This window comes from Streptomyces achromogenes, from assembly GCF_030816715.1.
Classification (GTDB): domain Bacteria; phylum Actinomycetota; class Actinomycetes; order Streptomycetales; family Streptomycetaceae; genus Streptomyces; species Streptomyces achromogenes_A.
This window is the reverse complement of record NZ_JAUSYH010000001.1, coordinates 1,029,816-1,943,995: the sequence shown is the minus strand read 5'-3', so window position 1 is coordinate 1,943,995 and position 914,180 is coordinate 1,029,816. Positions and strand designations below refer to the sequence as shown.

At 72.1% G+C, this 914,180-nt stretch carries 825 protein-coding genes, 7 tRNA genes, 3 rRNA genes, 24 pseudogenes and 3 riboswitches (2 of these 862 cut by a window edge); of the genes and pseudogenes, 463 read left to right on the top strand and 396 right to left on the bottom strand.

What is annotated here, in order from left to right:
• From QF032_RS08810 to QF032_RS08760, 11 genes are all read left to right on the top strand, one after another.
• Positions 1-43, top strand: the 3' portion of a protein-coding gene (locus tag QF032_RS08810) for an MFS transporter (protein ID WP_307049991.1). Its footprint begins 1,217 nt before the window's first position; 43 of the gene's 1,260 nt are visible here — the last part of the coding sequence; the start codon falls outside the window, past its left edge; it ends in the stop codon at positions 41-43.
• Between the two features lie 9 nt (positions 44-52).
• Positions 53-1,414 carry a Pup--protein ligase gene (gene pafA, locus QF032_RS08805; RefSeq protein WP_057579606.1) on the top strand — a complete coding sequence of 454 codons (1,362 nt, stop codon included), beginning with the start codon at positions 53-55 and terminating at the stop codon, positions 1,412-1,414.
• A gap of 136 nt (positions 1,415-1,550) precedes the next feature.
• Positions 1,551-2,555: an FKBP-type peptidyl-prolyl cis-trans isomerase gene (locus QF032_RS08800; protein WP_307041332.1), complete on the top strand. Its 1,005-nt coding sequence runs from the start codon at positions 1,551-1,553 to the stop codon at positions 2,553-2,555.
• 68 nt (positions 2,556-2,623) lie between these two features.
• Positions 2,624-2,995 (top strand): FKBP-type peptidyl-prolyl cis-trans isomerase, encoded by a 372-nt coding sequence (locus QF032_RS08795; protein ID WP_020128331.1) that lies wholly within the window; start codon positions 2,624-2,626, stop codon positions 2,993-2,995.
• 155 nt (positions 2,996-3,150) lie between these two features.
• Positions 3,151-4,128 carry a helix-turn-helix transcriptional regulator gene (locus QF032_RS08790; RefSeq protein WP_306953777.1) on the top strand — a complete coding sequence of 326 codons (978 nt, stop codon included), beginning with the start codon at positions 3,151-3,153 and terminating at the stop codon, positions 4,126-4,128.
• A gap of 18 nt (positions 4,129-4,146) precedes the next feature.
• Positions 4,147-5,220 (top strand): helix-turn-helix transcriptional regulator, encoded by a 1,074-nt coding sequence (locus QF032_RS08785; protein WP_306953778.1) that lies wholly within the window; start codon positions 4,147-4,149, stop codon positions 5,218-5,220.
• Positions 5,217-5,507, top strand: coding sequence for a hypothetical protein (locus QF032_RS08780; RefSeq protein ID WP_307041330.1), 291 nt, complete (start codon positions 5,217-5,219; stop codon positions 5,505-5,507). The genes QF032_RS08785 and QF032_RS08780 overlap by 4 nt, the downstream gene beginning before the upstream one ends.
• Before the next feature lie 20 nt (positions 5,508-5,527).
• Positions 5,528-5,722, top strand: a complete 195-nt coding sequence (locus QF032_RS08775) for a hypothetical protein (RefSeq protein ID WP_307041328.1) — start codon at positions 5,528-5,530, stop codon at positions 5,720-5,722.
• A gap of 302 nt (positions 5,723-6,024) precedes the next feature.
• A complete protein-coding gene (gene tatA / locus QF032_RS08770) occupies positions 6,025-6,312 on the top strand; it encodes a Sec-independent protein translocase subunit TatA (protein WP_057579596.1) in 288 nt (95 codons plus the stop codon).
• Positions 6,313-6,359: 47 nt separating this feature from the next.
• Complete coding sequence (gene tatC, locus QF032_RS08765) at positions 6,360-7,304, top strand: twin-arginine translocase subunit TatC (protein ID WP_306953784.1); 945 nt, start codon at positions 6,360-6,362, stop codon at positions 7,302-7,304.
• A 261-nt stretch (positions 7,305-7,565) separates the two neighbouring features.
• Positions 7,566-10,418 (top strand): DEAD/DEAH box helicase, encoded by a 2,853-nt coding sequence (locus QF032_RS08760; protein ID WP_306953785.1) that lies wholly within the window; start codon positions 7,566-7,568, stop codon positions 10,416-10,418.
• A 238-nt stretch (positions 10,419-10,656) separates the two neighbouring features.
• On the opposite strand, the gene atzF is transcribed toward QF032_RS08760, so the two are convergent.
• From atzF to QF032_RS08740, 4 genes are read right to left on the bottom strand one after another with little or no spacing between them, the layout of a single operon-like run.
• Positions 10,657-12,309, bottom strand: a complete 1,653-nt coding sequence (gene atzF, locus QF032_RS08755; protein ID WP_307041326.1) for an allophanate hydrolase — start codon at positions 12,307-12,309, stop codon at positions 10,657-10,659.
• 9 nt (positions 12,310-12,318) lie between these two features.
• A complete protein-coding gene (locus QF032_RS08750) occupies positions 12,319-15,825 on the bottom strand; it encodes a 5-oxoprolinase/urea amidolyase family protein (RefSeq protein ID WP_307041324.1) in 3,507 nt (1,168 codons plus the stop codon).
• The gene (locus QF032_RS08745; protein ID WP_306953789.1) at positions 15,822-16,424 is read right to left on the bottom strand and encodes an urea amidolyase associated protein UAAP2; all 603 of its coding nucleotides are present in this window, start codon (positions 16,422-16,424) and stop codon (positions 15,822-15,824) included. Before QF032_RS08745 ends, QF032_RS08750 begins: the two co-directional genes overlap by 4 nt.
• Positions 16,421-17,248, bottom strand: a complete 828-nt coding sequence (locus QF032_RS08740) for an urea amidolyase associated protein UAAP1 (RefSeq protein WP_307041322.1) — start codon at positions 17,246-17,248, stop codon at positions 16,421-16,423. The genes QF032_RS08745 and QF032_RS08740 overlap by 4 nt, the downstream gene beginning before the upstream one ends.
• 174 nt (positions 17,249-17,422) lie before the next feature.
• On the opposite strand from QF032_RS08740, the gene QF032_RS08735 reads away from it, so the two are divergent.
• The 6 genes from QF032_RS08735 to QF032_RS08710 all read left to right on the top strand — a co-directional run bounded on the left by QF032_RS08735 (position 17,423) and on the right by QF032_RS08710 (position 23,139).
• On the top strand, positions 17,423-18,049 hold the full coding sequence (locus QF032_RS08735; protein ID WP_306953794.1) for a TetR/AcrR family transcriptional regulator: 627 nt from the start codon (positions 17,423-17,425) through the stop codon (positions 18,047-18,049).
• A 458-nt stretch (positions 18,050-18,507) separates the two neighbouring features.
• Positions 18,508-20,127 (top strand): sensor histidine kinase, encoded by a 1,620-nt coding sequence (locus QF032_RS08730; RefSeq protein WP_307041320.1) that lies wholly within the window; start codon positions 18,508-18,510, stop codon positions 20,125-20,127.
• Positions 20,124-20,531 carry a roadblock/LC7 domain-containing protein gene (locus tag QF032_RS08725; protein WP_306953797.1) on the top strand — a complete coding sequence of 136 codons (408 nt, stop codon included), beginning with the start codon at positions 20,124-20,126 and terminating at the stop codon, positions 20,529-20,531. Before QF032_RS08730 ends, QF032_RS08725 begins: the two co-directional genes overlap by 4 nt.
• Complete coding sequence (locus QF032_RS08720; protein ID WP_307041318.1) at positions 20,528-20,950, top strand: DUF742 domain-containing protein; 423 nt, start codon at positions 20,528-20,530, stop codon at positions 20,948-20,950. Before QF032_RS08725 ends, QF032_RS08720 begins: the two co-directional genes overlap by 4 nt.
• Positions 20,931-21,551, top strand: a complete 621-nt coding sequence (locus QF032_RS08715; RefSeq protein WP_107444888.1) for a GTP-binding protein — start codon at positions 20,931-20,933, stop codon at positions 21,549-21,551. The genes QF032_RS08720 and QF032_RS08715 overlap by 20 nt, the downstream gene beginning before the upstream one ends.
• A 58-nt stretch (positions 21,552-21,609) precedes the next feature.
• Positions 21,610-23,139 carry a cytochrome P450 gene (locus tag QF032_RS08710; protein WP_373430309.1) on the top strand — a complete coding sequence of 510 codons (1,530 nt, stop codon included), beginning with the start codon at positions 21,610-21,612 and terminating at the stop codon, positions 23,137-23,139.
• Positions 23,140-23,158: 19 nt separating this feature from the next.
• Here QF032_RS08710 and QF032_RS08705 read toward each other — a convergent pair whose 3' ends face one another.
• Positions 23,159-24,133, bottom strand: a complete 975-nt coding sequence (locus tag QF032_RS08705) for an RluA family pseudouridine synthase (protein WP_307041316.1) — start codon at positions 24,131-24,133, stop codon at positions 23,159-23,161.
• 113 nt (positions 24,134-24,246) lie between these two features.
• Between QF032_RS08705 and QF032_RS08700 the strand changes: the two genes are divergently transcribed.
• Positions 24,247-24,828, top strand: a complete 582-nt coding sequence (locus QF032_RS08700) for a GNAT family N-acetyltransferase (RefSeq protein ID WP_307055633.1) — start codon at positions 24,247-24,249, stop codon at positions 24,826-24,828.
• A 36-nt stretch (positions 24,829-24,864) separates the two neighbouring features.
• Here the strand turns inward: QF032_RS08700 and QF032_RS08695 are convergent, their stop codons facing one another.
• A complete protein-coding gene (locus tag QF032_RS08695) occupies positions 24,865-26,496 on the bottom strand; it encodes an amino acid permease (protein WP_373430308.1) in 1,632 nt (543 codons plus the stop codon).
• A gap of 231 nt (positions 26,497-26,727) precedes the next feature.
• Between QF032_RS08695 and QF032_RS08690 the strand changes: the two genes are divergently transcribed.
• The 3 genes from QF032_RS08690 (at position 26,728) to QF032_RS08680 (ending at position 29,330) form a co-directional block, all read left to right on the top strand.
• Positions 26,728-27,348 (top strand): PadR family transcriptional regulator, encoded by a 621-nt coding sequence (locus tag QF032_RS08690; protein ID WP_307055630.1) that lies wholly within the window; start codon positions 26,728-26,730, stop codon positions 27,346-27,348.
• Positions 27,349-27,528: 180 nt separating this feature from the next.
• Entirely contained in the window at positions 27,529-28,557 is a 1,029-nt protein-coding gene (locus QF032_RS08685) for an ATP-binding cassette domain-containing protein (RefSeq protein ID WP_307041309.1), read from the top strand.
• On the top strand, positions 28,554-29,330 hold the full coding sequence (locus QF032_RS08680; RefSeq protein ID WP_306953804.1) for an ABC transporter permease: 777 nt from the start codon (positions 28,554-28,556) through the stop codon (positions 29,328-29,330). The genes QF032_RS08685 and QF032_RS08680 overlap by 4 nt, the downstream gene beginning before the upstream one ends.
• Before the next feature lie 158 nt (positions 29,331-29,488).
• On the opposite strand, the gene QF032_RS08675 is transcribed toward QF032_RS08680, so the two are convergent.
• Together QF032_RS08675 and QF032_RS08670 are read right to left on the bottom strand one after the other, a co-directional pair.
• Complete coding sequence (locus QF032_RS08675) at positions 29,489-30,334, bottom strand: siderophore-interacting protein (RefSeq protein ID WP_307041308.1); 846 nt, start codon at positions 30,332-30,334, stop codon at positions 29,489-29,491.
• 149 nt (positions 30,335-30,483) lie between these two features.
• The gene (locus QF032_RS08670) at positions 30,484-31,425 is read right to left on the bottom strand and encodes a 5'-3' exonuclease (protein WP_307041306.1); all 942 of its coding nucleotides are present in this window, start codon (positions 31,423-31,425) and stop codon (positions 30,484-30,486) included.
• A 660-nt stretch (positions 31,426-32,085) separates the two neighbouring features.
• Between QF032_RS08670 and QF032_RS08665 the strand changes: the two genes are divergently transcribed.
• Both QF032_RS08665 and QF032_RS08660 read left to right on the top strand, forming a co-directional pair.
• Positions 32,086-32,682 (top strand): helix-turn-helix domain-containing protein, encoded by a 597-nt coding sequence (locus QF032_RS08665; protein ID WP_306953807.1) that lies wholly within the window; start codon positions 32,086-32,088, stop codon positions 32,680-32,682.
• Positions 32,682-33,398 carry a helical backbone metal receptor gene (locus QF032_RS08660; RefSeq protein WP_307041304.1) on the top strand — a complete coding sequence of 239 codons (717 nt, stop codon included), beginning with the start codon at positions 32,682-32,684 and terminating at the stop codon, positions 33,396-33,398. The genes QF032_RS08665 and QF032_RS08660 overlap by 1 nt, the downstream gene beginning before the upstream one ends.
• Here QF032_RS08660 and QF032_RS08655 read toward each other — a convergent pair.
• Positions 33,310-34,476, bottom strand: coding sequence for a TDT family transporter (locus QF032_RS08655; RefSeq protein WP_307041302.1), 1,167 nt, complete (start codon positions 34,474-34,476; stop codon positions 33,310-33,312). The genes QF032_RS08660 and QF032_RS08655 overlap by 89 nt on opposite strands.
• Before the next feature lie 70 nt (positions 34,477-34,546).
• On the opposite strand from QF032_RS08655, the gene QF032_RS08650 reads away from it, so the two are divergent.
• Positions 34,547-35,506 carry a LysR family transcriptional regulator gene (locus tag QF032_RS08650; protein ID WP_307041300.1) on the top strand — a complete coding sequence of 320 codons (960 nt, stop codon included), beginning with the start codon at positions 34,547-34,549 and terminating at the stop codon, positions 35,504-35,506.
• 180 nt (positions 35,507-35,686) lie between these two features.
• Here QF032_RS08650 and QF032_RS08645 read toward each other — a convergent pair whose 3' ends face one another.
• Together QF032_RS08645 and QF032_RS08640 are read right to left on the bottom strand one after the other, a co-directional pair.
• Entirely contained in the window at positions 35,687-36,430 is a 744-nt protein-coding gene (locus QF032_RS08645) for a gamma-glutamyl-gamma-aminobutyrate hydrolase family protein (RefSeq protein ID WP_307055627.1), read from the bottom strand.
• Between the two features lie 62 nt (positions 36,431-36,492).
• Positions 36,493-37,227 (bottom strand): FadR/GntR family transcriptional regulator, encoded by a 735-nt coding sequence (locus QF032_RS08640; RefSeq protein WP_307055625.1) that lies wholly within the window; start codon positions 37,225-37,227, stop codon positions 36,493-36,495.
• A gap of 105 nt (positions 37,228-37,332) precedes the next feature.
• Between QF032_RS08640 and QF032_RS08635 the strand changes: the two genes are divergently transcribed.
• From QF032_RS08635 to QF032_RS08625, 3 genes are read left to right on the top strand one after another with little or no spacing between them, the layout of a single operon-like run.
• Positions 37,333-38,703 (top strand): glutamine synthetase family protein, encoded by a 1,371-nt coding sequence (locus QF032_RS08635; RefSeq protein ID WP_307041295.1) that lies wholly within the window; start codon positions 37,333-37,335, stop codon positions 38,701-38,703.
• 11 nt (positions 38,704-38,714) lie between these two features.
• A complete protein-coding gene (locus tag QF032_RS08630; RefSeq protein ID WP_307055623.1) occupies positions 38,715-40,118 on the top strand; it encodes an aldehyde dehydrogenase family protein in 1,404 nt (467 codons plus the stop codon).
• A 14-nt stretch (positions 40,119-40,132) separates the two neighbouring features.
• On the top strand, positions 40,133-40,915 hold the full coding sequence (locus QF032_RS08625; RefSeq protein WP_307049987.1) for a 3-oxoacyl-ACP reductase: 783 nt from the start codon (positions 40,133-40,135) through the stop codon (positions 40,913-40,915).
• A 23-nt stretch (positions 40,916-40,938) separates the two neighbouring features.
• Here the strand turns inward: QF032_RS08625 and QF032_RS08620 are convergent, their stop codons facing one another.
• Entirely contained in the window at positions 40,939-42,141 is a 1,203-nt protein-coding gene (locus tag QF032_RS08620) for an amino acid deaminase/aldolase (protein WP_307041291.1), read from the bottom strand.
• Between the two features lie 1,712 nt (positions 42,142-43,853).
• On the opposite strand from QF032_RS08620, the gene QF032_RS08615 reads away from it, so the two are divergent.
• Together QF032_RS08615 and mycP are read left to right on the top strand one after the other, a co-directional pair.
• A complete protein-coding gene (locus QF032_RS08615; protein WP_307060189.1) occupies positions 43,854-44,657 on the top strand; it encodes a hypothetical protein in 804 nt (267 codons plus the stop codon).
• A complete protein-coding gene (gene mycP / locus QF032_RS08610) occupies positions 44,654-45,850 on the top strand; it encodes a type VII secretion-associated serine protease mycosin (protein ID WP_307041288.1) in 1,197 nt (398 codons plus the stop codon). The genes QF032_RS08615 and mycP overlap by 4 nt, the downstream gene beginning before the upstream one ends.
• Here mycP and QF032_RS08605 read toward each other — a convergent pair.
• Positions 45,847-46,869: a serine hydrolase gene (locus QF032_RS08605; protein ID WP_307055621.1), complete on the bottom strand. Its 1,023-nt coding sequence runs from the start codon at positions 46,867-46,869 to the stop codon at positions 45,847-45,849. The genes mycP and QF032_RS08605 overlap by 4 nt on opposite strands.
• 150 nt (positions 46,870-47,019) lie before the next feature.
• Between QF032_RS08605 and QF032_RS08600 the strand changes: the two genes are divergently transcribed.
• Positions 47,020-47,751, top strand: coding sequence for an SseB family protein (locus QF032_RS08600; protein WP_306953822.1), 732 nt, complete (start codon positions 47,020-47,022; stop codon positions 47,749-47,751).
• 56 nt (positions 47,752-47,807) lie between these two features.
• Here the strand turns inward: QF032_RS08600 and QF032_RS08595 are convergent, their stop codons facing one another.
• Positions 47,808-48,176, bottom strand: a complete 369-nt coding sequence (locus tag QF032_RS08595; protein WP_107444907.1) for a DUF1844 domain-containing protein — start codon at positions 48,174-48,176, stop codon at positions 47,808-47,810.
• 384 nt (positions 48,177-48,560) lie between these two features.
• On the opposite strand from QF032_RS08595, the gene infC reads away from it, so the two are divergent.
• The 9 genes from infC (at position 48,561) to QF032_RS08550 (ending at position 58,300) form a co-directional block, all read left to right on the top strand.
• Complete coding sequence (gene infC / locus QF032_RS08590) at positions 48,561-49,268, top strand: translation initiation factor IF-3 (protein WP_306956170.1); 708 nt, start codon at positions 48,561-48,563, stop codon at positions 49,266-49,268.
• Positions 49,269-49,375: 107 nt separating this feature from the next.
• Positions 49,376-49,570, top strand: a complete 195-nt coding sequence (gene rpmI / locus QF032_RS08585; RefSeq protein WP_003977225.1) for a 50S ribosomal protein L35 — start codon at positions 49,376-49,378, stop codon at positions 49,568-49,570.
• Positions 49,571-49,666: 96 nt separating this feature from the next.
• On the top strand, positions 49,667-50,050 hold the full coding sequence (gene rplT / locus QF032_RS08580) for a 50S ribosomal protein L20 (RefSeq protein ID WP_057580434.1): 384 nt from the start codon (positions 49,667-49,669) through the stop codon (positions 50,048-50,050).
• A 189-nt stretch (positions 50,051-50,239) separates the two neighbouring features.
• Positions 50,240-51,100 carry a TrmH family RNA methyltransferase gene (locus QF032_RS08575; protein WP_307055618.1) on the top strand — a complete coding sequence of 287 codons (861 nt, stop codon included), beginning with the start codon at positions 50,240-50,242 and terminating at the stop codon, positions 51,098-51,100.
• 47 nt (positions 51,101-51,147) lie between these two features.
• Positions 51,148-52,263 carry a sensor histidine kinase gene (locus QF032_RS08570; protein WP_307055616.1) on the top strand — a complete coding sequence of 372 codons (1,116 nt, stop codon included), beginning with the start codon at positions 51,148-51,150 and terminating at the stop codon, positions 52,261-52,263.
• 177 nt (positions 52,264-52,440) lie between these two features.
• Entirely contained in the window at positions 52,441-53,562 is a 1,122-nt protein-coding gene (gene pheS, locus QF032_RS08565) for a phenylalanine--tRNA ligase subunit alpha (RefSeq protein ID WP_306953827.1), read from the top strand.
• The gene (gene pheT / locus QF032_RS08560; protein ID WP_307055614.1) at positions 53,562-56,084 is read left to right on the top strand and encodes a phenylalanine--tRNA ligase subunit beta; all 2,523 of its coding nucleotides are present in this window, start codon (positions 53,562-53,564) and stop codon (positions 56,082-56,084) included. Before pheS ends, pheT begins: the two co-directional genes overlap by 1 nt.
• A gap of 270 nt (positions 56,085-56,354) precedes the next feature.
• Positions 56,355-57,695: a transcriptional regulator gene (locus QF032_RS08555; RefSeq protein ID WP_307041276.1), complete on the top strand. Its 1,341-nt coding sequence runs from the start codon at positions 56,355-56,357 to the stop codon at positions 57,693-57,695.
• Positions 57,696-57,769: 74 nt separating this feature from the next.
• A complete protein-coding gene (locus tag QF032_RS08550; RefSeq protein ID WP_306953832.1) occupies positions 57,770-58,300 on the top strand; it encodes an NUDIX hydrolase in 531 nt (176 codons plus the stop codon).
• A 136-nt stretch (positions 58,301-58,436) separates the two neighbouring features.
• Here the strand turns inward: QF032_RS08550 and QF032_RS08545 are convergent, their stop codons facing one another.
• Positions 58,437-59,294 (bottom strand): 3-hydroxybutyryl-CoA dehydrogenase, encoded by an 858-nt coding sequence (locus QF032_RS08545; RefSeq protein WP_057580428.1) that lies wholly within the window; start codon positions 59,292-59,294, stop codon positions 58,437-58,439.
• Positions 59,295-59,475: 181 nt separating this feature from the next.
• Here QF032_RS08545 and QF032_RS08540 point away from each other — a divergent pair, with 181 nt between their 5' ends.
• On the top strand, positions 59,476-60,699 hold the full coding sequence (locus tag QF032_RS08540) for a glycoside hydrolase family 10 protein (RefSeq protein ID WP_307041271.1): 1,224 nt from the start codon (positions 59,476-59,478) through the stop codon (positions 60,697-60,699).
• 28 nt (positions 60,700-60,727) lie between these two features.
• Here QF032_RS08540 and QF032_RS08535 read toward each other — a convergent pair whose 3' ends face one another.
• Positions 60,728-60,931 (bottom strand): DUF1918 domain-containing protein, encoded by a 204-nt coding sequence (locus QF032_RS08535; protein ID WP_057580426.1) that lies wholly within the window; start codon positions 60,929-60,931, stop codon positions 60,728-60,730.
• 46 nt (positions 60,932-60,977) lie between these two features.
• A complete protein-coding gene (locus QF032_RS08530; protein ID WP_307055612.1) occupies positions 60,978-61,895 on the bottom strand; it encodes a DMT family transporter in 918 nt (305 codons plus the stop codon).
• On the opposite strand from QF032_RS08530, the gene QF032_RS08525 reads away from it, so the two are divergent.
• The 9 genes from QF032_RS08525 (at position 61,894) to QF032_RS08485 (ending at position 72,395) form a co-directional block, all read left to right on the top strand.
• Positions 61,894-63,381, top strand: a complete 1,488-nt coding sequence (locus tag QF032_RS08525) for an aminotransferase-like domain-containing protein (RefSeq protein WP_307041267.1) — start codon at positions 61,894-61,896, stop codon at positions 63,379-63,381. The two genes, QF032_RS08530 and QF032_RS08525, sit on opposite strands and share 2 nt — an antisense overlap.
• 42 nt (positions 63,382-63,423) lie before the next feature.
• A complete protein-coding gene (locus tag QF032_RS08520; protein WP_307060187.1) occupies positions 63,424-63,912 on the top strand; it encodes a GNAT family N-acetyltransferase in 489 nt (162 codons plus the stop codon).
• 116 nt (positions 63,913-64,028) lie between these two features.
• Complete coding sequence (locus QF032_RS08515; protein WP_306953840.1) at positions 64,029-64,622, top strand: histidine phosphatase family protein; 594 nt, start codon at positions 64,029-64,031, stop codon at positions 64,620-64,622.
• Between the two features lie 196 nt (positions 64,623-64,818).
• The gene (locus QF032_RS08510) at positions 64,819-67,326 is read left to right on the top strand and encodes an alpha-L-arabinofuranosidase C-terminal domain-containing protein (RefSeq protein ID WP_307055610.1); all 2,508 of its coding nucleotides are present in this window, start codon (positions 64,819-64,821) and stop codon (positions 67,324-67,326) included.
• A gap of 241 nt (positions 67,327-67,567) precedes the next feature.
• Complete coding sequence (gene argC / locus QF032_RS08505) at positions 67,568-68,596, top strand: N-acetyl-gamma-glutamyl-phosphate reductase (protein ID WP_306953842.1); 1,029 nt, start codon at positions 67,568-67,570, stop codon at positions 68,594-68,596.
• Positions 68,593-69,744 carry a bifunctional glutamate N-acetyltransferase/amino-acid acetyltransferase ArgJ gene (gene argJ / locus QF032_RS08500; protein ID WP_307041260.1) on the top strand — a complete coding sequence of 384 codons (1,152 nt, stop codon included), beginning with the start codon at positions 68,593-68,595 and terminating at the stop codon, positions 69,742-69,744. The genes argC and argJ overlap by 4 nt, the downstream gene beginning before the upstream one ends.
• The gene (gene argB / locus QF032_RS08495) at positions 69,741-70,646 is read left to right on the top strand and encodes an acetylglutamate kinase (RefSeq protein WP_306953844.1); all 906 of its coding nucleotides are present in this window, start codon (positions 69,741-69,743) and stop codon (positions 70,644-70,646) included. Before argJ ends, argB begins: the two co-directional genes overlap by 4 nt.
• Positions 70,643-71,842: an acetylornithine transaminase gene (locus tag QF032_RS08490; RefSeq protein WP_307041258.1), complete on the top strand. Its 1,200-nt coding sequence runs from the start codon at positions 70,643-70,645 to the stop codon at positions 71,840-71,842. Before argB ends, QF032_RS08490 begins: the two co-directional genes overlap by 4 nt.
• A 7-nt stretch (positions 71,843-71,849) precedes the next feature.
• Positions 71,850-72,395, top strand: coding sequence for an arginine repressor (locus QF032_RS08485; protein ID WP_306953846.1), 546 nt, complete (start codon positions 71,850-71,852; stop codon positions 72,393-72,395).
• Positions 72,396-72,584: 189 nt separating this feature from the next.
• On the opposite strand, the gene QF032_RS08480 is transcribed toward QF032_RS08485, so the two are convergent.
• The 7 genes and pseudogenes from QF032_RS08480 to QF032_RS08455 all read right to left on the bottom strand — a co-directional run bounded on the left by QF032_RS08480 (position 72,585) and on the right by QF032_RS08455 (position 78,523).
• The gene (locus QF032_RS08480; protein WP_306953848.1) at positions 72,585-73,385 is read right to left on the bottom strand and encodes an FAD:protein FMN transferase; all 801 of its coding nucleotides are present in this window, start codon (positions 73,383-73,385) and stop codon (positions 72,585-72,587) included.
• Entirely contained in the window at positions 73,378-74,088 is a 711-nt protein-coding gene (locus QF032_RS40875; RefSeq protein WP_444875860.1) for an FMN-binding protein, read from the bottom strand. Before QF032_RS40875 ends, QF032_RS08480 begins: the two co-directional genes overlap by 8 nt.
• Positions 74,086-74,319: pseudogene (locus tag QF032_RS40870) on the bottom strand (FMN-binding protein); the annotation flags it as partial. The gene QF032_RS40875 and the pseudogene QF032_RS40870, both read right to left, overlap by 3 nt.
• A 242-nt stretch (positions 74,320-74,561) precedes the next feature.
• On the bottom strand, positions 74,562-75,944 hold the full coding sequence (locus QF032_RS08470; protein ID WP_266723678.1) for a ferredoxin reductase family protein: 1,383 nt from the start codon (positions 75,942-75,944) through the stop codon (positions 74,562-74,564).
• 142 nt (positions 75,945-76,086) lie between these two features.
• A complete protein-coding gene (locus QF032_RS08465; protein ID WP_307055606.1) occupies positions 76,087-76,824 on the bottom strand; it encodes a L,D-transpeptidase family protein in 738 nt (245 codons plus the stop codon).
• Positions 76,825-76,881: 57 nt separating this feature from the next.
• Complete coding sequence (locus QF032_RS08460; RefSeq protein ID WP_307041252.1) at positions 76,882-77,481, bottom strand: pyridoxamine 5'-phosphate oxidase family protein; 600 nt, start codon at positions 77,479-77,481, stop codon at positions 76,882-76,884.
• Positions 77,482-77,644: 163 nt separating this feature from the next.
• On the bottom strand, positions 77,645-78,523 hold the full coding sequence (locus QF032_RS08455; RefSeq protein ID WP_307055604.1) for a hypothetical protein: 879 nt from the start codon (positions 78,521-78,523) through the stop codon (positions 77,645-77,647).
• 211 nt (positions 78,524-78,734) lie between these two features.
• Between QF032_RS08455 and argH the strand changes: the two genes are divergently transcribed.
• From argH to QF032_RS08435, 4 genes are all read left to right on the top strand, one after another.
• Positions 78,735-80,162 carry an argininosuccinate lyase gene (gene argH / locus QF032_RS08450; RefSeq protein WP_307055602.1) on the top strand — a complete coding sequence of 476 codons (1,428 nt, stop codon included), beginning with the start codon at positions 78,735-78,737 and terminating at the stop codon, positions 80,160-80,162.
• 194 nt (positions 80,163-80,356) lie between these two features.
• Complete coding sequence (locus tag QF032_RS08445) at positions 80,357-81,328, top strand: aldo/keto reductase (RefSeq protein WP_307055600.1); 972 nt, start codon at positions 80,357-80,359, stop codon at positions 81,326-81,328.
• A 159-nt stretch (positions 81,329-81,487) separates the two neighbouring features.
• Positions 81,488-82,030: a TetR/AcrR family transcriptional regulator gene (locus QF032_RS08440; RefSeq protein ID WP_306953857.1), complete on the top strand. Its 543-nt coding sequence runs from the start codon at positions 81,488-81,490 to the stop codon at positions 82,028-82,030.
• A gap of 184 nt (positions 82,031-82,214) precedes the next feature.
• Complete coding sequence (locus tag QF032_RS08435; RefSeq protein ID WP_307041244.1) at positions 82,215-83,738, top strand: MFS transporter; 1,524 nt, start codon at positions 82,215-82,217, stop codon at positions 83,736-83,738.
• A gap of 52 nt (positions 83,739-83,790) precedes the next feature.
• Here the strand turns inward: QF032_RS08435 and QF032_RS08430 are convergent, their stop codons facing one another.
• A complete protein-coding gene (locus tag QF032_RS08430; protein WP_306956171.1) occupies positions 83,791-84,462 on the bottom strand; it encodes a lysophospholipid acyltransferase family protein in 672 nt (223 codons plus the stop codon).
• Positions 84,463-84,953: 491 nt separating this feature from the next.
• Between QF032_RS08430 and QF032_RS08425 the strand changes: the two genes are divergently transcribed.
• The 3 genes from QF032_RS08425 to QF032_RS08415 all read left to right on the top strand — a co-directional run bounded on the left by QF032_RS08425 (position 84,954) and on the right by QF032_RS08415 (position 87,258).
• Positions 84,954-86,132, top strand: coding sequence for a glycerophosphodiester phosphodiesterase (locus QF032_RS08425; protein ID WP_307041242.1), 1,179 nt, complete (start codon positions 84,954-84,956; stop codon positions 86,130-86,132).
• Positions 86,133-86,199: 67 nt separating this feature from the next.
• On the top strand, positions 86,200-86,715 hold the full coding sequence (locus QF032_RS08420) for an RNA polymerase sigma factor (RefSeq protein WP_307055598.1): 516 nt from the start codon (positions 86,200-86,202) through the stop codon (positions 86,713-86,715).
• Between the two features lie 45 nt (positions 86,716-86,760).
• Positions 86,761-87,258: a GNAT family N-acetyltransferase gene (locus tag QF032_RS08415; protein WP_306956172.1), complete on the top strand. Its 498-nt coding sequence runs from the start codon at positions 86,761-86,763 to the stop codon at positions 87,256-87,258.
• Here the strand turns inward: QF032_RS08415 and QF032_RS08410 are convergent.
• From QF032_RS08410 to QF032_RS08400, 3 genes are read right to left on the bottom strand one after another with little or no spacing between them, the layout of a single operon-like run.
• Entirely contained in the window at positions 87,248-87,664 is a 417-nt protein-coding gene (locus QF032_RS08410) for a hypothetical protein (protein ID WP_307041239.1), read from the bottom strand. The genes QF032_RS08415 and QF032_RS08410 overlap by 11 nt on opposite strands.
• A gap of 1 nt (position 87,665) precedes the next feature.
• Positions 87,666-88,025: a hypothetical protein gene (locus QF032_RS08405; RefSeq protein ID WP_307041237.1), complete on the bottom strand. Its 360-nt coding sequence runs from the start codon at positions 88,023-88,025 to the stop codon at positions 87,666-87,668.
• Between the two features lie 9 nt (positions 88,026-88,034).
• Complete coding sequence (locus tag QF032_RS08400) at positions 88,035-88,262, bottom strand: hypothetical protein (protein ID WP_307055596.1); 228 nt, start codon at positions 88,260-88,262, stop codon at positions 88,035-88,037.
• Positions 88,263-88,619: 357 nt separating this feature from the next.
• On the opposite strand from QF032_RS08400, the gene QF032_RS08395 reads away from it, so the two are divergent.
• The 8 genes from QF032_RS08395 (at position 88,620) to QF032_RS08360 (ending at position 100,321) form a co-directional block, all read left to right on the top strand.
• On the top strand, positions 88,620-89,678 hold the full coding sequence (locus tag QF032_RS08395; protein WP_307055594.1) for a methionine ABC transporter ATP-binding protein: 1,059 nt from the start codon (positions 88,620-88,622) through the stop codon (positions 89,676-89,678).
• Entirely contained in the window at positions 89,675-90,412 is a 738-nt protein-coding gene (locus tag QF032_RS08390; protein WP_306953866.1) for a methionine ABC transporter permease, read from the top strand. The genes QF032_RS08395 and QF032_RS08390 overlap by 4 nt, the downstream gene beginning before the upstream one ends.
• Before the next feature lie 77 nt (positions 90,413-90,489).
• Complete coding sequence (locus QF032_RS08385; protein WP_307055591.1) at positions 90,490-91,323, top strand: MetQ/NlpA family ABC transporter substrate-binding protein; 834 nt, start codon at positions 90,490-90,492, stop codon at positions 91,321-91,323.
• A gap of 156 nt (positions 91,324-91,479) precedes the next feature.
• Complete coding sequence (locus QF032_RS08380) at positions 91,480-92,118, top strand: GNAT family N-acetyltransferase (protein ID WP_307055589.1); 639 nt, start codon at positions 91,480-91,482, stop codon at positions 92,116-92,118.
• 95 nt (positions 92,119-92,213) lie between these two features.
• Positions 92,214-93,428: a precorrin-6y C5,15-methyltransferase (decarboxylating) subunit CbiE gene (gene cbiE / locus QF032_RS08375; protein WP_306953869.1), complete on the top strand. Its 1,215-nt coding sequence runs from the start codon at positions 92,214-92,216 to the stop codon at positions 93,426-93,428.
• A gap of 365 nt (positions 93,429-93,793) precedes the next feature.
• Entirely contained in the window at positions 93,794-98,047 is a 4,254-nt protein-coding gene (cobT, locus tag QF032_RS08370) for a nicotinate-nucleotide--dimethylbenzimidazole phosphoribosyltransferase (protein WP_307055587.1), read from the top strand.
• A 158-nt stretch (positions 98,048-98,205) separates the two neighbouring features.
• Entirely contained in the window at positions 98,206-99,438 is a 1,233-nt protein-coding gene (gene cobA / locus QF032_RS08365) for a uroporphyrinogen-III C-methyltransferase (protein WP_307041225.1), read from the top strand.
• Positions 99,439-99,502: 64 nt separating this feature from the next.
• Positions 99,503-100,321 (top strand): TrmH family RNA methyltransferase, encoded by an 819-nt coding sequence (locus tag QF032_RS08360; protein WP_306953872.1) that lies wholly within the window; start codon positions 99,503-99,505, stop codon positions 100,319-100,321.
• A gap of 433 nt (positions 100,322-100,754) precedes the next feature.
• On the opposite strand, the gene QF032_RS08355 is transcribed toward QF032_RS08360, so the two are convergent.
• Positions 100,755-102,122 (bottom strand): serine/threonine-protein kinase, encoded by a 1,368-nt coding sequence (locus tag QF032_RS08355; RefSeq protein WP_307060186.1) that lies wholly within the window; start codon positions 102,120-102,122, stop codon positions 100,755-100,757.
• A 589-nt stretch (positions 102,123-102,711) separates the two neighbouring features.
• On the opposite strand from QF032_RS08355, the gene QF032_RS08350 reads away from it, so the two are divergent.
• From QF032_RS08350 to QF032_RS08340, 3 genes are all read left to right on the top strand, one after another.
• Positions 102,712-102,906 (top strand): hypothetical protein, encoded by a 195-nt coding sequence (locus tag QF032_RS08350; RefSeq protein WP_057580393.1) that lies wholly within the window; start codon positions 102,712-102,714, stop codon positions 102,904-102,906.
• A gap of 252 nt (positions 102,907-103,158) precedes the next feature.
• On the top strand, positions 103,159-104,094 hold the full coding sequence (locus QF032_RS08345) for a phosphotransferase family protein (RefSeq protein WP_307041223.1): 936 nt from the start codon (positions 103,159-103,161) through the stop codon (positions 104,092-104,094).
• Positions 104,095-104,174: 80 nt separating this feature from the next.
• Complete coding sequence (locus tag QF032_RS08340; RefSeq protein ID WP_307041221.1) at positions 104,175-104,474, top strand: TFIIB-type zinc ribbon-containing protein; 300 nt, start codon at positions 104,175-104,177, stop codon at positions 104,472-104,474.
• 54 nt (positions 104,475-104,528) lie between these two features.
• On the opposite strand, the gene QF032_RS08335 is transcribed toward QF032_RS08340, so the two are convergent.
• The 5 genes from QF032_RS08335 to QF032_RS08315 form a co-directional block, all read right to left on the bottom strand.
• Positions 104,529-104,600: transfer RNA gene (locus QF032_RS08335), tRNA-Val, on the bottom strand.
• A gap of 33 nt (positions 104,601-104,633) precedes the next feature.
• A tRNA-Val gene (locus tag QF032_RS08330) sits at positions 104,634-104,705 on the bottom strand.
• A gap of 26 nt (positions 104,706-104,731) precedes the next feature.
• Positions 104,732-104,803 (bottom strand) — tRNA-Val (locus tag QF032_RS08325).
• Between the two features lies 1 nt (position 104,804).
• A tRNA-Cys gene (locus QF032_RS08320) sits at positions 104,805-104,878 on the bottom strand.
• 38 nt (positions 104,879-104,916) lie between these two features.
• Positions 104,917-104,989 (bottom strand) — tRNA-Gly (locus QF032_RS08315).
• 191 nt (positions 104,990-105,180) lie between these two features.
• Here QF032_RS08315 and QF032_RS08310 point away from each other — a divergent pair.
• The 3 genes from QF032_RS08310 to QF032_RS08300 all read left to right on the top strand — a co-directional run bounded on the left by QF032_RS08310 (position 105,181) and on the right by QF032_RS08300 (position 107,981).
• Complete coding sequence (locus QF032_RS08310; RefSeq protein ID WP_307055585.1) at positions 105,181-106,251, top strand: chorismate-binding protein; 1,071 nt, start codon at positions 105,181-105,183, stop codon at positions 106,249-106,251.
• Positions 106,248-107,069: an aminotransferase class IV gene (locus QF032_RS08305; RefSeq protein ID WP_307055583.1), complete on the top strand. Its 822-nt coding sequence runs from the start codon at positions 106,248-106,250 to the stop codon at positions 107,067-107,069. The genes QF032_RS08310 and QF032_RS08305 overlap by 4 nt, the downstream gene beginning before the upstream one ends.
• Positions 107,070-107,156: 87 nt before the next feature.
• Positions 107,157-107,981, top strand: coding sequence for a GNAT family N-acetyltransferase (locus QF032_RS08300; RefSeq protein WP_307041216.1), 825 nt, complete (start codon positions 107,157-107,159; stop codon positions 107,979-107,981).
• Positions 107,982-108,102: 121 nt separating this feature from the next.
• Here the strand turns inward: QF032_RS08300 and QF032_RS08295 are convergent, their stop codons facing one another.
• Positions 108,103-108,666 (bottom strand): DsbA family protein, encoded by a 564-nt coding sequence (locus QF032_RS08295; RefSeq protein ID WP_307055581.1) that lies wholly within the window; start codon positions 108,664-108,666, stop codon positions 108,103-108,105.
• 285 nt (positions 108,667-108,951) lie between these two features.
• Here QF032_RS08295 and QF032_RS08290 point away from each other — a divergent pair, with 285 nt between their 5' ends.
• The gene (locus QF032_RS08290; protein WP_307055579.1) at positions 108,952-109,410 is read left to right on the top strand and encodes a hypothetical protein; all 459 of its coding nucleotides are present in this window, start codon (positions 108,952-108,954) and stop codon (positions 109,408-109,410) included.
• Between the two features lie 241 nt (positions 109,411-109,651).
• On the top strand, positions 109,652-109,804 hold the full coding sequence (locus tag QF032_RS08285) for a hypothetical protein (protein WP_173877776.1): 153 nt from the start codon (positions 109,652-109,654) through the stop codon (positions 109,802-109,804).
• 95 nt (positions 109,805-109,899) lie between these two features.
• Here QF032_RS08285 and QF032_RS08280 read toward each other — a convergent pair whose 3' ends face one another.
• Positions 109,900-110,460, bottom strand: coding sequence for a CGNR zinc finger domain-containing protein (locus tag QF032_RS08280; RefSeq protein WP_306953878.1), 561 nt, complete (start codon positions 110,458-110,460; stop codon positions 109,900-109,902).
• 381 nt (positions 110,461-110,841) lie between these two features.
• Complete coding sequence (locus tag QF032_RS08275; protein ID WP_004002642.1) at positions 110,842-111,255, bottom strand: SsgA family sporulation/cell division regulator; 414 nt, start codon at positions 111,253-111,255, stop codon at positions 110,842-110,844.
• Positions 111,256-111,446: 191 nt separating this feature from the next.
• Between QF032_RS08275 and QF032_RS08270 the strand changes: the two genes are divergently transcribed.
• The 7 genes from QF032_RS08270 to QF032_RS08240 all read left to right on the top strand — a co-directional run bounded on the left by QF032_RS08270 (position 111,447) and on the right by QF032_RS08240 (position 119,795).
• The gene (locus QF032_RS08270; RefSeq protein WP_307041210.1) at positions 111,447-111,908 is read left to right on the top strand and encodes a TIGR02611 family protein; all 462 of its coding nucleotides are present in this window, start codon (positions 111,447-111,449) and stop codon (positions 111,906-111,908) included.
• Positions 111,909-112,037: 129 nt separating this feature from the next.
• A tRNA-Val gene (locus tag QF032_RS08265) sits at positions 112,038-112,109 on the top strand.
• Positions 112,110-113,218: 1,109 nt separating this feature from the next.
• Positions 113,219-114,511, top strand: coding sequence for an ABC transporter substrate-binding protein (locus tag QF032_RS08260; RefSeq protein WP_307041208.1), 1,293 nt, complete (start codon positions 113,219-113,221; stop codon positions 114,509-114,511).
• Between the two features lie 14 nt (positions 114,512-114,525).
• Positions 114,526-115,482: a carbohydrate ABC transporter permease gene (locus QF032_RS08255; RefSeq protein WP_107444956.1), complete on the top strand. Its 957-nt coding sequence runs from the start codon at positions 114,526-114,528 to the stop codon at positions 115,480-115,482.
• Positions 115,479-116,354, top strand: a complete 876-nt coding sequence (locus QF032_RS08250) for a carbohydrate ABC transporter permease (protein ID WP_307041205.1) — start codon at positions 115,479-115,481, stop codon at positions 116,352-116,354. Before QF032_RS08255 ends, QF032_RS08250 begins: the two co-directional genes overlap by 4 nt.
• A gap of 10 nt (positions 116,355-116,364) precedes the next feature.
• A complete protein-coding gene (locus tag QF032_RS08245) occupies positions 116,365-116,964 on the top strand; it encodes a hypothetical protein (protein ID WP_307041203.1) in 600 nt (199 codons plus the stop codon).
• A 95-nt stretch (positions 116,965-117,059) separates the two neighbouring features.
• Entirely contained in the window at positions 117,060-119,795 is a 2,736-nt protein-coding gene (locus QF032_RS08240) for an exo-rhamnogalacturonan lyase family protein (protein ID WP_307041201.1), read from the top strand.
• A 64-nt stretch (positions 119,796-119,859) separates the two neighbouring features.
• On the opposite strand, the gene QF032_RS08235 is transcribed toward QF032_RS08240, so the two are convergent.
• A complete protein-coding gene (locus QF032_RS08235; RefSeq protein ID WP_307055577.1) occupies positions 119,860-122,277 on the bottom strand; it encodes an SCO7613 C-terminal domain-containing membrane protein in 2,418 nt (805 codons plus the stop codon).
• 67 nt (positions 122,278-122,344) lie between these two features.
• On the opposite strand from QF032_RS08235, the gene QF032_RS08230 reads away from it, so the two are divergent.
• Positions 122,345-122,791 (top strand): SRPBCC family protein, encoded by a 447-nt coding sequence (locus QF032_RS08230; RefSeq protein WP_306953888.1) that lies wholly within the window; start codon positions 122,345-122,347, stop codon positions 122,789-122,791.
• 39 nt (positions 122,792-122,830) lie between these two features.
• Positions 122,831-122,902 (top strand) — tRNA-Val (locus QF032_RS08225).
• A 94-nt stretch (positions 122,903-122,996) separates the two neighbouring features.
• Here QF032_RS08225 and QF032_RS08220 read toward each other — a convergent pair.
• A complete protein-coding gene (locus tag QF032_RS08220) occupies positions 122,997-123,722 on the bottom strand; it encodes a 3'-5' exonuclease (RefSeq protein WP_307041195.1) in 726 nt (241 codons plus the stop codon).
• Positions 123,723-123,890: 168 nt separating this feature from the next.
• On the opposite strand from QF032_RS08220, the gene QF032_RS08215 reads away from it, so the two are divergent.
• The 3 genes from QF032_RS08215 (at position 123,891) to thrS (ending at position 127,762) form a co-directional block, all read left to right on the top strand.
• Complete coding sequence (locus QF032_RS08215; protein ID WP_307041193.1) at positions 123,891-124,457, top strand: DUF4365 domain-containing protein; 567 nt, start codon at positions 123,891-123,893, stop codon at positions 124,455-124,457.
• A complete protein-coding gene (locus QF032_RS08210) occupies positions 124,454-125,668 on the top strand; it encodes a hypothetical protein (RefSeq protein WP_307055575.1) in 1,215 nt (404 codons plus the stop codon). The genes QF032_RS08215 and QF032_RS08210 overlap by 4 nt, the downstream gene beginning before the upstream one ends.
• A gap of 117 nt (positions 125,669-125,785) precedes the next feature.
• Positions 125,786-127,762 (top strand): threonine--tRNA ligase, encoded by a 1,977-nt coding sequence (gene thrS, locus QF032_RS08205; protein WP_307041191.1) that lies wholly within the window; start codon positions 125,786-125,788, stop codon positions 127,760-127,762.
• Positions 127,763-127,790: 28 nt separating this feature from the next.
• Here thrS and QF032_RS08200 read toward each other — a convergent pair whose 3' ends face one another.
• On the bottom strand, positions 127,791-128,483 hold the full coding sequence (locus QF032_RS08200; RefSeq protein WP_307041189.1) for an ion channel: 693 nt from the start codon (positions 128,481-128,483) through the stop codon (positions 127,791-127,793).
• 67 nt (positions 128,484-128,550) lie between these two features.
• On the opposite strand from QF032_RS08200, the gene QF032_RS08195 reads away from it, so the two are divergent.
• Complete coding sequence (locus QF032_RS08195) at positions 128,551-129,111, top strand: HIT family protein (protein WP_307041187.1); 561 nt, start codon at positions 128,551-128,553, stop codon at positions 129,109-129,111.
• A gap of 131 nt (positions 129,112-129,242) precedes the next feature.
• Here the strand turns inward: QF032_RS08195 and QF032_RS08190 are convergent, their stop codons facing one another.
• Together QF032_RS08190 and QF032_RS08185 are read right to left on the bottom strand one after the other, a co-directional pair.
• On the bottom strand, positions 129,243-130,904 hold the full coding sequence (locus QF032_RS08190; protein ID WP_306953896.1) for a hypothetical protein: 1,662 nt from the start codon (positions 130,902-130,904) through the stop codon (positions 129,243-129,245).
• Between the two features lie 197 nt (positions 130,905-131,101).
• On the bottom strand, positions 131,102-133,297 hold the full coding sequence (locus tag QF032_RS08185; protein WP_306953897.1) for an elongation factor G-like protein EF-G2: 2,196 nt from the start codon (positions 133,295-133,297) through the stop codon (positions 131,102-131,104).
• Between the two features lie 223 nt (positions 133,298-133,520).
• On the opposite strand from QF032_RS08185, the gene pgsA reads away from it, so the two are divergent.
• The 15 genes from pgsA (at position 133,521) to QF032_RS08110 (ending at position 148,881) form a co-directional block, all read left to right on the top strand.
• Complete coding sequence (pgsA, locus tag QF032_RS08180; protein WP_307049979.1) at positions 133,521-134,294, top strand: phosphatidylinositol phosphate synthase; 774 nt, start codon at positions 133,521-133,523, stop codon at positions 134,292-134,294.
• Positions 134,291-135,223 (top strand): phosphatidylinositol mannoside acyltransferase, encoded by a 933-nt coding sequence (locus QF032_RS08175; protein WP_307041185.1) that lies wholly within the window; start codon positions 134,291-134,293, stop codon positions 135,221-135,223. The genes pgsA and QF032_RS08175 overlap by 4 nt, the downstream gene beginning before the upstream one ends.
• Complete coding sequence (locus QF032_RS08170) at positions 135,220-136,389, top strand: glycosyltransferase family 4 protein (RefSeq protein WP_307041183.1); 1,170 nt, start codon at positions 135,220-135,222, stop codon at positions 136,387-136,389. Before QF032_RS08175 ends, QF032_RS08170 begins: the two co-directional genes overlap by 4 nt.
• A 42-nt stretch (positions 136,390-136,431) precedes the next feature.
• Complete coding sequence (locus QF032_RS08165) at positions 136,432-136,974, top strand: hypothetical protein (protein WP_307041180.1); 543 nt, start codon at positions 136,432-136,434, stop codon at positions 136,972-136,974.
• 170 nt (positions 136,975-137,144) lie between these two features.
• A complete protein-coding gene (gene pdxS, locus QF032_RS08160; protein WP_057580365.1) occupies positions 137,145-138,056 on the top strand; it encodes a pyridoxal 5'-phosphate synthase lyase subunit PdxS in 912 nt (303 codons plus the stop codon).
• A gap of 6 nt (positions 138,057-138,062) precedes the next feature.
• Positions 138,063-138,674 (top strand): pyridoxal 5'-phosphate synthase glutaminase subunit PdxT, encoded by a 612-nt coding sequence (gene pdxT / locus QF032_RS08155; RefSeq protein ID WP_307041178.1) that lies wholly within the window; start codon positions 138,063-138,065, stop codon positions 138,672-138,674.
• A 74-nt stretch (positions 138,675-138,748) separates the two neighbouring features.
• The gene (locus QF032_RS08150) at positions 138,749-139,501 is read left to right on the top strand and encodes a YebC/PmpR family DNA-binding transcriptional regulator (protein WP_107444974.1); all 753 of its coding nucleotides are present in this window, start codon (positions 138,749-138,751) and stop codon (positions 139,499-139,501) included.
• Between the two features lie 173 nt (positions 139,502-139,674).
• A complete protein-coding gene (ruvC, locus tag QF032_RS08145) occupies positions 139,675-140,241 on the top strand; it encodes a crossover junction endodeoxyribonuclease RuvC (protein ID WP_307041175.1) in 567 nt (188 codons plus the stop codon).
• Positions 140,238-140,843: a Holliday junction branch migration protein RuvA gene (gene ruvA / locus QF032_RS08140; protein WP_057580362.1), complete on the top strand. Its 606-nt coding sequence runs from the start codon at positions 140,238-140,240 to the stop codon at positions 140,841-140,843. Before ruvC ends, ruvA begins: the two co-directional genes overlap by 4 nt.
• A gap of 9 nt (positions 140,844-140,852) precedes the next feature.
• Positions 140,853-141,926: a Holliday junction branch migration DNA helicase RuvB gene (gene ruvB / locus QF032_RS08135; RefSeq protein WP_307041173.1), complete on the top strand. Its 1,074-nt coding sequence runs from the start codon at positions 140,853-140,855 to the stop codon at positions 141,924-141,926.
• 175 nt (positions 141,927-142,101) lie between these two features.
• Positions 142,102-142,608 carry a preprotein translocase subunit YajC gene (gene yajC, locus QF032_RS08130; protein WP_307041171.1) on the top strand — a complete coding sequence of 169 codons (507 nt, stop codon included), beginning with the start codon at positions 142,102-142,104 and terminating at the stop codon, positions 142,606-142,608.
• 133 nt (positions 142,609-142,741) lie between these two features.
• Positions 142,742-144,517: a protein translocase subunit SecD gene (gene secD / locus QF032_RS08125; RefSeq protein WP_307055573.1), complete on the top strand. Its 1,776-nt coding sequence runs from the start codon at positions 142,742-142,744 to the stop codon at positions 144,515-144,517.
• Positions 144,518-144,520: 3 nt separating this feature from the next.
• Entirely contained in the window at positions 144,521-145,639 is a 1,119-nt protein-coding gene (secF, locus tag QF032_RS08120) for a protein translocase subunit SecF (protein ID WP_307041167.1), read from the top strand.
• Positions 145,636-146,175 (top strand): adenine phosphoribosyltransferase, encoded by a 540-nt coding sequence (locus QF032_RS08115; RefSeq protein ID WP_307041164.1) that lies wholly within the window; start codon positions 145,636-145,638, stop codon positions 146,173-146,175. Before secF ends, QF032_RS08115 begins: the two co-directional genes overlap by 4 nt.
• 180 nt (positions 146,176-146,355) lie before the next feature.
• Entirely contained in the window at positions 146,356-148,881 is a 2,526-nt protein-coding gene (locus QF032_RS08110; protein WP_307041162.1) for a RelA/SpoT family protein, read from the top strand.
• Between the two features lie 112 nt (positions 148,882-148,993).
• Here the strand turns inward: QF032_RS08110 and QF032_RS08105 are convergent, their stop codons facing one another.
• Together QF032_RS08105 and QF032_RS08100 are read right to left on the bottom strand one after the other, a co-directional pair.
• On the bottom strand, positions 148,994-150,223 hold the full coding sequence (locus QF032_RS08105; protein WP_307055571.1) for a DUF349 domain-containing protein: 1,230 nt from the start codon (positions 150,221-150,223) through the stop codon (positions 148,994-148,996).
• 155 nt (positions 150,224-150,378) lie between these two features.
• On the bottom strand, positions 150,379-151,200 hold the full coding sequence (locus tag QF032_RS08100; protein WP_307041159.1) for a peptidylprolyl isomerase: 822 nt from the start codon (positions 151,198-151,200) through the stop codon (positions 150,379-150,381).
• 180 nt (positions 151,201-151,380) lie between these two features.
• Between QF032_RS08100 and QF032_RS08095 the strand changes: the two genes are divergently transcribed.
• The 18 genes from QF032_RS08095 (at position 151,381) to nusB (ending at position 170,059) form a co-directional block, all read left to right on the top strand.
• Positions 151,381-152,097: an MBL fold metallo-hydrolase gene (locus QF032_RS08095; protein ID WP_307055568.1), complete on the top strand. Its 717-nt coding sequence runs from the start codon at positions 151,381-151,383 to the stop codon at positions 152,095-152,097.
• Positions 152,098-152,109: 12 nt separating this feature from the next.
• The gene (gene hisS / locus QF032_RS08090; protein WP_307055566.1) at positions 152,110-153,372 is read left to right on the top strand and encodes a histidine--tRNA ligase; all 1,263 of its coding nucleotides are present in this window, start codon (positions 152,110-152,112) and stop codon (positions 153,370-153,372) included.
• 351 nt (positions 153,373-153,723) lie between these two features.
• A complete protein-coding gene (locus tag QF032_RS08085) occupies positions 153,724-154,383 on the top strand; it encodes a vitamin K epoxide reductase family protein (protein ID WP_307041155.1) in 660 nt (219 codons plus the stop codon).
• 60 nt (positions 154,384-154,443) lie between these two features.
• The gene (locus QF032_RS08080) at positions 154,444-155,799 is read left to right on the top strand and encodes a replication-associated recombination protein A (RefSeq protein ID WP_306953926.1); all 1,356 of its coding nucleotides are present in this window, start codon (positions 154,444-154,446) and stop codon (positions 155,797-155,799) included.
• A 299-nt stretch (positions 155,800-156,098) separates the two neighbouring features.
• Positions 156,099-156,713, top strand: coding sequence for a 30S ribosomal protein S4 (rpsD, locus tag QF032_RS08075; protein ID WP_007491489.1), 615 nt, complete (start codon positions 156,099-156,101; stop codon positions 156,711-156,713).
• A 185-nt stretch (positions 156,714-156,898) separates the two neighbouring features.
• A complete protein-coding gene (locus QF032_RS08070; protein WP_306953927.1) occupies positions 156,899-157,339 on the top strand; it encodes a DUF948 domain-containing protein in 441 nt (146 codons plus the stop codon).
• Positions 157,340-157,347: 8 nt separating this feature from the next.
• Positions 157,348-157,728, top strand: coding sequence for a hypothetical protein (locus tag QF032_RS08065; protein ID WP_307041153.1), 381 nt, complete (start codon positions 157,348-157,350; stop codon positions 157,726-157,728).
• Complete coding sequence (alaS, locus tag QF032_RS08060) at positions 157,728-160,400, top strand: alanine--tRNA ligase (protein ID WP_307055564.1); 2,673 nt, start codon at positions 157,728-157,730, stop codon at positions 160,398-160,400. The genes QF032_RS08065 and alaS overlap by 1 nt, the downstream gene beginning before the upstream one ends.
• 8 nt (positions 160,401-160,408) lie before the next feature.
• On the top strand, positions 160,409-160,873 hold the full coding sequence (ruvX, locus tag QF032_RS08055; RefSeq protein ID WP_307049977.1) for a Holliday junction resolvase RuvX: 465 nt from the start codon (positions 160,409-160,411) through the stop codon (positions 160,871-160,873).
• 123 nt (positions 160,874-160,996) lie between these two features.
• Positions 160,997-162,805 carry an endolytic transglycosylase MltG gene (mltG, locus tag QF032_RS08050; RefSeq protein WP_307041151.1) on the top strand — a complete coding sequence of 603 codons (1,809 nt, stop codon included), beginning with the start codon at positions 160,997-160,999 and terminating at the stop codon, positions 162,803-162,805.
• Complete coding sequence (locus QF032_RS08045) at positions 162,786-163,637, top strand: shikimate dehydrogenase (RefSeq protein WP_307041149.1); 852 nt, start codon at positions 162,786-162,788, stop codon at positions 163,635-163,637. The genes mltG (QF032_RS08050) and QF032_RS08045 overlap by 20 nt, the downstream gene beginning before the upstream one ends.
• Positions 163,638-163,902: 265 nt before the next feature.
• Positions 163,903-165,087 carry a chorismate synthase gene (gene aroC, locus QF032_RS08040; protein ID WP_306953937.1) on the top strand — a complete coding sequence of 395 codons (1,185 nt, stop codon included), beginning with the start codon at positions 163,903-163,905 and terminating at the stop codon, positions 165,085-165,087.
• Positions 165,084-165,599, top strand: coding sequence for a shikimate kinase (locus tag QF032_RS08035; RefSeq protein ID WP_307041147.1), 516 nt, complete (start codon positions 165,084-165,086; stop codon positions 165,597-165,599). The genes aroC and QF032_RS08035 overlap by 4 nt, the downstream gene beginning before the upstream one ends.
• Positions 165,596-166,690: a 3-dehydroquinate synthase gene (gene aroB / locus QF032_RS08030; protein WP_307041146.1), complete on the top strand. Its 1,095-nt coding sequence runs from the start codon at positions 165,596-165,598 to the stop codon at positions 166,688-166,690. Before QF032_RS08035 ends, aroB begins: the two co-directional genes overlap by 4 nt.
• 222 nt (positions 166,691-166,912) lie before the next feature.
• Positions 166,913-167,812, top strand: coding sequence for a Pro-rich N-terminal domain-containing protein (locus tag QF032_RS08025; RefSeq protein WP_307041144.1), 900 nt, complete (start codon positions 166,913-166,915; stop codon positions 167,810-167,812).
• 90 nt (positions 167,813-167,902) lie between these two features.
• Positions 167,903-169,009: an aminopeptidase P family protein gene (locus QF032_RS08020; RefSeq protein ID WP_306953945.1), complete on the top strand. Its 1,107-nt coding sequence runs from the start codon at positions 167,903-167,905 to the stop codon at positions 169,007-169,009.
• A gap of 46 nt (positions 169,010-169,055) precedes the next feature.
• Positions 169,056-169,622 carry an elongation factor P gene (gene efp, locus QF032_RS08015; protein ID WP_020117452.1) on the top strand — a complete coding sequence of 189 codons (567 nt, stop codon included), beginning with the start codon at positions 169,056-169,058 and terminating at the stop codon, positions 169,620-169,622.
• Positions 169,623-169,624: 2 nt separating this feature from the next.
• Entirely contained in the window at positions 169,625-170,059 is a 435-nt protein-coding gene (gene nusB, locus QF032_RS08010; RefSeq protein WP_307041141.1) for a transcription antitermination factor NusB, read from the top strand.
• 228 nt (positions 170,060-170,287) lie between these two features.
• On the opposite strand, the gene bldD is transcribed toward nusB, so the two are convergent.
• Positions 170,288-170,788 carry a transcriptional regulator BldD gene (gene bldD, locus QF032_RS08005; protein ID WP_107444999.1) on the bottom strand — a complete coding sequence of 167 codons (501 nt, stop codon included), beginning with the start codon at positions 170,786-170,788 and terminating at the stop codon, positions 170,288-170,290.
• 240 nt (positions 170,789-171,028) lie between these two features.
• Here bldD and pyrR point away from each other — a divergent pair, with 240 nt between their 5' ends.
• The 14 genes from pyrR to QF032_RS07935 all read left to right on the top strand — a co-directional run bounded on the left by pyrR (position 171,029) and on the right by QF032_RS07935 (position 187,989).
• A complete protein-coding gene (gene pyrR, locus QF032_RS08000) occupies positions 171,029-171,613 on the top strand; it encodes a bifunctional pyr operon transcriptional regulator/uracil phosphoribosyltransferase PyrR (protein WP_306953951.1) in 585 nt (194 codons plus the stop codon).
• A 99-nt stretch (positions 171,614-171,712) separates the two neighbouring features.
• A complete protein-coding gene (locus QF032_RS07995) occupies positions 171,713-172,693 on the top strand; it encodes an aspartate carbamoyltransferase catalytic subunit (protein ID WP_107445001.1) in 981 nt (326 codons plus the stop codon).
• A 4-nt stretch (positions 172,694-172,697) separates the two neighbouring features.
• On the top strand, positions 172,698-173,984 hold the full coding sequence (locus QF032_RS07990) for a dihydroorotase (RefSeq protein ID WP_306953953.1): 1,287 nt from the start codon (positions 172,698-172,700) through the stop codon (positions 173,982-173,984).
• The gene (locus tag QF032_RS07985) at positions 173,981-174,598 is read left to right on the top strand and encodes a PH-like domain-containing protein (protein ID WP_307055562.1); all 618 of its coding nucleotides are present in this window, start codon (positions 173,981-173,983) and stop codon (positions 174,596-174,598) included. The genes QF032_RS07990 and QF032_RS07985 overlap by 4 nt, the downstream gene beginning before the upstream one ends.
• Entirely contained in the window at positions 174,595-175,737 is a 1,143-nt protein-coding gene (gene carA / locus QF032_RS07980; RefSeq protein WP_306953955.1) for a glutamine-hydrolyzing carbamoyl-phosphate synthase small subunit, read from the top strand. Before QF032_RS07985 ends, carA begins: the two co-directional genes overlap by 4 nt.
• Entirely contained in the window at positions 175,730-179,038 is a 3,309-nt protein-coding gene (gene carB / locus QF032_RS07975; RefSeq protein WP_306953957.1) for a carbamoyl-phosphate synthase large subunit, read from the top strand. Before carA ends, carB begins: the two co-directional genes overlap by 8 nt.
• 126 nt (positions 179,039-179,164) lie before the next feature.
• On the top strand, positions 179,165-180,271 hold the full coding sequence (locus QF032_RS07970; RefSeq protein ID WP_307055560.1) for a quinone-dependent dihydroorotate dehydrogenase: 1,107 nt from the start codon (positions 179,165-179,167) through the stop codon (positions 180,269-180,271).
• On the top strand, positions 180,268-181,110 hold the full coding sequence (gene pyrF, locus QF032_RS07965; RefSeq protein WP_307041134.1) for an orotidine-5'-phosphate decarboxylase: 843 nt from the start codon (positions 180,268-180,270) through the stop codon (positions 181,108-181,110). The genes QF032_RS07970 and pyrF overlap by 4 nt, the downstream gene beginning before the upstream one ends.
• 301 nt (positions 181,111-181,411) lie before the next feature.
• The gene (locus tag QF032_RS07960; protein WP_003977346.1) at positions 181,412-181,735 is read left to right on the top strand and encodes an integration host factor; all 324 of its coding nucleotides are present in this window, start codon (positions 181,412-181,414) and stop codon (positions 181,733-181,735) included.
• 60 nt (positions 181,736-181,795) lie between these two features.
• The gene (gene gmk / locus QF032_RS07955) at positions 181,796-182,389 is read left to right on the top strand and encodes a guanylate kinase (protein WP_307041132.1); all 594 of its coding nucleotides are present in this window, start codon (positions 181,796-181,798) and stop codon (positions 182,387-182,389) included.
• A 52-nt stretch (positions 182,390-182,441) separates the two neighbouring features.
• Positions 182,442-182,714 carry a DNA-directed RNA polymerase subunit omega gene (rpoZ, locus tag QF032_RS07950; RefSeq protein ID WP_003988945.1) on the top strand — a complete coding sequence of 91 codons (273 nt, stop codon included), beginning with the start codon at positions 182,442-182,444 and terminating at the stop codon, positions 182,712-182,714.
• A 122-nt stretch (positions 182,715-182,836) separates the two neighbouring features.
• Positions 182,837-184,039 (top strand): bifunctional phosphopantothenoylcysteine decarboxylase/phosphopantothenate--cysteine ligase CoaBC, encoded by a 1,203-nt coding sequence (coaBC, locus tag QF032_RS07945; protein WP_307041130.1) that lies wholly within the window; start codon positions 182,837-182,839, stop codon positions 184,037-184,039.
• Between the two features lie 239 nt (positions 184,040-184,278).
• Positions 184,279-185,502 carry a methionine adenosyltransferase gene (gene metK / locus QF032_RS07940; RefSeq protein ID WP_307041129.1) on the top strand — a complete coding sequence of 408 codons (1,224 nt, stop codon included), beginning with the start codon at positions 184,279-184,281 and terminating at the stop codon, positions 185,500-185,502.
• Between the two features lie 297 nt (positions 185,503-185,799).
• Positions 185,800-187,989, top strand: coding sequence for a primosomal protein N' (locus QF032_RS07935; protein WP_307055558.1), 2,190 nt, complete (start codon positions 185,800-185,802; stop codon positions 187,987-187,989).
• Positions 187,990-188,346: 357 nt separating this feature from the next.
• Here QF032_RS07935 and QF032_RS07930 read toward each other — a convergent pair whose 3' ends face one another.
• The gene (locus QF032_RS07930; RefSeq protein WP_307041125.1) at positions 188,347-188,895 is read right to left on the bottom strand and encodes a hypothetical protein; all 549 of its coding nucleotides are present in this window, start codon (positions 188,893-188,895) and stop codon (positions 188,347-188,349) included.
• Between the two features lie 220 nt (positions 188,896-189,115).
• Here QF032_RS07930 and fmt point away from each other — a divergent pair, with 220 nt between their 5' ends.
• A complete protein-coding gene (gene fmt / locus QF032_RS07925) occupies positions 189,116-190,048 on the top strand; it encodes a methionyl-tRNA formyltransferase (protein WP_307041123.1) in 933 nt (310 codons plus the stop codon).
• Between the two features lie 186 nt (positions 190,049-190,234).
• Complete coding sequence (locus QF032_RS07920; RefSeq protein ID WP_306953969.1) at positions 190,235-191,662, top strand: RsmB/NOP family class I SAM-dependent RNA methyltransferase; 1,428 nt, start codon at positions 190,235-190,237, stop codon at positions 191,660-191,662.
• Between the two features lie 201 nt (positions 191,663-191,863).
• On the opposite strand, the gene argG is transcribed toward QF032_RS07920, so the two are convergent.
• Together argG and QF032_RS07910 are read right to left on the bottom strand one after the other, a co-directional pair.
• Positions 191,864-193,318: an argininosuccinate synthase gene (gene argG, locus QF032_RS07915; RefSeq protein ID WP_307041121.1), complete on the bottom strand. Its 1,455-nt coding sequence runs from the start codon at positions 193,316-193,318 to the stop codon at positions 191,864-191,866.
• A 27-nt stretch (positions 193,319-193,345) separates the two neighbouring features.
• Entirely contained in the window at positions 193,346-195,508 is a 2,163-nt protein-coding gene (locus QF032_RS07910) for an MMPL family transporter (protein ID WP_307055555.1), read from the bottom strand.
• A 161-nt stretch (positions 195,509-195,669) separates the two neighbouring features.
• Between QF032_RS07910 and rpe the strand changes: the two genes are divergently transcribed.
• The 6 genes from rpe (at position 195,670) to QF032_RS07880 (ending at position 201,762) form a co-directional block, all read left to right on the top strand.
• A complete protein-coding gene (rpe, locus tag QF032_RS07905; protein ID WP_307041117.1) occupies positions 195,670-196,356 on the top strand; it encodes a ribulose-phosphate 3-epimerase in 687 nt (228 codons plus the stop codon).
• 90 nt (positions 196,357-196,446) lie between these two features.
• On the top strand, positions 196,447-197,490 hold the full coding sequence (locus QF032_RS07900) for a sugar-binding transcriptional regulator (protein ID WP_306953974.1): 1,044 nt from the start codon (positions 196,447-196,449) through the stop codon (positions 197,488-197,490).
• Positions 197,491-197,597: 107 nt separating this feature from the next.
• Positions 197,598-197,903: a barstar family protein gene (locus tag QF032_RS07895; RefSeq protein ID WP_307041115.1), complete on the top strand. Its 306-nt coding sequence runs from the start codon at positions 197,598-197,600 to the stop codon at positions 197,901-197,903.
• Positions 197,904-198,034: 131 nt separating this feature from the next.
• Positions 198,035-199,474 (top strand): GuaB1 family IMP dehydrogenase-related protein, encoded by a 1,440-nt coding sequence (locus QF032_RS07890; RefSeq protein ID WP_306956176.1) that lies wholly within the window; start codon positions 198,035-198,037, stop codon positions 199,472-199,474.
• A gap of 349 nt (positions 199,475-199,823) precedes the next feature.
• Complete coding sequence (locus QF032_RS07885; protein WP_307055552.1) at positions 199,824-201,299, top strand: amino acid permease; 1,476 nt, start codon at positions 199,824-199,826, stop codon at positions 201,297-201,299.
• Positions 201,300-201,309: 10 nt separating this feature from the next.
• The gene (locus QF032_RS07880; RefSeq protein WP_020128883.1) at positions 201,310-201,762 is read left to right on the top strand and encodes an Lrp/AsnC family transcriptional regulator; all 453 of its coding nucleotides are present in this window, start codon (positions 201,310-201,312) and stop codon (positions 201,760-201,762) included.
• Positions 201,763-201,793: 31 nt separating this feature from the next.
• Here the strand turns inward: QF032_RS07880 and QF032_RS07875 are convergent, their stop codons facing one another.
• Entirely contained in the window at positions 201,794-202,534 is a 741-nt protein-coding gene (locus QF032_RS07875; protein ID WP_306953978.1) for a GntR family transcriptional regulator, read from the bottom strand.
• A gap of 221 nt (positions 202,535-202,755) precedes the next feature.
• Here QF032_RS07875 and QF032_RS07870 point away from each other — a divergent pair, with 221 nt between their 5' ends.
• The 8 genes from QF032_RS07870 (at position 202,756) to QF032_RS07835 (ending at position 212,355) form a co-directional block, all read left to right on the top strand.
• Positions 202,756-203,913: an ABC transporter substrate-binding protein gene (locus QF032_RS07870; RefSeq protein ID WP_307041110.1), complete on the top strand. Its 1,158-nt coding sequence runs from the start codon at positions 202,756-202,758 to the stop codon at positions 203,911-203,913.
• Positions 203,910-204,806: an ABC transporter permease gene (locus tag QF032_RS07865; protein WP_306953980.1), complete on the top strand. Its 897-nt coding sequence runs from the start codon at positions 203,910-203,912 to the stop codon at positions 204,804-204,806. Before QF032_RS07870 ends, QF032_RS07865 begins: the two co-directional genes overlap by 4 nt.
• Positions 204,794-205,606: an ABC transporter permease gene (locus QF032_RS07860; protein WP_307055550.1), complete on the top strand. Its 813-nt coding sequence runs from the start codon at positions 204,794-204,796 to the stop codon at positions 205,604-205,606. The genes QF032_RS07865 and QF032_RS07860 overlap by 13 nt, the downstream gene beginning before the upstream one ends.
• A gap of 4 nt (positions 205,607-205,610) precedes the next feature.
• The gene (locus tag QF032_RS07855; RefSeq protein ID WP_307055549.1) at positions 205,611-206,690 is read left to right on the top strand and encodes an ABC transporter ATP-binding protein; all 1,080 of its coding nucleotides are present in this window, start codon (positions 205,611-205,613) and stop codon (positions 206,688-206,690) included.
• Positions 206,691-206,712: 22 nt separating this feature from the next.
• Entirely contained in the window at positions 206,713-208,215 is a 1,503-nt protein-coding gene (locus tag QF032_RS07850) for an HAD-IA family hydrolase (RefSeq protein ID WP_307055547.1), read from the top strand.
• A gap of 106 nt (positions 208,216-208,321) precedes the next feature.
• Complete coding sequence (locus QF032_RS07845) at positions 208,322-209,602, top strand: MFS transporter (RefSeq protein ID WP_307055545.1); 1,281 nt, start codon at positions 208,322-208,324, stop codon at positions 209,600-209,602.
• A 196-nt stretch (positions 209,603-209,798) separates the two neighbouring features.
• Positions 209,799-210,587 carry a carbon-nitrogen hydrolase family protein gene (locus QF032_RS07840; protein WP_307055543.1) on the top strand — a complete coding sequence of 263 codons (789 nt, stop codon included), beginning with the start codon at positions 209,799-209,801 and terminating at the stop codon, positions 210,585-210,587.
• A 70-nt stretch (positions 210,588-210,657) separates the two neighbouring features.
• Positions 210,658-212,355 carry a flavin monoamine oxidase family protein gene (locus tag QF032_RS07835; RefSeq protein ID WP_306953989.1) on the top strand — a complete coding sequence of 566 codons (1,698 nt, stop codon included), beginning with the start codon at positions 210,658-210,660 and terminating at the stop codon, positions 212,353-212,355.
• Between the two features lie 65 nt (positions 212,356-212,420).
• Here QF032_RS07835 and QF032_RS07830 read toward each other — a convergent pair whose 3' ends face one another.
• Positions 212,421-213,134, bottom strand: coding sequence for a DUF5995 family protein (locus QF032_RS07830; protein WP_307055541.1), 714 nt, complete (start codon positions 213,132-213,134; stop codon positions 212,421-212,423).
• 143 nt (positions 213,135-213,277) lie between these two features.
• Between QF032_RS07830 and QF032_RS07825 the strand changes: the two genes are divergently transcribed.
• Positions 213,278-214,399, top strand: coding sequence for a glycoside hydrolase family 6 protein (locus QF032_RS07825; RefSeq protein ID WP_307060184.1), 1,122 nt, complete (start codon positions 213,278-213,280; stop codon positions 214,397-214,399).
• Here the strand turns inward: QF032_RS07825 and QF032_RS07820 are convergent.
• Positions 214,378-215,019 (bottom strand): annotated as a pseudogene (locus tag QF032_RS07820) (uracil-xanthine permease family protein); the annotation flags it as partial. The gene QF032_RS07825 and the pseudogene QF032_RS07820 sit on opposite strands and share 22 nt — an antisense overlap.
• Before the next feature lies 1 nt (position 215,020).
• Between QF032_RS07820 and QF032_RS07815 the strand changes: the two are divergent.
• Positions 215,021-215,128: pseudogene (locus QF032_RS07815) on the top strand (acyl-CoA thioesterase); the annotation flags it as partial.
• On the opposite strand, the gene QF032_RS07810 reads toward QF032_RS07815, so the two are convergent.
• Entirely contained in the window at positions 215,088-216,308 is a 1,221-nt protein-coding gene (locus tag QF032_RS07810) for an MFS transporter (RefSeq protein WP_307055539.1), read from the bottom strand. The pseudogene QF032_RS07815 and the gene QF032_RS07810 overlap by 41 nt on opposite strands.
• Before the next feature lie 135 nt (positions 216,309-216,443).
• Between QF032_RS07810 and QF032_RS07805 the strand changes: the two are divergent.
• Positions 216,444-217,821: pseudogene (locus QF032_RS07805) on the top strand (ROK family transcriptional regulator).
• Here the strand turns inward: QF032_RS07805 and QF032_RS07800 are convergent.
• Together QF032_RS07800 and QF032_RS07795 are read right to left on the bottom strand one after the other, a co-directional pair.
• The gene (locus QF032_RS07800) at positions 217,753-218,496 is read right to left on the bottom strand and encodes an SDR family oxidoreductase (protein WP_307055537.1); all 744 of its coding nucleotides are present in this window, start codon (positions 218,494-218,496) and stop codon (positions 217,753-217,755) included. The pseudogene QF032_RS07805 and the gene QF032_RS07800 sit on opposite strands and share 69 nt — an antisense overlap.
• A 114-nt stretch (positions 218,497-218,610) precedes the next feature.
• Positions 218,611-219,516 (bottom strand): RNA polymerase sigma-70 factor, encoded by a 906-nt coding sequence (locus QF032_RS07795; RefSeq protein WP_307055534.1) that lies wholly within the window; start codon positions 219,514-219,516, stop codon positions 218,611-218,613.
• A 234-nt stretch (positions 219,517-219,750) separates the two neighbouring features.
• Positions 219,751-219,881, top strand: a riboswitch (FMN riboswitch).
• 145 nt (positions 219,882-220,026) lie between these two features.
• Between QF032_RS07795 and QF032_RS07790 the strand changes: the two genes are divergently transcribed.
• The 9 genes from QF032_RS07790 (at position 220,027) to QF032_RS07750 (ending at position 227,373) form a co-directional block, all read left to right on the top strand.
• Entirely contained in the window at positions 220,027-220,635 is a 609-nt protein-coding gene (locus QF032_RS07790; protein WP_307041085.1) for a riboflavin synthase, read from the top strand.
• Positions 220,632-221,273: a nicotinamide riboside transporter PnuC gene (gene pnuC / locus QF032_RS07785; RefSeq protein ID WP_107445034.1), complete on the top strand. Its 642-nt coding sequence runs from the start codon at positions 220,632-220,634 to the stop codon at positions 221,271-221,273. The genes QF032_RS07790 and pnuC overlap by 4 nt, the downstream gene beginning before the upstream one ends.
• Positions 221,270-222,559, top strand: coding sequence for a bifunctional 3,4-dihydroxy-2-butanone-4-phosphate synthase/GTP cyclohydrolase II (locus QF032_RS07780; RefSeq protein ID WP_306954000.1), 1,290 nt, complete (start codon positions 221,270-221,272; stop codon positions 222,557-222,559). Before pnuC ends, QF032_RS07780 begins: the two co-directional genes overlap by 4 nt.
• A 30-nt stretch (positions 222,560-222,589) precedes the next feature.
• Positions 222,590-223,075, top strand: coding sequence for a 6,7-dimethyl-8-ribityllumazine synthase (gene ribH / locus QF032_RS07775; protein WP_057583696.1), 486 nt, complete (start codon positions 222,590-222,592; stop codon positions 223,073-223,075).
• Positions 223,076-223,109: 34 nt separating this feature from the next.
• Entirely contained in the window at positions 223,110-223,382 is a 273-nt protein-coding gene (locus QF032_RS07770; protein ID WP_057583788.1) for a phosphoribosyl-ATP diphosphatase, read from the top strand.
• 55 nt (positions 223,383-223,437) lie between these two features.
• Positions 223,438-224,286: an ATP phosphoribosyltransferase gene (gene hisG, locus QF032_RS07765; protein WP_306954001.1), complete on the top strand. Its 849-nt coding sequence runs from the start codon at positions 223,438-223,440 to the stop codon at positions 224,284-224,286.
• Between the two features lie 14 nt (positions 224,287-224,300).
• Positions 224,301-224,768, top strand: a complete 468-nt coding sequence (locus QF032_RS07760) for a PH domain-containing protein (protein ID WP_307041081.1) — start codon at positions 224,301-224,303, stop codon at positions 224,766-224,768.
• Positions 224,769-224,974: 206 nt separating this feature from the next.
• Positions 224,975-226,291 carry a hemolysin family protein gene (locus QF032_RS07755; RefSeq protein ID WP_307055532.1) on the top strand — a complete coding sequence of 439 codons (1,317 nt, stop codon included), beginning with the start codon at positions 224,975-224,977 and terminating at the stop codon, positions 226,289-226,291.
• Entirely contained in the window at positions 226,288-227,373 is a 1,086-nt protein-coding gene (locus QF032_RS07750; RefSeq protein WP_307041080.1) for a hemolysin family protein, read from the top strand. Before QF032_RS07755 ends, QF032_RS07750 begins: the two co-directional genes overlap by 4 nt.
• Before the next feature lie 364 nt (positions 227,374-227,737).
• Here the strand turns inward: QF032_RS07750 and QF032_RS07745 are convergent, their stop codons facing one another.
• Together QF032_RS07745 and QF032_RS07740 are read right to left on the bottom strand one after the other, a co-directional pair.
• The gene (locus tag QF032_RS07745) at positions 227,738-229,606 is read right to left on the bottom strand and encodes an AAA family ATPase (RefSeq protein ID WP_306954005.1); all 1,869 of its coding nucleotides are present in this window, start codon (positions 229,604-229,606) and stop codon (positions 227,738-227,740) included.
• A gap of 439 nt (positions 229,607-230,045) precedes the next feature.
• Positions 230,046-230,666, bottom strand: coding sequence for a uridine kinase family protein (locus tag QF032_RS07740; protein WP_373430464.1), 621 nt, complete (start codon positions 230,664-230,666; stop codon positions 230,046-230,048).
• 317 nt (positions 230,667-230,983) lie between these two features.
• Here QF032_RS07740 and QF032_RS07735 point away from each other — a divergent pair, with 317 nt between their 5' ends.
• The 3 genes from QF032_RS07735 (at position 230,984) to QF032_RS07725 (ending at position 233,323) form a co-directional block, all read left to right on the top strand.
• Positions 230,984-232,357, top strand: coding sequence for a peptidase C39 family protein (locus QF032_RS07735; protein WP_307060181.1), 1,374 nt, complete (start codon positions 230,984-230,986; stop codon positions 232,355-232,357).
• 91 nt (positions 232,358-232,448) lie between these two features.
• On the top strand, positions 232,449-232,589 hold the full coding sequence (locus tag QF032_RS07730; RefSeq protein WP_107445042.1) for an SCO1431 family membrane protein: 141 nt from the start codon (positions 232,449-232,451) through the stop codon (positions 232,587-232,589).
• A gap of 74 nt (positions 232,590-232,663) precedes the next feature.
• Entirely contained in the window at positions 232,664-233,323 is a 660-nt protein-coding gene (locus QF032_RS07725) for a TetR/AcrR family transcriptional regulator (protein WP_307041072.1), read from the top strand.
• Between the two features lie 61 nt (positions 233,324-233,384).
• Here the strand turns inward: QF032_RS07725 and QF032_RS07720 are convergent, their stop codons facing one another.
• Positions 233,385-233,582: a hypothetical protein gene (locus tag QF032_RS07720; protein ID WP_373430306.1), complete on the bottom strand. Its 198-nt coding sequence runs from the start codon at positions 233,580-233,582 to the stop codon at positions 233,385-233,387.
• Positions 233,583-233,888: 306 nt separating this feature from the next.
• Positions 233,889-234,359, bottom strand: coding sequence for a hypothetical protein (locus QF032_RS07715; RefSeq protein WP_307041068.1), 471 nt, complete (start codon positions 234,357-234,359; stop codon positions 233,889-233,891).
• A 275-nt stretch (positions 234,360-234,634) separates the two neighbouring features.
• On the opposite strand from QF032_RS07715, the gene QF032_RS07710 reads away from it, so the two are divergent.
• From QF032_RS07710 to fxsA, 4 genes are all read left to right on the top strand, one after another.
• On the top strand, positions 234,635-235,075 hold the full coding sequence (locus tag QF032_RS07710) for an Lrp/AsnC family transcriptional regulator (protein ID WP_057583720.1): 441 nt from the start codon (positions 234,635-234,637) through the stop codon (positions 235,073-235,075).
• Between the two features lie 47 nt (positions 235,076-235,122).
• Complete coding sequence (locus QF032_RS07705; RefSeq protein ID WP_307055528.1) at positions 235,123-236,739, top strand: amidohydrolase; 1,617 nt, start codon at positions 235,123-235,125, stop codon at positions 236,737-236,739.
• A gap of 587 nt (positions 236,740-237,326) precedes the next feature.
• Complete coding sequence (locus tag QF032_RS07700; protein WP_307055526.1) at positions 237,327-238,163, top strand: polyprenol monophosphomannose synthase; 837 nt, start codon at positions 237,327-237,329, stop codon at positions 238,161-238,163.
• 46 nt (positions 238,164-238,209) lie between these two features.
• Positions 238,210-238,743, top strand: coding sequence for an FxsA family membrane protein (fxsA, locus tag QF032_RS07695; RefSeq protein ID WP_307055525.1), 534 nt, complete (start codon positions 238,210-238,212; stop codon positions 238,741-238,743).
• A gap of 156 nt (positions 238,744-238,899) precedes the next feature.
• Here the strand turns inward: fxsA and QF032_RS07690 are convergent, their stop codons facing one another.
• The 4 genes from QF032_RS07690 to yczE all read right to left on the bottom strand — a co-directional run bounded on the left by QF032_RS07690 (position 238,900) and on the right by yczE (position 242,408).
• A complete protein-coding gene (locus QF032_RS07690) occupies positions 238,900-239,274 on the bottom strand; it encodes an RNA polymerase-binding protein RbpA (protein WP_020128921.1) in 375 nt (124 codons plus the stop codon).
• Between the two features lie 278 nt (positions 239,275-239,552).
• Positions 239,553-240,899, bottom strand: a complete 1,347-nt coding sequence (locus tag QF032_RS07685; protein ID WP_307041059.1) for an MFS transporter — start codon at positions 240,897-240,899, stop codon at positions 239,553-239,555.
• Positions 240,900-240,951: 52 nt separating this feature from the next.
• Complete coding sequence (locus QF032_RS07680) at positions 240,952-241,719, bottom strand: glycerophosphodiester phosphodiesterase (protein ID WP_307041057.1); 768 nt, start codon at positions 241,717-241,719, stop codon at positions 240,952-240,954.
• Positions 241,716-242,408, bottom strand: a complete 693-nt coding sequence (gene yczE / locus QF032_RS07675; RefSeq protein WP_307041054.1) for a membrane protein YczE — start codon at positions 242,406-242,408, stop codon at positions 241,716-241,718. Before yczE ends, QF032_RS07680 begins: the two co-directional genes overlap by 4 nt.
• Before the next feature lie 99 nt (positions 242,409-242,507).
• On the opposite strand from yczE, the gene QF032_RS07670 reads away from it, so the two are divergent.
• Entirely contained in the window at positions 242,508-244,004 is a 1,497-nt protein-coding gene (locus tag QF032_RS07670; protein ID WP_307055523.1) for an SCO1417 family MocR-like transcription factor, read from the top strand.
• Positions 244,005-244,208: 204 nt separating this feature from the next.
• On the opposite strand, the gene QF032_RS07665 is transcribed toward QF032_RS07670, so the two are convergent.
• Both QF032_RS07665 and QF032_RS07660 read right to left on the bottom strand, forming a co-directional pair.
• Positions 244,209-245,906, bottom strand: a complete 1,698-nt coding sequence (locus QF032_RS07665; protein ID WP_307055521.1) for an ATP-binding cassette domain-containing protein — start codon at positions 245,904-245,906, stop codon at positions 244,209-244,211.
• 40 nt (positions 245,907-245,946) lie between these two features.
• Positions 245,947-246,141, bottom strand: coding sequence for a hypothetical protein (locus tag QF032_RS07660; protein WP_057583729.1), 195 nt, complete (start codon positions 246,139-246,141; stop codon positions 245,947-245,949).
• Between the two features lie 263 nt (positions 246,142-246,404).
• Here QF032_RS07660 and QF032_RS07655 point away from each other — a divergent pair, with 263 nt between their 5' ends.
• Positions 246,405-246,797, top strand: a complete 393-nt coding sequence (locus QF032_RS07655) for an ankyrin repeat domain-containing protein (protein WP_306954023.1) — start codon at positions 246,405-246,407, stop codon at positions 246,795-246,797.
• 323 nt (positions 246,798-247,120) lie between these two features.
• Positions 247,121-248,542, top strand: a complete 1,422-nt coding sequence (locus tag QF032_RS07650; protein WP_307055519.1) for a HEAT repeat domain-containing protein — start codon at positions 247,121-247,123, stop codon at positions 248,540-248,542.
• A gap of 401 nt (positions 248,543-248,943) precedes the next feature.
• Here the strand turns inward: QF032_RS07650 and QF032_RS07645 are convergent, their stop codons facing one another.
• The 5 genes from QF032_RS07645 to QF032_RS07625 are packed head-to-tail and all read right to left on the bottom strand — an operon-like array spanning position 248,944 to position 253,370.
• Positions 248,944-249,813: a 5-oxoprolinase subunit C family protein gene (locus QF032_RS07645; RefSeq protein ID WP_307055518.1), complete on the bottom strand. Its 870-nt coding sequence runs from the start codon at positions 249,811-249,813 to the stop codon at positions 248,944-248,946.
• On the bottom strand, positions 249,810-250,427 hold the full coding sequence (locus QF032_RS07640; RefSeq protein ID WP_307060179.1) for a 5-oxoprolinase subunit B family protein: 618 nt from the start codon (positions 250,425-250,427) through the stop codon (positions 249,810-249,812). Before QF032_RS07640 ends, QF032_RS07645 begins: the two co-directional genes overlap by 4 nt.
• A 2-nt stretch (positions 250,428-250,429) precedes the next feature.
• Positions 250,430-251,197: a LamB/YcsF family protein gene (locus QF032_RS07635; protein WP_307041044.1), complete on the bottom strand. Its 768-nt coding sequence runs from the start codon at positions 251,195-251,197 to the stop codon at positions 250,430-250,432.
• Between the two features lie 20 nt (positions 251,198-251,217).
• Positions 251,218-252,072 carry a putative hydro-lyase gene (locus tag QF032_RS07630; RefSeq protein WP_307055516.1) on the bottom strand — a complete coding sequence of 285 codons (855 nt, stop codon included), beginning with the start codon at positions 252,070-252,072 and terminating at the stop codon, positions 251,218-251,220.
• Positions 252,069-253,370 carry an MFS transporter gene (locus tag QF032_RS07625; RefSeq protein ID WP_307041041.1) on the bottom strand — a complete coding sequence of 434 codons (1,302 nt, stop codon included), beginning with the start codon at positions 253,368-253,370 and terminating at the stop codon, positions 252,069-252,071. Before QF032_RS07625 ends, QF032_RS07630 begins: the two co-directional genes overlap by 4 nt.
• Positions 253,371-253,541: 171 nt before the next feature.
• Between QF032_RS07625 and QF032_RS07620 the strand changes: the two genes are divergently transcribed.
• The 4 genes from QF032_RS07620 to QF032_RS07605 all read left to right on the top strand — a co-directional run bounded on the left by QF032_RS07620 (position 253,542) and on the right by QF032_RS07605 (position 261,538).
• A complete protein-coding gene (locus QF032_RS07620; protein WP_307041040.1) occupies positions 253,542-254,270 on the top strand; it encodes a GntR family transcriptional regulator in 729 nt (242 codons plus the stop codon).
• Positions 254,271-254,328: 58 nt separating this feature from the next.
• Complete coding sequence (locus QF032_RS07615; protein WP_307055514.1) at positions 254,329-255,855, top strand: hypothetical protein; 1,527 nt, start codon at positions 254,329-254,331, stop codon at positions 255,853-255,855.
• A gap of 82 nt (positions 255,856-255,937) precedes the next feature.
• The gene (locus QF032_RS07610) at positions 255,938-256,816 is read left to right on the top strand and encodes a hypothetical protein (protein WP_307041038.1); all 879 of its coding nucleotides are present in this window, start codon (positions 255,938-255,940) and stop codon (positions 256,814-256,816) included.
• A gap of 81 nt (positions 256,817-256,897) precedes the next feature.
• Positions 256,898-261,538, top strand: coding sequence for a hypothetical protein (locus QF032_RS07605; RefSeq protein WP_307055513.1), 4,641 nt, complete (start codon positions 256,898-256,900; stop codon positions 261,536-261,538).
• 60 nt (positions 261,539-261,598) lie between these two features.
• Here the strand turns inward: QF032_RS07605 and QF032_RS07600 are convergent, their stop codons facing one another.
• Positions 261,599-262,198, bottom strand: coding sequence for a hypothetical protein (locus QF032_RS07600; protein ID WP_307041037.1), 600 nt, complete (start codon positions 262,196-262,198; stop codon positions 261,599-261,601).
• 420 nt (positions 262,199-262,618) lie between these two features.
• On the opposite strand from QF032_RS07600, the gene QF032_RS07595 reads away from it, so the two are divergent.
• From QF032_RS07595 to QF032_RS07580, 4 genes are all read left to right on the top strand, one after another.
• Entirely contained in the window at positions 262,619-265,480 is a 2,862-nt protein-coding gene (locus tag QF032_RS07595; protein ID WP_307049969.1) for a sensor histidine kinase, read from the top strand.
• Positions 265,477-265,908 carry a roadblock/LC7 domain-containing protein gene (locus QF032_RS07590; RefSeq protein ID WP_306954038.1) on the top strand — a complete coding sequence of 144 codons (432 nt, stop codon included), beginning with the start codon at positions 265,477-265,479 and terminating at the stop codon, positions 265,906-265,908. The genes QF032_RS07595 and QF032_RS07590 overlap by 4 nt, the downstream gene beginning before the upstream one ends.
• Positions 265,909-265,917: 9 nt before the next feature.
• The gene (locus QF032_RS07585; protein ID WP_307041036.1) at positions 265,918-266,313 is read left to right on the top strand and encodes a DUF742 domain-containing protein; all 396 of its coding nucleotides are present in this window, start codon (positions 265,918-265,920) and stop codon (positions 266,311-266,313) included.
• Positions 266,314-266,421: 108 nt separating this feature from the next.
• Complete coding sequence (locus tag QF032_RS07580; protein ID WP_306954040.1) at positions 266,422-267,027, top strand: GTP-binding protein; 606 nt, start codon at positions 266,422-266,424, stop codon at positions 267,025-267,027.
• A gap of 27 nt (positions 267,028-267,054) precedes the next feature.
• Here QF032_RS07580 and QF032_RS07575 read toward each other — a convergent pair whose 3' ends face one another.
• Positions 267,055-268,245 (bottom strand): lipid-transfer protein, encoded by a 1,191-nt coding sequence (locus QF032_RS07575; protein WP_307055511.1) that lies wholly within the window; start codon positions 268,243-268,245, stop codon positions 267,055-267,057.
• A complete protein-coding gene (locus QF032_RS07570) occupies positions 268,242-268,667 on the bottom strand; it encodes a Zn-ribbon domain-containing OB-fold protein (protein ID WP_307049967.1) in 426 nt (141 codons plus the stop codon). The genes QF032_RS07575 and QF032_RS07570 overlap by 4 nt, the downstream gene beginning before the upstream one ends.
• Before the next feature lie 205 nt (positions 268,668-268,872).
• On the opposite strand from QF032_RS07570, the gene QF032_RS07565 reads away from it, so the two are divergent.
• Positions 268,873-269,409 (top strand): NUDIX domain-containing protein, encoded by a 537-nt coding sequence (locus tag QF032_RS07565; RefSeq protein WP_307055509.1) that lies wholly within the window; start codon positions 268,873-268,875, stop codon positions 269,407-269,409.
• 18 nt (positions 269,410-269,427) lie between these two features.
• Here QF032_RS07565 and QF032_RS07560 read toward each other — a convergent pair whose 3' ends face one another.
• Positions 269,428-271,788: a TIM-barrel domain-containing protein gene (locus tag QF032_RS07560; RefSeq protein WP_307055508.1), complete on the bottom strand. Its 2,361-nt coding sequence runs from the start codon at positions 271,786-271,788 to the stop codon at positions 269,428-269,430.
• A gap of 214 nt (positions 271,789-272,002) precedes the next feature.
• Here QF032_RS07560 and QF032_RS07555 point away from each other — a divergent pair, with 214 nt between their 5' ends.
• Together QF032_RS07555 and QF032_RS07550 are read left to right on the top strand one after the other, a co-directional pair.
• Positions 272,003-273,970 (top strand): acetoacetate--CoA ligase, encoded by a 1,968-nt coding sequence (locus QF032_RS07555; RefSeq protein WP_307041030.1) that lies wholly within the window; start codon positions 272,003-272,005, stop codon positions 273,968-273,970.
• 229 nt (positions 273,971-274,199) lie between these two features.
• Entirely contained in the window at positions 274,200-275,093 is an 894-nt protein-coding gene (locus QF032_RS07550; RefSeq protein WP_307041028.1) for a hypothetical protein, read from the top strand.
• Between the two features lie 92 nt (positions 275,094-275,185).
• Here QF032_RS07550 and ptsP read toward each other — a convergent pair whose 3' ends face one another.
• Both ptsP and QF032_RS07540 read right to left on the bottom strand, forming a co-directional pair.
• Positions 275,186-276,856, bottom strand: a complete 1,671-nt coding sequence (gene ptsP, locus QF032_RS07545) for a phosphoenolpyruvate--protein phosphotransferase (protein ID WP_307041026.1) — start codon at positions 276,854-276,856, stop codon at positions 275,186-275,188.
• Between the two features lie 79 nt (positions 276,857-276,935).
• Positions 276,936-277,385, bottom strand: coding sequence for a PTS sugar transporter subunit IIA (locus tag QF032_RS07540; RefSeq protein ID WP_307055506.1), 450 nt, complete (start codon positions 277,383-277,385; stop codon positions 276,936-276,938).
• 562 nt (positions 277,386-277,947) lie between these two features.
• On the opposite strand from QF032_RS07540, the gene QF032_RS07535 reads away from it, so the two are divergent.
• The 13 genes from QF032_RS07535 (at position 277,948) to QF032_RS07475 (ending at position 293,342) form a co-directional block, all read left to right on the top strand.
• Positions 277,948-279,473, top strand: a 16S ribosomal RNA gene (locus QF032_RS07535).
• Positions 279,474-279,787: 314 nt separating this feature from the next.
• Positions 279,788-282,909: ribosomal RNA gene (locus tag QF032_RS07530) — 23S ribosomal RNA — on the top strand.
• 90 nt (positions 282,910-282,999) lie between these two features.
• Positions 283,000-283,116: ribosomal RNA gene (gene rrf, locus QF032_RS07525) — 5S ribosomal RNA — on the top strand.
• Together the 16S, 23S and 5S rRNA genes form the textbook arrangement of a ribosomal RNA operon.
• A 109-nt stretch (positions 283,117-283,225) precedes the next feature.
• Positions 283,226-283,834: a CDP-alcohol phosphatidyltransferase family protein gene (locus QF032_RS07520; RefSeq protein WP_306954051.1), complete on the top strand. Its 609-nt coding sequence runs from the start codon at positions 283,226-283,228 to the stop codon at positions 283,832-283,834.
• A 109-nt stretch (positions 283,835-283,943) separates the two neighbouring features.
• Positions 283,944-286,439 carry a mannose-1-phosphate guanyltransferase gene (locus QF032_RS07515; RefSeq protein ID WP_306954052.1) on the top strand — a complete coding sequence of 832 codons (2,496 nt, stop codon included), beginning with the start codon at positions 283,944-283,946 and terminating at the stop codon, positions 286,437-286,439.
• 166 nt (positions 286,440-286,605) lie between these two features.
• Complete coding sequence (locus QF032_RS07510) at positions 286,606-287,442, top strand: DUF881 domain-containing protein (RefSeq protein ID WP_307049965.1); 837 nt, start codon at positions 286,606-286,608, stop codon at positions 287,440-287,442.
• The gene (locus QF032_RS07505; protein ID WP_030798533.1) at positions 287,439-287,771 is read left to right on the top strand and encodes a small basic family protein; all 333 of its coding nucleotides are present in this window, start codon (positions 287,439-287,441) and stop codon (positions 287,769-287,771) included. Before QF032_RS07510 ends, QF032_RS07505 begins: the two co-directional genes overlap by 4 nt.
• 5 nt (positions 287,772-287,776) lie before the next feature.
• A complete protein-coding gene (locus QF032_RS07500; RefSeq protein WP_307049963.1) occupies positions 287,777-288,610 on the top strand; it encodes a DUF881 domain-containing protein in 834 nt (277 codons plus the stop codon).
• 82 nt (positions 288,611-288,692) lie between these two features.
• A complete protein-coding gene (locus tag QF032_RS07495) occupies positions 288,693-289,577 on the top strand; it encodes an FHA domain-containing protein (protein ID WP_307049961.1) in 885 nt (294 codons plus the stop codon).
• 42 nt (positions 289,578-289,619) lie between these two features.
• Positions 289,620-290,357 (top strand): transcriptional regulator FtsR, encoded by a 738-nt coding sequence (gene ftsR / locus QF032_RS07490; RefSeq protein ID WP_307055504.1) that lies wholly within the window; start codon positions 289,620-289,622, stop codon positions 290,355-290,357.
• Positions 290,358-290,440: 83 nt separating this feature from the next.
• Entirely contained in the window at positions 290,441-290,914 is a 474-nt protein-coding gene (locus QF032_RS07485; protein WP_004934251.1) for a bifunctional nuclease family protein, read from the top strand.
• Positions 290,915-291,162: 248 nt separating this feature from the next.
• Complete coding sequence (locus tag QF032_RS07480; protein ID WP_307055502.1) at positions 291,163-291,846, top strand: MerR family transcriptional regulator; 684 nt, start codon at positions 291,163-291,165, stop codon at positions 291,844-291,846.
• 68 nt (positions 291,847-291,914) lie between these two features.
• Entirely contained in the window at positions 291,915-293,342 is a 1,428-nt protein-coding gene (locus tag QF032_RS07475) for a DNA polymerase IV (protein ID WP_307055499.1), read from the top strand.
• 36 nt (positions 293,343-293,378) lie between these two features.
• On the opposite strand, the gene QF032_RS07470 is transcribed toward QF032_RS07475, so the two are convergent.
• Positions 293,379-293,750: a PRC-barrel domain-containing protein gene (locus QF032_RS07470; RefSeq protein ID WP_173985704.1), complete on the bottom strand. Its 372-nt coding sequence runs from the start codon at positions 293,748-293,750 to the stop codon at positions 293,379-293,381.
• A 110-nt stretch (positions 293,751-293,860) separates the two neighbouring features.
• Positions 293,861-293,956, top strand: a riboswitch (glycine riboswitch).
• Between the two features lie 182 nt (positions 293,957-294,138).
• On the opposite strand from QF032_RS07470, the gene gcvP reads away from it, so the two are divergent.
• A complete protein-coding gene (gcvP, locus tag QF032_RS07465; RefSeq protein WP_307055497.1) occupies positions 294,139-297,024 on the top strand; it encodes an aminomethyl-transferring glycine dehydrogenase in 2,886 nt (961 codons plus the stop codon).
• Between the two features lie 50 nt (positions 297,025-297,074).
• On the opposite strand, the gene QF032_RS07460 is transcribed toward gcvP, so the two are convergent.
• Both QF032_RS07460 and QF032_RS07455 read right to left on the bottom strand, forming a co-directional pair.
• On the bottom strand, positions 297,075-297,494 hold the full coding sequence (locus QF032_RS07460) for a TOBE domain-containing protein (RefSeq protein WP_306954063.1): 420 nt from the start codon (positions 297,492-297,494) through the stop codon (positions 297,075-297,077).
• A gap of 63 nt (positions 297,495-297,557) precedes the next feature.
• A complete protein-coding gene (locus QF032_RS07455; RefSeq protein WP_306954064.1) occupies positions 297,558-297,953 on the bottom strand; it encodes a TOBE domain-containing protein in 396 nt (131 codons plus the stop codon).
• Positions 297,954-298,394: 441 nt separating this feature from the next.
• Between QF032_RS07455 and QF032_RS07450 the strand changes: the two genes are divergently transcribed.
• The 4 genes from QF032_RS07450 (at position 298,395) to QF032_RS07435 (ending at position 302,694) form a co-directional block, all read left to right on the top strand.
• Positions 298,395-299,690, top strand: a complete 1,296-nt coding sequence (locus QF032_RS07450) for an extracellular solute-binding protein (protein ID WP_306954066.1) — start codon at positions 298,395-298,397, stop codon at positions 299,688-299,690.
• 6 nt (positions 299,691-299,696) lie between these two features.
• Positions 299,697-300,695 (top strand): carbohydrate ABC transporter permease, encoded by a 999-nt coding sequence (locus tag QF032_RS07445; RefSeq protein WP_307041016.1) that lies wholly within the window; start codon positions 299,697-299,699, stop codon positions 300,693-300,695.
• A gap of 107 nt (positions 300,696-300,802) precedes the next feature.
• Positions 300,803-301,567: a carbohydrate ABC transporter permease gene (locus QF032_RS07440; RefSeq protein WP_307049959.1), complete on the top strand. Its 765-nt coding sequence runs from the start codon at positions 300,803-300,805 to the stop codon at positions 301,565-301,567.
• Positions 301,568-301,623: 56 nt separating this feature from the next.
• Entirely contained in the window at positions 301,624-302,694 is a 1,071-nt protein-coding gene (locus QF032_RS07435; protein ID WP_306954071.1) for an endo-1,4-beta-xylanase, read from the top strand.
• On the opposite strand, the gene QF032_RS07430 is transcribed toward QF032_RS07435, so the two are convergent.
• The 3 genes from QF032_RS07430 to QF032_RS07420 all read right to left on the bottom strand — a co-directional run bounded on the left by QF032_RS07430 (position 302,691) and on the right by QF032_RS07420 (position 305,147).
• Positions 302,691-303,782 carry a LacI family DNA-binding transcriptional regulator gene (locus QF032_RS07430; protein ID WP_307055495.1) on the bottom strand — a complete coding sequence of 364 codons (1,092 nt, stop codon included), beginning with the start codon at positions 303,780-303,782 and terminating at the stop codon, positions 302,691-302,693. The genes QF032_RS07435 and QF032_RS07430 overlap by 4 nt on opposite strands.
• Positions 303,783-304,037: 255 nt before the next feature.
• Complete coding sequence (locus QF032_RS07425; RefSeq protein ID WP_055632223.1) at positions 304,038-304,226, bottom strand: DUF5999 family protein; 189 nt, start codon at positions 304,224-304,226, stop codon at positions 304,038-304,040.
• 330 nt (positions 304,227-304,556) lie between these two features.
• The gene (locus QF032_RS07420; protein WP_307055493.1) at positions 304,557-305,147 is read right to left on the bottom strand and encodes a hypothetical protein; all 591 of its coding nucleotides are present in this window, start codon (positions 305,145-305,147) and stop codon (positions 304,557-304,559) included.
• 574 nt (positions 305,148-305,721) lie between these two features.
• Between QF032_RS07420 and QF032_RS07415 the strand changes: the two genes are divergently transcribed.
• Positions 305,722-307,242, top strand: a complete 1,521-nt coding sequence (locus QF032_RS07415) for a glutamate--cysteine ligase (RefSeq protein WP_307041009.1) — start codon at positions 305,722-305,724, stop codon at positions 307,240-307,242.
• Positions 307,243-307,754: 512 nt separating this feature from the next.
• Positions 307,755-308,558, top strand: coding sequence for a CPBP family intramembrane glutamic endopeptidase (locus QF032_RS07410; protein ID WP_307055491.1), 804 nt, complete (start codon positions 307,755-307,757; stop codon positions 308,556-308,558).
• Positions 308,559-308,567: 9 nt separating this feature from the next.
• Here QF032_RS07410 and QF032_RS07405 read toward each other — a convergent pair whose 3' ends face one another.
• Entirely contained in the window at positions 308,568-309,377 is an 810-nt protein-coding gene (locus QF032_RS07405) for a PhzF family phenazine biosynthesis protein (RefSeq protein ID WP_307055489.1), read from the bottom strand.
• Positions 309,378-309,913: 536 nt separating this feature from the next.
• Between QF032_RS07405 and QF032_RS07400 the strand changes: the two genes are divergently transcribed.
• From QF032_RS07400 to QF032_RS07365, 8 genes are all read left to right on the top strand, one after another.
• The gene (locus QF032_RS07400; protein ID WP_307049957.1) at positions 309,914-312,631 is read left to right on the top strand and encodes a helix-turn-helix transcriptional regulator; all 2,718 of its coding nucleotides are present in this window, start codon (positions 309,914-309,916) and stop codon (positions 312,629-312,631) included.
• Positions 312,632-312,739: 108 nt separating this feature from the next.
• Complete coding sequence (locus QF032_RS07395) at positions 312,740-314,368, top strand: MFS transporter (protein ID WP_307060177.1); 1,629 nt, start codon at positions 312,740-312,742, stop codon at positions 314,366-314,368.
• A gap of 64 nt (positions 314,369-314,432) precedes the next feature.
• Complete coding sequence (locus QF032_RS07390; RefSeq protein WP_307055487.1) at positions 314,433-314,954, top strand: hypothetical protein; 522 nt, start codon at positions 314,433-314,435, stop codon at positions 314,952-314,954.
• 190 nt (positions 314,955-315,144) lie between these two features.
• Positions 315,145-315,342 carry a hypothetical protein gene (locus QF032_RS07385; RefSeq protein ID WP_057580603.1) on the top strand — a complete coding sequence of 66 codons (198 nt, stop codon included), beginning with the start codon at positions 315,145-315,147 and terminating at the stop codon, positions 315,340-315,342.
• Between the two features lie 43 nt (positions 315,343-315,385).
• Positions 315,386-316,099, top strand: a complete 714-nt coding sequence (locus QF032_RS07380; protein WP_307041001.1) for an HdeD family acid-resistance protein — start codon at positions 315,386-315,388, stop codon at positions 316,097-316,099.
• A gap of 136 nt (positions 316,100-316,235) precedes the next feature.
• Positions 316,236-316,667, top strand: coding sequence for an SHOCT domain-containing protein (locus tag QF032_RS07375; protein ID WP_307040999.1), 432 nt, complete (start codon positions 316,236-316,238; stop codon positions 316,665-316,667).
• Between the two features lie 42 nt (positions 316,668-316,709).
• The gene (locus tag QF032_RS07370) at positions 316,710-317,138 is read left to right on the top strand and encodes a DUF7144 family membrane protein (RefSeq protein ID WP_307040997.1); all 429 of its coding nucleotides are present in this window, start codon (positions 316,710-316,712) and stop codon (positions 317,136-317,138) included.
• Between the two features lie 41 nt (positions 317,139-317,179).
• Positions 317,180-318,019, top strand: coding sequence for a class II glutamine amidotransferase (locus tag QF032_RS07365; protein WP_307040996.1), 840 nt, complete (start codon positions 317,180-317,182; stop codon positions 318,017-318,019).
• 77 nt (positions 318,020-318,096) lie between these two features.
• Here QF032_RS07365 and QF032_RS07360 read toward each other — a convergent pair whose 3' ends face one another.
• Positions 318,097-318,999, bottom strand: coding sequence for an SDR family NAD(P)-dependent oxidoreductase (locus tag QF032_RS07360; protein WP_307055484.1), 903 nt, complete (start codon positions 318,997-318,999; stop codon positions 318,097-318,099).
• A gap of 109 nt (positions 319,000-319,108) precedes the next feature.
• Between QF032_RS07360 and QF032_RS07355 the strand changes: the two genes are divergently transcribed.
• Complete coding sequence (locus tag QF032_RS07355) at positions 319,109-319,747, top strand: PadR family transcriptional regulator (RefSeq protein ID WP_307040991.1); 639 nt, start codon at positions 319,109-319,111, stop codon at positions 319,745-319,747.
• A 188-nt stretch (positions 319,748-319,935) separates the two neighbouring features.
• Here the strand turns inward: QF032_RS07355 and QF032_RS07350 are convergent, their stop codons facing one another.
• Positions 319,936-320,364, bottom strand: coding sequence for a type II toxin-antitoxin system Rv0910 family toxin (locus QF032_RS07350; protein ID WP_306954088.1), 429 nt, complete (start codon positions 320,362-320,364; stop codon positions 319,936-319,938).
• 304 nt (positions 320,365-320,668) lie between these two features.
• Here QF032_RS07350 and QF032_RS07345 point away from each other — a divergent pair, with 304 nt between their 5' ends.
• The 3 genes from QF032_RS07345 (at position 320,669) to QF032_RS07335 (ending at position 324,000) form a co-directional block, all read left to right on the top strand.
• Positions 320,669-321,358 carry a Clp protease N-terminal domain-containing protein gene (locus QF032_RS07345; protein ID WP_373430305.1) on the top strand — a complete coding sequence of 230 codons (690 nt, stop codon included), beginning with the start codon at positions 320,669-320,671 and terminating at the stop codon, positions 321,356-321,358.
• A gap of 431 nt (positions 321,359-321,789) precedes the next feature.
• The gene (locus QF032_RS07340) at positions 321,790-322,788 is read left to right on the top strand and encodes an EamA family transporter (RefSeq protein WP_307055482.1); all 999 of its coding nucleotides are present in this window, start codon (positions 321,790-321,792) and stop codon (positions 322,786-322,788) included.
• Between the two features lie 204 nt (positions 322,789-322,992).
• Entirely contained in the window at positions 322,993-324,000 is a 1,008-nt protein-coding gene (locus tag QF032_RS07335; protein WP_307060175.1) for a DMT family transporter, read from the top strand.
• A 21-nt stretch (positions 324,001-324,021) separates the two neighbouring features.
• On the opposite strand, the gene QF032_RS07330 is transcribed toward QF032_RS07335, so the two are convergent.
• Together QF032_RS07330 and QF032_RS07325 are read right to left on the bottom strand one after the other, a co-directional pair.
• Entirely contained in the window at positions 324,022-324,651 is a 630-nt protein-coding gene (locus QF032_RS07330; RefSeq protein ID WP_307040987.1) for an FMN-binding negative transcriptional regulator, read from the bottom strand.
• Complete coding sequence (locus QF032_RS07325) at positions 324,651-325,334, bottom strand: pyridoxamine 5'-phosphate oxidase family protein (protein ID WP_306954092.1); 684 nt, start codon at positions 325,332-325,334, stop codon at positions 324,651-324,653. Before QF032_RS07325 ends, QF032_RS07330 begins: the two co-directional genes overlap by 1 nt.
• Before the next feature lie 35 nt (positions 325,335-325,369).
• Between QF032_RS07325 and QF032_RS07320 the strand changes: the two genes are divergently transcribed.
• A complete protein-coding gene (locus tag QF032_RS07320; RefSeq protein ID WP_307055481.1) occupies positions 325,370-326,701 on the top strand; it encodes an aminotransferase class I/II-fold pyridoxal phosphate-dependent enzyme in 1,332 nt (443 codons plus the stop codon).
• A gap of 166 nt (positions 326,702-326,867) precedes the next feature.
• Here the strand turns inward: QF032_RS07320 and QF032_RS07315 are convergent, their stop codons facing one another.
• Positions 326,868-327,908: a DMT family transporter gene (locus QF032_RS07315; RefSeq protein WP_307040983.1), complete on the bottom strand. Its 1,041-nt coding sequence runs from the start codon at positions 327,906-327,908 to the stop codon at positions 326,868-326,870.
• Between the two features lie 38 nt (positions 327,909-327,946).
• On the opposite strand from QF032_RS07315, the gene QF032_RS07310 reads away from it, so the two are divergent.
• A complete protein-coding gene (locus QF032_RS07310; RefSeq protein ID WP_307040980.1) occupies positions 327,947-328,849 on the top strand; it encodes a LysR family transcriptional regulator in 903 nt (300 codons plus the stop codon).
• 61 nt (positions 328,850-328,910) lie between these two features.
• Here QF032_RS07310 and QF032_RS07305 read toward each other — a convergent pair whose 3' ends face one another.
• Positions 328,911-329,378: a pyridoxamine 5'-phosphate oxidase family protein gene (locus QF032_RS07305; protein ID WP_307040978.1), complete on the bottom strand. Its 468-nt coding sequence runs from the start codon at positions 329,376-329,378 to the stop codon at positions 328,911-328,913.
• 136 nt (positions 329,379-329,514) lie between these two features.
• Between QF032_RS07305 and QF032_RS07300 the strand changes: the two genes are divergently transcribed.
• On the top strand, positions 329,515-330,177 hold the full coding sequence (locus tag QF032_RS07300) for a cysteine hydrolase (RefSeq protein ID WP_307055480.1): 663 nt from the start codon (positions 329,515-329,517) through the stop codon (positions 330,175-330,177).
• Here the strand turns inward: QF032_RS07300 and QF032_RS07295 are convergent.
• On the bottom strand, positions 330,164-330,673 hold the full coding sequence (locus tag QF032_RS07295) for a Rieske (2Fe-2S) protein (protein WP_306954099.1): 510 nt from the start codon (positions 330,671-330,673) through the stop codon (positions 330,164-330,166). The genes QF032_RS07300 and QF032_RS07295 overlap by 14 nt on opposite strands.
• A 191-nt stretch (positions 330,674-330,864) precedes the next feature.
• On the opposite strand from QF032_RS07295, the gene QF032_RS07290 reads away from it, so the two are divergent.
• The 7 genes from QF032_RS07290 (at position 330,865) to QF032_RS07260 (ending at position 337,072) form a co-directional block, all read left to right on the top strand.
• Positions 330,865-331,620 carry a HipA family kinase gene (locus tag QF032_RS07290; RefSeq protein ID WP_307055477.1) on the top strand — a complete coding sequence of 252 codons (756 nt, stop codon included), beginning with the start codon at positions 330,865-330,867 and terminating at the stop codon, positions 331,618-331,620.
• A complete protein-coding gene (locus tag QF032_RS07285) occupies positions 331,617-332,033 on the top strand; it encodes a DUF3037 domain-containing protein (protein ID WP_307040970.1) in 417 nt (138 codons plus the stop codon). Before QF032_RS07290 ends, QF032_RS07285 begins: the two co-directional genes overlap by 4 nt.
• Positions 332,034-332,188: 155 nt before the next feature.
• A complete protein-coding gene (gene fabG / locus QF032_RS07280) occupies positions 332,189-332,950 on the top strand; it encodes a 3-oxoacyl-ACP reductase FabG (RefSeq protein ID WP_307040968.1) in 762 nt (253 codons plus the stop codon).
• A gap of 31 nt (positions 332,951-332,981) precedes the next feature.
• The gene (locus QF032_RS07275; protein ID WP_306954104.1) at positions 332,982-333,743 is read left to right on the top strand and encodes an SDR family oxidoreductase; all 762 of its coding nucleotides are present in this window, start codon (positions 332,982-332,984) and stop codon (positions 333,741-333,743) included.
• A gap of 266 nt (positions 333,744-334,009) precedes the next feature.
• Entirely contained in the window at positions 334,010-335,560 is a 1,551-nt protein-coding gene (locus QF032_RS07270) for an ABC transporter substrate-binding protein (protein WP_307040966.1), read from the top strand.
• A 149-nt stretch (positions 335,561-335,709) separates the two neighbouring features.
• Entirely contained in the window at positions 335,710-336,393 is a 684-nt protein-coding gene (locus tag QF032_RS07265) for a uracil-DNA glycosylase (RefSeq protein WP_307040964.1), read from the top strand.
• Positions 336,394-336,589: 196 nt separating this feature from the next.
• Positions 336,590-337,072, top strand: coding sequence for a hypothetical protein (locus QF032_RS07260; protein ID WP_307055475.1), 483 nt, complete (start codon positions 336,590-336,592; stop codon positions 337,070-337,072).
• Between the two features lie 76 nt (positions 337,073-337,148).
• Here the strand turns inward: QF032_RS07260 and QF032_RS07255 are convergent, their stop codons facing one another.
• Both QF032_RS07255 and QF032_RS07250 read right to left on the bottom strand, forming a co-directional pair.
• Positions 337,149-337,616 (bottom strand): hypothetical protein, encoded by a 468-nt coding sequence (locus QF032_RS07255; protein WP_307055474.1) that lies wholly within the window; start codon positions 337,614-337,616, stop codon positions 337,149-337,151.
• Positions 337,617-337,727: 111 nt separating this feature from the next.
• A complete protein-coding gene (locus tag QF032_RS07250; RefSeq protein ID WP_306954111.1) occupies positions 337,728-338,240 on the bottom strand; it encodes a DinB family protein in 513 nt (170 codons plus the stop codon).
• Between the two features lie 222 nt (positions 338,241-338,462).
• Between QF032_RS07250 and QF032_RS07245 the strand changes: the two genes are divergently transcribed.
• Entirely contained in the window at positions 338,463-339,374 is a 912-nt protein-coding gene (locus QF032_RS07245; protein WP_307055472.1) for a Gfo/Idh/MocA family protein, read from the top strand.
• Here QF032_RS07245 and lnt (QF032_RS07240) read toward each other — a convergent pair.
• Both lnt (QF032_RS07240) and QF032_RS07235 read right to left on the bottom strand, forming a co-directional pair.
• Positions 339,292-340,863, bottom strand: coding sequence for an apolipoprotein N-acyltransferase (gene lnt, locus QF032_RS07240; RefSeq protein WP_307040957.1), 1,572 nt, complete (start codon positions 340,861-340,863; stop codon positions 339,292-339,294). The genes QF032_RS07245 and lnt (QF032_RS07240) overlap by 83 nt on opposite strands.
• A gap of 162 nt (positions 340,864-341,025) precedes the next feature.
• The gene (locus QF032_RS07235) at positions 341,026-341,493 is read right to left on the bottom strand and encodes a nuclear transport factor 2 family protein (protein WP_307040955.1); all 468 of its coding nucleotides are present in this window, start codon (positions 341,491-341,493) and stop codon (positions 341,026-341,028) included.
• Positions 341,494-341,604: 111 nt separating this feature from the next.
• Between QF032_RS07235 and QF032_RS40575 the strand changes: the two are divergent.
• Positions 341,605-341,804, top strand: a pseudogene (locus tag QF032_RS40575) (DUF4291 family protein); the annotation flags it as partial.
• A gap of 71 nt (positions 341,805-341,875) precedes the next feature.
• On the opposite strand, the gene QF032_RS07225 reads toward QF032_RS40575, so the two are convergent.
• Positions 341,876-342,502, bottom strand: coding sequence for a hypothetical protein (locus tag QF032_RS07225; protein WP_307040953.1), 627 nt, complete (start codon positions 342,500-342,502; stop codon positions 341,876-341,878).
• Positions 342,503-342,587: 85 nt separating this feature from the next.
• On the opposite strand from QF032_RS07225, the gene QF032_RS07220 reads away from it, so the two are divergent.
• Positions 342,588-342,896 carry a hypothetical protein gene (locus QF032_RS07220; protein WP_307040951.1) on the top strand — a complete coding sequence of 103 codons (309 nt, stop codon included), beginning with the start codon at positions 342,588-342,590 and terminating at the stop codon, positions 342,894-342,896.
• A gap of 257 nt (positions 342,897-343,153) precedes the next feature.
• Here QF032_RS07220 and QF032_RS07215 read toward each other — a convergent pair whose 3' ends face one another.
• Complete coding sequence (locus QF032_RS07215) at positions 343,154-343,747, bottom strand: DUF4291 domain-containing protein (RefSeq protein ID WP_307040949.1); 594 nt, start codon at positions 343,745-343,747, stop codon at positions 343,154-343,156.
• Positions 343,748-344,027: 280 nt separating this feature from the next.
• Positions 344,028-344,522: pseudogene (locus QF032_RS07210) on the bottom strand (TerD family protein); the annotation flags it as partial.
• Between the two features lie 445 nt (positions 344,523-344,967).
• Here QF032_RS07210 and QF032_RS07205 point away from each other — a divergent pair.
• Both QF032_RS07205 and QF032_RS07200 read left to right on the top strand, forming a co-directional pair.
• Entirely contained in the window at positions 344,968-345,615 is a 648-nt protein-coding gene (locus QF032_RS07205; protein ID WP_307040947.1) for a dihydrofolate reductase family protein, read from the top strand.
• Positions 345,616-345,837: 222 nt separating this feature from the next.
• The gene (locus QF032_RS07200) at positions 345,838-346,794 is read left to right on the top strand and encodes a DUF5829 family protein (RefSeq protein ID WP_307049951.1); all 957 of its coding nucleotides are present in this window, start codon (positions 345,838-345,840) and stop codon (positions 346,792-346,794) included.
• A 134-nt stretch (positions 346,795-346,928) separates the two neighbouring features.
• On the opposite strand, the gene QF032_RS07195 is transcribed toward QF032_RS07200, so the two are convergent.
• From QF032_RS07195 to QF032_RS07185, 3 genes are all read right to left on the bottom strand, one after another.
• Positions 346,929-347,333 carry an Imm32 family immunity protein gene (locus QF032_RS07195; protein ID WP_307040945.1) on the bottom strand — a complete coding sequence of 135 codons (405 nt, stop codon included), beginning with the start codon at positions 347,331-347,333 and terminating at the stop codon, positions 346,929-346,931.
• A gap of 50 nt (positions 347,334-347,383) precedes the next feature.
• Positions 347,384-347,563 (bottom strand): hypothetical protein, encoded by a 180-nt coding sequence (locus QF032_RS07190; RefSeq protein WP_306954120.1) that lies wholly within the window; start codon positions 347,561-347,563, stop codon positions 347,384-347,386.
• Between the two features lie 164 nt (positions 347,564-347,727).
• Complete coding sequence (locus QF032_RS07185; RefSeq protein WP_307040943.1) at positions 347,728-348,603, bottom strand: undecaprenyl-diphosphate phosphatase; 876 nt, start codon at positions 348,601-348,603, stop codon at positions 347,728-347,730.
• Positions 348,604-349,047: 444 nt separating this feature from the next.
• Here QF032_RS07185 and QF032_RS07180 point away from each other — a divergent pair, with 444 nt between their 5' ends.
• The 3 genes and pseudogenes from QF032_RS07180 (at position 349,048) to QF032_RS07170 (ending at position 351,711) form a co-directional block, all read left to right on the top strand.
• A complete protein-coding gene (locus QF032_RS07180; RefSeq protein ID WP_307055470.1) occupies positions 349,048-350,244 on the top strand; it encodes a Gfo/Idh/MocA family protein in 1,197 nt (398 codons plus the stop codon).
• Positions 350,241-351,170 carry a DUF6807 domain-containing protein gene (locus QF032_RS07175; RefSeq protein ID WP_307040939.1) on the top strand — a complete coding sequence of 310 codons (930 nt, stop codon included), beginning with the start codon at positions 350,241-350,243 and terminating at the stop codon, positions 351,168-351,170. The genes QF032_RS07180 and QF032_RS07175 overlap by 4 nt, the downstream gene beginning before the upstream one ends.
• A pseudogene (locus QF032_RS07170) lies at positions 351,164-351,711 on the top strand (cupin). Before QF032_RS07175 ends, QF032_RS07170 begins: the two are co-directional and overlap by 7 nt.
• 49 nt (positions 351,712-351,760) lie before the next feature.
• On the opposite strand, the gene QF032_RS07165 reads toward QF032_RS07170, so the two are convergent.
• The gene (locus QF032_RS07165; protein WP_307040937.1) at positions 351,761-352,600 is read right to left on the bottom strand and encodes a TVP38/TMEM64 family protein; all 840 of its coding nucleotides are present in this window, start codon (positions 352,598-352,600) and stop codon (positions 351,761-351,763) included.
• 49 nt (positions 352,601-352,649) lie between these two features.
• Here QF032_RS07165 and QF032_RS07160 point away from each other — a divergent pair, with 49 nt between their 5' ends.
• The 3 genes from QF032_RS07160 (at position 352,650) to QF032_RS07150 (ending at position 355,809) form a co-directional block, all read left to right on the top strand.
• Positions 352,650-353,384, top strand: coding sequence for a DNA alkylation repair protein (locus tag QF032_RS07160; RefSeq protein ID WP_307040935.1), 735 nt, complete (start codon positions 352,650-352,652; stop codon positions 353,382-353,384).
• 276 nt (positions 353,385-353,660) lie between these two features.
• Entirely contained in the window at positions 353,661-354,830 is a 1,170-nt protein-coding gene (gene tuf / locus QF032_RS07155) for an elongation factor Tu (protein WP_306954329.1), read from the top strand.
• Between the two features lie 187 nt (positions 354,831-355,017).
• Complete coding sequence (locus QF032_RS07150) at positions 355,018-355,809, top strand: spermidine synthase (protein ID WP_307049950.1); 792 nt, start codon at positions 355,018-355,020, stop codon at positions 355,807-355,809.
• A 54-nt stretch (positions 355,810-355,863) separates the two neighbouring features.
• On the opposite strand, the gene QF032_RS07145 is transcribed toward QF032_RS07150, so the two are convergent.
• Positions 355,864-356,892, bottom strand: coding sequence for a hypothetical protein (locus QF032_RS07145; protein ID WP_307040933.1), 1,029 nt, complete (start codon positions 356,890-356,892; stop codon positions 355,864-355,866).
• 245 nt (positions 356,893-357,137) lie between these two features.
• Between QF032_RS07145 and QF032_RS07140 the strand changes: the two genes are divergently transcribed.
• Positions 357,138-357,575 (top strand): DUF4442 domain-containing protein, encoded by a 438-nt coding sequence (locus QF032_RS07140; RefSeq protein ID WP_306956199.1) that lies wholly within the window; start codon positions 357,138-357,140, stop codon positions 357,573-357,575.
• 69 nt (positions 357,576-357,644) lie between these two features.
• Here the strand turns inward: QF032_RS07140 and QF032_RS07135 are convergent, their stop codons facing one another.
• Entirely contained in the window at positions 357,645-358,493 is an 849-nt protein-coding gene (locus QF032_RS07135; RefSeq protein ID WP_307055469.1) for a UTP--glucose-1-phosphate uridylyltransferase, read from the bottom strand.
• Positions 358,494-358,912: 419 nt separating this feature from the next.
• Here QF032_RS07135 and QF032_RS07130 point away from each other — a divergent pair, with 419 nt between their 5' ends.
• Both QF032_RS07130 and QF032_RS07125 read left to right on the top strand, forming a co-directional pair.
• Positions 358,913-360,973 carry an RICIN domain-containing protein gene (locus QF032_RS07130; RefSeq protein ID WP_307055465.1) on the top strand — a complete coding sequence of 687 codons (2,061 nt, stop codon included), beginning with the start codon at positions 358,913-358,915 and terminating at the stop codon, positions 360,971-360,973.
• A gap of 330 nt (positions 360,974-361,303) precedes the next feature.
• Positions 361,304-361,954, top strand: coding sequence for a DedA family protein (locus tag QF032_RS07125; protein ID WP_306954334.1), 651 nt, complete (start codon positions 361,304-361,306; stop codon positions 361,952-361,954).
• Between the two features lie 33 nt (positions 361,955-361,987).
• Here QF032_RS07125 and QF032_RS07120 read toward each other — a convergent pair whose 3' ends face one another.
• Positions 361,988-362,518, bottom strand: a complete 531-nt coding sequence (locus QF032_RS07120; RefSeq protein WP_307040927.1) for a gamma carbonic anhydrase family protein — start codon at positions 362,516-362,518, stop codon at positions 361,988-361,990.
• Positions 362,519-362,626: 108 nt separating this feature from the next.
• On the opposite strand from QF032_RS07120, the gene QF032_RS07115 reads away from it, so the two are divergent.
• Positions 362,627-363,391 (top strand): acyltransferase, encoded by a 765-nt coding sequence (locus tag QF032_RS07115; RefSeq protein WP_307040926.1) that lies wholly within the window; start codon positions 362,627-362,629, stop codon positions 363,389-363,391.
• Positions 363,392-363,461: 70 nt separating this feature from the next.
• Here QF032_RS07115 and QF032_RS07110 read toward each other — a convergent pair whose 3' ends face one another.
• Positions 363,462-364,319 carry a DMT family transporter gene (locus tag QF032_RS07110; RefSeq protein ID WP_307040924.1) on the bottom strand — a complete coding sequence of 286 codons (858 nt, stop codon included), beginning with the start codon at positions 364,317-364,319 and terminating at the stop codon, positions 363,462-363,464.
• Between the two features lie 105 nt (positions 364,320-364,424).
• Between QF032_RS07110 and QF032_RS07105 the strand changes: the two genes are divergently transcribed.
• A complete protein-coding gene (locus QF032_RS07105) occupies positions 364,425-365,000 on the top strand; it encodes a helix-turn-helix domain-containing protein (protein WP_307040923.1) in 576 nt (191 codons plus the stop codon).
• 43 nt (positions 365,001-365,043) lie between these two features.
• Positions 365,044-365,607: a YbaK/EbsC family protein gene (locus QF032_RS07100; protein ID WP_307055464.1), complete on the top strand. Its 564-nt coding sequence runs from the start codon at positions 365,044-365,046 to the stop codon at positions 365,605-365,607.
• A gap of 63 nt (positions 365,608-365,670) precedes the next feature.
• Here the strand turns inward: QF032_RS07100 and QF032_RS07095 are convergent, their stop codons facing one another.
• The gene (locus tag QF032_RS07095; RefSeq protein WP_373430304.1) at positions 365,671-366,927 is read right to left on the bottom strand and encodes a cation diffusion facilitator family transporter; all 1,257 of its coding nucleotides are present in this window, start codon (positions 366,925-366,927) and stop codon (positions 365,671-365,673) included.
• Between the two features lie 62 nt (positions 366,928-366,989).
• On the opposite strand from QF032_RS07095, the gene QF032_RS07090 reads away from it, so the two are divergent.
• Complete coding sequence (locus QF032_RS07090) at positions 366,990-367,349, top strand: ArsR/SmtB family transcription factor (protein WP_307040921.1); 360 nt, start codon at positions 366,990-366,992, stop codon at positions 367,347-367,349.
• Between the two features lie 8 nt (positions 367,350-367,357).
• Here QF032_RS07090 and QF032_RS07085 read toward each other — a convergent pair whose 3' ends face one another.
• Both QF032_RS07085 and QF032_RS07080 read right to left on the bottom strand, forming a co-directional pair.
• Positions 367,358-368,566 carry a 4-hydroxybenzoate 3-monooxygenase gene (locus tag QF032_RS07085; protein ID WP_307055463.1) on the bottom strand — a complete coding sequence of 403 codons (1,209 nt, stop codon included), beginning with the start codon at positions 368,564-368,566 and terminating at the stop codon, positions 367,358-367,360.
• A gap of 7 nt (positions 368,567-368,573) precedes the next feature.
• A complete protein-coding gene (locus QF032_RS07080; protein WP_307040919.1) occupies positions 368,574-368,990 on the bottom strand; it encodes a CoA-binding protein in 417 nt (138 codons plus the stop codon).
• A gap of 118 nt (positions 368,991-369,108) precedes the next feature.
• On the opposite strand from QF032_RS07080, the gene QF032_RS07075 reads away from it, so the two are divergent.
• The 5 genes from QF032_RS07075 (at position 369,109) to QF032_RS07055 (ending at position 375,463) form a co-directional block, all read left to right on the top strand.
• On the top strand, positions 369,109-369,885 hold the full coding sequence (locus tag QF032_RS07075) for a hypothetical protein (RefSeq protein WP_307040917.1): 777 nt from the start codon (positions 369,109-369,111) through the stop codon (positions 369,883-369,885).
• Positions 369,882-370,424 (top strand): SixA phosphatase family protein, encoded by a 543-nt coding sequence (locus tag QF032_RS07070; protein ID WP_307055460.1) that lies wholly within the window; start codon positions 369,882-369,884, stop codon positions 370,422-370,424. The genes QF032_RS07075 and QF032_RS07070 overlap by 4 nt, the downstream gene beginning before the upstream one ends.
• Before the next feature lie 109 nt (positions 370,425-370,533).
• Entirely contained in the window at positions 370,534-371,160 is a 627-nt protein-coding gene (locus QF032_RS07065) for a YigZ family protein (protein WP_307055458.1), read from the top strand.
• A gap of 119 nt (positions 371,161-371,279) precedes the next feature.
• Positions 371,280-372,443: an exonuclease SbcCD subunit D gene (locus QF032_RS07060; RefSeq protein ID WP_307055456.1), complete on the top strand. Its 1,164-nt coding sequence runs from the start codon at positions 371,280-371,282 to the stop codon at positions 372,441-372,443.
• Entirely contained in the window at positions 372,440-375,463 is a 3,024-nt protein-coding gene (locus QF032_RS07055) for an AAA family ATPase (RefSeq protein WP_307055455.1), read from the top strand. The genes QF032_RS07060 and QF032_RS07055 overlap by 4 nt, the downstream gene beginning before the upstream one ends.
• On the opposite strand, the gene QF032_RS07050 is transcribed toward QF032_RS07055, so the two are convergent.
• Complete coding sequence (locus tag QF032_RS07050) at positions 375,424-375,870, bottom strand: Lrp/AsnC family transcriptional regulator (RefSeq protein WP_307055453.1); 447 nt, start codon at positions 375,868-375,870, stop codon at positions 375,424-375,426. The genes QF032_RS07055 and QF032_RS07050 overlap by 40 nt on opposite strands.
• Positions 375,871-376,003: 133 nt before the next feature.
• Between QF032_RS07050 and QF032_RS07045 the strand changes: the two genes are divergently transcribed.
• Positions 376,004-376,480 (top strand): rhodanese-like domain-containing protein, encoded by a 477-nt coding sequence (locus QF032_RS07045; RefSeq protein WP_307040905.1) that lies wholly within the window; start codon positions 376,004-376,006, stop codon positions 376,478-376,480.
• 367 nt (positions 376,481-376,847) lie between these two features.
• Here QF032_RS07045 and QF032_RS07040 read toward each other — a convergent pair whose 3' ends face one another.
• Complete coding sequence (locus QF032_RS07040; RefSeq protein WP_307040903.1) at positions 376,848-378,551, bottom strand: DUF885 domain-containing protein; 1,704 nt, start codon at positions 378,549-378,551, stop codon at positions 376,848-376,850.
• Positions 378,552-378,584: 33 nt separating this feature from the next.
• The gene (locus QF032_RS07035; RefSeq protein ID WP_266719335.1) at positions 378,585-379,076 is read right to left on the bottom strand and encodes an Lrp/AsnC family transcriptional regulator; all 492 of its coding nucleotides are present in this window, start codon (positions 379,074-379,076) and stop codon (positions 378,585-378,587) included.
• Positions 379,077-379,118: 42 nt separating this feature from the next.
• Here QF032_RS07035 and QF032_RS07030 point away from each other — a divergent pair, with 42 nt between their 5' ends.
• Positions 379,119-380,411 (top strand): trans-sulfuration enzyme family protein, encoded by a 1,293-nt coding sequence (locus QF032_RS07030; protein WP_373430303.1) that lies wholly within the window; start codon positions 379,119-379,121, stop codon positions 380,409-380,411.
• A 352-nt stretch (positions 380,412-380,763) separates the two neighbouring features.
• Here QF032_RS07030 and QF032_RS07025 read toward each other — a convergent pair whose 3' ends face one another.
• Complete coding sequence (locus QF032_RS07025) at positions 380,764-381,771, bottom strand: ArsR/SmtB family transcription factor (RefSeq protein ID WP_307055450.1); 1,008 nt, start codon at positions 381,769-381,771, stop codon at positions 380,764-380,766.
• 56 nt (positions 381,772-381,827) lie between these two features.
• On the opposite strand from QF032_RS07025, the gene QF032_RS07020 reads away from it, so the two are divergent.
• Positions 381,828-382,277, top strand: coding sequence for an SDR family oxidoreductase (locus QF032_RS07020; RefSeq protein WP_307055448.1), 450 nt, complete (start codon positions 381,828-381,830; stop codon positions 382,275-382,277).
• A 15-nt stretch (positions 382,278-382,292) separates the two neighbouring features.
• Positions 382,293-383,450: an MFS transporter gene (locus tag QF032_RS07015; RefSeq protein ID WP_307055446.1), complete on the top strand. Its 1,158-nt coding sequence runs from the start codon at positions 382,293-382,295 to the stop codon at positions 383,448-383,450.
• A 303-nt stretch (positions 383,451-383,753) separates the two neighbouring features.
• On the opposite strand, the gene QF032_RS07010 is transcribed toward QF032_RS07015, so the two are convergent.
• Positions 383,754-385,175 carry a GNAT family N-acetyltransferase gene (locus QF032_RS07010; RefSeq protein ID WP_307055445.1) on the bottom strand — a complete coding sequence of 474 codons (1,422 nt, stop codon included), beginning with the start codon at positions 385,173-385,175 and terminating at the stop codon, positions 383,754-383,756.
• A 184-nt stretch (positions 385,176-385,359) separates the two neighbouring features.
• Positions 385,360-386,799, bottom strand: coding sequence for a MocR-like pyridoxine biosynthesis transcription factor PdxR (gene pdxR / locus QF032_RS07005; protein ID WP_307055443.1), 1,440 nt, complete (start codon positions 386,797-386,799; stop codon positions 385,360-385,362).
• A gap of 48 nt (positions 386,800-386,847) precedes the next feature.
• Between pdxR and QF032_RS07000 the strand changes: the two are divergent.
• A pseudogene (locus QF032_RS07000) lies at positions 386,848-387,684 on the top strand (DMT family transporter); the annotation flags it as partial.
• A 45-nt stretch (positions 387,685-387,729) separates the two neighbouring features.
• Here QF032_RS07000 and QF032_RS06995 read toward each other — a convergent pair.
• Positions 387,730-388,560 (bottom strand): alpha/beta fold hydrolase, encoded by an 831-nt coding sequence (locus QF032_RS06995; RefSeq protein ID WP_306954360.1) that lies wholly within the window; start codon positions 388,558-388,560, stop codon positions 387,730-387,732.
• Between the two features lie 256 nt (positions 388,561-388,816).
• Between QF032_RS06995 and QF032_RS06990 the strand changes: the two genes are divergently transcribed.
• Positions 388,817-389,575: a GntR family transcriptional regulator gene (locus QF032_RS06990; protein WP_306954362.1), complete on the top strand. Its 759-nt coding sequence runs from the start codon at positions 388,817-388,819 to the stop codon at positions 389,573-389,575.
• A 266-nt stretch (positions 389,576-389,841) separates the two neighbouring features.
• Here QF032_RS06990 and QF032_RS06985 read toward each other — a convergent pair whose 3' ends face one another.
• Positions 389,842-390,999 (bottom strand): ROK family transcriptional regulator, encoded by a 1,158-nt coding sequence (locus QF032_RS06985; protein WP_307040889.1) that lies wholly within the window; start codon positions 390,997-390,999, stop codon positions 389,842-389,844.
• 97 nt (positions 391,000-391,096) lie between these two features.
• Positions 391,097-391,306, bottom strand: a pseudogene (locus QF032_RS06980) (response regulator transcription factor); the annotation flags it as partial.
• A gap of 21 nt (positions 391,307-391,327) precedes the next feature.
• Here QF032_RS06980 and QF032_RS06975 point away from each other — a divergent pair.
• Positions 391,328-391,622 (top strand): annotated as a pseudogene (locus QF032_RS06975) (ABC transporter permease); the annotation flags it as partial.
• A gap of 210 nt (positions 391,623-391,832) precedes the next feature.
• On the opposite strand, the gene mug reads toward QF032_RS06975, so the two are convergent.
• From mug to QF032_RS06935, 8 genes are all read right to left on the bottom strand, one after another.
• Positions 391,833-392,384: a G/U mismatch-specific DNA glycosylase gene (mug, locus tag QF032_RS06970; RefSeq protein ID WP_306956201.1), complete on the bottom strand. Its 552-nt coding sequence runs from the start codon at positions 392,382-392,384 to the stop codon at positions 391,833-391,835.
• Complete coding sequence (gene purB / locus QF032_RS06965; RefSeq protein ID WP_307040886.1) at positions 392,381-393,826, bottom strand: adenylosuccinate lyase; 1,446 nt, start codon at positions 393,824-393,826, stop codon at positions 392,381-392,383. The genes mug and purB overlap by 4 nt, the downstream gene beginning before the upstream one ends.
• Positions 393,827-394,019: 193 nt before the next feature.
• The gene (locus QF032_RS06960; RefSeq protein WP_307040884.1) at positions 394,020-394,805 is read right to left on the bottom strand and encodes an SGNH/GDSL hydrolase family protein; all 786 of its coding nucleotides are present in this window, start codon (positions 394,803-394,805) and stop codon (positions 394,020-394,022) included.
• Between the two features lie 70 nt (positions 394,806-394,875).
• On the bottom strand, positions 394,876-395,889 hold the full coding sequence (locus tag QF032_RS06955) for a hemolysin family protein (RefSeq protein WP_306954368.1): 1,014 nt from the start codon (positions 395,887-395,889) through the stop codon (positions 394,876-394,878).
• Positions 395,886-397,223, bottom strand: a complete 1,338-nt coding sequence (locus QF032_RS06950) for a hemolysin family protein (RefSeq protein WP_307055441.1) — start codon at positions 397,221-397,223, stop codon at positions 395,886-395,888. Before QF032_RS06950 ends, QF032_RS06955 begins: the two co-directional genes overlap by 4 nt.
• A gap of 218 nt (positions 397,224-397,441) precedes the next feature.
• Positions 397,442-397,903 carry a GNAT family N-acetyltransferase gene (locus QF032_RS06945; RefSeq protein WP_307055439.1) on the bottom strand — a complete coding sequence of 154 codons (462 nt, stop codon included), beginning with the start codon at positions 397,901-397,903 and terminating at the stop codon, positions 397,442-397,444.
• 77 nt (positions 397,904-397,980) lie between these two features.
• Positions 397,981-400,548, bottom strand: coding sequence for an ABC transporter permease (locus QF032_RS06940; RefSeq protein ID WP_307055437.1), 2,568 nt, complete (start codon positions 400,546-400,548; stop codon positions 397,981-397,983).
• Between the two features lie 4 nt (positions 400,549-400,552).
• A complete protein-coding gene (locus QF032_RS06935; protein ID WP_307055435.1) occupies positions 400,553-401,422 on the bottom strand; it encodes an ABC transporter ATP-binding protein in 870 nt (289 codons plus the stop codon).
• A gap of 141 nt (positions 401,423-401,563) precedes the next feature.
• On the opposite strand from QF032_RS06935, the gene QF032_RS06930 reads away from it, so the two are divergent.
• Together QF032_RS06930 and QF032_RS06925 are read left to right on the top strand one after the other, a co-directional pair.
• Positions 401,564-401,806: a toxin-antitoxin system HicB family antitoxin gene (locus QF032_RS06930; RefSeq protein ID WP_306954374.1), complete on the top strand. Its 243-nt coding sequence runs from the start codon at positions 401,564-401,566 to the stop codon at positions 401,804-401,806.
• 4 nt (positions 401,807-401,810) lie between these two features.
• On the top strand, positions 401,811-402,185 hold the full coding sequence (locus tag QF032_RS06925) for a fic family toxin-antitoxin system, toxin component (protein ID WP_306954376.1): 375 nt from the start codon (positions 401,811-401,813) through the stop codon (positions 402,183-402,185).
• Between the two features lie 76 nt (positions 402,186-402,261).
• On the opposite strand, the pseudogene QF032_RS06920 reads toward QF032_RS06925, so the two are convergent.
• From QF032_RS06920 to QF032_RS06910, 3 genes and pseudogenes are all read right to left on the bottom strand, one after another.
• Positions 402,262-402,609: pseudogene (locus QF032_RS06920) on the bottom strand (class I SAM-dependent methyltransferase); the annotation flags it as partial.
• Between the two features lie 113 nt (positions 402,610-402,722).
• A complete protein-coding gene (locus QF032_RS06915) occupies positions 402,723-403,388 on the bottom strand; it encodes a hypothetical protein (RefSeq protein ID WP_307055434.1) in 666 nt (221 codons plus the stop codon).
• Between the two features lie 106 nt (positions 403,389-403,494).
• On the bottom strand, positions 403,495-404,058 hold the full coding sequence (locus tag QF032_RS06910) for a hypothetical protein (protein ID WP_307055432.1): 564 nt from the start codon (positions 404,056-404,058) through the stop codon (positions 403,495-403,497).
• 105 nt (positions 404,059-404,163) lie between these two features.
• Between QF032_RS06910 and QF032_RS06905 the strand changes: the two genes are divergently transcribed.
• On the top strand, positions 404,164-405,210 hold the full coding sequence (locus QF032_RS06905) for a helix-turn-helix domain-containing protein (protein WP_307055430.1): 1,047 nt from the start codon (positions 404,164-404,166) through the stop codon (positions 405,208-405,210).
• On the opposite strand, the gene QF032_RS06900 is transcribed toward QF032_RS06905, so the two are convergent.
• The 51 genes from QF032_RS06900 to QF032_RS40570 form a co-directional block, all read right to left on the bottom strand.
• Positions 405,207-405,683: a hypothetical protein gene (locus tag QF032_RS06900; RefSeq protein WP_307055428.1), complete on the bottom strand. Its 477-nt coding sequence runs from the start codon at positions 405,681-405,683 to the stop codon at positions 405,207-405,209. The two genes, QF032_RS06905 and QF032_RS06900, sit on opposite strands and share 4 nt — an antisense overlap.
• A 139-nt stretch (positions 405,684-405,822) precedes the next feature.
• Positions 405,823-406,494: a collagen-like protein gene (locus QF032_RS06895; protein WP_307055426.1), complete on the bottom strand. Its 672-nt coding sequence runs from the start codon at positions 406,492-406,494 to the stop codon at positions 405,823-405,825.
• Positions 406,491-406,754 carry a hypothetical protein gene (locus QF032_RS06890; protein WP_307055424.1) on the bottom strand — a complete coding sequence of 88 codons (264 nt, stop codon included), beginning with the start codon at positions 406,752-406,754 and terminating at the stop codon, positions 406,491-406,493. The genes QF032_RS06895 and QF032_RS06890 overlap by 4 nt, the downstream gene beginning before the upstream one ends.
• Positions 406,755-406,783: 29 nt before the next feature.
• Positions 406,784-407,107, bottom strand: a complete 324-nt coding sequence (locus tag QF032_RS06885; protein ID WP_307055422.1) for a hypothetical protein — start codon at positions 407,105-407,107, stop codon at positions 406,784-406,786.
• 12 nt (positions 407,108-407,119) lie between these two features.
• Complete coding sequence (locus tag QF032_RS06880; RefSeq protein WP_307055420.1) at positions 407,120-408,208, bottom strand: peptidoglycan-binding protein; 1,089 nt, start codon at positions 408,206-408,208, stop codon at positions 407,120-407,122.
• A gap of 70 nt (positions 408,209-408,278) precedes the next feature.
• Positions 408,279-408,710 (bottom strand): hypothetical protein, encoded by a 432-nt coding sequence (locus tag QF032_RS06875; RefSeq protein ID WP_307055418.1) that lies wholly within the window; start codon positions 408,708-408,710, stop codon positions 408,279-408,281.
• 9 nt (positions 408,711-408,719) lie between these two features.
• Complete coding sequence (locus QF032_RS06870; protein ID WP_307055416.1) at positions 408,720-412,589, bottom strand: hypothetical protein; 3,870 nt, start codon at positions 412,587-412,589, stop codon at positions 408,720-408,722.
• 3 nt (positions 412,590-412,592) lie between these two features.
• Positions 412,593-414,194: a hypothetical protein gene (locus tag QF032_RS06865; protein WP_307055413.1), complete on the bottom strand. Its 1,602-nt coding sequence runs from the start codon at positions 414,192-414,194 to the stop codon at positions 412,593-412,595.
• Entirely contained in the window at positions 414,163-414,465 is a 303-nt protein-coding gene (locus QF032_RS06860; RefSeq protein WP_307055411.1) for a phage tail assembly protein T, read from the bottom strand. The genes QF032_RS06865 and QF032_RS06860 overlap by 32 nt, the downstream gene beginning before the upstream one ends.
• 14 nt (positions 414,466-414,479) lie before the next feature.
• The gene (locus tag QF032_RS06855) at positions 414,480-414,854 is read right to left on the bottom strand and encodes a hypothetical protein (protein WP_307055410.1); all 375 of its coding nucleotides are present in this window, start codon (positions 414,852-414,854) and stop codon (positions 414,480-414,482) included.
• A 58-nt stretch (positions 414,855-414,912) separates the two neighbouring features.
• Positions 414,913-415,347 (bottom strand): phage tail tube protein, encoded by a 435-nt coding sequence (locus QF032_RS06850; protein WP_307055408.1) that lies wholly within the window; start codon positions 415,345-415,347, stop codon positions 414,913-414,915.
• A gap of 44 nt (positions 415,348-415,391) precedes the next feature.
• A complete protein-coding gene (locus QF032_RS06845; RefSeq protein WP_307055406.1) occupies positions 415,392-415,820 on the bottom strand; it encodes a DUF3168 domain-containing protein in 429 nt (142 codons plus the stop codon).
• The gene (locus QF032_RS06840; RefSeq protein WP_307055404.1) at positions 415,817-416,209 is read right to left on the bottom strand and encodes an HK97-gp10 family putative phage morphogenesis protein; all 393 of its coding nucleotides are present in this window, start codon (positions 416,207-416,209) and stop codon (positions 415,817-415,819) included. The genes QF032_RS06845 and QF032_RS06840 overlap by 4 nt, the downstream gene beginning before the upstream one ends.
• 4 nt (positions 416,210-416,213) lie before the next feature.
• Positions 416,214-416,390 (bottom strand): hypothetical protein, encoded by a 177-nt coding sequence (locus QF032_RS06835; protein WP_307055401.1) that lies wholly within the window; start codon positions 416,388-416,390, stop codon positions 416,214-416,216.
• A complete protein-coding gene (locus QF032_RS06830; protein ID WP_307055399.1) occupies positions 416,390-416,728 on the bottom strand; it encodes a hypothetical protein in 339 nt (112 codons plus the stop codon). Before QF032_RS06830 ends, QF032_RS06835 begins: the two co-directional genes overlap by 1 nt.
• Complete coding sequence (locus QF032_RS06825; RefSeq protein ID WP_307055397.1) at positions 416,728-417,087, bottom strand: phage head completion protein; 360 nt, start codon at positions 417,085-417,087, stop codon at positions 416,728-416,730. Before QF032_RS06825 ends, QF032_RS06830 begins: the two co-directional genes overlap by 1 nt.
• Positions 417,084-417,677, bottom strand: coding sequence for a hypothetical protein (locus QF032_RS06820; RefSeq protein WP_307055396.1), 594 nt, complete (start codon positions 417,675-417,677; stop codon positions 417,084-417,086). Before QF032_RS06820 ends, QF032_RS06825 begins: the two co-directional genes overlap by 4 nt.
• A gap of 19 nt (positions 417,678-417,696) precedes the next feature.
• A complete protein-coding gene (locus QF032_RS06815; RefSeq protein WP_307055395.1) occupies positions 417,697-418,176 on the bottom strand; it encodes a hypothetical protein in 480 nt (159 codons plus the stop codon).
• A gap of 1 nt (position 418,177) precedes the next feature.
• Positions 418,178-418,549 carry a hypothetical protein gene (locus QF032_RS06810; protein ID WP_307055393.1) on the bottom strand — a complete coding sequence of 124 codons (372 nt, stop codon included), beginning with the start codon at positions 418,547-418,549 and terminating at the stop codon, positions 418,178-418,180.
• A 2-nt stretch (positions 418,550-418,551) separates the two neighbouring features.
• Positions 418,552-418,755 (bottom strand): hypothetical protein, encoded by a 204-nt coding sequence (locus tag QF032_RS06805; RefSeq protein ID WP_307055392.1) that lies wholly within the window; start codon positions 418,753-418,755, stop codon positions 418,552-418,554.
• Complete coding sequence (locus QF032_RS06800; RefSeq protein WP_307055390.1) at positions 418,755-419,621, bottom strand: phage capsid protein; 867 nt, start codon at positions 419,619-419,621, stop codon at positions 418,755-418,757. Before QF032_RS06800 ends, QF032_RS06805 begins: the two co-directional genes overlap by 1 nt.
• 14 nt (positions 419,622-419,635) lie before the next feature.
• Positions 419,636-420,400, bottom strand: coding sequence for a hypothetical protein (locus QF032_RS06795; RefSeq protein ID WP_307055388.1), 765 nt, complete (start codon positions 420,398-420,400; stop codon positions 419,636-419,638).
• 44 nt (positions 420,401-420,444) lie between these two features.
• A complete protein-coding gene (locus tag QF032_RS06790; protein WP_307055386.1) occupies positions 420,445-421,410 on the bottom strand; it encodes a hypothetical protein in 966 nt (321 codons plus the stop codon).
• The gene (locus QF032_RS06785) at positions 421,407-422,885 is read right to left on the bottom strand and encodes a phage portal protein (protein WP_307055384.1); all 1,479 of its coding nucleotides are present in this window, start codon (positions 422,883-422,885) and stop codon (positions 421,407-421,409) included. Before QF032_RS06785 ends, QF032_RS06790 begins: the two co-directional genes overlap by 4 nt.
• Before the next feature lie 18 nt (positions 422,886-422,903).
• Positions 422,904-424,544, bottom strand: a complete 1,641-nt coding sequence (locus QF032_RS06780; RefSeq protein WP_307055382.1) for a hypothetical protein — start codon at positions 424,542-424,544, stop codon at positions 422,904-422,906.
• Positions 424,528-425,025: a hypothetical protein gene (locus QF032_RS06775; protein WP_307055380.1), complete on the bottom strand. Its 498-nt coding sequence runs from the start codon at positions 425,023-425,025 to the stop codon at positions 424,528-424,530. Before QF032_RS06775 ends, QF032_RS06780 begins: the two co-directional genes overlap by 17 nt.
• Positions 425,026-425,183: 158 nt before the next feature.
• Positions 425,184-425,330, bottom strand: a complete 147-nt coding sequence (locus tag QF032_RS06770; RefSeq protein WP_206301564.1) for an HNH endonuclease signature motif containing protein — start codon at positions 425,328-425,330, stop codon at positions 425,184-425,186.
• A 206-nt stretch (positions 425,331-425,536) separates the two neighbouring features.
• The gene (locus QF032_RS06765; RefSeq protein ID WP_307055376.1) at positions 425,537-425,755 is read right to left on the bottom strand and encodes a hypothetical protein; all 219 of its coding nucleotides are present in this window, start codon (positions 425,753-425,755) and stop codon (positions 425,537-425,539) included.
• A gap of 633 nt (positions 425,756-426,388) precedes the next feature.
• On the bottom strand, positions 426,389-427,129 hold the full coding sequence (locus tag QF032_RS06760) for a hypothetical protein (RefSeq protein ID WP_307055374.1): 741 nt from the start codon (positions 427,127-427,129) through the stop codon (positions 426,389-426,391).
• Positions 427,126-427,497, bottom strand: a complete 372-nt coding sequence (locus tag QF032_RS06755) for a hypothetical protein (RefSeq protein WP_307055372.1) — start codon at positions 427,495-427,497, stop codon at positions 427,126-427,128. Before QF032_RS06755 ends, QF032_RS06760 begins: the two co-directional genes overlap by 4 nt.
• A 68-nt stretch (positions 427,498-427,565) precedes the next feature.
• Entirely contained in the window at positions 427,566-427,877 is a 312-nt protein-coding gene (locus QF032_RS06750; RefSeq protein ID WP_307055369.1) for a hypothetical protein, read from the bottom strand.
• Positions 427,874-428,356: a hypothetical protein gene (locus QF032_RS06745; RefSeq protein WP_307055367.1), complete on the bottom strand. Its 483-nt coding sequence runs from the start codon at positions 428,354-428,356 to the stop codon at positions 427,874-427,876. The genes QF032_RS06750 and QF032_RS06745 overlap by 4 nt, the downstream gene beginning before the upstream one ends.
• Before the next feature lie 118 nt (positions 428,357-428,474).
• A complete protein-coding gene (locus tag QF032_RS06740) occupies positions 428,475-428,987 on the bottom strand; it encodes a hypothetical protein (protein WP_307055365.1) in 513 nt (170 codons plus the stop codon).
• Positions 428,984-429,238, bottom strand: a complete 255-nt coding sequence (locus QF032_RS06735) for a hypothetical protein (protein WP_307055363.1) — start codon at positions 429,236-429,238, stop codon at positions 428,984-428,986. The genes QF032_RS06740 and QF032_RS06735 overlap by 4 nt, the downstream gene beginning before the upstream one ends.
• On the bottom strand, positions 429,235-429,882 hold the full coding sequence (locus QF032_RS06730; RefSeq protein ID WP_307055361.1) for a hypothetical protein: 648 nt from the start codon (positions 429,880-429,882) through the stop codon (positions 429,235-429,237). The genes QF032_RS06735 and QF032_RS06730 overlap by 4 nt, the downstream gene beginning before the upstream one ends.
• Positions 429,879-430,229, bottom strand: coding sequence for a hypothetical protein (locus QF032_RS06725; RefSeq protein WP_307055359.1), 351 nt, complete (start codon positions 430,227-430,229; stop codon positions 429,879-429,881). The genes QF032_RS06730 and QF032_RS06725 overlap by 4 nt, the downstream gene beginning before the upstream one ends.
• Before the next feature lie 18 nt (positions 430,230-430,247).
• Positions 430,248-431,621, bottom strand: a complete 1,374-nt coding sequence (locus QF032_RS06720; RefSeq protein ID WP_307055357.1) for a hypothetical protein — start codon at positions 431,619-431,621, stop codon at positions 430,248-430,250.
• The gene (locus QF032_RS06715; protein ID WP_307055355.1) at positions 431,618-432,058 is read right to left on the bottom strand and encodes a hypothetical protein; all 441 of its coding nucleotides are present in this window, start codon (positions 432,056-432,058) and stop codon (positions 431,618-431,620) included. Before QF032_RS06715 ends, QF032_RS06720 begins: the two co-directional genes overlap by 4 nt.
• A 61-nt stretch (positions 432,059-432,119) precedes the next feature.
• The gene (locus QF032_RS06710; RefSeq protein ID WP_307055353.1) at positions 432,120-432,356 is read right to left on the bottom strand and encodes a hypothetical protein; all 237 of its coding nucleotides are present in this window, start codon (positions 432,354-432,356) and stop codon (positions 432,120-432,122) included.
• Positions 432,353-432,766: a hypothetical protein gene (locus QF032_RS06705; RefSeq protein WP_307055351.1), complete on the bottom strand. Its 414-nt coding sequence runs from the start codon at positions 432,764-432,766 to the stop codon at positions 432,353-432,355. Before QF032_RS06705 ends, QF032_RS06710 begins: the two co-directional genes overlap by 4 nt.
• Positions 432,767-432,771: 5 nt before the next feature.
• Positions 432,772-432,996 (bottom strand): hypothetical protein, encoded by a 225-nt coding sequence (locus QF032_RS06700; protein WP_307055349.1) that lies wholly within the window; start codon positions 432,994-432,996, stop codon positions 432,772-432,774.
• 6 nt (positions 432,997-433,002) lie between these two features.
• A complete protein-coding gene (locus tag QF032_RS06695) occupies positions 433,003-433,125 on the bottom strand; it encodes a hypothetical protein (protein ID WP_307055347.1) in 123 nt (40 codons plus the stop codon).
• Positions 433,126-433,202: 77 nt separating this feature from the next.
• Positions 433,203-433,775: a hypothetical protein gene (locus QF032_RS06690; RefSeq protein ID WP_307055344.1), complete on the bottom strand. Its 573-nt coding sequence runs from the start codon at positions 433,773-433,775 to the stop codon at positions 433,203-433,205.
• Complete coding sequence (locus QF032_RS06685) at positions 433,772-434,536, bottom strand: hypothetical protein (RefSeq protein WP_307055342.1); 765 nt, start codon at positions 434,534-434,536, stop codon at positions 433,772-433,774. Before QF032_RS06685 ends, QF032_RS06690 begins: the two co-directional genes overlap by 4 nt.
• Positions 434,533-435,147: a hypothetical protein gene (locus QF032_RS06680; RefSeq protein WP_307055339.1), complete on the bottom strand. Its 615-nt coding sequence runs from the start codon at positions 435,145-435,147 to the stop codon at positions 434,533-434,535. Before QF032_RS06680 ends, QF032_RS06685 begins: the two co-directional genes overlap by 4 nt.
• Positions 435,148-435,234: 87 nt before the next feature.
• On the bottom strand, positions 435,235-435,459 hold the full coding sequence (locus QF032_RS06675) for a hypothetical protein (protein WP_307055337.1): 225 nt from the start codon (positions 435,457-435,459) through the stop codon (positions 435,235-435,237).
• The gene (locus QF032_RS06670; RefSeq protein ID WP_307055335.1) at positions 435,456-435,983 is read right to left on the bottom strand and encodes a hypothetical protein; all 528 of its coding nucleotides are present in this window, start codon (positions 435,981-435,983) and stop codon (positions 435,456-435,458) included. The genes QF032_RS06675 and QF032_RS06670 overlap by 4 nt, the downstream gene beginning before the upstream one ends.
• Complete coding sequence (locus QF032_RS06665) at positions 435,980-436,657, bottom strand: hypothetical protein (protein ID WP_307055334.1); 678 nt, start codon at positions 436,655-436,657, stop codon at positions 435,980-435,982. The genes QF032_RS06670 and QF032_RS06665 overlap by 4 nt, the downstream gene beginning before the upstream one ends.
• On the bottom strand, positions 436,654-437,532 hold the full coding sequence (locus QF032_RS06660) for a hypothetical protein (protein ID WP_307055332.1): 879 nt from the start codon (positions 437,530-437,532) through the stop codon (positions 436,654-436,656). Before QF032_RS06660 ends, QF032_RS06665 begins: the two co-directional genes overlap by 4 nt.
• Positions 437,533-437,622: 90 nt before the next feature.
• Complete coding sequence (locus QF032_RS06655; RefSeq protein ID WP_307055330.1) at positions 437,623-437,781, bottom strand: hypothetical protein; 159 nt, start codon at positions 437,779-437,781, stop codon at positions 437,623-437,625.
• A complete protein-coding gene (locus QF032_RS40570; RefSeq protein ID WP_373430302.1) occupies positions 437,778-438,029 on the bottom strand; it encodes a helix-turn-helix transcriptional regulator in 252 nt (83 codons plus the stop codon). The genes QF032_RS06655 and QF032_RS40570 overlap by 4 nt, the downstream gene beginning before the upstream one ends.
• A gap of 142 nt (positions 438,030-438,171) precedes the next feature.
• On the opposite strand from QF032_RS40570, the gene QF032_RS06650 reads away from it, so the two are divergent.
• Positions 438,172-438,639: a hypothetical protein gene (locus QF032_RS06650; protein ID WP_307055329.1), complete on the top strand. Its 468-nt coding sequence runs from the start codon at positions 438,172-438,174 to the stop codon at positions 438,637-438,639.
• Between the two features lie 105 nt (positions 438,640-438,744).
• Here the strand turns inward: QF032_RS06650 and QF032_RS06645 are convergent, their stop codons facing one another.
• The 4 genes and pseudogenes from QF032_RS06645 to QF032_RS06630 form a co-directional block, all read right to left on the bottom strand.
• A complete protein-coding gene (locus QF032_RS06645; protein WP_307055327.1) occupies positions 438,745-438,975 on the bottom strand; it encodes a hypothetical protein in 231 nt (76 codons plus the stop codon).
• Positions 438,976-439,106: 131 nt separating this feature from the next.
• Entirely contained in the window at positions 439,107-440,783 is a 1,677-nt protein-coding gene (locus QF032_RS06640) for a recombinase family protein (RefSeq protein WP_307055326.1), read from the bottom strand.
• A 22-nt stretch (positions 440,784-440,805) separates the two neighbouring features.
• Positions 440,806-441,180, bottom strand: a pseudogene (locus tag QF032_RS06635) (class I SAM-dependent methyltransferase); the annotation flags it as partial.
• Between the two features lie 82 nt (positions 441,181-441,262).
• Positions 441,263-441,949: an esterase/lipase family protein gene (locus QF032_RS06630; RefSeq protein ID WP_307055324.1), complete on the bottom strand. Its 687-nt coding sequence runs from the start codon at positions 441,947-441,949 to the stop codon at positions 441,263-441,265.
• Between the two features lie 109 nt (positions 441,950-442,058).
• On the opposite strand from QF032_RS06630, the gene QF032_RS06625 reads away from it, so the two are divergent.
• Entirely contained in the window at positions 442,059-444,302 is a 2,244-nt protein-coding gene (locus QF032_RS06625; protein ID WP_307055322.1) for a helix-turn-helix transcriptional regulator, read from the top strand.
• A 336-nt stretch (positions 444,303-444,638) separates the two neighbouring features.
• On the opposite strand, the gene bioD is transcribed toward QF032_RS06625, so the two are convergent.
• From bioD to bioB, 3 genes are read right to left on the bottom strand one after another with little or no spacing between them, the layout of a single operon-like run.
• Positions 444,639-445,355 (bottom strand): dethiobiotin synthase, encoded by a 717-nt coding sequence (gene bioD / locus QF032_RS06620; protein ID WP_307040872.1) that lies wholly within the window; start codon positions 445,353-445,355, stop codon positions 444,639-444,641.
• A gap of 2 nt (positions 445,356-445,357) precedes the next feature.
• On the bottom strand, positions 445,358-446,647 hold the full coding sequence (locus QF032_RS06615) for an adenosylmethionine--8-amino-7-oxononanoate transaminase (protein WP_307055320.1): 1,290 nt from the start codon (positions 446,645-446,647) through the stop codon (positions 445,358-445,360).
• Complete coding sequence (gene bioB / locus QF032_RS06610; RefSeq protein WP_307055318.1) at positions 446,640-447,887, bottom strand: biotin synthase BioB; 1,248 nt, start codon at positions 447,885-447,887, stop codon at positions 446,640-446,642. The genes QF032_RS06615 and bioB overlap by 8 nt, the downstream gene beginning before the upstream one ends.
• A 148-nt stretch (positions 447,888-448,035) precedes the next feature.
• Between bioB and QF032_RS06605 the strand changes: the two genes are divergently transcribed.
• Complete coding sequence (locus tag QF032_RS06605) at positions 448,036-449,163, top strand: 8-amino-7-oxononanoate synthase (protein ID WP_306954386.1); 1,128 nt, start codon at positions 448,036-448,038, stop codon at positions 449,161-449,163.
• A gap of 47 nt (positions 449,164-449,210) precedes the next feature.
• Here the strand turns inward: QF032_RS06605 and QF032_RS06600 are convergent, their stop codons facing one another.
• Positions 449,211-449,459: a DUF397 domain-containing protein gene (locus QF032_RS06600; protein WP_307040866.1), complete on the bottom strand. Its 249-nt coding sequence runs from the start codon at positions 449,457-449,459 to the stop codon at positions 449,211-449,213.
• A 9-nt stretch (positions 449,460-449,468) separates the two neighbouring features.
• Positions 449,469-450,323: a helix-turn-helix domain-containing protein gene (locus QF032_RS06595; protein WP_307055316.1), complete on the bottom strand. Its 855-nt coding sequence runs from the start codon at positions 450,321-450,323 to the stop codon at positions 449,469-449,471.
• A gap of 214 nt (positions 450,324-450,537) precedes the next feature.
• Here QF032_RS06595 and QF032_RS06590 point away from each other — a divergent pair, with 214 nt between their 5' ends.
• Positions 450,538-451,020, top strand: coding sequence for an ATP-binding protein (locus QF032_RS06590; protein ID WP_307040862.1), 483 nt, complete (start codon positions 450,538-450,540; stop codon positions 451,018-451,020).
• Positions 451,021-451,144: 124 nt separating this feature from the next.
• Here the strand turns inward: QF032_RS06590 and QF032_RS06585 are convergent, their stop codons facing one another.
• The 3 genes from QF032_RS06585 to QF032_RS06575 form a co-directional block, all read right to left on the bottom strand.
• Positions 451,145-451,618 carry a C40 family peptidase gene (locus tag QF032_RS06585; protein ID WP_306954391.1) on the bottom strand — a complete coding sequence of 158 codons (474 nt, stop codon included), beginning with the start codon at positions 451,616-451,618 and terminating at the stop codon, positions 451,145-451,147.
• Between the two features lie 3 nt (positions 451,619-451,621).
• Positions 451,622-451,792: riboswitch (cyclic di-AMP (ydaO/yuaA leader) on the bottom strand.
• Positions 451,793-452,170: 378 nt separating this feature from the next.
• Positions 452,171-452,476 (bottom strand): hypothetical protein, encoded by a 306-nt coding sequence (locus QF032_RS06580; RefSeq protein ID WP_307040860.1) that lies wholly within the window; start codon positions 452,474-452,476, stop codon positions 452,171-452,173.
• Positions 452,477-452,483: 7 nt separating this feature from the next.
• Positions 452,484-453,119, bottom strand: coding sequence for an ATP-dependent Clp protease proteolytic subunit (locus QF032_RS06575; RefSeq protein ID WP_307055314.1), 636 nt, complete (start codon positions 453,117-453,119; stop codon positions 452,484-452,486).
• Positions 453,120-453,201: 82 nt separating this feature from the next.
• Here QF032_RS06575 and QF032_RS06570 point away from each other — a divergent pair, with 82 nt between their 5' ends.
• From QF032_RS06570 to QF032_RS06535, 8 genes are all read left to right on the top strand, one after another.
• On the top strand, positions 453,202-453,480 hold the full coding sequence (locus tag QF032_RS06570) for a type II toxin-antitoxin system Phd/YefM family antitoxin (protein ID WP_307040858.1): 279 nt from the start codon (positions 453,202-453,204) through the stop codon (positions 453,478-453,480).
• Between the two features lie 366 nt (positions 453,481-453,846).
• A complete protein-coding gene (locus tag QF032_RS06565) occupies positions 453,847-454,149 on the top strand; it encodes an urease subunit gamma (protein WP_010988499.1) in 303 nt (100 codons plus the stop codon).
• Between the two features lie 14 nt (positions 454,150-454,163).
• The gene (locus tag QF032_RS06560; protein WP_306954397.1) at positions 454,164-454,475 is read left to right on the top strand and encodes an urease subunit beta; all 312 of its coding nucleotides are present in this window, start codon (positions 454,164-454,166) and stop codon (positions 454,473-454,475) included.
• The gene (locus tag QF032_RS06555; protein ID WP_307055312.1) at positions 454,468-456,189 is read left to right on the top strand and encodes an urease subunit alpha; all 1,722 of its coding nucleotides are present in this window, start codon (positions 454,468-454,470) and stop codon (positions 456,187-456,189) included. The genes QF032_RS06560 and QF032_RS06555 overlap by 8 nt, the downstream gene beginning before the upstream one ends.
• Positions 456,190-456,233: 44 nt before the next feature.
• The gene (locus QF032_RS06550; protein WP_306954401.1) at positions 456,234-456,908 is read left to right on the top strand and encodes an urease accessory protein UreF; all 675 of its coding nucleotides are present in this window, start codon (positions 456,234-456,236) and stop codon (positions 456,906-456,908) included.
• 137 nt (positions 456,909-457,045) lie between these two features.
• Positions 457,046-457,723 (top strand): urease accessory protein UreG, encoded by a 678-nt coding sequence (gene ureG, locus QF032_RS06545; protein WP_306954403.1) that lies wholly within the window; start codon positions 457,046-457,048, stop codon positions 457,721-457,723.
• A 1-nt stretch (position 457,724) separates the two neighbouring features.
• Positions 457,725-458,483: an urease accessory protein UreD gene (locus QF032_RS06540; RefSeq protein WP_307040854.1), complete on the top strand. Its 759-nt coding sequence runs from the start codon at positions 457,725-457,727 to the stop codon at positions 458,481-458,483.
• Positions 458,484-458,602: 119 nt separating this feature from the next.
• On the top strand, positions 458,603-460,204 hold the full coding sequence (locus QF032_RS06535) for an alpha/beta hydrolase (protein ID WP_307040852.1): 1,602 nt from the start codon (positions 458,603-458,605) through the stop codon (positions 460,202-460,204).
• 124 nt (positions 460,205-460,328) lie between these two features.
• On the opposite strand, the gene QF032_RS06530 is transcribed toward QF032_RS06535, so the two are convergent.
• The 6 genes from QF032_RS06530 to QF032_RS06505 all read right to left on the bottom strand — a co-directional run bounded on the left by QF032_RS06530 (position 460,329) and on the right by QF032_RS06505 (position 467,993).
• Complete coding sequence (locus tag QF032_RS06530) at positions 460,329-461,069, bottom strand: lysophospholipid acyltransferase family protein (protein ID WP_306954407.1); 741 nt, start codon at positions 461,067-461,069, stop codon at positions 460,329-460,331.
• Between the two features lie 139 nt (positions 461,070-461,208).
• Complete coding sequence (locus QF032_RS06525; protein ID WP_307040850.1) at positions 461,209-462,462, bottom strand: PP2C family protein-serine/threonine phosphatase; 1,254 nt, start codon at positions 462,460-462,462, stop codon at positions 461,209-461,211.
• A 66-nt stretch (positions 462,463-462,528) separates the two neighbouring features.
• Positions 462,529-465,150, bottom strand: coding sequence for a SpoIIE family protein phosphatase (locus QF032_RS06520; protein ID WP_307055310.1), 2,622 nt, complete (start codon positions 465,148-465,150; stop codon positions 462,529-462,531).
• 134 nt (positions 465,151-465,284) lie between these two features.
• Entirely contained in the window at positions 465,285-466,514 is a 1,230-nt protein-coding gene (gene rocD / locus QF032_RS06515) for an ornithine--oxo-acid transaminase (RefSeq protein WP_306954410.1), read from the bottom strand.
• A complete protein-coding gene (gene ddaH, locus QF032_RS06510) occupies positions 466,511-467,323 on the bottom strand; it encodes a dimethylargininase (RefSeq protein WP_307055308.1) in 813 nt (270 codons plus the stop codon). Before ddaH ends, rocD begins: the two co-directional genes overlap by 4 nt.
• Positions 467,324-467,507: 184 nt before the next feature.
• Positions 467,508-467,993, bottom strand: coding sequence for an Lrp/AsnC family transcriptional regulator (locus QF032_RS06505; RefSeq protein WP_306954413.1), 486 nt, complete (start codon positions 467,991-467,993; stop codon positions 467,508-467,510).
• Positions 467,994-468,070: 77 nt separating this feature from the next.
• Here QF032_RS06505 and QF032_RS06500 point away from each other — a divergent pair, with 77 nt between their 5' ends.
• Genes QF032_RS06500 through QF032_RS06485 form a run of 4 tightly spaced genes read left to right on the top strand, consistent with a single transcriptional unit; the run spans position 468,071 to position 472,161 of the window.
• A complete protein-coding gene (locus tag QF032_RS06500; RefSeq protein ID WP_307040842.1) occupies positions 468,071-468,820 on the top strand; it encodes a LytR/AlgR family response regulator transcription factor in 750 nt (249 codons plus the stop codon).
• A gap of 2 nt (positions 468,821-468,822) precedes the next feature.
• Positions 468,823-469,221, top strand: coding sequence for a hypothetical protein (locus QF032_RS06495; RefSeq protein ID WP_057580782.1), 399 nt, complete (start codon positions 468,823-468,825; stop codon positions 469,219-469,221).
• Between the two features lie 13 nt (positions 469,222-469,234).
• On the top strand, positions 469,235-470,959 hold the full coding sequence (locus QF032_RS06490; RefSeq protein ID WP_307055306.1) for a sodium/solute symporter: 1,725 nt from the start codon (positions 469,235-469,237) through the stop codon (positions 470,957-470,959).
• On the top strand, positions 470,956-472,161 hold the full coding sequence (locus tag QF032_RS06485; protein WP_307040837.1) for a sensor histidine kinase: 1,206 nt from the start codon (positions 470,956-470,958) through the stop codon (positions 472,159-472,161). The genes QF032_RS06490 and QF032_RS06485 overlap by 4 nt, the downstream gene beginning before the upstream one ends.
• On the opposite strand, the gene QF032_RS06480 is transcribed toward QF032_RS06485, so the two are convergent.
• The 5 genes from QF032_RS06480 to QF032_RS06460 form a co-directional block, all read right to left on the bottom strand.
• Entirely contained in the window at positions 472,162-472,332 is a 171-nt protein-coding gene (locus QF032_RS06480; protein WP_306954419.1) for a hypothetical protein, read from the bottom strand. It abuts the gene before it with no gap.
• Positions 472,333-472,393: 61 nt separating this feature from the next.
• Entirely contained in the window at positions 472,394-473,344 is a 951-nt protein-coding gene (locus QF032_RS06475) for a cytochrome c oxidase assembly protein (protein ID WP_306954421.1), read from the bottom strand.
• A 105-nt stretch (positions 473,345-473,449) separates the two neighbouring features.
• A complete protein-coding gene (locus QF032_RS06470) occupies positions 473,450-474,475 on the bottom strand; it encodes a 6-phosphofructokinase (protein ID WP_307040835.1) in 1,026 nt (341 codons plus the stop codon).
• A gap of 208 nt (positions 474,476-474,683) precedes the next feature.
• The gene (locus QF032_RS06465) at positions 474,684-475,412 is read right to left on the bottom strand and encodes a type 1 glutamine amidotransferase (protein WP_057580791.1); all 729 of its coding nucleotides are present in this window, start codon (positions 475,410-475,412) and stop codon (positions 474,684-474,686) included.
• Positions 475,413-475,429: 17 nt separating this feature from the next.
• Positions 475,430-476,668 (bottom strand): MurT ligase domain-containing protein, encoded by a 1,239-nt coding sequence (locus tag QF032_RS06460; protein WP_306954423.1) that lies wholly within the window; start codon positions 476,666-476,668, stop codon positions 475,430-475,432.
• A 157-nt stretch (positions 476,669-476,825) separates the two neighbouring features.
• Between QF032_RS06460 and def the strand changes: the two genes are divergently transcribed.
• Complete coding sequence (gene def / locus QF032_RS06455; protein WP_307040834.1) at positions 476,826-477,371, top strand: peptide deformylase; 546 nt, start codon at positions 476,826-476,828, stop codon at positions 477,369-477,371.
• A gap of 100 nt (positions 477,372-477,471) precedes the next feature.
• Here def and QF032_RS06450 read toward each other — a convergent pair whose 3' ends face one another.
• Positions 477,472-478,116: a TetR family transcriptional regulator gene (locus QF032_RS06450; protein WP_306954425.1), complete on the bottom strand. Its 645-nt coding sequence runs from the start codon at positions 478,114-478,116 to the stop codon at positions 477,472-477,474.
• A 174-nt stretch (positions 478,117-478,290) separates the two neighbouring features.
• On the opposite strand from QF032_RS06450, the pseudogene QF032_RS06445 reads away from it, so the two are divergent.
• Positions 478,291-479,518, top strand: a pseudogene (locus QF032_RS06445) (acyl-CoA dehydrogenase family protein).
• Between the two features lie 181 nt (positions 479,519-479,699).
• Here QF032_RS06445 and QF032_RS06440 read toward each other — a convergent pair.
• The 4 genes from QF032_RS06440 to QF032_RS06425 all read right to left on the bottom strand — a co-directional run bounded on the left by QF032_RS06440 (position 479,700) and on the right by QF032_RS06425 (position 483,432).
• On the bottom strand, positions 479,700-479,936 hold the full coding sequence (locus QF032_RS06440; protein ID WP_306954428.1) for a DUF6213 family protein: 237 nt from the start codon (positions 479,934-479,936) through the stop codon (positions 479,700-479,702).
• Between the two features lie 25 nt (positions 479,937-479,961).
• Positions 479,962-481,347: an NADP-dependent succinic semialdehyde dehydrogenase gene (locus QF032_RS06435; RefSeq protein ID WP_307055304.1), complete on the bottom strand. Its 1,386-nt coding sequence runs from the start codon at positions 481,345-481,347 to the stop codon at positions 479,962-479,964.
• Positions 481,348-481,423: 76 nt separating this feature from the next.
• Complete coding sequence (locus QF032_RS06430) at positions 481,424-481,897, bottom strand: NUDIX domain-containing protein (RefSeq protein ID WP_307040830.1); 474 nt, start codon at positions 481,895-481,897, stop codon at positions 481,424-481,426.
• Positions 481,894-483,432 (bottom strand): ATP-dependent DNA ligase, encoded by a 1,539-nt coding sequence (locus tag QF032_RS06425; RefSeq protein ID WP_307040828.1) that lies wholly within the window; start codon positions 483,430-483,432, stop codon positions 481,894-481,896. Before QF032_RS06425 ends, QF032_RS06430 begins: the two co-directional genes overlap by 4 nt.
• A 144-nt stretch (positions 483,433-483,576) precedes the next feature.
• Between QF032_RS06425 and QF032_RS06420 the strand changes: the two genes are divergently transcribed.
• The 5 genes from QF032_RS06420 to QF032_RS06400 all read left to right on the top strand — a co-directional run bounded on the left by QF032_RS06420 (position 483,577) and on the right by QF032_RS06400 (position 487,819).
• Entirely contained in the window at positions 483,577-484,149 is a 573-nt protein-coding gene (locus QF032_RS06420) for a helix-turn-helix domain-containing protein (protein ID WP_306954432.1), read from the top strand.
• Positions 484,150-484,235: 86 nt separating this feature from the next.
• Positions 484,236-485,207, top strand: coding sequence for an NADPH:quinone oxidoreductase family protein (locus QF032_RS06415; protein WP_307040824.1), 972 nt, complete (start codon positions 484,236-484,238; stop codon positions 485,205-485,207).
• Positions 485,204-486,388 (top strand): acyl-CoA dehydrogenase family protein, encoded by a 1,185-nt coding sequence (locus tag QF032_RS06410; RefSeq protein ID WP_307055302.1) that lies wholly within the window; start codon positions 485,204-485,206, stop codon positions 486,386-486,388. Before QF032_RS06415 ends, QF032_RS06410 begins: the two co-directional genes overlap by 4 nt.
• Positions 486,385-487,461 carry an acyl-CoA dehydrogenase family protein gene (locus QF032_RS06405; protein WP_307040820.1) on the top strand — a complete coding sequence of 359 codons (1,077 nt, stop codon included), beginning with the start codon at positions 486,385-486,387 and terminating at the stop codon, positions 487,459-487,461. The genes QF032_RS06410 and QF032_RS06405 overlap by 4 nt, the downstream gene beginning before the upstream one ends.
• A 163-nt stretch (positions 487,462-487,624) precedes the next feature.
• On the top strand, positions 487,625-487,819 hold the full coding sequence (locus tag QF032_RS06400) for a hypothetical protein (protein WP_306954438.1): 195 nt from the start codon (positions 487,625-487,627) through the stop codon (positions 487,817-487,819).
• Positions 487,820-487,882: 63 nt separating this feature from the next.
• On the opposite strand, the gene QF032_RS06395 is transcribed toward QF032_RS06400, so the two are convergent.
• Positions 487,883-489,130 carry a phosphodiester glycosidase family protein gene (locus QF032_RS06395; protein ID WP_373430301.1) on the bottom strand — a complete coding sequence of 416 codons (1,248 nt, stop codon included), beginning with the start codon at positions 489,128-489,130 and terminating at the stop codon, positions 487,883-487,885.
• 228 nt (positions 489,131-489,358) lie between these two features.
• A complete protein-coding gene (locus tag QF032_RS06390) occupies positions 489,359-490,438 on the bottom strand; it encodes an NUDIX domain-containing protein (protein ID WP_307040817.1) in 1,080 nt (359 codons plus the stop codon).
• A gap of 420 nt (positions 490,439-490,858) precedes the next feature.
• Between QF032_RS06390 and QF032_RS06385 the strand changes: the two genes are divergently transcribed.
• Complete coding sequence (locus QF032_RS06385; protein ID WP_307055301.1) at positions 490,859-492,145, top strand: glycoside hydrolase family 16 protein; 1,287 nt, start codon at positions 490,859-490,861, stop codon at positions 492,143-492,145.
• A gap of 54 nt (positions 492,146-492,199) precedes the next feature.
• Here QF032_RS06385 and QF032_RS06380 read toward each other — a convergent pair whose 3' ends face one another.
• The 3 genes from QF032_RS06380 to QF032_RS06370 form a co-directional block, all read right to left on the bottom strand.
• Positions 492,200-493,870, bottom strand: a complete 1,671-nt coding sequence (locus QF032_RS06380; protein WP_306954441.1) for a purine-cytosine permease family protein — start codon at positions 493,868-493,870, stop codon at positions 492,200-492,202.
• Positions 493,871-494,346: 476 nt separating this feature from the next.
• Positions 494,347-496,035 carry a sigma-70 family RNA polymerase sigma factor gene (locus tag QF032_RS06375; RefSeq protein WP_307055299.1) on the bottom strand — a complete coding sequence of 563 codons (1,689 nt, stop codon included), beginning with the start codon at positions 496,033-496,035 and terminating at the stop codon, positions 494,347-494,349.
• 118 nt (positions 496,036-496,153) lie between these two features.
• Positions 496,154-496,792 (bottom strand): DUF6629 family protein, encoded by a 639-nt coding sequence (locus tag QF032_RS06370; RefSeq protein WP_307055297.1) that lies wholly within the window; start codon positions 496,790-496,792, stop codon positions 496,154-496,156.
• Between the two features lie 205 nt (positions 496,793-496,997).
• Here QF032_RS06370 and QF032_RS06365 point away from each other — a divergent pair, with 205 nt between their 5' ends.
• The 12 genes from QF032_RS06365 to QF032_RS06310 all read left to right on the top strand — a co-directional run bounded on the left by QF032_RS06365 (position 496,998) and on the right by QF032_RS06310 (position 506,978).
• A complete protein-coding gene (locus QF032_RS06365) occupies positions 496,998-497,354 on the top strand; it encodes an STAS domain-containing protein (RefSeq protein ID WP_307055296.1) in 357 nt (118 codons plus the stop codon).
• Positions 497,351-498,343: an anti-sigma factor RsbA family regulatory protein gene (locus QF032_RS06360; protein WP_307055294.1), complete on the top strand. Its 993-nt coding sequence runs from the start codon at positions 497,351-497,353 to the stop codon at positions 498,341-498,343. Before QF032_RS06365 ends, QF032_RS06360 begins: the two co-directional genes overlap by 4 nt.
• 169 nt (positions 498,344-498,512) lie before the next feature.
• On the top strand, positions 498,513-500,168 hold the full coding sequence (locus QF032_RS06355) for an FAD-dependent oxidoreductase (RefSeq protein ID WP_307040805.1): 1,656 nt from the start codon (positions 498,513-498,515) through the stop codon (positions 500,166-500,168).
• A gap of 348 nt (positions 500,169-500,516) precedes the next feature.
• A complete protein-coding gene (locus QF032_RS06350) occupies positions 500,517-500,639 on the top strand; it encodes a hypothetical protein (protein ID WP_307055292.1) in 123 nt (40 codons plus the stop codon).
• 115 nt (positions 500,640-500,754) lie between these two features.
• A complete protein-coding gene (locus QF032_RS06345; RefSeq protein ID WP_373430300.1) occupies positions 500,755-501,513 on the top strand; it encodes a class F sortase in 759 nt (252 codons plus the stop codon).
• Positions 501,514-501,649: 136 nt separating this feature from the next.
• A complete protein-coding gene (locus QF032_RS06340) occupies positions 501,650-502,807 on the top strand; it encodes a SchA/CurD-like domain-containing protein (RefSeq protein WP_306954450.1) in 1,158 nt (385 codons plus the stop codon).
• 72 nt (positions 502,808-502,879) lie between these two features.
• On the top strand, positions 502,880-503,323 hold the full coding sequence (locus tag QF032_RS06335) for a cupin domain-containing protein (protein WP_307040801.1): 444 nt from the start codon (positions 502,880-502,882) through the stop codon (positions 503,321-503,323).
• Positions 503,320-504,588, top strand: a complete 1,269-nt coding sequence (locus QF032_RS06330; protein WP_307040799.1) for a beta-ketoacyl-[acyl-carrier-protein] synthase family protein — start codon at positions 503,320-503,322, stop codon at positions 504,586-504,588. Before QF032_RS06335 ends, QF032_RS06330 begins: the two co-directional genes overlap by 4 nt.
• On the top strand, positions 504,585-505,835 hold the full coding sequence (locus tag QF032_RS06325; RefSeq protein ID WP_307055291.1) for a ketosynthase chain-length factor: 1,251 nt from the start codon (positions 504,585-504,587) through the stop codon (positions 505,833-505,835). The genes QF032_RS06330 and QF032_RS06325 overlap by 4 nt, the downstream gene beginning before the upstream one ends.
• 43 nt (positions 505,836-505,878) lie before the next feature.
• On the top strand, positions 505,879-506,133 hold the full coding sequence (locus QF032_RS06320; RefSeq protein WP_057580843.1) for an acyl carrier protein: 255 nt from the start codon (positions 505,879-505,881) through the stop codon (positions 506,131-506,133).
• Between the two features lies 1 nt (position 506,134).
• A complete protein-coding gene (locus QF032_RS06315; protein WP_306954455.1) occupies positions 506,135-506,614 on the top strand; it encodes an SRPBCC family protein in 480 nt (159 codons plus the stop codon).
• A gap of 22 nt (positions 506,615-506,636) precedes the next feature.
• Positions 506,637-506,978, top strand: coding sequence for a TcmI family type II polyketide cyclase (locus QF032_RS06310; RefSeq protein WP_307040796.1), 342 nt, complete (start codon positions 506,637-506,639; stop codon positions 506,976-506,978).
• Positions 506,979-507,091: 113 nt separating this feature from the next.
• On the opposite strand, the gene QF032_RS06305 is transcribed toward QF032_RS06310, so the two are convergent.
• From QF032_RS06305 to QF032_RS06280, 6 genes are all read right to left on the bottom strand, one after another.
• Positions 507,092-508,159, bottom strand: coding sequence for a methyltransferase (locus QF032_RS06305; RefSeq protein WP_307040794.1), 1,068 nt, complete (start codon positions 508,157-508,159; stop codon positions 507,092-507,094).
• Positions 508,160-508,310: 151 nt separating this feature from the next.
• The gene (locus QF032_RS06300; RefSeq protein ID WP_307040792.1) at positions 508,311-509,543 is read right to left on the bottom strand and encodes a right-handed parallel beta-helix repeat-containing protein; all 1,233 of its coding nucleotides are present in this window, start codon (positions 509,541-509,543) and stop codon (positions 508,311-508,313) included.
• 134 nt (positions 509,544-509,677) lie between these two features.
• Positions 509,678-511,936 (bottom strand): sensor histidine kinase, encoded by a 2,259-nt coding sequence (locus tag QF032_RS06295; RefSeq protein WP_307055290.1) that lies wholly within the window; start codon positions 511,934-511,936, stop codon positions 509,678-509,680.
• A 190-nt stretch (positions 511,937-512,126) separates the two neighbouring features.
• Positions 512,127-513,326, bottom strand: coding sequence for a sugar ABC transporter permease (locus tag QF032_RS06290; RefSeq protein WP_307049944.1), 1,200 nt, complete (start codon positions 513,324-513,326; stop codon positions 512,127-512,129).
• Between the two features lie 5 nt (positions 513,327-513,331).
• Positions 513,332-514,114, bottom strand: coding sequence for an ATP-binding cassette domain-containing protein (locus QF032_RS06285; protein ID WP_373430299.1), 783 nt, complete (start codon positions 514,112-514,114; stop codon positions 513,332-513,334).
• A gap of 28 nt (positions 514,115-514,142) precedes the next feature.
• Positions 514,143-515,234 carry a sugar ABC transporter substrate-binding protein gene (locus QF032_RS06280; RefSeq protein WP_307040788.1) on the bottom strand — a complete coding sequence of 364 codons (1,092 nt, stop codon included), beginning with the start codon at positions 515,232-515,234 and terminating at the stop codon, positions 514,143-514,145.
• Between the two features lie 121 nt (positions 515,235-515,355).
• Between QF032_RS06280 and QF032_RS06275 the strand changes: the two genes are divergently transcribed.
• Positions 515,356-517,713: a SpoIIE family protein phosphatase gene (locus QF032_RS06275; RefSeq protein ID WP_307055288.1), complete on the top strand. Its 2,358-nt coding sequence runs from the start codon at positions 515,356-515,358 to the stop codon at positions 517,711-517,713.
• Positions 517,710-518,795, top strand: a complete 1,086-nt coding sequence (locus tag QF032_RS06270) for a sugar ABC transporter substrate-binding protein (RefSeq protein ID WP_307040783.1) — start codon at positions 517,710-517,712, stop codon at positions 518,793-518,795. Before QF032_RS06275 ends, QF032_RS06270 begins: the two co-directional genes overlap by 4 nt.
• A gap of 21 nt (positions 518,796-518,816) precedes the next feature.
• Here QF032_RS06270 and QF032_RS06265 read toward each other — a convergent pair whose 3' ends face one another.
• Positions 518,817-519,107 carry a zinc-ribbon domain-containing protein gene (locus tag QF032_RS06265; RefSeq protein ID WP_306954470.1) on the bottom strand — a complete coding sequence of 97 codons (291 nt, stop codon included), beginning with the start codon at positions 519,105-519,107 and terminating at the stop codon, positions 518,817-518,819.
• A 245-nt stretch (positions 519,108-519,352) separates the two neighbouring features.
• On the opposite strand from QF032_RS06265, the gene QF032_RS06260 reads away from it, so the two are divergent.
• Positions 519,353-520,333: an SMP-30/gluconolactonase/LRE family protein gene (locus QF032_RS06260; RefSeq protein WP_307055285.1), complete on the top strand. Its 981-nt coding sequence runs from the start codon at positions 519,353-519,355 to the stop codon at positions 520,331-520,333.
• Between the two features lie 93 nt (positions 520,334-520,426).
• Here QF032_RS06260 and QF032_RS06255 read toward each other — a convergent pair whose 3' ends face one another.
• The 4 genes from QF032_RS06255 to QF032_RS06240 all read right to left on the bottom strand — a co-directional run bounded on the left by QF032_RS06255 (position 520,427) and on the right by QF032_RS06240 (position 525,216).
• Positions 520,427-521,125 carry a LuxR C-terminal-related transcriptional regulator gene (locus QF032_RS06255; RefSeq protein WP_307055283.1) on the bottom strand — a complete coding sequence of 233 codons (699 nt, stop codon included), beginning with the start codon at positions 521,123-521,125 and terminating at the stop codon, positions 520,427-520,429.
• A 242-nt stretch (positions 521,126-521,367) separates the two neighbouring features.
• The gene (dacB, locus tag QF032_RS06250) at positions 521,368-522,741 is read right to left on the bottom strand and encodes a D-alanyl-D-alanine carboxypeptidase/D-alanyl-D-alanine endopeptidase (RefSeq protein ID WP_373430298.1); all 1,374 of its coding nucleotides are present in this window, start codon (positions 522,739-522,741) and stop codon (positions 521,368-521,370) included.
• A gap of 144 nt (positions 522,742-522,885) precedes the next feature.
• On the bottom strand, positions 522,886-524,454 hold the full coding sequence (locus tag QF032_RS06245) for a hypothetical protein (RefSeq protein ID WP_307040777.1): 1,569 nt from the start codon (positions 524,452-524,454) through the stop codon (positions 522,886-522,888).
• Positions 524,455-524,667: 213 nt separating this feature from the next.
• Complete coding sequence (locus QF032_RS06240) at positions 524,668-525,216, bottom strand: hypothetical protein (RefSeq protein WP_307040775.1); 549 nt, start codon at positions 525,214-525,216, stop codon at positions 524,668-524,670.
• 354 nt (positions 525,217-525,570) lie between these two features.
• Between QF032_RS06240 and QF032_RS06235 the strand changes: the two genes are divergently transcribed.
• Positions 525,571-525,864, top strand: a complete 294-nt coding sequence (locus tag QF032_RS06235) for a DUF6355 family natural product biosynthesis protein (RefSeq protein WP_307040773.1) — start codon at positions 525,571-525,573, stop codon at positions 525,862-525,864.
• Between the two features lie 54 nt (positions 525,865-525,918).
• Here the strand turns inward: QF032_RS06235 and QF032_RS06230 are convergent, their stop codons facing one another.
• Entirely contained in the window at positions 525,919-526,482 is a 564-nt protein-coding gene (locus QF032_RS06230) for a hypothetical protein (RefSeq protein WP_307055281.1), read from the bottom strand.
• Positions 526,483-527,125: 643 nt separating this feature from the next.
• On the opposite strand from QF032_RS06230, the gene QF032_RS06225 reads away from it, so the two are divergent.
• A complete protein-coding gene (locus tag QF032_RS06225; protein WP_307055280.1) occupies positions 527,126-529,489 on the top strand; it encodes a hypothetical protein in 2,364 nt (787 codons plus the stop codon).
• Positions 529,490-529,556: 67 nt separating this feature from the next.
• Here the strand turns inward: QF032_RS06225 and QF032_RS06220 are convergent, their stop codons facing one another.
• From QF032_RS06220 to QF032_RS06205, 3 genes are all read right to left on the bottom strand, one after another.
• Positions 529,557-530,405 (bottom strand): alpha/beta fold hydrolase, encoded by an 849-nt coding sequence (locus QF032_RS06220; protein WP_307055278.1) that lies wholly within the window; start codon positions 530,403-530,405, stop codon positions 529,557-529,559.
• A 578-nt stretch (positions 530,406-530,983) separates the two neighbouring features.
• A complete protein-coding gene (locus tag QF032_RS06210; RefSeq protein ID WP_307040766.1) occupies positions 530,984-531,925 on the bottom strand; it encodes a DUF1731 domain-containing protein in 942 nt (313 codons plus the stop codon).
• A 130-nt stretch (positions 531,926-532,055) separates the two neighbouring features.
• Positions 532,056-534,080 (bottom strand): flavin monoamine oxidase family protein, encoded by a 2,025-nt coding sequence (locus tag QF032_RS06205; protein WP_307055277.1) that lies wholly within the window; start codon positions 534,078-534,080, stop codon positions 532,056-532,058.
• Positions 534,081-534,404: 324 nt separating this feature from the next.
• Between QF032_RS06205 and QF032_RS06200 the strand changes: the two genes are divergently transcribed.
• Complete coding sequence (locus tag QF032_RS06200) at positions 534,405-536,459, top strand: discoidin domain-containing protein (protein ID WP_307040762.1); 2,055 nt, start codon at positions 534,405-534,407, stop codon at positions 536,457-536,459.
• 45 nt (positions 536,460-536,504) lie between these two features.
• Entirely contained in the window at positions 536,505-537,149 is a 645-nt protein-coding gene (locus tag QF032_RS06195; protein ID WP_306954489.1) for a TetR/AcrR family transcriptional regulator, read from the top strand.
• A 41-nt stretch (positions 537,150-537,190) separates the two neighbouring features.
• Here the strand turns inward: QF032_RS06195 and QF032_RS06190 are convergent, their stop codons facing one another.
• Positions 537,191-539,257: a SpoIIE family protein phosphatase gene (locus tag QF032_RS06190; RefSeq protein WP_307040760.1), complete on the bottom strand. Its 2,067-nt coding sequence runs from the start codon at positions 539,255-539,257 to the stop codon at positions 537,191-537,193.
• 232 nt (positions 539,258-539,489) lie between these two features.
• Between QF032_RS06190 and QF032_RS06185 the strand changes: the two genes are divergently transcribed.
• A complete protein-coding gene (locus QF032_RS06185; protein WP_307055276.1) occupies positions 539,490-541,952 on the top strand; it encodes a SpoIIE family protein phosphatase in 2,463 nt (820 codons plus the stop codon).
• Positions 541,953-542,030: 78 nt separating this feature from the next.
• On the opposite strand, the gene QF032_RS06180 is transcribed toward QF032_RS06185, so the two are convergent.
• A complete protein-coding gene (locus QF032_RS06180; RefSeq protein WP_307055275.1) occupies positions 542,031-543,137 on the bottom strand; it encodes an FUSC family protein in 1,107 nt (368 codons plus the stop codon).
• A 299-nt stretch (positions 543,138-543,436) separates the two neighbouring features.
• On the opposite strand from QF032_RS06180, the gene QF032_RS06175 reads away from it, so the two are divergent.
• Positions 543,437-544,603: a hypothetical protein gene (locus QF032_RS06175; RefSeq protein ID WP_307055273.1), complete on the top strand. Its 1,167-nt coding sequence runs from the start codon at positions 543,437-543,439 to the stop codon at positions 544,601-544,603.
• Between the two features lie 55 nt (positions 544,604-544,658).
• Here the strand turns inward: QF032_RS06175 and QF032_RS06170 are convergent, their stop codons facing one another.
• A complete protein-coding gene (locus QF032_RS06170) occupies positions 544,659-545,354 on the bottom strand; it encodes a type 1 glutamine amidotransferase domain-containing protein (RefSeq protein ID WP_307040755.1) in 696 nt (231 codons plus the stop codon).
• A 346-nt stretch (positions 545,355-545,700) separates the two neighbouring features.
• Between QF032_RS06170 and QF032_RS06165 the strand changes: the two genes are divergently transcribed.
• From QF032_RS06165 to QF032_RS06150, 4 genes are all read left to right on the top strand, one after another.
• Complete coding sequence (locus QF032_RS06165; protein WP_307055271.1) at positions 545,701-546,690, top strand: hypothetical protein; 990 nt, start codon at positions 545,701-545,703, stop codon at positions 546,688-546,690.
• 77 nt (positions 546,691-546,767) lie between these two features.
• On the top strand, positions 546,768-548,606 hold the full coding sequence (locus QF032_RS06160; RefSeq protein WP_307055269.1) for an HSP90 family protein: 1,839 nt from the start codon (positions 546,768-546,770) through the stop codon (positions 548,604-548,606).
• Positions 548,607-548,608: 2 nt separating this feature from the next.
• On the top strand, positions 548,609-551,545 hold the full coding sequence (locus QF032_RS06155) for a hypothetical protein (RefSeq protein ID WP_307055267.1): 2,937 nt from the start codon (positions 548,609-548,611) through the stop codon (positions 551,543-551,545).
• Positions 551,546-551,848: 303 nt separating this feature from the next.
• Positions 551,849-552,310, top strand: coding sequence for a cupin domain-containing protein (locus tag QF032_RS06150; protein WP_307055265.1), 462 nt, complete (start codon positions 551,849-551,851; stop codon positions 552,308-552,310).
• A gap of 3 nt (positions 552,311-552,313) precedes the next feature.
• Here the strand turns inward: QF032_RS06150 and QF032_RS06145 are convergent.
• A pseudogene (locus QF032_RS06145) lies at positions 552,314-553,528 on the bottom strand (SMI1/KNR4 family protein); the annotation flags it as partial.
• 314 nt (positions 553,529-553,842) lie between these two features.
• On the opposite strand from QF032_RS06145, the pseudogene QF032_RS06140 reads away from it, so the two are divergent.
• Positions 553,843-555,181: pseudogene (locus QF032_RS06140) on the top strand (MFS transporter).
• 334 nt (positions 555,182-555,515) lie between these two features.
• Here the strand turns inward: QF032_RS06140 and QF032_RS06135 are convergent.
• From QF032_RS06135 to QF032_RS06120, 4 genes are all read right to left on the bottom strand, one after another.
• Positions 555,516-556,349: a carbohydrate ABC transporter permease gene (locus QF032_RS06135; protein ID WP_306954514.1), complete on the bottom strand. Its 834-nt coding sequence runs from the start codon at positions 556,347-556,349 to the stop codon at positions 555,516-555,518.
• A complete protein-coding gene (locus QF032_RS06130; RefSeq protein ID WP_307055264.1) occupies positions 556,346-557,329 on the bottom strand; it encodes a carbohydrate ABC transporter permease in 984 nt (327 codons plus the stop codon). The genes QF032_RS06135 and QF032_RS06130 overlap by 4 nt, the downstream gene beginning before the upstream one ends.
• Positions 557,330-557,444: 115 nt before the next feature.
• Positions 557,445-558,701 (bottom strand): sugar ABC transporter substrate-binding protein, encoded by a 1,257-nt coding sequence (locus tag QF032_RS06125; RefSeq protein ID WP_307040738.1) that lies wholly within the window; start codon positions 558,699-558,701, stop codon positions 557,445-557,447.
• 149 nt (positions 558,702-558,850) lie between these two features.
• Positions 558,851-560,848 carry a glycoside hydrolase family 127 protein gene (locus QF032_RS06120; RefSeq protein ID WP_307055261.1) on the bottom strand — a complete coding sequence of 666 codons (1,998 nt, stop codon included), beginning with the start codon at positions 560,846-560,848 and terminating at the stop codon, positions 558,851-558,853.
• A gap of 261 nt (positions 560,849-561,109) precedes the next feature.
• Between QF032_RS06120 and QF032_RS06115 the strand changes: the two genes are divergently transcribed.
• On the top strand, positions 561,110-562,129 hold the full coding sequence (locus tag QF032_RS06115) for a LacI family DNA-binding transcriptional regulator (RefSeq protein WP_307055258.1): 1,020 nt from the start codon (positions 561,110-561,112) through the stop codon (positions 562,127-562,129).
• 689 nt (positions 562,130-562,818) lie between these two features.
• The gene (locus tag QF032_RS06110) at positions 562,819-564,498 is read left to right on the top strand and encodes a hypothetical protein (RefSeq protein WP_307055256.1); all 1,680 of its coding nucleotides are present in this window, start codon (positions 562,819-562,821) and stop codon (positions 564,496-564,498) included.
• A 251-nt stretch (positions 564,499-564,749) separates the two neighbouring features.
• Here the strand turns inward: QF032_RS06110 and QF032_RS06105 are convergent.
• Positions 564,750-564,899: pseudogene (locus QF032_RS06105) on the bottom strand (hypothetical protein); the annotation flags it as partial.
• Positions 564,900-564,961: 62 nt separating this feature from the next.
• On the opposite strand from QF032_RS06105, the gene QF032_RS06100 reads away from it, so the two are divergent.
• Complete coding sequence (locus tag QF032_RS06100; RefSeq protein ID WP_307055254.1) at positions 564,962-565,393, top strand: S1 RNA-binding domain-containing protein; 432 nt, start codon at positions 564,962-564,964, stop codon at positions 565,391-565,393.
• Positions 565,394-565,632: 239 nt separating this feature from the next.
• Positions 565,633-566,949 carry a ferredoxin reductase family protein gene (locus QF032_RS06095; protein ID WP_307055252.1) on the top strand — a complete coding sequence of 439 codons (1,317 nt, stop codon included), beginning with the start codon at positions 565,633-565,635 and terminating at the stop codon, positions 566,947-566,949.
• A 373-nt stretch (positions 566,950-567,322) separates the two neighbouring features.
• On the opposite strand, the gene QF032_RS06090 is transcribed toward QF032_RS06095, so the two are convergent.
• Both QF032_RS06090 and QF032_RS06085 read right to left on the bottom strand, forming a co-directional pair.
• A complete protein-coding gene (locus QF032_RS06090) occupies positions 567,323-568,810 on the bottom strand; it encodes an APC family permease (protein WP_307040724.1) in 1,488 nt (495 codons plus the stop codon).
• A gap of 90 nt (positions 568,811-568,900) precedes the next feature.
• Positions 568,901-570,583 (bottom strand): amidohydrolase, encoded by a 1,683-nt coding sequence (locus QF032_RS06085; protein WP_307055250.1) that lies wholly within the window; start codon positions 570,581-570,583, stop codon positions 568,901-568,903.
• Positions 570,584-570,735: 152 nt separating this feature from the next.
• Between QF032_RS06085 and QF032_RS06080 the strand changes: the two genes are divergently transcribed.
• The 3 genes from QF032_RS06080 to QF032_RS06070 all read left to right on the top strand — a co-directional run bounded on the left by QF032_RS06080 (position 570,736) and on the right by QF032_RS06070 (position 573,488).
• On the top strand, positions 570,736-571,350 hold the full coding sequence (locus QF032_RS06080; protein ID WP_307040720.1) for a TetR/AcrR family transcriptional regulator: 615 nt from the start codon (positions 570,736-570,738) through the stop codon (positions 571,348-571,350).
• A gap of 56 nt (positions 571,351-571,406) precedes the next feature.
• Positions 571,407-571,970, top strand: a complete 564-nt coding sequence (locus QF032_RS06075; RefSeq protein WP_307040717.1) for an MBL fold metallo-hydrolase — start codon at positions 571,407-571,409, stop codon at positions 571,968-571,970.
• A gap of 465 nt (positions 571,971-572,435) precedes the next feature.
• The gene (locus QF032_RS06070) at positions 572,436-573,488 is read left to right on the top strand and encodes a LacI family DNA-binding transcriptional regulator (RefSeq protein ID WP_307040716.1); all 1,053 of its coding nucleotides are present in this window, start codon (positions 572,436-572,438) and stop codon (positions 573,486-573,488) included.
• Positions 573,489-573,631: 143 nt separating this feature from the next.
• Here the strand turns inward: QF032_RS06070 and QF032_RS06065 are convergent, their stop codons facing one another.
• Positions 573,632-575,647: a non-reducing end alpha-L-arabinofuranosidase family hydrolase gene (locus tag QF032_RS06065; RefSeq protein ID WP_307055247.1), complete on the bottom strand. Its 2,016-nt coding sequence runs from the start codon at positions 575,645-575,647 to the stop codon at positions 573,632-573,634.
• Between the two features lie 53 nt (positions 575,648-575,700).
• The gene (locus QF032_RS06060; RefSeq protein ID WP_307055245.1) at positions 575,701-577,341 is read right to left on the bottom strand and encodes a glycoside hydrolase family 43 protein; all 1,641 of its coding nucleotides are present in this window, start codon (positions 577,339-577,341) and stop codon (positions 575,701-575,703) included.
• Between the two features lie 453 nt (positions 577,342-577,794).
• Here QF032_RS06060 and QF032_RS06055 point away from each other — a divergent pair, with 453 nt between their 5' ends.
• From QF032_RS06055 to QF032_RS06045, 3 genes are all read left to right on the top strand, one after another.
• On the top strand, positions 577,795-579,441 hold the full coding sequence (locus tag QF032_RS06055; RefSeq protein ID WP_307040712.1) for a glycoside hydrolase family 27 protein: 1,647 nt from the start codon (positions 577,795-577,797) through the stop codon (positions 579,439-579,441).
• Between the two features lie 122 nt (positions 579,442-579,563).
• Entirely contained in the window at positions 579,564-580,931 is a 1,368-nt protein-coding gene (locus tag QF032_RS06050; protein WP_307040709.1) for a glycoside hydrolase family 43 protein, read from the top strand.
• Between the two features lie 128 nt (positions 580,932-581,059).
• Positions 581,060-582,316 (top strand): cellulose binding domain-containing protein, encoded by a 1,257-nt coding sequence (locus tag QF032_RS06045; RefSeq protein ID WP_307055243.1) that lies wholly within the window; start codon positions 581,060-581,062, stop codon positions 582,314-582,316.
• Positions 582,317-582,485: 169 nt separating this feature from the next.
• Here the strand turns inward: QF032_RS06045 and QF032_RS06040 are convergent, their stop codons facing one another.
• The gene (locus QF032_RS06040) at positions 582,486-584,189 is read right to left on the bottom strand and encodes a TROVE domain-containing protein (protein WP_307055241.1); all 1,704 of its coding nucleotides are present in this window, start codon (positions 584,187-584,189) and stop codon (positions 582,486-582,488) included.
• A 301-nt stretch (positions 584,190-584,490) separates the two neighbouring features.
• Entirely contained in the window at positions 584,491-585,957 is a 1,467-nt protein-coding gene (locus QF032_RS06035; RefSeq protein WP_307055239.1) for a non-reducing end alpha-L-arabinofuranosidase family hydrolase, read from the bottom strand.
• A gap of 771 nt (positions 585,958-586,728) precedes the next feature.
• On the opposite strand from QF032_RS06035, the gene QF032_RS06030 reads away from it, so the two are divergent.
• On the top strand, positions 586,729-588,159 hold the full coding sequence (locus QF032_RS06030) for an endo-1,4-beta-xylanase (protein ID WP_307055237.1): 1,431 nt from the start codon (positions 586,729-586,731) through the stop codon (positions 588,157-588,159).
• 31 nt (positions 588,160-588,190) lie between these two features.
• Positions 588,191-589,576 (top strand): RICIN domain-containing protein, encoded by a 1,386-nt coding sequence (locus QF032_RS06025; protein WP_444875845.1) that lies wholly within the window; start codon positions 588,191-588,193, stop codon positions 589,574-589,576.
• 73 nt (positions 589,577-589,649) lie between these two features.
• Here QF032_RS06025 and exaC read toward each other — a convergent pair whose 3' ends face one another.
• The 4 genes from exaC to xylB all read right to left on the bottom strand — a co-directional run bounded on the left by exaC (position 589,650) and on the right by xylB (position 595,916).
• Positions 589,650-591,173: an acetaldehyde dehydrogenase ExaC gene (exaC, locus tag QF032_RS06020; protein ID WP_307040701.1), complete on the bottom strand. Its 1,524-nt coding sequence runs from the start codon at positions 591,171-591,173 to the stop codon at positions 589,650-589,652.
• Positions 591,174-591,361: 188 nt separating this feature from the next.
• Positions 591,362-592,630 (bottom strand): GAF domain-containing protein, encoded by a 1,269-nt coding sequence (locus QF032_RS06015; RefSeq protein WP_307055234.1) that lies wholly within the window; start codon positions 592,628-592,630, stop codon positions 591,362-591,364.
• A 543-nt stretch (positions 592,631-593,173) separates the two neighbouring features.
• The gene (locus QF032_RS06010; protein WP_307055232.1) at positions 593,174-594,391 is read right to left on the bottom strand and encodes an ROK family transcriptional regulator; all 1,218 of its coding nucleotides are present in this window, start codon (positions 594,389-594,391) and stop codon (positions 593,174-593,176) included.
• Between the two features lie 79 nt (positions 594,392-594,470).
• Complete coding sequence (xylB, locus tag QF032_RS06005) at positions 594,471-595,916, bottom strand: xylulokinase (protein WP_307040696.1); 1,446 nt, start codon at positions 595,914-595,916, stop codon at positions 594,471-594,473.
• A 138-nt stretch (positions 595,917-596,054) separates the two neighbouring features.
• Here xylB and xylA point away from each other — a divergent pair, with 138 nt between their 5' ends.
• Together xylA and QF032_RS05995 are read left to right on the top strand one after the other, a co-directional pair.
• On the top strand, positions 596,055-597,221 hold the full coding sequence (gene xylA / locus QF032_RS06000; RefSeq protein ID WP_306954551.1) for a xylose isomerase: 1,167 nt from the start codon (positions 596,055-596,057) through the stop codon (positions 597,219-597,221).
• A gap of 218 nt (positions 597,222-597,439) precedes the next feature.
• Positions 597,440-597,850, top strand: coding sequence for a hypothetical protein (locus QF032_RS05995; RefSeq protein ID WP_307055230.1), 411 nt, complete (start codon positions 597,440-597,442; stop codon positions 597,848-597,850).
• 97 nt (positions 597,851-597,947) lie between these two features.
• Here QF032_RS05995 and QF032_RS05990 read toward each other — a convergent pair whose 3' ends face one another.
• Both QF032_RS05990 and QF032_RS05985 read right to left on the bottom strand, forming a co-directional pair.
• Positions 597,948-599,378, bottom strand: a complete 1,431-nt coding sequence (locus tag QF032_RS05990) for an SWF or SNF family helicase (RefSeq protein ID WP_307040692.1) — start codon at positions 599,376-599,378, stop codon at positions 597,948-597,950.
• Complete coding sequence (locus tag QF032_RS05985) at positions 599,375-602,386, bottom strand: DEAD/DEAH box helicase (RefSeq protein WP_307055229.1); 3,012 nt, start codon at positions 602,384-602,386, stop codon at positions 599,375-599,377. The genes QF032_RS05990 and QF032_RS05985 overlap by 4 nt, the downstream gene beginning before the upstream one ends.
• Positions 602,387-602,649: 263 nt before the next feature.
• Here QF032_RS05985 and QF032_RS05980 point away from each other — a divergent pair, with 263 nt between their 5' ends.
• Positions 602,650-602,832 carry a hypothetical protein gene (locus tag QF032_RS05980; protein WP_053851965.1) on the top strand — a complete coding sequence of 61 codons (183 nt, stop codon included), beginning with the start codon at positions 602,650-602,652 and terminating at the stop codon, positions 602,830-602,832.
• A gap of 55 nt (positions 602,833-602,887) precedes the next feature.
• Here the strand turns inward: QF032_RS05980 and QF032_RS05975 are convergent, their stop codons facing one another.
• The 3 genes from QF032_RS05975 to QF032_RS05965 all read right to left on the bottom strand — a co-directional run bounded on the left by QF032_RS05975 (position 602,888) and on the right by QF032_RS05965 (position 604,983).
• Positions 602,888-603,871, bottom strand: a complete 984-nt coding sequence (locus tag QF032_RS05975) for a hypothetical protein (protein WP_307055227.1) — start codon at positions 603,869-603,871, stop codon at positions 602,888-602,890.
• A 139-nt stretch (positions 603,872-604,010) separates the two neighbouring features.
• Complete coding sequence (locus tag QF032_RS05970) at positions 604,011-604,340, bottom strand: hypothetical protein (RefSeq protein WP_307055225.1); 330 nt, start codon at positions 604,338-604,340, stop codon at positions 604,011-604,013.
• A 109-nt stretch (positions 604,341-604,449) separates the two neighbouring features.
• Positions 604,450-604,983, bottom strand: coding sequence for a PadR family transcriptional regulator (locus tag QF032_RS05965; RefSeq protein ID WP_307055223.1), 534 nt, complete (start codon positions 604,981-604,983; stop codon positions 604,450-604,452).
• Between the two features lie 160 nt (positions 604,984-605,143).
• On the opposite strand from QF032_RS05965, the gene QF032_RS05960 reads away from it, so the two are divergent.
• Positions 605,144-605,902, top strand: a complete 759-nt coding sequence (locus tag QF032_RS05960; protein ID WP_306954561.1) for an alpha/beta fold hydrolase — start codon at positions 605,144-605,146, stop codon at positions 605,900-605,902.
• Positions 605,903-605,906: 4 nt separating this feature from the next.
• Here QF032_RS05960 and QF032_RS05955 read toward each other — a convergent pair whose 3' ends face one another.
• Entirely contained in the window at positions 605,907-606,506 is a 600-nt protein-coding gene (locus QF032_RS05955; RefSeq protein WP_306954562.1) for a class I SAM-dependent methyltransferase, read from the bottom strand.
• Positions 606,507-606,658: 152 nt separating this feature from the next.
• On the opposite strand from QF032_RS05955, the gene QF032_RS05950 reads away from it, so the two are divergent.
• The 7 genes from QF032_RS05950 to QF032_RS05920 all read left to right on the top strand — a co-directional run bounded on the left by QF032_RS05950 (position 606,659) and on the right by QF032_RS05920 (position 613,598).
• Entirely contained in the window at positions 606,659-607,459 is an 801-nt protein-coding gene (locus QF032_RS05950) for an MHYT domain-containing protein (RefSeq protein WP_307040681.1), read from the top strand.
• A gap of 44 nt (positions 607,460-607,503) precedes the next feature.
• Entirely contained in the window at positions 607,504-610,212 is a 2,709-nt protein-coding gene (locus tag QF032_RS05945) for a sensor histidine kinase (protein ID WP_307055221.1), read from the top strand.
• Complete coding sequence (locus QF032_RS05940) at positions 610,209-610,646, top strand: roadblock/LC7 domain-containing protein (RefSeq protein ID WP_306954565.1); 438 nt, start codon at positions 610,209-610,211, stop codon at positions 610,644-610,646. The genes QF032_RS05945 and QF032_RS05940 overlap by 4 nt, the downstream gene beginning before the upstream one ends.
• Positions 610,647-610,663: 17 nt before the next feature.
• A complete protein-coding gene (locus QF032_RS05935; RefSeq protein WP_307055219.1) occupies positions 610,664-611,074 on the top strand; it encodes a DUF742 domain-containing protein in 411 nt (136 codons plus the stop codon).
• 197 nt (positions 611,075-611,271) lie between these two features.
• Positions 611,272-611,877 (top strand): GTP-binding protein, encoded by a 606-nt coding sequence (locus QF032_RS05930; RefSeq protein WP_306954568.1) that lies wholly within the window; start codon positions 611,272-611,274, stop codon positions 611,875-611,877.
• Positions 611,878-612,096: 219 nt separating this feature from the next.
• A complete protein-coding gene (locus QF032_RS05925; RefSeq protein WP_307055217.1) occupies positions 612,097-612,510 on the top strand; it encodes a roadblock/LC7 domain-containing protein in 414 nt (137 codons plus the stop codon).
• Positions 612,511-612,647: 137 nt separating this feature from the next.
• The gene (locus tag QF032_RS05920) at positions 612,648-613,598 is read left to right on the top strand and encodes a DUF6397 family protein (protein WP_307040674.1); all 951 of its coding nucleotides are present in this window, start codon (positions 612,648-612,650) and stop codon (positions 613,596-613,598) included.
• 8 nt (positions 613,599-613,606) lie between these two features.
• Here QF032_RS05920 and QF032_RS05915 read toward each other — a convergent pair whose 3' ends face one another.
• Positions 613,607-614,473 (bottom strand): acyl-CoA thioesterase, encoded by an 867-nt coding sequence (locus tag QF032_RS05915; protein ID WP_307040673.1) that lies wholly within the window; start codon positions 614,471-614,473, stop codon positions 613,607-613,609.
• 67 nt (positions 614,474-614,540) lie between these two features.
• Positions 614,541-617,054 carry a DEAD/DEAH box helicase gene (locus QF032_RS05910; protein ID WP_307055215.1) on the bottom strand — a complete coding sequence of 838 codons (2,514 nt, stop codon included), beginning with the start codon at positions 617,052-617,054 and terminating at the stop codon, positions 614,541-614,543.
• Positions 617,055-617,199: 145 nt separating this feature from the next.
• On the opposite strand from QF032_RS05910, the gene QF032_RS05905 reads away from it, so the two are divergent.
• Positions 617,200-617,994, top strand: coding sequence for a metal-dependent hydrolase (locus QF032_RS05905; protein ID WP_306954575.1), 795 nt, complete (start codon positions 617,200-617,202; stop codon positions 617,992-617,994).
• Between the two features lie 131 nt (positions 617,995-618,125).
• Here QF032_RS05905 and QF032_RS05900 read toward each other — a convergent pair whose 3' ends face one another.
• The 4 genes from QF032_RS05900 to QF032_RS05885 form a co-directional block, all read right to left on the bottom strand.
• On the bottom strand, positions 618,126-618,383 hold the full coding sequence (locus QF032_RS05900) for a type B 50S ribosomal protein L31 (protein WP_306954576.1): 258 nt from the start codon (positions 618,381-618,383) through the stop codon (positions 618,126-618,128).
• An 84-nt stretch (positions 618,384-618,467) separates the two neighbouring features.
• Entirely contained in the window at positions 618,468-618,938 is a 471-nt protein-coding gene (locus QF032_RS05895) for a DUF5709 domain-containing protein (protein ID WP_306954577.1), read from the bottom strand.
• Positions 618,939-619,298: 360 nt separating this feature from the next.
• Positions 619,299-621,080 (bottom strand): ABC transporter ATP-binding protein, encoded by a 1,782-nt coding sequence (locus QF032_RS05890; protein ID WP_307040669.1) that lies wholly within the window; start codon positions 621,078-621,080, stop codon positions 619,299-619,301.
• Positions 621,077-622,951, bottom strand: a complete 1,875-nt coding sequence (locus QF032_RS05885) for an ABC transporter ATP-binding protein (RefSeq protein ID WP_307040667.1) — start codon at positions 622,949-622,951, stop codon at positions 621,077-621,079. The genes QF032_RS05890 and QF032_RS05885 overlap by 4 nt, the downstream gene beginning before the upstream one ends.
• A 253-nt stretch (positions 622,952-623,204) precedes the next feature.
• Here QF032_RS05885 and QF032_RS05880 point away from each other — a divergent pair, with 253 nt between their 5' ends.
• Positions 623,205-623,963, top strand: coding sequence for a hypothetical protein (locus QF032_RS05880; RefSeq protein WP_307055213.1), 759 nt, complete (start codon positions 623,205-623,207; stop codon positions 623,961-623,963).
• A 274-nt stretch (positions 623,964-624,237) separates the two neighbouring features.
• Positions 624,238-625,716 (top strand): cation:dicarboxylate symporter family transporter, encoded by a 1,479-nt coding sequence (locus QF032_RS05875; RefSeq protein WP_307040662.1) that lies wholly within the window; start codon positions 624,238-624,240, stop codon positions 625,714-625,716.
• A 76-nt stretch (positions 625,717-625,792) separates the two neighbouring features.
• On the opposite strand, the gene QF032_RS05870 is transcribed toward QF032_RS05875, so the two are convergent.
• Complete coding sequence (locus tag QF032_RS05870) at positions 625,793-626,287, bottom strand: MarR family winged helix-turn-helix transcriptional regulator (RefSeq protein WP_307040660.1); 495 nt, start codon at positions 626,285-626,287, stop codon at positions 625,793-625,795.
• A gap of 93 nt (positions 626,288-626,380) precedes the next feature.
• Between QF032_RS05870 and QF032_RS05865 the strand changes: the two genes are divergently transcribed.
• Both QF032_RS05865 and mltG (QF032_RS05860) read left to right on the top strand, forming a co-directional pair.
• Positions 626,381-628,183 (top strand): ABC transporter ATP-binding protein, encoded by a 1,803-nt coding sequence (locus QF032_RS05865; protein ID WP_307055211.1) that lies wholly within the window; start codon positions 626,381-626,383, stop codon positions 628,181-628,183.
• A gap of 53 nt (positions 628,184-628,236) precedes the next feature.
• On the top strand, positions 628,237-629,130 hold the full coding sequence (mltG, locus tag QF032_RS05860) for an endolytic transglycosylase MltG (protein ID WP_307055209.1): 894 nt from the start codon (positions 628,237-628,239) through the stop codon (positions 629,128-629,130).
• Between the two features lie 40 nt (positions 629,131-629,170).
• Here mltG (QF032_RS05860) and QF032_RS05855 read toward each other — a convergent pair whose 3' ends face one another.
• On the bottom strand, positions 629,171-630,250 hold the full coding sequence (locus tag QF032_RS05855; protein ID WP_307055207.1) for an NAD(P)-binding domain-containing protein: 1,080 nt from the start codon (positions 630,248-630,250) through the stop codon (positions 629,171-629,173).
• Positions 630,251-630,347: 97 nt separating this feature from the next.
• Here QF032_RS05855 and QF032_RS05850 point away from each other — a divergent pair, with 97 nt between their 5' ends.
• From QF032_RS05850 to QF032_RS05840, 3 genes are all read left to right on the top strand, one after another.
• The gene (locus tag QF032_RS05850; protein ID WP_307040652.1) at positions 630,348-630,773 is read left to right on the top strand and encodes a secondary thiamine-phosphate synthase enzyme YjbQ; all 426 of its coding nucleotides are present in this window, start codon (positions 630,348-630,350) and stop codon (positions 630,771-630,773) included.
• A 384-nt stretch (positions 630,774-631,157) separates the two neighbouring features.
• A complete protein-coding gene (locus QF032_RS05845) occupies positions 631,158-631,361 on the top strand; it encodes a cold-shock protein (protein ID WP_020125862.1) in 204 nt (67 codons plus the stop codon).
• Between the two features lie 144 nt (positions 631,362-631,505).
• Entirely contained in the window at positions 631,506-633,011 is a 1,506-nt protein-coding gene (locus tag QF032_RS05840; RefSeq protein WP_307040650.1) for a DEAD/DEAH box helicase, read from the top strand.
• 167 nt (positions 633,012-633,178) lie between these two features.
• Here QF032_RS05840 and QF032_RS05835 read toward each other — a convergent pair whose 3' ends face one another.
• Positions 633,179-633,394 carry a DUF4177 domain-containing protein gene (locus QF032_RS05835; protein ID WP_057582602.1) on the bottom strand — a complete coding sequence of 72 codons (216 nt, stop codon included), beginning with the start codon at positions 633,392-633,394 and terminating at the stop codon, positions 633,179-633,181.
• A 261-nt stretch (positions 633,395-633,655) separates the two neighbouring features.
• Between QF032_RS05835 and QF032_RS05830 the strand changes: the two genes are divergently transcribed.
• Positions 633,656-635,377: a hypothetical protein gene (locus QF032_RS05830; protein ID WP_373430463.1), complete on the top strand. Its 1,722-nt coding sequence runs from the start codon at positions 633,656-633,658 to the stop codon at positions 635,375-635,377.
• Between the two features lie 178 nt (positions 635,378-635,555).
• On the opposite strand, the gene QF032_RS05825 is transcribed toward QF032_RS05830, so the two are convergent.
• The 6 genes from QF032_RS05825 to QF032_RS05800 form a co-directional block, all read right to left on the bottom strand.
• Positions 635,556-636,197 carry a cutinase family protein gene (locus tag QF032_RS05825; RefSeq protein WP_307055203.1) on the bottom strand — a complete coding sequence of 214 codons (642 nt, stop codon included), beginning with the start codon at positions 636,195-636,197 and terminating at the stop codon, positions 635,556-635,558.
• Between the two features lie 111 nt (positions 636,198-636,308).
• Positions 636,309-637,550, bottom strand: coding sequence for a PucR family transcriptional regulator (locus QF032_RS05820; RefSeq protein WP_307040644.1), 1,242 nt, complete (start codon positions 637,548-637,550; stop codon positions 636,309-636,311).
• 122 nt (positions 637,551-637,672) lie between these two features.
• Positions 637,673-638,650 carry an alpha/beta hydrolase gene (locus QF032_RS05815; protein ID WP_307055201.1) on the bottom strand — a complete coding sequence of 326 codons (978 nt, stop codon included), beginning with the start codon at positions 638,648-638,650 and terminating at the stop codon, positions 637,673-637,675.
• A 9-nt stretch (positions 638,651-638,659) separates the two neighbouring features.
• Complete coding sequence (locus tag QF032_RS05810) at positions 638,660-642,904, bottom strand: acyltransferase domain-containing protein (protein WP_307055199.1); 4,245 nt, start codon at positions 642,902-642,904, stop codon at positions 638,660-638,662.
• The gene (locus QF032_RS05805; RefSeq protein ID WP_307040640.1) at positions 642,901-644,646 is read right to left on the bottom strand and encodes a fatty acyl-AMP ligase; all 1,746 of its coding nucleotides are present in this window, start codon (positions 644,644-644,646) and stop codon (positions 642,901-642,903) included. The genes QF032_RS05810 and QF032_RS05805 overlap by 4 nt, the downstream gene beginning before the upstream one ends.
• 46 nt (positions 644,647-644,692) lie before the next feature.
• The gene (locus QF032_RS05800; protein WP_373430462.1) at positions 644,693-646,261 is read right to left on the bottom strand and encodes an acyl-CoA carboxylase subunit beta; all 1,569 of its coding nucleotides are present in this window, start codon (positions 646,259-646,261) and stop codon (positions 644,693-644,695) included.
• Between the two features lie 288 nt (positions 646,262-646,549).
• Between QF032_RS05800 and QF032_RS05795 the strand changes: the two genes are divergently transcribed.
• Complete coding sequence (locus QF032_RS05795; protein WP_307040636.1) at positions 646,550-647,968, top strand: cytochrome; 1,419 nt, start codon at positions 646,550-646,552, stop codon at positions 647,966-647,968.
• A gap of 116 nt (positions 647,969-648,084) precedes the next feature.
• Here QF032_RS05795 and QF032_RS05790 read toward each other — a convergent pair whose 3' ends face one another.
• From QF032_RS05790 to QF032_RS05755, 8 genes are all read right to left on the bottom strand, one after another.
• Entirely contained in the window at positions 648,085-648,624 is a 540-nt protein-coding gene (locus QF032_RS05790) for a DinB family protein (RefSeq protein WP_306954605.1), read from the bottom strand.
• Positions 648,625-648,695: 71 nt separating this feature from the next.
• Positions 648,696-650,546, bottom strand: a complete 1,851-nt coding sequence (locus QF032_RS05785) for a hypothetical protein (protein ID WP_307055197.1) — start codon at positions 650,544-650,546, stop codon at positions 648,696-648,698.
• A complete protein-coding gene (locus QF032_RS05780; protein ID WP_373430461.1) occupies positions 650,543-654,238 on the bottom strand; it encodes a DUF5682 family protein in 3,696 nt (1,231 codons plus the stop codon). The genes QF032_RS05785 and QF032_RS05780 overlap by 4 nt, the downstream gene beginning before the upstream one ends.
• A 74-nt stretch (positions 654,239-654,312) precedes the next feature.
• Complete coding sequence (locus QF032_RS05775; RefSeq protein WP_307049934.1) at positions 654,313-655,500, bottom strand: ATP-binding protein; 1,188 nt, start codon at positions 655,498-655,500, stop codon at positions 654,313-654,315.
• Positions 655,501-655,535: 35 nt separating this feature from the next.
• Positions 655,536-660,545: a hypothetical protein gene (locus tag QF032_RS05770; protein WP_307055195.1), complete on the bottom strand. Its 5,010-nt coding sequence runs from the start codon at positions 660,543-660,545 to the stop codon at positions 655,536-655,538.
• On the bottom strand, positions 660,542-661,396 hold the full coding sequence (locus tag QF032_RS05765; RefSeq protein ID WP_307055194.1) for a DUF4132 domain-containing protein: 855 nt from the start codon (positions 661,394-661,396) through the stop codon (positions 660,542-660,544). Before QF032_RS05765 ends, QF032_RS05770 begins: the two co-directional genes overlap by 4 nt.
• Before the next feature lie 122 nt (positions 661,397-661,518).
• A complete protein-coding gene (locus tag QF032_RS05760; RefSeq protein ID WP_306954612.1) occupies positions 661,519-661,908 on the bottom strand; it encodes a cold-shock protein in 390 nt (129 codons plus the stop codon).
• Positions 661,909-662,011: 103 nt separating this feature from the next.
• Positions 662,012-662,398, bottom strand: coding sequence for a DUF5997 family protein (locus QF032_RS05755; RefSeq protein ID WP_307040628.1), 387 nt, complete (start codon positions 662,396-662,398; stop codon positions 662,012-662,014).
• A 71-nt stretch (positions 662,399-662,469) separates the two neighbouring features.
• On the opposite strand from QF032_RS05755, the gene QF032_RS05750 reads away from it, so the two are divergent.
• Complete coding sequence (locus tag QF032_RS05750; protein WP_307055192.1) at positions 662,470-663,282, top strand: LysR family substrate-binding domain-containing protein; 813 nt, start codon at positions 662,470-662,472, stop codon at positions 663,280-663,282.
• 141 nt (positions 663,283-663,423) lie between these two features.
• Here QF032_RS05750 and QF032_RS05745 read toward each other — a convergent pair whose 3' ends face one another.
• Positions 663,424-663,900 (bottom strand): Lrp/AsnC family transcriptional regulator, encoded by a 477-nt coding sequence (locus QF032_RS05745; RefSeq protein WP_307040624.1) that lies wholly within the window; start codon positions 663,898-663,900, stop codon positions 663,424-663,426.
• A gap of 325 nt (positions 663,901-664,225) precedes the next feature.
• Here QF032_RS05745 and QF032_RS05740 point away from each other — a divergent pair, with 325 nt between their 5' ends.
• On the top strand, positions 664,226-665,734 hold the full coding sequence (locus tag QF032_RS05740) for an FUSC family protein (protein ID WP_307055189.1): 1,509 nt from the start codon (positions 664,226-664,228) through the stop codon (positions 665,732-665,734).
• A gap of 201 nt (positions 665,735-665,935) precedes the next feature.
• The gene (locus tag QF032_RS05735) at positions 665,936-666,982 is read left to right on the top strand and encodes a lactonase family protein (protein WP_307040620.1); all 1,047 of its coding nucleotides are present in this window, start codon (positions 665,936-665,938) and stop codon (positions 666,980-666,982) included.
• 96 nt (positions 666,983-667,078) lie between these two features.
• On the opposite strand, the gene QF032_RS05730 is transcribed toward QF032_RS05735, so the two are convergent.
• Positions 667,079-668,002, bottom strand: coding sequence for a sirohydrochlorin chelatase (locus QF032_RS05730; protein ID WP_307040618.1), 924 nt, complete (start codon positions 668,000-668,002; stop codon positions 667,079-667,081).
• A gap of 188 nt (positions 668,003-668,190) precedes the next feature.
• Entirely contained in the window at positions 668,191-669,204 is a 1,014-nt protein-coding gene (locus QF032_RS05725) for an N-acetylglucosamine kinase (RefSeq protein WP_307055187.1), read from the bottom strand.
• Positions 669,205-669,372: 168 nt separating this feature from the next.
• Here QF032_RS05725 and QF032_RS05720 point away from each other — a divergent pair, with 168 nt between their 5' ends.
• Positions 669,373-670,050 (top strand): uracil-DNA glycosylase, encoded by a 678-nt coding sequence (locus QF032_RS05720; RefSeq protein ID WP_307055185.1) that lies wholly within the window; start codon positions 669,373-669,375, stop codon positions 670,048-670,050.
• A gap of 170 nt (positions 670,051-670,220) precedes the next feature.
• On the opposite strand, the gene QF032_RS05715 is transcribed toward QF032_RS05720, so the two are convergent.
• Positions 670,221-671,243 (bottom strand): LacI family DNA-binding transcriptional regulator, encoded by a 1,023-nt coding sequence (locus QF032_RS05715; RefSeq protein WP_307055183.1) that lies wholly within the window; start codon positions 671,241-671,243, stop codon positions 670,221-670,223.
• A 373-nt stretch (positions 671,244-671,616) separates the two neighbouring features.
• Positions 671,617-672,753 carry a GH12 family glycosyl hydrolase domain-containing protein gene (locus tag QF032_RS05710; RefSeq protein WP_307055181.1) on the bottom strand — a complete coding sequence of 379 codons (1,137 nt, stop codon included), beginning with the start codon at positions 672,751-672,753 and terminating at the stop codon, positions 671,617-671,619.
• Positions 672,754-672,901: 148 nt separating this feature from the next.
• Between QF032_RS05710 and QF032_RS05705 the strand changes: the two are divergent.
• A pseudogene (locus QF032_RS05705) lies at positions 672,902-673,421 on the top strand (alpha/beta fold hydrolase); the annotation flags it as partial.
• Between the two features lie 127 nt (positions 673,422-673,548).
• Here QF032_RS05705 and QF032_RS05700 read toward each other — a convergent pair.
• Complete coding sequence (locus QF032_RS05700) at positions 673,549-674,703, bottom strand: WD40/YVTN/BNR-like repeat-containing protein (RefSeq protein WP_307040610.1); 1,155 nt, start codon at positions 674,701-674,703, stop codon at positions 673,549-673,551.
• Positions 674,704-674,916: 213 nt separating this feature from the next.
• Here QF032_RS05700 and QF032_RS05695 point away from each other — a divergent pair, with 213 nt between their 5' ends.
• Positions 674,917-675,498, top strand: coding sequence for an Rv1733c family protein (locus QF032_RS05695; protein WP_307040608.1), 582 nt, complete (start codon positions 674,917-674,919; stop codon positions 675,496-675,498).
• A gap of 202 nt (positions 675,499-675,700) precedes the next feature.
• On the opposite strand, the gene QF032_RS05690 is transcribed toward QF032_RS05695, so the two are convergent.
• On the bottom strand, positions 675,701-677,500 hold the full coding sequence (locus QF032_RS05690) for an acyl-CoA dehydrogenase family protein (RefSeq protein ID WP_307040606.1): 1,800 nt from the start codon (positions 677,498-677,500) through the stop codon (positions 675,701-675,703).
• A 74-nt stretch (positions 677,501-677,574) separates the two neighbouring features.
• Between QF032_RS05690 and QF032_RS05685 the strand changes: the two genes are divergently transcribed.
• A complete protein-coding gene (locus QF032_RS05685) occupies positions 677,575-678,333 on the top strand; it encodes a PaaX family transcriptional regulator C-terminal domain-containing protein (protein WP_307055179.1) in 759 nt (252 codons plus the stop codon).
• A 93-nt stretch (positions 678,334-678,426) separates the two neighbouring features.
• Here the strand turns inward: QF032_RS05685 and QF032_RS05680 are convergent, their stop codons facing one another.
• Positions 678,427-679,245: a pectate lyase gene (locus QF032_RS05680; RefSeq protein ID WP_307055177.1), complete on the bottom strand. Its 819-nt coding sequence runs from the start codon at positions 679,243-679,245 to the stop codon at positions 678,427-678,429.
• A gap of 464 nt (positions 679,246-679,709) precedes the next feature.
• Here QF032_RS05680 and QF032_RS05675 point away from each other — a divergent pair, with 464 nt between their 5' ends.
• Complete coding sequence (locus tag QF032_RS05675) at positions 679,710-681,044, top strand: extracellular catalytic domain type 1 short-chain-length polyhydroxyalkanoate depolymerase (protein ID WP_307055175.1); 1,335 nt, start codon at positions 679,710-679,712, stop codon at positions 681,042-681,044.
• Positions 681,045-681,287: 243 nt separating this feature from the next.
• Complete coding sequence (gene helR / locus QF032_RS05670; RefSeq protein WP_307055173.1) at positions 681,288-683,456, top strand: RNA polymerase recycling motor ATPase HelR; 2,169 nt, start codon at positions 681,288-681,290, stop codon at positions 683,454-683,456.
• 72 nt (positions 683,457-683,528) lie between these two features.
• Here helR and QF032_RS05665 read toward each other — a convergent pair whose 3' ends face one another.
• Positions 683,529-684,899, bottom strand: a complete 1,371-nt coding sequence (locus tag QF032_RS05665) for an FAD-dependent oxidoreductase (RefSeq protein WP_307055170.1) — start codon at positions 684,897-684,899, stop codon at positions 683,529-683,531.
• Between the two features lie 147 nt (positions 684,900-685,046).
• Between QF032_RS05665 and QF032_RS05660 the strand changes: the two genes are divergently transcribed.
• Positions 685,047-685,733 carry a DUF6214 family protein gene (locus tag QF032_RS05660; RefSeq protein WP_307055168.1) on the top strand — a complete coding sequence of 229 codons (687 nt, stop codon included), beginning with the start codon at positions 685,047-685,049 and terminating at the stop codon, positions 685,731-685,733.
• A gap of 91 nt (positions 685,734-685,824) precedes the next feature.
• Here the strand turns inward: QF032_RS05660 and QF032_RS05655 are convergent, their stop codons facing one another.
• Positions 685,825-686,463 carry a DUF305 domain-containing protein gene (locus tag QF032_RS05655; protein ID WP_307055166.1) on the bottom strand — a complete coding sequence of 213 codons (639 nt, stop codon included), beginning with the start codon at positions 686,461-686,463 and terminating at the stop codon, positions 685,825-685,827.
• A gap of 189 nt (positions 686,464-686,652) precedes the next feature.
• On the opposite strand from QF032_RS05655, the gene QF032_RS05650 reads away from it, so the two are divergent.
• A complete protein-coding gene (locus tag QF032_RS05650; RefSeq protein ID WP_307055164.1) occupies positions 686,653-688,155 on the top strand; it encodes an LVIVD repeat-containing protein in 1,503 nt (500 codons plus the stop codon).
• Here the strand turns inward: QF032_RS05650 and QF032_RS05645 are convergent.
• The 6 genes from QF032_RS05645 to QF032_RS05620 all read right to left on the bottom strand — a co-directional run bounded on the left by QF032_RS05645 (position 688,143) and on the right by QF032_RS05620 (position 692,749).
• Complete coding sequence (locus QF032_RS05645; RefSeq protein WP_306954642.1) at positions 688,143-688,817, bottom strand: TetR/AcrR family transcriptional regulator; 675 nt, start codon at positions 688,815-688,817, stop codon at positions 688,143-688,145. The two genes, QF032_RS05650 and QF032_RS05645, sit on opposite strands and share 13 nt — an antisense overlap.
• A 187-nt stretch (positions 688,818-689,004) precedes the next feature.
• Positions 689,005-689,694, bottom strand: coding sequence for an HAD family hydrolase (locus tag QF032_RS05640; RefSeq protein ID WP_307055163.1), 690 nt, complete (start codon positions 689,692-689,694; stop codon positions 689,005-689,007).
• Between the two features lie 9 nt (positions 689,695-689,703).
• A complete protein-coding gene (locus tag QF032_RS05635; RefSeq protein ID WP_373430297.1) occupies positions 689,704-690,267 on the bottom strand; it encodes a hypothetical protein in 564 nt (187 codons plus the stop codon).
• Positions 690,255-690,926, bottom strand: coding sequence for a phosphatase PAP2 family protein (locus QF032_RS05630; RefSeq protein ID WP_307040585.1), 672 nt, complete (start codon positions 690,924-690,926; stop codon positions 690,255-690,257). Before QF032_RS05630 ends, QF032_RS05635 begins: the two co-directional genes overlap by 13 nt.
• 254 nt (positions 690,927-691,180) lie before the next feature.
• Entirely contained in the window at positions 691,181-692,116 is a 936-nt protein-coding gene (locus QF032_RS05625; RefSeq protein ID WP_307040583.1) for a M56 family metallopeptidase, read from the bottom strand.
• Between the two features lie 84 nt (positions 692,117-692,200).
• A complete protein-coding gene (locus QF032_RS05620) occupies positions 692,201-692,749 on the bottom strand; it encodes a DUF5134 domain-containing protein (RefSeq protein ID WP_307055159.1) in 549 nt (182 codons plus the stop codon).
• 656 nt (positions 692,750-693,405) lie between these two features.
• On the opposite strand from QF032_RS05620, the gene QF032_RS05615 reads away from it, so the two are divergent.
• Positions 693,406-693,897 (top strand): MarR family winged helix-turn-helix transcriptional regulator, encoded by a 492-nt coding sequence (locus QF032_RS05615; RefSeq protein ID WP_306954648.1) that lies wholly within the window; start codon positions 693,406-693,408, stop codon positions 693,895-693,897.
• Positions 693,898-694,003: 106 nt separating this feature from the next.
• Here QF032_RS05615 and QF032_RS05610 read toward each other — a convergent pair whose 3' ends face one another.
• Positions 694,004-694,768, bottom strand: a complete 765-nt coding sequence (locus QF032_RS05610) for a VOC family protein (protein ID WP_307055157.1) — start codon at positions 694,766-694,768, stop codon at positions 694,004-694,006.
• A 227-nt stretch (positions 694,769-694,995) separates the two neighbouring features.
• Positions 694,996-695,406, bottom strand: a complete 411-nt coding sequence (locus QF032_RS05605; protein ID WP_306954650.1) for a VOC family protein — start codon at positions 695,404-695,406, stop codon at positions 694,996-694,998.
• 74 nt (positions 695,407-695,480) lie between these two features.
• Between QF032_RS05605 and QF032_RS05600 the strand changes: the two genes are divergently transcribed.
• A complete protein-coding gene (locus QF032_RS05600) occupies positions 695,481-696,032 on the top strand; it encodes a GNAT family N-acetyltransferase (protein WP_306954651.1) in 552 nt (183 codons plus the stop codon).
• A gap of 126 nt (positions 696,033-696,158) precedes the next feature.
• Here QF032_RS05600 and QF032_RS05595 read toward each other — a convergent pair whose 3' ends face one another.
• Positions 696,159-696,842 (bottom strand): glycerophosphodiester phosphodiesterase, encoded by a 684-nt coding sequence (locus QF032_RS05595; protein ID WP_307055155.1) that lies wholly within the window; start codon positions 696,840-696,842, stop codon positions 696,159-696,161.
• A gap of 287 nt (positions 696,843-697,129) precedes the next feature.
• Between QF032_RS05595 and QF032_RS05590 the strand changes: the two genes are divergently transcribed.
• The 4 genes from QF032_RS05590 to QF032_RS05575 all read left to right on the top strand — a co-directional run bounded on the left by QF032_RS05590 (position 697,130) and on the right by QF032_RS05575 (position 701,109).
• On the top strand, positions 697,130-698,527 hold the full coding sequence (locus QF032_RS05590) for a DUF6421 family protein (protein WP_307040579.1): 1,398 nt from the start codon (positions 697,130-697,132) through the stop codon (positions 698,525-698,527).
• Positions 698,528-698,598: 71 nt separating this feature from the next.
• A complete protein-coding gene (locus QF032_RS05585) occupies positions 698,599-699,345 on the top strand; it encodes an SDR family oxidoreductase (protein WP_307040577.1) in 747 nt (248 codons plus the stop codon).
• Positions 699,342-700,412: a threonine aldolase family protein gene (locus QF032_RS05580; RefSeq protein WP_306954655.1), complete on the top strand. Its 1,071-nt coding sequence runs from the start codon at positions 699,342-699,344 to the stop codon at positions 700,410-700,412. Before QF032_RS05585 ends, QF032_RS05580 begins: the two co-directional genes overlap by 4 nt.
• A 103-nt stretch (positions 700,413-700,515) precedes the next feature.
• Entirely contained in the window at positions 700,516-701,109 is a 594-nt protein-coding gene (locus tag QF032_RS05575) for a transglutaminase domain-containing protein (protein WP_307040575.1), read from the top strand.
• A gap of 95 nt (positions 701,110-701,204) precedes the next feature.
• On the opposite strand, the gene QF032_RS05570 is transcribed toward QF032_RS05575, so the two are convergent.
• Positions 701,205-701,933 carry a lysophospholipid acyltransferase family protein gene (locus QF032_RS05570; RefSeq protein ID WP_307055153.1) on the bottom strand — a complete coding sequence of 243 codons (729 nt, stop codon included), beginning with the start codon at positions 701,931-701,933 and terminating at the stop codon, positions 701,205-701,207.
• A 207-nt stretch (positions 701,934-702,140) separates the two neighbouring features.
• Positions 702,141-702,557: a DUF4395 domain-containing protein gene (locus tag QF032_RS05565; RefSeq protein ID WP_307040571.1), complete on the bottom strand. Its 417-nt coding sequence runs from the start codon at positions 702,555-702,557 to the stop codon at positions 702,141-702,143.
• Positions 702,558-702,632: 75 nt separating this feature from the next.
• On the opposite strand from QF032_RS05565, the gene QF032_RS05560 reads away from it, so the two are divergent.
• The 4 genes from QF032_RS05560 to QF032_RS05545 all read left to right on the top strand — a co-directional run bounded on the left by QF032_RS05560 (position 702,633) and on the right by QF032_RS05545 (position 705,787).
• Positions 702,633-703,046 (top strand): TlpA family protein disulfide reductase, encoded by a 414-nt coding sequence (locus QF032_RS05560; protein WP_306954659.1) that lies wholly within the window; start codon positions 702,633-702,635, stop codon positions 703,044-703,046.
• Positions 703,047-703,254: 208 nt separating this feature from the next.
• On the top strand, positions 703,255-703,764 hold the full coding sequence (locus tag QF032_RS05555) for a flavin reductase family protein (protein WP_307040569.1): 510 nt from the start codon (positions 703,255-703,257) through the stop codon (positions 703,762-703,764).
• A gap of 218 nt (positions 703,765-703,982) precedes the next feature.
• The gene (locus QF032_RS05550) at positions 703,983-704,771 is read left to right on the top strand and encodes an electron transfer flavoprotein subunit beta/FixA family protein (RefSeq protein WP_306954661.1); all 789 of its coding nucleotides are present in this window, start codon (positions 703,983-703,985) and stop codon (positions 704,769-704,771) included.
• A 53-nt stretch (positions 704,772-704,824) separates the two neighbouring features.
• Positions 704,825-705,787 carry an electron transfer flavoprotein subunit alpha/FixB family protein gene (locus tag QF032_RS05545; protein WP_306954663.1) on the top strand — a complete coding sequence of 321 codons (963 nt, stop codon included), beginning with the start codon at positions 704,825-704,827 and terminating at the stop codon, positions 705,785-705,787.
• A 63-nt stretch (positions 705,788-705,850) separates the two neighbouring features.
• Here the strand turns inward: QF032_RS05545 and QF032_RS05540 are convergent, their stop codons facing one another.
• Positions 705,851-706,774 (bottom strand): endonuclease/exonuclease/phosphatase family protein, encoded by a 924-nt coding sequence (locus QF032_RS05540; RefSeq protein ID WP_307055151.1) that lies wholly within the window; start codon positions 706,772-706,774, stop codon positions 705,851-705,853.
• A gap of 199 nt (positions 706,775-706,973) precedes the next feature.
• Between QF032_RS05540 and QF032_RS05535 the strand changes: the two genes are divergently transcribed.
• Complete coding sequence (locus tag QF032_RS05535) at positions 706,974-708,278, top strand: DUF6986 family protein (protein ID WP_307055145.1); 1,305 nt, start codon at positions 706,974-706,976, stop codon at positions 708,276-708,278.
• Between the two features lie 146 nt (positions 708,279-708,424).
• Here the strand turns inward: QF032_RS05535 and QF032_RS05530 are convergent, their stop codons facing one another.
• The 3 genes from QF032_RS05530 to QF032_RS05520 all read right to left on the bottom strand — a co-directional run bounded on the left by QF032_RS05530 (position 708,425) and on the right by QF032_RS05520 (position 710,682).
• Entirely contained in the window at positions 708,425-708,814 is a 390-nt protein-coding gene (locus tag QF032_RS05530; protein ID WP_307040563.1) for a VOC family protein, read from the bottom strand.
• 85 nt (positions 708,815-708,899) lie between these two features.
• Positions 708,900-709,637, bottom strand: coding sequence for a hypothetical protein (locus QF032_RS05525; protein WP_307040561.1), 738 nt, complete (start codon positions 709,635-709,637; stop codon positions 708,900-708,902).
• Between the two features lie 7 nt (positions 709,638-709,644).
• Positions 709,645-710,682: a LacI family DNA-binding transcriptional regulator gene (locus QF032_RS05520; RefSeq protein ID WP_307049930.1), complete on the bottom strand. Its 1,038-nt coding sequence runs from the start codon at positions 710,680-710,682 to the stop codon at positions 709,645-709,647.
• 233 nt (positions 710,683-710,915) lie between these two features.
• Here QF032_RS05520 and QF032_RS05515 point away from each other — a divergent pair, with 233 nt between their 5' ends.
• The gene (locus tag QF032_RS05515; RefSeq protein ID WP_307055144.1) at positions 710,916-711,878 is read left to right on the top strand and encodes an ROK family protein; all 963 of its coding nucleotides are present in this window, start codon (positions 710,916-710,918) and stop codon (positions 711,876-711,878) included.
• A gap of 162 nt (positions 711,879-712,040) precedes the next feature.
• Here the strand turns inward: QF032_RS05515 and QF032_RS05510 are convergent, their stop codons facing one another.
• Positions 712,041-712,976: an ADP-ribosylglycohydrolase family protein gene (locus QF032_RS05510; RefSeq protein WP_307040557.1), complete on the bottom strand. Its 936-nt coding sequence runs from the start codon at positions 712,974-712,976 to the stop codon at positions 712,041-712,043.
• A gap of 118 nt (positions 712,977-713,094) precedes the next feature.
• Here QF032_RS05510 and QF032_RS05505 point away from each other — a divergent pair, with 118 nt between their 5' ends.
• On the top strand, positions 713,095-713,289 hold the full coding sequence (locus tag QF032_RS05505; RefSeq protein ID WP_306954672.1) for a hypothetical protein: 195 nt from the start codon (positions 713,095-713,097) through the stop codon (positions 713,287-713,289).
• A gap of 143 nt (positions 713,290-713,432) precedes the next feature.
• Complete coding sequence (locus QF032_RS05500) at positions 713,433-714,476, top strand: NUDIX hydrolase (RefSeq protein ID WP_307040556.1); 1,044 nt, start codon at positions 713,433-713,435, stop codon at positions 714,474-714,476.
• Between the two features lie 394 nt (positions 714,477-714,870).
• Here the strand turns inward: QF032_RS05500 and QF032_RS05495 are convergent, their stop codons facing one another.
• Positions 714,871-716,226: a dipeptidase gene (locus QF032_RS05495; protein WP_307055143.1), complete on the bottom strand. Its 1,356-nt coding sequence runs from the start codon at positions 716,224-716,226 to the stop codon at positions 714,871-714,873.
• A 203-nt stretch (positions 716,227-716,429) separates the two neighbouring features.
• Between QF032_RS05495 and QF032_RS05490 the strand changes: the two genes are divergently transcribed.
• Positions 716,430-717,707, top strand: a complete 1,278-nt coding sequence (locus QF032_RS05490; RefSeq protein WP_306954677.1) for a geranylgeranyl reductase family protein — start codon at positions 716,430-716,432, stop codon at positions 717,705-717,707.
• A gap of 10 nt (positions 717,708-717,717) precedes the next feature.
• On the opposite strand, the gene QF032_RS05485 is transcribed toward QF032_RS05490, so the two are convergent.
• A complete protein-coding gene (locus QF032_RS05485) occupies positions 717,718-718,173 on the bottom strand; it encodes a nitroreductase family deazaflavin-dependent oxidoreductase (protein ID WP_306954679.1) in 456 nt (151 codons plus the stop codon).
• 154 nt (positions 718,174-718,327) lie between these two features.
• On the opposite strand from QF032_RS05485, the gene QF032_RS05480 reads away from it, so the two are divergent.
• The 3 genes from QF032_RS05480 to QF032_RS05470 all read left to right on the top strand — a co-directional run bounded on the left by QF032_RS05480 (position 718,328) and on the right by QF032_RS05470 (position 721,238).
• Positions 718,328-719,020: a TetR/AcrR family transcriptional regulator gene (locus tag QF032_RS05480; RefSeq protein ID WP_307040551.1), complete on the top strand. Its 693-nt coding sequence runs from the start codon at positions 718,328-718,330 to the stop codon at positions 719,018-719,020.
• A gap of 248 nt (positions 719,021-719,268) precedes the next feature.
• Positions 719,269-720,576, top strand: coding sequence for a sensor histidine kinase (locus tag QF032_RS05475; RefSeq protein ID WP_307055142.1), 1,308 nt, complete (start codon positions 719,269-719,271; stop codon positions 720,574-720,576).
• A complete protein-coding gene (locus QF032_RS05470; RefSeq protein ID WP_307040546.1) occupies positions 720,573-721,238 on the top strand; it encodes a response regulator transcription factor in 666 nt (221 codons plus the stop codon). The genes QF032_RS05475 and QF032_RS05470 overlap by 4 nt, the downstream gene beginning before the upstream one ends.
• Here the strand turns inward: QF032_RS05470 and QF032_RS05465 are convergent.
• Both QF032_RS05465 and QF032_RS05460 read right to left on the bottom strand, forming a co-directional pair.
• Positions 721,199-721,489 (bottom strand): DUF6332 family protein, encoded by a 291-nt coding sequence (locus tag QF032_RS05465; RefSeq protein ID WP_307040544.1) that lies wholly within the window; start codon positions 721,487-721,489, stop codon positions 721,199-721,201. The genes QF032_RS05470 and QF032_RS05465 overlap by 40 nt on opposite strands.
• A gap of 83 nt (positions 721,490-721,572) precedes the next feature.
• Complete coding sequence (locus QF032_RS05460) at positions 721,573-723,075, bottom strand: MFS transporter (RefSeq protein WP_307055140.1); 1,503 nt, start codon at positions 723,073-723,075, stop codon at positions 721,573-721,575.
• Positions 723,076-723,161: 86 nt separating this feature from the next.
• On the opposite strand from QF032_RS05460, the gene QF032_RS05455 reads away from it, so the two are divergent.
• Positions 723,162-723,566: a MarR family winged helix-turn-helix transcriptional regulator gene (locus QF032_RS05455; RefSeq protein ID WP_306954689.1), complete on the top strand. Its 405-nt coding sequence runs from the start codon at positions 723,162-723,164 to the stop codon at positions 723,564-723,566.
• Positions 723,567-723,597: 31 nt separating this feature from the next.
• On the opposite strand, the gene QF032_RS05450 is transcribed toward QF032_RS05455, so the two are convergent.
• Positions 723,598-724,344 (bottom strand): maleylpyruvate isomerase family mycothiol-dependent enzyme, encoded by a 747-nt coding sequence (locus QF032_RS05450; protein WP_307040540.1) that lies wholly within the window; start codon positions 724,342-724,344, stop codon positions 723,598-723,600.
• Positions 724,345-724,467: 123 nt separating this feature from the next.
• Between QF032_RS05450 and QF032_RS05445 the strand changes: the two genes are divergently transcribed.
• From QF032_RS05445 to QF032_RS40565, 4 genes are all read left to right on the top strand, one after another.
• Complete coding sequence (locus QF032_RS05445) at positions 724,468-725,094, top strand: hypothetical protein (protein ID WP_307055138.1); 627 nt, start codon at positions 724,468-724,470, stop codon at positions 725,092-725,094.
• Between the two features lie 101 nt (positions 725,095-725,195).
• Entirely contained in the window at positions 725,196-726,035 is an 840-nt protein-coding gene (locus QF032_RS05440) for a hypothetical protein (RefSeq protein WP_307040536.1), read from the top strand.
• A 122-nt stretch (positions 726,036-726,157) separates the two neighbouring features.
• Positions 726,158-728,059, top strand: a complete 1,902-nt coding sequence (gene htpG / locus QF032_RS05435) for a molecular chaperone HtpG (RefSeq protein ID WP_307055137.1) — start codon at positions 726,158-726,160, stop codon at positions 728,057-728,059.
• A 146-nt stretch (positions 728,060-728,205) separates the two neighbouring features.
• The gene (locus QF032_RS40565) at positions 728,206-729,471 is read left to right on the top strand and encodes an MSCRAMM family protein (protein ID WP_373430296.1); all 1,266 of its coding nucleotides are present in this window, start codon (positions 728,206-728,208) and stop codon (positions 729,469-729,471) included.
• Positions 729,472-729,616: 145 nt separating this feature from the next.
• Here QF032_RS40565 and QF032_RS05425 read toward each other — a convergent pair whose 3' ends face one another.
• Positions 729,617-730,756, bottom strand: coding sequence for a methyltransferase (locus QF032_RS05425; RefSeq protein WP_306956214.1), 1,140 nt, complete (start codon positions 730,754-730,756; stop codon positions 729,617-729,619).
• Positions 730,757-730,850: 94 nt separating this feature from the next.
• On the opposite strand from QF032_RS05425, the gene QF032_RS05420 reads away from it, so the two are divergent.
• The 3 genes from QF032_RS05420 (at position 730,851) to QF032_RS05410 (ending at position 733,842) form a co-directional block, all read left to right on the top strand.
• The gene (locus QF032_RS05420; protein ID WP_307049926.1) at positions 730,851-731,513 is read left to right on the top strand and encodes an alpha-ketoglutarate-dependent dioxygenase AlkB family protein; all 663 of its coding nucleotides are present in this window, start codon (positions 730,851-730,853) and stop codon (positions 731,511-731,513) included.
• A gap of 27 nt (positions 731,514-731,540) precedes the next feature.
• Positions 731,541-732,785, top strand: a complete 1,245-nt coding sequence (locus tag QF032_RS05415; RefSeq protein WP_307040532.1) for an ROK family protein — start codon at positions 731,541-731,543, stop codon at positions 732,783-732,785.
• A 172-nt stretch (positions 732,786-732,957) separates the two neighbouring features.
• Positions 732,958-733,842, top strand: a complete 885-nt coding sequence (locus QF032_RS05410; protein WP_307055135.1) for an NAD(P)-dependent oxidoreductase — start codon at positions 732,958-732,960, stop codon at positions 733,840-733,842.
• 194 nt (positions 733,843-734,036) lie between these two features.
• Here the strand turns inward: QF032_RS05410 and QF032_RS05405 are convergent, their stop codons facing one another.
• A complete protein-coding gene (locus QF032_RS05405; RefSeq protein ID WP_307040528.1) occupies positions 734,037-734,219 on the bottom strand; it encodes a DUF1272 domain-containing protein in 183 nt (60 codons plus the stop codon).
• A 306-nt stretch (positions 734,220-734,525) separates the two neighbouring features.
• Here QF032_RS05405 and QF032_RS05400 point away from each other — a divergent pair, with 306 nt between their 5' ends.
• Positions 734,526-734,819 (top strand): SHOCT domain-containing protein, encoded by a 294-nt coding sequence (locus QF032_RS05400; protein ID WP_307040526.1) that lies wholly within the window; start codon positions 734,526-734,528, stop codon positions 734,817-734,819.
• Between the two features lie 234 nt (positions 734,820-735,053).
• On the opposite strand, the gene QF032_RS05395 is transcribed toward QF032_RS05400, so the two are convergent.
• Both QF032_RS05395 and QF032_RS05390 read right to left on the bottom strand, forming a co-directional pair.
• Positions 735,054-735,557, bottom strand: a complete 504-nt coding sequence (locus QF032_RS05395; RefSeq protein WP_373430295.1) for an ATP-binding protein — start codon at positions 735,555-735,557, stop codon at positions 735,054-735,056.
• Positions 735,558-735,800: 243 nt separating this feature from the next.
• A complete protein-coding gene (locus tag QF032_RS05390) occupies positions 735,801-736,124 on the bottom strand; it encodes a hypothetical protein (protein WP_306954702.1) in 324 nt (107 codons plus the stop codon).
• Positions 736,125-736,429: 305 nt separating this feature from the next.
• Between QF032_RS05390 and QF032_RS05385 the strand changes: the two genes are divergently transcribed.
• On the top strand, positions 736,430-737,554 hold the full coding sequence (locus tag QF032_RS05385; protein ID WP_307040522.1) for a PLP-dependent cysteine synthase family protein: 1,125 nt from the start codon (positions 736,430-736,432) through the stop codon (positions 737,552-737,554).
• A gap of 27 nt (positions 737,555-737,581) precedes the next feature.
• Here QF032_RS05385 and QF032_RS05380 read toward each other — a convergent pair whose 3' ends face one another.
• Together QF032_RS05380 and QF032_RS05375 are read right to left on the bottom strand one after the other, a co-directional pair.
• Positions 737,582-738,052: an SRPBCC family protein gene (locus QF032_RS05380; protein ID WP_307040519.1), complete on the bottom strand. Its 471-nt coding sequence runs from the start codon at positions 738,050-738,052 to the stop codon at positions 737,582-737,584.
• Between the two features lie 55 nt (positions 738,053-738,107).
• The gene (locus tag QF032_RS05375) at positions 738,108-738,938 is read right to left on the bottom strand and encodes a DeoR/GlpR family DNA-binding transcription regulator (RefSeq protein ID WP_306954707.1); all 831 of its coding nucleotides are present in this window, start codon (positions 738,936-738,938) and stop codon (positions 738,108-738,110) included.
• 279 nt (positions 738,939-739,217) lie between these two features.
• Between QF032_RS05375 and QF032_RS05370 the strand changes: the two genes are divergently transcribed.
• Entirely contained in the window at positions 739,218-741,536 is a 2,319-nt protein-coding gene (locus tag QF032_RS05370; protein WP_307055133.1) for a hypothetical protein, read from the top strand.
• A 4-nt stretch (positions 741,537-741,540) separates the two neighbouring features.
• Here QF032_RS05370 and QF032_RS05365 read toward each other — a convergent pair whose 3' ends face one another.
• The 4 genes from QF032_RS05365 to QF032_RS05350 form a co-directional block, all read right to left on the bottom strand.
• Entirely contained in the window at positions 741,541-743,988 is a 2,448-nt protein-coding gene (locus QF032_RS05365) for a right-handed parallel beta-helix repeat-containing protein (protein WP_307040515.1), read from the bottom strand.
• Positions 743,989-744,095: 107 nt separating this feature from the next.
• Positions 744,096-744,701, bottom strand: a complete 606-nt coding sequence (locus QF032_RS05360; RefSeq protein ID WP_307055132.1) for an Rv1733c family protein — start codon at positions 744,699-744,701, stop codon at positions 744,096-744,098.
• 210 nt (positions 744,702-744,911) lie between these two features.
• Positions 744,912-745,736 carry an MOSC domain-containing protein gene (locus QF032_RS05355; protein WP_307040511.1) on the bottom strand — a complete coding sequence of 275 codons (825 nt, stop codon included), beginning with the start codon at positions 745,734-745,736 and terminating at the stop codon, positions 744,912-744,914.
• 41 nt (positions 745,737-745,777) lie between these two features.
• Positions 745,778-746,206: a DUF6643 family protein gene (locus QF032_RS05350; RefSeq protein WP_306954715.1), complete on the bottom strand. Its 429-nt coding sequence runs from the start codon at positions 746,204-746,206 to the stop codon at positions 745,778-745,780.
• A gap of 294 nt (positions 746,207-746,500) precedes the next feature.
• Here QF032_RS05350 and QF032_RS05345 point away from each other — a divergent pair, with 294 nt between their 5' ends.
• Positions 746,501-747,841, top strand: a complete 1,341-nt coding sequence (locus QF032_RS05345; protein ID WP_307055131.1) for a TerD family protein — start codon at positions 746,501-746,503, stop codon at positions 747,839-747,841.
• Between the two features lie 24 nt (positions 747,842-747,865).
• Here the strand turns inward: QF032_RS05345 and QF032_RS05340 are convergent, their stop codons facing one another.
• Entirely contained in the window at positions 747,866-749,059 is a 1,194-nt protein-coding gene (locus tag QF032_RS05340; RefSeq protein ID WP_307060162.1) for a glycosyltransferase, read from the bottom strand.
• A 39-nt stretch (positions 749,060-749,098) separates the two neighbouring features.
• On the opposite strand from QF032_RS05340, the gene QF032_RS05335 reads away from it, so the two are divergent.
• On the top strand, positions 749,099-749,884 hold the full coding sequence (locus QF032_RS05335; RefSeq protein WP_307040509.1) for a glutamate racemase: 786 nt from the start codon (positions 749,099-749,101) through the stop codon (positions 749,882-749,884).
• 120 nt (positions 749,885-750,004) lie between these two features.
• A complete protein-coding gene (locus QF032_RS05330; RefSeq protein WP_307040507.1) occupies positions 750,005-750,580 on the top strand; it encodes a hypothetical protein in 576 nt (191 codons plus the stop codon).
• Positions 750,581-750,615: 35 nt separating this feature from the next.
• On the opposite strand, the pseudogene QF032_RS05325 reads toward QF032_RS05330, so the two are convergent.
• Positions 750,616-750,900, bottom strand: a pseudogene (locus QF032_RS05325) (O-antigen ligase family protein); the annotation flags it as partial.
• A gap of 254 nt (positions 750,901-751,154) precedes the next feature.
• Here QF032_RS05325 and lnt (QF032_RS05320) point away from each other — a divergent pair.
• The 4 genes from lnt (QF032_RS05320) (at position 751,155) to QF032_RS05305 (ending at position 756,208) form a co-directional block, all read left to right on the top strand.
• Positions 751,155-752,768, top strand: a complete 1,614-nt coding sequence (lnt, locus tag QF032_RS05320; protein ID WP_307055129.1) for an apolipoprotein N-acyltransferase — start codon at positions 751,155-751,157, stop codon at positions 752,766-752,768.
• 26 nt (positions 752,769-752,794) lie between these two features.
• Positions 752,795-753,274, top strand: a complete 480-nt coding sequence (locus QF032_RS05315; protein ID WP_307040503.1) for an NUDIX hydrolase — start codon at positions 752,795-752,797, stop codon at positions 753,272-753,274.
• Between the two features lie 54 nt (positions 753,275-753,328).
• Positions 753,329-754,132 (top strand): 3-hydroxybutyrate dehydrogenase, encoded by an 804-nt coding sequence (locus QF032_RS05310; protein ID WP_307055127.1) that lies wholly within the window; start codon positions 753,329-753,331, stop codon positions 754,130-754,132.
• Positions 754,133-754,273: 141 nt separating this feature from the next.
• Complete coding sequence (locus tag QF032_RS05305; protein ID WP_307055126.1) at positions 754,274-756,208, top strand: helix-turn-helix domain-containing protein; 1,935 nt, start codon at positions 754,274-754,276, stop codon at positions 756,206-756,208.
• A 107-nt stretch (positions 756,209-756,315) separates the two neighbouring features.
• Here QF032_RS05305 and QF032_RS05300 read toward each other — a convergent pair whose 3' ends face one another.
• Positions 756,316-757,764 carry an MFS transporter gene (locus QF032_RS05300; RefSeq protein ID WP_307055125.1) on the bottom strand — a complete coding sequence of 483 codons (1,449 nt, stop codon included), beginning with the start codon at positions 757,762-757,764 and terminating at the stop codon, positions 756,316-756,318.
• 1,283 nt (positions 757,765-759,047) lie between these two features.
• Here QF032_RS05300 and QF032_RS05295 point away from each other — a divergent pair.
• Entirely contained in the window at positions 759,048-759,503 is a 456-nt protein-coding gene (locus QF032_RS05295; RefSeq protein ID WP_307040495.1) for a GNAT family N-acetyltransferase, read from the top strand.
• A 661-nt stretch (positions 759,504-760,164) separates the two neighbouring features.
• Here the strand turns inward: QF032_RS05295 and QF032_RS05290 are convergent.
• From QF032_RS05290 to QF032_RS05235, 12 genes are all read right to left on the bottom strand, one after another.
• Positions 760,165-761,253, bottom strand: coding sequence for an S-(hydroxymethyl)mycothiol dehydrogenase (locus QF032_RS05290; RefSeq protein ID WP_307055122.1), 1,089 nt, complete (start codon positions 761,251-761,253; stop codon positions 760,165-760,167).
• Between the two features lie 4 nt (positions 761,254-761,257).
• The gene (locus QF032_RS05285; RefSeq protein WP_307040493.1) at positions 761,258-762,151 is read right to left on the bottom strand and encodes a 3-hydroxybutyryl-CoA dehydrogenase; all 894 of its coding nucleotides are present in this window, start codon (positions 762,149-762,151) and stop codon (positions 761,258-761,260) included.
• Positions 762,148-763,338, bottom strand: coding sequence for an acyl-CoA dehydrogenase family protein (locus tag QF032_RS05280; protein ID WP_307055120.1), 1,191 nt, complete (start codon positions 763,336-763,338; stop codon positions 762,148-762,150). The genes QF032_RS05285 and QF032_RS05280 overlap by 4 nt, the downstream gene beginning before the upstream one ends.
• Before the next feature lie 99 nt (positions 763,339-763,437).
• Complete coding sequence (locus tag QF032_RS05275; protein WP_307040489.1) at positions 763,438-764,556, bottom strand: alcohol dehydrogenase catalytic domain-containing protein; 1,119 nt, start codon at positions 764,554-764,556, stop codon at positions 763,438-763,440.
• A gap of 73 nt (positions 764,557-764,629) precedes the next feature.
• A complete protein-coding gene (locus QF032_RS05270; RefSeq protein ID WP_307055119.1) occupies positions 764,630-766,081 on the bottom strand; it encodes a class I adenylate-forming enzyme family protein in 1,452 nt (483 codons plus the stop codon).
• Positions 766,078-767,319 carry an NAD(P)/FAD-dependent oxidoreductase gene (locus QF032_RS05265; protein ID WP_307055116.1) on the bottom strand — a complete coding sequence of 414 codons (1,242 nt, stop codon included), beginning with the start codon at positions 767,317-767,319 and terminating at the stop codon, positions 766,078-766,080. The genes QF032_RS05270 and QF032_RS05265 overlap by 4 nt, the downstream gene beginning before the upstream one ends.
• A complete protein-coding gene (locus tag QF032_RS05260; protein ID WP_307040483.1) occupies positions 767,316-767,639 on the bottom strand; it encodes a 2Fe-2S iron-sulfur cluster-binding protein in 324 nt (107 codons plus the stop codon). The genes QF032_RS05265 and QF032_RS05260 overlap by 4 nt, the downstream gene beginning before the upstream one ends.
• A gap of 23 nt (positions 767,640-767,662) precedes the next feature.
• The gene (locus tag QF032_RS05255; RefSeq protein WP_307040481.1) at positions 767,663-768,886 is read right to left on the bottom strand and encodes a cytochrome P450; all 1,224 of its coding nucleotides are present in this window, start codon (positions 768,884-768,886) and stop codon (positions 767,663-767,665) included.
• A complete protein-coding gene (locus QF032_RS05250; RefSeq protein WP_307040478.1) occupies positions 768,883-769,413 on the bottom strand; it encodes a cupin domain-containing protein in 531 nt (176 codons plus the stop codon). Before QF032_RS05250 ends, QF032_RS05255 begins: the two co-directional genes overlap by 4 nt.
• A 172-nt stretch (positions 769,414-769,585) precedes the next feature.
• Positions 769,586-770,128, bottom strand: coding sequence for a MarR family winged helix-turn-helix transcriptional regulator (locus QF032_RS05245; RefSeq protein ID WP_307040476.1), 543 nt, complete (start codon positions 770,126-770,128; stop codon positions 769,586-769,588).
• 35 nt (positions 770,129-770,163) lie between these two features.
• On the bottom strand, positions 770,164-771,012 hold the full coding sequence (locus QF032_RS05240) for a fumarylacetoacetate hydrolase family protein (protein WP_142165579.1): 849 nt from the start codon (positions 771,010-771,012) through the stop codon (positions 770,164-770,166).
• Entirely contained in the window at positions 771,009-771,602 is a 594-nt protein-coding gene (locus QF032_RS05235) for a carboxymuconolactone decarboxylase family protein (protein ID WP_307040473.1), read from the bottom strand. The genes QF032_RS05240 and QF032_RS05235 overlap by 4 nt, the downstream gene beginning before the upstream one ends.
• An 81-nt stretch (positions 771,603-771,683) precedes the next feature.
• Between QF032_RS05235 and QF032_RS05230 the strand changes: the two genes are divergently transcribed.
• From QF032_RS05230 to QF032_RS05205, 6 genes and pseudogenes are all read left to right on the top strand, one after another.
• The gene (locus tag QF032_RS05230; protein ID WP_307040472.1) at positions 771,684-772,568 is read left to right on the top strand and encodes a VOC family protein; all 885 of its coding nucleotides are present in this window, start codon (positions 771,684-771,686) and stop codon (positions 772,566-772,568) included.
• 71 nt (positions 772,569-772,639) lie between these two features.
• Positions 772,640-774,187, top strand: coding sequence for a phenylacetic acid degradation bifunctional protein PaaZ (paaZ, locus tag QF032_RS05225; RefSeq protein ID WP_307040470.1), 1,548 nt, complete (start codon positions 772,640-772,642; stop codon positions 774,185-774,187).
• A 406-nt stretch (positions 774,188-774,593) separates the two neighbouring features.
• On the top strand, positions 774,594-775,622 hold the full coding sequence (locus QF032_RS05220) for a phenylacetaldoxime dehydratase family protein (protein WP_307055114.1): 1,029 nt from the start codon (positions 774,594-774,596) through the stop codon (positions 775,620-775,622).
• A gap of 98 nt (positions 775,623-775,720) precedes the next feature.
• Positions 775,721-776,086 carry an ester cyclase gene (locus tag QF032_RS05215; RefSeq protein WP_307040466.1) on the top strand — a complete coding sequence of 122 codons (366 nt, stop codon included), beginning with the start codon at positions 775,721-775,723 and terminating at the stop codon, positions 776,084-776,086.
• A gap of 276 nt (positions 776,087-776,362) precedes the next feature.
• Positions 776,363-778,699 carry a molybdopterin-dependent oxidoreductase gene (locus QF032_RS05210; RefSeq protein ID WP_307055112.1) on the top strand — a complete coding sequence of 779 codons (2,337 nt, stop codon included), beginning with the start codon at positions 776,363-776,365 and terminating at the stop codon, positions 778,697-778,699.
• Positions 778,700-778,751: 52 nt separating this feature from the next.
• A pseudogene (locus QF032_RS05205) lies at positions 778,752-779,027 on the top strand (transposase); the annotation flags it as partial.
• Positions 779,028-779,172: 145 nt separating this feature from the next.
• Here the strand turns inward: QF032_RS05205 and QF032_RS05200 are convergent.
• Positions 779,173-779,934 (bottom strand): cupin domain-containing protein, encoded by a 762-nt coding sequence (locus QF032_RS05200; RefSeq protein ID WP_307060160.1) that lies wholly within the window; start codon positions 779,932-779,934, stop codon positions 779,173-779,175.
• A 76-nt stretch (positions 779,935-780,010) separates the two neighbouring features.
• On the opposite strand from QF032_RS05200, the gene QF032_RS05195 reads away from it, so the two are divergent.
• Positions 780,011-780,655 (top strand): SGNH/GDSL hydrolase family protein, encoded by a 645-nt coding sequence (locus tag QF032_RS05195; RefSeq protein WP_307040461.1) that lies wholly within the window; start codon positions 780,011-780,013, stop codon positions 780,653-780,655.
• Between the two features lie 74 nt (positions 780,656-780,729).
• On the opposite strand, the gene QF032_RS05190 is transcribed toward QF032_RS05195, so the two are convergent.
• From QF032_RS05190 to QF032_RS05180, 3 genes are all read right to left on the bottom strand, one after another.
• Positions 780,730-783,000, bottom strand: coding sequence for a right-handed parallel beta-helix repeat-containing protein (locus QF032_RS05190; RefSeq protein WP_307055110.1), 2,271 nt, complete (start codon positions 782,998-783,000; stop codon positions 780,730-780,732).
• Between the two features lie 470 nt (positions 783,001-783,470).
• Positions 783,471-785,951 carry an RICIN domain-containing protein gene (locus QF032_RS05185; protein ID WP_307055108.1) on the bottom strand — a complete coding sequence of 827 codons (2,481 nt, stop codon included), beginning with the start codon at positions 785,949-785,951 and terminating at the stop codon, positions 783,471-783,473.
• 358 nt (positions 785,952-786,309) lie between these two features.
• Positions 786,310-787,305: a LacI family DNA-binding transcriptional regulator gene (locus QF032_RS05180; RefSeq protein WP_307055106.1), complete on the bottom strand. Its 996-nt coding sequence runs from the start codon at positions 787,303-787,305 to the stop codon at positions 786,310-786,312.
• A gap of 276 nt (positions 787,306-787,581) precedes the next feature.
• Here QF032_RS05180 and QF032_RS05175 point away from each other — a divergent pair, with 276 nt between their 5' ends.
• Positions 787,582-788,655: a LacI family DNA-binding transcriptional regulator gene (locus QF032_RS05175; RefSeq protein WP_307055105.1), complete on the top strand. Its 1,074-nt coding sequence runs from the start codon at positions 787,582-787,584 to the stop codon at positions 788,653-788,655.
• A gap of 268 nt (positions 788,656-788,923) precedes the next feature.
• The gene (locus QF032_RS05170) at positions 788,924-789,370 is read left to right on the top strand and encodes a hypothetical protein (protein ID WP_307060567.1); all 447 of its coding nucleotides are present in this window, start codon (positions 788,924-788,926) and stop codon (positions 789,368-789,370) included.
• Between the two features lie 24 nt (positions 789,371-789,394).
• Here QF032_RS05170 and QF032_RS05165 read toward each other — a convergent pair whose 3' ends face one another.
• Complete coding sequence (locus QF032_RS05165; protein WP_307040452.1) at positions 789,395-789,769, bottom strand: winged helix-turn-helix transcriptional regulator; 375 nt, start codon at positions 789,767-789,769, stop codon at positions 789,395-789,397.
• 91 nt (positions 789,770-789,860) lie between these two features.
• Here QF032_RS05165 and QF032_RS05160 point away from each other — a divergent pair, with 91 nt between their 5' ends.
• From QF032_RS05160 to QF032_RS05150, 3 genes are all read left to right on the top strand, one after another.
• On the top strand, positions 789,861-790,673 hold the full coding sequence (locus tag QF032_RS05160; protein ID WP_307055014.1) for an MBL fold metallo-hydrolase: 813 nt from the start codon (positions 789,861-789,863) through the stop codon (positions 790,671-790,673).
• Between the two features lie 70 nt (positions 790,674-790,743).
• Entirely contained in the window at positions 790,744-790,875 is a 132-nt protein-coding gene (locus QF032_RS05155; protein ID WP_307040256.1) for a hypothetical protein, read from the top strand.
• Positions 790,876-790,927: 52 nt separating this feature from the next.
• Positions 790,928-791,278, top strand: a complete 351-nt coding sequence (locus QF032_RS05150) for a YybH family protein (protein WP_307040446.1) — start codon at positions 790,928-790,930, stop codon at positions 791,276-791,278.
• Between the two features lie 111 nt (positions 791,279-791,389).
• Here QF032_RS05150 and QF032_RS05145 read toward each other — a convergent pair whose 3' ends face one another.
• The 19 genes and pseudogenes from QF032_RS05145 to QF032_RS05055 all read right to left on the bottom strand — a co-directional run bounded on the left by QF032_RS05145 (position 791,390) and on the right by QF032_RS05055 (position 810,942).
• Entirely contained in the window at positions 791,390-791,719 is a 330-nt protein-coding gene (locus tag QF032_RS05145; protein WP_307040444.1) for a hypothetical protein, read from the bottom strand.
• A gap of 515 nt (positions 791,720-792,234) precedes the next feature.
• Entirely contained in the window at positions 792,235-793,542 is a 1,308-nt protein-coding gene (locus QF032_RS05140) for an MFS transporter (protein WP_307055102.1), read from the bottom strand.
• A gap of 52 nt (positions 793,543-793,594) precedes the next feature.
• Entirely contained in the window at positions 793,595-794,716 is a 1,122-nt protein-coding gene (locus tag QF032_RS05135; RefSeq protein ID WP_307040439.1) for an ArsR/SmtB family transcription factor, read from the bottom strand.
• Positions 794,713-795,969 (bottom strand): PucR family transcriptional regulator, encoded by a 1,257-nt coding sequence (locus QF032_RS05130; RefSeq protein WP_307055100.1) that lies wholly within the window; start codon positions 795,967-795,969, stop codon positions 794,713-794,715. Before QF032_RS05130 ends, QF032_RS05135 begins: the two co-directional genes overlap by 4 nt.
• 38 nt (positions 795,970-796,007) lie before the next feature.
• Entirely contained in the window at positions 796,008-797,051 is a 1,044-nt protein-coding gene (locus QF032_RS05125; RefSeq protein ID WP_307055098.1) for an amidohydrolase family protein, read from the bottom strand.
• A 3-nt stretch (positions 797,052-797,054) separates the two neighbouring features.
• Positions 797,055-797,576 carry a 3-hydroxyanthranilate 3,4-dioxygenase gene (locus QF032_RS05120; RefSeq protein WP_307040433.1) on the bottom strand — a complete coding sequence of 174 codons (522 nt, stop codon included), beginning with the start codon at positions 797,574-797,576 and terminating at the stop codon, positions 797,055-797,057.
• A gap of 26 nt (positions 797,577-797,602) precedes the next feature.
• Positions 797,603-798,031, bottom strand: a complete 429-nt coding sequence (locus tag QF032_RS05115) for a RidA family protein (protein WP_307055097.1) — start codon at positions 798,029-798,031, stop codon at positions 797,603-797,605.
• Entirely contained in the window at positions 798,031-798,792 is a 762-nt protein-coding gene (locus QF032_RS05110; RefSeq protein ID WP_307040428.1) for a 2-keto-4-pentenoate hydratase, read from the bottom strand. Before QF032_RS05110 ends, QF032_RS05115 begins: the two co-directional genes overlap by 1 nt.
• Positions 798,789-799,836: pseudogene (gene dmpG / locus QF032_RS05105) on the bottom strand (4-hydroxy-2-oxovalerate aldolase). Before dmpG ends, QF032_RS05110 begins: the two are co-directional and overlap by 4 nt.
• On the bottom strand, positions 799,836-800,795 hold the full coding sequence (locus QF032_RS05100) for an acetaldehyde dehydrogenase (acetylating) (RefSeq protein WP_307055095.1): 960 nt from the start codon (positions 800,793-800,795) through the stop codon (positions 799,836-799,838). The pseudogene dmpG and the gene QF032_RS05100 overlap by 1 nt, the downstream one beginning before the upstream one ends.
• Positions 800,792-801,637: a 2-keto-4-pentenoate hydratase gene (locus tag QF032_RS05095; protein WP_373430294.1), complete on the bottom strand. Its 846-nt coding sequence runs from the start codon at positions 801,635-801,637 to the stop codon at positions 800,792-800,794. The genes QF032_RS05100 and QF032_RS05095 overlap by 4 nt, the downstream gene beginning before the upstream one ends.
• Positions 801,634-803,109, bottom strand: coding sequence for a 2-hydroxymuconic semialdehyde dehydrogenase (locus tag QF032_RS05090; RefSeq protein ID WP_307055094.1), 1,476 nt, complete (start codon positions 803,107-803,109; stop codon positions 801,634-801,636). The genes QF032_RS05095 and QF032_RS05090 overlap by 4 nt, the downstream gene beginning before the upstream one ends.
• 161 nt (positions 803,110-803,270) lie before the next feature.
• A complete protein-coding gene (locus QF032_RS05085) occupies positions 803,271-804,740 on the bottom strand; it encodes an amino acid permease (protein WP_307055092.1) in 1,470 nt (489 codons plus the stop codon).
• Positions 804,737-806,035, bottom strand: a complete 1,299-nt coding sequence (gene kynU, locus QF032_RS05080) for a kynureninase (RefSeq protein ID WP_307055090.1) — start codon at positions 806,033-806,035, stop codon at positions 804,737-804,739. Before kynU ends, QF032_RS05085 begins: the two co-directional genes overlap by 4 nt.
• Before the next feature lie 124 nt (positions 806,036-806,159).
• Positions 806,160-807,041 (bottom strand): alpha/beta hydrolase, encoded by an 882-nt coding sequence (locus QF032_RS05075; RefSeq protein ID WP_307055088.1) that lies wholly within the window; start codon positions 807,039-807,041, stop codon positions 806,160-806,162.
• A complete protein-coding gene (locus tag QF032_RS05070; protein ID WP_307040414.1) occupies positions 807,038-808,165 on the bottom strand; it encodes an indoleamine 2,3-dioxygenase in 1,128 nt (375 codons plus the stop codon). The genes QF032_RS05075 and QF032_RS05070 overlap by 4 nt, the downstream gene beginning before the upstream one ends.
• A 372-nt stretch (positions 808,166-808,537) precedes the next feature.
• On the bottom strand, positions 808,538-808,936 hold the full coding sequence (locus QF032_RS05065; protein WP_307040412.1) for a hypothetical protein: 399 nt from the start codon (positions 808,934-808,936) through the stop codon (positions 808,538-808,540).
• Between the two features lie 153 nt (positions 808,937-809,089).
• Complete coding sequence (locus QF032_RS05060; protein WP_307055086.1) at positions 809,090-809,749, bottom strand: response regulator; 660 nt, start codon at positions 809,747-809,749, stop codon at positions 809,090-809,092.
• A complete protein-coding gene (locus QF032_RS05055; RefSeq protein WP_307055084.1) occupies positions 809,746-810,942 on the bottom strand; it encodes a sensor histidine kinase in 1,197 nt (398 codons plus the stop codon). Before QF032_RS05055 ends, QF032_RS05060 begins: the two co-directional genes overlap by 4 nt.
• A gap of 161 nt (positions 810,943-811,103) precedes the next feature.
• Between QF032_RS05055 and QF032_RS05050 the strand changes: the two genes are divergently transcribed.
• The 3 genes from QF032_RS05050 to QF032_RS05035 all read left to right on the top strand — a co-directional run bounded on the left by QF032_RS05050 (position 811,104) and on the right by QF032_RS05035 (position 815,977).
• Entirely contained in the window at positions 811,104-811,847 is a 744-nt protein-coding gene (locus QF032_RS05050; RefSeq protein WP_307055083.1) for an ABC transporter ATP-binding protein, read from the top strand.
• Entirely contained in the window at positions 811,847-813,856 is a 2,010-nt protein-coding gene (locus QF032_RS05045; RefSeq protein ID WP_307055081.1) for an FtsX-like permease family protein, read from the top strand. The genes QF032_RS05050 and QF032_RS05045 overlap by 1 nt, the downstream gene beginning before the upstream one ends.
• Before the next feature lie 624 nt (positions 813,857-814,480).
• On the top strand, positions 814,481-815,977 hold the full coding sequence (locus QF032_RS05035) for a hypothetical protein (RefSeq protein WP_307055079.1): 1,497 nt from the start codon (positions 814,481-814,483) through the stop codon (positions 815,975-815,977).
• A gap of 452 nt (positions 815,978-816,429) precedes the next feature.
• On the opposite strand, the gene QF032_RS05030 is transcribed toward QF032_RS05035, so the two are convergent.
• The gene (locus QF032_RS05030; protein WP_307055078.1) at positions 816,430-817,392 is read right to left on the bottom strand and encodes an LLM class flavin-dependent oxidoreductase; all 963 of its coding nucleotides are present in this window, start codon (positions 817,390-817,392) and stop codon (positions 816,430-816,432) included.
• A gap of 166 nt (positions 817,393-817,558) precedes the next feature.
• Between QF032_RS05030 and QF032_RS05025 the strand changes: the two genes are divergently transcribed.
• Positions 817,559-817,870 carry a DUF1330 domain-containing protein gene (locus QF032_RS05025; RefSeq protein ID WP_307040398.1) on the top strand — a complete coding sequence of 104 codons (312 nt, stop codon included), beginning with the start codon at positions 817,559-817,561 and terminating at the stop codon, positions 817,868-817,870.
• A 6-nt stretch (positions 817,871-817,876) separates the two neighbouring features.
• Here the strand turns inward: QF032_RS05025 and QF032_RS05020 are convergent, their stop codons facing one another.
• From QF032_RS05020 to QF032_RS05010, 3 genes are read right to left on the bottom strand one after another with little or no spacing between them, the layout of a single operon-like run.
• A complete protein-coding gene (locus QF032_RS05020; protein ID WP_307040396.1) occupies positions 817,877-818,065 on the bottom strand; it encodes a ferredoxin in 189 nt (62 codons plus the stop codon).
• Positions 818,062-819,372, bottom strand: a complete 1,311-nt coding sequence (locus tag QF032_RS05015; protein ID WP_307055076.1) for a cytochrome P450 — start codon at positions 819,370-819,372, stop codon at positions 818,062-818,064. Before QF032_RS05015 ends, QF032_RS05020 begins: the two co-directional genes overlap by 4 nt.
• Before the next feature lie 55 nt (positions 819,373-819,427).
• Complete coding sequence (locus tag QF032_RS05010; RefSeq protein ID WP_307040392.1) at positions 819,428-820,402, bottom strand: enoyl-CoA hydratase/isomerase family protein; 975 nt, start codon at positions 820,400-820,402, stop codon at positions 819,428-819,430.
• Positions 820,403-820,454: 52 nt separating this feature from the next.
• Between QF032_RS05010 and QF032_RS05005 the strand changes: the two genes are divergently transcribed.
• Positions 820,455-821,471, top strand: coding sequence for a CoA transferase (locus QF032_RS05005; RefSeq protein ID WP_307055074.1), 1,017 nt, complete (start codon positions 820,455-820,457; stop codon positions 821,469-821,471).
• Positions 821,411-822,739, top strand: coding sequence for an amidohydrolase family protein (locus tag QF032_RS05000; RefSeq protein WP_307055072.1), 1,329 nt, complete (start codon positions 821,411-821,413; stop codon positions 822,737-822,739). Before QF032_RS05005 ends, QF032_RS05000 begins: the two co-directional genes overlap by 61 nt.
• 156 nt (positions 822,740-822,895) lie before the next feature.
• Here QF032_RS05000 and QF032_RS04995 read toward each other — a convergent pair whose 3' ends face one another.
• The 14 genes and pseudogenes from QF032_RS04995 to QF032_RS04930 form a co-directional block, all read right to left on the bottom strand.
• Positions 822,896-823,654, bottom strand: coding sequence for an SDR family NAD(P)-dependent oxidoreductase (locus QF032_RS04995; protein ID WP_307049918.1), 759 nt, complete (start codon positions 823,652-823,654; stop codon positions 822,896-822,898).
• A gap of 9 nt (positions 823,655-823,663) precedes the next feature.
• The gene (locus QF032_RS04990; protein ID WP_307040386.1) at positions 823,664-824,812 is read right to left on the bottom strand and encodes an acyl-CoA dehydrogenase family protein; all 1,149 of its coding nucleotides are present in this window, start codon (positions 824,810-824,812) and stop codon (positions 823,664-823,666) included.
• Between the two features lie 14 nt (positions 824,813-824,826).
• Positions 824,827-825,966, bottom strand: a complete 1,140-nt coding sequence (locus QF032_RS04985) for a thiolase family protein (RefSeq protein WP_307060156.1) — start codon at positions 825,964-825,966, stop codon at positions 824,827-824,829.
• Positions 825,963-826,487 carry an enoyl-CoA hydratase/isomerase family protein gene (locus QF032_RS04980; protein ID WP_307055070.1) on the bottom strand — a complete coding sequence of 175 codons (525 nt, stop codon included), beginning with the start codon at positions 826,485-826,487 and terminating at the stop codon, positions 825,963-825,965. The genes QF032_RS04985 and QF032_RS04980 overlap by 4 nt, the downstream gene beginning before the upstream one ends.
• A 127-nt stretch (positions 826,488-826,614) precedes the next feature.
• Positions 826,615-826,731, bottom strand: a pseudogene (locus QF032_RS04975) (enoyl-CoA hydratase); the annotation flags it as partial.
• 29 nt (positions 826,732-826,760) lie between these two features.
• On the bottom strand, positions 826,761-827,939 hold the full coding sequence (locus QF032_RS04970; RefSeq protein WP_307040380.1) for a CaiB/BaiF CoA transferase family protein: 1,179 nt from the start codon (positions 827,937-827,939) through the stop codon (positions 826,761-826,763).
• Between the two features lie 4 nt (positions 827,940-827,943).
• A complete protein-coding gene (locus QF032_RS04965; protein WP_307055068.1) occupies positions 827,944-829,518 on the bottom strand; it encodes a FadD3 family acyl-CoA ligase in 1,575 nt (524 codons plus the stop codon).
• A 13-nt stretch (positions 829,519-829,531) separates the two neighbouring features.
• Positions 829,532-830,680: an acyl-CoA dehydrogenase family protein gene (locus QF032_RS04960; protein ID WP_307055067.1), complete on the bottom strand. Its 1,149-nt coding sequence runs from the start codon at positions 830,678-830,680 to the stop codon at positions 829,532-829,534.
• The gene (locus tag QF032_RS04955) at positions 830,677-831,657 is read right to left on the bottom strand and encodes an acyl-CoA dehydrogenase family protein (protein WP_307055065.1); all 981 of its coding nucleotides are present in this window, start codon (positions 831,655-831,657) and stop codon (positions 830,677-830,679) included. The genes QF032_RS04960 and QF032_RS04955 overlap by 4 nt, the downstream gene beginning before the upstream one ends.
• Positions 831,658-831,659: 2 nt before the next feature.
• Positions 831,660-832,460, bottom strand: coding sequence for an enoyl-CoA hydratase/isomerase family protein (locus tag QF032_RS04950; RefSeq protein ID WP_307055063.1), 801 nt, complete (start codon positions 832,458-832,460; stop codon positions 831,660-831,662).
• 88 nt (positions 832,461-832,548) lie between these two features.
• On the bottom strand, positions 832,549-833,316 hold the full coding sequence (locus tag QF032_RS04945) for a FadR/GntR family transcriptional regulator (protein WP_307040370.1): 768 nt from the start codon (positions 833,314-833,316) through the stop codon (positions 832,549-832,551).
• 64 nt (positions 833,317-833,380) lie between these two features.
• Entirely contained in the window at positions 833,381-834,148 is a 768-nt protein-coding gene (locus QF032_RS04940; protein ID WP_307055061.1) for an SDR family NAD(P)-dependent oxidoreductase, read from the bottom strand.
• Positions 834,149-834,158: 10 nt separating this feature from the next.
• On the bottom strand, positions 834,159-835,325 hold the full coding sequence (locus tag QF032_RS04935) for an acyl-CoA dehydrogenase family protein (protein WP_307040365.1): 1,167 nt from the start codon (positions 835,323-835,325) through the stop codon (positions 834,159-834,161).
• A gap of 631 nt (positions 835,326-835,956) precedes the next feature.
• Positions 835,957-836,778: a TetR/AcrR family transcriptional regulator gene (locus QF032_RS04930; RefSeq protein ID WP_307040363.1), complete on the bottom strand. Its 822-nt coding sequence runs from the start codon at positions 836,776-836,778 to the stop codon at positions 835,957-835,959.
• 166 nt (positions 836,779-836,944) lie between these two features.
• Between QF032_RS04930 and QF032_RS04925 the strand changes: the two genes are divergently transcribed.
• The 3 genes from QF032_RS04925 to QF032_RS04915 are packed head-to-tail and all read left to right on the top strand — an operon-like array spanning position 836,945 to position 839,800.
• Positions 836,945-837,796 carry an acyl-CoA dehydrogenase family protein gene (locus tag QF032_RS04925; RefSeq protein WP_307040361.1) on the top strand — a complete coding sequence of 284 codons (852 nt, stop codon included), beginning with the start codon at positions 836,945-836,947 and terminating at the stop codon, positions 837,794-837,796.
• Positions 837,796-838,953 carry an acyl-CoA dehydrogenase family protein gene (locus tag QF032_RS04920; protein ID WP_307040359.1) on the top strand — a complete coding sequence of 386 codons (1,158 nt, stop codon included), beginning with the start codon at positions 837,796-837,798 and terminating at the stop codon, positions 838,951-838,953. The genes QF032_RS04925 and QF032_RS04920 overlap by 1 nt, the downstream gene beginning before the upstream one ends.
• 55 nt (positions 838,954-839,008) lie before the next feature.
• Positions 839,009-839,800: an enoyl-CoA hydratase gene (locus QF032_RS04915; RefSeq protein ID WP_307040357.1), complete on the top strand. Its 792-nt coding sequence runs from the start codon at positions 839,009-839,011 to the stop codon at positions 839,798-839,800.
• A 19-nt stretch (positions 839,801-839,819) separates the two neighbouring features.
• On the opposite strand, the gene QF032_RS04910 is transcribed toward QF032_RS04915, so the two are convergent.
• Genes QF032_RS04910 through QF032_RS04895 form a run of 4 tightly spaced genes read right to left on the bottom strand, consistent with a single transcriptional unit; the run spans position 839,820 to position 842,945 of the window.
• The gene (locus QF032_RS04910; protein WP_307040355.1) at positions 839,820-840,875 is read right to left on the bottom strand and encodes an NAD(P)H-dependent amine dehydrogenase family protein; all 1,056 of its coding nucleotides are present in this window, start codon (positions 840,873-840,875) and stop codon (positions 839,820-839,822) included.
• Between the two features lie 14 nt (positions 840,876-840,889).
• Positions 840,890-841,426 carry a carboxymuconolactone decarboxylase family protein gene (locus QF032_RS04905; protein WP_307040353.1) on the bottom strand — a complete coding sequence of 179 codons (537 nt, stop codon included), beginning with the start codon at positions 841,424-841,426 and terminating at the stop codon, positions 840,890-840,892.
• Positions 841,423-842,142 carry an SDR family NAD(P)-dependent oxidoreductase gene (locus QF032_RS04900; protein WP_307040351.1) on the bottom strand — a complete coding sequence of 240 codons (720 nt, stop codon included), beginning with the start codon at positions 842,140-842,142 and terminating at the stop codon, positions 841,423-841,425. Before QF032_RS04900 ends, QF032_RS04905 begins: the two co-directional genes overlap by 4 nt.
• Positions 842,139-842,945: a TauD/TfdA dioxygenase family protein gene (locus QF032_RS04895; RefSeq protein ID WP_307055059.1), complete on the bottom strand. Its 807-nt coding sequence runs from the start codon at positions 842,943-842,945 to the stop codon at positions 842,139-842,141. Before QF032_RS04895 ends, QF032_RS04900 begins: the two co-directional genes overlap by 4 nt.
• A gap of 180 nt (positions 842,946-843,125) precedes the next feature.
• Here QF032_RS04895 and QF032_RS04890 point away from each other — a divergent pair, with 180 nt between their 5' ends.
• From QF032_RS04890 to QF032_RS04835, 12 genes are all read left to right on the top strand, one after another.
• Positions 843,126-843,857, top strand: coding sequence for an SDR family oxidoreductase (locus QF032_RS04890; RefSeq protein WP_307040347.1), 732 nt, complete (start codon positions 843,126-843,128; stop codon positions 843,855-843,857).
• Entirely contained in the window at positions 843,854-845,320 is a 1,467-nt protein-coding gene (locus QF032_RS04885) for an aldehyde dehydrogenase family protein (RefSeq protein ID WP_307040345.1), read from the top strand. Before QF032_RS04890 ends, QF032_RS04885 begins: the two co-directional genes overlap by 4 nt.
• Positions 845,317-846,522, top strand: a complete 1,206-nt coding sequence (locus tag QF032_RS04880; protein ID WP_307055057.1) for a CaiB/BaiF CoA transferase family protein — start codon at positions 845,317-845,319, stop codon at positions 846,520-846,522. Before QF032_RS04885 ends, QF032_RS04880 begins: the two co-directional genes overlap by 4 nt.
• 92 nt (positions 846,523-846,614) lie before the next feature.
• Positions 846,615-847,988 carry an ABC transporter substrate-binding protein gene (locus tag QF032_RS04875; protein ID WP_307055054.1) on the top strand — a complete coding sequence of 458 codons (1,374 nt, stop codon included), beginning with the start codon at positions 846,615-846,617 and terminating at the stop codon, positions 847,986-847,988.
• 12 nt (positions 847,989-848,000) lie between these two features.
• Positions 848,001-848,201 (top strand): ferredoxin, encoded by a 201-nt coding sequence (locus QF032_RS04870; protein WP_307055052.1) that lies wholly within the window; start codon positions 848,001-848,003, stop codon positions 848,199-848,201.
• 34 nt (positions 848,202-848,235) lie between these two features.
• Positions 848,236-849,603: a cytochrome P450 gene (locus QF032_RS04865; protein WP_307040338.1), complete on the top strand. Its 1,368-nt coding sequence runs from the start codon at positions 848,236-848,238 to the stop codon at positions 849,601-849,603.
• Positions 849,600-851,255 (top strand): thiolase C-terminal domain-containing protein, encoded by a 1,656-nt coding sequence (locus tag QF032_RS04860; protein ID WP_307055051.1) that lies wholly within the window; start codon positions 849,600-849,602, stop codon positions 851,253-851,255. The genes QF032_RS04865 and QF032_RS04860 overlap by 4 nt, the downstream gene beginning before the upstream one ends.
• 46 nt (positions 851,256-851,301) lie before the next feature.
• Positions 851,302-852,216 (top strand): alpha/beta hydrolase, encoded by a 915-nt coding sequence (locus QF032_RS04855; RefSeq protein ID WP_307040333.1) that lies wholly within the window; start codon positions 851,302-851,304, stop codon positions 852,214-852,216.
• Complete coding sequence (locus QF032_RS04850) at positions 852,209-852,709, top strand: DoxX family protein (RefSeq protein ID WP_307055048.1); 501 nt, start codon at positions 852,209-852,211, stop codon at positions 852,707-852,709. Before QF032_RS04855 ends, QF032_RS04850 begins: the two co-directional genes overlap by 8 nt.
• Entirely contained in the window at positions 852,706-853,323 is a 618-nt protein-coding gene (locus QF032_RS04845; protein ID WP_307055045.1) for an NAD(P)-dependent oxidoreductase, read from the top strand. The genes QF032_RS04850 and QF032_RS04845 overlap by 4 nt, the downstream gene beginning before the upstream one ends.
• Before the next feature lie 5 nt (positions 853,324-853,328).
• Positions 853,329-853,535, top strand: coding sequence for a hypothetical protein (locus QF032_RS04840; protein WP_373430293.1), 207 nt, complete (start codon positions 853,329-853,331; stop codon positions 853,533-853,535).
• Between the two features lie 88 nt (positions 853,536-853,623).
• Positions 853,624-854,223, top strand: a complete 600-nt coding sequence (locus tag QF032_RS04835; RefSeq protein WP_307040325.1) for a TetR/AcrR family transcriptional regulator — start codon at positions 853,624-853,626, stop codon at positions 854,221-854,223.
• Here the strand turns inward: QF032_RS04835 and QF032_RS04830 are convergent.
• Both QF032_RS04830 and QF032_RS04825 read right to left on the bottom strand, forming a co-directional pair.
• Positions 854,199-855,053 carry an NAD(P)-dependent oxidoreductase gene (locus QF032_RS04830; RefSeq protein WP_307055042.1) on the bottom strand — a complete coding sequence of 285 codons (855 nt, stop codon included), beginning with the start codon at positions 855,051-855,053 and terminating at the stop codon, positions 854,199-854,201. The genes QF032_RS04835 and QF032_RS04830 overlap by 25 nt on opposite strands.
• Entirely contained in the window at positions 855,050-855,427 is a 378-nt protein-coding gene (locus QF032_RS04825; protein WP_142165638.1) for a carboxymuconolactone decarboxylase family protein, read from the bottom strand. Before QF032_RS04825 ends, QF032_RS04830 begins: the two co-directional genes overlap by 4 nt.
• A 277-nt stretch (positions 855,428-855,704) precedes the next feature.
• On the opposite strand from QF032_RS04825, the gene QF032_RS04820 reads away from it, so the two are divergent.
• The 5 genes from QF032_RS04820 to QF032_RS04800 all read left to right on the top strand — a co-directional run bounded on the left by QF032_RS04820 (position 855,705) and on the right by QF032_RS04800 (position 859,565).
• Positions 855,705-856,988, top strand: coding sequence for an aromatic ring-hydroxylating oxygenase subunit alpha (locus QF032_RS04820; RefSeq protein ID WP_307055041.1), 1,284 nt, complete (start codon positions 855,705-855,707; stop codon positions 856,986-856,988).
• Between the two features lie 50 nt (positions 856,989-857,038).
• Positions 857,039-857,368 (top strand): hypothetical protein, encoded by a 330-nt coding sequence (locus QF032_RS04815; RefSeq protein ID WP_307040321.1) that lies wholly within the window; start codon positions 857,039-857,041, stop codon positions 857,366-857,368.
• Positions 857,369-857,385: 17 nt separating this feature from the next.
• A complete protein-coding gene (locus QF032_RS04810; protein WP_307040319.1) occupies positions 857,386-858,651 on the top strand; it encodes a metal-dependent hydrolase family protein in 1,266 nt (421 codons plus the stop codon).
• 93 nt (positions 858,652-858,744) lie between these two features.
• On the top strand, positions 858,745-858,948 hold the full coding sequence (locus tag QF032_RS04805) for a hypothetical protein (protein ID WP_307055039.1): 204 nt from the start codon (positions 858,745-858,747) through the stop codon (positions 858,946-858,948).
• Positions 858,949-859,013: 65 nt separating this feature from the next.
• The gene (locus QF032_RS04800) at positions 859,014-859,565 is read left to right on the top strand and encodes a snapalysin family zinc-dependent metalloprotease (protein ID WP_037678982.1); all 552 of its coding nucleotides are present in this window, start codon (positions 859,014-859,016) and stop codon (positions 859,563-859,565) included.
• A 512-nt stretch (positions 859,566-860,077) separates the two neighbouring features.
• On the opposite strand, the gene QF032_RS04795 is transcribed toward QF032_RS04800, so the two are convergent.
• From QF032_RS04795 to QF032_RS04785, 3 genes are read right to left on the bottom strand one after another with little or no spacing between them, the layout of a single operon-like run.
• Positions 860,078-860,812: an alpha/beta hydrolase fold domain-containing protein gene (locus QF032_RS04795; RefSeq protein ID WP_307040315.1), complete on the bottom strand. Its 735-nt coding sequence runs from the start codon at positions 860,810-860,812 to the stop codon at positions 860,078-860,080.
• Complete coding sequence (locus tag QF032_RS04790; protein ID WP_107447301.1) at positions 860,802-861,521, bottom strand: enoyl-CoA hydratase/isomerase family protein; 720 nt, start codon at positions 861,519-861,521, stop codon at positions 860,802-860,804. The genes QF032_RS04795 and QF032_RS04790 overlap by 11 nt, the downstream gene beginning before the upstream one ends.
• 51 nt (positions 861,522-861,572) lie before the next feature.
• Positions 861,573-862,565 carry a ferredoxin--NADP reductase gene (locus tag QF032_RS04785; protein ID WP_307055037.1) on the bottom strand — a complete coding sequence of 331 codons (993 nt, stop codon included), beginning with the start codon at positions 862,563-862,565 and terminating at the stop codon, positions 861,573-861,575.
• 77 nt (positions 862,566-862,642) lie between these two features.
• Here QF032_RS04785 and QF032_RS04780 point away from each other — a divergent pair, with 77 nt between their 5' ends.
• From QF032_RS04780 to QF032_RS04750, 7 genes are read left to right on the top strand one after another with little or no spacing between them, the layout of a single operon-like run.
• A complete protein-coding gene (locus QF032_RS04780) occupies positions 862,643-864,229 on the top strand; it encodes an AMP-binding protein (RefSeq protein WP_307040310.1) in 1,587 nt (528 codons plus the stop codon).
• A gap of 11 nt (positions 864,230-864,240) precedes the next feature.
• A complete protein-coding gene (locus tag QF032_RS04775) occupies positions 864,241-865,419 on the top strand; it encodes an amidohydrolase family protein (protein ID WP_307040308.1) in 1,179 nt (392 codons plus the stop codon).
• Positions 865,416-866,858 (top strand): FadD3 family acyl-CoA ligase, encoded by a 1,443-nt coding sequence (locus QF032_RS04770; RefSeq protein ID WP_307055036.1) that lies wholly within the window; start codon positions 865,416-865,418, stop codon positions 866,856-866,858. The genes QF032_RS04775 and QF032_RS04770 overlap by 4 nt, the downstream gene beginning before the upstream one ends.
• Positions 866,855-868,432, top strand: a complete 1,578-nt coding sequence (locus QF032_RS04765; protein WP_307040304.1) for a methylmalonyl-CoA mutase family protein — start codon at positions 866,855-866,857, stop codon at positions 868,430-868,432. The genes QF032_RS04770 and QF032_RS04765 overlap by 4 nt, the downstream gene beginning before the upstream one ends.
• Positions 868,432-868,833, top strand: a complete 402-nt coding sequence (locus QF032_RS04760; RefSeq protein ID WP_306954210.1) for a cobalamin B12-binding domain-containing protein — start codon at positions 868,432-868,434, stop codon at positions 868,831-868,833. The genes QF032_RS04765 and QF032_RS04760 overlap by 1 nt, the downstream gene beginning before the upstream one ends.
• Position 868,834: 1 nt before the next feature.
• Positions 868,835-869,791, top strand: coding sequence for a TIGR03564 family F420-dependent LLM class oxidoreductase (locus QF032_RS04755; protein WP_307055034.1), 957 nt, complete (start codon positions 868,835-868,837; stop codon positions 869,789-869,791).
• A complete protein-coding gene (locus QF032_RS04750) occupies positions 869,788-870,825 on the top strand; it encodes a CaiB/BaiF CoA transferase family protein (protein WP_307055031.1) in 1,038 nt (345 codons plus the stop codon). Before QF032_RS04755 ends, QF032_RS04750 begins: the two co-directional genes overlap by 4 nt.
• Before the next feature lie 25 nt (positions 870,826-870,850).
• Here QF032_RS04750 and QF032_RS04745 read toward each other — a convergent pair whose 3' ends face one another.
• Positions 870,851-871,618 carry an SDR family NAD(P)-dependent oxidoreductase gene (locus QF032_RS04745; protein WP_307055029.1) on the bottom strand — a complete coding sequence of 256 codons (768 nt, stop codon included), beginning with the start codon at positions 871,616-871,618 and terminating at the stop codon, positions 870,851-870,853.
• Positions 871,619-871,792: 174 nt separating this feature from the next.
• On the opposite strand from QF032_RS04745, the gene QF032_RS04740 reads away from it, so the two are divergent.
• From QF032_RS04740 to QF032_RS04725, 4 genes are all read left to right on the top strand, one after another.
• The gene (locus QF032_RS04740) at positions 871,793-872,554 is read left to right on the top strand and encodes an SDR family NAD(P)-dependent oxidoreductase (protein ID WP_307055027.1); all 762 of its coding nucleotides are present in this window, start codon (positions 871,793-871,795) and stop codon (positions 872,552-872,554) included.
• 49 nt (positions 872,555-872,603) lie between these two features.
• The gene (locus QF032_RS04735; RefSeq protein WP_307040294.1) at positions 872,604-873,260 is read left to right on the top strand and encodes a TetR/AcrR family transcriptional regulator; all 657 of its coding nucleotides are present in this window, start codon (positions 872,604-872,606) and stop codon (positions 873,258-873,260) included.
• 71 nt (positions 873,261-873,331) lie between these two features.
• Positions 873,332-874,657, top strand: coding sequence for an acyl-CoA dehydrogenase family protein (locus QF032_RS04730; protein WP_307055026.1), 1,326 nt, complete (start codon positions 873,332-873,334; stop codon positions 874,655-874,657).
• On the top strand, positions 874,654-875,718 hold the full coding sequence (locus QF032_RS04725) for a phosphotransferase family protein (protein ID WP_307055024.1): 1,065 nt from the start codon (positions 874,654-874,656) through the stop codon (positions 875,716-875,718). The genes QF032_RS04730 and QF032_RS04725 overlap by 4 nt, the downstream gene beginning before the upstream one ends.
• A 170-nt stretch (positions 875,719-875,888) precedes the next feature.
• Here QF032_RS04725 and QF032_RS04720 read toward each other — a convergent pair whose 3' ends face one another.
• The gene (locus QF032_RS04720) at positions 875,889-876,656 is read right to left on the bottom strand and encodes an SDR family oxidoreductase (RefSeq protein WP_307055022.1); all 768 of its coding nucleotides are present in this window, start codon (positions 876,654-876,656) and stop codon (positions 875,889-875,891) included.
• 53 nt (positions 876,657-876,709) lie between these two features.
• Here QF032_RS04720 and QF032_RS04715 point away from each other — a divergent pair, with 53 nt between their 5' ends.
• From QF032_RS04715 to QF032_RS04705, 3 genes are all read left to right on the top strand, one after another.
• Positions 876,710-878,143, top strand: a complete 1,434-nt coding sequence (locus QF032_RS04715; protein WP_307055020.1) for a class I adenylate-forming enzyme family protein — start codon at positions 876,710-876,712, stop codon at positions 878,141-878,143.
• A complete protein-coding gene (locus QF032_RS04710; RefSeq protein ID WP_307040283.1) occupies positions 878,136-879,281 on the top strand; it encodes a thiolase family protein in 1,146 nt (381 codons plus the stop codon). Before QF032_RS04715 ends, QF032_RS04710 begins: the two co-directional genes overlap by 8 nt.
• A gap of 553 nt (positions 879,282-879,834) precedes the next feature.
• Positions 879,835-879,972, top strand: a complete 138-nt coding sequence (locus tag QF032_RS04705; RefSeq protein WP_307040281.1) for a hypothetical protein — start codon at positions 879,835-879,837, stop codon at positions 879,970-879,972.
• Positions 879,973-880,513: 541 nt separating this feature from the next.
• Here the strand turns inward: QF032_RS04705 and QF032_RS04700 are convergent.
• From QF032_RS04700 to QF032_RS04685, 4 genes are all read right to left on the bottom strand, one after another.
• Positions 880,514-881,851 carry a right-handed parallel beta-helix repeat-containing protein gene (locus tag QF032_RS04700; protein WP_307040279.1) on the bottom strand — a complete coding sequence of 446 codons (1,338 nt, stop codon included), beginning with the start codon at positions 881,849-881,851 and terminating at the stop codon, positions 880,514-880,516.
• A gap of 65 nt (positions 881,852-881,916) precedes the next feature.
• A complete protein-coding gene (locus QF032_RS04695) occupies positions 881,917-882,507 on the bottom strand; it encodes a hypothetical protein (protein WP_307055018.1) in 591 nt (196 codons plus the stop codon).
• Complete coding sequence (locus QF032_RS04690) at positions 882,474-884,105, bottom strand: glycoside hydrolase family 2 TIM barrel-domain containing protein (RefSeq protein ID WP_307055016.1); 1,632 nt, start codon at positions 884,103-884,105, stop codon at positions 882,474-882,476. Before QF032_RS04690 ends, QF032_RS04695 begins: the two co-directional genes overlap by 34 nt.
• The gene (locus tag QF032_RS04685; protein WP_307040276.1) at positions 884,105-885,031 is read right to left on the bottom strand and encodes a hypothetical protein; all 927 of its coding nucleotides are present in this window, start codon (positions 885,029-885,031) and stop codon (positions 884,105-884,107) included. The genes QF032_RS04690 and QF032_RS04685 overlap by 1 nt, the downstream gene beginning before the upstream one ends.
• 721 nt (positions 885,032-885,752) lie before the next feature.
• On the opposite strand from QF032_RS04685, the gene QF032_RS04680 reads away from it, so the two are divergent.
• The 8 genes and pseudogenes from QF032_RS04680 to QF032_RS04645 all read left to right on the top strand — a co-directional run bounded on the left by QF032_RS04680 (position 885,753) and on the right by QF032_RS04645 (position 891,913).
• Positions 885,753-885,890, top strand: a complete 138-nt coding sequence (locus QF032_RS04680) for a hypothetical protein (RefSeq protein WP_307040273.1) — start codon at positions 885,753-885,755, stop codon at positions 885,888-885,890.
• A gap of 146 nt (positions 885,891-886,036) precedes the next feature.
• On the top strand, positions 886,037-886,243 hold the full coding sequence (locus QF032_RS04675) for a hypothetical protein (RefSeq protein WP_307040271.1): 207 nt from the start codon (positions 886,037-886,039) through the stop codon (positions 886,241-886,243).
• A gap of 1 nt (position 886,244) precedes the next feature.
• Positions 886,245-887,786 (top strand): family 43 glycosylhydrolase, encoded by a 1,542-nt coding sequence (locus tag QF032_RS04670; RefSeq protein WP_307040269.1) that lies wholly within the window; start codon positions 886,245-886,247, stop codon positions 887,784-887,786.
• A gap of 421 nt (positions 887,787-888,207) precedes the next feature.
• Positions 888,208-889,089 (top strand): alpha/beta hydrolase family protein, encoded by an 882-nt coding sequence (locus QF032_RS04665; RefSeq protein ID WP_307040267.1) that lies wholly within the window; start codon positions 888,208-888,210, stop codon positions 889,087-889,089.
• A 116-nt stretch (positions 889,090-889,205) separates the two neighbouring features.
• A pseudogene (locus tag QF032_RS04660) lies at positions 889,206-889,406 on the top strand (rhamnogalacturonan lyase family protein); the annotation flags it as partial.
• Positions 889,407-889,748: 342 nt separating this feature from the next.
• Positions 889,749-889,916, top strand: coding sequence for a hypothetical protein (locus tag QF032_RS04655; protein WP_307040265.1), 168 nt, complete (start codon positions 889,749-889,751; stop codon positions 889,914-889,916).
• A gap of 27 nt (positions 889,917-889,943) precedes the next feature.
• Positions 889,944-890,773: pseudogene (locus tag QF032_RS04650) on the top strand (glycosyl hydrolase 53 family protein).
• A 375-nt stretch (positions 890,774-891,148) separates the two neighbouring features.
• The gene (locus QF032_RS04645) at positions 891,149-891,913 is read left to right on the top strand and encodes a rhamnogalacturonan acetylesterase (protein WP_307040264.1); all 765 of its coding nucleotides are present in this window, start codon (positions 891,149-891,151) and stop codon (positions 891,911-891,913) included.
• Positions 891,914-892,172: 259 nt separating this feature from the next.
• On the opposite strand, the gene QF032_RS04640 is transcribed toward QF032_RS04645, so the two are convergent.
• Positions 892,173-892,547 carry a winged helix-turn-helix transcriptional regulator gene (locus QF032_RS04640; RefSeq protein ID WP_307040261.1) on the bottom strand — a complete coding sequence of 125 codons (375 nt, stop codon included), beginning with the start codon at positions 892,545-892,547 and terminating at the stop codon, positions 892,173-892,175.
• A 91-nt stretch (positions 892,548-892,638) separates the two neighbouring features.
• Between QF032_RS04640 and QF032_RS04635 the strand changes: the two genes are divergently transcribed.
• The 6 genes from QF032_RS04635 (at position 892,639) to QF032_RS04610 (ending at position 894,992) form a co-directional block, all read left to right on the top strand.
• Positions 892,639-893,451, top strand: coding sequence for an MBL fold metallo-hydrolase (locus QF032_RS04635; protein WP_307055014.1), 813 nt, complete (start codon positions 892,639-892,641; stop codon positions 893,449-893,451).
• Between the two features lie 70 nt (positions 893,452-893,521).
• The gene (locus tag QF032_RS04630; RefSeq protein ID WP_307040256.1) at positions 893,522-893,653 is read left to right on the top strand and encodes a hypothetical protein; all 132 of its coding nucleotides are present in this window, start codon (positions 893,522-893,524) and stop codon (positions 893,651-893,653) included.
• Positions 893,654-893,705: 52 nt separating this feature from the next.
• Complete coding sequence (locus tag QF032_RS04625) at positions 893,706-894,056, top strand: YybH family protein (protein WP_307055012.1); 351 nt, start codon at positions 893,706-893,708, stop codon at positions 894,054-894,056.
• A gap of 341 nt (positions 894,057-894,397) precedes the next feature.
• Positions 894,398-894,631 (top strand): hypothetical protein, encoded by a 234-nt coding sequence (locus QF032_RS04620; RefSeq protein ID WP_307040252.1) that lies wholly within the window; start codon positions 894,398-894,400, stop codon positions 894,629-894,631.
• Between the two features lies 1 nt (position 894,632).
• The gene (locus QF032_RS04615) at positions 894,633-894,785 is read left to right on the top strand and encodes a hypothetical protein (protein WP_307040250.1); all 153 of its coding nucleotides are present in this window, start codon (positions 894,633-894,635) and stop codon (positions 894,783-894,785) included.
• A 54-nt stretch (positions 894,786-894,839) separates the two neighbouring features.
• Positions 894,840-894,992, top strand: coding sequence for a hypothetical protein (locus tag QF032_RS04610; RefSeq protein WP_307040248.1), 153 nt, complete (start codon positions 894,840-894,842; stop codon positions 894,990-894,992).
• Positions 894,993-895,139: 147 nt separating this feature from the next.
• On the opposite strand, the gene QF032_RS04605 is transcribed toward QF032_RS04610, so the two are convergent.
• From QF032_RS04605 to QF032_RS04590, 4 genes are read right to left on the bottom strand one after another with little or no spacing between them, the layout of a single operon-like run.
• Entirely contained in the window at positions 895,140-895,937 is a 798-nt protein-coding gene (locus tag QF032_RS04605; RefSeq protein WP_307055010.1) for an acyl-CoA thioesterase, read from the bottom strand.
• A 10-nt stretch (positions 895,938-895,947) separates the two neighbouring features.
• On the bottom strand, positions 895,948-896,805 hold the full coding sequence (locus tag QF032_RS04600; protein WP_307040243.1) for an acyl-CoA dehydrogenase family protein: 858 nt from the start codon (positions 896,803-896,805) through the stop codon (positions 895,948-895,950).
• A 6-nt stretch (positions 896,806-896,811) separates the two neighbouring features.
• The gene (locus tag QF032_RS04595) at positions 896,812-897,906 is read right to left on the bottom strand and encodes an acyl-CoA dehydrogenase family protein (RefSeq protein ID WP_307040241.1); all 1,095 of its coding nucleotides are present in this window, start codon (positions 897,904-897,906) and stop codon (positions 896,812-896,814) included.
• Complete coding sequence (locus tag QF032_RS04590) at positions 897,903-898,319, bottom strand: nuclear transport factor 2 family protein (RefSeq protein ID WP_307040240.1); 417 nt, start codon at positions 898,317-898,319, stop codon at positions 897,903-897,905. Before QF032_RS04590 ends, QF032_RS04595 begins: the two co-directional genes overlap by 4 nt.
• A 95-nt stretch (positions 898,320-898,414) precedes the next feature.
• Between QF032_RS04590 and QF032_RS04585 the strand changes: the two genes are divergently transcribed.
• From QF032_RS04585 to QF032_RS04555, 7 genes and pseudogenes are all read left to right on the top strand, one after another.
• Positions 898,415-900,526, top strand: a complete 2,112-nt coding sequence (locus QF032_RS04585) for a branched-chain amino acid ABC transporter permease (RefSeq protein WP_307055009.1) — start codon at positions 898,415-898,417, stop codon at positions 900,524-900,526.
• Positions 900,504-900,935 (top strand): annotated as a pseudogene (locus QF032_RS04580) (ATP-binding cassette domain-containing protein); the annotation flags it as partial. The gene QF032_RS04585 and the pseudogene QF032_RS04580, both read left to right, overlap by 23 nt.
• A 34-nt stretch (positions 900,936-900,969) precedes the next feature.
• Positions 900,970-901,224: a hypothetical protein gene (locus QF032_RS04575; RefSeq protein ID WP_307060565.1), complete on the top strand. Its 255-nt coding sequence runs from the start codon at positions 900,970-900,972 to the stop codon at positions 901,222-901,224.
• Positions 901,221-901,931 (top strand): ABC transporter ATP-binding protein, encoded by a 711-nt coding sequence (locus QF032_RS04570; RefSeq protein WP_307040234.1) that lies wholly within the window; start codon positions 901,221-901,223, stop codon positions 901,929-901,931. Before QF032_RS04575 ends, QF032_RS04570 begins: the two co-directional genes overlap by 4 nt.
• Positions 901,928-902,341, top strand: coding sequence for a hypothetical protein (locus QF032_RS04565; protein WP_307040232.1), 414 nt, complete (start codon positions 901,928-901,930; stop codon positions 902,339-902,341). The genes QF032_RS04570 and QF032_RS04565 overlap by 4 nt, the downstream gene beginning before the upstream one ends.
• The gene (locus QF032_RS04560; protein ID WP_307055007.1) at positions 902,304-902,624 is read left to right on the top strand and encodes a hypothetical protein; all 321 of its coding nucleotides are present in this window, start codon (positions 902,304-902,306) and stop codon (positions 902,622-902,624) included. Before QF032_RS04565 ends, QF032_RS04560 begins: the two co-directional genes overlap by 38 nt.
• A gap of 25 nt (positions 902,625-902,649) precedes the next feature.
• Complete coding sequence (locus QF032_RS04555; RefSeq protein WP_307055005.1) at positions 902,650-903,951, top strand: amidohydrolase family protein; 1,302 nt, start codon at positions 902,650-902,652, stop codon at positions 903,949-903,951.
• A 68-nt stretch (positions 903,952-904,019) separates the two neighbouring features.
• Here QF032_RS04555 and QF032_RS04550 read toward each other — a convergent pair whose 3' ends face one another.
• The 3 genes from QF032_RS04550 to QF032_RS04540 form a co-directional block, all read right to left on the bottom strand.
• Positions 904,020-904,697: a response regulator transcription factor gene (locus QF032_RS04550; RefSeq protein ID WP_307040226.1), complete on the bottom strand. Its 678-nt coding sequence runs from the start codon at positions 904,695-904,697 to the stop codon at positions 904,020-904,022.
• A gap of 23 nt (positions 904,698-904,720) precedes the next feature.
• Positions 904,721-905,902 (bottom strand): sensor histidine kinase, encoded by a 1,182-nt coding sequence (locus QF032_RS04545; RefSeq protein ID WP_307040224.1) that lies wholly within the window; start codon positions 905,900-905,902, stop codon positions 904,721-904,723.
• 92 nt (positions 905,903-905,994) lie between these two features.
• Positions 905,995-908,190: an MMPL family transporter gene (locus QF032_RS04540; RefSeq protein ID WP_307040222.1), complete on the bottom strand. Its 2,196-nt coding sequence runs from the start codon at positions 908,188-908,190 to the stop codon at positions 905,995-905,997.
• A 606-nt stretch (positions 908,191-908,796) separates the two neighbouring features.
• Here QF032_RS04540 and QF032_RS04535 point away from each other — a divergent pair.
• The 3 genes from QF032_RS04535 (at position 908,797) to QF032_RS04525 (ending at position 913,717) form a co-directional block, all read left to right on the top strand.
• A complete protein-coding gene (locus tag QF032_RS04535; protein WP_307055003.1) occupies positions 908,797-910,038 on the top strand; it encodes a PucR family transcriptional regulator in 1,242 nt (413 codons plus the stop codon).
• Between the two features lie 242 nt (positions 910,039-910,280).
• Entirely contained in the window at positions 910,281-912,107 is a 1,827-nt protein-coding gene (locus QF032_RS04530; protein ID WP_307055002.1) for an AMP-binding protein, read from the top strand.
• A gap of 161 nt (positions 912,108-912,268) precedes the next feature.
• Positions 912,269-913,717, top strand: a complete 1,449-nt coding sequence (locus QF032_RS04525) for a tannase/feruloyl esterase family alpha/beta hydrolase (protein WP_307040216.1) — start codon at positions 912,269-912,271, stop codon at positions 913,715-913,717.
• A 354-nt stretch (positions 913,718-914,071) separates the two neighbouring features.
• On the opposite strand, the gene QF032_RS04520 is transcribed toward QF032_RS04525, so the two are convergent.
• On the bottom strand, positions 914,072-914,180 hold the 3' end of the coding sequence (locus QF032_RS04520; RefSeq protein WP_307055001.1) for a hypothetical protein. It continues 1,412 nt past the right edge of the window; the window shows 109 of its 1,521 coding nt (coding positions 1,413-1,521); the start codon falls outside the window, past its right edge; its stop codon occupies positions 914,072-914,074.

The following is a 914,180-nucleotide window of genomic DNA, read 5'->3' as shown; positions in this document are numbered from 1 at the left end:
CCGTGCTGCCGAACCCCGTTTCAGTTCAGGGGATCGGGCGTAATGTTCAGTCATGGACCGCCGCATTTTCGGGCTGGAGAACGAGTACGGCGTCACATGTACGTTCAGGGGACAGCGCCGGCTGTCTCCCGACGAGGTGGCGCGGTACCTCTTCCGCCGTGTCGTGTCATGGGGCCGAAGCAGCAATGTCTTTCTGCGGAACGGCGCCCGCCTCTATCTCGACGTGGGTTCGCATCCGGAATACGCGACACCGGAATGTGACAACGTGACCGAGTTGGTCACCCACGACAAGGCCGGCGAGCGCATTCTCGAGGGACTCCTGGTGGACGCGGAGCGACGCCTGCACGAGGAAGGAATCGCGGGCGACGTCTACCTCTTCAAGAACAACACGGACTCGGCGGGCAACTCTTATGGTTGTCACGAGAACTATCTGGTGGCGCGGCACGGGGAGTTCTCCCGGCTCGCGGACATCCTGATTCCGTTCCTGGTGACCCGGCAGCTGCTGTGCGGCGCGGGCAAGGTGCTGCAGACGCCCCGTGGGGCGGTCTACTGCGTCAGTCAGCGGGCCGAGCACATCTGGGAGGGCGTGTCGTCGGCGACGACCCGTTCGCGGCCCATCATCAACACCCGCGACGAGCCGCACGCGGACGCCGAGCGGTATCGCCGTCTGCATGTCATCGTGGGCGACTCGAACATGTCCGAGACGACCATGCTGCTGAAGGTCGGGGCGACCGATCTGGTGCTGCGCATGATCGAGGCGGGCACGGTGATGCGGGACCTGACGCTGGAGAACCCGATCCGGGCGATCCGGGAGGTCAGCCATGACATCACGGGTCGCCGCAAGGTCCGTCTGGCCAGCGGCCGTGAGGCCTCCGCGCTGGAGGTGCAGCGGGAGTACTACGAGAAGGCCGTGGACTTCGTGGAGCGCCGGGGTGTGCGTACGGGCACCGTGGAGCAGGTCCTGGAGCTGTGGGGCCGCACGCTGGACGCGATCGAGGCGGAGGACCTCGACCGGATCGGCACCGAGATCGACTGGGTCATGAAGTACAAGCTCATCGAGCGGTACCGGGCCAAGCACAACATGACGATGTCGCATCCGCGCGTGGCGCAGATAGACCTCGCCTACCACGACATCCACCGGCGTCGTGGTCTGTACTACCTGCTGGAGCGCAAGGGGCAGGCGGCGCGGATCTGCAACGACCTGAAGATCTTCGAGGGCAAGTCGGTGCCGCCGCAGACCACTCGGGCGCGGTTGCGCGGTGACTTCATCCGTCGTGCACAGGAGCAGCGCCGGGACTTCACGGTGGACTGGGTGCATCTGAAGCTGAACGACCAGGCGCAGCGCACGGTGTTGTGCAAGGACCCGTTCCGTTCGGTGGACGACCGGGTGGAGAAGCTGATCGCCGGCATGTGAGGGGTGCGTCCCGCGCGTGCCGCGTGCGTGGACGGAGCGCAACACGGGCACCGTACGTTTCCCGTACGGTGCCCGTGTCGCGTCGTAGAGTTGCGCGCACGCCATCAGAAGATCGACCGATTACGAGGCTTTCATCGTGCGCCGACGCTCCCTCATCCTTGCCGCCGTACCCGCGGGACTGGTCACGCTCGCCGGGTGCGGCGACGACAAGTCCGACACGAGCAAGGCGAGCGACAGCGCGTCGCCCTCCGCGGGAGCCCCGTCCGCGGCTCCTCCGCCGAAGATCGTCGACGGTCCGCTGCCGGCCATCACGGCGGGGGTGAAGTTCGGTGAGAAGCCGACGGTCGCCAAGGGCAGTGGTGCGCCCTCGGACCAGCTGGCGGTGAAGACGGTGATCGCGGGCAACGGTAAGACCGTCGCGGAGAACGACTACATCCAGGCCCACTGTCTCGGTCAGATCTGGGACAGCGGGAAGGTTCTCCTCAACTCCTACGACTCCAAGAAGATGCAGTTCACCCGGCTTGCCAAGGGCGGCAACCTCGAGGGCTGGACGTATGCGCTGACGGGGAAGAAGACCGGCAGCCGGGTGCTGTTCTCGGTGCCGCCGGCCTGGGGTTTCGGCAAGGAGGGCAACACGCAGGCGGGGATCACGGGCACCGACACCCTGGTGTTCGTGTTCGACATCCAGAACACGTTCAACTCGACGGCTTCGGCCAAGGGCAAGGACGTGCCGCAGAACGAGGCCGGGGTGCCCGAGGTCGGCACGAACACCGACGGCAAGGCGCCCTCGATCGAGATCCCCAAGTCGAAGGCGCCGGCGAAGCTGGTGTCGAACTACGTGATCGAGGGGGACGGCGCCGTGCTCGCGGCGGACGACACCGTGCTGGTGCAGTACAAGGGCGTCGTCTGGGACACGGGCAAGGAGTTCGATTCGACGTACCGCAGCAAGGCGCTGACGTCGTTCTCGCTGCAGCAGGTGGTCCCGGGCTGGGCGCAGGGTCTGACGGGCAAGAAGGTGGGCAGCCGCGTCGTCATCGTCATTCCGCCGTCGCTGGGTTACGGCGACAACCCGCCGAGCGGCAGCGGCATCGAGAAGGACTCCACGATGGTGTTCTCGGTGGACGTCATCGCCAAGGCGTGAGGCGGCCGTCCAAGGTGTAAGACTGTCCGTGTTGTTGCTTTTCCGTGAGACGTGCAGGAGCCAGTGACGTGAGCATTGACAAGCCCGAGATCGACTTCCCGGGTGGCGAGCCCCCGGCGGACCTCGAGATCAAGGACATCTGGGAGGGCGACGGCGAGGTCGCGCAGGCCGGCCACAACGTCAGCGTCCACTACGTGGGTGTCGCCTTCAGCACCGGTGAGGAGTTCGACGCCAGCTGGAACCGTGGGACGCCGTTCCGTTTCCCGCTCGGCGGCGGCCGGGTCATCAAGGGCTGGGACCAGGGTGTGCAGGGCATGAAGGTCGGCGGGCGTCGTCAGCTGACGATCCCGGCGCACCTCGCCTACGGCAACCAGAGCCCGACTCCGGCGATCAAGCCGGGCGAGACGCTGATCTTCGTGGTGGACCTGCTCGGGGTCTGAGCCCGGCGCGTCCGGTCGTCGCCGATCACGGCGTGACCGGTGTCGGTCATCCGGGGCCCATGCCTGCCCGGGCATGGGCCCTCGGCTTTTGTCCGGGCACCGCGGGGCGGTACGGTCGTCGATCGTAAGCACCATAGGGGAGGCGAAGGGCGTCGATGGCCATTGCCAAGGCCGAGCGGCTGATGAACCTCGCGCTGTGCCTGCTGGGGACGCGCAGGCCGCTCAGCAAGCGTGAGCTGCGCGACTCCATCGAGGCGTACGTCGAGACCTTCCGGTCGGGGCACGGCGGGTCGGCGTCGGAGGACTCCTTCAACCGGATGTTCGAGCGGGACAAGGACGATCTCCGTGAGCTCGGGCTGGTCATCGAGACCGTGGAGAGCCTGGACGGCGAGATCGGTTATCTCGCCCGCCGGGACAGCAACCGTCTGCCGCCGATCACCCTGGACGCCGAGGAGGCCGCGGCCCTGGGCCTGGCCGCCAAGGTGTGGCAGCAGGCCCGGCTCGCGGGGGCGGCCAGCGGCGCTCTGCAGAAGCTGCGGGCGGCGGGGCTGCCCGAGGACGTCGACCCCTACGAGGCCCACAGCGCGCTGGAACCCCGGATTCCGGTGCACGAGGCCGCGTTCGAGCCGCTGATGCTGGCCTGCCGCGACCGCCGGCCGGTGGTGTTCGACTACCGCAAGGCGACCGCGCCGCATCCGGAGCCCCGGCATGTCGAGCCGTGGGCGCTGGAGTGCTGGCGCGGCCACTGGTATCTGGCCGGGTTCGACCGCGACCGGGGGGCCGAGCGGGTCTTCCGGCTGTCGCGGATCACCGGCAAGGTGCGCTCGCGCGGGGCGCGTTTCACCGCGCCGGTCCCCGACGTCGTCACCGTGCGCGAGACCGTCGCCAGTTGGGCGGGGGAGACCGCCGACCGCAGCGCCCTGATCCGGCTGCGGACGGACGCCGGGTACCCGTTGCGGGCCAAGGCCACCGCGGTGCGGGAACTCGGGGACGGCTGGGACGAGTTGGAGATTCCGTACGGGCACGGGCTGGACGCGTGGCTGGTGGAGTTCGGGCCGGACGTGGTGGTGCTGGAGCCGGCCGAGCTGCGGGCGGACGTCGTGGACCGGCTACGGGCCGTGGCCAAGGGCTGAGGGGGAGCGAGCAACACAGTGGCAGGCAAACCGGTCAGGCCCACGAACGCGATCGACCAGACCCGGCGGATGCTCTCCCTGGTGACGTACCTCCGGGAACGCCCCGGCGCGCGCATCGAGGACGTGGCACGCGCCTTCGGCATCACCGAGGACGAGCTGGTCTCCGACCTCGATGTGCTGCCCATGTGCGGCACCAGTTTCCGGGGCGGGGACCTCCTCGACATCGACACCGACGGCGAGCGCATCTGGTGGCACAACCCGGCCGCGCTCGGTGCGGACGCCGCCGAGCCGCTGCGGCTGGCCGCCGACGAGGCGACCGCGCTGCTGGTGGCGGCGCGGGCGGTGGCGACGCTGCCCGGTCTGCGCGAGGGCGACCGGCAGGCGCTGCTGCGCGCCACGGCGAAGGTGGAGACCGCCGCGGGCGAGGCGGCCGGGGCCAGTTCCCGTCTGTCGGTGACGTTCGAGTCCGAGGGCGGGGTCTTCGCCGACGTCGACCGGGCGATCTCGGAACGGCGCCGGCTGTGGATCCGCTACTACTCGCCCGCCCGTGACCAGGTCACCGAGCGCGAGATCGACCCGATCCGCCTGGTCAGCGTGGGGCACACGTACGTGGAGGCCTGGTGCCGCCGCTCGGAGGCGCGTCGCACCTTCCGGCTGGACCGGGTGGCCGAGATCAGGATTCTCGACGAGCCGTCCGCGCCGCCGGAGATCGAGCTGCGAGACCTGTCGGAGGGGCTGGTGCAGCCGTCCGCGGAGGATCCGGAGGTCGTCGTCGAGGTCGGCCCCGGGGGGCGCTGGGTCGCCGAGTACTACCCGCACGACAGCGCCGATGAACTTCCCGACGGCGGCCTGCGTATCACTCTGCGCACCCCCGACCCGGCCTCGCTGCGACGGCTGGCCCTGCGGCTCGGGCGCGACGGGCGGATCGTCTCGCCGCCGGACCTCGCCGACAGCGCCCGCCGTGCCGCCCGTGAGGCGCTGACGGCGTACGACGGGTTCGAGGCGGCGGGGGCGGCAGCCGGGCCGGCGGCCGCGCAGGGGGAGCGGCAGCGGGGCGACGGTCGGGTCGACGGGCGGGAGCAGGGGTTGTGAGCGAGTCGGTGACGTCCGGTGTGCGTGCGCTGTCGGTGGCGTCCGCGTTCGCGGGGATGCGCAGTGTGGCGCCGGTCCGTTTCCGGGCGGGCTGCCCGGACTGCCGGGGCCGTTTCGAGCTGACCGCGAGCGCGCTGCGGCTCGCGATCGGCGCCTCCAGCCGTACCACCTTCTACTCGTTCACCTGCCCCGACTGCGGGGCGGCCGTGCGCAAGCCGGCCGGTGAGCGCATCGTCGAGCTGCTCACCGGCGGCGGGGTCAGGACCCTGCGTCTGCAGGCCCCGTAGCGGGGTCTAGGCTCGGCCCCATGTTCTGGCCGATGTGCGCGGTTGCGTTGGGTTTTGCGGGTCTCGCCGTTCTCGCGGTGTTCGCCGTGCGGGTCTTCCTCGAGGCGCGGAGTCTGGGGCGGCAGGTCGCGGAGTCCGCACGCCGTATCGACCGGGCCGCCCAGGACCTGGAGCGGGCGGCGGTGAGCGCGGCGCGCGCCGCGGAGACCCTGTGACCGCGGTACATGCCGGGTGACCGCGGTACATGCCGGTCGGCGCGGAGGACTGTGGCCGTTCTGTGAGCCCGGGGCGAATGCGTTTTGGGCCACTTCGCCCTCCCGCGCAGGTGGGGGAGGCAGGTACGCTGCTGATCGCGGCTCGGATAACGAGGCCCGGACCGCGCACCGGGAGTAGGCACAGGGATTGCCTCACGTTTACCCCTGAGCGTTACGATCGCTGTCAACACGACCGTTCGGACAGTTGTCCGACCGGTCGGACGGCAACCACCCCCGCAGCCTCGGTGAGAAGGTAAAGACTTATGTTCGGAAGGCTCGGCGCCCCCGAGATCATTCTCATCCTCGTCGTCGTCATCCTGCTGTTCGGCGCCAAGAAGCTTCCCGACATGGCGCGGTCGCTCGGCAAGTCCGCTCGCATCCTCAAGAGCGAGGCCAAGGCGATGAAGGAAGACGGCAGCAGCACGGCCACCCCGGCCGGGCCGCCCCACAACGACGAGCAGCCCCCGGCTCAGCGCACCATCCAGGCCTCTCCCGGTGACGTGACCAGCTCCCGTCCGGTCACCGAGCCGACGGACACGACCAAGCGCTGACGCAGGGCCGGTGACCTCCGGCCCGCCGCACGAGATGGGAACGTGGGTTGCTGAAGTCTGCCCGCAAAGAGGAGATGGACCCCGAGGGGCGGATGCCCCTCGCGGATCACCTTCGTGAGCTTCGCAACCGGCTCGCGAAGGCGATGCTGGCCATCGTCGTCGTGACGATCGTGGCCGCCTTCTTCTACAAGAACATCATCGAGTTCTTCACGAACCCGATCCTGCATGCCGTCGGGTGCGACTCCAGTTTCACGGAGCTGGCGCAGAAGCGCAGCGGCACCTGCGCCCGTATCGTGCTGAACGGCCTGCTCACGCCCTTCACGCTCGCCCTGAAGGTGTCCCTGATGGCCGGTGTGATCTTCGCGTCGCCGGTCTGGCTGTACCAGCTGTGGGCCTTCGTCGCGCCCGGCCTGCACAAGCACGAGCGCAAGTACGCCTACGTGTTCGTCGGCACGGGCGTTCCGCTGTTCCTCGGCGGAGCCTTCTTCGCGTACAAGACGCTGCCGACCATGGCCAAGGTGCTGCTCCAGTTCTCGCCCGCGGACTTGGACAACCAGCTGCCGCTGGACGACCTGCTGGACCTGATCGTGCGCATGGTGCTGGTCTTCGGCCTCTCGTTCGAGCTGCCGCTGCTGCTGGTGATGCTCAACCTGACGGGGGTGCTCACCGGCAAGCGCATGTTCGGCTGGTGGCGCGGGATGATCATGGGCATCACCGTCTTCGCCGCGGTCGCCACGCCCAGCACGGACCCGCTGACCATGCTGGCGCTCGCGGGTCCCATCTGGGTCCTCTACTTCTGCGCGACCGCCTTCTCCCTGCTCAACGACCGCCGGAAGAGCCGTCGCGACGCTTTGGGACCGGCCGACGACGAGGCCTCCGACCTGGATCTCACCCCCGAGCCCGTCGGCGAGGTCGAGACGGTCACCGCGAGCCGGTCGCTGCCGGAACAGTCGACCACGGAGCGTGTCAACGGTTATGACGACGTGACCTGAGAGGCGTCGGAGGGCCTTTCGGGGGGATCGCCGTGACCGGCGGGCTCCCCCTCGGCGAGATCACCCTCTCCTCGTCGCTCTCGCGGCGGGCCGCGCCCGGGCAGCGGCTCGGAACGGCTGCACCGGCGGTCGGCCGCGCGGTCTGTGTCGGGTACGGTCCGCGTCGTCGGGGTTGCGGACCGTGACCGGGCTTGTCGGCCGCGGCGACCCGTGGCCCTGCGAGCTGGGCGTACCGAGGTTCGACGGCAGCCGATCCGGATAATGATCGTCCTGTTGTCGGTGTGGGCCGGTACGCTCGAAAGCACGATGACAGAGGATCTCTCCCCGGCCGAGCGGTACGAGGCAGCACGTAAGCGCGCTGTCGAGCAGGCCACCTCGCTCGCGTCCTTCCGCGAGATGTACGACTTCGGTCTCGACCCCTTCCAGATCGAGGCCTGCCAGGCGCTCGAGGCGGGCAAGGGCGTCCTGGTCGCCGCGCCCACCGGCTCCGGCAAGACGATCGTGGGCGAGTTCGCCGTCCACCTCGCTCTCCAGCAGGGCAAGAAGTGCTTCTACACGACGCCCATCAAGGCGCTGTCCAACCAGAAGTACTCCGACCTGTGCCGCCGCTACGGCAGTGACAAGGTCGGTCTGCTCACCGGAGACAACAGCGTCAACTCCGACGCCCCGGTGGTCGTGATGACCACCGAAGTGCTGCGGAACATGCTGTACGCCGGCTCGCAGACCCTCCTCGGCCTCGGGTACGTGGTGATGGACGAGGTGCACTACCTCTCCGACCGCTTCCGGGGCGCCGTGTGGGAGGAGGTGATCATCCACCTTCCCGAGTCGGTCACCCTGGTCTCCCTGTCGGCGACCGTGTCCAACGCCGAGGAGTTCGGCGACTGGCTCGACACCGTGCGCGGCGACACCGAGGTGATCGTCTCCGAGCACCGGCCCGTGCCGCTGTTCCAGCACGTCCTCGCAGGCCGGCGGATGTACGACCTGTTCGAGGAGGGCGAGGGGCACCGCAGGGCCGTCAACCCCGACCTCGCCCGCCTGGCCCGGATGGAGGCCTCCAAGCCCTCGTACCAGGACCGCAGGCGCGGCCGGAACGTGCGCGAGGCCGATCGCGAGCGCGAGCGCCGCCAGCGCTCACGGGTGTGGACGCCGGGGCGGCCGGAAGTCATCGAGCGGCTCGACGCCGAGGGGCTGCTGCCCGCCATCACGTTCATCTTCAGCCGGGCCGCCTGCGAGGCCGCCGTCCAGCAGTGCCTGTACGCCGGGCTGCGGCTGAACGACGAGGAGTCCCGGGCCGAGGTCCGTGCCCTGGTCGAGGAGCGCACCGCCGCCATCCCCCACGAGGACCTGCACGTCCTCGGCTACTACGAGTGGCTGGAGGGTCTGGAGCGGGGCATCGCAGCCCACCACGCGGGCATGCTGCCCTCCTTCAAGGAGGTCGTCGAGGAGCTGTTCGTGCGCGGCCTGGTCAAGGCCGTCTTCGCGACCGAGACGCTCGCGCTGGGCATCAACATGCCGGCCCGTTCGGTCGTCCTGGAGAAGCTCGTCAAGTGGAACGGCGAGCAGCACGCCGACATCACCCCCGGCGAGTACACCCAGCTCACCGGGCGCGCGGGCCGGCGGGGCATCGACGTCGAGGGGCACGCCGTCGTGCTGTGGCAGCGCGCCATGAACCCCGACCACCTGGCCGGACTCGCGGGCACCCGCACCTATCCGCTGCGCTCCAGCTTCAAGCCGTCGTACAACATGGCCGTCAACCTCGTCGAACAGTTCGGGCGGCACCGCTCGCGCGAGCTGCTGGAGACGTCGTTCGCGCAGTTCCAGGCCGACCGTTCGGTGGTCGGGATCTCCCGGCAGGTGCAGCGCAACGAGGAGGGTCTCGAGGGCTACAAGACCTCCATGACCTGCCACCTCGGCGACTTCGACGAGTACGCGCGGCTGCGCCGCGACCTCAAGGACCGCGAGACGGAGCTGGCCAAACAGGGTGCGGCCCAGCGGCGCGCCGAGGCCGCCGTGGCCCTGGAGAAGCTCAAGCCGGGGGACGTCATCCACGTGCCCACCGGCAAGTACGCGGGACTGGCGCTGGTGCTCGACCCGGGGCTTCCGGCCGGCCGGGCCGACGGCCATCGCGGCTTCGACCACCACGACGGGCCGCGCCCGCTGGTCCTGACCGCCGAGCGGCAGGTCAAGCGGCTGGCGTCGATGGACTTCCCGGTGCCGGTCGAGGCGCTGGACCGTATGCGGATCCCGAAGACGTTCAACGCGCGCTCGCCGCAGTCCCGCCGCGACCTGGCCTCCGCGCTGCGCACCAAGGCCGGGCACATTCCGCCGGAGCGGGCCCGCAAGCAGCGTTCCCAGGCCGCCGACGACCGGGAGATCGCCCGGCTGCGCACCGCGATCCGGGCACACCCCTGTCACGGCTGCTCCGACCGGGAGGACCACGCCCGCTGGGCCGAGCGCTACCACCGGCTGCTGCGCGACACCTCGCAGCTGGAGCGTCGCATCGAGGGACGCACCAACACCATCGCGCGTACCTTCGACCGGATCGTGGCGCTGCTGACCGAGCTGGACTACCTGCGCGGCAACGAGGTCACCGAGCACGGCAAGCGGCTCGCCCGGCTGTACGGCGAACTCGACCTGCTCGCCAGCGAGTGCCTGCGCGCCGGCGTGTGGGAGGGGCTGGCCCCCGCCGAACTCGCCGCCTGCGTCTCGGCGTTGGTCTACGAGTCGCGGGTCGGCGACGACGCCATGGCGCCGAAGCTGCCCTCCGGCAAGGCGAAGGCCGCGCTCGGCGAGATGGTCCGCATCTGGGGCCGGCTGGACGCTCTGGAGGAGGACTTCCGGATCAGCCAGACCGAGGGCGTGGGACAGCGCGAACCCGACCTGGGGTTCGCCTGGTCCGCCTACATGTGGGCCTCCGGCAAGGGCCTCGACGAGGTGCTGCGCGAGGCGGAGATGCCGGCCGGCGACTTCGTGCGCTGGAGCAAGCAGGTCATCGACGTGCTGGGGCAGATCGCGGCGGCTTCTCCTGCGGAGGGCTCGACCGTGGCGAAGGCTGCGCGCAAGGCTGTTGATCAGCTGCTGCGGGGAGTGGTGGCCTACTCGTCGGTGGGGTGAGCGGGGGGTGGCGGGGTGCGGGGAGTTCGTGGCTGGTCGCGCAGTTCCCCGCCCCTGGGGGCGTGTTACCCGGGCTCCTGGTTGCGGGGTGCCCGGGGTTTTGGGTGCGCAGTTCCCCGCGCCCTGAGGGCGCTGCCCCCGGGCCCCGTGGATGTGGGGTGTCCGGGACTTGGGTGCGCAGTTCCCCGCGCCCCTCTCAGGCGCTGCCCTCGGTGTGACGCAGTTGCTCGTTGGGGGATTACCGCTGGAGTTGGCTCAGGTAGGAGCGCCAGCTGCCGTGGGACGTGATGTCCTCGGCGTCCGTCAGCGCGCCGGGCTCGCACAGGAATCCGGGGACTTGGCTGCCGTCCGACAGGTGCACGCTGCCCAGCGCCATCGGGCGGGGGAGTGTGGACAGCAGGCGGCCGAGGCCCTCCGCGGGCAGGCGCCACACCTCGGCCTCGACGGCCGCGCCCCCCTCGCCCACGTGCTCCAGACCCGGCTTCGGGGGTGAGGTGCGCAGGGCGTGCAGGCGGTAGAGCGGGGCGGTCGTGGTCGTGACGTCGAGCCGGGCGCCCACCGCCAGCAGTTGCGGGTTCAGCGGCTGGCCCGTCAGATGGGCGCCCACCACGGCCAGTCGGGTCTCCGGCTGGAGCAGCGCGGCGATCCGTGTGAGCCGCTCGTCCGTGTGCGCCGGCCCGACGAGCATCACGCCGAACGGGAGCCCGTTCACCTCGCCGGCCGGCGCGGCCACCGCCGCCAGGTCGAAGAGGTTGGTGGAGTTGGTGAAGCGGCCCAGCCGGGCGTTGGCGCCCAGCGGGTCGGCGGCGACCTCCGCGAGTGTGGGATGTCCCGGGGCGGTGGGCAGCAGCAGGGCGTCCGCGTCGGCCAGTTCGGTCAGGGCGCGGGTGCGCAGCGCGGCCAGCCGGTCCTGGTCGGCGAAGAGCCGGTGGGCGGGGATGTCGCGGGCGGCCCGGATGATGGCGGCGACCGTGGGGTCGAGGCCCGTCCCGCCCTCGGCCGTCGCCTTGTCGACGAAGGCGCCCACGGCGGTGTAGCGCTCGGCCACGAAGGCGCCCTCGTAGAGCATGGCCGCGGCCTCGGTGAAGGGGGTCAGGTCCAGGGGGCGGAGTTCGGCGCCGGCCGCCGCCAGCCGGCGGGCCGCCGCCTCGTACGCCTCGCCCCAGCCCTCGTCCAGCTCGCCGAGCTGCGCGCGCGGCGGGACCGCGATCCGCCAGGGGCCGGGGGCCCGCCCGGGGAGGGCCGGCAGGGGGCCGGTGACCATGTGCGCCAAGGCCTGCTCGGCCTCCGCGAGGGTGCGGGCGAACACCGTCACACAGTCCAGCGACGCGCAGGCCGGGACGACACCCGTGGTCGGCACCAGTCCCCGGGTCGGCTTCAGTCCGACGATGCCGTTGAAAGCGGCCGGCACGCGGCCCGAGCCGGCGGTGTCCGTGCCGAGCGCGAGGTCGACGACGCCGAGGGCTACCGCGACGGCCGAGCCGGAGCTGGAGCCGCCGCTGATCCGGGCCGGATCCCACGCGTTGCGGACCGCGCCGTACGGGGAGCGGGTCCCCACCAGGCCGGTCGCGAACTGGTCCAGGTTCGTCGTGCCGAGCAGCAGCGCGCCGGCCGCGCGCAGACCGGCCACCGCCGGGGCGTCCTCGGCGGGTTCGTAGGCGTACGCCGGGCAGCCCGCGGTGGTGGGCAGGCCGGCCGCGTCGATGTTGCCCTTGACGGCGAAGAGCCGTCCGGCGAGGGGGAGGCGGGCCCCGGCGGCGACGCGTTCGTCGATCGCGCGGGCCTCCGCCTCGGCCTCCTCCCGCGGGCGCAGGGCGATCCAGATCTCGGGGCGGTCCACGGCCTCGACGCGGTCGTAGGCGGCGCGGATCCGGCGGAGCGTCGTCGACATGGGTTCCTCTCAGTTCGCGGCCGGGGCCAGGACGACCAGCGCCGTCCCCGCCTCCACCTGGTCGCCGGGCCGGGCCAGTACCTGCGCCACCACGGCGTCGACCGGCGCCCGCACCCTGGACTCCATCTTCATCGCCTCCAGGGCGAGCAGCGGCTGACCCGCGCTCACCTCGTCCCCGGGCGAGACGTTCACCTGCCACACGGACGCCGCGAACTCCGCCTCGACCAGCCGGCCGCCCGCGGGGACGCTCACCTCGGCGGGGGGTGCGGGCGGCGCCGTCGCCGCCTCCGCCCGCGCGAACTCGCCAGCCGCCTCCCACGCGTCGCGCTCCGCCGCGAACGCCGCATGCTGCACCGTCCTGAACGCGGCGATGGAGTCGGCGTGTTCGGCGAGGAAGGACCGGTACGCGGCGAGCGAGAAGGTGCCCTCCTCGATGCGCGGGACGAACCGGCCCGAGGTGATGTCGGCGCGCAGTTCCAGGAGTTCGCCGGCGTCGACCGGGTACCAGCGGATCCGGTCGAAGAAGCGCAGCAGCCAGGGTGAGCCCGGTTCGAACGCGCCGCGCTGCTGCCAGGGCGACCACACCTGCGTCGTGCGGCCCACGAACTGGTAGCCGCCTGGGCCTTCCATGCCGTAGACACACAGGTACGCGCCGCCGATGCCCACCGAGTTCTCGGCCGTCCAGGTGCGCGCCGGGTTGTACTTCGTCGTCACCAGCCGGTGCCGGGGGTCGAGCGGGGTGGCCACCGGCGCGCCCAGGTAGACGTCGCCGAGCCCCAGGACCAGGTACTCCGCGGCGAAGACCGTGTCGTAGACGTCCGCCGGCGTGCCGAGGCCGTTGACGCGGCGGATGAACTCGATGTTCCACGGGCACCAGGGGGCGTCGTCGCGGACGCCCGCCATGTAGCGCGCGATGGCCTCCCGGGTCGCCGGGTCGTCCCAGGAGAGCGGCAGGTGCACGGTGCGGGAGGGCACGACCAGCTGGTCCGTGGGCGGCAGCGCGGCCACCGTCCGCCGTACGGTTGTGAGAAGTTCGGGCAGCGGGAGACGGTCCGGGTCGGTCCGGATCTGCAGGGAGCGGATCCCCGGGGTGAGGTCGGTGACGCCGTCGGGGCCGGTCTCGGCGACCGCCTCCATCAGGGCGTGCACCCGCATCCGCAGGGCCAGGTCCAGCTGCATCGGGCCGAACTCGACCAGCAGGTTGTCGTCGCCGCTGCGCCGGTACGTCACGTCGCCGTCCCGGGCCAGCACGCCGCCGTCGACGATCGCGGCGCGCGGTGCGCCGTCCACGTCCACCGGCCGGAAGCGGACCGTGTCGCCGGGCCGCAGCTGGCCCAGTTTCCAGCGCTCGGAGCTCAGGACCGTCGCCGGGCACACGAACCCGCCGAGCGAGGGCCCGTCCGGTCCGAGCAGCACCGGCATGTCGCCCGTGTAGTCGACGGCGCCGACGGAGTACGGCGTGTCGTGGATGTTGGACGGGTGCAGGCCCGCCTCGCCGCCGTCGGTGCGCGCCCAGCGCGGCTTGGGTCCGATCAGACGCACCCCGGTGCGGGCCGAGTTGAAGTGGACCTTCCAGTCGGCGGCGTAGAAGTCGCGGATGTCGTCCTCGGTGAAGAACTCCGGTGCGGCGTGGGGCCCTTCGACGGCGCCGACGTCCCAGACGGACCCGAAGGACGGCCGGTCGGCGACCGGGGAGCCCTCGGCGGTCGTCCCGCCGTGCAGGACGTCGCCCGTCCGCAGGGCGCGTCCGCCGTGGCCGCCGAACCGGCCCAGGGTGAAGGTGCTCGCGCTGCCCAGGAAGGCGGGGACGTCCAGACCGCCCGCGAACAGGACGTAGGTGCGCAGCCCGTGGCCGTCCGGCGCGCCGACCTCCAGCAGGGAGCCGGCGGGCACGGTCAGCGGTTCCCACTGGGCGACCGTGGCGCCGTCCACGGTGACGGTCGCGGGCGCGCCCGTCACGCAGACGGTCGTGGCGTGGCTGAACCGCAGGGCCGGACCGCGCAGGGTGCACTCCAGGCCCGGGGCGCCCTCGGGGTTGCCGAGCGCCCGGTTGCCGAGACGGAAGGAGCGGTCGTCCATCGGGCCGGACGGGGGGACGCCCACCTGCCAGTGACCGGTGCGGCCGGGCCAGTCCTGGACGGTGGTGAGGGTCCCGCCGGAGACCACCTCCACACGCGGGGTGGGGTCGTGCACCTCGGCGAGGGTCGCCGTCGAGTGGGTGGCCGAGACCAGGCGGTCGTCGGTCAGCGCCGCCCGCACCAGCCCCAGGTTGGTCTCGATGCCGTCGATACGGGTGCGGGCCAGGGCGGCGTCGAGGCGCCGCAGGGCCTCCGTGCGGTCCGGGCCGTGCGCGATCACCTTCGCGAGCATGGGGTCGTACGACGTCGTCACCTCGGTGCCGGTCTCCACCCAGCCGTCGACGCGCACCCCCTCGGGGAACTCCACCCGGGTCAGCAGGCCGGCGCTGGGCCGGTGTCCGCGGCTCGGGTCCTCCGCGTAGAGGCGGGCCTCCACGGCGTGGCCGCGCGGCGGGCCGGGGTCGCGGACGACGTCCTCCTCGCCGCGCGCCAGCCGCAGCATCCAGGCCACGAGGTCGACGCCGTAGATCTCCTCGGTCACCGGATGCTCCACCTGGAGCCGGGTGTTGACCTCGAGGAAGTACGCCTCCTCGCGGGCCGCGTCATAGACGTACTCGACGGTGCCGGCAGAGCGGTAGCGGACGGAGGCGCACAGGTCGCGGGCGCCGGCGGCGAGCCGTTCGCGCACGTGGTCCGGGATGCCGGGCGCGGGGGCCTCCTCCAGGACCTTCTGGTTGCGGCGCTGCAGCGAGCAGTCGCGGTCGCCGAGGACGACGACGCCGCCCCGGCCGTCGCCGAACACCTGGACCTCGACGTGGCGGGCGTCGCCGACGAGCCGTTCCAGGAAGACGCCGGCGGTGGCGAAGGAGGCCGCAGCGACGCGCTGGACGCGTTCCCAGGCGTCGGCGAGCTCGTCGGGACCGGCGCAGGCCGACATGCCGATCCCGCCGCCGCCCCCGGTCGCCTTCAGCATCACCGGGTAGCCGATGACCTGGGCCTTCTCCTGCGCTTCGGTCAGCGAGGCGAGCAGTTCGGTGCCCGGTGCCAGTGGCACCCCTGCGGCCTTCGCCGCCGCCCGGGCGGTGTGCTTGGCGCCGAACAGCTCCAGCTGCTCGGGCGTCGGACCGACGAAGACGATGCCGGCGTCGGCGCAGCGGCGGGCGAAGGAGGCGTCCTCGGAGAGGAAGCCGTACCCCGGGTGGATCGCGCCGGCCCCGGTGTCCTTGGCGGCCCGCAGGACCAGGTCGGCGTCGAGGTAGGACTCCTTCGCGGGGGCCGGCCCGAGCCGCACGGCCTCGTCGGCGAGCCGGACGTGCGGCGCCGAGCGGTCGGGGTCGGAGTACACCGCGACGGTGCGCAGGCCGAGTTCGCGGGCGGTGCGGATGATGCGGACGGCTATCTCGCCCCGGTTGGCGACCAGCACCGTGTCGAAGGTCATGCGCCGGCCGCCTCGGTGATCGTCATCTCCACCGCCGTCGGATCGAAGCCGTTGCACGGGTTGTTGATCTGCGGGCAGTTGGAGACCAGCACCAGCACGTCCCGTTCGGCGCGCAGCGAGAGGGACAGACCGGGCGCGGAGAGGCCGTCGACGATGCCGAGGGTGCCGTCCTTCTCGACGGGCACGTTCATGTACCAGTTGATGTTGGAGACCAGGTCCCGCTTGCCGAGGCCGTGCCGGGCGCCCTCGGCGAGGAAGTTGTCCACGCAGGCGTGCTGGGAGAAGGTGTGGTGGCCGTAGCGCAGGGTGTTGGACTCCTTGGAGCAGGCGCCGCCGACGGTGTCGTGGCGGCCCACGGCGTCGGCGGTCACCGTCATCAGCTCGGTGTGCTCGTTGGACATCAGCACGCTGCCCGTGGTGAGGAAGATGCCGCCCTGGGCGTGGATGGTGTCGGGGGCGCTGTAGCGCACGGACGTGTCGTGGGCGTCGTACACGAGGAAGTCGACGGCCTGGTTGCCGTGCAGGTCGGTGATGGTGAGGCAGGCGCCGGCGCGGACGACGGACGACCAGGCGGCGCGGGCGGGAACGACGGTCTTCATGCGAGCCCCCGGGCGGTGAGGTGTTCGGCGGTGTTGAGGAAGGCGCGGCGGCCCTCGGGGGTGGCGTCCCAGAGCGGGTCGCCCGGCCGGGTCGGGCCGGCCCGCCAGGCGAGGACCTCCAGCGCGGTGCTGACGTACTGCGGGCGCGGGTCGGACGGGTGCGGCACGTTGGCGATCAGGACCGTCACGTCCTGTTCGGCGCGCAGGGTGACGCTGCCGCCCGGGCCGGCCGAGCCGGTGAAGTCGAGGGCGCCGTCCTCGCCGACCCGCACGCCCTGGAAGAAGGAGAGGGAGGGCGGCAGGTCGCGGGGCTCGAGGCCGTTCTTCGCGGCGGCCAGCTTGAACAGTTCCCGGCCGGCGGGGGAGGCGGACTGCGGGGCGCCGTCGCCGTAGCGCCCGGTGTTGCGCACGAGCGTGGAGGTGCCGCACAGGGCGTCGTGCCGGCCGGCGGTGTCGACGACGACCGAGGCGAGGACGCGCCCCTGGTCGGACAGGAGCAGGACGCCCTCGCCGAGGTAGGCGTTCCACTGCACCTTGACCGTGTCGGCGACGTTCAGCCGCTCCCAGGGCCGGTCGGCGGCGAACAGGAGGAGGTGGGCGCAAGCGTCGCCGTGCAGGTCGGTCAGGCGCAGTTCGGTTCCCCGGGCCAGGACGCGGTGGGTGTAGTTGCCGCCCGCGACCGTCTCCGCCCAGACCAGGAGTCCCGCCTCGCAGGGCGGGGCCGGCCAGTCCCGGGCCGGGACGACCGGCATGGCCTCGGCGTGTGCGCCCTCCTGGGCCCGGGCGTGGGCGCGTGCTCCGTATGTGGTCGCTGTCGCCGCCATGGCGGACCTCCGCAGCTCGGTTCCGGCGCTGTCGCGCTGATTTCTGTCGCCCGACAGAAATTAGGTCCGGGGCGGGTCGCCGTCGTTGCCCTGTGGTTGCGGGCCGGTTACCGACTCCTCACCGAGGACCCGGGCGAAGATCGCCGGACCGGGGCGTGTGCGAGGATCGAACGCATGGGGACGGACAGCGGGCGTCGAGTGGGCCGGCCGCGGGCCGCGCAGCGCCCGGACAGCGGGCTCGCGCCGCGCGCCGAACTGCTCGTGGCGGCCGCGGAGTTGTTCACCACGCGCGGCTACGCCGCCACCACGACCCGGGCCGTCGCCGAACGCGCGGGCATGCGCCAGGCCACCATGTACCACTATGTCTCCGGCAAGGAGGAGTTGCTCGCGGACCTGCTGGAGTCGACGGTCGCACCGTCGCTGACCCGCGCCCGTGAGCTGCTCGCCGACACCGCGCGGCCGGCCGAGGAACGGCTGTGGGAGCTGTGCCGCACCGACGTGGAGCTGCTGTGCGGTGGCCCCCACAACCTCGGCGGCCTCTATCTGCTCCCCGAGGTGCGCGCCGAGCGGTTCGCCGGCTTCCATGCCGTGCGTGCCGAACTCAAGGACGCCTACCGCCGGCTGATCGCCGCGACCAAGGCGGGCGACGCGCTCGACGCGGACGAGCTCGCTGTGCGCACCGACCTGGTCTTCGGGCTCATCGAGGGCGTCATCCTCGTCCGCCGGTCGGGTCCGGCGGGCTCCGCCCCGCGGTTCGCCCGCGCCACCGCGGACGCCGCCCTGCGCGTCGTGCGCGACTGACCGAATCCGTGGCCGGCTGACGTCGGGCGCGCCTGGGCCCTGGGGCAGGCCGTGCGTAGGCCGCGCAGGCCGTGCCGACTGACGCGAGACCCGTGGGTCACTGCGCAGGCTGTGGGCCACTGCGCAGGCTGTGCGCCGCTGGCGCGGCTGTGCCCGGCCGGCCTCGTGGCGGCCGGGCCTCGCGCGGTGCCGCTCGAAGGGCGGTGCCGCCATCCGTCCCGGTGAACTGTTTCGCACGTCCTTGCGTCGCTACACCCCGTGTTCGCACGATTGCACGGCGTGCAAATGGGCCTGAGGTTACTCCACGTACGGGAACGGTTTCAGGCGGTTGCCGAATATGACACGGCGATGATCCGGTCGGACTAAGCTCGCCCGCGGCGCACCGAGTTGAGACGAATTCGTGCGCTTGTTCCCCGATATCCCGAAGATGACGACAGATCCCTACAGAGGGTGCCCACATGGTGAGTGTTCAGTCCCCACCCGGTCGCCGAGAACTTCCCCTTGCGCGCGTGCTGTTGCTGCCCGCGATACTGATGGCCGCGGCGACCGGCGCCGCCGTCGCCCTGGTGGCGGCGCAGGCCCGGTTCGCCGTCGGCGTCTGCGGAGGCGTGGCCACCCTCCTGGTGATCGCGGCGGGAGCCGAGTCGGTCCGGCGCGGCCGCCAACTGCGGGAACTGCGCGCGGAGAGGGACCAGCGCCTCGCGTACCTGGAACGACGCGTCGCCGACCACACGGAGGAGAACCGCCGCCTCGCCCAGGAACACGTGCCGAGCGCCGTTTCGTGGCTGCGCGCCGGAAATTCCCCCAGGGAGGTGATGCGCGACCTCAGCGAGAGTGATCCTTCGTTCCGCGAACTCGACGACGCGCAGCGTGCCGTGGTCCGCAGGATCCTCGACATCGTCGACCACGAGGAGTCCCTGCGCGACTCCGCCCAGCGGTCCTTCGTCAGCGTCGCCCGCCGGGTGCAGGCCATCGTCCACCAGCAGTCCGCGGAACTGCGGGAGATGGAGGAGGACCACGGCCGCAACCCCGAGGTCTTCGACGACCTGCTGCGCATCGACCACGGCACCTCGCTGATCGGCCGTCTCGCCGACTCCATCGGCGTGCTCGGCGGCGGCCGGCCCGGCCGCAACTGGCCCCAGCCCGTCCCGCTGTACAGCGTGCTGCGCGGCGCCATGTCCCGCATCCTCGAGTACCGGCGCATCCAGCTGGACTCCATCGCCAAGGTCAACATCCGCGGGCTGTCCGTCGAACCGCTCATCCACGCGCTCGCCGAGCTCCTCGACAACGCCACCCGCTACTCGCCGCCCAACAGCAAGGTGCACGTCAACGCCGTCGAGGTGCAGACCGGCATCGCCATCGAGATCGAGGACGCCGGCGTCAGCCTCAGCGAGGAGGCCCGCGCCAAGGCCGAACGCATGCTGGAGCAGGCCAAGGCGGGCGTCGACATCCAGGACGTCGGCGGCACCCCACGCCTGGGCCTCGCGGTCGTCGGCCGTCTGTGCACCTCCTTCAACCTCCAGGTCTCGCTGCGCACCTCGGCCTACGGCGGCGTGCGGGCCGTCCTCATCGTGCCGAGCGAGATGCAGACCTCCGACCCGGCCCCCGGCTTCGCGCACGGCATCGGCGCCACCGCCGTACCGCAGATCGACCTGAGCACGATCGGCGAGGGCCCCAAGCGCCCGCCCAAGAAGCGCCGCCCCACCAACGCGCGCATTCCTGCCGGAGTCTCCCTGACCGACGACGTGCCCGAGGTCACCGAGTGGACCGAGCAGGGCCTGCCCCAGCGCCGCAGCAAGACCACCATCCCGATCACCCAGCGCTACGCCGAGGCGTACGCCGCCCAGGAGGCCGCCCGCGAGGGCAAGCCCGACCTGTTCGCGCGGCCCGAGCCGGAGCCCGATCCCGAGCCGAAGCGCGAGCCCGGACTGGCCTTCGAGGCCTTCTGGGAGGGCCTGAAGAAAGCGGCTCCGCCCGGCGTCCACCCCACCGACTTCACCCGCAACCCGACCGCGTACCTGCACCTGCTCGAAGACAAGGCCAAGACCGAGGCCGACGATGAAGGGGACCCCACGTGATCCAGCAGCGCCAAAACTTCGACTGGCTGCTCAAGGAGCTCTACGACGGCGTTCCGGGCATCGAGATGATCGTCGTGCTGTCGGCCGACGGACTGCGCATCGCCCGTTACGCCGGTGACCCCGACGCCGCCGACCGGGTCGCCGCGGCCTGCGCCGGCCTGCAGAGCCTGGCCGCCGCCGTCGGACAGGAGATCCACTCCAGCAGCGGCGAGATGGACATGGTCGTCATCGACCTGAGCGGCGGCTACTTCTACATGATGTCGGCCGGCGCCAACGCCTACCTCGCGGTCCTCGCCGACGTGCGCTGCGAGGCGGGCCGGATGAGCGGCATGATGCGCGACCTGGTCGTCCGCATCGGCGCCCACCTGACCAGTCCTCCCCGCCGCAACGGGCAGAACGTATGACCCCTCCGCAACGCCGGCGGCGACAACCCCTGCCCGTACCTCCCCCGCAGCCCCTGCCGTCCCCGCAGGCCGCGGAGCCCGCGCAGGAGGGGGAGGGCAAGAACCCCGAACGGCTGTACATCATCACGGGAGCGGACGGCGAGCGGGCGCCCCTCGACCTCGTCACCCTGATCGTGGCGTGCGCCGAGACGCCTTCGTCGGCCCCGCCGGAACAGACCGCGGTGCTGCGGATGTGCGGCGCCCCGCTCTCGGTGGCCGAGGTGTCGGCCTATCTGGGCCTGCCGTTCAGCGTGGTGACGGTGCTGCTCACCGAGATGCTGGCGGCCGAGCTCGTCCAGGCACGCGCCCCCATCGTCCGGCAGCAGCTCCCCGACCGTTCCCTCCTCGAAGCGGTGATGCATGGACTTCAACGGCTCTGACACGCTCCCCGGCCCACGGGCCGAGGACCACCTGCCGCACACCACCACAGCCGCGGCGAAGATCGTCATCGTGGGCGGCTTCGGCGTCGGCAAGACCACCATGGTCGGTTCCGTCAGCGAGATCAGGCCGCTGACCACCGAGGAGACCATGACCCAGGCGGGCATCGGGATCGACGACGACTACGGTTCCGAGACCAAGACCGCCACCACAGTGGCCATGGACTTCGGCCGCATCCGGATCACCGACCAGGTCGTGCTCTACCTCTTCGGCACCCCCGGCCAGGAGCGTTTCTGGTTCTTGTGGAACGGGCTCTTCGAAGGGGCGCTGGGCGCGGTCGTCCTGGTCGACACCCGTCGCCTCGAGGTCAGCTTCGAGGTCATGGGCCGACTGGAGGAGGGCGGCGTGCCCTTCGTCGTCGCCGTCAACACCTTCCCCGACGGGCCCCGTTACCCCCTCGACGACCTCAGGGCCGCGCTCGACCTGCCGCCCGAGATCCCGATCGTGGAGTGCGACGTCCGACGCCGCGCCTCCAGCCGCGACGTCCTGATGACCCTCATGCGCTTCCTGCACTCCCTGGCGCTCAGCCGCAGCCTCACCTGACCCGCACGGCATCCCATCCACCGACACCGGATTCAGCACAGCTTCGGAGCGACCCCCTGTGACTCCCGAACACCCCACCCCCACCGGCGCCACCACCGGCCCGCACGACCTCGCCCTCGACCCGCCGGCCGGCTGCCCCGCGCACGTGCGCGGCCCCGGCGGCCTGGCCCGCCTCTACGGCCCAGGAGCGGAGGACCTGAACGAACTGTACGAGCGACTGCGCGAGGAACACGGCCCCGTGGCGCCGGTCCTGATCCACGACGACCTGCCGATGTGGATGGTCCTCGGCCACGCCGAGAACCTGCGCATGGTGCGCACGCCCTCGCAGTTCACCAAGGACAGCCGCATCTGGTCGCAGATGGGGGACGGCAAGGTCCGGCCCGACCACCCGCTGATGCCGCACATCGCCTGGCAGCCGATCTGCGCCCACGCCGAGGGCGACGAGCACAAGCGGCTGCGGGGCGCGGTCACCGCGGCCCTGGCCACCATCGACGACCGCAGCGTGCGCCGCCACATCAACCGCTCGAGCCAGCGCCTGGTCAACCGCTTCTGCGAGAAGGGCGGGGCGGACCTGGTCGGCGACTTCGCCGAACACCTCCCGATGGCCGTGATGTGCCATGTCCTGGGCATGCCCGACGAGTACAACGACACGATGGTGCACGCCGCCCGCGACGCCCTCAAGGGCACGGAGACCGCGGTCGCGAGCCACGAGTACGTCGTGGGGGCGCTCGGCCGGCTCACCGCCCGCCGCCGCGCCGAGCCCGAGGACGACTTCACCAGTCACCTCGTCAACCACCCAGCCGGACTCACCGACGACGAGATCAGGGAACATCTGCGCCTGGTCCTCTTCGCCGCCTACGAGGCCACCGTCAACCTGCTCTCCAACGTGCTGCGCATGGTCCTCACCGACCCGCGTTTCCTCGCCCAGCTCAACGGCGGCCAGATGACGGTGGCGGAGGCGGTCGAGCAGTCCCTGTGGGACGAGCCCCCGTTCAGCACGATCTTCGGCTACTTCGCCAAGCAGGACACGGAGCTGGGCGGTCAGCGCATCCGCCGGGGCGACGGCCTCTTCTTCTCGCCCGCGCCAGGCAACGTGGACCCCCGGGTCCGCCCCGACCTGTCCGCCCACATGCAGGGCAACCGCTCCCATCTTGCCTTCGGCAGCGGCCCGCACGAGTGCCCCGGCCAGGACATCGGCCGTGCCATCGCCGACGTCGGCGTCGACGCGCTGCTGATGCGGCTGCCGGACATCCAACTCGACTGCGAAGAGGACGAGTTGCGCTGGACGACGTCCATCGCCTCACGCCACCTGGTGGAGCTGCCGGTCCGGTTCGAGCCGAAGCCCCAGCAGGACGTCAAGCACAAGCCGAGCCACGCCCCGGTTCCGCCGCAGCGGACCATGCGCCCGGTGAGCACCCCTCCGCAGGCCACGCCCGCTCCGGCCCCGGTCGCCGAGCCGGCCGCCGCGCAACGGCCCACACCGCCCGCATCGCCCGCACCGTCCGTTCCGGCCGCCGCACAGCCGGCCGCGCCGGTCCGCAGGCCGAACGCCTGGCGCCGCTTCCTGGCCTGGTGGCGCGGCTACTGACCCGGTCTCCCGTAACCGCCTACCGAGCGGTTTCCGGCTGCGCGGCGGCGGCCCAGCGGTCGTACGACGCCCAGGCCTGCAGCACACGCCCGCTGCGCAGCCGGTGCTCCGTCCCCGTGACCGGATCGGTGAACTCCAGTTCCCGCGCGAGCAGTTGCAGCGGGCGCCGGAAGTCGCCGGCCGGCACGGGGGCGGCCACCTCGGGGTAGAGCGGATCCCCGAGGATCGGCACGCCGAGGGAGTTCAGATGGACGCGCAGCTGGTGCGTCTGCCCGGTCGCGGGCAGCAGCCGGTAGCGGCCGAGCCCCCGCGCCACGCTGTGCTCGAGCAGTTCCACGCGGCTCACCGCGTTCGGCTCGCCCGCCACCTCGTAGGCGGCCAGGACCCCGCGCTCCTTGACGATCCGGCTGCGCACCGTCCGGGGCAGGACGAGGGCGGGGTCGTACGGCGCGACGGCCTCGTACACCTTGCGCACCCGGCGCTCACGGAACAGTCCCTGGTAGGCGCCGCGCTCCTCGGGCCGCACCGTGAACAGCACCAGACCGGCCGTGAGCCGGTCCAGGCGGTGCGCGGCGCCCAGCGCGGGAAGCCCCAGCTCCCGCCGCAGCCGGGCCAGCGCCGTCTCCGTGACATGGCTGCCGCGCGGGGTGGTGGCCAGGAAGTGCGGCTTGTCGACGACGACGACGTGCTCGTCGCGGTACACGATCTCGAGCGGGAACGGCACGGGCGTCTCGGCCGGCAGCTCGCGGTGGAACCACACGAACATCCCCGGCACGTACGGCGCGTCGGGCGCGACCGGCGTCCCGTCGGCGCCGACGACCAGGCCGGCCGCGAGCATCCCGTCCACGATCGGGGCGCGCGCCTCGCCGAGCCGCTCCACCAGGTGCTCCCGGACGGTGGCCCAGTCGCCCTCACCGGGCAGCCGCACCCGCACCGGGTCGATGCCGTCGCGCTGCGGCAGGGGGGAGGGCGGGGGAGGGGTGCGGCGTCTCATCGGGGTCCAGCGTACGGCGAGGGGTGCCGGGCGGGCCCCGGCGAGAGCCCGCGCCCGTGCAGCGACGCGGAAATCCGGTTGACGGCCCGCGGCTCCTTGGCAGGATGCGGGTCATGCCCTACACCGCCGACCCCGTCCTGCCCGCCGGTACCCTCTCGGGCGCCCCGCAGCCCGTGCTCCGCACCGGCGACGGCCTGCTGCTGCGCCCGTGGCGGGCCACCGACGCGCCGGCCGTCCACGCCGCCTTCCAGGACCCGGCGATGCACCAGTGGCACATCCGGGCCGCCGACTCCGAGGAGGAGGTGGCGGGCTGGATCGAGGAGTGGCGGACGTGCTGGCAGGAGGAGCGCGGCGCCCAGTGGGCCGTCGTCGACGCGCACACCGACGGTCTGCTGGGCCGGGTGGCGCTGCGCGGCGTCCAGCTGGACGAGGGCGTGGCCGAGATCGCGTACTGGACGACCGCGGCGGCCCGCGGCCGGGGGGTCGCGCCGCGCGCCACGACCGCCCTGACCCGCTGGGCCTTCGGCGAAGTCGGCTTCCACCGACTGGAGCTGATGCACGCCACCGCCAACGAGGCCTCCTGCCGGGTCGCCGGCAAGGCGGGATTCGCCCTGGAGGGCACCAAGCGCAGTGCGGCGCTCCACCAGGACGGCTGGCACGACATGCACCTGCACGCGCGCGTACAGGGCGACTGACCGCTCGGCCGCACCCCGCACGCACGCGTGGACGCCCTAGACGGACTCCGTACCAGCGAGGGCGGTCGGCGGCGCGGCGGTGCGCCCGCGGTACGCGCGGAAGGCGACGCCCGCCGCGACCGTCGCGGTCAGGAACAGCACGGTGAACCACTGGAAGTACCAGTGGCCGCCCGCCGGGTCGTACACCACGGCCCGTGGCCAGGCCAGGTTGACCGTCATCAGCAGGCCGTAGAGGAGCGCCAGGGCGTTCACCGGGACGCCCCAGCGGCCCAGGGAGAACAGCGGGGCGCCCGTCTCGTCCGTGCCGGCCGAGGAGAGTCCGCCGCGCAGCCTGCGCACCAGCAGCGGGCCGGTGACCATCGCGTACGCCAGGTACAGCATCACGATGCAGGTGGTGCCGATGGCCAGGAAGGCGTCCGGTGACGCGAAGTTGAGCAGCAGCAGGGCCGCCGCGAGGACGCCGACCACCAGTGCGGGGGCGCTCGGCATGCCGGTGCGGGGGTTCACGCGCGCGAGGCGGGCGGAGAAGGGCAGTTGGCCGTCGCGGGCCATGGAGAACAGCATCCGGCAGGCCGCGGTCTGGATGGCGAGCGTGGCCACCGTGATCGCCACCACCACGTCGGCCAGCAGCAGTTTGCCGACGCCGTCGCCGAGGCTGCTGGTGAGGACGTAGCTGAGCCCGTCGACGCCGAGGCGGCCGTCGCTGAGGCTGGGCGCGGCCAGCAGTCCGCCGAGCACGATCAGCCCGCCGAGCAGTCCGGCCGCGCCGAGCGCGGTGAGGATCGTGCGGGGCGCGGTACGCCGGGGGTGGTGGGTCTCCTCGCTCATCTCGCCCGCGCTGTCGAAGCCGATCATCACGTAGGCGGCCGTGAACGAGCCCACCGCGAGCGCCCCGAACAGCCCAGATTGGTCCGCACCCGTGGTGTGGAAGGTGATGCCGGGGGTCCGCTCGGAGTGGGTCAGCAGCAGGACGGCGATGAGGACCGCGCCGATGATCTCGGCGGTCACGCCCACCCGGTTGACCAGGGACATCACCCGGTTGTCCAGGACGTTGACGAGCGTGGTCAGCACCAGCAGGGCCACGCCGAGCAGGGCCGCGTTGGCCGCGCCGTCGGGTGAGGTGGGCGCCGGGTCGTCGCCGATCAGCTGGAAGCCGGGCCAGATCGCCGGCAGCACCATCTGCAGCGCGAGGGCCGCCGCGGCGACCACCACGATCTGGCCGATCACCATGATCCAGCCCGCGAACCAGCCGAACGACGGCGTCGACAGCCGCGAGGACCACTGGTAGATCGCGCCGGAGATCGGGTAGCGCGCCGCCAGTTCCGCGAAGCACGCGGCGACCAGCAACTGTCCGGCCAGCACGATGGGCCAGGCCCAGAAGAAGACCGGGCCGCCGAAGGCGTACCCGAAGGCGAAGAACTGGAAGACGGTCGTCAGAACGGAGATGAAGGAGAACCCGGCGGCGAACGAGGCGTACCGGCCCAGGCTGCGATGCAGTTCCTGGCGGTAGCCGAACTCGGCGAGCGAGCCGTCGCCCACGTCGGAGTGGTGCGGCGGGTCGGGACGTACGTCGGTGGGAGTCGTGGTCGTCGTCACGGCGGAACCTGCCTTGGGCCCAGGGAACGGAATTCCTGTCGGGCGACAGAAATTAGGGACGGGCTGTTTCATCCGCGTCACGCGGGCGTGTCCGGAGCGGGCCCAAGTCCTCACGTCATCCCGCTTTCATCCGATCGCGTTACATCGCGTCTCTTGTGGATTCGGTGCAGTCGCGATATGTTCGTCTACGGATATTCGTGATCGAATGTGCCTGGCTGAGGCCGTGGCCAGGTGTGGCCAAGGGCGTGAGGGCACGGAGTCGACCGACCGGCCGACCGACCGGCGGAGAGTGAGGTGATCGTCGTGGCGGGCAAACGCCGCAAGCCCGGCAACCCGTTGGCGCTCGCCGTGCTGACGACGCTTCTGCAGAAGCCGATGCACCCCTACGAGATCGCCCAGACCCTGCGCAGTCAGGGCAAGGACACCAGCACGAAGACCAACTACGGCTCGCTCTACACCGTCGTGCAGAACCTCGAGAAGCACGGCCTCGTCGAGGTGACCGGCGTCGAGCGCCAGGGCAACCGTCCCGAGCGCACGGTCTACGGACTCACCGGGGCCGGGCGGGAGGAGATGGCCGAGTGGCTGTCCGACCTGCTCGCCGTCCCGGCCAAGGAGTACCCGGTCTTCGAGACGGCCCTGTCGCTGATGGCGGCCCTGCCGCCGGACGAGGTGGAGAGGCTGCTGGAGACCCGGCTGAGCTCGCTCGAGGTGCAGCTGGCGAGCGGGCGCGGCGCGCTGGCGAAGGTGTCGGAGACGGTGCCGCGGCTCTTCCTCGTGGAGGTCGAGTACCAGTTGCACATGGTCCAGGCGCAGGCGGAATGGGTCGGCGGCTTCCTCGAGGAGCTCAGGAAGGGCTCGCTGCCCGGTGTCGACGGGTGGCGACGGTTCCACGAAACGGGGGAGCCGGCCGACTTCAGACCATGAAAGAGCAGACCCCGGAAGGCCTGTTGCAGCAGGCCCGCCGGGGTCTCGAACCCCGAGCTGAACCAGCCGAGAGGCAGTTCCAGGCGATCGAGGTGCGGCACACCCAGGATAGCCCGGCGCTTCTCCGGCGGATCAGCGAGCCATGTCCGCTCACATCCGCTCACCCAGGAGAGCATCGTCATGAGTGCTACCCGTGCGCCCGCAGTGCAGGCGCGTCAGCTCGTCAAGACCTACCCGGGAGGCGTCACCGCCCTGGACGGCCTCGACGTCACCGTGGAGTCCGGCACCGTCTTCGGGCTGCTCGGCCCCAACGGCGCCGGCAAGTCCACCACCGTCAAGATCCTCACCACCCTCGCCCGCCCCGACTCGGGCTCGGCCGTCGTGGCGGGCCACGACGTGCTGCGTCACCCGGACCGGGTGCGCCGGGCGATCGGCGTGGTCGCGCAGAACTCCGGCGCCGACCCGGTCGCCACCGGCCGCGACAACCTCCGCCTCCAGGGGAGGCTCTACGGAGTGAAGGGCGCCGCCCTGGACCGCCGGGTCGACGAACTGCTCGAGCGGTTCGCGCTCACCGACGCCGCCCGCCGCCCGGTCAAGGGCTACTCCGGCGGCATGCGGCGCCGGCTCGACGTGGCCCTCGGCCTGGTGCACCGGCCCCAGGTGCTCTTCCTCGACGAGCCCACCACCGGCCTGGACCCCGAGGCCCGCGGCGCGATGTGGGACGAGATCGGCCGGCTTGCCGGTGAGGAGGGGCTGACCATCCTGCTCACCACCCACTATCTGGAGGAGGCCGACCGGCTCGCCGAACGGGTCGCGATCGTCGACCGCGGCCGGATCGTCGTCACGGGCGCCCCCGAGGCACTCAAGGGCGAACTCCGCGGCGACGCCGTGCACGTGCGGGTGCGCGGCGAGCTCGGCGACGGCGGTCGCGCCCTCTTGCAGGGCGCCCTCGGCGGACTGCCGGGCGTGCACGAGGTGGTGTGCGAGGGAAGGACGGTGAGCGTACGCGCGCAGGACGGCGCGGAGGCGGTGCCCGTGCTGCTCGGGGCGTTGGAGCGGGCCGGGGTCGCCGTCGTCGGCGCGACCGTGGCCCGCCCGTCCCTCGACGACGTCTACCTGCGCTACACGGGCCGCCGTTACGCCGAGGCGGAAGCCGGCGGCGACGGTGGCGCGGCCGGCCCGCTCGTCCTCGCCGGGGGCGCCCGATGAGCACCGTGATCACGCAGACCTGGTGGATGACGCAACGTCAGCTGATGGTCTTCGCCCGTCAGCCCGCGTACGCCGTGATCACACTGATCCAGCCGGTGATCTGGCTGTTCCTCTTCGGCAGCCTCTTCAGGAACGTCGTCGAGCTGGGTGGATTCGGCACCGGTTCCTATCTGGACTACCTGGTGCCGGGCGTCGTGGTGATGAGCGCGCTCGCCTCCAACCTGTGGGCGGGCATGGGCACGTTGGAGGAGATCCAGCGCGGCACGCTCGACCGCTTCCTGACCACCCCGGCCAGCCGGGCCGCGCTGATGAACGGCAACGTCGTCCACAACGGCATCGTCACCGCGCTCCAGTCGGCCGTCATCGTGCTGCTCGGCCTCGCGGGCGGCGCGGACTTTCCGGGCGGGTTCGTGGGCGTCGCCGTCCTGGTCGTCGCCTCGGTGCTGCTGGGCACGGTCTTCGGGGCGCTGTCCAACGCCCTGGGCATGCTGGTGCGGGAGCGGGAGTCGATCATCGGCGTCAACACGTTCCTGCTGCTGCCGCTGACCTTCCTCTCCAGTGCGTTCATGGCGCCGGACCGGATGCCCGGCTGGATCCGGCACGCGGCCCGCTTCAATCCGCTGGACTGGGCGATGGTCGCGGGGCGTTCGGCACTGTCCGCCGATCCCGACTGGGGCGCGGTGCTCGTCCGCTGTGGGGGGCTGCTCGCGCTCGCGGTGGCGGCCGTGTGGCTCTCGATCCGGACGTTCAGGTCGTACCAGCGGTCGGTCTAGTTCCGGTCGCGGCACCAGCCACAGGCCGTCGGGCGGCGGCACGAGCTGCCTGCCGCGGCCGGGAGGCGACCGACGGCGGTCGGGAGGTGTACGGCGGCCCGCTCCACAGGGCGGGCCGTCTTCCGCCGGCTTCATGCGGCCGGGCCGCTGCCGCCGGTTCACGCGGCCGGGCTCGCGCCCTCCTGCTCCGCCTCCACGCGCGCGTTCCACTCCCGCTTCGCGGCCTGCCAGCCGTCCTCGTTGTGGCCGAGCCGCCAGTAGCCGGAGATCGACAGGTCCTCCCGCGGGATCTGCGACTCGACGCGCAGCAGCCTGCGCAGCTCCTTCACGCCGGCCGCCTCGCCGTGCACGAACGCGTGCGGGCGGCCCGCGGGGAACTCCAGAGCCCGCACGGCCTCGACGAGTTTCTCGCCGACCGGCCGCTCACCGCGGTGCAGCCAGACGACCTCGACGTCGGAGTCGATCTTCTGCTCCTCCTCGGGGCCGGTCACCTCGATGAAGGCGTGGGCGACGGCGCCGGCGGGCAGCGACTCCAGGGCGGCGGCGATGGCGGGCAGGGCGCTCTCGTCGCCGGCCAGCAGATGCCAGTCGGCGGAGGTGTCGGGGGCGTACGCGCCGCCCGGGCCGAGGAAACGGACGGTCTCGCCCGGCTGGACGCGCGCGGCCCACGGCCCCGCCAGGCCCTCGTCGCCGTGGATGACGAAGTCGAGGGTCAGCTCCCGGTGTTCGGCGTCCCAGTGGCGCACCGTGTACGTCCGGGTCACGGGCCACTGGTCGCGGGGGAACTCGGCCCGGATGCGCTCCAGGTCGAAGGGCTCCGGATAGGAGACGCCCTCGGGACCGAAGAGGAGTTTGACGTAGTGGTCGGTGCAGTCTCCCGTGGAGAACTCCGCGAGACCCTCGCCGCCGAGCACGACGCGCTGCATGTGCGGGGTGAGCCGTTCGGTGCGGACGACCTGCGCGGAGTGGGGCTTGCGCGGCTTCCGTGCCGGACGTTCTGCCATGACGGCCTCCCAGTCATCCTTGCTTAGGTATACCTAAGTTAGCATCTCTCCCTGGGCGACGCCCTCAGGTCCGGGGTCCGGTTCGCCCCTTCTCCCGAAGACGGCCGGTTCCGTCCGTCAGGCCGTTCCCCGATGCCGGACCCGACGCCCTACGCGCGCCGTGCGCCCAGCGTCGTCAGCAGCCGCTGCAGCGACCCGCCGAGACCCCAGCGCGCCGCCAGCGCCTCCAGCGTCTCCCCGTCCCGCGGTGCGTCGGGGAGGGCGGTGGTCACCTCGGGCAGCGGCACGTCGTCGGCGACCTTGACCACCTTGGGCGCGACGGCGACGTACGGCCGCGACTCGTCCAACCGCCTGCGCTGCGACGGCGTCAGCTTCGCCTTCGGGTCGTCGACCGCCGCCATGATCCCGGCCAGATCGCCGAACTCCGCCAGCAGCTTGGCCGCGGTCTTCTCCCCGATGCCCGGCACGCCCGGCAGTCCGTCGCTCGGGTCGCCGCGCAGCAGCGCCAGATCCGCGTACCCGCGCCCGTCGACCCCGTACTTCTCGCGCAGCCACGCCTCGTCCGTCAACTGCAGCGAGCCGACGCCCTTCAGCGGGTACAGGACCCGCACCCCGCGTGCGTCGTCCACGAGTTGGTAGAGGTCGCGGTCGCCGGTGACGATGTCGACCGGGCCCTCAGCCCGCCCGGTGAACGTGCCGATCACGTCGTCCGCCTCGTACCCGGCGACGCCCACGCGCGCGATGCCGAGCGCGTCCAGGACCGCCTCGATGATCGGCACCTGGGGCGAGAGGGTGTCCGGCACCTCCTCCTCGTCCGGCCCGCTCTCGCGCTCCTCGGCCACGCGGTGCGCCTTGTAGGAGGGGATGAGGTCGACCCGCCACTGGGGGCGCCAGTCGGCGTCCATGCAGGCCACCAGGTCGTCCGGCCGGTGGTCCTTCACCAGCCGGTCGATGAACTCCAGCAGTCCGCGCACCGCGTTCACGGGGGTGCCGTCCGGCGCCCGCACGGAGTCCGGGACGCCGAAGTAGGCGCGGAAGTACAGCGAGGCGGTGTCGAGAAGCATCAGTCGTCCGGTCACGCCACGCATCATGCCGCACGGACGTCCCGCCGACCGCCGACGATCACGGCGGACGTCGTGCCGGGCCGGTCGCTGGCCGGCCCGCGCGTCTACGGGCTGTCCGTCGCCGCCGTCCGGGGGCCTTCGCCTCGGAGCGGGACGCGGTGCGCACCTGGCCGACGGGGAACCCCGGCCCGGCGACACGGGTACCGGCGGCCGGTCCGGGCAGGAGAGCCGGGCGGCGCGGTGACCTGACAGCACCGCGACCGCTCGCGAGGGGCGGGCCCGCCGTACGGCCTTCACGGCGGTCGGCGGGGCCCGGCCCTCGTGTCGTGTTCGTGTCGTGGTCGCGGCGCGGTGGAGGCGCGGGTCGGGGCCGTCCACAGCCTGGATCCGGCCAACCACAGAGCGCTACGCTCAGCCCCGGACCGGCTCTGCCCGAGGCCGAGGACGAGCGGGAACACGGGCGGCCGTCCGCGCATTGAACCGGTAGACCGCCGGGCGGGCCTCCCGCCGGGGTCTCTGCGGTACCCGTCGGCTGGCGTGAACTGTGAGGTCGGATGTCACGCCGGGTGCCGTCGATGTGACAGGCCCGTGAAACGGTTTGCCGAACATGCGTAGGGTGCAGAGAACTCATCAGAGGACGTGTCCGAGGACACACGGAGCCGACGAGCGAAGGAGGGAGCCGGAGCGATGGGCGACCACAAAGAACAGCCCCTGCGGGTCGGCGCGGCCGTGCGCCGCCGCCGCCGCTCCCTGCAGCTCACCCTCGCCGTCGTGGCCGAGCGCAGCGGCCTCTCCGTCCCGTTCCTGAGCCAGATCGAGAACGACCGGGCGCGGCCCAGCACCAGCTCCCTGGAGAAGGTCGCCGACGCCCTGCGCACCACCGCCGTGGAACTCCTCGCCGCCGCCGACCCGGCGTGCAGCGTCGACGTCGTCCGCGCCGAGATCGCCGAGCCGGGCGCGGGCGCCGGGCGGGAGCCGGAGCCGCGCTCGCGGTCCCTGGTCCGCGGGCACCACCAGATGCACGCCTCCGAGTTCACCGGCGACCATGACGCGGGCCGCGAGTTCCAGCACCGCAACGACCAGCTGTTGTACGTCGCCGACGGCGCGGTGGAGATCGAGGCGGAGGGGCGCGCCTACCGGCTGGGCCGCGGTGACACCCTGTATCTCACCGGCGGGGTCCGCCACCGCTGGCGGGCGACCGTGCCGGACACCCGGGTGGTCGTCGTCGCGGTGGCCGAGCACATCGAGGCGGTACGCGACCGGGACCGGGGCCGGAAACGGTAGTGCGGGTCGTCTCGCTGGTGCCGTCGCTCACCGAGGCGGTGGCCGTTTCCGCGCCCGGAGTCCTGGTCGGCGCCACGGACTGGTGCTCCCACCCGGCCGGCCTGGACGTCGCCCGGATCGGCGGCACCAAGAACCCCGACGTGGGACGCGTCGTCGCGCTCGCCCCCGACCTCGTGATCGCCAACGAGGAGGAGAACCGCGGGCCGGACCTCGCGGCGCTGCGCGCGGCGGGTCTCGAGGTCCTGGTGACGGAGGTCCGCGACGTCGCGCAGGCCTTCCGGGAGCTCTCGCGGGTGCTACGGGCGTGCGGCGGACCCGCGCGACCGGAATGGCTCGCCGAGGCGGAGGAGGCGTGGGCGGCGCCCGGGCCGCTCGCCCGCCGGACGGCCGTCGTGCCGGTCTGGCGACGGCCGTGGATGGTCCTGGGCCGCGAGACCTTCGCCGGGGACGTGCTGGCCCGCCTGGGCGTCCACCAGCTGTACTCCGGGCACCCCGAGCGCTACCCGCGGATGGCCCTCGAGGACCTGCTCGCCGCCCGCCCGGACCTGGTCGTCCTGCCGGACGAGCCCTACCGCTTCACCGCCGACGACGGCCCGGAGGCCTTTCCCGGCCTGCCCTGCGCGCTGCTCAGCGGACGGCACCTGACGTGGTACGGGCCGTCACTGGCCGAGGCTCCGCGGGTGCTGGGCGGGGCGCTGCGAGCAGCTCTCCGCTGAGCAGCCGGCGGACGGTGTGCGCCGCGGCCACACCCCAGGCGGCCACCAGGGCGACGTACAGCGCGCAGGCGAGCAGGCCGTAGACGACGAGCCCGGTGTGCCGGGCCAGCGCCGCGGCCCCGGTCACACAGGTGCCGACCGGGAAGGTGAACGCCCACCACGTCATCGCGAAGCCCATCCCGTGCCGGCGGGCGCGCACCACGTGCGCGGCGGCCAGGCAGAGCCAGAGCAGCGCGAACCCCATGACGGGCACCCCGTACAGCACGGCGAACACGGCGAGACCGCGGCCTTCCGGGCCGGGCAGGATCCCCGGAGCGATCTCCGCGAACCGTCCGGCGGCAGTGGTGGACTGCCCGAGCGGGCCGAGGACCAGGAACAGGGTCGGCGTCAGGACGAGCGGCAGCGGTCCGCCGGTCACCAGCCGCGCGAACACCAGCGGCAGCATGACGAAGGTGGCGAGCAGACTCAGTCCGAACAGCGCGACGCATGCGAGCAGCAGGGTCTCCCGGGGCTGCCCGGCCGGCAGGTGCGGCGCCAGCGACGGGCCCACCGCGGCGGACACCATGGGCGCGACCAGCGGCAGCAACCACACCGGCGTGGCCCGGGAGGCCTCCACCCGGTGACGTACGGCCATCAGATACGGGACGGCGACGGCGGCCCCGAGCCCGACCGCCGTGCCCACGGTGAAGAGCACGGCGTCGAGGACCACCGCGGCCGGGGTGCCGATCCAGTCCCGGCCGACGGAGAGCGCGCCGCCCCCGACGGCGAGCAGCGCCATCGCGAGGCAGCCGTAGAAGGGGGCCGTCGCCGGGTCGAGGAGATGGGCGCGGGCCTGGTCGCGGTGGTGGCGCCAGTGCAGCGCGCGGGCGGCGAGCAGGCCCAGCAGGAGCACCAGGGAGAGCGCCCAGAACGCCGCACACAGCGGCCGCAGCCCCGGCGGGCGGACGGGAAGCGCGACGCCCGCCGTGCCGAGGATCGCGGTGCCCATGACCGTGGCGTACCACTGCGGTCCGAGGTGACGGACGGCTCCGGCGCGCGGACGGGACAGGGCGAACAGAGGCTGGGCGGCGGTGACCATGACTCCACGGTCGCCCGGCCGGGCAGCCGCCACCAGGGACGATGACTCTATGGGGGCATAAACTGGGCTTATGGGGAGTGCGGCGGGTGCGCGGGACGCGCAGGAACGGGACACGCAGGAACAGTGGCCCGGCGGCGGGGGCTCGATCGCCCACCGCGTCCCGGACCTGGGCGCGTTGGAACTGCTGCTGGCGGTGGCCCGGCTGGGCAGCCTCGGCGCGGCCGCGCGCGAGCTGGGCATCACCCAGCCGGCCGCGAGCAGCCGGATCCGGTCCATGGAACGTCAGTTGGGCGTGGCCCTGGTGGACCGGTCGCCCCGCGGGTCCCGACTGACGGACGCGGGTGCGCTGGTGACGGACTGGGCGCGGCGGATCGTCGAGGCGGCGGAGGCCTTCGACGCGGGCGCGCAGGCGCTGCGCGACCGTCGCGACTCGCGGCTGCGGGTGGCGGCCAGCATGACCATCGCCGAGTATCTGCTGCCCGGCTGGCTGCTCGCGCTGCGCGCGGGCCGGCCGGACACCGCGGTCTCGCTGCTCGCCGGCAACTCGGCGGCCGTCGCCGAGCGGCTGCTGGCCGGGGAGGCGGATCTGGGCTTCGTGGAGGGCCTCACGCTTCCGCCCGGCCTGGACTCCGCCGTGATAGCCCACGACCGCCTCATCGTCGTCGTGGCACCCGCGCACCCGTGGGCCCGCCGTCGGCGCCCGCTGCCCGCCGCCGAACTGGCGACGACACCGCTGATCCTGCGGGAGAAGGGCTCCGGGACCCGTCAGGTGCTCGACACGGCCCTCGGAGGCCTGGCCCGCCCGCTGATCGAGCTCTCCTCGACGACGGCGGTCAAGGCGGCCGTGGTGAGCGGGGCGGGGCCGGCCGTCCTCTCCGAACTGGCGGTCGGCGAGGAACTGGCGCTGCGCCGGCTCGTCGGCATCCCCGTCGAGGGAGTCTCCCTGGCCCGGGACCTCAGGGCGGTCTGGCCGACGGGCCACCGTCCCACCGGCCCGGCCCGCGAACTGCTGTCCCTCACGCGAGGCTGACGGGCCCGGCGCCGGGACGTCCGCGTGCGAGACGTCCGGGTACGGGACGGCCGGGTGCGAGACGTCCGGGTACGGTACGGCCGCTTGGGAGACGTCGGTGGACGGGGCACACGCGTGGGACGCGCGGGCTTTCGCCGGACGTGGGGCCGGGCCGGGGCTGGTGGGCGTGGGCGGCGGGTCTCAGGCGGCGGAGCGGGACGCGGCTGTCACGAGGGCGTGCACGACCCGCACGTCCTCGCCCATCTCCGGATGCCACTGCACCCCGAGGACCCACCCGGCGGAGGGCAGTTCGACGGCCTCCACGGTGCCGTCGGCCGCGTGGGCCGACGGCACGAGGCCCGTGCCGAGGCGGTCCACCGCCTGGTGGTGGTAGGTCGGCACCAGGGCCTGCGCGTCGACGATCCCGCCGTACAGGCTGCCCGGCACCGGCTCGACCGGATGGCCGCCGAAGACGCCCTCGGCCTCGGCGTGCCCGTCGAGGTGCTGGACCAGCGTGCCGCCGAGCGCGACGTTCAGCAGCTGCATGCCCCGGCAGATGCCCAGCAGCGGGACGTCCGCCGTCAGCGCCGCCTCGATCAGGGCCAGCTCCCACGCGTCCCGCTCGGGAGCCGGCGGCCCGGTGCGGGGATCGCGCTCGGCGCCGTAGCGGGCCGGATCGACGTCCGGGCCGCCCGCGATGACCAGGCCGTCGAGGCGGGCCACGGCCGCCGCCGCGTGTTCGGGCGCGTCCGGCGGGAGCATCACGGCCAGCCCGCCGGCCCGCTGGACGAGCCTCGGATACGCCGCGGGCAACAGCGCCGCCTCCAGCTCCCACACCCTCCAGCGCGTGCCGGGCTCCAGATACGTGCTGACGCCGATCAACGGCCTGCCGCCCGGCCCGCCCGTCCTCTGAGGCGCCTTCGCGCCGTGATCCGTCACCGTCATACGTCCTCCCGGCCGACCTTCAATGGACATCGCTCGAACCTTTGCTCGCCGTCCGGCACGCTTCAGGTCAGGAAGCCCCTGAGCAGGGCCGCCGTGCCCGCGCAGTGCTCCCGCATGATCTCCCGCGCGCCGTCCGCGTCTCCGTCCAGCACCGCCTCCACCAGCGCGGTGTGCTGCCGTTGAGAGTGTTCCAGGTTGCGCACGAGCAGCGGGATGCAGTCGAGCAGGTCGTTCACCGTGGCCCGCACGGCCGCGTACTGCGCCGTCAGCGAGGGTGAGCCGCACAGCTCGGCGAGGGTCAGATGGAGCATCGTGTCGCGTCGACGGTAGTCGGCCGGCGGAGCGTTCCCGGTGGCGGCGAGGGCCTCGCGCAGCCGGCTCCCCTGCTCGTCCGTCAGACCGTGCGACGCGCACAGGCCCGCCGCGCCCGACTCCAGCACCTCGCGGAACCGCAGTACGTCCTCGACGTCGGTCTTCGCGATCCGCCGCCGCAGCTCGTCCTCGCCGCCGGCGTGCGCGCGCGGCAGCACGAACGTTCCGCCGTACCGGCCCCGACGGGACTCGACCAGCCCCTGGTCCTGGAGGACCTTCAGCACCTCGCGCAGCGTCACCCGGCTGATCCCGAGCCGTTGCGCCAGCTCCCGCTCGGCCGGCAGCCGTTCGCCCCCCGGCACCAGACCCAGTCGTACGACCTGCAGGATCTGCTCCAGCGCCTCCTCGAAGCCGTTTCCGGCCCGCACCGGCCGCAGCACCGGCGTCAGCCGGTCGTCCGGTCCGCCGTCAGCGTCCACCGACATCAGGCCGCGCCCCCTTCCCAAGCAATGGTTCTGAGCAATACCTTATGGCTCCCGGCCCGCCCGAAGAAGACGAGGGAGCCGGGGAAGCCGAAGGAGGCCCTTCCCGTGGCAGACCGCACACCCCCGCTCGGCGTCGAGGAGCTGCGCGCCCTCGTGGCGAGCGGTGAGATCGACACCGTCGTCCTCGCCTTCCCCGACATGCAGGGGCGGCTCCAGGGCAAACGGTTCGCCGCCGGATTCTTCCTCGACGAGGTGCTCCGGCACGGCACCGAGGGCTGCAACTACCTCCTCGCCGTCGACACGGAGATGAACACCGTCGACGGCTACGCCATGTCCTCCTGGGAGCGCGGCTACGGCGACTTCGCGATGCATCCCGACCTCGCCACCCTGCGCCGGGTGCCCTGGAACGCCGGCACCGCGATGCTGGTCGCCGACCTCGCCTGGAACGACGGCTCGCCGGTGGTCGCCGCCCCGCGCCAGATCCTGCGCCGCCAGCTGGAGCGCCTCGCCGAGCACGGCTTCACCGCCCAGGTCGGCACCGAGCTGGAGTTCATCGTCTTCAAGGACAGCTACGAGGCCGCCTGGGACGCGAACTACCGCGGGCTCACCCCGGCCAACCAGTACAACATCGACTACTCGGTCCTCGGCACCGGCCGCATCGAGCCGCTGCTGCGCCGCATCCGCAACGAGATGGCCGGCGCCGGCCTCACCGTCGAGTCCGCCAAGGGCGAGTGCAACCCCGGCCAGCACGAGATCGCGTTCCGCTACGACGAGGCCCTGATCACCTGCGACCAGCACGCGATCTACAAGACCGGCGCCAAGGAGATCGCCGCCCAGGAAGGCGTCTCCCTCACCTTCATGGCCAAGTACAACGAGCGCGAGGGCAACTCCTGCCACATCCACCTCTCGCTCACCGACGCGGACGGCGTGAACGTGATGGCCGGCACGGCCGACGACCCGGACGGCATGTCCGAGGTCATGCGGCACTTCCTCGCCGGACAGCTCGCCGCCCTGCGCGACTTCTCCCTCCTCTACGCCCCCAACATCAACTCCTACAAGCGGTTCCAGCCGGGCTCCTTCGCCCCGACCGCCGTCGCCTGGGGGCATGACAACCGCACCTGCGCGCTGCGCGTCGTCGGCCACGGCCGCTCGACCCGCTTCGAGAACCGCCTCCCCGGCGGCGACGTCAACCCGCATCTCGCCGTCGCCGGTCTGGTCGCGGCCGGACTGTACGGCATCGAGCACAAGCTGGAGCTGCCCGAGGCCTGCGCCGGCAACGCCTACGCCGGCGACTACGCGCACGTCCCCACCACGCTCCGTGAGGCCGCCGAGCTCTGGTCGGCCAGCCCGATCGCGCTGGCCGCCTTCGGCGAGGAGGTCGTCGCCCACTACCGCAACATGGCACGCGTCGAGCTCGAGGCCTTCGACGCCGCCGTCACCGACTGGGAGCTGCGCCGCTCCTTCGAACGTCTGTGAAAGGTCCCGCCTTGTCCCACCCGCACGAGCAGTCCCCGCACCGGCACTCCCCGCACGAGCTGACCGTCCTCAACCCGGCCACCGAGGAGGTCGTCGCCGTCGTCCCGGCCGCCGACGCTGCCGACGTGGACCGCGCGGTCGCCCGGGCCCGCGCCGCGCAGACCGCCTGGGCCGCGGCGGCCCCCGCCGACCGCGCACGCCTGCTGCGCCGCTTCGCCGACGTGGTCGACGCGCACGTCGAGGAACTGGCGCTGCTCGAGGTCCGCGAGGCCGGCCACCTCCTCGGCAACGCCCGCTGGGAGGCCGGCAACGCCCGCGACCTGCTGCTCTACGCGGCGGGCGGCGTCGAACGGCTCCTGGGCAGCCAGATCCCGGTGGCCGGCGGCTGGAACGTCACCTTCCACGAGCCGCTCGGCGTGGTCGGCGTGATCGCCCCGTGGAACTTCCCCATGCCGATCGCCGCCTGGGGCGCGTTCCCGGCCCTCGCGGCGGGCAACGCGGTCGTCCTCAAGCCCGCCGAGACCACCCCGCTCACCGCCCTGCGGCTGGCCGAACTCGCCCTGGAGGCAGGCCTGCCCGAGCATCTCTTCCAGGTGCTGCCGGGCCACGGCGCGGTCGCCGGCCGGGCGCTCGTCGACCACCCCGACGTCGCGAAGATCGTGTTCACCGGCTCCACCCGCACCGGCCGCGAGGTCATGGAACGCTGCGCCCGGCAGGTCAAGCCGGTCACCCTGGAACTCGGCGGCAAGAGCCCGAACATCGTGTTCGCCGACGCCGACCTGAAGACCGCCGTCGACCCGTACTCCTTCCTCGACAACTCCGGCCAGGACTGCTGCGCCCGCACCCGGATCCTCGTCCAGGAGTCGGTGTACGACGAGGTCGCCGACCACCTGGCACGGGAACTGGCCGCGGTGGTGGTCGGCGACCCGGCCGACGAGGCGACCCGGATGGGGCCGCTGATCTCCCGTCAGCAGGTGGACCGCGTACGGTCGTTCGTGCCGGACGACGCGCAGGCGCTGCGCGGCAGCGCCCCCGAAGGCCCCGGGTTCTGGTTCCCGCCGACCGTGCTCACCGGCGAACGGCCCGACTCCGCGGCCGCCCGCGAGGAGATCTTCGGACCCGTCGCCGTGCTGCTCCCCTTCACCGACGAGGCGGACGCGGTCCGGCTCGCCAACGACACCCCCTACGGCCTCTCCGGCTCCGTCTGGACCCGGGACGTCGGCCGCGCGCTGCGCGTCTCGCGGGCCGTGCGCGCCGGGAACCTGTCCGTCAACTCCCACTCCAGCGTCCGCTACTGGACCCCGTTCGGCGGCTACAAGCAGTCCGGCGTCGGCCGTGAGCTGGGCCCGGACGCCCTGACCGCCTTCACCGAAACCAAGAACGTCTTCATCAGCACGGAGGGCCCCGCACAGTGACGTCATCCACCCCCCTGCCCGACGAGAACATCTGCCGCCGCCTGGTCGGGCGCACGGCCGTCGTCACCGGCGCCGGCAGCGGCATCGGCCTCGCCGCCGCGCGCCGGCTCGCCTCCGAGGGCGCGCACGTCGTCTGCGGCGACGTCGACGAGACCCGCGGCAAGGCGGCCGCCGAGGAGGTCGGCGGGATCTTCGTGAAGGTCGACGTCACCGACCCCGAGCAGGTCGAGGCGCTGTTCCAGGCGGCCTACGACACCTACGGCAGCGTGGACGTCGCCTTCAACAACGCGGGCATCTCCCCGCCCGACGACGACTCGATCCTGGAGACCGGCCTGGAGGCCTGGAGGCGCGTCCAGGAGGTCAACCTGACCTCCGTCTACCTGTGCTGCAAGGCCGCCATCCCCTACATGCGCCGGCAGGGCCGCGGTTCCATCATCAACACGGCGTCCTTCGTGGCGCGGATGGGCGCGGCGACCTCGCAGATCTCGTACACGGCGTCCAAGGGCGGCGTCCTCGCCATGTCCCGCGAACTCGGCGTGCAGTTCGCCCGGGAGGGCATCCGCGTGAACGCCCTGTGCCCCGGGCCGGTCAACACCCCGCTGCTGCAGGAGCTGTTCGCCAAGGATCCCGAGCGGGCCGCCCGCCGCCTCGTCCACATCCCCGTCGGCCGGTTCGCCGAGGCCGACGAGATCGCCGCCGCCGTCGCCTTCCTGGCCAGCGACGACTCCTCGTTCGTCAACGCCACCGACTTCCTGGTCGACGGCGGGATCTCCGGGGCGTACGTGACCCCGCTGTAGAACCCGGCGGCCCGGGGCGGCGGTCAGAGGAAGGTGTGACCCTCGCCCCGGTAGGTCGGCACGGTCGCCGTCACGGCGTCCCCCTCGACGAGATGCAGCACCTCGAACCGTTCGCACAGCTCGCCGGCCTTCGCGTGCCGGAACCACACCTTGTCGCCGATCAGCAGATCGTCGGCCGGGGAGCCGAGCAGCGGCGTCTGCACCTCGCCGGGGCCCTCCTGGGGGTCGTAACGCAGGCCCTCGGGGAGGTAGGGCGCCGGAAGCCGGTCGGGCCCGGCCGCACCGGAGGCCGGGTAGCCGCCGCCGAGGACCGTCACCACCCCGACGCCGGGCCGGCGCACGACGGGCATGGCGAACAGCGCGGCCGGACGCCCGCTGAACGACGTGTAGTTGTCGAAGAGCCGCGGCACGTACAGCCCGGACCCGGCCGCGATCTCCGTGACCGCGTCCTCCGCGGCGGTGTGCTGCACACTGCCGGTGCCGCCGCCGTTGACGTACTCCAGGTCCGGCACGACGGCCCGTACCGCGCGCACCACGGCCGCGCGCCGCTCGGCGAGCTCCCGGCGGGCGGTGGCCTGCATCAGCCGGATCGCCCGGGACCGCAGGGGCCGTCCGGCGACGGCGTCGCCGACCCCGGCGATGTGCCCCTCGTACGCCATGATCCCCACCAGCCTGAAGCCGGGCCGCCGGGCCACCGCCCGTGCCACGTCGGCGACCTGGGCGGGGGAGTGCAGCGGCGAGCGCAGCGCGCCGACCCGGAACCGGCCGCCGAGCAGCTTCAGCGAGGTGTCCAACTCCAGGCAGACGCGGATGACTTCGGTGCCCCCGGCCCGCGCCGCGTCGATGAGGTCGAGCTGCGCGACGTCGTCGACCATGACGGTGACGGCGGCGGCGAGCTTGGGATCGGCGGCCAGCTCGGCGTAGGCGCCGCGGTCGGCCGACGGATACGCGAGGAGGACGTCCTCGAAACCCGAGCGGGCCAGCCACAGCGACTCGGCGAGGGTGAACGACATGATCCCCGCGAAGCCGTCCTTGGCCAGGACGCGTTCCAGCAGCGTCCGGCAGCGCACGGACTTGCTCGCGACCCGGATCGGCTTGCCGCCGGCCCGGCGGACCAAATCCTCGGCGTTCGCGTCGAAGGCGTCCAGGTCCACAAGGGCGAGCGGGGCGTCGAGATGGGCGGTGGCCCGGTCGTAACGGGCCCGGTCGGCGGCGCGCGCAGTCATGAAGGAAGCCTGCCAGACAGGATTACCGCAGGGTAGGGGGACGTTCCGGGCTAAAGCCCCGGGCGCCTCGGACTGGTTCCCGTTCGACCGGCGACAAGCCGTAGAGTGACGCGCACGTACGGAGGACGGCTCCGGCCGGACAGCCGCGTCGGGATGCCGGTCCGCTCGCGCGGGTATGCCTGCCCGCGACGGACGACCGGGTCGCCCGGGTGCGAACCGACGGCCCGCATACGAGAACGACGGCCCGGGGACGAGGAAACGGGGGGTGCATGAGCACGGAAGCACGCCGCGCCTCGGTCCCCCCGCACCCGGACGTGCCTCCCCACCCCGGCGTCCCGCCGCGCCCGAGCGCCCCGCCCCGCCCGGCCCGGCCGCCCGCCCCCGTCCAGGAGGACGCCCCCGACGCGGCGGCCACGGCGACCGCCCGCGCGAGGACCGCCCGTCCCACCGGCCCCGGCCGGCCGGCGCAGGAGCCCCCGCACCGCCCGGCACCCGACCGTGCGGAACGCGAAGCCGCGCCCCGCGCGACGCCCGACCAGGCCGGACGTCAGCAGTCCACGCGCCGGGCGGCGTCCGCCCCCGGAGCGCCGGCGCCGGCCGCCCAGGACACCGGCACGGCCGAGGACGGCGGCGTGACCGCCTCGGCGGACACGGCTCCCCCCAGCCCCCGCACCGCCCCCCGCTTCACCACCCTGCGGGCCCAGTACACGGACGCCATGACCCCGCCCCCGCCCCCCGCGTCGGCCCGCTTCCCGGACACCCCGCCCCCGCCGAGCCGTCCCGCGCAGCCCCCACGGGGCGACGACACCGCGGGACCCGCCCCGGCCGACGAGCGTCCGCCCGCCGTCCCGCGTCCCGCCCCGCCGCACGACTTCCGTCGCGCCCCCCGCCCGGCGAGGCCCGCGCCCCGCCCCGAGGACGGCCCGGACAGCACCGACGCGGCAGTCTCGCGTCCCTTCACCACGGGCTTCTTCCGCCCCTCCGCCCCGGCCCCCCGCCCCGCGCACCCGGACACTCCCGGTCCCGCGGCCGCCGAGCCCCCGAGGCCCACGGCCGGTGGGACCCGGCCCCCCACGGCCGGTGAACCCCCGCGTTCCCCGGCCGCCGAGACCGCGCCTTGCGCCCCCGTCGACCGTCCGGAAGCGGACAGCCCGTCGTCCCGTCCGGACGGCGGCGGCCCCACCGCCCGCACGGGACCGTTCCGCGCCTTCGACCCGGCCCCTCGGCCCACCCGGCCGGACAGCTCCCGGACCACCCCGCCGGCCCCCACGCGCCCGGCCGACCCCGCCGGCCCGCGCGCCTCGGACCGGCAGGGTCCGCGGCCCGCCCCCGCCGACCGGGACGACCCGCGTCCCGCAGGACCCGAGGGCACCCGTTCCGCCGCCGGTGCCGGGGGTGGGTACACGCCCGACCGCGCCTGGACGCCGTTGCCGCGTGACTGGGTGCCCGCGCCCGAGGCGTCCGGCACCGCCCCGCGCGGTGGCTTCCCGAGGGCCGCGCAGCCGGACGACGGACCGGCGTGGAGTCCCGCCGCGGCCCTGCGGCAACCCGACTTCGCCGTGCCGCCCCCGGCCGCGCCGCCCGCGCCCCCCGTGCCGGAGGCGCCGCGGCGGCCCGGGGCCGCCCCCGACGCGGTCGGCGGACCCGACCCGTCCCTCTCCTGGAGCGCTCCGATGGCCCCGGGCGGCGGCCCGGGCGCACGGCGGCCCGTGGTGACGTTCGGGCGGCCCGAGGGATACCGCGACACGCCCTGGATCCTCGGCCGACGGGGACGCACCGCCGCGGCCGCGGTCAGCGCCGTCCTCGGGCTCGGCCTCATCGGCGGTGCCCTGACCGGCAGTTGGCTCGTCGGCGGCTCGGGGGACGACGCCGATCGTGGTGCCTACGTCACCGCCGGCGGCCTGTGGCACAACGTGCCCGTCGACCAGTTGTTCCCGCCCACGGTGGACGGGCAGGGCGCCGGTCCCGGCGGCGCCGACCGCGCCTGGACGCGGATCGCCGTAGCCCCGGACGGCGGCTGCGCCGACGCCTTCGACCCGCTGCTGCTGAAGGTCCTCGCCCCGGTCGGCTGCGAGCGGCTGCTGCGGGCGACCTACACCGATGCCACCCAGAGCTATGTGACCACCGTCGGCCTGCTGTTCACCACGGCCGACGCACCCGCCATGCGCTCCCTCGACGCCCGCGTCACCAAGGAGGGCCTGGCGAAGCGGGCGGACCTGATGCCCCGTCCGTACGCCGCGAAGGGCACCGTGGCCGCCGCCTTCGGCGACCGGCAGCGCGCCGCGTGGACGATCTCCGTCCTGACGGACGCGCCGGTCGTCGTCTACGCCGTCTCCGGCTGGGCCGACGGCCGCACCGTGGACACCCCGCAGCCCGCGCCCGTGGCCACCGCGAGCGGCGCCACCACCGCCCCTGCCCAGGCGGGACTCGGCAACGAGGCGCAGGGCCTCGCCGACCGCGTCGAACGCGGCCTGCGCAAGACCGTCGTCACGCCGTCCTCGGAGCAGCCCTCATGAGCCGACGCACCACCGCCCGCCGGGCGGGACTCCTCAGCTGCCTTCTCGCCTGCTCCGTAGCGTTCCTGCCGGCCGCCCAGGCCCACGCCGACGGCATCCGCGCCCAGCAGTGGGCCCTGACCGCCCTGCACACCGATGAGGCCTGGCAGACCACCAAGGGCAAGGGCGTCACGGTCGCCGTCCTGGACACCGGAGTCGAGGCCGACCATCCCGACCTCGCCGGCAACGTCCTCGCCGGCAAGGACCTGGTCGGCTTCGGCGCCGCGCCCGGCGACCGCGCCTGGGCCCGCCACGGCACCGCCATGGCCAGCATCATCGCCGGTCACGGGCACGGCTTCGGCGACGACGACGGCGTGCTCGGCATCGCGCCGGAGGCGAAGATCCTCCCCGTCCGTGTGATCCTCGAGGACGGCGACCCGCAGCGCGCCAAGGCCCGCAACACCCGTGGCAACGCCCTCGCCGAGGGCATCCGCTGGGCCGCCGACCAGGGCGCCGACGTCATCAACCTCTCCCTCGGCGACGACTCCGCCTCCGCGCATCCCGAACCCGCCGAGGACGAGGCCGTCCAGTACGCGCTGAAGAAGGGCTCGGTCGTCGTCGCCTCGGCCGGCAACGGCGGCGAGAAGGGCGACCACATCTCGTACCCGGCCGCCTACCCGGGCGTCATCGCCGCGACCGCGGTCGACCGCTACGGCACCCGCGCGTCGTTCTCCACCCGCCGCTGGTACGCCACCGTCAGCGCGCCCGGCGTCGACGTCGTCATCGCCGACCCGGACCACAAGTACTACCAGGGCTGGGGGACCAGCGCGGCCTCCGCGTTCGTCTCGGGGGCGGTGGCGCTGGTCAAGGCCGCCCACCCCGGTCTGACCCCGGCGCAGATCAAGAAGCTCCTGGAGGACACCGCCCGCAACGCCCCGAACGGCGGCCGCGACGACTCCCGCGGCTACGGCTTCATCGACCCGGCCGCCGCGATCAGGACCGCCGGCCGCCTCAAGCCCGAGGGCCTGCAGTCCGCGGCCTACGGCGAGCGGTACTTCGGCTCCGGGCCGGACGAGCCGAAGAAGGACGACGCCACGTCGAGCTGGGCCGGGCTGCTCGCGGGCGGCGCCGGAGGCGTGCTGCTGGTGACGGCGGTCCTGCTGTGGCGCGGCCGCCGCGAACGCGACCCGCACGAGCCGTACGAGGCCCTCTAGCCGGACACGGCCGACGCCGAACCCGTCGTCGGCGCCGACGGCCCGGACGTCGAGCCCGCGGCGTCGCCGCCGCCCGCGACGACCGCCACAGCCGTCCTCGCCACCGTCTCCACCAGGGAGATCCCCGCGGCCTGCGTCGCGTTGCCGTTCGACAGCACGGACACCAGGTAGTCGCGGCCACCGGCGGTCACCCGCCCGATGCTGTCGACGTCCCACAGGCCGGTCGTGCTGCGGGGCAGCCAGCCGTTCTTCAGCGCCCACGAGGAGCCCTCGGCCGCGGCCGAGACGCCCCACCGCTGGCCCACGGCGATCCGCCCCATCAGGCCCTGCAGATACGTCCGCGACGCCTCGCTCAGTTCCGACGTGTCGCCGAACACCTGCTGCAGCAGCGTGAGTTGGTCGGTGGCCGTGGTCTGGGTCAGTCCCCACAGCATGCCCTCGCCGCCCGCGGTGTCCGTCATCCCGAACCGCTCGTTCGCCGCGTCGAGCCCCGCGGCCTTCCCGATGGTCCGCCACAGTGCCGACGCCGAGTCGTTGTCGCTGTTCTCGATCATCGCGGCGGCGTACGCCTTCTCGGCCGCCGTGAGGTGACGGCCCGCGTCCTGCGCCTCCAGCAGCAGAGCCGCCAGGATGTCCACCTTCACGATGCTCGCCGTGTCGAAGGCGCCCTCGCCGTACGCGGCGGCGGCTCCGGAATCCACGGCGAGCACCGCCACGGACACGGCGGCCCCGCCCGGCACGGTCACCGACTCCATCGCGGACGCCAGCAGCGCGTCGTAGTCCTCCTGCGGCACCGCCACGGCCCCCTCCCCGCTGCCCGATCCGGACGCCGGGACGGACGGCGTCGTCGCAGTGGACGACGATACGGCTCCCGAGCGTGGGTGCGCCTGCGTCTTCACATAGACGGTCCCGCCCGCCGTCGCCCCGAGGACGGCCGCCACGGCGAGCGCGACCGGGAGGAACGGACGGCGCCGGGAGGGGCGAGCGCGACGACGGCGGCGTGCTCCGCAGGAGTCCATGCCCGCGATGCTGGAGGCGGTGACTGTGCGGACCGTCGGGCGGGCGTGAGAGCCGGCTCAGCGGAGACTGAGAATCTGGTGAAAGCGGTCACCGCCGCGTTTCCGGCCCGGCACGAGACCGGGGGCATCCCCCCGATAGGGTCGACGACCGTGGCGAACAAGAACATTCCCGACCCCGGCTTCTCCGACGACGACGGCTCCGCCGATCCGCGGCTGAGCGCGGCGCTGGCCGCCTGGGCCGAGGACCGCACCGCCGTGGGACCGGTGCTGGAGGCCCTCAGGGGCGCCCGGCTCCTGGTGCCCGTGGTGGCCGTTCTCGGCGAGGTGGAGGAGGACGAGAACGGGCTGCGCCGCGAGAAGACCAGCGACATGGCCGTGCCGACCCTGAAGGCCGGCGCCCGCACCGCCCTGCCCGCGTTCAGCTCCACCGACACCCTCGCCCGCTGGGACCCCGAGGCCCGCCCGGTGGCCGTACCCCTGCACCAGGCGCTGCAGGCGGCCGCGCACGAGAAGGCGGACACGCTCGTCCTCGACCTGGCAGGACCGGTGCCCTTCGAGCTGACCGGGCCGGCACTCCTGGCGCTCGCCGAGGGCCGCACCTCCACCGACCCGCTCGACGACCCGGCGGTCGTCGCCGCGGTGCGGGCCGCCGTCGCCGCCGGGCCGGAGGTCGTCCGCGCCCACCTCGGGCCGGGCGGGGCGGACGGCATCCTCGCCCTCGTCCTCGACCCGTCGGCCGATCCCGCCGAGGCCGGCCGGGCGGTGGCCCGGCGGCTGGCCGCCGACGAGACGCTGAGGGCCCGCCTGGTACGCGGCCTCGACCTGGCACTGTTGCCGGCCGGTGCCACGCCTCCGGGCGAGCCCCTGTACGTCCGTGGATGAAATGGTCGGTTGATCGAACCGTTCGCGGACGATCTCGTGGACGAACCGGCCGCGGCTCAGCCGTAGACCGGGCCCGTGTACTTCTCGCCCGGGCCCTGCCCCGGCTCGTCCGGCACGACCGACGCCTCGCGGAACGCCAGCTGCAGCGACTTCAGGCCGTCGCGCAGCGGCGCGGCGTGGAAGGAGCTGATCTCGGTCGTGCTCGCGTCCAGCAGCCCGGCGAGCGCGGTGACCAGCTTGCGGGCCTCGTCCAGGTCCTTGTACGTGTCGCCCTCCTCGGTCAGCCCGAGTTTCACGGCGGCGGCGCTCATCAGGTTCACGGCGACCGTCACGATCACCTCGACGGCGGGGACCTCGGCGATGTCGCGGGTCATCTCGTCGAAGTCGGGGGAGCCGGCCGCATCGCCGGGGGAGGTGTCACTCATGCCCCACACGATAGGACCCGCCGCACGGCCTCTTGACAGCAGGAGGCGGACGGCGGCTGATTAGCGCCCGCCTGTCCGAGCTGCTAATCTCGTGTCACGACCGGTCGGACACGCGTGCCATCCAGCAGGCGGACCCGGCCCACAAGTGGAGGCTCCGAACTCCCACCCGATCGTCCCCCGAGGACGGCGGGTCACCCCGGTCAGGCGGTCCCCATCGTTCCGTACGGACGATGGAATCGCCCGGTAGTGCGCCCCGCGATCCTCGCGGCGGTGCTCCGGTAGTGCTTGGAGCCCCGCATGTGATCGTTCGGGGCATTTTTTGTGCGTCGACGTGGTTGGAAACATATCGAACACAGACGTTACGTGGCTGTCCGCCAGACTGCCGTGTGGTGCTACCGAGGAGGATCCATCAGCACCGAGCCCCGCATCAACGACCGGATTCGCGTTCCCGAAGTGCGACTTGTCGGTCCCAGTGGCGAGCAGGTCGGCATCGTGCCGCTTGCCAAGGCGCTGGAGCTTGCGCAGGAGTACGACCTCGACCTGGTCGAGGTGGCGGCGAGCGCACGCCCGCCGGTCTGCAAGCTCATGGACTACGGGAAGTTCAAGTACGAGTCGGCCATGAAGGCCCGTGAGGCGCGCAAGAACCAGGCGCACACGGTCATCAAGGAAATGAAGCTCCGGCCGAAGATCGACCCGCACGACTACGACACCAAAAAGGGTCACGTCGTCCGGTTCCTCAAGCAGGGCGACAAGGTCAAGATCACGATCATGTTCCGCGGCCGCGAGCAGTCCCGCCCCGAACTGGGCTACCGACTGCTGCAGCGTCTCGCGGAGGACGTCCAGGACCTCGGGTTCATCGAGTCGAACCCGAAGCAGGACGGCCGCAACATGATCATGGTCCTCGGTCCGCACAAGAAGAAGACCGAGGCCATGGCCGAGGCCCGTCAGGCGCAGGAGGCCCGCAAGGCCGAGGCGAAGGCCAATCCGGGCCGTTCGCAGAACGCCGCGGACGCCGACGCCGTGAACGCCGAGGCAGACGTCGAAGCCGACGTCGACGTCGAGGCCCCTGCCGAGGCTTCCGCCGAGGCGTGATCCACGGGGCGCGAGTCCCGAGGGCGAATCCGATACAAGCGACGTTCCACCGTGCCCGGTTTCACGACCGGGCACCGGAACGCCACCGACGAGGAGAGAACGGCGCTATGCCGAAGAACAAGTCGCACAGCGGTGCCAGTAAGCGCTTCAAGATCACCGGCTCCGGCAAGGTGCTCCGTGAGCGCGCCGGCAAGCGCCACCTGCTCGAGCACAAGTCGTCCCGCGTGACGCGTCGCCTCACCGGCAACGCCGAGATGGCCCCGGGCGACGCCGCGAAGATCAAGAAGCTTCTCGGCAAGTGACGTCAGGCGCAACCATCGCGTCTGATCCCTGACCGGGACCCAATCGTTTCCGGGTCGTGTGAGTCCAACCGCGGCCCCGCTACAAGGAGTTAACAAGTGGCACGCGTCAAGCGGGCAGTCAACGCCCACAAGAAGCGCCGGGCGATCCTCGAGGCGGCCTCCGGCTACCGCGGTCAGCGTTCGCGCCTGTACCGCAAGGCCAAGGAGCAGGTCACCCACTCGCTGGTCTACAACTACAACGACCGCAAGAAGCGCAAGGGCGACTTCCGTCAGCTGTGGATCCAGCGCATCAACGCTGCGGCCCGCCAGAACGGCATGACGTACAACCGCCTCATCCAGGGTCTGAAGGCCGCGAACATCGAGGTCGACCGCAAGATCCTGGCCGAGCTGGCCGTGAACGACGCCACCGCGTTTGCCGCGCTGGTCGAGGTCGCGCAGAAGGCACTCCCCGCGGACGTGAACGCGCCCAAGGCCGCGTGACGCTGCGCTGGCTCTGAGCCGACGTCAGTGAAGGACCCGCAGGTTCCATCCTGCGGGTCCTTTGCTGCTGACGCCCGCTGAGGCCGTCCGTTCGGGTGCGGGCCGCCGATGGCCGGTCGCGCAGTGCCCCGCGTCCCCAGGTCGGATCACTCGCGCCGGCCGAAAGTCCATTGAATTGCGAAGGTGAACATGCCCCCCGCCAGCCCCGAGCTGATCTCCCCCCGCTCCCCGCGTGTCTCCGCCGCCCGGCGGCTTGCCCGGCGGAACTTCCGGGGGAAGGAGCGGCTGTTCCTCGCGGAGGGGCCGCAGGCCGTGCGGGAGGCGGCCGCGCACCGGGACGGCGGCGAGCCGACCCTGGTGGAACTGTTCGCCACCGTCGAGGCCGCGGAACGCTACGCCGACATCATCGCCGAGGCCCGCGCCGCCGGCGCCCGGGTGCACCTGGCCGCCGAACAGGTCATCGAGGACGTCTCCACCACCGTCACCCCGCAGGGGCTCGTGGGCGTCTGCCGGTTCGTCGACACGCCCTTCGAGGACGTCCTCGCCGCCCGGCCGAAGCTCGTCGCCGTCCTGGCCCATGTGCGCGACCCCGGCAACGCCGGCACCGTGCTGCGCTGCGCGGACGCCGCCGGCGCCGAGGCCGTCGTGCTGACCGACGCCAGTGTGGATCTCTACAACCCCAAGGCCGTCCGGGCCTCCGTCGGCTCCCTCTTCCACCTGCCCGTCGCCGTCGGCGTCCCCGTCGAGCAGGCCGTGGCCGGACTGAAGGCGGCCGGGGTGCGCGTCCTCGCCGCCGACGGCGCCGGCGACCACGACCTCGACGACGAGCTCGACCGGCGGACCATGGGCGGGCCCACCGCCTGGGTCTTCGGCAACGAGGCATGGGGGCTGCCGGAGGAGACACGGGCCCTCGCGGACGCCGTCGTGCGGGTGCCGATCCACGGAAAGGCCGAGAGCCTGAACCTCGCGACCGCCGCCGCCGTATGTCTCTACGCGTCGGCCCGTGCACAGCGCGCCTCCGGAGGGTGCCGCTCCGTCACCGACAGCTAGTAGGGTGGCGTGCTCGGGGCTCCTCGTCTGGGAGGTGGGGTACGGGGATGAGTGTCGGCACGAACAGCGCACCGGAAGCGGCTCGATCCGCCGGTGACCTGGCCGAACTCGGCATAGACCCCGACGACCTGCCCGACGGGCTCGTCGTCGCCGACGAGCACGGGCACGTCGTCTGCTTCAACGCCGCAGCGCAGCGCATCACCGCCGTCGCCGCCGCGGACGCCCTCGGCCAGCGCCTCGACAAGGTCCTGCCGCTGGAGGACCTCGAAGGCCGCCGCTGGTGGCAGCTCACCGACCCCTACGGCGGCCTCGCCATCCGCGTCGGCCAGCCCGAACGCAACCTGCTGCTGCCGGGCGGACGCGAGGTGCTCGTCTCGGTGCGCTACGTCCGCACCGGACCCACCGGACCCGTCCGCCGGGTCGTCGTCTCGATCCGCGACACCGAGGCCCGCCGCCGCACCGAACGCAGCCACGCCGAGCTGATCGCCACCGTCGCCCACGAGCTGCGCTCGCCCCTCACCTCGGTCAAGGGCTTCACCGCCACCCTGCTCGCCAAGTGGTCGCGGTTCACCGACGACCAGAAACGGCTGATGCTGGAGACCGTCGACGCCGACGCCGACCGGGTCACCCGTCTCATCGCCGAACTGCTGGACATCTCGCGCATCGACTCGGGGCGGCTGGAGGTACGCCGCCAGCCCGTCGACATGGGCGCCGCCGTGGGACGTCACATCCAGGCGTACGTGGCCGCCGGACAGCCCGCCGACCGGTTCCTGCTGCGCATCGAACAGCCGCTGCCCGCCCTGTGGGCCGACCCCGACAAGGTCGACCAGGTACTCAGCAACCTCATCGAAAATGCGGTGCGCCACGGCGAGGGAACCGTCACCATTGACGTCACGCCCGCCGCGTCTCCCCGTGAGGGGGAGGAAACCGGTACCTCGGTCACCGTGAGCGACGAGGGCGCAGGCATCCCGGAGGACTCCATGAACCGCGTGTTCACCCGCTTCTGGCGGGGCAGCAAGCGCGGCGGCACGGGCCTCGGGCTGTACATCGTCAAGGGCATCGTCGAAGCCCACGGCGGCGTCATCACCGTCGGCCGCGCCTCGGGCGGCGGCGCGGAGTTCCGATTTACGTTGCCCGTGAGCACCCCGGCATATCTCACCTGAGACGGCCGGACGGCCCGCGGGCGCGTTCGCAACACCTGCACCCCGTTAGACTCGGCCTTTGGCACCTTTGTGGCCCAGGGACGGCCCTCTGACCTCTGCGTGAGTCGGTGACGGGGACATTCAGCCTGGGGGCACCTCCCAGCGGTAGCTGGGGGACAAACGGAAGCACGGGAAGAGATGTCGGCACCGAATAAGTCGTACGACCCGGTAGAGGTCGAGGCCTTGAAACCGGAAGAGATCGAGCGCATGCGGGACGAGGCGCTCGCCGCCTTCGCCGCCGCGGACTCCCTCGACGCGCTCCAGGAGGCCAAGGTCGCCCACACCGGCGGCACCTCCCCGCTGGCCCTGGCCAACCGCGAGATCGGCGCGCTGCCGCCGCACGCCAAGGCCGCCGCGGGCAAGCTGGTCGGCCAGGCCCGGGGCGCCGTGAACAAGGCCCTCGCCACGCGTCAGGAGGAGCTGGAGGCCGAACGCGACCAGCGCGTCCTGGTCGAGGAGGCGGTGGACGTCACACTGCCCTACGACCGCGTGCCGGCCGGCGCCCGCCACCCGCTCACCACCCTCTCGGAGCGCATCGAGGACGTCTTCGTGGCCATGGGCTACGAGGTGGCCGAGGGCCCGCAGGTCGAGGCCGAGTGGTTCAACTTCGACGCCCTCAACATCGGACCGGACCACCCGGCCCGCGGCGAGCAGGACACCTTCTTCGTCGAGGGACCGCAGGGCGGCACCGAGTCCGGCGTCGTGCTGCGCACCCACACCTCGCCCGTGCAGATCCGCTCGCTGCTCTCGCGCGAGGTGCCGGTGTACGTGATCTGCCCCGGCCGCGTGTACCGCACCGACGAGCTGGACGCCACGCACACCCCGGTCTTCCACCAGGTCGAGCTGCTCGCCGTCGACGAGGGCCTGACCATGGCCGACCTCAAGGGCACCCTGGACCACATGGTCCAGTCGCTGTTCGGCGAGGGGATGAAGACCCGGCTGCGGCCGAACTTCTTCCCGTTCACCGAGCCGTCCGCCGAGATGGACATGGTCTGCTACGTCTGCCGCGGCGAGTCCGTCGGCAACCCCGACCGGCCCTGCCGCACCTGCTCCAGCGAGGGCTGGATCGAGCTCGGCGGCTGCGGCATGGTCAACCCCAAGGTGCTGGCCGCCTGCGGCGTCGACCCGCAGAAGTACAGCGGGTTCGCCTTCGGGTTCGGCATCGAACGGATGCTGATGTTCCGCCACAACGTCGAAGACATGCGAGACATGGTCGAGGGTGACGTCCGGTTCACCCGGCCGTTCGGGATGGAGATCTGATGCGGGTCCCGCTTTCCTGGCTGCGGGAGTACGTCGACCTGCCGGCCACCGAGACCGGCCGCGACGTGCAGGCCAAGCTGGTGTCGGCCGGCCTCGAGGTCGAGACCGTCGAGCACCTCGGAGCCGACCTGAAGGGCCCGCTCGTCGTGGGTCAGGTGCTCACCATCGAGGAGCTCGAGGGCTTCAAGAAGCCGATCCGCTTCTGCACCGTCGACGTGTCGACCGCCAACGGCACGGGTGAGCCGCAGGAGATCGTCTGCGGCGCCCGCAACTTCGCCGTCGGCGACAAGGTCGTCGTGGTCCTTCCCGGCGCGGTCCTGCCCGGTGGTTTCGCGATCGCCGCGCGCAAGACGTACGGCAAGACCTCCCACGGCATGATCTGCTCCGGCGACGAGCTGGGCATGGGCGACGACGGCAGCCACGGCATCATCGTGCTGCCACCGGAGACCGAGGTCGGCAAGGACGCCATCGAACTGCTCGAGCTGGTCGACGAGGTGCTGGACATCGCCGTCACCGCCAACCGCGGCGACTGCCTGTCCATCCGCGGCGTCGCCCGCGAGGCCGCCATCGCCTACGGTCTGCCGCTGCGCGACCCGGCGCTGATCGACGTACCGGCGCCGAACGCCTTCGGCTACCCCGTGCAGGTCTCCGAGCCGATGGGCTGCGACCGCTTCACGGCCCGCACCGTCACCGGTCTGAGCCCCGAGGCGCGCTCCCCGATCTGGCTGAAGCGCCGGCTGCAGAAGGTCGGCATGCGTCCGATCTCGCTCGCCGTCGACGTCACCAACTACGTGATGATGGAGCTCGGCCAGCCGCTGCACGCCTACGACCGCAACCTGGTCCAGGGCACGATCGGCGTCCGCCGGGCCGCGGAGGGCGAGCGGATCGTCACCCTCGACGGGGTGACCCGCACCCTGCACGCCGAGGACCTGGTCATCACCGACGACCGCGGTCCCATCGGCCTGGCCGGCGTCATGGGCGGCGCCGACACCGAGATCGCCGACCACGACGCCTTCGAGAACGGCGGGAACGCCACCGGTGACGTGGTCATCGAGGCCGCCCACTTCGACGCGGTGTCGATCGCGCGCACCGCCCGCCGGCACAAGCTGTCCTCGGAGGCCTCCCGCCGCTTCGAGCGCGGCGTCGACCCGCAGGCCGCGGCGGCCGCCGCGCAGCGCACGGTCGACCTGCTGGTCCTGCTCGCGGGCGGCACGGCCGACGCCGGTGTCACCGAGGTCATCGCCCCGTCCGCCCCGCACACGATCAGCGTCCCGGCCAACCACCCGGACCAGGTCGCGGGCATGGTGTACGGCCGGGAGACCGTCGTCCGCCGGCTGCAGGAGATCGGCTGCGACGTCTACGGGCAGGACGAGCTGATCGTCACCGTGCCGTCCTGGCGGCCCGACCTCGCCGCGGCCAACGACCTCGCGGAGGAGGTCATCCGGCTGGAGGGCTACGAGAACCTGCCGTCCACGCTGCCCAAGCCGCCGTCGGGCCGCGGTCTCACCCACCGGCAGCGGCTGCACCGCCGTGTCGGCCGCGCGCTGGCCGGCGCCGGTTACGTCGAGGCGCCGAACTACCCGTTCGTGAGCGAGCAGGTCTTCGACCAGCTCGGCCTCGACGCCGACGACCCGGCCCGCCGAGTCGTGCGGCTCACCAACCCGCTCAACGACGAGGAGCCCGCGCTCCGCACGTCGCTGCTGCCGGGGCTGCTGGCAGCGCTGCGGCGCAACGACGGCCGGGGCTCGCACGACCTGGCCCTCTTCGAGACGGGCCTGGTCTTCCTCCCGCGCGAGGAGCAGGGCGTCGCCGGTCAGCCGCCGGTCGACCGCCGTCCCACCGACGAGGAGCTGGCGTCGCTGGACGCCGTGCTGCCCGAGCAGCCGCGCCATGTCGCCGCAGTCCTCACGGGCGCCCGCGAGCAGGCCGGCTGGTGGGGCAGGGGCCGTCCGGCGGACTGGGCCGACGCCGTCGAGGCGGCGCGCACGGTCGCCCGGGAAGCCGGCGTCGAACTGATCGTCCGCAAGGGCCAGTACGGGCCGTGGCATCCCGGCCGGTGCGCCGAGTTCGTCGCGGTCGTGGACGGCGCGGAGCGGGTCGTCGGTCACGCGGGCGAGCTGCACCCCCGGGTGCTGAAGGCGCTGAGCCTGCCCGCCCGCACCTGCGCGATGGAGCTGGACCTCGACGTCCTCGAGGCGGCCGGCGACGACACCCCGCAGGCGCCGGGCATCTCTGCCTTCCCCGTCGCCACGCAGGACGTCGCCCTCGTCGTCGACGGGTTCGTCCCGCACGCCGAGGTCGAGGCGGCGCTGCGCGAGGGCGCGGGCGAACTGCTGGAGGCAATCCGGCTGTTCGACGTGTACGAGAACGCGGAGCAGCTGGGCGACGGGCGCAAGTCGCTCGCCTACGCGCTCCGCTTCCGCGCCGGCGACCGGACGCTGACGGTCGACGAGGCGTCGGCGGCGAGGGACGCGGCGGTGGCCCTGGCCGGCGAGCGCACCGGAGCCGTCCTGCGCGGCTGACCACGGCGGACCACACCGACGGCGCGGCCCCTTCTCCCCTTGGCGGGGGCGGGGGACCGCGCCGTCGGCCGTGTGACCCGAAATCGCCGGGCCGTCGCTTTTCGAGGGGGAGCCGACGGCCCGGCGAACCCCTTACGAGGCATTCCAGTCGAACCGACCGGAAACACTCGGCGACAGTGCGCAGACCCGATGAGTGCACGCATTCCGTTCGCACCCCGTGTGAAGCCCGGCCCACTAGGCTGACGGCACCGAGGTACCGGGGGGCCATCCATGCAGCCCAACACTCTGCTCGACGCGATCCTGGACGAGGCGGGCATCTCGCACGCGGGTCTCGCCGCCCACGTCAACCAGGCCGGCCGGGCCCGCGGACTGGCCCTGCGCTACGAGCACACGGCGGTCGCCCGGTGGCTGAAGGGGCAGCGGCCGAGGGGCCAGGTGCCGGACCTGATCTGCGAGGTGCTCGCGGGCCGGCTGCACCGTCCGGTCACCCTCGACGCCATCGGGCTCGGCGTCCCCGGCGAGTCGTCCGCCCCGCACGGCACCTCGCTCTCCGGGTTCGTCGAGCGGGCCACCGCGCTGTGGCGCTCCGACGAGCAGCAGCGTCCGCATCTCCTGGGCGCCCCCGCCGTCACCGGCACGCCTGCCGTGATGCCGGTCTGGGAGTGGGAGAACCCGCCGGAGGACGTGGACGTCTCGCGCGGCGGCCGGCATCGCGTCACCTCCGCCGACCTGGAGATGCTGCGGGCCGCCCGCACCCACTACGAGCAGCTGTACCGCAAGGCCGGCGGCATCGCGACCCGCAGCCGCATCGTCGGCTTCCTGAACGCCGAGGCCGCCCCGCTGCTGCGCGGCAGCTACACCGACGAGACGGGCCGTCAGCTGCACCGGGCGACCGGGGGGCTGGTGGCGGTCGCCGGGATCTGCGCCTACGACTCGGACGCGCACGGACTGGCCCAGCGCTACTTCCACCAGGCGCTCCGACTGGCCAAGGCCAGCGGGGACCGGGGACTCGGGGCCTACGTCATCGCGCTTCTCGTCAACCAGTCGTTGTACATGCGGGAGTACCGGCAGGCGGTCGCCTTCGCGGAGGCGGCGCTGCGGGCGGCGGGCAAGCACATCACGCCCGCTCTCGCCTCGGATCTGTACGCGATGCAGGCCAAGGCGTACGCCCACCTCGGTGACGGTACGAGCGCCCTTTCGTGCATCCGGCGTGCCGAGACGGCCGCGGACCGCATCCTGCGCGGACGCGAGCCGGACGAGACGGGCTATGTCCAGCCGGGCCTGGTCAACGTCCAGGTGGCGGAGGCGCTGCTCAGTCTCGGTGAACTGGCCGCGGCCGCCGAGCACGCGGCGGCCGCCGTGGGCACCCCCGCGCACGACCGGGGCCGGGTGCACCGGCTGGCCATGCTCAGCACGATCGAGCTGCGGCAGGGCAATGCCGACAAGGCGGTGGTCACCGCGATGGAGATGGCCGAACAGGCCCGGGGGATGGAGTCGCAGCGACTGCGCGACAGACTCCGGGCGGTGCGAGAACACCTGGTGCGCAGCGGTTGCGCCGGCACCGCCGAGGCGGCCGAACTCATCGACGGGGCGCTGCGCGTACCGCTGTAGACGGGACCGGCCGCCACCGTCGCCGCATGGTTCCTGCTGCGATATTGCCACTACTCGACGGAAGGTGGCAGAACGTGCAGTGGACGAAACAGAACGAGCAAACTGTCTATGAAAACCGCTGGTTCAGCGTCAATCTGGCAGATGTGGAGCTGCCCGACGGTCGGCACCTCGACCACTTCCTCATACGGCTGAGGCCGGTCGCCGTGGCCACGGTCGTGAACGCGGCGAACGAGGTGCTCCTGCTGTGGCGGCACCGTTTCATCACCGACAGCTGGGGCTGGGAGCTCGCGGCGGGCGTGGTCGAGGACGGCGAGGACGTCGCCCGCGCCGCCGCCCGGGAACTCGAGGAGGAGACCGGCTGGCGGCCCGGGCCGCTGCGCCACCTGATGAGCGTGGAGCCGTCCAACGGGCTCACCGACGCCGTCCACCACATCTACTGGTCGGACCGCGGGGAGTACCTGGGGCACCCGGTGGACGACTTCGAGTCGGACCGCCGGGAGTGGGTTCCCCTGAAGGCCGTTCCCGACCTGGTCGCCCGGGGGGAGGTCCCGGCCGCCAACATGGCGGCGGCGTTGATGCTGCTGCACCACCTCAGGATCGGCTGAGCCGCGTGGCGCCGGACCCCGCGGGCCCGCTCGGGCGCCCGTGCGGAGCGCGCGGACCACGAGCGCACCCGGCGGGTGAACGCCGGGGGCCCGGCGCTCCGCGGAGAGCCGGGCCCGTCGCGCACCGCGCCGGCGGTCAGTACGTGTAGAAGCCCGAGCCGGTCTTGCGGCCGAGCCGGCCCGCGTCGACCATCCGCTGGAGCAGCGGGGGAGCGGCGTACAGCGGCTCCTTGTACTCGTCGTACATGCTCTGCGCCACCGAGGCCACGGTGTCCAGGCCGATCAGGTCGGACAGCTTCAGGGGGCCCATCGGGTGGGCGCAGCCCATCTCCATGCCGTTGTCGATGTCCTCGCGGCTGGCGATGCCCGTCTCGAACATCCGGATCGCGGAGAGCAGATACGGGATCAGCAGGGCGTTGACCACGAAGCCGGAGCGGTCCTGGGCACGGATCGCGTGCTTGCCCAGCACCTTCTCCGCGAACAGCTGCGCGCGGCCGAGCGTGCCCTCGGAGGTGGTCAGCGCCGGGATCAGCTCGACCAGCTTCTGCACCGGGGCCGGGTTGAAGAAGTGGATGCCGACGACCTGGTCGGGCCGCGAGGTGGCGACCGCCAGCTTCACCAGCGGGATGGAGGAGGTGTTGGAGGCCAGGATGGCGTCCGGGCGGGTCACCACCTGGTCGAGGACCTGGAAGATCTCCGTCTTGACCTGCTCGTTCTCCACCACCGCCTCGACGACCAGGTCCCGGTCGGCGAACTCGCCGAGGTCCGTGGTGAAGCTCAGGCGCGCCAGCGTCGCGTCGCGCTCCTCCTCGGAGATCTTGCCGCGCTCGGCGGCCTTGGCCAGGGAGTTGAACAGCCGGGTACGGCCGATCTCCAGGGCTTCGCCGGTGGTCTCGGCGACCTTGACGTCGAGACCGGCGCGGGCGCAGACCTCGGCGATGCCCGCCCCCATCTGGCCGCAGCCCACCACTCCGACCCGTTCGATGTCGGTCACATCGTCCCTTTCGCCGCGCTGACTTCGTTGGCAGGGGCACGCCCGCCGGATCCCGGCAGGCCTGCTCCGATCGTGCACGTTACTAGCAAGTATCGATGATCGATCGCCGGGGTGGGGGCATGCTGGGGCCCGACACGATCCGTGACCGTACGGATCCGCGGAGTATGTGGGGATGTGTGCGATGGGGCGACTGACCCGGCGGGCGTTCGCGCTGGCAGCGCTGTCGGCGTTCACCACGACGGGGGCGGCGGCCGCTCCCGCGGGGGAGCGAAGAGCGACGACGACCGAGATGCGGGGGATGTGGGTGGCGACGGTCTCCAACCGCGACTGGCCGTCCCGCTCGGGCCTGTCCGCCGCCGAGCAGCGCGCCGAACTGATCGCGCTGCTCGATCTGGCGGTCAGCAGACGGCTCAACACGGTGGTCCTCCAGGTGCGGCCCACGGCCGACGCGCTGTGGCCCTCGCCGTACGAGCCGTGGTCCCAGGTGCTCACCGGCGTCCAGGGCCGCTCGCCCGGCTGGGACCCGCTGGGCACGGCCGTCACGGAGGCCCACGCACGCGGACTCCAGCTGCACGCCTGGTTCAACCCGTACCGGGTCGCCACCCACGACGACCCCGCGAGGCTCGTCGCCTCCCACCCCGCGCGCAGACACCCGGACTGGGTGGTCCCGTTCGGCGGGAGGCTCTACTACAACCCCGGCCTGCCCGAGGTCCGCGCCTTCGTCCAGGACGCCATCCTGGACGCGGTCCGCAGGTACCCCCTGGACGCCGTGCACTTCGACGACTACTTCTACCCCTACCCGGTGGCCGGCCAGAGCTTCGACGACGAGGCCGCCTACGACGCCCACGGCGGCGACTTCTCCGGCCGGGCCGCCTGGCGGCGCGACAACGTCGACCGGCTGGTGCTGGAGACCGCCGCCCGGATCAAGGCCGTACGGCCCACGACACAGTTCGGCATCAGCCCGTTCGGAGTGTGGCGCAACGCCTCCACCGACCCGCGCGGCTCCGGCACCCGGGCGCTGCAGTCGTACGACGACATCCACGCCGACACCCGCAAGTGGGTGCGCGAGGGCTGGATCGACTACGTGGTGCCGCAGCTGTACTGGAACATCGGGCTGTCGGCCGCCGACTACGCCGAGCTCGTGCCCTGGTGGGCGGAGGTGGCGAAGGGCAGCCGCACCCGTCTGTACATCGGCGAGGCCCTCTACCGGGCCGGCGATCCCACGCAGCCCGCGGCCTGGCAGGACCCGGCCGAACTGTCCGACCACCTCGACCTGGCGGCCCGGCACCCAGAGGTGCGCGGGCACGTCTTCTTCGCCGCCAAGGACGTGCGGACGGACCGGATCGGGGCGATGGCACGGGTGGTCGCCGACCACTACCCGAGACGGGCGGAGCCTCCGCGCTGAGCCGTTGCCGCGGAGCCTCCGCCGGGCGTCACGGCCGGGGCTCCCCGGCCGTCCTGTGGCGGATCTCGGTGTCGGGGCCGGGGGAGCACACGCCGACGTGCCCGTCCTCGAAGCGGACGCGGTACGGGGGGTTGCCCGCCTGCCCCATCACCTCGAGGATCTCGCCGACCTTGTCGTGTTGCCCGACCACCCTGCCGTGCTGGACGAACTGGTCGCCCTCGGTTGCGCGCATCTGTGGGCCTCCTCACCGGGTGCGGGAGCGGCGGCGCGTTCCTGGGCTAACCGCGCGCCCGCTGTGTGACGGCGATGCAGACGAGCACGGCTGCCGCCGTCAGCGGAGCGGCGGCAGTGAGGTGCTCGCCCAGCAGCAGCACCGACCACACCAGTGTGAGCAGCGGCTGGGCCAACTGCAACTGGCTGGCCTTGGGGACGCCGATGGCCGCCATGCCCCGGTACCAGACCACGAGGCCGAGGAACTGCGAGCCCGCCGCGACCCACAGCAGCCCGGCCACGCTGTGCGCGGTCAGGTGGACGCTTTCGTGGGCGAGCGCGAGCCAGGCCGCGGGCACGCCGACGGGCAGACAGAGCACCAGCGCCCAGCCGATCACCTGCCAGCCCGGCATGACCCGGGCCAGCCTGCCGCCCTCGGTATAGCCGGCCGCGCACACCAGGAGCGCCCCGAACAGATACAGGTCGGCCGTGGTCAGGGCTCCGCCGCTCTGCTGCACGGTGAACGCGGCCACCGCGCAGGCGCCGACCAGGGCCGCCGCCCAGAACGTGCGGGACGGCCGCACGCCCGTGCGCAGGGCGGACAGCAGCGCCGTCGTCAGCGGCAGCAGACCGACCACCACGGCGGCGTGCGCGGTGGTGGACGTGCGCAGGGCGAGCGTGGTGAGCAGCGGGAAGCCGACGACCACCCCGCCGGCGACGACGGCGAGCCCCGCCCAGTGCCGCCGGGCGGGCCGCGGGACGCGCAGCGCGAGCAGGCACGCACCGGCGATCAGAGCGGCCAGGACGCTGCGCACGGCGACCAGCGACCACGGGCCGAAGCCTTCGAGGCCCCAGGCGGTGGCGGGGAAGGTGAGGGAGAAGGCGACGACGCCGAGGGCGGCCTGCGGGGTGCCGTAGTGACCGCCTGGTCGAGAGGTGCTGACCGCTATCGCCGGCCGGGTAGTAGCGCTACTCTGTGTTGTCATGCAAGAGCGTAGCAGTGTGGGTGAGCTGGCGGATCGACTGCGAGGAGAGCTCGACCGCTACTCTCCGGGTGGAAAGCTCCCGTCGAGTCGGGCCCTGGTGGAGCGTTTCCGGGTGAGCCCGGTGACCGTCTCGCGGGCGCTGGCACAGCTGGCCGCCGAGGGCCTGGTGGTGACCCGGCCCGGCGCGGGCGCCTTCCGGACCCGGCCGGCCCGCCCCACGGCCGCGCCCGCGGCCGACACCTCCTGGCAGGAGGTCGCGCTGAGCGCGGACGGCGCCGCCGACCTGGTCCCGCGCTCGGTGGACGCCTCGGGCGTCACGGTGTCGCTGGCCGTTCCGCCACCCGGCGTGATCGAGTTCAACGGCGGCTATCTGCATCCCTCGCTGCAGCCGGAACGCGCGATGGCGGCGGCTCTGGCGAGAGCCGGGAGGCGTCCCGGAGCCTGGGGGCGGCCGCCCATGGAAGGGCTGCCCGAGCTGCGCGCGTGGTTCGCCCGGGCCGTCGGCGGCTCGCTCACCGCGGCCGAGGTGCTGGTGAGCGCGGGCGGCCAGGCCGCGCTGACCACCGCCCTGCGCGCCCTCGCCCCGCCCGGCGCCCCGGTCCTGGTCGAGTCGCCGACGTACCCCGGCATGCTGGCGATCGCCCGGTCGGCGGGGCTGCGCCCGGTGCCGGTGCCGGTCGACGCGGACGGCGTGCGCCCGCAGCTGCTCGCCGACGCGTTCCGGGCCACCGGCGCCCGGGTCTTCGTCTGCCAGCCGCTGTTCCAGAACCCGACCGGCGCCGTGCTCGCCGCCGACCGCCGCCCTCAGGTCCTCCGCATCGCCCGGGAGGCGGGCGCGTTCGTCGTCGAGGACGACTTCGTGCGCCGGCTCGCCCACGAGGACGCCGGGCCGCTGCCGAGGCCGCTGGTCGCCGACGACCCCGACGGCGTCGTCGTCCACGTGGGTTCGCTGACCAAGGCGACCTCGCCGAGCTTCCGGGTCAGCGCGCTGGCCGCCCGCGGCCCGGTCCTGGAGCGGCTGCGCGCCATCCAGGTCGTCGACACCTTCTTCGTGCCCCGCCCGCTGCAGGAGGCGGCGCTCGAACTCGTCGGCTCGCCCGCCTGGCCCCGCCATCTGCGCGCCGTGGCGGCCGAGCTGCGGGCCCGGCGGGACGCGATGACCTCCGCGCTGCGGCTGCGGCTGCCCGAACTCGACCTGCCGCACATCCCGTCCGGCGGCTACCACCTGTGGCTGCGGCTGCCCGACGGAGCCGGGGACGCCTCGCGGGCCGTCGGTTCCCAGACGGAGGCGGCGTTCACGGCCGCCGCCCTGCGGGCCGGCGTCGCCCTCACCCCCGGCCGGCCCTACTTCAGCGCCGAACCCCCGGCCGCCCACGTGCGGCTGAGCTTCGCCGCCGTCGCCGGGGCGGAGGAGATCGCCGAGGGGGTCCGGCGGCTGCGGGCCGCGTACGACGAGGCGCTGCCCGCAAACCGTTCGACAGCGTGAACGCCGTCCTGTGAGGATCCGGCCATGACAGCCACGGACGCCATGAACGCCCCGAATGCCAAGAATGCCAAGAATGCCAAGAACGCCACCCCGCCCCTCGCCGAGGGATACGAGATCTCCACCGACCCCGCCCGCGTCGACGCCGAGCGCGTGCACCGCTGGCTGTCCACGGACGCGTACTGGGCGACGGGCCGCGAGCGGGAGAAGCAGGACCGGGCGATCGACGTTTCGCTGAACTTCGGGGTGTACGACACGGCGTCGGGGGAGCAGGTCGCCTACGCGCGGGTGGTGACGGATTTCGCCACCTTCGCGTGGCTGTGCGACGTCTACGTGGACCGGGCGGCGCGGGGGAAGGGCATCGGCACCGCGCTGGTCGCCGCCGTCCGCGACCACCTGCGTCCCTATGACCTGCGCCGCATCCTGCTCGCCACCCACGACGCACACGGGGTGTACCGGCAGGTCGGCTTCGAGGCGCTCGAGAAGCCGGACAACTGGATGGCGCTGATCTTCGACGAGCCCGGTCCGGCGTGACGGCGGCGCTGTTTTCTGGCGACTTGCCCGAAGAGCGCTGAACCCGTCGGCGAGTTTCTTCCGGTCGTCCGCCGACACCTCTTGACCTGCGCAGTTACGCGGCTCACCATCACCGCATGCCACTTCGGGTCACCTTCGTCGCCGCCGCTCGCAGCTCCCCGCTGCTCGCGGAACGCTTCGAGGACGACCGGCCGCTGGACCAGGCGGGCTGGGGCGAGGTGCAGCGCGCGGCCGGCGAGCTGATCCCGCTGGCCGCCGCCGAGCTGCGCTACTGCTCGCCGACCCCGCGCAGCCGGGCCACCGGGGACGCGCTCGGATACGCCCCGCTGGTGCAGTTGGCGCTGCGGGACTGCGACATGGGCCGCTGGCGCGGTTTCACGCTCGGCGAGGCGATGGCGCGGGAGCCGGAGGCCGTGGACGCCTGGCTGGCCGACCCCCTCGCCACTCCGCACGGCGGCGAGTCCCTGCTCGGGTTCATCTCCCGGGTGGGCGGCTGGCTCGACACCCGGCCGGTGGAGGACGGCTGCCGCATCGTCGCCGTCGCCGAGCCGAGCGTGATCCGCGCCGCCCTGGTGTACGCGCTCAAGGCGCCGCCCTCGACGTACTGGAACATCGACGTGCGCCCGCTGTCCACGACCACCGTCACCGGCCGCGGGGGCCGCTGGAACCTCCGCCTCGAAGGGGCTCCGGCTCAGCCCACGCGCGCATAGCCGACGACGAGGAGCAGGCCCCCCGGCACTGGCCGGAACTCGCCCATGGGACGCCGCCCGCCGTCACACCCGCCGTCGCACGCCCCATTGACGTGCCTCATTCACCTCCCTATCTTGCCGTTCGCAGTGCTGATCATCGTCTGATATTTCGAACGACTCGCAGGACAACTCGCACCACCGAGCCGCGGAGTTATCCATGTCACGCAGCACCACCCCCATCACCCGCACCGCCCGCACGCGCTGGAGAATCGGTCTTCCCGTCACGGCCCTGCTGACCGCCACCGCGCTGCTCCCCGCCCCGGCGCACGCCGAGTCCGTGACCGACTACGCCATCACCGTCGACCCGTCCGCCAAGGGCGCGAAGATCGACGACACGATGTACGGCGTCTTCTTCGAGGACATCAACCGGGCGGCCGACGGCGGCCTCTACGCCGAACTCGTGCAGAACCGGTCCTTCGAGTACGCCCCCGTCGACAACAGGTCGTACACCCCGCTCACGTCCTGGACGGTCGAGGGCGCGGCGCAGGTCCTGAACGACGCCGGACGTCTCAACGACCGCAACCGCAACTACCTCTCGCTGGCCGCCGGCTCGTCCGTGACGAACTCCGGGTACAACACCGGCGTCCGGGTCGAGCAGGGCAAGAAGTACGACTTCTCGGTGTGGGCCCGCGCCGAGCACGGCAGCACCCTCGCCGTGAGCCTCCAGGACGCCGACGGGGCGCTGGCCGCCGCCCGCACGGTGGCCGTGCGCACCGGCGGCTGGGTCCAGTACCGGACGTCCTTCACCGCCGCCCGCACCAGCAGCAACGGCCGTCTGACGGTGGCCTCCTCGGCCGCGGCCGCCCTCGACATGGTGTCGCTGTTCCCCCGGGACACCTACCGCAACGAGCCCAACGGGCTGCGCAAGGACCTGGCCGAGAAGGTCGCCGCCCTGCACCCGGGCTTCGTGCGCTTTCCCGGCGGCTGCCTGGTGAACACCGGTTCCATGCAGGACTACAGCGAGGCCTCCGGCTGGCAGCGCGCCCGCTCCTACCAGTGGAAGGACACCGTCGGACCCGTCGAGCAGCGCGCCGTCAACTCCAACTTCTGGGGCTACAACCAGAGTTACGGCCTCGGCTACTACGAGTACTTCCGTTTCGCCGAGGACGTCGGCGCGATGCCGCTGCCCGTGGTCCCCGCCCTGGTCACCGGCTGTGGCCAGAACAAGGCGGTCGTCGACGAGGCGCTGCTCAAGCGCCACATCCAGGACACCCTGGACCTCATCGAGTTCGCCAACGGCCCGGTCACCTCCACCTGGGGCAGGAAGCGCGCCCAGATGGGCCACCCCAAGCCCTTCCACCTCACGCACCTCGAGGTCGGCAACGAGGAGAACCTCCCCACCGAGTTCTTCGCCCGATTCAAGGAGTTCCGCACCGCCGTCGAGGCCAAGTACCCGGACGTCACCGTCATCTCCAACTCCGGCCCCGACGACTCCGGTTCGACCTTCGACACGGCCTGGCAGCTCAACCGGGACGCCAAGGTCGACATGGTCGACGAGCACTACTACAACAGTCCGCAGTGGTTCCTCCAGAACAACGACCGCTACGACTCCTACGACCGCGGCGGCCCCAAGGTCTTCCTCGGCGAGTACGCCTCCCAGGGCAACGCCTTCAAGAACGGCCTGGCCGAAGCCGCGTTCATGACCGGCCTCGAACGCAACGCCGACGTCGTCAAGCTCGCCTCCTACGCGCCGCTGTTCGCCAACGAGGACTACGTCCAGTGGCGTCCGGACCTGGTGTGGTTCAACAACCACGCCTCCTGGAACTCCGCCAACTACGAGGTCCAGAAGCTGTTCATGACCAACGTCGGCGACCGGGTGGTGCCCTCGACGGCCACCGGCACGCCCTCCCTCCAGGGCCCGATCACGGGCGCCGTCGGCCTGTCGACCTGGGCGACGAGCGCCGCGTACGACGACGTGAAGGTGACCGGTGCGGACGGCGCGTCGCTGCTGAGCGACGACTTCTCCGGCGACGCCTCGCGGTGGACGCACACCGGCGGCGGCAGCTGGTCGCTCCAGGACGGGCAGTACGTGCAGACCGACACCGCCGCCGAGAACACCATGGTCTCGGCCGGTGACGCCGCCTGGCACGACTACGACCTGCATGTGAAGGCCACCAAGAAGTCCGGCAAGGAAGGCTTCCTCGTCGCGTTCGGCGTCAAGGACACCGGCAACTTCTACTGGTGGAACCTGGGCGGCTGGAACAACACCCAGTCCGCCGTCGAGCAGGCCGTGGACGGCGGAAAGTCGACGCTGATCTCCAAGGCCGGGTCCGTCGAGACGGGCCGCGCCTACGACGTCGACGTCAAGGTGCGCGGCCGCCAGGTCACCCTCTACCTCGACGGCCAGGAGTGGGGCAGCTTCACCGACGACAAGCCGGCCGAGCCGTTCCGCCAGGTCGTCACCAAGGACCGGAAGACCGGCGACCTGATCGTCAAGGTCGTCAACGCCCAGCCCTCGGACGCCCGCACGGCGATCGACCTCGGCCGCGCCAAGGTCGCCTCCAAGGCGGAGGCGACCACCCTCGCCGCGGCCCCGGACGCGGTCAACACGGAGACCGGGACGCCGGTCGCCCCGGTGACCTCCACCGTCACCGGGGTCGCGGGGAAGTTCACCTACACCTTCCCGGCGAACTCGATCACCTTCCTGCGGATCAGGCAGCGCTAGCGGACCGGCGGGCGTGGGCGGCCACCGCTCACGCCCGCCGGACGCCACGGCCCCTCCGGGAACCCCCGCGCCGGAACCGCGCCGCCGGTCGGATCCAGGCCGGCCGGCGCCGTCACGGCGATCATCGGGCCGAGGTTAGGCGGGACGGGGGAGCGGGCAAAGATCACTCCGGGCCGACTCCTGCATGGATTGCATAAACGTGCATGGAAACGTATAGTCATGCCATCCAGGAGGAGGAGTCATGGTGGTACGTGCGGCGGTGGCCGGAGCGAGCGGGTACGCGGGCGGAGAGCTGCTGCGCCTGCTCCTCACGCACCCCGAGGTCGAGATCGGCGCCCTGACCGGCCATTCCAGCGCGGGACAGAAGCTGGGCGCGCTCCAGCCGCACCTGCTGCCGCTGGCCGACCGCGTGCTCCGGGAGACCACCCCCGAGGTCCTCGCGGGACACGACGTCGTCTTCCTCGCCCTCCCGCACGGCCAGTCCGCGGCCGTGGCCGAGCAGCTCGGCCCGGAGGTCCTCGTCATCGACATGGGCGCCGACTTCCGGCTGAAGAACCCGGCCGACTGGGAACGGTTCTACGGCTCCGCGCACGCCGGGACCTGGCCCTACGGCCTCCCCGAACTGCCGGGCGGCCGCGCGGCGCTGGAGGGGTCCAAGCGCATCGCGGTCCCCGGCTGCTATCCCACGGCCGTCTCGCTCGCGCTCTTCCCGGCGTACGCGGCGGGCCTGACCGAGCCGGAGGCCGTGATCGTCGCCGCCTCCGGCACCTCCGGCGCCGGCAAGGCGGTCAAGCCGCACCTGCTGGGCTCCGAGGTCATGGGGTCCATGTCGCCGTACGGCGTGGGCGGCGGCCACCGGCACACCCCGGAGATGATCCAGAACCTCAGCACCGCCGCCGGGGAGCCGGTCTCCGTCTCCTTCACGCCCACCCTCGCGCCGATGTCCCGCGGCATTCTCGCCACGTGCAGCGCCAAGGCGAAGCCCGGCGTCACCGCCGAGTCCGTGCGCGCCGCCTACGAGAAGGCCTTCGCCGACGAGCCGTTCGTCCACCTCCTCCCCGAGGGGCAGTGGCCCGCGACGGCGTCCGTCTACGGCTCCAACGCCGTTCAGGTGCAGGTCGCCCACGACCCGGCGGCGGACCGCGTCATCGTCGTCAGCGCCATCGACAACCTGACCAAGGGCACCGCCGGCGGCGCCCTGCAGAGCATGAACATCGCCCTCGGCCTCGACGAGACCACCGGGCTTTCCACGATCGGAGTCGCACCGTGAGCGTCACGGCAGCCAAGGGATTCACGGCGGCCGGCATCGCCGCCGGAATCAAGGAGAACGGCAACCCGGACCTGGCCCTCGTGGTCAACAACGGGCCCCGCCGCGCCGCCGCCGGCGTCTTCACCTCCAACCGCGTGAAGGCCGCGCCCGTGCTGTGGTCCGAGCAGGTCCTCAAGAGCGGCGAGCTGACCGCCGTCGTGCTGAACTCCGGCGGCGCCAACGCGTGTACGGGGCCCAAGGGCTTCCAGGACACGCACGCCACGGCCGAGAAGGTCGCCGAGGTGCTGGAGATCGGCGCGGGCGAGGTCGCCGTCGCGTCCACCGGCCTCATCGGCGTCCTGCTCCCCATGGACAAGCTGCTGCCGGGGATCGAGACCGCCGCGGGCCGGCTCTCCGAGGACGGCGGCGAGAAGGCCGCCATCGCCATCAAGACGACGGACACCGTCCACAAGACGTCCGTGGCCCGGGGCGACGGCTGGACCGTCGGAGGCATGGCCAAGGGCGCCGGCATGCTCGCCCCCGGCCTCGCCACCATGCTGGTCGTCCTCACCACCGACGCCGACCTCGACAGCGCGACCCTGGACAAGGCGCTGCGCGACGCCACCCGGGTCACCTTCGACCGGGTCGACTCCGACGGCTGCATGTCCACCAACGACACCGTGCTGCTGCTGGCCTCAGGAGCCTCCGACGTCAGCCCGCCGTACGAGGAGTTCGCCGCGGCCGTGCGCACCGTGTGCGACGACCTCGGCCAGCAGCTCATCCGGGACGCCGAGGGCGCCAGCAAGGACATCAAGGTCGAGGTCGTGGGGGCCGCCAGCGAGGACGACGCCGTCGAGGTGGGCCGCTCGATCGCCCGCAACAACCTCCTCAAGTGCGCCGTCCACGGAGAGGACCCCAACTGGGGCCGGGTGCTCTCCGCGATCGGCACCACGAAGGCCGCCTTCGAACCGGACCGGCTCAACGTCGCCATCAACGGCGTCTGGGTCTGCCGGAACGGCGGCGTCGGCGAGGACCGCGACCTGGTCGACATGCGCTACCGCGAGGTGCACATCGTCGCCGACCTGGCCGCCGGCTCGGAGTCGGCCGTCATCTGGACCAACGACCTGACCGCCGACTACGTCCACGAGAACAGCGCGTACTCCTCATGAGCAACACGACCCGCAAGCACACCGCGCTCCCCAAGGCCCAGATCCTCATCGAGGCGCTGCCCTGGCTGGTCCGCCACAACGGCAAGACCGTCGTCATCAAGTTCGGCGGCAACGCCATGATCGACGAGGACCTGAAGGCCGCCTTCGCCCAGGACGTCGTCTTCCTGCACCACGCCGGCATCAGGCCGGTCGTCGTGCACGGCGGCGGCCCGCAGATCAGCGCCGCCCTCGACCGGCACGGCATCGTCAGCGAGTTCAAGGCCGGCCTGCGCGTCACCACCGAAGAGGCGATGGACGTCGTACGGATGGTGCTCGCCGGGCAGGTCCAGCGCGAGCTGGTCGGCCTGCTCAACCAGCACGGCCCGCTTGCCGTCGGTCTGACCGGCGAGGACGCGCACACCATCACCGCCACCAAGCACCAGCCGCAGATCGACGGCGAGTCGGTCGACATCGGGCGGGTCGGCGAGATCACCGCGATCGACACGGGCGCCATCGAGGCCCTGCTCGCCGACGGCCGCATCCCGGTCGTCTCGTCGATCGCCAGGAGCCAGGACGACGGACATGTCTACAACGTCAATGCTGATACGGCGGCTGCGGCACTCGCTGCTGCTCTGGGCGCCGAAACCCTCATGGTCCTCACGGACGTCGAGGGCCTCTACGAGGACTGGCCCGACAGCGACGAGGTGATCAGCCGCCTCACCGCCTCCCAACTGGAGAAGCTGCTGCCGGAGTTGAGCTCCGGCATGGTTCCGAAGATGGAGGGCTGTCTGCACGCCGTGCGGGGCGGCGTGAACACCGCCCGCGTCATCGACGGGCGGGTCCAGCACTCGATCCTGCTGGAGATCTTCACCGACGAAGGGATCGGCACGATGGTCGTGCCGGACGGACAGGGGGAGCCGTGAGCGACGCCAACCAGGAACTGACCGCGCGGTGGCAGAGCGCGTTCATGAACAACTACGGCACCCCGCTGCTGCCCCTGGCGCGCGGCGAGGGCAGCCGGGTCTGGGACGCCGACGGCAAGGAGTACCTCGACTTCGTCGGCGGCATCGCGGTCAACGCCCTCGGCCACGCCCACCCGGCCGTCGTCGAGGCCGTGAGCCGGCAGATCGGCTCCCTCGGCCACATCTCCAACTTCTTCATGGCCGAGCCGACCGTCGCGCTCGCCGAACGGCTGCTGCGGCACTTCGGCCGGGACGGCAGGGTCTTCTTCTGCAACTCGGGCGCCGAGGCGAACGAGGCCGCCTTCAAGATCGGCCGGCTGACCGGGCGGACCCGTGTCGTCGCCACCGAGGGCGCCTTCCACGGCCGGACCATGGGCGCGCTCGCGCTCACCGGCCAGCAGGGCAAGCGGGAACCGTTCCTGCCGCTGCCCGGCGACGTCACCCACGTGCCGTTCGGCGACGCCCAGGCACTGGCCGCCGCCGTCACCGAGGAGACGGCGCTCGTCGTCCTCGAGCCGATCCAGGGCGAGCTGGGCGTCGTCGTGCCGCCCGCCGGGTATCTGAAGGCCGCCCGCGCCATCACCGCCGCGACCGGCGCGCTGCTGGTCCTCGACGAGGTGCAGACCGGCGTCGGCCGGACCGGGCAGTGGTTCGAGTACCAGGCCCACGAGGGCGTCCTGCCGGATGTCGTCACGCTGGCGAAGGGGCTCGGCGGCGGACTGCCGCTGGGCGCGACGGTAGCCTTCGGGCGGGCCGCGGACCTGCTGCAGCCGGGCCAGCACGGGACCACCTTCGGAGGCAACCCGGTCGCCTGCGCCGCCGGCCTCGCCGTCCTCGAGACGATCGAGAACGAGGGGTTGCTGGAGAACGTCAAGCGGCAGGGCGAGAGGTTGCGGGACGGAATCGAGGCCGTCGGCCACCCGTTGATCGATTATGTCCGGGGCGCCGGCCTCCTCCTGGGTATCGTGCTCACCGAGCCCCTCGCGCCCCAGGTGCGCCAGGCGGCTCAGGAGGCCGGGTTCCTGGTGAACGTGCCCGCCCCCGACGTCATCCGACTGATGCCGCCGCTGAACCTCGGCGACGACGAGGCGGAGGCGTTCCTCGGGGCGCTGCCCGGCATCCTCGACGCAGTGAACGGGGACCGATCCGGAGAATGAGACGACGATGAGTCAGGCGCAGGACCATGAGCACCCGGGGGTCAACGGGCCCGCCGTGCCGCAGACCCGCACCGCGCGTCACCGCCGGATCGTGGACATCCTCAACCGGCAGGCGGTGCGCTCGCAGAGCCAGCTGGCGAAGCTGCTGTCGGACGACGGGCTGAGCGTCACCCAGGCGACGCTCTCCCGGGACCTCGACGAGCTGAACGCGGTGAAGATCCGCAACACCGACGGCGACCTGATCTACGCGGTGCCCAGCGAGGGAGGCTTCCGCACCCCCCGGGCGCCGCTCGGGGAGTCGGCGAAGGAGGAGCGGATGCGGCGGCTGTCGCAGGAGCTGCTGATCTCCGCGGAGGCGTCCGCCAACCTCGTGGTCCTGCGGACCCCTCCGGGGGCCGCGCAGTTCCTCGCCTCGGCGATCGACCAGGCCGAGCTGCACGACATCCTGGGGACCATCGCCGGGGACGACACGCTGCTGCTGATCAGCCGGGAGGCCACCGGGGGGCAGGCGCTCGCCGACCATCTCCTGCGGTTGGCGCAGAACGGCCACTGACGGCCACCGCCGCGGGGGCCATTGTTGTGTGCCGGGTGCGGGTCGGTGGGGGCCTGGCGCGCGGTTCCCCGCGCCCCTCGAGGGTCCGCCTGAGTGGGGTGAGCGCGGGTCCGGTGGGGCTTGTCGCGCGGTTCCCCGCGCCCCTGGGGGTTGGTCTCGGGGCGGGTTTTCGAGCCGCCCGGGTGTGGGTCAGCCCAGGCGGGATGCCAGGCCGCCGGTGCAGCGGACCTCGTCGCCTGCCGTGATGAGTAAGGCCTCGACGTCCGGGAGGGACTCCAGCCAGCCCAGCGCCTCCCGCGAGCCCATCGCGAAGGCCGCGGTGGCCCAGCAGTCGGCCCAGGTCAGCCGGGGCGTCACCACCGTCACGGCGACCAGGTCCGTCACCGCGGAGCGGCCCGTGCGCGGGTCCACGATGTGGGCGCCGCGCTCCGACGTCCCGGAGGTCGCCACCGCGAGCTCGTCCGCGCCCGCCGCCGAGACCACCGCCGCGAGCCCGCCGGGACGCAGCGGGTCGGAGACGCCGACCCGCCACGGCCGCTCGGGCCCGGGGACGCCCAGCAGCTGCACGTCCCCGCCGCCGTTGACGCTCACCCCGCTCACGTCAGCCGCCGCGATCAGCCGGGCCGCGCGCTCGGCGGCCCAGCCCTTCACGATGCCCGTCGGGTCGAGCCGGCCCTGGTAGCGCATGCTGAACCAGCCGTCGCTCGCCCGCTCCGCCTCGGCTCCCAGCTCCAGCACCTCGGCCACCTCGGGGTCGCACTCCTCGAGGGTCAGCTCGCCGCGTGCCAGCCGGGAGACCTGGCTGTCCTCGCGGTAGGTGCTGAACACCTCGTTCACCCGGTGCAGCGAGGCGACCGCCTCGTCCAGCGCCGCCCGCACCGCTTCGGCGTCGCCGCCGCGGACGTCGAAGGAGAAGACGGTCCCCATGACCTCTTCCGCGTGCCGCACCACGGCCGGGGCCGCCGCCGACTCGGCCACCGTGTCAGACACCGGCCTTGTCCAGGGCTGACTGCAGGGACTTCTTGTAGCCCTCGCTGGTGTAGGTGGCGCCGGAGACGGAGTCGATGTCGGCGCTGCCGGCGGCGACGGCCTCCTGGTTGAGCTTGGGGACGGACAGCTGGGTCTTCTGGTCGCTGGTGCCGCCCTTCGGCGCCTGCACGGCCTCGGCCTTGGTGATCTTGCCGCCTGCCACGGTGATGCGGACCTGCACCGGCCCGTACTGCGTCTGCTCGACGCTTCCGGTGACGGTCTTGGCCTGCGCGGCGCCCGAGGAGCCCGAGGAGCCCGAGGAGCCCGAGGACGAGCCGGCTCCGGAACCGCCCGCGTTCCCGGCGCCCGACGACGGGCCCTTGCCCGCCTTCGCCTTGTCCAGGGCTGACTGCAGGGACTTCTTGTAGCCCTCGCTGGTGTAGGTGGCGCCGGAGACGGAGTCGATGTCGGCGCTGCCGGCGGCGACGGCCTCCTGGTTGAGCTTGGGGACGGACAGCTGGGTCTTCTGGTCGCTGGTGCCGCCCTTCGGCGCCTGCACGGCCTCGGCCTTGGTGATCTTGCCGCCGGCCACCGTGATGCGGACCTGCACAGCCCCGTACTGCGTCTGTGCGGCGTCCCCGGTGAACGTGCCGGCGGCCTGCGCGCTCCCGGAGCCCTGGGAGGCCCCGGCGCTCGCGTTCGCCTTGTCGATCGCGGACTGCAGGGACTTCTTGTAGCCCTCGCTGGTGTAGGTGGCGCCCGACACCGTGTCGATGTTCGCGCTCTGCCGGGCGACCACCGCGGCGTTCAGCCTGGGGACGGCCAGCTCCGTCTTCTGGGTGCTGGTGCCGCCCTTGGGGGCCTGTACGGCCTCCGCCTTGGTGATCTTGTTCTGGACGACGGTGATGCGGACCTGCACGGCCCCGTACTGGGTCTGCGCCGCGTCACCGGTCATCGTTCCCGACACGACCGCGCCCGCGCCGCCCTGGGCCGCCTCCTGCGCCGCCGCGCCGGCGCCCGTGCCCGCCGCCTGCGTGGCGCCCGGGTCGGTCGACGGCTTCAGCGACAGCAGCAGCACGACCCCGGACACGGTGGCGGCGGTGGCCAGTACGACCCGCCGAAGCGGGTGACTCTTCCTCATCGCTTCCTGAGCTCCTGATTCCCTTTGGTGGCGAGGTTCCCGTGCGTACGGGTCGCTCACATCTCGAACGACTCGTGGTGGATGCGGCGGGCGGGGACCCCGGCGCCGCGCAGTGCCTCGTACACGCCCTGGGCGAAGCCGTTGGGTCCGCACATGAAGACGTCGTGGCTGTCGATGTCGGGGATCTTCCGTTGCAGCGACTCCGCCGAGATGTCGGGGCGTTCCCCGTCGGGGCTGTTCACGGCGTACATCAGCCGTGCCCCGCGCTCGTCGGCGATCTTCGCCAGCTCGTCCCACAGGGCCAGGTCCTGCGTGCTGTTGGCCCGGTACAGCAGGGTGATGTCGCCGGCCGCGCCCGGCAGCGTCTCGAACAGCGCCCGCATCGGGGTGATGCCGACCCCGCCGGCCACCAGCAGCACCTTGCCACGGCTGCGCCGGGACGCCGTCATCGCCCCGTAGGGACCCTCGGCCCACACCTTCGTGCCGGGCGTCAGCTCGCGCAGCGCCGCGCTGTGGTCGCCGATCGCCTTGACGGTGATCCGCAGCAGCTCCGGGCGGGGCGCCGCGGACAGCGAGTACGGGTGGGAGCTCATGCGCATCCCCGGCGCCATGAACCGCCAGCGGAAGAACTGCCCCGCCTCCGCGCCCATCCGGTGCAGCTTGCGTCCGCCGATGAGCACCGACACGATGCCCGGCGTCTCCTCGATGACCGCCTCGACGTACAGGCGGTGGCGCAGGTTCAGCCGCACGGGGGTGATGACCCGGTACCAGACGACCAGTGCGGTGACCGAGCCGTACAGCGCGTACCAGGCGGTCTTCGCGGTCGGTTCGACGGCGAAGTCGTTGCCGGTGGTGATCTGGTGCCAGAACGTGAAGAACACGGCCGCGTACGTCATCAGGTGGATGTGGTACCAGGTGTCGTACGGCATCTTGCGCCGCACGGGGCCGATGGACACCACGCCGATGAGCAGCAGCAGACCGGTGCCGATGGCGGCCTTGCCCATGTCGGGCAGCTGGTTCACCGAGTCGACGGTCTGCGAGACGATGTCGCCGAGCGACTTCCCGGCCTGCAGCGCGTACCCCCACATGATGAGGAACACGTGGGCGAACGTCAGGCAGAGCGTGTACCGGCCGCTCATCGCGTGCCAGCGGGCGACCCGGTCCGAGCCCACCCGGCGCTCCAGCGCCGGCACCCGGGCCATCTGCAGCACGACGAGCGCCATCAGGTATCCGGCCAGCAGGCCGGTGATCCGCCCCGCGTTGAGGATCTTGCTGTTGTCGTCCGCGATGTTGGGCGTGTTGTTCCACCACAGCCACAGCACGCCCGCGGCTCCCGCCCAGACGGCGATCAGCAGCGGCACGGCCGGGGAGCGGCGCGGACGGATGCGGCGCATCGTCTGGCGGCGGGCGGCACGGCCGCCGGCGATCGTCGTGGTCACTGTTCCTCCGTGGGTGCGGACCCTTGGCCCTCAGATACGGGCCACGGCCGCGCAGCGTTCAGTCCCGGCGAGAGTCCGCGCGCAGGGTCGCCGACGGACGTGACCCCCGGTAACCGGTGCTGGAGGGGGAGTTACGCCTGACTCAGTACCGCGTGATCGCCGTCCGCCCGCTCGCCGTGCCGATCGCGATGTGCGGCCGCTTCTCCGGCCGGGCCCACGCGAGCAGCCGTCGCATCGCGCCGGCCGGCACCGATACGCACCCCGCCGTCGCCCCGCGCCCGTCGACGTGCAGAAAGATCCCCGCGCCGCGACCGCGCACCGGCTTGCGGTAGTTGAAGCCGATGACCAGGGCGTGCGCGTACGGCGCGCGATAGGCGACCAGGTGCTCGGACTCGCCGGCCCGGCAGTCGGCCGGTCGCGGCTCGGCCCACCGGTTGTAGGCGCGGGAGGCGTTGTCCTGGCACCACCAGGAGTCCTCGCGGACCGGACGGAACGGGTACGACGTCCCGCGCGGCGGCGCCTGGACGCCGAAGGCGAAGGGGAGGTCGTACAGGCCCGTCGGCGTCGTGTTCGTGCCCTGCCGGCGCGCGGCGCCCTCGACGAGGCCTTTCGCGCCGAACCGGGCGGGTGCGGAACCGGCCCGCACCCATCGCCCGTCCCGCAGGTCCCACCAGGAGACGACACCCGCGGTGGAGCCGGCCCCCGGCGCCAGGGCGGTGATCAGCTGGCCGCCGGGGCCCGGGTCCGCCAACCGCGGGGGCAGGGGCGCGGCACGCGGCGCCGGCTCCCCGGCTCCGGGGGCTGCCCTGGCCCCGGGGGCCGCGCCGAGCACGAACAGGGAGGCGGCGGCGAGGCCGGCGGCGACGACACGAGGAGACATGCGAAGACGTTAAGGGCGCACGTCGTCGCCGGCAGTCCGGGAGCGGCCGACCGTGCGTCAGACCGGCGGCAGAGCCTGCAACGGCGGGAGCGGCAGTGGCAGGCCGGGCAGTCCGTCGATGCTCGTGGCGATGTGGTCCTTCTTCGCGAAGTACGCGTCGAGCGAGACGTCGTCCTCCCGGGCGAAGCGCTTGCGGTGCAGCTCGCGGTCCTCGTCGTAGGTCATGAAGGGCACCGCGTATCCGCAGGTGTCCCGGACGAGTTCGGCGTGCACCACGATGATCGCGCGCAGCCCGTGCGCGCTCGGCTCGATGTCCGGGAAGCGGCCCAGGAGTTCGCCGAAGCGGGGATCGTCGCGGAAGACCGGCTCGCCCCGGCCGTGCACCCGCACGATGTTCGGCGGCCCCTGGAAGGCGCACCACATCAGGGTGATCCGGCCGTTCTCCCGCAGGTGTGCGACGGTCTCGGCGTTGGAGCCGGCGAAGTCGAGGTAGGCCACGGTGTGCTCGTCGAGCACGGCGAACGAGCCCTTGAGGCCTTTGGGGGAGAGGTTGACCGTGCCGTCGCCGGACAGGGGCGCGGTGGCGGTGAAGAAGAGGGGCTGCTCCTCGATGAACGAACGGAGTCTTCCGTCTATGTGCTCGTACGTCTTTCCCATGGTCGGAAGTATCCGGGAAAGTCATTCGCGCGTCTAAGGAGATACGTGATCTCGGCTGACGCGCGTGTGCGTGGCGCGTGCGCGTGGTGCGGCGATGCGCGTGCGCGTGGTGCGGCGGTCGCCCGGCCGGTGCTGTCCCGGGGCGGCCGCCGCACCAGTCACGTCACTTGTTCAGCGTGCAGGCGGCGAGGGCGTTCAGGCCCTGCGGCTTGGTGCCCTTGCGGCCGATCGAGATGGCGATGCGGTCGATCGTGGACTCGCGCTTGCCTTGCAGCGGGCCGAGGATCGCGTTCTGCACGAAGTTGGGGCCGCCCTGGCCGACGGTGTTCTGGAGGCGGGTGTTGGCCTCGTTGATCTGCGTCTGGAGGAGGGCGAGGTTGCGGTCGACCTCGGCCTTGGCGGTGGCGGGGACCGCGGGCAGCTGCGAGGCCACGTCCGGGCAGGCGATCGTGCCGACGCCGTTGGCGTTGCCCGCGTTTCCGTTGTTACCCGCGTTTCCCTTGTTTCCGGCGTTCCCGTTATTGCCGGCGTTTCCCTTGTTGCCCGCGTTGCCGTTCGCCGGGGCGGCCGCGCCGCCGTTGTTCGCCGCGCCGCCCGCGTTCAGCGCGCACTTGGCGAGGGCGTTCAGGCCCTGCGGCTTGGTGCCCTTGCGGCCGATCGAGATGGCGATGCGGTCGATCGTGGACTCGCGCTTGCCTTGCAGCGGGCCGAGGATCGCGTTCTGCACGAAGTTGGGGCCGCCCTGGCCGACGGTGTTCTGGAGGCGGGTGTTGGCCTCGTTGATCTGCGTCTGGAGGAGGGCGAGGTTGCGGTCGACCTCCGCCTTGGCGGTGGCGGGGACCGCGGGCAGCTGCGACGCCACGTCCGGGCAGGTGATCGTGCCGGGACCGGCGGCCAGCGTCTGGGCGTTGGTCGCACCGCCCTTGGACGACTCCCCGGCAAGGGCGGAGTTCACGACCACCGCACCGGTCAGGGCCAGAGCGGCGGCCGCGCCGATGACGACCACACGACGCTTGTTGTACTTCGGAAGAGCCCTGGACATGCGGATGCCTCACTTGGGTCAGGAGTGGGTTTGGTTCACGCGGCCGGCGTTCAGCGGTGAGTACGGGTAAGCGGTTGCCGTTGTTCAAGGCATCTTCAAAAAGTCTTCGCAACTCATCCGGACCGCCGCTCCACGCGCGTCGGATTGACGAATCATGCAGAGCTCTGCATAATCATGCAGGTCGGTGAATCAGCGGTGAGGAGCAACGCAAGTGAGCAGCAACAGCGGTGACGTACGGCTCTGGGGCGGTCGTTTCGCCGACGGTCCCGCCGAGGCCCTGGCGAAGCTGTCCGCGTCCGTCCACTTCGACTGGCGGCTCGCTCCCTACGACATCGCCGGTTCCCGCGCACACGCGCGCGTGCTGCACAAGGCCGGCCTGCTCACCGAGGACGAGCTGACCCGGATGGTCGCGGGCCTGGGGAAGCTCGAGGCGGACGTCGCCGACGGCTCCTTCGTGGGCACGATCGCCGACGAGGACGTCCACACCGCTCTGGAGCGCGGCCTCCTGGAGCGCGTCGGCCCCGACCTCGGCGGCAAACTGCGCGCCGGCCGTTCCCGCAACGACCAGATCGCCACCCTCTTCCGGATGTACCTGCGCGATCACGCGCGGATCGTCGGCGGGCTGATCGCCGACCTCCAGGACGCCCTGGTCGGCCTGGCGGAGGCCCATCCGGACGTGGCGATGCCGGGCCGCACCCACCTCCAGCACGCCCAGCCGGTGCTCTTCGCCCATCACGTCCTCGCCCATGTGCAGTCCCTGTCCCGGGACGCCGAGCGGCTGCGCCAGTGGGACGAGCGCACGGCCGTCTCGCCGTACGGCTCGGGCGCCCTGGCAGGCTCCTCCCTCGGCCTGGACCCGGAGGCCGTGGCCAAGGACCTCGGCTTCGAGCACGGCAGCGTCGGCAACTCCATCGACGGCACCGCCTCGCGGGACTTCGTCGCGGAGTTCGCCTTCATCACCGCGATGATCGGCGTGAACCTGTCCCGCATCGCCGAGGAGATCATCATCTGGAACACGAAGGAGTTCTCCTTCGTGACGCTGCACGACGCCTTCTCCACGGGGTCGTCGATCATGCCGCAGAAGAAGAACCCCGACATCGCGGAACTGGCGCGCGGCAAGTCGGGCCGTCTGATCGGCAACCTGACCGGACTGATGGCCACCCTCAAGGCCCTCCCGCTCGCCTACAACCGCGACCTCCAGGAGGACAAGGAGCCGGTCTTCGACTCCTGCGACCAGCTCGAGGTGCTGCTGCCGGCCTTCACCGGCATGGTCGCCACACTCACCGTGCACCGGGAGCGCATGGAGGAACTCGCCCCGGCCGGCTTCTCGCTCGCCACCGACATCGCCGAGTGGCTCGTCAAGCAGGGTGTGCCGTTCCGAGTCGCGCACGAGGTCGCCGGCGAGTGCGTCAAGGCGGCGGAGGCCGAGGGCAAGGAGCTGGACGAGCTGACGGACGACCAGTTCGCGAAGATCAGCGCCCATCTGACCCCCGAGGTCCGCTCGGTCCTGAACGTGCCGGGCGCGCTGGCCTCCCGCAACGGCCGGGGCGGCACGGCCCCGAGCGCGGTCGCGACCCAGCTGGCCGAGGTGAAGGCGAACGTGCGGGCACAGCACGACTGGGCCACCGCGAAGCGGTGACACCGGCGGGGCGCGCCGGCCGGGGCTGCGCCGATCGCGGCGCACTCGCGCGGCGGTGGGCGACCGGGCGACCTCGAAGCGCCCCGCGCACGCGGACGTTCCGCACCCGGTGCACCCCCCGCACCCCGGAGTGAACGTCGTCGCGGGTTACGTTGGTCGTCAGCCGTACCGGAGCCGACCGAACGGAGCCCGCGATGCCCTTCGCCCGCCTCGCATCAGCGACCACCCCCACCTGCCACATCGGCTTCGGACTCGCCGCCGTCGGCCGTCCCGGCTATCTCACCCTCGGCCGTGACCGGGACCTCCCGCAGGACCGCAGCGTCGAAGCCCTCCGCGCCCGTACGCACGAACTCCTGGACGCCGCCTACGCCCAGGGCGTCCGCTACGTCGACGCGGCGCGCTCCTACGGCCGCTCCGAGGAGTTCCTCGCGAGCTGGCTCGCCGCCCGCCCCGACGTCGACGACGTCGTCGTGGGCAGCAAATGGGGGTACACCTACACGGCCGACTGGTCGACGGACGCCGAGACGCACGAGGTCAAGGACCACGGTCTCGCCACCTACGAACGTCAGCGCCGGGAGACGGACGGCCTGCTCGGCGACCGGCTCGACCTCTACCAGATCCACTCGGTGACCCCGGACAGTCCGGCCCTCACCGACAAGGAGCTGCACGCGAAACTGGCGGAGGCCGCCGCCCGCGGCCGCACCGTCGGCTTCTCCACCAGCGGTCCCGCCCAGGCCGACGCCATCCGAGCCGCGCTCGCCGTGACGGTCGACGGCGAGCCCCTCTTCCGCACCGTCCAGTCGACCTACAACATCCTGGAGCCCTCGGCCGGCCCGGCCCTCGCCGAGGCCCGGGAGGCCGGACTCACGGTGATCGTGAAGGAGGGCATGGCCAACGGCCGTCTCGCCGGGCCGGCCGCACCCGACGCCCTCGAGGCGGTGGCGCGGGAGACGGGCCTCGGCTGTGACGCGGTCGCCCTCGCGGTGATCCTGCGCCGGCCCTGGGCCGGAGTCGTCCTCTCCGGCGCGGCGACCGTCGCCCAGCTCGTCTCCAACCTGCACGCGGCGGCCGTCGACCTCGACGACGACCAGATGGACCGGCTCTCCGGACTCGCGGAGGACCCGCAGGCCTACTGGCAGCGGCGCAGCCTGCTGCCCTGGCACTGACCCACTGAGCCTCTGAGCCCACTGAGCCTCCGAGCCCGCTCAGCGCACTCGGCGCACTGAGCGACACGACGTCCGGCGGATGCTCACCCTGACCGCGCCGGGTGAGCCGTACACCCCAAGGGTGAGACATTTATGTCTCACATGCGCTATAGTTGTCTCATGGCTGTCGACCGTGACCATGTGCTGCGCAGTGCCGCGGCCCTGCTGACCCGAAAATCCACCGCGACGATGGACGAGGTCGCCAAGGCGGCCGGGATCAGCCGGGCCACGCTGCACCGCCACTTCGCCGGGCGTGACGCGCTCGTGCGCGCCCTGGAGTCCCTCGGCATCGCGGAGTGCGAGTCCGCCCTGGAGGCGGCGCGGCTGGACGAGGGCCCGGCGCCCGACGCCGTACGCCGGCTCGTCCGGGAGATCGAACCGGCCGCCGCCCTGCTCGCCTTCCTCTACACCGAGAACCAGCTCTTCGAGGGCGAGCAGCAGAACCCGGGCTGGACCAGGATCGACGAGCGCGTCGCGGCCCTGTTCCGGCGTGGCCAGGCCGACGGCGAGTTCCGCATCGACCTCACCCCCGCCTGGCTCACCGAGGCGCTCTACGGCCTGCTGGCCTCCGGCGCCTGGGCGGTCTCCGAGGGCCGGGTCGCCGGCAAGGACTTCACCCACATGATCACCGAGCTGCTGCTCGGCGGCGCCCTGCGCCACTAGGGCCCCGGCACCACCACCGTTCGGTGCCGTCCCCGTTCGGCGCCGTCACCGCTCGGCGCCACCGTCAGGCGGCCCACTGCTCGGTGCCCCACGGCCCGCCGCCGACCGCCCTGCGCCGGTTCGAGCGGCCCTCCATCCCCGTCACCCGATCCTTGGGCTCACCCGGCTCACGAACAGAGGAACCATGACCAGCACCCTGCAGCCGGCGACCACGACCGAGGCGGTGAGGCGCCCCGACCGTTGGCCGGCGCTCTCCGTCCTCGTGCTCGCCGTGCTGCTGGTGGCCGTCGACGCGACCGTCCTCGGTCTCGCGACCCCGTACATCAGCGAGGACCTCGAACCCTCCGGCACCCAGTTGCTCTGGATCGGCGACGTCTACTCGTTCGTCATCGCCGGCCTGCTCGTCTCCATGGGCAGCCTCGGCGACCGCATCGGCCGCAAGCGGATCCTGCTGGTCGGCGCCACCGCGTTCGGCCTCATATCGGTCCTCAACGCCTACGCGACGTCCCCGGAGACGATGATCGCGGCCCGCGCCCTGCTGGGCGTGGCCGGAGCGACCCTCATGCCGGCCACCCTCGCGCTGATCCGCAACCTCTTCCACGACCCGCGCGAACGCAGCCTGGCCGTCGGCATCTGGGGCGCGACGGCCTCGGCGGGCACCGCGGTCGGCCCGATCGTGGGCGGATTCCTCCTCGAACACTTCTGGTGGGGCTCGGTCTTCCTCATCAACCTGCCCGTCATGGTGGTGCTCGTGGTGGTCGGCGTGAAGACGCTGCCCGAGTCCAGGAACCCCGACCACGGCCCCTGGGACCTGGTCAGCGTGACGCTGTCGCTGGTCGGCGTGATCGCCGTCGTGTACGCCGTGAAGGAGGTCGCCGGTCACGGCCCGACCTGGGGGACCCTCGCCGCGGCCGTGCTCGGCGCCGCGGCGCTGTACGGCTTCGTGCGCCGTCAGTTCGCGCTCCCGGTCCCGCTGCTGGACATGCGGCTGTTCCGCAGGCGCGGTTTCAGCGGCGCGGTCCTGGCCGACCTGCTGACCGTGCTGGGCATGTCCGGCCTGGTGTTCTTCCTCTCCCAGTACCTGCAGTCGGTCCAGGGCAGGAGGCCCCTGGAGGCGGGGCTGGCCGAACTGCCGGCGGCGGTGGGCGCGGTGACGGCCGGTCTGCTGGCGGGCCGCGTGGCGCGCCGCTTCTCGGTGCGGGCCGTGGTCTCCGGCGGTCTCGCGGCGATCGGCCTGGCACTGGCCGCGCTGACGACGGTCACCGGGACCACCGGCTACCCCCTGCTGGGCGCGGCCCTGTTGGTGGTGGGCGTGGGCGCCGGGTTCTCGTTCACGGTGACGGCGGACGTCATCCTGAGCTCGGTGCCGAAGGACCGGGCGGGCGCGGCCTCGGCCGTCTCCGAGACGGCGTACGAACTCGGCGCGGCGCTCGGCATCGCCCTGCTCGGCTCGATCGTGACCGGCGTCTACCGGGGCTTCGCGGCCCCGGCGGGCACGCCGGAACAGGCGCACGAGTCGCTGGGCGGTGCGGTGGAGGCGGCGGGGCACCTGCCGCCGGCCGCGGGCGCGGAGATGCTGGCGTCGGCCCGCGAGGCCTTCGTCGACGGCCTCGCGGTGGCGTCCGGGGTGGGCGCGGCGGTCCTGCTGGCGGCGGCGGTCGCGGCGTGGTTCCTGCTCAGGGGACAGCGCCTGGAGACCGCCGGCTGAGGGAGGCGACCGGGGGCGCGGGGAACGGCGCCAGCACCCCCCGGCGGCGGGGTTACGCCGCCTTGGCCTTGGTGGCGTACATGTCCACGTACTCCTGCCCCGACAGCCGCATGACCTCGGTCATCACGGAGTCCGTGACGGCCCGGAGCACATAGCGGTCCCGGTCCATCCCGTCGTACCGGGAGAACTCCATCGCCTCGCCGAACCGGACCGTCACGCGGCCCGGGCGGGGCATGCCCGCTCCGCCCGGCTGCAGCTTGTCCGTGCCGATCATCGCGAACGGCACGACGGGCGCACCCGTCATCAGGGTCAGCCGCGCGATGCCGGTACGGCCCCGGTAGAGGCGGCCGTCGGGAGACCGCGTCCCCTCGGGGTAGATCCCGAAGACTTTGCCCTCCTCCAGGATCCGGCGCCCGGTCATCAGCGCGGCGACGCCGCCGCGGCCCCCGTCCCGGTCCACCGGGATCATGCCGACCCCGGTGAAGAACCAGGCCATCAGCCGGCCCTTCAGGCTCTTGCCGGTGACGTACTCGTCCTTGCCGATGAAGAAGACCTGTCGGTCGCACACCAGTGGCAGGATCATCGAGTCGATGAAGGTGAGGTGATTGCCCGCCAGGATCACGGGGCCGTCGCCGGGGATGTGCTCCGCGCCCTCGACCCGGGGGCGGAACATCAGGCGCATGATCGGTCCGAGCACTGCCTTGATGAGCGCGAAGCGCGACAACGAGCCCTCCGATGTCAAGGGAAAACGGTATGAGTCTGTGCAGGTGAGGACGATACTCGCGGGCCGGGGGCCGACGCACATCGGGTCACCCGGGTCTTACGCACTGTTGACGTTTGTTTACCTGTACGGCCGCAGAGCCGCCCGTCGGCAGTCCGGCGGCAGCACGCCCGTAGCCTGCCCGTCATCCGGACGGAACGAGGAGGACCGCCCCCGGAAACGGGGGAGGAAGGCCCCGGATCCTCCCCGTCGCCGACGGGCCCCGTGCCGGCGACGACCGGGTTCCCCGGCCACGCGCGGCGAATCTCCGCGTCCGACGACCCGTCACCTCGACGTACCGCACGGACCGCATCCGTCGTAGGCGACCTCGCGCACCCGGCGTACACCACGTGCCGTCCGCCGTCCGCCGCGTGTTGGGGCGGAGGTCTCCCGGGGGTCATGTCCACGCCCCTACCATCGGCCCGCACGGACGAGCCGACGGCTGGAGGCCCCTCATGGGAACGCAGGACACGCACGAGTCGAACGAGCAGTCGGGCACGGGCGGCACCGGGCGGCGGGCGCTCCTGGGCGCGGCCGTGCTCGGCGCCGGAGGCGTGCTCGGTCTGTCCGGCACGGCGGCGGCCGCCGCGGCACGCCACGGGGGAGGCGGCCTCAAGAGCCTTCCGGTGCCGACCGTCATCGGTCATCGCGGCGCCAGTGGCTACCGCCCCGAGCACACCTTCGGCTCCTACCAGCTCGCCCTCGACCTCGGGGCCGACATCGTCGAGGCCGGCGACCTGGTCCCCACCCGGGACGGCCACCTCGTCTGCCGGCACGAGCCGGAGATCGGCGGCACGACGGACGTCGCCGCCCACCCCGAGTTCGCCGGCCGCCGGACGACCAAGGTGCTCGACGGCGTCCCCACCACCGGTTGGTTCACCGAGGACTTCACGCTCGCCGAGCTGAAGAGACTGCGGGCGGTCGAGCGCATCCCGGCCAACCGCCCGCACAACACGCTCTACGACGGCCGCTGGGGGATCCCCACCTTCGAGGAGGTCCTGAAGTGGCAGGACGAGCAGACCCGCAGGCGCGGCAGGCAGGTCTGGATCTACCCCGAGACCAAGCACCCCACCTACTTCCGCAAGCAGGGCCTGGGCCTGGAGGAGCGGGTCGCCAAGCTGCTGCACAAGTACGGCAAGGACAGGAAGAACTCGCCGGTCGTCCTGCAGTCCTTCGAGCCGACCAGCATCCAGCGCCTGAACAAGCTGGTCGACAACCCGCTCGTGGTGCTGTTGTCCACCGCCGGCTCCCGGCCCTGGGACTTCGTCGAGACGGGCGACCCGCGCACCGTCGCCGACCTGATCACGCGGGCCGGCCTGCGGGAGCTCGCCGGGTACGCGCAGGGCATCGGACCCACCCTCGACCTGGTCATCCCCAAGGACGCGGACGGCAAGCTGACCAGGCCGACCACCCTGGTGAAGGACGCCCACGCGGTCGGCCTGGTCCTGCACCCCTACACCATGCGCAACGAGAACCCCTTCCTGCCCGCCGACTTCCGCAAGGGTTCGGACGCGGACGCCTACGGGGACTCCTTCGGCGCGTTCCGGACCTACTTCGCGACCGGCATCGACGGGGTCTTCACGGACAACCCGGACACCGCGCTGCTGGCCCGCGCGGACTTCGTCAACGGCTGAGTCCTCGTTGGGGTGACAGTCGGCGGCCCGGGCAACCGACCGCCCGGGCCGCCGCATCGTGTGGCATATGACCACCGACTTGCTCGCCTCCCTGCACCCGCTGCTCAGCGCGGAAGCCTCCGCAGAGGCCCCCGCCGCCGGCGCCGAACCCGGTGACCTGGAGCAGGCGGTCTGGCTCCGGCTGCTCGAACGCCTCGCCGCCGACGGCCCGCCCCGCGATCCCGAGGGCTGGCTGCGCCGGGCGGTCCGGGCGGAGGTCCGCCGCACCCGCCGTACCGCGCGCCGTGAACAGCCCTACGAGCCCTACGAGACCGAGCCCGCCGACGACGCGGAACGCGGACCCGAACACCTGGCCCTGACCGCCGCCCGCCACCGCGCGCTCCGTGCGGCCGTGCACCGGCTGCCCGGCCGCTGCTCGCGTCTTCTGCAGGCCCTCCTCTCGCCCGAGGACCTCACCTACCGGGAGATCGCGGGGAAGTTGGGTATCTCACAGGGCAGTCTCGGACCGGAACGTTCCAGATGTCTGGGATGTCTTCGTCGTTTGCTCGCACCGGAGGTTGCGGCTTCCGAAGTGCGGGGATAGGAGTGAGGGACCATAGGTGATCAGGTGAGCGGGAGGCGTGCGCACATGGGCATGAGCGTGACCATCTCGGTGGCGACCGAGCAGGATGCCGAGCAGATCTTCAGACTGCAGTACCTGTGCTTCCAGAGCGAAGCCGCGCTGTACGGGAACTACCGCATCGCCCCGCTCGTCCAGAGCCTCGACTCGGTCCGGCAGGAGCTCACCGCCGACTGCGTCTTCGTGGCCCGGCTGGGCGACGAGGTGGTCGGCTCGGTACGCGGCACCCTCACCGAGGACGGGGCCGCCGCCATCGGCAAGCTCTGCGTCCACCCCCGCCTCCAGGGGCACGGCATCGGCGCGCGGCTGCTGCGCGCCGCCGAGTCGGCGCTGGGCGGCGAGCGCGGCGCCAAGAAGTTCCGCCTCTTCGCCGGCCACCGCAGCGAGGGCAACCTCCGCCTCTACCGCCGGGTCGGCTACGAGACGGTCGGCACCTCCCAGGGCACCGACGGCGTGCTGATGATCGTCCTGGAGAAGCAGGCCGGGGAGTACGCGGCTACGGCGTAGAAGTGCGGGAGGCGCGCAGCCAGTACAGGGCCGACACCGGCAGCAGCACGGGGATGAAGACGTACCCCGACCCGTAGTCGGACCAGACGGTCGCCTCCGGGAAGGCGGACGGCTGAACCAGGGTCCAGGTCCCGACGACCAGCACGCCCGCGAGTTCGGCGGCGCAGCACAACCGCGCCGCCCTGCGGGCCGTCTCGCCGCCCCGCACCAGCGAGTACGTGATGAAGCCGTACACCACACCCGCCACCGCCGACAGCGTGTACGACAGCGGCGCCCGGTCGAAGTGTGCGGCGATCTCGTACGCCGACCGCGACACCGCCCCGACCACCATCACGCCGTAGAACCAGACCAGCAGCATCCCGGGCCCGCTGATCAGCCGGTCCGGCTTCTCCCGCACCGCCGTCATCTCAGCCTCCCCAGATGTCGAAGAGCCGCACCTCGAGCACGGCGAGCACCACACCGCCCGCGGCGACCGTCACCGAACCCCAGCGGGTCCGCTCGGCCAGCGACATGAACCCCGCCGTCGGCACGCACGCGAACGCGCCCAGCAGATACGCCACGAAGAGCGTCGTGCCCTGCTCCGGCTTCTCGCCCCGCGCCAGCTGCACGATCCCGACCACCAGCTGGACCGTCGCCAGCAGCGAGACCACGGCCATCCCGATGAAGTGCCAGTCCTTGGTCGGCTGGTCGCGGTAGGCGGCCCAGCCGCACCAGGCGGCGAGCAGCAACGCGGCGACGCCGGTGGCCGCCGTCAGGGCATCAAGCATGCAGTGACCTTAATACGGCGTAACAGACACCCCGAGGTCGGCCCCGTGGGCCCGTACGACCGGCGGCGCGGCCGTGGTGTCGGCCACAGCGTGCCGGGTGCGCGAACCGGGCACCGGCCTCGCGGTCGGGGGCCCGTCCGGCCCGTCGGCGCTGGTCACCGGCGCGCGAGCGGAGATCTCCGCGCCGGGGTCGGCGACGCGGGAGGCAGCCCACAGCTGTCCACTGTCGTTCAGCATATGGACAACGGTGTCTTGGTCAGGACCGTACGTCTGCTTTACTGATGCTCATGACCACGACGAGCAGCCGCACCCGTGCGACCGAGGCGACCCTGACGCCCGGTGCTCGTTGTATGTGTCGAATGTGCGCCTTCTAGAGGGCCCCCGCACCACCCCCGAGCTCGCGCCCCGAAGCGAGCCGCCGTGGCAGGTCCGTACGCCGCATCCCCGCCGTACGTGAGCTGAGCCGCGCCCCGCGCACATGTCTCTCCCCGGTTCCTTCCGCCACGGCGAGAACCGTGTCGCGCCCTGACAGCCCGTATCCGTGCGCCCGGGCACACCCACGCCCGCGCACTCGACAGTGACGGAAACCCCCACGTGATCACCACCACGGGCCTGACCAAGGTCTACCGCTCGCGCGGCCGTGAGGTCACCGCCCTCGACGGCGTCGACCTGCATGTACGCGAAGGCGAGGTGTACGGCGTCATCGGCCGGTCCGGCGCCGGGAAGTCCTCGCTCATCCGCTGCGTCAACCTCCTGGAGCGCCCCACCGCCGGCACGGTCACCGTCGACGGGCGGGACCTCACCGCGCTCGCCGGGCGCGGACCCCGCGCCGGCAGGGAGCTGCGGCAGGCGCGCAGCCGGATCGGCATGGTCTTCCAGCACTTCAACCTGCTGTCCTCGCGGACCGTGCAGGACAACGTCGAACTGCCGCTGGAGATCCTCGGCCTCTCCGGGAAGGAACGTGCCCGCAAGGCGCTGGAACTGCTCGACCTGGTCGGGCTCGCCGGTCAGGCGAAGGCCTACCCGGCGCAGCTGTCCGGCGGCCAGAAGCAGCGCGTCGGCATCGCCCGCGCACTGGCCGGCGACCCGAAGGTGCTGCTCTCCGACGAGGCGACCAGCGCACTCGACCCCGAGACCACCCGCTCCATCCTCCAGCTGCTGCGCGACCTGAACCGGCAACTGGGCCTGACCGTCCTGCTCATCACGCACGAGATGGACGTGGTGAAGTCGATCTGCGACTCCGCCGCGCTCATGGAGCACGGCAGGGTCGTCGAGTCCGGGACGGTCAGCGAACTGCTCGCCACCCCCGGCTCGGAACTGGCCGCCGCGCTCTTCCCGGTCGGCGGCGGGGCGAGCGGCGACGACCGCACCGTCGTCGACGTCACCTTCCACGGCGAGGCGGCCACCCAGCCCGTCATCTCCCGGCTGTCGCGCACCTACAACATCGACATATCGATCCTCGGCGCCGCGATAGACACCGTCGGCGGCCTCCAGATCGGCCGGATGCGCATCGAACTGCCCGGACGCTACGAGGACAACGTCGTGCCCATCGGCTTCCTGCGCGAACAGGGGCTGCGGATCGACGTCGTGGACCACGCGACCCGGGATCCCGCGCACCGGGAACCCGCGCTCATCGAGGGAGGCGTCAAGTGAGCTGGTCGGAGATGCAGCCCCTCCTGGCGCAGGCCTGTGGGGACACCCTTTACATGGTCGGCTGGTCCACCCTCGTCGCCGTCGCCGGCGGCCTCCCGCTCGGGGTGCTGCTGGTCCTGACCGACCGCGGCGGCCTGCTCCAGAACGTCTTCGCCAACAAGGTCATCGGCCAGATCGTGAACGTCGCCCGCTCGATGCCCTTCATCATCCTGATGGTGGCGCTGATGAACTTCACGCGCACCCTCACCGGCACCACCATCGGCCGCGAGGCCGCGATCGTGCCGCTCGCCATCGGGGCCATCCCGTTCTTCGCGCGCCTGGTCGAGACGGCTGTCCGCGAAGTGGACGGCGGGCTCGTCGAGGCCGTGCAGTCGATGGGCGGCGGCACCTGGACGATCGTGCGCAAGGTCCTCGTCCCGGAGTCCCTGCCCTCACTCGTCGCCGGCACCACGACCACGGTCGTCACCCTCATCGGCTACTCCGCCATGGCCGGCACCGTCGGCGCCGGCGGGCTCGGCGACATCGCCATCCGCTACGGCTACCAGCGCTTCCAGACCGAACTGATGTGGATCACGGTGGCGATCCTCGCCGTCGTCATCTCCCTCATCCAGTTCGCCGGCGACTACGCGGCCCGCTCCCTCCACCGCCGCGGCGGCGGCTCGGGCGCCGCCCCCAAGCTCCGCCTGCTGAAGGCGAAGGAGCCGGCCGCCGCCGACGTCGGCAAGGTCGCCTGAGCCCTCAGAGAGCCGCCCACCAGACTCCCCGCACCACCCGACGCGGGGCCGCACCACCTTCAGGAAAGGCACTTTTCGTGCGTAACACCGTCAAGATCGCCACTGCTGTCCTCGCCGCGGGAGCCCTCACCCTCGGACTCACCGGCTGCGGCTCGGACAAGGACTCCGGCGCCGACGCGAACGCCACGCTGACCGTCGCCGCCACTCCCACCCCGCAGGGCGAGATCCTCGACTACGTCAAGGACAACCTCGCGGCGAAGGCCGGCCTCAAGCTCGAGGTCAAGGAGTTCACGGACTACGTCACGCCCAACACGGCCGTCCAGCAGGGTGAGGTCGACGCCAACTACTTCCAGCACCAGCCCTACCTCGACGACTTCAACAAGAAGAACGGCACCGACATCGTCGCCGTGCCCGGCGCCACGGTGCACCTCGAGCCGCTCGGCCTGTACTCCCGCAGCGTCAAGAAGCTCGACGCCCTGACGAAGGGCGCCACCGTCGCCCTGCCGAACGACACCACCAACGAGGCCCGCGCGCTGAAGCTCCTGGAGTCGAGCGGCCTCATCGGCCTCAAGCCGGGCGCCGGCTACGACGCGACCCCCAAGGACGTCACCTCCAACCCCAAGGGCCTGAAGTTCAAGGAGCTCGAGGCGGCGCAGCTGCCGCGTTCCCTCTCCGACGTCGACGCCGCCGTGATCAACGGCAACTACGCGCTGGAGGCCAAGCTCAGCCCGGCGAAGGACGCGCTGGCGGCGGAGCCCGCGAAGGACAACCCGTACGCCAACTTCCTCGCCGTGAAGAAGGGCGACGAGGGCGACCCGCGCGTGAAGAAGCTGGCCGGGCTGCTCACCTCTCCCGAGGTGAAGAAGTTCATCGAGGACAAGTACGACGGCGCCGTCGTGGCGGCCTTCTGACCCACGCCCCCGACGCACACGCACGGGGTCCGCGCCTTCACCCGGTGTGGACCCCGTGGTGGGGTTCCGGGCTCACATGCTGCATGCTGGGCAGTTCAGTCGGCCCTGACGGGGCGGCAGGTCTCACCCGAGGTCCCGAAGGTTACGGAGCGGCGCATGACGAGCACCTTCCCCAACATCTCCATCAGCACGGAGCGGTTGGGCTTGCGTCCCCTCGACGAGGACGACGTGCCCGCCCTGGCCGACATGATGAACGACGAGCAGGTCACGGCCTGGACCGCGGTGCCCCAGCCCTTCGACGAGGCGGCCGCCCGCCGCTGGGTCGCCGACTACGCGCCCGGCGAACGCACCGCGGGACGCGGCCTCGACCTCGCCGTCACCGAGTTCCTCACCCAGCGCCTGGTCGGCGTCGTCCAGCTCGCCAAGACCAACTGGCACGTCCGCTCCACCGAACTGTCGTACATCGTCGCCCCCTGGGCGCGCGGCGAGGGCTACGCCTCCGAGGCGGCGCTGGCGACCGCCCAATGGCTCTTCACCGACCAGAAGTTCGAGCGCATCGAGCTGCGCACGGCCGCCGACAACACCGCCGCCCAGCAGGTCGCGCAGAAGATCGGCTGCATCAGCGAGGGCGTGCTGCGCGGCGCCTGCATAGCCCGCGCCCGCGCCGAGGACGGCACCTGGAACGAGGTGCGCACCGACTACATCGTCTACAGCCTCCTCCCGGAGGACCTGGACGGCGGCGGCGAGCACTTCGCGGAGAGCGGCGGATTCACGTCGTACACCGACTGGAACTGACCTCGCCGCAGGCGTCACCGCCGCCGCCCCCGCCCGCCGACCAGGTACCCTCACGGAGCCCGCTGCCTGCGTGAACCCGGGGGAGACTGACGACGATGGCCGACCGCGTCACGGTGATCGGCTGGGACGGCTCGCCGCTGACCGACGCGGCCCGCTCCGCTCTGAGCGCCGCCACGCTGGTGGCCGGCGCCGCCCACCACCTGGCGCTGCCCGAGGTGCCGCCCGGCGCGGAACGCATCCGGCTCGGCAGCGTCGCCCTCGCCGCCCGCCGCATCACCGGCCACCGCGGCACCGCCGTCGTCCTCGCCGACGGCGACCCGGGCTTCTTCGGCGTCGTACGGACCCTGCGCGCACCCGAGTTCGGCCTGGAGGTCGAGGTCGTCCCGGCAGTCTCCGCCGTCGCCGCCGCCTTCGCCCGCGCCGGGATGCCCTGGGACGACGCTCAGGTGGTCGTCGCCCACCGGCGCACCCTGCGCCGGGCGGTCAACGTGTGCCGCGCCCACACCAAGGTCGCCGTCCTCACCTCCCCGGGCGCCGGCCCCGCCGAGCTCGGCCTGCTCATGGAGGGCGTGCACCGCACCTTCGTGGTCTGCGAGGAACTCGGCACCGACCGCGAGCAGGTCAGCGTCGTCACCTCCGACAAGGCGGCCGACCACACCTGGCGCGACCCCAACGTCGTCATCGTCATCGGCCCCGCCGGCCCGGTCGCCGCCGGGGACGGCGGCTGGATCGCCGGCCGTGCCCCGGGCGTGGGCCCGCGCGGCTGGACCCAGCCCGCCGACACCTACGGCGGCGGGCTGGGCGAGGGGGAGGCGCCGCTGCTGCGCGCGGCCCAACTCGCCCACCTCGGGCCGCGGATGGGCGACCTCGTCTGGGACATCGGCTGCGGCGGCGGCGCCTTCGCCGCCGACGCCGCGCGGGCGGGCGCCGCCGTGATCGCCGTCGACCGGGACATGCAGGCCTGCGCCCGCACCGACGCCGCCGCGCGCCGGTACGGGGTCCAGCTCCAGATCGTCCGCGGCGACGCCCCGCACGTGCTGGAGAACCTGCCGGAACCTGACGTCGTCCGGGTCGGCGGCGGGGGAGCGGCCGTCGTCTCCGCGGTCGCCGACCGCCGTCCGCAGCGCATCGTCACCCACGCGGCCACCCGGGACGCCGCCGAACTCGTGGGCCGCGACCTGACCGAGCACGACTACCGCGTCGAGTGCGCCCTCGTCCAGGCCGTCGAACTCGACACCCGGGCCTGGACGGAGACGGAGCGGAGCGTCGCGTTCCTGCTCACGGGGGTTCTCGCGGACCGCAGGCCCTGACCCCGGTCGGCCGCCCGGTGATCCTGTTGTCGTACCGCTCGCGGTAAGCTGGCCGATCGTCGTACCGCTTCCGGTCGCCCGGCGCTTCGTCGGTCAATGTCCGGAAAACACCTCCCTTTTGGGTCGGGTGTGGTACGGCAGAACCGGAGGACGCGCAACGTGGCGCAGTCCACAGCGGAGTGTCGCGGATCAAGCTGTCGCGACGACACGACAGCCGGGACAATGCCACTGTATGGCTTTGTCGCTTTTTCGAGCGGGTCGTTCGTGCCGCTGGGCACGGACGCTCGTTCTCACTGCGGGGCGGTCGGTGCGCCGCTCCGGGCGAGCTGGTCGTAAGAGCACTAACCGATGGGCGAGGGGTACGCATGACCGACACCGGCCAGGTCCCGGGCGAGGCGCTGCCGGAGAACGCAGGCATGGTGGAGCAGCCGGGCGCCCCCGCGCACGGTGCGTACACCTACCTCTCCGAGACCACCGCCGAGGACGCAGACCTGTTGCTGCTGCCGGGCGCCCAGAGCGCGTGGGGCAACGAAGTGGCCCCGCCCGCCCCACTACCGGTGGTCGAGACGGTGCACGAGCCCGGCCCGCACGAGACGGACGGCCGCGACAGCGGCTCGGTCGACCTCAGCGGCGTCCGTCTGCCCGGCGCGTCGGCGCCCCAGGCGGCCCCGCGCCGCCCCCTGCACCTCGGCCCGCCGATTCCCGACGCCTCCGCCAGCCCGGTCCGCTCCCTCGCCGACCGCGGCCCCGCGGGCGCGCCGGTCCGCCAGCCCGGCCCGGCCGCCTCCGGACCCGAGTACCTCGACGTGCCGCAGCTGCGCGAGATGCCGCTGCAGGGCGCGTCCCCCTGGGGCGCCGCGCAGGTCACGGCGCAGGCGCCGGCCGCCTCCGGGGTGACCACCGCGGAACCGGTCGGGCCGGCCCCGGTCGCGGCGCAGCAGCAGGGCGAACCGGCGGGCGTGGCCCAGGCCGTGGTGGCCCGGGTGTCGACCGAGGCGATCGCCGCGACCGCTCCTCAGGAGCCGCAGGAGCCGCAGGAGCCGCAGGAGCCGCAGGAACCTCAGGAACCTCAGGAACCGCAGGCCGGGCACACGGCCGAACCCGAAGGCACCTCGCCGGAGCCGCCGTCCACCGGGACGTACGGCGTCGTCGACCCCGGCGAGCTGCTGGGCGCCGCGATGATGGCGGAGGCCGGACAGGACCTGGCCGAGGCCGCGGACGCCCCCGTGCCCGACGGTGAGCAGCCGGCGGACGCCCCCGCCGAGCCGACGGGTTCACTGCCGGCGGACGAGGACGCCCCGGTGGCCTCCCGGACGCCGAAAGCCGCGCACCCGGCCGGACACAGCGCCGCAGAGGCGGTCGAGCCCGTAGGGGCGGAGACGGCGGAGACGCCGGACGCCGGCGAGGCGGGCCCGGTGGCGGAAGCCGCCCAGGAGCCCGAGCCTCAGGTCCAGGTCCAGGGATCGGACCCGGACGCCGGTCCCGCCGACGCGCCTGCCCCGGCTCCTGAGACGCCGGCCGTCCCGGTCGCCGACGCGCTTCCGGTACCGGAGGCCGTTCCGGCCGTCGAGCCCGCCCCGGCCGTCGAGCCCGCCCCGGCCCCGGAGTCCGGGCCCGCCCTGGGCGCAGAGCCCGAGGAGACCGAGGCTCCGCAGCCCGTCGAGGCCGTGACCGAGGAAGCGGCCGGAGCGCAGGAGCCGACGGCATCCGTTCCCGAGGCCCCGGAATCCGCGCACGTGCCGAACGCCGACGCCGATGTCGTCGCCAGCGCCGATGCTGTCGCCGAGCCGATCGTCCCGCAGGCCGAGCCCGCATCCGCCGAGGAACAGCCCGCCGAACCGGCCGCCGACGCCGGGCCCACGCCGCAGCCGGAGACCCAGCGGGCGGCGGACGCGGAGCCGGAGACCTCGCCCACGCCCGAGCCCCTCCCGGCCGCCGCTCACATGGCGGACCCGGCATCCCACGCCCCGGACGCCCCGCAGTCCGCCCCTGCCCACGGGGAGCCCCCGCAGGCCGACCCCGATGCGGCGGTCACCCCCGAAGCGCCCCTCGCGGAGCCGCAGTCGGAGCCGCAGCCGCACCCGGAGCCGCAGCCGCACCCGGAGCCGCAGCAGCCGGAGGCAGGACCGGAGCCCGGGCCGGACGAGGTGGCGCAGTCCCGGCCGGCGCTCGACCCGGAGACGGTGCCCGACCCGGAGACGCCGGCCGCGTCGGAGCCGCCCGCCGAGGCGCCCCTCGCTTCCGCCGCCGCCCCCGAGCCCGAGCCCGCGCCCGTGACATTCCTCGCGGACGCCGTCCCCACCCCGCTGCCCGTGCCCCCGGCGGCGAGCGACGCGACGGGCGCGGACCTCGCGGCCGCCGCCCCCCAGGGTCCCCAGCCCGCGCCGGAACTGCCGGAGGCGGACCAGGCGGTGCACCAGGCGCAGGAAGCCGTGCCCGGGCACGCCGTGCCGGAGTCCGCGCCGCAGCACCCCCTGGGGCAGTTCGTTCCGGTCGAGGGCGCGGTGCCCACCGCCACGCACCTCGCCCCGACCCCGGCGCAGCCGCTCGTGCTCCCGACCGGGGAACAGCCGGTCGCGGAGCCGGCCCCCGGGACGGCCACGGAGGCGGCCGCTGAGGCACAGCCCGCCGCCGGGGCCGCTGCCTCAGGCCTGCCCGCCGCCATGGTTCCCGCCCCCCGCGAGACCGCGGCCGAAGAGATCGCCCCCGGCGGGACCGGCCCCGCCCCGGCGGCCCAGGACGCCCCCGACGCCCGGCAGGAGACCGGCGCCGCCGCGTCCGGAGCCGTCGACCCCGAGATCGTGCAGAGCCCGGAGGACCTGGAGACCAGAGCCGCCGAACAGGACGACGACCCGGCTGCCGAAGGCGTGCGGAGGGTGTCGGCGGGTCCCGCCGCGCCCGGGTACGACGACGCCGAGCGCGAGGCCGTCCTGAAGGTCATGCGCGAGCGCCGGGACATCCGCAACGGCTTCCGCGACGACCCGATCCCGCACGAGGTGCTGCTGCGCGTCCTGGAGGCCGCCCACACCGCGCCCTCCGTCGGTCACTCGCAGCCCTGGGACTTCGTCGTCATCCGCTCCGCCGACACCCGGCGCGCGATGCACGAACTGGCGGTCCGGCAACGTGACGCGTACGCGAAGTCGCTGCCCAAGGGCCGGGCGAAGCAGTTCAAGGAACTCAAGATCGAGGCCATTCTCGACACTCCGGTGAACATCGTCGTCACCGCCGACCCGACCCGCGGCGGCCGGCACACCCTCGGCCGTCACACCCAGCCGCAGATGGCGCCGTACTCCTCCGCGCTCGCGGTCGAGAACCTCTGGCTCGCCGCCCGCGCCGAGGGCCTCGGCGTCGGCTGGGTCAGCTTCTTCGACGAGCGCGAGATGGTGCGCGCGCTGGGACTGCCGGAACACCTCGAGGTGGTCGCCTACCTCTGCGTCGGCTACGTCGACGAGTTCCCGGAGGAGCCGGAGCTGATGCAGGCGGGCTGGGCCAAGCGCCGTCCGCTGTCGTGGGTCGTCCACGAGGAGACGTACGGCCGTCGCGCGCTGCCCGGCGAGGACCCGCACGATCTGCTCGCCGAGACCGTCGCCAGCGTCCGTCCGCTGGACGCCAAGGCGCTCGGCGAGGCCTGGGAGCGGCAGAAGCGCATGACGAAGCCGCCGGGCTCGCTCGGCATGCTGGAGATCATCTCCGCGCAGCTGTCCGGTCTGTCCCGGCAGTGCCCGCCGCCGATCCCGGAGCCCGCGGCCGTCGCGATCTTCGCCGGCGACCACGGCGTCCACGCGCAGGGGGTCACTCCGTGGCCGCAGGAGGTCACGGCCCAGATGGTCGCCAACTTCCTGGGCGGCGGAGCGGTCTGCAACGCCTTCGCGAGCCAGGTGGGGGCCGAGGTGTGCGTGGTGGACGTGGGCGTGGCCGCCGACCTGCCCGCGACCCCGGGGCTGCTGCCCCGCAAGGTCCGCGCCGGCACGTCCGACATGACCACCGGCCCCGCGATGACCCGCGAGGAGGCCAGGCAGGCCATCGAGGTCGGCATCGAGACGGCCCGCGATCTGGTGGCGGCCGGCAACAAGGCGCTCCTCACGGGCGAGATGGGCATCGCGAACACGACCGCGTCCGCGGCCCTCATCTCGGTGTTCACGGGCGCCGACCCCGCCGAGGTCACCGGCCGCGGCACCGGCATCAACGACGAGACGCTCGCGCGCAAGACCGAGGTCGTGCGCCGCGCCCTCGACTTCCACCAGCCGGACCCGGCCGACCCGATCGGCGTCCTGGCCGCGATCGGCGGCTTCGAGCACGCGGCGATGGTCGGGCTGCTCCTGGGCGGGGCGTCCCTGCGCACGCCGGTGATCCTGGACGGCGTCAGCGCCGGCGCCGCCGCCCTGGTGGCCCGTGCGATCGCCCCCGAGGTCCTCGCGGCCTGCATCGCGGGCCACCGCAGCGCCGAACCCGGTCATGTGGCCGCCCTGAACAAGCTGGGTCTGCGTCCTCTCGTGGACCTCGACCTCCGTCTCGGCGAGGGCACGGGCGCGCTGCTGGCCCTGCCCCTGGTGCAGAGCACGGCCCGGGCGATGCACGAGGTGGCGACGTTCGACTCGGCCGGCGTGACGGAGAAGTAGGACCCCGCGGGGCCGGCGGGCGCGCTTGTGCGCGCCCCTGGCCCCGCCGCATGCTGAACACACCCGAACACACCTCTAAAATGCGCACGTCAGGGCCGCTCCAGAGTCGCAGCGCCCGCTCACTGCACCTCTCTGCCCGTACGAGGAGCCGCACCCTCATGGCCGAACACCCCGCCTACCCCGTAGGTCTCCGCCTCGCCGGCCGCAGGGTCGTCGTCCTCGGCGGCGGCCAGGTCGCCCAGCGCCGGCTGCCCGCCCTGATCGCCGCGGGCGCGGTCGTCGAGCTCGTCTCCCCGAGCGCCACCCCGTCCGTCGAGGCGATGGCCGACGCGGGCGAGATCACCTGGTCCCGCCGCCGCTACGACCAGGGCGACCTCGCCGGCGCCTGGTACGCCCTGATCGCCACGAGCGACCCCGCGGCGAACGTCCTGGCGTCCGCGGAGGCGGAGGAGCACCGCATCTGGTGCGTGCGCTCCGACGACGCCGAGGCCGCGACCGCCTGGACTCCCGCGACCGGCCACAGCGAGGGCGTGACGGTCGCCGTCCTCACCACCGACGGCCGCGGCCGCGACCCGCGGCACACCGCCGCCATCCGCGACGCGGTCGTCGAGGGCCTGCGCGACGGCACCCTCGTCGCCCCCCACCACCGCACCCGGACCCCCGGCGTGGCGCTGGTCGGCGGCGGTCCCGGCGACCCCGACCTGATCACCGTCCGCGGCCGCCGTCTGCTCGCCGAGGCGGACGTCGTGATCGCCGACCGGCTCGGCCCGCGCGATCTCCTCGCCGAGCTCCCGCCGCACGTCGAGGTGATCGACGCGGCGAAGATCCCCTACGGCCGGTACATGGCCCAGGAGGCCATCAACAACGCGCTGATCGAGCACGCCAAGCAGGGCAAGTCCGTCGTCCGCCTCAAGGGCGGCGACCCGTACGTGTTCGGCCGCGGCATGGAGGAGCTCCAGGCCCTCGCCGAGGCCGGTATCACCTGCACGGTCGTCCCCGGAATCTCGAGTTCGATCTCGGTGCCGGGCGCTGCCGGCATCCCCGTCACCCACCGGGGCGTCGCCCATGAGTTCACGGTGGTCAGCGGCCATGTGGCACCCGACGACGAGCGCTCGCTGGTCGACTGGGCGTCCCTCGCGAAGCTCACCGGAACCCTGGTGATCCTGATGGGCGTCGACAAGATCGGGAAGATCGCCGAGGCGCTCGTCGCGCACGGCAAGTCCCCCGACACCCCGCTCGCCCTCGTCCAGGAGGGCACGACGGCAGCCCAGCGCCGGGTCGACGCCACGCTCGCCACGGTCGCCGAGACGGTCCGCGTCCAGGAGGTCAGGCCCCCGGCGGTCGTCGTCATCGGCCCGGTCGTCGGCGTCGGGCCGCGGACCTCAGAGTAACCGCGGGTAACACAACCGTTCCGAGCCGTTGGCACCGCACCCAGGACAAGGCAGTATCACCCCTGTGGCCGATCTCATCACCGTGGAAGATCCCGACGACCCGCGCCTGCGCGACTACACCGGCCTGACCGACGTCGAGCTGCGCCGCAGACGCGAGCCCGCCGAGGGCCTGTTCATCGCCGAGGGCGAGAAGGTCATCCGGCGCGCCAAGGACGCCGGGTACGAGATGCGCTCGATGCTGCTCTCGGCCAAGTGGATCGACGTCATGCGCGACGTCATCGACGAACTCCCGGCGCCGGTCTACGCCGTCAGCCCCGACCTCGCCGAACAGGTCACCGGCTATCACGTCCACCGGGGCGCGCTGGCCTCGATGCAGCGCAGGCCGCTGCCCACGGCCGCCGACCTGCTGCACACCGCCCGGCGGGTGGTCGTGATGGAGTCGGTCAACGACCACACCAACATCGGCGCGATCTTCCGCTCGGCCGCCGCCCTCGGGATGGACGCCGTACTGCTCTCACCGGACTGCGCGGACCCCCTCTACCGGCGCAGCGTGAAGGTCTCGATGGGCGCGGTCTTCTCCGTCCCGTACGCCCGTCTGGACACGTGGCCCAAGGGCCTGGACTCGGTCCGCGAGGCCGGCTTCACCCTGCTCGCCCTCACCCCGGACGAGAAGGCCCGCAGCCTCGACGAGGCCGCCCCGCACCGGATGGACCGCGTGGCCCTCATGCTCGGCGCGGAGGGCGACGGCCTCTCCACCCAGGCGCTCGTCGCCGCCGACGAATGGGTCCGCATCCCGATGTCCCACGGCGTCGACTCGCTCAACGTGGGCGCGGCGGCGGCGGTCGCCTTCTACGCGGTGGCCACGGGCCGCCCCCGCACATAGAGCGTGCTTCGAAAGTCCGGCCTGCCCCGCGACGCCTGGCACGCACTCCCCAGAGGGGGACCCCCAGCCGCGTTGTCGGGATCACCCCGATACCTCCAGTATCAGGGCGACCCTCCGCCTTGCGATCGCACGCACCAGCCGCCGTCGGCGCCGCCCTGCGGGCGGACGACGCTACTTTCGAAACACGCCCTGGTGCCGTGCCGGGCGTCGTGAGCCGGTGAACCGTTCCGGTCACGGCACTGGCTCCAGCCGCCTCGGCTCACGGCGCCGGCCCTCGACCGGCGCCGCGACCCGCAGGTGAGGCCGAGCGCGACAGGACCGGAGCGCCCCCGACGTCGACGTCCACGGCGTAGGCGCGACAGGACCGGAGCGCCCCGACGTCGACGTCCACGGCGTACCGACGCCGGCGCTCCTCCGCGCCGTGCCCGCCGGGTCAGCCGGCCGTCGTACCGCCCGCGTCCGGCGCGGGCGGCAGGTGCGGCTGCTGGTGCCGGACGACGCCGTCGCGTCCGCCGAGCCCGCGTGCCGGTCCCTCGCACCCCTGGACGAGGGCGATGCCCAGCGCCACGAACAGGGTCACCACCACGAACACGAACAGTCGCTGACGCAGCAGACGGGGGTTGGCGGGCCGCAGCCTGCCGCCCGTCGTCCTCGGCCCCGGACGCCCGGCGCCGCTGCGGGGTCCGGTCCGGCTGCCGCCGCCGGGCCGGGTGTTGCGGGTGCCGGGAGCGGGCCGGGCCCCGGACCGCGACGATGCGCCGCCGCCCCCGCGGGCCGGGTTGGTGCCCCGCGCAGGCGCCCCGCCCCGCGCGGGGGCCGGACCGCGCGAGGACGGCGTCCCGCCGCGCGGCGGGGGAGTGCCGGGGCCCGGATGACGCAGCGTGCGCTCCGAGTGACCGGGGTCGGCCAGTCGTCCCGTGGGCCGGTCCGCCTCGGCCGCCCGCGGCGCCGGAGGCCGCGCGTCCGCGAGGCCCTGGGCCTCCCGGGTGGCGATCTCCTTCAGCCGCAGGGAGAGTTCGAGCGTGCTGGGACGCTCCTCGGGGTCCTTCGCCAGACAGGCCCGCACCAACGGGGCCAGTGCGTCCGGCACGCCGTGCAGCTGCGGCTCCTCGTGCACCACGCGGTACAGCATCACCTCCGAACTGCCCTGCCCGAAGGGCGAGTCGGCAGTCGAGGCGTAGGCGAGCGTGGCGCCGAGCGAGAACACGTCGGTGGCCGGTGTGACCAGCGCCCCGCGCACCTGCTCCGGCGCGAGGAACCCGGGGGAGCCGACCGCCGTGCCGACGTGCGTGAGCGTGGACGCCCCCGTCGCCCACGCGATGCCGAAGTCGATGATCCGCGGACCCTTGGGGGAGAGCAGGATGTTGGAGGGCTTCAGGTCCCGGTGCACGACGCCGGCCTCGTGGACGGCGACGAGTCCCTCCGACAGCGCGGCCCCGATCGAGGCGAGCTCCGCCGCTCCGAGCGGCCCCTCGTCGTTCACCTTGTCGTGCAGGGAGGGGCCGGGCACGTACTGCGTGGCGAACCACGGCCGGTCGGCGTCCAGATCAGCCGCGACGAGCCGCGCCGTGCAGCCGCCCCGGATCCGCCGGGCGGCCGACACCTCGCGTGCGAACCGCGAGCGGAACTCCTGGTCCTCCGCCAGATCGGGCCGGATCACCTTCAGCGCGACCCGCTGCCCCTTCTTGTCGGAGCCCAGATAGACGACGCCCATCCCGCCCGCGCCGAGCCGCCGGTGAAGCCGGAACGAGCCGACGACACGCGGGTCCTCGCGCCTCAGGCGCATCATCGCCATGTTCATCCCCGCTGCCCGGTCCGTCTGACGTGGCACAGCTTACGTTTACACGGCCGCTCGCGCGCAGAGGCCGCGCCCTCTCGTCCCGATGGATTGTCAGTGCCGGACGGGAGAATTGAGGAGTGGTCAGGAGGCCGGGGGAAAGACGCACTTTGTCGACCGTGCCTCCTCAACCACCGGTCCCGGAAGGGGGATTGAACTCATGAAGGGTGACCGGCCGCACAGGGCCCCGGATGTCGGCGACACCGCCCGGACCCATGGCGTGAGGGCGGGCGGAGCGGGCCGCCCGCTACCGGCCGCGGTACCGGGAGAGGCACCGGAAGTGAGCGAAGTCACGACCGTGCTCGGGAAAACCGGCCCGGACCGGGCACCCCCTCCGGGAACACCCCGAGACGTAGGACCTTCTCTCCACCCAGGGGAGTACACCCCAGGTGGCGGCTCATCCTCCGGGAGGCCCGCCAATCGGTACGAGGGCATGACGACCGCAAGCCGCCGCACGCCTAGATTTGAGGTCAAGCGGCGGGTGCAGCACTCGTCCCCCGAGGTCAGACACCCGCCGCTGCCAACGACAACTGATCAGGTCAGGAGAGGGACCATGGCCCTTACGGCACCGCGGACGACGATCCGCACACCGGGACGCGGTACGCGCCCCCGTCGCACGGGCCGCCGCCACCCCCTGGTGGCGACGCTGATGGCCCTTCCCCTGGCGGTCCTGCTCCTCGTCGTCTTCGACGGCTGGGAGACGGTGGCCACACAGGCGTCGTCCGTGGGAGTGATGCTGGGGCGCTGAGCGGCGACCCCAGGCCCGGAAGAGCGGTCCGGGCGGGGACATCCACCCATGAAACCCCGTGGGGACGGGGGTGCGGCGGACGGCAAAAGATGCAGGCGCAGCTGGGGAGCTGCGCCTGCATTGTTTTCCTCCCGCCCGAGTCGCTCCTCCTCCCCACCCTTGAAGCCCACAGGCTCGAGGCCCCGACGCCCGGCGACTCCTGTGCGTACCCTCGCGAGGAGACCGACCCGCACGCCGCCGTCCAGGAGCCCCGTGACCTCGCACCCCCTGCTCGCCGCGCTCACCCGCCGGGCCGCGGCCCGGGCGCACGCGGCCGCCGAGACCTGCCCGTGCGGGGCGGTCACCCTCGCCGACCGCCCCGACGCCGTCGTCGTCCGGCACGCCGACACCGTCGCCAAGGCGCACGCGCCCGACACCGATCCGGCCGATCTGGCGCCCCGCCTCGCCGCGGCGGCCGCCCTCCCACACCTTCTCCTGCCGCCGCTCACCCCCGCCCCGACGATGCTCCACGGACGACTGGTCACGTTCTGGCCGTACGGCGCCCCGGTGGACCCGGACGATCCCGACGCGGCGCCCTGGGAGGCGGCGGGAGCTCTGCTCGCCGAGCTGCACCGCACCCCGGTCCCGGCCGGCCTGCCCACGATGCGCGGTCCCGCCAAGGCCGCCCGGGCGGTGGCGCTGCTGCGCGCCGCCCGAGCGCATCCCGCTCGCGCCCCGGTCCTCGGCGCCTGGCGCACACTCCCGGCCTGGGCCCGGGCCGAAGCCCCCATGCCCGGCGCCGGCGCCCTCTGCCACGGCGACCTCCACCTCGGCCAGCTCGTCCGCCGCCCCGCCCCGGACGGCCCGTGGCGGCTGATCGACGTCGACGACCTCGGCGTCGGCGACCCGGCCTGGGATCTCGCCCGCCCCGCCGCCTGGTTCGCCTGCGGGCTGCTCCCACCCGACGAGTGGGGCCGCTTCCTCACGGCCTACCGTGCCGCCGCCGGCCCCGCCGTGCCGGACGCCGGCGATCCCTGGGGCCGGCTCGACGCCTCGGCGCGCGCACTCACCGTGCAGACCGCCGCACGGGCCGTCACCAAGGCGGCTGCGGTCGGCCGTCCGCTCGACGAGGTCGAACAGTGCCTGGTCGACGCCTGCGCGCGCATGGGTTCCCTCCCCTCGCAGGTGGCGGCGGACTTCGCGAAGTAGGGTGCAACCGACCGCAGCCGGACAGTGTCTGTCCTGGCGGTAGGCGATACAGCACCGACCGGCGAGGAGTTGAGCCGAACATGCAGTGCCCGAAGTGTCACGCTCAGATGCACACGTACAACCGCAACGGCGTCCAGATCGAACAGTGCAGCAACTGTCGCGGGATCTTCCTCGACTACGGCGAACTGGAGGCGCTGACGCGGGTGGAGTCCCAGTGGTCCCAGCCCGCGCCGCCGCCCCCGGGCGCCCCGCAGGCGTACCCTGCCGCGCCGACCGCTCCCGCCTGGGGAGCCCCGCACGGCGGCGGTCACCACGGCGGTGGTCACTACGGCGGCCACCACCGCCACAAGAGCTTCGGCCACATGCTCTTCTCCAGCTGAACCGGCGCACGCAAGAGCCCCCGACCGCTAAGGCGGCCGGGGGCTCTCGGCGTGTGGACGATACTGGGATTGAACCAGTGACCTCTTCCGTGTCAGGGAAGCGCTCTCCCGCTGAGCTAATCGTCCTCGGGACCACGGTCCGGGGACCGTGACACTGCGTGCGCGATACTGGGATTGAACCAGTGACCTCTTCCGTGTCAGGGAAGCGCTCTCCCGCTGAGCTAATCGCGCGGGTAAGGATCTTCGAGCAGATCCAGTGGACGATACTGGGATTGAACCAGTGACCTCTTCCGTGTCAGGGAAGCGCTCTCCCGCTGAGCTAATCGTCCTTGGAGGTGGAGACGGGATTTGAACCCGTGTAGACGGCTTTGCAGGCCGTTGCCTCGCCTCTCGGCCACTCCACCAGGAGTGTAGGGGGCCGGGAAGACCCCTTCTTCCTTCGAGCGGACGACGAGGCTCGAACTCGCGACCTCAACCTTGGCAAGGTTGCGCTCTACCAACTGAGCTACGTCCGCCTGTCGTTTCGTTCCGCTCTCGCGGCCCGTCGACGAGTTGAACTCTAGCGGATTCCCGGGCCAGTACAAAAACGCGTTTGTGCAGCGTGCTGCGCTGCGCTCGCGCGCGCACCAGGTCGGAGCCCCCGGAGGCCGTGACCTGCGGAACACGCGAGGACGCTCGGCGAGGCGCCCGCCCTACACTCGACCATGTGCTCGACCTCCCTCCTCTCGCCCGTTTCGGCGGCCGCCTCGCCACCGGTCTCCTCGATGTGACCAGCGATCCCGCCGCCCTCGACGGCACCGGGTTCTGGGCCGTCTGCGCGGACTTCGAGGGCCGTCTGGTCTGCGCCCGCTTCGCCGAGGTGCGCGAGGAGCCGGTGCCCGCCCCCGTGCCGGGGGCCTGGCGGGGGCCCGCGGCCGGTGACTGGACGTCCTCCCTCGACCGCGCGGCGTACACGGCGGGCGTGCGCCGGATCCGGGAGCACATCGCGGCCGGCGAGGTGTACCAGGCCAACCTGTGCCGTGTGCTGACCGCGCCCGTGGCGCCCGACGCCGACGTGGACGCGCTGACCGCCCTGCTGGCCCGCGGTAACCCCGCACCGTACGCAGGAACGATTCGCCTGCCCGCGCACGGCGTGGAGACGGCCACCGCGTCACCCGAGCTCTTCCTGCGTCGCGCCGGCCGGATCGTCGAGTCCGGCCCCATCAAGGGCACCGGACGCACCGAGGCGGACCTCCTCACCAAGGACTACGCCGAGAACGTGATGATCGTGGACCTCGTCCGCAACGATCTGGGACGGGTCTGCGCCACCGGCACCGTGACGGTCCCCGACCTGTGCGCCGTCGAGAAACATCCCGGTCTGGTGCACCTGGTCTCCACGGTCCGTGGCGAGTTGCGTGCGGGCGCCGGCTGGCCCGAGCTGCTGGACGGCGCCTTCCCGCCCGGTTCGGTCACCGGCGCCCCCAAGGCCAGCGCGCTCGGGATCATCGACGCGCTGGAGACGGCGTCGCGCGGCCCCTACTGCGGCGGCATCGGCTGGGTGGACGCCGACCGGGGCACGGGCGAGCTGGCGGTCGGCATCCGCACCTTCTGGATCGACCGGGCCGCAGACGGCGTGGCCGTGCTGCGCTTCGGCACCGGCGCGGGCATCACCTGGGGCTCCGATCCCGAGGCCGAGTGGGAGGAGACCGAACTGAAGGCGTCCCGGCTGCTCGCGGTAGCGTCGGGTGCGTACGAGGTCACGGGAACGTGCGAGGCCGAAGGAGAGGGACTGACGTGAAGATCTGGCTCGACGGCGGGCTGCAGGACGGCGAGGCCGCTCGCATCTCCGTCTTCGACCACGGGCTGACCGTGGGCGACGGCGTCTTCGAGACGGTGAAGGCGATGCACGGGGAGACCTTCGCGCTCACCCGGCACCTCGACCGGCTGACCCGCTCCGCACGCGGCCTCGGCCTGCCCGACCCGGACCAGGACGAGATCCGCCGCGCCTGCGCCGCCGTCCTCGAGGCCGACCCGATGCCGCTCGGCCGGCTGCGCATCACCTACACCGGCGGCCACGGCCCCCTCGGCTCCGACCGCGGAGACCGGGGCCCCACCCTCGTCGTCGCGCTCGGCGGGACGACCCGGCGCGCCGACTCCACGGCCGTCGTCACCGTCCCGTGGACCCGTAACGAACGTGGGGCGCTCACCGGTCTCAAGACGACCTCGTACGCCGAGAACGTCGTCGCGCTGGCCCGGGCCCACGAGCAGGGCGCCACCGAGGCGCTGTTCGGCAACACGGCCGGGCGGCTCTGCGAAGGCACCGGCTCCAACGTGTTCGTCGTCCTCGACGGCGAGATCCACACCCCGCCGGTGGCCTCCGGCTGCCTCGCGGGGATCACGCGCGAGCTGACCGTTGAGTGGACCGGCGCCAGCGAGACCGACCTGCCGCTGGACGTGCTGGAACGGGCCGACGAGGTCTTCCTCACCTCCACGCTGCGCGACGTCCAGGCCGTCCACCGGGTCGACGACCGTGAACTGCCGGGCGTGCCCGGTCCGGTGACCGCCAAGGCCATGCGGATCTTCGCCGAGCGCGCGGCGGACGACCTCGATCCGTGAGGCCCCGGGCCGGACATCCGGGGCCCGCGCCCGAACCCCGCGGAAATCGAGCTGACGTGGCGCTCCGCGTTGGGTAGAAAGCCCCTGATGACCACGACCCTGCGGCCGACCGAGCCGCTCCAGCGCGCAGCCGACGGGGCGCTGTCGCGCCACTACCAGGTGTGCGTGAACAGCCGTCCCGTCGGAGCGGTCCATCTCTCGACGTCCCTTTCCTTCGGGCCTCGCGTGGCCGTGATCGCCGGTCTGCGCATCGAGGAACCGGACCGCGGGCGCGGCCGGGGCACGGTGGCCGCGCTGGCCGCCGAGGAGGTGGCCCGCGGCTGGGGCTGCAGGCGGATCGACGTCCGGGTGCCGGCGGACGCGTCGGCCGCGCTGCGGCTGGCGACGGCGCTCGGCTACGTCCACCGCAACCGCGGCATGGAGAAACCGCTCGGCCCCGCGCCTGCCCGGCTGCCCGAAGGCAGCCGGGGCCGGTCGATGACGGAGGCCGAGTACGACACCTGGCAGAGGCACGCCGTGGCGGAATACGCCCGGGACTGGCAGGAGCGCGGGGTGCCCGAGGACGAGGCCTTGGCCAAGGCGCGAAACGACCACGAACGGGAGCTGCCGCAGGGCCGCGCGACGCCGAACATGCGGTTCAGCGTGCTGGAACACGAAGGCGTCCCGGTGGGCAGGCTCTGGCTGGCGAGCGTCGGTGACAAGGCGTTCGTCTTCGACGTCGAGGCCGACCAGGCCTTCCGCGGCCGGGGGCACGGTCGTTCCCTGATGCTGCTGGCCGAGACGCAGGCGGCCGAAGCGGGCAAGCGGGTCCTCGGCCTCAACGTCTTCGCCGGCAACACCCCGGCGGAGCGGCTGTACGAGTCGCTGGGATACGTGCCGGTGGCCTACTCGATGTACAAGGCCCTGATCTGAGTACAAGGCCCTGATCTGAAACCGGCCGACTGACCTGCCTGCCTGCCGTCCTGCCGGCTGATCGGGCCTCGGGCACCTCGGACGTCCCCGGCCGGCGGGCGGCCGGGCCACGGACCGGGCATCACGCCTGCTCGGCCAGCAACCGGTCGGCGATCTCCTCGATGCGCTCGCGCAGTCCGTCCTGGCTCTTGCCGCCGTCGAGACGCTCGCCGCCGATGACGTACGTCGGGGTCCCCGTGACGCCGATCGCCTTGCCCTCGGCCTGGTCGGCGTCCACTATCAGCATGTGCCGGCCGTCGATCAGAGCGGTGTCGAACTCCTCCGCGTCCAGACCGAGTTCACCCGCGATCTCGACCAGGAGGGGTTCGCCCCTACGGGCCAGCTCCTCGACCTGGGCCAGCACCGCCTCGACGTACGGCCAGCCCTGCCCCTGTTCCAGAGCCTCCTCGGCGGCCTGGGCGGCGGCGAAGGCGTGCTGGTGCTTCTCCAGCGGGAAGTGCCGCAGCCGCAGTTCCAGGCGGTCGCCGTAGCGCTCGCGCAGGGCGTGCAGGTCGCCGAGCGCGCCACGGCAGTCGGGGCACTGCAGCTCGCACCAGACGTCGAGGACGACGGGCGGCCGGGCGTCGGCCGGGGAGGAGGCGGACGGGGAGGCCGGGGACGAGTGTGCCGGGGACGAGTCGCTCATGCCGCCAGTCTTCCAGCCCCTGCCCGACCGCCCCAATCCGGAGGGCTTCCGGCTCGCCGCCCCAGCGCGCCACCGGAGCCCGCCCCACTGCACCCGGAGCGGCAGCCGGGGGCAGGTGCTACGGCACCTGCGGAGGAGCCGACCCGGAGATGTCCCTGATGTCCGGCTGCGGCATGGCCCGTGAGTGGTGCCCAGGTGCAGGATGGAGGGGGACGAGGCGCAGGCCTGCCGGCTGTGCCGCCGAGTCCGTTCGACCGTGCCCGCACGTTCTGCCTGGAGGACCGGATGATTGCCGAGACCGTCTGTTCCGCCGTCGCCGCGGCCGGCCTCGGCATCGCGGTGGTCACCGCCTACCGCAAGCGTTACCTCGCGGCGGCCCGTATCGCCGCCTACGCCCTCGTGCCCCTCGGCCTCGTGATGACCGGCATCGTCGAGTGGGTCGCCGACACCGCCTTCAGCCCCACGGCCTGGGCCGGTTTCGCCGTGCTGGGCGGGGCCTGGGCCCTCTTCGCCACGACACGCGCCGTGGAACGCCGCCGGGGCGGGACCCGCAAGGAGCGCAGAGCCGCTGCCCGCGCCGCGCACTCCGAAGCGGTGGCGCCCGCGGCCTCGGCGCCGTCCCTGGGGCAGTCCGCCCGGCCGGCCTCCGGACCGGCCTCCCGCCCGGCTTCCGCGCCGCGGGCTAACGGCGCCTCGGACGACTTCAGCGACATCGAGGCCATCCTGAAGAAGCACGGCATATGAAGCCGGCCCTCGACCCGCGGCTCGTGCGGCACGGCAGGTCTCGTGCGGCACGGCAGGTGAGAGGCGGTCCGGGCGGTGCGGTGGTTCCACGGTGAAACGACACAGTCGGGCCGCCCGTGCGCGGAAGTGATCACAGCCTGGACACGGCCTGAAACCGACATCACGGAATCCAGCGAAGTCCCGCTCATTCCGTGCGTGTTGATCGCGCGGAAGATCCTCCCTGCGTCATCATCGCGGCGAGATGCTGGACACGACACAGAGCGACGCCGCGCCGCCGAAGGACGAGCCGCGCGGGTGCCTCTTCGCCCTTTCCCAGCCACCGCTGATGATCTTCCTTGCGGTGATCGGGTGTCTGCTGCTCATGGCCTCGCTGCATGATCTGCTGCTGCTCTGAGCCGTACCCGCGGTCCCCGGCGCCACCCGCCGGGGCCGCGTCGGCGCCAAGCATTCCGACGGAGTCCTGCGCGCGGGGCGTGGGTCAGCCCGCCGTCAGCCCGCCGCCTCCTTGCGACGCGCCCGGTAGGCGGCCACGTGCAGCCGGTTGCCGCAGGTGCGGCTGTCGCAGTACCGGCGGGACCGGTTGCGGGAGAGGTCGACGAAGGCGCGCCGGCAGTCCGGGGCCTCACAGCGCCGCAGTCGCTCCTGCTCACCGGCCACCACGAAGAACGCCAGCGCCATCCCGCAGTCGGCGGCCAGGTGGTCGGCGACCGAGGCGCCGGGGGCGAAGTAGTGGACGTGCCAGTCGTAGCCGTCGTGATCGGTGAGGCGCGGGGTGGTGCCCGCGGCGGCGACCAGCTCGTTGATCAGCTGGGCGGCCGTCCGCGGGTCCTGCGCCGCGAAAACCCCGGCGAACCGTCCACGGACCTTGCGCACGGCGGACAGATCGAACTCGGAGAGCGTGCCGACATCGCTGATGTCGTGCTTTCGTACGAAGTCTCCGAGGGTGGCGACATCCGGCAGCCCGTCCGGAGTCGTGTCGTCCTCCGGCGCGGAGTTCACCAGATCCACCACGGTGTCGAGCGCACACCGGGTGTCGTGGGTGATCAGCACGTTTCGCTCCCTGGCCTGACGGTCGGGCGGGCGCCCGCCGATGCTGGCCGATGGTAGCCGCACCGGGGCCCCGGGCAAGGGGCGGTCGTGCGCCGGATCCCCTGGGGGCGACCCGCGCAGGGGCGGGGCGGCGGGTTCCGGGGCCCCCGGGCGACGGGCGTCCGCATCCGCCCGACAGGTCGGCGGGGGTCGCTCCGGCGAAGTCCTGCCCCGCCGCCCTGAGGACGCACGCATGCCGACGACGCATGCCGACGCACGCATGCCGACGCCGCTCCACGGGTGCCCGTGGAGCGGCGTCGGCGCATGCTCTGTGCGATGGTCTGGCCCGAGCCGTCTCCCCGAGTTGGACGGCGCCGGGCGGCTCGGTGTGAGCCCCTCGTCCTAGCTCTCCGCCAGGATGTGCGAGAGCTCTTGGTCGAGATCGAAGTGCCGGTGTTCCGTGCCCGGAGGCACGGCTGCGTCCGTTCGCTTCAGGAAGGACTCCAGGGCCCGCGCCGGGGCCTCGAGCAGGGCCTCGCCCTCAGGAGAGCTCAGGGCGATGCAGACGACGCCCTGACCGTGACTGCGCGACGGCCAGACACGGACGTCGCCGGTACCCGTGGGCCGGTGCAGGCCCTCGGCGAGGAGGTCGCGGGCGAACACCCACTCGACGGTTTCCTCGGCTCCGGTATGGAAGGTGGCGTGCACGGCGTAGGGGTCGGCCGTGTCGTACCGCAGGCCTGCGGGGACAGGCAGGGAGGACTCGCTCGACACAACGAGGCGCAGGTGCAGCTCGCAGCTGACCGTGGTGTTCATAAGCGCCAGGGCCTTTCGCTCAGTGTGCGCTCGGGGATTCGCACGTCGGCGAAATCGACATGCCACCTACGGTGCCGTTGTAAACCCCTCTGCGTGTTTTGCGTGCCTTTACGTAACTCATCCGGCCGACAGTGCGTTCGCGAAGTACCACCATTCCGGTGACCGGAATCTCTCGGGTAGGGTCTGGCTGTATGAACACGGGGAGTAACGAGCCGGGTGAGGCCTTCGTGGCCGCGGACGACTCGGTGCCGGAGGGCACGGCGGACGACCAGCAGGGGCAGGGGCTCGGCTCCCGGGCGCCGGAATTCGTCAAGGCGCGCCGCATGCTGCACCTCAGCTGGCAGGTCGGCGTCTTCGTCATCGGCCTCGCCGTGGTCGGCGCCGGCATCGTCATGCTTCCGCTGCCCGGTCCGGGCTGGGTCGTGATCTTCGGCGGCATGGCGATCTGGGCGACCGAGTTCGTCTGGGCCCAGCTGGTTCTCCGCTGGACCAAGCGCAAGGTCACCGAGGCGGCACAGCGCGCTCTCGATCCGCGGGTCCGGCGCCGCAACATCATCCTGACGTCGGTCGGCCTGGTGATCATCGGCGCGCTGGTGGGCTTCTACCTGTGGAAGTTCGGTCTGACCATGCCGTGGAAGATCAAGGATCAGTGACCGCCGTCCGGTCATGGGCCGCGAAGGCCTTGCGATCGCCGGTCCACGGTCCGCCCCGGCATCGCTGAATCGCGGGTTGTCCCTGGTCACGGCCACCCCCTGACATGGGGTAATGTTCTTCCTGCGTCCGGGCGATTAGCTCAGTGGGAGAGCGCTTCGTTCACACCGAAGAGGTCACTGGTTCGAACCCAGTATCGCCCACCGGAACGTCGGCCCGTCTGTGAATCCCGCAGACGGGCCGAGGTCGTTCCGGAGCGATCGCCGCACCGTCCGTGCGACCCGCCCGACGGACCGTGACGGCCTGGGCGAGCCGCGACGGGTGTGCGTGCGCTCCCGCCTCGTGAAACCCGCAGGCCGCACGGTGAGCCGCCCGCCGTGCCAGGCCGGCAGCTCCCGGCATGCGCACGGACTCGCTGCTCCACCCCGGCCGCTGCCCTCTTCGAGCCGACGGCTCCGCACCTGGCTCCGCCCCGGCGGCTCCGCCCCGACGGCTCCGCCCCGGCGGCGGCCTCCGCGTCTTCACGCCCTCGATCGACCCTGCCCCACCCTCCTGCCGCCGATTGCCCTCGCCCGGCCCGAGCGCCTCGCCCTTCGCCCGTCCGGCAGCCCACCGCGATCGCCCGGCAGCCGGCGCCTGCCACCTGCCCCGTCCCTCGCCCTCCCGGCAGCCGGCGCCTGCCACCTGCCCCGTCCCTCGCCCTCCCGGCAGCCGGCGCCTGCCACCTGCCCCGTCCCTCGCCCTCCCGGCAGCCGGCGCCTGCCACCTGCCCCGCCCTTCGCCCGTCAGGCACCCCGCGCCTCGACCACCTGCCCCGCCCTTCGCCCGTCAGGCACCCCGCGCCTCGACCACCTGCCTCACCCCTCACCCGTCCTGCCCCCCGCCCTCGCCCGCCCGGCAGCCCGTGCCCCAACCACCCCTGTGCGCCCCACCCCGGCCCGCAGCTCCCCTCCTCGATCCGCGCCACAAGCCTCCCCTCGTGGACGGCGCGCCTCAACTGCCGTGCCGAGTGGCGTCCTTCGTCCCGCACGCCTCTCATGTCCCGCTCGCCCAGCCGGATTTCGGTGGCCCGTGCAGGAGAGCGCCGCCCGCGCCTGCTGTTCGAACCTCCGAACTGACCGACCTGACCAGGGATTTCATGGTTCTCGGGCCGACGGTCGACGGCCCTGCCCGCACCCGGCTCCTTTGCCCGCTCACAAGAAATTCCTGTCCGAATCATTGACGCTCCCTCAAGCCCCTCGTACCTTGTGCCAGCAAGCGCTTTCTTGAAACGATTCATGCAAGCGGTGACGCTGCGGGGAGGGGCCCGACTGTGGGAACCAGCAGGAATGTTGAGAGGCGAACGATCCTGAAGGCGGCCGGAGCCACGGCGGCCACGCTCGGGCTGGCCGCGACGACGACGGCGTGCGGGGGAGACAGCGGGACCTCGGCGGACGGGACGGTGACGATCCGTTACGCGTGGTGGGGCGGCGAGCCGCGCACCATCGCCATCAAGAAGACGATCGCGCTCTTCGAGAAGAAGTATCCGAAGATCAAGATCAAGCCCGAATTCACCGACTACGAGGCGTTCTGGGAGAAGTTCCAGACCCAGGCTTCCGGCGGGAATCCGCCGGACGTTTTCCAGAATGCGGTCGGATTCCTGCGCAAGTACGACAAGCGCGGCGTTCTGATGGACCTCAAGGCGCAGGCGGACGCGGGGAACCTGAACCTGGAGAACTTCCGCAACGGCGTCCTGGCGAACGGTCAGGTCGACGGCAAGCAGATCGGCATACCCGTCGGCGCCAACACCATGGCGCTCGTGATCGACCAGAAGGCTTTCAAGAAGGCCGGCGTCGAGGCGAAGTTCGGCTGGACCTGGAACGACTACTTCGCCGCGCTGCAGACGATCCAGGACAAGCTGAAGATCGCCGGCGACACCGGTTACTTCGCCATCATGTACCTCTACGACCTGTACCTGCGGCAGAACGGCAAGGCCTTCTTCACCGACAGCGCCCTCGGGTTCACCGAGGCCGACCTGACCCAGTGGTGGGAGGACGGCTACAAGCGCGTGAAGTCCGGTCTCGTCGCCGATCCCAAGAAGATCGAGCAGGCCAAGCCGAAGTCCGGTCTCTCGGCGGGCCTGGCAGCCTCCGAGTTCACCTGGGACAACTTCTCCATCCGCTACCAGGGCGAAGGCGATTCCGACTACGGGCTCGCGCCGATCCCCACCACGGACGGCAAGAACACCGGCCAGTACCTCGGTTCGCTGATGCTGAGCGCCTTCTCCGGGACCAAGCACCCCAAGGAAGTCGCCCAGTTCATCGACTTCATGGTCCACGACCCCGAGGTCGGCAAGATCATGGGTTACGACCGCGGCATCCTCGCCACCACCGAGCAGTACGACGCCTTCAAGCCGACCGACCCCAACAACAAGGGCGTCGCGGCCTACGAGGACGAGGTCGCCAAGGCGGGCGTCCTCGGCAAGATCACCCCGCACCCGTCCGGTGCGGACGTCGTCGAGGCGGCCTTCCTGCGGATCGGCGCTGAGGTCGCCCAGGGCAAGACCAAGCCGGCCGATGCGGCGAAGGCGCTGTTCAGCGAGGCCAAGGCCGCGTTCGCGGGCTGAGGGGACGTACCACCATGACGCTCGTCAAGGAAGCGCCCGTGCGCCCGGCGAAGAAGCGGTCCGCCGCTCCTGCCGCCGGGCGGCGGGGGCGGCGCCGCGAGAACCTCGCCGGCTATCTCTTCATGTCGCCGTGGATCGCGGGGTTCCTGCTGCTCACGGCGGGGCCGATGATCGCGTCGCTCTACTACGCGTTCACCAGCTACAACCTGTTCACGCCGCCGAAGTGGGTGGGCCTGGACAACTTCACGACGATGTTCCAGGACCCGCGCTGGCAGAAGTCGGTCGAGGTCACGCTCAAGTACGTCGTCGTGGCGACGCCGCTGAAGCTGCTCCTCGCCCTCGGGGTGGCGCTGCTGCTCGCGCAGAAGCGGCGCGGACAGGCCCTGTACCGGGCGGCGTTCTACATGCCGTCGCTCATCGGGGCGAGCGTCTCCGTGGGCTTCGTGTGGCGGGCGCTGTTCTCCGACGACGCCGTGGTGGACCGTACGCAGAAGGTCTTCGGGGTCGACGTCGGCGGCTGGATCGGCAACCCGGACTACGTCCTGTACTCCCTGGTGGCGCTGAGTATCTGGCAGTTCGGCGCGCCGATGGTCATCTTCCTCGCGGGGCTCAAGCAGGTGCCCCAGGAACTGTACGAGGCCGCCGAGATGGACGGGGCCGGCCCCCTGCGGCGGTTCTGGAACATCACGCTGCCGATGATTTCCCCGGTGCTGTTCTTCAACGTGCTGCTGGAGTCCATCCACGCGTTCCAGGTGTTCGGCTCGGCGTACGTGGTCTCCGACACCCGGTGCGGACCGGCCGACGCGACCCTCGTCTACACCTGTTACCTGTACCAGAAGGGCTTCAAGGAGGCACAGATGGGCTTCGCCTCCGCGATGGCCTGGACGCTGGTGGTGGCGGTCGCGCTCGTCACGGCGGTCCTGTTCTGGTCACAGAAGAAGTGGGTGCACTACGAGGAGGCCGCCAAGTGACCAGTGCCACCAGTCCCGTCGTGCGCACCGCGAGCGAGCGGCGGCGCACCGGATCCCTCGCCTGGCACGTGGGCGCCCTGCTCGTGCTCGCGGTCGTCCTCTACCCGGTGGTCTGGGTGCTCGGCGCCTCGTTCAAGCCGAGCAAGGACATCATCGCCAGCCTCGACCTGCTGCCGGCCAAGCCGGTCTGGGCCAACTTCTCCGGGCTCGCCGACGGCATCTCCGGCATCTCCATCGGCAGCTTCTTCACCAACTCGCTGCTGTACGCGGTCCTGGCCGTGGTCGGCGTGGTGCTGTCCAGCTCGCTGACGGCCTACGCCTTCGCCAAGATCCGGTTCGCCGGCCGGAACCTGCTGTTCACGCTGATGATCGGCACCCTGCTGCTGCCGTACCACGTGCTGCTCATCCCGCAGTACGTGCTGTTCCGCAACCTCGGCTACATCGACACGCTCGTGCCGCTCGTCGCGGGCAAGTTCCTGGCCACGGAGGCGTTCTTCGTCTTCCTGATGGTGCAGTTCATGCGCGGGCTGCCGCGGGAGCTGGACGAGGCCGCCAAGCTCGACGGCTGCGGGCACCTGAGGACCTACTGGTCCATCGTGCTGCCGCTGAGCCGCCCCGCCCTCATCACCAGCGCCATCTTCACCTTCATCAACGCGTGGAACGACTTCATGGGGCCGCTGATCTACCTCAACACCCCCTCCAAGTACACCGTGTCGCTGGGGCTGATGATGTTCCGCGACCAGGAGGGCATCTCCAACTACGGCAGCATGATCGCGATGTCGTTGGTGGCGCTGGTGCCGGTCATCGCCTTCTTCATGGCCTTCCAGCGCTATCTCATCGACGGAATGGCGACCTCCGGACTGAAGGGCTGAGGCGGTCACCATGGCGCAGACAGGGGTGAAGGCGCGCTCCACGCGCAAGGAGTCGGTGTTCGGCGAGCGCTTCGCGATCTTCGCCGAGTGTCTGCTCACCGGGGTGTGGATCGCCGTGGCCTGTCTCGGGGTCGTCACCTATCCCGCGGCCTTCGCGGCCGGCGCACGGCATCTGCGGCGCCGTACGCGCCACGAGAACGGCGGGCTGCGGGAGTTCGTCGCGGACTTCCGGGCGGCCGTACGCGGCGGGTGGGCCGTCGGGCTCGCCGGCTGGGCGGCGGCCGCCGCGGTCTGGACGGACGTCCTGGCCGTGCGGGCCGGTCTTCCCGGTGGGCCGGTCGTCGGAGCCGTCGGCGTCCTCGCGCTGATCGGGCTCGCTGTGGCCCTGCTGCGGGCGGCGGCCGTCTGGACACCGGGCTCCGCCTGGCGCGCGCTGGTCGCGGAGGCCGGGCGGCGGACCGTGCTCGACCCCGCCGGGTCCTTCCTGGTCGTCTGCGGGCTGGCCGTCGTCACCCTGTCCGCCCTGTTCGTCCTGCCCCTGGCGGTCCCGGTCCTCGGGGCCGTCGCGGCGGCGGCCGTCGCCGTCGAGCGGCGGTACCGGCACCGCTGACGGCGGTGCCCCCGCACCAGGTCGGCGCCGCGGGCGCCGCACCTCTCTCTGTCATGCCCCTGACCACCCTGCTTTTCGCACGGAAAGGAAAGGCCATGTCCCCCATCCCCCGCAGGTCCCTCCTCAAGGCGGCCGCGGTCGCCGGCGCCGCCGCGCAGTTCAGCTGGGCCCTGGGAGCCAAGGACGCCGAGGCCGCGCCGAGAACCACGGCCGCGGACACGGATCCGGTGACCCTGGACTGGCTGGAGGACGGCGGCCTCGGCGCCGCCCCCGGCTCCACCCTCGGCGTGCCCTGGCCCATGGGCGCGTACCGGGAGGACCAGACCTTCGCGCTGACCGACGCGGCGGGCAAGGACGTCCCCGTACAGTCCTGGCCCATCGCCTACTGGCCGGATGGCTCCCTCAAGTGGACTGCGCACGCGGTGAGTTCGGGTTCGGGCAAGCTCACCCTCGCCGCCGGCGCACCGGCCGCTCCCGCCAAGAAGGTCACCGTCGACAAGCGCGGCGGCACCATCGAGGTGTCTACGGGCGTCATCACCGCGAAGATCGGCAAGTCCGGGGCGACCCTCATCAAGTCCGTCACCCGTGGCTCCACCGAGATCGCCAAGAACGGTCGTCTGGTCCTGATCCGGCAGCCCGAGATCGAGGACGAGGACCAGGGCGCCGTCAGGACCGAGCGCTTCGAGGGCTCCATCGACGGGGTGAGCGTCGAGCAGTCGGGTCCGGTCCGCGCGGTCGTCCGCATCGACGGCAAGCACCGCAAGGGCAGCCGCAGCTGGCTGCCGTTCTCCATCCGTCTCTACTTCTACGCGGGCGCCGACTCCTTCCGCATGGTGCACACCATCACCTACGACGGCAAGCAGGAGCCCGGCAAGGCGAGCGGCGACTTCATCAGAGGCCTCGGCGTCCGCTTCACCGTCCCCATGCGCGACGCGTCCTACGACCGGCACGTCCGCATCGGCGGCGAGGGCACCGGTCTGCTGCGCGAGGCGGTCAAGGGCATCACCGGACTGCGGCGCGACCCCGGCGCGGCGGTGCAGGCCGCCCAGTACGCGGGCCAGAAGCTGCCCGACCCCGCCACCTGGGACCAGCGGGTCACCACCCGCCTCCAGTACATCCCCGAGTGGGGCGACTACACGCTCTCCCAGCTGTCCGCCGATGGCTTCACCCTGCGCAAGCGCACCAAGAAGGGCCACGGCTGGATCGGCGCCGGCGGCGGCAGGCGGGCCTCCGGCTTCGGGTACGTCGGCGGCGTGAGCGGCGGGTTCTCCTTCGGCCTGCGGGACTTCTGGGAGAAGCACCCCGCCCAGCTGGACATCCGTGACGCGCACACCGACGCCGCCGAGGTCACCCTCTGGCTCTGGTCGCCCGAGGCGCAGCCCATGGACCTGCGCTTCTACCACGACGGGATGGGTCAGGACACGTTCCCCGAACAGCTCGAGGGCCTCAACATCACCTACGAGGACTACGAGCCCGGCTTCGGCACCCCCTACGGCATCGCCCGCACCTCCGAACTCCTCTTCTGGGCCAACGAGTCGACGCCGACGCCCGAGAAGCTCGCCGAACAGGTCGAGGCCGTGCGGGTGCTGCCGCAGCTCGCGGCCCCGCCCAAGCAGCTCATCAAGGCCAAGGTGTTCGGGCCGGGCCTGTACTCCGAGCCGGACCGCTCGACCCCCGCCAAGGCGAAGATCGAGGACCACCTCGACTTCCTCTTCACCTACTACAAGGGCCAGGTGGAGCAGCGCCGCTGGTACGGCTTCTGGGACTACGGCGACATCATGCACACGTACGACACCGTCCGGCACCAGTGGCGGTACGACATCGGCGGGTACGCCTGGGACAACTCGGAGCTGTCGCCGGACCTCTGGCTGTGGCTCGCGTACCTGCGCAGCGGCCGTGCGGACATCTTCCGCTTCGCCGAGGCGATGACCCGGCACACCGGCGAGGTCGACGTCTACCACCTCGGCAAGTGGGCGGGCCTGGGCACCCGGCACGGCGTCCAGCACTACGCCGACAGCGCCAAGCAGCAGCGCATCGCCAACACCACCTACCGCCGCTACTACTACTTCCTGACGGCGGACGAACGCGTCGGCGACCTGATGCACGCCAACGTCGACTCCGACGAGACGTTCCTCGCCCTGGACCCGTTGCGCAAGATCCGCACCGAGCCCTACACGCCCGACCGGCACGCCCTGTCCATCGGCTTCGGAACCGACTGGAGCGGGCTGGTGTCGGCGTGGCTGACCGAGTGGGAGCGCAAGGGTCCCAAGTGGGAGAAGGCCAAGGCGCGCGTGCTGTCGACCATGGAGACGATCGCCGCGCAGCCCAACGGGTTCGTCCAGGGCAGCGGCCTGTACGACCTGGACACCGGCAGGTTCGCCGTCGCCGACAAGCCCAAGGTCGAGGTCTCCCACCTCTCGGCCGTATTCGGCCTCAACGAGCTGTGCGCCGAGCTGATCCACCTGGTCGACATGCCGAAGTTCAACGAGGCCTACTTCGACTACTGCCGCTACTTCAACGCCACCAAGGCGGAACAGACGGCACGCTACGGCTCCAACTTCGGCACCCTGCTGCTCTTCCAGGGCCACTCGCGTCTCGACGCCTACGCCGCCGTCCAGACCGGTGACGCGGCGCTCGCCAAGCGGGCATGGGCGAAGTTCTACAGCTCCGACGGCTACACCGAGTCCTCGCCGTGGAAGACGGAGCCGCTCAGCGGTCCCGCCACCTTGGTCGCGGGCAGCGAGGCCACCTGGGTCGCCACGAACGACACGGCGCTCTACGGCCTCGCCGCCATCGAGAACCTGGCACTGCTCGGCGACAAGATGCCGTGACGGACGCCCGGCCCGTCCCGGGGGCCGTCCCGGGACGGCCCCCGGGACGACTCGCGCCACCGCTCTAGTGCATGCGGTCCAGTACCTCCCGCACCCGCCGGACGTCCCGCAGTCGCTGCTCGTACGTCGCACCGAGGGCGAGCAGCAGCAGTCCGGCGAGGGCGGGAGGCACCCAGCGGGGCAGCGCGTCGCCTACCTGGGCGAGGTACGGGGCGAGTTGGCGCAGCGCGTCCAGCGTGAGCACCGCGCCGCCCAGAACCAGCGGCGCCCGGAGCCGGCGCCGTGCGCCTGACAGGGTGAGCGCCAGCGCGGCCGCGCCCAGCAGCAGGGGGCGGATCCACTCCGGGTCGTACCAGGCGACGGCCAGGCTGGGCAGGAGGGTCGCGGCGAGGCCGGGGCCGTACGCCGTCCAGGACGACGTCCGCGGGTCCGTGCGCCGGCGCAGGACGCCCGCGAGCAGCGCCAGGACCGTCACCGGAAGCGTGTACGCCTCCGGTGTGTCCACCCGCCAGTCGGCCAGCCGCACCCACGAGGCCAGGACGAAGAGCACCGCGGCCACGTGAGCGGCGACGCGGCGGTCCGGACGGACGGCCGTGCCCGCGGCGATCACCGCGCACAGCGACAGCACCAGGGCGAGCAGGGGCAGGTCGGACACCGCGAGGCCGACGGCGACGAGGCCCGCGACGGCGCCCGTCGCCTCGACGGCGAGTGTGGTGGCCGCGTCGCCGGTCCGGGCCGCGACCAGTGCGGCGACGGCCGGGACCACCAGTACCAGCAGCGCGATGTGCTCCGGCCGCCAGCCCGCGGCGGCGCCTGCCGCGCAGGCCAGGGCCGTGGCGTAGCCCAGGGAGGCGGCCGCGGTCACCGGCGCCGAGCGCCCACGCCAGGCGGCTGCCGCGCACACCACGGTGAGCGAGCCGAGCACGGCGAGCGTGGCGGGCTCGGCGGCCAGTGAGAGGAACGTGAGACCGAGGGACGAGCCCAGGGCGAGCGCGGTGGCCGTCCGCGACGCCGGCGCCAGCAGGGCCACCGTCAGCGCACCCTGCACCGACAGACCGACGACGTACGGGAGTTGGAGGGCCGCCGGGGTGACGAGCACCGCGGCCCAGGTCAGCGCCGACGCGGCGGTCCGTGCCTGGGCCCGCCACTCCTCGTCGCGGACCGCGGTCGCCGTGACCGCGGCGACCGCGAGGAGGACGAGGGGGACCGTGACGGCGTACGGCGGCCAGAACGCGTCGGTCGCCGCCGCGGCCCGGGCGTCGGCGGGTGCGCCGGACCACACGCGCCCGAGCCACGAGACCGGCCCCAGCAGCGCGACGCCGACGGCCGGCACCGACCACAGCACCGCGCCCGCCTGCACGGCACCGGAGGCCCGGAAGAAGCCCCGGCGCACCGCCTCCGGGCCCCGGGACCCGGCCAGCAGGGCGATCCCGCAGGCCAGATACGCCGGCACCGCCCAGTCACCGGGCAGCGAGACCCGCAGGACGCCGCCCAGGCCGACGACCGCGCACAGGGCGCCGGCCGCGGCCGTGCCCGTCGCGAGACCGGTCCCCGGGGCGAACCGGGTCACCGCCAGGGCGATCACCGCCGCGAGGGCGAGGAGCGCCGCGGCCCGTGCCGCATCGCCCGGACCGGAGGCGTCCACCGAGAGCAGGCCTGCCGTCAGCACCGCCCAGCCACCCGTCCCGGCGGCGCACACCACGGCGACGACACGCACCGCCCGCTCGGACGCCCGCAGCGCGACCGTCGCGTCGAAGGCGGCCGTCAGCAGCACCGCGACCGTGATCGTGCGCGGTCCCCCGCCGGCCGCCACCGACCACAGCGGCAGCACGAGTTGAGCAGCCGTCACGGCGGCGGGCCGGGGGAGTCGCAGCGCGGCCGAGCCCGGCAGCGCGGCGAGGGCCGCGCCGTAGACCGCCCACAGCGCCGCGAGCGCGGTGAAGGCGAGCGCCGCGTACGTCGTCCCGTCCGCCGCCGGGAACGCGGCCTCGTGCAGGGCGTACGCGTCCAGCAGCGTCAGCGCCAGACCCAGGCCCGCGACCGCCTCGGCGGTCGAACGCAGCCGTCGCCGCAGCAGCGGCACGGGCGCGGCGAGCACCGCGGAGGTGACCGCGCCCAGCACCGCGGAGCGGCCGACGATCCCGAGATGACCCCAGCTGACCAGGGTGAAAACCATGGCCGCGACGGTGAGCAGGATGCCGCCGAGCAGGAGGAGGACGTTCTGCACGCCCGGCGCGGTGGCCTCGGGCGGGGCGGCCGGAACCCGAGGCGCCGGCGGGCCCGGCAGGACCGGGGCGGCCGGCTGCACCGGGTGCGCCGCCGCGTGCTGCAGGGCGGCGACCAGCCAGGCCCGGCGGGTCAGCAACTGAGCCCGGCGGGCGTCCAGTTGCCACAGCTCCGCGTCGAGCAGCCGCAGCTCGTCGGCCGGGGGCGGAATATGCGTCATGCCTGGGAGTGTGGCTCGCGTCACGTGCCCGGGCATGAGCGCACGTACTCAGGGACGTACTCAGATACGGTCGGCCGCCCCCGCGGGCGGGCACACTCGGCCCATGGACTGGACCCGCTACCGCTTTCGCAGCCTTTGGCCGCTGGACGCGCCGCCCACGCGCGTGTACGAGGTGCTGGAGCGAGCCGAGGACTACCCACGCTGGTGGCCCCAGGTGCGCGAGGTGAACCGGATCGACGACACCACCGGCGTCATCCGTATCCGCTCCCTCCTGCCGTACGACATGACCTTCACCGCGCGTGAGGTGCGGCGAGATCCCGCGGCCGGAATCCTTCAGACCGCGCTGTCGGGCGACATCGACGGCTGGGCGCGCTGGACCGTCACCGCCGACGGCTCCGGCAGCCTCGCCCGCTACGACCAGGCCGTCGAGGTGAACAAGCCACTGCTGAGACGGCTCGCCGTGCCCGGACGGCCGGTGTTCCGCCTGAACCACCGGCTGATGATGCGGGCCGGGCGGCGCGGCCTGACCGCGTACCTGGAAGCGGTTTGAAGGATGCGTGCGGGGACCTGTATTGTTCGGTGCGTTCCCGGGCGATTAGCTCAGTGGGAGAGCGCTTCGTTCACACCGAAGAGGTCACTGGTTCGAACCCAGTATCGCCCACCGGGAGAGGCCGGTCCGCGTCGAGCGGACCGGCTTTTTCGTGCCCGGACGCAGGGCCCGGACGAGTCGCCGCACACGCCCCTGGGACAGACCTTCAGGCCGCTGCCGGCATCCCGGGACGCAGGGGCCACGAGGTGTCCACCGTCTCCGGTGAACCGCTGCGCGCGAACCACGCCTGGAGCCCCCGCGCCTGAGCGGCGTGCCAGGACGTCTGCAGGGCGTGCAGCTCGGCCGGGGACAGGCGTTCCAGGCGCGCGGCGAAACGGCGCCCCACCGCGCGGACGACCTCCAGCGCGGCCAGCGCGTCCGCCGCCGCGTCGTGCGCCTCCGCCAGGGTCACGTCATAGTGCGCGCACAGGTCGGTGAGCGTGCGACGCCCCTTGCGGTAGCGGTCCAGCTGCTTGTCCAGGACCCGCGGGTCCAGCACCCGCAGCGGCGTCGCGTCCAGCCAGTGGCCCAGCGACGAGGCCCGGTGCCGGCGCAGCTCACGGTCGAGCAGCGTCAGGTCGAACGGCGCGTTCATCACCACCAACGGGCGTCCAGCGGCCGCCTGTTCGGTGAGCAGCTGGGCTATCTCGAACATCACCGGCGCCGGCCAGCGGCCGTTGCGCTGCAGGTGGTCGTCCGTCAGTCCGTGCACCTCCGTCGCCCCCGCGGGCACCGGCACGCCCGGGTTCACCAGCCATCGGCTGACCCGCGGCCGCGCCCCCGGCGCGTCCTGGACGACGAGGGCGGCCGACACGATCCGGTCGGTCTCCACGTCGACACCTGTCGTCTCCGTGTCAAAAGCGGCCAAAGGGCCCTCGTACCAGTACGTCATACCAATCCAACCCCTCGTTCACCCACGGCAGCTGACGCACCGTCTTCTGCCAGTTTGGTGATACCCGGGCTGTTTGCGCCGTACGCCGGAAGGACACAACACGAGTACGGGTCTTTGCAGTTCAGCGGCCCGTCACGGGGAACGGCTCTGCGGGGAAGGCTGTTGGCCATGGCGATAGCGCAGCCCGAGCGGAGCGGGCTGCTGCCCGAGCGCGCGGGCGTACAACGCGGCACGCTCGCCACCACCGCCTGCATGGAGACCCTGCAGGTGGGCTATCTGCACGCCGTCGCGGCCGCCGCGGGATGCTCGCTGTCCCAGCCCTTCCCCGACAACGGCATCGACTGGCACGTCAGCCACAGCGCTCCCGGGCACACCGTCGACGACGAGGTCACCATCAAGGTGCAGCTGAAGGCCACCTACCAGGTGCGGCCCGACCCGCCCGGCCGCTCCTTCTCCTTCACCCTCGACAACGATCACCTGCGCAAGCTCGCCCGCACCCCCGTGACGGTGCACAAGATCCTGGTCGTGATGATCGTTCCCCGGGTGCGGGACCAGTGGCTGCGGGCCGGCCACGACCGCCTCGACCTGCGGCACTGCTGCTACTGGGTCAATCTCGCCGGCCACCCGATCACCGGCCGGACCCGCACCACCGTGCGGATACCGACCGCACGCATCTTCGACGACCGGGCGCTGTGCGAGATCATGACGCGAGCCGGGACGGGAGGCAGACCGTGACCCACCGCCCCCTGGACGAGCGCCTGCGGCCGGTGCGGCCGCACCCCGAGGCCCACTGGAACCGGCACCCCGAGACCGGCGAGGTCGACCCGGCCGTCCTCGGCGCCCTGCTGCGCCGGCACGGCTGGCAGCGGCGCGGCGGAGCCGCCGGACGCTACGGCCGCTGGACCCCGCCCGGCCCCGGCGGCGCGGGGACGAGCCTGCTCGTGCCGGAGAGCCGGGCCTTCCCCGACAGCGACGACCTGCTGGGGGAGGCGCTCCTGGCGCTCGCCCGCAGCGGCACGCCCTCCGCCCGCGAGGTGCTCCTCGGGCTCGCCGTGCCCAGCGACGAGGTCCGCTGGTGGCGGGACGCGCCGGACGGGCCCGCCGGGGCCGCCTCCTGGGCCGTCGAGGAACAGCTGCGCGGCGCGGCCCGCCAGATGCTGCTGGCCGGCGCCCTCGCCACGCGCGCGCGTGCCGGCTACTACGGGGCCCGGCACCGACGCGCCGCCCTGGCGACCCTGGACGGCGTCCTCGTGGGCCCCGCGGCCGGTGGGCGCCGCCTGACGGCCTTCGCGCCGGTCGCCGGCGCCCGCCCGCTCGCCGTCCGGCTGCACCAGGCCCTGTACGCCGTGCGCGAGGCCATCGACTACCAGCGGGCGGCCGGGGCCATGGACGCCTTCGACGGCGCCGTGGAGGCGGGCGCCAGCCGCGAGCTGACCGAGGCGCTGATCGCCCTCGTGCGAGGGACCCAGGGCGCCCGGATCGCCGTCGAATGGGCGCCCGCGGCCGGCGTCCCCGAGGACTGCGCCCCCGGCGGCGAGCCGGTCGAGTTCTCGCCCGGCGATCTGCCCGTGCTGCGCGAGGCGGGCGCCCGCTATCTGCGCGAGGAGCCCTCCGTGCCGGTGCGGATCACCGGCACGGTGGTGCGGATGCGCAGGTCGGGGCCGCGCGGCGAGGGCAGGGTACGACTGCGGGTGCTGGCCGGCGCCGAGATCCCGCACGTCCGGCTGACCCTCGACGAGGAGGACTACCGCATCGCCGGGCAGGCCCATCTGGTGGGGCTGCCGGTGCGGGTGCGCGGCCGGCTGGAGAGCCGGGGCGGGTTCCGCAGGGTCACCGGCGCGTGCGGGGTCGTCCCCGTGCAGGTGGACGAGGAGGAGCGGGACCGTCTGCTGAAGTCCCTCCAGGAGAACGTCGACTTCTTCGAGGAGGCCTGCGGCGGGGAGTAGCGCCCGGCCGGGACGGCGGGGGCTGATTTCGCGGTCGACGGGTGCGGGTCGGTACGATCCCCTATTGCGCGCGCCCACGGTACGGCGCCCGCATCCGCCTTCAGTCAGGAGAGACCGGTGTCAGACGTCCGTGTGATCATCCAACGCGATTCCGAGCGGGAAGAGCGCACGGTGACGACGGGCACCACGGCCGCCGACCTCTTCGCCGGCGAGCGCTCGATCGTCGCCGCCCGCGTGGCCGGCGAGCTCAGGGACCTGGCGTACGTGCTGCGGGACGGCGAAGAGGTCGAGGGCGTCGAGATCTCCTCCGAGGACGGTCTGAACATCCTGCGCCACTCCACGGCGCACGTGATGGCCCAGGCCGTGCAGGAGCTCTTCCCGGAGGCCAAGCTGGGCATCGGCCCGCCGGTCAAGGACGGCTTCTACTACGACTTCGACGTCGAGAAGCCGTTCACGCCCGAGGACCTGAAGGCCGTCGAGAAGAAGATGCAGGAGATCCAGAAGCGGGGTCAGCGTTTCTCCCGCCGCGTGGTCACCGACGACGCGGCCCGCGAGGAGCTCGCGGACGAGCCGTACAAGCTGGAGCTGATCGGCCTCAAGGGCTCGGCCTCCTCCGACGACGGCGCGGACGTCGAGGTCGGCGCCGGTGAGCTGACGATCTACGACAACCTCGACGCGAAGACCGGCGACCTGTGCTGGAAGGACCTCTGCCGCGGTCCCCACCTGCCCACCACCCGCAACATCCCCGCGTTCAAGCTGATGCGCAACGCGGCCGCCTACTGGCGCGGCAGCGAGAAGAACCCGATGCTCCAGCGCATCTACGGCACCGCGTGGCCGACCAAGGACGAGCTGAAGGCGCACCTCGACTTCCTCGCCGAGGCCGAGAAGCGCGACCACCGCAAGCTGGGCTCCGAGCTCGACCTGTTCTCCATCCCGGAGCAGATCGGCTCCGGCCTCGCGGTCTTCCACCCCAAGGGCGGCGTCGTCCGCCGGGTCATGGAGGACTACTCGCGCCGCCGTCACGAGGAGGAGGGCTACGAGTTCGTCTACACGCCGCACGCGACGAAGGGGAAGCTCTTCGAGCAGTCCGGGCACCTGGACTGGTACGCCGACGGCATGTACCCGCCCATGCAGCTCGACGAGGGCGTGGACTACTACCTCAAGCCCATGAACTGCCCGATGCACAACCTGATCTTCGACGCGCGCGGCCGCTCCTACCGCGAACTGCCGCTGCGTCTCTTCGAGTTCGGGACCGTGTACCGGTACGAGAAGTCGGGCGTCGTGCACGGCCTGACCCGCGCGCGCGGCTTCACCCAGGACGACGCGCACATCTACTGCACCCGCGAGCAGATGGCGGAGGAGCTCGACAAGACGCTCACCTTCGTCCTCGGCCTGCTGCGCGACTACGGCCTGACCGACTTCTACCTGGAGCTGTCCACCAAGGACCCGGAGAAGTTCGTCGGCTCGGACGACGTCTGGGAGGAGGCGACCGAGACGCTCCGCCAGGTCGCCGAGAAGCAGGGTCTGCCGCTGGTCCCGGACCCGGGCGGCGCCGCCTTCTACGGTCCCAAGATCTCCGTCCAGACGAAGGACGCCATCGGCCGCACCTGGCAGATGTCGACCATCCAGCTCGACTTCAACCTGCCGGAGCGCTTCGAGCTCGAATACACCTCGCCGGACGGCTCCAAGCAGCGACCGGTCATGATCCACCGGGCGCTGTTCGGGTCGATCGAGCGGTTCTTCGCGGTGCTCCTGGAGCACTACGCGGGCGCCTTCCCGGCGTGGCTGGCCCCGGTGCAGGCGATCGGCATCCCGATCGGCGACACGCACGTCGACTACCTGGAGAAGTTCGCCGCGGCGGCCAGGAAGCAGGGGCTGCGGGTCGACGTCGACTCCTCCTCCGACCGGATGCAGAAGAAGATCCGCAACGCCCAGAAGCAGAAGGTGCCCTTCATGGTCATCGCGGGCGACGAGGACATGGCGGGCGGTTCGGTGTCCTTCCGCTACCGCGACGGCTCCCAGGAGAACGGCATCCCCTTCGACGAGGCCATCGCGAAGATCGCGAAGGTGGTCGAGGAGCGCACGCAGGTCTGATGCCGTGGTGCGCGGGCCCCCGGGGGATTCACCCCGGGGGCCTTTCGCCGTTCCGGGGGCCCGGAGCGCCCTGGCCGCTCGCGCTGTCGTCCTCCCGGGAGAACACCTGGATCAGCCAGGACGAGAACGACCCGGTGACCGCGCCCAGCAGGGCCAGCCCGCACGCCATCATCCCGACCGCGATCAGCCGGCCCCGTGAGGTGACGGGGGTGATGTCGCCGTAGCCGACGGTGGTGAGCGTCTCGCAGGTCCACCACAGGGCGTCGCCGAAGGTCTTCATGTTCGCGCCCGGTGCTCCGCGTTCCTGGCTGTACACGGCGAGCGCGCCGGCGAAGCCGAGGAGTCCGGTGGACAGCCCGGCATAGGTGATCACGCGTGCGTGCAGCGAGAACCGGGGCCGTCCGCGCCGGCGTTGCACGGCCTCGTAGAGCTTGACGATCCGCAGCGGTCGCAACAGGGGAAGCACGACGACCAGTCCGTCCAGCCAGTGGGAGCGGACGAAGCGCAGCCGTTGTCCGCTGAGCCTCCAGCGCACCCCGTAGTCCGCGGCGAACATCGCCCACGCCGTCAGCATCACCGCGAAGCACAGGTCCCGCCAGCCGTCCGTGATGGCCTGGGCGAGGACGTGGACCGCGTAGCCGACGAGGAAGGCCAGGGATGCCAGTGCGAGGGGCACCTCGGTGCGCTGATCCCAGCGGGCGAGGCGGCTGTCTTCGTCCATCGGCCCAGCTTGGCTCGCACCGATCGCGCGCGAACCCCGCCGACACGCCGCGAACGGGCGAAGCCATATGCTGCCCTGCATGACGAGTGAGCCGGAGCAGCAGATCGGAGTGGGGACGCAGGACGCGTTCCAGCGCCTGTGGACGCCCCACCGGATGGCCTACATCCAGGGCGAGAACAAGCCGACCGGCCCCGGTGCCGGCGACGGCTGTCCGTTCTGCTCCATCCCGGCGAAGTCCGACGAGGACGGGCTGGTCGTCCGGCGCGGGGAGCACGTGTACGCGGTGCTGAACCTGTACCCGTACAACGGCGGCCACCTGATGACCGTGCCCTACCGTCACGTGGCCGACTACACCGATCTGACCGGGCCGGAGACCGCCGAGCTGGGCGAGCTGACCAAGCAGGCGATGACGGCCCTGCGCCTCGCGTCCGGCGCACAGGGCTTCAACATCGGCATGAACCAGGGCGCCGTCGCGGGCGCCGGGATCGCCGCCCACCTGCACCAGCACATCGTGCCCCGCTGGGGCGGCGACACGAACTTCATGCCGGTGGTCGGGCACACGCGCGTACTGCCGCAGCTGCTCGCGGACACGAGGAAAATGCTGGCAGGGGCCTGGCCCACGACGTGACACACGTGACGGTCGGCCCGTCCGGCGTTTGAGGACGAGGCCGTTCAGGCCGAAAGCGGGGGGTCTGGGGGCGCGGCCCCCCAGGGACGGCGAGCCGGACACCCGCACGATTCCGGCCGACCGCCGGCGGCCTACGCGTCGTAGCTGTCCGCCTTCCTCGGCGCCACGTCCTGGACCGCACCGCTCAGGATCGACGACCGCGAGGTGAACTTCTCGATGTTCACGTCGTGCTCCTTGAGCACCTTGAGCGCGGCCGAGTGCACCACACGCAGCACCGGGGTGGCCGCCCGCAGGGCGTCGTCGGCCATGAAGCGATGACGCCAGGGCTGGTCCGCCCACGCGTGCCGCAGGCCGAAGGGCTCCGGCAGGCCTATCGAGCCGCCGAGCCACTTCAGCAGCGGCGGATACCAGCTGATCGTGGCGCGCGCGGCCACCCGGACCACCTCGTCGGCGGTGACCAGCGGCAGCTTGACCGTCCGGGTCTCCCAGAACCGGACGCTCTTGGCGACCTCCTTGGTCGGGGCCTCGGGCTTGGTGGTGAACAGGCCGTTCACCGGGCCCAGGGCGTGCCCGGTGACCTCGATGCGCAGCGTCTCGTGCAGCACCGTCACCGTGATCAGCATCGTGATGATCAACTGGCCGTCCCACAGCGGCCACTGGACGCCCAGGTAGTGCCGGTCGCCGCCGCCGAACTGCTGGTTGTTGCAGATGTCCTCTATCGCCCGCGGCTTGACCTGGTACGCCTCGACGTCGGTGCCCTCCGGCCGCGCGACCGCCTTGGCGTTCTCGCCGACCGGGGTGACGATCCAGTGCCGGACCGTGGGCGGCGGGAAACCGCCGGTCTTCAGGCTCTGCCGGTTGAGTACGGAAAGCTGGTCGTGGATGGCGCGTACGACGGTCCAGCTGCGGAACTCGTGGACGCCCTTGTTCGGGTCGCTCGGCACCAGCTCCTCGGCCAGGTGCCAGGCCCCCCACCGCGTGCCCATGCCGAGTATGCCCTTGGGGCCGGCGTAGAAGACCGAGTTGGACTGCTGCTCCGCGCTGAGCCGGGCCAGGGACTGGCGCAGCTGTTCCGCCGCCGTCTGGTTCGGGCTGGTCGGCACGGCCTCGGGGACCTTGGCGCCGACGCTCCCGCCGGACAGCAGGCTGTCCCAGCGCTCCCGGAGGTCGACCGCGGTGCCCTCGCAGATCCGCTTGGCCAGGAACCAGCCGACCACGGGCGCCACGACGCACCCGCGCGCGTACCACCCCACGACGCCGGTGAACGGCATCTTGACCAGGAACAGCACGGCCAGCGCGCCCATGGCGACGAGCAGACCGGTGCCGAGGCCGGAGACCCGCTTGTCGTCCAGCTTCCCCATGCTCGCCCGCAGTTGGAAGACCAGCAGCCACACCAGCAGGCCGGGCAGGAACAGCACGCCGCACAGCAGCATGACGCCGGTCAGCTTCTGGTCGCGTTCCCGGCGGATGCGGTTGGCGGCGAGGCAGTGCTCGACGACCACCTGCGGCTCGCTGCCGAACGACTGGATGAGCGGCTTGCGGCCGACGCCCAGCATGCGGTCGATCACCGCCTGGGAGAACGCCTCGCCGAGGTTGGGCCGGAAGATCCGGGCCCAGCTGCGGCCGCCGTTGACCGCCGTCTCGTGCCACTCGTTGTCGGCCTTCTTGATGTCCTCGACCGGGTTGTCCCGGTAGGCCGCCGACGCCAGGCCGAACGTCGGCGTCTGCCCTCCCTCGCCCTGTTGCGGCACCTGCGGTCCGAAGATGTCCGCGTAACCGCTGCCAACGGTCATTCCCGCCCCCGATCGCCGCTGCTCTCGCTTCTGCGGCTTTCCCGACTTCCGTGCTCCGCACACCTGTTGATCAGGTCATCAGCGTATCGGCAGGCGCCGACATGCGTCGGCGGACGACCGAAGCCGCCCGCCGAACCGGAAGAAAGTCCTCCGCGCGGTGCCGCACCGGCCACTCGGGACCGGTGCGGCACCAACCGTCAGCCTGCCTCCGTCTGTTGGCGCACCTTCTCGGCGACCTGGGGCGGCATCGGCTCGTGCCGGGCGTACGCGCGGTGGAAGCGGGCCGTGCCGTGCGAGAGGGAGCGTAGATCGACCGCGTACCGGCCGATCTCGATCTCGGGCACCTCGGCCCGCACGAGCGTGCGGCTCCCGCTGGTCTGCTCGGTGCCCAGCACGCGTCCGCGCCGCCCCGACAGGTCGCTCATCACGGTGCCCACGTACTCGTCGCCCACCAGCACGGACACCTCGGCCACCGGCTCCAGCAGATGGATCCTCGCGTCGGCCGCCGCCTCCCGGAGGGCCAGTGCGCCGGCCGTCTGGAAAGCGGCGTCGGAGGAGTCCACCGAATGCGCCTTGCCGTCCAGCAGCGTGATCCGCACGTCCACCAGCGGATGCCCCGCCGCCACCCCCTTGGCCGCCTGCGCCCGGACGCCCTTCTCGACCGACGGGATGAACTGCCGCGGCACCGAACCGCCGACGACCCGGTCCACGAACTCGATGCCCGAGCCGCCCGGCAGCGGCTCCACCTCGATCTCGCAGACGGCGTACTGGCCGTGCCCGCCGGACTGCTTCACGTGCCGCCCGCGCCCGGCGGACTTCGCCGCGAACGTCTCGCGCAGGGAGACCCGGTGCGGGACGACGTCGACCTGGACGCCGTATCGGGAGCGCAGCCGCTCGAGCGCGACGTCGGAGTGCGCCTCGCCCAGGCACCACAGCACCACCTGGTGGGTGTGCTGGTTGTGCTCCAGGCGCATCGTGGGATCCTCGGCGACCAGCCGGCCCAGGCCCTGAGACAACTTGTCCTCGTCGGCCTTGCTGTGGGCCCGGATGGCCAGCGGGAGCAGCGGGTCCGGCATCTGCCAGGGCTCCATGAGGAGCGGGTCGTCCTTCGCGGAGAGGGTGTCGCCGGTCTCCGCGCGGCCGAGCTTCGCCACGCACGCGAGATCGCCTGCGATGCAGTGGGTCAGGGCCCGCTGCTGTTTGCCGAACGGCGCGGACAGGGCACCGATGCGCTCGTCGACGTCGTGGTCCTCGTGACCGCGGTCGGCGAGGCCGTGCCCGGAGACGTGGACGGTCTCTTCGGGGTGCAGCGTCCCGGAGAACACGCGGACCAGCGAGACCCGGCCGACGTAGGGATCGGAGGAGGTCTTCACGACCTCCGCGACCAGCGGACCGTCCGGATCGCACGGTTTCAGCTCCCGTGGCCGGCCGTCGACCGTCGTCACGTGCGGCGCCTCGCGTTCCAGAGGCGTCGGGAAGCCCCTGGTGACCAGTTCCAGCAGTTCGACCGTGCCGAGGCCCTGCCGGGCGCCCTCGGCGGCGGGGGCGGCCGCGAGGACGGGGAAGAAGGCGCCGCGCGCGACGGCCCGCTCCAGGTCGTCGATCAGCGTCTTGACGTCGATCTGCTCGCCGCCGAGATACCGGTCCATGAGGGTCTCGTCCTCGCTCTCGGCGATGATCCCCTCGATCAGCCGGTTGCGGGCCTCCTCGATGGCCGGCAACCGGTCCTCGTCCGGCTCGGACTCGCTGCGTTCGCCGGAGGAGTAGTCGAACAGCGTCCGGGACAGCAGGCCGGTCAGCCCGGTCACCGGCGCGTGCCCGTCGGGCCCCTCGGGCCCGCGCAGCGGCAGGTACAGCGGCAGGACGGCGTCCGGGTCGTCCGCGCCGAAGGCCTCCGCGCAGATCCGCGTCATCTCCTCGAAGTCCGCGCGGGCGGCCTCCAGGTGCGTGACGACGATCGCGCGGGGCATGCCGACGGCCGCGCACTCCTCCCAGACCATACGGGTCGACCCGTCCACGCCGTCCGCCGCAGAGACGACGAAGAGGGCCGCGTCCGCGGCGCGCAGACCGGCCCTGAGCTCCCCGACGAAGTCGGCGTATCCGGGGGTGTCGAGAAGATTGACCTTGATGCCGTCGAAGGTGACGGGCACCAGCGAGAGCTGCACCGAGCGCTGCTGCCGGTGCTCGATCTCGTCGTAGTCCGAGACGGTGCCGCCGTCCTCCACACGGCCCGCCCGGTTCACTGCTCCCGCGGTCAGCGCGAGAGCTTCCACCAACGTCGTCTTGCCCGATCCGCTGTGGCCGACCAGCACCACATTCCGTACGGACGCGGGTTGGTCGGCCGCCGTAGCCCTGCCGGCGGCTCCGGGGTGTGCGTTCGCCTTGTCGCCCATTTTCCTTGCCTCCCGTGCACGGTGAGGTCACTGGGGGCGCGGGCACGACGGCCCCGCGTGCGATGGCGGCTCCGGCGACGCCCACGGTCCTTCGAGCTTTCCACTCCCGTCACGGCGCGTCCATACGACGGACGCGACCCCGCCGCCCCCCGGACACCGTGCGGCCGTGACACGGGGCGGGGGCCGGGTGCCCGACCGTCGCACACACACGCGCGTGGCTACGATGGGCCAGCCGGCGGCCAGCAGGGGCCGCACGGCCACACCGACCCTCGGGAAGGCCATGCTGAACAAGTACGCGCGTGCATTCTTCACGCGTGTCCTCACACCGTTCGCCGCGTTTCTCATCCGCAGGGGCGTGAGCCCCGACACGGTCACGCTCCTCGGCACCGCCGGCGTGATCGCGGGCGCGCTGGTCTTCTACCCCCGGGGCGAGTTCTTCTGGGGCACGATCGTGATCACGCTCTTCGTGTTCTCCGACCTCGTCGACGGCAACATGGCCCGCCAGCTCGGCCGTACCAGCCGCTGGGGGGCCTTCCTGGACTCCACGCTCGACCGGGTCGCCGACGGCGCGATCTTCGGCGGCTTCGCGCTCTGGTACGCGGGCCACGGCGACGACAACGCCCTGTGCGCCGTCTCGATCTTCTGTCTGGCCAGCGGTCAGGTGGTGTCGTACACGAAGGCCCGCGGCGAGTCGATCGGCCTGCCGGTCGCCGTCAACGGGCTGGTGGAACGCGCCGAGCGCCTGGTGATCTCGCTGGTGGCGGCGGGGCTCTCGGGTCTGCACGCGTTCGGCGTGCCCGGCATCCAGGTGCTGCTGCCGATCGCGCTGTGGATCGTCGCCGTCGGCAGCCTCGTCACGCTGATCCAGCGCGTCGTCACGGTCCGCCGGGAATCCGCCGAGGCGGAGCAGGCGGCCGCGGCCGACGCCGCGGACGTCGCGGAGCGGGCGGACGAGGCGCGGGACAGCGGGGCCCGGGGGAGCGAGGCCGCGAAGTGAGCGCCCAGGAGCGTCTGGCGGACGCGTTGTACGGTCTCGGCTGGAGCGCTGTCAAGAGGCTCCCCGAGCCCGTCGCCGTGCGTCTCGGCCGCACCGTCGCCGACCTCGCGTGGAAACGGCGCGGGAAGGGCGTGCTGCGGCTGGAGAGCAACTACGCGCGCGTGGTCCCGGACGCGGGCCCGGAGCGCCTGGCCGAGCTGTCCCGCGCGGGGATGCGCTCCTACCTGCGGTACTGGATGGAGTCCTTCCGGCTGCCGGCCTGGAGCGCCGAGCGCGTCGCCGACGGCTTCGACCCCAAGGACCTGCACCACCTGACGGACGGCATCGCCTCGGACCGGGGCGTCATCCTCGCGCTGCCGCACATGGGCAACTGGGACCTGGCCGGCGCCTGGGTCACCACGAAGCTGCGCACGCCGTTCACCACCGTCGCCGAACGCCTCAAGCCCGAGACGCTGTACGACCGGTTCGTCGCCTACCGGGAAGGGCTCGGCATGGAGGTGCTGCCGCACACCGGCGGCTCCGCCTTCGGCACCCTGGCCCGGCGGCTGCGCGACGGCGGACTGGTCTGCCTGGTCGCCGAGCGCGATCTGTCCGCCTCCGGCGTCGAGGTCGACTTCTTCGGGGACACCGCCCGGATGCCCGCCGGACCCGCGCTGCTCGCCCAGCAGACGGGCGCGCTGCTGCTGCCCGTCACGCTCTGGTACGACGACTCGCCCGTCATGCAGGGCCGGGTGCACCCGCCGATCGAGGTGCCCGAGGCAGGCACCCGGGCCGAGAAGACGTCCGTCATGACACAGGCGCTGGCAGACGCCTTCGCCACCGGCATCGCCGACCACCCGGAGGACTGGCACATGCTGCAGCGACTGTGGCTCGCCGACCTGGAATCCCGCCCGTCGCCGCCCCGCCCGTCGGACGGGGCGACCGCGTGAGAATCGGCATCGTCTGCCCCTACTCCTGGGACGTCCCGGGCGGCGTCCAGTTCCACATCCGCGACCTCGCCGAGTACTTCGTCCGGCTCGGCCATGAGGTGTCCGTCCTCGCCCCGGCCGACGACGACACCCCGCTGCCGCCGTACGTCGTCTCGGCCGGCCGCGCGGTCCCCGTGCCGTACAACGGCTCCGTCGCCCGGCTCAACTTCGGGTTCCTGTCCGCCGCGCGCGTGCGCCGCTGGCTGCACGACGGCACGTTCGACGTCGTCCACATCCACGAGCCGACCTCTCCCTCGCTCGGCCTGCTGACCTGCTGGGCGGCCTCCGGCCCGATCGTGGCGACCTTCCACACGTCCAACCCGCGCTCGCGGGCCATGATCGCCGCGTACTCCATCCTCCAGGCCGCCCTGGAGAAGATCAGCGCGCGGATCGCCGTCAGCGAGTACGCCCGCCGGACCCTGGTGGAGCACCTCGGCGGCGACGCGGTCGTCATCCCCAACGGCGTCGACGTCGACTTCTTCGCCAAGGCCGAGCCCAACCCCGACTGGCAGGGCGGCACCATCGGCTTCGTCGGACGCATCGACGAGCCGCGCAAGGGCCTGCCCGTGCTGGTGCGGGCCCTGCCGAAGATCTTCGCGGAACGCCCGGACGCACGGCTGCTGGTCGCCGGCCGCGGCGACGAGAAGGAGGCGGTGGAGAGCCTGCCGAAGGAGCTCCACGCGCGCGTGGAGTTCCTCGGCATGGTCAGCGACGAGGACAAGGCGCGCTTCCTGCGCAGCGTCGACCTCTACATCGCGCCCAACACCGGCGGTGAGAGCTTCGGCATCATCCTGGTCGAGGCCATGTCGGCGGGAGCACCCGTGCTCGCCTCCGACCTCGACGCCTTCGCCCAGGTTCTCGACCAGGGTGCGGCCGGCGAACTGTTCGCCAACGAGGACGCGGACGCGCTGGCCGCCGCGGCGGTACGGCTCCTGGGCGACCCGGAACGCCGGGGGGAGCTGAGCGAGCGGGGCAGCGCGCATGTGCGGCGCTTCGACTGGTCGACCGTCGGCGCGGACATCCTGTCGGTCTACGAGACGGTGACGGCGGGAGCGGCGGCGGTCGCGGCCGACGACGAACGGGGATCGACGGGCCTGCGGGCTCGGCTCGGGCTGGCCCGCGACTGAGCCGCCCCGCCGCCGCGGGGATCACGGGTAGCCTTGCCGCCCGTGACCGCAACCCTGATCTGGATTCTGGTCGTCCTCGTCGCGATCGGCCTTTACCTGAGCTGGACGGCGGGACGGCTCGACCGGCTGCACGCCCGCATCGACGCCGCCCGTGCCGCACTCGACGCGCAGCTGCTGCGCCGCGCGTCGGTGGCCCAGGAGCTGGCCACCTCCAAGGTCCTCGACCCCGCTGCCTCCATCGTCCTGTACGAGGCGGCGCACGCCGCCCGGCAGGCCGAGGAGGAGCAGCGCGAGGTCGCCGAGAGCGAGCTCAGCCAGGCCCTGCGGGCCGTCTTCGCGGACGTCCAGCAGCTCGAGGTGGTGCGCGAGGCGCCCGGCGGGGAGGAGGCGGCCCGCGAGCTCACGGAGGCCGTCCGCCGGGTCCCCATGGCCCGGCGCTTCCACAACGACGCGGTGGGCGCCGTCCGCAGACTTCGCGAGCACCGCAAGGTCCGCTGGTTCCGCCTGGCCGGCCACGCCCCCTTCCCGATGGCCTTCGAGATGGACGACGAACCCCCGTCCGCGCTGGCCGACCGGGCCGCCTGACCTGGGACGGGCCGAATCCTCCAGGGCTGCGCGGCGGTGCGCTTCGGGGGCTTCCTGGGCGTCGCCCCGGGAAAAGGATCCACCGACTGCCCATTGGCCCTTGCTGTGGACTGGTCCAATCGCGTTTCCTCAGTGCCGAAGAATCCTCTTTTCGACTAGTGAGGTCACCCGTGTCCAGCACGATCTCCGAAAACCAGACCCCCGAGACCGGCACCGCGCGCGTGAAGCGCGGCATGGCCGAGCAGCTCAAGGGCGGCGTGATCATGGACGTCGTCACGCCGGAGCAGGCGAAGATCGCCGAGGACGCGGGCGCCGTCGCCGTCATGGCGCTGGAGCGGGTCCCGGCCGACATCCGCAAGGACGGCGGCGTCGCCCGGATGTCGGACCCCGACATGATCGAGGGCATCATCGAGGCCGTGTCGATCCCGGTCATGGCCAAGTCCCGGATCGGCCACTTCGTCGAGGCCCAGGTCCTGCAGTCGCTCGGCGTCGACTACATCGACGAGTCCGAGGTCCTCACCCCGGCCGACGAGGTCAACCACAGCGACAAGTTCGCGTTCACGACCCCGTTCGTCTGCGGCGCCACCAACCTGGGCGAGGCCCTGCGCCGCATAGCCGAGGGCGCCGCGATGATCCGCTCCAAGGGCGAGGCCGGAACCGGCAACGTCGTCGAGGCCGTGCGCCACCTGCGTCAGATCAAGAACGAGATCGCCCGTCTGCGCGGCTACGACAACAACGAGCTGTACGCCGCCGCCAAGGACCTGCGCGCCCCCTACGAGCTGGTCAAGGAGGTCGCCGAGCTCGGCAAGCTGCCGGTCGTGCTGTTCTCCGCCGGCGGCGTCGCCACCCCGGCCGACGCCGCGCTGATGCGCCAGCTCGGCGCCGAGGGCGTCTTCGTCGGCTCCGGCATCTTCAAGTCCGGCGACCCGGCCAAGCGTGCCGCCGCCATCGTGAAGGCGACCACCTTCTACGACGACCCGAAGATCATCGCGGACGCGTCCCGCAACCTGGGCGAGGCCATGGTCGGCATCAACTGCGACACCCTCCCCGAGGCCGAGCGCTACGCCAACCGCGGCTGGTAACACCTCATGAGCGACACAGTCCCCGTCATAGGCGTCCTGGCCCTCCAGGGCGACGTACGGGAGCACCTCGTGGCCCTGGCCGCGGCAGACGCCGTGGCCAGGCCCGTGCGGCGCCCCGAGGAACTCGCCGAGGTCGACGGCCTCGTCATCCCCGGCGGCGAGTCCACGACCATCTCCAAGCTGGCCGTCCTGTTCGGCGTGATGGAGCCCCTTCGCGCGCGCGTGCGGTCGGGCATGCCCGTCTACGGCACCTGCGCGGGCATGATCATGCTCGCGGACAAGATCCTCGACCCGCGCTCGGGCCAGGAGACCGTCGGCGGCATCGACATGATCGTGCGCCGCAACGCCTTCGGACGTCAGAACGAGTCCTTCGAGGCCACGGTGGACGTCGTGGGCGTGACGGGTCCTCCCGTGGAGGGCGTCTTCATCCGCGCCCCCTGGGTCGAGTCCGTGGGCGCCCGCGTCGAGGTGCTCGCCGAGCACGGCGGTCACATCGTGGCGGTCCGCCAGGGCAACGCGCTCGCCACCTCGTTCCACCCGGAACTGACCGGCGACCACCGGGTGCACGCCCTGTTCGTCGACATGGTGCGCGCGAACCGGGTGGCGGCGTCCTTGTAGGATCTGGGGGTCCCCTCAGGCTCCGCAGGCCCGGGGAGTTCGTCCAGGTTGGGTTACGCGAAGGAGACAGGCAGATGTCCGGCCACTCTAAATGGGCTACGACGAAGCACAAGAAGGCCGTGATCGACGCCAAGCGCGGCAAGCTCTTCGCGAAGATGATCAAGAACATCGAGGTCGCGGCCCGTACCGGTGGCGCGGACGTGTCCGGCAACCCGACGCTGTTCGACGCCATCCAGAAGGCCAAGAAGAGCTCGGTCCCGAACAAGAACATCGACTCCGCGGTCAAGCGCGGCGCCGGTCTCGAGGCCGGCGGTGCCGACTACGAGACGATCATGTACGAGGGCTACGGCCCGAACGGCGTCGCGGTCCTCATCGAGTGCCTCACCGACAACCGCAACCGCGCGGCCTCCGACGTCCGCGTCGCCATGACCCGCAACGGCGGCTCCATGGCCGACCCGGGCTCGGTGTCGTACCTGTTCAACCGCAAGGGCGTCGTCGTCGTCCCCAAGGGCGAGCTGGCCGAGGACGACGTCCTCGGTGCCGTGCTCGACGCGGGCGCCGAAGAGGTCAACGACCTCGGTGAGACCTTCGAGGTCCTCTCCGAGGCCACCGACCTGGTCGCGGTGCGCACCGCGCTCCAGGAGGCCGGCATCGACTACGACTCCGCAGAGGCCAACTTCGTCCCGACCATGCAGGTCGAGCTCGACGAGGACGGCGCACGGAAGATCTTCAAGCTGATCGACGCGCTCGAGGACAGCGACGACGTGCAGAACGTCTTCGCCAACTTCGACGTCAGCGACGAGGTCATGGAGAAGGTCGACGCCTGAGCCGACGCTCCACCGCGTCTTCGAACGGGCCGACGGGACACCCCCGTCGGCCCGTCGCGTTGCCGGGGCGTGAGCCGGGGCGTGTGCCGGCAGGCGTTGTCGGTGGCACCCGATAGCCTGCACGAACCGGTGGGCGACCCGGCCGGGCCGGGGGAGAGCGAAGGGAGGCGGGCGTGCGGGTACTCGGGGTGGACCCCGGACTGACACGGTGCGGTGTCGGCGTCGTCGAGGGAGTCGCGGGCCGGCCCCTCACCATGCTCGGCGTAGGAGTCGTACGGACGTCCGCCGACGCCGAGTTGGGGCAGCGCCTCGTCGCCGTCGAGCAGGGCATCGAAGCGTGGCTCGACGAACACCGGCCCGAATTCGTCGCCGTGGAACGGGTGTTCAGCCAGCACAACGTGCGCACGGTGATGGGCACCGCCCAGGCCAGCGCCGTCGCCATGCTGTGCGCGGCCCGCCGTGGCATCCCCGTCGCGCTGCACACCCCCAGCGAGGTCAAGGCCGCCGTCACCGGCAGCGGGCGCGCGGACAAGGCCCAGGTCGGCGCGATGGTCACCCGTCTGCTGCGACTCGACGCGCCCCCCAGACCGGCCGACGCCGCCGACGCCCTCGCCCTCGCCATCTGCCACATCTGGCGCGCCCCCGCGCAGAACCGGCTCCAGCAGGCGGTCGCCCGGCACACCGTCAAGCCCACGCACCCCGTGACCGCACCGATCACATCGAAAGGCCGTACGGCATGATCGCCTTCGTCAGCGGCACCGTCGCCGCACTCGCCCCGGACACCGCGGTGGTGGAGGTGGGCGGTGTGGGCATGGCCGTCCAGTGCTCGCCGAACACGCTGTCCACGCTCCGGCTCGGCAAGCCGGCCAAGCTCGCCACCTCCCTCGTCGTACGGGAGGACTCGCTGACCCTCTACGGCTTCGTGGACGACGACGAGCGCCAGGTCTTCGAACTGCTGCAGACCGCCAGTGGCGTCGGCCCCCGGCTCGCCCAGGCCATGCTGGCGGTCCACGCCCCGGACGCCCTGCGCCGCGCGGTGGCCACCGGAGACGAGAAGGCGCTGATCGCCGTCCCCGGCATCGGCAAGAGGGGCGCGCAGAAACTGCTGCTGGAGCTCAAGGACCGGCTCGGCGAGCCGATCGGCGCCCCCGCGGTCGGCGCACCGGTCACCAGCGGCTGGCGCGACCAGCTGCACGCCGCCCTGATCGGCCTCGGCTACGCCACCCGCGAGGCCGACGAGGCGGTCGCCGCCGTGACCCCGCAGGCCGAGGCCGCCGACGGTGCGCCCCAGGTGGGCCGGCTGTTGAAGGCCGCCCTGCAGACCCTGAACCGCGCCCGCTAGGAGACGTCAGTGAACTGGGACGACACGACCGAGGAGACCACCGCCGAGGAGCGGCTGGTGGGCTCGGTCGCCGACCGGGAGGACCAGGCCGTCGAGGCCGCCCTGCGTCCCAAGGACCTCGGCGAGTTCATCGGCCAGGAGAAGGTCCGCGAGCAGCTCGACCTCGTCCTGCGCGCTGCCCGCGCGCGGGGCGCGACCGCCGACCACGTGCTGCTCTCCGGAGCCCCCGGCCTCGGCAAGACCACCCTCTCGATGATCATTGCCGCGGAGATGGGCGCCCCGATCCGCATCACCTCGGGCCCCGCCATCCAGCACGCCGGCGATCTCGCCGCGATCCTCTCCTCGCTCCAGGAGGGCGAGGTCCTCTTCCTCGACGAGATCCACCGCATGTCCCGGCCCGCCGAGGAGATGCTGTACATGGCGATGGAGGACTTCCGCGTCGACGTCATCGTCGGCAAGGGCCCCGGCGCCACCGCCATCCCCCTCGAACTGCCCCCCTTCACCCTCGTCGGCGCCACCACGCGCGCGGGCCTGCTGCCGCCGCCGCTGCGCGACCGCTTCGGGTTCACCGCGCACATGGAGTTCTACGAGCCCGGCGAACTGCGACGCGTCATCCACCGCTCGGCCGACCTCCTCGACGTCGAGATCGACGCGGAGGGGGCGGCCGAGATCGCCGGCCGCTCCCGCGGCACGCCCCGTATCGCCAACCGTCTGCTGCGCCGTGTCCGCGACTACGCGCAGGTCAAGGCCGACGGGAGGGTCACCCGCGAGATCGCCGCGGCGGCGCTGAAGGTCTACGAGGTGGACGAGCGGGGGCTGGACCGTCTGGACCGGGGAGTCCTGGAAGCCCTGCTGAAACTCTTCGGGGGCGGACCGGTCGGTCTGTCCACGCTCGCCGTCGCCGTGGGGGAGGAGCGTGAGACCGTGGAGGAGGTGGCCGAACCCTTCCTCGTCCGGGAGGGCCTGCTCGCCCGCACACCTCGCGGACGGGTGGCGACCCCGGCCGCCTGGACGCACCTCGGTCTCACCCCGCCCCGGGCCCCGGGCCAGGGCAGCGGGCAACAGGACCTGTTCGGGACGTGACGCCGGGGCTTCGGCGAGGACATTGGCCGGGTCAGGAACCCAGGTGCCATGCTGAGCGTTGTTCCATGCGCGCGGACTCGCTTAGACTCCGCCGATGCCGCCCCAGTCGGCAGCACACAACCCCCATCCATGAGGCCGCTCCACCGCCGCGGTCGTTTGAAGGAAGTTCCGACCCGTGAGTCCTTTGACCCTCCTCCCGTTCATCGTGCTCATCGGGGCCATGTTCCTGATGACCCGGTCGGCCAAGAAGAAGCAGCAGCAGGCGGCCGCCATGCGTAACGAGCTGCAGCCCGGCAGTGGTGTCCGCACCATCGGCGGCATGTACGCGACGGTCAAGGAGGTCAACGACGACACGCTTCTCCTCGATGCGGGACCGGGCGTGGAACTCCTCTTCGCGAAGAACGCGATCGGCGCCGTCCTGACCGACGACGAGTACAACCGCATCGTGCACGGCATCGAGCACGACCTGAAGTCCGACTCCGACGTCGTCCCGGACGACGCCTCCTCCCTGGCCGAGACCGACGACTCCGTCGACGAAGCTGCCGCCTCCGACGACAAGGTTGTCGACCTCGGCAAGAAGGACGAGACCGGCGAGGTCCGGGAGAAGGCCGCCGAGGCCGAGCAGGCCGAGGCCGGCGAGGAGCCGAAGAAGACCGAGGGCGACTCCGACGAGAAGAAGTAGCCACGACCCCGGCGCTCAGGGTGCACACCCGTCGGCGCCGGGGCGCGCGCATCTCGCCAGGGGATCCCACACCATGTCATGGCCGCCGCCGCGCTGACCCGGCGCGAGGCGGCCCGAGAGGGAGTACGAGAAGGTGGCAGCACCCAAGAAGGGCCGGAGTGCGAGTGCCCAGAGCAAGCCAGGGCGCTCGCTGGCCCTGATCCTGATCGCCATCGTGGGGCTCACCGGAGGCATGTTCGTCTCCGGTCACACCACTCCGCGTCTCGGCATCGACCTTGCCGGCGGTACCAGCATCACGCTGGAGGCGAAGGCCGACCAGGGATCCGCGATCAACAAGGCCAACATGGACACCGCGGTCGACATCATGAACCGCCGTGTCAACGGGCTGGGCGTCTCCGAGGCGGAGGTGCAGACCCAGGGCGACCGCAACATCATCGTGAACATCCCCAAGGGCACCAACTCCGCGGAAGCACGCAAGCAGGTCGGCACCACCGCCAAGCTGTACTTCCGTCCGGTCCTGGCCCAGGAGGCAACCGGCTCCGCCGCCCCCTCGCCGAGCGCGTCCCCGAGCGGCTCGTCGAGCGCGTCTCCCAACCCCTCGGCGAGCGCCTCCGCCAAGGGTGAGAAGGCGACCTCCTCCTCGTCCCCCTCGGCCTCCGCCACCTCGCAGGGCCGCGCAGTCACCGACGCGCTCAAGGCCGACTCCACCCCGTCGGCGTCCGCGAGCACCAAGGCGAAGACGTCCCCCAGCCCGTCGGCCTCCGCCAGCGGGGGCGCGGCCTCCGCCGGCGCCGCCGCGCTCCAGGCCAAGTACGCGGCCCTGGACTGCACCGACCCGGAAGTGCGCCGCAAGGTCGCCGAGGGCGTCAAGCCCGAGGACACGACCGTCGCCTGCGGTGAGATCGACAAGGTCTGGTACAAGTACCTGCTCGGCCCGGCCGCGGTCGACGGCACCGACGTCAAGAAGGCCGCGGCCGTCTTCGACACGCAGGGCGCGGCCGGCTGGCAGGTCACCATGACCTTCACCAAGTCGGGTGGCAAGAAGTTCGCCGACATCACGGGCAAGCTCGCGCAGAACCAGCAGCCGCAGAACGAGTTCGGCATCGTGCTCGACGGCGACGTCGTCTCCAGCCCGTTCGTGCAGGGCGCGATCACCGGCGGCCAGGCCCAGATCTCCGGCAGTTTCAAGCAGGAGGAGGCCCAGGGCCTCGCCAACATGCTGTCCTACGGCGCGCTCCCGCTCACCTTCAAGGAGCAGAGCACGACCACCGTGACGGCGGCCCTCGGCGGTGACCAGTTGCACGCCGGTCTGCTCGCGGGAGCCATCGGCCTCGCCCTGGTCGTCATCTACCTGGTGGCGTACTACCGCGGTCTGGCGCTCGTCGCGCTCGCCTCGCTGCTGGTCTCGGCGGCTCTCACCTACGTGCTCATGGCCCTGCTCGGCCCGGCCATCGGCTTCGCGCTGAACCTGCCGGCCGTCTGCGGAGCCATCGTCGCCATCGGCATCACGGCGGACTCGTTCATCGTGTACTTCGAACGGGTCCGGGACGAGATCCGCGAGGGCCGCACCCTGCGACCCGCCGTCGAGCGTGCCTGGCCGCGGGCCCGGCGCACCATTCTGGTCTCCGACTTCGTGTCGTTCCTCGCCGCCGCCGTGCTGTTCGTCGTCACGGTCGGCAAGGTGCAGGGCTTCGCGTTCACGCTGGGCCTGACCACCGTCCTCGACGTGGTCGTGGTCTTCTTCTTCACCAAGCCGCTGATGACGCTCATCGCTCGGCGGAAGTTCTTCGCGAACGGCCACAAGTGGTCCGGCCTCGACCCGAAGAGCCTGGGTGCCCAGCCGCCGCTGCGCCGCACCCGCCGTCCCGGCGGTCCTGTCGCCGGTCCCGTCGAGACGAAGGAGGCGTGAGCGATGTCCAAACTCGGTAACCTCGGCGCCCGGCTGCACCGTGGCGAGATCAGCTACGACTTCATCGGGCACCGCAAGCTCTGGTACGGCATCTCGATCCTGATCACCATCACGGCCATCCTCGGTCTGGCGGTGCGCGGCCTGAACATGGGCATCGACTTCCAGGGCGGCGCCGTCTTCACCACGGCGAAGCACGGCAGTATCTCCGTCTCCCAGGCCGAGGAAGCTGCGAAGACGGCCTCGGGTCACGACGCGGTCGTGCAGAAGCTCGGCGACGGCTCGGTGCGCATCCAGATCGCCGGCATGGACATCGAGAAGTCCGACGAGATCAAGAACGACCTCGCCAAGGACTTCAAGGTCGACCCGGAGACCATCGCCGCCGACCTCGTCGGTCCCAGCTGGGGCGACCAGATCGCCGGCAAGGCCTGGCAGGGCCTAGCGATCTTCATGGTGCTGGTCGTGATCTACCTGGCGATCGCCTTCGAGTGGCGGATGGCCATCGCCGCCCTCGTCGCCCTGATCCACGACATCACTATCACCGTCGGCATCTACGCCCTCGTCGGCTTCGAGGTCACGCCCGGCACGGTGATCGGTCTGCTGACCATTCTCGGTTACTCGCTGTACGACACGGTCGTCGTCTTCGACTCCCTCAAGGAGCAGACCAAGGACCTCACCAAGCAGACCCGCTTCACCTACAGCGAGGTCGCCAACCGCTCGATCAACGGCACCCTGGTCCGCTCCATCAACACCACGGTCGTCGCTCTGCTGCCGGTGGCGGGCCTGCTGTTCATCGGCGGCGGCTTCCTCGGCGCGGGCACGCTCAACGACATCTCGCTGTCGCTGTTCGTCGGTCTCGCGGCGGGCGCGTACTCCTCGATCTTCATCGCCACGCCGCTCGTCGCCGACCTCAAGGAGCTTGAGCCGCAGTACAAGGCCCTGAAGAAGCGCGTCCTCGCCAAGCGGGCCCAGTCCCCGGCCGAGGGGGAGCGCGGCGACGAGACGCGCACCGCCGACGGCTACGACGACGACGCGGAGGACGCGGCGCCGGCGGTCGTCGGCCCGCGCGCCCAGCCCGCCTCCCGCGGCCGAGGCCGGGGCCGTCCGTCGGGGAAGCGACGGTGACCGGCGTCGAGGAGCTGCTCCTCAGCCGCATCCGGGACGTGGCCGACTACCCGGAGCCGGGCGTGATGTTCAAGGACATCACCCCGCTCCTGGCGGACCCGGCGGCGTTCACCGCGCTCACCGACGCGTTCGCGCAGATCGCCGAGCGCACCGGCGCCACCAAGATCGTCGGCCTGGAAGCCCGGGGATTCATCCTGGGAGCCCCGGTCGCCGTCCGCGCCGGCCTCGGTTTCATCCCCGTGCGCAAGGCGGGCAAGCTCCCCGGAGCGACCCTCAGCCAGGCCTACGACCTGGAGTACGGCTCGGCCGAGATCGAGGTGCACGCGGAGGACCTGACCGCCGGCGACCGCGTGCTGATCGTCGACGACGTCCTGGCCACCGGCGGCACCGCCGAGGCGTCGATCCAGCTCATCCACCGTGCCGGGGCCGAGGTGGCCGGGGTCGCGGTCCTGATGGAGCTGGGCTTCCTCGACGGGCGTCCCCGTCTGGAGGCGGCCCTGCGCGGGGCGCCCGTGGAGGCGCTGCTCACCATCTGAACGCGGTCTGCGCACCGCCGCACGCGAACGGGCGGGCCCGGAGGAATCCGGTGCCCGCCCCTCGCGTTTCACCGGTAGACGGCTCTCACATCGGCCTGAAGGCGATCCCGGGGCGCAGGATCGCTACGATGGGTGCTCCGGAGCCTGACCGGGGACCCGGATCGCGCACGAGGAGTCCTCTTGCCAGACGAGGCCCAGCACCTGACAGCCGCCAAGCCCGAGTCCGCCTCGGCGCCGGCGGCCACTCCCGCGTCGCAGGCGCAGGACGACAGCCGCGGCCCGGCGGAGCACGACCGTTCCGCGCCCGCCGGGCCGGCCGAGCAGCCCCGTCCCGAGTCGGCTCCGCCCGAAGGCACGACGGCGGCGCCCGCCGGCCGTCAGGCCGCCGCCCCGCAGCAGGCCGCCCGCTCCGGCTCCTCCAACCGCGTCCGCGCCCGTCTCGCCCGGCTCGGCGTCCAGCGCCAGAACCCGTACAACCCGGTCCTGGAGCCGCTGCTGCGGATAGTGCGCAGCAACGACCCGAAGATCGAGACGGCGACCCTGCGCCAGATCGAGAAGTCCTACCAGGTCGCCGAGCGCTGGCACCGCGGCCAGAAGCGCAAGAGCGGCGACCCGTACATCACCCACCCGCTCGCGGTGACCACGATCCTCGCCGAGCTGGGCATGGACCCGGCGACCCTCATGGCCGGTCTGCTGCACGACACCGTCGAGGACACCGAATACGGCCTGGAGGACCTGCGGCGCGACTTCGGCGACCAGGTCGCCCTGCTCGTCGACGGCGTCACCAAGCTGGACAAGGTGAAGTTCGGCGAGGCCGCGCAGGCCGAGACCGTGCGCAAGATGGTCGTCGCCATGGCCAAGGACCCGCGGGTGCTGGTCATCAAGCTCGCTGACCGCCTGCACAACATGCGGACCATGCGCTACCTCAAGCGGGAGAAGCAGGAGAAGAAGGCGCGCGAGACCCTCGAGATCTACGCGCCCCTCGCTCACCGCCTGGGCATGAACACCATCAAGTGGGAACTGGAGGACCTCGCCTTCGCGATCCTCTACCCCAAGATGTACGACGAGATCGTCCGCCTGGTCGCCGAGCGGGCCCCCAAGCGCGACGAATACCTGGCCATAGTGACCGACGAGGTGCAGGCAGACCTGCGGGCCGCCCGTATCAAGGCGACCGTCACCGGCCGCCCGAAGCACTACTACAGCGTCTACCAGAAGATGATCGTCCGCGGTCGCGACTTCGCGGAGATCTACGACCTGGTGGGCATCCGCGTCCTCGTGGACACCGTCCGCGACTGCTACGCGGCGCTCGGCACCGTGCACGCGCGATGGAACCCGGTCCCCGGCCGGTTCAAGGACTACATCGCGATGCCCAAGTTCAACATGTACCAGTCGCTGCACACGACGGTCATCGGCCCCAACGGCAAGCCGGTCGAACTCCAGATCCGCACGTTCGACATGCACCGCCGAGCCGAGTACGGCATCGCCGCGCACTGGAAGTACAAGCAGGAGGCCGTCGCCGGCGCCTCGAAGGTGCGCTCGGACCAGCCGAGGACCACCGGCAAGGACGACCACCTCAACGACATGGCCTGGCTGCGCCAGCTTCTCGACTGGCAGAAGGAGACCGAGGACCCCGGCGAGTTCCTGGAGTCCCTGCGCTTCGACCTGTCGCGCAACGAGGTCTTCGTCTTCACGCCGAAGGGTGACGTGATAGCGCTGCCGGCCGGTGCGACGCCCGTCGACTTTTCGTACGCGGTGCACACCGAGGTGGGCCACCGCACGATAGGAGCCCGGGTCAACGGGCGTCTCGTGCCGCTGGAGTCGACCCTGGACAACGGCGACCTGGTGGAGGTCTTCACCTCCAAGGCCGCCGGGGCGGGGCCGTCCCGGGACTGGCTGAACTTCGTCAAGTCGCCGCGCGCCCGCAACAAGATCCGCGCCTGGTTCTCCAAGGAGCGCCGCGACGAGGCGATCGAGCAGGGCAAGGACTCCATCGTCCGCGCCATGCGCAAGCAGAACCTGCCGATCCAGCGCATCCTGACCGGTGACTCGCTGGTGACGCTCGCGCACGAGATGCGGTATTCGGACATCTCCGCGCTGTACGCGGCGATCGGCGAGGGCCATGTCTCCGCGCAGAACATCGTGCAGAAGCTGGTCCAGGCGCTCGGCGGCGAGGAGGCCGCCTCCGAGGAGATCGACGAGACGGTCCCGCCGTCCCACAGCCGCGGCCGCAAGCGGCGCAGCAACCAGGACCCCGGTGTCGTCGTCAAGGGCGTCGACGACGTGTGGGTCAAACTGGCCCGCTGCTGCACGCCCGTGCCCGGCGATCCCATCATCGGCTTCGTCACGCGGGGCAGCGGCGTATCGGTTCACCGCAGTGACTGCGTCAACGTGGAGTCACTGTCACGCGAGCCCGAACGGATCCTCGAGGTCGAGTGGGCGCCCACGCAGTCCTCGGTCTTCCTCGTCGCGATCCAGGTCGAGGCGCTGGACCGCTCCCGGCTCCTCTCGGACGTCACGCGCGTCCTGTCCGACCAGCACGTCAACATCCTGTCCGCGGCGGTCCAGACGTCCCGCGACCGGGTGGCCACCTCCCGCTTCACCTTCGAGATGGGTGACCCCAAACATCTGGGGCACGTCCTGAAGGCCGTGCGCGGCGTCGAGGGCGTCTACGACGTGTACCGGGTGACGTCGGCGCGCAGGCCGTAGAACGGCCGCCGGCGCGCGGGCCGCAGAACGGCGCGAGAACGCGAAGCAGCCCCCGTACACCAGGTACGGGGGCTGCTCGCCGCGCGCGGTCCTCGGAGGGAGCCGGCCCGCCTCAGCCGCCGAACTCGTGCAGACCCTTCAGAGCCTGGTCCAGCAGCGCCTGACGGCCCTCGAGCTCCCGCTCCAGCTTGTCGGCCTTCGCCGAGTTGCCCTGGGCGCGAGCCTGCTCGATCTGCGTCTTCAGCTTGTCCACGGCGCCCTGGAGCTGACCGGTGAGGCCCGCCGCACGCGCGCGTGCCTCCGGGTTCGTCCGGCGCCACTCCGTCTCCTCGGACTCCTGGATCGCCCGCTCCACGGCGTGCATCCGGCCCTCGACCTTCGGCCGGGCGTCCCGCGGGACATGGCCGATGGCCTCCCAGCGCTCGTTGATCGAACGGAACGCGGCCCGCGCCGCCTTCAGGTCGCCGATCGGGAGCAGCCTCTCGGCCTCCTCGGCCAGCTCCTCCTTGAGCTTGAGGTTCTCCGTCTGCTCGGCGTCCCGCTCGGCGAAGACCGAGCTGCGGGCGGCGAAGAAGACGTCCTGGGCGCCGCGGAAGCGGTTCCACAGATCGTCCTCGTGCTCGCGCTGGGCGCGGCCGGCGGCCTTCCAGTCCGCCATCAGCTCGCGGTAGCGCGCGGCGGTCGGACCCCAGTCCGTCGAACCGGACAGGGCCTCGGCCTCGGAGACCAGCCGCTCCTTGATCCGGCGGGCCTCCTCACGCTGCGCGTCCAGCTGCGCGAAGTGCGCCTTGCGGCGCTTGGAGAACGCCGAGCGCGCGTGCGAGAACCGGTGCCACAGTTCGTCGTCCGACTTGCGGTCCAGCCGGGGCAGCCCCTTCCAGGTGTCCACCAGGGCGCGCAGCCTTTCACCGGCGGCGCGCCACTGGTCGGACTGCGCGAGCTGCTCCGCCTCGGTGACCAGGTCCTCCTTGGCGTGCCGGGCCTGGTCGGACTGCTTCGCCCGCTGCTGCCTGCGCTCCTCGCGCCGCGACTCGACGGTCGCCACCAGCTTGTCCAGCCGCTCCCGCAGCGCCTGCAGATCACCGACGGCGTGGTGCGCGTCAACCTGCTCGCGGATGTGGTCGATCGCGGCCTGAGCGTCCTTCGCCGAAAGGTCGGTGGTCTGCACTCGCTTCTCGAGGAGGCCGATCTCGACAACCAGGCCCTCGTACTTGCGCTCGAAGTAGGCCAGCGCCTCCTCGGGGGAGCCTGCCTGCCAGGAACCGACCACCTGCTCGCCGTCGGCGGTACGCACGTACACGGTCCCCGTCTCGTCGACGCGGCCCCACGGGTCGCTGCTCACAGCGCCTCCTCCACATGATGCCTCCGAGGGGCCTCAGGGCCCCTGGGCATCGTCCACAGTTTCGTCACGGCCAACATAGGCGACCGGCAGGCCGCCTGTCCGCATCCCGCACGACCGAAATTGGGCAGTTGACCGCCCTGGCCACCGGTTCGTCGTCAGGACTTCGTGACCGTCGCCTTGTCGATCACGACCGTCGCGTTCGGGGCGCCGTCGCCCGCGCCGGTGTTCTCGCCCGCGGCGGCGATCTTCTTCAGGACCTTCATGCCGTCGGCCGACACCGTGCCGAACGGTGTGTAGCTGGGCGGCAGCTGACTGTCCTGGTAGACGAGGAAGAACTGGCTGCCTCCGGTGTGCGCCTGCCCGGTGTTGGCCATCGCGACCGTGCCCGCCGGGTAGACGTTGGCCTTCAGGGAGGCGTCCTTCAGGTTCTCGTCCGGGATCGTGTAGCCGGGGCCGCCGCTGCCGCTGCCCGTCGGGTCGCCGCACTGCAGCACGTAGATGCCGTTGGTGGTGAGGCGGTGGCACTTGGTGTGGTCGAAGTAGCCCTTGCCGGCGAGGAAGCTGAACGAGTTCACCGTGTGCGGCGCGGCCTTCGCCTTGAGCGCTATGCCGATGTCGCCGCAGGTCGTCGCGAGCGTCATCGTGTACTTCGCCGACGGGTCGATCGTGACCGCCGGCTCCTTCTTCCAGGTCTGCGTCTTGACCGCGCCGGCGGCCGGCTTCTCGCACGGGTCCTTGGCGGCGGTGGGCGCGGCGGACGGCGTGGTCTGCGAACTCGCGTTCGTCTTGTCCTTGCCGTCGTCCTTCAGGACACCCGTCGTGTACAGCGCCAGGCTGCCGATGACGACCACGCCGAGCACGGACGCGATCACCGAGTTGCGCATACGGGCCTTGCGTCGCGCGCTCGTGCGCCGCTGCTGCTGCCGCAAGAACTTCTCCCGGGCGAGCTGACGCTTCCGCTGTTCCTGGGTGACCACCGGGTTCTCTCCTCATGCGTCTCGTACGTCGACTGGGACGCGTGCGTCTTGTGAGCCGACCGCCTGCGTGTGTCCCGTACCGTATATGGGATCGCTGAGGAAACGGCAGCGCCGGTAGGCTCTGACCACTGGCGCAGCCGCCCAGAAGCCCACGCGTATCGACACAAACGAAGGACGATCGTGCTCATTGCCGGGTTCCCCGCCGGAGCCTGGGGGACGAACTGTTATCTCGTCGCCCCGGCCGCGGGCGAGGAGTGCGTGATCATCGACCCGGGCCACCAGGCGGCCCCCGGCGTCGAGGAAGCGATCAGAAAGCATCGGCTGAAGCCCGTCGCCGTCGTCCTCACCCACGGTCACATCGACCATGTGGCCTCGGTCGTCCCGGTGTGCGGCGCACACGACGTGCCGGCCTGGATCCACCCCGAGGACCGCTACATGATGAGCGACCCCGAGAAGGCGCTGGGCCGGTCCATCGGGATGCCGCTGATGGGCGAGCTCACCGTGGGAGAGCCGGACGACGTCCGCGAGCTCACCGACGGCGCCGGGCTGGACCTGGCCGGGCTGGAGTTCTCCGTCGCGCACGCGCCGGGCCATACCAAGGGGTCGGTGACCTTCCGGATGCCCGAGACGACCGACGTCCCGTCGGTGTTCTTCTCCGGGGATCTGCTGTTCGCCGGCTCCATCGGACGCACCGACCTGCCCGGCGGTGACATGGCCGAGATGCTCGACTCGCTGGCCCGCGTGTGCCTGCCGCTCGACGACTCGACCGTGGTGCTGTCCGGCCACGGCCCCCAGACGACCATCGGCCAGGAGCGCGCCGCCAACCCGTATCTGCGGCAGGTGGCGGCCGGCGGCCAGGGAGCGGGTTCGCCCACCTCTCCCCGACGAGGAATGTGACAAGAGACTTCCGTGAGCACCTTTCAGGCCCCCAAGGGCACGTACGACCTGATCCCGCCCCGTTCCGCGCAGTTCCTCGCGGTCCGCGAGGGCATCGCCTCGCCACTGCGCAGCGCCGGTTACGGCTATGTCGAGACGCCCGGCTTCGAGAACGTCGAACTCTTCGCGCGCGGTGTCGGCGAGTCCACCGACATCGTCACGAAGGAGATGTACGCCTTCGAGACCAAGGGCGGCGACAAGCTCGCCCTGCGTCCCGAGGGCACCGCGTCCGTGCTGCGCGCCGCGCTGGAGGCGAACCTGCACCGGCAGGGCAACCTTCCGGTCAAGCTCTGGTACTCCGGTTCCTACTACCGCTACGAGCAGCCGCAGGCGGGCCGCTACCGCCACTTCTCCCAGGTGGGCGCCGAGGCGATCGGCGCGGAGGACCCCGCGCTCGACGCCGAGCTGATCATCCTGGCCGACCAGGCGTACCGCTCCCTGGGGCTGCGGAACTTCCGCATCCTGCTCAACAGCCTCGGCGACAAGGAGTGCCGCCCGGTGTACCGGGAGGCGCTCCAGAACTTCCTGCGCGGCCTCGACCTGGACGAGGACACGCTGTGCCGCGCGGAGATCAACCCGCTCCGGGTGCTCGACGACAAGCGCGAGTCGGTCCAGAAGCAGCTCGGAGAGGCGCCCCTGCTGCGCGACTACCTCTGCGACGCCTGCAAGGCGTACCACGAGGAGGTGCGCGCGCTGATCACCGCGGCGGGCGTCGCCTTCGAGGACGACCCCAAGCTGGTCCGCGGTCTGGACTACTACACGCGCACGACCTTCGAGTTCGTCCACGACGGGCTGGGCTCGCAGTCCGCGGTGGGCGGCGGCGGCCGCTACGACGGCCTCTCCGAGATGATCGGCGGCCCCGCGCTGCCCTCGGTGGGCTGGGCGCTGGGCGTCGACCGCACGGTGCTGGCGCTGGAGGCCGAGGGTGTGGAGCTCAGGCTGCCCGCCTCGACCTCCGTGTACGCGGTGCCGCTCGGCGAGGAGGCCCGCCGGGTGCTCTTCGCCAAGGTCACCGAACTGCGCAAGCTCGGCGTCGCGGCCGACTTCGCCTACGGCGGCAGGGGCCTCAAGGGCGCCATGAAGAGCGCCAACCGCAGCGGGGCGCGCTACACCATCGTCGCCGGCGAACGCGACCTCGCCGAGGGCGTCGTCCAGCTCAAGGACATGGAGTCCGGCGAGCAGACGGCGATCGCCGTCAACGAGATCGTGGCCGAACTGGAGTCGAAGCTCGGATAGCGCTTCACGGGGGCGCCGGGACGCCGGGGCTTCTGCCCGGCGTCCCCGCCCGCCGTCAACTCTTCGTGCCCCGGTTCCCCTTCCGGGTGAGGGTGAGGCGTGAGCGCCCCACGCGAGGCTCACCTCCGGGTCTGCCCTCGGCGCCGCGCGGCCCGCCCGTCTGCGGATCGGGTACGTCCACCGCGAGGGGTTCGAGGTGTGTTGTCATGCTTCGAGCGTCGGCCGGAACCGAACGCCAGGGGGTGGCCGCGCGTACTTCCTTATGTCCACCGAACGGTGGAGGGTCGGCCCTGTGCGGCACAATGGCCCCAGCCCGAAGATGGTCCAACTCTCAAGTGACGGATCGGCGTGATGAGCAAGACGACAGTGAAAGACGCCTCCACGGAGTCCGAGCCCGAGCACGTGGCCGCGATCGAGCCACGGACGGTGGGCGGCAGCCGTGCGTTCGCGATCCTGCTGCTGATCACCGGCGCGGCCGGTCTGCTCGCCGCGTGGGTCATCACGATCGACAAGTTCAAGATCCTCGAGGCCAAGGTCGCGGGCACGACCTTCACGCCGGGCTGCAGCATCAACCCGGTCATCTCCTGCGGCAGCATCATGCAGAGCAAGCAGGCGTCCGTCTTCGGGTTCCCCAACCCGATGCTGGGCCTCGTCGCCTACGGCATCGTGATCTGCGTCGGCATGAGCCTGCTGGCCCGGGCCCGCTTCCCGCGCTGGTACTGGCTGACCTTCAACTTCGGCACGCTCTTCGGCGTCGTCTTCTGCACCTGGCTGCAGTACCAGTCGCTGTACAAGATCAACGCCCTGTGCCTGTGGTGCTCGCTGGCGTGGGTCGCGACGATCACCATGTTCTGGTACGTCACCTCGTTCAACGTGCGCAACGGCTTCCTCCCCGCCCCCGCCGGACTGAAGCGGTTCCTCGGCGAGTTCACCTGGGTCCTTCCGGTCACGCATGCCGGCATCATCGCGATGCTGGTCCTGACCCGCTGGGGCGCCGACCTCTGGGCCTGAGCCCGCAGCCGGACGGGCGGCCGAAGGGGACTGTCGTACCCCTGACGTAGGCTCCCAGGTGTGGAGCCCGACCTGTTCACCGCCGCAGCGGAAGACCGCCAGGAGAAGGACCCCGCCGGGAGCCCCCTGGCGGTCCGGATGCGCCCGCGCACCCTCGACGAGGTGGTGGGCCAGCAGCACCTGCTGAAGCCGGGCTCACCCCTGCGCCGCCTGGTCGGCGAGGGCGCCAAGGGCCCGGCCGGCCCCTCCTCGGTGATCCTCTGGGGACCGCCGGGCACCGGGAAGACGACCCTCGCGTACGTCGTCTCCAAGGCCACCAACAAGCGGTTCGTCGAGCTCTCCGCCATCACCGCCGGCGTCAAGGAGGTCCGCGCCGTCATCGACGGCGCCCGTCGCGCCATCGGCGGCTTCGGCAAGGAGACCGTCCTCTTCCTCGACGAGATCCACCGCTTCAGCAAGGCCCAGCAGGACTCCCTCCTGCCGGCCGTCGAGAACCGCTGGGTGACGCTGATCGCGGCGACCACCGAGAACCCCTACTTCTCGGTCATCTCGCCCCTGCTCTCCCGCTCCCTGCTGCTGACCCTCGAGCCCCTCACCGACGACGACCTCCGCGACCTGGTCGGGCGCGCCGTGGCCGACGATCGCGGCCTCAAGGGCTCCGTCACCCTCCCCGCGGACGCCGAGGCCCATCTCCTGCGCATCGCCGGCGGCGACGCCCGGCGCGCCCTGACGGCCCTGGAGGCCGCCGCCGGCGCCGCCCTCGACCAGGACGAGACCGAGATCAGCCTCCAGACGCTGGAGCAGACGGTCGACCGCGCGGCCGTGAAGTACGACCGGGACGGCGACCAGCACTACGACGTCGCCAGCGCCCTCATCAAGTCCATCCGCGGCTCGGACGTCGACGCGGCCCTGCACTACCTGGCCCGCATGATCGAGGCGGGCGAGGACCCCCGCTTCATCGCCCGCCGCCTGATGATCTCCGCCAGCGAGGACATCGGCCTCGCCGACCCGAACGCGCTGCCGATCGCGGTCGCCGCCGCCCAGGCCGTCGCCATGATCGGCTTCCCCGAGGCCGCCCTCACCCTCAGCCACGTCACCATCGCCCTCGCCCTGGCGCCCAAGTCCAACGCCGCGACCACGGCAATCGGCGCCGCTCTCGACGACGTCCGCAAGGGCCTGGCCGGGCCCGTCCCGCCGCATCTGCGGGACGGCCACTACAAGGGCGCCGCCAAGCTGGGGCACGCGCAGGGGTACGTGTACCCGCACGACCTGCCCGAGGGCATCGCCGCCCAGCAGTACGCGCCGGACGCGATCCACGGCCGGGAGTACTACACCCCCACCCGGCACGGCGCCGAGGCCCGCTACGCGGACGCGGTCGAGTGGACCAGATCGCACCTCGGTCGGAACGGGTCCTGAGCACCCTGTAGAATCCCTCGGAGTGCTGCGTCCCGTGCAGTCAGAACGGGACAGTCAGCCGGAGCACCGGTCCCTCGGACCGGCTCCAGGAGCGTCGCGCACCGTCGAAGGTGTCGCGGGCAGCCCATCACCACCCGGAACTCCGGGAACGGTCGGTGGGCAACTCGCGTGCTGCACGTATGTGCCCAGACCAGGGGAGCGGCTGCCCGACAGGTCCCACGCGGACCCGGCGGGTTTCCCCGGCTGCGGATTGCGACCTCCCTCAACCCTGACAAGCCGAAACCAGGAAACGAGAGACAGTGGCGAACCAGTCCCGCCCCAAGGTGAAGAAGTCGCGTGCCCTCGGCATCGCGCTGACCCCGAAGGCCGTCAAGTACTTCGAGGCCCGCCCCTACCCGCCGGGTGAGCACGGCCGCGGCCGCAAGCAGAACTCGGACTACAAGGTCCGTCTGCTCGAGAAGCAGCGTCTGCGTGCGCAGTACGACGTGTCCGAGCGCCAGCTCGTCCGCGCCTACGAGCGTGCCTCCAAGGTCCAGGGCAAGACCGGTGAGGCCCTGATCATCGAGCTCGAGCGCCGTCTCGACGCGCTGGTCCTGCGTTCGGGCATCGCCCGCACGATCTACCAGGCCCGCCAGATGGTCGTGCACGGCCACATCGAGGTCAACGGTCAGAAGACCGACAAGCCCTCCTTCCGTGTCCGTCCCGACGACGTCGTGATGGTCCGCGAGCGCAGCCGCGAGAAGACCCTCTTCTCCATCGCCCGTGAGGGCGGCTTCGCCCCCGACGGCGAGACCCCGCGCTACCTCCAGGTGAACCTCAAGGCCCTGGCGTTCCGCCTGGACCGTGAGCCGAACCGCAAGGAGATCCCGGTGATCTGCGACGAGCAGCTCGTCGTCGAGTACTACGCCCGCTGATCCCCGCCCGGATCGGCCCGCGGCGGTCCCAGGACTTCCGCACCCGGCCCGTCGTCCCCCTGCCCTTCGTGGCGGGCGGGGCGACGGGCTTTTGCACGCCCCTAATCCGGTACGGAACGCCGGTGGCGGCGCGATAGGCTCGCCTCCAGAGATAGGTGTTCGTCGGCCGAGGGAGCGGGTGCGCAGTGTCCGGTGGAGAGGTGGCCGGCATTCTGGTGGCCGTGTTCTGGGCGATCCTGGTCTCCTTCCTCGCCGTCGCGCTGGCGAGGCTGGCCCAGACGCTCAGGGCGACCACCCGGCTGGTCGCGGACGTGACCGAACAGGCGGTCCCGCTCCTGGCCGACGCCTCCGCCGCCGTGCGCTCCGCGCAGACCCAGATCGACCGGGTCGACGCGATCGCCAGCGATGTCCAGGAGGTCACGTCGAACGCGTCGGCGCTGTCCACCACGGTCGCCTCCACCTTCGGCGGACCCCTGGTGAAGGTCGCCGCGTTCGGCTACGGCGTCCGCCGGGCCCTCGGCGGCCGCAAGGACGACGCGCCCGCGAGGGAGCCCCGGCGGACCGTCATCGTGGGCCGCGCGGTCTCCCGGCGGGAGAAGCGCAAACCCCGTGGAAAGAGGGACTGAGACCAGCGATGTTCCGCCGTACCTTCTGGTTCAGCACGGGCGTCGCCGCCGGTGTCTGGGCCACCACCAAGGTCAACCGCAAGCTGAGGCAGCTGACCCCCGAGAGTCTCGCCGCGACCGCGGCCGACAAGGCCCTCGAGACGGGAGCACGCCTCAAGGACCGCGCGGTGAATTTCGCGCTCGACGTCCGCGACAACATGGCCCGGCGGGAGGCGGAGCTGGGGGAGGCGCTCGGGATCCACGAGGACCCCGCACTGCCCGCCCCCAGGCGCTACCCCGCCATCGAGAACCGCACCCACCCGCAGCACCGCGACAACCCGCAGTACATCGAGAACACGAAGTACATCGACGACACGACGTACTCGAACGACCGGAATGAGGACCACTGATGGAGTCGGCCGAGATCCGCCGCCGCTGGCTGAGCTTCTACGAGGAGCGCGGGCACACCGTCGTCCCTTCGGCGTCGCTCATCGCGGACGACCCGACTCTGCTCCTGGTCCCCGCCGGCATGGTCCCGTTCAAGCCGTACTTCCTCGGCGAGGTGAAGCCGCCGTGGGCGCGCGCCACCAGCGTGCAGAAGTGCGTGCGCACGCCCGACATCGAAGAGGTCGGCAAGACCACCCGGCACGGCACGTTCTTCCAGATGTGCGGCAACTTCTCCTTCGGCGACTACTTCAAGGAAGGCGCCATCAAGTACGCCTGGGAGCTGCTCACCAGCCCCCAGGACAAGGGCGGTTACGGCCTGGAGCCGGAGAAGCTCTGGATCACGGTCTACCAGGACGACGACGAGGCCGAGCGCATCTGGCACGAGGTCGTCGGTGTGCCCAAGGAGCGCATCCAGCGCCTCGGCATGAAGGACAACTACTGGTCCATGGGCGTCCCCGGCCCGTGCGGTCCGTGTTCCGAGATCAACTACGACCGCGGCCCCGACTTCGGCGTCGAGGGCGGCCCCGCCGTCAACGACGAGCGGTACGTGGAGATCTGGAACCTCGTCTTCATGCAGTACGAGCGCGGGGAGGGCATCGGCAAGGACAACTTCGAGATCCTCGGCGAGCTGCCCAGCAAGAACATCGACACGGGCCTCGGCCTGGAGCGCCTCGCCATGATTCTGCAGGGCGTGCAGAACATGTACGAGATCGACACCTCCATGGCCGTCATCAAGAAGGCCACCGAGCTGACCGGCGTCGCGTACGGCGAGGCCCACGACTCGGACGTCTCGCTGCGCGTGGTCACCGACCACATGCGCACCTCCGTCATGCTCATCGGCGACGGCGTCACCCCCGGCAACGAGGGCCGCGGCTATGTGCTGCGCCGCATCATGCGCCGCGCCATCCGCAACATGCGCCTCCTCGGCGCCACCGGCCTGGTCGTCAAGGACCTCATCGACACGGTCATCGAGATGATGGGCCAGCAGTACCCGGAGCTGGTCACCGACCGCGAGCGCATCGAGAAGGTCGCCCTCGCCGAGGAGAACGCCTTCGTCAAGACGCTCAAGGCCGGCACCAACATCCTCGACACGGCCATCACCGAGGCCAAGGCCGCCGGCGGTCAGGTCCTCGCCGGAGACAAGGCCTTCCTGCTCCACGACACGTGGGGCTTCCCGATCGACCTCACCCTGGAGATGGCCGCCGAGCAGGGGCTGTCCGTGGACGAGGACGGCTTCCGCCGCCTGATGAAGGAACAGCGGGACAAGGCCAAGGCCGACGCCCAGGCCAAGAAGACCGGGCACGCCGGCGTGGGCGCCTACCGCGAGATCGCCGACAAGGCCGGCGAGACCGACTTCATCGGGTACGCCGACACCGAGGGCGAGTCCACCATCGTCGGCATCCTCGTCGACGGCGCCTCCTCCCCGGCCGCCACCGAGGGCGACGAGGTCGAGATCGTCCTCGACCGCACCCCGTTCTACGCCGAGGGCGGCGGCCAGATCGGCGACACCGGCCGGATCAAGGTCGACACCGGCGCCGTCGTCGAGATCCGCGACACCCAGAAGCCGGTCCCCGGCGTGTACGTGCACAAGGGCGTCGTCCAGTTCGGCGAGGTGACGGTCGGAGCCAAGGCCCACGCCTCGATCGACGGCCGCCGCCGTACGGCCATCGCCCGCGCCCACTCGGCCACCCACCTCACCCACCAGGCGCTGCGCGACGCCCTCGGCCCGACGGCCGCCCAGGCCGGTTCCGAGAACCAGCCCGGCCGTTTCCGCTTCGACTTCGGCTCCCCGTCCGCCGTTCCGACGGCCGTGATGACCGACGTCGAGCAGAAGATCAACGAGGTGCTCGCCCGCGATCTGGACGTCCAGGCCGAGGTCATGGGCATCGACGAGGCCAAGAAGCAGGGCGCCATCGCCGAGTTCGGCGAGAAGTACGGCGAGCGCGTCCGGGTCGTGACCATCGGCGACTTCTCCAAGGAGCTGTGCGGCGGCACGCACGTGCACAACACCGCCCAGCTGGGTCTGGTGAAGCTGCTCGGCGAGTCGTCGATCGGCTCGGGCGTGCGCCGCATCGAGGCCCTGGTCGGCGTCGACGCCTACAACTTCCTGGCCCGTGAGCACACGGTCGTCGCCCAGCTCCAGGAGCTGATCAAGGGCCGTTCGGAGGAGCTCCCGGAGAAGGTCTCCGCCATGCTCGGCAAGCTGAAGGACGCCGAGAAGGAGATCGAGAAGTTCCGCGCCGAGAAGGTCCTCCAGGCCGCCGCCGGTCTCGTGGAGTCCGCCAAGGACGTCCGTGGGATCGCCGTGGTCACCGGCCAGGTCCCGGACGGCACCACGCCGGACGACCTGCGCAGGCTGGTCCTCGACGTGCGCGGCCGCATCCAGGGCGGACGGGCCGCCGTGGTCGCCCTGTTCACGGTCAACAACGGTAAGCCGCTGACCGTCATCGCCACCAACGAGGCCGCCCGTGAGCGCGGGCTCAAGGCCGGTGAGCTGGTCCGCACGGCCGCCAAGACCCTCGGCGGCGGCGGTGGCGGCAAGCCCGACGTGGCCCAGGGCGGCGGCCAGAACCCGGCCGCGGTCGGGGACGCCGTCGACGCCGTCGAGCGGCTCGTGGCGGAAACGGCCAAGTGAGCGCTCCCATGCGCAAGGGCCGTCGACTCGCGATCGACGTCGGGGACGCCCGGATCGGGGTCGCCTCGTGCGACCCCGACGGGATCCTCGCCACTCCGGTGGAGACGGTCCCCGGCCGGGACCTGCCGGCGGCCTACCGGCGGCTGGGACAACTGGTCGAGGAGTACGAGCCGATCGAAGTCGTGGTGGGTCTTCCTCGCTCCCTCAAGGGGGGCGAGGGCCCGGCCGCGGTCAAGGTGCGCGGTTTCGCACAGGAACTGGCGAACAAAATCGCGCCCGTATCCGTACGTCTGGTGGACGAGCGGATGACGACCGTGACGGCCAGTCAGGGACTGCGGGCATCGGGGGTGAAGTCGAAGAAGGGCAGATCGGTCATCGACCAGGCAGCCGCTGTGATTATCCTTCAGCAGGCGCTGGAATCCGAACGGGTGTCAGGTAAAGCACCGGGCGAGGGCGTCGAAGTGGTCATCTGATCGCGGTACGGTAACGTTCCGCGCGATGCGGGACTGTTCGAACAGTCACCGCACAGAGAGAGGCGGAACGGTGACGGGCTCGCGAAGGCTTCGTGTCCACCGCCTCGCGGCTCTAGGGGATCGATGACTGAGTATGGCCGGGGCTCCGGCTCCGAACCGTGGCATCCGGAGGACCCGTTGTACGGGGACGGCGGATGGGAAGGGCAGCAGGCCCAGCCGGGTCATCAGCCTGCCTACGGCGGCCAGCAGCAGCACCACTACCCGCAGGGTCAGCAGCCACAGGGTCAGCAGCCGCAGCAGCAGGGGTACGGCGACTGGAGTCAGGGACAGGCGCAGCAGTACGACCCGCAGTACCAGGGCTACGGCCAGCAGCAGTACACGGGTCAGGACCAGCAGCAGTACGCCCAGCAGGACCAGCAGCAGTACGCCCCCCAGAACCAGCAGCCCTACCACGAGGGGTACCAGGAGGGCGGCTGGGACGGCACGGGCACCCACGCCCACGTCCCGTACGCGGCCGATCCCGGCGATCCCTATGGTCAGCAGGCCGCTGCCTACGGCGCCCAGCAGCCCGACCTCTACGGCACCCCGGACGCGTATCCGCCGCCGGAGCCGCCCAACCGGCGGCAGGCGGCGCCGGAGCCCGAACCGGAGGCGGCGGCCGCGCCGGGACCTGAGCCCGGGCAGAAGACCGACTGGGATCCCGGTCCCGACCAGGGCGAGCACGCCTTCTTCGCGGGTGGCGCGGGCCGGGACGACGAGGACGAGGACGACGGCGACGCACCGGAGGGGCGCGGCGACCGGCGGGGACGCGGCGGCAAGGGCGACAAGGGGTCCAAAGGGGCCAAGGGCAAGAAGAGCCGTAACGGCGTCGCCTGTCTGGTCGTCGTCCTGGTGTTCACCGGTGGTCTCGCCGGCGTGGGCTACCTCGGTTACCACTTCTACCAGAATCGTTACAGCGCGGCCCCGGACTTCGCGGGTGCGGGCACGGGTCAGAGTGTGAGCATCGAGGTGCCCAAGGGCTCCGGTGGTGCGGCCATCGGCCGCCTGCTGAAGGACGCCGGCGTGGTCAAGAGCGTCGATGCCTTCGTCTCGGCGGTGACCAACAACCCCGACGGGGCGAAGATCCAGGCGGGCGTGTACATCCTGAAGAAGGAGATGTCGGCGAAGAGCGCCGTCGCGATGATGCTCGACGGGGACAGCCAGGCCAACGTGCTGGTCAAACCCGGGCAGCGAAATGCCGAGGTCTACAACGTCATCGACAAGAAACTCGGCTTGTCCTCCGGGAGCACCAAGAAGGTCGCCGAGAAGGAGTACAAGACCCTCGGACTGCCCAAGTGGGCGAACTCGGACAGCGACATCAAGGACCCGCTGGAGGGCTTTCTCTTCCCGGGCACCTATCCCGCAGCCGAAGGCATGAAGCCGCAGGTGGTGCTGAAGGAGATGGTCGCCCGCGCCGGCGAGGCGTACGAGAAGTACGGTCTGGAGGCGAAGGCCAGAGAGCTCAAGCTGGACAGTCCGCTCCAGGTCGTCACGGTCGCGAGCCTCGTCCAGGCCGAGGGCAAGACCGTCGACGACTACCGCAAGATGGCGGAGGTGGTCTACAACCGCCTCGACCGTGCGAATCGCCAGACGTACGGTTTCCTTCAGTTCGACTCGACCTTCAACTATCTGAAGAGCGAAAGCAAGATCAATATCAGCGAGTCGGAGATCACCAAGAACAAGGATCCCTACAACACTTACACCAACAAGGGTCTGCCGCCCGGTCCGATCGGGAATCCCGGCGAGGTCGCGATCAAGGCGACGCTGAATCCGACCGCCGACGGCTGGTATTACTTCGTGGCGACCGATGGCGTGAGCAAGACCGAATTCGCCAAGACGCATGAAGAATTCCAGAAACTCAAGGACAAGTTCAATGCGAGAACGGGCAACTGACGCCCGCCGGGCCGCGGTACTCGGCAGCCCCATCGCCCACTCCCTCTCCCCGGCGCTGCACCGCGCCGCGTACGAGGCGCTGGAGCTGACCGGCTGGACGTACGACCGCTTCGACGTCGACGAGGAGGCCCTGCCCGCCTTCGTCGACGCACTCGGCGCCGAGTGGGCCGGACTCTCGCTGACCATGCCGCTGAAGCGCGCGGTCATCCCGCTGCTCGACGAGATCACCGAGACGGCGGCCTCCGTCGAGGCGGTCAACACGCTCGTCCTCACGGAGGACGGCCGCCGGGTCGGCGACAACACCGACATCCCCGGCATGGTCGCCGCGCTGCGCGAGCGCGGCGTCGAGCAGGCCGACTCGGCCGCGATCCTCGGCGCGGGCGCCACCGCGTCCTCCGCCCTGGCCGCCCTGACCCGGGTCTGCACCGGCGAGATCGTCGCCTACGTCCGCAGCGAGGCCCGCGCCGCCGAGATGCGGCAGTGGGGTGAGCGGCTCGACGTCGAGGTCCGGATCGCCGACTGGGCGGACGCCGCCGACGCCCTGCGCTTCCCGCTGGTCGTCGCGACCACTCCGGCCGGGGCCACCGACGCCCTGGCGGCCTCGGTGCCCGAACGCCCGGCCACCCTCTTCGACGTGCTCTACGACCCGTGGCCGACCGAGCTGGCCGCCCGCTGGTCCATGTTCGGCGGTGCCGTCGTCAGCGGCCTCGACCTGCTCGTGCACCAGGCCGTGCTCCAGGTGGAGCAGATGACCGGCCGGGTCCCGGCGCCCGTCGAGGCCATGCGCACGGCCGGTGAACACGCGCTGAGCGCCCGGCGGCGCTCGCCCTGACCGGCTCGGCCGGCCCACGCGGGTCCGTGCCGGTGACGCCCCAGCGGCAGGCCGCGTGCCGACGCAGCCCGGCGTCCTGCCCGGAGCGCGCCCGGCCGCCGTGCCGCCGTCCGTCCGGTTGGTGGACCGACGGCCGGGTTCGCCCCCCGGACGTGGGAGGATCGAAGACGGCGGGCCAGGGCCGCGCACCCGGTCACGCCGACGACGTACGCGACGGACGCGCGTGCGCAGAGCAGTACCAGGGCGCGAGCACTGAGGAGCATCGTTGAGCAGGCTGCGTTGGCTGACCGCGGGGGAGTCCCACGGTCCCGCACTTGTCGCGACGCTGGAGGGCCTTCCCGCCGGCGTGCCGATCACCACGGAGATGGTCGCCGACCACCTCGCGCGGCGGCGGCTCGGCTATGGGCGCGGTGCGCGGATGAAGTTCGAGCGCGACGAGGTCACCTTCCTCGGCGGTGTCCGGCACGGCCTGACCATGGGCTCCCCGGTGGCCGTCATGGTGGGCAACACGGAGTGGCCGAAGTGGGAGCAGGTGATGGCCGCCGACCCGGTCGACCCGGAGGTGCTGGCCGGCCTCGCCCGCAACGCCCCGCTCACCCGGCCGCGCCCCGGCCACGCCGACCTCGCCGGGATGCAGAAGTACGGCTTCGACGAGGCCCGGCCGATCCTGGAGCGCGCCTCCGCGCGGGAGACGGCCGCCCGGGTCGCGCTCGGCGCGGTGGCCCGGTCGTACCTCAAGGAGACGGCCGGAATCGAGATCGTCAGCCACGTCGTCGAGCTGGCCGCCGCGAAGGCGCCCTACGGCGTGTACCCGACCCCCGCCGACGTCGAGAAGCTGGACGCGGACCCGGTGCGCTGCCTCGACGCGGACGCCTCGAAGGCGATGGTCGCGGAGATCGACCAGGCCCACAAGGACGGCGACACCCTCGGCGGCGTCGTCGAGGTGCTGGCGTACGACGTCCCGGTCGGCCTCGGTTCGCACGTGCACTGGGACCGCCGGCTGGACGCCCGCCTGGCCGCCGCGCTGATGGGCATTCAGGCGATCAAGGGCGTCGAGGTCGGTGACGGCTTCGACCTCGCGCGCGTGCCCGGCTCGAAGGCGCACGACGAGATCCTCGCCACCGGCGAGGGGATCAGGCGCGCCTCCGGCCGTTCCGGCGGCACCGAGGGCGGCCTGACCACCGGCGAGCTGCTGCGCGTGCGCGCGGCGATGAAGCCGATCGCGACCGTGCCGCGGGCCCTGCAGACGGTGGACGTCGCCACGGGCGAGGCGACGCAGGCGCACCACCAGCGCTCCGACGTGTGCGCGGTCCCGGCCGCCGGGATCGTCGCCGAGGCGATGGTCGCGCTGGTGCTGGCGGACGCGGTGGCGGAGAAGTTCGGCGGCGACAGCGTCCCCGAGACCCGCCGCAACGTGCGGTCGTACCTCGACAACCTGCACATCCGATGAGCGGGCCGCTGGTCGTCCTGGTCGGTCCCATGGGCGTCGGCAAGTCCACCGTCGGGCAGCTGCTCGCCGAACGGCTCGATGTCGGCTACCGGGACACCGACGACGACATCGTCGCCGAGCAGGACCGCAGCATCGCGGAGATCTTCGTCGACGACGGCGAGGAGGCGTTCCGCGCGATCGAGAAGCGGGCCGTGCGGCGCGCGCTCGGCGAGCACGACGGCGTCCTGGCGCTCGGCGGCGGCGCGATCCTGGACGCCGACACCCGCGGCCTGCTGGCCGGGCGGCGCGTGGTCTACCTGGCCATGGACGTCGAGGAAGCGGTCAGGCGCACCGGTCTGGGCGTGGCCCGCCCGCTGCTCGCCGTCAACCCGCGCAAGCAGTGGCGCGAGCTGATGGACGCCCGCCGTCCCCTCTACGAGAGCGTGGCCACGGTGGTGGTCGCGACGGACGGCCGTACGCCCGAAGAGGTCGGACAGATCGCCCTGGACGCTTTGGAGTTGAAGGAAGCATGAGCAGCGAGTCAGTGACCCGGATCCAGGTCGGCGGCAGCGCGGGCACCGATCCGTACGAGGTCCTGATCGGCCGCGCCCTGCTGGGTGAGCTCGCCGGGCTGATCGGCGACCGGGTCAAGAGGGTCGCGGTGATCCACCCCGAGGCGCTGGCCGAGACAGGCGACGCGCTCCGCGCCGATCTCGCCGGGCAGGGGTACGAGGCCGTCGCCATCCAGGTGCCGAACGCGGAGGAGGCCAAGACCGCCGAGGTCGCCGCCTACTGCTGGAAGGCGCTCGGCCAGTCCGGCTTCACCCGCTCGGACGTCGTGGTGGGCGTCGGCGGCGGTTCGACCACCGACCTCGCCGGGTTCGTCGCAGCGACCTGGCTGCGCGGGGTGCGCTGGATCGCCGTCCCGACGACCGTGCTCGCCATGGTCGACGCGGCCGTCGGCGGCAAGACCGGCATCAACACCGCCGAGGGCAAGAACCTCGTCGGCTCCTTCCACCCGCCGGCCGGGGTGCTGTGCGACCTGGCGGCGCTGGACTCCCTCCCGGTCAACGACTACGTCTCCGGGCTCGCCGAGATCATCAAGGCCGGATTCATCGCCGACCCGGTGATCCTCGAGCTGATCGAGTCCGACCCCGAGGCGGCGCGCACTCCGGCGGGCCCGCACACCGCGGAGCTCATCGAACGCTCCATCAGGGTCAAGGCGGACGTGGTGTCTTCGGACCTGAAGGAGTCGGGCCTGCGGGAGATCCTGAACTACGGCCACACCCTCGCGCACGCCATCGAGAAGAACGAGCGCTACAAGTGGCGGCACGGCGCGGCGGTCTCCGTCGGCATGCACTTCGCCGCGGAACTGGGCCGCCTCGCCGGCCGGCTGGACGACGCGACGGCCGACCGCCACCGCACCGTGCTGGAGTCGGTGGGTCTGCCGCTGCACTACCGCCACGACCAGTGGCCCAAGCTGCTGGAGACCATGAAGGTCGACAAGAAGTCCCGCGGCGACCTGCTGCGGTTCATCGTCCTGGACGGACTGGCCAGGCCCACCGTCCTCGAGGGTCCCGACCCGGCCGTCCTGCTCGCCGCGTACGGCGAGGTGGGCGAGTAGGACCGCCGGGCGGCCGGGCAGGTCCGCCCGGATCCGCTTCCGCCCGATTCGCCGTCCACACCGGGCACTTCGGACTGCCCCCGGCCGTTCACCGAACGACAGCCGGGGGCGATACCGTTCGGACGAGGGCACCTCCCACGCCCTTTAGGCTGTCGTGAGAACAGGGGGGTCCGCGCCCCCAAGACCAGCGCCCATCGCCTGTACGAGACGGAGTGGCACCGGATGCAGCACGCAGTGGGTTCTCCGCTGCCGCCGCCCCACCAGCCGGGGCACGGTCCGGCCGCCGGCTGGCCGCCGGCCGCACATCACCCGGGCCCGCACCAGCCGGGCAGCGCCCCCGCACCGCAGCCGGGTCACGCCGGGGTCCCCTCGGGCCCGGTCCCGCCGGCTCCCCAGCCGCCGGTGCCGCCCGTGCCGCACCCGCCGGCCCCGCAGCACGCCCCGGCCCCGCAGCACGCCCCCGCCCCGCCGGGACCCGACGTCACCGGGCATGTGCCGCTGCCCCCGGGCGGCCCGGTCCCCATGCCCAGCGCGCCGCCCGCCCCGATCGTCCCCGACCCGGCGGCGACCACCCTCGCGGTGCTGCTGATCGGCCCGGCCGGCGCCGGCAAGACCAGCGTCGCGAAGTTCTGGGCCGATCACCGCCGGGCGCCGACCGCGCACGTCAGCCTCGACGACGTGCGTGAATGGGTGCGCTCGGGCTTCGCCGACCCGCAGTCCGGGTGGAACGACCACTCCGAGGCCCAGTACCGCCTTGCCCGCCGCACCTGCGGCTTCGCCGCGCGCAACTTCCTGGCCAACGGCATCTCGTGCATCCTGGACGACGCGATCTTCCCCGACCGCCCGGCCGTCGGCCTCGGAGGGTGGAAACGGCATGTGGGCCCCGGCCTGCTGCCCGTCGTCCTGCTGCCCGGACTGGAGGTCGTCCTGGAGCGCAACGCCGAGCGCTCCGGCAACCGCCGCCTCTCCGACGAGGAGGTGGCCCGGATCCACGGCCGCATGGCCGGCTGGTACGGCTCCGGCCTCCCGATCATCGACAACTCCCAGCTGGACGTCCCCACCACGGCGAGGGTCCTGGACGACGTCCTGGCGCGGGCGATCGCCAGCCCCCCGCAGTGGTAGCGGACCGGGCCGAGGGCCGCTGAGGGGCGCCCCTTCCCCCGAACGCCTCTCCAACCGGCGTGATCCGGCCGGCGCTCCTAGGCTCGACTCATGTCAGAGGTCTACGCGTCCCGCCGAACCCGCCTGCGCGAGCGCTGCAACGCGGCCGGAAGCACGGCTGCGCTCGTCTCCTGCCCGGCCAACGTGAGGTATCTCGCGGGCGCCGCCCCGCGGGGCGCCGTCCTGCTGCTCGGCCGGAGCGAGGATCTCCTCGTCTGCTCCGGACCGCCCGAGGACCGCCCGGGCGAGGGCCGGCCGGACGAGTCCCTGCGGGTCCACAGCCTGCCCCACGCCGGAGGGGATCCGGCGGTGGCCGCCGCCGACCTGCTCACGGCCCAGGGCGGCGACTCCCTGGCGCTCGAGGAACATCACCTGACGATGGTCCGCCACCGCGAACTCCGCTCCGTGGCGCCCCGGCTGCGCCTCGCCGACCTGGGCTGCGCGGTCGAACAGCTCAGAGTGGTGAAGGACGAGGAGGAGATCTCCTGTCTGCGGATCGGCGCCGAGATCGCCGACCAGGCGCTGGGGGAGCTGCTGGAGTCGATCCTGGTCGGGCGCACCGAGCGGCATCTCGCCCTCGAACTGGAACGGCGCCTCGTCGACCACGGAGCCGACGGCCCGGCCTTCACCACCTCCGTCGGCACCGGACCGAACTCCGGCCGCCGCGGCCACCGGCCCACCGACCGGCGCGTCGAGGAGGGTGACTTCCTCTCCGTCTGCCTGGGCGCGGCCTACCGCGGGTACCGCTGCGAGATCGGCCGCACCTTCGTGATCGGCACGTCCCCCGCCGACTGGCAGATCGAGCTGTACGACCTCGTCTTCGCCGCTCAGCGGGCCGGACGAGAGTCCCTGGCACCCGGCGTCGCCTGCCGTGACGTGGACCGGGCGGCACGCCAGATCCTGGACTCCGCGGGGTACGCCGACGGCCTTCCGGCGCTCACCGGACACGGCGTCGGACTGGAAATCGAAGAGGACCCGCAGTTGACCCCCGCGGCCATGGGTAAACTGGACGCTTGCGTGCCGGTCACCGTCGAACCCGGGGTACACCTCCCGGGCCGGGGCGGCGTCCGGATCGATGACACGCTCGTCGTACGCCCCGAGGCGGACGGCGGACCCGAGCTACTCACCATCACGACCAAGGAGCTGCTCGCGCTGTAGGAGTGCGTGCCCCGGGGTCGTCGTCAGTCCAGGAGATTCCGCAACCGTGGCTTCCACGAACGACCTCAAGAATGGCCTGGTGCTCAAGCTGGAAGGCGGGCAGCTCTGGTCCGTCGTCGAGTTCCAGCACGTCAAGCCCGGCAAGGGCCCCGCATTCGTGCGCACCAAGCTCAAGAACGTGCTTTCCGGCAAGGTCGTCGACAAGACGTTCAACGCCGGCGTCAAGGTCGAGACCGCCACTGTCGACAAGCGCGACATGCAGTTCTCGTACATGGACGGCGAGTACTTCGTCTTCATGGACATGGAGACCTACGACCAGCTCATGGTCGACCGCAAGGCCGTCGGAGACGCGGCCAACTTCCTGATCGAGGGCTTCACGGCCACCGTCGCGCAGCACGAGGGCGAGGTGCTCTTCGTGGAGCTGCCGGCCGCCGTCGAGCTCGTGGTGCAGGAGACCGAGCCGGGCCTGCAGGGCGACCGCTCCACCGGCGGCACCAAGCCCGCCACCCTGGAGACCGGTCACCAGATCCAGGTCCCGCTCTTCATCACCACCGGTGAGAAGATCAAGGTCGACACCCGCACCAGCGACTACCTCGGCCGGGTGAACAGCTAACCGTGGCTGCCCGCAACACGGCCCGCAAGCGCGCCTTCCAGATCCTCTTCGAGGGCGACCAGCGCGGAGTCGACGTCCTGACGGTCCTCGCGGACTGGATCCGGCTCTCCCGGGCCGACACCCGGCAGCCGCCGGTCAGCGAGTACACCATGCAGCTGGTCGAGGGCTACGCGGAGCACGCGCGGCGCATCGACGAGCTGATCGCCCAGTACGCGGTCGGCTGGACGCTCGACCGGATGCCGGTCGTCGACCGCAACCTCCTGCGTCTCGGCGCCTACGAGCTCATCTGGGCCGACGAGACCCCGGACGCGGTCGTCCTCGACGAGATGGTGCAGCTGGCGAAGGAGTTCTCCACGGACGAGTCGCCCTCGTTCGTCAACGGTCTGCTCGGCAGACTGAAGGAGCTCAAGCCGTCGCTGCGCCGGACCGGCGAGTAGGTCCACGGGAAAACCGGCGAACCGCGGGCCCACGGGGGCCTGCGGGCCGCCTGTGGCTGCCCGCGCGGCCTTTCCGCGCCCTCGCGGGGGCGCGGACACGCCGGAGGGCCCACAGCGCAGGCTGTGGGCCCTCCGGCGTCGTACGAAGCAGGCCGGGGTGGCCGGAACCATCAGGTTCCGGCCACCCCGGCGGCACGTTTCTGCAGAGCTCTGCGGGCCCGCTGGGCCTCAGCCCTCCTCGTGGGCGACCGCGCGCCGCGCGTCCGCGTCCAGCACGCCCCAGTTGATCAGCTGCTCGGTGAGGACCGAGGGCGACTGGTCGTAGATGACGGCGAGGGTGCGCAGGTCGTCCTGGCGGATCGACAGCACCTTGCCGTTGTAGTCGCCGCGCTGGGACTGGATCGTGGCCGCGTACCGCTGCAGCGGACCGGCCTTCTCGACCGGCACGTGGGCCAGCCGCTCCAGGTCCAGGACCAGCTTCGGCGGGGGCTCGGCCGCCCCGCCCGGCGTGGTGCCCGGCAGCAGTTCCTGCACGGGAACGCCGTAGAAATCCGCCAGCTCGGCAAGACGCTGCACGGTCACGGCACGGTCGCCGCGCTCGTACGAACCGACCACGACCGCCTTCCAGCGTCCCTGGGACTTCTCCTCGACACCGTGGAGGGAAAGGCCCTGCTGGGTGCGGATGGCCCGGAGCTTGGCCCCGAGCTGCTTGGCGTATTCGCTGGACATATAGCTCCCGGCAATGGGTCGACGCGGCACGAGCCGCGTGCTGGTAACTCACTGTGAGGTTACGCAGCGTGATTCTTCTGCGTCAAGCCGAATGGTCCACACCGACTCTTCCGTGGTATCGATGGCCGATTGAGCCAAGGGGGTGATCAGGGGCGCCCCTCGGGCCTGGTAGCGTGGATGGCGCAAATCCGACGTCCTTTAAGGTCCGTCCCGTGAGGCGGAGAAGGAGGTCCGTTTCTTATGGACAAGCAGGACACCCAGCAGGATCCCCGGCAAGCCGATGCCCGGCCCGTACTCGAGGGCCCCGACATCGCGCGTGTGCTGACCCGCATCGCCCACGAGATCGTCGAACGCGCCAAGGGCGCCGACGACGTGGTGCTGCTCGGCATCCCGACCCGCGGCGTCTTCCTCGCCCGGCGGCTAGCCGACAAGCTCGAGCAGATCACCGACCGCAAGGTTCCGGTCGGCTCCCTCGACATCACCATGTACCGCGACGACCTGCGCATGCACCCGCCGCGTGCGCTGGCCCGCACCGAGATCCCCGGCGACGGCCTGGACGGCAGGCTGGTCGTCCTCGTCGACGACGTGCTCTTCTCCGGTCGTACCATCCGCGCCGCCCTCGACGCCCTGAACGACCTCGGGCGCCCCCGCGCGGTCCAGCTCGCGGTCCTCGTCGACCGCGGCCACCGGGAACTGCCCATCCGCGCCGACTACGTCGGCAAGAACCTCCCCACGTCGTTGCGGGAGACGGTCAAGGTCCAGCTCGCCGAGGAGGACGGTCGCGACACCGTGCTGCTCGGTGTGAAGCAGACCGCCCAGCAGTAGGCACGCGCGCGTGCGGCCCGTGGCCGCGCGTCGCGCAGCCGTGCCCCCTGCACGCCCGTGATCTCCCACATGTCTGAACTGCCTTACGGAGCCTGACAGATGCAGCGTCATCTCATCTCGGCCGCCGACCTCACCCGCGACGACGCCGTCCTGATCCTCGACACCGCCGAGGAGATGGCCCGGGTCGCCGACCGGCCCATCAAGAAACTGCCGACCCTGCGCGGCCGCACGATCGTCAACCTCTTCTTCGAGGACTCCACGCGCACGCGCATCTCCTTCGAGGCCGCCGAGAAGCGCCTCTCCGCGGACGTGATCAACTTCTCCGCCAAGGGGTCGAGCGTCTCCAAGGGCGAGTCCCTGAAGGACACCGCGCAGACCCTGGAGGCGATGGGCGTCGACGCGGTCGTCATCCGGCACGGCGCCTCCGGAGCGCCCTACCGCCTGGCCACGTCCGGCTGGATCGACGCGGTCGTCGTCAACGCGGGGGACGGCACCCACCAGCACCCCACCCAGGCCCTCCTGGACGCCTTCACCATGCGCCGCCGGCTGGTCGGCCGGGACGCCGGGATCGGCCAGGACCTCTCCGGCAGGCGCATCACGATCGTCGGAGACGTGCTGCACAGCCGGGTCGCCCGCTCCAACGTCGACCTGCTGCACACACTCGGCGCCGAGGTCACCCTGGTCGCCCCGCCCACCCTCGTGCCGGTCGGCATCGAGACCTGGCCCTGCGAGGTGTCGTACGACCTCGACAGCACGCTGCCCAAGTCCGACGCGGTGATGATGCTGCGCGTGCAGCGCGAGCGGATGAACGCCGCGTTCTTCCCGACGGAGCGCGAGTACTCGCGGCGGTACGGCCTCGACGGCGACCGGATGGCGCGGATGCCCGAGCACGCGATCGTGATGCACCCCGGCCCGATGGTCCGCGGCATGGAGATCACCGCCGAGGTCGCCGACTCCGAGCGCTGCACCGTCGTCGAGCAGGTCGCCAACGGCGTGTCCATCCGGATGGCCGTCCTCTACCTGCTCCTGGGCGGCAACGAACCCGCCGTCAGCCACGCCCGTACCACCGAGGAGAAGTAAGCACATGAGCAAGATCCTGATCCGCGGTGCGAAGGTGCTCGGCGGCGAGCCGCAGGACGTCCTGATCGACGGTCCCACGATCGCCGAGGTGGGCACGGGCCTGAGCGCCGAGGGCGCCGAGGTCGTCGAGGCCGCGGGCAAGGTGCTGCTGCCGGGCCTGGTCGACCTGCACACCCATCTGCGCGAGCCGGGCCGTGAGGACTCCGAGACAGTGCTGACGGGCACCCGCGCGGCCGCTTCCGGCGGCTACACGGCCGTCTTCGCCATGGCCAACACCTTCCCGGTCGCCGACACCGCCGGCGTGGTCGAGCAGGTCTACCGGCTCGGGCAGGAGCACGGCTACTGCGACGTGCAGCCCATCGGCGCGGTCACCGTCGGCCTCGAGGGCCGCAAGCTCGCCGAGCTGGGCGCCATGCACGAGTCCGCCGCCGGCGTCACCGTCTTCTCCGACGACGGCAAGTGCGTCGACGACGCGGTGATCATGCGCCGGGCCCTGGAGTACGTGAAGGCCTTCGGCGGGGTCGTCGCCCAGCACGCTCAGGAGCCGCGGCTGACCGAGGGCGCCCAGATGAACGAGGGCGTCGTCTCCGCCGAGCTGGGGCTCGGCGGCTGGCCCGCGGTCGCCGAGGAGTCGATCATCGCCCGGGACGTCCTGCTCGCCGAGCACGTGGGCTCCCGCGTCCACATCTGCCACCTGTCCACCGCCGGGTCGGTCGAGATCGTCCGCTGGGCCAAGTCGCGCGGCATCGACGTCACCGCCGAGGTCACCCCGCACCACCTGCTCCTCACGGACGAACTGGTCCGCTCGTACAACCCGGTCTACAAGGTGAACCCGCCGCTGCGCACCGAGAAGGACGTGCTGGCCCTGCGCGAGGCGCTCGCCGACGGCACGATCGACATCGTCGCCACCGACCACGCCCCGCACCCGCACGAGGACAAGGACTGCGAGTGGGCCGCGGCCGCCATGGGCATGGTCGGCCTGGAGACCGCGCTGTCCGTGGTCCAGGAGACGATGGTGGAGACGGGCCTGCTGGACTGGGCCGGGGTCGCGAGCCGGATGTCGTTCAGGCCCGCCCTCATCGGGCAGGCGACGGGCCACGGCCGCCCCGTCTCGGCAGGTGAGCCCGCCAACCTCACGCTCGTCGACACCGAATACCGTGGGTCCGTGGACCCCGCGGGCTTCGCCTCGCGCAGCCGGAACACCCCGTACGAGGGTCGTGAGCTGCCGGGCCGTGTCACGCACACGTGGCTCCGGGGCAAGGCCACGCTCGTCGACGGGAAGCTCACGTGACATCTGCACTACTGCTCGCGGCCGAGAAGGAATCGGCCCAAGTGACCGACTGGTCCGCCCGGGCCGGCTGGGTGGTCGGCCTCGGACTGTTCGTCGCGCTCGTGTACTGGCTGATGCGCGAGGGCTGGAAGTGGCGCGGCACGCTCCAGGGCGACCTGCCCGAGCTGCCCGCCCGCCCGTCTCCCACCACCGCCCTCGACGGAGGCGGCGAGCCGCCGCCTGGAATGCCGGACGAGCCCGGTCCGGTGAGACTGAGCATGAGCGGCCGCTACCACGGCTCCACCACCGCCGGGCAGTGGCTCGACCGCATCGTGGCGCACGGCCTCGGCGCCCGCAGCCGGGTCGAGCTCACCCTGACGGACGCGGGACTCGACGTCGTACGCCCCGGCGCGAGCGACTTCTTCATCCCGGCCGACGCGCTGCGCGAGGCCCTGCTCGGCAAGGGCATCGCCGGCAAGGTCCTCACCGAGGGCGGACTGCTCGTGGTGACGTGGGCGCACGGCGACCGGCTGATCGACTCCGGCTTCCGCTCGGACCACGCGGCCGAGCACGGCGCATGGGTCGACGCCATCAACTCAATGATCAAGAACGACACGACGGAAGGCGCACGATGACGACCTCCACCAGGGGAGCCGCCAAGGCTCCCGCCGTACTCGTCCTGGAGGACGGCCGCATCTTCCGCGGTCGTGCCTACGGGGCCGTGGGGGAGACCTTCGGCGAAGCGGTGTTCTCCACCGGCATGACCGGCTACCAGGAGACCCTGACCGACCCGTCGTACGACCGTCAGATCGTCGTCGCGACCGCCCCGCAGATCGGCAACACCGGCTGGAACGACGAGGACGACGAGTCCGGCCGCATCTGGGTCTCCGGTTACGTCGTACGCGACCCCGCGCGCGTGCCCTCCAACTGGCGCGCCAGGCGCTCCCTCGACGACGAGCTCGTCGCCCAGGGGATCGTCGGGATCTCCGGCGTCGACACCCGCGCCCTCACCCGCCACCTGCGCGAGGGCGGCTCGATGCGGGCCGGCGTCTTCTCCGGCGAGGCGATCGCCCCGGACGCCGAGCTCCTCGCGCGTGTGCGGGCCCAGCCGCACATGAAGGGCGCGAGCCTGTACGAGGAGGTCGCCACCAAGGTGGCCTACGTGGTGCCCGCGGTCGGCGAGAAGCGCTTCACCGTGGCCGCCATCGACCTCGGCATCAAGGGCATGACCCCGCACCGCATGGCCGAGCGCGGCATCGAGGTGCACGTGCTGCCCGCGACGGCGTCGGTGGACGAGGTGTACGCCGTGAACCCCGACGGCGTGTTCTTCTCCAACGGCCCGGGCGACCCGGCCACCGCCGAAGGCCCCGTCGCGCTCATGACCGAGGTGCTGGAGCGCAGGACGCCGCTGTTCGGCATCTGCTTCGGCAACCAGATCCTCGGGCGCGCCCTCGGCTTCGGCACCTACAAGCTGAAGTACGGCCACCGCGGCATCAACCAGCCGGTCCAGGACCGCACGACCGGCAAGGTCGAGGTCACCGCGCACAACCACGGCTTCGCCGTGGACGCGCCGCTCGACAAGGTCAGCGAGACGAAGTTCGGCCGCGCCGAGGTCTCGCACGTCTGCCTCAACGACGACGTCGTGGAGGGGCTGCAGCTGCTCGACCAGCCGGCCTTCTCCGTCCAGTACCACCCCGAAGCGGCGGCGGGCCCGCACGACGCCGCCTACCTGTTCGACCGCTTCGTATCCCTGATGGAGGGCCAGCGTGCCTAAGCGCACCGATATCCAGTCCGTCCTGGTCATCGGCTCCGGCCCGATCGTCATCGGCCAGGCCGCCGAGTTCGACTACTCCGGCACCCAGGCGTGCCGCATCCTGCGCGCCGAGGGCCTCAGGGTGATCCTGGTCAACTCCAACCCGGCGACGATCATGACCGACCCGGAGATCGCCGACGCCACCTACGTCGAGCCGATCACCCCGGAGTTCGTCGAGAAGATCATCGCCAAGGAGCGCCCCGACGCGCTGCTGCCGACGCTCGGCGGCCAGACCGCCCTGAACACCGCGATCTCCATGCACGAGCAGGGTGTGCTGGAGAAGTACGGTGTCGAGCTGATCGGCGCCAACGTCGAGGCGATCAACAAGGGCGAGGACCGCGACCTCTTCAAGGGCGTCGTCGAAGCCGTCCGCGCGAAGATCGGGCACGGCGAGTCCGCCCGGTCCGTGATCTGCCACTCCATGGACGACGTCATCGCCGGCGTCGAGACGCTCGGCGGCTACCCCGTCGTCGTCCGCCCCTCCTTCACCATGGGCGGCGCCGGCTCCGGCTTCGCCCACGACGAGGAGGAGCTGCGCCGCATCGCCGGCCAGGGCCTCACCCTCTCGCCGACCACCGAGGTGCTCCTGGAGGAGTCCATCCTCGGCTGGAAGGAGTACGAGCTGGAGCTCATGCGCGACAAGCACGACAACGTCGTGGTCGTCTGCTCCATCGAGAACTTCGATCCCATGGGCGTCCACACCGGCGACTCGATCACCGTGGCTCCCGCGATGACCCTGACCGACCGCGAGTACCAGGTGTTGCGCGACGTCGGCATCGCGATCATCCGCGAGGTCGGCGTGGACACCGGTGGCTGCAACATCCAGTTCGCGGTGAACCCCGAGGACGGCCGCGTCATCGTCATCGAGATGAACCCGCGCGTGTCGCGCTCGTCGGCCCTGGCCTCGAAGGCTACCGGGTTCCCGATCGCCAAGATCGCGGCCAAGCTCGCCGTCGGTTACACCCTCGACGAGATCCCCAACGACATCACGCAGGAGACCCCGGCCTCCTTCGAGCCGACGCTCGACTACGTGGTCGTCAAGGCCCCGCGTTTCGCCTTCGAGAAGTTCCCGTCCGCCGACTCCACCCTCACCACGACCATGAAGTCGGTCGGCGAGGCCATGGCCATCGGCCGCAACTTCACCGAGGCCTTCCAGAAGGCGCTGCGCTCACTGGAGAAGAAGGGCAGCCAGTTCACCTTCGTCGGAGAGCCCGGCGACAAGGACGAGCTGCTGCGGGAGTCCGTCCGGCCCACCGACGGCCGGATCAACACCGTCATGCAGGCCATCCGCGCGGGCGCGACCCCCGAGGAGGTCTTCGAGTTCACGAAGATCGACCCCTGGTTCGTCGACCAGCTCTTCCTCATCAAGGAGATCGCCGACGAGCTGGCCGCAGCCGACCGCCTGAACGCCGGCCTGCTCTCCGAGGCCAAGCGGCACGGCTTCTCCGACCAGCAGATCGCCGAGATCCGCGGGCTGCGCGAGGACGTCGTGCGCGAGGTCCGGCACGCCCTGGGCGTCCGCCCCGTCTACAAGACGGTAGACACCTGCGCCGCCGAGTTCGCCGCGAAGACCCCGTACTTCTACTCCTCCTATGACGAGGAGAACGAGGTCGCACCCCGCGAGAAGCCCGCGGTCATCATCCTGGGCTCCGGCCCGAACCGCATCGGCCAGGGCATCGAGTTCGACTACTCCTGTGTCCACGCCTCCTTCGCGCTGTCGGACGCCGGGTACGAGACGGTGATGGTCAACTGCAACCCGGAGACCGTCTCCACCGACTACGACACCTCCGACCGCCTGTACTTCGAGCCGTTGACGCTCGAGGACGTGCTGGAGATCGTCCACGCGGAGGCGCAGGCCGGGCCGATCGCCGGCGTCGTCGTGCAGCTCGGCGGCCAGACCCCGCTGGGCCTGGCCCAGGCCCTCAAGGACAACGGCGTGCCGATCGTCGGCACGCCCCCGGAGGCCATCCACGCGGCCGAGGACCGGGGCGCCTTCGGACGCGTGCTCGCCGAGGCCGGTCTCCCGGCTCCCAAGCACGGCACCGCCACCACCTTCACCGGGGCCAAGGCCATCGCCGACGAGATCGGCTACCCGGTCCTCGTGCGGCCGTCGTACGTGCTCGGCGGCCGCGGCATGGAGATCGTCTACGACGAGACCCGGCTGGCCTCCTACATCGCCGAGTCGACCGAGATCAGCCCCACCCGGCCGGTACTCGTCGACCGCTTCCTCGACGACGCCATCGAGATCGACGTCGACGCGCTCTACGACGGCGACGAGCTGTACCTCGGCGGCGTGATGGAGCACATCGAGGAGGCCGGCATCCACTCCGGCGACTCGGCGTGCGCCCTGCCCCCCATCACCCTGGGCGGCTTCGACATCAAGCGGCTGCGCGCCTCCACCGAGGCGATCGCCAAGGGCGTCGGCGTGCGCGGACTGATCAACATCCAGTTCGCGATGGCCGGCGACATCCTCTACGTCCTCGAGGCCAACCCGCGCGCGTCCCGCACCGTCCCCTTCACCTCGAAGGCGACCGCGGTACCGCTGGCGAAGGCCGCCGCCCGGATCTCGCTCGGCGCGACCATCGCCGAACTGCGCGCCGAGGGACTGCTCCCGGCGACCGGCGACGGCGGCGAGCTGCCCCTGGACGCGCCGATCTCCGTCAAGGAGGCCGTGATGCCGTGGAGCCGGTTCCGGGACACCTCAGGGCGCGGCGTCGACACCGTCCTCGGCCCGGAGATGCGCTCCACCGGCGAGGTCATGGGCATCGACTCCGTCTTCGGCACGGCGTACGCCAAGTCCCAGGCGGCCGCGTACGGCCCGCTGCCCACCAAGGGCCGCGCGTTCATCTCGGTCGCCAACCGGGACAAGCGCTCGATGATCTTCCCCGCGCGCGAACTGGTCGCCCACGGCTTCGAACTGCTCGCCACCTCCGGCACGGCCGAGGTCCTCAAGCGCAACGGCATCAACGCCACGGTGGTGCGCAAGCAGTCCGAGGGCACCGGCCCCAACGGCGAGAAGACGATCGTCCAGTACATCCACGACGGCGACGTCGACCTCATCGTGAACACCCCGTACGGCACCGGCGGCCGGCTCGACGGCTACGAGATCCGTACGGCGGCCGTGGCGCGGTCCGTGCCGTGCCTGACGACGGTGCAGGCACTCGCCGCCGCCGTCCAGGGCATCGACGCCCTCAACCGCGGGGACGTGGGAGTCCGCTCGCTCCAGGAACACGCGGAACACCTGACCGCGGCTCGCGACTAGCACCTGAAGAGGGGGACACCGGAAACGGTGTCCCCCTCTTCATGAGGCCCCCTCTTCATGAGGATCCCTCTGCACGAGGCCCGCGCTCCACGGGGCTCATGAGGCTCTCCGAAGGACACCTGAGACATGTACAAGCTCTTCTTCCGTCTGGTCTTCACCCGGATGGACCCCGAGAACGCCCACCACCTGGCCTTCCGCTGGATCCGCCTCGCCGCCCGCGTGCCGGTGCTGCGCACGTTCCTCGCGGCGGCGCTGGCGCCCCGCTACCGGGAGCTGCGCACGGAGGCCTTCGGGCTGCGCATGCACGGCCCGTTCGGGCTCGCGGCCGGCTTCGACAAGAACGCCGTCGCGATCGACGGGATGTCGATGCTGGGCTTCGACCACGTCGAGATCGGCACGGTCACCGGCGAGGCCCAGACCGGCAATCCCAGGAAGCGACTGTTCCGGCTCGTGCGGGACCGCGGGCTCATCAACCGGATGGGCTTCAACAACGACGGCTCGCTGGCCGTAGCCGCGCGCCTGGCCTCCCGTACGCCCGTTTTCAAGCCCGTCGTCGGCGTCAACATCGGCAAGACCAAGGTCGTACCGGAGGAGGAGGCCGTCGCCGACTACGTGAAGTCGGCCGAGCGGCTCGCGCCGTACGCGGACTACCTGGTCGTCAACGTGTCCTCGCCTAACACGCCGGGCCTGCGGAACCTCCAGGCCACCGAGGCGCTGCGGCCGCTGCTGAGCGCCGTGCGCGCGGCCGCCGACCGTGCGGTCGCCACGCGCCGTGTCCCGCTGCTGGTGAAGATCGCCCCGGACCTCGCCGACGAGGACGTCGACGCGGTCGCCGACCTCGCCGTGGAGCTCGGTCTGGACGGGATCATCGCCACGAACACCACCATCGCCCGCGAGGGCCTCGGCCTGACGTCGGAGCCCTCCCTGGTGAAGGAGACCGGCGGCCTGTCCGGAGCGCCCCTCAAGGCGCGCTCCCTGGAGGTGCTGCGTCGTCTCTACGCGCGCGTGGGCGACCGCGTGATCCTGGTCGGCGTCGGCGGCGTGGAGAACGCCGAGGACGCCTGGCAGCGCATCCTGGCCGGCGCGACCCTGGTACAGGGGTACAGCGCCTTCGTCTACGAGGGGCCCTTCTGGGGCCGGGCCATCCACAAGGGCCTCGCCGCCCGCCTGCGGACGAGCCCTTACGCCACACTCGCCGACGCGGTCGGCGCCGACGTGAGGAAGACGGCATGATCATGGAGCCCTTCGGCGCGCGCCTGCGGCGGGCGATGGACGAGCGCGGTCCGCTGTGCGTCGGCATCGACCCGCACGCCTCCCTGCTCGCCGAGTGGGGTCTGAACGACGACGTCGCCGGTCTGGAGCGGTTCAGCCGCACGGTCGTCGAGGCGACGGCCGACCGGGTCGCCCTGCTGAAGCCGCAGAGCGCCTTCTTCGAGCGGTTCGGCTCGCGCGGGGTGGCCGTCCTGGAGACGACGGTGCGGGAGGCGCGGGCGGCGGGCGCCCTGGTCGTCATGGACGCCAAGCGCGGCGACATCGGCTCGACCATGGCCGCCTACGCCGAGTCGTTCCTGCACAAGGACGCTCCGCTGTTCTCCGACGCTCTCACCGTCTCCCCCTACCTCGGCTACGGATCGCTCTCGCCGGCGGTCGCGCTGGCCCGGGAGAGCGGCGCCGGACTGTTCGTGCTGGCGCTGACCTCCAACCCGGAGGGCCGCGAGGTCCAGCACGCGGTGCGGGCCGACGGACGCGACGTGGGCGCGACGATGCTGGCGCACCTGGCCGCCGAGAACGTGGGGGAGGAGCCCCTGGGTTCCTTCGGCGCGGTCGTCGGGGCGACGCTGGGCGACCTCTCGACGTACGACCTGGACATCAACGGCCCGCTTCTCGCGCCCGGCGTCGGCGCCCAGGGGGCGACGCCGGCCGATCTTCCCCGGGTCTTCGGGTCCGCGGTGCGCAACGTCGTCCCGAACGTGAGCCGGGGCGTCCTGCGGCACGGTCCCGACGTCGTCGCTCTGCGTGACGAGGTGGAGCGGTTCGCGTACGAGGTCCGGACCGCCGTGAGCGCCGCCTGACCGTCCTCCGACCGCCGCCCGGGGCGCGCCGGCCGCCCGACCGGGGGTTCGGTGGGGCGGCTCCGGGGCGACTTGAGCCTGGATACATCCTCAAATCCAGGGCAGTATGTCTCAAATGTCCGGCCCTGCGGAGGCTGACCAGGACTTTTCCTCTGTTCTCGCTGACTCTGGCGGAGTTGGCCGCTAGTCTCCGACGGAGAGTGAACGGGCAGCGCGTGTTGCTCGTATCTCACCAGGTGTGGGGCCACTAGGTTCCTCACCGGTCCGTATCCGACAGTTCGACATCCGAGGTGACGTAGGCGTGGCTCTTCCGCCCCTTACCCCCGAACAGCGCGCAGCCGCGCTCGAAAAGGCCGCCGCGGCTCGCCGGGAGCGGGCCGAGGTCAAGAATCGACTGAAGCACTCCGGCGCCTCCCTTCACGAGGTCATCAAGCAGGGTCAGGAAAACGACGTCATCGGCAAGATGAAGGTCTCCGCCCTCCTGGAGTCGCTCCCGGGCGTGGGCAAAGTCCGCGCCAAGCAGATCATGGAGCGGCTCGGCATCTCCGAGAGTCGCCGCGTGCGCGGCCTCGGCTCCAACCAGATCGCTTCCCTGGAGCGTGAGTTCGGCAGCACCGGCTCCTGATCCCCGGGTCCTGCCGGAAGGGAGTCCCGGGCACTCCGGGATTGCTGGAATAATCGCTGCATGGCAGTAAACCTCCGGGGGACGACCCCCGAACCCCCGGACGCACGTCCGCGGCTGACCGTGCTCTCCGGCCCCTCCGGGGTCGGCAAGAGCACGGTCGTCGCTCATATGCGCAAAAAACATCCCGAGGTCTGGCTCTCGGTGTCGGCGACGACCCGTAAGCCCCGGCCCGGCGAACGGCACGGCGTCCACTATTTCTTCGTCACCGACGACGAGATGGACAAGCTGATCGCCAACGGCGAGCTGCTGGAGTGGGCCGAGTTCGCCGGCAACCGCTACGGAACTCCGCGCGCCGCCGTGCTGGAGCGCCTGGAGTCGGGCGAGCCGGTGCTCCTGGAGATCGACCTCCAGGGCGCCCGTCAGGTCCGCGAGTCCATGTCGGAGGCCCGGCTGGTGTTCCTGGCCCCTCCCTCGTGGGACGAGCTGGTGCGCAGGCTCACCGGGCGGGGTACCGAACCGCCCGAGGTGATCGAGCGCCGCCTGGAGGCGGCGAAGATCGAACTCGCGGCCGAGCCGGAGTTCGACGTGACCCTGGTCAACACCTCCGTCGAGGACGTGGCGCGCGAGCTGCTAGCCTTGATGGATGTTGTGTGATCACGAATCTGTGATCATGACCTATTTTTTCCCATCCATCGGAAGGTAGAGCGTGTCCTCTTCCATCTCCGCGCCCGAGGGCATCATCAACCCGCCGATCGACGAGCTCCTCGAGGCAACCGACTCGAAGTACAGCCTCGTGATCTACGCGGCCAAGCGGGCCCGCCAGATCAACGCGTACTACTCGCAGCTCGGCGAGGGCCTCCTCGAGTACGTCGGTCCGCTCGTCGACACCCACGTCCACGAGAAGCCGCTGTCGATCGCCCTCCGCGAGATCAACGCCGGTCTGCTGACGTCCGAGGCCGTCGAGGGCCCCGCGCAGTAGTATTTTCGGCTCACCGTGGGTTTTTCCACAGGCCCGGCAGCGCGACTGCCGGGCCTGTGGTGTGTGATGGACCCGTACGCCGGGAGCCGCGGCGTACCCGCGCCGAGGTCCGGGGAGAAACGGTGGACAAGCCGAAGGTCGTTCTGGGGGTCAGCGGCGGCATCGCCGCCTACAAGGCCTGCGAGCTGCTGCGCAGACTGACGGAGTCGGGCCATGACGTGCGTGTCGTGCCCACCGCCTCCGCGCTGCACTTCGTCGGCGCCGCCACCTGGTCCGCCCTCTCCGGCCACCCCGTCTCCACGGAGGTGTGGGAGGACGTCCACGAGGTCCCGCACGTCCGCATCGGCCAGCACGCCGACCTGGTGGTCGTCGCCCCCGCCACGGCGGACATGCTCGCCAAGGCCGCCCACGGCCTCGCCGACGACCTCCTCACCAACACCCTCCTCACCGCCCGCTGTCCGGTCGTCTTCGCCCCCGCGATGCACACCGAGATGTGGGAACACCCGGCCACCCAGGAGAACGTGGCGACACTGCGCCGCCGGGGCGCCCTCGTGATCGAGCCGGCCGTCGGGCGCCTCACCGGCGTCGACACCGGCAAGGGCCGGCTGCCCGACCCGGCCGAGATCTTCGAGGTCTGCCGCCGGGTGCTGGCCCGAGGCGTCCGGGAGCCCGATCTGACCGGCCGGCACGTGGTGATCAGCGCCGGCGGCACCCGCGAGCCCCTCGACCCGGTCCGCTTCCTCGGCAACCGCTCCTCCGGCAAGCAGGGGTACGCCCTGGCCCGCACCGCCGCCGCCCGCGGCGCCCGCGTCACGCTCATAGCGGCCAACGCCGGTCTGCCCGATCCCGCGGGGGTCGACGTGGTCCCCGTGGGTACGGCCGTGCAGCTGCGGGAGGCGGTCCTCAAGGCCGCGGCCGACGCCGACGCGGTCGTCATGGCCGCAGCTGTGGCCGACTTCCGGCCGCAGACCTACGCGGCCGGCAAGATCAAGAAGAAGGACGGCGAGGAGCCCGCCCCCGTCGTCCTGGTGCGAAATCCGGACATCCTCGCGGAGCTGTCCGCCGACCGGGCGCGCCCCAACCAGGTGGTTGTCGGCTTCGCCGCCGAGACCGACGACGTCCTGGCGAACGGCCGGACGAAACTGCGGCGCAAGGGCTGCGACCTGCTAGTGGTGAACGAGGTGGGGGAGCGCAGGACCTTCGGCTCCGAGGAGAACGAGGCCGTCGTGCTGGGGGCCGACGGCAGCGAAACCCCCGTGGCCCATGGTCCGAAGGAGGCCTTGGCCGACATCGTGTGGGACCTGGTGGCACAGCGTCTGAGCTGACCGTCCGGCCCGCCCGCGAGCACGCCGGTCCCGGCCGGATTCGGGTCCGCGTCCCCTGGCCAAGGGTGGCGGGCATTCGGCAGAATGCCCGTGCCGCAGGTCACAGCGCTCCCGAGAGGCGAGACGGGTGGGCCGGTGGCGGGGCACGACCGATAAACTGTTCTCGGACGACGCCGGGCGCAGCTCCTGTCGCGTCCGCCAATGATCAGCCAGCAGCCGCTGCAACCCCAGGGAGCGTTGTGTCCCGTCGCCTGTTCACTTCGGAGTCTGTGACCGAGGGTCACCCCGACAAGATCGCTGACCAGATCAGCGACACCATCCTCGACGCCCTGCTGCGTGAGGACCCGGCCTCCCGGGTCGCCGTCGAGACCCTGATCACGACCGGTCTGGTGCACGTGGCCGGCGAGGTCACTACCAAGGCCTACGCGCCGATCCCCCAGCTGGTGCGCGACAAGATCCTCGAGATCGGCTACGACTCCTCCAAGAAGGGCTTCGACGGCGCCTCCTGCGGCGTCTCGGTGTCCATCGGCGCGCAGTCCGCGGACATCGCCCAGGGCGTCGACACGGCGTACGAGGCCCGGGTCGAGGGGTCCGCCGCAGGTGAGGAAGGGGACGAGCTGGACCGGCAGGGGGCCGGTGACCAGGGCCTGATGTTCGGCTACGCCTCCGACGAGACGCCGACGCTGATGCCGCTGCCGATCTTCCTGGCGCACCGGCTGTCGAAGCGCCTGTCGGACGTCCGCAAGAACGGGACCATCCCCTACCTGCGCCCGGACGGCAAGACCCAGGTCACCATCGAGTACGACGGGGACAAGGCGGTCCGGCTGGACACCGTCGTCGTCTCCTCGCAGCACGCGTCCGACATCGACCTGGACTCGCTGCTGGCCCCCGACATCCGCGAGTTCGTCGTGGAGCCGGAGCTGAAGGCGCTCCTGGACGAGGGCATCAAGCTCGACACCGACAACTACCGCCTGCTGGTGAACCCGACCGGCCGCTTCGAGATCGGCGGTCCGATGGGCGACGCCGGCCTCACCGGCCGCAAGATCATCATCGACACCTACGGCGGCTTCGCCCGGCACGGCGGCGGCGCGTTCTCGGGCAAGGACCCCTCCAAGGTCGACCGCTCGGCCGCGTACGCGATGCGCTGGGTGGCGAAGAACGTGGTGGCGGCGGGTCTGGCGGCCCGCTGCGAGGTCCAGGTCGCGTACGCGATCGGCAAGGCCGAGCCGGTCGGTCTGTTCGTCGAGACCTTCGGCACCGCCAAGGTCGACGTCGAGAAGATCGAGAAGGCCATCGACGACGTCTTCGACCTCCGCCCGGCCGCGATCATCCGCGATCTCGACCTGCTGCGGCCGATCTACGCCCAGACCGCCGCGTACGGTCACTTCGGCCGCGAGCTGCCCGACTTCACGTGGGAGCGCACGGACCGCGTGGACGCGCTGCGCGAGGCCGCCGGCCTGTAAGCAGCCGGTCGCGTCAGCGACTCCTCGAGGCCCGGCTCTCCCCTGGAGCGCCGGGCCTCGACGCGTCCCGGGAGAGGGCGGCCAGGGCGGAGAAACGGCTCGCGGCAGGGCGCGTGATCTCCCTAGGCTGGTGATCTTCCGGTGCGAAGACCGCGGCTACTTCGGTGGAGCGCGCCTTTGGGCGTGCGGTGAAACCGGGCAGGACCCCTGCCGCGGCCGGCCTGATCTCGGGAGGACTACTTGGGGGCGCCTTCGGGGCGCCCTCCGCTGTCAGTGGGGTTTGGTAAGAATGCAGGTGTGAGCAGCGAGAACGGGCAGGGGGGCGGTGGTGCGGCCGGGGAGGGCGCGCCGCCGGAGCAGCTCGCGCTGATCCGGGAGAGCGTCCGGCAGGCCAAGGCGCCGCGGGCCAAGCCCCGGACCTGGCGGGGAGCCGCGCTGGCCGAGGAGTTGCCGGTCGCGCGGGTGCTCGTCGACAAGGGCGTGCTGCATCTGGACCGGTACTTCGACTACGCGGTGCCGGCCGAGCTCGACGCCGACGCTCAGCCGGGGGTGCGGGTGCGGGTCCGCTTCGGAGCGGGACGCGGGCGGGTGCGGGAGGGCCGCCGCGAGGGCGGAGGCCTCATCGACGGCTTCCTCGTCGAGCGGCGCGCCGCGTCCGACTACTCCGGGCCGCTCGCGGCGCTCGCCCAGGTGGTGTCGCCCGAACGGGTGCTGAGCCAGGAACTGCTGGGGCTGGCTCGTGCCGTGGCCGACCGGTACGCCGGCAGCCTGGCCGACGTGTTGCAGCTCGCCGTGCCGCCGCGCAACGCCCGTGCCGAACAGCGGCCCTCGCCCGTGCCGTTGCCGCCGCCCGCCCCGCCGACGCCCGGTTCCTGGGACCGGTACGAGCGAGGCGGCGCGTTTCTCGAGTCCCTGGCGTCCGGCGGCGCGCCGCGCGCGGTGTGGAACGCGCTGCCCGGGCCCGAGTGGAGCGAGGAGCTGGCGCGGGCGGTCGCCGCGACACTCGCCTCGGGACGCGGAGCGCTGGTCGTCGTCCCCGACGGACGGGCCGCCGCCCGGGTCGACGCCGCACTGACGGCCTCGCTCGGGGAGGGGCGGCACGCCCTGCTCACCGCGGACGCCGGCCCCGAGAAGCGGTACCGGGAGTGGCTCGCCGTGCGGCGCGGGTCCGTGCGGGCGGTCGTCGGGACCCGCGCCGCGATGTTCGCGCCGGTCCAGGACCTCGGACTGCTCGCCCTGTGGGACGACGGGGACGACAGCCACAGCGAGCTGCACGCGCCGCAACCCCACGCGCGGGAGGTGCTCCTGCTGCGAGCGGCTCAGGACAGGTGCGGGTTTCTGATGGGCGGCTGGAGCTGCACCGTGGAAGGCGCCCAGCTGGTCGAGAGCGGGTGGGCCCGGCCGTTGGTCGCCCCGCGGGAGCAGGTGCGGCGCACCGTCCCGCTGGTGCGGACCGTGGGCGACCAGGATCTCGCCCGGGACGAGGCGGCCCGGGCAGCCCGGCTGCCGACCCTCGCCTGGCAGGCGGTCCGGGAGGGGCTGAAGAACGGTCCGGTGCTCGTGCAGGTGCCCCGGCGCGGGTACGTGCCGCGGATGGCCTGTGCGCAGTGCCGGGCCGCCGCCCGGTGCCGGCACTGTTCCGGACCGCTCGAGGCGCGGGGCGGCGGCGCGGGCGGCGCGCTGTGGTGCGGCTGGTGCGGGCGTGAGGAGGGGGCCTGGCACTGTCCCGAGTGCGGCTCGTTCCGGCTTCGGGCTCAGGTCGTGGGCGCACGGCGGACGGCGGAGGAGCTGGGGCGGGCGTTCCCCGCCGTCGCGGTGCGCACGTCGGGGCGTGAGCACGTACTGGACACCGTGCCGGGGGCGCCCGCTCTCGTGGTGTCCACGCCGGGCGCCGAGCCGGTTGCCGAGGGCGGGTACGCGGCGGCCCTGCTGCTGGACGGCTGGGCGATGCTGGGCCGGCCCGACCTGCGGGCAGGGGAGGACGCGTTGCGTCGCTGGGTCGCCGCCGCCGCCCTGGTCCGGCCGCAGGGCGACGGGGGGACGGTGGTCGTGGTCGCCGAGCCGACGTTGCGTCCGGTGCAGGCACTGGTGCGCTGGGATCCCGTGGGACACGCGGTGCGGGAGCTCGCCGAGCGGGCCGAGCTGGGTTTTCCGCCGGTGTCGCGGATGGCGGCGGTGTCGGGGACGGCGGAGGCGGTCACCGGGTTCCTCGCCGCCGTCGACCTGCCCGGCGAGGCGGAGGTGCTGGGGCCGGTCCCGGTTCCGGCCGAGCCTGCCGGGCGGCCCCGCCGTCCGGGGGCGCCGCCGCCGGGGGAGCAGTGGGAGCGGGCGTTGATCCGGGTGCCGCCGGGGAGCGGAGCCGCACTGGCCGCCGCGCTGAAGACGGCGCAGGCGGCGCGGATGGCCCGGACGAGCGGGGCGGGGCGTTCCGGGCGGGGCGCGGAGGAAGCCGTCCGGGTGCGGATCGATCCGCCGGACATCGGGTGAGGCAGAGCGAGGACGAGCCCGAGGCCGAGACCGAGGAGAAGCACAAGGAGACCCGAGGAAGTGCGTGAGGCCCGGAGTGGGCGGGCCGCGGCCGCGTGGCCGGTGGGCCGGGGCAGTGGTCCTGACGGCGGTGGAGCCGAGGCGGCGACGGGGCGGCGGGGGATGGCGGTGTGCCCGGGACCGGCGACGGCGCGGCGCGGGAGGGTGGCGTGCCCGGGACCGGCGCGCGGCGTGGCAGGGGCGGCGGGGTGGCCCGGGGCCGGTGGCGGCGGTATGGGGACCGGTGGGGCGGTGTGCGACTGCCCTCTCGGAGGGGGCCCGAGAGGGCAGGTGGGAGGGGGAGGTGCGGTGGTCGCGTCAGCCGTTGCGGGGGCCGGGGAAGGCGGTCGGTCTCACCTCGTCGCGCAGGGACGGGCTGCCCGCCGTCGGCTGGGTCGGCATCGAGCGGGCGGCCGGGACCGTGGGAACGGTGGGGATGCTCGTGGTCACGCTGACCGTGCGCGCGCCGGCCGGCTCCGTCGGCCGCTCCGTCTCGGCGGTGGCCGCCTGGGCGGCGGCAGCGCGGCGGGCGCCGTACCGACGGTGCACCGCCTGCTTGGTGACCCCGAGCGCGGAGCCCACCGCGTCCCACGAGAAACCCAGCGAACGGTCGAAGTCCACCGCCGCGGTCACCAGGGTCTCGACGCTGTCCCGCAGTTCCTGGGCGAGGCGGACCGTCGGGGCGGGGGCGCGTCCGTAGACGACGAACCCCGTGGAGGGGCCGGAGCGGCGGGGGCGGTAGACGTTGCCCAGCTGCGCGGTGAGGGTGCGCAGTGCGTCCACCTGCCGGCGGACGCGCTCGATGTCCCGCACCAGCAAGTGCAGGCTGGCCCGGGCCTGGGCGTCGTGGGTTGCATGGTCGGCCATGAACAAGCCTCTCGAACCGGCGTTGAAGAAGGTGTGTCAACTCTTTCTTGACCAACGCGGGTGCGCTCCGCTGGTCACGGTGTGGGGGCGTATGGGCATATGCGTACGCCCCCCGTCGGGACGGGGTGGGTGGCCGTCGGGGGCGGGTTCCGGGGTTTCGTGGGCGGCATAAACTTGTGCGTTGCCCGTCGTTCGTCCTTTCGAGAGGCACCGCCCACTCATGAAGCTGGTCTTCGCCGGTACCCCCGAGGTCGCCGTTCCCGCCCTGGACGCTCTCCTCGCCTCCGGGCGGCACGAGGTGGCCGCTGTCGTCACGCGGCCCGACGCGCCGTCCGGGCGGGGACGCAGGCTGGTCGCCTCGCCCGTGGCCCAGCGGGCCGAGGAGGCCGGCATCGAGGTGCTGAAGCCCGCCAGGCCGCGGGAGCCGGAGTTCCTGGAGCGGTTGGGGCAGATCGCGCCCGACTGCTGTCCCGTCGTGGCCTACGGGGCGTTGCTGCCCCGGGCGGCGCTGGACATCCCGGCGCGGGGATGGGTCAACCTGCACTTCTCGCTGCTGCCCGCCTGGCGCGGCGCGGCTCCGGTGCAGCACGCCGTCATGGCCGGGGACGAGATCACCGGCGCCTCCACCTTCCTCATCGAGGAGGGGCTCGACTCCGGGCCGGTGTACGGGACGGTCACGGAGGAGATCCGCCCCACCGACACCAGCGGCGATCTGCTCACCCGGCTCGCCTTCGCCGGGAGCGGCCTGCTCGCCGCGACCATGGACGGCATCGAGGACGGCACCCTGAAGGCCGTGCCGCAGCCCGGCGACGGGATCACCCTCGCGCCGAAGATCACCGTCGAGGACGCCCAGGTCGACTGGACCACGCCGGCTCTGCGGGTCGACCGCGTGGTGCGGGGCTGCACCCCGGCCCCCGGGGCGTGGACCACCTTCCGCGGCGAGCGGCTCAAGCTCATCCAGGTCCGGCCCGTTCCCGAGCGGACCGACCTCGCTGCGGGCGCGCTCGCCGTCGGCAAGAACAGCGTGCACGTCGGCACCGGTTCGTACGCCGTCGAGCTGCTGTGGGTGCAGGCGCAGGGGAAGAAGCCGATGCGGGCCGCCGACTGGGCGCGGGGCGTCCGGATCGGGGACGAAGAGGCCGTCGGGGTGTAGCGCCGGCCGCCGACGTACGCTGGACGCACCGTTTGCAGCCGTCCGTTCCCCCCCTCGGCGCGCCTTCCCCGGCGCGCCTTCCCCCGCCGCACCTTCCCGGCGCGGCTCGGGGCGCTTGCCCGAGCCGTCGTCCTCGATGTCCCTCTCGACGCACCTTTCCCTTCTGTCATCCGGAGCACCTTTCCCGTGAGCGAGCAGCCCCAACGTCCCCGTAAGCCGGGCAAGCCCTACCGCCGGCCCCAGAAGGACCCCGTCCGTCTGCTGGCCTTCGAGGCCCTGCGTGCCGTGGACGAACGGGACGCGTACGCCAACCTCGTGCTGCCGCCGCTGCTGCGCAAGGCACGCGAGAAGGAGGGGCCCGAGAAGTTCGACGGGCGCGACGCGGCTCTCGCCACCGAGCTGGTCTACGGGACGCTGCGCCGGCAGGGGACGTACGACGCCGTCATCTCCGCGTGCGTCGACCGGCCGTTGCGCGAGGTGGATCCGCCGGTCCTCGACGTCCTGAGCCTCGGTGTGCACCAGCTGCTGGGGACGCGCATCCCGACCCATGCGGCCGTGTCCGCCTCGGTGGACCTCGCGCGGGTCGTGCTCGGCGACGGGCGCGCCAAGTTCGTCAACGCCGTGCTGCGCAAGGTCGCCCAGCACGACCTGGACGAGTGGATCGAGAAGGTCGCACCGCCCTACGACGACGACCCCGAGGACCACCTCGCCGTCGTGCACTCGCACCCGCGCTGGGTGGTCTCCGCGCTGTGGGACTCCCTGGGCGGCGGGCGGGCCGGCATCGAGGACCTGCTGGAGGCCGACAACGAGCGGCCCGAGGTGACGCTCGTCGCCCGGCCCGGGCGCGCCACGACGGAGGAGCTCCTCCGGGAGGACGCGGCGGTCGCCGGGCGCTGGTCGCCGTACGCCGTGCGGCTCACCGAGGGCGGCGAGCCCGGCGCCATCGACGCCGTACGGGACGGGCGGGCGGGGGTGCAGGACGAGGGCAGCCAGCTCGTGGCGCTCGCCCTGGCCGCCGCGCCGCTCGACGGGCCCGACACGAAGTGGCTGGACGGCTGTGCCGGACCCGGCGGCAAGGCGGCGCTGCTCGCCGCGCTCGCCGCCGAGCGGGGGGCCCTCCTGCTCGCCTCCGAGAAGCAGCCGCACCGGGCGGGTCTGGTCGCCAAAGCCCTGGCCGGGAACCCCGGGCCCAGTCAGGTCATCGCCGCCGACGGCACGCGTCCGCCGTGGCGGCCCGGGTCGTTCGACCGGGTGCTGATGGACGTGCCGTGCACCGGGCTCGGCGCGCTGCGCAGGCGGCCCGAGGCGCGGTGGCGGCGTCGGCCGGAGGACCTCGACGGGTTCGCCCCGCTGCAGCGCGGGCTGCTGCGTACCGCGCTGGAGTCCGTCCGGGTCGGCGGCGTCGTCGGGTACGCCACCTGCTCGCCGCATCTCGCCGAGACCCGGGCCGTGGTCTCCGACATCCTCAAGCAGTACCCGCAGGCCGAGCTGATCGACGCGCGGCCGCTGCTGCCGGGCGTGCCGGCGCTGGGCGAGGGCCCGGACGTCCAGCTGTGGCCGCACTTGCACGGCACCGACGCCATGTACCTGGCCCTGATCAGGAAGACCGGCTGAGCTCCGCGCCAGCCGTGCGAGCCGTGCGCAGGGCGGCCGGGGGCCGACGGGCTCGTGCGGGCTCGTGCGCAGGGGCGGGCTGACGGGCGTACGGGCTCGTGCGCAGGGGCAGCTGGGGTCCGTACGGGATCACGCGGAAGGCCGGCCGCACACCCACGGTGTGCGGCCGGCCTTCCGCGTGGCCGGGTGCCCCCGTAGGGGTCAGTCCGTGCCGAACTCCATCGCGGCGCGGTCCAGCAGCGCGTCGTCCTCGGAGACCTCGCCGCGCGACGCGATGGCCTCGGCGCCGCCCTCCGGCATCTCCGGCATGGTGCCGATGAGGCCGGTCGCGGCCGCCTGGGCCGCGCCGATGGCGGGGCTGCCGGTGCCGATCAGACCGAGGCCGGCGTACTGCTCCAGCTTGGCGCGCGAGTCGGCGATGTCCAGGTTGCGCATGGTGAGCTGGCCGATCCGGTCCACCGGGCCGAACGCGGAGTCCTCGGTGCGCTCCATCGACAGCTTGTCCGGGTGGTAGCTGAACGCCGGACCGGTGGTGTCGAGGAGCGAGTAGTCCTCACCGCGCCGCAGCCGCAGGGTCACCTCGCCGGTGACGGCCGCGCCGACCCAGCGCTGGAGCGACTCGCGGATCATCAGCGCCTGCGGGTCCAGCCAGCGGCCCTCGTACATGAGGCGGCCGAGGCGCCGGCCCTCGTTGTGGTACTGGGCGACGGTGTCCTCGTTGTGGATCGCGTTGACCAGGCGCTCGTAGGCCGCGTGCAGCAGGGCCATGCCGGGCGCCTCGTAGATGCCGCGGCTCTTGGCCTCGATGATGCGGTTCTCGATCTGGTCGGACATGCCGAGGCCGTGCCGGCCGCCGATGGCGTTGGCCTCCATCACCAGGTCGACGGGGGAGGCGAACTCCTTGCCGTTGACCGTCACCGGGCGGCCCTGGTCGAAGCCGATCGTCACGTCCTCGGCGGCGATGTCCACCGACGGGTCCCAGAACCGCACGCCCATGATGGGCTCGACGGTCTCGACGCCGGTGTCCAGGTGCTCCAGGGTCTTGGCCTCGTGGGTGGCGCCCCAGATGTTGGCGTCGGTGGAGTACGCCTTCTCCGTGCTGTCCCGGTAGGGCAGGTCGTGGGCGACGAGCCACTCCGACATTTCCTTGCGGCCGCCGAGCTCGGTCACGAAGTCCGCGTCCAGCCAGGGCTTGTAGATCCGCAGGTGCGGGTTGGCGAGCAGGCCGTAGCGGTAGAACCGCTCGATGTCGTTGCCCTTGAAGGTCGAGCCGTCGCCCCAGATCTGGACGTCGTCCTCGAGCATCGCCCGCACCAGGAGGGTGCCGGTGACGGCACGGCCGAGCGGGGTGGTGTTGAAGTAGGAGCGCCCGCCCGAGCGGATGTGGAACGCCCCGCAGGTGAGCGCGGCAAGGCCCTCCTCGACCAGCGCGGCGCGGCAGTCGACCAGGCGGGCGATCTCCGCGCCGTAGGTCTTCGCGCGGCCGGGCACCGAGGCGATGTCGGGCTCGTCGTACTGACCGATGTCGGCGGTGTAGGTGCACGGGACGGCGCCCTTGTCGCGCATCCACGCGACCGCGACGGAGGTGTCGAGCCCGCCGGAGAAGGCGATGCCGACGCGCTCGCCGGCGGGAAGGGAGGTGAGGACCTTGGACATAGGAAGATTATGCATGAACTCGCATGGTCATGCAAAGGGCTCGTCCTTCCGGGCTGCCTCGGGTTGCCCGCCGCTCCGCACCGCCTCCGGATGCCCGCCCGGCTCCCGGGACAGCCGGTGCGGCCACCACACCTTCGGGCCGATGTCCAGGAACAGCGAGGTGACCAGCACCGACCGCACGATGAAGGTGTCCAGGAGCACGCCCAGGGCCACCGCGAAGCCGATCTCCGCGAAGGCGACCATCGGCAGCGTGCCGAGGGCGGCGAAGGTGCCGGCCAGCACCAGGCCCGCCGAGGTGATCACGGCGCCGGTCGCCGCCAGGCCCGTCACCACGCCCGCGCGGGTGCCCTGCCGGGCGGCCTCCTCGCGGATACGGGTGGTCAGGAAGATGTTGTAGTCGATGCCCAGGGCCACCAGGAACACGAAGACGAACAGTGGGAAGTCGGTGGCCTCGCCCGCGTAGTCGAAGACATGGCGGAACGCCAGCGCGCTGATGCCGAGGGCCGCGGCGAAGGACAGGATCACCGTCCCCACCAGCACCAGCGGGGCGATCAGGGCGCGCAGCAGCCCGCAGAGGATCAGCAGGACCACGACCAGCACCAGCGGAATGATCAGAAGGTTGTCGTGCGTGGTCGCCTTGTCCATGTCCAGCAGGGCCGCCGTGCCGCCGCCCACCAGGGCGTCGGCGTCGGATACCTCGTGCACGGCGTCGCGGACCCGCTCCACGGTCTGCTTCGCGGCCTCGCTGTCCGCCGGCGCGGTCATGGTCGCCTCGAGGAGCACCTGGCCCTCGTGGACGGGTTTCGCGCCCGGCGGCACACCGAGGGAGGCCGGCACGACGCCTTCGGTCCCGGCGACCGCCCGGCGCACCTCTGCGGCCCGGTCCTGGTCGGAGACGATCATCAGCGGGTCCCCGCTGCCGGCGGGGAAGTACCGGCCCGACACCTTCTGGCCGGTGATCGAGTCCGGTGTGCCGGTGAAGGCGTCCGCGTTGCTGATGCCCTCCGCGCGCAACTGGATCAGGCCGAGCGAGCAGACCGCCAGCACGAGGGCCGTCACGGCCCAGATCATGCGAGGGCGGCGGGCGAAACTCCGGCCCGTACGGGCCCAGACGCCGTGTTCGGTCGGTTCGTCCGAGCCGAAGTGCGGGATCACCGGCCAGAAGATCCAGCGACCGCAGATGACCAGCAGGGCCGGGAAGAGCGTCATCATCGCGATCAGCGCCACCGCAACCCCGATGGCCGCGACCGGGCCGAGGCCGCGGGTGGAGTTCATCTCGGCGGCCAGCAGCACCAGCATGCTCAGGACGACCGTGGCGCCCGACGCCAGGACTGCGGGGCCCGCGCGGTGCAGGGCCAGGGCCATCGCCTCGTGCCGGTCCTCGTGACGGCGCAGCTCCTCCCGGTAACGGGCCACCAGCAGCAGGGCGTAGTCGGTGCCCGCGCCGAACACGAGCACGGTGAGGATGCCGGCGCTCTGCCCGTTCACCGTGAGGCCCGCGTGCTGGGCGAGGAAGTAGATGAGCGCCTGTGCGGTGAACAGGGCGGCGACCACGCCGATCACCGGGACGAGCAGGAGGCTGGGGCTGCGATAGGTGATCAGGAGCATGACGACGACGACGGCCATCGCCGACACCAGCAACGTGGAGTCGATGCCCTCGAAGGCCTCCGAGAAGTCCGCCGACGTGCCGCCGGGGCCGGTGATGTGCACGGCCAGTCCGGCGCCGCCGTCGCCGACGACGTCACGGATGGAGTCGACGGCCGGGGCGATGCGCTGCCAGCCCTGCTCGTCCATGGTGATCGGCACGAAGATCTGCGCGGCCCGCGGATCGGCCGCACGGTCGTAGACGGGACCGCGGGTCTCGGCGCCGCGGATGCCGTGGTCGCCGAGACCCCTGAGCTCGGCGGCGTCCCGGTCGATCGCGGCCCGGTCCTGCGTGGTCAGGCCGCCGTCACGGGCGTAGACGACGACGGCGGGGATCTGTTCGGGCCGGAAGTCCTTCGAGATCTCCAGGACCTGGGTGGACTCCGCCGAGCCCGGCAGCCAGGAGGCCGCGTCGTTGTCCTGCGCGTCGGCGAGCTTCTGCGCGAAGGGCGCGGTCAGGAACAGCACCACCACCCACAGCGCCAGCACCAGCCACTTCGCACGCCGCCCGCAGACGAGGTGGGCGATACCGTGGTTCCCGGCCATGACTACCCCCCGAACCGGTCTGTCGCCGCCGCGTGGGACCGCGCCCGGTGCGGGGCGCGGGGAGGTGTGCGATCGGCCGGGGCGGGCCCGCGGACGACGCACCACGTTCCCCCCGCGGAACCGGTGCCCGCAACCCCTGAGGGGCATGGCAGGCTTGGGTCATGGCCCCGCAGATCAACCCCAGCATCCTGTCCGCCGATTTCGCCCGCCTCGCGGACGAGGCGAAGGCGGTCGAAGGAGCCGACTGGCTCCACGTCGACGTCATGGACAACCATTTCGTCCCGAACCTCACGCTCGGTGTGCCGGTCGTAGAGTCACTGGCCCGTGCGACGGACACTCCGCTGGACTGCCATCTGATGATCGAGGCCCCTGATCGATGGGCCCCGCAGTACGTCGAGGCGGGCGCCTCGTCCGTCACCTTCCATGTCGAGGCGGCCGCCGCGCCGGTGCGGCTCGCACGCGAGATCCGCGCCAAGGGCGCCCGCGCCTCCATGGCGCTCAGGCCCGCGACGCCCATCGAGCCGTACGAGGACCTGCTGCCCGAACTCGACATGCTGCTGATCATGACCGTCGAACCGGGCTTCGGGGGTCAGGCCTTTCTCGACATCATGCTGCCGAAGATCCGCCGCACCCGCGAGTTGATCAGCAAGCACGGACTCGACCTCTGGCTGCAGATCGACGGCGGGGTGTCGGCCGCCACGATCGAACGGTGCGCCGAGGCGGGCGCCGACGTCTTCGTGGCCGGATCCGCCGTCTACGGGGCCGACGACCCGGCCGAGGCGGTCCGTGGCCTGCGGGCTCAGGCGGAGAAGGCGACCGCGGGAGCCTCATGGGCGTGCCGCCACTGAACCGACCAGTTACCGACAGGAATGTGAACGGCTCTCATCAGAGCTGATCAAGTGCGCCGGATCTGCGAGGATGAACGGCGTATCCAGAGTGTGAACAGCAGTGAGGAGATCGCCGTGTCGGGTATGTCGGCGGGCCGGTCAGCCATGCGGATGGGACCCGCTGAGCTGGTGCAGGCGGCGGCCATGGCCCGCCGCTTCTACCTGGAGGGAAAGTCCAAGATCCAGATTGCGGAGGAGTTCGGCGTCAGCCGCTTCAAGGTGGCCCGGGTGCTGGAGACCGCCCTCGAACGGGATCTCGTACGAATCGAGATCCGCGTGCCGGCCGAACTGGACGCCGAGCGCTCCGACGCGCTCCGCGCCCGTTACGGCCTCAGGCACGCCGTCGTGGTCGAGTCCCCGGCCGAGGCCGAGGAGGCCACGGATCCCGAGAACCTGGGAGAGGTGGCCGCCGACCTGCTCGGCGAACTGGTCGACGAGGGGGACGTCCTGGGGCTGGCCTGGGGCCGGTCCACCATCCACATGGCGGCGGCGCTGGACCGGCTGCCGCCCTGCACGGTCGTGCAGCTGACGGGTGTGTACGACGCCGGCACCGCCGAGCGCGGCTCGGTCGAGGCCGTCCGCCGCGCCGCCCAGGTGTCCGGCGGCGACGCGCACCCCATCTACGCGCCGATGCTGCTGCCGGACGTGGCCACCGCGACCGCGCTGCGCCACCAGACCGGGATCGCCCGGGCCTTCGAGTACTTCGACAAGGTCACGGTCGCCTGTGTCTCCATCGGCTCCTGGGAGCCGGGCATCTCGACGGTGCACGACATGCTGAGCGACGAGGAGCGGGCGCACTACGCCTCGCTCGGCGTCGCCGCGGAGATGTCCGCGCACCTCTTCGACGCCGACGGCCGCAGGGTCGGACGTGACCTCGGGGAGCGGTGCATCACGGTCAAGACGGACCAGTTGCGGAGGATTCCCGAGGTCGTCGCGATCGCGGGCGGCCAGCGCAAGGCGGCCGCGATCGACGCCGTGCTGCGGTCCGGGCTCGTCACCAGCCTGGTGACGGACACCTCCGCGGCCGACTATCTGATGACGGCGGGGCCGACGCCCAAGCCGGCCCTCAACCGGGCGGATCCGGACGGGAGCTGACGGACGATCAGAGGGGGCGGTCGCTGGGGCCGTCCCCTCTGCCGTTCCCCTCACCCCGCCGTTTCCCCCCGCCACCCCCCCCACGACTGGCTCAGGACGGTGCCTGAATGACGGAGCACGTGCTCACGCTGGACCTCGACGGCGTCACGGACAAAGCAGGCCTGATGGAACGCTGCGCCGGCCACCTGGAGCTGTCCGACCGGTTCGCGCGCAACTGGGACGCCCTCGCCGACAGTCTCGCCGGCCTGCCGGACGGACCCGAGTCGGGACCCGTGCTGGTGGTCGTGCGGAACTGGCGCCCGTACGCCAGGACGCGGCCGGAGGAGTGGGAGATCGCGCAGGAGGTGTTCGCCGCGGCGGCGGACCGGACCCCCGCGCTGTCGGTCGTGCTCGCCCTCGGAGGATCCTCCTAACACCCCGGTGAGCTGCTTGGACGTTCCGTCCGGGCATCACATCGCCGCCTTCGTGGGAGAATGAAGTACGTGCTTCTCCCCCTGGCTGACCTGTCCGGGGGTCACCTCTGATCGACCGGGATGTGCAGCACGTGCGTTTCCTCAACGACATCCAGCCCGCCCACGACCTCACCTACGACGACGTCTTCATGGTGCCGAGCCGCAGCGCGGTCGGGTCACGGCAGAGCGTGGACCTCAACGCTCCGGACGGCACGGGCACCACGATCCCGCTGGTCGTCGCCAACATGACCGCCGTGGCGGGCCGCCGGATGGCCGAGACCATGGCCCGGCGCGGCGGGCTCGTCGTGATCCCGCAGGACATCCCCATCGACGTCGTCGCCGACGTCGTCGGCTGGGTCAAGAGCCGGCACCTGGTGCTGGACACCCCCATCGTGCTCGCCCCGCACCAGACGGTGGCGGACGCCCTCGCCCTGCTGCCCAAGCGCGCCCACAACGCGGGCGTCGTCGTCGACGAGGACTTCCGCCCCGTGGGCGTCGTCACCGACGCGGACCTCACCGGCGTCGACCGCTTCACGCAGCTCGAGGTCGTCATGTCGCGCGACCTGCTGCTCCTGGACGCCGGCATCGACCCGCGCGAGGCCTTCAACACCCTCGACGCGGCCAACCGGCGCTATGCCCCCGCCGTCGACCGGGAGGGCAAGCTCGCCGGCATCCTGACCCGCAAGGGCGCCCTGCGCGCCACCCTGTACACGCCGGCCGTCGACGCCGACGGCAAGCTGCGCATCGCGGCGGCCGTCGGGATCAACGGCGATGTCGCGGGCAAGGCCAAGCAGCTGCTCGACGCGGGCGTGGACACACTCGTCATCGACACCGCGCACGGTCACCAGGAGTCGATGATCAGCGCCGTCCGCACCGTGCGCGCGCTCGACCCGCAGGTGCCGATCGTCGCCGGCAACATCGTCTCGGCCGAGGGCGTCAGGGACCTGATCGAGGCGGGCGCCGACATCATCAAGGTCGGTGTGGGCCCCGGCGCCATGTGCACCACCCGCATGATGACCGGCGTGGGCAGGCCGCAGTTCTCGGCCGTCCTGGAGTGTGCGGCCGAGGCCAGGAAGCACGGCAAGCACGTGTGGGCCGACGGCGGTGTCCGCCACCCCCGTGACGTCGCCATGGCGCTCGCCGCGGGCGCTTCCAACGTCATGGTCGGGTCCTGGTTCGCGGGCACCTACGAGTCCCCGGGCGACCTCCAGCACGACGCGAACGGGCGTCCCTACAAGGAGTCCTTCGGCATGGCCTCCGCGCGGGCGGTCCGCAACCGCACCTCGGAGGAGTCCGCCTACGACCGGGCCCGCAAGGCGCTGTTCGAGGAGGGCATCTCCACCTCCCGGATGTTCCTCGACCCGGTCCGCCCGGGCGTCGAGGACCTGGTCGACTCGATCATCGCGGGCGTCCGCTCCTCCTGCACCTACGCGGGCGCCGGCTCCCTCGAGGAGTTCGCGGAGAGGGCCGTCGTCGGAATTCAGAGCGCGGCCGGCTACGCGGAGGGCAAGCCGCTGCACGCGAGCTGGTAGGTCCGAGCCGGTAGGTCTGCGCGTCGCGGCTCCGCCGGTGGGGCCGGCCGTCGGGTGCCGGTCCGCCGGGGCCGGTCGCGCCCGCCCCGGCGGAGCCGCGAAGCGGAGGCCTCACGGCCCCAGGACGGGGTGCGTTCAGCCGGCCTGCAACGAACACGCACCTTCGTGCGACAGACGCAACGATCTTGCGTGTGCGCGCAAGGTTGCAGCATTACGAGCGCTACGGCCCTGCTCGTACAGTCGTGCGCTGTACGTGGCGTGGCGGGGACCCCGCTCGGTGGGTTCCCGCTCGCGCGGGTGCGCCGCCGGTCCCCGTCGCGCCGAGAGGCAGCGACGAAGGAGTCAGCGCGTGCTCGACCAAGGCGCACCCGCGCAGCAGAGCAGTCACACCGCCTCGGCACGCCCGGGGGCCGTCGCGCGGCTCATGCGGCGCAAACCCGTGGAACGCCTGGTGGCCGAGGGCGGCCAGGGGGAGGGAGGCACCCTCCGGCGCACCCTCGGACTGTGGCAGCTCACCATGATCAGCATTGGTGCCACGCTCGGCACCGGCATCTTCGTCGTCCTCGGCGAAGCCGTCCCCAAGGCCGGTCCGGCCGTCACCCTCTCGTTCGTGATCGCCGGTCTCACCGCGCTCTTCTCCGCGCTGTCCTATGCCGAGCTGGCCGGCACGATCCCGGTCGCCGGGTCCTCGTACTCGTACGCATACGCAACGATGGGCGAGCTGATCGCCTGGGTCTGCGGCTGGTGTCTGGTGCTGGAGTACGGCGTCTCGGTCGCCGCCGTCGCCGTCGGGTGGGGCGAGTACCTCAACGAACTGCTCGACGGGACGATCGGCGTGACCATCCCCGACGTGCTGTCCGCGCCGCCGGGCGACGGGGGCGTCTTCAACCTGCCCGCCCTGCTCGTCGTCCTGCTGGCCATGGCGTTCCTGCTGGGCGGCGCCAAGGAGTCGGCACGCGCCAACACCGTCATGGTGGCCGTGAAGATCGCCGCGCTGGTGCTGTTCTGCGCCATCGGCGTCCAGGGTTTCCGCTCCGGCAACTACGCGCACTTCATGCCGCTCGGCATGGCGGGCGTCAGCGCGGCCGGAGCGACGCTGTTCTTCTCGTACATCGGCTTCGACGCCGCCTCCACCGCCGGCGAGGAGGCGAAGAACGCGCAGCGCGACCTGCCCCGCGCGATCATGCTGTCGCTCGTCATCGTGACGGCGCTGTACGTCCTCGTCGCGGCCGTCGCCGTGGGCGCCAAGCCCTGGCAGCGGTTCGGCGACTCCGAGGCCGCGCTCTCGCAGATCATGCGGGAGGTGACCGGCCAGTCCTTCTGGGGCACCCTCCTCGCCTTCTGCGCGGTCATCGCCATCGCGAGCGTCGTCCTGACCGTGCTGTACGGCCAGACCCGCATCCTGTTCGCGATGTCCCGGGACGGTCTGGTGCCCCAGGTGTTCTCCCGCGTCCACCCGAGGACCGGCACGCCCCGCGCCAACACGGTGATCGTGTCGCTGTTCTGCGGGGTGCTGGCCGCCGCGATCCCCTTGGGCCGGCTGGCGGACGCCACCAGTATCGGGACGCTGTTCGCGTTCGGCCTCGTCAACATCGCGGTCGTGGTGCTGCGCCGGACCCGTCCCGAGATGCCGCGGACCTTCCGGGTTCCGCTGTCCCCGGTCCTGCCGGCCCTGGGCTTCGGCTTGTGCGTCTGGATGATGGGCAGCCTGTCGGCCGTCACCTGGGTGGTGTTCGGTGTCTGGATGGGGGTCGGGCTCGTGTTCTACTTCCTTTACGGCCACCGCCGCTCCCGACTCGCGACCCCCGCGCCATCCGAGAAGTGAACGACCCACTGTGCTGAACGATCTCGACGAACGCATCGTGCACGCCCTCGCCGAGGACGCCCGCCGCTCCTTCGCGGACATCGGGCAGCTGGTCGGCCTGTCCGCGCCCGCCGTGAAACGGCGCGTGGACCGGCTGCGGGCCACCGGCGCCATCACCGGCTTCACCGTGCGGGTCGACCCTGCCGCCCTCGGCTGGGAGACCGAGGGCTTCGTCGAGATCTACTGCCGGCGCAACACCTCCCCGGAGACCATCCAACGCGGTCTCGAGCGCTACCAGGAGGTCGTCGCCGCCTCCACCGTCACCGGGGAGGCGGACGCGGTGGCCCAGGTCTTCGCCGCCGACATGCGCCACTTCGAGCGCGTGCTGGAGCGCATCGCGGGCGAGCCGTTCGTGGAGCGGACGAAGTCCGTGCTGGTGCTCTCCCCGCTGCTGCGCCGCTTCTCCGCGGGCTCGCCGACCTGATCCGATCCGCGTCGAGCGGGCCCGCGGCGGCCTACTCGGCCGTCTTGCGGGCCAGGGCGTTGTTCCCTATCGAGTTGTGCACGCTGAAGCTGACGGCGTCCGGGCGGTAGCGGTCGTCCGACCACTCCACCGGTCGGCCCTCGCGGGTCGTCGTGACCCGGCGGACCCGCAGCAGGGGGCTCGTGCGGCGCACGCCGAGCAGGTCGGCGTCCCGGGCGCCCGCCGCCACCGCGTCGATGACGTGCTCGCCGTAGGCGAAGACCAGGCCGGTGTCGTCGAGGAGGCGCTGGGTCACCGACGGGCAGTCCGGCTCGATCGCCTCGACGGCCGGGGAGATCCAGTCCGCGTACACGGTCCGCTCCACGAGCACCGGCTCGCCGTCCAGGCCGCGCAGCCGCAGGACGCGCAACAGGGGCGTGCCGGCGCGCAGATGGAGATGCACGGCGTCCTCCGCGGTGGCCGGGCGGTACTCCTGTGCGACCACCCGGCCACTCGCCTCACGGCCCATCGCGCGCGCCCATTGGGCGAAGCTGCGCAGCTCGGCGAAGCTCTGGCTGCGGCGGCTGGCCAGGACCACCCGGCGGGCGCCCTGGCGGGAGCCGATGAGTCCCTCGGCGGTCAGCGCCGCCACGGCCTGGCGGACCGTGCCGCGGGAGACGCCGTAGTGCGCCGCGAGGTCGGTTTCGGCGGGCAGCCGCGCGCCGACCGCGTACTCTCCGCGGTCGATCGCCCGGCGCAGCTCGTCGGCGATCTCCTCGTGTCGCGCGGCCATGCTTCCCCTCTGCGTCGACGGCTGTACACAGTTTGACCAGCCTAGTCGACCTGTCGGACCGTTCGGCGGACGTCGCAACTGTCCGTGAAATCAGGGCACAGGGTTTCGCCGGTGTTTACCGAGGGGACATCAGCGGCGTGCGTACTGGGGCCAACTTGTTCAGACAAGTTCGTCTCATCCCGCCCTGTCTGCTGCATTCTCGCGCGTCCCCTGGAGAAGCCGTGACCGTGCCCCTGCCGAGAACCGCCGTCCGTGGCGGCGCCCTTGCCGCCGTCGCCGCACTCGCCCTGAGCGCCTGTGGCGCCGCCCCCGACACCACCTCCACCACCGCCGACGGCAAGAACGCCGCCACCGCCACCTCCGCCGCCGACTTCGGCGGACTCGAGGCGCTGGTGAAGGCGGCGAAGAAGGAGGGCACGCTCAACGCCATCGCGCTGCCCCGCGACTGGGCCAACTACGGCGCCCTCATCGACGGGTTCCAGAAGAAGTACGGCATCAAGGTCGCGGTCGAGAACCCGGACGGCGCGAGCCAGGACGAGATCAACGCCGTCACCTCCCGCAAGGGCCAGGACCGCGCGCCGGACGTCCTCGATCTCGGGAGCTCCTTCGCGCTGAGCGCCGCCCAGCAAGGGCTGCTCGCCCCCTACAAGGTGGCCTCCTTCGCGGACATCCCCGAGGGCCAGAAGGACGCGCAGGCCCGCTGGTACAACGACTACGGCGGCTACATCTCCATCGGCTGCGACGCCAAGCGCGTCAAGGCCTGCCCCACCACCTTCGCGGACCTCCTCAAGCCGCAGTACAAGGGTCAGGTCGCCCTCAACGGCAACCCCACCAAGTCCGGCTCCGCGTTCGGCGGCGTCTACGCGGCGGCCCTCGCGGGCGGCGGCTCCTTCGACGACATCCAGCCCGGCCTCGACTTCTTCGCCAAGCTGAAGAAGAACGGCAACTACACGCCCGTCGAGTCGACCCCGGCCACCGTCGAGAAGGGCGAGACGCCCATCAGCATCGACTGGGACTACCTCAACGCCGGATACGCCGACGAGTTCACGTCCAAGGGCGTCGACTGGAAGGTGTCCGTGCCGAGCGACGGCCAGTTCTCCCAGTACTACTCCCAGGCGATCAACAAGGACGCCCCGCACCCGGCGACGGCCCGCCTGTGGCAGGAGTACCTCTACAGCGCCGAGGGCCAGAACCTGTGGCTCAAGGGGTACGCCCGGCCGGCCCTGATGACCGCCATGGAGAAGGCCGGCACCCTCGACAAGGCGGCGGCCGCCAAGCTGCCCGAGGTGTCCGGGACGCCCGCCTTCCCGACCGAGGCCCAGCAGAGCAAGGCCAAGACGGTCCTCGGGCAGGGCTGGGCCAAGGCCGTCTCCGGATGACCACCACCGCCGTACGGGTCGACACGGCGGCCGCCGCTCTGGTGAAGCGGCGGCGCCGTGCCCTCGGCTGGCTCGCCGTCGTCCCGCTGCTCGCCTTCACCGCGCTCGCTTTCGGACTGCCCGCCGTGGCCATGCTGGACGGCGCGTTCACCGCCAAGGACCCGGCCACGGGCGCCACGTCCTACACGGCCGACAACCTGACGGCCTCCCTGCGGGGCGCGTATCTGACGGCCCTGCTCGGCAGCGTGAAACTGTCCGCCGTGTCGGCCGCGCTGGGGGCCCTGCTCGGGCTGCCGCTCGCCCAGGCCGTCGTGACCTCCCGCTTCCGCGCGCTGCGCGAGGCCGTGCTCACCGCCTCCGGGGTGCTGGCCAACTTCGGCGGGGTCCCGCTGGCGTTCGCCTTCGTCGCCACGCTCGGCAACGCGGGTGTGCTGACCCGGCAGTTCGGTCTCACCGACCGGGGCTGGGACCTGTACAGCTTCTGGGGACTGGTGATCGTCTACCTGTACTTCCTCATCCCGCTGATGGTGCTCACCATCACCCCCGCCCTGGAGGGACTGCGCTCCCAGTGGCGTGAGGCGGCGCAGAACAACGGCGCGACGTCCGCGCAGTACTGGCGGCACGTCGCCCTGCCCGTTCTGCTGCCCTCGCTGCTCGGCGGCCTCGTGCTGCTCTTCGGCAGCGCCTTCGCCGCGTACGCCACCGCCGCGGCCATGGTGGGCAGTTCCATCCCGCTGGTCACCCTCCAGATCGCCGACGCCATCTCCGGCAACGTCCTCGTCGGGCAGGAGAACGTGGCGCTGGCCCTCAGCCTCGACATGGTCCTGGTCGCCGGACTGGTCATGGCCGTGTACCTGCCCCTGCAACGACGGAGCGCGCGATGGCTCGCCTGAACCTGTGGCGGTGGGGTGTCCTCGGCCTCGCCGGACTGTACTTCCTGGTGCCGCTGGCCGCGTCGGTCGTCTTCACCGTCGACGTGCCCGGGCAGGGCGTCACCTTCGACGCCTACACGCAGATCTTCGCCACCGACGGCTTCGGGGCCAGTCTGCTGCTCTCGCTGGAGCTGGCCGCCGCCACCATCGCCGTCGTCCTGCTGCTGATGGTGCCCGCCATGGTGGCGCTGCGGCTGGGCTCGCCCCGGCTGCGGCCGGTCGTCGAGGTGGTGTGCTCGCTTCCGCTGGTGGTGCCGCCCATCGCGTTCGTCGCCGGCATCGGAACGGTGCTGAAGTGGGGTCCCGAGCATTTCTCGCGCACCCCGCTGTTCCAGACGTTCGTGGCGATCCAGGACCCCGGTTTCCCGGTCGTCCTCGTGCTGGCGTACGTGGTGATGGCGCTGCCGTTCGTGTACCGCGCCCTGGACGCGGGACTGCGCTCCGTCGATGTGCGCACCCTCGTCGAGGCCGCCCGCAGCTGCGGCGCCGGCTGGCCGCAGGCGCTGGTCAGGGCCGTGCTGCCCAACCTGCGCGGCGCGCTGCTCAACGCCTCCTTCCTCACCCTGGCCCTGGTGCTCGGTGAGTTCACCGTGGCGCAACTGCTCGGCTTCCGGCCCTTCGCCGTCTGGATCGTGAACGTCAGCGGCTCGCAGGCCCAGCTGTCCGTCGCCGTGTCCGTGCTCAGCCTGCTCGTGACCTGGGCACTCCTCCTCGTCCTCGCCGGTTTCGGCGGGCGCACCCGTCCTACTTCCCGGGGATGAACCCATGACCGTGCTCGATACGACAGCGACCAAGGCCGCGATGCAGGCGGCGACCGTCGAATTCCGGGGGCTGCGGCGGGAGTTCGGTCCGACCGTCGCCCTCGACGGCCTCGACCTCACCGTCCGGCCGGGTGAACTCCTCGCCCTGCTCGGCCCCTCCGGCTGCGGCAAGACCACCGCGCTGCGGGTGCTCGCCGGATTCGAACACCCCGACTCCGGTGCGGTGCTCGTCGACGGCGAGGACGTCACCCGGGTCCCGGCCCACCGCCGGGACGCCGGAATGGTCTTCCAGTCGTACAGCCTCTTCCCGCACCTCGACGCGCTCGACAACGTGGCCTTCGGGCTGCGGATGCGCAAAGTGCGCGGTCCCCAACGGCGGGCGAGGGCCGCGGAGTTGCTGGACCTCGTGGGCCTCGCCGACAAGGGCGCGCGGTTCCCGCACCAGCTCTCCGGCGGTCAGCAGCAGCGCATCGCGCTGGCCCGCGCGCTCGCCCTGCGCCCGCGGGTCCTGCTCCTGGACGAGCCGCTCTCCGCGCTCGACGCCAAGGTGCGGCTGACCCTGCGCGAGGAGATCCGGCGGCTCCAGCAGGAGCTCGGCATCACCACCCTGTTCGTCACCCACGACCAGGAGGAGGCCCTGTCCATGGCGGACCGGGTCGCCGTGATGCACGCCGGACGCCTCGAACAGTGCGCCGCCCCGGCGGAGTTGTACGGCAGGCCCGTCACGGCCTTCGTCGCCGAGTTCGTGGGCACGACGAGCCGGATCCCGGGACACCTGGACGGCGACGGAGTCGAGGTGCTCGGGCGGCGGCTGCCCGTCGACGGCCGGGTGCCGGCCGTGACCGAGGTGGACGTCCTGGTGCGGCCGGAGGCGGTGCGGGTGCGGGCCGAGGCCGCCGGAGACGCCCGCGTCGTCGCCGGCTCCTTCCTGGGCGCGGCCGTCCGGCTCACCGTGCGGCTCGCCGACGGCACCGAGGTCAAGGCCGACCTGCCCGCCCACGAGGCCGCCGAACTCGCGGCGGGGACGACGGTGACCGTGTCACTGCCGGACCGCCCCGTGCTCGTGGCCGAACGTGCTTCCTGATCCCGTGCCGAAAGAGGAAACCGTGACCCGACTCCCGCTCCAGGCCGCCCTGTTCGACATGGACGGCACGCTCGTCGACACCGAGCGGGTGTGGTGGGAGGCGGTGGAACGGGTCGCCGGACGGCCGCTGACCGAGGCGGACCGGCCGGAGGTGCTCGGCCGCCCCGTCGAACACACCGCCCGCTGGCTGGCCGCCGGCACCGGCCGGCCGGCGGCGGGCCTCGCCGGGGCGCTGCACCGCGAGTTCGCGGACCGCGTGCGCGCCGGCGTCGTGCCGCGCCCCGGCGCGCTCGCCCTGCTCGACGCCCTGGCCAGGGAGCGCGTGCCGACGGCGCTGGTGACCGCGTCGCCCCGGGCGGTCGCCGACCTCGTGCTCGACGCGCTCGGCGCGAGCCGGTTCGCCGTCACCGTCACCGCCGACGACACCGAGCACACCAAGCCCGCCCCCGACCCCTACCTCGCGGCCTGCGCCGCCCTCGGCGTCGACCCCGCGGCCTGTGTCGCCGTCGAGGACACCGAGACCGGGGTGGCCTCCGCCGAGGCGGCCGGGTGCGCGGTGCTGGCGGTGCCTTCGCTCGCGCCGATCGCGCCGGCCCCCGGACGGACCGTCGTGGCCGGTCTGGAAGGCGTCACCCCCGACCGGCTCCGCTCCCTGCTGCCGCGCCGGCTTCGCGTCATGACGTGGAACCTCTGGTACGGGGGAACCAAGGTCCGCGACCACCGGGCCAAGCAGCTCAAGGTACTCACCGAGGCCGACGTGGACGTGGTCGGCCTCCAGGAGACGTACGGCAGCGCCGCCGAGGAGCTCGCCGAGGCCCTCGGCTGGCACCACCACCGGGCCGGGGAGAACCTGGGGATCATCAGCCGCCACCCGGTCACGGCCGCCCTCGGCGACCCGGACGTGGGCTTCTACGGAGCGGCGGGCGCCCGGATCCGGGTCCGTGGCGGCGAGGTGGACGCGGACGTGGAGGTGGAGGTGGACGTGTGGACGGTCCACCTGGACTGCGCGCCCTACGGGCCCTACGAGGCCGCCTTCGACGGGCTCGCCGCGGACGCCCTGACCGCCCACGAGGAGGGCCGGCTCGCGCGGCTCGGGGACGCCCTGCGCCGGATCGAAGAGGGCCCCGACCTGCCCGTCGTCCTCGTCGGCGACTTCAACTGCCCCTCCCACCTGGACCGGCCGGACGTCGGGTGGCCGGTGACGAGGGCCGCCGAGACGGCGGGCTTCGCCGACTCCTACCGCGAGGCGCACCCCGACCCCGTGCGGGAGCCCGGTCACACCTGGTCCCCGGTGCACGCCGAGCACGAGGACGGCAGCGGCCGACCGGAACCGCAGGACCGGATCGACTTCGTGCTCCACCGCGGCCTGCGGGTGCTCGACTCGCGGACCCTGGTGACCGGCGGCATCCGGCCCTGGCCGGACGTCGAGGACAACGACTGGCCCTCCGACCACGCCGCGGTGATCACCACCTTCGCGGTCACCCCCGCGGCCGTCTGCGGAAAATCGGTGGGCGACGGGGCGTGAACCGCCTACCATCGACGGCATGACCTGGCGACATTGATCCACGACCGGCTCCGGCGTCCGTCGACTGACCGCCACGCTCTACGCGTACGCGTTCCTCGACGAGTTCGTGCTGCTCTACCCGGTGTACGCGTTGCTGTTCGCGGACGCCGGGCTGTCCGTCGGGCAGATCTCCTCCCTCTTCGTGCTGTGGTCGCTGACCGGCGTCCTGCTCGAGGTGCCCTCGGGCGCCTGGGCGGACGCCGTCTCCCGGCGGCTGCTGCTGTGGACCGGCCCGCTCCTGGGCGCGGCCGGCTTCGCGCTGTGGGTGCTGTTCCCCTCGTACGGGGCCTTCGCGGCCGGCTTCGTCCTGTGGGGCGCCCGTGGCGCGCTGGGCTCCGGCGCGCTGGAGGCGCTGGTCTACGAGGAGCTGGACGGGGCCGGCGCCGCCGACCGGTACGCCGCGGTCATGGGGCGCGCGCACGCGGTGGGCCAGGTGGCCGTGATGGCGGCGACGGGGCTGGCCGGCCCGGTGTTCGCGGCCGGCGGATACCCGGCCGTCGGCGCGGCCAGCGTGCTGGCGTGCCTGCTCTGCGCCGCGACGGCGGCCTGCTTCCCGGAGCACCGCACCCGGCCGCCCGCCGGGAGCGGCACCGTCGGCGGTGAGGGCCCCGGCGGTGAGGGCCCCGGCGGCGGTGAGGGCGAGGACCAGCGCACGGCCGCCGACGGGGACGAGCCCGACGAGGGCTGGACCCGGCGGATGCGCACCGGTCTCTGCGGACCGGCCGGACTCGCCGGACTGCGCCGGGACCGTCCCCCGCTCGGCGCGCTGCTGCTCGTCCCCGCCGTCACCGCGGTGTGGGGCGCGCTCGACGAGTACACCCCGCTGCTGGTCAGGGAGACCGGCGCGGCGGACACGGCCGTCCCCTACCTGCTCATGGTGATCTGGGCCGGTGTGACGGCGGGCAGCCTGCTGGCCGGTGCGGCCGAGCGCCTCGGCCGCACCGGCCTGGCGGCGGTCCTCGTCTGCGCCGCGCTCGCCCTCGCGGCCGGCGCGCTGACGGGCGCGCAGGCCGGCATCGTCCTCGTCGGCCTCGCCTTCGGCGGCTTCCAGACGGCGACCGTCCTGGCCGACGTCCGGCTCCAGCAGCGCATCGAGGGCACCGCACGGGCCACCCTGACCTCGATCGCCGGCCTGGGCACCGAGCTGGTGACCGTCGCGGTGTACGGCGCGTACGGCGTCCTCGGTGCGCGGTTCTCGCACGGCACCGTGTTCGCCCTGTGCGCGCTGCCGTATCTGCTCACGGCCCTGGCGGTGGGCCTGCGGCGGAAGGGGACGGGTGCGCTGCCGCGGGGCCGGGGGAGAGGGCGGTCGCGTGCCCTGCCGCAGGGCCGGGGGAGAGGGGACTGAGGACGAGCGAGCGCTCTGTCGGCGGGCCCGGGAGAGGGGAACGCGGGGAGACGCGCAACGAATCGCCGTCCCACCCGTCGCGCACGCAACGAACCGCTCACCGTCGCGCAACGGCTCCTCCTTGTCCGGCCCGCGCGGCCGCCCGTACCGTCTAGGTGGCCCCCACAACCACCCTTTCGTCCGGTGAGGATCACGCATGCGCACCGCCCTGCTCCAGAGCTCCGGCCGCCCCGGCTCCGTCGTCGAGAACCTCAAGGTCCTCGACGAGGCCGCCGACCGGGCCGCCGCCGCGGGCGCCGGGCTGCTCGTCACGCCGGAGATGTTCCTCACCGGGTACGCCATCGGCGACGACGTCGCCCGCCTCGCCGAACCCGCCGACGGCGACTGCGCGGACGCCGTCGCCGGGACCGCCGCACGGCACGGCATCGCGATCGCCTACGGCTACCCGGAGCGCTCCGGCGGGACCGTCCACAACGCGGTCCAGCTGATCTCCGCCGACGGCGGCCGCCTCGCGAACTACCGCAAGACCCACCTCTTCGGCTGCTTCGAGCGCGACCACTTCACCGAGGGCGGGCAGCCCGTCGTCCAGGCCGAGCTGAACGGCCTCACCGTCGGCCTGCTGATCTGCTACGACGTCGAGTTCCCGGAGAACGTGCGGGCGCACGCGCTGGCCGGCACCGACCTGCTCGTCGTGCCGACCGCGCAGATGCATCCCTTCCAGTTCGTCGCCGAGTCGATGATCCCGGTGCGCGCCTTCGAGAACCAGATGTACATCGCCTACGTCAACCGGGTCGGCCGGGAAGGGGAGTTCGAGTTCGTCGGACTCTCCACGCTGGCCGGTCCCGACGGGATCGCCCGGGCGCGCGCCGGCCGCGCCGAGGAACTGGTGTTCGCCGACGCCGACCCGGTCGCCCTCGCCGCCTCCCGCGAGGCCAACCCCTACCTGCGGGACCGCCGCCCCGGCCTCTACGGGTCCCTGGTCTGACCGCCGGCCCGTCGGCCCGCCGTACGCCGCACACCCTCCGCTCATCTTTGCCGCAAGGAGTCCGCACCCCATGACGTCCACCGTGCCCAACGCCGTCGAGCACGCAGACGAGCAGCAGCCGCCGATCACCATGTTCGGTCCGGACTTCCCGTACGCCTACGACGACTTCCTCGCCCATCCGGCGGGCCTCGGCCAGATCCCGGCGACCGAGCACGGCGCCGAGGTCGCCGTCATCGGCGGCGGGTTGTCCGGCATCGTGGCCGCGTACGAGCTGATGAAGATGGGGCTCAAGCCGGTCGTCTACGAGGCCGACCGGATCGGCGGACGGCTGCGCACCGTCGGCTTCGAGGGCTGCGACCCCTCCCTCACCGCCGAGATGGGCGCGATGCGCTTCCCGCCGTCCTCCACGGCGCTCCAGCACTACATCGACCTGGTGGGACTGGAGACCCGGCCGTTCCCCAACCCCCTCGCGGAGGCCACCCCTTCGACGGTCGTCGACCTCAAGGGCGAGTCGCACTACGCCGAGACGATCGGCGACCTGCCACAGGTCTACCGTGACGTCGCCGCCGCCTGGAACACGTGCCTCGAAGAGGGCGCCGACTTCTCCGACATGAACCGGGCCATGCGCGAGCGGGACGTGCCGCGCATCCGCGAGATCTGGGCGAAACTCGTCGAGAAGCTCGACAACCAGACCTTCTACGGCTTCCTCTGCGACTCCGAGGCCTTCCGGTCCTTCCGCCACCGGGAGATCTTCGGCCAGGTCGGCTTCGGCACCGGCGGCTGGGACACCGACTTCCCCAACTCCATCCTGGAGATCCTGCGCGTCGTCTACACCGAGGCCGACGACCACCACCGCGGCATCGTCGGCGGCTCCCAGCAGCTGCCGCTGCGCCTGTGGGAACGCGAACCGGAGAAGATCGTCCACTGGCCCTACGGCACCTCGCTCAGCTCGCTGCACGAGGGCGGCGAGCCGCGCCCGGCCGTGACCCGGCTGCACCGCACCGCGGGCGACCGGATCACCGTGACCGACGCCAACGGCGACATCCGCACCTACCGGGCGGCGGTCTTCACCGCCCAGTCCTGGATGCTGCTGTCGAAGATCGCCTGCGACGACTCGCTCTTCCCGATCGACCACTGGACCGCGATCGAGCGCACCCACTACATGGAGTCCAGCAAGCTGTTCGTGCCCGTCGACCGGCCGTTCTGGCTCGACAAGGACGGGACCACCGGCCGGGACGTCATGTCGATGACCCTCACCGACCGTATGACGCGCGGGACGTACCTGCTCGACGACGGCCCCGACCGGCCCGCCGTCATCTGCCTCTCGTACACCTGGTGCGACGACAGCCTGAAGTGGCTGCCGCTGTCCGCGAACGAGCGGATGGAGGTCATGCTGAAGTCGCTCGGCGAGATCTACCCGAAGGTCGACATCAGGAAGCACGTCATCGGCAACCCGGTGACGGTGTCCTGGGAGAACGAGCCCTACTTCATGGGCGCGTTCAAGGCCAACCTGCCCGGCCACTACCGCTACCAGCGGCGACTGTTCACCCACTTCATGCAGGACCGGCTGCCCGAGGACAAGCGGGGCGTCTTCCTCGCCGGCGACGACATCTCCTGGACGGCCGGCTGGGCCGAGGGTGCCGTGCAGACCGCGCTCAACGCCGTCTGGGGCGTCATGCACCACTTCGGCGGGGCGACCGACGCCGCCAACCCGGGCCCGGGCGACGTGTACGACGAGATCGCGCCCGTGGAACTCCCGGAGGACTGAGCCCCCACCCCCACCCGGCGAGCCCCCACCAGCACGCCTTTGCGGGTGCCGCGCCCTCCGGCGCCTCACAGCGGGGTGAGCATCATCCGCCCCGCGAAGCCGACGGCCGTGTCGAGGCGCTCGGTGAACTCCACGGCCACGTCGGGGAGTCGGCGCAGCGCCCACAGCGCCCGGGCCGCCGTCCAGGTGGCGTCCCGGGCACGCTCCAGGCTCCAGGCCCCGAGCAGATGGGTGAGCGGATCGGCGATCTGCAGCAGATCGGGGCCCGGCATCAGCTCTTCGCGGAGTCGCTCCTCCAGCGAGACGAGGAGATCGCCCACGCGGTCGAACTCGTCCTCCAGCGCGGCCGGTTCGCAGCCGAGGCTACGACAGGCGTCCACGACGGCGAGCGCGAGGTCGTGCCCGATGTGCGCGTTGATGCCCGCGAGGGCGAACTGCAGCGGGCGTACGCCGGGGTGGCGGCGGAACTGCAGCAGCGGGCGCCAGCAGGCGGGCGGACGCCGGACGCCGGGCGCCGGATCCACCGCGTCCAGGTAACGCTCGGCGAACCGTACGTCCAGCGTGATCGCGGCGTGCGGGTCGGGGAAGCGGCCCCGGTCGACGCGCCGGCCGACCTCCTCGGTCACGGCGAGATAGACGCGGTTGAAGACCGCGACCCCGTCGCGCGGAGGCAGGGCCGCGTCGAGGGCGCGCATCCGGGCGAGCACGCCGTCGAGGCTCGGGCCGGCCGGGCCGGGCCCCGCGTCGAAGGGAGCGGTGAACTGTTCCAATTGCGGCATGGGGGCAGGGTGGCAGTCCTAGGCTGGCCCGCGTGCCGGCGAGCCCGACGCTTCCCCGGAACGGGGGAACGGGTCCGTCGCGCGGGAGGGGGAACAGCACCGTGTCAGGGGTACGTGAGCGACGGGCCGGCCGACGCACCGCCATGGCCGCAGTCGCCTCGGCCGTGGTCGCCCTCGGCGCCGCGGCCGGGATGGTGACCGCGCTCGGCGACGGCGACGAGCGGAGTCACGGCCGCGGCACCGACGGCGCCCGGCCGCGTGCCGGCGCGACGCTGCTGTCCCCCTCCCCACCGCCCTCCCCGTCCGTCTCCGCGGCGCCCTCCACCGCCTCGCCCGTCGCGACGCCGGCTCCCCCGGCCGGCCGCCGCGCGGCGCGCGAACCCCGGGCGGTGGCCGCGTCCACCGGCCTGTACCGCCACTCCGAGTCCCAGGTCCTCGACTGGGTCCGAGACCACCCGGCCGACCCGCGCACCCCCGTCATCGAGTCCCGGATCGCGAACCGGCCGGCCGCGGTCTGGTTCGCCGACTACGCGCCCGGCACGATCGCCGCCCGGGTCCGCGCGGTCACCTCGGACGCCGCCGCCCAGGGCCGGGTCCCCGTCCTCGTGGCGTACGCGATCCCGGACCGCGACTGCGGCGGCGCCTCCGAGGGCGGAGCGCCCGACAGCGACGCCTACGCCGGCTGGATCGACCGGTTCGCCGCAGGCCTCGGCTCCCGCGAGGCGGTCGTCATCCTGGAGCCGGACTCGATCGCCCAGGCCGACTGTCTCGACGCGGGCGCGCGGGCCGACCGCTTCGCCGCCCTGGCCCGAGCGGGGCGGGTGTTGAAGGCGGCGAACCCGGCGGCCCGGGTCTACTACGACGCCGGCCACTCCCACTGGAACCCGCCGGCGGAGCAGGCCGCGCTGCTGAAGCAGGCCGGCGCCGCCTCCGCCGCGTCCTCCGACGGGATCTTCAGCAATGTGTCCAACTTCCGCGGCACCGCAGACGAGGCCGCCTACGCGCGCCGGGTGCTGGACGCGCTGGGCGGTCCGGCGGGCCTGGGCGCGGTCATCGACACGAGCCGCAACGGCAACGGCGCGCCGGCCGACGGCGAGTGGTGCGACCCGGACGGCCGCAGGATCGGCCGGGCGCCCACCTTCGACACCGGGCAGGCACGGATCGACGCCTATCTGTGGGTGAAGCTTCCGGGGGAGTCGGACGGCTGCAGGGGGGCGGCGGGCGAGTTCAGCCCCGCGTACGCCTATGAGCTGGCGTCGTCGTAGCTGCTGACGCCCTCGTCCAGCAGCGGCCGCCGGGTTCTGAGATGGGCGGGCGCGAACGCGCGCAGCGCGTGGTAGCCGACGATGACGACGATCGTGCCGAGCGCGATGCCGCTCAGCGAGAACGTGTCGGTGAACTTCATCGTGACGTTGCCGACGCCGATGATGATGCCCGCGGCGGCCGGGACCAGGTTCAGCGGGTTGCGCAGATCGACCCGGGCGTTGAGCCAGATCTGCGCGCCGAGCAGGCCGATCATGCCGTAGAGGATGACGGTGATGCCGCCGAGGACGCCGCCGGGGATCGCGGCGACCACCGCACCGAACTTCGGGCACAGGCCGAACAGCAGGGCGAAGCCGGCGGCCGCCCAGTAGGCGGCCGTCGAGTAGACGCGGGTCGCGGCCATCACGCCGATGTTCTCGGAGTAGGTGGTGTTGGGCGGCCCGCCCACCGCCGTGGACAGCATCGAACCGACGCCGTCGGCGGCGATCGCCGTGCCGAGCCGGTCGTCCAGGTTGTCGCCGGTCATCTCGCCGACCGCCTTGACGTGCCCCGCGTTCTCCGCGACCAGCGCGATGACGACCGGCAGGGCCACCAGGATCGCCGACCACTCGAACGAGGGGCCGCGGGGCGTCCGGGTCCTCGTCCGGCTGGACGCCGCGACCATGCGCCCGGCGCCCTGGAGCGAGGCCTTCAGGGCCGCGGGCCGGGCACTGCTGCGGCCTGCGGACTGACCTTCCCGCCCGTCCGCTCCCCGCCGCGCAGCACGCCCGCGAAGGCCACGAGCCCGCACGCCAGCACCGTCACCACGACGAACGACGCCGTCAGGCTGGTCGCCTGGGCCACCCCGCCGATCAGGCTCGGAGCGATCAGTCCGGAGGTGTACGTGATCGTCGCGACGCCCGCGATGGCCTGACTGGCGTTCGGACCGCCGTGGCCGGCCGCGGCGAAGCACAGCGGTACGACGACCGCGATGCCGAGCCCCATCAGCCCGAACCCGCCGATGGCCACCGCCGGACGATCCGCGACCACGATCAGCAGCCCGCCGAGTGCGGCCAGCACCCCGCCCGCCCGTACCGTGCGCACCGCGCCGAACCGGTTGACCACCGCGTCTCCCACGATCCGCGCCACCGCCATCGTGAGCATGAAGCCGGTCGTGCAGGCCGCCGCGACCCCGGCCGACGACTCGAGCCGGTCGCGCAGGTACACCGCCGACCAGTCCAGGCTCGCGCCCTCCGCGAACACCGCGCAGAAGCCGACGGCGCCGATCAGCAGCGCCGAGCGGGGCGGCAGCGCGAACCGCGGGGGCGGCTCCTCGCCCGCCGCCGGCCGGATGTCCAGCACCCACTGACAGGCCAGCAGCCCGAGCCCGGTGAGGACGGCCGCGGCCAGGGCGTGGTGCACGCGGGCGTCCGCGCCGAGGTGGGCGGCGAGCGTCCCGCCGGCCGAGCCGATCAGCGCGCCCGCGCTCCACATGCCGTGCAGCCCGGACATGACCGACCTGTGGAGCAGCCGCTCCACCTCCACACCGAGGGCGTTCATCGCGACGTCCGCCATGCCGGCGGTCGCGCCGTAGGCGAACATCGCCAGGCACAGCGTCAGCAGGTTCGGGGCGAGGGCGGGCAGGACGAGCGACAGCGTCCACAGCGCGAGCAGCCCGCGCAGGGCCGTACGGCTGCCGAAGCGGTGGATGACCGAGCCGGCCAGCGGCATCGCGCAGGCCGCGCCGAACGCGGTGAAGGCCAGGGCGAAGCCGAGCTGGCCGGTGGAGACGTCGGCGTGGTCCTGGATCCACGGCACCCGGGTGGCGAAGGACCCGGTGACGGCGCCGTGCACGGTGAACACGGCCGCCACGGCGTACCGGGCGCGCTTGACCTCCGCCGGTGTACAGACCTCGTCGTCCACTGCGCTCATTCTCCCGCCCTCCCGGCTCCCTCGGCGGCGACCGCGCACCGCCGACGTAAATTATCAGGGACCCTGCCTGATAAATAGAGGGCCTCCGGTCGATCCGTCGACCGGGTCCCCCTCGGCCGTGGGAGGATTCCCGCCATGCCCGCAACCCCGAGCACCGCCCGGGCCATCAACGACCGGCTCGCCCTGCGGCTGCTGCAACGCGAGGGCCCGTTGACGGCGGGGCAGCTGAAACAGCTCACCGGCCTGTCCCGTCCCTCGGTGGCCGACCTCGTCGAACGACTCACCGCCGCCGGACTGATCCAGGTCGTCGGAGAGTCCGGCGAGGAGCGCCGGGGGCCGAACGCCAAGCTCTACGGCATCGTCGCCGACCGCGCGCAGCTGGCCGCGCTGGACGTGCGGACGGAGGGCGTCGCCGTGCTGGTCTCCGACCTGGTGGGCCGGGTGCTCGCCGAGGCCTCGGTGCCGATCGACGGCGACACGGGCACCGGAACGGCCGTGGAACGGGCGGTCGCGCTGGTCGAACGCGTGGCGGCCGAGGCGGGCGCCGACCGGCTGCACACCCTGGGCATCGGCGCGCCCGGCCTGATCGACCCCGCGAGCGGTGAGCTGCGCGACTCCAGCGGCCTGCCCGAGTGGCACCGCCGTCTGGTCGCCGCCCTCCAGGACCGGTTCCCGCAGGCCCCGCGCGCACATCGAGAACGAGACCAACCTGGCCGCCCTGGCCGAGCAGCGCGAGGGCGCGGCCCACGACCGCGACACGTTCGTCCTGCTGTGGCTGGGCCACGGCACCGGCGCGGCGGTCGTCCTGGACGGAACCCTGCGCCGGGGCGCCTCCGGCGGCGCCGGCGAGATCGGTTTCCTGCCGGTCCCCGGCACGAGCGGACTGCCCTCGGCGACCGACTGCGAGGGCGGTTTCCACTCCCTGGCCGGCTCCGCGGCGATCGCCGGCCTGGCGCAGACGTGTGGACTGACGCCCGGACCGCACACCGAGGAACCGGTGGCCGCCGCCCTGGTGCGGGCGGCGGTGGCCGCGGTACGCGGGACGGAAGGGGAGCACGCCGGGGAACCGGCGTCCGCGGCGGGGGAGGCGGCGGCCCGGGCGGCGGTGTTCGCGGCGGGTGACGGACCCGCGCGGCGCGCCGCCGCCGCGCGTTTCCTCGACGCCCTCGCCGACCGGCTGGCCCTCGGCGCGGCCTCCGTCGTCGCCGTCCTCGACCCGGGCTGCGTGGTGCTCGGCGGCGAGGTCGGCCAGGCCGGCGGGGACGTGCTGGCCGACCGGGTGGCACGGCGGCTGCGGCACATGGCCCCGCTGCCCACCGAGGTGCGCCCCGGCGTGCTGGGCGGCGGCGCGGTGCTGCGCGGGGCGCTGCTCACGGCCCGCGAAAGCGCCCAGGAGGACCTGTTCGCGACGGCGGCGACCGGCAGCCCCGAGGCGCCCCGGGTCTCAGCGCCGGACGCGCGTGGCCAGATAGTCCTCGAACGTGCCCTTGCCCACCGCCCGTTCCGGGGCTAGGTGGCCCCCGGAGCGGAAAGCCCGGTAGGCCGCACCCCACAACGGCACGTTCACCACCGCGCACCGCCGGCCGCTCGCCTTCAGGAACGCGCGGGCCAGGGACTCGGCCGTGCGCACCTCGGGACCGCCCACGTCGTCGACCCGTCCGGCGGGCGCCCCGACCGCCAGCTCGGCGAGCCGGTCGGCGACCTCCCCGACCGCCACCGGCTGGTCGCTCACCCGGGCGGGCAGCAGCATCACCGGGACCTTGGCGAGTACCTGGAACGCCTGCACCAGCAGATCGTGGAACTGGGTCGCGCGCAGCACCGTCCAGCCGAGCCCCGACTCCGCCACCTGCTTCTCCACGGCGAGCTTCGCCCGGTAATAGGGGTACGGCACCCGGTCCACGCCGACGATCGAGATGAACACCAGGTGTGCCACGCCGGCCCGGCGTGCCGAGGCGATCAGGTGTGCGGCCGCCCGCTCGTCGCCGCCGCGCGGCGAACTCGCGCAGTGCACGACCGTGTCCACGCCCGTCACGGCGGCGTCCAGGCCGGGTCCGCCCTCGCGCAGGTCGACGGCGTACGGTTCGGCGTGCCGGCTGAGCACCCGCACCTCGTGCCCGCCTGCTCGCAGCCGCTCCACGACGAGCCTGCCGAGGGTTCCGGTCCCGCCGGTCACCAGGATCACACTCATGCTGTTCAGCCCTTCGGACAGCGGACGCTCCCGACCGGAACGTCCTCCGGCAGCACAGACCGCCCGGCCCCCGAGGAATGTGACAGCGTCGGCGGAACCGCTGCGCGCGCCGCGCTACATCCGGCCGAGCTGACGGCCCACGAAGTTCAGTTTGTCCGGGTTCATCATGACCTGCACGGCTGTGATCTCCTCACCGGAGCTCTCGAAGCCGAGCGTGGCGACGAGCCCGCCGCCGCCGTGGACGAGTGCGCCCGGCGCGGCGTTGAGCTCCACGGCGGTGTAGGAGAAGCCGGCCGCGAACGTCCGGGACCCGGCGTCCAGGAAGCGCAGCACCTTGTCGCGGCCCAGGATCGGCCGCAGGGCGGTCTTCACCCGGCCACCGCCGTCGCTCCACCATTCGACGTCGGCGGCGAGCGCCTTCTCCAGGGCCCCCAGGTCGCCGTCCCGCGCCGCCCTCACGAACGACGCGACCAGCTCCGCCCGGCGGGCGGGCACGGCCTCGAAACGCGGGCGTGCCGACGTCACCCGCTGCACCGCCCGCCGGTGCAGCTGGCGGCAGTGGGCCTCGGTCAGGTCGAGGACCTCGGCCGTCTCCCGGTGCGGGTAGGCGAACGCCTCCCGCAGCACGTACACCGCCCGCTCCTGCGGGGTGAGCCGTTCCAGCAGCACCAGCATCGCCAGGGACACCGCCTCGCGCTGCTCCGCGGACTCCAGCGGGCCGAGCGTGCCGTCCGAGGTGAGGACCGGTTCCGGCAGCCATGGCCCGACGTACGTCTCGCGCCGGGCGCGGGCCGAGGTGAGCCGGGTCAGGCACAGACGGGTGACGGTCTTCGCGAGCCAGGCCGCGGGGTGCGCGATGCCGGCCCGGTCGGCCCCGCTGAACCGCAGGTAGGCGTCCTGCACCGCGTCCTCGGCCTCGTGGGCCGAGCCCAGCATCCGGTAGGCCAGCCCGAACAGCCGGGACCGGTGGGCCTCGAACTCGTCGGCGCCCGCGGCCGTCCTGGGATCACCCTGCTCCATGAGGACACCCTGGCAGAGCGGGCAGTCGGCCGGGGTGGGGGCCCGGCGGCGGGCAAGGGCCGTCGTCACCGCCGCCGGGCCGTACGGCTCGAGCCTAAAAAGGACTAGACCAGTCCGTCAATAGGTATGGACCAATGGGGTGTTGAAGGGAGGAGTGACGCCCTGTGAGCCAACCCACACCCTTCACCTGTATGGACGCCTACCCGCCGTGGCACACTGACCCTGTACCAAAAGCAGCGCACTCCGGGGTCGGTGAAAGTCCGAACCGGCGGTTACAGTCCGCGACCCGTCCGCTTCCAGCGGTCGGTTGACCAGGTGAAATTCCTGGACCGACGGTTAAAGTCCGGATGGGAGGCAGTGCGCGGCGGGCGGGCATTCGTGCGCGTCGTCGTATAAGAACTCGTCGGTGGACGGGTCTGTCCGGCGTCGTCCCGGTGCCGCTGCCCGTACCTGCTGTCGTCCACGACAGGCCCCGGAGTCCGTGCCCTATGAGGCAGGAGGACCCGGGAAGTGTTCACCGGAATCGTCGAAGAGCTGGGTGAGGTCACCGCCGTCGAGAATCTCGGCGACGCCTCCCGCTTCCGGCTGCGCGGCCCCGTCGTCACCGACGGCGCGAAGCACGGCGACTCCATCGCCGTGAACGGGGTCTGTCTCACCGTCGTCGAGCACGAGGGCGACGAGTTCACCGCCGACGTCATGGCGGAGACCCTGAACCGATCCAGCCTCGGCGCACTCGCCGTCGGCTCCCGGGTCAACCTCGAGCGCCCCACCGCCGTCGGCGCGCGCCTCGGCGGACACATCGTGCAGGGGCACGTCGACGGCACCGGCACCGTGCTGGAGCGCAGGCCGTCCGAGAACTGGGAGATCGTCAAGGTCTCCCTGCCCGCCGAACTCGCCCGGTACGTCGTGGAGAAGGGCTCCGTCACCGTCGACGGCATCAGCCTCACGGTCGTCGAAGCCGGCCCGGACCACTTCACCGTCAGCCTCATCCCCACCACCCTCGCGCTGACCACGCTCGGCCTCAAGCAGCCCGGCGACCCGGTCAACCTCGAGGTGGACATCGTCGCCAAGTACGTCGAGCGCCTGCTGGCCACCACACAGCAGGGAGCGGGCAAGTGAACTGGCTGAACTCCGAAGCGTTCGTCGCGTTCGACCAGCACATCATCTGGTCGGACATGATCGGGAACATCCTCGGCCTGATCACCCTCGCCCTCGGCTGGCGTCGCTCGCTGCTCACCTGGCCGGTGCAGTTCCTCTCCGGGCTCGTCCTCTTCGTCGCCTTCTACGGCCACCTCGCCGGCAGCGCGGGCAAGCAGGTCGTCGTCATGGTCGTCGCCCTGTACGGCTGGTGGCAGTGGAACCGCAGCAAGGGGCGGTCCGCGGACGGCCAGATCACCCCACGCTTCGCCACCTGGCCCGAGCGCGCGGCCATGATCGGCGCCGCGGCGCTCGGCACGGTCGCCGTCGCCCTCCTCTTCAAGGCCAACCCGTCCCTGTCCTGGGACCCCTGGCCGGACGCCTACATCTTCGTCGGCACCATCGTCGCCATGTACGCCCAGGCGCGCGGCATGGTCGAGTTCTGGATCGCCTGGCTCCTCGTCGACGTCGTCGGCGTCCCCCTCAACTTCGCCAACGGCTACGCCTTCTCAGGCTTCGTCTACGTCATTTACGGCGCGCTCGTCCTGTGGGGCATGCGCGACTGGTGGCTGCGGTCCCGCAAGGCCTCGCAACCCGCTCTGGAAGGAGCGCCGGCATGAGCACGGCACCGATCCTGTACAGCACCGAAGGCCTGGAAGACCTCAGCCTCGACCCCGTGGAGCAGGCCGTCGCCGACATCGCGGCCGGCCGCCCCATCGTGGTCGTCGACGACGAGGACCGCGAGAACGAGGGCGACCTCGTCGTCGCCGCCGAGAAGGTGACGCCCGAGATCGTCGCCTTCATGATGAGCGAGTGCCGCGGCCTGATCTGCGCCCCCATGGAGAGCGACGAGCTGGAGCGCCTGAAGCTCCCGCAGATGGTCGACGACAACACCGAGTCGATGACGACCGCGTTCACGGTCTCCGTCGACGCCTCGGCCGCCCACGGCGTCACCACCGGCATCTCCGCCGCCGACCGCGCCGCCACGCTCCGGCTGCTGGCGAGCGGCGACGCCGGGCCGGCCGACTTCGTGCGCCCCGGCCACGTCTTCCCGCTGCGCGCCCAGCCCGGCGGCGTGCTCACCCGCAACGGCCACACCGAGGCCGCCGTGGACCTCGCCCGTCTCGCGGGGCTGCGCCCGGCCGGCGCGATCGTCGAGATCGCCGGGGAGGACGGCCGGATGCTGCGGCTGCCCGAACTGATCCCGTTCGCCCGCAAGCACGGCCTGACGATCATCTCCATCGAGGACCTGATCGCCTACCGGCGCAGCGCCGAGCCGACGGTCCGCCGCGAGGCCGAGACCCGACTGCCCACCGTGCACGGCACGTTCACCGCGTACGGCTACCGCTCCACGGTCGACGGCGTCGAGCATGTCGCCCTGGTCCACGGTGACATCGGCGAGGGCGAGGACGTCCTGGTCCGCGTCCACTCCGAGTGCCTCACCGGTGACGTCTTCGCCTCCCTGCGCTGCGACTGCGGCCCCCAGCTCGACGCGTCCCTGGAGCGCATCCAGAGCGAGGGCCGGGGTGTGATGGTCTATCTGCGCGGGCACGAGGGCCGGGGCATCGGCCTGCTGTCCAAGCTGAGGGCGTACGAACTCCAGGAACAGGGCCACGACACCCTCGACGCCAACCTGGAGCTGGGCCTGCCCGCCGACGCCCGCGACTACGGGGCCGGGGCGCAGATCCTCGAGGACCTCGGCGTGCGCAGCGTCCGCCTCATGACGAACAACCCCGACAAAAGCGAGGCGCTCGTCCGGCACGGCATCGAGGTCATCGAGCGCGAGCCGATGCCCGTCCAGGCGGGCGAGCACAACATCCGCTACCTGCGCACCAAGCGGGACCGGATGGGACACGACCTGCCCTGGCTGGACGCGGCCCCCGTGTCCCCCTGCGGCAACCAGTAAGCACGACCGGCACCGAGGAGAGACGAGAACGTGAGCGGCAAGGGCGCACCGGAGCTGTCCGTACGCAATGTGGGTGACCTCAGAGTCGCCGTCATCGCGGCCCAGTGGCACGAGAAGGTGATGGACGGTCTGGTCGACGGCGCGCTGCGCGCCCTGCACGACCTCGGCATCGACGAGCCGACCCTGCTGCGGGTCCCCGGCAGCTGGGAGCTGCCGGTGGTGGCCAAGGTGCTGGCCGGGCGGGGCTACGACGCGATCGTCGCCCTCGGCGTCGTCATCCGCGGCGGCACACCGCACTTCGAGTACGTGTGCCAAGGGGTCGTCCAGGGCCTCACCCAGGTGTCCGTCGAGACCGGCGTGCCCGTCGGCATGGGCGTCCTCACCTGCGACACCGAGGAGCAGGCCCTGGACCGGGCCGGCATCGAGGGCTCCAACGAGGACAAGGGCCACGAGGCGGTGACGGCGGCGGTGGCGACCGCGGCCACCCTCCGTTCAGTATCCGAACCCTGGCGGTAGACGGACCGGGAGAACGGCTAGGGTGGGCAGCACCATGTCCAAGAAGACGTTCGAGGAGCTCTTCTCCGAGCTCCAGCAGAAGGCCGCCAGCGGCGACCCCGCCACTTCCCGTACCGCGGAACTCGTCGGGAAGGGCGTCCATGCCATCGGCAAGAAGGTCGTCGAAGAGGCCGCCGAGGTGTGGATGGCCGCCGAGTACGAGGGCAAGGAGGCGGCCGCGGAGGAGATCTCGCAGCTGCTCTACCACGTCCAGGTGATGATGGTCGCCCGCGGAATCTCGCTGGACGACGTCTACGCCCACCTGTAGAACCGCATTCCCGAAACCGCCCCATTCTCCCGTTCACGCGAAGGAAGCCGACCTCATGCTGCGCATCGCCGTCCCCAACAAGGGTTCCCTGTCCGGCCCTGCGGGGGACATGCTGCATGAGGCCGGCTACCAGCAGCGCCGGGAAAGCAAGGAACTGCGGATCGTCGACCCGGTCAACGAGGTGGAGTTCTTCTACCTCCGCCCCCGCGACATCGCGATCTACGTCTCCTCCGGCCGCCTCGACATCGGCATCACCGGCCGTGACCTGCTGATCGACTCCGGCGCCGACGCCGAGGAGATCCTGCCGCTCGGCTTCGCCCGCTCCACCTTCCGCTTCGCGGGCAAGCCCGGCGCGGCCACCGGCGTCGAGGACCTCAAGGGCAAGACCGTCGCCACCTCCTACGAGGGCATCGTGGCCGGTCACCTCGCCGACCACGGCGTCGAGGCCTCCGTCGTCCACCTCGACGGCGCCGTCGAGACCGCGATCGAGCTGGGCGTCGCCGAGGTCATCGCCGACGTCGTCGAGACCGGCACCTCGCTGCGCAACGCGGGTCTGGAGGTCTTCGGCGAGCCCATCATGAAGTCCGAGGCCATCGTCATCCGCCGCACCGGCGCGGACGCCGAGGAGCTCAAGGTGCAGCAGTTCCTGCGCCGCCTCCAGGGCGTCCTGGTGGCCCGGACGTACGTGATGATGGACTACGACTGCCGCGTCGAGCAGCTCGAGAAGGCCGTCGCGCTGACCCCGGGCCTGGAGTCGCCGACCGTCTCCCCGCTGCACAACGAGGGCTGGGTCGCCGTCCGCGCCATGGTCCCCGCCAAGGAGGCGCAGCGGATCATGGACGACCTGTACGACATCGGCGCCCGCGCCATCCTGACCACGGCCATCCACGCCTGCCGCCTCTGACCTCCGCCGGGAACATGTCCGACCTGCCTGCGCTCCCCGTCGTCTTCCGGCCGGGCCGCACCCGTGTGGTGCTGCTCACGGCCGGAGTGGCGATCCTCCTCGTCATCTCCGCCGTCGCGATGCTGCTGGAGCAGCTCGGCCCGGGGGAGCGACTCAGTTTCATCCTCACCGGCGCCCTCGTGTTCTGGGTGCTGGCCCGGCTCGCCCGGGTGCGGGTGATCGCCGACGACTCCGGCGTCACCGTCGTGAACATCGCCAGCACCAGGCGTCTGGCCTGGGCGGAGATCCTCCAGGTGAACCTCCGACCGGGCGATCCGTGGGTGTTCCTGAACCTCAGCGACGGCACCAGCCTGCCCGCGCTCGGCATCCAGCCCGGCATCGACAAGCAGCAGGCCATCCGCGACGCGCGGGCGCTCCGGGCGCTCGCCGAGGCCCGCGCGATCAGCGACCCCGAGACGCCCCCCGAGCAAGATCAGGGCTGACTCGGGGCCCGCTGCCCTGCCGCAGAACCCGCTGTCTTGATTAATCTGGTGACGGAGGCGCACCCTTGCGCCCCCGCCCCTGCTGTGCCCTGCCGGGCTCACCGGGGGTTCCTGCTACCCGAGGAGTGACTCCCTCCGGCGATGGACGGTTCGTCCTGTAGTACCTGCGCCGCCCCCACCCGACCTGGTTCGGAGGCGGCGGCATCATGACCACCCCCCTGCTGCTCCTGGCAGCCGCGTTCCTGCTCATCCTCGCCAACGGCTTCTTCGTCGCCGCCGAGTTCGGCCTTGTCACGGTCGAGCGTCCGGACGCGGAGCGGGCCGCCGCCGAGGGCGACAGGCGAGCCCACACGGTCGTCGAGTCGCTGAAGGAACTGTCCTTCCAGCTCTCCGGCACCCAGCTGGGCATCACCATCACCTCCCTCGTCGTCGGCATGCTCGCCGAACCGGCGCTCGCGGAACTGCTCAGCGGCCCGTTCACGGCGATCGGCGTCCCCGAGGGCGCCGTCTCCGGGGTCGCCGTCGTCGTCGGCATGCTGCTGGCGTCCGCCGTGCAGATGGTGATCGGCGAACTCGTGCCCAAGAACTGGGCGGTGTCCAAGCCGTTGCAGGTCGCGCGTTTCGTCGCGGGCCCGCAGCACGTCTTCGCCCGCCTCTTCCGGCCGGTGATCGCCGCCCTCAACACCGTCGCCAACCGCCTGGTCCGGGCCCTGGGCGTCGAGCCCGCCGACGAGCTGGCCTCCGCGCGGACCCCCGGCGAGCTCGTCTCCCTGGCCCGCCACTCCGCCCAGGCCGGCGCCCTCGAACAGGACACGGCCGACCTCTTCGTGCGGACCCTCTCGCTGGCGGAACTGACCGCGCAGCACGTCATGACCCCGCGCGTGAAGGTCAGTGTCCTGCAGTCCACGGCCACCGCCGAGGACGTGGTGAACCTGACCCGGGCCACCGGCCTGTCCCGGTTCCCGGTCTACCGCGAGAAGATCGACGAAATCGTCGGCATGGTCCATCTGAAGGACGCTCTGGCGGTCCCCGTCCACGACCGGCTGCGCACTCCGGTCGTCCGCATCGCCCGCCCGGCCCTGCTGGTCCCGGAGACGCTGCCGGTCCAGCCCCTGCTGGCCCGGCTGCGCAGCGAGCAGCCGATCGCCGTAGTCGTCGACGAGTACGGCGGCACGGCCGGCGTGGTCACCCTGGAGGACATCGTCGAGGAGATCGTCGGCGAGGTCCGCGACGAGCACGACGGCCAGGATTCCCCCGAACTCGCCGCCGCCCCGCCCGAGGAGGGCAGGCCCGCCTGGGACGTGGACGGCAGCTGCCGCGTCGACACCCTCCAGCGGATAGGCCTCGAGGTCCCCGAGGGACCGTACGAGACGGTCGCCGGCCTCGTCGCCGACCTGCTCGGCCGTATCCCCGCCGTCGGCGACCGGACGGAGCTGCCCGGCTGGCGGCTCTCGGTGCGCCGGGTCGGCCACTACCGGGCCGAACGGGTCCGGCTGGTGCGCACCGGCGAGGTGGCCCGATGAGCGCCCTGCAACTCGTCTTCGCCGCGCTGCTCGTGCTCGCCAACGGCTTCTTCGTCGGCGCCGAGTTCGCGCTCGTCTCCGTCCGCCGCAGCCAGGTCGAGCCGCTCGGCACCGCCCGGGCCCGCCAGGTCCTCTACGGGCTGGAGCGGCTGCCGCAGATGATGGCGGCGGCCCAGTTCGGCATCACCGTCTGCTCCCTCACCCTGGGCGCGGTCGCCGAGCCGACCGTCGCCGAGCTGCTGGAGCCGCTGTTCGAGTGGGTCCACCTCCCGCAGGGGGTGATCCATCCGCTGGGCTATGTCATAGCCCTCGCGGCCGTGGTCTTCTTCCATCTGGTGATCGGCGAGATGGTTCCGAAGAACCTCGCCATGGCGGCACCGGAGAAGACCGCCCTGTGGCTCAGCCCGGGCCTGGTCGCCTTCGCCCGGCTGTGCCGGCCGATCACGGTCGCGCTCGGCGCCTGCGCCCGCGGCATCCTGCGGCTCTTCCACGTCGAGCCGAGGGACGAGGTGGAGGCCGTGGTCACCAGCGAGCAGCTGAACCGTCTGCTGGAGGACTCCGGCCAGGCCGGTCTGCTCGGCCCGGAGGAGCAGGAGCGCCTGGAGGACGCCCTCGAGCTCGGCTCCCGTCCCGTCACCGACGTCCTGCTCCGGCGCGAGTCCCTGGTCACGGTCAGTCCGGCGGTCACCCCGGGCGAGATCGTCGAGCTGACCGCCCGCACCGGCTACTCCCGCTTCCCCGTGGCCGCGGAGACCGGCGCCTTCATGGGCTACCTGCATGTGAAGGACGTCCTCGACCAGGAGGACTCCGAGCGGGCGGTGCCGCAGCAGCTGTGGCGTCCCATGACGACCCTCCGCTCCGAACTGCCGCTGGACGACGCGCTGACCGTGATGCGCCGGGCGGCGACCCATCTGGCGCAGGTCGCCGACGCCTCCGGCAAGGTCCTCGGCCTGGTCGCCCTGGAGGACGTGCTGGAACTGCTGGTGGGCGAGGTCACCGACCCCGCGCACCGCGAGGTTCCCGAGGTGCGGCTGACGGAGCCGAGGGCGAGCGACGAGCCGGAGGAGGCGCTGGCGAGCTGACCGGCACCCGGCGTCCCGGCCGGGCACGGTCCGGCACACGGCGCCCCCCCGGGCGGGCCGTCCCGGTCCGGCGTGTCGTCCCGGCCCGGTGATTCTTCTGGGCGACGGCCGAAGGGCCCCGGCGCCGGGCGGGAGCAAGCCGTGCCGGCAGTCGTCCGGGCAGCCGGTGGCCGTCCGGCCCGGCGGGCCCGCGCGGCCGGCGATCCTGCCGACCGGGGAGCGAACACCCTCTCGGCGAGCGGCCTCGGGCCAGGCGAGCCGTACCGGGCCGGGAGAGTGCGCGTGCCCCCGGCGTTCGGCCTCGGCGCGGCGATCCGCACCGGTGCGGGCCCGGAGGCCGGAGCGGGTGCGCCGGCGGGATGCGTCAGGTCGCCGACGGGTCCTGCGGCCCCCGCCCCGACAGCACCTCTCCGTACGCCTGCATCAGGTCGGGCAGCCGCAGCGTCGCCAGGTCGTGCCGGGTCAGCGCGCCCGGACAGACCGACAGACGCAGGTCCCGGTAGGCGCAGCTCTTCTCGTACAGGGTGCGCAGAAAACGGCCGTTGCCGAGCTCGTCGATCCAGCCCTGGTCGACCACGTGCCCGGCGATCGAGCGCAGCTCGTCCAACGCCTCCTCGTCCCACGCGTCGCCGTTCTCCGCGGCCAGCACCTCTCCGATGGAGGTGAGTTCGAGGGGACGGTAGGAGGGGAAGTCGACGCGGGTCGTGAAACGCGAGGACAGCCCGGGATTGGCCGCCAGAAGGCGGTCCATGCCCTCGGGATAGCCGGCCAGTATCACCACCAGGTGGTCCCGGTTGTCCTCGGCTCGCTTCAGCAGCACCTGCAACGCCTCGTCGCCGTACGCGTCGCCCTTGCCGTAGCCGGAGTTCGAGAGCGAGTACGCCTCGTCGACGAAGAGCACGCCGCCGAGAGCGGAGTCGATCAGCTCGTTGGCCTTCACGGCCGTCTGGCCGAGGTACTCACCGACCAGGTCGGCCCGCTGGGCCTCCACCAGATGGTCGCCGCCCAGCAGGCCGAGGGCGTAGAAGACGCGGCCGAGGATGCGGGCCACCGTCGTCTTGCCGGTGCCGGAGGGGCCGGAGAACACGAAGTGCCGCTTCGGAGGCTGGACCGGAAGGCCCTGCCCGGTTCGCAGCCGCGCCATGTTGAGCTGCGCCGAGAGCGCCTTGACCTGGCGTTTCACCGGTTCCAGCCCCACCATGCGCTCCAGCTCGGCGAGCGCCTCCTCGAGTAACGCGGGATCGGTGGGACCGGCCGGCAGCGGTGACGAGGAACGGACGGCGTGTTTCTCGCGCACCGCCGGGTCGGTCACCGAGGGCAGGGGCACGACGGGCGGCAGGTCCGAGGGCTCGATCCGCAGATCTCGGCCCTCCGTGCCGAACAGCGGGTCGAAGCCGTCCGGCCCGTCCGCCGTGTCCTGCCCCAGCCCGCTGAGCGTGATCGCCGCCAGATCCGCCGTGTCGTCGTATCCGTCGCCCTCCGCGATGGCGGCGAGCCGCGCCGAGGTGTCCATGAAGGCGGCGTCCACTCGGTGCACCGCCCGGTACAGGGGGAGCGCGGCCGCCGAACGGCCGGTGCCCTCGTGCGCCCGGGCCAGCCAGTACCGCAGCTCCTTTCGCTGCGGCTGCTCGCTGCGGCAGCGCATCAGAGCCGCCGAGAGCAGCGGCTCGGCCTGGCCGTACATCTCCAGCCGCACCCGGGCCATCCCGCCGAACAGGCCGGCCTCGATGCACAGCAGCGGGTCGTCGAGGAGCGAGTCGGTGTACCGGACGAGCTGCTCCCAGTCCTTCACCAGGTACGCGCGACAGGCGTGCAGGAAGCGGACCTGGTGGTCGGTGTCGACGGGCGGGAGCCCGGCGAGCGCCCGGTCCAGTTCGGGCACATGGCGGCCGTCGAGCCAGTGCGAGGCGTGGGCGAGCAGCAGGTCACGGGGGCTCTCCAGGACCGGCTGCACCCACCAGCCCAGCCAGTACCAGGAGTTGAGGGTACGGCGGTGCCGTGAGCGCTGCTCCCCGAACCGTTCGCGGTGGCGGAACATCCGCAGCAGCGCGGTCGTCGTGTCGACGCGCAGCGCGTGCAGTCCGAGCCAGCCGTCGGCCATCCCGGGATCGATCCGCACCGCGGTGCGGAACTCCTCCTCCGCCTGCGGATAGGCGCCCATGGTGTAGGCGTCCACGCCTCGAAGCCAGGCGAGGTCGGCGGGAGCCTCGGGGCCCTGCGTTCCGAAGTCCATCGCGTCCCCCACAGACCGTGCCCCCGTCGGTGTGCCGCCGGGCCGTCACCCGTCGGCTGCCTTGGTCGAACCGCTGTGCCGCGGACCGGAGTTGCCAGGTGCGCGCAGCAGCCGTCCCGGTCGCACCGAGGGCATCGTACCTGCGGGAGAGGGGCCCGCCGTAGGGCGCCGCACAGGTCGTTCGACGAGGTGGGAGCAGACGGGGCGCATACCGCGTGGTGACCCTGGGTGAGCGGATCAGGTCGGTTCAGGCCCGGAAAAGTCGCCGGGAACGGCGTCCGGGCAGAACGAAGCCCCCGATCACGGGGGAACAACCGGGGGCTTCGCGTCCGAGGGCGGCCACGATCGCCGCGCATTCAGAACGTAAGTCCTGTACGGGCCGCCGGTCAAGCAGAGTTGAAGCACTTGGCGAAGTTCGGACGCAAGGGCCTTCACGAGTTCACCACATCGCGGGTGGTTCCTCACGGTGGGTGACATCGCGGTTCGGACCGGAACCCTTCGCAGGCCCCGGCAGCACCTCGTACCTCTGCTCCAACTGCCGTACCAGCAAGGCGGCGTGCGGCCGCGACGGGTCCTCGGCGAAGTGACGGACTTCGGCCGGAACCCACCCGTCCCAGAACGCGCGCTGTTCCGCTCCGTCGCGCGCCCGGCCGCGCGTCCAGGACTCCTCGGGGGGTACCTCCATCCACAGCAGGCACGCCAGGAACGGCCGCAGGGCACGGCGGCCCGCGCCGACCCCCTCGACCAGCACGACGGGGGCGGCGGGCAGGGTGCGGGGCGCGCCGAAGCGGTGGGCACGCCAGTCGTAGGGCGTGTAGTGCGCGCTGTCGCCGCGGCCGAAGGGCTCGATCACCTGGGAGAGCAGACGGCCGGTCCACGAGAACAGCTCGTCGTGGGACGCGATGTCGTCGAGGTGCAGCACCGGGGCGCCGTCCAGTGCCTGCGCCAGCCGTCCCGCGAAGGTGGACTTCCCCGAGCCGGCGTGCCCGTCGACGCCGATCAGACGCACCGGCCCGCAGGACGGTGACAGACGGCGTAGCCGGGAGGCGAGCTGGCGGATGACGGATCCTGGGGTGCGCGAGGCCGACGGGGCGTGGGGCGGCGGGCGGTGCTTCGGTACGGAGATGCTTCGTTGTGGCGGTGCTTCGTTGTGGAGGTGCTTTGTGGTGGCGGTGCTTCGGTACGGCGGGTGAGTCTACGGGGCGCGGCCGCCGGCGGTGGGCCAGACCGATGGTGGTGGGCGCGGCACGGGCCCACCTGCTGGAAGCCAGGTGCGGCTCGCCCCATAGTGGCCGAACAGCCGCAGAGCGACACCGGCCTGTACGGAGTCGTACGGACCGCACGGACCCTCGGGAGCCTCCCCCCATGAGCAGACCCTTGAGCAGAGTCGAACAGCCGTCCCGCAGGACGGTCCTCGCCGCCGCGGTCGCCGCCGCGGTGGCCGCGGCGCCGTCCCCCTCCGCGTCGGCCGCTGCCGGCGGGGCGGCCGAGGCCACGGACGCCGAAGCGGCGCCGGCCCGAACCGTCGACTACCGCGGCTGGACGACCTACGCCGACTGGCGCTCCGGCGTCGCCGATGGCGCCCGTGTCCTGGCGGGGATCCGCCCGGGCGTCGCCATCGCCGCCCCGCTCGGCGTCGTCGAACACACCGACCGGCACAGCGGCACCACCGCGTCGTGGGAGTACGCGACCTGGACGTCGCCCCTCCACCGGCTCGCCGCCCCCGCCACGGAGGTGATCCCCTCCTGGAACGCGAGCACCCCGGCCGGCAGCTGGCTCCAGGTCGAGATCAAGGGCACGTACTCCGACGGCACGGACAGCCCCTGGTACGTGATGGGCCGCTGGGCCTCCGGGGACCAGGACATCAAGCGGGCCTCGGTCGACGGCCAGACCGACGGCAGAAGCACCGTGTGGACCGACACGCTCGCGATCGACGATGCCGCGAGCGGGCTGCGTGTCGACGCGTACCGCCTCCGCCTCACCCTGTACCGCCGTCCCGGCACGAAGGTCACGCCGACCGTGTGGCGGCTGGGGGCGATGGGTTCCGACGTGCCGGACCGTTTCACCGTGCCGGCCTCCGTGCCCGGCCTCGCGCGGGAACTGCGCGTGCCCCGCTACTCGCAGGAGATCCACCAGGGCCAGTACCCCGAGTACGACAGCGGCGGCGAGGCCTGGTGCAGCCCCACCTCCTCGCAGATGATCGTCGAGTACTGGGGCGGTCGGCTCACCGACGAGCAGCTCGCGTGGGTCGACCCCTCCTACGCAGACCCGCAGGTGTGCCACGCGGCCCGGCACACCTACGACCACGAGTACGCCGGCTGTGGCAACTGGCCGTTCAACGCGGCCTATGCGGCCACCTTCGAGGACCTGCAGGGCGTGGTCACCCGGCTCGGCTCCCTCACCGACCTCGAGACGCTGATCGGCGCGGGGATCCCGGCCATGACGTCGCAGTCCTTCCTCAAGGAGGAGCTCACCGGAGCGGGGTACGGGACCTCCGGGCACCTGATGACCGTGATCGGCTTCACCGCCGAGGGCGACGTGATCGCCAACGACCCGTTCTCGGCGGACGACGCGGCGGTGCGGCGGGTGTACCCCCGGCGGGAGTTCGAGAACATCTGGCTCAGGACCAGGCGACGCGACGCGACGGGAAAGGCGGTCTCCGGCACAGGCGGCGTCTGCTACCTCTACTTCCCGGCGCGTCCGAGCGCCCGCCAGTGCCAGGCCCTGACGGCGGTGGGAATCCGGATGTGAGCAAGATCTCTGCCACAAAAGGCCCGGCGGGTGGCAGGGTGGACGGATCGGTGGGGGGATCCACCAGTACGTCCGACTTCAGCGAGACACCATGACCGCTCAGACAGCCACTGTCACCCGCACCCGTACCGGCGGCCCCGAAACCGACGGCCCGAAGATCCTGGAGCACGCCCTGGGCTGGGTCCTCGTCGCGGTTTTCGCGATGCTGGTCACCCAGCTCGGACTGCTCTGACGGGTGTGATCTGACACACGGTTGACCTGACATACCGCGGATGTCCCGCCGACTGCCCGAGACCAGGGTCGAAATTGAATATCAGTGAACAGCGCGAAGTGGTACGTCCCCGGGCGCGCGGCACCGAGCGCTCACTGGCGCGTCGCGCCGAACTCATCTCCATCGGCCGGAAGTTGTTCGCCGACACGTCCTACGACGCGCTCTCGATGGACGACATCGCCCGGCAGGCGCATGTCGCCAAGGGGCTGATCTATTACTACTTCCAGTCCAAGCGCGGCTATTACCTGGCCATCATCCAGGATTCCGTCGCGGATCTGGTCACCTTCGCGGCGAGCGGTCTCGAACTGCCCCAGGTGGACCGGGTGCAGCGCACCATCGACGGTTATCTGCGCTATGCCGAGCACAACCAGGCCGCCTACCGCACGATCGTGAGCGGCGGCGTCGGCTTCGACACCGAGGTCCACGGCATCCGGGACGGCGTGCGCGCGGCGATCGTGGCGACCATCGCCGAGGGCGCGTACGGCCGCAGTGACGTGCCGCCGCTGCCGCGCATGGCTCTGCTCGCCTGGGTGTGCAGCGTCGAGGGGGCCACGCTGGAGTGGATCGACCGTCCCGAGTTCACCCGTGAGGTCATGGTCGAGCTGCTGGTGAAGACCCTGGGCGGCGCCCTGCGCGCCATCGAGGACCTCGACCCCGCCTTCCCGGCGCCGAAGCCGGCCCGGCGCGAGGGCTGACAGGCGCGCCCGCGTCGAGTCGCGAGTGGGCTGCCCGATCGCCGTGACGCCGTTCGGCGGGTCATCGCCCGTCGCCCACCGGATTCGCGAGCCCGCTGAACTGCCCCCGCCGCACCTGCGGCGCGACCAGCCGCACCCACTCCGGGTCATGACGCCCCGGCAGGGTGCGGCCCCGGTCGGCCCAGGTCCGCAGCAGGTCACGGTAGATGGGCGGGTCCTGAGGGGGCGGCGGAGCCAGCGGAACCGATTCTGCGTGCACGGGCTCCGGATGTACCGGTGCGGCGAAGAGCTGGCGGTGACGCCCGGGAGCTGCCGAGTAGGTGGGGGTCATACCGGGGCAACGCGGGTCCGCGCGACGGAGTCACCGGCGGGCAGGGGCGCGCGTGAGTTCGGGATGTGCCCCCGGAGGCGGTCCCGCCGTCCGTGTGGAGGCCGGCCCCCAGGTCCTTCGAAGGGGGGCGCCGGCCCGGTCGGTGAGGCGCGCCGATCCTGCACCACGGCCTGCCGGCCATGGTGCAGTCCTGTTGCGGGAGTCGAGCCGGGGCGACGGGTGCGGCGACGCCGCTCAGGCGGCCGCGCGGCGCGTCGTCGGGACGCGTATCGCCGGCACGCGCATCGGGCGGGAACCCGGGCCGCCGACGTGCGAGAAGGGCTGCGTACGCCAGTCGAGTCCCTGAGGGAGCGTCAGCAGGAGTGCGGTGTCCTGCTCCTGGAGTCCCGCGGACTCGTCCGCGGGACGGGCCTCGGCCGCCGTGCGTCCCGTGCCGGCGCAGACCGTGAGCCCGAACGGGTTCCACGGAGAGGCGCACAGCGCGTGCTCCGGCAGGCTCTCCTCGTCCGCGAGCAGCGCGATGGGCTGCGCGCAGTCCGGGCAGATCACCCGGTACATCTCGAAGGTGTCGTACGCGTCGACGTGCTCGGCGGCGTCATCGTCGAAGCCGTCGGCGTCGAAGGGTTCGACGCCCTCCGGCTCGGGCTCGCCGACGGACTGGAGCCGCTTGGGCACGGTGCGACCAGGGCGCTTGGGACTCTGCATGTGATTCTCCCCCTCGGGCTGGGTCGTGACGGCAGTGCGGCCTCGACCACAGCAAGCACTTCCCATGCCGTCCCGGCGGTAACCACCGGGGCATCACGAAGCGTTCACGAGTGCTGTGGCATTCGTCACATGCCGCTTGCAGGTGCCCCACGCGCGAGCGCCCCCGGGCGGTGCCCGGTCGTCGCGCGGGACCGCTCCGGACACATCACAAACGGGGTATGACCTGCGCTGCATAGGTATACGCGGAGATCGCGCTGCCTGTAAGTTCTTGCGTCATGGAGGAGCTGGACCGACAAATCGTGCAGCTGCTCGTCAAGGACGGGCGGATGAGCTACACCGATCTGGGCAAGGCCACGGGCCTGTCCACATCTGCCGTGCACCAGCGGGTGCGCAGGCTGGAACAGCGCGGCGTCATCCGCGGATACGCGGCCGTCGTCGACTCGGAGGCCGTCGGGCTGCCCCTGACCGCGTTCATCTCGGTGAAGCCGTTCGACCCCAGCGCCCCCGACGACATCGCCGAGCGACTGGCGGACGTGCCGGAGATCGAGGCCTGCCACAGCGTGGCCGGCGACGAGAACTACATCCTCAAGGTGCGCGTGGCCACCCCGCACGAACTGGAGGAACTGCTGGGGCGGCTCAGGGCGCTCGCGGGAGTGTCGACGCGCACCACGGTCGTCCTGTCCACCCCCTACGAGGCCCGGCCGCCGCGGATCTGAGGAGCCCCTGGGGGCGGTCGCCCCCGGGGAGGCGCGAGACTGTTCCCATGAGTGAGCACGCCCCCGAGCCGAAGACCGTCCTGCTCCGCCGAGGAGAGGTCCACAGCCCCGCCGATCCCTTCGCGACCGCGATGGTCGTCGAACGCGGCCAGGTCGCCTGGGTCGGCTCCGAGGGGGCCGCCGACGCCTTCGCCGGCGGTGTCGACGAGGTGGTCGACCTGGACGGCGCCCTCGTCACCCCGGCGTTCACCGACGCCCATGTGCACACCACGTCCACCGGCCTCGCGCTCACCGGACTCGACCTGTCCGCGGCTCCCTCCCTGACGGCCGCGCTCGCCCTGGTGCGCGAGTTCGCGGTGTCCCGCCCGCGGGACAAGGTGCTGCTGGGCCATGGCTGGGACGCCTCCCGCTGGCCGGAGGGCCGCCCGCCCCGGCGCGAGGAACTGGACGAGGCCGCCGGCGGCCGGCCGCTCTACCTCAGCCGGATCGACGTCCACTCCGCCGCGGTCACCACCGCCCTGCTGGCACTCGCCCCCCGGGCCCGGGACGCGGCCGGCTTCGCCGACGGCGAGCCGCTCACCCGCGACGCCCACCACACGGTCCGCGCCGCCGCGTTCGCAGCCGTGACGCCCGCCCAGCGCACCGAGGCCCAGCGGACCGCCCTCGCCCACGCCGCCTCGCTCGGCATCGGCTCCGTCCACGAGTGCGCCGGCCCGGAGATCTCCTCCGAGGACGACTTCACCGGCCTGCTGCGGCTCGCCGCCGAGGCGTGCGGCCCGCGCGTCGTCGGCTACTGGGCGGAGCGCGACGTCGACAAGGCCCGCGAGCTCGGCGCCCTCGGGGCGGCGGGAGACCTGTTCGTCGACGGAGCCCTCGGCTCCCACACCGCCTGTCTGCACACCCCGTACGCCGACGCCGGGCACACCGGAGCCGCCTACCTGGACGCCGACGACGTCGCCGCCCATGTGGCGGCCTGCACCGAAGCAGGGCTCCAGGCGGGCTTCCACGCCATCGGCGACGCCGCCGTCACGGCCGTCGTCGAGGGCGTCCGCGCGGCCGCCGAGAAGGTCGGCCTCGCCCGGATCCGCGCCGCCCGCCACCGGGTGGAGCACGCGGAGATGCTCACGCCCGAGACCGTCGCCGCCTTCGCCGAACTGGGCCTCACCGCCTCCGTCCAGCCCGCCTTCGACGCCCTGTGGGGCGGCGAACAGGGCATGTACGCGCAGCGGCTGGGCGAGGACCGGGCGAGGACCCTGAACCCGTTCGCCGCCCTGCTGCGGGCCGGCGTTCCGCTCGCCTTCGGCTCCGACAGCCCGGTCACCCCGCTCGACCCGTGGGGGACCGTGCGCGCCGCCGCCTTCCACCGGACCGCGGAACACCGCGTCTCCGCGCGCGCCGCGTTCACCGCGCACACCCGCGGCGGCTGGCGCGCGGTCGGCCGCGACGACGCGGGGGTGCTGGTCCCGGGCGCGCCCGCCGACTACGCGGTCTGGCGCACGGACGAACTCGTGGTCCAGGCCCCCGACGACCGGGTCGCCCGCTGGTCCACCGACCCCCGTTCCGGGACCCCGGGACTGCCCGATCTGACGCCCGGGAACGACCTCCCGGTGTGTCTGCGCACCGTGGTCGGCGGCCGGACGGTGTTCGTGCGGCCGAGCGAGTGATCTCCCGGGGCGACCCGGGAAAGATCACCCGTCCGCCGTCGTCGTGCGCCCCGGGTCTCGTCCCGGCTGACCTGCGCGTTGACAGAAGACCCGCAGGTCGAACCGCTGTTGACAGCTGACGGCGGAAGGCCGGTAGGTTCGGCGGAGTCCACCACCGGACGCCCCGCCGAGGAACATCCGCGCACTCGCCGCGGCGCCGCTGGGTCAGGGACGGTGTGCCGAACCGGCGCACCTCCACTGGCAGCCAGGCTCAGCGCCCGCGCCGCAGCGAGGGAACGTTCCGGCCGGTCGGGGAGGTGTGACCCGGGTGGGGCCCGGGTGCTCAGTAGACAACGGCTTTCGGTCGACCCGCAGCCAGCGGGTCCCGGGCCGGCCCGAAGGGCGCCGGGCCCCCATCCGCAGCGCCCCCGCACGCGTGCGGGGGCAGGGGGCGTACCTCCGGCAGGGCCGGTGCGTACATACGGGCCCAAAAGCACATAGCTACCCCGCTTTCGTGGATTCGACACCGCCGTTCGAACGTCCTGTCACGTCATCCCAGGCTGGGGCCACTAAGGTGGTCTCCGGCGTACGGACATGAAGGGGCAGCAGTGAACGACGGCGACGGGACCCTCGCGGCACAGGACCGGGGGAGGACGTTCGGTCCGCTCGGCACGGCCTTGGTGATCATCCCGACCTACAACGAGGCGGAGAACATCAAGAGCATCGTCGGCCGGGTGCGGGAGGCTGTTCCCGAGGCCCACGTCCTCGTCGCCGACGACAACAGCCCCGACGGCACCGGGCGGCTCGCCGACGAGCTGGCCGCCGCGGACGACCAGGTCAGGGTGCTGCACCGCAAGGGCAAGGAGGGCCTCGGCGCCGCCTACCTCGCGGGGTTCCGCTGGGGCCTGGACAACGGCTACGGCGTACTGATCGAGATGGACGCCGACGGATCCCACCAGCCCGAGGAACTGCCGCGGCTGCTCACCGCGCTCAAGGGCGCCGACCTGGTCCTCGGCTCGCGCTGGGTGCCGGGCGGCCGGGTGGTGAACTGGCCCAGGTCCCGCGAGGTCATCTCGCGCGGCGGCAGCCTCTACTCCCGCCTCGCCCTCGACCTGCCGCTGCGGGACATCACCGGCGGCTACCGGGCCTTCCGCCGCGAGACCCTCGAAGGGCTGGGCCTGGACGAGGTCGCCTCCCAGGGCTACTGCTTCCAGGTCGACCTGGCCCGCCGCGCGGTCAAGGGCGGCTTCCACGTCGTCGAGGTCCCCATCACCTTCGTCGAGCGCGAGCACGGCGACTCCAAGATGAGCCGCGACATCCTCGTCGAGGCCCTGTGGCGGGTCACGGCCTGGGGCGTGGGGGAGCGGGTCGGCAGGATCACCGGGCGCACAGCCGACCAGCCCGAGCGTCCGCAGGCGCCCGCCAAGTCGCACAGCGAAGGCTGATCGGCCCCTTACGCCGCTCTGAGCCGGGTCCGGGCACACTGGACGCATGACGACTGGAGCCCCGACCCCCGTACACCCGACCCCGGACCGACCCGGCCGTCCTCAGCAACAGCCCCGCCGCTCGCGACTGCGCACGTTCGTCCCGCTGGGCCTCGCCGGCTGGCTGGTGCTGGAGATCTGGCTGCTGACGCTGGTCGCCGGAGCGTCCTCGGGCCTCGTGGTGTTCCTGCTCCTCCTCGCCGGCGTCGTGCTCGGCGCGGTGGTCATCAAGCGGGCGGGCCGCCGTGCCTTCCGCAACCTCAACGAGGCCCTCCAGCGGGGCACCGCGCCCAGCCGCGGGGGTAACGGCCTGATGATGCTCGGAGGGCTGCTCCTGATGATCCCGGGCCTGCTCTCCGACGCGGCCGGGCTGCTCCTGCTCCTCCCGCCGGTCCAGAAGGCGGTCGGCGCTTTCGCCGAGCGCCGGCTGCGTGTGGCGGCGGCCACCCCGGGCACCCTGGGCGACGCCTTCCAGCAGGCGCGCATCCACCGCCCCGACGGCAAGGTGGTCCAGGGCGAGGTCGTCCGGGACGAACGCTAGACCGTGCGGCAGGCGCCGACGCGCCGCCCCTCCCACGCCGGGCTTCGCCAGGCGGACGGCAGGCAGCACGAAGACCGCGGGCGCCGTACGCGTGTTCACGTACGGCGCCCGCGGTCATTGCGTGCGTGTGGTGCAGCCGGCCTCAGCCGTGCGGGGCTATGCCGACTTGCGGCTGTCCCGGGGATGCACCGCAAGGTTCATCGCCCCGGACCGCAGAACGGCCAGCCGCTCCTCGAGGACCTCTTCGAGTTCCTCGCGGGTCCGCCGCTCCATCAGCATGTCCCAATGTGTACGCGCGGGCTTGGCCTTCTTCTCCTCAGGGCCGTCGCCGTCCACGAGGAGTGCAGGGGCTCCGCAGACCTTGCACTCCCACTCCGGCGGAATCTCCGCCTCGACCGAGAAGGGCATCTCAAACCGGTGCCCCTTCTCACATGCGTACTCCACGGCCTGGCGCGGGGCCAGGTCGATGCCGCGGTCCGTCTCGTAGCTGGTCACCACGAGGCGCGTGCCGCGAAGAGCTCGCTCACTCATGAATCGTGCCTCCCGGGCTTGTCGCCCACAGGACAGGTGTCGCTGTCGTCGTCATCCGGTCAACGTCCGGTCGGCGGTAAAGATTCCCGTACCGAGTCCCGTTCCGGGTCGTGGGTCGCCGTCGTAGCCGCAGCCTTGTCAACCAGTGCAGTACCCACCGGCGCCCGGTTTGTCACATCTGAAAGGAGATGTCACCCAGCGTTTCGGCATCTTTGACGCGCAGTAACGGTACGCCTGGCAGGCCAAACGCGTACACTACCGCCCTTTCGCCCTGAGTGCTAAATCTTCTCGGGCACCGGGTTCCCCGCCTCACCGATCGCCCGCCGCACGGGCACCCGCGCCAGCAACAGGAACCCGATGACGAAGAAGGCCACCAGGGAGACGATCGCGTCCCGGTAACTGCCGGTCAGCTGGTAGGTGAGACCGAACAGCAGCGGCCCGAGCCAGCTCATGCCGCGGTCGCTCATCTCGTACGCCGAGAAGTACTCGGCCTCCTTGCCGGGTGGGACGAGATGGGAGAAGAGGGAGCGGGAAAGGGCCTGGCTGCCGCCGAGGACCAGTCCGATGGCGCCGGCCAGCAGGAAGAACGCCACCGGCGCTCCCGCCGGCAGGAAGTACCCGGCGCCCAGGGTGAGCGTCCACGCCACCAGCGATCCGAGGATCGTCCGCTTCGCGCCGTACGCCCGGGCCAGGCGCCCCATGCCGAGCGCGCCCGCCACGGCGAGCACCTGCACCAGCAGGACCGCCCCGATCAGCGTGGCCTGGCTGAGGCCGAGCTCCTCGGAGCCGTAGACCGAGGCCTGGGAGATCACCGTCTGGATGCCGTCGTTGTAGACCAGATAGGCGAGGAGGAAGGCGAGCGTCAGCGGGTGGCGGCGCATGTCGCGGACCGTCGCGGCGAGCTGGCGCAGCCCCGGGGCCGTGGCCTCCCGCACGACGGCCGGCCGGTCGCGCAGCCGCAGCAGCGGGATCACCGTGAAGCCACCCCACCACAGACCGGCCGAGGCCAGACAGATGCGGACGGCGGCGGACTCGGAGACGCCGAAGGAGTCGTGGGCGAGGTAGAGCACCAGGTTCGCGACGAGCACCAGCGAGCCCGCCGCGTAGCCGAAGGCCCATCCCCGGGAGGAGACGGCGTCGCGTTCCTCGGGCGGGGCGATCTGCGGCAGATAGGAGTTGTAGAGCATCATCGCCACCGACTGGGCCGCGTTCGCCACGACCAGCAGCGCGCCGCCCAGCAGATAGCGGTCGCCGCCCAGGAAGAACATGCAGGCGGTGGCCGCGGCGCCCGCATAGGCGGCGACGCCGAGCAGGGGCTTCTTGCGGCCGGACCGGTCGGCCGCGGCACCCACGAGGGGCATCACGAGGACGGCGACGATCACGGACAGGGAGACCGAGTACGCGAAGAAGGAGCCGGCGCTGACCGGGATGCCGAGCGGATGCACGTACCCGTCGGCGTCCGCGGCCTTCTTCGCGACCGAGGTCAGGTACGGGCCCAGGAACACGGTGAGCACGCTCGTCGAGTAGACGGAGCACGCCCAGTCGTAGAAATACCAGCCGCGCTGCTCGCGCCGCCGACCGGCGGCCTCGTCGGACGCCGCCGTCCGCACGGTGTCGATGTCCACCCGTGCCCTCGCTTCCCGCTCCCGGAACCCGCGCGCGGGCGACGGGCCGAGGTCAGACCCAGACGCCCCGGTCCTGCATGACCTCGCGCAACGTGTCGATGTGATCGGTCATGATGCCATCGACCCCCAGGTCGAGGAGCCGGTGCATCCGATCCGGTTCGTTGACCGTCCACACGTGCACCTGCAGCCCACGCGCGTGCGCGGCGCGGACGAAACGCCGGTCCACCACCTGGACCCCCGACCGCGCCTCGGGCACCTGCGCGGCGACCGCCGAGCGGCGCAACGGCGCCGGCACACCCCAGGACCGCAGCCGCAGGCCGAGCACGCCCCGGGTGCCGTACGACGTCGCCAGGCGCGGGCCGGCCAGCCGCCGGGCACGGGCGACGCGGGCCTCGGAGAACGAGCCGACGCAGACGCGGGCCCACGCGTCCGTGCGGCCGATCAGATCGAGCAGGGGGTGCAGGGCGGATTCCGCCTTGACGTCGATGTTCCACCGCACCTCGGGGAACGTCTCCAGAAGTTCCTCGAAGAGCGGCACCGGCTCCGTGCCGCTCACGCGCGCGTGGGCCACGTCCGACCACGGGAGGTCGGCGATGCGTCCCGAGCCGTCGGTGACCCGGTCCAGCGTCGCGTCGTGGACCGCGACGAGCCGGCCGTCCCGGGTGGCGCGCACGTCGGTCTCGATGTAGCGGTAGCCCGCCTCGACCGCGCGCCGGAACTGCGCCACGGTGTTCTCCAGGCCGTCCGCGGCCCCGCCTCGGTGGGCGATCGGTATGGGCCGCGGGTGATCGAGGTACGGGTGGCGCATGGAGCTGGTCACGGACGCAGTATCGCTCCCCGGGGTGCCCCTGCGGCAACGATCGTGCTGCCGGCGGCCGGCGTGGGGACGGCGAACGCCCGCAGGAAGAACTGGGCGAGCGGGCCGATCGCGACCGCGTAGAGCACGGTGCCGACGCCGATGGTGCCGCCGAGCGCGAACCCGGTCACGACGACCAGCGCCTCGACCGTCGTGCGCATCAGACGGATCGAGCGCCCGGTGCGCCGGTGCAGTCCCGTCATCAGCCCGTCGCGCGGGCCGGGGCCGAAGTCGGCCGCGATGTACAGGCCGGTGGCGGCCCCGTTGAGCACGACGGCCGCCGCCATCAGGGGAACGCGCACGGCCAGGGCGTGCGCCTCGGGGACCAGGGCGAGCGTGCCGTCCATCGCGACGCCGATGACCAGCACGTTGGAGATCGTGCCGAGGCCCGGGCGCTGGCGCAACGGGATCCACAGCAGCAGCACCACCGCGCCGAGGAGGGTCGTCACCACCCCGATCGTCATTCCGGTGAGCTCGGCCAGGCCCTGGTGCAGCACGTTCCACGGCTCCAGCCCGAGGCCCGCCTTGACGAGCAGTGCCGAGCTGGCCCCGTAGAGCGCGAGTCCGGCGTACAGCTGGATCAGCCGTCGCGGCAGTCCTCCCGGCGCCGGACGTCGCCGCGCCGGACGCCGGAGAAGTCCTGTGGTCTCCAAGAGGTGCCCCCTGTGGTGGTAGTGGCCTGACTCGTGACACTCTGTGGCTGGGAAGCGAAAGGCATCCATGGCCAATTCGGGGAAGGTGGACTGATATCCATGGCGCAGTGGACCTCAGCGGTGGGGGCCGCCCAGCTCGCGCGGCTCCTCAAGTCCCAGCAGGACCGCCCGGCGGGCCCGGGCTCGCGCCGGCCGCCCGCCTACCGGGCACTCGCGGACGGCGTCCGGCTGCTGGTGCTGGAGGGCCGTGTGCCCGTCGCCGCGCGCCTGCCCGCCGAACGGGAACTGGCCCTCGCCGTGTCCGTGAGCCGGACGACCGTCGCCGCCGCCTACGAGGCGCTGCGCGCGGAGGGCTTCCTGGAGTCCCGGCGCGGCGCGGGGAGCTGGACGGCCGTTCCGGCGGGCAACCCGGTCCCGGCCCGCGGCCTGGAACCGCTGCCGCCCGAGGCCCTGGGCTCGATCATCGACCTGGGCTGCGCGGCCCTGCCCGCCCCCGAGCCGTGGCTCACCCGCGCCGTGCAGGGCGCGCTGGAGGAACTGCCTCCGTACGCCCACACGCACGGCGACTATCCGGCGGGCCTGCCCGCGCTGCGGACGATGATCGCCGAGCGGTACACGGCGCGCGGGATTCCCACGATGCCCGAGCAGATCATGGTCACGACGGGCGCGATGGGGGCCATCGACGCCATCTGTCACCTGTTCGGCGGGCGCGGGGAGCGCATCGCCGTCGAGTCGCCCTCCTACGCCAACATCCTCCAGCTGATGCGCGAGGCGGGCGCCCGTCTGGTGCCGGTCGCCATGGCGGACGGACTGGCCGGGTGGGACATGGACCGCTGGCGGCAGGTGCTGCGGGACGCCGCGCCGCGCATCGCGTACGTCGTCGCCGACTTCCACAACCCGACCGGCGCGCTCGCCGACGAGGACCAGCGGCGCCGCCTCGTGGAGGCCGCCCGATCCGCCGGGACGGTCCTGGTGGCCGACGAGACCATGAGCGAACTGTGGCTCGACGACGTCGAGATGCCGCGGCCGGTGTGCGGCTTCGACCCCGCGGGCTCGACGGTGATCACGGTCGGGTCCGCGAGCAAGGCCTTCTGGGCCGGCATGCGCATCGGCTGGGTCCGGGCCGCCCCCGACGTCGTCCGCAGCCTGGTCGCGGCCCGCGCCTACGCCGACCTGGGCACGCCGGTGCTGGAGCAGCTTGCGGTGAACTGGCTGTTCAGCACCGAAGGCTGGGAGCAGGCGGTGGAGCTGCGGCGCAGCCAGGCCCGGGGAAACCGGGACGACCTGGTCGCCGCGCTGCGGCGCGAGCTGCCGGACTGGGAGTACACCGTGCCCAAGGGCGGTCTGACGCTCTGGGTGCGGGCGGGAGGGCTCTCCGGATCGCGGCTGGCCGAGGCGGGCGAACGGGTGGGTCTGCGGGTGCCGTCGGGGCCCCGCTTCGGCGTCGACGGCGCCTTCGAGGGTTACGTCCGGCTGCCGTTCACCGTGGGGGGCGCGGTGGCGGAGGAGGCGGCCGCCCGCCTGGCCGCCGCCGCGCGGATCGTGCGGAGCGGGGGCACGGCGGGCGGCGAGGGGCCGCGTACGTTCGTGGCGTAGGACGTAGCACGTCGTCGGGAATGGGGCGGCGTAGGGAGTGGGGCGGCCGGCGTAGGGGGTGGGGCGCGGGGCACAAGGGCGTCGGCCGGGCTGCGGCCGGGCGCGGGCGAAGTGCAGGCGGGGTGCGTCCGGCCGTGGGTCACGGCGGCCGCGTGACCGACACCCGCCACTGCCGCCGTACGTCCGCCTCGCGTGCGGTCTCCGCTACTCCGCGACCGCCGCTTCGGCGACGGCGGTTTCCGGCGCCGCGGTGGACGACGACGGGGCGTCCTGGACGGCGGACTGCGGGGCGGCTTTCTGCGGGTCCGCGGTCGGGGCGGCCGCATTCTTGGTGATCACGACCTTCGCGACCGGGGTCTCGACCGGCTCCGGCAGCGGCTCGGTGTCGGCGGGCGCGGAGCGCGGCGGCAGCAGATCGAGCACGGCCGACCGGTGCGCGTCGCTCGTCGCGTCGTCGTACGGGTCCGGCGTGGCCGGGACCTGGAGCCGGTGCACCGCCCCGGAGCCCAGCCGGGCGTACCCCCGCCCGGACGGCACGTCGTCGACGGGAGTGGTGTGCGGGGGTGCGCCGAGGACCGTCTCCAGCTGCTCCCTCGACGCCGGGCCGAGCACGACCCGCGCGCGCGTGTGCTGTCGTACCGCCTCGCTCAGGGAGTCCAGGGCGTCGAACTCTTCGGCCACGACGACCGTGACGGCGGCCGCGCGGCCGTGCCGGAGGGGAACCTGCAGCAGGGACTGCGGATCCCGGCGGCCCTCCGCGTCGGCCAGATGGGTGAAGACGGTGGGCCGGTCCAGGACGATCCACAGCGGGCGTTTGGTGTCCTCCGGCGCCGGTTCGCCGGCCTGCCGGGCGATGTTGGCGGCGACGAGCCGGCGCTCGGTCTCGCCCGCCGCCCACTCCAGGCCGGCCAGCGCCCCGGAGAGCCCGACCTCGACGCCGAGGACGCCGTCCCGGCCGGCCAGGCAGGCGTATTCACCGGTGCCGCCGCCCTCGACGACGAGCACGTCACCGTGCTGGAGGGCCTGCAGCGCGATGGAGCGCAGCAGCGTCGACGTGCCGCTGCCGGGTCGGCCCACCGCCAGCAGATGCGGCTCGGTCGAGCGGATGCCGGTGCGCCAGACCACCGGCGGGACGTCGCGCCGGTCCTCGCCGAACGAGAGAGGCAGCGTGCGCTGGACCCCGGCGGGGTCGGTGAAGCCCAGGACCGTCTCACCGGGGGCGGTGACGAAGCGCTGGGCGGAGATGCCGGTCGGGAGAGGGGACAGCACGCTGAGGGTCAGTTCGTTGCCCTCCTCGTCCCAGACGAAGAGGTACTCGCGGCCGCGGCCGGACTTCGCGGCGAGCAACTGCTCGATCCGCGCGCGCGGGCCGGGCTCGCCGTCCGGGAAGTACGCGGGGTAGCGGATCACGAGATGGGCCACGCGGCCCGAGTCGTCGAACTCCTGCGTGGGGAAGGCCTCCTCCCAGTCGCCGCCGTGGGCGTACAGGGGGGTGGGGTCGTCGGCCGTCGAGAAGTACGGGACCAGGGCCTCGTACAGCACTTGGAGCCGCTGGATCTGCGACTCGTCGGGGCCTTCGGGAGCCGTTGGGGTGCGGTCCCTGCCCTGCCAGGCCGCCGCTGCCGCCAGGGTGACGACGGCGAGCAGCGGGCCGTACGGCACGAGTACGACGACAAGGACCACCGAGGCCGCCAGGAACAGCAGCGGCCCGCGTTTGTCCTTGGGCGTCTCGGCCCACCTGCGCCGCCCGGCCGAGGCCAGCCGGCGCAGTCCGCGGGACATGGTGATCAGCGGATGGAGGACGTCGGTGGCGCTGTCGGCTGCCGTCCGGGCCAGCTCCCTGCTCCGGGCGATCTGTGCGCTGCCTGTGCTCAGGATGCGGGGGAGGGGGCGCCGGGCCACTTCTGTCTCCTGGTGGTGCGTACGGACGGGACGTGCGGCGTCAGAACTTGATGCCGCCGAGGAGGCTGGCCAGACTCTCGCCGCCGGCCATGATGCTCGGGGCGATGGCCGTGCTGGCCATGTAGAAGCCGAAGAGGGCCGAGACCACGGCGTGCGACGCCTTGAGCCCGTCCTTTCGGAAGAAGAGGAAGACGATGATGCCGAGCAGGACCACGCCTGACATGGACAGGATCATTTGGGTTTCTCCTGGTTCGCGGGGACAGTCACCATGAGTACTTCCAGGATCACAGGATGTATCCATACGACAAAAGGTGCAACTGAGTGAAAAGCGGGCGTTTTCCCTCAGTCGGCGGAAGGTCCGCAGAGCTGCCTGAGCAGGAGAATCACGTCGAACGGGGCTGTCCGCGAGCTTCGCAGCCGGCGCGACCGGCCATGTTTGCGACGAGCCAGTACGCTGACGATTCACCTGAACGGTTGTAGCGAGAGGCGGATCGGCCGATGACTGAAGCCCCCGACCCCGAAGTCGTGGAGCTGGCGACCAAGATCTTCGATCTGGCCCGCCAGGGTCAGACCGAGGAGCTTGTGGCGTACGTCGACGCGGGCGTCCCGGCCAACCTCACCAACGACCGGGGCGACTCCCTCGTGATGCTCGCCGCGTACCACGGGCACGCCGACGCGGTCCGGGCCCTGCTGGCCCGCGGCGCCGAGGCCGACCGGATCAACGACCGAGGGCAGACCCCGCTGGCGGGGGCGGCCTTCAAAGGTGAGACGGACGTGATCAAGGCATTGCTGGAGGCCGGCGCCGACCCTTCCCAGGGCACGCCGTCGGCCGTCGACACGGCCCGCATGTTCGGCAGGACAGAGCTGCTGGACCTGTTCGGCGCGCAGTGAGCCGACGGTCCAGGGCAGGTCAAGGGAATTTTCCCACCAGGTAAATCGACGACCACGGGGGAGGCGGTACAAGGCCGCCGGAAATTTCGGTCGCGGCAGGTAGAAGAGCCGGGTCATCATGACGTCGTGATTCACGGACGCGATGGCTGGGCAGGTGTTGCCGCACCGCGCGGGCCGTGACGCGGTCCGCATGGGCCACCGACGAGAGGCAGAGGAAAATGGTCTACAGCAAGCAGGAAACGGCGGGCGCCCCGACGTGTTGTCACGCGGCCAGGTAATGCACGTCCCCGGTTGCGTCGACGCTTGATGTGAGGCTGTTTCCCATGTTCGATCCGGTCATAGCGCCCAGCGGTACGCTGCTCGGCCTGCTCCAGAGAGGCCGCGGCGACGGCACGCTGCACGCGCTCACCGCCCCGCGAGCCGAGGCGCTCGCGGCGCTGAACCACTGTGTCCTGCGGGATCCCCGCCACGACTGGCAGGTGGAGAACCGCTCCCTCTACTACGCCCGTCTCTACCTCGACCTGCACGGCGAGCTGGACGAGATCGAGGCCCACCTCTTCGACGTCGAGGACGTCTTCGACGGCGAGGAGTCACGCACGGGCCTGGCCCTGGCCGTCCTCGGCCACCTCGCCTCCTACGGCCGGCGCGACGCCCTCGACCTGCTGCGCCGGTACGCCGCCACGGGGACCAACTGGGCCTGGGCCCTGGACGAACTCGCCCTGCGGGACGACGATGCCGGTCTGCGCGCCCTGGCCGTGCCCGTGCTGGCACGGTTCGCCACCGACGCCGAGGGCGAGGCCGAACTCGCCGCGGTCGTACGGGACGCCTTCGAGCCACGGCCCTGGCGGTTGTGGGCCGAGGACGCCCGGGACTACGTCTCCACACGGGTGCGGGCCGCCCACGAGGCCGGCTGTTTCGACCGATGGCAGCGGCAGATGAGTCCCAGTGGACCTCGTCCGGGCTGGAGTGTCCACGCCGTGTTCGAGTGGGCCCAGCAAGGGGTCGAACGCGGAGCCGCGCTCCATGTCCCCGCCGCCCGCTGCCTCTCCGCCGTGGCCGGCCCCGAGGACCGGCCCGAGATCGTCCAAGCGGCCAAGGACGGCGACGAGGGGGCGCGATGTACGGCTCTGCGCTACCTCGCCGACTGCAATGATCCCGACGCCCTGGTCCTCATCGAACAGGCCGTCGCCACCGGCCCCGTCGCCGTGGTGGAGGCCGCCGTCGACGCCTTCGAACGGATGCGCAGCGTCGCCGCCGTCGACCGGGCTCGCGGCTGGGTCCACCGCCCCGACGCCCTAGGCGGCGCCGCCGGCCGCATGCTGGCCTGCCGGGGCGGCGTCCAGGACCGCGACCTGGTCCTCGGCGCCCTGCGCGAGGCCGTCCGCGGCGAGGGCTGCGACGCCCCGAGCCTGTGGACGCTCGTCGACGGTGCCGGACGGCTCGGTATCGCCTGCGCGGCGCCGGTGCTGCGCCACATCTACCGCGAGACGGCCTCGTCCCATCTGCGTGGCCGCTGCGCCCGGGCACTCGCCGCCACCGACCCCTCCTACGCCACCGGCTTCGCCGTCGAATGCCTGTGGGACTGCGAGGAGGGCACCCGCGAGATCGCCGCCCGGCACGCCGAGACCGGTGACACCCGGGTCGTCGAGCGCCTGCGCCGGCTGGCCGCCGACCCTGCCGAGGAGGCCGAGGTCCAGACGGCCGTACGCAGCCGGATCGGCCCTGACGCGACGTCCGCCATGTGAACGCGGGGCAGGCCGCCGCCCGATGCGCGGCCGGCGGCGGCTGCCGGGGACGGGCGCGAGCGCGCCTGCCGAGGCGACCGCCGACGGCCCGTCGGCCTCCTGGCCTCCTGTCCGAATGCGACCCGGTGACCCGGGCCCCTCGCGGCCGCGGGCGCGCGGGGCGCGGGCAGCAGCGCAACGGATGTGCTCACGCAGGCGTGCAGGCGCGCCGTGGCGGGGCCATGAGCGCGCTGAGCGGAACGGGCGATCGTCATGCCCTCGATGCCGTGGATGGCGTCGCCGTTTCGCCGAGCCCGGTCGCGTAGGAAACGGTCGTCCCGGCGTTGCAGGCCGTCTGAGCGGAGGACCGCGCCTCGGGCAGAGGTTCGTGGTCCTTTTCGGCGTCCTGGCGCGCTGCCGCGTCACCGTCGCCGTACGGCCACGAAACGGACGGGCGTTCCCGGCGCGGCCTGGGCGGCGGCCGGCAGGTCGGCCCTCCGGACGACCCCGATCACCGGGTAGCCGCCGGTCGTCGGATGGTCGGCCAGGAAGACCACCGGGCGGCCGGCGGGCGGGACCTGCACGGCCCCCAGGACCATGCCCTCGCTGGCCAGCTCCCCGCCCCGGGCCCGTTCCAACACGGGCCCCTCGGTGCGCAGGCCGATGCGGTTGCTCGCCGAGGACACGTGGAAGGTGCGGGCGGTGAAGGCGCGCAGCGCGTCCGGGGTGAACCAGTCGTCGCGGGGGCCGAGCGTCACCCGCAGGACGAGCTCGGCCGGGGGCGCCGGCTGCGGGGCGGCGTCCACGCGCGCGTGCGGCGGGCGTTCGCGCCCCAGGGGGAGCACCGTACCGTCCGTCAGCGGCGGGGGGCCGAGGCCCGAGAGGAGGTCCGTCGACCGGCTGCCGAGGACCGCCTCGACGACGATGCCGCCGGACACCGCCACGTAGCCGCGCACTCCGCGGATCGCCGGCCCGACGTCCAGCACCGCTCCCGCGGGCACCCGCACGGGCGCGCCCCAGGCGGCCGGACGGCCCCCCACGGTGACCCGGCAGGGAGCCCCGCCGACCGCGACCGTCACGTCGGAACGCGGCGCGAGGGCGCAGCCGGTCAGCGTGGTCTCCAGGACGGCCGCGTCGGGCGGATTGCCCACCAGCCGGTTGACCAGGGCCGCCGCGGGCCCGTCGAGCGCACCGCTGCGCGGCACGCCGAGATGCGCGTGCCCGGGTCTGCCCCGGTCCTGAACGGTGGTCAGCGCCCCGGCGCGGACGACGGACATCGCACGGTCGCTCATGCCCCGTCCTCCGGCACGAAACGCACCCGCGTGCCCGGCGACAGCAGCGCGGCCGGCACGCGCGTGTGGTCCCACAGCACCGCCTCGGTGGTCCCGATGAGCTGCCAGCCGCCCGGCGACGCCCGGGGGTACACGCCCGTGTACGGCCCCGCCAGCGCCACGGAGCCGGCCGGCACCGCCGTCCTCGGGGCCGCCCTGCGGGGGACGTCGTAGCGGGCGGGCAGGCCCGTCAGATACCCGAAGCCGGGCGCGAAGCCGCAGAACGCCACCCGGAACTCGGCGGCCGCGTGGATACGGGCCACCTCCCGCTCCGGGACGCCCCACAGGGCGGCGACCTCGCCCAGGTCCGGGCCGTCGTAACGCGTCGGGATCTCCACGACCTCGCGCTCGCGCGGGGGAGCGGGCGGCACGTGCGCGGCGGCGAGCTCGGACGCCACCCGCCCGGGGTGGGCCAGGCCGTCCAAGAGGACGGTGCGGGCCGCCGGGACGATCTCACGGGCGCCGAGCAGACCCGCCTCGCGCCGACGTACCAGCTCGGCGTGCAGGGCCTCGGCCTCCGCCCTCGACGCCACCTCGACCAGCAGGGCGTCGTCGCCGACGGGCAGGATGCGCATGCTCATGCGAAGGCCTCCACCCGCACGCCCGACTCCTCGAGCCCGCGCCGCACCCGCAGCGCCAGATCCACCGCACCGGGCGTGTCCCCGTGCAGGCACAGGGAACGCGCGCGGACGTCGATCTCGGTCCCCGCCCCGGAGACGACCCGGCCGAGGCGAGCCAGGCTCACCGACCGCGCGACGACGGCGTCCGGGTCGGTGACCACGGCCCCGGCACGCCCACGCGGCACGAGCGTGCCCTGCTCGGTGTACGCGCGGTCGGCGAAGGCCTCCGGGACGGCCGGCAGCCCCGCCGAGCGGGCCAGCTCCAGCAGCCGGGAGCCGGGCAGCCCGAGGACGGGCAGCGCGGCGTCGGCGAGGAGCACTCCCTCGACCACCGCGCCGGCCTGTTCCTCGTCGTGCACGACCCGGTTGTAGAGCGCGCCGTGCGGTTTCACGTACGCCACGCGCGCGCCCGCCGCCCGGGCGAACACCTCGAGGGCGCCGATCTGGTACGCCACCTCGGCGGCCAGTTCGGCGGACGGCACGTCCATCGCGCGCCGCCCGAAACCGGCCAGGTCCCGGTAGGAGACCTGGGCCCCGATGGTGACCCCCCGCTCGACGGCCAGTGAACACACCCGCCGCATGGTGACCGCGTCGCCGGCGTGGAAGCCGCAGGCCACGTTGGCGCTGGTGACGACGGACAGAAGCCGCTCGTCGTCGGTCAGCTGCCAGCGGCCGAAGCCCTCGCCGAGGTCGGCGTTCAGATCGATCGCGGTCGTCGCGGTCATGATTCCTTCGTACCTCTTTCTCAGGCCACGCGGTACTGCTCGTCGCGGGCGTCGGTGAGGAACATCTGTCCCGGGGCGTGGGTGAGGGCGAAGGGCGGGCGCGACGCCATGACCGCGGCCTGCGGGGTGACGCCGCAGGCCCAGAACACCGGGATGTCGTCCGGCTCGGCGTCCACCGCGTCGCCGAAGTCGGGACGGCCGAGGTCGACGACGCCCAGCCCCGAAGGATCACCGCAGTGCACGGGGCCGCCGTGCACCGCCGGGAGCAGACCGCTCTCCCGGATCGCCGTCGCCAGGTGCCGCGGCGGCACCGGCCGCATGGACACCACCAGGGGCCCGTGCAGCCGGCCCGCCGGGCGGCACTCACGACTCGTCACGTACATCGGAACGTTCCGCCCCTGCTCGACGTGCCGGATCGGGACGCCGGATTCGGACAGGGCCCACTCGAAGGTGAAGCTGCAACCGATCAGGAACGACACCAGGTCGTCGCGCCAGTACGCGCGCACGTCCGTCGGTTCGTCGACGAGCTCCCCGTCCTCCCACACCCGGTAGCGCGGCAGGTCGGTGCGCAGGTCCGCGCCCTCGGCGAGGACCGTCGTGAAGGAGCCGGCGTCCGTGACGTCGAGGACCGGACAGGGCTTCGGGTTGCGCTGGCAGAACAGGAGCATGTCGTACGCCCAGTCCGCCGGCACCGAGATCAGGTTGGCCTGGGTGTGCCCGGCCGCGACCCCGGCCGTGGGGCCCGCCAGGCCCGCCCGGAAGCGGGCCCGGGCCGCGGCGGGGCTCCACGCGTGCGCGTGCTCCTCGGAGAGGGTGACGGGACGGTCCGCGGCGCTCGGCGGACGGTGTTCCCGCGTGAGGGCAGGTCGGTTCACTCCAGTTCCTTTCCACGCGTCTCCGGCAGCCCCAGCAGCGCCAGGGCGGCGATGGCGTACCCGATCGCGCCGAAGACCAGCGCGCCGCCCACACCCCAGCTGTCGGCCAGGAACCCGACCGTCGTGGGGAAGACGGCGCCCACGGCGCGGCCGGTGTTGTAGGTGAAGCCCTGACCGGTGCCGCGCAGGGCGGTCGGATACAGCTCGCTCAGATACGACCCGAAGCCGCTGAAGATCGCGGACATGCAGAACCCGAGCGGGAAGCCGAGCACGAGCAGCAGGGTGTCCGCGCCGCTCGGGATGTTCGCGTACGCCAGGATGCACACCGCCGACAGCAGGGCGAACAGCCAGATGTTGCGACGCCGGCCCAGCCGGTCGGTGAGGTACCCGCCGGTCAGGTAGCCGAGGAAGGCACCGGAGATCAGGAACGTCAGATAGCCGCCGGTGCCGACCACCGACAGACCGCGCTCCGACTTCAGGTAGGTCGGCACCCAGGTCGCCAGCGTGTAGTAGCCGCCCTGCACACCGGTCGAGAGCAGTCCGGCGAACACCGTCGTCCGCAGCAGCGGCCCCCGGAAGATCGCCGGGAACGAGCCCTTGTCGGCGCTCCGCGCGCGTGCGGCCTCGGCCTGCGGCGCGTCCTTCACCCGGCGCCGCATCCACACCACGAGCAGGGCGGGCAGCGCGCCCGTCCAGAACATGATCCGCCAGGCCATGTCGTCGCCGACGAACGAGAAGACGAGCGTGTACGCCAGCGCCGCGAGGCCCCAGCCGACGGCCCAGGAGCTCTGGATCGCGCCGAGGGTGCGGCCCCGGTGCTTCGCGCTCGCGTACTCCGCGACCAGGATCGCGCCGACCGCCCACTCGCCGCCGAAGCCGAGGCCCTGGAGGGAGCGGAAGACCAGCAGCGTCTCGTAGCTGGGCGCGAAGCCGCAGGCGACGGTGAAGACGGCGTAGGTGATCACCGTGATCATCAGCGCCCTGACCCGGCCGATCCGGTCGGCCAGTACGCCCGCGGCGGCGCCGCCGACGGCGGAGGCGACCAGCGTGACGGTGGTGAACAGGCCCGTCTGAGCGCTGTCCAGACCGAAGTACGCCGCCAGCGCCACCATGCTCAGCGGCAGCGTGAAGTAGTCGTAGGAGTCGAGGGCGTAGCCGCCGAACGCGCCGGCGAAGGCGCGCCTGCCGCGCGGTCCGAGCGCCCGCAGCCAGGCGAACGCCCCGTCGTCGGGGGAGTGTTCGGCGGTGGTGTCGAGGGCGTCGGCGGCTGGGACCGGTGAGGGAGGAGTCGTGCTCATGGGCACCTCGCTGAGGGATGACGGACGGTGCTGAGAGGTGAGCCGTGCCGTGCGGGAGGCGGGTCGCCGCGGTGGGGACGGGCGGTGCCATGAAAGGAAGGTAGAGGATCGTTGAACGATCCTTCAATACCCCTGTTGTCTCGTTCTTCTGTCTGCGATTGAATTCCGTGCATGGCAGAGCAGCTGGCCGCACTGGCCGACGACCGCGCCCTCCTGGGCCGTACGAGCACGGCCGAGCGGGTGTCGGACATCCTCAGGAGTCGCATCGCCGAGGGCTACTTCCCGCCGGGCACACGGCTCTCGGAGGACAGCATCGGCGGGGCGCTGGGGGTCTCCCGCAACACGCTGCGCGAGGCGTTCCGGCTGCTCACCCATGAGCGCCTGCTCGTCCACGAGCTGAACCGGGGGGTGTTCGTCCGGGTCCTGACCGTGCAGGACGTCGAGGACATCTACCGCACCCGCGCGCTCGTCGAGTGCGCCGTCGTCCGGGGGCTGGGCGAGCCCCCGTACGCGCTGGAGGCCCTGCGGGCGGCGGTCACCGAAGGGCAGGTGGCGACCCTCGAGAACGACTGGAAGGGACTGGGCACCGCCAACTTCCACTTCCACCGGGAACTGGTGGCCCTGGCCGAGAGCGCACGCACCGACGAGCTGATGCGCAGCGTCTTCGCCGAGCTGCGCCTGGCCTTCCACCTCGTCGAGGACCCGCGCCGGCTGCACGAGCCCTACCTCCAGCGCAACCGCCAGATCCTGCAGGCCCTCGAGGCCGGCGACCGCGCCGAGGCGGAGAGGCTGCTCGAGGTGTACCTCGCCGACTCGCTCCAGCGGGTGGTCGAGGCCTACCGGCGGCGCGTGGGCGAGGAGCCCCCGCACGACGACCGCGGTCCTCTCGCGGCCTCGTGACGGCGGTCGCTCTGCGTCGTTTGGGTCGATGTCAGACCGAGGACCTAGTCTGTGCAGCGTGACTTCGCCTGCTTCGACGGACCGTGTTCCGCCCCAGCTCAGCGCGGCGCCGCGCCCCGCACTGGGCCCGGCCGCCGACGAGGGGCTGGCGCGGCGGCTGCGCGCGCTCGCCTGCACCGCGCCGATCCACGACCTCGACGCGCGCAAGGCCAACCTCGCGGGCGAGTACTCGGTCTACGGCATGGCGGAGATCGCGCTCGCCGCCATCGACCTCGTCACGCTGAACATGGACTTCGACACCGGCGCCGACCACGAGCAGATAGTGGCCCGTCTGCTGCCGCGCATCGCCGCCCAGGCGCCCCGGCGGCCCGTCGCCGAGCACGAGCGGGTGGCCCGCTGGGTCCTGGAGAACCTGATCAACGTGGGCAGCGTCGACCGCGGCTTCCGCGCCGCCTACGGCACGTTCGCGCCCGACGGTACCTACGTGCGCCGTGACTACGACTTCAAGCTGATCGAGGAGGTCCCCGGCTACGGCGGCGCGGTCTACCTCCGGACGACCGACGAGGCCGTCAACGTCCTCGTCGGGGCCTTGGACACCGATGTCACCAGCGCGCAGATCGCCGCCGAGGTCAAGCTCGAGGTGCTCATCCGCCGCGGCCGTCTCGCCGACGCCCAGCTCGCCGCCGAACAGGCCCGCTACCGCACCGTGCAGTACTCCGAGACGCTGCGCCGCGCCCTGGAGGCGACCCGGCGCAACGTGCGCGCGGTGGACTGGCTCAACGCCGTGCCCGACATGATCGCCGAGGCCCTCGACCACGTGGCCGACCGCTACCGCCACGAGAACGCGATCCTCACCAACATCCGCAAGGCCCGCGACGAGATCGAGGACGCCGAGAACAAGCGGCGGGCCGCCGAGCTCGTCGACATCGTCAAGGACTGCATCCGCCGCCACACCCAGCTGCAGTCCCGGTTGTTGGAGGCCGGCCCGCTGTTCCGCGCCGAGCAGGACCGGCAGGCCTTCGCCACCCCCATGACCTCGTCGGGGATAGACCTCTACGGGCACCTGGTCAGCCCCGTGCTGCCGTTGCCGCTGGAGCAGGCCGTCCGCGTCACCGACGCGTTCTTCGCCCGGGGGACCGGTCTGCGCACACCGGGAGCCGTGCGGATGGGGGATCTCGTCGACCTGCTGCTGACCCCGCCGGTGGAGCGCGAGCCCCTCGGAGCGGAGATGCCGGAACCGGATCTCATCGCCACCCCGGACGACAGCCGGTTCAGCGAGGAACAACTGGCCGCCGCCATGATCCTGCTCGACCTGCCCGCGGACGCCCCGCGCCGGTTGTCCGGGCTGCTGGCCGAAGCGCGTCGATCCGACCCCGAACTGCCCTACCTGGTGGCCCTGCTGGCCGTGCACGCGGCCAGCCCCGCGGTCGGCACCGCCTACCGGCAGGGCGAGGAGAGACTGCTCTTCGCCGTCGACGACGGGACGGAGCTGGACGACCCCGAATTCGGCGGGGCCGACCTGATCGTCGGCACCGCGCTGCTCGACTCCGCGGGGATGGCGGCGGACCGCACGGAGGCGGCATGAGCCGGCCCGGCCACCGCAGGCACGAGCCCGCGCCCACGCCCACGTATACGCACATGCCCACGCACACCGAGGAGCCGAAGCCGTGACCGAGCACGTCGAGTGGAGCGACACGGAGGCACCCGCTCCGGCGGCGCACACCGCCGTCACCCCCGCCGACGCCGCCGACGCGGCGCGGCTCGTCGCCTTCGGGCTGCAGCCCAGACTGCAGCCCGCGCGCGACCAGGAGTACGCCGAGCTGCTGCGGCGCCACCGGGAGGACCCGGCGTTCGCGCGGCTCGCCGACGCCGTCGCCGCGGGGCTGGGGCTGATCGTGCTGGAGGTGTCCCCGCGCGCGGGCATGGCGGTCACGGCCGCCGAGGACTCGGTCTTCGCCGTCCGCATGGGCGACTACGCGCGTCGTACCTCCGCCGACGGCGGCGACCGCTTCCTGCACGGCCTCGCGCACCTCGCCGTCGCCGCGATGGCCTATCCGCGACCCGAGGACCTGGCCGACGACGGCTACATCGGGCGGGTCAGCGTCAACGGCGTCGACGCCTTCGTACGGCAGGCCTGCCGCCGGCTGGAGGAACGGGCGGAGCAGCAGGGCGAGAACACCGACCCCGCGAGCGACGCCCCCGGCCTGGAGGCCGCCTGGCGGATCTGGGCCAGACGCAGCGCCACCGGCGCCACCAAGGACGCGCGCAGACTCGCCGGTTCCACCACCGGCATCGTCGGCAAGGCCGTCGCCTTCCTCACCGACTCCGGCTTCCTGCAGCGGACCGGCGACGACAGCGGCGGCACCTACCGGACCACCGCCCGCTACCAGCTCCAGGTACGCGACATGGCGGGCGCCGCCGCCATGGCCGAACTGCTGGAGCTGGGCGTCGTCCCGGTCACCGACGGCGCCCCGACGCTGCTGCCCGCCGAGGAGAGCGACGATCTGGAACTGGTGGCCGACGCCGGCCTGCCGTTCCACTCCTGAGGCCCCGCACCCGCGAGGCCCCGCCCTCTCCTCAGGGCTCCTCAACCCCCCTGTTCTGCCGAAGACTTACGAGAGTCCGCCATGTACGAGCTGTCCCGGGTCCGCCTCTACTCCATCGGTCCCGCCGGTGCGCGCTACGCCGACACCGTGCTTGACCTGCGGGGCGTCGGCGACGTCGTGCCCGACCCCGCGCCCACCCAGGCGGAGTTCTTCGAGGAGGAGCCGGTCGGCCCGCCGCGCCGGCCCGCCCCGGCGGGCGTCCTCTTCCTGGAGAACGGCGGCGGCAAGTCCGTCCTGCTCAAGCTGATCTTCTCCGTGATGCTGCCGGGTCACCGCAACACCCTCGGCGGCGCCAGCTCCGGGGTGCTGCGCAAGTTCCTGCTCGCCGACGACTGCGGGCATGTGGCGCTCGAGTGGCAGCACGTGCTCACCGGCGAGTGCGTGGTCGTCGGCAAGGCGAGCGAGTGGCGCGGGCGGCAGGTGTCCAACGACCCGCGGAAGTTCGCGGAGGCCTGGTACTCGTTCCGGCCGGGGCCCGGGCTGAGCCTGGACAACCTGCCCGTCGCGGAGGCCACGGCCGTCCGCCCGCCCGTCGAGGGCGCCTCCGGGGCGCAGGGCCGCCGGCGCACCATGAAGGGCTTCCGGGACGCCATCACCGAGGCCGGAAAGGCGTATCCGCACCTGGAGGTGCACTGGGAGGAGATCCACGACCGCTGGATCGAGCACCTCGGCGAACTGGGCCTCGACCCGGAGCTCTTCCGCTACCAGCGGGAGATGAACGCCGACGAGGGCGAGGCCGCCGGCCTCTTCGCGGTCAAGAAGGACTCCGACTTCACCGACCTGCTGCTGCGCGCGGTCACCGACACACGCGACACCGACGGACTCGCCGACCTGGTCAGCGGCTTCGGCAACAAGCTCGGCCGACGTGCCGAGCTGATCGCCGAACGGGACTTCACCGCCGGGTCGGCGGACCTGCTCGGGCGGATCGTCGAGGCTGCCGCATCGCGCTCACGCGCGCGTGAGGTCCACACCGCGGCCGAGCGGCGCACCCGCGCGCTGGCCCGCCGGCTGTCCGCGCGGGGCGGGCGGGAGAGGACAAGGGCGGGAGACCTCGCCCAGCGGGTCACCGCCGCCGCGTACGCCGTCACGCACTCCGAGGGCGCACGGGAGCGCAGCGCGCTGATCGCCGCCGAACTCGCCTTCCGGCACGCGTCGCTGGCGCTCGCCGCCGCGGAGAAGTCCGCCGCCGCGCAGAAGCGCGAACTCGCCGACGCCCGCACCCTGCACTCTGCCTGGCAGGCCGCCGAGGCCGTGCTGCGCCACCGGGCCGCCGCCGACCGTGTCGCGCGCGTGTCCGCCGCGATCCAGGAAGCGGAGCGCGACGCCGCCCCCGCGCTCGCCGCCCGCGCCAGGGCCGCCGTCGACCTCGTCCGTGCCCTGCACGCCGCCGCCGACAGCGCCGAGACCCTCGCCAACGAGGAGGAGGAGCGCTCGGCCGCACTCCAGGAGGTCGGCGAGTCCGCCCACCGCGACGCCACGTCCGCCGCGACCGACGCCCAGCGCGCCCGCAGCGAGGTGGGGCACCTGCGCCAGCGGCTCTCCGAGGTCGAACAGGAAACCGCCGAAGCCGTACGCGCGGGCTGGCTCGACGACAGCGCCCCCGACGCCGACCCGGCCCGCGCGGCCCTCGCCGCCAGCGACGCCGAGAAGACGGCCGTCGCCGCCTGGGACACCGCCCGCGAAACCTCGGCGCGGGCCGCCGAACACGCGCGCGAGGCCGCCTCGGCCGAGTCCCGCGCAGAGCTCACCGCCGCCCGGGCCGCCGACGCGGCCACGGGCGCGGGGCGCTCCTACGAGGCCGAGCGGCGGCTCGCCGAATCCCTGGCCGACGAGGAACGCCTCGCGGAACTGCTCGGGCTGACCGGCCGCGGAACACGCCCCCGGATCCCCCAGCCCCGGCAGGACGGCGAGCCGGACGGCGGCTCCGCGCTGACCCCCGAGGACCTGGACCGCTGCGCCGACGAACTGCGAGAACTCCTCGACGACGCCGTCTCCTCCGCGGAACGGCAGCTCTTCGACCTGCGGACCGCCGCCGCCGACGACTCCCGCATCCTCGGCGCCCTCGGCGACGGCGGACTGCTGCCGCCCGGCCCGGACGTCCTGGCCACCGTCGAATTCCTCGGCGAGCACGGCATTCCCGCCCTGCCCGGCTGGCGCTACCTCGCCCAGGCCGTCGACCCCGCCGACCACGCCCGTGTCCTCGCCGCCCGGCCCGAACTGGTCGACGGCGTGATCATCACCGACCCCGGCTCCCACGCACGCGCGCGTGAGGCGCTCGGCGACGCCGCACTGCTGCCGCGTTCCGCCGTGGCCGTCGGCACCGCCGCCGCCCTGCTCGCCCCGACCCCGCCGGCCGACCCCGACGGCGGTGCCCTGAGCGAGGTCTTCCTCGTCCCGCCGAACCCGGCCATGCACGACGAGCACGCCGCCGACGAGGAGCGGCAGGCGCTGCGCGCGCGGGCGACCGAACGCGACGAGGACATCCGCCGACTCGCCGGGCGGCTCGCCAAGGACCGCGAGCTGTCCGCGCGCCTCGCGTCCTGGCGGACCGGCTGTCCGGCCGGGCGGCTCGCCGAGCTGGCCCGGGCCGCCACGGAGGCACGCGCCTTCGCCGAGGAGGCCGAGGCCGAGCTGGCCGAGGCACGCAGCGTGCGCGCGGAGACCGAGGAGAGCGCCGCCGAAGCCGCCCAGGCCCGCGACGAGCACCAGGAGGCCGCGCAGCGCGCCAGGCGGACCGCCGACGCCCTCGCCGGACTGGCCTTCCGGCTGCGCGAACGCGCCGGCTGGCAGGTCAAGGTCCGTGAACTCGCCGACGAGGCAGCCGAGTCGGAGGCCCGCGCCCAGTCCTGCCTGGAGCGCGCCCGGGCCGCCGACGAGGACCGGCGCGGCGCCCAGCGCGCCGCGGACGACGCCCGCCGCACCGCGCGAGCGCTGCGCGCCGAGCGCGCCGAGATCGCCGGCGCCCCCGACGACGTCCCGCAGGACGGCACGGCCGCGCCCACGACGTCCCTGCCCGCGCTGCGCGAGGCCTACCGGGCCGCGTCCCTGCTGTACGAGAAGGTCGGCGTCGGCGCCGACCTGCGCGCCGAACAGGCCCGGGCGGAGAGCGACGAGAGCGCCGCCCGCACCGAACTGGACCGGCTCAGCAACAAGGTCCGCACCCGCGCCGAACAGCTGCTCCAGTCGCCCGACGGCTCCGACGGACCCTCCCGGCAGGCCGCCGCCGCACGCGCGGAGGAGCTGGTGCAGCTCTTGGAGACCCGCATGTCCACCGCCAGCGAGCAGCTCGGACGGCTGCGCGGCGAACACGAGCGGCTCGCGCCCGAGGACGGCGAGGCGCACACCGAGCTGGCCGAGGAACTCCGACCCCGCGACGCCGAGCACGCCCAGGCTCTGCTGCGCACCGCGACCGCCGAACTCGCCGCCCGCGCCGAGGCCCTGGACCGGTCACGCGAGGCGCACGCCGAACTCCTGGCCGCCCACCGCGCCGCCGAGGACGCGGCCGGCGGCTTCGACGAGATCGCCGCGATGCTCCGCGACCTGCTGCGCGAACACACCCCGGAGGAAGAGCAGGAGGAGACGGAGCCCTACCCCGGCGCCTTGGAGGAGGCGCGCAGGACGGCCGCCGAGGCCCGCCGCTCGCTGCGCGGCTGCGCCGCCGACCTCTCCGCCGCGGAGTCGGCGGTACGCGAGGCGAGTGACGTGCTCGTCCGGCACGCCAACTCCACACGCTACGAGCAGGTACGCACCCCCGCGCGCCAGCAGATCCGCGAACTTCCCGCCTCCGCGCTGCCGGAGCACGCGCAGAAGTGGGCGGACGCCTTCGCCCCCCGGCTGCGCGTCCTCACGGACGAACTGGCGCAGTTGGAGCGCAACCGGGACTCGATCGTGGACCGCCTGCGGGGGCTCGTCGAGTCCGCGCTCGCCACGCTGCGCTCGGCCCAGCGGCTCTCCCGGCTGCCCGAGGGGCTCGGCGAGTGGTCCGGACAGGAGTTCCTGCGGATCCGCTTCGAGGAGCCCGACCAGGCCACCCTGGTCGAGCGGCTCGGCGAGGTCATCGACGAAGCGACCCGCGCGGCCGTGAAGAAGAACTCCGACCTGCGGCGTGACGGCATGTCGCTGCTGCTGCGCGGGGTCGGCGCGGCCCTGCAGCCCAGAGGAGTCGCGGTCGAGATCCTCAAGCCGGACGCCGTCCTGCGGGCGGAGCGCGTCCCCGTCGGACAGATGGGCGACGTGTTCTCCGGCGGCCAGTTGCTCACCGCGGCCATCGCCCTGTACTGCACGATGGCGGCCCTGAGGAGCAACGACCGGGGCAGGGACAAGCACCGGCACGCCGGCACGCTGTTCCTCGACAACCCCATCGGGCGTGCCAACGCGACCTATCTGCTGGAACTCCAGAGGGCGGTCTCGGACGCGCTCGGAGTGCAGCTCCTCTACACCACCGGCCTGTTCGACACCACGGCCCTCGCGGAGTTCCCGCTGGTCATCCGTCTGCGCAATGACGCCGACCTGCGGGCAGGCCTGAAATACATCAGCGTCGAGGAACATCTGCGGCCGGGTCTGCCGCAGCAGACCCCGGCGGCGGACGGCGACGCGGTGCAGGCGCACAGCGAGATCACGGCGACGCGGATGTACAAACGGCCCGCACCGAACGCCGGCTGACCAGCCGTACGGCTCAAGGAGATCCGCAGGCTTGCTCTCCCCGGAGAAGGGCCTGCGGCATCAGGGGTGAGACAGCTGTCCGGCGCCGCTCTGCCGGTGTATCCGCTCCTGCGCCCGCTGCGCGGTCCGTTCCTGTCGCCGTGCCCTGCGCTGCTCGCGTCGCAGGGCACGCGCGGTGCTGCTCGGCGTCGACACCACACCGTTGCGCTGGTTCCACACCTGCCGGGTCACCCAGACGTCGAGCGCGCCCCAGGTGGCCAGCACCGTGCTGACCACACTGCTGATCACCATGGGGAAGGCCAGCCAGGACCCGGCCAGCGTGCACAGGAAGGCGACCATCGCCTGAATCAGCGTCACGGCGATGACGAGCACCGCGCGCACGGCCGCCGTACGCACCGGGTCGGGCATGCGGCGCCGTTTCGCCGGCTCCTCCACCCACAACGGCCGGTAGGCGACCCGCGCTTGTCGCGCAGTGGAGTCCGCCCCGGCGCCGGCGGCCGCCCGCCCGCCCCGGTCTGCCGACCCGCCCGCGCTCGCCGCGCGCTCCGTACGCACCTGCCTGTTCGGGCTGTCGTCCTCCGGTGCCACGGGGTCCCGCAGCGCCGTACCGCCCGCCGCCGCACCGTCCTCGGACGCCTCACGCCGCTCCGCCGTGCCCATCACCGTGTCACTCCCCACCGCCAGCAGACCGCTCGCCTCCGAGTCGAAGACCCGGCTCCCCAGTGGCTGCCCGGCTTGCGCTGAATTACGCCGCCCAGGTGCGGCCCACGGCTCGTGTGGCCGATTCCGCCCCCAGCTCCCATGGAGAAGGACGATCGACGTGCCCTGATTGTTCCCTCGTTGCGAAAAATTCTGGCCAACTAGTGTGCGGAGTCGACCGGATCCGTCCGGGCTCGACAGGCCTTTTCCGGGGATGTCATCTCCCGTAATTTTCGGACAACACGCCATGTCTCGCCCTCGGTGCGGAAGTTCAGGTTCCGGACGGCTCTTCGAGTTAACTGTGTGTCGGTAGTAGGCTCTCGCCGTTTGTTGACGCACATGCGTACCCCCGACCGGTGGGGGTTCGAGCTGGGGGAGGCCATGCGCTTTCGCGGGAAGTCGATCCGCCGGAAGATCGTGGCGCTGCTTCTCGTGCCGCTGGTGTCCCTGACCGCCGTCTGGGGCTTCGCCACGGTACTCACAGGCCGCGAGGCGAGTCGGCTGTTCACCGTGTCGGCCGTCGTGGAGAAAGTCGGTTACCCCCTCGAGGACACCGTCCGGGTCGTCCAGCAGGAACGCCGGCAGACCCTCGTCTACCTCGCCGACCCCCGCGCCTCCGACGCGCTGACCGCGCTGCGCCGTACCCGGACCTCCACCGACGAGGCGCTCGCCGAGATCCGCAGCAACGCGCAGGACCCCGACGTGCGCGACGTCCTGGACCAGGACGACGCCGAGGGCCTCACCGTGGTGCTGGACGGGTTCGACGGCATCGACTCGCTGCGCCGGAGCGTCGAGGAACGCACCGTCAGCCGGAACCAGGCGCTGAACCTCTACACCCAGCTGATCGACCCGTGTTACACCCTGCTGTCCAAGCTGGACGTGGTCGACAGCGTGGAGATGGACAAGCAGTACCGGGCCCTCGTCAGTGTCGCCCGCGCGCGTGAACTGCTCTCCCGGGAGGACGCGCTGCTCGGCTCCGCCCTGGTGGTGGGCCGGCTCCGCCGCGAGGAGACCCGTGAGGTCTCCGACCTCGTGGCCCAGCGCGAGGTGCTCTACGAGATCAGCCTCGCCCAACTGCCCGCCGCGGAGCGCCAGCGCTACGAGAGCTTCTGGAAGAACGCCACCACCGCCACGCTGCGCGCGGCCGAACAGGCCGTCATCGGCGGCACGTCCGACGACCTGCCCCGCGGGGTCAGCGCCCGGAACTGGGACACCGCGGCCGGAAACGTCCTCGCCGAACTCGGCGCCCTGGACGAGCAGGCCAACGACCGCTACCAGGACCGTGTTCGGCCGGTGGCGATCGAGGTCATCGTCAAGGCGGTCGTCGCGGGCGTCTTCGGGCTGATCGCCCTGCTCGTCTCCCTCGTCCTGTCCGTGCGCATCGGCCGCGGCCTCATCCGCGACCTGCGTCAGCTGCGACTGGACGCCCACGAGGCGTCCGGTGTGCGACTGCCCAGCGTGATGCGCCGTCTGTCGGCGGGCGAACAGGTCGACGTCGAGACCGAGGTGCCGCGGCTGGAGTACGACAAGAACGAGATGGGCGAGGTCGGCCAGGCCCTCAACACCCTGCAGCGCGCCGCGGTCGAGGCCGCCGTCAAACAGGCCGAACTGCGCTCCGGGGTCTCCGAGGTGTTCGTCAACCTCGCCCGTCGCAGCCAGGTACTGCTGCACAAGCAGCTCACCCTGCTCGACACCATGGAGCGCCGCACCGAGGACACGGAGGAGCTCGCCGACCTCTTCCGCCTCGACCACCTCACCACCCGCATGCGCCGGCACGCCGAGGGCCTGGTCATCCTCTCCGGCGCAGCCCCCTCCCGGCAGTGGCGCAAGCCCGTCCAGCTCATGGACATCGTGCGCGCCGCGGTCGCCGAGGTCGAGGACTACGAACGCATCGAGGTCCGCCGCCTGCCACGGCTCGCCGCGACCGGCCCCGCCGTCGCCGACCTCACGCACCTGGTGGCCGAACTCCTGGAGAACGCCACGGTGTTCTCCCCGCCGCACACCGCCGTCCAGGTGTTCGGCGACCGGGTCGCCAACGGCTTCACCCTCGAGATCCACGACCGTGGTCTCGGCATGGCGCCCGAAGCGCTTCTGGAGGCGAACCTCCGGCTCGCCGAGACACCCGAGTTCGAACTGTCCGACACCGACCGCCTCGGACTGTTCGTGGTCAGCCGCCTCGCCCAACGGCAGAACGTCCGCGTCTCCCTGCAGCCCTCGCCGTACGGCGGTACGACCGCCGTCGTCTTCATCCCCGACGCCCTGCTGACCGACGACGTCCCCGACACCAACGGCATCGGGTTCCGGCTCGACCGCCCCCGGCCCCCGAAGGAGGCAGAGCCGGCCGAGTCCCGCAGGCCCGCCTTGTCCCCGGCCGCGGCGCAGCTCCCCGGCATGCCGGTCTCCATGCTCGACGGCCCCGTCGAACTGGAGGCGCCGGTCGACCTGAACGCCCTCGGCGGCTTCCCCGCCGCCCTGGACGACGAGGACGACGACCACGGCGGGTTGTTCCGCCCACGCCGCTCCCTCACCCGCGACGACGACCCCGCGGCCCACGCCGTCGACCACTCCCGCGCACCGGCCGGCGGTCTCGGCGACCCGGCGAAGCCCGCCGACGACCCCGCCGCGCCGGTCCCGCTGCTGCCCGGTCGCCGGACGCCCAAGCTGGTCAGCTCGCACGGCCGTCCGGTGCCGGAACCGCGGCCGCTGCGTGCCGACACCGACGCGGAGACCCCGGTTCGGCAAGGCTCCCGCCGCCCGGTGGACGAGGGTCCGGCACCCCTGCCGTCGCGCCGCCGCGGCACGACGGCCCAGATACCCCGCAACGGCGGCGCGCCCGAGCGTCCCGCCCTGCCGGAGCATCCGGGCCGTGGTCCGGCCCAGTCTTCCCCGCCGCCGCTGCTTCCGCGCCGTGTCCGTCAGCCGTCGGCGTCCGAAGGCGGCCCCGACGGCGTCGCCGGAAGCACGGAACCGGCCGCTGCGCCGACGGGCGCCACCGGCGCCTCAGGGACCGGAGCACTGCCCCGACGCGTGCGGCAGGCGAACCTGGCGCCGCAGCTGAGGCAGGGCCAGGCTCCCCAGGCGCCGAAGCCGGCGGATCCCGCCGACCGCGACGCCGACGAGGTCCGCAGCCGCATGGCCTCGCTCCAGCGCGGCTGGCAGCGCGGCCGCGTAGAGAACGCCGCGGGCGACGACGCCCACAGCGGCACAGCACCACGAGGAACGACAAAGGGGGACGGTCGATGACCGCACCGAAGGCGACCGACCACACCACCCACAACGGCGAGCTGAACTGGCTCCTCGACGAGCTCGTCGACCGGGTCGCCGGCATCCGCAAGGCAGTCGTCCTCTCCGGCGACGGCCTGGCGACAGGGGTGTCCAAGGACCTGACGCGGGAGGACGGCGAACACCTGGCCGCCGTCGCCTCCGGATTCCACAGCCTCGCCAAGGGCGTGGGCCGCCACTTCGAGGCCGGCAGCGTCCGCCAGACCGTCGTCGAACTCGACGACGCCTTCCTGTTCGTCACGGCGGCCGGTGACGGCAGTTGCCTCGCCGTCCTCTCGGACGCCGACTCGGACGTGGGCCTCGTGGCGTACGAGATGACGCTGCTGGTCAAGCGGGTCGGCGTACATCTGGCCACCACTCCGCGCACCGATCTGCCCTCCGGCGGGTAGTGAGACGGCATGAGCACAGAGGGTCAGGGAAGAAGTCACTGGTTCGACGACGAGGCCGGACCGGTCGTCCGTCCGTACGCCATGACGCGCGGCCGCACCACCAGTGCGGTCCAGCACCGCCTCGACCTGATCGCGCTCGTCGTCGTCGAGCCCCACGCCGACGATCCGGACGCGGACTCCTCACTGTCCCCCGAGCACGTGGACATCGTGGACCTGTGCAGGGAGGCGCCCCAGTCGGTCGCCGAACTGGCCGCCGAACTCAATCTGCCCATCGGCGTGGTGCGGGTTCTCGTCGGCGACCTCGTGGACGCCGAGTTCGTCCACGTGAACCGGCCGGTGCCCCCGGCCGAACTGCCGGACGAGAGTATTCTGCGCGACGTGATCAACGGCCTCCGGGCGCTGTGAGCACCACCGAAGTGGAACGCGGACGACGACGTGACCGGCCGGCGGCCGCGGGCCGGGGCCCGCGGCGGAACACCCCCCAGTCAAGCCACCGAGCAGGAGAAGCAACCGATGATCTTCGGGCGTTCTGAGCGCGGCAAGCCGCCCGTCGAGCCCGTCACGCTCAAGATCCTGGTGGCGGGTGGTTTCGGCGTGGGCAAGACCACCCTCGTCGGTGCCGTCAGCGAGATCAAACCGCTGCGCACGGAGGAGTACCTCACCGAGGCGGGCCGTCCGGTCGACGACACCACCGGCGTCGAGGGGAAGCACACGACCACGGTGGCCATGGACTTCGGGCGCATCACGCTGCGCGAGGACCTGGTGCTCTACCTGTTCGGGACACCCGGCCAGGAGCGCTTCTGGTTCATGTGGGACGAGCTGTCCGAGGGGGCCCTGGGAGCCGTCGTGCTCGCCGACACCCGCCGGCTGGGGGACTGCTTCGCCGCCGTGGACTACTTCGAGCGGCGCTCCATTCCCTTCCTCGTCGCCGTCAACTGCTTCGAGGGCTCCGCCCGTTACCCGGAGCAGGACGTGCGTGGGGCCCTCGACCTCGACGACGGTGTGCCCGTGGTGCTGTGCGACGCCCGCGACCGCAGGTCGGTCCGCGACGTCCTGGTCGGCGTCGTCCAGCACGCCATGGACTTCGGCGCCGAACACCGCCAGACCGTCACCACCTGAGAGCGGGCCCCGGCTCACGACCGCCCCTCACCGCACCGCGACCACCGCCGAACCGTGACCGAACAGCCCCTGGTTCGCGGTGAGGGCGACACGGGCGCCCACGACCTGACGATCGCCCGCCTGCCCCCGCAACTGCCGCGTCACCTCGCACACCTGGGCGATCGCCTGCGCCGGCACCGCTTCCCCGAAGGAGGCCAGCCCACCGCTCATGTTCACCGGTATCCGCCCGCCCGGCGAGGTCGCGCCCTCCCGGAGCAGCTTCGCGGCCTCACCGCCGCCGCACAGCCCCAGATCCTCGTACCACTGCAACTCCAGGGCGGTGGAGAGGTCGTAGACCTCGGCGAGCGACAGGTCCTCAGGGCCGATGCCCGCCTCCTCGTAAGCGGCTCGGGCGATCGACGCCCGGAAGGGCTCACCGGCCGGCTCGGCCCCCGCCGCCGAGTCGGTCGCGATGTCCGGCAGGTCCAGCACGGTGTGGGGGTACCGGGGCGTCACCGTGGACACGGCCCTGATCCGCACCGGGTCGGCGACACCCCGCCGCCGGGCGAACTCCATGCTGGACAGCACCAGCGCGGCCCCGCCGTCCGAGGTCGCGCAGATGTCCAGCAACCGCAACGGATCGCAGACCACCGCGGACGCGGCGACCTCCTCGGCCGTGACCCGCTTTCGGTAGCGCGCGTTCGGATTCAACGCCCCCACAGCCGCGTTCTTCACCTTGACCTGCGCGAAGTCCTCGAGGGTGTCCCCGTGCACCGCCATCCGCCGACGCGCGTACAGCCCGAAGTACGCCGGGTTGGTCGCGCCGAGCACACGGAACCGCAGCCAGTCAGGGTCGTCCTGACGGTCGCCTCCCACAGGCCGGAAGAATCCCTTGGGCGCGGCGTCGGCGCCCACCACGAGCACCACGTCCGCCATCCCGGCGAGGATCTGCGCCCGCGCCGTGTCGATCGCCTGGGCCCCCGACGCGCACGCCGCGTACACACTGGTGACCTTGGCCCCCTGCCACCCCAGGGCCTTGGCGAAGGTGGCCCCGGCCACATAGCCCGGATATCCGCCCCGGACCGTGTCCGCGCCCACGATCGAGCCGATCTCCGGCCAGTCCACCTCCGCGTCCGCGAGGGCCGCACGCGCCGCCTGCACGCCGTACTCGACGAAGCCGCGCCCCCACTTCCCCCACGGATGCATCCCCGCGCCCAGCACCGCCACGTCCGCCGTCATCGCGCCACCCCCGCAGGCCGCCACCACCAGGTCGTCCAGGTCGTCCCCGTGTCCTCGTCGAGCACACCCGGGACGACCTCCACCTCCATGCCCACCGTCAGATCGGCGACGGTGATCCCGGGAACCGCCTGTCCCAGCACCACGATCCGCTCGGACTCCAGCTCCACAGCGATCAACGCGTAGGGCTCCCACGGAAGTTCCGGATCGGTCACATACGGTGACGGAGGCCGGTACCGGCTGTCCGTGTACGACCAGACACGTCCGCGCCGCGACAGCGGGACCTCTTCCAGGTCGCCGCCCGAACAGCCCGGGTTGCGGCAGTACGTGTCCTCCCGGGGGAAGAAGACCGACCGGCACGCCGCACAGCGCGTCCCGAGCAGCCGGAAGCCGTCTCCCTCTCCGGTGAACCACCCGGCGACCACGGGCGTGCGTGTACGTGACAAGAATGCCTCCCGGACACGGAACTGACGGAACGTCAGATTGTGCCACGCCCACCCGCGATTGGGCAGGGACAAGGCAGGACGCGGACTTCGCGGGGCTCGGCTCCCCCGCCGCGGTCCTCACGGGTTCCCGGCGCCCGACCGCCCCCGTACCCCACCCTCCGCAAGATCGGATACGCTCCGCCGCGTGTCCGAAAATCTGCACGCTACGTCGAACTCCGCGCGCGACTCCCACTGTTCGAGCTGCGGAGCGCCCTACGGGGAGGGTGCCACCGGCTGGCCCCGCACCTGCCGGGCCTGCACCGCCGTGGCCTACCGCAACCCGCTGCCGGTGGCCGTCGCGCTCCAGCCCGTGTACGACGCGAAGGGCACCGCCCTGGTCGTCATCACCCGAACCATCGATCCCGCGCGCGGAGGCATCGCCCTGCCCGGCGGATTCATCGACGACCGTGAGGACTGGCGGCATGCCGTCGCGCGCGAGCTCAAAGAGGAGACCGGCATCGACGCCGCCCCCCGCGACGTGCGGCTGGCCGACGCCATGAGCTCTCCCGACGGCCATCTGCTGCTGTTCGGGCTCCTCCCGGAGCGGCCCGCCGACCGGCTGCCCGCCTCCGCCGCCACGGACGAGACCGAGGGCTGGCACCTCCTGCGCCGGGCGGAGGAGGTGGCCTTCCCGCTGCACACGCTCGCCGTGCGGGCGTTCTTCGAGGGCCGCTACATCTGAGGCCCGCGCGGTCCGTCGTCAGCCCAGCCCGCGTACGCGCACCGGGCAGGACGGTGTGTGCACGCCGTCCTCGCCCTCCCGCTCGACGACCACCCGGGAACCCTCCCAGCGGACGGCATACCGCTCGATCTCCGGCTCTCGCCGGCCGTCGCCCGGCTCCCGCACCACCAGGCCGCCGCCCGTCCGCCCACGGGCCGGCGCCCACACCTCCAGCTCCAGTCCACCGCCGTCCCCCCGTACCGGTACGACGGCCCCCGCGCGCGCGAGCACCGGGATACGTGACAGCGGAGCGTCCACCACCACCTGACCCGGTCCCCGGTAGGCCCGTCCCGTCGCCGTGTCGTACCAGCGCCCCCTCGGCAGCTGCACCGGCCGCCGGTCGACCCCCGGTGCGAGCACGGGGGCGACCAGGAGGCTCTCCCCCAGCAGGAAGGCGTCCTCGCAGTCCCGCAACGCCCGGTTCCGGGGAGACCCCCACCACACCGGCCGCACATACGGAGCACCCGTACGCCGGGCCTGATGCGCCAGCGTCACGAAGTACGGCAGCAGCCGCAGGCGCCCGACGAGGGCCTCGCGCACGTGCTCCAGCATCTCCGGACCGAGCTCCCACGGCTCCCGCAGCCCCACGCGCGGATGCGCGTACGTGCGGAACAGCGGCAGGTAAGCGCCCAGCTGCAACCCGCGCAGATACAGCTCGGGTGTCGAACCGCCGTCGACGCCGCCCACGTCCGTCCCCGAGTACGGCACCCCGCACAACCCGAGCCCCATCACCAGAGACAGGGAGGCCCGCAGCCCGGACCAGCCCGGGGCGACTTCCCTGGACCAGGTGCCGCCGTACCGCTGCAGGCCCGCCCATCCGGACCCCGCCAGGACGAACGGCCGCTCCTGCGGGACCAGCTCCCGCAGCCCCTCGTAGGCCGCCCGGGCCATGCACAGCGCGTACACGTTGTGCGCCTCCCGGTGATCACCGCCCCGCCCCTCCAGCGCGTGCCGAGCCGACCGGGGCAGCGTCGACTCCCCGAACGCGGCCCACGACGCGGGCTCGTCCATGGAGTGCCAGAAACCGGCGAACCCCTGCCCCACCCGCTCGGCGTAGAGACCTCCCCACCACGCACGCACCCGCGCGTGCGTGAAATCCGGGAACACCGACTCCCCGGGCCCCACGACACCCTCCACGAGCCGCCCCGACGGCTCCCGCACGAACGCGTCCTCGGCGACCCCGCCGTCGTACACCGCGCTGCCCGCCTCGGCCCGGACCGCGGGGCCGACGACCGACACCAGATGTATCCCGTCCTGACGCAACTCCTCGGCCAGCACCGGCAGTTTCGGGAAGCGGTCCTGGTCGACCGTGAACACCCGGTGCTCATCCGTGTGGTCGATGCCGAGATGCACGGAGTCGAGCGGCAGACCGTGCTCGCGGTAGCCCGTCACGATCTCGCGCAACTCCTGCTCGCCGCCCCGCCCCCACCGCGCGTGATGATGACCGAGCGCCCACGCGGGCGGCACCGCCGGCGGACCCGTGAGCGACGCCCAGGCGAGGAGTACGCGCGCGGGGGTGCCCACGATCACCCAGCAGCGCAGCGGGCCCCCGTCCATCCGCACCTCGCAGGCGCCGGGACGGTCGTGCCCGGACCCCGCCCCCTCCGCACCCTCCCGCAGCGTCACCGTCCCGTCCCACGACGTGTCGTGGAAGACCAGATGGGTGGAGGCGTCGGCCACCACCAGGTGCACCGGCATCGTGAGGTGGAGCGGGTCGTCCCCGCGATCGACCGCAGCACCGGGGTCCGTGTTCCACAGCCGGTACGACCCGTCGCGCAGCCGGGGCCCGGACGTCCTGGCGCCGAGACCGAAGAAGCGGGCGTCCGCCGCCACCTCCGAGCGCTGCAGCCAGCGTCCCGGCCCACCGTCCAGCGGCTCCCACCACCGGGGCGGCAGATCGCGGCGCAGCAGAACGCCCCCCGGCGTGCACACCTCTACGGCGCCATGCCGTGAGACCACGATCGTGACCCGCTCGGCGACGACCCGCCAGCCGCCGTCCTTGTCGGGCTCGAGCACCGCCCGCGGGTCCGGCTCCGGACAGCGGCCGGCCAGCGCGTACGACGGTTCCGGCTCCGCGCCGTCCCAGCCCCAGAAGACGGCCCCGTTCACGGCGACGTGGATCCTCAGCACGGAGCGGCCGAACCGCAGCGTCCCCCCGCCGGGCCCCGGCTCCGCCTCCAGCACCTGGCCCGGCACCCGCGCCCGCTCGGGTCCTCGTCCCGGCAGGGCGGCGGCGTCGACCCGCCTCCTGCGCCACGCGGCCCGGACGGTGCGCAACCCTTGGGCGGCTCCCGAGGAGCCGACCGCCTTCATCGAACGCACCAGGTCACGACCGTCCATGCTGTTCACCCTGTCACTGACCGCGCCGCACGCGCGGGTCGTTCAACTTCCGTTCATCCGTGGCCGGACCACATCTTCACGACACGGACTGTGTGGAGGTCACCCTGGTGCTGAAGTCGATCACATGGCATCGTCCGTGTCAGCCGCGTCACGCGCACCACCCCAGCTCGTGCGCGGGTGACGCACACGACGCGCCGAGTCCGGGAGCCGCCCCATGCCGACAGTGAACCCCGAGCCGCTGTGGCGGCCAGATCCCCAGCGCATCGCCCGGGCCCAGATCACGAAGTTCCAGACCTGGGCGGCCGAGCACCACGGAGCCCCGTCCCAGGGCGGGTATCCGGCCCTGCACCGCTGGTCGGTCGACGAGCTGGAGACGTTCTGGACGGCCGTCACCCAATGGTTCGACGTCCGGTTCTCGACGCCCTACGCGCGCGTGCTCGACGACCGCTCCATGCCCGGCGCCCGGTGGTTCCCCGGCGCGACGCTGAACTACGCCGAGCATGCCCTGCGCGCGGCCGCCACCCGCCCGGCCGAACCGGCCCTGCTGTATGTCGACGAGACCCACGAACCGACGCCGGTCACCTGGTCCGAGCTGCGCCGCCAGGTCGGCTCTCTGGCCGGCGAACTGCGCGCCCTCGGCGTCCGCCCCGGGGACCGGGTCAGCGGCTACCTCCCGAACATCCCGCAGGCCGTGGTGGCCCTCCTCGCCACGGCCGCCGTCGGCGGCGTGTGGACCTCCTGCGCCCCCGACTTCGGCGCCCGCAGCGTCCTCGACCGGTTCCAGCAGGTCGAACCCGTGGTCCTGTTCACCGTCGACGGCTACCGCTACGGCGGCAAGGAGCACGACCGCCGCGACGTCGTCGCCGAACTGCGCGCCGAACTCCCCACCCTGCGCGCGGTGGTCCACATCCCCGTGCTGGGCACGGAGCCTCCCCCGGGAGCCCTGGACTGGGCGGCCCTGACCGCCTCGGAAGAGGAACCCGTCTTCGAGCAGGTCCCCTTCGACCACCCCCTGTGGGTGCTCTACTCGTCCGGCACGACGGGACTTCCCAAGGCCATCGTCCAGTCCCAGGGCGGCATCCTGGTCGAGCACCTCAAGCAGCTCGGCCTGCACTGCGACCTGGGCCCCGAGGACCGCTTCTTCTGGTACACCTCGACCGGCTGGATGATGTGGAACTTCCTCGTGTCCGGCCTCCTCACCGGCACGACGATCGTTCTGTACGACGGCAGCCCCGGCTATCCCGACACGGGCGCCCAGTGGCGCATCGCCGAACGCACGGGCGCCACCCTCTACGGCACCTCCGCGGCCTACGTCATGGCCTGCCGCAAAGCGGAGGTGCACCCCGCGCGGGACTTCGACCTCTCCACGGTCCAGTGCGTCGCCACCACCGGGTCCCCCCTGCCGCCCGACGGCTTCCGCTGGCTGCACGACGAAGTGCGCGACGACCTCTGGATCGCCAGCGTCAGCGGAGGCACCGACGTGTGCTCCTGCTTCGCCGGAGCCGTGCCCACGCTGCCTGTCCACACCGGCGAACTCCAGGCGCCGGGGCTCGGCACCGACCTGCAGTCCTGGGACCCGAACGGCCACCCCGTGATCGACGAGGTGGGCGAACTCGTCGTCACCAACCCCATGCCCTCGATGCCGGTCCGCTTCTGGAACGACCCGGACGGCAGCCGGTACCACGACAGCTACTTCGACACCTACCCCGGCGTGTGGCGCCACGGTGACTGGATCACCATCACCTCACGCGGCTCCGTCGTCATCCACGGCCGTTCCGACTCCACGCTCAACCGCCAAGGCGTGCGCATGGGCTCCGCCGACATCTACGAGGTCGTCGAACGGCTCCCCGAGATCAAGGAATCCCTGGTCATCGGCGTCGAGCAGCCCGACGGCGGCTACTGGATGCCGCTCTTCGTCCACCTCGCCCCGGGAGCGGCCCTCGACGATGCCCTCCTCGGCCGCATCAAACAGTCCATCCGCGACCAGCTCTCGCCGCGCCACGTCCCGGACGAGGTCATCGAGGTGCCCGGGGTGCCGCACACCCTCACCGGCAAACGCATCGAGGTCCCGGTCAAACGACTCCTGCAGGGCACGCCCCTGGAGAAGGCCGTCAACCCCGGCTCCATCGACAACCTCGACCTTCTGCACTTCTACGAGAGCCTCGCCCGCGAGCGGGCCTGAACGCCTGCCGGTGCGGCGCCCCGTCCGACGACGCCGCCGCACCGCCCCCCGTCGACGGACCATCACGCTCGGCCACATCCTCCGATCCGGCCGTCTCGAGCCCTCAGATTACTTTGACCTGCATGTTCCCCTCGATCGCCGACGGGTGTCGACTCAGCGCCGGTCTCACTGTCAGTGCCCTCGATTACTGTGAGTGAGCATAGATCGACCGCTCACACCGGGGGAGAACATGGCACACACCGATCACCAGGCCATGCGGCGCGTCCTGCGCCGCGAGATCGCCGGCACCATCGGCCTGCTCACCGACGAACACGACTTCCGAGCCATGCGGCACTACCGCACCTTCACCTTCGACGATCACGCCACCTACCTCCAGCAGGTGGAAGACCTCCTGAGGACACGCGCCCTGCAGGGCACCCACACCACCGTGGCCCTGTTCGACCCGCAGGAATACGCCGAGTACTGCGCCGACAGGGCGCTCGACCCCGACACCCCCGCCCACCGCACCCGCTTCACCGCCGAACTCGCGACCACGGGCCCCACCATCCCCTACGAGGGGCAGCCCCTCGCCGACCTCGTACCCGCCCTCGTCGACGAAGCCGTCCGACGGGCGACCTGGGAGTACGCGGCCACCCTGCTGGCCCGCCTCGGAGCCTGCGCGACCTGCGGCGAGGACATCGGCCGCGCCGCCTTCACCCGGGCGACGGCTCTTGTCGCCCGCATCCTCGACACCGCCCCACCCGGCGACCGACACCTCGTCTGCAGCGTCACGGCGGCCCCGGAAACCCTCGTCGCCGTCCTCCACGCGGACGCGGAGAGCTGCGGCGCCACACAGTTCGACGAGGCCGAAGCGCTCGAGTTCACCACCGTCCTCGCCCTCGGCCTCGCCAACCAGGGCCCGGGCGGCCTGGTCATGCGCACCACCGCACCCGGAGCCTCCGACCAGATCTACGGATGGCGCCTGCGCGGGGACGGGCTCGAACCCCTGACCGCCGGGGAGGTCTTCGACGCCTACTGCACCGACGTCGAGTCGGGCGACCTCATCTCGCCCGAGTCCGGCGTGGACTACTGCTTCCCGCCTCCGCTCGGCACAGAAGGCCCGACACCGGGCCACCACCACTGAACGAGGACCGCTCCACGCGGCAGGGGCGCCCCACCCGAAGGCGGAGCGCCCCTGCTCACCCGGCAGACCCGTAACCGGAGCCGGCCACCGTGCTACTCGCCGGACAGGACGGCCTGCGCCGCCTGCCGAGCCTCCTGGGCGCTGTCCGCCGCTCGCGCGGCCGCCGCGGCACGCTCGCACTGCGCCATCGTGTACTTCGCCAGGGCGGCCCGCACATAGGGAATCGACGCCGACCCCATGGAGAGAGAGGTGACCCCCAGACCCGTGAGCACACACGCCAGCAGCGGATCAGCAGCGGCCTCGCCACAGACACCGCAGCTCTTGCCCTCGGCCCTGGCCGCCTCGGCGGACAGCGCGACGAGGTCCAGCAGCGCCGGCTGCCACGGGTCCTGCAGCCGAGAGACGGCACCCACCTGCCGGTCGGCGGCGAACGTGTACTGCGCGAGGTCGTTCGTGCCCAGGGACAGGAACTCCACCTCCTGCAGAATGGAGCGAGCCCGCAGAGCGGCCGACGGGATCTCGACCATCGCGCCGAACTTCGCGCGGAGCCCCGCCTCCCGGCACGCGTCCGCGAAAGCCTTTGCGTCGGCGCGGTCGGCGACCATCGGAGCCATGACCTCGAGGTAGACCGGCAGACCGTGGGCGGCCTTTGCCAGCGCCGTCAGCTGGGTCCGCAGGACGTCCGGGTGGTCCAGCAGCGTCCGCAGTCCGCGCACGCCCAGCGCCGGGTTGGGTTCGTCGGCCGGCGTCAGGAATTCGAGAGGCTTGTCCGCGCCGGCGTCCAGCACGCGCACGACGACGCGGCCCTCGGGGAAGGCCTCCAGCACCTGACGGTAGGCCTCGACCTGCTTCTCCTCGGTCGGCGCGTTCTTGCTGTCGTCTAGGAAGAGGAACTCGGTGCGGAAGAGCCCCACACCCTCCGCCCCGGCCTCGACGGCGGCCGCGACGTCCGCCGGCCCGCCGACGTTCGCCAACAGCGGCACCTTGTGGCCGTCGGCGGTCGCGCCCGGTCCTGTCGAAGCAGCCAGCGCGGCCCTGCGCGCTGCGGCGGCCGCCCCGAGCTCCGCCTTCTTCTCGTGGCTCGGGTTCACGAAGATCTCGCCGGTGCTGCCGTCGACCGCGATCATCGTGCCCTCGGCCAGTTCACCCGCTCCGGGCAGGGCCACGACAGCCGGCACTCCCAGGGCACGGGCGAGGATCGCGCTGTGACTGGTCGGGCCGCCCTCCTCGGTCACGAAACCGAGCACCAGAGTGGGGTCCAGGAGCGCCGTGTCCGCGGGCGCCAGATCCCTCGCGACCAGCACGTACGGCTCGTCACTGTCCGGGACCCCCGGCATGGGGACCCGCAGCAGACGGGCGACGATACGGTTCCGCACGTCATCGAGGTCGGCCACACGTCCGGCGAGATACTCCCCGGCTCCCGCGAGCAGTTCGCGATAGGCGGCGAAAGCGTCGTACACACCGCGCTCGGCGGTGCTGCCGACGGCGATTCGCCGGTCCACGTCGACCATCAGCTCGGGGTCCTGGGCCATCATGGCCTGGGCCTCGAGCACCGCCTGGGCTTCGCCTCCCGCCAGATTGCCCCGCGCCGTCAGGTCGGCTGCCACAGCTTCCACGGCCTTGCGGGCGCGCCCCTGTTCGCGTTCCGCCTCCTCCGCCGGTATCTGCTTCGCGGGCGGTTCGAGCACCGCCGTACCCATGTGCCGAACCTCGCCGATCGCCACACCGTGACTCACGCCGACGCCTCGCAGCGTTGTCTCCATCTCACCCGTCTCCGTTAGTGCGGCGGGCCCCGCCGCCGCGGTGGTTGTCCTGCGCGCCTTCGTCATGAGGACGGCGGTGTCACTGCCAGGAAAAGAGAACGTCGCCGGATTTCACGTCGCCGTCTTCGCGGAGCTCGCGAAGCGAGTCGGCGGTCGCCTCGAGGGCGACGACGGGGCAGACCGGGGACTTGCCGGCCTTCTCGACCGCGTCCGGATTCCAGCGCACGATGCTCTGCCCACGCGTCACGGTGTCGCCCTTGTTCACGAGAACCTCGAAGCCCTCGCCGTTGAGCTGCACGGTGTCGATCCCGAGATGGGTGAGCACGCCATGCCCCTCGGAGTCGACGACGACGAAGGCGTGGGGGTGGAGGGAGACGATGACCCCGTCCACGGGGGCCACGGCCTCGGAAGGCTCACGCACGGGGTCGATCGCCGTTCCCGGGCCGACCATGGCCCCGGAGAAGACCGGATCCGGCACAGCGGCCAGTCCGATGGCGCGTCCTGCGAGAGGGGACATCACGGTGGTCATGGGGGGCCTCCCAGGGGTGGAGATGTACATGGGCCGTCACTGCCTGTCCACGAAGGCGCACTCTGGAGCAGCGTATGTCATAGGAAGTACCTGTTCCGCACGAGAGCTCCCGATCCGTGGTCTAGACCACTAGCCTAGTCGATTTGCAGCCCCTCTGGGACCGCGTGTACAGTCGTACTCCTGCCTGAGGGTGAGCGACGCGATCAAGCACGCTTCCCGAGCAGCATCCAACTTGTCAGATCCCTTCTCTGGATCTTCTTTCGCATGCCTGCGGAAGAGTGGTCGGAGAGCCGGAAAAACCCTGATAGAGTCGGAAACGCAAGACCGAAGGGAAACTGCCCGGAGGAAAGCCCGAGAGGGTGAGTACGAAGGAAGCGTCCGTTCCTTGAGAACTCAACAGCGTGCCAAAAATCAACGCCAGATATGTTGATACCCCGTCCCCGGCAGTGATAGCCGAGGATGAGGTTCCTTTGAAACAAACACAGCGAGGACGTTGTGAACGCCGAGCTTATTCCGCTCGACGTTCCGCTCTCGTGTGTGCGATCCCGATCACGGGAAAACATTCACGGAGAGTTTGATCCTGGCTCAGGACGAACGCTGGCGGCGTGCTTAACACATGCAAGTCGAACGATGAACCACTTCGGTGGGGATTAGTGGCGAACGGGTGAGTAACACGTGGGCAATCTGCCCTTCACTCTGGGACAAGCCCTGGAAACGGGGTCTAATACCGGATATCACTTCTGCAGGCATCTGTAGGGGTTGAAAGCTCCGGCGGTGAAGGATGAGCCCGCGGCCTATCAGCTTGTTGGTGAGGTAATGGCTCACCAAGGCGACGACGGGTAGCCGGCCTGAGAGGGCGACCGGCCACACTGGGACTGAGACACGGCCCAGACTCCTACGGGAGGCAGCAGTGGGGAATATTGCACAATGGGCGAAAGCCTGATGCAGCGACGCCGCGTGAGGGATGACGGCCTTCGGGTTGTAAACCTCTTTCAGCAGGGAAGAAGCGAAAGTGACGGTACCTGCAGAAGAAGCGCCGGCTAACTACGTGCCAGCAGCCGCGGTAATACGTAGGGCGCAAGCGTTGTCCGGAATTATTGGGCGTAAAGAGCTCGTAGGCGGTCTGTCGCGTCGGATGTGAAAGCCCGGGGCTTAACCCCGGGTCTGCATTCGATACGGGCAGACTAGAGTGTGGTAGGGGAGATCGGAATTCCTGGTGTAGCGGTGAAATGCGCAGATATCAGGAGGAACACCGGTGGCGAAGGCGGATCTCTGGGCCATTACTGACGCTGAGGAGCGAAAGCGTGGGGAGCGAACAGGATTAGATACCCTGGTAGTCCACGCCGTAAACGGTGGGAACTAGGTGTTGGCGACATTCCACGTCGTCGGTGCCGCAGCTAACGCATTAAGTTCCCCGCCTGGGGAGTACGGCCGCAAGGCTAAAACTCAAAGGAATTGACGGGGGCCCGCACAAGCAGCGGAGCATGTGGCTTAATTCGACGCAACGCGAAGAACCTTACCAAGGCTTGACATACACCGGAAACGGCCAGAGATGGTCGCCCCCTTGTGGTCGGTGTACAGGTGGTGCATGGCTGTCGTCAGCTCGTGTCGTGAGATGTTGGGTTAAGTCCCGCAACGAGCGCAACCCTTGTTCTGTGTTGCCAGCATGCCCTTCGGGGTGATGGGGACTCACAGGAGACTGCCGGGGTCAACTCGGAGGAAGGTGGGGACGACGTCAAGTCATCATGCCCCTTATGTCTTGGGCTGCACACGTGCTACAATGGCCGGTACAAAGAGCTGCGAAACCGTGAGGTGGAGCGAATCTCAAAAAGCCGGTCTCAGTTCGGATTGGGGTCTGCAACTCGACCCCATGAAGTCGGAGTTGCTAGTAATCGCAGATCAGCATTGCTGCGGTGAATACGTTCCCGGGCCTTGTACACACCGCCCGTCACGTCACGAAAGTCGGTAACACCCGAAGCCGGTGGCCCAACCCCTTGTGGGAGGGAGCTGTCGAAGGTGGGACTGGCGATTGGGACGAAGTCGTAACAAGGTAGCCGTACCGGAAGGTGCGGCTGGATCACCTCCTTTCTAAGGAGCACTTCTAGGCGACCGCAAGGTTGTCCAGAGGCCAGTTCATCGGCGAACGTCCGGTGCTGGTTGCTCATGGGTGGAACGTTGATTATTCGGCATTCTCAGTCATCTCGGGCTGCAAGTACTGCTCTTCGGAGCGTGGAAAGCTGATCACGAGTGGCGGGGGTGCCGGGCACGCTGTTGGGTGTCTGAGGGTGCGAGCGTTATGCGCTTGCCCTTCTGATGCCGGCCCCAGTGAACTCCAGCTCAGGTTGGGGGTGATGGGTGGCTGGTCGTTGTTTGAGAACTGCACAGTGGACGCGAGCATCTGTGGCCAAGTTTTTAAGGGCGCACGGTGGATGCCTTGGCACCAGGAACCGATGAAGGACGTGGGAGGCCACGATAGTCCCCGGGGAGCCGTCAACCAGGCTTTGATCCGGGGGTTTCCGAATGGGGAAACCCGGCAGTCGTCATGGGCTGTCACCCATACCTGAACACATAGGGTATGTGGAGGGAACGCGGGGAAGTGAAACATCTCAGTACCCGCAGGAAGAGAAAACAACCGTGATTCCGGGAGTAGTGGCGAGCGAAACCGGATGAGGCCAAACCGTATGCGTGTGAGACCCGGCAGGGGTTGCGCATTCGGGGTTGTGGGATCTCTCTTTCACAGTCTGCCGGCTGTGAGGCGAGTCAGAAACCGTTGATGTAGGCGAAGGACATGCGAAAGGTCCGGCGTAGAGGGTAAGACCCCCGTAGTCGAAACATCAACGGCTCGTTTGAGAGACACCCAAGTAGCACGGGGCCCGAGAAATCCCGTGTGAATCTGGCGGGACCACCCGCTAAGCCTAAATATTCCCTGGTGACCGATAGCGGATAGTACCGTGAGGGAATGGTGAAAAGTACCGCGGGAGCGGAGTGAAATAGTACCTGAAACCGTGTGCCTACAAGCCGTGGGAGCGTCGGGCAAGCACTTGTGCTTGCCTCGTGACTGCGTGCCTTTTGAAGAATGAGCCTGCGAGTTTGCGGTGTGTTGCGAGGTTAACCCGAGTGGGGTAGCCGTAGCGAAAGCGAGTCCGAACAGGGCGTTTCAGTAGCACGCTCAAGACCCGAAGCGGAGTGATCTAGCCATGGGCAGGTTGAAGCGGAGGTAAGACTTCGTGGAGGACCGAACCCACCAGGGTTGAAAACCTGGGGGATGACCTGTGGTTAGGGGTGAAAGGCCAATCAAACTCCGTGATAGCTGGTTCTCCCCGAAATGCATTTAGGTGCAGCGTCGTGTGTTTCTTGCCGGAGGTAGAGCACTGGATAGGCGATGGGCCCTACCGGGTTACTGACCTTAGCCAAACTCCGAATGCCGGTAAGTGAGAGCGCGGCAGTGAGACTGTGGGGGATAAGCTCCATGGTCGAGAGGGAAACAGCCCAGAGCATCGACTAAGGCCCCTAAGCGTACGCTAAGTGGGAAAGGATGTGGAGTCGCAGAGACAACCAGGAGGTTGGCTTAGAAGCAGCCACCCTTGAAAGAGTGCGTAATAGCTCACTGGTCTAGTGATTCCGCGCCGACAATGTAGCGGGGCTCAAGCGTACCGCCGAAGTCGTGTCATTGCGATATATACCCCCAACGGGGATCGTGATGGGTAGGGGAGCGTCGTGTGCCGGGTGAAGCAGCACCGGAAGGTAGTTGTGGACGGTTCACGAGTGAGAATGCAGGCATGAGTAGCGATTCACACGTGAGAAACGTGTGCGCCGATTGACTAAGGGTTCCTGGGTCAAGCTGATCTGCCCAGGGTAAGTCGGGACCTAAGGCGAGGCCGACAGGCGTAGTCGATGGATAACCGGTTGATATTCCGGTACCCGCTGTGAAGCGTCAAACATCGAACCAGGCGATGCTAAGTCCGTGAAGCCGTTCCGGACCCTTCGGGGAATGGAAAGTGGTGGAGCCGACGGACCAGACTTGCAGTAGGTGAGTGATGGGGTGACGCAGGAAGGTAGTCCATCCCGGGCGGTGGTTGTCCCGGGGTAAGGGTGTAGGCCGTGTGATAGGCAAATCCGTCACACATTAAGGCTGAGACCTGATGCCGAGCCGATTGTGGCGAAGTGGATGATCCTATGCTGTCGAGAAAAGCCTCTAGCGAGTTTCATGGCGGCCCGTACCCTAAACCGACTCAGGTGGTCAGGTAGAGAATACCGAGGCGTTCGGGTGAACTATGGTTAAGGAACTCGGCAAAATGCCCCCGTAACTTCGGGAGAAGGGGGGCCACGCTTGGTGAGAGGACTTGCTCCTCGAGCTGGGGGTGGCCGCAGAGACCAGCGAGAAGCGACTGTTTACTAAAAACACAGGTCCGTGCGAAGCCGTAAGGCGATGTATACGGACTGACGCCTGCCCGGTGCTGGAACGTTAAGGGGACCGGTTAGTCACTCTTCGGGGTGGCGAAGCTGAGAACTTAAGCGCCAGTAAACGGCGGTGGTAACTATAACCATCCTAAGGTAGCGAAATTCCTTGTCGGGTAAGTTCCGACCTGCACGAATGGCGTAACGACTTCTCGACTGTCTCAACCATAGGCCCGGTGAAATTGCACTACGAGTAAAGATGCTCGTTTCGCGCAGCAGGACGGAAAGACCCCGGGACCTTTACTACAGTTTGATATTGGTGTTCGGTTCGGCTTGTGTAGGATAGCTGGGAGACTGTGAAGCTTGGACGCCAGTTCGAGTGGAGTCGTCGTTGAAATACCAGTCTGGTCGTGCTGGATGTCTAACCTGGGTCCGTGATCCGGATCAGGGACAGTGTCTGATGGGTAGTTTAACTGGGGCGGTTGCCTCCTAAAGAGTAACGGAGGCGCCCAAAGGTTCCCTCAGCCTGGTTGGCAATCAGGTGTTGAGTGTAAGTGCACAAGGGAGCTTGACTGTGAGACCGACGGGTCGAGCAGGGACGAAAGTCGGGACTAGTGATCCGGCGGTGGCTTGTGGAAGCGCCGTCGCTCAACGGATAAAAGGTACCCCGGGGATAACAGGCTGATCTTCCCCAAGAGTCCATATCGACGGGATGGTTTGGCACCTCGATGTCGGCTCGTCGCATCCTGGGGCTGGAGTCGGTCCCAAGGGTTGGGCTGTTCGCCCATTAAAGCGGTACGCGAGCTGGGTTTAGAACGTCGTGAGACAGTTCGGTCCCTATCCGCTGCGCGCGCAGGAATATTGAGAAGGGCTGTCCCTAGTACGAGAGGACCGGGACGGACGAACCTCTGGTGTGCCAGTTGTTCTGCCAAGGGCATGGCTGGTTGGCTACGTTCGGGAGGGATAACCGCTGAAAGCATCTAAGCGGGAAGCCTGCTTCGAGATGAGTATTCCCACCCACTTGATGGGGTAAGGCTCCCAGTAGACGACTGGGTTGATAGGCCGGATGTGGAAGCCCAGTAATGGGTGAAGCTGACTGGTACTAATAGGCCGAGGGCTTGTCCTCAGTTGCTCGCGTCCACTGTGTTGGTTCTGAAACCACGAACAGCCCCATGCCATGGTCACGGTGTGGTGCGGCTGGACAGTTTCATAGTGTTTCGGTGGTCATAGCGTGAGGGAAACGCCCGGTTACATTCCGAACCCGGAAGCTAAGCCTTACAGCGCCGATGGTACTGCAGGGGGGACCCTGTGGGAGAGTAGGACACCGCCGAACTCCTTTTAGAGCTCTGGCTCTTGGGCACACAGCCCGAGAGCCAGAGCTTTTTTGCGTTGGGGTAGGGTCAGGGGGAATCGTCGGCTCATTTCCTACTGGAGGCCCCCGGGTGGAGGTCCAGGAGACCCGTGTCCAGACAGACCGGGTCCTCACCATCCCCAACATCCTCAGCATGGCCCGCCTCGTCGGCGTGCCGCTGTTTCTGTGGCTGATCCTGAGGCCCGAGTTCGGAGGTCCGCAGAGCGACGGCTGGGCGCTCCTCGTGCTTGCCTTCAGTGGGGTCAGCGACTATCTGGACGGCAAGCTCGCGCGGCGTTGGGGCCAGATCAGCAGCCTCGGCCGGCTCCTCGACCCCGCGGCGGACCGGCTCTACATTCTGTCGACACTGGTCGGACTCACCTGGCGGGAGATCCTGCCGCTGTGGTTGACCGCTGTACTGCTTTTGCGTGAGCTGGTTCTGCTGGTGATGGTGGGGATCCTCCGTCGGCACGGCTATCCGCCGCCGCAGGTGAACTTCCTGGGCAAGGCGGCCACCTTCAACCTGATGTACGCCTTCCCACTGCTTCTGCTGAGTGACGGAAGCGGGTGGTTGGCGTCACTTGGTGCTATTTTCGGATGGGCGTTCGCCGGATGGGGTACAACGCTGTATTGGTGGGCAGGAGTCCTCTATGTGGTGCAGGTCCGCCGCCTGGTTCGAGCGGACACCTTGGCCGGCTGACCTCGCCGATTGGACCAGTGGCTCGTTGGCCCGCGGTGGAAAAGTGCGGGACAATCTGGATGAGCGAAGTCGGCTAGACCGTCATCTCTTTTAGGAGGACGCTTCCGACATGAAGGCCGTCGTGATGGCCGGAGGCGAAGGCACGCGCCTTCGCCCTATGACCTCGAGCATGCCCAAGCCGCTCCTGCCGGTGGCCAACCGGCCGATCATGGAGCACGTACTGAGGCTGCTCAAAAGGCATGGGCTCAATGAGACCGTCGTTACTGTCCAGTTCCTGGCATCGCTGGTCAAGAACTACTTCGGTGACGGCGAAGAGCTCGGAATGGAGCTCAGCTATGCCAACGAGGAGAAGCCACTCGGTACCGCCGGAAGCGTCAAGAACGCAGAGGAGGCGTTGAAGGACGACGCCTTCCTCGTCATTTCCGGTGACGCCCTCACTGACTTCGACCTGACCGAGCTGATCAACTTCCACAAGGAAAAGGGAGCGCTCGTCACGGTCTGTCTGACGCGTGTGCCCAATCCGCTGGAATTCGGCATCACCATCGTCGATGAAGAGGGCAAGGTCGAACGCTTCCTGGAGAAGCCGACCTGGGGTCAGGTTTTCTCCGACACCGTGAACACGGGCATCTATGTCATGGAGCCCGAGGTCTTCGACTACGTGGAGGCCGATGTTCCCGTCGACTGGTCCGGTGATGTCTTCCCGCAGTTGATGAAGGAGGGCAAGCCGGTCTACGGCTTCATCGCCGAGGGTTACTGGGAGGACGTGGGCACGCACGAGAGCTACGTGAAGGCCCAGGCCGATGTGCTCGAGGGCAAGGTCGACGTCGAGATCGACGGTTTCGAGATCTCGCCCGGCGTCTGGGTCGCCGAAGGCGCCGAGGTGCATCCCGACGCCGTGCTCCGCGGTCCCCTCTACATCGGGGACTACGCGAAGGTCGAGGCCGGCGCCGAAATTCGTGAGCACACCGTGATCGGATCGAACGTCGTCGTGAAGAGCGGGGCCTTTCTGCACAAGGCCGTCGTGCACGACAACGTCTACGTCGGGCAGCACAGCAATCTGCGTGGCTGCGTCGTCGGGAAGAACACCGACATCATGCGTGCCGCCCGGATCGAGGACGGCGCTGTCATCGGCGACGAATGCCTGATCGGTGAAGAATCGATCGTTCAGGGAAATGTGCGGGTCTATCCCTTCAAGACCATCGAAGCCGGCGCGTTCGTCAACACGTCGGTGATCTGGGAGTCGCGGGGGCAGGCACACCTGTTCGGCGCCCGCGGGGTGTCCGGAATTCTGAACGTCGAGATCACGCCCGAACTCGCCGTGCGTCTCGCCGGCGCCTATGCCACGACGCTGAAGAAGGGATCCACGGTCACCACGGCCCGGGATCACTCCCGAGGCGCCCGTGCGCTGAAGCGGGCCGTCATCTCCGCGCTGCAGGCCAGTGCCATCGACGTACGGGACCTGGAGAACGTACCGCTGCCCGTCGCACGGCAGCAGACCGCGCGGGGGAGTGCCGGCGGAATCATGATCCGGACCTCGCCCGGGGTACCGGACTCGGTGGACATCATGTTCTTCGACGGACAGGGCGCCGACCTGTCGCAGGGCAGTCAGCGCAAGCTGGACCGGGTCTTCGCACGGCAGGAGTACCGGCGGGCCTTCCCGGGAGAGATCGGGGACCTGTACTTCCCGGCCAGCGTCTTCGACGCTTACACCGGATCGCTGCTGCGGAACGTGGACACTACCGGCATCGCCGAGGCGGGGCTGAAAGTCGTCGTCGACGCCTCCAACGGCAGCGCCGGCCTCGTTCTGCCGAGCCTGCTCGGAAAGCTCGGGGTCGATTCGCTGACGATCAACCCCGGTCTGAACGAGGCGCGGCCCACGGAGACGGGCGATCAGCGGCGCTCCGGGCTGGTGCGGCTCGGCGAGATCGTGGCGTCGTCCCGGGCCGCGTTCGGTGTGCGGTTCGACCCGGTGGGCGAGCGGCTCTCCCTCGTGGACGAGAAGGGCCGGATCATCGAGGACGACCGGGCGCTCCTCGTGCTGCTCGACCTGGTCGCCGCCGAGCGTCGCAGCGGACGGGTCGCCCTGCCCGTGACCACGACGAGGATCGCCGAGCAGGTGGCGGCGTACCACGGGACGCAGGTCGAGTGGACGACGACGTCGCCCGACGATCTCACCCGCGTGGGTCAGGACGAGTCGACCATCTTCGGAGGGGACGGCAAGGGCGGGTTCATCGTCCCCGAGTTCAACAGCGTCTTCGACGGCACGGCGGCCTTCGTGCGGCTGATCGGGCTGGTGGCCCGCACGCAGCTCACCCTCAGCCAGATCGACGCGCGGATTCCGCGGGCGCACGTCCTGAAGCGGGATCTGGCGACCCCGTGGGCCGTCAAGGGACTGGTGATGCGGCGGGTCGTCGAGGCGGCCGGAGATCGCTTCGTGGACACCACCGACGGCGTTCGGGTGGTGGAGACGGACGGGCGCTGGGTGATGGTGCTGCCCGACCCCGCCGAGGCCGTCACACATCTGTGGGCGGAGGGGCCGGACGACGCGTCCGCGCAGGCACTGCTCGACGAGTGGTCGGCGGTCGTGGACAGCGCAGGGCGCTGAACCGCGCGCACGCCTGCGTGCCGGACACGTGTCCCCGAGGGGGCCTGTCCGGCACGCCGGTGGGGCCATTCGGAGGTACTGGGCATGACGTGCGACGATGTGCGGCATGCCGCAGCCGCCCCCCGTTCGGAGCACACCCGCGCGCGCGTCGCGTCCGGACGCGTCCATGTCGCTGCTCACCAACGTCATGGACCACAGCCTCGACGACGGTTATGCCGAGGCCGCCGTCCGCAAGCAGGCCGACGGGTCCGGAGGCCTGCCCAGGACGGTACGGGCGAAGCTCGGGCTGGCCGCGGGGCTGGTGCTCGCGGCCCTGGTGGTCACCGTCGGCGCGGCCCAGGCGCGGGTCGCGGCTCCGGTCGTCGCCAAGGAGCGCGAGGAGCTGATCGACCGCATCGACCGCGAGACGGAGGCGGCCGAGGAGCTGGAGAGCACCGTCGACAAACTGCGCAGCGATGTGAGCGCCCGGCAGCAGGAGGTGCTCAAGCAGAGCGGCGGGAGCGATCAGGCGGACCTGGCCGGACTGCTGTCGGGCGCCGTCGCGGTGCACGGGCCGGGCGTGAAGCTCGTCGTGGACGACGCCAAGGAAGCGAGCACCGGCGGCGACGGCGACCCGCGCGAGACCTCCGGGTTCTCCGACACCGGGAGGGTCCGCGACCGTGACATGCAGCGGGTGGTCAACGGACTGTGGGCCTCGGGCGCCGAAGCCGTGTCGATCAACGGCCAGCGGCTGACGGCGCTCTCCGCGATCAGGGCCGCGGGTGACGCGATACTGGTGGACAACAAGCCGCTGGTGCCGCCGTACACCGTGCTCGCGGTGGGGGACGGGAAAAAGCTCAGCACCAGGTTCCAGAACAGCGCGGACGGGCTGTATCTCAACGCCCTGCAGGAGAACTACGGCGTCCGGACGGCCATCTCCGTGGCGAGCGACCTCCGGCTGCCCGCCGCACCGAGCGTGATCGTACGCACAGCACAGCCGAGCACTGAGAAGGGCACATCGTGATCGCCGTACTGGGTCTCGTCGTGGGAGTCGTGGCCGGCCTGTTGGTCCAGCCCGAGATTCCGGCAGCCGTCGTCCCCTATCTGCCGATCGCCGTGGTGGCGGCGCTGGACGCCGTGTTCGGCGGGCTGCGGGCCATGCTGGACGGCATCTTCGACGACAAGGTGTTCGTGGTGTCGTTCCTGTCGAACGTGGTGGTCGCCGCGCTGATCGTCTTCCTGGGAGACGAGTTGGGCGTGGGATCGCAGCTGTCGACGGGTGTCGTCGTCGTTCTCGGCATCCGCATCTTCTCCAATGCCGCGGCGATCCGCCGGCACGTTTTCCGGGCGTGACGGCGATGAGCGACGGGGACGAGACGCCCGAGAACCGGCTGCGCAAGGAACTGCCCGACGAGGTCCCCGTGACGTCGTCCGGGGACGGACCGGCCCGGGAGCCGGCCGAGACCACGTCCAACGGCCGCCGGCGGCTGGTGGAGGGACTTTGGCCGCCTCGGGTCACGCGGGCCCAACTCATCGTGGCCCTGCTGCTGTTCGGTCTGGGCTTCGGCCTGGCCGTGCAGGTCGCTTCCAACAGCGACAGCGGAAACGCGCTGCGTGGTGCGCGTCAGGAAGATCTTGTACGCATCCTCGATGAACTCGACGACCGCAGTCAGCGTCTTGAGGACGAGAAGCAAGGGCTCGAGAAGCAGCAGCAGGAGCTGGAGAACAGCTCCGACCAGGCTGAGGAGGCCCGCAAGCAGACGGTCGAGAAGGAGAGGCAACTCGGCATTCTGGCGGGCACGGTCGCTGCTCAGGGACCCGGCATCACCATGACCATCGAGGACACGAAGGGAGCGGTCGAGGCGGACATGTTGCTCGACGCGATCCAGGAGCTGCGCGCGGCGGGTGCCGAGGCGATCCAGGTGAACGGTGTGCGGGTCGTTGCCGGCACCTTCCTGACGGAGTCCGGTGGGGGCGTGAGCGTCGACGGGAACAAGATCAACGCGCCCTACCGTTTCAAGGTCATCGGCAACCCGCAGGACCTCGAGCCGGCGCTGAACATCCCCGGAGGCGTCGTCCAGACCCTCGAAAAGGAGCAGGCCACCGTGGTCGTGGAGCGATCGGACAAGATCGTTGTGGACGCCTTGCGAGAGGCGAAGCGGCCTGACTACGCTCGGTCGTCGGCGCCGTGAGCGGGGGGCGCATGGGGGGCGTCCGGCAGGGGCATGAGGTTGCGGGGGGTCGACGCACCGATCGGGTGGTGCGTGGTGGAAACTGTCTGGTGGGCACGGACGTTGTGAAGGTGTCCGGGTCGGCCGGTGTATTCAGTCAGGGTTCGTCCTGCCCCACGGGCGGGTCTGTTTCGGTCAAGGGGAATCGCCCGTGAAGTTGTTTGCGAAGTTGTTCGGCAAGAGCCCGCGTGAGGGTGGCGACAACGCGACCGCCCGTCATCGCGCGCAGCCTGACGCAGAGGGTCAGCGACCGCTGTTCAGGGACCAGGTGGCTGGTTCGGGCGGTGACGTTCCCGGAGGTCAGGGCGCGGCGTCTGTTGACCCTGCGCAGTCCGGCGGCATAGGTTTCGGCCAACCGTCAACCTCGAGTACGGGTGGAGGGTTTTCCCCTATGTCAGCCCTGGTGTGTACGAGGTGCGGTAACCGCAACGCGGAGAACAGCCGCTTCTGCTCGAACTGCGGTGCGCCGCTGCGTCCCGGGCTGACGCCCGAGCGTGCGTCGGAGACGACCTCCACGATCTCGATCTCCGGTCTTGAAGCCTATGACTCCGAGGTCACCGGGCAGACGCAGTTGCCGGCGCTCTCTCCCGAGGCGCAGGCCGCCGTCGACGCGCTGCCGGTGGGCTCCGCGCTGCTGGTGGTGCGTCGTGGCCCGAACTCGGGCAGCCGTTTCCTCCTGGACGGCGACCTGACCACGGCCGGCCGCCATCCGCAGAGCGACATCTTCCTCGACGACGTGACGGTGTCGCGTCGCCACGTGGAGTTCCGTCGCAACCCGGACGGCACGTTCAAGGTGGCGGACGTCGGCAGTCTGAACGGTACTTACGTCAACCGGGAGCGGATCGACGAGATCCCGCTGTCGAACGGTGACGAGGTGCAGATCGGCAAGTACCGGCTGGTCTTCTACGCGAGCCAGCGGGGTTACTGACCCGCCCCCGGGCTCCGTCCGGGGGGATCCGAGGGAAGGTCCATGCTGCAAACACCGAGGGGCGGTGCCGGAGCCGGCACCGCCGCCACGGACGGTGTGCTGATGAGCATCGGCACCGTGCTGAACGCCCTGCGGGACGAGTTCCCGGACGTCACGATCTCCAAGATCCGTTTTCTGGAGTCGGAAGGGCTCATCGAGCCCCAGCGGACCCCTTCGGGCTACCGCAAGTTCAGCGTGCGCGACGTGGAGCGCCTCGGTCACGTCCTGAGGATGCAGAGGGACCACTATCTGCCCCTCAAGGTCATCCGTGAGCATCTGGAGGCCATGGAGCGCGGCGAGGCCGCACCGCTGCCGACCGTGGGCCGGCAGCGGGACGGAGAGCCCGCCCTGGAGCTGTCGGACGGGCCCACGGTCGCCCGGATCGGCAGGACCGAGCTGCTGGCGGCCGCGGGCATCGGGGAGCGGGAGCTCGAGGAGTGGGAGTCCTACGGGCTCGTCGTGCCGATCGAGGACGGGGTCTATGACGCCGAGGCGGCCACGGTGGCGGCGCTCGTCGCCGAGCTGGGGCGGTACGGGATCGAGCCGCGGCATCTGCGCGTGATGAAGACGGCGGCCGACCGTGAAGCCGGTCTCGTCGACCAGGTGGTCGCACCGCTCAGACGGCACCGCAACCCGCAGACCCGGGCGCACGCGGAGGCCCGCACGAAGGAACTGGCCGGGCTCGCGGTCCGGCTGCACGCGGCGTTGGTGCAGACCGCGCTCGGGGTGCGCCTGCCCTGAGCGGGCGGTTCGCCCGGGGCGGATCGGTCGCCCGTTCCCGGCCCGACTACCCAAACGTCCCGGGCACGGCCTAGGGTTGCTGTGTGAACGAGCTCGATGTCGTAGGTGTCCGGGTCGAGATGCCCTCCAACCAACCGATCGTGCTGCTGCGCGAAGTGGGAGGCGACCGCTACCTCCCCATCTGGATCGGACCTGGGGAGGCGACGGCCATCGCCTTCGCCCAGCAGGGCATGGCCCCGGCGCGACCGCTGACCCACGACCTGTTCAAGGACGTGCTGGAAGCCGTCGGCCAGGAGCTCACCGAAGTGCGCATCACGGATCTGCGGGAGGGAGTCTTCTACGCGGAGCTGGTCTTCGCCAGCGGCGTCGAGGTGAGTGCGCGCCCGTCCGACGCCATAGCGCTGGCCCTGCGCACCGGAACGCCGATCTACGGCAGCGACACGGTGCTGGACGACGCGGGAATCGCCATCCCGGACGAGCAGGAGGACGAGGTCGAGAAGTTCCGCGAGTTCCTCGACCAGATCTCGCCTGAGGACTTCGGCACCAGCAACCAGTAGGGACCCGAGCGGGGGCGCACACGTGCGGCGACCTGCGCGGGGCGTCTCGCCCTCTTCGGCAAATGCCAGCGGCGACTGAGAGCGTCCTACGGCTACTTCTCAGCGCATTCGGCTAGCCTTTCCCCGCGGTGAGGTGCGGGAAACCACTCCTAGGGTGATTATCACTCGGCGTGCCGAGTGTGGCGATCGTTGACGCACCCCTGGCGACTGCCTACCGTCGAGAAGGCAGGTCTAGGACGGAGGTCGGCGTGAGAAGCAGCGGCGACGGTGCGGTTGGGGGTGCCCCCGGACTCGGTGTCGGGGGAAGCGGTCCGTACCCTCCCCCAAGCTCTCGGCTGCGCTCGGGCTTGGGGTATCCCCAGCAGAGCAGCGCGGCCGATCACGCTCCGCAGCGACCGGCGGCCGTGCCGAGCAGCGGAGGGACGACGTCCATGGCGTCCGAGCAGATCGGCTATCGCGGTCCGACCGCCTGTGCGGCGGCGGGCATCACCTACCGGCAGCTGGACTACTGGGCGCGCACCGGGCTCGTCGAGCCGAGCGTGCGGCCCGCGCACGGGTCCGGCAGCCAGCGTCTCTACAGCTTCCGCGACGTCGTCGTCCTGAAGATCGTCAAGAGGTTCCTCGACACCGGGGTGTCGCTGCAGAACATCCGCAGCGCCGTGCAGCATCTGCGGGAGCGCGGGTTCAGCGATCTGGAGCGGATGACGCTGATGAGCGACGGCGCGACGGTGTACGAGTGCACCTCGCCGGACGAGGTCCACACGCTGCTCCAGGGCGGTCAGGGGGTCTTCGGGATCGCCGTGGGCGTGGTGTGGCGGGACGTCGAGAGCGCGCTGTCGCAGCTGCACGGGGAGCGCGTCGACACCGGCGAGACGCTCGTCGGGCCCAATCCGGCGGACGAGCTGGCACGCAGGCGCAACCGGGCCGTCTGACGCGGCCTCCCGGGCGCGAGGGCGGTCGTACGACGTCGTTGTCAGTGGTGTGGTGCAGCATCGGACATGTGAGAAACGCGCCCACGATCCTGCATCTCGACATGGATGCCTTCTTCGCCCAGGCGGAGCAGGCATCCAAGCCGAGCCTGCGCGGGAAGGCCGTGGTCGTGGGAGGCCTCGGGCCCCGCGGTGTGGTCGCGACGGCCTCCTACGAGGCACGGGTCTTCGGGGTCCACTCGGCGATGCCGATGGCCCAGGCGCGCAGGCTGGCACCGAACGCCGCTTACCTCGTGCCCCGGTTCGCCTTCTACCGGTCGATCAGCGAGCAGGTCATGGCGCTGCTGAGGGCGTTGTCGCCGCTGGTGGAGCCGCTGAGCCTGGACGAGGCCTTCGTGGACCTGGAGGCGGGCGAGGCGGCCTGGGACAGGGATTCCGCACGGCTCGCCGGCGTCAGACTGCGCACGGACATACGGGCCGTCACCGGTCTCACGGGTTCGGTGGGACTGGCCTCCTGCAAGATGCTCGCGAAGATCGCCTCGGAGGAGGCGAAACCCGACGGCCTGGTGCTCATCGAGCCGGGCACCGAGCGGCAGCTGCTCGGGCCCATGCCGGTGCGGACGCTGCCGGGGGTGGGCCCTGCCACGGGGGACCATCTGCGGCGGGCCGGGATCACCACGGTCGACGAGATCGCCGAGGCGGGTGAGGACGAGCTGGTGCGGCTGCTGGGCAAGGCGCACGGGCATGCCCTCCACGCCATGGCGCTGGCACGCGACGACCGGCCCGTGGTGGCCGAGCGGGAGACCAAGTCCGTCTCGGTCGAGGACACGTACGACGTGGACATCCACGACCGGGTCCGGGTGGGGCTGGAGGTCCAGCGGCTCGCGGACCGGTGTGTGCGCAGGCTCCGGGAGGCCGGTCTGTCGGGCCGGACCATCGTGCTGAAGGTGCGCCGCTACGACTTCTCGACGCTCACCCGGTCCGAGACGCTGCGCGGGCCCACGGACGATCCGGCGGTGATCAGGGAAGCGGCGGCCCGGTTGCTGGACTCCGTCGACACCACGGGCGGGGTGCGGCTGCTCGGGGTGGGCGTCAGCGGTCTGGCGGACTTCACGCAGGAGGACCTGTTCGCGCAGGCCGCGGAGGCGCGGGCGGACGAGTCCGCGGCCGGGCCCGTGGAGGAGCCCGCCGCCGAGGAGTCGGCGCCGGCCCACGCCGCTGTCCACGCCGAGCATCAGTGGCGTCCGGGGCACGACGTGCGGCATGCCGAGCTCGGACACGGGTGGGTGCAGGGCAGTGGGCTGGGCCGGGTCACGGTGCGGTTCGAGACGCCGGAGTCGGAGCCGGGCCGGGTGCGCACGTTCCGCACCGACGATCCGCGGTTGGCTCCGGCGGACCCGCTGCCGCTGGTGCGGCGAAGACCGGGAGAGGACGAGGAGGCGGAGGCGGCGGGCGGCACGCGGGAACTCTCGGTGGCGCCGGACAGCGGCACGGAGTGAGGCTGTCCGAGGTTCAGGAGCTGTCGGCTGCGGGAGTCAGCTTTCGTCCGTGCCCGCCAGACGGCCGAAATCGTGGTCGGGCAGCGGGGGAGGGGCCGCCACGTCCAGACCGTAGTGGTGGTAGAGCTGGAGTTCCTGCTCCGGGGAGAGATGGCGGCCCACGCCGAAGTCGGGGGCGTCCTTGATCAGCGCGCGGTCGAACGGGATGTGCAGGGTCCCCTCGACCAGCTCGCTGGGCTCCAGGGGGACGAAGGCGTCACGGGAGAACAGGCCCGTGCGGATGGCGGCCCACTCCGGTACACCGGTCGCGTCGTCGAGGTAGACCTCGTCGACGGTGCCTATCTTCGCCCCGTTGCGGTCGAACGCCTTGCGGCCGATCAGGTTGCGCGGATCGATGTCGGTCTGCACGGGCCCTCCTCTTGGTCGCAGCTCGTCCGTAAGGACTACAAAAGAGCACATCGGGGCGAGCGGCCACTCGAGAGGCCCGTTGACCTCGCTGGTAGTCTGACAAAGGCTGCTGACCCCGTGCGGGAGAGTCCTCCGGAGACCACCGGAGGCGCCGAAGGAGCAAATCCTCCCCGGAATCTCTCAGGCTCACGTACCGCACGGACGAGGTCACTCTGGAAAGCAGGGCGGGTGCCGACGGCGTCGACGGTGTCCGCTCTCACCGACGGTGAAAGCCGGTCGTCCGCTGGCGGCCGGTGAAGCTCTCAGGTTGAGATGACAGAGGGGGAGGCCGTCCGGGTACCCGCCGTGGTGACCCTCGAAGGTCGTGTCAGACCAGGAGGCCTCCGTAATGACCGCCCACCGCATTCCGCTCTCCGAGCTCGAGCAGGGAATCCCCTTCGAGCAGCGCCACATCGGGCCCGACCACGAGGCGATGGCCAAGATGCTCGCGCACGTCGGCTACGGCTCGCTCGACGAGCTCACCGCCGCCGCGGTCCCTGACGTGATCAAGAACGCCGACGCGCTGGACCTGCCGGGCGCCCGCACCGAGGCCGAGGTGCTGGCCGAGCTGCGCTCGCTGGCCGACCGCAACCAGGTGCTCGCCCCGATGATCGGCCTCGGCTACTACGGCACCTTCACGCCGCCCGTCATCCTGCGCAACGTCATGGAGAACCCGGCCTGGTACACCGCCTACACGCCGTACCAGCCGGAGATCTCCCAGGGCCGGCTGGAGGCGCTGCTGAACTTCCAGACGATGGTCGCCGACCTGACGGGTCTGCCGACCTCGGGCGCGTCGCTGCTCGACGAGGGCACGGCGGCCGCCGAGGCGATGGCGCTGTCACGGCGTATGGGGAAGAACAAGAAGGGCCTCTTCCTCATCGACGCGGACGCGCTGCCGCAGACCATCGCCGTGATCGAGACGCGTGCCGAGCCGACCGGCGTCGAGGTCGTCGTCGCCGATCTGAGCGGCGGCATTCCGGCGGAGATCGCGGAGCGCGAGATCAACGGCGTGCTCGTCCAGTACCCCGGTGCGTCCGGCGCCGTGCGGGACCTGAAGGCGCTCATCGACCAGGCGCACGGGCTCGGCGCGCTCGTCACCGTCGCCGCGGACCTGCTCGCGCTGACGCTGCTGAAGTCGCCCGGTGAGCTGGGTGCGGACATCGCGGTCGGCACCACCCAGCGGTTCGGTGTGCCGATGGGCTTCGGGGGGCCGCACGCCGGCTACATGGCGGTGCACGAGAAGTTCGCGCGGAGCCTGCCCGGCCGTCTCGTGGGCGTGTCCGTGGACGCGGACGGGAACAAGGCCTACCGGCTCGCACTGCAGACGCGTGAGCAGCACATCAGGCGCGAGAAGGCGACGAGCAACATCTGCACGGCGCAGGTGCTGCTGGCGGTGATGGCCGGGATGTACGCGGTCTACCACGGCCCCGACGGGCTGCGCGCGATCGCCCGGCGCACGCACCGGTACGCCGCGATCATCGCCGCGGGGCTCGAGGCCGGGGGCGTCGAGGTGGTGCACGGGGCGTACTTCGACACGCTGACCGTGCGGGTGCCCGGGAAGGCCGCCGAGGCCGTCGCCGCCGCGCGGGACCGCGGGGTCAACCTGCACCTCGTCGATGCCGACCGGGTGGCGCTCTCCTGTGACGAGACCACCGCGCGTGCCCAGGTCGCCGCGGTCTGGGCGGCCTTCGGCGTGGACGGCGACATCGAGTCGCTCGACGCGGCCGTCGAGGACGCCCTGCCCGCCGGACTGCTGCGGACCGACGACATCCTCACCCACCCCGTCTTCCAGCGGCACCGGTCCGAGACCGCGATGCTGCGCTACCTGCGCAGGCTGGCCGACCGGGACTACGCGCTCGACCGGGGCATGATCCCGCTGGGCTCGTGCACCATGAAGCTCAACGCCACCACCGAGATGGAGCCGGTCACCTGGCCCGAGTTCGGGCAGCTGCACCCCTTCGCCCCCGCCGAGCAGGCCCAGGGCTACCTGACGCTCATCCGGGAGCTCGAGGAGCGGCTCGCGGAGGTCACCGGGTACGACAAGGTGTCCCTGCAGCCGAACGCCGGGTCGCAGGGGGAGCTGGCCGGGCTGCTCGCCGTCCGCGGGTACCACCGGGGCAACGGCGACGCGCAGCGCACCGTGTGCCTCATCCCGTCCTCCGCGCACGGCACGAACGCGGCGAGCGCCGTGATGGCCGGCATGAAGGTCGTCGTCGTGAAGACCGCCGAGGACGGCGAGATCGACGTCGAGGACCTGCGGGCGAAGATCGAGCAGTACCGGGACGAGCTGTCGGTGCTGATGATCACCTACCCGTCCACGCACGGCGTGTTCGAGGAGCACGTCGCCGACATCTGCGCGCAGGTGCACGAGGCCGGCGGGCAGGTGTACGTCGACGGCGCCAACCTCAACGCGCTCGTCGGGCTCGCCAAGCCGGGGCACTTCGGCGGCGACGTCTCGCACCTGAACCTGCACAAGACGTTCTGCATCCCGCACGGCGGTGGCGGCCCGGGCGTCGGGCCGGTGGCCGTCCGGTCGCACCTGGCGCCGTATCTGCCCAACCACCCGCTGCAGCCCGCCGCAGGGCCGGAGACCGGCGTGGGGCCGATCTCGGCGGCGCCGTGGGGCTCCGCGGGCATCCTGCCGATCTCCTGGGCGTACGTGCGGCTGATGGGCGGTGAGGGCCTCAAGCGGGCCACGCAGGTGGCGGTGCTGAGCGCCAACTACGTCGCCAAGCGCCTGGAGCCGCACTACCCGGTGCTCTACAACGGGCCGGGCGGGTTGGTGGCGCACGAGTGCATCATCGACCTGCGGCCGTTGACCAGGGCGACCGGTGTGACGGTGGACGACGTGGCCAAGCGGCTCATCGACTACGGCTTCCACGCGCCGACGATGTCGTTCCCGGTGGCGGGGACGCTGATGATCGAGCCGACCGAGTCCGAGGACCTGATCGAGCTCGACCGGTTCTGCGACGCGATGATCGCGATTCGCGCGGAGATCGAGAAGGTCGGCGCGGGCGTGTGGCCGGCCGACGACAACCCGCTCGCCGGCGCCCCGCACACCGCGGCCGCGCTCGGCGGCGAGTGGGCGCACGCGTACGCGCGTGAGGAGGCGGTCTTCCCCGCCGGGGTGTCCGCCGCCGACAAGTACTGGCCGCCGGTGCGCCGTGTCGACCAGGCCTTCGGCGACCGCAACCTCGTCTGCTCGTGCCCGCCGCTGGACGCGTACGAGGACTGAGCCGGAGCGCGTGTGGGCCCCGTCCGTCGTGGACGGGGCCCCTCGCCGTTCTACGCCGTCGCCAGGGACACCTCGGTCGACTTGATCAGCGCGATGACGTCGGAGCCCACGAACAGACCGAGGTCGGTGGCCGCCTCCCTGGTGATGGCCGCGGTGAGTTCGCCGTCGTCCACCCTGATCCGCACGGCGGCCATGACCGCGCCGAGGGTGAGGCCGGTGATCGTGCCGGGCAACCGGTTGCGGATGGAGAGGCCGGCGACCTGGCCGGTGGAGAGAGAGACCTCCGTCGACTTCACCAGGGCGTGGACGGCGGCACCGGGTGCGAGGGCGAGTTGCTCCGAGGCCTCCAGGGTGATGGCCGCCGTGAGGTGCTGCCCGCCGTCGAGGCGGATCTTCACGAGGGCCATGACCTGGCCGGGGTGGACTGCGGTGACGGTGCCGGGAAGCTGGTTGCGGATGCTCAAGGTCATGGGCGTCAACGGTACGGCCCCAAGGGTTTTTTGGTGCGGATGACCGCTTTGTGCCGCCCCTGGTCACGCTCGGTCGATGTGTACGTTTGTCGACTTCACGCGGGCCGTCGCCTCCATGCCGACCTCGAGTCCGAGTTCCTCGACCGCCTCCCGCGTCAGCAGGGAGACCAGGCGGTGCGGGCCGGCCTGGATCTCCACCTGGGCGGCCACGTCACCCAGTTTGATCGCGGTGACGATGCCGGGGAAGGCGTTGCGGACCGAGGTGTGGGGGGTCTCGTCCTCCGTGCCGTCAGATCGGGCGAGTTCCACGCAGAAGGCGGCGAGGGCCTTGCCGTCCACCAGGCGTCGTCCGGTCTCGTCGCGATGGGTCGCCACGCGGCCGGCGTCCGCCCAGCGGCGCGCGGTGTCGGGGCTGACGCCCAGCAGTCGTGCCGCCTGGCCGATCGTGTAGCTCTGCATGCGGTCACGATAGGGCCGGGAGGCGGCATGGCGGACCGCGGGGGACGGCCTGGCGGGTGCCGGGCGGCATGACGGGGCGGGCGTCGGTCGGTGCCGCGGCGGCGCGGTGTCTCGGTGCCTGACTGCCCGCCCGGTCCGGGGTGGCGAGCCGGAGGGGATCCGGTCGGGGTCGGCTTCCGCCGTGGCCTTCCGGCCCTCGCCCCGTGCCGGGAAGGCTGATCTCGGCCAAGGTGTCGCGTCGGTCTCCACTTCGTAACGTTCGCCGCTTGATCCGAATGTTTCGCTCCCGCTGGAAGCCTCCTCGAGTGGTCCTTCGTGAACAGGCCACCGGATTCTCTGTGTTCAAGGGGTTGCCACCCGTCGGAGGGTGTCTCTAGGGTGCGGCAGCAGCGAACCTTTCTGGATCTGGTTCGAAACTTTCGATCTCTCAAGGAGCGCATGATGGGCGACCCGGCACTCTCCCGCCGAGGCTTCCTGGCGGCCTCCGCCGCGGCCGGTCTGGGCATGACGGCACTGAGCGCCTGCGGCGGCGACTCGGACGGGGGGTCGTCGTCGGGGACGACCACCATCGAGTGGTGGAACATCTCCACCACCCAGCCGACCAAGGACGTGTGGGCCGCCTTGGCCAAGAAGTTCGAGGCGCAGAACCCCAAGGTGAAGGTGAAGATCGTCCAACTGGAGAACGACGCCTACAAGTCGAAGATGACGGCGCTGACCGCTTCCGGGAAGCTCCCCGACATCTTTCACACCTGGGGCGGCGGGGTCCTGAAGCAGCAGGTCGACGCGGGGCTGGTCGAGAACCTCACGGAACGCACGAAGGACTGGGGGGAGAGCCTGCTCTCCGTCGCCCGCCAGCCGTACCTGCTCGGCGACAAGGCGTACGGCATACCGTTCGACATCGGCATGATCGGGTTCTGGTACAACAAGGCCCTCTTCAAGCAGGCCGGCATCCCCGCGCCGCCCACCACCTGGAGCGGCTTCCTCGACGCCGTGCGCAAGCTGAAGGCCGCCGGGATCACCCCGCTCGCCCTCGCCGGCAAGGAGAAGTGGCCCGGCATGTACTACTGGGCCTACCTCGCGATGCGCACCGCCGGAGTCGACGCCCTGCAGAAGGCCGGGGACGACAAGGACTTCACCGGGGACGGATTCGTCCAGGCCGGACAGCACCTCCAGGACCTCGTCGATCTGCAGCCGTTCCAGAAAGGCTTCCTCGGCGCCGCGTACTCCAGTCCCACCGGTCAGGCCGCGGCCGTCGGCAACGGCAAGGCGGCGATGGAGCTCATGGGCCAGTGGGCGCCGGTCGTTGAGGCCGACGCGGGCAAGGGGCTCGGCGCGAACCTCGGCTTCTTCCCGTTCCCGGCGGTCGAGGGCGGCAAGGGCGTGATCACCGAGGTGTTCGGCGGTGGCGGCGGGCACGCGCTGCGCAAGGACGCCCCGCAGGCGGCCGTCGACTTCCTGAAGTTCTTCGCCTCCGCCGCCACGGACACCGAACTCGTCAAGAAGACCGGGGTGCTGCCCGTCGTCCCGGCCGCCGAGAGCGCCCTGACCGACCCGAACATCAAGGCCGTGCAGGCGCAGCTGAAGGGCGCCACCGGATTCCAGCTCTACCTCGACCAGGCGTACGCGCCCGCCCTCGGCCAGGAGGTCAACGACAGCGTCGCCGCTCTGATCGCCGGTTCGAAATCGCCCCAGCAGGTCAGCCAGTCGATCACCAAGGTCGCGAAGGAAGAGCAGTAGCCGGCGATGACCTCCACCTTCCTCCCGGACAAGCGCAGCGGTCCGGACGTCGAGCCCGCGCCGCCCGCCGTCGTCGCGGGCCGTGCGCGGGCCCGCCGACGGGCCCTGCACTGGCTCACCGCCGTCGGCTTCCAGGTGCCCGCGCTGGTGCTGTTCGGCACGCTCGTGCTGCTGCCGATGCTGTTCGCGGTGTACGCCGCGTTCTTCCGCTGGGGCGGCTTCGGCATGCCCGAGAACTTCGTCGGCGGCGACAACTTCACCCGGCTCTTCAAGGACCCGGTGTTCCTCGGCGACCTCTGGCGCTGTCTGCTCCTGGTCGGCCTCTCGCTCCTGCTGCAACTGCCGTTCGCGCTGGCTCTCGCCGTCGCGCTGAACCAGAAGATCCGCGGCCGGGCCGTCTACCGGATGCTGTTCTTCGCGCCGTACATCCTCTCCGAGGCGATCACCGGCGTGCTGTTCAGCATGATCTTCGCGCCGGACGACGGCCTGGCCGACCACGTGCTGGGCGCCGTCGGACTGGACGGGGCGGGCGGGCAGTGGTTCTCCGATCCCTCCACCGTCATGGCCACCCTCTTCCTGGTCATGACGTGGAAGTACTTCGGCTTCCACATGATGCTCTACCTCGCCGGACTCCAGTCCATCCCGGCCGAGTTGACGGAGGCCGCGCTGATCGACGGAGCGGGGCCCTGGCAGCGCTTCCGCAACGTGACGCTGCCGCTGCTCGCGCCGACCCTGCGGATCAGCGTCTTCCTGTCGGTCATCGGCGCGGTCCAGCTCTTCGACCTGGTGTGGGTCGTCACCGCGGGCGGCCCCGACCACCACTCCGAGACGATGGCCGTGACCATGTTCCAGTACGGCTTCAAGCGCTACCAGGTCGGCTACGCCAGCGCGATCAGCGTCGTCATGTTCGGCATCTGCCTCGTCTTCGCCCTCGCCTATCAGCGGTTCGTGCTCCGCCGCGACCTCCAGGGCGCCACCACGACCATGCGAGGAGGCGGCTCGTGAGCATCGCCAAGACCGACCCCGGCACGAACCCCGGGACGGGGCGGGGCGCGCGCCGGACCGGCAGGACCCTGCCGCTGCACCTGGTCCTCGGGATCGTCGGCGCGGTGATGGCCGTACCCCTCGTGTACGCCGTGCTGTCCGGCTTCAAGTCCACCGACCAGCTCTCGCGCAACCCCATCGGCCTGCCTGACCCGTGGGTCCCCTCCAACTACACCGACATCCTCGGCTCCGGCTCGTTCTGGCAGCTGGTCGGCAGCAGTACTCTCATCGCGGTCGGGACGACCGTGGTCGTCGTCGCGGTGTCCGCCCTCGCGGCGTTCTCCTTCGCCCGCTTCGCCTTCCGGGGGCGGGAGCTGCTGTTCACCCTGTTCACCATGGGGCTGATGTTCCCCTTCGCGGTGGCGGCGCTGCCCCTGTTCCTGTTGCTGCGCTCCATCGGCCTGCTGGACAACCCCCTCGGCGTGATCCTGCCGCAGGCCGCGTTCGGACTGCCGATGACGATCGTCATCCTGCGCGGGTTCTTCCGCGAGATCCCCGCCGAACTGGAGGAGGCGGCCACCCTCGACGGCTGCGGGCCGCTCGGCTTCTTCTGGCGGATCCTGCTGCCCATGGCCAGGCCCGCCCTCGGCACGGTCTCGGTCCTCGCCGTGGTCGGCAGCTGGAACAACTTCCTGCTGCCGCTGCTGGTCTTCAACGAGCCCACCTGGTGGACCATCCCGATCGGGGTCCAGCAGTTCCAGGGGCAGTACTCCGCCGAGTACGCGCGCGTCTTCGCCTATCTCGTCCTCGCCATGGTCCCCGCCCTGGCCTTCTACTCCGTCGCCGAGCGCCAGCTCGTCGGCGGCCTCTCCGCCGGCGCCACGAAGGGATGACCCGCGCCCGCGGACCCGTACGGCTCGCCCACCCGCCCACCGTGAGGAGTCGCACCATGCCCAGCACCGCCCGCACCCGGCTCAGACTCGCCGGCGCCCTCGCCACCGTCCTGGTCGCCGCCGGCGTGGTCACCGGACCGGCCGCACAGGCCCACGAGCAGCCCGCGCACGGAAAGCCGCGGGCCACCCTGGCCGACCTCGCCCACCGCCACGGCCGCTACTTCGGCAGCGCCACCGACAACCCCGAACTCACCGACACCGCCTACACGAAGATCCTGGGCCACGAGTTCGACATGATCACCCCGGGCAACGGCATGAAGTGGTACGCCACCGAGCCCCAGCAGGGCGTCTTCGACTGGACCGCCGGCGACGAGATCGTGGACCTCGCCCGCGCCCACCACCAGAAGGTCCGCGCCCACACCCTGGTCTGGCACAGTCAGCTGCCGGACTGGCTGACGGCCAAGCAGTGGACGGCCGACGAGCTGCGGGCCGTGCTGAAGAACCACATCCAGACCGAGGTCCGGCACTACCGGGGCAAGGTCTACGCCTGGGACGTCGTCAACGAGGCGTTCAACGAGGACGGCACCTACCGCGAGACGGTCTTCTACAAGACCCTCGGCCCCGGCTACATCGCCGACGCCCTGCGCTGGGCGCACCAGGCCGACCCGAAGGCGAAGCTCTACCTCAACGACTACAACATCGAGGCCGTCGGCCCGAAGAGCGACGCCTACTACGCCCTCGCCCGGCAGCTGAAGGCGCAGAAGGTCCCGCTCGACGGAATAGGTCTACAGGCCCACCTCGCCCTCCAGTACGGCTATCCGACGACCCTCGAGGACAACCTCCGCCGCTTCTCACGGCTCGGCCTGGACACCGCGCTCACCGAGGTCGACGTCCGGATGCTGCTGCCCGCTACCGAGGAGAAGCTGGCCCAACAGGCCGACTGGTACCGGGACATGACCGAGTCGTGCCTCGCGGTGCGGAGGTGCGTCGGCATCACCGTCTGGGACTACACGGACAAGTACTCGTGGATTCCGGCGTTCTTCCCCGGCGAGGGCGCGGCACTGCCCTGGGACGAGCAGCTCGCGCCGAAGCCGGCGTACCGGGCGATCCGGGAGGCGCTCAGCTAGCGCCTGTCGGCTCCCGCGTCTGCGGGGTGTTCCGAACGTCGGGCCCTGGCACTACGGGGCGGCGCGGTGCTGGCCCGCACCACCAGGTCCGTGCCCAGCTCCACCCGCGGCGAGTCGGGGCGCTCGCCGCGGGCCAGGCTCAAAACCGTGCGGACGGCGAGTTTGCCCATCTCGGCGAGGGGCTGGCGGACGGTGGTCAGGGGCGGGGCCGACCAGCGGACCTCCGGCAGGTCGTCGAAGCCGACCACGCTCATGTCCTCCGGAGTCCGCAGGCCGCGCCGGCGCAGCGCCTCGATCGCCCCGAGCGCCATCTGGTCGCTGGCCGCGAACACCGCGGTGGGCGGTTCGGGCAGGTCGAGCAGGGTGTTGCAGCCGGTGAAGCCCGACTCGGGGTGGAAGTCCCCGGGGACGACGAGGGCGTCGTCGACGGCGAGGCCCGCCCCTTCCAGGGCGGCCCGGTAGCCGTCGAAGCGGGCGCGCGAGCACAGCAGCCGGGACGGGCCCGCGATCAGGCCGATCCTGCGGTGGCCCAGCGACAGCAGGTGCTCGGTGGCCGCGAGACCGCCGGACCAGTTGGCCGCGCCGATGGTCGCCGTGTCGGCGGCGGGGGAGCCGGTGGGGTCGACGACGACCAGCGGAACGCCCAGCACGCGCAACTGCTCGTGCAGGGTGGGTTCCAGGGCGGAGGTGACGAGGACGACGCCGTCGGAGGCGCGGGAGCGCAGGTTGCGCATCCACTCGCGGGCGTCCCCCGAGCGTCCGTGGATCGCCGACACCACCGTGCCGACCCCCGCCGCGTGGGCGGCCTCCTCCACCCCGCGGATGATCTCCACCGCCCACGGGCTGTCGAGGTCGTTGAAGACCAGGTCGAGCAGGGAGGCGCGGGACGGCGCCGAGGCGGGACGCTTGCGGTAGCCGTGCAGCTGCAACAGGTCCTCGACCCGGGCCCGCGTCCGCGGCGACACGTCGGAGCGGCCGTTGACCACCCGGGACACGGTCGGCACCGAGACGCCGGCCTGCCGGGCGATCTCGGTGATCGTGACCCGGACCTCGATCCGGGACGCGCGCGTCGCATCGTCCGTCGTCACTGCCCACCTCCGCCGCCATCCGCTCCGGACGCCGCCGCCGAAACTTCCAGGAGTCTTCCGGAAAAAGGGCCGCCACGGGAGACGTTCACGCCGTCGTGTCGCGTGGAGACCGGGGTGCTACCCGGAGTGACCGGCTCCGGACACGCGTCGGGGCCGGTTCGCAGGTGTCGCTGCGGCCGGCCCCTCGAGTCTGCGGACGGCGGTCCCGCGCCGTCCGTGGGTGCTGCGCCTGTCCGGCCCCGCCGGTCAGGAGGCCTAGGCGGCGGTCACGACCCGGTGGGGGGCGATGACCTGGCCGTCCGGCAGGAGCTCACCGGTGTCCTCGAAGAGCAGGACGCCGTTGCACAGCAGGCTCCAGCCCTGTTCCGGGTGGTGCGCCACGAGGCGGGCGGACTCCCGGTCGGCTGAGGTCGCTGTCGGGCACGGTGGCTGGTGCTGGCACATGGATGGGAACTTCCGCTCTGGCGTGAGATGTGAGATGGATGTGGTGTCTGTCCCGCGGCGTGAAACGTCGTTCATGGCCGCCCCCCGTTGTGATAAGTCGGTCGGAACCAGTGTTGCCCCACGGAGGCCGATCCGCAGGGATTTCGCGGCACCGCTTCTCACAGGTTCAGGACGCGTCACCCGCGCGAGCGGTTCATCCCCACCACACCGTCCCTTCGGGTGGTTCCGGGTGGCCGGATGGGGCTAGTCCAGGCCGGAGGCGCGCGGCGCCGTACCCCCTCGCCGGGGCCGCGGCGACGGGGTACGGGGGCTGGTGCGGAGGCGGAAGGGTCAGGCGGGCGAGCCGAGGAGCGGGGGCGGTGCGGGCGTGACCCTGAGGGTGAGGACCGGGAGCAACTCGGCGACCCGGTGCGGGCGGTGGGCGGCGATCCCGGGCGGCGCCGGGGCCAGCGGAACCAGCAGATCGGTCGGATCGGGATGACCGGTGGTGCCGTCCGAGCCGCTGTCACCGTGCAGCCACAGCGTGAGCATGTAGAGCCCCGGCACCGACAGCAGCCGCGCCTGGCAGGGCTGGGCGACGGACTCGGCCTGGCGCAGGGCCCGCTCCGTGGAGGCGATGTAGGGGCCTTCGAAGAAGTGCGAGAACGCCCAGCCGTCCGGGGTGAGCCGGGTCTCGGCGGCGGCCACGGCCCGGTCGCCGCAGCGGATCAGGAAGCGCCAGCCGGCCAGCCGGGTCGCGGCCAGGCCTTCCGGGGTGATCGCGTCCAGGACGTACAGAGGCAGGGGGAGGTCGGGAACGGCGTCCTGCTGGGCGGTGCGCAGGGACGGCGTACGGGCCTCGCGGACGGCGGTGGGGGAACCGAGGGCCGTGAGGACCGAGCGCAGGGCGGGCGCGGGAGCCGGGGGAACATGCAAAGGCATGGTGGGTCGCCTCTCAATTCGACAGGCACGGTGGCGCGAGGGCGTGGGCAGACGGCGCTGTCAGCTAGCTCTCGAGGTCGGAGAGGCGGGGGCCGGGTCTGGGGGAGAGTGCGGGGGTGCGCGAGCGGCCTGCCGTCTCCTCGACGACAGGCTCCTTCGACCGTGGGCGCCAACCTTCTCTGCCTTGTTCGCGGAGTTTATACGACACGTGTTCAGACGGTGTTTCGTCTAGTCGATTCCGGGACACTCGGCAAGGGTTCTACCGGTCGGCGATACGTGTGAAAAATCCCGATTCCGAGTGGCGCGCGCGTCGATGACCTCGGGTTGTGACACGCGGGACGGTCGGCCCATTCTCGTCGGAGTTTTTCACGACTTCCCGATTTCACCGAAAGGGCGTCCGGAACCATGCCCGGTGAATGTGCCACCGGTCACTTCCGGTGGCTTTGGGCCAGCGTAGCGGCCGATGCTCCCCGCCGAGGACGTTATCGATCGGCCGGGCTGGGCATCATTGCACCTGACCCCGGGACCACCGGCGGCCGCACCGCCGGCCCGCCACACGAGGAAGGACGCTTCGATGGGGGAGAAGGTCGTGGCAGGCGCGTTCGACCTGTCCGATCGTCAGGACTACCGGGACAAGCTCCGGAAGTGTCTGACGGGGCTCGAGCGACTCCTGGCCCAGAAGCGCTTCGATCGGCCCAAGAACTTCATGGGTCTCGAGATCGAACTGAATCTCGCGGGTGCCGACGGTCTGCCGAAAATGTTGAATGGCGAGGTGCTGGAGCGGATCGCGAGCCGTGATTTCCAAACAGAACTCGCCATGTTCAACCTGGAAGTCAACATAGCTCCACACCGATTGGGCGGCCGGGTATTCGATCGACTCGCGGAGGAAATCCGCACGTCACTGGCATATGCCCACCGAAAGGCGGGCGAGGTCGACGCGGGAATCGTGATGATCGGTATTCTGCCGACGCTCGACCGTGACGACCTGGTCTCCTCGAACCTGTCGAACGTCGATCGTTACACCCTCCTCAACGACCAGATCGTGGCCGCCCGCGGCGAGGACTTCGTGCTGGAGATCGACGGGGTGGAGCGGCTGTCGTGCACGTCGAAGTCGATCGTGCCGGAGGCGGCCTGCACCTCCGTGCAGCTCCATCTGCAGGTGACGCCGGGCCGTTTCGCCGCCGTGTGGAACGCTGCGCAGTCCGTCGCCGCCGCGCAGATCGCCGTGGGCGCCAACTCGCCCTTCCTGTTCGGCCACGAGCTGTGGCGGGAGTCGCGGCCGCCGCTCTTCCAGCAGGCGACCGACACCCGGCCGCCGGAACTCCAGGCGCAGGGCGTCCGGCCGCGGACGTGGTTCGGCGAGAAGTGGATCAGTTCGGCTCAGGAGCTGTTCGAGGAGAACGTGCGCTTCTTCCCGCCGCTGCTGCCCATCTGCGACGACGAGGACCCGCTCGAGGTCCTCGAGGCGGGCGGGGTGCCCTCGCTCGCCGAACTCGTCCTGCACAACGGCACGGTCTACCGCTGGAACCGGCCCGTCTACGGCATCGCCGACGGCGTCCCGCACCTGCGGGTGGAGAACCGCGTCCTGCCCGCCGGACCGACCGTGACCGACGTGATCGCGAACGCCGCCTTCTACTACGGCGTCGTCCGGGCCCTGGCGGAGGATTCGCGGCCGGTGTGGACCCGGCTGCCGTTCGAGACGGCCGAGGCCAACTTCGACGCGGCGTGCCGGCACGGGATCGAGGCCCGGCTGCAGTGGCCGCGGCGCGGGCGGCTCGGGGGTCTGGTCGAGGTGGACGCGGTGAGTCTCGTACGGGACGAGCTGCTGCCGCTGGCCGAGGCGGGGCTGGACGCCTGGGGGGTGGATCCCGCCGACCGTGATCTCTACCTGGGGGTCATCGAGGAACGCTGCCGGCGACGGACCAACGGGGCGTCCTGGCAGGTGGCCACCTTCCACCGGGCGGTGGAGGCCGGGTTGTCGCGGGACGCCGCGCTGGCCGCGACCACGCGGCGGTACGCGGAGCTGATGCACGCGGGCGAGCCGGTGCACACCTGGCCCGTGGGGCTGCCCGAGCTCGCGACGAGCGGCGCGTGAGTGCGTGAGCGGCTGAGTGTCGCGAGCGGCTGAGCGCCCCCCGGCGGCTCGAAGCGCCCCGGGCGGTCGAGCGCCGGGCGTGCCGGGCCGAGGGCGGGGAGCGGCGCGACCGGGTTCGGGGTCCTCGCGGTCCGTGCCCGGCCGCTGGTCCGAGGTCGGTGCGTCGGCGTCCGGGGCGCGTCCCGTGCCATGGGTGGTACCGCTGGGCGCGATCCCTCGCGGGGTGGGGGGTCGGGGGCGGTCGTGACGGCCGTCGTACGGCGGAGCGCGTGCGGGGACGGGGGTCGCTGCTGCCCGCCACGTGCCGATCGGGCAAGCTGTGACCTCCCACGACGGTGACGTCCCTTCCCGGCGGCCGGCGGCGGATCTCCGCCGCGCGGCCCGCGAGGCGGAGGGCGCTCTGTACGGGGCGCCCGTCCTTTCGCCGGCCCGCCACGCACGGTCTTCACAGCTTCGTTCGAGAGCATGGCGGGGCGGCGGAGGGACGCGGGGTCACGCAACCGGAGGCAGGTGTGCAGGTGGAGGCAGGGTTCTCGTTGGCTGATTCTTTTCCGCAGGAACGGCTCTCGCGACGGATTTTCCGTGACGAGACACTGCTCGTTCTGGGGGTCTCGCTCGGCGCGAGCGGTGTGTCCGCCCTGATCAGTTTTGTCGGCTCGGTCACCAAGCCGGGGGGTCTGAAGGACCAGGCGGCGACCCTCAACGCCTCCGCCGCGCCCGGCCGCCCATGGCTCGATCTCGCCTGGCAGCTGTTCGGGATCGCCACGGCGCTGGTCCCGGTGGCCCTCGTCGCGCACTTCCTGCTGCGCGAGGGGCAGGGGCTGCGCACGCTGGGCTTCGACCGCACGCGGCCCTGGCCGGACCTCGGCCGCGGGGCGGCCGTCGCGGCGGTGATCGGCAGCACCGGCATCGCCTTTTACCTCGCGGCCCGAGGCCTCGGTTTCAACCTCACGGTGGTGCCGGAGGCGCTGCCCGACGTGTGGTGGAAGTACCCGGTGCTGGTCCTGTCCGCGCTGCAGAACGCGATCCTCGAAGAGGTCATCGTCGTCGGGTATCTGCTGCGCAGGCTCGGCCAGTTGGGGTGGACGCCGGGCACCGCGCTGGTGGCCAGCGCCGTGCTGCGCGGCTCGTACCACCTCTACCAGGGCATCGGCGGCTTCATCGGCAACATGGTGATGGGCGTGGTGTTCGTCTACCTCTACCGGCGCTGGGGCCGGGTGGGTCCCCTCGTGGTGGCGCACTCGCTGCTCGACATCGGGGCCTTCGTGGGATACGCCCTGCTGGCGGGAAAGGTGGGGTGGCTGCCCACGGCGTGAGCCGCGAGCTCAGAGCAGCAGCTCGCCCTCGATGACGGTGACCGCGCGGCCGTGCAACAGCGTGCGGTCGCCGCGCAGTTCGGTGCGCACGCGGCCGGAGCGCGGGGAGGCCTGGAGGCCGGTCAGCGCGGTGCGGCCGAGACGACCGGACCAGTACGGGGCGAGAGCGGTGTGGGCGCTGCCCGTCACCGGGTCCTCGTCGATGCCGACGTTCGGGAAGAAGCAGCGGGAGACGAAGTCGTATCCGCGGGCGGGGTCCTCGGCGCGGGCGGTGGCGATGACGCCGCGGCGGGAACAGCCGGCGAGAGCCCTGTGGTCCGGCCGCAGGGCGCGCACGGTCTTCTCGTCGGCCAGCTCGATCAGCAGGTCGCCGACGCGCGGGCCGGTGTCGAGACAGGCGAGCGGTTCGGCGCCCAGCGCCCCGGTCAGACCGGCCGGGACATCCACCGCGGTCAGCGGGGCGGTCGGGAAGTCCAGGGTGATCGAACCGTCCTCGGCGGGGGTGGCAACGACGACGCCGCTGCGGGTCGCGAACCGCACCGGGCCGGTGTGGACGCCCGTCGTGTACAGGACATGGGCCGTGGCCAGCGTGGCGTGACCGCACATGTCGACCTCGGTGACGGGGGTGAACCAGCGCAGGGCCCAGTCCGCGTCGCCGCCCTCGGGGAGGGGATGGGCGAACGCCGTCTCGGCGTGGTTGATCTCCAGGGCGACGTTCTGGAGCCGGCGGTCCTCGGGGAAGGCGTCCAGGAGCAGGACCCCGGCCGGATTGCCGGTGAAGGGGCGGTCGGTGAAGGCGTCGACGATTCGGATCCGCATGCCGCTGACGTTAGGAGGCGGGCGGCGCCGTCGGCCAAGGCCAATCCGCGGGTTGTGGCCCGCTTTCGGCGGGTCCACGGCCGAAACGGCGAGCTGACGCCGGTGGCGGAGACGGCGCGCTGACGTCGGCGGGCGGGTCCGGTGAGCGGGTGCCGATCCCGCAGGGCCGACGTGGGCGGGCGGGTCCGGTGAGGTGATGTCGGGACCGGAGGGCTGACGTGGCGGGCGGGTTCGGAGGGCTGATGTCGGCGGAAGGGCACCGGTGAGCAGATGTCGGCGGGCGGGCGGGTCCGGTTGCCGGTTCCGCATGCCGGCTCCGCCCGTCGAAGTCCGTCCTCCGCCCTGGCCGCGTGGCGGCTCGGCGAGGGCGCGGCCGGGCTCCGGGGCGTCCGTACGGCGTCGTCGCCGTAGGTCGTCCACATCGCCCGAGCCGGCGTCGCGCCTGCTCGCAGGGCTCTCGCGGAGCGGCTGGGGCGGAACCCTGGGATGCTGGGAAAAGCGTTACGCATGACCGGACGACCGGGGCGGTGAGCGCCATGGCCGGGCTCGAGGAGAGCGACGCGCAACAGAAGGGCCCGTATGTGCCGGCGGGCCCGTACGCCGATCCCCAGGGAGATCCGTTCCTGCGCACGCGGTTCGTCGTCCCGGCCCGTCCGGTGACGTTCCTGCGGCGCGAGCGGCTGGTCACACACCTCGACGGGGCTCTGGAGACGCCGCTGACCATGGTCAACGGCGCGGCGGGCGCAGGCAAGACACTGCTGGTCGCCGACTGGGCCGCGGCACGCGAGCATCCCGTCGCCTGGCTCACCACCGACGCGGCCGGACAGGGCCCGGGCATGCTGTGGGCCTATCTGCTCGAGGCCCTGCGCGCCGCCGGGACCGACCTGCCCGCCGAGATCGGCTGTCCCGCGGACGCGGGCCGGGTGCCCGCCGCGCTGCTGGCCCGGCTGGCCGCCGGGCTGAGCACCCGGGACCGGCCCGTGATCGTCGTGCTCGACGAGTACGACCGGGTGGCCGACCCGGAGATCGCCGAGCAGCTGGAGTTCGTCCTGCACCACGCGGGCGGAGGCCTGCGCCTGGTCCTCGTCACCCGCACCGAGCCGCTGCTGCCGCTGCACCGCTACCGGGCGGCCGGCGAGTTGACGGAGATCCGGGGGGCGGAGCTGGCCTTCACAGCGGAGGAGGCGGCCGAGCTTCTGGAGCTGCACGGACTGCGGCTTCCCGCGCACGCGGCGCAGAGCCTGGTGAACCGCACCCGGGGCTGGGCCGCCGGTCTGCGGCTGTGCGCCCTCGCCGCCCGCGAGAGCCCGGACCCGGAGTCGTACCTGAAGAAGTTCGAGGCCGACCGCACGGCGGTCGCCGACTTCCTGCTGGCGGAGGTGCTCCGCCGGCAGCCTCCCAAGACGCAGGACCTGCTGCTGCGGGTCAGCGTCCTCGACCGGTTCCGTCCCGGGCTGGTGAACGCCCTCACCGCACGGACCGACGCCGGGCCCATCCTGGCGGGGCTGCATCGCGAGAACGCCTTCGTCGAGCATCTCGAGCGGGACTGGTACCGCCTTCATCCGCTGTTCGCGGAGATCCTCCGCGCTCATCTGCGGATGCGCTCACCCGGCCTGGAGCCCGAACTGCACCGGCGGGCCGCGCACTGGCTGCGCGGCTCGGGATCCCTCGCGTCGACCCTCAGCCACGGCGCGGCGGCGGGCGACTGGGAGTTCACCGCGGGCGCTCTGGTCGACGACCTCGCGATCGGCTGGCTCTTCACCGGGCTGCGCGTCGACGCGCTCGCCGAGCTGTTCTCCCGGATGGGGCCGGAGGCGGCGAGCCCTGCCGCCCACCTCGTCCGTGCCGCACGCGAGCTGTCCCTGCACGAGCTCGACCGCGGCCAGGCGCATCTGCGCCACGCGGAACGGACGCTGGAGGCGGCCGGGCGCGGGTCGCCGGCCCGCGCCGGCGCGGGGGAGGAACCGGCGGGGGAGCAGCCCGCGCTGGCGGCGGCACGGTTGAGCTGCGCGTTGCTCGAGGCGCTGGCCGCCCGGCTGACCGGTGCGCCGGCCCGGGCGGAACTGGCCGCCGCGGCCGCCGACACGCTCCGGCACGAGGTCCCCGCCCAGCTGCTGGAGAAGCACCCCGAGCTCACCGCGCTGCTGCTGGCCCATCTGGGTTCGGCGCGGCTGTGGGCCGGACGGTTCGAGGAGGCGTGCGCCGCCCTGTCGAGCGTGGCCGGCTCCGCCGCGGGGGCCGCGACGGCACTCGCACGCGAGGACGCCCTGGGCCGGCTGGCCCTGATCGACTACCTCGACGGCTGGCCCGGCAGAGCGGAACGCAGGGCACGGTCCGCCGCGGCCGAGACGGAGCGCTACGGCCTGCCCCAGTCGTCCGGCTCCGGCATGGCGCGGCTGGTCCTGGCCGCAGTGGCCGTCGACCGCGACGACCTGGGCCGGGCCCGGACGCTGCTCGACGAGACCGCCGAATCGCCCTCCGCGTGGTGCGACCCGGTCATGGAGGCGGTCCGGGCCATCGCCGCCGCCCGGCTGTACCTGGCCCGCGGCGACACCCGGGCGGCGCTCGCCGTGGTGGAGCCGGCCGTTCCGACCGCGGTGCCCTCGCCCTGGGCGGAGGGACAGACGGCGCTCGTCGCGTCCGCCGCGCATCTCGCCGAGGGCCGCCCCGAGACGGCGGTCAAGGTGCTCCTGGCGGTCCCCGACGCGCAGCCGGCCTGCGAGGTCGCGGCCGCACGGGCCCAGCTCGCCGCCGGCAGGCCGGACGCGGCGATCGACCTCCTCGACGCCGTGCGTCAGGACGGACGCTCCGGGCCGGCGGTGATCGTCCGGGCCCTGCTGGTGCGGGCGCAGGCGGCGAGTGAGGCGGGGGACACGGCCGCCGCGCACGGATTCGTCGGCCAGGCACTGCGCGAGGCGCGCCGCGACGGCCTGCGCCGCCCCTTCACCGAGGCCGGGCCGTGGATCCGCCGCTTCCTCGCCCCGGCGTCGCTGCGGGGGACGGCCGGGGAGTGGCTCACGCCGGGCGCGCCGCCGTCCGACGACCGGCCGCCGCCGGTGGTGGAGGAACTGAGCGGACGCGAACGCGACGTGCTGCGCAGGCTGGCCCTGACGATGTCGACGGAGGAGATCGCCGCCGACCTGTACGTGTCCGTGAACACGGTCAAGACGCACCTCAAGAGCGCCTACCGGAAGCTGTCGGTCAACCGCCGCAACGAGGCGGTGCGCCGGGCCCGCGAGCTGGACCTGCTCTGACGGCACCGACGCTCCGGCCGGCGTGGCCGGGGCCGTACGGCCCGAGGCTCGCCCGTGGCGGGTGAGGCGCCGACCGGACCGCCCGGCTTCCATGAACCCGTGGACACCGTGAAGCGCTGGCGCGCTCTGATAGTCCTGGGCACCGCCCAGTTCCTGATGGTCCTGGACACCTCCGTCATGAACGTCTCGATCAGCCAGCTGGTCGAGGACTTCGACACCGAGGTGACGGCCATCCAGGCGGTCATCACCCTGTACGCACTGGTCATGGCGGCGTTCATGATCATCGGGGGTCGGCTGGGGGACATCCTCGGCCGGCGCCGGCTGTTCCTCCTCGGCCTCGTCGTCTACGCCACGGGCTCGGCCCTCACCGCTGTCGCACCCACCCTGTGGGTCCTCACGCTGGGCTGGTCGGTCGTCGAGGGACTGGGCGCCGCGATGGTGCTGCCCGCCATGGCGGCGCTGGTCGCCGAGTCCTACCGGGGGCGGGACAGGGCCGTCGCCTACGGGGTGATCGGCGGCCTGGCCGGTGCGGGGATCGCGGTCGGCCCGCTGCTGGGCGGCTGGGTGACGACGTACCTCACCTGGCGGCTGGTCTTCGCAGGCGAGGTCGTCGTCGTGCTGGTCGTGCTGTGCTTCCGCAAGGCGGTCACGGAGTCGCCCCGGACGGGAACACGGCCGCGTCTGGACGGCGTCGGCGCCGCGCTGTCGGCGGCCGGGCTGGCGCTCGGGGTGCTCGGCGTCCTGCAGAGCGGCACCTGGGGCTGGCTGCAGCCCCGCAACCCGCCGTTCACCGTGTTCGGCTTCTCGCCGACCCTGTTCGTCGTCGGCGCCGGAGTGGCCGTGCTGGCCGTCTTCCTGCACTGGGAACGGCGCAGGGAGGCGAGGAGCGCCGATCCCCTCTTCCATCTCGCGCTCCTGCACAGGCCCGTGCTGCGGTCGGGCCTGATGTGCCTGCTGAGCCAGAACCTCATCCTGCTCGGCCTGTTCTTCACGATCCCGCTGTATCTGCAGGTCGTGCAGGGCTTCGACGCCTTCGAGACGGGCCTGCGCCTGCTCCCCGTGTCGGTGACCATGCTCGCCGCGTCCCTGGGCGCCGCCCGTCTGGGCCGGCTGGCGGGAGCGCGGCGGGTGGTGCGACTCGCGCTGCTGACCCTGGCCGCGGCCGTCGTGTGGCTGCTGGCCACCATCGACCCCGTCATCGACGACGCGCAGTTCGCCGGGGCGATGGCGCTGCTCGGCGTGGGGATGGGCCTGCTGGCCTCGCAGCTGGGCAACGTCGTCCAGTCGAGCGTGGACGAGGACGAGCGCAGCGAGGTGGGCGGCCTGCAGTTCACGGCTCAGAACCTGGGCTCCGCGCTGGGTACCGCGCTCATCGGGTCGCTGCTGGTCGGCTCCCTGGCGCAGGCCTTCACCACCCGCGTGGAGAGCCACCCCCAGCTGTCGGAGGAGACCAGCCGCCAGGCAGGCGTGGCCCTGGAGGCGGGCATCAGCTTCGTGCCCACCGACCAGGTGCGCGCCGCCGCCGAGGACGCCGGACTGCGGCCGGCCGAGGTCGACGCGCTCACGGAGTCCTACGCCTCGGCGCAGCTCGACGGATTGAAGGCGGCGATCCTCGCCGCCGGCGGGATCACGCTCGCCAGTTTCCTGGTCACGTCGCATCTGCCCACCCCGAGGACCGAACGCCCGGGAAAGCCCCGTGGCGGCATGCCGAGCGGTCCCGTCGGGCCGACGCGTTGACGGTCCCGTCCGCTCGACGTGCCCGACACGTCCTTCGTCGCCCGATCCCCGAAGGGAGGCCGCCATGACCGCGCCGGGACATCGGGAGGCGGCCCGCGCCCGCGCCGCCGAGCGCCGGGCCACCGCCGACTACACCGGCGGCGTCTACGGATCCATGCTCGCCGCCTCGGTCGTCGTCGGGGCCGGTGCCTGGGGGTCGTTCCCGCGCGTGGAGCTGGTGCTGCTGCTGTTGCTCACCGGCCTCGTCTTCTGGGTCGGGCATGTGCACGCCCAGCTGTTCGGGGCGCGGCTGGCGCAGCGGAGCCTGGACCGCCGGGTCGTGCTGCTCGTCTGCCGCGACGAGTGGCCGATCGTCAAGGCCGCGATACCGCCGGCCGCCGCCGTGGCCGTCAGCCCGCTGCTCGGTCTCGATCTGTCGGGCACCCTGTGGCTCGCGCTGTCGGTCGCCGTCGCCGGGCAGGTGGGCTGGTCGGCGGCGGCGGCACGCCGGGCCGGCGGTTCCTGGCGTCTGGTGTCCACCGCCGCCTCGGTGAACCTCGTACTCGGCCTGGTGATCATCGTGTTCAAGCTGTACCTGACGCACTGACGCACTGCACTGACTCACTGACGCACCGAGGCACTGACGTACAGACGCAGCCTCGTTCCTGCGGGTGACGCGGGCGCGGAGCGGGAGGTCGACTCACCTGCACCGGGTGAGGCCCACGGCTTCACCGGGGCGGACCATCGCGGTAGAGGGCGTGGTCCGCCTGTCCCAGGCCATCCCGGGGAGAGAGCCCATGCGCTACGAGATCCGTGTGGAAGGACAGATGTCGGACACGCTGACCAGGGCGTTTCCGGAGCTCGAGCATGTGGTCATGTCCGGCCAGACGGTTCTGTTCGGGCGGGTGATCGACGAAGCGCACCTGTACGGGCTGCTCGCCCGCTGCCAGTCCCTGGGGCTGCGCGTCATGGAGATGCGCCAACTGCCCGAGTGAGGTGCCGGGGCGCGCCGTCCCGGCCGGGCGCGAGGAGGAAGTCATGAGCGTGCCGCACGGTTCCGCACCGCAGTCCGGCCGCGACCCGCTGTCCGACGGTCCCGACCCGCTGTCCGGCGGCGGCGACCGCCCGGGTGACGACCGGGCCGTGCGCGGGCCCGCGGGCGGCGATCCCGCCGACGTCCTGGGCGTGCTCGGGCGTTCCTGGACGTGGATCCTCGGGTCGGCGATCGCGGCGTTCGTGCCGGGCATCCTGATCCTGGTCTGGCCGGACGAGACCCTGCACGTCCTCGCCGTGCTCATCGGCCTGTACCTGCTGGTGACCGGCGTGTTCCGGTTCGTCGCCGCCTTCGGCGGGGGCGACCACGGCGAGCGGGCGACCGGGCTCCTCCTGGCCATGCTCTACGTGGTGGCCGGGGTGCTGTGCCTGCGGCACCCGTTGCAGACCATCGCGGCGCTCTCGCTGATCGTCGGCGTTCTGTGGCTGGTGTCGGGCATCCTCACCCTCTTCACCGCCCTCGCCGCCGAGGACCTTCCGCACCGGGGCGTCGTCATCGGCGCGGCGGTGTTCGCCGTCGTCGCGGGGATCGTGGTGCTCGCGCTGCCCACCGAGTCGGCTCGCGCGCTGACCCGGCTGCTCGGCCTGTGGCTGGTCCTGCTCGGACTGGTCGAGGCGGGCGTCGCGTTCGCCTGGCGGGCGGCGCTGCGCAGGGCCCGCACGGCGACGGCGCCGCAGGGCCCGGCCGGCCGTCCCTGAGTGTCGGCGCGGCCCCGGCCGACGGTCATTCCTCACCCGTCTCGGGTGAGGACGACGGACTCCCGGGCGCGCAGTCTGAGAACGGCACGCAACGGCCTGCCGGGTGTCGGGCGAGAGCCCGGGACGGAGGAGACAGATGAGTGGCGACACCTACCTCGCGTACGACTACCCGCTGCTGAGCGCCTTCTGGACCATGATGGTGTTCTTCCTGTGGATCATGTGGTTCGTGCTGCTGTTCCGGGTCGTGGTGGACATCTTCCGCGACGACGACCTCAGCGGCTGGGCCAAGGCCGGCTGGCTGGTGTTCTGCCTCGTCCTGCCCTTCCTGGGCGTGTTCGTGTACGTGGTCGCCCGCGGCAAGAACATGGGACGCAGGGAGATCACCCAGGCGCAGGAGCAGCAGAAGGCCTTCGACAGCTACATCCGCGAGACCGCCAAGGGCGCGGACCGTCCCACCAGCAGCGTCGACGAACTCGCCCGCCTGTCGGAGATCCGTGCCCGGGGCGACATCACCGACGAGGAGTTCGACAAGGCCAAGCAACACGTCCTGAGCGGCACCGGCCGCTGAGCCGGCGTACTCCGCCGAACCAACACGAATCGAGGCACCGGGATGACGACTCACTCCACCCACACGCCGTCGGCCGAGCGGCACACCGCCAAGCAGCAGTGGGCCGAGGGCCTGATGGTCTTCGCCGCCGTGACGCTCATGCTCGCCGGACTTCTCGACATCTTCCGCGGGATCATGGGGATCGCGGAGGACGACATCTTCGTGACGACCCGCGACTACGTGTTCGCGTTCGACCTCACCGGCTGGGGCTGGACCCACCTCGCGCTGGGCGCGGTCGCGGTGATCGTCAGTCTGGGACTGTTCACGGGAGCGACGTGGGCGCGCGTCCTGGGCGTGGGCATCGCCGCCCTCATCGTCATCGCCAACTTCCTGTCCCTGCCGTACTACCCGGTCTGGTCCGTCGTGATGATCGCGTTCTCCGCGTTCGTCATCTGGGCCCTGTGCGTGGCGAAGCCGAACAGGTCGGTCTAGTGACGGCGCCTCGCGCGGCGCTTCCAGGAAGGCGGTAGACGATGTGCCGTTGGCTCGCCTACTCGGGCACGCCCGTCCTGCTGGAAACGATCCTCTACCGGCCGGCGCACTCGCTCATCGATCAGAGTCTGCACTCCAAGATGGGTGTGGAGACGACGAACGGCGACGGCTTCGGCGTCGGCTGGTACGGGCTCGAGGCGGACGACGGCAATCCGGCCGTCGTACGGGAGATCGGCCCGGCGTGGAGCAACCGCAACCTGCGGGAGATCGCCGGCCACGTCCGCTCACCGCTGTTCTTCGCCCACATCCGGGCTTCGACGGGCACGGCGGTGCAGCAGACCAACTCGCACCCCTTCCGGCACGGCCGCTGGATGTGGATGCACAACGGGGCGATCGCCGAGTTCCACCGGGTCCGCCGGGACCTGGCCCTCGCCGTCGATCCACGGCTCTTCCTCGACATCGAGGGGTCGACGGACTCGGAGCTGATGTTCTACCTGGCGCTCACCTTCGGCCTGGAGGAGGACCCGCCGGGCGCCGTGGCGCGGATGGCGGGCCTGGTCGAACGGGTCGGCCACGCGCACGGCGTGGAGTATCCGCTGCAGATGACGGTCGCCGTGACCGACGGCGAGCGGCTGTGGGCCTTCCGGTACTCCAGCCAGGGAGACTCCCGGTCGCTCTTCTACAGCACCCGGGTGGAGACACTCCGGTCGCTCCATCCCGACATGGCGTTCCTGCGCGAGGTCTCCGACGACACCCGGCTGATCGTCTCCGAACCCCTGGGTGATCTGCCCGGCGCCTGGAACAGGGTGCCGGAGAGCACCTACGGCGTGGTGCAGCCCGGTGCGGACGAGATCATCCAATTCACCCCACTGGCAGCATGACGCGTGACGTCCCCCGGGCGTCCGCCGGGCTCGACCCGGCGGCCCCCGGGGGGACGCCGTGCCCGGGGGACGCTCGCTCAGTGGACGGAGAAGCCGCCGTCGACGAAGATCGACTGCCCGGTGACGTAGCCGGCGGCGCGGCTCGCGAGGAAGACCGCCGCTCCCGCGAAGTCCTCGGCCAGCCCGTTGCGTCCGACCATCGTGCGCGCCGCCAGAGCCGCCACCCGTTCCGGGTCGGACGACAGCCGGGCGTTGAGTGCCGTCATGACGAAACCGGGGACCAGGGTGTTGCAGGTGACGCCGTGCGGCGACCAGGCCTCCGCCTGCGAGCGGGCCAGCGACTCCAGCGCTCCCTTGGACACCCCGTACGCGCCGCTCTGGACGAACGCCCGGTGCGCCTGCTGCGAGGTGATGTGGATGATCCGGCCGAAACCCCGCTCCGCCATCCCGGGGCCGAACCGCCGGCCGAGGAGGTAGGGCGCCTCGAGGTTCACCGCCATCGTGGCGTCCCAGACGTGCTCGTCCAGCTCGCCCATCGGCGGCCGCAGGTTGATCCCGGCGCTGTTGACGAGGATGTCGGGCTCGCCGAAGGCGCGCACAGCCTGCTCCGCCGCCGTGCGGACCCCGTCGCGGGTGCCGAGGTCGCCGCTCACCCAGGCCGCCCGGCAGCCGGCCGCCGTCAGCTCGTAGGCCGTCGCGGCCAGCTCCGCCTCCTTGCGGGCGACGACCACCACGCTCGCCCCCGCACGCGCCAGCGCCCCCGCGATGCCCCGCCCGATTCCCGAGCTGCCGCCGGTGACCACGGCCACCCGGCCCTCCAGCGAGAACAGCTCGGCCAGATAGGCGTCCGAGGCGCGGGAGGCGGCGGAGACGCGGGGGTGGGCGGAGGCTCCGGGCGGAGTGCCGTCCCAGGCGCTCGGGGTGGCGGAGGTGGCGGCGTCGGCGGATGCGGTGCTGTGCGGGCGGCTCGGGGATGTCATGTCCGCAGCCTAGAGGCCATGACTTGGGCGGGTCTTGTCAGGCGAGCTATGCCGATATATCGTTGAAGCATCGCGACAGATCAACGATGGAATGAAGGAGTGGTTTGCGATGCGTACCCACGGATTCGAGCGTGGACATGGCCAGGGACCCCGACGCGGTCGCGGGGGTTTCGACGGGGAGCGGGCCGCCTTCGGGCCCTTCGGTCCGGGGGGCCCCGGCGGTCCGGGATTCGGTCCCGGAGGTCCCGGCTTCGGCCCGGGCTTCGGCGGCCCCTGGGGCGGACGAGGGCGCGGCGGTCCCAGGGGCCGGGCACGGCGGGGTGACGTACGGGCCTCGATCCTGGCCCTGCTGAAGGACCGGCCCATGCACGGCTACGAGATGATCCAGGAGATCGCCGAACGCAGCGGCGGCGCGTGGAAGCCCAGCCCCGGCTCGGTGTACCCGACCCTCCAGCTGCTGGAGGACGAGGGCCTGATCAGCAGCCGGAGCGACGGCGGCAAGAAGCTGTTCTCGCTCACCGAGGAAGGCCGCACGGCGGCCGAGGAGGGCCCGGAGGCTCCCTGGGAGGAGGCCACACGCGGGGTCGACTGGGAAGCCCTCGGTGAGATCCGCCAGGCCGGCTTCGGACTGATGGAGGCCTTCGGCCAGGTCTGGAAGACCGGCAGCAAGGAACAGCGCGAGAAGGCGCTCACGGTCATCAACGATGCCCGCAAGAAGCTGTACCTGATCCTCGCCGACGAGGACTGAGCGGCTCCCGGCACGGGAAGGCGCCCCACGGAACGGAAACGTCCGCGGGGCGCCTTCGTGCGCCGTGCGGCTCCCCGTGCGGGACTTCCTGCGCGGGCCTTCCTCTGCAGATCTTCTGTGCGGACCTGTCTGTTCGGGCCTGTCTGGGCCGGCCTTGTGCGGGCCGTCCGTGTCTCTTCCCGCGCGGGTCAGGTCACCAGGCCGCCCAGCTTGCGCAGCGACTCGTTGAGGGCGGCCGTCCCCGAGTCCTTGAGCTTGCCCGCCATCAGTGACACGGCCGCGCCCGTGAACTCCCCGTCGATACGCACCGTCGTCGCGTCCCCGTCCGGGGTGAGGGTGTAGCGGGTGGCCACCGACACGGCCATCGGGCCCTTGCCGCGGATGGCGAGCACCCGGGCCGGCTCCAGTTCCGCCACGGTCCACTCGACCTCGGCCGGAAAGCCCATGAGCTTCATGTTCTCCTGGAAGGTCGCGCCCAGTTCCAGGGCCTCCGGGCCGCCCCCGGGGAAATTGGTGTGGGTCGCGTTCCACTCCCCGTACGCCGGCCAGTCGGTGAGCTGGGCCCACACCTTCTCGGCCGGTGCCTGGATGCGTGCCTCGGCGCTGACTTCGGCCATGCGACCACCTCTTCGTGTCGGGCAACTCGGGCTGGCAACTCGGGCTGCGGTGCGCGGAACGTAGCTCCAGGGCCGCCAACATTCAATACTGACGAACCGTCAGAAGTGTGGAGCGGAAAGGTCCGGCTCCGCAGGCGCCACCGCCCCGCGCGGTCGGCGAGGCGGCGCGCGCTCCCGCCAGGGACCGGCCCGATCTCATCCGTAGGGAGGAGACGCCGACGGCTCCGCTCCGCTCTTCGTGGGACGGGAAGATGGTTCCTGCCGGGGATGACGGCACCCGGGTGGGACTGATGGGGTGAGGGGTGTGCCACCCCGTATCCCACGGCAGTCCTCGCACGACCGAACGGCGCACGACCGAACTGCGCACGACCGAACGGCGCAGGCCACGGACGGCGCTCCCGGGCTGGGCGCAGAGCCCGCCGCGGCGCTGGTGTCCGCTCGCCGCCGGGCGCTGCGCGACGGGGACCGGCAGATCGACACCGCTCATCTGCTGCACTCGCTCGTGGAACACGATCCGGAGGTCCGGGCCGTCTTCGACGGCGGACCCCAGCTCGCCCGGCTGCTCGGCTACCTCGTCCAGCGCAGCATCGGTTACGGCCTGCGCTGGCAGGGTGGCGTCGAGGACTCCGGCACGCTGCCCGCCGTACCCGCGCCGCCCGCCGCCGGGGGCCCGGGAGGGTCGTCCGGCCCGTCGCCCGTCGAGGGCCTCCGTGAGGCGCGCTTCCTCGCCGCCGCCGACGGCTGCTCTCCGCTCGCCGCGGCGGCGCTGGAGCACGCGCGCGTGCGAGCGGGGCGGCGTGACGGCGCGCCGGCCCGCGGAGTCGACCTGCTCGCGGCGATCATCGCGGACCCGGAGGCACGGGCCGTCGAGGTCCTGACCCGTGCCGGCGTCGACGCCCACGAGCTGCGGGCGCGGATCGAGAACGGCCTCGTCGAGCACGCTCCCCTCGGGCGCGCCGCCCTCGGGCGGGGTCTCCTCCAGGAGGACGGCTAGGAGGACGGCGCGACGCAGCCGGCTCCCGAGAAGTGCGGGACATGCGGCGGCGGTGGCGAGCCCCACCCCTGACCGGCTCGCCTGCCGACCTGCCGACCTGCCCGCCGGGTCGTCCCGCCCGCCTGCCGTCCGACGCTCCGCAGTCCGCCGGCTCACACGTCGGCCCCCCCTTCCGTTGGCCGGCTCGCCTGCTGCTGACCGACCCGTCCTGACCGGCTCGCACATCGGTCGGCTCGCACGGCGGCCGGATCGCTCGCCGACCGACCTCCCGTCGACCGGTCCACCCGTCGATCGGGCCGCCCCCTGACCGGGTCGCTCGCGGACCGTTCCTTCACCGACCGGCCAGGCTCTCGGGGATCGGTGCTCGTCCGACGGCTGAGACAGGTGTCATCAGGGATGACGGTCATGTCATCCCCTGTCATCATGGGCCGGTGCGTACTTCTGTGAGCAGTCAGAGCAACCGCGGAAAGGGCGTCGGGCTCGGTCTGGCGGTCGCGTCGGCCATCGCCTTCGGCGGGTCCGGGGTGGCGGCCAAGCCGTTGATCGAGGCGGGCCTCGACCCGCTGCACGTGGTGTGGCTGCGGGTGACCGGCGCGGCCCTGGTCATGTCGCCCCTGGCCGTGCGCCACCGTGCGCTGCTGCGCAGTCGGCCTGCGCTGCTCGCCGGGTTCGGACTGCTCGGCGTGGCCGGAGTGCAGGCGTTCTACTTCGCCGCGATATCGCGCATCCCCGTCGGTGTCGCGCTGCTCGTCGAGTACCTCGCGCCCGCCCTCGTGCTGGGCTGGGTGCGGTTCGTGCAGCGGCGGCCCGTGACGCGCGCCGCCGCGCTCGGCGTGGTCCTCGCGGTGGGCGGGCTGGCCTGCGTCGTCGAGGTCTGGTCCGGTCTGGGCTTCGACGCCCTCGGACTGCTGCTCGCCCTCGCGGCCGCCTGCTGTCAGGTCGGCTACTTCGTCCTGTCCGACCAGGGCGCCGACTCGGGCGACGACGCTCCCGAGCCGCTGGGCGTCATCGCCTACGGGCTCCTCGTCGGCGCCGTCGTGCTCACCGTCGTCACCAGGCCGTGGGGCATGGACTGGTCCGTGCTCGGACACGCCGCCGGCATGAACGGCGTCGAGGTCCCGGCCTGGCTGCTGCTCGGCTGGATCGTGCTCGTCGCCACCGTCGTCGCGTACGTCACCGGCGTGGTCTCGGTGCGCCGGCTCTCCGCGCAGGTCGCCGGTGTGGTGGCCTGCCTCGAGGCGGTCATCGCCACCGTGCTGGCGTGGGTGCTGCTCGGCGAGCACCTCTCGGCGCCTCAGATCGTCGGCGGGGCGGTGGTCCTGCTCGGGGCGTTCATCGCGCAGTCGTCCGCGCCCGCCAAGGGCTCCGCGGAGCCGGTGGCCGCAGGCGGCCCGGAAAGGGAGTTGTCCGCCCGGGGGACGGCGGCCTAGGGTTCCGCTCATGCCTCTCGACGCACGCGTTCTTCCGCCTCCGGCCCGCTGAGGCGGGCCCTCCGGTGAACCACGCCCGGCACACGGTGCCGGGCCGAACGGTGCTGCCCGCAGACGAAGTCCGAGGTCCGCCGCCCTGCGGCGGCCCCTTCCTGAACTTCTGTGCGGAGAGAACGCGTGTCCTCCTCGAGTGTGCCGTCCTGTGTGTCTTCCTCCGGCGGCCCCGCCGCCGTTTCCCCGCCCGTCGCACGGGCTCTGCTCTGTCTGATCGTCGCGGGCGCGGCCTGGGGCACGGCCGGCGCCGCCGCGTCCCTGATCTACCGGATCAGCGACCTGGGCGCCGTCGCCCTGTCGTTCTGGCGCTGCGCCGCCGGACTGGCCCTGCTGCTGGCCGCCCGCCCGCTGCTGCGGCGTGCCCGGTACGCTCCGGCGTCCGCGAGGGCCACGGATGCCCCGCTCCTCGGCGGGCAGGCGCCGACGCCCGAGCCGCCGCGTCGCCGGGCTCTGCGCCGCAAGGCCCTGCGGACGGCGATCACGGGCTTCGGCCTCGCGGTCTTCCAGACGGCGTACTTCGCGGCCGTCTCCGCCACCGGACTCGCCGTGGCGACCGTCGTCACCCTCGGCGCGGGGCCCGTCCTCATCGCGCTCGGCGCGCGCCTGACGCTGGGGGAGCGGCTCGGCCGCGGCGGAGCGCTCGCCGTCGCGGGGGCGCTCGCCGGGCTGGTGGTGCTGTTCGCGGGTGGCGGCTCGACCGTGGACCCGCGGGGCGTCCTGCTCGCCCTGGTGTCCGCGGCCGGGTACAGCGCGATGACCCTGCTCACCCGCCGGTGGGGGCGGAACGGGGGTTCGGACGCCTCCGCCGGCGCCGTGGGGGCGTTCGCGGTCACCGCTGTGTGCCTGTTGCCGTTCGCCGTGGCCGAAGGGCTGTTGCCGCACAGCGCCGACCCCGTGCGGGTGCTGGTTCTGCTGGCGTACATCGCGGCGGTGCCCACGGCGCTCGCCTACGCCCTCTATTTCGCGGGCGCGGCCGTCGTACGCTCCGCCACGGTCTCCGTGATCATGCTGCTCGAGCCGGTGAGCGCGGCGGTGCTGGCCGTCGCCGTCCTCGGCGAACCCCTCAGGGTCACCACGCTCGCCGGCACCCTGCTGCTGCTGGTCTCGGTCACCGGCCTCGCCCTGACAGAAGCGCGGGGAGGTCCGGCGCGGGGCTGAGGCGCGAGCGGGACGGCGGTGTCACCCCCGGCGGCGCAGCAGGTGTGCGCGGGCCGCGGCGTCGCCGGGGGCGTCGCGGGTGGTCAGCGCGGCGGCGATGCGGTCCTGGGTCTCGGGCGGGCGGTGCGCCGCGTACTTGAACTTCGCCCGCACGTCGGTGACATGGAGCCGGATGCCGCGGATGCCCGGGAGCAGGCGGCCGAACGGGGCCTCGCCCACGGTGGGTCGGGCGGAGCCGCCCTCGGGCTGGAAGTGCGCCATCTGACGCGCGAGCAGGTCCGCCTTCGCGGCGGGATCGTCCACGATGTGCGCCGTGCACCGCAGTTGCACCGCCGTGTAGAAGCTCGTCGGGGTGCCGTGCTCGGCGGGGGCGCCCGGCGGGGCCTGCCACGGGCCGGGGACGAAGACGTGGTCGTCCACCACGCTCAGGGTCACCGTCGGGTTCGCCTCCAGGGCGGCCCACAGCGGGTTGGGCCGGGCGAGGTGGGTGACGGCGTCGCCCTCGGCCGGGTCGTAGGCGAAGTGCAGGGGCTGGACGAAGGGGGGTTCGCCCGGCGGGCCGTTGACGGCGAGCTGCCCGAAGTCGTGGGCGGACAGCCAGTCCTGCCACTCGGCGTCGTCGCGGGGCGCGTCCCAGGGGTGGACGAGCATCACAGGGTCGCGAGGTAGCCGGGGAACGCGGTGCCGGGTGCCAGGTCGGCCTCCGGGACGGGAGCGTCGTAGCCCTTGCGCAGCGGCAGCACGCCGGCCCAGTGGGGGAGGGCGAGGTCCTCCGGCTCGTCGTTCACCCCGCCGGTGCGGGTCTTGGCCGAGACCTCGTTCAGGTCCAGCCGGATCACCGCGGTCGCCGCCAGTTCCTTCCGGTTGGCGGGGCGGGAGTCGGCGGCCCGGCCCGGCACGACGTGGTCCACGAGGGCGTCGAGCGCGGCCAGCTTCTCCGCCGGGTCCGTCACGTCGTGGGCGACGCCGTGCACCACGACCGAGCGGTAGTTGATCGAGTGGTGGAAGGCGGAGCGCGCCAGGACCAGCCCGTCGACGTGCGTCACGGTCAGGCACACCGGCAGTCCCGGGTCGGCCTGTCCCGTCATCCGCAGGGGACGCGAGCCCGTCGAACCGTGCACATAGAGCGTCTCGCCGACCCGGCCGTACAGCGTCGGCAGCACCACGGGCGCTCCGTCACGGACGAACCCGAGGTGGCAGACGTAGCCCTCGTCGAGTATCGCGTGCACCAGGTCCCTGTCGTAGGAGGCCTTCTGCGCGGACCGGGTGGGGATCGTGCGGTCGGTCGGGGTGTAGGCGGCGGCCCGTGTCGTCGTCTCCGGTGTCCCCTGCATGGCGCTCTCCATTGCACTAGTGCATAATGATGTTTGTGCTAGGAGAGTATCCGATCAAAGGCCGGCGCGCAGCCGAGATTTCCGCGAGCGTCGAGGCGGCAGTCAGCGCCGGTGAACTGCGGCCGGGGCAACTGCTGCCCCCGATGCGGGAGTTGGCGTCCACGCTGGGGGTGAACCCGAACACCGTCGCGGCCGCCTACCGCACCCTGCGCGAGCGCGGAGTGATCGAGACGGACGGCCGGCGGGGGAGTCGGGTGCGGTCGAAGCCCGCCACCACCGGGCGCGGGTTCATCCGGGTGGACGCGCCGGAGGGGGTACGGGACGTGGCGTCCGGCAATCCCGACAGGGCTCTGCTGCCGCCGCTGGCGCCGGCGTTCGCCTGGGCCGCCGAGCAGGGCGACCGGGAGCCCGTCCTGTACGGGCATGCGCCGGTCGAGCCCGAGGTGGCCCGGCTGGCCCGCGCCGACCTCGACGCCGACGGCGTGCCCGCCGGTCCGGTGGCGGTCGCCTCCGGCTCGCTGGACGCGATCGAACGCGTCCTGGCCGCACACCTCAGGCCGGGCGACACCGTGGCCGTCGAGGATCCCGGCTGGGGTTCCCTCCTCGACCTCGTGCCGGCGCTCGGGCTGCGCACGGTACCGGTCGGCCTCGACGACGACGGTCCGCTGCCCGACGACCTGCGCCGAGCCTTCGAGTCCGGGGCGCGCGCCTTCGTCGTCACGGACCGGGCGCAGAACCCGACCGGCGCGGCGATCGGCGCCGCACGCGCGCGTGCCCTGCGCGCCGTGCTGCGGGACCACCCGGAGACCCTGTTGCTCGAGGACGACCACGGTCACCGGATCGTCGACCTCCCCCTGCACCCGCTGGCGGGCGTCACCCGGCACTGGGCCTTCGTCCGCTCGGCCGCCAAGGCCTATGGCCCGGACCTGCGGTTCGCCGTCCTCACCGGGGACGACGTCACCCTGGACCGGGTGCGCGGACGGCAGCGGCTCGGGCCCGGCTGGGTCAGCCGGATCACCCAGCGGGCGGTACTGCGCCTGTGGGCCGACGGCGCGGTGGACGCGCGCGCGGTGGCCCGGGCGTACGGCCGCCGACGCGACGCGCTGCTCGCCGCGCTGGCCGCGCGGGGCGTCGAGGCGCACGGGCGCAGCGGGATGAACGTGTGGGTCCCCGTGCCGGACGAGACGGGGGCGGTCGCCCGGCTGCTGCACGCGGGGTGGGCGGTCGCACCGGGGGCGCGGTTCCGGATCGGCTCCGCGCCCGGAATCCGCATCACGGTGTCGACGCTGGACGCGCGGGAGATCGAGCCACTGGCCGATCTCGTCGCCGGGGCGGCCGGCCCCTCCCCGACGCGGAACTACGTCTAGCGATCAGATCGGAAAGCGCCCCCGGCAGCCCGGCCCCCCCCCGCCGACGGTCCGACGGTCCGGCAGCCCGACGGTCCGGCAGCCCGGCAGCCCGGATGCCCGACGGTTCGACCGCTCGGTCGCCCGGCCGCCACGCTTCGCCCCCCGCCGCGCTTCCCCCGGCCGGCTACGACCCGGAACGCCGCGCCTGGGTCAGTGCCGCGCCCGCCAGGACGATCACCGCGCCCACCGGCGTCGACCAGCTCAGGGTCTCGCCCAGCAGTGCGACGCCCGCCGCCGTGGCGACGACCGGGATGAAGTAGGTGACCATCTGGGCCGTCGTCGGGCCGACCTCCGTCACCAGGCCGTACTGGATGAGGAGGGCCAGGCCGGTGCCGAGCGCGCCCAGGGCCGCGGTCGCGAGCAGCGGGACGAGCGGGAAGCGGGTCGGGAGATCGGTGAACAGCGGTGTGACGACGGCCAGTTGCAGGGTGGCCAGGAACAGCTGGGCGCCGGTCATCGACAGGGCGGAGGAACCGGTGTGCGCCAGGGTGCGGCGGAGGTAGATCCAGCCGACCGGGTAGCTCAGCGACGCCAGCAGCGCGAGGGTCGTGCCGCGGGCGTCGAGGCCGTCGAATCCCTGCCAGGCGCCGAGGACGGTGAGGACGCCCAGGAATCCGAGGCCGAGGCCCGCGACGCGCAGCCGGGTCGGCCGGTCCTCCGACAGCGCGACCAGCGAGAGCGCCATGCCCCACAGCGGCGACGTGGCGTTGCAGATGCCGGCCAGGGTGGAGGGGATGGTCAGCTCCGCGAACGCGAAGAGGGAGAAGGGCACGGCGTTGAGGAGGAGCGCGGCCACCGTCAGATGCGCCCAGGTGCGGGCTCCGCGGGGGAGCCGCTCCCGCTTCACCGCCATCGCGACCGCCAGCACCGCCGTGCCGAACGCCAGCCTGCCGAGGGTGACCTGGAACGGCGCGTAGCCCTCGGTGCCCACCTTGATCAGCAGGAAGCTGAAGCCCCAGATCAGCGACAGCGCGCCGAAGCGCAGACGCCAGTCGAGGGAGCGGCGGGCGGGGGCGGGGGCGTGGCCCCCGGCGGACAGCTCGGGATCGGGAGCTGTCGCCGCGGGGGCCGGCGGCGGGGTGGTGTGTGCAGGGGGCGGCGGGGCCGATGCGGTGGGCGCGGTGCTCATGACCTCCACGATCGTCGACACCATCTCGTAGCACAATCGAGATTTTTCCAGCAATACCTCGTAGCATTGCTTACGTGTTGAACTTGGAGCGCCTGCGGACCCTCGACGCCCTCGCCCGGCACGGCTCGGTCAGCGGCGCCGCGACGGGCCTGCACATCACCACCTCGGCCGTCTCCCAGCAGCTGGCCAAGCTCGAGCGGGAGGTCGGCCAGCAGCTCCTCGCCAAGCACGGCCGGGGTGTGCGGCTGACGGACGCGGGACGCCTGCTCGCCGACCACGCGTCCCGGATCCTGTCCCAGGTGGAGCTCGCCCAGTCCGATCTGGAGGCCCAACGCGGCCAGGTGGCGGGGGAGTTGCGGCTGTCCGCGTTCCCGACAGCGGCCCGTGGGCTCTTTCCCGTAGCGCTCGCCGAACTGCGCAAGGCGCACCCCGCGCTGCGGGTGCGCTCGAGCGAACTGGAACCGGAGCGGGGCGTGGCCGGCGTGGTGCGCGGTGACCTCGACCTCGCCGTCGTCCTGGACTGGTACAACAAGCCGATGCCGGTACCGGACGGACTGGTCAAGGCGCCCATCCTCGACGACCCGGCAGACGTCGCGATGCCGGCCGATCACCCTCTCGCCGGCCGGGACGAGGTGGACCTCGGGGAGTTCGCCGAGGACGAGTGGATCACCTGGGGCGAGGGCGAGTTCTGCCACGAGTGGCTGATGTTCACCCTGCGCTCGCGGGGCGTCGAGCCGATCGTGGGCCACCGGGCGGCCGAGACGCACACCCAGCTCGGGCTGGTGGCCGCCGGACTGGGGGTGTGCATCGCCCCCGTGCTCGGCCGCCGGCCCGTGCCCGAAGGCGTCGTCACGGTCCCGTTGCGGCAGCGGGTGCGCCGGCATGTGTACGTGGTCTGGCGGGCGGACGCGGACCGCCGCCCGTCGATCAGAGCGGCGGTCCGGGCGCTCAAGTCAGCCGGGGACGCCGTCGGCTGAGAGCCGCCGGACGGCCGGGCCGTGCCGACGCCGGGGGCCGGCGGAAAGGCGCTGACGCGGCCTACGCGCCGCCCAGTTTGCGGAAGTCCCAGGAGACGATCTTCTCCGGCCTCAGTCGCACCCAGGCGTGCCGGCCGTCGTGCGGCATCGCGTCCAGACCGAAGTTCTTGCGTGCGAACAGCGTCTCCACCGCGTCGAGTTCGGCGCACAACTCCCCGGTGCGCGGGATCTCGCCCACGAACTCCACGGCGCCGGACAGCTCGACGCCGCGCAGTGCGTCGTACTCCTCGCCCGTGTCGATCACGATGGCCACCCGGGGGTCGCGGCGCAGATCCGCCCAGCGCTTGCTGCGCACGACCGAGTACAGCCACAGCGCGGCGCCGTCCCAGAGGAACCACAGGGCGCTGACGTGGGGCGCGCCGTCGACGGACACGGTCGCGACCCGGCAGGTGCGCTGGACGGTGAGGAACGCGTCCAGCTCGCCCGGCGACATCATGATCTTTCGGCCCCGGCGCTGTGTGACGGTCATCCGGCCCCCTCATTCTGCTCTTGTGCGTATCTGTGCTGCCTTTTCTGAAACTCCGTCAGAAAAGGATGGGTCTTCTTCCTTCTCCACGCAATGGCGGTTACTGTCGCCCGCCCCACACCGACGCCAGGGGGAGCCCATGCCGTCGCACGAAGAGCTCAGCGACCTGCTCGACCCCGCGAGCACCGTCCTGATCACGGTGGAGTGCCAGCAGGGCGTCGTCGGACCGGCCGCGGCGCTGCCCCAACTCGCCAGCGCGGCAAGGGAGTCGGGGGTCCTCGACAACATCGCCAGTCTGGTGACGGCGGCCCGGGCGAGCGGTGTCCAGGTCGTGCACGCCGTCGCCGAGCGCCGCCCCGACGGGCGCGGCGCCAACCGCAACGCGCGGCTGTTCCGGGCGGCCGAACGCCTCCCGGTCCAGCAACTCACCGGCACCGACGCGACCCGCCTCGCACCGGAGATCGAGGTCGCCGAACAGGACCTCGTCGTACGGCGGCTGCACGGGCTCTCGCCCGTCCAGGGCACCGACGTCGACGCCCTGCTGCGCAACCTGGGCTGCCGCACCCTGGTCGTCACCGGGGTCTCCGCCAACGTCGCGATCCCGAACACCGTGTTCGACGCCGTGAACCGCGGCTACACGGCCGTCGTGCCGTCGGACGCCATCGCGGGGGTGCCTGCCGACTACACCCCCGCGATGATCCGTCACACGCTCGCCCTGGTCGCCACGGTCGCGACCACGGCCGAGGTGCTGGCCTGCCTCCGGCGGACTCCCGGAGCCGGGCCGGGACTCAGGCCAGGCTGATCGAGTCGCCGCTGACGCTGATCGGCACCTCGGGCAGCGGCTTCTGCGCGGGACCGCTCTTCACGCTGCCGTCAGCGATCGAGAAGTTGCTGTTGTGGCAGGGGCAGTTGATGACGCCGTCGGAGATGGACTTCACCGCGCAGCCCGCGTGGGTGCACACGGCGGAGAACGCCTTGTACGTGCCCGCCGCCGGCTGGGTGACGACCACCTTCTCGGACGCGAAGACCTTCCCGCCGCCCTCGGGTATGTCGGCGGTCTTCGCGAGCGCGGCGCCGGCCCCGGCGTTGCCCGTGCCGCCGGTGCTCGCGGCCTCGCTGCTGCCGGTGGAACCGGTGGAACCGGTGGAACCCGACGTGCCGGACGACGACGTGCTCGACGAGTCGTCGTCGGAGCCTCCGCACGCGGTCAGCGCGACGGAGAGCCCCGCGGCTCCCGCGGCTGCCACGACGGCACGGCGGGCAGGCCCCGACGCGGACTTGATCGATGCGCTGGTCATGCTGGGGGGTCCCTTCCAGAGGGGTGCGTGGATCTGCCGAGAGGTACGAGTGGCGGACGCCCCGTGTTCAGCGCCCCCGCCAAGTCCGGACAGTGTCGAGATACTGACCCGTTCGACATGAGTACGGCGTAAGCCCGAGCTGTCGTCAAGCTGTCGGTCGCACAACGTGCCAGGCCCAGTAACCTGGGGCGATGCTCAAGGAAGTCACCGCCACCCGCTATGTCACGCCCCTGCGGGAGGGCGGCTCCCTGCCGGGACTCGTCGAGGCCGACGACCTCGGTCTGTACGTCATGAAGTTCACCGGCGCAGGCCAGGGCCGCAAGACGCTCGTCGCCGAGGTCGTCTGCGGCGAGCTGGCCCGCCGCCTGGGCCTGTGGGCCCCCCGCCTGGTGACCGTCGAGCTCGACGTGCTGCTGGGGCTCGGCGAACCCGACCAGCAGGTACAGGAGTTGCTGAAGTCCAGCGGCGGGACCAACCTCGGCATGGACTTCCTCTCCGGAGCCCTCGGCTTCGACCCCCTCGCCTTCGCGGTGAGCGCCGAGGAGGCCGGCCGCGTCGTCTGGTTCGACGCGCTCGTGAACAACGTCGACCGGTCGTGGCGCAACCCCAACCTCCTGATGCACCGCGGCGACCTGTGGCTCGTCGACCACGGCGCCACCATGATCTGGCAGCACAACTGGCCCACCGCCGGGACCTCCGCGGCCCGTCCCTACGACGCCCGCGACCACGTCCTCGCCGCCTTCGGGCCGGACGTCCGGGCCGCGGCCGCAGAGCTCGCGCCGCTGGTCACCGCCGACCTCCTCGCCGAGGTCACCGCGCAGATCCCGGAGGTCTGGCTGACGGACGAGCCGGGCTTCGACACCCCGGACGCGCTCCGGCGCGCCTACGCGGCGCCCCTCCTCGCGCGCGCCGCCGACGTCCACGAACGCATCGAGGGGCTCAAGTGACCGACCGCCACATCATCCGGCCCGGCCAGGGCGGCGACCGGGACGTCTTCGAGTACGCGCTGCTGCGGGTCGTGCCGCGCGTCGAGCGCGGCGAGTGCATCAACGCGGGTGTGCTGGTGTACTGCCGAGGCCGGGACTACGTGGGCGCCCGCACCCATCTGGACGAGGCCAGGCTGCTGGCCCTGGACCCCGGCGCGGACGTACCCGGGGTGCGGGCCGCCCTGCGGGCCGTCGAGGGCGTCTGCGCGGGCGGCGCGGCGGCCGGGCAGGCGGCCGGCGACGACGCCGGACGGCGCTTTCGCTGGCTGATCGCGCCACGCTCGACGATCGTCCAGCCGGGCCCCGTGCACACCGGGCTCACGGCCGATCCGGACGCCGAGACGGAGCGGCTCCTGGAACTGCTGGTGAGGTAATGGATCACACCGGCGTCGTGTGGCGTTGACACCGGGTGCCAGGGCTTCTAGCGTCACGTCTGCCGAAGGTACTAAGCGGTCGCTCACCAGTAGGGCGCATCCGGCGCCCGGCACCCGGGCGCATCAGGCTTTCTCAAGGGCGAGGAGAACCAGCAATGTCCACCACTGAGCAGCGGGTCGCTGTGGTCACGGGCGCGGCGCGCGGCATCGGAGCCGCCACCGCCGTACGGCTGGCCGCCGAGGGCCGCGCGGTCGCCGTCGTCGATCTCGACGAGGCCGCCTGCAAGGACACCGTGGAGAAGATCACCGCGGCGGGCGGCAGGGCCGTCGCGATCGGCGCCGACGTCTCCGACGAGGCCCAGGTCGAGGCGGCTGTCGCGCGGATCGTCGACGAGCTCGGCGCGCCCACGATCCTCGTCAACAACGCGGGCGTGCTCCGCGACAACCTGCTGTTCAAGATGAGCGCCGCCGACTGGGACACCGTCCTGAACGTGCACCTGCGCGGCTCGTTCCTGATGACGAAGGCCGTCCAGAAGCACATGGTCGACGCGGGCTTCGGCCGGGTCGTCAACCTGTCGTCGTCCTCGGCGCTCGGCAACCGCGGCCAGGCCAACTACTCCGCCGCCAAGGCCGGTCTGCAGGGCTTCACCAAGACCCTCGCCATCGAGCTCGGCAAGTTCGGCATCACCGCCAACGCCGTCGCCCCCGGCTTCATCGCCACCGACATGACGGCCGCGACGGCCGCCCGCGTCGGCATGGGCTTCGAGGAGTTCAAGGCCGCGGCCGCCACCCAGATCCCGGTCGCGCGCGTCGGCGAGCCCGACGACATCGCCAACGCGATCGCCTTCTTCACCAACGAGGCCGCGGGCTTCGTCTCCGGCCAGGTGCTGTACGTCGCCGGCGGACCGCTCGACTAACGCCCACTAGGGACACCTGGGGATCACCGACATGACTGAACTGCCCGCACTCTCCGGCAAGGTCGCCCTCGTCACCGGCGCCAGCCGCGGCATCGGCTACGGCGTCGCCGAGGCGCTCGTCGCCCGCGGCGACCGGGTCTGCATCACCGGCCGGGGCGAGGACGCCCTCAAGGAGGCCGTCGAGAAGCTCGGCGCCGACCGGGTCATCGCCGTCGCCGGCAAGGCGCACGACGAGGAGCACCAGGCGGCCGCCGTCGAGCGCACCATGGCCGCCTTCGGCCGGGTCGACTTCCTGGTCAACAACGCCGGCACGAACCCGGTGTTCGGGCCGATCGCCGACCTCGACCTGAACGTGGCCCGCAAGGTCTTCGAGACCAACGTGGTCTCCGCGCTCGGCTTCGCCCAGCGGACCTGGCACGCCTGGCAGAAGGACAACGGCGGCGCGATCGTCAACATCGCCTCCGTCGCCGGGCTCTCGGCCTCGCCCTTCATCGGCGCCTACGGCATCAGCAAGGCCGCCATGATCAACCTGACCGTCCAGCTGGCGCACGAGTACGCGCCGCGCGTGCGGGTCAACGCGATCGCCCCGGCCGTGGTGAAGACCAAGTTCGCCCAGGCGCTGTACGAGGGCCGCGAGGAGGAGGCGGCCGCCGCCTACCCGCTGGCCCGGCTCGGGGTGCCCTCCGACATCGGCGGCACCGCCGCGTTCCTCACCTCCGAGCAGTCGGACTGGATCACCGGCCAGACACTCGTCGTCGACGGGGGCATCTTCCTCAACGCCGGCGTGGGCTGAGACCGACGCCGGCCGGACCCGCCCGGGCCGGGCGGGAGCTCTTCCACGGGCGCCGTTTCCCTGACGGAAACGGTGCCCGTGTCGTCGTATTCAGGGACATATGGATCGCGGACACGCGGATGACAACGTCGTCATACCGAGAGTGATCAAGAACGCCCGACGGGCGCGGGTTCACGTCGCCCGGCGCTGCGGTATGGTCTGCCAACCCTTGGCATGGCAGATCGAGGAGCGTGCGCGTGTTCAACCGGAACCGATCCGTGCAGCAAATGGCGGCAATCGTGTCCATATCCCTGGTGGCCGGGTGCAGCCTCCTGGGAGAGGAGAGCTCCGACGATGCCGGACCGATCGTCGTGGGCACCACCAGCGCGCCCAGCACGCTGGACCCCGCCGCGGCCTGGGACGGCTCCTGGGAGCTGTTCCGCAACATCTACCAGACGCTGCTGAGCTATCCCACGGGTGCGACGACGCCCCAGGCGGACGCCGCCGAGTGCGTCTTCACGGACAGCACGAACCGCACCTACAAGTGCGTACTGCGTGAGGGCCTCACGTTCTCCAACGGCGACAAGCTCGACGCGAAAGCCGTCAAGTACTCGATCGACCGGATCAGGGCGATCAACGCGAGCACCGGGCCCAACGGGCTGCTCGGCACCCTGGAGAGCGTCCAGGCGAACGGCGAGCGCGAGGTGGTCTTCCGCCTCAACAAGGCCGACGCCACCTTCCCCTTCGTGCTCGCCACCCCCGGCATGGCGATCGTCGACCCCGACGACTACCCCGCGAAGTCCCTGCGCAAGGACGACGGCATCGTCGGCTCCGGGCCGTACCGGCTGCAGTCCTACGAAGAGGGCAAGCAGGCGGTGCTGGTGCGCAACGACAACTACAAGGGCTTCGCCGAGCGCAAGAACGACGCGGTGACCATCCGCTACTTCCAGGACTCCGGCAAGATGGTCAAGGCCCTGCGCGCCAGGGACATCGACATCACCTACCAGGGTCTCGCCGCCGACGACATCATCGACCTCGGGCGCAAGGGCGGCGACAACGAGGGCCTGCAGCTCATCGAGGCCGCCGGCAGCAACATCAACTACCTGGTGTTCAACCCCAAGGACCCGTGGTCGAACAAGCTGGCCGTGCGCCGCGCGATCGCCCAGGTCGTCGACCGGGCCGCGATCGCCCACAAGGTCTACAAGGACACCGTCGACCCGCTGTACTCCATGGTCCCGGCCGGTCTCACCGGCCACACCACCGGGTTCTTCGACTCCTTCGGCGACCCCGACGCCAAGAAGGCGCGCCAGATCCTCAAGGACGCGGGGATCAACGAGACCGTCCCGCTCACCTTCTGGTACACCTCCGACCGCTACGGCTCCGACACCGCCCTGGAGTTCAAGGAGCTCAAGAGCCAGCTGGAGGCCTCCGGCCTGTTCGCGGTCACCCTGAAGAACCGCCCCTGGAACAGCTACGTGCTGGGCTACCAGAAGGGCGAGTACCCGGTGTTCGGGCGAGGCTGGGCGCCGGACTTCCCCGACGCCGACAACTTCATCGCCCCCTTCGTGGGCGACCAGAACGCGCTCGGCACTCCCTACCCGGCGCGGGAGATCACCCAGGTGCTGCTGCCCCGCTCGCGCGAGGTGAGCGACCGCGCCAACGTGGCGAAGGACTTCGAGGAGGCCCAGCAGATCCTCGTCAGGGACGCCCGGCTGCTGCCGCTGTGGCAGGGCAAGCAGTACATCGCCTCGTCCGAGGACGTCTCGGGCGGCGAGCGGGCCCTCGACCCGTCGACGATCATGATGGTGTGGGAGCTGTCCCGCAAGACCAGCTGGTAGTCCGTGCCGTCGGGACGGTCCCCGTCCCGTCGTCGGCGGTCCCGTCGTCAGAGGTCCCTCAGCGGTCCCGTCGTCAGTGGTCCCGTTGTCAGTGGTCGCCTGTAGGTTCTGTGCTCTGAGAAAGTGACCGCACAACGAAGGACGTTGACGTGACCGACATCGCCATGCTGCCCGAGTCCTGGCGCGGGGTTCTGGGCGACGAACTGCAGCAGCCCTACTTCAAGGAGCTGATGGAGTTCGTCGAGGAGGAGCGGGCGAACGGCCCCGTCTACCCGCCGCGCGAGGAGGTGTTCGCCGCGCTCGAGGCGACGCCGTACGACAGCGTGAAGGTGCTCGTCCTCGGCCAGGACCCGTACCACGGCGAGGGCCAGGGGCACGGCCTGTGCTTCTCGGTGCGTCCCGGGGTGAAGACCCCGCCGTCCCTGCGGAACATCTACAAGGAGATGCAGCAGGAGCTCGGCACCCCGATCCCGGACAACGGGTATCTGATGCCGTGGGCGCAGCAGGGCGTCCTGCTGCTCAACGCGGTCCTCACGGTTCGCTCCGGTGAGGCGAACTCGCACAAGGGCAAGGGCTGGGAGAAGTTCACCGACGCGGTGATCCGCGCCGTGGCCGACCGGCCCGACCCGGCCGTCTTCGTCCTGTGGGGCAACTACGCGCAGAAGAAGCTCCCGCTCATCGACGAGACGCGGCACATCGTCGTCAAGGGCGCGCACCCCTCGCCGCTCTCGGCGAAGAAGTTCTTCGGCTCCAGCCCGTTCACCCAGATCAACGAGGCGGTGGCGCAGCAGGGCCACGAGCCCATCGACTGGACGATCCCGAACCTGGCCTGACCACCTGGCCCTGCCTTACCGCCCCGCCCTGCCTTACCGACCCGCCTGGCCGGCCCGCGCGGTGCCGCCCCCGCCGGGCCGGAGGGCGCGCGCTCCGGCCGCCGGGCCGGTTCCTCCGTGGACCGGCCCGGTGCCGCCTGACCCGGTTTGCCGCACCCTGCGGCTAGCGTCGTCGCAACGACGCAAGGAGGCCGAGGTGGCGGAGCGACAGGGGCAGACGGCGCCGGACGCCCTGCTGACGCGGATCGGGCAGGTCGTGATGCTGCACCACGGGGGAGACCGCGAGGAGGCCCGCAGCCGGCTGCTCGACCTGTGGTCGGAGCTCGGCGAGGGCGGCGATCCGCTGCACCGCTGCACCCTCGCCCACTACCTGGCCGACACCCACGACGACCCTTCGGACGAACTCGCGTGGGATCTGCGGGCGCTCACGGCGGCGGAGGAGCAGGCGGGCTCGGCCGCGGCCCGCGCGCTGTACCCGTCGCTGCATCTCAACCTCGCGGCGGACTACGTCAAGCTCGACCGCGCCGAGGCCGCCCGCACCCACGTCCGCAGGGCGCGCAGAGCGGCCGTGGCCCTGGCCGACGACAGCTACGGGGACGGCGTGCGGGCTGCGATCAGCAGGATGGAGCTCAGGCTGGGGGAGGGGCGGGGCGACTGGGACCGGGACGGGACCGGATGAGGCGGAGCAGGGGCGACGAGCGGGGGAGGTGGGCGAGCGAGGGGGCGACGAACGGGCGAGGGCTCGCGGCGTTGCGTCACCGCCGGTAGGTCTGCTCGCAGATCACCGCCTCGGGACTGTCCTCCCGCCAGCCGCCGTAGGTCTCGCCGAGTGCGCAGACGTCGGTGTTGCGGCGCACCTCGGCCGCCACGTCCGGGATCTCCACGCGCGGCTGTGAGCGCCGCCGATGCTCCGGCCGGTCCGGCCGCGCGTGCGGGCGGGAACGGGAGCCGGACTCGAGTCCGCCCGCCGCCGTCCGCGGCCGCTCGGCCGACGGGGCGGCCGGCTCCTGCTCGCGGGGCGGGCCCGCCATCTCCAGCGCCTCACGGGCCGGCGCCTGCACGACCTGCGTCCCGGGCCGGCCGTCCGGCCCCGGCAGGGGCGGCCGGGCCGGGGTGGCGGCCGGGCCGGGCGCGGTCGGATGCTGGACGGTCACGCATCCGGACAGCGCCGAGAAGGCCATGGCGGCCAGAAGCGTCGCGGTGGTCGTCGTCGATCGATGCACCCGCGCAACTCTGGTGGTTCCGGCCGCCCGCGCGACAGCGGACGGGCGTAGGTTGCCCCGCACGGGTGATCTCGGACCTCTTGCGAGGGAGCCGGTCCGCCCGTGCTGACGTCATTCCCCCGTGGCGCCGTCGACGCGCTCGCGGAGCAGGTCGGCGTGGCCGTTGTGCCGGGCGTACTCCTCGATCATGTGCGTGTAGATCCACCGCAGGTTGAACGGCTCGTCGGTGGACCTGCTCTTGCCGTGGGAGAGATCGTCGAGGGCGAAGCCTGCCGCGTTCTGCCGCGCCACCTCGATCTCGGCCTGCCAGACGGCGTGCGCGTGGTCCCAGGTGTCCTGCTCGGTGAGGTGGAACTCGCCGTCGGGATCGTCCTCGCTGAAGTAGATGGGGCCGGGGTCGTCGCCCACCAGGACCTTGCGGAACCAGCCGCGCTCCACCTCGGCCATGTGCCGCACCAGGCCCATGAGCGACAGCTCGGACGGCGGCGCCGACGCGGTGCGCAGCTGCGCGTCGCTGAGACCCTCGCACTTCCACGCCAGCGTCTGCCGGTGGTAGTCGAGCCAGCCTTCCAGCATGGTGCGTTCGTCGGCGTTCTGGGCGGGTTCGGTGCGCTGCGTCGTCATCCTCGTATGGTCGTTCACGCAGGCCGCCGTCACCACGGGTTTTCAGGCGACCGCGGGGGCTGTGTGCGGCTGTCGAGGTCGGCCCGCCCCGCCCCGCGTCCCCGCTCGCCGTGCGGGTGCCGTCGGCGGTACGGCGTTACCCGCCCCGGCGGACCGGCGGTCCGACGCCCGGGACGGGGTCGTATGCTGCCGTGCAGGCGGACAAGCAGTGAGGGAGCTCCCGTGAAGGTCGGCTGCATCGGACTCGGAGACATCGCGCAGAAGGCGTATCTGCCGGTCCTCGGCGCGCGGCCCGGGATCGAGCTCCACCTGCAGACCCGCACCCGGGCCACCCTCGACCGGGTCGCCGACACCCTCCGCGTGCCCCGCGAGCAGCGTCACCGCGACCTCGACGCGCTCCTCGCCGCCGGTCTGGACGCGGCCTTCGTGCACGCGCCGACCGCAGCCCACCCCGAGATCGTCGCCCGGTTGCTGGAAGCGGGCGTCCCGACGTACGTCGACAAGCCTCTCGCCTACGAACTGGCCGACTCCCTACGGCTCGTGGAGCTCGCGGAGGAGCGCGGCACGACTCTCGCCGTCGGCTTCAACCGGCGCTTCGCGCCCGGCTACGCGCAGTGCGCCGACCATCCGCGTGAGCTGATCCTCATGCAGAAGAACCGGATCGGGCTGCCCGAAGAGCCGCGCGTCATGGTCCTCGACGACTTCATCCACGTCGTCGACACGCTGCGCTTCCTGGTGCCCGGACCGGTCGACGACGTGACCGTGCGCGCCCGGGTCGAGGACGGGCTGCTGCACCATGTGGTCCTCCAACTGGCCGGCGAGGGCTTCACCGCGCTGGGCGTGATGAACCGGCTCAGCGGTTCGAACGAGGAGATCCTGGAGGTGTCCGGGCAGGACACCAAGCGGCAGGTCGTCAATCTCGCCGAGGTCATCGACCACAAGGGGCAGCCGAGCGTGCGCCGGCGCGGCGACTGGGTCCCGGTGTCCCGACAGCGCGGCATCGAGCAGGCGGTGTTCGCGTTCCTGGACGCCGTGCGCGAGGGCAGGGTGCTCAGCGCCCGGGACGCGCTGGCGACTCACGAACTGTGCGAGCGGGTGGTCCGAGCGGTGCGGCAGCGGTCCGCCGCAGCCTGACCGTCCGCGCGCCCTCCGAGAGCGCCATGGCGGCGAGCACCAGCAGGGCCAGATGCACCGGCCAGTCCCCGTAGCGCACGTACGGGGTGACGCCGTCGGCGAGCGGGACCTCGTAGACGGCCGTCGCGCTCGCCTCCGTGCCCAGCCAGGAGCCGATGCGCCGGCCGCTCGCGTCGTACACGGCCGAGACGCCGGTGAGCGTCGAGTGGACGAACGGCCGCCCCGTCTCGGCCGCGCGCAGCGCGCCCAGCGAGGCGTGCTGAGCGGGCGCCCAGCTGTGCTGGAACGAGGAGGTCGACGACTGCGCGACGAGGACGTCCGCGCCGTCCTCGGCGAGGCTGCGGCTCATGTCGGGGAACGCCGTCTCGAAGCACACCATCGGTCCGACGCGCAGCCCGGGGCCGGCGTGCATCACGACCTGTCCGGCGCCGCGCCGCCGGTCCTCGCCGGCCGCCTTGCCGACGGACGTGGCCCAGCCCAGCAGGGAACGCGCCGGTATGTACTCGCCGAACGGCACCAGTCGCATCTTGTCGTACCGGTCGCCGGTCGGGCCGTCCGGGCCGACGAGGATCGAGCTCTTGTAGATGCCGGGCCGGTCGGAGCGGCGGGCGTCCACGTTGACGAGGATGTCGGCGCCGGTCGCCCGGGACAACGTCGCGAGCCGCTCGGCCAGATCGGGCCGCTCGGCGAGGTCGTACCCGACGCTGCTCTCGCCCCAGACGATCAGATCGACGTCCTGCCCGACCAACCGGCGGGTCAACTGCTCCTCGCGGTCGAAACGCAGGTCGGGTCCGTCGATCACCCCGGGTTGCACGACCGCGATCCGGGCCCGCCCCTCGCCGTCGGGCTGCGGCGCCCACACCCACGCGGCCGAGGCGGTGGCGGCGGTGGCCACGAGCCCGGCGACGGCCGGCGCCCGGGAGGCGGGCAGCGCGATCAGCACGGCCGCCGCCACGTTGACCGCCACCACCAGGAAGCTGAGCAGCCACACCCCGCCGGCCGAGGCGAGCCGCAACGCCGGCTCCACCTGCCACTGGCTGGCCCCCAGCATGCCCCACGGCCCGCCGAGCCCCTGCCAGGAGCGGACGAGTTCGACGGCCAGCCAGCCGGAGGGCAGGACGAGGAGCGCGCCCAGTACCCGGCCCCGGGTGGGGACGGCGTCGTCCGCCAGGAACCGGTGCACCAGCCAGCCCCACGGCGCCCACAGGCCGCCCAGCAGCGCGGCGATGACGAGCGTGAACACATGCAGGTCCGGCAACAGCCAGTGGTGCATGGCCAGCATGAATCCGAACCCGCCGCTCCAGCCGTCGTACGCGGCCCGCCGCAACGTCGGCGCGGAGCGGATGAGCAGGATCCAGGGGACGAGCGCGAGATACGCCCACCACCACAGGGCGGGCGCCGGGAAGGCCGCCACGGGCAGCGCGCCCGCGAGGGCCGCCACGGCCGTACGCCGCCGGGGGGAGGTGAGCCAGTGTCCGAGCGTCTTCATACGACACCTCCCTACCCGCGCTGAGCTTCAGTGTGCGCTCCGCGAACGATCTCGGACAGGGCGTTTCCCGGACTTGGCCGAACCCGGCACCTCGCATCCACGCGATCCTGGCCCGTCGGGACGCCTGGCCCGTCGGGACGCGGCGGCTCGTGTCGACGCGGCTCAACCGGACATGCGCCGCCACTTCTCCTGTACGGCGACCTCCCGCACCCGCCAGCCGTCGTGCGTCCGCAGCAGAAAGAAGGAGTACCGGCCCCCGCACACGAAATCCGGCTCCCCGGGCGGCGACCCGTTCTCCTGGGCCGCGAACCGCATCGGATTGACGTAGTCGGCCTGCACCCGGGCGGTGTCGCCCGCGTCCTGCTCCAGGATCCCGAAACGCACCCGGCGGTTGACGATGAGATGCTGCCGCATCGCGAACAGCCGCAGATTCTCCGCGAGCCAGGAGGCGACGCTCCCGGCATCCCCCTCGATGCCCCCGGCCGAGCGGTAGTCCGCCCGCCCGTCAGGGGTGAACAGGTCGCGGTACGCCGTCCAGTCCCCGTCGTCGACCGCCACCGCGTAGTCGGTGAGCAATCCGTCGACGGCCAGCCGGTCCATCACGGCGGCGAGCTCCACACGCTGCGTCATGGGCCCGAGTGTTGGGCATGCGGGCTGCTCAGCCAAGGTCTGTGCCGGGATCGGTGCGGGCATGGCGTAATTCGGTGGCCCGACGGACGAGCGGGCGGTCAGGCTGCCACCGTGAACGAGGAGAACAGACCGAAGAACGCGCCCGACCGGAACCACGGTGATGACCGAACCGCCCAGCAGGAACCGAAGTTCCGTATCCGCGCGCTCCACACCGAGGCGACCGTCACCGTCTACCAGGCCTACCGCCCGGGCGTCGGCCTCGCGGCGGCCGCTTCCCCCCGGCCTGGAGCCGGGAACGCATGACGTGGGTCACCAAGCCGCGTTCACAGACTCCATCCGTGACCAGGGTGCATCGTGTCGTCCTGGTGACATAGGTGGACCTTCACAGCTCTCCCGAAGCCTCGGCTCGTCGGGCTTGCCAGAGGGTTCGCAGTGTGGCGACCGCTCGCTGCGCTGCCTCGCGGGGCTCGGGACGCGGTGCGGGGGTCCTTGGGCCAGCCAGGTCCCGACCGCTGAGTGACCGGGCGGGGACGGCCGTCCAGTCGGCTCGGTCCACCACGGCGACGTGTCCGTTCTCGTGCGCCGCTTCGTCCTGCCAGTCGTCCGGCGGTGCCATGAGGACACGCAGCGACCGTTCGTCGAGCCACTCCAGCCCGAGAACCTGACGACCGAACTCGTTCTCGATGAGAGAAGTGACCGCGCCTGTTTTCAAGTGCAGAAGTAGTAGCTCCCCCTCGAAGAAGTAGCCACCGTCGTACCTGCCGGTGCCTATCGCGAGCAGGGGACGCCGAGGGTGGAAGGCCAGTGCGTGCACGGGGAAGCGTGAGCGAATGAACACACGGCGGGTAAATGAACGGATGTTGTAGACCGCGACCGGCGTGGCTCTGGTGTGTGCGTCCGTGCCCGCCACGGCCAGAAGGCCGCGCTGTTCGTCGTGGACAACCAGGAACGGGTCTCCGACTCCGAGGAAGGCCCAGCCGTCGGGGGGATGTTCGTCGGACGCTGCCATGCCCTGATCCTCTCGACTGCCTGGCTCCGGGCGGTAGCCGCGTCTCTGCGGGTGGTGACTCAGCGGACCTCTGAGAGGATGCCGTGTGATTCACCATCTGCGGTTCTTCTTCGAGGCCGGCGTAGACACTCCGTTGTGGCCGGAGGACATGGGCAGCCCGTACGGGTATCCCTGCGAGCTGGAGCGACTGCCCATCAGCCCGGCTACCCGGGCCGAGCTGGCGAGGTTGTCCAGGTCGTATCAATCGTCGATCGACTGGGACTACCCACCGAATCCGTCGCCGTGGTCCGATGAGGAATGGCAGGTCTTCAAGGAGCAGGCGCACACCGCCTTGGAGGCTCTGCGCCGCGAGTTGGGTGCGGGCTGGGTGGTCCGGGACGAGAGCCAGCTTTGAGAACGGCAGGATCTCCGCGCAAGCGGCACAGAGTCGGCGTCGCGGAAAGGTCTGTGAGCAAGGCTTGACGTGAGTCATCAAGCCGCGTTCACAGACCTATTCATGCTGCTGACATGACTGTGAACGGCTGCCGGCGAGGTGCTCTTCGACGGACAGCGTCCCCGCGGTGGGAAGCCACCTTGTCTGCCCCCGACCTGGCGAGCATGTGGTGCGGTGTGACCCGTGGGTGATGCCGGCCGTTGTGGCCGGACTGCCGGTCAGGGACGCAGGTGGGCCAGTAGTTCGTCACTGGCGGGGTATTCCTGTTCCCGGGGGAGAAGCCGGGTTGCTGAGTCCAGTTCACCGCTGCTGACGAGCGCGTGCATCTCGTGGGCGAGCGGGGTCACGTCACTGATGGACACGATCCACTCGTTCGCGTAACGCGACGATGCCTCGCCCGAGAGCCCCAGTTGCAGCGAGCGGTGCGGCAGGGGACGCAGATGCAGATCGCGTTCGGGATCCCATTGGACACGGGCCGGTGTGCGCTTGAGGTCACGCTGCCAGGTGCCGCGATCGGGATGAAGTCCGCGGACGTAACTCGACAGGCAGGCGTGGCGCAGCGCCCAGTCGAAGCCGTCGCGAGTGATCTCGATGGCAAGGACGGTCTCCTGCCCGGTGCTCGTGCCCCAGTTGGATCGGTACATCATCCACATGAAACTGGGCTTGATCCAGGTCATGCGGTCAGGCTTCCACGCGGCGGGAAAACGGCCGTCGCGGATGGCGGGCAGTCCGATTTCAGGGGAGTACGCCTGGTAGACGGTGATGGTGGATGCCGTGTGAAGCGCGCGGATCCTGTGGTGCGGTTCTTCCATGGCGTACAGCGTGGAGTCGGCCAGGTCAGGAGGCCACCGATTTTCGACCGCCGCTCGTGCCGACGAGGCACCTGTCGGCGGCAGCAGCGTCCGAGGTGTTGGTGCCACGCCGTGTCTTCAGGCGCCCGAATTCACGCGGTGGTCATTGGTGGTCTTCGGTGCCAGGGCGATCCTTGTCGGGACAAGGCGCCCTGGGTTCGTTCCGGCCGGGGTGATCAGCCGCGTGTCGTCAGGTTCCACGGATTTTCATGCGGCGCAGCAGCTCTGGAACCAGGCCGAGCTACTCCACCTCGATGCCGAAATCCTGAACGAGTTCCCCCAAGCCACCCGTGTAGCCCTTGCCTCCCAGCACGAAGTCCCAGTCTCCGTTCGTCCTTCGGCGGAAGGAGCCAAGCACCAAGGCGGTTTCCTGCGACCGGCCGTCCGAGACCTCAAGCCGTCCCATCTCGGCTAGCTCCGGGTCGAGCAGGCGGATAAACGCGTCCGTGAAACCAGAGAGGTCGGCGTCCGGGTTGACCTCCGGGTCAATGGCTGCCACGAGTACGAACCGGTCGGCCTCATCGGGCAACCCGTCGAAGGAGACACAGATCGCGGCCTTGTCAGGCGCAGTGGCGGGTAGAGCACGCACTGAGCCGTCCGGCGTCTGAGGGTTGTTGAAGAAGACGAAGTGATCGTCACTGAGAACCCGGTTGCCACGGCACACGAGAGCACACACGTCCAAGCCGACGCTTCCGGTCCACGACATACCCAAGACCTTGTGATCATCGGGCAGCCGAGGCCCATCTGCGGCGATAGATTCGCGGGCGCGCTGCGTCCTGACGGACCTCTTCGTGACCGGTGCCCCGCTACTCGTCCAGGGGGCAGGTGCCGCGTGCCGTGAGCAGCGGATGAGCGAGTGATCGCCGGACGGCCAGTGAGCCGGGCGGCCGCCGCGGGGGTACGACGCCTCAGCAGAGGGCGAGCCCAGAACGCCGGTCGCCCCCGCCCTGCAAGGCCTGATGTGCCGCCCCGCGCGGGCGATGTCGTCCGTGCGCCTCTTGGCGGCTCGGCACCGCGCCGGTGGGCACCGCGATGCCGCCGAACGACACAGGTGAGCGGTCGCGCGGGAAACGTTTTGGAAGAACTCAGGCGCGGCTGTCGATTCGGCCACGGCCCGTTCGACATCCTGACGTAGGGCGCATCGCCTTACGAGGAGGCGACAGGACCTGATGAGGAAGCACATGGATCAGCTGCTGCGAGTGCAGAACTTCACCATCTCGAGCGACGGCGTCGCCGCAGGCGAGGACCAGAGCCTGGAGCGGCCCTTCGGCCACGACATCGATCCGGGAAGGCTCTTCGCCTGGGCCGGCGCCACGGCGAGCTGGCCCAACCGCACCGAGCCCGGGGGAAGCCGGGGCCTCGACGACTACTTCGCCCGGGACTTCAGCCACAACATCGGCGCCGAGATCATGGGCCGCAACAAGTTCGGACCCCAGCGCGGCCCGTGGCAGGACCACGATTGGCGCGGCTGGTGGGGTGACGAGCCGCCCTTCCACACGCCGGTGTTCGTCCTGACCCACCACAAGCGTCCGTCGTTCACGCTCTCCGACACCACGTTCCATTTCGTGGACGGCGACCCCGTCACCGTTCTCGCAGAGGCACGGGAGGCCGCGCAGGGCAAGGACGTCCGGCTCGGCGGCGGCGTGACCACCGTCCGGGAGTTCCTCGACGCCGACCTCGTCGACACCATGCACGTGGTCGTCGCACCGGTGAAGCTCGGGTCTGGGCTCCGCCTCTGGGACTCGCCCGAAGAGCTGCTGGACCGGTTCCACAGGGAAGTCGTGCCCAGCCCGAGCGGAGTGACGCATCACCTGTTCTGGCGCAAATGACAGAAAGGGTCGCGAGCGAGGCCTGACGTGGAGCTGAGGTCGTACGGGCGCGGCACGCGTGCGACCTGAGGCTGACCGGGCGTGCACCGTCGCGGGGCGGTGCCGTACGGAGCGCCTTGTGGAACGTCATGCGTCAGGCGTTTCGCCGTCGTTCGAAAAGAACCACGGTCGAGTCCTCCCCGTCCTACGATCGCTCGCATGCTGATGCGTCGGACCGTACGGATGATCGTCGTGCTCGCTGTGACCCTCGCCGGAGCGATCGGGGGTGGCGTGGGGACGGCACAGGCCGACGGGAGCAGACCCGCGAACGACCGGCAACTGCTGTTCTACAACCACTCCTACGGGGTCCTCGACCGGGAGACCGCCGACGCCATCGAACACTCCGCCTATCTCCCGGGCTTCGCCGACTTCCAGGTCCGCACCACGACCGGGACCGGCGGTCAGACCTGGACCGGCCGCTATCTGATGGGCCGCGAGACCTATCTGGAACTGTTCGGAGTCGGTGACATCGCCGGCCAGGACGGCACCCTCGGCTCCGCCGGACTGGGCCTGTCGACCGAACGAGCGGGAGACCTGGCGACGGTCACCGAGCGACTGAAGAGCGAGGGGGTCCCCGACCCCGTCGGATTCCTCCAGACCCGGGACTTCGGTGACGGAGTGCCCGTGCCGTGGTTCGACGCCGTCCTCACCACCACCGAGTACGACGCCTTCGGGGCCTGGGCGATGGAGTACCGGCCGGAGTACTTCGCCGATCCTCGCGGCCACACCGAGCCGGCGAGCTTTCCCGGTGACGTCGGCAGGGAGCGCTACCTCTCCGACGACTACCGCACCCACCTGATGCGAGACGTGACCTCCGTACGGCTCGCGGTCACCGAGGGCGACCTGGCCGACACCGTGCCGCTGCTCCGGGCCGGTGGGTTCGCCGTGCGGACCGTGACGGACGGCGGGGTGGTCGCGGAGCGGGGCGGCACCACGATTCGACTCGACGCCGTCCCGCGCGATCAAGCCGGTCTGCAGCGGGTCGACATGTCACTCAACCGGCCCGTGCAGGAACGGCACATCGAGCGGATCGGTCACTCGACCCTGGTCGTCGGCCCCGGCAGCCATGCCGTGTGGACGTTCAACGGCGACGGCACCGACGCCAACGGCACCGACGCGCCGGGAGCCGTAGCTCGCTGAGGACGCGTTCCCGCTGAGGGCCGATGCCGTGTGACCCGAGGGTCGCCGAGGAGGTGCCGGTCCTCTGCGGCGACGCGTGCCCGGGCCCGCCCGGCCGTCGCGGAGTCCCGCCGGCGACTGCCGGGGGCCGACGATCACCCGGCGGTCGGCCGCTCGCCGGTGGGCATGCCTCCGTGCGGGCTTTCGACCACCAGGGGCAGCGACCCCTCGGCGAGGTAGTGGTGGCCGGGGAAGTGGTCGACGTGAAGATGACCGCCGTCCTCCGCGGTGGCCATCTCCCGCAGGTTGTGCGCGAGCACGGCTCTGCCGGCCAAGTCACCGCTGATGACGAGGAACTGCCGCCCGGCGTCCCGGCGGATCAGGACGCCGGGACCGTGCGTCCCTTCGACCGCGACGCCGGCCAGGGTGTAGCTGCCCGGTGAAGTGTCGGAGCGGACGATTCCGTCGCCCTGCGCCACCGCGGTCGCCAGCCGCGTCAGCTCCTCCGCGGATGCGGAGAGGATCACTTCGCTGTACCCGGCGTCGCTGATCAGTCTCACGGATTCGGCTCTCTCGGCTCGGACAGGGTGTCTCGAGGGCGGCCGGGGGCTCAGGCCGCCTTGACCACTTCGCCGCGGATCGCCGAGGCCCACTCCACGACCAACAGCTCGTACTCCGCCCGCTCCTGGGTCGACAGCGACCCGCCGGCGCGCATCCAGAGCGCCCGGATCCGCTCGTTCACCTCGGCAGCGGACCGCACGGAACCAGGGGAGACAGAAGTGGGGGACATGCGCCAAGCCTAGGCGCAAGCACTGACACTGCGCTACCGGACGGCTACGCCGGCCGATATGGGCTTGGTCACGGTTGATCGATCAACCGGGCCGCCGCTGCGGCGAGTTCACCCCTCTCCCGGCCCGGTGCCCCGAGTCTCTCCTGCCCGGCAGGGCGGACGCGTCAGCCCGCCGACTCCGCCGCGTGCGGGCTCAGCGCGCCCGTCGCGACCAGGGCGATGATGACGATGCCGAGGACGACGCGGTAGTAGACGAACGGCATGAACGACTTGGTGGAGATGAACTTCATGAACCAGGCGATGACCGCGTAGCCCGTCGCGAAGGCGATCACGGTCGCGAACAGCGTCGGCCCCCACGCCACATGGCCACCCTCCAGGGCGTCCTTCGTCTCGAAGACCCCGGAGGCCAGCACGGCCGGGATGGCGAGCAGGAAGGAGTAACGCGCCGCGGCCTCGCGCTTGTAGCCCATGAACAGGCCGCCGCTGATGGTGGCGCCGGAACGCGAGACGCCGGGGATCAGCGCGCAGGCCTGGCAGAGGCCGAAGATCAGGCCGTCCTTGACGCCCAGGTTCTCCAGGGTCTTGCGCTGCTTGGGCGCACGGTGCTTCCCGCCCGTCTCGTCCCGGGCCGCGAGGCGGTCGGCGACGCCGATCACGACGCCGACGACGACGAGCATGGTGGCGGTGATCCGCAGGTCGCGGAACGGTCCCTCGATCTGGTCCTTCAGGGTCACGCCCAGCAGGCCGATCGGGATGGAGCCGACGATCACCAGCCACCCCATCTGGGCGTCGTGGTCCTTGCGCACCGTCTTGTCGAACAGCGACCGGCTCCACGCCGCGATGATCCGCCCGATGTCCTTGCGGAAGTAGATGAGGACCGCGGCCTCCGTGCCGATCTGCGTGATCGCCGTGAAGGCGGCGCCGGGGTCTTCCCACCCGGAGAACGCCGCGGTCAGCCGCAGATGCGCACTGGAGGAGACGGGGAGGAACTCGGTCAGCCCCTGGACGAGTCCGAGGATGAGGGATTCAAACCAAGACATGAGGTTACGGAGTCCAAGTGCCGATCGGAGCGGGGCGACGGCGACGGCGGGCCGCCGCGACCGTTGATTCAAGAGTGTGCAAAGGAAGCGTAGCGGTCTCGTGTGCCGCCTCGTTCACAGGGGTTTCGGGGGACGCCCCGGCCGGAGACCGGGCAGCCGCCCCAACGGACCGCGGCGCGCGTGCGGCGTACGGCCGGGCCGCAAACGCGGGGCTGCGGGGGCAGGCCGACGGTGGGCTGCGGGGGCCCGCCGCGCGTGGTCTGCCGAGGGGCCGGCGGCACGGGTGCGCACGGTTGACCGGCCGCCCGGCCGCCGCATACGTTGCTGGCGACGGGAAAGCGCTTGCTGTGCCCACGTACTGCACCCCACGTACTGCACGCTTCCCCCTCGTCGCTGGCCCGCCCGGCTGAACGGCCGCACGTCACAGGAGTGCTGATCACGTCCATGTCCCCCTCCACTCCGCCCCGGATCCCCCTCGACGGCCGCCGCATCCGGGCCGCTGTCGTCGGCGTCGGCGCCATCGGCCGCGGTTCCCACCTGCCCGCCCTCCAGCGGCTCGCCGCCGAGGGCGAGACCGAGGTCGTGGCGGCCGTTGACATCGATGCCAACGCCGTCCGGGCCTTCTGCGCCGACGGCGGCGTCCCGCACGCCTACACCGATCTGGAGCGGATGCTGGCGGAGCAGCGCCCCGACCTCGTGACCATCTGCACCCCGCCGACCCTGCACCGCGAGCAGAGCGTGGCCGCGCTGCGGGCGGGCGCCTGGGTGTGGTGCGAGAAGCCTCCCGTGCCGACCCTCGCCGACTACGCGGCGGTGGAGGCGGAGGAGGGCACGCAGGGCGGCCCGTACTCGTCGATCGTCTTCCAGCACCGCTTCGGCTCGGGGACGCGGCACGTGCGGCGGCTGCTCGCCGAGCGGGCCCTCGGACGGCCGCTCGTCGTGCACTGCCAGACCACCTGGTACCGCGACACCGCGTACTACGCCGTCCCCTGGCGCGGTCGCTGGCAGACCGAGGGCGGCGGCCCGGCCATGGGCCACGGCATCCACCAGATGGACCTCATGCTCGACCTCCTCGGCCCGTGGAGCGAGGTGCGCGCGATGGCCGGCCGGCTCGTGCACGACCTGGAGACGGAGGACGTCTCCACCGCGCTGGTCCGCTTCGAGAGCGGAGCCCTGGCCACGGTCGTCAACAGCGTCCTGAGTCCCGACGAGGTCAGCCGCATCCGCATCGACTGCGAGCGCGCCACCGTCGAGCTCACCCACCTCTACGGCCACTCCAACGCGGACTGGCGCGTCACCCCCGCCCCCGGTGTGACGGGCGACGAGGCGGCGGCCTGGCAGGACTTCGGCGCGGACGTCCCCAGTTCACACCTCGCGCAGCTGCGCGAGCTGGTCGCGAGCATGCGCGCCGGGCGCAGGCCGCGCGGCAGCGGCGCCGACGGACGCACCAGTCTGGAACTGGTCACCGCGCTGTACAAGTCGGCGTTCACCGACACGACGGTACGGCGGGGCGAGATCGGGCCCGGCGACCCCTACTACACGGCGCTGCACGGCGGCGCCCCGGGATGGGCTCCCGGCACGGGGAAGGGCACGGGCACGGGCGCCGACCCGGACCCGGCGCAGGCGGAGGTGCCCGCATGACGGGGGAGCTGAGGCTCGTCCACGCCCACGGCGACCGCGTCACGGTCACCGACCCGGCCACCGGCGTGGAGCTGCTCGCCTACGTCTACCGTCCGGAAGCCGCGTGGGAGGCGCCGAAGCCGTACCTCCACCCGATGCGGACCCTGGCCGGCGACGTCGTCACCGACTACCGCCCCAACGACCACCGCTGGCACAAGGGACTGTCGCTCACCGCCTCCCACCTCTCCGGGGCCAACCTGTGGGGCGGCAACTCGTACGTCCACGGCGACGGTTATCTCGAACTGCCCGAGCGCGTCGGCTCGATGACGCACACGTGCTTCGACGAGGTCGCCGCCAGGGACGGCCGGGCCGTCATCGCCGAGTGCCTGGACTGGCGGCCGCACAGCGGGGAGCTGTGGGCGCGGGAGTCCCGCCGGATCGAGGTGCACGACGTCGACCACGCCTCCGGCTCCTGGGCGCTGACCTGGACCAGCGCCGTCGTCAACCGCCGGGAGGAACCGCTGCGCTTCGGCAGCCCGACCACCGCGGGGAGGGAGATGGCCGGCTACACGGGCCTGTTCTGGCGCGGCCCGCGCGCCTTCCGGGACGGCCGCATCATCGGCCCGGGCGGGGAGGGGCCGGGGCTGATGGCCTCGCAGAGCCCCTGGCTCGCCCTGTCCGGCGAGCACGACGGCGCCGACGGCCACGCGACCGTCGTCTTCGCACACGCGCCCGAGAACGACCACGACGGCGCCCGGGGCGGGCACCCCGCCCACTGGTTCGTCCGCAACGAGCCCTTCGCGGGCATCGCCCCGTCCTGGGCGTTCTTCGACGAACTCGAGCTCGCCCCCGGCGAGACGCTCACGCGCCGCTATCGCGTCGTCGTGGCCGACGGCGCCTGGGAGCGGCCGGAGATCGCCAAGTACCTCGAGGAGCATCCCTGGTGAGCGGGTACGCGGGCCTGCCCGGCGGCGTCGCGGTGTCGCGGCTGCGCGTGCACGACTGGCCCGCGTCCGACGGGACGAGGACGACCCGCGCATCACGGTGCTGATGCGGAACAGCGGGCTGCCCGAAGCGGGCGACGCGGTGCTCACCCTGCCCCCTCGGTACCTCGCCGACCCGCAGACGTACGCCGCCGTGACGGCGATCCCCGCCGACGCCCCGGAGGCGGAGCAGGTCCGGATCGCCCGGGCCCGGCGGGGTCTCGCGCCGGAGGGCTACCGGGCGCTGCGCGAGGGGCCGGACATCGCGGCCGTCCTGGCCGCCTTCCACCGGGCCGCCGCCGCGCTCGTGCGGCCGCGGCTCGCCGAATGGCGTGAGCGCCGGCTCCGCGGTGCGCGGGCGGCGGCGCAGGCCACGGCGGAGCAGTCGGACCGGCTCGCGGACGGGGACGTCTCCCACCTCGCCGAGGCGGTCGTACGGGCCGAGGAGCCGTCTGCGTACGGGAAGTTCGGGAGGTGCGGCCGGCTGGACGTGTACCGGGCGTAGTGGCCGGACGGACCGGTCACCGCGTCACGCGCGGGGACCGGTCACGGCGTCAGGCGCGGCGCAGGTGGTGGCGCTTGCGCCAGGCGACCGCCGCGCCGCCGAGCGCCGGCAGGGCGATGCAGCCCAGGGCGATCAGGAAGGCCGGCGAGGTGGGGGAGGAGGCGCGGGCCCCGGCCACGACGTACGCGGCCGTGTTCGGGACCGAGCCGAGCGCGGTCGCGATCAGGAAGGACGGCCAGCTCATCCGCGAGACCGCGGCGCAGTAGTTCGCGGCCGCGAACGGAACGCCGGGAAACAGCCGGGCCGCCAGCATCGAGCGCAGGCCGTGCCGGCTGAGCTGCCCGTCCGCCGCCGTGAGCAGCCGTCCGCGCAGCAGCGGACGCAGGGCGTCCTGGCCCAGCAGGCGGCCCAGCCCGAAGGCCGTGCCGGCCCCCAGCACCGTGCCCGCCAGCGCGGAAGCGATGCCCCACTGCGAGCCGAACAACGCGCCCGCGGCCAGGTTCAGCAGTGGTCTCGGCACGAACGCCACCGTGCACAGCCCGTACGCCACCGCGAAGACGACGGCAGCCGACGGGCCGCTCAACTGTGGTGGCCAGCCGTCCGCGATCAGCTTCTGCGGCTCGAAGAGCAGCACGCTCGTGGCGGCCGCGACGAGCAGCGCGACCAGCAGAGCGAGTCGGGACCAGGGCGAGAGCAGCACTGCCGTGCAGCGCGCGCCGAAACGGCCGGGCGCGGGGACCGCGGCCGTGACGCGGTCGACGACGGGTGGGACGGCGGGCGTGACGACACCCGTGACGACGGGCGGGACGGCGGGGACGGCGAGCTCCGTGGCGATGGCCCGGGGAGGGGCCGTGGCGGTGCCGCCAGAGCGGGTGGTGGCATCGAGCATCCAGCGACAGTAACCGAAGGAGATGTGTGATCGCCGTATGGTGCGTTTCATGACCGTCACAAGTGCGGGTGCTCCCGGCGTGCCGGACAGCGCTCTCGCCGACACCGTGCTGGAGCGGCTGACGACCGTGTACGGCGCTGCGGCCGACCCCGCCCGGGCGGCGGCGATGCGCGCGTACATGAAGGACGTCGCCCCGTTCCTGGGCCTGCCCACGCCCGACCGCCGGGCCCTGTCCCGCACCGTTCTGGCTGGCTCCCCGCGCCCCGGCGAGGACGACTGCACGGCGATCGCGCTGCGCTGCTGGGCGCTGCCGCAGCGCGAGTACCACTACTTCGCCGTCGACTACCTGCGCCGCCACGCGGGACGGCTGTCCTGCGCATTCCTGCCGACGGCCCGCCGGCTCGTCGCCACGACGTCCTGGTGGGACACCGTCGACCTGCTCGCCGCCCACGTGGTCGGCGCCCTCGTCGCGGCCGATCCCCGGCTCACCGCCGACATGGACGCCTGGATCGCCGACGAGGACCTGTGGGTCGCCCGCACCGCCCTGCTGCACCAGCTGACCTACAAGGACCGCACGGACGCGGACCGCCTGTTCGCGTACTGCTTGCGCCAGTCCGGGCACCCCGACTTCTTCGTGCGCAAGGCCATCGGCTGGAGCCTGCGCGAGTACGCCAAGACCGACCCGGAGGCCGTCCGCGCCTTTCTCGCCCGCGAGCGGGGCAGGTTCGCGCCGCTGAGCGTGCGCGAGGCGCTGAAGAACATCGGCGGCTTCCCGGCAGGATGACGACCGGGCGACGGCCGAACCCGCCGAAAACCCTTCGACACCGACACGAACCGTCCGCGATGATCGACGACATGTTCCGGTACGCCTTCCTCCTCGCCGCATCCGCAGTCGCGGATGCCCCGAAGGCTGCCGTCCCGCCTTTCCCGGCCGCTGTCGACGGCGCCCGAAGCTGACCCTCTCCGGATCGTCCGGCGGACCCCGCAGGGGGAGGGTCGGGAAGTGATCCGGGGTCCGCGTTCCTCTGGAACTCCTACGGACACGCTTCGAGGTACAGCCATGCCCAAGACCGCCTACGTGCGCACCAAGCCGCACCTCAACATCGGCACCATGGGTCACGTCGACCACGGCAAGACCACCCTGACCGCGGCCATCACCAAGGTCCTCGCGGACCGCGGGACCGGCGCCTTCGTGCCGTTCGACCGCATCGACCGCGCCCCGGAGGAGGCCGCGCGCGGCATCACCATCAACATCGCGCACGTCGAGTACGAGACCGACACCCGCCACTACGCGCACGTCGACATGCCGGGTCACGCCGACTACGTCAAGAACATGGTCACCGGCGCCGCGCAGCTCGACGGGGCGATCCTCGTCGTCTCCGCGCTCGACGGGATCATGCCGCAGACCGCCGAACACGTCCTGCTCGCCCGGCAGGTGGGGGTCGATCACATCGTGGTCGCGCTCAACAAGGCCGACGCCGGGGACGAGGAGCTCATCGACCTCGTCGAACTGGAGGTCCGCGACCTGCTCACCGAGCACGGCTACGGCGGCGACGCCGCGCCCGTCGTCCGGGTGTCGGGACTGAAGGCGCTGGCGGGCGACCCGCGGTGGACGGCGTCGGTCGACGCGCTGCTCGACGCGGTGGACACCTATGTGCCGCTGCCCGAGCGGTATCTCGACGCGCCGTTCCTGCTGCCCGTGGAGAACGTGCTCACCATCACCGGACGCGGGACCGTCGTCACCGGGGCGGTGGAGCGGGGCACGGTACGGGTGGGCGACCGGGTCGAGGTGCTCGGCGCGGACGTCGACAGCGTGGTGACGGGTCTGGAGACGTTCGGCAAGCCCATGGACGAGGCGCAGGCCGGCGACAGCGTCGCGTTGCTGCTGCGCGGTGTGCCGCGCGACGCGGTGCGCCGGGGTCATGTGGTGGCCGCCCCCGGCAGTGTGACGCCCCGACGCAGGTTCTCCGCCGAGGTGTACGTGCTGTCGACGCGGGAGGGCGGCCGTGCCACGCCCGTCTCGACCGGCTACCGGCCGCAGTTCTACATCCGCACGGCGGACGTCGTCGGGGACGTGGACCTCGGGGAGACCGCCGTGGCGCGGCCCGGTGAGCGGGTCGCCATGACCGTCGAACTGGGCCGCGAGGTCCCGCTGGAGCCGGGGCTCGGCTTCGCCGTCCGCGAGGGCGGGCGGACGGTGGCGGCGGGCACGGTGACAGCCGTCCTGTGAGCACGGCCCACGTGCAGGGGGCGGGCCGCGGACGCGTGCCGCGGTCCGGCAGGCACGGCGGGGGGACCGCGGACGCGCGTCGCGGTCCCCCCGGCACAATGGGAGCGTGAACGACCAGGTGAGCCGGCAGGCGAACGACGACCCCGTACCCGTGTCCCGAGCCGTCGACCACGGCGTCGCCAAGCTGATGCCCGACGTCGACCGGGAGCGGGCCTGGCTGCTGACGGTCGACGGCGCTCCGCAGTCGTACGTCGACCTGGACGAGCCGACCCACCTGGAGTTCGAGTACGCGCGCCGCCTCGGCCACGTCCTGGACACCGTCGCCGGGCCGGGGCGGCCGCTGGACGCGCTGCATCTCGGCGGCGGCGCGCTCACCCTGCCCCGGTATCTGGCCGCGACCCGGCCGGGCTCCCGGCAGGACGTCGTCGAGTTCGACCACGGCCTGCTGGACCTGGTCGCCGAGTGCCTGCCCCTGCCGGCGGGGGCAGGCATCGCCCTGCACGCCGCGGACGCGCGGGCCTGGCTGGAGGCGGCGCCGGACGACTCCGCCGACGTACTCGTCGCCGACGTCTTCGGCGGCTCGCGGGTCCCCGCCGCACTCACGTCCCTCGCCTACGCCCGGCAGGCCGGACGGGTCCTGCGCGGTGACGGCGTCTACCTCGCGAACCTCGCGGACTCGGCGCCGTTCGGCTTTCTGCGCTCCCAACTCGCCAACCTGGCGGCGGTGTTCGAGGAGCTGGTGCTCATCGCGGAGCCGGCCGTGCTGCGCGGCCGCCGGTTCGGCAACGCGGTGCTCGCCGCCGCGCACCGCCCTCTCGACGTGACCGCCCTGGCCCGCCGCACGGCCTCCGACGCGTTCCCGGCCCGGGTCGAGCACGGCCCCGGCCTGCGCCGCTTCGTCGGGGACGCGCGCCCGGTGCGGGACGAGGACGCCGTCCCCTCTCCCGAGCCGCCCGAGGGCGCGTTCGGCATCGGCTGATCGTCGCCCCCGCCCCGCCTTGCCGGCACCGCGCGCCCTCCTGGCACGGGCTCGTCAGTTGTGCGTCGGCGTTCCGTGGAGGCGCACGGTGCTGAGGATCTGCATGATCGTGGCCGTCGGGAGCTCGTCCTTCACGCCCTTGGCTCCGTAGAGGTTCCATGACACGAAGTCGCCGGTGGAGTTCTTGAAGCCGAACGTGATCGCCTTGCCGTCGCTGTCGCACTTGCCCTTCTGGGGCGTGTTCGTCGACTGGGCCCAGGCGTAACTGCCCTTGATGCCCGAGGCGGTGGTGAAGGCGGTGGCCTTCTTGTCGAAGGTGAGGCTCTTCTTGTCCGGCTCGGTGTAGCCGCCGAACACCCACCAGGCGGGCGTGTTGATCGCGATCTCGTCGGTGGTCTTGGCGCCCTCGGCGCCCTTGGAGCCGACCACGGCCAGCGCGGTGTCCTCGGTCTTGCCGTCCTTGTCGGAGTCCGTGGAGCACCACTTCGACTTGAACTCCGCCGTCCCCCCCTGAAGGATCCGGTCGTAGCCGTCGGACTTCTTCTTGTCCTCCCATTCGAAGCCCTGGCTCAGGCCCGGCGACTGGACCTCCCAGTCCGCGGGCACGTCGTAGGCGAGGCCCCACTTGGGGTTCACGACGACCTTCCAGCCGGCGACGGTCGGCTTCTCGGTCTCGTTGCCGCGCGGGTTGTCGTCCGTGCCGGACGAGGCGGAATCCGAGGCGGACGTGGAGGTCGTCGGGCTCGGGCTGCTCTTGGTCACGTCGGTCTTCTCGTCGTCACCGCCGCCCAGCACGAGGAAGCCGGTGACTCCGGCGGCCACGACGACGGCGGAGGCGGCGACGATCGCGACCAGCTTCGTCCGGTTGCCTCCGCCCCCGGGCCCGCCGCTGCCGCCGGGCGGCGGGGACACGACCGTCGGCGCCGGAGCGCCCCACTGGGGCTGCTGGGCATAGGGGTTGGGCTGCTGCTGGTAACCGGGCTGCTGATACGGATTCGGCTGCTGGTATCCCGGCTGCTGGTACGGGTTGTTCTGCGCCTGCGGGTTCTGCTCTCCCCCGGGGGGCTGCTGTCCTGGCCACATGGCCAGAAACCCTAGTGCCGTGCGGGACACGATTCGGTCACCGCCCCTTGTCAGGGACGTACCGAATCGGGGTTCCGCCGGCCGGAACACGCGCACTGTGTCCGTGAACTCCCGGATTGCGGCGACGGCCCGGCAGCGCCCGGATCCCGTCCAGGTCACCGGACGTCGGGCGTGCGGGGCTCGTCACACCGGTCTGGTCAGCTGAAGCTACTCGCAGGTAACCTCCGGGTATGAGCGCAGACCAGATGTCCGTCGGCGAGATGCTCGCCGCCACCGTGCCGATGGCCCGGACCCTCCACCTCGAGTTCCTGGAGGCCGGCCCGGAGAAGGCCGTGGTCGTCCTGCCGGACCAGGGCGAGTTCCACAACCACGTCGGCGGCCCGCACGCCGGGGCGATGTTCACGCTCGGCGAGTCCGCCAGCGGCGCGATCGTCCTCGCCGCGTTCGGCGACCAGCTCTCCCGTGCGGTGCCGCTCGCCGTCGGCGCCGAGATCGCCTACCGCAAGCTCGCCATGGGACCGGTCACCGCCACCGCCACCCTGGGCCGTCCGGCCGCCGAGGTGGTCGCGGAACTCGACGCCGGGGAGCGCCCCGAGTTCCCGGTCGCCATCGAGATCCGCCGTGCCGACGGGGCCGTCACCGGCGAGATGAAGGTCATCTGGACCCTGCGTCCCAACGGCTGACCCCGCTCGGCGCACCTGCGGCGGCCGTCGGAGCCGCGTCCCGCGGATGCGGTGCCGTGTGCGACCACGTCATGCCGCCGACCGCTGCGCCGGTTCCCGTTCCTGCCTCTTTTCCGGTTCCTGTTTCTGCTCCCGTTCCCGTTCCCGTCCCTGCTTCCGCTCCTGCTCCCGTGTGACGTCGCCGTCCTCCGGGCTCGCGACGAACTCCTTGAGCCAGGCCGTGAACTCCGGTCCCAGGTCGGGCCGGTCGCAGGCGAGGCCGACGACCGTGCGCAGATAGCCGGCCTTGTCGCCGGTGTCGTAACGGCGGCCCGAGAAGACCACGCCGTGCACCGTGCCGCCCGCCGCGAGTTCCTGGAGGGCGTCGGTCAGCTGGATCTCACCGCAGCCGTAGAGGTGGACCTGCTCCGGCGGGACCTCCATGAGGGCGACCACGCCGCCGGCGTACCGGTCGCGGACATCGAGCATCCTGCTGAGCAGGGTCTCGCGCGGGTCGATGAGGTCGTCGCCCAGCAGCACGGCGAACGGCTGGTCGCCCACGTGGTTGCGGGCGCAGAGCACCGCGTGGCCGAGGCCCAGCGGGTCGCCCTGCCGGATGTGGTGGATGTCGGCGAGGCGGGCCGGGTCGCGCACCGCGTCCAGTCGCACGGTGTCGCCCTTCGCGGCGAGCGCCTGTTCCCGTTCGAAGGCGTGGTCGAAGTGGTCCTCGATGGCCCGCTTGTGCCGCCCCGTGACCGTCAGCAGGTCGTCCAGGCCGGCGGCCGCCGCCTCCTCGACGACGTACCGGATGGCCGGCTTGTCGACGACCGGCAGCATCTCCTTCGGGGTCGCCTTGGTGGCGGGGAGGAACCGGGTGCCGAGACCGGCGGCGGGGACGACTGCTTTGCGGGCCCTGGGTGCGCGGCGGGAGGCGCTCATGGCGATCATGCTGACCGACGGTGACGGGAGTACGCCGAGAGCCGCCTCGGAGAATCCCGTGGATCGTTGGCTCCGGCTCCCGGGCGGGTGGACGAGGCCGCCGAGACGGACCCGAAGTCGGAGATTCGGTGCACCATCCCACTTTCCACGGGCACAAGTTGAACCCGGCCGTCCGGTGGATTTTCGAAAACGGGTACGGATACCGCCGGTAACTTATCTGAAATTGCCGCGCTTTGAACTTGGGTCACTCGAACTCCTTGTTTCCCGTGAGGCGCGTGTGCGAAGGTGAGCCTCCCCTTACGGAAGGGTCGGATCCGGCCAACGCGCCTGGTCAGGCCAAAGGTACGCACCAATCAGGCACCTGCTTTCCGACGACGTCCTATTCCGTGCCGTTCGTCGGCTTGGAAGGAATTGGTTCCGTGCAATCCCCCAACCCCCCACGCCCGCCCCACCCGCCCCGGCCCGGCTGGACCCCCGGGGATTCCGACCCCCAGCTCGTCGCCCGGCTGGCCGGGGACGACGGACGGCACCGCGCGATCGCCCTGCTCTTCGCCCGCCACTGGCGAGCCGCTCACGACTACGCGACCGTCTGTCTGGCCGGTACCGAGGACACCGCGCGACTGGTGGCCGCCGCAGCGTTCCACGAGGTGCTGGGCCGCCTCGCGGGCGGGCGCACCGGAGGGGCCCTGCGTCCCCAGCTCCTCGTCGCCGTCCGTGAGACGGTCCGCGAATGGGCCGGCGCCGAAGGCGTTTCCGCGGTTCTGCCGGAGCTGCGGAAAACCGTAGGCGGCCGTGGACTGCGCGCCGCGCGACCGGTGACCGCAGAAAGGCGGCAACTCGCGGAACGGGCTTTCCAGTTGCTCCCGGCGGCCTCCCAATGCCTGTTGTGGCACACCGAGGTCGAGTCGGAACCCATAACCGTACCGGCCGGTCTGTCGGGCATGGACGCCGTGACCGCCGCAGCCGTCCTGGAACAGGCACGGGAACAATTCCGGGCGGCCTGCGTACGCGCCCACCGGGAACTGGCGCCGACCAGCGAATGCCGCTTCTACAACCGCCTCCTCGACGTCCCCCTGCGCCGCGGCGGAACCCTGCTGCCCGATGTCCGGCAGCATCTCGCGCACTGCCGCTTCTGCCGCCACGCCGCCGAACAGCTCAGCCACTTCGACGGCCAACTGGACGTCCTGCTCGCCGAGACCGTGCTCGGCTGGGGCGCGCTGCGCTACCTCGAGTCACGTCCCGCCCGTACGGCCGCCGCCGACGCCGCTCCCCGGCCCGCCCCCGGGCGTCCGCTCGCCGGGACCGGCCGTCACCGCACCACGTCGGCCGGCCTGCTCGCCCTGCCGGGCAGGCGGCCCACGACCGTGCTCGTGGGCGCCGGACTCACCGCCCTCGCGCTGGTCGCGACCGTCTTCGTGGCCAGGGGCTGGACGGACGACACCGGCGTCCCCGCACCCGGGGCCACCTGGGGCGCGCCGGCCGGCGGCATCAGCGCCCCGGGCACCGCCGCGCAGGGCGGCCCGGGCAGCCGTTCGTCCTCCGCCTTTCCGTCGGCCGCGTCCGCCTCGCGGTCCACGGAGATCGCGCGCGGCAGGCTGCGCGGCCCGGACACGGAACTCTGCCTCGACGTCCGGGGCGGCCGGGCGGCGACCGGAGCGGCGATCGTCCTCACGTCGTGCTCGCAGGCCGCGACCCAGCAGTGGTCGTACGAAGAGGACGGTGTGCTGCGCAGCTCCGCCGATCCCACGCTCTGCCTGGCCGCCGATCCGCACCACCGCACGACCGCCCTGGCCGGCTGTCTGGTGCACTCCGGCGAGACGTTCTTCGACCTGACCGTCCGTGGCGAGCTCGTGCTGCGCCGGAACGACGATCTCGTGGTCGCCCGCGACGCCGACGGCTCGGGCAGGAGCCTCGCCGTCGCCCCGCGGGACGGTTCCGCCGGACAGCGGTGGCTGTTCGACACGGCCGCCCCGTCGGCGGGGCAGCCCGGCCCGCAGGTCCGCGGCTCGGCGGAGCCGCCGGACCCGAAGGCCGTGGTGCCGCCGGACGCACCCGCCCCCGGGGACGCCGCACCCGGCGCCCCCGACCCCGCTCCGAAACCCGCCGAACCCACGCCGTCGGCACCGCGGTTCCACACGAGAATCGTCCAGGTGGACTGCTGCGACCCGACAGGTGACACGGGCGCCTCGGACGGGTCAGGCACCGCAGGCGCCGCGGATGCCGCGGATGGTTCGGATGCCCCAGGCACCCCAGGCACCCCAGGCACCCCAGGCACCCCAGGCGCTCCAGGCACCCCAGGCGCTCCAGGCACCCCAGGCGCTCCGGGCGCTCCGGGCGTTCCGGGCACCTCACGCGTCGCGGGCGACTCGAGCGGCCGGCCGGTCTCCGCGGCGCTCCTCCGGGTCCTTCCCGTCAAGCTCGGCGGACAGCGGGCGCCGGGTGGCCCCGTCGCCGGCGTCACGAGGGCCCTCGGCCGCTGAGCGGCGGGCCGGGCCGGGGCGGGGAGCGCGAGGACGAGAAACCGGCCGCCGGCCGGGCCGCGGGGTGCGGACCGTCCCGCAGCCCGGCCGTGACGATGTCGATCACGTTCGTCGGCCCGTCGGCCCGTCGGCCGCCGCGGGGTCCGGGTGGTGGGCCGACCGGTGCCCGGTCGCCGTCGTCGACTGCCCGAGCGGAACCTGTGGTTCGTCCTGCGCGTCCCGGATATGGGGAGGCGGTGCGCCGCACCACCGGACGGCTTCGGGCCCGGCCGACCCGGTAGGCTTCGCCGGAGCCCGCAAGCCAAGGGACGTCGAACGGGAGGAACCGCGGTGCACGTGCAGGAATGGCTGGACTCGGTGCCCGCGATCGCCGTCTACGCGATGGTGGGCCTGGTCATCGGCCTCGAGAGCCTCGGCATCCCGCTGCCCGGCGAGATCATCCTGGTCTCGGCCGCGCTGCTGTCCTCCCAGCACGGCGGCATCAACCCCGTCGTGCTCGGCGCCTGCGCCACCGCCGGCGCCGTCATCGGTGACTCCATCGGCTACGCCATCGGCCGCAAGGGCGGACGTCCGCTGCTGGCCTGGCTCGGCGCGAAGTTCCCCCGGCACTTCAGCGAGGGGCACATCGCCACCGCCGAGCGGTCCTTCGAGAAGTGGGGCATGTGGGCGGTCTTCTTCGGCCGGTTCGTCGCCCTGCTGCGCATCTTCGCCGGCCCGCTCGCGGGCGTCCTGCACATGCCGTACTGGAAGTTCCTCGTCGCCAACGTCCTCGGCGGCATCGCGTGGGCGGGCGGCACGACCGCGGTCATCTACTACGTGGGCGTCGTCGCGGAGTCCTGGCTGAAGCGGTTCTCCTGGCTGGGGCTGGTGCTCGCGGTGCTGATCGGCCTGACCTCCATGCTGGTGATCAAGCGCAAGGCCAGGAAGATGCAGACGGCGCAGCCCGCGTCCGAGCCGGAGCCGGTGACCGCCGGGGAGTGACGCCCCTCTCGCACGAGGGGCGCGAACCGCGGTCTACTCCCCGTGGATCGCGTCGTGCGCCTTGGCCAGATCCGCGTACAACGTGCCGTTCAGCGTGACCCCTTGACGCTCCTCCGGCGTCAACTCCCGCCTGACCTTGGCCGGTACGCCTGCGACCAGTGACCCCGGCGGGACCTGCATCCCCTGCGGCACCAGTGCCTGCGCGGCGACCAGCGAACCCGCCCCGATCACCGCCCCGTTCAGCACCGTCGCGCCCATCCCGACGAGGCAGTCGTCCTCGACGGTCGCGCCGTGCACGACGGCGTTGTGGCCGACGGAGACCCGCTCGCCGATGGTCACCGGAAACCCGGGGTCGGCGTGCAGCGTCACGTTGTCCTGGACGTTCGCGTCCCTGCGCACGGTGATCCGCTCCACGTCGCCGCGCACCACCGCCCCGTACCAGACGCTCGCGCCCGCCTCCAGCGTCACGTCCCCGACCACCGAGGCCGTCGGCGCCACGAACGCCTCCGCGTCGACCTGGGGTTCCCTGCCGCCGATGCCCACGATCAGCGCCCTGTGCGTCATCACCGTCTCCTCGTGTCCGTCGTCTCCGCGCACCGTACGCCACCCGGTGGGGCGAAGATCACAGGGCTGTGGTCCCGTGGCCCCGGCGCCGCTGAGTACGGTGAGCGGGTGCCCAAGCGCAAGAACACGTTCTCATCATGGCGGCGCCGCCTCGTGCAGCGCGCCGTCCACGCGGGCTGGGCCTGGGTGCAGCGCACGGGTTCCGTGACCGCCGAGCGCCCCGGACGCTTCCGCTTCGGCTCGATGGGCGCGGGCACCCGGCTCGCCTTCCCGCTCGGCACGGTGTTCGGGGAGCCGTGGATCCATCTGGGGGCGCACTGCATCGTCGGCGAGCAGGTCACCCTGACCGCCGGTCTGATGCCCGACCTCGATCTCGGACCCGACCCGATCCTGCGCCTCGGCGACGGCGTGGTTCTCGGCCGGGGCAGCCATGTCATCGCCGACACCACCGTCACCATCGGCAGTGACTGCTACTTCGGCCCGTATGTGTACGTCACGTCCACGAACCACTCCTACGACGACCCGCACGAGCCGATCGGCAAGCAGTGGCCGCGGATGGAGCCCGTGGAGATCGGCCCCGGCTGCTGGATCGGCACGGGCGCGGTGATCCTGCCGGGTGCGCGGATCGGCCGCAACGTCGTGGTGGCGGCCGGGGCGGTGGTGCGCGGCCCGGTTCCCGACCACTCGGTGGTCGTGGGTGCCCCTGCCCGGGTCGTACGGCGCTGGACGTCCGCCGACGGCTGGCAGCCGCCGCTGCGCACCCCGCCCCCGGTGCCGATACCCGACGGCGTCACCCCGGACCAGCTGGTCGCGCTGTCGGAGCTGGACGAGGAGACGGTGGAACGCCTCGCCCAACTGGAGCCCGAGGGCTGAGACGGGTTCGGAGGCGGCCACGAGGTTCGGGGCCACGGCAACGCGGTTCGGGGCACGGCCGGCGGGCGGCTCAGCCGGTCGCCAGCAGCAGCGTGCCCACGAGGGCGAGCCCCGCGCCGGCCGCCTGGAGCCCGCGGAGCCGTTCGCGCAGCAGGCCGCGCGCGGCGAGGGCGGTGACGACCGGGTAGAGGGATGCGAGCACGGCGGCCACCGTGACCGGCCCGTGCTGGGCGGCGACGACATAGGTGCCGTTCGCCGCGACGTCGGCGAGGCCGACGAAGGCCAGGGCCGGCAGCGAGCGCCACGGGAAACCGCCGTCCGGGAGGGCGCCGGCGCCCCTCCGCACGGAGACGTACAGCGCCAGACCGCCGACCACCACACTGACCGCGCGCTGGACGAAGAGGGCGAGAAACAGGCCGGTGACCGTGGTCGACGCCTCCGCGATCAGGGCGAACACCGCGCCGAAGCCGAAGGCCGCGACGAGCGTGAGCAGGATGGCCCGCCGCTGCACGGGCGCGCCCCGCAGCTGCGGTCCGCCCGCGAGGACGACCCCGAGGACGGCGACCGCGATCCCCGCGATCTGCAGCAGTCCGGGCCGCTCGCCGAGGAGGAGGCCCACGCCGACCGGGACGGCCACGCCGACCGTGCCGAGCGGGGAGACCACCCCCATGGGGCCGAGCGCGAGCGCCTTGTAGAAGCAGAGCAGCGCCACCGGGCCGACCGTCCCGGCGGCGACCGCGAACCACAACCGGGGCCCGGCGTCGTCCCAGCCGCCGGTGGCGAACACGATCGCGCCGAGGACCGCCGCCGCGATCGCCTGCGAGACGACGACCACCGTCAGCGCGGGGGTGCGCCGGGTCAGCAGACCGCCGCCGAAGTCGGCCAGTCCCCACAGCAGGCTGGTGGCGAGGGCGAAGAGTGCTGTCACGGATCTCTCGCAGTACAGTTCGGTGGACGATCGGGTACACCACACCGTAGTGCAGTGGAGTGAACCCTGTCATTCAACATATTGCCCTCATCTCCTGGATGGAATGTGTCGGACCTCGACCTGCTGACCCAGTCCCTGGCGCGCAATGTCAAGCGATGGCGCACCGAGCGCGGATTCACCCTCGACGCGCTCGCGGCCCGCGCGGGCGTCAGCCGCGGCATGCTGATCCAGATCGAACAGGCCCGCACGAACCCCAGCATCGGCACGGTCGTCAAGATCGGCGACGCCCTCGGGATCAGCGTCACCACCCTGCTGGACTACGAACGGGGCCCGAAGGTCCGCATCGTCCCCGCCGACCAGGCGGTACGGCTGTGGCACACCGACGCGGGCAGCTACAGCCGCCTTCTCGCCGGCGCGGAGGCGCCGGGCCCGCTGGAGATGTGGGACTGGCGGCTCATGCCCGGCGAGGGCAGCGGCTCCGACCCGCACCCGGCCGGCACGGTCGAGATCGCCCACGTCACCGCCGGCGAACTGACCCTGACCGTCGACGGCGCCGAGTACCGCGTCGGGGCGGGGGCGAGCGTCACGTTCGAGGCCAACACCGCGCACTCCTACGCCAACCGCGGGGAGGTGCCGACGGAGATGGTGCTGACCGTGTCGGTGCCCCCGCCCGCGCACTGAGCCGGCGGACGGAGGGCCGGGAACGGGCTGTTAGCGTGCGGCCATGCGCGCACCCATCGGACACTTCGACACCGCCGCCCCGGCCCCCTACCGCCTCGACGAGCTCCCCGGCCCGGTCGCCGACGCCGTACGCCGCTGGAGCGGCAGCGTGCCCGCCGAGCGGATCGTGCACGTCGACACCGATCCGCAGTGGGCGGACACCGCCGTCTTCGTCGAGCACTACGGCCGTGAGCTGCTGGAGCAGTCCGCGAACTGCGTCGTGGTGGCCGGCAAGCGGGGCGGTGAGACGACGCTCGCCGCGTGCGTGGTCCTGTCCACCACGCGGGTCGACGTCAACGGCGTCGTGCGCCGGCGACTCGGGGCCCGCAAGGCCTCGTTCGCCCCGATGGACCTGGCGGTGGGCGAGACCGGCATGGAGTACGGCGGGATCACGCCGATCGGGCTCCCCTCCTCCTGGCCGGTGCTGGTGGACGCCGCGGTCGTCGACCTGCCCTATGTGCTGGTGGGCAGCGGGCGCCGGCGCGGGAAGCTCCTGGTGCCGGGCAAGGCGTTCACCGAACTGCCGGGCGCGGTGGTGCTCGAGGGTCTCGGGCTGCCCGTGGGCTGAGGCCCGAGGCGTGCTCGGGGTTGCCGGGTGCGCGTGGGTTGCGGGGTGTCGGCGGGCTGAGGCCTACGGCGTGCTCGTGGCGGCCGCGTGGTGGGCGAGGGCCCGGTGCGGGTCCTCCTCGCCGGGCACCGCCAGCGGGTCGGCGTGCACCAGCGCGGCCGTCAGGCGTGGCACCGCGTGCAGCAGGGCGTGTTCGGCCGCCACGGCCACTCCGTGCGCCTGACGTACCGTCAAGTCGCCGTCCACGACGACCGCCACCTCGGCACGCAGCCGGTGCCCGATCCAGCGCAGCCGCAACTCGCCCACCCCGCGCACCCCTTCGACGCCCCGCAGGGCCCGCTCGGCCCGGTCCACCAGCGCCGGGTCGACGGCGTCCATCACCCTCCGGAACACCTCCCGGGCGGCGTCGCGCAGCACCAGCGCGATCGCCGCCGTGATCGCCAGCCCCACGACCGGGTCCGCCAGGCGCCACCCGAGCGCCGAGCCGCCCGCGCCCAGCAGCACCGCGAGCGAGGTGAACCCGTCCGTGCGGGCGTGCAGTCCGTCCGCGACCAGCGCGGCCGAGCCGATCGAGCGGCCGACCCGGATGCGGTACCGCGCGACCCACTCGTTGCCCGCGAAACCCGCCAGCGCGGCCAGGGTGACGGCCCCCAGGTGGTCGACGGGCCGCGGGTCCAGCAGCCGCTCCACCGCCGTCCAGCCCGCGAAGGCCGCGGAGGCGGCGATGGTCAGGACGATCGCGATGCCCGCCAGATCCTCCGCCCGCCCGTAGCCGTACGTGAAGCGGCGGGTGGCCGCCCGCCGGCCCAGGACGAAGGCGATGCCGAGAGGGACGGCCGTCAGCGCGTCCGCCGCGTTGTGCACCGTGTCGCCGAGCAGGGCCACCGACCCGGAGAGCGCGACCACGACCGCCTGCGCCGCGGCCGTCACGCCGAGCACCGCGAGGGAGACCCAGAGCGCGCGCATGCCCCGCGCCGAACTCTCCAGCGCCGGGTCCAGTTTGTCGGCGCTCTCGTGGGAGTGGGGGGTGAGGAGATGCCCGAGGCGGTGGCGCAGACCGCGGGCGCGGGAGGCGACGGAGGCGGCGGCGGTCGCGGAGGGCGGAGGGGAGCCGGTGTGGTCGGCATGGTGGTGCGGGTGGTCATGGGCGTGATGGTGGGCCCGGTGGTGCGCGTGGCCGTGGGCATGCGCATGGGCCTGATCGTGGGCGTGGGGGGTGGAGTGGTGGTGCGCGTGACCGTGACCGTGCGCGGGGTGGTGCTCGCCGTCGGTGCGGTGCTCGCCGTCGGTCCGGTGTCCTCGGTCGTGCCGCTCGCTCACGTCGATCCCCTTCCGGTGTGCCGGGGTGGACGGGTGCGCGCCCACCCCGTCATTATGTGCGTATGAGCGCACGCATGCACCTGTCATCTGCACACCATGCGCATCCGCGTACCCCCGGCGAGGAACAGTTCGCCCTCGCCGCCGAGCTGCTCGCCCTCCTCGGCGACCGCACCCGTCTCGCCCTGCTGCACGAACTGACCTCGGGCGAGGCCGACGTGAGCACGCTGACCGAGGCCTGCGGCGCGGCCCGGCCGGCGGTCAGCCAGCACCTGGCGCGGCTGCGGCTGGCCGGACTGGTCAGCACCCGCAAGGACGGCCGCCGCGTGGTCTACTCGCTCTCCGACGGGCATCTGCGCCGCCTGGTGGACGAGGCGCTGAACGTGGCGGACCACCGGCTCGGCGACGAGCCGCCGCACGACTGACCGGCGGCTCAGTAGCGCTCGGCCGTCCCGAGGTACTGCTCCGCGAAGGCTGCGGCCGCGGCCGGCGAGGTGAACAGCCGGCGCAGCCGGGCGGACGTGGCGCCCGCGCGGAACGGGTCGCCGGCCGCCGCCCCGTGGTAGACCTCGGACAGCCACTGCGAGAACTCCTGGTAGTCCCACACCCGGCGCAGACAGGCCCGGGAGTAGCCGTCCAGGCCGTCCCCGTCGCCCGCGGCCACGGCGGCGACCAGCGCGTCGCCGAGCAGGAACGCGTCGTGCAGGGCGAGGTTCATGCCCTTCGCGGCGATGGGCGCGACGAGGTGCGCCGAGTCCCCGGCCAGGAAGAGCCGCCCGTATGTCATCGGCTCGACCACGTAGTCGTGCAGGTCCAGCACCCGCTTCTCGATCAGCGGACCCTCGGTGAGCGGCGGGGCCCCGGCCCCCTCGAGCCGCCGGTGCAGCTCGGACCAGATCCGGTCGTGCGACCAGTTCCCGGGGTCGTCGCCGGGCGGACACTGGAGGTAGTACCGGGTCACCTCGGGGCTGCGGGCCATGTGCCCGGCGAACCCGTTCGGATGGACCCCGAACAGGACGCAGTCGGAGGACGGCGGCGCCTCGGCGAGCAGGGCCAGCCAGCCGACGCCGTAGTCGTGCCGTGCGATCCGCGCGTGGCCGGCCGGCATCGCGGCCCGGCTCACCCCGCGCGCGCCGTCCGCGCCGACCACGAAGTCACAGGTCAGCAGCCGCCGTTCGCCCGACTCGGGGCAGGTGTACGACACCGAAGGACGAGCGGAGTCGAGGCCGTGGAGCTCGACGTCGCGGACCGCGAAGCGCGCGTCGCCGCCACGCACGTCCACGTACTCGCGAACGAGGTCGGTCACCAGCAACGGTTGGGGGCACACCCAGTGGTGATGCCCCGTCAGTTGGGTGTAGGAGAGGCGGTGGCGCTCGCCGCCGAAGCGGAACTCGCACGCCGAGTGCCGCTGCGCCCGCTCCACCAGGCCGTCGGCCAGGCCGCGTTCCCGCAGTCCGCGGACGGCCCACTCCTCGATGACTCCGGCACGCGGCCGTCGCTCGATGGCCGCACGGCTCTCCGCCTCCAGTACGACACAGCCGACGGACGCGGCGCGCAGGATGTTCCCGACGGTCAGACCCGCGGGTCCCGCGCCCACGACGACGACCGAAGTGTGCTGAGCGGGGGAGGAGTCGGTGGTCACCCGCCCATTATGGGCGGGCCCCCAGCCGGGGGATCTCGATGGCCGGGCAGCGGTCCATGACCATCTTCGGGCCGGCCGCCCGCGTGCGCTCGTAGGCCGCCTCGTCGACGACGCCGAGCTGGAACCACACCGCCTTCGCGCCCTTGGCCACCGCCTCGTCGGCGACGGCTCCCGCGAGCTCGCTGTTGACGAAGACGTCGACGACGTCCACCTCGAAGGGGATGTCCACGAGGGACGCGTACCCCCGCTCCCCGTGCACCGTCTCCGCCTTCGGATGGACGGGCACCACCCGTTTGCCGAAGCGCTGCAGCACCTCGGCGACGCCGTAGGCCGCGCGGCTGCGGTTCGTCGACAGGCCGACCACGGCCCAGGTGTCACCGAGTCCGGTGAGGATCTCGCGGATCGTTGCCTCGTCGCCGTACACCGGCGGCCTCCTCTGGGTAGTGGGTCGTCACAGCCTGCCCCCCGCTGCAACACCGCACGGCGCACCCTCATTCCGGCTCCTGCCTGCGTACCGCGCTCCGCCCGCCTAGGCTCGCCCTGTGCTGAGCATCATCGACGCCCGAACCGGCGAACCCGTCGTCGCCGCCTCCGTCCATCGGGGCCCCACCCGGGTCGAGGCGCATGCCCGCGGGTACGGCGCGGCGTCGCTCCGGGTCCTGCTCGTCGCGGATCTGCTCGTCCGCGCTCTGGAAATGGGCGGCACGCCCGCGTGGGCGCTGTTGAGCGGCGGGGCGAGCGATTCGGCCGAGCTGCGCGCCGGAGCCGCCGCCCTGGGCATGCACCCCTTCGAGGACGGCCGCGACGCCACGGCGGGAACGGGTGCCGCGCAGGTGCTGCACGTGGTCGGGGCGGACGGCCCGGCCACGGACGGCGTACGGGTCGCCGTCGCACCGGCGGAGGGGGCCGTGCCCGACTGGGCGGGCCCGTCCGGAGTCCGCGGCGGACCGGCCGCGGGCGGCGCGACACCGGGTCCCGACCCGGCCGTCCTGCGCCTCGCCCTGCTCGCGGTGGGGCGCACCGAGCCCCTCCGGCTCGACACGGCGGCGCTGGACGAGGCCCGCGACACCCTCGCGCGCTGGCGGCGGGCCGTCGCCGCATGGGCGCGACAGCCCTCACGGCCGGTCCCCGACGAGGTGCGCGGGCGGCTGCGCGCCGCGTGGGAGGACGATCTGGACGTGCCCGAGGTTCTGCGGGTGCTGCGCTGGACGGAGGACGCCGCACCGGAGCTGCCGGACGGCGCCCGCTTCGAGACGTACGCCTACGCCGACCGGCTCCTCGGCCTGGAACTCACCCGCGACGTGGGAGCCCCGGCATGAGCCGGCCGGGCGGCGTCGCGCCGCGCCGCCTGGTTGTGCTGCGGCACGCCAAGTCGGCCTGGCCCGCCGGGGTCCCCGACCACGAGCGGCCGCTCGCCCCGCGCGGCCGAAGGGACGCCCCGGCGGCGGGCCGCGCGATCGCCGCGGCCGGCTGCGTCCCCGACCTCGCGCTGTGCTCCACCGCCGTGCGCGCCCGCGGGACCTGGGAGCTGGCGTCCGCCCAGTGGGACGCGCCCGCGCCGGTCCGCCTCGACCCCCGGCTGTACGGGGCCGACGTGCCCGAGCTGCTGGACGTCGTCCGTGAGTCGCCCGCCGAGGTCGGGACACTATTGCTGGTCGGACACAATCCCGGCCTGGAGGAACTGGTCCTCGACCTGGCCGGGGACGGGGAGCGCGCCGCCCTGGACGCGGTGCGGCTCAAGTTCCCGACCTCGGCGCTGGCCGTCCTGACCTGGCACGGAGCCGACTGGCGGTCCCTGGTCCCCGGCGCGGCCCGGCTGACGTCGGCGACCGTGCCGAGAGGCGACCGCACGCCGTAGCCGCCCGCACGGCCTCCTGCGGTCGGGCGGGATCTTGGCGGTGCCGCCGGCCGCCGGGCGCGTCGCCCGCGCCGACGGCGACCGGGAGCGCACCGCATAGGCTGGCCGGATGCAGGAGGAGTACCGCACCGTCGCCCGCGCGGGCGTGCACGAGACCGAGGTCAACCGCTCCCGCTTCCTGTGCGCCCTCGCCCCCGCGGCCACCGAGCAGGAGGCCCAGGACTTCATCGCGTCCGTGCGCAAGGAGCACGCCGGCGCCACCCACAACTGCTGGGCGTACGTCATCGGCGCCGACGCCGGTGTGCAGAAGGCGAGCGACGACGGCGAGCCCGGCGGCACCGCGGGCGTGCCGATGCTCCAGATGCTGCTGCGGCGCGAGATGCGGTACGTCGTCGCCGTCGTCACCCGCTACTACGGCGGCGTCAAGCTCGGCGCGGGCGGTCTCATCCGGGCGTACGGCGGCGCGGTCGGCGAGGCGCTGGACGCCCTCCCCGTACGCACCCGTCGCCGGTTCCGCCTGGCCACCGTGACCGTCGACCACCAGCGGGCCGGCAAGGTCCACAACGACCTCCACGCGACCGGGCGCGACGTGCGCGAGGTCGCCTACGGCGAGGCCGTCACCCTCGAGATCGGCCTTCCGGAGGCCGAGGTGGACGCCTTCCAGGCCTGGCTGGCGGACGCGACGGCGGGCACGGCAGGGTTCGAGCTCGGCGGGGAGGCGTACGGGGACGCGTGACGCGTCGGACGCACGCAAGGGCGCAATGTCCGTAACGCACCTTTGTGTCACCTGTCATGACGGTGCGATACGGGAGTAACCGCCCGTGCTGTCGGACCCGGCCGTTAGTCTCGGGGATCATGAGGCTCCTGCACACTTCCGACTGGCATCTCGGCCGGGCGTTCCACCGGGTGAACATGCTCGGCGCCCAGTCCGGGTTCATCGGTCACCTGGTCGCCACCGTGCGCGAGCGCGCGGTCGACGCGGTGGTCGTGTCGGGGGACGTGTACGACCGTGCGGTGCCCCCGCTCGCCGCGGTCGAGCTGTTCGACGACGCCCTGCACCGGCTCGCCGAGGTGGGCGTGCCCACGGTGATGATCTCCGGCAACCACGACTCGGCCCGCCGGCTCGGCGTCGGCGCCGGACTCATCGGCCGCGCCGGCATCCACCTGCGCACGGACCCGACGGCGGCCGGCGCCCCGGTCCTCCTGCGGGACGCCCACGGCGACGTCGCCTTCTACGGCCTGCCCTACCTCGAACCCGCCCTGGTGAAGGAGGAGTTCGGAGTGGAGAAGGCGAGCCACGAGGCCGTGCTCGCCGCCGCCATGGAGCGGGTCCGCGCCGACCTCGCCGCACGCGCGCGAGGCACCCGATCCGTCGTCCTCGCCCATGCCTTCGTCACCGGCGGCGAGCCCAGCGACAGCGAGCGCGACATCACCGTCGGCGGGGTCGCGTCGGTGTCCGCCGGCGTCTTCGACGGCGTCGACTACGCCGCCCTCGGCCACCTGCACGGCAGCCAGACCCTCACCGAGCGCGTCCGCTACTCCGGGTCCCCGCTGCCGTACTCCTTCTCCGAGGCGGAGCACCGCAAGACCATGTGGCTCGTCGACCTCGGCCCCGACGGCGAGATCGCCGCCGAACGGATCGACTGCCCGGTCCCGCGTCCGCTGGCCCGCCTCCGCGGCCCCCTGGAGGACCTGCTCGCCGATCCCGCGCTCGCCCGCCACGAGGACGCCTGGGTCGAGGCGACGCTCACCGACGCCGTCCGCCCGGCCGACCCCATGGCCCGGCTCACCGACCGCTTCCCGCACACCCTGAGCCTCGTCTTCGCCCCCGAGCGCGCCCCCGACGACCCGGACGTGTCGTACGCGCGGCGGCTGGCCGACCGCAGTGACCAGGAGATCGCCGAGGACTTCGTGGCGCATGTGCGCGGCGCGGGGCCCGACGCCCGCGAACAGGGCGTGCTGCGGGACGCCTTCGACGCGGTGCGCGCGGACGACACGGCACGGGAGGTGGCCCGATGAGGCTGCACCGGCTCGTCCTCGCGGCCTTCGGCCCCTTCGGCGGCACCCAGCGCGTCGACTTCGACGAGCTGTCCGCCGCCGGACTCTTCCTGTTGCACGGGCCGACCGGCGCCGGCAAGACCTCGATCCTGGACGCCGTCTGCTACGCGTTGTACGGCTCCGTGCCCGGCGCCCGTCAGAGCGGCCAGGGCCTGACCCTGCGCAGCGACCACGCCGCCGCCGGCGCCCGCACCGAGGTCACCCTCGAACTCACCGTCGCCGGACGCCGGCTGGAGATCACCCGGCAGCCGCCCTGGGAGCGCCCCAAGAAGCGCGGCGCCGGCACGACGGTGGAGAAGGCGCAGAGCCGGCTGCGCGAACACGACGCGACCGCCGGCGCCTGGAAGGACCTCAGCCGCTCCCACCAGGAGATCGGCGAGGAGATCACCCAGCTGCTCGGCATGAGCCGCGAACAGTTCTGCCAGGTCGTGCTGCTGCCCCAGGGCGACTTCGCACGGTTCCTGCGCGCCGACGCCGAGGCGCGGGGCCGGCTCCTGGGCCGCCTCTTCGACACCCGGCGCTTCGCCGAGGTCGAGAAACGGCTCGCCGAGCGCCGCCGCACCACCGAGGCACGCGTGCGGGAGGGCGACACCGCGCTGCTCGCCGACGCCCACCGGATGCAGCAGGTGGCGGGTGACGCCATGGAGCTGCCCGAGGCGGCCCCGGGCGAACCGGGTCTCGCCGAGGCGGTGCTGGCCGCCGCCGCCGTCGCCCGCAGCACCGCACGCGAGCGGCTGACCGTCGCCCACTGCGGCCGGCTCGCCGCCGAGTCCGCCCAGGCCGCCGCCGAACACACCCTGGCGGACGTGCGCGAACGTGCCCGGCTGCAGCAGCGGTTCGCCGACGCGCGGGAACGCGCCGCCGCCCTCGAGGAACGGGCCGGCGCGCACCGGGAGGCGCAGGCGAGGATGGAACGGGCGCGCAAGGCGGAAGCGGTCGCGCCGGCCCTGGAGCTGCGGGAGTCCGCGGACGCCGAGCACCGCGAGGCGTCCGCACGGGCCGCACGCACGCGTGCCCTGCTCGCCGAGGGGTTCGCCGACGCGGGCGCCGCGGGACTGGCCGCCGCCGCCCGCCGGGCCGCCGAGGAGCTGGGCGGGCTGGAGTCCGCCCGCCGGGGCGAGCGCCGGCTGGCCGACCTCGTCGCCGAGCGGACCGAACTGGACCGGCGGGAGCGGGACGACGACGAGGTCCTGACGGAGACGGAGACCTGGCTCGCCGGGTGGGACACCGTGCGCGACGGCCTGCGCGCCGCCGTCGAGTCCGCCCAGGAGGCCGCCACCCGCGCCGAACAGCTCGACGGCCGACGTGAGCCCGCACGCCGCCGCCTCGAGGCGGCCCGGCGGCGCGACGAGCTGACCCGTGACCTGGAGGCCGCCCGGCGCATTTCCCTCGCCTACGGGGAGCACGCGCAGACCGCCCGCGCGCACTGGCTGGCCCTCAAGGAGCAGCGTCTCGACGGCATCGCCGCCGAGCTGGCCGCCACCCTCGCCGAGGGCGCGCCGTGCGCCGTCTGCGGCGCCACCGAGCACCCCGCTCCCGCCCGCAAGGTCGCCGGCCACGTCGACCGCGAGGCCGAGGAGCGGGCGCTCGCCGCGTGCCGGGTCGCCGAGGAGGACCACGCCGGGGACGAACGCCGTGCCGGCGTCGTGCGCGAGGCGCTCGCCGCCGCGACCGCCGAGGCCGGCGACGCGCCCACGGACCGGCTTTTCGCCGAGGCGCAGGAGCTGGAGGAGGCCTACGCCCTGGCCCGCCGGGAGGCCTCGGCGCTGCACCCCGCGCGGGAGGAACTGCGGCAGGCCGAACGGGAGCACGAACGCCGTACGGCGGCCCAGCGCGAGGCCGCGGTGCGGGCCGCGTCCCGGGTGGGCCACCGGGACCGCCTGGAGCGGGAGCGCGCCGCCCTGGAGGCGGAGCTGACGCAGGCCCGGGGCGCGGCCGAGAGCGTCGCCGCACGGGCCGCCCAGCTGGAGCGGCAGGCGGCCCGGCTCACCGAGGCGGCCGAGGCCGCGCGTGCCGCAGAGGAGAGCGCCGCCCGCCTCAAGCAGGCCGACGGCCGCCTCGACGAGGCCGCGTTCCGGGCCGGCTTCGACACCCCGCGGGCCGCCGCCGACGCCCTGCTCGACGCCACCGCCCACCGGGACCTGCAACGCAGGCTGGACGTCCGGCAGGTCGAGGAGGCCGCCGTCCGGGCCCTGCTCGCCGAGCCCGACACCGTGGCCGCCGCCGGACAGCCGCCCGCCGACCTCGCGACCGCGCAGGCCGCGGCGGCCGCCGCCGCCGAACGGCTGCGCGCCGCCGCCTCCGCGCAGGACGCCGCGGCCCGCCGCTGCGCCGAGCTCGACCAGCTCTCCGCGCGCGCGGCGACCGGCGTGCGCCGGCTCGCACCGGTGCGTGAGGAGTACGACCGGGTGGCCCGCCTGGCCGGCCTCACCGCGGGCACCTCCGCCGACAACGAGCGCAAGATGCGGCTGGAGGCGTACGTGCTGGCGGCCCGCCTCGAGCAGGTGGCCGCCGCCGCGACCGTACGGCTGCAGCGGATGTCGTCCGGTCGCTACACCCTCGTGCACTCGGACGACCGGGCGGGCCGTGGCCGCAGCGGGCTCGGGCTGCACGTGGTCGACGCCTGGACCGGGCGCGAACGCGACACGTCCACGCTGTCCGGCGGCGAGACCTTCTTCGCCTCGCTCGCCCTGGCGCTCGGTCTCGCCGACGTCGTCACCGACGAGGCGGGCGGCGTCCGGCTCGACACCCTCTTCATCGACGAGGGGTTCGGCAGCCTCGACGACCAGACGCTCGACGAGGTCCTCGACGTCCTCGACTCACTGCGCGAACGCGACCGCAGCGTCGGCATCGTCAGTCACGTCGCCGACCTGCGGCGGCGTGTCCACGCCCAACTGGAGGTGGTGAAGGGCAGGTCGGGGTCGGTGGTGCGGCAGCGGGGCTATCTGCCGAGCGGGCGCCGGGGGAGCGGTGAGGAGTAGACGACGCTCGTCGTGACCGACCCTAGCGCGCCGATCTTCCCCGACACCTCCTCCAGATGACGCATCGAACGGGCAGCGACCTTGAGCACGAAGCAGTCGTCGCCCGTCACATGGTGCGCCTCGAGGACCTCGGGCGTGACGGACACCAGATCGTGGAAGGGCTTGTAGTTGCCGTGGGGGTAGCGCAGCCGCACGAACGCCAGGATGCCCAGGCCCAGCCGCTCCGGGTCCACGACGGCCGCGTAGCCCTGGATGACGCCCGCCTCCTCCAGTCGCCGCACCCGCTCGGTGACGGCGCTCGCCGACATCGCCACCGCACGTGCCAGGTCGGCGAAACTGGCCCGGCCCTCCCGCTGGAGGACCTCGAGGATGCGCCAGTCGGTGGCGTCCGGGGAATACGCGGTCATGGGCGGAAGAGTGCCGGGAAATCCCCGGCGAGGCAAGGCTCACGCCGTGGAACTCCCCTTCAAGGGCGGTGATCGCCGCCGTAGGTTCTCGGTTGTGGCGAATCCGTCGCCCCCTGTGGAAAGGCCCCCCGCGATGACTGCCTCGACCTCGCTCGACCCCGTACTGCGCGTCGCCCCCGCCGCCCCGGCCGAGGCCGCCGCCCACTTCCGGGCGAGCCTCGCCTTCCACGCCGACGTGTCCGACGTGGCCGCCGCCCTCGCCGCCGGCGACCCCGGCTTCGTCGTCCTGGACTCCCGCTCCGCGGCCTCCTGGGACCAGGGGCACATCCCGGGAGCCGTCCACCTGCCCACCGCGCTCATCGCCGAGCAGGCGGAACGGCTCCTCGACCGGGAGGTGCCGGTGGTGACGTACTGCTGGGGTCCCGGCTGCAACGGGGCCACCCGGGCCGCCCTCGCCCTCGCCGAACTCGGCTACCGCGTCAAGGAGATGCTCGGCGGATTCGAGTACTGGGTGCGGGAGGGTTTCGCGTACGAGACCTGGGAGGGCGGCGGGCAGCGCGCCGCCGACCCGCTCACCGCCCCGGTCGACGCGCCGAACTGCGGCTGCTGACACGCCCTCCGAAGCGACGGGCCTCTTCGCGGCGGCGTGAACCGCCCGTGCGGGAGCGCCCGTTCGCGACCGTCGCCGCTCTCGCCATGGGCGTGGGCCGCGATCCCGCCCCAATGACCCACCCCGGGCCCGGGCGACCCGGGGCCCCGGCCCGCCGACCCCGATCCCGGACAGCCCCCGGATCGTCCCGGCCTCGGACGACCCCCGGCTCCGGCCCCCGGCCTCGGCACTGGTCGGGGATCGGGGTTCGGGGCCGAGGGTCGGGGAGCCGGGAGCCTGCCTGGCCGGGGTCGGAGCGAACCGCAAAGCCGGCGGGTCAGGCCGGCTCGCAAGCCGGCGGGTCAGGGTCGGCCCGCAAGGCGGCGGGTCAGAGCTGCGCCAGTTCGTCCACCAGGTCGTCGAGGCCCAGCGAGCCCTGCGAAAGGGCCGCCATGTGCCACGACTTGAGGTCGAAGGCGGCGCCCCGCCGCTCGCGGGCCTTCTCCCGTCCGAGCAGCCAGGCCCGCTCGCCCAGCTTGTATCCGATGGCCTGGCCGGGGATCGTCAGATAGCGGGTGAGCTCGCTCTCGACGAAGTCCGCGGGGCGGCTGCTGTGCGCGCCGAAGAACTCCTGCGCCAGCTCCGGCGTCCAGCGCTCGCCCGGGTGGAAGGGCGAGTCGGCCGGGATCGGCAGCTCCAGGTGCATGCCGATGTCGATGATGACCCGCACCGCCCGCATCATCTGCGCGTCCAGGTAGCCGAGCCGCTGCTCCGCGTCCGTGAGGAAGCCCAGCTCGTCCATGAGCCGCTCCGCGTACAGCGCCCAGCCCTCGGCGTTGGCGCTGACGATCCCGACGGACGCCTGGTAGCGGGAGAGGTCCCCGGCGACGTGCGCCCACTGCGCCAGCTGGAGGTGGTGGCCGGGAACGCCCTCGTGGTACCACGTGGAGACGAGGTCGTAGGCCGGGAAGCGGGTCTGTCCCATGGTCGGCAGCCAGGTGCGGCCCGGCCGTGAGAAGTCCTCCGAGGGGGGCGTGTAGTAGGGGGCGGCCGCGCTCCCCGCCGGGGCGATCCGCGACTCCACCTTCCGTACCCGCTCGGCGAGTTCGAAGTGGGTGCCGTCGAGGGCCTCGATCGCCCGGTCCATCAGGTCCTGCAGCCAGTCGCGGACCTCGTCCACGCCCTCGATGTGCCGGCCGTGCTCGTCGAGGTGGGCCAGCGCGACCCAAGGCGTCCCGGCGCCCGGCAGGATCTTCTCCGCCTCCTTCTTCATCTCGGCGAGCAGCCGGTGGTACTCCGCCCAGCCGTACGCGTAGGCCTCGTCGAGGTCGAGGTCGGTGCCGTTGTAGTAGCGCGACCAGCGGGCGTAGCGCTCCCGGCCGACGGCGTCCGGCGCGCCCTCGGCCGTCGGCGCGTACACGTCGCGGACCCAGTCGCGCAGCTGCACGACCGCCGCCGTGGCCGCGCGGGCCGCCTCGTCCAGCTCGGCGCGCAGGGCGTCCGGCCGCGACTCGGCGCCGGCGGACACGAACTCCTCGAACCAGCCGCGGCCCTCGCCGTCCGCGTCCGACCACTGCGTGAGCTGCTCGACGAAGGTGGCGGTCGGCCGCGGAGCGGCGTAGAGCTTGCGTTCCAGGCCCAGTGTCAGCGACTCGCGGTAGCCCGCGAGGGCCGTCGGCACGGCGCGCAGCCGCTCGGCGATCGCCGTCCAGTCCTCGTCGGTCCGGCTGGGCGTGACGGTGAACACCTCGCGCACATGGTGTGCGGGCGTGGCCATGTTGCCGACGGTGCGGAGCGCCTCGTCGGCGTCGTGCACGGCGAGTTGCGCGGTCAGGCGCTCCCGCAGCAGGCGTGCGCACCGGCGCTCGATGTCACTGTCCGCGCCGGGCCTGCTCTCCGCCTCGTCGAGCTTCGCCAGGGTGTCCCGCGCGAGCTGCGCGAGCGCCTCCTGGCCCGCGGGCGAGAAGTCGGGCAGACGGCTCGAGCTCTCCGGCACGCCGAGGTAGGTGCCGGTCACCGGGTCGAGGGCGATGAGGTCGTCGACATAGGCGTCGGCGATCTCGCGGGGAAGCGGGTTGGTGGTGTGTGACATGCGCTCCATCCTCGTACGACGGGGCGGCGCGCGTCACGGTGTCTGTCCCGAACCCGTCGGCGGCAGCAGCGGTCCGCACTCCCACTGCTGGAAGATCAGCCGCGTCTCCACTCGGGCCACCTCACGCCGCGACGTGAACTCGTCGAGCACGAGGCGCTGCAGATCCGCCATGTCCGCGACGGCCACATGGACCAGATAGTCGTCGGGCCCGGTGAGGTGGAAGACGGTCAGCGCCTCCGGCATCGCCCGGATCCGTTCCACGAACGGCCCGACCAGCTCCCGCCGGTGCGGGCGGACCTGCACCGACAGCAGCGCCTGCAGGCCCCGGCCCAACTTGGCCGGATCGAGCCGCAGCTGATGCCCGAGGATCACCCCCGAGCGGCGCAGCCGCGTCACCCGGTCCAGGCACGTCGACGGAGCGACGCCGACCTGCGCGGCGAGGTCGCGGTAGGTGGTCCGGGCGTCGTTCTGCAGCAGCCGCAGCAGCTGGAGATCGACCGGGTCCAGTACGACGGATTCGGCCATCGGCCGAACGTAGCACGGAGTCTGGATCCGATCACCCGTCCGATGTTCACTCTGCCGTCCATGGACTCAACCGCTGCGAGCACGCACGCGTACGACGGCGTACGCACGTACGGAGCGCCCCGCGCACGGGCACGGGCACTGGCCACCGAGGCCGTGCACGCCGGACGGGACGACCTGGCCGGGCAGGGCCTGCACGCCCCGCCGATCGACCTGTCCACCACCTACCCCTCCTACGACAGCCGCGCCGAGGCCGCCCGCATCGACGCGTTCGCCGCGACCGGGGCGGAGCCGGACGGCCCGCCCGTCTACGGGCGGCTGGGCAACCCGACGGTGGCGCGCTTCGAGACGGCGCTGGCCCGCCTCGAAGGCGCCGAGAGCGCCGTCGCCTTCGCCAGCGGGATGGCGGCGCTGACGGCGGTGCTGCTGGCGCGCGCGTCGGCCGGACTGCGGCACGTCGTCGCCGTGCGCCCGCTCTACGGGTGCAGCGACCATCTGCTGACGGCGGGGCTGCTCGGCTCGGAGGTCACCTGGACCGACCCCGCGGGGATCGCGGACGCGCTGCGCCCCGACACCGGGCTGGTCATGGTCGAGTCGCCGGCCAACCCGACGCTCGCCGAGGTCGATCTGCGGGCGGTCGCGCACGCCTGCGGCTCGGTCCCGCTGCTCGCCGACAACACCTTCGCCACGCCGGTGCTCCAGCGTCCGGTGGAGCAGGGCGCGCGACTGGTCCTGCACAGCGCCACCAAGTACCTCGGCGGCCACGGGGACGTGCTCGGCGGCGTCGTCGCCTGTGACGAGGAGTTCGCGGGGCAGCTGCGGCAGATACGTTTCGCCACCGGTGGCGTGCTGCATCCGCTGGCCGGCTATCTGCTGCTGCGCGGCCTGGCGACGCTGCCGGTACGGGTGCGGGCCGCCTCCGCGACCGCCGCCGAGCTGGCCCGCCGGCTGGCCGCGGACCCGCGGATCGCCCGTGTGCGCTATCCGCGGATCGGCGGCGCCATGGTCGCCTTCGAGGTCGACGGCGACCCGCACGGGGTGATCGCGGGCGTCCGTCTGATCACCCCGGCGGTGAGCCTCGGCAGCGTGGACACGCTCATCCAGCACCCGGCGTCGATCAGCCACCGCATCGTGGACGTGGCGGAACGCCGGGGCGCGGGCGTCAGCGACCGGCTGCTGCGGCTGTCGGTCGGTCTTGAGGACGTCGAGGACCTGTGGGCGGATCTGGACCGGGCGCTCGACGGGGCCGGTCCGGTCCACGAAGGGGGAGCGGAAGGCCGGGACGGACAGGCGGGGGAGACGGTTCCCCGGCCGGGGCGGAACGCGGCCGCGGTGTGACGGTGAACGGCCCTCGAGGAGTGTCCCCACGGTATTGGCGGTAGTGGCCGACCCGGATCAAGGTCCGGCTGCGCCGAGGGCGCTGACGCGGTCCTCGCACTCGCGGCGGGCCTTGCGCCGGGCCGGGACGCCTGCCGGGCCGTGGGCGTCATCGAGGGGCCGGGCACGAGCGAGGAGCCCGCGGTGCACCGCCGGGACGGTGCTGATACGCAGGGCGCCGCCCTGGCCGCTTGAGCTCTCCATCGTTCGCCGACAGGGCGAGAGCCGGTCAGTGGACGGGTGGGGAACCCGTCAGGGGCTTGGTGGAGTGGGCAGTCGCCCGGCCAGGCGGGGTCGGGCGGACTGCTGATCCTCAGCCGTCGTGGGTTCGCGGTCCGGTAGCGGTGGTCGTGAGCCGGTCGCCGAGCGTGCTTCTCCGGTACAACACATGCCGTCCGTCACGTGTCCGGGTGACCAGTCCTGTGGAGTGCAGGACACGCAGGTGTTGGGAGACAGCGCTCGGGGTGACCCTGAGACGACGGGCGAGCTCTACGGTGGGCAGCGGCTCCTCCAGGAGGCTGAGCAGTCTGGCTCGGGACGAACCGAGCAGAGACACCAGGGCGGTGGTGTCGACGGTCGGCATCTCCGAGTCCCACAGTGTGGCTACTCCCCGGCTGGGATAGACGAGGCTCGGCGGCTCGTCCGGGCTTACGGGGGGCGCGGGCTTGTGCGCGAACACGGACGGCAGGAGCAGCAGCCCCCGGCCGGATGCCGCCACCCGGTGCCTGCCGATCATCTTGTGGATGTACAGCTCTCCCCTTTGCCAGCGCAGGTTCGGGTGCATGTCGGCGAACAGCAGTCGGGCGCCCCCCAGGGCGAGCCGGCGGGCGCGGTAGGTCATGTCGGCTTCCAGCACCAGTCGCATCTGCGGCCACATCGGCTCGATGGCCACCGCCCAGTACCGACGCAGAAGATCGCAGATGGCGTCGCGGAGTCTGGCGACAGGTGCGTCCTCGGCGGCGGTGGCGTCGCGGAGGGCTTCGGGAACAGGGTCGGGTGCGTGCGCGAGCAGCAGGTCGTGGCGGACCCGAGCGCAGGACGCCCGGCGGACGACGGAGAGTTCCTCTTCGAAGGCCGGTGCGAAGCTCGCGGGATTCGGGGTCAGGAAGTCGGGGAGGGTACGCCGCTGGGCGACCAGGGACATGAGCAGACCGGTGTCGAGCGTGCCGAGTCTGCCGAGTACGGACCTGCGCCAGGGCAGATGCAGCGCCGAAAGGCCGGGATCCTGGAGCACCCGCAGGCTGAACAGGGTCTCGTGCAGGGGCGAGAGGGCGAAACGGGTGTCCGCGAGGTCCTCGACGCCGAGCACAAAGCTGATCATTAAGCCATACGCTACATCGATTGGCGACGCAACGCCGATGCCGTGGACTTCCACCCATGACACCCACAACTCATGTGCGGAGGACGGCGGTTTCCACCGGTGCTGCCCGCGGTATCGGCGCCGCTGTCGCCAGGCGCCCGGCGGGCGACGGCATGGCGGTCGGCGTGATCGATCTGGACGAGGCGGATGCCGGCCGCGTCGACCACGCCGGTGCAAAGGCGGGTTTGATCGGATTCACCAGATCCCTCGCTCTCCGGCTCGGCCCGCATGGCGTGAGCGCGAACGCCACCGCGCCGGGATTCGTCGTGAGGGACATGACCAGGGCCTCGGCCCGGCGGCTGGGCCTGAGCTTCGAGGAGTTCCGGTACAGGGCGGAGCAGTCCATCCCGGCAGGCCGGGCGGGCCTGCCGGACGACATCGCCCCTAGCGCCTCCTTCCTCGTAAGTCCCGGGGCGGGGCTCGTCTCCGGCCAGGTCAGCTACGTCGCGGGCGGGCCGGTGGACTGAAGGATGAGCCGCCGGATGGTCTTGATCCTGGCTGTCACATGCGCCGTGGCGGTGGGCAACATCTACTTTCCCCAGGCCATCGGCCCACTGGTCGCCGCCGGGCTGCACGTGTCGCCCGATTCGGCCGCTGCGGTGGCGACCGCCACACAGACCGGCTACACGGCCGGGACGGTCTTGCTGGTGCCGCTCGGCGACCGGCTCCCGCACCGCCCGTTCCTCGTCGTCCTTCTCGCCCTGGCCGGTCTGGCACTTCTCGCAGCGGGTTGTGCTCCGGCTCTGCCGGCCCTCATCGCCGCCGCCACCCTTGTCGGCCTGACCACCGTGGGCGCGCAGATCGTCGGCCCTCTGGCGGCTGGTCTCGTGGCCGCCGACCGCCAAGGAGCGGTGATCGGCACCCTGTTGAGCGGATCGACCGGCGGCATGCTGCTGGCCCGGACCTTCAGCGGCACGCTCGGTGAGTGGCTGGGCTGGCGGGCCCCCTACCTGGTCGCAGCGGTCCTGGCCCTGATCCTCGCCACCGTCTTGGCGTTCGCGGTGCCGACCACGACCCCGTCCTCCCGCCAGCCGTACACAGCACTCCTGGCCGCGCCGCTGCGCCTGCTGCGTACCGAGCCGGACCTGCGCCGCTCGTGCTTCTACCAGGCAACCGTCTTCGCCGGGTTCTCCGCGGTCTGGACCTGCCTGGCGCTCCTGCTCGCCGGACCGGCCTACGGGCTGGGTGCCCAGGCGGTGGGAATGATCGCCCTGGTCGGCGCGGCGAGCATGGTCTGCACCCCGCTCGCCGGCCGTCTGGTGGACCGCTACGGCCCCGATCCGGTGAACCTGGTCTGCATGCTCGGTGTCCTCGTCTCGGCCGCGATTCTCACCATGGGCGCCCGGGGCGGCACGCCGGGTCTGACCTCCCTGACACTCGGCACGCTGCTCCTTGACGCCGCGATGCAGTCCGGCATGGTCGCCAATCAAGTCCGCGTCTACGCCCTGCGCGTCGATGCCCGCAGCAGGCTCAACACCGCCTACATGACCTGCGCCTACCTGGGCGGCAGCGCAGGTTCCTGGCTCGGGACACGCGTCTGGAGCCAGGCCGGCTGGTGGGGCGTGTGCGTGCTCGTCGCGCTGCTTGCCGCGCTTGCCCTGGCCCGCCACCTACTGGCGCTGTACAAGGTCGCCCGATAGTGGAGCGGCCGTGGCTGATGTTCCGCCATGACGTGTCGGAGCTCGACGGTCTGCTGCCCAACGCTGGCGCACGCCGTTCAGGAGATTGCGGCCAGGCACCCGGGCTCGTGGGGAGTCGCGTTTCAGGATGCCAACATCTGCGCTGTGCACCTCTGGCGTCGCGTCACCACGGAGATCCCCCTCGCTTCCCCCGAGAACTGGCGACAGTCGAATACGCGAGCCCACCAGCACCGAGGGCCTGTGCGGGCGGCCCGGCGGCACCGCACCGCCGGGCCGCCCGCCCTGCCGTTCACGGACGGACGTTCAGTCGCGGCGGGCGCGTTCCTCGTAGCGCTGCTCGGACGTCGCCCGTGCCGCTCCGGCCTTCTCCAGACGGGCGGTGACGACCAGGGTTCCCTCCTCGATCTGGTAGTCGAGGGGCAGTCCGAGGCCGCGCATCGCGGCGACCATGCCGGTGTTGGAGGCCTGCGTCACGGCGTACACGCTCCCGCAGCCCGCCTCCCCGGCCATCGCCACCAGCCGGCCGAGCAGTTCGGCGCCGATGCCGCGCCGCTGCCAGCCGTCCTCGACGAGCAGCGCGACCTCCGTCTCGTCGCCGTCCCACAGCAGGTGGCCGAGGCCGACGATGCGGCCGGACCGCGTCTGCGCGGCGAGAGTGCGGCCGAATCGCGGGCTGAGCAGGTGGTTGAGATAGCGGTCCGCGTCGCCGACCGGCCCGTGGTAGCGCATCCGGAGCGTGCGCGCGGAGCACCGCTCGTGCATGTCCCTCGCCGCCGTCACGTCACCGGTGTCCGCCCGGCGGACGGTGATGTCCTCGCCCTCGGACAGCGTCAGGACGTCCTGGCCGCGCGGGACCCGCGGGCCGAGCCGCGCGTCCAGCTCCACCAGCGCACGCGCGCGGGCGAACTCGGTGGGGGTGAACGGCAGATACGGCCGCTCCACCGTGATCACACCGCCGTCCGGTGTCGGCAGGCGCAGCAGGGTGTCCTCCAGCACGCCTTCCACCGGCACGCCCGCCGTTCCCGCGTCGTCGTGGCCGGACGCCGCGGGCAGCGAGCGGATCGTGCAGCGGCCGAGCAACTGCCGCAGCGCGAGCGGCAGTTCCGCGGCGTCGAGGGCGGTACGGGTGGCCAGCTGGAGGACCCGGGTCGGCGCGTCGACCAGATCGTGGGCGTCGGCCCGCTCGATCCAGGTGGCACGGCCGCCCCCCAGCGCCACGGCCCGGTTGATCTCGCCCGCCGCGAGCCCGCCGGGGGCCCGCAGCAGGAACTCGTCCACGGTGTCCGCGCCCAGCGGGTGCGTCTGCAGGCTCAGAATGTCCACCCGGCGCCCGGCCAGCGCCGCGCAGAGCGCGGCCAGTGACCCCGGGGCGTCCCGCACCGTCGTCCGCATCCGCCACAGGGTGCTCGCCTCGTCGTCCGGCGAGGGGAGCGCGGACGGCCCGGCCTGCGGCTCCTCGGAGCGCGGCCGGGCGCCGGTATCGCCGGCGGGCGGCGCATGGCCGTGGCGGCGTGCCCACCAGGTGTGGAACCCGGCGGTGGCGGCGAGTGCCGCCGCCGACACCGCCAGCAGCACCGGGCCGTCCGGACCGTGGCCCACCAGGTTCGCCACTCCGTCGGCCACCGCGACGGCCGTGAAGAGCGCGGCGAGTTCCACGACGTCCCGCCGCCAGTGGTGCACCGGGCGTCCGTGCCTCGCGCGCACATGAGTCAGGTCTCGAGTCATGCGGCCACTGTGGAGGAACTGTGTTGCGTGATCACGAACGGTGTGTGACCGGTGGGTAAAGGATGCTAATGCCCGTTTTGTTTAGCATTCCATCACCCTAGGGCACATGGCACAAGCCCCGCCGCTCCGCCGCCCGTTGCTTGCTGCTCGTCGGCCGGCGGCCTCCGGCCGCGCGCCCCGCGCGTCACCCGCTCGCGACGGCCTCCGCCATGAGGCGTACGCCCTCCTGGATGCGCGGGGGCGACAGGTGCGCGTAGCCCAGCACGAGGCGTACGGGCCCGTCGTCGTGCGGCACGCGCGCGTGTGCGTACTGGTTCAGGGCGCGGACGCCGACGCCCGCGGCGGCCGTCCGGGCGAGGAACCGCTCCTGCGGCCCGTAGCGCTGCGGGAGTTCGGCGATGGCGTGCAGTCCCGCCGCGACGCCCGACACCAGCGCCCCGGGGAAGTGCTCGCCGAGCGCGTTCACGACGGCGTCCCGCCGTTCGCGGTAGGCGCGTTGGCAGCGGCGCAGCTGGCGGTCGTAGTCACCGCGCTCCACGAACCGGGCGAACAGCGCCTGGTCGAGGGCCGGATGACCCAGGTCCGTCGTCCGCTTGCGCTCGACGACCGCCTCGGTCAGCGCCTCGGGCACGAGCAGCCAGCCGAGGCGCAGCCCCGGCGCGAGGGACTTGCTGACCGACCCGGTGTAGGCCACGCGCTCCGGGTCCAGGCCCTGCAGGGCGCCCACGGGGGCGCGGTCGTAGCGGAAGTCGCCGTCGTAGTCGTCCTCGAGGACGAAGCCGTCCACCGACCTCGCCCAGTCCAGCAACTCGGCGCGCCGCCGCGCGGAGTACGCGATCCCGGTGGGGAACTGGTGTGCCGGCGTCGTCACCACGGCCCGTACGCCCGACGACCGGAGCGGGCCCAGGGCCAGGCCCTCGTCGTCCAGCGGCAGGGGGACGGCCGTGACGCCCGCCCCTGCGTACAGGGCGCTGTGCTGGGGACTCCCCGGGTCCTCCACGCCGACGGCGGCCGTCCCGCGCGCGTGCAGGGCGAGGCCGAGCAGGGCGCTCGCCTGCGCCACGCCGGAGACGACCACGAGGCGCTCCGGGTCGGCGACCACGCCCCGGCGGCGGGCGAGGAGTTCGGCGAGCGCGAGGCGCAGCCGGGGCAGCCCGCGCGGGTCGGGATAGCCCAGCTCGTGGTGGGGCAGTTCGGCCAGTACGGCCCGATGCGCGGCGCCCCACGCGGCCCGCGGGAACAGCGACAGGTCCGGCGTCCCCGGCACGAAGTCGGCCCGCGCGCCCGGTGCGCGGGGAGCGAGGTCACGCGCGCGTGGCCGGGCGGCCCGGACGGCGCCGCCCACCCACGTGCCCGCGCCGCGCCCGCTGCGCAGATACCCCTCGGCCGTCAACTGCTCGTACGCCTCCGTGATGAGCCCGCGTGAGACCCCGAGGTCGGCGGCCAGGTCCCGGCTCGACGGCAGACGGGCGTCCTGCGCGAGCAGGCCGGAGCGCACCGCGTCCCGCAGCGCGGCCCGCAGGGCGCGGCCACGCGCGCGTGCCGGCGCGGAAGCGGCCGGCAGCAGCACCTCCCAGGCCGCCGACGGCGTGGGCCCTTCGGGATTGGTCCCCGATGACGTCATGGAAGTGGACCTTAAACCGTGCCGCCCCCGCTCCTAGCGTCGGATTCCATGAACGTCACCGCTCTGCGCGGGTCGCTGCTCGCGGCGCTCGCCTGCGTCCTCGTCGGAGGATCCTTCACCGCCAACAGCGTCCTGGGCGCCTACCCGTACGCGGGCGGCCAGGCCCTGCGCTACGGCCTCGCCTGTCTGCTGCTCGTGCCCCTCGCCGGGGCGGGCGCGGGCGCCCGGCTGCGCACGCTCACCCCGCGCCTGTGGGTGCGGCTCGCGCTGCTCGCGGCCGTCGGGATGGTCGGCTTCAACCTCGCGGTGCTGGCCGCCGAACGCTCCGCGGAACCCGCCGTCCCGGGCGTCCTCGTGGGCTGCGCGCCGATCGTGGTGGCCGTCGTCGTGCCGGCGGCGGAGGGGCGACGGCCCCGGCGCACGGTGCTGTACGGGGCGACGCTGGTCGCCGTCGGCGCGCTCACGGTGCAGGGCTGGGGCCGGACGGACGGCGCGGGTCTCGCCTGGTCGGTGTGCGCGCTGGCCGGGGAGGTCGGCTTCGCGGTGCTCGCGGTGCCCGTTCTGCGGCCGCTGGGGCCACGGTTGCTGTCCGCCACGGTGTGCGGGCTCGCCACGGTGGAGTCGGCGGCGGCCGGACTGCTGCTCGACGGCGGCGGGTGGCTGCGGCGGCCGGACGGCGGGGAGAGCGCCGCGCTGCTGTGGCAGTCGGCGGTCGTCACCGTCGTCGGCTTCGTGTGCTGGTACATGGGCGTGCAGCGGATCGGCGCGGAGCGCGCCACGCTCTTCTCCGGTCTCATCCCGGTGGCGGCCGCCTGCACCGCCCCGCTGGTGGGAGCGGGGTCGTACGGCCCCGGCCAGGCCGTGGGGAGCGCCCTGGTCGGGGCCGGCGTCGCGGTGGGCGCGGGCGCCCTGTCGCGCGTCCGCGCGGGGTCAGCGGCTGCCGTCGAGGATCACGCGCGCGACGAGGGCCGGGTCGTCGTTCATCGGGCAGTGGCCGCAGCCGGGCAGCCGCACGAGGCGGGCGGCGGGGATGACCTGCTTGGCGCGGACGCCCTGGCGGCGCACGAGCAGCCAGTCGCGGGCGCCCCAGCCGACGGTGACCGGGATGCCGGGCAGGTCGTCGGTGAACCGGACGGCGGTGCCGGCGCGCAGCGTCTGGTCGAACCCGGTGGCCTGGGCCAGGGCCAGCGTCTCGGCGACCACGGCCTCGGGTGAGCGGCGGCCCGGGCGGGCGTAGATGGTGCTGGTGAGGGCTGTGCGGCCGGCCGCGGTGCGCGCCAGTCGCTCGACGAGGGGCAGCGGCAGCCGGCGGGAGATCTGCCGCATCGCGACCAGCACGCCGAAGGCGTAGCGCCGCTCGGCCTCCGACCAGAACCCGGCCGGGGACAGCGCCGTGACGGACCGTACGAGCTTCTCGCGGCCGAGTTCCAGGGCGAGCAGACCGCCGAGCGAGTTCCCCGCCACATGGGGCCGGTCCAGCTCCAGCGCCTCGCAGAAGGCGCCGAACACCGCGGCCGTGGTGGGCAGGTCGTAGGCGAGCCCGTCCGGCAGGGCGGGGGAGACGCCGAAACCGGGCAGGTCCACGGCGATCACGTCGCGTTCGGCGGCCAGGATGTCCACCACCGGGTCCCAGGCCTGCCGGTGATGCCCGATGCCGTGCAACAGGAGGAGCGGTTCGCCCCGGCCCACGCGCGCGTAGGAGACCGTGACGGGCAGCGGGCCCTCGGCGGAGGGGACCGTGAAGGAGACGGTGGCGGGCATGGGAGCTCCTCGTTCTGACAGCGGGCCGGCAGACGCCGTAGACAGTTTGTCAGCAATTACTACCGGCGGGTAGCCCTACGCGTAATCCTGCCATTCCGGACGTGTAGCGAGCGCTTTCCCCTCGGCCGCCACAGGGTTGGAGGATTGGTATTGACCAAGGGTGGGGGCCGTCCTATGGTCGCGAGAGAAGTACAACAACCTTTAATAAACAAAGGCGCGAAAACGCCGCCGGACCACGGCGATTGCGGAGGACAGGGTGGGGACCACGCAACTGGAATCGGTGCCGGAACCGAAGTACTGGCATCTCAAGACCGTGCTCAGCGAGGCGCTCGACTCCGAGTTCTCCGTCGGCGAGATCCTGCCCAACGAGCGTGAGCTGGCCGCCCGCTTCGGCGTCGCCCGCGCGACGCTCCGGCAGGCCCTGGAACAACTCGAGCTGGAGGGCCGGCTGCAGCGCCGCCGAGGTGTCGGCACCACCGTCGCGCCGCCCCGGATGGGCGTCGCCGTCGGCACGGAGCAGCGGGTCTGGCCGGGCGTGGGGGAGGACGCCTGGCAGGCCGTCGGCTGCACGCTCGCGGCGCCGCCCGCGGCCGTCGCCGCCGCCCTGGAGACCCCGCGCGAGCAGAGCGTGCACATCGTGCGCCGCTCACGGGTGTCGCACGGTCAGCCCGTGGCCGCCGAGCTGCTGTACGTCCCGCAGACGTCGGCGCCCGAACTCAGCGCGATCGACGCCTCGTCCGAGGCCGCACGCGCGCGCGTGGTGCTGCGCGAGCTGCACCGCCTCGAACTGCAGGGCCAGGACAGCGCCGTGGAACTGGGCTCGGCCCGCGCGGACGACGCCAGGCAACTCGACCGGCTCCCCGGCGCGCCCGTCCTCGTGGTCACGACCCGCTACTTCGCCGAGGGCCGTACCGCCGCGCTCTCCGTGGCCACGTACCGCGCGGACACCTGCCGGCTGACGTTCGGCGCGTCCGGCGTGGAGATCCTCCACGGTCAGGAGCGGCAGGCCTCCTGAGCGCCGCGTCCGTCGCGGACCGCGTGCCGCAGGCTCCCTGAACAGCCTGCGGCGGGTCCGACCGGACCACCCGCGAACGCCACCGGCCACCCGCGGACACCATCGGCCACTCGCGGACACGGACACCATCGGGCCACCCGCGAAGGCCCCCGGCCACCCGCGGACGCCGCCCGCCGGTCGAGCAGCCGCCCTCCCGGGCGCCCCGGAACTCCCCCGGGGCGCCCGGCGTTTCACCCGTGACGGACGGCGGTGCTCCGAGCCGGGTCTCACCGCCGCGCCGTGACCGTCCCCTCCACCGCGAACAACTGCTCCTCCACGTGATCGAGGGCGAGCCGCAGCGCCCCCGTCGCCACCGCCGCCTCCCCGAGCATCGACAGGGCCACCCTCGGCGGCCGCAGACAGTAGCGTGCCAACTCGGCGCGCAGCGGCTCCAGTACACCGTCCAGACCGGCCGCCCAGCCACCGACCACGACCAGCTCGGGGTCGAGCGCCAGCACCAGCGCGGCCACGTCGTGCACCAGCCGCTGGATGAAGCGGTCCACCGCCGCCCGGGCCCGCCGGTCGCCTCCCCGGGCCTGTGCGAACACCTTCGCGACGGCCTGCTCGTCCAGCGGGTGCAGTGGCTCGTCCGTCGTGGACAGCAGCGTCTCCGGGGTCGCCTCACGGCCCAGCAGATGCAGCGCGCCGATCTCCCCGGCCGCGCCGCCGTACCCGCGGTGCAGCCGCCCGCCGATCAGCGCGCCGGCCCCCGGGCTGAGCCCGGCCAGCACGAAGACGACGTCGTCGGACTCGGTGGCCGAACCCTTCCAGTGCTCGGCGACGGCCGCCGCGTTGGCGTCGTTCTCCACCAGCACCGGGCACTTGAACGAACGGCTCAGCCGCTCGCCGAGGCGCAGCCCCGTCCACTCGGGCAGCGCGGTGCCCAGCCGTACCGTGCCGTCCGCCTCCACGATCCCGGGCGTGCCGACCCCGACCGCCCGCAGCGAACTGCGCGGGACGCCCGCCCGGCGCAGCAGTTCGGCGACCGCGTTGCGCAGCCGCTCCAGCCGTTCGTCCGGCGGGGCCGCCTCGTCGACGTCCCTGACCTGGGCGCCCAGCACGCGGCCGTCCAGGTCCGAGAGCAGCGCGGCCACCCGGTGCGCCCCGATCTCCAGACCCAGCAGATGCCCCGCCTCCGCCCGGAACCGGAACCGTCGCGCGGGCCGCCCCTGGCGCCGGGCGACGCTCTCGTCCGCAGCCTTCTCTACGACGAGCCCCGCCGCGATCAGATCCTCGACGACACCCTCCACCGTCGGCCGGGACAGCCCGGTGACGCGGGTGATCTCCGTGAGCGTCGCGCAGTCCGCGGCACGCAGCGCGTGCAGCACCACCGCGGAATTGATCCTCCGCAGCAGCGAGGGGTCCCCGCCGGTCAGCCGCCCCAACGTCCGTCCTCCCAGCTCGTGCGCGTGTTGGGCGGATCGTACTCGGCGCGGCGCACCCCGGCGAGTGCCCGGCCGGCCCCGACACCCCCGCGCCCGCTCAGCGCGGCTCCACGAACCCCGACTCGTACGCCGTGATCACCGCCTGCGTCCTGTCCCGCGCCCCGAGCTTCGCCCGCAGCGCGCTGACATGCGACTTGACGGTCTCCGACCCGACGACGAGCCGTGCGGCGATCTCCGCGTTCGACAAGCCCCGGGTCATCAGCCGCAGCACGTCCGTTTCCCGCTCGGTCAGCCGGGCCCGTTCCAGTTCCCGTCCATCAGCGGCATCTGCGCCGCCTACCTCGCGTTGATGGCCTTGTTCGCCGCAGGCCTGACGGCAGTCCTGCGCAGCGGAACGGCGACGCTCGCCCTGCTCGTGCCCTCCCTGCTGATCGTGTCCTTCGTCGTCGGCGGCGTGTCCGGGACTGTCGCCGACTTCCTGCCGGACCGGGCCGGTCAGGCGGTGCTGCACGGCACGGCGGACGGGGACCCTGGGCCCGTGGCAGGGGCTCGCGGTGACCGCCCTGTGGAGGGCGGCCGCAGTCGCGGCCGGGGCGTGGAAGATCCGACGGCGTGACGCCTGAGGCGGGACGCCACGGCACGTACGAGGCGGGAAGGCGGCTGACGGCGCGCCACTTGTCGGTGGCGGGCGGTCAGGGCGAGATCCGTCTGTGGAGGATGGAGGAAGAGGGACGGCGGGGCCGGTGGGCGGCCTGGGTGTGGTCGGTCTCGATCCCGGCGACGGGATACAGCTCCTCGTCGTCGTCACGGAGTCCGACCCGCCCTGACGGCAGTCAGTCCTCCTCCTCGGCCGCCCGCCGCAGCCGTGCGAACTCCTGGGCCATCGTCGCGGTGGTCCAATGCGCGTTCAGCCCGCTGGGGTTGGGCAGCACCCACACGCGGGTGTCGCCGATGCGGCGCTCCTGCGGGCCCACCACGGCCTTGCGGTCGTCGAACGCCGCCCGGTACGCGGTGACGCCCACCACCGCCAGCCACCGGGGTCTCCGCCGCGTCACCTTGTCCGCGAGCACCCGCCCGCCGTCCCGGTACTCCCGCGCCGTGAGCTCGTCGGCCCGGGCGGTCGCCCGCGCCACCACGTTGGTGATGCCCAGCCCGTGGGCGAGCAGCTCCTCCTGCTCCGCCGGCTTCAGCAGTCGCGGAGTGAAGCCGGACAGGTGAAGCACCGGCCAGAAGCGGTTGCCCGGGCGGGCGAAGTGGTGGCCGGTGGCCGCCGTCATCAGACCCGGGTTGATGCCGCAGAACAGCACACGGAGACCGTCCGCGATCACGTCCGGTACGAGACGGTCGCGGGCGGCCTCCAGCTCGGCCTGGGTGAAGCGCGTCAGAGGATCGCTCCGGGCGTGTAACCGGCCGCCTCCGGCCGCTGCTTCACGATCTCCTCGATCCGGCCCACGACCGTGGCCACCTGGGCCGCCGCCGCGCCCGTGAACGACAGTTTGTCGGCCATGAGCGCGTCCAGCTGGGCGCGGTCCAGCGGCAGACGCTCGTCGGCGGCCAGCTTGTCCAGCAGCTCGTTGCGCTCGGTGCCCCGCTCCCGCATCGCCAGCGCCGAGGCCACGGCGTTCTCCTTGATCGCCTCGTGCGCCACCTCACGGCCGACGCCCCCGCGCACCGCGCCCATCAGCACCTTCGTGGTGGCCAGGAACGGCAGGTAGCGGTCGAGCTCCCGCGCGACGACGGCCGGGAACGCGCCGAACTCGTCGAGCACCGTCAGGAAGGTCTCCAGAAGGCCGTCCAGCGCGAAGAAGGCGTCCGGCAGCGCGACCCGGCGCACCACCGAGCAGGACACGTCGCCCTCGTTCCACTGGTCGCCCGCAAGTTCGCCGGTCATCGACGCGTAGCCGCGCAGGATGACCATCAGGCCGTTGACGCGCTCGCAGGAGCGGGTGTTCATCTTGTGCGGCATGGCGGAGGAGCCGACCTGGCCGGGCTTGAAGCCCTCGGTCACCAGCTCGTGCCCGGCCATCAGCCGGATGGTCTTGGCCAGCGAGGAGGGGGCCGCCGCGAGCTGCACCAGCGCGGTCACGACCTCGTAGTCCAGCGAGCGCGGGTAGACCTGGCCGACGGAGGTGAAGGCCTGCGAGAAGCCCAGGTGGCCGGCGATCCGGTCCTCCAGCTCGGCCAGCTTCGCGGCGTCGCCGCCCAGCAGGTCCAGCATGTCCTGGGCGGTGCCGACCGGGCCCTTGATGCCGCGCAGCGGGTAGCGCACGAGCAGCTCCTCGACCCGGCCGTACGCCACGAGCAGCTCGTCGGCGGCGGTCGCGAACCGCTTGCCGAGCGTGGTGGCCTGGGCGGCCACGTTGTGCGAGCGGCCGGCGACGACCAGCTCGCCGTACTCGCCGGCCAGTTTGCCCAGCCGGGCGAGGACGGCCACCGTGCGGTCGCGGACCAGCTCCAGCGACAGGCGGATCTGGAGCTGCTCGACGTTCTCCGTGAGGTCGCGGGACGTCATGCCCTTGTGGACCTGCTCGTGCCCGGCGAGGTCGTTGAACTCCTCGATGCGGGCCTTCACGTCGTGGCGCGTGACCTTCTCGCGCTCGGCGATCGAAGCCAGGTCGACGGTGTCGAGGACACGCTCGTAGTCGGTGATCGCCGTGTCCGGCACCTCGATCCCGAGGTCCTTCTGGGCCTTCAGCACGGCGAGCCAGAGCTGACGCTCCAGCTTCACCTTGTGCTCGGGGGACCAGAGCGTGGCGAGCTCGGCGGAGGCGTAGCGTCCGGCGAGGACGTTGGGGATGCGGGGCTTGGCGGCGGCAGCGGAAGTCACGTGGAGGGATTCTACTGGCGCTTCGTGCAGGTCGGCGCAGCGGTCCGGTTCGGCGGAACCTACGAGACCGGCGTCACCTCCGCGCGCGCCCCGGGCGTCACCCCGCGCGCGGCCCGGCGCCACCCCGCGCGCCCCGGGGCGTCATCCCGCGCGCGGAGCGGCTTGGTCCCGCGTGCGGAGCGGCTTCGTCCGCCTACGCCTGGCTCTCGTACGGCAGGAGGTCGGGGCGCTTGGGCGGCAGGCCGTCCCCGGAGGACCGGCCCGTCAGCCTGCGGCCTATCCACGGCAGCAGGTACTGCCGGGCGAACCGGGCGTCCGCGACGCGCCGGGCTGCCCAGCCCGGGGGCAGGGTGGCCGGCATCGGCAGGTGCCAGTCGGCGTCCTCGGCCTGGTGCCCGAGGGTCTGCCAGACCGCCTCGGCGACCCGGCGGTGGCCCTCCGGCGTCAGGTGCAGCCGGTCGACGTCCCACATGCGCGGGTCGCTGAGCGAGGGAGCGCCGTACAGGTCGGCGACGAGCGCGCCGTGCCGCTCCGCCAGCTCCTCGACGCACACGAACAGCTCCTCCATGCGCGCCCGGAACCGCTCGAGGACGGGCCCCTGCCGGCCCGGACTGCGCATCAGCACGAGCTGCTTGCAGGACGGGGCCAGCTGCTCCACCGCCTCGGTCAGCAGGCCTTTGACCCGGCCCATGTCGCACTTGGGGCGCAGGGTGTCGTTCAGGCCGCCGACCAGGGTGATCACGTCGGCGCCCATCGCGGCGGCCACCGGCACCTGTTCCTCGACGATCTGCCCGATCAGCTTGCCGCGCACCGCCAGGTTGGCGTAGCGGAAGCCGGGGGTGCGGGCCGCCATCCGCGCGGCGAGGAGGTCGGCCCAGCCTCGGTAGGAGCCGTCGGGCAGCAGGTCCGACATGCCCTCGGTGAAGGAGTCGCCGACGGCGACCAAACTGGAGTACGGGGGAATCGTGTTCGTCTGCATGGCGACACCGATGGTAGCCCGAGTCTCATACCCGTCGGTCGGTCGGATGCCGCCCGAGGCCGACGGACGGCTACGCCCGCTGTCCGAACAGCTCCTGGAGCACGTCCTCCATGGTGACCAGGCCGGCCAGCCTGCCGTCGGAGCCGAGCACGGCCGCCAGATGCGTCCGGCTGCCCCGCATCGCGGTGAGCACGTCGTCCAGCGGCGTCGCCTCCCGTACCCGCGCGATGGGCCGCATGTCCCGCAGCGCGAACGCCAGGTCCCGCGGTGAGGCGTCCAGCGCGTCCTTCACATGCAGGTAGCCGACGATCCGGCGACCCTCGTCCACCACGGGGAAACGGGAGAACCCGGTCTCCGCCGCCAGTTGCTCCAGCCCCTCCGGAGTGACGCCCACGCGCGCGTAGACGACGCGTTCCAGCGGCAGGACGACGTCCCGCACCGGTCGGCGGCCCAGCTCCAGCGCGTCGTGCAGACGTTCCTGGGCACGGTCGTCGATGAGGCCGGCCTCGCCGGCGTCCCGGACGATCTGCGCCAGCTCCGCGTCCGAGAAAGTCGCGGTGACCTCGTTCTTCGTCTCGATCCGCAGCAGCTTCAGCAGCCCGTTGGCGAAGGCGTTGATCGCGAAGATGACCGGCCGCAGCGCCCGGGCGAGCGTGACCAGCGGAGGCCCCAGCAGCAGGGCGCTGCGCACCGGCTCGGCGAGCGCGATGTTCTTCGGCACCATCTCGCCGAGCAGCATGTGCAGATAGGTGGCGGCGGCCAGCGCGATCACGAAGGACACCGCGTGTCCGGCGCCCTCGGGCACTCCGACCGCGTGGAACACCGGCTCCAGCAGGTGCGCGATGGCCGGCTCGGCGACCACGCCGAGGACCAGCGTGCACAGTGTGATGCCGAGCTGCGCCGCGGCCATCAGCGCGGACACGTGCTCCAGTCCCCACAGCACGCTGCGCCCGCGCCGGTCGCCCTGTTCGGCGTACGGCTCGATCTGGGAGCGACGGACCGAGATCAGCGCGAACTCGGCGCCGACGAAGAACGCGTTGACGACGAGTGTCGCCAGCCCGATGAGCAACTGGACGGCGGTCACTGTGCGGTCCCTTCCACGCGGGTGGCGTCTGCGAGCGGGGCGTGCAGCAGCACGCGCGCGGCCCGGCGGCCGGAGGCGTCCACCACGTCCATCCGCCACCCGGTGATCTCGACGGTGTCGCCGACGGCCGGTATCCGGCCCAGCTCGGTGGCGACGAGCCCGGCCAGCGTCTCGTACGGTCCCTCGGGCGCGTGCAGGCCGACGCGCGCGAGCTGGTCGGTGCGGGCGGCGCCGTCGGCCGAGTACAGGGCGCGGCCGTCGTCGTCGGTGCCCGCGTGCGCCAGTTCCGGCGTCTCGTGCGGGTCGTGTTCGTCGCGGACCTCGCCGACGACCTCCTCCACGATGTCCTCCAGCGTCGCCACGCCCGCGGTGCCGCCGTACTCGTCGATGACGACGGCCATCGTCCGCTTGCCGGACAGCCGGTCCAGCAGCCGGTCCACGGTGAGCGACTCGGGGACGAGGAGGGGGTCGCGCATGATCTCGGCGACGGGCACGCGCGCGCGTCGCCCGGCGGGCACCGCCAGCGCGTCCTTGATGTGCGCGGTCCCGACCACGGAGTCGAGGTTCCCGCGGTACACGGGGAAACGGGACAGGCCCGTCGCCCGGGTCGCGTTGGCGACGTCCTCGCAGGTCGCCGTCGCGTCGAGGGCGATGACCTGCACGCGCGGGGTCATCACGTTCTCCGCCATGAGGTCGGCCAGGTTCAGTGTCCGCACGAACAGCTCCGCGGTGTCCGCCTCCAGGGCGCCCTCCCGCGCGGAGTGCCGGGCCAGGGCCGCGAGCTCCTGGGGACCGCGGGCGGCGGCGAGCTCCTCGGTGGGTTCCACGCCGAAGCGGCGCACGATGCGGTTCGCGGTGTCGTTGAGGTGACTGATGAAGGGCCGGAAGGCGGCGCTGAACCAGCGCTGCCCGTTGCCCACGCTCTTGGCCACCGCGAGCGGGGAGGAGATCGCCCAGTTCTTCGGCACCAGCTCGCCGACGACCATGAGGAACACGGTCGACAGGGCCGTGCCCAGCACCAGCGCGACGGAGCTCGACGTGGAGTCGGACAGACCGAGCGATTCCAGCGGCCCGGCGATCAGCCGGGCGATCGACGGCTCGGACAGCATGCCGACCACCAGGTTGGTGACGGTGATGCCGAGCTGGGCCCCGGAGAGCTGGAAGGTGAGGTTGCGCACCGCCTTCAGCGCCCCGGCCGCGCCGCGTTCGCCGCGCTCCACCGCCCGCTCCAGCTCGCTGCGCTCGACCGTGGTCAACGAGAACTCGGCGGCGACGAAGGCGCCGCACGCGAACGACAGCAGGATCGCCACCAGGAGCAGCAGCACTTCGGTCATCGGGTCTCCTCCGTCCCAGGATCGGGCAGGGCGGGACGGAGCGCGCGACAACGGGCGCGGGAACGCGCGCGGGTTCCCGAGCGTGCACGGGAACGGGTGCGGGGAGGCTCGCCCATGGGCGGACGCTCACACCTTTCATGAGGTCGTCGGGGACCGTGCGGGTGATCCGCACGACCCCCAAGGGTAAAGGATCGGCAAAGTGGTCCGGGCGGGCCGGGTCAGCCGGTGAGCGGCTTGACCCAGCGCCGCCACTTCTCCTCGGGCGCGTACCCCGCGGCGCGCCAGGCATGATGTGCCGTCTCGTTGCCGGTGAGCACCATCGCGTCCCCGCGCCGCCCGCCCAGCCGCGCGAACCGCTCCTCCGCGGCCGCGAGCAGCGACGTGCCGATGCCCTGACGGCGGCGCTCCGGGTGCACCGCCAGCCGGTACAGATGACACCGCCACCCGTCGAACCCGGCGATCACCGTGCCGACGAGCTCGACGCCCTGCGCGCCGTCCCGTTCGGCGCCCTCCTCGCCGTCCTGCTCGGCGAGGATCAGCGCCTCGGGATCGCGGGCGACGAGCCGTTCCACCCCGCTGCGGTCGTCGCTGATGCTCGTGCCCTCGGCGGCGGCCTTCCAGAAGGCCAGCACGGCGTCCAGGTCCTCGGGCGTCGCCGCCCGTATACGCAGATCAGACATACGGCGATCCCATCACGGACGACGCGCCCGGACCCGGGATTCCAGGATCCGGACGCGCTCCGGGGCGGCCCGCGGCGTCACTCGTGCGCGATCGCCGCCAGCACGTTCATCCGGGACGCCCGCAGGGCCGGCAGCATCGCCGCCACGACGCCGACGACCGCCGAGCCGACGACCACCGCGACGATCGTGCCCCACGGAACGGCGAAGGCCTTCATCCCCTGCAACTCCAGCACCTGCTGGATGCACACGCCCCAGACCAGTCCGAGCGCGAGCCCCAGCACCGCGCCGAACACCGCGATCACCACCGACTCCAGCCGGATCATCCGGCGCAGCTGCCGCCGGCCGAGCCCGATGGCGCGCAGCAGCCCGATCTCCCGGGTCCGCTCCACCACCGACAGCGCCAGCGTGTTGACCACGCCGAGCACCGCGATGACGATGGCCAGCCCGAGCAGCGCGTAGACCAGGTACAGCAGTACGGCGATCTGGTCGTGCACCAGCTTCTTGTAGTCGGCCTGGTCGCGCGCCTGGACCTGCGGATACGCGTCCAGCGTCTTCTCCAGCCGGGGGCGCAGCTGCTCGCCGCTCGTGCCGGAGCCGGCGTTCACGTACAGGGCGGAGTCCTGCCCGCCGGGCACGTACTTCTCGACGGCGGCGATGCCGAGGAACAGCCCGCCCTGCATGCCGAAGCCGTCACCCGTCTCCTGGTCGGTGAGCGCGCCGACCTTCAGCGACGTCGTCCGGCCGCCGGGGAACTCCACCGGCAGCACGCTGCCCAGCCGCACGCCGTGCTCCTTCGCGAAGTCGACGTCCATGCCGAGCGCGCCGTCGGCCAGCGCGGCCGCCGTGTTCCCCTCGGCGTAGGGGATGTGCGCCACGTCGTCGACCCGGTCGTCGTAGCCGGCGGCGGTCGTCTCGACGCGCTTGCCGTCGGGCAGCCGCACGGCGAGCGGGGCGAACCGCTGCCGCACCACGAGGCCGACGCCCTCGGTGCCGCGCACCGCGTCCGTGACCTCCTGGGAGAACGGCGTGAAGTTGGCGTTCTGGACGACGAAGTCGGCGCCGAGCGTTTTGTCGATCTGCTGGTCGAACGACTTGGACATCGAGGCGCTCGCCACGGACATCCCGCCCACCAGCGCGAGGCCCACCATCAGCGCGGCGGCGGTGGCTCCCGTGCGGCGCGGGTTGCGCAGCGCGTTGCGCTGGCTCATCCGGCCGACGGAGCCGAACAGCGCGGGGAAGGCGCCGCCGAGGACCCGGATCACCGGGCGGACCAGGAGCGGGCCCGCGATGACGGTGGCGACCAGGGTGAGGACGACGCCCAGGCCCAGCAGGGACGCCGCGGACGACGTCGTCGACGAGGCCGCGCAGCCGGCGAGCGCGGCCACGCCCAGCGCGCCGACGACCGCGCCGACCACGGCGCGTGTCTTCAGCGGGCGGCCCACTCCCGCGATGTCCGCGTCCGCGAGGGCCGCCATCGGGGACACGCCGGCCGCACGGCGGGCCGGGAGATACGCGGCGACGAAGGTGACGCCGACGCCGACGACGTACGCCGACACCGGAGTCGCCCAGCCGACGACCATCTCGGTGGTCTTGAGGTTCATGCCGAACGCGCCCATGAGCTTGATCAGCCCGGCCGCGAGACCGATGCCCGCGGCCAGCCCGAGCGTGGAGCCGACGAGCCCGAGCAGCACCGCCTCGGTGAGGACCGAGCGCCGCACCTGGCGGCGGTCGGCGCCCAGGGCGCGCAGCAGGCCCAGCTCACGGGTGCGCTGGGCGATCAGCATGGAGAACGTGTTGACGATGAGGAACACGCCGACCAGGACGGCGATCCCGGCGAAGCCGAGCATCACGTACTTGATGACGTCGAGGAATCCGCCCAGGGCCTCGGCCGACGACTTCGCCCGCTCCTCGGCGGTCTGCACGTCGTACCGCCCCGCGCCGAGCGCGGCGGAGACGCGCCGCTCGAGCACCGCGTCGTTCACCCCCGGGGCCGCGTCGACGGAGATGGCGGTCGCCTTGTCCGCCGACCCGAGGAGCTGGGCGGCGGCGGTGCGCGGGTCGAGGTAGACCAGGGCCGCGCCGGGGTTGGTGGTGGTGAAGGTGGCGATCCCGACGACCTTCACCTTGAACGAGCCAGGCTGGGCCATCACCGTCAGGGTGTCGCCGATCCGCACGTGCTTCTTGTCGGCGGTGTCGGCGTCGAGCATGGCCTCGGCGGCGCCGCGTGGGGCGTGTCCGGAGGTCAGCTTCACCGGGCTGCGGTCGGTGACGTACCAGTCGGTGGCCACGGTGGGCGCGCCGGTGGTCGGACCGACCGACTCGTTGTCGCCGTCGACGACGGTGATGTTCTGAACGCTCACGTCCGCGTGGGTGGACGCGACCCCCTCGACCCGGGCCAGCCGGCCGGCGAGGGATGCGGGGACGGTCTGGACCGCGCCGGTCGGCACGGAGGAGCTCAGGTCGTCGGCGGGTTCCACCGTCACGTCCGCCGACGTGGACGCGAAGAGCCGGTCGAAAGTGCGCGTCACCGTGTCGGAGAAGATCAGGCTGCCGGCCACGAACGCCACCGACAGGACGACGGCGAGGGCGGACAGCAGCAGCCGCCCCTTGTGCGCCAGGAAACTTCTGAGGGTCGCCTTCAGCACCGGGTCAGTCCTCCTCGGGGGCGCCGGCGAGAGGGCCTTCGGCCCTGCCCTCGGACGCGTCGTCGGCCGTACCGTCGAGGGGGCCGCCCGCCCGAGGGGCGCGGCCCACGTCGAAGCGCTTCATGCGTTCCAGCACGGCGTCCGCCGAAGGCTGTTCCATCCGGTCCACCAACCGGCCGTCCGCCAGGAAGAGCACCAGGTCGGAGTGGGCGGCGGCGCCCGGGTCGTGGGTGACCATGACGACCGTCTGACCGAGGTCGTCGACGGCCTGCCGCAGGAACGCGAGAACCTCGAGCCCGGCCCGGGAGTCGAGGTTTCCGGTGGGCTCGTCGGCGAAGATCAGCTCGGGACGGGAGGCGAGCGCCCGGGCGCAGGCCACCCGCTGCTGCTGTCCGCCGGAGAGCTGGGCGGGCCGGTGCCCGAGCCGGTCCCGCAGGCCGAGCGTGTCGATCACCTGGTCCAGCCACTTCTGGTCGGGCTTGTGGCCCGCGATGTCCATGGGCAGGGTGATGTTCTCGACCGCGTTCAGCGTCGGGATCAGGTTGAACGACTGGAACATGAACCCGATCCGGTCCCGCCTGAGCCGGGTCAGCTCCCGTTCCTTCAGCCCGGTGATCTCGGTGCCGCCGAGCCACACCTGACCGGCCGAGACGGTGTCGAGGCCGGCCAGACAGTGCATCAGCGTGGACTTCCCGGAGCCGGACGGTCCCATGACGGCGGTGAAGCGGCCGCGGGCGATGTCCACGTCCACCGAGTCGAGGGCGATCACCGCCGTCTCGCCTGAGCCGTACGCCTTGGTCAGACCTCGGGCCCGCGCCGCGACCCCGTCGGCCGGGGCCGGACCGGGGGCGTGCTGCGCAGCAGGTGTGGACAAGGCTGCCTCCTCGCTCGGTGATCGTGCTCCTGGTCGGTGAACCGCCCGGCCGAGCGTAGTGTGATGCGCCGCACAGCCGGTATCACTTTTCGATTCCGGCCCGCCCTTGCCGTGCTAGCACATCGGCGCTAGCTTCGAGGTATGGCGAAGACCCAGCTGAACGTGCGCGTCGACGAGGGCACGGCCCAGGTCGCCCGCGAGCGCGCCACCGCCCGCGGCATGAGCGTCAACCGCTATATAGAAGAGCTGGTCAGACAGGATGCCGGAGAGGTCGGCCATACGTTCGTCGAGGCCGCCGGTGACTTCATGAAGCAGTACGAGGCGCTCTTCGCCGAGGAGTTCGGCGCCGAGCGCGAGGGCGGCACGCGCGAAGGTCGCCGCTGAACCCTTGAGCGACCTCAGCATCGACCTCGCCTGGCTCCTCATGCTCGCCGAACAGAAAACCCCGGGAGACCCTCAGGTCACCGACTGGGGCGCGCTGGTCGCGGCCGTGGCACGCCATCAGGCGGAGATATTCGACGTCCCCGTCTACGACGACCCGGCGGCCCGCGCCGCGGCACTGCTCCAGCTCCTCATCCACGTCCCGGCCCTGGAACGCTCCAACGCGCTCTTCGCCTGTGCGGTCGCCTACGCCTACCTCGTGGCCAGCGGCCTGAAGGTGGTCACCTCGCCGGAACAGGTCCGTGACCTGGCCCGGCTGGTGAAGAACGGAGAGGCGTCCGTGGCCGACATCGCGCGGGAGCTGCGGGAGTGGAGCGGGTGACGCAGCCCGTGAGCCGTCGGGTGACCGAGCGACGGATTCCGCCCGTGACGCGGAGGGCGATCGAGCGGGCCGGGCCTCAGCCGGGCGCTCCGGGCCGCCACGCGGTCCCCGTCACGCAGTAGGAGAACGGCAGCCGCGGCCCGTTCTCCGGCAGCCGCATCCGCCGGTAGGGGCCCAGCTCGAAGCGGGCCTCGCGCAGCGCGCCGACCGTGTCCCGGGTGAGCCGGCAGCCGCCGGCCAGGTGCGGCCACACCGTACGGTCCAGCGCGCGCTGGGCGAACCGCATGGCGGGGCCGCCACCCGGCCCGTGCTCGAGGAACCGCACCTCGCCGCCGGGCCGCAGCACCCGCCGCAGCTCGGCCAGGGCCCGCGGCACGTCCCGCACACTGCACAGCACCAGCGACAGCACGGCCGCGTCGAAGGATGAGCAATACCCCTGTTGGGTGTCGGCTGCCCTACTCGGGGGCGCAGGGCAGCCGACGGTCCGCTACCGGCCTGGCCGGCGCTCGGGCCGGGAGCGGAGAACGAGGGCCTGCGCTACCGGTGGGCGGGGTGTCGGCTGGCGAGCTCGTCGACGTCGACGAGCTCGATGCCGTGCAGGCTCACGAGTAGCCGGGCGGCGAGAATCCATCGGAGCCCCTCTGAGTCCGCGTACGGCACGTGCTCCAGGCCGCCGCCGTCCTCGTCCGGCCCGGGCAGTGGCGTGAGAGTGCGGGGCTCGTAGGCGACGCCAGCGACTCCCCACAGAGGCGCGCTGAGTACGTGGGCAGCGACCCACCCTCTCCGCAGGTGCGGGCATTCAGCAATGGCTCGTCGAGCACAGTCCGGGTGCACGGGCGGGACGGCCGTGACTTCCCCCTCCCGAATCGGCATGCCGACCCGGGAGTGCATGAGGAACAGGGTGCGCTCGTCCGCCAGGGTCAGGACGGTCGTGCCACAGACCTGGCACAGCATGTGCACCATCGCCTGTCTCTGGCGCAGCGGGTGCATGCTGCGGAGATCAGGACGGCCAACGCCGGGCGTGGCAGCGTGACGCACCCACAGGACGTCGCAGCGACGGTCGGTGTCGGCCTCATCCGCATAGCCCAGCCCGACGCCGCCCATGCCGTGTCTGATCACGAGCTCGGCTACGGGGCGTCCTTCGCTGGACCAGGGAGTGATCCACGGCACCTGAACGCCCTGCCACTGCAGCGGCCTCCTCATGCCCCCTCCGGGCATCCGCAGTTGAGGATCCCCCACACCAGCGCGACCCCCAGGACGAGCAGCACCGCGAGGTAGGTCACGGCGCGCCAGTCGATCCGTCGTCGGCTCATCGCGGCGGCTCCCGGTGGGTGACGGCGCGGTACAGGTCAGCACCGAGGCGGGCCATCAGGGACGGGTCGCACGGCGCCGGCGGGTCGGCCACAGGCACCGCCCAGTACAGGCTGTAGGTGTCCGGATCGAGGGCGTCGCGCGCCGGACCGGGCACGCCCACCCATGAGCCGTCGCCCTGGTAGATGATGCCGAGCTCCCGCCAGGCGGCGGCGGCCCGGTGCCAGGCGGCGGGCAGGCCTGACGGGATGATGACGTAGTAGTGCAGGCTGGCGGGGTCGCAGATGACGGGGCCGCCCTCGAGGGCGCGCGCGAGGTACTCGTCGATGGCGGCGGACGGCGTTTCGGGCTGACCCGTCAGCGTACGGAGCGGCGCGCTCGGGATCCTCACCGCGGACAGCCCCTCGCCGAGCGGCAGCATGGCCGTCAGCTTGCGCTGCCACAGCGAGAGGATGCGGGCGTGGGCCTGCTCGGGCAGCGTCTTCAGCAGCCAGTCCGCAGCTGTCTCTTCGGGGTCTGTGCAGGGGTCCGTCTGCATCAACGACGGTGCGTGGTGGGGCATCGTTCTTTCCTTCCGACCCGACTCGGGATGGCTGAGTCGTCATGGTCGGCAAGATCCGTGAGCGATCCGATACACACTGTGTATCGCCCGGCGTATCGTCCCCTTATGGCTAGTCGGGAAGTCTGGGCAGATGTCCGTCTCCGTGCCGCTTGGGCACGCCAGGACTGGGCTGCCATCCTCCGCGAATACCGGCGCGCCGCAGGCCTCTCTCAGCGGGGCCTCGAGCCGATCGTGGGCATGCCGCAGCCCCACATCTCCGCGATCGAATCGGGCCGCCGGCAGGTCACCTCAGCCGAGCTCATGGCCCGCATCACCGAAGGGCTGCACGTGCCGGAAGAACTGACCGGGGTCCCGAGACCACAGGGGCCCGATGCGTGGGCGCCACAGGCCGAGCTGCGTGAACGCATCGCCCACGCCCACTCGGCAGGCCGCGCCGACCTGCGCACCGCCGACTGGATCGCCCGCGTGCTCGCCCAGCACCGGCGCGCAGAGGACGAGGTCCTCGGCACAGCGCTGTGGGGCATCGTGCGCCAGCAGCTCGACGCGGTGACCGGGCTCATCCCCCATGCGGCCGGGGCCGCTGCAGACCGGCTCATGCTGCTCGCCGCCGAGCACGCGCACTGGCTGTCCTGGGTGGCCTGGCAGTCCGAGCAGCGCGGGCCGGCGCTGGCATGGATCGACCTCGCACACGGCTGGGCCGTCGACGGCGGCCATGCCGACATGGCGTCCTGGGCGCAGCGCATCCGCGCCTACTACTCCCTGAGCCACGGAGACCCGGTCCGAGCCCTACGCACCGCCGAGGCCGCGCGCTACGTGGGCCCCCGCACCCTGTCCCCTGCAGCCGAGGCTGCCGCGGTGCACCAAGAGGCCATGGCGGCCGCGCAGGTCGGCGAGCGGGACCGGGCCAGCCGGCTCGCCGAGGAGGCCTGCAAGCTGGCGCTGCGGGTGCCGGCCGAGGAGGAGCGTCCGGGCTGGCTGTACTGGCTCGACCCGACGCGCGCCAGGCTGCAGGTCGCCGATGCCGCGTACGCATGCCAGCGGTGGCGGGATGCCGCCGACGGTTTCCGGACTGCGCTGCCGTCGCTCGTGGCCTTCCCACGGGATCACGCCTACTACCAGGCGCGGCTGGACGACGCCGCGAGGCGGTCCTAGTCCGCGGTCTCCTTGAGATCCACGCTGCGGATGGTGCCTTCACGTCCGTCGGCCAGACGCTGGCGGATCGCCAGCTGCAGGTACCCCAGCGCCGGGCTGTCGTAGGAGGCGACACCCTTGGCGTTCACCCTCGTCTCGAAGAGCCGGGCGGGCAGGTGGAACACCTCGCGGCGAGGAGGCTCGGCCTCAGCCTCGTCGGCATCCGGGTCCGCCTCCGGCCGGTACGGCACGTACGTGATCCACAGCGGGATCGTGGGGCCGCCGTCCAGCGGGTCCTCGGCGGGCTCCTCGTCGACCAGGAGCACGGCCTCCCGCAGAGTGCCGGCACCGTCGCTCACCTTGCGGACGTACTCGTGCGCCGCGGCGATGCCCTCGCCGAGGATGTCGTCGAGCTCGACGTCAACGGACCGCGGGCGCGCCGGCGTGCCGAGGTAATACTGCAGACTCCAGCGCGCCATGACTCCAGCTTCCATGATCTCGACAGCACGACGCCCCCGGGTGTCGGGCCTCGGGGGCGTGTGCCACGAGGATAGCGGCCCCTGCCGACAGCAACGCACCGAACGCGAGAAAGCCCCCTGCACGGCCCGTATGGGGCCGTACAGGGGGCGTCTGTCATGGGTACTGGCGGCGTGTGGGGTCGAGGCCGGCGGCGAGCGGCGCCGATGGTGTGCTGCCGCCCGGGTCGGGGGCGTCGTCGCGGCGGCAGACCAGCGCGTCCGGATCCCAGGCGGGTGTCTGCAGGCTGTAGCCGGCGGGGCACGGAGGCCCGGGTGGTCCCTGCTCGCCGCGAGGGCCCGTCTCGCCGCGCGCCCCCTGCTCACCCGCCGGCCCCTGCTCGCCCGCCGGTCCCGGTTCCCCCTGCGGGCCTTGCGCGCCGTCGGTGCCGGGAGCCCCGTCCCGGCCCGCCGCTCCGGGCGCGCCGGTTGGCCCGGCGGTGCCCGGCTCGCCGTCCTTGCCCGGGCGTCCCGGGTCGCCCTTGGGGCCCGGGATCGGCACGGGCACCTCGGCCCGCGCGGGCAGGTCGTCGACTGCGTCGGACGGGTCCGGAGCGACAGGCGTCTGCCCCTCCCCCGACACCTGCGTGCGCAACTGCCGTACGTCCGTGGCGAGCGTGCTGACGGCCTGGCCCCGCCGGTCGGCCTCCGCGGCCAGCTCGTCGGCGCGGGACGTCTCGGCGTCGATGCGCGCCCAGATGATGATGACCGCGCCGGACAGCGCGATCAGCCAGCACAGCAGCGTCAGCGGACGCCAGCGTCGGGCCAGTGCCCGTTCGGTACGGGTCACGGGGTTCCTCCGGGTGGGATCTGGGCGCGGAGCCGGGCTATCTCCGCCTGGTCTGCGGCCCGCAGCGCCGCCTGCTGGGCGAGCTCGGCGTTCAGCTCGCTCACCTTGCGGTCGAGCCGGTCCCGCTCTTCCTGCAGGTCGGTGGTGAGCGAGCTGTAACCGGTCAGGGCAGTCTCGGACCGCTTACCGAGGTACGTCACCACCGCACCGACCACCGCCCCCACACCGACGAGCAGGGTTCCGAGGGTGGTCGCGTCCAAGGTGGCTCCTCAGGTCGTGCCGTGGGACGTCAGGAGGCGCTGCCCCCGCCCCCGTTCTCCGCCCGCTTCAGCGCAGCACGGACGTCGTCGTCCTTGCCGCCGTACACCGGCGGCTGAGCCCAGCCGAGGAAGATGCCGGCGGCGCGTTGCAACGGCGCCCAGGACAAGCGCGCGGCCAGCCACTCCAGCCCCCGGAAGACCAGGTAGTAGACGGCGGCGAGACCGAGCGCCACAGCGCTCGCCGCGGCGTTGCTGTCGACCGGGATCCCCAGGCGTCCGGTCCAGCTGAGGACGAGGGCGGCGACGATCGGGACGAACGTCCGCATCATCGAGACGAACAGGTTGCTGGGCATGGGCCAGACCTTTCAGGAGAGGAGGAGCTTCCAGGTGAGCGGGCCCGGGTAGCCGTCCGCGTCGCCGGCGAGAGCCGGGGTGGCGCGCTGGAAGTCGGCCACGTTCAGGCGGGTGTTCTCGCTGAACAGCGGTCCCGGCGTGTAGGTCGCGCCTGCGTGGTGGCGGGCGTAGCCCTTCCGGACCAGGCCGCCGTCCAAGGTCGTGACGGCCGGGTTCGACTTGCCCAGGACGAACGCGGACCGTCCGGGAAACACCGGCACCTTCGACGGGGCCTTGCCGGGGAGGTGACCGAGGAGCTTCTGCAGGCTGACCGGGCCGGGCACGCCGTCGGCGTCCTCATGCGGGGCCGTGCCCCGGTAGCCGAGGCTCACCTGGAAGTCCGAGAAGCACCTGGTGTCTGCGTCGGTCCACCGCGGCCCGGGCCCCTCGGTGTAGTGCCGGCCGAACCCTGCGGCGACGAGCGCCCGCCCGACGGCGGTGACGTGCGCGCCCTCCGCGCCGTACCCGTACGCCAGCTCGTTGATGACGACCTGGTAGCGGGCGATCGACGACCCGCCACCCGCACCGCCGGGGGGCGTCCCGTCCGGCCGGTGCGCGCCGGCCTTCACCCACGCGTACAGCGGGTCGCCCGGGCACGAGGTCGCGTACCCGTCACGGTGCCCGAGGATCTCGCCGCCCGCACCGCCCCCGGACCGCAGCCACTGGACGGCGTCGACCAGGCCGTCGAGCATCGCGTTCGTCGGCTGCACGAGACCGGAGTCGCCGAGCATCGCGCACACCGCGTAGTCCTTGGCGTTCAGCGGCTGGTTGCCGTTCGCGCCCGTCTTGCGGTGTAGCCCTCGCCCCTCGAAGACGCTGCCGTGCGGGCAGACCATCGCGTTGTAGGCGATGTCGCTGTAGTCCTCCTTGGTGTTGGCGAGGTGGCTGGCCTGGATGTCGCGCACGTGGCCGGGGCAGGAGCCGTGCGCGTCCGCGGCCGCGAGCGACTTGGGGACGTAGGTCCCCTCGTAATGGATCTTCACGCCCTCGGTGCCGGCGATGTAGACCAGGTCGTAGCGGGACGGGCGCGCCCCCCAGGCCGATCTGACGATCAGCTTCATGAGCCCTCCAGGGCATAGAGAAAGCCCCGTGCCGGCGGCGCGGGACTGGAGTGGGTGTGGCGGGGACCGGTCAGACGATCTCCTTGATGTCGACCGTGACGGAGGAGTTCACGCCCTGCACCGTGGTGACGGTCGACGTGCTCGCGATGAGCTTGAAGGTGTGGCTGCCGGCCGCGCTCAGGGTGCCCTCGTACACCTGGGTGATCGTGTCCCGGTCGCCAGCGCCGCTGGCGTTGAACACCGCGAGCGGGCTCTGTGAGACACCGTCGATCACCAGGCGGCCGTTCGATGACGCCGCCGGCGCTCCGGTCGCGACGAAGTCCCACACGCAGATGACCTTGTAGTCGGCCGCGGTCTCGGTGGTCATGGTGACCGTGGCGGACGGAACGTCTGCGTTGGTCGAGGAGGCGGCGACGACGCTGGACCCGATCGCCCCGTCGGTCTTGGTGCGCAGCCTGTTGAGACGTTCCGCGGTGAGCGTGTCACCGGCCAGGAACCCCATGGATGCTCCTTACAGTGCGGCGATGGCGGGTCGGGCCAGGCTCACGGCCGTGCCCGCGGTCTGTGCCTTGACGGCCCCGTTGACGGACCTGGTGGCCGTGATGACTTGCGGGTTGAGGACCTCGAAGAGGTCGTAGCGCACGACCGGGCTGACGTTGGTATTACCGGCGGCGGTGATGGAGCGGCAGCCCACGAAGTTCGACGTGGTGAGGGCGGTGTCGATGATGTCGACGTGCCAGGCCTCGGGCTCGGTGGCCGAGGCCGCCCAGAGTTTCGCGCGCACCCTGCTGCCCTGGACCTGCAGGCGCACCCGCACGTAGGTGCCGGCGACGTGCGTGATGCCGCTCGCATACGTGCCGAGCGACGTCTCGGAGGCGACGGCCCGCCTGCGCAGGTCCAGGTTGACCGCGTTGCCCGTCGTGAACTCGACCCGCGCGTGGTACAAGTTCGAGCTGTCGATGTACCGGCCCACGGGCCCGCCGTAGAGGGAGCCTCCGGTGGCGGTCGCCGAGGTGGTGACGGAGACGACGACGTCGACGTCGGGGTGGGTGTGGTCGATGCTGCAGCGGCGGGAGACGTCGACGGTGCCGAGCAGGTGTGAGCCGTAGCCGGAGCCGACGGCGAAGTCGGATGCGCCGGCGCCGCCGACGACGGTCCAGGCCTGCCCGGTGTCGGCGCTGCCCCAGCCGTTCGCCACGGTGCGGCCGAACGCGTCTGTGGCCCAGCCGGCGATCGCCGTTGCCTGCACCTCCTCGCCGCCCACCTTCAGGTTGACCGGGAGCTGGACCGGGTCCCGCGTCCAGATCGGGCCCTGCGTGGTGACCACGCTCAGCGCGGTCGCGGTGCTCGACGCCGCGGCGTAGACCTCGCAGCCGGCCGTGTCCGCCTTCACCGGCGCCAGGCCGGTGAAGGACAGGTCGTCGATGTGCACGGCGTCCTCGCCGGACGTCGAGGAGTTGTCCTTCGCGTACCGGAAGGTCACCGTGCTGGCCCCGGCGAGCGACACGATCTTCTGCGTCCACCCGGTGGTGCCCTGCGCGCGCAGCACCTGCGCCCCGTCGACGAGGACCAGGAGCCGGTCGCCCTCGAAGCCGGGGCCGCTGGCCTCGCTGCTCGTCCAGTACCAGAACCGCATCTCCGTCGACCCGGCCGGCACGCTGACGATCCAGTCGCTGGTCTGGTTGTTGCTGATCGAGCCGGAGCGCAGCGACCAGCCGCCGTTGTTGAAGTGGGCACTCGACCTCGCCCAGGAGGCGTTGCCGCCGTTGGTGAACGAGACGGCGTAGGTGGTGTCTTCGAAGTCCTCGTAGACGGCGACCGCGCCGACCGTGTACGGCCCGTAGGGCACGCAGTTGAGGGTGACGTCGAAGACGCCCTCGGCGTGCGTCTCCTTCATGCCGCGCACCAGCAGGTCGAAGCCGTCGGGCCCGTACCGCTTCGGCGTGTTGACGACCCGGATGCGCGAGCCCTCACGCAGTGCGAGGACCGTGTCGAGGAGGCCGCGCAGGCGCTCGTTGGCCATCGTCAGCGTGAGGCTGGCGACCCGCATCTCGTCCCACGTGCCCAGGTGCAGCCGCCAGCCGGCCTGGTGGGGCAGCTGGTCGTCGCTCTGCACGATGGTGTCGGCCGAGGTGTCGCTGATGCCGATGCCGTCCGGCGGGGCCTGCGTGGACAGCGGGCCCTCGGTGAGCTCGGCGGTGGCCTCGCTGCCGCTCGCACGCCTGGCGGTGACCTGGTTGAAGAGGGCTTTGTCGTCGTCCTTCGGCTGGAACGGCGCAAACACCATGCCGCTGGAGTAGTCGAGGACGAGGTCGACAGGCCGGTTGTAGAGGGACTGGCGGCTGATGTACTGCAGGGCGAGCTGGTCACGCCGCTCGACGAGGAGGCCCATATCGGTGTCGGCGGCCGCCCGCACGAGGGACACGAAGTTGCCCTCGGGGAACGGCCCCAGCACGGTCTCGCCCGGGCCGTAGGCCTCAAGGGCTGCGGCCTGGTCGCAGGAGAGCAGGGTCATCCAGTCACGCGCCTTCAGCCCGGGCGCGCCGAGCTCGAAAGCTACGGCCGGGCCGGCCGACGTCGTCAGGGACGTGTACGCCGAGTTGAAGGCGATGCCCCAGATGGTGAGGTGGCCGATGCCCATGCCCTTGACGCCGGTCCCGAACGTCGTGGTGATGGAGCGCACGCGGTCCGCGCTGACCGCGACCGCGCCGACCGAGCTGGTGAGCCCGAGGGTGTCGGGGTCCAGGAGCGCCAGCACGAAGGCGGTGTTCGCGCCGGACGGCTCGGCGTAGATCTTCACCTGCTGCCACCGGTCGAGGAGGCCGAGCCGGCCGGCCGCGACCATGCTCTCGTGGCTGACGCCGGCGGTGACGCCGAGGGCAGTGCCGTCGGCGGCGACCGCGTCCAGCATCAGGTAGTGCTGGCCTCCCGACAGCTGCGCGGACAGCGTGAGGGTCGTGTTGGCGGTGGCGAACCGCAGGATCTGGTGCTTGGACGCGTCGGTGGGGAAGCCGCTCGAGGTGAGCTTGACCATCAGGTAGACCGACCAGTAGCCCGTCGTCATGCCCGTGATGCCGGACGCCAGCAGCCGCCCGCCCGCCTGCACCGTGGGCAGCGGTCCGCTGCCGACGAGGGTGGTGTCCTTGGCGAAGTCCAGGCCCGACACGCGCAGCGGCCCGACGGCGGACTGCGCGCCGACCTGGGCGACGTAGGTGTCGCCCTGGGCGCCTTCCTCGAACGCCCAGTAGGCCACCGGCCCGTAGTTCTGCAGGCGCCGCCGCAGCGCCGACTTGATCGGTTTGCTCGGGCCGTCGTAGCGGCGCAGCACGCCGGCTACGTCCAGGTCGACGTAGCCCGACGCGGGGCCTGACTCGGGCTCGTAGGGGTCAACGGCGGCGACCTCGCCGCTGATGCGCACGGCGTCGGCGGCCGCCGACAGCGGGCGGATGGTCAGGTCGGTCCAGGACGCGGTGACGGGCACGGGCGTGTCGTCGCCGCGCACGGAAGCGCCGAGGCCGAACTCACCGGCCGTGTAGGTGTCGTCGTAGCCCTGCCAGTGCCAGTGCCCCGGCTCGGCCTCGCCGTCCGGCCACACCCGCGCGCGCAGCTCCGGCCCCTCGCAGCGCACCCGCACCCGCAGCCGGCTGCCGGCCGCGTAGCTCAGGGACGGGATCTGCCGGTGGTTGGCGACCGGAGCACCGGCGCTGAGGGAGTCGAAGCGGGAGCCCAGGAGCAGCACCCGCAGGCCCGCGTTGTCCGGGAGGCCGGTGTTGTTGAGCAGGTTGATCTCGACGATGTAGAGCGTCGTGGCGGTCCGGTTGACGCGCAGGAGGACGGGGAAGGCGACGCCTTCCTCGGCGCTGCTGTCGACGGGGACGGTGTCGGTGGCGATGGTGAAGGTGGCCTCGAAGTCGCCGAACGATGCGCCGTTGGTGGTGATGTAGCGGGCGCTGTTGTAGGTGGACGTGGTGACCTTGGCGGCCCCGCCGGACACGGAGTACTCGGACGCGGGCGGGGACACCCCTACGGGGTCGTAGATCGTCCACGTCTGCCCGCTGTCGGCGCTGCCCCAGCCGTTGGACGCGGTGCGGGCGAACGTGTCCGTCATGGTCGCGGCCGGCGTGGCGGGGACGTCGCCGACGCGGAAGCGGAAGGGGGTGCCGCGGCCGAACTTGCCGTACAGGTCGCTCTCGACGTTGCGCGGGCTGTACACCGCGTCGGGGTCGTTGACCTTCACGGTCATGCTGCCCGGGCGTGCCGAGCTGCCCTCGGATCCGATGCCGCGGGTGATGGTCACCTGCGTCGACTCGCGCAGGGGCATGCTCACCCACTGCCCGTCGATGTACGCCTCGCCGATGCGCTGCGGCGGCCACGAGACCATGGGTCACCCTTCTGCGAGTTGGACGATGGAGCCCCCGCCCTTGGTGCGGGTGATCTCCTGCAGGAACGTGATGAACGGGTCGCCGGCCGGGTTGTCGAAGCCGATCACGACCCGGCTCACACCGCCGGAAGACTTGTTCAGCAGGCCCTGCAGCTTGCTCAGGGGGAGCACGGCTTCCTGCTCGGGACCCTCGCCGATCATGGCCATGGTGGGGCCGGTAGTGATGCCGCCCTCGGCGAGGTAGGGGATCGTGGGGATGTGCGGGATGCTCACGCCCGGCACCCGGTTGGCGCCCGAGATCAGGCTGTTGATGCCGCCGATGGCGCTGTTGATGAGCCCGATCGCCCCGTTGAGGGCTCCGCGCAGTCCCGCGGTGATGCCGTTCCACATGCCGCCGAGGAAGCCGCCGATGCGGCGCACGCCGGCGGACACGGCGTCGCCGGCCGCCTTCCACGTCTGGCTGATCCAGCCGGTGATCCCGCCCCAGTTCGCGATGATGATTCCCAGCGGATGGAACGTGAAGAAGATGCTCTTGATGACGCCGAAGGCCGTACTGAGGCCGGACACGATGTCGCTCCACAGCCCCTGAAGCCACGTCCACACCGCGCCCCAGATCCTGACCGTGGCGTCTCTGATCGTGTCCCAGTTGGCCACGATGACCGCCGCGACACCGATGACGGCGGCGATGATCAGGGCGATCGGCCAGATGGAGAGCAGCCACGCGGCCGCCATGGTGATCGCGCTCAGCGTGGCGGAGGCGGCCATGGCGATCCAGCCGCCCACCCACGCCGCGGCCGTGGCGACGGCCGATCCGACCGCGGTCGCCGCGGTGGCGACGGTCTCGGCCCCGAACAGCGCGAACGTGCCGATCAGCCCGAACAGCGCCGTGCCGACCTGCGAGACGACGCCCAGCCAGGAGCCCATGACGCCCGCACCGACCTGGGCGCGCTGCGCCTCGTTGAGGTCCAGCTGCGCGTTGCTGGCGTCGATGACCGCCTGCTTGCCGTCGACCTGGGCCTGGCTGTAGTCCTCGGTCGCCTGCTTGCCGTCCAGCTTGGCCTGCTTGGCGTCGGCGTCCGCCTGCGCCAGGTCGATCTGCGCCTGCTGAGCCTCCAGCGACTTCGGGCCGAACTCCTTGACCGCGTCGTTGTAGTCCTTCTGCGCGGTCTTCTGGTCGAGGAGGGCCTGCTTGAGGTCGATGCCCGCCTGGGTGCCGTCCTGCTGAGCCTGGTTCGCATCGATCTGCGACTGCCGCATGTCGACGTTGGCCTGCTTGACATCGAGCGCGGCCTGGGCGACGTCGTTCTGTGCACGCGCGAGGTCGTCGGCCCGCTGCTCTCCGGTGTTCCACAGATCAACCGCGCTGTCGACGATGTCGCCCATGCTGGCGAACGCGGCGGCGGCCCCGAGCGATGCGGCGCCGACCTTGTCCATGCTGCCGGCGAGGCCGCCGGACTCCGTGTCCGCCTGACCGAGGCCGTCGCTGGCAGACGTGGCTGCGTCGTCGATTTTGTCGAGGCTGTTGGCCGCGTCGTCGAGCGTTGCGGACGTGTTGCCCATGTCCGCGGCGATCTCAATTTTCACCTCGTCCGCCGGCTGGCCCATGCTCTTCGCCTCCCATCGACTGGTTGATGCCGCGGATCTTCGCGAGCAGTTCCTCGGGGCCTTTCTGCTCCGCCCCGTAGGGCAGCAGGAAGTCGGACACCAGGAATTTCTTGCCGCCCTTGCCCCGGTTGGCGTTGGCGATGGTGGCCGCGATGGTGGCCGCCTGGATGTCCTGCCGGCGTCTGCCGAGCGGGCCGGTGATCCTCTCGAGCGCCATCCACTCGGTCAGCTCGGCCGAGCCCAGCCGCGAGTCCAGGTCGGCCACCGTCATCCCGAGGTGTTCCGCTAGCCGGAAGCGGAAGAGCCGCTCGGGGCGGCGTCGGAGTTTCCCTCGGCTTCCTTCACGGCGAACCGGCCCATACCCGACAGCTCCTGGACCTTGGCCGCCAGCCGCTCGATCACCGCTCCGGACTTCTTGTCCAGCTCGCTGATCTCCTTGTTGGAGTACAGCCGCTCGAACTTCTCGTCGACCAGGGCGAACGCGACGAGCTTTTGCCGGTAGACCTTGAGGGACTCCACCTTGAGCTGGGGGTTCTGCCCCTGGGCCACGACGGAGCCGGCCTCGATGTATCCCCGGTCGGCGGCGGACAGCTCCATGAGACGGACCTGCGCGCCCTCGCCCCATTCGGGCACGGGCACGTCCTCCCACTTGCGGTCCACGGCGTCGTTAATCTGAGCTCTCGTCAGCAGTGCCACGGTGTGTTCCTCCCCCTTCCCGTCAGGCGCCTGTCGCGGTCAGCGACGGCTTGCCGGAGATCTTGAACGTGACGCTGCGCTCCATCTTGTCGTCGTGCGGGAACTCGTCCCCGAGATCGGTGATCAGGGCGGTGAAGTCCCATGTGTGCTCGGCCGCCTTGCCCGGCAGGATGACGACCTGGTAGTCGCGAAGGTCGTCCTCCTCGAAGTCGTCGTCGAGCGCCTGGTGGGTCGTGGCGGCGGGGTCGTAGTTGATGGTGATCTCAACCTCCCCGCCGTCCTTGAGGCCCTTGACGAACTCCCGGTACTGGTCGGGGGAGTCGTGGGCGGTCACCTCGATGGCCTCACGCGACCTCGACGGCCCGGAGACGTCCGAGACGTTGGCGACGGCGGTGAACGAGCCGCTGCCCGTCGTGTCGCGCTTGAGTTGCGTGCCGAAGGCGTCAAGGCCGGCCATGGCTTCCTCCTTGCTGGATCCGGCCGGGGCCGGGGTGAGCGGGTCTATGCGGGGTCGGCCTCGGTGCCGATGCGGAACGTCATCGGCACATGCCGGATGTCGCCCGGGGGCTCGGGGTCGGTCAGGGTCTGCAGGGACACGAACCGCGTCCATGTCCACCGGTGCCCGGGGATCGTCAGCGGAGCGTGGTCGAGGACCTGGCGCACGCGCGCGGCGATCGTCAGGGCCTCCGCGTAGCCGCGGTACTTCGACCACACGTGCAGGGTCAGCAGCGTCTCGCTGCCGAACCGGTCGTGCGCGTCGGCGGGCGTCTCGACGACGTCGCCGAGGTGGATGTATGGGAAGGGCTGGCCCTCCGGGACGGCGTCGAGGACGCCCTGCAGCATGCCCGCCAGCAGGGCGTCGGCCAGGAGCACGGTGCGGACGGCGTCACGGACGGGCAGCGCCGCCAGGTCGGGCACGGGCGAGGTCACCGCAGCACCCTCCGTACCTCTTCCGTCAGCCGGGCCTCGTACTGCCGGCGCTCGCGCTCGAAGGCCGGGACCAGCGACGGCTGCGCGGGCCGGCGGCGGGTGCCGTACTCGAGATAGGTGGCGTAGGAGTCGTCCGGGTCGAACCAGCCGACCTCTGCGACCAGGCCGCCCTCCCGGTAGCGGATGGCGACAGAGTCCCGGAGGTGGTGGCCGTCATCGCCGCGGGCGTCGACGGGCACGGTGCGCCTGACGTCGTCACGGACGGCTTCGGCCGACTCCTGCACGGCTTTGACGAGCCCGGCCTCGATCTCGTCGGGCAGGTCCTGCAGGCGCTTGCGCAGCCGATCCAGGCCGGTGATCGTGACGGGTGCACGGGAGCGGCGAGCCACCAGGTCACCTCCTCCCGCGCTGTCGGCGGATCTCGTGCAGTTCGCCGGCGACGGCGAGCAGTGCCCATGCGAGAGCCCGCGACTCGTCCGCTCTGGCGCCGTCGAGGAGGGTCTCTTCGGCGCGGGCCCGGCATTCCTGCGGCTCGATCTGCGGCATCGGCGGCCGCTGGGGGGTGGCCATCAGGTGCCCAGCTCGAACGGGCGGACGGTGAGGGAGGTGACGGCGCTGTAGGTGATCGCCGCCCTGCCTGTCGACCCGCGGAAGACGTTGGTCAGCGGGATGATCGCGGTCTTCCCCGCGGCGACGGCATAGGCGCCGTCGGCGATCGCGAAGCCGGACGCCGAGCCCGGGGTGGCGACCGTGACCGTGATCGATCCGCCGCTGCCGTTGTTCACGTACAGGAAGCGGTTCGGGCCGACGAGCGCGGTGTCGCCTCCCGCGGCCGCGGCGGTGGCCGCGGCCGCCAGGTCGAGGTTGCCCGCCGCTACGGTGATCTTGGTGGTGGAGAGGTCAGCCATCAGCGTTGTCCTTCTGTCTGGATCAGCTCGACGAGAGCCTTGGAGTACACGGGCGTTGACGGCTGCACGACCGCCTGCACGCGGAACACCTGGTCGGTGCCCAGCGCGTCGGTGCCGCGCAGCTCGTCGCCGCGGCGCACGTCCGCGCTCGGCAGCAGGTACACGTCGTGCGAGTGGCGCGAGCTCGTCGAGGCGGCCACCATGCGCTCGGTCGGCGAGGGCTGGTCGACCTTCGCCCGCACGCCGCCCACCTCGACCAGTACGGTGCTCTGTCCGCCGTGGCCGTCCTCGGCGGTCTGCGGCCGCCACACAGTGAGCGTGCGGTTCAGGTAGCGGCCGATGCTCGGGCGGCCCCTCACCGCAGCCTCAGCAGTGCGGCGCCGCCGCCGAAGCGGGCGGCGAGCCGCTCGCGCAGGTAGGCGGGCAGCTCCATGGACGTGATCAGCCCTTCACCGCCGTAGGTGACGGAGTAGTCCCCGATCCGTTCGGCGCGGACGTCGCCGGCGGCCACGCCCGCGCCCTCGCTGTCGGCCCGGTAGTCGGCCAGCGCCGTCCCCGTGATCCGACAGACCAGGTCGACGATGTCCGCGGGCACGTCGGCCAGGCCGTGCGTCTGGGTCACCTCGACCTCGGCGGGCCCGCAGCCTGGCGACCAGCCGCACGCCCGCCACAGGCGGTGTGAGCTCAGCCGCCAGTCGGTGACCGCCTCGCCGTCGACCGCCACCGAGGCCACCGAGATGATCGGCGGCCCAGGCAGCGTCAGCCACTCGGAGGCCGGCCCTTCCAGGGTGACCGTGGACGCGGTCTGCGAGATGGGCACGCCGGCCGCCTCGCGCACGGCGGTCGATGCGACGTCGAGATAGGTCTCGGCGACCGTGGTCTCCTCGACGCTCACGGTCAGCCCGCGCGCGGCGAGGTCGGCCGTGGTCGCCAGAGCGGCGAGCGCCATGACGCCCCCTTTCCGTGGCTCAGGCGAACAGGGCGATCAGGTCGTCCTTCGTGTACGCCTCGGCGTCCTCGCGGGACATGCGGCCGGCCTTGACCGTGTAGTCGATCCAGGCCGACTTGTCGGCGCTCTCGTCCGGCCGCCCGTCGCCCGGGCGCGCGGCCGGGGCGGGATGCTCGGGCAGCTCCTGCAGCTGCGTCTTGGTCATCGCCTCGGCGTCCGCCTCGGGGACGGCGTGCACGGCCATGGCCCACAGCACCCAGTCGTCCTTGTTCGCCCGTGCGCCCGGGCGCGGGACGATGCCCTGGGTCAGCGCGCTGCCCTGCGGGACGGCGGCCGCCGGCGCAGGCGCCCGCGCGGGTGCGGCGTAGTGCGGGGAGCCGTCCGCGTTGACCCGCTGGATCGCGCCGCGGTCGAGGCGCTCCTGGATGCCCTCGGGCAGGGGCAGGTCCATCGCGATGACGGCCCCGCCCTCCCCGCGCACGTAGATCGTCTCGGCCATGTCAGGTGTTCCTCGGGACCTTGAGGGCGGCGATGGTCCCCGTCGTCGTCGACGACGTGATCATCAGCGAGCCGTCGGACTGGATGAACCGGCCGGACTCGAACGGGCCGATGAAGTGCGTGGTGCCGAACGCGACGGAGACGGCGAGGTCTCCCTGCCCGGCCGCGATCGCGGGCGGGTTGTCGCCGGCCTTGACCGTGATGGTCAGGGCCGTGTCGTCGTCGGTGTTCGTGACGCGCAGGACGGTCTTCTCCGCCTCTGCGTTGGCGAGCTGCATGTCGTTGGTCGGCGCGGCCACGAGGGTCGTGCCGGTCGGGTTCACCACACCGCTGTTGGGCGGAAGGCTGGTGTAGCTCAGCTGGGTCGTGGCCATGGTCAGCTCCCGTTCAGGAGGAGGTTGTCGATGAAGTCTTCGGCGGCCTGAACCGACGAAAGATCCTGCGCGACGACGCCCGCAGACCCGTCTACGGCGCGCGCCGTGACTGAGAACGTGGTGCTGCCCGTGATGAGCAGCGAGAACGTCTGGTCCAGGTTGATGCGGCCGCCGCTGTTGCTCGTCGTCTTCACCCAGTTCGGCATCAGGCGGCCGTGGGGTTGATGAACGCGGCGGCCAGGTGGTCCGGGCGGATGACCTTCGCCCCGTACAGGGCCAGGCCCTTCACGGCGTCGCTGAAGGACGACTCGGGGCGGTATGCCTCGGTCTTGTTGATCTGCTCGGCGAAGGTGATGGCCTCCTTCACCCCGGCCAGGACGACGGTGGTGTCGCCGGTCGGGACGGGGCAGTTGTTCGACTCGTAGATGTCGAATCCGGCCGCGCGGCCGACGAGCCCGTTGCGCAGGCCCGCGTCGGTGCCGGCGTTGTCGGCCTTGATGAACCGGTCGTCGAGCAGCAGGGACGCGTAGCCGTCCGGCGGGACGATCACGTACCGGCCCGACGTCGGCACGTCGGACTTGGTGAGCTTCGTACGCAGCGGCACGAGGATCTTGTTGTAGAAGTCCGTGGGCGCGGTGTACGTGTCGATCGGCGAGCCGACCACGTTGAGGAAGTTCGACGCCTGGATCTGCGTGTACAGCCCGGCGACGTACTGGTCGATGACGTCGGCCAGGCCGTAGGCGGCCTCGCTCATGGCCTGCGGGATCAGGTTGGACTTCGCCTGCCGCTTGTCGACGTCGTCGATGCTGAACGCCCAGTATTTCGACTGGTCGACGACGAGCGTGCGCTGACCGGTGGTCAGCTTCTCCGGGGTGATCGTCGTCGTGCCCGGGACGTAGGTGCCGATCGCCGGCCGGGACACCGACGTGATGCGGACGGTGTCACCCGCCTCGCTGATCTCGCCCTCGTAGTCGCGGTTCACGACGTTGGGCGCCGCGTACACCAGGGCCTTGCGGGTCGCGACGAGGAGCTTGCTGCTCCAGATCTCGGGAACGAAGTTCCGGACGGTCATGGGATACCTCCTGGCTATTTGCCGTTGAGCACGTCGTCGAGGCGGCCCTCGTTGGTGGCCTTGTCGATCTGCTCGGCGGTCATGGTCTTCAGGTCTGCTCGGCTGAGCTGCTTGGGCCGGGACGCCTTGCGCGCCGCTCCGCCGTCGCCGGTGCCCTGGAACCTCTTCGCCGTTGCGGCTGCCAGGTAGGGCTTGTTCTTGAGGAGATCGGAGATGGCCTCTTCGATCTCCTCGGTGTCGATCTCGCCGTCCTCGCCGACCTCGAACTGCTCGAGGTCGAGGAACGTGAGAGCGTCCTTGGGGTCGTTGAGCCGGCCCTTGGCCGCGGCTCGGATCTCGGCGCGCAGGATGCGGCCGTTGGCCTTGGCGATCGCGTCGGCCTCCGCCTTGCGGCGGGTCTGCTCGGCCTCGTCGGCGCCGTCCTTGGCCGCCAGCTGCTGCTCGAGCTCGCGGCGCTTGTCGCGCTCGGTGCGCCACTTGCCTTTCATGGACGCGAGCGCGCGCTTGCCCTTGTCGCCGAGTTCGTCGGCGCCCTCCGGGTCGTCGTCGTCCTCGCCGTCCTTGCCGTCGTCGGAGTCGTCGGAGTCGTCGGAGTCGTCGCCCTTGCCGTCGTCCTCCCCGTCGCCGTCCTCGTCGTCGCCCTTGCCGTCGTCGGCGTCGTCGTCCTGGCCGTCGTCGCCGTCTGCGTAGAACACGGGCGACCAGGGGCCGGCCGGGTAGGGGTGGGACCAGCCGGCCGCGTGGCGGCGGGCATGGCGGGGCAGGGTGAACAGGTTCATCGGTGTGCTCCCGTTGCGGGGTGGGGACCGGGCGTTGCGCGCGGTCAGTACAGGTAGCCGTGCAGGCGCAGCAGCCGCACGGCGTGCGCCCGGTCGTCGGCGATGCGGAAGATCTCTTCCGGCATGAGGCGCGGCCGCTGGGCGATGCTGAGGCGCTGGCCGGGCACCTTCTGGAAGTCGCCGAGGCGTTTGCCCGCCAGGCCGCGGCGGGTGACGCCCTCGGACGTGGTCTGCAGCGTGCGCCCGTAGGCGGTGGCCGAGGTCATGCCGCGGCGGGCGTTGACCACCTGCGCCGGGTCGGCGCCCTCGGCGATGGCCTTTGCGCCGGCCTCGCCGAAGGTGGCGCGCCGCTGCTCGGCGCTCATGTCGTCGACCACCGTCTTGGGGTTCTGCGGTGTCGGGCGGTGCTCGCGGGTGACGGGCTCCATGCCGCAGTGGCAGCGTGGGTGCCGCGCGAACGCGGTGGACACGCCGTACTCCTTCCCGGCGAGGATCAGGCACCGTGAGCACGCGCCCGCCTCGACGACCCGGATGTACGACGTCACGGCCGGGCGACTGATCATCGCCACGGAGTCCGCGGCACGCCCGGTGTCGGCGATCGCCGTGCGCACGACCGCGTCGAGGAGCAATTGCCCGCGGGCCATGGCCTGCACGATCGGCGCGCCCGCGGTCACCAGGCGCAGCGCCGACCAGAGCGGGGCCATGAGCACGCCGCCGAGCGGGCGGCCGGTGCCGTCGAAGCCGACGAGCGAGGCGGGGTTGAGACGGTCGCTCTGCGGCTGTCCGGGGTCGTTGCCGAGCAGCTGCTCGAGCCAGGGTTCCGAGGCCTGCGCCGCACTCATCTGGCTCGCGGCGACGACCGCCAGGACGCCGCCGAGCAGCCCCGTCCAGGACGACAGCAGGTTGCTGCGGTCGGTCTGCAGCCACATGTGGCGGACCGCCTTCGAGGTGGCGGCCGCGAGCTTCAGCCGGGACTCGGCGTGCCGGTCGGCGAGTGGTGTCGGGCTCATGCCGGCTCCTCGTCCGGCTGGTCCTCCTCGTCGCCCTGGTCGTCGCCCTCGGCGGGGCCGGGGCCGTTGGTCATGATGCGGGCGACCTCGGCCACCGGGTCCATCTCGGCCTCACGCTCGCGCAGCGCGACGACGTCGGCGACCTCGGTCGGTGTGAGCCCGTAGCGCAGGGCCAGCCACTCGAAGGGGAACCCGAGTTGCTTCAGCTTCAGCAGCGCGTCCGCCATCTGCGCATGGGAGCGCGACTCGGTGTCGGCCCACAGCACGCGGCCGGAGCGCAGCGCCTCGGCCTTGCGGTCGTCGCCCTTGGCGAGCGCGATCAGCCGGGCGACCTCGCGCAGCCCCTGCCCGTACCAGAGGATCTTCTCGTCACACCGCTTGACCAGACCCGTCTCGGCGGCGAGCAGCGTCCCCTCGGCGATGTTGGCCATCTGGCTGATCAGGTAGTGCTGCGGGGTACGGGTCTGCGCGGCGAGGTGCCCGACTCCCACTTCGATGATGCCCGTGTACATGGCCAGGTTCGCGGCCGGCCAGGAGTCGATCCGGGCGTCCTTGCCGGTGATCCACGCGACCCGGTCCACCATGAACTTGTCCAGGTCGACGGGCTGCTTCCCGACGATCTCCCCGGCGCTGTTGAGCTTCGGGATCGTGGGCCGCTCGGCGCCCATGATGACGCGCTGCGGAAACGACGCCGCGTCGCTGGCGGTGAACAGCTGAGCCCAGACCAGGTTGATCGCGTCCTGCATGGCGACGACGCCGGCGACGTCGCTGATGGGGTCCTCGACGAGCATCGGCTTGTTCGGCAGCTCCACCATGGGCACCACGCCCATCGGGTTGGGCTGCGGGTTGGGCTCATCGCCCAGTTCCCGCGGCGTCCACCGCTTCAGCTCCTCGTCGACGTCGGCCATCTGCGGAGACTTGTCCTGCTGCGCCAGCGGCCGGCTGAACTTCCACACCTCGGTCTTCAGATACAGCGTGGCGTAGTCCTGGTTACCGTCCTGCCACCGCTTCAGCGCCGCCCGCCGCAGCCGGCGTGAGCCCGGCTCGTAGGCGACGATCGACTGTGAGGCGTCCTCGAACGTCACGCACGGCATGTCCGGGTCGTCCGGGTCACCCCACACCAGCACGAAGCACCGCGACCCGGTGACCGCGCCGAGGAACCCGAGCTGGCTGTCGGCGTCGAGCCCGTTGACCTGCCACACCCGCCACAGGTCTCGGTCCGCCTCCACCTCGCCCTCGGCCTGGAAGCCGGTGACCGTCAGCCGCTCGACCGGAGCATCCGCGACCACCTGCACCCAGTTGTCGGAGAAGTCGCGGTAGCGGTCGCCGTGGAACTTGGCGAACTCCTGCGAGGCGAACCGCAGAGGGTGCTTGCCGCGGTAGTAGTCGTTATGCCGGTCGATGGGCCCGCGCCGGCGGATGAGCTCGTTCTCGAGCAGAGCCACCAGCTGCAGCGCCTGCGCTTCCGTCGCCACCAGCCCACCCCCCTTTTCTCAACTGCCGTAGTAGTAGGACGTCTCGGGCTCGGCGAGGCCCGCGGCGATCACGTCGCCGAGCGCCTCATGGGCGAGGATCGACGGAATCGTGGCGTCGATCTTCTGCGAAGGGCTGGCCTTCTTCAGCACGTACCGGTCCGGTGGGCGCGCGGCCGCGCGCGTGTGCCCGATGTGCTCGTACGTGGTCGGGCATCCGTCGTGCGTGAAGCCGGTACCCGTGCCGGCGTTGCGCTTGAGCACGTCCGTCTTCAGCCGCTCTGCGGCCGAGTGCATCGCGATGATGCGGCGGGTGTGCCAGCGGATGACGCGCTCCTCGCCGTACGCGTCGACCAGGTCGTCGATCTCCGTCTCCCAGTACGGCGGGTCCGCGTACAGGCGCACGACGTCGTAGCGGCGGAACAGCTGGTCGAACGCTGCCCTGACTTCGGCGCGCGGGACCTGGCCGTCGTAGTCGGCCGGGTTCCAGATGGTCGGCTCGTCGTTCGGCCCGTACAGCGGGGTGAACTGGTAGCCGTCCATCGTCTCGGCGCGGATCGCGGTCCAGTCGTCGACGTCGGAGCCGTCGAAGCCGAGGACGATCCGCGTCGACGGAGGTACGCGCCGCTTCTTGGCCTTGGCCGCCCACTTGGCGACGTCCAGCCATGAGTCGGAGCCCGCGACGCAGCGGTTGCCGTAGAACCGCTCGGCCTGCGCCGGGTCGGTCTCCATGATCTCGGCGCACTCGGCCTCGATGGCGTCGAGGTCGACGTGCACGCTGCCTGCGTACACGTGCCGGAAGATCCGGCGGCGCTGCCGCTTGTCCTTGAAGGACAGCGACTTGGGCGCCTGGGGGTGGTACTTGAAGACGTCACGCCGCTTGGACTCGTGCGTGGTCTGCGCGACGGACTTCTCCCCGGGGTCCCACGCGTTCGTCGTCTCCATCGACCGGCCGCCCATGCCGGCCACGCCGCGGCGCTGGGTCTCGGCGACCCGGCGCAGCTTGTTCTCCCTCGTGTACAGGCCGGTCTCGTCCTGCATCGCGAAGATGATCGGGTTGCCGAGTCGGCTCATGGCCGACGACGTCACGGTGTCGATCAGGCCGTCCTCACCGATGCGGGTGAACTCCTCGCCCACCCGCATCCGCTCGGCCAGCGGCCCCTTCTTCACCATCGCCTGCAGCGGCCGGTAGACGTTCGCGACCTGGTCCTCGGACGTGGCCGTGAGCTGGATCAGCGGCGTCGGCCACGGCGTCCCCATCGGCTCGCCCGGCTCGTACGCGTACCACCAGCCGCACCCGCAGCCGTGGTCCGCGCACACGAACCGCTCGCCGCCGCGCGCCCAGCCGTTGAAGACGACCGGTCCGACGCCCTCGGCGAGAACGATCGTCGCCGACCACGGGCCCTTGCCGGTCTTCTGCGGTGCCACGATCTGGCTGCGCCGGTTGTGGAATGCGGGCGCCAGCTGCCCGACGTGCGCTTCGGGGCGCACCCGGTAGTGGTTGACCGTGCACCACAGCTGCCACGGGTACAGCTCGAGGTCCTCGCCCGCCCGGAACCCGTCCGGGACCGGGCAGTGCCTCTCGATCCAGTCCGGGACAACCCAGAGGGTGGGGAAGTCGACGACGAACTCGGCGGCCTGCGGCTCACGCCCCCGGGCCACGGAACGGCACAACCTTCATGCGGTCACGCGCCGACTTCCGCCGCGGCGCCGGCGCATCCGGCTCCTCCTCGAGGACCGGCGGGACCGGGAGCGTGCCCGGCTCGCCCGGCGAGATCTTCCACCGGTTGCGGAGCATGCCCTGAACCGACAGGCCCAGGCTGTCGAGGTACTGCCGCGCCAGCTTGCGGACGTCGACCTTGGCGTCGGGCTGCTCGGCCTCGGCGAGGCAGCGGACGAACAGCGCGACCTCGAGCTCCTGGCTGAGCTCCTCCCACATCACCGCCTGCGGCCGCTCCCACAGGTCGTCCCACAGCCGCAGCTCGCGGTCGGTCGGCTCGGTCAGCGGCCACTCGGGGGCCAGGCCGGGGCGCCCCTCGTAGGGGAGCAGGGTCCAGCCGGCCTTGTCCGAGGGCCGGTTACGGCGCAGCGCGAGCGGGTCGGGCGCGGGTCCGGAGACGACGCGGGCTCCTCCACGGGCCATGTTGATCACTCCTCCGCGCCGCGTTGCGCAGCGTCGAATGTCGTCACCTTGCGTGACGACAGGGACCCTTTGAACCTGACGGACCATCCAGCGCCCTCCCCCGCGCTGTTCCGCCCCCAGCCGGTAGGGGGTCACCCCCCTGGGTCGTTGACCGTGCGTCACGTTCCCCATGTCTCGGCTGCGGTTTTGCGGGAGTGGTGCCGTTTGCTCATGGCCTGCCAGTTGGCGGGGTCGAAGCCGCGCGGGCCGAGCGGCCCGAGGCCGTCGATGTGGTCGACCTCGGTGGCCAGGTCGCGCTGCAGCATGGGCAGGGCCGAGCAGTCCTCGCACTCGCACCACACGTGATCACGCAGGTAGGCGGCGCTGGCCTTGCGCCATGCCGCGTTGTATCCGCGCGTGTTCGGCGCCGGCCTCGCCGCCCTGGCCTTGGCAGCGCAGGGGGGGCACTTGCCCCCGGGGGTGAGCGTGGGGCAGCCAGGGGTCGGACAGACCTGCAGCGCCTTGCGCACGGTCAGGCCAGGTCGACGGGGAAGGGGAAGACACCGACGGCGGACGCGCCGCACTGCTCGGCGAACGCTTCGAGGGCCTCGCTGCGAGAGAGCAGTGCGTCGGCGTCCTGCTCGTCGAGGCCGTCGAGGATCAGGGCGAACGGCGGCCGTGCCGGGTTGCTGTCCATCGTGGCGGTGTCGGGGTAGGCCGTGGGGAGTTCGAGGATCTGAAGGCGTGCCATGGTCAGCTCCTGTGCGGGCATCAGGTGTTGCCGCAGTCGATGATGTCCGGGGTGCTCAGCTCGTCGATCAGGCTGGCGGGCGGCGGACTGGGTGGCCCCACACGTCGGCCGGTACGTCCCGGGGCCGCGGGGTCGGGGTGCGGGGCCGCCGGAGTCTCGTCGGCCCGTGACGGCCTTGCCCGGTAGCAAGCCGTACGGCGCGCCGTCCAACGGGCCGGGAGGGTCGGACGCGGCCCCGCACGTTCAGGGTGCGCCGATGCCGACGAGGCGTAGGGCGCGGCTGCGGGTCTTCTTCTCGGCGCGGGCGAGGTCGGGCAGGGCGTAGAGGGGGTGGTTGTGCTCGTCGAGGCCGCAGGGTGTGAGGTGGCCGCGGCTGGCCCATTTGCGGATGGTGGCGGGGGTGACGGCGGCCGCGCCGGCGGAGACCAGGCGTCGCCATGTGGTGGCGAGCTCGGCGGCCTGGGTGGTGGTGTAGCGCAGGGGGGTGCCGATGGTGGGTCACCCCCCTGCGCCTGGCGATGGCGACAGCCCCGGGCCTGGGTGGCTCGGGGCTGTCGCGTGGGCGCCGGGTCGCGAGGTCCGACGCGGTGAATTCTCGGTGGGCACACGTGTGGTGCTGGCACGAGTGTGACGCTAGGTGGCGATCTTGTCCAGCTCGAACATGCTTGCGGTCTTCTCCTGGAGGGTGTGCCGGTATGCGTCGGCGTGCTGGTCGTAGTCGTCGGGGGTGAGGTTGTGGCCGCAGTCGGTGCAGTGGATGTGCCATCGGCCGTCGGTGCGCAGGAGAGCGAAGCTGTCGCACTGGGGGCAGGGTGCGGCGCGGGGGTGGGCGCGGGGTTCGGTGTGGGTGAGTCCGCGGAGGCGGTGGACGAGGTCGCCGAGCTGCTCGTGGAGGCCTGCGGCGGCCGGGAGCGTGAGGGTGTAGGGCAGGTAGGCGGTGTGCCATGTGCACCAGGCGGTGATGGTGCGGCCCTTGGCGGGCCAGGCCTGCTCGCAGGGCTGGGTGTGGGCGGTGCCGTGGGGGTCGCGGTGGACGGCGGGGTAGGTGTAGGCGATGTGGCCGGCCCATCCGGCGAGGAAGGCGTGGATGGGGACGCTGGGGTCGGTGTCGTCGGCGGGGTCGCCGACGGGGCCGGGGTGGCCGGGGGCGAGGAGGACCAGGACGCGGAGGTCGACGGGCACGGGCGAGTGGGCGCGGCCGGTCCCGCCGATGCGGCCCTGCCGTGGTGCGGCGCCGGGGGTGAGGAACTCGGCGGCGAGCAGCTCGGCCTGGCCGGGGAGTTCGGCGAGCCAGCCGCGGACGTCGTCGGCGCACAGCAGGCACAGGCGCTGTCCGTCGGGCGCGGTGCGGGGGCAGACGGCGCACGCGGTCATCGCTGCCTCTGCTGGCGCTCGGTGCGTGCGGCGTCGAGGACGCTGCGGGCGCGGAAGAGGTCCGGGAGGGGGACGGCGCCCTTGCGGCGGCTGGCGCGGTCCTCGCCGAGGAGGGTGGCGGCGAGGTTCTCGAAGGACGTGTTGACCTTCGTGACGGCCCGGTCCATGGCCTCCTTGGTGGCCTCGGCGAGCTCGGCGACCTGCTTCTTGACCTCGGCCTCGAAGCGCTCCTTGGCGAGCAGTGGAACGAGTTCGCGGGCGGTCTTGATCTCGTGGCGGAGGTCCTGCAAGAGGCCGCGGGCCTCGCGGACCTCGTCCTGTAGCTGGGCGCGGGTGCGCTCGAGGTCCTCGGTGGTGGGCTCGGGCATCGTGTGTCCTTCCGTGCTGGTTCGTGTCGTCGCGGGTCAGGCCTGGTCGCGGCTGCAGGTGGCGTCGGTCATGGGGTGGGGGCTCCTGTGTAGGTGTGGCAGTTGGCGCAGTAGCCGTGGCGCTTGTCGTCGGGGTGGTGGGAGGTCTTGCGGCAGCGGGGGCAGGTGAAGGGGAGGGGCCCGAAGTGCTGTTCGAGTCGGGCGACGATGTCGGCTTCCGTGCGGCCTGCGATGAGGGTGACGGTCAGTCCGGGGATGCCGAGTTCAGCGAGGTTGATCTTGATGGGCTCGTCGGCCATGAGGCGTGTGACGTTCTCGCCGGAGAGGCCGAGGAGGATGACGGGTGCGCCGGTGCGGTCGTGGAGGCGGGCCTTGATCATTTGCGGCGCGTTCCTTCCTGGTCGTTCTTCGTGGTGCGTCCCCAGCGCTGTTCGACTTGGTCTTCGGTGATGGGGACCTCTCGGTATGGCTTGGCGGGGAGGGGTTCGCCGGTCTTCAGGGCCCACCATCCGGCGCAGACCATGGCGCCGAGGGGCAGGCCTCGGAAGGTGGCGACGGGGGTGTAGGCGCCGAAGGCGCTGACGGGCATGCCCTGGTGGCAGTAGAACGGCTCGGCGTCGGGCAGCTGCGCGCCGGCGTTGTCCAGTTCGGGTGAGCCCTGCCGGAAGGCGCAGTCCGCGCAGGGAGCGCGCATCACGCCGGGCGGCCGCGGTGCCCGCTCGGCGTCGCCGCACGGGTCGTCGGTGAGGCCGACGCCTGAGCAGTGGTAGCAGCGCTCGCGGTCCTGGCCGCCTTCGCTCGGGGCGATGCCTCCGACGCAGAAGGGGCACTTGAAGGGCAGGATCAGAAGGCTGGTCATGATCGTTCTTTCCGGTCCGGGGTTCGGGGCCATGTGTACTGGCGGGTAGGGGTGGTGGGGTCTCGCGCGCGCCTGCGATTGCGCGCGCGTGAACGCAGGCGCGCGCGTGCGCGAGGGGTCATGGGTTGGGGGTGATGTGGTAGCCGCTGCTGCGCAGGTACATCTCGACGTAGGCGGCGAGGTGGGGTCCGGTGGCTGTGTCGGCGACAGGGTCGGTGGTGCGCCACCAGTCCTCGACGGCGGCCGCCATGACGTCTTGGTGGGGTCTGGGGGGCGCCGGGTCGGGGGGTGTGCCGTGGCGGTCCTCGCAGCCGGGGCCGCAGGGCGGGCCGGCGAGGAGGCAGAGCGGGTGGCAGGGCCAGAGGGTGCCGCAGGCGTCGCATCGGCCGTCGGGGGTGCGGGTGTGGCCGTGGCGGACGCGGGCGATCGCGGCGGCGGCGTGGTCGAGGGCGCGGCGGTGGCGGGTGGCGTGCCAGCGGATACGGCGCACGCCGGCGTCGGCGACGGCGACCAGGAGCACGGCGGCGGCCGCGAAGAGGACGATGCCGAGGATGCCGACCGCGGCGAGGAACCAGGCCCAGGGGGCGTGGGGGTGCTCGGGGCAGAAGGTTCCGGGCTCACAGCTGGTCATCGGGGGTCCCTGGGGTCGTGGACGGGCAGGGCGGTGATCGCGTCGAACTGACGGCGGTCCTCCTCGGCGGCGCGGACGGCCTGTTGCAGCGCACGCCGGTCGTGGCGCTGCTGCCGCCATTCGGTCGCGTGTTCGAATGCCTTGTTGCCGAGGACGCCGGCGGCGGCTGAGAGGACTGCGAGGACGACCACGGTGAGGACGCCGGCGGCTCCGCCGAGGGCGGCGATGGTGAACACCTGGTGCGGGGTCATGGCGTGTCGTTCCCGAAGATGGCGTTGTAGAGGCGGTCGGCGTCGCGGATGGCGCGGTCGGCGAGGTGGGGGCCGGCGAGGCATCCGGGGTAGGTGCAGGTGGCGGTGACGGGGCCTATGGGGGCGCGGCCGTGGTGGGCGCGGAACGCGGCGCGGTGGGGGGCGTGGCGGCGGTTGTGTGCCCAGAGCTGGGGTTGGCCGGTGCCGTCGGCGCGGGAGGTGGGGCCGGTCCAGCGGGCGTGTCCGTCGCCGGCCGGCTGGACGTAGCGGGCGAGGGTCTCGGCGATGGTGCGGGCGCGGCGTTCGCCGGGGAGCTGCAGGACGGCGCGGACCTTGTAGACGGTGCTGCTCGACGCGACGCCGGCGGCCACGATCTCGGCGACGGGGTGGCCGTCGCGGAGCATGGCTGCCACGTGGGGGTAGCGGGTCTCGATGGCGGCGCGCTGTTGCTCGGGTGGGAGTTCGTCGATCGCGCGGGGCGGGACGGGGATGTGGTGGGCGGCCCTGACGGCTTTGATCGCGCTGGTGCTGACGTGGAGTGCGTCTTTGATCTGCAGGTAGGTGGCGCCGTCGCGGAGCATGGCGGCGATCTGGTCGCGGCTCTCTGCCAGCTCGCGGCCGGCGCGGCGGTGGCGGGGGCTCACCACTGCCACCGGACGGGGCGGACGCCGGTGGTGGCGCGGCTGGTGGTGCGGCGGCGGGCGGCTGCGCGGGTGCGGTCGGCGGTGGCGCGGGCGACGGGGCAGGTGACGACGTGGGGGACGTAGAGGGCCTCGGCGCCTTCGGGGGTGGCGCGGTCCTTGGTGAGCTGGCGGGCGATCCAGCGGCCGGTGCGGTCCTGGTGCACGGCTTGGTTGCCGCGCGGGTCGCGGTCGGGGTCGACGGCGATCGGGACCTTGTTGGCGGTGGTGATGCACCAGATGACGGCTTCGTCGCATCGGGGGCAGGTGCCGGGGCCGTTGGGCGGGGCGGGCCGGGTGGGGTAGGGCATCGGGGTTCTCCTCTCGGGTCAGGCGGTGATCGGGCCGGCGGGTCTGCAGGTGTCGCAGAGGCCGGCGGGCAGAGGCCGGCGGGCGGGGCGCTGGCACTCGGTGCACTCGTGCCAGGTGGGCGGTGGTGGGTGGGCGCGGGCGTCGGCGCAGGCCTTGCAGGGCATGCCGGTGTGGTGCTGGAACCCGTAGTGACAGCCGGGACGCCCGCAGGGTCCGGGGCGTGCGGGGAGGGCGGCGCCGTAGATCCAGCGGCCGGGGTCGCGGATGTCCTCGGGGGGCGTCCAGGCGCGGAGGCGCTGCAGCTGGTCGCGGATGTCGTCCGGCCAGATGCCGGAGTCGAGCTGGCGGCCGACCTCGCGGGCGATCTTGCGGACCATGAACGTCGTCGCGGCGGGCAGCAGGTCGCGTACGGGCTCCAGGACGTCCCAGACGCGGGGGCTGAGGGCGAGAGCCGGTCCGTCGTACGTCGGGCCGCCCTGGGGGCGCACAGCGGGCGTGGTGGGGGCGCGCAGCGCGGCGGGAGCGACCGAAGCGAGTGACGGTCCGGAGTTGTCCACAGGCGGCGCGACCCACTTACGGTCACCTCGCCTACGGCGGAAAGAACCACCCACCTGCGTGGTTCTCACGTCGTTCAGCTCTAGGTATTCCCTATACGCGAGGGATCCGTCACCAAGATCGGGACCCGATCCGTCACCAGGATCAGGGGTCGCGTCGGGCTCCTCGACCGGGTGGACGGGGTGGTCGTGGACGGTGATGAGGTGGCGGCCGCGGTACCCGGCGCGCCGCTCGAGGGTGATCCAGCCGAGCTCGGCGAGCTCGTCGAGGAGGCGGGAGACGGAGGCCTCGGCGAGCGGCTGTCCGGCCAGCTTGCCGCCGTGGTGGCGCAGCAGCTGCGCGAGCTCGGCGAGGGTGGGCTGGTGGCCCCGGACGCCGATCGCGTAGCGCAGCCCGAGGTACAGGCGGTGCAGGATGCCGCGCATCGTGTCCGCGGCCAGCACGGGCGCCCACACGTACGCCTCGCCCTTGTCGAGCTCGCGGCACCAGCGCTCGGCGGTCTGCCCGGTCCCGGTCCCTTTGTGGGTCTGCCGCTTGGTGAACACTTCCGTCACGCCGTCCGTCGGGGCCGGCGTGCCCAGACGGCGGGTCGAGCGCTCCACCGTCGACTTCGACGCCACGATGTAGCCGGCGACCTTCGCGACCGACGCGGTCGCCCGCCGGCCGGACGACAGCGCACGCCACTTGCCGTACACGTTCGTGTCGACCGGGGCGTAGGTGTCGGCGTCGAGGACCAGGCGCAGCGGGTAGGGGACCTGCTGCCCGCGCCCAGCACCACCAGCCCCGCCACGAACGTGGCGGGGCTCAGCAGCGGAGGACGCGGGCAGGTGGGTCACGGAGCGGCCGTGCCTCCCGTGGCCTGCCGGACGCAGGCCTCGACACGGCTGCGGACTCGCCGCTCGATCTCAGGCCACGGTGTCCACTCGTCCGGGTCGTCCGTGTGCTCGGTGGTGATGGCGTCGGTGGCGGTCAGGATCTCCCCCGGGTCTGGCGTCGGCGTGTGACCGATGGCCTTGGGCAGGACCCAGACGGGGTGCGAGTGGATGCCGACGACCTGGTCCACGGCTGCGATCTCGCCCGTCGCTTTCAGGCGTGCCATCGCCGCCAGCACCGTGTTGCGTGAGGCACCGGTGCGCTGCATCAGCCAGGTGCTCCCTGCGACGACGAGGCACTCCGGGCCGGATGCACGCTCAGCCATGGCGAGCATCACCAGCCGGGCCACGCCCTTGGACTGGGAGTGCTCCCACACCCAGTCCCGCGCGTTGTCGCTCATGCTCTGTTCTCCTTCGGTTCGAGCCGATGTGAGGTGCCATCACATCGGCTGGCCGGGGCGTCTAGGGGTCGGATTCCTGATCGGGTTCGGGGACGGTGTAGGTGGCTCCGCACGGGGCGGTGCGCACGCCGGGGGTGATGTGGCGGTGGACCATGCCGCAGCCGTTCTCGCCGTCGCAGCGGACGGCGAACTCGATCCGGTTGCGCGTCTTGATCGGCCCGGCGGGCACCGCGGCGGGGCCGCCCCAGCGGGGCGGGTCGGCGGGCAGCAGCGGTAACTGCCCCTCGACGGCGCTCACCGCGTCTCGCCGGGATGGGCCGGCTCGGTGCGCACCGCGCCCTCGGCGGCCTCCGACCCGGGCCGAGTACGGGGTGTGGTGAGGGTGAGCGGGCGAATGCCCCGGCGCGTGTCCCATCCGTGGATCGGGGGGCGGGAGATCAGCCCGTAGTGCTCGAGCTGGGTCAGGGACTGGCGGACGAGCCGGCCGCTCAGCCCTGTCCCGGAGGACAGCGATTCGACGTGCTGCGGGCCGCCCGGGGGCAGGTAGCCGGCGTCGTCGGCGTAGTGGGAGAGCAGCAGGGCGACGTGCCGGGGGTTGTGGTGCAGGCTCGACGTGATGACCGTGCGCTCCCACCCGTGGCGGTCGAACGGCGGGCGCGTCTGGGCGGGGACCGCCGCGGCGGTGGGGGTGGCTTCTCTGGACGTCATGCGGGTCACTCCTTCGGTGGTGGACCGGGGCAGGTTCGGGCGTGCCTGTCGGCAATGGATTGGGCGAGGTCGGCGACGTCGGCCGCGCCGACCGCGGTGTGCTCGCAGCCCCAGCGGCAGGTGAACGTCGCGGCCGGCAGCGCGAGCCATACCGCGCGCTTGGTGTGGTAGTCGCCGAGGTCGACGTGCAGCCCGAAGTGCTGGGCTGCGGGCGGCCAGAGGCCGGCCACCGGCTGTCAGCCCTCGGCGGCCGCGGCCGCGCCCGGGCGCGCCGCGGGTTCCGGGTCGGAGGCCGGCGGTCCCCAGTGCAGGACCGCGAGGAACAGCGCCAGGGACAGCAGGAGCCAGATGCGGTACACGAGCGGCCTCCGTATGGGATGGGTGGGTGGTCCGGCCGCCCCAACGGGGGTGAGCGGCCGGGCGGCCGGACCAGTTCTCAGGCGCCCTCGGGCGGGGCGGGTGTGCGGGGTGTGAGGCGGGCGGGCATCGGCGGCCCGACGTGGACGTCCCGCACGACGAACGGGCCGGGCACGATGACGTCCTGGGCGAGGCCGCGGCGGTAGCCGGCCGCCAGGACGGTGACGGCCTGGGCGATCGCCTCCTGCGCGGTGAGGCCGGTCGACGCCAGGACCGCCAGGTCCCGGCGCAGCGCCGGCGACTGGCGCAGGTCGATCTCGAGTCGCTCGGGCGACACCCGGCGCGGCAGCTGCGCCACCGGCGCGGCCGGCGCACCCGGCGCAGCGCCGGACGGCTCGTCCGCGCAGACCGGCTCATCCGGTGGCGCATCCTGCGGCGCGCTCACCGGCTCGGCCGGGTCGCTGACCTGCGGCGCATCCGTCCCGTCCGGCGCATCGTGCGGCGCACCGTCCGGCTCGTCCTCGCGCGCGATCGCGTCCAGGTCGCGGCGCACCGTGTCCTTGCCGATCTTCAGACGGCCCGCGATCTTGCGCTGGCTCAGGCCCTGCTCGCTCAGCTGGCGCACCAGCGTGCGCCGGTCCGTACGCGTCACTGCGCCACCTCCGAGGACTGTGCGTCCTCGGCGGCGCGCCGGGCGGCGAGCTGCCTGCGGTACTCCTCGCGCGGGCCGAGCAGGACGAACCCGAGGGCCTGGCGCAGGAGGGCGCCGTACGCGTACGCGGCGTCCGCGGTGCCCTCGGCGACCGCCCAGCACTCGGCGGCCTCGGCGTCGTCCCGCTCGCTGACGTAGTCCTGGTTGCCGATGTCCTCGGCGTGCCGGCCCGCCGCGAGGCACTCCAGCAGCCGCTCGTAGGCCGCCTGCAACTTGTCCGCGTGGCTGTAGCCGTCGGTCTCGAGCGTCCTGATGTTGGCGCCGAAGTCGCCCGGAACCAGGTCGCGCTGTCCGTTGTCGCCCTCGTCGTCCACGCCGAGGACGACGAGGGCGGGCTGCTCGCCCGCGCGCACCCTGCACACGGCCCAGGCCGCGCCGGAGGCGTACAGCAGGGCGGCGTGCTGGTACTCGGCACGCAGCCGGTACTTGGCCTCGGTGTGCAGGCGCTCGAGGGCGTAGACGGCCTTGTAGTGCGGGGAGCGGGTGAACGGCTTGGCGTTCCAGCCGACCGCTTCCGGGCTGGGCTGGCCGGTCACCTTCCCGTCGTGCAGGACACGGCGCATCGGATCGCTCTGTTCGCACGCCAGCTCGGCGGCGCCGGCCGCGAGCTTCCACTCACGGGCGGCGTTGCGGAGGGCATCGACGCTGTCGGTCAGGTGCTCGAACCACGGCGCGGTGCCGGGGGCCAGGTTGTAGGTCATCGGGCACCCCCGGCGTGGACGGGGCGGCCATCGCGGACGATCGTCAGCAGGTGCGGGCCCGCCTCGAACCACAGCTCGTACAGCGGCTGGTCGGACGCCTCGGAGGCGAAGCACCCGACGATGCCGTCCGCGTCCTCGGTGGCGGGCAGCGTGTGCGCAAGGAGTTGCAGGCTCAGCAGGCCGTCGCCGGCGTCGCCGACGATGTACGTCTCCCCGAACTCGGGGAAGTCTCCGGCCTGCGGGTAGTGCAGGTGGACGAGGTCGCCGGGACGGGCCGGGTACCAGGGCGCGGAGGTCAGCGCCTTGTCGGCCGCCGTGAGCGCGTTGATCTCGCCGACCAGGCCGAGGGCGCGCCGGGCGTCCTCGGCGCGCGCGAGCGGGCTGGGCGGCTCCTCGGTGCGGGGGCGGCCGTACAGGGCGGTGAACACCTTGGTGGCCAGGCCCTCGGGCTTGCCGCTCCAGGTGTTCACGCTCGTCTCGCCCGTGCCGGGCAGCTGCTCGACGACGGTGACGAGGAGGAACGCCGGCGTGGCGCCGGGGATGAGACGCTCGATCGCCTCGGTGATGATCTCAAGTCGCGGATCGCGACGGTGTACGACGGGGCGGCGCATGGTGTCCTTCGGTGAGGTGGTGGTGGCCGGGCGGGCGGGACGGTTGTCAGGGCACGTGCCGCCCGCCCGGGGACTGGATGGGGCGGGTCAGGGCTGCTGTCGGCGGCGGGCGCGGGCTGCACGGACGCGGCGGCCGCGCTGCAGGTGGAAGCCGGGGTGCCACGGCCCGGACGGGGAGGCCTGCGGCGGGCTCGGCGCTTGCGGCCGCCGCTGGGTCACCGGCGGCAGACGACGGTGATCCCAACGGGCGTCGTCCGCGGCGAGGACCACGAGAGCGGCCAGGACCGCGCAGAGCAGGACGAGCCAGATCATCCGGCCACCCCGTCCACGCGCTCGTCGTAGGCGACCAGGGCGATGTCCAGGTACACCGCCTGCTCCCACCGGCCGTCAGTGGTGTCGGGCTTCTCGCAGGCGCAGCGCAGACCGTGCAGGGCGGCGTGCATCGCTGCGTCGGCGACCAACGCCGGGTTGGCGAGGTCGGCGAGAGCGAGGGCGACCAGGTCGTCACCGGCCCGGGCCGACCAGCCGGCCAGGTGCGACCACTGCACGACCAGACCACTCGCACACATCGCGTCGGGCACCAGGTCGTCGTGGCCGGGCAGCCACTCCAGCCGTAAGAACAGCTCCCGCCGTCCGGTCGGCCCGGGTTCCTTGCGCATGCCCGTCTCGATGGTGTCCGGGAGGAACTCCATCGCTGCGAGGGCGCGGTCGATTGCGTCGCCGTAGAACTGCTGCGGCAGGGTGGCCCGGGTGGCGTCGTCCACGGACAGCCGGCCGCTGTCGTGGATGCTCTGCCCGGACACGCCCGCCGCCTGCTGCTCATCGATGGCGCTCACCGCGCACCGCCAGCGGCGAGCTCGGCGGCCGGCTTCTGCTCGGCGAGGCGAGCACCGATCCAGCGCGCGGCCGCGGGGACCGTACGCAGGATGGAACCGCCGCGGCCGCGGCCGTCGTTGGCGTGCGCCCACCGCAGCCGCTGCCCGTACCCGAACTGGCCCTGCGGGTCGGGCACGGCGAGAGCCGTCCACACCACGCCACCGCGCCCGCCGCGGGACTGGGTGATCTGCCCCACGACGGCGTCCTCGGTGACCTGCTTGACGCCGGTCCGGGTCAGGACGAAGTCGTGCGGCTCCTCGGCGAGCGCGCGGCCGTAGGGCAGCCACGGCTGACCGGGCCACAGCAGCAGCTCGGCCACCTGACGCGGTGGCAGGCCGTAGCCGAGGACCTTGGTGCTGGTCGTGGACGTCCCCGTGTCCTCGGTGTGCTCGCCCGTGACGACCCGCGCCGCGCCGCACGACGTGCACACGATCCGCACCACGACCTGGTCGTAGGCGTTGCCGTGCGAGCAGCACTCGTCCGGGCAGGAGTGCCGGCAGGCGCTGTCCCCGCGGCCGACGTAGCGGGCGGCGCGCTCCTCGGTACGGATCCCGACGTCCCACGCCGGCCGCTTGCAACCCGCGTGGTGCTGCGGCTTCTCCCACCCGAGGTAGGTGTCAAGCGTTGAGATCACGAGGCACCGCCCTCGGCGTCGGACGCCTGCTCGGTGGCCTCGGAGTCGGTCTCGGCGAGGGTGATCCTGGCGGCCCAGTGGGCGTCGTCGCCGTACAGCGGTCCGGAGTCCTGCTCGTCGGGGTCGCCGGCGGCGGCCCGGTCGGCGGCGGCGACGTCGTGGCCGGCCCGGGAGAGGGCGTCCATGACGCACATGTCGCTGCAGTACCAGCGCGCGCCCTCGCCGAGAGAGGCGATCTCCAGGCGGGACCAGCCGAACAGGTCGCCGCCGCCGAGGTCGTGATCGGTGCCGCACCCCTCGGTGGCGCAGGGAGCGTGGGGGTCGCGGAGCTCGAGGTCGAGCTGACTCGCGAGGTTGCGGCGGGCGTCGCCCTCGACGACCAGGACCGCGCGGCCGCCATAGGAGGACATGCACTCGATGACGGCCTTCTTGCGGGTGTCGCCCGGGCCGGGGATGTCCACTCCGCCGGTCCACCCCAGCGTCATCGGGGCGGAGTCGAACGGGGTGGTGGCGTACTCGGCGGCCGCCGCGATCTCCGCGACGGTCAGGAGGTGCGTGCCCGGGCGGCCCTCGAGGAGACGCATCACCGCGGTGAGCTTGCGGTGGTCGCCGGCCACGCGGGCGAGCTGGCGGCCGCGCTCGCTGATGGCCGCTTGGGCCTCGGCGTGGGCCTGCTCGGCGGCCGCGTCCGCGATGTCCTGGGCGGCCTGCGCGTCGAAGAGGAGGCCGGCGTCCTGCTCGGCCTGCGCGAGCTCGCGAGGAGTCGCGGCGCCGCGCTTCATGGCGGCCGCGATGACGCCCTCAGCGGCCACAAGGGCGCGCGTGGGCTCGGGGGGCAGCGCCTCGGGGGCGGGGGTCTGGGATGCTGTGGTCACGGTTCTGCCACTCCAGGGAAGGGTTTGGGTGTGGTGTGCCGAGGGGTCGCGATCCGGGGGGCCACCCGGGCGCGGCCCCGAAGTGTGTGGTCAGGCGGCTTTCGACTCAGTCGACCGCCGCACAGGGGTCTCGACGGCCTGCGGCTCGGGGCGCAGCAGGACGGCCAGCCGTGCGCTCTGCTGCGGGGTGAACGGCGGCCAATCGTCGACCTGGCGACGGATGCGCTCGCGCCGCTCTTCTCGCGTCATGCCGAGCTCCGAGGACGGCGGTACGCCTCAGGTCCGCTCTCGTCGAAGGTGTCGGGGTCGATCTCAAGGACCTGGGCAAGGACCGCCCGCAGTCGGGGCCGCGGTCGGAAGATGCCTCGTTCGATCCTGCTGAGGTGCGATTCGTCGACTGGAGCGCCAGCCTCCGCGCATTTTTCAGCCAGATCCTGCTGAGTCATGCCTTGACGGAGGCGCGCCCGCTTCACTGAACTTGTGATTGTGCGGGGCATGGGCCACAAGCTAACGCAGGACAACACAGGCTGACAATGCCCAGAGCACAAGTAAACACAAGTTTCAGGGTAGTAAGGCGCACCTCACTCGCGTTGCGCTAAGTTGCGTTAGCCTGTGTTTGGCTGGTCAGAAGGGGTGCAGATGACGCAACCGGAACCGCACGAGCGCCTCGATGCCGCGATGAGCGAACGACGCCTCGAGCTCCGCCTCAACTGGCGGGAGGTCGCGACGATGGCCGGCATCACCTACGAGGCGCTGCGCGGCATTCGGCGCGGCGACTACAAGCCGGCCGAACTGACCGCGCGCGGACTGGACGACGCCTTGCAGTGGGTCCCAGGATCCGTCCTCGCCATCCTGCAGGGCGGACACCCAAGGCCGGCCGTCGAGGTCAACACTGAAGCCGTCCAGCCCGACGCCGCCGAGCTGCCGCCGCTCGACGAGGAGTTGTCGCTGGCGCAGCGTCTACTGGCCGCGACGCTGCGGGAGATGCGGCTGTCGCCGGAGGATGCGGACGAGGTCTGGCGGCGGGTGCGGCTGGATATCGAGGCTACTCACCGGTCACAAAGGGGCGGAACAAGCCATGATGACCGGAATGACCGCACCGGATAGTCACGTTCGTGTCACAAGCGGTTTCTATGTCTACCTGTGTGACAGACGTATTACGGAGGGTGTTCCCCAGTAGTCGCATATGCACAGAGCGAACTGGGGGAGTGGTCAGGTGTGACGAATACTGGCCAGGTAGTCGCCGCCCTCGCCGGCGGGGTACTGCTCACGATCGTGGCCGTACAGGGCCTGAGACTGTGGGCCATCGAACGCAGGGCCGAGCAGAAGCGCAGAATCGATACTGCCGTGCGGGCCGTCCTGGAAGGCGTTGAGGCGCGTCGCCGGTGTCCGCCTGGCCAGGACCCGCCGGCCGAGCCACCGGATGACGCAGTTGAGGTGCACGCGAAAGCACACCTGCGGCTGCTCTCCTCGCCGCGCTCCCGGCGCTCGTCGGAGAAGCGGCAGCCGTCGCCCGGCCGGAGACGGGCATCAGGGCACGGCCGGTAGCGGGTACCAGCGTGCCCCGTCTGCCCTTACTGGCCGGGGCGCTTGGGCTCGATGCGCACCGACTCCTCGTCGAAGTACGTGTCGCCCGGGCGGAAGCCGTCCGGCCGGCCCCGGCGGGCGGGGAGGATCGTGACCGTCATGATCGCGTCGATGATCGCGCGCTTGCGGTCCAGGCTGTAGCCCTCCCAGTCCTCGGCGACCTGCCGACTGCCCAGCCGCACGCTTCGGAGCACGGGCACCGTGCTGCGACGCTCCCACTCCGCCTCGAGCTCGCGCAGCTTGGCGCGCAGCCGGGCGTTGCTGTCGAGGTACTGGGCGCGCGTCTTCAGGTCCTCGTCGTAGTCCCGCTGGTTCTCGGCGAGCTTGCCGCGCAGCGCCTCTTCCCGTGCCACCAGCTGCTCGACCGGTTCCTGCGCCGGCGCGGGCGGCAGCAGCAGCACGGCGGCGTCCGGTCGGCTGAGACGCTCGATGGCCATGTCCTGAACGTAGTCGTCGACGTACTTCGCCACCCGCGACACGTGCCCGCCTGCCTGGCACCGGTACGCCGCGTCCAGACCGGCACCGCGGCCCTGTGTCTGCACGGCCTGCCCGCAGTCCTCCCAGCCGCACAGGTAGAGGCCACCGCCGAGCCACTTGCGAGCCGTGCTGGTCGTGCTGCGGCGTTCGGGCCGCTCAAGGATCGCCTTGCAGGCACGCCACTTGTCCTCGGAGACGAGCGCCGGCCATGCAGCTTTGCCGACGACCTCACCCGCGACCTCGAGCAGTCCTGCGTTGCGCGGCCGGAGCAGCAGGCGGCGGAGGGGGGTCGGCGAGAACTCGCCGCCGCGCGGCTCTGTACGCGTGCCGTCCGGCAGGCGGCGGCGCCGCGCCGGGGAGGTGATGCCCTGGGCCTTCCAGGCGCGGCAGACGCTGCGCAGCGAGTCGCCAGCCAGGATCAGGTCCATCGCTTTGTCGACGTGCCAGGCCTCGGAGCCATCGGTGACGCGGGCGTCCGCTCCGCACGCCCGGCAGACGGCTTTCGCTGTGAAGTGGTCGCCGCTCTCGCACCGCGTGCAGTGCCGGTCCGGGGTGACGTCGTCGCCCGCCCCGCAGCGCATGCACCACAGCACGACGGTGAAGGCCTCGGAGGGGCAGCGCGGGCAGTCCAGTCCGCGGGGGGTCGTCCCGTCCGCCTCGTAGCCGAACGGCCTCGGTCCTCCGCGGTAGGTGCCCTCACGGACGTTGTCGCCCTTGGCGTCGCGCACGCGCTCGGCGGTCTCTTCCGCTTCGTGCTGGTCGTCGACGGCTTTGCGTCGTGCCTCGCGCCGGCCGTCCGCCGTCGTGAGGTCGTACGTGCCGCCCTTCACCGTGGCAACGAGCAGGTCCTTCTCCTCGACCAGGTCGAGGAACTCGAACGCCTCCCGGAAGCGGCGCTGCAGCCGTCGCGAGGTCAGCGCCAGCACGCCATCGGCCTCGCCCTCGCGCAGCATCCGGATCAGCTCGGTGTACTGCGGGCGCGGCTTGCCGGAGTAGGCGGAGGTGTCGTTCTCGACGAGCACCGCGACGATCTCAGCGGGAGTGCCCCGTCGGTTGAGGTCCTCGGCGAGCTTGCGACAGTCGCGCTCCTGGCGCTTCACGCCGTACTTGCGGCCCTCGCGGTCGTCGCTGATTCGGCAGTAGATGACCAGGCGCCGCCGCCCGCCCGACCGGGCTTCTGTCTTCATGCCCGGTGACGGTAGGGGCTCAGCAGGGGTGTACGCAAACCTTTGACGCGTCGAACGCCTCGCTCTTGACCGGCAGTGCCTCCGCCGCTCCCGGAACCACGTCGACGGGCATGCCGGCGCGCAGCGCCGCCTCCAGCGCCAGGGTCCGCATATGGCGCTCCGGCTCGATCGCGACGACCTCCGAGACGGTGCGCGGGTAGTGGGCGAAGTTCAGCCCGTTGCCCGCGCCGATCTCGACGACCCGGCCCGACAGCCCGGCCAGCAGCCGCTCTCGCGCCGCCGCCAGACCGCCGCGGGTCTCCGCGGCCGAGCTGACCGCGGGATACCAGCGGGCGAACAGCGGGTGGTGGACGAGATCACCGGACACCTTGCCGGAACTCGTGGACCGTATCGGCATGGCGACCTCCCAGGCAGGACGGGCCTACCCGGATCCTTCCCCGTACCGGCCCGCCGCACCCCCGCTGTGCCGCCCGCGCCGGTCACTCGACGAACGCGCGCACCTGTGCGTAGACGCCGTGGTCGTTGTTCATCTCGTCGTGCGAGATGCAGCCGACGCCCACGTTGGTGGCCCCGCTCAGCAGCGCGGAGGAGTCCGGGTCCACGGCCGCGTCGCAGTTCGACCAGTAGGTCGCGTAGTTCACGCTGCCGGGCGTCTCGTCACCGGAGTTGAGGGCCGTCACGAACGAGCTGCCGGTGACCATCTCGGCGCAGGACCTGTACAGCCAGCTGCACAGCGAGGCGACCGACGTGCCGTGGTTGGTGCCGGCGACGGAGACGAAGTCGTCCACGAAGGCCGTCCCGCCGAGGTTCTTGAGGTAGTAGCGGGAGCTGAGCGCGCCCATGGAGTGGACGACGACGTCGACCTTGCTCGCGCCGGTCCTCGCGCGCAGGTTCTTGATCTCCGTGGCCAGCTGTGCGGCCGTGGTGGCGTTCGACTGGGACCAGCTGTACGTCCACGCGTCGAGCTCGGCGGCCGTGTAGCCGTCGGCCTTGAAGTAGGCGACCCAGTCGTCCCAACTGCTCGACGAGCTGCTGATGCCGTGCACGAAGACGATCGGATCATGGGTCGCCGCGTGGGCGGTGGGGGCGGAGACGGACAGTGACAGAAGGAGCGAAGTGACCGCGGCCGAGAGGACCGCGGCGATGCGACGCTTGCGGCGCTGCATGATGCCTCCTGAAACAGGTGGGGTTGCCAGGAGTGTCCGGTCGGGTCTACGCGCGCCGCATCGGTGATATCGCCGGTCTTTACGGTTCAAGTAACCCGCCAGTAACGTCATGTGTGTGGTGACTCCGGTGAACCCCCCACCTCTGGACCGCACTTCGCCACCGAGGCCTTCGGACGCGGGTCCGCGCCCGGTCGCCGCGCTGCCCGAAGGCGTCCGGGTGCGCGCCCTGCGCCTCGTGCACGGCGACCCGCGCGCCGCCGTCGAACTCGCGGCCCGGCTCACCGAACGCCAGGCGGCCGGCCTCGACCCGCTGCCCACCGACCCGGCGGAGCAGGCCCCGGACGTCCTGCGCGCCCACCGCCTGGAGGTCCGCGCCCTGCCCGACGACACCCGGCGGCTGCTCCTGCTCGCCGCCGCCGACCAGTACCCGGTGGCCACCCACGCCTTCCTGCGCGCCGTCGCCGCCGCCCGGCTCGACACCCGGCCGCTGGAGGCCGCCGAGACGGCCGGACTGGCGTACGCCACGGCGGGCGGCGTCGGCTTCCGCGACGCCTGGACCCGGATCGCCGCCTACGAGAGCGCCGCCCCGGCCGACCGGCGCGACGTCCACCTGCTGCTGGCCCGTGTCCTGCACGACGCCGCCGAACTGCCCCGGCGCTCCTGGCATCGGGGCGCCGCCGCGCTGGGCCCCTCCGGACGGCTCGCCGCGGAGCTGGCCACCGCCGCCGACCGGGCCCGCGCCGCCGCCGACCCGGCCCTGGCCGCCGCCCTCGCGGAACGTGCCGCCGTCCTGTGCCCGGCCCCACGGGACCGCTCCCGCCTGCTCGCCCGCGCGGCGGCCGACGCCTGGAACGCCGGTGACGCAGACCGCTCCCGCGCCCTGGCCGCCCGCACCGACGCCGACGCCCTCACCGGCGTCCTCGCCCTGCGCACCGGCCACGCCGCCGAGGCCTTCGACGCGCTGCTGACGGGAGCGTCGGCCTGCGCCGACCCCGCGCCCCTGCTGGCCCGCGCCACCGAGGCCGCCGTCTACACCGGCGACCTGAGGCGCTGCCGGGAGGCGGTGGCGGCGGCACGGCAACTGGGCGTCGACCCACCGGGGGTGCTGAGCGGGATCGCCGCCGCCGTCGACGGACGCTACGAGGACGCCCGTGACCTGCTGGAGGCGACCGCGGGCAGATGCGGCCCCGGCGGGGACCCCACCGACCTGCTGCACGCGGGCGTCGCCGCCCTGATGCTCGGCGACCACCCCCGGGCCGCGACCGCCACCGTGCGGGCGGCGGCCGCAGCCCGCACGCGCGGTCTCACCGCCCTCGTCTCGCAGGCGCTGGAGTTCCGTGCCCACGCCGACTTCTGGACCGGCCGGCCGCGCGCCGCCGAGGCCGCCGCGCTGGACGCGCTACGGCAGGCGCAGGCCACCGGCCAGGACAACGGCGCCTGTCATCTCCAGGCCGCCCTCGCCATGTTCGCCGCGCTCACCGGCGACGGCGACCTGTGCCGCAGGCGCGCCGCCGCGGCCCGGTCCCACGCCCTCGCCCACGGCCTGGGCCTGCCCGCCGCGCTCGCCCAGTGGGCGCTCGCCCTCCTCGACCTCGGCACCGGACGCTACGGCCCCGCCGCGGCCCGGCTGCGCGCCCTCGCCGCCTTCGGACCCGGACACGGCCACCGCGCGGTCCGCCACTCGGCCACCCCGCACTACGTCGAGGCCGCCGTGCGCACCGGCGACACGCGCGTCGCCCGGGCCGCGCACGCCGACTACGACCGCTGGGCCCGTGCCGTCCGCAGCGCCGACGAACTGGCCCTCAGCGCCCGCTGCCGCGCCCTGCTCACCCCGGGCGCCGACGCCCTCGGGCACTACCGCACCGCGCTCGAGCTGCACGCCGAGGGCGCCCGCCCCTTCGAACACGCCCGCACGGAGCTGCTGTTCGGCAGCGCCCTGCGCAGGCTCCGCCACCGTGCCGAGGCCCGCGACCGGCTGCACAGCGCCCGGGAGGCGTTCGAGGCCTTCGGCGCCCCGCACTGCGCCGAAGCGGCCCGTGCCGAGCTCCGCGCCCTCGGCGCCCCCGCGACCCCGGCCCGCGGGGCGGACAGCCCGGCCGTCCTGCTGACGGCCCAGCAGTTCCTGATCGCCCGGATGGCCGCCGAGGGCGCGACGAACCGGGAGATCGCCGTCCGGCTCGCCCTCAGCCATCGCACCATCGACCATCACCTGCGCGGCGTCTTCAACCGGCTGGGCATCCGCTCCCGCATCGAGCTCGTCCGGCTGATCGCCCAGGCCGACGCGCAGGGGACGACGTCCGGGCCACCGGAGGGCCGAGGCGCCCCGGACGACGCCCGCCCGTCGGGTCCATGAAGTCCCACCGCCGCGCGACGCCCGGCCCGCCCGCTCCCGAGGGTCGAACGCACGCTCACCCCGGCCCGAAAACACTCACGCGTCCCCTCGCCGCCCCCGGCGAGCCCGTGCCGCGGGACAGCCGGCGGTGTCTCGCGGACGCGGCTCGGCCTGCGGCCCGCACCCGGAAGGCCCGTGGTCCCTTCGTGAGAGCTGCGAACGCCGAGTCGCGGGCCGGCCGGCCGGTGTCTCGCGGACCCGGCTGAGCCCGCCGCCCGCACGTGGAGGGCCGCGGGCCCCTTGCCGGACCCGCGAGCGCTGCGCGACGGAAAGTCGGCGATGCCGCGCGAACCCGACTCAGTGCGCGGCGCCGGCCCGGAAGGCGTCGGCGTCCCACGTCCCGTCCAGCCGTGGCGCCAGCCAACCCGGGGCCGCCGCGCGGAAGACGGCGGGAGCGAGCGCCCCCACACCCGCCGGCAGCGCCCCCAGAAGCGGGGCCCCGGCGACGTCCGGCAGGTCGGTGACGTTGCAACGCATCGCCAGGTCGGGCGAGTCGGGCCAGTCGCCGATGACCACGCCCAGCAACTCCAGCCCGCGCGCCCGCAGTTCACGAGCTGTCAGCTCCGTCGTGTTCAGTGTGCCCAGCCCCGCCGAGGACACCACCAGCACCGGGGCCCGCATCAGCCGAGCGGCGTCGGCGAGCGTGCCGCCCGCCTCGTCGAACCGCACGAGCAGCCCGCCCGCCCCCTCGACGAGCACCAGGTCGTGCTCCACGGCGAGTTTCCGCGCCGCCTCCACCACGTCGCCCGGACGCACGGGCGCGAGACCCGCCCGCCGCGCCGCGGTCGCGGGAGCCAACGGCTCGGGGAAGCGGGCGACTTCGACCGCGGTGAGCGCGCCCGCCAGCCGCGCGACCTCCTCGGCGTCCCCCGGCTCGCCCGGTGCCACACCGGTCTGCGCCGCCTTCAGCACGGCCACCGACCGGCCCGCCGCCAGCGCCGCAGCGGCGACCGCCGCCGTCGTGACCGTCTTGCCGACCTCCGTGCCCGTCCCCGTGATCACCAGGATCGGCATGCTCACCCCTCCCGCGCCGCGGCGCACACCGCGCGCGTGATCCGTGCCACGTCCGCGTCACCGGTGACGTACGGCGGCATCGTGTAGACGAGGTCGCGGAAGGGCCGCAGCCAGACGCCCTCGCGCACGGCCGCCGCGGTGGCGGCCCGCATGTCCACCTCGTGGTCGAGCTGGACGACCCCGATGGCGCCGAGGACCCGCACGTCCCGCACGCCCGGGAGCCGTGAGGCCGGCGCGAGGCCGTCCCGCAGGCCCGACTCGATCCGCTTGACCTCCGCGAGCCAGTCCTGTCCGAGCAGCAGCTCGATCGAGGCGCAGGCGACGGCCGCGGCGAGGGGGTTGCCCATGAACGTCGGCCCGTGAGCCAGCACCGGCACCTCGCCCCGCGAGATCCCCTCGGCCACCCGGGAGGTGCACAGCGTCGCCGCCATCGTCAGATAGCCGCCGGTCAACGCCTTGCCGACGCACATCACGTCCGGCGTGACCGCGGCGTGCTCCGCCGCGAACAGCGCGCCCGTACGGCCGAAACCGGTCGCGATCTCGTCGAACACCAGCAGCACGTCGTGCGCGTCGCACATCTCGCGCAGCACCCGCAGATACCCGGGGGAGTGGAACCGCATCCCGCCCGCGCCCTGCACCACCGGCTCCACGACGACCGCGGCCAGCTCGTCGGCGTGCCGCTCGACGGCCGCGCGCAGCTGATCGGCGTACGTCTCGTCGTACTCCGCCAACGGCGCGTCCACGAACACCTGCCGGGGCAGCACCCCGGTCCACAGGTCGTGCATCCCGCCGTCGGGGTCGCACACCGACATGGGCTGCCAGGTGTCGCCGTGGTAGCCGCCGCGCCACGTCAGCAGGCGCCGCTTCGCCGGACGGCCCAGCGAGCGCCAGTACTGCAGACACATCTTCACGGCGACCTCGACCGACACCGAACCCGAGTCGGCGAGGAAGACATGCTCGAGACCGTCGGGCGACATGTCGACAAGATGCTTCGCCAGCCGGACGGCGGGCTCGTGGGTGAGCCCGCCGAACATGACGTGGCTCATCCGTCCCAACTGCTCGCGCACGGCGTCGTTGAGCACCGGGTGGTTGTAGCCGTGGATCGCCGACCACCAGGACGACATGCCGTCGACCAGCTCGCCCGAGCCGTCCGCCATCCGCAGCCGGACCCCGCTCGCCGACTCCACGACGAGCGGTTCGGCCCGGCCGGGCATCGGACCGTAGGGATGCCACACATGCCGCCGGTCGAGCTCCAGCAGCTCCGGCACGGCGAGCGGGGACGGCTCAGGCATTGGGCGCGAGATCGGTGCCGGCGCCGCGGCGGCGCACGGCGACCAGGTCGGTGCGGGCCTCGCCGGCGGACGCGGCGGCGGGGGCAGCCGAGGCGGCCGTCGCCGCGGGGACGGAGCCGCAGACGCCGCCGCCCTCGTGCGAGCCGCACCCGGAGCCCTCGTGCGCACCGCACCCCGATGCCTCCCGGGAGCCGCAGCCGCCGCCCTCGTGGGACCCGCAGCCGCCGCCCGCCGCTGCCCGGTGCTCGGGCAGCGTGACCTGCTCCGCGCCCTCCACCTCGAACCCGGCGTCCGCGATCATCTCCAGGTCGGCCTTGCCCGCCTGGCCCTCGGTCGTGAGGTAGTCACCGAGGAAGATCGAGTTGGCCAGGTGCAGCGCGAGCGGCTGCATCGTGCGCAGATGGACCTCGCGCCCGCCCGCGATGCGGACCTCGACGTCGGGGCAGACGAACCGCACCATCGCCAGGATCCGCAGACAGCGCTGCGGGGTGAGGTTCCACTCCTTGGCCAGCGGCGTGCCCTCGACCGGGATGAGGAAGTTGACCGGCACCGAGTCCGGGTCCAGCTCGCGCAGCGAGTAGACGACGTCCACCAGGTCCTCGTCCGTCTCGCCCATGCCGGCGATCAGTCCGGAGCAGGCCGACAGGCCCGCCGCGTGCGCCTTGGTGACGGTGTCCACCCGGTCGGCGTAGGTGTGTGTGGTCGTGATCTCCCCGTACGTCGACTCCGACGTGTTGAGGTTGTGGTTGTAGGCGTCGGCGCCCGCCTCGCGCAGCCGCTCGGCCTGGCCGTCGGAGAGCAGGCCCAGACAGGCGCACACCTCGACGCCCTCGTTCTGTTCCTTGATCGCCTTGATGGTGTCGGAGACCCGGTCGACGTCCCGGTCCGTCGGCCCGCGCCCGGACGCCACCAGGCAGACCCGCTTCGCGCCGCCCGCGAGACCCGCCGCGGCGGCCTGCGAGGCCTCGTCGGGCTTGAGCCAGGTGTACTTCAGGATGCCGGCCGTCGAGCCCAGCCGCTGGGAGCAGTAGGAGCAGTCCTCGGGGCACAGGCCCGACTTGAGGTTGACGAGGTAGTTGAGCTTCACCCGTCGGCCGAACCAGTGCCGGCGCACCTTCCCGGCCGCGGCCACCACGTCCATCACGTCGTCGTCGGAAGTGGCGAGGACGGCCAGAGCCTCCTCGCGGGTCGGCAGCTCGCGCCGAAGCCCCTTGTCCACCAGCGTGTTCAGCAGGTCCATGAGAGCCGATCCTGTCCTACGCACCCGCTCCGGGCCAAGGTAGGGATCACACAACACACCCGGTTCGACGTGTGGGTATTGCCACACCGTGGGCGGGCGGCCCTGCCGCTAGTGTCTGTCCGCTACCTACAAAAGCCCCGGAGGACCCATGGCGTTCGGCTGGATCGACGAGCAGGCGGAGCTGCGCCGCCGGGCCGGACTCGTGCGGACGCTGCGGCCGCGTCCGGCCGACTCGCCGCTGCTCGACCTCGCCAGCAACGACTACCTGGGTCTGGCCCGTCATCCCGAGGTCGTCGAGGGCGCCGCGGCCGCCGCCCGCACCTGGGGAGGCGGCGCCACCGGCTCGCGCCTCGTCACCGGCACCACCGAGCTGCACGGCGACCTGGAGCGGGAGCTGGCGGACTTCTGCGGCTTCGAGGCCGCCCTGGTCTTCTCCTCCGGCTACGCGGCCAATCTCGCCGCCGTCACGGCGCTGGCCCCGCACGGCTCGCTGATCGTCTCCGACGCGGGCAACCACGCCTCGCTCATCGACGGCTGCCGGCTGGCCCGCGGCGCCGTCCAGGTCGTCGGCCACAACGACCCGGAGGCCGTGCGCAAGGCGCTCGACGCCCACGACGGCCCGGCCGTGGCCGTCTCCGACGCGGTCTTCTCGGTCGACGGCGACGCGGCCCCGCTGGCCGGCCTCGCCGCCGCCTGCCGGGAGCACGGCGCCGGCCTCGTCGTCGACGACGCCCACGGACTGGGCGTGCTCGGGGACGGCGGCCGGGGGACCGCGCAGGCTACCGGCCTCGCGGGCGCCCCCGACGTCGTCGTGACGCTCACGCTGTCCAAGTCGCTCGGCAGCCAGGGGGGCGCCGTGCTGGGCCCCGCGCGGGTGATCGAGCATCTGGTGAACGCGGCCCGCACGTTCATCTTCGACACGGGCCTCGCCCCGGCGGCTGCGGGCGCCGCGCTGGCGGCCCTGCGGCTGCTGCGCCGGGAACCGGAGCGCGCGGCACGTGCGCGTACGGTGGCGGGCGAACTGCACACGCGGCTGACGGCCGCGGGATTGGAAGCGGTGCGTCCCGACGCCGCGGTCGTCTCGGTGCGGGCGCCGTCCCCGGAGGAGGCGCTGCGGTGGGCGGCGGACTGCCGGACGGCAGGCCTGGCCGTGGGCTGCTTCCGGCCTCCTTCCGTGCCCGACGGCATCTCACGCCTGAGGCTCACCGCCCGTGCGGACCTCTCCGGGGCCGAGCTGGAACGCGCTGTGCGGGTGATCGGCGAGACACGGCCATGAGTCGGCGGGACAGGACCGTGGGTCGCCGGTGACGGGTGGGGGCGCCGTCAGGTGCGGCGTGGTCGGCCAAGCGAGTCGGTGAAACCCGTCCAGCTCTCGGGGGAGAAGAGCAGGGCGGGACCGGCCGGGTCCTTGGAGTCGCGTACGGCGAGCAGACCGGCCCAGGGGCCGCGGTCCGGCCGGGCGGTCTCGACGCAGTTGTTGGCTCCCGTGCTGTAGCTGCTGCGCAGCCACCGCACCTGCGGGAGACGGTCGGGATCGGTACGGGAAGGTACGTTCCGCGGTACTGCGGACATGGTGCCTCCTTACGCGCCGCCGGCGATCGCGGCGATGTAATCCGATGATTCCCCGGGCGAAAGTGCGTGCGCCCGAAGGGCGTTGAAGGCCTGGGCATAGGCCTGGAGGTCTTCTTTCCGTTCGAGATAGAGGGTACTCGTCAAGTGGTCGAGAACAACCACATCCAGATCAGAAGTGCGCGAAAATGAAAAGATAACGAACGGGCCGGTTACCCCGATATGCGCACCCGCGGTGAACGGCAGCACCTGAAGGCTCACTTGCGGCAAACGGGAGGCCTCCGCCAGCCGTCGCAGCTGGCGCGCCATCGCCTCGGGGCCGCCCACCTCGCGGCGCAGCACCGACTCGTCGAGCACCGCGTTCAGCTCCAGCGGCGGCTGCGCACGCAGTACGTCCTGGCGGGCCAGCCGCACCTCCACCAGGGTGTCCAGCTGCTCCTCGTCGAGGCCCTCGACGGCGGCGCCGGTCACCGCGCGCGCGTACTCGGGCGTCTGCAGCAGGCCCGGCACCACGGTCGTCTCCAGGGTGCGCATCGCGCTGGCCTGGGACTCCAGGCTGATGAAGTCCCGGTAGGCCGGCGGCAGCACCCCACGGTAGGCGTGCCACCAGTGGTCCCGGCCGCCGCCGTCGCCCGCCAATGCCAGCATCAGCTCCCGCAGTTGCTGATCGGCCACACCGTAGGCGTCGAGGAGTAACCGCACATCGGCCGGTTTCGATCCACTGACGCCGGTCTCGATGCGGCTCACCTTGGACTGGTGCCACCCCACGAGCCGGGCCGCCTCACCACTGGTGAGACCCGCCCGGGCGCGTAAAGTGCGCAGTTCGGCGCCCAGCTTGCGGCGGCGCACCGCCGGTCCGTGCTGCATGGGCTCCTCCTTACTCCTGACAGGCCGACCAAATACGCTCTGTCGTCGCAGAGTTCACCGCATCGGGCGACAGATATATGCACATCTTGGTGGATCGCCACCCGTGACCGGCGTGGTGATGGCAGTCTGGCGAAGAAGCACCAGTCCGGGACCGTACTCGAACCAATCCACACCGTGTCGGGCTCCGGTCCCGTGGGAAAGGGACGACGTCGCCATGGCAGATCACCTGGAAGCAACCCTCACTCTGCCGAGCGATCCCGCCTCGGTCTCCACGGCCCGGGCCTTCGTGGCCGGCACCCTCGGCGAGTGGGGCCTGCCCGCGGACGCCGAGGCGGCAGACGCCGTCCGTCTGATCGTCTCGGAACTCGCCACCAACGCCGTACAGCACACCTTCGGCCAGTCGCCCACCTTCACGGTGGACCTGGCCCTCGACCGCGACGAACGGCTGAGCATCGGGGTCACCGACAGTCATCCGCGCTTCCCGCAACGACTGCCGGCCGCCGTCCAGCAGGACAACGGCCGAGGCATGGTGATCATTCGCTGGCTGACCGCGGAAGCCGGCGGCAGACTCAGAGTGCGGCCCACGAGGGAGGGCGGCAAGACGGTCGTCGTCGAGCTCCCGTGGACCGTCCCGGCGGCGGAGCCGGCAGCCGGGGTCCTGGCGGTCCCGGCGGAGGGTGAGCTCCCGGGACGGTGAAGGCGTGTCAGGACGCCCTGCACGGCCCCGGGAGGTCAGTGGGCCCGACAGCTCGGCGGACCCGGCAGATCGGCGCCCAGGTACCGGCCCGGCGGACCGGGCGGATCAGTACCTGGGCCGGCCCCTAGCGGACCCGGCCGTACCAGACGCTCTTGGTCCAGATCTTCTGCAGCTTCACCACGTCCCCGGTCTTCGGCGAGTGCCAGATCTTGCCCTTGCCCGCGTAGATCCCGACGTGGTACACGTTCGACCCCGAGTGGAAGAACACCAGGTCGCCCGCCCTGCGGCTGGACGCCGAAATGTGCTTCGTCTTGTTGTACTGCTGGGCCGCCGTCCGCGGCAGGCTCTTGCCCGCCTTCTTGAACGAGTACAGCGTGAGTCCCGAGCAGTCGAACCTCTTCGGCCCGGTGGCCCCGTACTTGTACGGTGCACCCTTCTTGGAGGCCGCGATCTGCAGCGCCTTCGTCGCCGGTGTGGCGGCCGCGGCGTCCGGAGCGAGCCCCGGGACCACGACCGTGCCGCCGACGGCGGCGATGGCGAACGCCGAGGCCGTACCGGCCCGGGCCATGAGCGACGGGACACGATTGAGCGCAGTCATGCGCAACCCTTCGTCAGCCGCCTGTGAAGGATGACCTGTCGGATTCGGGCTGGCGAAGTTGCCCGGCCGCGTCAGCGGCTTCACCCCAAGGGCTGCTCGGCCCGGTCATGGCGTGACCGTTCCGGCGACCCGTCGTGCCTGGGTCCTCCACTCCTGCCGATGCACTCCTGTCGACCGGTCATCCGGGAGGCGGCAGGACTCGGCGTCCACCCGGACCGCCCCGCCGCTTGTGGCGGGGGCTTGTCGTCAGACAGGGATCTTGGCTCACGGATGTCCGAAAATCCCAACGGAACCGGGGATTTGTGGGGTTACTCACCACTCAGCCGTTCGGGTGAACACTCTGACGGGTGATCAGCTGGCGAGTCCCCTCAGGGCCTCCCACCAGCGACGACGCCTCCTGTTCCACCCGCGGAGCGCCCTTCTGCGCAACTTCTGGGCGTCCGGGAGAACAGGAGGGGTTCTGCCGAACGGGGGTACGCCTTCTGGGTCGTTTCGACTCCGGCCCGGACGTCACGTCGGGGCCGGGGCCGTGCGGACCGGTGCCGCCCCGGGTCAACTCTCGGCGAGCGGCGGCAGCGTGACGCGCGCCGTGCGGCGCTCCCCGTCCAGGACGCGCAGCGCCCGGGCGAGCGTCTGCGCGTGCAGCTCGCTCTCGCCCCGCTGGTGCATCAGCGTCAGCGCGTCGCGCAGCGCGGCGGCCTTGCTCACCAGCGCCTGGGCGGCGCGCAGCCCGCGATAGGTGTCCCCGTGGTGGGCGGGGTTGATGCGGCCGAGCATGTCGACCACGTCGAGGTATCCGTCGATCAGCTCGGCCTCCGCGCGGGTCAGCGCGGGCAGCGGCGGCAGCTCGGGCACCATCGCCGGCTCACCTCCCGCCCTGCGCCCCGGCGGACGCCTTGCGGCTCGGGATGATCCCGTCCACCAGGCCGTACGCCACCGCTTCCGGGGCGGTGAGGAACGTGCCCCGCTCGATGTCCGCGGTCACCTGCTCCGGCGTCCGCCCGGTGTGCCGCACGAGCATCCCCTCCAGGGCCGCGCGGGTGCGGGCCAGCTCCTCGGCCTGGAGGGCCAGGTCACTGGCCTGGCCCTCGACGGGTTCGGGCAGCGACGGCTGGCGGACCGTCATCCGCGCTCCCGGCAGGGCGAACCGCTTGCCCGGCGTGCCCGCGGCCAGCAGGACCGCGGCCGACGGGCCCGCCTGCCCCAGACACGTCGTCGACACGTCGCAGGTGACGAAGCGGATCGTGTCGTACAGGGCCGTCATCGCGCTGAACGAGCCGCCGGGGGAGTTGATGTACAGCGCGATGTCCCGGTCCGGCTCCTTGTGCTCGAGGTACATGAACTGGGCCGTCACGTCGTTCGCCGAGACCTCGTCGACCGGGGTGCCCAGGAAGATGATCCGCTCCTCCAGCAGCTTCGCGTACGGATCCATCGTGCGGTGTCCCGAACTCGTCCGTTCGGTGAACTCGGGCAGGACATGGCGGGCGGACGGTCGCTGCATGGGTGCCCCCTCCTTCTGCGTCCGGCGCGTCGGACGCCTCTGTAAGAAATGTACAGGACGTACGTGACGTTAGAATGGGGTCATGGCCTACGAGATTCCGGTGACGCAAGCCAGGGCTGAACTCGCCGACCTGATCAACCGCGTGGTGTACGGCGGTGAGCGCGTCGTCGTGACCCGGCACGGCAAACCCCTCGTCGCCCTCGTCTCCGCCGCTGACCTGGAACGACTGGACGAACTGGACCGTCCGGCCGAGGAGCAGGTGATCCGCTCCGTCTCCGCCGTGCGTGAGGTCGCCTCCGCTCCCCGCGAACAGCAGCGGTTCGGCATCGCCGCGGAGCACCGGGGGGCCGGCCCGTCGTAGGCGCGAAAGGCCGTACGAAAAGTACGAACGGCCGTGCGCCGTGCCGGGCCGCCGTTCGGCCGACGATCGCCGGCGCGCGTTCCCCGGAGGAGGCAGCGTCCGCCGGCGCCCGGCGGCAGCCACTGCCCGAGCACGCCGACGGGCTCGGGCGGCACCCGCGGGGCCGCCCGCCGAGGTGCTCGCTGACGGGCCGGGCGCGTAGAGGAGCGTGTCGCCCCCGCTGCCGCCGGCCTGAATGATCACAGGTTGGTTAACGTGCTCGAAATGCGGTCCAACTAGCCTGCCGATCCATGCCACCAGGGGCGTTCCCCCGTGGCCGCGGCAACCGGACCCCGCACGGTCCGGAGCGAGGATGTGAGGTGGGACGTGCAACTGACCCCGCACGAGCAGGAGAGGCTGCTGATCCACGTGGCGGCCGACGTCGCCGAGAAGCGCCGGGCCCGCGGGCTCAAGCTCAACCACCCCGAGGCCGTGGCCCTCATCACGTCGCACATCCTCGAGGGCGCGCGGGACGGTCGTACGGTCGCCGAGCTCATGTCCTCCGGCCGCAAGCTGCTCACCCGCGACGACGTCATGGAGGGCATCCCCGAGATGATCCACGACGTCCAGGTCGAGGCCACCTTCCCCGACGGCACCAAGCTCGTCACCGTCCACGACCCGATCGTCTGACGGGGGAGACCGCCATGATTCCCGGAGAGATCCTCTTCGCCGACGGGCCGATCGTGTACAACGAGGGCCGTGCGGTCACCCGGCTCACCGTGCTCAACGCCGCCGACCGGCCCGTCCAGGTCGGCTCCCACTACCACTTCGCCGAGGCCAACCCGGGCCTGGACTTCGACCGCGCCGCGGCGCGCGGCAGGCGGCTGAACGTCGCCGCCGGCACCGCCGTGCGCTTCGAGCCCGGGATCCCCGTCGAGGTCGAACTCGTCCCCCTGGCGGGCGACCGGATCGTGCCCGGACTGCGCGGGGAGACCGGAGGTGCCCTCGATGCCTGAGATCTCGCGTGCCGCGTACGCCGACCTGTTCGGCCCGACGACCGGCGACCGCATCCGGCTCGCCGACACCGATCTGCTGATCGAGGTCGAGGAGGACCGCTGCGGCGGCCCCGGACTGGCCGGCGACGAGGCGGTGTTCGGCGGCGGCAAGGTGATCCGTGAGTCCATGGGCCAGTCGCGGGCCACCCGCGCGGAGGGCACGCCCGACACGGTCGTCACGGGCGCGGTCGTCGTGGACCACTGGGGTGTGGTGAAGGCAGACGTCGGCATCCGGGACGGGCGGATCACCGGCATCGGCAAGGCCGGCAACCCCGACACGATGGACGGCGTCCACCCGGACCTGGTCATCGGCCCGGAGACCGAGATCATCGCCGGCAACGGACGGATCCTGACGGCCGGCGCGGTCGACGCACACGTCCACTTCATCTGCCCGCAGATCGCCGACGAGGCCCTCGCGTCGGGCGTCACCACGCTGGTCGGCGGCGGAACGGGACCGGCGGAGGGCTCCAAGGCGACCACCGTGACCCCCGGCCCGTGGCACCTCGCGCGCATGCTGGAGGCGATGGAGCAGTACCCGCTGAACATCGGCTTCCTCGGCAAGGGCAACACCGTCTCGCAGGAGGCGATGCTCTCGCAGATCCGCGGCGGGGCGCTGGGACTGAAGCTGCACGAGGACTGGGGCTCGACCCCGGCCGTCATCGACGCCTCGCTGACCGTCGCCGACCGCACCGGCATCCAGGTCGCGATCCACACCGACACGCTCAACGAGGCCGGATTCGTGGGCGACACGCTCGCCGCGATCGCCGGACGCGGCATCCACGCGTACCACACCGAGGGTGCGGGCGGCGGGCACGCGCCGGACATCATGACCGTCGTCTCCGAGCCGCACGTGCTGCCGAGCTCGACCAACCCGACGCGGCCGTACACGGTGAACACGGCCGAGGAACACCTCGACATGCTGATGGTGTGTCACCATCTCAACCCGGCCGTCCCGGAGGACCTGGCGTTCGCCGAGTCGCGGATCCGGCCCTCGACGATCGGCGCCGAGGACGTCCTGCACGATCTCGGGGCGATCTCGATCATCTCCTCCGACTCCCAGGCGATGGGCCGGGTCGGCGAGGTGATCCTGCGGACCTGGCAGACGGCGCACGTGATGAAGCGGCGGCGCGGCGCGCTCCCCGGCGACGGGCGGGCGGACAACCACCGTGTCCGCCGCTACATCGCCAAGTACACGATCAACCCGGCCCTCGCGCAGGGGCTGGCCCGCGAGATCGGTTCTGTCGAGAGCGGCAAGCTCGCCGACCTGGTGCTGTGGGAGCCGGCGTTCTTCGGTGTCAAGCCGCACCTCGTCATCAAGGGCGGGCAGATCGCGTACGCCCAGATGGGCGACGCCAACGCCTCGATCCCGACGCCGCAGCCGATTCTGCCGCGTCCGATGTACGGCGCGATCGGCCGGGCGCCGGCCTCGAACTCGTTCAACTTCGTGGCGCCGCTCGCGATCGAGGACGGCCTGCCCGAACGTCTGCAGCTGGGCAAGAAGTTCGTCGCCATCGACTCCACGCGCGGGGTCACCAAGGCGGACATGCGGGAGAACGACGCCAGGCCGCGCGTCCGGGTCGACCCGGACAGTTTCGCCGTGTACATCGACGGGGAGCTCGTCGAGGCGGCTCCGGCCGCCGAACTGCCCATGGCACAGCGCTACTTCCTGTTCTGAGAACGAGAACTGAGGACTGAGGACCGAGGACTGAGGACGTCACCGTGACCAGAGCGGCACTGCTCGTCCTCGCCGACGGCCGTTTCCCCGCCGGAGGGCATGCGCACTCCGGCGGGGCGGAGGAGGCCGTCAAGGCGGGACGGATCACCGGCGCGGCGAGCCTCGAGGCGTTCTGCCGCGGCAGGCTGCACACGGCCGGGCTCGTGGCGGCGGCGCTGGCCGCGGCGGCCGCCGCCGGGGCGGACCCCGCGCGGCTGGACGCCGCGGCGGACGCCCGCACCCCCTCCCCGGCGCTGCGGCTGGTCGCGCGCAGACTCGGCCGGCAGCTGGTGCGGGCCGCCCGGGCGGCCTGGCCGAGCGCCGAACTGGACGCGCTGGCCGCGGAGTTCCCCAAGGGCGCGCATCAGCCGGTGGTGTGGGGGCTGACGGCGCGGGCGGCCGGACTGGGGGCGGCCGACGCGGCGTACTGCGCGCTCTACGAGAGCGTGAGCGGACCGGCCACCGCCGTCGTGCGTTTGCTGAGCCTCGACCCCTTCCAGGCGACCGCCGCGCTGGCGCGGCTGGCGCCGGAGCTGGACCTGGTCGTCGACCGGGCGGTGGCCTGCGGGACGGCGGTGCCGACGGAAGGCGTCGACGTGCTGCCCTCCGCGTCCGCTCCGCTGCTGGAGATCGGGGCGGAGGTGCACGCGGCCTGGCCCATGCGGCTGTTCGCCTCCTGAGTTTCCCGCCCCCGCCGCCCCTTCCCGACCCGACCCCGGGGGCTGCCGCCCTCGTACCCCCGCTTCGGCCCTGAACGGGCCTCGTCCTCAAACGCCGGACAGGCTGGAACGACCACCCCGGCCGGATAGGAGCCGCTGTGCATCTCGACCACACCCATCAGGGTCCCGCCGCCGTCAGCGCCGACGCCCGCCGGCCCGACGGCTCGCGGCGTGCGCTGCGCATCGGGCTCGGCGGGCCCGTCGGGTCCGGCAAGACCGCCACCGTCGCGGCGCTGTGCCGGGCGTTGCGGGACGAACTGTCCCTGGCCGTCGTCACCAACGACATCTACACCCGGGAGGACGCCGAGTTCCTGCTGCGGGAGGCCGTGCTGCCGCCCGAGCGGATCACGGCCGTCGAGACGGGCGCCTGCCCGCACACCGCGATCCGGGACGACATCTCCGCCAACCTCGAAGCCGTGGAGGACCTGGAGGACGCCGTGGGGCCGCTGGATCTCATCCTGGTCGAGTCGGGCGGGGACAATCTCACCGCCACCTTCTCCAAGGGGCTGGTGGACGCCCAGATCTTCGTCATCGACGTGGCGGGCGGTGACGACATCCCGCGCAAGGGCGGCCCGGGCGTCACCACCGCCGATCTGCTCGTCGTCAACAAGACCGACCTCGCGCCGTACGTGGGCTCCGACCTCGCCCGGATGGCCGCCGACGCGAAGGCGCAGCGGGCCGAACTGCCCGTCGTCCTGCAGTCCCTGCGCGGCGAGAGCGGCGTCGCGGATGTCGCCGCATGGGTGCGTTCGCGGCTCGCCGCCTGGACGGCGTGACATGAGCGGGGTGTTCGCCACCGCACGGATCAGGGCGAGCGCCGACGGGCGCGGGGGCACCTCCCTGCCCGTGCTGGAAAGCGACGGACCGCTCGCCCTGCGGCGCACCCGGGCCGTCGGCGACGAGGCGCGCGTCCTGCTCGTCGGGGCGATGAGCGGGCCCCTCGGCGGTGACCGGTTCGCGGTGGAGGCGGACGTCGGCGGCGGGGCCCGGCTGCGGGTCGGCTCGGCCGCCGCCACCATCGCCCTGCCCGGCCAGACGAAGGACGAGGCCCGTTACGACGTCCGCCTCACCGTCGCCGACGGCGGCGAACTGCACTGGCTGCCCGAGCAGTTGATCTCGGCCGGCGGCAGTGACCTGTCCGTCTCCACACGCGTCGACCTCGGGGCCGACGCCCGCCTGGTGCTGCGCGAGGAGCAGGTGCTCGGGCGGGTGGGGGAGGAGCCGGGCCGGCTGACCAGCCGGCTGGTCGTGAAGGTCGCCGGACGGGCCGTCCTCGATCAGGAACTGGCCTGCGGACCCGGCGCGCCTGGCGGCTGGGACGGCCCCGCCGTTCTCGCAGGCCACCGCGCCGTCGGACAACTCGTCGTCGTCCGGCCGGAGTTCGCGGAGCAGCCGGCCACGGCACGGACCCTCGGCGAACAGGCCTGCGTGATGCCGCTGGCCGGCCCCGCCGCACTCGTCACGGCCCTCGCGCCCGACGGCCTGCGGTTGCGCCGCGTACTGGACGAAGCCCTCGCCGACCTGGGCATCCGGTGAACGGTACCTTCCTCTCCGGTTATCGGATTGGCAAAGAAGGTCAACGACACCTTTTCTCAGACGCCTCACAGCAGCGAGGATCCACCCTGCCGCCATAACCAGGTAGGGGGAGTTCCCACTTGAAGGACATACGACCGAACAAGCGCGTCGCAGCGCTGGGCTCGGCGGGCATACTCGTCACCGCGACTCTGCTCGCCGGCGCCGTCACCGCGCCCACGGCGAGCGCGACCAGCAGTCGTCCGGGACAGGACCGTGAGGCGCGGGGCGCGGCGATCGCCGCCGAGCGCGCCGCGAAGGCCGGCATCGACTGGCAGGACTGCCCGGCCGACTGGGGCCTGGAGAAGCCGATCAAGTGCGGCTGGGTCACCGTTCCGGTCGACTACGCCAAACCGAACGGCAAGCAGATCAAGCTCGCCGTCGACCGCATCGGCAACACGGGCACGGCTCAGGAGCGCCAGGGGGCGCTCGTCTACAACCCCGGCGGCCCCGGCGGCTCCGGCCTGCGCTTCCCGCGCCGCGTCACCACCAAGGCGCCCGTCTGGGCCAACGTGGCCAAGGCCTACGACTTCGTCGGCTTCGACCCGCGCGGCGTGGGCCACTCCGCACCCATCTCCTGCATGGACCCGCAGGAGTTCGTCAAGGCGCCCAAGGCTGACCCGGTCCCGGACACCACGGCCGACAAGTACGCCCAGCGCAAGCTCGCCCGTGAGTACGCGCAGGGCTGCGCCGAGCGCACCGGCAAGGCGATGCTCCAGCAGATGACCACGCCGAACACCGTGCGCGACCTGGACGTCATCCGCGCCGCCCTCGGCGAGCGGGGGCTCAACTTCCTCGGCGTCTCCTACGGCACCTACCTCGGCGCCGTGTACGGCACCATGTTCCCGGGGCACCTGCGCCGCATGGTCGTCGACAGCGTGGTCAACCCCTCCCGCGAGAAGGTCTGGTACCAGGCCAACCTCGACCAGGACGTGGCCTTCGAGGGCCGCTGGAAGGACTGGCAGGACTGGGTCGCCGCCAACGACGCGACCTTCCACCTCGGCACGACCCGCGCCGCCGTCCAGGCGAAGTGGCTCCAGCTGCGCGCCACCGCGAAGAAGAACCCCATCGGCGGCGTCGTCGGCCCGGCCGAGCTGATCTCCTTCTTCCAGAGCGCCCCGTACTACGACTCCTCGTGGGTGCCGGTCGCCACCGTCTTCAGCGCCTACTTCGCCGGGGACACCAAGGCCCTCGTCGACGCGGCCTCTCCCGACCTGACGGACACCGCCGGCAACATCTCCTCGGAGAACGGCAACGCCGTGTACACGGCCGTCGAGTGCACCGACGCCAAGTGGCCCACCAGCTGGAAGAAGTGGGACCGGGACAACACGGCGCTGCACAAGAACCACCCGTTCATGACGTGGGCCAACGCCTGGATGAACCTGCCCTGCGCCACCTGGCCGGTCAAGCAGCAGACGCCGGTGCACGTCACCACGCACAAGGGTCTGCCGCAGGTGCTGATCGTGCAGTCCACGAACGACGCGGCCACCCCGTACGAGGGCGCCGTGGAGCTGCACAAGCGCTTCCAGGGCTCCCGCCTGATCACCGAGAAGGGCGCGGGCTCCCACGGTGTCACCAGCCTGGTGAACACCTGCATCAACACCCGGGTCGACGCCTACCTCCTCACCGGCAAGCTGGACCGGTCGGACGTGACCTGCGCACCGCACGCCACGCCCAAGCCGTAGGGCTCGAGCGGCAGGGCTCGACCAGTAGGGCTCGAGCTTCAGGGAACCGCCCGTAGGGCGACGAGGGGCGGCCGGATCGATCCGGCCGCCCCTCACCCGTGTCCCGCTCCGCCCCGGCGCTCCGTCACCTCGACGGCAGCCGGGGGAACTTGCGTCCCTTGCCCGACTTCTCTGCCTCCGCCTTCGCGGCGGCCTCCTCCGCCTTGGCGACGGCCGCGTACTGGTCGACGTACTCCTGCTCGGAGAGCGAGAGGATGGCGTACATGATCTCGTCGGTGATCGCGCGCAGCACGGCCTTCTCGTGCTCCATGCCGAGGTAGCGGGAGAAGTCGAGGGGCTTGCCGAAGCGGATCACGACCGGGTGCAGGGTCGGGACGATCTTGCCCGGCGGCTGCGCCTCGAACGTGCCGATCATCGCGCAGGGGATCACCGGCACCTGCGCCCGCAGGGCCATCACGGCGACGCCGACCTTGCCCTTGTAGAGCCGCCCGTCGTGGGAGCGGGTGCCCTCCGGGTAGATGCCGAGCAACTCGTCCTTGCTCAGCACCCCCAGACCCTCGCGGATCGCGGCCTGGCCGGCCTCCTTGCCGGAACGGTCCACCGGGATCTGGCCCGCGCTGCGGAAGAACGCCGCGGTCAGCCGGCCCTTGAGGCCCGGACCCGTGAAGTACTCGGCCTTCGCGAGGAACGTGATGCGCCGTTTGAGGATCGCGGGCATCAGGAAGTGGTCCGAGAACGACAGGTGATTGCCCGCGATGATGGCGGCTCCCGAGTCCGGCACATGCTCCAGACCCTCTATTCGGGGGCGGAAGAGCAGTCTCAGCAGCGGCCCCAACACCACGTACTTCAGGAGGTAGTAGAACAAAGGGTGTCGCTCCTCGTGTCCGGCGGCTTGGCTCGAGGCCGTGTTCCAGCAGGTCAACCGACATGGTGTGGGGTGTCAGTGTAGGGGCAGGCGGCAACCGCCGGAACCGTGCCGTTCCGGATGCGTCCCCCTCGCCCGGTCACAGCCGTACGACGACCAGGGCCGTGTCGTCGGTCGCGCCGCCCGGCGGCAGGAGCTCCCACAGCACCGCGTCGGCCAGGCTCTCGGGGTCGGCGTCCCGATGCCGGGCCAGCGCGTCCGCCAGACGGTTCAGCCCCGTGTAGATGTCCTCCCGGCGCCGCTCGATCAGACCGTCCGTGTACAGGGCCAGCGTGGCGCCGTCGCTGTACGTGGTGCGCGCCTCGGTCCGCGGCGCGGGGTCGGGCCGGGCGTCCAGCGGGGGATCGGTCGCCCGGTCGAGGAACTCCACCCGCCCGTCGGCGTGCACGAGGACGGGCGGCGGGTGCCCGGCGCTGCTGTAGGTGATCGTGTGATGGTCGAAGTCGATGAACGTGGTGACCGCGGTGGCCGACTCGGCGCCGTCCACGACGTGCGCGTACCGCCCGAGGACGTTCAGCGCCTCGCCCGGCCCCCGGGCCACCCGGGAGGTCGCGCTGAGCGCGCTGCGCAGCTGGCCCATCACCCCGGCGGCCTCCAGGCCGTGTCCGACGACGTCGCCGACCGACACCCCGATGCGGTTGCCGCCGACCAGGTCGACCAGGTCGTACCAGTCCCCGCAGACGTTGAGCGCGCCGACCGCCGGCCGGTAGCGCACCGCGGCCCGGTGATGCCCGACCTGCATGCGGGCCGGCAGCATCGCCTCCTGGAGGGCGAGGGCCACCTCGCGCTCGCGGGCGTGGGCCAGCCGCAGCCGTTCGTTGAGCTCCTGCAGCTCACGGGCGCGCGTGTACAGCTCGGCCTCCAGCACCCTACCCCGGCTGCCGGCCCGCGCGCCGCCGGCCGCCGACCCGCGCCCGCCGCGGGCCCGGATCAGCTCGGTGACCTCCTCGACGCGGTGCACCAGCAGCACCACCGACCCGTCCGGGCCGTACACCGGGGCGTTGACCGGGCTCCAGTAGCGCGCCTCCCACTCGCCGGGCCGCTCGGCCGACTCGACGTCGTAGCGCTGCAGCGCCATGGTGTCCCGCTCGCCGGTGGCCAGCACCCGGTGCAGCGACGCCTCCAGGTTGCGCATGCCGCTCGCGCCGGGGTTCTCGGGGTTGTCGGGGAAGACGTCGAAGAGGTGCCGGCCGACCATCTGCTCGCGCTTGCGGCCCGCCACCCGCAGGAACTCCTCGTTGGCGTCCGCGTACACCAGCCCGGGCGTGAGCAGCGCCACCATGCCCGGCAGGGCCTGGAACACCGCCGCGTAGTCGATCGCCGTGTCGTTCATGGCTTGCGCCCTATCTGCCGGTATTGCGCCATTTTCTCATGCGATGCGACGAATGTTCCTCGCCGATCACACGCCGGGGTCCGTGAGCGACTGCTCCGCCCAGATGACCTTCCCCTCGGGGAGGAAGCGGGTGCCCCAGCGCTGGGTGACCTGGGAGACCAGCAGCAGCCCCCGGCCGCCCTCGTCGGTGGCCCGCGGATGGCGCAGATGGGGTGCGGTGGCACCGCCGTCGAAGACCCCGCAGAACAGGCTCCGCCCGCGGATCAGCCGGAGCCGGATCGGCCCGGTGGCGTACCGGATGGCGTTCGTGACCAGTTCGCTGACGACCAGCTCGGTGGTGAACGACAGCTCCGGGAGCCCCCACTCCGCCAGCCGTCGGCTCGCGGTCTTGCGGGCCTCGGCGACGGCCGCCGGGTCCGCGGGCAGCTCCCAGTCGGCGACCTGGCCGGCCGGCAGACGGCGGGTGCGGGCCATCAGCAGGGCCACGTCGTCGTACGGACGGGCCGGGACGAGGGCGTCGATCACCGTCCGGCAGCGCAGGTCGAGGGCGTCGGCCGGCCGCTCCAGGGCGCCCCGCAGCCGCTCCCGGTCGGTGTCCGGCGCCCACCGCTCCCCGTCCGCCAGCAGACCGTCCGTGTGCAGCGCGAGCGTGCTGCCCTCCGGCAGGACCAGCTCGGCCGACTCGAACGGCGGCCCGCCCACACCGAGCGCGGGCCCCTGGGGCAGATCGACGAACTCGACGCTTCCGCCGGGCAGCACGACGGCCGGCGCGGGGTGCCCGGCGGCGGCCATCACGCACCGCCCGTCGACCGGGTCGTACACGACGTACACGCACGCCGACCCCGCCGCCCGCCTGCCGTCGGTCCCGGACCGGGCGTCCGCCGGGACGCGCTCCTCGCCCTCGGCGTCCGCTTCCTCGTCGTCCATGCGGGTGACCAGGTCGTCGAGGTGCGCGAGGATCTCCGCGGGCGGCAGGTCCAGCGCGGCCAGGGTGCGCACCGCGGTCCGCACCCGTCCCATCGCCGCCGCGGCGTCGATGCCGTGCCCGGGGACCTCGCCGACGACGAGTGCCACCCGGGCCCCGGACAGCGGGATCAGGTCGTACCAGTCCCCGCCGAGGCCGGTCAGCTCGTCGGCCGGCCGGTAGCAGGCGGCCACCTCGACGGCGTCCTGCTCGGGCAGCCGGCGGGGGAGCAGGTTGCGCTGGAGGACCAGGGCGGCGTCCCGTTCGCGGGTGTAGCGCCGGGCGTTGTCCACGCAGACGGCGGCCCGCGAGACGAGGTCCTCGGCGAGCGCCAGGTCGTCGTCGTCGAAGGGCTCGCGCCCCTCGCGCCGCAGGAACGTGGTGACGCCCAGGACGGTGCCCCGTGCCCGCACCGGCACGATCAGGGCGCTGGGCGGCCCGGACCCGGCCGGCAGCACGGCTGCCCACTCCCCGGCGAGCGGTCCGCGCGAGCCGTCCCGATCCCGGGGGCCGCCCGGATCCCGCAAACCGTCGGGGGCCTGCGGGGCCTGCGGGGACTGCGGGTCGGCCGGGTCGGCGGGGTCGCCAGGGCCCCGCGCTCCCCGTGGGCCGTCCGGCTCGAGCCGGTCCACCCGCCAGGGGCGTCCGTGGGCCAGGCAGCGCATCGGCGGCGAACCCGCCGGGTAGACCACCGCGGCGATCCCGGGCGGACCGCCCGGAGCGTCGGCGTCCGCGGTCCGGCCGGCCTCCCCGGCCCGCCGCCGCCCCGCCCTGCGCAACGTCACCGAGTCGTCGGGGCCGCCCGTCCACCGGGCCGGCGCGGGCTCCGCGCCCCGCAGCACCGGCTCGAGCAGGTCCACGGTGACCACGTCGGCGAAGTCCGGCACCGCCACGTCCGCCAGCTCCTGCGCCGTCCGGGTGATGTCGAGGCTGCTGCCGATGCGCCGGCCGGCCCGGTCGAGCAGGGCGAGCCGCTGCCGGGCGCGATGTCGCTCGGTCATGTCCACGACCGTGTAGTAGACGCCCATCGGGCCGCCCCGCTCGTCCTCCAGCCGGGTGAAGGAGAGCATGTGCGCCGTCTCCCGGTGTGGAGCCGCCTGCACCGTGCCCAGCAGCTCGTAGCCGATGACGGGCTCCCCGGACTCCAGCACCCGGCGCATCTGCGCCTCGATCGACACGGAGTCCAGGCCCGGCTGCACATCCGCGAGCCGCAGCCCCAGCCGGCGCTCGGGCGGCCCGCCGCCGAATCTCGCCAGGGCCGCGTTCGACCACACGAAGCGCAGATCGGTGTTGACGATCGCTATCCCGATCGGGGAGTCGCCGACCATCTGCTCCAGCACCGAACGGCTCATGTTCCAGCCCGGGGCGTCGGACATCTCGTTGAGCAGCGCCAGCCAGCGTGCGGGACCGCCGGGCTCGTGGGCGGAGGTCACGCGCGCCATGACGGGCACCGGCCGCCCGTCCCTGCGGCGGGCCGACAGCAGCCCCGCCCAGCCGCCGTCCTCGCGGCACCGCGCGAGGACGTCCGCCACCCGTCCGGCGTCCGCGGGGGTGAGCAGTGCGGCCAGGTCCCTGCCCACCGCCTCGGCGGCCGGATACCCCAGCAGCCGCTCGGCGTCCCTGGTCCAGCTCGTCACCACGCCCCGCTCGTCGAGCAGCAGGGGCGCGGTGTCCGCCACGTCGAACCGCCGGCGGGCAGTGTCGTCCTCGTCCTCAGTGCCCACGGTCGGCCTCTCTGTCGCTGAGAGTGGTCTACCACCTCCCGACCCAATCTTCACCCTGCCTGCACAAGTGCGGCCGAGCCACCCGGGGCGACGCGGGACGCGCCCGCGCCGGCCCCGGGGCGACGGCAGACCCGTCAGGCGCCCCGCGTCAGGACCCGCTCCAACGCGCCCAGCGCCGCGGCCAGTTCCTCGCCTGTGATGGTCAGCGGCGGCGCCAGCCGGATGGTCGAGCCGTGGGTGTCCTTGACCAGGACGCCCTCCCGCATGAGGCGCTCGCTCACCTCGCGGCCCGTGCCGAGGGCCGGGTCCACGTCGACACCCGCCCACAGCCCCCGAGAACGGAAGCCCACGACGCCCTTGCCGACCAGCGCGGTCAGCCCCTCACGCAGCACGACGCCCAGCTCGGCCGCCCGGCGCTGGAACTCACCCGTCTCCAGCAGCTCCACCACCGCCGTGCCGACCGCGGCGGCCAGCGGGTTGCCGCCGAACGTCGACCCGTGCTCGCCGGGCCGCAGCACCGACAGCACCTCCCGCCGGGCCACCACCGCCGACACCGGCACGATCCCGCCGCCCAGCGCCTTGCCGAGCAGCAGCACGTCGGGCACGACCCCCTCGTGCTCCACGGCAAGCGTCCGCCCGGTCCGCCCGAGCCCGGACTGGATCTCGTCCGCGACGAACAGGCAGTTCGTCCGGCGGGTCAGCTCCCGCACCCCGGCCAGATAGCCGTCGTCGGGCACCACGACGCCGGCCTCGCCCTGGATCGGCTCGAGCAGCACCGCCGCCGTCGTCTCGTCGACCGCCGCCTCCAGCGCGGCCAGGTCGTTGTACGGGACGATCCGGAATCCCGGTGTGAACGGGCCGAAGCCCGCCCGGGCCGTCTCGTCCGTCGAGAAGCTCACGATCGTCGTGGTGCGGCCGTGGAAGTTGTCGGCGGCGACCACGATGGTCGCCCGGTCGGCGGGCACGCCCTTCACCTCGTACGCCCACTTGCGGGCCACCTTGACGCCGCTCTCGACCGCCTCCGCGCCCGTGTTCATCGGCAGGACCATGTCCAGACCGGTCAACTCCGCGAGCCGCTCGGCGAACTCGGCCAGGCGGTCGTTGTGGAAGGCGCGGGAGGTGAGCGTGAGACGGTCCAGCTGGCGGTGGGCCGCCTCGATCAGGGCGGGGTGCCGGTGGCCGAAGTTGAGGGCCGAGTAGCCGGCCAGCATGTCGAGGTAGCGGCGGCCCTCGACGTCCCGCACCCACGCGCCCTCGGCGCTCGCGACGACCACGGGCAGCGGGTGGTAGTTGTGCGCGAGGACCGGCTCCTCGGCGCGGATCAGATCGGCGGAGGAGCGCGTCGGGACGACGGGTGCGGTCATGAACGGATCTCCTGAGTGCAGCACTTGATGCCGCCGCCGGCCTTCTGGAACTCCGAGAGGTCGACGGGGACGGGGACATAGCCGCGCTCGCCGAGCCGGGCGGCGAGCGCCTCGGCCCGGGGCGCGATGAACACGTGACGGCCGTCGGACACCGAGTTCAGGCCGAACGCCATGGCGTCGTCGCGGGTGGCGAGCACCGCGTCCGGGTACAGCCGGGCGAGCGCCGCGCGGCTGCCCTGCGAGAACGCCTCCGGGTAGTACGAGATGTTGTCGTCGTCGAGGACGAACAGGGCCGTGTCCAGGTGGTAGAAGTGCGGGTCCACCAGGGTCAGGCTGATCACCGGGTGGCCGAAGAACTCCTGCGCCTCCCGGTGCGCCTCACGGGTCGTGCGGAACCCCGTGCCGGCCAGCACGTACCGGCCCGTCCACACCAGGTCGCCCTCGCCCTCGCAGACGGACTCCGGCCGGTGGACGTCGTAGCCCGCCGCCTTGAACCAGGATTCGTAGTGGACGGACTCGGGGCGCCGCTCGGGCGCGTGGAACAGGGAGCCGAAGACACGGCCGGCGACGACGACCGCCGAGTTCGCGGCGAAGACCATGTCCGGGAGGCCGGGGGCCGGCTCCACGGTGTCCACGGTGTGACCGTGGCCGCGATAGGCGCTGATCAGCCCCTGCCACTGCTCCTGGGCGAGGTCGACGTCGACGGGGGTGTCGGGATGCATCCAGGGATTGATCGCGTACTGCACCGCGAAGTGTCTGGGTTCGCAGACGAGGAAGCGCCGGGGGCGCCGCACACGGCTTTGGGACACAGAGGGGTTCCTCCGTTTTCCTGCGGTGTCGACCCTCCTGCGGAGTCGACTGAGGGTTGACACCACGGTAGGAACCGACGGGGAGGCCCGACAAGCAACGAGCGTTGCGTGTCCGCGCACGAACGCTGCGTGATTTCCCTGGGCGACGCAGGTTCGCTGCGTCGCCGCAGGACCCTTCGCAGGTTTATTCGGGAGCAGGGTGCGTCGCGCCCGCCTCCGGGCTCTCCGGCAGCAGATGCGACAGCACCATCACGCTGATCGTCTTCCGGATGAACGGCTCGACCCGGATCCGCTCCAGCACCTCCTCGAAGTGCTCCACGTCCCGCGCCCGCACGTGCAGCAGCGCGTCCGCACCGCCCGTCACCGTCATCGCCGCGGTGATCTCCGGATGGTTGCGCACCACCTCCGCCAGCCGCCTCGGCGGGGCGGCCCCCTCGCAGTACACCTCGACGTAGGCCTCCGTGCTCCAGCCCAGCGCCGCCGGCTGCACGGTGGCCGTGAACCCCGTGATCACCCCGGTGTCCCGCAACCGGTCCACCCGGCGCTTGACGGCCGTCGCCGACAGTCCGACGGCCGTGCCGATCTCGGCGAAGCTCGTCCTGGCGTTCGCCATCAACGCGGTGATGATCTTCCGGTCGAGATCGTCGAAAAGGGCGCCGCCGTCGTTCATGCCCGCACTGTATCCAGCGGGAACGTCCAGGCCCCGTACGTGTCCCGCCGCGCCGATCGCCCCTACACTCCACCTTCATGCTGCGCGCCCTCGCCGTCGACGACGAACGCCCCTCGCTGGAAGAGCTGCTCTACCTGCTCTCCGCGGACCCCCGCATCGGCAGCGTGGAGGGCGCCGGCGACGCCACCGAGGCGCTGCGCCGCATCAACCGCGCCCTGGAGTCGGGCCCCGACGGCCCCGAGGCCGTCGACGTCGTCTTCCTCGACATCCAGATGCCCGGCCTCGACGGCCTCGACCTGGCCCGCCTGCTCACCGGCTTCGCCCGGCCCCCGCTGGTCGTCTTCGTCACCGCCCACGAGGACTTCGCCGTCCAGGCCTTCGACCTCAAGGCCGTCGACTACGTCCTCAAACCGGTCCGCAAGGAACGCCTCGCGGAGGCCGTCCGCCGCGCCGCCGAACTGCGCGGCGCCGCGCCCCGCATCCGGGTCCACGAACCCGACCCCGACCACATACCCGTCGAACTCGGCGGCGTGACCCGCTTCGTCGCCGTGGACGACATCACCCACGTCGAGGCACAGGGCGACTACGCCCGGCTGCACACCGACCGCGGCAGCCACCTCGTGCGCATCCCGCTGTCCACCCTGGAGGACCGCTGGAGCGCCCGCGGTTTCGTCCGCATCCACCGCCGCCATCTCGTCGCCCTGCGCCACATAGGCGAACTCCGGCTCGACGCGGGCACGGTGAGCGTCCTCGTCGGCGGCGAGGAACTCCAGGTCAGCCGCCGTCACGCCCGCGAACTGCGGGACCTGCTGATGAGGAGGCCCTGACCGTGCCCCATCAGGACCCCGTCGAACGACGTGTCGTCGTCACCCGCCCCGGCCGCCGCGCCCTTCCCCACGCCCGGCTCCGCTCGCGCGGACGGTACCCGCACACCTCCGGCTACTACCGCCCGCGCACCGAGATCGACGAGCAGACCACCCTGGGCGACACCTACGTCCGCTCCCTGATGCGCTCCCAACTGCGCGCCGCCCTCACGGTGTTCGCCGTCCTCGCGCTCCTCGTCGGCCCGCTGCCGCTGCTCTTCGCGGCGATGCCCGACGCCCATCGCCTCGAATGGGCGGTCCTCGGCTTCTGCCTGTACGCCCCGCTCGTCCTGCTCGCCCGGTGGTACGTGCGCCGCGCCGAGCGCAACGAACGGGACTTCGTCCGGCTCGTCGAGGACCGGTGAGGGCGAGGCGACGATGAACTCGACCTTCGCCGTCCCCGCCGTCGCCCTGGTGGTCGTCGCGACCGTGCTCGTCGGCGCCTTCGGCCTGCGCATCTCCCGCACCACCTCCGACTTCTACGTGGCCTCCCGAACCGTCGGCCCCCGCCTCAACGCGGCCGCCATCAGCGGCGAGTACCTCTCCGCCGCCTCCTTCCTCGGCATCGCGGGACTCGTCCTCGTCCAGGGCCCGGACATGCTCTGGTACCCGGTCGGCTACACCGCCGGCTACCTGGTCCTGCTGCTCTTCGTCGCCGCCCCGCTGCGCCGCTCCGGCGCCTACACCCTCCCCGACTTCGCCGAGGCGCGCCTCGCCTCGCAGGCCGTGAGACGGCTCGCGGGCGCCTTCGTCGTCGGCGTGGGCTGGCTCTACCTGCTGCCCCAACTCCAGGGCGCCGGACTGACGTTGACGGTCCTCACGGGCGCCCCCGACTCCCTCGGCGGGCTGATCGTCGCGTTGGTCGTCACGGCCACCGTCGCCGCCGGCGGTATGCGCAGCATCACCTTCGTACAGGCCTTCCAGTACTGGCTCAAGCTCACCGCCCTCCTCGTCCCCGTCCTCTTCCTGGTCCTCGCCTGGCAGAGCGACGGCGCGCCCCGCGACGCCTTTGAGGAGCCGGCGGCCTTCCGCGACCAGCGGGTTGTCCGGGTCGGCGACACCCTGGACCTGAAGCTGGACCGCCCCCTGACCGTGACCGTGGACGGCACGGTCGACGGCCGCCCGCACGAGGACGCGGTGCTCCGGCTGCCGGCCGGCACCCACCGCATCGAGCGCGGAACCAGCCTCACCTTCACCGAGGGCGCCGCGGTCCCCGCCGCCGAACGCGGAACCAGCGGCGGCATGTCCACCTCGCTCGCCGCGAGCCGCGAGGAGCGGCCCCTGTACGCCACCTACGGGCTGATCCTCGCCACGTTCCTCGGCACCATGGGCCTGCCGCACGTCGTGGTGCGCTTCTACACCAGCCCGCACGGCGTCGCCGCCCGCCGCACCACGGTCGCCGTCCTCGCCCTGATCGGCGCGTTCTACCTCCTGCCGCCCGTCTACGGCGCCCTCGGCCGCCTCTACACGCCCGAGCTCGCCCTCAGCGGCGACGCGGACGCGGCCGTCCTGCTGCTGCCCGACCGGATGATCGGCGGCCTCGGCGGCGAGCTGCTGGGCGCGCTGGTCGCCGGCGGCGCCTTCGCCGCGTTCCTGTCCACGGCGTCCGGACTGACCATGGCCGTGGCCGGGGTGCTCGCCCAGGACGTCCTGCCGACCCGCGGCGTCCGGCACTTCCGGCTCGGCACCGGACTCGCCATGGCCGTCCCGCTGGCCGCCAGCCTGCTGGTGGGCGGACTGCCGGTGGCCGACGCCGTGGGGCTGGCCTTCGCGGTGTCGGCGTCCTCGTTCTGCCCGCTGCTGGTGCTCGGCATCTGGTGGCGCAGGCTGACGCCGCCCGGCGCGGCCGCCGGGATGCTGGTCGGCGGCGGGTCGGCGTTCGTCGCCGTCGCCGCGACCATGGCCGGCCTGCCCGGCGCGGGCCCGGCGCACGCCCTGCTCGCCTGGCCCGCCCTGTGGTCCGTGCCGCTCGGCTTCCTCACCATGATCCTGGTGTCCCTGGCCACCCCGAACCGCATCCCGTCCGGTACCTCCGCGATCCTGGCCCGCTTCCACCTGCCGGAGGAACTCGGCACCGCGCAGGCGGCGGAGGCGAAGCCGTGAGCGGCTTCCTCGCGGGCGTCTGCATCGCGATCCTGCCGTTCCTCGCCGCCGGCTTCTGGCTCGGGCGGCGGACCGGGCGCCCGGAACGCCTCGGCGGCCTCGGCACCCCCGTCGAGCACGCCACCTTCCAGACCCTGCACACCGCCTCCCTCGCCGCGCCGCCGCTGCGGGCCGGACTCACCGAGGAGACCGCCCGCAGGTCGGCCCGCAGGCTGCGCACCCTGCTCGGCACGGACGCACTGTGCCTGACCGACGAGGAGCAGGTGCTGGTCTGGGACGGGGTGGGCTCCCATCACCGCGCCGAGATCATGGAACGGCTGGCCGGTCCGCTGGAGAGCGGCCGCGGCGAGGCCTTCGGGCTGGCCTGCGAGCACGCCGACTGCCCCGTCCGCTGGGCCGTGGTCGCCCCGCTCACCGTCGACGACCGGGTGCACGGCGCGCTCGTCGCCTGCGCGCCCCGCGAGTCCGCCGTGCTGGTCCGGGCGGCCGGCGAGGTGGCCCGCTGGGTGAGCGTCCAGCTGGAGCTGGCCGACCTCGACCAGTCGCGCACCCGGCTGATCGAGGCGGAGATCAAGGCCCTGCGCGCCCAGATCTCCCCGCACTTCATCTTCAACTCCCTCGCCGTGATCGCCTCGTTCGTCCGCACCGACCCCGAGCGCGCCCGCGAACTGCTGCTGGAGTTCGCCGACTTCACCCGCTACTCGTTCCGCAGGCACGGCGACTTCACCACCCTCGCCGACGAGCTGCACGCCATCGACCACTACCTGGCGCTGGTGCGGGCCCGCTTCGGCGACCGCCTCGCCGTCACCCTGCAGATCGCCCCCGAGGTGCTCCCGGTGGCGCTGCCCTTCCTCTGCCTCCAGCCGCTGGTGGAGAACGCCGTCAAGCACGGCCTGGAGGGCAAGGCCGGCACCTGTCACATCCAGATCACCGCGCAGGACGCCGGCGCCGAGGCCCTCGTCGTGATCGAGGACGACGGCGCCGGCATGGACCCGGTGGCGCTGCGCCGCATCCTGGCCGGCGAGGTCGGCCCCTCCGGCGGCATCGGCCTGTCCAACGTGGACGACCGGCTGCGCCAGGTCTACGGAGACGAGCACGGTCTGGTCATCGAGACGGCCGTCGGGGCGGGCATGAAGATCACCGCCCGGCTGCCGAAGTACCAGCCGGGCGTGCACTCGGCGGCCCGGCTCGGGCCCGGATGATCAGGTGGTCCGCATCACGACCAGGGTGAGGGTGATCAGCCCGAGCACCACCCAGCCGAACCACAGCCAGCCGTTGCTGCCGAGCGCCACCGTGTAGGCGGTCACCGCGACGAGTCCGCCGACGGTGAGCACCCCCATGGTCTTCGTGGAACCGTCCGTGGTACCGGCCATCGCGACACCCTCCTCAGGGCCGCCCTCCGCCGGGCGGGTCCCCCTCCATGGTGCCCCGGGATCAGCGCCCGCGTGCGTCGAGTGACGCAAGATAGGCGTTGTAGGCCTCGAGCTCCTGGTCTCCGTCGCGGTCGGCGGCCCGGTCCTTGCGCCTGGCCTGGCGCTGCTCGGAGCCGTACCACTGGAACAGCAGCGCGATCAGCACCAGCACGGACGGGATCTCGCTGAACGCCCAGGCGATGCCGCCGGCCGCGTTCTGGTCGGCGAGCGCGTCGATGCCGAGGGAGGCCGGCGGGTTCTCGAACGTCTCCACCATCGGCTGCGAGGCCATCATCAGCGCGATGCCGAAGAACGCGTGGAACGGCATGCCCGCGAACAGCTCCAGCATCCGCATCAGATAACCCGGCCGGTTCGGACCCGGATCCACGCCGATGATCGGCCAGAAGAACACCACGCCGACGGCGAGGAAGTGCACCATCATCGCGAGGTGCCCCGCCCTCGAACCCATCAGGAAGTCGAACAGAGGGGTGAAGTAGAGGGCGTAGAGGCTCGCGATGAACAGCGGGATGGTGAACGCGGGGTGGGTGATGATCCGCAGGTAGCGGCTGTGCAGGAGCATCAGCAGCAGCTCACGCGGCCCCTTGCGCCCTCGGCCGGCGGCCGGCAGCGCGCGCAGCGCGAGCGTCATGGGAGCGCCGAGCAGCAGCAGGATCGGCGACAGCATGCTGATCACCATGTGCTGCACCATGTGCACGCTGAACATGACCATGCCGTAGTCGTTCAGTCCGGTGCACATCACCAGCATGACGGTCAGCACGCCGACGGTGAACGACACCGTGCGCCCGACCGGCCAGGCGTCCCCGCGCCGGCGCAGCCGCAGCACCCCCCACCCGTACAGTCCGAGCCCCAGGAGACAGGCGACGAGGAAGAACGGGTCCGCCGACCACTGAAGGCCCCGTCCCAGCGTGAACGGCGGCAGATCCATCGTCATGCCGTGCCCGCCGTGGTCCATTGCGCCGGCTCCTGATTCGTGGGGGGTTGTACGTTTCCTGCCGCCCCAAGAGTAGAACCGCCCCCGGCGATCACCGTCACCGGGGGCGGCCGGAGCCGTGGCCCCCTACAGGACGGTCTCCGCCTCGGCGTACCGCTCCTCCGGGACCGTCTTCAGCGTCTCCACGGCCTCCGCCAGCGGCACCATCACGATGTCCGTGCCGCGCAGGGCCGTCATGTGGCCGAACTCGCCGCGGTGCACGGCCTCCACGGCGTGCCAGCCGAACCGCGTGGCCAGCACCCGGTCGTAGGCGGTCGGCGTGCCGCCGCGCTGCACATGCCCAAGGATGACCGGCCGGGCTTCCTTGCCGAGCCGCGACTCCAGCTCGATGGAGAGCTGCCGGGCGATGCCGGCGAACCGCTCGTGCCCGTAGACGTCCTTGGCGCCCTCGTCGAAGGTCATGCCGCCGGGCGCCGGCTTGGCGCCCTCCGCCGCGACCACGATCGCGAAGCGCTTGCCCGCCTCGAACCGCTCGCCGACCCGGCGGGCCAGCTCCTCGATGTCGAAGGGCCGTTCCGGCACGACGATGGCGTGCGCGCCGGCCGCCATGCCGGAGTGCAGCGCTATCCAGCCGGTGTGCCGCCCCATGACCTCGACCACCAGCACCCGCTGGTGCGACTCGGCGGTGGTCTTCAGCCGGTCCAGCGCGTCGGTCGCGACGCCGACGGCCGTGTCGAAGCCGAAGGTGACGTCGGTGACGGCGATGTCGTTGTCGATGGTCTTCGGCACGCCGACGACGGGCAGCCCGCTGTCGGACATCAGCCGGGCCGCCTTGAGGGTGCCCTCACCGCCGATCGGGATGATCGCGTCCAGACCGAGGTCCTGGACATGGCCCTTGGCCCGCTCCACGCCGTCCCGCAGATGCGAGGGCTGGACCCGCGAGGAACCGAGGATGGTGCCGCCGCGGGCGAGGATGCCGCCCACCGCGTCGAGGTCGAGCTTGAGGTAGTCGCGCTCCAGGAGGCCCTTCCAGCCGTCCCGGAAGCCGATGACCTCGTCGCCGTGGTCCACGACGGCGCGGTGCACGACGGACCGGATGACGGCGTTCAGGCCGGGGCAGTCGCCGCCGGACGTGAGGACACCAATGCGCATAGCCCGAAACAACCTTCTCCACGGGGGCCTGGTCCGGACCACACTGTCCGGCTCGAATCCCCGCCACCCTAGCGGCAGGAGGGGGCGGGGCCGAAGGACGCGTCCGCCTGCTGGACGCACCTGCTCACCTGTGCGGATGCGCCGTCAGACGGGCTGCTGACGGCGCCCTGAAGATCAGGTGAACGCAACGGTCACGTGGGCTGTCAGGTCACGCGGGCTGCTGAGCGGCGGCGATGCGCTCGCTGCGCAGTGCCTCGTACCAGCGGTCGTCGATCGGCGGCAGCGCGTTCACGTCGAGCGCCAGCTTCAGCAGCAGGTCCGCGATCAGCGGGTTGCGCGCGAGGACCGGGCCGTGCATGTACGTGCCGAACACGGTGTCGTTGTACGCGCCCTCGGTGCCGTCGCCGGTGCCGTTGCCCTTGCCGAGCTGGACGCGGGCCAGCGGACGGGCGGTCGGGCCGAGGTGGGTGACCCCCTGGTGGTTCTCGAAACCGGTCAGCTGCGGCAGGCCGAGCCGCGGGTCGATGTCGCCGAGGACGTCGCCGACGCACCGCTCGCCCTCGCCGCGCGTGGTCGTCACGTCCAGCAGGCCGAGGCCCGGCTCGCGCTGGCCGAGGTCGTTGACGAACTCGTGGCCGAGGATCTGGTAGCCGGCGCAGACCGCGAACACGATCGCGCCGTTGTTCACCGCCTGGTAGAGGTGCGCGTCCCGGCGCAGCCGCTCCGCCGCGAGCCGCTGCGGCCGGTCCTCGCCGCCGCCGATGAGGTAGATGTCGCCGGAGGTCGGGATCGGCTGGTCGCTGCGCACGTCGAGCCGGGCCACGTCGAGACCGCGCTGGCGCGCGCGGCGCTCGACGACGAGGGCGTTGCCCTGGTCCCCGTAGGTGCTCAGCAGGTCCGGGTAGATCCACACCAGCCGCAGTTGGTTGTCGCTCATGGAAACGTCCTTCGAAGTCAGTTGCCGACGCGGCGGCGCAGGTCCTGGAACGCGGTGTAGTTCGCGATGACCTCGATCCGGCCGGGCGGCGCCTGCTGCACGGCCTGGTCGAGGTTCTCGCAGACCTGGAAGTGCTGGTTCGCGACCTCGAGACGCACCGCGAGGTCCAGCTTCCGGTCGCCGACGACGAAGATCGGGTGGCCGGTCAGCCGCGTGTAGTCGACGTCCCACAGCCAGGAGGTGTCGGTGCCGTCGGCGCCGCGCGCGTTCACCGAGAGGATGACCGGCGTCGGCGGCGGGTCGATCAGGCTGAACGTCTCGAGCCAGCCCGCCGGGTTCTTCGCCAGCAGCAGCCGGAGGTCGCGGCCCTGGAACTGGACGACGTCGTAGCGCCCGGCGACGGCCTGCACCGCGTACATCCGCTCCAGCGCCACCTGCGGCGGCACGCCGAAGACGGCGGCCACGGCGGCCGAGGAGGCGGCGTTGGCCTTGTTGGCGCGGCCCGGCAGCTGGAGGTGGATCGGCCAGGCCGACCCGTGCGGGTCGATGACGTGGTCGCCGGAGAGCGCCCAGCTCGGCGTCGGACGGCGGAAGCCGCACTCGCCGCAGAACCAGTCGTCACCGGGCCGCTGCATGACGCCGCCGCAGGACGGGCACGACCAGGCGTCGTCCTTCCACATCTGGCCGGCGGCGACCCAGACGACGTTGGGGGAGGAGGAGGCCGCCCACACCACCAGCGGGTCGTCGGCGTTGGCGACGACGACGGCCTTGGAACCGGCGAGCCCCTCGCGCCAGTTCTCCGCGAGCATCCGGGTCTCGGCGGCGCGGTCGAGCTGGTCGCGGGAGAGGTTGAGCAGTGCGATGCACTTGGGCGCGGTGTCCCGGGCGACGCCCGCGAGGTACTTCTCGTCGACCTCGATGACGCCGTAGCGGGCATCGGAGCCGCCCGCGAGGGCCGAGGTGATGCCGGCCGGCATGTTGGCGCCGAGCGCGTTGGACACGACCGGGCCGGCGGCGCGCAGCGCCTCGGCGATCAGCCGGGTGGTGGTGGTCTTGCCGTTGGTCGCCGAGACGAGGACCACGTCCAGGTTCTGGGCGAGCCGGGCGAGGAGGTCGGGGTCGAGTTTGAGCGCCACCCGGCCGCCGATCACCGAACCGCTGCCGCGCCCCGCGGCGCGCGACGCCGCCGCGACCGCCTTGCCCGCGGTCACGGCGATCTTGGCCCGCGGCGTGAGCGGGTCCGAGTTGCCTGCCATCAGTTCTCGATCCTCCTTGCGTACGCGCCGCGCCTCTGCCGTACGGCAACGTGGTAGGCGGTCAGCCTATCGAGATCCATTCGCACTCCCGAATCCCGGCACCGCTTCACGTCGCGCGCGGCATGCGCGTGTCAGAAAGGACCGTACCCTTGCCGCCATGCGACACGGCTCCATCCCGGGCGCCCGCGGGCGCGTCCGGCCCCTCACCCTGCTCGGCGATCCCGCCCTGCACACCCGTTGCGAGGACGTCACCGACTTCGGCCCTCAACTCGCCCGTCTCGTCGAGGACATGTTCGCGACGATGTACGCGGCCCAGGGCGTCGGCCTGGCGGCCAACCAGGTCGGCGAGGCGCTGCGGGTGTTCGTCTACGACTGCCCCGACGACGAGGACGTCCGTCATGTGGGCCATGTGGTGAACCCGCGCCTGGTCGAGGCCGACGGCCTGGTCCTGCGCGGCCCCGAGGGGTGCCTTTCCCTTCCGGGCCTGGAGGCGGGGACGGAGCGCCACGACCACGCGGTGGTCGAGGGCCGCACGATGACGGGGGAGCGGGTGCGGGTCCACGGCACGGGATTCTTCGCCAGGTGCCTGCAGCACGAGTGCGACCACCTGGAGGGCATGGTGTACGCGGACCGGGTCTCGGGCTGGCGCGGCAGACGGCTGTCCCGCCAGGTGCGCAAGGCCGCCTGGCGCAGCACGCCCTAGGGGAGCGGGCCGGGCGGTACCGGGCCGCGGTCGCCGTGCCGTGCGGGGGGTGACGGGCCGCACGGGCCCGCGCCCACCCGAGGGCCCGGCGGGCCCGGCGTCAGAAGCCGGGGCCGCCGACCTTGTCGCCGGCCGCCGCGAGGCGGCCCCACAGCAGGTCGGCCAGACTCCGGACCAGTTCGGCGCGCGAGCACGGCCGCTCGCCCAGCCACCAGTCGCCCGCCGCGTGCATCATCCCGACGATCCCGTGTCCCCACACCCGGGCGAGCTGCTGGCTGCCGGGACCGAGATCCAGCCGCTCCTCGATCACCTGGGCCAGCTCCTCGCCCATCCGGCGCAGCAGGGGCGCGCTGTGCTTGCCGACGTCGAAGCCCTGGTCCGGGCCCGTGCCGGTGTCAGAGGGGTGCATCAGGAACCGGTACACCTGCGGCCGGGCCTCGATCGCGGCGAGGTAGGTGTCCAGGGTCGCCTCGACCCGTTCACGCCGTTCGGCGGGGGCGTCGAGCGCGGCGCGCAGCGAGTCCAGCAGGGCGTCCGTGTGCCGGGTGGCGAGAGCGGCGTAGAGTCCGCCCTTGTCGCCGAAGTGGCGGTAGAGGATCGGCTTGGTGATGCCGGCCTCCGCCGCGATGGCGTTCATGGACGCCTGTGGGCCGTCGCGCAGCACCACCCGGTCGGCGGCCTCCAGCAACTCGCGCCGTCGGCGGTCGGCGGACCGTTGCTGCTCGGTCCGCTGCGTGGTGTCCATGTGCTCTCCCCACCCGTGCTGTTTCGCTGACGCCTGCGCAAACTAACACCTGACAGCAGCCTGACATCGAACGGGTGGAAGGGCTCCTGTGCCGTCGTGAGGAGTTGACTTTTCCTACCGACCGGTAACAGACTCGCGTTACCGCTAGTAACACGCACCGCCGCTGGAGGGGACATGGCCGAGTTCACCATGGAGCTCAACGACGAACAGAAGGAGGTCCGGGACTGGCTGCACGGCTTCGCCGCCGACGTCATCCGCCCCGCGGCAGCCGAATGGGACGAGCGTGAGGAGACTCCCTGGCCGGTCATCCAGGAGGCCGCGAAGGTCGGCATCTACTCCCTCGACTTCTACGCGCAGCAGTACTTCGACCCCCACCGGCCTCGGCATCCCGATGGCCATGGAGGAGCTGTTCTGGGGCGACGCGGGCATCGCCCTGTCCATCGTGGGCACCGGGCTGGCCGCCGTGGGCGTCCTCGCCAACGGGACCGAGGAGCAGATCGGCACCTGGATCCCGCAGATGTACGGCGACGCGAACGACGTCAAGGTGGCCGCCTTCTGCTCCTCCGAGCCCGACGCCGGCTCCGACGTGGCCTCCCTGCGCACGCGGGCCGTGTACGACGAGGCCAAGGACGAGTGGGTGCTCAACGGGACCAAGACCTGGGCGACCAACGGCGGCATCGCCAACGTCCACGTGGTCGTCGCGGCCGTGGACCCCGAGCTCGGCTCCAAGGGGCATGCCTCCTTCATCGTCCCGCCGGGCACCCCGGGGCTGGCCCAGGGCCAGAAGTTCAAGAAGCACGGCATCCGCGCCTCGCACACCGCCGAGGTCGTCCTCGACAACGTGCGGGTCCCCGGCGCCTGCCTGCTCGGCGGCAAGGAGAAGCTGGACGAGCGGCTGGCGCGGGCCCGCGAGCGGGCGAAGACGGGCGGCGAGCGGGTGAAGAACGCGGCGATGGCCACGTTCGAGGCCTCGCGCCCCGCCGTCGGCGCGATGGCCGTCGGCACGGCCCGCGCCGCCTACGAGGTCGCCCTCGACTACGCCAAGACGCGTGAGCAGTTCGGCCGCCCGATCATCGACAACCAGGGCGTCGCCTTCCAGCTGGCGGACATGCGCACCCAGATCGACGCCGCGCGGCTGCTCGTCTGGCGTGCCTCCTGGATGGCGGTCAACGGGAAGCCGTTCACCGCCGCCGAGGGCTCGATGTCGAAGCTGTACGCCAGTGAGACGGCGAAGAAGGTCACCGCGCAGGCCATCCAGATCCTCGGCGGCAACGGCTACACCCGCGAGTACCCGGTGGAGCGCATGCACCGCGACGCGGCCATCTACACCATCTTCGAGGGCACGAGCGAGATCCAGCGGCTGGTGATCGCCCGCACGCTGTCGGGAATGCCGATCCGCTGACGCGCGGGACGGCGACGCGATCCGGCCTCCGGGGAGGAATCCCCCGGGGGCCGCTCGCGTTCCGGACCGCCCGCCGGTCCGGCTTCCCGCCGGTCCGGCGTGCCGTCGGTCCTGCTGGCCGCCGGTCCGGCTGCCTGTCAGTGTCTTCGACGCCGCGGGCGCGACCGTGCGCCGGGCGCGGCTACGGCGCGCCTCCGCTGCTGTGCGCGATACAGGCCACGTCGATCCGGTCGGCGAGCTTGGCGAGCTCGATCGTCAACGCGGCGACGGTGTCCTCGTCGAGCCCGTCCGCCCCGGCCTCGACGAGATGCAGCCACCGGCCCCCCAGCGTGCGGAGCAGCTTGCTCACGTCCGCCGCGGTCACCTGCAGGGTCCCGCGGTCGTCGACGATCAGGGGCAGGGTCACTTCGCGGTTCACATCCGGGATCGTAGCCGCGCGGCGGTCACGCACCGTGCCAAACCGTGGTGATGTTGCAGAACTCCCGGATTCCGTGCCCGGACAGCTCACGGCCGTATCCGGACCGCTTCACCCCGCCGAACGGGAACCCCGGATGGGACGCGGTCATCCCGTTGACGAACACCCCGCCGGCCTCCAGATCCCGGACGAACCGGTCGACCTCGGCCTCGTCGCGGGTCCAGACGTTGGAACTCAGGCCGAACGGAGAGTCGTTGGCGATGAGGACCGCCGCGTCCAGATCGGCCGCCCGGTACACGGTCGCCACCGGCCCGAACGCCTCCTCGCGGTGGATGCGCATCTCCCGCGTGACACCGGCCAGGACGGTCGGCGGGTAGTACCAGCCGGGCCCCTCGGGCCGTTCGCCCCCGCACAGCACCTCGGCCCCCGAGCGCCGCGCGTCGTCCACCAGTTCCTCCAGGTCCGCCCGCCCCTGTTCGCTCGCCAGCGGGCCGACCTCCGTCTCCTCCTCCAGCGGATCCCCGACCTTCAGCGCCGCCATCCCCGCGACGAACCGCTCGGTGAAGGCGTCGTACACGTCCGTGTGAACGATGAACCGCTTGGCGGCGATGCACGACTGCCCGTTGTTCTGCACCCGCGCGGTCACCGCGACCTCGGCCGCCCGGTCGACGTCCGCGGACGGCATCACCACGTACGGGTCGCTGCCGCCCAGCTCCAGCACCGTCTTCTTGATCATCTCGCCGGCGGTGGCGGCGACGGCCCGTCCGGCCGGCTCGCTGCCGGTCAGGGTGGCCGCCTTGACCCGTTCGTCGCGCAGGATCTCGTCCACCGCGCCCGAACCGACGAGCAGGGTCTGGAAGCAGCCCTCGGGGAAGCCGGCCCGGTGGAACAGCTCCTCCAGGTACAGCGCGGTCCGCGGGACGTTCGAGGCGTGCTTGAGCAGGCCCACGTTGCCCGCCATCAGCGCCGGCGCGGCGAACCGCACGACCTGCCACAGCGGGAAGTTCCACGGCATCACCGCGAGCACCGGGCCCAGCGGCCGGTACCGGACCACGGCGCGCGAGCCGCCGGAGTCCTTCACGTCGTCGGCGGCCGGCTCCTCGTCGGCGAGCAGTTCCTGCGCGTGTTCGGCGTACCAGCGCATGGCCCGGGCGCACTTCGCGGCCTCGGCCCGCGCCTGCGCGACCGGTTTGCCCATCTCGACGGTCATGGTCCGGGCGATCTCCGGCCGGTCCTCGTCGAGCAGGTCGGCGGCCCGGTTCAGCAGCCGTGCGCGTTCGGGACACGTCGTCGTCCGGTACGTGCGGAAGGTGGCCTCGGCGAGCTGGAGCCGGCGTTCCAGCTCCTCCGCGTCCATGGCCTCGTACGTCTCGAGCGTCTCGCCGTTCGCCGGGTTCACCGTCGCGATGGGCATGACCGACCTCCTGGGGAGCTGGCTGTGCTTTGACCTTCGCGCGCCGCACCGGACACCGCAACGCGTACGCGTCCGCTCAGGCGCTCGGTGACGAGTGCTCCGCCAGCCGGTCCAGAAACGCGGCCTGCGCCGTGACGATCACCTCACGCGCGCGTGCCAGGCCGTACCAGGCCACTCGGTCGAGTTCCGGGAACTCCCGGGTGCGTCCCGAGCGGGGCGGCCACTCCATGGTGAACGTGCCCGGCTCGACGTCGGCCGGGTCGAGATCCGCCTCGACGGCCCACACCGTGACGGTCTTGCCGCCGGTCTGCCGCACCTCGCCGAGCGCGATCGGCTCACCGTCGGGCGGCTCCAGCCCCAGCTCCTCGCGGAACTCGCGCCGGGCCGCCTCCCAGGCGGGCTCGTCGGACGCGTACTCGCCCTTGGGGACGGTCCACGCGCCGGCGTCCTTCTTCGCGAAGTAGGGGCCGCCCATATGACCCAGCAACACCTCCAGGCCCCCTTCGGCGTGCCGGAACAACAGCAGGCCGGCACTTCTGCGCGCGGTCACGGGCGCACCTGCGGGTGGGCGGCGAGCAGGGTCTCCACCGTGTCCGCCTCGTCGGGCCGCTTGTCCTCGCGGTAGCGCAGCACGCGGGCGAAGCGCAGGGTGACGCCGGCCGGGTAGCGGGAGGAGCGCTGCAGTCCGTCGTAGGCGACCTCGACGACGAGTTCGGGGCGGACGGTCACCACGTACCCGTTCTCCTCGACGGCCAGCCCCCGCAGGCGCTCCGTCTGCCAGGCCAGCATCGCGTCGGTCATGCCCTTGAAGGTCTTGCCGAGCATCACGAATCCGCCGTCCTGCGCGCGGGCGCCGAGGTGCAGGTTGGAGAGCTTGCCGGTGCGCCGCCCGTGACCCCATTCGGCGGCCAGGACCACCAGGTCGAGCGTGTGCACGGGCTTGACCTTCAGCCAGGACGCGCCCCGCCGGCCCGCGCTGTAGGGCGCGTCCAGCGCCTTGACCACGACGCCCTCGTGGCCGCGCAGCAGCGTCTGCCGGGAGAACTCCTCCGCCGCTCCGGCCTCCTCGGGGCCGGACACGAGGGTGCGGCGCACCCGCATCGGCTCGGGCGCCAGCCGGGCCAGTTCCGCGTGCCGCTCGGCGAAGGGCAGGTCGAGCAGGTCCCGTCCGTCCACGGACAGCACGTCGAAGAAGACGGGGGAGACCGGCACCGCCTGAGCGGCCGTCGCCACGTCCACCCGGGAGCCGACCCGGCCGGCGGTCTCCTGGAAGGAACGCGGGCGGCCGGCCTCGTCGAGGGCGAGGACCTCGCCGTCCAGGATGAAACGCGAGCCCGCCAGCTCCCTCGCCGCACGGGTCACCTCGGGCAGCCGGTCGGTGATGTCGTCGAGGGTGCGGGTGTACAGGCGCACGTGGTCGCCGTCGCGATGCACCTGGACGCGGATGCCGTCCAGCTTCTCCTCCACCGCGCACGCGCCGAGCCGGCCGACCGCCTCGGTCACGGAGGACGCGGTGTGCGCCAGCATCGGCTGCACCGGGCGGCCCACGGTGAGCCGGAACGACTGAAGCGCCGCGGGTCCGTCCGCGAGCAGCGCCCGCGCCACCGACTGCAGCGAGCCCGCCAGCATCACCGCCCGCCGCACGTCCCCCGCGGGCGCGCCGGTCGCCTGCGCCAGGCCCTCCACGGCGACGGCGTCCAGTGCGCCCTGCCGGACCTCGCCGGTGATGAGGCCCAGCAGGAACCGCTGTTCGTCCGCGGTGGCGGCGCTCATCAACTCGCCCACCAGCCGTGCCCGTTCGGCCTGCGATCCGGGGCCCGACACCGTGCCGAGCTCGGTGAGCAGGGCGTCCGCCTCCCGTACGGAGAGGGTGGGCTCGCCCGCCGGGGCGACGGGACGGCTCAGCACCTTCCACCCGACGCCCAGGCGGCCCTGGGGGAGCCGTCCGGCCAGGTAGGGGATGACGATGGGGACGTCCTCCGCGTCCGCCTCCCGGAAGAGTTCGGCGAGCAGGGCGATCTTGCGGGAGCGCGCCGGGACGGCGGCGACCTCCCGGGACACGTCGGCGAGCCGGGTCAGCAGCATGCAGCCATGGTGCACCGGTGAGTCGGTCACTACACCCCGGCCGTCCCGCCGGTCCCGCCGGTCCCGCCGGCCGTGGCGGCCGAGCCGAGGTCCGCCGTCAGCGGCTCCCCGTCGGTCGTGTTGCCGATTCTGCAAGATGGGGACATGACTACCGATGACGTTCTCGCGGAGGTCGGGCCCAGGCTCCGCCGGATCCGCAAGGAGCGGGAGGTGACGCTCGCCGCGCTGTCCGGCGCGACCGGCATCTCCGTCAGCACCCTGTCGCGGCTGGAGTCCGGGCTGCGCAAGCCCAGCCTGGAACTGCTGCTGCCGATCGCGCAGGCCCACCAGGTGCCGCTGGACGAACTGGTCGGGGCGCCCCCGGTCAGCGACCCCCGGGTGCGCGCCGAGCCCCTGGTGCGGCACGGGCGCACCTTCTGGCCGCTGTCCCGGCAGCCCGGCGGACTTCAGGCCTTCAAAGTGCTGGTGCCCCAGCGCGACGAGGAACCGGAACCGCGAACCCACGAGGGTTACGAGTGGCTGTACGTGATGTCGGGACGGCTGCGGGTGGTGCTCGCGGAGCACGACGTGGTGATGACGGCGGGGGAGGCGGCGGAGTTCGACACGCGCGTGCCGCACTGGTTCGGATCCACGGGTGAAGGGCCGGCCGAGTTCCTCAGCCTCTTCGGGCCGCAGGGCGAACGGATGCACGTGCGGGCGCGGCCGTCGCGGAGGTGACGCACCCAACGGTTCCCCGAATGACAAGCGACCGCTTAGTATGCACGGGACCAGGGTCCGACGACGCAGTCCCGTGGAGGCTCCGCATGCAGGCATGGCAGGTGCACGAGAACGGCGAGCCGAGCGAGGTGATGCGGCTCGCGGACGTGGAGCGGCCCACGCCCGGCGACGGCCAGGTCCTGCTCAGGGTGCGCGCCGCGAACATCAACTTCCCGGACGTGCTGATGTGCCGGGGCCACTACCAGGTCCGGCCGCCGCTGCCGTTCACCCCGGGCGTGGAGATCTGCGGCGAGACCGAGGACGGCCGCCGTGTGATCGCCAACCCGGCCCTGCCGCACGGCGGCTTCGCCGAGTACGCCGTCGCGGACGCCGCCGCCCTGCTGCCCGCCCCCGAGTCGCTGGACGACGCCGAGGCCGCCGCCCTGCACATCGGCTACCAGACCGGCTGGTTCGGTCTGCACCGCAGGGCACGCCTCGAGGCGGGCGAGACACTTCTCGTCCACGCCGCCGCCGGAGGCGTCGGCAGCGCGGCCGTACAGCTCGGGAAGGCGGCGGGCGCGACCGTCATCGGCGTCGTGGGCGGCGCCGGGAAGGCGGCCGTCGCCCGGGAACTGGGCTGCGACACGGTGATCGACCGGCACACCGAGGACGTCGTCGCCGCCGTCAAGGAGGCCACCGGCGGCCGGGGCGCCGACGTGATCTACGACCCCGTCGGCGGCGAGGCCTACACGCAGTCCGCCAAGACCGTCGCCTTCGAGGGCCGGATCGTGGTCGTCGGCTTCGCGAGCGGGACCATCCCGAGCCCCGCGCTGAACCACGCGCTGGTGAAGAACTACGCGATCCTCGGCCTGCACTGGGGCCTGTACAACACGAAGAACCCCAAGCTGGTCCAGCACTGCCACGAGCAGCTCACCGACCTGGCCGCCCGGGGTGCCATCAAGCCGCTGATCAGCGAGCGCACACCGCTCGACGGGGCCGCGGCCGCCGTGCAGCGGGTCGCCGACGGCGTCACCACCGGCCGGGTCGCCGTCGTACCGCAGATCGGAGCCGCCGTATGACCGACACAGCCGAACTCCAGCGCCGCACAGCGCAGTTGCTGGCGGACCACCCGCCCGCCACGACCGGCCGGCTGGACTTCCTCAAGGCCCGCTTCGACGCGGGGCTCGCCTGGGTGCACTACCCGGAGGGCCTCGGCGGCCTCGGCGCCCCCCGCTCCCTCCAGGCCGTCGTCGACGCCGAGCTGGAGGCCGCGGGCGCCCCCGACAACGACCCCCGGCGCATCGGCATCGGCCTCGGCATGGCCGCGCCGACGATCCTCAAGTACGGAACCGACGAGCAGAAGCAGCGGTTCCTGCGGCCGCTGTGGACGGGCGAGGAGGTCTGGTGCCAACTGTTCAGCGAGCCCGGCGCCGGCTCCGACCTGGCCGCGCTCGGCACGCGTGCCGTCCGTGAGGACGGCGGTGACTGGATCGTCAACGGGCAGAAGGTGTGGACCTCCAGCGCCCACGTCGCCCGCTGGGCCATCCTCATCGCCCGCACCGACCCGGACGTGCCCAAGCACGCGGGCATCACCTACTTCCTCTGCGACATGACCGACCCGGGCGTCGAGGTGCGCCCGCTGCGCCAGATCACCGGCGAGGCCGAGTTCAACGAGGTCTTCCTCACCGGCGTGCGCATCCCCGACACCCGCCGCCTCGGCGAGGTCGGCGCGGGCTGGCGGGTCGCGCTGACCACGCTGAACAACGAACGCGTCGCCATCGGCGGGATGCGGCTGCCCCGCGAGGGCGGCATGATCGGCCCGGTCGCCAGGACATGGCGCGAACGGCCCGAACTGCGCACCCACGACCTGCACCAGCGGCTGCTGAAGCTGTGGGTGGAGGCCGAGGTGGCCCGCCTCACCGGTGAACGCCTGCGCCAGCAGCTCGCGTCGGGCCAGCCCGGCCCCGAGGGCGCCGGCATGAAGCTCGCCTTCGCCCGCCTCAACCAGGAGATCAGCGGCCTGGAGGTGGAACTGCGCGGCGAGGAAGGCCTGTTGTACGACGACTGGACGATGCGCCGCCCGGAGCTCGTGGACTTCACCGGCCGCGACGCGGGGTACCGCTACCTGCGCTCCAAGGGCAACAGCATCGAGGGCGGGACCAGCGAGGTCCTGCTGAACATCGTCGCCGAGCGCGTCCTGGGCCTGCCGTCCGAGCCGCGCACCGACAAGGACGTCGCCTGGAAGGACCTCGCCCGATGACCGATCTTCTCTACTCCGAAGAGGAAGAGGCGCTGCGGTCGGCGGTCCGGGACCTGCTGACCGACCGCCTCGACCCGGCCGGCGTCATCGCGCGGACCGAGTCGGACGCCCCGCACGACGTCGCCCTGTGGAAGACGCTCACCGGCGACATGGGCCTCGCCGGCCTGCTGATCCCGGAGGAACTGGACGGACAGGGCGCCACGCACCGGGAGGCGGCCGTCGTCCTCGAGGAACTGGGACGGGCGGTCGCGCCCGTGCCCTACCTGACGAGCGCGGTGGTGGCCACCGAGGCGCTGCTGGCGTGCGGCGCCGACGACCTTCTCGCGCGACTGGCGTCGGCGACCACGGTCGCAGCGCTCGCCGTGGGGCTGCACACCGCGCCCGGCGCCGACTTTCCCGCCGTACGACTCGAGAACGGGCTGCTGTCCGGCGAGCTGACCGGCATCGCCGACGCCGTGGCCGCCGACCTGCTGCTGGTGCCCGCGGACGACGGAGGCCTGTACGCGGTCGACGCCTCGGCCGTGACGGTCACCCCGCAGGTGTCGTTCGACCTCACCCGGCCCCTGGCGACCGTCACCCTCGCCGGGGCGCCGGCCGGCGTGCGGCTCGGCGACGCCGGACCCGCCGTGCGGCGCGCCCTGCGTGCCGGGGCCGGACTGCTCGCCTCCGAGCAACTCGGGCTGGCCGAATGGGCGTTGACCGAGACCGTGCGTTACCTGAAGGAGCGCAAGCAGTTCAACCGGTCCGTCGGCGGCTTCCAGGCCCTCAAGCACCGGCTGGCGCAGCTGTGGCTGGAGGTCGTCAACCTCCGGGCCGCCGCCCGCGCCGCGGCCGACGCGCTGGCGAACGGCGAGGACGCCGACCTCGCGACGGCCGTCGCGCAGGCCTACGCGGCGGGAGTCGCCGTGCGCGCCGCCGAGGAGGCGCTGCAACTGCACGCCGGCCTCGGCATGACCTGGGAGCACCCCGTCCACCTGTGCCTCAAGCGGGCCAAGGCCGACTCGATCGCCTACGGCACCGCGGGCGCCCACCGCGCGGCCGTCGCCGAACTCGTCGACCTGCGGGCCCCCTGACCCCGGCCGTCACCCGGTGAGGCCCGCCCCCAGAGGTGTTCCAGGGGGCGGGCTCTTCCGTGACACCACTCCTTCGGCGGACGGGTCAGCCACCCGGACGAAACCTCCGCTACGCCACACTTGCGGCCGAACGCTGTGAAAACGGACGTGGAGGAGGTTGACGGTGGCCGTTTCGATTTCCCTGGTGCTGTTGCTGCTGGTTCTGGCGGTGATCTTCATGCGCAACGGCGGACTGAAGGTCTCGCACGCCCTGGTCTGTCTGCTGCTCGGGTTCCTCCTGGCCGGCACGAGCATGGCTCCCACCATCGCCGGCGGCCTCACGGCGACGGCAGACATCGTCGGCGGCCTGCGGCCGTGAGGCTCCGCGGCGCCGGGACCATCAGGGGCGCCGGGATCACCGGGCGCGTCCGGTGGTCCCGGGTCAGCTGACGAAGACCCCGACGCCGTTCGCCACGGGACGCTCCGCCCCGTCGGACGGATGGTTGCGCACGGTGACCCCGGCGGCCGCGCCCGGCGGACGGGCCACCAGGGTCGAGGATCCGCCGCCGTCCAGGCTGAAGCCCTCCGTCGCGCCGAGGCTCCTGAGGGCGGCGGCGACCTCCGAGATCGTCAGACCCCCGCGGTACCGGGCGGCGCCGTCCAGCGTGAACAGGAACACCCGCCGTCCGCCGTCGCCGATGCCGACGGCCGTGCGCACCGCGGAGACCGACGCGTCGAGACCGGCGAGCGGCCGGCCGCCCGACAGCACCGGAAAGCCGCCGACGGCGAAACGGTAGGCCGACCTCGACGCGGACGCCAGCGCGTAGCGCACCGCCACCCGCTGCCCCGCGACGAGCCTCCTCAGGCGGTGGGCGCCCGCCTCCCGTCCGACGAGGACCGTGCTGCCGGCGGCGATCGCGCCGCTGCCGGGCGTGACCGAGGCCGACACCACCCGGCCCCTCTTCAGCGTCACCTCGTAGGTGCGGCTGCCGCACGGCGCGGCCCGCGCGGTGTCCGAGCCGCAGACGGCCCGCCGGCGCGAGACGTCGCCCCACTCCGGGGTGTACGCGCCGACCGAGTTCTCCGGCAGCGCGTACTGGTTGACGCCGCCCAGCGGCATGCGCCGGCCCTCGACGGTGTACGAGCCGTCCAGGGTCAGGCTGTCCAGCCTCGCCCTGCCGTCGGCGCCGACGCCGACCACGGCCCTGGTGTCCGCTCCCGGCGGCGGCGTGGGACCGAACCGCTGCGCGTTCGGGACCGCGCCCTTCAACGCCCTCCCGCCGGCGACCGCCGGACCGACGCTCGCCCCGGTCGCCGCGACGCCCGGGTGCTGCGCCTCGGTGATGTCGAAGAAGTCGCCGTTGACGCCGGCGACGGCCCCCTGCCGGCCGGCCAGCGAGGAGACGGTCGAGCGGGCGGTCATCACCCCCGGGTACAACAGGCCGAGGCGGACACGGGGGTCGGCGAGGTCGACGCCGAGCACGTGGGCGTGCGCCGTCCCGGCGGCCGCGGCCAGGTCGTACTGACGGTACGTCACGCCGGGCGCCACGCCGGTCCAGGTCGTGGCGTGGGCCGGGGCCGCTCCCGCGAGCGTCGCACCGGCCACGAGGGCCAGGGCGGCGGACAGCGCCGGGAACCTCCGGCGCGGAGGCGTTCCGGCTGCCCCGGACCGTTTCTGTCGAAGCGTCACAGGCCCCCCTGTCCGATTCCGGCCGTCACTCTCCCACGACCTGCGGGAACGACCCGCGGGAGGTGGACGGGGAGTCCACGAGAACGGGTGAGGAAAGGCACGATTCCGGGTGACTCGCTCCGCCGTTCGGCCGCGCCGTGGCCGCCTTTGTGCTATCGCCCGCCCCCGCCGCATCCGCGCCCGACGCCCGGGGTCGGCGGCGGGCGCCTGATGCGTACCGCCGTCCCGTCAGGGGCTGTAGGGCGTGAAGTGGGCCGGGGCGTGGTCGATCGGCAGGTCCGGCCGCCACGCGGTGAGGGACTGGGCGCTGCACTCGAACAGGGACGGCGGCAGGCGGTCGAGGGAGTACCAGCGCCAGTCGCCGACGCTCTCGTCCGGCTGGTCGGCCGGCTCGCCCTCCCAGCGGGTCACCACGGCGCCGACCGTCATCCGCACGATGCCGCCGGCCTCGTCGACGAGCGTGCCCAGCAGTCGGACGCCGGACGGGGCGGCCCGCAGCCCGGTCTCCTCGCGCAACTCCCGCACGACCGTGTCCCGCAGGGACTCGCCGGGTTCCACCGTGCCGCCGGGCAGTTCCCACGTGCCCCGGCGGTGGCGGCCCAGGAGCAGTCCGCGGGGGCCGTGCACGATGGCGCCGACGCCGATCGCGGCGTGCGCCGCGGGCGGCCGGCCGCCGCGAGGGCGGGCGCGGACGCGCAGGGGACGCCGGGCCCGCACGAGGCGGTAGCCGTTCCGGCCCGCGGGGCCGGACGCGCGCACCGTGACCGTCTCCTCCACGCGCAGCCCGTGTTCGGCGAGCAGCGTGTCCCACGCGTCGGGGGCGGGCGTCTTCGGGTGGGCCGACGGCGGGACCGTGGGCCGGGCCGGCGTCGGGTCACCGGCAGGCACGGAGAGGCAGAGGGTCCCCCCGGGGACGAGCGCGGTGGCCAGCGAGGGCAGCAGCCGGCGCAGATCGCCGGCCGGGACGCCGCCCGCCGAGTAGATCGTGTCGTAGGGCTCGGCGGTCCGCAGATGCGCGTCCAGGGCGCGATGGAAGAGCCGAAGCCCGGGCAGGGACCCGTGTCCGGCACGGGCGTGTCCGATCGCGTCCGCCGCCGGGTCGACGGCGTCGACGACGGCGCCGTGGGCCCGCACGAGCCGGGCGGCGCGACGGGCCGTTCCGCAGCCGAGGTCCAGCACGCGCCGCCCCGTCAGCTCGCCCAGGAACGCCTCGTCGGGTCCCGGGCCGGGCAACCCCCAGTCGAACGGCGCACCTTGCGGCTCCGGGTCCACGAACTCCCGTGCGCCGCGGGCGTCGGAGTGGGGCATGGACGGGACCTCCAGAGGCGGACGACGGTCAGCGGACCCCACGATTCTTACCGGACGCGCCGACGGCCAACCTCCCGACCCCGATCGGCTCAGCGCACGGACGCTCGCTGAGGACGGACACGCGGTGGAAGGCGTCGACGGTGACGGCCACCCAGCGCCGTCATGGTCGGCCATTCGCCGCACCGGGGTCGTCGTCTGCCGCCGGCCCCCGGACGCCGGTGCAACTGGTCCATACCAAACTCTTGACACTTGTATTGCTCACTTCTTAAATCAGGTAGTGAACTAAGCCTTGGTCACGGCCGGTTCACCCACCCCCCCGTCCGGTCGGCACGGCATTCGGCGGCCCGCTCCTCGGCCGCGGCCCTTCGTGATCTGTCATGGGCATGCCTAGTCGGCCCTTCGTGCCCTGAAGGGAGAGTCATGAACTCTCCGCGCCCGACCCGGCGCCTGCTGGTCTCCCTCGCCTCGCTCATGGCCTTCGCCTCGCTGTCCGCCCTGCCGGCGCACGGCGCGTCACCCTCCGCCGCGGAACCCGCGGCACGCTCCGTCGGGGCTCCCGCGGCCCGGGCGGCGGCGGCCGTCACGTTCGCCGACGAGTTCGACGGGCCGGCGGGCGCGGCCGTGGACGGGACGAAATGGCAGACCGAGACCGGTGACAACGCCGACAACCACGAGCGGCAGTACTACACCGCGGGCAACCGCAACGCCGCCCTCGACGGACAAGGACACCTGGTGGTCACCGCGCGACGGGAGAACCCCGGCGACTACGCCTGCTGGTACGGGCGGTGCGAGTACACCTCCGCCCGGCTGAACACGGCCGGCCGGTTCACCACGACGTACGGCCACGTCGAGGCCCGCATGAAGATCCCGCGCGGCCAGGGCATGTGGCCCGCGTTCTGGATGCTCGGCGACGACATCGGCCGCGTCGGCTGGCCCGACTCGGGCGAGATCGACGTCATGGAGAACGTGGGCTTCGAGCCGTCCACGGTGCACGGGACGCTGCACGGACCGGGCTACTCGGGCTCCGGCGGCATCGGCGCCGGGTACACCCTGCCCGGGGGACAGGCGTTCGCCGACGCCTTCCACACCTTCGCCGTCGACTGGAGCCCGAACGCGGTCACCTGGTCCGTCGACGGCGCCGTCTACCAGCGGCGGACCCCAGCCGACCTGGGCGGACGGCGATGGGTCTTCGACAAGCCCTTCTTCCTGATCCTCAACCTGGCGGTCGGCGGCTACTGGCCCGGCGACCCCGACGGCGGCACGGCGTTCCCTCAGCAGCTCGTGGTCGACCACGTCCGCGTCAGCACCGGCACCGCCCGGCCGGGTGCCGGCCCGATCACCGGGATCGGCGGCAGGTGCGTGGACGTGGCAGGGGCGAGCCCCGCCAACGGCACGGCCGTGCAGCTGTACGACTGCAACGGCACCGCCGCCCAGCGGTGGGCGGTGGGAACCGACGGCACGATCCGCGCGCTCGGCAAGTGCCTCGACGTCGCCTCGGGCGGCACGGGGGACGGCACCCCCGTCCAGCTCTGGGACTGCAACGGCACCGCGGCCCAGCAGTGGGCCCTCCCCGCCGCCCGGGACGTCGTCAACCCGCAGGCGAACAAATGCCTGGACGCCGCGGGCGGCGGCTCCGCAAACGGCACCCGGCTGCGGATCTGGACCTGCACCGGCGCGGCCCAGCAGAAATGGACGGTGACCCGATGACCACGTGGTTCCCGCACGGCCGCACGGCACGCGGGGGAGCCGGGCGGCCCCTCGTCACTGCCGGGTGACGGCTCGGATCGCCGGAGCCTGTTCGGGCAGCACGTGGTCGCCCGTCTTGTCCGTGCTCAGGCACAGGGAGCAGACGACCGCGTCGTGGGTCGGGCAGGCGGCCACGTCGGGGCGCTCGTAGGGCTGGTGGCAGACATGGCAGTCGTACGTCGTCGCCGCCGGGTTGCCGTCGGCGTCGAGCAGGGCCTCGTCGATGCCGTCCTCCGCGCGGCGCAGGTAGTACCGGCCCTTGGTGACGGCGGCCATGAAGGGGGTGAGGACGAAAGCGATGACGGCCGCGGCGACGGGCGAGTACGGCTGGAGCGTGTCGCCGAGGGCGTGGAAGTACATCGCGATGGAGAGACCGGACGCGGCGACGAAGGCGACGACGCCCACCGGGTTCACGGCGTGCAGCATGCCGCGGCGGAACTCCGGCTGCAGCGGCGACAGTTTCAGCAGGTACTTGTTGACGCCGATGTCGGTGGCGACGGTGACCACCCAGGCGATGGCGCAGTTCGAGTAGAAGCCGAGGATGTCGTTGAGGAAGCTGAACATGTCGGCCTCCATCAGAGCCAGCGCGAAGCCGAGGTTGACCAGGACGAAGACCATGCGGCCGGGGTAGTGCCGGGTGACGCGGGTGAAGGAGTTGGTCCAGGCCAGCGAGCCGGAGTACGCGTTGGTCACGTTGATCTTGATCTGGCTGATCACGACGAGTGCCACGGCCAGCGGGATCACGAGCCAGGACGGCATCATCGCGTCGAACGCGCCCTTGAACTGCTGGATCGGCTCGGGCGCGGCGTCCGCGCCGACCTCGGCGATGATGTACACGGCGAGGAACACGCCGATGGCCTGCTTGAGCGCGCCGAGGATCACCCAGCCGGGTCCGGCCATGATGACGGCGGTCCACCAACTGCGCTTGTTCGCCTCGGTCTTGGGCGGCATGAAACGCAGGTAGTCGATCTGCTCGCCGATCTGCGCGATGAGCGACAGGCACACGCCCGCGCCCAGCAGCACGGACGCGGTGTCGACCCCGCCCTCGCCGTCGGTGCCGGCGTAGGCGAGGAAGCGGTCGACCGTGCCCGGGTCGGTGGCGACCAGGTAGACCAGCGGGCCGACCATCAGCAGCAGCCAGACCGGTGTCGTCCACACCTGGAGCTTGCTGAGCGCCTTCATGCCGTAGATCACCAGCGGTATCACCATCAGCGTGGAGACCAGGTAGCCCAGCCACAGGGGGAGTCCGAGCCCCAGTTTCAGGCCCTGCGCCATGATCGAGCCCTCGAGGGCGAAGAAGATGAAGGTGAAGCTCGCGAAGATGACGCTGGTCAGCACCGAGCCGTAGTAGCCGAAGCCGGAGCCGCGGGTGATCAGGTCCAGGTCGATGTTGTAGCGGGCGCCGTAGTAGGCGAGCGGGAAGCCGGTGACGAAGATGACGACCGCGGCGACGGCGATCGCCACGAGCGCGTTGCCGGTGCCGTGGGCGAGTCCGATGCCGGCGCCGATGGAGAAGTCGGCCATGTAGGCGATCCCGCCGAGGGCGGTCGTCGCGACGACCATGGGAGTCCAGCGGCGGTAACTGCGGGGCGCGAAGCGGAGGGTGTAGTCCTCCAGGGTCTCCTTCGTCGCCTGACTGGTGGGGGACGTCGGCAGGGCGGTGGGGGATGACTCGGTGGTCGTCATGATCAGCCCTTCGAGAGCCGGGGCGGGGATCCCCGGACTGCGGAGGCGGTGGAGGAGCGGGACGGTGTCCCGGCGTGCTCGACCGGATGCTAGGAACCGCGTGTTTCCCCCGGTCCATCAGGCGGTGAACGGCAGGTTTCCGCGCTCACCGCTCGTGAACGTCAAGTCGAGCCGCGGGCACGGCGGTCGGGTGGCGCTGAGCGGCCCGAACCCGGCCTGTCGCCGCCCCGTACGGGGTGGCGTAACAGAGATCACGACCCGGGGAACGTACGGAATGCACGGGGTGAAGCGGTTGTACGCGGAGAAGCAGATGCACGCGTCAGGTGGAAGGAGCGCGGTCGACCAAGCGCGAGCCGGCGGGGCCCACGGACAACCCCCTGGTGGCGAGGCCGCCGCGCTGACGGCGGCGGCCCTCGTCTGAATCCGGTCCGCCGGCCGGCGTCCCGGGTCCCGGGTCTCGGGTCTCGGGACACCGTTCAGCGCGGGCGCGCTGCGCGTGGGGCGTCGTGGTGGCCGGCTTCGCGATCCGGGGCCGCCCCGGCCTGTGGACGTGGGTGCGGCTGCGGACGCGGGTCCGGCGAGTTTCCGCGTCCGGTGGGCGAGGGGCCGGCCGGGCAGCCGGGTCGGCCGGCCTCGGAGCCCTGGTCGCGGCCCTTCGGGCCTTTCCCGTGCCCGCCTTTCCCGTGCCCGCCTCCGGCACCGTCGTGCCCGCCTTTTCCCGGCCCGTCGTGCCCGTCGTCACCGTTGTGCCCGACCTCACCGGCGGGGTGCGGATCGTCGGGTTCGGGGTCCGTCGTCTGCGGGAGCTCGGGATCGGGACGGTCGGCGGGCGGGGTGGGTTCCGGCGTGCCGGGCGTGCCACCGGGGACGTCGTCGCGCGGCGTCTTCTGCGGGGGCTCCGCAGGAGTCTCGTCCGCCGGAGCGGGTGTGGGTCGCGCCGCGGGTTCCGCGGCGGGCGCGGGCTGTCGCGCCGCCTGGTCGGCCGCGCCGGTGCCGCCCCGCGGCGCGCCGACCCTCTCCGGTGCGCGCGGGGCCGCTCCCTCGACGTCGGTCTCCTGCGCCGAAGGGCCGGCGTCCTCGGCCCGCGCCGCGGTCGGTGACGGCGGCGGTGACACCGCTGTCCCGGCCACCGGACCCCGGTCGAGCGGGGCTTCGGCCGCCGGCGCCCCGGCCGCCGGCGGGTGCGGCGCCGGCGCGGAGTCCGGCCAGCCGAGGACGAGACACGCCACGGCGGCGCCCACCACGAGCGCGCCCGCCGTCGCCGCGGGTGTCCTGGCACCGGCCGACACGGCATGACGCATCCCGTGCAGCACGCCCGCACCGTGGCCGCCGACCAGGCCGGTCGCGCCGGCCGGCGCCGCGGTGAAGACCGGCAGGAACTTGGCGCCACCGCCCAGGGCGAGGACGAGCAGGGCCGGGCCGACGAACGCGGGCAACCGGTCGTTGGCGCTCATCAGCGCGGCGAGCGCCGTCCGGCACGCGTCGCACGAGTCCACGTGCCCGAGCAGCCGTTCGCTCTGGCGCGCGGTCGCGGCGCCACGGACGTACGCCGGCATCCGGGCCCAGTGGACCTGGCACGCGGGGTCGTCCGGAGCGCCGGTCTGCGCCCGGAGGAAGGCCTGGCGCATGCCTTCGCGCGCCCGGTGCAGGAGGACGGCCGTCGCACCGTCCTTGGTGCCGAGCTGCGGCCCGATCGCCGCCAGCGGCTGCCCCTCCGCCTCCGCCAGCCACAGCGCCTTCGCCCAGCGCTCCGGCAACTGGCCCAGCACCCGGACCACCAGATCGATGCCGGCCACCCGCTCGGCCGGATCCTCCCCGTGCGTGCCCGTCTCTGCCCGGTCCTGTGCCTGCGGGTCGCTCGGGGCCTCGCGCGTCGTGGTCCCGGACGCGATCGCGAGATGCCGCACCGTCGTCCGCAGGTAGGCCGGCACGTTGTCGATCTCGTGCCCCGCGGCCAGCCGGCGCCACACACGGAAGTGGGCCTCGGCGACGAGGTCCTCGGCGGTCCAGGCGTTCCTGGTGAGCGAGCGGGCGTACGCGACGAGCCGGGGCTGCTGCTCCGCGTAGATCCGGGAGTACTCGGCGGTGGCGGCAGCGGCAGCGTCAGTAGTGGCGCCGGTGGCCTTGGAGGGCGGGGCGGGCACCGTGGAAGACCTGTCGGTCATGGAGGAAGGCTCCAGTCGCCGGGCGAGGGGCGGAAGGCTCCGCGGAAGGCTGTGTGAGCCTAGATGCCAGAACTTTCAACTAAAGTTGCGATCGGCCAGAGATGTGACTCACCTCACCTCACCTCACCTCACCGCGACGCGACCGGGCGGGGCGGGGCGCGCGGGTCCAGCCGAGCAGCAGCACCGAGCACACCGCGGCGAAGGCGCACCAGGTGGACACGAACTCCAGCCGCCACAGCGCGAAGCACCCCGCCGCCCCCACGGCGACCACCGCGCCCAGGGCCCGCAGCCGGCGGTCGCCCGACAGGAGCAGCGCACCGACCGTCGCCACCAGATAGCCCGCGACCAGGACCGGCGGGTACGGCAGATCGACGAGGTAGCCGACCCGGTGCCCGCGGATCTCGGCGGTCACCGAACCGGCGGCGATGCCGTACGCGAGCGGCACGGCGGTCGCGAGGCCGACGGCCAGCGCGAACGAGGCGCCGCGCCGGGCGGACGGCGGGGCCGCGCACCACACCCCCGCGGGCACCCACACCGCCAGCAGCGGCAGCGCGATCACGGTCCAGACGACGGTGGCGGCTCCGCCGCCCCCGCCCGCGTCCCAGACGAGGGCCTCCACGATCTGGTGCGCCCCGAGGAGCAGCGGCAGCGCGGCCAGCGGAAGGTCCCGGCGGCCGCGGACCCGCGCCACGCCGACCCCGCCGAGGGCGAGCAGCCCGGCACCCGCCACCACATCGGCCGTCGCGCTCCAGCACATCGCGTCCCCAGGGTTCGACCGTCCTCCGCCTGCGTTGCCCCGTGCATGCCACGCTACGTCCGGTTGCCGCAACGCACCCGCAGGAGCGGCGTTAGGCTGCCGTGGACGGGTAGGGGCCGCCCAAGGGCGGTCCGAGAGAAGGCGGCGGCCGACGGCCGCACGGTCGCCGGGACACGCCGGCGCACAGCGAAGGAGGCCGCGGGTGGTGAACGCCCCGCAGAGAGCGGGCGGATTCGGGCTGCCGCACGGCGGGACCGCCGTACTGGAGGTGATTCCGCTGCCCGGCCGGCCCGGCATCCGGGCCCGGGGCGAGATCAGCTCGGTCACCCGCTCACCGTGGGAAGAGGCCCTGGCGGGCCTGGCCCGGCGACACGCCGACGTGTCCTACGTGGAGCTGTCGGAGGTCGGGTTCGTGGACGTGGCCGGAGTCGCGGCGCTCGCCGTCACGGCCCTGGGCCTGCCCGGAGGCCGGGTGGTCGTCGAGCATCCGCCGCCGCAGGTTTCGAGGGTGCTGAGCCTGTTCTGGCCGGGCCTGCACCGGATCGAGGTGTCGCCGCGATGAGCACGGTCGCGATCCACGAGAAGTTCGAGCACCCCGCGCTGTTCTACCGCTCCGCGCGGGAGTACGTGGACCGGACGGTGTCGTTCGTCCAGGAGGGCCTGGACGTCGGCGAGCCGGTCGCGGTGGCCGTGCCCGGCCCCAACCTCGAGCTGATCAGGGAGGCCCTCGGCGCGGACGCGCGGGCCGTCCTCCTGCTGGACATGGCCGAGGCGGGCCGCAACCCGGGCCGGATCATTCCCAAGGTGCTCCGCGGATTCGCCGACGGCCACCGGCACGGCCGGGTGCGGATCATCGGCGAGCCGGTCTGGCCGGGCCGCAGCGCCCTGGAGTACCCCGCGTGCGCACAGCACGAGGCCCTGATCAACGCGGCCTTCGAGGGCCGGGCGGTGACCGTCCTGTGCCCTTACGACGAGACCCGCCTGGACGAAGAGGTGCTGGCCGACGCGCGCATCACCCACCCGACCGTACTGACCGGCGACACGGAGTCGGCGAGCGACGTCTACGACTGGCGTTCCGTCGTCGCCCGCTACAACCGGCCGCTGCCGCCCGTGCCGGACGCCGCGACGTTCTCCTTCGGCGCGCAGGAGCTGGCCGCGGCCCGCGCCTTCGCGGCCGACGCGGCCGGACGGCTGGGCCTGGCGGGGCAGCGGCTGACCGACGCCGAGCTGGCGGTGGCGGAGCTGACGACCAACAGCGTGGTGCACGGCGGAGGACGCGGAACGCTCGCCGTCTGGGCGGACGGGGGACAGGTCGTGTGCGAGGTCCGGGACGCGGGCCGGATGATCGACCCGCTGGCCGGCCGCAGGCCGCCCGAGCACGGTCAGATCGGCGGCCGGGGCCTGATGCTGGTGCACTACGTGGCCGACCTGGTGCGGACGCACACCGCCGACGACGGGACGACCGTTCGCTTCTACCTCGACCGGGTGGACCGCCTCGGCGATGCCGACCCCCTCGGCCGCGTCGGCCGCGTCGGCCGCGTCGGTCGCTGAGGGCGCGAACGCTCCGCCTCCTCCGGGCCGGCCGCGCGACCGCGGCGGCCCTTCCGCGCCGCGACGCAGCCGGGTGAAGCCTGAAGCGCCGTCAGCTCCACGGGGCATGCATGTGGTCTCCGCCGTATCCGGCCGGGTCGGCGGACACGACGCGCTGGAGGCGAGAGTGATGAACGAACGAGCCGGACAGGCCGGTCCCCCCACCCTCAGGGTCCCGGTCCTCATCGTCGGCGGCTCCCTGGTGGGTCTGGCGACCTCGCTGTTCCTCGGACGGCTGGGAGTGCCGCACCTGCTGGTGGAGCGCCACGCCGGCACCTCCATCCATCCGCGCGGCCGCGGCAACAACGTCCGCACGATGGAGCTGTTCCGGGTGGCGGGCGTGGAGCGGGGGATCCAGGACGCGGCGGCCACGCTGGCCGACAACCACGGCATCCTGCAGGCGCCGACCCTCGTCGGCGACGCCGGCGAATGGCTGTTCCGGGACATCGACCCGGGTGGCGGCCTGGCCCGCTTCAGCCCCAGCTCCTGGTGCCTGTGCAGCCAGAACGACCTGGAGCCGGTGCTGCTCGAGCACGCCCGACGGCTCGGCGGCGACGTGCGCTTCTCCACCGAACTCATGTCGTTCGAGGCCGACGCCCACGGCGTCAGCGCGGTGGCCAAGAGCCGGGAGACCGGCGAGCACCTCGCCGTCCGCGCGGACTACCTCGTCGCCGCCGACGGCCCTCGCAGCCCCGTCCGGGAGCAGCTCGGCATCGGGCAGAGCGGCCCCGGCGACCTGTTCCACAACGTCAGCCTCACCTTCCGCTCCCGGGGCCTCGCCGACGTCGTGGGAGAGCGCCGGTTCATCGTCTGCTACCTGACCAGTCCGGACGCCGACGGCGCCCTGCTGCCGGTGGACAACCGCGAGAACTGGGTCTTCCACGCTCCCTGGCACCCCGAAGACGGTGAGACGCTCGAGGAGTTCACCGACGAGCGGTGCGTCGAGCACATCCGCCGCGCGGTCGGGGTCGCCGACCTCGACGTGGAGATCACCGGCAAGGCGCCCTGGCACGCCGCCCAGCGCGTCGCCCGCAGCTACCGGTCCGGCCGGGTGTTCCTGGCCGGCGACTCGGCGCACGAGATGTCGCCGACCGGGGCGTTCGGCTCCAACACCGGCATCCAGGACGCGCACAACCTCGCCTGGAAGCTGGCCGCCGTGCTCGACGGCTGGGCGGGGGACGAGCTGCTCGACACCTACGACGCCGAGCGCCGCCCCGTCGCGGAGGCCACCAGCGCCCGCGCCGCCGCCCGGTCGGCCGAGCACAGCCACCCCGGCTTCGCCCCGCCGCCCGGCTCCGGGGGCGGCCCGCAGCGCGGCATCCTGAACGTGGCCCTCGGCTACCGCTACCCGCAGGGCGCCGTCGTCGGCGCCGACGACACGGTCCCGGTCGTCCCGGAGAGCCTCGACCTGAGCGGCGCACCCGGCAGCCGGGCACCCCACCTGTGGGTGCGGCGCGGGGACGAACGGATCTCCACCCTGGACCTCTACGAGCGGTCCCTGGTCCTGCTCAGCGACGCCGCCCGGCCGAGCGGCTGGCACGAGGCCGCCGGCCGCCTCGCCCGGGAGCTGTCGCTGCCGCTCAAGTCGTACCGGATGGGCGACGGCCCCGACGCCGACCTCACGCCCGAGGGCGACGCCGACTGGGCGGAGCGCCACGGCACGCCCCGCGGCGGCGCCGTGCTGGTACGGCCCGACGGGTTCGTCGCCTGGCGGTCGCCGGGGCCGGACCCGGACGCCGAGTCCACGCTGCGCCGCGTCCTGCAGACCGGTCTGGGGCTGGGCTGACCCGGCGTCCTTCACCCGTGTGAACGTCCCGAGTGGTGCCGCGGCGACCGTCGGCTGACGGTTGATCACGTCCCGGTCGGGTCGGACGAGCTGACGAGGTGTCGGTTGCCCGGCCGTGACGGAAAGGCCATCAGATGCGCACTGCCCGGATGATCCTGGCCACCGCGGCGGTCTCGGCCGCCCTCGCCCTCGGCGCCCCGGGCGCCCACGCGGCCGGCGTGGACCCGGACCACGGCTCCTCCGTCAGCGAGGAGGAGGGTTCCTGGTCCGGCAAGGAGGACCACGGCAAGGCAGAGCACGGTAAGGACGAGCACGGCAGGGGGGGAGCACCAAGGACCGCACGGCGGCATGCACACCGGCGGCGGCGCCCTCGCCGGCCCCTCGGTGACCGCGGCCGGACTCGCCGTCCTCGCCGTCGCCGGCGCGGGCCTGTGCGCCCTGCGCCGCCGGACCGCCGCCGACGCGGCCTGACCATGCCGGACGCGATAGCGAAACCGCGGCCGCCGCCCGCGTAGCCGTGCGGCGGCCCGGCCCGCTCCCCGCACCCGCCCGCCCCGCTGCCGCGCCCGAATGAGGTGTTCCACCTATGGCAGTCCCCCCGTCACCGTCCTCCCCTCCTCCCTCTTCCTCCCCTTCGTCCTCCGACGCGCCCGACGCCTCCGCGCCTTCCGCGCAGTCGGCGGAGGGAGGCTCCCGCACCGGCGTGATGATGCTCTGCGCCACCGTCGCCGTCTTCCTCGCGATCAGTCTGTGCGGCGGCAACGAGCCGTCGTCCGGCGCCGGACGCCCCCCGCACGCCCCGCCCGCCGCCTCCGGTCCGGCCACCCGTGCCGACGCGCCACCGGCCCCGTCCTCGTCGCGCGCCCGTGACGAGGAGCCGTCGGGCAGGCACCTGCGCCGATCGCGACCGGTACGCCTGCTCATCCCGAAGATCTCGGTCGACGCGCCCTTCACCGACCTCGCCATCGGCCGCAGCGGCCGGCTGGACCCGCCCCCCGCGGACGACGTCAACCTGGTCGGCTGGCACGCCAAGGGCGCCTCTCCCGGCGAGGCGGGCACCGCGATCATCGCCGGGCACGTCGACACCAAGACGTCCCCCGCCGTCTTCGCCGGGCTCAGCTCGCTCACCGAGGGCGACGTCTTCCAGGTCCGGCGGGCCGACGGCAGCAAGCCGTCCTTCCGGGTGGACAGCGTGGAGACGTTCGAAAAGGACGACTTCCCCGACGAACGCGTGTACGGCGACACACCCGACGCCGAGGTGCGGCTCATCACCTGCGCGGGGGAGTACGACCGCCGGGCCAAGGACTACACGGACAACCTGGTGGTCTTCGCGCATCTCCTGTGACGTCGGCCCGCCCAGTCACCCACGTAGTTCATCCCCGGTCGCGCGCTCACGGGGACGGGCACACGATCGAGGAACGCTGACGTCGCATCACGCGGCCGACGTTCCCTTCCCCCTCCGTGAAGGAGATGTGCGCAGGATGACCACCACGTCCGAACGTGTTGCAGGCTCGCGGGCGCGACAGGCGTCGCAACGTGTCTCCCAGTCCGTGTTCGACGGCTCCCGGCTCCGGGTCGTCCTGCTGGTCGACGTCTACGACGGCGCCCAGCAGCAGTTCCTGGAGGCCTACGAGCAGCTCTGCAACCAGGTCGCGTCCGTCCCCGGGCACGTGAGCGACCAGCTGTGCCAGTCCATCGAGAACCCCTCCCAGTGGCTCATCACCAGCGAGTGGGAGAGCGCGCCGCCGTTCCTCGCCTGGGTGAACAGCGAGGAACACGTGCGGATGGTGGAGCCGCTGCACAGCTGCGTCCGCGACACCAGGTCGCTGCGCTTCCACGTGGTCCGCGAGACCGGCGGACCCGCGGCGGACGCGAAGGCGAACGGCCGGCGGCTGCAGACCTCGCCCCGGATCGGCGACGGCGTGATCCGCCACGCGCTCACCTTCACCGTCAAGCCGGGCAGCGAGGACATCGTCGCCAAGATCCTGGCCGACTACGCCTCGCCCGAGCCGCAGGTCGACGATACCACCCGGCTGTGCCGCACTTCGCTGTTCATGCACGGCAACCGCGTGGTACGGGCCATCGAGGTGCGGGGCGACCTGCTGTCCGCGCTGCGCCACGTCTCCCGCCAGCCCGAGGTGCGGGCCGTCGAGGAGGCCATCAACCCCTATCTGGAGCAGGACCGGGACCTCAACGACCCCGAGTCCGCGCGGGTCTTCTTCACCCGCGCCGCGCTGCCCGCCGTCCACCATGTGACGGCGGACCGGCAGGACCCCCAGGCCGAGCGGTACGCCCTGTACTACCCGGCCCGGCCGGACCGCGGCATGAAGCTGGCCGAACTGCTCGCCCGGCAGGACGAGGCGGCGGCCGACGACCCGCGCAACCCGGTGCTGCGCAGCACGATCTTCCAGCGCGACGACGTCGTCGTACGGCTGATCGACGTGCGCGGCGGACTCGACGGCGCCGACCCCGGCCAGGCCCTCGGCCTCTCCGACCCCGCGCAGGCCGCCGAGCTGACGACCCTTGCCGAAGGCGTCGCCGGCGCGGCCCCGGCCGGCGCGAAGGACGCCCCGCTCGCGCGGTTCCTCGAGCGCGCGCGCATGGACCTCGTCACCGACCGTCGGTCGCCCGACGCCTGATCCGCCATCACGTGGGCCGGGGCGGCGACCCGCCCCGCCCACCTCGGTGCAGTACACCATCGGAGGAACGTCGTGATCACATCCCGTCCCAGAGTCGTGGATCTCAGCGAGGTCGAGCCCAACACCCGCCGCGGCGGCGACCTGCGCGCCATGCTCACCCCTGCCACCGTCGGCTCGACCAGCGGTTTCATGGGCGTGGCCATCATCAAGCCCGGCGACCGCATCGGTGAGCACTACCACCCGTACTCCGAGGAGTTCGTGTACGTCGTGTGCGGGCAGCTGGAGGTCGACCTCGACGGCGAGGCCCAGGCGCTGCAGCCCGAGCAGGGTCTGCTGATCCCGCTCGGCATGCGCCACCGCTTCCGCAACGTCGGCAAGGTGGAGGCCCGGATGGTCTTCCACCTCGGCCCGCTGGCCCCGAGCCCGCCGCTCGGCCACGTCGACACCGAGGGGACCGGCGCCGAGGCCGTGGTGGTCGGCGCCGAGGCCGCCGGCCGACGTCAGGTCCGGTCATGACGAGACGGGTGGCGGTCACCGGCATAGGCATCGTCGCCCCCGGCGGCATAGGCGTCCCCGCGTTCTGGAACCTCCTCGTCGAGGGCCGCACGGCGACGCGGGGCATCACGTTCTTCGACCCGGCCGGTCTGCGGTCGCGGATCGCCGCCGAGTGCGACTTCGACCCGGCGGCGCACGGACTGGACGCCGGGGACGTCGAACGCTGCGACCGCTACATCCAGTTCGCCATGGTCGCCGGCGACGAGGCGGTCCGCGACGCCGGTCTCGACCTCGCTGCGCAGAACCCGTGGCGGGTCGGCGTCTCCCTGGGCACCGCGGTCGGCGGGACCACCCGGCTGGAGAACGACTACGTGCTGGTCAGCCATCACGGACAGCGCTGGGACGTCGACCATCGGCAGGCCGCCCCGCAGCTGCACCGCGCGTTCACGCCCAGCACCCTCGCCTCGACGGTGGCCGAGCGGTTCGGTGCGCGGGGGCCCGTGCAGACCGTCTCCACGGGGTGCACCTCCGGCCTCGACGCCGTCGGGTACGCCTTCCACACGGTGCAGGAGGGCCGGGCCGACATCTGCATAGCCGGCGCCTCGGACTCGCCGATCTCCCCGATCACCATGGCCTGCTTCGACGCGATCAAGGCGACCTCCTGCAACAACGACGACCCCGCGCACGCCTCGCGTCCCTTCGACGCCGACCGCGACGGGTTCGTGATGGGGGAGGGCGGCGCGGTGCTCGTCCTGGAGGAGCTGGAGCACGCGCGGGCCCGTGGCGCGCACGTGTACTGCGAGCTCGGCGGGTACGCCACCTACGGCAACGCGTACCACATGACCGGCCTGACCGGTGAGGGCCTGGAGATGGCCCGGGCCATCGAGGACGCCCTCGACCACGCGCGGACCGACGCCTGCGCGGTCGACTACGTCAACGCGCACGGGTCGGGCACCAAGCAGAACGACCGCCACGAGACCGCCGCGGTGAAGCGGGTCCTGGGCCGGCACGCCTACGACACCCCCATGAGCTCCATCAAGTCGATGGTGGGCCACTCCCTGGGCGCCATCGGAGCGATCGAACTCGTGGCCTGTGTCCTGGCGTTGGCGCACCAGGTGGTACCGCCGACCGCGAACTACGAGACGCCCGACCCCGAGTGCGACCTGGACTACGTCCCGCGCGTGGCCCGTGAGCGCAAGCTCTCCAGCGTGCTCTCGGTGGGCAGCGGGTTCGGCGGATTCCAGTCCGCGGTGGTCATGAACCGGCCGAGGGAGAAGACACGATGAGCGAACCCCTGCCACGGCGCGCGGCCGTCACGGGAATCGGCGTGGTCGCGCCCAACGGAGCCAGCACCGAGACCTTCTGGAAGTCCGCGAAGGAGGGCATCAGCGTCCTGGAGCGGATCACCCGCGAGGGCTGTGAGCACCTCCCGCTGCGGGTGGCCGGCCAGGTCCGCGACTTCGACCCGTCGGCGGCGATCGAGGAGCGCTACCTCGTCCAGACCGACCGGTTCACGCACTTCGCGATGGCCGCCGCCGACCTCGCGCTGGACGACGCCGGCCTCGGCCGGCCGGAGACCGACGCCGCGCCGTACTCCGTCGGCGTGGTCACCGCGGCCGGCTCCGGCGGCGGCGAGTTCGGCCAGCGCGAGCTCCAGCAGCTGTGGAGCTTGGGGAGCCGTTACGTCGGCCCGTACCAGTCCATCGCCTGGTTCTACGCCGCCAGCACCGGACAGATCTCCATTCGCCGCGGGTTCAAGGGCCCCTGCTCGGTCGTCGCCGCCGACGAGGCCGGCGGCCTCGACGCCCTCGCCCACGCGGCGCGGGCCGTGCGGCGCGGCACCGACGTGATCGTGGCCGGCGCGACCGAGGCGCCGATCGCGCCGTACTCGATGGTCTGCCAGCTCGGCTACGAGGAACTCAGCACGGTCGACGACCCGGCCCGTGCCTACCGCCCGTTCACGTCGGCGGCCTGCGGGTTCGTACCGGCCGAGGGCGGCGCCATGGTCGTGGTGGAGGCGGCGGAGACCGCCCGGGCGCGCGGCGCGCGGGTGCGGGCCTTCCTCGCCGGGCACGCTGCCACCTTCACCGGCGCCTCCCGCTGGGAGGAGTCCCGGCAGGGCCTCGCCGAGGCGATCCGGGGAGCACTGGAGGAGGCGGACTGCGCCCCGGAGGAAATCGACGTGGTCTTCGCCGACGCGCTCGGCGTCCCGGCGGCGGACCGCGCCGAGGCCCTGGCCATCGTCGACGCACTCGGCCCGCACGGCGCCCGGGTGCCCGTCACCGCGCCCAAGACCGGTATCGGCCGCGGCTACTGCGCGGCGCCGCTGATGGACACCGCGGCGGCGGTGCTCGCCATGGAGCACGGCCTGATCCCGCCCACTCCCAACGTCTTCGACATCTGCCATGACCTCGACCTCGTGACCGGCCGCGCCCGTACCGCGCAGGTGCGCACGGCCCTGGTCCTGAGCCGGGGGCTCATGGGCTCCAACTCGGCGCTGGTGCTGCGGCACGGCGTCGCCGACGCCTCGTAGCGGGGCGTCGCGCAGCAGGGAAGCAGCAGAGGAGAGGAACCCCATGACCGACCGCATCACCGTGGAAGAGCTGGCCGAACTCATGAAGAAGTCCGCCGGCGTCACCGTCGCGCCGGACGAGCTCCGGCAGCAGGACACCGCCTTCGCGACCCTGGGCGTGGACTCGCTCGGGCTGCTGGGCATCGTGGGCGAGCTGGAGAACCGGTACGGCACGCCGATGCCCCCGGACGCCGAGCGCTCCAAGACGCCCCGGCAGTTCCTCGACCTCGTCAACAGCGCACTCATGACAGGAGCGTGAGATGTCCGGACACACGCAGAACGAGATCACCATCGCGGCGCCCCTGGAACTGGTCTGGGAGATCACCAACGACCTGGAGAACTGGCCTCGGCTGTTCAGCGAGTACGCCTCGGTCGAGATCCTCTCCCGCGAGGGCCGCAGGACCACCTTCCGGCTGACCATGCATCCGGACGAGAACGGCACCGTGTGGAGCTGGGTCTCGGAGCGGGAGCCGGACCGGGACACCCGCACGGTCAAGGCCCGCCGGGTCGAGACGGGACCCTTCGACCACATGGACATCCACTGGCGGTACGAGGAGGTGCCCGGGGGCACGCGGATGGTCTGGACACAGGACTTCGCGATGAAGCCGCAGGCGCCGGTCGACGACGAGTGGATGACCGACAACATCAACCGGAACTCCAAGGTCCAGATGGCCCTGATCCGGGACCGCATCGAGAAGGCGGCCGCCGAGCGCGGCGCCACGCCCGGTCTGACCGACTGACCCGGACGGAGGACAGCCCCCCATGCCCCCCACGCACCAAGCACTGATCGTCGCCCGGATGGCCCCGGGATCGGCACCCGACATCGCCAAGGTGTTCGAGGACTCCGACCGCGGGGAGCTTCCCCGGCTCGTCGGCGTCGTCCGGCGCAGCCTCTTCCAGTTCGGCGACGTCTACATGCATCTCATCGAGTCCGAGCGCGACCCCGGGCCCGCCATCGCCAAGATCACCGGGCACCCCGAGTTCCGGGACGTCAGCGAGCGGCTGTCCTCGTACGTCAGCGCGTACGACCCCGAGACCTGGCGGTCCCCCAAGGACGCCATGGCGCAGCGCTTCTACCTCTGGGAGCGCGAGCCGGCCCGCTGAACCGTGCCGGACCACACCGGTCGCCGGGCCCGCGACGCTGCGGGCCCGGCGACCGGTGGTCTGTGGGGTACGGGGTGGCGGTCGCGCGGGGGTGGTGCGCGGACGCGACCGGATCAGCCCGGGACGTGACAGTCGAACGCGTGCAGATACGGGTTGACCGGGCTGATGTCGTCGATGACGAGCCCGGCGTCGGTCAGCCGGGAGACCATGCTCTCGGTGGTGTGCTTCGCCCCGCCGACGTTGAGCAGCAGCATCAGGTCCATGGCGGTGCTGAACCGCATCGACGGCGTGTCGTCGACGAGGTTCTCGATGACCACGACCCGGGTGCCCGGGCCGCCCGCCTCGCGGACGTTGCGCAGCGTGCGGGCGGTGCTCTCGTCGTCCCACTCGAGGATGTTCTTGATGACGTAGACGTCGGCCTCGACAGGGACCGCCTCGCGCACGTCGCCGGGCACGATCCGGGCCCGGCCCGCGAGGTCGCCGCCGGCGCGCAGCCTCGGCACCGCGTTCTCCACCACCCGGGGCAGGTCGAGCAGGGCGCCCCGCATCGCCGGGTACTTGTCCAGCAGGCTCGCCACCACGTGCCCCTGGCCGCCGCCGAGGTCGGCGACCGACGAACAACCCGACAGGTCCAGGAACTCCGCGACGTCCCGCGCCGACTGCACGCTGGACGTCGTCATCGCGCGGTTGAAGACGTCGGCCGACTCCGGGGCGTCCTCGTTGAGGTAGGAGAAGAACTCCTTGCCGTACAGGCCCTCCACGACGTTGCGCCCGGTGCGCACCGCCTCGTCCAGCAGCGGCCAGGCGTCCCAGGTCCAGGGCTCGGTGCACCACAGGGTGATGGCGCGCAGGCTGTTCGGGTCGTCCTCGCGCAGCAGCCGGGAGACGTCGGTGTGCGCGAACGTCCCGTCCGGCCGCTCGGCGAAGACGCCGTAGCAGGACAGGGCCCGCAGCAGCCGCCGCAGCTGGCGGGGCTCGGCCTTCACCGCGGCCGCGAGGTCCTCCACGGGCAGCGGGCTGTCGCCGAGGGCGTCGGCGACGCCCAGCCGGGCGGCCGCGCGCAGGGCGGCGGCGCACGCGGCCCCGAACGCGAGCTCCCGCAGCCGCATGGAGGGCGGTGGGGCGGGGGGCGGGTCCTGCTCGGGCGGGTCCGACAGCTTGCGGGACTGAACGGTCGTCATGTGCCGCCTTCCTTCGTTCTCGGATGCCGGGGGTTCGTCCTGCTTTTGGTGCTTCACGTGCTTCACGTGCTTCACGTGCTGCGGGTGCTGCGGGTGCTGCGGGGGCTGCGGGTGTCAGGGGTGCTTCGGGGCCGGGTGCGGCGCTGTCCGGTCAGCGACGGGTGCGGTCGGCCGGGCGGCACAGGCCGGCGGGCTTCGACGCCGCGCAGGCATTGCCCTCGAAGGTGTTGCCCTTGCCTGCGGTGTCCGCGTTGACCAGGTCCGCCGGGGCGTTGCCCTCGAGCGTGTTGTCGCTGATCCGGTTCCGCTCGCTCGGGGTGCCGACGAAGCTCTTGAACAGGACGATGCCGCCGGACAGCGGTGACGCGCCGACGTTGTCCCTGATGACGTTGCGGGTGATCAGACTGTCCTCGGCGCCGGTGAGGACGATGCCGGAGCCCTGCAGGGCGTCCAGCCGGGCGGTCTTCGGGCAGGACTTGTTGTTGCGCTCGATGCGGTTCTCCGTCACCGTCACCCGTCCGGCCCGCGGCTTGTTCTCGTCGCCGACGACGAACACCGCGGCGCAGTTGCCGGTGAGGCGGTTGGCCGCGAGGGTGAGGTTGCGCAGTCGGCGGACGGTGACGCCGATCCGGTTGCCCTCGAGCCGGTTGTGTTCGACGACTGTTCCCTCGGTGTCGACGGCGCCCATCTCCTCCTTGACCGAGTTGGCGAGGAAGAGGCCCGCGTCACCGTTGTCCCGTGCGGTGTTGCCCCGGAACACGCCGTGCAGGGAGCCCTCCTGGGCGATGCCCCACACCCCGTTCTTCTCGGCGGTGACGTTGCGCACGGTCAGGTTGTCGGCGGCCATGGCGTAGACGCCGGACCTGGTGAAGCCCGTGACGGTCAGGTTCGCGACGGTGACGTCCTCGACGTTGTGTTCCTTCGTGCCGAGCACGCAGACGCCGTTGCCGCTCTCGGCGCAGCCCTCGGCGGCCTTGGCGGCGGGCTCGGCGGCGGGCTTGGCGGCCGGCTTCGCGCCGGGCTTCGTCGCGGGCTTGGCCGCGGGCTTCGGCGCGGGCTCGGCGGCGCCGGCGCCGGTGGCCGTGCTCCCTGTGCCCGCCGTGGCGGCGGAGGCGGCGGCCGGTCGGATGACCGTGCCGCGGCCCATGCCGCGCAGGGTCAGTCCGGGCGTCTTCACCGTGACGCTCTCGCGGTACGTGCCGAAGGCCACCAGAACGGTGTCGCCCGGCGCCGCGGCGTCCACCGCCTGCTGGATGGATTGTCCTGGATGCACCAGGTGCACGTGGTGCGCGGTGTGCCCGGCGGTGGCGGGGGAGGCCGCGCCGAGCCCCGTCCCGAGAAGGGTCGCTGTGCACGCCAGGTACGCGATATGGCATTTCTTCATATTGCGCACGCTATGACCCGATGTCGGGTTAACCGGCGGGATGGGCCATCCAAGGGCGTGTCCGGCGTGTCCGGCGTGTCGTTCCCCCGTGACCGGGCCCACGGGGAGCCGCTCGGGCTGCGGCCTCAGCGGCCTCAGCGTCCGTCGCCCCGGCCCCGCCGGCTGCCTCCGGGCGAGCGGCGGGGGAGCCGTCGCGGACGCTCGGACGCGGGCGCCTCCTGCGCCGGGTCCGCCCTGCCGGGATCGTCCTGCCAGGCCTCGTAGTCGGTGAAGGCGTCGCCGGAGTCCGAGCCGCCGAAGGGCCCCGCGCCGCCCGCGCTCCGGGACGTGGGGAGGTTCCTGATCATGGCCAGCGCCAGGGTGTCGGAGTCGGGCATCGCGTCGGCCGGGCGCTGGGCGACCGTGTGGGGCAGCATGACGAGGCACGTGGTGCCGGACTTCTCGGCGGACGGGCGCAACTGGACGCGGATGCCGTGCCGTTCGGCGAGCCGGCCGACCACGAACAGCCCCATGTGCTGGGCGATGTCGACGTCGACGGTCGGCGGGTTGGCCAGTTTGTGGTTGATCACCGCGAAGTCGTCCGCCTCGAGGCCGATGCCCTCGTCGTGGATCTCGACCATGATCCGGCCGTCGGGAAGCCGGGAGCCGGTCACCTGCACCAGCGAGTGCGGGGAGGAGAACGCGGTGGCGTTCTCCAGCAGTTCGGCCAGCAGGTGCACGAGGTCGGTCACGGCCTCGCCCTGGACCTGCGCCTCCGGCAGGCCGGCGAACCGGATGCGCTCGTACTGCTCCACCTCCGAGGAGGCGGCCCGGACGACGTCGACCAGCGGCAGCGGACGGTCCCACTGCTGGGCGGGCCTCTCCCCGCCGAGCACCAGGAGGTTCTCGCCGTTGCGGCGCACCCGGGTGGCGAGGTGGTCCAGCTTGAAGAGGTTCTCCAGCTGGTCCGGGTCCGTCTCGTTGTCCTCCAGGCTGGTGATCATGGCGAGTTGACGTTCGATCAGGGACTGGCTGCGGCGAGAGAGGTTGGTGAAGATCGCGTTGATGTTGCCGCGCAGCAGCGCCTGCTCGGCCGCGAGCCGGACGGCCTCTCGGTGGACGTGGTCGAAGGCCCGGGCGACCTCGCCGATCTCGTCGGTGGTGTCGATCGCGATGGGGGTGACCCGGGTGTCCACCTTGCCGGGGTCGCTCTGTGACAGCTGGTCGATCAGGGCCGGCAGCCGCTGTCCGGAGATCTCGATGGCGGAGGCGCTCAGCCGGCGCATGCCGGTGACCATCGTGCGGGCCACCCAGGTGGCGAGCAGGAAGGCGACGAGCACCGCCGCGAGCACCAGCGCGGCGTTGGTGATCGCGTCCCCGCGCGCCTGGTCGGCGATGTCCTGGGCGCTGGCGAGCGCCGCGTCGGTGAGGTACACCTGGACGCCGCGGTAGGCGTCGAAGCCCAGGGTGGACGCGGCGAAGAAGGACTCCGGGGTGATGCCCTGCTCGGCGAGGTCCTCGGCGGGCTTTCCGGTGGCGATCGCGGCGATCATCGCCTCCATCGAGGGCGGCGCGACGAACTTCTTCCCCGCCGCCGCGGCCTCGGCGGCGGCCGCGGCGGTCTGCTGCTTGCCCCGGGCGCCGGCGTCGGCCAGCGCCTTCTGCAGCCGTGCCATGTCCTCGGTGGTGGCGGCGCCCGCGAACTCCTGCAGACCCACCTGCTCGAGGTAGGCGTACGAGCGGAAGGAGGCGAGCTGGGTCTCCAGTTCGCCCGGGGCGAGGGCGTCGCGGTCGTCCACCAGCAGATGCGTGCCGATCGCCCGGATCAGGGACTCGGCGGCCTGCGTCAGGGACACGGCGTAGAGCGTCCGGCCGAAGCTGGCCTGGTTGTCGCTGCCGTACCCGAGTTCGTTGGAGATCTCCATCAAGGGATGCTGGACGGTGTGGTAGCTCTCCTCCGTCTGCACCCCGGTCATCCGTGAGGTGAACGCGTTGGTCCGTACCGTGGTGAGCTGCTTCTCGCCCTCGCGCACCAGCTGCACGCGCCGCAGCAGGCCGCTGGTCTGCGGCATCCGGGCGACCGCCGCGTCGAACGCCTTCGCGTCCGCGTCGGTGATCTTCCGGGCCTGGACGACGGCGGCCGACTCCTTCTTCTCCGCGACGAGCGGGATGACCGACACGTCGCGCTCGTTGATCGCGTCGCTCGCGTACTTGTTGGCGGCCTGGACGAGTTCGGCCACGCGGACCGCGTCGTCGGCGTCCTGCCAGGTGTCCACCGAACGTTTCACCCGGACGCCCCCGAACACGAGGGCCACCAGCACCGGGATGAGGAGAACGGCGCGCAGCCGTCTGCCCACGGGCCAGTTGCGGGTGAGGGATCTCCGTCCCTCCGCTGTGGGTGAGTTGTTCGGCACTCTGTCCTCATCGCCTGTGGAACGCCCCGCGCGGGATGCGCCGGTACCCCTCACTACGGCGCGTCGGCAGCACTGCGTTCAGAAGTGGTGCAACTTTCACCAAACTAGTGCCGTTCGCGCCCTGTTCGCCACCGGGGACGCCATGACTTTGCACACGGCTTCGACCGCGGCGTGGCCGGGGCGCACAGCGTCACGCGCGGCCGTGGGACTCCTGCGAGCGGCGCGACAGGGCGTCGATGACCACCGCGGCGAACAGCACGCCGCCGGTGATGATGAACTGGACGGCCGGGGGGGTGTCCGTGATGGCCATGCCGGACGCGATCGACTGGATCACCAGCATGCCCAGCACCGCCGACCATGTGGTGCCGCGTCCGCCGAACAGACTGGTGCCGCCGATGACGGCCGCCGCGATGGCGTTCACCAGCAGCACGCCCGACCCCGAGCTCTGGCTCACCGAGGTGATGCGCGAGGCCAGGAACAGGCCGCCGACCGCGGCCATCGTGCCCGAGACCGCGAGCACCGCCGTCTGCACCCAGGTCACGCTGAGACTGGCCCGGCGGGACGCCTCGACGCTCCCGCCGAGCGCGTAGACCTGCCGTCCGTAGTGCGTGCGGCGCAGCATCACGTCGAGACCGGCCACCACCACGAGGAAGACCAGCAGGGCCAGCGGCAGCCCCTGGAACCGGTTCAGCAGGTAGGCGACGGTGAAGGCGACCGCCGCGAGCCCGGCCGTGCGCACGACGGTGCCGCGCAGCGAGCGGTGCGGCATGTCGACGGCCCGGCGGCGGCGCCGGTCCAGGTCGCAGGCGAGGAAGTACGCGCCCGCGGCGAGTGCCGCGAGGCCGTAGGCGACGGCGGGCTGCGTGAAGTAGTAGCTCGTCAGCCTGGCGATCAGGCCGTTCTCGTCCAGGTTGACGGTGCCGCTGTCGCCGAGGATCGCGAGCATGAGGCCGTTCCAGGTGAGCAGGCCGGCCAGCGTGACCACGAACGCCGGCACCCGGGTCCGGGCGATGGAGTAGCCCTGTACGGTCCCCGCGACCGTGCCCGCCAGCACCGCGACGATCAGCGCGAGCCATTCCGGCGCCCCGTGGTTCACGTTCAGCACGGCGAACACGGCCGCGGCCAGGCCGCTGACCGAGCCGACGGAGAGGTCGAGTTCGCCGAGCAGCAGCACGAAGACGATGCCGACGGCGATCAGTCCCGTGCCCACGATGTCCACGCTGAGATTGGACAGGTTGCGGGGCGAGAGGAAGTTCTCGTTGAGGGACTGGAAGGTGATCCAGACGACGGCCAGGACGAGGACGACGGGGAGCGAACCCAGTTCTCCGGCGCTCAGCTTGCGCCGGAAAACCGCCACCCCGCTCTCCATCGCGCGGGCGACGGCCCGCATGCTCTTCACCACCCCGCCTCCCGGCCGGCCGGCCGGCGCGGAACGTTCTCCGTGGCGCCGGTGATGGACGAGACGATCTGCTCCTGCGACGCGGTGTTCACGTCGAAGAAGCCGTTGTTGCGCCCCAGACGCAGCACGACGGCACGGTCGGCGAGCGCCTTCACGTCGCCCATGTTGTGGCTGATGAGCAGCACGCCCAGTCCGCGGTCGCGCAACCGGTCCACCAGGTCGAGGACCTCGGTGCTCTGCTCGAACCCGAGGGACGCGGTCGGTTCGTCCAGGAGCAGGATCCGCGGGTCGCCCAGGAGTGAGCGGGCGATGGCCACCGTCTGCCGCTGACCGCCGGAGAGCGAGACGACGGGGCCGCGCAGATCGGGCAGGCCCCGGGTCAGGCGTTCCAGCAGCTGCCGGGTACGGCGTTCCATCTCCACCTCGTCGAGGAACCCGAACCGGCGGATCTCCCGGCCGAGGAACAGGTTGCCGACGACGTCGAGGTTCCCGCACAGCGCCAGGTCCTGGTAGACGGTGGCGATGCCGAGGTCCCGGGCGTCGTGCGGCCGCCGGATGTGCACCGGCGCGCCCCGCCACTCGATGACGCCCTTCTCCGCGGGGGCCACCCCGGAGATCACCTTGACGAGGGTGGACTTGCCGGCCCCGTTGTCGCCGAGCAGGGCGACGACCTGACCGGAGTGGATCTCCAGCTCGATGTCGTCGAGGACCTTGACGACGCCGAAGCGCTTGCACACCCCGCGCAGCGCCAGCAAGGGGGGATCCGGCACGCAAACCACCTTCTTCCCGGGAGCGGGGGACGCGGCGTCAGGTGAGTCCGGCCCTGTCGCAGGCGGCCCGCAGCTGAGGCGTGCAGATCTGCTGGACGGTGTGCAGGCCGTCCTTGACGACCGTGTCCCCGATGTTGTCGACCGTCACGGACACCGGCGTGAGCAGCACGGACGCGACGGCCTCCCCGTCGCGGGTGGGCACCTCGCCGGTGGCGACGGGTTCGAGGCTCTCCCCGCGCGCGGCCGCCACGGCCATGGCGCCGCCGGCCGCCGCCTCGGGCCCGAACGGCTTGAAGACGGTCATGTACTGGTCGCCGCCGACGATGCGGCGCAGCGCGGGAAGTTCGGCGTCCTGCCCGGTGACCGGCGGCAGCGGGGTGACCTTGTTTGCCTTCAGGGCGGAGACGCTGCCGCCGGCGAGACCGTCGTTGGCCGCGTAGACCCCGTCGATGGACTCCGGGCCGAGCGCCGCCAGCGCCCCGGACATGTTCATGTGCGCGGTCTCCGGCCGCCACTGCGGGGTGTCGTACGCCTTGCCGATCTTCACCTTCCCGGCGAGCACGGACAGCGCGCCCCGCTGGAACGCCTTGGCGTTGGGGTCGCTCGGGTCGCCGTTCATCATGACGATCTGCGCGCCGGGCACCTTGTCGCCCATCGCCCGCAGCAGGGCCCTGCCCTGGAGCCTGCCGACCTCCACGCCGTCGAAGGAGACGTAACCCGAGATGGGGCCCTCGGCGAGCCGGTCGTAGGCGATGACGGGGATGCCGGCCTCATGGGCCTTGGTGACCGCGGGTCTGAGCGAGCGCGCGTCCACGGCCACCAGCACGATGGCGTCCACACCCTTGGTGATCATCGATTCCATCTGCTCCTGCTGGAGCGCCACATCGCCCTTGGCGTTGGCGTGTTCGACCTCGCAGTCGGCGCACAGCCGGGCGATCCGCTTCTCCAGCAGCGGCCTGTCCTGGGCCTCCCAGCGGGGTGTGGTGGCGTCCGGCAGCAGCAGACCGATGCGCGGCCCGTTCCCGCCGCCGCGGGGTTCGCCTCCGGCGTCCGCCCCGCAGGCGGCCAGGACCGCAGCCGTGCAGAGCACGGTCAGGGCCATCGCCGTGTCCCGAATGCAGGCCTTCATATGCGATACCTGCCGTAGACGACAATAGGGTGGATATGTTCGGCTGATCCTTATATGCGATTCTGGTGGGTGGGTGCCCCGATCTCAACCTGTCGGCACCTGCGGCAGGACGGGAGGTACGTTGCGGACATGCCTCGACCGGGCCCTGACCTTCGCCGGAGCGACGCTGGCGGCGGTGTACGCGCCCGGCGCCGCCGAAGGAGAACTGCGGCTGGTGGACGCGTCCGGAGGAACCATCTCCGGACAGCCCCCGCCGGAGCGCCTGCCGCTGTCCGGTGACTCGCCCGCGGTCCTCGCCTTCCGCGCCGACCGCCCTCTCTGGCTGCCCGCCGACACCCCTCCCGGACCGCTCGGGGCGCTTCCCCTGGACGCGGAAGGCCGGCGGCTGGGCTGCCTCCTCGTTCTCGGCTCCTCGGCGGACGGCTTCGAGAACGAGCAGCGCCGGTTCCTGGAGCGGTACGCCGACGCCGTCGCCGCTCTGCTCGAACCGGCCGCCGACCCGCCCGGCACGGCGTCCCTGCTGGGGCCCGCCCTGCACAGCCTGCGCGTCGGCTCCTTCGTCCTCTTCCCCGACGCCGGACTGATCGAGGCCGACAACACCCTGCTCGACCTGGTCGGCATCACCCCCGACGACTTCGACGGCAAGGTCGACACCCTGCTCGCCCACGCCCTGCCGGAGGACATGCACGCCCTGATGACCGTGCTGGAGCCCGCGGACCTGGAGTACGGCCGGCGCGACCTGGAGTTCCGGGTCCGCGGCCCGAAGGGCGAGATGCGCTGGCTGAGCCTGAGCTGCCGGACCGCGCCGGCCGCCGACGGCCGGCCGGACGGCGTGCTCGGCGTGGTGACGGCGACGCCGGTGCTGCGCGGCGGAGCCGACGACGTCTCCCGCATCCAGTGGCTGACCGCCGCCCTCGACGACGCCGCCACGGTCCGCGACGTCGGCCGCGTGGTGGTCGCCGCCCTGCGCGAGCCGCTGGCCGCCGACCGCGTCGCCCTCGCCGCACTGCAGGACGACCGGCTCATGGTCACCGTCCTCGACCCGCCCCAGCCCACCGCCTGGCCCGAAGCCTGGCGCTCGGAGTGGCGCACCGAATGGCCCGACGCCCCGCTGCGCGCCCTGCCCACCCTGCGCGACGCGCTGCGCGACGGCCGGATGGACCTGTGGCCCACCGACACCGACCTCGAACCCGGACTCTCCGGCATCGGCCCCGGCGGGCTGGCCGTCCTGCCGTTGCCCGCCAAGGGCAGCGTCGCCGGCGTGTGCCTGGTCGGCTGGGACCGGCCGCACGAGTTCGTCCCCGAGGAGCGGTCCCTGCTCACCGCGACCGCCGCCCTCGTCGGCCAGGCTCTCAAACGGGCCCACGCGCACGACGCCGAGCAGGAACTCGCCACGATGCTCCAGCGCAGCCTGCTGCCCCGGCGCCTGCCCGAACTCCCCGGCGGAACAGCCGTCGCCCGCTATCTGCCGGCCCGCCGCGGCCTCCAGGTGGGCGGCGACTGGTACGACGTCATCGCCCTCTCCCAGGACCGGGTGGCACTGGTCATCGGAGACGTGCAGGGACACAGCGCCGGAGCCGCGACGATCATGGGCCAGATGCGGACGGCGGTCCGGGCCTACGCCATGGAGGGCCACCCGCCCGACGTGGTCGTCTCCCACGCCAACCGGCTCCTCGTCGGCATGGAGACCGACCTGTTCGCCACCTGCTGCTACGCCGAACTGGACATGGAGGAGGGCAACATCCTGTTCGTCCGGGCCGGCCATCTGGCGCCGCTGCTGCGCCGGCCCGACGGCGAGACCGAGGAGGTGGAGGTCGCGGGCGGCCCCCCGCTGGGCATCCTCGCCGAGGCCGACTTCCCCATGACGGCCGTCGAACTGACCCCCGGCACGGTCCTCGCCCTGGTCACCGACGGCCTGGTCGAGGCAGCCGACCTCCCGCTCGACGAGGGCATGCGGCGCACCCGCGCCGCGCTCGGCGCGGCCGACCCCGCGGACCTCGGCCGCACGGCCGACCTGCTGCTCGGCGACGCCGGCCGCCGCGAGGACGACGTGGCGCTGCTGCTCCTGCGCTACGACGGCATGAAGACCCGCCCCATCCGGGCAGGCTGGATGGTGTGGCGGCTGCCCGACGCCGTGATGCACGCCCGCCGCTTCACCGCGCGCACCCTGCGCCGCTGGCAGGTCCAGGAGGCGGCCGACGCCGTGCTGCTGGTCGTCTCCGAGCTCGTCACCAACGCCCTCGTGCACACGCAGGGGCCGGTCCGTCTCGACCTGATCCTGCGCGGCGACCGGGTGCGCGTCTGCGTGAGCGACTCCTCGCCGCGCGCCCCCGCCAAACCGGTGATCGTCGACTGGGAGTCCACCGGCGGCCGCGGCCTGCTGCTGGTCGAGGCGATGTCCGACACCTTCGGCTCGGTCCCGGTGGCCGGCGGCAAACAGGTGTGGAGCGAGATCGTCGTACCGGAGGCAGTGCCGTGAACACCCGACGCAGATACGCCGCCGCGGTGGTCGGCGCGGCCCTTCTGACCCTGCCCCTGGCCGCCTGCGACGGCGGAGGGCAGAGCGGTTCCGGTGAGGGCTTCACCGTCGGCCTGCTGCTCCCCAGCCGGGCCGTCCCGCGCTGGGAGCACTCGGACCGGCCGCTGATCGAGGCGCAGGTGAAGAAGCTGTGCCCGGCCTGCACGGTGGAGTACGCCAACGCCGAGAACGACGTGACCAGACAGCGCCAGCAGATGGTGTCCATGGTCACCAAGGGCGCGAAGGTCCTGATCCTCGACGCCGCCGACACCCGGGCGCTGCGCTCCTCCATCCAGGAGGCGCGTCGGGCGGGCGTTCCCGTCGTCGCCTACGACCGCCTCGCGGAGGGCCCCGTGACCGGCTACGTCGGCTTCGACGGACACGAGGTCGGCCGGCTCCAGGGCCAGGCGCTCCTCGACGCCCTGGGCAAGCGGGCCGAGGACGCCGACGTCGTCATGGTCAACGGTGACCCCACCAGCCCCAACGCGGCCCTGTACCGCAAGGGCGCGCTGTCCGTCCTCGCCGGCGAGGTGACGATCGCCAGGTCCTACAACACGCTGGACTGGAGCGCGCAGAACGCCCACGCCAACATGTCCGCCGCCATCGCGGCCCTCGGCCCGGACCGGATCGACGGCGTGCTGGCCGCCAACGACGCCATCGCCTCGGGTGTGATCTCCTCGCTCAAGAGCGCCGGCGTCACCGAACTCCCGCCCGTCACGGGCCAGGACGCCGACCTCGACGCCGTACGGCGGATCGTCAAGGGCGAGCAGTACATGACGGTGTACAAGCCGTTCAAGGACGAGGCGTCCGCGGTCGCCGCCATGGCCGTCGCCGTGGGACGGGGCGAGGATCCCCACGACCGCGCCACCACGACCGTCGACAGCCCCACCACCGAGGGCATCCCGTCGGTCCTGCTCACCCCGACCGCCGTGACGGCCGAGGACGTCGAGCCGGTCCTCGTCGACCGCGGCGTCTACACCGTCGCCCAGATCTGCCCCCCGCGGCTGCGCGCGGCCTGCGACCGGGTCGGGCTCACCCCGTGAGCCCGGACGCCCGGACGGACGTCAGTGCTGGTACGGCTGCTGCTGCGGCTGCCCGTACGCCTGACCGCCGACATGACCGGCGGCCTGCGCCTGCAGCTGCTCGGCCTGCTCCTTGGCGATCTTCTGTTCGGCGCCGCAGAAGGTGCACTGGGTCGCGTACTTCGAGGAGATCGGGAAGAGCGGCACGAAGAACAGCGTGAACTTCGTGACCCGCTTCCTGAGGGTGTGCGCGGCGGGGTTGCCGCAGCGGCCGCACACCAGCGTCAGTATCGCCAGCTGGTAGAGGTATCCCTTGGTGCCGAAGATGATCACGTTGTGCTTCCTTCTGAGGTGGGTGTCCGTCCGGGCGGGTGTTCCGTCCGGGTGTCCTTCCGGACGGCTGTCGCACCGCACAGTCTGCTGCATCGCGGGTCACCCGGGTGAGCGGCAGGCGGGTCGATGCCCTGGGCCACGCGGGCGATCTCCCGGCCGCGACGGCGGCGGTCGCCGCCGGGACGCCGCGATGGTCGTCTGGCCGCCGCACAGCGGCGGTCCAGACTTCCCCGAAGAGAGGTCCCATGCCCCGACTTCCCCGTTCGGCGGGTATCACCGCCGCCGCCCTCGCCCTCGGGCTGCTCGCCACGGCTCCCGCCGCCGGAGACGAGCCGGCCGTGTCCGCCCCGCGCGTCGTCGCCCACTTCGACCTCGCCAAGGGCGAGACGCCGGAGAACATCGCGCTCGAACCCGACGGCTCGGCCGACCTGACGTTCTCGACGGCACGGCAGGTCGTCAACGTCACCCGCGAGGGCCGCGAGCGGCTCCTCGCGACCCTGCCCGCCGTGCCGGACGCGTCCACGCCCGTCGTCGGCAGGGCCGTCGTCCTCGGCATCGCCCGCGCGGAGAACGGCACCCTGTACGTCACCTACGCCACCGGCACCCGCGCGACCGGCATCTGGCGCATCCCCGCCCGCGGCGGCAAGCCCCGCCAGATCGCCCAGCTGCCGGCGAACGGCTTCCCCAACGGTCTCGCCCTCGACGAGCGCCGAGGCGTGCTGTACGTCGCCGACTCGGTGCTGGGCACCGTCTGGCGCGTCCCGCGCGCGGGCGGCAAGCCCACCGCATGGGCCCGGGGAGCCGCACTCGAGCCGCGCAACGCGCGGCCCGCGGCCAAGGTCGGAGCCAACGGTCTGCGCCTGCACCGCGACGCCGTGTGGGTGTCCAACACCAACGCCGGAACGCTGCTGCGCATCCCGGTCGGCGAGGCCGGCTCGGCCTGCGCGATCCAGACCCGGGCGACGGGCCTCTACGCGCTCGACGACTTCGGGTTCGTCGACCGGCACCGCGATGAGGCCCTCGTCGCGCTGACCGGCGGCAACGAGGTCGCCCTGGTCCGCCCGGACGGCACCCATCAGGTCGTCCTCGACCGTCAGGACGGACTGTCCAACCCCACTGCGGTGACCGTGCGCGGCAGGACCGCCTACGTCACCAGCGCGGCGTACTTCACCCAGAAGGACCCCAACCTCCTCCTGGCCCACGTGAGCCGGCGCGCCCGGGGCTAGGTCCCGGGGCGGGAGGTCGGCGGGGCCCCGTGCCCGAGGGCGGGTGCGGGGCGTCAGAGGGCGGGTGCGGGGCGTCAGCGGTCTCAGGCCGAGTCAGGCCGCCGGCCGCACCAGGCCGTACTCGTAGGCGAAGGCGACCGCCTGGACGCGCGCGCGGGCGCCGATCTTGGCGAGGATGTGGCTGACGTGCGACTTGACGGTGGTCGGGGCGATGGACAGCCGCGCGGCGATCTCCGCGTTGGACCAGCCGGAGGCGACCGCGACGAGGACGTCGCGTTCGCGCTCGGTGAGGGAGTCCGGTCCGGCCGCGCCGTCGCGGGGGAGCGCGGCGGGCTCGTGGCGGACGGTGTCGATCAGCGCACGGGTCAGTTCGGGCGTGATGACGGCGTCCCCCGCCGCCACCACCCGGACGGCCGCGGTCAGTTCGTCGGGGGTGGCGTCCTTGAGCAGGAAGCCGCCGGCGCCCGCGCGAAGTGCGGCGCAGGCGTACGCGGCGTCGCCGGTCGAGGTCAGGACCAGCACCCGCGGCGGGCGCCCGAGCGGCCGGGCGGCCCGGCCGACCGCGGCGAGGGGGGCGGGACGGGTGATGCGGCGGATGGTCTCGATGTCGTCCGCGAGCGGACGGCGACCGTCCATCAGGACGACGTCGGGACGGAGCGCGGCGCTCAGGCGCACGGCTTCGGCGCCGCCCGCCGTCTCGCCCACGACGGTGAGGTCGGGCTCACCGGCCAGCAGCATGCGCAGGCCGACACGTTGGAGGGACTGATCGTCGCCGATGAGTACGGAGGCCATGGTGGTCGTTCTCCATGCGGTGGGGGTGAACGCCTCTTAGGAACGAAACTGTTTCGTTCACTTGGCGCCCAGAATAGCCCTCAGGGCCATCGAAACGGCATCGTTTCCTTGTGGTGTGCGTCACTAGGGTTCGGTGCGGCGGTCGGCCGCCAGGGGCGGGGCCGGCGGTCGGGCGGGCGCAAGGCGAGAGGGCCGGCACCTTTCCGGTGGCCGGCCCTCTCGTGCTCCTGCCCGGCGACAGGTCAGGCCCAGCAGCCGTTCACGGTCGCGGCGAGACCGTCCATCGCGTCCTTGATGTCGTTCGGGTTGGCGGTGGAGCCGTTCTCCACGAAGGAGAACACCTTCCACTTGCCGTCCTTGCCCTGGGTGAGGCCGCTCAGCGCGACGGCCCCGGTGAGGGTGCCGGTCTTCGCGTGCACCTTGCCGACCGCGCACTTGGAGTTCACGTCGTCGAAGCGGCCCCACTCCGGTCCGAGCGTGCTGCCGGCCTCGCCGGAGACCGGCAGCCCGTCCAGGATGGAGCCGAGCACGCGGGCGTGACGCGGCTTCGTCAGCAGTTCGAGGATGTCCGCGAGGGTGGCGGCCGGGATGCGGTCCGCCCGGGACAGGCCGCTGCCGTCGTACATCTCGAAGTGGTCGAGGGACACCCCGTACCGCTGGCTCAGCACCTGGCGCACGACCTGCGTGCCGCCCTCGAAGGTCGCCGGACGGCCCGCGCCCAGGGCGGTCATCCGCAGCAGGGTCTCGGCGATGTTGTTGTCGCTGGTCTTGAGCATCGTGTGGACGATGTCCGACAGCGGCGCCGACCGGTGCCGGGCGACCGGGAAGTCCGTCGCCTTCGCCGTGGCCCGGGTGACGGCGCCGTCCACGGTGACCCCGGCCGCGGTCAGCTGCCGCGCGAACGCCTGCCCGGCGTCCAGGGAGGTGTCCTGTACGCCGTGCCCGTCGACGACGAGCGCGCGCACCGGCGCGACGGAGTCGGGGTAGTAGCCGGTGTTCCAGCCGTTGGCCAGAGTGGGTTCGGGGAAGAGGCTGTCGTCCACGGCGACCTTCACCGACGTCAGCCCGGCCGCTTTGAGGCCCGCCACCGCGCTGCTCGCCAGCTCGCCGAGGTCCGCGCCGGTGAGCGTGCGGTCGCCGCCCCCGACGAGAGTGAGGGTGCCGTCGCCGTAGACGACCTTGGTGGTGAACCGGTGGTCGGGACCGAGCACGGTGAGCGCGGCGGTCGACGTGGCGAGCTTGACGTTGGACGCCGGCATCAGCGCCGTCGCCCCGTTGTGGTCCCAGAGGGAGTTGCCCGAGTCGGCGTCGAGGACCACGCCGCTGACGTCGGAACCCAGTCGCCGGTCCAGGACCCGGGTCGCGAGATTCGCGGCCATCTGCTGGTCGTCCGCGTCGGGGCCCTTGGACGGAGAGGTGTCCTTGGCCGTCGTGCCGACGCCCTTGTCCACGGCGAACGCCGAAGGGCCGGCCAGGGCGGCGGACGTGACGGGCACGGCCAGCGCGATCACCAGCGCCCGGCGCAGGCCGACGCCGCTCTGCCGGGCCTTGCGGTGTCGTCGCCGACCGCCCGGCGCGAAGGAGGGTGTGGGGGAGTCCGGCATTATCTCGGTCATGGGGTTTTCTCAGGGCTTTCGTGGGGGGTCTGCGCAAGGGAATTCCGGCGCACCTTATCACCTGTCACATGTGACCCATAGGTAATGAATTCGGAAGCTGACGGAAATTCAGCGAACGGAATTCCCCGCACGTTTCCCCCACGTTCAGGAGAGCGACCCCAGGCGCTGCGTCGTATAGGCGCATTCCGTGTAGATGTAGCCGGATTCGAGCTTGGCCGTGTCCGAAGCGGGCGTGTCGAGGCTGTCGCCCATCGGCTTGTGCAGGAAGAAGGTGGTGCCGACCGGCAGGCTGATGGTCCGTTCCGGATACTTCTTGCTGCTGTTGCTGCAGGGCTCGAAACCCGGGCTGAGGGTGCTGCCGAGGGAGTACGCCTTACAGTTGCCGCATCCCTTGAGGGTGAAACTGCCGGTGACCGGGCCCGTGTAGAGAACCGTGATCTGGTCGGGGCTGTCGTTCTGCACCGTCACCGAGATGCTGCCGCCGGAACGCGTCGTCGGCAGCTTCTTTCCCGCGGCCGGCACGGTCTGGGCGATCTCCGCCGCTATCGCGATCTTCTTCGCCAGGGCCGCGTTCCCGGCGCTCTTGTGGCTGGAGGCGTACTCGGTCATGGTCGTCTGCGCCGACTTGAAGTCGCCGTCCCGGTACTGGTCCACACCGCAGGTGTACGCGCCCGTGTCCGCGCTCGCGGTGGCCCGGGCGGCGTCCTTGTCGAGGGTGGCGGCGAAGGCCGTCCGCTCGGCCGGCAGCCCGTCGATCTGCGAGCTCAGCGTGGACAGCCGCTCGACGGCCGAACAGGGCTCGGCTCCGGCCAGGTCCTTCTCCGTCCTCGCGACGGCCGCGGCCACGGCCGGCTCCACCTTCGCGGCCTGCGCCGAGGCGGGGAAGGTCGTCAGCAGTTCCCCGAACTGTCCCGTCCAGCCCGCCTCGCCCGCCGTGAGCGACGTGGACGCGCACTCGTACAGCGAGGTGGCGAGCCGGTCGTCCGGCCAGGTCTTCAGATCGGCGAGATCCGTCTCGGGCAGGCTCTTGGGCACCGTGCGCAGGAACTTCAGCGGCGCGGTGGCCGCACAGTGGTCGCCCTGGTCGTAGGAGGCGCCGACCGTCCTGTAGAAGGTCTTCATCTGCGCGGGCACCCGCTCGGCAGCCCGGGAACCGGGGTGGTCGGCCTGCAGGCCGGCGTAGGCGGCAAGGGCCTTGCGGTAGTCGGCCTGCGCCGAGTCGAAGGGCCGGTCGCCGGCCGCCTCCACCAGGCGGTTCGCCTCGTCGAGCCGGTCGAGGAGCATCTGCTGGACCGCTTCGTCCCGCGCCCCGTCGTACAGCACCGCTCCGCCGGCCGGGGCCACGAGAAGGAGCAGCCCGAGTCCGAGCGCGAGGGGCGCGTTGCGCAGTCCCGTCAGCGGCGTGCGCAGGCCCACCCGCGCCCCGTGCGCCGCCACGGCGACGAGGAACACGCCGTACAGCACGAGGGCGAGGCCGGGGACGCCGTCCGGGTCGGCCGGCAGCGCCACGAGCAGCAGGGCGGCGGTGGCGGCCCAGCACAGCGCCGTCAGCACCCAGCGCCGCGTCAGCGCGTACCCCAGCCCCAGTCCGCTGAGGTTGAGCACCGCGACCGCCACCGCCCGCACGCCGTCGGCGGGGGCCGGCGGCGGCGCCGGCGGCATGGGTGGAACGGTGAAGGTGTGGTCGTATCTGCCGTACTGGTCCCCCGACATGGCGGCTCCCCCCGCTGAACTGCGCCCGCACATCTGCGATTTGTCAGTGTACGGGCGCAGCGGCACGGCCGACAGGGGGATCGGCGGCGAAGCGTACGGGGCCGGCGCCGACGAGGACGCCGGCGCCGGGTGCCGCCGGCCGTGACCGGCAGCCGGCCGGACCGCCACGCGGGGCGAGCGTGGCGGCCGCGGCTGCTATCGCGTCAGGCATGATCAGGCCACACCCCCCGCCGTCTTCCTGCGGCGCAGGGCGTAGACGCCGGTGCCGGCGACGGCGAGAACGCCGAGTCCGGCCGCGGTCACCGAGGGGCCGGCGAGGGCGCCGCCGCCGGTGTGCATGCCGCCGCTGGGCTTCTCGTGCTTACCGCTCCAGCCGCCGGACTCCTCCTTGCCGCCCTTCCAGGAGCCCGAGCCGTGCTCTTCCTTGTCCTTGTCCTTGTAGGTCTCCGGGTCGAACCGGGGGTCCTTCGCCGCGCCGCGGTCGCCGTCCTGGTTCACCGCGGTCAGCGCGCCGCCGCCGGTGTGCATGCCGCCGTGCGGTCCGTCGTGCTCCCCCTTGCCGTGCTCTTCCTTCCCGTGGTTCTCCTTGCCGTGCTCCTTGCCGGACCAGGAGCCGTCCTCCTTCGCGGAGGAGCCGTCCTCCTTGCTGTAGGAGGAGCTGTCGTGGTCCCAGTCCCCGTCGGTGGCGAAGGCGCCCGGGGCGCCGATCGCCAGGGCGGCCGAGGCCGCCGCGGTGGCCAGGATCATTCGAGCAGAGCGCATCTGATGGTCCTTCCGTCCCGACCGGGCAGCCGACACCTCGTCAGCTCACCTGACCCGGCCTGACGTGATCCACCGTCAGTCAGGGCACGCCGACGCACCACTCAGGGCGGTCAGCCGGGTGAAACCGGCCCGCCCTCCCCCGGATCGGGGCCGTCGAGTCGTCGCACAGGGAAGATCCACTCCAACGGCGGACCGGCGAAACGATTCACGGGGTGAACGGGACGCGACCTGCGGCCGTCCCCGGCTCCTCGCCCCGATCCTGAGGCAGGCAACCGCCTACCGGCCGGGCGGGGGGTCCGACCGTCCCGCTCACTCGATTTGTTCGATCTGTTCGATCCGTCAAGGAGTTCTGTCGTGCGCTTTCGTCGTACGGTGCTCAGCACCATCGGTTCCGTCGCTCTCGTGGTCGCCTCGCTGGGCGCGGTGACCGCCGCCACCGCGAGCCCCGCGGCCGCGGACCCGTGCGGCTTCTACAAGACCGGTTCCGACGCGTTCTACAACCACTGCACGTCCGACGGCTCCCGGGTGGTCGTCAAGGTCGAGGTCGCCCTGGCGCCCGACTACGAGCGCTGTGTCGGCCCCGGCAGGACCTGGCTGGGGCCGGCCGGCAAGATCCAGGGCGCCTACTACGTCGGCCGTCTGTGCTGAGGCCCGTGCCGACGTCCGCGCTGAGTTCCGTGCCGAGGCCTTGCTGACGAACGCTCACGCGAAGTCGTCCAGGACGTCGGCGAGCCGGGCTTCGATGGGGTTGTCGAGTTCGTCCGTCTCCCAGAAGAGGAGGTTCAGCGCCGCCATCGGGTGGGCCGACCCGCCCTCGCGCAGACCCGGCTGCGCCACCCTCGGCGTGTCGAGGTAGATCTCGTCCGCGGCGTGGAACATCGCCGTCCCGAGGGGCTCGTCGAAGCGGGTGCGGGGCCGGTACTGCCACACCACGCCGTCCCTGGCGCGGCGGACGACCTCGCCGAGGTACCAGACCGCGCCCTGCACGAAGGCGCCGCTCTTCGCGCCGAGAAGGCCGGCGCTGCCGTCGAACCTCTCGCGCAGCACCGTCTCGAGCAGGTCCAGGGAGGCGGGGGAGAAGTCCCAGTGCCGACCGCCGTCCGCCGCGGGCCCGGCCTCGTCCGTCCAGTGGGCGAACTCCCGGGCCCGTACGCCGAGCCAGCGCAGGAGTTCCGGATGGTCCGCGCCGGCCGTACGGGGGTCCTGTCCGGGGTGGGTCGCGACGGCGGGAGCCCAGCCCGGCTTGTGCCGTCGCAGTTCGGCCACCGCCTCCGCCGAGCCCGGCCGCCTCCTCGGTGAAGACGCTTCCGGTGCGGGTGCGGACGGCCCGCGCGACGAGGGAGAGCGGGGAAAGGGGGGCGAGGCCGAGCGCGGGGTCGGGGTGGACGACGGGCCGGCCCGCCGGGGAGCCGGGGGCGCCACGCGGCTGCCAGTCCCACCGTCCCCCGGCGACGTCCAGCAGGACCTCGCCGAGGTAGACCGCGGCACACCGGGTGGGCCGGAAGTCCAGATCCGGCTTCTCGTCGGCCGACCGGTACTCGGCGAGCAGATGTGCCTCCAGCGCGGCCAGGGAGGCGGGCCCGAAGTCGAACGGGAAGTCCTCGTCGAGGATCTCGCCGCGCAGCTCCCTGAGCGTCTCGGGGATCTCGGAGATCCACAGGCGGAGCCGCCGCTCCGTCGTTTCGTCGCCGTCGTCGGTACGGGTCATGGGGTCACTGTAGGGAGCGTGGTCACGCTTCGGTGAACTCCCTGTGGAAGACCGTGAGTTGTTCTGCCGTCCCTGTCGAATCGCTGTGCGCTTCCGCTGCGGACAGGTCTATGGTGACCGCGCGACGGACGTCACGGGGGCCTCACCTGTCGCACCCGAACCCCTCCATGGCCCCATCCGCGAGGGAAGAGGAACAGCATCTTGAGTTCGCTCACACGACCGACCCGCAGATGGCGCCTGATCGGGCGCCTCACGGCCGCGTTCGGCGCGGCCGGCGCGCTGACCCTGACCGGTCTGCCCGGCGTGGGCGTGGACAGCGCCCAGGCCGCGACCACGATCAAGGGCCAGCGCTGCGACCAGAAATGGCTGAAGAAGACGTACGGCAGCACTCCGTCCACCTCCGGCTTTCCCGCCGGGGCCGACCCGTACCAGAAGTGGGCGGGCAACCCGAAGAACTACAACTTCCCCTTGCAGGGCAAGGCGTTCGACGGCCTGAAGGCGCCCACCAGGGCCGAGGCGCAGAAAGCCGGGTCCAAGACGGTCGACCAGTGGAAGAAGCAGGCCGCGGCCTCGGGTGCGCCCGCCGACAAGGCCATGGAGATCTACGCCCGGTTCCTGTCCACCGGGCGGCCGGTCGCGGAGTTCACCAACTGGTTCGACAAGATCTACATACGCAACGAGATCAACAACCACAAGGGCAGCGCCTTCGAGCAGCGCGTCGTCAAGGACTTCAACCTGATCGGCCCGGACTGGCTGTGCGAGGTCAAGGTCGAGGTCCGGGACGCGAACGGCAAACTGCTGGCCACGCGGAAGTACGACGCGTACAACCAACGGATCAAGGAGTTCAACGAGTTCAAGTCCAACGGCACGCACCGGCCGGACCAGCTCGCCGCGGACAAGATCATCGCGCGGCAGCCGGAGACCAAGGACCACACCTTCCGCATGGTCGGCGGGAAGAAGGTCCCGAAGAACACCATCGACAAGCTCCGTGAGTTCAACGACGAGTTGTCCCGCGAGCGCGGCAAGCCCAACCAGGTCCGGATCTTCGAGCGGCAGTACAACGGCGTCCCGCAGACCAAGCCGATCCGCGGCTACAGCCGTTACGACACCTGGTTCAGCCCCGACCCCGCCCAGGGCACCCGGGGCCCGGCCAACGACCGGGTCCGCGACTCGGCGCCGACGCCCGAGGACGCCCGTCGCCAGCAGGGCGCGGCGCGGAGGATCGACACCCGCGGCACGCTCCCGCGCGGCGGGCCCGGCGGCATCGACTTCTCCACGCTCGAACTCCGGTACGTCGGGGCGCCCGTCAAGGGCAAGGGGATGGCCTACTCGATGAAGGCCGACTACGTGCCCGACCCGGACAACGCGCCGGGCTGGGGCGGCGAGGCCACCATGAACCTGGCCTCCGACAGCTTCTTCACCTGGCTCGCGCTCACGCCGGAGAAGTTCTGGGTGAACCTCAACCCGGACGAGCCCGACCGGATCATGGACAGCGCGTTCGCCGCCACCGACGCCGGGCGCGTGCTGCTGGAGGCCGACCTCCGGATGAAGCACGACTTCTACAAGGCCATGGACCCCAAGACCGACCTCGGCAAGCGGTACTGGGCGGCCCTGCCGAAGGAGGGCGGCCGCCCGTGCATGCCGGGCCTGCGGAACTGGATCGAGCCCAAGCCCGCGCAGGTCCGCGAGCAGGACGGCGGCATCTACATCCTCGACGCCCCGCTGGCCCTGAAGTCGACGGCGCAGACCACCGTCACCCCCGGTCCGGGCGAGCCGATCTGCACTCCGGACGCGGCGCAGACCAAGGCGGCGCAGGCCGTCATCGACGGCATGATCGTGCCGGCGGTCGAGAAGACCATCAACACCGCGCCCCAGTACGCAGATCTGCGACGCGTCTACACCTCGCGGGTCGCCGCGGAGTGGATCCGCCAGCAGGACGCGACCGGCGCGACCGACTTCCGGAAGATCATCAACAGCAACGACGTCAAGCGGTGGCCGCTGCGCGCGCCGCACCAGAACTGGGACAGGAACGAGCTGTTCAAGAAGTACCGGAAGATCTACACCGAGGGCGAGTTCCAGTACGAGGTCCCCGCGGGCGGCACGACGCAGATCTACATCGTCGGGGGGGTCGACTTCTCCAAGTCCCCGAAGCGGAACATCTCCCGCACCCGGTTCACCGTGGAGAACCCCACTCTGGACCAGACCACCAAGACGTCGATGAAAGCCGACGACACGTCCTACCGGGACACCGACACGACCTATCTCGGTGCCGACGCGGGTGGAACCGAGGACACGGGCGGCGGCGGTGACGACCCGTCCGGGTCGCCGGAGCCGAGCCCGTCGAAGCCGGGCGGCGGTTCGCACACCCCGGCGCCCGGCCCGTCCACTCCGGGCGGTGGCGACCACGCCACGCCCGCCCCGCCGGCCCACGACCCGGACGGCAACCTCGCCGACACCGGTTCGAACGTCCCCGTCGGGCTGATCGCCTGGCTGGCGGCGGCGCTGGCCGTGGCCGGCGGAGCCCTCGTCTGGTGGATCCGCAGGCGCAGGGCGGCCGCCGGCTGAGCCGACGGCGCGCGCATGCGGTGAACGGCGGCCCCGCCCCCTGTCCTCAACAGGGAGGCGGGGCCGTTCAGTTCAGTACGGTCAGCAGGCGTCCGGCGAACTCCTCGGGGTCCTCGACGGCGCCGAGGTGGCCGCCGGGGAACTCCGTGAACGTGGATCCGAGGAGCTCCGCGAGCCGCACGGCCGGCCCGTGCAGAGCGGTCTGCCCGCGGGAGTCCTGCCCCGCGGCGGGCGTCAGCCGGTCGGCGACCGGGCGGAGCGCCGCGAGGTCGGGCACGGTCGAGGAGAAGGGGACCAGGACACGGCCGAGGAAGACCGGCAGGTTGGCGTGCATCCGCCCGGCCATCTCCCGGATGCCTGGCGGCAGTTCCGTCGGCCGCTCGGGCGCCTGTCGCCCCGTCTCGTCCGACAGGCCCTCGCCGAGCCGGGCCATGGCGGCTTCGGCTCCTGCCCGGTGGAAGGTCTCGCGCACTTCGGCGAAGAGCGCTCGGTGCGGAGCGGGATCGTCGAGGAGTTCCACCAGCGGCGGTTCGTGCGTGACCACCCGGCGCAGCCGCTGCGGCCGTCGGGCCAGCAGATCGAGCGCCACGACCGCGCCGGAGCTGCAGCCGAGCACGGCCGCCTCCGCGTCGGGGGCGAGCAGTTCGAGCAGGCGGTGGGCGTCGTCGCTCCACACCCGGACCTGTTCGTCGGCGTGCGGGGCGTCGGACGGGTCGTCGAGCGGACTGCGGGACAGGCCGCGCGGGTCGTAGGTGACCACCGTGTGGTGAGCGGCCAACCGCGGCGTCATGCCCGCGTACATCCCGGCGTCGCCGGCTCCGCCGGAGATGAGGAGCAGGACCGGCCCCTTGCCGGCCGTCTCGTAGTGGAGGGTGGCGCCGGGCACCTTGAGCGTGCCGGTACGGGTCGCGTTCAACGCTTGCTCCTGTCGGACTGCGGCAGTCATAGCTAGAGAGTCTAGGTTTTAGCCTAGCTGACCTAGGCAGATGAGCGCGTCGGATTTCTGACCGGACGAAAGGGAGTCGGTCTCCCGGAGTCGGCGCGGGGCGCGCCGTGCGGCCGGATCCGGTCCGGCGGGCCTCCGGGACGGTGCACCGGGGAGAAAGCGACGGTGCGCGGACGGCCGAATCCCGGGCGCCGGCGTGGTTACCCGAGACCGCGCCCCCGGTGACCGACACGGCCTTCGACACCGGTTCCTGCCACCGGTTTGCGGAGGGCTGCTTCTTGCGCCGCGACGCGATGCGGTGGTTCCGGGACCAGTGCACGACCGGTGAGGCCGAGCGCGCGGATCACCGCGTCACCGCTGCGGGCGACGCCGCAGCAGCTGAAGGACCTCCCCGGGGCGGGAGGGCCGCGCGGACGTGCACCCGCACCCGGGTGTGCGCCTGCGCGGCCCTCGCCACGCAACGGCCATCGGCGGTTCGAGGCCCCCGCGCCCGGCCGAGCCGCACACGGGCGCGTCGGCCTCTCTGTCGCGGGCGCCGGAGCCGTCCGTCAGCGGCTTCGCACCCGGCGTACGAGGTCGGCGGCGGCCTGCGGCCACTGCGGGTGGTCGAAGACGAAGCCCGCCTCCAGCAGCCGGCCGGGGACCACGCGGCGGCTCTTGAGCAGCAGTTCGGTGTCCGACCGCAGGGCGAAGGCGCCGAGTTCGGCCATCCACCGCGTCGCCGGCAGACCCACCGGGACGCCCCACGCGCCGCGCAGGTCGCGCATGAACGCGCGCTGGGGGAGCGGGGCGGGCGCGGCCAGGTTCACCGGGCCGGAGAGGTCGTCCCGTGCGACGAGGAAGTCGACCGCGCGGACGAAGTCACGGTCGTGGATCCACGACACGTACTGCGCGCCGCCCGCCACCGGGCCGCCGAGGCCGAGCCGGGCCAGCATCAGCAGGACGTCGAACACCCCGCCCCGGTCGGGGCTCATCACCATGGCGGACCGCAGGGCCACCTTGCGGGTGTGCGGGGTGTCGGCCTTCTCCTGCTCGCCCTCCCAGGCGGTCGCGATGTCGACGCTGTAGCCCCAGTAGTCCGGCACGTCCGGCTCCGATCCGCCGATCACACCGGTGGCCTCGTCGTTGGCGGCGTCGAACCGGTGGGCGTAGACGGTGGCGGTGCTCATCTGCAACCAGAGCCGCGGAGGCCGGGCCGAGCCGGCGATCGCCTCGCCCACGACCCGTGCCGACTCCACCCGGGAGGCCATCATCGCCTCGAGGTTGGCGGGGGTGTAGCGGCAGCTGACGCTGCGCCCGGCCAGGTTGACGACGACGTCGCTGCCGTCGATCTCCTCGGTCCAGGGTCCGGGCGTGCGGCCGTCCCACGCGATCTCGCCCGCGCCCGCGGGCCGCCTGCTCAGCACCACCACCTGATGTCCGGCCGCGGTCAGCGCGCGGCGCAGGACCGTTCCCACCTGTCCGGACCCGCCGGGCAGCACGATCTTCATGGGCAGGGCCCCCTTCTCTCTCGAAGAGGACCCTATCCCGGTTTTGAACACGTTCAAAACTGTCGGTGCGGTCACGGCCCGGCCGGGCGGTGCGGTCACGGCCCGGCCGGCCGGGCCCCGCCTCGCGCGTTCAGGCCAGGTGCGCCTCGAGTGCCGCCCGCACCCCCGACTCCAGCGCGCCCTCGATCCACGACGGCTTGACGGAGGTGTGGTCGCCCGCGAAGTGCAGCGGCCCCTCGGGGGAGCGGATGGCGCTCAGCAGTTCCGTGTGCTGACCCGGGAGCAGCACGGAGGCCTCCCCGTAGGCGTACGGATCGCGCAGCCAGCTCTGGGTGCGGCCGACGCCCGTGTAGAAGACCTCGATGCGCCGGCCGTAGACCTGCTGCAGCCCGCGCAGCGCGTGCGGGTAGCGCGCGTCGTCGTCGAGGGAGTCCCAGCGGGAGGCGTCGTCGGCCCAGCTGTAGGAGGCCAGGACGACACCGCCGCGGCTGCCCGCGACCGGGTGCGACGGGTTGATCATGAACCGGTTGGCGTTGTCGGAGACCGAGCCGCCGCCGACGATGTGCGCCGCCTCCGGCTGGTCGCGCGCGGCCCATCGGTGGGCCGCGTGGTGCACGCGCTGCCCGGGCGTGATGTGCCCGGGCGGCACGGACGGATGGGCGCCGAGCAGGCTCCCGTCGCCCGGCGCCTTCCCGGCCCGGTACTCCTCGTGCAGACCGGGCCGCACGGCGTCGAGTTCACGCTTCCAGTCCGCCTCGGTGAACTCCCACCAGCGGCGGCTGAACTCGAGCAGCACCTTGGTCGCGCTGTCGTAGTGCAGCTCCGCCACGGCCCGCCGCTTCTTGTACGACATCAGCGGACCGACCTGCACCTGCCGCAGCCCCGAGAACGGCACCGTGACGATCGCGAGGTCCGCGGTGAACTCCTGGCGCACCGGCTTGCCGTCGCGCCCCTCGGAGACGGTGTCGATCCAGACGTGCGGCCCGTCGGCGCGGACGTGCGAGGTGTCGGCGGCGCCCTGCCGGTCCGGTGCCCAGTACTCGATGTGCGTCACCCGCCGGTCCAGGCGCAGCACGTCGGAGACCTCCTTCAGCAGCGCGTCCGGCAGCGTGGCCGTGCCGCCGACCAGCTCCCAGAACTCGGTGTCCGGGCTGATCAGGGAGGCGCTGATGAAACTGTGGATGAAGGACAGCGGCAGCCGGGAGGTGAGGTTCTCCAGGGTGCCGACCAGGTCGACGGTCCGTTCGTCCAGGCCCGCCTCGTCGGTCAGGAACCGGTACATCGACCAGTCCCCGAACCTGTGCACCACCCGCGCCCAGCCGCGCACCCGCTCGGACAGCGGCTTGTCCACACGTCGGCCGTCGGCGCCGCGGGTGCTGAACTCGTCGCGGACCGGGTCCAGGGCCCCGCGCAGAATGGCCGCGGACGGCACGTCCCAGTACTTCCGGGGCACACCGAAGGACCGGTTGACCCGGCGCGGGGACCTCGCGTACGCGGAGCGGCGCACCTGGACGCCGTTGACGTGCAGCCAGGCGTTGTTGACGGGCTTGCCGTCGGCGTCGACGTCCACGAGGTGGAACCGCCTTTTGGCGACGCCGAGTTGGTCGATCAGACTCATCACCAGAGGGTGGCTGCCGGGGATGCGCATGGCGCCCGCCTCCGCGTACTGGCGGGCGTCGGCGAAGGCCTGCGGCGCGTTCTCGTGACCGCCGGTGCGGAAGGTCTTGACGCGGCCGCCGACCCGGTTGCCGTTGGCCTCCACGAGGGTGACGTGGTGACCGGCCCGCTTGAGCAGCCAGGCGGCGACCAGCCCGGCGGGTCCGGCGCCGATCACCAGCACCTTCTTCCCGGTACCCGTCCGGGCCCGCGGCAGCCCGCCCTCGAGGATCTTCGCGTACCCCGGCACGAGCGGCCGGTCGTGCTCGTCGACCACGAGCAGGGCGCGGGCGACGGTCAGGCAGGTCGCCCAGTCGGCAGCGGACCTGGACGGGTTGGCGGGCTGCCGGGGGACGGCCCTGGCCGGGGCCGCGGTCGCCGTCAGCGCGGCGGCGCCGGCGGTGGCGGCCGTTGCGGCTGTGGCGGTGGCGGCCGCGGTGGCGGTGAACCGCCGTCGGGAGAGCCGGCCGGGGTCTACAGAAGGATCGGAAATGTCCATGATCCCTGGATAGGGGGCGCGCGAGGGGCGGGGAGCGGGTTGCCGTGGATCATCACCTGAACGTGTAGGCGCATCGGGGCGCGGGCGTGCGCGCTCGGTGACTCCGACGCAACTGGCGGGCGGATGTGGGAGGTTTGGGCCGGTCCGGTCGTGTCACCGGCCGGGCCGGCTCATCAGGTCAAGCGTCCCGGACTATTGACTCGCAACGGAGTCTGTCGCGATCCTCGTCCCACTATCTTGCGCCGGTCATGACAAGCTCACGGGCAGCCGAAGAGCCCACGTCGACCGCGCGATCCCCCCGACCGAGGGACGTGGGCTGTGACCATGACCGGACGCCCGTACCGCAGACGCAGAGACGCCACCGTCGTCTCGCTCCTCCTTCTCGTGCTCGCCGCCGTCCTCGGGCCCACGCCGAGCTCGGCGGCCGGCGCGGACTGGTGGACGCCGACGGCCCGGCCGGCCCCCGACTCGCAGATCGGCGTCACGGGCGAACCGTTCACCGGCACCGACGCGGCGGGCCGGGTCCGCGGGTTCGTCGACGCGCACAACCACCTGTTCTCGGGCGAGGCCTTCGGCGGACGGCTGATCTGCGGCAAGGTGTTCTCCGAGGCCGGCGTCGCCGACGCGCTGAAGGACTGTCCCGAGCACTACCCCGACGGCACTCTCGCGATCTTCGACTACATCACCCACGGCGGCGACGGCAAGCACGACCCGACCGGCTGGCCCACCTTCAAGGACTGGCCCGCCTACGACTCCATGACCCACCAGGCGAACTACTACGCCTGGGTCGAGCGGGCCTGGCGCGGCGGACAACGGGTGCTCGTCAACGACCTGGTCACGAACGGCATGATCTGCAGCATCTACCCGTTCAAGGACCGCAGTTGCGACGAGATGACCTCGATCCGCCTGCAGGCGAAGCTGACGTACGACCTCCAGGCCCACATCGACAAGATGTACGGCGGCCCCGGCAAGGGCTGGTTCCGGATCGTCCTCGACAGCGCGCAGGCGCGTGAGGTCGTCAAGCAGGGCAAGCTGGCGGTCGTCCTCGGCGTCGAGACCTCCGAGCCGTTCGGATGCAAGCAGATCCTCGACATCGCGCAGTGCAGCAAGTCCGACGTCGACAAGGGACTCGACGAGCTGTACGGGCTGGGCGTGCGCAGCATGTTCCTGTGCCACAAGTTCGACAACGCGCTGTGCGGCGTCCGCTTCGACGAGGGCGGTCTCGGAACGGCCATCAACGTCGGGCAGTTCCTGTCGACCGGCACCTTCTGGCAGACCGAGAAGTGCACCGGGCCGCAGCACGACAACCCCATCGGCACCGCCGCCTCGAAGGCGGAGGCGGACCTCCCGGCGGGCACCGACGTCCCGTCGTACAAGGCCGACGCGCAGTGCAACACCCGCGGACTCACCGCGCTCGGCGAGTACGCCGTGCGCGGCATGATGAAGCGCAAGATGATGCTCGAGGTCGACCACATGAGCGTCAAGGCGACCGGCCAGGCGCTCGACATCTTCGAGGCCGCGAACTACCCCGGCGTGCTGTCCTCGCACAGCTGGATGGACCTCAACTGGACCGAACGCGTCTACTCCCTCGGCGGGTTCGTCGCCCAGTACATGCACGGCTCGGAAGGGTTCGCCGCGGAGGCGAAGCGCACGAACGCGCTGCGCGACCAGTACCACGTCGGATACGGCTTCGGCACCGACTTCAACGGCATCGGCGACCACCCCGCCCCCCGCGGCGCCGCCGCAGCGAACAAGGTCACCTACCCGTTCAAGAGCGTCGACGGCGGGTCCCTCATCGACCGTCAGACGACCGGCACGCGCACCTTCGACCTCAACACCGACGGCGCCGCGCACGTCGGCATGATCCCCGACTGGATCGAGGACATCCGGCGCGTAGGAGGCCAGGACGTGGTGGACGACCTCTTCCGCGGCGCCGAGTCCTACCTCGGCACCTGGGGCTCGACCGAGCAGCACCAGGCTTCGGTAGACCTCGCCAAGGGCCGCACCGCCACCGCCAGTTCGTCCGAGTCCAATCCGTTCACCAGCTACCAGCCCGGCCGGGCCGTCGACGGCGACGACGGCACCCGCTGGGCCAGTGACTGGAGCGACGACCAGTACTGGCAGGTCGACCTCGGCGCCACCAACCGCGTCTCCCGCGTCACCCTCGACTGGGAGCGCGCGTACGCCGGTTCGTACCGCGTCGAACTGTCCACCGACGGCGTGAACTGGACGACCGCCTGGTCGACCACGTCCGGTGACGGGGGCCTGGACACGGCGAAGTTCGCCGGCGCCCCGGCGCGCTACGTCCGGGTGCACTGTCTGGGCCGCGGCACGGACTGGGGATACTCCCTGTACGAAGTGGGCGTCCACAGCGCCTAGGGCGGTCACGGCACCAGCCGCGGCATCGACACTCGGGGGAGACGGATGGCGCGCATGCCGTCGGCGGAGCGACGACGACAGCTGACGGAGGCGGCGATCAGAGCGATGGCCCGGGACGGCGTCCCCAGGACGACGACCCGGTCCATCGCCGCCGAGGCGGGTGTCTCACTGAGCGTCTTCCACTACTGCTTCGACTCCAAGCAGGCCCTCGTCGAGTCCGTCATCACGACGCTCACCGCCCAGTCGGTGAGCGTCGTACGGGAGGCGATCCGCCCCCGGGCCACGCTCGAGGAGACGGTCCGCGCGGGGTTCGCGGCGTACTGGGACCACGTCCGCGCCCACCCCGACGCGCACATGCTGACCTACGAGCTCACTCAGTACGCCCTGCGCCAGCCCGGGTTCGAGCATCTGGCCCGCCGTCAGTACGAGCTGTACGGCGAGGCCTACGCCGAGCTCATCGGGGAGCTGTGCCGCGGCATGGGGCTGCGGCTCGGCGTGCCCGTCCCCGTCCTGGCCCGCTATCTCGCCGCCATGACGGACGGACTGACCCTCAACTACCTCGTGCTCGGCGACGAAGCGGCCTGGTCCGACATCCTGGACACCGTCACGGCCCACGTCGCGGGGCTGGTCACGGCCGACCTCCGGCAACCGGGCACGTCCCCCGTCCGGCCGTCCGGCGAGCGGACGTAGCGCCGCTCCGTCCGGCCCGCCGGGTGCGGCACGTTCGGCGGCTACAGGGCGCGTGCCACCAGCAGTGCCACGTCGTCGTGGTCGTCGGGATGGCGCAGGCCGTACAGCAGGAGGTCGCAGATCTCCTCGAGCGGCCGGTGCGGCTCGTCCAGGAAGCCGAGCAGGACCGCCAGACGGTCGTCGATGGGGTGCTGCCGGGTCTCGACGAGGCCGTCCGTGTAGAGGACCAGGAGGTCGCCGGAGGTCAGCGCCGTCGTGCTGGCCTCGAAGGGGACGCCGCCGACGCCGAGCGGGGCCCCGGACGGCAGTTCGAGCAGCGTCGCCGGATGCCCGGGCCCGGCCAGCGCGGGCGGCATGTGCCCCGCGTTGGCGATCCGGCACTGTCCGGTGCGGGGGTCGTACACGGCGTAGAGGCAGGTGACGATGTAGTGCTCCAGATCGCAGGTGATCTTGTCCAGGTGCTGGAGCACGGCGCCGGGTTCGAGGTCGAGGTCCGCGTAGGCGCAGGTCGCGGTGCGCAGCCGGCCCATGGTGGCGGCCGCGTCGATGCCGTTGCCCATGACGTCCCCGACGACCAGCGCGGTCTTGTCGTCGGCCAGCGGGATGACGTCGTACCAGTCGCCGCCGACCTCGCTGGTGGCCTGAGCCGGCTGGTAGCGGGAGGCGAGGTCGAGGCCCAGGTGGTGGGGCGGGTGCTCCGGCAGCAGGCTCCGCTGCAGGGTGAGGGAGGTGTTGCGCACGCTCTCGAACCAGCGGGCGTTGTCGATGGCCACGGCCGCCCGGCCGGCCAGCTCGACGGCGAGGAGGACGTCGTCCTCGTCGAACGGGAGCGGGTTGCGGGTGCGCTTGAGGTCGAGGGCGCCGAGCACCTCGCCGTGGGCGATCAACGGCACGGCGAGATACGAGTGCACCCCCGCGCGGGCCAGCAGGGAGCGGGCCTCGGCGTCCCGGGCGATGCGCGGCAGGTCCTGGTCGCCGACGTGACTCACCAGGACCGGCCGGCCGGTGTGCACGCACAGGGTGACCAACTGGTCGCCCTGGTACGCGGCGACGTCGCCCGGCGGGTCGGCGGCACGCAGCGCCACGGTGGGATGCGCCGCCTTGAGCGCGAGCGCGCGGAAGAGCTCGGGCCCGTCGTCCGGCCGGCGGGCGCGACGGCAGGCCAGCGCGGAGTCCAGGACGTCCACCGCGACCACGTCGGCGAGCTGGGGCACCGCCACCTCGGCCAGCTCACGCGCGGTCTGCTCCACCTCCAGTGTGGTGCCGACCCGCGTGGAGGCCTCGGCGATGAGGGCGAGGCGGCGGCGGGCCCGGTCGGCCTCCGCGGCCACCCGGTGCCGTTCGGTCACGTCGACGACCGAGGCGGCCGCGCCCAGCACCCGCCCGCCGGGGTCCTCCAACCGGTAGAACGACAGCGACCAGGCGTGCTCGTGATCGGGGTCGGTCCGCGGCCGTCCCACGTGGTACTGGTCGAGGAGCGGCGTGCCGGTCGTCAACACCTGGCGCAGCGCGGACTCGATGGTGTCGACGTCGGGCAGCGGCAGGGTCTCCCGCAGACGCCGGCCCACGTGGTCCTCGGCGGGGACGCCGTCGATGCGCTCGAGCGCCGGGTTGACCAGGAGATATCGCAGGTCCGGGTCGAGCAGCGCCAGACCGATGGGGGACTGGTTGATCAGCCGCTCGCACAGCGCCAGGTCGGTCTCGACGCGCTGCAGCAGCTCGTGGTCCGCGGCGATGCCCAGAGCGTAGACGTCCCCGAGATCGTCCTGGAGCCGCATGTTGCGGAACTCCATGAGACGGCTGCTGCCGTCCTTGTGCCGGATGGGGAAGGCGCCGGCCCAGCTCCGGCCGGTCTCCAGCACCTCCGTGAACAGCCGCACCACGGACTGCAGGTGCTCGGGGTGGATGAACAACCGTGCCGCGTACTTGCCGAGGGCCTCCTGCGCGGTGTAGCCGAACAGTTCCTCCGCCTGCGGCGTCCAGAACACGATGCGGCCCTCGGCGTCGACGACCATCGCGGAGACGCTCAGCACGTCCAGCAGACCGGTCGGCGGGGGCGCCTCCCGACGGTACGCGGTCCCGTCGGACCGGATGGGTTCGGCTGTCATCGCGGATCCTCCTCCCGCACCTCCATGCTGCCCCTCATCCGGCGCGCCCGGTAGCGGGGCCCCGTCGCGCGCCCTCGGCGCGGACGGTCCTGCGCGGACGGTCCTGCGCGGGCGGTCCTGCGCGGGCGGTCTGCGCGCGGAGCGCGGGCGTGCGGTGCGGTGCCGCCGGGGCGCGGCGACGCCGTGCGCATCGGGCGGACAGGCAGCACCATGGCTGTAGAGGACGGCACCCATGGATCCAGCGCGAGAAGTCTCCGAGGCCCCGACGCCCGCGGGACCACGCGATCTCCTCGACGCGTCCACCGACGCGGCGGCGATCGTGACCGCGGACGGCGTCGTACTCGCCTGGACGAGAGGCGCGCAGGCACTGCTCGGCCACCCGGCGTCCGAGGTCGTCGGCCGTTTCGCCGGCCGTCTGGTGGCGATGCCGCGGGACCCGGCGCGGGTGGCGGCGGTCGCGGCCCGGTGCCGCGCGGGAAGGGGATGGAGCGGTCAGCTCACGGCACGGCACCACGACGGCCGCTCCGTCGACGTCGCCCTGCGGGTCTCCGCGTCCTTCCGGATCGGCGGGGACGAGTGCTTTCTTCTCTCGGCACGCGAGCAGAGCCGGCAGTGGACGCTGGGGCAGTCCGTCCTCGACGGGTTCCTCGTCCGCTCCCCGGTCGGGATGGCGGTGCTGGACCTGGAACTGCGTTACGTGTGGCTGAACGACACGCTGGAACGCCTCGGCGGCGTGCCCCGTGAACAGCGCCTGGGGCGGCGGCTGAGCGAGCTGCTGCCCGGCCTCCAGGCGGACGCCATCGAGGGCCTCATGCGCAAGGTCCTGAAGACCCGAACCCCGGTCAACGACTACGAGTACCTCGGGTGGAGCTGGGCCGATCCGCACCGCCGGCGCGCCTACTCCACGTCCTTCTTCCCGCTGGTCGGCTCCGACGATTCGGTCACCGGGGTCTGCTACATGGTGCAGGACGTCACCGAGCGGTGGTCCGCCCGCCGGCTGCTGTCGCTGGTCAACGAGGCCTGGGCGCGCGTCGGCACGACCCTCGACGTCGTGCGCACCGCCCAGGAGCTCGCCGACTTCGCCGTCCCGCGGTTCGCGGACTTCGTCATCGTCGACCTGCTGGAGCCGGTCCTCAGCACCGAGGGACACGGCACATGGCTCACCGACGCCGGGCCCGCCCCGGCCAGGCCCGTGATGCGCCGGGCCGGCCTCAGCTCGGTGCGCGAGGGCTGCCCCGAGGCCGTGGCCCGGCTGGGCGAACGGGTGGACTTCCTGCCCCCGCCGCACGACGCGCAGCTGCTCATCGACGGCGAGCCGATCCTGCTTCCCGTCCTGGACCCCACCGACGAACTGTGGCTCGCCGAGCAGCCCGAGCGGACGGCGACGATCCGCAGGTTCGGGCTGCACTCCCTCATCTCCGTGCCGATGCGGGCACGCGACACGGCACTCGGTCTCGCCACGTTCGTGCGGTCGCTCAACCCCGTCTCGTTCGGCCCCGACGACGTCCTGCTGGCCCGGGAGCTGGTGGCCCGGGCGGCGCTGTGCGTCGACAACGCCCGCCGCTACACGCGGGAGCACACGGCGGCCGTCACCCTGCAGCGCAGTCTGCTGCCGCACGCCCTGGCGGGCGGAACGGCGGTGGAGGTGGCCTCCTGCTATCAGCCGGCGGACCCCACGGACGGCGTGGGCGGCGACTGGTTCGACGTGATCCCGCTGTCCGGGGCCCGGGTGGGGCTGGTGGTCGGCGACGTGGTGGGGCACGGCATCGCGGCCGCGGCGGCGATGGGCCGGCTGCGCACCGCCGTGCAGACCCTCGCCGACATGGAGATGCCGCCGGACGAGCTGCTGGCCCATCTCGACGACCTCGTGCTCCGGCTGAGCACGGAGCGCACCGACGACCCCGCGGCCCAGCAGGGCACCACCGCCTTCCTCGGCGCGACCTGTCTGTACGCCGTCTACGACCCGGTCACCCGGCGCTTCACCATGGCCCGGGCCGGGCATCCGCCGCCCGTCGTCGTCACGCCCGAAGGCCGGGTGTCCTTCCCGGAGCCGCCGGCCGGGCCTCCGCTGGGACTCGGTGGGATGGCGTTCGAGGCCGCCGAGATCACCCTCGCCGAGAACAGCCTGATCGGCCTCTACACCGACGGCCTCGTCCGGGGAGCCGAGCACGACATGGAGCTGGGCATGTCCCGGCTCGGTGAGGTGCTGTCCCGGCCCGACGCCGACCTGGACGCCCTCTGCGCGTCGGCGGTCCACCTGCTGGCGCCGGCGCCGCAGCCCGACGACGTGGCCCTGCTGCTGGCCCGCACGCACGCCTTGGAGGCCGGGTACGTCGTCTCCTGGGACGTGCCGGCCGACCCGGCCGCCGTCTCCGAGGTCCGCGCCCGGGCCACCCGCCAGGTGGCGGCCTGGGGCCTGACGGACCTTGCCATGACGTCCGAGCTCATCGTGAGCGAGCTGGTCACCAACGCCGTGCGGTACGCGACCCCGCCCATCCGGCTGCGGCTGCTCCGTGACGCCCGCCTGACCTGCGAGGTGACCGACGCCAGCAGTACGGCCCCACGGCTCAAGCACGCCCGGATCACGGACGAGGGCGGGCGCGGCCTCTTCCTGGTGGCCCAGCTCGCCCACCGCTGGGGCACCCGGTACACGGCCGACGGAAAGGTCATCTGGGCGGAGCAGGAGATCCCGTGACCCGACGGACGGGCGTGACGGACGGGAGTGGTGGCGCGGACGGGAGTGGTGGGCACCGCCCCCGTCGCGCTCTCCTGGTCAGTCCTGGACGAGCTGATCGGCCAGCCGGTGCGCCTGGGCCAGCAGCGCTCCGTACGTCAACAGCGCGTCGGGGTCGTCCCGCACGGCGCCCGGCAGCTGCCGGCGGAACGCGTCGAGCGTGTGGTGCAGTTCCTCGACGGCCTCGCGGAGCTCGTCGGCGGCGGCGTCGGCATGGCCGCCCGGCGTGAAGCGCGCGCTGCCGTAGAGCCCGATGGCGTGGGCGGTGCGGTGCAGGAAGTCCGCGTACGGACGGGCGATCTCCGCGGCCGGCTGTGCGGCCTTGCTGCCGTGGTCCACGGCCTCCCACACCGTCCGGGTCACGCCGGCGGTGTGCACGGCGATGTAGTCGAGCACGACCAGGGCGTCGGCGTACGCCTTGTCGGGCTGCGCCGCGGCGTACAGACGCCGGCCGCGCGGGTTGCCCCGCATGCTCTCCGTGCTGCGGCCGATCGCCGACCGCGCCTGGTCCACCAGACGGCCCAGACGCAGGGCGCGAGCATGCCACTCGGCGGCCGCCCGGTCGTCCCCCTCGCCGTCGGCCAGTCCGTCGGCCACCGCGTCGAGGATCTCCCGCGCCTCGCGGACCGCGTCCTCCAGCGCGGTGCGGGTGTCGCGCAGATAGAGCGGCGGACGGACCAGCGCGTTCACCGCGACGCCGACCGCCGCGCCGAAGACCGCCTCCGCGACCCGGGCCGCCGACGAGGCGATCGTGACGTGGCCGCCGGTCAGCACGAAGAGCGCGCCGGTGGCCGCGTACACGCCCTGACTGCCCAGACGGTGCCACTGCCCGAGGAGCAGCACCGCCGGCAGGACCAGGGCCATCGTGACCATCGTGTTGCCGTCCAGCAGCAACGCCACCGCCGTGGCCACCACGGTGCCCGCCGTGATCGCCGCGAGCTGTTGCAGACCGTGCGCCACCGACCGGTAGACCGTCGCCTCCACCAGCACGACCGCCACCCACGGCGCCACGAACGCCATGGGCGCCGCGAGCCACCAGCCCGCCACCGCCCAGGCCACCCAGGCGGCCAGCGCGGCCTTGCCGGCCTGCGCCACGAGATCCCGTTCCCGGCCCGGCTCGGCCCACGCCCGGCGAGCGGTCCGCACGACGTTCCCGCCGCTCAGCCGTACCGCCCGCGCCAGTCGAGCCGGCCATGCCGCCTGTGGCGCCCGTGTCGTCGCGTGAGTGCACTCCATGGCACATCAAGTGCCACACCAGGCCCGCAACGCACCTACCGTGCGCGACATCACAGCGCACCGTCCCGGAACGACCGCCCTGCCGTCACCCCGTCGTCCTGTCAAGCAGTTCATGCCCGACCGTGATCCCCATGTGATCAGCGCCGCGTAGTCTCCAGCCGACCGGGGGACTCGACTCACGGGGCGCTCGACCAGTACGGGGGACACACATGAACCATCGGCGTGCGGCCATACCGGCAGTGACGGGCGGGGTGCTGCTCACGGCGCTCCTGTGGTGGGCCGGGGCGAGCACCGAGGCGCTGCACCTGCAGGGCGCCACCGACGCGCTCGGCGGCCGGGTCGTCGCCGATCTCCAGCAGTGGCTCGCGCCCTGGTCGTACGACCCCCCGACGTCGGTCCGGTTCGGTTCCGGAGCGCTCGGCGAGGTCGGGGACCCGGCCGGCGGCGACGCCCCCCGCTATCTGTCGCTGTACGAAACGGCGTTGCAGATCCGGTTCGCCGCGCTCTTCGCCTTCTTCGTGCCGGGGGCGATGCTCCTGGTCCGCAGGCTGCCGCCGGTCGACGGCCGGCTGCCGGCCGCGCTGCTCGCGCTGTGGGGCTGGGGCGTGGTGGCCGGGACGCTGGCGGTGACCGTCTCCGCGCCGTGGCTGATCGCCTCGCAGGGACGCGGCAGTTACCGCTTCCTCCCGCAACTGGCGGGCGTGATCTCCTCCGGGCGGCAGATGCTGGTGGTGACCGCGCTGTTCGCGTCGCTGGCGACGGTCCTCGTCGCGCGGGTGATCGCCAGGAGCGCGGATCCGCTGCCGCGCGAGGCCGTCCCGGCGCGGGCGGCCCGGCTGGCGGCCACCGTCGGGACGGCGGTGATCGCGCTGTCCCTGGTGGTCCTCTCGTACCAGTCGGTCGCCGCCGAGCTGCAGACGTCCTTCTCGGGCAGCGGACTGCTCTCCGAACCGGGTGACCTGCTCCGCCAGTGGCTGCTTCTCGGCGCCTGGTCCGCTCCGGCGGGAGTGTCGTTCGGGGACTGGCTGCTGTACCGGGCCGTGGACGTCCTGCTGCTCGCACTGGTGTGGACGGCGCTGCGGCGGCTGCCCGCGATGCTGACGCGGGTGACGGTCCCGGCGATGGCGGTGACCACCGTGTGCCTGACCGTGGTCGGGCTCCTGGCGAGTCAGCTGCTGCGGGTGGCGCTGGACGGGTCGACCCTGAAATGGGACCTGATGTACCTGTCCGCGGCCATCGGCGGCGGAGTCCCGGCAGCCCTCGTCTGGGGCCTGACGGCGGGAGCCGCGGCCACCGTCACCCTGCGGGCGGTCGCCGGGGGACACGGGCCGACCACGGACGCGCCGGCCGGGGAACCGGAACCCGCCCGCCCGTGAGGTCAGGGGGACCGGCCGGCGCAGTGCCGGGCGGCCCCCCGTGTCCGGGCGTCACTCAGCCGAGGCGGCGGACGACCGCCTCGGCGACCGCCCTGGCGCTGCCCGGGTTCTGCCCGGTGATCAGGCGGTCGTCCTCGACGACGTGGGTGTCGAAGGGCTTCGCCGCGACGCTGTACTTCGCGCCGAGTTCCTTCAGCCGGTCCTCGAGGCTGTAGGGGACGGCGTCGGCACGCTGGGCGAGTTCCTCCTCCCGCCAGGAGAAGCCCGTGACGTTCCTGCCCTTCACCAGCGGTTCGCCGTCGCTCAGGGTGACGTCGAGCAGACCGCACGGGCCGTGGCAGACCGCCGACACGATCCGGCCGCTCTCGTGGAAGCGGGCGACGAGCGTCTCCAGCGCCCGGCTCTGGTGGAAGTCGAACATCACGCCGTGACCGCCGGTCAGGTAGACGGCGTCGTAGTCGTCGACGTCGACCTCGCTCACGGCGACGACATTCCGCAGCGTGTCCATGAACGCGCGGTCGGCGTACCGCTTGTCGGTGCCCAGGTCGCCGAGGACGTCGTGGGCGAGGCTCTCCGGGTCGAGCGGCACGGCGCCGCCCTCGATGCTCGCGACGGTGAGCTCGAAGCCCGCCTGTTCGGCGACGTCGTAGAAGTGGGTCAGCTCGCCCAGCCAGAGACCGGTGCGGTAACCGACCTTCTCGTACTCGCCGGTGCTGGTGACGATGATGAGAATGCGCTTCGTGGGGGACATCCGTGTCTTTCTGTTCGGAGGGTCGGGGCCGCCGTGCGGACACCTGCGGCCCCGTGCGCGGCCTCGCCGGCGGCACCAGGTCGGAGCGCTGTTCCCTTCAGGCCGGTACCACGATAGGAGGTGATCACCCATCAGACCCGGAACCGGGGAAGTACATCGGCGGCCGGTGACCAGTACCGCGGCACTACGGGAACGCGGCGACGTGGCGCGGGACGTGTCAGCGCCGCCAGCCTCCGCGACTGTCTCACGGTGTGCGGCACTCGTGAGAAAACCCTGTGGAAACGGTGTCGGTGGGGCCGCTTATGCTGCCCCGGACGACCACGTGGGGATCAGGGGAGGACGCGGCATGTTCGGCAAGCTGTTCGGAAGGGGCGTGGAGAGATCCGCGACGGATCCGCACGCCCTTCCCCCGCGAAAGCAGAAGCACGGGACATACGCGCTGCGCGCGCTGGGGGACACGCGGGTGCTCGCGCTGGTCGAGGCGGCCGACGCGGGCGACTGGTCGGCGGTCAAGGCGGCGCTGGCCCCCTTCGACCTCGGCCGCGAGCAGGCGGTCCTGGGGGAACTGACCGATGTGGACGGTCTGGAGGAGTGGATCGTCCGGGCCGCCGAGGAGGACAAGGACGACAAGGAACTCCGGGCGACCGCACTGCTGATATCGGGTGCGCGCCATGTCGCCTGGGGCTGGGAGGCGCGTACGTCCGCCCGTGCCGTGGACGTCGGCCGCGAACAGTGGCAGACGTTCTACGAGCGGCTGCGCATCGCCGAGGAGCACCTGCTCGAGGCCGCCGAACTGCGGCCCGACTGGGTCACACCGTGGCGCCATCTGCTCACCTCCGGACGAGGCATGTCCGTCGACGACAGCGTCCAGGATGCCCGGCTCGCGGCGGGTCTGCGCCGTGATCCGCTGAACCTGGACCTCCACCTGGAGTGGGTGTCGCACCTCCAGCCCCGCTGGGGCGGAGAGCCGGGCCAGGCCCTGGAGTTCGCCCGGAAGGCCTTCGCCGCCGCGCCCGACGGGCACGGGCTCGGCTGTGTCATCGCCATGGCACATATCGAGGACTGGGTGGAGTCCGACGACCGCGACTGTCTGCAGCAGCCCCGGATCCGGAGCGAGTTGAGAGAAACCGCGGAGCGCAGCATCCTGCACCACGCGTACGAGCGCCGCCTGGGTTGGCAGGGCGACTACAACATCTTCGCCATGGCCCTCTCGCTGGCGGGCAGCAGCACGGCCTCGAACGTCTTCCGCGAGCTGGACGGTGTGATCACCCAGTGGCCGTGGACCTTCATGTCGGACCCCGACAAGGCGTACGCGCGCTTCCGCAAGGTCTTCTGAGCCACCGGCCACACCGGCTCCGGCCGGTCCTGCGGACCACCGCCCACCCCTGCCGTTCCCTTCACCCCGGATGCCTCATGCCCCTGCGCGACACCTCCGCCCACCAAGCCGCCACCGACCGCACGTTCCAGGTCGACCTCCGCGGCCTGGTGGACCTCCTCTCCCACCATCTCTACTCCAGCCCCCGCGTCTACCTGCGCGAACTCCTGCAGAACGCGGTCGACGCCCTCACCGCACGGCACGCCATCGAGTCCCACGGCGCCTTCGGCATCCGTCTGTACGCCGACGGCTCCGTCGTACGCGTCGAGGACGACGGCGTCGGTCTCACCGAGGCCGACGTGCACACCTTCCTCGCCACGATCGGCCGCAGCAGCAAGCGCGCCGACGGCATCGCCGAACAACGCGCCGACTTCATCGGCCAGTTCGGCATCGGCCTGCTCTCCTGCTTCCTGGTCGCCGACGAGATCCACGTCCTGAGCCGCTCGGCCCGCACCCCCGGCGCCCCCGCCGTGGAGTGGCGCGGACGCGGCGACGGCAGTTACACCGTGCGCACCCTGCCCGCCTCCGCCCGCCCCCGGCCCGGCACCACCGTCACCCTGACGCCGCGCGCCGACGCGGGCGAGTGGACCCGTCCGGCACAGGTGCACGCGCTGGCCCGGCACTTCGGCTCCCTGCTGCGCCACCCCGTGACCTTCGACGACGGCACCGGCGGACCGGGCGCCCCCGTCAACCCCGAGCCCGCCCCCTGGGCCCGCACCCACCCCACGCCGGGTGCCCGCGCCCGGGCGCTGGCCGCGTACGGGGCGGACGTCTTCGGCTTCACCCCGCTCGACACCATCGAACTCGACCTGCCGGCCGTGGGCCTGAAGGGCATCGCGTGCGTGCTGCCCGAGGCGGTGCCGGCCGGACGCCGCCACGGGCATCGCGTGCACGTCAAGGGGATGCTGCTGTCCGAGCAGGCCGAGGAGATCCTGCCCGAGTGGGCCTTCTTCGTCCGCTGCGTCGTCGACGCCGAGAGCCTGCGCCCGACGGCGTCCCGCGAGTCCCTGTACGAGGACGACACGCTCGCCGCCGTCCGCGACGCCCTCGCCGAGCGGCTGCGCGCGTGGATCGCCCGGGCCGCCGCCAGCGATCCCGACCTGCTCCACCGGTTCCTCCAGGCCCACCACCTGGCCGTGAAGTCGCTCGCGGTGCACGACGACGAGATCCTGCGGATGCTGCTGCCCTGGCTGCCGTTCGAGACCACCGACGGCCACTGCACCCTCGACGAGTTCGCGCGCACCCACCGCACCGTGCTCGTCACCTCGAGCGTGGAGGAGTTCCGCCAGGTCGCGGCGATCGCCTCGGCCGCCGGGCTCGGCGTCGTCAACGGCGGCTACACCTACGACCGCGAACTGGTCCACCGGCTGCCCGAGATCAGGCCCGAGGCCACCGTCGCCGACCTCGACCCGGCGACCCTCACCGCCCACCTCGACCCCGTCGACCGGGAGACGGAACTCGCCGCCGCCGCCTACCTCGCGCGGGCCCGCGACGCCCTCGCCGTCTTCGACTGCGACGTCGCGCTGCGCACCTTCCAGCCCGCCTCCGCCCCCGCCCTCCTCGTCGACAGCCGGGAGGCCCGCCACGAGCGCACCCGCTCCCAGCTCGCCCGGGAGCAGGAGGGCGGCCTGTGGGGCGACATCCTCGGCGCGCTGCGCCAGGAGGCGCCACGGGCCCAGCTGATCCTCAACCAGCTCAACCCGCTGGTCCGCACCGCCGTCACGATCGACGAGCCCGAGCTGGCCCGGACCAGCGCCGAAGCCCTCTACGGGCAGGCCGCGATGCTGTCCCGGCGCCCGCTCAGGCCCGCCGAATCGAGCCTCATCAACCGCTCCTTCCTCGACCTGCTCGCCCACGCCCTCCGCAAGGACAGCTGACGATGCCGACCGCACCCGCACCCCAGAACACCGACGAGCTGCACCAGGCGCTCCAGGAGAACGACCGTCGCCCCTACGGCCGTACCCGCACCGTCACGGCCGAGGAACTCGTCGACGCCGCCGAGCAGTTCGACGACCCCACCACCCTCGTCCACGCCCTCCTCGAACTCCAGGAGGCGTACACCTACGGCTCCGAACCCCGCAAGTCGCCCGTCGTCTTCGCCCGCCTGCTGAACCTCCTCGACGAGCAGCCCGACGTCTTCGACGAGCGCCTGCGCCACATGCTGTTCTGGCGCTTCAAGTGGGTCGCGGGCGCCCTGCGCGCGCTGCCCGAGGTGCCCTTGGCGAGTCTGCGCCAGTGGCTGACCGAGATGCGCGACCGGTACGAGAAGGCCGGCCTGGGCCTCCAGCCCTACTACGGCCAGGCGTACCAACTGGCCGCCCACGTCGGCGAGGGCACCACCCTCGCCTACGAGCTGTGGGCGGCCCGCGCCCGCACCCGGCTCAGCGACTGCGAGGCCTGCGAGATCTGCGAGCGCGCCCTCCACCACCTCGCGGCGGGCGACGACGAGCGGGCACTGCGGACCTGGGAGCCCGTCCTGGAGGGCAAGGAATCCTGCCAGGAGGAACCGGCCCGCTCCGTCTCGTACGCGCTGCTGCCCCTGCTGCGCACCGGCCGCACCGACCGGGCCCGCGAACTGCACCTCTCCGGCTACCGCGGCTGCCGCCGCAACCCCTCGATGGCCCAGGAGGTCGGCCGGCACCTGGAGTTCTGCGCGCTCACCGGCAACGAGGCACGCGGCCTGGAACTGCTCTCCGAGAACCGGAGCCTGTTCGACGAAGTCGACTCGCCGCTGGACCTGCTCGGCTTCCTCACCGGCGTGCAGGTCCTGCTCCAACGCATCGAACGACTCGGCCGCGGCGAACTGCCCGCCGCCGGATACGCGGGCCGCATCTGGACGGTGGCAGGCCTGCGCGCCGAGATACACGCCCGCGCCGACGACCTCGCCGCCCGTTTCGACGCCCGCAACGGCACCACGGCGCACACCGACCGCCGCCGCGCCCGCCTCGACCGAGCGCCGCTCCTTACCGCACTGGAACTGACCCTGCGCGTCCGCCACCTCGACGACGTCGCCCCGGCCGCGCCCGTCGCCGCGCCCGCCGCCCCTGCCGCCGGCGCCGTCCCCGAATCCCTGCCCGAACTCATCGTCCGGGCCAGGGATCTGGACGAGCAGGGGCACCCGGACGCACAGGCCTGCTGGGCGCGGCTGCGCACCCTCGCCGCAGCGTCCGACTACCGCCACCCCGACGACCCGGCCGTGGGACCGCTCGCGCGACTGCGCGCGGACCTGCTGTCCGACGAGGCGAACCGCGCGGACGAGAAGGAGGAGACCGACGCCGCATCCCTCCACGAGGATGCCGCCGCCCTGTACGAGGACGCCGGTCTCCCGGGACACGCGGCGCTCGAACGCGCCTGCGCCCAGCTCCCCGCCGCGGACGCCACCGGGCAGGGCTCCGAGTCGGCAGAGGAGAAGGCCGCCGCGCTGACCGACGCCCACACGGCCGTGGTCCGTCTGCACGAGGGGACACCCGGCCTCGCCCCGTACCTGGAGGCCCGCATGCTGCGGCTGCGGGCGACGGCGCTCGGACTGCGCCTGCAGACGACCGGTGACAAGGCGCACATCGCGCCGGTCCTCGCCGAGGTGGACCTGCTGCACGCGTTCGCCACCCGGCACGATCTCCCCGGCCAGATCTCCGGGTCGCTGCTGCTGCGGGCCAGCACCTACGCCCTCTCCGGCGACCTGCCCGCCGCGGTCGCCGAGATCGACGCCCTCCTCGACCGGCTGAAGACACACGGCCCCGCCTGGCACCTGCCCCGCACGCTCGGTCTGCGCGGCCGGCTCCAGCTCGCCCTGCGGGACGCGCAGACCGCGCACACCGACCTGACCGAAGGGCTGCGCCTGGCCGCCGACTGGCCGGCCGACGCGGTCGACGCCGCCCAACTGCACGCCGATCTGGCCGAGGCCTGCATGCGCCTGGGCCGACCCGACGAGGCCCTGCGGCACCTGACGCGCTCCGCGGAGCTGGAGCTTCGCCGCGGCAGCCGGACGGAGGCGTTCTGCGCGTACAGCAACGCCGCCCGGCTCAGCCTGGACCTCGGCCGCGTCGAGGACTGCATCGCCCTGCTCGACTCCCTGCTGGCGGAACCGGAGGTCGCCGCCGGTGAACTGGACGACCGGCTCGTCGCCCAGCTGCGCCTGACGCGCGCCCGCGCGCTGCACGCGGGGGAGGACCTCAAGGCCGCCACGGTGGAGTTCGTCGCCCTCGCCGCCGAATCGGCCGGCTGGGACGACGACCCCGCGAGCCATGTGATGATCGCCGCGGAGACGGCACTCCTCCTCGGCGAGTCCGGCGACTTCGCCCGCGCCCGCGAGGTGGCGGACCAGGCACTCGTCGCCCACGCCAAGGCCCCGAGCTACGACCAGCTCAGCAGCTGCCTGCGCGAGATCGCCCGGGTCCAGGCCGAGCGGCAGGGCTCCGACGGCCTCGCCGGCGCCCTCGGCTTCCTCGCCGACGCCGGCCGGATCGCCGACGAGGCCCGCGCCGCCGGACACCGGCCCGACGGCCGCTCCCTGGACACCGCCCTGGCCTACGAACACGGCAGGGTCAACGCCTACGCCGGCGAGTACGAGACCGCTCTGGCCGCCCTGGAGAAGGCCCTCGCCCTGCTCGGAGACCTGGGAGCGGACGACGACCGTGTCGGCGAGTGGGCCGAGAGCATCCGCCTCGCGGGCGTCGTCGAGGGCCTCTACCTGCAACGCCCCGCCCCCGCGCTCACCCGGCTCGACGCGGCGATCGCCCGTCTGACCGCTGGGGGCCACACCGAGGAGGCAGAGGCGCTGGCCTCCCTGGCGGCCCGGCTGCGCGACGAGGGGTGACCCCGGCGAAGCCGGAGCGGCGCCGGGGCACCGACCCGCCCCGGCACCGCTCCGGCGCACCCACCACCACGGCACTGAGGAGGACGACGCAGGTGGCGGCCCGTCGGCATACTGGTGTCATGGTGACGGCCAGGAACATCTTCTGGGGCTGCGGTGACGGCCGGGAACACGGCGACGGCAGGAAAGGGGACGCTGTGACACCGTTGCGCGGCACCCGCATGCGGTCGCCCCGGACCGACCCGGTCTCCGATCCCACGTCCCGGTCCCGACCGGCGGCAGGGCCGCATCGGGCGGGACAGGTCCATGAGTGACGCCCACGCCGCCCCCGGAGAGGACGGCGCTCCTCGGCGGGATCCTTCACCGCGGGACCGGACGCCGGCCCCCGTCGCGGGAGTCCTCTGTGACGTCAGGGAGCTGTCCGGGCTTCCCCCGGCCACCTCCGGCGCCCTGTGGAGGCTCGCCGAGTCCGGACGCCAGCTCGACGCCAATCTCGTGCATGTTCCGGCCGGTCAGAACGTCCCCGTCCACATCGAGCCGGAACTGGACGTCCTTCTCCTCGTCGTCGCCGGCGACGGCACCCTGGGCACGCCCGACGGGGCGGAGGCCCTCGACGAGGGCAAGCTCGTCTGGCTGCCGAAGGGCTCCAGCCGCAGCATCACGGCGCACGGCGAGGGACTGTCGTACCTCACCGTCCACCGACGTCGCCCGGGCATGCAGATCCGCTCCCGGCCGCCCGGGGACCAGGCGTCACCCCCGACCCGCTGACGACGGCCCCCCGGCCACCGTCTCACCCGGCTGCCCGCCCCGGGGCGCGGACAGCAGTTCGCACCCCCGCTCCGGGGTCAGCAGCGGCCCGAGCAACGGGTCGGCCACCCACCCGAGCGGCGCCAGGTGGTACGGCCCCAGAGGCTCCCACCAAGGCAGGGCGTCCATCAGGGTCCGCCACGCCCCGTCGGTGTCCCCCGAGCGCGCCAGCTCCCGTGCCCGCTCGACCGCTTCCCCGAACGGTCCGGCCGCGGTGTACCGGTAGGCGCCCTTCCGCACCTGATCCAGGATCTCGAAAGCCAGCGACACGACGCCTTCGTCGGCGCCTCGCAGGTGGAAGGTCAGCGCGGAGTCGTCCCGGGACGCGTTCGCCGCGTGTTCGGCGACCAGCGGCGGCAACAACTCGTGAGCGTACCGAGGGTCCGTCACCAGGCCTTCGAAGTACACCATGTACGTCTGCCCGCGCAGGCGGCGTATCTGATCGCCCAGCCCGGCGGCCCTCGGCCTGCCGTACTCCTTCGCCTCGTCCAGCGCCTTCCCGGCCCGTTCCCAGCCGCCGCGCAACGCCTCCAGCCGGGCCTCCTCCACCCGGGCGTCCAGCTCTCGCGTCGTGTCGTTGGCGAACACCGGCTCCGCCTCACTCCCGTGCGCCCGCAGGCTGTGGAACTCCCGGTGCATCTCCCGCATGAACGCCAGGAAGTTCGCGTGCCGCTCGGGCGCTTCGCCCCGCCAGCTCGCCCACGTGAACACGGCCCACTCGCCGTCCTCGTCCACGTCATCGGGATCCAGGAGGACGTGCGTGATGTCGGACTCCACGTCGAGTTGGAGCCCGCGCCGCCAGATGTCCGCCTCCTGCCGCTCCTCGGGGCTCGCGTCGTCGTCCAGGTCCTCCTCGAACATCTCCGCGAGTCCCGACGCGTCGTTGTGCCAGTGCGCCGTCTCCGTCCCGGCCAGCAGCCAGACGAACCCGCCCGCGTGCCGCCATCCGTCACTGACCTCGAGGAACCGCCGGTACGACGGGGGCATGCGGTGGCCGAGGCGCTCCTCCATGGCCGCGATCCGCTCCTGCGACGCGGGCGGGAAGCCCAGCCACCGCGCCCGGCGCGCGGCCTCGTCGTCCTCGTCCCGCGTCTCGTCGTCCCGCAGGGAGTCCGCCCACTCCCCGCTCCACTTCCGCAGGAAGGGCCGCCAGTCGAATGCCGTGCTGTCGTCCGTCATGCTCGCGATGCTGTCACCCACCACTGACAACAGCGACCCGCACCGAGGAACCGCCGGCGCCCGTGGAATCGACTTTTGCGCGGAAGCCTCCCCGGCTAGTCTCCGGGTGCAGCGAGTGACCTGCGAACGAGGAGCGAGGAGCCGGGACATGATCGGTCGTCCGAGCGCGCGTTGACGCCGTAGGCCGTGACCGGCCCGTCATCGCGTGCTGCCCCCACCGGTGCGGCACCGCGAGCCCTCTCCCGCCCGAACCGTCGGTGCGCCTGGTGTGCGCCGGGTGACGGGCCTCGTTGTCGGCAGCCCAGGGGATCCTCGTGCCGTCCGCTTCTTCCGCTTCCTCTGCGTCCTCGGTCCACTCCGCCGCGTCGGATTCCCGCCGACGGGTTCCGCCGGGTCCGTGGCGGGACGGCGACTTCCGCAGGCTCTGGGTGGGCCAGACGGCGTCCCAACTCGGCGAGCACACAGGCCTGGTGGTCCTGCCGCTCTTGGCCGTCCTGACGCTCGGCGCCGGTGCCGGCCAGTTGGGCGTCCTGCGAGCGGTGGGGCAGACGCCGGTCCTGTTGCTGTCGCTCCTCGCCGGCGCGTGGGTCGACAGGTGGCGGGCCCGCACGGTGATGGTGCTGACGGACGCCGGCCGGGTCCTGGCACTGGGTGCCGCCGCCCTGGCGGGGCTTCTCGGTCTGCTCGGCCTGCCGGTGCTGTACGCGGTCGCCTTCGCCGTCGGAGCCCTGTCCGTGTTCTTCGACGTGGCCTACCAGGCGTCTGTCGTACGGCTCGTGGAACGCGATCAGTTGGTGCGCGGCAACAGCGCTCTCGAGGGCAGCCGGTCCGCCGCGCAGATCGGCGGACCCGCCCTCGGCGGTGCGCTCGTGTCACTGCTGTCGGCGCCGGTCGCCGCCGCCTGCGGCGCGCTGTTCTTCGCGTGCTCGGTCCTGTCGGTCGGACGCATCCGTCGGACCGAATTCGCTCCCGGAGAGCTCCGAGCGTCCCCCTCGGGTCTGGCGCCGTATCCGCGAGGGTCTCCGCTTCGTCGCCGGCGACGCCCGTCTGCGTTCCGTGTGCCTCGCCTCGGCCGCCTTCCAGTTCTCCTGGGCGGCCGTGATGACCGTCTATCTGCTCTTCCTGCCGCGCGAACTGCACCTGTCGGGCACCGCCGTGGGGCTGACGCTCGCCGCGACGGGGCCGGGTGCACTCCTCGGCTCGGTGCTGGCCGCCCGCCTGCCGCGCCGGTTCGGCCACGGCGTGGTCCTCGTGTCCGCGGCGGTGGCGGCTGACGGGGTGTTCCTGGGCGTGCCCGCGCTGCACGCCTCCTCCGCGGTGACCGTTCCCGCGCTGCTCGCCGTCAACTTCGTGTTCGGTGCGGGCGGCCAACTGGTGAACGTCACGGTCATGGCCGTCCGGCAGGCCGTCACTCCGGACGGGATGCAGGGCCGCGCGGCCGCGACGATCACGTTCGCCGGGCTGGGGGCGGCCCCTCTCGGCTCGCTGCTCGGCGGGTATCTGGCGCAGGAGTGGGGACTGCGTACCGGGCTCCTGGTGGCGGCCACGGGCATGATGCTTTCCCCTGTGCTGATGGCGGTGTCCCCGCTCGCCCGTCTGGGACGGGCGCTTCCGGCTGCGCGTCCCGGACCGGGCGGCAGGTGCGAAGCGTGAAGCGTGATGAGGCCCCGGCCCAGCGGGACTCCGGAGCGGTGGCGGGGACTCAGGAATGACATCAGCGGCTCTCCTGAGGAGGGGGGTGGGCACTGCGGGCACGGCGACCGCAGGGGTTCCTGCGGGCACTTCGGGTGGCGCGGGAAGTAGCGGTGAGTGGCGTGGTGCCGTCCGGCCGGTCCCAGGGGAGGGGCGCGTGGACGGGAATCGAGCCCTCGCCTCCTGACAGGTGAGAGCCGGGCGCTTGTGCGTGGGGGGCGGAACGGGGTGCGGCGGGGCAGGGCGGACCGCGCCCCCGGCCGGTCGGCGGACCGGGGGCGGTGGGCATCGGGAGTCAGTCCTTGACGGCGCCCGCGGTGACGCCTGCGGCCACATAGCGCTGGGCGAGGACGAGCAGCACGGCCGCGGGGAGGGAGGCGACGACGGCGGTGGCCATGATCGCGTTCCATTCCTGGTTGTTGTTGCCGATGTAGTGGTAGATGCCGAGCGTGATGGGGCGCCAGTCGCCGCCGCTGTCCAGGGTGTTGGCGAAGACGAAGTCGGACCAGGCCCACAGGAAGCTGAAGAGGGAGACGGTGACGAGTGCGTTGCGGCTGACGGGCAGGACGATCGACCAGAAGGTGCGGAAGGTGCCGGCGCCGTCGATGCGGGAGGCGGCGATCAGTTCGCCGGGGATGCCCGACATGAACGCGGTGAAGATCATGACGCCGAACGGCACGGCGATGGTGGAGTCGGCGATGATCAGTCCCCACCAGGAGTTGAGCAGGCCGAGGTCGAGGTAGATGCCGTAGAAGCCCATGGCCATGACGATGCCGGGGATCATCTGGGCGATCAGCAGGAACAGGCCGAGGGCGCCGCCGCCGAGCGGGCGGAGCTTGGCCAGCGCGTAGCCGGCCGGGGCGGCGAGCACAAGGGTGAGGGCGACCGTGCCGAGGCCGATGAGCAGGCTGGTGCCGAGGTAGGGCAGCTGGTCGTCGAGGACGGCCCGGTAGCCCTCGAAGGTGGGGTGCAGGGGCAGCAGGTCGGGCGGGCTCTTGCGCATGTCCTGCTGCGGGGTGAGGGACACGTTGAGCATCCAGTACACCGGGAACAGCATGACGGCGGTGAGCAGGACGCCGATGACGGTGTGCAGACGCGAGCGCCGGGCGGGGCGGTGGGCGGCGGTCATGCGTGCTGCCTCCTTTGGACGCGGATGTACAGCAGCCCGAAGGCGAGGGCGATGAGGATGAGGATGTTGCCGACGGCGGCCCCGGGGCCGAACTTGGGCAGCAGGGTGCCGAATCCGAGCTGGTAGGACCAGGTGGCCAGGGTGGACGAGGCGTCGCCGGGGCCGCCCTTGGTCATGATCCAGATGAGGTCGAACACCTTGAGGGTGTAGACGAGCCCGAGGAGCAGGGTGATCGCCGAGACCGGGCGCAGCAGCGGGAAGGTGATGCGCCAAAACTGCTGCCAGGCGTTCGCCCCGTCCAGCGCCGCGGCCTCGTACAGCTCGCCGGGGATGTTCTGCAGTCCGCTGTAGAGGATGACGAGGTTGAACGGAACGCCGATCCAGATGTTGGCGACGATGACCGAGGTCAGCGCCCAGTCGGGCGAGGTCAGCCAGTCCACCGGCCCGACGCCCACCAGCTGGAGGGCGTAGTTGAGTACTCCGGACTCGCTGTTGAACATCCACGACCAGGTGGATGCCGACACGATCAGCGGCAGCAGCCACGGGATCAGGAACAGCGCTCTGAGGGTGCCCGCGAGGCGGAAGCGGCGGTTGAAGAAGACGGCGAGGGCGAGACCGGCCGCGTACTGGAAGGCGATCGACACGAACGTGAAAACCATGGTGTGGCGCAGCGCCGGGCCGAACGTGGGATCGTCCAGGACGGTCCGGAAGTTGTCCAGTCCGGAGAACGGCGCGTCGCCCGCGACGAACGACCGGACGGTGTAGTCGCGCAGACTCAGGTCGAGGTTGCGGTAGAGGGGATAGAGGTAGAACGCGGCGAGGTAGACGGCCAGCGGCACGAGGAACGCCAGGGCGGTCAACCGGCTCCTGCGGCGCTGCCGGCGCCGCAGTGCCGGGGCGTCCGTCCGTTGTCCGGCGCCGGTCGCCCCAGACCTGACCGGGGACCGCTGCGGTCGGCGGTCGACGCGGGCGGTGGTCATGCGAACTCCTGGATGCGGGTGGCAGGAATGCGGTGGACTGCCCGGGCCGGTGACGGTGTCCGGGCGGTTGAGGGCTGTCGTGCGGTCTCCGGGGCGTGCGTGGGCGAGGCGGACGTCAGCTGCCCGTCTTGCCGGCGGCCTTCTGGGCGGCGTCGAGGGCCGCCTGCGGGCTCCGGCCGCCGGACAGGGCGGCCTGCACGGCGGTCCACATGGGCTGGGAGATGGTCGGGTACTTGGTGCCCAGACCGCCGCTGGTGCGACCGCGTGCCGCTGCCACGGCGTCGACCCACGGCTTGAGCGCGGGGTTCGCCTTGACCTGTTCGGCCTGCACCGCCGCGGTGGGCGCCACGTACGCCAGGGTGGTGTCCGTGGACAGCAGGTTGGCGCCGCTGGTCAGACAGGCGACGATCTTCTTGCTGACGTCGTAGCGGGCGGTGTCCTTCTGCACGGGCACGGTGACGAACTCGCCGCCGGTCGGCACCGGCGCCGAACCCCCGTTCTGCGCGGGAACGTTGATGACGCCGTACTCGAAGCCGGCCTTCGCCGCGTTGCCGAGCTGCCAGGTGCCGTTCTCGCCGAACGCGTAGTCGCCGGTGGCGAACTCCTGCCAGCTGGTGGTCTGGGTGTTCTGCAGGACGTCCTTGGGGGCGAGTCCGTCGTCGACCCAGCCCTTCCACAGCGACAGCGCGGCGACGCCCTTCGCCGAGTCGAGCTTGGTGAGGTCGGCGCCGGCGCCCCAGAACCACGGCAGGAACTGGAAGCTGCCCTCCTCCGTGCCGATCGCGGAGAACGTGATGCCCTTCTTCCCGGCCGCCTTGACCTTCTTCAGGGCCGCTGTGAGCGAGTTCCAGTCCTTGATGGCGGCCGGGTCGACGCCGGCGGCCGAGAGGACCTTCTTGTTGTAGTAGAGGGCGAGCGTGTTCGCGCCGATCGGGACGCCGTAGGAGGCGCCGTCGATGGTGCCCGCGCCGAGGATGTTCTGCTGGATCGACTTCGTGTCCAGGCCGAGGTCGCTCGTCTTGTTGACGATGCCCGCCTCCACCAGTGTGGAGACGACCGGGTTGTCCACCAGCATCACGTCGGGCGCGTTGCCCTGCTGGGCGGCGAGCAGCGCCTTGTTGCCCAGGTCCGTGGTGTCCATGGCGGTGCGCTTGATCTTGACCCCGGCGTCCGTGCCGCACTTGCTGACCAGCTTGCCCCAGTCCGAGGAGGCGTCGAACTGCGGGTAGGGGTCCCAGAAGGCGTACGTTCCGCCGGCGCCGCCGGACCCGGAGGCGGAGGAGTCGGAGTCGCCGCCCCCGCAGGCGGCGACGGAGGTGAGCGTGCCTATGGCGGCGATCGCGGCGACAAGGGTGCGGCGGGCGTTTCTCACGGTGACCTCGTTGTCTGGGTGCGGCTCGTGGCGAGCGAGGGGAGGAGCAGAGGGGGCGGGAAGAGGGGGAAGGCGGGAAAACGGGAAAACGAGACGGCAGGTAAGGAGGAGAGGCGGGAAGGTTGAGAGGAGCGACGGGTGGGGCGGGGTCAGGAGGTGGGCAGCCAGACGCGCATGCTGCCGTCCTGGCGGTTGGCCCACGCGTAGTAGGGGATCGCGGTGAGCTCGAGGGGCTCGTCGGCGGGCTGTCCGTCGTCGCCGGCGGCGGCGTCCGCGGTCCGGTACGGCCACCAGCCGGCGTCGGCGATGTTCCGGCGGCGCCCGGCGGCGAGGACGGTGACGACGCCGCCGAGCAGGTCGGGACGGTGCTTCACGGCGAGCGGCCGGGTGGTGTCGAGCACCATGTCGTCCAGACCGCCTCCGGGGTGGTCGACCCCTTCCAGGCAGTAGACGAGCGGCCCGCGCTCGATGGCGACACAGCCGCGTACGGCGTCCACCCGCGGGTCCGCGGCGGTGAGGCGCGGCTCGATGCCGAGGTCGAGGACGATCCGGTCGCCGGGCGCCCAGGTGCGCTCCAGGCGCAGCCAGCCGTCGGTGACGGGCGCGTCCGTCTCGTCGTACACGCTGTCGCCGACGCGGACCCGGTAGTCGCCGCACCACTGCGGAATGCGCAGCGAGAGGGTCCAGGGCCGGTCCGCGGGACTCTCCTCGACGGTCAGGCCGATCGTGCCCTGCCATGGGTAGTCGGTCTCGGCGCTCACGACGATCCCGGTCCCGTCGAGAAGGCCGGTGTAGCGCCCGGTGACGTACTGGTGGATCTGCAGTCCGCCGTCGTCGCCGGAGGCGAGGTAGTGCTCCAGTCCGGCCAGCAGCCGCATCACGTTGGGCGGGCAGCAGGCGCACCGGAACCAGCGGGTGCGGCGGGCCGACTGGTCGCCGCCGGCGTCTGTGTGGCCGTCCCGGACCTGGAGCGGGTTGACGTACAGCCAGCGCTCGCCGTCGAGGGAGACACCGGCCAGGAAGCCGTTGTAGAGCGTGCGCTCGACGAGGTCGGAGTAGCGGGCCTCACCGGTGAGCAGGGCCATGCGCCAGCTCCACTGGACGGAGGCGATGGCGGCGCAGGTCTCGCAGTAGGCGCGCTCGTTGGGCAGTTCGTACGGGTCGCCGAAGTCCTCCTCGTCGTGGTGGGCGCCGAGTCCGCCGGTGATGTGGGTCTTGGTGGTGGTCATCGCCTCCCACAGCCGCTCGGCGGCGGTGCGCAGTCCGCCGTCCCCGGTCTCGACGGCCAGGTCGGTCGCGGCGGCCAGCAGGTACAACTGCCGTACGGCGTGCCCCTCGACGTTCGTCGCCTCGCGCAGCGGGACGCGGTCCTGGCAGTAGACCTCGCCGCCCAGCAGGCCGTGGCCGAAGCGGTCGACGAAGTAGCCGGCGAGGTCCAGGTAGCGGTGCTCGCCGGTCTCCCGGTAGAGCTCGACGAGGGCCGTCTCGACCTCGGGGTGCCCGTCGACGCCGTCGAGGGGCTTGCCGCTGCCGGGGAGGCCGAAGACCGAGTCGATGTGGTCGGCGAACTTCACGGCCACGTCAAGGAGTTCACTGCTTCCGGTGGCCCGGTGATGGGCCACCGCGGCTTGGATGAGATGGCCCGCGCAGTACAGCTCGTGACCCCACCGCAGGTCCAGGTAGCGCTCGCCGCCCTTGAGCAACTGGAACCAGGTGTTGAGGTAACCGTCGTCCTGCTGCGCGCCGGCGACGAGGGAGACGATACGGGCGACGTCGTCGGCGAGGTCGCCGTCCGGGGTCCGGGCGAGCTGCCAGGCAGCAGCCTCCAGCCACTTGTAGACGTCCGAGTCGACGAACGGGTACGCGCCCTGGAACTCCCCCTTGTCCGTGCCGGCCGCGAGCCGCAGGTTGCGCAGGTTTCCCGCCGACTCCAGCAGACCGGGGCCCTGGGGGATGGAGACGCGTCCGTTCACCTCGCGGCGGGCGTCCCAGAAACCGCCGTCCACCGCGACGGCGGCCGGAGCGAACGCGGCCTCGGCGTCCGGGCTGTGACGGACCGGGCCCAGGCGAGTGTCTCCCCGTTCGGACGCGGCCGACGGCGAGGAGGAGGGCGTGGCGGAAGGCGCTGCGGAACGTGGGCGGGGCATGGCTCTCCGGAGCGTTGGAGGGGAACCGGGCTCGAGGTCCGACGCGTGCGGGGTGTCGCGGCGCTTCAGGCTGCGGACAGGCGGTGCCCGTCTCTCGTACCCGTTTGAGAAAACGTTTTTCTGTCCGGAAAGGTAGAAAGGTGAGGAGCGTGAGTCAAGAGGTACGCGCAAGTATCTTCGGTGCTGGGAACAGGGCTGTTCAGCAGCTGTGAACAGTGTCAGGATGGACGTCGTCGAGGTCGTCCAGGAAAAGGGTTGCGCGTGACCGCCGTTCCAGGTTCTCCGCCGAGCGGGCGGGCCAAGCTGGCCGATGTCGCCAAGCTGGCCGGCGTCAGTGTCGGGACAGCCTCGAAAGCACTGAACGGCGGCGGCAGGATGCGGCCCGAGACCCGGGAGCGGGTCCTCGCGGCCGTCGAGACGCTCGACTTCCGCCCCAACCAGCATGCGCAGAGCCTGCACACCGGCCGCAGCTGGACCGTCGGGCTGATGACCACCGACGGCATCGGCCGTTTCAGCACCCCCGTGCTGCTGGGCGCCGAGGACGCGCTCGGCGCCGGCAAGATCTCCGTCCTGTTGTGCGACACCCGTGGGGACGCCATCCGCGAACAGCACCATCTGAGCAACCTCGTGGACCGGCGGGTGGACGGCATCATCGTGACCGGCCGGCGCACCGATCCCCGGCCGCCCCTGAAGGGCATCGACCCGATCCCGACGGTCTACGCGCTCTCTCCGTCCACCGACCCGGACGACATCTCCGTGGTCTCCGACGACCGGAGCGGGGCACGGCTGGCCGTCGAGCATCTGCTGGCGACCGGCCGCACCCGGATCGCACACGTCACCGGCCCGGCCCACCACGCCGCCGCCCGCGACCGCGCCCACCACACCGTCGACCTGCTCGAGCGCTCCTCCCTGGAGCTCTCCACCGGCCGGGTGCACTTCGGCGAGTGGAGCGAGGCGTGGGGACGCCGCGCCGCCGAAGCGGTCCTGCGGACGGCGCCCGACACGGACGGCTTCTTCTGCGGCAACGACCAGATCGCCAGGGGAGTCGCCGACGCGCTGCGCGAGAACGGGCTGGACGTTCCCGGCAGGGTCGCGATCGTGGGCTACGACAACTGGGACGTCATGGCCCTGGCCTGCCGCCCGCCGCTCACCACCATCGACACGGACCTCGCCGAGATCGGCCGCCAGGCAGCCCTGCGGCTGCTGGATGCCATCGGCTCCGAACCGGCACCCGGCCTGCACACCGTGCCCTGTCGGCTCGTCGTCCGCGAATCGACCTGAGCCGCCGGTTCCCGCTGCCCCCCGCCGTCCCCGCCGCCCCTGTGATCCGGCAGGCCGCGGGGGACGACGGTCGACACGGAGTGACACGGACCGGCGATGACCGCCGATTCGCGCACGGCCGCACAGGGGGCGAGCCTTCCTCGGTCCGTTCGAAACAGGGCGAGACCAGCGGGTTCTTCCTTCACGCGGCACGCGCCTTGCATGTGGTTGATCTGTGGAAATAGCCTCTGCTCAAGCCGGTGGGGGTTGCCGGCCCGGGATGTGGTCCACAACATCGTGGTCGGAGGCGCGAGCCGGCTGTCGTCCGTGGCCTGCTCGGGCAGGAGGCCCGAGTCCGGGTCCTCCACCGATTCCGGAGCAGTTCAGTGCATGAAGTCGGCCTCCTGGTGCTGGCGCCGTCAGCGAGTTGCGCACTCCGCGCAGCGTGGTCCCACGCTGCCGCAGTGGACGGGAGACTCACCGACGGGGGCCTGCTGCGCGACCACCGCGGGCTGAGGAACCGGCCGCCGGGCGAGGTCGGGGTGGTGCCGCTCCCGGTGCCGACGTCGTGCGCGTCAGGCGCGTGGGCGCGACGGACGGGAGATGCCCGGCCGTGACGCCCGCGCAGGTCCGCGAGTTCCAGGAGCCCTCGGGGCCACGAACTCCCCGGCGGACCTGTGCCGCGTCCGTACCGCCTCGGGAAAGCCACCATGCCTCCACGGACCTCCACCCTGTCGGCCCCCGCCTCACTGCGACCACTGCTGCCGGTACTGCGCCGGGAACGCCGGTGGCCCAAAGCGGCGAAGTACCGCGTCCCGCTCCTCGCCATCGTCGCCTTCCTTCCCCTGTACTGGGGGTGGGACGCCGTTCTCGCGACGGACGGCGGTGACCTCGCCGCGCAGTACGCGTGGGCGGGGTTCGTGGGCAGGCATCCGGCCACGCCGTACGGACTCTTCTGGTTCGGCGGCGTCCACACCGTCAACTACAGCGTCATATCACCGCACTTGATGGCCCTGTGCGGTGTCCGCGCCGTCTCCGTGCTGTCCGGGATCAGCGCCACCTGGGTGCTGGCCACCCTGCTGGAGCGCACCCTTCCGCGCGTGTCGATGTGGCCCGCGCTGGTCGGTGCGCTGGGCCTCTGGTACAACGTCGTGCTCGGCCGCACCACGTTCGCCCTCGGCCTGGCCTTCGCTCTCGCGGGCCTGCTCGCCGTCGCCGACCGCGCGCCCCGGCCCGCCCGGCTTGCCGCCGCCGCCCTCGGGGCGCTGTTCGCGACCATGGGCAGCCCGGTGGCCGGGCTCTTCCTGCTGGTGGCGGGCGCCGGATATCTGGCCGACCGGCAGTACGCCAAGTGTCTTGCCCTGACGCTCCCGCCCGTCGCCGTCGTCGGCGTGACGACCTTGCTGTTCCCCTTCCAGGGCGAACAGCCCATGGCCGCCGGCCGCATGATCCTGCCCGTGCTGCTGTCCGCCGCCGTGGTGTGGGCGTCGCCGCGGGAGTGGCGGGTGGTGCGGGCAGGCAGCGCCGTGTACGCCGTCGGGGTCGTCCTGACCTGGATGGTCCCCTCACCGGTCGGCAACAACGTGGAGCGGCTCGCCCTGCTCTTCGCACCCGCGGTGTTGCTCGCGGCCGCGCTGCAGCGCCGCGCCGGGGCCGTCCGTCACGACGGGCGGCGAACCCGTATGCGGGCGATGGCCCTGGTGACCGCGCTGTCCGTCTCCTACCTCTGCGTGACGTCGCTGACGCACCTGCGGCGACCGGACCCCGTTCCGGGCTGGGTCACGCACACCGACGGCGTGATCGCCGCGCTCGACCGGCTGGGCGCGGACCGCGGCCGGGTGGAGCTGCCGACGGACGACGACCATCGCGGGGCCACCCTCCTCGGCCCCCACTTCGAGCTGATGCGGGGCTGGAACCAGCAGTTGGACGTCGAACGCGGACGACTCTTCTACGAGGGCGACCTCGACGGGCCGCGGTACTACGCCTGGCTGCGTCACTGGGCGGTCGGTTTCGTCGTCCTCCACGACGGTAAGCCCGATCGGTCAGCGGAGCGCGAGACGGCTCTCATCCAGGAGGGGCAACGCTGGCTGGAGCCCGTCTGGCAGGACCAGTACTGGAAGATCTACCGGGTCCGCGACACGCTGCCGCTGGTCTCCGCCCCGGCCGAGCTGCTGCGCGCGGGAGAGGCGGATCTGACGCTGAGCATGCCCGGCGCCGGGACGAGCACCATCCGGATCGCGTACTCGCCGTGGTTGCGGGCCGAGGGCGCGTGCGTCAGCGCGGACGGCCCGTGGACCCGGCTGACCGTGCCCCGGGCGGGCGTGTACCGGCTGACGTCGGAGTACGCCGGAGAGTCCACCGACGAACGCGGCTGCCCGCAGGCCGGGTGAGGGATGCCTCCGTGTTCGCCGGGTGGGGATCCGGCGCACACGGACCGGCCGAGGCCGCCCGCGTCCACCGGCGGATCTCCGCGGCGGAGGTCCGGTCACCGCGCGCCGAGAGCCTTGCCGCGCTGCTCGACACCCTGCGCGGAACCGGTGACCGCCGCCGGGTCCCGCCCGCCGGCCCGGCCGAGGCGGGTTGCCGTCCGGGCGTGGCGCGCCGCCGTCCGGCGTGGAAGGCCCGGCGCGTGCCGCCCGGGTCAGCCGTCGGCGGGCTCGTAGTCGAACCAGTCGAAGTGGACGGCGCCCGTCGCGGCGTACATGCCGATGACCCGGCCGGTGAAGCCGCCGGCGACCTCGGTCGACAGATAGCGGCCGTCGAGTGTCGCGAGCTCGGTGACCGTGCCGTCCCGACGAGGGCCTTTCGGAAATCGTCTGGGAGGACGAGAGTGGGCGGATCGCCAGTACGGTGGTGGACGAGACCGGGTACGAGGCAGTGACCAACCGGCTCGCCGGCGCGTCTTCCGCCGCCGTCGTATCCCTGTACGCCGATGAGCGTCAGCCTCTGCTCACCGCTGTACTTCCCGACGGCGACGGTGTTCTCCGCGCACGATGGCAGACCGAACCGGCCCCGAGCGACCGGGCCTGGGCCTTCCTGAAGACGCTGCGGCGCGGCCAGATCGTCACCGGCACGGTGACGCTCATCGCCGACTTCGGCGTCACCTTCGTGGACATCGGCGGCTTCACGGCGATGATCAACACTCCGGAGCTGTCCTGGCGTCCGCTCGACCACCCGTCCGACGTAGTCGGTGTCGGTCAGGAGACGCCGCGGCCACGAGGTGACACGTGGCAGGTCACGGAGTCGTCCCGACGACTCTGCGTCGGCTTGTGGTTAAGGGCTTAATCACCCAGCGTACCCAGCGTCGGCGGCCTTGACGGTCACGGGACGAGGAGTGATCGGACGCCCGGCGTCGCTGATCGCGCCCCGCGCCCGTGAGGACCCGCGTCCTCGCCCGGTACGGCCAGGGCCTCGGTGGGAACGCCGGAACCCGGCCTGTAGAGCATCGACCGTGGTGGTGCCGCGATCGGCACCGGTACGTCACATGAACAAGAGGGGAAGCGGTGGAGGCGACGATTTCACGGGTGCGGCAAGGCACCATACCTCCGGTCGTTGCGGCGCGATGGGCGCTGTGGACGTTTGTCGTCATCAACTCGGTGATCGTCGAGGCCTTGTTCCTCACCTCCGGGACCGGCAAGAACGGCGTGCTCACCGTCGCCAAGTTCTTCGGGCTGCACGCCGCCGTGCTGATGCTCCTCCAGCTGCTGCTGGTCGCACGGCTGCCATGGCTCGACCGCCGTGTCGGCATGGACCGGCTGACGGTGTGGCACCGGTGGGTCGGCTTCACCCTGCTGTGGACCGTCCTCACCCACGCCGTGCTGGTGGTACTGGGCTATGCGAAACTCAGCGACACGTCGATGACGAAGACGTTCTTCTCGCTGGCCGGGGTGCCGGCCTCCCTGCTCGGGATGTGCGCCGCTGCGATCCTCGTCGTGGTCGCCGCCGTGTCCGCCCGGTACGTGAGGCGGCGGCTGCGGTACGAGACCTGGCACGGCCTGCACCTGCTGCTGTACCTGGCGCTGGGGCTCGCGTTCGTCCACCAGTTGCAGGAGACCACGACGTTCAGCTCGTCCCTGCTCGCGAAGATGTACTGGTGGGCCCTGTGGTTGTTCGCGTTCGGCGCCCTGGTCGCGGGCCGGATCGTCATGCCCCTGTGGCGCAACTCGTACCACCGGTTCCGGGTCGCGGAGGTGGTGGTGGAGTCGGACGACGTGGTGTCCGTGCATGTCACCGGCCGGCACCTCGACAAGCTGCCGGCCCGGGCCGGGCAGTTCTGCGTCTGGCGGTTCCCCGACCACCACCACTGGTGGCTGGCGAACCCGTTCTCGCTGTCGGCGGCGCCCGACGGCCGCACGTTGCGCCTGACGGCCAAGGCGGCCGGAACGGCCAGCGCCGGACTGCGGCATCTCCCGGTCGGCACCCGCGCGTTCGTCGAGGGCCCCTACGGGGCGTTCACGTCGTTGCACCGCGGACGCCCCGGCGCACTGCTGATCGCCGGAGGAGTGGGGATCACGCCGGTTCGAGCCCTGCTCGAGGAGGAGCCGCCGGGCGACGTCGTCGTGCTCTACCGGGTACGCAGCGAGGTCGACGCCGTACTCGTCGACGAGGTGCGGGCTCTTGTCGCGGACCGCGGTGGGCAGTTGCACCTGCTCACCGGCCGCACGGGGGAGGGCAGCACGCCGTTCGAGCCGCAGAGTCTGCGGGCCATGGTTCCCGACATCGGCGAACGCGACGTGTACGTCTGCGGCCCGCCCGCGATGACCGCGGCCGTGCTCAGTGCCCTGCGCAACCTGGGGGTTCCCCGGCGGCAGGTGCACGCCGAGCGGTTCGGCCTGGCCTGAGTCCTGCCCGAGGCGGTGCCCGGCCGCCGGTTCACGGCGTGCCGTAGGAGCACCGCCGTCTGACGATCACCGAGCTGCATGCGGAGCGCCGAGCGCCCGCGTGCAGCTCCGGTCGTCCCCTCGGCCGCCGCAACCGTGGCCGGGGAGGACCACACCGACGCCGTCCCTCACGTCCTCCCACAGCCGCAGTGCGGCGAGGCGGTTCTCGATCGGGCCGGCGGTGTCGATCAGGTCGCGCGTCGAGATCGGCGCATCGCAGAGCCGTCCCCCGGGGGGCCTCGAGCCGTGCCGCGGGGGATTCGAGCCGTGCGTCGCGGGCCTCGGCGGCCGCCGCGGTGACTTCACGTCCCGCGGCGGGGCCTCGAGTCCTCGGTCAGACCGAGTCGACGTCGGTGGTGGCGAGCCCGGCGTAGACGTCGGGCCGGTTGCGGCGGATCCGCAGGGCGAGGACCACCCCGGTCGCGAAGACGAGCGGGGTGAGCGCGACCAGCGTCCAGTTCACGACCGGTGCGGCGCCGGTGAAGAGACTGAGGCGCGTGCAGACCAGTGCGGTGATCACGGCGAGGAGGACCGCGGCGGCCACCGGTGCGGCGACCGTGCGCAGGCGTCCCGCCGTGTGGGCGCCGGTGTTGCGGCGGAAGAACGCGGCCACGGCGCAGGCCGCGAGCGTCTGCAGCGCGAGGATGCCGACCACGCCGGGGGTGTTCACCCACAGCAGGAACTCGTTGTACGGGTGCACGCCGATCGCGGCGAACACGGCCGTGACGACGACCGCCAGCACGGTCTGTGCGATGCCGGCGACCCAGGGGGAGCCGTGCCGGGGGTGGACGCGGCCCAGGGCTGCGGGGGCGACGCCCTCGGCGGACAGCGCGTAGCCGTACCGGGTGATGGCGTTGTGGAAGGCGAGGAGGGAGGCCAGCAGGCTGCTGACGATCAGCACACGCTGCAGGTCCGTGGCCCAGCCGCCCACATAGCGGGTCATGGCGGTGAAGAACATTTCGGCGGGGTTCTGTGCCGCGGCCCCGACGGCTCGGTCGTCGCCGAAGGCCTGGACGACGACCCAGACGACGAAGGTGTAGAACAGGCCGAGGAACCCGACGGCCAGGTAGGTGGCGCGGGGCACGGTGCGGTCGGGGTCACGGGCCTCCTCGCGGTAGAGGGCGGTGGCCTCGAACCCGATGAAGGCGGCCACGGCGAGGCCCAGCGGCGCGCTCATCTGCGAGGTGAAGACGTGGGAGGGGGCGAACGAGGCCAGGCTCAGCCCGTTCGCGCCGCCCTTGACGAGGATCGCGCCGGCGAGCAGTGCCAGGACGGCGGTCTCCGCGATCAGCAGGGCGGCGAGCACCTTGGCGCCGACGTGGATCGACCGGAAGCCGAGGAACCACACCGCGGCGATCCCGGCGAAGGCGTAGACCGGCCAGGGCAGGTCGACGCCCAGGAGATCGTCGGCGGTGGCGGCCGCGAAGAAGCCGAACGCCCCGTAGGTGCCGATCTGCAGGGCGTTGTAGGAGAACACGGCGAGCAGGGCGGCGCCGAGCCCGGCCGGGCGCCCCAGTCCCCGGGCGACGTACGAGTAGAAGGCGCCGGCGTTGCGGATGTAGGGCGTCATGGCGGTGAACCCGACCGCGAACAGGCACAGCACGACGCCGACCGTCAGATAGGCGACGGGGGCGCCGATGCCGCCGAAGAGGATCGCGAGCGGGGCGATGCCGGCCATGACGGTGAGGGGCGCGGCGGCTGCCACGACGAAGAAGACGATGTCGCTGACGCCCAGGGCGGCGCGCGGCAGACGGCCGGTCGGATCCGTCCCGGCGGCCACCGGGGGCTGCTGGGGAGTGAGGGAGGTGCGGGGCTCGGTCATGAAGGTCTCCGCGTGATGCGTGATGCGTGAGGTCGACGGGGGAGGTGACTGTCCCTGGCACGCGGACCCGGCCGTGACGACGCCGAGAGGCTATCGCCCCACGGCGGGCACGGGGTCGGTGGTGCCGGAGTCGTACGTGCGCCGGCCGGCGAGCCAGGTCCCGAGGACGGGCAGGCGTGCGAGGTCGCGGGGAGCGGTCTCGACCGGGTCGGCGGCGAGATGCACCAGATCGGCGCGCATTCCGGGGCGCAGAACGCCCCATTTCTCCTCCTCGAACGCCTGGTAGGCGCATCCGGCGGAGTAGGCGGCCAGGGCGGTCGCGGTGTCGATCCGCTCCTGGGGAAGCCAGCCGCCCTCGGGGTGTCCCTCGGGTGTCTGGCGGGTCACTGCGGTGGCGATGCCCCGCAGGGGTTCGTGATCGGTGACCGGCCAGTCGCTGCCGAACGCGATGTGCGCGCCGGCGGCGAGCAGGGCGGCGATCTGGTACTGGCGTGCGCCGCGCTTCGGGCCGATCTTCGGCAGGATGAGGTCGGTCATCAGCCGGTCGGGCTGTGCCCACAGCGGCTGCAGATTGGTGATCACCCCGAGTTCCGCGAAGCGTGGCAGGTCGGCAGGGTGGATCAGCTGCGCGTGGGCGATGACCGGACGTCGGTCGCGGGGTCCGTTGGTGCGGGCCGCGGCCTCGATCGCGTCCAGGGCGACCCGGACACCGCCGTCGCCGAGCGCGTGGATGTGCGGCTCGAAACCGAGGGCGTCGATCGCGGTGACGGCGTTCGCCAGTTCCGCCGGGGTCCAGTTGGCGATGCCGTGGGAGTGCGGGCAGTCGGTGTACGGCTCCAGCAGAGCGGCCGTGCCGGACTCGATCACGCCGTCGGCGAAGAACTTCACGGTGTGCGCGGTGAGCAGTCCGGGGGCCGCGCCCTCCACACGCCTGCGCTCGGCGGCGAGCCGGCCGACCCGCTCGCGCCAGTGTTCCGGGCCCAGGAAGAAACCGAGGTCGGCACGGATCGGCAGCCCCGGACCGCTGGTCGCCGCGGTGATCCAGACGTCGGCGTGGTGCGGTTCCACCCAGGCGTCCTGCACCCAGGTCACCCCGGCGGCGGCGAACCGGGCGGCGGTCGTGCGCAGCGCGTCCACCTGCGTGTCGTGGGACGGCTGCGGGACGAGGCCGAGCACGGGAAGCACGGCGGCGAACTCGCGCAGGGTGCCCAGGGGTTCGGCCGAGCCCGTGCGGCGCACGATCTCCCCGCCGTCCGGGTCGGGTGTGTCGGCGCGGAACCCGGCCCGGCGCAGTGCCTCGCTGTTCACCCAGGCGGTGTGGTGGTCCATCGTGCGCAGCACCACGGGCCGGTCGGGGACGGCCTTGTCCAGCCAGTGGGCGTCGAACCGGCCGTCGGGGGCCAGCCAGGCGTCGAAACCGTCACCGGTGATCCACTCGGCCTCGGGGTGCTCGTCCGCCCAGTGCCGTACGGCCTCGACGATCTCCTCCACGGAGGCGCACTCGCGGACGGGTGCTCCGAGCAGTCCCAAGCCGCCCATCACGGGGTGCGCGTGCCCGTCGCCGAACGCGGGCAGCAGGGCGCCTCCCCGCAGATCGACCACGGCGGTGCCGCTGCCGCGGGCGTCGAGCGCCCGCGCCCCGAGCGCGCTGATCCTGCCGTCCGTGACGGCGAGCGCGTCGAGCACCGGGCCGTCGGCGCCCCCGGTCCTGACGGTGCCGCGGATGAACACGATGTCGGCCTGCATGGCGGTGATGCCCTTCCCGTCGCCCACAACCGAAATGAAACCGATTCGGTTTCGGTAATGTAGGCGGCATCAGGACGGCCCGGAAGGGTTTTACTGAAAGTCATTCGGTAAAGTTCGGATGACGACACGCGGGCGGCGACGCCGCCGCCCGCCCGGGAGACCGAGGAAGAGGAGCCCACGTGGCGAGGCCGCGCACCCCTCTGCTGGACCGCCGGCGCATCGGCGCGGGAGCACTGAGAATCGCCGACGAGCAGGGGGCCCTCAGCATTCCCGCCCTGGCCCGCGAGCTCGGAGTCGCTCCCTCCGCGCTCTACCACCATGTATCCGGTCGCGAAGAGATCATCTCGCTCATGAGGGAAGAGCTGGCCCTGGAGACCGGGCCTGACGACTGGGACCCGTCACGGCCCTGGGAACAGGCTCTGGAGGCCTGGGCCCGCTCCTATCGCGGGGCCTTCGCGACCCACCCCGGGGCGGTGCCCCTGCTCGCGACGGCCCCGCTGGCCGAGCCCTTCATGCACGCGATGTACGAGCGGGTCGCCGAACTGCTGCTGACCGCGGGCTTCGGCGCCGGCCAGGTCATGCCCCTGATCAACGCGCTGGAGAACTTCGTCCTCGGCTCGGCCCTCGACCTCGTCGCGCCGCCGGTGATGGTCTCCGACGTGACCCGTGAGGCGGCCCCCCACCTCAGCGCCGCCCTCGACGACACCCCCACCGACAACCGCCGGGCCGAGCTCGCCTTCGACACCGGGCTGCGTGCCCTGCTCACCGGCTTCCGGGCGCTGCTTCCCCGGTGACCCGACCGTCCGCCGCCCGCCGTCCGCCGCCGCACCCGTCACCCGAGGAGCCCTCGATGACCGCCGCCTTCCACGTCCTGACCACCGGCTACGCCGACGAGCGGGTGGCCGGCACCGTCACCCTGCTCGTCGACGGCGAGACCGTCGTGATCGTCGATCCCGGTATGGTCGCCGACCGTCGGCTCATCCTGGACCCGCTCGCGCCCCACGGCCTGAGCCCCCAGGACGTCACCGACGTGATCTTCAGCCATCACCACCCGGACCACACGCTGAACGCGGCCCTCTTCCCCGAGGCCCGCTTCCACGACCACATGGCGATCTACCGGGACGACGTCTGGGAGGACCGTGACGCCGACGGATACCGGCTGTCGCCCTCGATCACCCTCATGACGACCCCCGGCCACACCGCCGAGGACGTCAGCACCCTGGTCACGACCGCCGAGGGCCTGGTGGTCCTGACCCATCTGTGGTGGACCGCCGAGGGACCCGCCGACGACCCCTTCGCGCCCGACCGTGACCAGCTGCGGGTGGCAAGGGAGAAGGTTCTGGCCCTCGGTCCGGCGCTGATCGTGCCGGGACACGGGGCACCCTTCACGCCGTCGGCGTCCACGCCCGTCTGACCCGACCCGCCGCCTCCCCGCCTCGCCCGGCCGGCGGCCCGGCCGGGCGGGACGCTGCGGGCATCGGCGACGGCCCGGGCAAACGCCCGCACCGATGGGCCCCGCCGGGCAGCGACCCGGACGGGGCAAGTGATCTGCGGCCGCGCTCCTGCGGGAGCATCCCCGCGGGCGCGGGCACGGGCCCTGTCAGGAGCGGGTCCGCGCGATCCGCCTCGTGAATCGGTCCGTCCGTCGATCCTCCCCCGATCCGCCCCTCGACGGTGAGGCCGCCGCGCCGCGTGAGCGGCTCCGCGGGGCGGACGTCGCGGGGCGGAGGGGACTCTCGAAACACGCCCTCTAGGATGCCGTCGAAGACATCCGGCATCCGAACACCCATCGGGCCCGGCGACCGTCCGACCGTCGTCGCCCGGCGGGTCGAGTGACCAGTTCTTCACCACGAGCGGTCACACGGCGGTTGGGGTGCCCATGGAGAGCTCACGTGCCTGGCGGCGTCCGACACTCGACGCCGTGGCCGCACGGGCCGGCGTGTCCACCGCCACGGTGTCGAACGCCCTCAACGGCACCGGACGGCTCTCCGAGGCGACCAGGCAGCGCGTGCTCGCCACCGCGCGCGAACTCGGTTACGCCCCGGCGAGCACGGCCCGTGCCCTGGCTCGCGGCAGCACCGGCGTGCTCGGCCTGACCATGACCACGTACGGCGACCTCCCGGTCTCGTACACCGAGATCCCGTACTACGCCGCCCTGACGCTGAGCGCCATGGCGGCCGCGCACGAGCGCGGCTATCTGCTCCTGACGATGCCCAGCACGATGTCACCGTGGATGTGGCTCAACACGCCGATGGACGGCGTCATCCACGTCGAGCCGCGCGCTGACGACCCGGTGGCCGCCCTCCTGCGGGAGCGCGGCATCCCCATGGTCAGCGAGGGCCGGCCGCCGCGGCCGCATCCGTGCGACGCGTGGGTGGACTCCGACCACGAGTCGGGCCTGCGCCTCCTGCTCGACCACCTGGCGGAGTCCGGGGCCCGGCGGATCGGGCTTTCCCTGCCCGTTCACGACGACGCGTACCCGCAGCTGGTCGCGCACGCCTACCGGTGCTGGTGCGAGGAACACCGCAGGCCCGCCCTGGTCGAGGAGTACCACCTGCTGCCCGACTACTTCACGGCCGAACAGGAGGCGGTCGGCCGGCTTCTCGACCGCGATCCGCGACCGGACGCCGTCATCGGCGTGTACTCCGACTCCGGTCACAACATTCTCGCCGTCGCCCGCCGCCACGGTCTGCGGGTGCCGCGGGACCTGCTGGTGGCGTGCGTCAGCGAGGATCCGGAGTACGCGAGCACGGCACCGCCCGTCACCACCCTCGGTCTCCGACCGGATCTCGTGGGCACCGAAGCGGTCGACCTCCTGATCTCCGTCATCAACTCCCGCAGCGTTGTGAACCGGCGTCGGCTCGTGCCACCGGTGCTGCTGCCTCGCCGGTCCACACGGCGCGAGGCGAGCCGGGCGAGCGCCGCTCCGTGACCGCGGTGAGGCCGGAAAAGCCGTCGTCCTCCGGCCGCATCAGTAGCTGTAGATCATCTTGAGGTGCCGATGACGCCGCTCCAGGAGCCGAACCAGTGGGCCGGGGGCGCCCCCGACGGGGGCGCCCCCCTCGATCCGGTCGGTCAGCAGCTCGCGTTGGTCTGGGTCAGGAGGCCGAGCCGCCACGGCAGGCTGTTGTAGTCGCCGCTCGCGTTGGGATTGAGGCCCTGGTACAGGTATTGCAGACGGCAGTTGGGGATCGTCAGCGTCTGGTCGTACCCGGCGCGGATCATCTCACCGTGACTGATGTCCCGGGTCCACGCGCCGGAGGGGAAGGACACCTTGTTGGCCCGTGCGAACGGGTTGTTCTCGGACGCGGCGAGCGGCGTCCACGAGCCGGCGAGGCTGCCCGACGTCCACGAGCGGAAGTACCGCCTGCCGTCCGATCCGATCGCCTCGACGATCAGGAGGTACTGGTTGGTGCCCTGCACCTTGTAGACGTTGCTCGCCTCGAACAGGTTGTTCCTGCTGTCCTGCGCGGCGATGACCGTGTTGGTGAACCCGTTGGGGAACTGGCCGACGGTCGTCTGCGAGCGGTACAGGTGCCCGTTGTCGTCGGAGGAGAACAGGTAGCAGTTGGCGCTGTCGCAGATCACCCACATGTCGACCCAGTAGCCGTTGCCGATGTTGCGCCGGATGATGTCCGGCATCGACGCGTAGAAGTTGCGGGGCGCGCTCCACCCGTTGGGGTTGTTGATGTCGGGGTTGGTGGAGTAGGACGCGTTGCCGGTCTGGTAGACGAGGTACCACAGGCGCTGCTGCGTGTTGTAGAAGACCTGCGGCGCGGCCCGGTACCCGGAGCCGACGGCCGTGCGGTCCAGGTAGTGGTGGGTGGCCGAACCGGCCTGCGACCAGTCGGAGAAGCTCAGGTACACGAGGTTGTACCCGGCGGCCCTCGCGGTGCTCGCGAACACGTGGTACTTGCCGTTGTAGTAGACGACCGTCGGGTCCTTGATGCCCGCGATGTTGTGGGTCGAGTCCGGCTTCGGCGCGATCAGGGGGCCGCTGGAGCTCCACGAGAAGCTGGAGGGCAGGGCGGCCGCGGACCGGGGCGCGACCGCGGCGCGGGCGGCGGGCGTGCCGCCCATCGCGGTCAGCGCCGACCGGTAGGCGGCCTTCTTGTTGCCGTTGCGGTCGAACAGCAGCGGGTTCTCACCCGAGCGCCAAGAGTCGCTGTCGCGGATGCCCCAGACGGTGATGCCCTTGCAGCGCGAGACGTTCAGACAGGCGCGCACCGTGTTGGCGTACGCGCCTGCCGGCGCCTGCGCGATGTCCAGTTCGGTGATCTGCACGTCCACGCCGAGCGCGGCGAAGTTCGACAGCGTCGTCTGGAAGGTGCCGGGCGGTCCGCCGGCGCCGAAGTGGGACTGGAACCCGACGCAGTCGATGGGCACGCCGCGCGCCTTGAAGTCGCGGACCATGCGGTAGACGCCCTGGGTCTTCGCGGAGTTCCAGTCTTCGATGCTGTAGTCGTTGTAGCAGAGCTTCGCCGCCGGGTCCGCCGACCGGGCGGTGCGGAAGGCCTGTTCGATGAAGCCGTCGCCCAGGAGGTTCTGGAACACCGACGGGCGGTGCTGACCGCTGCCGCCGTCGGCGAAGGCCTCGTTCACCACGTCCCAGGCGTAGACGCGGCCCTTGTAGTGGTTGGCCACGGTGGTGATGTGGTTGTTCATCACGCTGCGCAGCGTGTTGGCGTCCCTGATGGAGCCGACCCAGCCGGGCAGTTGGCTGTGCCACACCAGCGTGTGGCCGCGCAGGCGCTGGCCCTTCGAGGCCGCGCGGTTGGCGATCTGGTCGCCGGGGCCGAAGTTGAACGAACCGCGGGACCGCTCGACGGTCTCCCACTTCATCTCGTTCTCGGCGGTGACCTGGTTGAACTCGCGGTCCAGGATCGAGGTGTACGCGCCGTCGCCGAGCCGTCCGGCGGCCACCGCGGTCCCGAAGTACCGTCCCGACTCGGCGGCTTGGGCGCCGAGCGTGGAGGCCCGGACGGCGTCGGGTGGTGCGGCGGTCGCGGCCACTGGCGTGACCAGGGCGGTCACGGCCAGCAGGGACAACACCGTGGCTCGGCGGCGGCCGAGCCGTTTGAGCGGGTTCATGTGTCTCCTCGTACGGTTGCGGGGGGTTGGGTGATGCGGTCGGTGGAAGCGGGTCAGGGCGTGGACAGCTCGAACCGCAGGACGCGGATCGCGCCGCCGAGTGCCTGGGTGGCGTGGTTGAAGAGGGCGAACCGGTAGCCCATGAAGAACCGCCAGTCGTTGCCCAGGGAGAAGGCGGGGCCGAAGCGGACGAAGGCGCCGCCGTCGGTGCTGTGGGAGAAGGTCGCGGAGCGTGCGGCGCCGGGCCGGATGTCCGCCGTCGCGCGCAGCCGGACCCGGCTGCCGGACACGCGCGCGCTCGCGACCTCGACGCCCGTGCCGGTGGTGTTCCAGTTGCCGTCCATGGTCAGCCCGTTGACCATCACGAGCCGTGTCACGCCGCCGTCGCGCTTGAGGCCGATCCAGGCGGAGGAGTCGCGCAGCAGGGCCAGTCCGGCCCGGTCGCCGTCGCGCATCGCCGAGACGTCGAGCTCGGCCGTGGCGGTGGAGGTGGGCCCCTGGATGCGGTGGGTGAGCGTGTTGCGCGCCGCGTACAGGTCGTTGGTGACGGTGGCGGTCTGCAGGGTCAGGCCGTTGTTCACCGACCACTTGGAGTTGTCCGGGTTGTGGTTCCACTCCCACCTCGGTTTGAGGGCCGTGCCGTCGAAGGTGTCCACGCCGGTCATCGGGGTGACCTGACGGGGTGGCGGGGGCACGTCCGGGCGGGGATACGTGGTGCCCCACGCGCCGTTGACGAGTTGGACGACCGGCCAGCCGTCCGCGGTCCAGCTGACCGGCGCCAGGGCGGGCATCCGGCCGCCGGGGTAGGCGTCGACGAAGGCCAGGTAGTACCAGGCGCCGCCCCGCGTCTGCACCAGCCCGCCCTGGTGCGGTACGCCGCCGCCGGGGATGGGCCCGCGCAGGTCGAGCAGGACCTGCCGCATCGTGTAGGGGCCGAAGGGGCCGCTCGACGACTTGAGGATGTACTGGCCGTTCGCCGGGCGGGTCAGGAAGATGTAGTACTGCCCGTTGATCTTGTAGAAGCGGGAGCCCTCCAGGGTGCCGACGCTCGACGGTGTGGTGAACACCCGCTGCGTGCGGACCTGGGTGCGGCCGTCGGCGGACAGCTGGGCCACGTTGATGGTGCTGTTCCCGTAGGCCACGTACAGGGTGTCGTCGGTGTCGACGAGCAGCCCCGCGTCGTAGTACGGGGTGCTGATCGTCGTGAGCCGGTTCCACGGCCCCTCGGCGGCGGTCGCGGTGTAGACGTACGTGCGCGCGAAGTCGATCTGACCGAGCCAGTAGAACGTCCTGTTGCTCGGCCGGTAGGCCAGGGACGACGCCCAGATGCCTCGGACGTAGCCGCGGCCGCCGTTCAGGTCGTACTTGGCGCCGAAGTCGAGCACGGGCACCGAGTGGCCGGCGATCTCCCAGTCCACCAGGTCGTACGACCGCAGCACGGGCGCGCCCGGCGAGTAGTGCATGGTCGAGGCCGAAGCGTAGAAGGTGTCACCGACGCGGATGACGTCGATGTCGGCGAAGTCCTGCCAGATCACCGGGTTCGTGAACGCCGCCGCGGTCGTGAGGTCCGCCCCTCGGGCGGGCGCGGCGCCGATGATCCCCACCGGAGGCAACAGGGTGCCGGCGGCGAGTCCGGTGGCGGCCGTCAGCGCGCGACGGCGGGACCAGGTATGACGGGGCCATGACATATGCATCCTTGGCGTACTCCCTCTGTGGCCCGGCCGTGGGCGGCTGGGGTGTCCGGAGGTGCCCTGCTGGAGCGCGTGGAGCGGCTGTCAGTCGTACGGAATGTCGAACATGGATCGACTTGGCGAGCATTCAGGATGATAGGGAGACCGGGGGTGGCGTCAATCCTTCTCGCACGAATCGTCGAAAACTTCGAAACATTCGAAGAAATCCATCCCATGTGCGGAGAGGCCTTATGTGCGGATAATGGCTATCTATCCCTTTTCTTGTGCCTGAATGGCCGGATCGCGGGCTCGTTCGGCGGCAGGTGTTGACATGTCTGTCCGCCTCCCTAGTATCCGTGAGGCCCATAGTTTCCGAATGGCATGCGAACGTTCGAATCGTTCGCCTCACCCTTTGCGTGTCATGCACCTGACTTCACACGTCATGTGCCGTGACGCCTGCCGGGAAAGGATCCCTCGGTGCTCAGACGATCAGGCGGACGCCTCCTGCGCCTCCTCACGGCGGTCGCGTTGGCGGTCACCGCGTCCGCGACGGCTTCCGCGCACACCACTGCCTCGGCCGCCCCCGGCAGCCCGGCGCTCACCCCGCCCCTGGGCTGGAACAGCTGGAACAGCTTCGGGTGCGGGATCACCGAGGCGCAGGTCCGCCAGGCCGCCGACGCGATGGCGTCCTCGGGCATGCGGGACGCCGGCTACCGGTACGTCGTGGTCGACGACTGCTGGTTCGACCCGCAGCGCGACGCGGCCGGCAACCTGCGGGCCAGTCCGGCCAAGTTCCCGAGCGGCATGAAGGCGCTGGGGGACTACATCCATGGCAAGGGCCTGAAGTTCGGCATCTACCAGGTGCCCGGCGAGCGCACCTGTGCGCAGACCACCGGCGCCTATCCGGGGTCCACGGGCAGCAGAGGGCACGAGGCCCAGGACGCCGCCGCGTTCGCCTCGTGGGGAGTCGACTACCTCAAGTACGACTGGTGCTCCTCCAGCGGCACCCGTGACGAGCAGGTCGCACGGTTCACGCTCATGCGCGACGCCCTGCGCGCCACCGGGCGCCCGATCGTCTACAGCATCAACCCCAACAGCTTTCACGCCATCACCGGCGCCGGCTACAACTGGGGTGAGGTCGCCGACCTGTGGCGGACGACCGAGGACCTGCTCGACATCTGGCAGAACGGGAACACCAACAGCTACCCCATGGGCGTCGGCAACGTGCTCGACGTCACCGCGCCGCTGGCGGCCCAGTCCGGGCCGGGACACTGGAACGACCCCGACATGCTGGTCGTCGGCCGTCCCGGTCTGTCGCTGACCGAGTCCCGCTCGCACTTCGCCCTCTGGTCGCTGCTGGCGGCACCGCTCATGGCCGGCAACGACATCCGCACCATGTCCGCCGACGTGAGCGCGATCCTGCGCAACCCGCGGCTGCTGGCGGTGAACCAGGACCGGCTGGGCGCGGGCGGGCGCCGCGTGCGCGACGACGGCAGCACCGAGGTGTTCGCCAAGCCCCTGTCCGACGGCTCGGTCGCCGTGGGCCTGTTCAACCGGGGCGGCGCCGCCGCGACGGTCAGCACCACGGCGGCCGGGGTCGGGCTCGCCGGCGGGTCCTTCACCCTGACGGACCTGTGGACCGGCGCCACGTCGAGCACGTCCGGGGCGATCTCGGCGAGTGTCCCCGCGCACGGCGTGGCGGTGTACCGGGTGTCCGGCGGCAGCCCGCTCGCCGCCACCACCTCGCGGCTGCGCGGCAACGGCTCCGGCCGCTGCGTGGACGTGGACAACGGCTCCACCGCGGCCGGGGCCACCGTCCTGCTCTGGGACTGCCACACGGCCGCCAACCAGCTGTGGACCACATGGGCCGGCGGTGAGATCCGCGTCTTCGGCGACAAGTGCCTGGACGCCTACAACCAGGGCACCGCCAACGGCACCCGGGTCGTCACCTGGCCCTGCAACAACCAGAGCAACCAGAAGTGGACCGTCGGCTCCGACGGGTCGGTCCGCAACGCCCTGTCCGGACTGTGCCTCGACGTCGACCGGGCCGGCACGTCCAACGGCACCCCGCTGGTCCTGTGGACGTGCGACGGCCGGGCCGGCCAGAAGTGGAGCCGGACATGAGGGAGCGGCATCCGTCGCCCGGCCTGCCGCGGTCGCCTGCCGGCCGTCGCCCACCGGGGACGACGACCACGCCCGGGGCCGGGCCCGCAGGCGCGAGGCTCACGCGGGCGGCCGCCTGGATCGTGGCTCTCGTGCTCGCGTTCGCGGTCGTGCCCGCCGCCGTGCAGCCCACCGCGGCCAGGGCCGACAACCCGATCGTGCAGCACGTCTACACCGCCGACCCGGCCCCGCTCGTCCACAACGGGCGGGTCTACCTCTACACGGGACACGACGAGGACGGCTCCACCTACTTCACCATGAAGGACTGGCGGGTGTGGTCCTCCGCCGACATGGTCAACTGGACCGACCACGGCTCACCGCTCAGCCTGACGACCTTCAGCTGGGCGTCCGCCGACGCGTGGGCGGGTCAGGTGGTCGACCGCAACGGCCGGTTCTACTGGTACGTGCCGGTCAAGAGCCGGGCGACCGGCAGGATGGCCATCGGCGTGGCGGTGTCGGACAGCCCCACCGGCCCCTTCCGGGACGCCCTCGGCCGTCCACTGGTGGAGAACGGCGAGATCGACCCGACCGTCTTCGTCGACGACGACGGCCAGGCCTACCTGTACTGGGGCAACCCCAACCTGTGGTACGTGCGGCTGAACGCCGACATGACCTCCTATGCCGGCAGTGCCACCAGGATCCCGCTCACCACCGCGGGCTTCGGCACTCGCACCGGCGACGCCAACCGTCCCACGCTGTACGAGGAGGGCCCCTGGGTCCACAAGCGCAACGGCCTGTACTACCTGGTGTTCGCGGCCAAGTGCTGCTCGGAGTTCATCGCCTACTCCACGGCGCCCGGCCCGACCGGACCGTGGACCTATCGCGGGACGATCATGCCCACCCAGGGCGGCAGTTTCACCAACCACCCCGGGATCGCCGACTTCAAGGGCAACTCGTACTTCTTCTACCACAACGGCGCACTGCCGGGCGGGGGCGGCTTCACCCGCTCGGTCGCGGTGGAGCGGTTCGCCTACAACGCCGACGGCACGATCCCGGTGATCAACATGACGAACGCCGGGGCGCCCCAGGCCGGCACGCTCGATCCGTATACGCGCCAGGAAGCCGAGACGATCGCCTGGGGGGCCGGGATCGAGACCGAACCGGCCGCGGAAGGCGGAATGAACGTCGGCTGGATCGACAACGGCGACTACCTCAAGGTCAAGGGCGTGGGATTCGGGGCGGGCGCGTCCTCGTTCACCGCACGCGTGGCGTCGGGCAACGGCGGCGGGACCGTCGAACTGCGCCTGGGCTCCACGAACGGCACGGTCGTCGGCAGGTGCGCCGTGCCGGGCACCGGCGGCTGGCAGAAGTGGACGACGGTGACCTGCCCGGTCAGCGGGGCCACGGGAACGCGGGATCTCTATCTGCGGTTCACCGGCGGCAGCGGCTATCTGCTCAACATGGACTGGTGGCGGTTCGCCGCCGGTGCCGCCGCGACCGCACCGCGGTGAACCCGACCCCTGTCCGTGCACGACGAGGATCCGACAGAGAAAAGGGAGTGGCATGGCGAGCGAGGGCAGTGGGAACGGCGAGGGAGAGGCCACCGTCGAGGGCGGGCGTGCGCTTATGGGGGGCCGTCATGGCCGTGCTGCTCATCCTGACCACGGGGGGAACGGCACTGGCGGACGGCCACGGCGCGGACACGCCGAGCGCGGTCTCCGGCACGGACGCCGCGCACGCCGGCGCCGCAGCCCCGACCGCCGGCTGCGGCAAGGCCCCTACCCTGACGAGCGGCACGTACACGATCCAGAGCAACGGCAAGAACCGGACCTTCATCCTGAAGCTCCCCGACGGCTACGACCGCAACCATCCGTACCGTCTGGTCCTCGGATTCCACTGGCTGGGGGGCACCTCCACGGACGTCGCGACGGGCCGGACGGTGGAGACGGGCACCTGGGCCTACTACGGACTCCAGCGGCTGGCGAACAACAGCACCGTCTTCGTCGCGCCCCAGGGCCTCAACAACGGCTGGGGCAACGCAGGCGGCGAGGACGTCACCCTCGTCGACGACATCCTCCGGCGGATCGAGGCGGACCTGTGCGTCGACACGACACAGCGCTTCGCCCTGGGCTTCAGCTACGGCGCCGCGATGTCGTACGCCCTCGCGTGTTCCCGGGCGACGGTCTTCCGCGCGGTCGCGGTGCAGAGCGGCGGGCAGCTCAGCGGATGCAGCGGCGGCACGCAGCCCATCGCCTACCTCGGGGTGCACGGCCTCAGGGACAACGTCCTCGGCATCTCCGGCGGACGGGCGCTGCGGGACAGGTTCGTCAGGAACAACGGCTGTGCCGCCCAGAACCCGCCGGAGCCGGCCCAGGGCAGCCTGACCCACCGGGTCACCGCCTACGCGGGCTGCTCGGCCGGGCACCCGGTCGTCTGGGCCGCGTTCGACGAAGGACACATCGCCGCTCCGCAGGACGGGGCCGCCGGTGACAGCGGCTCCAGGACCTGGGTGCCGGCGGAGGTGTGGAAGTTCTTCACCCAGTTCCAGACCTCCGACCCGTCGCCGGGGCCGGGGACGGCGACCTGCCGGGTCACCGCCACCGTCAACGCCTGGAACACCGGCCTGACGTCGAGCCTCACCATCGCCAACACCGGCACGACGGCGATCGACGGCTGGTCCCTGCTGTTCACCCTGCCGGCCGGCCAGACCGTCACCTCCGGGTGGAACGCCGACTATGCGTCCGCCGCCGGACAGGTGACCGCCAGGAACGTCGCCCACAACGCGAGGATCGCCCCGGGCGCGTCCGTGGACATCGGATTCCAGGCGACCCACACCGGCAACACCGCTCCGCCGAGCTCCTACACTCTCAACGGCGCCGCCTGCACGACGACCTGAACGCGCGGAGGTGACCCGCGATCCGTCGGCGCCGGCCCCTCCCCGGGGGCCGGCGCCGACGCCGGTGCAGGGAGCGCGGGCGCAAGGCGCGCGGGTGCAGGGTGCCGGGCGCGGGTGACCTCGTGAACGGCCGCTGTCCGACGGTCGATCGTCGATGCCGGCGGACGTGTCACGTGGGATCGGGCTCGGAAGCACCGCTCTCCCACGGCCACTGCGCGTCCCGGCCGGCCTCGATGAGCGGGATCAGCCGGAACGCGGCGTCGCTCAGACCGCCGAAGGTGTGGTGGTGCGGGCCGGCCGGGGCGTGAGCCGGGGCGTAGCCCGCCAGGTTCCAGGTGTAGACGGGGACGCGGAAGGGAATCGTGAGCAGCGGGTTGGCCCACTGGGTCGCCCCGGTCTGTTCGTCGGTCACCAGGACCACCCGGTCGTGACGGTCGTAGTTCCGCTTGAGCGCCGCGGCCGTGTTCGTGCCGCCGAGGTCGTGGAAGCGGTCCAGGACGCGCAGCACGGGCTCACCCGGGGTGAGTGCCACGCGGCGGCTGTCGGTCCCGAACTCCACCAGGTCGGCCCGCTCGGCCCGCAGCGCCAGCGCCGTGCCGAACACGGCCGCCGTGTCCGCCCGGTTGAGCTGGGTGTGCTCGCTGGGCCGGTCGAACATCGAGCCCGAGCGGTCCACCAGGACCAGCGTGCGGCCGGTCAGTGCGGGGACGTTGGCGAGGGAGTGCCCGAGGGCCGCCTCCAAAGGCTCCTCCCAGCGGTGTGAGGGGGTGTTGCGGTGGGCGGCGAGGTAGCGGAACGGGAACTGGCGTGAACGGCGCACCTCGTCCGGGTCGGAGATCCGCGAGGCCACCTCGGCGGCGACCTCGTCGCTCACGCCGGCCTGGTCGAGGTTGCGCAGATTGCGTACGAGGGCCATCGGCCCCATCGAGGGGACCAGGGCCTCCCACACCGCCGCGTCGAGCGGCCCCTGAAGCCAGCCCGCCACCGACTCCCAGGTCATCCCGGCCGCGTGGAGACGCTCCGCGCCGTTCCGAGCGGTCACCAGGGCACGCCGGTCCGCGACCGGCATGGTCATCAGCTCCCGGTGTGCGGCGAGCAGCGTCTGGCCGGGCGGGGGCAGGGCGCGGTCGGCGCGGTGGCGGCGGTCGATCGCGTGCCTGAACAGGTCGCCCTGCCAGGGACGTCGGGGGTCGGGAGTGGGGTGGGTGAGTTCGAGGACGTCACCGAAGCGGTAGGCGCGCGAGGCGGTGTCGTACTTGAGGAGCGCGCGCCCGGTGTAGAGACGCCGTACGGCGTCGGCGATCCCGCGCTTGAGCGGCTGCGGAATCCGCCGGCCGTACCGGGAGGTCCAGTAGGCCAGCAACTCGCCCGGCTCGTCGGCCCGTTGGAGTACGGCGGCCACGGCCTGCCGTGAGTGGCCGACGGCCCCGGCGTCCAGCCTGGCGCGCACGAACTCGGCGGCGCCCACGAGGGAGGCGGTGCGCATGTGGGCCTCGGTGCGCAGCCAGCCCAGCAGGCCGAGGGTCCACTCGGGGTCGCTGACGGCGAGGGTGCGCACCAACTGCTCGAAGCGCTCGTCGCGGGCGACGGCGTCCTCGTAGAAGCTGTGGTGGCCGACCATGTGGGACATGGCCAGCAGGAAGAGTTCCGCCTTCGGGGTGCGGGCGTAGCCGGCGCCGCCCTGGTGGGTACGGTGGTGAGGCCGGAGGGCGGCCGGGTGCCGCAGGTTTCGCGTGGTGGCGGACGGCGGGAGCAGCCACCGGCCGTGGGTGGAGAGCGACGACGTCGCTCCGCCTGCGGTCAGGCCCGGTATTTCCGCCTGGATCTCTCTCCTGGCTTCGGACTTGGCCCGCTGACGGTTGAAATGGGGCATGCAGAAGGTCCCTTGGGAGACGTTCCGGAAAGTAGAGGGGACGCCTTCCGAGATCAGTAGTGGCACCGGGTCGGTGTTGCGCGTCAGATATGAAGTAACCGGGGCACAGCGCATCGGAAGGCGTCGAACACGCACGCTAGTGGGTGCGGTGGGAGCGCGCACGCGAATAAACGGGGCCGGCTGCCCGACCCCGCCCTCCCCGCCGTACGAGCGCCGGCCTCGTCGCGTGGCGAGGGCGGGCCCGGCCTTCGCCGAGCCCGCCACGCCGGTTCCCTGTCGGAGCCGGACTCGCCTCACACCGTCAGCGCTGCAGTGTCAGCAGACCCGGACGATAGGGCCAAAGGCCGTAGTCGCCACCGGAGTTGGGGTTGCGCCCCTGGTAGAGCAACTGGAGGTGGCAGGGGTCGACGGTCATGGTCTGATCGGGGCCGGTGCGGATCAGTTCGCCATGGCTGATGTCATTGGTCCATGTGGCGCCGCTGTTGGCCTTGCCGGCGAAGGGATTGCTCTCGGTCGCGGCCTGGGGTGTCCATGAGCCGTTCAGGCTGGTGGCCGTGAACGAGCGGAAGTAGCGGCCCTGCGATCCGATCGCCTCGACGATCATGAGGTAGCGGTTCTGGCCCTGCAGCTTGTAGACCTGCGGGGCTTCGAACAGGTTGTTCGTCGTGTCGCTCATGACCACTGTCGAGGTCGAGCCGAAGCTGCCCGGGAAGTTCCCGATCGGCATGCTCGCCCGGTAGATCTTGCCGTTGTCACCGGCGTAGAACAGGTACATGTTCGTCCCGTCACCGATGAGCGTCTGGTCGATGGGGCCGGTTCCGGGGCCGGGGATGCTTCCGGAGAAGAGCACCTGCTGGGAGGACCAGCCGTTCGGGTTGGTGGGGTCGCTCGAGGTCCGGTAGGAGAAGGCGGTCCCGCCCCACTGGTACGTGAGCACCCAGATGTTCTTCGGTGCGAAGTAGAAGAGCGTGGGTGCGACAGTGGAGTTCGACATCGCGTTCTGGCCGGCCGAGGCCATCTCCGACCAGTTGGTGAACGGGCTGAAGTTCATCGAACCCCACTTCGACCCGGTGTCGTGCGTCGTCGCGTAGACGAGCTGCTTGCCGTTGTAGGGGACGACGGTGAAGTCCTTGAGCGAGACCCAGCCCGACTTGGGCTGGGCCAGAGCGCCTGTGGACGACCAGCGGTAGGACGACGGAAGATCACAGGTGCCGGAGCCGTCGGCGCCGACCTTGACGAGCTGCCACTGCTGGTTGGTGCCGCCCCAGTCGTCGTACTGGACGACGTTCGCGTTGTCGGCGGTGGAGGCGCCCTGCACTTCGAGGGCCTTGTTGCTGTGGCGTGCGATCAACCTCACGTAGCCGTCCGGGCTGTCGGCCAGCCGCCACTGCTGGTTGGTGGCGTTCTGGTCGGCCCACTGGACGATCGCGCCCCCGTTCGCGGTGGACCGGTTCTGGACGTCCAGGACCTTGCCCGAGTGGCGGGACAGGATGCGGTAGTAGCCGCCCCCGGAATCGACGAACCGCCATTGCTGCTGGCTCTGATCGTTCCTGGTCCACTGGGTGATGCGGGCGCCGTCGCCGGTCGCCATGTTGTAGACGTCCAGGGCCTTGCCGCTGTTGCGGTTGACCAGCACATACGAGGCGTTGGGATCTACGGTCGCCGCGCCGGCGGGCTGGGCGCCGAGGAAGGTGACCACGAGCAGCAGAGGCGCGAGAACGGTGAGTAACCGTCTCAGGTGGGCCGGGGACGGGTGGGGGAACCGCACAGGAGGGCCTCCTTCGGGGGGCGGGGGTGAGGTGCCCCCGAGAACCACGGAGCGGACATGCCGGCGAGAGGGATTCCGAAATATTTCGAAGAATTCCCGGAAGCTTCGACGCCACAAGTTAGGAATCCGGCGCTCATTGGTCAAGGTCTGTCGCCGATCTGTCCACAAACAGCGCCTCCTTCTCGGGTCCGGCCGGCTGTCGATCCGGCCGGAGCACCTCGAAGTCCGCGACGCGGCCCGCAGGTCCGAGGCCTCCGCGAGCGGAGAACGTGCGGATAAGTCGAGCATGCGGGAGTGGGCGGCGGTCGGCCACGGGTTCCGTGCCGGTCCCGGCCCTGCGGCATCCGATCGGTGGCGGCACCGGTTCGGCACGGTCGGCCCGCCGGGATTCCGGAAGTTTCGGACGAGAATCAGAAACTTTCTGCGGGGAGTATTGACGAGCCATCGTCAATGCCTCAATCATCCGAGCCTAGGAGCCGATCGCCGTTCGAGATGTCGAACCAAGCCTGTGCTGCACGGCAGATCCACGCACGGCCGCACGCCAGATCCGCGCACCAGATCCGCGCCACCCCGTCAGTACCGCCGCCGTACGTCCCCCGGCAACCGGCCGGGTGCCGTGCGTGCCGGGTCGAGATCGTCCCGGTCCCATGACCGCGGTCTCCGGTGATTCCGTGCTGCCCGGGCTCCGGCCCTTCGTCGGCCGAGGGGGAGCGGACGACGCGTCCCCCTGCGCTTCAGTCCTTCCGTGATTCCTACCCTGGAGGCACCGTCATGGGCTCGTACGCCCTTCCCAGACCCGCTGTCCGCCGGAAGATCCGCGCCCTGCTGCTGGCGCTCGTCGCCGGCGTCCTCGCGGTGGTCGCCGCACTGGCCGCGCCGCCGACCGCCCAAGCCGCCGAGAACACGCTCGGCGCCGCTGCCGCGCAGAGCGGACGCTACTTCGGCACCGCCATCGCCTCGGGCAGGCTGGGCGACTCGGCGTACACGTCGATCGCCGGCCGTGAGTTCAACTCGGTGACGGCCGAGAACGAGATGAAGATCGACGCCACCGAACCACAGCGGGGCCAGTTCAACTTCTCCGCCGGTGACCGCGTCTACAACTGGGCGGTGCAGAACGGCAAGAAGATGCGCGGCCACACCCTGGCCTGGCACTCCCAGCAGCCCGGCTGGATGCAGAGCCTCAGCGGCAGCGCCCTGCGCCAGGCGATGATCGGCCACATCAACGGCGTGCTCGCCCACTACAAGGGCAAGATGGCCCAGTGGGACGTCGTGAACGAGGCCTTCGCCGACGGCAGTTCGGGAGCCCGGCGCGATTCCAACCTGCAGCGCACCGGTAATGACTGGATCGAGGTCGCGTTCCGCACCGCGCGCGCCGCCGACCCGGCCGCCAAGCTCTGCTACAACGACTACAACGTCGAGAACTGGACCTGGGCCAAGACCCAGGCCATGTACTCCATGGTCCGGGACTTCAAGCAGCGCGGCGTGCCGATCGACTGCGTCGGCTTCCAGTCGCACTTCAACAGCGGCAGCCCCTACAACAGCAACTTCCGTACCACCCTGCAGAACTTCGCCGCCCTCGGCGTCGACGTGGCCATCACCGAACTCGACATCCAGGGCGCCTCGGCCACCACCTACGCCAACGTGACCAAGGACTGCCTGGCCGTGTCACGCTGCCTCGGCATCACCGTCTGGGGAGTGCGCGACAGCGACTCCTGGCGGTCCGGGGACACGCCGCTGCTGTTCAACGGCAACGGCAGCAAGAAGCCTGCCTACACCGCCGTCCTCGACGCGCTCAACGGCGGTACCTCCACGCCCCCCGCGGAATCCGGAACGATCAAGGGCGTCGGTTCGGGCCGCTGCCTGGACGTGCCGGGCACCAGCACCGCCGACGGCACCCAGCTCGCCCTGTGGGACTGCCACAGCGGCACCAACCAGCAATGGGCGTACACCACCGCCGGCGAGCTCAGGGTCTACGGCAACAAGTGCCTGGACGCCGCCGGGACCGGCAACGGCACCAAGGTCCAGATCTACGGCTGCTGGGGCGGCGACAACCAGAAGTGGCGCCTCAACTCCGACGGAACCATCGTCGGCGTCCAGTCCGGCCTCTGCCTCGACACCGTCGCGGGCGGCACCGCCAACGGCACCCTGATCCAGATCTCCTCCTGTTCGAACAGCGGCAACCAGCGCTGGGCCCGCACCTGATGGGACCTGTCACGGCCGAAAGGGTGAATCGATGAAGACCAACGGTGCGGATTCTCCAGCCCCTCCACCACGACGACGCTGGTGGTCCCGGGTCGCCGGGGTGGTGGCGGCGGCCCTCGCGATCGGCATGCTCGCCGCGGTCAACCCGGCGCCCGCCGCGGCGGCGACGGTGGACACCAACGCCTGGTACGTCCTGGTCAACCGCAACAGCGGCAAGGCGCTGGACGTCAACGGCGCGCCCACCGCCGACGGTGCGCGGGTCAGCCAGTGGACGCGCAACGACGCGGCCGACCAGCAGTGGCAGTTCGTGGACTCCGGCGGCGGCTTCTACCGGCTCAAGGCCCGGCATTCGGGCAAGGTCCTCGACGTGGCGGGCGCCTCGAGTGCCGACGGCACCGCGATCCAGCAGTGGACCGACCACAACGGGACCAACCAGCAGTTCCGGCTGGCCGACTCCGACGCGGGATACGTACGGCTGATCAACCGCGCCAGCAGCAAGGCGGCGGAGGTCCAGGGCGCCTCCACGGCCGACGGCGGCAGCGTCGTCCAGTACACCGACTGGGGCGGCGCCAATCAGCAGTGGCAGATGATCAAACTGTCGTCCGGTGGCGGCGGCGGTGGCGGTAGCGGCGCATGCGGCAGCGCCCCGACCCTGGCGAGCGGTACGTACACGATCCAGAGCGGCGGCAAGAACCGCAGCTTCATCCTCAGGGTCCCCGCCAACTACGACAACAGCCACCGCTACCGGCTGATCTTCGCGTTCCACTGGCGGGGCGGAACCGCCGGCGACGTCGCCTCCGGCGGCACGAGCGGGGCCGCCTGGTCCTACTACGGCCAGCAGGAACAGTCGAACAACTCCGCGATCCTCGTCGCCCCCCAGGGCCTCGGCAACGGCTGGGCCAACAACGGCAATGAGGACGTCACCTTCGTCGACGACATGATCCGGCGTATCGAGGGCGGTCTCTGTGTCAACCCGGCACAGCGTTTCGCCACGGGATTCAGCTGGGGCGGCGGCATGAGCTACTCACTCGCGTGCAGCCGGGCGAACGTCTTCAGGGCCGTAGCGGTCTTCTCCGGCGCTGAGATCAGCGGGTGCGGCGGCGGTACCCAGCCCATCGCGTACTTCGGGATCCACGGCGTCAGCGACTCCGTCCTCAACATCGCGCAGGGACGGTCCCTGCGGGACAGGTTCGTCCGCAACAACGGCTGCACCGCACAGAGCCCGCGCGAGCCCGCGCCGGGCAGCCGCACGCACATCACCACCGCCTACTCGGGCTGCCGCGCCGGCTACCCGGTCCAGTGGGCCGCCTTCGACGGCGGCCACCTGCCCGGCCCGGTCGACGGCTCCTCCGGCGAAAGCGGCGTCACCACCTGGACCAAGGCAGAGATCTGGAGGTTCTTCACACAGTTCCAGTGACACGCCCGCACCATGGAGTGGGGCCGGGATCACCCTGGCTCCACTCCGTCGATGTCCGTCCCGCGTCCGAGGGCTAGAAGAAGCCGAGTTTCTGCGGGCTGTAAGAACAGAGAAGGTTCTTCGTCTGCTGGTAGTGCTCCAGCATCATCTTGTGCGTCTCGCGTCCGATCCCGGACTGCTTGTAGCCGCCGAAGGCGGCGTGCGCCGGGTAGGCGTGGTAGCAGTTGGTCCACACGCGCCCGGCCTGGATCGCCCGGCCGGCGCGATACGCCGTGTTGATGTCCCGTGTCCACACCCCGGCGCCGAGGCCGTACGACGTGTCGTTGGCGATCTTGATGGCGTCGTCGAAGTCGTCGAACGAGGCCACCGAGACGACCGGGCCGAAGATCTCCTCCTGGAAGACCCGCATGCGGTTGTCGCCCTCGAAGATCGTCGGCTGGACGTAGTATCCGCCCTTCAACTCCCCCTCGTGCTGTATGCGTTCGCCGCCGGTGAGAATCCTGGCACCCTCGTTCCGGCCGATGTCGATGTAGGAGAGGATCTTCGCCAGCTGGTCGCCGGAGGCCTGCGCGCCGATCATCGTGTCCGTGTCGAGGGGGTGGCCGGGCGTGATGAGTTCGGTGCGCGCGACGGCCGCCCGGAGGAAGTCGCCGTAGTTGCCGCGCTGTATGAGGCCGCGCGAGGGGCAGGTGCAGACCTCGCCCTGGTTGAGCGCGAACATGGTGAACCCCTCGAGGGCCTTGTCCCGGAGGTCGTCGTCCTTCTCCCAGACGTCGTCGAAGAAGATGTTCGGTGACTTGCCGCCGAGTTCCAGGGTGACCGGCTTGAGGTGCTCCGCCGCGTACTGCATGATCAGTCGGCCCGTGGACGTCTCGCCGGTGAAGGCGACCTTCGCCACCCGCGGGCTGGACGCCAGCGGTTTGCCCGCCTCCGGTCCGAACCCGTTGACGATGTTGACCACGCCCGGTGGCAGCAGGTCGGCGACCAGGCTCATCCAGTAGTGCAGCGACACCGGGGTCTGCTCGGCGGGCTTGATGACCACCGCGTTGCCCGCGGCGAGGGCGGGCGCGAGCTTCCATGTGGCCATCAGAATGGGAAAGTTCCACGGGATGATCTGCGCGACGACGCCGAGCGGCTCGTGGAAGTGGTACGCCACGGTGTCGTCGTCGACCTGGCTGAGCGAGCCCTCCTGGGCGCGGATGGCGCCGGCGAAGTACCGGAAGTGGTCGATGGCCAGGGGGATGTCCGCCGCCAGCGTCTCCCGGACCGGCTTGCCGTTCTCCCAGCTCTCCGCGACGGCGAGGGGCTCCAGGTAGGCCTCCATCCGGTCGGCGATCTTCAGCAGGATGTCGGAACGCTCCGTCGCCGAAGTGCGCCCCCAGCCCGGCGCGGCGGCGTGCGCCGCGTCCAGCGCCCGCTCCACGTCCTCCGCGGTACCGCGTGCCACCTCCGTGAAGGTCTCCCCGTTCACCGGCGACGGGTTCTCGAAGTACCGCCCGAGAGCCGGGGGGACGTACTCGCCGCCGATGAAGTGGTCGTAACGCGTCTGGTAGGAGACGATCGCGCCTTCGGTGCCGGGCGCCGCGTAACGGGTCATCCTGTTCTGCCTCCTTCAGCAGCGCTGCCCGCCGTTGGACAGCTCTTCGCGCGAGGCTAGGGAAGCGGACGTTGCAACCACGTTGCGCGCGAGCAGGGCACGCAGGCACGTGGCAGGCAGGCACCTGGCAGGCAGGGCAAAGCGCCCGGTACCGAGCGTCGACGGCATGGTGCGATGGGCCGTGGTCCCTAGGGGCGCGCCCACCCCGGTGGGGTCGTCAGCTCCGCCTCGAGTGAGGCGAGGCGCGTCCGTGTCGCCGCCGTCGGACGGGCCTTGGCGAGTGCCCGCCACACGTCGATGTCGTCCTCGCCCCACGGCGCGTGCGCCCAGTCCGCCAGCAGGTCGGGGTCGCCGCAGGCGATCAGTGCGGCGCGCAGCCCCTCGGTGAGCCGACGTCTGAGCCGGACCACCGCCGGCGCCTGCGACCCCGGCAGCGGTGGTCCGGCATACGCCGTCGCCGCCGCCGTCACGGCGCCGGTCGCGAGCCGTCTCTCGACGACGGCCAGGTCCGACTCGCAGGCGACCGTGAGGCGGTAGGGGCGCGACGCGAGCAGACCGGGGCCGAGGATTCCGCGCAGCCGGGCGAGTTCGGCCCGCAGGGTCACCGGCGTCACCGACTCGTCCTCGTACAGCGCGCACAGCAGCTCGTCGCCGGTCAGTCCTTCGGGGTGCCGGGCCAGGAGCAGCAGGATCTCGCTGTGCCGACGACTCAGCCGCAACTCCCGGTCGCCGGTGACCAGTCGCGCCTCGTCCCGGCCCAGCACGCTCAGCCGCGGAGTGTCGGCACCGGGCCGCGCCGGGGCGAGCAGGGCCAGATGGGCCTCGGCGGCCCGGGCGACGGCCTGGACGAAACCCAGGCTGTGCGGATGCGCCAGCCCGTTGCCGCCCGTGATGTCCACGGCTCCCAGCACCCGACCGGTGCGGGGGTCGTGCACCGGCGCGGCCGCGCACGTCCACGGTTGCACCCGTCGTATGAAGTGCTCGGCCGCGAACACCTGCACCGGCCGGTCCAGGGCGACAGCCGTGCCCGGGGCGTTGGTCCCGACCGCGTTCTCCGACCACCGAGCCCCGGGCACGAAGTTCATCCGCCCCGCGTTCCGCCGGGTCTCCGCGTGGCCCTCCACCCACAACAGCCGTCCGTGCGCGTCACACACCGCCAGAAGATGCTCGCCGTCCGCGGCGAACGTGCCCATCAGCTCGCGGAACAGCGGCATCACCCGCGCCAGCGGATGCTCCGACCGGTAGGTTCCGAGGTCGCCGTCGGTCAGCTCCACGTCGGCGGTGCCGTCGGGGCCGACGCCGGCCCGCGCCGAACGCCGCCACGAGTCGGCCACGACGGCACGCACCGGACGCGGCACGGTGCCGGCCTCCGTGAACGTCTCATGGGCCCGGCGCAGAATCCGCACCCGCTCGGCGGGGTCGGCCCCCGGTTCGAGGGCCACCCAGGGATCGGTCAACTCGTCCTCCTGGAAGGCGATACGGCTGGAGACATCGTCACGCCGGGTACGCGGGCCGACAACCGTCCGGACGGCCCTCACCGAAACCAGTTCCTCCGGTCCCGTCCGTCCCGGTCCCGTGCGTTCCGGGTCGCCCGGGCTGGCGCGGCCGAGGAGCCGCCCGGAATGCTCCGGTGTCGGTCCGGACCGGGATCGGGGCGATCGGCGTCCGACACCTCATGGTGTCCCATCACCCGCGGCCGTGTGCCCTGCGTCCGGAATCCGTGGACGGCCCCGCGTTTGTGGACAACCTCCTCACGCGAACGGGGAGTTCCGCTGTCCGGCGCGTCCACCGGTTCCGTCAGGTTCACCGGTCCGGTGCGGTGGCGAGGGCGTCCTCGGCACGCCGGCAGACAGGGCCTCCTCGGCGCGCCGCCCGGCACGCCCAGCAGACACGGTGTGTTCGGCAGGGCGGGTCGATCGGTTCGCGGGAACGAACACCGCGCACGCAACGGCCGCGGTCCGAGCCGCTCAGCCCCGATCGGCGGCCGGCCCGTTCGGCCCTCAGTCCGCTCGGACCCGCTCCGCGACCGCCGCCGGGTCGTCCAGCACGGCCCGCACCACCGAGTGCGCGGCGCCGAGCAGCGGTCCTTCGGGACCCAGACGCGAGACGGAGACAGGACGAGCGGGCCCCGCGGTGCGCCGGGAGAGCTCGGTCTCGAGCGACGGGAGGAGCCAGGGCGCGAGGCCGGCCAGGGCGCCGCCCAGCACGACTCCCTCCGGGTCCAGCAGGTTGAGCGCTCCGGTCAGGGCGATGCCGAGCGATGTTCCGGCCTCCCGCAGGGCACGCCGTACGTCCGGATCGCCTTCCGCGGCCCGTCCGGCGAGGAGACCGACGCGGTCCTCGCCCGGTTCCAGCCCGGCTGCGCGCAGCACCGCCTCCTCGCCGGCGTACTGTTCCAGACACCCGCGCCCGCCGCACACGCACGCCGGGCCGTCGGGGTGCACCGGTACATGGCCGAGCTCGCCCGCGAAACCGCGGGTGCCGCGCAGCAGGGCGCCGTCCACGACGAGCGCGGCACCGATGCCGATCTCGGCCGACACGTGCAGGAAGTCCCTCGGCGTGTCCGTGCCGAGCCAGAGTTCGGCCAGGCCGCCGAAATTGGCCTCGTTGTCCACGGTCAAGGGGTACTCCCCGGGCAGCAGCGCGCCGAGATCGACGTCCTGCCAGTCGAGGTTCGGCGCGCGCACGACCGTACGGGCGTCCCGGGCCACGAGGCCCGGAACGGCGACGGACAGCCCGGCAGGCCACAGCCCCGCGCGTTCCGCGGCCCCGACGACCTGGTGCAGGAGTTCAGTCAGCTCCCCGACGACCGGCTCGGGGGAGCGGCCGCGGTTCGTGCCGTGTCGCACGGCCCGCGCCCGCACCTCGCCGCGCAGGTCGACGGCACAGACCGCGAGGTGGTCGACTCCGATCTCGGCGCCTATGCCCGCCGGACCGTGCCCGCTGACCGCGAGCGCCGAACCGGGCCGGCCCACCCGGCCGGGGCGTTCCGGGCCGAGTTCCTCGAGCAGGCCGGTGCGTATGAGTTCGTCGACGAGGGTCGACACCGCTGCCCGGGTCAGACCGATCCGTGAGGCGACCGCGGCCCGCGAGAGCGAGCCCTCGGCACGGACGGCGTGCATCACCCGGGCCAGGTTGCGGCGGCGCATGCCCTGCTGGGTGTCGGGAGTCGCGCGCCCCCGGCCGGCCGGCCGGGCCTCGTGCAGCGGTGCGGTCATGCCTCCGTCGATTCGTCGATTCGTCGATGCCGGTCTGTCGAACGGGTCGGATTGTCGAGCGGGTCGGTTTCCTCGGTGGTCAGTGGGCGTTCGTGCTCCGCTCCAGCAGCGGGGACGCGTCGGAGAGTACCCCGGCGATTCTCGTCAGCGTCGCCTCGTCCCGCTCGACGGCATCGAGGACCGGGCCCCGGGCGGTGTTCCAGCGACGGGCGACGGCGGCCGGGTCCTCGCCGGTCAGCAGCCCCGCCGCCTGCGCGGCGGCCCCCAGCGCGACGAGTTCCTTCGCCTCCGGAACCTGCACCGGACGCCCCGACAGCCGGCGTACGGTCTGCTGCCAGGCCGTTCCCCGGGCGCCGCCGCCGATCAGCAGCAGGGGTGCCGAGCGGTCCGCGTCCTCGTCGAGGACGAGGTCGAGCGCACCGAGCAGGGAGTGCACGGCCCCGTCGTAGGCGGCCTGAAGCAGTTGGCCGGCGGTGGTGTCGTGACGCAGACCGTGCAGCACGCCCGACGCGTTCGGCAGGTTCGGGGTGCGCTCCCCGTCCAGATAGGGCAGGAGCGTGAGGTGTGCGGCGGGCTCGACGGCCTCGCGGCCCAGACCCAGCAGAGCGGCGACGCGGTCGACGGCGAGCGTGCAGTTCAGGGTGCAGGCCAGCGGCAGCCAGTCGCCGTGGGCGTCGGCGAAGCCGGCCACGGTGCCGGTGGGGTCGGTGGGGCGGCGCTTGGCCACCGCGTACACCGTGCCCGAGGTGCCGAGGCTCAGCACAGGCGTGCCGGGACGCAGCCCGAGGCCGAGCGCCGCCGCCGCGTTGTCCCCGGTGCCCGGAGCGACCAGCGTTCCCTTGGCGAACGGCAGGTCGTGGCTGTCGCGCACGGTGCCCGCCACCTCCCCGGGCCGCACCACGCGGGGCAGCAGGGCCGGGTCGAGCCCCACATGGGCGAGGATCTCCTCGTCGTACGCCTCGGTCCCCGAAGCCCACCAGCCGGTGCCCGACGCGTCGCCGCGATCGGTGGTCCCCTCGCCCGTCAGGCGCTCGGTGAGATAGTCGTGGGGGAGGCGTACGGCCTTGGTCGCGCGCAGAGCCTCCGGCTCGTTCTCCGCCAGCCACGCCCACTTCGTCACCGTGAAGGAGGCAGCCGGCACGGATCCGGTGCGCTCCGCCCAGAACTTCGCCCCGCCCAGCTCCTCGGTCAGCCGATGCGCCTGCGGAGCCGAACGGACGTCGTTCCACAGCAGCGCCGGGCGCACCGGCTCGCCCCGCTCGTCCAGCGAGACGAGTCCGTGCTGCTGGCCGCCGATCGACACGGCCGCCGCTTCGCGCGCGGCGTCGCCGCACTGGTGCAGCGCCTCGCGCAGGGCGTCCCACCACTGGCGCGGGTCGCTCTCGCGGCCGGCCCCCGAGGACACGGTGTGCGGTGCCTGACCGCTCGCCACAACGGCCCCGGTGGCGGCGTCCACGACCAGGACCTTCGTGGACTGGGTGGACGTGTCCACGCCGACGACGAGCGGACCCTCGGCTGCTGACATCGGGTTCTCCCTCAACTTTTTCCGCGGCTCTGCGGGATCTGTCTTCCCAGAGATGCGTCCGCATACTAATTTGTAAACGGCCATGACGAAATAGTTCGCCACCGCCCCGCACGACAGACTTCGAGCAAGGAGCCCGGCATGAGCTACCAGCCCACCCCCGACGACAGGTTCACCTTCGGCCTGTGGACCGTCGGCTGGCAGGGAAGGGACCCGTTCGGGGACGCCACGCGGCGCGCCCTCGACCCGGTCGAGACGGTGACGCGCCTGGCCGAGCTGGGCGCCTACGGCGTGACCTTCCACGACGACGACCTCATCCCGTTCGGATCCTCCGACAGCGAGCGCGAGGAGCACATCAAGCGCTTCCGGCAGGCCCTGGACACCACCGGCATGACCGTGCCGATGGCGACCACCAACCTCTTCACGCACCCCGTCTTCAAGGACGGCGCGTTCACCGCGAACGACCGCGACGTGCGCCGGTACGCCCTGCGCAAGACGATCCGCAACATCGACCTGGCCGCCGAGCTCGGCGCGAAGATCTACGTCGCCTGGGGCGGCCGTGAGGGCGCGGAGTCCGGTGCCGCCAAGGACGTCCGCGTGGCGCTCGACCGCATGAAGGAGGCCTTCGACCTCCTCGGCGAGTACGTGACCTCGCAGGGTTACGACCTGAAGTTCGCCATCGAGCCCAAGCCGAACGAGCCGCGCGGCGACATCCTGCTGCCCACCGTCGGCCACGCCCTGGCCTTCATCGAGCGCCTGGAGCGTCCGGAGCTGTACGGCGTCAACCCGGAGGTCGGCCACGAGCAGATGGCCGGCCTGAACTTCCCGCACGGCATCGCGCAGGCCCTGTGGGCGGGCAAGCTCTTCCACATCGACCTCAACGGCCAGTCCGGCATCAAGTACGACCAGGACCTGCGATTCGGCGCCGGAGACCTGCGTTCCGCGTTCTGGCTGGTCGACCTGCTGGAGAGCGCCGGTTACGCGGGTCCGAAGCACTTCGACTTCAAGCCGCCGCGCACCGAGGACCTCGACGGCGTGTGGGCGTCGGCGGCGGGCTGCATGCGCAACTACCTGATCCTCAAGGAGCGCGCGGCCGCCTTCCGCGGTGACCCGGAGGTCCAGGAGGCCCTGCGCGCCTCCCGCCTCGACGAGCTGGCCCAGGCCACCGCCGCCGACGGCCTGGAGAGCCTGCTCGCCGACCGCAGCGCCTTCGAGGACTTCGCCCCCGAGGCGGCCGCCGCCCGCGGCATGGCCTTCGAGCAGCTCGACCAGCTCGCGATGGACCACCTGCTGGGCGCCCGGAGCTGAACCGCACGCGCGTGTGTGTGGCTGTGCGGCGCAACTCGGGGCCACACACGCGCGTGTGCGAACGCCGAGCGGTCACACGCACGCGTTCCGCCCGGTGTTCCCCGTCCGGTCGGCCTCCGTACGCAATACGCCGGAATCATGCCCTCCATGCCATGAACCGGTATCAAGTCGCGTGCGGGGGTCGCCCTCCGAGCGGGTTCACGGCCACGCTGGGCGGTATGGCCATGCCGCCCGTACCGCCTCAGCCGCCCGGACCGCCGGGTGACATGCCGCCTCCCGGCGGCTTCGGACCGCCCACCGCCCCCTACGGAACCGGTGCGGCCGGTGATCCCGGTGGCCCCGGCCGGCGCCGCAGGAGCCCGCTCTTCGTGGTGTTCGCCCTGCTGGTCCTCGCCGCGGCCGTCGTCGCCGTCGTGCTGATGGCCTCGGGCGGCGGCGACTCGCCGGACGACCAACCGACGACGGGGGGCAGCGCCACGAGCTCTCCCGAGCCGTCCGCCGACCTTCCGTCGGGCCTGCCCAGCGACTTCCCCAGCAACCTCCCCAGCGCGCTGCCGAGCACGCTGCCGACCGAGCTGCCCAGCGAGCTGGAGTCGCTGCTGCCCTCGCTGGGGGATCTTGTGCCGTAGCCGTAGCCGTAGCCGTAGCCGTAGCCGTAGCCGTAGCCGTAGCCGTCGGCGTCACCCGCCCTGCGGCCGACGCGCGTGAGGCACGACGCCCGCGCGCCTACGGTGTGACCGCGGGAGGCACCTCCGCCGGGGAGGACGCCTCCGCCGGTGAAGACCCTGCCAGGAGGGAAGGCGTCTTCGTCGGCGAAGGCGCTTCCTCGCCGTCGGAGCGAGCTGCGGCCAGGGCCGTCGCCGGGTCGTCGGCGGCGTCCCCGGCCGGTGTCCAGCGACCGCCCTCCTTGCGGTACGGCCACCAGCGACCGTCCCGTCCCCACCGCAGTTGGCAGGCCTCACCGACGACCGTCCAGCGGTTGGCTCGCGCCCGCAGCGCCGGCCGCTCGTCGTCCTCCCAGGCGGTTTCCAGTGCGGCCCGCGCGCGGGCGAGCGCGTCGCCTTCGACGGCCCACTCCTCCTCCCACACCGACAGAGCCGCCGCCCCGCCGTGCTGCCAGGCCCGTACGGCCGAGGCCAGTTGTTCACGGCTGCGCCCCGACCCGGCGGCGAGCCGTCCGACCACGGCAGCGAGCCGATGCGCGTCCGGACGGCCGCCGACGGCACCGGTCGCCAGACGTACGGCGTCCTGCCCGGCCGACAACCGTCCCGCGTCCGCACACGGCCCCGGAGGTTCGTGCAGCGCCTGCGCGAGCAACAGGTGTGCCGCGGCGGCGGTCCTGGCGGCCAGGTGCTCCAGAGCGGCGGGCTCCACCCCGGGCGGGGGCGGCGTGTCCGTGTCCAAGGCGGGCGGAACGCCCGGCTCCGGCGGGAGTGCGGGCGCGGCGGGCAACGCGGGCAGGATGTCCCCGGCCGCGTACGCCTCCGCCGCGTCCACTCCTTCGGCTCGGGGTTCCGCCGACGCCGATGCCGCCGGAGTGCCGGCGCCGCGGTCCTGGAGGCCGTCCAGGAGGACCCGTTCGGCCCGGCCCCGAAGCAGCAGCAGGACGAACGGATCCTGGTCGAGCAGCCTTGCCACCTGGTAGCAGACGGCCGCCGTGTGATCGCAGTGGTCCCAGGCGCCGCAGTCGCACTCCGCCTCCAGGTCGCCGAGCCCCGGCAGCAGGTGGACACCCGCGGCGCCGGCGTCCTCGACGAGATCGGGCGGCATCTCGCGGTCGAGCAGCGCAGCCGTGTGGCCGGCCCGTTCGGCCGTCAGATCCAGGAAGCGGTCCCACTGCGCGTCCGAAAGGGTGTCGAGCAGCACGTCCGCCCGGTGCGGCGTGCGGTCACGGCTGCGGACGACGGCCGTGATGCGGCCCGGCCGCACGGTCACCGCGCCCACGGAGCCCGCGCGCGCGAGTCGCCGGCCCGCCCTCACCTGCTCCCCGTCCATGGCCCCGTCCTCGAGGGCCGTGAGCCACGCCCTGCCCCACCAGGTCTGCGCGAACCCCGTCCCGTGCGCGGGAGGCAGGGCCGCGAACGTGCGCTCCTCGATTCCCTTGATTCCCTCGATGTGTCCCTCGTCGCGCCGCCCGGCGCTGTCGTGCCGGTTCATCGCGTGCTCCCTCGCAGCTCCACCAGGTCGGCCAGTTCGGCGTCCGTCAGCTCCGTGAATGCCGCCTCGCCGGCCTTGAGGACGGCGTCCGCGACAGCCTGCTTGCGTCGCAGCATGTCGGCGATGCGGTCCTCGATCGTCCCCTCGGCGATCAGCCGGTGCACCTGAACGGGCCGGGTCTGGCCGATGCGGTACGCGCGGTCGGTGGCCTGTGCCTCGACGGCCGGATTCCACCAGCGGTCGTAGTGCACGACGTGCTCCGCGCGCGTGAGGTTGAGCCCGGTGCCCGCAGCCCGCAGGGACAGCAGGAACACGGGGACCTCGCCGTCCTGGAAGCGCCGGACCATGGCCTCGCGCTCGGCGACCGGTGTGCCGCCGTGCAGGAACAGGGTGGGCACGCCCCGCGCGGCAAGGTGGTGTTCCAGCAGCCGCGCCAGGCGCACGTACTGCGTGAAGACCAGCACGCTCGCCCCCTCGGCGAGGAGAACGTCGAGCAGTTCGTCGAGGAGCTCCAGCTTCCCGGAGCGTCCGGCGGTCCTCGGCCGGTCCTCCTTGAGGTACTGCCCGGGATGGTTGCAGATCTGCTTGAGACCGGTCAGCAGTTTCACGATCAGGCCGCGCCGCGCCATGGCGTCGGCTTCGGCGATCGCCGCCAGGGTCTCGCGTACCACGGCCTCGTACAGGCCCGCCTGCTCGTCGGTGAGGGAGACGGGCCGGTCGGTCTCGGTCTTCGGCGGCAGCTCCGGCGCGATACCCGGGTCCGACTTACGTCGGCGGAGCAGGAACGGTCCGACCAGCCGGGCGAGCCGCTCCGCCGCCGCCGGATCCCCGCCGCCCTCGACGGCTCGCGCATAGCGCGCGCGGAAGGGGCCGAGCCGGCCCAGAAGGCCCGGTGTCGTCCAGTCCAGGATCGCCCACAGCTCCGACAGATTGTTCTCCACCGGGGTGCCCGTGAGGGCCACCCGCGCGCGTGTGCCGATGGTGCGCAGCGCCCGCGCGGTCGCCGAGTACGGGTTCTTCACGTGCTGGGCCTCGTCCGCCACGACCAGGCCCCAGGGGACCGCGCCGAGCCGTTTCGCGTCCATCCTCAGCGTGCCGTAGGTCGTGAGCACGAACTCCCCGTCGGCCGGCTCCGCGAGGTCACGACGGGGGCCGTGGAAGCGGCGCACCGGTGTGCCCGGGGCGAACCTCTCGATCTCCCGCTGCCAATTGCCCATCAGGGACGTCGGACAGACCACGAGGGTGGGGCCCGCGGCCGCGGCGTCCGTCTGGCGGTGCAGGTGCAGGGCGATCAGCGTGACGGTCTTGCCCAGCCCCATGTCGTCCGCCAGGCAGCAGCCCAGGCCGAGGGCCGTGTTCCGGGCCAGCCAGTCCAGCCCGCGCCGCTGGTAGTCGCGCAGGGTGGCGTCGAGGGCGGCGGGCTGCGCCACCGGCTGGTGCCCCTCGGGCCGCGTCAGCCGCTCCCGCAGGGCCGCCAGCCACCCGGCGGGCTCCACGTCGACCCGACTGCCGTCCACCTCCGCGGAGCCCGTGAGAGCCGCGCTCAGGGCGTCCACGGGCGTCAACTCGCGGTCCTGCCGGGCGCCGGCCCGACGCAGCTCCCCGGGGTCGATCAGAACCCACCGGTCATGCAGCCGCACCAGGGGCCGCTTCGCCTCGGCCAGGCGGTCCAGCTCCTCACGCGTGAGCTGCTGTCCGCCGAGCCCGAACCGCCAGGTGAACGTCAGGAGTGCGTCCGCGGACAGGAACGACGGCGTGTCCGACCCCGTGCGTGGCGACGCCGGGCCCTCCTCCGGGGGGCCCACGACCGCACGGGTGGTCAGCGTGCGGACCAGTTCCCGGGGCCAGTGCACGTCGACCCCTGCCTTCGCCAGCGCGCGAGAACCGTCTCCCAGGAGATCGATCATCTCCTCGTCGACGAGATCGACGGCCTCGGGGACCGTGGTCGACAGCAGTGGGGTGAGCGCGGGCCAGGCCCGCGCGGCACGGCGCAGGGCGAGCAGGGCGTCCGTCCGCGCGCGGGGTCCGAACGCCTCGCGCGTCACCTCGGGGCCGCCCCAGAGCGCGGCGGCGTCGGCGACGAGCGCGGGATCGCCGACGCTGTGCACCTGCGGCACAGCCCGGAAGCCGGGCGCTGCTCCCCCGAGGTCGAGGTCGAGGCCGGGGCCGAGGTCGGCGGTGGCGGATGTCGGCGCACCGGTTCCGCGGACGCCGGTTCCGGACTCGGCCGCGCCGCTTTCGCCGACGGCCGGTTCGCCGACCGGCGGTTCGTGTCCGGTGACCCCCGACGCCCCGATGCCCGACACCTCGATCCGCAGCGAGACCCGTACGCCGGCGTCGTGGCCCGCGGCGACGTCGGCCGCCCAGCCGCGCAGCTCCGGCACGGCCCGCGGCTCCCGCGCCGCATACGCGGGTCCGCCGGTCACGAACTCCGCGGCGGGCGTACGGGGCAGCGCGTCCGCGACGGCGTCCAGAAAGGCGCGCAGCAGCCGCTCGGGGCCGGGGAGCCGCGGCGGCAGGGCGTCGTCGACCGGTACGGCGTGCGCCTCGGGCGGCATGGAGGCGGCCAGTCGGCGTACCTGCTCGACGTCGTCCGGGCCCAGGGGACCGGCCCGCCAGGCGTCGTGATCCTGCGCGGACAGGCCGGGCAGCAACAGACCGCGTGCCGTGAGAGCCAGGGACAGCAGGGCGGCCGCACCCCAGAACGCGGTGGAGCGGTGGGCGTCCGGGGCGGCACGCGCGTGGACGAGGACGGGAAGGGCGTCCGGCACCGGCAGCAGCAGGACGGGTACGCGGGTGACCGCCACGCCGGAGTCGGTCGGGCGGACGACGGCCAGGCTCGCGGACGGATCCTGCGCCCCCCGCGACCCTGGAACGGGAGGGGTCTCGCCGTCGGATCGCCAGAACGCGACGCTGCCGGGCCGGCCCTGGGCGCAGGGCACGAACAGGGCGCAGCAGCGGACCAGTTCGGAGGTCCGAGGTGATACTTCCGTGGGAACCCTCTGCACGGTGATGAGCCTGCTCCTCAAGTTTGACTACCGGGGCGGAGTCGTCGAGGGTACAGCACTCGGGAGGGGAGCGCGCACGGTATTCCGGCGGGCCGGCCGGGGCCCCCGCGGCACGTCCGGAGTCGAGGGACTCTCAGGCGCCTCGGGGGCGTCTCGGGGGCGCAGTTCAGGGACGTCTCAGGGTCCCTTCCGGAACCGCGGGCGGCGCGGAGCCGTTTTCATGGCAGAGAGCGGCAACGGCCGCGCAAGGAGGCGACGCATACATGTCGAAGAACGCGAAGATCGCCGCAGGGGGTGTGGCGGTAGGGCTCCTCCTGCTGATCTGGCTGCCCTGGTGGGCCGCCCTGCTGATCGTGGTGGGGGTTCCCGCGGCGGCCTACCTCACGCTGGATCCGTCGCAACGGCGCAGACTACGCCGTGTCACGCGCAAGGAGCTCGGCCGCTGAGCGACGGGGACCGCGCGGCGGTCCCCGTCGTCCGGTCGGGAAGGCTCGACCGCCCTCACAGAGGTCGTACGGCCATCTTGTCGAGCGCCTCCAGCAGTCCGGGCAGTTCGGGGCCGCGCCCGACCGGCAGCACCTCGCCGGGCTCATCGTCGAGCAGCACGAACGCGATGTCGTCGGTCCTGGCGACGAGCGACCAGCCGGGGCCGTCGGCGCGCAGTGTCCGCGCGTCACCGGGAGCGAACGAGGACCGCACCCGCCCGAGCGGAGGCGGGCTGTCCACGTAGGCGCGCACCTCGGCCAGGACCCGCCGGATCCCGCTGTGCCCGCCACCCGGCGAGGCCTTGCCGGCCGCGTCGGCCCCTGCGGCCTCCGCGGCCCGGTCCGTCTCCGCCGTCAGCCGTCCGGACCGCCCGGCCTCGGCGTCGGACCGGTCGGACCGGTTGGACCAGTCGGTCCCGGCCAGGTCGGCCTCACCGTCGCGGCCGGCCTCGCCCGCGGCCCCTGCGGCTGCCTCCGCGCGCTCCCGTGACGGCGCGAACTCCGCGTCGTCGATCTGCTCCCGCCACAGGGCCCACTGGAGCGCGATCTCGTCTGCGCCCAGCCGGCGCTGCGCCGGACCCCAGGTGCTGGTGTCCGGAGGCGTCAGTGCGGGACCGTCCGCGATGTCCGGGGCGGGGTCGTGCGGCGCGGGCACGCCCGGAGCCGCGACGGCGACCGCCAGCGGCCAGCCGGGCAGCGCGGCGACGACCGTCCGCTCGTCGGGCGACAGGTCGTACTCCATGCCGCAGTCCCACGAGGCGATGGCGACGGCCACCAAGGACACGTCGTCGATGACGACGGTCCACCGTGCCCCTCCGCCGTCCTGGCCCAGCACCAGGCCGTACCCGTCGGCGAGCGGCGGCATGCCGAGCGCCGCGCAGGCCTCCGGATAGTCGTCGCCCAGCGCGCTCGGGAACTTCGCCGGCGTCAACAGCACCGCCGTGAGCACATAGAGCGCGTCGTCCGCGGCGGCGACGGTGTCCTCGTCCGTCCCGGCCATCCCAGCCTCCCCATCGGTTCGTCCAACCGCGCGCACCCTAGTGCGGCGAGAAGGCGCTTGTCACGACCGGCCGACATACCCGGAGCTGCAGGTTTCCGACCGGACGGGGCGAATCGACCACGGGCGACCGTCGGATGCGTCACGCTGCCGGCAGTCCGAGGAGTTCGCGTGCCACGGTCTGCGGCGATTCGTCGCGTTCCCGCGCCAGGGCGATCACGGCGCGACAGGCCAGTTCGTTGACCCCGAAGGACAGCGCCTCCGGCGACACCCAGTCCGCCGCCTCGTCGATTCTGTCCTGATCGTCCTCCGCGCAGGCCGAGACGTACACGGCGGCTGCCTCGAACAGATTGTGCGTGCGCTTTCCGCCCGTGCGCGCCGTCCCGCCCGGACCTCCCGCGTCACCCGGACCGGACCGCGCGCGCCTCGCGCCGAGGAATCCTCCGTAGGCCTTGCGTATCGCACCGAACATGCCGACCGCCTTCCCAGTGCCTCAATGCGTCGACGGGCCGTTTATCTCCCGCTGCTCACCCTGGAGTTGCCCGTCCGGCGGCCGAAGGGAACGGAGTTGCGGTCACGGTTCAGGCGTCGAGCGCGTCGAGCGCGTCGAGCGTGTCGCGCAGCCAGGTGAGCTCGGCCTGTGAGGTGGCCCGGGCGATGGTCAGGATGCCGCGCCGGAACGGGTCCGTCAGCTCCTCGGCCCGCACCGGCCGGTCGCCGTCGTAGAAGAAGCTCGCAGGTTCCTCGAGGAAGGCCAGCCGGCGGCGCAGCACCGCGGCCTGGGCGGCGGAGTCGTCCAGGTGCCGCAGGAAGGCCAGCACCGTGAACCATCGGTTCTCGTCGGTGATGTCGCGCGGGTCGGGTTCGGCGAGCCGCCTGCGCAGCTCGCCCCGGCCGTCGGCGGAGAGGCGCAGGACGTGCCGTGGAGCGGCTACCGCGCCGGGCTCCGTGGCGCGCACCAGGAGGCCCGCCTTCTCCAGGCGCTTGATCGCCGGGTACAGGGTGCTCTCCGCCACGGGGCGTACGTGGCCGGTGAGCGCGGTGATGCGCTTGCGCAGCTCGTAGCCGTGCAACGGGGCGTCGAACAGGAAGCCGAGGACGGCGAGCTCCAGCATGCCCGCATTCTGCCGCAGGCCAGGTGTACCTCGCCGACTGGGTACCCCGAGTTATTAATACCCTGTTGACGCAATACATCGTAGCCGATGTATTGTCGTCGCGATCCTCATGGTGATCGATCCGGACGGACGGACGACGACGAGGACCCGAGGGGGAGCGATGCAGCAGACCGAGTTCGACGACCGGGGCAGCCGAGTGCGCTGGACGGAGGCCGGGGGCGGCGGGCCGGCGCGGGTGTACGTGCACGGACTGGGCGCGGCCTCGACCGTGTATCACGCACACGTGGCGGCGCGGCCGGAGCTGGCCGGCCGTCGGAGCATGTTCGTCGACCTGCCGGGTCACGGCATCAGCGACCGCCCCGCGGACTTCGGCTACACGCTCGAGGAACACGCCGACGCCCTGGCGGCCGCACTGGACGCGGCGGAAGTGAGCGGCGCCGAACTGGTCGCCCACAGCATGGGCGGCTCCGTGGCCGTCGTCCTGGCCCACCGCCGGCCCGACCTGGTCGCCCGGCTGGTGCTGACCGAGGCCAACCTCGACGCCTCCCCGCCGCCCGCCGCAGGCAGCAGCGGCATCGCCGCGTACCCGGAGGACGAGTTCGTCGCCGGCGGGTACGCGCGCGTGCTGGACGAGGTCGGACCCCTGTGGGCCGCGACGATGCGGCTCGCCGACCCGCGCGCACTGCACCGCAGCGCCGTCGGTCTGCGGCGCGGATCCGATCCGGTCATGCGCGAGATCCTGACTGGGCTCCACTCGGTGGAACGCGTCTACCTGCAGGGTGAGCTCACCGGCCCGCTCGACGGAGCGGACGCGCTGGAGGCCGCGGGGGTGCGCGTGGTCACGGTGCCGGGTGCCGGCCACAACGTCATGTTCGACAACCCCGACGCGTTCGTCCGGGCGATCACCGGCGGCGAGTGACCCCTCAGTCCCCGCGTACGGCCACTGCCAGGAACCGCGCGTCCTCGTCGACGTAGGACGTCATGCGCCACCCCGATCCCGCCAGCAGAGGGCGGAGGCTGGGTTCCGCCCGCAGATCCTCCGGAGTGATCCGCCGGCCCTGGCGGGCGGCGAGCGCTGCCCGGCCGATGGGGTGGAACAGCGCCAGTGTGCCGCCCGGACGCACCACACGCGCCAACTCGCGCAGGTTCTCCGCCGGCCGGGGCAGATGGGCGACGAGGCCCGCGCCGAAGACGGCGTCCAGGGCCCCGGAGCGCAGTGGGAGGGCCGTGACGTCCGCGAGCACCAGCCGCCCGTCGCGGTCGCGTCCGGCCCGTACGGCGGCCTCCAGCATGGCCGGCGTCAGATCGACCCCGACGACCACTCCCGAACGCCCCACGGCGGCACGCAGCGGCGTCAGAGCCCGCCCGGTGCCGCAGCCGGCGTCCAGCACGCGGTCCCCCTCGCGCAACCCGAGGCCTTCGACCGCGGCCGCGTAGGCGGGACCGTCGTCGGGGAACCGGTCGTCCCAACCGGCGGCACGGGCACCGAAGAACTCCTGAACGTGTGTGTGATGGTCGCTCATTCCCCGCATGATCCCTCACCTGTCCGGAGGACGCCTCGGCGCACATGTTCGAGCGTGACCCGATCGTTCAGGCGCATCTCTGGGTCATATTCCAACAGCTTTCGAAATGCGCCGCCCTTGTGCTCCCGTGCCCCGGCTAGCGTCCCTTGGCCATGGGACACCTGGACCACGCCGCCTTCGGCTGGCTGACCCCCGTGCTGTCGTACGCGATGGCCTGCATCGGCGCCGCCCTCGGGCTGCGCTGCACCATGCGCGCGCTCGGCGCCTCCGGGCGCTCACGCCGCAACTGGCTGATCACCGCCGCGTCGGCGATCGGCACCGGCATCTGGACCATGCACTTCGTGGCCATGCTCGGATTCGGCGTCACCGGCACCGACATCCGCTACGACGTCCCCCTGACCGTCCTCAGCCTTCTCGTGGCCATGGTCGTGGTCTGCGCCGGCGTCTTCGCCGTCGGCTACGGCGCCGACCGCACGCGCGCGTTGCTGATCGGCGGGCTCACCACCGGCCTGGGCGTGGCGAGCATGCACTACCTGGGCATGGCAGCGGTCCGGCTGCACGGCGAGGTCACCTACGACGCGGTACGGGTGGGACTCTCCGTCCTGATCGCCGTCGTCGCGGCGACCGCGGCACTCTGGGCGGCGCTCAACATCAAGTCGCCGATCGCCGTCACCCTCGCCTCTCTCGTCATGGGCCTGGCGGTGAGCAGCATGCACTACACCGGCATGTTCGCGGTGCGGGTGCACGTCACTCCCTCGGGCGAGGCGCTGCCCGGGGCCACGGCGATGCAGTTCATCTTCCCCCTCGCCGTCGGCCTCGGGTCCTACCTCTTCCTGACCTCGGCCTTCGTCGCGCTGTCGCCCACCACGGGGGAGCGCGCGGCCTCCGCTTCGGCACAGCAGGCGGAGAACGCACAGGGCCTTCCGGGACGACAACAGGCACGGACCGTCTGACCGGCACACACCCGCCCCAGTCCCCCCTTCCGAGCGAGGAGGCCATGCGCACACCCCGCAGGACCCCGACGGCCGGCGCCGACGCGCCGCCCCCCGCGCGCGGGCGGCGCGCCCACGCCGGACCCCCGGCAGACGAAGGGCCGGACGAACGGACGGACCCGTCGACGGACCCGTCCGTGGACGCGCCGATCCTGCGCGCGGAAGGCTGGCGCCTTCGTCCGCGCACCGTACGAGCCAAGATCGTCTGCCTGCTGATGGTGCCGGTCGTGTCCCTGCTCGCCCTGTGGGCCTACGCCACGGTCAGCACCGCGCAGGACGTCTCCCGGCTGCGCCAGTTGCAGCGCGTCGACTCCCAGGTCCGCGCCCCGGTCGCAGCCGCCGTGGCCGCCCTGCAGACCGAACGGACGGCTGCCGTGCGGTATGCGACCCGTCCCGCACCCGGGCAGGACGCCGGCCTGAGGACGCTCGCCGAACGCACCGACCGGGCCGTGTCCGGCCTGCGGCTCGGCGACGACAGCACCGTCGCCGACGGCCAGGACCTGCCCACAGGCGTGGCCCGGCGTCTCGAGACGTTCGTCTCCGACGCCGAACGGCTGTCCTCGCTGCGAACCGCGGTGCTGGACGGCAGCGCCGGCTGGGAGGCGGCCTACAGCCGGTACACCGGCGTCATCTCCTCCGCCTTCGCGGTCGGCGGCGCCCTCTCCGGCATCCAGGACGCCGAACTCGGCTCCGACGCGCGCGTGCTGCTCGAGTTCTCCCGCGCAGGAGAGGCACTGGCCCAGGAGGACGCCGTGCTCGCCGGCGCACGTGTGCACGGGCGCCTCGACGGAACCCGCCTACGGCTGTTCACCGGCGCCGTCGACACGCGTCGCGCCCTCACCGGATCGTCCACCGCGGACCTGCGCGGACCCGAGCACACCGCCTGGCGTCGTCTCGCCGCCGGCAGCGCCTACGCGGCCCTGAGGGCCTCCGAGGACGGGGTGCTCGCCGGGCGGCCGGGCGCGAAGGCGATCGCGGCTGCTCCGGCGAGCACCTGGGACTCGGCCCACGCCCGCGTGCAGAACGGGATGCGGACCATCGAGGCGGACGCCGGCAGCGACGTCGCCGGCCGCGCCGACCCGCTCACCCGCGGTCTGCTCACCGCAGCCGGAGCCGCGGTCCTGCTGGGCCTCGCCGCCGTCGTCGCCTCGCTCGTCATCTCCGTGCGCATCGGTCGCGGGCTCGTCGTCGAACTGGTCGGCCTGCGCAACAGCGCTCTGGAGATCGCCCGGCGCAAACTCCCCGAGGCGATGGGGAAACTGCGCGCCGGGGAGCAGATCGACGTCCACACGGAAGCTCCGCCCGGGCCACCCGCCGAAGACGAGACCGGCCAGGTCGCCGAGGCCCTGAACACCGTGCACCAGGCCGCTCTGCGCGCCGCCGTGGAGCGCGCCGAACTCGCCAGCGGCATCTCCGGGGTGTTCGTCAATCTGGCCCGCCGCAGCCAGGTCCTCGTCCACCGCCAGCTGAGCCTCCTGGACAGCATGGAGCGCCGCTCCGACGACCCGGACGAACTCAGCGACCTCTTCCGGCTCGACCACCTCACCACCCGCATGCGACGCCACGCGGAAAGCCTGATCATCCTCTCCGGCGCGGCGCCGGGCCGGGCCTGGCGGATGCCGGTCTCCCTCACCAACGTCATCCGCGCCGCCGTCTCCGAAGTCGAGGACTACGCGCGCGTGGAGGTACGGCAACTCCCGGAAACCGCCGTCATCGGCACGGCCGTGGCCGACCTCACCCACCTGCTCGCCGAGCTCGTCGAGAACGCGGCGCAGTTCTCGCCCCCTCACACGCGTGTGCGCGTCACCGGCGAACCCGTCGGCAACGGCTACGCAGTGGAGGTCGAGGACCGCGGCCTGGGCATGGGCAGGGAGACCCTCGACGAGGCCAACCGGCGCATCGCGCAGTCCGAGGCCCTCGACCTGTTCGACAGCGACCGGCTCGGCCTGTTCGTGGTGAGCAGGCTCGCCGCCCGGCACGGCGTCAGGGTGCATCTGCGGACCTCGCCCTACGGCGGCACCACGGCGGTCGTCCTGCTGCCGACGACCCTGCTGCACAGCGGCACGCCGGAGATCTCCGCCCCAGAGGTGACGGCGGGGCAGCCGACGGAACGCGCCTACGCGCGCGTGACCGCAGGCGACCGGCACCCGTCCGGCGACCACGCGTCCGACACCCATGCGTCCCACCTTCACGCGTCCGACGTCCGCACTGCCGACGTGTACGCCTTCGGACCGCACGATGCGCCCGAGCGACCGCTCGACCACCGGCAGGCGGTCGACCCGAGCCCTTCCGGCCGGCGCCGCGAGTCCGTCCCCGCGCCCGTCGAACGTCCCGCACTCGCGGCACCCTCGCAGAGCGCCGCTGAACCGGCCGCCGCCGGTCCACCGCCTCCCGGAGTGACAGCCTTGCGCCTGCACCGTCCCCCGGACGACGGCGAGAACGCCGAAGACGCCGGACACGCTCAAGACACGGACGACCTTCCACGCCGGGTCCGTCAGGCCAGTCTCGCCCCGCAACTGCGCCGTTCGCACTCGGAGGAACAGGCCCGGACGCCCGCCCCGCGCGCCGACGAAGGACGCACTCCCGAGCTCGTACGGAACCGCATGGCCGCGTACCGGGAGGGCTGGGCCCGAGGCGGCGGAAGACAACCCGGCCGCGCCGCGGCCCCGGATTCCGTACCGGGCAGCGAAAGCAGTGAAGGAGACCACGCATGATCCACGACCCGAGCACGAGGTCGGCCCAGCGGTCCGGCGAACTCGACTGGCTGCTGGACGACTTGGTGATGCGTGTGAGCGAGGTACGGCACGCGGTGGTGCTGTCCAACGACGGCCTCGCAGTCGGCGCCTCCACCGACCTCAGACGCGAGGACGCCGAACACCTCGCCGCCGTCGCCTCCGGCTTCCACAGCCTCGCCAAGGGCGCGGGCCGCCATTTCGGCGCCGGCGGCGTACGCCAGACCATGGTGGAGATGGACGACGGCTTCCTGTTCGTGGCCGCCGCGGGCGACGGCTCCTGCCTGGCCGTGCTCACCGCCGTGACCGCCGACATCGGCCTGGTCGCGTACGAGATGGCACGCCTGGTCAAGCGCGTCGGCGAGCACCTCTACACGCCTCCGCGCCTCGCCGCGCGGCCGCCCGCCGTCGGATGAGGCGAGAGTCCGCGCTGATGACCGAGGACATGACCGGCGCCCCGCACGAAGCGGGCAGCCAGTGGTTCGACACCGAGGCCGGCCCACTCGTCCGCCCGTACGCCATGACGGGGGGCCGGACGAAACCCGGCCCCACGGGAGTGCGCTTCGACCTGATCGCCCTGGTCACCCTGGATCCGGGTGCGCCCGGCACGGAAGGCATGGCGATCGGACCGGAGCACCGTACCCTCGTCGGTCTCTGCAGCGAGGACACCCAGTCCGTCGCGGAACTCGCGGCCGGCGCCGACCTGCCCGTGGGCGTGGTCAGGGTGCTCCTCGGCGATCTGCTGGAACTGGGATGCGTCACCGTCAGCCGCCCGGTCCCGCCCGCGCAGCTGCCCGACGAGCGGATCCTGCGCGAGGTGATCGCGGGGCTGAGAGCCCTGTAGACGAACCTCTCCGACCGCCCCGGAGGCGCACGGAACCCACGGCGCCTCCTCCGTACCGAACCTGCTCCTACCGAGCCTGCTCCGTACGGAGTCTCCTCCGTTCCACGTCGGCCATGGCCGACGCCCCGAACCCGATCCGCGAACCCGAAACCCCAACCCGAAACCCGAACCCGACCCGAACCCGAGAGAAGTGATCCATGGTCTCCGAGCACTCCCACGCCGCCGACGGCGAATCGGCCCCCATGGCGTTGAAGATTCTGGTCGCCGGCGGGTTCGGCGTGGGCAAGACCACCATGGTGGGCGCGGTCAGTGAGATCAAACCGCTGCGCACCGAGGAACTGCTCAGCCAGGCAGGCCAGTCGGTGGACGACACCGACGGCGTGGACCAGAAGGTCACGACCACCGTCGCGATGGACTTCGGCCGCATCACCATCCGTTCCGGGCTCTCCCTCTACCTGTTCGGCACTCCGGGGCAGGACCGCTTCTGGTTCCTGTGGGACGAACTGTCCCAGGGGGCGCTGGGCGCGGTGGTTCTGGCCGACACCCGGCGGCTCGAGGACTGCTTCCCCGCGGTCGACTACTTCGAGCACCGCCACATTCCGTTCGTGGTGGCCGTCAACTGCTTCACGGGCACGCGGACGTACGGCGCCCCGGACGTGTCGCGCGCGCTCGACCTCGACGCGGGCACCCCGGTGGTCCTGTGCGACGCCCGAGACCGCGACTCGGGGAAGGAGGTGCTGATCCGGCTGGTCGAGTACGCCGGGCGGATGCACACGGCCCGCTTACTGGACTCGGTCGGCTGACCTCCCCGTCGGCTGCGACATCGGCTCGCGATGCCCTGCGCCGGCACGGACCGTCGGAATCCGGCCGGTGCACAGGGTGGAGACAGCCGACTTCTCGCCATGCCGCCGTGCTCCTTGCTCCGGCGGCCGTCCCTGGGGAAGGCTGATGGGCGGATCCTCCGGTGAGCCGGGCGATCGCACGGGGACGGCATACGGGGAATGTCACACGGGGAGCGGGGCATGGCGGGCAACCAGGGAATGGGCCGGCTGTTGGACGATCTGACCGAGCGCGTCGACCACGTACGGCACGCGCTCGTCCTGTCCGACGACGGGCTGGTGGCGGGCGCGAGCACCGGAATGCGCCGGGAGGACGCCGAACACCTCGCCGCCGTCGCGTCCGGCCTCCACAGCCTCGCGAAGGGCTCGGGGCGTCACTTCGGGGCGGGCCGGGTACGTCAGACGATGATCGAGTTCGATGACGCGGTGCTGTTCGTCACCGCGGCGGGCGCCGGCAGTTGCCTGTGCGTGCTGAGCGGGGTGGACGCCGACATGGGACGCATCGCCTACGAGATGACCCTGCTCGTCAACCGGGTCGGCGAACACCTCACCGTGGACGCCAGGCACCCCGACCGCGCCCCGCTGACAGACATCTGACCTGCGCTTTCACCCTCCCCTCCGGAGTTATCCACAGGCCGCCACGAATTCGGCGATCGCGGGTACGGTTTTTTTCCGAGGCCGCCGCGGACGACGCGGGCCTGCTTCACTCCACTCACTCCACGGGGAGATCGACCATGTCCGGAAACACCGTCGCACGTCTGCACCCCACAACCCTCGCGCCCGGTCGGGCGGCACGCGAACTGGGCCTGAAGCGCAGCGAGTTCGACCTCGGCGTGCACCTCGGGCGCATCAGGACGACACCCGACGAAGGAGGAGGGGGCCGACGGGTGGCCCGCGCCGAGATCGACCGCCTGCGGGCGGAACCGGGCTTTCCCGAGACACTGCGCCGGCGGGTGCAGGCTGTGGGCACCGGCGAGGGCGCCGCCGTCCTGGAGGTGCCGCCCACCCGGTTCACCCGTCTCGCACGGGTGGGGCTGGTGGTGCCCGTCAAGTTCTACCTCAACAGGTACCGGGCCGTCGTATGGCTGTATCTCGCCGAAGAACTGCGGCAGTTCGCGGCCGACCGGACGAACGCGTTCCTGCTCACGGGCCGGACGCCCGAGGTGCTGCGCAGCCAGCTGGCCGCAGGCGTCGACCTGCGGCCCCGGAACTGGCGGGGACGCCACCTGGGCTTCCTGCTCCGGCAGACGGACGACCCCTGGCAGCGTGCCGGAGTGCTGGCGGCCTTCCTCGGCCCGCCGCATGTCGCGGAGATCGTCGACGACCCCTACGAGCGCTCGCACCTGAACAGGTTCCGGCCGGTGCCGCCGGCGTACGGAGCCCCGGGTTCTCCCGCCGCCCAGCTGATCGAGAAGATCATGACCGCACAGGACCGCGACGAGATCGACTGGCTGAGCTCCGACCTGGCGAACACCCTGGCCGAGGCCCGTACCGGGCAGCCCGCGCCGCGCCCCCTCCCGAAACCCGCCCGGCAGGGTCCGTCACCGCGCTACGGCCGGCCTGACGCACCGGACACGCGGGACCGGTCATACGCATACGGCGGGTCCGACGGGTCCGTTGCGTCCGATGAGCCGAGCCCGTCGACGCGCGGCCTGTTCGGCTGGCTGCGCCGCCGCAACGGCTGACGCGCGGCCTACAGCGCGCGGAAAAGACCTTCCTGGACGACGGACACCAGCAGCCGCCCCTCCAGGTCGTAGATGCGGCCCCGGGCCAGCCCACGCCCGCCCGTGGCGATCGGCGACTCCTGGTCGTACAGGAACCACTCGTCCGCGCGGAACGGCCGGTGGAACCACATCGCGTGGTCCAGCGACGCCATGTCGAAGTTGCGCGGACCCCACAGCGGCTCCACCGGGAGGCGGACCGCGTCCAGAAGCGTCATGTCGCTGGCGTAGGTGAGCGCGCAGGTGTGGACGAGCGGATCGTCGCCGAGCGGCCCGACGGCACGCATCCACACCGCGCTGCGCGGCTCGGCGTCCTTGACGTCCTCGGCGGTCCAGCGCAGCCGGTCCGCGTACCGGATGTCGAAGGGTTGACGGCGCGCCATCCGCTCCAACTGCTCGGGCAGCGCCCCCAGATGAGCCCGGATCTCGTCCGTGACGGTCGGCAGGGACTCCGGGTCCGGCACCTCACGCGCCGGCGGCAGCTGGTGCTCGAAAGGACCTTCCTCAGGCTGATGAAAGGAGGCGGTGAGATTGAAGATCGTCCGCCCTTGCTGCACGGCGGTGACCCGGCGGGTCGTGAACGACCGGCCGTCGCGCACCCGTTCCACCTGGTACACGATGGGGACGCCCGGCCGCCCCGGGCGCAGGAAGTACGCGTGCAGCGAGTGCACGGGCCGGTCGCCCTCGGTGGTCCGGCCGGCCGCGACGAGCGCCTGGCCGGCCACCTGGCCGCCGAAGACCCGCTGCAGCGACTCGTGCGGGCTGCGGCCCCGGAAGATGTTGACCTCGATCTGCTCCAGGTCGAGCAGGTCGACGAGTCTCTCGGCCGGATTCGTCATCGGTGCGCTTCTCCTGTGCCCTCTGCTGTGCCTGGTCCCATTCCGGCGGCCGCGGCCGCCGCTGCGCTCACAACTGGCCGACGGACGTGACGCGGACGACCGCGCGGCCCTCGGCGTCGGAGGCCGTGAGGTCTACCTCCGCGCTGATGCCCCAGTCGTGGTCGTCGTTCGGGTCGTCGAAGATCTGACGGACGCGCCACAGCGCGTTCTGCGGCTCCTCCTGGATGACGAGCAGCTTGGGACCCCGCGCGTCGGGGCCGGTGCCGAGGTCGTCGTACTCGTCCCAGTACTTGTCCATCGCCTCGCCCCAGGCGTCGGCGTCCCAGCCGGCGTCCGCGTCCAGCTCGCCGAGTTGGGCGACGTGGTCGAGTGCGGCGAGCTCGACACGGCGGAACATCGCGTTGCGGACCAGGACCCGGAAGGCACGCGCGTTCGCCGTGACCGGCTTGACCTCGTCGGCCTTCTCCTGCGCCTCCTCGGCGGTCATCTCCTCCGGGTTGGCGAGCTGCTCCCACTCGTCCAGCAGACTCGAGTCCACCTGGCGCACCATCTCGCCCAGCCACGCGATCAGATCCTGCAGGTCCTCGGACTTCAGATCGTCCGGGACGGTGTGGTCGAGCGCCTTGTAGGCGCCGGCCAGGTACCGCAGCACGATGCCCTCGGTACGGGCCAGCTCGTAGTGGGAGACCAGCTCGGTGAACGACATCGCCCGCTCGTACATGTCACGGATGACGGACTTCGGCGACAGCGGATGGTCGCCCACCCACGGATGGCTCTTGCGGTAGGTGTCGTACGCGTGGAAGAGCAGCTCCTCCAACGGCTTCGGGTACGAGACGTCCTGGAGGCGTTCCATGCGCTCCTCGTACTCGACGCCGTCCGCCTTCATCGCGGCCACCGCCTCGCCGCGCGCCTTGTTCTGCTGGGCGGCCAGGATCTGGCGCGGGTCGTCCAGGGTGGACTCCACGACGGAGACCATGTCGAGGGCGTAGGAGGGCGACTCGGGGTCCAGCAGCTCGAACGCGGCCAGCGCGAAGGTGGACAGCGGCTGGTTCAGTGCGAAGTCCTGCTGCAGATCCACGGTGAGGCGCACGACACGGCCGGAGGCGTCCGGCTCGTCGAGCTTCTCCACGACGCCGCCGTCCAGCAACGACCGGTAGATCGCGATGGCACGCCGGATGTGCCGCAGTTGCTGCCTGCGCGGCTCGTGGTTGTCCTCCAGCAGGTGCCGCATCGCCGCGAAGGCGTTCCCGGGGCGGGCGATCACGGACAGCAGCATCGTGTGCGTGACCCGGAAGCGGGACGTCAGAGGCTCCGGATCGGACTCGATGAGCTTGTCGAAGGTGCTCTCCGTCCAGCCCACGAATCCTTCCGGCGCCTTCTTGCGCACCACCTTGCGGCGCTTCTTCGGGTCGTCGCCGGCCTTGCTGAGGGCCTTCTCGTTCTCGATGACGTGCTCGGGCGCCTGCGCGACCACCAGTCCCGCCGTGTCGAACCCGGCGCGGCCGGCCCGGCCCGCGATCTGGTGGAACTCACGGGCCCGCAGGGTGCGCACCCGGTTGCCGTCGTACTTGGTGAGCGCGGTGAACAGCACCGTCCGGATGGGCACGTTGACGCCGACGCCGAGCGTGTCCGTGCCGCAGATGACCTTCAGCAGACCGGCCTGGGCGAGCTTCTCCACCAGCCGCCGGTACTTCGGCAGCATGCCGGCGTGGTGGACGCCGATGCCGTGCCGCACGTAGCGGGAGAGGTTCTGGCCGAACTTGGTGCTGAAGCGGAAGTTGCCGATCAGGTCGGCGATCCGGTCCTTCTCCTCACGCGAGCACATGTTGATGCTCATCAGTGCCTGTGCCCGCTCCACCGCCTGCGCCTGGGTGAAGTGCACGATGTAGACGGGGGCCTGCCGGGTGTCCAGCAGGTCGGTGAGGGTCTCCGTCATCGGGGTGTACCGGTACTCGTAGGACAGCGGCACGGGCCGGGTCGCCGAGCGGACCACCGCCGTGGGGCGGCCGGTGCGCCGGGCGAGGTCCTTCTCGAAGAAGGACACGTCGCCCAGGGTCGCCGACATGAGCACGAACTGTGCCTGAGGCAGCTCCAGAATGGGGATCTGCCAGGCCCAGCCGCGGTCGCCCTCGGCGTAGAAGTGGAACTCGTCCATGACGACCTGGCCGACGTCCGCCTGCTTGCCGTCGCGCAGCGCGATCGAGGCGAGCACCTCGGCGGTGCAGCAGATGACCGGGGCGTCGGAGTTCACGGACGCGTCGCCGGTCAGCATGCCGACGTTCTCCGTGCCGAAGATCTTGCACAGCTCGAAGAACTTCTCCGACACGAGCGCCTTGATCGGAGCCGTGTAGAAGGTGACCTCGTCGCGGGCGAGGGCCGCGAAGTGCGCGGCCGCGGCGATCATGCTCTTGCCGGAGCCGGTGGGCGTCGAGACGATCACGTTCGCCCCGGAGACCACCTCGATCAGCGCCTCCTCCTGATGGGGGTAGAGCGTCAGACCGCGCTCCTGCGCCCAGGACTGGAAGGCTTCGTACAGGGCGTCGGGATCCGCGGTCGGCGGGAGCTGATCGATGAGGGTCACGACCCCATCTTGCCTGCCCCCGGTCCGGAGAGGGGAATCGGATCCCGACGAGAAGATCATGGCAGCTACGCTGTGTCGCCGACGGAGCGTCATCGCGCCCGGTCAACTGGACAGCGGTACATGAGGGATAGGGCGGGCAAGGGCCATGATGGGACCAGCACACTCACTGTCGGGCGCCGCCGCCTGGCTCGGCGTCGGTGCGGCCGCGGCCGCGGCCGGACACACCATGCCGTGGCCGGTCCTGCTCGCCGGTGCGCTGATCTGCGCCGGCGCCGCGCTCGCGCCGGATCTCGACCACAAGGCCGCCACCATCTCCCGGTCCTTCGGTCCCGTCTCACGCTGGCTGTGCGAGATCGTCGACAAGCTCTCCTACGCCGTCTACAAGTCCACCAGGAAGCAGGGCGACCCGCGCCGCTCCGGCGGGCACCGCACGCTCACGCACACCTGGCTGTGGGCGGTCATGATCGGCGCGGGCGCCTCGGCGCTGGCGATCACCGGTGGCCGCTGGGCGGTGCTGGGTCTCCTCTTCGTGCACATGGTGCTGGCGATCGAGGGCCTGCTGTGGCGGGCCGCCCGGGGCTCCAGCAGCGACGTCCTGGTGTGGCTGCTCGCCGCGACCAGCGCGTGGATCCTGGCCGGCGTTCTGGACAAGCCCGGAAACGGCTCGGCCTGGCTGTTCACCCAGCCCGGCCAGGAGTACCTGTGGCTGGGGCTGCCCATCGTGCTCGGCGCCCTGGTGCACGACATCGGGGACGCCCTGACCGTCTCGGGTTGTCCGGTGCTGTGGCCCATCCCGATCGGGCGCAAGCGCTGGTACCCGATCGGCCCGCCCAAGGTGATGCGGTTCCGGGCGGGCAGCTGGGTCGAGCTGAAGGTGCTGATGCCCGTGTTCATGGTGCTCGGGGGAGTGGGCGGGGCAGCCGCCCTCAACTACATCTGACCCGTAACGCCGTACATCCGACCGGTGGCTCCGCCGGGGCGGCCGGCCGCGGCATCGTCCGGCGGCCCGGCGGCGGGACCGTCCGTCCACCCGGCTGCGACACCGTCCGTGGACCCGGCGGCCGCCGCGGCTCAGGTCATCGCCCCACCGTCGCCGTAGCGGCGCTCGAAGCGGGCGACGCGCCCCTCGGTGTCCACGGTGCGCGACTTGCCGGTGAAGAAGGGGTGGCTCTCCGAGGAGATCTCCACGTCCACCACCGGGTAGGTCTCGCCGTCGTCCCACTCGATCGTCTGTTCGCTGGTCGCGGTGGACCGGGTCAGGAAGGCGTAGCCGGCGGTGCGGTCGCGGAAGACGACCGGGTGGTAGTCGGGCTGCTGGTCCTGCTGCATGCGCGCTCCTCGTGCGGTGGCGGTGGCGGTGGCGATGGCGGTCGCGGCGGCCCGCCGCGAACGGGCCGGTCGACCCGGCGGGGGTCAACCGGACAGGGCGTCCTCGTCGACGATGTGCATGGCGGCCTCCTCCGCCGACGCGGCCGCCCCGTCGATGCCCACGTCCGTGGCGACCAGCGCGCTCTCCTCGTCCTCGTGGGCCCCCTCGTCGGGCGCCACGAGCCGGCCGGAGCGTGCGGCTCCGACCTCGTTGTCGAGGAGTTCCCCGTCGGTGCCGTCGCAGTCGCCCAGACCGTCACCGTCGGGTACTGCGAGGTCGGGGCGTTCCTCCGCGAGCCGCTGGTCCAGAGTCTCTCCCCGGTGGCGCTCCGCGGCGGTCACCCCGTCGTGTTCCACGGCCCAGGGCCGGTCCGGAGGGGACCAGCCGCGGTCGAGCGGGTCGTCGACGCCGTCGTCCTCCAGGGTGTCCTCCGCGTCGAGCAGCCCCGCGTCGTCCTGGATGTCGGAGGAGTCGGGCTGGTAGACATCGTCTCCCCATCCGTCGGCGCTGGTCACGGCTACCTCCAGGGGGTGACTGGCCCGATCTCACCGCGGTCGGCGACGGGCTGCCGCCGCACGGGGCACCGGCCGGTCTCGTCGTGTCTTTCCGGATGGATCCCGACGGTCGCCCGCACGGGTGCCGATATCCAGCGTTCCACCCCTGATCGGTTCCCCGCAACGCCAGACCGCTCGGCGCGGCGCCGCCACCGCGCCCGCTCGGCGGCGGCGCGGCCGCGACCAGCGAGTGCTCGCGCCGAGCCCCGCTCCTTCGGTGCCCCCGGAACCGGCGCGGGTGGCACCCGCGCCGGGGACACCACGGGCGCCTGCCGGTTCACGTACCGCGGCGGCGGGTTTCCGGGCGAGGCGCGTACCTCCTCATCCGTGCCACGAACGCCAGAGGGCCGCGTAGGCCCCGTCCGCCGCGACCAGCTCCGTATGGCTGCCGAGCTCGCTGATCCTGCCGTTCTCGACGACGGCGATGACGTCGGCGTCGTGCGCGGTGTGCAGACGGTGGGCGATGGCGACCACGGTGCGGCCCTCCAGGACGCGGGCCAGGGACCGTTCGAGGTGGCGTGCGGCGCGGGGGTCGAGCAGCGAGGTCGCCTCGTCCAGGACCAGCGTGTGCGGGTCGGCCAGCACCAACCGGGCCAGTGCGATCTGCTGGGCCTGCGCCGGTGTGAGCAGCACGCCGCCGGAGCCGACCTCGGTGTCGAGACCGTTGTCCAGGGCCCGCGCCCAGCCGTCCGCGTCGACGGCGCCCAGGGCCGCCCACAGTTCGGCGTCCTCGGCGTCGGTGCGGGCGAGCCGGAGGTTGTCGCGCAGGGCGCCGACGAAGACGTGGTGCTCCTGGTTGACGAGCGCCACGTGCGAGCGAACCCGTTCGGCGGTCATCTGCGACAGCTCGGCCCCGCCCAGGGTGACCCGGCCGTCGCGGGGCGCGTAGATCCCGGCGAGCAGCCGACCCAGGGTGGACTTGCCCGCGCCGGACGGGCCGACCAGCGCCAGCCGGGTGCCGGGGGACACTTCGAGGGACACCTTGCGCAGCACGTCGACGCCCTCGCGGTAGCCGAAGTGGACCTGGTCCGCGAGTACGTCGCGACCGTCCGGCGCCACCCCGGTGTCCCCGGCGTCCGGCTCGATGTCGCGCACACCGACGAGGCGCGCCAGCGACACCTGGGCCACCTGGAGCTCGTCGTACCAGCGCAGGATGAGGTTCACCGGGTCGACGAGCATCTGCGCCAGCAGTGCGCCGGTCGTGAGCTGACCGACGTCGATCCAGCCCTGCAGCACGAACGCCCCGCCGAGCATGAGGACCGAGCCGAGCACGGTGACGTGCACCATGTTGATCACCGGGAAGAGCACGGACCGCAGCCACAGGGTGTAGCGCTCCCACGCCGTCCACTGCTGGATGCGCTGCTCCGAAAGCGCGATGCGGCGCTCGCCGAGACGGTGGGCCTCGACGGTGCGGCCCGCGTCCACGGTCTCGGCGAGGGCGGCGGCCACAGCCGCGTAGCCGGCGGCCTCGGAGCGGTACCCTGCCGGCGCCCGCCTGTAGTACCAGCGGCATCCGACCACCAGCAGCGGCACCGCGATGAGCACCGCGGGTGCCAGCGGAGGCGAGGTGATCACGAGTCCGCCGAGCAGCAGCAGGGCCCACATCACGCCGATCGTGAGCTGGGGCACGGCCTCCCGCATCGCGTTGGCCAGCCGGTCGATGTCCGTGGTGATGCGGGACAGCAGGTCGCCCGTTCCCGCCCGCTCGAGCACGCCGGGCGGCAGCCGGACCGACCGGACGAGGAAGTCCTCGCGCAGGTCGGCCAGCATCCGTTCGCCGAGCATCGCGCCGCGCAGCCGTACCTGCCGTACGAAGGCGGCCTGGACGGCCAGGGCGAGCACGAACAGCGTCGCGGTGAGCCCGAGGTGCAGTTCCGGTGCTCCTTCCGACAGCCGTTCCACCGTGTCGCCGAGCAGCCAGGGGCCCACCATGGAGGCGACCGTCGCGACGGTGTTGACGAGCAGGAGGAGCAGGAAGGCGCGCCGGTGCCGACGCAGGAGTTCGGCCACGTAGGCGCGTACGGTCGCGGGGGCTCCGACGGGCAGGGTGTTCGCCGTCGTCGGTGCTGCCGGGTCGTAGGCGGGCGGCGCCACGCCGATCATGCCGTCTCCTCGATCTCTTCGAGCTCGTCGCGTGCGAGTTCGTCGGCTTCCAGGTTCTTCAACACATCGTTCAGGGGCGCCTGCCCGGTGTCCGGTGCTCCGCCCGCCACGGATACGGGGCCCGTTCCCCGGGCGGCCTCCTCGTCGGTCTCCCGGGTCACCACGGCCCGGTACCGGGGCTCGGAGTGCAGCAACTCGCGGTGTGCGCCGATCGCGACGGCCTCGCCCTCGTGCACGAGCACGACGCGGTCGGCACGGTCCAGCAGCAGCGGAGAGGACGTGAACACGACGGTCGTGCGTCCCTCGCGCAGGTCGCGCATGCTCTCGGCGATGCGGGCCTCGGTGTGCGAGTCGACGGCGGAGGTCGGCTCGTCGAGGACGAGAACCTCGGGGTCCGTGTACAACGAGCGTGCCAGTGCGAGGCGTTGGCGCTGCCCGCCGGACAGGGACCGGCCGCGTTCGGTGATGCGGGCGTCCATCGGGTCGTCGGCGTCGAACGAGCCCTGGACGAGCGCGTCGAGGACGTCGCCGCACTGGGCGGCGGCCAGCGCGGCCTGCGTGTCGACCGCGCCGGAGGCGGGTACGTCGAGCAGGTCGCGCAGCGAACCGGACAGCAGCACGGGGTCCTTGTCCTGGACGAGGACGGCCGATCGCGCCGAGTCCAGCGGCAGTTCGTCCAGCGGGACGCCGCCGAGCAGGACCGACGGGCCGTTCTCCGAGGGGTGTCCGCCGAGGCGTTCCGCCAGCCGTCCGGCCGCGTCCGGGTCGCCGCACACCACGGCGGTCAGCTGCGAGGCCGGGGCGAGGAGACCGGTCGCCGGGTCGTACAGGTCGCCCGAGGGGGCGTCGGCCGGCCGCGACCCGCCGATGTCCTTGGCCCGCTCGAGGGACAGCACGCCGGCGGCCCGGGTCGCCGACGGGCGGGAGAACGAGTAGGCCATCGCGATCTCCTCGAAGTGCCTGAGCGGGTAGGTCAGGACCATCACGGAGCTGTAGACCGTGACGAGTTCGCCGACGGAGATACGACCCTCGCGGGCCAGGTGGACGCCGTAGACGACGACCGCGATCAGGAGCAGGCCCGGCATCAGTACCTGGATGGCGCTGATCAGCGACCACATGCGTGCGCTGCGCACGGCCGCGTGCCGGACCTCCTGCGAGGCGCTGCGGTAGCGCTCGAGGAAGAGTTCCTCGCCGCCGATGCCACGCAGCACCCGCAGGCCGGCCACGGTGTCCGAGGCGAGTTCGGTGGCGCGTCCGGCCTTCTCGCGCTGGTGGTCGGCCCGCTGGGTCGCCCTGGGCAGCAGGGGCAGGACCGCCAGGGCCAGAGCGGGCAGGCCCACGGCGACCACGACGCCGAGCGCCGGCTGGTACACGACCAGGCCGACGCAGACCAGCAGCACCGTGATCGCGGCGGCGGTGAAGCGGGACACGGCCTCCACGAACCAGCCGATCTTCTCGACGTCGCCCGTGGAGACCGCCACGACCTCGCCGGCCGCGACGCGCCGGGTCAGCGCGGAGCCGAGGTGCGAGGCCTTGCGGGCGAGCAGCTGCTGGACCCGTGCGGCGGCGGTGATCCAGTTGGTGACGGCGGCGCGGTGCAGGAAGGTGTCGCCGATCGCGGTCGCGGCACCGCACAGAGCCATCACGCCGCCGGTGAGGGCCAGTCGGGTTCCGGAGCGGTCGACGACGGCCTCGATGGCGAACCCGACGCAGAACGGCTGCGCGGAGACGGCGACGAAGTGCAGCAGACCCCAGGCGAGGGCCTTGAGCTGGCCGCCCAGCTGGTTGCGGCCGAGCCACCACAGGAAGCGGGGGCCCGAGCGTACGTCCGGCACACCAGGGTCGGGATACGGAAGGTCTTGGATCTGCATGACGTCCCAGTGGCTCGAGTCAGAGGGGGGATGGGGAGGGGGCGGGGAGGGGGGAGGGGGGAGGGGAGGGACAACCGGAATGGCGACGGACGGCTTTGCGGGAAGCGGCAGCAAACCGTGCAAGGTTGACGGCGCAGGGTGGTCAGAATCAACCGGTTTTCCATCGCGGCGGCGGAATCCGGCAGCCGTCCGATGGAGTCATGATGTCCGTAACCTTCCCCGAAAGTCCGGAAAGTGATGCGAGCCTGACCCGATGCGACATGGTGAAGTGCGGAGCGCGGGAACCGCCTTGGCGGTGTTCGCTCTCCTGTTCGCGGCGTCGTTCGCCTGCGGCGACGCGACCGGTGGCGACCCGACGGGCGGCAATGGGGGCGACGGAAGCGGCGGCGGTGGCGGCGGTGGCGGTGACGTCCCGCCGAAAGTGACCGCCGCTCCCCGGATCCCGGGCGTAGGGACCCGGTGGCAGCGGCGGATTCCCACGGATACACGTCAGGTCGTGGCGGTCTACGGCGACGGGAAGGACGCGGCCGGCTCCACCGTCGTCCTCTACGTCAAGCGTGGCCCGAACTGGGTGCGCGTCCGAAGCTGGCCGGGGCACAACGGCAAGAAGGGGTGGACGCCAGGGCACCGGGCCGGCGACAACCGCAGTCCGGTCGGCGTGTTCACCCTCACCGACGCGGGCGGCGTCCTGGCCGACCCGGGGAGCAGGCTCCCCTACACGCGGTCCGCCGCCTTCGCGGCGCCACGCTGGTGGGCGCGTTCGCACTGGCACGACTTCGACTACGTCATCGCCATCGACTACAACCGCGTCAAGGGCGCCCCGCCGGACGATCCGACGCGGCCCGAGGGTGAGGAGAAGGGCGGCGGCATCTGGCTGCACATGGACCACGGAAGCGGCACGTCGGCCTGCGTCAGCCTGTCCGGGGCCGCGATGGAGTACCTGTTGCGCACGCTCGACCCGGAGCGGCATCCGGTGGTGGCCATGGGTGACAGGGCCGCGTTGAAGACCTAGTGCTTGCGGTGGAGACAGGGCCGGCCGTACGGCTCCACGAGCTGCCGCGGCCCCCGACCGGCGGCGGGGGAGGGGGCGCAGACGGGGGATCGTCGGGTGTCCCGGACGGTGGTGCGAGCGATGAGTCTCGGGCGACGGGATTTACAGATTGGCAACACGGGGGTCTTGTGCGCTGTCGTCATGGCCTCCAAAGTGATCGCTACGGAATTCGCTTTCCGTATCGCAGAAGTACCCCTCCTCGCTTCTGTGTGCCACCGCGCCCCTAGGAGTGCCCGTGCCGTCGTCCGTCCCGTCCCCGCCGCGACGCGTCGCACGCATACTGCGTACCTCACTCTTCGCGCAGGTCGCCTGCGCGCTCGTGCTCGGCGTCGTCGTCGGAAAGCTGTGGCCCGACGTGGCCACGGATCTGCAGCCGCTCGGCGACGGCTTCACGCGGCTGATCAAGACGATCATCTCGCCTCTGGTGTTCTGCGTGGTCGTCGTCGGCATCGCCAAGGCCGGAGACCTGAAGGCGTTCGGCCGTATCGGGCTCAAGGCCCTGATCTGGTTCGAGGTCGCGAGCACGCTCGCCCTGCTGATCGGACTGCTGGCCGCCAATGTCGTCCGGCCGGGTTCGGGGATGAACGTCGACCCGGCCACGCTCGACGCCTCGGCGGTGGACGCCAAGACGGGCGGCGGGTCGCTGCCCACGACCACCGAGTTCATCGTGCACTCGCTGCCCACCAGTTTCGTCGGCGCCTTCGCGGAGAACTCTCTGCTCCAAGTGCTCATCCTGGCCTGCCTGGTGGGTGCCGCGCTGCTGCACCTCGGCCACACCAAGGTGCCCAAGGTGCTGCCGGCCGTCGAACAGGCCCAGGAGATCATCTTCGCGATCGTCGGCTTCGTCATGCGGCTCGCGCCGATCGCCGTGTTCGGTGCGATGGCCGTCCTGATCGGCAACTACGGCCTCGGCGTGATCGAGACCTACGGCAAGCTGATCATCCTGTGCTACGCGGCCGCGGCCCTGTTCGTCACGCTGCTGGCGGTCGCCCTGCGCCTGGTCACGGGGCTGAGCCTGTGGAAGTTCCTGCGCTACATCCGCGAGGAGCTGCTGCTCGCGCTCGGCACGGCCTCCACCGAGTCCGTCATGCCGCGCGTGATGCAGAAGCTGCGTAAGGCGGGCGCCCGCGAGGACGCCGTGGGCCTGGTGCTGCCCACGGGGTACTCCTTCAACCTCGACGGCGCGTCGCTCTACCTGTCCATCGGGACGCTGTTCATCGCCCAGGCCGTCGGCGTGGACCTCAGTATGAGCCAGCAGATCACCGTGGTCCTGGTCCTCATGCTCACCAGCAAGGGCATGGCCGGCATCCCCGGGTCGGCCTTCCTCGCCCTGTCCGCGACCGCCTCCTCGCTGGGGGCCATCCCCGCCGGCGCCGTGGCCCTGTTGCTGGGCGTCGACCGCATCATGGACTCGATGCGCGTCGTCACCAACCTGCTCGGCAACTGCGTGGCGGTCTTCGCCGTCTCCCGCTGGGAGGGCGCGCTGGACGTGGAGCGGGCGAAGAAGGTCCTGGACGGCGAGGTCGTCGCCGAGGCCGAAGAGGAGCCGGCGGAGCCGGAGACGACGGAGGGAGCCGCGAGCCCGGCGGGTCCGGTGAGCCCGGCGTCTTCTGCGGGCCCGTCGGGTTCCGTGAGCCCGGAGGCGTCCGACGGCGTCCCGGTCGTGGTCGTCCCCCCGCCGCTCGGCAAGGAAGCCGCCTCCGAGAACAGGTGACGCACGGCGGCTCCGCGACGGGCCGCGGCGCTTCCCCGGCACTGCCGGAGAAGCGCCGCGGCCCGTCGCGCGTCGTTCAGCAGTTCGGGCCCGGGGGCCGCTCCGCGTGGGGCGCCCCGCGCCCCGGTTCCGCCGGGTCGCCCACGCCCACCAGGGCGTCCAGCAGTCCGCTCAGGACCTGGCGCTCGAGGTCCGTCAGCGGATCCAGGATCTCCTCCGCGGCGGACCTCTTCGCGCCCTGCAACTCCCGCAGGGCCGCGCGGCCGTCGTCGGTGAGCTCGATCCTGATGACCCGGCGGTTGGTGGGGTCGGGCGCCCGCCGCACCTTGCCGCTCGCCTCCAGCCCGTCGACCAGTGTCGTGACGGCCCGGGGCACCACCTCCAGCCGCGCGGCGAGGTCGGCCATGCGCGGCGGCGCGTCGCAGTGCGCCAGCGTGCGCAGCAACCGGGACTGGGCCGGGGTGACGCCGAGCCCGCTCTGCTGCAGATGGCGCTTCTGGATGCGGTGCACCCGACGCGTGAGCCGCAGCAGCTGCTCGGCTAGCAGGCCGTCGGAATCGGGGGTGGTCATGGGGGAACAATATCAGGATGCCGTTCATTGTGAGTATAGGTAACAATGAGCTATGCTCCGTCCGTTCTCACCGTCTCACCCTCCGTAGGAGCCATGCCCCGCGACCACATCGACTGGACCCCCTCGCCCGGCGCCGCGCCCGACCAGCCCCGGCAGGTGCGCCGCATCCTCAGACTCTTCAAGCCCTACCGCGCCCGCCTCGCGGTGGTCGGCCTCCTGGTCGCCGCCTCGTCGCTGGTCGCCGTGGCCACCCCGTTCCTGCTGAAGGAGACGCTCGACGTCGCCATCCCCCAGGGGCGCACCGGCCTGCTCAGTCTGCTCGCCCTCGGCATGATCTTCAGCGCCCTCCTCAGCGGAGTCTTCGGCGTCCTGCAGACGCTGATCTCCACGACCGTGGGCCAGCGCGTCATGCACGATCTGCGCACCGCCGTCTACGGGCGTCTGCAGCGCATGTCCCTCGCCTTCTTCACGCGTACGCGTACCGGCGAGGTGCAGTCCCGCATCGCCAACGACATCGGCGGCATGCAGGCCACCGTCACCTCCACCGCCACGTCCCTGGTATCCAACTTCACCAGCGTGGTCGCCACGATCATCGCGATGGTCGCGCTCGACTGGCGGCTGACGGTCGTCTCCCTGGTCCTGCTGCCCGTCTTCGTGTGGATCAGCCGCCGCGTCGGCAACGAACGCAAGAAGATCACCACCCAGCGGCAGAAGCAGATGGCCGCGATGGCCGCCACGGTCACCGAGTCGCTGTCGGTCAGCGGCATCCTGCTGGGCCGCACCATGGGCCGCGCCGACTCCCTCACCCGGTCCTTCGCGGCGGAGTCGGAGCAGCTCGTCGACCTCGAGGTGCGGTCGAACATGGCCGGCCGCTGGCGCATGGCCGTGATCGGGATCGTCATGTCCGCCATGCCGGCCGTCATCTACTGGACGGCGGGCATGACGCTCCAGGTCGGCGGCCCCGACGTGTCGCTGGGCACCATCGTCGCCTTCGTCTCGCTCCAGCAGGGCCTGTTCCGGCCCGCCGTCAGCCTGCTGTCGACCGGCGTGCAGATCCAGACCTCCCTGGCGCTCTTCCAGCGCATCTTCGAATACCTCGACCTGCCCATAGACATCACCGAGCGCGAGGAACCGGTCCGCCTCGACCACGTCAAGGGCGAACTCCGCTTCGAGGACGTCACCTTCCGGTACGACGACAAGGGCGAGCCCGTCCTCGACGGCGTCGACGTCACCGTCCCGGCCGGCGGCAGCCTCGCCGTCGTGGGTCCGACCGGCGCCGGCAAGTCGACGCTCGGCTATCTGGTGCCGCGTCTGTACGACGTGACCGGGGGCCGGGTCACCCTCGACGGCGTCGACGTGCGCGACCTCGACTTCGACACGCTCGCCCGCGCGGTCGGCGTCGTCTCGCAGGAGACGTACCTCTTCCACGCGACGGTCGGCGACAACCTGCGCTTCGCGAAGCCGGACGCCACCGACGAGGAGCTGTACGCGGCGGCGCGAGCGGCGCAGATCCACGACCACATCTCGGCGCTGCCCGACGGCTACGACACGGTCGTCGGCGAACGCGGTCACCGGTTCTCCGGGGGCGAGAAGCAGCGCCTGGCGATCGCCCGCACGATCCTGCGCGATCCGCCGGTGCTGATCCTCGACGAGGCGACCAGCGCCCTGGACACCCGCACGGAGCGCGCCGTCCAGGAGGCCATCGACGCGCTCTCGGCCAACCGCACCACGCTCACCATCGCCCACCGCCTGTCCACCATTCGGGGCGCCGACCAGATCGTCGTCCTCGACTCGGGCCAGGTGGCCGAACGGGGCACGCACGAGGAGCTGTTGGCGCTGGCCGGCCGGTACGCGGCCCTGGTGCGCCGAGACGCACGACTGGAGCCGACAAGATGAAAATATGCCCGGTTATGCCAGATTTGTGAGGTTATCGGGGTTACCGTGCCCGCATGCACATGAACACTCCGCCACGGAGCACGATTCGACTGACGCGCCGGGGCCGTCTCGTCCTCATCGCGACCGGAGCCGTCGTGGCCGGCGCCGCCGTGGCGGTGCCGCTGCTGAGCGTCGAGACGCCGCAGGAGAAGGCGGCCGAGGCGCCGCCCACCCTGGTCGTCCCCGAGGGCTGGCGGGCGAGCCAGGTCTACGAGGCCGTGGACAAGGCGCTCGCGCTGACCCCTGGCACCACCAGAAAGGCGCTGCCGGGAGCCGGTCTGAAGCTGCCGAACGATGCCGCGGGCAACCCCGAGGGCTATCTCTTCCCGGCGACGTACCCCCTGGACAAGAACTCGACGCCGCAGACGCTGCTCACGTACATGGTCGCCACCGCGAACAAGAGGTTCAGCGGAGCGCCCGTCGCGGCCGGCGCCCAGCGCAACGCCCTGAACGTCTATCAGGCGGTCATCGTCGCCAGCCTCGTCCAGGCCGAGGCCGCCACCAAGGCGGACATGGGCAAGGTGGCCCGGGTCGTCTACAACCGCCTCGAACGCGGCATGCCGTTGCAGATGGACTCGACCATCAACTACGCGCTGAACCGCTCCACCCTGAAGACGACCGAGAGCGACACCCGCATCGAGAGCCCCTACAACTCCTACCAGCGCATGGGTCTGCCGCCCACCCCGATCGACAACCCCGGCGAGGAGGCGATGCGCGCCGCCCTCAGTCCGACGCCGGGCGACTGGCTGTACTTCGTCACGGTGAGGCCCGGTGACACGCGTTTCACGTCGAGCTTCGTGGAGCACCAGCGCAACGTCGCCGAGTTCAACCGCCGGCAGAGCCCTCGGGCGACTCCGCAAATGAGCCCTGCGAAGACTCCGAGGAGCACTTCGGCGGCGGCGCGATGAGCTGATCGGAGCCGCTGCTGCCGGGCGGCCCGGCGGGCCGTCAGGCAGCAGCGACCGGCTCCCGCGCCAGCAGCCGCCGGATGTCCCGTACGGCGGAGCGCCCGGCCCGGTTGGCGCCGATGGTGCTGGCCGACGGTCCGTAGCCGACGAGGTGGACGCGTGGATCGGCGACCGCGCGCGTGCCCTCGAGGCGGATCCCGCCGCCCGGCTCCCGCAGCCGCAACGGCGCGAGATGGTCGACGGCGGCGCGGAAGCCGGTCGCCCAGACGATCACGTCGGCGGCGACCTGCCGGCCGTCGTCCCAGATCACGCCGTCCGGGGTGATCCGGTCGAACATGGGCAGCCGGTCCAGCACCCCGTCGGCCAGCCCCTGCCTGATCGCGTCGTTCAGCGGCAGCCCGGTCACCGAGACCACGCTCTTCGGCGGCAGCCCCTGCCGCACCCGCTCCTCCACGAGCGCGACGGCGGCGCGGCCCGCGCCCTCGTCGAAGGGTCCCTCACGGAAGACCGGAGGCCGCCGCGTCACCCACGTGGTGGCCGCCGCGTACGGCGCGAGCTCCAGGAGGTGCTGCGTGCCGGACGCGCCGCCGCCCACCACGACCACCCGCCGTCCGGCGAACGGCTCGGGGCCCGGGTAGCGAGCGGTGTGCAACTGCCGTCCGCGGAAGGTCTCCTGACCCGGATAGCGCGGCCAGAACGGCCGGTCCCAGGTGCCGGTCGCGTTGATCAGCGCCCGCGTGGACCATGCGCCGTCGGAGGTCTCGACCAGCAGCCGCCCGTCGGCGCCGTCCCGTACGGCCCGCACGTCGACGGGCCGCCGCACGCGCAGGCCGAAGGCGCGCTCATAGGCGTCGAAGTACTCGGCGACCACCTCGGAGGACGGCCGGGACGGGTCGGCGCCGGTCAGCTCCATGCCGGGCAGTGCGTGCATCCCGTGCACCTTGCCGTAGGTCAGCGACGGCCACCGGAACTGCCACGCGCCGCCCGGCGCGGGGGCGTGGTCGAGCACCACGAAGTCGCGCTCCGGCTCGAAACCGCTGCGCCGTAGGTGGTAGGCCCCGGCCAGACCGGCCTGACCCGCCCCGATGACGACCACCTCGACCTCACGCACGTTGTTCACGTTTCTACCAACGGCGCGACGGGCGTGGATCTTCCCCGAGCGCCGACGGCCTCCGTCAGGTGCGTGCGCGGCCGGCTCATGCGCCAGGATGGAGGGCATGTCAGACGCGTTCACCACCCGAGTCCTCCATGTGTCCTCCGGCTCCCGGGAGAGGGTCGTCGACCTCACCGGTGACTGTGAGGAGTTCCTGCGTGAGGCGGCCGACGGTCGCGACGGCCTCCTGAACGTCTTCGTGCCGCACGCCACGGCCGGCGTCGCGATCATGGAGACGGGCGCCGGCAGCGACGACGACCTGCTGACCGCCCTGCACACACTCCTGCCGGCCGACGACCGTTGGCAACACCGGCACGGAAGCCCCGGCCACGGCCGCGACCACGTGCTGCCGGCCCTGGTCCCGCCCCATGCGACCCTGCCGGTCGTGGACGGGAGGCTGGAACTCGGCACCTGGCAGTCCGTGTGCCTGGTGGACACGAACCGTGACAACGCGGACCGCCAGGTGCGTCTGAGCTTCCTGGGTCGGTGAGCTTCCTGGCTCACCGAGCCGCCGCGGACGGCCTCCCGGGCGGAGTGGCGCCCCGAGCCGATCGGCCGAAGGAGTGCCCGGGGGTTAGTGCGGCCGCTGCGAATCGTGCGGCCCGTGTGATGCGCGCGGTCTCTGCGGTCCGTGCAGTCCCCGCGGCCCATGGGGCACGCGCGGCACGCGCGGTGAAAGGTAGTGCGCCTGTGCATGCCGTGGTAGTCTGGACCTAGTTGCAGTTGTGGTTCCCGAATCTTCAAGTGCCTCTACGGCCGTAGCCGTGGGGCGTTTTTTGTATCTCCGGTGCTTATCCGGACGGGGTTCATTTGTGGCAACACAAGAGGTTCACACGGTGTGAACCTCTGGGCACTGCCCCGAAGGAGATGTGACATGGCTACTGGCACCGTCAAGTGGTTCAACTCGGAAAAGGGCTTCGGCTTCATCGAGCAGGACGGCGGCGGCCCCGACGTCTTCGCCCACTACTCGAACATCGCCACCCAGGGCTTCCGTGAGCTCCAGGAAGGCCAGAAGGTGAACTTCGACGTCACGCAGGGCCAGAAGGGCCCGCAGGCGGAGAACATCACTCCCGCCTGATGCCGAAGCGCGCGCGATAGCTGGGGTCCCACCGTTCGGTGGGACCCCAGCTTCCTGCTTTCTGCGTTCCGTTGGAATGCTGTCATTCTTGTATTCGGCTCGTACTTGCAATTCATCCGGCTCAAGCCTGTCGGGAATTCCTCGATGCGTGCCCCTCGAGGAAGGTTCTCCGTGAGCCGTTCAGCTCGCACGAACGACCGTTTCCGGCCGCAGGGCCGCGGGCGCCCCGGCGCCGCTCCGGGTGGCGGCGGACGTCGTCCCGCCGTGCAGCAGGGGGAGTTCGCGCCGCCGGACACCCTCACCCCGGCACTTCCCGCCGTCGCGACCTTCGGCGAACTGGACCTGCCCGCCGAATTGCTGAGCACGCTCACCGAACTCGGTGTGCACGAGCCGTTCCCCATCCAGGCCGCCACCCTGCCCAACTCCCTCGCGGGGCGCGACGTCCTGGGCCGCGGGCGGACCGGGTCCGGCAAGACGCTCGCCTTCGGCCTGGCGCTTCTGGTGCGCACGGCGGGACAGCGTGCCGAGGCGCGCAAGCCGCTGGCCCTGGTCCTCGTCCCGACGCGCGAACTGGCCCAGCAGGTCACCGACGCGCTCACCCCGTACGCCCGGTTGCTGAAGCTGCGGCTCGCCACGGTGGTCGGCGGCATGTCGATCGGCCGGCAGGCCGGTGCGCTGCGCGCCGGGGCCGAGGTCGTCGTCGCTACGCCGGGCCGCCTCGCGGACCTCGTCGAGCGCAAGGACTGCCGTCTGGACCGGGTGAAGATCACCGTCCTCGACGAGGCCGACCAGATGGCCGACATGGGCTTCATGCCCCAGGTCACCGAACTTCTGGACCAGGTACGCCCCGACGGCCAGCGCATGCTGTTCTCGGCCACTCTGGACCGCAACATCGACCTCCTGGTCCGCCAGTACCTCCATGACCCGGTCGTGCACTCGGTCGACCCCTCGGCGGGTGCGGTCACCACGATGGAGCACCACGTGCTGCACGTGCACGGCGCCGACAAGTACGCCGCCGCCACCGAGATCGCCGCGCGCGACGGACGCGTGCTCATGTTCCTGGACACCAAGCACGCGGTGGACCAGTTCACCAGGCACCTGCTGGGCAGCGGCGTGAAGGCCGCGGCACTGCACGGCGGCAAGTCCCAGCCCCAGCGCACCCGCACCCTGGCCCAGTTCAAGACCGGTCATGTGACGGTGCTGGTGGCCACCAACGTCGCGGCCCGGGGCATCCACATCGACGATCTCGACCTCGTCGTCAACGTGGACCCGCCCGCCGACCACAAGGACTATCTGCACCGCGGCGGACGCACCGCCCGCGCCGGCGAGTCGGGCAGCGTGGTCACGCTGGTGCTGCCCAACCAGCGCCGGGACATGGCCCGCCTCCTGTCCGACGCGGGCATCAGGCCGCAGGTCACGCAGGTCCGTTCGGGCGAGGCCGAGCTCAGCCGCATCACCGGCGCCCAGGCTCCCTCCGGCGTCCCGCTCCCCGGCAGCGGATCGGCCGCCGAGCGACCGAAGCGGGGCGGGGCCCCCTTCCGCGGCATGGGCGCCCGGCCCGGGAGGGCCGGCGGCGACTCCCGCCGGTCCGCCGAGGCACGCCAGATCGCCGAGGCGCGCAAGGCGGCCCGGATCCGCCGCGGCGCATAGGACACGCGGACCGGCACGGGCGGCCCCGGACCGGCCGCCCCCGGTTCTCGACTTAAGCGAGAGGCCGGCCGGGCCGCCGTGCACCACGACGGGCCGGTCCGTGGTCGTCAGCGGCACGACGGGCCGGTCCGTGGTCGTCAGCGGCACGACGGGCCGGTCCGTGGTCGTCAGCGCCGCGGACGCTCCAGGGTGAGGAGCAGGCCCTCGACCGCGCCGGGACCGATGCGGCCCTTGACGTCGGCGGAGGTGATCGCCTTCAGGGCCCAGCCGTCCTCGGCGTGCTTGTTGAGCACCTTCTCCAGCTTGTCGCTGTCCAGCGCGTCGCCGATCAGCGACTCCCGGAAGGTGACGACCTTGTACTCGAGTGCGTGCGGGTTGCTCATGGCGGGGGCCTTCCTGCGGATGGACTGGCTGCCGGAACGGGACCAGCCAATCACCGGTCGGCGTCACCGGCCACGGCGGGGTGCGGCTGCCGTTCCCTCGGCCGGGTGACGCCGGCGACTGCGGGCCGGTGACAAGGACGCCGTGGAGCACTGCGTTGTTGTGAGCACTCCCCGACGGGGCGCTTCCCGCCGTCCTACGGTCCGCCCATGAAGTCCATGACGTCCCTGAAGCCCATGACGTCCATGACGTCGCTGAAGACCGTGAAGACGAGTTCCGGCAGAGGAAGGACATGGCGCGGCGCCGCGCTGGCGGCGCTGCTGACCGCCGGGGCCCTCACCGGAGCCGTCCCGACCGCCCAGGGAGCCGGCACGCGCACCGAGACGCCCGTGGCGTCGACGCATCCGGCCGACGGGGTGACCGAGTCGGTGGTGCGGGTGAAGGCGCCGTTGCCGTCGGCGTTCGGCAGCCGTCCGGCGGCGTGCGACTGGCTGTCGTATCTGCGCTACCGCTCCGCGGAGGGGCCGGCCGCGTCCGCCGACGCCGACCGGATCCTCGTGGCCCAGCCGGGCATCCTGGAGGGCGCGGGAGCTTTCGACAGCGTCGCCCGCGGCACCGTCGCCAAGGCCGCGGCCCAAGGGCGGCACATCGAGTTCTGGGCGCTGGACAGGCGCTCCAACTGCCTGGAGGACCGCACCGGCATCGCCTCCGGCGACCAGCACGCGGCCGTCGACTACTACTACCGCGGCCGGCCGGTCGGCGGCCGCACCTTCGACGGGTTCGCCGGCAACGGCCGGCTCGGGTGGCTGGCGAAGCTCGGCATCGAGCAGACCGTGCGGGACCAGTACGACCTGCTCGTCGCCGAGTTGCCCGATCCCGGCCTGCGCAGGAGCAGGCTGCTGTGCGGCGGGCACTCGCTGGGCGGCGTGATCACCGGGTACTTCGCCGCCGCCGACTTCGACGGCAACCCCGCCACCACGGCGGACGCCGGGCAGAACCAGTGCGCCGGCTACTTCGCCCTGGACACGACGGTCTCCACCTCCCTGGACGACCTGAGCGGCAGCATCCCCGACGACACCGGCCTGCCGGACATCGGGCTCGGCTACGCGGCGGTGCAGGCGGGGCTCGACACCGGGGCGCTCCCGCGCTCACTGTCCGCGCCGGTCCTGCTCAACCCGGAGACCATGACTTTGCTCGCCATCGCCGGCCTCGGAGCCGTGCACGACCCGGACGCCGAGGCGGACCTGCCCGCCTACCTGCCCTCCGGCCTCAACATCGAGGCCACCAACCGGTTCCTGTTCTCGAAGGACGCCGCGGCCTTCCTCACCGGCTCACCCGCGGTGAAGGACTTCCGGCTCACCAACGCCGCCGTGCTCGGGGCGCTGATGGACGACCAGTCCGTACCGCTGGCGTTTCTGCAGAGCAGTGTGGGCTTCTTCGACGGCGGGCCGGTCGTGGACAAGGACTTCCCCGCCGCCAACGGCAGTGCGCAGCCGACGCAGTTGTTCGGCGTCGAGTACAAGGCCATCCCCGGGCAACCCCACGGGCCGCTGTACACCTGGCGGAACTACGACCGCGTCGGTGACGCCGACGACCCCGGGTACCGGTCGGCCGACGGCACGCCGTTCACCACGGCCGGCAAGGAGGTCACCGACATCCGGGAACTGGCCCGCAGTCTGGCGGAGCAGCCGCTGGACTTCACCGAGCAGTACTTCCCCACCAAGCTCCTCACCGACATCCAGTTGGGCACGTCGCCTCAGGTGAAGAGGCTCGTCGTCCATCCCGGCGGGCTGACGGCCAACCCGACGCTCACGGTGCTCGCGGGCGACGGACTGCTCGCCGGCCGCATCCCGGCCGACCTGCATCCCGTGGTGGCGGCCGGCTACCAGCATCTCGACGTGCTGACCGCGGCCCCGGTGCAGAACGACGGCCGGCCCGAGCCGGTGTCCGCCGGCCTCGCCGCGTTCGCCCGCGCTCCGCGATAACGGGCGGCGGGGTACAGGTGGCTGCCGCCGGGGCCGGTCGAGCCCGGTGGCAGCCACCGTCCCCCGCACACACGACGGGCCCGGGAGGAGAACCTCCCGGGCCCGTCAGTGCGTCTTTCCGAGTATTCCGAGTGTTCCGAGTGTTCCGAGTGTTCGCGTGTTCCGCGTGTTCCGCGTGTCAGACCCTGCTCGCGGCGAACGTGGCCGCCGCGCCGGCGTCGGAGGTGTAGCCGAGGTGCGCCAGCACGTCGTCCCCGCCGTTCTCGCAGATGGGGTCGCCGTCGGCGCAGAAGTCGATGGTGCGGCTCTGGTAGACGCCGGTGACGCTCTTGCCGAGCGCCCGGATCGGGTTGCCGAACAGCAGGACCGCGGCGACCTTCGGCTCGACGGCCGCGGGGAGGGTCGCCACGATGGGGCTGCCCACCACCGCGCCGGCGCTGCTGATGCCGAGGGAGTTGTCGACGACGTTCGCGCCCTGCGAATATCCGACGAGCAGGAAACGCTGGGCGGGACAGGCTGCGGCCTGCGCCTTGACGTGGTTCACGAGATCGGCGTTTCCCTGCGCGGCGGACGTCAGGGAAAGGTCGGCGGGATAGTTCACCGCATAGCTGGAGAGTTTCTTTCCCGTCAGTTTCCTCTGCAGGGCGGAATACACCGGGTCGCCGACGATCAGGCCGAGCGTGCCCGGCTCGAAGGTGCCGCGAGCTGCCACGACGTCGATGTCCGAGCAGGCGGCGGCGGATGCCGCGGGTGCCGAGAGGGCGGTCAGTCCGACCCCGCCGACGAGGGAGAGCGCGGCGAGGCACAGGCGAATACGCATGGGGATCCTTTGGGGGTGCGGCGCGTTGTGCGCCTACGGAAAAGGACAGTCCCGAAGGTATTCGCGTTTCCCGGGCAGGTGTTATGGACGGGAATTCAGAAATCCCGCGTTTTATTGTTCCGAAGTTAGTGTCCGCCTTGTGTCGCCGTGTGCGGCCGTGGAGCGCAGGGCGAGGATCAGGTCCAGCCGGGCGCCGGGGTCGTGCAGGGCGTCGCCGAACAGCTTCTCCAGTTGACGCAGCCGGTAGCGGACCGTCTGCGGGTGGATGTGCAGCCGGGCGGCCACGTCGGGCACGTTGCTGCCGCTCAGCAGCCAGGCCAGCAGCGTCTCGGCAAGCCTGGCCCGCTGCCCCTCGGAGACGGCGTCCAGGGGTGAGAGGGTGCGCTCCGCGAGGTGGCCGAGCAGCGGTTCGTCGCTGTGCAGGAGCAGCGTCGACAGATGGTCGGCGCAGCGCACCACGCCCTGCCGGGGCAGCACCCCGCGGCCCATCAGCCCGAGCGCGCGGGTGGCCCAGCGCAGCGAGTGCGCGGCCTCGGCGACCGGGACCGTCGGGCCGATCGCCGCCGGGCGTCCCTGCAGACCGAGGACGAACGCCCGGCCGCCGAACCGGCCCGCGCCCTCCGGGTCCGGGACCAGCACCCGCGGCGGCCGTGACCCCATGTCCACCAGCGCCCCGGGCGTCGCCGGCGGCGGGTCCTGTGCGTTGGGGTCGGCGCTTGCCGCGAGCACGACGACCGCGACCTGCGAGGGCACCCGCCAGCGTGCGGCGTGCGCCAGCTCCTGCACCGCCTCAGGGGACACCGGCCCCTCGCCCAGCAGGAGGTCGAGCAGGCGCCGGCGACGCCGCTCCAGCTCGTCGGCGCTGCGGGACCGGGCTTCGGCGTATCCGGCGGCGGCCGCCTCCGCGACCTCGTGCACCGTCCTGAAGGCCAGTTCGCCGAGGGCGGCCACGGCCGTCGAGTCCAGCCCGACCTCCTCGGCCGTGCGGCTCAGCCGCCGCCAGGCGTGCAGGCCGCCCACGCGCAACGCCGACTGCAGCGCGTCGAGGCTGCGTCCCTCGAGGGCTTCACCGCGGCCGAGTTCGTAGTACGTCGCGGCGATAGCGGCGTCCTGGCCCCGCGGGTCGGCGATGTGGTCGACGAACAGGGTGAGCGCCTGGACCACGCCGGACCTGATGTGGCGGCCCTGGACCGCGGCGGCGGGCCCCCCGTACTCGGGGACCTGTCTGCGGACCTCTTCCTCCACTTCGTCGGCCACGCCTTCGAGGTCGGAGCGAAGCAGCTCGGCCAGGTCCGGCGGAACCGGAGCGGTTCGGGGGCCGACGGGTTCGCCGCGCGGAGCGGGGACAGCCACGACGGACACTCCTTTCACCCGGAGACGGCTCGCCCACGCACCGGTGCCCGTGGGACGAGAGGGCCGTCCTGTGTTGGACGGGCGACCCCTGCGCTCCGTTCCGTGCCCCGGCGGCACCGACATCATTCCGGCACCCCCAGCGCACGGGCGAGCATCGGCCAGGAGGCGGTGAACTCCCGTCGCCAGTAGGTCCAGCTGTGTCCTCCTCCCGTGTAGAAGTGGGTGGTGACCGCGACGCCGAGGAGCGCCAGCGCGCCGGTGAAACCGTGCGCCGAGGGCCACAGCGCGCTCTCCAGCGCCTCCGGCAGCCAGTCGCCGGCGCCGCCGACCACCCCGCTGCCGCTCGACACGTACAGGGGAGTGCCCCGCAGTCCGGCCGCGCGGGCCCGCGGATTGAAGTCGCGCCAGGTCGGGGCGTTGAGGATCGGGTTGCCCCACAGCGACGGGGGGAGCAGGTTCTCGCGGGCCACGATGGCGTCCACGAGGGGCGGCACCCCGGGGGCGGTGGTGTCGAGGATGCCGCTGTAGGAGGCCGCGGCGGCGAACGTGCCCGGGTGCCGGGCGGCGTGCGCCATCGCCCCGTAGCCGCCGGTGGAGACCCCGGCGACGGCCCGCACCCCGGAGGCCCGGTAGTCGCGGGCGAGGAGCGCCGGGACCTCCCGCACCTGGAAGGTCTCGTAGTCGGGGCCGCCGCGCCACGCGGACGGGATGCCGGTGGGGCCGGCGTCGGGCATGGCCACGATCAGGTCGCGGCCCTCGGTGAAGGCCTCGATGTCGGTCTCCCGGGTCCAGGACGTGTGGTCGTCGTGGGCGCCGTGCAGCAGATACAGCACGGGGTAGGTCCGCTCGGGCCGGGCGTCGAAGCCGGTGGGCAGGATCAGCCGCAACGGCGCGCGGCGGCCCAGCGCGGGGGAGGCGACGGAGACGTCGACGGTGCGCGGTCCCAGCCGGGTCGCGGTCCGGGCCGTCGCCGTGGCCCGGTCTGTCGTGGTGGCGCCGGCCGTCGTGGTGGCGCGGGCACCGAACAGGGCGGCCAGCCCTGTGGCCGCGGCGGCTTTGGTGACGGCGCGTCGGGACGTTGCGGCGGTGCGGTGCGGCATGGCGGCTCCTCAGTGCGGTTCGGCGGTTCCGCCCGGCGCGGCGAGCGACTGCCGCAGGTGGGCGGCGATCTCGTCGACGTGCGGGGGGTCGAGCAGTGACAGGTGGTGCCCCGGGACCGGCACCACTGTCAGATCCGGGCACACGGCGTCCCAGCCGAGGTGCTCGTCGTCGCGTTCGTAGGCCGGGTCGCGCACGGTGTGCGGAGCCGGCTCGGTCGCCCGGTACAGCACCACACGACCGTCATAACGGCTCGGGCGGTGGGCCTCGCCGATCCTCAGATCCAGGTAGGAGGCCCGCTGGTGCTCCAGCGCGGCGGACGGCACGTCCGCTGCGGCGCGCAGGGCCCGCAGGACGAGGTCGATGCGCTCGCGGTCGTCGTCCGTCGCCGCGAGCTCGTCGTAGGGCAGCCGAAGACGGACCCCGTACACGTCCGCGACGTGCCGGGCGAACCCCTCGAAGTGCGCGCGGACGCGGTCGGCCCGAGCCGGACCGGGCCGGGGGAGCAGCGGGCGCACCGAGTCGATGAGCACGACCAGCGGTACGGCCCGCCCGGCGTCCGTGAGCAGCCGTGCCGTCTCCTGCGCCAGGAAGCCGCCGAACGACCAGCCACCCAGCAGCAGGGGCCCGGCGGGGTGGGCTGCGTCGATCGCCTCGGCGTAGCGGCGCGCCTTCTCCGGCACGGTGCCGGCCTCCTCCAGCCGTTCCACGCCCAGCACGGGGCGGACGTCCCCCAGCCGTTCGGCGAGGGTGCGGTAGACGTCGGGGGCGCCCCCGGCCGCGTGGAAGAGGAACAGCGGCGGGCGCGCGCCGCCGGGGCGCAAGGGGCGCAGGAGGCGCTGCGGTGAGGGGCCGTCCGGGCCGTCCTCCGGGGTGGGCAGGGCCCGCCGGATGCGTTCGGCCGCTTCGGCGACCGTGGCGGCGCCGAGCAGGTCGCGCAGCGGCAGTGCGACGGCGAACTCGCGCTCCACGGCGGTGCGGATGCGGACCGCCATCAGCGAGTCCAGACCGAGGTCGGCCAGCGCGGTGGAGGGCGTGATCCGGGCCGCCGGGTGACCCGTGACGTCCGCGATGTGACGGCCGAGACGGGTGGCGACCGATGCGGCGCCGCCGGCCTCCGCGACGGGTGCCGCCTCCCCGACGGTGTCCGCGTGCCCGGCCGGTTCGGCCTCCTGGGCAGAGGCAGTGGCAAGGGCGGGAACCCGCGCCGCAGGGTCGGCCCACGTGACGGGAGCGGCGACGGCCGTGGGGCCGTGAGCCGGTCCGGGGTGCCCGGCCGGGCGGCTCGCCGCGGGACGCGGGGCGCGGGGCCGGCCGTCCGTCCACCAGTGCCGGGTGTGCCGCCAGCGCGGTGCGGGCACGTCGACGACGCGGCCCGCCGGCGGCGGCAGGGGCAGCCCCGCCGCGTACAGGGCGCCCACCTGCGTGAGGAACGCGGCGCCGCCGTCCGCGTCGCGACGCAGGGAGCCCACCGCGAGCGCGCCGGGCACGGTGTCGGCGATCGGCCCCGCCAGGACCGGATGCGGCGAGATCTCCACGAACACGGTGTGGCCGTCGGCCGCCGCCGCAGCGACGGCCCGGTCCAGACGCACCGGCCGACGCAGGTTGGCGGCCCAGTGGGCGGCGTCGAACGCGCAGTCACCGCGCGGGTCGTCGAGGACGGTGGAGTACACCGGCACCTGCGGACGCCGCCCCCGGACCTCGGCCAGGGCCGCGGTCAGCTCCGGCAGCAGCGGATCGACCTGGGACGAGTGCCCGGCGCCGGCCACCCGCATCACCCGCGCGGCGCGTCCCTCCTCCTCGAGCCGGCGCACGAGCCCCGCGACCGCCGACCCCTCCCCGGTGACCACCTTCTGCCCGGGCGAGGAGTGGACGGCGACCTGAACGCCGGGGAAGTCCCTCTGAAGGGCGGCGAGTTCGGCGTCGTCCACCTCGACCACGGCCATCGCGCCGCCCCGCAGCCCGCCCAGCAGACGGGCGCGTACGGCGATGACCCGGGCGGCCTCCGGCACTTCCAGCGCGCCCGCACAGACGGCGGCGGCCACCTCGCCCATCGAGTGGCCGATCACCGCGGCCGGTTCCACCCCGTACGCGCGCCACGTCTCGGCGAGCGCCACCTGCACCCCGAACAGCACGGGCTGCGCGATCTCCAGGCAGTCCAGGGGGTCTTCGGAGGTCAGCCGGTCGTGCAGGGAGAACCCGCATTCCCCGGCGAGCTGCGCGTCGAGTTTCTCCACGGCGGCGGCGAACACCGGTTCCTCGGCCAGCAGCCGGCGTCCCATGCCCGGCCACTGGCTGCCGTATCCGGAGAACACCCACACCGGGCCGCGCCCGACGAGATCACGGTCACCGGTCACCGCGCACGGATGCGGGCGGCCCTGCGCCAACGCGCCCATGGAGTCGGCCAGTTCGTCGCCGTCGTGGGCGACCACGGCGGCGCGCACGGGACCGCGGCCGGTGCGTCCGGCGAGCGTCCGCGCCACGTCGGCCGGGCGGGCCGCCCTCCCCTCGGGCGTGCGGAGCCACGCGGCCAGCCGGCCGGCGGTGTCCCGGACCCGCTCGGCGTCGACGTCGGACAGCAGATGCAGCCGGGCGACCGGCTCCTCGACCGGCGGCGGGAGGACGTCGGGCCGCCATTCCTCCAGCACCGCGTGGGCGTTGGCGCCGCTGAAGCCGAAACCCGACACGCCGGCGGTGGCCGTGCCGCCGTAGCGGGGCCACGGCTCGGGCTCGGTCACCACCCGCAGCCGCGCCTCGCCCACGGCGCTTCCGCGCGTGCAGTGCAGGGAGGGCGGGATCAGGTCGTGGTGCAGCGCGAGAACCGTCTTCACCAGCCCGGCGAGGCCCGCCGCGGCCTCCAGATGGCCGAGGTTTCCCTTGACCGAGCCGAGCAGCAGCGGCTGTTCGGGGTCGCGGCCCGCTCCCAGCACCGCGTCCAGCGCGCCGGCCTCGATCGGGTCGCCGAGCGGGGTGCCCGTGCCGTGCGCCTCGACGTAGTCGACGTGCGCGGCGACCAGCCCGGCCCGCCCGTACGCGGTCGTCAACAGGGCTTGCTGCGCTGCGGGGTTGGGGGCCAGCAGCCCGTTGGAGCGGCCGTCGGAGTTGACGGCGGTGGCCCGCACGACGGCGAGGACGCGGTCGCCGTCCCGCTCGGCGTCGGAGAGCCGCTTCAGGAGCACGGCCGCGCAGCCCTCGCCCCGGCCGATGCCGTCGGCCGCCGCGGAGAACGGCTTGCAGCGCCCGTCCGGCGCGAGGGCGCCCGCCTGGCCGAACGCCACGCCGACGACGGGTGACAGGAGCAGGTTGACCCCGGCGGCGATCGCCGTGTCGCTCTCGCCGGTGCGCAGACTGACGCAGGCGTGGTGCAGGGCGACCAGGGAGGACGAGCAGGCTGTGTCGACGGCCATGCTCGGCCCGCGCGTGTCGAGCGCGTAGGCCAGCCGTCCCGCCGTCACGCTGAGCGCCGCGCCGGCCGGCGCCCAGGGGTCGACGTCCGCCGCGTCGGCGCCGGTGAGCTGTCCGTACTCGGCGGCGCTGACGCCGACGAAGACGCCGGTGGCCGTGCCGGCGAGGGCGGTGGCCGGCACCGCGGCGTGGTCGAGCGTCTCGCGGACCACCTCCAGGAGGATCCGCTGCTGCGGGTCCATCACCGCGGCCTCACGCGGGGTGATGCGGAAGAAGTCGGCGTCGAATCCGGCCACGTCGTCGAGGTAGCCGCCGTGCGTCGGAGCCTCGGCCGGCGGGAACGCGGCGAAGTCGCGCCAGCGGTCCGCCGGGACCCGCCCGATCGTGTCGACGCCCTCGCACAGCAGCTGCCAGTAGCCGGCCGGCCCGTGCACCCCTCCCGGCAGCCGGCACCCCACCCCGATGACCGCGACGGGCTCCCCGTACCCCGCCGGGACACCGGCCGCGACCGCTGCGGGAGCATGCGTCGCGGCGGTGTCCCGCGCCGCGGTGTGCTGCGCTGCCGTGGCGCACAGGTGCGCCACCAGCGCCTGGGCGGTGGGCGCTTCCCAGAGCAGGGTCGCCGGCAGCTCACGGCCCGTCAGCCGGGACAGCTCCCCGGCCAGCACGACCGCGTCCCGCGAGGACATCCCGAGATCGGCCAGCGGCACGTCCATGGGTACGGCCCTGTGCAGGTCCTCCGGCGCATCCGCCGGCCTGCCCGCCGGCCCGGCGTCCGCGAGCCCGCCCTGCCAGGCGGTCACCCGGTCCGTGATCAGCCGGCGCAGCGCCTCCTCGTCGGCGGCCCTCATCCCGCGCTCCGCGCCGCGAAGGCGCCCTCCAGATAGCGGGCGCGGGTCAGCGCCCGCGACACCTTGCCGCTGGACGTGCGGGGCACCGCGCCCGGGGCGACGAGGACGACGTCGGCGAGCCGCAGCCCGTGCCGGGCGGAGACGGCCGCCCGCACAACCCGCGCCAGCGCCGGCACGTCGATGTCGTCGAGGCGCGAGGTCCGCGCGTGCTCGGCGACGAGCACCACCCGCTCGCCCTCGCCGCGCCGGACGCCCGGGACGCCGAAGGCGGCGAGCCGGTCGCGTCGCACGGCCGGATGCGCGTCCTGGGCGGTGCCCTCCACGTCCTGCGGGTAGTGGTTGCGGCCGTCGACGACGATGAGGTCCTTCAGCCGTCCGGTGACCGTCAACTCCCCTTCCAGCAGTGTCCCCAGGTCGCCGGTGCGCAGCCAGCCGCCCGGGACGCCGGCGAGCTCGGCGCCGAACACCCGCCGGCTCTGCGGCTCGTTGTTCCAGTAGCCCCGCCCCACGTTGGGGCCCCGCACCCAGATCTCCCCGACCTCGCCCTCGGACAGGGCCGTGCGGGAGACGGGATCGACGATGCGGACCTGCTGGTCCACCGGAGCGCCGCAGCCGGTCAGCAACACGGCGTCGGCGTCGTCCGGCCGGGCGGGCAGGGCCTTTCCGGCGGCGAGGGCGTCCCGGTCGAGGGCGAACCGGCGCAGCGGCTCGCCGGGGGCGGACGCGCTGACGAAGACGGTGGCCTCGGCGAGCCCGTACGACGGGCAGTGCACGTCGGCGGCGAGCCCCTGGGCGGCGAACGCGGCGTGGAAGCGGTCGGCGGTGCCGGGCCGCACCGGTTCGCTGCCGTTGACCAGCGCGGCGACGCCGTCCAGCCGGAGGTCCGCCTTCTGCGCGTCGGTGACGGCGGTCGCGCAGTACTCGTAGGCGAAGTTCGGCGCCGCGCTCACCGCGCGCGGATGCGCGGCGAGCAGCCGCAGCCAGCGGGCGGGTTCGTGCAGGAACGCGGCCGGGTCCATGAGCACCGACAGATGGCCTCCGACGACCGGCGCCGCGACGCTCAGCACGAGCCCCATGTCGTGGTAGAGCGGCAGCCAGCCCACGCACGTCACCGGATGCCTGTCGGCGCCGTAGGCGGTGAGCGCCTGACGGGCGTTGGCGACCACGTTGGCGTGGGTGATCTCCACCCCCGCCGGCGCGCGGGTGGAGCCGGAGGTGTACTGGAGATAGGCGGTCGCCCCGGCGTCCGGCACCGCGGGCGGCGCGGTCCCGGCAGAGGCGCCGGACACCGGGTCCGCGGTGATCACCGACACCCGCGACGGCCCGCAGAAGGCCTCCACCTCCGCCAGGACGTGGCCCGAGGTCACCACGACCTCGGGGCGCGCGTCGGCCAGGACGCCGGTGAGCCGGTCCGCGTGCCCGGCCAGGCCCGGCGGATACAGCGGCACGGCGACCATCCCCGCGCTCAGCGCGGCGAGGAAGGCGGTGACGTAGTCCGTTCCCTGCGGGCACAGCAGCGCGACCCGGGACCCCGGCTCGGCCCGGCCGGCGAGCCGGTCCGCGAGCGCGCGCACCCGCCGGTCCAGGCCCTGCCAGGTCAGGGTGCGGTGCACGCCGCGCGAGCGCGCGGCGGGATGGTCGACGAAGGTGAACGCCCGGCGGTCGGGAGTGGTCTCGGCCCAGTGGCGCACGTACTCGGGCAGTGTCCGGTACGCGGGTATGAGCGGGGGGCGGCTGTCCATCGGGCGTGGCTCCTCACGTCACGGTTCGGCCGGCGGTCCGGGGGGATCAGAGCGGGATGTTCCCGTGCCGGCGCTCCGGCATCGGGGCGCGTTTGCCGCGCAGCGCGCGCAGCGCGCGGCACAGCTGCGCACGCGTTTCCCGGGGGGCGATGACGGCGTCGACGTATCCGCGCTCGGCGGCGGGGTACGGGGTGCCGTGGACGGACTCGTACGCGGCGACGAGACGGGCCCGCAGCGCCTCGGGGTCGTCGGCGGCCGCCAGTTCACGCCGGTGCAGCACGCCGACGGCGCCCTCCGCGCCCATGACGGCGATCCGCGCCGTCGGCCAGGCCAGGTTGAGATCGGCGCCCAGGTGCTTGGAGCCCATCACCGCGTACCCGCCGCCGTACGCCTTGCGCACCACCACCGTGACCTTCGGCACCGTCGCCTCGGCGTACGCGTACAGCAGTTTGGCGCCGCGCCGGATGATGCCGGCCCGCTCCTGGTGGACTCCGGAGAGATAGCCGGGGACGTCGGCGAAGGTCACCAGCGGGATGCCGAAGGCGTCGCAGAACCGCACGAACCGGGCGGCCTTCTCGGAGGCGTCGATGTCGAGGACGCCGGCCGCGTGCAGCGGCTGGTTGGCGACGACGCCCACGCTGGCGCCCTCGAGCCGTGCCAGCGCGCAGACGATGTTCGGCGCGAACAGCTCCTGCACCTCGAGCAGTTCACCGTCGTCGACGACGGCCCGCAGGATGTCGCGCATGTCGTAGGCCTGACCGGTCCGGTCGGGCACCACCTGGTCGAGCCCCGCCCCGCCGGGGGCGGGCGCGGGCGCGTACTCCGGGGGCCGCGCGAGGTTGTTGGACGGCAGGTACGACAGCAGGTCGCGGACGATGTCGAGGGCGTCCTCGTCGTCGGCGGCGAGGAAGTGGGCGTTGCCGTTCACGGAGTTGCTGGCCCGGGCGCCGCCCAGCTCCTCCGCGGTGGTGCGCTCGCCGGTGACCGCCTCGATGACGTCGGGCCCGGTGACGAACATGTGCGAGACACCGTCCACCATCACGGTGAAGTCGGTGATGGCCGGCGAGTACGCGGCCCCGCCCGCGCAGGGCCCGAGGACGACCGAGATCTGCGGGATGACCCCCGACGCCTTCACGTTGCGCCGCACCAGCTCGGCGTAGAGGGCGAGCGAGGCGACGCCCTCCTGGATGCGGGCGCCGCCGGAGTCGTTGAGTCCGATGACCGGACAACCGGTCTTCAGCGCGAGGTCCATCAGGGCAACCGTCTTCTCGCCGAAGGCCTCGCCCATGCTGCCGCCGAAGACGGTGGAGTCCTGCGCGAAGACGCAGACGGGACGTCCGTCGACCGTGCCGTACCCGGTGACCACCCCGTCGCCGTCGGGCCGGCGGGCGCCGTCGCCCGTCGGCCGGGCCCGGACGAACAGGCCGGTCTCGGTGAAGGAGCCCTGGTCCAGGAGCCGTTCGATCCGCTCCCGCGCGCCGAGCGCCCCGCGTCTGCGCGGCGGGACCGCCACCGCGGCCTGCTCCTGACGATGCGCCAGGTCCGCGATGCGTGCGGCGGTGCCGTCCGCCGAACCGGTCTTGGTCGCCTGGGGCGTTGTCGCCTCTCGCGTCACAGCCACCTCCGAAAGTGGTTCTCGAATATGGCAGCGATGCCGCTGTGGCCCCCAGTGATCGCCGTTGCGTTTGCGTGAGATGAGTCCCGGCGGGCGTGGATTCGTCCTGCCGTGACAAGCAATCGCCGGCCCGGCCCCCTCCCGTGGCCCGCCGGCCGCGCCCTCCTTCGTGAGTTCGGGTCGCGCCCCGGTCGTTCCCCGGGGCGGGAGCCTGGGATAGGGTCCCCCCGGTTCCGGCTGCCGATGACGACGCGCCGGTATGGGGAGTGCCAAGGGGGCGGCAGAGCAGTGGAATCGCAGGTGGACGGCGGCGGATCCGTGGACCTCGACGGCGCGCGGTTGGAGTCGATGACTCTCGAACCGCTTCTGACCCGGGACTACGAGACGCGTCCCTCCCTCGTGTACGAGCGGCTGCGTCAACGCCACGGCCCGGTCGCGCCGGTCGACCTGCTGGGCGTGCCCGCCTGGCTGGTCCTCGGCTACCGCGAGTCGCTCGAGGTGCTCCAGGACGACGCCGCGTGGCCGAAGGGGCTGGAGAACTGGCGGGCCCGCTCGGAGGGCAGGGTGCCGGCCGACTGGCCGCTCGGACCGTCCCTCGAGGTCAACCACGTGCTGATCCAGGGCGGTCCCGGCTACCCGGCGCTGCGCACGGCGTGGGACGCGGCGCTCAAGCCGTTCCAGGACCCGCGGCACCCCCAGGCCAAGCGCCTGAAGACGGCCGTCACCGCCTACGCCGACGAGCTGATCGGTCTGGTGGGCCAGGCCGGCGGCACGGGCCTGGCGGATCTGTCCGCCCAGTTCGCCCGTCCGCTGCCGCTGATGGTCGCGAGCCGCCTGCTCGGGTTCCCCGGGTCCCAGGGCGACGACGCGCTGATGGACATGTGGCGGGTGCTGGACGCGGGCCCGGACGCCGAACCGGCGCTGGACCGCCTGTTGGCGGCGCTCGCGGAGCTGGCGGCGGTGAAGTTGAAGACGCCGGGGGAGGACTTCCCCTCGTACCTGTTGGCGGCGCACCCCGACCTGTCGCTGGACGAGCTGGCCCGTGAGCTGTTCATGCTGCTGGGGATGACCTCCGACCACGTCGGCATCCTCATCTCCAACACCGTGGTCGAGGTCATCTCCGGCGAGGGCGGCGGCGCGCGGGCCAGCCTGTCCGCGGGAATGGTCCGGGAGAGCATGAACCGGGTGGTCATGCGCAAACCGCCACTGGTCAACTTCGTGCCGCGGTTCGCGGCTGAGGACACTCCGCTGGGCAACCACGTCATCCGGGCGGGCGACCCGGTGTGGGTCTCCTCCGCGGCGGCGCACGCCGACCCGCTGTTCGCCGGTCAGGTGGAGTCCGGCACCACGGTCAGCACGCGGGCGCATCTCGCCTGGGGCGCGGGCCGCCGCCAGTGCCCGGCGCGCGAACTCGCCTCGACGGTCGCGGCGGTCGGCGTGGGCCGGCTGTTCGAGCGGTTCTCCCACCTGGAGCTCGCCCTGCCCGTCGACCAACTGCCGTGGCGTTCCTCCCCGTTCATGCGGGGACTTCGCTCGCTGCCGGTGCGGTACGAACTCGCCGCGACGCCCGGGCCGCAGTCGAGCCCGGTTGCGGAAACGGAACCGGGCGAGCAGACGGCGGCGGACCCGACGCCTGCGGACCCGGCGATCCGGCAGCGTTCCTCGCTCTGGCGCTACCTGACGGGCCTCATCGGCGTGGGCCGCTGAGCCGGCGGCGGGTGGCGGGGACCGCCGCGCGGGGGCGGCGCCTCAGCCGTCCCGCCCGGCGAGGAGCCGTCCCGCCCTTCGACCCGGCGGGCGCACGCCGACGAGACCGGCCGGCCTCAGCCCATGCTCTTCGCCCCGTCGATGGCCTCGCGGATGATGTCCGCGTGCCCGGCGTGCTGGGCGGTCTCGGCGACGATGTGCAGCAGGACCCGACGGGCCGTCTGCCGTGCGCCCGGCTCGAACCAGGGGGCCGGCGGCAGCGGCTGCTCCGCGTCCAGGTCGGGCAGCGTGGCGAGCAGTTCGTCCGTGCGGTAGGCCGCCTCGGCGTACTCCTTCAGCACGCCGGTCAGCGTCTCGCCCGGCAGCATCCGGAACTCGGCGGCTCGCGCGGCCCAGTCGTCCTTGGTCATCTTGGTGAAGTCGGGCATCGCCGACGGGCCTTCGAGGATGAAGCCGACCCAGTTCCGCTCGACGGAGGTGACGTGTTTGATCAGGCCCCCGAGACACAGCTCGCTCACCGTGGTCCGCTGTCCGACCTGCTCGTCGGTGAGGTCACGTGTGGTGAAGCGCAGGAAGTGCCGGGCCTTGGTCAGCGCTGCCAGCAGGTCGGCGCGCTCGCCGGTGAGGGACGGGGTGAGGGTGGGGGAGTCGCTCATAGTTCTGTCCTCGGTCGATCCTGTTCCGCGGTCGAGGACCACACTAGGAGCGATTGAGGTCAGATCCTGACCTAAAACGCCGGGGTGGTCACCTCCCTGCCGGTACCCCATGCCGCCGCGCACAGTGCCCGTTCGACCTCGCCCGTGTAGAGGGCCGAGGCCAGCCACGCGCGGGCGAAGCGGCCCGTGTCGGCGGGGAGCAGCCGGCCGAAGGCGTCGCGGGAGCGGTCCGCGGCGGCGGCCCCGAGTTCGTCCAGGAGGTCGCCCGCGGTACCGAGGCCCGCACGACGCAGCCGCGGCCCGTCCCCCGTCCCGCCGCCGGGGAACGCCAGCACCCGGCGGCCCCCGGACACGGTCTGGTGCACGCGCCGGCGCAGCAGATGCAACGGGGCCTCGTCGGCCACGGGTGCGACGGCGGGTGCGGGGACGGCCGTCCCGGTGGGCAGGTCGGCGTGGCGCAGACGGTCCAGGCCCAGGTCGACCCGGGCGTCCGACCTGCTCGGGTGTTCGGCGGCGAGCAGCAGCGCGCGGGGAAGCGGCCCCTGGGTGAGCCGGGCGACGATCCGCAGGCGGCTGCCGCGGGCGGCGGCCAGCAGCCGGAGGTTGTCGCGGCAGGGCAGGGCCGGGTGGTCGTGCGCCGCGACGAGCCGCAGGGCACGCCCCTCGCAGTCGGCCAGCAGGCAGTCGCCCGTCGCCTCCCGGACCGGCCCCGCGAGGGTCACGGTGAGGAACAGCAGGTCACGACCACCGGCCAGGGCGCCGGCGACCTGCTCGGCGACGGGGACCCTCCACAGCCGGTCGAGCGGCTCCGCGCTCCAGTCGGCGCCCGAGGCGCGCACCGCCCGCACCCGGGCCCCCGCGCCGAGCCGGCCGGCCGGGGAGACGGTCGCGCCGGACACCGCGAGGCCGGCGCGCGCCAGCTCACGGTGGGTCAGAGCGGTGTCGCCGATCCGCACGGTCCGGTCGGCGGCGCCGGTCGCCCGGCCGGGCCCGCCGGGAGCCACGTCGGAGACCGTGTACAGGCGCCCTGCGGCGTCGGCGGTCCAGGTGACCGCGCCCGCGTGACCGGTCGCCGTCAGGACGGGTTCGGAGAAGACCCCGTACAGGCGCAGCGAACCGTCGGGGGTGTACGGCTGCCGTACCGTTCCCCGCAGTTCGGCCAGCACCGGGCCGCTCGCGGACGGCAGACGGTGCGCCACGGCGAGGACGTCCCTCAGCGCGTCGGCGAGTTCGGGCAGCCGGTAGGCCGGGTCGGCGCATCGGGCCGCGCGCACCCCGGTGACCACGGAGACCGCCGCCGCTGCGGCCCGGGGCAGTCCCGCGAGTCGCGCGGTGTGCGCGGCACGCAGCAGCGCCGCCTGGAGCACCGCGCCGGACCCGTCCGTCCCGGCGTCGAGTACGTCGGACGCGGCGTCGAACACGGCTTGTGCGGCGGCGAGTTGAGCGGGAGAGGGGAGATCGGCGGCGGGCGCTTCGCTGACGGCGGGCGCATCGGGAGCAAAGGACGCGTCGGGAGCGGTGGTCCCTGCCGAGGAGCCCGGCCGCGGTGACCGCCCTCGTCCGGGCCCGCCCTCCCGTGCCGGCTCGGACTCCTGCCCGGCCGGGGCCGGCGTCGCGGCCGTCGGGGCGTCCTGCGCCACCGGCGCGGCGGAGGCCGCCGCCGCGCGGTGCAGACAGCCGGGCGCCAGCAGACATCCGCAGCGGATCGCGTCCGCGCTGGTCACCACGCCGCCCGGGGCGTGCAGTTCGAGGTCGGTGTCGTCGTCGACGGCGATCCGCACGGTGTCCCCGTCGCGGACGAGCGGCCGGGCCGCCAGTTTGGCGATGCCGGCGTCCAGACGCCCCCGCAGCCTCGGCGACAGCGCCTCGACCAGGTCGGCGGTGACGGACGGGGCGACCGGAGGCAACAGGTCCGGGCTCATGCGATCTTCTCCCCTACCCAGCGGGCGAGTTCTAGCGGACTGAGGGCGGCGACGGGCATGCCCGCGGCGACGAGCTGCCCGGCGACGCCCGTGGAGTAGCGCGGCCGGCCCGTGTCGTCGAGACTCGCGCAGCCCAGCACATGGCAGCCCGACCCGACGAGCGCCCGCACCTCGGCGAGCAACCCGCCGAGCGGATAGCCCTCCTCGAAGTCGCTGACGACCACGACGAGGGTCCGGGAGGGCACCGTGACGAGCTCGCGGGCCTGTCGCAGACCCGCTGCGATGTGCGTGCCGCCGCCCACACTGACCTCCAGCAGCAGCGACAGCGGGTCCTCGACATGGCCCGTGAGATCGATGACCTCCGTGGAGAACGCCAGGAAGTGCGTCGACAGGGTCGGCACGCCGGCCAGCACCGACGCCGTCAGCGCGGCCCACACCGTGGACGCCTCCATGGACCCCGACACGTCCGTGACCAGGATCAGCCGCCAGTCCGCAGCCCGCCGCGCCCGGCTGCGGAACACCGGCCGCTCGGGGACGACCCGCACGACGCCGTCCGGGCCGCGCCGCGCCGTCGTCAGGTTGGCGCGCAGGGTGCGCGGCAGGTCGAGGCCGCCGCCGGGCCGTCGGCTCGGCCGCGGCAGGGCCGTACCGTGCAGGGCGGGACGCAGCCGGGTCGCCAGCTCCCGGGTCAGCTCCTCGACGAGCCGTCGTACGAGCGGGCGCAGCGCGGCGAGCCGGGCTTCCGCAAGCCCGCCCGCGTGCCGCAGCACGGTCTGCAGAAGTTCCACCGACGGGCGCACGCTGTCCGCGTCCAGTTCCGCGAGGACGTCCTTGCGGCCCGCCGCAGCGGCCGCCGCCAGCACCTCCTCCCGGATGCCCGGGCCGAACAGCGCGGCGAGCTCCTGAGACCACTCCCGCGCCCCGGGATACGGCGCCTCCCGCCCGCCGCCGGCCCCCGGACCCGTCAGGTCCCCTCTGCTGCCCTCGCCGCGTCCGCTGCCGTACAGCTCGTCCAGGGCCGTCGCCAACGAGCGGGCGGACGCGGGCAGTCGGTCGGCGCGCCGCCCCAGCACGAGCCGCCACCGGTCGTCGGCGGCGAGGCGACGGTCCTCGCCGGGGGACGTGTCCTCGTCGCCCCCGGCCGGGTGGGGGCCGGTCTCGGCGGCGACGGCGTCAGGAGCGACGGCGACGGCCGCGGGGGCGGAGGCCGCCTCCGCAATGGGCGACGTCCGGGCGTCGACGCCCCGCGCCGCCGGCAGCAGGCCCAGTGTGCGCAGGGCGTCGCGCGCGGCGAGGTCCGCCCCGGCCCAGATGGAGAGCGCGACCGGGTCGACGCCCTCCGTGTCCCCGACGTGCCGGACGCCGAGGCGCTCCTCGACGGAGGCGAGGAGCCGGTCGCGGGCCGCCGGGCTCAGGGTCTCGAAACCGCCCCGCAGCGCCGGAAGCCGGTCCAGGAACTCCCGGTCGGGCAACGCGGCGACACGGTCGAGCAACGGCGTCAGAGCGGGTTCCGCGGCCTCCAGCAGGGGGCCCGCGGCGGTCAGCAGCCCGCTCAGCCGGGCGGTCAGGGCCGCGCGGGAGTCGGGATCGACGGCCCCGTCCACCCAGGACGCGACCCGGTCGCCGAAGGCGCGCGCGTCCTCCTGCCCGAGCAGCACCCGGACGGCTCCCGCGGCGCCGCGCATCAGGGGCGAGCCGCCGGCGGCCAGCCGGGCCAGCGCGTCGGTGAGCCGGACCCCGCCCGACAGGTCGGCCCGGTGGGCGAGTTCCAGCAGCGCGTGGGCGTCGGCCGGGTCCTCGGACCCGGTCAGTCCGTCCACCTGACGCACCGCCGCCGAGGTGAGCAGCTCGGCCACGGCGGCCGCCCGCGCCGTCCGCCCCTCGTCGGCGCCCAGCCCCGGCACGTGCCCGGCGCGCAGGCGGTCCGACAGAGCGAGACCGGCGAGGAGTTCGGGAAGCGTGCCGGCCTGCGGCAGCACCCCGGCGATGGCGTCCAGCCGTTCGTCCGCGAGCACCGGCAACCCGCACTCCGCGGCCTCCTCGAGCCCCCGAAGGACCTGGGCGGCGGTCGACCCGCCCTCCTCCCGTTCGGTGCGCAGGCGCTCCCGGAGCACGCCCTCGGCGGCCTGGGCCGCGGTGACGCCCCGTACGCCGGCCGCCGTCAGCATGGCCGCCGTCGCCGGCGTCCAGCGCACGTCCCAGCGCGAGGTGAGAGCCTGCGCGCCGCCCGCGCCGACCACCTCCTTCGCCTCCCCGTACGGCACCCCACACACCGTGAGCCGGCGCAACAGCAGTTCCCGGCGCCGGTCGAGGTCGGACCGCAGCGGGTCGAGCCGCAGGTCCCGGGCCGGGCCGGCGCCGTCCTGCGGGCCCGGCAGGCCCAGCGCGGCCGTCTCGGCCTCGACGGCCGGGGCCAGTCCGCAGCGCGGCGCGTCCGGTGCGGGCCGGCCGGTGCGCGACCCGACGAGCACCCGTTCCATCGCCCGTGCGACGGCCCGCCCCCGTCCGTACGGCTCGCCCTGCGCGAGGACCGTCTGCACCGCCTCGACCAGCTCGCCCCGGCCCGGCGAGGGCAGCCCGCGCAGCCGGGCGAGGTCCGAGGCCAGCCGGCTGATCTCGCGCGCGTCCGCCGGCCCCGACGGATGTCCGAGCGCGCGCAGCTCCGCGCAGATCCGCACGGCGGCCCGGACCAGCGCCTCCTCCAGCGCCGCCGGATCGCCCGCCGCCCGCAGCACCGTCTCCTGCCACCGCGGGTCCCGGATTCCCGCCGGGTACCCGGACCGTTCGTCGAGGAGGGCGTAGGTGTACGGGACGAGCGAGGTGATCCAGGCGGTCGCCCGGCCGGTCGTGTCGCCGACCCGGCCGCCGTCCGTCGAAGGGGATGCGTCGCCCCGCTCGGCTCCGGCCCGGCGCTCCTCCGCCCGCCCTTCGGCGTTCCCGCCGCCGTCGGCGAGGGCCGCTGCGGTCAGCGCCGGCGCGTGGAAGGCGCCGACGACCACGGCGGCCCGCTCACCGTGCGCGGTGGCCTCCGCGATCCGCGACCGCATCCACCGCTCCCGCCGCAGGTCCAGCTCCGGAACCCCGCCGCCGGCGGACGCCTCCGCGCGCAGCGCCCACCCCGTCAGCAGGGCCGCCCGGCGCAGCGCCTCGGGCGGTGAGCCCGGCGCGGCGGCCTCGACGAGTCGGTCCCACAGATCGTCCCCGGGGCGGCCGGTGAGTCCGGCCCGCAGCGCGCCGGTCAGCCCGAGGGCCTCGCCCTGAGCCGCGCCGCCGCGCCCCTCGCCCCACGCCCGGTCCGCGAGCGGCAGATCGCAGGCGATCAGCGGGACGCCGCGCCGGGCGGCCCAGCGCACGGCGGCCAGCTCCGGCGAGAAGTCGGCGAACGGGTAGAACGCCGGGCCCACGCCCCGCCCGTCGCCGGGCGCGGCGGCGAGCGCGACGGGGGCCCGGGTCTCCTCGTGCCCGAGCCAGCCCAGCCACTCCTGCATCTCCGCCGGCAGCTCCACGAGCACCACGTCCGGCCGCGCCTCGTCCAGGAGCGCGGGCACGGCGGCGGCCAGCGAGGGCGCGTGGTGCCGGACGCCGATGAGACAGGGCCCGGCGGAGTCGGTGAGGACGGCGAGAGCCTCGCCGGGGGAGCCGATGCCGCTGACGGAACCGAGGGGACCGGGGGAGCCGGCGGAGCCGGGCAGGTCCGGGAGGCCCGCGGAGTCCGGGGGGCTCGAGGAGTCCGGCAGGTCCGCGGTGGGGTGGAGGGACACGGTCGTCAGCCCTCCAGGACCGTGCGCAGGTCCCACAGGGTGCGCCAGGTGGCCGACCCCTGCTCTGCCCGGCGTCGGACGGGCCCGTCCCAGTAGCCGCGCAGCCGGGCCGCGTCGGCCGGATCGTCCTTGCGGACCACGCCGAGCAGATGGCCCGGCAGCAGACCCAGCACGTCGCGGTCCCCGGGGAAGTAGGCCGCGGCGAGGGCCAGCGCACCCGCGACGGACACCGCCTCCGCGGTGCTCATCACGGTGGACGGCCGCTCCACCTCCCAGCCCTCCGCCGACCGCCCCTCCCGCAGGTCACGGAAGGCGGTCACCAGCGCCTCCAGCACCGCGTCGTCGACCTGGAAGGGCGCGCCCGCCCGCTCCACCGAGGCCCGCGCCTGGCTGCGCACCAGCGCCGTCTCCGCGTCGAGGTCCGGGATCGGGCCGACCGTCTCGAAGTTGAAGCGGCGCTTGAGGGCCGCCGACATCTCCGACACGCCCTTGTCCCGCAGGTTGGCCGTGGCGATGATGTTGAAGCCGGGCGCGGCATGCGCCAACGCGTCACCGGTGCCCGCCAGTTCGGGAACGGCCATGCGCCGCTCGGACAGCAGGGAGACCAGCGAGTCCTGCACCTCGGGCAGGCACCGAGTGACCTCCTCGACGCGCGCTATGGCGCCCCGGGACATGGCGGTCAGCACCGGCGACGGCACCAGCGCCTGCCTGCTCGGTCCCTGCGCCAGCAACAGGGCGTAGTTCCAGCCGTACTTGAGCTGGTCCTCCGTCGTGCCGGCGGTCCCCTGCACGACCAGGCCGCTGGTGCCGCACACGGCGGTGGACAGCAGCTCGGACAGCATCGACTTGGCGGTTCCGGGCTCGCCGACGAGCAGCAGCCCGCGCTCGCCGGCCAGCGTCACGACGCACCGTTCGACCAGCGCACGGTCGCCGACGAACTTGCCCTCCACCGTCATCCGGCGCGGCACCCCTTCGGGCGTCTCCGCGTCGTCGGGGAGCTTCAGGGCACGGCCCGCGCTGCCCATGACGAACGTGACCACCGCACGCGGGGTGAGTCGCCAGGCAGGCGGCCGCGGCCCGTCGTCGTAGGCGGCGAGGAACGCCAGTTCGGCGGCGTACCGGTCCTCGGGCGGGACGATCTGCCGTACCGGGTCGGCGGACGGGACGGGGGAGGACGGGGCGGTGACGGTCATCGGCTCGCGCTCTTCCAGGGGGGACGGGGCGGTGGTCATCGGCGGCGGCCCTTGCGGGTGGCGCGGGTGGTGAGCTCCTCGTAGGCCGGGGCGTCGCCGGAGCGGACGCGTTCCCACGCGCGCGTGAACAGCTCGGGCACCGGCACCAGCGGCACGGCGCGCCCGTAGGCGGGAATCGGGTAGAGCCCCTTCTTCCAGAGCTCCACCGGCAGCGCGGGGGACTTCAGGTCGAGCCAGCCGCAGGGCAGGAACAACGTACGCCCGGCGCGCGCCCGTTTGGCCTCGACGACCAGGCCGCTCGCCGCGAGTTCGGCGCGGGCCCGCTTCGTCCGGGCCGGCTTCCAGCCGGTCCAGCGGACGCAGTTGCGGTCCGTGGGGTCCGGCAGTGCCAGCAACTGGAGGTAGAACGCCGCCGCGTCCTCGCCCAGCCCGTGGTGTGCCGCGACCTCGGCGACCAGCCCGGGTACGCCGACGGTCGGGTCCTGGGCGTATCCGAAAGCCCCCGCGGGATCGGCGCCGGCCGTGACCGCGCGGGTGAGCTCCTCGCCGAGGAGGGTCCGCAGCGCCCGCATGCCGTGCCCCCGGCCCTCGCCGACGAGCCCCTCCACCAGGCCGAACACCGGGTCGTCGGGGGTGCGCAGCGCGCCCGGCCGGACCAGCACGGTCTCCCGCTCGCCGTACCAGGGGCGCAGCACCAGCGCCTCGCCCGCGTGCGTCAGACCGTGCGCGTCGGCGCCGCCCACGGCGGGCAGCCCGTACGCCTTGCGCAGTTCGACCGCCGCCGAGGCGCCCGTGTCCGTCCAAGCGACGTCCAGGTCGAGCAGCAGCTCCGGATCGGCGAAGCGGCGGCGCAGTGCGGCGAGAGCCCCCGGCAGGAGCGCCCGCAGCGGGTGCGCGTACGGCAACGAGTAGGCGAGGCCGGCCAGCGCGGCCACGGCGCGGGTCAGCTCGCTGCGGCCGGGCAGCGCCGCCGGGTCCTCCGCGACGAGGTTGCCGTCCTTGTCCGGCCGTTGGACGGTGGTGCGGCTGATCCAGGGGGTGCGCTGCGGGTTGAGGACCTCCTCGACGGAGCCCGTGGGCAGTCCGGCGAGGGAGAGTTCCCCGGCGAGGTCCTCGGGCAGCCGGACGACCCCGGCGAGCCGCTCGGCCCACTCCCGGCCGGCTGCCTCCGTGTCCGGTCCGGCCGTCCACAGGTCGCCGGGGCGCACCGGCAGCAGCGCGCCGATCAGCGCCATCCGGTCGGCGTGCCCGACCGAGGACAACAGGGCGTCGCCGAGCCCCTTCTGACGCGGCTTCAGTCCGGTCGCGGCGATCACCTCCGCCGTGAGCTGCGCCGGCCCGCCGGCGACCAGCAGAGCCGCCTGCAACGGTCCCAGTCCGCCGCCCGTCGCGTCGGCGAGCGCGGCAGTCGCTCCCGGCTGCCAGGGCGCCGGGCCCTTGTCCCGGACGAGTGCGGTGACCGCGCTCAGCGCCTCGGCGGGGAACACCGCCGGGTGCGGGGTCTCCTGCGTCAGGGTGAAGTGGGCGATCGCGCCGAAGGCGCAGGCCGGGTCGTGGTCCAGGGCGAGCCAGTGCACCCGTCCGGACTGCCGCTCGATGCTCTGGCAGCCGAGCACGACGACGGTACGGCCGTCCCGGCGCAGCACCTGCCCGGCCCGCTCCTGCTTCTCGTGCGGCTCGCTCAGCACGACCTCGCGCAGGGCGCCGCCGGCGGCGGCGAGCGGCCCGTCCGCGACCGCCTCGCACAGCAGGAGCAGCGCCTCGCGGTGCGCCTCGGTCACCGTAGGCGACGCGGCGCGGTAGGCGAGCGGTCGCAGCACGTCCAGCAGAGGCGTCCACGCCAGGCCGATGCCGGGCACGGTGAACTCGTCGCTGCGCCACCCGTCGGCGGCGCCGGCGGACCGGCAGGCCGCGCCCAGCGGTGTGCCGTCGGCGGGCTTCCCGGACAGCACGTCGTTGACGGAACGGATCTGGCGCAGTGCGCTCCAGCGCACCTCGCCGCCCCACCAGCCGTGCGTCTGGGCGAGTCCCGCCGCGGCCTCGCGCAGCGTCTGGTCGTCACCGTGTTCGGGCTTGAGGTCGGCGTACATGCCGAGCACGCGTCGGCTCTGCGCCTTCGGCCGGTCGACCGGCGGCGCCACGAACGAGGCGGTCGACTCCGCGAGCCGCAGCACCGCGCGCACCAGCGCGACGACCCCCGTGACGATCCCGGAATCGCCGAGCGAGGGCAGGGCGGCGGACACGACCTGGCGGAGGACCTCGTCGGCGGTCGGCACGGCGGCCCGGGCCTCCGCGGTTCCGTCGACCGCCCCGGCCGCCGCCAGGGTCGCCCGCCGTTGTGCCAGCGCCTCGGTCGCGGCCCGCACCAGGCCGGCCGCCTGCTCGTCGGTCAGCGCCCGGAGCACGGCCGACGCGGCCTCGTCGCGCGGACGCAGCGCGTGCCAGAAGTCGACCGGCGGGACGAACCGGGTGCCGGCGGCGAACTCGCTGCCGCGCTCCATCGGCGTCACCCGGCCGAGCTCACCGGCCGCGGACGAGCCGTCGCCCGCGTACAGGGCGACCTGCCGGTGCAGGCCGACGGCCACCGGCTCGGCGCCCCCCGGCAGGCGCAGCGCGCCCAGCAACTCGCCCGGCGTCCGGCCGTCGGTCCAGGGCAGGGCGACGGTCCGTCCGTCCGGCGTGCCGGCGACCGTGCGTGTCTCGGCGCCCTCGCCCTCGGTGCGCACCCAGCGTCCGAGCACCGTGCCGTCCGTACCGAACGGGCTCTGTTCCAGGCCCGGTTGCAGCGGCAGCACCTGGCACTGGTCCTGGCGCAGGGTCGCGTCCTCCCGGATGCCGGACCGCAGGAACGCGGGCAGCGAGGCACGCCCGTGCGTGCCGGTGGCCGGGTCGTACTCGAGCCACACCTGCTGCCGGCCCTGTCGGCCCTGACGCCACAAGGAGACACCGTCGCCGAGGACGCGCCGGCCGGCCGGCAGGACGGTGTCGCCGGCGTGCAGGGTGCGCCCGCCGGTGGCCCGGCCGCCGCCGGGCAGCGGGATCGACGGGGCGCCGGCGTCGGAGCCGCCGTACCAGTAGTGCGGGATCTGCTCGCCGCCGAGCGGGAACACGTCGGACGGGCGGGCGGACCAGTACCCGAACTGCTTGCCGTCCTGCCGCCACATCACCAGCAGTTCGCCGTCCGTGTAGCGGAACGCCGGACGCTGCCAGCGGTCCGGCTCCACGGGCAGCCGCAGGTCGTGCTCCAACAGGATCTCCTGCGGGCCGACGACGAACACCTTGTGCTCGCGCGAGACGATCAGCGCCGGCCACGCCTCGTGGACGGTCATCGGGTTGTCGTGGTTACGGCCCGGCTCGGTCTCGGCGTCGAGCCGGCGCAGCGCCTCGTCGAGCGCGGGCCAGCCCAGTTCGTCGAGGATGCCCGCCCGCAGCGTGTGTCCGAGCAGGGGGGCGACCTCGTGGGCGGCGACCGCGGCCACCGCCGCCGGGCTCACCCGGGCGGCCACCGCCCGGAAGGGACGCAGCCGTTCCAGGGCGGCCCGCGCGGCGGGCAGGCCGACCGCCGCCGTCAGTTCCCCGGCCGCGTCCTCCAGCCACTCGCGCAGGACGTCGCCGAGCACGGGGTGCGCGGCCAGACCGTCCAGCACCCCGCCGGCGATCCGGTGGTCCTTGAGGGTGCCGATGTCGGTGTACAGCAGACGCCGACAGCGCGGGTCGGCCGCCATCGCCGTGAGGTCGCGCCGTTCGGGACCGGGTTTGCCGATCCAGTCGTCCAGGGAGAGGAAGACCACCTCGTCCGGGCCGGGCAGCGTCAGCGGCACGCCCCGCGCGACGCACAGGTCCAGCAGGTCCACGTCGGCGCCGGACCGCCAGCGTCCCGTGCACAGGTCCACGGGACGGCCCTGCTCGCGCAGGTGCGGCGCCATCCGCTCGACGAGGGCGAGGGTCGCCGGGGAGCGCCCGCTGACGTTCCCGCCGTGCTTGCGGTGCAGCGCCCAGCGGCCGAGCCAGTCCGCCGCGTCCACCTCGGCCGCCGTCCCGCCGGTGAGGAGCAGGTCGGCGCCGCACTCCGCGAGCAGCGCCAGCCAGAACTCGTCGTCCTCGACGGAGCGGCCCAGGCCGGCCGGCATGATCTCCAGCAGGCGCCCGCGGACCTCGGGCCGCTGCCCGGCGAGGACGGCGAGCGTCGGCCGGTAGGCGTTCCAGAAGGACGCGGGGGCCCGGACCGCCGCGGGCGACGCGAGCAGGTCGGCGACCAGGGCGCACTCCTCGGCGACCCGGTCGAGACCGGCGGCCTTGATCAGCCCGCGCGCGTCCTGCGGCAACGAGGCGTAGGGCGGCATGCCGGCCGCGCAGCGTTCCACCGTCAACTGCCGGAACTGCGCCCAGGCCGCGGCCGGGTCGAGCCGCGCGGCGAGCGCCTTGACGTGTTCCTTGAGCGCCTTGACGGTCAGCGCCCCCGCGAAGGCGAATTCCAGGAACACGGCCCGCTGCCGCTCCTCGTCGACCGTCAGCGCGTGCACCCGCTCCGCCTCGCGGGCCTTGCCGAAGAACGCGGAGGCGTACGTCGTGTTCTCGTACTGCAGGAAGACGCGGGCCGCCTGCTCGTAGAAGGTGGGCAGGAAGTGCGGCACGGCCCGGCCGAGCCGGGCGCCGAGCTCCTCGAAGCCGTCCTTGGCGGTGCCGGGACGGGACTTGGCCTGCCGTGCGAGCCGCTCGACGTCCTTGACCAGCGCCAGTGCGTGGTGACCGTTGGCCGGGTCGTTGACCAGCGCCCAGGCGGGGAAGCCGAGCGTCTCCCGGCGCACCTGGCCGACCTCGGGCGTCTGCGCCCGGCGGGTCAGCCCGAGGAAGTCCAGAGCGAGGTCCTCGGCGTCGCCGAGGGTGTCCGGCACGAGCCGCACGACCGTCCGGTCGCCCAGAACGGGATGGGTGTACGAGCGGACGGTGAGGGTGTCGGCGTCCTCGCGGACCGTGCTGCCCGGGGGCAGCACGGCGCCGGCGTCGAGCAGCGCGGCCGCGGTGGCCTCGTCGTAGGTCGTCATGCCGCCCGCTCCTCGTCCTCGACGTCGCGGCCCGCGTACAGGGCGGCCGCCATCCGCATGCCCTCCGACCAGGCCACCGGCCCGACCTGACCGAGTTTCAGCACCCGGCCGGCGGAGTCGGTGAACACCAGGGGGCCGGTCTCCGTCTCCTCGTAGCCCTCGTAGTCGCCGACCCACACCCGGGCCTCGACGGTCCGGCCGTCCTCCAGCACGGAACAGACGGCGTGACCGCCGCGCACCCGGTAGCCGAGCTGGGTCACCCGGCCGTGCAGGAAGCGCTGCTCCTTGAAGGCGCCACCCGCGTACTCCTCGACGGCCGTGTCCTGCGCGTCGAGCGCGGCGGGCCGCTTCCACACCTCCCGGAAGAGCTGCTGGGCGCGCTGCTCGACGCCGAGTTCGACGGCGAACTCCCGCAGCTCCTCGAGGTCTTCGAGGAGCACGGGGTGCGGGAGACGGACCAGGTCGGGGACGATGCGCACGGTGTCGCCGTCGAGGTCGACCAGGCCGAGTCCGCGCTCCACGTCGGCGTCCCGCAGGAACCCCGCGACCTCGCCGTCGGCCCCGGTGACGACGAGGTCGCGCAGGGCGGCCTGCCAGGCGGGGTCGGGCCACACCCGCGCGACGACCTCGAACGGCACCGGCAGCGAACGCACCATCCACCGCTCGACGTCGGCCAGACACCGGCGTTCGTGCCGTTCCAGCCACTCGGTGAGCTGGCGCAGCCCCACCACCGCCGGATCGTCGGCGATCTTCGGCGGCACGGACTTCAAGCGCCGTCCGGCCGCGTTGCGGCACACCACCTTGCCGTCCTCGAGGGCGACTTCGTAGTCGCCGGCCGACACCCACCCCATGCGTGCCTCCCGCACCCGCAGTGATCAAGTGACGGGAACTGTAGAGGAGGCCACTGACAGCGGGCCCGTACGGGCGCCGACCTGGAGAAAGAGCCCGGTGAGGGGGCTTGCGGGCGGTCTGGTCAGCCCTCGACCCAGCCGTGGTTCTTGGCGAACTGCGCCAGCCCGGTCCGCACCTGCACGATCTGCTCGCCGGTGAGCGAGGGCGCCGCCGTCAGCAGCGCCTCGGTCACGTCCCGGACGAACTCCTCCGTGCTGAGGACATCGCACAGGACGTCGTCGTCGGCGGTGAGGGGCTTGCCGTCCTCGCCGCGCGCGAGCCGCACCCCGGACGCCTTGGGGCCGCGCTCGCCGTCCTCGATCTCGAACTCCACCACGATGCCCCGGCGGACCTGGGACTCGGGCATCAACATGTCGTTGACGTGCAGGAAGACATCCTCCCCGCCGTCGTCGGGAGCGATGAACCCGTACCCCCGCTGGCTGTCGAAGCGCACCACACGACCAGCAACCATCCCAACCCCCAGCAACCTCGAAACACCCACGTCGGTGAACCTGCCCAGATCGTAGTCACAGAGACGGCGCGGGGGCGAGGCTCGGTGCCGATAAGGGGGAACGTCAGTCCTCGGCCCGCTCGGCGTCCCGCTTCTTGAGGCGCGCGGACTCCTTGCGGACCTCGGCCTGCGTGGCGCGCTCCTTCTCCAGCCACTGCGGCCTTGCTTCCTTGAGCGCGTCGATCTGCTCGGAGGTCAGCGCCTCCGTCACCCCGCCGCGGGCCAGACCCGCGATGGACACGCCCAGCTTGGCCGCGACCACAGGACGGGGGTGCGGACCGCTCTCGCGCAGCTTCACCAGCCACTCGGGCGGGTTCGCCTGCAGCTCGTTCAGCTCGGCGCGCGAGACGTCGTTCTCCTGGAAATCGGCGGGCGTGGCGGGGAGGTACACACCCAGCTTCTTCGCCGCGGTGGCGGCCTTCATCGTCTGGGTGCTCTGCTGCGACTTCATGCGGCCCAGGGTATCGGCCGCCGACGAGACCGCCGACCAGGGCCGGTGACCGCAGCCGGTAACCTTGCGGGATGACCGACTCGGCGGACTCCCCCTCGTTCCGGCTCGCGTACGTCCCCGGAGTGACGCCCGCCAAGTGGGTGCGGATCTGGCAGGAGCGCCTGCCCGACGTCCCCCTCACCCTCCTCCAGCTCACCCCCGCCGAGGCCTCCGACGCCCTGCGCGAGGGTGTCGCCGACGCGGCCCTGGTGCGCCTTCCCGTCGACCGGACGGTGCTCAGCGCGATCCCTCTCTACACGGAGACGACCGTCGTCGTGGTCCCCAAGGACCACGTGATCACCGCAGCCGAGGAGATCACCCTGGACGACCTCGGCGACGAGGTGGTCCTGCATCCCCTCGACGACGTCCTCGGCTGGGACCGGCCGCCCGGCGAGGCGGCGTTCGAACGCCCCGCGACCACCGAGGACGCGATCGAGCTGGTCGCGGCGAACATCGGCGTCCTGATCGTTCCGCAGTCGCTGGCCCGCCTGCACCACCGCCGAGACCTGACCTACCGCACGGTCGTCGACGCCCCCGGGTCGGAGGTCGCGCTCTCCTGGCCCGAGGAGGCGACCACCGACCTGGTCGAGGACTTCATCGGGATCGTCCGCGGCCGCACGGTCAACAGCACGCGAGGGCGGGCCCAGCCGACGCCCGCGAAGGAGCGGCAGCCGCGCAAGCCGCAGCCGGGCGGCGCGCCCCGCAGGGCCGGCGGGGGAGCCGGCGGAGCCCGTGGCCGCAGCGGCGGGGCGAAGGCCGGAGGCGGCGGCAGGAGCGGCGGCGGCACGAAGGGCGGCGCCGGACGGCGCGGCACCGGCGGCGGCAAGCCCCGCCGCCGCTCCTAGGGCGTGTTTCAAGAGTCCCGCCTGCCCGGCCGGGCGGACCACGCTACTTTCGAAACACGCCCCAGAGCGCCCGCGGCCGGTCGGCACACCGGGGTCGCACCACGCGCCGGGTCCATCGCCGCGTCAGGTCGCGGCGGAGCGCTACCGCGCGGCCGTCCGCCCGATCGACCGCACCAGCGGCAGGAGCCGGTGCGGCACGCGTTCGCGGAGCGCCACCTCGGTGCGGGTGCGGACCACCCCGGGCAGGCTGATCAGCTTCTGGATCACGTCCTCGAGGTGCGCGTTGTCCCGGGCGACGACCCGGGTGATGAGGTCGCCGCCGCCGGTGACGGAGAAGGCCTCGACGATCTCCGGGACGGCGGCCAGCGCGTCGCCCACCTCGTCGAGGTGGCCCTGGGTGACCTCGATGTGCACGAACGCGAGAACCGGGTGGCCCAGCGCGGCGGCGGAGAGCGTCGGTCCCGTGCCGGTGATCACACCGTCCCGCTCCAGCCGGTCGAGGCGGGCCTGCAACGTGCCTCGGGCGACGCCGAGCAGGCGGGCGTACTCCCGCACGCTGGTCCGCGGCTGTTCGATGAGCAGCCGCAGTATGCGGGTGTCCAGCTCGTCCACGGCCATGTGGTCGCCCGGTCCCTTCGTGCACACACTGATCAGCGACGACAGTACCAACGGCCCGGCGGAGCGCGACTCGGCGACTCCCGACGGCCACGGCGGCCCCCGTCGGCCGGGACGGTGGCTGAACCGTGTGGCCGCGCGAGTGGGCCGTTGGCCGGTCCGCGGACACGGTGGACCCGGCACGACTGTGCCATTGGCGCAGTGTTCCCGTTGCCGGTTGAACCATTCACCCCTGTGATGCTGAGATGACCCCGTCGATGGCGCTGCGGACTCCGCGGCGCCTTTTCCGTGTCGTCGGCGTGTCCGGGTGGGAAAGGGCGGGACCAGCTTGCTGAAGAGGGCTTTCGTGGCACCGGATCCGGGGCGGGTACGGCTGCGGTTCGCCTCCCGGGCGGTGCTCGGCGTCGGGTTCGCCGTCGCCCTGTGCGGAGCCGCCGGGCACACGCTGACGGCGGCCGTCACAGGAGGGCTGGCCGCGCTGCTGGCCCTGTTCACGGTGACCGACCAGACCGTGCGCGGTCAGGCCGTGACGACCGCGCTGCTGCCCGCCGTCGGGCTGCCGGTGCTCACGCTCGCGGCCTTCCTGCACGACCTCCCCGTCGCCCGCGACCTGGCCTTCCTCGCCGTCGTGGGCACCGGAGCCTATGCGCGTCGGTGGGGCCCGCGCGGACACGCGCTCGGGGTGTTCGCCTTCATGACCTACTTCGCCGCGCAGTTCCTCCACACGGTCCCCGCCCGGCTGCCCGAGCTCTGCGCGGCCGTGCTGCTGTCGCTGGCGGCGTCGTCCGCGGTGCGGTTCGGGGCGTGGTGCTACGAGCGGCGCTCGCCCGCGCCGTCGCCTGTCGCCGCGCCGGCCGGCGGGCGCGGGCTCGCGCGCGTCACGACCCGGCAGGCCGTCCAGGCGACCGTGGGCGCCGCGATCGCCCTGTTCGTCGGCCAGGCGCTCTCCGACCAGCGGTGGTACTGGGCCGTGGGCGCGACCTGGTGGGTGTTCGTGAACACCGCCTCGCGCGGCGAGACGCTGGTGCGCGGGTTCCGGCGGTTCCTCGGGACCGTCCTCGGGATCGCCCTGGGACTCGTGGTGGCCGTGCCGCTGCACGGGGAGCCCGTGGCGTCGGCCGTGGTCGTCGGCGTCGGCGTCTTCGGGATCTTCTACACGGCCGCCGTCTCCTACACGTGGATGATGCTGTCCGTCACGGTCATGGCCAGTGCGCTGTACGGGCTGCTGGGCCTGCTCGACCCGGCGCTGCTCGCCCTGCGGGCGGCCGAGACGGCGGTGGGCGCGCTGGGAGCCGTCCTGGCGGTGCTGCTGGTCCTGCCGGTGACCACGCACTCCGTCACCGACGCGTGGGTGGAGCGCGCCCTGCGCTGCGTGCACGCCTGCACCGCCGAGGCGGCGGCGCGGCTCGCGGGCGCGACGACCGCGGACCCGTCCCGGCGCGTGGCCGAACTCGAACAGATTTTGGCCCGCGTCCGGATGTCGCTGGCGCCGCTCGTGCATCCGCTCAGCCCCCTGCGCGCCCGCCGGGACCGGGCCCGGCAGGTGCTCGCCCTCCTCGACGACTGCGCCCGCGAGGTGCGCGGGCTCGCCGCGGTCGCCGCGGACCCGGAGGCCTCGCACGACGCCCGTCTCGTCGCCGCGTGCTGGCGGGTGGAGGCCGCGGTCGAGGCGCTCACCGCCCCGGTGGCCGCCAAACGTCGCTCCGGCGCGACCGACGCCGCCCCGCCCGTCGCGCCGGCCGAGCCGGTGCTGGCCCACCTGCACGCCCTGGAGCGCGCGCTCCTCGAACTCGCCGTCCCGCTGCGCCGCGCCGGCCACGTCCCGGCCGACGCCTGACACGCGGGCACTCCCGGCCCCCGGCGGCTGCCGTGAGGCACCGAGGGTCGGCGGCCGGCGGGCCGTGGCCGGCGTGCCGCGCGGCGGAGGTCGGCGTGCCGCGCGGAGCACGCTTGGTCTAGACCGCTGGTGATCGACTGCTACCGTCACCCCCGAGCGGCAGCGTCAGCGGCGGCAGCGGCGACCCGGGAGGCGACAGCGGTGGCAGACCTCGGCGGAAGACGACGGCGGGCGTTCATCGGCTCGTTCACGGCGGCGGGAGGGCCCGGCATCGTGGTCGCCGTCGTGGACCGGGCCAGTGGCGCCCTGACGCTCGTGGGCAGCGTGAACGGAGTCCCGGATCCTTCCTACCTCGCCCTGTCGCCCACCGGGGAGACGCTGTACGCGGTCAGCGAGACGACGGACGGCGCGGTGGCCGCGTACCGGGTGACGGGGGACGTGCCCGAACAGGCCGGGCCGCCGGTGCCGGTCGGCGGCAGCGGACCCACCCACCTCAGCGTGTTCGACGGGCACGTCCTGACCGCCAACTACGGCTCCGGGAGCGTCACCGCCGTCCCGGTCCGGGCCGACGGCAGCCTCGCCCGCGTCGCCTCCGGCGTCCTGCGGCACACCGGCTCGGGCCCGCACACGCGGCGCCAGCAGGGCCCGCACGCCCATCATGTGCAGCCCGACCCGAGCGGCCGCTGGGCGGTCAGCGTGGACCTCGGCACGGACTCGGTGCGGGTCTGCGCGCTGCGCGACGGCGCGCCCGTCCTGCACCGGGAGCACGCCCTGCGCCCGGGGTCCGGGCCGCGCCACCTGGCCTTCCATCCGGCGGGCCGGCACGCCTACGTCGTCAACGAACTCACGCCGACGGTCACCGTCTGCCGCTGGGACGCGGCGGACGGCTCGCTCAAGCCGCTGGCCGAGGCCGCCCTGCTGCCCGGCGCGCCGGCCGGGGACGCCTACCCCTCGGGCCTCGTCGTCTCGCCCGACGGCCGCTTCGTGTGGGCCGCCACCCGCGGCGAGGACGTGCTCTCGGTGTTCGCCGTCGAAGCCCAGGGCGAGGTGCTGCGCCTCGTCGGGACCGTGCCCTGTCACGGGCGGTGGCCGCGGGCGGTCGCCCTCGCCGACTCCGGAGACTTCCTCTACGTCGCCAACGAGCGCTCCGGTGACGTCACCTGGTTCAGCCTGGACCCGACGACCGGCCTGCCCCGCCGCGCGGGCTCGGTCGAGGTACCCGCCGCGTCCTGCGTGGTCCTCGACTGATCCGGTCGTCGGTCCGCCCGCGGGAGCGTGACGCGAAGGGCCCCCTCCCGGCCGGGAGGGGGCCCTTCGTCGGCGTCCTGAGGTGGTGCCGTCGGTTCAGCGGACGGGCGCGCCCTGCTGCTGCGGCGGTGCGATGCCGAGAGCCGTCGTGTACTTGGCCAGGGCGAGCTTGCCGATGGCCGGGTAGGGGCCGAGCGCGTCGGCTGCGGGGCAGCCGGCCTCCTTGGCCGCCTCCTCGATCAGCGTGCTGTCGATCTCCGGGCCGATCAGGTACGGCGCCAGCGCCAGTTGCTGGGAGCCGGAGGAGCGCAGCTGCTCGGCGACGGAGGCGATGGAACCCTCCTGGTCGAGAGCGGCGGCCATCACCGGAACGGCGAGACGCGCGGCGAGCAGCATGCCGGTGATGCCGGCGGCCTGCACGGCCTCCTCGCCGCCCACAGAGGCGAGGATGATGCCGTCCGCGGCCGTCGCCACGGTGAACAGCCGGGCGCGGTCCGCGCGGGCCAGACCGGCCTCGGACAGCCGCACGTGCAGCGCCTCGGCGAGCAGCGGGTGCGGGCCGAGCACATCGGTCAGCTCGGCCGCGATCCGGCTCTCCATGACGGCCTGGCGGACCTGGCGCAGCAGCGCGCTGTCCGGACCGGCCAGCAGCGGCACGACCACGGCGACCGGGCCGTCGGGCTCCTTGACGTCCAGACCGGCGGCGCGGGCCTGTTCGAAGCGGGCGGTGCGCTCCTCGGCGGCGTACGTCAGCACGGACTGCAGGGTGGGGAACTCGGCGTCGTCCCCGTCGAGGTAGCCGATGCGCGCGTCCAGGCCGGGGAGCTCGGAGCGGGCGATGCTCACGACCTCCTCGGCGAGACCGCGGATGGCGACGCTCGGCGAGCCCGGCACCGCGAGGACGAGCGCGGGCGCGCCCTCGGGAGCCGCCAGCGGCTCGGGTCGGCGGTGCCGCCCGGGCTGGCGAGGTCGCGGCATTCGTACTGGCAGGCCGGACGCGGGCCCAGTGGGGGAGCTCATGGCGACGCATGTTACTGGCTTCCTGGGCTCCCCTGTTCGGGGAGGGTGCACGTGAGCGGTATCCGTCCGGTTTTGTCTGATGAGTTACGTACGGATCAGAAGTGATCAGCGTGTTTTCCAGGTGACTTGCCCTCGAAGGGGGTAATTCCCCTTTTGGGGCATGACGTACGTTCCCTACGCACCATGCATTACCCGGACGGCATCACCGACAGCAGCGTCTCCTCATGCGGCAACCCCAGGGCGCCCGCCGCCAGGCCGGCGGCGATGCGTACGGCGCCGTCCAGCGCATCGCCCTCGGCGGGCGTCCGCAGGGCGTGCGGCAGCCGTCTCGCCAGGTCGTCCTCCAGGGGGACGAGGAGGGGGTCGCCCAGTGCGAACAGGCCCCCGGTCAGTGCGATCCGGGGCTCACCCCCCGGCGGGCACACCGCGGCGACCGACTCCGCGACGTGCCGGGCCGCCGCCCGCAGGATGCCGCCCGCCACCGGGTCGTCCTGCGCGCACTCGGCCACCGCCGGCGCGAACGAGGCGAGGACGGCCGGGCGGTCGGGGCGTGGATACAGCTGCCCGGGCAGTGCGGCCAGCGGCCCGAACCGCTGCTCGGCGCGGGCCAGCAGCGCCGCGGATCCGCCGGGGCGTCCGTCGTGGGCGCGCAGCGCGGCCTCGAGCCCCGCCCGGCCGATCCAGGCGCCCCCACCGCAGTCGCCCAGCAGATGTCCCCAGCCGTCCGCCCGCCGCCAGGCCCTCAGATCCATGCCGACCGCGATCAGACCGGTGCCCGCGGCCACCACCGCTCCCGGCCGCGCCCCCAGCGCCCCGGCGTAGGCCGTGACGGCGTCGGCGGCGAGGGCGGTCGTGCGGACGCCGAACTCCCGCGCCAGGGCGGACGGGAGTTCGGCGCGCAGCGCGTCGCCCAGGGTGGCGAGGCCCGCCGCGCCGACGACCGCCGTGGTCGGCGGCGGCGCTCCGGTCTCGGCCGCCAACGCCCTGACCAGGGGGACCAGTTGTTCCATCAGATGCACCGGGTCGATGCCCCGCGCCCCGGTGCGCACGGGCACCGGGGACGAACGCCGGCCCAGAGCACCCCGCCCGGCCGATCCCAGAGCGACCCGCAGTCCCGAACCGCCTGAATCCACGGCGAGGATGCCCGTGACGGCGTAGGCGCCCGCGCCCGAGGTCCCGCTCCGCCCGGTGCCGGAGGTCACGGCAGACACCGGACCGCGGTCCGACCCGCAGGCCCGACCGGCAGGTCGGCGGTGAGCTCCCGGTGCATGTCGACGCTCCTTCCCGGTGAGCGGCGACACGATCCGCCCGAGGGGACAGGTCATGTGCCAGTGCCCGGGACAGGTTATGTGCCAGTAAGGTGACGCCCTGTGGCACCACGACCTCTGTATGAACTTGTCGAAGCGGGCTGGGCTAAGGCTCTTGAACCGGCGGCCGAACGCATCGCGGCCATGGGGGACTTCCTGCGGGCCGAGATAGCGGCCGGCCGGACCTATCTGCCGTCCGGGGCGAACGTCCTGCGGGCCTTCCAGCAGCCTTTCGACGACGTCCGCGTCCTGATCGTCGGCCAGGATCCCTACCCGACGCCGGGAATGGCGATCGGGCTGAGTTTCGCGGTCTCGCCGGAAGTGCGGTCGTTGCCGGGGAGTCTGGAGAACATCTTCCGGGAACTGCACTCCGACCTCGACCTGCCCAGGCCGTCGAACGGCGATCTGACGCCCTGGACCGAGCAGGGTGTGCTGCTGCTCAACCGGGCGTTGACCACGGCTCCGCGCAAACCGGCGGCGCACCGCGGCAAGGGCTGGGAAGAGGTCACCGAGCAGGCGATCAGGGCGTTGGCCGGGCGCGGCAAGCCGCTGGTGTCCATCCTGTGGGGGCGGGACGCCCGCAACCTGCGACCGCTGCTGGGCGACCTTCCGGCGATCGAGTCCGCTCACCCCTCCCCGATGTCCGCGGACCGCGGCTTCTTCGGCTCACGACCGTTCAGCAGGGCCAACGACCTGCTGCTGCGGCAGGGCGCCCAGCCCGTGGACTGGCGACTGCCGTAGGCGACCGTGCCGGGGTGAAGGACGATGATGATTGGGAGCGCTCCCGAAATCGCCACCGCCCCGGCGTGGCCGCCTGTCACCCAGCGCCCGGGCATGCGGGCGCCCGGGCATGTGCAGGGACCCGCGCTTGCAGGCCGTACGCCGTTGGTGGGTGGTTGCTTCGGGCCTCGTCAGGCTGATTCCCGGACCACCAGCTCCGTCCGCAGGATGACATGGCGGTAGGCCACCGACGGCTCCTCCATGTCCTCCAGCAGGAGTCGGATCATGGCCCGGCCCATCTCCTCCAGCGGCTGACGCACCGTGGTCAGGGGTGGCTCGGTGCGCTCGGCCAGCGGAAAGTCGTCGAAACCGATCACGGCTACGTCCTCCGGCACGCGCCGCCCCGCGGCTCTCAGCGCCCGCAGCGCCCCGGCGGCCGTGGTGTCCGAGGCGGCGAGGACGCCGTCGATCTGCGGGTGCCTCTCGAGCAGGTGGGCCATGGCGCGACGCCCGCTGTCCTCCGTGAAGTCGCTCTCGGCGACCAGGGAAGGGTCGCTGTTCAGGCCGGCCAGCGCCAGAGCGTCCCGGTAGCCGCGCAGCCGGCACCGGGCGACGTACATGTCCAGCGGCCCCGTCACGGTGGCGATCGCCGTGCGGCCCTGTGACAGCAGGTGGGAGACGGCACTGCGCGCACCGCCCACGTTGTCCGCGTCCACGTAGCTGACGTACTCGTCGCCCGAGCGACGCCCCAGCATCACGGTCGGCAGCCGCGCCTCGGCGAGCATGTCCGGCAGCCGATCTCCCTCGTGCACGGACATCAGCAGGACTCCGTCGACCCGGCCGCCGCGCGCGTACTCGAGGAAGCGCTGCCTCTCGTCGTCCGACCGGACCAGGGTCAGCATCAGCTGCATCCCGGTGTCGGTCAGCGCGTCGCCGAGCGAACGGACGATCTCCGAGAAGAACGGCTCCGCGAACACCCGCCAGTCGGGCTCGGTCAGCACGAGAGCGACGGCATCGGTGCGCCGTCCGGCCAGGGAGCGGGCCGCGAGATTGGGGACGTACCCCAGTTCCGCGATGGCCTGCTGCACGGATCGGCGCGTCGAGTCCTTCACGCCGGCCGCGTTGTTGATGACGCGGGAGACGGTGCCCCGCCCCACCCCGGCGTGAGCGGCCACCTCTTCCAGCGTCGGCGTGTCGGGCCGTCGCCTGCCCATGCCCACCTCCCCCAAGAGATCACCGATCTTACGGGCCGAGGGAACCCGGGCACACGGCTTCCGCGCGTGCCCCGTGCATTGTCGGCCATGACGGCGTCTGGTTCGGGTGGTTCATGAGTGATTGCGTCGCGCGCTCGTCGCCGGTTCGGGGCCTTGCGGTCGGCCAAGTTCCGGTCGGGCGTCCGGCGTCCGGCGTCCGGCATCCGGCGTCCGGCGTGCGGGGGGACGGAGCGGGACCCGCCCTGTCGGCGCGGAGGCCGGACGGGCGGGTCCCGGGTGGGCGGACGGGCACGACCCGCCGCGGATCCGGTGCGTGGTCGGCGGTTGACGGGCCGGGCCGGGATCCGGGGCCGGGCGAGCCGTTCCGCCTGCGTCAGGCGGTGGTGCAGGCGGTGCCGTTGAGGCTGAAGGCGGCCGGCTTGACGAAGCCGCCGCCGTAGGAGGCCTGGAATCCGAACGACACCTGACCGCCCGGCGCGATGTTCGCGTTGTGTGCCGCGTTGGCGGCCGTCACCGCTCCCGAAGAAGGCGAGATGCCGGCGTTCCACGCGTGGGTGATCTGCTGCCCGGAGGGCAACGTGAAGGCGAGATTCCAGCCGTTCACCGGGGACGAACCCGTATTGGCCACCGCGACGTCGGCGGTGAAGCCGCCCTGCCACACACTCGTGCTGTAGGCCACCCTGCACGCCGCGGGACCGCTGGGGCCGCCCGGGTCGCCGGGGGTGCCGCCGCCGAGGTTCACGGTGGAGGAGAACGACGTCACCGCCAGTCCCGCGCCGTTCTGCCACGGCTCGAAGCCGGCCTGAATGCTCGTCAGATACCAGTCTTTCTCTGCGAGTCCGCGGGAGACGGCGTTGCGGGCGAAGTCCATCACGTCGAAGCTCCAGCTGTCGATCGCCGACGGCGCCACGAAGGACAGGACGTCGTTGGTGCCGTTGTTGCCGGACCACACCTGCCACTGGCGTCCGGCGACGGTGGCCGAGCCGACCGGCGAGCCCACCGGCTGCACCGCCCCCACGCGGTTGAACCAGATCATGATCTCGGTGCGGTTCACACCGTCGGTGCGGGGCGTCGGGTCCAGCCAGATGTCGTAGGCGGCGTCGTAGACCGCACCGCTCACGTAGCCGTAGGAGATGCTCGTGGGGGCCCCGGAGATGGCGCTGAGCCGGGCGGGGAGGTTCGTGCCGGGCGAACAGTTGGTGTAGTGGCAGCCGTTGTACACGGACGGGTAGGACTTCGGGGCGCCGTTCGTGGGGACGGAGCCGTCGGCCTGGGCGATCCGGAAGCCCGAGTCCGTGACGGTGATGCACTGCGGCGCACTGGTGCCCCAGCGGTTGTTCTGAACGACGTAACGGCCCTTGATCGTGGTGGAGCCGAACGTCTCGCAGATCGTCGTGTCGGCGTGGGACGTCGAGGCGCCGGTGAGAAGTGCGGCCAGCGCGGCGAGTGAGGTGAACAGCGCGCCGAACAGAGCGCGCACCCTGCGGGCTTGGAGAGGTGACGGTTGCATGGGGTCCTCCGCGACGGGTGTGGGGGCCAGGCCAGGAGTGCCCCACCGATTGGGAGCGCTCCCATCCGTTCTCCGCTGGGACTGTAGGAGAAGATCATGCCCCTGACAAGATGACGGGTGCGGGTGTCTCCGGCCGTTCCGCGCCCCGAGCTACTTCAACCGACCCGGCGTCGCGGACGCGGAGTTCGCGAAGGAACCGCGCACGACGCTGCGGAAGTTCTTCTTCATGGCCTCCGGCGACGCCCCCGACGCCGGTGAGGGGAAGCAGCCGCTGGTCGAGCCCGGTCGGGGTGGCTGGAGACGATGCCCGATCCCGCGGCCCTGCCGGAACGGCTCACCGAGACCGACCTGGACGTCCTCACCGAAAGCTTCTCCAAGGGCTTCACCGGCGCGCTCAACCGGTACCGCAACCTCGACCGGAACTGGAGCTGACGGCTGCCTGGCACGGGACGGTCGTGAACGTGCCCGCGCTGTATGTATATGGGGACCGGGACCCGGTGCCCGCGTTCCCGGGGACGCCCGAACTCATCGCGGCGCTCCCGGACCTGATGCCGAGTCTGCGGTGCGACCCGGTCAGGCTGGAGGCGTGCGGGCACTGGACGCAGCAGGAGCGCCCGGCGGAGGTGAACGCGGCGCTCCTGGACTTCCTCACCGACCTGCGTGGCTGACCTCGGGCCCGGGACGGCCAGGCCGGCTCAGTGCAGGGGCTCGGCACGGCGTACCGGCCCGTCCTGCCCGGCGCGGCCCGCCGGGCAGGCGCGGGGGACCCGCCGGTCCCCGCGCGTCCGGTCCCTCTCATCCGATCACCGCGGCTCGTACGCACAGCACGTCCGGCAGGTGCGAGGCCACCTGCTCCCAGCTGTCCCCGTCGTCCGCCGACGCGAACACCTCGCCGTTGCGGTTGCCGAAGTACACGCCGGCCCGCTCCGCGACGTCGTCGGTGCACAGCGCGTCCCGCAGGACCGTTCCGTAGTGGTCCTCCTGCGGCAGCCCCGCGGAGAGCGGCTCCCAGCTCTTGCCCGCGTCCGCGGTGCGGAAGACCCGGCATCGGCGGTCGGCGGGCACCCGGTCGGCGTCGGCGTTGATCGGGAACACGTACGCCGTGTCCCCGCGGGTCGGGTGCGCGGCGACGGCGAAGCCGAAGGTGGAAGGCAGGCCGGGGCCGATATCGGTCCACTGCCCGCCCGCGTCGTCGCTCCGGTACACCCCCCAGTGGTTCTGGAGGTAGAGACGGTCCGGGTTCGCCGCGTCCCTCGCCACCTTGTGCACGCACTGGCCGAACTCCGGATTCGGGTCGGGCAGGAACACCGCGGAGACACCCGAGTTGGCGGGTGCCCAGTTCGCCCCGCCGTCGGCCGTGCGGAACACGCCGGCCGTCGACACGGCCACGGTCACCGATCGCGGGTCGCGCCGGTCGGTGAGGATCGTGTGCAGCCCTTCCCCGCCGCCGCCCGGCACCCACCGGGAGCGTGTCGGGTGTTCCCACAGGGGGCGGACCAGCTCGAAGCTCTCGCCGCGGTCCTCCGAGCGGTAGAGCGCCGCAGGCTCGGTGCCCGCGTAGACCACGTCCGGCTCGGCCACGGCCGGGTGCAGCTGCCACACCCGCTCCAGCGAGGCGCCGGTGTCCTGAGGGAACCTGACGGCCGGCGCGGCCGGTTCGGTCCACGTCCGCCCGAGGTCGTCGGAGTGGAACACCGACGGCCCCCAGTGCGCGCTGTCGCCGCCGGCGAGCAGCCGCGGGCGGTCGCCGCGGGTGTCGAGGGCGACCGAGTAGATCGCCTGTGCGTTGAAATAGGGGGCTTCGTCGAACTCCCACGTGCCACCACGCCGACGCCCGACGAACAGGCCTTTGCGCGTGCCCACGGCGAGCAGTACCTCGGTCATGCCGATCACCTCCGCTGCGTCTTCGACGCCTTCGTCCCAGACACCGGCCAGTCTGCACCCCGCCACTGACAGTCACCTCCGGAAACGCGGTCGCCGCAGGTCACAGCGGCCCTGACGGCCCTGGACCGCACGAATTCGGCCACCTCCGCCACGACGCCCGCGGGCCGAGTGGACGCCGTGGGACGGCCGGCACGCGGACTCGCCCTGAGCATCGGGCCCGCCCGCCCCGTATGGGAGGGCGGCCGGGATGTACATGTGCTCACGAGGAGGATGCCTTCGATGGCGTTCCGTGGTCCGAAGGTGTGGCTGTGGCGCTGGCGGCGCAACCCGCTCAAGCGCCGCGCCGACATGGTGGAGTCCTGGGTCGTGCTCGGTGTGTGGGCGCTGACCGTACTCGCCGGGGTGCTGGCGGGATGGGCGACGGCGGGGTCCGTCGAGGACGGTCTAGCGCGTGAGCGCGTCGAGTGGCGGCCGCTGATGGGCCGTCTGACCGACCGGGCTCCCGGCAAGCCCGCCGCGAACGGCTCCGCCAGCGGCGACCGCGTGTGGGCGAAGGCGGGCTGGACGGGGCCGGACGGCTCCGCGCACACCGGCCAGGTCAGGGTCGGACCGGGGAGTGCCGCCGGCACGCCCGTCACGGTCTGGACGGACCCGCGGGGCCGTCTGGTGACCGAACCCGTCGGCGCCGCCCAGGCCAGACTGCGCGCGTCACTCGTCGGCGGTGTGGCGGGCCTCGGCGTGGCGCTGCTGCCCTTCGCGGGCGGCCGCGTCCTGCGCGGTCGTCTGGAACGCCGCCGAGTCGCCCAGTGGGACGTCGACTGGGCCCGCTTCGACGCGCTGCGGGGCCGTCCGGCGGCTTGACCGCGAGTCGACCCGCCCGTCGGGGCGGCTCCCCCCGGCCCTCGCCCTCGCAGGGCTCCGGAACGGGCCGCTCCGCTGGGTCCCTCCTGCGTCCTACGTCCTTTCCACCACCCTGCGGCACAGTCGCAGCAGTGGCCAGAAGTGCCGACTGACCACGAGTCCGCACCGCTTCACCGACGACGAAGCGGAATCGCGCGATGACTCACCGGCGGGAGGAACCGTCCGGAAGGCTCCGCTCGAGGATTCCGCCGAGATCCGCGCCGTCCGGAAGGGTGCCGAAGGCGTGTCCCCAGTCGCCGCCCAGCCGGGTCGCGCAGAAGGCGTCGGCGACGGCCGGCGGGGCGTACCGGACGAGGAGGGAACCCTGGAGGGCGAGCGCCATCTGCTCGACCAGCCGGCGGGCGCCGGCCGGCGTCGCCTCTCCCAGCCGGGTGCGCAGCCGTGCGACGGCCGCGTCGAGACGGGCGTCCGCCCCCTGCGCCAGGGCGAGTTCGCCGAACAGGGCCTCCGCGGTCGCCGGCTCGCGGGTCAACGCCCGCAGCACATCGAGGGCGTTGACGTTGCCCGAGCCCTCCCAGACCGACAGCAGGGGCGCTTCGCGGTAGTGCCGGGGCATGCCCGAGTCCTCCACATAGCCGTTGCCGCCGAGACACTCCAGTGCCTCGGCGGTGAAGGCCGGCCCCCGCTTGGTCACCCAGTACTTGCCGACGGCCGTCGCGATCCGCCGGAAGGCCTGCTCGCCGGCGTCTCCGCGCACCGCGCGGTCGGCCGCGCCCGCCAGCCGCAGCGTGAGCGTGGTGGCTGCCTCCGATTCCAGCGCCAGATCGGCCAGGACGTTGCGCATCAACGGCTGGTCGAGCAGCCGCGCCCCGAACGCGCTGCGGTGGCGCACATGATGCCCTGCCTCGACGAGCGTCTTGCGCATCAGCGTCGCCGACATCATCACGCAGTCCAGCCGCGTGCAGTTGACCATCTCGATGATGGTCTTGACGCCCTGCCCCTCCGGCCCGACCAGCCACGCGACGGTCCCGTCGAACTCGGGCTCGGAGGACGCGTTGGAACGGTTGCCGAGCTTCTCCTTCAGCCGCTGGACGCGGAAGGTGTTGCGCGTGCCGTCCGGCAGCACGCGCGGCACGAGGAAGCAGGACAGGCCGCCCGGCGCCTGGGCCAGCACCAGGAACAGATCGCACATGGGCGCAGACGTGAACCACTTGTGCCCGCGCAGGGTGTACAGCCCGGGCTCCGCCGTCGGCGTGGCCGCGGTCGTGTTCGTGCGGACGTCGGAGCCGCCCTGCTTCTCGGTCATCCCCATGCCGGCGAGCAGCCCGCGCTTCTCGGCCGGCGGTCGCAGCCCCGGGTCGTACGCGCGGCCGGTGAGCAGCGGTTCGTAGACGGCGGCCAGCTCCGGCCGGCGGCGCAGTGCGGGGACGGCCGCGTACGTCATCGACGTGGGGCAGCCGTGCCCGGCGTCCGTGTGCCCCCACGCCAGTCCGCCCGCGGTACGCGCCACGTGGGCGCCGGGCCGGTCGTCGGCCCAGGGCGCCCCGGCCAGCCCCTCGGCGACGGCGACCCGCATCAGCTCGTGCCAGCTGGGATGGAAGTCGACCTCGTCGACGCGATGGCCGTACCGGTCGTGCGTGCGCAGCACGGGCTCGTGCCGGTTGGCCAGCTCGCCCCACTCCTGCGCCTCGACGCCGCCGGCCAGCAGACCGATCCGGCGCACGTCCGCCTCCGCCCACCCCGCGCCCTCCCGGCGCAGCCCCTCCAGCAGGGCGGCGTCCTCGGCGGCGTCGTACGGAGCGAGCGGCGGCGGCTGATTGGTGACGTCGTGCGTCACCTGCGACGAGACGGACGACGGGCGCGCCGACGACTGTGACGGCGACTGCGACTGCGACGGCGACTGCGGCTCCGTCCGGTCCTGGTCCCGGTCCTGGTCTTGTTCTCGGTCCTGGCTCTGGCTCTGGCTCTGGTTGCTCTGGCTCTGGGCGAGTGTCTGGGACATGAGGTCCATGTTGCACTTTGCCAACAGCCGCAGCAATAGTGCAATAAACGGAGGCGCACGTACAGTACGGCCCTATGCGGAGCAACGTGTCGGCGCAGTCCGGTGAGGTCGAGGTCGACCTGCCCCCGCTGTCCGCGCGGTCGGTGGTCCTGAGCCTGCTGCTGGGCTCGCACCCGCCCGAACTTCCCGCGAAGGATCTGGTGCGCGGGGTGGAGCCGTTCGGCGTCGGCGGCTCGACGGTGCGGGCGGCGCTGAGCCGGATGGTCGCCGCGGGCGATCTGCGCCGGACGGACGGCGTCTACCGTCTGAGCGACCGGCTGCTGGAGCGTCGACGACGCCAGGACGACGCCCTGCACCCGGACACGCGCGCGTGGGACGGCGACTGGGAGATGGCCGTGATCACCGCGACCGGCCGCGGCCCGGCGGAACGCGCCGAACTGCGCACCCGGCTGAGCGCCCTGCGGCTCGCCGAGCTCCGCGAGGGCGTCTGGCTGCGCCCGGCGAATCTGAGCCGGTCCTGGCCTGTGGAGCCGGACGCGGTCCTGCAGCACTTCGTCACCCGGCCCGCGACGCCCGCCCGCGACCTCGCCGCGCGTCTGTGGCCGCTCGGTGCGTGGTCGCGGACGGCCCGGGGACTGCTGGCCCGTGTCGAGCGGGCGCGAACGCCCGCCGACCGGTTCACGGCGCTCGCGGCGGTGGTACGGCATCTGCTGGCCGACCCGGTGCTGCCCGCCGCGCTCCTGCCCGCCGACTGGCCGGGTCAGGTCCTGCGCACCGCCTACGAGCGGTACCGGCGTGAGATCGCCGCCACGGCGTCCGGGCCGGGCGGGTAGACAGGGCGGCCGTGCGAAGCATCGTGCGGGGACGCTCCGTACGGCCGCCGTCTCACCGTGGGGGGTCGTGGGGCAGCCGGCGGGCCCGGCGGCTCACCTGTAGGTGATGTCGGAGGACGAGTACTTGCAGTACGTCCCGTCCGCGTTGCTGCCGTTGGTGGTCGGCTCCTTGCCGGTGTTGTTGCCGATGTACTTCTGGCAGGGAGTGATCTTCTTGCTGCTGTCCCCGACGATGGTGATCTTCCTGAGCGTGGCGCTGTCGCCGTAGTTGGTGTTGATGCCGACGAGCTTGTTGCCCTTGTACGTCGCCTCGATGGTGTTGAGGTTGATCGTGCGCTTGTACTGGCCGCTCTTGCAGTTGCCGCAACTGCGCACGAAGGTCCCGAAGTTCTTCACGGCGAAGTTGGAGACGTTCAGCGTGCCGCCGCCGTTGAACTGGAACACCTTGTCGCTGGCTTCCTTCGCCCCACCGCCGGAGACGGTGTAGACGTTGGACGACGAGGAGCCGAGGAAGGTCGCCGCGTCCTCGCCGACGTCCTCCCACCAGACGTTCTGCAGGGTGCAGCTGCCGAGGCAGTGGATGCCGTCGGCGGCGGGCGCGCCGATGATGACGTTCTTCAGGACGGCGCCGGGCTTGAGCTCCAGGATCGGGTCCTGGTCCTCGTTCTGGCCGCCGCTGCCGAGGTCGCCGCTGCCGTAGAGGCGCTGCATCCCGTAGTCCTTGGTGCCGGAGACCGAGATGGTGGCGGTCACCGGCTTGCTGCTGGTGGGGGTGGGCCAGGTGGCGGCGGCCGCGGGGGTGAGTGCCCCGCTAGTCATGATCATGCCAACCGTAAGGCCGATGGCGGCCAGCCCTCCGGCGAGTGCGCGCCCGCGGGCCCGAAGTGGTGCGGGAGTTACCGGTGAAGTCATGTCCCGATGCCTTCTTCCAAGCGGTGAGGAGGATCAAGTATGTGAATTACTTGCGAGACTCTGAACAACTTGATCGAACAGTGTGCCCTGTGTGGGGTTCAGCTGAGCGGCTCGGTCACACTGCTGAACGGAACGTAGGGGGCAAGCGCTTTCTAGTCAACGTCTCGCGCAGAACGTGTTCCCGTTGACGGGGCTCCCCCCGGCCAAGTCGCGACGCCGCGCGGGAGTTGGCGTGGGAGCGCTTCCATGGCGAGCATGTGCATGCCACCATGCGAGGCGGGCCACCCCGGAACCTCCCAGCGGGGGCCGGTGAGCGTGGCCCTGACGCCGCCATCGGCAGCCGGACCCGTCGACCCCGCGGCGGACCCGCTCTGCCGAGCCTGCCCGCTGCCTCCGCTTCGCCGTCCGTCTCCCGCGCACCTCGTACGACGTCCCCCGAGCCGCTACCAGAAAGGGACAGCCACATGATCGATCGGGTCAACTCCCTCGGCAGGGCGCTGCGCCCCCTGTTAGGCGCCCTCCTGCTCCTGCTCACGGCCGCCGTCCTCACCGCTCCCGCGGCCGCCGTCCTCACCGCTCCCGCGGCCTCCGCCGCGCCGCGTGCCGCCGCGCCGGTGCCGGCCGCCACACTGACCGAGGTCACCGGCTTCGGCGCCAACCCCAGCAATCTCCAGATGTACGTCTACGCACCGGCGAACGTCACCGCGCACCCGGCCGTGCTCGTCGCGGTGCACTGGTGCGGAGGGTCCGGACCCGCGATGCACTCCGGCACCGAGTACGCCCAACTGGCCGACCGGTACGGGTTCGTGATCGTGTACCCGTCCGTCACCCGCAGCAGCAAGTGTTTCGACGTCTCCTCGCCCCAGGCGCTCAGGCGTGGCGGCGGCAGCGACCCCGTCGGCGTCAAGTCGATGATCGACTGGGTGACCGCCGCGTACGCGGCCGACACCGCCCGCGTCTACGCCACCGGCATCTCCTCCGGGGCGATGATGACCAATGTCCTGCTCGGCGACTACCCGGACGTGTTCGCCGCCGGGTCCGCCTTCTCCGGCGTCCCCTTCGGCTGCTTCGCCACGGCCGACGGCTCCGAGTGGAACAGCGCCTGCTCCGGCGGCACCGTCGTCCACACCGCGCAGGAGTGGGGCGACCTCGTGCGAGGGGCCTATCCCGGCTACACCGGGACCCGGCCGCGCATGCAGGTGTGGCACGGCACCGAGGACGACGTGCTGCGCTACCCCAACTTCGGCGAGGAGATCAAGCAGTGGACCAACGTCCGGGGCGTGAGCCAGACCCCGGCCGCCACCGACTCGCCCGCCTCCGGCTGGACCCGCACCCGCTACGGCGGCACCGGTGACCAGGCCCCGGTCGAGGCCGTCAGTCTGCAGGGGGTCGGGCACAACCTGTACGCCTGGGGCATGGCCGCCCGCGTCCTGACCTTCTTCGGCCTGGACTCCGCGGGGCCCACCCCGCAGCCGCAGCCCACCGGCTGCAAGGTGACCGCGACGACCAGCGCCTGGAACACCGGTCTGACCGCCTCCGTGACCCTCACCAACACCGGGTCGGGTGCGATCGACGGCTGGCGGCTCGGTTTCACGCTGCCCTCCGGCCAGACCATCACCAACGGCTGGGGCGCCACGTACGCGCCGGTCTCCGGAGCGGTCACGGCCACGAACGCCACCTACAACGGCACCCTCGCGGCCGGTGCGAGCGTCACCGTCGGCTACCAGGCCAACCACACCGGGAACAGTGCGGCGCCAGGCACTTTCACGCTCAACGGCACTACCTGCACGCGGAGTTGACGTCTTCGGAGCGGCCGGTGCCCCCGGCCGCTCCTGCGGCACGCGTACGATCTGGGAAGTCCGGAGAAACCGCCCGACCACGGCGGACGAAAGAAAAGGGCGACGGAGAAGACCACACTCCTTGCCACTCTCAACGTATAGCGCACCCGGGGGCTTGCGGCAAGGCCCCCGTCGTACCGCAGAATCGCAGGCCGAGGCCCGAACCTGCGGAAATGAGTGATCTACGAAGTGCATGTCGACCACATGACCCCCTCGACCGCCGGCGCGTTCGCTCTTCCCGACCGGCTGTCCGCCAAAGCCGACCCGAAGCTGATCGCCCGCGACGAGCAGCGCTTCGCGGCGATCGCGGAGAGCCTCGAGCAGACGATCGCCGAACTCTCCGCCCGTCTCGACGCCGAGCGCCGGGCCCCGGGCGGCCTCGGCCGGGAGGCGATGGACCGCGACCAGGAGATCCACCGGCTGACGGGCCGGCTGCGCTCCCTGAACCGCTTCGGCCTGGACCTGTGCCTCGGGCACATGGTCGGCGCCGACGACCCCGAGCCCCTGTACGTCGGACGCATCGGCCTCACCGACAGCACGGGCCGCCGACTGCTGATCGACTGGCGTTCCCCCGCGGCCGAGCCGTTCTTCGCGGCCACCCACGCCGACCCGATGGGCCTGGTGAGCCGCCGCCGCTACCGCTGGACCCGCGGCCGGATCAGCGACTACTGGGACGAGGTGTTCACCGCCGAAGGGCTCGAAGGGCACGCCGCGCTCGACGACCAGTCGGCCTTCATCGCCAGTCTGGGCGGCCGGCGGTCGGGCCGGATGCGCGACGTGCTCGCCACCATCCAGGCGGACCAGGACGCCGTCATCCGCGCCGGTTCGCGGGGCGCGCTCGTCGTCGACGGAGGTCCGGGCACCGGGAAGACCGTCGTGGCCCTGCACCGGTCGGCCTACCTCCTCTACTCCGACCCCCGCCTCGGGCACCGTCGGGGCGGTGTGCTGTTCGTCGGCCCGCACCGGCCCTACCTGGCCTATGTGGCCGACGTCCTGCCGAGCCTCGGCGAGGAGGGCGTGCAGACCTGCGTCCTGCGCGACCTCGTCACCGAGGGGGCCGACGCGGCGCTCGAGGCAGACCCGACGGTGGCCCGGCTGAAGTCGTCCGCGGACATGGTGAAGGCGATCGAGACGGCCGTCCGGTTCTACGAGTCGCCGCCGACGGAGGGGATGACGGTCACCGTCTCGGACGCCGACGTCCACCTCGGCGCCGACGACTGGGCCGAGGCGTTCGACGCGCCGGCGCCGGGCACTCCGCACAACGAGGCGCGCGACCTGATCTGGGAGGAACTGGTCACGATCCTGCTGGACAAGCACGGCGGCGACGTCTCACCGGCGCTGTTCCGCAAGGCGCTGCGGCACGACCGTGAACTGGTCGGCGCCCTCAACCGGGCATGGCCGTTGCTGGAAGCGGCCGACCTGGTGGGCGACCTGTGGTCGGTGCCCGCCTATCTGCGGATGTGCGCCCCCTGGCTGACCCCGGACGAGGTGCGCGCGCTGCAGCGGGCGGACCCCCAGGCCTGGACGGTGTCCGACCTGCCGCTCCTGGACGCGGCACGCCAGCGGCTCGGCGACCCGAAGGAGGCCCGGCGCAAGGTCCGCCACAAGGCCGTCCTCGCCGCCCAGCGCGAGCGCATGACGCAGGTCGTCGACAACCTGATCGCGGCGGTGGCCGACTCCGGGGCCGACGGCGACGACGGCGAAGGCCTGGTGACCATGCTGCGCGGCGAGGACGCCCAGGTCAGCCTGGTCGACGAGAGCGAACTGTCCCTCGCCGACCCGGACCTGCTGGCCGGCCCCTTCGCCCACATCGTGGTGGACGAGGCGCAGGAGCTGACCGACGCGGAGTGGCAGATGCTGCTGCTGCGCTGTCCGTCCCGGAGTTTCACCATCGTCGGGGACCGTGCCCAGGCCCGGCACGGATTCACGGAGTCCTGGCAGGAACGGCTCGAGCGGATCGGGCTCGACCGGATCAGCGTGGCGTCGCTGACCGTCAACTACCGGACCCCGGAGGAAGTCATGGCGGAGGCCGAACCGGTCATCCGGGCCGCGCTTCCGGACGCCAACGTCCCGACCTCCATCCGCAGCAGCGGCGTCCCGGTCGCCCATGGGGACGTCTCGGAGCTGGAGCCCATCCTTCAGGCCTGGCTCGCCGAGCACGACGACGGGATCGCCTGCGTCATCGGCGACCCTGCGTTCCGGCCGACCTCGCGCGTGCGGTCGCTGACGCCGGAACTGTCGAAGGGGCTCGAGTTCGACCTGGTCGTCCTGATCGACCCGGAGACCTTCGGGACGGGCGTCGAAGGCGCGGTCGACCGCTATGTCGCGATGACCCGGGCCACCCAGCGCCTGGTCGTCCTCACGAGCTCCTGACGCGGCCGGCCGCCGCCCGCGGTCACGTGCGCCCCGTGACCGCGGTGCCCGCCGAAGGGACGACCGGAGTGTTCACCGCAGGGGCGGCGGATCCTGGACGCCGACGGCGGCCGGGCCCGCCGCCGCCCGCAGCGACGGCCAGTCCGGCAGCTTGACGACCCCGCGGCCCAGCGAGGCCCCGAGCTCGGCCTCCGCACGTTCGATCGCCTGCCAGCCCGCCCACCCGACGGGCTCGGCTCCGGCGGCCCGCAGCAGCGAGAGCGGGTCGCCGGGCAGCTCCCGTCGCACGAGGGCGGGAGCGTCCGCCAGCAGGGACGTCGCCGTCTCCTTCGCGCACGGCCGGTTGGTACCGATGACACCGGTGGGGCCGCGCTTGATCCAGCCCGCCACGTACTCGCCCGGCGCCACCTGACCGTCACGCACCACCCGTCCCGCCAGATGCGGCACGGTGCCGTGCCCCGCGTCGAACGGCAGACCCTCCAGCGGGGTGCCCCGGTAGCCCACCGACCGCAGGGCCAGCTGCGACGGGACGTCCTCGTACCGGCCGGTGCCGGTCACCCCGCCACGCCCGTCCGGTGCCGTCCGCTCGAACCGCACCACGCCCAACCGGCCCCCGACAGCACGCAGTTCGACGGGCCGCAGGAAGAACCGCAGCCGGATGCGCCGTCGGGCGCCGCGCGCCGGCGACGCCGCCCAGCCGCGCAGCACCTCCACGTTGCGGCGCTGTGCCGCCGCAAGCCCGGAAGGATCCCCGTACGCCGGATCGAGCGCCAGTTCCGCCTCGTCGACGACGACCTCGGCGTCCGGCAGCGTGCCCAGCTCCCGCAGCTCCTTGGTGGTGAACCGGGCCTGCGAGGGGCCGCGCCGTCCGACCATGTGGATCTCCCTCACCTCGCTCGCCGCGAGTGCGGCCAGCGCCGCCTGAGGCATGTCGGTGGGGCTCAGTTCGGCGGCGCCCCGTGCCAGGATCCGGGTGACGTCCACCGCGACGTTCCCGATGCCCACCACCACGGCCGAGTCGACGCCGTGCAGGAACCTTGCGGGGACGGCGTCCGGGTGGGCGCTGTACCAGGAGACGAACTCCGTCGCCGACCAGCTGCCGGGCAGCTCCTCGCCGGGGACGCCGAGGTGCCGGTCGGTCGCGGCGCCGACGCAGTACACGACCGCGTGGTAGAGCTCGCGCAGCCGGGCCGTCGGCACGCCGTCCGCGCCCACCCGCACGCCGCCGAGGAACCGGACCCGTTCGTGCTCGAGCACGGCGCGCAGGTTCTGCTGCAGGGACTTGATCTTCTCGTGGTCCGGGGCGACGCCGTACCGCACCAGCCCGTACGGGCAGGGCAGGCGGTCCAGTACGTCGACGAGGACGTCCGGATCCAGCTGGACCAGACTCTGGGCGGTGTAGACACCACTCGGCCCGGAGCCGACGACGGCGACACGGAGCACGGCGGAACTCCTTACCCCGGAGGTCGGAGGAGATTCGCTGGTGCCTCCAGCATCGCACCGTCACGGCTCCGCTGACAGGGTGCCGTGCGGTCGCGCCGCACGCGTGTCCGTTCGTATGGAAAGTGATCATGCGGTTACGTTGTGTATGTGCTGGAAGCATCGTTTCTTGATCTTTCTGATCGTTCCGCCGAGGACGGCACGGTGTCCGTGCGGCCGGCGTGGGAGGTCCGGGAGGGGGGAGGCGCCACTTCCTGGTCCCATGTCCGGCTGTCGTTCACCGACGGGGCGCGTGTCGACCTGCTCGCCGTCGTCAGCGGAGGCCGGGTCTCCATCGAGGACATCCGGGCCCGGCCCGCCCTCTCGCTCGTCGACCTGACCCTGCTCGCGGACTGGATCGAGGAACCCCTCTTCGACGGGTCCGACGACGAAGACGGCGACGAAGGCGACGGCGAACCCCTGACGGACGCGACGCCGGACGTGCACGACACGAGGGCCGCGGACCGCACGGGGACCGAGGACCACGCAGAGGCCGCGGACGGTATGGGGGCCGCGGACCGCGCGGAGGGCGACGGGGGAGCCGGCCACCCGGCGGTGGCGGAGGCCGGGCACGGCGCCGAGGAGCTCTTGGGCCCCCGGCGGGCCCGCCCGGTGTGGCCGCGCGGCGTCGAAGGGCTGTGGCTGACGGCGCAGGAATACCGCGCGGCCCAGGAGGAGGGGGCAAATCCCGTCCTCGCGGTGATGTACGCGACGGGGCACGGCAGGCGACGGTCGCTGCGGCTGATCGCCCGGGCACGCGACGCCGGATACCTGACGCCGCGTCACGCCCGGCGCTGACGTTCCGTCCGGCGCGGGACATCGCGTCCGGCGCCGGGCGTTGCGCTTCCCTCCGGTGCGGTGGTGGCCCCTCGCGGGGCGTCGGAAGGCGTCAGCGCATCCCGTTCATCCGCGTGATCTCGCTCGTCTGCTGCGCGATCACGTCGTCCGCCATCTCCTCGACCCGTATGTTGTTGCCCTGCGCCTTGACCTCCGCGGCCATGGTGAGCGCACCCTCGTGGTGAGTGATCATCAGAGTGAGGAAGAGCGTGTCGAACGCCTTCCCGCGGGCCGCCCGCAACGCGGTCAGTTGGGCCGCGGTCGCCATGCCGGGCATCGCCGTGTGCGTGTGCGTGCCGCCCGTCGTCTTTTGGCCATGAGTGGTGAGCCAGCCCTCCATGGCCTTGATCTCCGGCCCCTGTGCCGCGGAAATGCGCAGCGCGAGGCGTCTGACGTCCCCCGATGCGGCGCGGTCCGGCACGAGTTCGGTCATCTCCAGTGCCTGGGCGTGGTGTTCGATCATCTTCCGCGCGTAGGCCACGTCGGCGGAGTTGGGTGTGTCGTCGTCGGCGCGCTGCTCGGCCGCGTCCTGTGCCGAGAGGGTGCGGTTCGCCTCGCCCGGCTTGCCCGGCGCGATCACCGAAGGGCCGCTCACCGCGCCCGACCCGGCGTCCGTCCCCGAGTCACAGCCGGCGAGGGCCAGGGCGAGGAGCAGCGAGGCTGACACGAGGGGCACGCGGCGGACGAGCACAACGACCTCCTGGAGCAGGCGAGTCGAGGGCGGGCCCGCCCTCGTCCGAATCCATGCACCGCCGACAGCACCGCCGAACCGATTCATTCATGACGAGTACGTTGCCGACCCTTGATATGTGCATGATGAAGACGATACTTCGGAGCACCGTGAACCGTTCCCGCCTGAACGGTGACTAGGGAGGATGCAGTGACCCTGTCGAACGATCCTCGAACACGACGCAGACGGTGGAAAGCCGCCGCCGCCTGCACCGGGCTCCTGGCCGCGCTGCTCACCGCGGTCCCGGCGGCCGCGACCCCCGACCCGGGGGACGGCCCCGCCGTCGGGCGGGAGGTGACCCGCGACGCCCGGACCCGGGCGGGCGCCGCGATCGCCGCCGGCGAGATACCCGGGCAGGACGAGATCGTCCACTCCGGCAACATCCAGCACCTGACGAACATCCCCAAGGACGTCCTGCCGGGCACCAATTCGGACCTGGCCTTCCAGGGCCGGTACGCCTTCGCCGGCAACTACGACGGGTTCCGCATCTTCGACATCGGCAACCCGAAGGCGCCGAAGACCGTGGCCCAGGTGCTCTGCCCCGGCTCGCAGAACGACGTCTCCGTCTCCGGCAACCTGCTCTTCCTGTCGACCGACTCCTCGCGCAGCGACAGCAGTTGCAACAGCACCACGCAGCCGGTCACCGAGAAGTCCTCGTGGGAGGGCATGAAGGTCTTCGACATCAGCGACAAGAGGAACCCGAAGTACGTCGCCGCCGTCGAGACCGCGTGCGGTTCGCACACCCACACCCTGGTGCCCCAGCGCAAGAACGTCTACGTCTACGTCTCCTCGTACTCGCCCAACGCCGCCTACCCCGACTGTCAGCCCCCGCACGACGGCATCTCCGTCATCAAGGTGCCGCGCGACGCGCCCGAGAAGGCGGCTGTCGTCGGCTTCCCCGTGCTGTTCCCCGGCGAGGGCCCGGACGGCGGCGGCAACCCGGGTGGTCCGACCAACCCCGGCGTCTCCAAGACGACCGGCTGCCACGACATCACCGTGCTGCCCGAGAAGGACCTGGCGGCCGGCGCCTGCATGGGCGACGGCATCCTGTTCTCGATCAAGGATCCGGAGCACCCGAAGGTCATCGACCGGGTGCAGGACAACGTCAACTTCGCCTTCTGGCACTCGGCCACCTTCAGCCAGAAGGCGAACAAGGTCGTCTTCACCGATGAACTGGGCGGCGGCGGCGCGGCCACCTGCGACGCGGCGACCGGCCCCACCCGCGGCGCCGACGGCATCTACGACATCACCGGAAAGGGCGACAAGCGCAAGCTCGTCTTCCGCAGCTACTACAAGATCCCGCGCTACCAGGCGGCCACCGAGAACTGCGTCGCACACAACGGCTCGCTGATCCCGGTCAAGGGCAAGGACCTCATGGTCCAGGCCTGGTACCAGGGCGGCGTCTCCGTCTGGGACTTCACCGACTCGGCGAAGCCCAGGGAGATCGCCTACTTCGAGCGCGGTCCGCTGAGCACCACGACCCTGCAGACCGGCGGCGCGTGGTCGGCGTACTACTACAACGGCTACATCTACTCGAACGACATCGCCAAGGGCTTCGACGTGCTCAAGCTCAGCGACCGGCGCACGGATCCGGCCGGGCGAATCCGGCTGGGCGAGCTCAACGTCCAGACCCAGCCGGACTACTTCGACTGATCGCCGGGCGTCGGACCGGTCGCGAAGAACCGAGACAGATCGGCGCCGCACCCCCCGCCGGGCGCCTCGGCGTCCGGCGGGACCCCCAGCTCCCAGTCGAGCCGGTAGCGCGCGAAGAGCTCGGCGCGCAGCGTCGTCAACGGCAGGGGCACGTTGGGCAGGACCAACGCGTAGACGGCGCCCATCAACTGGGAGCGCAGCAGCGGATAGTCGTGGTCGAGATCCTGCGCCCCGTGCCGGACCGCGGTCTCCCGCAGCAGCTCGGCCAGCCGCTGCTGCTCCGGGCACTGTACGAAGCCCTCGGCCTGCAGGAGCCCCGCCATGTGCTGACGCATCAGCACGGTACGGTCCCGGGCCAGCCCCATGATCGCGTCGATGGCCCGCGCCATCCGCTCCCGGCCGTCCTCGGTGCGCGGCTCGCGCTCCAGCGCCTCTTCCAGCGTGCGGTGCATCAGCCGGTGGACCGCCGACTGCACCAGCTGCCGCTTGCCGGGAAAGTAGTACGACACCAGACCGCGCGCCGAGCCGGCCCGGTCCGCGATGTCGCCGAGCGTGGTCGCCTCGTAGCCGCGCTCGCCCACCAGCTCGACCGCCGCCTGCAGGAGCCGCTCCCGGGAACGACGCCGCAATTCTTCATTGACCGAGGCGCTGCGCGGGGACATCCTGTAACTCCTGTGTTGACTGGCTGCCAGCCAACTATACTCAGGACGTCCCGGTCGCTCTGGCGGAGCGCACCGGGCCGGCGCCTGCTCTGGGCGACGCGGGGGATCGTCCAGAGTGGGCGCACTGTTCGTCCGATGGTGTCCTCATGGCCACTGTCGCCGGCGTTCCGACGCCGCCGTGCTGCGGTCAGCCCAGGAGGTCCAGCACCGGGCGCAGCCCGTCCGGACGCTCGGCCGCCGGCAGATGATCCACGAAGTGCACCGCGCAGCCCAGCGCCGCGGCGCCGCCGTCCGCCCGGCGGTCGTCGCCCACCATCAGCGTGTCGCGCGGATCGGCGTCCAGTGCCTCGCACGCGACCTTGAACAGCCGCCGGTCCGGCTTCTGCACGCCGTGCTCGTACGACAGCACGTACGCGTCGACGTACCGGTCGAGACCGTGCGCCCGGAACACCGGGCGCAGATCCCAGCCGATGTTGCTGACGACGCCGATCCGGGACCCGCGCTCGCGCAACCCGCTCAGCACCTCGCGGGCGTCGGGATACGGCGACCAGGCCGCCGGCGTGCGGTGCCGGTCGTACAGGGCGTCGTGCAGCGCCGGGTCCGGCAGCGGCACCTGGCGGGACAGGCCCGTGTACGCGGCCCGGTGCAGCTCGGCGCTCTGATCCCGGACCCGCCACACCCCGGCGATCTCCTCGGGCAGGCGCACCGGAGTCGCCCCGCCCGGCAGCGCGCCCGCCGCCTCCAACGCCCGTGCTGTGTCGGCGAGTTCCGGTTCGGCGAGTGCGATGCCCGCGGCGTCGAGCACCGCGCGGAGCCACCGTTCGGTGGACTCGATGCGGAAGAGGGTCCCGGAGAAGTCGAACAGCACGGTGGTCATGCGGAAATCCTAGGAACCCCGTGCGGGGGGCGGCTGCCGAGAAGCGGCCATGTTCCAGGCCGAAGGGAGATCCTCGTCGCAGAAGACGCAGACGAAGACCGCCTCGCGCACCACGTTGTGCTCCCCGCATCCCTCGCAGCGCCGGAAGACCAGGGCGTGCGTGAAACCGTCCGGCCGGGCGATGCCTGCCCGGTCCAGCGCGGCGGCCACGGCCGGCCAGGAGTCGGGGTCGGGGCAGTATCCGGTGGACTGGTTGCTGACCTCGTGCACCTGCGGCCCGTCCGGGGTGCGGCGGAAGGAGATCTCGCCCGCACCGAGGACGTCCTGACCCTCGGCGCAGGCCACGTGTTCGCTGCGGCGGGGCGCGAGCCGCAGCAGCCCGTCGAGGCCGACGACGTAGGTGAACGGTTCCCCGCCGTCGTCCGCGGCCGCGCCGCCGTCCCCTCCCGCCGCGCCGTCCAGGTCCGTGGCGCTGCGGATCACCCCGCCGCCTGCCCCGTCGACGACCGTCCGGCGCAGGTCCGGCGGTCCCACGTAGGCGTATCGCCGTCCCGGTGCCGTCACGGGCGCCACCGCAGCTGTACCGCGATCGCCAGGGTCACCAGCATCGCCCCGAGCATCCAGCCGCCCAGGACGTCCGAGGGCCAGTGCACGCCCAGCCAGATCCGGGTGAGGCCCACGCCCGCGACGGACAGCGCCGCCAGGGCCAGCGCCGCCCGCCACACCACGCGGCCGACGCCATGCCGGTGCAGCAGCCACAGCAGCAGCCCGAGGACGACGGTGGCGGTCAGGGCGTGCCCCGAGGGGTACGCCGCGTAGTGGGCGGAGTCGACGGGGTCGGGCCAGACCGGCCTGGCGCGCCCCACCGCGGCCTTGAGTCCCTGCTGGAGAAGCGTGCCCAGAGCGGCCGTGGCGACCAGCCATCCGGCCGTCCACCAGTCCGCGTGGCGCCACACCAGCCACACGGCCACCGCGGCCCCCAGCAGTCGCATCGTCACCGGGTCCCAGACCCAGTCGGTGAGGATGCGGCAGGCCTGCGTGACGTCGGGGTCGGCGACCGCCCAGCGATGCGTCGTGCGGGAGACGTCGTCGTCGGCGGAGATCAGGGGACGCCACTCGACCGCCACCAGCACGAGCAGCAGCACGGAACACAGCCCCAGTGCCGCCGCGGCGTGGCGGAACGTGGGCAGGGCCGCGGGACGGGGCGGGGAGTCGTGGGGCGCGTGGTGCATAAACAGATCCTCGCCGACCCGTGGGACCGGAAACCCACGCGGGGTGGCCGACACGGGGCCCCGAGGGCCCGATCCGGGAATGTGGGCCCCTCGGGAGAGGAGATCCCCGACCGGGAGCGGGACTCCGACCCGGCGGCGACCCGACCCGGCGGCGACCCGACCCGGGAAGGGGCCGGCACCGCGCACGAGCCGGCGCCGACGCCGCTGAGTGCCGGCAACGCTCATTCCAGCGCCGCCCCCGCGTAGGAGGACGCTCAGACCAGCGCCCGCAGACCCGGTACCAGGGTCACCAGCACCGGGATCACCGGCAGCAGCGCGGCCGCGGCCGTCAGCCCGAGCCGACGGGTCGCGGTGAGGCGGTCGGGCGGTGCGAGCAACCGGCCCACGCGCCGCGGCACATGGGCCTGCGGGGCGGGAGCGGGGCCGAACACGCCCCGCGCCTCGTTGAGTTCGACCAGTGCCAACGCGGTCGTCCGCCGGCCGAAGCGGCGCGACGCCGTGTCGTCGGCGGCGAGCTCGACCAGCCGGTGCATCTCGGCGCGGAACGCGGCGAACACCGGCACCCGCGGGAACCCGGTGGCCAGCGCCGTCGAGCAGCGCAGCAGCCAGTCGTGCCGAGCCCGGGCGTGTCCCTGCTCGTGCGCGAGGACGGCATCGAGCTGACGACCCTTCAGGCGTCGCAGCGCGGCCGTGGTGACGACCAGTCGGGGGCGTGCGCCCGACAGCCACCAGGCGTCGGGGCGTTCACCCTCCACCACGAGCAGCCCGCCGGACGAGGCCGACTCGCCCGGCAACAGCGGTGCCCGCAGCCGCAGTTCGGCCTGGCGGGACCGGTGTCCGGCCCGGCCGCGCAGGACCTCCCGCACGAGCATCGTCCCGCTCCACACCCCGCCGCAGGCCAGCGCCAGCGCGGTCGCCGCGGCCCAAGGGCCGGTCCCGCCCGCCGTGTACGCCTCGACGACCGCCTGCGGAGCCGGCGCGAAGACCTGTCCGCGCACCCCCTGCCAGGCGGCCGCCGCACTCAGCGTCATGGACAGCGCACAGCACAGCAGGATCGCGGCCACCACGCACTGCCACGCCCACAGGGCGACCACCGGTTCACGGTCCGGCCAGTCGGCCCGGGCGATCAGCCGGGGGGCGACCACAGCGGTCAGAGCGCCGAGCAGCAGCAGGACCGCGGTGACCGTCATGAACAGCACCCTATGAGCGTGGCGCCACCCGGAGCACTGCTGTGCACGGCGAAGTGACGCAGGCCATGGCCGCCGTCCCGCGCATCACATCGTCAGAAGCATCGCCAGCATGCCGATCCCCATGGACAGCCGGCACGCCCGGACCACTTCCGGCCGGTCGCTCCAGGCGACGGCGGACGTGCCCGTCCCGGCGACCGGCAGCAGCCGGACCCCCGACACGAGGACATAGCCGGCGAAGTACAGCAGCAGCACGCCCGTCAGCAGCGGCACCCCCGCGCCGCCGTGCTCGTGCGCGTGGGCCGGGGCGGGGGAGACGGCCATCGCGGCGGCCATGTAGACCATGGCCCCGGCGCCCACCAGGTGATGCAGGTGGCAGGCGCTCACCCGGGCCGCCCACAGCGCCCGCAACGCGGCTGTGCCGAAGACGGCGGCGTACGCGGGCCAGGTCCAGGCCGGCGGGGTGAACACGGCCGGGGGCACGGCCATCGCGGCCATCCCGAAACCCATCAGCGCCTCGCCGCCCGCGGCCCGGCGCTGCTCCTCGACGCTGCTGCGCATCCGCAGCAGGCAGTACGCCCCGGTCGCCGCACACAGCGCCACCAGCAGCCAGCCGGGCGAAGCCGGTCCGTGCACGCGCACCTCCCCGCTCGACGTCGCCAGCACCGAATGCCGCCGATCACCGAATGCAATGCCCACACCACGCAGCGCGCACGCGGGCGCAAGGAGGTACACGGGGAGCGCCGGGCGGAGCGCGTGAATCGTTCGCGAGTGAAAAACGGAAAAAACGTATCGAAACGTGCAGTGCGCCTTGTCGGCGGCCCAGCCGCCTCCGAGCCGATTCCGAGCCGAGGACAGCCCGGCCCGGGTCCCTTCCGGCGCACTGGTCGAACTGCGTTCACCGCGGACGCCGCGTCCGGCCAGTGGTGGCGGGGACCGCCGCCCGAGGAGCGGGTCGTGACGGCCGGGCGGTCGGGACACCGTACGCTCGCGGCGACGGTACGGCGCCAGGGACTGCTCCTGGACCGGGACGCGAAGGCGAGAGCGGAGGACGTACGGGGATGACGGGGAAGCAGGGGCGTGCGGCGGCCGGGGACGGAACATCGGAAGGGTCCACGACCGGGGAAGCGCCGCGACGGACCCCCGCAGCCGGCGCCCCGGCCACGCCCGAGGAGCGACCAGGCGACGGCAACGAAAACGGGAACAGGAACAGGAACAGGAACGGGGAAGGAAACGGGCAAGGAAGCGGAGACGGAATCGGCGGCCCGGCGAGGACCGACAGGACCGACACGGTGTCGGCCGTCGTCCGGCAGTGGCAGGCCGTCCGGCCGGACCTGGACACCGGGCCCATGGAGATCATCGGCCGTGTGAACCGCTGCGCCGCCCTCCTCCAGCAGGCCGAGGACGCGCCCCTGCGGCGGGCCGGACTGAGCCGCCCCGAGTTCGACGTGCTCGGCGCGCTGCGCCGCCAGGGCCACGAGCTGACCCCCGGCGAACTGGCCCGCGAGACCTACTCGTCCGGCGCGGCCGTCACCAAGCGCCTCAAGCAGCTCACCGAACGCGGTCTGGTGGAGCGCCGGGGCGACAGCCGCGACCGTCGTGTCGCGCACCTCCGGCTCACCGACGCCGGCCGTGACCTCGTCGACGGCATCATGCCCGAGCAGCTCGCCTACGAGAGCGCCGCGCTGTCCGCCATGGACGACGGCCGACAGGGCGAACTGGCGGACCTGTTGGGGGAGTTGCTGAGCCGGCTGGAGGGGCAGATGCGGTCGCTGGGCGTCTGACCGAGCCGCGGGAGGTGCGCCGAGGGGGTGCACCGACGGGGTTGCTCCGCCACGTCCCGGCTCGGAGCGCAGCCCCCAGGCGTTGTCTGTGCGCAGCCCCCAGGCGTCATCTGTCGTGTCCGGCGACGTACACCCCGAACACCGCGCCCTGGGGATCGCGCAGCACGGCGATCCGCGGGCCGTCCGGCACCGTGGTCGGCTCCATGAGCGCGGCACCGCCGGCCCCGAGGGCGGTCTGCGTGGTGGCGTCCACGTCGGCGACCGCGAAGTACGGCAGCCAGTGCGGGGGCACCTCGGGCGGGAACTTGTCGTCCATCCTGATCATGCCGCCGAAGTCCGCGCCGCCGACGCCCCATTGCAGGTAGTTCTCCGACGAGTGGACGGTCCAGCCGAAGACCGTGGTGTAGAAGGTCTCCGCTCCGTCGGGATCACGGGTCAGCAACTCGACCCAGCCGAGCGAGCCGGGCGCGTTGAACAGGCCCGCGCCGGAGAAGGACCGCGCCTGCCACAACTGGAACGCGGCCCCGGCGGGGTCGAGGACGACCGCGAACCGGCCCACGTCGAAGACGTCCATCGGTCCGACCGGCACCCTGCCGCCGGCCTCCGTGGCCAGCCGGGAGCTGACGTCCGCGTCGGTCACGGCGAACGACACGCTCCAGGCGCAGGGCTGTGCCTTCTGGTACCGGGGACCGAGCGCGGCGACGGCCGCGTCGCCGAGGTGTGCGACCGAGTAGCCGCCGGCCTCCTGCCGCGGATCCGTCTCCGCGCGCCAGCCGAACAGCTCCGCGTAGAACCGCTTCGCCGCTTCCAGGTCACCGGTCCCCAGCTCGGCCCAGCAGGGGCCGCCCGGCACGGGCGCGTCGAGCTTCATGGCGTTCCTCCGAAGGGTCGCCCCCTCAGCACGCTATGCCCCGCCCGGCCGCACCGCATCCACTGACCTCTTCGCCCCCGCCCGCCCGCCGGACCGGCTCCGACGGCACCCGAAGTCCGGCCGGGTCCCTTCGGACCGCCGGCGTCCGGCCGGACCCGTCCGCCGTCGCGCGGGGCGCTGCCCGCAGTTCCCGGGGAAGCCGGCCCGGCCGTGCCCGGCGGGGGCTCTCAGATGCCCGGCCGGTACCGCATCGGGTGGTCCGCCGGTACCTCCACGAGCACGATCGGGATTCCGTCCGGGTCGGCGATCCACATCTCGATCAGACCCCAGGGCTCCTTCACCGGCGGACGCGTGATCTCGACGCCCTTGGCCCGCAGCTCGTCGTGTGCCGCCGCGGCGTCCGCCACCTGGAGCCACAGCCGCACGGGAGCGGCGGCGCGCTCGGCCGGTGTCGGCGGGTTCTCGGCGCGGCCCGAGAGTTCCAGGTGGCCGCCGCCGAGGAAGTAGACGGTCCCGCGGTCCGGGCCCGTGCCGAACTCACGGGAGACGGCCAGGCCCAGCTGTTCCCCGTAGAAGACGCGGGAACGCTCGGGATCGGCCGGTCGAAGCAGGGTCCTGCTGCTCAGTACGTGCACCATGCGGCGGCAGCCTAGCCGGACGGGGTTAGGCTCGGGCGAACCCCAGCCCGTGTCAGAGACCGGAGACCGCACGCATGGACACCGCAGCCACCGACCTCGTCTTCCGCACCGCCACCGACGCCGACGTGGACGAGCTGGTCGCGCTCATCGAGTCCGCCTACCGCGGGGACTCCAGTCGGGCGGGGTGGACGACGGAGGCGGACATCCTCGAGGGACAGCGCACCGATCCCGAAGGTGTGCGCGCGGTCATCAAGGCGGCGGACAGCCGGCTGATCACCGTCGAACAGGACGGCCGTGTGGTCGCCTGCTGCCAGCTGGCCCACCGCGGCGACCACGCCTACTTCGGCATGTTCGCGGTGAGTCCCGCGGTGCAGGGCGCCGGCCTCGGCAGGACGGTCATGGCGGAGGCCGAGCGGCAGGCCCGCGAGGACTGGGGCGTCGGCGAGATGCAGATGACGGTGATCTCCGTGCGCGAGGACCTCATCGCCTGGTACGAGCGGCGCGGCTACCGCCGTACGGGACGTATGACCCCGTTCCCGTACGGTGACGAGCGTTTCGGCATTCCGCGGCGCGACGACCTCCAGTTCGAGCTGCTGGTCAAGCCGCTGGCCGTGCCGCCGGCCTGAGCACGCCGCCGGCCCGGTTCCCCAGGACCCCAGGGCTCCGCCGAACCCGCAGGACCCCCAGGGCCCCACTGAACCCGCCGGTCTCCGGCGAACCCGCAGGACCGGCGGGGCCCCGCAGGGCTCCGCTCAGGCGGTGAACCGGCCGGTGCGCCTGATGTCGGGGTAGTCGGTGGTCGCGCCGTCCAGCTCCAGGGCGCGCACCAGCCGCAACTGTTCCTGTGTGTTCACCACCCAGCCGATGATCCGCAGATCTCGCTTGCGTGCCTCCTCGACGATCTCAAGGGTGAGCCGCCGCAGATTGAGGCAGACCGTCGCGGCGCCGGCCGCGACGGCCCGGTCCACGATGTCGAGGCCGTAGCGGCTGCCGATGAGCGCGGTGCGCACCCCGGGCACCAGCCGTGCGATCTCCGCGACGGCCTCGTCGTGGAAGGAGGACACCTCCACCCGCCGCACGAGGTCCCGTGCGAGCATCACCTCGGCCAGCGCCCGCGCCGCCTGCACGTCCTTGATCTCGGCCTGCAGGGGCGCCTGTACGACGTCCAGCACCTCCTCGAACCGCGGGACGCGTTCCCCGCGTCCGGCGTCGAGGGTGCGCAGTTCCGCGAGCGTCTGGTCGGCGATGGGGCCGGTGCCGTCGGTCGTGCGGTCCACCTCGGGGTCGTGCATGACCACGAGGGCGCCGTCCTTGCTCAGATGCAGGTCGAGTTCGATGGCGTCGAGGCCGGCCTGCTCGGCGGCGACGAAGGAACGCAGGGTGTTCTCGGGCTCGACGCCCATGACGCCACGGTGACCGATGGTGAGGAAGTTCAAGACGCGACTCGCTTCCGACGACGGGGACTTGAGGGGCAGGCCGCGTGGCGGCCCCGGGCGGGGTGAGGACAGGTGTGTGCACGGGCGCGTGTGCACGGGCGTGTGCGCACCGACGTGTTCCCTACCCGCCCTGGTCCGCCGGAAGCCGACACTCCTCCCCTGCCCGGCAGGAAAAAGTGCGGTGAAGGAGCGGCTGGGCGGGATAATTTCCCGATAGGTCACTTGCTGAAGGAAACCTCATATGTCTACGGTGTGATGACGCGAGGTTCTTCAGCGGAGGATGGGACATGACGGAAATTCTTGTGCAGGCAGCATCGGGGGAGCAGGTTCCTCCGGCGTCCAGGGTGGTGGAGCACCCGGCGTGGCGCGTGCTCAAGGATGCCGTGGAGCAGGTCCGGCCCTGGCAGGCGAAGGACGGGTCGATCGACTTCTCGGCCGAGGGCGCTCCGGCGCGGGGCGAGGCCGAAGAGGCCGTGCGGCGGGTGATCGAGGCCGTCGAGGAACTGTCTCCGCTGCTCCCGCACGACGCCGACTACCACCGCGCCGTGGTCAAGGATCTGCGGATGTGGGCCGAGGGCGGTTTCGAGGTGCCGGACTTCCTCGACTCGCTGCTGGCCTTCCAGCCCGCCGCGAGCCGCGCGGACGGACTCCAGCACCTGGTCGTCTTCGCGATGTACACGCAGAACGGCAACCCGGACCGCAACCTGGAGGCGGTCGTGCTCCGGATGGTCTGGCCGGAGTGGCTGGCCGAGCTGGAGCGCACCCGGTACGACAACCCGCTGTTCTGCGGCATCACCTTCGAGGACTTCACGTCCGGCTACGACACCAACTCGGCCGTCCTCTTCCCGGAGACCATCGCCGTCCGGGAAGCGCCGGAACGTTTCTCCTGGGGTGGCATCTTCTGTGACCGCGAGGCCGCCCGCTTCCGCCGTGTGACCGACGCCGCCGTCGACATCCTGGGCCTGGAGCTGCCCGAGGACGTCGCCGACATGGTGCACGACCAGAAGCGCTGCGAAGAGGCCTTCGTGCTGTGGGACATGGTCCACGACCGCACCCACAGCCACGGCGACCTGCCCTTCGACCCGTTCATGATCAAGCAGCGCCAGCCGTTCTGGATGTACGGCCTCGAGGAGCTGCGCTGTGACCTCACCGCCTTCAAGGAGGCCGTGAAGCTGCAGGCCGACGGCGTCCCGCAGGCCCGTGACGTGCAGTACGCGGTCCTCTTCGACCGGATGTTCCGCTTCCCGGTCACCGGCGAGCGCGTGCGCAACTACGACGGCCTCGGCGGCCAGCTGCTCTTCGCCTACCTGCACAAGCACGAGGTCGTCCGCTGGACCGACAACCGGCTGCACATCGACTGGGAGCGCGCCCCGCAGGTCACCAACCAGCTGTGCGCCGACATCGAGACGCTGTACCGCGACGGCATCGACCGCCCCAAGCTCGTGCACTGGTTCGCCGGCTACGAGCTGGTCTCGACCTACCTCGCCCCGCACCCGGGTTCCAAGTGGGCCAAGGGTCCCGACGCCCTCGATCTGGCCCAGCCGCCGCGCAGGCTCGTCGATGACGTGCTTCCCGACGAGTTTCCGCTGAGCATGTTCTATGAGGCACTGTCCAAGAAGCTGAAGAACGTGATCGCCTCCACCAAGGGCATCACGGCGGACGGCGCCGAGCGGATCGCCGCGTGAGCGACCTGCGAACCGAGAACACTGCTCCGCGGGGCACTGCGGAGCAGAACACTGCTCAGGAGGCGAGGACCATGGGGAACGGGGCTCTCAGCGGTGCGGTGGTCGTGGTGGCAGGCGCGGGCGGACCCGCCGGCCGGGCGGCGCTGCTCAGGCTCGCCGAGGCCGGCGCGACCGTCGTCGGTGCGGACAACGATCCCGAGCGCCTGGCCGAGGCCGTCGACGCGGCCCGCTACGGGGCCGGCGGCGCCGCCGTCACCGGCGAGCCGGTCGACCTGCTCGACCTGGACTCGACCCGGGACTGGGCGCAGCGCGTCGAGAAGGACTTCGGCCGCATCGACGGCGTGGTCCACCTCGTCGGCGGCTGGCGGGGCAGCGAGACGTTCATCAAGACCAGCCTGGACGACTGGGACTTCCTGGAACTGCTGCTGGTCAAGACCGTGCAGCACACCTCGCTCGCCTTCTTCGAGGCCCTCCAGCGCAGCGATCTGGGCCGGTACGTGCTGATCAGCGCCTCCGGGGCCACGAAGCCCACCGCGGGCAACGCCGCGTACGCCGCCGCCAAGGCCGCCGCCGAGGCCTGGACCCTCGCCCTCGCCGACGCCTTCCGCAAGGCCGGGGGCGCCGAGGGCCCGACCTCCGCGGCTGCGATCCTGGTGGTGAAGGCGCTGGTGCACGACGCGATGCGCGCCGACCGCCCCAACGCGAAGTTCGCGGGCTTCACGGACGTCAAGGACCTGGCCGAGGCCATCGCCGGCGTCTGGGAGAAGTCCGCCCGGGAAGTGAACGGACAGCGTCTGTGGCTCACCGAGAAGCCGTGAACCCCGCGAAGACCGACGCCCGTCGCCGTCACGACCCCGAGGTCCGCGGTTTCGCCAGCGACAACTACGCCGGGGCCCACCCGGAGGTGATGGCCGCCCTGGCCCTGGCCAACGGCGGTCATCAGGTGGCGTACGGCGAGGACGACTACACGGGGAACCTCCAGCAGATCGTCCGCAGCCACTTCGGGTCCACTGCGGAGGCCTTCCCGGTCTTCAACGGCACCGGGGCCAACGTCGTGGCGCTCCAGGCGGTCACCGACCGCTGGGGCGCGGTGATCTGCGCGGAGAGCGCCCACATCAACGTGGACGAGGGCGGCGCGCCCGAGCGCATGGGCGGCCTCAAGCTGCTCACCGTCCCTACGCCCGACGGCAAGCTCACGCCCGAGCTGATCGACCGGCAGGCCTGGGGATGGGAGGACGAGCACCGCGCGATGCCGCAGGTCGTCTCGATCACCCAGAGCACGGAACTCGGCACGCTCTACACGCCCGACGAGATCCGGGCGATCTGCGACCACGCCCACGAGCACGGCATGAAGGTCCACCTCGACGGCTCCCGGATAGCCAACGCGGCCGCCTCCCTGGACGTCCCGATGCGGACGTTCACCAACGCGGTCGGCGTCGACATCCTGTCCCTGGGCGGCACCAAGAACGGCGCGCTGTTCGGCGAGGCCGTCGTGGTCATCGACCAGGACGCCGTGCGTCGGATGAAGCACCTGCGCAAGCTGTCCATGCAGCTCGCCTCGAAGATGCGCTTCGTGTCGGTGCAGCTGGAGGCCCTGCTCGCCAAGGACCTGTGGCTGCGCAACGCACGCCACGCCAACGAGATGGCGCAGCGCCTCGCCGAGGGGGTGCGGGCCGTGCACGGCGTGGAGATCCTGTACCCGGTGCAGTCCAACGGTGTCTTCGCGCGGCTCCCGCACGACGTGAGCGAACGGCTGCAGAAGAAGTTCCGGTTCTACTTCTGGGACGAGGCGGCGGGCGACGTGCGGTGGATGTGCGCGTTCGACACGACCGAGGAGGACGTGGACGCGTTCGTCGCAGCCCTGAAGGAGGAGATGGCCCGGTAGGGCCTCCCGCCCGGCGGCAGGACAACGGCGCTCACTGCATAGGTATGCGATCACCTGAAAAGTCATTGACTCTCAGGTGATCGTTTTCCTATGCTCTCCAGCCATGGAGCTGATCCAGGAGAACCCCGACCTGTCCGCCTATCTGGCTGCCGACGAGGTCATCGACCACGGTCACCCGGTGGTGCGGGCCACCGCCGAACGCCTCGCGCGGGACGCCGAGGACTCGTATGTCTATGCACGACTGGCCTTTGAGTTCGTGCGCGACGCCATCCCTCACTCGCAGGACGCCGGAGACCCGCGGGTGACCTGGCGCGCCTCGGACGTCCTGGAGCGGCGGACGGGGATCTGCTACGCCAAGGCCCACGCGCTGGCCGCGCTGCTGCGGGCCGAGGACATCCCGACCGCGCTGTGCTACCAGCGGTTCGCACGCGACGAGGGGGACGGCCACGTCCTGCACGGACTCGTCGCGGTGCGCTTCCGCGGGGCGTGGCACCGCCAGGACCCGCGCGGCAACAAACCGGGCGTGGACGCGCGGTTCTCCCTGGACGGCGAACGGCTCGCCTTCCGCACCGACGCCGGGGCGGGCGAGGCGGACTACCCCGGCCTCTACGCCGCGCCGCATCCGGGCGTCCTCGAAGCGCTGCGCACCGCCGCCGACCGGCCGCAACTGTGGAAGAACCTCCCCACCGCGCTGTGAGGCCCCCCGTGCTCGCCCGGCGTGCTCCGTCCGGCTCCCGGAAAACGCGTAGGCCCTCTCCGGGGAGAGGGCCTACGTCGCGGGAGGGGCGGGACTCAGCTCGCCTCGGCCGCGCGCACCTGCTCCGGGGTGGGCGCGGCGCCGCCCAGGTGGGCCGGCATCCACCAGGTGTCGTTCGCGTCCTTGGGGCGCACCGGGTAGGCACGCTGAGCGGCCTCCAGCAACTCCTGGACGCGCTCGCGCAGCTGACGGGTGAGGGCGCCCGCGTACTTGTCGCGGGAGGCCTCGACGGCCTCGCCGACGCGGATGGTGATGGGGGTGTGGCTGCGCTTGAAGTTGCGCGGGTGGCCCTTTGTCCAGAGCCGCTGCGTACCCCACAGGGCCACCGGGATCAGCGGGACGCCCGCCTCCTGGGCCATCCGGGCCGCACCGGACTTGAAGCTCTTCAGCGTGAAGGACTGGGAGATGGTCGCCTCGGGGAAGACCCCGACGATCTCGCCGGAGCGCAGCGACTCCAGCGCGTGCTGGTAGGCCGTCTCGCCCTGGTTGCGGTCCACCGGGATGTGCTTCATTCCGCGCATCAGCGGACCGGAGATCCTGTGGCGGAAGACGGACTCCTTCGCCATGAAGCGAACGAGACGTTTCTGCGGGAGGGCGGCCAGGCCGTCGAAGATGAAGTCGAGGTAGCTGATGTGATTGCTCACCAGCACGGCTCCACCCGAGCGCGGGATGTTCTCCGACCCCTTGCAGTCGATCTTGAGGTCCCAGACCTTGAACAACGTCTGGGCGAGGCCGACGACGGGGCGGTAGACAAGCTCTGCCATGGGTGGGGCGGACCCTTCCTTCTCTCTGCCGAGGAGACCTCCGACGGCAAAGTTACGCTGCCGTAGGTTTGCGGCATCTCGCAGATCGTGCCCCAAGAACGGCCGGGGAGCCAGCCCTGGTGCCCGGGAACGGCGAGATTCTCGTCACGTCAACCCCTTTGATCCTCCTCTCGATCCACCTCGCTCTTTTAGATCGTCTTTACGTACTTATTCCGCACGCACCGCGACCCGCCGTACGAGCAGGTACATCTCGCATCCCAGGCAGTACCCGAAAGCGGCGTTGAGGAACGCGGCCGCCAGAGCCGCGCCGGTCGCGGCGATACCGAGCCAGTGCGGCCCCAGGGCGAATCCGGTCAGGCCGACGCAGGCGAACGCGAGCCCCACCGCCTGGGCGAAGCGCGGCGGCTGCGGCGCCTCGAACTCCGTGGGCGGACCGATCCAGGGGCGAACGGCCGTGCGGAACACCCAGCCGTAGGGCGAACGCCCCGGCCCGCCCGCCGCGCCGAGCGCGAACGCCAGCGTCTGCCAGGCCAGCAGCCAGACGTTCCCGGTGATCAGGACGACCGCGAGCACTACGGTCGTCACGGTGGCCCCGAAGCGCGGGCCCCTCGCGTCGATGTCCATGAATCAAGCATTCCGCAACGGAGACGATTCCCGGGCTCGGGAATCTTTGCGGTCTCGTGAACGCTGGAGCGGCAGATGACCGGACTGGTGGTGTGCGTGGCGGTGCTCGCGGCGGCGAGCGCCTTCGGAGTGCTGCAGCGGCGGCGGAGCGGGAGGGTGCGGGTGCGCGGGCGCGACGAGGGCAGACGGATCGGAGCGGACCGCCTCGGGGCGGAGCTCGGGGAACGCGCCACGCTCGTTCAGTTCTCGAGCGCGTTCTGCGCGCCCTGCCGGGCCACCCGCCGGATCCTGGGCGAGGTGGCGGCGGCGGTCCCCGGGGTCGCCCACATCGAGATCGACGCCGAGGCGCACCTCGGCCTCGTGCGCGAGCTCGACATCGTCAGGACGCCGACGGTCCTGGTGCTCGACGCCGAGGGTCGGATCGTCCGGCGCGCCGCCGGTCAGCCCCGCAAGGCCGACGTCGTCGCGGCCCTGGGGGAGGCGGTGTGACCGCCTCGTGGGGGACGGTGAGGCATCTCCCAGATGCCGCTGCGCACTTGACTGCGGCCGCCGCCCCTCGTCAGCCTGGCCCCATGTTTGAGGAACTCCTTCTCCACGGACGAGCCCACGTCGACCTGGGCCGTACCGCGAGCGCGTGCTGTCCGGCCCGTTGAGCATCCACGGACCCCGACACCCCTCCCCGCAGAAGGACAACTTCATGACGGCCGTGCCCGGCCTCGGCGCCCCCCAGCTCGCCTCGCCCGATCTCCTGCGCTCCGTCTTCCGGCGGCACGCGGCCGGAGTCGCCGTGATCACCGCGGCCGCGCCGGACGGTCCGGTGGGCTTCACCGCCACCTCCCTCAGCTCCGTCTCCGCCCAGCCCCCGATGCTCTCCTTCGGCATCGGCACCGGCGCCTCCAGCTGGCCGGCGGTCTCCCGCGCGCGGCATGTCGGCGTCCACATACTCGGCGAGCACCAGCAGGAGCTCGCCGCCACCTTCGCCCGCAGCGGCGCGGACCGTTTCGGCCCGCCCACCGCCTGGCGCGAGGGGCCGGAGGGCGTACCCGTCCTCGACGGCGTGCTCGCGTGGCTGGTGTGCCGCGTCGTCACGCGGGTGCCCGCCGGAGACCACCGGATCGTGCTGGCCGAGGTGGTGCTGGGGGACCCGGAGGGAGCGGGTCGTCCGCTGCTGTACCACCAGGGGCGCTTCACGGCTCTGCGGGATTGATCACGGCCGCGGTCCGCTGCGGAGTCGTCGGGTTCCGGTTACGCTGCGTTGCGAAGGTCACAGTTCAAAGCGCTTGCTTAGCGGGAACGCACTGGGTGTACTGACGAGTAATATTTCGCTCGGGAGCGCAGGCCGCCCCAACCGGGATCGGCCGCTTGTGACGCCTATGCTGCCTGGAAGAAGGCAGCCGTAACTGACGATGCAGTAGGAGAGCCGGCGTGAGCTTGAGGATCGTTGTCACTGTGAAGTACGTGCCCGACGCCACTGGCGACCGGCACTTCGCCGATGACCTGACCGTCGACCGGGACGACGTGGACGGTCTGCTCTCCGAGCTCGACGAGTACGCGGTCGAGCAGGCGCTGCAGATCTCCGAGAACTCCGACGACGACGTGGAGATCACCGTCCTGACGGTGGGCCCCGAGGACGCCAAGGACGCGCTGCGCAAGGCCCTCTCCATGGGCGCCGACAAGGCGGTCCACGTCGAGGACGACGACCTGCACGGCACCGATGCCATCGGCACCTCCCTGGTGCTGGCCAAGGCGATCGAGAAGGCCGGCTACGACCTGGTGATCTCCGGTCTGGCCTCCACCGACGGCACCATGGGCGTCGTCCCGGCCCTGCTGGCCGAGCGCCTGGGAGTCCCGCAGGTCACCCTGCTCTCGGAGGTGTCGGTCGAGGACGGCACGGTCAAGGGCCGCCGCGACGGCGACGCCGCCTCCGAGCAGCTCGAGGCGTCCCTGCCGGCCGTCGTGTCGGTCACCGACCAGTCGGGTGAAGCGCGCTACCCGTCCTTCAAGGGCATCATGGCGGCGAAGAAGAAGCCGGTTCAGTCCTGGGACCTGTCGGACCTGGACCTGGAGGCCGGGGAAGTCGGTCTCGAGGGCGCGTGGACCGCGGTCGAGTCCGCGACCCAGCGCCCCGCCCGCACCGCGGGCACGATCGTCAAGGACGAGGGCGAGGGCGGCAAGCAGCTCGCCGAGTTCCTCGCGGGCCAGAAGTTCATCTAAAAAGCCCCTCGCCGACCGCCCCCTCAACTTCGTTTCGCAGGAGAGCAAATCCCATGGCTGAAGTCCTCGTCTACGTCGACCACGTGGACGGCGCCGTCCGCAAGCCCACCCTGGAGCTGCTGACGCTGGCCCGCCGCATCGGCGAGCCCGTCGCGGTCGCGCTGGGCGCCGGCGCCGAGAGCACCGCCGCCGCGCTGGCCGAGCACGGCGCCACCCGGGTCCTCACCCACGACGCCTCCGAGTACGCCGACTACCTCGTCGTGCCGAAGGTGGACGCGCTGCAGGCCGCCGTCGCCGCCGTCTCCCCGGCCGCCGTCCTCGTCCCGTCCTCCGCCGAGGGCAAGGAGATCGCCGCCCGTCTGGCGCTGCGCATCGGCTCCGGCATCATCACCGACGCCGTCGACCTCGAGGCCGGCGACGAGGGCCCGGTGGCCACACAGTCGGTGTTCGCCGCGTCCTTCTCGACCAAGTCCCGCGTCTCCAAGGGCACCCCGGTCATCACCGTCAAGCCCAACTCGGCCGCGGTCGAGGCCGCTCCCGCCGCCGGCGCGGTCGAGGCCCTCGCCGTCACCTTCTCGGCGCAGGCCACCGGCACCAAGATCACCGGCCGTACCCCGCGCGAGTCGACCGGCCGTCCGGAGCTGACCGAGGCCGCGATCGTCGTCTCCGGCGGCCGTGGCGTCAACGGCGCGGAGAACTTCGGACTCATCGAGGCCCTCGCCGACTCGCTCGGCGCGGCCGTCGGCGCCTCCCGCGCCGCGGTGGACGCCGGCTGGTACCCGCACACCAACCAGGTCGGCCAGACCGGCAAGAGCGTCTCCCCGCAGCTCTACATCGCCAACGGCATCTCCGGCGCGATCCAGCACCGCGCCGGCATGCAGACCTCGAAGACCATCGTCGCCGTCAACAAGGACGCCGAGGCCCCGATCTTCGACCTGGTCGACTACGGCGTCGTCGGCGACCTCTTCGACGTCGTCCCCCAGCTCACCGAGGAGATCAAGACCCGCAAGGGCTGATCACCCGGCGGTCGCGGAACCGCACCGGGCCCCCGTGACCTCCCCGGTCGCGGGGGCCTTCGCTCATCCCAGGGTCAGCGAGGCCTGCACGGGAAGATGGTCGCTCGGGTACTGACCGTCCACGCTGAAGGTGTCGGTCCACTCCCGCTGGACGCGGACGCCGGGCGTCGCGAGGATCCAGTCGATGCGGCCCCCGTTCGGCGTCAGCGGCTTGTACCCGTGGTACGTGGCGTACGCGTCGCCCCGTGTGCGGGCCGTGTCCCAGGTGTCCACCAGGCCGGCGGCGAGCAGCCTGTCGTAGACCGGGTTCGCGTGCGCGAGGGTGTTGAAGTCGCCGGTCAGCAGCAGCGGCAGCGAGGGGTCGAACCGGGAGATCCGCGCGGCGATGAGTGCGGCGGATCGTTCGCGCGCGTACTGGCTCGCGTTGTCGAGATGGGTGTTGAGCACGCAGAACTGTCGCCCCGAGTCCAGGAGATCGCGGAAGCGGACCCAGGTGACCATGCGGGGATGGCCACCGCCCCAGGTGTTGGAGCCGCGCACCCCTGGAGTGTCGGAGAGCCAGAAGTGCTCGTACTCGGCCGGGGCGAGCCGGCGCCTGTCGTAGAAGACGGCCACCGCCTCGTCGGCGCCCACGCCGCGGCTGGTACCGATCCAGTCGTAGTGCGGTGCGAGGTCGGCCGCGATGTCCCGCAACTGCTTCGGGCGGCCCTCCTGGGTGCCGATGACGTGCGGGGCCGCCCGCTGCAGCAACGCCCGCATCACGGGGCGGCGGACGGACCAGCTGTGGGGCCTGCGGGCGGAGGCGAAGCGAAGATTGAACGTCATGACCTCGAGCGAGGGGACGGGCACGGGCCGGAGCAGCTCGCGGGGCAGGCTCTCCTGCCGGGCCGCGGACGCCCCTGCCGTGCCGATCAGAGGAGCGGCGGCCACGGCGGCCAGCACGGTCCTCAGCCCCGCCCGCCGGGTCGGCCTGCCGCTCCTCGTCATGCGTCCCCCTCGTCTCCGGTCCCGCGCGCGCCCCGTGAGACAGGATGAAGGGGGGAACTGTCGTACGGAAGAGGGCGTGGGTGCGGCGAGAGGCGCGGGGGCGACACCGTGGACAGGGTGTTGACCCACCGGAAGACGCCCGGATAACTTCATTCTACGGATTGTTGATTCCGTACAGCGGAAAACTGGAGGATGCGGAATGGGTCAGGGCAGGCAGGAGACGGTGGCGACGAGCCTCGCGGGCGCCGTCAGCGAGAAGATCAGCGCGTCCCTGGCCCCGGTCGACGCCGAACTCGACCGCCGCTATCCCGGCGACCCCGGCACCCGCCAGCCCGTCCACACCGTCTACGTCCCCGGCGACGTCTTCGACGGCGGCACGATCCGCTCCTGGGGCGACCAGGCCCTCGCGGCCCTCGACGAGCACGCCCCCGACGCGGCCTCCTTCGCCGCCTGTCTCGGCCTGTCCGACGACCTCGCCGAGCCGGTGTACGCGCGCGTGCGGGCCAAGCTGGAAGGCGAGCCCGTCGAAGACCTGAGGGTCGACTTCGAGGACGGCTACGGACCCCGCCCGGACGCGGAGGAGGACGAGGCGGCCGCCAGGGCGGCCCGGCTGATCGCGCGGGCGTACGCCGAGGGCGCCGCCGCCCCCTACATGGGCATCCGCATGAAATGCATGGAGGCCGCGGTACGCGACCGGGGCATCCGCACCCTCGACGTCTTCCTCACCGGCCTGGCGGACGCCGGCGGCCTGCCCGACGGTCTGGTCCTCACCCTGCCGAAGGTGACGTACCCGGAGCAGGTCACCGCCATGGTCCGGCTTCTGGAGGCCTTCGAGGAGGCGCGCGGTCTGACCCCCGGGCGGCTCGGCTTCGAAATCCAGATCGAGACCAGCCAGTCCATCCTCGCCGCCGACGGCACCGCCGCGGTCGCCCGCATGATCCAGGCGGCCGAGGGCAGGGCCACCGGCCTGCACTACGGCACCTTCGACTACAGCGCCTGCCTCGGCGTCTCCGCCGCCCACCAGGCGAGCGACCACCCCGCCGCCGACCATGCCAAGGCGGTCATGCAGGTCGCGGCCGCGGGCACCGGTGTGCGCGTCTCGGACGGCTCCACGAACGTCCTGCCGGTCGGCCCGACCGCACAGGTCCACGACGCCTGGCGGCTGCACTACGGCCTCACCCGTCGTGCCCTGGCCCGCGCCTACTACCAGGGCTGGGACATGCACCCGGGCCACCTGCCCACCCGTTACGCGGCCGTCTTCGCCTTCTACCGCGAGGGCTTCGTCCAGGCCGCCGAGCGGCTGTCCCGGTACGCCGCCCGGGCCGGCGGCGACGTGATGGACGAGCCGGCGACCGCCAAGGCCCTCAGCGGCTATCTGCTGCGCGGTCTGGACTGCGGCGCACTCGACCCTGCCGAGGTGGACGAGGCGACCGGGCTGACCCGGCCGGCGCTGGAAGCGTTCGCCTCGCCGCGCCGCGGGGATCTCACCGTCGCCGCGCAGTAGTACCCGGAGCGGGGCGGACGCGGGCCTTCCCAGGGGCGAGGAGGCGCCCGGCCGGTGGGGCGGGGCCTCCTCGCCGAGGACCGGCGCCGCGCGACGACACGCGCGGCCCCCGCCCCGCCCCCCTCCCGGCCGCTGCCGGGCGGCGACTACTGCTGCGGGAACTCGTACGGGCGCGTGATGATCTCCATGCCGTGCCCGGCGGGATCCATGAAGTACACGCCCCGGCCGCCGTGGTGATGGTTGATCTCACCTGGTTGCCTGCCGTGCGGATCGGCGAAATAGGTGATCCCCGCCCGCTCGATCCGGTCGAAGGCGGCGTCGAACTCCTCGTCGGAGACGAGGAAGGCGTAGTGCTGCATGACGATCGACTCCGCCGGGATCGCGGCGAAGTCCAGGGTGACCCCGTTGCCGGTGGCCACCGGGACGAACGGGCCCCACTCGGCCCCGACTTCGAGTCCCAGGATGTGGGCGAGGAACTCGGCGGACTCCCGGTTGTCCCGGGAATGGATGATGGTGTGGTTCAACTCGACTGACATGTGTGATTGCCTCCGTAAGGCAAACTCACGGGCGCCTCCATGCCTCACCCGGCCGGTGACCGACACGCGACGCCGTTCGATCACCCTAACGGACGCGCAGGTGCTCCAGGCCGGAAGCGGTCACTCTCTTCTCCAGTGCGAACAGCCGTGTCCCCTGCTCGCAGCGCCGTGCGTCGGCTCGGGCCCGGGCACAGAACTCCTCCGGCGTGGCTCCGAACAGCCGCCGCAACTCCGCCGACTCTGCCAGGAGTTCCGTGATCAGGGCGCGCTGTCCGGGATGTCTGCGCGCAACGCCCGAGCCGTCGTGCAGCACGCCGTGGTGATTCACATAGGCGAACGCATCGAGGAGTGCCTCGCCGTTCTCCAGCTCGACCCGGAACCCGGGCGCCGGCAGCAGGACCCGGTCGTAGTTCGGCTCGGTCGCGTCGAGCACGTCGAGCTGGCCGGCGTCCAGCCAGATGACGAACAGCTCCCGGGTGACGGCGGGGGCGTGGACGGGAGACGCGGACACGTATCCGGCCCGGCTGATGTGCGCCGACACCCCCACCTCCACGCCCGTCACCCGCGCCCTCGTCATCGGGACGGCTGCGGAGACGTCGAACGCGGCCAGCTTGAGCCGCAGTTGGGCGGGGCTGGCGTTGGAGCCGACGGCCACCACCGGAGTCCGGCCCGGATGCGTCAGCCGGTCCAGCGGCAGCCACTCGTCCCCGTCGAGCAGGCCGGACCGGTCCGGCCACACCCCCGGATAGCTCAGCGGGCGGTCGCGCGGCGCCTCGGCCAGCCCCAGCGCCTCCAGGGTGCGACGCGCGCCGCGGGCGTCCACGACCGGCTCAGTCCGCCGGCGGCAGCTCGCCCGAGCCGCGCGCGACGAGCCGGATGGGCACTTCGATCCGCTCGGGCACCAGCAGGGTGCCGTCCAGTTGCCGGAACAGGCGTTCCGCGGCGGTACGGCCGAGCGTGGCCGCGTCCTGGGCGACCACGGTGACACCGGGCTGCAACAGGTCGGCGAGCTCCAAATCGTCGAAGGCCACCAGCGCGGTCCGGCGGGTCTGCTCGGCGAGCACCCGGATCACGGTGACCGTCACCCGGTTGTTGCCGGAGAAGACCGCCGTCACCGGCGCGGGACCGGCCAGCATCTCCTCGGCCGCCCGCCGCACCCGCACCGGATCGGTCGCACCCAGGGACATCCAGGCGTCCTCGACCGGTATCCCGGCCTCCTCCATCGCCGCGCGGTAGCCGCGCAGACGCTCGGCGGCGGTGTGGATGCGCGGCATGTCGCCGATGAAGCCGATCCGGCGGTGCCCGTGCGCCAGCAGATGGGCCACGCCCTCCCTGGCCCCTCCGAAGTTGTCCGACAGGACGCAGTCGGCGTCGATCCGCCCGGCCGGCCGGTCCACGAACACCGTGGCCACTCCCGCCTTGATCTCGGGCTCCAGATAGCGGTGGTCGTCCCCTGCCGGGATCACCACCAGTCCGTCCACCCGGCGTGCGCAGAGCGCGAGCGCCAGTTCCTGCTCGCGGTCCGGGTCCTCGGCGCTGGAGCCGTTGATGAGCAGCGCCCCGTGCGCCCGGGCCACCTCCTCCACCGCGCGGCTGAGCTGCCCGTAGAACGGGTCGGCGAGGTCCTCCAGGACCAGCCCGATGCTGGCCGTGCGGCCCTTGCGCAGCACCCGCGCACTGTCGTTGCGGCGGAAGCCGAGCGCGTCGATGGCCTCCTGGACGCGCCGTTCCGTCTCGGGCGTGACCCCCGGCTCGCCGTTCACCACGCGCGACACGGTCTTGAGGCCGACTCCGGCCCGAGCTGCCACGTCCTTCATGGTGGGACGGTTGCCGTAACGATTCTCGGGCCGGCGCTGCGTCTCGGGCACGATGCTGTGTCCTGTCCTGTCGTCCACGGGGGCGGTCACGCACGCCTTCCACAGAATGTTGCGCACGGGGGGTGCGTGGCCCCTGGGTCTGTATGAGGATGTGGCGTCGAGCATAGAGCCTGGACAACGTTGTCAGGTGCGGGGGACACTGTCCGTCGCAAACTCCGGCCTGCGTCCCCCATACCGCTGGACCGGCAGCTCTTTTCCATGGTGGACGGGGAGAACCCAGACTGATGCAGACCGACCTCGTGGCCGCGCTGGACATCGGCGGCACCAAGATCGCCGGTGCGCTGGTGGAAGGCGACGGAACGATCCTGGCACGCTCCCAGCGTCCCACTCCGGCGCAGGAGAGCGGCGACACCGTGATGCGCGCCGTCGGGGAGGTGCTGGGTGAGCTGACCGCGTCGCCACGGTGGGAGCGCGTCCACGCCGTGGGCATCGGCAGCGCCGGGCCGGTGGACGCATCCGCGGGCACGGTCAGCCCGGTGAACGTGCCGGGCTGGCGGGACTTCCCGCTGGTCGAGCGGGTCCGGGCGGCGACCGGAGGGCTGCCGGTCGAGCTGATCGGCGACGGCGTCGCGATCACCGCGGCGGAGCACTGGCAGGGCGCCGCGCGCGGCCACGACAACGCGCTGTGCATGGTGGTCTCCACCGGCGTCGGCGGAGGCCTGGTCCTGGGCGGCCGGCTGCACCCGGGGCCCACGGGCAACGCGGGACACATCGGCCACATCAGCGTCGAACTCGACGGCGACGCGTGCCCGTGCGGGGCGCGCGGCTGCGTGGAACGCATCGCGAGCGGCCCCAACATCGCCCGACGGGCGCTGGAGAACGGCTGGCTGCCCGGCCCCGACGGCGACGTCTCCGCGGCCTCGGTGGCCGCCGCCGCCCGCGCGGGCGACCCGGTCGCCGTGGCCTCCTTCGAACGGGCCGCCCAGGCCCTGGCCGCCGGCATCGCGGCCACCGCGACCCTCGTCGAGATCGACATCGCGGTGGTCGGCGGCGGTGTCGGCAAGGCGGGTGAGGTGCTCTTCGCGCCGTTGCGCCTGGCCCTGCGGGACTACGCCACCCTCTCCTTCGTCCGCCGCCTGACGGTGACTCCCGCGCAGATGGGCACCGACGCGGGCCTGGTGGGAGCGGCGGCGGCCGCCCTGGCGGCGCAAGGAGCGGGGGCCGTCACCACGACGGCAGCGGTCTGACGGGACGAAGAAGGAACGTTCCGGCCAACGTCTCTGCGCTTGCTGGAGGTGCCGGTGCCGGTGCCGGTGCCGTTGGTGCTGGTGGCGGGGTCCGTGCCGTTGGTGAGGGGGCCGTGCCGTCCTCCGTCACGGCGCCGCCGGTTCCCGCGGCGGGGGCGGGCCTCAGCCCACGCCCACCTCTGTCGCGACGAGCGGGTCCCAGCCGCTGCGCGCGGGGATGTCCTCGCGCGCCGCACGCCAGGCGGCCGGAACGCCCGCGGTGCCGATGCGGGCCGCGACGACTCCCCCCACGATCGCGCAGGTGGTGTCGCGGTCACCCCATCCGCCCACCGTCTCCCACAGGGCCTCGGGCAGGTCGTCCAGATGGCCCGCGGCGCACCAGAGGGCGAACGGCACGGTGTCGGGAGCGGAGATCAGCCGCCCCGACCCCAACACCGACGCCGCGTGGCGCACCGAGGTGTGCCCGGGCAGGCCGGCGGCCACCAGCAGCCCGGAGCGGACGTCGCCGTCCGTCAGATGACCGGCCACCTCCCGCAGGAACGCGGCGCGCGGCGGAACGTCCCGACCGTCGAGGCCGGCGGCCAGCGCGGCGGCGACCGCCACGGCCACCGCGCCCGCCACCGCCTCCGGATGGGCGTGGGTCGCGAGCGCGGACAGCCGGGCCTGCTCGCGGGCCGTGCCCGGGTCGCCCCGGAACCAGGCGCCGAGCGGGGCCACCCGCATGGCGGCGCCGTTGCCGTGCGAACCCTGTCCGCCGAACTGGCCGGTGGTCACCGCGCGCCAGTCCTCGCCCTCGGCGACGCGCCGCAGCACGCCGTGCATGGACGGGCCGTACTTACGCCCCGGGTCACGGCCGTACTCGGCGGCGAACTCGGTCGCCAGATCGCCCGGCCGGACCTCTCCGTGGGCCGTCAGGTGGGCGAACAGCACGAAGGCCATCGCCGAGTCGTCCGTCCACAGCCAGGGTGCGGGACGCGGCTCGCGAGCCGCCCACAGTTCCTCCGCGGGCTCGTCGGAGCGGGTGAACCAGGCGTCGCCGAACGCGTCTCCCATCACGAGCCCGTCCAGGCCGGCGTGGGCGTGGGGCGGACCGTTCATGGCACAACTCCTCGATGACGTCGGCGATCACGGCATTCTCGCCGCCGGCCGGTGGTCCGCGCGAACGGATTGCCGGGCCGGGCGTGACTCCGGGCCCGCTCGCGCAGTTGATCCGCGCATGAAGAAGCGCAGCATGCTCGCCATCGCCTCCCTCGCCACCGGCTTCGTCGTCGCGGCGATCAGCCCCTCGCACGGCCTGGCCGCCGACGACCTCGACGGACTGAACGTAGGAGACACGCTCAGCTCGCTCGACCACACCCTCTCCAGCGACAGCCTCGCCGTGGACGACGATGCCCTCGGGCAGACCGACTGACGGACCGCCCCCGAGGCCACGACGCCGGCGCCCCACCGCGAGGGGCGCCGGCGTCGGCGCGTCCGCGCGTTCTCAACGCGAACTGGTTTCCGGGGCAGGGTGGAGCGGGCAAGCCACAGGGGGCCGACAGAAGAGGGGGAACCGTGACCGTCGTCTGGATCAACGGCGCGTTCGGTGCGGGAAAGACGACCACCGCACGGGAGCTGATCGACCTGATCCCGAACAGCACGTTCTTCGACCCCGAGGTCGTCGGCGCGGCGCTCCCGCACCTGCTGCCGCCCAAGCGCCTCGCCGAGGTCGGCGACTACCAGGACCTGCCGATCTGGCGGCGACTCGTGATCGACACGGTGGCCGCGCTCCTCGCCGAACTGGGTGGAACCCTCGTCGTCCCCATGACGTTGCTGCGGCAGGAGTACCGCGACGAGATCTTCGGCGGTCTCGCGGCCCGCCGCATCGCTGTCCGGCACGTGCTTCTCGCTCCGGCGGAAACGATCCTGCGCGAGCGGATAGCCGGCCGGGAGATCCCCGTGGACCTCCCCGACGGTGAGATACGGGTGCGGCAGTGGTCGTACGACCACATCGAGCCCTACCGCGCCGCCCTCGCGTCCTGGCTCACCGCCGACGCCCACCTCGTGGACAACGGCGCCCTCACCCCGCACGCGACCGCCGTCCGGATCGCCGAGGCGGTCGGCAGCGGCGCCGTGTCCGCGTGCGACATCGTGCAGACCCCCGAGCCCACCGCCGAGACGCTGGCCGCCGGGGTGCTCCTTTTCGACGACCGGGACCGGGTGCTGCTCGTCGACCCGACCTACAAGCCCGGCTGGGAGTTTCCCGGCGGTGTGGTGGAACCCGGCGAGGCGCCCGCGCGCGCGGGCATCCGCGAGGTCGAGGAGGAGACCGGGATCCGGCTGGCGGACGTTCCCCCGCTGCTCGTCGTCGACTGGGAGCGGCCCGCGCCGCCCCGCTACGGGGGCCTGCGGCTTCTCTTCGACGGCGGCCGGCTCGACGCCGCTGCCGTCGACGGGCTGCTGCTGCCCGGCCCCGAGCTGCGGGCCTGGCGCTTCGTGACGGAGGAGGAGGCCGCCGACCTGCTGCCGCCGGTCCGCTACGAGCGGCTGCGCTGGGCGCTGCGGGCCCGTGAGCGCGGGGCCGCGCTCTACCTCGAGGCCGGCGTTCCGCAGGGGTGAGCGCGGCGGTCGGGCGAGGACGCTCCGCGCGGCCGCCGCCGGGACACAACCTCCCGGCCCTTCTGCCCGGACAGCCGTGTCAGGACAGCGGCGTCAGGAGGGCCGTGTCCCGACAGCGGTGTCTCCCGTCCGGACGGCCGTGTCTCCTCCCGGGACAGCTGTGTCTCTTGTCGGGACAACCGTGCGACGGCGTCCGAACCGTGCCTCGGCGGCCGAAGCGGCAGCCGACCCATGGGCAGCCGACCGACGGGCGGTCCGTCGTCGAGGGGGGCCCACGGGTCGGCCGCCGGCCGTCGGCACCGATCCGCCGCCCCCATTACCTTCTTCGTGGCCCCGCACGACACCGCGCGAAGCCGCGTGCTCCTCGCTCCCCGGGATGCCCGTCCCGGGGGGCTCAGCTCGCCGCGTAGTGGCGCAGGAACAGGGCCTCGGCCACCGACAGCCGCTCCAGCTCCTGCGGGGACACGCTCTCGTCGACCGCGTGGATCTGCGCCTCGGGCTCGCTCAGGCCGATGAGCAGGATCTCCGCCCGCGGATAGAGGCCCGCGAGGGTGTTGCACAGGGGAATGGAGCCGCCCTGGCCCGCGTACTGCATCTCCTGGCCCGGGTAGGCGACGGACATGGCCTGCGCCATCGCCGCGTACGCCGGGCTGGTGGTGTCGGCGCTGAACGCCTGCCCCTGGCCGATCTGCTCGGTGCTCAGCCGCGCGCCCCACGGGGTGTGCGCCTCCAGGTGGGCCTGGAGCAGCTTCGTGGCCTCGGCGGCGTCCACGCCCGGCGGCACGCGCAGGCTGATCAGCGCGCGGGCGCCGGCCTGTACGGACGGGGTGGCGCCGACGACCGGCGGGCAGTCGATGCCGAGGACCGTCACGGCGGGCCGGGCCCAGATGCGGTCGGCGACCGTGCCGGAACCGATCAGGCCGACGCCGTCCAGCACCTTGGCGTCCTTGCGGAACTGCGCCTCGTCGTACTGCAGGCCCTCCCACCGCGAGTCGTCGGTGAGTCCGTCGACCGTCGTCGAGCCGTCCTCGGCGCGCAGCGAGTCCAGGACGCGGATCAGCGCGCCCAGCGCGTCGGGGGCCGCGCCGCCGAACTGGCCGGAGTGCAGATTGCCCTCGAGGGTGTCGACCCGCACCCGCAGCATGGTCATGCCGCGCAGGGTGGAGGTGACCGTCGGCAGGCCGACGCGGAAGTTGCCCGCGTCGCCGATGACGACGGCGTCGGCCGTCAGCAGGTCGGGGTGCTCCTCCGCGTACCGCTCCAGGCCGCCGGTGCCCTGTTCCTCGGAGCCCTCGACGATCACCTTGACGGTGACCGGCACGCCGCCGTTCGCCTTCAGGGCGCGCAGCGCGAGCAGGTGCATGACCACGCCGCCCTTGCAGTCGGCGCTGCCGCGGCCGTACCAGCGGCCGTCCCGCTCGGTCAGCTCGAAGGGCGGGCTGGTCCAGGCGGCCTCGTCCAGCGGCGGCTGCACGTCGTAGTGCGCGTAGAGCAGGACGGTCCTGGCGCCGGCGGGGCCGGGCAGACAGCCGTAGACCGACTGGGTGCCGTCGGGAGTGTCGAGGACGGCCACGTCCTGGAAGCCCTCGGCCCGCAGGGCCGCCGAGATCCAGTCGACGGCGGCCTCGCTCTCGCTCCTCGGGAACTGGTCGAAGTCCGCCACCGACGCGAAGGCCACCAGTTCGGCGAGTTCCGCCCGTGCCCTGGGCATCAGCGAGGCGACGGTCTCGGCGACCGGATTCGACGACATGGGCACGCTCCTTGTGGGTGCGACGTTGTACAGGGTGGCACTGGTCCGTTCGAGGGACCGTGCGAGCGTACGCGTCTGCCGGGTGGGGGCGCGCACGCCGCCGATCCTGCCACAGCGGACCGTCATCGGGCCGTGACGATCTCCGCCGTAGGATGCGGGGAGACAGGTGCGGCAAGCGGCTTGATCGGGAGCAGTAGACCATCGTGAGCAGCCAGAACTCTTCGGCGGACGACGAGAACTCTTCGGCGGACGACGCCCGGCAGGTGTGGGACGTCGTGGTGGTGGGCGCGGGGCCCGCGGGGGCCTCGGCCGCCTATGCGGCCGCGGTCACGGGGCGGCGCGTGCTGCTGCTGGAGAAGGCGGAACTGCCCCGCTACAAGACGTGCGGCGGCGGCATCATCGGCCCCTCCCGGGACGCGCTGCCGCCCGGGTTCGAGCTGCCCTTCCGTGACCGCGTGCACGCGGTCACGTTCTCGAACAACGGGCGCTTCACCCGCACGCGCCGCTCCCGGCAGATGCTGTTCGGGCTGATCAACCGGCCCGAGTTCGACCAGCAGCTGGTCGAGCACGCCCAGAAGGCGGGCGCCGAGCTGCGCACCGGCGTGACCGTGCAGCGGGTCGAGCAGCACGGCTCGGCGGTGCCGGACCGGCGCTCGGTCGCCGTCGTCCTGCAGGGCGGTGAGACGCTGCTCGCGCGCGCGGTGGTCGGGGCGGACGGCAGCGCCAGCCGGATAGGAGCGCACGTCGGCGTCAAACTCGACCAGGTGGACCTCGGCCTGGAGGCGGAGATCCCGGTCCCGGACACGGTCGCCGAGGACTGGAAGGGCCGGGTACTCATCGACTGGGGCCCGATGCCGGGCAGCTACGGCTGGGTGTTCCCCAAGGGGGACACGCTGACCGTAGGCGTGATCTCGGCGCGCGGCGAAGGCGCGGCCACCAAGCGCTACCTGGAGGACTTCGTGGGGCGGCTCGGCCTCGCCGGGTTCGAACCGAGCATCTCCTCCGGTCATCTGACGCGCTGCCGGGCGGACGACTCGCCGCTCTCGCGCGGGCGGGTGCTGGTCTGCGGGGACGCGGCGGGGCTGCTCGAGCCGTGGACGCGCGAAGGCATCTCCTTCGCCCTGCGCTCCGGCCGGCTCGCGGGCGAGTGGGCGGTCCGGATCTCCGAGGCGCACGACGCGGTCGACGCCCGCCGCCAGGCGCTGAACTACGCCTTCGCGGTCAAGGCGGGCCTGGGCGTGGAGATGAGCGTCGGCAAGCGGATGCTCGCCGCGTTCGAGCGCCGTCCCGGGCTCTTCCACGCGGCGCTCACCGGGTTCCGGCCGGCCTGGCGGGCGTTCACCGACATCACACGTGGCCGGACAACGCTGGGCGAACTCGTCCGGTCCCATCCGATGGCCCAGCGGGCGCTGACCGCGATGGACCGGCGGATCGCGGCCACCGCGGAGCCCGCGCAGGCGGCCGACGAGAGCGGTTCCTGACCGCTCCCGGTCAGCGGCGGTCGGTGACGGTGATCCGGAACACCGGGTGGTCCGGGGCGATACGGCGCAGTTCGGCCTCGGGGGAGTCCGGGCCCACCCCGTTGAAGAAGACGCCGACCTCGGCCTTCCAGCGCTTGAGGTAGGCGCGCAGCAGCGGCGCCTTGTCGTCGTCGGTGACCTCGGTGGCCGTGAACTCCTCCACGGCTCTGCCGAGGTGGAGTTCGCCGCCGCCCGCCGCGCGCATGTTGTGCGTCCACTGGACGTGGCCGCGCGGGGCGACGAGGTACTGCTGTCCGTCGACGGTCAGCAGGTTCACCGGGGTGGTCCGCCAGGCGCCGCTCTTGCGGCCGCGGACCGCCAGCACCCTGGACCCCCACACGCTGAGACCGCGACGGGTCAGCCAGGCCACCGCACGATTGAAGACGTTGACGGTGAACCAGCCTGGCTTCTGCACGTGGGTCGACATCGCTGCTGCCTCCTGAGGCGGAAAGTGTGAGCACTGCTCTCGCTCGAGAACGAGTGTGCCCGAGTGCGGTACGTCATGGCAAGAGCGCTGCTCTCTTTTCGGTGCGCCGCTCGCGAATGTGCGCACCGATCCGTTTCCGTGGGACACTGCGGACATGAGCAGCGACACCGTTCGAGGCGCACGGGCCCGGGCCAGGGCCGAAATCACCGCGGCCATCAAGGAGGAGGCCCGCAGACAGCTGGCGTCCGAGGGTGCCGCCAAGCTTTCGCTGCGCGCCGTGGCCCGTGAACTCGGCATGGCCTCGTCGGCGCTCTACCGGTACTTCCCGAGCCGCGACGATCTGCTCACCGCGCTCATCATCGACGCCTACGACTCCCTCGGCGAGAGCGCGGAAGCCGCGCACACGACCGTCGCGGGGACCGCGCCCCTGGAACGCTGGGTCGCGGTCGGCGAGGCGGTGCGCGCCTGGGCGCTGGCCCATCCGCACGAGTACGCGCTGATCTACGGCTCACCGGTGCCCGGCTACAGCGCACCCCGGACGACGGTCCCCTCCGCCGCCCGGGTCGGCCTCCTCCTCATCGGCATCGTGCGCGACGCGCGCCGCGAGGACCGGCTGGACGTACCGCTCCTGACGGACGATCTGGTCCCCGAGGCGGTGCGGATGGCGACGGACCTCGCGCCCGACCTCCCGCCGGGAGCGGTCACCGCCCTCGTCGCCGCCTGGGCCCAGCTGTACGGGCTGGTCGGGTTCGAGCTCTTCGGGCAGTTCCACCGCGTCGTGGAGGAACGCGAGCCCTTCTTCCGGTACGCGGTGACCCGCCTGGCCCGCGACGTCGGCCTGCGCTAGACGCGCCCCGCCGACCCGGCCGGCCGGTCTGACTCCGGTGACTCTGATGGTGCGACGGCTTCGACGACCCGGCCCGCCTCGCGGACGCCCGGGCGCTTCGGCGCCGGACCCGCCGCGGTGCGCGTGCCGCCCGCCGGGCCCTCGTCTCCCGTCGCCATCCGTCGCCCGGCCGTACTTCCGGGGGAGTACGGCCGACCACCTCGTCCGGCGGACGTCGGGCGGGGCGGGCGACGTCTAGCGTGGCGGGCATGGACGGAGAGCAGGTGAGCGGGCCCCCCGGCGCGCAGCGGCGGGGCCGGCGCTCGCGTGGGCTGTCACCGTTGCCGCGCCGCTGGAGGGGGCGCGGCGAGGCGCGGTGGGCGGGAGGGCCGGGCGGCCCGGACGACACGGAGCCCGGCCCCGCCCGCCGGCCGCCGTGGCCCTCGACCCTGCTGATCACCGTGGTCGTGCTCGCCGGCTCGACCTTCGCGGCCCACGCGCAGGAGGGCGAGCGGGCCCCCCTCGACGTCTTCGCGCGCGTGCTGCTGGTGGTCGCCTCCGGGCTGCTGCTGTGGCGCCTGCGGCACCCCGTCGCCGTCGTGTTCGGCACCGCGGCGGTCGCGGCGCTCTATCTCGGCGTGGGCTACCCCTACGGACCGGTCTTCCTGACCGTGGCGGTGGCCTGCTTCGCCGCTGTCGTCTCCGGACACCGCCGGGCCGCCTGGACGGCCCTGGGGATGCTGTGGGCCGTGCATCTGCTGGTCGCTCACTGGTGGTACCGCTGGCTGCCGCCCGCCGGCGACGACGCGGCACCCTTCGGGCAGGAACTCGTCGTCACCGGATGGGTCCTGGCGATCGTGGCGCTCGCGGAGCTGGTCCGGAGCCGGCGTGAGCAGTGGGCCCGTGAGCGGGCCGAACGCGCGCAGGCCGCCCGGCGGCGCGCAGGGGAGGAGCGGTTGCGCATCGCGCGTGAACTGCACGACGTCCTCGCGCACAGCCTCTCGGTGATCAACGTGCAGGCGGGCGTGGGCCTCGCGCTCCTCGACTCCGACCCCGAGCAGGCGCGCACCGCGCTCGGCACCATCAAGTCCGCCAGCAAGGAGGCGCTGGGAGAGGTGCGCCAGGTGCTGGACACCCTCCGTGCCCCGGGGGACGCGCCGCGAGCCCCCGCACCCGGCCTGGACCGGCTGCCCGAACTGGTGGAACAGGCGGCGCGCGCGGGCCTCACGGTCGAGGTGACCGGACAGCCGCCGCGGCTGTCGCCGCACACGGATCTCGCCGCCTTCCGCATCGTCCAGGAGGCCCTGACCAACGTCGTACGCCACTCGGGCTCGCGTCACGCGCGCGTGCGGCTCGACGCGAGCGGTACGACGCTGCGGCTGCGGATCGACGACGACGGCCCGGCCACCGGCGCCGACGCGGGCGGCGGCGGCAACGGTCTCGCCGGAATGCGGGAGCGGGCCGCGGCGCTGGGCGGCACGATCGAGGCGGGCCCGCGGCCCGGGGGCGGATTCCGGGTGCTGGCCGTGCTGCCCGCGACGTCCGGGGACGACCGTGGAGCGAGGGAGGACCGGTGATCCGCGTACTGCTCGCCGACGACCAGGCGCTGGTCCGGGCGGGATTCCGGGCGCTGCTCGACGCGCAGCCCGACATCGAGGTGGCCGGGGAGGCCGCGGACGGGCGGGAGGCGGTGCGGGCGGTGCGCGAACTGCGGCCCGACGTCGTCCTGATGGACATCAGGATGCCCCTCCTGGACGGCCTGGCCGCCACCCGCCGGATCACCGACGACGAGACCCTCTCCGAGGTCAGGGTGGTCATGCTCACCACCTTCGAACTCGACGAGTACGTGTTCGAGGCGATCCGCTCGGGGGCTTCCGGATTCCTGGTCAAGGACACCGAGCCGGACGAACTGCTGCGTGCCGTGCGGGCGGTGGTGGCCGGCGACGCGCTGCTCTCACCGGGAGTGACGCGCCGGCTCATCGCCGAGTTCGCCGCCCGCTCCAAGCAGCCCGCCGCGGACGACGCGCTGGGCCGGCTCACCGAGCGGGAACGCGAGGTGATGGCCCTGGTGGGCATCGGTCTGTCCAACGAGGAGATCGCCCGCCGGCTGGTCGTCAGCCCGCTCACCGCCAAGACGCACGTCAGCCGCACGATGGTGAAGCTGCGCGTCCGGGACCGGGCCCAACTGGTCGTCCTCGCCTACGAGTCGGGCCTGGTCCGGCCGGGCTGGCTGGGCTGAGCGCCCGGCCGGAAGCGGACCAGCACGGAGATCACCCGGGCCGCGAACAGCACCGGAGCGAGGACGAGGCCTGCCCGCACCAGCCAGGTCTCCGCCAGGCCGGGCAGGTCGAACAGCAGCGCCGGACCCGCGATCGCCCCGAAGGTCACAGCCGCCGCGAACACGGCGCTGACGAGCGCGTACCCGATCTCGACGGTGATCGCGTCCCGCTCGGCCTGGGTGCGCCGCCCCTGTCCTCCGTGGCCGTCCATGCGGTGAGTGTCACAGTCGGCCGCCCGGCGGGGCAATCGGCCCCGCCGGGCGGCCCGGTGCGGACGGCGCTCCGGGCGCCGGCTCAGTCGCGGACCCCCACCGGCTCCATCGGCGCCTCGAACTCCGCTTGCACGGAAGGGGACTTGGCGACGACGACCGCGTTGCGGGCGCGCCGGGTGCGCAGGCCGGGGAGGGTGATGAGCAGACCCGCCGCGGCGACGATCGTCACCACCGTCAGTCCGGGGCGGTAGCTGTCGAGGACGGCCTGCGGGGTGGGGTCGGCGGGGGCTCCCGCGGTCACCACCGCCGTCACGACGGCGAGGAAGATCGCACCGCCCACCTGCACCGAGGTGTTGAGCAGACCCGAGACCATGCCCTGCTCGTGGTCCGCCACGCCGTTGGTGGCCTGGATGTTGAGCGAGGGGAAGACCAGCGCGCAGGCCGCGCCGATCAACAGCATCGACGGCAGGATGACGGCGGCGTAGACCGGGTCGAGATCGACGCGGAGGAAGAGCGCGTACCCGGCGACCATGAGGGCGAAGCCCGCCGCGATCAGCCGTGGCGTGCCGAACCGGTCCACGATCGAGCCCACCTTGGTCGAGGACACCGCCACCAGCGCGCCGGCCGGGAGGAAGGCGAGCGCCGTGTGCAGCGCCGACCAGCCGAGCAGCGTCTGCATGTACAGGGTGGCCAGGAACTGGAAGCCGACGTAGGAGCCGAAGAAGGCCATCGCACCGAGCTGGGCGCGGATCTGGCTGCCCGAGCGCAGCACGCCGAGCCGGATCAGCGGGCCGGCGGAGCGCCGCTCGACCTGGACGAAGACGGTCAGCATGACGGCCACGGCGAGGAAGGACAGCAGTGTCCGGGCGGACGTCCAGCCGGCCTCGGGGGCCTGCACCACGGTGAAGACCAGCAGCAGCATCGACGCGGTGCCGAGGACGGCGCCCGGGACGTCGTAGCCGTTGTGGTTCTTCTCCCGTTCGCTGCGCGGCAGGAGCCTCAGTCCGGCAGCCAGCGCGACCAGGGCGATCGGGGCGGGGAGCAGCATGGTCAGGCGCCAACTGGCCTCGGTGAGCAGGCCGGAGAGGACCAGGCCCATCGAGAAGCCGGTCGCGGCGCAGGTGGTGTAGATGGAGAGCGCGCGGTTGCGCAGCGGGCCCTCCGGGAATGTCGTGGTGATGATCGACAGGCCGGCCGGGGCGGTGAAGGCGGCGCTGAGACCCTTGATGAACCGGCTGGCGATCAGCAACGGACCCGAGTCGACGAGTCCGCCGAGGAGCGAGGCCAGCGCGAAGACGCCGAGTGCGATCAGGAACACCTGGCGGCGGCCCAGCAGGTCGGCCGTGCGGCCGCCGAGGAGGAGCAGCCCGCCGTAGCCCAGGATGTAGCCGCTGACGATCCACTGCAGCGTCGAGGTGGAGAGCCCGAGGTCGGAGCCGATGGACGGCAGGGCGACGCCGACCATGGACACATCGAGCGCGTCCAGGAACATCGCGGCGCACAGCACCAGGAGCGTGCCCCAGAGCCGGGAGGTCCAGCGGCCCTCGGGGAGGGTGACCGCGGGGGAGGTGAGCGGAGAGGTCATGCCGACGACAGTACATGCGCGTGCATCGAATGCAAACGCATTTAATTCGGGTGCAACAAATTCCGTGCTCTGCTACGGTGCGCCCCATGGCGGTGGAGAAGGGCGGGTCCGAGGCCGAGCAGGCGCTCGTGGACCAGTGGCGGGACATGCTGGCCCTGCACGCCCGCACCCAGTGCGAACTCGACCGGGCACTGCACCGACACGGGTTGTGCGCCAGCGACTTCGAGGTGCTCGACGTCCTCGCCGAGTCGCCTGCGCGAGACGTCTCGTGCGGCTTCCGCGTCCAGGAGATCGCCGAACGGGTCCACCTCAGCCAGAGCGCGCTGTCGCGGCTCATCGCCCGTCTGGAGAAGGACGGTCTCGTCGAGCGGGGCCTGTGCGCGGAGGACCGCAGAGGCGTCCGGGTGGCGCTCACCGGAAAGGGACGCGCGCTGCACGGCGACGTACGGCCGGTGCAGCGCGCGGTGCTCACCAGAATGCTGACGGACTGACGGCCGCCCGCCGCCGGACCGGGGCCGCCGCTCAGCTCACCCCGGACGTCTCCCGCCACAGCGTCGCGAGCGCGGCGTCACCGGTCACGGCGGGCAGCGGCAACCGGTTCCACAGCGAGAGGTAGAGCGGGGCGGCAGGTCCGGACACCTCGCAGTCGGCGGGCCCGTCGGCGTCGCGCCGCGTCATCGGCGGCTCCGACGACACGCGCACCGACCACACCGCGTCGGCCGTGTCCGTCGCCCGCACCCGCAGCGTCCGCGGCACCTCGCTGCGCACCCTGCTCCGGTCGCGCGCGTGGAAACCGCGCAGCAACTCGTCGACGCCGTCCGCGGCGAATGCGGCGGTGAACTCCCGCGCGACCTCCTCGAGATCGCGGCCGCGGGCCGACTCGGCGTCCACGCGGTGCACGGCCGTCTCGTGCGCCTGTCGCCTGGCCCAGAACGCCAGCGGCGTCGGCCCGGGCAGGAAGTGCCAGCACCGCACGTCCGGCGGCGCGGTGGAAAGGGTGTCGACGAGCCGCCGGTGTCCGGCGCGGAACCAGTCCCGCAGCGCATCGTCGTCGAGCTCCGGCGGCTCCTCGATGGGGCGGAAGGCGGCGTGGCCGTCGGCGACGAACGACGTGGCCCAGCGGTGCACCGCGCCCGTGTGCCGCAGCAGGTCCCGTACCTGCCAGCCCGGGCAGGTCACGACCTTGGCATCGGGGCCCGCCTCCGCCGCGGCGTCGGCCAGGGCCCGGCCCTCGCGGTCGAGGATCTCGAGGAACTCGGAAGTCTCCATGTGGGGAAGTCTGCCCGACGGAGTGCGGACGCGGGGAGGGGGGCAGCGCACCGGCCGGAGGCGCCCGGCCGTGTCGCGCGGCGTCGTCGCACGTGGCGAGGAGTGCACCATGGGGGAATGCGCATGAGCGGAGATCGGCTGCGGGCCTCGGCCGCGGTGGCGATGGTGGCGGGCCTCGCGGTGGCCTGCGGCGGGCCGACGGGCACGGGGAGCGCGACCGCGGGGGCGACGGACACGGAGGCCGGGGCGACCGCGACGCCGACGAGGTCCGTGGCCGAAGCCTCGCCGACCCCGTCTCCGGACCCGCGCTTCGACGGGGAGATCCGCCTGCCCGACGGCCGGCGCGTGGGCATGTCGTACGTCGCCGGACGCGGACTGGTGGAGCGGCACCGGGACGCGGACACAGGCGCCTGGAGCGCGCCGCGCCTGGTGTACGCGACCGCGACGGACCGCTGTCACAGCCTCACGCTCAAGGCGTTCGGCGACACGGTCGCCGTCATCGCGGACTGGGGCGTCTACTGCTACGACGGCGAGCCGCCGACCGAGTCGATCGCCGCGGTCGGCACGGCCGGCCTCGGACGCTGGGACACCAAGCTCACCAGGGACTTCGACGGCTGGACGAAGGTCGCCGCGCAGGGCGAGGGCGACACCCGGCGCCTGCGCTTCACCCGGAACTCCACCGAGACGCTCACCCGGCTGGACTGGCACGCGACGGGAGGCTTCGCACAGGTGGAGGAGATTCCGCGCTGATCCACCCGTGGCCCGACGCCGGGGAGATGCGGTCGCTAGGCTTCCGCGCGCATCTGTCATCACCGCTGTGATCACCGCAGTGCCTCGGGGGAGCCGTCACCATGAACGCCTGGAACCAGCAGGGCGGACAGCCGCCGTACGACCCGTACCACCCCTACGGGCCGCAGCCCTTGCCGCAACCCGTGCCCCGCGTGGGCGTGTTCCGGCGGCTGTGGCGGGCCGTCGGCCCCATCGCGGTGGGCCGTACGGTGTTCCGGCCGTCCCGTCCGGGCCGGGTGGACGATCCGGTGGTCGCCCGCATGCAGCGGATCCGCACCGCCGTCGGACTGGCCGCCGTGGTGTGGGTGATGGTCTCCTACCGACTCGTCGCGTCCGTCGGGGACTTCGCCGACGACCGGGTGGATCAGACCTGGAACAACGTCCTCGTCCTCGCGGTGACCTTCCCCCTGGCCGTCGGCGCGCTGATCGGCGCGGCGCGCCCGCCCGCCCGGCGTGAACTGCTGCGTCGGGCGGCCAGACCGCTCGGCTCGGTCGTGGCGATCATCGCCGCGGTCGCCCTGTTCCCGGCGGCCGTCCTGACCGGCCTGCTCGACGGCCGTTTCGCAACCGGTCCCGCGACAACGGTGATCACCGCCGTCGTCGCCCTGTTCATGGTCGTGTGGGTTCTGCCGTTCGTCGTCTACGGCGTCGGGATGTCCCTCGCGCACGTGTTCCGCACGGCGGACATCCACGAGACGGTGCCGCCGCTGCTGGCGCTGGTGCTCGTGTGGGAGATGGCGCTGATCGACGTGTTCACCGGCGCCTACGAGGGCGTCCCGGTCCCGGTGCGGATCCTGCTTCTGCTGGGCGCCCCGCTGTCGGTCACCGCGGTCGCCCTCTGGGAACTGCGCCGGCTCCGCGTCGGCCACGGCCTCACCCTGCGCGCCGCTCTCCTGCGCTGACGACCCGCCGCGTTTCGCGGGAGGCATCCGCACCACCGGCCCGCGCAGCGCGAGAACGTGTCCTAAAGTGGCTTCCGCCAGTTCAGGAGACTCTTTCGGAACCTGTGAGGAACACGCCAACCATGTCGACCGAAACGTTTGAGTTCCAGGTAGAGGCCCGTCAGTTGCTGCAACTGATGATCCACTCGGTCTACTCGAACAAGGACGTCTTTCTGCGCGAGCTCGTCTCCAACGCCTCCGACGCGCTGGACAAGCTGCGCCTCGCCGCGCTGCGGGAGGACGCGCCCGACGCCGACGTCTCCGACCTGCACATCGAGATCGAGACCGACCCCGAGGCCCGCACCCTCACCGTGCGGGACAACGGGATCGGGATGTCGTACGACGAGGTCGGACGGCTGATCGGCACGATCGCCAACTCGGGCACGGCCCAGTTCGTCAGGGAGCTGCGCGAGGCGCAGGACACGGGCAGCGCCGAGGGGCTGATCGGCCAGTTCGGCGTCGGTTTCTACTCCGGTTTCATGGTGGCGGACGAGATGACCCTGGTGACCCGGCGCGCGGGGGAGGCACAGGGCACCCGCTGGTCGTCGCGCGGCGAGGGGACGTACACGCTGGAGGCCGTCCACGACGCGCCGCAGGGCACCTCCGTCACCCTCCACCTGAAGCCGGCGGACGACGAGGACAAGCTGCACGACTACACCTCGGAGTGGACGGTCCGGGAGATCGTCAAGCGCTACTCGGACTTCATCACCTGGCCGATCAGGATGACCCCGAAGAGGGGCGAGGGCGACGACGCCGCGCCCGCTGCCGAGACGCTCAACTCGATGAAGGCCCTGTGGGCGCGCTCGCGCGACGAGGTGTCCGACGACGAGTACCACGAGCTGTACAAGCACATCAGTCACGACTGGCGCGAACCGCTGGAGACCGTCCGGCTGCAGGCCGAGGGCACCTTCGAGTACCAGGCGCTGCTGTTCGTGCCCTCCCACGCCCCGCACGACCTGTACAACCAGGGCTACAAGCGCGGTGTCCAGCTGTATGTGAAGCGCGTCTTCATCATGGACGACTGCGAGGCGCTGCTGCCGCCGTACCTGCGCTTCGTCAAGGGCGTGGTCGACGCCGCCGACCTCTCGCTGAACGTGTCCCGCGAGATCCTCCAGCAGGACCGGCACATCCGGATGATGCAGCGCCGGCTGACCAAGAAGGTCGTGTCCACGATCAAGGACATGATGACCGCGGCGCCCGACCGCTACGCCACGTTCTGGCGGGAGTTCGGCGCCGTCCTGAAGGAAGGCCTGCTCTCCGACTCCGACAACCGCGACGCGCTTCTCGCGGTCTCCTCCTTCGCGACCACGCACAGCGAGGACGAGCCGACCACCCTGCGGGGCTACGTCGAGCGGATGAAGGAGGGCCAGGACGCCGTCTACTACCTGACAGGCGAGTCCCGGCAGAGCATCGAGAACTCCCCGCACATGGAGGCGTTCCGGGCGAAGGGCGTGGAGGTCCTGCTGCTCACCGACCCGGTCGACGAGGTGTGGGCCGACGTGGTGGGCGAGTTCGACGGCAAGCCGCTTCGGTCGGTCGCCAAGGGCGAGGTCGACCTCGACGGGGAGGGCGGCGAGCAGGCCGACGGCGAGCGCGAGAAGCAGAGCGAGGAGTACGCGGGGCTGCTCGCCTGGATGAACGAGCGGCTGGACGAGGACGTCAAGGAGGTGCGGCTGTCCTCCCGGCTCACGGTCTCGCCGGCCTGCATCGTCTCCGACGCGAACGACCTCACCCCGGCGCTGGAGAACATGTACCGCGCCATGGGGCAGGAGGTGCCGCGGGCCCGGCGGATCCTCGAGCTCAACCCCGAGCACCGGCTCGTCAAGGGCCTGAACAAGGCCTACCAGGAGCGCGAGGACCACTCCGGCCTCGCCGAGACCGCGGAGCTGCTGCACGGTCTGGCAGTGCTCGCCGAGGGCGGGCGGCCGAAGGAGCCCGGCCGGTTCGTGAAGCTGGTGGCGGACAGCCTGGAGCGCACGCTGTAACGGGCGGGAAAGGGGTTCCGGGCAGGGTTTCCCTGCCCGGAACCTTCACACGTCGCACACCGGACATGCTAGTTGCTTGAGTCAATCAAGCGGGCCTAGGATGCTGCCAGTCGTGCAGTACCGCACCCCCCACGGAGGCCCGGCCCATGTCCCCTGCGCAGACCCGGTCCGTGCGGATCGAGGAGGGGGCCGCGGCGCCCCGGGCCGGCGTCGGCGTGGCGGTGCTGGCCTTCGGCGCCGCGGCCGGCGCGATCCTGGCCCGCATGACCACCGACGTCGGCGGCGTCGCACTGCCCTCGGAGAACGGCTTCGAGGTGGTCATGGCGGCTGGGGCCGGAGCGGTGGTCCTCGTCCTGGCCTTCGCCGCGTTCCTCCCGGGACGGCGGACCGCGGCCATCGGAACGCAGGCCGCACCTTCCTCCGGCGAGGAGGCCACGCCTGCCTCCGGCGAGCAGGGTGAGCAGGGCACACCGCCCTCCGGCGAGCAGGCCTCGATCGAACCGGCGCCGACGGAACCGAACCCGGAGCAGTCGGGTGTCGGCGTGCCCGGGGACGGGGCGGTGGGCGCGGCCGTGGCCGCGCCGCTGGCCCGTGCCGTCGCGGAGCTCGTCGCGACCGTTCCCGGGCTGACCGACGGCGGTCCGGCCGGCGGCGGCCGGGCGGTGCGCGGGCTGGTGCGGGGCGCCGAGGGCGCACCGGTGTGCGGCGCCGCCGTCACGCTGGTCTCGCTGGGCGGGCGGCAGTTGGGCCGGGCGGTCACCGGCCGCGACGGCTGCTACGCGCTCGAGACGCCGGGAGAGGGCGCCTACGTGCTCATCGCCTCGGCCGACGGACACCAGCCGCAGGCCGCGACCGTCGTGGTCGGGGCGGAGCCCGTCAGCCACGACGTGCTGCTCGGTGTCGCCGGCGGTCTGGCCGGCACGGTGCGGTCCACGGACGACGGAGCGCCGGTGGCGGACGCGGTGGTCGTCGTCACGGACGTCCGCGGCGATGTGCTGGCCACCGCGCGGACCGACGGCGAGGGCGAGTTCGCCGTCGCCGACCTGGTACCGGGGGCGGTCGTCCTCGCGGTCAGCTCTGCGAGGCACCGGCCGCTGGCCCTGCCCGTCGAGGTCGGCGTCGCCGGTCTCACCCGGGTCGACGTCGAGCTGCGGCCCGGCGCACAGGTACGGGGCACGGTACGCGGCGCGGGCGCTCCGCTGGCCGATGCCCGGGTGACCCTCATGGACGCCGCGGGCAACGTCGTGGCGACCGCCACGACCGGCGGCGACGGGGCGTACGCCTTCACCGACCTGGACCACGGCCCGTACACGGTCGTCGCGGCCGGCTATCCGCCCCGGGCCGGACGCGTCAGCCTCGATGGCGCCGACGTGGGCGACCACGACATCGAACTCGCCCACGCGGAAGGCTAGTTGCCGCACTGGTTCGCCGCGCTTCGGCGGGAAGGCGCGGATCCCTCCGAGGCGCGGCGTTCCCGGGGGATCCCCGCCCGCGGACCGCCCGGCCGACGAGGGACGATACGCACCGGCGAGCGGATCGTCGCGCAGGGGCGAGGACTCACCCTTGCCTGACCGCTTTCAGCACCACGAACTTGCGGTCGCCGGCGACCAGTTCACTGTTGCCGAACAGCCGCTTCAGCTTCACGTGGTAGCCCAGATGCCGGTTGCCCACCACCCACAGCTCGCCTCCCGGCCGCAGCGCGCGCCGGGCCCCCGTGAACATGCGCCACGCGGTCGCGTCGGTGGTGGCCTGGTGGGAGTGGAACGGCGGGTTGTTGAGCACGACGTCCACACTGCCGTCCGCGACGCCCGCCAGCCCGTCCCCGACCCGGAACTCGGCGTGCCCCGGCACCCCGTTCGCCCGGTAGGTCGCCTCCGCCGACGCCACCGCCTGGAACGACTCGTCGGTGAACAGCACCTCCGCCCGCGGGTCGGTCAGCGCCACCGCCGTGCCGACGACCCCGTTGCCGCAGCCCAGGTCGACGACCCGGCGGCCGCCCCCGGCGCTCGGCAGATGCCGGAGGAAGAACCGGGTGCCGACGTCGAGGCGGTCGGCGCAGAACACCCCGGCGTGATTGACGACCGGCCGGCCGGAGAGCGGGGAGCCGAGGTCGCCGGGCAGGTCGTACACGTAGGGCCACGGGGTGACCGGCGGCTTCAGCGCCGGGTCGGGGGTGCAGAAGACCAGCCGGGCCTTCTGCTCGGCGAGGGAGGTCCGGGTCGGCCCGAGGATCCGCTCGAACAGTCTCAGCGTCGAGGTGTGGATCTCCTTCACCATGCCCGTGCCGACGACGACCGTGCCCGCGTGCACGGCGGGCGCCAGCCGCAGCAACTGGTCCTCCAGCAGCGCGAGGCTCTTGGGGATGCGCACCAGCAGCACGTCGATCCGCTCCGGCACCGGATCCTGCGTGGTGAGCAGCCGCACGGAACCGGTCTCGGCGCCGGCCCGCGCCAGATTGGCCCGGGTCGCCTCCTGCCCCAGCCAGGAGTCGGTGATCTGTGTCGGCCGGTGCGCCGCCAACGCCGTGACCAGCGCGCCCCAGCGGTCGCCCAGCACCACCACCGTGCCGGTCAGCGGGACGTCCTGCGCCGCGAGGTGTCTGAGCAGGTAGGCGTCGGAGGCGTCCCAGGCGCGCAGCTGATCTCGGGTGTCCTCGGGGTGGCGGGCCAGCTCGACCTCGCCCCACGGCGTCGTCATACGGTCGTTCATCATGGTCAGGCTAGCCGAGCCGCAGCTCAGGCGCGGTGTCGCCGCCGGACATGGCACCACGGCGATGCGGGAGGATGGGTTCATGGACGCGGAGCTGTTCCCCCGTGGGCGCGCGGAGGTCGCGCCGGGGGCGGTGCACCTGCCCGACTGGCTGGACGCGGCCCGCCAGCGCGAGCTGCTCGGGTCGTGCCGGGACTGGGCCCGTCCGCCGGCCGGGCTGCGCACGGTCCGCACGCCCGGCGGCGGCACCATGACCGCCCGCCAGGTCTGCCTGGGCTGGCACTGGCACCCGTACGCCTATGCCCGCACGGCCACCGACGGCGACGGCGCGCCCGTCAAGCCGTTCCCGGACTGGCTGGGCGAGCTGGGCCGGCGTGCGGTGGCCGACGCGCTCGGACCGCAGGACTCCAGGGCCGCCGCATACGACATCGCGCTGATCAACTTCTATGACGGCGACGCCCGGATGGGCATGCACCGGGACGCCGACGAGAAGTCCGACGCACCCGTGGTCTCCCTCAGCCTCGGCGACTCCTGCGTCTTCCGCTTCGGCAACCCGCGGACCCGGACGCGGCCCTACACCGACGTCGAGCTGCGCAGCGGTGACCTCTTCGTGTTCGGGGGCCCCTCCCGGTTCGCGTACCACGGGGTGCCGCGCGTGCTGCCGGGCACGGCTCCGCCCGCGCTGGGCCTGACGGGACGGCTGAACATCACGTTGCGGGTGAGCGGCTTCCCCGACGCCGTCTGAGCAACGGATCATGGGAGACTCGCCCTCATGAGCGGCAAGGCGGACCCCCGGCCGGCGGGGGAAGGGACCACCTCGAGGGCGCGGTTGGACCGGGGGCGCGGTGCGCTCGGGCCCGCGCTGGAGCTCGTGCACACCGGTCGGGCGCCCACCCGCGCGGTGCTCACGGCCGAGCTCGGCGTCACCCGCGCGACGGCCGGCGCGGTCGCCGCCGAACTCGTCGCACTGGGCCTGATCCGGGTGGACGCGCGGCCCGGCGCCGCCGCCGGTTCGCAGGGCCGCCCCTCCCACCGGCTCGAAGTCGCGCAGGACGGCCCGGTCGTTCTGGCCGCACAGGTCCACGCCGACGGTTTCCGGGCCGCGCTGGTCGGTCTCGGCGGCCGGATCGTCGCCACCACGCCCAGCTGTGAGGCCGTCGACGCCGACCCCGCGAAGGTGCTCGGGGCCGCCGTGGACGCGGGCGCGGAGCTGCTGCGGCGGACCGGCCGGCGCTGTGTGGGCGCCGGCCTCGCCGTGCCCTCCGCGATCACCGAACCCGACGGGCTGGCGCTCAACCCCCTCCATCTGGCCTGGCCCGCGGGCGCGCCCGTGCGGGAGGTCTTCGCCGAGCGGATCCGCGCCGCCGGTGTCACCGGCCCCGCGTTCGCGGCGAACGACGTCAACCTCGCCGCCCTGGCCGAACACCGGCACGGGGCCGGGCGTGGCGCCCGTGACCTGCTGTGCGTGGCCACCGGGCACCGGGGCGTCGGCGGCGCGCTCGTGCTGGACGGTCGTCTGCACACGGGCAGTTCGGGACTCGCCCTGGAGGTCGGGCACCTCACCGTCAACCCCGAGGGACGTGCCTGCTACTGCGGCAGCCGCGGCTGCCTCGACGTGGAGGCCGACCCGCTCGCCCTGCTGAACACCGCCGGCCGGCAGCCCGGCCCCGAGGGCTCCCTGCTGCAGCAGGCCAACCAGCTGATCCGCGAGGAGTACGGCGACCCGGTCGTCCGCATGGCCGTGGACGCCCTGATCGACCGGCTGGGGCTGGGCCTGGCGGGTCTGGTGAACATCCTCAACCCCGACCGCATCATCCTCGGCGGACTGCACCGCACCCTTCTCGCCGCCGACCCCGACCGGCTCCGCGCGGTCGTCACCGACCGGAGCCTCTGGGGCCACAGCGGCGGGGTGCCGATCCTCGCCTGCTCCCTCGACCACAACAGCCTGGTCGGCGCGGCCGAGTTGGCCTGGCAGCCGGTCCTGGACGACCCGCTGCGGGCGCTCACCGCAGCGTGAGGCGCGGCGCGCGCCCCCTGCGCCGGCGGCTCCGTGCCGCGGTGCACGACGCGGCCGCGCCGACGCGCTCATGACGGCCCATCAGCCCGTCCGTCGACGGAAGCCGCACCCGGCTGCCCGCCGTGCCCCGGGAAAGGCGCCGGTCGCCGACCCGCCGACGTAGGTTGACGCCATGACAGACCACCTGAGCGTCAGCGTCCTGGGCACCGGCATCATGGGTGCCGCGATGGCCCGCAGCATCGCCCGAGCCGGCCACACCGTCCGCGTCTGGAACCGCACCCGTGCCAAGGCCGAGCCGCTCGCCGCGGACCGCGTGCACGTCGCCGCCGCCCCCGCCGAGGCCGTCGAGGGCGCGGACGTCGTCCTGACCATGCTCTATGACGGCCCCACCACCCTGGAGGTGATGCGCGAGGCGGCTCCGGCCCTGCGCGCCGGGACGGCCTGGGTGCAGTCGACGACCGCCGGGATCGAGGACGTGGCCGAGCTGGCGGCCTTCGCCCACGCACACGGTCTCGCGTTCTTCGACGCCCCCGTGCTGGGCACCCGTCAGCCGGCCGAGGCCGGGCAGCTGACCGTCCTGGCGGCGGGCCCGCCCGCGAGCCGGGCCGCGGTGAGGCCCGTCCTGGACGCCGTGGGCGCACGGATCGTGTGGACCGGCGAGGACGGCGGCGAGGGCACCGCCACCCGGCTCAAGCTCGTGGCCAACAGCTGGGTCATCGCGGCCACCGCCGCGACCGGTGAGGTCCTGGCCCTGGCGCAGTCCCTGGGCGTCGACCCGAACACGTTCTTCGAACTGATCGAGGGCGGCCCGCTCGACATGGGGTACCTGAAGGCGAAGGCGGCCCTGATCCTCGACGAACGGCTCACACCGGCCCAGTTCGCGGTCGCGACGGCCGCGAAGGACGCCCGGCTGATCGTCGAGGCGGGGCGCGGGAACGGCGTCCGCCTGGACGTGGCGGCCGCGAGCGCCGAGCGGCTGGAGCGGGCCGCCGCGCAGGGCCACGGCGACGAGGACATGGCCGCCGCCTACTTCGCCAGCTTCGACGGCGCCCCCTGATAATCGCGCTCGTCGTGGACGAGGCGGGCGTCGCCCTTCGAGAGGCACGACGTCACCCACCACACCGGCGGCCGGTACCCCGACCGGGTCCGCAACCACGTGAGCGCCTGGACCGCGGTTGATCCCCGGCACGGCCGGGGGCGTTGGAGCACAGCGACCAGGCGTCCCCGCGAGTCGTCGGACGCGCCGAGCCGTCAGCCGGCGGCTCGGCGCGGCCGGGGGACCAGCTCCCCGCCGCAGTTCGGGCAGACGTCCCCCATGACCTCCCCGCACGGCACGCAGAACGTGCACTCGTAGGAACAGATCCGGGCCTGCCCGTCGGGCGGCAGGGCGGCGGTGGTGCAGCGTTCGCAGCGGTCGCGCATCTCCAGGGCCATCGCGGCAGGTGCTCCTCACTCGGGGGTTCGTTCGTCGCCCTCCATGGTGCGGCGGGTGCGGGCGTCCGTCGGCGGCTCGGCCGGCCACACATCCACCGGATCGGGCCTGCCGGGTCCGCCGCGCGCACCGCCCGGCTCGAGCACTCGGGAAGCACCCGGGGCACGTACGCGTACTCCCGGGGACGTACACGCACCGCCGCCGGCCGTACGACGACGTGGGCCCCCTCCGGGCGGGACGCTCGAGACGTCGAGCGGATCCGCAGATCCGCAGATCCCCTTGCAGATCCCCTGAGGAGATGACCAGAGATGAACACCCTGGCTGACTGGCACGGCGGCGGCCCCGGACCGTGGATCCTGTTCCTCCCGCTGATCTGGGCGGCCGTGGTGATCGGCGCGGTCACGCTGCTGCGCCGCACCGTGTGGCGCGGCCGCCCCGGTCCCAGGGGCGCGACGGGTGACCCGCGCCCCACCGGGGACTCACCCCTCGCCGTCCTCGGCCGCCGCTTCGCCTCCGGCGAGATCGACGAGGACGAGTACTGGCGCCGGCTGTCCGTCCTGGACGAGCAGTTCGGCCCCGTGGGCAAGGGCGGCACGGCTTGAGCACGGAGACCGCTCCGCCCGGACACGTGACGCCGCACGGGTCGTCGACCCCGTGAACGTGAACGTGCACGGCGCCGGCGCACCGTCGGCCTCGCGGCTCTCCGGCGCTCGGCGGCGCGTCACCGTGGCGACGGCCGCCCGGCCAAGAACGCCTGCGCCCGGTGTGCCGGCCCTCGGCAGGGGCCGGCGCACCGGGCGCGGGAGCGCCTCTCCGCGGGGGACGTCACCGCCCGGTCAACCGACGACGGCCGACCGGGCGGGGGCATGCGCGGGCCGCAGATCCTCGACGGAGACGACCTCCGTGAACCGGGGCGCGGCCTGCTCCCGCGGCGTGCGGCGCGGCGGACGCGCCGTGAGCTCCCGCGCGGCGACGGGCGCCGGCAGCGTGAACCACACGACCTTGCCGGACTCGCCGTCCGGCCGGGCGCCCCAGCTCTCGCTGACCGCGGCCACCATGGCCAGCCCGCGTCCGCAGGTGGCGAGGGTCTCGGCGGCCTTGACGACCGGCAGCCGCGGGTCGTGGTCGCGCACGGAGACGGTCAGCCGGTCGAGCAGCAGCTCCATCTCCACGACACAGGTCTTGTCGGGCTGGGCGTGCAGGTGGACGTTGGTCAGGAGCTCCGTCACACCGAGCGCGGCCCGGTCTATCAGCGGGTCCATGTGCCAGTAGCGCAGCTGCGCCGATACGATTCTGCGGACCTGACCGATCCGCGACGGCAGGGCCTGAAGCTCCACCATGCAGTGCCTGCTTGGGTTGCTGATCACGGCTGCGACTCCCCGACTGAGGTCCGGAAGAACACGGAGTTCGGATCGAGCAGGGCGTCTGCGCGAGGCGGCCGCCTGCTGTCTTGGCCGGCGGGCTGGTTCGCAGCGTTATCGCCGGTAAACCCAGAGTGACGTGAGACCAGAGTGACGCAGCGGATGCGGTAGCGCAACTCGCGGTGATTCGGCCACCCGGGCCGGTCTCGCGCCCCCTGCGGCTCAGCCGCCGCGCCCCGCCGCCCTGCGCACGGCCTCGATGAAGCGGCGCGCCGCCGGCGGTCCGGGTTCGCCCGGCGCCGGGTCGTGCTCCCCGAGCGTCAGCAGGTACCGGTTGCCGTTGAGGTCGGCCAGCGCCCGGTCCTCCGGGACGAACCACGGTTTCGAGGCGCGCACCGCCTGCACGGGCGCGCTGTCGATCTCGCTGCCGTAGCTGGTCAGCAGCTCCAGCCTGCCGTCGCTGATCCGGACCTGCCCGGCACGGGTGAGCGAACGCAGCCGCTTCCCGATACGCACGCCCGTAGCCGTGAACTCCGGCTCCGCCATGCCTTCCCGCCCCCTCGCGTTCGAACTCGTCGCGTGATCCGCTGTGCGCCCCCGTCCGGGGCTCGCCCCGACCCGGTGCAGTCTGCCCGCGCCCGCCGTCGAGCACCAGTGCGTCCGCAGGTCCACCAGGGGCCGTCCGGAGCATTCGGGTGAATGCGCCCCCCGGCGTCCGCGCCTGCCCCCAGGGCCGCCTTTGAGGGTCTCAAAGGTGTGTTTATGCAGGTGAGAAGCGTGTTGAAGGTGTTTATGATCGGAGTGTCGGCCGCGCGGACCACCGTCGGCGCGAAGCCCGAAGGAGCACCGCCGTGACCACTTCCCCGCCCACCAGGACCGGCGCCACCCTCGACGTCGACCACAGCGACGCCGCCTACCGCGACTGGCTGAAAGAGGCCGTCCGCAAGGTCCAGGCGGACGCCAACCGCTCGGCCGACACTCATCTGCTGCGCTTCCCGCTCCCGGAGAAGTGGGGCATCGACCTGTATCTCAAGGACGAGTCGACCCACCCCACCGGCAGCCTCAAACACCGGCTCGCCCGCTCGCTCTTCCTCTACGGACTGTGCAACGGCTGGATCAGGCCGGACCGCCCGGTGATCGAGGCGTCCAGCGGATCGACGGCCGTGTCCGAGGCGTACTTCGCCAAGCTGATCGGCGTGCCCTTCATCGCCGTCATGCCGCGTACGACGAGCGCCGAGAAGATCCGACTGATCGAGTTCCACGGCGGCCGGTGCCACTTCGTCGGCGACTCGCGCAGGATGTACGAGGAGTCGGCACGTCTCGCGACGGAGCTCGAAGGCCACTACATGGACCAGTTCACCTACGCGGAGCGGGCCACGGACTGGCGCGGGAACAACAACATCGCCGAGTCCATCTTCCGGCAACTGGAGCTGGAACGGTTCCCGGAGCCCGCTTGGATCGTCGCCACGGCCGGCACCGGCGGCACCTCCGCGACCCTCGCGCGCTTCGTCCACTACACCCAGCGCGACACCCGCATCTGCGTCGCCGACCCGGAGAACTCGTGCTTCTTCGAGGGCTGGACCACCGGCGATCCGGACGTCACCTGCGACTGCGGTTCACGCATCGAGGGCATCGGCCGGCCCCGCATGGAACCCAGCTTCGTCCCCGGCGCCGTCGACCGCATGATGAAGGTCCCCGACGCCGCCAGCGTCGCCGGGGTGCGCGCCCTGGAACGGGCCATCGGCCGCAAGGCGGGCGGCTCGACGGGCACCGGGCTGTGGAGCGCGCTCAAGATCGTCGCCGAGATGGTGGCCGACGGCCGCCAGGGCAGCGTGGTCACCCTGCTGTGCGACCCGGGAGACCGCTATCTGGACAAGTACTACTCCGACGACTGGCTCGCCGAGCAGGGTCTGGACATCGCGCCCTACACCGCGGCGATCGAGACGCTGCTGGCCACCGGCGTGTGGCAGGGCTGAACCGCAGGGCCGCCCACCTCGCGGCGCTCAGCCGGAGAGCCCGCGGTCCAGCCGCGTCACGGCCTTGCGGAAGGACTGCCCGAGGCCTGGCCGGGCCAGCCGCAGCACCACCCGGAACACTCCGCTCCCGTCAGCGGCGAACGTCCACTGCACGCGCGTCCCCGCCCCGGCCGGCGCCAGCCGCCATTCCTCGACCAGCGCCCCCATGCCCGGAGCGTTGGTGACGTCGACGCGGTAGGCGTACACCTGCGGCTCCTCCGCCGCGAGGACCGTCTCACGAAAACGCGTGCCGCCCCGCAGGCGCACCTCGCGCGCCGCACCACCGTCCAGCGGCTGCGCGGACGTCACGGCCGGAAACCACCGCGCCCACCCGGGCACGTCCTCGGCGAGCGCACGGAACACCCGCTCAGGGGGAGCGGACATCTCCGTCGCGAAGACCAGCCGCACGGGAGCGGTCCGGACGAAGTCGAGCCCTTCGGGACGCAACCGGCGAGGCATACGCGCGACCTCCGCATGGCGGGGAAACGGGTGCGCCACCCTAGCCGCCGCCCGCTCAGATGTCTGCACCCTCGTCGGGCTCGCCCGCGACCGTCAGCCGGCGCAGGTGCTCGGAGATCTCCGCGCGCGCCGCCTCCGGCAGTCCGGCATCCGTCACCAGCGTGTCGACCTGCTCCAGCGCGGCGAACGAACTCAGGCCCACCACACCCCACTTGGTGTGGTCGGCGACCACCACGACCCGGCGCGCCGACTGCACCAGCCGCCGGTTGGTCTCGGCCTCCGCGAGATTCGGCGTCGACAGCCCGGCCTCGGACGATATGCCGTGCACGCCGAGGAACAGCACGTCGAAGTGGAGTGCCGCGATGGCCTGGTCGGCGACCGGCCCCACCAGCGAGTCCGACGGTGTGCGCACCCCGCCGGTCAGCACGACGGTGGCCGCGCCCTGCCGGGGGCCCGCGGTGCGCTGCGCCACGTGGAAGACGTCCGCGACGCGCACGGAGTTCGTCACCACGGTCAGGTCCGGCACGTCCACCAGGTGATGGGCCAGCGCATACGTGGTCGTACCGCCGGACAACGCGATCGCGCTGCCGGGGGCGACCAATTCCGCCGCGGCCTTGGCGATGTCCTCCTTGGCGGTCAGCTCCAGACCCGACTTCGCCTCGAAGCCCGGCTCGTGGGTGCTCGCCTCCACGACCGGCACCGCGCCGCCGTGCACCTTCTCCAGTACGCCCTGCCGGGCCAGCGCGTCCAGATCACGCCGGACCGTCATGTCCGACACGCCGAGCTTGCGGGTCAGCTCGTTGACACGGACGCCGCCACGGCGTCGCACCTCGTCCAGGATCAGGGAGCGGCGCTGCTCCGCGAGGAGGTTCTGATTCTCACTCACGTACGCTCCGGTCCTTTCCCTCAAGCCGTCCGACAGGCCCGTTCACCTGGTCCGACGAGGACGTTTCGCCCCGACGCCGGTGTGCGGGCGTCCCATCCTCGCACGGCCGGGTCACCGCTGTACCACCGCCCCGACGCGGGCATGCCACGCAGGTGGGGTGCGCGTCCGTCGCGCACCACGGGGAGATTCCGTGACCGGAGGTGTATCACGCGTCCGAAGTGGCGATCCTTATGCCCGCACGGACACATTCGAAGGCGTGTCATGGGGGAAGTGCGCATCGTGAAACCTGCCTCTGCGGGCGGAGTCGCCCTGGAACTGCTGGTACACGGCGTCGGCGGTGCCACGCCCGAGAAGATGCTGAACGATCCTCGCACCGTGCGGATCACCGGCGACGGGACGGCGGCCGTCTACCGGCGCACCGACGACGTCGCCGCCGACACCGGCCCGGGCGACGACCGCGGTCGCGGCGTCCCGGTCCCCGAGGCGTACGTGTGGTCCAACCTCACGTCCGGCAACGGCACCCGTGCCCTGTGGCTGCTGCTGTTGCCGTTCATGGTCGTCAACCTCGCCCACTGGATGCGCCCCGCCGCACGGGAGCGCACCCGCGCGGTGCGGGTGTACGGCCTGCTGGTGCGGCTCGCGGCACTGAGCCTGACGGTGCTGCTGGTGGCCGCGGCCTGCGAGGTCGCCCTCGACCTGACGGCCTGGCAGTGCGCGGGCACGACCGCCTGCGCCGAACGCCACACCTGGCTGGGCTTCCTGTCGCCGGCCGTCTCGGACGGCGGCTGGTGGAGTCTGCCGGGCCGCCGCGTCGCCCTCGCCGCCCTGCTGCCGACCGCGCTCACCGCGCTCCTGTGGTACCTGTCCCACCGCACCTGGCGGGCGTACGAGTCCCAGGAACCCCTCGACCGCGCGCCCGAGCCCGAGACCGGCCCCGCGCACACCGCGCTCGGCCGGCCCGGCTTCTGGTACGGACGCCGCCTCGTCGCCCGGCTCCGCGCCGCGCACACCGCGGCCGGCCTGCTCACGGTCGCCGCGGCGGTGGGCACGGCGGCCGTGCGCGAGGACCGCAGGCCCGGCGGCCCCGCCCTCCTCGACCTGCTGGGCCGCGCCCTGGAGGCGTCCCTGGCCGCGGGCGCGCTGGCCACGGTCTGGGTGGTGTGCCGCCGGGGCCGCAGCGAGCGCCGCCTCGACCGGCGCGTCGACGCCCACCTCGTACGCGGGCTGCCGCTCGCCGCCCTCGTGCTGCTCGCCCTCACGCTCGTGTACGCCGGATGGGACCGCCCGGGCTGGAGCTCCGAGGGCCGGCTCCCGGGCGACGCGGCCTTCGGCGCGCTGGCCCTCGCCCAGGGCGCCCTGGTGATCGCCCTCGCGGTCGTCGCCCGCACCCTGCACCACTGCCCGCGAAGGCGCGACCCCGGCGCGCCGCCCGAGCGCTGCGCACTGCACGGCCTCGGCGGTCCCGCCGTCGCGATGCTGGCCTGCGCGCTGGGCGGCGTCATGTCCGGCGGGGTGTCGCAGCGGGTGTCGGACTGGCTCGACGGCACCGGCTCCTCTCTCGACGGCCCGCCGGTGCTGCTCACCTGGCAGGCGGCCGTCATCCCGGTGCTGCTCCTGGTGGTGCTGGCGCTGTGCGCGCTGCTCGCCCGGCGCACCCTCCTGCTGATCCGGGCCGAGGAGAAAGAGGTCGTCCGGACGTACGGGGTGCGCTCCGGCGACGCGGCGCGCACCCGGCTCATCGCCCGGGCCCGCGCGATGGCCGCGCTCACCGACCGCGGTCCGCTCCTCGTCGCCGTCGTCGCCACCGCGACCCTGCTCCTCGGCGCGGGAGCGCTCGTCGGCGCCTTCGCCACCGGACGGACCCCGGCCCGGGCGGCGCAGACGGCTCAGCCCTTCGTGCAGGGCGCCGCCCAGACCGCCCAGGCGCTGGGTTCCTGGCTGATAGGGCTCGGCTTCATCCTGTTCGTGACCTGGGGCCGGCGCGCCTACAAGGACGTCTCCGCGCGGCGCACGATCGGCATCCTCTGGGACGTCGGCACGTTCTGGCCGCGCGCCGCGCACCCCTTCGCCCCGCCCTGCTACGCGGAGCGCGCGGTGCCCGACCTGACCTGGCGCATGGCCACCTGGACGCGTGCCACGGGCGGACGGCTGGTCATCTCCGGCCACTCCCAGGGCAGCGTCCTCGCGGCCGCGGCGGCCTGGCAGCTGAAACCCTCCGACCGCGCCCGAGTCGCCCTGCTCACCTACGGCTCCCCGATCGAGCGCCTCTACGGCCGCTGGTTCCCCGCCCACTTCGGACCTGCCGCGCTGGCCGCCCTGCACGAGGACATCGACTGCTGGCGCAACCTGTACCGGCCGACCGATCCCATCGGCGGCCCCGTACGGCTGTCCGGCGACGGCTGCGGCCCCCGGGTGGACCGCGAGCCGCTCGCCGACCCCCTGGCCTTCGGCCGCAGCGAGGACCATCCGCTGCCCACGCCCGTTCTCGGGCACTCCGACTACCAGGCCGACCCGGCGTTCGCCGAGGAGCGCGAACTGCTGCTGGGGCGGCTGCGGCCCGAGACGCCCGCCGGGGAGGTGCCGGTGCAGCGGTCGTGAACCGTCAGGGCAGGTCCGGCAGGTCCTCCGCGTACAGCAGGGTGAGGTCGTCCGTGCTGGGCTCCGTCACCTGCGCGACCCGGCTCGCGTGCCGCTCCACCATCGCCTCGAACGTCTGGCGGGCGGTGCGGCCGTTGCCGAAAGCGGGGCCCTTCGGGAGTTCCGTGAAGTACTTCAGCAGTGCGTCCGCGGCGCCCGGACCGAGCCGGTACTCGTGCTCCTCGGCCTGCTGCCGCACGATCCGCAGCAGCTCGTCGGGGCCGTAGTCACCGAAGGTGATGGTCCGTGAGAAACGGGACGCCACGCCGGGGTTGACCGACAGGAACCGCTCCATCTCCACCGTGTAGCCCGCGACGATCACCACGACGGAGTCGCGGTGATCCTCCATCAGCTTCACCAGGGTGTCGATGGCCTCCTTGCCGAAGTCGCGGCCGGCGTCCTCCGGCGACAGCGCGTACGCCTCGTCGATGAACAGCACGCCGCCGTGCGCCCGCTGGAACGCCTCCTGGGTGCGGATCGCCGTCGAACCGATGTGCTCGCCGACCAGGTCCACCCGGGACACCTCGACGAGATGGCCCTTCTCCAGCACGTCGAGCGCGGCGAGGATCTCGCCGTACAGGCGCGCGACCGTCGTCTTGCCGGTGCCGGGGGAACCGGTGAAGACCAGATGGCGCTTGACGGACGCCGCCTTGAGCCCCGCCTGCTGACGGCGCCGGCCCACCTCGATCATGTCGATCAGGGCCCGTACCTCGCGTTTGACGCTGTCCAGGCCGACCAGGGTGTCCAACTCGCCGAGCACGTCCTGCGAGGTCCGCACCGACGCCTGCGGCTGCGCGGCGGCCGGCTGCGGTTCCGGCACGGCGACACGCTGTTCGGGCAGCACGCCGAGCAGACCCGGGGAATGGACGGTCGTCTGCACGACCGTCTCCAGGGCCGCCGGGGCCCCGGGCGTGCGCACGCCCGCACTCTCGTCGCTGCTGCAGTCCTCGACCACCGGCGCGGAGCCGGACGCGGATTCCGCCCCGGCGTCGGCGAACTCGTAGCCGCCGCGCGCACAGCGCTCGGTCCGGCACTTGCGCAGTGTCGTACGGCTGCCGTCTATCACGTGGAAGCCGTAGCCCCCGCTGTTGGTCACCCGGCAGTTCAGGAAGCTTCCGCGGCCGCCGGCCGACACGTAGAACCCGGCCTCGGCGGGGGAGTCGACCGTGCAGCGCTCGACGGTCGGGTCGGCGCCCTTGGTGACGATCACGCCGGTCTGCGTGCCGTCGATGGTGCAGTTGTCGAGGGTGCCGCCGCTGCCGTGGTCGCGGAACCAGGCGCCGGTCGCCGCGTCCCGGATCCGGCAGTCGTCGAGCTGGGCCGTCGCGCCGTCGCTCACCGACACCGCGGTGTTGCGCACCTGGGAGAGATCGCTGTCGACGACGTCCGCACGGGAGCCGCGGTCGAGGACGAACAGGGCGTCCGGCACGTCGTGCACCCGGCAGGAGTCCAGCACGGCGGTCGCGCCGTCGCTGACCCAGACGGCCGGGTAGTCGCCGGTGCTGTCGAAGATCTCGCACTGGTTGGCGTCCACACGCGTGCCCGGGTCCCACACCGACAGCCCGTTGCGCCCGAACTGACGCACCGTCGTGCGGGTCAGCGTCAGGACGGAACGGGAACGCAGGTCGACCGCGTTCTCCGGGATGTCGTGGATACGGCAGTCGGCCAGGGTGAGCACGGCGTCGGTGTCGAGGGTCACGCCGTCGGCGGTGGTGCGGTGCACGTCGCAGTCGGTGAGGTGGGCCGTGGCCCGCGCGCTGACCTGGACGCCGCTGCCCCTGACCTCGTACACCTCGCAGCCCACCGCCTCGAGCGCGGTGTGGTCGCCGGTCGCGCTCAGGCCCGCCCCCGCGGTGTGGTGCACCCGGCAGCGCTCGAACCGGGGGCGCGCGCCGCCGCGCACCGCGACGCCGGCCTGGCCGGCCGCGAGGATCTCGCACTCCTCGAAGACGCCGCCGCCGCCGTCGACCACGGCGATGCCGATGCCCGCCGGGTTGTCCACGGTGCACCGCCGCACCGTGGGGCGGGCGCTGCCGCGCACCTCGACGCCCGCCGCGGACCGGGTGACGATCCGCAGGTCCAGCAGCTCCGGGGTGCCCTCCTCGACGAGCACCGCCGGCGCGGCCGCGTCCTGACCCTCCACGTGCAGGTCCTGCACCACGGCGGAGGCGCGAACGGTCAGCGGCACTCCGTCCAGGGGAGCCAGGCGCACGGAGCCGGGCGAGCCTTCGGGACCGCGCAGGGTCACCGACCGGTCCACGACCAGGTTCTCCCGGTAGGTGCCGGGAGCGATGGTGAGGACGTCGCCCTCCGCCGCGGCCTCCAGGGCTGCGGCGAGCGATGCGTACTCACCCGTGCGGCGCCGCCACCGCGATGTGCCGGTGTGCGTCACCTGGACCGTGCCCTGTGCCATGGCGTTGCTGTGCCCCCACCTCGTGGTACGCGGGTTGATGCCGAAAGCCTCGGCCGGACCACCGTAGCGTGCGCGCGGGCAGTGGGTTGACCAGAGACGAAAGGCCGTCAGCTGCCGGCGCCGGTGCGCCCCCAGTCCGGGCCCGCACGCTCCCAGGCCTGGTCCCAACGGGCGTGCCGGCGGCGGACCATGCGCCAGACGACCAGCCGCCGGGCGCCCTCCACGGCGCCCGCGGTGAACAGGGCCGCGCCGAAGCCGGCGAGCACGGCGTGCGTCGTGGCGGTGGCGGAGTCCAGGGGACGGGCCACGAGTCGGCCGTGTCCGTCCGTCCATATCGCGAAACGGTCGCCGGGGTGCGGGGTCCTGAGACCCGCCAGGACCGTGCCGTGCCGCGTGATGCCGTCCGGCGCGGTCCAGTCGGCCACGACCCGGGTCCGGGTCTCCCGGCCGGTGGTCGTCTCCGGATCCACGTCCAGCGGCGAACCGGTCGCCCTGCGCACCACGGTGGCCGTGACCTCGTGGCGCGACGCGTGCTGCGCACGGACCGACTGCTGCAGAGCGCTCTGGGCCAGGGCACCGACCACGGAGCCCACCACGGGCGCGACGAGGAGGATCAGGACCAGGGCCGACAGCGCCACCCACGCCTCGACCAGATCCGTCCCGCGGCGCAGCGGGTTGTGTCGCCAACTCCAGATTCCGCCGATCGCTCGCATCGACCGCACCCCCTTCCCGCTCCGAGACAACCCCCGTCGGAGCCGTTCGCACGCGCGTCCCGTGAAAGAGAGAGCGAAATCACCAGGGCCGAGGGCCCTGGTGAACCTCTCACGCCCTTCCAACGCCCTGGAGCCGGGCGGGGGTTCCCGCCGAGGTCCCGCCCGTGACCGGGCGAACCGGGCGGACCGGGGCGGAGACGGGGACGGGTCTCAGCCGGTGACGCGCACCGGGTCGCCGACCCTGACCGTGCCGCGGGACAGGGGCACCAGGTTCTGGCCGAAGACCAGCGCGCCGCCGATACGCCGATGCCGTCCGAGGGTGTGCAGCGGTTCCTTGCCCCGTGCCGCGGTGTCCTGGTCGGTGGTGGTGACGACGCACCGTCCGCAGGGTTTGGCGACCCGGAACTCCACCTCGCCGACCACCAGACGCGACCAGCCGTCCTCGGACCACGCCTCGGTGCCCGACACGACCAGGTTCGGCCGGAAACGGTTCATCGGCAGCGGACCCTCGGCGGGGTGCTCGCCGTTCGCGACGAGCGAGTTGAGGGCGTCCAGGGACGCGGTCGTGGTGACCAGCAGCGGATATCCGTCGGCGAACGCCACGGTCTCGCCGGGCAGCGCGTACGCCGGGTCGACGGGCCTGCGGGTGGCGGGATCGTCCATGTGGACCAGGCGGACGTCCGCGCCGAGGTAGGCACTGCACCAGGCGTGCGCGTCGGCGTCGGCGAGAACCCCCTGCACCTTGTCGCGGAAGATCTCCAGGGACACCGCGGCCGCGGGATCGGGCACGGCGACCGTCAGCGGCCGCCTGCCGGGCGCGGACAGACGCACGCCGCCGCCGGGCAGGAGCTCGGCGGCGGCCAGTGCGAGGCGCGGCTGCTGGCGTTGGGTGACGACCTTTCCCCCGTCGTCGATCAGCGCCCAGCGTCGGTCCCCGGCCAGCCCCCAGGGCTCCACGACGGCCTCACGGGGCGCCTGGCCCCGCAACGCCTTGACCGGATGGACGTGTATCGACAGCAGTTCCGCGAGAGGCATGGGGTCATTTTGCCAGGTGGCGCCGGTGACCCCGGGTCGGCTCAGTAACCGCGGTACTGCTGCTGGTTGTACGGATCCTGGTACTGGGGCGCGGCGGGCCGGGGCGCGGCCGGGCGCATCGCCTCGTAGTTCATGCCGGGACCCGCGGGGCGCGGCTGCTGCTGCGCCTGGGGGCCGGGGTAGCCGCGCGGCGCGACGGCCTGCGGCGGGATGTAGGCCGCCGGAGCCTGCTGCAGCGGCGCGGGCTGCTGCGCCTGCGGGTAGCCGTAGGACTGCTGCGGACCCGCCGGAAGGGCGGGCAGCGCCGACGGCAACGCGGGCAGGTTGCCGCCGCCCATGTCGTACGCGGCGGGGACCCGGATCGGGGCGATCTGCGGGGTGCCCCGCTCGGCCACGAGCGAGTCGTAGATCGGAGTGTCCGGGAAGGCGGAGTAGTAGCCGCCTCCGTAGGTGGAGCGGGGGGAGGTCATGGCACATAAGGTAAGCCCACGATGTGCTGGTTGGGGAGACCGATAAGAGGGTTGATTTCCGTGTCGGTAGGAGCCTCGGATCCCCAATGCGAGCGAACTTGGGAAAAAAGGACGGCGAACGACGCGCAGATCGTGTAAAAGCCGAGTTCTGAGTGGGTTACCCGGGAGTCGGCCACGGCTGATCCTGCGCTCCCGATGGGCGTCCGCCGCCCCTCGGAATAGGTTGGCCGGTAGACAACCCGAGGGGCGCAGGGGCCTACGGCCCGGTGCACCGACACGCGATGGGGGGCGTACATGTCAATGTCGAAGGGTTCCAATGTCCCGGTGCCGACCACGGCGCTGCGCGTCGAGCTGGGATGGCGCTCCGGACCGGGCGTTCCCGACGCGGACGCCTCGGCGCTGCTGCTGCTGGGCGGAAAGGTCCGTTCCGACGCCGACTTCGTCTTCTACAACCAGCCGGCGCACTCCTCCGGCGCCGTACGCCACGAGGGCAAACGCGACGCCGGGGGCCGGGTGACCGACAGCGTCCTCGTCGACCTCGCGCGCGTGGAGCCCTCGATCGAGACCGTCGTCCTGGCCGCTTCGTCGGACGGCGGCTCCTTCGGTCAGATCCCGGACCTCTACATCGAGGTGCGGGACGCGGCGCAGGGCGCGGTGGTGGCGCGGTTCGACAGCGCCGGCGCCACGGTCGAAACCGCTTTCGTGCTGGGCGAGTTCTACCGCCGTCAGGGCGCCTGGAAGTTCCGCGCCGTCGGACAGGGTTACGGCAGCGGTCTGGGGGGCCTGGCCACCGACTTCGGCATCACCGTGGACGAGCCGCAGCACACGGCGGCCCCCGTTCCGCCGGCACCCGCCCCCGTTCCGCCGGCCCCGGCCCCCGTGACCCCGACGCCGCCCCAGCAGCCGACCATGCCTGCCTTCCCGGTCACCGTGCCCCCGCCCGTCCACCAGGTCCCGCCGCCCCCGCCCGCCCCGCCCGCGGTGCCGGGCGCGCCGGTCAGGCTCACCAAGGTGACGCTCACCAAGGCCGCCCCTTCGGTGTCCCTGACCAAACAGGGCGGCACGTCGGGCTCCCTGCGCGTCAACCTCAACTGGGAGGTGCGCAAGCAGTTCTCCGGGTGGGGCAGCAAGCGCGGGCGGGCGGTCGCGATGCACAACGACCTCGACCTCGACCTGTGCGCCCTGTTCGAACTCGCCGACGGCCGCAAGGGCGTGGTCCAGGCCCTCGGCAACGCCTTCGGCTCGCTGCACCAGCCGCCGTACATCCACCTCGACGGCGACGACCGCACGGGCGCCGTGTCGAGCGGTGAGAACCTCACGGTCAACCTCGACCGCAAGAACGACTTCCGGCGCATCCTGGTCTTCGTGACCATCTACGAGGGCGCCCGCTCGTTCGCCGACCTGCACGCCACCGTCACGCTGCAACCCCAGTTCGGCGCACCGGTCGACTTCTCCCTGGACGAGTGCACGGTCCCGTCGACCGTCTGCGCGCTGGCGCTCATCACCAACCAGGGCGGCGACCTCGTCGTCCAGCGCGAGGCCCGCTATCTGGTGCCCGAACGCGGCGTGAGCCCGCAGCGGACCGTGGACTACGCCTACGGGTGGGGCATGAACTGGACGCCGGGCCGCAAGTAGAGACGGGCCGGGGCCCGAGCCGGCTCAGCCCTCGTCGGCGACGGCGTCCGGACGCGTGTAGGTGCGGCCCTTCCAGGCCGCGCCGCGCCCCCGGTAGTGCTGCACCGCGGAGTCGACCGTCATCAGGAGGTAGAGGAACGCGGTGAACGGGAGCAGGGGAGCGAGCCACAGCGGCTGCCGGTAGTGGCGCAGCATCGGGACGTACGTCCCCGCCATGACCAGCCAGGCCAGCGCGCCGCACACCGCCGTCGGCGCGCTGCCGGCCGTGAGCCCGAAGAGGAGGGCGAGCGGCGGGACCAGGTACACCAGCGCCAGGCCGAGCACCGTGCCGAGCAGCAGGGCCGGGCTGTGACGCAGTTGCGCGTAGGCACTGCGCGACACCATCCGCCACAGATCGTGCAGCCTCGGGTACGGCCGCACGCTGTCCACCCGGTCGGCCAGCCCCAGCCAGATGTGTCCGCCCGTGCCCTTCACGGCCCGCGCGAGCGCCACGTCGTCGATGACGGCCTGCCGGATGGCGTCCGGGATCCGCACCCGCTCGGCCGTCTCCGCGCGCAGCAGGACGCAGCCGCCCGCCGCGGCCGCCGTGCGCGCACCACGCCGGCCGATCCGGCGGAACGGGTACAGCTGGGCGAAGAAGTAGACGAACGCCGGCACCACCAGCCGCTCCCACGGACTCTCCACCCGCAGCCGCGCCATCTGCGAGACGGCGTCGAAGCCGCCGGTGCGGGCCGCCGCCACCAGCTCCCGCAGACTGTCGGGCGCGTGCGCGATGTCGGCGTCCGTAAGAAGGAGGTACTCGGGCTCACGCGCGCGTGCCAGACCGATCCCGTGCCGCACCGCCCACAGCTTGCCGGTCCAGCCCGCCGGCGGTTCGCCGGGTGAGTCCACGGTCAGCGGGAGCCCGCCGTGACGTCGGGCGAGGGCGCGCGCCACGTCTCCCGTGCCGTCCCGGCTGCCGTCGTCGACGAGGAAGACCTCGGCCGGTCCCGGATAGTCCTGGGCGAGCAGCGAGGGCAGGCTCGCGGGCAGCACCGCCGCCTCGTCGCGCGCGGGGACGACGACACAGACCGACGGCCACTCCCGCGGCGGCGTCCGGTCCGGCAGCCTGATGTCCGTGCGCCAGAAGAACCCCTGACAGAGCAGCAGCCACAGCCAGGAGGCAAGGGACAGGGCGGCGATCCACACGATGGCGCTCACGTGCGCAGTCTTCCCCACCCGAAGGGGCGACAGGCGCACATCGTCTATGGTGGCCGGGTGAAGATCGCGCTCATGGACTCCGGAATCGGCCTGCTGGCGGCCACCGCCGCGGTACGGCGCCTGCGACCGGACGCCGATCTCGTGCTCTCCCTCGACCCCGACGGCATGCCCTGGGGGCCGCGCACCCCGCAGGACCTCACCGCGCGTGCGCTGGCCGTCGCCGAGGCCGCCGCGGCACACCGGCCCGAGGCCCTGATCGTCGGCTGCAACACGGCGACCGTGCACGCCCTGCCCACGCTGCGGGCCACCCTCGAGCCCGGCATCCCGGTCATCGGCACCGTTCCGGCGATCAAACCGGCCGCGGCCGGCGGCGGCCCCGTCGCGATCTGGGCCACGCCCGCCACCACGGGAAGCCCCTACCAGCGGGGCCTGATCGAGGACTTCGCCGGCGGCGTCACGGTCGCCGAGGTGCCCTGCTGGGGGCTGGCCGAGGCCGTGGAGCACGCCGACGAGACGGCGATCGACGCGGCGGTCGCCGCAGCCGCGGCGCTCACCCCCGCGGACGTCACGACCGTCGTCCTCGGCTGCACCCACTACGAGCTCGTCGCCGACCGCATCCGGGCCGCCGTGCAGCGCCCCGGCCGGCCGCCGCTCGTCCTGCACGGCTCGGCCGGCGCGGTGGTCGCGCAGGCGCTGCGCAGGATCGGCGCCCGCCCCGAGCCGGAGAGTGCGGCGCTCGGCGCGGTGACGGTTCTGCTCAGCGGTCGCCCGGGCGCTCTGCCGCCGCCGGCGCTGGCCTACGCGGAAGGCCGCCTGCTCCAGGCGGTCAGCCCCGCTCCGTGACCGTCCCGCGCCCGGCCCCGTGACCCGCCCGGGACCGTCGCACCGAAGGGCCCCCCGGGCGGAGCAGTCACCCTGCGCTACGGACTACCGGCGCAGCGAAACCTGAGTAACCTCATGGATATGAGGGACCACCCCCAAGACGAGAGCATCCCGCTTCCCGACGTCCCGCTTCCCGACGTCCCGCATGCCGACGTCTGGACGGGTCGCGCCACCAACCGCTTCCAGTGGCTGCTCGCCCTGGTCGGGGCCGCCTGCCTGGCGCTCGGCGTCGAGCTCGCCGTCGAATCGGCCTGGACGTCCGGCGTCGCCCCGCTCGTGATGTCCGTCGTCGGCTGCATCGCCGCCGGGCTGCTGGTGCTCTTCGGCACTCTCGCCTTCGTCCACGTCGACCTCAAGCTCGACAAGGAGTCCCTCGAGGTGCGCTGCGGCCACATCGGGCTGCCGCGCCGCCGTATCCCGCTGGCGCACGTCGCCGGCGCCGACTTCGAACCGCACGTCACCCCTCGCCACTGGGGCGGGTGGGGCTATCGCTGGCGGCCGGAGAAGGGCACCGCGGTCGTCGTCCGCAAGGGCGAGGGCGTGGTGCTGCGGCTGTGGGACGGCCACACGTTCACGATCACCGTGGACGACGCCGAGTCGGCGGTCCGCGTCATCCGGGAGCGGCTGCGCACCGGAGCCGCGGGCCCGGCTCGCTGACGGTCCGCTCCTCGCCGCCTCGCTGCCTCGGCGCGTCAGACCGCCGGGCGGTCGCCGTGGCGCAGGTCCCGCTCGCACGTCGACGGAGCGCCGGGCACCGCGGGCTCCACGGCGAGCGGTCGGGCCGTGGCCAGGCCGGCCAGCAGCCCCGCGCCCACCGACACCGTCGTGAAACTCAGCGCGTTGCCGATCGCGGCGATCGCGGCGACCGCCGTCAGCGTGGCCCCCACGGTGAGGACGACCGGTGTCGGACGCCGCGGCCGCCACAGCGCGAACAGCACCCAGCAGAAGACCGCCGACAGCAGCAGTCCGCGGACGACATCCCGGTGGAACCCACCCCGCCCCCCGAACCCGGTCGCCCCCCCGACCGCGGACCTGAACCGTGACGGACCTGAACCGTGACGGACCTCGGCCGCCTATGGCCGAAGAACTGGCACACCGTAACCGCTGATGCGCGGTTTGTGGATGAGTTGCGCCGGGTTGTGCGCCGGGCGCGGGGCCCCCGGCCGGCCAGGTCCTCGGCGCCCGAGGATCGAGTTGTCGGCCAAATGGTGACTCGCCGTACACTCCCGGAGTGACCGTCACCGCAACTTCCGTAGACCGGCCGGACCGGCTGGAGCCCTCGGCCGCGCCGGCCTCGCGCGGCGCGCGGCTTCTGCGCCGCCTCGTCCCGGCCGTCACCGCGGCGCTCTCCGGAGTGCTGCTCTACGTCAGCTTCCCGCCGCGCACCGTGTGGTGGCTGGCGCTGCCGGCCTTCGCCGTCTTCGGCTGGGTGCTGCGGGGACGCAGCCGCAAGGCCGCCTTCGGTCTCGGTTACCTCTTCGGGCTGGGTTTCCTGCTGCCGCTCCTGGTGTGGACCGGCGTCGAGGTCGGGCCCGGCCCCTGGCTCGCCCTGGTGGCCATCGAGGCGAACTTCGTCGCGCTGGTCGGCGTGGGCGTCGCCGCCGTGTCCAGGCTGCCGGCCTGGCCGGTGTGGGCGGCCGCGCTCTGGATCGCCGGCGAGGCGGCACGCGCGCGTGTGCCCTTCCGCGGCTTCCCGTGGGGCAAGATCGCCTTCGGCCAGGCGGACGGCGTCTTCCTGCCCCTCGCCGCCGTCGGCGGCACACCCGTGCTCAGCTTCGGCGTCGTCCTGTGCGGCTTCGGCCTGTACGAGATCGTGCGCCTCGTGCTCGAGCGGCGGCGCTCGGGCGAGGTGCGCCGGTCGGCCGCCGCGGTGGCCCTGCTCAGTGTGGCCGTCCCGGTCGTCGGCGCGCTGGCCGCCCGCACCCTGGTCAGCGACGAGGCGCAGGACGGCACCGCCACCGTCGCCGTCATCCAGGGCAACGTGCCGCGCCTCGGTCTGGACTTCAACTCCCAGCGCCGGGCCGTGCTCGACTACCACGCGCGCGAGACGGAGCGTCTGGCCGCAGAGGTCAAGGCGGGCAAGGTCGCCCGGCCCGACTTCGTGCTGTGGCCCGAGAACTCCTCCGACGTCGACCCCTTCGCCAACGCCGACGCGGCCGCCGTCATCGACCGGGCCGCCAAGGCGATCGGCGCGCCCATCTCGGTCGGCGGCGTCGTCGAGCGGGACGGCAAGCTCTACAACGAGCAGATCCTCTGGGACCCGGAGAAGGGCCCCACCCAGACGTACGACAAGCGACAGGTCCAGCCGTTCGGCGAGTACCTTCCGCTGCGGTCGCTCATCGGGGCGATCAACAGCGACTGGACGTCGATGGTCCGCAAGGACTTCAGCCGCGGCACGAAGCCGGGCGTGTTCGACATGGACGACGCCAAGGTCGGCCTCGTCACGTGCTACGAGGCCGCGTTCGACTGGGCCGTGCGCTCCGAGGTCACCGACGGCGCACAGCTGATCTCCGTGCCCAGCAACAACGCCACCTTCGACCGCAGTGAGATGACCTATCAGCAGCTCGCCATGTCCCGGGTCCGCGCGGTCGAGCACAGCCGGACCGTCACGGTGCCCGTGACCAGCGGTGTCAGCGCGATCATCATGCCGGACGGGAGGATCACCCAGAAGACCGGCATGTTCGTGGCGGACTCCCTGGTGCAGAAGGTGCCCCTGCGCTCCTCGCAGACTCCGGCGACGAAGCTCGGCATCCTCCCCGAGACGGCTCTGGTGCTCGTCGCGGCGGGCGGCCTCGGATGGGCGATCGGGGCCGGAGTGCGGAGCCGGCGGAACGCGGCGGGCTGACCGGGACGCCCGGATAGGGTCGGACCATGCCTACTCCCGAGTTCATCACCGAGATCCGGGCCTCCGCCGGACACAGCCTTCTCTGGCTCCCCGGCGTCAGCGCCGTCGTCTTCGACGACGAGGGCCGGGTGCTCCTGGGGCAGCGCGCGGACAACCGGCAGTGGACCGTGATCAGCGGCATCCCTGACCCCGGGGAGCAGCCCGCGGACTGCGCCGTGCGTGAGGTCCAGGAGGAGGCCGGGGTGACGTGCGTGCCCGAGCGCGTCGTCCTGGTGCGCGCCGGGAAGCAGGTGCAGTACCCCAACGGCGACACCTGCCAGTTCATGGACATCACCTTCCGCTGCCGGGCCGTGGGCGGGTCCGCGCGGGTCAACGACGACGAGTCGGTCGACGTGGGCTGGTTCGCGCTGGACGCCCTGCCGCCGCTGCGCGACCGGCAGCTGTTCCGCATCAAGCAGGCGCTCTCCGACGAACCCACATGGTTCGAGACCACGACAGCGGAATGAAGTATGGGTGCTGACCACATGGGTGCGGCGCGGGGCTCTGCCTAGGGTCGAGGCATGACTTCGCCCCAGGCCGTCCCTGCCGGCCCCGCCGCGCCCTCGCTCGACCTCGGTGGCCGTACCGCCCTCGTCACCGGCGCCGCCGGCGGCATCGGACGGGCCTGCGCACTGCGGCTCGCGGCAGCCGGGGCCGCAGTCCGGGCCGTCGACCGCGACGCGAGCGGTCTGGAGAGGCTCGCCGCGAGCGCGGCCGGTCTGCCCGGCCCGCTCGAACCCCGCGTACTGGACCTCACCGATCTGGACGCCGCCGAACTCGCCGCCGCCGGGACCGACGTCCTGGTCAACAACGCGGGACTCCAATGGGTGGCTCCCCTCCAGGAGTTCCCGCCGGACGTCTTCCACACCGTGCTCACCGTGATGCTGGAGGCGCCCTTCCGCCTCGTCCGCGGCGCGCTGCCCCACATGTACCGGCAGGGCTGGGGCCGCATCGTCAACGTGTCCTCCGTGCACGGGCTGCGCGCCTCTCCCTACAAGGCGGCCTACGTCGCCGCCAAGCACGGACTCGAAGGCCTGTCCAAGACCGCCGCCCTCGAAGGCGCACCCCACGGTGTGACCTCCAACTGCGTCAACCCCGGCTATGTGCGCACGCCTCTCGTCGAACGGCAGCTCGCAGACCAGGCCCGGACGCACGGAGTCCCCGAGGAACGGGTGCTGGCCGAGGTGCTGCTGCGCGACAGCGCCGTCAAACGGCTCATCGAGCCGGCGGAGGTCGCCGAAGCGGTCGCCTATCTGTGCGGCCCGCAGGCCTCCTTCGTGACGGGCACGTCGCTGGTCCTCGACGGGGGCTGGACCGCCCACTGAACACGCCGCGCGCTCCGAAGAAGGCCCCGGTCGCGCCGCGGAAAGGCCCCCGGGAACGCGCCGGGAAGGCCTCGGGCGGACCCTCGGTGGAGTTGTCCACAGGGCTGACGGGGCGGCCCGGCGATGAGGAATCCTGTGAGCATGTCCCGCGACCACGTGGAGGGCGCCGCGGCCCCCACCACCGCCCACGACGCCGACGCGCCGTTCCTCGAGCTGCTCGCCCGGGGAGCGGCCGCCGAAGCGTACGACCGGCCCGTGCTGCTGGCGCGCGCCGAAGGAGGTTCCGGCGAGCGGATCGCGGCGCTCGAGCACGCCAAGGGGGTCGCGCTGCGGGTGCGCGCGGAACTGGAGGGCCGGCGGCGCAGGGAGGCCGAGTTGTCGGCACTCTTCGAGACCGCACACGACCTCGCCGGCCTGCGCGACGTGGACGCGGTTCTGCGCGCGATCGTGCAACGGGCCCGCTCACTGCTCGGCACCGACGTCGCCTACCTCAGCCTGAACGACCCGGCCCGGGGCGACACCTACATGCGGGTCACCGAGGGATCCGTCGCCGCCCGCTTCCAGCAGCTGCGCCTCGGCATGGGCGAGGGGCTCGGCGGCCTGGTCGCCCAGACGGCCCGACCGTACGTGACCGACGACTACTTCCAGGACGAGCGCTTCCGGCACACGACCGCCATCGACACGGGCGTGCGCGACGAGGGCCTGGTGGCGATCCTCGGCGTCCCGCTGACGCTGGGCCCCAACGTCATCGGCGTCCTGTTCGCGGCCGACCGGCGCGCCCGGGTCTTCGAACGGGAGCAGATCGCCCTGCTCGGCTCCTTCGCCGCGCTCGCCGCCGCCGCCATCGACACCGCCAACCTGCTCACCGAGACCCGGTCCGCGCTGGCCGGTCTGGAACACGCCAACGAGATCATCCGGGACCGCAGCGCCGTCATCGAGCGGGCCTCCGACGTCCACGACCGGCTGGCCGAACTGGTGCTGCGCGGCGGGGGTGTCCACGACGTGGCCGCCGCGGTGTCCCAAGTGCTCGACAAGACCGTGGAGTTCTCGGAGACGGCGGAGTCCGGAGCGCTGGAGGCGTCCCGCGCGGAAGGCCACGCCGTACGGCACCGGGACGACTGGATCGCGGCGGTCGCGGCCGGCGAGGAACTCTTCGGAGCGCTCGTACTGCGTGGCCACCCCGGCCTCGACCCGGTCGACCAGCGCACGCTGGAGCGGGCCGCGATGGTGACGTCCCTGCTGCTCCTGGCCAGACGCTCGGCCGCCGAGGCGGAACAGCGCGTGCGCGGCGAACTCCTCGACGACCTGCTCGAGGCCCGCGACCGCGATCCACGCCTGCTGCGCGAGCGGGCGGAGCGGCTGCACGCCGACCTCGACGCGACCCACGTCGTCCTCGCGGCCCGCCTCGCCGCCGCACCCGACGCCGACCAGGAGGCCACCGCCCGCCGTCGGCTGTGGTCCGCCGCCTTCCACCTCGCCGCGACCCGGCAGGGCCTGGCCGCCGCCCGCGACGGCGGGACCGTGCTGCTGCTTCCGCTGGAGTCCGGCGACACCGCGACGGAGCTGGCTCGCCGCACCGCGCGGCATCTGGGCGCCGCCGTCCACGAGGCGGTCACCGTCGGCGCGTCCGCCCCGGTACGCGACCTCACCGCCGGACCGCACGCGGTGGTCGCCGCCTACGAGGAGGGCCGGCGCTGTCTTGACGCCCTCGGGCTGCTCGGCCGCTCCGGCGACGGAGCCGCGGCCGAGGACTTCGGCTTCCTCGGGCTGCTCCTGGCCGGCGACCGGGACGTCAGGGGGTTCGTGGACCGGACCATCGGCCGGGTCGTCGCCTACGACGAACGGCGCGGAACCGACCTGCTGCGCACCCTCGACGCCTACTTCGCCGCGGGCATGAGCCCGGCCCGCACGAAAAACGAACTGCACGTGCACGTCAACACGGTGGCCCAGCGCCTGGAACGCGTGGGGCGCCTCCTGGGCGAGGACTGGCAGAGTCCCGCCCGCGCCCTGGAGATCCAACTCGCGTTGCGCCTGCATCGGTTGGCGGCGCCGACCGCTGATGCGGGGCTCCGCTGACCGCGGCACGGCGCTGATCGCCGTGCGCCGAGCGGCACACGGCGGTCGGTACAGCGGGTCGGCGCCGGAGCTGGAGCCGGATTCGGCGCCGGAGCCGGTCTGTGTGATCAGCGGTCGGCCCGGAGGGCCTGCGCGTCCGCCGCCGCGGAGGTCTTCCGCGCGTCGTCGTCCTCGGCCTCCGCGCCGTCCTCGGCCTTCGCGCCGTCCTCGGTGTCCGTGGCGGGCTCGACGTCGGCCAGGTCGCGGTGGCGGGTCTCCTCGGCGACGCCCACGGCCAGAACCGTCAGCAGGACGGCGGCGATCACGTACAGGGCGATCGGCGTGGAGCTGTCGTAGTCGGCCAGCAGCGCCGTGGCGATGAGCGGGGCGGGGGCGCCCGCGGCGACGGAGGCGAACTGGGCGCCGATCGACGCCCCGGAGTAGCGCATCCGGGTCGCGAACATCTCGGAGAAGAAGGCGGCCTGCGGCGCGTACATCGCTCCGTGCAGCACCAGGCCGACGGTCACCGCGAGAAGGAGGCCGCCGAAGTCGCCGGTGTCGACGAGGGCGAAGAACGGGAACATCCACAGGCCGATGCCGACCGCGCCCACCAGGTACACGGGACGTCGTCCGACCCGGTCGGACAGCGCCCCCCAGGCGGGGATCACCGCGAAGTGCACGGCGGACGCGACGAGGACGGCGTTGAGCGCGGTCTGCTTGGAGACGTCGGCCGAGGTGGTCGCGTACACCAGGATGAACGCGGTGATGACGTAATAGGAGATGTTCTCCGCCATGCGCGCGCCCATCGCGATCAGCACGTCGCGCCAATGGTGCCGCAGCACCGACACCAGCGGCAGCGGCTCGACGTCCGCGGTGCGCGCCGCCTTGCGGGCCTCGGCGCGTGCCAACGCCTGCCGGAAGACGGGGGATTCGTCGACGGACAGCCGGATCCACAGTCCGACGAGCACCAGCACGCCCGACAGCAGGAACGGTATCCGCCAGCCCCAGGAGGCGAAGGCGTCGTCCGAGAGCACCGCGGTGAGCAGGGACAGCACACCGGTCGCGAGCAACTGCCCGGCGGGTGCGCCGGTCTGCGGCCACGACGCCCAGAAGCCGCGGCGCCGCGCGTCCCCGTGCTCGGACACCAGGAGCACGGCGCCACCCCACTCACCCCCCAGCGCGAAGCCCTGGACCAGTCGCAGCACCGTCAGCAGGACGGGCGCGGCGGTGCCGACCGTCGCGTGCGTGGGCAGCAGCCCGATCGCGAAGGTCGCCCCGCCCATCAGCAACAGGCTCAGGACCAGGAGCTTCTTGCGTCCGAGCCGGTCTCCGTAGTGCCCGAACACCAGCGCCCCGAGCGGGCGGGCGGCGAACCCGACGGCGTAGGTGAGGAACGACAGGAGTGTGCCGACGAGCGGATCGGAGTCCGGAAAGAACAGCTTGTTGAAGACGAGCGCGGCGGCTGAACCGTAGAGGAAGAAGTCGTACCACTCGATGGTGGTGCCGATGAGGCTGGCGGCGACGATGCGCTTGAGGTTGTTCGGGGCCGCCGGTGGAGCGGTTGCGGGCGACGACATCGGCACCACTTCCTGGGGTGTGACGGGGACGTTTGCGTGTCGCCACACCGTAGGAATCCGCAGGTCAGGCGCACATGTGGCGGGGCAACATAGTTCGAGGGTTCGCTATGCGTGCGGCCACCATGCCGGCTCGCGGAAAGGCGGTTCAGGGGATCGATGTTGTCGAAACGAGTGCCGTCCGGGACGCGCAGTTCAGGGTGATTTGACGGTGCGGTGCTGACTCCCGTGCTGGTTTGGTGCTGACTAAAAGCCCACGTCATCACCCGTCTTCACCTGTCCCGTGCTGACTTGGTGCTGACTACGCTCCGTTGAACTCGGACATCTTGGGGCTGATCGGCTCAGGGCCGTTGCGCGGTAGGCGACCTGACTGGATAGGCCGACCCGGCTTTGCCGCTCGGCTCTGCGGGCACGGACAAAGCGCTGCGCCTGGGTGTGGTGCGCGTTCGCCCCAGCAGATTCTTCGTCTGCTGGTGGTACAGCGCAAGCAGCTCGCTGACCTGCGAATATGGCAGCCGTGGGAACGTTGCCGGGACCGCCGGCCCGGGACTGGTCCGGATCTTGACTGATGCCGATCTCGGGGCGGTGGCTCTGTTGGAGTGGCCGCATCCGCCTGCCCCGCGTTGACGGTCCCACCTGGCACAGGTTGTAGAGACCGTCCAGGGGCGTCTATGCCAGTCCACTGCGGGCATGAAATTGCAGGTCGGAGCCTCTTGGTCCGAGAGCGTCTGCCCAGTTGGTGATGGCTGTGTGATACGCGGGTGATATGGCGAGGCCCCGCCGAGGTCCGTCCTGGCGGGGTCTCTGCCCGGATCCGTGAGACGTCGAAGCCGCACCGGAGCGCTTTGGTGCGGCTTCGACGTGAGGTCGAACGCGCTGGCGCGCACGATGCGGTCGGTGCCTCGAAGGAGTCCGTGTGCCTGTGACTCTCTCGGGTGCCTGATTTGCGATCGCACCCGCTCATCCGTCCGTACCGGGGTGCGTTTTCCTCCCAGCGCGACTGGGACGCGTGAGTGCGGGAGCGGTTACGGCCGGATCGACTGGCTGGACACCGGCAACTGAACTGGCCATCTCGGCCTGTGCAAGACCACGGCTGCATCGCTGTCGCGTGTGACGTCCATGTGGGCGTCGATCCGTACTCCCGTAACTACTACGAACGCCGCATCGGGAACCCGCACGAGACAGTCTCATGCGTCTCGATCGCTACTTTGCCCGAGAGGTCGGCCACTTGGTCAGGCTCACACGGCCATGATGGCCACTAGAGGCGCAGTCGTAGGCTATGAAGCATGAAGATCAGGGTCCGTGACGCTCATCCAGCCGACGTCGAATGGATGAGCAACAACACCGAGGGCTGGACGGTCACCGTCGAGAAGCAGGAGGGGGCCGCCTCCCTGGCGGAGGCGCTGCACGCCCTGATCGCAGAGGATTCCGACCAAGACGTGCGTATGGGATGGCTTCACTCCAGTCTGCAGCGCGCGGCAGGCGGCGAGCCCGGCTACGTCAGGCTTTATGAGCTCCACGTTTCTCCCGAGTTCCGACAAAGGGGAGTGGCACGAGCTTTGGTCGATGAGTTGTTTGCTCGGGTGCCCGATCAAGAGATCATCTTGTCTGCGTGGGACCGGGAGCTGTACGGAGTGTGGCTTAAGCTCGGATTTACATACGTCCCTGAACCCGACGAAATGTCAGGGGATTGCAGTTACCCCGGTGACATGGTGCGCCCACCGGTAGAAGCATCGTCCTGAAGGATCAGGCATCGTCTGTCGGCCTAGTCGTCCAGGACCGCTTCCTCAGGAGCCGGCCGTGTCCGCCATGAGCAACAGCGGCAGCCCTCAGTCTCCGACAGCCGGAAGCGATCAAGCCCTATTTCCACCGCGGCGCCCTGGTGCCTGTAGTGGCAGGAGCACGACGATGTTGTGTGCCGTGATCGAACTCGGTCTACATGGTGAAGCTGGCCACAAAGTTGATGCGACCGACGTAGCCGTGCCCCTGTAACAGCAAGGGAATGAGGCGGGCAGCGGTGAGAGGGCCCCGCACCCTCTGACGGGCACGGGGCGGGAACTTCCAGTACTACTTGCCCCGGCCGGTCGTGCACGCGCTCCCCCTGGCCCGCCAGACACGCGTCGACTGGCTGGAACGATCCCGCCGCCGCGGCGCCCTGCTGGCGCCGCCGGAGCTGCGCAGCCCGTTTATCCGGCCCTGAGACGCGCTGGTACTCGCCGATGTTCACCGACCCGGCGTGCGGCCCGTGCCCCTCGACATGGCGCCCAGCTCTCGGAGAAGACAAGCGCGGGCGCCTGCGGGCAAGCCGCATAGGAGTGCCGAGGGGTGTCTGAGCCCTCGGGTGCTGGGATGGCGCTCCCGCGCTGGGGTCGTCCTGGGGTGGCCCCCGGCAGAGCCCCATCGTCACAGCACCACCACCGAGCGCAGCACGTCGCCGTGATGCATCCGCTGGAACGCAGACTCCACCTCGCCCAGTTGGATGGTCTCGGTGACGAACTTCTCCAGCGGCAGGCGGCCTTGCAGGTGCAGGTCGATGAGCATGGGGAAGTCGCGGGAGGGCAGGCAGTCGCCGTACCAGGAGGACTTGAGCGCCCCGCCGCGACCGAAGACGTCCAGCAGCGGTAGTTTGAGCTTCATCTCGGGTGTGGGGACGCCGACGAGGACGACGGTGCCGGCGAGGTCGCGTGCGTAGAACGCCTGCTTGTACGTCTCCGGGCGGCCCACGGCCTCGATGACCACGTCGGCGCCGAAGCCGCCCGTCAGCTCACGGGTCGCCTCGACGGGGTCGATCTCCTTGGCGTTGACGGTATGGGTGGCGCCCATGGTGCGGGCCGTCTCCAGTTTCCGCTCGTCGATGTCGATCGCGATGATCTTCGCCGCGCCCGCCAGGTGTGAGCCGACGATCGCCGCGGCGCCGACACCCCCGCAGCCGATGACGGCGACGCTGTCACCGCGGCCGACGCCGCCGGTGTTGATGGCGGCACCGATGCCGGCCATCACGCCGCAGCCGAGGAGCCCGGCCACCTGCGGGGCGACCGCCGGGTCGACCTTGGTGCACTGCCCGGCGGCGACCAGGGTCTTCTCGGCGAAGGCACCGATACCGAGGGCCGCAGACAGCTCCCGGCCGCTGCCCGCGAGGGTCATCCTCTGCTCGGCGTTGCGGGTGTCGAAGCAGAACCACGGGCGCCCCCGCAGACAGGCGCGGCACTGCCCGCACACCGCACGCCAGTTGAGGATCACGAAGTCCCCGGGCGCCACATCGGTGATGCCCTCGCCGACCGACTCCACCACGCCCGCCGCCTCATGGCCGAGCAGGAAGGGGAACTCGTCGCTGATCCCGCCCTGTTTGTAGTGCAGGTCGGTATGACACACCCCGCACGCCTGGACACGTACGACCGCCTCCCCGGGCCCTGGGTCGGGCATGACGATCGTCTCCACCCGCACCGGCTCGCCCTTGCCCGGTGCGATCACGCCACGTACTTCCTGCGCCATGAGGTCAGTCGCCCTTCTTCGATTCCGAGTAGTCGTGGAAGCCGCGCCCGGACTTTCGTCCGAGCAGGCCGGCCTCCACCATGCGCAGCAGCAGCGGAGGCGCGGCGTGCAGCGGTTCCTTGAAGTCGGTGTACATCGCGTCGGCGATGGCGGCGAGGGTGTCCAGGCCGATCAGGTCGGCCAGTCTCAGCGGGCCCAGGGGGTGGGCGCAGCCGAGGACCATGCCGGTGTCGATGTCCTTCGCGGAGGCGAAGCCGGACTCCAGCATGCGGATCGCGGAGAGCAGGTACGGCACCAGGAGGGCGTTCACCACGAACCCGGCCCGGTCCTGGCACCGGATCACCTGCTTGCCGAGCACGTCGGTGACGAACTCCTCCGCGCGCTGTTGGGTGTGAGTGCTCGTCAACAGGGACGGCACGATCTCCACCAGGCCGAGTACCGGGACCGGGTTGAAGAAGTGCACCCCGATCACCTGCTGTGGGCGTGTGGTGGCCATGCCCAGTTTCATGATGGGCAGGGACGAGGTGTTCGACGCGAGCAGCGCGTCCTCGCGGGTGACGACCCGGTCGAGCTCGGCGAACAGTTCGACCTTGGTCTTCTCATCCTCTGTCGCCGCCTCCACCAGCAGGTCCCGGTCGGCCAACTCGGTGAGGTCGGGGGTGACCCGGACCCGGGCGAGTGCGGCGTCGTGTTCCTCGCCGGTGAGCTTGCCGCGCCGTACGCCCCGGTCGAGCGAGGCGGTGATCCGGACCCGTCCGGCATCGGCCGCGCCCGGACTCACCTCGTGGACCACCACGTCCAGCCCGGCCCGGGCGCACACTTCGGCGATGCCCGCGCCCATCAGACCGCAGCCGATGACACCGACCCGACGGATGTCGGCGCCGGGCGCACCGCTCACCGGAATGCCGCCTGCCCCGTCAGCGCCTGGCCGATCATGAGGGTGTGCATCTCGACGGTGCCCTCGTAGGTGAGGATCGACTCCAGGTTGTTGGCGTGCCGGATCACCGGGTACTCCAGTGAGATGCCGTTGGCGCCCAGGACGGTGCGGGCCGTGCGGCAGATCTCCAGTGCGGCACGGGTGTTGTTGAGCTTGCCGTAGCTGACCTGTTCGGGGCGCAGACCTCGGTCGTCCTTGGTGCGGCCCAGGTGGAAGGCCAGGAGCGTGCCCTTGGCCAGCTCCAGTGCCATGTCGGTCAGTTTGGCCTGGGTCAGCTGGAAGGAGCTGATCGGGCGGCCGAACTGGACCCGGTCGCCCGAGTAGGTCAGCGCCGCCCGGAACGACGACCGTGCGGCACCCATCGCGCCCCACGCGATGCCGTACCGCGCCTCGTTGAGGCAGGACAGCGGCCCGCGCAGTCCTCGTACCTCAGGCAGCACGGCGGATCCGGGCAGTCGTATCGAGTCGAGCACGAGCTCGCTGGTCACCGAGGCCCGCAGTGACATCTTGTGCTTGAGGGCGGGTGCCGAGAAACCCGGGGTGTCGGTGGGGACGACGAAGCCGCGTACGCCGTCCTCGGTGCGGGCCCAGACGACGGCCACGTCGGCGACCGAGCCGTTGGTGATCCACATCTTGCGCCCGTCGAGGAGCCAGTCGTCGCCGTCTCGGCGGGCGGTGGTGCGCATGCTGCCGGGATCGGAGCCGGAGTCGGGCTCGGTGAGTCCGAAGCAGCCGATGGCGGTGCCCGCCGCGAGGCGCGGCAGCCACTCCTCCTTCTGCTCCTCGGAGCCGAAGGCGTGGATCGCGTACATGGCCAGCGACCCCTGGACCGACACCAGGGAACGCAGCCCGGAGTCGGTGGCCTCCAGTTCCAGACAGGCCAGGCCGTAGTCGACGGCGCTCATCCCCGCGCAGCCGTAGCCCTCCAGGTGCATGCCCAGCAGGCCGAGTTCGCCGAGCTCCTTGGTGAGGCCGCGGATGTCCTCAATCTCGCCCTGTTCGAACCACTCGGCGATGTGCGGTTCGACGCGCCGGTCGCAGAAGGTGCGCACGGCGTCGCGTACGGCGCGCTCGTCCGGCGTCAGCAGGCTGTCGAGTTCCAGCAGGTCGAGGGGGTCGGCCGGGCGCGGCGAGTGTGGGGTGTGCATCAGGTCTCCAGGGATCGGGAGGAGGAGAGGAGGAGGCCGCCGGTCAGGGGAGGACCGACGGCCCCCGGTCAGAAGGTGGCAGTCAGATCGTCACGTCGCTCACGCGGTGGCGGTCGGGCTGATGATGAAGTTGCTGAAGCCGCCGTTGCGTCGGGCGATTCCGCCGATGGCGTCGTTGACCTGCTCCAACGGGAACACCTGGTGTTCCAGCGGGCCGAGATCCAGCAGGCCCCCCTCGACCATGTCGGCCATGGCCTGCCCCTCGCCGGAGGTGAACCAGGCCGAGCCGATCAGCCGCAGCTGCTGGTCCATCATCCGGTGGATGTCGATGGGCAGGTCACCGGCGACGGCGCCGATGTTCACCGCGATGCCGCCGCGCGCCATGGCGCGCATGCCGGCCCGGAAGGTCTCGTGCGGGGCGCCGGGGCCGAGCGCGTCGATGTAGATGTCGACGCCGTAGCCGTCGGTCTGTTCGTGGATCCACTCGTCGACCGGGCCGTCGTCGAGGGAGTGCAGGCGCAGGCGGCCGCCGCCCAGCTTGCCGACTTGGTCGAGCAGGTCCTTGTCGCGGCCGGTGCCGTATACGTGGGTCAGGCCCAGGGCGGGGGCGAGGAGCGCGGCGCCGATGCCCAGGGTGCCGCTGATGCCGTTGATCAGAATCGTCTTGCCCGGGCCTGCCCCGGCCTTGCGGAGAGCGGAGTACATGGTGCCGAGGTAGCCGAAGCGGGCGGCTGCGTTGAACGACAGTGCGTCCGGCAGCTTCACCAGGCTGTAGGCGGGCGCCACCATGTACTCGGCGAGGCCGCCCTGGTAGCGGTCGAGCAGGTCGAGCGCGGTCGGTGAGAAGCCGAAATACCCGGCGAAGGCGTAGCTGGCGCAGTTGATCGAGTCGTTGTTGCGACAGGACCGGCACGACCCGCAGGAACGGCCCGGGTTGACGTACACCCGGTCGCCCGGCTTGAACGCCTGGACGCCCGCACCCACGGCCTCGACCACGCCCGCCGGGTCCAGTCCGAAGATCGCCGGCAGGGTCGGCAGAGGGCTGTGCGGGAACCAGGTCGTCCACATGTTCAGGATGTTGGCCAGGTTCGGAACGATGTTGACGGCGTGGACGGCCACGCGGACGTCACCGGGGCCGGGCTCGGGAACGGGGAGTTCCTCGATCCTCATCGGCTCGCCGACGGCGTGCATCCGCGCGGCTCGCATGGTCGCACTCATGGCGTCTCCTCGGGTATGGCTGGGGGAGACGGCGCCCACTGCGGCGCGGTCTCTGGGAGGTGTGGAGGGTGGGTCAGTTGTCCAGCAGCGTCGTCAGCCGCGCGCGCTGCAGCTTTCCGGTGGCCCCGCGGGGCAGTGCGGGGACGACGCACAGGCGCCGGGGCCACTTGTGCCGGGCGAGCCGGCCGTCGAGGTGACCGCGGACGTCGTCCAGGGTCGGCGTACCGGAGTCGGTGACGAGGAAGGCGGTCACGACCTCACCCCAGACCGGGTCCGGCGCCCCGGACACGGCTACCTCGACGACACCGGGGAAGTTGGCGAGGGCGTTCTCGACCTCGGCGGGATCGACGTTCTCCCCGCCGGTGATGATGGTGTCCTTGAGCCGGCCGACGACCGAGAGGCGGCCCTGCGCGTCGAACCGTCCGCGGTCCCCGGTGTGGAACCAGCCCTCCCGGTCGGTCACGGGCACCGTTCCGGCGGCGGTCCAGTACGCGTCCGCCACCGACGGCCCCCGCACCCAGATCTCACCGGAGGAACCGGCCAGGGCGGTCGACCCGGTCGCGTCCACGACTCTCAACTCGACGTCGGGGACCGGCGATCCGGTGGAGTCAGCCGTCTCGTCGGGCGCGGAGTACGTGACCCCGGCCGCGGTCTCCGTCAGCCCGTAGGAGTTGACCACACCGATCCCGCGCGCCCGGAACTGCTCGCGGGTGGCGGTCTGGGCCGGCGATCCGCCGGACAGGATCCACCGCAGCGTGTCCAGGTCGCCGCTGCCGAAGCGGGGGTGGCGGGCCAGCAGGGCGGACATGGCCGGCACGGCGAAGGCACAGGTGACCTTGTGGCCGAGGACCAGGTCGATGAACAGGTCCGGGTCGAAGCGCGGGGCCAGGATCACCGTCCCGCGCCGTGCCCAGGTGTACTGCGGAAGCCCGCCGAGCACGGCGACGTGGGCCAGCGGCGTGGAGACGAGGGCGGTGTCGTCCTCGCCGACGGGCAGCCGCGACAGGCCGCCCGCCATGCTCCAGTACAGGTTGTCGTGGGTCAGCGCGACGCCCTTGGGACGGCCCGAGGTGCCGGACGTGAATGCGATGATCGCGATGTCCGAGCCGGTCGGGGGCTCTCCGGCGACGGGCGCGGACGGCTCGTCGTCGACGTGCAGGTCGTCCCACGTCAGGCGGATGCCCGTCCCGTCCGGGAATCCATCGCCGCCCACCACCGCACGCGGCGCGGTTTCCTCGCAGACGACGGTGAGCTCGCCCTCGGTCACCTGCGGGTGCAGCGGCACGAGCACCGCCCCCATCCGCGTCACCGCGAACAGCGTGATCAGGGCCTCGGGCCGGGCCGCGCCCTGCATCACCACGCGATCGCCCTTGCGCACCCCGTACTTGTCGAGGCGGGCCGCGGTCCGCCGGACGGCCTGGTCCAGTTCGGCATAGGTCCAGGTCCGGTCCTCGAAGACGAGGGCGGTCCGGGATCCGGCCTCGACCGCGGTGGTGAGGAGGTGGGCGCCGAAGGTGCTCGTCATGCCCTCACCTCCGCCGCGCGTCTGGCCCGGGCGAGCGCGCCGAGAGTCGTCCCCGCCAGGTCGCCGGCCAAGACCGGCGTCCGACGCTCCAGCAACCGGCGGGCCGCCAGATGTTCGGCGGGCCAGTTCAAGGTCTCCACGGCCACCAGCAGACCGTCGCGGAAGGCGTACCCGGCCAGCCGCTCCGGGGAGTCGCCGGGCACGAGGCGCACCTCGTCGGCAGGGGAACGCAGCCCGGCGATCTGCAACCTGAGGTCGCCCTGGTCGCTCCAGAACCACGGCAGACTCTCGTAGGAGGCGGGCGAGCCGGCGATGCGTCGGCCGACCAGCGTCCCCTGGTCGATGGCGTTCTGCACCGACTCCAGCCGGACCAGCCCCTCCGCGTGCGGATGCGGATGGCGGGCGCAGTCACCGACGGCGGAGATCCGGGGATCGGTGACCGAGCGCAACTGCTCGTCCACGACCACGCCGTCGTCCACGGCCAGTCCGGCCTCCCGTGCCAGGTCGTCGCGAGGAATGGCGCCGATGCCGTAGACGACGAGGTCGGCGGCCAGCACCTCGCGGTCCGTGACGACCCGATCCACCCGGCCCGGCCCCTCCAGGGCCCGTACGCCCGTCCCGGTCAGGACCCGGACACCGGCATGCTCGTGCCGTTCCCGCAGAGGGAGCTCCAGCTCCCGTGACACGGCCCGGCTCAGCAACCGATCGGCCAGCTCCACCACGGTCACCCGTGCGCCGCGGGCCAGCGCGACCCGGGCCAGCTCGAGGCCGATGAACCCGCCGCCCACGACGACCACGTCACGGGCCGTCGTCAGTGCCCGGCCGATGGTCAGGGCGTCGTCGAGCGAGCGCAGGGCGTGGACGCCGTCCAGCTCGGCGCCGGGGACGGGCAGCGGACGGTTGCGCGCACCGGTCGCCAGCACGAGATGGGCGTAGGGAACGCGGGCCCCGGTGCGGGTGACGACCGTGGCGGCGGCGGTGTCGAGGGCGACCACGTCGTCCCCGAGCCGCAGGTCGATGTTCCGCTCGCGGTAGAAGGACTCCGGCACCAGCTCGACGCGGAGACCCTCCGGCTCGGTGTGGGCCTTCTTCGACAACGGCGGCCGCTGGTAAGGCAGATGGGGCTCGGCGGCGAACACGGTGACCGGAGCGGCGTAACCGGATGCGCGCAGTGTCGACACGACGCTGAACGCGGCCTGCCCGCCGCCGACGACGACCACGCCCGCCATGCTCGTCATACCTGCTCCTCGGGTACGTGGACGACCAGGCCGTCGAGGGCGTCGGAGAGGTGGATCTGGCAGCTGAGCCGGCTGGTGGGCCGGCGTTCGGCGGCGGTGAAGTCCAGCATCTCGTCCTCGACGTCGTTCGGGGGGCCTGCCAGCCCGGACTGCGCGGCGTCGACGTAGACGTGGCAGGTGGCGCAGGAGGCGTTGCCGCCGCACTCGGCGACGATGCCCGGGACGCCGTTCGAGACAGCCGCCTGCATGAGCGCGGTCCCCGACGCGGCGGTGACCTTGCGTTCGGTCCCGTCGGGCAACTGGAAGATGACGGTGGGCATGAAGTCCTCCCGATGGGGACGGCTCAGGCTGCTTGCCAGGTGACGTTCAGCGAGGTCAGCCCGCGGAACACCCAGCCGTCCATGCGGCCCGCGGCGGAGTCGCTGTCGGATGCTGTCGCGCCTTCGGCGAGGCGCAGTCCCTTCAGGCGGCTGAAGACGAGGGGCCAGGCGATCGCGCTGACCTCGTGGCGCGCGACCCACGCGCCCATGCAGAAGTGCGGACCGCCGCCGAAGGCGAGGTGCGGGCGGTGCGGCCGGTCGATGTCGAATTCGTCGGCCCGCTCGAACACCGCCTCGTCCCGGTTGCCAGAGGCGATGACGAGGGCGACACGGCTGCCGGCGGGGAGGGTCACCCCGGCGATCTCGTACTCCTGGGTGAGCTGGCGCGGGTACATGCCGATCGGCGAGACCCAGCGGGCCGTCTCCTCGAAGACCCGCTTCCAGCTCGCCGGATCCTTCAGGACGCGGTCCAGCACCCCGGGGCGGTTCAGCAGGGCCCAGGCGCCGACCCCGAAGACGTCACGTGGCTCGTTGACGCCCCCGCCGATGATGACCTTGACGTTGTTCTGGATCTCCGCGAGTTCCACCGGCCCGTCCGCGTGGACCATGGAGGAGATCACTGAGCCGTCGGGCTCACGCCGGGCGGCTTCGGCGACTTCGGCGACCGCGCCCTCGATGGCCCGGGTGGCCCGCTCGGCGCGGAGCCAGACGTCGGGGTCGTCGGCGTAGTTGCTGTTGCCGGCCATCATCGCCCGCGACCAGTCGGCGATGTCCTCGGCGCTCGCCGTGCGCAGGCCCAGGACCAGGGCCAGGTTGGCGGCGACGAGCGGCTCGGCGAAGTCGGCGATCAGGTCGGCCTCGCCGCGGCCGGCGATGCGCTCGAGCACTTCGTGCGCGGTGCGTTCGAAGGAGGCTGCCCACAGGTCGCGGACCTGGCGCGGGCGGGTGGGCGGCTCGGCGGCGGATCGCAGCCTGCGGTGGTTCGGGTCGTCCTCGCGGAGCATGTTGGGGCCGACCGTGCGCAGCAGCAGCGAGCCCTCCTCGAGGGAGCTGAACACCTCGGGCAGCTTCTCCGCTTGGACGATGTCCTCGTACCGGGTGAGCAGGTGCCGGCCGACCGAGGGCACCCAGGCGAGCGGGGCGGTGCGGCGCAGTTCGGCGTAGGCGGGGTAGGGGTCGCGGCGCAGGTCGGCGAGGTCCAGGTCGACGACCGGAGCGCCGGGCGCCGCCGTCGTCAGGGGGCTCATGAGATGCCGCCCGCGCCGATGAGGACGAAGAACATGGTGGCGGGCTCGGTGCCGTTGTTGCGCCAGGCGTGCCGGGTGGCGTTCTGCACGACGATGTCGCCGGGCCTCAGGACCGCCGTCTCGCCGCCGTCGAGGTCGAGGACGATCTCGCCGCTCAGGACGACGCCGTAGTCGACGGTCGGGGTGGTGTGCATGCCGGGACTGTCGGGCTCGAAGAGCTCGGCGAGACCGGGGCTGGCCTCCAGCTGCTCGGCCGCCGCGGCGATCGGGTCCCAGGACGGGTCGGCGTAGACGCTGCCCGGCGCGAAGGTGACGGTCAGGGCGACCGTCTCGCCGGGAGCCGGGACGAAGTTCGCGAGGCCGGCCGTCGGGTCCTCGGACGGGACGGCGGGAGAGGCCGTGTTCCACACCACGGAGCGGGCGAAGCCAGGGGTGTGGATGAACTGACGGCTGCGCGGCGGCTCGCCGTCACTGACGATCACGGGCTTGCCGCTCGGGCTGACACCGGTGACGACACGACGGACCATGACTCTCTCCTTTGAGGAACCGACGCGAAGGGCGTCAGGGGAAGGTGGCTGAACGTTAAAGGGCCTCGGGAAAATTCGTTAGAGGTTTGACGGTAAAAGTTATGACGATCTGGAGGGGGTGTCGGCCTATGCCACACGGGCTCCGTGCGGGGGTCGGCCGGGCTCGCCGGACTCAGGCGTCGTCGGCCGGGGTCTCCTGGTTGACCAGCGTACGCAGGAGATGAACCAGCTCACTGAGCTGGTCGTCACGCAGGACGCCGGTCCAGGCGCGCTCGCGCTTTGTCTGGGCCTCGATGGCCTGCCGCAGCGTGTCGCGCCCCTCGGAGGTGAGCTCGACGAACAGCTGACGGCGGTCGGACTCGACGCGTTCACGGGTGATCAGGCCGCGGCTCTCCAGCGTCGCCAGCGCGCTCGAGATGCTGGCCCGGGTGGATCCGGAGACCCGCCCGATGTCCTGCTGGGCGAGGGGGCCGTAGACCCACAGGGCGTTCAGGATCCGGAAGCCCGCCCAGGTCAGGCCCAGGGGCCGGTGGACGTGTTTCTCGAAGTCCTTGGTGAGCCGGGCTTCGAGGCGGGTAAGGTCGGTGACCATCTCGATCGCGTCGAGGTCCCGGGGATCCGTCGTGCCCAGCTCGCGATGGTGGTGGCGCAACAGTTCCGAGAACTCCCGGGTCCGGCTGGCGACCGTGGCCTCTTCCCGCACGGTATCCGTCACGATGTCCCACCCTTCCTCGGCCGGCCCGGCCGGCATCAGCCGGCGACGACCGGATTGACCATGGTGCCCACGCCAGTCACCTCGGTCCGCAGGACCTTACCTTCGGTGAGGTAGAGGCGAGGAGTGCGGCGGACACCGCAGCCGGCCGGGGTGCCGGTGAAGATCAGGTCGCCGGGCTCGAACGTCACCCGCTTCGACAGCCAGGCGATCAGCTCGGGCACGCTGAAGATGAGGTCCGAGGTGCGGCCCCGCTGCACCTCGAGGTCGTCGACCCAGGCGGCCACCTCGATGTCGTCGGGGTCGGCGAACTCGTCCGGCGTCACCAGGTACGGGCCGATCGGGCTGAAGGTGTCGTACGACTTGGGCAGCGTGAACTGGTTGATCGGCTTGCGCCACTGCTCCTTGCGGTCGCTGATGTCCTGACCCGCCGTGACCCCGGCGACGTGGGACCAGGCGTCGGCCTCGGGAATGTTCTTGCCCGCCCTGCCCATGACCACGACGAGCTCGGCCTCGTAGTCCACCTTGTCGTACTGCGGCTCCACCACGATCGAGTCATAGGGGCCGACCACGGACGAGGCGAACTTGGCGAACACCGACGGCTCGTCCGGCACGGGGAGGTTGGACTCCTCGGCGTGCGCGCGGTAGTTCAGGGCGACCCCGATCGCCTTGTACGGCTTGGCCACGCGGCCCAGGTCGTGCTGGTCGAACGGCTTCCAGTCGGCCTCGGTCGCACGCTCGGCGATCGCGCGCAGCTCGTGGTGGAGGGCGAGGTCGCAGAGCACCTCCAGACGCGGCTCGATCGCTCCCTTGCTGGCGTCCGCGATGTCGAGGGCGAGGTCGTCGCGGACGACGACCGGGCGGCCGGCGAGGTTGGCGAGCTTCATGCGGCTTCTTCCTTCAGGTCACGGGGCCGGGGCAGCGGAAGGGCGAGCTCGCCCTCCACCGGCACCCCGAGCGTGTTGATGACGGTGGCGATGGTCAGGTACTGGCCGACGGTGTAGAGGACGTCTATGACCTGCTCGGTGCTCAGGTGGGCGGTCAGTCGGCCCCACAGCTCGTCGTCCACGCCCTTGCGGTCCAGGAGCGAGTCGGTGGCGGTGAGCAGCACCCGGTCCAGCTCGTCGAGCCCGTCCCAGTCGCCTTTCACGGCGGCCAGGACCGTCTCGTCGGCGAGCCCGGCGCGGCGGGCGATCCGGACGTGTTGGTCCCACTCGTACGCGGCCTGCGCACGGGCCGCGATCCGCAGGATCATCAGCTCGCGAGACGGCAGCGGCAGGGTGTTCTTCCCCAGTACGTGGTTGCCGAAGACGATGAAGCGGCGCAGCGCGTCCTCGTGATGGGCCAGGGTCGCCCAGATCGTGTAGATCCGGCCGTCCTGATCGCGGTACGGCGCCAGCGCCGCCAGTGTCTTCTCGTGCAGCTCGCCCTCATGGACGGGCTGCAGGCGGGCCTTCACGGGCACTTCTCCCGGCATCGGAGACCTCCTCGGCTCGATGGCGTCAACGTATTCGTATGAGCCTTGACCGTCAAGGGTCTAACAAATACCGTCTTCGTCATGACGATCCAGAGCCTTGGGTACGTGGGCGTTGGTGCGCCCGACCCGACAGCATGGGCGGACTACGCCCGCACAGTGATCGGCCTCGCGGTCGAGCCCGGCACCGCATCCGACAGCGGTTCAGCCGCGGGCGGCGACAGCGTGCGCTACCGCCTGCGCATGGACCAGCACCCCTTCCGCATGTGGCTGACCGAGGCGCCGACGGGCGGCGTGACGGTCATCGGCTGGGAGGTCCGCGACCCGGCGGCCATCGACGAGATGACGGTGCGCCTCAAGGAGGCCGGAGTCGACGTGTCCGTCGGCACCGACGAGGAGTGCCAGGACCGCCAGGTGGCCCGGATGGTGCACTTCACCGGCCCCCTCGGCATCCGCACCGAGCTGTTCTGCGGTCGCCGCCTGGCCCCCAGCCAGTTCGTCTCGCCGCTGGGCGTCGACTTCGTGACCGGAGAGCAGGGGCTCGGGCACGTGGTGATGAAGACGCCGCACGTGCAGGCGGCGGTCGACTTCTACTGCGACGTCCTGGGATTCCGGCTCAGTGACACCGCCGACTACCCCTGGGGCACCTTCTACTTCCTCGGCTGCAACCCACGGCACCACAGCATCGCGTTCATCCGGTCGTACAAGAACGAGGGAACCCACCACATCCTGTGCGAGGTGACCAGCCCGGAGGAGGTCGGCCGCGCCCTCGACCGCACGCGTGAGCACGACGTGAAACTCATGGCCACGCTCGGCAAGCACGCCAACGACGGGATGTTCTCCTTCTACATGACCTCGCCGGCCGGCTTCGGCATCGAGATCGGCGCGGGCGGCGTGCAGGTCGACGAGAGCACCTGGGTCAGCCGGGTTTATACCGCCGACATCTGGGGCCACCACCCGGCCGAGTGAACGACGCAGCTTCCGTGCCCCTCCCTCAGCAACCCTCCCTCTACGTTCTCGAAGAAAGCGGGCCCCATCCCATGCTCCAGAGCCATCTGCAGGACGCCTGGGTCACCCCCACGGCCACGGACGGGTCCGCGACCGACGTGCACGACGCGGTCACGGGGGACCTGGTCTGCCGTGTCTCCTCCGCCGGCCTCGACCTCACCGGAGCGTTCGCCCACGCGCGCCACGCCGGCGGTCCCGCGCTGCGGGCCCTGACCTTCCACCGGCGGGCCGACCTCCTGGACGCCGTCGCCGTCGCCGTCCGCGCCCGCCGCGAGGAGCTCTACGCGCTTTCCGCCCGCGCCGGAGCCACCTTGAACGACGCCCGCTACGACATCGACGGCGGCATCCGCGTCCTGCGCGACTACGCGGCGCGGGCCCGCGCCGAACTCCCGGACGCGCCCTACCTGGTCGAGGGCCCCGCCGAACGCCTCGCGCGGGGCGAGGACTTCCTGGGCGTCCACATCGTCACTCCCTCCCCGGGCCTGATGCTCCAGGTGAACGCCTTCAACTTCCCCGTCTGGGCCCCGCTGGAGAAGCTGGCCCAAGCAGTGCTGGCGGGCATGCCGAGCGTGGTGAAGCCGGCCACCCCGACCGCGTATCTCACCGGGCACCTGGTCCGGGTCGTGACGGAGGCCGGTGTCCTGCCGCCGGGGACCCTCCAGCTTGTCGTGGGCTCGGTACGGCCGGCCCTCGACCTGCTCGGCGAGCAGGACGTCCTCTCCTTCACCGGCTCCGCCGCCACCGCCGAGACCCTGCGCACCCATGCCCACCTGGTGTCCCGCTCGGTCCGCTTCAACGCCGAGGCGGATTCCGTCAACGCGGTCGTCCTGGCCCCCGACGTCACGCCCGGCTCACCGCTCTTCGACGCGTTCGTGCGAGAGGTGGTGACCGAGATGACGGTGAAGGCGGGCCAGAAGTGCACAGCGATCCGTCGCGTCCTCGTTCCCCGGGAGCAGGAGTCCGCCGCCCTCGACGCGATCTCCGCCGAACTGGCCGGAGTGACCGTCGGTGATCCAGGCGCCGAGGGCGTCCGGATGGGCCCGGTCGTCAGCCTCGCCCAGCGCGACGACGTACGGCGCGCGGTACGCCGTATCGCGGAGTCCGGCCGCTTCGTACACGGCGACCCTGCGAAGGTACGGGCGGTCGACGCCGACCCCGAGCGGGGCGCCTTCCTTGACACCCTCCTCATCTCCGCCGACCCCGAGGCCGCCGCGCCCCACGAGGTCGAGCCGTTCGGACCGGCGGCGACGGTGCTGGCGTACCGCGACACCGGGCACGCGGCGGATCTGCTGGCGCGGGGGCGGGGCAGCCTCGCCGCGTCGACGGTGAGCGACGATGTCGACTGGACCAGCGCGTTTGTACGCGAGACGGCGGCCTGGCACGGGCGGCTGCACCTGCTCGACTCGCTGAACATGGGGCAGACCACCGGACACGGGTCACCGCTGCCGGGGCTGCGGCACGGCGGCCCCGGGCGGGCCGGTGGAGGGTCGGAGATGGCGGGTGTCAGAGGTGTGGTGGACCTGATGCAGCGGACGGCGGTGCAGGGGTCCAGGCGGGCACTGGACTCGCTGGGAGCGTAGGCGCGCTGATGGTGCGGGCGGCTGAGGCCGCCCGCCGCGGACGGTTGAGCTCGGACTCACCGTCGGTCAGCGCATCGCGGTCCACTGCCGAATCCGCCTCCGGCGGAAGCTCGGCTCGCGAGGTGGTGACCTCACCGCTCGCGCTGCTCCGAGGATCGACCCATGCGGGAGCGAGGATCGACCCATGCGGGAGCAGGGTCAAGTCTGAACAGCCCCGCTGGCGCTGTGCCGGAAGGTTGCGAAGAGAAGAGGACCCGTTCGGGTGACGGCCGGCGCGTCTCGGTCTCCGTCGCATGCCTCGTTGGCCTCCAACGAGTACGGGTCGGCAGTACCTGCTCGGGGTCTGACGACGCGGGGTCGCGCGCAGCAACGCTGAGCCATGAGTCGTCCATGAGAGGAACCGACGGTGACGAAGATACGACCTCGCGACTTCCACAATCCCTACTCCGCGTACAGCTCGACTTTCTCGTCGCTCGACGAAGTCATCGTCATGGCGCAGATAGGCATTCAGTACCTCCCGGGAACTGATGCGAAGGACGTGCATGAGCGGCTGCAGGGGGCCTTGGCAGCAGAGTCCTGTGTCTATCAGGCCGAGGCCGGACGCCATGTGGACGCAGCCGGCCGCGCAAACGAGGTTTTCATGACCTACTGGACCTCCGATGAGGATTACCAGCGATGGCGTGCAGAGCACCCGCTGGAGTCCTGGGCGCCGAGCTTGGTTGAGCGAGGCATCGGCCTGTGGGTCGAGACGATTCAGGTGCCGGCGCGCCGACTGGAGACGTCCTTTTCGACCGAGGACGTCCGATGGGGTATCGCCGAGAGTCGATCGACGCAGCTCAATCCGTTCCACTCCTACTTCGGGTCGATGCGCGACCGCATCCACGACGCCGAGGACGGCGGCCTTCAGGCGACCGTGCAGGACGTCTCGATGGGCGCCGTGATTTCGCTTGACCGCCATATCTGGTTCGAGGTGCCGGAAAACGCCTGCTTTATCAGGTCGCCTCAGGGTTGGCGGCACTGTCCCGATGCAGAGCGCGACTGGTTCGAGGAGCGGATGCTCCCCGTCTATCAAGCAGGCGCCGACTACCTGGTGGACAACCCCCTCACGACCGGGTGTCTCAGTATCCGCAAGCTCGACGTCGACTTCCCGGCCGGATCGCAGGTGCAGACGTCCTCTCTGGCTTGGTGGCAGTCGCTGGCGCACCTCGAGGCATGGGCCCATGAGCATCCGACTCATCTTGCGATCCTGAAGAGCTTCGGCGAGCTGGCGGCGCACTTCGCGCCAGACGTGACCGTGGTGCTCGGTCACGAGGTCTATGTGGTGCCGGAGGGCGGCGCCCGAGCCGAATACGTCAATTGTCACGACCGTACCGGGCTGCTGCCGTTCTTCGGCCATCTGAGCACCACTGAGTCCCATCCCCTCACCCATCACTGAGCGGTCCGGGTCCCTGGTCCGAATATAAGACGCGATGTCGAACACGATCGTTGACTACGAAGTCGGCGGAATTCATATTGCCGGGAGGCAGCCCGGGGGTGAGTCGTCGGCTCGGTCAACTCCGGTGCTGCTCGTTCACGGCGAACTCCGAGGTGCACATGGCCGGAGCGTCCGAGGCGCGGGGCTCCGAGGAGTGCCGCGCTGCCTTCGGGTTCCTGCTCGAAGCCCGGCCCGACCAGCAGTTCGACATCCAGGAGATCGAGGCCCACGACGGGGGCTACGTGTGCCGCTCGATCCTCACCGGCACCCTGGCCAAGCCGTGGAACCTGGGCGGCACGGTGGTCGAGCCGCGCGGGCAACGCGTGAGCTTCGGCATCCTCGACGTCATGACGTGCCGCGAGGGTCTGATCGTGCGCAAGGAGGCCTGGCTCGATGGCGGGGCGATGATGGCAGCGCTCATGTGAGGCGAACCCGCGAGGTTTGGTCGGCGTCCGCACGCACCCCAGAGGCGTTCGAACGAGGGTTGATCAAGGTCTTCGCCCGGCCTGAGCGAGGTCGGGGCTTGCGAGCGGGCAACCAGGCGCATGCCACCCACGGGGCCGGCTCTCGAGTCGTTGTCCAACGCCGTTCACCATCCAGGTCTCGGTGGATGGTGGGTCCGCCGTGCTCGGGTCAGTACGAGCGGTGAACTCCGCTCGGTCACGACTGCCACGCATTGCTTGATGAGAGGACGTTCACCCATGCAGAACCCGCGCCCTGCTCGACCAGATGTGCACCACGGGGTGTTCACGACTGCCACGCACTGGGGGAGGTATCGAGTCGTCGTCAAGGGCGGGGAGTGCCGCTGGATCTCACCCCTGGACGACCCGGAGCCGGCCACGATCGGCTACCGCCGAACGAGTTATGACCAAGGTCGAGGTCGTGTCCTTCGTCCCATGGTTCGGACCAGCTACCTGCAGAACAGGGATGCGCCCGCGCGACCACGGGGCGACGACACCTTTACACCTGTCTCGTGGGAGCGCGCGCTCGACCTGGTGGCAGAAGAGATCAAGCGCGCCCACAACACGCGCGGGCCCAGCTCGATCTTCGGAGGTTCCTACGGGTGGGCAAGCGCTGGGCGCTTTCACCATGCGCAAAGTCAGGTGCATCGCTTCCTCAACGGGGCAGGTGGCTACACGCCTTCGATCGACAGCTACAGCTACGCCGCCATGGCGCGGATCGTCCCGCACGTGCTTGGCACCTCAGCCAATGAGCACTTGCTGTCCCTCCCGACGTGGGAGGAGATCGCGGAGCATGTCGACCTCCTCCTGGCTTTCGGTGGCCTTCCTGCCAAGAACGCTCAGGTCAACCCCGGCGGTGTGCACGTGCACCGGTCGCGCTCGGGCCTGCGGATGTGCGCCGAGGCCGGCGTCGAACTAGTCAACATCAGTCCACAGCGGGGCGACCTCGACATCGACGATGCGCAATGGGTCCGCGTCAGGCCCAACACAGACACCGCGTTGATGCTGGCCCTGACCTACGAGGTGTGGGCCGCCGGCGACCACGATGCCGAGTTCCTGCGGGAGTGCTGCGTGGGGGCCGAGGATCTCGTGGCCTACCTGTCCGGGGCTCTGGATGGCGTCGTCAAGGACGCGAGCTGGGCGGCCGCGGTGTGTGACATCCCTGACGCCACCATCCGCGACCTTGCGCGCCGGATCGTGGGCGGCCGGACGTTGATCACAGCGAGCTGGTCCATTCAGCGCGGTGACCATGGCGAGCAGCCCTTCTGGGCCGCCATTGCTCTCGCCGCCATGGCTGGTCACCTGGGTCGGCCCCACAGGGGGGTCGCGCTCGGGTTCGGCACCCACCACAGCACCGGCGCGCGTCAACGCAAGCTTCCGGTCGCCTCGCTCCCGCAAAAAGTGCGTGAGCTTCCCGAGATCGCGCCCATCCCGGTTGCTCGTATCGCCGACATGCTGCTGGGTCCCGGGCAAGAGATCGACTTCGACGGCCGCCGCCTGACCTTTCCCGACATCGACCTCGTCTACTGGTGCGGGGGAAACCCGTTCCATCATCACCAGGACCTCAATCGCCTGGTGGAGGCCTGGCAGCAACCCCGTACGATCATCGTGCACGAGTCCTTCTGGACCGCCACCGCCAAGCATGCCGACATCGTGCTGCCAGTCTCCACCTATCTCGAACGCAACGACGTGGCGTTCGGCCGCCACGAGTCTCACCTCTCTGTCATGCACGCCGCGGTAGACCCCCCGGGAGAGGCTCGCGACGACTATGCGGTGTTCGCGGACTTGGCAGACCGGCTTGGATTCCGCCGCGAGTTCACCGAAGGTCGGTCTGCCGATGAGTGGGTGCGGCATCTCTACGACACCACGCGAGACGGCCTGGCCGCTGCCGGCATGCCGATTCCTGACTTCCGGACCTTCTGGGCCGCCGGCGAGGTCACCATTCCCCTGCCGGAGCCCGATCGGCGGGCCGACCCGTTGGCGTTGTTGCGTGAGGACCCGATGCGAAACCCGTTGACCACGCCTTCCGGCAAGGTTGAACTGACCTCGGCGACGATCGACTCCTTCGCCTACGACGACTGTCCGGGACACCCCACCTGGCTTGAGCCTAAGGAGTGGTTGGGCTCGACGGCTGCGGAGCGCTTCCCCCTGCACCTGCTCTCTCCGCAGCCGCGAACCCGTCTACACAGCCAGTACGACCAGGCAGACCACAGCGCTGAGTCCAAGGTCCGGGGACGCGAGCCGATACACGTGAACCCCGACGACGCAACAGCCCGCCACATCCGCGCGGGTGACGTCGTTCGGGTCTTCAACGACCGTGGTCAGTGTCTCGCCGGTGCGGTGGTCGATCCAGGAGTCCGCAGCGGCGTCGTCGTGCTCCATGCCGGAGCGTGGTACGACCCCGTCGAGCCCGGTGGGCTCGACGCGCACGGCAACCCGAACGTGCTCACCTTCGACAAGGGCACCTCGAAGCTCGCCCAAGGCCCAAGCTCAGGAACGGCGCTTGTGCAGGTCGAACGCTTTGACGGACCACTCCCGCCAGTGCGGGCCTTCGATCCTCCTGCGCAGGACACCTAGTAGGACTCCGTTACGTCCGACTCTCGGTCCTTTTCGGGGGCAGGGTGGGGGTATGGACGCACATGAAGTCAACCGGGCTCGCGCGAAGTTGGCGTTATTCGTGGCTGATGTGTTCGGGCCGGTGCCGCGCAAGGATCAGCGGGCGAAGGGCGACTGCCATCTGCGGGGGCTCGCTGGACGGGCGGCGCAAATCCAGCCGATGGCGGAGCTGCTGGAAGACGGCAACGAGCAGAACCTGCAGCAGTTCGTGAACCGATCGACCTGGGATCCGCTGCCAATACGGCGGCGGATCGCGGAGCGGATGCTGCGGATGGATGGCGCTGATGCGGCGCGACGACGGCCTACGATCACCGATGTGGCGCGGCAGTCGGTTCGGCAGGTCACCCGCCTTCGATCACGACGCCCACCGGCAGCACAATACCTCGGGCGGTCCATCAACCGCTGAAGCAGTGACGTGACCCGCGGCGCCGGCATCAGTTCTCGTAGACGTCGAGTCGGCCGCACATCCCGAACTTCCCACAGGTAGCGGGCTGTTGAGATCTCACGATGGCATCAGCGAGGTGCGGGAACTCGCCCCGCTCCAGTGAGTCGAGCTGCACCCCGGTGGCCGCGGCGGAGGCCTCGGCGCCCCGGCGCCACCGCTCGCGCCACTCTTCGATACGCGGCCGTACGAGCGCGGCGGCGGCCCGGTGGAACGCTGCCAGGGTCTCGGGCCCCTCGGCCTCGCGCAGTGCCCGGTAGCCCTCCAGGGCGAGATCCCGCCGGGCCCGGGCGACGCGCTCCTGCTCCTCCTCGGGCGCGTCGGCCGGGATGACGGTGGCGCGTGCGTACGCCTCCGGATCGATCAGATACTCCGGGGGCAGCGTGAGGACGGCGTCCCCCGCCTCCGGCAGCCCGCTGTTCTGCATCAGGACGGTGATCCGCAGATCACCCTCGTTGACCAGTCGGTGGATGGTGCCCGGCGTGAACCAGGCGACCGTGCCGGCCTCGAGCGGGGTGACCTCGTATTCGGATGGGGTCAGCGTCTGCACGGCACCGCGTCCGCCGGTGACGACGTAGGCCTCGGAACACGCCAGGTGCATGTGAGGAGTGCCGCCGCACACCCCGTCGGCGGCAGGCCAGTCGTGCACCGACACATGTGAGATGGCGACGCCCCCAGGCAATCCTGGTTGGTTGCAGTCATGCGTGCGCATTCCATTTCGTGAGACAGTAAGCGCTTTCTGTTTCTCCTTAATTTACATGATGCTCACCCGTCGGGTTAATATTCTGCTTAAAATCGAACCTCGCTGGTAGAGATACAAGGAGGATTACGTGGACAGTGGGTTGGCGGGCAAGAGTGTTTACGCTTTCGGCGACAGCATTGTGTACGGACACGTGTATCCGCGCAGTTTTGCGGACATCGTCGCCGAGCAGGAGAGCATGACCCTCACCAAGTTCGCCCGAAATGGTGCCACCATCGGCACCGACCCACATGCCTCCGGTGGGCAAATACGTGCGCAGGTCGAGGATGCGCCCGACGTCGCGCCCGACTTCGTTATCTTCGACGGAGGCACCAACGATGCGCAGTCGATCTACCGGGATCGGGCGTACGACGTCGGCACCTACGTGGAAGCGCTGGAGAGGACGCTGAAGACGATGAAGCGGAAATGGCCGACCGCTCACACCGTGTACGTCGCAGCCCACAAACTCGGCTCGCGGAACTGGGACACTCAGATAGCCCTGCGCGAGGTGACCTTGCAGGCCTGTAGTCAGTGGGATGTCGCCATTGCCGACGTTTTCGGGGAGGCCGCGTTCGACACCCGCGATGATGCTCACCGGGCGAAATACACATTCGACGACCTGGTCGACGGTCTTCCTGGTACAGAGGGATCGGGAACGCACCCCAACGTGGCCGGTATGACCGCATTCTATGTGCCGGTGGTAGCCGCCGGACTGCAGCAGATTTCATCACGTTGATCGATGCGCGGAAATCAGGTCTGTCGGGCCGGCGCCAGCCCGACAGACCTGATTTTGTCTTTCCAGGGCCAATATTATTGGCCGTACGCGGGACCGCGCGCGATCCGGACGTCGTCCACGTGCACCGACCCTCGCTCACCCCCGTTCGAGTACCAGGCGATCTTCGCGATCCCCGGCATCGAGGTGCGGAACGTGGCGTCGGTCAGGATGCGCTCGCCGTCGATGTCCAGGTCGAAGCGCTGGTTCACGGTGTCCACGGTGAGCGTGATCCGGTACCACTTGCCGTTGGTGTACGTGCCGAGCACTGTGTCGGTGGTGCCCTGATAGGCGTGGATCTGGCCGCGGGCGAAGGCGACGCTGACGGCCTGGACGCCGCTGGAGTTGTATACGTACGGCAACCCGAACCAGCCGGCTTGCGTGTCGTTGCGCATCACCTGCGCGTCGATGGTCACCAGGCCCTGCATCGGGGTGCTGAAGAGCCGGGCGAGGTTGGTGCCGTCGGTGCCGCCGCCGTCGACGGTGCGGGTCAGCCGGACGCTCTTGTCGGTGGCGGACGGAGTCTCCACCACGGAGATGTCGTTGTTGGTGGAGATGACCCGCCAGCCGTTCGTCCCGTTGGTGAGCGTCCCGGTGGGCAGGCTGTCGAAGGTGTCTGTGAAGGCGATGTTGGGCGCTCCGCGTTCGAAGGCGCCGATCTCCGGAGCGCTTCCGAGCGGCACCGTAGCGCCGGCGAAGTCGAGGCCACCGTTGTTGACGACGGTGACACCGGCGTCGACGAAGGGGGACCCGGCCTGGAGTGCGAAGTTGGCCGCGGTGTCGAGTCTGGGACCGTTCTCGTCGCCGTAGGGTCCGGTGACGGCGGCGTTGACGAACAGCGGGTTGCCCTTCTTGGGCGTCGTTTCGGGCAGGCTGGACAGCGTGTCCGAGTACCCGTTGTTGGTGTAGATGATGCTCGACTCGAGCCTGAAGGTGGCGTCCTTTGTGGAGCCGAACAGGTTGTTGGTCAGCGTGGCCTTGCCGGGGCTGGTGACACCGCCGTCCACCATGGCCGCTGCCGCGGTGTTGTAGAAGGTGTTGTTGTAGATGTCCGCCGTCGTGCCGGCCGACTGCGACAGGTGAAGGGTCCATCTGCTGCTGCCCGTCACGACGTTGTAGCGCAGGATCACGCTGCCGAACTTGACTGCGGAGTTGCACGCGCACAGCAGGATGCCGTCGCCGTTGTCGTGGAGGTAGTTGTACTGGAACACCTGGTTGGTGGTGCCGATGTCGGGGTCCAGGGCGTTCTGGTCGGCGCCGCCCGAGGAGAGGTGGGTGCCCATGATCTCGTTGTGCTGGACGGTGACGTTGTCGGCCATGTTGGTCTCGACGCCGGAGACGCCGACCCGGTCGATCACGTTGCCTTCGATGAGTCCGCCGCGGACGCCGGTGAGGTAGATGCCGTTGCAGCCGTAGGGGGTGTTCGCCTGCGTGATGTAGTTGCCGCGGAACGTGACGTCGGTGTACGGGGTGTAGGCGGGGTCGGTGGCCGTGGCGCGCTTGCCCCAGCCGGTGTAGACGGCGCCGGGGGCGTCACCGGCGTACTGCTTCGTGACGATCCCGCTGAACGAGGTGTTCTTGATGGTGGAGTTCTCCACGGTGATGTCGTCGAGCACCGTGGGGGCGCCGGGCGCGGTGATGTCCTGCACGCTGGTGAGGAAGGCGATGCCGCCGGTGTCCTTCGAGCGGTCCCAGCCCTGCGCGAAGGAGATGCCCGGCTTGTTGTTGGCTGTGCTGCCGCCGACCCACTTGACCTCGCCGGTGACGTCGTGCACGTCGACCGAGTCGATCACGAAGTGGTGCAGGGTCTGGCCGTTGTCGCCGTGCACGCCGATGCCGCGGAAGTCGCCGAGCTTCGAACCGTCCGTCGTCCCCGTGGGCACCGCGTTGGATACGTCGAGGTTGCGGATCTCCCAGTACTGCTGGTTGTTCAGCCGCACCGCGTCGCCGACGGTCCCCTGACCGGCGATCTTCGGCTTGGCACCCGTCCCGTAGCTGTCGATGGAGATCGGGGAGCCGTCGACGCCGGACCCCTTCGGCCACAGTTGCCCGGTCCAGCTGTCACCGGCCTCGAAGCGAATGATGTCGCCGGGTTGGAACGTCGTCGCGTTGACCTTGGTCAGCGAGCGCCAAGGCGCGCTGCTGGTAGTGCCCGCGTTACTGTCGCTGCCGTTCGTGCTCACGTAGTAGGTGGTGCCCGCGGCGAAAGCCCGCTGCGCGGGGATGAGCACGATCGACGCGATCACGACGGCCAGCACGCACAGTACGGCGGCGGTCGATTGTGGCAGAAGTCTTCGATTGACGGTCATGGTCCTCTTCTTGTCGTCCGGGGTCTGGTGCTGGCTCCTGTCATGACGCCTGTGGGCGGGCCTGCGGGTAACGGCTCGGGGCCCGGACGGCCCCGGTCCGTGCGGTGGACGTACCAGCGAGTGCGCGACGACATCCGGGGGAGTCCGGGCGGACATGGCTCTTCGGCGGCCGGATCCTGCGGAAGTTCCGACACCTCGAACGCGGCGTGGCGCGAGTCCTCGTGGTCGCCGTTCTTCCGCCACCGCGGTTCGCCGAGAATCCTCATGTCTGCCTCTCCGGAATGTTCTGGAAAGCCTGCGGGAAAACGTATTCCGCTCAGGGTGCCCAGCGGTTGTCAAGTGCGTCAAGGCTTTGAGCGGGCCGGCTCTCGTGGGCCGGTCCGACACGCGCGCCGTCGCTTCCGGCGCCCGTCGGGGGCAGGCCCGGGGGTCGGGCCTGCCCCGCTCACGGTCTTTCGCTGCTCAGCCGGTCAGGCCACCTTCACCAGCTTCCACCGCTGGTTGCTGCTGCCGTTGGTGAACCACTGGTCGATGGGGGTGTTGTCGGTGGTCCCACCCTTGTACACGTCGGCCTTGTACCCGTTCGAGCGGGACTCGATGGTGTACGTGCCGCTGCCGGCCGGGACGATCAGCCACTGCTGGCTGACGCTCCCGCTGGGGGTCCCCACCTGCAACTGGGTGCCGGGCCAGGTGGATGCCGCGTTGATGTCGAGGGCCTTGCCGCTGGTGACACCCGTGACGGTGAGGTAGCCGCCGCTGGTGTAGGCCAGGTTCCACTGCTGGCTGCCGCTGTTCGCATCGGTCTTCTGGACAACGGGCGTGCCGTCGCTGGTTCCACCGTTGTAGACGGTGAGCACCTTGCCGCTGCTGAGGCTGACGATCTTGTAGGTGCCGGACAGGTCGCTGACCGGCTCGTGGGTGACGGAGAAGTTGGAGTACTCGACGGGGTAGTAGCCGGCCGTGCCCAGGCCGGCCAGGCCCGCGCCGTAGCTCGCGTCGGTGACCGTGCCGACGGTGTTTCCGTCGATCTTGGCCGTGATGGTGCTGTCCTGGAAGGTCAGGGAGAGCTTGTGCCAGGTACCCGTGCCGGGCGCGGTGACGGTACCGCTGGCGAGGGTGGTCCAGTTCCACGCGTTGTTGCCGGCGGTGTCGGTCTTCAGCAGCGACCAGGACCCGGTGTCGGACAGGCGCAGGTGATAGGCGTTCATCCCCCCGGCGCTGAACTTCGTCTGGGTGCCGACACGGCCCAGAAGCTCTGCGGAGCTGCCGCTCTTCTCCAGCAGTACATCGGAGCTGGCCGTGTAGTTGCTCCAGCCGACGTCGCCCATGAGGGTGTAGGGCTGGACGGCGTTCGAGGCCGGATACCACCAGACGATCGGCTTCTGTGGTGCGGTCTGGCGCAGGCACTGGCCGGTGCGGCCCCCGGTGCAGGGGGCGGCCTGGAACGCGCCGTTCATGGAGGCGAAGTACTTCGCCTCCTGCCCCGTGCTGTAGCCGGCGAAGGAGTCCGAGTACGGCATGACGAGCCGGTTGCGCGCGGGCGAGGTGACCGTGCCGGCACCCTGACCGGTGGTGGTGGTCACCGTGTAGACGTGACCGGGGTCCAGGGTGAGGCTGTACGTGCCGTTGGTGGCGGTCAGGTCACTGTTCTGCACCATACGCGGGGTGGCGCCGCCGGGCTGCGACAGGTCGGTGGACCACACGTGCAGGGCGCCGCCGGGCAGGCCGCCGGCCACGTTCAGGGTGACCGTCTGGGACGCGGTGGCGTCCATGGTCTCGAAGACCGTGCTCCAGGCGCTTTTGTCGGGCGCGGCGTAGCTGACGTAACTGCCGTTGGCACGGTCGCCGCCGAGGTAGCCGGAGGCGGTGTCGAGGTACTTCCAGCCGGGCGAGGTGAACTGCGTGGTCTGGGCGATGGACCAGGCGGTGCGGGAGACGCTGTAGGCGCCGGACCACGGCTGGTTGGCGGTGACCAGGCCCTGGTCGTGGAAGTAGAGGTTCTGGTAGTCGGCGGCCAGCAGGGGCCAGTTGATGTACGCGCTCAGCTTGGCGTCGAGGTAGCCGCGGTTGATGGCGCGGGCGACCGGGGCCGCTCCGGTTTCGGCGTTCTCCGAGCCGTTCTCGCTGGCCCAGAGCTGCTTGCCCAGCGACTGGGCGTCGGCGGAGGAGGAGCAGGTGGTCATCGCGGACGCGTACGTGCAGGGATAGTGCGCGCCGACGATGTCCACGGCGTTGTTCAGGGTGCTGTCGGTCTTCATGGCGGTGGCGATGTTCCAGTTGGTCTCATCGCTGCCGACCAGCTTGGTCGAGGTGTAGCCGTTCGCCGCCATGGCGGACTTGAGCTGCTCGTAGAAGCCGGCGTTGTACGTCTTCTCGTTCCGGCCGCCGATGTAGTCGATGGTCAGGCCGTGCTGTTTGGCGCAGCCCAGCCAGTCGATCAGGTAGTTGATCCCGTCCGTCGAGTAGAAGCTGCCGTTCCCGATCCAGCCGGGTGCGCCCCAGGCCAGGGCGAAGAGCTTGATGCCGGGATTACGGGCCTTGGCCTGCTCCATCATCCACCACTCGTAGCCCGCGTTGCAGTCGATCTCGCCCCTCGCGTGCTCGAAGCTGGCCTCGGAACCGTCGGTGGAGTTGGTGTCGCCGCCGATCTCGACCTTGAGGATCTGCAGGGCCGCGCCGTAACCGGGCTTGAACAGGTAGTCCAGCACCTGGCTGCGCTGGGTGGCCGGGTAGTCGACGAGGAGGCGGCTGTTGCCGCCGCCACCGCTGATCGCTCCGACACCGTCGAAGGTGCGGCCGCCGCTGGCGCCGTCCACGGTGATAGCCGTGTCGGTGGCGGCATACGCCGGCGACACTGCTCGCCCGGTCAGCAGGGCCAGTGCCATGAGTAGGGCGGCCAGGGCCGCCAACCGTCTGATGTGCCTGTCAGGCAGGCTCAAAGCATTGTGCACGGGGGCCTTCCTTGGGGGCGGTGCGGGTGTGTGACTTGCACTGAGACGCGGTCCTGGACCCTGTTGCGTGGGACCGCGCGTCCGGCAGGGGGGCCAAGCTGGGGAGGTCGTACTCGCATTGGGCTTGATCGGTCGACTGCGCATCGATCGCCACGGGGACGCCGAGGCAGCTCGGGCAACCGCTGGAGTTTGCGGAAAGCTCAGATGTCTGTACTCGGAAACGGTCGGGAAATCGTATTCCGCGCGGGCAGTGTGGCCGCCTGTGACCGAAGGCGTCAAGGGTTTGTGCAGGGGTTCCTGGAGGTCCTGCGTGCGTTGGCCCGGCCTCCACCGGGCCGCACCCCGGCTGAGTGGCGGTTCAGGCCACGCGGATCGTCGTGCTGTCGCGCACCACGACCTGGCCGCGCATCATCAAGTGCTCTTTTTCCGCACGAGCCCTGAGTGCGAGGCGGACCGCTTCGGCACCCGCCTGTGCCAGCGGCAACGACACGGTCGTCAGCCGCGGTGTCACGTCGGTCGCGAGTTCGATGTCGTCGAAACCGGTGAGCGAGACGTCCGCCGGCACCGCCACTCCGGCAGCCCGGAAGGCGGACATCGCACCGATGGCGATGGTGTCGTTGGCTGCGAGCACCGCATGGGACGGCTCCCGCCCTTCGGCGACCAGCCTCTGCGCCGCGTCGAATCCACCTTGGCGGCTCACCGCACCATGCGAGATCCGGATGTGTCGCTCCTCGACACCGCCGTCGCGGAGCCCGGCCATGAAGCCCGCGGTGCGGGCGGATACGTTCCCCCGCCCCCGGGCGCCGGCCAGGATCGTCACGTGCCGATGCCCCAACTCGGCGATGTGATGGGCGAGTTCCTTTGCCGAGCCGTAGTTGTCGAAGCTGATGGAGTCGAACGGCATGTCGGTGTCGCCGACGATCACCACCCGGCCGCCCTCGAGTTCGTAGCCGAGCAGCTCGTCGAGCAGGCGCCCGTCGAGCGCGTTCGCGTCGAGGCGGCTGGAGGTCAGGATGAGCGCACGGGGCCGGAGGGCACGCTGCAGCCGGACGGTTTCCAGCTGGCGCGTGGCGGTCCCGTGGGTCGACGAGACGGTCACGAACGCACCGGCGTCGCGCGCCCGCCGTTCCATCGCCGCGGCGGCCATGCCCATCGACGGGGTCGTGAGGTCGTCGCCGACGACCGCGATCGAGTCGTTCGCGCGCCGCATCGCCCGGGCCGAGGCGTCCGCGCTGTAGCGCAACGCAGCCGCAGCGGCGAGGACCCGCTGCCGGTATTCCGCCGCCACCGTCCGGGAACTGCCGCCCAGGACTCGTGACGCAGTCGGCACCGACACACCGGCAGCCGCCGCCACATCACGCAGAGTGACTGTAGGTCTGGCTGGATGAGGCATCGTGCCGTTCCCTCCCGCTTGACGAGGCGAGCCGCCGTGGACGGTATCCGAGAGAATATCCGTGGCCGGCCCTCTACGGGATACGGCCGGTTTCGCCGAAGTTTCGCCGATCGCGGTTCCGCAACGGCGCGCACCCAGGGCGACATATCCGAAGGCGCGAGCGTTCTGCCGTGGAGTGACCTTCCGTGATCACCCCGCACTCCCAGACGCTGTGCGGCTCGGTGCACAATATGCGGCATGGAAGATGGGTCGGCAGCGCCTCCTCCGCCCCCCAGCGGGAAGTTCGTGTCCGGGGAGCGCAAGGCGACCCTGCGTGATGTGGCGCGGGCGGCGGGCGTCTCGCAAGCCACCGCGTCGCGCGTGCTCAACGGCAGCGTCCGAAACGTCCAGCAGGAGAACGCCGCCCGTGTGCTCGCCGCAGCCGCTGAACTCGACTACACCCCGCACCTGTCCGCCCAGGCGATCGCGCGGGGCTCGACCAACACCGCCGCGCTGGTCGTCAACGGTGTCGACGACCCGTACTTCTCCTCCATCGCGGGAGGGGTGACGCAGGCGGCGGAGGCCGCCGGACTCATCGTCACCATGGCGGTCGCGGACCGCTCCCCCGAGCGGGAACTCCAGATCGTCAGAACCCTGCGCGGCATGCGGCCCCGCGCCATCATCCTGACCGGCAGCCGCATCGAGGGCACCGACACCCGCGCCCCCCTCATCGAGGAACTCGACGCCTACCGGGAAGCGGGCGGCAGCGTGGTTCTGATCAGTCGGCACGACCTGCCGTTCCACACCGTCAGCATCGACAACTACGGTGGAGCGCGGCAACTCGCCCGCGCACTGGTCGGCCTTGGCTACCGTCGGTTCGCGGTGGTCCGCGCAGGCGCCGGACTCAAGACGTCCCGTGACCGGTGCGACGGCTTCGTGGAGGGCCTGCGCGAGTTCAACATCGACGTGGACGAGCGGTACGTGGTCGAAGCCGAGTTCAGCCGCCGAGGCGGCTGTGCGGCCGCCCGCGAGCTCGTCCGGAGGGGCCTGGCCGGCGCCGAACTCGTCTTCGCCGTCAACGACGTCATGGCGATCGGCGTCATGACCGCCTTTCGCGACGCCGGGCTGGTCCCCGGCCAGGACGTCGCCGTCGCCGGCTTCGACGACATCGGCCCAGCGGTGGACGTCCACCCGGCGCTGACCACCGTGACCGTACCCCTGAACCAGGTCGGGCTCTTCGCGATGGAACTCGCGCTCTCCGACGACGATGCCCCGCGGATCGTACCGGTCTCCACGAACGTCGTCCTGCGGGACAGCACACCCCGTCGATGACACGCCTTCGGGTTGGTCGTCGGCGCTTCCGGGACACGCGGCGGCGGGAACGGCCGGCTCCCCTGGGCGTTCAGTCCGCACGTTACGCGCGGCGTCACCATCGTCGACACCACCTCCGACGAACTCGGTGAGCAGGCATACGCAGACCACGATCTCGCTGGGCAGACGTCTCAACGGTCAGGTCCACGGACGTGGTGTACGGCGGTTCGTTGAGGCTGTCGCTCAGTCGGGGAAACGAGACACAGCGCGGAGCGCTCATCTTCCGGCCGTGCCCGCTCGCACCACGCCGAACGTTCTCGGCCTTGAGTCGCTTGATCTCCGCGGCCTCCTCGAAGGTGGCGCCAGGCCGTTGCCCGCCGACCTGGGATCTACGGACCCAGGTCTGCACCGTTTCGGCCCGCACGTACCCCAAGCCACCCACCGCATTGGCAAGAAGCTCAGCAAGCTGCGCTCGGTCACGTTCAGCTTCAAGGTGACCGTCCCCTCCAGCGGTGCGTACACGACGGCGTACGGCATCTGGGACCCCAACAACAGGTACGAGATCATGCTCTGGATGAACAAGACCGGCCCCGTCGGCCCTCTGCGCAGCTCGCAAGGCCCGGCCCCCGTCGGTGGCAGCACATCTACCGTGAGTGACAGCGAGCCGTATCGAGTCCTGGGTTCCGCACGCGGTTCGTGCTGGTCAGGGCGCTCGCTCACGGCAGAAGCACGGTGACGTGTGCACTCCGAGTCTGACTTTTCAGGGTGTCGGGTGGGTGGTGTGGGTGTGTCGGTGGTGGGCGTAGTCGCTGGTGTGTTCTTCGGCCCAGTTCTGCAGGTGTTGCAGTGCGGGGGTGGCGTCGCGGGCGAGGTCGGTCAGGGCGTACTGCACCGTCGGTGGGCGGTCGGCGTGCACGGTGCGGGTGATCAGTCCGCCGGTTTCGAGGTCGCGCAGGGTCTGCGCGAGCATTTTGTCGCTGACGCCGCCGGCCCGACGGCGCAGCTCGGACCAGCGTTGCGGGCCGTCCATGAGGTCGACCAGGACCAGGGCGGCCCACCGGGCGGTGACCAGGTCGAACAGCTGCCTGCCGGGGCAGGCCGGATTACGGACGTTGCCGCGCGTGCTTTCCTGCACGTGCTCACCTCACCTAAAGGTATGTACTTCCCCATAGGAAGTAACTCGGTCAGAGTGAGGGGACCAACCCCTGATCGTCAAGGAGTAACCCGTGGCAACCGACGACGCCGTGACCCGCGCCGTGAACAACGTGACGGTGCTCGGCGGCCCCACCGCGCTGATCCGCCTGGCCGGCTGGACGCTGCTGACCGACCCGACCTTCGACGCCGCCGGCACCGAGTACCAGGACGGCCCGGTTTCGGTGCGCAAGACCGCCGACCCGGCGCTGAAGCCCTCGCAACTGCCCGCTCTCGACGCCGTCGTGGTCAGCCACACCGGGCATCTGGACAACCTCGACACCGCCGGGCGTGCGGTGGCCTCCGCTGCCTCGCAGGTGTTCACCACCGTCGCCGGCGCCACCGATCTGGGGGGTGCGGCCGTCGGCCTGGAGCCCTGGCAGACTAGGACCCTGTCGACGCCGGGCCGTACGCCGCTGAACATCACCGCGGTCCCCGCCCGCCACGGTCCCGTCGGCACCGAGGAACTCACCGGCCCGGTCACCGGCTTCCTCCTGCACACCGACGACGGCTCCACGCCGAGCGTGTACGTCTCCGGTGACACCGTCGACCTGGACGCGATGAGCGCCCTGGCCGGCCGGTACCGCGTCGACGTGGCGCTGCTGCACCTGGGCGCGGCCGGATTCGAGGCATTCGGTGACGTTCGGCTGTCGCTGACCGCGGTCCAGGCCGTCGAGGCCCGCCGCCTGCTCGGTGACCCCCTCGTGGTGGCCGTGCACGCCGAGGGCTGGGCGCACTACACCGAGGACCGCGGCCACGTCCAGCAGACCTTCGAGACGGCCGGCGTCCCCCTGCACTGGCCCACCCTGGGCGAGCCCCTCACCCTGCCCGACCCGCACACCCGCTGACACCTCACCCAGGGCCGCTGCCGGCACACCAACCCGCTCCTCCTGTGCCGCCGCAGACGCGGGAGCGGCTGTGGTCACCGCACCGTACGAGGGCCTCGCCACCGTGCCGGACAAGATCATCAGCGCGCATGACAGCGCCCGGCAGCTTGTGGGGCTGACGCCGCGCACCACCGGTCAATGGCTCACGCAGATCGGCCTGTAGCCGACCGGCCCGTCCGCAACGAAGAAACGAATAGAAAAGAAGAGGAAAGAACATGAAGCCGGAAGTTGTGCACGAGCGCTTCGCCCAGTACCTCAAGGACCGGGACCTCGACGGACTGGGTTCCCTGTTCGCCGAAGACGCCATGTTCGTACCGGGACCGGGGCAGGAGCCGGTCTACGGCAGGGAAGGCATCAAGGAAGCGCTGAAGCCCTACCTCGCCTCGCCCAGCACTATGGAGGTGGTGGCCGCGTCGGTCCATCAGAACGGCGACCTGGCGATGGTTCAGCCGTCCTGGCGGATCACGAGCGAAGACGGCATCGTGGAGGGGAAGGCGGTCGAGGTGATGAAGAGGACGAGCGAGGGGGACTGGGTCTACATCATCGACAACCCCTACGGCGTCTGATTCTCGTCATCCCGGCATCACCCTCGGGCGACCGAGCCTCGCCACGGCAGCGACGGCCGCATCGACTTTCACGATGCGGCCCCCGCTTGCTTTCCGGCGTCGATGCCACGGTCATGATCCGGTGTGGTACGGGCGCGGTCGGCCGGTGAGGTTGCGCAGGTCTTCGACGTGGCGTTGCGCGGTGAAGGCACCGCTGCCGGTGGCGAACAGGTCGCGGAACCACCCCTCATCGTCTCCCACAGCATGGGCGCACTCGCGACCATGAAGTACGTCGAGAACCACCGGCACGCGGGGGTAGCGCTGCTGACGCCCGGCCTCCCCGTTGAGACGGAGCCCGAAACGATCGAGATGCCCATCGATTTCACTCAGATGTGGCGTCCGCCGTTCGAGTCGGCAAAGGAAGGCCGCAGAGTCCCCGGTGGCGGCGTCCCGGCTCAGCACGGACTGGAACGTTCCGATCGATCCGGTGAAAATCTCGGGGCCGCTCCTCGTCCTCGGGGCGGAGCACGACCTCTTGTCCGATCCAGCCTGTGTTCACCGGCTGGCCCGGATGCTGGGCGCGGACTACCACTACCCGGCTGACTTCGGTCATGGCGTCACCCTCCACCCGCGGTGGGCGGAGATCGCGGAGATCACGCACCGCTGGCTCTGCAAGAACACTGGTGAAGGGGCAACTGGCCCCCGTCCGTAGTGGAAAACCGTTGACCGGAAAAGCAGTGCGCGGTTGCCGGTGGCGCGTAGCCGGCTGCCTTCGTGGCGGCCGGATCCGCGATGGGGTGCGTGGGCATGATTGCGCGTAGAAGTCCTTTCAGAGCCTCTCGCTGTCAGCAGTGGGAATACCGCTCGTAGGCTGGGCAGAGGCCCGGTCGCCTGTGGTGACGAGCGGAAAGTTCGTCACCACAGCGGCCGCCCGGCCGAGTACGCCAAGACCCCGCAGGGATCGCGCGTGCCTGCTATCACAAACGTGGCCACGTAGGGCTGGGCGGAGATTCGCAGGTTGTATCTGGCCGAGCAGTTGCCGATCCGGGCGATCGCGAGGCACCTGGGGAGTTTCCTCTGTCCCTGCCTGGATCGGTGCGGTGCCGGTCGGCCCGGGAGACGGCGTTGAGAACGACAGCGGCGGCGATGGCGAGTGCCATGAGCGCTGCGCTGGAGACGACGAAGGCGGGGCCGACGCCGATCCGGCCGATGACGCCGGAGGCCAGGAACGGCGACACCGCCAGGGCGCCCGCGACGCCTGCCTCCCACAGGCCCAGGGCCTTGGCGAGGTGGGCCTCGGGAATGCGTTGCTGGACCAGCGCGATCAGCGGGATGTCGGTCAGGGCGGAGGCGAGTCCGGTGACGATGAGGAGCACGGCGATCGCCGCGGTCGAGTGGACCAGGCCCAGAGGAAGACGGAAGGCGCCGAGCAGCCCCCACGCCAGGACCGCGGTCACGGCGAGGCGGGGCAGAGGCAGCTTGGTGAGCACCAGCGCGCCGGCGATCTCGGCGAGGCCGGCGATGCCCAGCAGGAGCCCGTACGGACCACCCTGGCCGACCAGGGCGACGAGACCGACGGCCAGGAAGCCACTGGCCACGGCGAGCGCGAACACGAAGGTCGTGATGACGACCAGCACATCGGGGGCCGAGCGTATGGCTGCGAGGCCCTCGGCGAGGTCCGTTCCCAGCCCTCGGCGAGGCCCCTCCGGCGCAGGGTGGGGGACACGCAGGGCGGCCACGGCCGCGGCGGAGACCAGGAACGTCAGCACGTCCAGCGCCAGGACCGCGGGGAAGGACGCGTAGGTGAGCAGCGGGGTGAGCAGCAGCGGCCCGACGAAGAAGGCGGCTCGGAAGGCGACCTGCAGGATGCCGTTGGCCTGCTGCAGACGCTCGGCCGGCACGATCTGCGGCACGATGGCGTTGCGGGCCGGGGCGAACGGAGCGCCGATCAGCGCCAGCAGGGCCGTTCCCAGCACCAGGACCGTCAGGTCCCGCACCCCCGCGAGCAGCATGGCGGCCCCGGCAGCCACCACGGCGGCGCGGGCTAGATCGGTGCCGATCATCAGGCGTCTTCGGTCGTAGCGGTCCGCGTAGGAGGCGGCGACGAAGGTGGCCAGGAACGCCGGGGCATAGGCGGCCACGGTGACGAGTGCGACCGCCGACGGGTCGTGGGTGAGGGCCCAGGCCTGCCAGGCGACGGCGGCGGTGTACAGGCCGTCACCGAGGCGGGATACGCCCTGGCCGACGAAGAGCAGGATCAGATTTCGGTCGTTGAGAAGCGGCATGCCGCAACTGTGGGCGTCGGTGAATTCACTGTTCAACTTATTCGTCGAAACGCTAATCAAGCGTCGGCGGGGCGCTGTTCTCGCCGAGAAAGCCTTCCAGGCCGGGCGCGAGCTCGGCCACTTTCCGGGGTACGAGCCGGTACAGGACGTAGTAGCCCTGGCGGCAGCGCTCCAGCAGTCCCGCCTCGGCGAGCACCCGCAGGTGCTTGGACAGGGCGGCCTCGCTGACCCCGACGAGCGGGGCGAGTTCCTGGGTGCTGCGGGGCCGCTCGGCGATCAGGCGCAGCGCCCGCAGGCGGGTGTCGTCCGCCAACGCTCTCAGGACGCCGACCAGTTGGGCCGGGGGGATGCGCGGACGGGCCTCCCGCACGATGGAGGAGGCGGGGAAGACCAGTCCGAGAGGCCACGGGCCGTCGCAGTTGACGCGGATGTGCGGCCATACGAAGGCGCTGGGTACCAGGGCGAGTTGTTCGTGCGGGCCGATGGCGACCTGATGGTCGTGCGGCCGCTCCAGCCAGAACCTTCCGGCCACGGGATCACATCGCACCTCGGGCCACAACGCGCGCAGCATGCCGTACAGGCCGTGCTCGGCGATCTGCCGGCCGGCCTCCGTGACGCTGTCGGCCAGTTCCGGCTCGATTCTGCGCCACTCCTCGGCGAACGCCTCCTCCCAGTAGCCTTCCAGCAGCCGCAGGAAGCGCTCCAGAAGGGCGCCCGGGTCGTCGAGCAGCAGCGTGGCCAGCGTCTCTCCGCAGACGGCTGCCGCCTGTTCGGACAGCCGGCGGCGCACGACCGGCTCAGCGAGCACGTCGGGGTCCCTGACCGGGCCGTCCGCCGGCCAGGGGGTGAGCAGGGGCAGGGCGAACTCCAGACGGGCCAGCTCCGGGTCGATCCTCCGCAGGCGCTCCAGTTCATCGGCGAAGTCGAGCAGCTCGCCCGTCGGCGAGGGGAAGAAGAACTCCGGGAAGTAGGACCGGAAAGCGAACGAGAACGCGTCGATCTCGCGTTTCAGCGCCGGCGGGAGTCGGCGCATCGCCCTCACCCACGGGTGCTGGACCGGGTGGTGTTTGGGTTCCACGAGGACGTGCAGGCTCAGAACCGCCTCCAGGGCGGGCGAATAGGAGAAGCCCACCAGTTCCGTGGCGGTGGCCGGGACACGGAATTCGATCGTCATGGTCCGCCCGTCCGGTCCAGGTCGCGCAGGCGCAGGTGCAGCTCCGCCAGGAAACGCGTCTGCGCGTCGCGCGGGTCGAAACCGCTGAGCTCACGGATGCGTTGCAGGCGGTAGCGGAAGGTGTTCGGGTGCAGATGCAGTTGCGCGGCCGCGGCGTTGGTGTCGCCGAAATGGTCCAGGTAGCAGCGCAGGGTCGCCAGGAGCTGGGTGCGGTGCTGCCGGTCGTGGCGTTCCAGGAGGGATACGGCGCCGCCCAGTATCTCGTCGTCCTGGCGGAGGGCTCCGCGCAGACGGGAGAGCGCGTACAGAAGCTGGACATCCTCGAAGGAGGCCACACGGGGAGCTGCCGGGTACTGCTGTTGCAGTCCGGTGACCCGGTCGGCCTGGGACCGGGCGGCCGGGATCCGGCCGGGATCCCCGACGCCGGTACTGACGGCCAGCACGATGCGCTCGCGTAGTGCCGCGCGGTCCCACAGGTCCCGGGCGATCTTCAGGGAGCGGCCCATGGCTTCGGCGTCGTCCGTGGACTCCGGCCACAGCAGCACCGCGTAGGTGGCGTGATCGTGCCGTGCGATGAAGGAGCGAGGGTGCGCTGTCGTCAGGTACAGACGCAGGACGTCCGACGGGATCTCGGCGAACGCCGTATCGTGCGCCGGCCGGCACGACGCGGCGGCGAGCACGGTGACCTTGGCGTCCGGCAGCCCCAACCGGCCCGCGGCCTGTTCGGCGGCCTCGGTACCGAGCAGGACGGCCCGCAGGTCGTCCTGCTCGGTGGCGCCCTGGCCGCCCGAGCGGCTCATACGGACGGCGATCGCCTGTGCGGCGGCGCGAAAGTGGGCCGCCTGCCGCGAGTCGAAGGGAGTCTCCGTACTGGCCCACAGATAGCCCAGATGCGGACCGTCGTGCTGGACCCGGCAGGCCATCCGGGGCTTGGCCTGGTCGGAGGCCGGCTCCAGGAAGACGGGTTCCGGGGAGCTGATCAGGCGGGCGATGTCCCCCCGCGAGCGCAGCACCTCGACGAGCCAGGGCTGGGCCTGCCGCTCGAGGATCCCGGAGACCCGTTCCTCGTCGGCGGCGTGCTGCCCTCTCGACCAGGCCAGGACACGGAAGTCGGTGTCCTCCAGGACGATGGGCACGTGAAGGAGTTCCCCGGCCGCGTCGATGATCGAGAAAAGGTCTTCCCGCTGACCGGCGGCCGCGGTCTCGGGTTCCGGCTGGAACATCACACCCACCTCCCCGGCTCCGACAGCCATGCTAGGCGGCACCTGCGCGGCACCATGTGCGGCTCTGGTCAGCCGACGAGCCCGAGGAAGCGCTCGGCGTTGCCCCGGTGGATCAGCGCCTTCTCCTCGGGGGTGAGAAAGGCACTGGCGCGTACCACCTGGCCGACGGGCCGTTCCCCCAACGGGTAGGGATAGTCACTGCCGACCATGACCTGCCGCGGGCCGTAGGTGTCCACCAGCAGACGCAGGGCGCGGGGGTCGAACACGACGGAGTCGACATGGAACCGGCCGGTGTAGTGCGAGGGCGGGTGCTGGGAGGTGCCGACCACGTCGGGGCGGCCCCGCCAGGCGTTGTCCATGCGGCCGAGCCAGAAGGCGAAGGATCCCCCGCCGTGCGCGAAGCAGATCCTCAGCCGGTCGTCGATGCGGTCGAAGACCCCGCCGAGGACCATCGCCAGCAGCGACAGATGGGTCTCGGCGGGCATGGCGGTCAGCCATCGCGCCATCCAGCGGCGCAGGCGCGGTGAGTCGTCCATGTCCCAGGGGTGGACGAAGACCGGGACCTCCAGCTGTGCGCAGTGCTGCAGGAAGGTGACGATGCCCTCGCTGTCCAGGTCTCGGTCACCGACGTGGTTGCCGATCTCCACTCCGCGGTGTCCGTTGGCCAGGCAGCGTTCCAGTTCGCGGCAGGCCGCGTCGGTGTCCTGCAGGGGCACCTGGCAGAAGGGGATGAGGCGGTCGGGTGCCGGGGCGACGATGTCCAGGGCCAGGTCGTTGAAGATCCGTGCGATGCGGGCCGCCTCCGCGCCGCTGCGGCCGTAGTGGAAGAAGGCCGGCGTCGGTGAGACGACCTGCCTGCCGATGCCGTCGGCGTCCATGTCCTTCAGGCGGGTCTCCGCGTCCCAGCACTGCGCGCCGATCCGGCGGAACTCCTGCGACCCGAGCATGATCATGGCATCGGTCTCCGACTCGATGCGCAGCCAGGGGGCGAGGGGGCCGGCGTCCGCGCGGAGGTCGGGCCATCCCTGGGGGACGTAGTGGGTGTGGATGTCGATCGTGTCGTACCCGGCCTCGCGCTGTGGCGGGTCCGCTGTCGGGTCGTGGTCGTGCACCGGTCATCCCTTCCCGGGGTGCTCGGTCCCGCAGGCGCCGCAGACGCGCGCCTGCGGGTCGTCGTAGAAGGCGGCGAAGACCGGAGGCAGGTCGGCCATGATGTCGGTCACCTGGAGTTCCACCTCGTGGATGAGGGCGTGGCACTGGGGGCAGTACCACTGGAACTTCTCCAGGGTGCCCGGCTCACGGACGCGTTCGATGACCAGGCCGATGCTGTCGGCTTCCGGGCGCTGCGGGGAGTGCGGGAGGTTCCCGGGCAGCAGCCAGGTCTCTCCCTCCCGGATGGGCACGGAGTGCGGCCCGTCCTCGGTCATGACGTTGACGTACATGCTGCCGCGCAGCTGGTGGAACCACTCCTCGTACGGGTCGACGTGGTAATCGGTGCGCTGGTTGGGGCCCCCGACGACCTGCACGATGAAGTCCGTGCCCAGGGCCATGGTGCGGTTGTTGACGGGCGGCTTGAGCAGGTGGGCGTGGTCAGCGATCCACTTCTGGAAGTGGATGACCTCGGGGATGGTGGTCATGACGGTGTCCTTCCGGGATGAGCGGGTCAGTGGCCCTGGCGGTGGTGGGTGAGGGTGGCGATGGCCTGCATCTCGATGAGCAGGTGCGGGTGCGGCAGCTGGTGGACGGCGACCGTGGTGCGGGTGGGGCCGTCGACGTCGAAGTACTCGGCGAAGACCTCGTTGTAGCCGCCGAAGTCGTTCATGGAGACCAGGTAGGTCGTGATCTGGGCGATGTCCTCCAGGCCGGCGCCCACGGACTTGAGGATGGCCCGCAGGTTCCCGATGACGGCGCGGGTCTGGGCACGGATGTCCAGGGTGGTCGTGCCCAGGGCGTCGGCCTCGGCGCCCTCGAAGGTGTTGTCCGGCCTGCGGGAACTGGCGCCGGAGACGAAGACGAGGTCACCGACGACCTTGACGTGGGGGAAGCGCCCCCGGGGGGTGGCCAGTCCGTCGACGACGTGTGCGGTGTGCATCAGCGGCCTTTCAGCGTGACGATGCCGAGCCCCGCGATGTGGCACGCGGTGACGCCGGCGGTGAGCGGCAGGGCGGCGGTGGCGGCGCCGGCCAGGACGATCTGTCCGGGTGCGAGGGGGATGCGGCGCTTGCGGCAGATGGCGAGCAGGGCGTGCAGGGCGGCCAGGGGCGCTCCGAGGATCGCCGCGGTGGATCCGACGGCCTCCCGCTGTGGGGTGCGCAGCCGCACCGCCTTGTTCGCCACATCGCCCAGCGGACGCCAGGCGCCGACGGCGTAGGCGGCGGCCGAGGTGTTGTCGGCGACGACGTCGGTGACGGTGAAGCGGAAGTCCTGGTACCGGGAATCGATGACCTCCAGGGCCGGGGCCACCGCGTCCACGCACGCTTCGATCTCCGTCGTGGGGTCGTCGAGATCGACGTACTCGCTCAGCCGGAACGCCACCTCCGGCTCGACCCGGGGATGGATGAGGTCCGACAGGTCCAGCTCCGCGCCGTCGCCGATCCGCATGGCGTCGGTCAGACGTCCCACGATGACCTCGGAGACGCCCATCTGCGCCATCTTCGCCTTGCTCGTGAAGCCGAGTTTCACGCCGGTGAGCCGCTCCCCCGTGGCCTTCCGCAGGCCGACCAGGGCGTCCTGTACGGCGTAGGCGTCGTCGATGGCGAGGGGGTGGGTGTCGGTGATGCCGGGGATGGGGCTCCGGCCGTTGCGGGCAGTGTCCAGACGATGGGCGAGTTCCAGATGGCTGGGGTTGGTCATGCCGCACCTTCTGCCGTGACGCACTGGTCCGTGGCCGTGGTGGAGGCCCGGACCAGGTCCAGGGCGATGTCGGTGAGCAGGTCCTCCTGGCCGCCGACCAGGCCACGGCGGCCGGCCTCCTGCAGCAGATGACGGGAGTCGATCCCGTGTCGCGCCGCGACCCGGGCCGCGTGCAGCAGGAAGCTGGAGTACACGCCCGCCCCGGCCGAGCGTCAGGGTGTCGCGGTCGACCTGGACGGGCCGTTCCCGCAGGGGCCGGACGAGCTCCTCGGCGGCGTCCTGGAGGGCGAGCAGATCGCAGCCGTGGTGCCAGCCCATCAGGTCCGCCACGGCGACGAACGGCTCCGCGGGGCAGTTCCCGGCCCCGGCTCCCTGTCCGGCGAGGGCGACGTCCACGCGCAGCGCCCCGTGCCCGACGGCCGTGAGGCTGTTGGCGACCGACAGCGACAGGTTCTCGTGGGCGTGGATGCCGATCTGCGTGTCCTCGGCGAGGACCTGGCGCAGGGCGTCGACGCGTACGGCGACATCGGTCATGGTCAGCCGCCCGGCGGAGTCGGTGACGTAGACGCAGTGGGCGCCGTAGGACTCCATCAGCCGTGCCTGCTCGGCGAGCCGGGCCGGAGTGGCCATGTGACTCATCATCAGGAAGCCGCAGACGTCCATCCCGTTCTCGCGTGCCCAGGCGATGTGCTGCGCGCTGATGTCGGCCTCGGTGCAGTGGGTGGCCACGCGCACGCTGCCCACCCCGAGGTCCCTGGCACGGCGCAGGTCGGCGATCGTGCCGATGCCCGGCAGCAGCAGAGTGGTCAGGGTGGCGTTCTCGATCACCTCGGCCGCGGCCCGGATCCATTCGTCGTCGGTGTGGGCCCCGAACCCGTAGGTGGCGCTGGAGCCGCCGAGACCGTCGCCGTGAGCGACCTCGATGGCGTCGACCCCGGCGCGGTCGAGGGCGGCCACGATGTCACGGACTTGGGCGGTGGTGTAGCGGTGTCCGACGGCGTGCATGCCGTCCCGCAGGGTCACGTCCTGTACGTAGATGTGCATCAGCTCACCCATCCTCGGAGTTCGGCCATGCGCTCGGCCGTCCGCAGGGCGGCGGAGGTCATGATGTCGAGATTGCCGGCGTATTCCGGCAGGTAGTGGCCCGCGCCGCGGACCTGCAGGAAGCAGGTGACCTGCGTGCCCGTCACATGACGGCCCAGGTGCGGGATCCACACCTCGTGCAGGGCGTCGAACTGCACGTCCTGCACGAGTTCGTAGCCGGGCACGTACTCCTGGACGTCCCGCACGGTCTGCCGCACCGAGTCCTCGATGGCCTCGAGCGTGCCGGCCGTGGCGTCCTCGACGACGCAGAGGACGGTGTTGCGCATCACCACCGGCGGGTCGGCCGGGTTGAGCACGATGACGGCCTTGGCCGTGTCGGCGCCCGCGACCTCGCGCAGCGCCCGGCTGGTGGTCTCGGTGAACTCGTCGATGTTGGCACGGGTGCCGGGGCCGGCGGAACGGGAGGAGAGGGAGGCCACGATCTCGGCGTAGGCCACCGGGACCACCCGGGAGACGGCCGCGGCGATGGGTACGGTGGCCTGCCCGCCGCAGGTGACCATGTTGACGTCGTCGGCGGCGAGGTGCTTCTCCAGGTTCACCGAGGGGACCGTGAGGGGCCCCGACGCGGCCGGAGTGAGGTCGATGATCAGCTTGCCGTGTTCGCGGCAGACTTCGGCATGGCGCCTGTGGGCGCCGGCCGAGGTCGCGTCGAACACGATGCGGACCTCGGCGAACTCGTCCATCGCGGCGAGACCGTCGATCCCCTCGTGGGTGGTGGCCACCTGCAGGCGCCGGGCGCGGGCCAGGCCCTCGGAGGCCGGGTCGATACCCGCCATGGCCGCCGTCCGCAGGATCTCCGACTGCCGGAGCACCTTGATCATCAGGTCGGTGCCGATGTTTCCCGAGCCCAGGATGGCGACCTTGACGCCGCCGGCCGCGGTCGCGGCTTCGGTGCTCATACGTTCTCCTCGATCCGCGACTCGACACTGCCGAGTCCATCCAGTTCCAGGCGGTACCGGCCCCCGCCGGTGATCTCCACCATCGGGCCCAGGGCACCGGACATCACCACGTCACCGGCGCGCAGGGGCTGCCCCCGTCGGGCCAGCTCGCGGGCCAGCCAGGTGACGGCGACGACCGGAGAACCGAGGCAGGCGTGGCCCGCGCCGAAGGAGACGGGCTCCTCGTCCCGGTACAGCGTCATCCCGACCTGGGCCAGGTCGAGGCCGTTCAGGGTGTGCGGGACGGTACCCAGCACGACGGCGCCGCTGGAGGCGTTGTCGGCGACGGTGTCGGCGATGGTCAGGTCCCACCGGCTGATGCGGGAGTCCACGATCTCGATGGCCGGCACGACGAAGGCGGTGGCCCGCAGGACGTCCGCGACAGTGGCACCCGGCAGGTCCAGGTCGCTGTCGAGGACGAAGGCGATCTCTCCTTCGGCCCGCGGCTGCACGAACCGGTCCAGCGCCACAGGCTCACCGTGGGCGAACACCATGTCGTCGAAGAGCATCCCGAAGTCGGGTTCGAAGACGCCGAACTGCTCCTGCACGGCGGGCGCGGTCAGGCCGATCTTGGCGCCGACACGGCGTGCTCCCGCGGCCGTCCGCGCGGCGGCCAGGCGGCGCTGAACCTCGTACGCGGCGTCTATGCCGGTATCGCTCAGTAGGTCGCGTACGGGTGCGCAGGGCGTTCGGGTGGCCGCAGCGCCGGTCAGGCGGGACACGGCGGCCTCGACCGCGTCGCCGGGGCCGTCTCCGGCCCGTGGGCCCGAGGCGTCGGGGTGGGTGTCGATGTCGGTCCTCACAGCTGCACGCACACATTCGTCGGTTCGGTGTAGAAGTGGAGCGAGGAGGCGCCGCCCTCCCGGCCGATACCGGACAGCCCGGCACCGCCGAACGGCGAGCGCAGATCGCGCAGGAACCAGGTGTTGACCCAGGCCATGCCCACCTCCATGCGCTGGGCGACCCGGTGGCCGCGGCGCAGGTCGTTGGTCCACACCGCGGCGGCGAGACCGTAGGGGGTGTTGTTGGCCAGGGCGACGGCCTCCTCTTCGGTGTCGAAGGGGATGAGGGCGGCGACGGGTCCGAAGATCTCCTCGCGTACGGGGCGGTCGGCGTTGGTCAAACCGGTCCACAGGGTGGGTTCGATCCACGCGCCGCCGTCGAGGTCCGGCCCGAGGTCCGGTGTCCCGCCCCCGGCGACCACCTTGGCGCCGGCGGCTTCTGCCAGGTCGAAGTAGCGCAGTACCTTGCGCCGGTGCTCGTGGGAGATCAGCGGGCCGGTGGTGGTGCGGGCGCTGAACGGGTCGCCGAGCCGCAGCCGGGCGGCTCGCTCGGCCAGGCCGTCGACGATGTCCGTGAACACGGCCCGGTGGACGTAGAGCCGCTCGGTGCACAGGCACACCTGACCTGTGTTGGTGAAGACCGACCGGGAGAGGCCGTCGAGTGCCTCCTCGACGTCGACGTCGTCGAAGACGATCGCTGCGTTCTTGCCGCCGAGTTCGAAGGACACCGGGCGAACCCCGGGCGCCGCCGCCCGCATCACCTCGGATCCGGTGGCGGACGATCCGGTGAACGTGATGCCGTCCACGCCCGGATGGGTCACCAGGAACTCGCCCGCGGAGCCGGGGCCGAAGCCGTGCACGACGTTGTACGCCCCGGCGGGCAGACCGGCGTCGGCCAGCACCTCGGCCAGCAGGGTGGCGGTGGACGGGGTTTCCTCACTGGGCTTGACGACCACCGCGTTGCCGCAGGCGAGCGCGGGGGCGACCTTCCAGGTGAGCAGCAGCAGAGGCAGATTCCACGGCACGATCACGGCCACCACGCCCAGTGGCTTGCGCACCGCGTAGTTCAGGGCGCGGCGCCCGCCCGGCAGGTCGGTGAGGAACGAGTCCTGGCCGGCGGCGGCCACGATGTCGGCGAACGCGCGGAAGTTGGCGACAGCGCGGGCGACGTCGAGTTCACGGGCCTGCGTCACGGGCTTGCCCGTGTCGCCGACCTCCGCGGCCACGAAGTCCTCGAAGCGCTCCTCGATCAGGTCGGCGACCCGGCGCAACAGCGCCGTGCGCTCCCGGACGGGAGTATCGGCCCAGCCGTCCTCCAGTGCGCCACGGGCCGAACGGACCGAGCGGTCCACCAGGGCCCGGTCCGCCTCGTGCACGGTGGCCAACGGCGTGCCGGTGGCCGGGTTGGTCTTGGTGAAGCAGCGTTCGGGGTCGGGTTCCGCGAAGGCGCCGCCGACGAAGTTGCGGATGACGGGCACGGTTTCAGTGGGCATGGGGTGCCTCCAGCGGGGCGGGCGCCGCGGTGGTCCGGAGGGAGCCGGATGCGTGATCGAGCCGCATCGGCCTGCGGCGGCCGATCGTCGGTGGTGAGTGCGGGGTGCTGCCTCCGGCGGCTGTCGCGTCTGTCCGGGGCTCCGGTGGGAGGAACGGCTGATCACGCATCGACGGCCTCCTCGCTAGGCGCGGCCCTCGTGTGGCGGTTCACCACGTGGCGCACCCTGAGGGCGTACACCAGCAGCAGGGCGAGGGTGAAGCCGGTGCCGACCCAGGCGGCCTGCGCCATCACGGGCACCACCGCGGCGGTCGCGGCCACCGCCAGCACACCCGCGATACCGGCCCAGGCCGTCCACGCCCCGCCCCACACCCGCAGGCCCTGCCCCGTCGCCGGGGCGTCGGAGCGACGGAAGGCGAGATAGGAGGCGAGGATCAGCAGCCACACCAGGAGGACGGAGAAGATGGCGACGGAGACCAGCACGTTGAAGACGCTGTCGACCCCGAATGCGGCGAGCAGGGCTGCCGCGACGATGCCGGCGGCGGAGACCACCAGGGCCCGCACCGGGACCCCGCGAGTGTCCACACGGGCCAGCACAGCGGGGGCGCATCTGTCGTGGCCGAGCGAGTGCAGGAAGCGGCTGGCCGCGTAGAGCTGGGCGTTGGCCGAGGAGATCGCCGCGATCAGCACGATGGCGTTGGTCAGTGAGGCGGCGGCAGGAATGCCGATCTGGCTGAAGACGCGGACGAACGGGCTGCCGGTGATGCTCCCGTCGCCGCCTGCGGTGTCCCGCCACGGCACCAGGGTGACGATGATGCCGATGGACAGGATGTAGAACAGTCCGAGGCGCCAGACGAGTGCGCGCATCGCGGTGCGGATGGACCGCGTGGGGTCGGTCGTCTCCGCCGCCGAGATGGAGGTGGTCTCGAAGCCCACGAAGGCGAACATCACGACGGACAGGGCCGCCCAGACGGCCTGCGGTCCGTGGGGGAAGAAGCCGCCATCGGAGGTGAGGTTGCCCAGGCCGGCGGCCGGTGTGTGCGGCAGCCCGACGAACACCAGCAGCAGACCCGCGGCGATGAACACCACCACCGCGGTCACCTTCACGCTCGAGAGCCAGAACTCCGCGAGGCCGAAGGACCTGACGCTGACGATGTTGACCCCCAGCACCAAGGCGGCCACGGCCGCGATGAGCAGGAGCATCGGGGCCTGCGGCCACCAGTAGCGGATGTAGATCGCCGCCGCCACCACCTCACCGCCGATGGCCACCGTCGTCCCGGCCCAGAACAGCCACCGGACGAGGAAGCCCGCCCACGGGCCGAGGTAGAGGTGGGCGATGGTCCCGAAGGTGCCGCGCACGGGATGGACGATGGTCATCGCGCCCAGCACCCGGGCGATGATGGCGACGAGTACCGCCCCGGCGATGTAGGACAGGATCACGGCGGGACCGGCTGTGCCGATGGCCGAGCCGGATCCCAGGAAGAGGCCGGTGCCCAGGGCACAGCCCAGGCCGATCATGGTGGTCTGGCGGTGGGTGAGTGAACGGGTGAGCTCGCCCGTGGGCTGCCGGTCACCGCGTGTGGTGGGGGGCGGTCCCTGCGGGACGGGCGTCACGTTGCCGGTCTGGGTCATCTCTCCTCCGATACGGAGTGGGCCAGCGCGTCGGCGACCCGCCAGCAGTCGTGGAAGGTGGAGTACAGCGGCACCGGAGCCAGCCGGATGATGTCCGGCTCGCGGGCGTCGGCGATGACTCCGCGCTCGTGGCGCAGCGTCCGGGCGAGAGCGCCCGCCGTCGTACCGCCGACGCGCAGCGACAGCTGGGAGCCCCGGCGCCGCGGGTCCCTGGGGGTGATCACCGTCAGCGGACGGGTCGCGGTGACCTCGTCGAGCAGCCCCTCCAGGTATCCGGTCAGCTTCTCGCTGCGCTTGCGCAGCGCCACCATGCCGACGGTGTCGAAGATGTCCAGGGAGGTGCGCACGGGTCCCATGGCGAGGACCGGCGGGTTGGAGATGGCCCACGCGTCGGCCGTGGCGGGCGGGCTGGAGACCGGTTCCATCAGGAACCGGGTGGTGGCGTCGGTGCTCCACCACCCCTCGAAGCGGTGCAGGGTGCGGTCGGTGACATGCCGTTGGTGGATGAACACCCCGGACAGGGCCCCCGGGCCGGAGTTGAGGTACTTGTAGGAGCACCAGGCGGCGAAGTCGACGTTCCAGTCGTGCAGATGGAGCGGGACGTTGCCGGCCGCATGGGCCAGGTCCCAGCCGACCGTCGCACCCGCGGCGTGCCCGGCGGCGGTGATGGCGGGGATGTCCATCAGCTCGCCCGTGAGGTAGTTGACGCCGCCCAGCAGCACCAGCGCCACGGTGTGTCCTTGGCGGTCGAGGAAGTCGACGACGTCCTCCGTGCGCAGGCAGTCCTCTCCCGGGCGCGGACGCAGCCTGATGACCGCCTCGTCCGGGTCGAGCCCGTGAAACCGTACGTGGCTGCGCACGGCGTAGCTGTCGGAGGGGAAGGCGCTGTCCTCGATCACGATGTGGGTGCGCTCGCCCCGGGGGCGGTAGAAGGAGACCATCAGCAGATGCAGGTTCACCGTCAGGGAGTTCATGACGACGGTCTCTTCGGGCAGCGCCCCGACCAGACGTGCGGCCGGTTCGGTCAGCAGCCGGTGGTAGCCGAACCACGGGCGGACGGCGTCGTGGTGGCCCTCGACGCCGAAGCGGCTCCAGTCCGCCAGGTCTTCGATCAGTTCGGTCCGGACGGCCTTCGGCTGCAGGCCGAGGGAGTTGCCCGCGAAGTACGCCGCCTCGGGGTATCCGCCGCCGTCGGCGGGCGGTAGGTGGAACAACTCCCGGTGGCCCGGCAGGGCTTCGTCGAGTTGGTGGGCCTCGCCTTCCGAGGCGGTCAGGTGAGTGAGCAAGGTGTGCACTTCCTCAGATGTCTAGCCGGTGGACCGGCGCGGCCGGACCGGGCGGTGTGGCCGTTCGCGTGGACTGCGGGCCGACGCGAACGGCGGATCTGGATGGACGGCTGAGCCAGGTGGGCGGCAGGCCTTACGCGGACGGCAGGCCCAGCAGCCGGCGCGTCTCGGCGTGCGCCCGGGTGGAGGGCGTGCCGAGGTCCATGGGTGAGTCGAAGTGGTTGCGTCCGGGCTGCTCGAACGCGGTGACGTGGCACCCCTGCCGGCGCAGATGCGCCGCGTACACAGAGGACTGCCGCTTGAACTCGTCCGTCTCACGCTCTCCCCAGGCGATCACCACGGGGCAGCGCACCCCGGTCAGGAACAGGGGGCTGCAGTCCCGGACTTCGCCGGCGTCGATGCGGACGACGTCGTTGACGTAGGTCTGTCGCACCGGGGCCAGGTCGTAGATGCCGCCGAACAGCAAGGCGCCCGCGATGGGGGCGGCGGGCAGACCCCACTGCCGCCAGCGCGTGGCGAGCAGCATGGCGGCCAGATGGGCCCCGGCCGACGACCCGGCGACCACGATCCGCCCGGGGTCGATACGGTGGTCAGCCGCGCGGTGCCACAACCAGGCGAAGGCCCTGCGTACCTGGTCGACGATGTCCGAGAGCCTGGCCCGCGGGGCCAGCGTGTAGTCCGGGGTCGCGTAGACCGCGCCCGCCTCCACCAGGGCGGGAGCCGGGAACGCGGAGTCCTCCTTCGACAACTGCTGCCAGTACCCGCCGTGCACGAAGAACAGGGCGGGCCGGCTGTCCTTGCCCGGTCCCGAGGGACCGTAGACATCCAGCAGGTCGTCGGGGCTCGGCCCGAAACGAAGGTCTCGACGGGCCACGGGGGCCAGCTCGTGCCGAGCCAGACGACTGCTCTGGGCGTAGTCGTCCAGGAACGGCTGGATGTCGCCCACCAGGCTGCTGGGGGAGTACTGGGCGTCCAACTGCGCCTGGTCGAAGTCCCCGTACACCCGCGCCGTCATGGCAGCAGCCGTTCGGTGGTCTCCTCGCGCGACTTCCTCAGGAAGCTGACGAAATCACTGCCGCCGGTGCCCTTGGCGGTCTCCTCGTCGCGCTGGAACCGCTTGATGTAGCGCCCGGTGATGCCGATGTGCTGGGCCCTGAGCCGGACGAGGGACTCCACCGCCCCGTTGTAGGCGACGCACAGGCGCGGAGAGATGCTGCGGTGCCGTGCTACATAGCCGCGTACCGACGGACCGGCCTCCAGGTCCTCGAGGAAACGTCGGTGCGGCGCGGGCATGTACGCGCGCATGCCGGTCAGGAAACCCGCCGTCGACTCGTGCTCGTGCGGGATGTCGAGTCCGGCGTCGAAGGCCTGGATGAGGGAGCTCTGCGCGGCGCTTCCGCCGGCCAGCACCAGCGGTTCCCGGTCCACGCCCTCGAACCGCAGTCCCGGCGCGGACCAACCTGTGAGGAACGGCCTGATCCGGTGGTAGAAGACGTAGTGGTCGCACCAGCTCTCCACGTCGAGGAACGCGTCCGTCACCTGGTCGACGACACTGCGGATGCCGAACAGCGCCTCGGTGAGGCGGGCATGGTCCTCGGCCGCTACGGCATGCTGCGCCTGGACCAGCAGGGACAGCCCTGGGGCGCCGGCAAGCTCGACACCCACCGTCGCCAGGTAGAACCACTTCTCGTCGACACCGCCGAGGAACGTCACCTGGGTGTCGATGTTGGACATGCTCAGCGGTTCACCGGCGTCGATGCGCCGCCAGTTGTTCAGGACGATGGAGGCGTGGGCGGCGATCGGTGCCCGGTCCAGTTCCCGGGCGAGTGCGTGCAGGGGCCGCGCCACCGGTGCCGGAAGCGTGTCCACGGGGCTCTCGGCGCCCCAGACGTACGCGTTCGCCAGACAGCACAGCAGCAGCATGGCCCGCTCCTGCTCCCCCGCCGACCGGAGCCGGTCCGGAATCAGGACGGGCAGCGACTCCACCGCCGGGCGCAGACGTCCGGTCATGATCAGGGCCGCGATGTTCCGGCCGAGCCGTTCCCAGGGCTCGTAGTACACGGGCAACGCGTCCACCGGGTCCTCGCCGGGCACGAACCCGCGCTCGGCGTCGATGGCGTACTCGCTCAGCGTGGCCACCCGGGGCCTTGTGGCCCGGATGCGCGTCGTCTCAGGAATCGTCGTCTCAGGAATCACTGCACTGCCTCCTCGTGTGCCACACGAGGTTCGCCCCGCGTACGTGGTGGGGCATATGGGCGGCAGCACGAAGCCCAAGCGTTCTGATTGGGCTCGGGCACTACGCCGCTTCCGCTCCGGTCGCGAACGTAGAGGTCAGGGGCGGCGGGGGAGCATCCCATCGCCGGGTCGGCTCCGCCGTCCCAGTTTCTGCGTGTCCGCGGCCACTCGGGGACTCAGCGCAGGCGTGTGCCATGGGATGGAACGTTCTCCCCTGCGGCGCACAGGGCGTCATTGCGGGGCAGAACGGCACGGAGCCGAACAGCACGGAGCCGGTCAGGGCCGCAACCACGAAGACCCTGAGCCCGGCGGCGAGAAGCGGTCGAAGAACCAGCGGTCGAAGAAGCAGCGGTCGAAGAAGGGCGAATACCACGCAGTCTCGTCGGAGTCGAGATGGACGAGACGGCGGGGGCGCTGGTGGGGTCGCCGACCGGCGCCGTCGGCGATGTCGTTCAGCTCGGTCTGAATCCCCACAGGGGCTCTGGTGCGGGCGGTCACGTGCCGGCACACCCGGTTCACCACGACAACGGACTCCACCGTGCGGGCACTGGCCAGTTGGCACGGCAGCACCTGCGCGAGGGACTCACCGTCCGGTTCCCTCTTGACCGTCGCCACTTGTGGGCGCGTCGGCAGGGCCTGCCACGCCCCTCCGGCATACACGACACTCTCGGACATGGACCGGGACCACGGGCCCAGCGCTACTGAGAATCCGGCAGCAAGGAGTTGGCGATGCCGGCCGGCCGGGCCTGCGCCGTCTGGTTCCGATCGTAGGGACACATCGATACACGCCGTCCGAACTACCGGTTCGCAGCGGCTGCGCAGCCGGTCCTACCGTGCCCGCACCGTGCCGGACTCCCAGGCCCAGGCGGCGATCTCGACGCGGTTGCGGGCGTGGATCTTCTGCTGGATGTTGGCCAGGTGGGTCTTGACGGTGGACAGTGACACCACCAGTTGCTCGCAGATCTCCTGGTTGGTGCGGCCCACCGCGACGAGCCGGGCCACGTCCAGCTCGCGGTCGGTGAGGGGACTGTCGGCGTCCGGGGCGGGTCGCGTGGCGGACAGTTGCTTCAGCAGCCGGACGGTGACGGCGGGGGAGACCAGCGCGTCGCCGCGGGCGGCGGCACGCACCGCCTCGATCAGCAGGCTGGGCGGAGCGTCCTTGAGCAGGAAGCCGCAGGCCCCGTTGCGCAGCGCGGTGTGCACGTAGTCGTCCTGGTCGAACGTGGTGATCACCACGACCCGCGTCGGGTGGTGGACTCCGGGTCCCGCCAGGGCACGGGTGACGTCCAGGCCGTCCAGTTTCGGCATCCGGATGTCGACCAGGCACACGTCCGGGCTCAACCGGCGGGCCAGCTCCACGCAGGCGGCGCCGTCGGCGACCTCGGCGACCACCTCGATGCCGGGCTGTGCGTCGAGGATCAGCCGGAAGCCCATGCGGACCAGTTCCTGGTCGTCCGCGATCAGTACCCGGATCGCCGTGTCGTTCACGCCGGTGATCCTGCCACAGCGGCCAGCACGGGGAAGTCGGCGGTCACGCGCCAGCCGCCGTCGTCGGTGGGGACGGCGGTCAGCGTGCCCTCCACCGCTTCGACGCGTTCGCGCAAACCGACCAGCCCGAAGCCGCCGCGCCCGCCCACCGGGCCCGAATGGCGACCACCTGGCGCGGTGTTGTGCACCTCGACCCGCAGCCGGGACCCGGCCAGGTCGACCCGTACGGCCACCGCGGCACCGTACGCGTGGCGGCGCACGTTGGTCAGGGCCTCCTGCACGACGCGGTGCACGGAGGTCTCAACCTCGGGGGCGAGCCGTACCTCGCGGGCCGCCGCGCCGACGTGGAAATGGACGCCCGCCTCGTCCTCGGCGAACGCGGAGACCAGGCGGGCGATCTCCGCCCACACCTCACCGGGCCGGATGCCCTGGTGGTCGTCCTCGCGCAGGACCCGCACCAGGCGGCGCATCGAGTCCAGCGTCTCCGATCCGGACCGGCTGATGTTCTCCAGCAGCGGCCCGACCTGCTCCGGCGCGGTGTGCTGAAGGAGCAGCGCGGCATTGGCCTGGACGACGATGCCGGTGACGTGGTGGGCGACGAAGTCGTGCAGGTCGTGGGCGAGTTCCAGGCGCTGACGCTGGCGTACGGCGGCGATGTCGCGAGCCCGCTGCTCCTCCAGCAGCCCTGCCCGCAGGCCCCAGGCGAGAGCCAGGCCGACGGCGAGCGTCATCAGCAGGGACCCGGTGACGGAGTTGTCGCTGCCGTAGTGGATGTCCGTCGGCAGAGAGCGCAGCGGCATCGCCATGACCGCCACAGCCAGGGCTGCCGCCGCGACCGCCGCGGTCTTCGTGCGCGGCACGGCCGCCACCGTGCGGGAGAGCAGCACCAGCAGAGCGGCACTCTCCAGCAGCCCGAACGTACCGTTGCTGTCCGGGCTTGCCAAGGTGGCGATCACGGTCGTGAGGACGAGCGAGCCGCCGGCGACGACCGCGGCGCGTACCCGCACGGTCGCTCGGCGAGCGGGCCACAGCAGCGCCACGCAGATGAGCGGCCCTGACATCATCGGCAGCAAGCTCGTCCCGTGGTAGTCGGGCACCCCGTTGGCGAACACGTCGAGCAGCCCCAGCAGGCCTAGGACGATCCAGCCGACGGCGATCAGCGCCCTGCCGGGCAGCGGACTTTCGGAGTTCACGCCTCGCAGGATACGGAATGGGCGCTTCCCAGGTGCCTCGGCCGAATGGCCGATGTCCGGCCCCCACAACCGGCCGTCCGGCCGAGCCGGCCGGTCGCCGCGCGCGCCGAAAGTGAAGGCATGCAACGGCTGAACACCGCCTCCCCCGGGGAGAGCAACCGATGAACACCTCCTCCGCAGTCCTGGCCGGCACCGGCCTGTTCAAGTCCTACGGCACGGCCCGCGCCCTGGCCGGGGTCGACCTCGACGTGATGGCCGGCCAGTCACTGGCCGTCATGGGCCCGTCCGGCTCCGGCAAATCCACCCTGCTGCACTGCCTGGCCGGCATCGAACGACCCGACTCCGGCGAGGTGCTGCTGGACGGCAAGCGCATCGACCGGCTCGGCGAGCCGGCCCGCAGCGAGCTGCGCCGCACCGCGTTCGGCTTCGTCTTCCAGTCCGGCCAACTCCTGCCGGAACTGCCCGCCGACGAGAACGTCGCCCTGCCGCTGATGCTCGGCGGCACGGCACGCCGGACGGCCGTCGAGGAAGCCCGGCAGTGGTTCGGGCCGCTGGGCCTGCAAGGTCTGGAGGGCCGGCGTCCGGGGCAGCTCTCCGGCGGCCAGGCGCAGCGGGTGGCCATCGCCCGGGCCCTGGTCGGCCGCCCGAAAGTGATCTTCGCGGACGAACCGACCGGCGCACTGGACCAGGCCACCGGCATGGAGGTGATCCACCTGCTGACGGACGTCAGCCGCCGCCAGGGCGCCGCCCTCGTCCTGGTCACCCACGACGCGAACGTGGCCCGCTGGTGCGACCGCACGGTGCAGGTCCGTGACGGCAGGCTGGCCGAGTCTCACACAGAGACAGAGACAGAGTCCGGGGCCCGGACGGCAACCGGGACCGACGCGGAGGCGGGGATCCGGTGATGAGGGCACTGGACCGCACCACCTGGGCACTGACCTGGGGGCTCACGCGGGCCGGCGGCCGCACCGGCCTGCTCGCCACTGGGCTCGCGGTCGCGGCGGCGGCCGTGTCCACCACACTGCTGCTGCTGTGCGTCGCGCTGAACCTCGGCTTCCAGCACCGCGCGGACCGCACCGACTGGCGCAACCCTGTGGAGTCCTCGCGCCCGGTGGCGGTCGAGGCGGTCGGGACCACGTTCACCCGGGGAGTAGCCGTCACCGTCGTGGACGTCGCCCGACTGCCCGGACGTGCCGTTCCCGCTCCACCCGGTCTGGACCGCTTCCCCGCGCCCGGCGAACTGTGGGTCTCCCCGGCGTTCGGCGCCCTGCTCGACCGGCTGCCCGCCGACCGGCACCCGGTGTCCGGCACACCCACCGGAACCCTGGGCCGCGCGGCACTGGCCCACCCCGGTGAACTCGTCGCGGTGATCGGACACCGCCCCGGCGACCCGGCGGTCACCGCCGAGCGAGCGCCGGACCCGCGCCGGGTGGGGGACATCGTCTCGCCCACCCGCATCGCGTCCTTCACCGGTGCGCCGCTGACGGACGGCACGGGCAAGGCGTACGAGTCCGTGGCCCGGGTCGCCACCGTCCTTGTCATCGTTCCGCTGCTGGTGCTGGCGGCCTCCGCCGCGCGGCTGTCGGTCTCCCGCCGCGACCAGCGGCTCGCCGCGCTACGCCTGATCGGCGCCACCCCGGGCCGTGTCGCCGGGCTGACCGCCGCCGAAGCGTTGCTGACCGGAACGGCCGGGGTGCTGCTCGGCGCCCTGGGGTACGCCGTGCTGCTGCCGGCCGAGGCGAGCCTGCCGCTCGCGGGCGGCTCCTGGTACCCGGCCGACCTGTGGATCGGCGCACGACCGTTGCTCGTCGTGACGGCCGGGGTGATCGCGCTGGTCGTCGTCAGCGCGCTCGCCGGGCTCAGGCAGGTGGTCGTCGGTCCGCTGGGTGTGACCCGCCGCTCCCTCGGCCGTGGCGCGAGCGCCGTGCGGGCGGTGGTCTTCGTGGCCGTCGTCGCCGGATACGGCTGGATCAGCAAGCAGTACGGCAGCGACGACTCGATGGCGCTGTACGCGTTCGCCGCGGTTTTCCTGGCGCTGGCCGTGATGGGGCCCTGGGTGGTGCGAATCCTGGGCAGGATCGTCACCGCCCTGGCCAAGCGGCCCGCGACGCTCCTGGCCGGGCGTCGGCTCCTGGACGATCCCAAGGCAGCGTGGCGGATCGTCTCCGGGCTCACCCTGGCCGGTTTCGTCGCCGGCTTCTTCGCCCTGCTCACCCTGAACAGCGCTCCCCCGTGGGGGGGACGCCCCGACCAACTCGCCATCGCCGCACCGGTCCACACGGTGACGCAGGTGCGGAAACAGGCCGAACAGCGTCTGCGGGCCGCTGACGTGAGCGCCGTGGTCGGCGTGGACGACGGCTTCGTGGCCACGGCTCCCTACGACAGCCGTCAGGTCACCGTCACCGTCTCCGGCGGCCCGGCCGAACTGGACCGCGCCCGCACCGCGCTCTCCGGCCTGACGCCGGACCAGTACCCGCTCACCACCACCGACGTGAACTGGTCCGAGACACAGTTCACCCAGGACTTCACCACCCTCACCCGAGTGGTCCTCGTGGTGACCTTCACGATCGCCATCACCTCGGCCGGGATCACCGCGGCCGCCTCCGTCCTGGACCGCCGCCGCACCTACGCCCTGCTGCATTTGGCAGGAACCCCGCTACAGGTCCTGGACCGCGCCCGGAACCGGGAGACGCTCATCCCGGTCACGGTGCTGGCCGGCGGGGCCGTCGCGGCAGGGCTGCTGTGCGGGGGCTCGATGATGCTGGCCGGCGCCGACTCGTCGTTCGACGCACACGGCCTGACCGTTCTCGCGGTGTGCTGCGTCGCAGGGATCGGCGGGATTCTCGCGGCCGGCGGCCTGAGCCGTCCCCTGCTGCGCTCGGTCACCCGGCAGGCAGGAGCGCGCGACGAGTAGACGCCGTGGGGGCGGGCCCTCACCTCGCTTGACATCGACGACCCTTCGGCGTCTTGGTTCACGTCATCCCGGCATCACCGTCGGGCGACGGGACCTCGCCACGGCCGCGACGGCCGATCGGCAGCGGGTCGCCATCGCGCGGGCGCTCCCGCTGCGGCCGGAGCTGCTGCTGGACGAGCCGGTGTCGGCCCTCGGCGTGTCCATCCAGAGCGTTGCTGAGTGCCTCGCCCGGTCGCTCCACGGCCGTGGACCTCGACGACGACGCTCTCCCCGAAGCCGTCGCGGGCGAGACCCCCCGCCCCTCCGGACGGTTGGCTGCTCCTACCGCACCCGCTGCCCCAAGCGCGTGACATCTTCGCCACCGAGAGACCCGAGATGGAACCAGCACGCACCTGAGCGCCTGCCACTTCTCCGGTGGTCAGAATCGTGTTCTCCATCGTTGCGACGTAGGTTCTCATTTGGAGAGAGCGCCCCTATGCTGAACCCCGCCGTCGGCGGTCTCACACACCCGCGGCAAGCGGCCGCCATTGCTTCATGGAAGCGAGGTTCTCCCTTATGCACCCGAGTACGAGACTTCCCACCCGGCGAGGATTGCTGGCCGGAGCGGCCGCTTCGCTGCTGGCCGTGACGTCTGTCCAGTCCGTCGCGGCTCAGGCGGCCGAACCCCCCGCCTCGCTCTCCCCGGCTGCGGTTTCGGTCGACTTCGGCTCGCGCGAGGGCCAACTGCCGCGCCCGGAACGGCTGAACAACTTCGGCAACGTGACGGCGTGGCCCGACCAGCGCGCCGGCGACGCGAAGTTCCTGAACAGGCAGGGCCTGCACGGCGACGTCTACCGCATCTGGCTCAGCAGCCCGAACGCGGCGGACGGCCTGGACGTGTTCAACCTGTGCGACCTGAAGACCCGGCGGTGCGACCTGTCCACACTGGACGCCTACCTCACCGACGCGAGCACGGTGTCCGACTCGGTGCTGATCAACCTCAATCCGACGGACTTCGTCGAGGGCAAGCGGCCTCTGAAAGACCTCGAGCCGATGCTCGAACTGATCGTGCGGAGCGTCAAGGCGAAGTACCCGCGCGTCAAGTACGTGGAAGCCTTCAACGAGCCGGACTGGCAGTTCTACGGCAACCAGCGCAGGCAGGGAATCCCGCCGGACAGGACGACACTGCAGCCGGGTGACCTGTACCGCTTCTACGAGCCGTACTACGACGCGATCAACAAGGTCAACAAGGGCCTCAGGCGCGCGGACCGTATCGAGCTCGGCGGACCGGCGCTGTCGTGGCTGGACCCGAAGTGGATGAAGCCCTTCCTCGACGACTACGCCGCCGACGAGAACCCGCACAAGCGTCTGGACTTCCTCGCCTACCACGCGTACCTCACCTGGGGTGACGACACGTACAAGTCACCGACGATGTACAAGGGCGACCTGAGGGTGGTGGCGTCACAGCGGGAGACCCTGCTGGGCTGGCTGAAGGAGCGTCGCATCCACCAGCGCATCCCGAGTTACGTCACCGAGACGGGCATCTACCCCGGTCCGGCCTACGACGACACCGACCCCAGGAAGGACTACGTCCGGCAGGCCGCCGGCATGGCCACCTACGCCTACTACTTCGCGAACCAGCCGGACACCTACATGTTCAACTGGTGCGTCCGGCACCGGGTCGAGGAGCGCAAGGACCAGCTCGTGACCCGCACCCCGAACGGTCCGATCAACGACACCTTCACTCCCTACGGCAACACCATGCTGATGCAGTCCCGGATGAAGGACACCAGGGTGTCCGCCGGCGTGTCGGGCGCGCTCGAAGGGGACAACGGCGTCTACGCGATGGCGTCGAAGGACCGGACCGGCGCGTCTTTGATGGTCTGGAACTGGCAGCACGTGGGCGACCGCAGCTACCGGGCCACCATCGACATGTCCCGGATGCCGTCCGAGCTCAGGAACCGTCCCGTCCGCCAGCTCATGTACCGGATCGACCAGAACACCAGCAACTACTTCTCCGACCCGGCCAAGGCCGGCCTCCAACTGGTCGACAAGAAGATCGTCAGGCCCGGCAGGACCCACACCGCGACCGTCGATCTCGCGCCGAACGCCATCTACCTGATCGTGCTGGAACGGGCCTGAGCCCGAGGGTGGCGCCCTGTGCCACCACCGGAGCGTGCCGCCCCGTTGCCGACGGTCACGGGACGGCACCGCATCCGCAGCTCTCGCGGATCAAGAGCCACTGCCGGTCCGGATGTCCAGGGCCCGGCGTCCTCCGGCATGCGCCCAGCGCTTCCCGGAGGGAGCCGCGGCTGACCCGCAACCGGCTCGCCGGCGTCCGTTCCGCCGGCAGCGCGCTGCCCCGTGGAAGAGCGCGGACCGGATGCCGGCCAAGGATCTGCGCCACGGCCGAGGCGTACAGCATGGGCGGTCCGACGGCCTGGAACGCCCCGCCTGGTCGAACCCGAGCGTCGGCCTCCGGTCCTCGGGGCTCGGCAGCCGGTCCCGGCACGGGGCACGCGGCTGGACCAAACGTGCGCATGAGCTACCGAGCATGCCGGGGGAGCGGCTACCCGGTCGGCTGCGGCGCGGCGTCACAGGGTCGCGGCGAAGGCCCGCAGTTCCCGCCGGACGTCGGGTCCCGTCGGTGTGTAGACGACCTCCTGGAAGCCGAGCTCACCAAGCCGCGTCAGCTTGCGGCCGATGCGGGCGGCATCGCCGACCATGGTCGCGGTGTCGATGTGTTCCAGCAGCAGCCGGTCACGGTCCGTCAGGTCGGTTACGTGCCCCTCGAAGGCGAGCAGGCGGTGTTCCCCGGCCTCGGCGACCTCCTCCAGCGCCTCCCGCCAGGCGCGCCCTCCCGGCTTGGCGTCGACCGCCTCGGCACCGCCGCGCGCGTAGGCGTCGTGCCAGTCGACGACCCGCCAGGGCCCGATGGCCTCCCGCACGCGTGCGCTGCCGGCGTCCTCGCCGTCGTCGAGGACCGTGCCGGACACGATGGTCGCCGTGGGGAGGCCGGGATGTGGCCTTCCGATGATCCCGTCGGCCAGTCCTGTGGCCAGGGCGCTGCCCCGGGGGCCGAAGACGCTGAGCCACACCGGCACGTCCAACGGGCGGGCCGCCGTCAACCCGGGGGCGTGCAGCATGCGTGCCGGCTCGCCGTCCAGCAAAACGGTGTCACCCGCCAGGAGCCCGCGCACGGCGCGGACGTACTCGGCGAAGGCGTCGAGCCGCATCGGCGGCTGCCCCAGGGCCAGTCGGGCCGTGAAGCCGGTGCCGAAACAGGCCCGGAAGCGGCCGGGCGCCAGCCGGGCGAGGGTGGCGATCCCGGACGCCATGGACATCACTGAGCGCTCGTCCGGCACGAGCACCGAGGTGGCCAGGCCGATGCGGGTCGTCCGGCGGGCCGCCAGGGCCAGGTGGACGAAGGGGTCCTCCCACAAGGGCGCGGAGTCGTAGATCCACACCCGGGCGTAGCCGAGTTCCTCGGCGAGAACGGCCAGATCGGCGAAGTCGGGGCCGGGAGGGAAACCGCACGACAACTCGGGGACACTCACCGGGCGCCCGCAGAGCCCGGAGCGAGGGCCGCAGGGGCCCAACTCGTGTGCGCGGCATCCGAGTTGAACGGGGTTGTGTTATAACGCGTATACCGCATAAGGCGAATGACGCTCATAAAACGTACACCACCCAATCATTGTCATATGTAGCGCATAGGAGATGCCCATGCCCAAGGGGTACGTGATCCTGACCGAGGCCATCCGCGACCAGGCCGGGATGAACGCCTACAGTCGGGCGGCCGCCCGGTCGATGGCTGAGGCAGGCGCCCGCGTGCTCGCCGTCGAAGGAGAGCCCGAGGTGCTGGAGGGTCAGTGGCACGGCGACCGGACGGTCGTCCTCGAATTCGGGTCGGTCGAGGCGGCACGGGAGTGGTATGAGTCGGCCGAGTACGCGAAGGCCAAGCCGCTGCGGCACGCGGCGGCGGAGACCAACGCCGTACTGGTCGCCGGGTTCGAGATGCCACCACGGCCGGCCTGAACCGCGTCAGTGGCAGGTGATGGCGCGCTCGGGGCAGCTCTTCGCCGCCGAGCGCGCCGCCTGCTCGAACTCCTGCGGTACGTCGGGCTGTTCGGTCACGGCGTAGCCGTCGTCGCTCAGGTCGAACACCTCGGGACTGACGGTGCAGCAGACGCCGTGACCGCGGCAGCGGTCCTCGTCGATGGTGATCTTCATCGGGTGCTCCCCTCGGCGGGTGTGAACTCCAGGTTGAGGTGTGTCAGGCCCCGCAGGATGTAGGTCGGGAGGTATTGGTAGCGGCGCGCGTGGGCCGGTCCGTGCACGCGCTCGGAGATCCGGATGTCGCCGGTGCGGGCCAGGAGACGCTCGATGCCGATCCGTGCCTCGGCCCGGGCGAGCGGTGCGCCGGGGCAGGTGTGGATGCCGCGGCCGAAGGCGATGTGGTGGCGGGCGTTCGGGCGGGCGGGGTCGAAGGTCGCCGGGTCCTGGAAGCGGCGCGGGTCGCGATTGGCCGCGCCGTTGACCACCATCAGCGTGGTGCCCGCCGGGATCTCCACCCCGCCTACCGCGGCCGGGACGCGGGAGAGCCGGAAGTCGCCCTTGACCGGGCTCTCCATCCGGAGCGTCTCCTCGACGAAGTTGGGGATGCGGTCCGGCTCCGTGCGCAACAGCGTCTGAATGTCGGGGCGTTCGGCGATCACCTTGAACGCGGAGCTGAGCAGGCGGACCGTGGTCTCCTGCCCTGCCGAGAACAGGTTGGCAGCCACCCGGACGGCGTCGGCGACCTCCGGCAGGGAGCCGTCGGGGAACGTGGCGGTGGCCAGGCCGGTCAGAACGTCCTCGCGCGGCTCCCGGCGCCGGTCCTCGATGTAGTCCGAGAACCGACCGTACAGGAACTCCAGTGGCGAGTGGGCGAGGGAGTCCTCGCCGGTGCTGCCGATGCCGCCCCCGGCCCGCGGCCGGCGTTGGAGCTTGTCGAGGAACTCCTCCCGGTCCTCCTCGGGCACGCCGAGCAGGTCCGCGATGACGAGCAGCGTGAACGGACCGGCGAACTCGCTGATGAACTCGCCCTCCGCCCGGGTCAGGAAGGTGTCGAGCATGCGGTCGGCGATCTCCCGGACGGCCGCTTCGTTCTCCTTGAGCCGCTTCGGGGTGATCAGCCGCATCAGCAGCCCGCGGTGCGCGGTGTGCACGGGCGGATCGAGGGTCGGCAGCTGATCGCTCATCGGCAGCTCGTCGCGGTGCCGCTCGATGAGCTCGCTGACGTCGTCACCCTCCAGCGGAACCGGAAAACCCGGGAAGGGGCCGGTCACCGACAGGCAGGACGAGAAGGTCCGCGGGTCCTGCGCGATCTGGACCGCCTCGTCGTACCCGGTCACCATCATCACGCCGTGGTGGGGTTCCCGGGTGACCGGGCAGCGTGCGCGCAGGGCGTCGAAGTAGGGGTACGGGTCCGCCACGGTGCTGTCGTCCCGAAAGAAGTCGATCGCGTCGATGTCCTCGGGCGGCTCGTCGTGGGCCACTGGCCGGTCTCCTTCGTTAGCGAGGAATGCGAGTATTCTTCTCGTGTGCGAGAATTTAGTTCTCACTACTGTGTATGGCTAGTGCCCCACCCGCGTCGGCGTGACCGCTCGCTGTCTCGTCGGCCAGACCCCAGCGCCGGGCCTCCGTCGCGCTGAGCGCGGCACCGGTCAAGGCCAGGTAGGCGGTCCGTTCGCGGCCGATGCGCGTCGGCAGGCTCGCTGTGCCGCCCGCCCCCGGGATCAGCCCCATGTCGATCTCGGGCAGCCGGATCACCGTGTCCGGCGCAACCGTCACCCGGCCGGCGAAGGCGGCCAGTTCGATGCCCGCGCCGACACAGGCGCCGTGCAGATGCGCTGTCACCTCGGCAGTGCACCGCTGGAGCAGGGCGGCGGGGCTGCGGTGCACGCGCACATGGTGGGCCCGCGCCGGGTCGGTCGAGGAGCCGAACTCGGCGAGGTCGCCGCCGCTGCAGAAGGAGGGGCCGTTGCCGCGCAGGTCGACGCGGGTGACCGTCGGGTCGGACACGGCGACTTCCAGCGCCTCGCACAGGGCGTCCCGCGTGGCGGCGTCGAAGGCGTTGTGCACCCGGGGGCGGTTCAGTGTGATGGTCAGCCGGTCGCCGTCCCGGTCGAGCAGGACCGGCTCGGTGGACGGGCGGGCGGCACGCGGGCGCTTCCCGGCGAGCCAGGACCGGAAGGCGGCCCCGGCCTGGAGGGTGGAGTAGGCGAGGGACTCCATGATCAGCCGGTCGGGCGGCGGCAGGCTGGGGCCCATGCGGAGCACCTGCACGAGGGCCAGGCAGGCGTCGGGGCGGGTGGTGACGATGTCCCTGAGTCGCTGCGCGGTTACGTACGGATCGGCGCACCCGACCCAGGGCCGGGGCGGGTCGGGCGACACGGTGAGCAGCAGGTCGAACTCCCCGGTCGTTTCCGCGGGTTCTGCCGCCACGGCGACGCGCACACAGGAGGTTTCCCGTGAGGGGTGGGAGGCCGGGCCGTCGAGGTCGACCAGGAGGAAGGGTGGCTCCATGACGCTCGCAGTGTAACCTTGCTTCACCTTTGAGAAGAAGGGTGTTTGCGTGATGAAGAATGCCGCTCTCGCCCGCTGGATGGCAACCGTGGAGGGCAGACTCGGGCCCCTGACCGCCGTCGCTGACGACTTCGCCACCCTGACCGGCGTACCCGTCGACCTCGCCGGTGCGCTCTTCGAGCGGGCCGAGCTCGCCGGATTCCGCCTCCCGGCCAGAGTTTCGGCAGGTGGCTCCTGCCAGCTCCTCGCCACCGCCGACGGTTGGGCCGCGGTCAATCTGGCCCGCCCCGACGACCATGTCGCCCTCCCGGCCCTCCTCGCGCTCCTCGGCGCACCCCGCGCCGGGCTGCGGACCGCCGCGCGCCGGACCGGCGCGACCGAACTGGTGCGATCCGCCCAGATGCTGGGCATGGCCGCCGCGGCACTCGGATCCGAGCGCGGCGACCGCGTGCCGGTGCGCGCCGAACGGCACGGGCAGCCCCGCCCGCGCGACCTCAACGGTCTGAAGGTCGTCGACCTGTCCGCGCTCTGGGCGGGCCCCCTGTGCGCACGTCTGCTGGGGCTGGCCGGTGCCCGGGTCGTGAAGGTGGAGAGCACCACCCGGCCGGACGGGGCCCGCTACGGCCACCCGGACTTCTACCGCCGCCTGCACGACGGGCACGAGAGCCTGGTCCTTGACTTCGCCTCCGGCGCACTCGCCGGGGCGCTCGCGGACGCCGACGTGGTCGTGGAGGCGTCCCGGCCGCGGGCACTGCGGCGGCTCGGCGCGCATGCGGAGGAGCTCCTCGCCGCCCGCCCCGGCCGAGTGTGGGTGAGCATCACCGGGTACGGCCGCGACGACGACCGGATCGCCTTCGGCGACGACGCGGCCATCGCCGGCGGCCTGGCGGGCCGCGACCGGCACGGCGACCCGGTGTTCCTCGGCGACGCGCTCGCCGATCCCGTCACCGGCCTGTACGCCGCCCACGCCGTCGCCCGCTCACTGGCCCGGGGCGGCGGAGAACTGCTGTGCGTGTCCATGGCGGCCTGCACCGCGGCACAGGCCGGGACACCGGCGGCGACATGCTGATCAGGGACGTGGAGGTCGAGGGGCGGGGACGGGTGGACGTCCGTGTCGAGAGCGGCCGGGTCGCCGGGATCGGACGCCGACTGTCCGGGGACGCCCAGGTCGAAGGGCGTGGCGCGGCGCTGCTGCCCGGACTCCACGACCACCACGTCCACCTCACGGCGCTGGCGGCCGAGGCGGCCTCGGTGCGGGTGGGGCCTGCCGAGGTGCACGGACGCGACGAACTCACCAAGTCCTTGCGGGCCGGGGCGCCGGGGGAGTGGGTCCGCGCCGTCGGCTACCACGAGAGCGTCGCGGGTGAGCTGGACCGGTGGACGCTGGACGCCCTCGTCCCCGACCGGCCGGTCCGGGTGCAGCACCGCAGCGGCGCCATGTGGGTCCTGAACAGCGCCGCGCTGCGGGCGGCCGGGCTGGAGAGCGCCGACGGGCGCCTGTGGCGTGAGGACGGCCGCCTGCGCGCCCTCCTCCGGCCTGTGCCGCTCGACCTGGCCGGCGTCGGGCGCCGCGCCGCGGCCCTCGGCGTCACCGGGTTCACCAACGCCGACCCGCACCCCGCCGACGGTCTCACGCAGACGCTGTCCGTCCTGCCCCAGCGGCTCGTCGTCATGGGCGTCGACCCGCCGGTGAAGCTGATGCTCGACGACCCGACCCTGCCCATCCCCGCAGATCTGGCCGCCACGGTGGCCGCGATACGGCCCCGGCCAGTCGCCGTGCACTGCGTCACCCGCGTGCAGTTGCTCGTCACACTCCTCGCACTGGAGGAGGCGGGCGCGGTCGAGGGAGACCGGATCGAGCACGGGTCCGTGATCCCGGCCGAGGCTCTCCCACGCCTTCGCCGGCTCGGCGTGACCGTGGTGACGCAGCCCCACTTCCCGGTCGAGCGGGCTCGGGCCTACGCCACCGAGGTACATCCCGACGACCGGCCGCACCTCTACCGCTGCCGGAGCCTCGCCGAAGCGAGCGTCCCGGTCGCCGCCGGCACCGACGCGCCGTACGGCACCCACGACCCCTGGGCCGTCATGCGGGCCGCCGTCGCACGCGACGCGGCAGAGCGCCTCACCCCGCGCACGGCACTGGGACTGTTCCTGGGCAGCCCGCACCGGCCGGAACGCCCCCGACGGGTGACGGTCGGCTCGCCGGCCGACCTGTGCCTGCTCCACGTACCCCTGCGGGAGGCGCTCGACGCGCTGACCGCCGACACGGTACGGGCCGCCTACGTACAGGGCCGGCCGATCACCGAGCCCGCGCCGGACAACGGAGGAGCGCAGTGAACGAGACGCCCGACGAGGACTTCCGCAAGCCGTAGCCCGGGTCCGTGTGGTCGTCGTCGGCACGGACGGCCCCACCCCTGGCCGCAACCGCTGACGGCACTGCTGCGGAGGGCCTCCACAGCAGTGCCCGCGGGGCGGCACCCTCGCCCCGCCGCTTCAGACGCTGTACCCGCCGTCGACCCCCAGCGCCTGCCCCGTGACGAACCGGGCCCGGTCCGAGGCGAGGAACGCGACCGCCTCCGCGATGTCCTGGGCCTGCCCGAACCGGCCCAGGGGGATGTTGCGGCGGGTGACGGCGAGGGTCTCCTCGTCGAGTTCGCCCGTGTCGATCAGCCGGCCCGCGATGCCGTCCGTGAGCATGCCCGGGGCGACGCAGTTGACGCGGACGCCGTAGCGGCCCTCCTCGGCGGCCAGGGCACGGGCGACGGCCTCGACCGCCCCTTTGGCGCCCGAGGAGAGCCCGTCGCGGACGGGGTAGCGGCGCGTGGCGACGGTGGTGACGGCGACGATGCTGCCGCTGCTCTCCCGCAGCAGCGGCAGCGCGGGATGGACGAGGTTGAAGAACGCCACCGCGTCGGCCTCCAGCTGGGCGCGGTACCGGCTGGGCGTGACCTTGCTCAGGTGGGTCATGGGCACGTGCGGCCCGGCCGCGTACACCAGCGTGTGCACACCGCCGCATCCGCGCACCCCCCGGGCCGTCTCCGCCTCGTCGGTCAGGTCCAACCGGACGGCGGTGACCTGGCGGCCGTGGCTCTTCATCTGCCGGACAAGATTCTCCGCGGCTCCCTGGGAGGAGCGGTAGGTGAACACGACGTCGCTGCCGCGTTCGGCCAGCGTCCTCACGATCGCGGCGCCGATGCCACCGGTACCACCGGCCACGAAGGCCGTGCCCGGCCTGGCGGAGAAGTCCTCCATGGACATGTGTCACAACCCCAGGGACTTGGCGATGATGACCTTCATGACCTCGCTCGTCCCGGCGTAGATACGGGTGATGCGGGCGTCCGCGTACAGCCGGGCTATCGGGTACTCCAGCATGTAGCCGTAACCGCCGAAGAGTTGAAGACACCGGTCGACTGCGCGAGCCTGCATCTCGGTGCAGAACAGCTTGACCCTCGCGGCGTCCGCGCCGGACAGCCGCCCGTCGACCAGCTCCAGCACGGCCCGGTCGAGCACGGCCTGCGCGGCCTCGATCTCCGCGTCGACGGCGGCGAGTTCGAACTTGGTGTTCTGGAACGACGCGACCGGCGTCCCGAACACGTTGCGTTCCCTGACGTACGCGATCGTCGTGTCGAGCGCGGCCCGCGCCTGCGCGACCGAACCGACGGCGACGGTCATCCGCTCCTGGGGGAGGTTGTGCCCGAGGTAGGCGAAGGCCCTGCCCTCCTCGCCGAGCCGGTTGGCGACGGGCACCCGGACCTCGTCGAAGGCGAGCTCCACGGTGTCCTGGACCTTGATGCCCATCTTGTCCAGCACCCTGCCGCGCGTGAAGCCGGGCATGCCGTCCTCCACGACCAGCAGCGTGAGCCCCGCCCGGCGGTCGTCCGGGTCGGTCGACGTGCGCGCCACCACGATCACCAGGTCGGCGAGAAGTCCGCCGGTGATGAAGGTCTTGGCGCCGCTCACCACGTAGTGGTCGCCGTCGCGCACGGCGGTCGTACGGATTCCCGCGAGGTCGGAGCCGGTGCCGGGCTCGGTCATCGCGATCGCGGTCAGCAGCCGGCCGGAGGCCAGCCCGGGGAACCAGCGCCGGCGCTGCTCCTCGTTCGCATAGGCGAGGAAGTACGGCAGGACGACGTCGAGTTGGGTGCGGACCGTACCCAGCGTGACCAGTGCGCGGGCGGCCTCCTCCTGGAGGACGACGTTGTAGCGGTAGTCGGGCTGCCCGCCTCCGCCGTACTCCTCCGGAACGGCCACCCCCAGCAGCCCGAGCGAGCCGAGCCGCTCGAAGAACGACCGGGGCAGCCACCCGGCCTTCTCCCACTCGGCGTAGTGCGGAACCACCTCCTTGGCCACGACGTCCCGGACCAGCTCCCGGAACGACTCGTGGTCGGCGGTGAAGACATCGCGGCGCACGTCAACGCCCCCCGTCAGCCGACGAGTTCGACGAGTGTGGCGTTCGCGGTCCCGCCGCCCTCGCACATGGTCTGGAGGCCGTAGCGGATGCCGCGTTCACGCATGTGGTGGACCATGCGGGTCATCAGGACGGCTCCCGAGGCACCGAGCGGATGGCCGAGCGCGATGGCGCCGCCGAGCGGGTTGACCAGCTCCGGGTCGGCACCCGTCTCGGCCAGCCAGGCGAGCGGGACGGGCGCGAAGGCCTCGTTCACCTCGAAGACGCCGACCTCCGACAGCGCCACCCCGGCCTTCCCCAGCACCTTCTCGGTGGCCGGGATCGGCCCGGTCAGCATCAGCACCGGGTCCGAGCCGACCACCGCGGCCGCCCGGTGGCGCACGAGCGGCGTCAGTCCCAACTCCCGTGCTCTGTCCGGGGTGGTGACCAACAGCGCCGCCGCGCCGTCGGAGATCTGGGAGGAGTTGCCGGCGTGGATCACGCCGTCGTCCTCCAGGAAGGACGGCCTGAGCTTCGCGAGCGTCTCCACACTGGTGCCCCGGCGAACGCCCTCGTCGGCGGTCACCCCCACCACCGGCACGATCTGCTCCTCGAAGACCCCGCTGTCCTGCGCGGCGGCGGCCCGCTCGTGCGACAGAGCCGCGTACGCGTCGAGCCGGGCCCGGGTGAAGCCCCACTTCTGTGCGATCTTCTCCGCCGAGATGCCCTGGTTGAAGGAGAAGTCCTGGTACCGGCCGAGGACTTGAGGGCCGTACGGCATTCCGCTAGCCCTGGCCGAGCCCAGCGGGACCCGGCTCATGACCTCCACCCCGCCCACCACGACCACGTCCTGCTGCCCGGACAGCACCGCCTGTACGGCGAACTCCAGCGCCTGCTGGCTCGATCCGCAGGCCCGGTTGACCGTCGTCCCGGGGATGCTCTCGGGCCAGCCCGCGGCCAGCACCGCGTAGCGGCCGATGTTGCTCGACTGGTCGCCGATCTGGGAGACGCACCCCCAGATCACGTCGTCGACGGTCTCCGGGTCGACCCCGGCCCGCTCGACGAGCGCGTTCAGCACCGCACCGGACAGGTCGGCCGGGTGTATGCCGGCCAGCCCGCCGTTGCGCTTTCCCACCGCGGTGCGGACCGCTGCCGCGATCACCGCTTCTCGTGTCACGTGTCGTCCTCCGGTCGGCTCGGCACGGCCCAGCGGCCCGTGAAGAGTGGTTCGCGTCGCGCGGCGAACGCGGCGTACGCCTCGCGGACGTCCGCGCCCGCGAAGTTCACCGCCTGTGCCTTCGCCTCGTTCGCCAGGGCGTCCCGCAAGGTGCGGTCGATGCCCTCGTTCAGCAGGGCCTTGGTCTGGGCGTGGGCCACCGGGGGACCGGCCACCAGCCGGGCGGTCAGGTCGTCGACGAAGGTGTCCACCTCCTCGGTGTCCGTCACCCAGGTCACCAGGCCCAGCGCCTTCGCCTCCTCGGCGTCGATCGTCTCCGCGAGCAGCGCGAGCCGCTTGGCCTGCTGCAACCCGACGAGTCTCGGCAGCAGCCAGGAGCCGCCGCAGTCCGGGGACAGCCCGCGTCGGGCGAAGATCTGCGAGAAGCGCGCCTGGGGCGTGGCGACCACCAGATCGCAGCCGAGCGCCAGGTTCCAGCCCGCTCCCACCGCCGCCCCCGTCACCTTGGCGACCGTGGGCACGGGCAGTTTCGTGCAGCAGCAGCGTCACCTCGGTCAGGGGCCGCATCCGGTACAGCGGGTGGGCGCTGCTGACCCGCTCGGGAATGTCCGCACCGGAGCAGAACGCGCCGCCCGCCCCGGTCAGGACCAGCGCCCGGACGGACCGGTCGCCGCCCGCCGCCGCGAGGGCTTCACGCAGGGCCTCCCACAGCTCGGCGTCGATGGCGTTCCTGCGGTGCGGCCGGTTCAGGGTCAGTGTCCGCACGCCGCCGGCGTCGCTCGTCAGCAGCACGCTCACCTGACCGCCCCCCGCGCCCGCAGGGCGGCGATCTCCGGCTGTGTGTAGCCGAGTTCGGCCAGCAGGGCGTCCGTGTGTTCGCCGAGCCCGGGGACCGCGCCCATCGGCGGGTCGAACCCGGCGATCACGGGCGGCGGCAGCAGCGCGGGCACCGGCCCCGACGGTGTGCCGACCTTCCGCCAGCGGTCGCGGGCAGCCAGATGGGGATGGTCGAGAACATCGGTGACCGTGTTGTAGCGGGAGTTGCCGATCCCGGCCGCGTCGGCCCGCTCCTGAACGTGACCCAGGTCGTACCGCGCACACCAGTCGCCGATCGCGGCGTCGAGAACCTCGCGGTGCTCCACCCGTCCGGCGTTCGTGCGGAACCGCTCGTCGTCCGCCAGGTCCGGCCGGCCCAGCAACTCCTTCGCCAGCCGCTGCCATTCGCGGTCGTTCGTGGTGCCGAGCACGACCGTCTGCCCGTCGGCCGTGCGGTAGGCGCCGTAGGGGGACACGGCGGGCGAACTCATACCGAGCGGCTGCTGCTCGACCCCCGAGTGGCGGGTGTAGGTCAGCGGGTAGCCCATCAGTTCGGCCATGGTGTCGAACAGGCTTACCGCCACCTGCCCCGGCCGCCGGGCGTACAGCAGCGCCAGCACCGACAGCGCCGCGTACAGCCCACTGCACACGTCCGCGACCGGGGGGCCCGGCTTGGCGGGAGCACCCTCCCGGCCGGTCACCGAGCAGGCTCCGGACTCTGCCTGGACCAGGAGGTCGTAGGCGCGTTTGTGGGAGAGGGGCCCGCCGGGGCCGTATCCGTCGATCTCCACGGCGATCAGGTCCGGGTGGCGCACCTCCAGGTCGGCGGGGGCCAGGCCCAGCTTGGCCGTCGTGCCGGGGGTGAGGTTGGAGACCAGGACGTCGGTGCGCTCCAGCAGCCGGTGCAGGACCGCCTGCCCGCCGTCCGACTTCAGGTCCAGGGCCACCGACTCCTTGCCCCGGTTGGCCCAGACGAAGTGGGCCGCGAGGCCGCCGACCACGTCGTCGTAGTGCCGTGCGAAGTCACCGCCCTTCGGGTTCTCCACCTTGATCACCCGGGCACCGAAGTCGCCGAGCGTGCGCGTGCACATCGGGGCCGAGACGGCCTGCTCCAGTGCCACCACCGTGATCCCCGCGAGGGGGCCGCCGTTCGTCACCGGGTCAACTCCCCAGCCGCGCGCGCAGCTCGTGCTTGAGGACCTTCTGGCTGGCGTTGCGCGGCAGGTGGTCCACGAAGCGTACCCGGCGGGGCACCTTGAAGTTGGCCATGTGGTCCCGGGCCCAGGAGATCACGTCCTCCGCCGTGACGTCCGCGCCCGGCCTCGGCACGACGAAGGCGCAGCCGACCTCGCCGAGCCGCTCGTCCGGAACCCCGATCACCGCCGCCTGCGCTATCGGCTCGTAGTCGAGGAGCAGCTTCTCGATCTCGGCCGGGTAGGCGTTGAAGCCGCCCACGATGAACATCTCCTTCTTCCGGTCGACGATCGCCAGGTTGCCGTCCGGGTCGAGGCGGCCGATGTCGCCGGTATGCAGCCAGCCGTCGCGGTCGATCGTCTCGGCGGTGGCCGCGGGGTCGTCCCAGTAGCCGCGCGTGACGTTGTAGCCGCGAACCAGGACCTCCCCCTCCTCGCCCGCCGGCACGTCCTGCCCGGTTTCGTCGGCGATCCGGACCTCGACGTCCGGGATCGGACGCCCGGTGGTGCGGGCCACCGTCTCCTCGCTGTCCCCGACCCTGGTCGTGGTGACCAGCGCCGTTGACTCCGTGAGCCCGTAGGCGCTCAGCACGATGTCGAAGGACAGATCCTTCTTCATCGCCCGGATCAGCGACTGTGGGACGGTCGTGCCGCCCGTCATGGACACCCGCAGGGACGACAGGTCGTACAAGGACCGCTGCGGATGGTTCAGCAGGTCGTGGAAGATGGTCGGCGGGCCGAGGACGATGCTCACCCGCTCTCCTTGAACGATTTCGAGGGCGCGCCCCGCGTCGAAGACGGCCATGGGGATCACGGTCACCCCGTGCATCAGCGAGGCGAGCCAGCCCGCCTTGTAGCCGAAGCAGTGGAAGAACGGCGGGATGACCAGGAAGCTGTCGGATGCGTCGAAGGTGTACTCGGTGGACATCCAGCCGTACGCTCGCAGTGTCTGCCCGTGGGTGAGGATCACGCCCTTGGGGTGGCCGGTTGTGCCGGAGGTGAACATCACGTCGGAGACGTGATCCGGGGTGAGCCGGTCGATGGACTCCTGGGCGGCAGCCTCGGGGCACTCCTCGCCATGCGCGAGGAACTGACTCCAGTACAGGCCCTCCGCGCCACCCGGCATCGACACCGCGGTCCGCAGCGCGGGCAGTTCGGGGTCGGCGCGCCTCAAGTCCGCGATGTAGTCGGTGCCGAGGAACGACGCGGCCGCGAACAGCGCCTTCGCGCCGGACTTCCGCAGGATGTAGGAGATCTCGGTCGCCTTGAAGCGGGTGTTGAGCGGTACGACGACACCTCCCGCGCCCTGGATGCCGAGGGCTGTCACGATCCACTCGACCGAGTTCGGTGCGCACAGGCCGACCCGGTCACCCGGGCCGATGCCGAGCGCGAGCGCCGAACGCACCGCCTGGACCATCCGGGCTTCCAGTTCCCGGAAGGTGAGGCGCAGTTCGCCGTCGATGAGGGCCGGGGCGTCACCGAACCGCCGCGCGGCGACTCTCACCACGTTCGGAATGGAGAGAAATTCCAGGTCGTGTCGCATGACGGGGCTCCGATCAGGCACGAGGGCCGACGGGCAGGCCCAGCAGCCGCTTGGCGATGATGTTCCGCTGGATCTGGGACGTGCCGCCGTACACGGACGCGGCCCGCGAGTAGAAGTAGTCGCCCAGGACCTCGCCGCCCTCCCCGTACAGTTCCTCGGGGAAGACCTTCAGCGCCGTCTCGTACAGGCGCTGTTCGGCGCGGGTCATGAGCAGCTTGTCCACGGAGGACTCCGGTCCCGCGCTCTGCCCGGCGAGGCGCTCGGCGGTGCGGCGCCGCGCGTGGGCGACAAGGACCTGGTAGTCGACGGCACAGCGGCCGATGTCCGACAGCAGTCCGTCCGGGAGCGTGCCGCGACGCTCGTGCGCGGCGCGGCGCAGCCGTTCGATCAGCAGCCCGTACTTCGACAGGTGGCCGGTGTCCTGCGCGTTGCGCTCGTACGCCACCGTGGTCATCGCCAGTGGCCAGCCGTCGCCCTCGGCACCGATCCGTTCGAACTCCTCCAGGCGCACGTCGTCGAGGAACAGTTCGCAGAACTCGTCGTCGCCGTTCGCCGCACGCAGCGGCCGTACGGTCACGCCGGGGCGGTCCAGAGGCAGCAGGAAGGCCGAGATGGAGGTGTGGGCCGGAGCGGCGCGATCAGTGCGGGCCAGGAGCAGGCAGAGGCCGGAGTACTGGGCGTAACTCGTCCAGAGCTTCTGGCCGTTGACGATGTAGTGGCCCTCCGGGCGGCGCTCGGCGTAGGTGCTCATGCCGGCCAGGTCCGAGCCGGCGCCGGGCTCGCTGAAGCCCTGGCACCACACGTCGTCACCGGAGAGCATGCGCGGCAGCAGCCGGCGGCGCTGCTCCTCGGAGCCGAACCGCAGCAGGGCGTGGGCGAGATAGCCGATGCGGGGGACACCGGGCGCGCCCCGCGCCCCCAGTTCGTCGCTGACCGTGACCTGGTGCAGCGCGGTCAGACCCCGGCCGCCGTACTGCTCCGGGACGTCGAGGCCGACCCAGCCGCCGGAGTGCAGTTGGCGGTGCCAGCGGTGCAGGAACACGGGAAGTGGTTCGTCGGCGGGCCGTTCGGGCAGCGGGTGGCCGGCCAGCCAGGCGCGGAAGTCGTGGCGCAGGCGTTCCAGGTCCTCGGGGTCGCCGAAGTTCAGGGGAGTGTCCGTCATCGCGTCCCCTCCGGTGCGGCCAGGACGGTCAGCAGGTCGGACGTGGTCGCGAGCGTGGTCGCTCCGACGAGGGCTCGGCGCAGGTACAGGTGGGCTACGTGCTCCCAGGTCTGGGCGATCCCGCCGAACACCTGCATCCCGGCGTACACGGCTTCCACGGCCGAGGAGTTGACCTCTGCCTTGGCCACGCGGGCCGCGGTCAGCGCACGGCCCGGCGTTTCGCTGTCCAGGCACCACGCGGCGTAGCGGGTGGCGCTGGTGCAGGCCTCCACGAGGACGGTGGCGTCGGCGATCTGGTGCTGCACGGCCTGGAAGGAGCCGATCGGCTGTCCGTACTGGTGGCGTTCGCGGGCGTAGTCCACGCTCTGCTCGACGAACGCACGGGCTGCCCCCACGAGTTCGCTCGCGACCACGACCAGGGCGTATGCCTGCCAGCTCCGGTGTGCGCCCGGGGTGATCCGGCCGACGGGCCGGCCCTCGGCCGAGGCCCGCCGCACACCGCGCAGCAGGTCCGCGGTCGGTGCCGGGCTTCCCAGTTCGTGCTCGGTCACGCGGCCTTCGGCATGTACGAGGAGCGCCGTGTCCGCGCCGTCGCAGTCCCAGGCGACGAGGCCGACCGCATCGCGGTCCGGGAAGCGCAGGTCGCCGGCGAGGGCGACGGTGGGGCGGGCGCCGTGGACGGGCTCGGCCCGCTCGCCCTCGTCGAGGAGACGCAGCAGCTCGGGGGCGAGCAGCGCCGTGCCGAGCAGGGACGTGGTCAGGGGCTGCCGGCCGTGCTCCTCGGCGAGAAGGGCGCACTCCTGCGCGGTGGCGGCCGGCGGGGAGGTGCGGCGGAGGCCGGTCAGGCCGAGCTCGTCCAAGGCCCGCTGTGCGTCCGTGCGAGTCTGGGCCTTGACGTCGTCGGCTGAGCCGCTGCGGAAGCGGGTCGCGAATGCCCGCAGCATGTCGCGAACCAGCGTGAACTCGTCGCGTTCCACGCTCAGCCCTCCTCGGCGGCGCTGGGACGGCGGCTCGCCCGGGCGGCGAGGTCGCTCACGATGCGGATGTGGTCGGGGCTGGTCATGGTGGAGCGCTCGGCCAGCAGCGCCGCCTCCATGCCGCCCCGCGAGACCTGCTCGACCACCGCCGCGAGCGCCGCCTTCGTGGCGCGCAGCGCCTCCGGGGGCTGCGCGGCGAGCCGGTGGGCCAGTGTGAGGGCCTCGCCCATGAGGTCGGGGCCCGGGACGGTCCGGTTGGCCAGGCCGAGTTCGACGGCGGTGGCGGCCGGGATGCGGTCCCCCGTGAACAGGTACTCCTTCACGCGCAGCAGGCTCGTCAGCAGCGGCCAGAGGGTCACTCCGCCGTCGCCCGCCACCAGGCCCACCGAGATGTGCGGGTCCGCGAGGTAGGCGTCCTCGGCCATGAGCACGAGGTCGCACCCCAGCGCGAGAGAGCAGCCCAGACCCACCGCGGGGCCGTTGACGGCCGCGACGACGGGCAGCGGGAAGCGGATCATGTCCGTCTGGATGGTCCGGTCGAGCCGGATGGACCGCTCGCGCAGCTCCGGGTCGTCGTGATGGCGCAGCAGATGGTCGAAGTCGCCGCCCGCGCTGAACGCCCGGCCCGCCCCGGTGAGGACGACCGCCCGCGCTCCGGCGTCCTCCGCGAGCTCGCGCCAGACCTGGGACAGCCGGAGGTGGAGCTCCGCCGAGACGCCGTTGAGGCGGTCGGGGCGGTTCAGCGTGACGATGCGGACATCTCCGTCGGCGGCCACGGTCAGAACGGGGCTCACGTCGGTCATACCGCTGATGCTATTAAAGGTCAGGCCGAAGGTGTCAATGGTGTTGCGCTAAATAGAGAATATCATTCTCGCCCTGCGATGTGGCGGATCAGTCTTCGGGCTCGGTCAGTTCGACGCGTTCCCGGCCGTCCACCTCGGCGGCGGCCCGTGCGAACCCGCACACATGGCGGCTCATCCGCCTCCGGGCCGCCGCCGCGTCACCCGACCGGATGGCCTCGGTGATCTTCGCGTGTGCCTGGGCGGTGACCTCGCGGATACGGGTGTCCATGAACCGTTCCAGGTTCGTGGCGGCGTAGATCGACTCCGAGAGCGCGCTGAGGAACCCGATGAGCAGTTCGTTGCCGCCCGCCCTCGCCACCGCGTTGTGCCAGCGGACGTTGGCCCGCAGGAAACGGCGGATGTCGTCACCGGCGTCGACCAGCTCGGCATGGGCGGCGTCCAGGTCGGCCAGATCCTGCTGGGTGCGCCGGCCGGCCGCGAGCGCGGCGCACGCGGGCTCGATGGCCTCACGGGTCTCGTGCAGCGCCTCCAGCCGGATCTGCTGGCCGCGGATGACCAACTGCACGGTGTTCGCCAGGGATTCGCGGCCCGGCCGGTGCACGAAGGCCCCGCCTCCGCGTCCCGGCCGGATCTCCACCAGCCGCTCGACCTCCAGGATGCGCAACGCCTCCCGCACGGTCGCCCGGCTCAGTCCCGTCTGCTCCACCAGTTGTCGTTCCGGCGGCAGGGGTGTGCCCTCCGCGAACTCCCCGGACAGGATGCGCTCACGCACCTCGGACGCCAGCACGTCCGAGGCCTTGGGGACGGTGAGCGTGTCGAAGCGCGGGGCGGGGGGAGTGGAGTGAGCGCTGGGCACGGTTCAGGCCTCTCGTCGTGCATCCGTTTCGGCCCGACCATTCAACACCGCACCCGGCGGTCCGTCAGATGACCAGTCCGCCGTCCACCGGCAGCACCTGCCCGGTGATGAAGGAGGCCGCGTCGGAGGCGAGGAAGACGAACGCGCCCGCGACCTCCTCCGGCTCCGCCCAGCGGCCCAGCGGGATCCGGGCGAGCATCCGCTCCGCGAACTTCGGGTCGGTGCGGATGGTCTCGGTCATCGGCGTCGCCGCCAGTGGTGCGAGCGCGTTGACCAAGATGTTCTTCCGGGCCAGCTCACGAGCCAGCGATTTGGTGAGTCCGATGATGCCCGCCTTGGCCGCCGAGTAGTTCACCTGGCCCAGGGTGCCGGTCAGGCCGGCCGACGACGTGACGTTGATGATCCGGCCGGTCCCGTTCGTCGGCAGGAACGGCAGCGCGGCCTGGGCGCAGTGGAACGCTCCCAGCACATGGATGTCGAGGAGCCGCCGGAACGACTCCTCGTCGAGCTTCTCGAACATCGCGGGCGCGGTGACGCCCGCATTGTTGACGAGGATGTGCAGTGTCCCGCCGGTGAGGCAGGCGGCCCGGGATGCCGCGGCATCGGCTGCCGCCCGGTCCCCCACATCCAGGGCGGCGCCCTCGGCGTGCAGTCCTGCGGCGGTCAGCTTCCCGGCCACGGCCGTTGCCGCCGCCTCGTCGACGTCGGTGACGAGCACCGCGGCACCGGCCCGGGCGAGCGCCCCGGCCACCGCCGAGCCGATGCCGCCGGCCGCCCCGGTCACCAGCGCCGAACGCCCGGTGAGATCGAACAGTCCCGTTCCCTCGGTCATGACCGGCTCCTCAGTAGCTTCTCGGCAGGCCCAGGGTGTGGGACCCCAGGTAGTTCAGGACCATCTCCTGGCTGACCGGCGCGATCCGCATCAGTCGTGCCTCACGGAAGAAGCGGGCCACGGGATACTCCTCGGAGTAGCCCATGCCGCCGTGTGTCTGCAGGGCCCGGTCGGCGGCCGTGAACCCGGCGTCCGCGCACAGGTACTTGGCGGTGTTGGCCTCCCGCCCGCACGGCCGGCCCTGGTCGTACAGCCAGGTCGCCTTGCGCAGCACGAGTTCCGCCGCGTCGAGGTGGGCGAGGGCGTCGGCCAGCGGGAACTGGATGCCCTGGTTCATGCCGATGGGCCGCCCGAACACCTCCCGCTCGCGTCCGTAGCGCACGGCCCGGTCCAGGGCCACCCGGCCGATGCCGAGGGCCTCGGCGGCGATCAGCATCCGCTCCGGGTTGAGGCCGTCGAGGAGGTAGCGGAACCCCTGGCCCTCCTCGCCGACCCGGTCCTCGACCGGCACCCGCAGGTCGTCGATGAACACCTCGTTCGAGGAGACGGCGTTGCGGCCCATCTTCGGGATCGGGCGGATGTCCACCCGGTCGCGGTTCAGATCGGTGAGGAACAGCGTCATGCCGTCGGTCGGCTTCTCGACCTCGTCACGCCTGGCCGTACGCGTCAGCAGAAGGATCTTCTCAGACTCCAGGGCCTTGGAGATCCACACCTTGCGTCCGCTGACGACGTAGTGGTCGCCGACCCGGCGGGCGAACGTGGTGATGCTCGTCGTGTCGAGCCCGGCGCCCGGTTCCGTCACCCCGAAGCACACGTGCAGGTCGCCGCGTGCGATGCGCGGCAGGGTGCGGCGCTTCAGCTCGTCGGAGCCGTGCACGACCACCGGATGCATGCCGAAGATCGACATGTGGATCGCGCTGGCGGCGTTCATGCCCCCGCCGGAGCGCGCGACCTCCTCCAGCAGCAGTGTCGCCTCGGTGATGCCGAGTCCGTGGCCGCCGTACTCCTCCGGGATCGTGATGCCGAGCCAGCCGCCATCGGCGACGGCGGCGTAGAACTCCTCGGGGAACGCGTGGTCCCGGTCCTTCTCCATCCAGTACCGGTCGTCGAAGTCACGCAGGAGACCGGCCACGGCCTTGCGGATCGTCTCCTGGTCCTCGGTCAGCTCGAAGTCCACAGCGGGGGACCTCTCTGTCGGGAGGCTGGTGAGAGTTGCGAACCATTTCAAAGGTCAGACCGATAATATGTCAAGGATCTGCGGTCCTTCGCCCATTTGTGACCGTACTGACCGCCCCCGGGGTCAGGTTCTGGTCCACACGTGCGGACGTCGTTCGGAATGTCCGATGGCTGCTTCAAGGAGCCGCCACGGGGGTCCAGCCGGGGCCGACCGGGCTCACGTTCGCCACCCTCGCAGCCGGCTTCGGCCCGACCCTGCCGGCGACCTTCGTGCCCGCCGCCGCGGCGGCCGACGCAGTGGGCGCATGCTCGCCGTCGGCGTGCCCGGCCTGGCGAAGCTGGACCGCGCGGCGGACGTCGAGGTGGCCTGGCCGAAGGTCTACCGCTCGATGTCACGCCGGCTCTGGCGGTGCTGTCTGCCGGGCGACACCGGCGGGGCCGGGCGAAGTGACGCCGGCGCTGCCGGGGCGGGCCACGGGTGGGATGCAGGTCGTGCCGGTCGAGTCCCCGGGCGCCTGAACCTCGGGCACGGCCTGACTGCCGGGCGGCCCTGCGACACGGGAGCTGCCTGAGAGGAGGGGCCGAGGGCCGGGTGACTCCCGCCCTCGGTCGTCACCCTGAGCGGCGGATCGTCAGCCGTGCCTGGGCGGACTGGCTGCCGCGCCCGTCTTCCTGGCCGCGGTCGTGGCCGAGGCGGACTTCTTGGCGGACGCCTTCTTCCTCGTGCCGGTCTTCGCCGCGGTCTTCTTCACCGGCGGTGCAGTCGCCGGAGTGCCGTCGGGCACCGGGCCGCCACTGATGCCGCCCAGACAGAAGGCCCACACCTCCTCCACCGTGATCGGCGAGGGATGGGCGCCGACCCGGGCCGAGGGGGCCTGGGCCGTGAACATCGCCGTCTGCATGATCAGGGAGGCGGTGCGCCGCGGCTTCGGGGCCACGGCCTGGCCGGTCTCGACGGCTTCTTCCACCATCTCGGTGAAGAAGTCGAGCAGCGGCAGGTGGGCGCTGGCCACCTGTTCAGGGTGGCTGACCAGCAGCTGGACGGCGAAGTCGGTGAAGAGCGGGGACTGCCGGCCCTCGCGCGGCTTGGAGGCGTCGTAGAGCCACTCGACCGCGATCTTCAGACGCTCCAGCGGATCCTGCCCCGCGGTGACCTGCTCCCGTAGGGTGGCGGCGGACTTCGACAGCGCGTCCTCGAACAGGGCGAGCAGGAGTTCGTGCTTGCCGTCGAAGTGCTGGTAGAAGCTGCGCAGTGACTGGCGGGAACGCTCGACGATCTCCTGCACGGTGAAGTCGGTGGTGCCCTTGTCGGCGATGAGCTCCTGGGCGGCGTCCAAAAAGCGCTGGACGCGTTGCTCGGCGCGCAGCTTCGCCGCCCGGGTGGAGCGCTCGACGGCGCGCTGCCGCCACGCGGGCTCGGGGGTCTTGACGGATTCTGCGGGGACGGCACTCATGGAAGAACGGTACTCCACGCAGGCGGAAAGATGAGCCCTACGCCCTACCGAATCGCGCTCTGCCAAAAGCGAGAGCCTTACTCCCTCTTAGTGAGAATGCTATTCTCGCTTCTGATCCGGGCCCGCGCCCGGTGTGCAGCCACCGGTACGGCGGAGGGGGCCGGGCGTGGAGTTCGAACTCGACGAGGAGCAGCAGCTGCTGCGGCGCACGGTGCGTGAGACGGTCGCCAAGGTGCGGAGCAGGCCCGCCGGCCAGCAGTGGGACACGTACCTACGACTGGGCTGGCTGGAGGCGCCCCCGCTCGAGCTCGCCCTGATCCTCGAAGAACTGGGATACGCCGCCGACCCCACTCCGTTTCTGGCCACCGCCACCTGGTTCGCACCGCTCACCGGCCGGCTCCCCGAGGGCAGCGGCACCGCCGTGTTCGACGGCGTCGGGCGCTACGTCCTGGACGCCGACCGGGCCGATGAGGTCGCGCTTCTCACACACCGGGGCGTCATCGTCGTCCGGGGAACGGAGCTGGCCGCCGAACGGGTCCCCGTGCTCGATCCGCACCTGCACGCCGCACACGTCGGCGCCGAGGACCTCGCAGCCAAAGTGCCCGATCTCGCCCTGGTGGGACTCGCCGCCACCTGCGTGGGTGCCTGTCGGCGCGTCCTCGATCTCGTCCTGGACCATGTGAAGCAGCGGGTGCAGTTCGGCCGGCCGCTCGGCTCCTTCCAGGCCGTCAAGCACAAGGCGGCCGACATGCACGTGGCGATCGAACGCGCCCGCGCCCTCACCCACTTCAGCGCCCTGACCATCGCCGAGGACGACCCGCGCCGCGCCGACGCCGCGCACATGGCCAAGGCCGCGGCCGGCGAGTGCCAGCGCCTGGTATTCCGGCACGGGCTGCAATTGTCCGGCGCCATGGGCTTCACCTGGGAGAACGAACTGCAGTACCACCTCAAACGTGCCCAGGCCTGCGACTTGCTCCTCGGCACCGCGTCCGTTCACAGGAAGGCGCTGCTCGCGTGATGAAGCTGGCCGACGACCCCGAGGTGGAGGAGTTCCGCGCACAGTTCGCCGCCTTCCTCGACGCCCACCTGCCCGAAGAGGCCGAGGCCCGCGAACGTGCCGGCTCCAGCGCCCACGTCCCCGCATGGGCCCGCCGCTGGCAGCGCACCCTGTTCGACGCGTGCTGGCTGCTCCCGGGCCAGCCGCCCGAGTACGGCGGCCGCAACGCAGGCCTGCCCCAGCAACTCGCCCACCTGGAGGAGCTGGCCCGCCGCCGGATCTACCACAGCTTCAACCCCCAGGGCCTGGGCATCATCGCCGCCTCTCTGCTCACCTTCGGCACCGAGGAGCAGAAGCGCCGCTGGGCCGTGCCGATCCTGCGCGCCGAGATCACCGCCGCGCTCGGCATGAGCGAACCCGAGGCCGGCTCGGACCTCGCCTCCCTGCGCACCCGTGCCGTGGCGGACCGGGACGGGTTCGTGGTCAACGGCCAGAAGATCTGGACCTCCGGCGCCCACGACGCCGACGTCCTGCTCACCTTCGTCCGCACCGACCCGGAGGCGCCGAAGCACAGGGGCATCAGTGCCCTGCTGATCCCGACCGGCGCCGAGGGCGTCGTACGCCGCCCGTTCGGGTCGATCGCCGCCGAGGACGACCTCGACTTCAACGAGGTGTTCCTCACCGACGTCCGGGTGCCCCGCGGGAACCTCATCGGGAACGTGGGTGAGGGCTGGCGGGTGGCCAACGGCTCCCTCGGCCACGAGCGCACCCTGTTGTGGCTGTCGTACGCCGAACGCCTGGAGGACCTCCTGCGCGACGCGGCCGACGCGGGCGCCGGCCAGGAGTGGTACGCCACCCTCCGCATGGACCTGACGGCGCTGCGGCTCCTCGGTTACCGCCAGCTCGGCCTGGACCGCGACCCGGCGGAGATCTCGGTGCTCAAGCTGCTCGGCTCCGAGGCCGTCCAGTCCGCCTCCCTGCACGCGCTGGAGGCCCACGGCGCCGAGGGACTCGAGCATCCCAAGCGCACGGGCCCGTACCACCACATGCACCACGAGCACTTCATCTCCAGTTGGTTCGAGCGGTACGCGCGCAGCTTCGCCGGCACCATCGCCGGCGGCACCAGCGAGATCCAGCGCAACATCATCGCCGAGCGCATCCTCGGCCTGCCGCGATAGAAGCCCGCCGCGACAGAACCCTGCCGCGATAGAAGAGGGACAGAGGACACCCGCCATGGACCAGATCCTGTACGAGGCCCAGAACGGCATCGCCACGATCACCCTCAACCGCCCCGAGGCAGCCAACGCCCAGACCATGGCGCTCCTCGACGACCTCGACGCGGCCTACACCCGGGCCGCGCGGGACGCGCACGTACGGGTCGTCGTGCTCAGGGCGAACGGCCGGCACTTCTCGGCCGGGCACGACCTGAAGGACCGCTGGCCCGGCCCCGGCGAGATCACCCTGGAGTGGATCTACGACACCGAGACCCGCCACTATCTGGAGTACTCGCTGAAGTGGCGCAACATCCCCAAGCCGACCATCGCCGCCGTCCAGGGCAAGTGCATCGCCGCCGGGCTGATGCTGTGCTGGCCGTGCGACCTGATCGTGGCCGCCGAGAACGCCGAGTTCTCCGACCCGGTCGTGCACATGGGCATCGGCGGCGTCGAGTACCACGGCCACACTTGGGAGCTGGGCCCGCGCAAGGCCAAGGAGATCCTGTTCACGGGCCGGCCGCTGACCGCCCGCGAGGCCGAGCAGGTCGGCATGGTGAACAAGGTGGTGCCACTCGACGAACTGGACAGCGGCACCTACGAGTTGGCCGACCGGATCGCCGCGATGCCCCCGTTCGGCCTGCGCCAGGCCAAGCGCGCCGTCAACCAGACCCTCGACGTCCAGGGCTTCCACACCGCTCTCCAGGCCGTCTTCGACATCCACCAGACCGGGCACGGCAACGCGCTCAGCGTGGACGGCTTCCCGATCCTGACCCGCCTCGACGAGATGAAGCAGCATCTGAAGCAGGGCTGAGCCCCGGGGCGGCCCCGGCTCAGCCGAGCACCGCGGTGAACGGGGGAAGATCCGCCGTGGTCCGTAGTCCCGGGGTCGCCGCGCAGACGGCGGGAACGGCGTTGACGGCCCGGTGGGCGGTGTAGCCGGGGGAGACCTCAGCCAGCCGCTCCAGCGGCACCGGGAACCTCATGGCCACGTCGAGGGGCGTGTCGCCGTCGACCGTCAGATGCCACCCGGTGGGACGCAGGTCCCAGGCAGGGTCGAGGTCGTCGGTGCAGTACCAGGTCGCGTTGAACTCCAGGAGCGTGCGGCCGTCGCGCCGGCCGGACACCGTCATCCGCTGCGCCGCCACGGTCCCGGCGCGCAGGACACCGGCGGCGACGCGGGTCGTGCGGGCCGCCGTGGCGAACCTCCCATGAGCCTCCACCGCGTCCAGGGGCAGTCCCAGGGCTTCGGCCACCAGGCGCAGCGAGGGCCCGAAACTGCCCTCGACGTGTACCAGGCGGCGTTCGTCGAACACAGTGGCAGGAGCCCGGCCGAAACCCATGATGTCGAACAGCAGTTCAGGCGAGTCCCGCCGGGACAGATCGGCGTACTCGTGGACGGTCAGGTTCTCCAGCCGCCGCTGCACCGAGGCCAGCACGAGCGGTACGGCCTCGGTGATGAAGCCGGGGCTGCTGCCGGTGTCGTGGAGCGAGGTGCCACCCTGCTCGCAGGCCGCCTCGACCCTGCACCGGACGGTGGGGTCCAGGCCGGCCGGGTGGTGGAACCCGCCGGTCGTGGCCACGACGTTCGCGCCGGACGCGAGCAGAGCGCACAGCTCGTCCAGGTCGGCCGTGCGCGGCATGTACAGCACGCAGTCGGCCCCCAGGGCGAGGACGTCGTCGAGACGGTCGGTGGTAGTGACGCCCGTGGGGCCACTCCCGCACAGCTCGCCGGCGTCACGGCCGGCCTTGCCGGGGGAGTGGACGTGAACTCCCGCCAGCACCATGTGCGGATGGTCGACAACGGCACGCAGCGATCGTGTGCCTATGGTCCCCGTGGCCCACTGGACGACGCGAAGCGGCTGGCCGGGGTGTACGGAACGCGGCATGTCCATCCCCCCCGCTACGCGGCCGGTCCGCGGTCGCTCATGCCCCCGTCGTCCATCCCCGGATCGGGTTCCACCTCGAAGGTGTTGTAGGCCAGGGCCTGCATCCGGTACGCGCCGACCGTGAACACGAAGTCCATCAGCTGCCGTTCGTCCATCCGCTTCGCCAGCTCCTCGTACACCTCGTAGGACAGGTAGGAGGCGGTCTCGAGTTCGTCCACCGCCCGGTTCAGCAACGTGCCGGCACCCTGGCGGACCTCATCCAGCTCCTCCTCGGTGACGCCGGCCTCGCGTGCGATCAGCACGTGATGGGCCCACTCGTAGCGGCACCGGTGACGCCAGGCGACCCTGAGGATCGTCAGCTCGCGCGTCCTGGCGGGCAGTGTGCTGCGGTACAGCAGGTGGGTGCTGAAGGTCAGGAACGCCTTGGCCAGCTGCGGGTGGTTCAGCAGCAGGCCGAGGGCGTTGGACGGCGGGACGGTGCGCCCGCCCGTCAGCGGACGCAGCACCTCGCCGTCCCACTCCTCGTACGGGACGGGGCGCAGTCTCGTCATGTGTTGCGGCCCCCGTTCACACCGATGATCTGCCCGGTGATGTAACCGGCCTCCTCGCTGACCAGGAAGGAGCAGGTCGCGGCGATGTCCTCGGGGCGGCCGACCCGGCGGACCGGCGTGCGCGCGATGTGGTCCTCGATGGTGCCGCCGAGCCGCTGCTCCCGCTCGGCGGTGCGCAGCATGGGGGTGTCGATGAAGCCTGGCGGGATCGCGTTCACCGTGATGCCCTTCGGCCCGAGTTCGAGGGCCAGGGACTTGGTGAGTCCGTTCACGGCGGACTTGGCCGCCACGTAGTGCGCCATGAACGGCTGGCCGGAGTGAGTGCTGGAGGAGGAGATGTTGACGACCCGGCCCCAGCCGGCGTGCACCATGTCCGGCAGGGCCGACTGCACGCAGTGGAAGACACCGTTGAGGTTGATCTCGACCACGCGCTGCCAGTCGGCGAAGGTCAGGTCCGCGAAACGGGTGAAGCCGTCTTTGCCGGCCGCGTTGACCAGGACGCCCACGGGGCCGAAGCGCTCGCGTACCGCGTCCATCGCCTTGTCGACCTGGGCGCGGTCGGCGACGTCCGCGATCAGGCCGAAGCCCTCCTCGGCAGGGGAGAGGTCGAGGACGGCCACGTTCAGGCCGTCCTCGATGAGCCGTTGTGCGATCGCCCGGCCGATGCCGGAGGCCCCGCCGGTCACGACGGCCGTCGGTGCCTGCGCGGCGCTCATGCGAACGCCTCGTCGCCGACGACGGTCGTGCGGTGCAGCAGCCGCTGGGAGTTCTCGTCATAGGGCAGGGCCCGGTGCAGGATGCCGGTGTTGTCCCAGACCACCAGGTCACCGACGGCCCAGTCGTGGGTGTGGCGGAAGCGCTCCTGCGTGGTCCAGTCGAGCAGTTCCTCCAGCAGGGCCCGGCTGTCCCCGGGGTCCATGCCGACGACGTGGTCGGCGGTGGCGCCGGTGACCAGGGAGCGGCGGCCGTCGCGGCGCCGCCACACCAGGGACACCTCGTGCGTGCGCTGGGTGCGCCAGGCGGCCAGCTCCTGCTCGCCGGGGTCGGGGTTCACCAGCCGCTGGGCGGCCTCGAAGCTGTGCACCACCCGCAGTGACGCGTAGCGCTCCCGGTCCTTCTCCGGCAGGGCCTCGTACGCCGCGTAGGTACTGGCGAAGTCGGTGCCGCCGCCGGTCATGGCGACCTCGCGGGCGGTGAGCGTGGTCGCCTTGACCGGCACGTCGTCGGTGGTGCCGTCGAGGTGCCAGAAGAACGCGCCCTTGAGGTACTTGGCGGTCCTGCTCTTCTCCGGATTGATGGAGATCGGGAAGATCTCCTGGCCGTTCAGTGCCACCACCTCGCCCAGACGGCGGCTGAACGCCAGCTGCCGCTCGTCGTCGAGGTGCAGCCCGCGCACCAGCAGGACGCCCCGCCACTTGAGGGCCTCCGCGCAGCGGTGGACGAAGGAGTCGTCGAGCGGGTCCGTGACCCCGGTGAACTCGACCCCGAGCGCCGGGCTCAAGGCTTTCGATTCGATCATGGAAACATCCCTTCCGAATTAGAGAATCGTATTCTCATGTGGGCGGAACGAAAACCCTTATGCGTGCAGGGGTGTTGGAAGGTGACCCCAGACGCTGTGAGCATCCGATTCTCATGTCCGAATCCTTGCTTCGCGCAAAGAGAGAATGTAGTTTCCGAGCAACCGAGCGAGGAGGCTGGGATGCGGTTCAAGGACAAGGTGATCATCGTCACCGGGGCCGGCCAGGGCATCGGCGAGGGGTACGCCCGGGCGCTGGCGGCCGAGGGCGCCCGCGTGGTGGTCGCGGAGCTGAATGAGCAGCAAGGGCAGCGGGTCGCCAAGGAGATCGGCGGCGCCCTGTTCGTGCGGACCGACGTGGCCGACCCCGCCTCGGCCGAGGAGCTCACCGGCACCGTCATGAGTGAGTACGGGCGCATCGACCACCTGGTCAACAACGCGGCCATCTTCCACGGCATGCGCCGCGAGGGCATCGTCACCGTCGACTACGACTACCTCGACAGGTTCCTGAAGGTGAACCTGCTCGGCGCCCTGCACGTCACCCGCGCCGCCCTGCCGCACCTTCAGGAGGGCGCGGCCGTCGTCAACCAGTCCTCGACCGCCGCCTGGCAGGCCACCGGCTTCTACGGGCTCGCCAAGGCCGGCATCAACCACCTCACCGCTTCCCTGGCCGCCGAACTCGGCCCGCGCGGCATCCGCGTCAACGCGATCGCGCCGGGCCCGACGGACACCGAGGCGGCCCGCAGCATCATCCCCGAGGAGTACCGCACGGCCATGGTGCAGTCCTTCGCCCTCAAACGCATGGGCACGGCCGCCGACCAGGCGGGCGCCCTGAAGTTCCTGCTCTCCGACGAGGCCGCCTGGGTCACCGGACAGGTCGTCGCCGTCGACGGCGGATCGGTGGTGCGGCTGTGAGCGGTCTCGTCGTCAAGTCCCAGCTGATCGACGGCAAGCTGGTCGCCGCGGACAGCACCTTCCCCTCGTACAACCCCGCCAACGGCGACCTGCTCGGCCACGCTCCGGACGCCACGAAGGACGACGCCGGGGCCGCGATCGCCGCCGCCCGCCGCGCCTTCGACACCACCGACTGGGCCACGGACAAGGACCTCCGGCTGCGCTGCCTGCGCCAGCTCCACCAGGCCCTCGACGACCACCGCGAAGAGCTGCGCGAGCTGACCATCGCCGAGGTGGGCGCACCGCGCCAGCTCACCCACGGCCCTCAGCTGGATGATCCGATCGGCCTCGTGACGTACTACGCGGACCTCCTGGAGACCTGCGAGTTCACCGAGGACCTCGGAGTCAAGGAGAGCCGAGGGCAGCGCCACCACCGCTGGGTGGAGAAGGAGGCGGCCGGGGTGGTCGCCGCCATCCTGCCGTACAACTTCCCCAACCAGCTCGCCCTCGCCAAGCTCGCCCCCGCGCTCGCGGCCGGCTGCACGGTCGTCCTCAAGGCAGCCCCGCAGACGCCGCTGACCACTCTCGCTCTCGGTGAACTCATCGCGGAGCACACCGACATCCCACCCGGTGTCGTGAGCGTCCTCAGCTCCTCGCGCACCGAGGTCGGCGAACTGCTCACCACCCACCCCGACGTGGACCTGGTCACGTTCACCGGCGCCACCACCACCGGGCGGGCCATCATGGCCGCTGCGGCCGGAACCGTGAAACGGGTCTTCCTCGAACTCGGCGGCAAGTCCGCCATGATCGTCCTGGACGACGCGGACTACACCAAGGCCGCCATGTTCGCCGCGTTCACCATCTGCTCCCACTCCGGCCAGGGCTGCGCCCTCACCTCCCGCCTCCTCGTCCCGCGGGCCGACCACGACCGGATCGTGCAGCTCGTCGCGGCCGGCATGGAACGCGTCCGCGTCGGTGACCCGAGGGCCGCGGAGACCGCCATGGGCCCGCTCATCAGCGAGCAGCAGCGCGACAAGGTCGACGCCATGGTGCGGCGCGCCGTCGAAGAAGCGGCGACCCTCGTCCGCGGCGGCAAGCGCGTCGACCCCGGCTGGTTCTACGAACCCACCCTCCTCGCCGGTGTCGACCCCGACAGCGAGATCGCCCAGGAGGAGGTCTTCGGCCCCGTCCTCGCGGTCATCCCCTACGACGACGAGGACGACGCCGTCCGCATCGCCAACCACTCGAAGTACGGCCTGTCCGGCGCCGTCCACAGCGCCGACGACGAGCGCGCCATCCGCCTCGCCCGCCGCATCCGCACCGGCACCTTCTCGATCAACGGCGGCAACTACTTCTCCGCCGACGTGCCGTTCGGCGGATTCAAACAGTCCGGCATCGGCCGGGAGAGCGGACGCGCCGGGTTCGAGGAGTTCCTGGAGGCGAAGGCCTTCGGCCGCGTCGTACCCCCCGAGGAGGCGGCATGAAGCCGCTCGAGGGCATCCGCGTCCTCGAAGTCGCCATGTACGGCTTCGTGCCCTCGGCCGGGGCCGTGCTCGCCGACTGGGGCGCCGACGTCGTCAAGATCGAGCACGCCGTCACCGGCGACCCGCAGCGCGGGCTCCGCCGGACCGGCTCGTTCCGGGTGGAGGGCGACCCCAACCCCAACGTCGCCCACGCCAACCGCGGCAAGCGCTCCCTGGGCCTGGACATGTCCCGCCCCGAGGGCCGCGAGGTGCTCTACGAACTGGTCAAGGACTCCGACGTCTTCCTCACCAGCCTCATGCCCGGCGCCCGCGCCCGCCTCGGCATCGACGTCGACGACATCCGCGCCGTCAACCCGCGCATCGTCTACGCCCGCGGCACCGCCCTCGGCCCGCGCGGCCCCGAGGCGGACAAGGGCGGCTACGACATGACCGCCTTCTGGGCGCGCGCGGGCACCGCCGCCAGCATCACCCCGCCCGGCAGCGACGGCATGATCAGCCCGCCCGGACCCGCCTACGGCGACACCGTTTCCGGCACCAATCTCGCCGGTGGCGTCGCCGCCGCCCTGCTGCGCCGGGAGCGTACCGGCGAGGCCCCCGTCGTGGACGTCTCGCTCCTCGGCAGCGGCCTGTGGGCTCTCGGCCACACCATCGCCGTCTCCGTCCACCTGGACCGCCCCTGGGAGGGGGTGGCGCCCAGTGCCCACGGCTCACCCACCAACCCGCTCTCCGGGCTCTACCGCACCGCCGACAACCGGTTCATCGCCTTCGTCATGCTCCAGCCGGCCAAGTTCTGGCCCGACGTGTGCCGCTGCATCGGCCGGCCGGAACTCGCCGACGACCCCCGCTTCGCCACCGCCGAGGCCATCGCCGAACACACGAAGGAGGCGGTGAAGATCCTCCGCGAGGTGATCGCGAGCCGCACCCTGACCGAGTGGTCCAAGGACCTCGCAGCGCTCGACGGACCCTGGGCACCCGTCCAGGACACCCTCCAGGCAGCCGCCGACCAGCAGGTCCGCGCCAACGGCTACCTCGGGCGGGCCGGCGACCTCGAACTGGTCACCAGTCCCGTCCAGTTCGACGTCGAGGACACCCGCCTCGGAGCCCTCCCCGAGTTCGCCGCCCAGACCGAGGAGATCCTCACCGAGCTCGGCTACGACTGGGACCGCATCCTCGCCCTCAAGGCGAGCGGCGCGATCACCTGACCGTCAGGCCAGGGCGCCCGGCCCACGCCACCCCCCGCACTCCCTCACCTCCCTCGGACGACGGCGTCCGAGCTCCCCGAGGAGGCACCACCATGCGCAGGATGCTGATCGGCACGGCCACCGTGGTCGCGGTACTGCTGGCCGGCTGCTCCACCCGGTCGGGTGACGGCCCCGACACCGACTCCGCACCGCGGTCGAGCCCCGCCGCCGAGAAGAGCTCCGACTTCGGCACGCTGAAGGACCTCTGCGGCCCCGGCACCGCCAGATCCTCCTCCGTCCAGGGCGTCACCGACGACAAGATCCAGGTCGGCGTCATGTCCGACATCGGCTTCACCAAACGGTCCGAGTTCGTGGACGCCGCGAAGGTGTTCACGTCCTGGTGCAACGACGCGGGTGGCATCAACGGCCGCGACCTCGTCCCCGTCACCCGCGACGCGAAGCTGATGGAGGTCCGCCAGCGGGTGCTGGAGGCCTGCAAGGCGGACTTCGCGCTCGTGGGCGGCGGCTCGGCACTGGACAGCCTCGGCGTCAAGGACCGGCTGAAGTGCCTGCTGCCCAACTTCCCCGCCCAGTCCAGCCAGATCGGCGCCATCGGCTCCGACCTCCAGGTCCTCGCCTCCGGACCCACCGCCGGGTACTTCCAGTACGCCGGCTACTACTCCTGGCTGCTGAAGGACAAGTACCCGGACTCGGCACGCAAGGTCGGTGTCATCGCGGGCGACGCCCCCGTCACCAAGGTCATGGCCGCCCAGTTCAAGGAAGCCGTTGCCGGTCTCGGCGGCACGGTCTCCTACAGCGACCTGTACCCGGCGGCCGGAGTCTCCGACTGGACGCCCTACGCCCAGTCGATCAAGAAGGGCGGCGTCAAGGGGCTAGTCTTCCTGGGCGACTTCGCGAGCCTGGCCAAACTGGAGCAGGCCCTCACCGGCATCGGGTACACCCCCGACTGGATCGACGCCAACAGCAACGCATACGGCCCCGCCTTCCCGCAACTGGCCGGCGCCGCCCTGGGCAAGCAGCACAACTACGCCGAACTCTTCGCCACCGCCCCGCTGGAGAGCGCCGGGGACAACCCGGCCGTCCAGCAGGTGATCGACCTGTTCGAGAAGTACGCCCCCGGCAAGCAGGTCACCTACCCGGCCATGCGCGCCTTCTCCGCCTGGCTGCTGTTCGCCACCGCCGCCCGCGACTGCGCCGAGCTCACCCGCAAGTGCCTGTACGAGAACGCGATGAAGAACACCGCCTTCACCGCCGGTGGCCTCCAGGCCCCCTTCGACCTCACCTCGAAGGAGCCGCCCGAGTGCTACGTCATCGTCGAGGCGACCGCCAAGGGCTGGCAGGCGGCCGACTTCCGACCCGACCACGGCGCCTACCGCTGTGACGCCCCCACCTACAAGTACAAGGGCGACTACGGCAAACCGGTCACCCTCGCCGACGTCGGCAAGTCCCTGGCCGACCTGACCTGACATGAACCGGAGGTGAGTGACGTGAAGGTACGCGTCGACCCCGAGCGCTGCCAGGGGCACACACTGTGCGCCATGCGCGCCCCCAAGGTCTTCGAACTCAGCGAGATCGACGGACACTCCTCGCCGGTCGCCGAGGACGTCCCCGCAGACCAGGAGGGCGCCGTGGTCGAGGCCGTCCGATCCTGCCCCGAACGCGCGATCGGCGTGTTCTGAGCCGTACCCGGCGGACCGAGAGGAAGCACAGCCCATGACCGCACCGGACACCACCGGCGACGAGGCCCGCAAACAGCCCCGCGTCCACTTCGACCGGCACGCACCGGAGTACCGCGACCAGTTCGAGGAGCAGACCCGGGCGTTCCACTCGGGCTGCCCGCTCGCCTGGACCGACACCTACGACGGCCACTGGGTGGCCGCCGGCAACCGTGAGCTGCTGGCCTTCGCCCGGGCCGGTGAGAAGCTGTCCAACGACCACGACGTGCACGGCGAGCGCCGCGGTTACCGGGGCATCAGCATCCCGGCCCCGCCCCGCGGCAGGGGCCTGCGCGGCGGCTTCCTGGAGATGGACCCGCCCGAACAGCGCGCCTACCGCACCGCCCTCAACCCCTACCTGTCCCCGGCGGCAGTCCAGCGGTGGGTCCCGTTCATCGACGACGTGGCCCGTGCCTGCATCGACGAACGCATCGAGACGGGCCGGATCGACTTCGTCGACGACCTCGCCAACATCGTTCCGGCCGTCTTCACGCTCGCCATGATGGGCATCCCGCTGAAGAAGTGGGAGCTGTACAACGAACCCGCCCACGCCGGCGTCTACACCCCGCCCGACTCGCCGGAGATGGCACGGGTGGTGGAGGGGCACATGGCGATGATCCGGGACATCGCCGCCACGCTCCAGGAGGTCCGCGCCCACCCACGGCCGGGCCTGGCCGACGCACTCGCCCGTCTGCAGATCGACGGCAAGGCCCCTCCCGAGGAGGACCTGATCGGCGCCCTCGCCCTGCTCATCGGCGGCGGCTTCGACACCACCACCGCGCTTACCGCGCACGCCCTGGAGTGGCTGTCCCAGCACCCCGGCGAGCGGACCCGGCTGAGCCGGGAGCGCGACACCCTGCTGGACACCGCCACCGAGGAGTTCCTGCGCTACTTCACCCCCGCTCCCGGCGACGGCCGCACCGTCGCCGAGGACTGCGAGATCGCGGGCGCCGAGCTCAAGGAGGGCGACCGGCTGTGGCTGTCCTGGGCGATGGCCAACCGCGACCCGCGGGTCTTCACCGACCCCGACCAGGTCGACCTGGCCCGAGGCGGCAACCGCCACACCGCCTTCGGCCTGGGCATCCACCGCTGCATCGGCTCCAACGTCGCGCGGACCGTCTTCAAAAGGATGCTCCTCCAGGTCCTCGACCGGATGCCCGACTTCGTGTGCGACCCCGAGGGCACCGTCCACTACGAGACCATCGGCGTCATCCAGGGCATGCGCCACCTCCCGGCGACCTTCACGCCGGGCAACCGCCTCGGACCCGGACTGGCGGAAACTCTGGAGAACCTTCAACAGGCCTGTGACGAGCAAGGACTGGCGGAGCCGGTCACGGTCCGCAAGGCGGAGGCGAAGATCCGTTGAGCGGGGACGGGGACGTTGTCCGTCCACAGCCGGAGATCCGCCAGGAGACCGAGTTCTTCTGGACCTCCGGCCGGGACGGACGGCTCCGCTTCCAGACCTGCACCGCGTGCCGGGCACTGATCCACCCGCCGCAGCCCGTCTGCCGCCACTGCCGGGGACACGAGACCGAGGTCGGGGAAGCCTCGGGCTTCGCCACCCTGATCGGCTTCACCGTCAACCACCGTTTTCCGTTCCCCGGCCTGCCCTTCCCGTTCGTCGTCGCCCAGGTGGCGATCGAGGAGGACCCGCGCGTCAGGCTGACCACCAACGTCGTCGGCTGCGCGCCGGAGGACCTGCGGATCGGCATGCGCATGGAGGTGGTGTTCGAGCAGGCCGGCGAGGCATGGCTGCCCCTGTTCCGGCCGTGCGCCGAGCAGCCCCCGCCCGCACCCCTGCCCGAGGACCCCCCGGTCACCACGCATCTGCGCCCGGCGCTGAGCGGAGTCCGGTTCGAGGACCGTGCGGTCATCAGCGGCACCGGCACTTCGCGCATCGGCCGCCGCCTGATGGTCCCGCCCCTCGACCTCACCGTCGAGGCCTGCGAGAAGGCCGTCGCCGACGCGGGTCTCACCCTCGACGACATCGACGGTCTGTGCACCTACCCCGGCGGCGGCGCCTACGGCGGCTTCGCCGAGGGCGGTGTGACCGCGCTGGAGTCCGCGCTCGGGATCCGCCCGGTGTGGCACAACGGCGCGGGGGAGACCCCCGGCCCGGGCGGTTCGGTGATCGCCGCGATGCTCGCGGTCGCGGGCGGCCTGGCTCGGCACGTGCTGTGTTTCCGCACGGTGTGGGAGGCGACGTACGGCGCACTCGCCCGGCAGGGCAGGATCTCCGTGCCCCGACGGGCGGACGCGGAAGGCTGGTTCAAGCCCTTCGGCGCCGTCTCGCCCGCCGTCATGCTCGCGATGAACGCCCAGCGGCACATGCACCGCTACGGCACCACTCGGGAGACCCTCGGCTGGATCGCCCTCAACCAGCGCGCCAACGCGGCCCGCCACCCGGACGCGATCTACCGCGACCCACTCACCATGGACGACTACCTCACCGCGCGCACCGTCACCACCCCCTTCGGCCTCTACGACTGCGACGTCCCCTGCGACGCCTCCGTCGCCGTCGTCGTCTCCGCCGCCGAGACCGCGCCCGACCTCCCCGGGCAACCGGTCCGCGTCGAGGCCGTCGGCACGCAGATCGTCGAACGCCCCGAATGGGACCAGTCCACCCTCACCCACGAACCCCAAGTGCTTGGCCAGTCCGCCCATTTGTGGACCCGCACCGACCTGCGCCCCGCCGACGTGGACCTGGCACTGCTCTACGACGGCTTCACCTTCAACTGCCTGTCCTGGATCGAGGCGCTCGGCTTCTGCGGCATCGGCGAGGCCCGCGACTTCCTGGACGGCGGCAAGAACATCGCCCCCGACGGCGCACTGCCCTTGAACCCGCACGGCGGTCAGCTCTCCCACGGCCGGACCCACGGCATGGGCCTGCTCCACGAGGCCGTGCTCCAGCTGCGCGGCCAGGCGGCGCAGCGGCAGGTCGCGGGTGCGCGCACCGCAGTGGTCTCCAGCGGCGGGCTCACCCCCAGCGGCGTACTCCTGCTCAGGACGGACGCATGACTTCCAGGACCATGACGTGCGGGACCGTGCCGGTCAGGATCATGGCATGACCTCACTCGAACCCGAACTCGCCACCGCCGTACGCCGGCAGGTCGTCGACGTGCACGGCGTCCCCGCCTCCGCACTGGTGGCCGAGGTACCGCGACCCCAGGCCGTGATCGTGGCCCTGCACGGCGGCGCCACCACTTCCGCCTACTTCGACCACCCAGGGCACCCGAGGCTCTCCCTCCTGCGCACCGCCGCCGCGGCCGGCTTCACCGTCCTCGCCCCGGACCGGCCCGGCTACGGCAGTTCCGCCGGGCACGACGACCACATGCGCACGCCCGACCAGCGCACCGACTTCGCGTACGAGGCCGTCGAGGCGCTGCTGAAGGACCGTGAACGCGGTGTGGGCGTGTTCCTGTGGGCACACTCGGCGGGCTCCGAACTCGCGCTGCACATGGCAAACGACCCGCGGGCCGGGGAACTGCTGGGCGTGGAGCTGGCCGGCATGGGCCGGGTGCACCACCCCCGGGCCGTGCGGGCGATGGAGGAGTGGCGGAGCGACCCGACCCGCACCCGGCCCAGCCTGCGCCACGCGCTGTGGTACCCGCCGCAGGCCTACCCGCCCGATGTCCACGGCGGACAGCGCATCGGTGCGGCCTCGCCCGCCTACGAGGGACACCGGGAGGGCTGGCAGGAGGACCTGATGCGGCTCGCGGCGCGCGTCGCGGTGCCGGTCCACATCACCCTCGCCGAGCACGAGCAGGTGTGGATCAACGGGCCGGAGGGCCTGTCGGACCTCGCCTCGCTGTTCACCGGCTCACCTCGCGTGGTGCTCCACGAACAGGCGGGCGCGGGCCACAACACCAGCGTCGGGCGGACGGCCCTCGCCTACCACCTGCACGTCCTGGCCTTCGTCGAGGAGTGCGCGCTCGGCGTGCCCGCGCTGCCCACGGAACGGGGGCGGCGCGATGGGTGATCCTTTCGACGCCGCGCTGCTGGTGGTCCGGCTCGTGCTGGGCGCGGTCATGGTGGCGCACGGCTGGAACCACTGGCGGGGCGGGGGCGGCATCACCGGCACCGCGCGCTGGTTCGCCGGCCTGGGGCTGACCCGGCCGCGGCTGCAGGCATGGCTCAGTGTGGTCACCGAGATCGGCGCGGGTGCGCTCCTGCTGCTCGGACTGCTCACGCCGCTGGCGTGCGCGGCGGTGCTGTCGGTCATGCTGGTCGCCGGGCTGCTCGCCCACCGGCCGCACGGGTTCTTCGTCTTCAAGGAAGGCTGGGAATACGTCCTCGTCCTGGCCGTGCTCTCCCTCGCGCTCGGCGCCTGGGGCCCGGGGGAGTACTCGGTGGACACGGCGGCCGGCACCGCGGTCACGGGGTGGGCGGGCGCCGGTGTCGTACTGGGACTGGGCGTGGTGGCGACCGCCGGACTGCTCGCCGCGTTCTGGCGCCCCCGGAGGACTGCATGAGCAGACCTCCGCTGCGCGTGGGATTCATCGGACTGGGCAGTCAGGGCGCGCCCATGGCACGCCGCATCATCGCCGCCGGACACGAGACGACCCTGTGGGCCCGCAGACCCGCCACGCTGATTCCGTTCGCGGACAGCGGTGCCAAGATGGTCTCCTCGCCCGCCGAACTGGCCATGACCGGCGACCTGGTGTGTCTGTGCGTCGTCGATGACGCCGATGTCGAGCAGGTGGTCACCGGACCGGACGGGGTTCTCGCCGGGCTGCGCCGGGGCGGAGTGATCGCCGTCCATTTTACGGTGCACCCCGAGACCTGCCGTCGCCTGGAGACGTCGGCCCGCACATGCGGCGTCTCTCTCGTGGACGCGCCGGTCAGCGGGGGCGGCCGGGCGGCCGACCAGGGCTCCCTGGTCGTCATGGCGGGCGGGGACCCGCAGGTCTTCGCCTACTGCCGCCCGGTGTTCACCACCTACGGTGAGCCCGTCGTCCACCTCGGCCCGACCGGCTCCGGCCAACTGGCGAAGATCCTCACAACCTGCTGTTCACGGCCCACCTGGGGCTCGCCGCGGACGTGCTCGGGCTGGGGACCACCCTCGGTCTCGACCGAGCCTCGCTGAGCCGCGTGCTGTCACGCTCCAGCGCGGCCAGCTTCGCGCTGGACCGGGTCGCCGACGCCGGCGGCGGCCTGGACCGCATCGCTTCCCACGCGGGGAGCCTGCTCGCCAAGGACGTGCGCCTCTTCGCCGAGATCGCGGACAGGGCCGGCTTACGCGACGGGGCGGTACTCCGGGGGGCCGCCCTGGCCGCTCTCGCCGCGATGGGACGGTGAGGGGAAGAAGACGAACGCACTCTCGCCCCCGGGCCGCGCCCGTGCGTACTGTGTGCGAGCACCTCTCCACCGCAGGAAGGGGCAGGACATGGTGTCTGACCGGCGTGAGCAGATTCTGGAGGCCGCGCTGGAGGTCATGGCCGCCCACGGCTTCAGGGGCACCTCGATCGACGCGGTGGCCGAGCGGGCCGGCCTCACGCGTCAGGGCGTCCTGCACTACTTCCCCAGCAAGAAGCGATTACTGCTGGAGATCCTCAGTTTCCGTGAGGAGCTCGCCCGGGCAAACCTGGCAGGACGGCGGGTCGGCGAGGACTGGGCCGGCGACTTCGCCGAGACCGTCGCCTTCGAACAGAGCCGTCCGTCGCTCGCCACCGTGTACAGCGTGGTGCTGGCCGAGGCAGTCACCGGTCAGGAACCCGCCGCCGGTTTCGTCCGGCAGCGGTGCCGCTCCATGCAGGACCACCTTGTCGAGAGTTTGATCGAACGGTACGGGGAGCGTGTGCCCAGCGGACTGAGCGCGCCGACCGCCGCGGCCGCCGTGCTGGCGCTGATCGAAGGCGTCCACCAGCTCTGGCTCGTGGACCCGGAGGCGGAGCGCTATCCGCAGATCGTCCGGGAGGCCATGGCGGTGCTCCTCGGCACCGGCACGACTGCCACGGAGGGTCAATCCCCTGCGACGAAGGGGTAGATGCGGGTGAAGTCGGCGTCGGGTTCCGCGGCCGTGAACGCCTCCCACACCGAGCCCGTCACCGCCCCCAAGGTCAGGGAACTGCTCAGCCGCCGCACCTCGTCCAGATAGAGCCGGACGTCCTTTGCCATCAGCGTGTTGCTGAACCCGGCGGCGTAGCGACCTGTGAGCACCTCGCTGGGGAACTTGTCCGCACTGGCACCGCTGCGTCCGCTGGAGGCGTTGAGTACCTCCAGCATCACGGTCGGGTCCAGCCCGGCAGCTCGCCCGAAGGCGACGGCTTCGCTGGTCGCGGCGAGCGCGGTCGCGGACAGGAAGTTGTTGGCCAGCTTCAGCGCCTGTGCCTGCCCGGGCCGGTCGCCGACCCTGCGCCGCCGGTCGCTCAGCCCGGCCAGGACCGGCTCCACCCGGGCGCAGTCCTCGTCCGTCCCGGCGTACATGACCATCAGGGTGCGCCGACGCGCCCCTGCCACCCCGCCCGACACGGGCGCGTCCACGTACGCCAGCCCCATCGCGGACAGCACGCGGGCGGCCGCCACCCCCACTGTGGATGTGTCCACGACATGGGTGACCTGCCGGTCCCGAGCGGCACCGAGGTCCCGTACCACCTCCTGGCAGACCTCTCCGTCCGGCAGGCTGAGCACCACGGTTGCCGCTGCCCGCGCCACGTCCGCCGGGCCCGGCGCCCAACGGGCCCCCAGTGGGGTCCGCGCAGGACCGGCGGCGTCGTACGCCACCACCTCGAACCCGGCCCGGACCAGGTTCGACGCCAGCACGCCGCCCATGGCGCCCAGCCCGACGCAGCCGACCACGGCCGGCCGGCCCGTCACTCCCCCTCCCGGGCGCCGCGGACCTCGCGGACGGCGGTGCGGGCGGAGTTCCCGGCCGGGGCGCCGCAGTAGGCGGCGATCTGGAACAGCAGCTCGTCGACCTCGGCGTCGGTGACCCCTGCGCGCGGCCCGGCACCGAGATGAAGACGGAACTCGTCCATCCGCCCGAGCGCCGCGGACATGGCCAGCACCAGCAGGCTGCGGTCGCGGTGACTCAAGGGCCCGCCGCGCGCCCACGCGCCCCACGCCATGGATACCAAGTAGTCATGGAACTCGGCGGGTACGGGATCACCCGGAGGCAGACGTGTGCCGTCGTCGCCGAGAACCTCCGCCCGAGCGGCGCCCGCGGCCCGCCGCCATTCGCCGTCGTACATCCGCGCTCTCCGTCTCCGACCCGGCACGGGGCAGGGCCTGACCGTGATGAGCTGATCCGTCCTCGGGTCCTCGGGAACACGAGGGAGGCTGGGCGTGGACGCGGCCGTCCAGGACCGTCGCCATCGAGGCCGTCCGGGACGCCACCACCGTAGCGACCCGACAGAATGACATCAACATATGCGGCAGCAGTCGTTAGGCAGATTCGGAAACGCTATTCTCCATTATAGAGACTGTTGTTATCGTGTCCGGGTCACCCCTGAGCGGAGGTTCCGACCCATGGCGCACTTCCCCAAGCCCTCCGAGGGCAGTTGGACCGAGCACTTCAAGATCGACACCGGGCCCGTCTCCTACGCGGACTCGATCTCGCCGGAGTTCTACGAGCTGGAACGGGACGCCATCTTCCGCCGGACCTGGCTGAACGTCGGGCGCGTCGAGCAACTCCCGCGCAAGGGAAGCTACTTCACCAAAGAGCTGGACGCCGCGCGGGCCTCCGTCGTCGTGGTCCGCGGCACGGACGGCGAGGTGCGCGCCTTCCACAACGTGTGCCGCCACCGCGGCAACAAGCTCGTGTGGGACGACTACCCGCGCGAGGAGACCAAGGGCACCTGCCGGGCCTTCACCTGCAAGTACCACGCCTGGCGCTACGACCTGGAGGGCAAGCTCACCTTCGTCCAGCAGGAGTCCGAGTTCTTCGGCATCGACACGTCGAAGTACGGGCTGATGCAGGTACAGACGGAGGTGTGGGAGGGGTTCATCTTCGTCAACCTCGACCCGGAGAACACCACGCCCCTCAAGACCTACCTCGGCAAGTTCGCCCAGGGCATCGACGGCTACCCGTTCCACAAACTGACCCAGGTGCACAAGTACCGCGCCGAGATCGGCAGCAACTGGAAGCTGTTCATCGACGCGTTCGCCGAGTTCTACCACGCGCCGATCCTCCATGCCGGCCAGTACGAGTCCGGCGAGGCCGCCAAGATCAAGAAGTACGGCTACGAGGCGCTGTCGTACGACATAGACGGCCCGCACAGCATGGTCTCCTCGTGGGGCGGTATCGCGCCCCCCAAGGAGAAGGCCATGGTCAAGCCCATCGAACGCGTGCTGCGCAGCGGCCTGTTCGGGCCGTGGGACGCCCCCGACATCGGCATGACGACCGAGGAGCTGCCGCCGGCGATCAACCCGACGCGCAACGAGGTCTGGGGCATGGACTCGTTCGTGTTCTTCCCGAACTTCATGCTGCTGATCTGGCGGCCCAACTGGGTGCTGACGTACCACTACTGGCCGACGTCGTACAACACCCACATCTTCGAGGGGACCTGCTACTTCGTTCCGCCGGAGAACGGCTTCCAGCGGCTCCAGCAGGAACTCGCCGCCGTGACCTTCAAGGAGTACGGCCTCCAGGACGGCAACACCCTGGAAGCGACCCAGACGATGCTGGAGTCGCGGACGGTGGACCAGTTCCCGCTCTGCGACCAGGAGGTCCTGCTCCGCCATCTGCACAACACCACGCAGAGCTACGTGCGCGAGTACCAGCAGCGCAACGCCCCGGCACCCACCTCCTGAGACGCCCTCCGCCCGAAGACGCCCGCCGAACAGACACGGAGACCTTAGACATGGGCAACGTCTTTCCCCCCGACTTCGCCGCGCTGGAGCCGTTCGCGGACTGGGCGGTCCGCGGCGAGCGGGCCCGCTACGCCAAACGCGTCAGCAGCACCATGGAGGAGCTTCAGGCCTTCTACGACGTGGCGTATCCACTCCTCCAGCAGAACACCGATTATCTGGAGAACCTCCGCCTCGACGGGATCAGCGAAGAGGACAAGCACCTGCTGTGGGCGTTCTGCGCACTGGTGACCGTCGCCTTCCCGGTGGAGGCGTGGGGCCAGCCGAGGGTCCCGGACAGCGGCCCGTCCAGTATCGACGCCGTCATCGAACCCGCCGTGTGATGACCGCCCGGAAACGAGTGACGGCCACCAGGGAAAAGGCGCCGCACCCGCCCGTGCTGCTGCGGGCGGCGCGACTGCTGGACGTCGACAAGGGCGAGATCGTGGAGCCGGGCCAGGTGCTGGTGGTGGGCGAGCACATCGCCGAGATCCAGCCCACCCGGCTGTCCGAGGGCGCGGTCGTCCGCGACCTCGGGGACGTCACCCTGCTGCCGGGCCTGATGGACATGGAAGTCAACCTCTTCCTCGGCGGTCCGGACCACCGCAGCCCGCTGATCCCGGTCCAGGAGGACCCGGCCGTACGGACCCTGCGGGCCGCCGCCAACGCCCGCCGCACCCTGAGCCGCGGCTACACCACCGTGCGCAACCTCGGCCTGTTCGTGCAGACCGGGGGAGTGCTGCTGGACGTCGCGCTGAAGAAGGCGATCGACCTGGGCTGGGTCGAGGGCCCGAGGGTGGTGCCCGCCGGGCACGCGATCGCCCCGACCGGCGGGCACCTGGATCCGACCATGTTCCAGGCATTCGCGCCGGGCGTGCTCCCGCTCACCGTGGAGGAGGGCATCGCCAACGGGGTGGCGGAGGTGCGCAAGGCGGTGCGCCACCAGATCAAGTACGGGGCACGGGTCATCAAGGTGTGCGCCTCCAACGGCGTCATGTCGCACACCGGCCCCGCCGGTGCGCAGCAATACTCCGACGAGGAACTGTGCGCCATCGTCGACGAGGCACACCGCGCGGGGCTGAAGGTCGCCGCGCACTGCATGGGCGACTCGGCGATCCGGGCCGCCCTGGAGGCCGGCATCGACTGCATCGAGCACGGCTTCCTGGCCAGTGACGCCACCCTCGACCTGATGGTCGAGCGCGGCACCTTCCTGGTGGCCACCACCTCGCTCACCGAGGGCATGGACACCGCGCACGCGGACCCGGCGCTCCGGGCGAAGGCCGCCGACGTCTTCCCACGTGCCCGCGAGTCCACCGCCCGCGCGATCCGGCGCGGGGTCAAGGTCGCCCTCGGCACCGACGCCCCCGCCATTCCGCACGGCAAGGGCGTCATGGAACTCCTCGCCCTCGCCGACCGGGGCATGCGACCGGTCGACGCCCTGCGCGCCGCGACCACCGTCGCCGCCGAACTGATCGACGCCGACGACCGGGGCCGAATCGCCCCCGGACTCCTCGCCGACGTCATCGCCGTGCCCGGCGACCCGCTCACCGACCTGTCCGTCACCGGGAAGGTGTGCTTCGTCATGAAGGGGGGCCGGGTGTACCGCGACGACACAGCGGGCTCCTGACCCCGCCGAAACCACCGGGCCGGCTCCGCACGGAAAGCCGAGGAGGGGACGGCGCGGCACCGTCGAGGCCTCGCGCGCCCACAAAGGACCGTGATGTACGACTACGTCGCCGCGGGCTCCGTGGCCGAGAGCGGCGTGCCGGCCGCACGGCTCTCGAGCCACCAGGTCCGCGTGCTGCTCGCCGAGGCGGGCGACGCCGACCGGCGCCCGTACCTGCGGATCACGCGCTGGACGGGCGGGCCCGAGAATCACGCGGCGCTGGTGCAGCACCTGCGCGAGAACGACTACCCCAACTGAGAGCGCGTCAGGCAGGTCGGCACTGGCGTGCGTTCACATCCGTCAATGCAGTGGAGGCGAATTCCGTGGCCCGAAGGCTGAACCTGTTATCGACCGCGGTCCTCACATGTGGCGCCCTGTTGGGTGTCAGCACACCGGCCGGCGCGGCCGAACCCGCACCGGAGGTCATCCCGATCGACCTGCTGCTGGCCGGCTCCTATACCGACGCGGCCCGCGAGGCGATCGCGATCTGGAACACAGCCGTCCCGACGATCAAGCTCGTCGAGCAGGACACTCCGGCGGCGCTGCGGGTCATGGAGTACAAGACGGCCAGGGGTGTCCAATCCCACGTCAACATCAAAGGCGCGGGACGCGGCTGGGTGTACCTGGAGGTCGGGGACGCCCAGTTGTACAAGCCTTCCCGCATCGTCGTCCACGAACTGGGTCACATTCTGTCGCTTCCCGACCTGGGCCCGGGCAGCCCCTGCTCCAAGGTGATGTCGGGCGCCTGGGGAGGAGCGGACTGCGTCAACGATCAGCCAGACGCGAGTGAGAAGACCGCTGTCAGGGACTTCTTCGCCGCCAACGACGTCGGTGACCGGGTCCCGTGGTGGGGGTCAGGACTCGCTGCACGGTAGGGGTGATTGTCGCCGGGCCGCCAACCACGGCCCGGCTCTCCCTCGCCGGCGCCGGGGCTGGAGACCGTTCACCTCCCTGACGGTTCCGGTTCCACGGGCCTCGTCATACCGGACAGGTGCTGCGTGCCGTCGGCGTGGTGGTACGACTGGACCGTCCGCACGTCGGTGTCTGGCTGCGCGAACTCCGCTGCCTGGTGGGGCGGTTCCGTCCCGACGCTCCGTCCGGCGCCCACCGAAACCTGGCCACCCGGCCTCCCAGGTCCGCACCGCGCGTGGCTGCTGCTTACCCTCCGGACCCGCCGGCCGGCCCGGCCTACGACGCGATGGCCTTCCTCAAGTCGCGCGCTGACCTGGAACGGCCCGACACCGTGGTCATGCTGGGTCCCTCGCCGCCCTCTCCGAGGGGTCACCGGCCATCATCTCGCCCGCTCGGCGCTCGACAGCGGCTGTTGCGGCATCCATGCCGTCAGCGTGTGCTCGTCGGGCCGCGAAGGCGTGGCGCGCCGCGGAGTTCATCCGCGGCGCGGCATGACCGCCCCGTCCGGGCACCAGGCCCGCAGGAACTGCGCCGTCGCCTCCAGCTGCCGTAGGCCCTGCGCGGCGGAGTCCTCGTGGATCCGCATGTCCACCGCGACGCCGGAGTGCGCCGCCCGGGTCGCGAAGGACAGCGTGTCGTCGAGCAGCACCTCTGTGCCGGCCGCGTGCAGTTGCAGCGGCGGCAGGCCGTGGAGATTGCCGTGCAGCGGGCTGAGCAGCGGATGGTCGCGCGGGGTCGTCCCCGCGTACGTGGCCGCCCGGACCGGCAGCGCTTCCGCGTCCACGGTGCGGTCGGCGGCTGCGTTGAGCAGCAGGCTGGGCGAGTCCAGCGTGAAGTCCAGTATCGGTGAGGCGAGCACCGCGCAGGTCGGCAACGTCGCGCCCGCGTCGCGCAGCCGCAGCAGCAGGCCGGCGGCGAGGGACCCGCCGAGCCGTTTGCCCGCCACCGTGGCCGGACCGCCGGCGTGGCAGTGTTCCCAAGCCGCCCACACGTCCTCCAAGGCTTGCGGGAAGCGAGGCCGGTAGCGGGCGCAGACGACCGCGTACCCGGTGAGCCGGGCCAGTTCCCGGGCGGTCGGCAGTGCGTCCTGCGGAGTGCCCGCGAGCCGCGGATCGCCATGCAGATACAGCACCGTCTGTGCCACGGCTGTGCCCTCGGGGCGGACCTCCGGCCCGAACGGCCCCTCGTCGACGCGTACTTCACTTACCACGGGACATCACCTTCTCCGCTGCTTCCCAGTGCTCCTCGGACACCCACAGCCGGGCGAATGCCTCGGCGGCCTCGCGTGCAGGACGGGTCCGGGTGGTGAGGTTCTTGATCTCGCGGGCCTGCGGGGTGGCGAGGGAGTGGGCCACCTCCCGCCAGCGGTCGGCGAACTGCGTGCGGGGCAGGACCAGATCGACCAGCCCGAGCCGCTCGGCCTCGGCAGCCTCCAGGACCCGCCCGGTGCCGGCCAGCAGCAGTGCCCGACCGGGCCCCACCAGCCGCGCCAGCCGCTCGGCACCGCCCCATGCGGGCACGATGGCGAGCTTGGTCTGGTTGAACCCGATCCGGATGTCGTCGGCGGCGACGCGGATGTCGGCAGCCACCGCGACCTCGGCGCCGCCGCCCAGCGCGTGCCCGTTGAGCGCTGCCACCACCGGTCCGGGGAACGCGGCGATCCGGTCGCACAGCGCCCGCATCCGCAGCGCCATGTCCGAAGCCTCGCCCTCGGTGCGGAGCCGAGCGAGTTCCTTCAGGTCGCCGCCGGAGACGAACGCCTTCTCGCCCGACCCGGTCACCGCCAGGGCCCGCGCGCCCTCAGCCGCTTCCAGCGCCTTTTCCAGCTCGCCCATGGTGTGCGGGTCGATGGCATTGCGGGCGTGCGGACGATCGATGGTGACGACCGCCAGGCCGTCCTCCAGCTCCAGCTCAACCATGTGCGGCCTTCCGTCGGTCGTCGGGCGGATGCGGATGCGGATGCTGCCGGGTCAGTCCTCGTACACGACGGTCACGTCGGGGGTCGTCGGCTCGGCCTGGCAGGTGAGCACATGGCCCTCGGCGACCTCGTCGGCGTCCAGGGCGTTGTTCACCCGCATCTTGGCCTCGCCGTCGGTCAGCCGGGCCATGCAGGTGGCGCAGTCCCCGGATTCGCAGGAGAACGGCGGCGTGAAGCCGGCCCGGCGGGCGCTCTGCAGCAGCGTCTCGCCGGGCCGTTGCGGCACGGTACGACGCTCGCCGCGCAGGTCGACGGTGACGGTCCCGGCGACGGGCTCCGAAGGCCCGGCGGGCGCCTCCTCGGCCGCCTCCACGGGTGCCGTCGGGGTGAACCGCTCGACCAGGATCCGCTCGGGAGCGATCCGGTGGGCGGTCAGGGTCTGCTCGACCAGGGCCATGAACGGCTCCGGCCCGCAGACGTAGAAGTCCGCCCCCTCGTCGGCCAGGGCCCGTATCTCCGCCGGGGTGACCAGCCCGTCCCGGTCGTCGAAGTGATGGCGCAGGTCAAGCCGGCCGGGGTGGCGCGCGGCGAGGGCGTCCAGCGCCTGGCGGAAGATGGCCGCCCCGGCGCTCTGATGTGCGGTCAGCAGTCCGACGTCACGGCCCGTCGTCGCCAGCGTGCTCTTGACCAGCGAGAACACCGGAGTGATGCCGCTGCCGCCGGCGTACGCGACGAGAGGCCGGTCGCCTGCGTCCCCGCGCAGGCAGAACGAACCGCCGGGCAGGGTGGCCTCCAGCGAGTCGCCGGGCCTCAGCCGCTCGTGCATCCAGCCGGAGACCAGCCCGCCCGGCACGCGCTTGACCGTGACACACACCTCCCCTTCCGTGTCGGGCGAGGAGGACATCGAGTAGCTCCGCAGTGTCCCGCACACCTTGAAGGTCAGGAACTGCCCGGCCCGGTAGGGGAAGCGCGCGGTCGAGGGTGAAGGTGCGGGTGTCCGGTGTCTCGTCGACGACCCGGGTGATCCGCACCGGATGGAAGCCATGGTCCCGTGCCATGTATGGAACTTACCTTCTCGCTGTGCGAGAGTGCAATTCTCCATACGAGGGAGGAGTATCCGGCATGACGACGATTCCCCCCGGCGCCCTGCGGTCGATCCCGCCCGGACTCGCGGCGCGCTACGAGTCCGAGGGCTGGTGGACCGGGGAGACCCTGGGCGACCTGCTGGCGGCCGGGCTGGGCAGGTCCGGGGACGTGGAGTTCCGCGTGCACTCCGAGGTGCGGCCCTGGAAGGGTACGTTCGCCGACGTGGAGCGTACGGCGCGGCGGCTGGCCGCAGGTCTGCGGGCGCGTGGCGTGGGCCCGGGCGACGTGGTGGTCATGCAGCTGCCCAACTGGACGGAGGCGGCGGCCGTGTTCTGGGCCTCGGCCTTCCTCGGTGCCGTCGTCGTCCCGGTGGTCCACTTCTACGGGCCCAAGGAGGTCCGCTACATCGTCGAGGCCACCCGCCCGAAGGCCTTCTTCGCCGCCGAGCGCTTCGGGCGGACGGAGTTCCGACCGGACCTGTGTGCCGAGGTGCCGGTCGTCGGCGTCGTCGGGCGGGACTTCGACGAGCTGCTCGCCGACGAGCCGCTGGCCGGTGTCCTGTCGGTGGACCCGGACACCCCCGCCCTCGTCGCCTTCACTTCCGGCACCACCCGGGACCCCAAGGGCGTCATCCACAGCCATCGCACTCTCGGCTTCGAGACCCGGCAGCTGGCCGCGAGCTATCCCCCGGACCGGGGACGGCAGTTCACAGTGGCGCCGGTCGGCCACTTCATCGGCATGATCAACGCGTTCCTCATCCCGGTCCTCGACGGCACCCCGGTCAACCTCGGCGACTCCTGGGACCCGGCCCGGGCGCTCGCGCTCATGCGAGCCGAGGGGCTCACCGTCGGCGGCGGCGCGACGTACTACATGACCAGTCTGCTCGACCACCCCGACTGCACCGAGGAGCACGTGGCGCGGCTGAAGTACGCCGGACTGGGGGGTGCCTCCATCGCCTCCGCCGTGACGAACCGGCTGGAGTCCCTCGGCGTCACCGTCTTCCGGGCCTACGGCTCCACCGAGCACCCTTCGGTGACCTGCACCCCGTACGACGGCCCCGCCGCCAAACGCCTGCACACCGACGGCCTCCCGTTGCCCGGCGCGGAGGTCCGGCTCGCCGAGGACGGTGAGATCCTCACTCGCGGCCCCGACCTCTGCCTCGGTTACACCGACCCGGAGCTCACCGCCGCCGCCTTCGACGCCGACGGCTGGTACCGCACCGGCGACATAGGCGTGCTCGACGCCGACGGCTGGCTGACCGTCACCGACCGCAAGGCCGACGTCATCATCCGGGGCGGGGAGAACATCAGCGCCCTGGAGGTCGAGGAGGTCCTGCTGGGGCTGGGCGGTGTGGCGGAGGCGGCCGTGGTGGCCGTGCCGGACCCGCGCCTGGGGGAGCGGGCCGCCGCCGTCCTGCGCATGCTGCCCGGCTGGTCGGCGCCGAGCCTCGCCGAGGTGCGCCTGCACTTCGGCCGCGCGGGCCTGGCCCGGCAGAAGTGGCCCGAGGTGGTCCACAAGGTCGAGGACTTCCCGCGCACCCCGAGCGGCAAGGTGAAGAAGTTCGTCCTTCGCAAGCACATTGCCACTCCCTCGATGCGAGAATACGATTCTCGCAAACGGTGAAGGAGGATCTCATGCCCTCTCGTGAACTCGCGTATCCGCTGTTCGACGCGGACAACCACCTCTACGAGACGCAGGAAGCGCTCACCAAGTACCTCCCCGAGGAGTACCAGGGCGCCATCCAGTACGTGAACGTCGGCGGTCGCACCAAGATCGCGATACGCGGGCAGATCAGCGAGTACATCCCGAACCCCACCTTCGAGGTCGTCGCCCGCCCCGGCGCGATGGAGGAGTACTTCCGGGTCGGCAACCCCGACGGCAAGACCCGCCGGGAGATCTTCGGCGAGCCCATGCGCTCCATCCCGGCCTTCCGCGAACCGGCCCCGCGCCTGGAGCTCATGAACGAGCTCGGCATCCAGCGCAGCCTGATGTTCCCGACGCTGGCGAGCCTCGTCGAGGAGCGGATGAAGGACGACCCGGAGCTGATCCACGTCGTCGTCCACTCCCTCAACCAATGGCTGCACGACACCTGGGGCTTCACCTACAAGGACCGCATCTTCACCGTCCCCGTCATCACCCTCCCGATCGTCGACAAGGCGATCGAGGAACTGGACTGGGTCGTGGAGCGCGGTGCCCGCGCCATCCTCATCCGCCCTGCGCCGGTCCCCGGCTTCGGCGGCACCCGGTCCTTCGCACTGCCCGAGTTCGACCCGTTCTGGAAGCGGGTGGTGGAGACCGGCGTGCTTGTCGCCTTCCACTCCTCCGACAGCGGCTACTCGAACTATGCCAACGACTGGGAGGGCCGGCGGCGCGAGTTCCTGCCCTTCAAGCCCAACGCCTTTCGGCAGGTCAACGAGTGGCGGCCGATCGAGGACGCCGTCTCCTCACTGATCTGCCACGGCGCGCTGTCCCGCTTCCCCGAGCTGAAGGTCGCCGTCATCGAGAACGGCGCCTCGTGGGTGGAGCCCCTGCTGAGCAGGCTCGCCGACGTCCATAAGAAGATGCCCCACGAGTTCCGGGAGAACCCGGTGGACGTCTTCAGGCGGCACATCCACATCAGCCCCTTCTGGGAGGAGGACATGGCGGAACTCGGCGACCTCATCGGCATCGAGCGCGTCCTGTTCGGCTCCGACTACCCCCACCCCGAGGGCCTCGCCGACCCCGTCACCTACGTCGACCACCTCCCGAAGCTGTCCGAGGAGGACAAGGCCAAGGTCATGGGCGGCAATCTGGCCCGGCTGATCGACGCATGACCACCGCCCGCACCATCCCCGAACTGGTGCTGAGCACGGCGGACCGGTTCGGCGACGCCGAGGCGGTCGTAGACGGCGAAGTGCGCCTCACCTTCCGCGACCTGGCCGACCGGGTCCGGCGCACCGCCGGGGCGTTCGCCTCGGCGGGCGTCGGCCCGGGCGACCGGGTGGCCCTGTGGGCGCCCAACTCGGCCGAGTGGATCGTCGCCGCCTTCGGACTGCTCACGGCCGGCGGGGTGCTGGTGCCGGTGAACACCCGCTTCCTCGACGAGGAGGCCCACGACATCGTCGTACGCAGCGGCGCCAAGGTGCTGCTCGTACAGAACGGCTTCCTGGACCGGGAGTTCACCGGCCCGCCCGGCGTTCCGGTCATCGACCTGAAAGCCTCCGGTTTCCTCGACTCCGGCGATCCTCTTGACCCCAAGGCCGACGAGGACGACCTGGCGGACATCGTCTTCACCTCCGGGACCACAGGGCGGCCCAAGGGCGTGATGACGACGCACGGCCAGACCCTGCGCCTGTACACCGAGTGGTGCGATCTCGCCCAGCTCCGGCAGGGCGACCGGTACCTGATCGTCAACCCGTTCTTCCACATCTTCGGCTACAAGGCGGGCCTGGTCGCGTCGATGATCCGGGGCGCGACCGTCCTCCCGGTGGCCGTCTTCGACGTGGACCGGGTGCTGGACCTCGTGGAGAAGGAGCGGGTGACCGTCCTGCCGGGACCGCCGACCCTGTACCACGCCCTGCTGGAGGCCGGCGCGGGTCGCGACCTGTCCTCCCTGCGGGTCGCGGTGACCGGTGCGGCGGACATCCCGGTCGAGCTGGTCCGGCGCATCACCACCGAACTGCCGTTCACGCACCTCATGACCGGCTACGGCCTCACCGAGGCCGGCACCGTCACCGCGTCCCGGCCCGGCGACCCCTACGAGGCCGTCGCCACGACCGTGGGCAAACCGTGCGAGGGCTTCGAGGTGCGCGTCGCCGAGGACCAGGAGGTGCTCGTGCGCGGCTACTCCGTCATGCGCGGCTACCTCGACGACCCCGAGGCCACCGCCGAGGCCGTGGACGCCGATGGCTGGCTGCACACCGGCGACCTCGGCGCACTGGACTCCGAGGGCCGACTGCGGATCGTAGGCCGCAAGAAGGACATGTTCGTCGTCGGCGGCTTCAACGCCTACCCCGCCGAGATCGAGGGCTTTCTGCTGAGGCACCCGGCGGTCGCCCAGGCCGCCGTCATCGGCGTGCCCGACGAGCGGCTCGGCCAGGTCGGCAAGGCCTTCGTCGTCCCGCGCGCCGAATTCGCCGGGATCACGGAGGCCGAGCTGATCGCCTGGGCGCGCGAGCGGATGGCCGGCTTCAAGGTGCCCCGCCACGTCGCGTTCCGCACGCAGCTGCCGCTGAACGCCACCGGAAAGGTGATGAAGGACCAACTGACATGACCCAGGACTTCCGCACTCCCTCCGGCATCCCGCTCAACCCGGTGTACGGCCCCACGGACCTCCGCGCCGACCCCCCCGACCCGGGCACCTTCCCCTTCACGCGCGGCAACTACCCCACCGGCTACCGGGGCCGCACCTGGACCCTGCGCCAGTACTCCGGTTTCGGCACCGCCGAGGAGTCCAACCGCCGCTACCGCTACCTCCTCGACCAGGGCGGTACGGGCCTGTCGGTGGCGCTCGACCTGCCCACCCAGTGCGGCTACGACTCCGACGACCCGGAGTACACGGACGAGGTGGGCCGGGTCGGAGTCGCGCTGGACACCCTCGCCGACGCCGAGATCCTCTTCAACACCCTCCCGCTGGATCGGATCAGCACCAGTTTCACCATCAACGGCACCGCCGCCATCCTGCTCGCCTTCTACGTCGCCGCGGCCGAGAAGCGCGGCATCCCCCGCGCGAAACTCACCGGCACCATCCAGAACGACATCCTCAAGGAGTACGCCTCGCGCGGCACCTGGATCTGGCCCCCCGAGCCGTCGCTCAGGCTCATCGCGGACACGATCGAGTTCTGCGCCGAGCAGGTGCCCCGCTTCAACGCGATCTCCGTCGCGGGGGCGCACTTCCGCGACGCGGGCGCCAACGCCGTACAGGAGATGGCGTTCACGCTCGCCGACGGGGTCACGTACTGCGAGACCGTCCTGGAACGCGGCCGGATGACCATCGACCAGTTCGCCCCGCAGGTCTCCTTCTTCTTCTACACGCACGGCGACTTCTTCGAGGAGGTCGCCAAGTACCGTGCGGGGCGCAGGCGCTGGGCGACCATCGTGCGCGAGCGGTTCGGTGCGACCACCGACAAGGCGTGCATGTTCCGCTTCGGAGTCGTGGCCGGCGGAGCCTCCCTCTACGCCCCGCAGGCCCGCAACAACACCGTACGCGTCGCCTACGAGGCGCTCGCCTCCGTGCTCGGCGGCGTGCAATCGATGTTCACCGCCGCCTGGGACGAGCCGTTCGCCCTGCCGAGCGAGGAGTCCACGACGCTCGCCCTGCGCACCCAGCAGGTGCTCGCCCACGAGACGGGTGTGACCAAGGTCGCCGACCCGCTGGGCGGCTCGTACTTCGTGGAGGCCCTCACCGACGCCACCGAGGAGCGCATCGTCGAGATCATGGCCGATCTGGAAGCGCACGGCGGCATGGTCCGCTGCATCGAGGACGGCTACCTCCAAGGGCTGATCGCCGACGAGGCGTGGCGGCTGCACCAGGAGACCGCCTCCGGCGAGCGGCCCGTCGTCGGCGTCAACCGGTTCACCGTGGACGAGCCCCCGCCCGACCTCGCCACCTACGAACTCGACGCCGAGGGCCGAGAGCGCCAGCTCAAGCGGCTCGCACGGGTCAAGGCCGAGCGCAGCGCGGCTGAGGTGCGCGCCCGTCTCGACGATCTGCGGCGCGCCGCCGAAGGAGACACGAACCTGATGGATCCGCTCGTCGCGTGCGCGGGCGCCTACTGCACGGTCGGCGAGATGGCCGACGCTCTGCGCGCGGTGTGGGGCGAGTTCCGGCAGCCGGTGGTGTTCTGATGACCACACCTGTGCGCGTTCTCGTCGCCAAGCCCGGGCTCGACGGACATGACCGTGGCGCCAAACTGGTCGCCCGCGGGCTGCGTGACGCCGGCTTCGAGGTGGTGTTCACCGGCATCCGGCACCGCGTGGACGACATCGCCGCCACCGCCGTGCAGGAGGACGTCGCCCTGGTCGGCCTGTCCATCCTTTCCGGCGCCCATCTCGCCCTCACCCGCCGCACGGTCCAGGCGCTGCGCGCCGCAGGCGGCGACGACATCCCCGTCGTGGTCGGCGGCACCATCCCGGCCTCGGACGTGGCGCGGCTGCGGGAGGCCGGAGCCGCCGGGGTGTACCCCACGGGTACCCCGCTCGACGCGATCGTCGCGGACATCCGCGCCCTGACAGCCCCGGAGGACTGACATGCGAGTCGGAGTGATGAGCGGCCCCGAACGGGGCGACGCCGCCCACAAAGCCGCCCGCATGGTCGACGACGCCCGGTGGGCTGAGGAGGCCGGGTTCGACACCGTGTGGGTGCCACAGGTGCCGACCGACTTCGACGCCCTGACCGCCGTCGCCCTCATGGGTCAGGCCACCGAGCGCGTCGAACTGGGCACGGCCGTCGTCCCCGTCCACGCCCAGCACCCCATCGCGCTGGCCCGTCAGGCCGTGTCCGCGCAGGCTGCGGCGGGCGGACGGCTCACGCTCGGCGTCGGTGCCTCCCACCACTGGATCGTCCGCGACATGCTGGGCCTGCCGTACGAGAAGCCCGCGGCGTACACCCGTGCCTACCTGGAAGTACTCGACTCGGCGCTGTCCGGGGGTGGTTCGGTGGACGTCGAGAACGACTTCTTCCGCGTCCACAACCCGCTCACCATCGCTCCTGTCGCCCCCCTGCCGGTCCTGATGGCCGCGCTCGGCCCGGTGATGCTGCGCATCGCGGGGGAGTACACCGACGGCACGGTCCTGTGGATGGCGGACGAGCGGTCGGTCGCCGAGCACGTCGCCCCGACGATCACCAAGGCTGCCGAGACCGCGGGCCGTCCGGCACCCCGCATCGTCGCGGGAATCCCGGTGTGTCTGTGCGCACCGCACGAGGTCGACGCCGCGCGCGAGCGCGCCAACCGCATCCTCGGCGAGGCCGAGGTGTCCCCCAACTACCAGCGCCTGCTGGAGTACGGCGACGCCCGCGACGTCGGTGACCTGTGCGCGGCGGGTGACGAGGCGGCCATCAGGGCCCGCTTCAGGCGGTTCGCGGACGCGGGCGTGACGGATCTGTCGGTGCGGCTGCTGCCCCTGGGGAACGGGCGGGACGAACTGGTCGCCTCGAAACTGCGCACCCGTGACGCGGTGGCCGCGATCGCGGCGGACCTGCGGTGAACGGCCCGCTGGCCGGCCTGCGCGTGCTGGAGGTCGGCCACATCCTGGCCGGCCCGTACGCCACCATGCTGCTCGCCGACCTGGGCGCCCGGGTCACCAAGGTCGAACCGCCCTGCGGCGACCTGTCCCGGCAGGTCTCCGACGCCTACTTCGCCAGCCTCAACCGGAACAAGCGCTCGGTCCGCGTGGACCTGAGCGCCCCCGCCGGCCAGGACCGCCTGCACGAGCTGGTGCGCGACGCCGACGCCCTGCTGGTCAACCTCAAGCCGTCCGCCATCGAGCGCTTCGGCCTGACCTACGAGGCCCTGAAGCCCTACAACGAGCGGCTGGTGTGCGTGGCCCTCACCGGCTGGGGCATGGACGCGGGCGACATGCCCGCCTTCGACTACGTCGTCCAGGCGGCCACCGGCATCGCGGCCATGACGGGCGACCCGGACGGCCCGCCCGCGCTGCCCGGCTACTCCTCGGTCGACAACTCGGCCGGAATGGCGGCCGCGCTGGGCCTGCTGGCCCAGATCGTCTCCGGACGCGGCGGCCAGATCGAGGTGTCGCTGCGCGACGTGATGCTCTCGCAGCTGAACTACCACGCCGCGGCCTGGCTCAACGACGGCAAGGCTCCGCGCCGCCTGGGAGGTGCCCACGCCCACTACGTCCCCGCCCAGCTCTTCCCCACCGCCGAGGGACACCTGGCTCTCTTCATCACCCACGACGGCTTCTGGCGCTCCTTCGCCGCGGAGGCCGGCATCGAGGGCTACTTGACGATGGCCGAGCGCGCGGCCCGCCGCGAAGAAGTGGTGGCCGCGGTGACGAAGGCGCTGGCCGCCGACTTCGCGGTGAGCTGGGAACGCCGGCTGCGCCCGCTCGGCGTTCCCGCCGCCGCCGTACGCACGCTGCCCCAGGCACTCGTCGAATTTCCCGACGCGGTCGTGCGGGCCGGCGAACACCGCCTGGTCGCAAGCCCGTTCCGGATCGCCGGGCACCAGCCGTCGTACGGCCCGCCGCCTCGCCTCGGGGAGCATGACGACACGGCTTAGCAGCCGCCCGGGCTCAGGGGGGCCGCTACGGCATCCCGCCGTCCACCCGCAGCGTCGCCCCACTGGTGTACGACGAGGCGTCCGACATCAGGTACAGAGCGGCGCCCACCACTTCGTCGGGGGCGCCGACACGTTGCAGCGCGTGCGGGCGCACCCCCTCGGCGAGCTGCTCAGGGTTCTCCTGCCAGCCCCGGGTGGCCCACGTGGCGAACGGGCCGCACATCAGCGTGTTGACCCGCACCGTCGGCCCGAGCGCCTGTGCCAGACCCACGGTCACCGCGTTCAGCCCGGCCTTGGCGGCCGCGTACGGCACGATCGCCGGGCGCGGCCGGATCGAACCGGTGGAGCTGACGTTGACGATCGCACCGCCGCCGGCCTCGGCCATGCACTTCCCGGCCAGCACGGACAGGCGGAAGGGACCCTTGAGGTTGAGGCCCAGCACCGAGTCGAACATCTTCTCCGTGACCTGGCCCAGCTCCTCGTACACGGGGGACATGCCCGCGTTGTTGACCAGTACGTCGATCCTGCCGAACCGCTCGTGGACCGCGTCGACCAGACCGGGCAGTTCGTCCCAGCGGCCCACGTGTACGGCGTACGGCAGTGCCGCACGCCCTGTCTCCTTCTGGATCTCCGCACTCACCGCGGCGCAGGCGTCGTATGTCCGGCTGGCGACGACGACGTCGGCTCCGCAGTGTGCCGCCGCGAACGCCATGGCGCGTCCGAGCCCCCGGCTGCCGCCGGTGACGAGGACCACCCGGCCGGTCAGGTCGAACAGCGCGTCTGCGTACCCCATCCCATTCCCGTCCTGTTGAAGTGCCCGAAGCCGCTCGTTCCCTGGCGCACTCCGCTGCGAGATTAGTATTCTCGTCATCGTAGAACAGCATTCCCGCATTGTGATGATGGGCGTTCGCGGAAAGTTCAGGCACTCGCCTGCTCAGGGGCGTCCAGGAGAGCGGAGGCGGACATCGTGCGAGGTCTGAAGGGCAAGGTCGTCCTGGTGGCGGGTGCGGCCACCGGGCTGGGTGCCGCCTCGGCGCGCAGGCTGGCGGGGGAGGGGGCCAGGATCGTCGTCGGCGATCTGAATGCGGACGGGGCCGAGGAGACGGCCGGCGTCATCCGTGCAGGGGGCGGCGAGGCGGTCGCGGTGGAGTTCGACATATCCGACGACAGGTCGGTCGAGCACCTGGTCGAGGCCGCGCTGCGAACCTATGGCGGTCTGGACGCCGTGCATGTCAACGCCGGGGACATGGGCGCGGTCCAGAAGGACACCGATGTCGTCGACATGGACCTCGCGATCTGGGACCGCACCGTCGCCGTCAACCTGCGCGGTCACATGCTGGTCTCCCGTCACGCCGTGCCCGCGCTCCTCGCCCGCGGCGGAGGCGCAATCGTCTACACCTCCTCCATCGCCTCGTTCACGGGTGATGCCAAGCGGCCGGCGTACGCCGCGACCAAGGCGGGCATCAACGCGCTCACCCGCCACGTGGCCTCGCGCTGGGGACGGGACGGCATTCGGGCCAACGCGGTCGCACCGGGACTCGTCCTGACCGCCGACATCGAACGGGGCGCACCCCCGGAGATGTTGCGGAGCATGCTCGCCCGGACCCGCAGCACACGTCATGGCCGGGCCGAGGACATCGCAGGCATGGTGGCCTACCTGCTCTCCGACGAAGGCGAGTGGATCAACGGGCAGGTCGTGAACGTCGACGGCGGGACGGTCCTTCGCTGACGCCGCTGGTCTGCGCTCCGATCGCCCACTTCCCGGACGGTGTGCGCCTGTGAAATCCGAGACCGACTCATCCCGGCCGGTCCGACCGGCTGCGCCCGGCCGAGTTGGGGAGCCGGAAGAAGCCACGGGTGACGAGGCTGCTCTGGCGCTGCTGGACGCCGGGCTGGCGCTCATGGTGGCGGCCCCCGGGCGGCGCCCGCGCGTGGCCGACATCGTGGCCGCGGCCGGTCTGTCCAACGACGCCTTCTACCGCTTCTTCGCAAGCAAGGACGCCCTGGTCGAGGCCATCGTCGAGCGGGGCGCACGCACGGTCGTCGGCTATGTGCGCCACCGGATGGCGCGGGCGGCCGACGGTGGACCGGAGGCCAGGTTGCGCGCCGGGATCGAGGCGGTGCTGCGACAGGCCTCCGACGAGGATCTGGCCCGGCAGACCCGGGCCGTCCTGTCCAACGCGACCGGCCACACGCCCCGTGCCGCGCACGTCACCGTCGCCCTCGTGGACGCCCTCGCCGCGCTGTTCGCGCAGCCCGCGGCCGAGTTGGGTGCGGGTGATCCGATGCGTGCCGCCCGCACAACGGCGGGTGGGGTCGTAGCGGCCTTGCAGTACTGGTCGTTCACTGAAGAGGCACCCGGGCGCGTCGAGGCCGAACACCTGGTCGGCTTCCTCCTTGCAGGCGTGCGAGCCCCCGACTGCCGTCGGCGGTAAGGGTGATAGCTGTACGCGAGAATGGCATTCTGCTAAGTTCAGAATCGTATTCTGATGGAGGTGGGTGCGTCATGTGGGACTTCAGTACCGATGCCGCGTTCCAGGAGAAGCTGGACTGGGCCGCGGCGTTCGTCCGTGAGGAGATCGAGCCGCTCGACGTGCTGTTCCCGGGCAACGCCGAGCCGTACGACCGGGGCAGCGAGGTCTTCCGCGAAGTCGTCCGGCCGCTCCAGCGGCGGGTGCGAGACCAGGGGCTGTGGGCCGCCCACCTGCAGCCGTCGCTGGGCGGCATGGGTATGGGTCAGGTCAACCTCGGCCTGCTGAACGAGATCCTGGGCCGTTCGGGCTGGGCCCCGATGGTGTTCGGCACCCAGGCCCCCGACTCGGGCAACGCGGAGATCCTCGCCCACTACGCCACCGAGGAGCAGCGAAAGGAGTACCTGGAGCCGCTGCTCGACGGACGGATCGTCTCGACCTTCGCGATGACCGAGCCCACCGGCGGCGCCGACCCGGGCGGTTTCACCTGCCGCGCGGTCCATGACGGCGACCAGTGGGTGATCGACGGCGAAAAGTGGTTCGCCTCCAACTACCCCCACGCCGCCTTCGTCATCGCCATGGTGGTCACCGACCCGGACGTGCCCGTGCACAAAGGCGCGTCCATGATCCTGGTCCCGGCCGGCACTCCGGGCATGGAGATGGTGCGCGGCACGGGCCTGGCCGGCGAGCCGCTCGGCCAGGGCGTCCACGCCTACCTGCGGTTCACCGGCTGCCGCGTACCGGCCGAGAACCTGCTCGGCGAGCCCGGCTCTGGCTTCCTGATCGCGCAGACCCGGCTCGGCGGTGGCCGGTTGCACCACGCCATGCGGTCGGTCGGCCAGTGCCGGCGCGCCCTGGAGATGATGACCGAGCGGATCGCCTCCCGCCGCACCCGGGGCGGCCCGCTCGCCGACCAGCAGTCCGTGCGCCACCAACTGGCCGACACCTGGATCCAGATCGAGCAGTTCCGCCTTCAGGTCCTTCACGCCGCCTGGCACATGGACCGGGCGAACGACACGGGGGACCCGGCGGACGCCCGCAGCGCCCGGCTCCACGTCTCCGGGGTGAAGGTCGCCACGCCCAAGGTGCTCGTCGACGTCGCCTACCGAGCCCTGCACCTGCACGGCGCGCTCGGCGTCTCCAACGAGCTGCCGCTGGCCAGGATGTGGCAGGCCGGTCCCACCCTCGGTGTCGCCGACGGCCCCACCGAGGCACACCAGGACGTCGTCGCCCGGCTGTTGCTGAAGGAAGCGGTCCCGGCGGACGACCCGCTGTTCGGCTCGGAACATCTGCCCACCCGGCTGGCCGCGGCCCGCGCGAAGTACGCGGACCGCCTGAACGAGACGACGGTGACCCGGTGACCTCGCAGAAGGAAAGCACCGCCGACGACACCACGCCCGACCTCGACCGCCTCAACGCCTGGGCCGGCCTCGCCGACCTTCCCGGTGACGGCCCCGTCACCGCCCTCGACACCCTCACCGGCGGCGCCCAGAACCTCCTGTTCACCCTCCGCCGGGCCGACGGCACCGAGCTCGTCCTGCGCCGCCCCGGCCGCCACCTCCGGTCCGGCGCGTCCGACGCCTTCCGGCGCGAGAGCCGCGTCCTGACGGCTCTCGCCGGCACCGACGTACCCCATCCGCGCCTGTACGCGAGTGTGCAGGAGGACGCGGTGCTGGGCGCACCCTTCTCCGTCCTGGAGAAGATCGACGGCTTCATGCCCCGGGGGCAGCTGCCCGGCCGGTACGCGCAGGACGCCGAGTGGCGGCGCTCGGTCGCCTTCGCCCTCGTCGACGGCGCCGCGCGCCTGGCCGCCGTGGATCCGTCCGCGCACGGGTTGGCCGACCTCGGCAGGCCGGAGGGCTGGCTGGAGCGGCAGACCCCCAAGTACCTGAGGATGCTGCACGGCTACCGCACGGAACCCGCCTACCGCGAGACCGAGAACCCGCAGGTGGACCTCGTCGCCGACTGGCTCGCCGCGCACACCCCGAAGCAGGGCGAGACCGGGATCGTCCACGGCGACCTGCAGTTCGCCAACGTCATGTTCGCCCACGACGCCCCGCGCCTCGCCGCCATCGTCGACTGGGAGATGGCCTCCCTCGGCGACCCCCTCCTCGACCTGGCCTGGATCCTCACCGCCTGGCGCGAGAAGGACGACCCGCCCGGCAGCGACCCCCAGTTCCAGCCCTGGGACGGAATGCCCGGCCGTGCCGAACTCGTCGCGTACTACGCCGAGTCGACCGGCCGGGACGTCTCCGCCTTCCGGTGGTACCAGGTCCTGGCCTGCTTCCGCCTGGCCGCCCTTCTGGAGGGCAGCTACGCCCGCGCCCTCGCCGGGAAGATGAACCGCAAGCTGGGCGACGGGCTGCACGCCTACGCGGGATGGCTGTGGGCCAAGGCCCGCCAGGAGATGGAGCGTGACTGAGTCCTGAAAGGTCTCAGGCGCCGTTCGCCGGCGGTGCTGCGTCCGGCCGCCGACCGTCGTGGTGGGCGGCCCGTACGGCCTCGCCGGCCTGCACCCCGGTGGTGATGCCGGCCAGGGCCACCAGGACGATGAGCCTCTGGCGCCGGCACCCAGAGACTCCTTCAGGGAGGCTATTTCGGTGGGAACCTCAACGCGCCGTCCAGGCGGATCACCTCACCGTTGAGGTAGTCGTTCTCGCACAGGTGCTGGACCAGTGCGGCGTACTCCTCCGGGCGTCCCATGCGCCGCGGATGCGGCACCTGGGGGCCCCAGTGCGCCTCCAGGCGGTCGGCTGCCTTTCCGTACGCGGGAGTGAGGACGGTGCCCGGGGCGACGGAGACCACACGGATGCCAAGGGGCGACAGGTCCCGGGCGGCGACCAGCGTCATGGCACTCACCCCGCCTTTCGCGGCGGCGTACGGCAGTTGGCCGATCTGGCCCTCGTGCGCGGCGATGGACGACGTCGTGACGATCACGCCGCGCCCGCCGTCCGCGTCGTGGGGGGTGGTGCGTGCGAGTGCCGCCGCGGCCATGCGCATGACGTTGAAGACGCCGGTCAGATAAATGTCGACGGTGGCGCGGAAGCCGGCGAGATCCAGAGGTGAGCCGTCCTTGCCGACGAGCCGGCCGCCGCTCGCCGGGCCGCCGTGACAGTCGACGGCGATCCTGAACTCGCCCGCCTGCTCGGCCGCCGCCACCGCGGTCGCCACCGAGTCCTCGTCCGTGGCATCGGTGCGGACATATCCCGCGCCGAGTTCCTCGGCCAGGGCCTTGCCCTTGTCGTCGGCGAGGTCGGCGATCACCACCCGGGCGCCCGCCGCGCGCAGTCGCCGCACCGTGGCTTCACCGAGGCCGCCCGTGCCTCCGACCACCAGGGCCGCCGAACCTTCGATCCGCACGTCATTCCCCTCCCTTGCGAGTGATGCTCTGAGTGTATGAGAATGGCGTTCTCATGAATATAGCCGTGATCCTGGAAATGGCCGCCTCCGCGGGGAGTCGGCCGGCCGTCACGGAGGGCGGCCGCTCGCTCTCCGCGGCCGAGCTCCATCGTCTCGCACAGCACGCGGCCGACCGCTTCCGTGGCCGCACCGCGGTTCTTTACCTGGGGCCGAACCACCTCGCCTACCCCGTCGCCCTGTTCGGCGCGGCGCTGGCAGGTATCCCCTTCGTCCCTCTCAACTACCGCCTCGCCGAAGAGCAGTTGGATTCCCTGGTCCGCCGGCATCCTGGAGCCGAGGTGCTGCACCCGGCCGATCTCGACGCGCTGCTGACCCCGCCGCAGGGGGAGGCCGAGCGACGACCCGTCCCCGAGGACCGCGACGCCACCGCAGTCGTCCTCTACACCAGCGGTACCACCGCCGCCCCCAAAGCGGCCCTGCTGCGCCACCGCCACCTGCTCGCCTACGTGTTCAACACCCAGGACTTCGGCTCGGCGGAGGTGACCGACGCGAGCCTGGTGGCCCTCCCGCCCTACCACGTGGCCGGCCTGATGAACCTGCTGACGAACCTCTACGCCGGCCGTCGTGTCGTCTACCAGTCGGCCTTCGCTCCCGCCGACTGGCTGGCCACGGTGCGCCGTGAGGGCGTCACCCACGCCATGGTCGTCCCCACCATGCTCGCCAGGATCACGGCGGAGCTGGGGGACGCGCAGGCCGGTGTGCCGACCCTGCGCAGTCTCGCCTACGGCGGAGCGCGCTGCCCCCGCCCGGTGGTGGAGCGGGCCCTGTGGCAGTTCCCGCAGACCGGCTTCGTCAACGCCTACGGGCTGACGGAGACCGCCTCGTCGGTCTGCGTGCTAGGGCCCGACGACCACTGGCGGGCGGTCGCCTCCGACGACCCGGCGGTGCGGGCCCGCCTCGGCTCCGTGGGCCGTCCGCTGCCCGGCGTCGAGGCCGAGATCCGGGGCGAGGACGGAAAACCCCTCGGACCGGGCGAGACAGGACTCGTCTTCGTGCGCGGGGAGCAGATCTCCGGCGAGTACGCGGAGACGAGCGGCAGCGACACGGACGGCTGGTTCGCCACCCGCGACCGGGGCCGGCTGGACGAGGACGGCTACCTCTTCATCGAGGGCCGCGCCGACGACACCATCATCCGGGGCGGGGAGAACATCGCCCCCGCCGAGATCGAGGATGTACTGCTCCAGTACCCGGGCGTGCGCGAGGCCGCCGTGCTGGGGCTGCCCGACGCGGAGTGGGGCCAGCGCCTGGTCGCGGTGCTGGTCGGGGTCGGCGATCCGGACGAGATCCGGTCCTTCGCGAAAGAGCGACTGCGCTCCTCCAAGACGCCGGACACAGTCGTCTTCCGCCCCGAACTGCCCCGCACGCCCACCGGGAAGCTGCTGCGCCGCACCCTGATCACCGAACTGGAAGAGGCCACCGATGCCTGAAGCCGTGCTCGTCGCCGCCCTGCGCACCCCGATCGGCACCGCCTTCAAGGGGAGCCTGCGTGACACGTCCGCCTACGACCTGGCGGACCGTGTGGTCACGGCCGTCGCCGAAGGGCTGGACCCGGACCTCGTGGACGACCTGATCCTCGCCGAGTCGCACTACGGCGGCGGGGTCGTCGCCCGCCACGCGGCCGTGACGGCGGGCCTGCCACAGGTGCCGGGGCTCGCCCTGAACCGGCACTGCGCGGCCGGACTCGCCGCGGTCTCGACCGCGGCGGCATCCGTCCGGGCAGGCATGGACCGGCTGGTACTCGCCGGTGGCGTCAACTCCGCCTCCACCGCGCCCAGGCTGTCCTACCTGGGCGGTGAACGCTGGGTGCCGCCCTCCCACCCGGACCGCCCGGACGCCCCCAACCTCGACATGTCGATCACGGTCGGCTGGAACACCGCCGTACGGGAGGGTCTCACCCGCGAGGAGATGGACGCGTGGGCGCTGCGCTCGCACCGCAACGCCGTCCGGGCACTGGACGAAGGCCGCTTCAAAGACGAGACCGTGCCGGTCGCCACCTCACACGGCCCCTTCGAGAGCGACGAGCACCCGCGGCGTGACACCAGCCCCGAGAAGCTCGCCGCGCTCAAGCCCCTCCACCCGGAGATCGAGGGCTTCTCGATCACGGCGGGCAACGCGTGCGGCGCCAACGACGCGGCGGCGGCCGTGGCGGTGGCAGACGAGCGTCTCGCGCGGGAGGACCTCGGACTGCCCACCCTGGCCAGAGTGCGGTCCTGGGCTTCCGTGGCCAGGGACCCGGCCGAGACCGGCCTGACCCCCACGCACGCCATCCCCAAGGCGCTCGGGCGGGTGGGCATGACGCTGTCCGACGTGGATCTGTTCGAGATCAACGAGGCGTTCGCCTCGGTGCCACTCGCCGCGGTCCGCCGCCTCGGCCTCGACCCGGACACCGTCAACGTCAACGGCAGTGGCTGCTCACTGGGCCACCCCGTCGCCGCCACGGGCACCAGGATGGTCGTCACGCTCGTCCACGAGCTCCGTCGCCGGGGCGGGGGTGTGGGCGTCGCGTCGATGTGCGCGGGCGGGGGGATGGGTTCGGCGCTGGTCCTGGAGGTGCCGGGGCTGTGACGGTACCTGAGGAGGCCGGGCGTCAAACGATCAGCAGGCTGGATGCGACCGCAACCTGCGGTTCCCACGGCGACTGTCGTGATCTCCAGTGCCGAGGCCGCTCATGCAGGCAGATGGTTCTTTCCCCTCTCGTCGGCCCTCGACGGTTCCCGGTTCGACGTGTGAAGCTCCGCTGATGTTGTGATCAATGTTGCCGGTCCGGGACCGCCCGGAGAGCGGGTCCGGTAGGAACGAGGACTGTGACGCGCAGGCAACTCGCCGATGATCAGTGGGCCGCCCGGCGAGCATCGGCTGCAATTACGCCACCGACAACACCGGTCAGGTGCAGACAGGACGGGTGCACAACCTGTTGCCCGACGGGGCAACCGGCCGGCACAAGATATAGGTCACGGTTGCCTGAGCGCTTCCCGCCGGGCGGGGGTACCCCACCTGAAGAAGACTCGAATTTTCAGGCGACGCCGAGAGCCGGTGTGATGGTTTGCGTAACACCCGCCCCGGCCGCGTCGTGCGCTGTCCCTGCCGGGAGCGTTTACCGACCGATCATGGCCGTACCGTGTTCGTCCAGGCCGCGACCGTTCACTCTCATGTCGTCGAGCGGGACTTCGTCGCATCTCTGGCCTGCGGCGACTACACCCGGCTGACCGGCGCGCTGAGTGACATCGACGAGGCGCTGCACGACGCCGCCGACTGACATGGCACGCGGCGGGGTAACGTCCGGGCGGTCCGACCGGGCGAGAGCGACCACCCGACACGGCTCCCGCACTCGCGGACGCGGTGCGCGGGGTGGTGACACGGCCCGACGCGTCCGTCGCGGCCTGGGAACCCGCCTGAGTCACACGAAATGGTGGCCGGAGTGCCGGGAAAATCCCGGCACTCCGGTTCGACGTGTCCTCAAGAACCGGATTCCGCTGGGTCTCGCCAGCTCGACGTGCTTGCCCGTGGCGAGGCCACAGGCGGGCCCGAAGTCCTGGCGGGCGGGCAGCGTGTATGTCTCGTCGGGGCCGGTGAGTCCATTGGGGGCCGCTGCCGAGGACCGTCGCCGTTGGGGAGCGGTCCACGCATGCCTGACGATCACTCAGGACCCGCTTCAGGAAGGCGAACTCGGAGCAGGCTGGCGGAGCCACCCCGCCGAGCGGTCGGCACCAGCCCGTCGGACGCGGTCCTTCGCCCCGCGACCCCCTTGCGTGGCAGCGGCCAGGGCGTCCCGGGGGCTGTCGCGCGGGCGGCGCGGGTCAGCGTTCGAAGGCGCCGAGGTCCGGGGCCGAACCGTTGTAGGGCAGGCCGACGTTGACGCCCTTGTCGATCAGGGTGCTGTTCGACGCGAGGCGCAGATACGGCAGTACCGGCAGGCTCCCGTCGGCTTGGCGGGACGCGTCCCAGCCTGATGTCGACACGCTCTGGAACTGGGAGTTGGACAGGTTGACGTTCAGATTCCAGGAGTTGTACGAGGCGCTGGTCCCGGTCATGTTCGACAACAGGGTGCCGGTGTAGGCGATGTTGTTACGCAGGTTGCCCAGGCCGATGGCGGCACCGGTCCGGGAGATACCGAGCATGTTGAAGTCGGGGTGGTTTTCGTAACTCGTGTTGTTGAAGAAGTCGTTCGCGACGGTGTGGTGGTTGGCGTAGAAGCCGGAAGACCGGTTGTTGAACGCCACGGAGGAGCGGACGGTGTGCTTGACCCCGTTGGAGACGTACTTGCCGCCGTAGCCGCCGGCTTTGAAGCCGTTGCCGTTGCCGGACGGGGTGGTGGTCCCGGGCAGGTAGCCGTTGAGCCATGCCCAGGAGTTCTCGATGGTGACGGACGAGAACGCGTTGATGAGGTCGAAGCCGTCGTCGGAGTTCCACCACGCGCGGTCGCCCCGGAAGACGTTGCCGGGATGGTTGGCCGAGATGTGGGCGCCGAAACCGTCGGCGCTCTCGCCGGCCCCGTTGGAGGTGTGCGGGTCGTAGTTGTGGTGGGAGTCGGAGTTGAGGACGAGGTTGCCGCCGCCGTCCTGGATGAACAGACCGGGGCCCATGTTGTGGTGCAGGTCCAGCTGTTCGAAGGTGTTGTTGCTTCCGGAGATCCAGATTCCCCAGGACTCGTGGTTGAGGTTGTTGTTCTGCGGGACCCCGGTGACCGTCAGCCCCTTGAGTCGGATCCAGTTGCCGGTGACGTCGATGCCCTTGATCCGGCAGTCGTCCTTCATCTGCGAGAAGTCGAAGACCGGCTTTTCTCCCGGATAGGCCACGTAGTTGATGAGACTGCTTGAACTGCCGCTCTTGTTCAGGGTGATGGCGTCCACTCTGTCGGTCTGGCTCTTGCAGCCCGCGTTCGCGCGGGAGTAGGCGTACGTGCCGCCGCGGAAGTAGACCGTGTCACCGGCCTGCGCGACGGACTGGGCGTGGGCGAACGTCTTCCAGGGAGCCGCTTCGCTTCCGGCGGCGCTGTCGCCGCCGGTGGGGGAGACGTAGAAGACCTTCCCGGCTGCCGCGTTGCCGGATGCCGCCGACCCGACGACCGTCGTGGCGACGGCCGCCAGGACCGCGGCGGCCGGGAGAGCGAGCCTCCCGTGCTTGGAACGTTTCATTCTCTTCTCCAGTTTGCTCGGAACGCAGGTGGGTGAACTCGGGTCCGGCGCCGCGCCGTTGTGGGTCAGTCGCAGGTTCCCGAGCACGGCACGAAGGGTGCCGTTGTGCCGGTCAGCGTGGTCGTGCCCAGGGTGAGGCCGTCCGCTCGGGCGGTGACGGTGATAGTGCCCGGCCCGGTCGCCCGGACGAGGGCGTACGCGAACCCGTGGTAGGCCTTGCGTACACTGCCGCGGTAGCTCTCCTGCGTCTGGCTGCCGCTGTCGACCGCCACGATCACGCCCGGCCCGCTGATGCTGAAGGTGACCGGAGCGGACGAACCGGTCACGACCCGGCCGGAGGAGTCGGTGACGGCGGCCTGTGCATAGGAGATGTCGTCGGTGTCCGTCGATACGGTGCCGTGGTCGGGCTTGAGCACCACCCGGCTGGCCGTCGTCCCCGTAGGTGGCGGTGAGGTGTGGGGAGCACCCCAAGCGCTCTGCCACGCATACCCGATGGGCCGTACCGTGCCGACCGCGTCCATGAGGCCGGAGCTGCTTCCCACGGTGGGCCACAGACCGTCGGCCTCCCCGAGGTAGTCGGCGCCGGTCCAGAGGAACTCGCCGAGCAGGCCCGGGTTGTTCTTCACCGTCGTCCAGGACGAGGTGTCGGTGCCCATCTCGGTGAGCAGGCCTGGTCGCTTGGCCGACATGCCCATCGCGGCCACCACCTCGTCGGCCGGTAGTTGCCGCCGAAGGTGTCCAGCGTGGTGCGGGTGGCGCCGGTGACGTCGCCGCTGTCCTTGGGCCGGAAGAGCGCCTGGGTGACAGGGCGGGACGGATCCAGGGCGTGCGAGATCGACACCATCCTGCTCAGCAGCGGCTGCCGGGTGGAGAGCGGGTCGCGGATCTCGTTGCCGGCGCTCCACATCACCACGCTGGGGTGACCGCGGTCGCGCATGACGATGCCGGTGGTGTCGACCTGGTACCAGGGCGCCGATCCGCTCGCGCCCGGGACGGCCGGTGTGCCGGTGGGCGAGGACGCCGTGCGGTTGAAGTAGGTGGCGTAGTCGCCGGCGTCGCTGTACTTGTGCTGTGTCCAGGTGTCGAAGAACTCGTCCAGGACCAGGAAGCCCATCCGGTCGGTGAGTTCCAGGAAGGCCGGGCTGGGGGGTTCGTGCGCGGTGCGGATGGCGTTGACCCCCAGGGCCTTGAGCTGGGCGAGCCGCCGCTGCACTGCGCGCTGCGGGGCGGCGGTCCCGAGGGCGTGGTAGTCCTGGTGCAGCGCGGTCCCCTGCAGCTTGACGCTGTGGCCGTTCAGACTCATCCCGCCGATGGGGCTGAAGGCGAGGCTGCGGATGCCGACCGGAGTGAGGTCGTCGTCGACCGGGATGCCGCCGACGTTGACGTAGGTCGCCAGCTCGTACATGTCCGGTGTTTTCAGGTCCCACAGCCTGGGGTTGGTGACGGGGATGTCGTAGCCGAAGGCGGCGGAGGCGCCCGCGGGGACGGTCCTGGCGGCCGTGGTGACGGCGGGGAGCGCGGTGCCGTCAGGATCGCTCAGCACCCCTCGGACGCTGACGCTCGCAGCGGTGGTGCCGTTGTTCACCACGGTGGTCTGCGCGTGGACCGTGGCGGCGGAACTGCGCACGTTCGGCGTGGTGACGTAGGTGGCCCATTGGTCGATGTGCACCGGGTCGGTCGCGATGAGGCGCACGTCGCGGTAGATGCCGGCCCCGGTGTAGTACCGGGAGGCCGGCTGCAGGCTGGTGTCGGTCTTGACGGCGATCAGGTTGTCGGTATCGCCGGCCTTCACCGCGCCTGTGATGTCGTAGCGGAAGCTGGTGCAGCCGTTGGGATGGGTGCCGATCAGTTTGCCGTTGACGTACACGCTGGCATTGGCCATCACGCCGTCGAACTCGATGTACACCTTGCGGTCGGCGGGCACCCCGGCCAGTGAGAAGTGCTTGCGGTACCAGCCGATGCCCGAGGGCAGATAGCCGCCGCGGCCCGTGCTCGACGCCGACTGGGAGTACGGGTCTGACGGCGGGGTCCGGCCCTCGATGCTCCAGTCGTGCGGCACACTCAGCCCGCGCCAGCCACTGTCGTCGTAGGAGGCGCCGCTCGCGCCGCTCGCGTCGCCATAGTGGAAGTGCCAGCCGGGGTCGAAGTCCGTGACCGTGCGGTACCTGGTCGCGGTGCCGGTGCTGGTCACAGCCACGGAGGTGGCGCCGGCCGAGGCGGCGTCTGTCGTGCAGGCGAGGGCCAGCGGTGCCATCAGCAGGAAAGCGAGCGCGCAGACTCGGGCTCTCCAGACCAGGGAATCGGCGGGTGGGGTGCGAACTGCGAGCAGGGTTCGGCGGGTGATCCGCCCGGAACCTGCAGAGGGGGATGGAGAAGGCACATCGGGTCCTTCCTGCCCGCCGATCGCGCGAGAGTTGCGCGGGCGGCGGGCAGTTGGTCAGCGGGAGCCGGAACGTCCGGAGTCCGGTCCGGCTCAGTGTGGGCCGCTGTCGTCAGGGCGTGGCTACCTGAGGTATGTGGCGAGCGGGAGGTCCTTGCGGCGTGTGTCGTCGGCGACAAGGCGGGCCATACGCTGCGCGCCGTAGGTTTCGAAGTGGGTGTGGTCGTTGCAGAAGAACGCGCCCAACGGGCCTGATCCGTAGTCACCGTTGTTCGGGCAGAGCGCAGGCTGTTGTAGAGCGAGACGCTCAGTGTCTTGAGGTCGACGACGGGTGCTTCGGTGGCTGTTCCGGCCGCGAACGTCTGGGGGACGAAGGCCGGGTTCTTGGTGGCCGTACCGCCGGAGCAGGTGATGGCGGCTACCGAGGTGAGCAGGATGAGGTGCGCGCCCCGGGCCAGGGCGGCCTGCGCGATCATGGTCATCACTTGGAAGCGGGGCCTGCCGACGTGCTGCGGGCAGGCCGAGGCGGTGTCGTTGATGCCGAACTGGATGAAGAGGTGGTCGCCGGGCTTCATCCCGGTGGTGGCGTTCAGCATCGACTGCCGGCGCGACGAGTACGCGTTGGACCTGAGCCGGCACTCGCCGTCGGGGCCCTTGGTGTTGCTCACGTTCGACTCGTACAACCAGGTCTGGATGCTGCGACCGCCGACGGCCCGGTTCTTGACGACGACTTCGCTGTTGAACAGGGCGTCGAACTGGCTGCCCCAGCCGACGGGGCAACGGCTACTGGGATTGGCCATGGTGGAGTCACCGGCCAGCCACACGGTGATCGGCCGGGCAGGCGCCCGCCCCGCCGGTGCCGCGGCAGGGCGGTACCGGAACAGTGTCCCGCGGCGCTGCCGGCCGCTGAGGCACCGGATGCCGCAAGGCGACCACCATCGTGGTCGTGAGAAGGATCCGAAGGCTCTTCATGGGTTCTCCGGGCGCGGGCACGGGTGCCGGTCTGTGGAGGCTGGACGGTCAGCGGCGCAGATTCAGCCCACCCAGGTCTGTGTTCGTTCACAGATCGGGGCCTGACGGTGGGGCAGAGCCCTAGGCGTCGACGAGCGTGGGATGTGTCACGCAGCTTCCCGGCAGGACGCGTACCTGTCAACGGGATCTGGCGGATTGGCGGGTAGCGCAATGCTTGAGAGCTGCTGACGCAGCGCGGTGGCATGCGGCCTGACCGGCTGCGATCAGGAGAGGGAGGCGCAGGTCAGATGCACTTCGCAGGAGCACGGGATGATGGTGGGGCGTTGTTCTGCCGGGTGTCCCGAGTTGTCGCATTCGAACATGACCGAACAGCAGAGTCGGACAAAATCCTTGACGACGCGTCGGAGCCTTCCTACTCTCGCCGACGTGGGAACGCTCCCACGCCTCCAGAGTGAACGATCACCTCTCACCTCGGGTGCCGTGTCCACTCGCCCCCACATCGGAGGTCATCGTGCCTGATTCACGCGGGCGTTCACGCACGGTGTCGCGTTGGGCGCGCGCTGCGCGACGCGGCAGGTGGAGAACCTGTTCGCTCTCGACCCCGCCGGCGTGTGGATCGCGACGACGCTGACGCGCCGGGACATGGCGTTGACGAGCCAGGACATGACGCTGACGGCCGGCACATGAAGCTGGCACGACATGAGTCCAGCACCGCGACACGACAATCGACTGCACACCGGTCCGCACTCAACTCGACGTCTGCGACCACGGATCACCTGTGACGACCGGATCACCGCATCATCCTCGGCACGTCCGTCGGCAGTAGGTGACGGGTGGCCGGAGAGACCGGTGCCGAGGCGGGCTCGCCGGCCATCGACACCGGCGTCAGCGTGACCGACAACGGCGGTGTCAACTACACGGGGGCTACGGTCTGCAACCGCCTGCCGAACATCGGGTCCTTCGAGAACCAGACCGGTACCGCCCACCATCTCGGAACCTCGACCGAACAGCCTGGAGAGCAACCGAAGCGGAGGATGTGAAATGCTGGGAAAACTTCCCCGATGGACGATCGCTGCACTGCTGTTCCCCTTCGTGATCGCCTTGGCCTTCTTCGGCGACTTCGCCGACGCGAGAGCCGCGGCCCCTCTGCCCCAGAATGCAGCGGCCGCTGCCGCCCCGGTGCTGCAGAACGACGTCTTCTGGAAGGACACCTCCGGGAACCCGATCTACTCCCAAGGCGGAGGTGTGCTGAAAGTCGGCAACACGTACTACTGGTACGGCGTGAAGTACAACGGAGCCGTCAGCTACTACAACAACCCCGCCGGCGGGAAGAACAGCAACACGTCGTTCAACGCCATCACCTGTTACTCCTCCACCGACCTGGTGCACTGGAAGTTCGAGGGAAACGCGATGACCTCCTCGGACATCGGTGGATCATCCTGGGTCGGCCGGGTGGGTGTCGCACACAACCCCAACACCGGCAAGTACGTGCTGGTCTCCCAGCTCAACAGCGGGCTCGTGTTCGGCACGAGCAGCACTCCGGCGGGCCACTTCAGCCGCGCGGGCACGCAGTCGAGCATCGGCAACGTCAGCACCGGCATGTCCGGCGACCAATCGGTCTTCACCGATGACGACGGACGGGCCTACCTCATCTTCAGCAACAAGAGCGGCCGCTCGAACCTGTACGTCGCCCCGCTGCGCTCCTCCGACTACCTGCACGTCGACAACGCCACGCGGATCTACAGCAGTTCAGCGGGCGGGCGTGAAGGCAACATCATGTTCAAGCACGCCGGGACGTACTACTTCTGCTCCTCGGATCTGCACGGCTGGAACGCGTCCCACACCTACTGCATCAAGTCGTCGAAGATAAGCAGCGGATATTCTTCGGAGTTCGTTCTGCAGGGCACGGACGCCGACTTCTCACATGTGACGCAGACCGGCCTGGCGTTCGAGGTGAGCGGTTCATCGGGATCGTTCGTCATGTTCGGAGGCGACCGCTGGAGCGACTTCGCCGGCAACGGCATCGGCTACAACCAGTGGGTTCCGGTCACCTTCGACGGGACGACGCCGGTCTTCCATTCACTGAACCAGTGGAACGTCGACGCCGCCGCGGGCACATGGTCCGTCGGCAGCGGCAACAACCACGTCCTGAACCCCAGCGTCGAGGCCGACCGGGTCTCCCAGAAGGAGCTCGCCGGATGGACGAACTCGTCGAACGTCAGCAGCGATCCGAACAGCAACCACCTCGGCGGACACACCGGACGCTGGGCGATTGCGCAGTCCTACGCCTCCGCCTACAAGGCCGCCATGTACCAGACCATCACGGTCCCGAACGGGACGTACACTCTGTCGGCCTGGGTCAAGAGCAGCGGCGGGCAGAAGGCGGCGGACATCTTCGCCAAGAACTTCGGCGCGGGCGAAATGGACCGTGCTGTAAACCAGCCGATAGGCACCTGGACGAAGGTCGGCATCTCCGGCATCACCGTGACCAAAGGGTCGATCCAGGTCGGTGTGGCCTCCGATGCGAATCCGGGCAACTGGGTGAACGTCGACGACTTCGAGCTGGTGCAAACCGGCCAGTGATCTGGTCCTGAGTTCGCGTCTCGCCAGGTGAGGCGTGGTTCGTCTCGGTTCGGCCCGGTCGGTCGCGGCAGCTGTCGGCTGCGGTCTGCTGGAGGAAATAGGCGACAGCAGGCTGAATCCGCTGGTGTTGACCGAGGGCGAGCGGCGGACATCGCAGGGGTGAGCCGACCGCCGGCCAACCGCACAGGGTCCGGTTCTGTTGTTCGACTGGCGTGGGAGCGTTCACAGACATGTGGCGGGCGAGGCATCTCCATGCGTGTGTCACGGCAGGTCGGCTCGACCGTTGCGGTCGCGCCTGGACCGGCGAGCGCGCTGGAGAACGACGTCGTGACGGACTCCCTCAAGCGCGACGGGTGCTCACCCAAGAACCAGGCGCACGTTTCCCTTCCGAGCAATCCCCCCACTCACACAGGAGTCATCTATGAGCATGCAACGGCGTACTTTCCTGGCCCTGAGCGCGGCCGGAGCTGCAGGCGTGGGCGCGTCCCTGCTCGGCACCGGGCAGGCAGGCGCCCTCGTCAGGCCGCAGGGCGCACCGACCACGCCGTATGCGGTCGGCGTGCGCCGGTATGACTGGACCCGCGGCAGCCGCCGGTGCACCACCTATGTCTACTACCCCGCCCCCGGCGCCCCCGGCGGCAGCCCGGTGACGGACGCCCCGGTCGCGAACGGTGTCTTCCCCGTCTACAACTTCACCCACGGCTACGGAAGCAGCCCGCAGGACTCCCTGTTCATCATCCGGGCCCTGGCCGCGGCGGGCTTCGTCGTCCCCGCCCCGTACTTCAACCACAACTTCAACGACGTCAACAACGGCAACTCCTCCAAGGATGTCTCGCAGATCCTCACCAACACCCTCGCACTCAACGCGAGCGGACCGCTGGCCGGGCACCTCAACACCGGCATCGGCGTCGGCGTCTCCGGCCACTCCTTGGGCGGCATGATCACGCATGGCCTGCTGACCTCATGGCCCGACAGCCGGATCATCTCCGCTAACCCGCAGTCCTGCGTGGACATGGGCAACCCGTCCCGTTCGGTCTCCGCCAAGGTCCTGTTCGTCCACGGTGACCGGGACTCGACCACCTCGTACAGCTCGGCCCGGCAGGCGTATAAGGAGATCACCTGGCCCAAGGCGTTCCTCACCTTCCTCGGCGGCAGCCACACCAGCTTCTGGAGCGACAACCGCTTCCCGAACACCGTCGTCGACTGGGCGCGCTGGAGCATGTATGGCGACACCGCCGCACGGGACCGCCTCCCTGCCGACGCGGCCGGGCCCAAAACCAAGTGGGAATCCGTCCTCGGCTGAGGGGTAAACCGCTCACCGCCCCTGATCGTTGGGTTGTCATGATTTGGTCAACATCAGGTCTCGGGCTGCCGGCTGCATCCGGTGGTCTACGCCGGCAGCCCGACGTCGACTCACGGTCCGCCTCCGACACCACCCTGCGCGCGACCGCCGGCGCCTCCCTGGGCCGGGAGCCGTCCAGCACGAACTTCGTCAGCCGGCGGCACGGCGACACAGTGCGCGAACTTCTCAACGGCACCCACATCGACAGGTACGGCACGTCCAACGACACACGCCCGCTGACCGGATCCGGGGTCCACTCAAACAGCGGCACCAAGGCCAACCGTCCACACCCCTGAACCCCGCCGTGTGGCCGACCGTGCTGCACCGCATGGGCGGCCGACCAGGTGCGGGGCAAGGCCGGTTCGCAGTGAGACCCGCTGCGGCCGTCGTGTGGACGGCCCCTCGGACGAGCAGCTCCGCCCTATCGGTGCGAACACCTCCCACGGCGACCACCGCCCCGCTCATCTGCACCAAGCCCTCGAAACACGCACCCCCAACTCCCGACCCAACCCAACACCCCAACCCACTACCAACCGCCCGTCGGCCGCTACGACTCACGTGCGGTCGTCGGGTGGAGAGGAGCGACAATGTCTCCGAGCCAGTCATCCTGCTCTGGTTCGATGAGCCGCCGTACTCTGCTCAAGGCCACCTCCGCGACGGCCGGTGCGATTGCCACCGCCGCCGCGCTCGCCGAACTAGAGACACCGGCCAACGCCGCCGCAGCGCCTTTCGTGAAGGGCGTCGACGTCAGCTGGGCGCCGCAGATGGAGGCGCGCGGCTTCTCCTGAAAGAACGCGAGCGGTCAGAAGCAGGACCTGCTGACGATTCTCAAGGGGTACGGAATCACCGCCGTGCGATTGCGCACGTTTGTCAATCCCTCCAGCAGCCCGACCGACGGGCACTGCGGCATCAACGAGGTCGCCGCCTTCGCCAAGCGGGTCAAGGCCGCAGGAATGTCGATCATGCTCGACTACATGTTCGGCGACACCTGGAACTCCGTGGGTGTGCAGAACCCGCCCGCCGCGTGGAGGGGCATGAGCTACAGCCGGATGCTCACCGCGATGAGTACGTACGTGAACCAGAGCATGACGGTCATGAAGAACAACGACGTGCTGCCCACCTGGGTGCAGATCGGCAACGAGACCAACAGCGGGATCTGCCGCCCGTCGGCAGCGTCTCCAACCCGGCGCAGATGACCGGGCTGTTCAACGCCGCCTACACCCAGGTCAAGGCGGTGTCGCCGGCCTCGACGGTGTGCATCCACCTGGCCCAGCCGCAGAAGTACGACTCGATGACGACGTTCTTCAGCCGCTACGCCGCGGGCGGCGGCAAGTGGGACATGTCGGTGTTCTCCTCCTACGGCAGCGCCGGCCTCGCCCCCGGGATCGTGGCGAACACGAAGAAGATCTCGGCCGCCTACGGCAAGCCCTTCATGCAGACCGAGTTCGGCGGACGGGTGGACAGAGCCTCCTCCACTCAGGCCGCGCTGGTCGCGTACATCAAGGCCCTGAAGGCCAACGGTGGACAGGGCATCTTCTATTGGGAGCCGGAGTGCATGTCCCCGTTCACCGGCTACGGCAACGGTGCCTGGGACTCCTCCACGCAGCGGCCCACCGTCATTATGAACGGCTTCACCCAGGCCTGAGCGTCGACCGTGAACCTCGACTCGGGCATCCCTCCGGTCAAGGATTGGAACTGGTGATTGAGATGCATATGACATTCAGCCCGGAAGGGGACGTGGTCAGGCTGGGAGCAGCGGGTCTCTTGACCCTTGCGACGCTGGTCGCCACCGGTGCGGCGCATGCCGACGCGGCCACGCGGGCTGTGCCGGCCGGCTGTTCAGGCACCTCGCCGATCAAGTGTCACTACGCGGTCTCACCCGGCAAAGACGACGTGACGGTCTCCATCGGGGGCGCCGCCTCCGCCGGGCAGACCGAGATGTGGGTGGAGGCCCGGCGCCTGATGCTTCCGGCGACCAAGACGGCGGCCGGTGCCGTCGCCACGTACTCGTTCGGTCAATGTGCGGCAGCCGGAAGGACAGCCGACCGGTCAGGGCGGCACCGGAAACCCCGGGCTGGACATCCGGTTCGCAGGATCCAACCCGCAGGTGCCGGCCGTCTCGGTGAGGCCGGCGACCCAGCCGCTGGTCGCCTACCTGGCCGGTGACTCGACCGTGTGCGACCAGCCGGCCGCCCCGTACACCGGATGGGGCCAGATGATCACGACTGCGGTGGGTCCCGGCGCCGCCGTCGCCAACTACGCCGACTCAGGGGAGAGTTCGGGCAGCTTCCTGTCCAACTCGGCGCTCCTCCCGGCCCTGCTGGCGAAGGTCAGGGCGAACGACGCGGTCTTCATCCAGTTCGGCCACAACGACAAGCAGACCAGAGCGTCCGCTTTCCGGAGCAACCTCACCTCCATGATCACGCAGGTCCGTGCGAAGGGCGGCGTCCCGGTCCTGGTCACCCCGCCGGTCCGCCGGCTGTTCAACGGCAACCGGCTCACGCCCACGGCGCTGCACATCAACGGGGTCGGTGTGAACCTGCCCGCCGAGATGCGCGCAGTCGGCGCGGCACAGAACGTGCCGGTGATCGACCTGACCTCCAAGAGCCAGACGCTGGTCGAGTCCCTCGGCCCGTCCGCCTCCGCACAGCTCTACCTCCGCTCCTCCGTCGACGGCGTCACGGACAACACCCACTTCTCGCAGTACGGTGCGACGCGGATCGGCGGTCTGGTGCTCCAGAGCATCCGGGAGCAGCGTCTGCCCCTGGCCGCGTACCCGCGCTGACCGACGCTCGGCGGCGCCCGTCCGTGGGAAGGGCCCGACGCGGAACATTCGAATATCCGACGAAGGACCTTCGGACACTCGTCACGACCGCTCCTATCACGGCGACTCCCTGCGGTCTGGGACGCTGAGGCCCCGACGGCCGCCATTCCGCCTAGGGATGACGGCCGTCAGATGGGGGAGGGCTCTCGGTTCCGATCGAGCATCGTTGCGTCGGGAGGCTGGTGCGAGCGACTGCGAGATGTGCACCGAGTCTGACTTTTCAGGGTGTCGGGTGGGTGGTGTGGGTGCGTCGGTGGTGGGCGTAGTCGCTGGTGTGTTCTTCGGCCCAGTTCTGCAGGTGTTGCAGTGCGGGGGTGGCGTCGCGGGCGAGGTCGGTCAGGGCGTACAGCACCGTCGGTGGGCGGTCGGCGTGCACGGTGCGGGTGATCAGTCCGCCGGTTTCGAGGTCGCGCAGGGTCTGCGCGAGCATTTTGTCGCTGACGCCGCCGGCCCGACGGCGCAGCTCGGACCAGCGTTGCGGGCCCTCCATGAGGTCGACCAGGACCAGGGCGGCCCACCGGGCGGTGACCAGGTCGAACAGCTGCCTGCCGGGGCAGGCCGGATTACGGACGTTGCCGCGCGTGCTTTCCTGCACGTGCTCACCTCACCTAAAGGTATGTACTTCCCCATAGGAAGTAACTCGGTCAGAGTGAGGGGACCAACCCCTGATCGTCAAGGAGTAACCCGTGGCAACCGACGACGCCGTGACCCGCGCCGTGAACAACGTGACGGTGCTCGGCGGCCCCACCGCGCTGATCCGCCTGGCCGGCTGGACGCTGCTGACCGACCCGACCTTCGACGCCGCCGGCACCGAGTACCAGGACGGCCCGGTTTCGGTGCGCAAGACCGCCGACCCGGCGCTGAAGCCCTCGCAACTGCCCGCTCTCGACGCCGTCGTGGTCAGCCACACCGGGCATCTGGACAACCTCGACACCGCCGGGCGTGCGGTGGCCTCCGCTGCCTCGCAGGTGTTCACCACCGTCGCCGGCGCCACCGATCTGGGGGGTGCGGCCGTCGGCCTGGAGCCCTGGCAGACTAGGACCCTGTCGACGCCGGGCCGTACGCCGCTGAACATCACCGCGGTCCCCGCCCGCCACGGTCCCGTCGGCACCGAGGAACTCACCGGCCCGGTCACCGGCTTCCTCCTGCACACCGACGACGGCTCCACGCCGAGCGTGTACGTCTCCGGTGACACCGTCGACCTGGACGCGATGAGCGCCCTGGCCGGCCGGTACCGCGTCGACGTGGCGCTGCTGCACCTGGGCGCGGCCGGATTCGAGGCATTCGGTGACGTTCGGCTGTCGCTGACCGCGGTCCAGGCCGTCGAGGCCCGCCGCCTGCTCGGCGACCCCCTCGTGGTGGCCGTGCACGCCGAGGGCTGGGCGCACTACACCGAGGACCGCGGCCACGTCCAGCAGACCTTCGAGACGGCCGGCGTCCCCCTGCACTGGCCCACCCTGGGCGAGCCCCTCACCCTGCCCGACCCGCACACCCGCTGACACCTCACCCAGGGCCGCTGCCGGCACACCAACCCGCTCCTCCTGTGCCGCCGCAGACGCGGGAGCGGCTGTGGTCACCGCACCGTACGAGGGCCTCGCCACCGTGCCGGACAAGATCATCAGCGCGCATGACAGCGCCCGGCAGCTTGTGGGGCTGACGCCGCGCACCACCGGTCAATGGCTCACGCAGATCGGCCTGTAGCCGACCGGCCCGTCCGCAACGAAGAAACGAATAGAAAAGAAGAGGAAAGAACATGAAGCCGGAAGTTGTGCACGAGCGCTTCGCCCAGTACCTCAAGGACCGGGACCTCGACGGACTGGGTTCCCTGTTCGCCGAAGACGCCATGTTCGTACCGGGACCGGGGCAGGAGCCGGTCTACGGCAGGGAAGGCATCAAGGAAGCGCTGAAGCCCTACCTCGCCTCGCCCAGCACCTTCGAGATGGGAGCCGCGTCGGTCCATCAGAACGGCGACCTGGCGATGGTCCAGGTGCCCTGGCGGATCACGAGCGAAGACGGCATCGTAGAGGGGAAGTCGGTCGAGGTGATGAAGAGGACGAGCGAGGGGGACTGGGTCTACATCATCGAAAACCCCTACGGCGTCTGATTGGCGGTGCATGCCGCACGCGGTGGCCGGGACGAAGACCGCGTTCCGGATCTGGTGGCCATGCAGTGTGCCGCGCACGGGCACGAGGCGGTAGTGGTGGTCGCCGGTGGTTTGCTGGTCCTGGTGGGCGGATCGGCACCGGACGCCGAGCCCGCCGCGGCACAGGTGGCACGGCTGGGCGAAGCCCTCGCCGGGTTGCTGTCAGCGATCCTCGCCGCGCGGGTGTGCGTCGGTGTCGGGGAGGGGGCGCACCCGCAGCGCCAGGTGGCCGAGTCCCGGCGGGCGGCCGCCTGGCGCTGCGGGCACTGCTGTCCCGCGACGGACTCGGCACCGTCGCGCGGGTGGGCGAGGTCGCCGAGACACTGGCGATGATGTGCATCCTCGACACGCTGCGCGAGGTGCCGCTGTCGCCGGAGCTGCTGGTGACACGTTTGGCCGCGTACGACGCCGAGCACGGCGGAGCCTTGATCGACACACTGCGGGCCTACCTCGATCACTTCTCGACGTGCCCGCGGCATCCCGGGCGCTGGGTGTCCCCCCAACACGTCCCGCTATCGCATCCGGCGGGTTCGTGAGGTGTGCGGCATGGAACTGGACGATCCCGAGGCCCAGCTTCTGGCCCATGTGCAACTGCGCCTCATCCACCAAGACCGCAGGGGACGCCCGATCGCCATCAGCCATGCCGGCGCCCAGGTCGCCGCACGCACCGTGTTCCAGCCCGACTCGTGACCTCTGCGGGTCACGGCCCACCACCCCACCGTAGCCCGCAAGGCCGGACCACTGGTGGCACAGGACAGCGCCGGCCCTCTCTGCTTCGCCGGTGACCTGATCGCCCGAGCCCGTCCCCTGCCCGCTCTCGCGGCGGGCGATGTCATGGCGATTCTCGACATCGGCGCCTACTGCTTCTCCCCCCTACCACTTCAACACTCTGCCTGAACCCGCCGTCTACGGAGTCCGCACCGGTGCTCGCGGAGATGTCCGATTCGAACTCCTCCGGTCTGCCCAGACCATCGACGACCTCCTCACCCGGAGCCGATGACCCACCTCGGCCCCGACGGGGAGCCGCACGGCGTTCGCCACTCTTCACGCGGTGAACCGCAACAACGCCTCCTGCGCGTACGACGCGAGCAGCGTGCCGTCCGCCGTCAGGACGTCCCCGCGGCCGAAGCACCGCCCGTGCGCGGCGAGCGGGCTGTGCTGGCGCAGCAGCAGCCAGTTCCCGGTGGTGAACGGCCGGTGGAACCACACGGTGTGTGCGGTGACGGCCGAGGTGAACGCACGGCCCGCGTCCGCCTGCGTCACGCCCTCCACGGGACGCAGCGCGGTGCCGATGGGCGTGAGGTCGGTGGCGTAGGCGAGGAGGCCGGGGGCGAGGGCCCGGTGAGCGTCCGGGATGAGGGTCCACAGCTCGTACTCGGATGGCTCCGACTTCGCGGTGTCGAGATCGGCCGCCGCCCTCGACTCCCAGGGCAGCAAGCCCAGCGCGACGGCGCGTTCGGGCCCGGGCAGCGTCGGCACGGGGGTTGCCACCTGCCGGTCGGGCCCCTCCTCCCACACGTGCAGGCTCGCGTTCGCCACCGCGACGACTCCCCGCTCCTGGTGGGCGGTCAGCCGTACGGTCGCGAAGGTCCGCCCCTGCTGCGGCACCTCGGTCTGGTAACGCACCGATTCACCCGTGCGCCCTTCCCGCAGGAACTGCGTGTGGAGCGACTTCAGCCCCTTGCCCGGCGCGGCGAGCTGTGCCGCCCCTGCGAACTGGGCGAGCAACTGTCCGCCGAACAGCCGCCGGTACTCCAGTTGTTGCGAGCGTCCCTCCCAGGTGTCAGGCCCGCAGGGAGCGAGGTCGAGACAGCCGAGCAGGTCGTTCCACAGGTCGGACACAGGGCGCCCCTCACAGGTCGATGAGGCGAGGGGCGCGCGTCTCACGCAGCAGCAGCCGACCGGCCTCGCGGGTCAGTTCACGGGTGGAGCCGAGCAGCCCGTCGAGCACCAGGGCACGTTTGACGTGCCGGTGGAGGGCGTGCTCGGCGGTGAAGCCGATACCGCCGAGCGCCTGCTGGCAGTGGCGGGCAGCGGTGAGCGCGGCCCGGCCGGCGGCGGCTTTGGCGAGCAGCGCGCTGGTGTGATCCAGGGCATCGACGCTGTCCGGCGCTTCGGTGTTCTCCCCGGCGGAGCGGTCCGTCTCCGGAGCCGCGGCCGCGACCAGCACCGCCTCCGCCGCCTCCAGCGCCACGTACGTCTCCGCCAGCCGGTGCCGCAGCGCCTGGAAGGAAGCGAGGGGGCGGCCGAACTGCTCGCGGTCCAGCACATGTTCGCGGGCGAGCGCCAGCATGGCCCGTCCGGCGCCCAGCAGCCACCAGCCCAGAGCCCGGCGGCCCGCCGCCACGGCAGGTGCGGGAAGGTCACCGGGTTCGGCGTGGCGCAGCGGAAGTCCGGGATCCAGCGGACCGGTCGGCGCACGGTCCCCCCGGGCCCACCGCACCCAGGCCCCGCCCGCGTACGGCAGCGGCGGCGTACCCCCGAGCGGGCGACCCGCCGCCAGCAGGACGACGTCGTTGAGGACCGGCGCCTGAGCGCCGGTCTCCCCGAGCAGCCGGAACACCAGCGGGATCGCGGTGTCCGGTTCCTCTGCGAGCATCTCCGCCCAGCCCAACTCGGCCAGGGCGGCGCCCGGTTCGGCTTCCGGCCCGCAAGTCGTCAGGGACTTGCGCAGGGCATCTTCCAGCAGTGCGCGTTCAGCCGCGTCCACCGCGTCTCACTCCTTCCCGAGGTCCAGCAGACGGCGGGCGACGATGTTGCGCTGGATCTCGGCGGTGCCGCCGTAGATGGTCGCGGCCCTCGAGTAGAGGTACTCGGTGCGCCACGTCCCGTCCGGCGCCAGCTCCACCGACCCCGGCAGCAGGTCCCGCGCCGTGTCGAAGAGCCGTTGCTCGGCACCGGCCAGCAGTATCTTGTCCACGGAGGTCTCCGGGCCCAGCCGCCCGCCGTCCGCCAGGGCCCGTTGTGTGGCGGCCGAGCGGCAGCGCACGCTGTGCAGGTCCAGCCAGACCGCACCCAGCGCGTCCGCGTCCGGCTCGCAGCCGTCGGCCAGGAGCCGGTCGAGGCGGCTGTAGAGGTGAGCCACGCGGTGCCAGAAGCAGGTGGACCGCTCGTGCGGCAACAGGTCCATCGCGAGGCGCCAGCCGTCGCCGGGGGAGCCCAGCAGCCGCCCCGCGGGGACCCGCACGTCGTCGAAGAACACCTCGGCGAACTCGTCCACGCCGTGCATCGTGCGCAGCGGCCGTACGGTGATGCCGGGGGAGTCCATGTCGACGAAGAAGGCGCTGATGCCGCCGTGCCCCGGCCCTCCCGTCCGGGCGAGCAGGACGCAGCGGGCCGCGTACTGGGCGAGGCTCGTCCACACCTTCTGCCCCGTCACCACCCAGTCGTCCCCCCGCGGGACCGCACGCGTGGACAGGGACGCCAGGTCGCTGCCCGAGTCGGGTTCGGAGAAGCCCTGGCACCACTGCTCCTCGCCGCCGAGCAGCCGGGGCACCATCTCGGCGGCGAGCGCGGGCGGCGCGTAGTCGATCAGTGTGGGGACCAGCACCTCGACCATCGACCACAGGCCGGGCTCGGCGAGGTCCCGCGAGGCGACCTGCTCGCCCAGTACCGCCCGCAGCACGCTCGGGCCGCCGAGTCCGCCGACCGCGTCCGGCCATCCGTGCCGCATCCAGTCCGCCGCCCACAGCTCCCGCCGGACGCGGGCCAGCTGCGCGACCTGGGCGTCCAGGGCGTGGTCCGTATCGGGGGACAGGTCGTGACGGTCCAGCCAGGCGCCCAGCGCCCGGCGGAACTCCTCGACCCTCACGAGCGGGTGCCCTCGAAGGCGTGCGGGCGGCCCGAGTCGTGGGCGCCGCTGCGGCGGATGAAGGTCATGGCGCGGGTGCGCAGCCGCCAGCCGTCCGGGGTGCGGACGTAGGTATCGTTGTAGTAGCCGATGCGCAACTCGTGCGTGGAGTGCTCGACGAAGCACAGCGGCTGAGTGCCGGTCGCCGCGTCACCGTCCAGCTCGATCACCGGCGTGCCCACGAGGAACAGCCCCTTCGGGGCGGCGGAGACGAGTGCCGGAAACTCGTCGAGCGGGTAGGTGTCGCCGAAGGCGCTGTAGCTGCCGTCCGGCGCGAACACGGCGAGCACCCGGTCCACGTCACCGCGGGTCATGGCGACCGCGTAACGGGCGAGGAGCTGTTCGATCTCCACCAGGTCGTCGGTGACGCTCAAGGGCCTCGTCCTCTCGTACGAGAATGTAATTCTCACTGAAGGAGTATTGCTCCGGATGGTTGCTTCTCCAATAGGGAGAAGCTAATTTCCAAGACATGGATCAATTCCTGGCCTTCACGGTGGTCGGCCTGAGTACCGCCGCCGTCTACGCCGTGATCGGCACCGGTCTGGTGGTCACCCACGCCACCACCGGTGTGTTCAACTTCGCCCACGGCGCCGCCGGGATGCTGTCCGCCTTCGCCTACTGGCAGCTGGCCGTCGGCTGGGGCTGGCCGGTCCCGCTCGCCCTCGCCTTCGTCCTGCTCGTCCTGGCCCCCGCCTTCGGCCTGTTCGTGGAACGTGTGCTCATGCGGCCGGTGCAGGCGCTCGGCGAGGCCGAACGCCTCGTGATGACCGTCGCGCTGCTCACCGGGTGCATCGCGCTCGCCCGCTGGGTGTGGGACCCCAACACCGCGCGTCCGCTCACGCCGTTCTTCGCCGAACGGCCCGCACTGCGCCTCGGCCCGGCCGCCGTCACCTGGCACCAGGCGATCACCATGGCCGTCGCCCTGGCGATTGCCGCGGCCCTCTGGGCACTGCTGCACCGGACCCGCGCCGGCACGGAGATGCGCGCCTCCGTCGACGACCGGGCTCTCGCCGGCCTCACCGGCGCCGATGCGCTACGTGCCACCCGGCTCGCCTGGGTGCTCGGCATCCAGCTCGCCGCCGTCGGCGGCATCCTCATCGCGCCCGCCGTCGCGCTCGACGCCCAGCAGCTGTCGCTGCTCATCGTCAGCGCCTACACCGCCGCCGTCTTCGGCCGACTGCGCAGCCTGCCGCTCACCTTCCTCGGGGCCCTCGTCGTCGGCCTGCTGGAGGCCTATCTCGCCGGCTACCTGCCGCAGAACGACTACCTTCCGGGCCTGCGTCTGGCAGCCCCCGCGCTGCTGCTGTTCCTGGCCCTGCTCGCCTTCCCACACCGCAGACTGCGCGGCCGTGACCGCACCCCCGTACGGGTGCCGCTGCCGTCGGCACGCGGGAGCCTCCTCCTCGTGGGCTTGACCGTGCTGTTCGCGCTCGTCCTGGTGACGGTCCTGGCGGAGGACGCCGTCCTCTCCTACGGCACGCTCTTCCCGCTCGGCGTCATCGCCCTGTCCTTCGTGCCCCTGGCGGGATACACCGGGCAGATCTCCCTGTGCCAGCTGTCCATCGCCGGCATCGGCGCCGTGGTGTGGGGACACCTCGGCGCGCACGGCGAGCTGTGGGCGCTGCCCGCCGCCATGCTGGTCACCGCGGCCGTCGGCGCGCTGATCGCGCTGCCCGCCCTGCGCCTGTCGGGCATCTACCTCGCGCTCGGCACCGCCGCGTTCGCCGTCGTCCTCGACCGCTGGATCTTCACCTTGCCCGCCTTCGAGGTGCTGGGTGTGCGCGTCATCTTCTTCGACCAGGGTTCGGTGACCGTCACCGGCCCGGACCTGTTCGGCCTGCACCTCACCTCACCGGCCCAGCTGCTGGTGTTCTCCGCCGTCTGTCTCGCGCTCGTCTCGGTCGGCGTCGCCACACTGCGCCGGGGCCGGTTCGGCCGCCGACTGATCGCGCTGCGCGACAGCGAGGCCGCCTACGCCACCCTCGGCGGACGGCTCCTCGTCACCAAGACAGCCGTCTTCGCCCTGTCCGCCGGGATCGCGGGACTGGGCGGTGCCCTGTACGGCATGCAGCTGCAGACCGTCACCGCCGACCAGTTCAACCTCGTCGCCGGGCTGCCGATCTTCCTGATCGCGGTCATCGGCGGCCTCGGCGCGGTGGGCACGGGGCTGTTCACCGGCATCGCCTTCGTCCTGTCGGCGCAGCTTATGAGCGGCCTCGGCTCCTGGGTGCACGACGTGACCGCCCTGCTCGTCGCCCTCGCGGGCATGGGACTCGCGCACAACCCCAGCGGTGTCCTGGCCCGGATGCGCGCCGAATGGGCGCCACTGGGACGCAACCGGCCGCTGCTGAGCGGGCTGCTCGGCGTCCTCGGCGTGTGCTGGCTGCTCGCGGCCCTCGACGTGGCGAACGGATGGCTGCTCCTCGCGATCGCCCTCGTCACGGCCCTTTTGCTGCGCGTCCGCGCCGCCGCCGCACAGCGGCCGCCCACCGACATCCCGCCCGAGTGGTGGGGAGTACGCCGCCCCTGGCGGGCCGAGGACGGGGAGGTGCTGAGCCGTGCCACCACTGTTGCGGGCTGAGAAGATCACCGTCTCCTTCGGGGGACGCCGCGCCCTCGACGGCGTGTCGCTGACGGCCGAGGCGGGCCGGGTAACAGGCCTCATCGGCCCCAACGGTGCGGGAAAGTCCACGCTGTTCGACGTGGTCTGCGGGCTGCGCCGACCCCGCACCGGCCGTATCCGTCTCGACGGCCGCGACATCACCCGGGAAGGCCCCGCGCGTCGCGCCCGCCGCGGGATGTCCCGCACCTTCCAGCACCTGGAGCTCTTCGGCCGTCTCTCCGTGCGCGACAACCTGCTCGTCGCCGCCGAACTCGGCTCGGGGCGCCGCCACGCCGCCCGCACGGCCGACGCCGTACTGGCACGGCTCGGCTTGACCGGTGTGGCCGACGACGCGGCCGACGCGCTCCCCACCGGCCTGGCCCGCCTGGTCGAGGTCGGCCGCGCCCTCGTCCTCGGCCCACGTGTCCTGCTCCTCGACGAACCCGCCCGCCGGTCAGGACGCGAAGGAGACGGAGCGGTTCGCCGCGCTGCTGCGCTCCCTGGCCGACGAGGGCACGGCCGTCCTGCTCGTCGAGCACGACATGAGCCTGGTGATGAGCGTCTGCGACGAGGTGCACGTCCTCAACCTCGGCTCCGTCGTCGCCAGCGGCCCGCCCGCCCGAGTACAGACCGACGAGTCGGTCCTCGCCGCCTACCTGGGGGAGACACGGCCATGAACGGACCGCTGCTGCAGCTGGACGGCATCCGCGCCGCCCACGGCGGCATCACCGTGCTGCACGGCGTGGACCTGGCCGTCGAGGAGGGCCAAGTGGTTGCCCTCCTCGGCCCCAACGGCGCCGGTAAGACCACCCTGCTGTCGGTCGCCGCCGGTGTGCACCCGCCCAGCGCCGGCCGGTTGCTGCTCGGTGGCCGGGACGCCACGGGCATCCACCCGCGCGCCCTCGCCCGCGCCGGCGTGTGCCTGGTGCCCCAGGGCCGTGGTGTCTTCCCCAACCTGTCCGTGCGCGACAACCTCCGGATGATGACCTTCACGGGCCGCACCCACGAAGAGATCGAGGAGATCGCCTACGCCCGCTTCCCCGTCCTGGGCACCCGGCGCGCCCAGCCCGCGGGCACCCTCTCCGGCGGCGAGCAGCAGATGCTCGCCCTCGCCCGCGGCCTCGCCACCGACCCCGCCGTCCTGCTCCTCGACGAACTCTCCATGGGGCTCGCCCCGCTGGTCGTCGCCGAACTCTACGAACTCGTCGCCGGCATCGCCCGGCAGGGCGTCGCCGTGCTCGTCGTCGAGCAGTTCGCCGCCGCCGTGCTCAAGATCGCCGACCACGCCGCCGTCGTCGTAGGCGGCCGAATCCAGTGGCAGGGGCAACCCAACGGCTCCCTGCACGCCGAACTCTCCTCCTACTACCTGGGGAGCCCGATATGACCGCACCTCCCGACGCGCGTGCAGAACGGTTCGTCCGCGAACTCGCCGAGCTGAAGATCCCCGACCCGGCCGCCGCCCGCGCCACGCTCTGGCTGCGGCTCGGCGGACTGCTCATGGCCGCGGGACTCGTCCTCGGCGCGCTCGCCTTCCCCTTCGCCCACGCAACCGACAACTCCCTCGCTCAGGGCGACGCCCTCGCCATCGGCCTCGGCGGCATCGCCGCCGCCGTGGTGGGCGGAGCCCTGTTCCTGCGCTACTCGCTCACCGGCTTCCTGCGCTTCTGGCTCGCCCGCCAGTCCTACGACCTGGACCGGCTGGGGGAGAGGCTCACCCCACCGGCACCGGCACCCGCACCCCAAGGAGAACCGCGCCATGCCGTCACCCCGCATCCCGGCCCTGCGCCCCGGTGACCAACTGGCCTCGGCCACCGGCACCACCCGCGTCATCGTGATCCGGGCTCCGCAGGAGGTCACGGGCCCGGTCGAATGCGGTGGCAGCCCGATGGTCCCGGTCCAGGACGCCCCTGCCGCACAGCCGGCCGGTCAGACACCGGACACCCTCATCGGCAAGCGCTACGTCGACCCCGCCGACACGCTCGAACTCCTCTGCACCGCCTCCGGCACCGGCCACCTCACCTACGGAGGAAAGCCCCTGGCGGTCAAACCGCCGAAGGCCCTGCCCGCCTCGGACTGATCCGCCCACAGTCACAAGGAGTCCCATGGACCGCGATGACATGATCCTCATCAGCGTCGACGACCACATCATCGAACCGCCCGACCTGTTCGCCAACCACCTGCCGGCCCGCTACAAGAAGGACGCGCCGCGGCTGGTGCACCGCGAGGACGGCAGCGACGTCTGGCAGTTCCGGGACGCCAGGATCGGCAACGCCGCGCTCAACGCGGTCGCGGGCCGTCCCAAGGAGGAGTACGGCATGGAGCCCCAGGGCCTGGACGAGATCAGGCCCGGCTGCTACGACGTCGACGAACGCGTCGCCGACATGAACGCCGGTGGTGTCCTCGCCCAGCTGAACTTCCCCTCCTTCCCCGGCTTCTCCGCCCGGCTGTTCGCCACCGAGGACTCCGACTTCTCGATGGCCCTGGTGCGCGCCTACAACGACTGGCACATCGACGAGTGGTGCGCCGCCCACCCCGGCCGTTTCATCCCCATGGCCCTCCCGGCCATCTGGGACGCCGGGCTGTGCGCCCAGGAGATCCGGCGCGTCGCCGAGAAGGGCTGTCACGCCCTCACCTTCCCGGAGAACCCGGTCCCGCTCGGCTACCCGAGCTTCCACTCCGAGTACTGGGATCCGGTATGGCGGGCGCTGACCGACTGCGGCACGGTGATGAACCTGCACATCGGCTCCTCCGGCCGCCTCGCCATCACCGCGCCCGACGCCCCGCCGGACGTGATGATCACCCTCCAGCCCATCAACCTCGTCCAGGCGGCGGCCGACCTGATGTGGTCCCGCGTCCTCAAGGAGTACCCGGCCATCAGGATCGGGTTGTCGGAGGGCGGCACCGGCTGGATTCCCTACTTCCTGGACCGGCTGGATCGCACCTACGAGATGCACGCCACCTGGACGCTCCAGGACTTCGGCGGCAAGGTCCCCTCGGAGATCTTCCGCGAGCACTTCCTGACCTGCTTCATCAGCGACCCGATCGGGGTGAGGCTCCGCCACGACATCGGCATCGACAACATCTGCTGGGAGGCCGACTACCCGCACAGCGACTCGATGTGGCCCAACGCCCCCGAGGAGCTCCACGAGGTGCTGACCGCCAACTCCGTGCCGGACGACGACATCAACAAGATGACGCACGAGAACGCCATGCGCTGGTACTCCTTCGACCCGTTCGCCCACGTTCCCCGCGAACAGGCGACCGTGGGAGCCCTGCGCAGGGCCGCGGGCGACCACGACGTGTCCGTGAAGTCCCGCAGCCGTCAGGTCGTCACCCCCGCCGAGAAACTCGCCGTCTACCGCAAGAAGGCCGAGGCGGCGCTCGCCGCAGCGCAGCCGAAGTGAGGCCGACGGCGCGTCCCTCCCGCGTGTTCCCCGGGAGACCCGGGCACCGGTCGTGGCCGTCCGGTGCCTCAGCCCTGTCGTTCTCCCGCGCGTACCAGGCCGGTCTCGTAGGCGATGACGACGAGCTGGGCGCGGTCGCGGGCGCCGAGCTTGGCCATGGCACGGTTGGCGTGCGTCTTGACGGTGACCGGGGTGACGAAGAGGCGTTCGGCGATCTCGTCGTTGGCCAGGCCGGTGCCCACCAGTGCCAGTACCTCCCGCTCCCGGGGAGTCAGCATGGCCAGGCGACGGGGGTCGACGAGGTCGCCGGGTGAGGGCTGGGAGAGAACCCGGGAGATCAGGCCCTTGGTGGCTGCCGGGGAGAGAAGCGCCTCTCCGCCGGCCACCAGGCGGACGGCGTCGAGCAGTTGCGCCGGTTCGACTCCCTTGCCCAGGAATCCGCTCGCGCCTGCCCGGAGGGCCTCGATGACCAGGTCGTCCTCCTCGAAGGTGGTGAGGACGAGGACCTTGACCCCGGCCAGGTCCTCGTCCTGGGCGATCAGCCGGGTTGCCTCGATGCCGTCGACCTCGGGCATCCGGATGTCCATCACCACCACGTCGGCGCGCTCGGACCGGGCCAGTCGGGCTGCCTCCCGCCCGTCGGAGGCCTCCGCGACGACCTCCATGTCCGGTTGTGCGCTGATGAGCAGCCGGAAGGTGCCGCGGAGCAGAGCCTGGTCGTCGGCGAGCAGGACGCGAATGGTCATGTGCGGTGTTTCCTCACGGGGTGTCAGGCAGGTGCGGGAGAGAGCGAGACCGGCAACTCGGCTACGACCTGGAAGCCGCCTTCGGAACGCGGGCCGGCGGTGACGGTACCGCCGATGGCGGTGGCCCGCTCGTGCATGCCGATCAGTCCGTGGCCGGTGCCCGCGCCCTTCGGCGCGCCCGGGCGTCCGTCATCCGTCACCGTGACCCGGAGTGAGTGCACGCCATACTCCAGGACCACCGAGGCCGAGGACGTGGACGCGTGCTTGTGGGTGTTGGTGAGGGCTTCCTGGATGATGCGGTAGGCGGTCAGGTCGGTTGCGGGCGCCAGCGGCGAGGGGCCGCCCGTGCGGGTCACCGACACGGACAGGCCGCTCGCCTCGAAGCCGGTGACGAGGGCGTCGAGATCGGCCAGGCGCGGGATGGGGGCCCGCGAGCCCGGTGCGTCGTCGGGCTGGCGCAACAGGCCGACGGTGGCACGCAGTTCGTCGAGGGCGGCTCGGCTGTTGTCCTTGATGTGGGCGAGCGCCTCGTAGGCCTGGTCGGGGTTGGCGCGCATGAGATGGTGCGCCACACCGGCCTGGGCGTTGACCAGGGTGATGTGGTGGGCGACGACATCGTGCAGATCGCGCGCGATACGCACGCGTTCCTCGGTGACCCGGCGCCGGGCCTCTTCCTCCCGGGTGCGTTCGGCGTGTTCCACGCGTTCCCTGGCCGCCGCGAGGTTCTCACGGCGGCTGCGGACGGTGCGGCCGAGCGCGGTGGCCGCGATCGCGAAGTCCAACCGCAACAGACTGGCCCCCGCCACCAGGGACTCGGAGTGAGTGGCGGCGTAGACACCGTTGATCGCCACGGCCGAGGCCACCCCGACCGTCCACGCGGTGCGTCGGCTGCTGAGGAAGGCGAGGGTGTACAGGGCGATCAGGCTTGCTCCCGGGGCCGGCGAGATGTGTGAGGCGACGGCCATCAGCGTGAGGTCACCCGCAAGGGTGAAGAGGGCGACGCCCAGGGGCCAGCGGCTTCGGAAGGCCAGCGGCACGCACGACAGCGTCGTCCACACGACCTCGTGCCAACGAGGCTCCTGCCAGCCCTTGCCGACGGCGGCGGTCGCCGCCGCGGCGATCACGATCAGCGGTACCGCCGGCAGCGCGTCTTTGATCCGGTCATGACGGGCCAGCCACTGTCGCCACACCATGGGCAGTTCCATTCCCTCACTCTAAGCAGCGCCGGCCGGTGGAAGGCGAGGTCCCCCCGCCTTCCACCGGCCCGCGTGCGATGTCCGCCCGTCGATGGTGACGGTCAGTTGGCCAGGCCGGAGGTCTCCGGTTCCCGCACGGCGTACAGCGGATGCGCGGGCTCGTCGGCGGGGCCTTCCACGGACACATTGGGCAAGGCCTTGTCCAGCCGGCGGGGCAGCCACCAGTTGGCCCGTCCGCACAGGTGCATGAGTGCGGGGACGGCGATCATGCGGATCAGCAGGGCATCCACAGCGACCGCCACTGCGAGGCTGACGCCGAACTCGGAGATGACCCGCATGCCGCCGAAGACGAAGGAGCCGAAGACACAGACCATGATGGTGGCCGCGACGGCGATGACCTTGCCGGTCTCGGCCTGGCCGACCCGGACCGCGCGGTGGCTGTCGCCGGTGTGGGCCCACTCCTCGCGCATGCGGCTGACGAGGAAGACCTGGTAGTCCATAGAGAGGCCGAACATGATGCCGACGACCAGGATCGGCACGAACGACTCGATCGGTCCGCCGGCGCCGAGACCGAGCAGTCCGGCACCGAAGCCGTACTGGAAGACCACCACGATCGCGCCGAAGGCCACTCCGATGCTGAGGATGTTCAGCAGTGCGCCGACCGCCGGGATGAGCAGGCTGCGGAAGGCGACGGTCAGCAGCAGGAAGCCGAGCGCGGCGATCACCAGCACGAAGACGGGCAGCTTGCCCATCAGGACCGAGGCGAAGTCGTCGTTGCTCGCGGTGACGCCTCCCACGTAGACCTTCATCGACGTGCCCTGTTCGGCTTGCGGGATCACGTCGTCACGCAGGTGGTGGATCAGGTCGGAGGTGGCCTCCGACTGTGGGGAGGTCGTCGGGACGACGGAGACCACCCCGACGGTCTGCCCGTCCTTCATGGGCGCGGAGTTGGCACTGGCGACTCCGTCGACCTTCTCGAGGGCGGTGACCAGTTTCCTCTCGGCGGCCTTGCCGGCGGCGTCGGGGGCCTGGACCGCCAGGACGAGCGGGCCGTTGAAGCCGGGCCCGAACCCGTCGGCGATCATGTCGTAAGCCTGACGGTTCGTCGAGGTCGTCGGCAGGTTGCCGTCGTCGGACGCGCCCAGACGCAGCGACAGCGTCGGCAGCGCGAGCGCTGCGAGCACGGCCAGGGCGACGAGGGCCAGCGTCTTGGGCCTGGCCTGCACCCGCTCGGCCCACCGGCCCCACAGCCCGGCCCGGCCCGCGGAGCGCGGCCGGGCCCAGCCGGACATCTCGCGGCGCTGCTTGCGGCTGAGGACGCGCGGGCCGATCATGCCGAGAAGCGCCGGGAGCAGGGTGATGGCGGCCAGCACGGTCAGTGTGACGGTGATCGCCGCGCCGATCGCCATGCCGTTGATGATGCCGACGTTCAGGGTGAGCATGCCCAGCAGCGCGATGACGACGGTCAGCCCGGCGAACACCACGGCCCGGCCGGAGGTGTTGAGGGCCTTGGCTGCCGATTCGGCGACGCTCATGCCCGCCATGAGGTTGGTGCGGTGCCGGTTGACGATGAACAGCGCGTAGTCGATGCCCACGCCCAGACCGATCAGCGAACCCAGGGTGAGCGTGGTGTCGGAGAGCGTGATGACGTGGCTGAGCAGGATCACCGTGACCGCGGAGGTGCCGACGCCGACGATGGCTGTGATGATCGGCAGCGCCGCCACCCAGACGGCCCGGAAGACGAACAGCAGCACGATGAAGGCGAGGACGATGCCCATGACGTCGGCGACCGGGTTGGGAGCGGGGTTGATGGTGAACGCCTGCCCGTTCAGCGCGATGTGCAGGGTCCCCGACTCCGGGCCGGTGGCGATTTCCTTCACGTGGTCGACCTGGGCGTCCTCCACCTCCCGGTCGAACGCGACCGAGGCGTAGGCCGTCTGGCCGTCCTTGCTGATCTGCCCCTTGCCGAGCGGTGTGTAGGGGCTGGTCACTTCGGCGACGCCCGGTGCCTCGGCTATCTCCTTCAGAGTCCGGATCATCACCTGCTTGGCGGCGGGCTCGGTGACCTCACCGCCGTTCACCTGCCAGACCACCCGGCCGCTCTTGCCCGCCGCACTGCTGGAGGCTTGCTGGAGCAGTGCCGTCGCCTTGGCCGAGTCGGTGTCCTGCGAGGTCGGGCTGTTGCCGAAGGCGCTGCCGGCCGCACCGACTCCGGCGCCGAGAGCGAGCAACAGGCCCACCCAGACCAGGACGACGGCGAGCCGGTGCCGGTGGCACCAGCGGGCGAGAGGGGACATCGACGAGCCTTTCCAGGGGACTGGCATGCGTGCGGGCCGACGATCACGGCCCACTCGAACACTCGCAGTTCTCCGGTCTCTCGTCATTGGCCGTTCGCAGACACTTGCGTCTACTGCGATCGCAGCAGAGAGGGGGCAGGCGTCTGCCGTCGACGGCTCCGATCGGAGCACCAGAACGGCCCTTCCATGCGGCTGATCACGCAGGTGATGCCACGGTTGGGGATGTGAGGTCACCGACGAGCCGGCGTTGCCGGATCTCCTCGTCCGGGGCGGCGCGACAGTGATCGTGGTGAGCTGGTGTACGGCCGCTTACGAGGCGAGGTATGCCGACTGCCAGTGCGGCCGGTTGACGGGTCGAACTCCGCTGGCTCCACGCCTCCCGCAGGGTCGACGACCGCATGGTGACCCTGGACAGGCTCCGTTCGCGCGAGGAGTCAGGTCGCCACGCAGCGACTTGGGCACCGTGAACCGCTACAGCATCCGTTCGTCGACCAGGCGCGAGCCGCTGTCGGCATGCTCCCCGTAAGGCGTCGGGCCTCGCCGGGCGTCGGTTCATCTCAGTGATCTCCCAGCGCCGTGGCGCCGTGGCTCCCCTAGGCTGAGGCCGTGATACGCCGATCAGGTCAGGTGGCCGCCCTCAGCGAGGTGGCCGACATCATCGCCGCTCAGCGGCAGTCGCTGGCCGAGGCGGCTCTGGAAGCCATGCGGACAGAGATTCCCGGCTACGCCGCCCTCGCGAACAAAGCGCTGCTGGCCGACGTGGTGGCCCACGTGACGGAGGCGGTCGACGCGCTCAGCGACAGCCTGGCCCGCCGCCGTCCGGTCACGGACGACGACGTGGCGTTCGTCCGCCCGCATGCCGCGCGGCGGGCACGGCAGGGTATGCCCCTGGTGGACTTCATGCATGCCCTACGCATCGCGCACCGCGTGATGTGGGAGGCGATCGCCGACTGGGCGGTGCACACGACCGGCGGGCGTGACGTCGCGCTGGAAGCGTGCGGACTCGTCATGGAACTGATCAATCGGGGCAGTACGGTCGCGGCCCGGGCTTATCTGGACGAGGAGCAGTTCCTGGCCGTGGAAGGCGACCGGGTGCGCCGGGACCTGCTCGAAGACCTGATTGCGGGGCGGGAGCCGGCGCCGGGACCACGGCTGACCGCGGCCACGAAGGCCGGGCTGCATCCCGACACGGCGTGCGCCGTGGTGGTCGCGGTCCCCGCGGGTCCCGTCGACGACCCCTACAGCCTTCGCTCCGCCGCCTCGCTTCTGGGGCAGGCCACAGGCGACCCGGCTCGTGCGCTGACCGTGCTGCGGCAGGACGAGATCGTGATCGTACGAGCCCTGCGTGACGGCGTCGGAAGCGTGTCCGGGGAACCCGTGGGGACGGCCTGGCGGACGCTCGCCGACCGGGGGACACGGCTGGCGGTGGGCATCAGCACGCGGTACGACACCGTCATCGACCTGGGGAAGGCGTACCACGAGGCCGTCTCCGCGCTGGGCACTCTTCCGCCGGAGGGTGGTGTTGTCTGCCTGTCCGATCTCAGTGTGCTCGACTATCTGACGCTCCGAGCGGACGAGACCGCTGCCCGGATCGTGCCGGCGGCGCTCCGCACCTTCGTGACCGACGACTCCCGGACGGACGGCATCCTGATCAGAACCGTGGAGGAGTACGCGGCCTGCGATCTGAACGTGAAGGCCGCAGCCCAGAGACTCGGTGTCCACATCAACACCGCACATCACCGTCTGGCTCGTGTCGAGGAACGGACGGGGTGCGACCTGCGCAGACTCACCGACCTCCAGCAGTTGCTGATCGCGATCAAACTGTTCGGGTGCGGCTCCGGGGGGTGACCCGATCACCTCAACCGGTGGAGGCCCGATCACTTCCCTCCAAGGCGGTGTGATCCGATCACAGCGCATCGGCCGCTTTGTTGGGTGTCATGCCCGATGCCCTGCGCACCACGGATGCCTAGCGTTGCCGTCGTCGAACCCGAGCGCTCACGCCGCGGCTTTGCCGGCGCCGCCGTACAGGTGCGCGTCGGGCCTGTCGAGTGTGAGTTCCGGTACGAGCCGATCGACGGGAACCGAGCCAGATGACCGACCTCACCCCCATACCCGCCACGCTGTGCGATGCCTTCCAGCGCACGGCAGCCGTCGCGCCCGACACGGTGGCTCTGCGCACCGTGGGCGCGACGCGCACCGTCACCTGGCGGGCCCTCGCCGAGGACGTGCGCCTCCTGGCGGCCGGACTGGCCGAGCTCGGAGTCAGGCGTGGTGACACCGTCGCACTGCTGATGACCAACCGGGTCGAGTTCTTCCCCGTCGACCTCGCGGCCCAGCATCTGGGCGCCATCCCGTTCTCCGTCTACAACACCCTGCCGGCCGCCCAACTCGCCCACGTCTTGCGCAATTCCGGAAGCAGGGTGATGGTGTGCGAGACCCAGTACCTCCCCGTCGTCCGAGAATCCGGTGTGGCCCTCGAGCACCTCATCCTGGTGGACGGCGAAGAGGCGAAGCCGGCGGCAGGCACCCTCAGCCTGGAAATCCTCCGCGCTCGAGGCCGGGCGAATACCTCGTTCGACTTCGACGCGGCCTGGCGGGCCGTCCAGCCGGACGACGTGCTCACCCTGATCTACACCTCGGGCACGACCGGCCCATCGAAGGGCGTCGAGATCACGCACGCCAACGTGCTCGCCCAGGCCGCGGGAGTGGCACAAGTACTGGACTTCCGCTTCGGCGACCGGACCACCTCCTACCTCCCTTCCGCGCATGTCGTCGACCGCTTCACCTGTCTGTACGCACAGGCGATCTTCGGTGTGCAGGTCACGGTGGTGCCCGACATCAAGGAGATCGGCAAGGCGCTGCCGGACTGCCGGCCGACGATCTGGTGCGCTGTTCCCAGGGTCTGGAACAAGATCAGGCAGGCCATGGAGCTCGGTATCGAGAACGAGCCGGACACGACCCGGCGGGGGGCTGTCGGGGCGGCGCTGGAGACAGGCCTCAGGCGTACGCGCCTGCTGCAGGCGGGCATGCCGGTAGATGACGAGCTCGCCGCCGCGTATGCCGAGGCGGACGCCGGTGTCCTGTCCGCCCTGCGGTCCCGTCTGGGGCTGGACCAGGTGCGGTGGGCGGTGACCGGCGCGGCCCCCACGCCGCCGGCGACCCTCGAATTCTTCGCGGCGCTCGGCGTCCCCATCTGCGAGGGCTGGGGCATGTCCGAGCTGAGCTGCTTCGGTGCCGTCAGCCCGCCCGCGCGGGCACGCTTCGGCACCATCGGCATGCTGCTGCCCGGCCTGGAAGCATGCCGGGCCGCCGACGGCGAACTCCTGGTGCGGGGGCCGTCGGTGGCGAAGGGATACCGCAACGACCCCGACCGGACCCGCGAAGCCTTCGACCGAGACGGCTGGTTCCACACCGGCGACGTCATCGTGTCCGACGCGGACGACTACCTGACCATCGTCGACCGCAAGAAGGACCTGATCATCAACGAAGGGGGCAAGAACATCTCGCCCGTCACGGTCGAGACGGCCCTCACCACCGCCAGTCCCCTGATCGGCACCGCTGTGGCCATCGGCGACAGCCGCCCCTACATCACCGCGCTGCTCGTCCTGGACGCCGAGGCCGCGGCGGCCTTCGCCGCCGAGTACGGGCTGCAGCCGGACCCGCGCTCCCTGGCCCGCAACCCCCTGCTGATCGACGCCTTGCGAGCCGCGGTGGCCGAGGGCAACAGCCGGCTGGCACGCGTGGAGCAGGTCAAGCGCTTCCGGGTGATTCCCGCGTACTGGGACGCGACGAGCGATGAACTCACCGCCACCTTGAAGCTCAAGCGGCAGAAGGTCGCCGAGAAGTACGACGCGGACATCGCCGCACTGTACGCCGGCCCGATCCCCTCCGACATCCACGAGCCGGCCGACCGCTGACCGGCCCCATCCGCCCAGCCAAGAAAGAAAGAGGGAGGTGAGCGGGCATGAAGTGGAAGTCTTCAGCCGGCAACGCCGAGCATGCACCATCCCCGCGAGGCCCCGTCCGCCGCCGGCTCGCGATCTCAGGATCTCTGATCCTCGCGGCAGGGCTCTGCGCCATGCCGGTCCACGGGGCGAGTGCAGCCGACACCGTGGGCTCCGGCCGGCCGGTCCGGTCCTGCGAGAGCCTCACGGCTCTGCGCTTTCCGGACGGCACGACGGTCACCAGCGCCTCGCAGACCACCGCCACTCCGGTGATCTGCAACGTCGAACTGCTGGTTCCCCAGAACATCCACATGCGCGTGTCACTGCCCGTCGGCACCTGGAACGGGCGCTTCCAAGGGGTGGGAGGCGGTGGCTTCGACGGCTCCATCCCGGACACGGAGAGCGCGGCGAAGGCCGGTTACGCCGCCGCGGGTTCCGACTCCGGTCATACCGCCGACTCCAGCGACGCCTCGTGGGCCTGGTCCCCGACCGGCATGAACGCGTCCCTGATCAACGACTTCATCTCGCGTGCGCTGCACGAGACGACTGTCAAGGGCAAGGCCGTCACCCAGGCGTTCTACGGGAAGTCGCCCACCTACTCGTACTGGAACGGCTGCTCGAACGGCGGCAGGGAAGGTCTCCAGGAAGCGCAGGTCCAGCCCCGCGACTACGACGGCATCCTGGCCGGCGCGCCGGCGATCCAGGCGGACCGGTTCCTCCCCGCGGCGATGTGGCCCCAAGTCGTGATGCACGAGCTCGACGACTTCGTGCCCTCGTGCAAGTTCGACGCGGTCAACAAGGCGGTCACAGCAGCGTGCGACAGTCGCGACGGTGTGACCGACGGCGTCATCGCGGACCCCCGGACCTGCCGCTTCAACCCCACCTCGCTGGTCGGCACCGTGACCCCCTGCGGCACGATCACGGCCAAGGACGCGGCCGTGGTGAAAAAGATCTGGGACGGGCCGCGACGCCCGGACGGTCGCCGCTTGTGGTACGGAATCCTGCCCGGCGCCTCGTTCGCCAGACTCGCCGCCACCGCGAACGGCGACGGAGTCCCGACGCCCCTCGCGTCGGGCTGGTTCACCTACTGGCTGGCGAAGGACCCGTCTTTCGACTGGCACCGCCTGACCACGGCCGACTTCACCCACTACTTCGACCGCTCCCGTCAGGAGTGGGGCCCCGTGGTCGGCACGGACGACCCCGACCTGAGCGCCTTCCGTGGCGCCGGCGGCAAACTGCTTCTCTGGCACGGCCTGGCCGACCAGCTGATCCCTTCCCAGGGAACGATCAGGTACTACGAGCAGGTCACCGCCGCCATGGGCGGCCGGGCGAAGACCGAGCAGTTCGCCCGCCTCTTCACGGCCCCCGGCGTGGGCCACTGCAGGGGCGGCTCCGGCGCCGCCCCGGCCGACCCACTGGCGGCCCTGGTGAAGTGGGTCGAACACGGCAAGGCCCCCAGCACACTGCGTGCCGAGAACGGGCCCATGAGCAGGCCACTGTGCCGGTGGCCGGCCGTAGCCCGCTACGACGGACACGGCAGCACGAACGACGCCGCCAACTTCCGCTGCAGCGGCCGCCAGTGACGCGCTGAGCGTCTCGGCCGGGGCGGACCTCTGGAAGGTGACGATGAAACCCCCACGTCTTCGACCTGGGGGTTTCATCGTGGTGCGGGTGACGCGAATCGAACACGCGCGCTCTTGGATCGGCAAGCGATCGTCCCGCTCTGGTTCCTGCCACGCGCCGTCGGGCTGGAGACTACGCCTGCGCAATTCCGCGCGTGGGGCTCGAACCCGGGCAAGGCGACAGAGGGCCCGGCAACACCGGTTGGCATCCGAGTCGGCCGAAGATCAACAGGGCCTCACTTCCGTGCGGTGTGGATACGGTGATCCACCAGCCCGAGCGAGGCCCCGGTGTCGCCTCAGGACGATCCTTGTTCTTCAGGCGCGTTCGAGGAGAATCAGGTAGATCGCGTTGGGCGCGAGGTCGACCGTCTCGGTGTAGGTCCTGCCCGGCCTGACGATCTTCTCCTCGACCAGTTGGAGGTCG

What these genes read in the sequence shown, in the direction of transcription:
- pafA (WP_057579606.1), top strand. Translation starts at nt 53, where the DNA reads ATGGACCGCCGCATTTTCGGGCTGGAGAACGAGTACGGCGTCACATGT.
- QF032_RS08790 (WP_306953777.1), top strand. Translation starts at nt 3,151, where the DNA reads ATGGCCATTGCCAAGGCCGAGCGGCTGATGAACCTCGCGCTGTGCCTG.
- QF032_RS08775 (WP_307041328.1), top strand. Translation starts at nt 5,528, where the DNA reads ATGTTCTGGCCGATGTGCGCGGTTGCGTTGGGTTTTGCGGGTCTCGCC.
- tatA (WP_057579596.1), top strand. Translation starts at nt 6,025, where the DNA reads ATGTTCGGAAGGCTCGGCGCCCCCGAGATCATTCTCATCCTCGTCGTC.
- QF032_RS08760 (WP_306953785.1), top strand. Translation starts at nt 7,566, where the DNA reads ATGATCGTCCTGTTGTCGGTGTGGGCCGGTACGCTCGAAAGCACGATG.
- atzF (WP_307041326.1), bottom strand. Translation starts at nt 12,309, where the DNA reads ATGTCGACGACGCTCCGCCGGATCCGCGCCGCCTACGACCGCGTCGAG.
- QF032_RS08750 (WP_307041324.1), bottom strand. Translation starts at nt 15,825, where the DNA reads ATGACCTTCGACACGGTGCTGGTCGCCAACCGGGGCGAGATAGCCGTC.
- QF032_RS08745 (WP_306953789.1), bottom strand. Translation starts at nt 16,424, where the DNA reads ATGAAGACCGTCGTTCCCGCCCGCGCCGCCTGGTCGTCCGTCGTCCGC.
- QF032_RS08740 (WP_307041322.1), bottom strand. Translation starts at nt 17,248, where the DNA reads ATGGCGGCGACAGCGACCACATACGGAGCACGCGCCCACGCCCGGGCC.
- QF032_RS08735 (WP_306953794.1), top strand. Translation starts at nt 17,423, where the DNA reads ATGGGGACGGACAGCGGGCGTCGAGTGGGCCGGCCGCGGGCCGCGCAG.
- QF032_RS08730 (WP_307041320.1), top strand. Translation starts at nt 18,508, where the DNA reads ATGGTGAGTGTTCAGTCCCCACCCGGTCGCCGAGAACTTCCCCTTGCG.
- QF032_RS08720 (WP_307041318.1), top strand. Translation starts at nt 20,528, where the DNA reads ATGACCCCTCCGCAACGCCGGCGGCGACAACCCCTGCCCGTACCTCCC.
- QF032_RS08715 (WP_107444888.1), top strand. Translation starts at nt 20,931, where the DNA reads ATGGACTTCAACGGCTCTGACACGCTCCCCGGCCCACGGGCCGAGGAC.
- QF032_RS08705 (WP_307041316.1), bottom strand. Translation starts at nt 24,133, where the DNA reads ATGAGACGCCGCACCCCTCCCCCGCCCTCCCCCCTGCCGCAGCGCGAC.
- QF032_RS08700 (WP_307055633.1), top strand. Translation starts at nt 24,247, where the DNA reads ATGCCCTACACCGCCGACCCCGTCCTGCCCGCCGGTACCCTCTCGGGC.
- QF032_RS08695 (WP_373430308.1), bottom strand. Translation starts at nt 26,496, where the DNA reads ATGAAACAGCCCGTCCCTAATTTCTGTCGCCCGACAGGAATTCCGTTC.
- QF032_RS08685 (WP_307041309.1), top strand. Translation starts at nt 27,529, where the DNA reads ATGAGTGCTACCCGTGCGCCCGCAGTGCAGGCGCGTCAGCTCGTCAAG.
- QF032_RS08680 (WP_306953804.1), top strand. Translation starts at nt 28,554, where the DNA reads ATGAGCACCGTGATCACGCAGACCTGGTGGATGACGCAACGTCAGCTG.
- QF032_RS08675 (WP_307041308.1), bottom strand. Translation starts at nt 30,334, where the DNA reads ATGGCAGAACGTCCGGCACGGAAGCCGCGCAAGCCCCACTCCGCGCAG.
- QF032_RS08670 (WP_307041306.1), bottom strand. Translation starts at nt 31,425, where the DNA reads ATGATGCGTGGCGTGACCGGACGACTGATGCTTCTCGACACCGCCTCG.
- QF032_RS08665 (WP_306953807.1), top strand. Translation starts at nt 32,086, where the DNA reads ATGGGCGACCACAAAGAACAGCCCCTGCGGGTCGGCGCGGCCGTGCGC.
- QF032_RS08655 (WP_307041302.1), bottom strand. Translation starts at nt 34,476, where the DNA reads ATGGTCACCGCCGCCCAGCCTCTGTTCGCCCTGTCCCGTCCGCGCGCC.
- QF032_RS08650 (WP_307041300.1), top strand. Translation starts at nt 34,547, where the DNA reads ATGGGGAGTGCGGCGGGTGCGCGGGACGCGCAGGAACGGGACACGCAG.
- QF032_RS08645 (WP_307055627.1), bottom strand. Translation starts at nt 36,430, where the DNA reads ATGACGGTGACGGATCACGGCGCGAAGGCGCCTCAGAGGACGGGCGGG.
- QF032_RS08640 (WP_307055625.1), bottom strand. Translation starts at nt 37,227, where the DNA reads ATGTCGGTGGACGCTGACGGCGGACCGGACGACCGGCTGACGCCGGTG.
- QF032_RS08620 (WP_307041291.1), bottom strand. Translation starts at nt 42,141, where the DNA reads ATGACTGCGCGCGCCGCCGACCGGGCCCGTTACGACCGGGCCACCGCC.
- mycP (WP_307041288.1), top strand. Translation starts at nt 44,654, where the DNA reads ATGAGCCGACGCACCACCGCCCGCCGGGCGGGACTCCTCAGCTGCCTT.
- QF032_RS08605 (WP_307055621.1), bottom strand. Translation starts at nt 46,869, where the DNA reads ATGGACTCCTGCGGAGCACGCCGCCGTCGTCGCGCTCGCCCCTCCCGG.
- QF032_RS08595 (WP_107444907.1), bottom strand. Translation starts at nt 48,176, where the DNA reads ATGAGTGACACCTCCCCCGGCGATGCGGCCGGCTCCCCCGACTTCGAC.
- rpmI (WP_003977225.1), top strand. Translation starts at nt 49,376, where the DNA reads ATGCCGAAGAACAAGTCGCACAGCGGTGCCAGTAAGCGCTTCAAGATC.
- QF032_RS08575 (WP_307055618.1), top strand. Translation starts at nt 50,240, where the DNA reads ATGCCCCCCGCCAGCCCCGAGCTGATCTCCCCCCGCTCCCCGCGTGTC.
- QF032_RS08570 (WP_307055616.1), top strand. Translation starts at nt 51,148, where the DNA reads ATGAGTGTCGGCACGAACAGCGCACCGGAAGCGGCTCGATCCGCCGGT.
- pheS (WP_306953827.1), top strand. Translation starts at nt 52,441, where the DNA reads ATGTCGGCACCGAATAAGTCGTACGACCCGGTAGAGGTCGAGGCCTTG.
- pheT (WP_307055614.1), top strand. Translation starts at nt 53,562, where the DNA reads ATGCGGGTCCCGCTTTCCTGGCTGCGGGAGTACGTCGACCTGCCGGCC.
- QF032_RS08555 (WP_307041276.1), top strand. Translation starts at nt 56,355, where the DNA reads ATGCAGCCCAACACTCTGCTCGACGCGATCCTGGACGAGGCGGGCATC.
- QF032_RS08540 (WP_307041271.1), top strand. Translation starts at nt 59,476, where the DNA reads ATGGGGCGACTGACCCGGCGGGCGTTCGCGCTGGCAGCGCTGTCGGCG.
- QF032_RS08535 (WP_057580426.1), bottom strand. Translation starts at nt 60,931, where the DNA reads ATGCGCGCAACCGAGGGCGACCAGTTCGTCCAGCACGGCAGGGTGGTC.
- QF032_RS08525 (WP_307041267.1), top strand. Translation starts at nt 61,894, where the DNA reads ATGCAAGAGCGTAGCAGTGTGGGTGAGCTGGCGGATCGACTGCGAGGA.
- QF032_RS08530 (WP_307055612.1), bottom strand. Translation starts at nt 61,895, where the DNA reads ATGACAACACAGAGTAGCGCTACTACCCGGCCGGCGATAGCGGTCAGC.
- QF032_RS08520 (WP_307060187.1), top strand. Translation starts at nt 63,424, where the DNA reads ATGAACGCCCCGAATGCCAAGAATGCCAAGAATGCCAAGAACGCCACC.
- QF032_RS08515 (WP_306953840.1), top strand. Translation starts at nt 64,029, where the DNA reads ATGCCACTTCGGGTCACCTTCGTCGCCGCCGCTCGCAGCTCCCCGCTG.
- QF032_RS08510 (WP_307055610.1), top strand. Translation starts at nt 64,819, where the DNA reads ATGTCACGCAGCACCACCCCCATCACCCGCACCGCCCGCACGCGCTGG.
- argC (WP_306953842.1), top strand. Translation starts at nt 67,568, where the DNA reads ATGGTGGTACGTGCGGCGGTGGCCGGAGCGAGCGGGTACGCGGGCGGA.
- argB (WP_306953844.1), top strand. Translation starts at nt 69,741, where the DNA reads ATGAGCAACACGACCCGCAAGCACACCGCGCTCCCCAAGGCCCAGATC.
- QF032_RS08485 (WP_306953846.1), top strand. Translation starts at nt 71,850, where the DNA reads ATGAGTCAGGCGCAGGACCATGAGCACCCGGGGGTCAACGGGCCCGCC.
- QF032_RS08465 (WP_307055606.1), bottom strand. Translation starts at nt 76,824, where the DNA reads ATGTCTCCTCGTGTCGTCGCCGCCGGCCTCGCCGCCGCCTCCCTGTTC.
- QF032_RS08460 (WP_307041252.1), bottom strand. Translation starts at nt 77,481, where the DNA reads ATGGGAAAGACGTACGAGCACATAGACGGAAGACTCCGTTCGTTCATC.
- QF032_RS08455 (WP_307055604.1), bottom strand. Translation starts at nt 78,523, where the DNA reads ATGTCCAGGGCTCTTCCGAAGTACAACAAGCGTCGTGTGGTCGTCATC.
- QF032_RS08445 (WP_307055600.1), top strand. Translation starts at nt 80,357, where the DNA reads ATGCCCTTCGCCCGCCTCGCATCAGCGACCACCCCCACCTGCCACATC.
- QF032_RS08440 (WP_306953857.1), top strand. Translation starts at nt 81,488, where the DNA reads ATGGCTGTCGACCGTGACCATGTGCTGCGCAGTGCCGCGGCCCTGCTG.
- QF032_RS08435 (WP_307041244.1), top strand. Translation starts at nt 82,215, where the DNA reads ATGACCAGCACCCTGCAGCCGGCGACCACGACCGAGGCGGTGAGGCGC.
- QF032_RS08425 (WP_307041242.1), top strand. Translation starts at nt 84,954, where the DNA reads ATGGGAACGCAGGACACGCACGAGTCGAACGAGCAGTCGGGCACGGGC.
- QF032_RS08420 (WP_307055598.1), top strand. Translation starts at nt 86,200, where the DNA reads ATGACCACCGACTTGCTCGCCTCCCTGCACCCGCTGCTCAGCGCGGAA.
- QF032_RS08415 (WP_306956172.1), top strand. Translation starts at nt 86,761, where the DNA reads ATGGGCATGAGCGTGACCATCTCGGTGGCGACCGAGCAGGATGCCGAG.
- QF032_RS08410 (WP_307041239.1), bottom strand. Translation starts at nt 87,664, where the DNA reads ATGACGGCGGTGCGGGAGAAGCCGGACCGGCTGATCAGCGGGCCCGGG.
- QF032_RS08405 (WP_307041237.1), bottom strand. Translation starts at nt 88,025, where the DNA reads ATGCTTGATGCCCTGACGGCGGCCACCGGCGTCGCCGCGTTGCTGCTC.
- QF032_RS08400 (WP_307055596.1), bottom strand. Translation starts at nt 88,262, where the DNA reads ATGCTGAACGACAGTGGACAGCTGTGGGCTGCCTCCCGCGTCGCCGAC.
- QF032_RS08380 (WP_307055589.1), top strand. Translation starts at nt 91,480, where the DNA reads ATGACGAGCACCTTCCCCAACATCTCCATCAGCACGGAGCGGTTGGGC.
- cbiE (WP_306953869.1), top strand. Translation starts at nt 92,214, where the DNA reads ATGGCCGACCGCGTCACGGTGATCGGCTGGGACGGCTCGCCGCTGACC.
- cobT (WP_307055587.1), top strand. Translation starts at nt 93,794, where the DNA reads ATGACCGACACCGGCCAGGTCCCGGGCGAGGCGCTGCCGGAGAACGCA.
- cobA (WP_307041225.1), top strand. Translation starts at nt 98,206, where the DNA reads ATGGCCGAACACCCCGCCTACCCCGTAGGTCTCCGCCTCGCCGGCCGC.
- QF032_RS08355 (WP_307060186.1), bottom strand. Translation starts at nt 102,122, where the DNA reads ATGAACATGGCGATGATGCGCCTGAGGCGCGAGGACCCGCGTGTCGTC.
- QF032_RS08350 (WP_057580393.1), top strand. Translation starts at nt 102,712, where the DNA reads ATGGCCCTTACGGCACCGCGGACGACGATCCGCACACCGGGACGCGGT.
- QF032_RS08340 (WP_307041221.1), top strand. Translation starts at nt 104,175, where the DNA reads ATGCAGTGCCCGAAGTGTCACGCTCAGATGCACACGTACAACCGCAAC.
- QF032_RS08300 (WP_307041216.1), top strand. Translation starts at nt 107,157, where the DNA reads ATGACCACGACCCTGCGGCCGACCGAGCCGCTCCAGCGCGCAGCCGAC.
- QF032_RS08295 (WP_307055581.1), bottom strand. Translation starts at nt 108,666, where the DNA reads ATGAGCGACTCGTCCCCGGCACACTCGTCCCCGGCCTCCCCGTCCGCC.
- QF032_RS08290 (WP_307055579.1), top strand. Translation starts at nt 108,952, where the DNA reads ATGATTGCCGAGACCGTCTGTTCCGCCGTCGCCGCGGCCGGCCTCGGC.
- QF032_RS08285 (WP_173877776.1), top strand. Translation starts at nt 109,652, where the DNA reads ATGCTGGACACGACACAGAGCGACGCCGCGCCGCCGAAGGACGAGCCG.
- QF032_RS08275 (WP_004002642.1), bottom strand. Translation starts at nt 111,255, where the DNA reads ATGAACACCACGGTCAGCTGCGAGCTGCACCTGCGCCTCGTTGTGTCG.
- QF032_RS08270 (WP_307041210.1), top strand. Translation starts at nt 111,447, where the DNA reads ATGAACACGGGGAGTAACGAGCCGGGTGAGGCCTTCGTGGCCGCGGAC.
- QF032_RS08255 (WP_107444956.1), top strand. Translation starts at nt 114,526, where the DNA reads ATGACGCTCGTCAAGGAAGCGCCCGTGCGCCCGGCGAAGAAGCGGTCC.
- QF032_RS08245 (WP_307041203.1), top strand. Translation starts at nt 116,365, where the DNA reads ATGGCGCAGACAGGGGTGAAGGCGCGCTCCACGCGCAAGGAGTCGGTG.
- QF032_RS08240 (WP_307041201.1), top strand. Translation starts at nt 117,060, where the DNA reads ATGTCCCCCATCCCCCGCAGGTCCCTCCTCAAGGCGGCCGCGGTCGCC.
- QF032_RS08235 (WP_307055577.1), bottom strand. Translation starts at nt 122,277, where the DNA reads ATGCCCGGGCACGTGACGCGAGCCACACTCCCAGGCATGACGCATATT.
- QF032_RS08230 (WP_306953888.1), top strand. Translation starts at nt 122,345, where the DNA reads ATGGACTGGACCCGCTACCGCTTTCGCAGCCTTTGGCCGCTGGACGCG.
- QF032_RS08220 (WP_307041195.1), bottom strand. Translation starts at nt 123,722, where the DNA reads ATGACGTACTGGTACGAGGGCCCTTTGGCCGCTTTTGACACGGAGACG.
- QF032_RS08215 (WP_307041193.1), top strand. Translation starts at nt 123,891, where the DNA reads ATGGCGATAGCGCAGCCCGAGCGGAGCGGGCTGCTGCCCGAGCGCGCG.
- QF032_RS08200 (WP_307041189.1), bottom strand. Translation starts at nt 128,483, where the DNA reads ATGGACGAAGACAGCCGCCTCGCCCGCTGGGATCAGCGCACCGAGGTG.
- QF032_RS08195 (WP_307041187.1), top strand. Translation starts at nt 128,551, where the DNA reads ATGCTGCCCTGCATGACGAGTGAGCCGGAGCAGCAGATCGGAGTGGGG.
- QF032_RS08190 (WP_306953896.1), bottom strand. Translation starts at nt 130,904, where the DNA reads ATGACCGTTGGCAGCGGTTACGCGGACATCTTCGGACCGCAGGTGCCG.
- QF032_RS08185 (WP_306953897.1), bottom strand. Translation starts at nt 133,297, where the DNA reads ATGGGCGACAAGGCGAACGCACACCCCGGAGCCGCCGGCAGGGCTACG.
- pgsA (WP_307049979.1), top strand. Translation starts at nt 133,521, where the DNA reads ATGGGCCAGCCGGCGGCCAGCAGGGGCCGCACGGCCACACCGACCCTC.
- pdxT (WP_307041178.1), top strand. Translation starts at nt 138,063, where the DNA reads ATGAGCGACACAGTCCCCGTCATAGGCGTCCTGGCCCTCCAGGGCGAC.
- QF032_RS08150 (WP_107444974.1), top strand. Translation starts at nt 138,749, where the DNA reads ATGTCCGGCCACTCTAAATGGGCTACGACGAAGCACAAGAAGGCCGTG.
- ruvA (WP_057580362.1), top strand. Translation starts at nt 140,238, where the DNA reads ATGATCGCCTTCGTCAGCGGCACCGTCGCCGCACTCGCCCCGGACACC.
- secF (WP_307041167.1), top strand. Translation starts at nt 144,521, where the DNA reads ATGTCCAAACTCGGTAACCTCGGCGCCCGGCTGCACCGTGGCGAGATC.
- QF032_RS08085 (WP_307041155.1), top strand. Translation starts at nt 153,724, where the DNA reads ATGAGCAAGACGACAGTGAAAGACGCCTCCACGGAGTCCGAGCCCGAG.
- QF032_RS08065 (WP_307041153.1), top strand. Translation starts at nt 157,348, where the DNA reads ATGTTCCGCCGTACCTTCTGGTTCAGCACGGGCGTCGCCGCCGGTGTC.
- alaS (WP_307055564.1), top strand. Translation starts at nt 157,728, where the DNA reads ATGGAGTCGGCCGAGATCCGCCGCCGCTGGCTGAGCTTCTACGAGGAG.
- ruvX (WP_307049977.1), top strand. Translation starts at nt 160,409, where the DNA reads ATGCGCAAGGGCCGTCGACTCGCGATCGACGTCGGGGACGCCCGGATC.
- mltG (WP_307041151.1), top strand. Translation starts at nt 160,997, where the DNA reads ATGACTGAGTATGGCCGGGGCTCCGGCTCCGAACCGTGGCATCCGGAG.
- QF032_RS08045 (WP_307041149.1), top strand. Translation starts at nt 162,786, where the DNA reads ATGCGAGAACGGGCAACTGACGCCCGCCGGGCCGCGGTACTCGGCAGC.
- QF032_RS08035 (WP_307041147.1), top strand. Translation starts at nt 165,084, where the DNA reads ATGAGCGGGCCGCTGGTCGTCCTGGTCGGTCCCATGGGCGTCGGCAAG.
- aroB (WP_307041146.1), top strand. Translation starts at nt 165,596, where the DNA reads ATGAGCAGCGAGTCAGTGACCCGGATCCAGGTCGGCGGCAGCGCGGGC.
- QF032_RS08025 (WP_307041144.1), top strand. Translation starts at nt 166,913, where the DNA reads ATGCAGCACGCAGTGGGTTCTCCGCTGCCGCCGCCCCACCAGCCGGGG.
- QF032_RS08020 (WP_306953945.1), top strand. Translation starts at nt 167,903, where the DNA reads ATGTCAGAGGTCTACGCGTCCCGCCGAACCCGCCTGCGCGAGCGCTGC.
- bldD (WP_107444999.1), bottom strand. Translation starts at nt 170,788, where the DNA reads ATGTCCAGCGAATACGCCAAGCAGCTCGGGGCCAAGCTCCGGGCCATC.
- pyrR (WP_306953951.1), top strand. Translation starts at nt 171,029, where the DNA reads ATGGACAAGCAGGACACCCAGCAGGATCCCCGGCAAGCCGATGCCCGG.
- QF032_RS07995 (WP_107445001.1), top strand. Translation starts at nt 171,713, where the DNA reads ATGCAGCGTCATCTCATCTCGGCCGCCGACCTCACCCGCGACGACGCC.
- QF032_RS07990 (WP_306953953.1), top strand. Translation starts at nt 172,698, where the DNA reads ATGAGCAAGATCCTGATCCGCGGTGCGAAGGTGCTCGGCGGCGAGCCG.
- carA (WP_306953955.1), top strand. Translation starts at nt 174,595, where the DNA reads ATGACGACCTCCACCAGGGGAGCCGCCAAGGCTCCCGCCGTACTCGTC.
- QF032_RS07970 (WP_307055560.1), top strand. Translation starts at nt 179,165, where the DNA reads ATGTACAAGCTCTTCTTCCGTCTGGTCTTCACCCGGATGGACCCCGAG.
- pyrF (WP_307041134.1), top strand. Translation starts at nt 180,268, where the DNA reads ATGATCATGGAGCCCTTCGGCGCGCGCCTGCGGCGGGCGATGGACGAG.
- gmk (WP_307041132.1), top strand. Translation starts at nt 181,796, where the DNA reads ATGGCAGTAAACCTCCGGGGGACGACCCCCGAACCCCCGGACGCACGT.
- QF032_RS07930 (WP_307041125.1), bottom strand. Translation starts at nt 188,895, where the DNA reads ATGGCCGACCATGCAACCCACGACGCCCAGGCCCGGGCCAGCCTGCAC.
- fmt (WP_307041123.1), top strand. Translation starts at nt 189,116, where the DNA reads ATGAAGCTGGTCTTCGCCGGTACCCCCGAGGTCGCCGTTCCCGCCCTG.
- argG (WP_307041121.1), bottom strand. Translation starts at nt 193,318, where the DNA reads ATGTCCAAGGTCCTCACCTCCCTTCCCGCCGGCGAGCGCGTCGGCATC.
- QF032_RS07910 (WP_307055555.1), bottom strand. Translation starts at nt 195,508, where the DNA reads ATGGCCGGGAACCACGGTATCGCCCACCTCGTCTGCGGGCGGCGTGCG.
- rpe (WP_307041117.1), top strand. Translation starts at nt 195,670, where the DNA reads ATGGCCCCGCAGATCAACCCCAGCATCCTGTCCGCCGATTTCGCCCGC.
- QF032_RS07895 (WP_307041115.1), top strand. Translation starts at nt 197,598, where the DNA reads ATGACGGAGCACGTGCTCACGCTGGACCTCGACGGCGTCACGGACAAA.
- QF032_RS07875 (WP_306953978.1), bottom strand. Translation starts at nt 202,534, where the DNA reads ATGGCCGCGCGACACGAGGAGATCGCCGACGAGCTGCGCCGGGCGATC.
- QF032_RS07865 (WP_306953980.1), top strand. Translation starts at nt 203,910, where the DNA reads ATGACCACCACCGCCGTACGGGTCGACACGGCGGCCGCCGCTCTGGTG.
- QF032_RS07860 (WP_307055550.1), top strand. Translation starts at nt 204,794, where the DNA reads ATGGCTCGCCTGAACCTGTGGCGGTGGGGTGTCCTCGGCCTCGCCGGA.
- QF032_RS07855 (WP_307055549.1), top strand. Translation starts at nt 205,611, where the DNA reads ATGACCGTGCTCGATACGACAGCGACCAAGGCCGCGATGCAGGCGGCG.
- QF032_RS07840 (WP_307055543.1), top strand. Translation starts at nt 209,799, where the DNA reads ATGCGCACCGCCCTGCTCCAGAGCTCCGGCCGCCCCGGCTCCGTCGTC.
- QF032_RS07835 (WP_306953989.1), top strand. Translation starts at nt 210,658, where the DNA reads ATGACGTCCACCGTGCCCAACGCCGTCGAGCACGCAGACGAGCAGCAG.
- QF032_RS07830 (WP_307055541.1), bottom strand. Translation starts at nt 213,134, where the DNA reads ATGCCGCAATTGGAACAGTTCACCGCTCCCTTCGACGCGGGGCCCGGC.
- QF032_RS07825 (WP_307060184.1), top strand. Translation starts at nt 213,278, where the DNA reads ATGGCCGCAGTCGCCTCGGCCGTGGTCGCCCTCGGCGCCGCGGCCGGG.
- QF032_RS07810 (WP_307055539.1), bottom strand. Translation starts at nt 216,308, where the DNA reads ATGAGCGCAGTGGACGACGAGGTCTGTACACCGGCGGAGGTCAAGCGC.
- QF032_RS07800 (WP_307055537.1), bottom strand. Translation starts at nt 218,496, where the DNA reads ATGAGTGTGATCCTGGTGACCGGCGGGACCGGAACCCTCGGCAGGCTC.
- QF032_RS07795 (WP_307055534.1), bottom strand. Translation starts at nt 219,516, where the DNA reads ATGGAGCAGGGTGATCCCAGGACGGCCGCGGGCGCCGACGAGTTCGAG.
- QF032_RS07780 (WP_306954000.1), top strand. Translation starts at nt 221,270, where the DNA reads ATGAGCACGGCACCGATCCTGTACAGCACCGAAGGCCTGGAAGACCTC.
- QF032_RS07770 (WP_057583788.1), top strand. Translation starts at nt 223,110, where the DNA reads ATGTCCAAGAAGACGTTCGAGGAGCTCTTCTCCGAGCTCCAGCAGAAG.
- hisG (WP_306954001.1), top strand. Translation starts at nt 223,438, where the DNA reads ATGCTGCGCATCGCCGTCCCCAACAAGGGTTCCCTGTCCGGCCCTGCG.
- QF032_RS07760 (WP_307041081.1), top strand. Translation starts at nt 224,301, where the DNA reads ATGTCCGACCTGCCTGCGCTCCCCGTCGTCTTCCGGCCGGGCCGCACC.
- QF032_RS07755 (WP_307055532.1), top strand. Translation starts at nt 224,975, where the DNA reads ATGACCACCCCCCTGCTGCTCCTGGCAGCCGCGTTCCTGCTCATCCTC.
- QF032_RS07750 (WP_307041080.1), top strand. Translation starts at nt 226,288, where the DNA reads ATGAGCGCCCTGCAACTCGTCTTCGCCGCGCTGCTCGTGCTCGCCAAC.
- QF032_RS07745 (WP_306954005.1), bottom strand. Translation starts at nt 229,606, where the DNA reads ATGGACTTCGGAACGCAGGGCCCCGAGGCTCCCGCCGACCTCGCCTGG.
- QF032_RS07730 (WP_107445042.1), top strand. Translation starts at nt 232,449, where the DNA reads ATGACCGCTCAGACAGCCACTGTCACCCGCACCCGTACCGGCGGCCCC.
- QF032_RS07715 (WP_307041068.1), bottom strand. Translation starts at nt 234,359, where the DNA reads ATGCAGAGTCCCAAGCGCCCTGGTCGCACCGTGCCCAAGCGGCTCCAG.
- QF032_RS07710 (WP_057583720.1), top strand. Translation starts at nt 234,635, where the DNA reads ATGGAGGAGCTGGACCGACAAATCGTGCAGCTGCTCGTCAAGGACGGG.
- QF032_RS07705 (WP_307055528.1), top strand. Translation starts at nt 235,123, where the DNA reads ATGAGTGAGCACGCCCCCGAGCCGAAGACCGTCCTGCTCCGCCGAGGA.
- fxsA (WP_307055525.1), top strand. Translation starts at nt 238,210, where the DNA reads ATGACGACTGGAGCCCCGACCCCCGTACACCCGACCCCGGACCGACCC.
- QF032_RS07690 (WP_020128921.1), bottom strand. Translation starts at nt 239,274, where the DNA reads ATGAGTGAGCGAGCTCTTCGCGGCACGCGCCTCGTGGTGACCAGCTAC.
- QF032_RS07670 (WP_307055523.1), top strand. Translation starts at nt 242,508, where the DNA reads ATGGCGCAGTGGACCTCAGCGGTGGGGGCCGCCCAGCTCGCGCGGCTC.
- QF032_RS07660 (WP_057583729.1), bottom strand. Translation starts at nt 246,141, where the DNA reads ATGATCCTGTCCATGTCAGGCGTGGTCCTGCTCGGCATCATCGTCTTC.
- QF032_RS07655 (WP_306954023.1), top strand. Translation starts at nt 246,405, where the DNA reads ATGACTGAAGCCCCCGACCCCGAAGTCGTGGAGCTGGCGACCAAGATC.
- QF032_RS07650 (WP_307055519.1), top strand. Translation starts at nt 247,121, where the DNA reads ATGTTCGATCCGGTCATAGCGCCCAGCGGTACGCTGCTCGGCCTGCTC.
- QF032_RS07645 (WP_307055518.1), bottom strand. Translation starts at nt 249,813, where the DNA reads ATGAGCGACCGTGCGATGTCCGTCGTCCGCGCCGGGGCGCTGACCACC.
- QF032_RS07640 (WP_307060179.1), bottom strand. Translation starts at nt 250,427, where the DNA reads ATGCGCATCCTGCCCGTCGGCGACGACGCCCTGCTGGTCGAGGTGGCG.
- QF032_RS07635 (WP_307041044.1), bottom strand. Translation starts at nt 251,197, where the DNA reads ATGACCGCGACGACCGCGATCGATCTGAACGCCGACCTCGGCGAGGGC.
- QF032_RS07625 (WP_307041041.1), bottom strand. Translation starts at nt 253,370, where the DNA reads ATGAGCACGACTCCTCCCTCACCGGTCCCAGCCGCCGACGCCCTCGAC.
- QF032_RS07620 (WP_307041040.1), top strand. Translation starts at nt 253,542, where the DNA reads ATGGCAGAGCAGCTGGCCGCACTGGCCGACGACCGCGCCCTCCTGGGC.
- QF032_RS07605 (WP_307055513.1), top strand. Translation starts at nt 256,898, where the DNA reads ATGTACGAGCTGTCCCGGGTCCGCCTCTACTCCATCGGTCCCGCCGGT.
- QF032_RS07600 (WP_307041037.1), bottom strand. Translation starts at nt 262,198, where the DNA reads ATGGGCACGGCGGAGCGGCGTGAGGCGTCCGAGGACGGTGCGGCGGCG.
- QF032_RS07595 (WP_307049969.1), top strand. Translation starts at nt 262,619, where the DNA reads ATGCGCTTTCGCGGGAAGTCGATCCGCCGGAAGATCGTGGCGCTGCTT.
- QF032_RS07590 (WP_306954038.1), top strand. Translation starts at nt 265,477, where the DNA reads ATGACCGCACCGAAGGCGACCGACCACACCACCCACAACGGCGAGCTG.
- QF032_RS07585 (WP_307041036.1), top strand. Translation starts at nt 265,918, where the DNA reads ATGAGCACAGAGGGTCAGGGAAGAAGTCACTGGTTCGACGACGAGGCC.
- QF032_RS07580 (WP_306954040.1), top strand. Translation starts at nt 266,422, where the DNA reads ATGATCTTCGGGCGTTCTGAGCGCGGCAAGCCGCCCGTCGAGCCCGTC.
- QF032_RS07575 (WP_307055511.1), bottom strand. Translation starts at nt 268,245, where the DNA reads ATGACGGCGGACGTGGCGGTGCTGGGCGCGGGGATGCATCCGTGGGGG.
- QF032_RS07560 (WP_307055508.1), bottom strand. Translation starts at nt 271,788, where the DNA reads ATGGACGGTCGTGACCTGGTGCGTTCGATGAAGGCGGTCGGCTCCTCG.
- QF032_RS07555 (WP_307041030.1), top strand. Translation starts at nt 272,003, where the DNA reads ATGCCGACAGTGAACCCCGAGCCGCTGTGGCGGCCAGATCCCCAGCGC.
- QF032_RS07550 (WP_307041028.1), top strand. Translation starts at nt 274,200, where the DNA reads ATGGCACACACCGATCACCAGGCCATGCGGCGCGTCCTGCGCCGCGAG.
- ptsP (WP_307041026.1), bottom strand. Translation starts at nt 276,856, where the DNA reads ATGGAGACAACGCTGCGAGGCGTCGGCGTGAGTCACGGTGTGGCGATC.
- QF032_RS07540 (WP_307055506.1), bottom strand. Translation starts at nt 277,385, where the DNA reads ATGACCACCGTGATGTCCCCTCTCGCAGGACGCGCCATCGGACTGGCC.
- QF032_RS07515 (WP_306954052.1), top strand. Translation starts at nt 283,944, where the DNA reads ATGAAGGCCGTCGTGATGGCCGGAGGCGAAGGCACGCGCCTTCGCCCT.
- QF032_RS07510 (WP_307049965.1), top strand. Translation starts at nt 286,606, where the DNA reads ATGTCGCTGCTCACCAACGTCATGGACCACAGCCTCGACGACGGTTAT.
- QF032_RS07500 (WP_307049963.1), top strand. Translation starts at nt 287,777, where the DNA reads ATGAGCGACGGGGACGAGACGCCCGAGAACCGGCTGCGCAAGGAACTG.
- ftsR (WP_307055504.1), top strand. Translation starts at nt 289,620, where the DNA reads ATGCTGCAAACACCGAGGGGCGGTGCCGGAGCCGGCACCGCCGCCACG.
- gcvP (WP_307055497.1), top strand. Translation starts at nt 294,139, where the DNA reads ATGACCGCCCACCGCATTCCGCTCTCCGAGCTCGAGCAGGGAATCCCC.
- QF032_RS07460 (WP_306954063.1), bottom strand. Translation starts at nt 297,494, where the DNA reads ATGACCTTGAGCATCCGCAACCAGCTTCCCGGCACCGTCACCGCAGTC.
- QF032_RS07455 (WP_306954064.1), bottom strand. Translation starts at nt 297,953, where the DNA reads ATGCAGAGCTACACGATCGGCCAGGCGGCACGACTGCTGGGCGTCAGC.
- QF032_RS07450 (WP_306954066.1), top strand. Translation starts at nt 298,395, where the DNA reads ATGGGCGACCCGGCACTCTCCCGCCGAGGCTTCCTGGCGGCCTCCGCC.
- QF032_RS07445 (WP_307041016.1), top strand. Translation starts at nt 299,697, where the DNA reads ATGACCTCCACCTTCCTCCCGGACAAGCGCAGCGGTCCGGACGTCGAG.
- QF032_RS07440 (WP_307049959.1), top strand. Translation starts at nt 300,803, where the DNA reads ATGGCCGTACCCCTCGTGTACGCCGTGCTGTCCGGCTTCAAGTCCACC.
- QF032_RS07435 (WP_306954071.1), top strand. Translation starts at nt 301,624, where the DNA reads ATGCCCAGCACCGCCCGCACCCGGCTCAGACTCGCCGGCGCCCTCGCC.
- QF032_RS07425 (WP_055632223.1), bottom strand. Translation starts at nt 304,226, where the DNA reads ATGTGCCAGCACCAGCCACCGTGCCCGACAGCGACCTCAGCCGACCGG.
- QF032_RS07420 (WP_307055493.1), bottom strand. Translation starts at nt 305,147, where the DNA reads ATGCCTTTGCATGTTCCCCCGGCTCCCGCGCCCGCCCTGCGCTCGGTC.
- QF032_RS07415 (WP_307041009.1), top strand. Translation starts at nt 305,722, where the DNA reads ATGGGGGAGAAGGTCGTGGCAGGCGCGTTCGACCTGTCCGATCGTCAG.
- QF032_RS07405 (WP_307055489.1), bottom strand. Translation starts at nt 309,377, where the DNA reads ATGCGGATCCGAATCGTCGACGCCTTCACCGACCGCCCCTTCACCGGC.
- QF032_RS07400 (WP_307049957.1), top strand. Translation starts at nt 309,914, where the DNA reads ATGGCCGGGCTCGAGGAGAGCGACGCGCAACAGAAGGGCCCGTATGTG.
- QF032_RS07390 (WP_307055487.1), top strand. Translation starts at nt 314,433, where the DNA reads ATGACCGCGCCGGGACATCGGGAGGCGGCCCGCGCCCGCGCCGCCGAG.
- QF032_RS07385 (WP_057580603.1), top strand. Translation starts at nt 315,145, where the DNA reads ATGCGCTACGAGATCCGTGTGGAAGGACAGATGTCGGACACGCTGACC.
- QF032_RS07380 (WP_307041001.1), top strand. Translation starts at nt 315,386, where the DNA reads ATGAGCGTGCCGCACGGTTCCGCACCGCAGTCCGGCCGCGACCCGCTG.
- QF032_RS07375 (WP_307040999.1), top strand. Translation starts at nt 316,236, where the DNA reads ATGAGTGGCGACACCTACCTCGCGTACGACTACCCGCTGCTGAGCGCC.
- QF032_RS07370 (WP_307040997.1), top strand. Translation starts at nt 316,710, where the DNA reads ATGACGACTCACTCCACCCACACGCCGTCGGCCGAGCGGCACACCGCC.
- QF032_RS07365 (WP_307040996.1), top strand. Translation starts at nt 317,180, where the DNA reads ATGTGCCGTTGGCTCGCCTACTCGGGCACGCCCGTCCTGCTGGAAACG.
- QF032_RS07360 (WP_307055484.1), bottom strand. Translation starts at nt 318,999, where the DNA reads ATGACATCCCCGAGCCGCCCGCACAGCACCGCATCCGCCGACGCCGCC.
- QF032_RS07355 (WP_307040991.1), top strand. Translation starts at nt 319,109, where the DNA reads ATGCGTACCCACGGATTCGAGCGTGGACATGGCCAGGGACCCCGACGC.
- QF032_RS07350 (WP_306954088.1), bottom strand. Translation starts at nt 320,364, where the DNA reads ATGGCCGAAGTCAGCGCCGAGGCACGCATCCAGGCACCGGCCGAGAAG.
- QF032_RS07330 (WP_307040987.1), bottom strand. Translation starts at nt 324,651, where the DNA reads ATGCTCGTCCACCCCTGGGACGCGCCCCGCGACGACGCCGAGTGGCAG.
- QF032_RS07325 (WP_306954092.1), bottom strand. Translation starts at nt 325,334, where the DNA reads ATGCAGGGGACACCGGAGACGACGACACGGGCCGCCGCCTACACCCCG.
- QF032_RS07305 (WP_307040978.1), bottom strand. Translation starts at nt 329,378, where the DNA reads ATGACCGTCACACAGCGCCGGGGCCGAAAGATCATGATGTCGCCGGGC.
- QF032_RS07300 (WP_307055480.1), top strand. Translation starts at nt 329,515, where the DNA reads ATGCCGTCGCACGAAGAGCTCAGCGACCTGCTCGACCCCGCGAGCACC.
- QF032_RS07295 (WP_306954099.1), bottom strand. Translation starts at nt 330,673, where the DNA reads ATGACCAGCGCATCGATCAAGTCCGCGTCGGGGCCTGCCCGCCGTGCC.
- QF032_RS07290 (WP_307055477.1), top strand. Translation starts at nt 330,865, where the DNA reads ATGCTCAAGGAAGTCACCGCCACCCGCTATGTCACGCCCCTGCGGGAG.
- fabG (WP_307040968.1), top strand. Translation starts at nt 332,189, where the DNA reads ATGTCCACCACTGAGCAGCGGGTCGCTGTGGTCACGGGCGCGGCGCGC.
- QF032_RS07275 (WP_306954104.1), top strand. Translation starts at nt 332,982, where the DNA reads ATGACTGAACTGCCCGCACTCTCCGGCAAGGTCGCCCTCGTCACCGGC.
- QF032_RS07270 (WP_307040966.1), top strand. Translation starts at nt 334,010, where the DNA reads ATGGCGGCAATCGTGTCCATATCCCTGGTGGCCGGGTGCAGCCTCCTG.
- QF032_RS07250 (WP_306954111.1), bottom strand. Translation starts at nt 338,240, where the DNA reads ATGACGACGCAGCGCACCGAACCCGCCCAGAACGCCGACGAACGCACC.
- lnt (WP_307040957.1), bottom strand. Translation starts at nt 340,863, where the DNA reads ATGAAGACGCTCGGACACTGGCTCACCTCCCCCCGGCGGCGTACGGCC.
- QF032_RS07235 (WP_307040955.1), bottom strand. Translation starts at nt 341,493, where the DNA reads ATGACGCAGCGTGTGGAGCTCGCCGCCGTGATGGACCGGCTGGCCGTC.
- QF032_RS07225 (WP_307040953.1), bottom strand. Translation starts at nt 342,502, where the DNA reads ATGGCAGCGTCCGACGAACATCCCCCCGACGGCTGGGCCTTCCTCGGA.
- QF032_RS07215 (WP_307040949.1), bottom strand. Translation starts at nt 343,747, where the DNA reads ATGGAAGAACCGCACCACAGGATCCGCGCGCTTCACACGGCATCCACC.
- QF032_RS07205 (WP_307040947.1), top strand. Translation starts at nt 344,968, where the DNA reads ATGGATCAGCTGCTGCGAGTGCAGAACTTCACCATCTCGAGCGACGGC.
- QF032_RS07200 (WP_307049951.1), top strand. Translation starts at nt 345,838, where the DNA reads ATGATCGTCGTGCTCGCTGTGACCCTCGCCGGAGCGATCGGGGGTGGC.
- QF032_RS07190 (WP_306954120.1), bottom strand. Translation starts at nt 347,563, where the DNA reads ATGTCCCCCACTTCTGTCTCCCCTGGTTCCGTGCGGTCCGCTGCCGAG.
- QF032_RS07185 (WP_307040943.1), bottom strand. Translation starts at nt 348,603, where the DNA reads ATGTCTTGGTTTGAATCCCTCATCCTCGGACTCGTCCAGGGGCTGACC.
- QF032_RS07180 (WP_307055470.1), top strand. Translation starts at nt 349,048, where the DNA reads ATGTCCCCCTCCACTCCGCCCCGGATCCCCCTCGACGGCCGCCGCATC.
- QF032_RS07175 (WP_307040939.1), top strand. Translation starts at nt 350,241, where the DNA reads ATGACGGGGGAGCTGAGGCTCGTCCACGCCCACGGCGACCGCGTCACG.
- QF032_RS07165 (WP_307040937.1), bottom strand. Translation starts at nt 352,600, where the DNA reads ATGCTCGATGCCACCACCCGCTCTGGCGGCACCGCCACGGCCCCTCCC.
- QF032_RS07160 (WP_307040935.1), top strand. Translation starts at nt 352,650, where the DNA reads ATGACCGTCACAAGTGCGGGTGCTCCCGGCGTGCCGGACAGCGCTCTC.
- tuf (WP_306954329.1), top strand. Translation starts at nt 353,661, where the DNA reads ATGCCCAAGACCGCCTACGTGCGCACCAAGCCGCACCTCAACATCGGC.
- QF032_RS07150 (WP_307049950.1), top strand. Translation starts at nt 355,018, where the DNA reads ATGCCCGACGTCGACCGGGAGCGGGCCTGGCTGCTGACGGTCGACGGC.
- QF032_RS07145 (WP_307040933.1), bottom strand. Translation starts at nt 356,892, where the DNA reads ATGTGGCCAGGACAGCAGCCCCCCGGGGGAGAGCAGAACCCGCAGGCG.
- QF032_RS07140 (WP_306956199.1), top strand. Translation starts at nt 357,138, where the DNA reads ATGTCCGTCGGCGAGATGCTCGCCGCCACCGTGCCGATGGCCCGGACC.
- QF032_RS07135 (WP_307055469.1), bottom strand. Translation starts at nt 358,493, where the DNA reads ATGAGCGCCTCCCGCCGCGCACCCAGGGCCCGCAAAGCAGTCGTCCCC.
- QF032_RS07120 (WP_307040927.1), bottom strand. Translation starts at nt 362,518, where the DNA reads ATGACGCACAGGGCGCTGATCGTGGGCATCGGCGGCAGGGAACCCCAG.
- QF032_RS07100 (WP_307055464.1), top strand. Translation starts at nt 365,044, where the DNA reads ATGCGCGCACCCATCGGACACTTCGACACCGCCGCCCCGGCCCCCTAC.
- QF032_RS07090 (WP_307040921.1), top strand. Translation starts at nt 366,990, where the DNA reads ATGAGCGCACGCATGCACCTGTCATCTGCACACCATGCGCATCCGCGT.
- QF032_RS07070 (WP_307055460.1), top strand. Translation starts at nt 369,882, where the DNA reads ATGAGCCGGCCGGGCGGCGTCGCGCCGCGCCGCCTGGTTGTGCTGCGG.
- QF032_RS07065 (WP_307055458.1), top strand. Translation starts at nt 370,534, where the DNA reads ATGCAGGAGGAGTACCGCACCGTCGCCCGCGCGGGCGTGCACGAGACC.
- QF032_RS07060 (WP_307055456.1), top strand. Translation starts at nt 371,280, where the DNA reads ATGAGGCTCCTGCACACTTCCGACTGGCATCTCGGCCGGGCGTTCCAC.
- QF032_RS07055 (WP_307055455.1), top strand. Translation starts at nt 372,440, where the DNA reads ATGAGGCTGCACCGGCTCGTCCTCGCGGCCTTCGGCCCCTTCGGCGGC.
- QF032_RS07050 (WP_307055453.1), bottom strand. Translation starts at nt 375,870, where the DNA reads ATGACCGCGTATTCCCCGGACGCCACCGACTGGCGCATCCTCGAGGTC.
- QF032_RS07045 (WP_307040905.1), top strand. Translation starts at nt 376,004, where the DNA reads ATGACTGCCTCGACCTCGCTCGACCCCGTACTGCGCGTCGCCCCCGCC.
- QF032_RS07040 (WP_307040903.1), bottom strand. Translation starts at nt 378,551, where the DNA reads ATGTCACACACCACCAACCCGCTTCCCCGCGAGATCGCCGACGCCTAT.
- QF032_RS07035 (WP_266719335.1), bottom strand. Translation starts at nt 379,076, where the DNA reads ATGGCCGAATCCGTCGTACTGGACCCGGTCGATCTCCAGCTGCTGCGG.
- QF032_RS07030 (WP_373430303.1), top strand. Translation starts at nt 379,119, where the DNA reads ATGTTCACTCTGCCGTCCATGGACTCAACCGCTGCGAGCACGCACGCG.
- QF032_RS07025 (WP_307055450.1), bottom strand. Translation starts at nt 381,771, where the DNA reads ATGATCAGCTTTGTGCTCGGCGTCGAGGACCTCGCGGACACCCGTTTC.
- QF032_RS07020 (WP_307055448.1), top strand. Translation starts at nt 381,828, where the DNA reads ATGACACCCACAACTCATGTGCGGAGGACGGCGGTTTCCACCGGTGCT.
- QF032_RS07015 (WP_307055446.1), top strand. Translation starts at nt 382,293, where the DNA reads ATGGTCTTGATCCTGGCTGTCACATGCGCCGTGGCGGTGGGCAACATC.
- QF032_RS07010 (WP_307055445.1), bottom strand. Translation starts at nt 385,175, where the DNA reads ATGACTCGAGACCTGACTCATGTGCGCGCGAGGCACGGACGCCCGGTG.
- pdxR (WP_307055443.1), bottom strand. Translation starts at nt 386,799, where the DNA reads ATGACGTCATCGGGGACCAATCCCGAAGGGCCCACGCCGTCGGCGGCC.
- QF032_RS06995 (WP_306954360.1), bottom strand. Translation starts at nt 388,560, where the DNA reads ATGCCCGCCACCGTCTCCTTCACGGTCCCCTCCGCCGAGGGCCCGCTG.
- QF032_RS06960 (WP_307040884.1), bottom strand. Translation starts at nt 394,805, where the DNA reads ATGCAGACGAACACGATTCCCCCGTACTCCAGTTTGGTCGCCGTCGGC.
- QF032_RS06950 (WP_307055441.1), bottom strand. Translation starts at nt 397,223, where the DNA reads ATGACCGAAGTGCTGCTGCTCCTGGTGGCGATCCTGCTGTCGTTCGCG.
- QF032_RS06945 (WP_307055439.1), bottom strand. Translation starts at nt 397,903, where the DNA reads ATGTCTGATCTGCGTATACGGGCGGCGACGCCCGAGGACCTGGACGCC.
- QF032_RS06930 (WP_306954374.1), top strand. Translation starts at nt 401,564, where the DNA reads ATGGCGAAGACCCAGCTGAACGTGCGCGTCGACGAGGGCACGGCCCAG.
- QF032_RS06915 (WP_307055434.1), bottom strand. Translation starts at nt 403,388, where the DNA reads ATGAGGAGGCCGCTGCAGTGGCAGGGCGTTCAGGTGCCGTGGATCACT.
- QF032_RS06910 (WP_307055432.1), bottom strand. Translation starts at nt 404,058, where the DNA reads ATGCCCCACCACGCACCGTCGTTGATGCAGACGGACCCCTGCACAGAC.
- QF032_RS06905 (WP_307055430.1), top strand. Translation starts at nt 404,164, where the DNA reads ATGGCTAGTCGGGAAGTCTGGGCAGATGTCCGTCTCCGTGCCGCTTGG.
- QF032_RS06900 (WP_307055428.1), bottom strand. Translation starts at nt 405,683, where the DNA reads ATGGAAGCTGGAGTCATGGCGCGCTGGAGTCTGCAGTATTACCTCGGC.
- QF032_RS06885 (WP_307055422.1), bottom strand. Translation starts at nt 407,107, where the DNA reads ATGCCCAGCAACCTGTTCGTCTCGATGATGCGGACGTTCGTCCCGATC.
- QF032_RS06880 (WP_307055420.1), bottom strand. Translation starts at nt 408,208, where the DNA reads ATGAAGCTGATCGTCAGATCGGCCTGGGGGGCGCGCCCGTCCCGCTAC.
- QF032_RS06875 (WP_307055418.1), bottom strand. Translation starts at nt 408,710, where the DNA reads ATGGGGTTCCTGGCCGGTGACACGCTCACCGCGGAACGTCTCAACAGG.
- QF032_RS06870 (WP_307055416.1), bottom strand. Translation starts at nt 412,589, where the DNA reads ATGGTCTCGTGGCCGCCGCAGCGCATCGGCGAGGCGTACATCGACGGG.
- QF032_RS06865 (WP_307055413.1), bottom strand. Translation starts at nt 414,194, where the DNA reads ATGGGCCAGCCGGCGGACGAGGTGAAAATTGAGATCGCCGCGGACATG.
- QF032_RS06860 (WP_307055411.1), bottom strand. Translation starts at nt 414,465, where the DNA reads ATGACGGTGGCCGACCTGGACTCGCGGCTGGGCTCGGCCGAGCTGACC.
- QF032_RS06850 (WP_307055408.1), bottom strand. Translation starts at nt 415,347, where the DNA reads ATGGCCGGCCTTGACGCCTTCGGCACGCAACTCAAGCGCGACACGACG.
- QF032_RS06835 (WP_307055401.1), bottom strand. Translation starts at nt 416,390, where the DNA reads ATGGCCACCCCCCAGCGGCCGCCGATGCCGCAGATCGAGCCGCAGGAA.
- QF032_RS06830 (WP_307055399.1), bottom strand. Translation starts at nt 416,728, where the DNA reads ATGGCTGACCTCTCCACCACCAAGATCACCGTAGCGGCGGGCAACCTC.
- QF032_RS06820 (WP_307055396.1), bottom strand. Translation starts at nt 417,677, where the DNA reads ATGGCGCTCGCCGCTCTGGCGACCACGGCCGACCTCGCCGCGCGCGGG.
- QF032_RS06815 (WP_307055395.1), bottom strand. Translation starts at nt 418,176, where the DNA reads ATGGCCGAGACGATCTACGTGCGCGGGGAGGGCGGGGCCGTCATCGCG.
- QF032_RS06810 (WP_307055393.1), bottom strand. Translation starts at nt 418,549, where the DNA reads ATGGCCACGACCCAGCTGAGCTACACCAGCCTTCCGCCCAACAGCGGT.
- QF032_RS06805 (WP_307055392.1), bottom strand. Translation starts at nt 418,755, where the DNA reads ATGCCGAACTGGGTGAAGACGACGAGCAACAGCGGCGGCCGCATCAAC.
- QF032_RS06800 (WP_307055390.1), bottom strand. Translation starts at nt 419,621, where the DNA reads ATGACCGTCCGGAACTTCGTTCCCGAGATCTGGAGCAGCAAGCTCCTC.
- QF032_RS06795 (WP_307055388.1), bottom strand. Translation starts at nt 420,400, where the DNA reads ATGAACCTGTTCACCCTGCCCCGCCATGCCCGCCGCCACGCGGCCGGC.
- QF032_RS06790 (WP_307055386.1), bottom strand. Translation starts at nt 421,410, where the DNA reads ATGAGCCCGACACCACTCGCCGACCGGCACGCCGAGTCCCGGCTGAAG.
- QF032_RS06775 (WP_307055380.1), bottom strand. Translation starts at nt 425,025, where the DNA reads ATGGCCCGTGGAGGAGCCCGCGTCGTCTCCGGACCCGCGCCCGACCCG.
- QF032_RS06770 (WP_206301564.1), bottom strand. Translation starts at nt 425,330, where the DNA reads ATGCTGCAGCGCGACCTGGCCACCGAGGTCGACCACATCGACGGCCTC.
- QF032_RS06765 (WP_307055376.1), bottom strand. Translation starts at nt 425,755, where the DNA reads ATGGCACGCCTTCAGATCCTCGAACTCCCCACGGCCTACCCCGACACC.
- QF032_RS06760 (WP_307055374.1), bottom strand. Translation starts at nt 427,129, where the DNA reads ATGACCGCGTGCGCCGTCTGCCCCCGCACCGCGCCCGACGGACAGCGC.
- QF032_RS06755 (WP_307055372.1), bottom strand. Translation starts at nt 427,497, where the DNA reads ATGCCCGAGCCCACCACCGAGGACCTCGAGCGCACCCGCGCCCAGCTA.
- QF032_RS06750 (WP_307055369.1), bottom strand. Translation starts at nt 427,877, where the DNA reads ATGATCAAGGCCCGCCTCCACGACCGCACCGGCGCACCCGTCATCCTC.
- QF032_RS06745 (WP_307055367.1), bottom strand. Translation starts at nt 428,356, where the DNA reads ATGACCAGCCTTCTGATCCTGCCCTTCAAGTGCCCCTTCTGCGTCGGA.
- QF032_RS06740 (WP_307055365.1), bottom strand. Translation starts at nt 428,987, where the DNA reads ATGACCAGCTGTGAGCCCGGAACCTTCTGCCCCGAGCACCCCCACGCC.
- QF032_RS06735 (WP_307055363.1), bottom strand. Translation starts at nt 429,238, where the DNA reads ATGACCCCGCACCAGGTGTTCACCATCGCCGCCCTCGGCGGAGCCGCC.
- QF032_RS06725 (WP_307055359.1), bottom strand. Translation starts at nt 430,229, where the DNA reads ATGCCCTACCCCACCCGGCCCGCCCCGCCCAACGGCCCCGGCACCTGC.
- QF032_RS06715 (WP_307055355.1), bottom strand. Translation starts at nt 432,058, where the DNA reads ATGAGCGACAACGCGCGGGACTGGGTGTGGGAGCACTCCCAGTCCAAG.
- QF032_RS06705 (WP_307055351.1), bottom strand. Translation starts at nt 432,766, where the DNA reads ATGACGTCCAGAGAAGCCACCCCCACCGCCGCGGCGGTCCCCGCCCAG.
- QF032_RS06685 (WP_307055342.1), bottom strand. Translation starts at nt 434,536, where the DNA reads ATGACCTACAACCTGGCCCCCGGCACCGCGCCGTGGTTCGAGCACCTG.
- QF032_RS06680 (WP_307055339.1), bottom strand. Translation starts at nt 435,147, where the DNA reads ATGCGCCGCCCCGTCGTACACCGTCGCGATCCGCGACTTGAGATCATC.
- QF032_RS06675 (WP_307055337.1), bottom strand. Translation starts at nt 435,459, where the DNA reads ATGATCTGGCTCGTCCTGCTCTGCGCGGTCCTGGCCGCTCTCGTGGTC.
- QF032_RS06655 (WP_307055330.1), bottom strand. Translation starts at nt 437,781, where the DNA reads ATGACGCGAGAAGAGCGGCGCGAGCGCATCCGTCGCCAGGTCGACGAT.
- QF032_RS40570 (WP_373430302.1), bottom strand. Translation starts at nt 438,029, where the DNA reads ATGCCCCGCACAATCACAAGTTCAGTGAAGCGGGCGCGCCTCCGTCAA.
- QF032_RS06650 (WP_307055329.1), top strand. Translation starts at nt 438,172, where the DNA reads ATGACGCAACCGGAACCGCACGAGCGCCTCGATGCCGCGATGAGCGAA.
- QF032_RS06640 (WP_307055326.1), bottom strand. Translation starts at nt 440,783, where the DNA reads ATGAAGACAGAAGCCCGGTCGGGCGGGCGGCGGCGCCTGGTCATCTAC.
- QF032_RS06630 (WP_307055324.1), bottom strand. Translation starts at nt 441,949, where the DNA reads ATGCAGCGCCGCAAGCGTCGCATCGCCGCGGTCCTCTCGGCCGCGGTC.
- QF032_RS06625 (WP_307055322.1), top strand. Translation starts at nt 442,059, where the DNA reads ATGTGTGTGGTGACTCCGGTGAACCCCCCACCTCTGGACCGCACTTCG.
- bioD (WP_307040872.1), bottom strand. Translation starts at nt 445,355, where the DNA reads ATGCCGATCCTGGTGATCACGGGGACGGGCACGGAGGTCGGCAAGACG.
- QF032_RS06615 (WP_307055320.1), bottom strand. Translation starts at nt 446,647, where the DNA reads ATGCCTGAGCCGTCCCCGCTCGCCGTGCCGGAGCTGCTGGAGCTCGAC.
- bioB (WP_307055318.1), bottom strand. Translation starts at nt 447,887, where the DNA reads ATGGACCTGCTGAACACGCTGGTGGACAAGGGGCTTCGGCGCGAGCTG.
- QF032_RS06605 (WP_306954386.1), top strand. Translation starts at nt 448,036, where the DNA reads ATGGCGTTCGGCTGGATCGACGAGCAGGCGGAGCTGCGCCGCCGGGCC.
- QF032_RS06600 (WP_307040866.1), bottom strand. Translation starts at nt 449,459, where the DNA reads ATGTCCGCAGTACCGCGGAACGTACCTTCCCGTACCGATCCCGACCGT.
- QF032_RS06595 (WP_307055316.1), bottom strand. Translation starts at nt 450,323, where the DNA reads ATGCAGCACGGACCGGCGGTGCGCCGCCGCAAGCTGGGCGCCGAACTG.
- QF032_RS06590 (WP_307040862.1), top strand. Translation starts at nt 450,538, where the DNA reads ATGGCAGATCACCTGGAAGCAACCCTCACTCTGCCGAGCGATCCCGCC.
- QF032_RS06585 (WP_306954391.1), bottom strand. Translation starts at nt 451,618, where the DNA reads ATGACTGCGCTCAATCGTGTCCCGTCGCTCATGGCCCGGGCCGGTACG.
- QF032_RS06580 (WP_307040860.1), bottom strand. Translation starts at nt 452,476, where the DNA reads ATGGTGCCCGAGCTGCCGCCGCTGCCCGCGCTGACCCGCGCGGAGGCC.
- QF032_RS06575 (WP_307055314.1), bottom strand. Translation starts at nt 453,119, where the DNA reads ATGCAGCGACCGTCCGCCCGCCATGTCCTGCCCGAGTTCACCGAACGG.
- QF032_RS06570 (WP_307040858.1), top strand. Translation starts at nt 453,202, where the DNA reads ATGGCCTACGAGATTCCGGTGACGCAAGCCAGGGCTGAACTCGCCGAC.
- QF032_RS06560 (WP_306954397.1), top strand. Translation starts at nt 454,164, where the DNA reads ATGATTCCCGGAGAGATCCTCTTCGCCGACGGGCCGATCGTGTACAAC.
- QF032_RS06555 (WP_307055312.1), top strand. Translation starts at nt 454,468, where the DNA reads ATGCCTGAGATCTCGCGTGCCGCGTACGCCGACCTGTTCGGCCCGACG.
- QF032_RS06540 (WP_307040854.1), top strand. Translation starts at nt 457,725, where the DNA reads ATGAGCGGGGTGTTCGCCACCGCACGGATCAGGGCGAGCGCCGACGGG.
- QF032_RS06525 (WP_307040850.1), bottom strand. Translation starts at nt 462,462, where the DNA reads ATGAACGACACGGCGATCGACTACGCGGCGGTGTTCCAGGCCCTGCCG.
- rocD (WP_306954410.1), bottom strand. Translation starts at nt 466,514, where the DNA reads ATGACCGCACCCGTCGTCCCGACGCGCTCCTCCGCCGATCTGATCCGC.
- QF032_RS06505 (WP_306954413.1), bottom strand. Translation starts at nt 467,993, where the DNA reads ATGAACGACGGCGGCGCCCTTTTCGACGATCTCGACCGGAAGATCATC.
- QF032_RS06500 (WP_307040842.1), top strand. Translation starts at nt 468,071, where the DNA reads ATGCTGCGCGCCCTCGCCGTCGACGACGAACGCCCCTCGCTGGAAGAG.
- QF032_RS06490 (WP_307055306.1), top strand. Translation starts at nt 469,235, where the DNA reads ATGAACTCGACCTTCGCCGTCCCCGCCGTCGCCCTGGTGGTCGTCGCG.
- QF032_RS06480 (WP_306954419.1), bottom strand. Translation starts at nt 472,332, where the DNA reads ATGGCCGGTACCACGGACGGTTCCACGAAGACCATGGGGGTGCTCACC.
- QF032_RS06475 (WP_306954421.1), bottom strand. Translation starts at nt 473,344, where the DNA reads ATGGACCACGGCGGGCACGGCATGACGATGGATCTGCCGCCGTTCACG.
- QF032_RS06470 (WP_307040835.1), bottom strand. Translation starts at nt 474,475, where the DNA reads ATGCGCATTGGTGTCCTCACGTCCGGCGGCGACTGCCCCGGCCTGAAC.
- QF032_RS06465 (WP_057580791.1), bottom strand. Translation starts at nt 475,412, where the DNA reads ATGAGCGACAACCAACTGCGGCTGGTGTGGATCTACCCGGACCTGCTG.
- QF032_RS06460 (WP_306954423.1), bottom strand. Translation starts at nt 476,668, where the DNA reads ATGGCAGGCAACTCGGACCCGCTCACGCCGCGGGCCAAGATCGCCGTG.
- def (WP_307040834.1), top strand. Translation starts at nt 476,826, where the DNA reads ATGCGACACGGCTCCATCCCGGGCGCCCGCGGGCGCGTCCGGCCCCTC.
- QF032_RS06450 (WP_306954425.1), bottom strand. Translation starts at nt 478,116, where the DNA reads ATGGACACCACGCAGCGGACCGAGCAGCAACGGTCCGCCGACCGCCGA.
- QF032_RS06435 (WP_307055304.1), bottom strand. Translation starts at nt 481,347, where the DNA reads ATGCCCATCGCGACGGTGAACCCGGCGAACGGCGAGACGCTCGAGACG.
- QF032_RS06425 (WP_307040828.1), bottom strand. Translation starts at nt 483,432, where the DNA reads ATGCTGCTGACCCGGCTCGCCGACGTGTCCCGGGAGGTCGCCGCCGTC.
- QF032_RS06420 (WP_306954432.1), top strand. Translation starts at nt 483,577, where the DNA reads ATGACTACCGATGACGTTCTCGCGGAGGTCGGGCCCAGGCTCCGCCGG.
- QF032_RS06415 (WP_307040824.1), top strand. Translation starts at nt 484,236, where the DNA reads ATGCAGGCATGGCAGGTGCACGAGAACGGCGAGCCGAGCGAGGTGATG.
- QF032_RS06410 (WP_307055302.1), top strand. Translation starts at nt 485,204, where the DNA reads ATGACCGACACAGCCGAACTCCAGCGCCGCACAGCGCAGTTGCTGGCG.
- QF032_RS06405 (WP_307040820.1), top strand. Translation starts at nt 486,385, where the DNA reads ATGACCGATCTTCTCTACTCCGAAGAGGAAGAGGCGCTGCGGTCGGCG.
- QF032_RS06390 (WP_307040817.1), bottom strand. Translation starts at nt 490,438, where the DNA reads ATGCCCCACTCCGACGCCCGCGGCGCACGGGAGTTCGTGGACCCGGAG.
- QF032_RS06385 (WP_307055301.1), top strand. Translation starts at nt 490,859, where the DNA reads ATGAACTCTCCGCGCCCGACCCGGCGCCTGCTGGTCTCCCTCGCCTCG.
- QF032_RS06380 (WP_306954441.1), bottom strand. Translation starts at nt 493,870, where the DNA reads ATGACGACCACCGAGTCATCCCCCACCGCCCTGCCGACGTCCCCCACC.
- QF032_RS06375 (WP_307055299.1), bottom strand. Translation starts at nt 496,035, where the DNA reads ATGACCGACAGGTCTTCCACGGTGCCCGCCCCGCCCTCCAAGGCCACC.
- QF032_RS06370 (WP_307055297.1), bottom strand. Translation starts at nt 496,792, where the DNA reads ATGTGCTGGAGCGCGACGGCCGATGTGGTGGCGGGTGCCGGGCTGCTC.
- QF032_RS06360 (WP_307055294.1), top strand. Translation starts at nt 497,351, where the DNA reads ATGAGCACGGTCGCGATCCACGAGAAGTTCGAGCACCCCGCGCTGTTC.
- QF032_RS06355 (WP_307040805.1), top strand. Translation starts at nt 498,513, where the DNA reads ATGAACGAACGAGCCGGACAGGCCGGTCCCCCCACCCTCAGGGTCCCG.
- QF032_RS06350 (WP_307055292.1), top strand. Translation starts at nt 500,517, where the DNA reads ATGCACACCGGCGGCGGCGCCCTCGCCGGCCCCTCGGTGACCGCGGCC.
- QF032_RS06345 (WP_373430300.1), top strand. Translation starts at nt 500,755, where the DNA reads ATGGCAGTCCCCCCGTCACCGTCCTCCCCTCCTCCCTCTTCCTCCCCT.
- QF032_RS06340 (WP_306954450.1), top strand. Translation starts at nt 501,650, where the DNA reads ATGACCACCACGTCCGAACGTGTTGCAGGCTCGCGGGCGCGACAGGCG.
- QF032_RS06330 (WP_307040799.1), top strand. Translation starts at nt 503,320, where the DNA reads ATGACGAGACGGGTGGCGGTCACCGGCATAGGCATCGTCGCCCCCGGC.
- QF032_RS06325 (WP_307055291.1), top strand. Translation starts at nt 504,585, where the DNA reads ATGAGCGAACCCCTGCCACGGCGCGCGGCCGTCACGGGAATCGGCGTG.
- QF032_RS06320 (WP_057580843.1), top strand. Translation starts at nt 505,879, where the DNA reads ATGACCGACCGCATCACCGTGGAAGAGCTGGCCGAACTCATGAAGAAG.
- QF032_RS06315 (WP_306954455.1), top strand. Translation starts at nt 506,135, where the DNA reads ATGTCCGGACACACGCAGAACGAGATCACCATCGCGGCGCCCCTGGAA.
- QF032_RS06310 (WP_307040796.1), top strand. Translation starts at nt 506,637, where the DNA reads ATGCCCCCCACGCACCAAGCACTGATCGTCGCCCGGATGGCCCCGGGA.
- QF032_RS06305 (WP_307040794.1), bottom strand. Translation starts at nt 508,159, where the DNA reads ATGACGACCGTTCAGTCCCGCAAGCTGTCGGACCCGCCCGAGCAGGAC.
- QF032_RS06300 (WP_307040792.1), bottom strand. Translation starts at nt 509,543, where the DNA reads ATGAAGAAATGCCATATCGCGTACCTGGCGTGCACAGCGACCCTTCTC.
- QF032_RS06290 (WP_307049944.1), bottom strand. Translation starts at nt 513,326, where the DNA reads ATGCGGGCCGTCGCCCGCGCGATGGAGAGCGGGGTGGCGGTTTTCCGG.
- QF032_RS06280 (WP_307040788.1), bottom strand. Translation starts at nt 515,234, where the DNA reads ATGAAGGCCTGCATTCGGGACACGGCGATGGCCCTGACCGTGCTCTGC.
- QF032_RS06260 (WP_307055285.1), top strand. Translation starts at nt 519,353, where the DNA reads ATGCCCCGACTTCCCCGTTCGGCGGGTATCACCGCCGCCGCCCTCGCC.
- QF032_RS06255 (WP_307055283.1), bottom strand. Translation starts at nt 521,125, where the DNA reads ATGGCCTCCGTACTCATCGGCGACGATCAGTCCCTCCAACGTGTCGGC.
- dacB (WP_373430298.1), bottom strand. Translation starts at nt 522,741, where the DNA reads ATGACCGAGATAATGCCGGACTCCCCCACACCCTCCTTCGCGCCGGGC.
- QF032_RS06245 (WP_307040777.1), bottom strand. Translation starts at nt 524,454, where the DNA reads ATGTCGGGGGACCAGTACGGCAGATACGACCACACCTTCACCGTTCCA.
- QF032_RS06240 (WP_307040775.1), bottom strand. Translation starts at nt 525,216, where the DNA reads ATGCGCTCTGCTCGAATGATCCTGGCCACCGCGGCGGCCTCGGCCGCC.
- QF032_RS06210 (WP_307040766.1), bottom strand. Translation starts at nt 531,925, where the DNA reads ATGAAGATCGTGCTGCCCGGCGGGTCCGGACAGGTGGGAACGGTCCTG.
- QF032_RS06205 (WP_307055277.1), bottom strand. Translation starts at nt 534,080, where the DNA reads ATGGACATTTCCGATCCTTCTGTAGACCCCGGCCGGCTCTCCCGACGG.
- QF032_RS06200 (WP_307040762.1), top strand. Translation starts at nt 534,405, where the DNA reads ATGACCGGACGCCCGTACCGCAGACGCAGAGACGCCACCGTCGTCTCG.
- QF032_RS06195 (WP_306954489.1), top strand. Translation starts at nt 536,505, where the DNA reads ATGGCGCGCATGCCGTCGGCGGAGCGACGACGACAGCTGACGGAGGCG.
- QF032_RS06190 (WP_307040760.1), bottom strand. Translation starts at nt 539,257, where the DNA reads ATGACAGCCGAACCCATCCGGTCCGACGGGACCGCGTACCGTCGGGAG.
- QF032_RS06185 (WP_307055276.1), top strand. Translation starts at nt 539,490, where the DNA reads ATGGATCCAGCGCGAGAAGTCTCCGAGGCCCCGACGCCCGCGGGACCA.
- QF032_RS06175 (WP_307055273.1), top strand. Translation starts at nt 543,437, where the DNA reads ATGAACCATCGGCGTGCGGCCATACCGGCAGTGACGGGCGGGGTGCTG.
- QF032_RS06170 (WP_307040755.1), bottom strand. Translation starts at nt 545,354, where the DNA reads ATGTCCCCCACGAAGCGCATTCTCATCATCGTCACCAGCACCGGCGAG.
- QF032_RS06165 (WP_307055271.1), top strand. Translation starts at nt 545,701, where the DNA reads ATGTTCGGCAAGCTGTTCGGAAGGGGCGTGGAGAGATCCGCGACGGAT.
- QF032_RS06160 (WP_307055269.1), top strand. Translation starts at nt 546,768, where the DNA reads ATGCCCCTGCGCGACACCTCCGCCCACCAAGCCGCCACCGACCGCACG.
- QF032_RS06155 (WP_307055267.1), top strand. Translation starts at nt 548,609, where the DNA reads ATGCCGACCGCACCCGCACCCCAGAACACCGACGAGCTGCACCAGGCG.
- QF032_RS06150 (WP_307055265.1), top strand. Translation starts at nt 551,849, where the DNA reads ATGAGTGACGCCCACGCCGCCCCCGGAGAGGACGGCGCTCCTCGGCGG.
- QF032_RS06135 (WP_306954514.1), bottom strand. Translation starts at nt 556,349, where the DNA reads ATGACCGCCGCCCACCGCCCCGCCCGGCGCTCGCGTCTGCACACCGTC.
- QF032_RS06130 (WP_307055264.1), bottom strand. Translation starts at nt 557,329, where the DNA reads ATGACCACCGCCCGCGTCGACCGCCGACCGCAGCGGTCCCCGGTCAGG.
- QF032_RS06120 (WP_307055261.1), bottom strand. Translation starts at nt 560,848, where the DNA reads ATGCCCCGCCCACGTTCCGCAGCGCCTTCCGCCACGCCCTCCTCCTCG.
- QF032_RS06110 (WP_307055256.1), top strand. Translation starts at nt 562,819, where the DNA reads ATGCCTCCACGGACCTCCACCCTGTCGGCCCCCGCCTCACTGCGACCA.
- QF032_RS06090 (WP_307040724.1), bottom strand. Translation starts at nt 568,810, where the DNA reads ATGACCGAGCCCCGCACCTCCCTCACTCCCCAGCAGCCCCCGGTGGCC.
- QF032_RS06075 (WP_307040717.1), top strand. Translation starts at nt 571,407, where the DNA reads ATGACCGCCGCCTTCCACGTCCTGACCACCGGCTACGCCGACGAGCGG.
- QF032_RS06070 (WP_307040716.1), top strand. Translation starts at nt 572,436, where the DNA reads ATGGAGAGCTCACGTGCCTGGCGGCGTCCGACACTCGACGCCGTGGCC.
- QF032_RS06065 (WP_307055247.1), bottom strand. Translation starts at nt 575,647, where the DNA reads ATGAACCCGCTCAAACGGCTCGGCCGCCGCCGAGCCACGGTGTTGTCC.
- QF032_RS06060 (WP_307055245.1), bottom strand. Translation starts at nt 577,341, where the DNA reads ATGCATATGTCATGGCCCCGTCATACCTGGTCCCGCCGTCGCGCGCTG.
- QF032_RS06045 (WP_307055243.1), top strand. Translation starts at nt 581,060, where the DNA reads ATGGCCGTGCTGCTCATCCTGACCACGGGGGGAACGGCACTGGCGGAC.
- QF032_RS06040 (WP_307055241.1), bottom strand. Translation starts at nt 584,189, where the DNA reads ATGCCCCATTTCAACCGTCAGCGGGCCAAGTCCGAAGCCAGGAGAGAG.
- QF032_RS06030 (WP_307055237.1), top strand. Translation starts at nt 586,729, where the DNA reads ATGGGCTCGTACGCCCTTCCCAGACCCGCTGTCCGCCGGAAGATCCGC.
- QF032_RS06025 (WP_444875845.1), top strand. Translation starts at nt 588,191, where the DNA reads ATGAAGACCAACGGTGCGGATTCTCCAGCCCCTCCACCACGACGACGC.
- exaC (WP_307040701.1), bottom strand. Translation starts at nt 591,173, where the DNA reads ATGACCCGTTACGCGGCGCCCGGCACCGAAGGCGCGATCGTCTCCTAC.
- QF032_RS06010 (WP_307055232.1), bottom strand. Translation starts at nt 594,391, where the DNA reads ATGACCGCACCGCTGCACGAGGCCCGGCCGGCCGGCCGGGGGCGCGCG.
- xylB (WP_307040696.1), bottom strand. Translation starts at nt 595,916, where the DNA reads ATGTCAGCAGCCGAGGGTCCGCTCGTCGTCGGCGTGGACACGTCCACC.
- xylA (WP_306954551.1), top strand. Translation starts at nt 596,055, where the DNA reads ATGAGCTACCAGCCCACCCCCGACGACAGGTTCACCTTCGGCCTGTGG.
- QF032_RS05995 (WP_307055230.1), top strand. Translation starts at nt 597,440, where the DNA reads ATGGCCATGCCGCCCGTACCGCCTCAGCCGCCCGGACCGCCGGGTGAC.
- QF032_RS05990 (WP_307040692.1), bottom strand. Translation starts at nt 599,378, where the DNA reads ATGAACCGGCACGACAGCGCCGGGCGGCGCGACGAGGGACACATCGAG.
- QF032_RS05980 (WP_053851965.1), top strand. Translation starts at nt 602,650, where the DNA reads ATGTCGAAGAACGCGAAGATCGCCGCAGGGGGTGTGGCGGTAGGGCTC.
- QF032_RS05975 (WP_307055227.1), bottom strand. Translation starts at nt 603,871, where the DNA reads ATGGCCGGGACGGACGAGGACACCGTCGCCGCCGCGGACGACGCGCTC.
- QF032_RS05970 (WP_307055225.1), bottom strand. Translation starts at nt 604,340, where the DNA reads ATGTTCGGTGCGATACGCAAGGCCTACGGAGGATTCCTCGGCGCGAGG.
- QF032_RS05965 (WP_307055223.1), bottom strand. Translation starts at nt 604,983, where the DNA reads ATGCTGGAGCTCGCCGTCCTCGGCTTCCTGTTCGACGCCCCGTTGCAC.
- QF032_RS05960 (WP_306954561.1), top strand. Translation starts at nt 605,144, where the DNA reads ATGCAGCAGACCGAGTTCGACGACCGGGGCAGCCGAGTGCGCTGGACG.
- QF032_RS05955 (WP_306954562.1), bottom strand. Translation starts at nt 606,506, where the DNA reads ATGAGCGACCATCACACACACGTTCAGGAGTTCTTCGGTGCCCGTGCC.
- QF032_RS05950 (WP_307040681.1), top strand. Translation starts at nt 606,659, where the DNA reads ATGGGACACCTGGACCACGCCGCCTTCGGCTGGCTGACCCCCGTGCTG.
- QF032_RS05945 (WP_307055221.1), top strand. Translation starts at nt 607,504, where the DNA reads ATGCGCACACCCCGCAGGACCCCGACGGCCGGCGCCGACGCGCCGCCC.
- QF032_RS05940 (WP_306954565.1), top strand. Translation starts at nt 610,209, where the DNA reads ATGATCCACGACCCGAGCACGAGGTCGGCCCAGCGGTCCGGCGAACTC.
- QF032_RS05935 (WP_307055219.1), top strand. Translation starts at nt 610,664, where the DNA reads ATGACCGAGGACATGACCGGCGCCCCGCACGAAGCGGGCAGCCAGTGG.
- QF032_RS05930 (WP_306954568.1), top strand. Translation starts at nt 611,272, where the DNA reads ATGGTCTCCGAGCACTCCCACGCCGCCGACGGCGAATCGGCCCCCATG.
- QF032_RS05925 (WP_307055217.1), top strand. Translation starts at nt 612,097, where the DNA reads ATGGCGGGCAACCAGGGAATGGGCCGGCTGTTGGACGATCTGACCGAG.
- QF032_RS05920 (WP_307040674.1), top strand. Translation starts at nt 612,648, where the DNA reads ATGTCCGGAAACACCGTCGCACGTCTGCACCCCACAACCCTCGCGCCC.
- QF032_RS05915 (WP_307040673.1), bottom strand. Translation starts at nt 614,473, where the DNA reads ATGACGAATCCGGCCGAGAGACTCGTCGACCTGCTCGACCTGGAGCAG.
- QF032_RS05905 (WP_306954575.1), top strand. Translation starts at nt 617,200, where the DNA reads ATGATGGGACCAGCACACTCACTGTCGGGCGCCGCCGCCTGGCTCGGC.
- QF032_RS05900 (WP_306954576.1), bottom strand. Translation starts at nt 618,383, where the DNA reads ATGCAGCAGGACCAGCAGCCCGACTACCACCCGGTCGTCTTCCGCGAC.
- QF032_RS05890 (WP_307040669.1), bottom strand. Translation starts at nt 621,080, where the DNA reads ATGATCGGCGTGGCGCCGCCCGCCTACGACCCGGCAGCACCGACGACG.
- QF032_RS05885 (WP_307040667.1), bottom strand. Translation starts at nt 622,951, where the DNA reads ATGCAGATCCAAGACCTTCCGTATCCCGACCCTGGTGTGCCGGACGTA.
- QF032_RS05880 (WP_307055213.1), top strand. Translation starts at nt 623,205, where the DNA reads ATGCGACATGGTGAAGTGCGGAGCGCGGGAACCGCCTTGGCGGTGTTC.
- QF032_RS05870 (WP_307040660.1), bottom strand. Translation starts at nt 626,287, where the DNA reads ATGACCACCCCCGATTCCGACGGCCTGCTAGCCGAGCAGCTGCTGCGG.
- QF032_RS05865 (WP_307055211.1), top strand. Translation starts at nt 626,381, where the DNA reads ATGCCCCGCGACCACATCGACTGGACCCCCTCGCCCGGCGCCGCGCCC.
- mltG (WP_307055209.1), top strand. Translation starts at nt 628,237, where the DNA reads ATGCACATGAACACTCCGCCACGGAGCACGATTCGACTGACGCGCCGG.
- QF032_RS05850 (WP_307040652.1), top strand. Translation starts at nt 630,348, where the DNA reads ATGTCAGACGCGTTCACCACCCGAGTCCTCCATGTGTCCTCCGGCTCC.
- QF032_RS05845 (WP_020125862.1), top strand. Translation starts at nt 631,158, where the DNA reads ATGGCTACTGGCACCGTCAAGTGGTTCAACTCGGAAAAGGGCTTCGGC.
- QF032_RS05840 (WP_307040650.1), top strand. Translation starts at nt 631,506, where the DNA reads ATGCGTGCCCCTCGAGGAAGGTTCTCCGTGAGCCGTTCAGCTCGCACG.
- QF032_RS05835 (WP_057582602.1), bottom strand. Translation starts at nt 633,394, where the DNA reads ATGAGCAACCCGCACGCACTCGAGTACAAGGTCGTCACCTTCCGGGAG.
- QF032_RS05825 (WP_307055203.1), bottom strand. Translation starts at nt 636,197, where the DNA reads ATGCGTATTCGCCTGTGCCTCGCCGCGCTCTCCCTCGTCGGCGGGGTC.
- QF032_RS05815 (WP_307055201.1), bottom strand. Translation starts at nt 638,650, where the DNA reads ATGCCGCACCGCACCGCCGCAACGTCCCGACGCGCCGTCACCAAAGCC.
- QF032_RS05810 (WP_307055199.1), bottom strand. Translation starts at nt 642,904, where the DNA reads ATGAGGGCCGCCGACGAGGAGGCGCTGCGCCGGCTGATCACGGACCGG.
- QF032_RS05805 (WP_307040640.1), bottom strand. Translation starts at nt 644,646, where the DNA reads ATGGACAGCCGCCCCCCGCTCATACCCGCGTACCGGACACTGCCCGAG.
- QF032_RS05790 (WP_306954605.1), bottom strand. Translation starts at nt 648,624, where the DNA reads ATGAGCGACTCCCCCACCCTCACCCCGTCCCTCACCGGCGAGCGCGCC.
- QF032_RS05785 (WP_307055197.1), bottom strand. Translation starts at nt 650,546, where the DNA reads ATGAGCCCGGACCTGTTGCCTCCGGTCGCCCCGTCCGTCACCGCCGAC.
- QF032_RS05775 (WP_307049934.1), bottom strand. Translation starts at nt 655,500, where the DNA reads ATGACCGTCACCGCCCCGTCCTCCCCCGTCCCGTCCGCCGACCCGGTA.
- QF032_RS05770 (WP_307055195.1), bottom strand. Translation starts at nt 660,545, where the DNA reads ATGACGACCTACGACGAGGCCACCGCGGCCGCGCTGCTCGACGCCGGC.
- QF032_RS05765 (WP_307055194.1), bottom strand. Translation starts at nt 661,396, where the DNA reads ATGGGGTGGGTGTCGGCCGGCGACTACGAAGTCGCCCTCGAGGACGGC.
- QF032_RS05760 (WP_306954612.1), bottom strand. Translation starts at nt 661,908, where the DNA reads ATGGTTGCTGGTCGTGTGGTGCGCTTCGACAGCCAGCGGGGGTACGGG.
- QF032_RS05755 (WP_307040628.1), bottom strand. Translation starts at nt 662,398, where the DNA reads ATGAAGTCGCAGCAGAGCACCCAGACGATGAAGGCCGCCACCGCGGCG.
- QF032_RS05750 (WP_307055192.1), top strand. Translation starts at nt 662,470, where the DNA reads ATGACCGACTCGGCGGACTCCCCCTCGTTCCGGCTCGCGTACGTCCCC.
- QF032_RS05745 (WP_307040624.1), bottom strand. Translation starts at nt 663,900, where the DNA reads ATGGCCGTGGACGAGCTGGACACCCGCATACTGCGGCTGCTCATCGAA.
- QF032_RS05730 (WP_307040618.1), bottom strand. Translation starts at nt 668,002, where the DNA reads ATGAGCTCCCCCACTGGGCCCGCGTCCGGCCTGCCAGTACGAATGCCG.
- QF032_RS05715 (WP_307055183.1), bottom strand. Translation starts at nt 671,243, where the DNA reads ATGGGCAGGCGACGGCCCGACACGCCGACGCTGGAAGAGGTGGCCGCT.
- QF032_RS05710 (WP_307055181.1), bottom strand. Translation starts at nt 672,753, where the DNA reads ATGCAACCGTCACCTCTCCAAGCCCGCAGGGTGCGCGCTCTGTTCGGC.
- QF032_RS05695 (WP_307040608.1), top strand. Translation starts at nt 674,917, where the DNA reads ATGGCGTTCCGTGGTCCGAAGGTGTGGCTGTGGCGCTGGCGGCGCAAC.
- QF032_RS05690 (WP_307040606.1), bottom strand. Translation starts at nt 677,500, where the DNA reads ATGTCCCAGACACTCGCCCAGAGCCAGAGCAACCAGAGCCAGAGCCAG.
- QF032_RS05685 (WP_307055179.1), top strand. Translation starts at nt 677,575, where the DNA reads ATGCGGAGCAACGTGTCGGCGCAGTCCGGTGAGGTCGAGGTCGACCTG.
- QF032_RS05680 (WP_307055177.1), bottom strand. Translation starts at nt 679,245, where the DNA reads ATGACTTCACCGGTAACTCCCGCACCACTTCGGGCCCGCGGGCGCGCA.
- QF032_RS05675 (WP_307055175.1), top strand. Translation starts at nt 679,710, where the DNA reads ATGATCGATCGGGTCAACTCCCTCGGCAGGGCGCTGCGCCCCCTGTTA.
- helR (WP_307055173.1), top strand. Translation starts at nt 681,288, where the DNA reads ATGACCCCCTCGACCGCCGGCGCGTTCGCTCTTCCCGACCGGCTGTCC.
- QF032_RS05645 (WP_306954642.1), bottom strand. Translation starts at nt 688,817, where the DNA reads ATGTCCCCGCGCAGCGCCTCGGTCAATGAAGAATTGCGGCGTCGTTCC.
- QF032_RS05640 (WP_307055163.1), bottom strand. Translation starts at nt 689,694, where the DNA reads ATGACCACCGTGCTGTTCGACTTCTCCGGGACCCTCTTCCGCATCGAG.
- QF032_RS05630 (WP_307040585.1), bottom strand. Translation starts at nt 690,926, where the DNA reads ATGCACCACGCGCCCCACGACTCCCCGCCCCGTCCCGCGGCCCTGCCC.
- QF032_RS05625 (WP_307040583.1), bottom strand. Translation starts at nt 692,116, where the DNA reads ATGACGGTCACCGCGGTCCTGCTGCTGCTCGGCGCTCTGACCGCTGTG.
- QF032_RS05610 (WP_307055157.1), bottom strand. Translation starts at nt 694,768, where the DNA reads ATGAAGCTCGACGCGCCCGTGCCGGGCGGCCCCTGCTGGGCCGAGCTG.
- QF032_RS05605 (WP_306954650.1), bottom strand. Translation starts at nt 695,406, where the DNA reads ATGGTGCACGTACTGAGCAGCAGGACCCTGCTTCGACCGGCCGATCCC.
- QF032_RS05600 (WP_306954651.1), top strand. Translation starts at nt 695,481, where the DNA reads ATGGACACCGCAGCCACCGACCTCGTCTTCCGCACCGCCACCGACGCC.
- QF032_RS05590 (WP_307040579.1), top strand. Translation starts at nt 697,130, where the DNA reads ATGACGGAAATTCTTGTGCAGGCAGCATCGGGGGAGCAGGTTCCTCCG.
- QF032_RS05585 (WP_307040577.1), top strand. Translation starts at nt 698,599, where the DNA reads ATGGGGAACGGGGCTCTCAGCGGTGCGGTGGTCGTGGTGGCAGGCGCG.
- QF032_RS05575 (WP_307040575.1), top strand. Translation starts at nt 700,516, where the DNA reads ATGGAGCTGATCCAGGAGAACCCCGACCTGTCCGCCTATCTGGCTGCC.
- QF032_RS05570 (WP_307055153.1), bottom strand. Translation starts at nt 701,933, where the DNA reads ATGGCAGAGCTTGTCTACCGCCCCGTCGTCGGCCTCGCCCAGACGTTG.
- QF032_RS05565 (WP_307040571.1), bottom strand. Translation starts at nt 702,557, where the DNA reads ATGGACATCGACGCGAGGGGCCCGCGCTTCGGGGCCACCGTGACGACC.
- QF032_RS05560 (WP_306954659.1), top strand. Translation starts at nt 702,633, where the DNA reads ATGACCGGACTGGTGGTGTGCGTGGCGGTGCTCGCGGCGGCGAGCGCC.
- QF032_RS05555 (WP_307040569.1), top strand. Translation starts at nt 703,255, where the DNA reads ATGACGGCCGTGCCCGGCCTCGGCGCCCCCCAGCTCGCCTCGCCCGAT.
- QF032_RS05545 (WP_306954663.1), top strand. Translation starts at nt 704,825, where the DNA reads ATGGCTGAAGTCCTCGTCTACGTCGACCACGTGGACGGCGCCGTCCGC.
- QF032_RS05540 (WP_307055151.1), bottom strand. Translation starts at nt 706,774, where the DNA reads ATGACGAGGAGCGGCAGGCCGACCCGGCGGGCGGGGCTGAGGACCGTG.
- QF032_RS05535 (WP_307055145.1), top strand. Translation starts at nt 706,974, where the DNA reads ATGGGTCAGGGCAGGCAGGAGACGGTGGCGACGAGCCTCGCGGGCGCC.
- QF032_RS05530 (WP_307040563.1), bottom strand. Translation starts at nt 708,814, where the DNA reads ATGTCAGTCGAGTTGAACCACACCATCATCCATTCCCGGGACAACCGG.
- QF032_RS05515 (WP_307055144.1), top strand. Translation starts at nt 710,916, where the DNA reads ATGCAGACCGACCTCGTGGCCGCGCTGGACATCGGCGGCACCAAGATC.
- QF032_RS05510 (WP_307040557.1), bottom strand. Translation starts at nt 712,976, where the DNA reads ATGAACGGTCCGCCCCACGCCCACGCCGGCCTGGACGGGCTCGTGATG.
- QF032_RS05505 (WP_306954672.1), top strand. Translation starts at nt 713,095, where the DNA reads ATGAAGAAGCGCAGCATGCTCGCCATCGCCTCCCTCGCCACCGGCTTC.
- QF032_RS05495 (WP_307055143.1), bottom strand. Translation starts at nt 716,226, where the DNA reads ATGTCGTCGAATCCGGTCGCCGAGACCGTCGCCTCGCTGATGCCCAGG.
- QF032_RS05485 (WP_306954679.1), bottom strand. Translation starts at nt 718,173, where the DNA reads ATGTCGACCCACGTGCAGAAGCCAGGCTGGTTCACCGTCAACGTCTTC.
- QF032_RS05480 (WP_307040551.1), top strand. Translation starts at nt 718,328, where the DNA reads ATGAGCAGCGACACCGTTCGAGGCGCACGGGCCCGGGCCAGGGCCGAA.
- QF032_RS05475 (WP_307055142.1), top strand. Translation starts at nt 719,269, where the DNA reads ATGGACGGAGAGCAGGTGAGCGGGCCCCCCGGCGCGCAGCGGCGGGGC.
- QF032_RS05465 (WP_307040544.1), bottom strand. Translation starts at nt 721,489, where the DNA reads ATGGACGGCCACGGAGGACAGGGGCGGCGCACCCAGGCCGAGCGGGAC.
- QF032_RS05460 (WP_307055140.1), bottom strand. Translation starts at nt 723,075, where the DNA reads ATGACCTCTCCGCTCACCTCCCCCGCGGTCACCCTCCCCGAGGGCCGC.
- QF032_RS05455 (WP_306954689.1), top strand. Translation starts at nt 723,162, where the DNA reads ATGGCGGTGGAGAAGGGCGGGTCCGAGGCCGAGCAGGCGCTCGTGGAC.
- QF032_RS05450 (WP_307040540.1), bottom strand. Translation starts at nt 724,344, where the DNA reads ATGGAGACTTCCGAGTTCCTCGAGATCCTCGACCGCGAGGGCCGGGCC.
- QF032_RS05445 (WP_307055138.1), top strand. Translation starts at nt 724,468, where the DNA reads ATGAGCGGAGATCGGCTGCGGGCCTCGGCCGCGGTGGCGATGGTGGCG.
- QF032_RS05440 (WP_307040536.1), top strand. Translation starts at nt 725,196, where the DNA reads ATGAACGCCTGGAACCAGCAGGGCGGACAGCCGCCGTACGACCCGTAC.
- htpG (WP_307055137.1), top strand. Translation starts at nt 726,158, where the DNA reads ATGTCGACCGAAACGTTTGAGTTCCAGGTAGAGGCCCGTCAGTTGCTG.
- QF032_RS40565 (WP_373430296.1), top strand. Translation starts at nt 728,206, where the DNA reads ATGTCCCCTGCGCAGACCCGGTCCGTGCGGATCGAGGAGGGGGCCGCG.
- QF032_RS05425 (WP_306956214.1), bottom strand. Translation starts at nt 730,756, where the DNA reads ATGACGACGCCGTGGGGCGAGGTCGAGCTGGCCCGCCACCCCGAGGAC.
- QF032_RS05420 (WP_307049926.1), top strand. Translation starts at nt 730,851, where the DNA reads ATGGACGCGGAGCTGTTCCCCCGTGGGCGCGCGGAGGTCGCGCCGGGG.
- QF032_RS05415 (WP_307040532.1), top strand. Translation starts at nt 731,541, where the DNA reads ATGAGCGGCAAGGCGGACCCCCGGCCGGCGGGGGAAGGGACCACCTCG.
- QF032_RS05410 (WP_307055135.1), top strand. Translation starts at nt 732,958, where the DNA reads ATGACAGACCACCTGAGCGTCAGCGTCCTGGGCACCGGCATCATGGGT.
- QF032_RS05405 (WP_307040528.1), bottom strand. Translation starts at nt 734,219, where the DNA reads ATGGCCCTGGAGATGCGCGACCGCTGCGAACGCTGCACCACCGCCGCC.
- QF032_RS05400 (WP_307040526.1), top strand. Translation starts at nt 734,526, where the DNA reads ATGAACACCCTGGCTGACTGGCACGGCGGCGGCCCCGGACCGTGGATC.
- QF032_RS05395 (WP_373430295.1), bottom strand. Translation starts at nt 735,557, where the DNA reads ATGGTGGAGCTTCAGGCCCTGCCGTCGCGGATCGGTCAGGTCCGCAGA.
- QF032_RS05390 (WP_306954702.1), bottom strand. Translation starts at nt 736,124, where the DNA reads ATGGCGGAGCCGGAGTTCACGGCTACGGGCGTGCGTATCGGGAAGCGG.
- QF032_RS05380 (WP_307040519.1), bottom strand. Translation starts at nt 738,052, where the DNA reads ATGCCTCGCCGGTTGCGTCCCGAAGGGCTCGACTTCGTCCGGACCGCT.
- QF032_RS05365 (WP_307040515.1), bottom strand. Translation starts at nt 743,988, where the DNA reads ATGGCACAGGGCACGGTCCAGGTGACGCACACCGGCACATCGCGGTGG.
- QF032_RS05360 (WP_307055132.1), bottom strand. Translation starts at nt 744,701, where the DNA reads ATGCGAGCGATCGGCGGAATCTGGAGTTGGCGACACAACCCGCTGCGC.
- QF032_RS05355 (WP_307040511.1), bottom strand. Translation starts at nt 745,736, where the DNA reads ATGCCTCTCGCGGAACTGCTGTCGATACACGTCCATCCGGTCAAGGCG.
- QF032_RS05350 (WP_306954715.1), bottom strand. Translation starts at nt 746,206, where the DNA reads ATGACCTCCCCCCGCTCCACCTACGGAGGCGGCTACTACTCCGCCTTC.
- QF032_RS05345 (WP_307055131.1), top strand. Translation starts at nt 746,501, where the DNA reads ATGTCAATGTCGAAGGGTTCCAATGTCCCGGTGCCGACCACGGCGCTG.
- QF032_RS05330 (WP_307040507.1), top strand. Translation starts at nt 750,005, where the DNA reads ATGAGGGACCACCCCCAAGACGAGAGCATCCCGCTTCCCGACGTCCCG.
- QF032_RS05315 (WP_307040503.1), top strand. Translation starts at nt 752,795, where the DNA reads ATGCCTACTCCCGAGTTCATCACCGAGATCCGGGCCTCCGCCGGACAC.
- QF032_RS05310 (WP_307055127.1), top strand. Translation starts at nt 753,329, where the DNA reads ATGACTTCGCCCCAGGCCGTCCCTGCCGGCCCCGCCGCGCCCTCGCTC.
- QF032_RS05305 (WP_307055126.1), top strand. Translation starts at nt 754,274, where the DNA reads ATGTCCCGCGACCACGTGGAGGGCGCCGCGGCCCCCACCACCGCCCAC.
- QF032_RS05300 (WP_307055125.1), bottom strand. Translation starts at nt 757,764, where the DNA reads ATGTCGTCGCCCGCAACCGCTCCACCGGCGGCCCCGAACAACCTCAAG.
- QF032_RS05295 (WP_307040495.1), top strand. Translation starts at nt 759,048, where the DNA reads ATGAAGATCAGGGTCCGTGACGCTCATCCAGCCGACGTCGAATGGATG.
- QF032_RS05290 (WP_307055122.1), bottom strand. Translation starts at nt 761,253, where the DNA reads ATGGCGCAGGAAGTACGTGGCGTGATCGCACCGGGCAAGGGCGAGCCG.
- QF032_RS05280 (WP_307055120.1), bottom strand. Translation starts at nt 763,338, where the DNA reads ATGCACACCCCACACTCGCCGCGCCCGGCCGACCCCCTCGACCTGCTG.
- QF032_RS05275 (WP_307040489.1), bottom strand. Translation starts at nt 764,556, where the DNA reads ATGAGTGCGACCATGCGAGCCGCGCGGATGCACGCCGTCGGCGAGCCG.
- QF032_RS05270 (WP_307055119.1), bottom strand. Translation starts at nt 766,081, where the DNA reads ATGACGAGCACCTTCGGCGCCCACCTCCTCACCACCGCGGTCGAGGCC.
- QF032_RS05265 (WP_307055116.1), bottom strand. Translation starts at nt 767,319, where the DNA reads ATGACGAGCATGGCGGGCGTGGTCGTCGTCGGCGGCGGGCAGGCCGCG.
- QF032_RS05260 (WP_307040483.1), bottom strand. Translation starts at nt 767,639, where the DNA reads ATGCCCACCGTCATCTTCCAGTTGCCCGACGGGACCGAACGCAAGGTC.
- QF032_RS05255 (WP_307040481.1), bottom strand. Translation starts at nt 768,886, where the DNA reads ATGAGCCCCCTGACGACGGCGGCGCCCGGCGCTCCGGTCGTCGACCTG.
- QF032_RS05250 (WP_307040478.1), bottom strand. Translation starts at nt 769,413, where the DNA reads ATGGTCCGTCGTGTCGTCACCGGTGTCAGCCCGAGCGGCAAGCCCGTG.
- QF032_RS05240 (WP_142165579.1), bottom strand. Translation starts at nt 771,012, where the DNA reads ATGAAGCTCGCCAACCTCGCCGGCCGCCCGGTCGTCGTCCGCGACGAC.
- QF032_RS05235 (WP_307040473.1), bottom strand. Translation starts at nt 771,602, where the DNA reads ATGCCGGGAGAAGTGCCCGTGAAGGCCCGCCTGCAGCCCGTCCATGAG.
- QF032_RS05230 (WP_307040472.1), top strand. Translation starts at nt 771,684, where the DNA reads ATGACGATCCAGAGCCTTGGGTACGTGGGCGTTGGTGCGCCCGACCCG.
- paaZ (WP_307040470.1), top strand. Translation starts at nt 772,640, where the DNA reads ATGCTCCAGAGCCATCTGCAGGACGCCTGGGTCACCCCCACGGCCACG.
- QF032_RS05210 (WP_307055112.1), top strand. Translation starts at nt 776,363, where the DNA reads ATGCAGAACCCGCGCCCTGCTCGACCAGATGTGCACCACGGGGTGTTC.
- QF032_RS05190 (WP_307055110.1), bottom strand. Translation starts at nt 783,000, where the DNA reads ATGACCGTCAATCGAAGACTTCTGCCACAATCGACCGCCGCCGTACTG.
- QF032_RS05175 (WP_307055105.1), top strand. Translation starts at nt 787,582, where the DNA reads ATGGAAGATGGGTCGGCAGCGCCTCCTCCGCCCCCCAGCGGGAAGTTC.
- QF032_RS05150 (WP_307040446.1), top strand. Translation starts at nt 790,928, where the DNA reads ATGAAGCCGGAAGTTGTGCACGAGCGCTTCGCCCAGTACCTCAAGGAC.
- QF032_RS05140 (WP_307055102.1), bottom strand. Translation starts at nt 793,542, where the DNA reads ATGCCGCTTCTCAACGACCGAAATCTGATCCTGCTCTTCGTCGGCCAG.
- QF032_RS05135 (WP_307040439.1), bottom strand. Translation starts at nt 794,716, where the DNA reads ATGACGATCGAATTCCGTGTCCCGGCCACCGCCACGGAACTGGTGGGC.
- QF032_RS05130 (WP_307055100.1), bottom strand. Translation starts at nt 795,969, where the DNA reads ATGGCTGTCGGAGCCGGGGAGGTGGGTGTGATGTTCCAGCCGGAACCC.
- QF032_RS05120 (WP_307040433.1), bottom strand. Translation starts at nt 797,576, where the DNA reads ATGACCACCATCCCCGAGGTCATCCACTTCCAGAAGTGGATCGCTGAC.
- QF032_RS05115 (WP_307055097.1), bottom strand. Translation starts at nt 798,031, where the DNA reads ATGCACACCGCACACGTCGTCGACGGACTGGCCACCCCCCGGGGGCGC.
- QF032_RS05110 (WP_307040428.1), bottom strand. Translation starts at nt 798,792, where the DNA reads ATGACCAACCCCAGCCATCTGGAACTCGCCCATCGTCTGGACACTGCC.
- QF032_RS05100 (WP_307055095.1), bottom strand. Translation starts at nt 800,795, where the DNA reads ATGAGCACCGAAGCCGCGACCGCGGCCGGCGGCGTCAAGGTCGCCATC.
- QF032_RS05090 (WP_307055094.1), bottom strand. Translation starts at nt 803,109, where the DNA reads ATGCCCACTGAAACCGTGCCCGTCATCCGCAACTTCGTCGGCGGCGCC.
- QF032_RS05085 (WP_307055092.1), bottom strand. Translation starts at nt 804,740, where the DNA reads ATGACCCAGACCGGCAACGTGACGCCCGTCCCGCAGGGACCGCCCCCC.
- QF032_RS05075 (WP_307055088.1), bottom strand. Translation starts at nt 807,041, where the DNA reads ATGACGGCGCGGGTGTACGGGGACTTCGACCAGGCGCAGTTGGACGCC.
- QF032_RS05065 (WP_307040412.1), bottom strand. Translation starts at nt 808,936, where the DNA reads ATGTCCGAGAGTGTCGTGTATGCCGGAGGGGCGTGGCAGGCCCTGCCG.
- QF032_RS05050 (WP_307055083.1), top strand. Translation starts at nt 811,104, where the DNA reads ATGAACACCTCCTCCGCAGTCCTGGCCGGCACCGGCCTGTTCAAGTCC.
- QF032_RS05045 (WP_307055081.1), top strand. Translation starts at nt 811,847, where the DNA reads ATGAGGGCACTGGACCGCACCACCTGGGCACTGACCTGGGGGCTCACG.
- QF032_RS05025 (WP_307040398.1), top strand. Translation starts at nt 817,559, where the DNA reads ATGCCCAAGGGGTACGTGATCCTGACCGAGGCCATCCGCGACCAGGCC.
- QF032_RS05020 (WP_307040396.1), bottom strand. Translation starts at nt 818,065, where the DNA reads ATGAAGATCACCATCGACGAGGACCGCTGCCGCGGTCACGGCGTCTGC.
- QF032_RS05010 (WP_307040392.1), bottom strand. Translation starts at nt 820,402, where the DNA reads ATGGAGCCACCCTTCCTCCTGGTCGACCTCGACGGCCCGGCCTCCCAC.
- QF032_RS05005 (WP_307055074.1), top strand. Translation starts at nt 820,455, where the DNA reads ATGAAGAATGCCGCTCTCGCCCGCTGGATGGCAACCGTGGAGGGCAGA.
- QF032_RS04995 (WP_307049918.1), bottom strand. Translation starts at nt 823,654, where the DNA reads ATGGAGGACTTCTCCGCCAGGCCGGGCACGGCCTTCGTGGCCGGTGGT.
- QF032_RS04965 (WP_307055068.1), bottom strand. Translation starts at nt 829,518, where the DNA reads ATGCGACACGACCTGGAATTTCTCTCCATTCCGAACGTGGTGAGAGTC.
- QF032_RS04960 (WP_307055067.1), bottom strand. Translation starts at nt 830,680, where the DNA reads ATGACGGACACTCCCCTGAACTTCGGCGACCCCGAGGACCTGGAACGC.
- QF032_RS04950 (WP_307055063.1), bottom strand. Translation starts at nt 832,460, where the DNA reads ATGACCGACGTGAGCCCCGTTCTGACCGTGGCCGCCGACGGAGATGTC.
- QF032_RS04940 (WP_307055061.1), bottom strand. Translation starts at nt 834,148, where the DNA reads ATGACCGAGGGAACGGGACTGTTCGATCTCACCGGGCGTTCGGCGCTG.
- QF032_RS04930 (WP_307040363.1), bottom strand. Translation starts at nt 836,778, where the DNA reads ATGAGTGCCGTCCCCGCAGAATCCGTCAAGACCCCCGAGCCCGCGTGG.
- QF032_RS04920 (WP_307040359.1), top strand. Translation starts at nt 837,796, where the DNA reads ATGAAGCTGGCCGACGACCCCGAGGTGGAGGAGTTCCGCGCACAGTTC.
- QF032_RS04915 (WP_307040357.1), top strand. Translation starts at nt 839,009, where the DNA reads ATGGACCAGATCCTGTACGAGGCCCAGAACGGCATCGCCACGATCACC.
- QF032_RS04910 (WP_307040355.1), bottom strand. Translation starts at nt 840,875, where the DNA reads ATGCCGCGTTCCGTACACCCCGGCCAGCCGCTTCGCGTCGTCCAGTGG.
- QF032_RS04905 (WP_307040353.1), bottom strand. Translation starts at nt 841,426, where the DNA reads ATGACGAGACTGCGCCCCGTCCCGTACGAGGAGTGGGACGGCGAGGTG.
- QF032_RS04900 (WP_307040351.1), bottom strand. Translation starts at nt 842,142, where the DNA reads ATGAGCGCCGCGCAGGCACCGACGGCCGTCGTGACCGGCGGGGCCTCC.
- QF032_RS04895 (WP_307055059.1), bottom strand. Translation starts at nt 842,945, where the DNA reads ATGATCGAATCGAAAGCCTTGAGCCCGGCGCTCGGGGTCGAGTTCACC.
- QF032_RS04890 (WP_307040347.1), top strand. Translation starts at nt 843,126, where the DNA reads ATGCGGTTCAAGGACAAGGTGATCATCGTCACCGGGGCCGGCCAGGGC.
- QF032_RS04880 (WP_307055057.1), top strand. Translation starts at nt 845,317, where the DNA reads ATGAAGCCGCTCGAGGGCATCCGCGTCCTCGAAGTCGCCATGTACGGC.
- QF032_RS04875 (WP_307055054.1), top strand. Translation starts at nt 846,615, where the DNA reads ATGCGCAGGATGCTGATCGGCACGGCCACCGTGGTCGCGGTACTGCTG.
- QF032_RS04865 (WP_307040338.1), top strand. Translation starts at nt 848,236, where the DNA reads ATGACCGCACCGGACACCACCGGCGACGAGGCCCGCAAACAGCCCCGC.
- QF032_RS04855 (WP_307040333.1), top strand. Translation starts at nt 851,302, where the DNA reads ATGACCTCACTCGAACCCGAACTCGCCACCGCCGTACGCCGGCAGGTC.
- QF032_RS04850 (WP_307055048.1), top strand. Translation starts at nt 852,209, where the DNA reads ATGGGTGATCCTTTCGACGCCGCGCTGCTGGTGGTCCGGCTCGTGCTG.
- QF032_RS04845 (WP_307055045.1), top strand. Translation starts at nt 852,706, where the DNA reads ATGAGCAGACCTCCGCTGCGCGTGGGATTCATCGGACTGGGCAGTCAG.
- QF032_RS04835 (WP_307040325.1), top strand. Translation starts at nt 853,624, where the DNA reads ATGGTGTCTGACCGGCGTGAGCAGATTCTGGAGGCCGCGCTGGAGGTC.
- QF032_RS04825 (WP_142165638.1), bottom strand. Translation starts at nt 855,427, where the DNA reads ATGTACGACGGCGAATGGCGGCGGGCCGCGGGCGCCGCTCGGGCGGAG.
- QF032_RS04820 (WP_307055041.1), top strand. Translation starts at nt 855,705, where the DNA reads ATGGCGCACTTCCCCAAGCCCTCCGAGGGCAGTTGGACCGAGCACTTC.
- QF032_RS04815 (WP_307040321.1), top strand. Translation starts at nt 857,039, where the DNA reads ATGGGCAACGTCTTTCCCCCCGACTTCGCCGCGCTGGAGCCGTTCGCG.
- QF032_RS04805 (WP_307055039.1), top strand. Translation starts at nt 858,745, where the DNA reads ATGTACGACTACGTCGCCGCGGGCTCCGTGGCCGAGAGCGGCGTGCCG.
- QF032_RS04790 (WP_107447301.1), bottom strand. Translation starts at nt 861,521, where the DNA reads ATGGTTGAGCTGGAGCTGGAGGACGGCCTGGCGGTCGTCACCATCGAT.
- QF032_RS04785 (WP_307055037.1), bottom strand. Translation starts at nt 862,565, where the DNA reads ATGGCTTCCATCCGGTGCGGATCACCCGGGTCGTCGACGAGACACCGG.
- QF032_RS04780 (WP_307040310.1), top strand. Translation starts at nt 862,643, where the DNA reads ATGACGACGATTCCCCCCGGCGCCCTGCGGTCGATCCCGCCCGGACTC.
- QF032_RS04775 (WP_307040308.1), top strand. Translation starts at nt 864,241, where the DNA reads ATGCCCTCTCGTGAACTCGCGTATCCGCTGTTCGACGCGGACAACCAC.
- QF032_RS04770 (WP_307055036.1), top strand. Translation starts at nt 865,416, where the DNA reads ATGACCACCGCCCGCACCATCCCCGAACTGGTGCTGAGCACGGCGGAC.
- QF032_RS04765 (WP_307040304.1), top strand. Translation starts at nt 866,855, where the DNA reads ATGACCCAGGACTTCCGCACTCCCTCCGGCATCCCGCTCAACCCGGTG.
- QF032_RS04760 (WP_306954210.1), top strand. Translation starts at nt 868,432, where the DNA reads ATGACCACACCTGTGCGCGTTCTCGTCGCCAAGCCCGGGCTCGACGGA.
- QF032_RS04755 (WP_307055034.1), top strand. Translation starts at nt 868,835, where the DNA reads ATGCGAGTCGGAGTGATGAGCGGCCCCGAACGGGGCGACGCCGCCCAC.
- QF032_RS04745 (WP_307055029.1), bottom strand. Translation starts at nt 871,618, where the DNA reads ATGGGGTACGCAGACGCGCTGTTCGACCTGACCGGCCGGGTGGTCCTC.
- QF032_RS04730 (WP_307055026.1), top strand. Translation starts at nt 873,332, where the DNA reads ATGTGGGACTTCAGTACCGATGCCGCGTTCCAGGAGAAGCTGGACTGG.
- QF032_RS04715 (WP_307055020.1), top strand. Translation starts at nt 876,710, where the DNA reads ATGAATATAGCCGTGATCCTGGAAATGGCCGCCTCCGCGGGGAGTCGG.
- QF032_RS04710 (WP_307040283.1), top strand. Translation starts at nt 878,136, where the DNA reads ATGCCTGAAGCCGTGCTCGTCGCCGCCCTGCGCACCCCGATCGGCACC.
- QF032_RS04700 (WP_307040279.1), bottom strand. Translation starts at nt 881,851, where the DNA reads ATGAAACGTTCCAAGCACGGGAGGCTCGCTCTCCCGGCCGCCGCGGTC.
- QF032_RS04695 (WP_307055018.1), bottom strand. Translation starts at nt 882,507, where the DNA reads ATGGGCACCGACACCTCGTCCTGGACGACGGTGAAGAACAACCCGGGC.
- QF032_RS04690 (WP_307055016.1), bottom strand. Translation starts at nt 884,105, where the DNA reads ATGGCACCGCTGGCCCTCGCCTGCACGACAGACGCCGCCTCGGCCGGC.
- QF032_RS04685 (WP_307040276.1), bottom strand. Translation starts at nt 885,031, where the DNA reads ATGGCCAATCCCAGTAGCCGTTGCCCCGTCGGCTGGGGCAGCCAGTTC.
- QF032_RS04670 (WP_307040269.1), top strand. Translation starts at nt 886,245, where the DNA reads ATGCTGGGAAAACTTCCCCGATGGACGATCGCTGCACTGCTGTTCCCC.
- QF032_RS04665 (WP_307040267.1), top strand. Translation starts at nt 888,208, where the DNA reads ATGAGCATGCAACGGCGTACTTTCCTGGCCCTGAGCGCGGCCGGAGCT.
- QF032_RS04655 (WP_307040265.1), top strand. Translation starts at nt 889,749, where the DNA reads ATGAGCCGCCGTACTCTGCTCAAGGCCACCTCCGCGACGGCCGGTGCG.
- QF032_RS04625 (WP_307055012.1), top strand. Translation starts at nt 893,706, where the DNA reads ATGAAGCCGGAAGTTGTGCACGAGCGCTTCGCCCAGTACCTCAAGGAC.
- QF032_RS04585 (WP_307055009.1), top strand. Translation starts at nt 898,415, where the DNA reads ATGGATCAATTCCTGGCCTTCACGGTGGTCGGCCTGAGTACCGCCGCC.
- QF032_RS04570 (WP_307040234.1), top strand. Translation starts at nt 901,221, where the DNA reads ATGAACGGACCGCTGCTGCAGCTGGACGGCATCCGCGCCGCCCACGGC.
- QF032_RS04565 (WP_307040232.1), top strand. Translation starts at nt 901,928, where the DNA reads ATGACCGCACCTCCCGACGCGCGTGCAGAACGGTTCGTCCGCGAACTC.
- QF032_RS04560 (WP_307055007.1), top strand. Translation starts at nt 902,304, where the DNA reads ATGCCGTCACCCCGCATCCCGGCCCTGCGCCCCGGTGACCAACTGGCC.
- QF032_RS04555 (WP_307055005.1), top strand. Translation starts at nt 902,650, where the DNA reads ATGGACCGCGATGACATGATCCTCATCAGCGTCGACGACCACATCATC.
- QF032_RS04550 (WP_307040226.1), bottom strand. Translation starts at nt 904,697, where the DNA reads ATGACCATTCGCGTCCTGCTCGCCGACGACCAGGCTCTGCTCCGCGGC.
- QF032_RS04545 (WP_307040224.1), bottom strand. Translation starts at nt 905,902, where the DNA reads ATGGAACTGCCCATGGTGTGGCGACAGTGGCTGGCCCGTCATGACCGG.
- QF032_RS04540 (WP_307040222.1), bottom strand. Translation starts at nt 908,190, where the DNA reads ATGTCCCCTCTCGCCCGCTGGTGCCACCGGCACCGGCTCGCCGTCGTC.
- QF032_RS04530 (WP_307055002.1), top strand. Translation starts at nt 910,281, where the DNA reads ATGACCGACCTCACCCCCATACCCGCCACGCTGTGCGATGCCTTCCAG.
- QF032_RS04525 (WP_307040216.1), top strand. Translation starts at nt 912,269, where the DNA reads ATGCCGGTCCACGGGGCGAGTGCAGCCGACACCGTGGGCTCCGGCCGG.